We start from the raw sequence: 922,746 nt of genomic DNA, 5'->3' as shown, positions 1-922,746 counted from the left end.
TGCCCCCTATTCCGCAAACGATATGACTCCCAAAGGAAGAATAGGCCGCAAAACATCACGTTCCTTGAAGTCGAAGCCCACCCCAGCGGAAGGGCTCCCGGATATTTTTGCCCTGCCCATCGCTGTTTACCTCCAAAATACCAATGCTGGTGTGTTAGTGTCAGACGAGCGTCACCGCTTTGTCTGGGGGAATAATGTGTTCATGGAATATTTTAATACCGGCCCTTACAAAGGTAACATGATCGACAAGGCTTTCCGCCCCATGATCGATTATTGTGCCGCCCACTTGACAGATCCCGTTGCTTTTGAGCTGAAAATGAAGGAGTTAAAGCGAAGAAAGAAACCTTTCTTTGGCTGGGAACTTACCTTCAAAACAGGGCACATCCGTGAGATCAGTTACATTCCTGTATTCGACGATGGCCGTTTTGCCGGCAGCATCTGGCAAATAGTGGATGTTACCCGCCACCGCCAGTGGCAGGAGGAATTGATCCGGACGGATGAAAAGTACCGTGTGATCCTGGATAATCTCAATGCCGCCCTCTGTGAAACAGACCTGGATGGCGTGATCGTTAAAGTATACGAAAGCTTCTGCCGCCTTTCCGGCTACACAGAAGATGAACTGATAGGCCGCAACATCACGGATATATTTGTGCCGGAAGAAAACCGGGAATATGCCCGTAATCTCCGCCGGTACCGGGTAGAGAAAAAGGTAGCCCTGCTCTACGACATGGAAATTGTACTGAAGGACGGCTCCCGGAAATGGGTGCTGGCCAGTTCCGGCAATATCTATGACCGGGACGGGAATGCAGTAGGCGGAGTAGGCATCCACATGGATATCACTCCCCAGAAGGTGCTGCAAATGGAACTGGAGGCCGCCAAACAGGCTGCTGAGGAAGCCCAGCGTACCCAGAAGGAGTTCCTGGCCAATATGAGCCATGAGATCCGTACGCCCCTTAACGCTATTATCGGGATGGCTCACCTGCTGGATGAAACCACGCTGGACGATGAGCAGAAGGAATATATCAAGATCCTGAAACACTCTTCCGGCATCCTGCATGGCCTGATCACGGATATCCTGGATATTTCCAAGATCGAAGCCGGCAAACAGGAAATAAATGCCCGTGAGTTTGATCTGAAGGAGCTGATCACCAGCATGAAGAACACTTTCCAGCTGAAATTGGGGCAAAGACCGGTAAAAGTGACCGTAGATCTGGACAAAAGGATCGATACCCTCCTGATAGGAGATGATATGATCCTGAACCAGATTTTGATGAATTTACTGGGAAATGCAGAAAAATTCACAAAAGAAGGCGAAATTGCCATCAAAGTTACCCTGGATGATATACAGGGTAATGCGCTGTGGCTCAAGTTTATGATCTGTGATACGGGGATCGGTATTCAGAAGGACAAGCTGGAACTGATCTTTCACAACTATAAACAGGCAGAAAAGGATATCAGGGAACGCTACGGCGGTACGGGTCTTGGCCTGGCCATTGCCAAACAGCTGGTAGAGCTGCAGGGCGGCCAGATCAGTGTGGAGGAAGGCCCTGTTTACCGGACCTGTTTCAGTTTCAACCTGCCCTTCATCGATACGCGCAAGCGTTCTGTGCATGTGGCAGACGGAGACCTGGAAAACAAGTACTCCAAGATCGATTTTGGCAATGCAAGGGTGCTGGTAGTTGAAGATAACGCCATGAACCTGAAGTATATACTTAGCCTGCTGGAAAAATACAGGATCAATTACCAGCTGGCCACCAACGGCCCTGATGCCCTCTATTTCCTTGAATCAAGGCAATATGACCTGGTGCTGATGGACATCCGGATACCAGGAATGGACGGATTTGAACTGGCCAAAAAGATCCGGGAAGATGAAAGCAGGCCTAACGTAGCAACACCTGTAATAGCCACCACAGCAGCAGCCATGCCCAGCACCATTGCGCTGGCAAGAAACATAGGCATTACAGATATACTAACAAAACCTTACACGCCTGACCAGTTACTGCAGGTGCTGAATAAATATCTAAATGAGGATGAAACCGAAATCATTATGGAAGTGCAAAATTTAAGCGGTTACGAATTCCATGCAGGTCTGGATGTTCGATACCTTAACACCCTATACGAAAGTAACATCGGATATGCGATCGATCTGTTCGAGATCTTTGTGATGACGAACAAGGAAGAAGTAGGCAAATTACAGGCCCTGGCTGATAATAAAGACTGGGATGGACTCAAATTCCAGGTGCACAAGATCAAACCTAACTTTTCCATGGTGGGCCTTACCTGGATCACCAGTAAAATGGAGACACTGGAAAATTGTCTCAACAAAGCAGTTTCCCTGGAAACGATCCCTGTGATGTTACAGGAGATCACAGATGAACTGAAAGGGCTGTTCCCGATCATTGAGCAGGAGCTTCAGAAGATGTATGAATTTGTGAAAACGCAGGAAAGATAGGTCAGATCCCGTTCAGTACTTCCTTTACATCATTGTAGTAGTTTCCGCCGAAGAGGTTCAGGTGTACCATTAAAGGATACAACTGGCATAGACCGATCCTTTTCTGCCATCCCGGTGCAAGCGGGCGGATGGCCTGATAGGTATAATAGAAGCGGGTATCGAATCCGCCAAATAACCGCGTCATGGCCAGTTCCATTTCACGATGGCCAAAGTATACGGCCGGATCAAATATGCAGGCTTTTCCATCCGTACCTACCAGAAAATTACCACTCCATAGATCACCATGCAAAAGGGCAGGGGGCTCTTCGGGAAAGAGTTCAGGCAGTCGTTTGCAGATAGCTTCCAGTTGCGTGAGCATGGGTTTATCCATCCGGTGATTATCGTAGGCCATTTTGGCGAGCGGCATCAGGCGGTTGAATGCGTAGAAAACGGGCCAGCTTACGTAAGGTGTGTTGTATTGCTTCAGGGATCCGATATAATTAGAGCCGCTCAGGCCGAAATAACTTTGTGTGGTTTGATGCATGCGGGCAACTGCTGCAGCAAAGTGCTCCCAGAAATCCGGCGCAGCTGTTCCTTTTTCCAGGTATTGTGTAACAAGGAATGCACGATTGCCGGCTACACCATGGGCTACGGGTTTGGGTACCGCTATCACATTTGCCTGGCGGAGTTCTTCCAGGCCATCCTGCTCGCGGAGGAACATGTCCGGAAAACGTTTGGCATCGTTCAGTTTCAGGAACCAGTCTCCCTCGTTAGTTTGTAAACGATATGTTTCATTTATATCCCCTCCGTGTATCCTCTCTGCCTGATTTATCTGTATTTTCACAGATAATTGGTTGGACAAAGCGCTGGCTAATTCCCGTTTAATAATTTCATCTATCATGTTCCTGCGAGTTAAAATGGAAACGAACGACCTGGTTAAAAGACAAATAATATCAATCGCCGTAAGCATTGTAGCTATCCTTGTATTAAACTGGGTTTTTGCAGCAGAAGGGTGGCTGTCAGCGCTTTATTTTCACAGGTGGTACATTTTCATTAGTACACTTCTTAGAAAAATTCTTGGCATAGTGCCCTTTAGTATAGGCGATGTAATATACATCGTCTGGGTAATAGTTGGGATAATTTTTTTGTTAAGAACGCTGTGGAGCCTTATCCGTGGCCAATGGAAGGATTTATTATACCGGTCTCTAAAAGGATTGGGGTCCATACTATGGCTGTATTTTATTTTTCTTTTATTCTGGGGAGGACACTATCGCCGCAATGCCCTCGCAGCAGATCTTGGTTTTGATGTGAAGAAATATACAACGGCTGATCTTTACCTGCTCACAGATACCCTCGTGAAACTCACTAATCGTGATAAAGCAGCACTGGATGCCATTCATCCGGATACCAGCGCGTTGGCTACTTTTAAAACGGCCGCAGAAAGTTACCGGGAGGTATCAAAGATCTGGCCGGTGCTCACTTATGATAACCCTTCCGTTAAACCTTCCTTATACGGCAAATACCTCAACTACATTGGCGTGACGGGTTACCTGAATCCTTTTACGAATGAGGCACAGGTGAATACTACGGTACCGGCTTTCCTGCAGCCTTTTACTACCTGCCATGAAATTGCCCACCAGTTGGGATATGCGCCGGAAGAGGATGCTAATTTCATTGGTTACATTGCAGCCAGCAGGGTGGCAGATAGCCGTTTCCGTTATGCTGCCAATTTTGAGATGCTGTTGTACAGTGTGCGGCAGTTAGGGCGCAGGAATAGTTACCTGGCCAGGCTGATGTGGAACAGAACATCACCCGGTGTACGGGAGGATGTACGGAAAATGATCCTCTTTTATCGTGCGTATGAAGGGCCCATCGATGATTATTCCGCTGTACTATATGACCAGTACCTGAAGGCGAACCAACAGGCCAAAGGCATCAGGAGTTATAGTGAAGTAGTGGGATGGCTGATGGCTTACTACAGGATCTAGTTCATCATCAACACGTTCACACTCCTTTGTAAGATATTAAAAGCGATCTCTGCCATCAGGTTCTCCTTGTCCAGCGTAGGGTTCACTTCCGTGATCTCAAAACAGCAGATCTTGCGGTGCTGCATGAACTTGGAGATCAGATCTTCCGCTTCCCGTTCCCGCAGGCCATTGCTAACAGGGGTGCCGGTACCACGGGAAATAGATGCATCCAGGCTGTCCACATCAAAGGAAATGTAAATGTGCTCACAATCACTTAAGTAGCGGAACACAGAGCGGGCGATATTTTCTGCCCCTTTACGGCGTACCTCGCTGGTGGTGATCACCTTCATGCCATATTTCTTAATGAGGTATTCTTCTTCCTTTTCGTAATCCCGCAGGGAAATGAATACGATATCTTCCGGCAATACCTTAGGTGCTATCTTCCCGATATTCTTCAGCTGGTTCCACATTTTGGCGGTGTGTTCATCCAGCTCATGTACCTTATGTTCCTGGTTATCTTCTGCAATAGAGGCTGCCAGCGGCATGCCATGCATATTACCGGAAGGGGTCGTGTAAGGTGTATGGAGATCTGCATGTGCATCTATCCAGATCACGCCCAGTTTTGCTTTGGGCCTTGCCATCTTCAGTCCTGCAATAGTAGCGCCTGCAGTGCTATGATCTCCGGAAAGGATCACCGGGAACCAGTTTGCTTTGATCGCTTCGCTCACGCTTTTGCTGATCCTTTCATATAAAGTGTAAGTCCCTTTGATACGTTTGGCAAAGGGGGATTCTATCGGTTCAAACAGGAGTTTATTTTCGGTTTCAATTTCTTCAGTAGGGAAGTGCACGAAGAAACTACTCATAAAGTCCAGCGCAGCAATCTTGATAGCATCTACGCCCAGGCTGGCGCCACGGGTACCGGCGCCAATTTCGGATTTCACCTCAATGATCTTAATGTTTTTCATAACCTGATTTGGTGTAAGGCCGGTTCCCTGTTATTGTCCAAGGATACTCCGGCTGATCACGATCCGTTGTACTTCGGATGTGCCTTCATATATCTGTGTGATCTTTGCGTCCCGCATGAGGCGCTCTACATGGTATTCTTTTACATAACCGTAACCGCCATGTATCTGTACTGCTTCGGTAGCTACCCACATGGCAGTTTCTGAAGCAAATACCTTGGCCATGGAACCGCTGAGGGTGTAATCCATTTTACTGTCTTTTTCCCACGCGGCACGCAGGCACAATAAACGGGCGGCTTCAATACGGGTGGCCATATCTGCCAGTTTGAACTGGATAGCCTGGTGCTGGCTGATCTCTTTACCGAATGCTTTACGGGTCTTGGAGTATTTCAGGGCCAGTTCATAAGCGCCGCTGGCAATACCCAGAGCCTGGGAGGCAATACCGATACGGCCGCCGCCTAAGGTTTTCATGGCAAATTTGAACCCAAAGCCATCGTCTCCGATGCGGTTCTCTTTCGGCACTTTTACATCCTGGAACATCACACTGTGTGTATCACTGCCACGGATGCCCAGTTTATTTTCTTTGGCGCCGATACTTACACCGGGAGAATTCTTTTCTATGATAAGGGCATTGATGCCTTTGCTGCCCAGTTCAGGATGGGTTTGTACCATCACCAGGTATACGCTGGCAGAGTTGCCGTTTGTGATCCAGTTCTTGGTACCATTTACGAGGTAATGATCTCCTTTATCTTCTCCTATGGTCCTTTGGGAAGTAGCGTCAGAACCAGCTTCCGGCTCACTTAACAGGAAGGCGCCGATCATTTGCCCGCTGGCTAATGGTACAAGGTATTTTTGTTTTTGTTCTTCAGAGCCATATGTTTCCAACCCCCAGCATACGAGGGAATTGTTCACACTCATCACTACAGATGCGGAGGCATCTATTTTAGAGATCTCTTCCATGGCCAGTACATAGGATACAGTATCCAGACCTGCACCGCCATATTTAGGGTCAACCATCATTCCCAGGAAACCTAATTCTCCCAGTTTTTTAACCTGTTCTGCTGGAAATTTTTGTAACTCATCCCGTTCTATTACGCCTGGCAGCAATTCATTTACTGCAAAATCTCTGGCTGCTTTTTGAATCATCAGGTGCTCTTCCGTGAACTGAAAATGCATACGTAAGTTGTTTTAGTGGTGTTTACAAACCTATTTTAAAATGAGGATGTAAAAAAATTGCGTTGTAGAATTTTATGGAATCAAGCAATTCAGCGGTATTGTTGAATATTTTGCAGGAATGTTGCCTGTTAATTTAGGCTTTTCATAATGGGCTTTTGCTCAAAAGTGGCAAAAGTCGATTAAATTTGTAGGAATATGGCAGTGAATTTAGCAGCCTACCAGCAGGTAATTAGTGAACTGAAACCCTTTAATGCCCGCCTGGTAGCCGTATCAAAAATCAAACCTGTATCAGATATCCTGGCTTTATATGAAGCCGGTCAGCGGATCTTCGGAGAGAATTATGTGCAGGAGCTGGCAGACAAGGAAACCCAATTGCCGAAAGACATTCAATGGCACTTTATCGGCCATCTGCAAAGCAATAAGGTCAAATATATTGCGCCCTTCGTAAGTATGATCCACGGGGTGGACAGTTTCAAATTATTACAGGAGATCAATAAACAGGCGGCCAAAAGTAACCGGGTGATAGACTGCCTGTTACAGGTGTTCATTGCCAAAGAGGAAACGAAATTCGGGCTGGATGAAGCGGAACTGGATGAGCTGCTGGCACAGGCTGCAGGTTTGCAGAACGTGCGGATTGCCGGTTTAATGGGCATGGCGAGTAATACAGAGGACGAAGCGCCGATCAGCAGGGAGTTTAAAGGACTGGCTGACTTGCATGCCCGCCTGAAGGAAAAGTATTATCCGGATAATGATGATTTTAAAGAACTATCCACCGGTATGAGCGGAGATTATAAACTGGCCCTTGCAGAAGGCAGTACGCTGGTACGGATAGGCAGTTTGCTTTTTGGTGCAAGAAACTATGCTTAAATATGAAAAGATTATTGTTCATCACACTCGCAGCGCTTGCTGCGTGTGGTACACAACAGAAAGCCCAATTGGCCACAGGGCCATGGCAGGCACACCTGTTGCGGGAAGACGGCGGAGAGATTGTTTTTAATTTCGAGGTGCTGGATAGTGCAGGAAAGAAGACCCTTTACATCATCAATGCCGGTGATCGCATGCTGGTAGATGATGTACGGCAGGAGGGAGATTCTGTGCTGATCCGTATGCCTTTCTTTGATAATGAATTCCGCACGGTATTACAGGCAGATGGAAGTTTGCAGGGCTTGTGGATCCGCCATCTCGCAGATAAGGATGTGAGCATCGCTTTTAAAGCCAAACCGGGGATCTCAGCAAGGTTTGACGCTACGCATGCTCCTCAATTCAACATCAGCGGCCGCTGGCCCACTTATTTCACTGCTCCGGATGGAACGGACAGTAGTTTTGCTATTGGCGAGTTCTCTCAGAACGGTATTAATGTACAGGGTACTTTTCTTACTACTACTGGTGATTACCGTTACCTGCAAGGTGTTGTAGATGGGGATTCTCTCAAACTTTCCACTTTTGATGGTTCTCATGCTTACCAGTTCATCGCTGTTATAACAAATGACTCTACCATAGGCAACGGGGTATTTTACCAGGGCATTACCAATAAAGAAATATTTACTGCCCGTAAAGACAGCAGTGCGAAACTGCAGGATGCTACTACACTGGCCACTGTAAAAGAAGCTGGTGCTGAACTGGATTTTAGCTTCCCGGACCTGAACGGGGAGAAGGTGTCTATTAAAGATGAGCGTTTTAAAGATAAAGTAGTGATCGTGCAAATCGGCGGCTCCTGGTGCCCTAACTGCATGGATGAAACGGCTTACCTCAGTGAGTGGTATAAGCAAAATAAAGACCGTGGTGTAGAGATCATCATGCTTTGTTATGAACGCACCACTGATTTTGAGAAATCAAAGAAAGCAGCAGGTGGTTTTGCCAAACGTTTTGATATTACTTATCCTGTACTGCTCACCGGTGTTACACCTGCTGATCCTAAAAAGGCAGAGAAGACCCTGCCGCAGCTGACAGGGATCAAAGGTTTCCCTACTACCATCTATATTGATAAAAGTGGTAAGGTGAAAGAAGTGCATACCGGGTTTAACGGACCGGGTACAGGGGAACATTATGAAGAATATAAGAAAGCGTTTAATGCGCTGATAGATGGTATGCTGAAATAGCTTTAACGGCGTATAAAATAAAAAAGGAGAAATGTGGGTAACCGCGTTTCTCCTTTTTCATTTAGTGGATATGATGAAAACATTCATGCAAAAATTTCTTAATTACTGTAACTGATCACTCCCTGCGCTGAATGAACTCCAACTTTTTTTCATCAAAATCAATGATTTTTGACCAGTGCCATGGCGGGTTTGATTATGGGGTTCTCAATATGAAAATGTGGCTGTCAGGGTGTTTTTTGTGGGTTCGTTTCTTTCCCTCATATTTGATTTGGAGAGGCATTAGACTGTAAGTTTTTGAACTGTCACATACCAGTTCAATTAAAGTAAAATGATCAGAAAGAGAAAAAGACCATCCAGGTTTAAGGTTTTGCTGGATGGCCTTTCCAGGATCGTAAGTTTGATTACAAAACTGAAGAACCTTATTGATTCTTTTCACTAAGGTTCGGAGCCTGGAGTTCACACCTCCGGGCTTCTTTTTAAAATTACATCATTTTTGGGAACCATTTCACTTTCTGCGGATTACCCCGTATTTTTCTATTATGAAAAAGACCTCCACGTTATTCCTGTTCCTTTGCATCCTATCATCCGCTTTTGCACAGCAGCAGTTCAAACCAGCAGCTAATGCAGCCGCTGCAGGTTTCAGTGCAGAAAGGCTCGCCCGTATAGACAGTTTTTTCAATGCTGCCATCAAACAGGGGCTGGCGCCCAATGCCGTGACCTTCATAGCCAGGAATGGCCAGATCGTGCACAATAAGGCATATGGTTTCAGCAACCTGGAAAAACATACACCGGCACAGACTACGGACATCTTCCGGATCGCCTCCCAGACCAAATTGATCACTACCATTGCTGTACTGATGTTATATGAAGAAGGCCGCCTGTTCCTGGACGACCCTATTTACAAATACCTGCCTGAATTCAGGGATGTACAGGTATTGGTGAGTTATGATAAAGCAACCGGAAAAGTGGAAACCCGCAGGCCTAAAACCCGGCCTACCATCCGGCATTTACTTTCTCATTCCGCCGGGATCCCTTATGAACATCCGATGGACAGCCTGCTGAATGGCAAAACGATGATAGGGCTTAGCTCACTGGATGCTGTTACTACCACAGAACTGGTGAAGAAGGTGGCGCAACGCCCGCTGGTGCATGATCCCGGCGCACAATTCACCTATGGTTACAATACAGATGTTGCCGGAAGGATCGTAGAAGTGATCTCCGGGAAAAGCCTCAGTGACTTTTTCATGGAGCGCATCTTTAAACCATTGGGCATGCATGATACCTATTTCTACCTGCCGCCATCCAAAGCGAACCGCCTGGTAGAATTATATGCCAAATCAAGACTGGAAGACCCGTTGACACTTCATTCAGACATCTCTAACAGAACATTCCCGATTGCCGGTAAACAAACGCTGCACCTGGGTGGCGCAGGATTAGTAAGCACTGCAACAGATTACGCCAAGGTTTGCCAGCTGATACTGAATGGCGGTTCGTTCAATAATGTGCGATTGCTCTCCCGAAAAACAGTGGATCTGATGGCACGTAACCAGATAGGGGAAAGTAATGTGTGGGACAGGAATGATAAGTTTGGATTAGGATTTCAGATCATCACAGATAGCACAAGATATGGCGATCAGGCGTCACCGGGTTCGCTTACATGGGGCGGTGCTTATTGTTCAGAACATACCATCGATCCTACAGAGAAGCTGATCTTACTGGTGTTTACGAATGTATCTCCTTATGCGTACTACGGGGATTTTGTGCGGAAGTTCAGGGTACTGACCTATCAGGCGTTGCAGTAATTAATAACTGGTAAGCTTCATCCGTATCAATGTCAATGGCGCCGGGGGGAAAGGGAACTATGGCAGTATCTGCCTCATGTTTTTCAATGATGCCCCTTGCGCCCATGTCGCCGGTGAGTGATAACAGTTCCGGGAAAAGCGTTTGATCAAATAAAGCGGGCACTCCTTTTCTATCCTCATAAAAGCTGGCTACAATTTTAGCACCTGTTTCCTGCTGTTCCTTTATCAGCGCCAGGAGATGTGCTGTATCCACATGTGGTTGATCGCAGACCATGAGGATAATATGATCGATGGGTATTTCAAAATCCATCATATACTGTACGCCGCTCCGGATGCTGGATGCCATTCCTTCCTGGAATTGCGGGTTCCATACGGTGGCTATCTTTATTCCTTTTTGTAAGATCTCTGCTTCGGCGCCCAGCACTGCTACTATAGCAGTGGCTTTTACCTGGATGGCGGTTTTAATGGCATTGTTCAGGAGGGAATCTCCTTTGTATTGCAGCAATTGTTTGGGAATGCCTAACCGGCGGGAGGTTCCGGCTGCAAGGATAACGATGCCATATTTACTTAGTTCCTTCATAAGTGATGATCTCGGTTTTCCTGTCGTGCATTTTACCAGTGAAGCTGCGCAGGTAAACAGCGGTCCTTCCTGCAAATACAGCCTTTATTTCGGCAGTAATGGCCAGTGCGATCTCTTCTGCTGTTTCTGCCCCGATGTCCAGCCCTACGGGGCTGTAAATGCGGGATAATTGTTCCTCTGTTACCTTTATTCCTGTCTCTTCAAACTCGGTGAGCATCCTGCTGAGTTTCTTTCTCGGGCCCAGCATGCCGATATAATTAACGGGCAGATCTATCAATGCTTTTAACAGGGCTTTATCGTAGTTGTAATTATGGGTCATCAGCAAAACGGCTGTCTGCTCATCTATGACGAGGTTCTGCAAGGCTTTTTCCGGCGCTGCAATGATCAGTCTGCAATCCGGGAAACGCTGGGTGCTGGCGTAGTTGGGGCGGCCGTCTATTAAAGTGAGGTCCCAACCTAAAACTTCGCCTATCTGTACTAATGGGAATACATCATTACCTGCACCTGCTACTATTAATGCGAGGGGAGGGGCAATGTATTCGAAGAAGGCAGAGATGGACTGATCAGGATATTCAATGAAAAGGGATTCTTTTTTTTCTAATACACTAACTGCTTCATTTCCCCTTAGCAACAAGCGGGTGCCCTGTTGTTCATGCCATTTGTTCTGCAGCGAAAAATAAGTAACCAATACAGCTGCCTCCCTTTTTTGTACAATTTGTTGCAGGAGTACAATAGGATTTATTTCATCTTCGGGTACAATAGGTTCTATCAAAACCCGGATAATTCCGTTACAGCCCAATCCCACACCTATCACGGCATCTTCTTCATCAGAAGTATCGTACGTGGTGAGCAAAGGTTTTCCCTGCATCATCACCATCAGTGCTTTGCGTAATGCATCTCCTTCCAGGCATCCTCCGCTGATGGCGCCGGTGAGTTTACCATCTTCTGTGATCAGCATCCGCGCACCGGGTCCTCTGTAGGAGGAACCTTCCACATGCACTACTGTTGCCAGTGCTGCTTTTTGTTGGTTCGCACGAGCCAGCTCAAAGGCATGTATGATCTGTTTTATCTCTTTCATATAACCACTCTTAACACTGCTTCACTTAATAGCGCTACTGCAAAAATGATGTCCTTTTCTGTGGTGAACCGTCCTAAACTGATGCGGATGGAATTTCTTGCATCTTCCTCCGTTAATCCCATAGCCAGCAGCACATGCGAAGGTTGTTGCACGAGGCCACTGCAGGCACTTCCCCGGCTCAGGGCCAGGTGTTGGGATACCGTGAGCAATAATTGCTCACTATCCACACCTGGAAACAGGATATTACTTACATGTGGCAACCTGTTGCTGTTGCCATTGATGGATGAACCAGGAAGTTGTTCCAGTAGTTCACTTTCCATTTTATCCCTCAGCGTTTCCAATTCTTCTATGAACATTTCCCTGCTGCAGATCTCAGCGGCTTTCCCAAAACCTACAATGCCGGGGGTATTCAATGTACCGCTGCGATTACCTCTTTCGTGTGCACCGCCATGTAATTGCTGCAGGATGTTTTTATTATTGCGTATATATAATGCTCCCACACCCTTAGGGCCATATAACTTATGTGCAGAAAAAGGCATCAGGTCTATATGGGTTTCGCTCACATTTACCGGGATCTTGCCAACAGCCTGTGTTGCATCACACATAAAAGAGATGCCATACTTTTTTGCAATAGCACCTATTTCTTTAACAGGATGTATCACGCCGGTTTCATTGTTGGCATACATCAAAGCAATACAGATGGTCTCTTTGCCAATGGCCTGCTCCAGCTCTTCCAGGGAGATCATGCCCTGCGGATCTGTTTGGAGGTAAGTGACTGAACATCCTTTCTCTTCCAGGTAGGCACAGGTATCCAGCACAGCAGTATGTTCTGTTCTGGCAGTAATGATATGTTTGCCTTTGGAAGCATTCGCTTCCACAAGTCCTTTGAGTGCTAAGTTGATGGCTTCTGTTGCGCCGGATGTAAAAATGATCTGTTTAGGATTGGCCTGTATTAAATGGGCCACCTGCTCCCTGGCTAGTTCTGTAGCCTCTTTAGCCAGCCAGCCAAACCCATGATCCCTGCTGGCCGTGTTTCCGTAATGCTGTGTAAAATACGGCAACATGTCTTCCACCACCCGCGGATCGCAGGGGGTGGTGGCGCAATGATCAAGATATAATGGCTCTGCTATCATGCGAAGAGATCACTTTTAATAAAAGGCTGACTGGTTAGCCGCACGCCTGTGGCAGCATAAACGGCATTCGCCAATGCGGCTCCGGCTGGCGGTAAGGCTGGTTCACCAAGACCGGTAGGTGCAACATTGCTTTTGGAAAAATGTATTTCTATTTCAGGTATTTCGTTTAAGCGGATCATCCGGTAAGTAGAAAAATTGGTTTGATCCGGTTTGCCTTTTGTGAGGGTGATCTCAGCAAACATAGCATGGCCTATGCCATCAATGATACTTCCTTCCACCTGCGTTTCCGCACCACTCTGGTTCACCACTGTTCCGCAATCCACCACGCAATACACTTTTTTGAGTTTCACTTTCCCATCTGCCAGTTTCTCTACTTCCGCCACCTGTGCTACATAACTTTCAAAAGAGAAATGCGCTGCAAAACCAAGAAAGATATTGGCCCCTTTGGATTTTCCCCATCCACCTATTTCTGCTGCTTTTTTTATCACGGCTGCAAAACGGTCCGGTTCATAATTCACTTTGCCAACAGGGCTGCTTTTGGCCAGCTCTAAGAGTTCCAGGCGTAATGTTACAGGGTCTTTCCCCATATCATGCGCAATCTGGTCCATAAAGGATTGCTCAGAAAATGCAATGAAGTTATGGGTAGGGCCTCTCCATGGCGCTGTGGTTACAGGTGATTTATATACATGGGTATCTACCTGCAGATTGGGAACAGCTCCTGCAGGAAAGCTATCGGGACTGGCAGAACCACCCACACCTGCAGAATAATGATGCCAGGCTATCAGCTTGTTATCTTTATCAACGGCAGCTCTGTATTTATAACTGTACATCGGCCGGTAATAACCACCGCCCATATCATGTTCTCTGGACCAGATCACATTTACCGGAAGGTTACCGGCCAGTTTGGATACCATGGCTGCTTCTTCCACAAAATCAGTCATCAGTCTTCTTCCAAAACCACCACCCATACGCGTCATCATCACCGATACTTTATCCTGTGGGATATTCAGTATTTCTGCTACGCGTGATCTTGCACGTTCCGGTGTTTGTATGGGGCCATATAATTCAGCGCTGTCTGCTTTCACATGCGCAAAGAAGTTCATGGGCTCCATAGTATTGTGTGCCAGGAAGGGCGCATCAAAATTCACTTCCACTACTTTGGCTGCACCGGAGAAAGCAGCGGTTATATCACCGTCTTTTCTCCTGGGTTTATCTACCGGGCTTGTGGCCAGGAGGGCATGCAGGTTTTTGATGTAATCAGCAGTGCTTTCCAATGGGCCTTCTTCTTTCCATTGGGCTTTCACTTTTTTAGCACCCTGCATTACTTCCCAGGTGGTACGTCCCAGTACAGCTATTTTATTTTCAAAGCGAAGCACCTGTTTAACACCGGGTGCTTTCTTTGCTTCTGTATCGTCGAAAGAAGTGAGTGTCATGCCAAATGCGGGCGGCCTGATAATGGTAGCATACAACATGCCTTCCCGTTTGGTATCAATACCGTATTTATATTGACCCGTAACGATGGCATGATTGTCTACATTCTTTATGCGCTGCCCGATGAGTTTGAATGTTTCTTTTGGTTTTACTTTTACATCTTTGGGCACTTCCAGTTTGGATGCCTTTTCCACCAGTTCACCGTAGCTGATCTTTTTTCCACTATGCAGTACCATACCATTCTCTGTAGTACATTCTGCTGCAGGAACTGCCCAGGTTGCTGCTGCAGCACTGATGAGCATTTGCCTGGCTGTGGCGCCTACCTGCCGGAAAGAATCCCAGCTTGCACGTACAGATCCGCTTCCTCCGGCTATCTGTCTTTTATATTTAACTGTATCCAGACCGGCCTGTTGTATTTGCACGTTCTTCCAGTCCACATCCAGTTCTTCCGCAATCAGTATAGGGAGGGATGTTTTAACACCCTGGCCGATTTCCGGATTGGGGCTCATGATGGTAACTTTCCCTTTGGCATCGATCTTTATAAAAGCATTCAGGTCAAAGGACTGTTCCTGCTCCGGGGAAGATGCAGAAAGCGAGTTGAATCCAAGGATCAAACCTCCTCCTGTCAATGCAGTGATCCGGAGAAAATTCCTTCTGTTTAATTTATTTTCCAGTTCGGACATACATCAGTTTTTATAAAGCGTTAACCTGTTTGATGGCTTTTTTTATGCGGGTATAAGTGGCGCACCGGCAAATATTCGTCATCGCGTTATTGATATCTTCATCAGTTGGGTTAGGCGTGCTTTTTAAAAGCGCTGCCGCTGCCATGATCTGCCCGCTTTGGCAATAGCCGCATTGCGGCACATCTATTTCTTCCCATGCTTTTTGTACAGGATGATCACCGTTTTCAGACAGGCCTTCAATGGTCACTATCTTTTCCGTCCCCACACTACTTACAGGATATACGCAGGACCTCACGGCTGCATCTCCGATATGTACGGTACAGGCGCCGCATTGCGCAATGCCGCAACCAAACTTAGTTCCGGTAAGGCCGATCACATCACGTAATACCCATAGCAAAGGCATTTGCGGACTCACATCCACCTGGTGCTTTTTTCCGTTGACCGTTAAATTAAATGTTGCCATAATTTTATGAGTTAGTCTTTAACCCTTGTGGAATCAAGGGCAATGTATACAATTTTATACCTGTAGCATCCAGGATGGCATTGCGTATAGCAGGGGCAATAGCCACGATGGGTGTTTCGCCGGCGCCGGCGGATGGAAGATCTTTCCTGTTGATCAGCACAATATCTAATGGCGGAATGTCCGTAAACCTGGGCACGCGGTAACTGGAGAGGGAAGCATTTAAGATCTTTCCGTCCATGAAGTCGATCTCTTCAAACAAAGCGCCACCAAGGCCTTGCAGGATGGCGCCGAGGGTCTGACTTTCCAGGTGCAGGGGATTGACGATCGCACCACAATCGTAAGCAGCTGTGATGCGTATTACTTTGAGTTCTTCTGTTGCTTTATCATGCATTACTTCCACGCAGGTGGCAATGTAGGAATTCTTTACAAATCCGCATGCAATGCCGTAACCATGTCCGGCTTTCTTTTCTTTCTTCCAGCCGAATTTTGTTGCGGCAGATTGTAATACGTTCTTCAGGCGTTCATCTTTTAAATTACTCAGCCTGAATTCCAGCGGATCGCGTTTTAGTTTCCGGGCCAGATCGTCCATCACACTTTCAATGGCAAATATATTGGCCGTAGCAGCGAGCCCGCGGTAGGAGCCTTGTTTTAATGGTGTGTTGGAAGGATGGAATTGGATGTGTGTATTGGCCGCTTCATAAGGTGTATCAATTCCAGCATTACCGGAATTGTAATTATGAAATTCCCAGGAAGTGATGGATCCGTCTTTGTTTGCGCTGGCTGCTACTTCAACGAGTCCTCCCGGCCGTAAGTAAGCCCACTTAAATTCTTCCTCACGCGTCCATACCAGTTTTACCGGTTTGCCTACAGCCTTGGCCAGTTTTGCTGCTTCTACAGCGGCTTCTCCGCTATGTTTTCCGCCATAGGCAGAACCAGTGTCCGGCATGATCACACGGATCTTTTCTTTGGGTATGGAGAAGGCGCTGGCCAGTTCTTCCTGTACACCAAAAGGCCGCTGTGTGCCGGTCCATACAGTGAGTTCTCCATTTTCCCATATGGCTATTGCAGCGCGCGGCTCCAAAGGAACGTGCGCGATGTATTGCACTTCAAAGTTTTGTTTCACCTGGATAGTGGAGGCTGCAAATGCTTTTTCAGCAGCTTCTTTAGCGCTTTTGCCGCTATCGTTTTGCCGGGCGTTATCTTTCAGATAAGCGAAAATATTTGCTTTGGAAGGTTGTGGTGATGGGGTCCATTGTGCATCTATCCTGGCTATTGCATTGGCGGCTGTTTGCGGATCAGGGGCAGTGACGCCTATGAAGTTTTTCTCCTGTACAACTGTTACGCCGGGGGATGCTTTGGCTTTATCAACATTGGCTGTAACCAGTGATGCGCCGTAAGATGGAGCACGAAGGATCTTTCCGTACACCATACCCGGCACTGCCATATCTGATACGTATTTATGTTTGCCCGAAACAAAATTCTTCCCGTTTATCTTGGGCACTGCGGTGCCAGCCACTGTCCATTGTTCTGCGGGTGTAAGTGTTACTTTATCATTCAGGGGGATGGTGATCTTTTTTCCTTTGGTCAGTTCACCATAACTAAGGGTTTGACCGGCCCCCGTTACTTTGCCATCTTTCACTTTCACGGATTGTTTATCCGTTTTCCATTCAGCTGCTGCCATGTCTGCCAGGGCGTCTTTTAAAGATGCTGCTGCTTTTCTCAACTGAGGCCCCATAGTAGGAGTAGTGAGGCTTCCGTATGTTCCGCGGTCATAGGGCGTTAGCATGGTATCTCCCATGATCATTTCAATATCATTCACCGGTACGGAAAGTTCTTCTGCTACTACCTGTGCAAGAGAAGTACGGATGTTTTGTCCTACCTCTACCTTTCCTGTAAATACAGTGATCTTTCCATTTTCCTGGATATGGATCCAGGCGGCGATGCTTTTATCATCTGCTATTTCCCCGGTGGCGAACAGATCGGACCAGGTGAGGATAATGGCTACCCCTCCACCCAGGAGTTTAAAGAAATTCCGGCGGGTAACAGTATGTGCTGTTATGTTTGGATTATCCATGGGTTATAGCATTTATAATGCGCGGGTACACACAGCACCTGCAAATATTACCCTGCATAGCTTCTACGATCTCCTGCCGGCTGGGTTTCGGATTTCTCGCCTTCAACGCAATGGCGGCCATGATCATGCCAGATGAGCAATACGCACACTGAAATGCATCCGCATCCAGGAATGCCTGTTGCATAGGATGCAGCTTCCCGTCCTTTTCCAATCCTTCTATCGTAAGGATGGCTTTGTTCTGTACACTGGCAACCAATGTGATGCATGAAGGCACCGCATGACCATCTATCAGTACTTTACAGGCACCACATGCCCCTTCGCCGCAGCCATATTTGCTGCCAGTCAGGTTCAAATGGACTCGTAAAGCATCTAGTAAGGTGGTATTGTCAGGTACGTCCAGGGTATAATCAGTGGAATTGACATTGATCTTCATAGACGTAAATTGATATCAGATTGACCTGTACCAAATATAACAAAAATGAAATGCCTGTGCAACCTTAATTGACCAGCGGTTGGAATAAAAAAGGCCCGCTGTTTTGGCGGACCTTTTCATTATTTACGATCGAAAAAATTATGCATGAACAGCAGTTGGTATTGAACAGAATTGCTCCAGTAATCCCAGCTGTGCCCGCCTGGCCTGGTATAGTAGTCGTGCGGAATGCCCCGGTACAGTAATTCCTTGTGCAGGTTTTCGTTCACTTTGTAGAAGAAGTCCTCCGTTCCGCAGTCAATGATCAAAGCCAGGGAATTGGGGGTGAGGAGGTGCAGCATATTGATCACGGTATATTTATCCCAGCGTTCCGGTTGTGCTGCCAGTGTTCCCAAACGTTTGGACATGTTCCAGTTATTGGGATACGGGCGGATGTCCACACCACCGCTCATGCTGCCGGCGGCACCAAAAACATCCTGGTGTTTAAAGGCAAGGTACAATGCGCCATGGCCGCCCATGCTGAGGCCGGTGATGCCTCTGCCTTTGGCATCTTTCCGTGTTTTATATTTTGCATCTACAAATTTCACGAGTTCATCGGCCACATAGGTTTCATATTTCCAGGTGGGATCTTCGGGGCTGTCCCAATACCAGCTGCTTACGCCGCCATCGGGGCAAACGATCATCATTTGCAATTGATCTGCTGCCTGTTGTATGTATTTTACATTTTTCACCCAGTTGTTAAAACCGCCGCCATGACCATGGAGGAGGTAAACAACCGGCCAGTCTGTTTTGTCTGCATAATTATCCGGCGTGATCACTACAGCTTTGATCGTTTTTTTCATCGCATTGCTGTAGGTATCTACGGAATCTACTTTTGCTGCCTGTGTGGTGATGCAGGCGAGCAGGAAAAATATAACGAGGAGATTTTTCATTTTAAAACATTAACGGTCACTAATAGTTGGCCGGTGTGGCGCATGGTATGTTCTGCGGCATGGAATAAACAACCGATCACGGTAGAGGGGAGTTGTTTCCTGCCAACACCGCGGAAGGCTGTAAGGGTGTTTGGATCAGTTTGAGAAAGTTGCAGCAGTGCTTTTTTTACCTGTTCATCAAATTGAAAAAGCAGGGTATTGAGATCAGCTACTGGTTTTCCTTCTTCTGTTAACTGTAATAATTGTTCGGGACTGAGGAATTCAGCCCTGGCATAAGTGAATAAACGGTCTATCACACCGCGCATATGTTGCAGGTGAAATCCGGGGGAAGCGATACCTGTGGGTGATTCCCAGAGTTTCTCTTCCGGCAGTTGCTGCATTACAGCATGTACTTCCCGGCTGGCCTGCAATAAGGCATGTGCAACAGGTTGCAGTAATGCCGGTATGTTTTCTACCGGCCCGTTCATCCAATATTCAATGGCCATTATGCTTCTATTGCATCATAAACAATTACTTTTTCCCAGAGGGGACTGCAATTTTTGATGAATTCCAGGTGAATGGGATGTGTTTGGTAAGCTTCCTGCCCTGCGAGGTCGCTGAAGAACATGAGTTCAGAAACGCCCCAGCTGTTATCTACGACGTCGCGTTTTTCAGTGCTGGCTACTATACCTACGCGAAGTTCTTTCACGGTGGGTATTTTGGATAAAGACTTCACGCCGGCAATCAGTTTGGCGCGGTCTTCTTTGGAATCCGGGTTCTTCAGCCAGAAGAATACGTGGTGAACTACCGGGTATTTCGGTGGCTGACCGGACAAAGGCATGGCCACAGCGGCAGTACCGGCGGCGAGGGCAGCGGCAGTGCCCAGGAATTTTCTTCTATTAGACGTGCTCATATTTGGTTTGTTAATGGGAATGAAAATAATATATAAATATTAAGGCCCATAGAAAAGGCCCGGAATTCCGGGCCTTTTCTATATAATGAGTTGAAAACCAATCTTAAAATACATTTTTCCACATCATGCTTTCCACCGGCCGTACGGTACGTCCGTTGTATTTGGCATCCCCTTTCTTGTTATAAAGGGTTTCCACATCTCCTTCTACCGCAAAGTAGATGAGCTGCCCGATGGGCATGCCTGCATAAATGCGCACGGGTTGGGCGCAGGAGATCTCCAGCGTCCAGGTATTGCAAAAGCCTACATCTCCTTTTCCTGCTGTGGCATGGATATCTATCCCCAGGCGGCCTGTGCTGGATTTACCTTCCAGGAAAGGAACATGCGCATGCGTTTCTGTATATTCAAGGGTAACGCCCAGGTACAGCGTATTCGGCTGCAGGGTAAAACCTTCTTCCGGGATCTCAAAATGTGAGATCTCGTTGTGCTTGCGCGCATCCAGCACCCTGTCCTTATACGTAGCCAGGTACTTACCCAGATGTACATCGTAGGAGTTGGTACCCAGGAATTTGCGATCATAAGGGCTGATCACGATAGTGCCCTTTTCAATTTCCTCTAAAATCCTTTTGTCAGACAGAATCATGAATGTGATTTGTTTAGTAGGTTAGGCCAGTTGGGTATTTCCCATTAAATTCGCATTTAATGCGGCGAATTTATGCCATTAATACGAACGATACAAATAGATCAGGATACGAAGCTGGGAGTGTGGAAAATTGGTGAAGAAGAAGCATTCTTCAGAACAGCGGTAACCATTGAGCCCGAAGTGCATCACCCGCACAAACGCCTGCAACACTTTGCCGGGAGGTATCTCTTAGTGGAGCTTTTCCCGGAATTACCCGTAAACGACATCAGGATCATGGATAGCAGGAAGCCCTACATTCCGGGGAATCCTTACCATTTCTCCATTTCCCACTGTGAGGATTTTGCAGCGGCCATTGTGAGCCGGCGGGAACATGTGGGCATTGATATTGAAAAAGTACAACCCAAAGTAGCAAGGGTGGCTCATAAGTTCCTGGCGCCAAGGGAGGCCGCTTTTTTGTCTGCGGAAAATAAACTGGCCCATCAAACCGTTTGCTGGTCTGCCAAAGAAGCGGTGTACAAATGGTATGGTTTGGGGGGATTGGATTTTAAAGCCAACATGCAATTGCAGGTTTTTTCTTTCGGGCAATCAGGTTTTCTTACCTGTGATTTCCTGAAAGGAGACCGGATCGCTACGCTTGACCTGCAGTTTTTAATGGATCAGGACCTTTGCCTGGCCTGGGTGTCCGGTGAAAATAAAAAGTAATCATGCAGAAGTAAAAAAGATTATTTACTTTCTGCGCTGTAAAACTATCAGCTTTGAAAATATTTCTATTGGGTTTCATGGGTGCCGGAAAATCCTATTGGGGCAAACAATTAGCCATACACTGGAACCTGCCGTATTTCGACCTGGATGAAGTGATCGTAGAAAGGGAAGGCATGTCTGTGGCAGATATCTTTAACGAAAAAGGAGAAGATCACTTCCGCAAAGTGGAAGGAAAAGTACTGCGGGAGCTGACGGCGGACAATGATGCATTCCTCATTTCCTGCGGTGGCGGCACACCCTGTTTTTCCGATACCATGGATTTTATGAACGAGGCAGGTACAACAGTTTGGTTAAACCCTTCCCTGGAAGTAATGGTGGAACGTTTGCAAAGGAAACAATACAAACGCCCCCTGATCCAGGACCTCGCAGCGGAAGACCTGCTGTCTTTTACAGAAAAGAAATTAGCAGAGCGCCAGCCATTCTATGAGCAAAGTCAGATCATTATCAGTGAAGATGAAATAACTTTGGAGACTTTTGATAAACTGATCCGCAATGCATAAATCATTTCTCGTTTGGGCAGCACTGTTAGGCGGCCTTGCAGTAATACTGGGCGCTTTTGGTGCGCACAAACTGAAAGAACTCGTTCCTATGGAAACCGTGAGCACTTTCCAGACCGGTGTTACTTACCAATTTTATCATGTGTTTGCCCTCCTGGCAATAGGCATTTTATACGCACATATTCCTTCACCCCAATTGGTTTGGGCAGGCAGGTTCTTCCTGATAGGCATCCTGCTTTTTTCCGGTTCCCTGTATGCGCTGACACTGTTGAAAGCAACTGAAACAGTAGGGCTCAGGGGCATTGGCGCCATTACGCCATTGGGCGGTTTGTTTTTTATTGCCGGATGGGTAGCATTGCTATTGGGCGTGCTCAGGAAATAAGTTAATTTTGATTTCGATTATGGCAGGAAACACACTGAAATCAGAAAAGAAAGAACCTAAAAAGAAGAAAGAGCAACCACCAAATCCTGATGTACTGAAGCCCGATAAGGAAGCCGAAGTAAAAGTGAAGGAACTGGTGAAGGACGAGCGCACCCATAAAGTGCTTGGCGCTGTCTTTCTTTTGCTGGCCCTCTATTGCTTTATCGCATTCACCTCTTATTTATTTACCTGGGAAGAAGATCAGGATAAGGTGTTCCGTTATTCCTCCAAGGTGCTTTTCATGCACGAGATAGAGGTAGATAACTTGCTGGGCCGTTTAGGGGCCTTTACCTCTCACTGGTTCTTTTTCAAGGGGTTTGGTGTAGCCTCTTACCTGTTCTGCTATTTCTTTTTCATTCTTGGTATCAATTTCATTGTAGGCCGCCGCGTTTTCCGCGTATGGCGCAATGTGAAATATATCCTGTTCGGTCTGCTGTTCATCAGCATGACCATGGCTTTTCTATCCGGTAGTGCTGCCTTCCCCTGGGGAGGTGCTTTAGGGGATAGCCTGAACAAATGGACCAGCGGATTCCTGGGTAAAACCGGGGCCGGATTGTTATTGATACTGGCCGGATTATCCTGGGTGATCTGGAAGTTCAATGTGGATTTCAAATGGCCGGAACGCAAACCGAAACCAGTAAAAGAAGCTTTTGCCGGATTTGGTGAACCGGAAGAGGAAGAAGAAGATCTGTTTGAAACAGCTCCGCCGGTAGAAACGAAGAAGAATGCATATAAAGGAGGGGAGGGCCTGGTAACCCTGGTGCCCGTAGAGGAAGAAGACGAAGAGTTTGAACAGGAACTGCAATTGATAGAGAAAGAAGAACCGGTAGCTGCTTATGTACCACCGGTTGTTCCACCACCGCCACCACCTCCTGTTGTTCCGGAGCCGGAAGCGAAGATCTTTATCCAGGAAGAACTGACCATTCCGCCAACACCACCCCGTAAAAAGAATGGCCCTGTTGAAGAAGTGGCCTTCGAAATAAAACCTGTATTTGAAGATCCGGACGATGAAACGATTGAAGAACTGGAACCCGTAAGAGAACCTGTCCTGGCTGATCCGTATGAACCTACTTTAGATCTCCGGGATTATAAATACCCCACGCTGGACCTGCTGGATAACCATGGTTCAGATAAGATCGTGCAGGATGCTTCTGAACTGGAACTGAACAAGAACCAGATCATCGATACCCTTAAGAACTACGATATTTCCATACAAAAGATCAGCGCTACAGTTGGTCCTACTGTTACGCTCTATGAGATCGTACCGGCAGCAGGTGTGCGGATCTCCCGGATCAAAAACCTGGAAGATGACATTGCGCTCAGCCTTTCTGCATTAGGTATCCGGATCATTGCGCCTATTCCGGGCAGGGGTACCATTGGTATTGAGGTGCCGAATGTAAAGAAGACCATCGTTTCCCTGCGGAACATGCTGGCTTCCGATAAGTTCCAGCATAGCCAGATGGACCTTCCCATTGCGATTGGAAAGAAGATCGATAACGAGAACTTTATTGCGGACCTGGCCAAGATGCCCCACCTGCTGATGGCGGGGGCCACTGGTCAGGGTAAATCTGTAGGGATCAACACCTTGCTGGTGTCCCTGTTGTTTAAGAAACATCCTTCCCAGCTGAAGTTTGTGTTGATAGATCCCAAGAAAGTGGAACTATCGCTCTACAAACTGATTGAAAAACACTTCCTGGCCAAACTGCCGGGAGAAGAGGATGCCATCATCACCGACACCAAAAAAGTGGTGCATACCCTCAATGCCCTGTGTATTGAGATGGACCTCCGGTATGATCTGTTAAAAGAAGCAGGTACCCGTAATATCAAAGAATACAACAAGAAATTCACGGAACGCCGTTTGAATCCATTGAAAGGACACCGCTTCCTGCCCTTCATCGTACTGGTGATAGATGAGTTTGCGGATCTGATCATGACGGCCGGTAAAGAAGTGGAAATGCCCATTGCGCGGCTGGCACAGCTGGCGCGGGCAATCGGTATCCACCTGATCATTGCCACGCAGCGTCCTTCTGTTAATATCATTACCGGTACAATTAAAGCTAACTTCCCCGCACGGATTGCCTTTAAAGTGTCGTCTAAGATAGACTCCCGTACCATTTTGGATATCGGTGGTTCCGAACAGCTGATAGGGCAGGGGGATATGCTGATCTCCTTTAACGGAGAGCTGGTGCGCCTGCAGTGTGCTTTTGTGGATACGCCGGAAGTGGAACGTGTGGTTGATTTTATCGGAGAGCAACGGGGGTATCCGGAAGCGTTCATGTTACCGGAGTACATTGATGAAAAAGAACTGGAAGGGAAAGATTTCAGCCTGGCAGACCGTGATCCGCTGTTTGATGATGCAGCCCGTGTGATCGTTCAAAACCAACAAGGTTCTACTTCACTCCTGCAACGACGCATGAAACTGGGTTACAACCGTGCCGGAAGGTTGATGGATCAGCTGGAAGCAGCCGGGATCGTGGGTCCCAATCTGGGGAGTAAGGCAAGGGAAGTGAATGTGAAAACAGAAGCGGACCTGGAAGAAATCCTTAATAGTATGTTATAATTACCTGTATAATTGAGCACCTGTTATACTTTTACCTTAAAAAAAACGAGTTTTGCAATTCTTTAACAGCAGATGTTAAACGTATCGGCATAACATTTGTCTTATACCCTATAACTGTAACACTTAAAACTATGATGAAGAAGAAAACGGTATTGATGGGCGTGGTCATGTGCGGAATGGTATTCAGCAGCATGGCACAAACCAAGGTCCCAGTTGGCTCGCTGGGTCAGAATGATCCAAAGGCCAAAGTGGTGCTTGATAACGTGAGCAAGAAATTCAAATCCCTTAAAACAGTTATCGCCAACTTTATCCTGAAAGTAGAAGGAGCCAACAACAGCGTATCAGATTCCAAGAAAGGTTCTGTATATGTGAAAGGCCCCAAATACAAAGTGATCATGGGAGAGCAGGAGATCATCAGCGACAATAAAACGTCCTGGACGTATGCCAAAGATGTGAACGAAGTGACCATCAACAACGTGGATCAGAGCAACACCAGCATGACGCCTGCCAGGATCTTTACCAATTTTTACGATAAGGATTTCCTGTACCGCTTAACCGGCGAAAGTACAGAGAAAGGTAAAGTGTTGCAGAACATTGAACTGACGCCCACAGATAAATCCAAAACCTTCTTTAAAGTGCTGGTGGATATAGATAAAAAGAACTCTACCCTGGCCCGCATGAAGGTATTTGAGAAAAACGGCAATAAATACACCTACGAGATCAGTAGCTTCCAGCCCAATGGTGCCGTAAGCGATAACCTGTTCACCTTTGATGCCAAAAAGTATCCTGGCGTGGAAGTAGTGGACCTCCGATAGTATTAAATCTTTTTCCGATAGAAAAACGGCTCCCGCTACGGGGGCCGTTTTCATTTACAAATGGCTATCTCCGGCAACTGTCATGTATCTGTATGAACTATCTAAACTTTACTTTTTTTTGCTACATTTGCCAAGTTTTATTATAAAAATCTAGCAATATGGCATACGACGTAATCGTAATTGGTAGTGGCCCCGGTGGATACGTGGCAGCTATCCGGGCATCTCAACTGGGATTTAAAACAGCTGTGGTAGAGAGAGAGAGTTTGGGCGGGATCTGTTTGAACTGGGGTTGTATCCCTACTAAGGCATTGTTGAAGTCCGCACAGGTAGTGGAGTACATCCAGCATTCCAAGGATTACGGTGTAACCGTGGGAGATTCTTCAGTAGATTTTGGTGCTGTGATCAAACGCAGCCGTGGTGCAGCTGATAAAATGAGCAAAGGTGTTCAGTTCCTCATGAAGAAGAACAAGATCGATGTGCTCATGGGCAATGGCAAAGTGAAAGCAAAAGGCCAGGTAGAAGTGACGGATAAAGACGGTAAAGCAACGGTACATGAAGCAAAACATATCCTGTTAGCTACCGGCGCACGTTCCCGCGAACTGCCAAACCTGAAAATAGACGGTAAGACAGTAATCGGATACCGTGAGGCAATGAACCTGCCAAAACAACCTAAGAGCATGATCATCGTAGGTTCCGGCGCTATCGGCGTTGAGTTTGCTTACTTCTATAATGCACTGGGTACTAAAGTGACCATCGTTGAGTTCCTGCCGCGCATCGTGCCGGTAGAGGATGAAGATATCTCCAAAGAACTGGAAAAGATCTACAAGAAGAAAGGTATTGAGATCATGACCAACGCCAGCGTAGAAGCAGTGGAAAAGAAAGGCGAAGGTGTGAAAGCAAAAGTGAAAACTGCAACCGGCGAGATCTTCCTGGAAGCGGACGTAGTACTGAGCGCTATCGGTATCTCAGCCAATATCGAGAACCTGGGCCTGGAGGCTTTAGGCGTAAAAACAGATAAAGGCAAAGTAATAGTAGATGGTTACTACCAAACCAATGTTCCGGGTGTTTACGCATTTGGAGACATGGTACCTGGTCAGGCACTGGCACACGTTGCATCCAAAGAAGCGATCGTTTGTGTGGAAGCAATTGCATACAACGAAAAGAAATACGCACACAAACCTTCTAAGATCGACTACATGAACATCCCGGGTTGTACTTTCTGTGCACCTGAGATTGCATCTGTAGGATACACTGAGAAACAAGCGAAGGAAGCCGGTTATGAAGTGAAAGTGGGTAAATTCCCATTCTCTGCTTCAGGTAAAGCGGTAGGTGCCGGAGCAACAGAAGGTTTCGTAAAAGTGATCTTTGATGCCAAATATGGCGAATGGCTGGGTACACATATGATCGGCGCTAACGTAACAGAAGCGATCGTTCAAACGGTAACGGCACGTAAGCTGGAAACTACTTACCAGGAAGTACTGGATAGTATCCACCCGCACCCAACCATGAGTGAGGCTGTGAAAGACGCTATTGAAGTAGCTTATGGTGAAGCAATTCACCTGTAAATAAAAAAGGGCGCTCTGTTTCAGAGCGCCCTTTTTGTTATAGCTTTTCCCTAAATTGCCACATTGATTCACCAACAACAATCATATGAGGCAACTTTTAGCGAAGTACCTGGTGTTACCGGTATTGTTTCTTACACATCTTTCTGCACATGCTACAGAAGGTATGTGGCTACCCCAGCTGCTGAACAGGCTGAACGAAAAGGAAATGAAAGGTATGGGCATGAAGATCAGCGCAGCTGATATTTACAGCCTGAACAAAGGCAGCCTGAAAGATGCGATCGTAAGCTTCGGCGGCTTTTGTACCGGTGAGATCATCTCTTCACAAGGTCTCCTCCTCACTAACCATCACTGTGGTTATGACGCTATTCAAAAACATTCCACCCTGCAAAATAATTACCTGGATAACGGTTTCTGGGCACGTAATAAACAGGAAGAACTCTCTAATCCTGGTTTAACCGCTACTTTCATTGTAAGGATAGAAGATATCACCCAACAAGTGTTACAGGGCATAACCGGTAAACTAACGGAAAGAGAAAGACAATCAGCCATCGATAAAAACCTGAATACCCTTCGTACTACTATTAAAAAAGAAAGTTACCAGGACCTGGTGATCAAACCTTTCTTCGACGGTAATCAATATTTTCTTTTTGTAACAGAAACATACAAAGATGTGCGCCTGGTAGGTGCGCCGCCTTCTTCCATTGGTAAGTTTGGCGCGGATACAGACAACTGGGTATGGCCCCGCCACACCGGAGACTTTTCCATCTTCAGGATCTATGCCGGTAAAGACAATCTCCCGGCCGAATTTTCAAAAGATAATGTACCACTGAAGCCCAAACACTTCCTGCCTATTTCGCTGGATGGTATTGCTTCCAATGATTTTACGATGGTGTTTGGTTTCCCTGGCCGTACCAATGAATACCTGCCTTCTGAAGCATTGAAGCTCACAGTACAGGGGCAGGATCCTGCGCGTGTACAGATGCGCGATGCAGCGTTGAAAGTGATCGATGGTTTTATGCGGAAGGATGAACAGATCAAAATTCAATATGCTACAAAATATGCCGGTACTGCCAATGCCTGGAAGAAATGGATAGGAGAGATGCAGGGTGTGCGCCAGACGAATGGTATACAGCGTAAGCTGGACCAGGAAACCCGTTTCCAGCAATTGGTGCAGGCTAATCCTGCATTCCGTGCTACCTATGGCGGATTGCTGGATTCGCTCAATAACCTGTATAAAGAAAGTGGGCCTGCTGCTATTGCGCGTGACTATTACACTGAACTATTACGCAGTACGGAATTATTAGGTTTCGCCAATGGTGTGATCTCTTTGTTACAGGAAACCCGGTTGAAAGGGGAAGAGAATTATGCAGAACTCCGGCAGCAATTCCTGGATAAAGTGAAACCACAATACCAGAACTATAACAACGATGTAGACCGGGAGGTGGCAGTAGCATTGCTGGATATCTACTTTAAAGAAGTGCCTTCCAATAAAATAGGTGGAGAAGCTTACCAGATCTGGATGGAAACAAACAAAGACGGAAGAACGACTGCCAATAAAATGTATGCTGCCTCTTCCTTAACGGCTTATAATAAGCTGGAAGCCTTCCTGAACAAACCTTTCAAGAATGTTTCAGAAGAAGTGTGGAAAGATCCTGCTACGCGGTTGCTGATAGGTTTGAGGAATGGATACATCGATTTTATCAACAAACCTTACGATGCACTGCAACCGGATATTAGCCGTTTGCAACGCCAGTATATGCAGGCACAAATGGATGTGCTGAAAGACAAACGGTTTTACCCGGATGCCAATAGCACACTCCGCATCACCTACGGAAAAGTAAATGGCTATAACCCGCGTGATGCTGTAACCTATGATATTTCCACTACGCTTGATGGTGTAATGGAGAAGTACAAACCTGGTGATTATGAATTTGATGTGCCGGAAAAGCTGCGGGACCTTTATGCGAAAAAAGATTTCGGTGACTATGGTGCCAATGGCAAGATGCCTGTTTGTTTTATTGCCTCCAATCATACTACCGGCGGTAATTCCGGGAGCCCGGCGCTGGATGCTTATGGTAATCTCATCGGCCTTAATTTTGACCGTACCTGGGAAGGCACGATGAGTGATATCAATTACGATGCTACTATCTGCAGGAACATCATGGTGGATATCCGGTATGTATTATTTATCGTGGATAAATTTGCAGGGGCTAAACATCTTATTGAAGAGTTGAAACTGGTGCATCCTAAAAAAGGAATGGTGCCGTTGAAAAAAGCTTCTTAAACAACTTTTGCATGAGATACATTATCTGCATCTTATTCCTTGCCTTTTCGCTTTATAGCTCCGCTCAAACGAAAGTGTTGATCGTAGATGGGTTCAGCAATCATGACTGGAAGCAAACCAGTAACCTCACGAAACGGATACTGGAAGAAAGCGGGCTCTTCAAAGTGGATATCTCTACCATGGAGGATAGTACATGGCTACCTGCATTTAAGCAATATGCCGTAGTGATCCAGAACACCAATAATGTTTTTAATACGGCTATCCGCTGGCCACGAAGGGTAGAACTGGCGCTGGAAGATTATGTGCGGAACGGTGGTTCCCTGTACGTTTTACATTCCGGCAATAATGCTTTTCCGCATTGGAAGGAATATGATAAGATGATCGGCCTTGGCTGGCGGCCTAAAACTACGGGCTTTGCGCTGGAGATTGATAGTAACAGGCATATTATCCGTATTCCTCCGGGAGAAGGAGAAGGAACGAGTCATGGCAGCAGGTTTAATGCTATCATACAGATCCTCAACCGCCACCCGATCAATAAAGGTTATCCTTCCAGCTGGAAAACAGCTTCCACAGAAGTATACAATTATCCCCGCGGCCCTGCAGAGAACCTCACGGTTTTATCTTTTGCATATGATAGTTCTGTTACGCATAAAATGTGGCCGGTAGAATGGGTGGTGAAGTATGGTAAAGGCCGTGTTTATAATTCCAGCATGGGGCATCTCTGGAAAGGAGAGACCTATCCGCTGAGTTACCGTTGTATTGGTTATCAAACTACGGTGATCAGGGTTACGGAATGGCTGGCTACCGGTAAGGTGACTTATCCTGTACCGGTGAATTTTCCTACGGCAGAGAAGATGAGTTTGAGGGAGGAGGGAGATTTTCCTAAGGGGAAGTAAAAGAGGAATTATTTCAGTGCCCTGTTGGCAGAGAGAGGTTTTTTTATTTTAGGGGGAGGTTCTTACGGCAGAGAGAGGTTTTTTATTTTTATGAGGAGCTTCTTATAAAAGAGGCCAGCAACACTGCCGGCCTCTTTATGATTATTGAATTTCTTCTGCTTTGCATTCATAAACAATAGAACTACATTTCTCCACATGCCGCCATGCTTTCCAGTAAGAACGTAATCCATTCCACCCCCCTTTGATCATACCACTACCACCATATTTATTTTTCTCACTGAGCAGGCTTACATAAAAAGCATCAAATACCATAGGATGTTTTTGATCAATGCGGATCTTGTGCTGTTGTAACAACACATCCATCGCATGCGGAGAGAAATGGTAAAGGTGGCGGGGCACATCGTATGCCGCCCAATCCTGCCCGTAGATGCGGGCATCTGTAGAAGTATAATTTGGTACGGCTATCAGCAATGCGCCGCCTGGTTTTAAGAGCTTGCGGATCTGTTCAATATAACCATGCAGGTTATGTACATGTTCCAGTACATGCCACATAGTAATACAATCAAACTGACCGGGTGCTAAAGTGAAAAGTTCTTCTACTGAGCGGGATTCTACTTTGTAGAGGTCTTTGGCATTCTGCCTGGCGCCGGCATCCGGTTCCAGCCCTGTTACTTCCCAACCCACCTGTTTCATATAATGAAGAAAAGCCCCGGTGCCACTACCGATATCCAGCAGGCTACCCTGCTTTACACCGGATGCAGATTTCACCCAGTTCTGCTTGGAGCGCATGGTGATCTTGCGTACACTATGATAGAGCCGGTTGATCAACCCTTCGCGTGTTTCTGAATGGGAAATATATTCCGGAGACTGGTAATATTGACCGATGCCGTTCACATCAGGGATACCCTGGGTAAAGCGGCCGGTGCATACGGCACATTCCCAGATGTCAAAACTTTCTTTAGATACGGTATAGTCCTTTGCTGTTATTTTCTTGCTGATCTTTTCTGATCCGCATATCGGACAATGTTGGTAATGGATTAGACTCATGGTAATGGTTAAGCTAAAAGCTGCTGCAAGATAATCAATTTATATCCCTCTGTACTCCCCCCATACTTTACGCAGGGAATCGGCAATTTCTCCAAGGGTACAGAAATTTTCCACTGCTTCCACTACAAGCGGCATCAGGTTTTCTGTAGTAGCTGCACGCGCCTCCAGTGCAGCGAGGAGGGCATGGGCTTTTTCGTTATCCCTTCTGGCGCGCAGGGATGCCAGTTTTTCAGATTGTATCTTTCGGATACTGTCGTCAATGCGGAATACATCTCCGTCTGGTTCTTCCTTTACTACAAATTTATTTACACCTACGATCACTTTTTCTCCGTTCTCAATCTCTTTCTGATACTGATAAGCGCTGCGGGCAATCTCGTCCTGGATAAATCCTTGTTCTATGGCGCTTACGGAACCTCCCATGGCATCGATCTTTTCTATCAGCTGCCATGCTTTTGTTTCTACTTCTTTGGTAAGTGCTTCCACATAATAGGAACCAGCCAGTGGGTCTACCGTGTCTGCGATGCCGCTTTCATATCCAATGATCTGTTGCGTACGCAATGCGATGCGGGCAGCAGCTTCTGTGGGTAAAGAAATGGCTTCATCGTATCCGTTGGTATGGAGGGATTGTGTGCCGCCTAATGTGGCCGCGAGGGTTTGAACGGCTACCCTTACAATATTGTTATGTGGTTGTTGTGCTGTTAAAGTACTGCCACCTGTTTGTGTGTGGAAGCGCAGCATCTGTGCTTTGGGATCTGTGGCTCCCAGCTCTTTGGTGATATGTGCCCACATACTTCTGGCAGCCCTGAATTTGGCTACTTCTTCAAACAGGTGATTGTGTGCATTGAAAAAGAAACTTAAACGTTTCGCAAACACGTTGATGTCCAGCCCTTTTTCCAATGCGGCTTTCAGGTAAGCTTTGCCATTGGATAAGGTGAATGCGAGTTCCTGTACAGCATTGGCGCCTGCTTCCCGGATATGGTAACCACTGATGGAGATGGTGTTCCATTTGGGTACTTCATGGCTGCAATAATCAAAGATGTCTGTGATAAGCCGCATGGATGGTTGCGGCGGATAGATGAATGTGCCGCGTGCTGCATACTCTTTGAGGATATCATTCTGGATGGTGCCGGAGATCTTTTTCAGATCGGCGCCCTGTTTTTTGGCAAGGGCAATGTATAATGCAAGGAGTATATAACCGGTCGCGTTAATGGTCATGGAGGTGGATACTTTTTCCAGGTCTATTCCAGAAAACAGGATCTCCATATCCTCAATGGAATCAATGGCTACCCCTACTTTTCCTACTTCTCCTTCAGACATGGGATGGTCTGAATCATATCCGATCTGGGTGGGAAGGTCAAAAGCCACACTAAGGCCCATCACGCCCTGGCTGAGCAGGTAATGATACCGTTTATTGGATTCTTCTGCAGTGCTGAAACCAGCATATTGCCGCATGGTCCAGAGTTTATCCCGGTACATGGAAGCGTGAATGCCTCTTGTAAAAGGGAAACTGCCGGGCATTTCGTCCATCGGTACGGGATTGGTATAGAGTGGCTGAATAACTATGCCTGAATCTGTACTGATCTTCTTTTCCATATTTACAATGTTACTTTAAAAACGATAAATTGTGATAAAATTTGTTGGCTGGCTATGATCACTTACCTGTTGTTGGCATTTACGGTTGGATTGGCGGTACTGAGTATTTTCCTTTTTTACAGGGCTACCAGGCAGCCATTGAAAGACGCGCTTTTTACGGCAGCCTTATCTGTTTCGCTGGGGCTGTTCATTTATCTTTTTGGTACCTGGGTGTTCCTGAGCATCACCTGCAAATTTGCATTCGGGATCATTTACCTGTTGCTTGCCGGGATCTTCCTTTGGAAAAGGAAAGTAAAACTTCGCGCGGGGGCAGTGTGGTATAAAGCCATTTTAACTATTCTGCTGGGCGCTGCCTGCATTTTATATTTCACTGGCACAACCGGCACACCCCGTACGGTTGAGCTCGATTTTCCGCTTAAAAAGGGACGTTATTTTGTTTTACAGGGAGGGAAGGGATTGCCTACCAATATCTTTCACTTTAGTTTGCGTGGCGCTATCTATGCCATGGACATTGTAAAACTGAATAAGAACGGTACGCGGGGTAATTACATCTTTTCCAAAAGACTGGAGGACTATGCTATTTACGGGGATACGGTGTACAGCCCCTGTTCCGGAAAGGTGATCCGCGCTTATGGCGGGAACCCGGATAATATTCCGCCTAATATGCAAAGAGGGCCGAAGAATACGAATATGGTGCTGATAGAAACGGATTCTTTTTATGTGTTCATGGGCCATCTGAAAAAGGATGGGGTATTTGTACAGGAAGGAGATATGGTGGTAACGGGGCAGCCTTTGGCAAGGGTCGGTAACTCAGGGTTCAGTACGGAACCGCATCTGCACATCCAGGTGCATGCAAAAGAGCAAAGGGCCTGGTATGCATCCACACCGCTTTATATTCACTTTAACGGAAAAGGATACCTGCTCAATGAAGTGATCAGGGAAAAGAACTTATAAAAAAAACCGGGAGTGAAAGCTCCCGGTTTTCTCTTTTATTACTGCATTAATTTTTTAGCTTCCACATTGATGATCTCTGCCGCAATCTCTGCGGGAGATTCCTTTTGCGCCATGAACAACTCCAGCAATTGTTTATTCAGTTCAATAGCATTTGCATCCGGCGGCAGTTTCAATGCCACCTGGTTGATGATGGAGATAGTTTGTTCCTTTACGGTTTTAACGGCTTCCCAGGCTGCTGCCGTTACATAGATCTGCTGTGATACATTATGATCATATTCAGACTTAATGCTCGATACCATACCTATCTGCATATCCAGCACCGTAAAACCAGGCTGATTGATGCGGCTGATCAGACTTTGGGGAGAAATGCGCTCCACAAACAATACGATCCGCTCATATGCCTGTAATTGCAGGGGCAGGATCACAGATTGCTGCTCAGCAGAGGAAGGGGTGGATGATTTTGACTTGCCGTCTGACTTTCCGGGTTTTTTCAGGGTATCCTTCAACGTCCAGATCACCAGCACCACGGCGCCGGCGATGATAAATATAAACAGCAATTCCTGGGTAGTAGGCATAAATGAATAGATTTTAGAAATACAAATATAATAGGAATTTATTATTTGTAACTATTAATTAAAATAGCGTCCCGTTATGTACGAAACGCTATTACACAATGTTTTATTGGGAGATCAGCACTCCGGCAAGCTGATGGGTATATTCACCGCCAGGCCGCCATCGGAGGTCTCTTTGTATTTGGAATTCATATCCAGGGCAGTTTCCCACATGGTTTTTACCACGGCGTCCAGGGATACTTTTGCCAGTTCGGGATTGCTTTGCAGGGCCAGCTGGGAAGCCGTGATGGCTTTGATGGCCCCCATGGTGTTCCGTTCAATACAGGGGATCTGTACCAGCCCGCCAATGGGATCGCAGGTAAGACCAAGATGATGTTCCATGGCTATTTCTGCAGCCATCAGTACCTGCCTTTGGGAGCCGCCCATACATTCTGTGAGGGCGGCGGCGGCCATGGCAGATGATACGCCGATCTCAGCCTGGCAGCCACCCATGGCTGCTGAAATGGTAGAACGCTTTTTAAAGATGCTGCCTACTTCAGAAGCGGTGAGTACGAACTGGATGATCTTTTCCGGATGCAATCCGTCGCAGAAAGCAATGTAGTATTGCAATACAGCGGGTATTACACCTGCGGCGCCATTTGTGGGAGCTGTTACCACCCTGCCAAAAGAGGCATTCTCTTCATTTACGGCCAGCGCAAAACAACTTACCCAGTCCAGCGTGTAGGAGAAATGATTGCCGCCAGCGCGGATGGCTTCTATCCAGGAATTATAATCTGTGTATGTTCTGCCTTGCAGTAATTTCTTATTCAGTGCGGCGGCTCTTCTGCCCACTTTTAATCCGCCGGGTAATTCGCCGGATGTATGCACACCGCGGTAAGTGCATTCCTGCATCACCTGCCATATTTTGAGGATGCCTTCTTTTGTGGCTGCTTCACTGCGCCAGGCCTGTTCATTCTCCATCACGATCTCTGAAATAGAGAAGCCGGTTTTGATACAGAACTGTAAAAGCTGCCGGGCGGTATCAATAGGAAAAGGAAGTTCTACACCACCATAACCTGCGCCTTTTTCTTCTCCTTCTTTCACTACAAAACCACCGCCGATGGAATAAAAAGTAGTGGCCGTCTGATCTCCATTTTCCAGTGTTACCAAAAAGGTAAGTGCATTGGGATGGAAGGGAAGGGATTCGTCGTAGAGGAATTCAATATCATTTAACGGATCAAAATCTATTTCGTACCGGCCTGCCAGTTGCAGTTTGCGGTGGCGGCGGATACCATCTATTTTGGATTCGATCTGATTCACGTCGAAAGTAACGGGATCATCTCCGGAAAGACCTAATTGTACGGCAATGTCTGTGCCATGCCCATGGCCAGTTTTGGCCAGTGAACCATATAACAGGATGGCCAGGTTCTTTACCTGCGGCAGTTTGCCTGCGGTTTGCAGATCATCCACAAAACGCATGGCTGCGCGCCATGGGCCTAAGGTATGTGAGCTGGAAGGTCCTACGCCGATCTTAAAAATATCAAATACGGATATGCACTCGTGTGGCACGGTGTTCAGGTTTAGTGTTCAAAGGTAAGGTAGAAAAAACAAATCCCGCCGGCTAACCGGCGGGACTCAATATGATAGTCGGATGATAATCCGCCTTAATAATAGAAGTTATGCAGGGTGATGACGAAAACGAGTACGGAGTTGGCAGGGATACTTCCGGTAGGGTAGTTCTTATAACCCATGGCGGAAGGAACAAATAACTGGATCTTGCCGCCTTTGGAGATCTTCCGCAGGCCTATTTGCCAGCCTTCTATCAATTCCTGTAAACGGTAGTCGTTCAAAGTAGTTTTATCTCCATCATCAAATACGTTACCGTTCAGTAATTTTCCTTCGTAGGTGATATTCATCCTGTCGTTCAGCTTGATGGTATCTCCTGCAGGGGCATTTTCCAGGATCTTGTAATGCAAAGCAGTGGTATCATCCTTTATAACACCGGTGATATTATTAGCCGCAATGAATTCTGTGATCAGCCTTTCATCAGTAGCAGCCTGTTGTACGGGATCGTAAGGAGGTGTATTGTCTTTCTTATTACACGCCGCAAAAGCAGTGATCGCTAACAGGCTCAGGAGCCAAAAGTAGTGTCTCTTCATATACTTATTTAAAAATTTACAGATTATTTAAAGTCCACCAGGGTGATATCCGATTCAAGAATAGCATTGGGCGGAATATTGGGAGGAACACCAAGATGACCATAGGCAAAGCTGGAAGGAATGTAAAGTATGATCCTGCCTCCTTTGGTGATGAGTGTAAGACCGATCTGCCATCCCAGGATATGGTCCCTTATAGGACGATTGTCGAATGAAGTGGGAAGGTTCTGGGAGGATTCGATTAATTTATCACCCGCGAGTATTTTCGTGGTGTATACGATGGATGGAATGCTATTGGACCGGATGGTATCTACGCCGTTTCCGGGTAAAATGATCTTGTAACAAATACCGCTGGGGTGGAACATAAGACCGGAATCCCGCCCTATACTCCTGAGATAGTCCCTGATATAGGTATTTTCCCTGTCGATCGAATCACCAAGCAGGTCTGTGGAGTTATACTTTTTGGCACACGAACTGAGCAGCAGCACGAGGCAGCAGGTGAGCAGAAGGTGTAAGTGAAAGAAATGTTTCTTAATCATGCCTGTTCTCCAAAATTTGTCAAAAATACAATAGTTAAACGGGCTAAAGCGACAGAAAGTTACAATATAAAAAAATCCCGCCCGGGAAAGACCTGGGCGGGATGGTATCTGTTGATGTGAACAGGATTAGTAATCCATACCCATTCCACCACCGCCATGGCTATGGCCGGCTGCAGCAGATTTAGGTTCTGGTTTGTCAGCGATCACACATTCAGTGGTCAGGAGCATACCAGCGATGGATGCTGCATTTTCCAGTGCAATGCGGGTTACTTTAGTAGGATCAATAACACCTGCAGCCAGTAATTTTTCAAATACTTCTGTACGGGCATTGAAGCCAAAGTCGCCTTTACCTTCTTTTACTTTCTGAACGATGATAGAACCTTCGATACCTGCGTTAGCAGTGATCTGGCGCAGTGGTTCTTCGATAGCGCGGCGAACGATCTGGATACCAGTTTGTTCGTCTTCGTTGGCACCTTTCAGTTTTTCCAGAGATTCGATAGCGCGGATGAAGGCAACACCACCACCAGCAACGATACCTTCTTCAACGGCAGCGCGGGTAGCGTGCAGAGCATCGTCAACACGGTCTTTCTTCTCTTTCATTTCTACTTCTGTAGCAGCACCTACGTACAGTACAGCAACACCACCACTCAGTTTAGCGAGGCGCTCCTGCAGTTTCTCACGGTCGTAATCAGAAGTTGTAGCTTCGATCTGAGATTTGATCTGACCGATACGAGCCTGGATATCAGCTTTTTTGCCTTTACCACCTACTACGGTTGTGTTGTCTTTATCGATAGTTACGGATTCAGCGCGGCCCAGGTAAGTGAGGTCTGCGTTTTCCAGTTTGTAACCTTGTTCTTCGCTGATAACGATACCCGCAGTGAGGGTAGCGATATCCTGCAGCATTTCTTTTCTTCTGTCGCCAAAGCCAGGAGCTTTAACAGCAGCTACTTTCAAAGTACCGCGCAGTTTGTTTACCACCAGGGTAGCCAGTGCTTCACCTTCCAGATCTTCAGAGATGATCACGAGGGGAGCGCCTTGTTGAGCTACTTTTTCCAGGATGTGGAGGATGTCCTTCATGGTGCTGATCTTCTTATCGTAGATCAGGATGTAAGGATTTTGCAGTTCAGCCTGCATCTTCTCACTGTTAGTGATGAAGTAAGGGGAGAGGTAACCACGATCGAATTGCATACCTTCTACTACTTCTACAGTAGTTTCAGTGCCTTTCGCTTCTTCAACGGTGATAACGCCGTCTTTAGTTACTTTGTGCATAGCCTGAGCGATCAGTTTACCGATCTCAGCATCGTTATTAGCGGAGATAGAAGCTACCTGTTCGATCTTTTTATTGTCGTTGCCAACTTTTTCTGATTGTTTCTTCAGGTTCTCAACAACAGCTTTAACAGCTTTGTCGATACCGCGTTTCAGGTCCATTGGGTTAGCGCCTGCAGCTACGTTCTTCAGACCTTCGCCAATGATGGCTTGAGCCAGAACAGTTGCAGTGGTGGTACCGTCACCGGCCTGGTCAGCAGTTTTGGAAGCTACTTCCTTCACCATTTGTGCACCCATGTTCTCGATAGGATCTTCCAGTTCGATTTCTTTTGCTACAGTTACACCATCTTTAGTAACGCTGGGGGCGCCGAATTTCTTTTCGATCACCACGTTACGGCCTTTAGGACCGAGGGTTACCTTCACCGCATCAGCCAGGGTATCAACACCCTTTTTCATTTTGTTGCGGGCGTCTGTATTAAAGAATATTTGCTTTGCCATATTAGTATTTGTTTTCTTGGACGTTGTTTTTGTGGAAAAAAGGTAATGATATCAGGGCTTAGATAATAGCCAGGATATCAGATTCACGCATGATCAGGTATTCTTCTCCTTCAAATGGAATTTCCTGGCCGGAATATTTACCGTACAGTACAGTATCGCCAACTTTCACAGTAACTGGCTCATCTTTTTTACCAGGACCAGCTGCAACTACAGTTCCACGCTGAGGTTTTTCTTTAGCGGTATCCGGGATGATGATGCCACCAGAGGTTTTTTCTTCTGCTGCTGCGGGTTTTACGATCACCCTGTCTGCCAGAGGTTTAATAGTTAATTTTTTAGCCATTGTTATTCTATTTTTAAAGAGATGAGTTGAAAAGTTAGTGGAACCACCCGCACGAAGATTATGCCAACCACGTATTCGGGTCAAATTTTCAGGATGCAAAGATACATATTCCCGGGGGACTGTCAAGATATGACATTTTTTCATTTTTGCCTGTCAGTCAGAAGGTGGATGGCAGTGCCGCAGCCCGTTTCCCGGAATGCGGCTTCCGGCTCCCCGGAACTATATTTTAAAAAGTCCCTGTAAAACAGTAGCTTTGCCGCCATTTTCCTAAGCGTACGTATGATCAGTAGAAGAAACATCCGGGTAAAAGTTATGCAAACATTGTATGCCATGGACACCATGGAGCAGGGAACGGTTAAACCCGGTACTGCAACAAGTTTGCTGAATGAAAAGTTAGATCAGACCAGCCAGATATTCACGTATTTGCTGTTTTCTGTTGCCCGCGTAGCACAATACGCGGAAACGGACGCTCAGAACAGGGCCTCTAAACACCTGCCCAGTGCAAACGACCTGGCGGTGAACACCAAAATAGCAGGGAACGACTTTATTTTCCAGGTAATGGGGGATAAAGGGTTCCAGGTGAACCTGGACAACTGGAAGCTCCGCAGGCTGGAGGACATCGAACTGACCCGCAAGCTGTACAACCAGCTGGCAGAATCAGCGATCTACAAGGCCTACATTGCAGAACCAGGCAGGAATAAGGTGACAGAGAAACAAATTATCGAGTACATCTATAAAGAGATCCTTGAAAAGAATGAACTATTCCGCCAGCACATGGAGGATAGCTTTATTCACTGGGGGGACGATGAAGAAATGATGACCATCCTGGTCGGTAATTTCTTCTCCAAACCACAGCTGTTCAATTTCCTTCAGCTCATCAGCCGGGAGAAACTGGAATATGCCAAGGAATTACTCCTCACGGTACTGGATAAGAAGGAATACACTCTGGAGCTCATCAAACCTAAACTGCAGAACTGGGATCCGGAACGTATCGCTTCTGTGGATATGCTCCTGATGGAAATGGGGGTTTGTGAATTCCTCTACTTCTCCACCATCCCTACCAAAGTAACGATCAACGAATACATAGACCTGGCAAAAGCTTACAGCACACCGCAAAGCGGCCAGTTTGTGAACGGGATCCTGGATAATATCCTGAAAGACCTGGTACAGGCAGACCTGATCCAGAAAACAGACCGTAACCGGAAATAAAAAAATAAAGGATGAAAGCGCTTTTATTTACTTTTTTTGCTGCCATGCTGGCTGTTACAGCCTGCAATAACCAGGGTGCAAAATCTGAGAAGAGTACCACTACCAATGCCCAGGATACTGCTGGCGGCCATTACCCGGCTATTACCTTTGAAAAGGAATTGCACGACTTTGGCAATGTTACAGAGGGAGAAGTGGTGGAATATTCTTTCAAATTCACCAATACAGGGGAAAGAGACCTGCTGATCAATAAAGCGGAAGCAAGTTGCGGCTGCACAGTGCCGGAATGGCCTAAAGAACCTATTAAACCAGGGGAAAGCGGGTACATGAAGGTGAAGTTTGACAGCAAGGGGCGGCCGGAAGGACATACTGAAAAAGAATTGTATATTCAGGCCAACACAAATCCTCCTATGATCAACGGTCCAAGGATCCAATGCATGATCGTAAAGAAATAGTACCTTTAACAGCTTCAAATCAACAAACAACATACGATGTACAACTTATTAAATGTTTTCTTAATGACGCCACCAGCGGGTGGTGGTTCCGGTGGTTTTGGCGGAATGGGCTCCCTGCTCTTCTTTGGTGGTATGATCCTGGTGATGTGGTTGTTCATGATCCGTCCTCAAACCAAAAAAGCCAAACTGCAAAAGCAATTTATCGAAGGCCTGAAAGAAGGTGATAAAATTGTTACTATCGCAGGTATTCACGGTAAAGTGAAAAAGATCAACAACGAGAATAATACTTTACAGATAGAAGTTAGCCCTGGTACTTTCCTGACAGTAGAGCGTTCTGCTGTAAGTATGGAATATACCAGCGCAGTAAACAAAGCTACTGAGGTTAAATAAATTGTCTTTAAGACGTTTAAAGGGAGAGAAGTCCGCTTCTTTCCCTTTTTTTTTATATTTTGGTGGCATGCAAATCATCGGCATTACCGGCGGAATAGGATCAGGAAAAAGTACAGTGGCAAGGATCTTCGGACTACTCGGCATACCCGTTTACTCTGCAGATGATGCTGCAAAGGAGATCATGGTAAAGGATCAGCTCCTGATCGGGCAGATCAAAGATCATTTTGGTGCGGAGGCTTATCTGCCGGATGGCAGCCTCAACCGGAAATTCATTTCTAATATCGTATTCAACGATAAGTCGCAACTGGAGAAACTCAACTCCATTGTACATCCCGCTACGATCCGTGACTCAGAAGCCTGGGCACAACGGCAGAGATCCCCTTACGTGATCAAGGAAGCAGCGCTGCTATTTGAAACGGAATCTTTTCATCATGTAGACAAAGTAATAGGTGTGTATGCGCCAGAATCCTTACGCATCCTGCGTGTGATGAAAAGGGACGGCGTAAGCCGTAACGATGTGCTGGCAAGAATGCACAAGCAGATCGATGACCGCATCAAAATGAAGTTATCTGATCATGTGATCTACAATGATGAGCAACAGATGGTGATCCCCCAGGTACTGGCGCTACACAAGCTATTTCAGCTTACCTAACCATTCTTTCATCCGCTTCATTCCTTCTTCTATACGATCCATGCCGGTGGCATAAGAAATACGTATACAATCCGGTTGTTCAAATGCGCGGCCTGATACTACGGTTACATTGGCTTTATGCAGGAGGTACATGCAAAGATCGTCTGCATTATTGATCTGGCTGTCTTCAAAAGACTTACCGAAGAAACTGCTGACGTTAGGGAACATGTAAAATGCACCGTCTGGTTCATTTACTTTTAACCCGGGTATATTTTTGAGTGCAGAAAAGATGAAAGCCCTGCGTTCTCTGAAGGCAGCTACCATTTCTTTAGCGGTATCCAGTTCTCCGCGTAACGCAGTAATAGCGGCACGTTGGGTGATGGAACTGGTGGCAGAAGTGAACTGGCTTTGTACCATGTCCGCAGCTTTGGCAATTTCCAGTGGTGCGGCCAGGTAGCCAAGGCGCCAGCCGGTCATGGCAAATCCTTTACTGAGACCGTTAATGATGATGGTGCGTTCTTTTAAGGTGCCGAAGCTGGCAATGCTCACATGTTCACCCACATAATTAATATATTCATAGATCTCATCAGAAATGATGTAGATCTCCGGGTGTTTTTCAAACACAGCTGCCAGGCCTTCCAGTTCTTCTCTTGAATAAACAGAACCTGTAGGATTACAGGGGGAGGAGAACATGAACAGTTTTGTTTTTGGTGTGATGGCGGCTTCCAGTTGCTGCGGCGTGATCTTGTAATTTTGCTCTATAGGGCAGGGTACAAATTTCACCACACCCTGGCATAATTTCACCAGCTCTGAATAAGTGACCCAGTAGGGGGTGGGGATGATCACTTCTTCTCCCGGGTTTACCAGGCTGAGTACAGTATTGGCAATGCTTTGTTTAGCACCGGTAGATACAACGATCTGTTCCGGGCTGTATTCAAGGCCATTATCTCTTTTTAATTTATAGGCCACGGCCTGTTTGAGGTCTGCATAACCTGCAACGGGCGTGTAATGTGTATATCCTTCGTCAATGGCTTTTTTGGCAGCGTCCCGTATATGCACCGGCGTGTCAAAATCGGGTTCCCCGATGCTGAGATCTACGATGTCAATTCCCTGGGCTTTCAGCTCACGGCTGAGTTTAGCCATTCTGATGGTTTGCGGTACAGAGATGCGTGATAATCTTTCTGCTAATGGCATATGGAATTATTTTTTTAGGTTGACCGCCGCAAACCTACTGCAAAAAGATGAGCATAAAAAGAAACGTCCCGGGTCTTTATAACCCGGGACGTTTCACAAATATTATTGTATGCTATTATTGACGATATACGTTGATCACTGGTTTCTTATCGCCTGTTTGTCCTGGAATACCCATGTAGGCAATGGTGTAAGCGTTGGAGGCAAGCAGGTTCACATTAGGTAAAGTAGCCAGTTCTGTACCGGCCTGGTCTTTCACCGTAACGGTCACTGTAGCTGCATCTTGCGCCTGGAGGCTCACATCTCCCAGGAAATCTTCAAAATAACGGCCGGAAGAAACCTTATTGGCGTTAATGTAGAAATCTACCGGGGTGGCACTTTCCACGAAATTCATAAAACGCACGTTGGCTTTTTCACGGGAGATCGTAGAAAAGTCTTCCCTCACTCTATATGATTTTACCATCGAATTGCCATACAGGAAGATAGTATTGTATTGCAAAGTGTCGAAGTTTGCTGTAACACTTGTCAGCAGACTATCTGTACCTGTTTTGGTAAAATCGATCTTGATGTTGGCCGGAGCAAACTGATCGCCGGCAGAGGCGCCAAATGTAAAAGGAGCGGAGTTTGCTTTTTTGGAATTGAAAATGAGGTCCATTCCAAAAGCGGGTGATCCGTTTATAAAGTATATCACCGTGCTGGGCGCGTCAGGCGTCACGTTATTCTTCAGACAGGAAGACAGGCCTGTGATCACTGCAACCATTGCCAACAGTGCTACGAATCGGTTTTTCATTGTTACCATGCTCTCAAATTTTTGTTGATTACTATTTATTTTACAGTTGTTGAATGCCATTGTAGTCAATTTTATAACGCTTCAGATCTGGTTTGTATTTCCTTGATCTTTTTAATTCTTCTTCATAGATGATCTCACCGAGTGCTTTCAGGAAAGGTTTTCCTGTTGTTTCGAAGTCATATTTGTCATCTCCTATCACGCCGTCTTTGTTGGCATACAAAGTGGCAGAGAGCAGGAACTCCACGCCATGGTCAAAATCCACAAAATATGCTACATCTGTCAAAAAGCCATAAGCCCAGCCTGGTTTGTTAAAGATCCGCAAACCTGCCGGTAATTGTGCATTTCCGTCTGCGCCGCCCATCAGGTATTTTACATAATTATGATGGAATTCGGCCGTATCGTAGGCCGGATGGCGTGTTTCCGTTGGCAATTGAGACATATACCGGTATAAAAACCGGTAATCGTCTTCTGTTAAACGAAAAGCAGACGCAGATGTTACACTTTCCGGAAAAATTACGCTTTTCAGCATATTATGCAGGTCTGCCAGCAACAGGCGGTTCTTCAGCGAGAAGTCGAAAGGGGCATTAATGAGTGTGGAACCTTTGTAATGTGCATTACCCACGGAATCCTGCCTGGGGGCAAAGGAGAGGGTGCTCACCTGGTCTTTTTGCTGATAGATCACCTTGCCCTCCTTTTCAAACCGGATGGCATTGGTGTGGCGGTTACTGTCCGGAGGAAGGGCAATATCCAGCCGGTGGCGGATCTGGGAGGCAGGGTAACCTTTATCCCAGAGGGCCTGGTTGAATTCTTCCTGACCGATGAACTCATACAGTCGGTTAAAAGAATCATTGTCACTGACCAGGAAGATCTTCTTAATATAATGAGCTACAGAGGGTTGTGCGTTTTCGGCGGAAGTGTCTTCCGTAACAGCCGTAGTGATGCCTGCCAGGCTATCTGTGTACATCGGGGTATATTTATCCACTTTCAGGCGGTTCAGTTTCTCCAGCGCCAGGAAGGCTGCGGGCATTTTTACCGTGGAGGCAGGGTAGAAATATTGGTCCGGGGAAAGATGGTAGTAAAAGTCCGTAAATACAGGCTGGTTACCAGCTTTACGGTCTATCCGGGTGTAAATGACCTGCAGGCGGTACTCCTTTGGGTTGTCCATAACAGGGCCCAGCCGGGCACTGCGGGCTTGCAGCAGGGTATCCAGGTAAGCGGATGTTAAATTGTGCATAGCGGCAGAATTAATTGTCCGGGATGTTTGGCAGTTCGTAAAAAAAACCAATATTGCACCTGCCGTAAAAATGCGTTGCATCATAGAAGGAAATTTTTGGCCAAAATCTCGTTCAAAACCAATCGGATAGTGGATTACTAACTGTTTTGAACCGGGCTTTAATATATCAATTTAAATTCTATCTTTGCAACTCTTAAAAAATTTATATTAATAATCCGAAACAAAATGCAACTAAAAGGACTGGTTAGATTTTTTGCTGTCGCACTGATCCTTATCTCTTTGTATCAATTGTCCTTCACGTTCGTGGTACGGAACTATGAGAAAAAGATAAAGACCGCCGCCGAAGCCTTTGTGGCCGGCCAATATCCTACCGCTGAACAGAAGCATGCCGGTAATAAAGAAGCGCAAGCCCTTTATGCCGACACGCTGAACGACCTGATCAAGGAAAGGACAGAACAGATGCTGGACAGCGCCAGTGGCAAGCAGATTGCGGGATTTCCCTGGTTTACCACCTATACCTCAGCGAAAGAAAAGCAACTGAACCTCGGTTTGGACTTGCAGGGCGGTATGAATGTGGTGTTGGAAGTTAGTGTAGAAGACGTAGTACGCTCCCTCTCCGGTCACTCCAAGGACCCGGCATTCAACAATGCCATCAAAAAAGCCATTGAGCTTAAGAAGAACAGCCAGTCAGATTTCGTGACCCTGTTTGGTGAAGCCTACAAACAGGAAGCACCAAATGGCAAGCTCGCTTCTATTTTCGCCAATGCGCAACAAAAACAGATCACTTTCAACAGTACCAACGATCAGGTGCTGAATGTGATCCGTAATGAATCTAAAGCAGCCATCAAGAACACTTATAAAGTGTTACAAAACCGGATAGACAAGTTCGGGGTAGCTTCTCCATCTATCAACCTGGATGAGAACCGCGGTATCATTTCCGTGGAACTGGCCGGTGTGGATGATGCAGATCGTGTACGCAAGTACCTGCAAGCCAGCGCCAACCTGGAATTCCGTGAAACATATAAAAGTGGTGAAGAATTCTACTTAACAGTATTGCAACCCATGAACGAGGCGATTAAGATCTCTCAGGGTATCGCTGCTAAGAAAGATTCTGCTGCTCCTGTTACCGCAACAGATTCTGCTGCTACTGCCGCTGCGGCACCAGCTAAAGATTCTGCCGCCAGCCTTACCAGCCTGCTGGCTAAGGACTCCGGTCTTTCTAAACTGGGTGGTGACTCCGCCAAGCAAATGGATGCTTTGCGTGCTGAGCAGGTTAAGCAAAATCCGCTGTTCGCTATCTTCATACCTAACGTAAATGATCAGAATCAGATCATGCCAAGCTCTATGCTTGGACGTATCTTTCCAAAGGATACGGCTACTTTCCGCAGGTATATAGAAACGCCGGGTGTGAAAGCCATTCTGCCAAAAGACCTCGTGTTTGTATATGGTCCAACCAAACGTGAAGACCGTACACAACCACTGCCTGTATATGGTATCAAAGTAAATCCGGCCAATCCGCAGGCAAGGATCACCGGTGAAAGGGTGACTGCAGCTAAAGCTGATTTCGGACAGAACCACGAAGTGGAAGTGAGCATGAGCATGGATAACGTTGGTACACGTGACTGGCGTAACCTGACCCGCGCACTGAAACCAAGCAATCCGCAAGATCCGCGCACATTGAACTATGTAGCGATCGTACTGGATAACGTAGTATACTCTGCACCTTCTATCAATTCAGAAATTCCTAACGGTAACTCTTCCATCAGCGGAAGCTTTAGCCTGGAAGAAGCAACTGACCTTGCCAATATCCTGGTTTCCGGTAGAATGCCTGCCCCCGCCAAGATTGTGCAGGAGCAAGTAGTTGGACCTACCCTCGGGCAGGAATCCATCCAGGCAGGCGCTAAATCTTTCATCATCTCTTTCATCGTGATCTTCATCCTGATGCTGGTGTACTTCAACACAGGCGGATGGGTTGCGAATATCGCACTGATCCTCAACCTGCTGTTCACCGTAGGTATCCTTGCTTCACTGGGCGCAACGCTCACGATGCCTGGTATCGCCGGTCTGGTACTGACCATTGGTATGGCTGTGGATACGAACGTAATCATATTTGAAAGGATCAAGGATGAACTGAGTCGTGGTAAAACTTACCAGCAGGCTGTGGAAGACGGTTACAAACGTTCTTACGCGCCGGTACTGGATGGTCACATCACTTCCCTGCTCACCGCCTGTATCCTGTTCTACTTTGGTTTAGGCCCTGTATTGGGTTTTGCGACCACACAGATCATCGGTATCTTATTGTCCCTGTTCTGCGGTATCCTGGTATCCCGTATGATCACTGACTGGTGGACGAACAAGAAAAGACACCTGGAATACTTCACACCTATTTCCCGCAGGATCTTCAAACATGCCAACTACAACTTCGTGGGCATGCGTAAGTACACCTACGTGATCTCTGGTATCGTATTGATCCTGGGTATCGGTTCCTTCTTCCATGGTTTTGACCACGGTGTGGATTTCAGCGGTGGACGCAGCTATACGGTGCGTTTTGAGAAACCGGTGAATGCAGAAGAAGTGCGTAAGAAACTGAGCGATATCTATGGTTCAGAAACTTTCGTAAAAACCATCGGTGGTAAAGATCAGCTGAACATCACCACTCCTTATAAGATAGACGACAACTCTGATGCAGCAGTAGCAGAGGTGAAAGCTAAGCTGTATGAAGGGCTGAAAGGTCAATACGCCGGTAACATCGACGAACAAACGTTCCTCAATAAATACATTGTTGGTTCTCAAACCGTATTGCCTACCATCTCTGATGACTTAAGGGCAGGTGCGGTGAAAGCTACCATCCTTTCCCTGATCGTGATCTTCCTGTACATCCTGTTGCGCTTCTCGAAATGGCAGTACTCTATCGGTACTATCTTCTCGCTGCTGCACGACGTATTGGTAACACTGGCAGTGTTCTCATTCTGCCGCACCTGGGTGCCATTCTCCCTGGAGATTGACCAGCACTTTATTGCGGCGATCCTAACGGTGATCGGGTTCTCGATGAACGATACGGTGATCGTGTTTGACCGGATCCGTGAGAACTTCCGCCTGCTGAAGGGTGCAGATACCAAAACAGTGATCAACCGCGCGATCAATGATACATTGAGCCGTACGATCATGACCTCTGTAACGGTGTTCCTGACCATCCTGATCCTCTTCATCTTTGGTGGTGAAGTAACCCGTGGTTTCGCGTTTGCGATGCTGATCGGTGTGATCACGGGTGCTTACTCTTCTATCTTCGTAGCTGCACCTGTACTGGTGGACTTCGATAAGAAGAATACACTTTCTAACGAGAAAGAAGCTGTAGTAGTACAGAAGGCTCCTCCGTTAGTAAGCGGCAAATAAGCTTTTACTTATCTTACATATCAGAACGGCCGGCTCAGCAATGAGGCGGCCGTTGTTGTTTTGACAAAGGTTCAGTCATTATGATGAAATTATTCTCAATAAAAGCGTTACTTTTGCCTTGGACCTATAATAAGGTTCCCCTTAAAATTTTTGGACTGGGGTGTCCCCGATCGGCATAAAGCCAGGCGAGAGCCTGGCTTTATGCTTTTATGGATATACCTTAAGACCATAGATACGGCCTCTTTTTGAATAGATCTTATCTTTAATTGCATCATATGAGGGATTAGGTCTATCCCTGTCTATCACATAACGGGCGATAGGGTAGGCAACAAGGTCTGCCAGCTGCAGGCCGTTTATATTCTCTCTTTTACTTTTAAAGATGATGGAAAGATTGTATGCTCTTAGCCGTTCTGCAGAAACGTAGCCGGTTCCCCGTGCCATTAACCGCTGAAAATGCTCATGGAGTTGCTTGTCCTCTTTGGCGCCCCGTTTTTCAATAATGATTTCCAGCTCCTTATGGGGATCTCTGATGTCATCCAGCAGAAAAATAGCTCTTTCAATAATGAAGGACAGCGCGATCTCGTATACATCATTTGCCAGGCGGCCAAATCGTTTTATGTATTCATCTTTTCTTATGGCGGATGCTATAATAGTATAATTATTCCCCCCCACGATCCTGTTAATCCCTTCATAGAATTGTGCTTTCTTTTCCAGATCAAATAATACTGCAAACTCCTTGTCACATTTTCTGATATCACGGGAATGAAAGATCACATTTATGCTATTCCAGAACTGATGTTTTACTTCGTTTATACTATTTCTTATAGTATCATAATCTGATTCTGCAATTAATACACTACATAAAAGGAAAACCGGGAAGCTTTCATCCACCTGAGTAAGCCCATGGTTGCCACTCTCATCCATGTATAGACAATACTTCATACAATTATTTAGTTGATATGCAATATTGAGGATACGGATCAAAACAAATTTGTAATTACATGTTAACAGGAAATATTGGGCATAAAAAAACCGGCCTCCTTTAGAGAAGCCGGTTCCTGTTAGTGAATATTATTACACCGCAAAAGAAGTACCGCAGCCGCAGCTGGAACTTGCATTTGGATTGGTAAAAGTAAATCCGCGGGCATTCAGGCCATTCTGGAAATCTATTTCCATTCCCAGGAGATAGATGCCATGTGCTTTCTTCATCACTACCGGAATACCTTCCAGTTCATAGATGTCATCGTCTTCCATTTTGGCATCAAAGCCCAAAACGTAAGAAAGTCCTGAACAGCCACCGCCTTTAACACCAATACGGAGGTATTGTGTAGCGTCGAAGCCATCTTCCTTTCTGATGCGGTTGAGCTCCTGAACGGCGCCGGTGGTCAATTTTATGGGTGAGGGTGCTAATGTTTCCATCGTATCATTCATTTTATAGACTACAAAAATACGGAAAAATGCAGAATGTGCGTTGTCACACTGGTGTCAGGCCTGTAGATATGAAATTTAATAGGCATACTTCGAAATTGTATGTAATTTGTTTCCCAATATGCGCAGACTTCTATGCCTTGCAATAGCTGTAGTGCTGGTGCAGCAGGTTACAGCCCAACAATTTGGCGGCAATCCGCCCTCTCTCAAATGGCAACAGATCAATACGGATACGGTGCGGGTGATCTTTCCGAAAGGAATGGAGACCCAGGGTAAGCGGGTGGCGGATATCGTACAGCAGATCAGCCGTTATCACCGGAACAGCATTGGTCCCTTGCAACACAAGGTGAGCATTCTGCTGCAATCCCAAACCATGCAATCCAACGGATATGTACAGCTGGGACCTTTCCGTTCTGAATTCTTCCTCACGCCACCGCCTTCCAGTAATGATGTGGGTTCTGTGAACTGGGTAGATCAGCTGGCCCTCCATGAGTACCGCCATGTGCTGCAAAACAACAATTTCCGGAAAGGGCTCAGTAAGGTGTTTTATTACCTGGGCGGAGAACTGGGGCAGGCTGCGATCACCAATATTGCGGTGCCTAACTGGTTTTGGGAAGGTGATGCCGTGGTGATGGAAACCGCACTCAGTTTACAGGGCAGGGGCCGGTTACCGGCATTCTTCAATGATTTCAGGGCTTTAACGCTGGCCAATAAAAAGTATTCTTTCATGCAGATCCGCAATGGATCTTACCGCAATTTTATACCGGACCATTATGCTACGGGGTATTTGATGACGAGTTATGGCAGAAAGAACTACGGGCAAACGTTCTGGAAAGATGTAACGGATGATGCGGTGCGGTACCGCGGTGTATTCTATCCTTTCTCGCAAAGCCTGAAACACCGTACCGGCAAAAATGCGGCTGCTTTCTTTAAAGCTTCGCTGGATGAATATGCAGCAGCCTGGAATGCAGCGGAAAAGCCAGCAGCGGATACTTTAACGCCCGCTACGAAAACGGTTACCAATTACAAATACGTTTATGCGCTGGGAGATAGCAGTTATGTTGTTTCCAAAGGCTCTTATAAAAAGATCACAGGCTTTTATGAACTGGATGCAGCAGGGAATGAAACCCTGATCGTAAGGCCAGGTATTGGCTTTGATGATTATTTCAGCTACCGTAATAATAAACTGTTATGGACGGAAAGCCGGTTTGATGCACGCTGGGGCTGGAAAGATAATTCCGTGGTGAAAGTATATGACCGCAGCAACGGGCAGATGCAGACACTGGGATTGGAACGCCGGTGTTTTTCTCCTGATCTTTCTTTTGACGGAAAGAAGATAGCGGTAGTGACGATTACGCCAGAACAGCAATACCAGCTTAAATTGCTGGATGCGCAAACAGGGGCAGTGGTGCATACTTTTCCGAATACGGAGAACTGGTATTATACCTATCCCAAATTCACGGCGGACGATCAGTATATCATCAGTGCAGTACGTGACCAGGAAGGCAGGATGGGCCTCATTCAGCAGGCAGTGGCAGATGGCAGTGTGAAGGTATTGGTGCCGTTTGGTGTACAGACGATAGGAATCCCTTTGATAGAAAAAGAAACTATTTACTTCACCGCAGCTTTCAAAGATGCTGATAATGTATACGCTTTAAACAGTAATGAAGTTAAACAGGTCACAAACCGGCCCAATGGTGTGCAGCATATGGCTGTTGCAGGAGATCATATCGTATTCAGCGAATTCACTGCAGATGGTTATAAGTTATTAAAAACAGATCTCTCCGCCAATAGCTTCGTAAATAAACACAGCGCGTGGTTAGAACCTGATTTTGGCGAAGGAGGGAATATCCTCGATAAAATCCCTGCCGGAGATTATAAAGCCCGTAAATACCCTAAAACACATCGAATTTTCAACTTCCATAGCTGGATACCGGAGATAGATGATCCCGAGTACGGTTTGTTCCTGCAGGGGGAGAATGTGCTGGGTACTTTACAGAGCAGGGTGGGGGTAAGATATAACTACAATGAAGAGAGCCCCAGTGTGAGTGCATCATTGCTGTATGGTGCCTGGTTCCCTTATCTGCGGTTGGGAGCGGATTACCGGATGCAACGGTTTTTAAATGTGAATGATACGATCTCGCTTCAGTGGAATGAGCTGGACTGGTATGGTGGTTTGAGCATCCCGCTGAATTTCACTTCAGGGAAATATTATCGCTACCTCACACTGAACGGTAATTACCACCAGGTGACCCGTGCGCGCAGCGGCAATTCCAAATATGTTTTCCGCGATGATAATGTCCAGTACCTGGATCTGAATGGTAGTTTCACCAATCAACGGATCAAAGCGGTACAGAATATCAATTCCCATTTTGCACAATCCTTACAGTTCCGTTATAATAAATCATTAAATGGTATTCCGGCAGAACAACTGTATGGCCGTTTAGACCTTTACCTGCCGGGCTTCTCAGCAAATCATAGTATTGTGCTGCAAGGTTCATTCCAGCAAAAGGATACCAGCCTTCGTTATGCGTTTACAGATTATTTTGTGTATGCCAGAGGGTATAACAAACCGTTCTATGAACACATGTATAAACTGGGGGCCAACTATCATTTCCCTATTGCTTACCCGGATTGGGGATTTGCCAATATCCTCTTCTTCAACCGCCTGAGAGGAAATATCTTTTACGATCACAGCGTAGCTTACAACTTTAGGACGAAGCTGGATGTTACATATGCATCTACAGGAGCAGAATTGTTCTTCGATACAAAACTGGGGAATGTATTACCGTTTACGTTTGGTGTGAGGTACAGCCATCTGCTGAATACCAACCCGGGCGATCCGCTGCGGAAAGAAAGATTTGAAGTGATCGTTCCTTTGCAGCAATTATTCAGCTATTAAATGCCAAACATGAGACCGCTACAGAATTCACAACCTTTCTACATCAGACTTAGTCATACCCTGTTAAGCCTGGTGTTGATCGTGATCATCCTGCGTACGATGAAAGAGATACTGGCGCCGGTAGCTTTCGGGTTTATATTCGCCATCCTTTTATTGCCGGTGGCACAAGGCCTGGAGCGGATCAAATTCTCACGTGCGCTGGCTGCTACTGTAGCTGTCATAGTATTCATCCTGTTGCTGTTGGGATTGTTGTATTTCATCTCCTGGCAAACTACTTCGTTCTTAACGGATCTGCCTTTACTGGAAAAACGATTAATGGTGCAGGCGAATGAATTAACGCTCTGGATAGATCAGAAATTTCAGATCGACTCTGATCAGCAGATAGCCTGGATCAATGAAACGGCTGCAAAGAGCATCACTACTGTTTCTGCATTTGCGATGAATGCGGTATCGTCTGTTTCTTCCATCCTCATTTTCCTCATCTTCATCCCGATGTATACTTTCTTCCTGCTGTTCTATCGCAAGCTGCTGATGCGTTTCCTGTTGAAGCTGTTCCATCGTGATCATGCGGAGGAAGTACATGAAGTGATAGCACATGGGCGTGTTGTTATAAAAAGTTATGTGGTAGGATTGTTCATTGAAATGGTGGTAGTGGCCGTGCTGAACATCTCTGCGCTGTTATTGCTGGGGGTAAAATATGCTGTGCTGTTGGGTACGCTCGGCGCTATCTTCAACATTATTCCTTACCTGGGAATGATAGTAACAGTTATCATCACACTGGTAGTGACCTTAACTACCGGCACACCTGCATTGGCCCTCTGGGCAGCACTTTCCCTGTTTGGTATTCACCTAGTGGATGCGAATATATTATTGCCGCGGATCGTTGGATCCAAAGTATCTATTAATGCCATGATCACTTTACTGGGTGTATTTGTGGGCAGTATGATATGGGGGATTGCGGGGATGTTCATTTCCATACCAGCAATGGCATTGCTCAAAATTATCTTTGACAGGATACCGAACATGAAGCCCTGGGGGATCTTAATGGGCTCGGGAGAATAACTATTTTTACTTTACGATGATCTTCAGTTCCGGTGCGCGGTAGAGCTTATCTCCTGTGTACCTGATCACAATATTATTGAAGAACAATACTTCGCCTTTCTGAATACTTTCTTTCAACCGGCTGCTCCAGGGAGTGGAGATCTTATCCGATTTAAAAGAATCACCCACGTATTCTGTATAGATACTCACTTCATTGGTGGTGTCGTTCAAAAAAGGTTCCTTCTTTTCATAGGTGAAATCAAAAGAAACAACCGGGAATTTCTGGTTGCTGCCATCCCTTACGATCAGGGCGGAATCCAGCAATTTCAATACTTCCGGACGGGGGAGGGTATCGCTGAGGAAAATACCCCAGGTAGTGCGGAAGCGTAGTGGTTTCTGCGCAGCAGGCTGTGTAGCAGCTGGTTTTTTAACCGCTGGTTTGCTCTGGGCAGTTGCTCCAAGTACGCAACAACAGATAAAGGTGACAGTATGAAGGAATTTCTTTGCCATAGGGTGCTAAAAAGAATCGTCCGGTTATTGAACGCCGGACGATCTTTAAAATTATAGTGATTTCAAACTTTCTTCAATTGCCTGGATCTTGGCGGTGCAATCTGCCAGTTTCTTTCGTTCTGCTTCCACCACTTCCGGTTTGGCATTTGCCACGAATCTTTCATTAGATAACTTTTGTTCCGTTTTCCGAAGAAAATCCTGCTGGTATTCCAGGTCTTTGAGCAGTTGTTCCCGCTGTGCAGCCGGATCTACTTCTCTTTCTGTAACCAGGTAGAACTTATCTTTTCCGATCACAAGCGCAATAGCACCCGGAATGGATTCTTTCGTATAAGCTACCACGTTGGCGTTCACCTGTTTGGCAATAATGCTCTCTATCCGTTTAAAGGCATTCTCGTGATGTGTTTCAATATGCAGTTCGATCTCGTCTTTAGGTTTGAACTGATTCTTGTTACGGGCATCGCGGATACTGCTGATCACTTCTTTTGCCAATGCGCCTTCAACCAGTACGGCGTTGTTTGTAGCTGCAGGGCTGGTGAACTGGCGGATCACCACATCATCTCCTGCTTTGCGTTCGCGGAGCAGGTGGTATAATTCTTCTGTTACAAATGGCATGAACGGATGCAGCAATTGCATGAGGCGCTCAAAGAAACCGATGGTCTTTTCGTACACACCCGCATCAATAGGTTGTTCAAAACCCGGTTTGATCCATTCTAAGTACCAGCTGCAGAAATCGTCCCAGATAAGGCTGTATATAGCTTTGAGGGCTTCGCTCAAACGGAAGTCCTTAAAGAGTTTTTCTACTTCTGCATGTACTTCGTTGAGGCGATTTTCCATCCACTCTACTGCAAACGTGGGAACAGGCGCGCCGGTATTTTCAACAGTCTTCCACATCTTCACGAGTTTCAGGGCGTTCCACATTTTGTTGTTGAAGAAGCGGCCTTGTTCGCAGCTGTTACCGTCAAACAACAGATCGTTACCGGCAGGTGAGGAGATCATGATACCGAAACGTACGGCATCTGCGCCATACTTTTCAATCAGCTCCAGCAGATCAGGTGAGTTGCCTAATTGTTTGCTCATTTTACGGCCCAGCTTGTCACGCACCATACCGGTGAAGTACACATCGCTGAAGGGCTTTACCTGCTTGTATTCCAGGCCGGCCATGATCATACGGGCCACCCAGAAGAAAATGATATCCTGCCCTGTTACCAATACAGAAGTAGGGTAGTAGTAATTGATATCTGCATTATCAGGTTCGCTGATACCGGAAAAAACCTCCATGGGCCAGAGCCAGGAAGAGAACCAGGTATCGAGGCAGTCTTCGTCCTGCTTTAATTTTGTGGCTTGTTTGCCGAACTTTTCTGCATATAATTTCAGTGCGGCATCATGTGTTTCTGCTACTACAAACTGACCGTTATCATCGTACCAGGCGGGGATCTGCTGACCCCACCACAATTGGCGGGAGATACACCAGTCCTTCACATTTTCCATCCAGTATTTGTAAGTAGCCAGGAAACGATCGCCGGGATGGATCTTTACATCGCCACTCACTACTGCATCCAGGGCGGGTTGCGCCATGTCTGCCATCTTCACGAACCATTGTGTAGAGATGCGTGGTTCCACTACTGTATCCGGATTACGCTGACTGTAACCTAAGCGGGTGGCGTATTCTTCTTCCTTCACCATGAGGCCTTGTTCTGTTAAGGCAGCTACTACTTTCTTTCTTGCACGGAAGCGGTCTTCCCCAACAAATACTTCTGCTGCAGCGCTTAAGGTACCATCATCATTGAGGGTATCAACGATCTCCAGGTTGTGTTTCAGACCGAGATTATAGTCATTGATATCATGGGCAGGGGTTACTTTCAGGGCACCTGTTCCAAATTCTTTATCTACATATGTATCATAAATGATGGGCACTTTCCGGTTCACTAAAGGCACTACGGCAAAGTGGCCATTCAGGTGTGCATACCGCTCATCTTCCGGATTTACGCAGATGGCAGTATCCCCCATAATGGTTTCAGGGCGTTGTGTGGCAATGGTGATGAATTCGCCGGTAGGTTTGCCATCTCCATTTACAATCGCATATTTAACATGGTAGAGTTTACCATTCAGTTCTTTGTATTCTACTTCCTCATCGCTGAGGGCAGTTTTGGCTTTCGGGTCCCAGTTGATCATACGGGCGCCGCGGTAGATGAGCCCTTTACCATAAAGGTCTACAAACACACGGATCACCGCTTTATAATAATGATCGTCCATGGTGAAGCTCACCCTGTCCCAATCTACAGAGCAGCCCAGTTTTTTGATCTGGTGGTAGATGATACCGCCATATTTATCTTTCCATTCGTAGGCGTATTTCAGGAACTCTTCCCGGCTCAGCTGGCTTTTCTCGATGCCTTTTTCTTCTTTCAGCATATTCACCACCTTGGATTCGGTGGCAATGGAAGCGTGATCAGATCCCGGCACCCAGCAAGCGTTAAAACCGCTCATACGGGCGTGGCGGACAAGGATATCCTGTACGGTCTCATTTAGCGTATGCCCCATGTGTAACACACCTGTTACATTCGGCGGGGGGATCACGATCGTAAAAGGAGGACGTTCATCAGGTACTGAACGGAAGTATTGTTTGTCCATCCAGTATTTGTACCACTTGTCTTCTGCCGAGGCAGGGATATAATTCTTCGAAAGTTCCATTTTCTTGATTAAGCCTGTTTTTGAGCATGCAAAAATATTGAATATCGGATGGATTCCGAATTATGGGCCATAATTATGCTCCAACCTTGCTTCATCCTTGCTTAATGGTTGCTTCATCCAAGCTTCATCTGCTTGCCTGGAGCAGGTTTGCACAAGGATGAAGCTTGGATGAAGCAAGGATTATACAACCATTAGACAAATATCAGATCATATTTGCACAATAATGTGAAGGAAATCACTCCATACTGCGGATCACGGCAATGGTCCTATCCACCATTTCCGGTGTAATATCCAGGTGGAGCACCATGCGTACCTGTGTTGGAGAAATGGCCATCACGCGAATATCCTGTTGCTGCATGAAATCCCGGAAGGTGATGGGCGTCCAGGGATGTTTCACTTCAAAGATGAGGATATTGGTTTCCACGGGCAGCATGTGACCGGTGAACTCTCTTTCCAGCAAAGCACCTGCAATCTTCTTGGCGTGCTGGTGATCTTCTGCGAGGCGTTCCACATTGTTTTCCAATGCATAAACCCCGGTAGCAGCCATATAACCAGCCTGGCGCATACCGCCACCCAGTTTTTTACGTACGCGGCGGGCTTCTTTTATGAAAGCAGCGGAACCTAATAATATGGAGCCCATGGGGCAGCCCATGCCTTTATTTAAGCAAACGGAGATACTATCGAAAGTGGCGCCGAATTGTGCTGCGGTTTGGCCGGTGGCCAGTAATGCATTGAAAAGGCGGGCGCCATCCAGGTGTAGTTTTAAACCATGTCTGTTACAAACTTCCCGGATCTGTTCGATCTGTTCCCATTCATAACAGCATCCGCCGCCTCTGTTGGAAGTATTTTCCAGGCATACAAGAGAAGTTCGGGCTTTATGAATATCATCCGGGTTGATGGCAGCTTCCACATCTGCGGCGGTGATCATGCCACGGTCCCCTTCCAGGGCCCTGACCTGTGCGCCGGCGTTGAAGGCAATGCCTCCTCCTTCATAGATATAAACGTGCGCCAGGGTGCTGCAAATGACTTCATCGCCGGGGAGGGTGTGTACTTTAATGGCGATCTGGTTACTCATTGTGCCGGAAGGGCAGTAAAGGGCTGCCTCCATGCCAAAAAGTTCTGACATCATGGCTTCCAGTTTGTTCACGGTAGGATCTTCTCCGAAAACGTCATCTCCTGTGTTTGCTTCAATCATGGCATTCAGCATGCCTTTGCCGGGTTTTGTAAAAGTGTCGCTTCTGTAGTCCATTGAAAATTTTGCAATGAGTATTATGGTAAATTAGAGAAAATCTTAATTTGAATGAGATTTATTTTCAATTGTTAAAATTTAATTAAACCCCCTCAAATAGTGACTAAAACGCTATAAAAATACGTTTATATCGTGTACTTTGTTATACTATTGAGACATAGAGGCTTAATTGAAAAACGTTGAACAGTTGACAATGAACACGTAACGCTGAAGTTACCCCGCAAATCGTAACCCATTTATATGCCATATCAAGTTATTTGGAAGAGTGGGGGATTAGCACGATCTTTGCACGCTAATTTCGCAACTGTGTAAGATATCACATTTAAATGTTACAACAAAAAATATCTTTCCGGTGTTATAACGTTAGAATTTATGTGCAAGCGCTCTCAAATTATTCGTAAACCAAATTTTAAAATATGAGGCAACTTAAAATTGCCACCCAGATCACCAATCGTGATTCGCAGGCGGTAGAAAAGTACCTGCAGGAAATCTCGAAGATCCCATTGTTAACTCCAGAAGAGGAGACCACATTGGCCCAACGTATCAAAATGGGGGACCAAAGGGCTCTAGAAAGATTAACTACAGGAAACCTTCGTTTCGTTGTTTCTGTGGCCAAACAATATCAACACCAGGGCTTAAGCCTTTCTGACCTCATCAATGAGGGCAACTTAGGGTTGATCAAGGCAGCACAACGTTTCGATGAAACAAAAGGTTTCAAATTCATCTCTTACGCTGTATGGTGGATTCGTCAATCCATTTTGCAGGCGCTGGCTGAACAAGGTCGTCTTGTTCGTCTGCCGCAGAATAAAATTGGCACTTATAATAAAGCGAATAAAGCCTACATGGCATTTGAACAGGAAAACGAACGTGAGCCTTCTACAGAAGAGCTGGCTGAGATCCTGGAAATGTCTGAATCGGAGATCAACAATATCTTCCAGAGCAATACCCGCCACATGTCCCTCGATGCACCTGTGCACGAAGCGGAAGATGTAGCGATGGGCGATCTGCTGGAAGGTGGCGCTGTAACCGACGATGATGTCATGCAGGATTCTTTGAGAGAAGAGATCCGTCGCGTGCTCAAGTCCCTGAGCCCCCGCGAAGCGGAAATTGTGAACGCTTATTTTGGTCTGGATGGTGAAAACGGCGCAACGATTGAACAAATAGGACAGAAGTACGATTTGACAAAGGAACGTATCCGCCAAATCAAAGAAAGAGCTATTAAAAGGCTTCAAAAGGCCCGCTACAGCGGCGCACTTAAATCCTATCTGGGATAATTGGTTTAAATATTAATCTTCGAATCTGGGATAAAAGCATCCCGCCTATACAAATGGCGGGATGCTTTTTTTGTGCCCATAAAGGGGGATTATACCCATATAGATACCTTTCGTACTACCCGATTCGATTTTCTCCTCCCAACCCGTTATTTTTGCACTCTTATGCGAAATGCACCTATTCTACTTGTACTGACAATTGTGTCGGGTACGGCTTGCCAAAAAGGGAACTCAGTTGATCTCCGGGATAAAGGAGAGCAGCTGGTGGTGGAAGGGATGATTGAGGATGGCAGGTTTCCAACGGTAACGTTGAGCCGCAGTCTTGACTATTTTTCTAAAATTGAACCGGAGCAATTACTGGCTTCCTTTGTACATGGTGCAAAGATCACCGTGTCCAATGGCGCACAAACGCATCAGTTGCGTGAGTACAGCTCAGACACCACCTGCTTTTATACCGTGGATACGGCTGACATGAGTAACGCTTTTGTGGGGGAAAGAGGCGCCAGCTATACACTGCGCATAGAAGTTGGCGATAAGGTGCTCTCTTCCATTACTACCATTCCGGAAGGCAGGTTTTCCCTGGATTCCATAGGATGGAAAAGAGTGGAAGGCCCGGATGTTACCAAAGTACGCCTGTTTGTAAAAGTAACAGACGCGCCTGAAAGAGGTAATTATGTCCGATACTTTACCGCTCGTAACAAAGAGGACTTTATGGCAGGCCTGAATTCAGTATTTGATGACAAAGCAGTGAACGGCACTACTTTTGAAATACCACTGGATGCAGGTGTTGATAAGAATAAAACAACGGAAACGGGTGAACATCAATTCTTTAAAAGAGGGGATACGGTAGCACTCAAGTTCTGTAACGTAGATCATGGTACCTATGATTTCTGGCGTACCCTTGATCTGGCATATAACACTACAGGCAGTCCGTTAAAACCTAACCGCGCGATCGGCAATGTGCAGGGCGCATTAGGTAACTGGGGCGGATACTGTGTTTCTTACAAGACCATTACTATACCAAAATAATCAAAACCAATCAACAGCAACAACAGCATGGAAAACAACACTCCACAAGAACATGTACATGTACTGATCATCGGATCAGGCCCGGCAGGGTATACCGCAGCGATCTATGCTGCCCGTGCTAACCTGAAACCCGTATTGTATCAGGGCATTCAACCCGGCGGTCAATTGACCATCACTACTGAAGTTGAGAACTACCCGGGATATCCGGAAGGCATACAGGGGCCTGAAATGATGGTGGATTTTGAAAAGCAGGCGAGCCGCATGGGTGCTGATATCCGTTATGGATTGGCTACCGCCGTGGATTTTTCCTCCCAGCCTTATAAAGTGGAAATAGACGAAGAAAAAACGATCACGGCAGATGCCATTATTATAGCAACAGGGGCTTCCGCCAAATGGCTGGGCCTTCCTTCAGAACAACGCCTGAACGGCAGCGGCGTTTCCGCCTGCGCTGTTTGCGACGGATTCTTTTTCAGAGGGAAAGAAGCAGCCATCGTGGGTGCAGGAGATACCGCAGCGGAAGAAGCACTGTATCTTTCCAAGATCTGCTCTAATGTACACATGCTGGTTCGCCGTCATGAAATGAGAGCATCTAAAGTAATGCAGGACCGTGTACTGAAAACCTCCAACATTATGGTGTACTGGAATTCCGAAACATTGGAAGTGACCGGTGAAAATAAAGTAGAAGGTGTTCGTATTCAGAACCTTGTAACCAAAGAAGAACAAACCATTCCGGTGAGCGCTTTCTTCGTGGCCATTGGTCACCAGCCTAATTCTGATATCTTCAAATCCAAACTGGATATGGACGAGCAGGGATATATCAAAACCATCCCCGGCACCAGCAGAACCAGTGTGGAAGGCGTTTTTGCCTGTGGAGACGTACAGGATAAAGTATACCGCCAGGCGGTAACTGCTGCCGGTAGCGGTTGTATGGCTGCACTGGATGCGGAAAGATACCTCTCTGCAAAAGGACATTAATTTCATCACGAAGGATCAATGCTTTACATTGATCCTTCGATATTTTATACTATGCTATCTATTGCACTGGAGGGACTTAAATTCTACGCTTATCATGGCCTTTACCCGGAAGAACAGGTAATTGGCAATTATTTCATACTGGATATTGAAGTAAGTATTCCGGAACCACAACACCCATCCTCTCTTATTGAATCTGTTAACTACGAAATCCTGCATTCCATCGCCAAACGCATCATGCAAACGCCGCAACCCTTGCTGGAACAGGTAGTACATGATATCTCGGTTACCATCAAAAGTACTTTCCCCGCAGTGAGCCGTTCCAGAGTAATACTGAAAAAACAAGCACCACCCTTTGGTGGAGACCTCTCTTTTTCCGTGGTAACGCTGGAAAAACAATATTAATCTTTATTTTTAGGTACCCGTAAATTCAATAAAGTCCTATGCTTAAGAAAACCATTTTACTTTTTCTAACCTGCTGGGTTTCTCTTTCCCTGCAAGCGCAATCTGTTGAAGAATTGTTTGCTCAGGCACAAATGCTTGAAAAACAAATGAAAGACGGCGAAGCACTCGCGAAATACAAAGAAGTATTACAGGTGTCTCCCGGTCATGTTGCTTCCTTTAGCCAGGCCAGCCTCATCTGCGGAAGAGAAGGGGGCAGGCAGAAAGACAAAGCGCAGAAGCTGGAGTTTTTCAATAACGCAAAGATCTATGCTTTCGAGGCTTTAAAAGTAGAGCCGGAAAATCCCACTGCCAATTACGCCATGGCCATGACCTGGGCATATATCGGATCGATATCCGGTGCAAAGGAAAAAGTAGCTGCTTTCTCAGAAACGAAAAAGTATGCAGACCTGGCCATTAAGTTCAAACCGGATTATGCAGAAGTATATCATCTCCTGGGAAAATGGAATTATGATCTTTCCAACCTGAGTGGTATTGAAAAGGCAGCTGCAAAAGTATTGTTCGGTGGAGTGCCACCCGGTACCATAGAAGAAGCGATTGCCAGTTATGAAAAATGCAACCAGCTAAAAGCCAGCATCATACAGAACTATCTTGATCTGGCCATTGCTTTCCGGCATAGTAACAAGGAAACACAGGCCATGGAAATCCTGAATAAAGGCCTGCGGCTCCGTCCTATTTTATCGGATGATCAGGGTTATAAGATGGAAATGAAGAAGATGCTGGACGCTATGCAATAGTTTTCCCTTTCCATCTTCCACTCCTTAAGTACCATAACGCCAGCGAGAACATCGTGGTCCAATACACGAATTCAGCTCCCCAGGCCCAATGCAACGGGCTCTGCCAGCGTTCTATTACCACAAAACAATAGATCAGGTATACCGTAACTGCCGCAAACTCAATGAATAAATTGATGCGTGTATTACCCGTGCCGGTAACACCATTAAATACGATCGCCGTGATAGAAGAAAGCAAGGTGACTAGTGTGCATACATGGATAGAGGGAAGTGCTTCCGTGATCATAGCGGTATCTGCTGTGTAGATATGCAGCAACTGATAAGGAAAGATGTTGATCAGCAAACTTACTACCATCGCGCAAAGCAGCGCAAATCCACCGATCTTCTTTACTACGCTCACCACTTCATTTTCCCGCCCCTGCCCGATAAGATTACTGACCATCGTATTACAGGTTGAGGCCAATGCCCAGGTGAAAATACCAAAGAGCCCAAAGATGCTCCGCATCATATTGGAAATAGCCAGTGGTCTTTGCCCCAGGTGTTCTATAAATATAAAGAAGATCAGCCAGCTGCCGATGCTGAAGAGGAATTGTACGATCAGGGGCGCAGAAATGGTAAGGATATTACGGATGGATGTCCAGTCCGGTTTAAGCCAGGTGAACAGGTGGAATTTTATGTGGAACTTAAAGCCGAGTAACAAACAAAATGCCACCACAAACCCCACGAACTCCGCAATAATAGATGCATAAGCAGCGCCATTCAAACCCAATGCCGGCAAGCCCATTTTGCCAAAGATCAGTCCATAATCCAAACCAATGTTCACGGCTTCCTGGAAAAGAGAAGTAATAGCCAGCAGACGTGTATTACCGGTGCCGGTATAAAATGCATTGCATAACCCCATCAGCATCAGGAAAGGCAAACCCCAGATACGGATACGGGTGAACGAAGTGGCAGCATCCCGGATATTGGGGTCGTGCAGGCTGTGCGCAAAAAAGTAAGGCGCCAGTGCATAAGTGATCACGATAGCGATGGCAGAAAAGAGGAGGGCCAGCAGAATGCCATTGGAAAAGTAACGGCCCATACCTGCATAATTCAATTCTCCCGCCCTCCGGGCAAAAAGGACCTGCAAACCACTGTTCAATCCATAAGCGATCATGTACATGACCAGGTAATAGATACCGGCAATGCCGTTCACGGCAAAAGGGAATTCCCCCAGGTGACCCAAAAAGGCGGCATTGGTCATGTGATTGATCTGGGGCAGGATCAGGGCCAGGCAGATAGGGCCAGCAATCTTCAGGATCTGTTTATTGGATACGTCTACTTGCATGCTTTTCCCCGGGTTTCCGTTGGGCGATGCAAAAATACGGCCTTTAAGCCATCCTTAACTCTCATTTATTTTGATTATTATTGTGCCTTACAATACTGAAACGCATGCCTGTGGCTTATACGATACAACCGACTTACGCGATAGACGATGCCACTTTGCTGGAAACGGATCTGACGATCTGCACCCTGCTGGTGCTGATCGGCAGCGGCACCTTCAGTTATGCTGTACTGGCGCCCACCACCCGCAAATTCCTGGCCCTGAAAAGTTATAGCTATCAGCCTAAAACCTTGGCTGTGGCTGATCTGGAAATGATAGAACAGATCTTTGATGCAGATAAATTACTGTTTACCGCTTTCAAAGAAGTACTACTGGGCTTTGATTCTCCGGATAATACCTTAGTGCCGGAACCATTATTTGCGGGTCAGTTGAAAAAGGATTACCTCCATGTGGCACACCTGGAAAGGATCCAGGAAGCGGTACTATCAGACAGTTTGCCGGAACTGGGTATGGTGAATGTATATGCTACGGATAAAGATATCCTGGGTTTTCTGCGGAAGGAGTTTTCTTCAGACCGGGTGGTACATGCCCACTCTGCATTGCTGAAGTCTTACAAACAGGATCGCGATATCATGTTCTCAGACGGGGTGGTGTTCATTGAGGTACAACAGCAGCAATTTGCGCTAACCATCTATGCCGCCGGTAAATTATTGCTGCAACAGCAGCTGCCTTACCGGAGTGGATTGGATATTGTATACTACATCGTTAATTCTCTCCGCCAGCTGGACCTCACGGAACTGCAGGCAAAAATAAAACTGGGTGGCGCGCTCACAAAAGACTCCCAGGTGTACCAGGAACTGAACCGTTTTTTACCACGGCTGGACTGGGTGAATAAGCCGGAAGGGTTCCTCTACATCGGCAAGATGAATGAAGTACCTGCACATCATTTTCACAATCTTTATGCATTGGCCTTATGCGTATAGTAGGAGGAGCAATGGGTGGCAGGAAGATCAGCCCTCCTGCCAATATGCCGCATACCCGTCCAACAACGGACCTTGCGAAGGGCGGCCTGTTCAATATTATCGAAAACAACCTGGATATTTCCGCGCTCAAAACGCTGGACATCTTTGGTGGTACAGGTGCTATCAGTTATGAACTGGCATCCCGCGGCGCAACAGATCAGACGATTGTGGAAAAGGATAATGCCATGGCGGATTTTATCGCCAAAACAGCAGAGATGCTGGATGTGAAATTGAAACTGGTGCGGATGGATGTATTCAAATACCTGCAGCAATGTACCGAGCAGTTCGATTTCATTTTTGCCGGCCCTCCTTATCAGCTCACTAACATTGATGATCTGCCGAAGATCATTTTTGAAAGGCAATTACTGAAACCGGAAGGATGGTTTGTGATAGAACATACACCACGCAATAATTACGAGCAGTTTAGCTATTTCCGCTCAAAAAGAAATTACGGAACCACCATATTTTCCATATTCATTAACCGGGAAGAACTGAGGAAACCCTCGGCCGGCGAATAATATTTACCATATGCAACGTATCTGCTTATTCCCAGGAACCTTTGATCCCGTTACCCTTGGTCATACCGATATTATTGATCGTGCACTGCCTTTATTTGATGAACTGGTGATAGGTATTGGTATCAATTCCAGCAAGGTGCCCATGTTCACTGTGGAGCAGCGGGTGGAATGGATCCGGGAGATCTATAAGCATGAACCTAAGATCAAAGTGGCTTCCTACGAAGGGCTTACCGTGAATTTCTGTAAAGAGATCAATGCCCAGTTCATCTTACGCGGTATCCGTTACGTGAGTGATTTTGAATATGAAAAAGCCATTGCGGATATCAATCGTAAAATGGATCATGAAGTAGAAACCATCTTCCTCACCTGTTCTCCTGAATATTCAACCATCGCTTCCACATTGGTGCGCGATGTGATCAGGTATAAGGGAGACGCCGCACAATTCCTGCCGGATGTTGTAGCGAATGCGATCAAGCTCAAACCTTCTTCTATATGAAATCTATCTGGTTCTCGCTGGACATATCATTGGATCAGCTCAACGAAATGGGCAAGGATACCATGGCCGCTTTGCTGGGGATGGAATTTACGGAGATAGGCCCGGATTGCCTGCGTGCCATGATGCCGGTAGATCATCGTACCAAACAACCTTATGGTTTGTTACATGGTGGTGCTTCTGCTGCGCTGGCTGAAACCGTTGGCAGTGTTGCTTCTGCGCTGATCATAGATCCTGAAAAACAGATCTGTGTCGGGCTGGAGATCAACGCTAATCATATCCGCGGGATCAAAGAAGGGTATGTGCATGCGTTGGTGAAACCCTTACACATTGGGGGTTCTACCCATGTTTGGGACATCCGCATTACAGATGATCATCATAAGCTGGTATGTGTGAGCAGATTGACGGTAGCTATTTTGCCTAAGCGGCCTGCTGTTTAGTTCCGCTTTTGTGCTACGAGATAATGCATCCGCATGATCACTTCATGATCGTGTACCAGGAACCCGGCATTAGTTAGCATCATTTTTACCTGTTCAACTCCCAAACGCAGTTTCTGATAACTGCTTACCTTCTGTATCCACTGCCCGTTCTGCTTTTCCAGCAACATATCAAACACTCTTACAAAACCGGGGAAATATTCCAGGAAGCAGGTATGGATCCTTTCGTCATCTGCTTTAACGGGTACAAATCTTTCTTCATTTTCCAAAGCCTGCGTAAGATCACGGAAAGAAAGCACCAGTTTACCATTGGGCAACAGCATATTGTACCACTCCTTTATTAATGTAGATACAACTTCCGCACTTTCCAGGTGTGTGAGTGTATCACCCATACACGTTATCAGTTCCGTTTCCATGGAATACTGATTGGTGTTGGTGATATTAGCCAGGATGGTCCTTACGGAGCGGCCTTTTGTTTGGGCATTGAGTTCAGACAGCAGGTGCTGGTTGAAATCCACCGCGTATACCGTGTATCCAAGGTTGGCAAGGGAAACGGTTTGCAGTCCATGTCCTGCACCCAGGTCAATGGCTGCATGGTTGGCGAAAGGCGCTATTTGCTTGCTGACGAAGTAGGCTTCCTGTTCTTTTTGCTTTGTTTCGAAATTACCGGTCATCCAGGCATAGAAGGCTGCCAGGTGATTGTCGTAATGGGATTGTACGCTCATAGTTATAGTTTATAGCCTGCTTTCAGTAGCACATCAATGATATTCTGGTAGGAGTATTGCATGTATTTGCCCAGGTTCTCCGGGCGGATCCATTGAATATCCAGGATATCTTCTTCGATCTGACCCACCGTTAATTCTGTTCCCGTAAAATACATCCGGTACCAGTGGCTGTGTTTCAGGATCTTCTTTTGTTTGAGGGGATAATAGTGGAAGGTTTCCGTGATCTTATGCCCCAGTTTAATGGTATGTAAGCCGGTTTCCTCGTGAACTTCCCGCAGAGCACACTCTTCCAGTGTTTCGCCATCATCCCATTTGCCTTTCGGAAGGTCCCACTTTCCTCTTCTGAACATCAATAATACTTCATTCTCCGGATTTGTGATCAAACCACCGGCTGCTTCATATACTGTGAACTGCGCTTTTATCTTTTCAACCACTGTATCCGGGGCAGCATGGCGAAATACTGCCATCGGCAATTCATTCTTATCCAGCAGGGTAATGGACTGCTCAATTTCTTTTTCCGTTGGGGAAAAAAGGGTGGGAGCACCGATGTATTTGGGATCCAGCTTAGTCTGAGTGCCCGCAATGACGATGGGCCTTTCGTTTATATAGATGGTAACGGGTATTTCCATGCTGCAAAATTAGGGTATTATTGTACTTTTGCCGCGTTATGAACAAGATCAGCGAAAAACAGGTAGCAGAGAAACTACTTCAGATTCAGGCCGTTAAGCTAAGCCCGGCAAAGCCTTTCACCTGGGCATCCGGATGGAAATCTCCCATCTACTGCGACAATCGTACGGTATTGTCCTTCCCGTATATCCGTGACTATATCAAGTCGGAATTATCTAATACCGTATTTGAAAGTTTCCCGGATGCAGCGGTGATTGCAGGCGTAGCCACAGCAGGTATCCCACATGGTGCCCTGGTGGCGGATCAGCTGAAACTTCCTTTTATCTATGTGCGTTCCAAACCAAAAGAACATGGAATGGGCAACCAGATCGAAGGTGTATTACAACCCGGCCAACCGGTTGTAGTAATAGAAGACCTGATCTCTACCGGCAAAAGTAGCCTGGAAGCGGTACAGGCTATCCGTGCAGCAGGAGGAGAAGTGATAGGGATGGTTTCTATCTTTAATTATGGTTTTGATATCGCGGTGAAAGCATTTGAAGCAGCCGGCGTTACCTATAAATCACTCAGTAACTACAGTGCTTTAATAGAACTCGCTGTGGAAAAAGGCCTGGTTTCTGCTACAGAGCAGGAAACATTGCAAGCCTGGCGTGCTGCGCCCGATGTATGGGGGAAATAATGGTATATATTGAGGAATTTTTGTATATTGTGAATAGATAAAAAAAATCATGCTATGCGTATTATTAAATTAGTGATCGTGCTTTTGCTCACTGGGGCAGGAGTTTCAATGGCCCAGGTGAAGAAAGGCACGCTGGTGACTGCTAAGATAAAAACACCCACTGTTCAGTGTAACATGTGCAAAGACGCTATTCAGCGTTATTTCCTGAAAGAGGAAGGTGTGAAATCGATGGTAGTGGATGTGAAGAAGAAAGAAGCGACTGTTAAATATTATACAGACCGCACCAACATCGAGAACATTAAAACGGGGATTGCTAACGCAGGATATGATGCGGATGATGTAACGGCTAATCCTGATTCTTACAATGATCTGCCTAAGTGTTGCAAGAAACCGGAAGATGGTGGTGGTCCGTTGAATCCGAAAAAGAAAGGATAGTTTCTTCTTTTATAAAGATCTTTTAGCCTCCCGGTGATTTCCGGGGGGCTTTTTTTTGCTTTGGATGGGAGGGTAGGAAGTAGAAAACAACCAAATCTGGTTATCCAAAAAGAGAAATTTATCCCCTTATTGACATCTCGAAAAGCGAAAAATCAACCTTTTCGAACACTCGAAAAATGCAAGATCACCCCAATTTCATCACCCCAAAAAAAGAGAAATCCATCCCTTAGCCGGTATCTCAAAAGTGAAAAATCCACCTTCCCGAACATTGAGAAATGCAAAAATCAACCGAGTTCATCACCCCAAAAAAGAGAAATCCATCCCTTAACCGGTATCTCAAAAGTGAAAAACCCACCTTCCTGAACGCTCAAAAATGCAAAAATCAACCAGGTCCATCACCCCCAAAATGAGAAATCCATCCCTTAGCCAGTATTTCAAAAGTGAAAAATCCACCTTCCTCAGACGCTCAAAAACGCAAAAAATACCCCAATCCGATCACCCGGAAATGAGAAATTCATCCCTTAACCAGCATCTCAAAAAGTGAAAAAATCACCACCTTCAACCCTCAAAAAAGGAGAAAATCCCTCTTCCTGGAGTCACCCAAAAAACGCCTCTCACTTCTCAAAAATCAGAAAAAGTCAATTTTTTGCTTCGTTTCACATTTGATCGGGAAGGGTAAAAAAATACCTTTTTTACCCACTTTGCAATTTCCGGCTGCCTTAATTGTGACCTCTTTATTGGTCAATGCACCGAGTAAATTTTGAAAAACATGCCCCATATCCACCTCCAGTTTTACTGGAAAATAGAACGTATCCCGGGCAGGAATTTCGATCAGGGTATCCTGGAGGGAGTGACCCACTTTTGTGTCATCGAGGAAAATATCGAACTCCGCATCCTTCAAACGGAGCGAAAAATTGTTTGGGTTATAATAGGCCAATTCCATCTTAACGGTACTTTTTGAGAACCCCAGATTGTCGAAATTAAAGCTGGCTACCCGGAGAAATTCCAGGTCTTTCATCTTGCCACAAGAACTGATCGACCCCCAAAGTAAGAGGACCAGGATGCCCCATTGAAACCTTTTCATGAATGATGGATTAGCGTAAAATTCCCCAAACGTACAAAACTCCCCCTTAATAAGAAGTTAAGATTTAAAACCGGAAGGCTGGGAGCGACCCCTGTACTTCGCATTTCACTTTAAGTAAAAAGTGGTCAAAATCAATCATTTTTAAGACTAATAACTTTAGTAAATTTGTTGACTTTTAAACTTCTGCTTAAAGTAAAACTTTGCTAAAGCTAATAGCATATTTAATATAGTTCTATGAACTGTTATTCAATAAATTATGTTGTTATAACTGTAGCTTAACATTTAATTGTAGGCAGCGCAAAATGATTGATTTTACACCTTGAAACTTTTAATTGTGACTATATGACAGAACAGTCCGGAAACAAAACTTTACTTATTGAATCTCAATACTTTCCGCCAATTTGTTTTTATAAAACTTTAATTGAAGCAGATATATTAAAGATAGAGAGATATGAACACTACCAAAAGGTCAGTTACCGCAATCGTTGTTATGTTGCCGGACCCAATGGAAAGATCCTTTTAAGCGTTCCCCTATCGAAGGGAAAAAATCAACGGACAATTATGAAGGACGTCCGGATCAGTAATGAGGAAAATTGGCAGGGGCTCCATTGGAAGACTTTAACTTCTGCTTATCGCCGGTCCCCCTGGTTTGAATATTTTGAAAATGACCTCGAGGGGTTATATGAGCAAAAATTCGATTTCCTCCTGGATTGGAATATGGCCTGCCTCGAATGGGCCAACAAGGTGCTGGGTATTTCAAAAGCCGTAACCCTGACCGACCAGTTTGAAAAGTCATACGATGCCGGCACCGGCATCCTGGATAAAAGGGATCATTTCGTACCTGGCGAAAGCGGGGATAACCTTCCAACCTATAACCAGGTTTTTGGTGAGCGGACCGGTTTCTTCCCGAACCTTAGCATCCTTGATCTGTTATTCTGTGAAGGAAAGAGGGGATTGGAACTACTGAAGTGATTATGAAGGGGTTGTACTTTTCAAGGGTTAAGAGGCTAGTACCTCAATTGTTTAGTATTTATATTTGATATAAAAGCAATTAAATTGCTGTAAATCAATTATATAGTTAGATATAAAACCTTTCATAAAAAAGATAAATTTTTTTTGGAAATGCATTGGAACAAAATTGTAGATTTGCATCCAATTTTGCTGGTCAAACGACTTACGTAGGTGTATAAACCAGAAGTTTCCAGCTCATTTAAAATGTGGTTTAAGTTTTACTAACTAATCCTTAAAATTCATTCACAGCGTTAAATGAACAACACCTACACGGACCTCGTTCACCAAACCTTTGAATTCCCGCAAGAGGGTTTCGAAGTGAAGGATAACAATCTCGAATTTAACGGGTTGGATATCCGGGCCTTGATTGACAAATACGGAACACCGTTCAAGTTGACCTACCTTCCAAAAATCGGAATGCAGATCAACCGGGCAAAAAAGATGTTCCAGGACGCAATTAAGAAGAATAAGTATGAAGGCAATTATTATTACTGCTATTGTACTAAAAGTTCCCACTTCTCCTTTATAATGGAGGAGACCCTGAAGCATCAGGTGCACATCGAAACTTCCTTTGCTTACGACCTGGACATTGTGACCAAGTTGTATGAACGGAAGAAGATCACGAAAGATGTGTTTGTGATCTGCAACGGATATAAGACAAAGACTTATACCCGTAGTATCGCCAAATTGATCAATAGCGGTTTTACCAACGTACTGCCGGTATTAGACAATAAAGAGGAGCTGGAGGACTACTCCAAATTCGTCAGATCCAAAAACCCGGTTAAACTGGGGATCAGGATCGCAGCGGAAGAGGAACCAACGTTTGACTTTTATACCTCCCGTTTGGGAATCGCCTCCAGGGACATCCTCGAATTTTACGTGGACAAGCTGAAGGGGAATCCGAAGTTTGAGCTGAAAATGCTCCACTTCTTTATGAACAAGGGGATCAAAGACGATATCTTTTACTGGAGCCAGTTCAATAAAGTATTAAACCTTTATTGTCAGCTGAAGAAGATCTGTCCGGAATTGGAGAGTATCAACCTCGGTGGTGGTTTCCCGATCAAACACTCCCTGGGTTTTGATTACGATTACGCTTACATCGTAAACGAGATCGTAGCCAACATCAAGAGTGTTTGTAAAAAGAACAAGGTACCCACACCGGATATTTACACCGAGTTCGGGTCCTTCACAGTGGGAGAGAGTGGTGCCGTTATCTACAGCGTACTGGGCGAAAAGCAACAGAACGACCGGGAGAACTGGTACATGATCGATAGTTCTTTCATTACTACTTTGCCAGACACCTGGGGTATCGGGGAGAAGTTCCTGATGCTGCCCATTAATAAATGGGACCAGGAATACCAGGAGGTGCATCTTGGAGGGCTGACCTGTGACGGTTACGACTTCTACACCTCGGAAGAACACATTAATGCCGTGTTCCTTCCCAAGCTGACAAACGGGGAACCATTGTATATAGGTTTCTTCCACACCGGCGCCTACCAGGATCAGTTAAGTGGGTATGGAGGTATCAAGCACTGCCTGATCCCTTCCCCGAAACATGTGATCGTAGGCACGGACAAAAACGGACAATTAAAAGATTGGTTATATGCCAAGGAGCAAACCTCCCAGAGCATGTTAAAGATTTTGGGTTATTAAAAAAATGGGTTAGTAATCCACTTAAAAACCCCTCGGTTCTCCGAGGGGTTTCTTTTTTGTATAAATTCATATATAAGAATAACCGTTTATACGAATTCCCGCTTTCTCCTAAATTGCAAGTAGTACCTTAATGACCATAATTGAAAATGCTCTCCTTGGGGGAGAGCATTCAAAATTTCATAGGATAGATCGATCCAACATTCATAGCAAGGGACAAATGAAACTCAAGGCATAGAGAAATAAGAAAACTTCACGGTACAGAGTAAAAAGGAAAACTTCAAGGCATAGAGTAAAAGGGAAAATAATTCAGGTACAGAGCAATAGGAATAATAGGCATATGGTCAATAGGTTATGATAGGACAAATGTAGTTGGAGAAAGATCGATTGCAAATACCATTTAGTTGTATCTTTTTACAACTTATTAACGGAAAAAACGTTGCTAACAATTTCCAAACATAATAATCGATTTTAAATTAAATAATATCAATATTTATGAAACGTTATTATGCGATCCTCTTCATTTTATTGCTTATATGTTCTTATCCAGTACTGGCACAGTCTTCCGAGGAGGTTGCGGTAAAAAGTGCCATTCAGCAACTCTTTGACGGCATGAAGAAGGGCGATAGCGCAATGGTAAAGGCTGTGTTTGCAGAAAGGGCTGTTTTGCATACCATCCAGAATAAAAAAGATAGTACAACAACCATTGGGGCGCTAACGTTAGCACAATTTTTGGTGGCGGTTGGTACGCCTCACACGGACGTGTGGGATGAGCGGATTACGTTTGACAAGATATTGATCGACGGATCGTTAGCAAGTGTATGGACTCCTTATCGTTTTTTCCTCAACGACCAGTTTTCCCATTGCGGGGTCAATTCTTTTCAGTTATATAAAACAGGAACGGGCTGGAAGATCATCTACCTGGTAGATACCCGCCGAAAAGATAAGTGCCTGTAAGTTATTTTTCTGCTTTGGGGCCATCCAGGTAATGGATAGCAGTATCGCACTGTTTTTCAATCTCTGAAAAGCAGGCATCCAGTAATTCAATATTCCCTTCCAGGTATTCACTCTTTCCGGAGCGGGAGAGGCCTTTTACCAACAGGAACTGTTTGGTGAGGTTTTGATTGATCAGGGCAGAGAACTGTTGCTGTTCCTCCATAGCCCGTTGCTGCTCCAGCCGGGCAATGTTCCTGTAATAAACACCCCATACCCTCAGGCATAGTATCAGGAAGGCCGTCATGTAAAAAGGGGTGGCCAGGTATTTATCAGTAACGGAATAAGTAGGGGGAAGCAATACCGGGATGTTCTGTATTTTCATAAATGCTACCAGCACAAGGTATAGGAACAAAATAGTACCCAGCGCCAGCGCCGTACGAAGATTGACAACAAAATAACCCAGCAGGCAGGACATCAACCAGGGTATAGCATATAAGGGGGATACATCCAGATCGTTGGCAAAAGAGGAAAGCATGGGAATGATCATCGTATTCAATGCTGCAATAGTTCCTACTACGGGAACAGAAACACCGGACCTCATCAGGATAAGGCAAAGTGCAAAAATAGCATAGAAGGTTCCGTTCACCATCAGGTTAGTATAATCCTGCACATATATTAAAGTGAAGAATACCGGACTTATCAAAAGACAGTAGAAGAAGATAAAGTCGAACAGCATCTTGATGCGTGCCTGTTCAAGTGAATTGGTTGTGCGCTGGATAAGCTTAGCTGTTACCGTTCTTTCGGCACTTCCATATATATTATTGGCTAAAACACGAAGACTCCTGATGGTTGTTAACATGGAAAGAGGCGTAAACAGTTTAGTAGTTCTACCAGCAAGGTACTCTGATCTGCTATCCTGCACATTAAACGTTAGTGGTAATTTGACGGGCACAAAAAAAGAGCCGCTCCAGGGGAGCAGCTCTTTGTAAGTCGAATCTGAGATCAAATCACAACTATTCCTAACCCTATGCAACTATAATTTCTTTTGCGGTTTCCTGTTTTGCCTCTTTTTTAGGCAGGGTCAGTTTCAGGACGCCGTTGTCGTATTTAGCATTGATCTTCTCTGCATCCACATTTTCATCCAGGGTAAATGACCTGGAGAAGGAGCGGAAGCTGAATTCCCTGCGGATCTGTTTTTCATTCTCCACTTTCTGTTCTGTTTTCTTTTCAGAACTGATCGTCAGGGTCTGGCCATCCAGGTTGATCTTAAAATCACCTTTCTCGAAACCAGGCGCTACAACATCCAACACATAAGCATCTTTTGTTTCTCGGATGTTCACGGGTGCGTGTGCACCGAAAAAATCCGAAGTAGCGAAGTCCTTATTAATGAACTTGCCATTGAAAATATCGTCCATAATACCGCTCAGGGTCTTAACCGGTTGTTGATTGAATTTTACGAGTGTCATAGTCTTTATAATTTTTTAAGTGAAACCATTTTAAGTTTATCGGTCACGCAGGGAGTAGATCAAACGGAATACCAATGCCAGAAAGCTGCTATTTTGTTAGGCAAGTGCTGTTTGAATAAGACATAATGTCGTTTTTAGTAATTGTTGCAAGACATAATGTCGTTTTCTTATTATTTATTTATGTTTGTCGATATATTATTAACTTTGCAAAAAAGGAATATTATGTACCCTGCGGAACTCGTGATGCCGATGAAGGCAGAATTAACAGATAATGGTTTTGAAGAATTGCTGACACCTGCAAAGGTGGATGAAACCATATCTAAGGAAGGCACCACCCTGGTGATGATCAACTCTGTATGTGGTTGCTCAGCGGGTACTGCCCGCCCTGGTGTTTTGATGGCTGTGGCTACCAGTGAAAAGAAACCAGATAGGCTGACTACCAGCTTTGCCGGTTTTGATGGTGATGCTGTTAAGCAGATCCGTTCTCACCTGTTGCCTTATCCTCCCTCTTCACCTGCTATAGCATTGTTTAAAGACGGACAACTGGTGCATTTCATAGAACGTCACATGATTGAAGGACGTTCAGCACAATTGATCGCAACCAATTTATTGGCTGCATTTGACGAGTATTGTTAATTCAATTGTGCTTTTTCGATTATCAACCTTTATAAAGGATATTATCTTTTATGAACGGGAATTGATAATTCGTAATTGAAAAGCTAACTTGGTGGTTTGATTTTCCTCTTGATATAATTCGGCTTTGTTCATAGGAAAATTCAGATCACCATTTTTTTACGCCTATGTATCCGAATTTATATTACGCATTTAAGGATCTCTTTGGGATCGAAATACCAGCATTAAAGGTTTTACAGACGTTCGGCTTCTTTGTAGCTATTGCATTTTTAGCTGCTGCGTATGTATTAACTGCTGAATTGCGCCGCAGGGAAAAACTGGGATTATTAGGCCCGGTGGAAGAAACAGTGATCACCGGCCAACAGGCTTCTGTTACAGACCTCTTGGTTAGTGCTATTATTGGTTTTATCCTCGGCTTTAAATTATTGGGCCTTTTCGGCAACACCACTGAATTCCGTGATTACCTGTTATCGGGGCAGGGAAGTATGATAGGTGGGGTGCTCGGGGCAGCAGCAATGGCTTTCTGGAAATACTATTCCAAAAAGAAAACAGCAAAGGATAAACCTACAGAAGAAAAAGTAAAGGTATGGCCGCATCAGCGGGTGCCAGATTTTACGATCATGGCTGCAGTAGCCGGTCTGATAGGCGCCAAGGTTTTCCATAACCTGGAGAACTGGGGTGAATTCGTAAAAGATCCATGGGGTTCCATATTTTCCGCCAGTGGGCTTACCTTTTATGGTGGCCTGATCGTAGCGGCTTATGTGATCATCCGTTATGCCAATAAAAAGCAGATCCACTGGAAACATATGGTAGATAGCGCTGGGCCTGCTTTAATGCTGGCTTATGCAGTTGGCCGGATGGGCTGCCAGTTTTCCGGAGACGGAGATTGGGGTATTAATAATAGTGCTTACGGCACCAACCCAACCGGTAAAGTTGAAAAGATCACTACTGCGCAATACCAGGAAATATTGCATAGGGACTCGGCTTACTTCGTTCGCCAGTTTGGTAGTTTGGAAAATGTTCCGCACCGGAACTTTGAGAAGCCGGCATCATTGAGTTTTTTACCAGATTTCTTTTTCGCCTACAGTTATCCGCATAATGTGGTGAACGATGGCATTCAGCTGCAAGGCTGTAATGGAGAGTACTGCAGTGCATTACCTGTTGGCGTATATCCAACCCCGTTATATGAGATCCTGGTTTGCGGATTGTTCTTTATTATATTAATAGCCATTCGTAATAAAGTAACCACGCCTGGCGTGATCTTCGGGATCTACCTGATCATGAATGGGGCAGAACGGTTCTTTGTTGAAAAAATAAGAGTAAACACGAAGTACGATATATTTGGATTTCATCCTACACAGGCTGAGATCATTGCAAGCCTGCTGGTAATTGGTGGTGCTATCCTTATATGGTATGCCCGTAAAACAAATCCGGCAAAAACAGCGTAGTAAAAGATATGCAGCGTCACCCAAATCTGGTACCATTATCACATGAGCACAAACGCCTGCTTTTTGTTTGCAGGTATCTAAAGATCAATGCCGCACCCTATGAAGGCTTCCCCCTGGAAACACAGGCCAAGCTGGAGTATATGGTAAAAATATTTCAGGAAGTGATGGTGCCGCATATTCAGAAAGAAGATTACCTGTTTGAACTATGCCGCGGTTACCATGCAGATATAGATATTATGCTGGACGAGCTGCTGGAAGAACACCGGACCATTTCAGGTATGTACAGCGCGTTAGTAGATAGTGTGGATGTAGTAAAAGATATGGATGCACTGGCTTGCAGCCTTGAGGAACATATCAGGAAAGAGGAGAGGGTGGTGTTTGAGAAATTACAGGAGTTGCTGCCGGAAGTAATTGGGCAGATCAACTTCGATAACCAGTAGTTTATTCCTAAAACCTATACCTAAATGAAATCATTGTCTCTGATGGCCCTCCTGATGGGCTTTATCTTTATGGCTAAGGCACAAAAGCTGGATACCAGCAGCCTGAAGGCTGATGAACTGGTTGCTGAAGAAGAAGACCTTTCTCCGGCAGCACTAAAACAGTACTCCGATTCTATTAATGCTTCCTTTACTTACAAAACAGGTAAAATTGAATTGGGCGACGGTGCCGTATTAAATGTGCCAAAAGGTTTCCGTTACCTGGACCCGGCCCAAAGTCACCGTTTGCTGGAAGAAGTATGGGGAAACCCTCCTGGTTCTGAAACTTTAGGCATGCTGCTCCCGGATAGTCTTGGTCCGGCTGATCCTACCTGTTATGCATTTGATATCGCTTTTGAAAAAATGGGATATGTAAAGGATGAAGATGCAGATAAGATCGATTATGATGAACTGCTTAAGGATCTGCAGAAAGAAACGAAAGAAAGAAATCCGGATCGCCTAAAACAAGGGTACCCGGCTATTGAATTTGTTGGCTGGGCAGCTAAACCTTATTATGATAAGGCCAATAAAACATTACACTGGGCGCGGGAATTAGAATTCGGCGGTTCTCCTGAACATACACTCAATTACAATGTAAGGATACTGGGAAGGAAAGGAGTATTGTCCCTGAATGCTATTGGTGATATGACCCACCTGGGTGTGATCAAACAAAATATTCCGGCAATCCTGCAAAGCGCCACTTTCAGTGAAGGGCACGCTTATGCTGATTTTGATTCCAATGCCGATGAAATAGCAGCCGTTACGATAGGCGGGCTTGTAGCGGGCAAGGTATTGGCCAAAGTAGGCTTCTTTGCTATCATCCTTAAATTCGGTAAGGTGATCGTATTCGGATTGATCGGTGCCGGTGCAGCTGTATGGAAATTCATTACCGGCCGCAGAAGAAGGAAAGAAGAAGAGGAGGCCGTTCCGGAAGAAGCCCCCATAGCAGAAATTAATGAGCCGGAGCAACCTGCATCCTGATAAGGTATATATTATTATATAATGGCGCGGAGGTGTATCCTCCGCGCCATTTTTCGTTTAACCCCTCTTATTCCCGTTAATCCCTCTTTCCCGGAAATCCTGTAACAAACTAATTTGACAAGCGTCTTTGTTTTATGCAAGCCTGCCCCATTCAATTCATCAGTTTTTACCAATCGTCACCAAATAACGACCATTTGTGTAAAGTTAAGTACTATACTAAGCATAATACCTACCTTTACACTGTTCTTGTTAAAGGAAGGAACTGTATGAATCATAAAATCGTCTAAATCGTTATAACCTAACATCATCCGCCTTATATGAAAGCAATTAGTAAATTATTGACCCTGAGCATGTTACTCATAAGTAGTAGCTACATGGCTCAAGCCCAGTCCTCCAATGGGCATAGTAATGAAAAAGGAAAGATCAATGGGATCGTAACCCGTACAGACAGTAAACCGGTTGAATTTGCAACCGTAACACTCCTCAAAGCCAAAGATTCTACCCTGGTTAAGGGTGCCATTGCAGACGTAACAGGGAAATATGAATTTGAAGGGATCAGGGAGGGGAAGTACCTGATAGCTGCTGTAAACATGGGAATGAAAAAGAGTTTCAGTGCTCAGTTCACCGTGAATGGCAGTCCTGTTAAAGTACCTGCTCTTGTTTTGGGAGAAGATTCCCGCAATCTGAAAGAAGTGAATGTAACCGGCAAGCGCCCGTTCATTGAGCAAAAAGCAGATAAAATGGTAGTGAATGTGGAAAACAGCATCGTAGCTGCTGGTGGCACTGCCATGGAAGTATTACAACAATCACCCGGAGTACAAGTTGACAAAGACGATAATATATCCATGCGTGGCAAGAACGGTGTGATCATTATGATCGACGGTAAACCCACGAACATGTCTCCCCAGGATGTTGCCCAGCTGCTAAAAAATATGCCCAGTTCTAACGTAGACCAGATAGAACTGATTGCCAATCCTTCCGCCAAATACGATGCAGCTGGCAACGCCGGGATCATCAACATCAAACTGAAAAAGAACCAGAATTTTGGGACCAATGGCTCCGTTAATATCGGCGGAGCCCAGGGGAAATTGCCAAAATTGAATGGGGGCCTCAATTTGAACCATCGTAATAAAAATATCAACCTGTATGGTTCCTATAACTATAACTACAACAGGCAATTTGAGAACCTGGATATTTTAAGGGATAACATAGAAAGCAAAGGCCGGATGGTTTTTGACCAGAACACCTATATGGATAAAACTTCCCATTATCATGGTGGCAAAGCCGGGATAGATTATTTCATCAATAAGAACCATACCATTGGTTTTATGGTGAACCTCGGCAAAAGCGACTGGAAAGGGATCAGTGAATCAACTACCTGGATAGGGAATGGGGAGAATATAGACTCCAGCCTGAAAACCCGTGGTATCAATACTTCCAATTGGAACCGCCAGTCTTATAATGTGAACTATAAAGGAAAACTGGATAGCGCCGGCAGAGAGATCAATATTGACCTGGATTATTCCCGCAACAATGAAGACCAGGAGAACAATCTGTATTCTTCCTTCAGGGACGCCAGTGGCAAGATCCATTTCCGCGGAGATACCACCCGCAGTTTGCAGCCTTCCACTATCAATATAAAAACCATCAAGATCGATTATACGCATCCCCTGAAAAAAGATGCGAAGATCGAAGCCGGGATAAAACTCAGCTTTGTGGATTCCGATAATGATTCCCGCTTTGATACGCTGAAGGGATCTAACTGGGAGTATGATATCAATCGTTCTAATCACTTCCTGTACAAAGAAAATGTAAATGCCGCTTACCTGAACTATAGCAAACAATTTAAGAAATTCGGTATCCAGGCTGGTTTACGTGCGGAACAAACACATGTAAAGGGTAATTCTTTAACCCTGAACCAGATCAATGATACCACTTACCTGAACTTTTTCCCAAGTGTGTTCCTGAGCTATAATGCCAATAAGAATCACCAATGGGGATTATCTTATAGCCGCAGGCTGCAACGCCCCAGCTATGATGACCTGAATCCATTTGAGTTCTACCTGGACCGTTATACGAAAGGCGGCGGTAATCCAAATCTTCGCCCGCAGTATTCCAGCAACTTTGACCTCACACATACTTTCAAATCATTCCTGACCACGGCTATCGGTTACAGCCATACTACGGATATGCTTTCCCGGATACTGGAACCAGGTGTGGACCCTAAAACCGGCGACACAACGATCCTGGTGTATAAATACATGAACGTGGCCACGAAGGATAATGTGAACCTGAATATATCAGCGCCGTTCCCTATCACAAAATGGTGGAATTCCTTTACAACAGTATCTGTATTCTACAATGCTTTTGAAACGGTGGTGAATAAAGAGCAGATCAAACGTGCTTCCGGGGGCTTCTTTGGTCAGACGCAGCACACTTTCACGTTGGGTAAAGGGATTTCTTCAGAGTTATCTTTTTTCTACACTTCTCCCCAGATATCCCAGGAAGGGCTATTCAGAATGAATGCGATGTATGCTTTCAACGGTGGTATATCCAAACAGGTACTGAAAAAGAAGGGTACAATTCGTTTCAACGTAAACGATATATTCAATACACAACGTTTTAGTGGTACGTATAACACCACTAACCGGGCTGTGAGTTTGGCGAATCGCTGGGATAGCCGCCAATTCCGCGCCTCCTTCTCCTATAGGTTTGGTAATTCCAATGTAAAAGAGGCCCGTAACCGTAAAACCGGCCTTGAGGATGAACTGAACCGGGTGAAGTAGTACAAATGAGTACCTAATCATGTTTTAGGTATATAAGGATGGAAGGAACGCGGCCTCTTGCAGGTCGCGTTCTGTTTTTTATAAGCTTAATCACTTGATTTTCATACTTGTTAATCGTAAATTGAAATAAAAGTAAACCCTATATGCAACCATAACCCTTAGCCACCGTCTTTAATATGAGTATATCATCTAGCAATTTGGAAAGAACGCCTGTAACAGATCAAATCGTGGTGCGTTGCCGCAAGGGCGACGTTCGGGCTTTCCATGAATTGTATGAGGCTTATTCCAAAGCGATGTACAATATCTGCTTAAGGATGACGGGGCATGCCAGTGATGCGGAAGATGTGTTGCAGGAAGCTTTTATACAGGTCTTTAAAAACCTGGACAAACTGACTTCAGACAGCAGCCTCACCGCCTGGATCAAAAGGATCGTGGTGAATCATTGCCTGAGTTATCTGCGAAAGAAGAAAGTATATTTTGAAGAAGTAGGAGAGTCTGATACGGCAGAAGAAACAGCAGTGGATGAAACACATTATGCGATGACCGTATCCGCTGTAAAAGATGCGATAGGACAATTACCGGATGGTTACCGGACAGTATTGAACCTTTATATTTTTGAAGAGTATTCTCACCGGGAGATAGCAGGTATGCTGGGGATCTCGGAATCTACCGCCAAAACACAGTTTATGCGGGCGAAAGAGAAAGTGAGACAACTCGTAAAACTTAAAACAACGTGAGTATGAAACTGGAGGATTTTATAAAGCAGCACAGAGATTCCTTTGAGGAGGAGGGACCGGGGCCAGGCCTTTGGGCCCGTCTTGAAAAAGAGCTGCCTGTCCGCCAAAAAACATCCGTGGTGCGAATGATGGCAAAACACTGGTGGAAGGCTGCCATCCTTATTGCACTAATTGCCAATGCTGGTTTACTGGTGAAATATGCAAATACCAAACAGGACGTAGCAGTGGTGATCCCTGAAATGGAAGAAATGGAACTTTATTATACATCCAAAATTGAGCAGAAGCTGGATGAGCTGAAAGCCATACCAGCGGATCAGTTAGGGCTGGACAGCACTACCCGCGCTGAACTGGAATTACGTAATGAAACATATCTGCTGCTGGAAAAGGAATTGACAGAAAATCCCGGGAATGAAAGGATCCGCTCTGCCATGGTAAGGTATTACCAAATGAAACTGGACCTATTGGATAAGATCCTTTCTGAACAGGAAAAACATACTAGCTCACCTTCAACTAAAAAAGATGTTCTCTAAATCTACTCTTGTATTGTTTTTGCTCTTACCGTTTGCCGCATTCGCTGCAAAGGGAGATGAAGAGCATAAGATCCGTCTCACTAAAGAAATAAAACTTAACCCCCAAGCGCGGGTAACCATTGCCAATAAATATGGAAAGATCGTTGTTAATACCTGGGATAAAATGGAATGTAAAGCGGAGATAGAGATCACCGGCTTTGGTAATTCAGAAGAGCAGGCCCGTAAAATGGCTGAGATGGTGGAGATCAATATTGGCGCCGCTTCGCCGGATAATGTAAAAATAGAAACGAGGTATAGCCCATCCGGAAAAAAATGGTTCAATCTGGGCAAAAAGGATTCAAAAGATCATGTGCAGGTGAACTATGTATTATATGTGCCACGTAACCTGGAAGGCCTTTCACTGAATAATAGTTTTGGCGATATCCTTGCCCGGGAACTTCCTTTCTATACAGATATTTCCATCAACTACGGCTTCTTTGATATTGGCAAATCTGATAAAGGGCTAAAGGTGAATATGAATTATACAGATAAGGCCCGTATCGGTAAAGCGGATGCGCTGATCGTGAATGCAAACTATTCTTCCCTGCGGGCAGAGGATGTGGAAAACATGAAACTTAATTCAAACTACAGCAGCTATGTATTTAATAAGATCGATAACCTGATCATCGATTGTAATTATGATGATTATAAGATTGATGAGAGCATTACGCTTAAATATTCTTCTAATTACTCGGATATAAAGCTGAACGGTTTGAAGACTGCCGGGGATTTCAGGATCACTTATTCAGATGTACTGATCCGCCATTTATCTAATTCCTTTGACGCTATCAACATCAGTTCAACGAATTCAGATGTTAAGATCGGCCTAAGTTTCAAAACAGCTTTCAGGGTGATCGCTAACCTGCAATACGGTGACTTCCAGGCCAAGGGCTTTGAATGGAAGAACTTCAATAACATCAAAAAGAACAATAGTCTCTCCTTGTCCGCCATAACAGCCAATGGTACAGATGCTTCTCCGGTCATTAAAATTAATGGATCGTACAGCGATGTAAAATTGGCAGGAGAATAATCTAAAACCTAAAAAAATCTAAAGCACATGAAATCCTTTCTCGTCCTATTTTTCCTTTCCCTCAGCCTGGCTGTGAGTGCCCAGTCCCAGGAAACCATTTCCGGTAACGGGAAGATCAAAAAAGAAAAACGAAATGCCAGTGGCTCGTTTGATGAAATACAGGTTTCCGGCCGTTACAAAGTATTGTTCAGGCAGGGGAGTACCACTTCAATTGAAGTGGAGGCAGATGAAAATCTGTTACCCTATATTGAAACAAATGTAGATGGAGCTGAACTGCAGGTGCATTCAAAGAAAGGGTATAACGTAAAGCCTACGGCCACGATCGTTGTTTACATCACATTGCCCAAGCTGTCCTCCCTGCAATCAAGCGGCTCTTCCAGTTTTTCCGGAGAGGGGTCTTTGAAAGGAGATAAGCTGGAAATATCACTGAGTGGCAAAGCGGATGTAGACCTTTCCCTTAATTATTCTGGCCTCGAACTGGCTGTTTCAGGTTCCGGGATGGTGAAATTAGCCGGTAGTGTTACAAAAGTGGAAGTAAATATTTCCGGTAGCGGAGAATTTGTGGCCCCTGACATGAAATCCCAGAACATGGAGATAAATATTTCCGGTAATGGTAATGCCCATGTGAATGTAGAAAAGAAACTGGAGATCGCTATTTCAGGTAATGGGAAAGTGAAATATAAAGGATCTGCTATCACGGAACAGGCTGTTGCCGGAAATGGCAGGGTAGAGCACGAAAACTAATCGGGTTTCGTATATTTGGGATCAAATATATGCCGCTTATGAGATTTGAGATGACGTTGCTGCTCAGCCTGGCAATTGGTTTCCAGGCTGCTGCGCAGGAAAGCCCTGTTAGTATTCAAAGTACTGATAACAATGGTTTCTCCATCCTGAAGAATAATGCCGCCACTGCGGTGAAAGATCAGGGAAACACCGGCACCTGCTGGTGTTTTGCCACTATATCGCTGATTGAAAGCGAATGTTTGCGTACAGGCGCTGAAAAGCCTGATATTTCTGAAATGTATACGGTTAGGAATACTTATTTGTACAAAGCACGTAACTATGTGCTGCGGCAGGGGGATTCCCGTTTTGGACAAGGTGGCCTGGGGCATGATGTTTTGAACGCTGCCGGCAAATATGGACTGATGCCTGAATCTGCCTTTAGCGGATTGAAAGAAGGGGAGAAGCGCTTTAACCACAATGATATGGAGAAAGCGTTAAAGACCTATCTGGACAGCATTCTGAAAACACGCCCTGTTCCCAACAATTGGGAAGTACGTTATGCTGCTATCCTGGACGAATACATGGGGCAAACACCACCTGCTACTTTTGACTACAAAGGCAAAACATATACGCCGGAGAAGTATGCAAAAGAGGTGGTGAAGTTTAACCCTGATGATTATGTTAGTCTTACTTCTTTCACACATCATCCCTTCTATAGTTCTTTTGTGCTGGAGGTGCCTGATAATCATGCTAACGGCAGTTTCTATAATGTAACGCTGGAAGAGCTGATAGGGGCTACCAAAGCAGCTGTGCAGGGCGGATATACTGTAATGTGGGATGCGGATGTAAGTAACAAGGGTTTTGTTTCAAAGTATGGTTATGCTTTTTCACCGGAGCATGATACGGTGCCTGACAAAACACATCCTGATCCGGATCTGGCAGAGGTTAATGTAACACCGGCCTATCGCCAGGGCCTGTTTGAGAACCTGGTTACGCAGGATGATCACCTTATGCATATTACCGGCATTGGTAAAAGCAAGAAAGGGAAACCTTTCTTTATTGTAAAGAATTCCTGGGGCACAACATCTTCTCCTTTTGGAGGATATGTATATGTTTCGGAGCCTTACTTTGCTGTAAATACCATTAATGTGATTGTGCCGAAAGCTTCGCTGGATAAAGCGTTGCTGAAGAAGTTGAAAATTAACTAGAACGATGTTTATGATATTAGAGCGAGGCGTAAGCCTCGCTTTTTTTATGCCTGGGGAGAGGGAGTGATTTTATTTATAACATAACCTGGAGGAAGGGTTAATTCTGATGCAATAACGCCTAATGCCTTTGCTATTTCATCCAGTGTTCCAAGTGAAATATTTGTGTCTGCATGTTCATATCGGGATAGATCCGCATGATCAATTTTCTCACAACGAGCTGCCAGTTCCCTCAGAGAATAGTCTTTCTCTCCTCGGATCCTCCGAAGATTTGCAGCGAATAAAAGTACAATTTTCAGTTTTTCCATAGACATTCATATTTTGTCGTAAGGTAGCATTTTAGTTAAATTGCCCAAGAGATCTTCTGGAAGATTAGCCAGCAGCTTTGTAGTTTTTTTATTAATAGAAATAATAAAAGCTAAATTGGAGAACCCAATAATTTCAAGTCTTTTATATCCTGGGAACCAGTAACTCCCATACAGCAATGTCCATTGCTTCGGCTAACTGCTGCAATGTTTGAAGCGTAATATTAATTGTGCCATTCTCCATGCGGGAAATGTCTGCATTATCAATATTGCAGCGGGAGGACAATTCCCGCTGGCTGAAACCTTTATCTTTTCGAATCCTGCGGAGATTTGTCCCGAATAAGATTAATATATCCGGGGCTGGAGGCATTAGTAGTCTATCTTAAGCATCTAAATTGGCTGAATTATTTCGATTAAGTGCTGGGTAGTAACCCCACCTCTTAATTTATTTTTTAGAGACATCTTGTAACGTAAGCTGGTAAAGGGTTGTGAGTGGGTAATAACACAGCTGTAGCAATGAAATAATTTAAAATATCCTGCACTTTTTATGTGTGCAGGATATCAAAATCTTTAAAGTATTGCAATGGACGGTCCGTTATATCAAGACTGGTCACTTTAGCACCAGAGGGGCCGTATCTGCACCAGTCAATAAATTCCTCTACAGCTTCGGGATTACCTTCTGCCGTTATCCATACATTGCCATCGGGAAGATTTTTAACAGCACCACGTATGCCCATTCTATCTGCTACTGATTTGGCGGTGGCCCTGAAGTAAACTCCCTGCACTTTTCCTATTACTACTATTTCTTTATGAATCATGTGCTGAGTGAATTATGATAGCAAAGCTATTAATAAATAATAAAGTTACCTGTTGTCCCGGCGGCAAACCTTTGCTGTAGCTGATCAAAGCCCTTTGCAAATGCGGTGCTGCCGCCGGGATAAAAAATAAAGAATTGAGATGCCTCTGTGTCTGAACCCTGCACTTCATGCACCTGTATATGTAAAGATGGATGAAAATAAAAATATTCAATAACTGAAGGGAAAACCGCTCTCCTCATGTGTTCCAGTTGAAAGCCTGCTTTCGTAAGAAGAGAAAATACAGCTTGTTCTTCAGTGTATTGCATTTTCCCATCCTGGTAGCATGGTTTAATTGAAACCCATTCCATGTATTTAAATTTACGGAGAAGAAGCATCATGGATGCAGGGCATTAAGCCAGCAGGGCATATTTCTATGCGCATAACTGATCATTATCATCATCTCCGATGAATAATCTCACGTCTAAGTATGCACTATACAAGCTGAAAAGAAGTACTGCTCTACCTGCGCTGTAACCGTGGGGTACAGCAGATGGAGAACAGGCTCTTATTACAGCTCATGCGGGCGCGTTAGGTATGTTTGGTAAATTTGTTGGGTCGTAAGTAGAGGAGGGGCCGGGAGACGAACGCCCGACCCGTTAGAGGGATATTGATACTGACTCTTGAAAGGCGGAAGAAGTATGTTTTATGCTCTTACTGCAAGGCGGCGTTCCACTGCCTGGGTATGTTGAAATAATGACTGATCTGCTGACTGATCTTTTCCAAACTGGAATTCACGTATTACTTCGTATCTGCCTCCCCGGGAAGGTTTCCTTAAAAGGCTGAAGCTGTGACAGTGAAAACTGCGTACGAACATCTTATTGGAAAAATAAGGCGCCAGCTGATTGAACTGTTGGGTGTTAATGGACCTGGCCAATGCAATGTGCGGTTTGTAAGAACTGGTTTTCAGCTCAAACGTGTGCAAGATCTTCTTGTGCAGGTCTTCTACCGGCTTTGGGTTAGCTACGTTCACATATAACGTGTGCCTTGACTCTTCCTGCCTGCAATGGTCGATCCTGGAAGTATACACGGTAAAAGCGGAGAGGTCCGTTGCCAGTGTTTCCAGCATCTGGATAAAATCCGCTTCATACCTGTCCGGGAATTCCGATCGGAATAAAGAGATATGTGCCTGTGTAAAAGCACCGTTGAAGGGCCCTAGTTCCTCCGCGATCAGGTGCTTGAACATACTCACATCCTGCACCGTTTGTGCATCAGGATGTATTACCAACATGTAGTCATATAATACTTCTTGTTCCATGTCATTACGATTGTGCAATCATCAATTTGATCGGATCTTAATCATTAACAGCAATAATGAATAATCCATCCTTTCTTTCACAACACGAATATACTAACATTTTTGGAAATACTAATAATTTTAGCAAAATATACTAAAAAAAATGGGCCTGCATCAAAGGTGTTATTACACTGATGCAGGCCCTGGTATTTTATTAAAAGCTTTGAACAATAGCTGTAAAGTCTGCTGCCACCAGCGATGCGCCGCCAATCAGGCCGCCATCCACATCAGGAGAAGCAAAGAGTTCTTTGGCATTGGAAGGTTTTGCGCTTCCGCCGTACAGGATAGAAATACCCAGGGCTGCCTCACGTCCAAATTGCTCTGCGATCTGTGACCTGATAAAAGCATGCATATCCTGTGCCTGTTGTGCGCTGGCTGTTAAGCCTGTGCCGATAGCCCAGATAGGTTCATAAGCGATCACAACATTTTTCAGTGCTGCTGCATCCAGGTGATAGAGGCTTTCCTGTAATTGCTGTGCCACATAGGTGTTCTGTGTTTCTGCTTTCCTTATTTCCAGGGGCTCTCCGCAGCAGAAGATAGGTTTGATACCATTTGCCAGGGCCAGGTCTATTTTCTTCGCCAGTTGTGCATTGCTTTCGGAGAAATACTCTCTGCGCTCAGAGTGGCCGATGATCACGAAATCCACTCCAATGGACTGTAACATCTCTGCAGATACTTCACCGGTATAAGCGCCGGATTTTTCGCTGTAGCAGTTTTGTGCGGCCAGGTAGATGCCGGGATAGTTCCGGATGAGTTGCTTTACTTTGATCAGGTAGGGGAAAGGTGGTGCTATCACCACTTCCTGGTCTTCTGATAATTTGATACCAGCTGCGATGATGTCATTCACCAGTTGTTCGCCTTGTGCGAGCGTAAGGTTCATTTTCCAGTTAGCTGCTACGATCTTCTTTCTCATATGAATTTATTATTTCGATTCAGGTAATTTGAAGCGCGAAAAATACACAATTACCCTTGAAATAAATGTGTTAATATTTGTTCATCCGCCGGCGTAAGTTCCTGCCCCTTTAACTGCATCCAGGAATCCGCATCACGGAGGGCTTCATTGAGCCGGTAACGCTCCTGGGTATCTGTGCCTCCCCAACTGAAAGAAGGCACGAATTTGGGCGGGAAATTGCCGCCAAATACATTGGAGGATACACCCACTACAGTTCCAGTATTGAACATCGTGTTTATACCACATCTGCTGTAATCTCCCATTAGCACACCGCATTTGTTGCCGGCAGACCAGGCTTCGTTCTTGGCTTCCATCCATACCCTTACTTCCCGGGCGTTGTTCTTCATGTTGGAACAGCAGGTATGTGCGCCAAGGTTACACCATTCACCTATCACGGCATCACCCAGGTAGCCATCATGACTTTTATTGGTATTGTCGAAGAACACGGTGTTCTTTACTTCGCCACCTACTACACAATGGTCACCAATAGATGTGGCGCCATAGATCCTGGTGCCCATCTTAAGCACGGAGTTTTCTCCGATACCAAAAGGGCCGCGGATCAGGCAGCCTTCCATGATCAATGCGTTTTTTCCTATGTAAATGGGACCGTTCACAGCATTCAGCACACTGCATTCTACAGATGCTCCCGGTTCTATGAAAATTTGTTCTGCGTTGAAAACCTGGTTGGTGGGGGAAATGGGGGCTGAAGTACGTCCTTTTGTAAGTAATTCAAAATCATCGCGGATGGCCCTGTCGTTATATTGTGTGATCTGCCATGGCTGATCAATACGCAGTACTTCGCCTTCAAAATCTATCCTGCTCTGGCTGGGCGGCATGAAGAAATCGTCCCCGCTCACAACTTTAACCAGTAATCGTCCATTTTTATATAATTCCTGGCCGGCTACCATTTTACGGATGGTCTTTAAAAGTGCGGCGGAGGGTAGGAGGTGACCGTTCACCAATACATTTACGGCATTTTTAGGGGCTTTGATCAGAGGATATTTTGCCTCCAGGTAATCCATCGTAATATAACTGATGGGGGAGGTTTGCAACCATCTTTCCCATTTCTCCCGGATGGTGAGCAAACCTGTTTTACAGGCCGCTACCGCGCGGGTATGCGTAAAGGGAAACAACTGGTCGCGCTCAGGCGTATCAAACAGGATGTAGTGCGGGTTCATAACCGGCTAAAATAAAGAAATCCCGCCGATATTAACCGGCGGGATCGTTAAAATATTTACAAAGAAGCTTATTTAGCGTCTTTCTTGTAACGTTTGTTGAACTTGTCGATACGACCAGCGGTATCCAACATTACATTCTTTCCTGTGTAGAAAGGATGTGAAGTATTGGAGATCTCAAGTTTGATCAACGGATACTCGTTGCCATCTTCCCATTTCACGGTTTCGCGAGAATTGGTGGTGGAACGGCTCAAAAAGCTTTCGCCATTTGACATATCTTTAAACACTACGAATCTATAATTTTCCGGATGAATTCCCTGTTTCATATCAAATAAGTTAATAAAATCAGAACGCAAAGGTAACTGATATATTTAAAATAGCAAAGAAAATTCTAGCTTTTCATATTTACATACTGTAAAGGTATACCCAGGTTGGCTTCCTTGGCTTTTTGTATAACTTCCTGTAAATCATCTATTTTCTTAGCTGTAACCCGTACAATATCGTCCATGATGGCGGCTTGCACCTTCAAACCGGCATCTTTGATCATTTTTACGATCTTCTTGGCGTCCTCCTGCTTGATCCCATTCCGCACCGGCACATCCTTTTTATACACTTTCCCGCTCTGGTAGGGCTCTTTGCTCAGGTCATAGATGGAAGCATCAAGGCCCTGGCGCATGGTTCTGCTGATCAATACTTCAATTACCTGTTCCAGCTTCATATCACTTTCCACTTCCAGTTTCAGGATCAATTCTTTTTTATCCAGCTCGATACTAACATGAGAACCCTTGAAGTCGTAACGGGTGGTTATTTCCTTCTTTACGGTATTGATAGCGTTATCCAGCGTTTGGTGGTCTACTTTGCTCACGATGTCGAAAGACGGCATAAACGGGTTTTTTAATGGTGAATAAACGAAGGGCAAATATAATAAAAAAAGCTGCTACCCATACAGGTAGCAGCTTTATGTTGATAGAATGGCGGCGAATTGGTTAGCATGGAAGGTTAAAGAGCCGGGCTTTTTAACGGTTATCCTGGGTATTCATATGAAAATTATCTTTACTTTTCTTTATAGTAACGTTCTTGTTTTTAAGATATTGTTCATATTTCTTATTTACTTCATCTGGTTGCTTTTTCCCATTGATATAAAGGTCATCTCCTTTCTTCTCGATTTCGAAGTCTTTTTCACGATCCAGCAGGTTATCCTTTTGCATACCATCGAGCATTTCATTTAAAGCTTTATGACGGGCTTCAGCTTCCCTGGCGCGTTTTTCGGAAGCCACCTGGCGTATTTCACCTGCTACTTTGCGTTGTTCTGAACGGATCCTGTCATTTTCTGCACGTTGTTCTGAACGGATCCTGTCATTCTGTGCAAGCTGTTCTGACTGAATACTTTTATTTCGCGCAACCTGTTCAGCCACTATCCGGTTATTTTGCCCGCGCTGTTCGGACTGTATCCTGGCATTCTCTGCACGTTGTTCAGTCTGTATCCTGTCGTTTTGTGCACGTTGTTCTGCATGAACGCGGGCAACTTCAGCCCGTTGCTCTGCTGTAACCCTTCTCGCATCTGCCTGTGCATGATAAGCTTCACGAAAAGCTTCTTTCTGAGTGACCTGCAGCTCCTCCATTTCCCTGGAATGATCTTCATCCCGGTTATAGGAGCCATCCCGGTTGTAATGGAAGTTCCTGGATGAATCAAAGTTCATCTTCATCTTTTCCATACTCTCCTTCATTTGCTTATCGATCTTCTCCCAGTCTACTTTTTTCAGGCTTTCCTGCATTTGTTTATTGACCTTTTCCCAATCAGCTTTATTAAAGTGGATCTTGATCTCATCTTTCAGTTTATTGAACTGGATCTCACTCATCTTATTATCCAACTTCATTTTCTTCAGACTCTCTTGCACATCCTTGTTCATCTTATCCCAGTTGATCTTTTTCATACTGGCTTCGATCTCTTTTCCCATTTTGCTCCAGTCTGTTTTCTTAACGGCTTCTTCTGCCGCTTTCATGGCTTTTTCGAACTCGGCTTTGTTGATCTTGAAATCCTTATTGTAACTGTTATAATTGAAATTCATCCTCTGCGGCTGCTTTTGCATGTCTGCATACTGTTGCTGCATACGGATGTAATTTTCTTCCATTTTCTTACGATCAGCTTCCGGCATTTCTGCGATGCTGTTATATTCTTTTTCCACGCCATCATCTCCTTTTACAATGATCTTCCTCGAGCGCGGGGTAGTGGTGTCAATATTCGCGAAATAAGCATTGTACGGAGCATAATAGACACTAACAGGCGCTGGTGTTGGAGGCATTGCCGACACATAATAACTCAAGGCTGGCGGTGCCATTGGAGCCATTGGAGCCATCGGTGTTAATGATTGAAAAGCAGGTGATGGAGCCGGAGCGGGTGCTGGTGCTGGTGTTGGTGGAGCATCCGGGGCCGGTACCGGAGACGGTGGTGTTACCGCCGGAGGTGTCGCTGGTGCTGGTACCGCTTTTACAGCAGGTAACGGAGCAGGCGTTGGTGGAGGAACGGGAATGGTATCAGAGGCCATTCCAATAAAGGTTGACTTCTTCTCTTTCTTTTCTGATCTGTTTCCCGGATTTAACCAGGCAATAGATACCAGGCCTACCACAATAATGAGCAGGGCAAGTACACGTTGGCTATAGTTAAGGTTTTTAGTTTTCATTTCCATGATGCGTTTGATGCGGTGAAGTAAATGATGTTTATCATCCGCTGCGGCCATGGCCATGGGGTTTGCTGTTAAACGGTATTCTTCCAGCGCAACCAGCGCTTTTGCATAATGTAGCGGTTGTACGGTTCCGGCAATTACCAGATCGTCACAACAATGCTCCCTTTCCAGGCGGATGTTTTTGGAGATCCACCAAACAAACGGGTTAAAGAAAAGGATGGTTTCTACAATTGACTGGAAGATATTCAACAGGTAATCATTGCGTTTAATGTGCGCCAGTTCATGAAGGAGGATCGTCTCCAATTGTTCCGGGCTAAGATTACTGACCATGGCTGCCGGAAGCAGAATGACCGGTTTAAGGAAACCGATCATGACCGGAACCTGTAAATGCTGAGAAATGAACAGTTGTACCTTACGGGTAACGCCCATGCTAACAGCCAGTTTTAACAGATGTTCATCCCAGGTTACGCCCATTGCGGAGATGCCTTCCTGCCGCATCTGGCGCAGTTGTGCCAGATCCAGGCACAATTTGATGGTCATAAGGGTAACACCTATGATATAAACAGCTACGAGGAAGGGGAAGTACGATTCCATTCCAGGAAGCATTGCCTGCAGCCCGTTGCTTTGCTTCGGGAGTTGCTCCATCGCTGCAGCAATGGTAGCAGTATCCCAGGTCATTGCCATTTCCTGTATCTTCTGAACTTCTTTGATGGCGTTTAACTGGTTGTAAAAGGTAACCAGGAACCATCCTGCAATCCCGGCCAGGGAAAGGAAGGACAAATGATACTTGATAGCGGCGCTGGCCATGGGCCATATCCGTAGTACGATCCGGAGACAGGCATATACGAAAAATGCTTGCCAGAAGGAGTGCAGGAGCGTCCAGCCGAATGCACGGATAATGTCTGTGGTAAAAGGAAGCAACGAGTTCATGGCAAAAGTTTTATTTCTGCTTTTTTTCCATTTCGTTAAGGTATTGACGGATCTGATCCAGTTCTTCCTGTGAAGAACGATGGTGGCCGAGCGCCTGCATCACCAATTGTGTAGCGGAACCATTATACACGGTATCGATCATCTTATTTAATAACTGTTGCTGCGTGCGCTCACGGGAAACATTGGCTTCATATATATGCGTCTTGGCACTTGCATCCCTGGTGAGGATCCCTTTTTCATGCATGATCTGCATGAGCTTGAGGGTAGTGGTATAACCGGCCTCTTTACTTTGTTCCAGGATCTCATGTACTTCTCTGACAGTACTGGCCCCACGCTCCCAAAGGATCCCAAGGATCTCCAATTCACTTTCCGTCGGTTTTATATGCTTGTTCATATCGGTTATTTGTGTTGTACGAATATCTTCGTAATCAAATGTACGATACTTTTCGTAATTACAAAATACCCCCCATAATATTTATATGGATGGCGATGGGGAAGGAGGAGTGGAAGCAGCATCAGCCTTTAGCTGGCTGGTGGTTTTCTTACTACCGTCATGGCTCCAGCCCGGCGGTGCAAATAAATAATGCCAGGCATCACGCCAGGTACGCGCTTTACGAAGGTCTTTACCTATCTCTGCCCATTCATGGGTGGCTATCTTTAAAGGATTATAGGTTTGAATATTACGGGTAAGCCCAAATACCGGCCTTTCCTGTTCCGGCTGGAAGGTACCAAACATCCGGTCCCATATGATCAGTACGCCTGCATGGTTCTTGTCCAGGTACTTCAGGTCTGAGGCATGGTGTACTCTATGATGGGAAGGGGTATTAAAGATGAATTCAATGGGGCGGGGCAGTTTATGGATGGCTTCCGTATGGATCCAGAACTGGTAGATCAGGCTGATGGCCTGCATGGTCATTACCATAGCGGGATGAAAACCCAGGAATGGCATCCAGAGCCAGAAAGCAAAGGTGCCGGTCAGGTTGCCGGTCCAGTTTTGGCGCAGCGCAGTAGAGAGGTTATACTTTTGGGAAGAATGATGTACTACATGCGATGCCCAGAAGAAGCGGATATTATGACTGAGCCGGTGGAACCAATAATAGGAGAGATCATCTGCAAAGAAACATAAAACCCATACCCACCAAAGGCTGGCATCGAGGGTGAAGATCCTGAACTGGTAAATGAGTGTATAGATGAGGTAGATAACACCTTTGGTAAGTAAACCAATGAAAACATTCCCGAGCCCCATGGCAATGCTACTTGCTGCATCTTTGGTTTCATACAGGCCCCGTTTGTCCCAGGCCGAAAAGATCACTTCTGCCGTGAGCAGTAACACAAACCCGGGAATGGCATAATGGATCAGGTCAGGCATGAGGATCAATTACAGATTGTCAATTACGAAAACGAATGAAATGTATATTCTTTCTACCAAAAGTTACCAATTTTTTGCCTAATTGTAACTCCTCATTCGTAATTCGTAACTGACAATCCATAATTAATTAAAACCGTCCTGCCTTGATGGTAAAGTGGGCAGCAGGGCCGCTCAGTTTGTCATCCGTAATACCCTGGGTGCTGGATCCACTCACGAAACGGTAAGAGCCGCCGATAGCTACACGCAGGTAGGAGGTGATGTTCATTTCAAAATTCACTTGTGGTTCCGCAACGAAAAAGCCGCTGTAATCCAGGTTGTCGCTATCCTCATCAAAACCTTTATAACGTTCGTTCTTCATCACGCCGCCACCACCGATGAGGGCGCTTACGGCAGCATGGAAGAGTTTATTGGATTTGAAGGTATACTCTGGTACAAATCCAGTGTACCACATGTTCCAGTATAAGGTAGGATCTGCTGCATTGGTACGGGCTGCTTCAATATTATTCACCAGGGCATATGCACCTGCTCCCAGCATCAGTTTGCTGTTCAGCATCACGCCGGCATAACCGCCCATCAGGATGCCCAGTTGGTCATCAAATGTGGTGAACTTGATGGTAGGTGCACCAAAGCCGCCTACCCTGATCTTGCCTTTTCCTCCACCTGCCAGTGATTCTATCTTACTATCCTGTGCAAAGCTCAATTGCGCTGCCAGCATGGTGATAAGTACTAAAACTATTTTCGTTGTTTTCATACAAATGGAATTTTATATTTAACGAATTACTCTTTCCTTAAACTTTACGGCTGAGGTACCGAACCAGCCGAGTACCCTGGTTTCGCTGGAAGCGTTTGTATTTTTGATATTGCTCTTTACATTCTCCAGGATCTTTGCGAAGAGACCACCATTGTTCAGCTGTGATTCCACATGGGTGAGGAAGGTATGGCTGCTTTTGGTGAGGGAAGCGAGGCGTACGATCACCGTTTCATTCAGCTGAAAAGGTTTATCCCAATCGGTGATGCTTTCACTAATGGGAACGATGAAAATAGCACTGTCTGATACATATTCCTGGTAAGAACCGTCTACTGCAAATGCATCTCCCACACGATTTTCCTTTGTGTTACGGTAACTCCTCACCCAGTAATAATCAGATGCGCCTGCCAGGTCGCGGCCCCAGAAACGTGCATAATATCCTTCTTCATTGCTTGCTGAATTTTCTTCTGTTTTGAATTCGTAGGAGATGGAATCTATCTCCGGCACTCTTTTAATGGTGTCGATGGCTTCAAACACTTCTGTTTTCAGTTCTATCCTCAGTTTGTAAGCATGATTCAATACACCGATGCTTTTATCTAAACCCGGATCGTGACTATACACGCCATTGGCAAAGGTGAATGGATAAGTCTTGTTGTCTGTGAGGTCTGTTAATACCACTACTGCATCACTGATAGCCGGAGCAGCGCCTGTAGCAGTGTAGGGAACAGATTCCGTGATGCGGATGCTCTGTTTACCTGCTTCATTGGTGATCCATGCATCTACTACAGCGAATGTTTTCCCGTTGGGAATATCCAGGTCTATCACGTCTTCACACGAAGTGAAGCCTGCTGCTGCTGTTACCAGGATGGCGAATATGTTGATGATCCTTTTCATATTATTAAATGCTTTGCGAATGGTTAAAACTTGAAGTTGTAGGTAATGCCGGGAATGATAGATCCAATGATAGAAAGGCGTACTGCTTCTTTCTTATTGGGATCATCCTCGTTCTGCCTGAAATACACGGTGTAGGCATTCCTGCGGGCATATACGTTATACAGTGAGAACACCCATTCTCCTTTCCAGCGCTTTAATTGTTTGCCTTTCCAGGTTACAGAAAGATCCAGTCTGTGGAATGGTTTCAGGCGGTAGTTGTTACGTTTTTCTGTTGTGTTGTAAGGAATATCCCAATCCTGGAATTCAAGACGTGCATCTGCAAACGTAGCAGGCGTACCGGATGCAAACACCCAGTTAGCACCCATGCTGATCCTTTTAGTGAACTCATGTGATACTACCACGTTCACATTGTGGGTACGGTCATACCTGTTGATGAACCATTCACTCTGACTGATGCCGGGCGTTTTACGTTCTGAGCGGGAGAGGGTATAACTTACCCAGCCTGTTGTATTTCCTATATCTTTTTTAACATAGAGTTCCAAACCATATGCGCGGCCTGTGGATGCCAGCAGGTCTGCTTCAATAAATTCATTCAGATCGAGGTCTGAGTTATCAATAAAGTCCAGCTGATCTTTCATTGTTTTATAGAATACTTCTGCAGAAAGCTCAAACTTATCTCCGGGAGCATTGTAGAAGTAACCGGCTGTAACCTGGTCTGTTAACTGTGGTTTTACGTTGTTGGTTACCGGCGTCCAGATGTCTACAGGGGTAGGGGATGCCGTGTTACTGAGCTGATGCATGTATTGTGCGCTGCGGCTGTAAGCTGCTTTTACTGCACTCGTGGCATTCAGTTTATATTTTGCGGAGATGCGTGGTTCAAGGAAATAGTAGTCAGCAATGGTTTTGCCGGCGGCAAATTCCTGCGTATGGTCCAGGCGTTTGCGGATGCCTGCGGTGGTGTCTGCATAATAATAGGCAGTACCTTTTCCGCGAAACTGGAAGCCTGATAAACGTACGCCGTATTGCACACCAAACTTGCCTGCTTTCAACTCATGATCCAGGTATACGGCGCCTTCCAGGGCATTCTTATCTTTCAGTACCGTTTCATTGGTCGTTTCTCCATCAGTGGCTGTTCCTTTACCCGGCTTAAATGTATAGAGTACAGATTGTACACCAAAATGCAGGGTATTGTTGGAATTGATATAATAAGTGAATGCTGGTTTTATGCCGTAATTGATAATGTTGGAAGTCCATTTATAACTTTGCTTGGCAACATCCGTTTCCTTGCTTTTGAATTCCAGACTGTAATCATACTTGGTGTAATAAGTGGTGAGGTTCATGAACAGGCGGTTATTGAAGATGTGGTTCCAGCGTACGGAAGTAGTGGTATTACCCCAGTTCATGTTCACCTGGCCGCCAAATCCAAATACATCCCGTCCAAAATAACCACTCACAAAAAGGCTGTTATTCTTATTGAGGTTAAAGTTCACTTTGGCGGTAAGATCATAGAAGTACAGCTTGGTATCCTTCATGTCCCCTTTCATAAAAGGCTTCATCATCACATCCATGTAAGAGCGCCTGCCTGCAATGATGAAAGAAGACTTATCTTTTTGGATGGGACCTTCTACCGCAAGGCGGCTAAAGATATTCCCGATACCGCCTGTAAGGCCCAGTTTCTGGTTATTGCCGTCCTTCATCCTGATATCGAGTACAGAGGCAGTTCTGCCGCCGTATTCGGCCGGAAAACCACCTTTAATGAGATTGATGTTCTTTACCGCATCCGGGTTGAATACAGAGAAGAAACCCAGCATGTGTGTAGAGTTATAAACGGGGGCTTCATCCATCAGGATCAGGTTTTCATCTCCTGCACCACCGCGTACATTGAAGCTGGCGGCGCCTTCACCTACTGTATTTACACCGGGAAGGGTTTGGATGGCGCGCAAAACGTCTACTTCACCCATGAATGTGGGCAGCTTTTTCATCTCGGCGATGTCCAGCTTATTCAAGCTGGTATTGAGTGTATTGATATTCTTTTCCTGTTGCTTGCTGGTGATCACTACCTCATTCAACTGGCGGTCTGCCTGTGCCAGCTTGATGTCCTGGCGTTTATTGCTGGTGAGGTCGATCGTCATCTTAATAGGTTTATAGCCCATGTAAGAGTATTGGATCTCATGTGAACCGGCAGGGAGGGTAAGGGAGTAAAATCCATATTCATTGGTAACCGTACCTACAGAGGTGCCGGGTTTGCCAATGGAGATGCCTATTAATGATTCACCAGAGTGTTCGTCTTTAACATATCCGCTAACCGTATACCGTTGCTGTTGTGCCATTAAGCTAAATGTGGTTAGCATTAATAAACAAATGAGCATTAGCGTGTTTGCTGTTGTTTTCATATTGGTTTCCAGGTTTTTTATCGTTTTATTGGATTTTCGCTGTGTATATGCGCTTTTCCGAGAATATGACGTGCAAAGTAGCATATACCCCTATGGGGAGGAAATTAAATCATGGTAAAGCCTTGAAATCAGGGGCTAACTGATGAAAATCATAGATTATCAGTGGAAAAGGCTGCAATTTAAGAGTAGGAAATCAGTCCAGTACAGTGCAGTGGTATCCCAGATTGCGGACAAATGAGATAACGTGCTGTTCTTCCAGTTGTTGGCTTATTACCCGGAGGACCTTATCGCAGTCCTCAAGGTCCAGTGTACAGTCGGTGGTGCTGAAATGTCCGGCGATTGCAGTAACCACCCTGTTTTTATCCTGCAGGGTGCTGATGTTTGTTTTGAAGATGCCGATCATGTCTTTTAATTTGAATAATTTTAAGCAAAACTCGTATCTACCAGCTTTTAAAGCTTGCATGAAACGGATTATTATTTATACCTAACGGATTTTTATATGCCGATGACCATCAAAAACGACAGGGCTGACGTACTGTATCATAATAATGATACTTATGAAGCAGCCACTTATACGTCGCCTGTTTTGGGAGAGTCTATATATAAGATAGAGTTTGAGTTTGGAAAAGCGGAGTTCAGAGAAATGCACTTTGACGGCATTATGCTGGGGTTTGGGAATATGCACATACATCAACGCTTACATATAGAAAGCAAGGACCACTTGCAAAGGATAGGGATGCATTTTATGCTAAAAGGTGAAGTAACGGCGAATATAAACGGGGTGGCGGGCAATATTAAAACGTCCAGCCATCAGCATAATATTTATTACAACCCGGATACGGAAGAGTCTTTATGGATAGACAGGCAGCCTGAAATGGAGTTGTTCGGATTGAGTTTTATGAGTGATAAGTTTGTACAGATAGCGGCCAATAATGGCCCTGTGCTGGATAAGATGGCAGAACAGGTAGAGAACAGGAAGCCGGTTTTCTATCCAAAGGGATATCATATCACCCCCAGGATGTTACAGGTGATAGATGAAGTGAGGCATTGCCACTTTACGGGCGGATTAAAGAAACTCTTCCTGCAATCCAAGTCTATTGAATTACTTGCCCTGCAAAGTGAGCAAATAGAGATCGCCACCCGCAATAGCCATGAAGTAAATAAGCTATCCCGTACAGATGAAGAAAGGATCTATCATGCCCGTGACCTTCTGCTGGCACATGCGCAAGATCCTTTGTCTCTGATGGACCTGGCGCGTAAAGCGGGGATCAATGAGTTTAAACTGAAAAGTGGTTTCAGGAAAGTGTTTGATACCACGGTATTCGGCTACCTGAGTGACCATCGCCTGGAACAGGCAAAACAGATGATGCGGGAAGGAATTTTTTCCTTTACAGATATTGCAGATGAGTTGGGTTATTCTTCTCTGCAGCATTTCAGCAATGCTTTCCGGAAGAAGTTTGGCGTGAGTCCCAGTGAACTGAAGAAAGGTATGTAGTGAGTTTGCCGCGCTGCAAAGGGCGGTTTTTTTTCTTTTCTTTTGGGATAGGTGTTTATTTTTAGGAGGCGGATCCTTATTGGATCAGTCTTTATTTAGAAAGGGCCTCCTTATTGGATCCGTCTTTGTTTAGGAAGCGCCTCCTAAAAGAAAAAAACACCCTCTCTGCCACCAGGGCGCAAAAAAGAGGGTGGAAGTTTTTTATTGGAAACTGCTCACGTTCGCTTTGGCAAATGTTTCGAAACTAATTGGCTCTTTACCGGTGATATCCTTTACAGCAGTGGTTATTGGCTCCATGTAACCAGCTCTTACTGCCTGGAACAATCCCGCAATATATTGTGCTTCACTTTCAGAAAGACCGTGTGATTTCACCGCCTGTGTCATTTCATCTTCAGTTACCGGAACATACGTCACCTTTCTTCCACTTGCTTTAGTGATGATCTCAGCAGTGGTATGTGTATCCAGGGAAGACGGGCCGGTAAGGGTCAGTTCCTGTCCTTTTAATGAATCGTCCAGCAGGAGTTTAACGGATACTGCCGCGATGTCTGAAGTAGCGATCATGGCCAGTTTGGCATTTTCTGCAGGGATGATGATCTGTGCTACAGCTTTAACGGTGGCGCTGAAAGAACCATCTGAAAAATTTTCCATGAAGAAGTTGGGGCGAACAATATTATAAGTGATCCCTGAATTGATCAGATGTAATTCGACTTTACGTAACGGGCTCTCCGGGAGATTCTCCATGCCGATAGCAGAAAGGAAAACGATCTTTTGCACATTGGCTTTCTTCGCTTCATCGATGAAAGGATTTAGTTTGAGGTGTGCATCCGCATCCAGGGGCAATGCCGAAAGGAAAACCTTATCAACGCCAGCCAGGGCAGGAGCAAAGGTGGTGGCATCTTCCAGCACTAATTTAACAGGGGATACATTGGCTGCAGGAGCCACGAATTTTTCAGGAAAACGGGTAGCGGCTTTTACGTTTACGCCTTCTGCAGTGAGGGTCTTTACTACTTGTGAGCCGGCAAAACCAGTTGCGCCAAGAACTAATACTTGATTTGACATTGTTGGAAGGATTAATTGTTATTAAAATTGTTACAGTTTATGATATAAGTGTTATAAATATTGTTACAGTTTAGTGCATAAAAAAATCAGAAGTACTTTTTAGTGAATTCAGCCAGGGTGATGGACTGCAGCTTCTGAAAGATGCTGTTATCAATTTCTCCGAATAATTCATCCAACGCGCCATTGATACGTGCACCCACAGCACATTTTGGATTAGGTTCATTAGGGGCGAAGCCAAAAACATGGCCATTCTTCACCAGCAGGAAGATATCTGACATCCGGATATCCTTTGTGGCCTTTCCCAGCCTGCTGCCACCATTTTTCCCTTCCTTACTTTCTATCAGGCCGGCTTCCCGGAGCACACTCAGTTCTTTACGCACAAGCGCAGGATTACTGTTCAGCGAACTGGCAATGTACTCTGAAGACAGCCATTCATCTGGCTGACCAGCCATCAGGCTGAGGATGTGTACGGATACTGAGAATTTACTTCGGATCAATCTGTAATATTTAAAATTACAGTACAAAGATAGGAGCCGGGAATGATACCGCCAAAAAAAAGATCCCGGTAACCATCAGCTACCGGGATCTTCTTATATAATGTAATGACTTGTTTAGCGTACCATGGCTGTAGCTTTCTCAGCTGCAACGGGGGCTTGCGTCACTTGTTCCACTTTCGGCTGCTCTTTTTGAGCTTTCTGGTATTTACCATGTATTTCAGCCAAAGTTGGCGCTATTACCAGGGAAACGATGGACATCAGTTTGATCAGGATGTTCATAGAAGGACCAGAAGTATCTTTAAATGGATCACCTACGGTATCACCGGTAACAGAAGCTTTATGTGGTTCTGATTTCTTATAGTAGATCTCACCATTGATCTCTACACCTTTTTCGAAAGATTTCTTGGCATTATCCCAGGCGCCACCGGCGTTGTTCTGGAACATACCCATCAATACACCACTAACAGTAGCACCGGCCAGGAAACCGCCCAGTACTTCAGGTCCAAAGATGAAACCGATCAGGATAGGAGACAGGATAGTGATAGCGCCAGGTAACATCATCTTTTTAATAGATGCTTCTGTAGAGATGGCCACACATTTGTCGTATTCCGGTTTGCCGGTTCCTTCCATGATACCAGGGATGGTCCTGAACTGGCGGCGAACCTCTTCTACCATACTCATGGCTGCTTCACCTACCGCGCGGATAGCGAGGGAAGAGAAGATGAAGGGGATCATAGCACCTACAAAAAGACCAGCCAATACATCGGCTTTATAAATATTGATGATATTGTTTAGTTTGTATCCATTGGCTTCTACCACGCCAACATAAGCTGCAAACAGCGCCAGCGCAGTCAATGCAGCGGAAGCGATAGCGAAACCTTTACCTGTAGCTGCAGTGGTATTACCTACTGCATCCAGGATATCTGTTTTCTCACGTACTTCTTTTGGTAATTCACTCATTTCTGCAATACCGCCTGCGTTATCTGCAATCGGACCGAAAGCGTCAATAGCCAGTTGCATAGCTGTAGTGGCCATCATACCTGCGGCTGCAATAGCCACACCGTAAAGACCGGCGAGCGCAAATGAACCGTAAATACCACCAGCCAGCACAAGAATTGGCAGGAAGGTAGATTCCATTCCCACAGCCAGACCGCCGATGATGTTAGTAGCATGACCTGTGGAAGATTGACGGATGATAGAGTTCACCGGGCGTTTACCCATAGCGGTGTAATATTCTGTGATAATACTCATCAGGGTACCAACTACCAATCCTACAAGGATAGCACCGAATACACCTGTGCGGGTAAATTCAAAACCGCGGAGGACCATCGTCTCTGGAAGGATCCAGTTCACGGCAAAGTAGGATACAATAGCGGTGAGCACAATAGAACCCCAGTTCCCCATATTTAATGCGCGCTGCACGGCGCCTGTGCTTAAACCTGCACTATCACTGATCCTTACAAAGAAAGTAGCGATAATGGAAAGGACAATACCTATGCCGGCAATGAACATTGGCAAGATAACAGGAGCAAAGCCACTAAAATGATCGTTTGCGGAAATTGTTTCAACGCCCAGAACCATGGTTGCCAGTACTGTTGCAACATAAGAACCGAACAGATCCGCACCCATACCGGCTACGTCTCCTACGTTGTCTCCTACGTTATCTGCAATGGTAGCCGGGTTGCGTGGATCATCTTCAGGGATGCCTGCTTCTACTTTACCAACGAGGTCAGCACCTACGTCTGCAGCTTTGGTATAGATACCGCCACCTACACGTGCAAAGAGCGCAATGCTCTCAGCGCCGAGTGAGAAACCGGTCAGTACCTCAATGGTTTTGATCATTTCAGCAGAATTGGCAACATCTGCGCCGAAATATGCTTTTAAAATGATGAACAATCCACCCAGCCCTAAAACAGCCAGACCGGCAACGCCCATTCCCATTACAGAACCTCCTGTGAAGGAAACTTTCAGTGCACGGGAAAGACTGGTACGGGCAGCTTGCGCTGTGCGTACATTCGCTTTGGTGGCTATTTTCATGCCGATGAAACCGGCAGTGGCTGAAAAGATGGCGCCTATAATAAATGCAAGGGCAATCGTCCAATCAGAATTGTGGTGGGAATATCCCATATAACCTAACAACAGGGCGGCAATGATCACAAAATAGGTGAGGATCTTGTACTCCGCTTTCAGAAATGCCATTGCACCGTCTGCAATATGTTTGGCTATCTCCGTCATTTTTTCATTTCCTGCATCCTGGCGTGAAACCCAGGCACTTTGTACGGCTGTAAATAACAGTGCTATCAGTCCGAATAGTGGAATAATGTAAACTATACTCATACTTTATAAGCCTTTTAAAAATTACAAGGTTGACGAAGATAATGTATTAGGTTTTATTTTACTAGTGCTTCAACATATTGTGCTGATTAATAATATAGTTAGGGTGTCAAGGCTTACTTACGCAGTTGGAGGTAGGCTTGTCCAAGATAATTGATAATATCTTCCGCAATGAGGGATTCTTCTGAAATATCGTCTGAGGCGAGGTCCCCGGCAAGGCCATGGAGCCATGCACCTAGCAGGAGCGCGGCTTTAGGGGCATATCCCTGGGATAAAAGGCCGGTTAAAATGCCTGTAAGCACATCTCCGCTGCCGGCAGTGGCCATTCCGGGATTACCGGTAGGATTGAAGTAAATAGACCCATCCGGACAGGCCATGGCACTGAATCTGCCTTTGAGCAGGATATATACCTGCAATTCCACGGCTTTGGCGGAAAGGAGTTGTAACCTTTCAAATTGATCTTCTGTAGGCCCGAATAATCTTTCAAACTCTTTCGGATGCGGGGTAAGGATCGAGTCTTTACGGAGTTTTTGCTGCAGGAAAGGGTATTCACTGATCATATTCAGGGCATCCGCATCGAGCACCATGGGTTTGTGATAGATCTCCAGGAGTTTCTCCAAAGCCTTTGCGGTTGCGGGGGCAGTGCCTAATCCGGGACCAATGCCGATAGTGGCATAATCGGGTGCCTGGTGATGTTTGAAGGGCTCGTGGAAATGAGCGCTGAAGGTTGACTGGTCTTCGGTTTCGCACATAGCTTCCGGAACGGCGGTTTGTATTATATCATAACCGCGTTGGGGAATATGTACGGTGAGTAAACCTGCGCCTGCGCGCAAACACGCCCTGGCGGCCAAAATTGCCGCTCCCATCTTACCATAACTGCCGGCTACCAGGAGTGCATGACCGTACGTGCCTTTATGGGCAAAGGGATCGCGGGGCTGATAGATGGTTTTAATGATCCCCGGGTCCACCACGTGGTACTTTGTTTCAACGTGGTTGATGAAATCAGGGTGTAAACCGATGGGCAGGATCACTGCCTGGCCTACGCGGGCGGCGTTTTCCGGTAATAAGAACGCGAGTTTATAGAACTGAAAGCTAAGTGTATAATTTGCATGGACGCAGGGGGCATGGTGTGTGGCGGTGTCTGCCATGAGTCCTGAAGGCATGTCTATTGATACGATGGTGTGTTTACCGTCGTTTAGTTTATGGAGGAGTAATGCTACCCAGCCTTCAACGGGGTGGGAGAGACCGGTTCCGAAGATGGCATCTACTACTACTCCTGGTGCTTCCATGGTGGGGAAATCTGCGAGGGAGTAGATGGGCTGGATGTCCTGTACGTAGGGTTGGTTGGCTAGGTTATCAGGAGATGCGGTGTCTTTATGATGCACCATATAGGCATGTACGTTATAGCCCTGATCTCTTAATAATCTGGCTATCACTAATCCGTCTCCGCCGTTATTTCCCATGCCGCAGAATACGTAAAAGGGTGGGGGTGCTTCTCCGAAAGTATGTACCATCCATCCGGCGCATTCAGCAGCGGCTCGTTCCATCAGTAGTACGCTGCTGATGGGTTCGTGTGTTATGGTGTAAGCGTCTGCTTCACGGATCTGTTGTGCTGAGAGGACTTTCATATCGGTGATAAATATAAATCTTTAAAAGCAAAAAGCCCTTAACGGGGGGACAGGCCTCTAAAGCAAAGAGTCTAGGGGGGATTTTTTTATTAAGTAAAAGCATGGAATGCAGGCCTCTAAAGCAAAGAGTCTATAGGGGGATTTTTTTATTAAGTAAGTAAAAGCATGGAATGCAAGCCTCTAAAGCAAAGAGTCTATGGGGGGATTTTTTTTAAGGAAATAAAAGTAGGGAATGCAAGCCTCTAAAGCAAAGAGTCTATGGGGGGATTTTTTTTAAGGAAATAAAAGTAGGGGATGCAAGCCTCTAAAGCAAAGAGTCTATGGGGAGATTTTTTTTAAGGAAATAAAAGGAGGGGATGCAGGCCTCTAAAGCAAAAAGTCTATGGAAGTAAAAGCAGGGGATGTAAGCCTCTAAAGCAAAAAGTCTATGGAGATAAAAGCAGGGGATGCAGGCCTCTAAAGCAAAAAGTCTATGGAAATAAAAGCAGGGGATGCAGGCCTCTAAAGCAAAAAGTCTATGGAAGTAAAAGCAGGGGATGTAAGCCTCTAAAGCAAAAAGTCTATGGAGATAAAAGCAGGGGATGCAAGCCTCAAAAGCAAAAAGTCTATGGGGGATTTTTTTCTTAAGGAATTAAAAGCAGGAAGCAATAACTTTTTTCAAAAAAAACTTAAACAAAAAAAGCCCCCCGTCAAACAGAGGGCTCTCTATCAAATAACTTTAGAACGTATACCGCGCAGAAACACCCAGCAGTTGCTCCCCGATGAAATCATGGCCACCATTGAAGTTGAAGAATGGCTTGATGTCGCCGCTCAGGTTCAGCGGAATCTTCTTGAAAGTGTATTCCACACCAAAGATGCCATCCAGCCCTACATTGGCTTCAGTATCGTATTCCTTTCTGCCGTTGTTGTCATAATAACGATCTCTCCAAAAGCCAACGTGTGCACCACCGCCGGCATACATATTCCACTCTGATTTACCGAAAACATTCCAGGTGTATTCATACAAGCCGGTTAATGTTACATTCGTTACATCACGATCGCCACTTCCAAAATAATGGCTTACAATTCCTTCAATTGCATGTGGTCCTTGAATAAAATGCTTTGCGGTGAAACCGATGATCCAGGGATTAACCCTTACACCAATAGCGGTTTTGTAATCTCCAGGACTTCCACCACGTTGGGCGCTTGCCTGGATAGCCATCAAAGAAAGTACTCCGAAGAGTAACAGGATCCTTTTCATATAGTCGTCTTTGTTTAAACTATTTTTTAGTCCTTCCGAATATGTAACGTGCGGAAACGCCAAAGTCCGCAAGCTCAGAAGGGGTATTAAAATGTACGGCTGGTTTCCAGTCCAGGCTGAGGTTGAGAGGGATATTGGAGAAAGAATAATTCAATCCTGCCAATCCATCCACACCTGCATAGAACTTTTTATCGCCATTGATCTCCCTTCCACCGATGTGTGCACCGCCACCGATATACCAGCCTAAGCCCGGTGTGGTCAACGCTGAGAGGTCAAAATGATATTGATACAAAGCTGTTAGTGAAGCTCTCGTATTATACAATCCAAAGATGCCCTCTACGGCAGAACGGTCTGTTAGAAAATATCTTCCGGTTACGCCTAATGGCAACCCCAACCTTACACCTGCTTCTATTTGTCCGGCTGCCTGTTGTGCTTTTACGCCCTGCGCAAAACACAATATGATAAAGGCAGCAATGATGCGATATCTCATGCTCTTAAGTATTTGCAATAACAATGCCAAATGAATACAGTAGGGAAACACAGAGAAAAACGGCTATTCAGCAGATTTATTATAAAGGTTTATTGATGACCCTTAAAAATATAAATCCTGCTACACCGGCCAGCAGGGAAGCCAGTATCACTGACATCACTGAGACTACCTGTATATCAACAGGTTTGAAAGCTAAAGTGGCTATAAATATACTCATCGTAAACCCGACGCCTGCGATCATGCCTACCCCCCATACCTGTTTCCAGCTTGTGTTGGCAGGCAAATTGGCCAGCTTCATTTTTACAGCTATAAAACAGAAGAGGAAAATGCCCAAAGGTTTGCCTAGTACCAGTCCCGCGATGATCCCAAAGCTTACGGAATGGGAAAATGCTGCCAATAGGTCCGCCGGAAATTCTATGGCTGTATTGGCCAGTGCAAAGATGGGCATGATAAGAAAGTTCACGGGATCATGCAGGTTATGTTCCAGGGTGTGTATCTTATTCAACGGAATGCAGAAAGCCAGCAGAACACCTGCAATGGTAGCATGGATACCTGAATTGAAGATACAGTACCAAAGTACCACACCGGGGATCAGGTAAAGGAGCAAACGCTGCACCTTGAAATAATTCATGAGCAGTAACAAAGCAAATATACCTGCGCCAATATAGAGGTACAGCATCTGGAGATGTTCCGTATAAAAAATAGCGATGGCCAAAATGGCGCCCAGGTCATCTATGATGGCCAGTGCGGTTAAGAATATCTTCAGGCTGAGCGGCACACGTTTGCCTAAGAGGGAAAGTATGCCCAGTGAAAAGGCAATGTCTGTAGCCATGGGGATTCCCCAGCCATGTGCATAAGGCGTGCTGCCATTAAAAAGGAAATAGATGAAGGCAGGCGCTGCCATGCCACCTAATGCTGCGAGGATGGGCAGGAGGGATTGTTTGAAAGAAGCCAGTTCTCCGGTAGTGAGTTCCCGTTTTATTTCCAGGCCTACCAGGAAAAAGAACACCACCATAAAGCCATCGTTGATCCAAAGCAGCCATGAATTGGGCAGGTGTAATCCTCTATAATCATAATGATGCCCTCCGGCGGGATCAAAGAGGGTATTGAAGAAACCCGTGTAGGCATCCTGCCAGGGAGAGTTAGCAATGACGAGGGAGATAATAGTACATGCTATCAGTACAATGCCTACAGCGCGACTATCGTGCAGGAATTGAAAAATAGGTGACAGCAACTTATTCTTAAAGCTCCCAGGATTCATGCAGTATGTTTTAAAAACTATTGACCAATCAGCTCATATTTCGATTTCGGCTTACGGTTGATCACCCATTTAAAACCTTCTAACTTCTTTTGTTCTTCCGGCATTTGGGTGAAGGGGTACATGACAGCTTCTGCTTCTTTCAGGAATACGATCCTTTCCAGCTCTCCATTGGTGAAGTAAATATGGGTAGCAGCAGATAGCAGCCGGTTGATACTGATAAAGGCGCTATCATCGTCCTGCACGTAGTAGATATTCTCTGCGTTGCCATTCACATACATGGAATCCAGTTTTTCTTCTCCAAAGAAACCGAGTACGGTGTTTCCTTTTACCTGGTTGTACATGCCGGGACCCACTTCATTGATGATCAATGCATGCTGGTCCAGCAGTAACTTGTCTGCCTTCTGGTTTTTGGTGAAGAGGAAGATGGTATCGCCGGTGAGCTGGTTGCCATTGGCCCAGAGCACCGGGTCCTGGTAAAGGCGGAAAATGGAATCCACGCTGGAATAATATACACTGTCTGCCACACCCTGGAGGGAGTCGGAAAAGATCTTTACATGATTATAAGCAATGATGAACCTTTTCTCGGTGGTATCTTTTTTATTGGCCGAAGCGGTAGAGTCAGTCACGATTAAAGCACTGTCTGCTAAAGTGGAATCCGCTTTAATGACCCCGGAGAACAAGGTATCTGCTGCTACGAACAGGGTATCTGTTTTACCTTCCAGCAGCATCACCGGTTTGCGTGTAGCCAGCACCGTTTTAGTGAATTGATTCACGATACCGTAGTTGGCCAGCAGGGACATTTTCTGTGCTGTATCCCGCCAGATCATATCGCCGGTGGCAACAGAGATGCCGGTAGCTTTATCTGTTTGTATTTCGTTGGCCGTAAAAGTATTGGTACTGTCTTCAATGATAGGGCGTTTGGCGAAGCTGCCGTATCCCACGTCTGTATTATAATAACCATCTGTTACATACATCGTCATCTTTCCATCGTTGATGGTGGTAGGAGCGAGGATGGTGGCTATTTTGGTAGTAGAGTTATATAAGAGGGTATCTGTACTGAGGGTGAATCCGGGATCCACGATCACTACATCTTTCTTAAAGTATACATCTTTTGTGTCTGCGTAATAGAAACCTTCCTGGCTGGTTAACACAGATTTTCCATTCACCAGTTTACCTGATCTGGTATAAGTACCGATCTTGGTATTCATATCATACTGGATCTCCGGGCTGGTGAGCACTATTTTATTATCTGTGAGTTTAGCGTTGCCGATCAGGGTAGCTATACGGGTATTACCCATATAAATGAGGTAATCAGAATAGGTGTGGATGCTATCATCCTGGTTAATATGCACATGGCCCCAGGCTTCGATCTCGTTCTTTGCCTGGTTAAAGACTGCACTGTCGCAATTCAAAATGCTGGTGCTCTGGCGGAAGACCACATGACCACGGAAACGTCTTTCGTTCACGCTGTCTTTGGTGATCAGGGACATGGTATCCGCATTAATGATGTGGATCTTTTTTGTGGTATCCTCCTGAAAAGATGTATAGGTAGTTGAAGAAACGGTGGGTTGATGCAGACGGCTGTTTGCTGCCATTAGCGTGGTCACCCCAATCCCTGCCAGCAGAATAAGGCCGTATCGTAATGCTTTTAACATGTTTGTTATTGTAGATATTGCGCCGTATCAGAAGGGATGGGCACCACTTTGTTTTTTCTGCCAAATACACTCAGGTGCACATATCTCCAAGGATTATACCGAAGGTCTTCCAGCAGTTTATTGAGGCTGCCAACAGATGCCTGGAGGTTGTTGTACACTTTTTTGTCATTGATCAGCATACCGAGGGAACCGTCTTTGCTATTCACTTTGGCTACCATGTCGTTCAGGCGGGTAACGGTGAAGCGCAGTTGATTCATAGCAGTATCCAGCGTACCGTTAGCCAGCGTGCCGGATGCTTTATCAAAATTGGTGAGGATGTTAGAGATCTTGTCATTGTTATCCTTCAGGTTAGCGGATACCGCTTCAAAGTTGCTGAAGGTGCTGCCTATCTTTCCATCTTCTTTCAGCATACCGGTAAGGGAGTGCGAAGCGTCGGAAAGATGGGCCATGGTAGTATTCAGGCCAGCCACTGTGCCACGGATATTATGTTTTGTGGTCGTGTCAAATATTGAGTTGACGGTGAGAAGGAGGGTATCTACTGCGCCGAGGGTGGTTTCCAGTTTCTTTACCAGTGGGCTCAATTGTTCCTTGAGCGCATCTGTGATAGAGCCTTCCACATCTGCATATATGGTATCTTTATTTTTCAGGTATTCATTCGTATTACCGAAATCGATCTCCACTTTACGGGTACCTAACAGGTCTGAGCTGATGCGTGCCACAGAATTTTTAGGGATCTCGATCTTTTTACTGATCTGAAGGGTTACCAGGATCCTTCCTGCACGTTGATCCATCACTTCCAGGCTCTGCACATTACCCACAGTGAGGCCATTGACCATCACCGCATTAGCAGGTTGCAACCCGTTTACCTGTGTATATACAGCGTAAATGATCTTTTTATTCGAAAACAAGCTCCGTCCTTTCAGGAGATTAAAACCGAGTACCAGTAATACAATGCCGGCGGCGGCCAGAATGCCTACTTTCGTTTCATTGGACATTTTAAGCATCGAGATATAGTATGGTTCGTGCAAAAATAGATAAAAACAACGGTGTGGCAGTCGTAGGAAAACATAATTCATGCAAAAGGTGGGCCAATTAAGGCTAGAGGTCAACCCGTTCGCCGTTCTTGTAAGTTACAACAAAAGCGTCTTTAAAGCCCTGTTTCTTGGCTTTGTATACGGCAGCATGGGCTTCTGCTTCTGTGCGGAAGCTTCCCCAGGTATATTTGTGTACTTTTTTCTTTCCTTGTTTGAGGTCTTCTCTTTCGATGGTACCATCCAGTTTCTGGAACATGGTAGATCCCCGGGCATAGAGCTTTTCTGAGATCATCAGTTGTACCTTATAATGGGTAGAGGGATCTGCAGCGGGAGGGGTGGGCTCCGTTTTCACGCTAACGGAGGTGGCTATATTTTGCACAGCAGGCTGTTGCACGGGAACTTGTACAGGTGTTTCTACCGGAGCAGCCTTACGGCCTGTTTCGGATGATTTATATACTCTTTCCAGTTCGTCTTTATATCTTTTTACGGCACGGGCAATGCAATTGGCCATTTCAGACTGGCCGTCTGCTGAATTGAGATAGTTCTCTTCTTCCGGGTTGCTGATAAAGCCTAATTCCACCAGTACGCTGGGCATAGCAGTGGCGTGGAGCACCAGGATACCTTTATCGTTCCGTTGGCGGGCGCCTCTGCTGATACGGCCTACACGGGTGAATTCATCTTCCACCAGTGTGCTGAGGCGCAGGCTTTGATCGAAATACACGTTGCGGAGGGTATTGAGCATGATCAGTGTTTCCGGATCTGAGTTGGCCATCAGTTCCTTTGTTTCTTCAGAATTAGCATCAAACACCACCACAGAGTTATTGCGCAGGGATTCTGTTTTAGCGTTATTCTTACTGGTAGCCCATACATACGTTTCCGTGCCCTTGGCAGGGTTAGGATATTTTTCATAGATGGCCACTTTCCGGGTCACCTTCTTTTTCTTTTTGTTCCTGTAAGTCTGTGTTTTATAACCCACTACCCTGGAAAGGTCTCCGGCGGCGTTACAGTGAATAGAGATGAATAAGTCACCCTGTGCTTCATTGGCAATGGCTGCTTTGCGGTGCACATCATCAAAACGGTCTGTTTTACGGGTGTACACTATTTTTACATCAGGCAGGGCTTCTTCGAGGATCTTGCCCAGCTTCAGGGCAACGTCCAGGGCAATATCTTTTTCGTGTGAATAATTTCCTTTTGCACCGGGATCACTTCCACCATGGCCGGCATCGATCACGATCGTACGGATAGGTTTATCCTGAACAGGAGAATCCGGTGTAGTTTTTGCATGAATGAACAAGGTATAGATAAGGCCTATGCCTAGTCCTGAAAATAAAACTCTTTTCCAGCGCATGTCAACAATTTATTTTAATGGGTTGTATTCAATTTGGCAAAGGTTCCTGTTCTTCGTACACAATAATTTAATACTCATATGAAACACGCTTTTCAGCCCTTCTCCGGCATTATCCCTTTTCAGGCACTTACCGTTCTATTTAATAATTTGTATAAAATCATGTAGGTTTGTGCCCGCTTAACACATGGACCCTCTCTGCAAAAATAATTATAAAAACATTTTAAGGCGGGTATTCCTGCCTTTGATTCTGCTATTAATATTGGCCTCGCCCTTGTTTATAGACGCATATGCCCGCGCATCGGCACTTCCAGCTCATTACTTTAACAAAATTTTCACAGACACGGTTCCTAAACCACATGCTGTGAAATTTCCGTCTAAAGATCAGTGGACGGATACCTCCGGCAAAGCGAAAGATACTACACGTCCCGTGATAAAGCGGGAGAAAGATAGTATTCCGCCCATAAACGCAGTAGACTCCCTCACTTTACGGGATAGTGCTTCCGTGGTTACTGATACTATACCTAACGTTAAATTATCCAAGGATAGTCTTACCGCTCCTGTATTTTATAAGGCGCAGGACTCTATCGTGATGTTTGTGAAGAAGAAAGAATTCCGTCTTTATAATAAAGCGGATGTAAAGTATGGCCCTACACAGCTAACGGGTAATACCATGGATTTTAACCAGCAGACGGGGATCCTTACTTCCCGGATGGGGGTGGATACTGCGGGTGTACCTATCGACAAGGCGGTATTGAATGATGGTACCACCAGTTCTGATATGGACTCCGTACAGTACAATTTCAACTCCGGCAAAGCCATGATCTACCAGACCCGTGCACAATACGGAGAAGGATTTGTGAGCAGTGTAAAGGTGAAGAAGCAGCCGGACAATACGGTTTTCGGATTCAGGAACGGATATACCACCTGTAACCTGGATACGCCGCACTTTGCTTTCAGGGCACGCAAGATCAAGGTGATCCCTGATAAACTGATCGTGTCCGGCCCGGCTAACCTGGAAATTGAAGGTATTCCCACTCCTTTATTTATACCATTTGCCATTTTCCCGCTCAGCAACGGGCAGCGTACCGGTTTGCTGCCACCGCAATATGTGGTGAACCAGCAAAAGGGTATTGGCCTGGAGAACGGAGGATATTATTTTGGATTGGGAGAATACCTGGACCTTACAGTGAGGGGAGATGTATATTCCTACGGAAGCTGGGGACTTACTTTGAGTCCTACTTACCGGAAGCGGTATAAATATAATGGCGGGTTCAACCTGGCTATTGCCAATACGCGCAGTGGCGATCCGGAAATAAAATCGGAATTCACCCGCTCCCGTGACTTCAGGGTAACCTGGAGCCATAGTATGGACGGCAAGGCAAGGCCCGGAACCAATTTCGGGGCCAGTGTGAACTTTGGTACCACTACCTACAACCAGTTTAATGTAACGGATGCGGCCACGCGGCTCAATAATAACATGAGTTCTTCTATCAACTATTCCAAAAGCTGGCAGGGGAAACCTTATAACTTAACATTGGCGCTCAACCACAGCCAGAATAACTTAACCCGGCAGGTGAATGTGAACTTCCCGGATGGATCTTTTAACGTAAATACATTATATCCTTTCCAGGCAAAAGAGATGGCCGGTACGCCCCGCTGGTATGAAAAGATAGGGGTGAGTTACAATGCCCTGCTCCGGAATAACATCAGTTTTATTGATACTACTTTTGGTAAACCTGCCATGTTTGATAATCTGCAGGCAGGTATGCAGCACCAGATCCCGATTACCTTATCTATACCGATGACTAAGAACATTACCTTATCTCCCAGCATCAACTATACGGAGAAATGGTACATTCGCCAGTTGCGGTTGAAGTATAATCCGGAAGGGGAAAAATACGATACCAGCTATACGGACGGCTTTTTCAGAAGCAGTGCTATGTCTACCGGTGCTTCTCTGGCTACCGCCATTTATGGTATGTATAGCTTCAGGAATAAGAATTCTACTGTACAAGCCATCCGCCACGTGATGCGTCCGAACCTCGGGATCAGCTATTCGCCTGACCTGGCCAGTAAGGATTATTACATGGAGCCTTCTCACGTAGACAGTGCAGGTAACCTTGACAGATATCAAAGGTTCTCTTATTACGATGGAGCGCCGTTTGGCCCTTCGGCGTCACAAACCTTTGCAGGTTTAACTTTCGGTTTGGATAATAACCTGGAAATGAAGGTGAGATCTAAGAAAGATACTTCGGGCTTTCGCAAGATCAAGATCCTGGATGGTTTTGGGGTGAGCAGCAGTTATAACCTGGTAGCAGATTCTTTCAAGCTGAGCCCTTTCTCACTGAATGCCCGTACCAACCTGTTTGATAAAGTGAATATTTCCTTTGGTGGTACTTTAGATCCTTACCAGCTGGATAGTGTGGGCATACGTAAAGATAAATATACCTGGCAGGGCGGAAACTTTAGTGTAGGCCGTTTAACACAGGCGAATATAGCCATCAGTACTTCTTTCCAGAGCCAGGATAAAAAGAGCAAGGAGAAAGAGGCGAAAAAGAAAGAGGAAGAAGAAAATGGGGATGTACCGCTGGATGCTGCGCTGGAAGAGAAACGCCGGCAAATGGAAATGATGCGCAGCAACCCGGGAGATTATGTGGATTTTGATATTCCCTGGCGGCTGGACCTTTCTTATAGTTTGAACTACACCCGCGGCCGGACAATAGACCGTTTGCGTGATACCACCATCTTCCAGCAATTCCTTGGTTTTAACGGGGACTTCAGTCTTACGCCGAAGTGGAAGATCATTGTTTCCAGCGGTTTTGATTTCCGGCTGAAACAGATCTCTTATACCAATCTTACCATTTCGCGCGACCTGCACTGCTGGCAGATGAGCATCAACCTGGTGCCGTTCGGAAGTTACCGTCAATTCAGTATTACGATCAATCCAAAGGCCGGTATCCTGCGGGATCTCCGGGTCAACCGAACGCGGCAATTCTTCGATTTGTAGCGGGCAGGGCAGAAAGTATATAAAAGAAGGAAGCAAGTCTCAACGGACTTGCTTCTTTGTTTGTGGACGATGTACAGTTGCAGGTTAAAATTAAAAATTGAAGGCAGCTCCCATGCCATAAAGGCTAAGCTTACTACCAGATATGCCTTTGAAATAAGATAGTCTTGCTTCTACTGCTTTACCACCACCACCTACACGGATACGCATCCCGGCATTGGCAGCAGGGCCTGTAGCGCTTCCTTCCTGGTGAGTAGTAGCCAGGTCTCCATTTTCATCATAATATTCCGCATCTGTAGACGCGCTGTAATGATATCCAAATCCGCCACCTACAAAATATCCGATACGTTTCCTGTTAGCTTTTGTAGAACCTGCACCCAGGTTAAGATTTACCATCAACGGAGCATTGAACATGAAACCAAGGGTGTTGGTTTCATTGCCATAACCATAATCGTCGCGGGAATTATAGCTATAGTTATAGCTGCCGGAAAAACCAAGACTGATGGGGATACCAACAGAAACAGACATGGATTCCGTTTCCACGAAATTAAAACGGGGGGAATAAGTAAAGGCGAAAGAAAGCCTGGCATCCATATTCTCCACTTTATCAACATAGATCCCGACGCCAGCGCCATGCATAAAACTTTGGGAAAAGGCATTAGATACACCAAGGGTGGCAAATGCCAGGAAAAGGAGCTTTTTCATTGTGGTAAGGGATGATTTATTTACCGACAAATATAACTATCTGATCCTAAATTCAAAATAAATACTATTATAATAATATTGATAACCCGGTTATTTATAATCCCTTCTCATTGATTTAGAAGAGATAAGCCGTATATAAGTCGTATATAACCCGTATATAAGCCGTAGATAAGTCGTCCCTTAAAGAGACGGCTTATCTACGGCTTATTTAAGCCTTAAGAACAAGTATGCCTGAAGAAGGACTCACCTGAGGGATGGAAGACAAAAAAATATGAAGTAGATTTGGCCCAATAATCAAAAAGTGGATTCAAATGGCTGCAAAGATTTTAAAGGACGAAATTTATGAACAGGTAGAACTGATCTCCGAGCTGGGAAATGATTTTGCGGATGATGAGGAATATGCTGCTGCGATCGGGAAGTTCAAGGAGGCGCTGGAGCTGGTACCAGAGCCAAAACATGAATGGGAAGCCGGTACCTGGTTATTTTCCAGTATCGGGAATATGTACTTCATGCTGGACGACTATGAGAATGCAGCAAAGTATTTCCATGATGCGGTTCAAAGCCAGGAAGGCAAGCTCAATTCGTTCAATCAAATGAGGCTGGGGCAATCTTCCCTGGAAATGAAACAGGAAGATAAAGCACTGGAACACCTGTTAAAAGCTTACAGGATGGGCGGTAAAGGGCTTTTTGCAGAAGAGGACACTAAATACCTGGCCTTCCTCAGCAAACGGGTGAAGTTATAATTCCTTAAAAAATTCGTATCCATCATATTCAGGCAGTTCCCTGAGCGGCAATATAGCTTGTGGCACCAGGGGACTGTCTATCTGCACATACATCCCTATGCGGTAGGCCAGTTTGGTAAGTACCGCGGCTTCCGTTGAAAAATACCTGCTTTGCAGATCGCTGAATTTACGCCCGTCGTGTGTTCTGATAAGCTTCAGCAGACCGGCTTCCACTTTAGGCTGGTCGTCCCGCAGCAATCCTTCAAATACATCTGCACATCCGTGATACGCTGCAAAAGCGGTTTGTGCTTTAATGACTTCTATCTGTTTTTCAAGGTCCTGCCGTTTGCCGGTTAATACATCCTGGATGGCTTTATTATAGGCATATGCCAGTAAATGTTCATTGGCATAATGGTCCGGGAGGAGGCTGTACCGTTTGATCAGACCACTGTCGTCACTCAATACGGCATATCCGATGAGATTGATGGCCCCGTTGAACCGCCAGTTGTATCTTTTGATCATGTACTCGCCGGACAGGGCCGCTTTGTAGAAGTACTGGCGGGCTTTGTCAAAATCCTGTTCCTGGAACATGGCGTAATAGGCTTTCACCACATTCACCTGCTCAAGGGAGCCTATCCGTGGCATTTCCGGCTGCTGGTCTTTGATCTTTGCCAGGTTGTGTATCTCTGTTTCTACCGTTTCCTGGTAGGTTTCAGCGAGTAATTGTTGATTGCTCTGCATAGGGTGGTAGGTATAGGTGCCCTAAATATACAATAAATTATATATTATAAGTATGTGATTATAAGGTTAATTTTCCAGATAAGGGTTAAAATTGTTATATTTAGTAAGCAGGTTACCCTTATGAAGCACACTACTTTACTCCTTTTACTGCTTGGTTCTCTGTTAAGAGCAGATGCGCAGGATGCAAATTACTGGTCGTCTTATTACGGCCCCGGCGGTTTTTTTGCGCCCGGCGCGGTGATCGCTAATAATAAGGATAGTGGGGTGTTGTTCTATAATCCGGCTTTGCTGGCTTTATCTCACAAGAAAGCAGTGTCTATCAGCGGCAGCATTTACCAGCTGGATGCCATTAAAATAAAGTCGGGGGCAGGAACGGGTAAGGATCTGTTATCCAGGAATACTTCCAGTGTGCCGCAGATGCTAACGGGTACGGTTATGTTGGGGAAGAAAAAGCCGGTATATATCTCTTATGCATTGATCAATGCTGCGATCCTTAATTTTTCTGCTTCCCAGCGGCATGAAGCGCAGATGAATGTGTTACATGATTCTTACAGTCCGGGTTCGGAATATTATATTGGTCAGCTGACTTTGCAGAACCAGATCAAAGAAAGCACGGCATTGCTGAGTGCGGGTTTTCGGTTGAATGCCAGATGGGCGGTGGGTGTTACAGCAGAAGGGGCATCTTACCGGCAGCATTATACGGAGAATGTTGTATCAAGGGCATTGATCAACAATACCAGTGGTGATGCTTTGAGACTGGCCAGTAATGAGTTGCTTTACCAGGTGTCTTATAGTCACATTGGTACACGGTTAAAAGCAGGATTGGCTTATGAGTATAATAAACATCATGTTGGATTAATGGTAACTTCTCCTTTGCTGCATATCGGCGGGCAGGCTACATTGGTGAGTGATATTGCCATCGCCAACATCAGGGATGTTTATTCCGGTGATCCATTTAACGTGCTGGCCAGTACAAGGCAAACGAAATTAAAACCGGTAGTGAAAACGCCACTGAGTTTTGCAGCAGGGTATGCGTATGATCATGCCAAAGGGCAGGTATATATGGCTGCGGAATATTTCTTTCGCATTAAAGAGTACAACATCATCACACCGCGCAATGAATATTTTCTCCGGCCGGATACAGGCAATAATAATGTGATCACGTCTGCACTGCTGAAGTTGAAGGATGTGCGGAGGGCTGTTTTTAATGTGGCGGTGGGGGCCAGTTACAACATAAAGGAAGATATTACAACGTACTGTTCCTTCAGAACAGACTTTGCTTATGCGGATAACAGTTTATATACGAATGGTACAGGATTTACGCCGTATACTGCTGCATGGAATAATTTTCATTGTCAGCTGGGTGCTAATCTTCGGCGAAAGAAATATAATTTGCGTGCGGGATTCCTCCTGGCCTACGGGCAAACGGATAAATATCTGCAGGCGGTAAATTTTGATCAGCCTAATGATGATAACTACTTGTTAGGAGATGCGGTGAATACAAAAGCGAATCATTTTTTAGCCGGTTTCATGCTGGCTTTTATACATAACTTATGATGGAATTAGGTATCAGTACTTTTGGAGAAGTTAAACCTGAGGGTGTATCAGGGCATGCTGCGGAATCTTTTTTGCGGATGCAGGAAGTAATAGCAGAGGGACAGCTGGCGGATGAAGTGGGATTGGATGTATTTGCGCTGGGAGAACATCACCGGCCGGATTTTATTATCTCTGCGCCGGAAGTAGCACTGGGCGCTATTGCAGCTGTTACTAAAAACATTCGTCTTTCCAGTTCTGTTACAGTGCTAAGCTCTGCAGATCCTGTAAGGGTATTTCAAAACTTTGCTACGCTGGACCTTATTTCCGGCGGGCGTGCAGAGATCATGGCGGGCAGGGGATCTTTTACAGAATCCTTTCCCTTGTTCGGTTACAGCCTGAATGATTATGATAACCTGTTTGCAGAAAAACTGGAGATGTTGCTGCGCATCAATGAAAGTGAGATCATTTCCTGGAAGGGAAAATTCAGAGCGCCTTTTATGCAGCGCGGTATCTATCCAAGACCTTATCAACAAGCATTACCTATCTGGCTGGCAGTTGGCGGCACACCTGCTTCTGCGAAGAGAGCAGGAAGATTAAATCTGCCGATGACAGTGGCTATACTGGGTGGCAAACCTGCGGAGTTTGTTCCTTTCGTTAACCTGTATCGCCAGGCTGCTTTGGAGGCAGGGCATGATGTAACGAAGTTGCAGCTGGGGATCAATTCACAATTCTATGTGGCGGAAGATTCCGAACAGGCGGCAGATGAATTCTATCCTTCTTATGAGATACTCATGAACAGGGTGGGACAGGAGAGAGGATGGCATCCGATGACGCAGGAGCAGTTTGAATATTTACGGATGCCTGATGGACCATTGTTTGTAGGGAGTGTAAAAGAGATCACGGAGAAAATAATCTATCAGCACGGGCTGTTTGGACATACCCGTTTCCTGGCACAGATCGTGAAGGGATATATTTCACATGATAAAGTACTGCGTGCTATTGAATTGTATGGCACACAGGTGGCGCCTGCTGTGAGAAAGGCTTTGAGTTAAAGCCCTTCCGCAACAACTTTCACCGCCTGTAAAGCAGCATCCCAGCCCGTTACAGCATCTTCATATTCTTTGCCGGACATATCATATACCAGGTCTTCCCGCGCAAGAAGCGTGGTGGCTTCGCCATTATCCTGTAAGGTATAGGTGATCACAGACAGGACGGAATGCCCGTCTTCCGGATTAAAAAGATTGTGCTGTAATAGTTTGGTGGGTTCTATCTGCAGGATAGATCCATGCGTATACATGTTGCCATCGGTTCCTTTCCAGCCGAATGAACTGCCCACTTTCCAGTCGGATACATATTCGCCGCCTATCGGGCGGGTCACCTCAGGGTTTGTAAATACCTCCCAAACTTTAGCTGGCGTGGCGTTGATTTGAATGCTTCTTTCTATGAACATGCAATAGGATTATTCCAGCAAGTTAACAATTTCTGTGTGTCCTCTGCGCTTTGCCCATTGCAATGGTTGTGCCCAGGGATGTTCTTTGGGCAGATCAGGGTTTGCACCTTTGGACAGCAGGAATTCTACCATTTCTTTTTTGCCATATTTAGCAGCATAACCCAATGGTGTGGAATAGAATTCTTCATCGATGGCATTGATATCTGCGCCATGTTGCAGGTAGATGTCTGCACTTTCCTGATCTCCTCTTTGTGCAAAACGATGCAGCGGCGTGATGTGCAGCCAGTTGGCATGATTAGGGTCCATGCCTTGTTGAAACAGGTATTCCGTCATTTCCCTGGACTTTATGGCACCCTGCGGGCCTTTGCTGGTTACGCCTGCTGCAATGTGTTTGGTTAACTCCGGATGGTAGCGTAACATTAAATGGGCAAGGTCTTCGTGGCCTTCTATTAAAGCATTTTCCATGGCACGGGGATTATTGGCCAGTGCGGGATTAGCAGCAAATACGGCAGCGGCGGTTTGTATATCTCCGTAATACGCCAGCAGATCAACTGACCTGGAAGCACCGTGGGAACAGAGCAGGTTGATCATCGGTTGGTTGTTACTATTGATCATGGCACTGAGGGTATCTGCGGAACTTTCAATGGGTACATTGGGATGTGCGCCATGATCCAGTAAGAGTTTTACCATTTCCATATTTCCGCTGAGGGCTGCGCTGTGTAATGCATGGCCCTGAGGAGCAATACCTTCTTCCGGCAAATTAGGATCGGCGCCTCTTTCCAGGAGTAAACGCATGATCTCAATATTGCCGCCGATGGCTGCATTTTTTATCAGGGAACCGCCGCCGGCATAATAACTTACATATTTAGCGATGCCGTTAACGAGGGTGGGATCTTCATCGAGTAGTTCCTTTACTCTTTCGAGGTTTCCGGTAACTGCGGCCATATAAATATCCAGGTAGGCGCCGCTTTTTATCAGGTGATCGTATATTTCACGCGGAGTGGGGTTTCCTTCTTTGGGAACGTCCCGCCAGCCGCGGAAGCCATAATCGCCATTGCAGAGTTGTAAAGGCCTGGCGCCGTCTGCCCGTTCTGCATTGATATCTGCTCCGCGGGAAAGTACTTCGTCTATCATCTCCGGCTGGCGTGTCATCACAGCCCAGTGGATGGGTTGGTTGGTGTTTTCATCCAGGCCGGATACATATTCAGGGGAGGCATCGAGTAATTCGCGTACTTTTTGGAGATCCCTGCTGCGGATGGCTTCGGCCATGATGGTGCCACCTGCTGTTCCTTTTTTACCGCCTATGGCTGTTTCCAGCAGGTGTTTTATTTCCTCATGGCCACGGTCCCGGGCTATCTGTAATAAAGTGTCGTTGGTACCGGAACTGATGGGGCTGGCGCCCTGTTCCAGGAGGAAGGCTACGGCTTCCGGCTGGTTTTCCCTTACGGCAAAAGACATGGGATTGCGGTAATCAAATTCACTGCGGTAGAGGGTTGGGTCCTTTTCCAGCAGGGTTTTCATGGTGGGGATGTCGCCAGCTTTAGCAGCACAGAACATGTCCCACACATCGGTACCTTTGCCGGTAGACCATAAGAGGGATGTATCTTTACGGAGTTCTTCGGGCTGTGTCATGGGAGTGGATTTTGAAGGGTATTAGTAAATTAGTGAAAATTATTTCTCTGGCTTGTAAGTATTTTTACCCCGGTTCACTGTCTTATAAGGTGAAATATGAAAGACAGCAACGCTAATATCAAGGAGTTGCAACAACAAATTGCACGTTACGGTAATGAACAGGCCTTTTCCGGCTTGTTCAGGCTGTTGTATGACCGTCTCCTCCGATTCTGCATGCAGTATGTTTATTCCCGGGAAGCTGCAGAAGAAATCGTGTCTGATGTTTTTGTGAAGATCTGGAACCGGCGGAAGGAGCTGATGAGTATCTCCAACCTGGAAGTATATCTTTTTGTGGCGGTTAAAAATCACGCACTCAATTACCTGCAGCAATATTCCTCTCTGCGCATTACACCCATCGATACCGGTCTTTCTCAACTCAGCGGCCCGGCAGATCCTGAAAAGGAAATGGAATGGAAGGAGATGCGCCTGAAGCTGGATCATGAAGTGAACAAACTCCCGGACCAATGCCGCAAAGTGTTTAAGCTTATTAAAGAAGAAGGTTTCAAATACAAGGATGTGGCTGTGATCCTCAACATCTCTTCCAGAACGGTGGAAACCCAGCTGTTCCGTGCAGTGCGGCGTTTAAATGAAGCCCTGTCTCCGTATCTCCCCACTAAAAAGAAACCGCCCTTAATTATTTTTTTAGGGCTTGTAAGTAGTTTTTCGTTTAAGGCTGTCCTTATGTTTATATGATAAACGAAGAACAATTCATCTCACTGGCTGCCAGGAAACTGGCAGGGCAAGCCACGGCAGCAGAATTGCAGGAGCTGGAAGACTTATTGCAACAGCATGAGGACCTGAAAGCGCGTTATATCTTATTACAACAATATTTTACAGAGTCATCTTATCAATCTGCCACAGATACAGAACAGGCATTGCAGCGTACGCTGGGAAAGATCAGTTTGCAGCAGGAAGTTAAAAGTAATCGCTGGAAATGGATAGGGGCTGCGGCCGCTGTTGTAACGGGCCTGGTTATTTCCGTTGCTTTCTTTTGGCCGGCCAGTATACCGGAAGTGAAGCTGGCAGTATTGAAAGACACGGCACAATGGCTCAACCGCCAGAATGGAAAAGGCACGCGGGCTGTTATTGAACTGGGAGACGGCAGCAAGATCTGGCTGAATGCAGACAGCCGCATTTCTTACCCGGAAGTATTTGGCAAACACAGCAGGGAAGTATACCTGAACGGAGAGGCTTTCTTTAAAGTGACTGGCAATCCTGACCGTCCATTCATTGTACATCTCAACAATGGCATGGTAAAAGTACTGGGTACTTCCTTTAATGTGCGCGCTTATGATAATGAACCGGTACAAACTTCGGTAACCACAGGCAAAGTAGCTTTCATTCCTAAATACGACAACCAAAATAGTGTTCCTGATACTTTTTACATCACACCGGATGAAAAGGTGACCTACAAACCCACTACACATAACATTGTAAAAGAAACCACGTCAGGTGAAGATGATAAAGCCTGGACGGAAGGGCGGCTTGTTTTCAAGGATGTTTCTTTGGAAGACATCTGCCTGGAACTGGAAAGGAGTTTCGGCAAAAAGATAGCGTTTCAATCGGATAAACCACGTCAGTACCGGCTTACCGGATCATTTCAGAACAACAACTTACAGGAGATCCTGTATTACCTAACTAAATCAAAATCTTTCAGATATACCATTACTGACAGCACCCTGCTGATCAGTGAATAGAACAAAGAAAAAATTCATTAACGTTATGAAAGAAAGATCGCTACAATTGATGGCGCCTTTCCGTTCGTTGTTACTGCCGCTGATAGGTTGTATCACCCTATTCAGCATGCTGGACCTGAAAGCGCAGAACTTATATGCTGCCAACAGGAGATCCGGCTCGGTGGAACAACAGGCAAAGGACCCAAAAAAACCACTGGAAAACCGCATCAGCTTACAGGTGAAGAACCAGAAGCTAACGGAGGTGCTGGAGAAGATCGAGCAGCAAACACCTTATGTGTTTGTATACTCCAATGATGAGATCAGCGTTTCGCAAAAGATCTCTCTCAATGTAAAAGATAAAAAGCTGGAAGAGATACTGGAGATGATCTTTTCTCCATTGGATATCCGCTTTGAGCTGATCAGTAACAAGATCATACTGAAACAGGGAAACGTATTCGCCGCCGTATTTTCACAGCAGGAGAACGTGACCATTAATGGTCGTGTAGTAAGTGATAACGGTGAAGGCATCCCTGGAGTAAACGTTCGCCTGCAAAATGTTCCCAATGTGGGAACTGTTACCAATGAACAGGGTAATTTTACGTTACAGATCCCGGCAAAGGAAGCTAACGGTACGCTGTTATTTACTTCTGTAGGATTTACTACTGCCACTATCGCCATTAACGGGCGAACTTCTATAACGGTAGTAATGAATACGGATTCGAAAGAATTAGGCGAAGTGGTGATCACGGCGTATGGTTCTCAAAGGAAGAAACAGGTAACGGCTGCTATCAGTACGATCTCTTCCAAAGACCTGGAAAGCAGGCCGGTGGCCAATATGTTCCAGGCTTTACAGGGAACGGCTCCTAATCTCATCCTGCAACAGGCAACAGCAGAACCGGGCGCAGCACTCACGCTGAATATTCGTGGGGTGGGAAGTCTCACCGGCAACGGACCCCTGATCATCATCGATGGTGTACAAACCGGCAATGATGGTTTGCAGAACCTGAACCCTAACGATGTGGAAAGTATCTCTGTATTGAAAGATGCGGCTTCCTCTGCTATCTATGGTTCCCAGGCTGCGAATGGTGTGATCTATGTTACTACTAAGAGAGGAAAAAAGGATGATAAACCAGTGGTGCAATACAGTGGTATGTACGGCTGGCAGATCCCTACTGCTTTACCTGAACAGGTAGAAGGATGGGAATACATGACGCTGAAAAATGAAGCGTTGGTGAACTCCGGTAAAACACCACAATACACACCCAGCCAGATCCAATACTGGAAGGACCGTGGTTCAGAGCCTGCCTACCTGAAGGAGATGTTGCGCAAATTTACGCCACAGCAGAATCATAGCCTGAGCCTTACCGGAGGAAGTAAGAACACGAGTTACCTGCTTTCTATCGGATATGTGAACCAGGGGAATATGTTGCAAAACAAATACCTGCCTTCTGATGCCGATCTTTTCTACAAACGTTATAATGTACGCGCCAATGTTTCTGTGGATGTAAGCAAGTATGTGAGGGTGGATATGAACATGGCTTACAGTAAATCATACTTCAACAAACAACAGGCGGATATCGGTTTCCTGATGCGGGATGCCATGCGTACGCCACGGATCTACCCGGTGAAGGATTCCCTGGGGAATTATGTAGTGCCTGCGTTGAACAGTAATAACGTGATTGCTCAACTGGCAAATCAGGGATATAACAGGAATGAGAGGGATAACCTGTTAGGTGGATTGAATGTGACCATTATGCCGGTAGATCATTTCAGGATCAACCTGAATGCTTCCGGTAGTTATACCATTAATAATTTCGTGAACCGCCAGAATAAATATTCTTATGCACCTTATTATACTACTGCAAATCCTCCTCCTTACAACAGGCAGGAAGTATCTGAGTATAAAGACCTCACCACGAATGTATATGCCACAGCTGAGTATGAAAACACCTTTGGTAAACATTATGTGAAAGGGCAGGTAGGCGCAAGAAGCGATGCTATTAATCAGAATTATGGTTTTATGTCCAGAAGATATGGTGGTACCAATCTGGATGACGACTGGACCATTGGTGGCGGTTATATCCCCAAGCCGGATGGTACACTGGATTATGCTACTATCGGTGAATATAACGGGATCACCAATCCGGAGATCTTTGCATTGAACTCGCTCTTCGGCAGGCTGAACTACGCTTACATGGATAAATACCTGGCAGAGTTCACCTGGCGTTATGATGGTTCTTCTAAACTGGCGCCGGGCCATCGCTGGCAGTTCTTCCCGGCATTTTCTCTCGGATGGCGTTTAACAGAAGAAGCATTCATGGAAGAAGTGAGGAACCGTTTCGGGAATGTGAAATTGCGTTATTCCTGGGGGCAGGTGGGTAACTCCAATATCGGTGGATTTAATTACCTCGCCAGGGTGATCCTCAATCCGAATAAATATCCGTTCAACAACACAGCCAATCCCGGTGCGGACTTTTCAGCATACAATGATCTGCTGGAATGGGAAATTTCCACCATGAGCAATTATGGTGTGGATGTGGACCTGTTTAATAATAAACTTTCTGTTTCTTTCGACTACTACGATAAACAAACAACAGGCATCTATTTAACACAGGAAGTGCCGGGTACTGCTGGTATCGGTTCCTCTTTGCAGAATGTAGGTAAGGTGCAGAACAAGGGCTGGGAGTTAGCGGTTTCTTATCGTGCAAAAACAGGCCAGTTCAGTCATACGGTGAGTGCCAATCTTGCTGATAACTTAAATAAGGTGATCACTTACGGCCCGGAATCTATCCGCGGATCTGACTATACTTTTATCATCAGAGAAGGTTTCCCGATCGCTTCTTACTTCGGTTATAAATCAGACGGGCTGTACCAAAACCTGGATGATATCAAAAACGCACCAAAGGTACCTTTTGCTTATAACCAACAGGTGATGCCGGGAGATATCAAATACATTGACCGTAATAAAGATGGCGAGATCAATGCAGATGACCGCTATGTTTTTGGTAATCCTTTCCCGCGTTATACATTCGGATTTACGTATAACGTTTCCTGGAAGAACTTTGATTTCACCATGTTCTGGCAGGGAGTGGGTAAACGTTCACAGTTCCTTCGCGGAGATATTGTGGAAGCGTTCCACAATAATGAAGACCATGCTTTTACACAACACATCGATCGCTGGACGCCTACCAATCCGGATGCATCTTATCCTCGTCTGACTATCGGCACTGCTAATGCCAACAACTTCGCGTATTCTGATTACTGGATGTTTGATACAAAATATGCAAGGTTAAAGAACCTGCAACTGGGTTATACTTTGCCTAAGTCTGTAACAGATATGGTGAAGATGCAAAGCCTGCGTGTGTACTTCACCAGCCAGAATCTGCTGACGTTAACACCCCGCCGTTTCCGTGAACTGGGTGTAGACCCTGAGTTCACACAGTATGATGATAAACTCGGATTTAACAATTATAACGCCATTGCCGGCCGTAACTATCCAAATTCAGCCACGTTTGCATTTGGGTTAGATATCAAATTCTGATGCTATGAAAAGATTACTGCTAATAATATGTTGTACCACTGCATTGTTCAGCTGCCGGAAACTGGAGCAGCCTAACACGCGTGAGTTCACGGAAGAAGCTTACTGGCGTGATGCCCAGGATGCGCTGGATGCGTTGACGAGTTGTTACGAAAACATGTCCAACGACTTTTACTATTTCGGTAATGAGGCGCTGAGCGATAACGGATTTGTTTCCGGTACGGGCTTCAATGGGGTATCCCTGGTGGCGGCAGGTAGTTATGATCCTGCCAATGCCAGAGTGAGAAGTGAATGGTCTTACCGCTATGCCTGTATCCGTAAATGCAACCTGGTGATACTAAGTATCGACAAGGTGCCATCTATGGATGAGACGTTGAAAAAACGCATCATAGCAGAAGCTCGTTTCATCCGTGCGTATTCTTATTTTGAAATGACCACCTGGTTTGGGGATGTACCTTTCTTTACGAACCTCATCTCTATCGATGAATCCAAAACGATTGCCCGTACGCCAAAAGCTACGATCATCGCTTTCATCCTGAAAGAGTTGTCTGAACTGCGTACAGACCTTCCAACCAATGTGCAATATGCTGAAAAGGACAGGGGCCGTATCACCAAAGGTGCTGCCATTGCTTTGAGCGCCAGGGTACGGTTGTATAACGGAGAATGGGAAGAAGTGAAAAAGGAATGTGAATTGTTGATCAATTCCCCAGCCAATGGTACCTACAGCTTAGTAGCTGACTATGCCAACCTGTTTAAAGTAGCGGGTGAATTTAACAGCGAGGTGATCCTCGATCTGCAATATGGTGGTGGCAGAACTTTCGGTACACAGCGGAGTTTCCTTCCGCAAACGGTAGCCCTGCTGAGAAGTACACTGGTGCCCACGCAGGACCTGGTAGATGATTACATCATGTTGAATGGGAAAGGCATCAAAGAAGCCGGTTCCGGTTTCAACGAGAATGATCCTTATGTGAACAGAGATCCCCGCTTTGAACTGACCATCCTGCATCATGGTTCTACGATCACGGATTTCGAAAATAAAGTACAGACCATACTTACCCTGCCCGGTTCCAATCCTTCCACTAACAGCGTGGATGATCAGGGTGCATCGCCTACGGGGTATTATTTCCAGAAACATTATGATGTAACAGCAGCTAACTATAATTCCACCCTGAACCTTCCTTTGATCCGGTTTGCAGATGTATTACTGATGTATGCAGAAGCTGTGAATGAACTCGGTGGACTGGATGCCACTGTATGGAACAATACTATCCGTGCACTCCGCATCCGTGCCAAATTCACTGATGCCAGTGCCACAGAATTTCCCGTGGGTTCTTCCAAAGAGGTGCTGCGGACCATCGTGCAGAGGGAGAGAAGAACAGAGCTTGCCTTTGAAGGTATACGGGCATTTGATATCCGCCGCCTGAAAATTGCAGAGACTGTGTTGAATAAACCGGTGAGAGGTATTAAAGTAACCTCGGGTGCTTTCAATAAAGATCCCAACGGATACATCATTGTAGAAAACAGAAAATTCGAAAATCCCAAACATTACCTGTGGCCGGTGCCTACTTTCGAGCGGGATCAGAATAAAAACCTTGGCCAGAACACAGGATGGTAATAATCAATCAATCTTTAAACACTAGTTATGAAAAGATATCTCATTGCTTTACTACTGCTGGTTACAGCTTGTAAGAGGGACGATTATAAATTGAACATCAATCTCAAACCGGTGGAAAAACTGAGTGCGCCGGTCAATAATAAATTCACCAAACTGCAACCTGCTACCAGTGCTGCGCTTAGCTTTGAATGGGAACAAGCCAGGGCGGAAGATGGTTCCCTTGTATTATACGAAGTAGTATTCGATAAAGAGAGCGGGGATTTTACGAACCCTGTTGCCAAGATTGCTTCTGATGGTGGTGGCATACAAAATAAACTCACCCTATCTCATAAAGACCTGAACAGCATGGCCGGTAAAGCAGGTATTGCTGCATTGGGCACAGGTAAGCTGAAATGGTCTGTCAACGCTTCCAAAGGATACAACATCCAGCTGGCAAAGGAAACACGGATCATTGAAGTGGAAAGGCCGAATGGTTTTGCAGAGATACCGGTGGATGTATTCCTTACAGGGGCTGCCACAGAAGCGGGTGCTACACTCGCAAATGCCATGAAGATGAAATCTGTTACCGCTGGTGTATTTGAGATCTATACTTCTTTAAAAGATGGTAAGTATCAATTCGTAGACAGAAAAACAGGCACGCCAAATACCTTCTACCTGCAAGGTGAATTATTGAAAGAGAACGGCGAAAGCACACAAGCAGGTGGTACGAAAGTCTACCGCCTTCGCCTTGATTTCAATAATGCTGCGGCAACGGTTACGGAGATAACTGGTATGGGGCTTTGGTTTGCGCCGGATAATAAGATCATGTATGACCTTACTTATTCTGGCAACAGCATCTGGGGATTCCAGAATAAAGTGATCACTTTCAAACAGGAATCCTGGGGCCGTGATGAACGTTATAAATTCCGGATCAATGTGAAGAATGCTGCTGGTGTAGCTGGTGAGGAATGGATAGGTAGTTCGAATGCAGATAACAACCGTCCTACGGATGCAACGCCTGCTGCTTTCTGGGAAATAAGAACGATCACGAATAATGACCAATGGAACTACTGCTATAAATTCAAAGCTGCTGTGGATACAAAGAACTGTGATGTGAACGTATATTTCCAGGCGGACAAGAATTATACTCATGAAATAATCGTAAAATAATTTCATTATGCCTGGTTTATTTTTTAAAATATCGTGTAGTGTTTTGTTGGCGGTGTCTTTTACTTCCTGTCTGAAAGAGCCTGTGGATGATGGCCCGGGGCCGGGTGCCAATAAACCGAACTATGTTTTCAAATGGGCGTCTATCGCTGATTCTTCTTATACTTCGCTATTGGCTAACTTCTACAATCAGCCTGGGAAGTATTACAATGAGAATAATTCGGGTAAAGCGGATTTTCATTACTGGCGGAATGCGCAGGTGATGGATGTACTCGTGGATGCTTACCTGCGCAAGAACGATGTGCAGATCAGAACGCGGATGGATGAATTGCTGGATGGTATGAAAGCTAAGAACGGCAATACTTACATCAATCATTTCTATGATGATATGGAATGGATGGCGTTATCCTGTCTGCGTGCATATGAAGCTACCGGGGATGTTAAATTTAAAACTACCGCAGAGCTGCTTTGGACGGATATTAAAGGGGGATGGGATGATATGTGGGGTGGTGGTTTCTATTGGAATAAAGAACGTAAAAATAAGAACACACCTGCTAATGCTCCGGCCTGTATCATTGCTTCGCGCATGTACCAGGTGTCTCAGAATCCTTTGGACCTTGAGTGGGCTAAGAAGAGTTATCAGTGGCAGAAGGCGAATCTTGTGGATCCTGTTTCGGGGCTTGTCTGGGATGGATTGGATGGTACGGGTACCAATAAAGACTGGAAGTTTACTTACAACCAGGGTGTTTTTATTGGTGCGGGGATTGAGTTGTATAAGATCACTGGGGAGGTTGTCTATTTGAATGATGCGATTAAAACTGCTAATAATGCTTTAACGGGTGATTTTACACAGGGGAATATTATGAAGGATGAAGGTGGGGGAGATGGTGGTTTATTCAAAGGTATCCTTGTGCGGAATCTATTGTTACTGATCACTGATGGAAATTTAAGCAGTACGGATAAAACTAAGTTTATCAACTTCCTGAAACTAAATGGAGAGACCTTGTGGTTGCAGGGGACTTCACGTCCATCCATTATTTATGGCCCCAAATGGACGAGTGTTGTTACTACTACGGATCTGTCTACGCAGCTGAGTGGTGCTATGCTGATTGAGGCGGTAGCTAAGCTGAAGGAGTTGGCGTTGATAGATTAGATAGAACATTGTTTGCAAAGAAAGAAACCGGCGGATTTTTGATCTGCCGGTTTTTTATTGTGTTGTTTTATTGGCCTGCGGCAGCAAGGATCAGAGTTTTTCTATTTTTTAAGGGGGGATTCTTTTTTAGAGGGTTTTCTTTTTAATATAAAAAATAGCAGGCATTTTTTTAGTGTAAAAAATAAACCCCTTCTTGCGGTAGCAGGTGTTTCTTTAGTATGAAAAATAAACCCCTTCTCGCAGTAGCAGGTGGTTCTTTAGTATGAAAAATAAACTCTTTCCTCGATAGCAGGTATTTCTTTAGTGTAAAAAACAAACTCTTTCCTCGGTAGCAGGCATTTCTTTAGTGTAAAAAACAAACTCTTTCCTCGGTAGCAGGCATTTCTTTAGTATAAAAAAATAACCCCCTTCCCTCGTAGCAAGAAATAGGCCTTTTAGCCTACTGTAAATTCATCCTCTTTAATTCCCTCACTGCATAATCTGCTGCTCTGGCGGTTAAGGCCATGTAGGTAAGAGAGGGATTCTGGCATGCTGATGATGTCATGCAGGCGCCGTCTGTTACGAAAACGTTTGGTACGGAGTGGATCTGATTCCATTCGTTGAGAATGGAATTCTTTGGATCGCAGCCCATTCTGGCGGTGCCCATTTCGTGGATCGCGCCACCGGGATAAGAGTCTCTGTTGAAGGGTGTTACGTTCTTTAGGCCGGCGGCTTCTAACATGGTGGCTGCATCCTGGTCCATGTCTTTGCGCATGAGCTTTTCGTTTTCTTTGAACTCGCAGTTGAATTCTAATACAGGTTGGCCCCATGCATCTTGTTGACCATGGTTTAGGTATACCTGGTTCTCTTCGTAGGGGAGGCATTCTCCGAAACCCATTAAACCCATCTGCCATGGGCCTGGTTCTGTGAGGTAATCTTTGTAAGCCTGGCCTATGCCTAATTCTGCAATGCCTCTTGCCCAGCCAGTTCTGTTGCTATAGCCACTGTAGCCAAAACCCCGGAGGTAACGTTCTTTGCTTTCTCCGATGTTCCTAAAGCGGGGGATATAGAAACCAGCGGGGCGGCCGCCGTAATAATATTTATCCTGAAATTCTTCTGAGATACCACTGGCGCCTGCATGGAAATGATGATCCATCAGGTATTTGCCGAGCACTTCACTGTCGTTGCCCAATCCTTTGGGAAAACGGTTGGAGGTGGAATTCAGCATGATGAAAGTGCTGCCTAAAGTGGATGCGTTTAGGAAGATGATCTTTGCGTAATATTCGATCTCTTCTTTGGTATGTTTATCTATCACTTTTACACCCGTGGCTTTGCCTGCGTTTTCATCATAGAGAATTGAATTCACGATGGAATCAGGGCGCAGGGTGAGGTTGCCGGTTTTTACGGCAGCGGGTAAAGTGGAAGATTGTGTGCTGAAATATGCGCCGAAAGGACAACCTCTGCTGCAACGATCCCTGTACTGGCATTTGCCTCTGTCGCCTATTGGTTGGGTGAGATTGGCTGTGCGGTACATAGTCATTTTGCGGCCCGGGAATTTTCCTTCGATCCTGCTCTTTACTTCTTTTTCGAAACAGTTCATTTCCATCGGTGGCTGGAATATGCCGTCGGGGAGATGAGGGAGCCCTTCTGCTTGTCCGCTGATACCTGCGAAGGTTTCTACGTAATCATACCAGGGAGCGATATCGCGGTAGCGGATGGGCCAGTCTATGCCGATGCCTTCTTTTGCATTGGCTTCGAAGTCCATTTCACTGAGGCGTAATGATCCGCGGCCCCACATGATGGAACGGCCGCCGACAATGTCAGGGCGCGTCCAGTCGAAACGTTTCTTTTCTGCGTAGGGATTTTCTTCGTCGTTTATCCAATAGCTTTCGTTGAATTCGCTGTATACGCGTTCGCGGATAAGATAGGGGTGTGTGCTTTTTTGTCCGGTTGTTAGGCTGCCGCGGTGGGGGATTTCCCATGGAGCTTTCATGGCGTTGGTGTAATCTTTAATATGCTCTAATGGTTTGCCTCTTTCCAGCATCAGCACTTTCAGTCCTTTTTCACAGAGTTCTTTGGCGGCCCATCCTCCACTAATGCCGGAGCCGATCACGATCGCATCATAGGTATTTGCTTCCTTTGCCTTAAGGTTTAAGTTTGCCATAGGATGTTGTTTCAATAGAAAAATAGGCAAAATTCTTCGTTATGTTACCTTTTTCAGTTCCATATAATGTTTCTTCTGCTTAACATCCAGATGTTCAATGGCATAGCGTAACATGGTGCGGGGCATGGTGGCGGCATACTTATCCAGGAATTGCAGTAAAGCGGCTTTATCTCCTTTTCCGGCCTGGCGGATCCAGCCGCCTGCTGCTTTATGAATGAGGTCTTCTTTATCTTTTACGAGTATTTCTGCGATGGCGAAAGTGTCGTCCCTTTCTCCGTTTTTGAGGAAGTAAGCGGTAGCTACAATGGCGGTGCGGCGTTCCCACATGTTTTTGGAGCGGGCCATTTTGTAGAGGACCTTTCTGGGTTTATCCTGGAGGTATCTTCCTACTACGTAAATGGCGCTAACGTCTACCAGGTCCCAGTTATTGATCCTGTCGTGGCGGCGCATGTAGAGATCGTATAGTTCTTTGCGGCGGCTTTCTGGGATCTTGTTGCGGCGGGTGTCTTTATCCATGATGCTGAGGGCGCCGGCCCTTACTTCGTGGATGGGGTTTTCCAATAGCTTTTCCAGTTCACTCACGGGCATGTCTATATGTTCTTTTGCGAGGGCGAATAGTTTTCCCATGGGAACACCTATGAATACATCTCCTTCATTTGTTTTAAAATAACGCAGGAGTTTTTTCTGTTCAGCGGGGGAGCTGAGTTTCTTTACTGCAGTGATGAATTGTTCTGCGGTGTTCTTCATATAACAAATATACTGCTGAAAATTGACGTATTTATCCCCTGTAATTGTCGCAATTGCCCTATTCCTTTGTTGAAATACCGGGGTATGTTTGTAGTATGAACCAGGAAGTAACAGACTACATCAAAAAATTACAACCCTGGCAGATCAAGGTCTGCGAGGCACTCAGGAAGATGGTAAAAGAAACCATTCCTGAAGCAGAAGAGCGTTTGCAATATGGTAAACCGCATTACCTGAAGAACGGGCATTATGCGGCGGTTATTCATGCTGCGAAGGATAAAATATCTTTCATGTTCTTTAATGCTACCGAACTGGAGGAGATCAAGGGATACTTGAAATCAATGTCCGCTCCGGACAGGAAGACGGCTTCGATCGTTGAAGGACAGGAGGTTAACTATAAACAGTTAGCTACTTTCCTGAAGAAGACTTCTAAATCGTTATAAATGAAAGCGATTGACATGAATGCGTACATCGCAGGATTTCCTAAAGAGATCCAGGATATGCTGGAGGCAATACGGGCCGTCGTTAAAAAGACGGCCCCTGCGGTGGAGGAAACCATCAAGTATGATATGCCTACTTTCATGTTGCATGGGAAGAACCTTATTCACTTTGCAGCGTTTAAGAAGCACATCGGTTTTTTTGGTGCGCCTACTGGCAATGAGGCATTTGCGAAAGACTTTACGCCTTATAAAAGTGGAAAGGGTACGCTGCAGTTTCCTTATGATAAGCCGATGCCTTTAGCGTTGATCACAAAGATTGTGAAGTTCAGGGTGAAGGAATTGGGTTAAATAACCTATATTTCTACTATGGCACTCTTTTTTGAAATATGGCTAAACGGAGAGAAGCTTACTACAGCTGGTGTAAGCGAGGATCAATATATGCTGTGCGCTATTGTCAGTGGAATAAATGATCCGGATTCTGGTTATAATGTAGCACTATCGGTTGATGCATTTCAGTATTCCGGTAAGAAGAATTACCGGCACAGCTGGCCCAACAGGCAACTGGCAATTGGAGACATCCTGGATATTAAGATATCGGAAAACAAAATAGCAGATGAGCCTGCCTCTACCAGGGAGATCCGCCCAACTGAGAAAGATCTGGAATATAAACGCCGCGAGTATGAGCGGCTCAAACAGGAACTAACTGAATCCGGCCAAATTTAATACATAGATGAACACTGCACTGGAAATATCGCTGAATGGTCAGGTAGTATGTACAGTTGGTTTTGATAAAACCACGCAACATGGTGTTTCTACTATCATACAGGCGGATAACAGGCCATATGGTCAGGACCAGGCTTTCATTGATACCGGTGGTGGAATCAGAGATAGTACTGAATTGCTAAAATGGATTGAGAAGCGGCCGTTAACTGCGGGAGATGAAATTTCCTTTAAAATAGTCGTTGCCGATCACCTGGATGCTCCTGGCCACAGCATCTCAATGAATGAATTAATTCCCCAGGAGTATGACAAGGTTCGCCGTTTTCATATACTTGAAAAAGAACTGAAAGATCTGGGTCTGATCTAAGTGAGTTGCATGTATCCTATAAACTATGTACGGTCTGACGGCAATCATGGAATTTTAATATTTATTTGAAAATAAGGAGAAATAGCGTCTCATTTTGCTAAATATTCCCTTTACAAATTTTAGCAGGACATGTAATCCCGGTAAGCTGTATCTTGTTCAAAACACACTATTCTATGACGCTATTGAACAGGCAAACCACGTTCTTCCTGCTTATCGTCTTTTCTACGTTGGCCAGTTATGCCCAGCGACCCACAAAAGGCTTTAACGAAAAAGGCATTTCCAAAGAAGTGCTGGATAATTACCTTGAGCATTCCGTTACCATGGCGGAATTTCTGGCGGTAGACCCCTATACGGTGGATGCTGCTTATCCCAATAAAGAAGATGATATCCGGCTGATCAAAAACATCGGCGCTAAATTCATCGGGCGGGCTATTTACCGCTGGGGGAAGGAATCTATGTTAACCAATAAAGATTACCTGCACCAGGCAGAAATGCTGATAAAGAAAGTACAACAGCAGGACCCTGAAGTTGTTTTCCAGGCATGTTTGTTTGAATGCATCACGCAACAGGTGAACGATATTCCTGTTCCTGATTGGGTGTTCACTACTTTCGGCGATAAGGTGGAAAAACGGAATTTCCGTTATGATGCCATGCTCAATGGCAACGGGAAATTTGTAGATCATTGGCGGAAGGGAAGCAGTGTGCCGGATATTACCACTAAAGAAACGCAGTACTGGTTTATGTTCCTGGCTGGTACTTATATGAATATTGGGTGCGAAGGCCTGCATCTCGGGCAGATTGCATTGATAGGTATGGCAGACCCTAAGCTGGAAGCATGGGCTGCTTTTCTTGTGAAAGTAAGAGAGTATGCTAAGAAACATACCCGTCATAAATGGGTATTGCTGGATGCACATACTCCTTCCGGTGGTATGGTGGTGAATGGAAAAAGCCTGCTGGATTTTAATTCTTTCCCTTTACGGATCAAAGAAGTGGTGGATAAACCACAGGAGGGTATCCTGCAAATGGGTTACCTGGATGCTTTATTTGGAAGAAGTAAAGCTTGTATCACACCCAGTGGCTGGTCTTCTCCTTCCTTACCTTTCCTGGTAGAGCTGGATAATTTTGGTATCAGCAGGAATCCGGGTGTAGCAGATACGGCTTCCCATTATATCTGGGGATATGATGAGATCAGCTGGTTTTACCTGCAACCGGAAAAGTACCGGCAGGATTGGTTGCGGTATGCGTTTCAATGGATCAAAACGCATGACAGCAGCGCGCATTTGCAAATGCCGGTGAGCCGGATCGTATCTTTGGGAAGAGGTAAATCTATGGTGAAGAATCGTGCGAATACACGCTCTGCTGCTGTTCCGGATGGCATGAACCTGGAAGAAACGATAAAAGAGATCTGGTCTAATTCTAAATAACGATATCAATGAAACAACTGCTGGTTATTGCAACGTGTGTATTATTATCAAACGGTTTGAAAGCGCAAACGATGAAATGGTTTAATGAACCGAAGAAATGGACAAAGGTGGATGAGCACAAACTGGCTGTGACGGTAGATCCTGGCACAGATTACTGGCAGGTGACGCACTATGGTTTTAAACGGGATAATGGACCGTTCTATTACCAGGAGCAGGAAGGGGACTTTGAAGCGACGGTGAAGATCACAGGGGCTTATAAAGAGCTGTTCCACCAGGCAGGATTAATGATCCGCATTGATGCGAAGAACTGGATCAAAACGGGGATCGAATATGTAGATGGGGTGCAGAATGTGAGTGCAGTGGTAACGAGGGAAGTGTCTGACTGGTCTGTAGTACCAAGACATGATAGTCCGAAAAGCATGTGGTTGAAGTTGCTGCGTAAAGGAGACTATGTGCAGATCGAATATTCTTTTGATAATAAGGACTTTAAGATGTTGCGGTTGGCTTATTTTCCACCGGGTGTGAAAGCGCAGATCGGGCCTGTGGCTGCGGCGCCGGGGAAGGAAAAGTTTGAGGTGGTATTTGAGGATTTTAAAGTGACGAAGAAATAATATCAGAGGAACCGGGCTTTTAAACCCGGTTCCTCTTTTTAATGGTTATGGTCTTACAATTACTTTTCCTACTGTTCTTCCTGTTTCTACCTGTTCGTGTGCTTTAGCTATTTCGGCCAAAGGGAATACCTGTGATACATGCGATTTAATGATCCCTTTCTGCAAAAGGTCCGCTAGTATGGCCATATCTTTTCCGTTAGAGGATACCATGAAATGATAACCATTAATTCCTTTTGCGGCGGACTTTTCAGTGAGGCCTTCCACGGCTCCGGTGGGTAAGGTGATCAAAGAGCCGCCTGGCCTGATCACTTCAAGAGAACGCTCTATCATGTCTCCGCCAAATGCATCCAGTACAAAATCCAGTCCTCCGGTCACTTCTTCAAAACGCTGGCTTTTATAATCAATGTGTGCATCTGCACCGAGTCCTAATACGAATTCTTTGTTGGCAGCGGAAGAGGTGCCGGTTACATGTGCGCCCAGGTATTTTGCTATCTGTACGGCATAATGGCCAACGCCACCAGCTGCTGCGTGTACTAACATTTTATCGCCAGACTTGATGGCGGCGTGTGTTACTAATGCCTGCCAGGCAGTGAGGGCTGCAAGGGTTGCTGCAGCTGCTTCTTCGTGGGTAATATTATCCGGTTTTAAAGCAAGATGTGCTGCGGGTGCTGCCACATATTCTGCATAGGCTTTACCATGACCGGGGAAATTGACCATTCCGAAAACGGCATCACCTTCTTTAAAAGCAGTGACATTTGCTCCTACAGCTGTAACGATACCTGAAATATCCCAGCCGAGGATGATGGGGTTTTCGTCTTTTAACCTTCCTGTCATGCCTTTGCCGTTCCTTGTTTTTATATCAACAGGATTGATGCTGAGGGCTTTTACCTGTACTATAACTTCTCCTTCCTGAGCTGCAGGTGTGGGAAGTTCTGTAAGCCGGAGTTGTTCTGCGCTTCCGGGGGCGCTTAATACTATCGCTTTCATATAGCAAATTTATACCTGTTATTCTTATTTCAGTGGTAGATGTTTTCCATAATTAGGTATATTTGCAGCATGAAACGGGAAAATCTGCATGAACCATTTTCGGTAGAAGTGATTGAAACGCAGGATTTATGCAGTAAATCCGCACACGTACATAACTTCTTTGAGCTGGTATACATCCTTTCGGGAACGGGTACACAGTGTATCAATAATAACACATCCCGCTATCATGAAGGGCATATGTTCCTGATCACACCGGAAGACTGTCATTCCTTTCAGATTGAAACTACTACTTCCTTTTTCTTTTTACGCTTTTCCAATATCTATATTCAGTCGAACAGTATTCATACAGATAATGTTCAACGGCTGGAATTTATATTACAGAATGCCAACCATCAGCCGGGCTGTATATTGAAGAACCAGGTGGATAAGCGCCTGGTGCATCCTTTGATAGAAGCGGTGATCAGGGAATATGTGAACAAGGACTGTTATAACAGGGAATTGATCCAACACCTGGTGAATACCCTGATCGTAGTGGTGGCGCGTAATATTGCAAGGCTCTTACCGGAGCTGGTAGGCGAACAAACAGATGAAAAGGCATTGGATATCCTTACCTATATTCAAAACAATATCTATTATCCGGAGAAGATCAGAACGGATGTGATCAGTAAAGAATTTGGTGTGTCTGAATCTTATCTCGGGCGGTATTTCAAGCGGCAGACGAATGAAACCATGCAGCAGTACATCACTAACTACCGGATAAAAATGATAGAACACCGCTTGCAGCACAGTGATAAACGCATGGGCGAGATTGTGACGGAGCTTGGGTTTACGGATGAAAGTCACCTGAATAAGTTCTTCAGGAAAAACAAGGGCATCAGTCCTACTGCTTTCAGGAAATCGAGCCGTGTTGTTTTTTAAGGGCTTTATTCTGTGTGGTGATGTCCTGTAATTTATCAGCATCTAATCCTGTTTCTTTCAGGATATCAGTGATGAAAGCCGTTTTGTTTTCTACATACAGATCAATGTTATCCGGATACTTTTCTGCCAGTTGTTTTTTAAGTTCTCCATATTCTCTTGCTTTCTCCGGATGGGAGCGGAGGTAGTTACGTAAGAGCAGGTGATTTTTCAGGCTGATGCTATCTTCCAGGCAAACGTATAAATGGTGTTTGGGCTGCAAAGGGCCTGAGAAGGCTTCTCTTCCAGGGATACCTCTATCTCCTTCATGGGTGTATCCCAATGTTTTTAAAATGGCGGTGATCTCTTCAAACCGGCTTTTATCTTTAATGATGATATCTATATCGATGATGGGTTTTGCGGCAAGACCGGGTACGGCTGTACTGCCAACATGTTCAATGCTGCTGATGAGGTGTTCCAGGTGTTGGTTAAAGATGGCCTGTAGTTCCCGGAAGGCGAGTGGCCATTGTTCTGAGTAGGCTTCGATGGTGATCGTTCTATTTTTCATCCGCGATCCTTTTAAAGCGGATCATGCCAAAGGTCGGAATAAAATCAAACTGCTGGTAAAAGGGGGCGAGGTTTTCTCCGGAGATGAGTGTAACCATCACATCATCGTCCACTAAATCAATCAGTGTTTTCATCATGGCGGTGCCGATGCGTTTGCCTTGCCAGTCCGGATGAACCATTACATCTTTTACATAATAGAAAGTGACTTTGTCTCCTATTAACAATGCGCATCCTACTGCTTCTCCGGTTGCGCTGTCTTCAGCCACTACAGCATGTGCCACGGGGGCCAGCATGGCTGTGAATTTGTTAATGGTATCTTTCTCTGCATTTGCCCATCCAACTGAAATGGCTAAACGTCCGAACTCTTCCGGGGTGGGGATCCTTTCAATGATCCGTATGTCCGGGGGGAGGCTTTCCTTGCTTTTCTCGCGCACGATAACGGTTTGGCCGCCAAAATCTATATAGTAACCATTGAGGTCGCGGACGGTGTATCCTGCCATGCCCCAAGGTTTGTTTTCAAGCGGGGTTACAATTTCTGCTCCTTTTTCCCGGTGGAAGTCGTAGAGGTTTTCCAGCTGCCTTACCCGGATAAAGATGGCATTGCCCCTGGAAGCTGCTGCCAGTGCGGGATCGTGAGAGAATTGGATCTGTGTGCCATGCCAGGACACTGCGCCATGGGTAGGCGGGTCTCCCCACATCCATTTGTCGGGGAAGCCGAATACTTCCTGCCAGTATTTAATGGTGTCTCCTACATTTTGTACGGTAAGTACCGGTTCTGCATGTACAATTGTTGATGCCATTGCTTAGAAAAATGGTTAGGAATACGAAAGAGGCAGCACAAAAAACGTGAGCCAGGAACGGAGGTGTAATGCGGGAAATAGGGCCACTAGCGGGGATTCCAGGATAAACACAAGTGTGATCAGTTGTCGTCAGTATTCTATAACCAAGCCACGCTGCCAGCGGGAATGCCATATTTGGCAGGTATAAATTAGTAAAATTTTATCAAAAGTCCATAAATAAGTAACTTGAAAGTCTGAAAACGCTACCGGATATACGATCTCTTTATGCGCCTGTTCAGCCTGGTTTTTCACATCCTGCTGAAGGTGTTGCGTACCAGGAATTCCTGCCGGATCCCAGGTTGCAGGACTATATCTATTGCTACTGGCAGCTTAAGACCAGGTATCCTTTAACGGAGCCTTTTCATTACAGGGTGGTGGCGGATGGCTGTATGGACATCTATTTCGAGCTGGCGCAACCGGAGCGGAGTTATGTAATGGGGTTCTCTAATTCATTTGTGGAGTATGCGCTGGCGCCGTCTTTCAACTATGTGGGAGTAAGGTTTTTTCCGAGTATGTTTCCGCAGTTGTATAAGATCAATGCGGCTGAATTGAGTAACCAGGCGTTGATGTTGGATGAGGTGGTGCCTGCTTTGGCGGGGTTTTTAAGCGGGGCTTTTGCTGAAGGGGATTTTTCTCCGGCTATGCTGGATGCTCATTTCCTTCGCCATATTTCTCAAACTACTTTTGATGCGGATAACCGGTTGTATGAATCTGTTTCTTTGATCCTGGCGCAGGCTGGCACTGTGAGTGTAGAGAAAGATCTGCCGCAGGGGATCGGTGTTCGCCAATTGCGACGGTTGTTTGAGTTCTATATCGGCGATACGCCGAAGGAGTTTTCCCGGATCGTGCGTTTTCAGAAAACGTTGCAGTCGCCCAAGCATTACCTGGATGCGGGGTATTATGATCAGGCGCATTTTATCAAAGAATTTAAAAGTCTCTATGGCCTTACACCCGGTAAGGTCTTTCCAAAGTAAGTTGTCCGATTTTTACAATGTTTGCGTGTAGGCCGGGGGTAACTTTGCCTTATGAAACGATTACTCTTATTGCTGACATTTTCTTTTCTCACCATTAACCTGTTTGCACAAATGAAACTGAATGCAGGGATCATCACGTCTAAGATCGCAGAAAGTAAAAAGTTCTATACGGAAGTATTAGGGTTTGGCGTGACCTTTGAAAACGATTTTTATCTTTTACTCCATACGCCGAATAAGCAGGCGGAGATTAGTTTCCTGCTGCCGGAACATGCTTCTCAGCAGCCGTTGTTCAAAACAGCCTTTGCGGGGAAAGGGGTATACCTTACGATTGAAGTGGATAACGTGAACGAGATGTATAAAAAACTGAAGGATAAAAAGGTGGATATCAAAATTGATATCAGGGATGAGCCATGGGGGGATCGTCACTTTGCAATACAGGACCCTAATGGGGTGGGGATAGATATCGTGACTTACTCGCGGCCGTAAAATCGGTATCTTTATGGTATGCCGTATTTACAATTAGATGTGAACGATCATTATCCTGTTGCCACCAAACAATTGCTGGCTAAACGGATGGGGGATATTTATGCTGCTATCATGCAAGCGGACGTGAAGAGGGTTACTGTTACGATCAGGGAATTGGGGGAAGGGGCAGTTTGGCGTTGTTCTGCTGAGGAGCCTGTTCCTGGAGCTTTGCTGATGTGTGATGTTCGTCGTGGCAGGACTGCGGAGACGAGGGCTGCTTTGGCAGAGGCGTTGATTGCTTGTTGTGTGGAGGTGTTGGGAGTGGAGCGGTTGAATGTGGAGTTTACACAGCATGCGGGGGATGAGATGTATCATCCTTTGTTGGGGGGATTGAGTGAGGATTGGAGGGAAGGGGAGTGAGCAGGCTGTTTTCATGGGGAAATCAAATTTACCTTAAATTTAGGTAATGAAAACGCAGTCCATACAGCCGGATCCTTCTGTTGCCGCTTATGTCAGCAATATCCTGGTGATCGAGAACTTCGATCCGTATTGTGATGTAGCGTTGCCACTGATTGCCAATGGGTATCCGAGTATTATCACGCTGAATGGGGAGAATCTTTATTTGTACGGGCAATGTGTTCAGCCTGCTGAGTTTTACCTGAGAGGGCGTTTCATGATGATCGCTTATTTCTTCTATCCGCATACTTTAAAAACATTGTTTGGCTTTGATGCGAAAGAACTTACGGATATCCATATCGATCTGTCTCTTACACAACCTGCCAGGGGCATGCGATTGCAGGAACAACTGGCGGAAACACCTTCTTTGCCTGCACGTTTGCAGTTGCTGGACAGTTATGTAAAAAAGCTGGTGGAGCCTATCTATACGAATAGGGCGGTGCTGTTTGCTACAGATACTATCAGAAGAAGTAATGGATTGGTTCCTTTGAAAGATCTCCAGAACGAACTGCATGTTACGGAGCGTACTTTTCAGCGATTGTTTGAGTCCCATGTAGGAATTCCCCCTAAATTATTCAGTAAGATCTGCCAGTTCAATGCTGCCTTTAACCAGATCAATAACCATCAATTCTCCCGGCTAACGGCAGTGGCCTATCAGTATGGCTATGCAGATCAAAGCCATCTGATCCGCGACTTCCAGAAGTTCACCCATACTTCTCCCACTGATTATTTAAAGCAATCTGCTCCTTACCGGTAATTTGTCGGGTTTGTTCAATTCCACGGTTGCAGGCTGCTGTTACTTTGTAGAAAATTAAAACAATGAGTACAATCGTAGTATCAGCGTGGGTAACGCTAGACGGTATCTTCGATGCAAATTCCATGCATGAATGGTTTAATCCTTTTGACAGCCTGGAACGCCAAAAATATATCCAGGGAAGTATTCTTGGCAGCGATGCCTTACTCCTGGGGCGTATTACTTATGAAATGCTTTCTTCTTACTGGCCTAATCTAAAGAACAACGAAATGGGTGTTGCGGCTAAGTTGAACAGCATGCCGAAGTACGTGGTTTCTTCTTCCCTGAAAAAAGCGGATTGGGAGAATTCAACGATCATCAATGGAGACCTGGTGGCTGCCATCACGAAATTGAAAGAGCAGGAGGGTGGGGAGATTCAGATAGAGGGAAGTGCTACTTTGGTAGAAGCTTTGGCGAAAGCAAACCTGGTGGATGAATTCCGTTTCCTGGTGCACCCTGTGATCATGGGTACAGGTAAACGTTTTTTCAGGGAAGAGATGCAGGCGAAAGGGCTCAAACTGGTGAAGTCCGAGCCTGTTGCGTTAGGAGTTATGTTGCTTTGTTATAAGAGGGCCTAGTGTATTTGTGCTTTAATAAATTTAATCTCTTCTCCCGGCTTTGTAACATGATCAGGTTGTATGCCTTTCTGTTCCCATGATTGATCTGTACCAGGTAATGTGGGGGCTGCTGTAGAGATGGATACAAAGTATTCATCGTTCACCGGGTAGAAGGTATTCATATTAGCGGCTCCTGCAGAAGTCTGACCTATTACGATGGCTCTTTTGTGCGCTTGCAATACATAAGCGAAGGCTTCTGCAGCAGATGCTGTTCTGTTGTTCACCATGATATATACGGGCTTTGTATATTTTTCTTCTGTAAGCCAGGGTACTGTTTTATCTGCTTCAATGCCCCCTGTTCTGCTTTTGAATTCCAGTAGGGGCGTATTCTTCGGCAGGAAATAACTTTCAAAAACGGAACCGATACTACTGCCACCACCACCATTAAACTGAAGATCGATGATCAATGCTTTTGTGTTGGCTACAAAGCGCATGGCGGCATATAGTACAGGCAGGCTTTTTTCAGAGATGTTGATCTCGGAGAGTTTGATGTAACCGATGTTGCCATCTAATATTTTTACTTCGCGGAATCCGTAATTATTTTCAACGGCTTTTGGGCCATAATAGAACAGATCTTCGCTGTCTCCTTCTTCTTTTTTACCTGTATTGGCGGCGGTTTCAGGATCATAACTGAAAAAGAGATGCCCGTCATGGCTATATTCCCTCAGCGTTTTAGTGACCATGGAATCTAAAACTTTTGGAGTAGTGGCATTGCGGAAGGCGCCTGCTTTGTTTTGTGCCAGGAGGTGTGCGGCAATCTTTGCACCTTTTTCTTCAAACACATAATGTTCTTTGATCAGCGCAGCTGTTTTTTCAATGATCTGGGCTTTGGCAAGGCCAGCATTTAATATGAAAATAAGGAGAATGGCGGTTGTTTTCATAGCAGTAAAGGTGCGTCAGTTAAAACGTATAAAATTGTACGTAATTAGCCTTTACAACTGCTGATATTCTTTGGGCCGAAAGCCGGTGCAGGTTTTGAATGCCCTGATGAAATGGCTTTGATCGAAGAAACCGCAATGATAGGCCAGTTCTGTAAGGGACATCTGTTCTTCTTTCATGAGGTCTACGGCTTTTTCTACTCTCAGTTTGCGCATGTATTCACCCAGGGTACAGGAAAAATAACGGGGGAAGTATTTGGAGATGGTTACCGGGTGGATGTCGATAAGGGTGGATAACTCCTGCAGGGAGAGGGATTCATTCCACCGGTCGTGGAGCAGGTTCCGTAACTGATCTATCCAGGGTGGCCTGTTTTTGGAGCCTTTATTGCTGAAAAGGTGCAGGAGCATGGCTTCAATGGAGGTTTGACTGGAAGGGCCTGCAATTTTGCTTTCCTGGTATATTTTTAAGAGGGATAGTTTGAGGTCCGGAGAGTGTTGTAAATGGGAGAAATTGAGCTGAAAACGGGAGAGGAAGGCATCTTCAATTTCAAGATTGATGTTCCGGGAGGGATGTTGGGTATGCATATTCCGGTGCAGTTCGCCTTCATTATAGCGTAATATAGCGCCCGGACTGGCAGTGATCTCCTCTTGTTTCCTTTGCTCCCTGTTGCCACCTTTCAGGATCAGGGTGATATGGTGGTTCTCGTGACAATGCCAGCCCTCAAATACCTTTTGATGGTAGATGGTTTCACTGATGGTGAGTCCCCCGGTACTAAAGCTGTGAACATTAGTACCCAGATATCTGGATCTTTCTAGTCGCAACATATCCTAAATATAACGATAAAGCTTTGCATCTCCTATTTTGAGCCTATGTGAAGCCTATGTCAGATTTATTTCTTATCTTCGGGTTATGGCTATAATAGATAATATAATCATGAAGGGTGCCCAGGGCAAATTCGGCAAGGAAGTGGTGTTCCGGCAAAGGAACGGGAAAACGATCATGTGTAAGGTGCCGAAACCTTATCCCCCTAAAACACCTACACAGGTGGCTAATCAGGAGCGTTTTGCCAAAGCTAACGCTTTTGCCAAGGCTGCTATTGCAGATCCTGTAAAGAAAGCTCAGTACCAAAAACGGGCCAATCCTGGTCAGTCTGCCTACAATGTTGCTTTTGTGGATGCTTTTCATGGGGCAGCGATCAGTGAGGTGAGTGTTTCCGATAAAGTGGTGACGGTGAAGATGCGGAATGATCACAGTGTGAAGGAAGTAAAGGTAGATGGGGAGCTGGCCACGTTTAATAAGAAAAAGGAAGTATGGGAATATGTGACGAAGAAGAAGGCGCGTAAGGTGGAGGCGTTTGATGTGATGGGGAATGTAGTGGTGAAGGAGATTGGTTAAAATTACTTAAGTGCAGGATCAATATTTTCCAATTATTTCTTTAACTTTATGATATGTCAAATGTGAAAATTTCAAAAAAGGGTAGAATCGTACTGAGGAATACCCAGATATCTGATGCTATTGCAAAGGCGATCGTAGCCAGTGAGGGGAAATCCGGCGTTTCCGGAAGGAACATCTCTGTTGCCATTGATGCCGGGAGAAAAATTAATATCAGAATTAACTCTTAGGAGTTTACTGAAACGCTATATCCATGAATGTTGCCCTGAGTGCAGTACTGATCTTCATTCTGCTCATCCCCCCACTTGCTTTATACCTTTCTTATTCGTTCGGCAGATTTCCTAAAGCCGGTCCCAAATTCACCTTATTAGAAGGTTTAATGGCTTCCGCTGTTTTCTCCTTATTGATACATTCTATCGCCGTTATATTCATTTCAAAAGAGATCCGCTTTGATATACTCGCTTTAATTTCCGGTGGTGATCTTAAATCCTTTGATACGAAGGTTTCCAATGCTGCCTTTAAATCGTTGTTGACGGGTTTTGCTTTCTATAACCTGGTGCTGTTGGTCTGCTCCATTGTATTAGGTCGTGGATTACGGTGGCTGGTGGTTAAGTTTTCTCTTCATTCAAAGTACGAACTTTTCAGGTTATATAACAGGTGGTATTATTATTTCAACAGGTACAAACCGGAAGGGGATGATTTTGATGTGATCTTTGTGGATGCCCTGGTGAATGTAAAAGAAGGTACGATGATCTATTCTGGTTTCCTGGTGGATTTTGATTGTGAAGGTGAAGTGCTGAACCAGATCTATCTTAAAAACGTCATAAAAAGGGATTTTAAGACACATGTGACAGGGGAAGATGGCAATCCACGAATGATCAATGAACCAGATGAGCAAAAAAAGATTAAAGGACATAGTTTATGTCTCCCCTACGAGAACATCATCAACCTGAACATACATTTTATATCCTATCTGGAAGATGAAAGTGAACTGGAGGAATTGACGTATCATGCAACAGACTACCCAGACCGAGACCAACTAGAGTTATTTTCATGAAAATCTTTACACAGTTTATCGCATTAATTGCTACAGGTCTTCTTGCAGGCTGTTTCTTTTATGGTGCTGTTAATCTAGTCCCTGCCTTTTATGAAGTACCCGTCAACGTACACCTCATCTTTCGTGTACAATTAATGAATCATAATGGGGTTACGGTACAAACTTTAATGGGACTCTCTATTATAACGCCATTGATATATGCCTGGTTGTTCCGGAAAGATAAGAATTTTGCAATCCTTGCAGCCCTGCTGGCATTGACGGCTTTACTGGTAACGCGGTTCGGCAATGTGCCCATCAACCAGATCATGAGGACCTGGACACCTGATACGCCACCTGAAAACTGGCGGGCTATCTTACAGCGATGGGACTTTTTTAACCTGATCCGTACGGTGGCGGGTATTGGTTCTTTTGTTTCCATGCTCATCGCTACTCATCTCAATAATTCTCGCTAACAGCCGCATCTTTGTTATACCTGTTCCTGTAATCCAGCGGAGATAATCCGGTGATCTTTTTGAAGAGATCGCGGAAGGTTTTGATATCTACATACCCAACATCATACATTACTTCATTGATGGTTTTCCGGCCGGATTCCAGTGATTTTTTGGCGATCTCTATTTTCACCCTTTGCTGATATTCTATGGGCGTATTGCCGGTTGCTTTGATAAAACGGCGATCGAAATTACGCCTGCTGATAGAAAGGCTGGTGGCCAGTTCATCCATGGAGATCTTTTCTGAGAGATTGCTTTCCAGGTAGGCCTGTGCTTTCCTGATCTCTTCGTCCGAATGATCTTTCTGGCCGTTGAAAATAGTGAAGGGAGACTGGCTGCTGCGGTCTATATCCACCTGGAATACCTTTGAGCAGAAGATGGCGGTTGGCCTGTCGTAATACTTCTCTACGAGGTATAACATGAGATTGAGGAAAGAATAGGCGCCACCATTGGTGTAAATTCCCTGCTCATCTGTGATCAGTTTATCTGTTTGCAGATCTACGCCAGGGAATAATTCCGAAAATTTGGCGGCTACATTCCAGTGGGTGGAGCAGATCCTGCCTTCCAGTAATCCTGTGGAGGCCAGCAGGAATGCACCGGTGCAAATGCTGGCTACTTCTGCGCCTAGTTTATATTGCTGGCGGATCCAGTCGATGGCTTCTTTGTTCTTTGCCAGTACGCTGGGGATATTGTCGTGGGACATGGCGGGTATGATGATCAGGTCCGTCTGTTTGATATTGCGGATGTGTGTATGCGGCCGGATGGAAAATGCGCCATCGTAGAGATCTACCTGGTCTGTAACACCGGCGAGTTGTACACGGAAAACTTCCTTCTTATAGAAGGCATTGGCTTTAATAAAGAACTTATAAGGTCCTATTACGCTGCTTAGATTATCCTGTGCTTCCGGAATGAGGATGGTTACTGATCTCATACTATGAATTTGAAACAAAGTTAGGGTATAATTCTGGCCAAATGTCCCCGTTGTATTGTCTTATCAACACCCCGTCAGTTACAATGGCAGCCATTAATTTCGTATAAAAATATCATTTTATGGTTGCTACAGATTATAAGAACAGCATGGCTGTCAGCGTTACGCCGGACGTGGTTTTTTCTGCCATTACAACCGGTATTCAGGAATGGTGGTCTGAAGATTATTCAGGCACTGCCGCTAAGGTGAATGATGAATTTACGGTACGTTTTAAAGGGCGTAATCTTATTAAGATGCGCGTTGCTGCGATGGTTCCCAACAGCAAGGTGACCTGGGAATGTGTTGATTTTTATATAGATGTGCCGGATGTGGAAGATAAAAAGGAATGGATAGGGATGAAGGTATTCTGGGAGATCGGTCCTTCCAGCCTGGTGATGACACATGAAGGGTTAACGCAGGAAGTTGAATGTTTTAAATACTGCGAAGGTGGCTGGGCGCATTACCTGGGGAGTTTGAAGCAGTTGCTGGATGGGGGAGTTGGGAATCCTTATAAAGCGGCATAAGTAATCTGCCGGCTGTCCGTAATTTATCTTAAATTTCGGGTGCATGTCAGAAAATAACGCACAATTTTATTCCCGTTTACCGGTAAACCGTATTGCGCTCAGCGATCTTTTAACGGAGGATCATTTATTCTATAATGTTCCGGAGGATTGGCACGTGATCATCACGGATATTAAAAGTTCTACTGCAGCCGTACAAGGTGGTTTGCATGAAACCGTGAACCTGATTGCCACCGGCAGTATTGTGGCGGTGCTGAACATCAGCTATAAAGCAAATATCACGATCCCCTTTTTCTTTGGAGGTGACGGGGCTACTTTCATTGTGCCGCCTGCTGTTGTGGATACCGCCATGCGTGCATTACAGTTGTACAGGAAAAATATGCAGCAGGATTTTAATCTTGAATTGCGTGCAGGTACAGTACCGGTTAAAGAGATCTATGCACAGGGGCATGAATTGAAGGTCACTAAATTCAGCAGTTCAGGTAATTTTTCTATTCCGATTATATTGGGAGATGGATTGAACTATGCGGAGAAAGTGATCAAGGGAGAAGATTACCTGCTGGCTGAACTGGGCGCTCCTGATCATGAGCTGGACCTTACCGGAATGATGTGCAGGTGGGATAAGATCAAACCACCGGAGATCAATTTTGAGGTGGTGACCTTACTGGCTATTGCTGCGGAGGGGGCTAAACAATCCACTGCCTATAAAAAGGTGATCTCTGCTATTGATGAGATCTATGGTACGCCGCAGAAGAGGCAACCTATCTCTGTTTCAAAACTTAAACTGAAAAGTACATATGCTGCTATCAAACTTGAAATGCGTTTGAAGTCCGGCAATATGAAGATGTTTAAACTGATACAGGATTGGTTCACAGCATTACTGGGATTCATTTACTTTAAGACAAAAAACGGAAAGAATTATCTGAACCGTTTGGTGGAGATGTCTGATACATTGGTGGTGGATGGTAAGATCAATACGGTGATCACGGGAACAGAGCAGCAGCGTTTGCTTTTGCAGGAGGCGTTGAATGCATTGGAGGAAGCGGGAGAGATCAAGTATGCGCTTTACGTTAGTAAGGAATCTGTGATGTCCTGTTATGTGCGTGACCTGAAAGATGATCATATTCATTTTGTGGATGGGGCAGAAGGGGGATATACAAAGGCGGCGGGCGTGTTGAAACTGAAGCTGAAGAAAGTGTAAGACGGCATGTTAATTGTTCTTTGATAGGATCAAAACCTTTGTTTTATGATCTATCCACGTAAATTCCTGTTTAGTTGTTTATGCCTCGGCGTTCTTGCCTGTAACAACAATAACTCAAAACAAGCTTCTTCTACTTCTATTCCTGCAACAGAAGATACATTGGCCCAGATGCCTGGCAGCGGAGCTAAAACGTCTGTAAGTACAGATGAGCAGTTGTTCAAGACGGCTTTCGGCAGTTTTAAAACAGCTGTAGAGCAGAATGACGAAGAGCAAGTGAAAAGTAAGGTGAATTTTCCTTTGCCAACATCTAAGGATGATGTGAAAGGGGGAGAATTGAGTGCGAGGGATTTTCATTCGGGCTATAATCATATTTTCAATGCAGATGTGAGGAGGTTATTACCCAAAGCGGGGGATGATAATATAGCGGAGGTGGATACGAATAACCAGGAAGCATATTATCAGCAGCTGCGGCAGATGGCAGATAAAGATAGTAAGCTGTTTGAAGTGTATACGCAGTTCCCTGAGAAAAATACAAATGCGGAAAGTTATTTTGGGTTTGTGTTCGGGAAGGTGAAAGGGGAGTATAAAGCGGTGGGGTATTATTCCAAATGGCCTGTTAAGAATTAAACTAATGATAGTTCCGTGAAAACCTTTGCAGGCCTTCACGGAACATCATTCACCTAGTCCTCTGCAAGTTCAAAAACAGGTTCTCTTTCCAACGCCACTTCTTCTTCTGCAACCTCTTCTGCTTCCTGCGTTTTCTTCACATGTACAAAAGTTAATCCAAAGGCTACAGCAAACAGGACGATACTGATCCAGATCACCTGTTGAATACCGTAGTTTATTATAATAAAACCACCCAGTAATGAACCCAGCGTTACACCTGCATTCCCAAAGGAAACCATCAGGCTGGCTGCGAGTTCGGGGGCTTCAGGCGCTTCGGATGTGGAGCGCGTTTGCCCAATTAAAAATCCCCCGGTATGAATGAATCCCCAGATGGATATGATAATAGCCATCGGTACAAACAATCCGCCAAATGTATAGGCCATCATATGGACTAATACAAGTGAAAGCAGGAACACCCTGGTGGTGAGTAGTACATTTTTACTGAGTGCAATCCCTGTGAGCCAGTTGCCTACGATACCGGTTGTACCGAATAGTAACAGCATCAGGCTGATATGCGCGCCACTCATGTGAGAGATCTTTCCTAAAAACTCCGCGAGGTAACCAAAGGTGGCAAACATACCGGCGATCATGATCAATGTGGCGCCAAGGTTTACCCAGAGCTGTGGTTTGCGTAATATCTTCAATTGATTTTCCGGTGTTACATTTTCCTTTACGGGCATGGAAGGAATGAATGCCATCAGTCCCGCAAGCGCAATCAAATTGATGAGGCCGGAGAGGATGAAGGATGCCTGCCAGTTATACAATTCTGCTACGTACGTAGTGATAGGAACTCCTAATACAGCAGCAACACTCAATCCGCCTAATACAACAGACACGGCTTTGGGCGCATCTTTGGGCTCCACTTGTTTAGATGCTGCTACGGTGGCTACTGCCCAAAAAACAGGATGTAAAAATGCGGGAAGTATCCGCGCAATCATCAACACGGTAAAGTTAGGTGCGAGTGCAGACATGATATTGGACAGCACGAAAATAGCCAGTACAAGACACATCATCAGCTTACGGTTGATCTTTGATGTAAGCATGACGGAGAAGGGGCCTGTTAAAGCAATCGTCAATGCAAATCCACTTAACAGCCATCCAGCCGTATCAATAGAAACGTTAAATTCTTTTGCGATGGTGGGCATGATGCCAATCACACCAAATTCTGTGGTGATGATCCCAAAGGCGCCAAGGGCCAGTATATAGATCGACTTCTTCATAAATTCAAACATTCAAATGTTTCGATATTTCTATCGTTAGTTAATTAATCGGGTCTGTTCTTAGAGGTCTATATTAGCTTTTCAGTGCGCTAAGAAATTTGATGTAATCATCCAGGACGGACTGGTTTAATAGATACTTCAGGTTACGGCCTTCTTTTTCCGGGATGAGAAGGTCTGCGTCCACCAATTGTTTCAGATGATGGGAAATGGAGGGTTGGGCCAGATCCAGGAAATCATGTACTTCGGTGCAGTATAAACAGTCGTCTTTCTTCTTCTTGAACTTCTCGAGAATAGCAATCCTGCTTGAGTCGCTCAAGGCTTTAGAGATCTTTTCAAATTTTTTACTGTCCATACTTCCTCCTTAATACACTGCAAATATAAATAGATATATCGAAATGTATAAATCTTTTTTTGTGGCCGAAGTCTTGTTTGATTTTCAATGCGTTATGCTCTCAATGGAAATTTCGATATATTAGTAGATGCCCATTTATAACGAGAACGCGGATGATTTCATCAAGGATGTAAGGGAGAATAAGATTGCCCGGATACTGAAAGGCAACAGCGAGGGGAAGCCCGGTCAGCCTGAAGTGAACTCATGGAATAATTCCCTCTCTAAAGTGAGGGACCTGATAGAGCTGGCCGGATTGAAGGACTGTTATGTCGCCCTGGAATATACCTTGCCCTATAATCGAACGAGGATAGATTGTTTGTTATTTGGTAAAGGAGAAAATGGGGAAAGTAATGTGGTGCTGCTGGAGTTAAAACAGTGGAGCGCTGCCAGGGCCACAGAAGATGAAGGGAATTTTGTGATGACCTATACAGGTGGTAGGGAGCGGCTTGTTTCTCATCCTTCCCAGCAGGTGAAAGGGTATCATAATAATTTAAAGGAATTTATTACTGCATTTGGAGGAAATACCCCTGCCATACATCTGCATAGTTTTGTATACTGTCACAATTATATAAAGGCAGAGGACAGCGGATTGTTTGATCCAATATATAAAAAACTGTTTGATGAATTCCTTATCTACGCAGATGAGGATACCATGGCGCTTGCGGAGAAACTAAAAACATTGTTATCAGCAGGAGAGGGAAAAGCTGTTCATTACGGCTTTATGGGGGCCGAGGTGGTGGCTTCGAAGAAATTACTGGAAAATGCAAATAACATTATTGCGGACGAAAAACTTCTGGCGCTGTTGAATGAACAGCTGGTAGCGAAAAACACGATCTGGTCTAAAGTCCGAAAGGCTGAAAGAACGAAAACAAAGTCTGTTATCATTGTACACGGCGGGCCTGGAACGGGGAAATCTGCTATTGCCATTAATGTACTGGCAGAAATGGCTGCACGCAGAAAAGCAGGGAGGGTGCGGTATAAAGTTTATTATGCCTGTAAATCTAAATCGTTCATCAATGGTTTGAGATACCTGACAGGGGATAAGGCGAGACCTTTCTTCTCCAATCTTTACCGGTTCATACCATCAAAAACGAAGGAGAATGAATTGGACCTGCTCCTGGTGGATGAAGCACACCGGATAGAAAACAGCAGTAATCATCAGATGACGAAAGAAGCGGACAAAACAGATATGCCGCAGATAGATCAATTGGTGAGGTGTGCAAAAACAGCAGTCTTTTTTATAGATGACAGGCAGAATGTGCGTTCGCAGGAGATCGGGCATTCCGAATTGATCCGGGAGGCGGCGCGGAAGTATAATTGTACGATCAGTGAGATCACGCTGGAGACGCAATTCAGGTGTATGGGGTCCAATGATTATATATTGTGGCTGGAGGCAGCGTTGGGATATACAGACGAAAAAAGGGAATTAAAAAAGAACGAGGTCTTTGATTTTCAGATACTTTCTTCTCCACAGGTCATTTACGATGAATTGCAGAAGAAAGAAAATAAAAACCCCAATTCCGCCAGGCTCACAGCGGGGTTTTGCTGGCCCTGGAGTAAACAGCTGGATGAAAATGGTGCGTTGATAAAGGATGTCAGGATCGGCGATTTTGCTATGCCATGGGAAACATCAGATAAAATAGAAACGCCGCCTGCGGGATATGTGCAGTGGTGGGAGTGGGCTTATCTTCCGGAAGGATTTAAACAGGTGGGTTGCATTTATACGTCACAGGGATTTGAATTTGATTACATCGGCGTGATAATTGGAGATGATCTTTATTATGATACGGCTGCAGGTAAGCTCAAAGCCAACATCAATGCCAACAGGGATTACATGCTTACTATAAAGCCGGAGAATTTTGAGATGTACGTGAAGAATATTTACCGCACCCTTTTAACAAGAGCGATGAAAGGGTGTTTTGTATATTTCGTAAATAAAGAAACAGAATCTTATTTCAGAAGCTTAATGGAATAATATGCACTACGATGCCAATCTACTTGACCAGGTAGCCGTTGCATTACGCAAAGCGGCTTTAAATGAGGATGCGAAAGCATACCTGCTTGCCAATAAGGAATTGAACGCCTTATTTAAAAAAGGAGCTAAGCGATACCTTGGGGGTGATAACCTGCAGGAGCTGCTTCCTGCCGTTAAAGGGTTAAATGCCCGCGGATTTGCCTGTGCAACAGATTTTATGGGAGAAAGTATCAGAAAGGAGGCAGAAGCCAACGAGGCTACAGAGGAATTCCTGCGTTTATGTGCGGGCATTAAAGAACAGGGGCTGAATAGTTCTATTTCGCTAGACCTTTCCCATATTGGTTTGATCGTGGATAAAGAACTGGCCACACATAACCTGTCCAGGATCTGTGAAGCTGCCGGGGAAGTGGTGATCAGTGCGGAAGGGATTGACAGAACGGATAGCATTCATGAGATCTACAAATCCCTCAGTGCAAAGTATCCGCATTTATGCATCACAGTGCAGGCTTATCTGCACAGAACTAAAAACGACCTGCAGGAATTACAAAAACTACCGAATAAGATCCGGCTGGTGAAAGGAGCTTATGATGTGCCGGAACATGATGCGCACAAGAGAGGGCAGCAGTTGAATAAAGTGTACCTGGATTATGTGCATGGGTTGTTATCCTCTAATCATGCCTGTTCTATTGCCACACATGATGGCGCAATCCATGAAGGCGTAAAGGAAATGCTGCTTACTATCCGGCCTGATAAAGAAAAGTATGAATTTGAAAGTTTACTCGGTATTGAAAATGACCGGTTGGCTGCATTAAAGGACGAAGGGCATCGTTGCCGGATCTACGTTGTATATGGGCAGGAATGGTATCTCTACCTGATGAACAGGGTAGCGGAATACCCGCTGAGCATCTTCCAGGTGCTGCTGGATATTATGTCGTAATATATTTTTTTTAACCCCCGCTAGCATAATTCAAATATTCCTATTACTTTTATCCTATCAAATTAGTAGACTAGTAAATAACCAACATTAAATCCTTCACATAACGTAGGCCCGGAGTGATCAAACGGGCTGGCGAACTAAATTTCCATGTCATCATGTATCCAACATTAAAAAAATGTTGCCTGGCGGCTGCATGCTTTACTGTGCTGCAGAATATTGCATTTGCAGAAAGTACTGTTTACGGGAAAGGCAATATTCCTATTACAATTTATCAGCAAAAAAAGATCAACGGTACGGTTTCCGGTACTGATGGAGAAAAGCTGCCGGGTGTGAGTATCCGTATTAAAGGAACCGGAAGGGGCACGCTCAGTGGCCCTGATGGAACATTCAGTATCATTTTGCCGGATGGGCCTGCTACGCTGGTATTTACTTATACAGGTTATGTTTCGCAGGAAGTAGCCGTTAAAGATGGTTCGGCTATTCATGTTACACTGCAAACCAGCACGGGGGAATTGGGAGAAGTAGTGGTAGTAGGGTATGGGCAACAAAAGCGTACCAGTCTTACAGGATCTGTAGCCTCTCTTGATCAGAAAGCATTGGCCAACCGGCCTATTACCAATGCCTCACAGGCTTTGCAGGGTTTGCCGGGTGTTTATGTGAATCAAACGAAAGGCAGGCCTGGAGCAGATGGTGCCAATATCAGGATCCGCGGGGTAGGAACACTTAACAACAATAACCCGCTGGTGCTGGTAGATGGTATTGAATTTCCGCTGAGCGATGTGAACCCTTCCGATATTGAAAGCATCACTGTGCTGAAAGATGCCGCTTCTGCTGCCATCTATGGTAACCGTGCAGCCAATGGTGTTGTATTAGTGAAAACAAAATCAGGTAAGGCGGGTAAATTCCGGCTGGATTATAACGGCTATACGGGTGTGCAGGAAGCAGTGCAATTGCCTTCACTGGTGACGAATGCAGTGGAGTATATGGAAGGAAAGAACCGTGCTTTGGCGAATGAAGGAAAACCGGCAGAGTATGTACAGTCTCTGATCGATGAATATAAAGCAGGTACTGACCCCTATATTTATCCGAATACGGATTGGTTCGGCATCATGTTCCGCAATGCAAAGATCCAGGAACATAACCTGCGTTTCTCTGGTGGCAATGAAAAAACAACTTTCTCTGTTTCTCTTGGTTATCTTGATCAGGAGGGTATTATGATCAATTCCGGGGCCAAAAAATATAGTATCAGTTCCAATGTTATATCGGACATCAACCCCAAATTAAAGATCGGCGCTAACCTGCTGGGTACTTACTGGGATAGCGAGGAAAGTGCTTATACCTCTGATGAGAGTAATGGGGAAGGAGGGCTGATGGGGTTGATCTATCGCGGTTTGCCCATGCAAACGGCCTATGCAAAAGATGGTACTTATGCTGATCAGTGGGTGCGTGTTCCAGGACATAATTTCTTCCGTAATCCATTGGCACTTGCCAAGGAGGGTTTTCATCAGAACGCTACATTCCGTGCATTGGCCAGTCTCTTCCTGGAATATCAATTGCCATTTGGTATCCGGTATAAAACTACGGTGGCTGCAAATCTGCAATATGGCCGTGAGAAGTTTGTGAATCCGCTGATCAATCTCACCAATCCCAAAACGGGTGCTATTGCTCCCATGGGTAACATACCTGCACGGGGTATTACACAAACAAGCAGGGACGGTATTAATCTCACCAACTTTCATACACTCAGCTATGATAAACAACTGGGCAAACATCACTTAGGGGCGCTGGCTGGTTTTAGTGTGGAACGTTTTAATGATGCGGATTTTACGGCTTCCAACCAGGGTTATCTTGGCAATGAGATCACGGAGTTAAATGGTGGCAGTAATACGCCGGCGGTGAATGGTAAATCATCACAATCAAGACTGGTTTCTTATTTCGGCAGGGTGAATTATGATTATAACGGGAAATACCTCGCAGAGGCCAGTTTCAGGTATGATGGATCTTCGCGTTTTGCGGCGGGGAAACGTTGGGGTTTCTTTCCTTCCCTTTCAGCAGGATGGCGGATCAGCGAGGAGGATTTCCTGAAAAATAATAATACCATTTCTAACCTGAAATTACGTGCATCTTGGGGGCGACTGGGTAATCAAAACATTCCGCTGTTCAGTTACGTAGATGCGGTAAGCATTGGCAGGAACTATAGTTTTTCCGGTACTATTGTGAGTGGTGCTGCTGTATCACAAGTGGCTGATCCTTCTGTATCATGGGAAACCACTACTATTACCAATGCAGGATTGGACATTGGCTTATTCAAAAATACACTCACGCTGGAAGTAGATGTATTCAACAAAGTAACGGATGACATCCTCCGCCAGATAAATGTTCCGGCGCAGGTAGGCAGGCTTGCCGGTCCTTATCGTAACATTGGGTCTGTGAGCAATAAAGGTTTTGAGATCACAGCAGCATACCGGAATAAGATAGGGGAGTTGGGCTATAACCTTGGCGCCAACGTTGCTTATCTTAAAAACAAAGTGACGGATCTGGCTGGTGCTGTGTACATTGATGGTAATACCATTATCCGTGAAGGTGCAGCCATTGATGCTTTTTATGGGCTTCAGGCGATTGGTATTTTCCAATCAGACGCTGAGATCCAAAACGCTCCAAAGCAAAACGCCGTTACGAAACCGGGAGACATTAAGTACCTGGATGCGGATAATAACAAGGTGATCGATAATAACGATCGTGTGATCATTGGAAACAGCATTCCTGATTATACCTACAGTTTTACACTGGGATTAAATTACAAAGGCATTGAGCTTTCAGGTTTCTTCCAGGGTGTGAAGAACACGGCTACTTACCTGACAGGGAACCTTGCACAACCTTACAAAAATGGCGCAGGCGTTACACCTGAATGGCTAACGGATTCCTGGACACCAGAAAATCCTAATGCCCGGTTGCCAAGGCTGACCACCTCTAATGGTTATCCTCAGAATTTCCAGACATCCAGTTTCTGGATACAGGATGCTTCTTATCTGCGGCTGAAGAATATTCAACTCAGTTATGATCTGCCGGCAAGGTGGTTAAAGGTGGCTGGTATTCAACAACTGAAGGTTTTTGTGAACGCGCAGAACTGGATCACTTTCACTGATTTCAAACTGGGTGATCCGGAACGTAATCTTACAAAGGGGAATGTTATTGATTACCCGATCTCTAAAACAGCCACTGCTGGCATAAATCTTACACTCTGATCAACATTGCTGTCATGAAAAAACAACTCATTATATTCTCCTTCATCGCTCTACTGGCAAGTGCCTGTGGGGATGCTTTCCTGGATGTGGAACCAACGGACCGCTTTACCAATGATACTTACTGGAAAAACAGGGAACATGCAGAAGCTGCACTGAATGCTACTTATGCAGTTTTGCTGGAAGACGGCATCTACGGTAACAATGTATCGGTAATGTATGAAACGGCTTCTCCCAATGCTTATAACTATAATAACAACAATGGTTTTAATAACCTTGCGCAGGGTGTGCATGATGCTGCTAACACTGCTGTAGTGAACAATACCTGGCGGAATGCTTATCTGGGCATTGGTCGTGCTAATACATTGTTAGCACGCATAGATGGAGTATCTATGGACAGTACATTGAAAAGAAGATTTAAAGCGGAAGCGAAATTCCTGCGGGCGGTTTTCTATTTCCCGCTCTGGAACCTTTACCAGGGTGCACCCCTGATATTGGAGGAACCTGATTATGCAAAACAGGCATCACTTCCCCGCAATGATACAAATAGTATAAAGGCACAGATCATTAAAGACCTGGATGAAGCTGCTGCAGATCTTCCTCTTTCTTTCACCGGAACAGATAAAGGCAGGGCTACCAAAGGAGCGGCACTGGCTTTTAAAGCAAAGGTACTATTATATGCAGGGGAGTGGGAGGCCGCTGCCAATGCAGCTAAAGCGGTGATCGATGCAAAAACTTATACGCTGTATCCGGATTATCGTGCATTATTTTACCTCGAAAATGAAGGCAACCAGGAAGTGATCTTTGATGCACAGTTTAAGTTCCCTGAATTTACACACGGCATGGATATAGCTTTGGATGAATTTAATACGGTGGCGCCGTTGCCGAATGTGGTGGATGATTACTATGCAAAGGATGGTTTGCCTATTAGCCAGTCTCCCTTGTACAATCCGGCCAAACCATACGAAAACCGCGATCCCCGGCTCACTGCCACTTATACAGTGATAGGCAGTAATTACAAAGGAGCGGTGGTTAAAGAAGGGCAATATCCCCGTACGGGTTATGGTCAGAAAAAATACACGATCTATAAAGATGATATCAAACCGGCGATAACGCTGGCAGCCGGACAGTCCGAACTGAATTATATTGTGTTGCGGTATGCGGATGTATTACTGATGTTTGCCGAAGCACAGAATGAAGCTTTTGGTCCCGGGCCATTGATAGATGATGCTTTACACAAGATCCGCTTCCGGGCCGGCATGCCTGATATTACGGCTGGTTTGGGGAAAGATGCCCTGCGTGCAGAGATCCGGCATGAAAGGAGAATAGAGCTGGCGGGAGAAGGATTGTACTACTTTGATATCCGTCGCTGGAGAACGGCAGAAAAGGAAATGAATACCGATATTTACAATTATAAAACGCAGCGGATAGATACGCGCAGGTTTAATGCACAACGCGATTACCGCTGGCCCGTTCCTTCCGTAGCAATACAGGAGAACCCTAAGCTCGAACAGAATCCACAGTATGGTAAATAATAAACTAACATCATGATGATCAAACAACTTGCAGGGCTACTTTTGCTCCTGTCTGCTTCCAGCGCAATGGCTCAGCAGCAAAAGCCACCCAATATCATCTTCATCATTGCAGATGATCTGGGATATGGCAATCTAACGAGTTACAATCCAACCCATAAAGTGCCTACGCCTAATATAGACAGGCTGGCAAAAGAGGGCACAAAATTTACGCGGTTCTATTCCGGCAGTACAGTTTGTGCACCCAGCCGTTGTGCATTAATGACAGGCAAGGATATGGGCCATGCTTATATCCGTGGAAACAGTCGTGAGCCGATACGGTTGCAGGATACCACACTGGCCACCCGTTTGCATAATAACGGATATGCTACCGGTATGTTCGGCAAATGGGGACTGGGAGAAGAGAATACCACTGGCGCTCCGGAGCTGCATGGCTTTGATGCATTCTATGGTTACCTGAACCAAACGCATGCGCATCATTATTACACGAACCGCCTCTTTGAAATACAAAATGGAAAAACGGTACGCGTGGAATTAGACTCCACACAGTATTCTGATGAACTGATCATCCAAAAAGCACTGACGTTCATACAGGACAATAAGAGTAAACCTTTCTTCCTGTATCTCCCGCTTACTATTCCGCATGCTGAATTACATGCACCGCCTGCTTTCATGCAACGTTTTCAAAATGCAGATGGCAGTAGTAAACTGGGGCCGGAAAAACCTTTTGTTTCCGGAGCCGTGGCAAGTTATCATCCCCAACCACAACCGCATGCTGCTTTTGCTGCCATGATCTCCAAACTGGATGATGATGTGGCACGTGTGCTGGCACTTGTGAAATCCTTAGGACTGGATGATAATACGTACATCTTTTTTACCAGTGATAATGGTCCGCATCAGGAAGGTGGGGCAGATCCTGAATTCTTTAACAGCAATGGGCCTTTGCGTGGTATTAAAAGAGATCTGTATGAAGGCGGTATCCGTGTGCCTTTGCTGGTAAGAGCACCAGGAAAGGTTCCTGCTAATGCAACGCGTAATGATATCTGGGCTTTCTGGGATGTATTACCCACTTTGTGTAATCTTACCAATACACCTTCTCCTTCAGGGATTAACGGCATCTCATTTACCAATGCCCTCAATGGGAAAAAGCAAGCGCAGCATGAACACCTGTACTGGCAGTTCAATGAAAAGCAGTATAAAGAAGCAGTAGTGCAGGGGGATTGGAAATTAGTGCGGCTTAAAAAGAAAGGGGAACCTTTCGTGGTGGAATTGTATAATCTTGCTAAGGACATTGGTGAGCAGCATAACATTGCCAGTCAGCAGCCGGAGAAAGTGAAGGAGTTGAATGCGCTGGCAGCGCAGTCGAAAACGACTTCGGAACTGAAGGTGTTTGATTGGGATATTGAATAATATTTTTGAGTAAGGGCGGTAATTAATTACCGCCCTTTTTTTACTTATTCGAGTATTTTTTTTCTATGGGATTACAGTTACATTTAGTAAATAAGGGGGGCATATCCAGCCGTCACAATTAAAAATTAACAATATATTGTTTGAAAGCCACGCCAGCACTGAGTTAACCCCAATAACCTCAACATGATAAAAAACAATCTAAATGTCATAGTTATCACAATTTACTACCATTTGGGCAACCCAAATGACTATGTTTATTACCTGAAAAACCGGCAACTCTATTATTCTACCTATCCTATGCGGGAGGCTGTCATGTGGCTGTTTGGTTGTATTCAGAGGATGGAATTTTATTACCCTACCTTCTTGCGTACTTTACTTGTAGTGTTCTCGTCTGTAGCGGCTTTTTCGGGGTTTAGTATATGCTCAAGTAACTTTATATTCTTATCCTTTTCAGCAATTATCTGCTCTTTATCGGCAATGGTTTGATCCTTTGTTTTTATCAACCGTTCCAATATCTCAACCGCTTTCTCCTTCTCTGCACATACCGGGCAATTTTCCTCTATACCTGTTAAATCCTGTGCGCCTTTTTGTGCATTTACCTGTGCAATACCGCCATTTACAACCTGGGGTATATTCTTCTTATGGGCTTTTTGAGCAATATTTTCCAGCTTGTTTGCACCGGGTAATATCATTTCGCCTTCTCCAAAAATCAGCCAAATAATACTTAATTCCGGGTAAAACTGATGAATTTTCTCTAGTTCTTTCTGAGCTATATTTCCTCTCCCTTCTCTCGTTTTTGAAAAGTAAGCGTTTGAGAAATTTAATTTTTTCTCAAACGCCCCCTCCTTAACTCCAAGATAATCAAGGAATTGCATGAGTCGTTCTATTGGTCTATTAGTATCGGGTATCATCTAAATAGAAAATTCTCTATAGAAATTTCTCTAAAGTTAGAGAGATTTCTCTATATTTGTCATGGATTATTACACTATGACAACGAAAATACAGGATTTACAAACGAAACGTCAAAAAATTGTAGAGCACAAAGATGCTCATCATATGAATTTCCTGGAGAAAGTTGCCACAGTATCCGGCTGCTCCGTGAGCATGGTGAGGTACGTGCTTAATGGAAAGCGTAACGGTGATACTATTCTAGGTGAGCGTATATGGGTAAGTGCTACGTTGATAGCTGATAAAGAAAGCCTCCTCATACAAGAAATTAAAAAATTAGTCAACCTATAAAACTCTATCCCATGAAATTCCTGGATAATACAGCTATTATATGCCTGGAAAAGCGTGAGTTTGTGCCGATAATTGTTCCGGAAAATACCTATAACAGTTTAAGGAGGCGGGGTAACATATTAGTACACGGACAGGGCAAAGGTGATGATATACTCATTGAGTTTGAAACCCTACCGGAAAGATATAAACGGATCGTAATTTCTCAATATGGAGACGTTTATAAATATGCCGCTACTGCTCCTCTTTTAAGGTTGTTAAGAACTGATATTAAAGCGAGGGAGTTTTATGCTACTAAATTACTCCCGGACGGTAGGAATATTCCATTTGAGCACCAGGGTAAGTATACCCGGCAAGCGGAATGGCTAAACTTAATTATTCTCGCCCTATCTGATAAACGGACCATTAAAGAAAATCTCCGTATAAGTATAGAGGAGTTTTGGAATACTGTAATTGCGCTCTATACAACGGACAAGATAAAAAATGATCTTCCGCACTCTAAACGGCGGCTCCTGGAGAAATATTACGCCTATCAAAGACAGGGTTACGCTGGACTTATCGAGATAGGTAGATTTACTCAGCAAAACGCCCGAAAGGTTGATGCTACCATTGAGCGGCTCCTCCTCTCCTTATACTGTAGGCCGCACAAGCCATATATCTCTGAGGTCTGTAACGATTATCAGGCTTTCATGAGCGGAGCGTTGCAAGTGGTTGACCTGGAAACAGGGGAGCAATTTACACCCGCGACTTATCAAGTATCAGGGAAAAACTTTATTGTCAATTATCGTACTGTAAAATACTATATCAATAAGCCATTAAACCGTGCCATTGTTGATAAATACCGCCTGAGTAATCTGGAGTATAACAATACACACCGTCCGCACATGCTCCGGGAGTCTCCCTTCTTTGCTTTGAGTAAAATTACAATGGATGATACTAGTAGTCCATTTAAGATGCACAACGGAGTGCGCCCCGCCACCTATAAAGTTTTTGACGTTGCCAGCGGCGCTCTTATCGCTGTTGTACTTCATAGGAAGGCCCGCCCGGATGTTAAACTGATCCGCCGTTTACTTGCTGAAATGATGGGGGTTATTGTAACTAATCAATGGGCTATGCCTTACGAGGTTGAGGTTGAGCGGGCATTAATGACAGGTTTAAAGGGGGGCGAAGATGAAAAGGGAAATTTTGTAAATGACGTGCTCACAGCCGGAGCGGTTTTTCCCTTCATTCGTTTTTGCGCTCCACGTAACCCACAGGAGAAAAGGGCTGAGGGATTTATTAACCAACTAAAACATCAATTTCATAAGCACCGGGAAGGATTCCAGGCTCGCCCATTTGCACGGCTGGAGGCTAACCGCCGTAATGAAGATAGAAAAGAGGTAACCTTCACTTTTGAGGAAATATGCAGTTTTGAGCAGGAGGATGCGGCTGCCTGGAATAACCAGTTACATCCTGAGCAAGATAAATATCCCGGCCTCACCCGTTGGCAGGTTCTCTCCCAGGTGCAAAACCCTAACCTCATGCTCCCGAATATCGCTCAGGTAATTCCATATCTGGGTAAAAAAACCAATACCAGCGTAAAACGTGCATTTATTGAGGTACAATCCAACATTTACCGGCTCCCTGATATGGCTAAACTGGCGGAGCTCCAGGGGCAGAGGGTAACGGCTTACTGGCTTCCGGATAAAAAGAACGAGATACCATCCGTATACATTTATCAGGGTAACACTTTTGTTTGTGAAGCACCACAGGCGGACCGCTTCCAGGAGGCAAAAGCAGAGCAGACGGATGAGGATAGGAAGATCATGGGCAAGCAAAAGGCATATATCAATGCCTTTGATCAGATTGTAAGGGACCGACTGGACAACCTTAATAAATTAGGAGTTACGCTGGAGATACCCGCACAAAACCAGTTACCAGAGCTACCGGTTGTTATACAAAATTCCCTATCCAACCCAGGGGGGTACATGCTCAACCAGGAGCACTCCACCACAGACAACACAGGTGAGAAAATTCAAAATTCAGAGACGAAGGCAGGGGGGTATGTGCAAAATTATGATGCATGGGATGCACCTCCGTTGGATATTGAGGCCATCAAAAGGCGCGCCATTGCTGGATTGTAGACAAATTCAAGCTAAATAAAAGTTATAAAATACCCTATATACAAAAAATCAATTTAAACGCTTAAAACTTCCGTTATGCCAATTTCTCAAGCTCACAAACAGTTAGTCCACCAGGAGATAATTACCGACTACAAAAGGAAGATAAAAGACGATGCCAGTTATACCCAGGCACGGCATGCAATCAGTTTGGACATTAATCCCTCTGTATACTCCCGGCTTATGCGCAATGATATTGAACGGGTACTCAGTGAGAGCGAATGGAAGCGTATAGGAATGGAGCTAAATATTGACAAAAACGGTTTAAAATGGGTTCCTGCTGTTACCAGCACTTTCGTGCATATCTCCGTACAGCTCGAATATTGCCAGGATACCTCTATCAGCGGCATATTTTGCGACAAAAAGGGAATAGGTAAATCTTTCTCCGCCCGGCACTACGCATTGCAGCGGGCAAATGTTGCCTATATAGATTGCTCACAATGCAAAACCAAAAGCGAGTTAATACGCATGATTGCCCGCAAGTTTGGTTTTACACACACCGGCAAACTAAAAGACGTTTTCCGGAACATGGTGGAAAACATTCTCACCCTGGATAAACCTATGATAATACTGGATGAGGCGGGGGACCTAAAGTATGATGCTTTTCTTGAGTTAAAAAGCCTCTGGAATGCTACAGAGTATTACTGCGCTAACTATATGATGGGAGCCAACGGATTAAAGGCGAAAATTGATAAGCAGATTGTAAACAAGAAAGTTGGATATGAGGAGATTTTTGATAGATATGGAGATACATACCAATCTCTCACCGCTGATATGGATGAGGCGGAGGTTGCCTTGTTTGACCGCATGCAAGCCGTTGCAGTGTTGAAAGCTCAACTCCCAAATTTAAAAAAGGATCAAGCCGCCGCCATTTTGGATGCCTCCCGATGCAATCAACGGAGCCTACGTACTGAAATCATAAAATTTATAAAACCCGCAGCATGAGGCCACTCTCTCACATTGCCGTAATTCGCGCACAACACGCCTATAATGATTTGCAAATCCTCTGGCTTACCGGGCTTGCCCCGGAGGAGCTGGAGAGCTACCGGAGCTATTTAGGCAAACAATGGATACAGGAACAATCCGCCACACAGCGGGCGAAAATCAATAACCTGTTAAATCATCCCTTAGTATGGAAGTGGTGGGCTCATGAGTGGGCGCGGCGGGATGATGTTGTTATCCTCTCAGCTTTGTACTGCATCATTCCAGCCGCAAGGCTGGAGCAGTATAAAGAATTGCATCAGATGGTGTTTACCATTGAGGCGCAACCTTACCGTGATCTTACTGAGAGCTTTAATAGGCTTTGCCATATCATCAATGAAATTTCAATTTAGCCCGGCATATGGAAAATAAAAGAAAAATAATTAAGGCCCTGTTGTTTGTACTTGAGCATGTTGCTGCAACGGAAAATGAGATACAAGATAAAACAGGGCTCCCCCTGGTTCTGCAATGGAGGAGCGTGGCCTCCTCTCCAGAGCAAAGGGAAAAGCTAATCAATCAAATTATCCTTACGGTATGTACAGGATGCGGCATAACTCCCGCACAACTACAGGAGCAGAATAGAAAGACTATTCTTCCTGTTGCCCGTCAACTTATTTGCTATTTCAGCGCCCGAATTATTCCGGATATATCAATTAAAGAGATCGGGATTGCAATAGATAAAAATCACTCTACTGTTATTCACAATATCGATCAGGTTAACAGCCTGATTGATATAGAGGATGAGATAATCATGAGCGTACTGGAGAACATTCTCCCCGCAATCATAAAAATAAAAGAGTCATTAAAAGATGAACAGCAATAGCATAAAAATAAAGATCAACCATGATAGGCTGCAAGAATTATGGCAGCAATATGAGCTCCTAACTGATAGTTATGAGCCGGACAATGCACACGAGCAATTATTATTTGAATGTGTGGTTTTGATGCGTGATAAGATTGAGAAGGTACTCCGAACAACGCAATTGAAATATACGCTCACCTTTTCCAGCCTGGAAGCCCTGGGCTTTTTTCAGGTCTGGAATATGGTAGATACCTCTCACCATGTTTACGCTGATATTATCATACGTAACATTATACAGGTAATACACAGGGCGAGCATTGATCCCAAAAGAGCAAAGTTTTATAATAAATTGACATATGGCAAAAAGAGAAACAAAGAAAGTAATTAAGGGGGTAACGCTGGATGAGTTTGAGTCTGCTCTATCACAGTACGCCAATGCAGATGCGCGGGAGTCGCAGGTAACCGCAAAGATGGAAATTGATATTACAGCTATCCGGGATCAGCATGCAGGAGAGCTCTCCCGGCTCGCTGTAGAGAAGGAGAACGCCTTCCCAATAATCCAAACATATTGCGAGGAAAGGCCGGATTTATTTGCAGATCGTAAAAGCCTGGAGACGCTTTACGGTATTGTAGGTTTTAGGACTGGAACGCCTCAGATTAAGACACGCACTGGGTTTACGTGGAAAAAGGTTTTAAAACTTGTAAAAGAAAAGTTACCAGGATACATAAGAACAAAGGAGGAAATTGATAAAAAAACGCTGTTGGCTCATAGAGAGCGGGAGGACGTACAAAAGGGTATGCTATTGTGTGGGATGAGGATAACTGCTGATGAGTCATTTTACATAGAGCTCAAAACTGAGGTAGTAGCATAAAATTGATGATAATATTAGTATAGGGTTTAAATACAATCCGGGTGTATCTACATCCGGAAAATTTACCAGGATTTACGGCTATGTAGGTTCGACTCCTACTCCTGGTACATGTTTTCATAGGATAGATTTAAGTAGTCCGGATGTTTTTACATCCGGTTTTTTTTCTCTCTAAAATATATCTCAAGTTTTAAACCATATATAAAATTAGTAAGGATGAAGGTATTAGGAGTAGTACAGTTTAAACAAAAGCGGTTTAAACTGTTAGGGATAGCGGCTCCCTGGCTAAAAGCGTTAGGTAATCTCCCGGCGGCTTTTATGGGCATTATTTATGGTAAACCCGGTAACGGCAAAACAGAATATTGCATGCAGCTTGCGGCTTACTTAACCAATTTTGGCAAAGTGGCGTGGTTATCTTACGAACAGGGACACGGATTTGATTTACAGCTTGCCGTTAACAGAAATATTGACGAACGGCACACCGGTAAATTTTTAGTCATCGATCCGGAGGAGGACATACCTCCAGGCGTGAGCTTATTTGAGGACCTAGATAATTTTCTCAGTAAAAGGAATAGCCCCGACTTTGTTTTTATTGATAGTCTGGACTATACCCGCTTTACCTGGGCTGAATATTTAGCATTAAAAAAGAAACATGGTAAAAAGAAAGGGATAATCTTTATTTCACATGCTAAGGGCAAAGGTCCTAAAACCAATATCGGAGAACAGATTGAGCATGATGGTGCTTTCGGGATTTTTGTATCCAAATTTATTGCATACATACATAAAAACAGGTACGGCGGAACAGATGATTATATCATCTATGAGGAACGGGCCCGCCAACTTAATCCGCTCTATTTTGAACAAAAAGCAATGAGCAATGCTCCTAAAGAAAAAGCGCCAGCAGGAAGGAAAAAGAAAAAGGTTGATCCTGAGCAATTGGAGCCCGAAAAAAAAGAGGTTATTGAGTAACCCACTTTTACGCTGTATACAATTTGACTGATTAAAATGTTATTGCTTTGGAAAAAGTAAACAAGGCACAATTAGCCACCATACATAAGTTATTATTTTTGCTTAAAATAGTGGATGCCGATATTAAAGAGAGCTTAGTAATGCAATTTACCAATGAAAGGGAGCGGAGCTCGGCTCACCTTCATTACCAGGAAGCAGAGCTCCTCATTGCCGAACTGAAAAGGCGAACCCGTGAGAATAATAATTTTTGCAAAGGAGATAAGTCCAGGAAACTCATAATACACTACGCGCATTTAATGGGATGGGAAACTGATGGAAAGGCAGATATAAAACGCATCAACGGATGGTGTACACAATTCGGCTATCTGCATAAAGGATTGAACGAGTACAGTGCTGAGGAATTACCCCGTTTGGTGTACCAGTTTGAAATGGTGTATAAGAGCTTTTTAATGGGTATTTAAACCGGATTTACAGGTTGATAACTTTTATTGTTGGGTTTATTTCCTTACTGTATTATTGCGGGTATGATGCAAGCCGTAACCACAAAAGCCAAAAGGGACACAACGGCCCGCTTTTACACAGCAATAAAGGCCGATTATTTTAAACTCAAAAAGGTGCAAAAAAAAGGTGTACAGCTCTATAGTGATGAGTACATAAAGGCGGAACTAGCGGAAAAGTATTACAGGCATCCGTCCACAATCGAAAACATTCTATTTAACCGGGTGTAATAGAGCTATATCCGGTACAATTGCTCGGAGTCCTCCAGGGGCTCCGAGCAATTGTCTTTTACAACAGCAATATCATTAACTTTTCCCTCAACATACACCTTTGCGGCGGAGTAATCCCTCAAGTAACAAATAAATGATTGTTGGTAAAGGTTCCCGGCCCCTCCAGTATCCACCGCACCAAACCCAATGCGCCGCATTTTGCTATAGTTTTCCCCGGTGGTTCCATGCAGTGCTGCATAAGTATCGTTAATAAGCCCCAGGAAGCTCAAAGCGCTCTCCTGGTTCCAGGCTCCCCGGTAGGTATCCGCCATTGTTTCATGGTAAACATAGCAATCAATTTGGAGTTTTACATCCTGTACATTTTCTCCAATGTCCTCCGTTTCCAGGATACGGAAGCCAAAGAAAACAGCAGGAGCCGGAAAAGGATGCTCATCTGAAAGGAAAGATATTTGATTATGCCACAAATCAACCCAGCGGATAGCCGGTACTTTTTCAGCCACGAGCTCAGAGAGCTCTAAATACAAATCGGTCCAGTTCTGCATTACAGTGTGTTAAAACGGTTTGAAATTTCATTTACAACCCAATCCTCCAGTTTTTCATTTAGCGCCCGGCTTTCGCCTATAAACTGCCTTTTAGGGATGTTAATGGTTAACTGATCCTTTTTAGTCAGCGCCATATATTTCCAATGATCTTTGCCGGTTTTATCGTACATAAACCAAAAGAAGCGCCGCGCCTTTGGTGTAATGCGCACAGAGATCACCCCTCCGCTGTTGTGGACTTCTGCATACGGTGCATTTGTTCCGAATACTACACGGCCAGAGCCACGCTCAACAATCCGGATACTGTCTCGGAGGTGGCCTGATTTTACCAGTATGGAGCGTGTACCGTCATTGTCTGCCCTGGAGGGCCACGGAGTGAGCCCCGTATCACGCCATCCCTGCACCTCAAAACTTTCTTTAAAAAAGTTTAACGCGGTGACGGATGCGTATACAGTTAGATCAGAAATGAGCTCCTCTGCTATTCTTAAAAAATCAGGTGTGTTATTATTTTCCGCCATGATATTTATTTCTTGTGCGGTGCGGATCAACCAAACCGCTCCATACGGGCCGGTATCTTTATGATCCGGCCCGTATCTTTTTTAATACCTCCAGCGGCTCCCCGCTGCCGTTATACATATCTCTCATTTTTATTACTCCCACATGTTCCCCATTAATAACTATCACCATTCCGGATTTGGAGGAGCTATAAGAGTTTAATTTTCCTTTAAGGTTCCGGTAAAAAGTTTGAGGCTCCCACCTGGAGAAATGCTCTGAGGTATCAATAACCACATGCTCCGCACCTTGTTTTAATGCGGTATCAATTGCGCTCTTTATACCAGTGTATCCCTTTATTGCCGTGCGGTCTGCCATCTTTCTATTTATTTCATAATTGGGGTTAGCCTGGTTAACCAGGTTAACATGTGGGCGGATCAGCACATCCATATTTAGCTGATCGATTATTTTAACAGCAGCATCATAATTGCCCTGCAAGTCGTTAAGATCAGCAAACGGACTAACCTCAAGTTTTGCGCCTTTTGATGAGGTATAAACTTTGTTAGGTGGTGCGTTTAGCTTTGACCGCTCAAATGCTTTGATGAGGTTTTCATTTCCGATTGATTTAGACAATGCAAAATAGGGATGAGGTTTACCTCCACCGGCAGACTCCTCCGGGAAAATAACCGATCCTTTACCCACGTTACTCCGAAACTCCGGCTTTACCTCTGGTACGTCCTCCGGAATATCTCTCGTTGCTTTCTCCGCCGTCTGCACAACATAACAACGGCACCTCCAGCCGTTAGGCGGGTAGTACCGATCCCAAAAATTGCTATCAATGGGAGCAATGATTCCCTCCAGTGCTTTATGGTCCTCCCGTACTCTACTATCCCCGGTAGTTTTATACTTGAGATTTGGAAATAGTTTTTTATCCTCCTCATATTGTCGCCAGTTGCGGGCATGATTACCGGCTTGCTTTGCTGTTTGGTGCTCTGCCTGGAGATGAGAAAGATTATATTTCTCATTGATCTTTAGAGCAGAGGTTTTAAAATCCTGCCAATCTTTGAGCTCCCCTTCATGGTATAAATTATCGTTTAGCTCCCGCAGTTGGGCAAAGGTTTTAGCACCGGAAAACCTATATAAATTTTGTTGCATTCGGAGGACGGCGGGATCTGGTCCCGCTTTCTTTCCGAATGTTACCCAATCCTTACCATAACCGCCCCCGGCTCCTTTGTTGAGCTCCTCATATGTTTTCCGGATCAAATCTCCGTCTAACTGATCGGGGGAGAGTTTTCCCTCATGCAATTCTTTTGCAACTCTTTCTATTGTTTTCGCCCAATCCTCCAAACTAATAGCCACCGGCTCCCGTATAGGATCAGCATTACATGAATGTGCAGGAGTGGAATATAACGCCGTGAGGTCCTCCCGGAGAATCGTTAAGGCGTTGGGCTCAGGCTTTTTTTTTTCGGCGTTGGGGTTATCTACCACAACTCCGGAGGTTTGCTTTTGTCCAATAATGGGGATGCCGGTTATCTGCTTCACGTAAGATGGCTCTATATCAAATTGCGCGGCTAGTTTCAAAATCATATCCACCAGCTCAATTTGGGAGAGGCTTTCCGTGTTGTCCCATTCAAAATAAAAATTGGTAAGCGGTGCATAAACCGGGCTTAACTTTATTAGGCGCGGCTTTACATGTGTATTGAATATATATTTAAAAAATAGTTTGTCGGACTCATAACGATCTTTTGCAAGCCTGTATTGAATTTCAGACGATCCGACAAATGATTTATCATCCGTTAAACCTGCACCTCCTAAAATACGTTTTGATATTTCATTATTGGCCCGCTCAATTAATTTATCAAATGTATTATAGGCATCAATCCCGCCACTGTTGCCAATTTCAAACTTTTCTTGGCCTCGCCCTACCATGAAATGATTAGCACGGAAGTTGCTGGCGGCTTCAAACAGTTCATTGAGTCGGGTATTATCTTCTCTATCCGTGGTGACAAAAATAGGCGGGATACCAAACTTTTCTATATAGTCCAACCAGCTCCCTAACCCTAGTTTTTTTGCGAGGACAATTACCGCCAGCTTTTCCAACATACCTAAATCATTATCCTTTCCAACCTGGAGATAATAATTTGCAAATGGTCCCTCTTTATAACTCCAACCGGATTGATCTCCAGGCTCAACCAGTACGATCCCCTTAGTTGCAATAAAATGAGATTGCGGTATCTCATCTACCTGCGCAAGCTCGCCATCCTGATTTGTTTCGTATAGTTCAACGAGGGTGGTTCCCTGGTAACGGCTATTTAATACAAGTCTGATAAGATCATCAAACCAGGGGCGCTCAAACATCCAGGAAATATCTTTGTTTTCCTGTCCTTTTTCATCTACAAGTTTAAAAGCGCTACGCTGTACATACAGTATGCGACTATCTATAACACTCGCAAGGTGATTATCTAATAGGAGGTTGTCATAAAGCCGGGAGAGGTCTGCTCTGCTCGGCTCCTCCGGGTCTGTCGCAAGAGATACGGCACTTTTCCAGCTCCGCAAAGTTTCTGCCTGCATGTTTTTTGCAGAGCGTTTCATTGAACGGGAGGGAACATCACTAACACCGCGCCGTGTTGCGGCTTCAATTAAAATTTTAGAGTCATCGGCCCAACGTATAAAAACATTTTCCAGTCTGTCAAAGGTCCTTCTAAATAGGTTCATTCGTCCTCACTTATAATATGGTTAAACGCCGTTTAAAAGCGTTTTAATTAGATATAAAAATCCTTGTTGGAATTATTGCCCCAAATTGCAGAGCTCACGGGCTTTCCAGGAGAGCTCTCCTGGATAGGTAAATCATGGAGAGCAATCCTGCCGGTATTTATTTTTTCGAGCTGATTTATTGCCCAGGTATAATCTTCTTTAATGTCTGCCGGTAATTTTCGCGCTGCATTGCGCCGGAAAATTTTATACAGTATTATTTTACATGTAATATCAACCAGGAGCTCATTTCTCAAGGGGTTATCAGGATTAAATATTTTCTCAGTGTTGTATCTGCCTGATAAGTATGTTTTTATTATTTCAATACTGCGAAGTTCATTTTTAGAAATTGTATCCGGTTCATCGTTGGCACTCTCCAGGATAAAGCGCTCGAAAGAGTCTGCCTTTAAATCAGTATCATTTATATAAATCATATTGCCTCATTAATCCGTTTTACTTTACCTGCTCTGTAGCCACTATCTTCACTACCGGCGGAAATATGTTTTTCTAAAAACTTTATGGCCTGCTCATCAGCATCCGGAGCATCATCATGACCGGAGTAACCGGGCTCAATGCCGTAAAGTTGATTGAGCCCGGTTTGTGTGTCTGTATGGCTCCGCATTTTATCATTGTAATAGATGCGGCCATTTTGATAATATGGCTGTAGGCTTAACACACGATCATACTTTTTTATACGTGGAGTATCAACACGCGAGAGATTGAGAATTACACCGGTCATCTTTTGCACTTCCTTTATGGTCCGTTCTACTTCACCATTCCAAAACTGGCTTTCATACTGCCAGTGTATCATTACAGACGGCGGCAAAAACTTCTGAAACATGCACATGAAAACAATGGCCTCTCTCATCTTTGTTTGTTTGACAAAGGAGGTGATATAATAAAAATCAAACTCTCGCAAACCCCATATGCGGACGGCGTTATAATCAGCGCTCTCCGTACCGGCGTAGGCAACATCCCAATGACCAACTATAATTTTTAAATGATTGAGGCGCGGCAAAGTTGCCCATTGTATTTGCTCAGGCTTAAATATTTTCCCTTTGGGTTTAGCATCGTGGTTGTATTCTGCGCGGGCGGATAATATGCCCATACGCTTTTCCTTATTCCGGTAGTATTCCGAAGTATATTTATTCCAGGCGGGTACATAGGTAACGGGATTGTATGCTTGTACCTCATGTACATACCAATCAGGATGCAGCTCATGTAATTTCCGGAGAAACATAACAGGAGCAAACCAGTTGTTGCAGAAAACCAGGCGCTCAAACTCTCCGTCCATTGCGGGGAGGAGCTCTTGTTCTACCCATTCAACCATTTCATCCTGCCGTTTGGGGTTTTTGATTGTTTCCCGCGTTTCCAGGTCATCCAGGCTAAAATGGTCCGGGCGTTTTTCTTTGACACGGAGGCCCCGGCAGGACTGACCAAATCCGAGCGCTTGTCCTATAAAGCCTCCTTTTGTGATCCAGAGCTCCTCTCCCCATGATCCCGGATTTTTCTGCTCGCCAAAATCCGCAATAATCTGAGGGTTACACTCAAACTCCGCTTTTAAATCCTCCAGGAGTCTAATACCTTTTTTTTCATTCACAGCGATAACAACAAGATATTTTTTACCCTCGTTAAGCCATAACCAGAACGGTATTATAATGTTATTCCAAACGCTTTTGGCTAATCCGCGCCCCCACTTGCAAAAACCAGTAAAATTTGGATCAGATTTAAGAAGCGCCGCCCATTCAATTTGAAAAGCCGCGCACTCCGCAGTTGCATAATGGGAGAAGTATCTCTCAACTAAAAACTTTATATCAATCTTCGCCCGTGCTATTGCAGTTTTTTTCTCCTCCAGGCTTTCAAATGCTGATGAACGAGCAGCACTCCGGATAAACTCCAACTTTCTCAAATACCGCTCCCGTGCCTCTTTATCCTGTCTCCTCATTAACCCAATTTTAAACTCATCGTTTGGATATGTTGCTCCTGAAAATCGAGCGTCTTTAAGTACAGCGCATTATCAAAATGCCCTAATGCCTTAAATACATCGTCCATAATTTCAAGGTATGTATCCAGCGTAATCCTGTTATCTTTATCCAGAGATAAAAGAGCTTTATTCCATTTGGAAATTTCATCAGCAATAACAACGGCTTGTTTATCGAGTTCATACTCCAGCTCTTTATTACCGTCAACAATAGCGGCTTTTCGGTCCTCCTCAAGTTTCAAACGTTGCTCCGTGATATTGCTGATAACCTTTTTAATATTTTCCGATCTTTCCGCAAGGCTGTTTTGTCGGGCGTTCCTTTCAGCTTTCCAACCGTGTTTGTTTACCCATTGACCTACAGTTTTTTCCTGGAGGCGTAATGTGATAGCAATCTCCTTTTGTGTCTTACCCTGCACAACAAACATTTTCCATGCAATGCTGCGCTCTTTATCCTTTCCCATACGGTTCGTTATAATGCAAAAATGCACCACCGGCGAAAGGTTATAAAACCAGGAAAACAAATCGTACCGGGTATTTCAATGATTTATACCGATAATAATATCAAATCATTTTCCTGATTTTTTTGGCTTTCACATCTTCACCAGATTTGCTCTCGAAATACATTTTTTGAATGGTGAGAGGAAGTATATACACGCATATAACGAGTGAAGCAAGGCAAGGCAAAGCGTACATCCGCATAATAGATTTGATCTCAGAATCAACGGAGGCCAGCGCTGCAATTATTCGTATGCAGGTAGATGCTTTTCTCTCCCAGGGAATAAAGGAGGCTGAGGTATATATTAACAGCCGGGGCGGGAGTGTTTTTGAAGGTGTTGAAATTGTAAATACATTATCTGTATTTGATAAAGTAACAATTATTGTGGGAGCCCTGGCCGCCTCAGCAGCTACATACATTACAGCATGTTTTTACACTGTAGCAAAAGCCAATACGCAATTTATGATACACAGGCCCCGGCTTTCTACTTATGGGGATGTGATAATGATAGAATCAGATTTGCGCCTCCTGAAAAATACTACCGCAGATTATAAAACAAAATACGCGACAAAGACAGGGAAATCAGAGGATGAAATTGAGGCGTTATGGAGTAACGGAGATTGCTGGCTAACAGCTCAGGAGGCATTGCATCATGGGTTTATTAATGCTATTGAGGAAACAGAGGAAACCGTAATTACCGCACAAGATTTGGCTATACTGGAGGCTTGCGGAGCTCCTGTTATTCCATCGCCTGAATTTATTGATAAAACAAAAAACAACATGGACAGAAAGGAATTATTATCCGCGCTCGGCTTACCTGCTGATGCGACTGATGAGCAGATCATTGCGGCCACAAAAGATGCGAAGGTAAAAGCCGACCAGTACACACAATCCCAGGAAGATCAGAAAGCGACTTTACAAGTAAAGGCGGAGGCTATGGTTAATCAGGCAATCAAAGACAAAAAAATTGTTGCCTCACAAAAAACTCAGTTTCTTTCACTGGCTGTTGCAGATTTTGACAATACACGCTCCATCCTGGAGGGTATGCAATCAATCCCAAAACTTTCCGCAGTAATAAAAACGGGTGAAGGCAATGAGCCTGACCGGAGCTCCTGGAGTCTGGATGATTATCTCGATAAAGACCCCGCCGCTTATGAGCAATTGAGAGAGGAAAATCCAGAGAAAGCGCAAGCACTGGAGGCCGCGTACTTTAATAGTTAACCTCTCCTCAACAAAATATTTCTACTTATAATTTACTAATACAACGAATGGCACAACTACAAAATGAACTGGCGGAAAAAGAAATGATAAAAAAATTCCGCCATGAGGGGACGTGGCTGGAGGAAGTGCCAGCCAAACAAAGATGGGTAAGTAACGATATTATTAAAATACCTCGTGAGGGGAGCGATCCTGCCGTACTTATCAACAATAAAATTTATCCGATAATTTCTAACCGCCGGGAGGATGATTTTGTTGCAGTAGCGTTAAACAAATACGATACAACAAATACGGAGGTGAGTGATGATGAGTTAGCCTCTTTGCCTTATGAGAAAGTTTCTGAGGTACAGCTACAGCACCGCGCTACACTGGAGGAGAAAACAACAGGTCATGCGTTGTATTGTATTGCGCCGAATGAAAATACCGCAGATACTCCGGTTGTAGAAACCACCGGCGGGGATGATGGTTATGGTAGAAAACGCCTAACCACTGAGGATATTATCAACTTTGGCACAAAGATAAAAAAGAAAACAGGCGGCACTTTGCAAGGTGTTGTACTGGTACTGAGCCCGGAGCATATTGCTGACCTGCTCATTGAGGACCTCAGTTTCCGTAATCAATTTCACAACAAAAAAGACGGTTTAATTGCTACAAACTATTACGGCTTTAAAACGTATGAAACCGGTTACTCTCCAGCATATGACATTGCCGGAAAGAAACTCGCCTATGATAGTGTTACACCTGGGCGCGAGGCAACCGTATGTTTTTACAATAAATCTGTAGCGAAAGCAAAAGGTACAGTAAAGAGGTATGCAAGGGATGCGGAGAACGATCCGGAAAACCGAAAAAATACTATTGGCTTCCGCCTTTGGTTTATTGGGATTCCATACAGACCGGAAGGACAAGGCGCAATTATCAGCGGTAAAGTTTAGCATTATAACCATATCGAAAAACCAAAGGCGGAGTATATCTCCGCCTTATCTCCTGCACATGCGAAAAGTAAAGTATATAGTAATTCATTGCTCCGCTGGCTACGGTGACGCTGAGGCGATAAAAAAATTTTGGCGTGAGCAACTCGGTTGGAAAGTAGTAGGGTATCATTATTTTATCACGTTGTCCGGAAGTGTTCAGCAACTTGCTCCTTTAAGTACAGTTACAAATGGAGTTCACGGTTTTAATTCTACCTCTGTTCATATTTCGTACCAGGGCGGCGTTAATAAACAAGATTATAAAATAGCTGAGGATACCCGTACCCCTGCACAAAAGGCGGCAATAATCTCCACAATCAAAAATGTGCTTTCGGAGCTTGCAAAAACTCAAAGTATTGCAGACGTTCAAATCCTGGGCCATCGTGATTTTTCACCCGATAAAAATGGAAACGGCGTTGTCGATTCCTGGGAGCGGATAAAATCCTGTCCATGCTTTGACGCAATCCCGGAGTACAAGCATTTATTAACTAACAACAAATTTTAAGTTTTGAAAATATTCCTATCGTCCCTCCTGGTGATGGTGATTTTGTTGGCTGGTTGCAGGTCAACCCGTCCGGCTTCATCGGTTGAAACAAAGGATACAATTACCGTGTCTACTCTTATACAGGAGAGAGATACTTCAATAATTGCACCCGCTGCAAAAGTATCCGTAAGAATCCCGGTAAAAGATATTATAACCGGCTTTAAATCTGATTTAAAAAAGGACCGGCAAGCAAGCGCACGGATAGCCGTAAAAGATGATGTACTGCATGTTGATTGTATATGTGATACCCTGGCAATTATTGCCAAAGTAAAAGACAGGTATACAAATGAAGTGAGGAAGATAGACAGAAAGCAAACCATTATTGTCCCTCAAAAATATATTCCGTGGCCTGTTCTTCTTTTGGCCTGGATTGGCGGCGGCGCTCTCCTCCTGGTAATTCTATCACTCGTAATAAACAGACTGAAAAAATAAAGATGAAACGATATAGTAAAGAGGAGCTCTCCTCAATGGCTGGAGAGCATTTTATCAGATTGGGAGTAAGTAAACTTTATGCCACTACAGACGGACAGTTTTTTATCCTGGAGAATAGAGCGCAACTCCATGCAGGGAGCTCCTTAACAGTTTACAAACTGGAGGACCCTGGTAACCAGGCCCCGGCCTCTGAGGATAAAAAGCCGCTCACCTTAAAGGAGCTTTCTATCCGTGTAGCTGATCTCCTGGATATGGAACAACTACAAATTTTGCTGCATGAGGAGGTAGCCGGTACTAACCGCAGCGGTGCCGTAAAAATTATTGAGGATCGCATTGCAAAATTGACTAAATGAGTTTTGAAGGAGTAACAGTTAATAAATTAAATGGCGGATTGGGCCGGAGTAATCCTGCCGATGATAATGTTTTTGCATTGTGTTATGCTGTTGCGGTTGCCAAACTGCCGCCCGGTACTTCACATTTTCATCCGGTAAAACTTTTGCAGGTGAGGGATGCGGAGCAAATTGGTTTTACTGAGAGCTTTGATGCAAACAGTAATGTACTGGTACATCATACTATTACCGAATTTTTCCGGCTTGCACCTGATGCCGTATTATACCTGATTCTTTGCCCGGATCAATTAACGCATACCACTATTGTACAAAATCCTTTGTTTGTTACTGCACTCAGGGAGACTCCTGATGTTAAAGGTTTTGCAATTGCCAACACTTTAACAACCGTGTCTACTATAGCGGAGGAAGTTGAGCCGGTGCAATCCGTTCTCTCCGACATGGCAGCAGCTCACCGGCTTATTGATTTTGTGATACTGGAGGCTAAAGGTCCTGCCGCGCCGTTACCTATCGCAAACTATCCGGATTTGCGGGAGAAAAAGGCTCCTAATGTTTCCGTTAGTATTGCACAGGACCCAGGGGTTGCAGGTTTGAGCGCCTCATATGGGAAATATGCAGACGTGGGGGCAGTGTTGGGCATGTTAGGTGCTCGGCAGGTAAATGAAAACCTGGGCTCCGTTAACATCCTGCAGAAACCCTCCACCCGGAAAGGAGATCGAGATTACCCTCTAACGGATGGCGGCTCTCGTAAGTGGCTCACCGCCGCGCTTTGTGATGGCACAAAGGTAAATAGCCTTTCACCTGCTGATAAACGTGAGCTCACAAACAAGGGTTATATCTATGCCGGAGCATATGAGGGGTATGGTGGTATCTTCTTTAGCTCATCTCCCACATGTACAGAAAAAGCGAGCGATTACGCCTACATAGAAAATAATAGAGTTTGGAATAAGGCCGCCCGCTTGATCCGATCAACGCTCCTGGTAGAGATAAAAGGCGTTGTTAAAAAGGACCCTCGGACCGGCTACATACGTTCCACCACCATAAGCCGCTGGAGTAGTCTGGTTAACGCTGCACTGGAGCGCATGGTTGCGGCTGATGAGATTAGCGGATATGATGTTTTCATTAATCCAAAACAGGTGCTCTCTGAGGCTTCGCCGTTGATTGTAACGGCACGGGTACAAGTGGATGATATTGTACATGAGATCAGTGTTGATTTAGGACTCACAAACAACTTATAATGCCGCAAGCAAAAAGGATAGTAAACAAATTTGGCAGCATGAGCGGTTGGAATAGCATTACCGCAAACATGTTGGGCCGGGACCTGGAGGGGATTACCGCGCTTAAATACTCAGATGAAAAGAAAAAGGAGAACGCATATGGAGGTGGTGAGTTTCCCGTTGGACGCGGCTCCGGCAATTATGAGGCTCAATGCTCCATAACACTCTATAAGGAGGAGATTGATGCACTACAGCAAGCATTGCCGCCCGGTGGTCGTATCCAGGATATTGCACCTTTTGACATTCTTGTTGAGTACGAAACCAGTTCCGGTATGATCTTAAAGGATCGCATACGTAACGCTGAATTTACAAACCGTGGTGTTGACGTTAAAAATGCTGATGGGACCATCAGCACGGAGTACACGCTCATCATATCGCATATTGAATGGAATGTATTGTAAAAGATTGGACCGATGGGAAATGATATAAAACACTTCCGGGATATTACTCCGGAGATATTGCAGGATTGGAAAGCACGACACGGAGACAGATTGCAGCATATCACGGTGGAGACTCCAGACGGCCTCATAGCACAATTTGTTGTCAGGCCACCGAGTCGCTCAGTTGTTGACCTCGTAGGACAGCACGGGCAGAGCAAACGGCTTGTTGAGGCAAATAAGGTACTCACTTCTAATTGCATATTAGGCGGAGATATGGAGCTCATGGAAAACGATGGCGCTGTATATACTGCTATCATTGAGCAGATTGGCAAGATGATGAAAACGCGGGCAGTAAGCGTAAAAAAGCTATAGCCCGTCACAGGTTAAGCCTGGAGGCGGGAACAGATGATCCGCAGTTTATTAAAAAGGGAAACGCTGTTATAAGGTTTTATTATGGTACAGATCCGGAGGCGCTGGAGGATGATGCCTGGGCGCAGTTGGTTGAGGGGTGGCGTTTCTGTAAACAAAGTGAGTTAAATGGTATTGAGGACCGTATTAGAAAAGTTATCTATGAGGTTGTACATGCGTTATATGGATAAAGGCATTTATACTATTTGTTATCTGTTGTTGAATTGTTGAAGTTGTTATTTATAGATGGGACAGACGCAAACAAATTGGGTTTTAAATCTTATTGATAGAGTAACCGCACCATTGCGGAATATTATGGGGAGCTCCCAGGCTACGAGCGGTGCCGTTGCTCAGGTTGCAAACAATATGGATGCTGTCTCCGACTCCGCCCGGTCGTTATCTGCTCCAATGGAAGATGCGGAACAAGCCGCCACAGGTATCGGAGAGGCAATAACGCAAACCAGTACCCGCGCAGGAGCACTCTCCCGTGAAATTGAGGAAATGAGCCGCGCCCTGGAGCAATACCGGCAAAGAATGGCAACCGCCAATGATCCGGAGGAAATCAGGGCTATGCAGTCTGTAATGGAGCGGTATGAGCGGCAGATACAAGATGTTACCAGGGAATTACAAGAGCTTGAGCGGGCTCCTGATCCTGCACGTACTCGGCAGAACTGGAGCGCTATTATGCTCGCCGCCAATCAAACATGGGAGTTGACGCAGAAAGTTATGGAGAGCTTTGATTTTGCCTCCGAAATTAAAAACCTGGAGAGCAATGTTGCCCGTTATACCGGCCTTACTGGAGAGGCGCTGGATAGTATTGTTGCAAAGGCTTCCCGTATCGGTGAGGTATTCGATGAGGATGCAGGTGATATTGTGCGGGCCGCAAATGCAATGACAAAGCAAATGGGCGGCACATTTGAGGAAAATTTAAACCTGATACAATCAGGCTTTGAAAAAGGAGCAAATCTCAATGGAGATATGCTGGACCAGCTAACAGAATACGGACCACAATTAAAAGCCGCCGGGCTCGATGCTGCACAGGGGTTGGCTATCATGGCTAACGCTGCCAAAGACGGCATTTTTTCAGATAAAGCCCTGGACGCAATAAAGGAGGCAAACCTCAGCCTCCGGGAGATGGGACAACCGCAGGTTGATGCACTCGCCGCCATCGGCATCCAGGTAAAAGACCTCGCCGGGAAAACTTCATACGAGGCTATGCAGATGATTGCAAAAGGTATGAAGGGAGCGACAACTCAGGCCCGGCAAATGGTAGTGGCTGACCTTTTCCGGGGAGCCGGAGAGGATGCCGGTTTATCTTTTATTGAGGGTATGGATACAGTTGATTTAGACCTCAATAAAATCCCGTCCGTAAAACAGGCCGGGGAAAGTACAAAAGGCTTTCTCTCTGATCTTAAAACATCTTTCTCCAGTATGTTCGGAGAGATTGCCACGAATGCGCAAGCAATGGGCGGTATAGTGCAAATGGTTGGCGGGCTTATTCCAATAGTACAGGCGCTTTCTCGTGTACAGTTTATTGCAAATGCTGCTACCCGCGTTGCTACTGCTGCGCAATGGTTGTGGAATCTTGCGTTAAGTAATAACCCTATTGGATACGTTGTATTAGCAATTGCGGCGCTCGTAGGTGGTATAGTTTGGGCGTGGAAAAATTTCCAATCATTTCGGGAGGTTGTGTATGGTGTTTGGGCTGCTATTGAGGCCGTTTTCGGTGGGATGGGGGGATTTGTGGGAGAAGTGCTGGAGGGAATATTACACCTCCTTAAAGGTGTGTTTAATCCTGCAAATTGGTTTGATGAAAATTATAACTTTTCTGATGGCCTCGCAAAAATCGGAGAAGCAGCCGCCAAATACGGGGAAACTGTTGGCAGCGCATTTAAGGACGGAGTAAAAAAGGGAGGAGAGTCATTTGCTGAGGATCAGAAAGCCGAGCAGGAACAAGAGGCCGGGCTCTCCGTAAATGATGCAGCAACCGGCGGTGATAAAAGCACTTTGGATGGCACCTATAATTTAGGCGGTAACAAGGGCGGCAAAGGTGGCAAAGGCGGTAAAGGTAGTGGTAAAGATGGCAGCGGTTTAAACATTGACGGCGGCGGAGCTTCCGGCGGGAAATCCATTACAATGAATTTGGAAATAAAAAACTATTTCCAGAATGTAAGCTCTAAACTGGATACCAGGAAAATTGCTGATGAGATTTTCTCGCAAGTAAATGACAGATTGAGGGATTCTTTAATTGCAGGTGGATGAGTGATGTACGTTATAATTTGTCTCAGTTATTTGAGCTTGCTTTCGGTGTTAAAAATCCTGTTTTCATTCCTACTCCCGTTCGCATTGAGGAGGATTCTCCTGCCACTAAATTTAATATTCCTGCTAAAACAACGGCAAGCAATAAGCCAGTAATATTCTCCGGAATAAGTACAAGCCCGGCGGAGTATAATGGCCGGTTGAGCTGGATGGGTACTCCTATTGTGTACCCCTTCACGCTGCAAGGCGGGACGTACAAAGTTTTTGCATCTAATGGTGAGCTCCTGGATTATCAGCTCAATGATTTTGAGCTACCGGCTGCAACCCTGGTGGATTTTAGCCGGGCAAAGATCAACATAAAGACAATGCCCAGGGGAAACAATGGCTCCGTTAAAGAGTTATTTTCCTTTGATGATTGGAGAATCAGGATACGCGGTATCTGTTTAGATGATCCGAGCAGGGCATCAGCGAAAACAGCACAGGAACAAAAATCCGCTCTCCTGGAATGGGAGCAGGTTTGTAATAGTATACCGGTTATAGGTTCACTATTTGTTGAAAAAAAAATATACAGACTGGCTATTGATGGCATTTCCTTTACTCAGCTTGAGCGGAAACCAAATGTTATTCCCTTTGAGATGGAGTGCGTATCTGATGAGCCGCTTGAGATGACGTTATGATATTGGTGATGTGTGCGAAAATAGTTTTTCCGGAAACCGCTATGAGAAAGACTTTAGAGGTAAGGAAAATAATTGATGTTGTTATCTCCTCAAGTTGGCGGGAGTTGACCTCAAGGGCAGAGTTTACCTTGCCGCGTAATATATCATTTTTTGACAGGTATAAGATAAAAGAAGTTTTCCGAATAGGTGACCCGGTAATAATACAATTGGGGTATGATTCGCAATTGTATGAGGAGTTTAGTGGTTACGTTGTTTCCGTGTCTGCTGACATTCCTATAACTATACGTTGTGAGGATGAAATGTGGAGGCTCAAACAAATACCGGTAAACTATTCCTCCTCCGCTGCTATACTTCAAACGATGCTTTCCCAAATATGCCCAGGCTATAGCATTGATGCGTTGGAAGGTGTGAGCCTGGGTGGTGTTCGTTTTGCGAAAACTACAGTTGCAAAAGTGCTGGAAAAGTTACAGCAGGATTTTAACCTGTATAGCTATATGAAAGGAAAACAACTCGTATGCGGTAAATATTATGCTGATGATACAACCGCCCCCGCTGTAAGTTTTCACCTGGAGCGTAATCTCGTTAGCAACGATCTCAACTACCGAAGCAAAGAGGATATTATCCTGAAAGTAAAAGGTACAAGCATGTTAAGCAACGGAGGTAAAATTGAGTTTGAGCTCGGTGATGATGGCGGAGATAATTTAAACCTATCGTACTATAATATCACAATCAGAGCAGAACTGGAGAGGCTTGTAAGGGATGATTACGAAAAGCGTAAACGTGATGGCTTTGATGGAACAATTACCGCTTTCGGTGTTCCCCGTGTTCAGCATGGTATGAAAGCCAATTTACAGAGCTTTATATATCCTGATAGAAATGGGACCTATTACATTGATGCAGTAGAAAAACATTTTGACGAACAAGGCTACCGGCAGCAAATAACACTCGGAGGGAAAGTAACATGAACAAAGGCTCTAACATCCGGCAATTTGGTGATCTTCTTAACAATCTTTCAAAAGGGCATGTTAAAGTGCAAACCTGTTGGGCAAAAGTTAAAAGCATTGATTGGGATAAAAGGACAATGGTAGTAACAGGCGTAACGGATGATTTGGAGTATTATGATACTTCACTCGGTTTGGGGAGTTATTACAGAAAACCGGTTGTTGGCTCTCTTTGTCTTATCGGTTTAATCAACAACCAGGATGCAGCGAGTTTCCTAATAGACGCGGAACAAATTGAGGAGGGTGTTTTTCTATCTGATGATACCTCACTCATTTTCCGGAAAGACGGTTTTGTTATCAAATCAGGCGGCGAAAGTTTCAAAGCGGTACTCAATGACCTGCACGAGCAAATTGGAAAATTAGCGGATGAGGTTAGTAAGATTGTTGTATCAATCGGTACAGGGCCTAACGTTCCGCAGATCACAATGGTAAAAAACGAAATTACTAATACCATTAAAGGCCGTTTAAATAAAATTTTAATTGAGTAGTTATGCCGCTAAATGATGCAAAACTTGAGGTTGATTTAAGAGTTATACTCCAACTTGACAGCAACGGAAAAAGCAACGCGGATGAAGCTATTAAGAAAATGGTAATTGCTATTTCCGCGTATGTTCGTGCGGGGGAGGTCCAGGGCCTCACGGCTGACGGAAAAACTGTAACAGGTAAATTGATATGAGACAACAATTTGATTTATTACTTGATTCGGAGGATGATCTCCAAATTATAAACGGAGATTTTGTTATAGGGGAAAGTTTAACCCAGGAGGTTGCAAACATACTCCGGCTCAATCAGGGAGAGTTAAAGTTTGATCCGTTGCTCGGTCCGAATATGGTTAGCCTTATTAATAGTAATGCAAATGCACAAGAAATTGAAACACGTGTAAAACTACATTTGGCACGGGACAACAAAAATTTTGATGAAATAAAACAGTTGGTAACGTTAAGGAGGAGCAACAATGGATAAGATAAAATATATACTCAATGGGTTTGGTTATGCAGACGCGCCGGACTTTTACTCAACGGTTTTTAAGTTGTTATGTTTGCCACGTCTCGGTTTTTGGGCTTTGCTCTGTTCAATTGGAGGGTTTATCCTGGATGCAACCGGTTTGGATGCACCTGTATTATTTTCCTTTGTGATCTTGTTGATTGCAGAATTTTACACCGGGGTAAAGGTTGCCATCCTTCGCAAAGGAGAAAGATTTAAGAGCAGGAAATTTGGGCGAATGATTCTCAAAATAGGTGTATACATGTTGATCCTTTCATTGCTTAATGTTTTCTCTCTCAAAATACAAATTCCCGATATACTCGGCCTTCCTCTCAATCCTTTCCGCTGGTTATACTATACGGTTTTAATTGCTATAATCTTTCAGTTAGTTATATCATGGCTGGAAAACCTGGGCTCACTCGGATACAAGGAAACCAGGACTATAGCGGGTTTTATATTGAGGAAGTTTAACAGGCATTTTGAGTTTGATGGAACAAAAGACAACGGTAAGGAATGAGCAAAACCTCCTGGATATTGCTCTCCAGGAGTCCGGAAGTATACTGTCAGTTTTTGAGCTTGCGATACAAAATAATATCTCAATAACGGCTACGGTTACTCCAGGTATATCGCTCCTTTGCAATAATCTTTCCGGAGCAAAAGAGATACTCCGGTATTACAAAGAAAATAACTTATTCCCTGCTACTGGAAACGCAGTTGATTTGCCCGTTGATCTTCGCCCGCTGGAGGGTATTGATTATTGGGCCGTGGAGGTAGATTTTAAAGTACAATAGCATAGTATTATGGCGCGGACCATTGATTTTTGGTACAATGAGATTATTTCGGCAAAAGAACGACAACCGGCACTGAGCGGACTAGATAGTACAAGTAAGGTATCAATATTCCGTTTAATTGCGGAGGTCATTGCTGTTGTTATTTGGAGCCTCGATCAGTTACACGATTTACACAGGAAAGAGATTAACAGCATTATTGAAACGAAAAAACCTAGCAGGTTACAATGGTATCAGGATTTAGCTCTCAACTTTCAGTACGGGCAGGATTTGGACCAGCGCACCGGCAAATATGATAATTCCAATTTAACAGTAGAGCAGGTTGCAGCCCGCAAAATCGTACATCAGGCCGCAGTAACAGAGATTTCTGGAATGCTCAGAATAAAGCTCGCAACACGTATAGGAAACGCACTCGGTCCATTATCGCAGGAGCAATTAAATAGTTTCAATTTTGGATATATCTCCAGGCTGAAAGATGCCGGGGTAGTTGTTGCAGGAGAAAGCCTGCCGCCTGATCCTTTGAGGCTGGAGCTGGATATATGGTACAATCCTTTAGTCCTTCGCTCTGATGGAAAGCGTATAGACGGAAATAGTGCTACGCCAATAAAAGATGCAATTGTTGCTTATCTCCGCTCCCTCCCTTTCAATGGTGAATATAGTAATTCAAAATTGACCGATTCATTGCAGCAAGTTGAGGGAGTTGTTTTTCCTGTTATCAAAAATGCAAGTGCTAGATATGGCCTATTGCCATTTGTATCCATTGATGAGAAATATATACCTGACGCCGGATATTTAGAATTGACGGACTCAAATTTACAAATTGCCTACCGTGAGTATGTTTGATATTGATTTCTCTAAACTGATACTTTGGTTACTTCCGCATTTTCTCCGGAGGCGTAGATTGTTTTCCTTTATCAGTGCTCTTTGTTTTCCTGTCGCAAAACTGTTTGATGAGTTTATATTATTCCGTTTTGAAACAATTTATAAACTCGATCACACGGGGCAGGTGTTTTCCCTGGAGAATGTGCTCAATGATCGGTTTGATACGATCTCCAGGAGGATATTTATTACTGATGCCTATACCAAACAACGGAAATATATTTATGCACGGGTGGAGGTGAAACCAAAATTTCTCGGCTTCATTTACTTACATAACCGTGCTGATTATGCTGATACTGGCGTTGATTTTATTGTGTGGATTCCCGACGCTGTTTATATCTCTGAGGAGGATATGTATGAGGTTAGAGCGCTGTTGAATTATTATAAACTCGCTGGTAAGCGTTACAAGATATACAGATCATGAATAAGATGGATTTTACACAGCCTGGAGGTTTTCCACTGGACCAGGATGTTTTGGCATTCCTTCAAAATAATATAACTCTTGCCTCTGCACCTGCTACTTTAGGCGGTGATTATTGTATCCTGTCCGGTTGTGCAGATGATGGCTCCTCCGTGGCAAACGGGGTTGTTGCTATTATGGGAGAAGTGCTTCCGTTCGTTGGCGGAGCAAAACAAGCAAAGGTTATAATTGTTGAAAATGCCCAGGGCTTAACTTTTGAGGACGGTATTACAAAACAGGTTCAATATACACGTTACGCCTGCTTTGGTGATGATGGCGTAACCGCCCATATATGGCCGTACTTTAAGCGTAATAAAGACGGTGGAGTATTATCTCGCCTGGAGAGTCTGGAGGCTTTAAATGAGCGACTGGATGCCCTGGAGCGCGTTGCTGCTCCTTTCTTCCAGAAAGGCGCAATTATGTTATGGAATAAACCCGCTAATCTTATCCCGTCCGGATGGCGTGAGGTAGCTGATTTTCGCGGGAGGCTACCGGTTGGATATAATCCGGCAGATCAGGACTACAACGAGCCGGGTAAAACTGGAGGATCGAAAACCCATAAACTGAGTGAGGCAAACATTGCGGAACATTATCATTTTACCGTTGTCAATGATTCTATAGATACTACCTGGTTCCCCTGGGATTCCGGACGGTATTTAACAAACGTGCGCTCCATGATTACCCAATGGAGCAAGGGGAATGGAAGTGGTAAAGAGAGTTATGTTTTATACGGTGCTAGTAATACATTTCCTTCCGTTCAGCCAAACATAAGCCCCACAAGTATTGCGGGGAGGAGTAACCCTGATCCTGTTAACCACCTCAACCCGTATAGGGTTGTATTATTCATCGAATACATAGGAGTTTAATTTCCGTTTAAATGGCAAGTAAGAATACTTTAAAGCAGTGGTTTAGCACTGGAAAAAAACCAACACAAGGGCAATTTGCGGAGCTTATTGAGAGTTTCTTTCATAAAGCGGAGGATACTGTTACAATTGCAATGGTGCAAAATTTATCTCAGGTTCTTGCTGATAAAGTGAGTAACGCTGATCTAAATTTAATACGTTCCGCAATTGGTAACATCGGGGACCTGCAAACCAATACAAAGGCAAATTTAGTTGCCGCGCTTAATGAGCTTGTTTCTCATGATGAGGGGCTCACTCTTTTATTGAACGATATATTAACCCGGCTTAATGGTATCTCCGAAGATTTAAACGGGGGGCGCTTTATTGAGTCAACCGAAAAAGGGGCTCCGGGTGGTGTTGCCGTGCTGGATGAAAATAATCGCCTCCCTGTCCCTCAAATGCCTTTACTTTTCGATCAGGTTAAAACCAGGGTAGATAACATCGAAACAGACCTCTCCAGCGGTAAATTTATACTTTCAGCTTCAAAAGGCGCGGCCAATGGAGTTGCATCATTAGACCTAACCGGCAAAATTCCAGCTTCACAGCTCCCCCCCACTATTGTTACCACTGTTAACGGTAGATCAGGCTCCGTTGTATTATCAAAATCGGATGTTGGTTTGAGCTCGGTAGATAATACGACCGATCTAAATAAACCCATTAGTACAGCACAGGGGGCAGCACTCAACGCAAAAGCAAATGAGAATGAGGTTGTTCATAAATTTTGGGATGAGACTATTGAGGGTAAAAAAACATTTACCTCTCCGTTAGTTTTAGGTAAGGGAATAACAACCCCTATTAAAAGTTACACCGACTATATAACGCCTGTTCCTGGGCATCTTTCTATTTACGGTTTGGACCCCCTGCCATTACAAAACGGTCCAGGGCTTGCAATACAAAACGGTGATACGGGGAAAACGGTTACACTCGGATTTAAGGGCTTAACTGAATCCCGTTCTTTTAACTTTCAAGACAAACACGGTACACTTGCACTAACAACAGATATACCGAGAAATGAGTTTGGGACGTTTACTCCTGTTCTGCATCAGTACTCATCTGTAGATTGGAAAATCTATAGAATTGATACGGCCAGATATGCGAGAGTAGGGAATATAGTAACCATTTCTTTAGAGGTTTTGGTAGAGAAAATTTCCAATACAAACAGCACTCCACATTTAATTTATTTGACAGGGTTACCGTATAGGTATTACGGGATGGGAGGGTTTATTTCAATGAATGGCGGAGGTGGAGATTATGAAACAGTCCGTTGGATGGATGTTTATGATTTATATTTTAGGTTTTGGGACCCGGACCTCAATTATAATAAAAAGCCGATTGGTACAATTGTTTGGTTAAGGGCAACCGCCACTGTTATAGGTAACGAATATTATTAAACGGAGATAATGAGAAATTTAAGTATTGAAATATTAGGAGACAAAACCATTTATGCAAAATGGGAGGAGAAATTTTACAATGAATCCGGAGAACTTGTCGGGTATGGATTCCCATCCAGGCGAGCGCTAATCCCCTCATCTTTGGTTGATCGCATTTTTGTAGAACAGGAAGGGGGAGAGCTCAAAGCCTATGCAGATATAGCCTGGTTAGATATACCATATCCATCGGGTAACAACGAGCAAAGTTTGCCAGAGTAAAATGCGGGCAATGTAGAAACATCGCCCCAAAATATTCATTATGGTAATTATAAAGTATCCTAAAATCATAAATTGTAATCCAATTATTTTATTCATATAAGATTGCTATAACTAAAGCAAAAAGGCGGTGTAAATACACCGCCTCCGGTTCTTCAGATATGCTTTTATATAGAGGCAAAGACTTATAATAAGCTACTATTAAAGTATGAGGCGGTGTAGAAACACCGCCCTGGTGTTCAGATATGTGTGTACTTTTAAGCGCAAATATTTATGATAATTAATATTTTATTTGAGGCAATGTAGAAACATCTCCTCTTTATTCTCTATCAAATGTTTGGTACGTGTGATACGTTTGCATTCGGTTAATAGGCGCAATACTATATAGGTTGTTGATCCTAAATAATTCATATTGTCAATTATGTATCACTCAACATATGTGAAATAGTTAATAACGAATAGTCCTATTGTATCCATAGAATCAGACCGCACACATTGCAATACAAAACCAAATCGCACATACTGTAATTACTTCCAACCAGATCGCCCACGCTGTTATTATTTCCAATCAGATCGCCCATGCTGTACAGATTTAACTGGTTACTTGTATTGTGTATTATCACTAAATGCAAGTAAATGATATTTATTCCGGATGATATGGTTGTCTGAGTTTTAACCTGATAGCAATTATATAGTATGTTATAAACAATGATGCGCATAGCTATGATAGTAGCAGCATTGCTCTGACTCTTAATACTGCATTTATAACAGCATACAAAACCGTATGCTATTTTATTTATAAAAATAGTTAGTGAGTGCTTCATGCCTCACTCTGCGGATGTACAAGCATCCTCCAATATTATTAAGAACTTTTCTGCTTTAACTTATTTACTGCTTCCCGCGATTTATATATGATATTGTCATATTAGTGAGAGCTTCATGCCTCACTCTGAGGATAGACAAGTATCCCGCCCCAAACCAAACAAAGTTTTCATTAGTCATTACTCACAAATTATCTTTATCCCTACTCGGTCTGATTTGTATTGTATTTTATCTTTTAATTTGAAGTAGCTCCAGTTTCTCAACAAAAACGTGTCCTGTTTTGCTTCTTCTTCTTTTTCTTTCTGTTCAATAAGTATGAGTGTGCCTGCTCCATTTTTTACGCAAAGATCAATTAACATTTTGCTGTACAAATGCAATTTTGTTTCTACATAGTTGACTTCTTTTTTTGCATATGACAGTAGGTTTTGTTTTTGCCGTTTTAATCCGTTTTTTGATCTATTATATTTTATGGATTTCTGCGCTCGAATACGTGATTGCTGTATTGCTATGCGACGGTGCAAATAATCCTCTTTAGTGCCTATTTCATATCGATGACCGTTAATTTTTACCACTATAGGAATTTCAATACTGAGTGATGCTTCTGCCACTGTCCCGCTATTTAGTAAGTTGTAAAACTTATCGAATTTGAAAACCGCGAGTAGAAATATTTTTCCCTGGTCAAACTTTAATGAGCTTGTGCATAGTTGATATTCACCGGATAACCATCTTTCCCACATGACTCGCTTATCATCGTAATCTTTGCCAAAGTAAGTATTAAAAGATAGTCCAAACAAGTTGAAAGAGTAATACTTACCGCTTTCATGTAGTTTAATACGTGTTATATTTCGCGCCGGTATTGGTATTGGAATAGTACGTTTGTAATTCCTTACCGATCTATCGCCATTCTGATATGCCTGTCGCTCAGAGTTATACTGAGTGACTAATATGTTATTTAAAGCACCTAATATGTTCATGGGTAACTCACCTTTGAATTTGTTACTCAAAATCTGGTATGTTGTATTCATTTTTGATGTTGTGAGAATACCGTCACTGTCTTTTTTTATATCCGTTAGTTTAATTTTTACATCATCTGTTAAGTATATCAGTTCCTTTAATTGTTCCTGTAAAAAATGATGGGAGAATATAAAGTTTGCTGCTTTGAAACATATAAATCTCCATGATCTTAATGTTTTCCATGTTTCCGATCGTATCTCGGCATCATCGCTATTTATAAGCAATTGGATTTTTCGCGTAACTATTACCTCTTTTGTTGGCATTGGGTTTTCTTTGTTTTAAAGTTTCTGAGGCATCGATGTATGTATTGATTATCTTTTCTAACGTTGTATTTAATTCCATTGCTATTTTTTCAAAGCTATATTTCAAATAGACTCGCATCCTATATACCTCGGCTTGTGGTCCTGATAAATATTTTTCATGGCTTTCAGTGGGGGTATCTGCTCTTAATGCGGCTTTTTTCTGCGTTTTTGTTAAAAACTGTTTTAGGGTATCCGTACTTTTTTGTATTGCATTATATATGGTTTGATGAGGAGCATTGAATTTTTGAGCAATCTGTTTTTCTGATAATCCGTAATCAAAATATAAACGCATAATTGTTTGTTTGTCGGGCGGGAGATATTTTATTGCATTTATTATTAGCCTTACGTGCTCTGATTGTTTTCTTATTTCATTCATATGATCGTTTTCCGTCTCAATATCTGAACTATACCTAATTGTATTCTCTGCATAGTCCAGATATATCAATCTGCTAGTGAATCTGCTGGATTTAGACGCAAAATGTGCAGAGCAACTCCAACGGATACAGAGACGCACAAAACGGAATAGATGCAAAGTATCCGAAAGCCTTTCGCGTAAATACCATGCTTTTAAAAATGCTTCTTGGATAAATGTGCTTATTAAAAAATCATCATGTAGTATCTGCATACCGTAATAGTATACAGGACCGCGCATGTTATTATAGAAGTAGGTTAAACCCGCCTGATCTCCAGACTTAAAGAGCCTGAAATTGTCAATATTTATTATTGTTCCTCTGAGTATGTCGTATCCCATAACAAAAATAATTGAGTAATCATGGTTTTGAGTGGACCTCTCTCGTTTTGATTCTCAAAGGAACATCCTATATTGCATGTACCAAACCAAAGAGCCTTGTTTCGTACAAGTTTTTGCTTGTACCTTACTGTCCAGCGTAGATTATTTTAATTTTTCTTACATTTACCTAAACATAACCCGCTTATATATATGGAGAAAGTACATTTAGGCAACAACGTCAAAAATTTGAGAGAGACTCTGCACATAAAACAATCGGTTATAGCTGATGCGCTGAATATTAGCCAACAGGCCGTTTCCCTGCTGGAAGCGAAAGAGGAGATTGATAAGGAGACGTTGGAGTTAATAGCATCTGCTTTAAATGTGCCAGTTGAAGCAATTGAAAATTTCAATCTGAGTAAGGCAATCCAGATAATAGCCACCTCCTTCCAGAATACAAACCACGACAACTCAGCCTTTTATCAAAACCAACCGACTTTTCAAGTGGTGGACAAAACATTTGATCTTTATGAAAGGATGTTAAGGGAAAAGGATATTGAGAAGCTAAAATTGGAGGCTGAATGTGAGCGGTTGCGAAATGAGAGGGCGGCGAAAGAAGCCGATATTTTGAGGTTGCAAACGGAGCTGGAGCGCTTGCGGAAGGGAAAGTAAACAGAATGCTATCTTAATATAAACAAAGCCTTTCCCGTGAAAGGCTTTTTCTTTTATAGGCTCATTGTGCGCATGTGTAATTTAAATACTTGATAAATGTAAATTGACATGTTGGAAAGTATAGAGTTTACGGCTGTTTTTGGAGACGAGCATAAAAAGGTAAGGTTATCCGAACCTAACGGTGGTGGTGGTGGTTATCACATCTATATTAACAACTATTATCACGGGACGATTAAAAAGGTCAATTATGAATGGGTTGGACACCTCAACCGCGCAAGCGAGTTAACCAGTGCGGATATTTCTATTTTGGCCGATATAATAGAGAATAGTGTTTAGCGCCCAAAGCCCCATTTAAATTATGACGTTTTGATTTAAATTTTATGACGGTTAGATTTGCCGTTTATATAAAACCCCGTCCATATGAAAAAAATCTACCTCTTCTTTAGCTTACTGCTGTTGAATGAATTGACCGCATATGCACAGCAGCAATTGTATTATGATATCCCCGGCGGTCCGGCTGAGATCCTTGACTTTAAAGATAATCGCCTGCTTTTCTGGCGGGATAGTGCTTATCACATCCATCAGCTTCACACACAAACTATTATCGATATTCCGCTAAGCAGTCCGCCTGCGTTTGCAGAGAAGCAGATCAAAAGCGGATGGCTTACGGATAGCGGAGCTTTCATTACTACACCATCTACCGTAGCAGGAATGGTGGCATTGTATGAATGGCGGAATAATCAACTTACGGAGATAGAAAAACAGGCTACCAGTGTGGAAGTGGGTGGCAATTTTGTACTCTTTACCAGCTGGGGTTATTTTTATCATAAGCGGCCCAATGAAGCGACAATAAGGGTATCTACTAATCCCGGCACTTTTGCGATGTCTCCTGAAGGCTGGTTCCTGTACAGTATCAATGATACCTTGTATAAATATCAGCAGGGTGCTGCCACTCCTTTTGCTACAGGTGAAACAACCGGAGAATGGTTCTGGTATGTGACGATAGATGGACAGGACGTATTGTACATGATGGAAAAAGCGCAGCAGTCTCCCACACTTTATCTTTACAATGGTACTACCACTGATACGGTGGCTATACTGCGTGGAGTACATCAGCAGGTATTTCATAAACGGCAATACTATCTTAATAACGGGCATGTGGCTTTTGTGTCTATAGACAAGCAGGGCACATGGCCTGGTACTGTGGCAGAAACGAATATATATGTAAGAGGGAATGATGGTGTAAGAAGGCTGGCTTTTACCGAGATAGGGCCGAGGAACGTTGCTTATGTGTATCCCTGGATCTGGGGCGTGGATGAAGCCGGCGGTTTATTAGTGCGAAAGGATAGTTACCTGTGGCAGAATGGTTTGCATTATACTCCTTTGGACAGCGCATCGAGGTTTATTGTACCCATTGCATGGAATGGAGGGTTGATACCTGGCCTTGTTTACAAAGATCAGGCATGGTTCACTTTTTATAAGGATTCTGTTTACCGGCTTTTTCCTGATGGGGTGCAACCAGAACCCAAACCGGTATATCCTGCCGTTACATTATCTGCTAACCGGAATGTTATCAATAATAACAATGATACCATCATTTTAACTGCACATGGAAATGTACCGGGTCTTTACACCTTTGCGAGGGACGCAGCATTTACCGATCTGTTAAAACCGGAGGATACCGACTCTGTATTGAAGCTTCATCCTGCTGCATTCACGCGGCGGGATAATGATGTGTATGTAAGGATGCGTATCGGGGATAGTACGGCAACGGATAACATCCGTATTTTGAAAACATTTTTATCTGGTATCCCAGGTAAGGACTTTGATAACAAAAGCCAGATCATTGTTTACCCGAATCCATTTACCACGCAATTCATGGTAGAAGGGTTGGAGAGTGCCAAAAGATATAGGTTCACCTTACATGCACTCAATGGAACAGTGATGTTCACTATGTTTGTCAATTACCAGCATAAGCATAATGTGATACCACATGATTCATTAAGAAAAGGGATCTATTTCCTGGAGATTTTTGATCTCAGTACACAAAAGGTGGCAGGAGGATCCATCTTGCTAAAGATGTAAATTTATTTGGTACGGTTTTTTGGTAATTAATACAAACCTTAAAACCCAGCTTTATGACAAATACTACTGTAGACACTACGCGCAAGCAGAAACTCCTGATTGTAGAAGATGAAGGAGAGATGTGTTTATTGATCAATTTATTGCTTGATGGCGAAGGCCTGGAGATAGAACATGTGCAAACAATTTCCGATGCTGTGGAATATTTTCAACAGGAAGCGCCTACAGTTGTATTGCTGGACAACCGGTTACCGGATGGTTACGGCATTGATCTCATTAATTTCATCAAGAAAGAACATCCGGATACCAGGATCATCATGATCTCCGGTGTGGACGCTTCGGCAAAGGATGTTGCGCTGGAAAACGGGGCGGATCTTTTCCTGGAGAAACCATTTAACAAAAAGATATTGCTGCAGTCCATACACGGACTGGTAGGATAAAAGATCTCCATTATTTGAACCGGGCTCATCTCGTGCAAGCGGGAGGGCCCGGTTTCTTATGTAAATAGCCTATATTTGCAGATTTTGCAGCAAATCATGAAGAAAGTAATAGATTACAGGAAACTGTTGGGGGTTAGTAAAACCACCGAATTAAAGGAATTAAAGTCCATTTACCGGAATTTTATGAAGGAATGGCACCCTGATAAGTTTCATGGGGATGAGGATAAGCTGCAGGAAGCAGAGGAAAAGAGCAAGCAAGTGATTGAGGCTTACCACTTTTTAGTGAGTATTGCCCCTGAAACCATTGAACAGGCCTTGCCGGCTTATACAGAAACCATCACGGCATCTGCCATTATGGATTTCTCTTACGAAAAACAGACCTTACTGCTTAACTTCCAGGACGGCAGTAGTTATGAATACTTTGAAGTACCCAAGGCCCTGTACATGAAACTGGTTAACTCAGATTCTCCGGGAAGGTTCAGCCGCAGGCATATTTACCATTCTTTTGTGTACCGCAAAGTGAGTAAGGCTGTAGAAGTTTAACTCCTTACATATATGAGTATTGGTCAGCAAATATTGTTTCTTCTCGGTGCTCTGGGAGCATTTAACGGTATTATACTGAGTTTTTACCTCTTCCTTAATAAGAAAAGGAGATCATGGGCCTCCTTTTTCCTTGGGCTGCTGGTGCTGGTATTCAGCATCCGGGTGGCCAAATCCGTTTTCCTGTATTTCAATCCTTCCCTGGCCAGGATATACCTGCAGATAGGATTATCTGGCTGTTTTCTCATTGGTCCTTCTCTCTATTATTACTTCAGGTCAGTGATTTTAAAGCCTGCCCGTCTTCCGGAAACCTGGAAATGGGTATGGGGGATCCAGATCGGGATTTTATTGGTGGTAGGGATACTGGTTCCTTATGAAACTTACCCGGCCACCTGGGGGAACGTTTTTGTGAAGATCATTTACCTGCAGTGGTTTGCTTACCTCATTGCCACGGGTCTTTTGCTGCGGCAGGTGTTAAAACCCTTTTATATAGTACTCTACGTGGGTAACTGTATTGTGTTCCTTGCTTACGTGCTGGCATATTTCAACATCATGCAGGGGATTTATATCAGCGGTCCCATTTGTTTCACCCTCATATTGTTCCTGACCATTTTCTTTAGTTCTTCCGAGAGTACCAAACCGGAAAGGAAAAAAATAGCGGACGCAGATCTATGGATCAGCAAACTTGAAAAGGTGATCGGGGAGAAGCAACTCTATAAAGACCCTAACCTCAAACTGAACGACCTCGCACAGCATATTAATATCTCCATGCACCAGTTATCCCAGTTGCTGAATGATAACCTCGGGAAAAGCTTTTCTACCTACATTAATGAATACAGGATCGCGGAAGCCTGTAAACTGATCACTACAAACGGGCATCTTACTTTCGAAGCCATTGGGTATGAAGTGGGGTATAACTCTAAATCTACCTTCTATACTGCCTTCCGGAAGATCAAGGATACTACGCCGGCCTTGTACAAAGAAAGTATTGATAATCAATTGTAAGCAGTACGGTTTTATAAATCCGTACGCCTGATTTCGGGAACTCAAACCTCCTCTATCCCTTCCATTTTTAGGTTTGTGGAAACTATCAATCAATGGCAAGGGTCTTCCTGATTTTTATGCTCTTCTATTTCCCGGCTTTTTCTCAAAGTGGTAAGGTGGTAGACGATAAAACCCGTTCGGGTATCGGCTTCGTTACAGTGAGTTTGCTTTCTTTAAAGGATTCAAGTCTCGTGCAGGGGCTGGTGTCTGATTCTGTGGGTGTTTTTAAATTGCCTTTGGCTGGTTCCTATCTATTGCGCTTATCTGCTTTGGGGTATAAGGATGTTTGGCTGAAAAGTACTTCAGCAGATATGGGGGAGATCTTTATGGCCGCCGATGCCAGTTTGCTGGGTGAGGTATTGGTTGCCGGGAGATCTGCCAGGCAGTTGTTTAATATCTCCGGGAACAGGCTTTTTGCAACAGCCGTCAATACATTTGATGTCCTGAAAAAATTACCCGGCCTGGAAGTAAATGGTGAAGGTGCTATTCTAATGTCCGGCAGGATCACACCGGGTGTTTTCATTGACGGGAAGCCGGTGTTGATGAGTGCGGAAGAATTGCAGCAATACCTGGCCAGTCTTTCCCCGGATATGATCGCATCTATTGAAGTGATCGCCAATCCCTCTTCCCGGTATGACGGGGAATATAAAGGCATCATTGATATTAAACTGAAACGGGACCAGACATTAGGCTGGAAAGGAAATGCCAGCGTTAACCTGCAAAGGAATGCGTATACCTATGCAGAGAATAACCTGCTGCTCACTTACAAAACGCCCAAACTGGTCTATACTGCCCGTATGGGTTATACGGTGGGTACAAAAGTTTACCGGTATGTGGCTTTGCAGCATCAGGCGAATTCGAATATCATGGCTACCCATACACAAACGCTGACCCGTAATAACAATTTCAATTACTCCCTGGGGGTTGATTATAATTTCAGAAAAGGGCAGCGTATAGATCTTACGCTTCGTGCCTTTGAGATGAACCGGGATGTGAACGCTTTCAATTCACTTTTTATTACAGACTCTTCTTCCGCCAAGAATACAGTGTCCCATACCTTAAGTGATAATAATTCAACGCCCGGTCAGCGTAACTATGCAGCCAATCTTAATTATTCAGCACAGCTGGGAGGAGGCCAGCTGGATGTGCTGGGTTCCATTGTAAACATCAGCAACCGGCAAAATGAAGATATTCAAAACCGGGAAGCAGAGACCTTAGTGGATTACTGGAAAACCATCATGAAAAATGATATCCTGATCCGTACAGCACAGGCTGATCTTTCTTTACCTGCATGGAAAGGGAAAATAGGAGCAGGGGCTAAATTCGCTTTTACCACTACTAAAAATGATCTGCGATATGATACCCTGCTTACTAATCATGCTTTTGGATTAGATAGCAGCCGCACAAATAATTTCCAGTATGATGAATATATCTCTGCGGCTTATGTTTCTTATGAAAGGGCATTTAGCAAATGGAACTATGCACTAAGCCTGCGTGCGGAACATACGCATAGCGTGGCAGGTGCCACTACAAGGGATTACCTGACCTGGCTGCCCAGCCTGCTTTTTACCTATTCAAACAAATTGCAGCTTTCTGTCAGCCGCCGGATCACCAGGCCCAGTTTCTCACAGCTCAATCCTTTCCGGTTTTATTTCAGCCCGCTTAATTATTGGGTGGGCAACCCTCAGCTGTTACCTTCAACCACTACTATGCTGAATATTATTTACACACACAAAGCCTTCCAGGTTTCTATGCAAATAGGCCGGGAATCAGATCCCATGACCCGGTATCCGGAATATGACAGTGCTACCAATATATTGCAATACTTAGGTAAGAACCTGCCCTACAACGATTTTGCCGCAATTGAAGTAAGTTTCCCGCTTTCCGTTAGTAAATGGTGGAGGATGCAGCATAATATCAGGGGCGCTTATAAAAAAGAACAAACCCCTTACCATGGGGTTACCTATGCTATCCCAATTACCGATTACGCGATCACAGGGAGCCAGGTGTTCACATTACCCAAAGCCATCACCTTCGACTTATCTTATTATTATCGTTCCTACAGCGGCACCGGTCTTTATATAGCGAAGCCCTTAGGCAATGTTGATCTCAGCTTACAGAGAAGCTGGATGAAAGGAAAGCTGAATACCAAGATCGGTTATTATGATATTTTTGATACCTACCGGAACCGAATGGTATTCCGCGAGAAGCGCATCATCAATAATGAATTTTACCATTGGTTTGGCATCAGGAGAGCGGCGCTTACGTTGAATTATAGCTTTGGAAGGTCTACGCATAAGAGTAAACCGGGGAGTAGAAATGAAGAAGAAGGCCGCGCCGGGATGTAAGCTTATTTCTTCTTCTGAAATAAAGAACCCACAATTTCATAAGGGCCTTTTACTTCTCCCCATCCCCATTCCGGTATTTGCTCATGCTCTGTAGTGGGGTTTTCATCCAGTTGGGAGTTCATAACGGCTACCCTGGTGCCCCATTCTAAATGGGCAACAAAAGTGGAACGGAATTCCGGGTCGTTGGCTAAGCCTATTTCATCTGCACTTTCCACGAGAAGATCTACCCATCTTTTGCGTTGTTCTTCTTTTAATCTACGGCCGATGTGTTTGCCAACCATGTGTCTTAAAGCGTTATCCCCGTACTCGGCGGTATACACTTTAGGGCCCATGAGCACTTCTGCCATAAAATGTGCTACGTGTTTGGAATGTTCAGCAGGCATGTGGCGGAATACGGGTTCCAGGATGGGGTCTTGCAGTACTTTTTTGTAAAAGATGTCTGTAAGCTGTTCAAAAAGCTGTTCAAATTTCTCAACACCACCTGCCCATTCGCAGGGGGAAGGGATTGGATTGTTGTTTTCCATGGTAATAACAGGGTTTCCATAAATATAGGATAAAAGGCCGTCTTCCGCTTTCAGAAGACGGCCTTTTATTTTTATTGACCTTTCAATGTAAAGAGCATACTCTTAAAATTGGATGCCACGGTTAACCCATCTGCCTGCGTAATACTGTACGCAAGGATGTAATCATACTGTGGGTTGATCTTTGAAGGGATCAATGTTATGGGCAGGAATGCCTGTTTGGTTTCTGCGGGAATGGTAAGGTCCAGGCTGCTTACCGTGTAGCAACTGTCCGGCAGTAATTTATAATCAGTACCCCATTGTGTGTTGTACGCAGCTATCAAAGCATTGTCCGGTGCAAACTTCACCTGCACGTTTTTATTCAGTGCGTTTACATACGATACTTTGGCATAGAGATTTAAAAGCGTGGTGCCTTTCACACTATCTGTTAAAGGCCCGGCACCAAATCCCCGTGGCGGCCAGTTGGAGTTGGGTACCAGCACTACAGGCTGAATGCCGGAATAATCAAGTACTACTTCATTTTTCAGACAGCCTGATAGCAGGAACAGTAATATAAAAGCTGATATGATATGTTTCATGCGTTACGTTATTATGAAAAATAAACTGGTTATGGCATCCACCATATTTTGCTGGTGAAGATGTTGACAGGTCCAACGGCATTTACATTGGCTGCATTAACGATGTATTCATTACTATTATATAAGAGGCGGAAGGGGAGGGTATTTCCTACACGGGCAGGATCTATGGAAATAGGTACATCGGGATAACGGCCATTGCGGCGGTAATCCGTCCATGACTCCAGGGGTTCAATGCCATTGAAGGCCATGTATTTCTGGAACATGAGCAGCTTGTATTTATCCGGTGCAGCTGCCCAGCTAACGTTTACATTTCCTGCGGTTACTTCTGCATTGTACCATGTATCGAATATGGCATCAGACAAAGCAGGTGCTGTTGCATTGCCTCCGGCATTGAGCCAGCGGAAAGATTCTTTCACGGCATCTTTATATGCTTCTTCTGCAATGCCAGGCAGCCATCCGCGTTGTATGGCTTCCGCCTGTAAGAATTTACTTTCAATACTGGTCATTACCCAGTCTGCCATGTCTCTTCCTTTGATAATACCACGAGCTTCCGGTTTTACAATATCACTGTTGCGTGAACCACCAACGGAAGAAATATAAGCACCATCCTGATAAGGAAAGGCGCCGCTATTCACATACAATCCTACTTTATTACCTCTCAGATCCTGGCGGCCGGGTTGAGGAAATGGTTCCGGAGCGCCTGATGGTACCGGTATGTCTATTGTGCTATAGAAGAGTTCCTGCCGGGGATCATTATTTTGCTTAAGAAGGTTCATAGCAAACACATTGGCATGTGCCCATTCCCGGGAGCCCATTTGCATCAGGGGATTATAGTCTCCGCCACCGTATTGATTATGGCTGGAAAAAGAACCAAAGTAATAAGAGAGTTTCTTATTAATGATGTATCCCGGATTTACGGATGCATCCTGTCCGCTTTCAAGGAAACCGGAGCCTTCATTTTTAATCTTTGCTATTTCTGCTGTGATATAGGCGGCGCGGTCTGTTCGGTTAGCCTGATGGATTAGTAAACGCAGTTTAATGGTGTTGATGAATTTGATCCATTTTGCCTGTTCTCCATGGAACATGATATCCGCTACGCTGATCTTTATATTATCTCCCAGTTTGGCTCCTTTGATTAATGTGGTGGCTTCATCCAGCTGGCGCATCAGGTCTTCATAAATGGTTAAGCCATCATCATACCGCGGTTGCAGGATGGTGGAAATGAAGGCATCTTTATAAGGCATACTGTTCACTACATCCACTGCACGCTGGAATGCCAGTACGCGTAATACTTTTGCGATGCCGGTATAAAACGTCATCCGTAAATCGCGGGACCTTGTTTCGAGGAAGGCAATCTCGGGAGCTACTTCTCCGGAAAAACTATCTCCATCTATTTGTGTACGGTCATATGTTTGCAGTGCATGGCCGGAAGGGAAATGGTAATAAGCCCAGTAACCCATCCAGTGTTGGAGGAACCTTGTTTCCTGCACAGCTATTGCACGTTCCAGCAGTGGGGCCAGTATCAGGTCCGGCGTAGCATCTGTACTGGTGAGGTCTCTCGGATTGTAATTCACATCCAGCCAGCCTTTTTTACATCCTGTTACCAGCAGGAGGCATAGCAGTAATGGTAATATCTTATTGGAAGAATGCATAGTCATCATTTTAAAATTTAAGGCCAACGGTGAAACCATACAATACTGTTCCGGGCAGTGCGGTTTGATCTGAACTTCCTCCTGTGAGGTTGTTGGATACGGAAGTGAAATTGCGCTGGCCGGGGCCTTTGATCAGGCCGGGATCTCCGTTGATGTTGGAGCGGGGATAGAACGAAAAGAGGTCCCTGCCATATAAACTACAGGTAGCTTCTTTGAGGATACCTCTTTTGAAAGGCAGCACATATTGAAAGGCTACTTCACGCACTTTCCAGAAAGCGGCGCTGGTAAAGCCATGCAGGCTAACCTGTGAGAACCTGGCAAATAATTCCTGGTTAGCATTGCTCACTACCACATCTGTGTTAGGCACATATTTTCCGGTACCATCATCGAAGGAAGAATTAGGGAATACAAAACGTTCTCTTCCATTCAGGGTAGTGAGTGTATGCAAACCAGCCCACAATCCAATGTCTGTACTGAATTTATGATCATACCCGCCCAGGTAATCCATCAGCACACTGGCGGAAAAACTCTTCCAGCTAAAGTTCAATCCTATGGAAGCCGCATATTTTGGCAGGGTCCTTCCATGCAGTTCAAATTCATCGTAGTCCTGAGATTGCGGCAGGCCGGTAACTTTGTCTACGATCACTCTTCCTTCCGGATCACGTTTCCAGTCGCGGAACGCATAGGAGAAAGCTTGTTTTCCTTCCTGTGCATAATAGGTTTGACCGGTTGCATCCATCACGGGGAACAGGCCATTGTACACATCTGTGAGGTACAATACTTTGTTGTCATTGATGGCCAGCCTGGCTTCCAGGGAGAGGGACATTTTATTGGGCAGCTGGAATATAGGATCCATTTTCAGATCAAATTCCCATCCGTTGTTTTGAAAATCCCCGGCATTATCAATGCTGGGATAACCGCTGAGCCATGAGTTATTTACATTCAGGATCACGGAATTATTGCGCTGGTAATAATAGGTGGCATCGAAGTTGATCCTGTCATTCAGGAACGTGAAATTTCCGCCGTACTCCTGCGAGATCACTCTTTCCGGTTTCAGCAGGGGATTGGGATTGGAAGGATAAAAAGAATAACCCAGCAGGTAATCGCCGGTGGAATTATTCACCAGCGGGTAGGGGCTGTTCAGCCCAAAGGTCCGTTCAGACTGATAAGGCGCAATGTTCATGTTGGCGGATTGTGCCACAGATGCACGCAGGCGTGCAGTGGTTAACCATTTCCATTCTTTCATCACAGGGAAGATCTCTGAGAGTACTGCGGATGTGTTGGCGCCGAAATACATATCCTGGCCTCTTGCTACTTTTGCACGTTTGGAATCCCACTCATTGCGGCCTGTGAGTTCAAGGAATAATCTGTCCTTATAACCCACCAATACATTTCCGAACAAGGACCATGACCTTGATAGTACGGCTACTTCAATGGGCGTTACATTAAACTGGGCAAAGGCCAGATTATATACCGGTACCACCAGTTCTGCACCTGCTTTTAAATTCTTGGAATAGTTTTCCCGAATGGTATTGCCCACATTGGTACGAATGAGAAAGTTACCGGGATGATGAATAGTGGAGATGACGAAATCGTTATTGATAGAGGTGGCCACTAACATATCTTCTCCTACGGTAGCACGTTTGTCGTACATTTTGTTATAATCCTGTGCGGCGAAATCTGAAAAATAGATAGGCCCTACGGTTGATTTTTTATATACTCCGGTATAGTTCATACCTGGCTGATCACGGATGTTGAGCCAGGTAAATGGTTTTATTTCAAAGATCAGATTACCGGAAACAGCGTTGGTCGTAGATTTTGAACGGGTATTGTCTATTTGTTCATAAGGACTGATACCATTCCAGTAACGGTCGTGATGTGCCCAATGTGCATTCTTATAATCTTTATAATTCAGTATAGGAATAAAAGTAGGGAGGTTGCGTACAAGATCTGCCACATCCGGTCCGCGGTCATCTGTAGTGCGGGCATAGTTAATGTTCATCCGGATATCTACGAGGCCAAAATTCCTGCTGGTGTTGAGCAGCACAGTCTGTTGCTGTTGTTTGTCTCCCGGGAGGAGACCGGTTTGTGCTGTTTGCCCAAGACCAAGATAAAAGGAGGAACGTGCATCAGAAGAGGAGAAGGATAAATTGTTCCTGACGGTTTTTGCCACATTCATGAACTGGCGTGCCTGTTTGGTATCGTGGTAAGGCACCATTTGCCATTCTCCACTTTCATCCGGGTAACCTATTTGCACCATGTTGTCGTCATATGCAGGGCCCCATCCGTAATTGGACCTTGAATCATACACTCCATTTCCGAAAGCATCCAGTACACCGGAGCCGCTGCCGAAAGCACGTTGTTTCCTTTCCTGTCTATAATCGATCCGCTGAAAGGAGGTGTTGTTGCGAAAGTTGATGGTTGGTTTGCCTGCGGCGCCTCTTTTGGTGGTGATGATGATCACACCATTGATCCCTTCCGGCCCATACATCGCAGTTCCATTCGCACCTTTCAATACGGTCACATTATCAATATCCGCCGGATTGATGTTATTGATAAAACTCATCACTTGTTGTGCGGCCGTCTGATCAGTTCCGAAAGACAATGGTGCGCCATTCAGGATGAACATGGGCTGGTTGTTACTGTTGGCACCAAAGGAACGGATACCTCTTACAAGGATGCGCATTTCCGGTGTCATGTCTGAACTCTGCGTAGTGATGGTCATACCGGATACTTTACCGATCAGCCCTGTGAGCAGGTTTCCGGAGTTGGCTTTATTGATCTCTTCACCACTCACTTTTGCAATGGAGTAACCTAATTCTTTCGTGCGCTTTTCAATATTGTAAGCCGTTATCTGTACTTCATTCAGTTTGATGTTTGACTTGGCGATGCGGATCAACCAGCCACCATCGTCACGATTACTGAGTTCTGCTGCTTTCCCTTTTGCATAAGGCATGCCATCACGGAAGCCGATCTCTGTAGGTGTGAAACCAACGGCGGAGATAATGATGGTGGCATCGTCCGGTACACCTTGTAAGATGAAGCTGCCATCTGCATTGGCAGACGTGGCTTTAGTACTGTTCTTTACGGCAATGGTGGCGCCGGGAACGGGTTTTCCTTCCATATCCAGCACTTGTCCTCTCAGGTCTTTAGCTGCGTTTTCTATGAGCAGGATCTGGGGAGACAGTTGTTCTGGATTTCTGAAAACGGTGATGGTCTTGTTCGTGAAATTGAACTTAAGGGCCTGCGTTCCCAGTGTTTGTTTCAGGAATGCATCCAGCGGCATGGCCTGTGCATTGACGGTTACCGGTTTGGCTTCCTTCAACAGGTCACGGTTATAAAAAACCACATAACCGGTTTGTTCTTCTATCACAGAAAAAACTTTCAGCAGGTTTACCCGCTGACCGGTGAACGTAACCGTTTGCGAACGAACGGAGGCATGTACACTCAGGAATGCTGCGAGGAGCAGTAGGAAAGTCAGTTTCATTGCATTCACAATTATGTTCCAATTGCTGCTGCGATGGGCATTCACAATTGGTTGGCGGGTCATGTGCCAGGGGACCACTTTCTGATACTGGCTTTTGATCAGCCTGATTTTGGTTCCATGCCTGTCCGGATACAGGTTTAATAACGCTTCCGTAGCGGACACGGGCATGCGATTACAAATAGCTGTTTTTTGCATAGCTTTGCATTGGTTGATAAGTGAATAAACAATTGAATCCAAAAATTGATTGTCTCAAAAAGCTTGTCAGCATCCACCGTTCCGGGTCCAAAGCCGGAGCGGTTTTTTACTTAACCCGCTTGTGTTTGTATTTACATGGTTGGTTCTGTTAAGGTGTTACGATCAGTTTTTTTCCTTCTTCCAGTTTAAAATGCACTTCTGCTCTTTCCAGGATACCGAGTACATTGGTTAAGGAAAGGTCTCTTCCTATCTTTCCGCCGAAGCCAATATCCGGCACGCCTTTTTCATACACTACTTCAATATCGTACCAGCGGGAAAGCTGGCGCATCACATCTTCCAGCGAAGCATCGTCAAAGTTGAAAAGCCCGTCTTTCCAGGCTATCACCTGTGCTGCATTCTTTGTTTGCACTATCCTGATGGTATTGTTCTTTGATACAGTTGCCTGCTGGCCGGGAGATAATACAGACTGGCCGGTAACATTGCTGATACGGACGGCTCCTTCCAGCAGGGTAGTTTGCATATTGGGTTCATCCGGGTAAGTGTTCACATTGAAATGGGTACCCAGTACCTCTACTTTATTACCCTGTTGCATGGCTACAATAAAAGGCATGTTTGCATCATGGGTAATTTCGAAATAAGCTTCCCCTGTGATCTCCACGAGGCGTTCTTTCCCCGCAAAGGCAGTAGGGTAGCGGATGGAAGAGGCTGCATTCAGCCATACTTTACTGCCATCCGGCAGGATGATCCTGAACTGCCCGCCACGTGGTGTGGTGAGCATATTATATTGTACTTCATTCCCTGCATCTTCTGCATGATACTGTAATAAGCCACCCTGTTGCAGTACAGCAGTTTTTCCCTGTTGGATACTTTGATGTCCGGCACTGTCCAGGGTTACGATGGTGCCATTTGCGAGGGTAAGTGTAGCTTTTGTACCACCGGGGGCAACGTCTGCTACTGTTTTTATTTCATTTTTAGGCCACCACAAGTAAGTGCCGATGCTAACCAACAATAAAATGGCGGCAGCGTACCGCAGCCATGGGATTTGTTTTTTGGTTATTTTTTTATTAACCTGTTCTATGATCAGAGAACGCAGCTGCGGATCTTCTTCCTGTTCATACCTGCCGGTATGCCAGTCTTCTTCCATCATCTTTTCCAGTTGAGCATTATAAAGCCCGCTGTCCAGCATCTGAAGAAATTCGGCTTTATCCTCCCGGGATAATTGTGCAGTAACATATAATTCCAGCAAAACGCTGAATCGCGATGCGTCCATAATGTTTAGATATTGGCCCTATTAAACTAGACGCATGAAAAAGACGGTAGGGTAGTTCTTACCTTAATTTTTTTGAATAAAGAGGAGAATGAGCATCAGGGCCTCTCCGGAATGGTTCCGCAGGTAATTTCGAAGGAAATGAAGGGCTTTTACGATATGGTCTTTTACGCCGTTGCGGGAGATCTGCAGGAGCACGGCAATTTCTTCATAGCTTTTTCCTTCCATCCTGCTGAGCATAAAAACCTTTTTACGGACAGGGGGCAGTGCATTGATGGCAGTGGCTATGATGGCACTGGCTTCTTTATATAACAGAGGATGATCGGGCAGGATGGAGTCTTCCTCTTTTTCTCCCGGCTCTGCAGAAATAATGGGGCGTACTTTCTTTTTTCGCAAGGCAGAAAGCACCTCGTTGCGGGTAAGCACAAAGATCCAGCCGTTAAAATTCAGGATAGCCGTTAATTGATCGCGGGATTGCCAGACCTTCAGGAAAACGTCCTGTGTTACTTCCTGGGCATCTTCTGCGGAACGGAGGTAGGTGAGGGAGAGGGTATAGACCTTATTCCAATATGCCTCCAGGAGACTGTTAAAAGCCGCCCTGTTCCCTGTAGCAACAAGATGTAATGTTTCTTTTTCAATAAAGCCCCGGTCCTGCATGTTGGTTGATCGGCCGGTAAAATAAGAAGATTTACGCAAATTACCGGTTGAATCTCGGGCACAATGCCTGCCGCCGTTCGTTCTGATTCCTGTTCAGGAAATCCCTGTAGGATAAGATCACTTCAAATCCTCCGCGGTGTTGTGCAGCGGCGGCCAGTTTATCAATGTTGATGTCGTAACTGATACCCATCATGAATTTCCCGTACTGTAACTGGATAACAGGGATGATGGCATCATTCATCCGGTATAATATTCCACCGGTAATGACCCGCTCTCCGTCTCCCCAGAGATCACGGCTAAACATGGCGCCGGCTTGTAATGTGCTGATGCCTACTGGTGCCCATTCTTCGCCGAACTGTTTAAAATAATCTGCATAGAGTACAAAGCGGTCGGTTTCGCTGGTGGGGGTAGATAATCCAAGATTGAAAGCCAGTTTTTTATTCAGTGTAATGGTATGGCCGTCGTAAAAGCCCACTTTTGGTTTTGTAAGATGGAACAGGCCTGCCCCCAGATAATAATCCGTTTCTTCTTTGATCACACCGTTATAACTAATGCCGGTGGAGAAGTCCCAGTAATTAACGCTGGTGTTATTAAAAACCTGGCGGGAAGAAGGAAGGATACTAAAGCTGCCATTACTTCCGGCAACAAACTGATCGTTCAGTACCAGTTTAGTAGGGTCGAAGCGTTGTTGCATGGAACCGCCCATAAAAGCAACGGATAAATATGAATTGCGCACCTTGCTCAGGGGGAAGCTATAATTAACAGCAGGTAATATTTGTGTGGTACTGAATTGAGATGTTCCGGCAACGTCTCTGATCAGTTGCAGGCCGATCGTAAGATTGTCATCCTCTGTAATATTGATGGGCATTTTCACTTCAGAACTTAATCCAAAGGTCCTGTAGGGGATGGTAACGCTCTGCCACTGATTCCTGTAAGATGCCGTGAATCGCAGGTCACCTGTGAAGATCCCTGCTAAAGCGGGATTGCGCAGAAGCGGTTGTTCATAGAATTGAGAGAAACCAACATCCTGTGAAGATGCTGCCATACTAATCATACAACCTATGAATAATAAAAGATGTCGTCTCATAATAATGTAACATTACCTTTAAATGAATAAGGTGTTCCGTTTTCACACATCACATCTACGGTGTAAATGTAAACACCGGTATCGGCCATTTTTCCGTTCACTCTGCCGTCCCATCCAAAGTCCGCACTATTAGGAGGGAAATTGCTTCTTTCAAATACGATCTTCCCCCAGCGGTTAAATACCCTGAAAGATTTAACGGAAGTAATGCCGGTGGCCCTTACTATCAGCTTTGTATTTTCAGGAACATTTCCATTGGGTACAAATGCATTTGGAATAAATACCTGTGAGTTCTGGCAGAATACTTTGATACAGACATCATCGCTTCCGCTACAGCCAAAGATGTTCGTCACCTTTACGTTGTAGCAGATACTATTTTTTGCTGTGACCACAGGAGAGGAGCAGATGGCATCGTTGCAGATTAAGTCCTGTGATGGTGTCCAGGTGAAATTTTTAATAGGTAGGATACCCGGATCATTTGCATTGGTAATAACTGGCAGCAGATTTATGCGGTAACCAGTGGGCAGTATCAGTGTGTCCTGCGCAAACCTTACAACAGGGAATCCTCCAATCTGTATGAGCGTGTCTGATGTTGTACTACAGCCGGTTTGGGGTGAGCTGACAGTTACGCTATATATTCCTGCATCCTGGATCTTCACTTTATTTATGCCGGCATTTGGGTTGTTCACCGGGAACCCTGTTCCTGGGCCTTTCCATAAATAAGTTAAGGCAGCATTTCCGGGAATTGAACTCGTGGCCTGCAATACAAGATCATCTCCTACGCATAAGGGTGTTCTTGTTGAGATCACAGGTTTCGAAGGTGCCTGGTTGATCACCACACTGAAAGTTGCGGGTAAAGAAATACAATTGTTTTGAATAGCGTACACAATATAAGTACCGGCATGTGACATGGCCGCCGAAGGGAAAGTGATAACAGTATTACGTACGGTATCTGCAAAAGCCCCAAAGGCCGGGCCTACCCAAACATAATCAACAGGGCCGGCCTGCTGACCTGTAGGAGAAAGTGCAGAAAGCGTTAAAGCGGTTCCGGTGCATATTGGCGGGTTATAACCTGCCACCGGTTGAGCTGGTGGTGTAGGATCCCTTAATACAAATACATCCGGTATTTTTTGTGATGTACAACCGCCGGTTGTTACTACATATATGCCGGAATAAGTTCCTGCCGTGAGCGGTATGATGATCCTTCCGGCGGCATCTGTGCTGCCGGTAAATGTATAGGTAGTTTGAAATTTATCATAAAACACCACCACAGGAATATTTGGAAGTGCCCCATTATTCAGATCAAGTATGTTTAATGTAATGGAGCCTGTTGGAATCCCGCAGGAAGTGGGGTTTGTATAGGATGAGCTGACGATCTTGGCCGTAGGATGTACAACGGCGAGGATGGCAGACTTAGGGCTTTCGCATCCAAAAGTGTTTGTCTGGCTTACATAATAAGTGAGCTGACCCGGAACATTTGTATTTATTACAGGTGACGCATTTAGTAAAACCATATTTCTATCATACCACTTAATCGTAGTGCCGGGTATGGGATTTACCTGTAGCGCAGCAGGAGGTGTACCCATACATAAGTTTACTGTATTCGTAATGGGAGCGGGCGTAGCTGGTCTTACGTTCAGTACAATATCATAAGGTGCTCCGGGGCAGGGAGGCAGAGATGGATTGACAGGTACTACCCGCACTGTGATAGGGTGACTTACTGCACTTGTATTTGTAAAGGACAATGATATGGGGCCTGATGAAGTTCCGGTAATTACACCGGTTACGTTTGCAGGCAATGATCCTATCACAGACCATGAATAAGTAGTATTGGCAACTGTTGAAGACGGTACGAATACCGCAGTTTCTCCGGAGCAAATGGATTGATTCGGTAAGGGAAAAGTTATTACCGGACTTTCATTGATGATAACACTTGCAGTTGTAACATAACCCGGACAAGGTGATGAAGCTGCAATGGTATAAGTTACGGTATAAGTACCGGGTGTGCTTAAAGATGGCGTGATGGCGCCTGTTGTTGCATTAATAGATAATCCGGCTGTAGAGGTGAATACACCTCCTGTGTTTCCGGAAAGCGTAACGGGTTGTGGTGGTGTTGTTCCACCGCAATAAGGAGAGCCGGGATAATTTATGGTAGCAGTTGGTGCGCCGTTTACAGTTATCGTTGTGCTGGTTACATAGTTAGCACAACCTCCTGTGCCGGGAGCAGTATAACTTATGGTGTACACACCAGGTGTGGCACCGGATGCATTGATCTCTCCGGTTGTGGTATTTATTGTTAGCCCTGCCGGTGTAATTGAATAACTGCCACCTGTTGTGCCGGTTTGGTTTACAGGTATTGGTGGAGCTGCTATGTTACACAGAATAGCAGGCGTATAAGTAATAGAAGCTGTTGGAGCCTGCGTGACAGTAACACTGGTATTTGTGCTAAAGCTGGAACATGGCCCGGCAGCTGCAATATCATAGGTTACCGTATAAGTTCCGGGTGTACTGCTGGATGGTGTAATAACGCCTGTTGCAGCATTAATGGTTAAACCAGCGGTGGAAGAATAAGTACCACCTGCTGTTCCTATGCGTGTTACATTAGTTGCAGCATCTGCCGTACAAATGGGAGGATAAGTGATGGTTGCATTTGGCGTGCCATTTATAGTAACGGTTGTGGTGGCTGCATAATTTGCACAGCCTCCTGCACCAGGCACTGTGTACCTTATGGTATACACACCAGGTGTGGCACCTGTTGGATTGATCTCTCCGGTTGCAGCATCTATTGTGAGCCCTGCTGCTGTTGAATAAGTACCACCAGGTGTTCCTGTTTGGGTTACAGCTACCGGGGGATTTGCTGCATTACATAATATAGCAGGTGTGTAGCTGATGGAAGCCGATGGCGCTTGTGTTACAGTAACGCTGGTGTTTGCAGAGAAACTGGCACATGGCCCGGCAGCTGCAATATCATATGTTACCGTATAAGTTCCGGGTGTACTGCTGGATGGTGTAATAACGCCTGTTGCAGGATTAATAGTTAAGCCAGCGGTGGAAGAATAAGTACCACCTGCTGTTCCCGTACGTGTTACATTGGTTGCTGCATCCGCAGTACAAAGGGGAGGATAAGTTATTGTTGCAGTTGGGGTGCTGTTTATAGTAACAGTTGCTGTAACTACATAATTTGTACACCCCCCTGAACCAGGGATCGTATATCTTATCGTATATACACCAGCGGTAGCGCCTGTTGGATTGATCTCTCCGGTTGCAGCATCTATTGTTAACCCTGCAGGTGTTACTGAATAAGTGCCACCAGGGGTTCCTGTTTGGGTTACAGCTACCGGGGAATTTCCTGCGTTGCATAAAATAGCAGGTGTATAAGCAATGGTTGCTGATGGAGCCTGTGTTACATCTACTGTAATAGATGCCCTGGGGCTTTCTCCACATCCTGTAACCTGACTTACATAGTATGTTGTACTTCCGGGTGTGACTGTTGATGGGGTAGGAGCAGTTGGTGATCCTACTCCAGCTGCAGGCACTGTATACCATAACAAACCTGTTCCGGTTGCTGTTAAAGGAGTGGCCGTTTGGTTCTGACAGTAAATAACAGGAGAGGTAACAGTGGGCATCACCGCTAATGGATTAACTGTTACCACTATCAGCGCTCGCGGGCCTTCACAATTATTGACTGTTTGACTAACGTAATAATTTGTACTACCCGTTGCTGCCGTATTTGGTGTGGGAGCAGTTGGAGAACCTATGCCGCCTGTAGGACCGGAATACCATAATAACCCGGTTCCTGTTGCCGTAAGCGGGTTGGCAGTTTGATTTAAACAAAGTTGTATAGGTGTAGTTACACCCGGTGCAGTGGGGGGAGCATTCACGGTAACAGTCAAAGGAACTCTCGGGCTTTCACAACTGCCGGGAATGGTTTGGCTCACATAATATGTTGTACTACCTGCTGTATTTGTTGATGGGGTTGGCGCAATAGGGTTGCCAATTCCTCCTGTTGATGTTGTATACCATTTTAATCCCTGGCCTGTGGCAGTAAGTTGAGCTGCCTGTGCTCCTCTGCAATAAGCTACAGGCGTTACAACCGGTGGCGGGGATGGGGAACTGACGGTGATCTGTTTTGTTTTGGTATCACTTCCACAACTTGCATTGGAAGCGGTTAGCGTAACATTATAAGTCCCGGCTGCATAGGTGTGGCAAGGAGTTGTTCCAGTATAGGTACTGCCGTCTCCAAAATCCCATGTCAGGATGCTTGCCGAAGAGCAACTGTTGGATCCGCTGGAACCATTTAATGTTTGATTGGTAAAACAAACAGGCGCATCTGTACAAGCAGTGGGGGGAACGCCAAAATCCGCGGTGGGCTTTATCCTTACAATAATTTTATCTAACGTGTAAGTGGTGGTAAAACACCCGTTGGAAACCCTTAGTGTTGCGGTGAAATCTATGCTGGGGCAGGAGGATGTTGTATACTGATGGGTTATCAGATGAACTGCGTTTGTAGCATTTAATGGATGTTGCAAAGTAACAACCGGGCTTCCGTCACCAAAATTAAGCAGGTAGGTAGTACCGGGCGAATTATTGAACCAATTACCGATCTGGAATTCAACGGGCGCTGGTGCACATAAACCTGTTGTAGATGTAGACGTGCTTAAACTGGCTAATGGGTTGTTTCCATTGTAAAACTGATAGGTAACACTTTTTGCACAACCATTGGCCGGCGTGATAGTGATCACAATAGGGAAAAAGCCCTGAGAAGTATATGTATGGGTAGTTTGTGCGCCGGGGGCCCAATCCGTTGCTGTAAAGAGCGCAGTATTATCTCCCCAGTTAATTTGGTAAACATTGCCAGTGCCCGTTACGCTGGAACTATTACTTACAACAAGCTGATAGGTTGAATTACCGACACAATTGCTGAAAGGATCTACAGAACTGAGGTCTGTTAAAGCAGGTGTTGGTGTAGTTAGGACTGTTAAGTTTGTGTTACTTGTAACTGTTCCGGTCTGGGTGGTTACTTGTATCGCTGCACTTGCGGGAGCCTGGTCCGGAACATTGACTGTGATACTGGTAGGATTGTTAACCGTAAAACCAGTTGCATTCAGGCCGCCTATTCTTACGGAAGTAACGTTTGTAAAATCTGTTCCGGTGATGGTGATGGATTGCCCCTGGCAAGCAGTAGTTGGTGTAAAAGAGGCGATTGTTGGGGCTTGTGCGTGTAAAGAGATAAAACTTCCCAATAGTAAAAAAGCCACACTCTGGAGAACAATCAAACCTAATTTAGTGTACCGGACAGGGGATAAATACATATGATAACTGTTGCCATGAGGGATCTAACAGCAGCAATATTAACGATAATAGTTGCAATTACATACCGGGTACAGTATATGGGTTTTAATTGTGTTTTGTAATGCTTTTGAAGGTTAAAAAGTTATGGTTTTATAAAAAAAGGAGCGGAGCCAGAAGGCCCCGCTCACATACCACTAATTGATTGAAACGCTAACTATTTCAGGTCATACAGACCGTTGAATAACAATTTGAATGTACTGTGGCTCTGGCCCCGGAAAGTAATTTCCGGCCCAAATGCATACAGCTTGCCGGTTCCTACCGGTGCTATGAAAGCCGCTACACCATCTTTCAGGTAAGCCTGCCCGAAAGCCCAGCCACTGCGTAAAGGATGATCTGTGGAGAACCAGGCGATAGGTTTGATCCCTTTGCCCCTGGCATCATCACCCAGTTTGAATACAGGGCTGTTGTCGAAGTTTACATTTCCTTCTGCCGGCATGCCCCAGGTATCTGCGAGTGTACTGTCAACCGAAACGTGCAGGATACTGCCTGGCACAAAATATTTGGTGCCGGCTAATGGACGTTCTTTTCCTTCTTTATCTTTTTCCACCAGGTAATTACTTACGGGCAGCCCAAGATGGAAAGCCAGGCTCGTACTGGAACCGATCGTAACAACAGAACCTCCTGCTTCCAGGAATTTCTTCAACTCAGGTATTGATTTTTCTGGTGTGATCTTACCAATGGAAGCGCGGTATTGTTCCGGTGTTTCTTCTTCTTTTGGTTCGCGGGGTGTAAAACCACTGTTGCCCACAGCATTCTCACGACCACCTACTGCCGGAATAGCACGGGTTGGGAAAATGATCACATCATACTTCTTGTTCAGATCCCCTGCGTCGATATCTTTTGGATAGATCACGGTGTAAGGGAAATGGAATTGTTCCATGATATAACGTATCCAGCCTGAAGGCATGGAGCCACCATAGGTATCCCATAAAGCAATGCGCATCTGGTTCACGCTTACTGTAGCAGCAGGGCGTTTTTTAGCGGCGGTAGCTTTTAATCCTGATTCCTGTAATATCTCTTTTGCTTTGGCGCCTGCGGGTACAAAGAATGTTCCCTGTGCAATGCCTGCGCTGCCTTCTGTAGTACGGAATACTTTTATGCCTGCTTTCAGGAGATCATTTACAGCCAGGAAAGAATTGTTCTCATGCGGGCTTAACAAATAACCTGTACCTGCGGCTATTGTTTGTTTTGGAGGAGCTTGTAATTCACCATAAGGTAATCGCTGAAAGGGACCATCAAAGCCATCCATGATGCGATCGAATTCTACGCCCATCTGGAAAGCGAGTGTCCATCCGGCAGCATCATAAGGACGAACGGGAGGGCCACCGGGATATTGAAAGTCATTCGGGTGATCCTGTGGTTCAAACATATCCAGCACATGGGGGCGGAAGGCCTGTGCTGTTTTTACGATGTAAGAGCCGGCGGGATATTGTTTGCCTGCAACGGTGAAAGCTGTAGTTGCTTTATCAATGGCAATCCCTGTTTTAACGAGTGTGTTGATGAACTTAACGGCGGTGGCAAAATCCGATTGATCAGCTGAGATAATGTATCCGCGGGCATCACGGTTGGCCGGATTCTTTAATACGCCATCATAGAAACTCTGGGGAATATTGCTGCCCCTTCTTCTCCAGCCATAAGGATCGGAACCATCATCTTCAGGGCGTTTAACACCTTTTGCATCCTGGTCTCTTCTGAAAGTCTGCGTTATGGAGTCTGAGGTTTTGGGAGAGAGCGTCCAGGAATCTTTGCTGCCACGTTCTATGGCGTTCTTGCCCATCCTGTAGATGTTGAACAATACTTCATCACGCTGGCGTGCCGCATAATTAAGGATAGCATAATTGAGGGACACAGAATAATCAATAGAGCGTTGGAAACGCCAGTCGTCATTCGGTAATACAGGGAAAGGTGTGGCGCCGTTAGGGATGAGCCTTTGCGGTACTACAGGTATTTTTTCCGGTGTAGGGTTGCCGATGATCTCTGTGAGCAATCCTATCTGGTTATGGAATTGAGAGGTGGTGCGTAAACCGCCATTGTACCAGGTAGAAAAGCTGGAACCATTCAGGCGGGTGAAGCCGGGTTTGTTCTCTGCATTCAGGCGGTTGATCATAGCAGCGCCCAATGCATCTATACCGGTTACCAGTAAAGGATCAAAGAAGAAACTGAATGGATCGCGGTAGGGAGGACCTGCCAGTACAGAACCTTCCGGTCCGCGCTGGTGGTGGTTGTACATGATCTGCGGGATCCACTCTATGTATAACTGGCGGCCCATATTGATGCTTTCTTTCAGGTTCATCATATAGAAATCCCGGTTGTTATCATGGCCTGCATATTTTTCATACAGTACCGGTAATAACTCGGTAGATCGCTTCAAAGGATCACTGTTACGCATATACCAGTTGGATACAATCTCCTGTCCATCCGGGTTGGCGTGCGTGAAAAGGATGATCACATTATCCAGGATGCGCTGCGTTTCTGCATCTGTGCGGGAGATCAGCTGATAGGCTGTTTCAATCAGCTGATGGGTGCCTACCACTTCTGTGGCATGCAGGCCGCCATCGATCCATACTACTGCTTTCCCTTCTTCTGCCAGTACACGGGCCTGGTCATCTGTGAGCCCTTCTGCATGGGCCAGCTTTTTAGAAATGGATTTGTATTTGTCCAGTTCCTGTATGTTCTTCGGAGAAGAAACGATGATCATATACTGATGCCGTCCTTCTTCCGTAAGACCAATATCCACGAGTTTCACACGATCTGAGGAGGCGAGTTTCTTAAAGTAGGCTTCTGTTTGTGTATAATTAGCCAGCTGGTAATCGTCTCCGATGTTGAATCCAAAATGTTCTTTCGGTGAGGGTACTTTTTGTGCAAATCCTGTTGCCATGCCTAATAGCAACATGGCGGACAGTAGTAGTGGGAATTTATTTTTCATGCAGCAATTATTTCGTTTGATACAGTTGATTGAACAATAACTTAAATGTGCCGTGTGATTGTGCGCGGAAAGTGATCTCAGGACCAAACACAAACAGTTTCCCTGATCCTACAGGCGCTACAAAGGCAGCGATGCCATCCTTCAGGTATTTTTGCCCCCAAGCCCAGCCGCTGTGTAAAGGTGTTTCCGAAGAGAACCACATCAGCTTTTGCATGTTAGCGCCTTCCGTGAACTTAAACACCGGGCTGCGGTCGAAATACACATCGTTCTTTGCGGACATGCCGTAGTTGGCTGGTGCGGTTGTATCCAGGTCTGCTATCAGCAAACTGCCCGGGATGTAATATTTGGTACCTACCAGTGGTTTTTCTTCTCCCTTCGCATTTTTCTCTGTGAGTGCATTGGTTACCGGCAGCTTCAGGTGATACACCAGATTGGTGCTGGAGCCGATCGTAACGATCTGACCACCTTCTTCCAGGAACTTTTTCAGTTGTGGAATGGAGGTATCTGCACTGATGCGGCCTAACCATGGGCGGTATTCAGCAGGAATGTCGGTTGCTTTTGGTTGTGCACCACCTCTTCCCCTGGCTGCACCGGCTCTTGGTTTGCCGGTGTCCGGAATAGCACCGGCAGTAAAGATGATCATATCATATTTCTTGCGCAGTCCGCCGGTATCTATCGTTTTGGGATAGATCATTTCATATGAGAAATTGAACTGTTCAAACAACCACCTCGTCCAACCGGAAGGCATGGAGCCACCGTAGTTATCGCAGATGGCAATACGCATCGGTGAAAGTGCAGTGAGTGCAGTTGGTTTTTTAGCGGCACTGCTTACTACGATATTACTTTGTTGCAGGATGCTTTGTGCTTTGGCAGATGAAGGGATATAGAAAGATCCCAGTGTAACGTCATCCGCTGCAGTGGTTACACGGTACACTTTGATACCGGCTTTCAGCAGATCATTTACCGCTTTGAATGCGTTATTGATCTTTGGGCTGATGAGATAACCTGCTTTTGATAATGCTATGCTTTGTTGCGGTGGTGTTTCGATCTGGCCATAAGGTAATTGTACGAACGGACCTTCAAAACTATTCAGGATGCGATCGAAATGAACGTCCATCTGGAAAGCGAGTGTCCAGCCGGCTGCATCATATGGCCGGATGGGAGGGCCGCCTGCATAAGCAAAATCATTCGGGTGATCCTGTGGTTCAAACATATCTATTACATGCGGGCGGAAAGCCTGCGCCGTTTTCACTACATAAGAACCAGCGGGATAACTTTTACCTGCAATGCTGAATGCCGCAGTGGCTTTATGGATGGTAATGCCGGAACGGCTCAATGCATTGATGAATTTCACGGCCGTGGGAAAATCAGCCTGATCGGCAGGGATCACATAACCACGGGCATCCCGGTAGGTTGGATTCTTTAATACGGCATCAAAGAACTTCGTGCTGGTGGTATCTTCACGGCCAAAAGAGAATTCACTTTCTCCGCCTTCGCCGGTTGCTGCATCTGTTTTGCTGGTATCGGCGGCTTTGTTGGAGGCTTTGATCATGTCTGCATACTTCGGATAGAAGGTCCAGTTATCTTTACCACCCCGTTCGATACCATTTTTACCCATCTTATAAATGTTGTACAATAAACTGCTGCGGTAGCGGGAAGCATAATCCAGTACAGCATAGTTCAGTGATACGCAATAGTCAATAGACTGGCGGAAATGCCATACCTGTGGGGTAACCGGATTAGGGGTGGAGCCTTTGGGTATCAGTCTTTCCGGTACCAGCGGAATATTTTCAGGTGTGGGACCGCCAATGATCTCTGTTAAAATTCCTACCATGTTATGAAAGTAAGGTGTGGTACGCAAGCCACCATTCCACCAGGTAGAGAACTGAGAACCTTCCCGTTCTGTATAACCAGGTTTCCCTTCCACATTCAACCTGTTATTCATGGCAGCACCTACAGCATCTGTAGTGGTCATGATCAGGGGATCAAATACATAGTTGAAGGGATCACGGTAAGGAGGGCCTGCCAGTACAGAGCCTGCAGGGCCACGCTGATGATGGTTGTACATGATCTGCGGGATCCATTCCACAAATAATTGCCGGCTGATGTTCTGACTCTCTTTCATGTTCATCATGTAGTAGTCCCGGTTATTATCATGGCCCACATATTTGTTATAGACCTTGGGGATATTCAGGGCACGTTTCTTTACATCACTTTCGCGCATGTACCAATTGGATACAATTTCCTGTCCGTCAGGGTTAGCGTGTGTCATGAGGATGATCACATTCTTCAGGATGTCTTTTGTTTCCGCATCATTACGGCTCACCAATTGGTACATGCTTTCAATCAGCTGATGGGTGCCTACTACTTCCGTTGCATGGAGGCCGCCATCTATCCACACTACTGCTTTTCCTTCCGCGGCCAGGCTGCGTGCTGCTTCGTCCGTTAACCCTTCTGCATGCGCCAGTTTTTGAGAGATCTGTTTGTAGTGATCCAGTTGCTTGAGATTCTCCGGGTCTGAAATGATCAGCATATACTGACTTCTTCCTTCTTCGGTTAAGCCAATATCCACCAGTTTGGTACGGTTAGAAGCGGAGAGCTTCTTAAAGTATTCCGCAGTTTGTGTGTAAGTGGCTAGTTTGTAATCATCTCCGATATTAAATCCGAAGTGCTCCTTCGGAGAAGGCACTGTTTGCGCCCAGGCTATTGTTACCATCAGTAACAACAGGATCAACATGCGATAGAATTTATACATCATAAGGGTTTGTTGTATAGAGTTGCCCGTTCACAGTTGCGAACGGGCAACTATTGTTAAAGTGTATGCATATTTAAGCTCTCTTGAATCTGGCACCTGTGCGGCAATCGCCAGGCTCCCCACGGGCTTCATCAGCTATATTGTTGAAAAAGGTCACTATCCTGCGGCCATCTTTCAGATTAAGGATGAATTTGAAAATAAAATAATCATTTATTGCCACATTTGCCAGGTTTACATTAGTAATGGTAGCCAGCTGTGCAGCAGTGAAAGAATAGCTCTTCGGGAAGGTGGTCACCGTTTCATATAATATATCACCTGTTCCTACAATACTGGGCAAAGGGAACTGCGCAATATTGGGATACAGGTTGCCAGGGTAGGAGATCACCAGGGGATAAGCCGGTACGCTGGCTTCCGCTTTATTAAAGCTGGTATATACTTCTATCGAGGTCACTTCTTCTCTGCCAAAGCCTTCCCAGTTCAGTTCAAATGCAAATTGTTCATTCGCGAGATTGGGATCGTTGAGATTGAAGAACACCACCTTTGCATTTTGGAATGTAGGCAGGGCAGATTTGATCGTATCGATCTTTACGGTGGGCACTGCTGTGTACTTGTAGTCCTCCCATTCGTAATGTGATTTCTTACAGGATGATACAATAACGATCAGCGTGGCCAGGTATATTAGTGGTTTCATCATGATATTTTTTTTACGTGATGGATCATTTATCCCAGAACACCGGGGTGGTTTGTTGCGCTAATTGCAGCTGGCTGGCATCGGTACCTAAATTGGTGTTGGCTGTCAGCTCTGCTTCAGAATAGTACAATCGAAGGGGGAAAGTATTCAGCGGTGATAAAGGTGCGCGTAATACGGGAAGCCCTGTACGGCGATAGTCTGAATAGGTTTCCATACCGTTGCCATATTGTGCAATGTACTTTTGCGTCATCACCAGGTTGAGCTTGCCAGCTTCATCTGCTGCATCATACTGTGCCACCAGGCGTGCGGCGAAAGCATCGATGGCCGTTGCTGCCAGGGCGTTACCTCCATTGGCTGCTGCATAAGTGCTCAGGCTGTTCAGGTGTGCCACAATGCCATCCCTGAAATTTATTCTTGCATCATCTCCTGTAGCCAATGTCAATGCTGCTTCTGCGCGGATAAATTTCACCATGGCATTTGTGATCATGGGCATGATACCTGCTCCTGTACCATCTGTAACGGCCAGTACTTTAGCGGTACCGTTTGCACCTGTATTGGTGAGATAGAGATTTGTAAGCGGCAGGTTGTTGATAGGTGCATTGTCATACCGGCCGCCGGCAGGATAGATACCAAAAGAAGAACGGCGGCTTTGATCAGCCGGCGAGGCGGTACCATCACCAGGATTACGGCCATAATAACCATTGCTGTTATTGGAATTATTCAGTCCTGCAGTCGTATTCTGCCGGGAAATATAGTAACGCAAACGGGGATCATCGCTAGTGAACAAGAGGTCTATCAGCGACTGGCTCATGTAGAAGGTTTTACCTCCCTGGTATTCTGCGCGGTGCCATGGATGCCGGTTATTAGGATTTTGATTCGTGCCGAATTTAAAGGTGAAGTCCGTGGCATTGGAACTGATCAGTTTGGAAGGGTCTGTGAGCAATGCTTTGATGGCAGTGGCAGAACGTGCCGGATCTACCAGCCTGATCTCGTTATAGAGTTTTAGCTGCAAAGATTTTCCCATGCTGATCCAGGCTGCTTTATTGCCGGCATAAATGGGGTCCGCTGAAGAGGGTACAAGTGCAGTTCCGGCAACACCATTCAGGTTCACTAAGGCGGAGTCTATCAGCACCAGGCATTTCTCGTAAATGTCTTTCCCTTTTAAGAAGGGAGGGCTTACATTCACCGGGCCTTCTCCTGTTTCTTCAGAAAAAGGAATATCTCCCCACATATCTACCATCAGGGTAACGAGGTAAGCTTTTTCCAATCGTGCAATACCTACATATCCCCATTGATCCTGTACAGCCCCGCTGGTGATGATCGTTTGCAGGTCATTTAACGTTTGGGTGTAAAACCCGCTCCAGGAATCATCAAAGCTGGTGCCTTGCTGCTGGTAACGGCTCAGTCCATTAGAGAAAACGGTATGCTGCATAAAGGTAGCAGTGCCGCTGTTCAATGCATACATATTCCCTACCATTGATATTTCCGTAGAAGGTAACAGTAAAGACAACTGCGCCGTAGTAGGGTTATTGGGATCTGAATTGATATCTACAAATTTACTGCAGCCCCCCGTCATAAACAGGATCCCGGCGATACCAATTGCATGTGTTATATGTTTTAATCTCATCCTTGAATAGTTTATATTATCAGAAAGAGCATTTTAAGTTAAACCCGAAACGCTTTGTAGTAGGCACACCCAGCTGATCATATCCCTGAGAGTTACCGGCGCCCAGCGTACTCACTTCAGGATCGAAGTTGGTGTACTTAGGGAAACCCGGTGCCTTGTACCACAGATTGCGGCCGGAAAGAGAAAGGGAAATAGCACCAAATGGTGTTCTGCTCAGCATTGTTTTGGGCAGGTCATAAGAGAATCCAATTTCACGAAGGCGGAATACAGTGGCATCAAATATAGAGCCTTCATTCACACCACCAGGTCCCATACCACCACTGAAGAAATGATCTTCGTAGGATACGGCCACATTGTTTGGGATCTTCTTGCCATCCTGACCCAGCAGGGCAGTGAGTGTATTGATGTCTCCCAGTACACCCGGCGCCACGATCTGGAATTCACGGTCTTCTGTATCTCTTGTTACACCGCGTGACATCATATTACCTATTGTGGAAGAGAATAAACTACCGCCCTGTTTCCAGTCGAATAAGATATTTAAACCAAAGTTCCTGAAGTGGAAAGTGTTGGTGATACCCATCATGAAATCAGGGTTCGGATTCCCGATGGCCAGTAAAGCACCTGATACCAGTGGTTTGCCGGTATTAGGGTCTATCAGGATATTGCCTTCATCATCTCTTGCGTATCCGGTACCCTGGATCTGTCCATAAGGATGGCCTACAATGTGTACGCTGCTGGTACCACTTGTGCCGCCGTAACTGAAACGTTCATAACCTCCCAGGTCCTGGATGATGTTGCGGTTACGTGTAAAGTTGGCATTGATGTTCCAGTTAAGCCCGTTGTTGGATTGCAGGGCTGCAATGGTAAGGCCTATTTCCACACCTTTATTAGTGGCTTCGCCAAGATTGAGTATTTGAGTAGTGTAACCGGAAGAAGGCGCAGCAGTTACTTCAAAGATCTGGGAAGTACTTTTCTTATTGTAGTAAGTGAAGTCTATCCCAATGCGGCTGTTGAAGAACCTTAACTCTGTGCCCAGTTCCAGCTCCGTAATGAATTCCGGTTTCAGGTTTGGATTGGTGAGTACATCTGTTTTTGTTACTACGTTATAGGAACCGTTGCTACCGGTAAAAGGCAAACCTATATTACCGGGAGAGTTAGGAGCGCCCAGTGAAGGATTGATCTGGTAAAAAGCAGCCGTTTGATAAGGAGATGCTTCGTTACCTACTCTTGTATAACCAGCCCTGATCTTACCAAAACTCAGCACCCGGTCTGTCATCTGGAAAGCATCTGTGAATACAAAAGAACCATTCACACCACCGTAAAAATAACTGCGGTTATTTTTGGGCAGGGTAGAGGAAACGTCGTTCCTTCCTACAAAGTTGAGGGAAAGGAAGTTCTTGTAATCAAAAGTGATATCTGTAAAGAAGGCGAAGTAACGCTGCTTCAGGAGATTTCTGTTGTTGTTGAGCTGGATGGGTGTAATGGAACTGGTGTTGTGAATGTCTACCAGGTCCGCTACGATAATGTTATCACCATAAAAAGCTTTGCGGTCAGTGAGCCGTTGGTTCACGTTGTTACCTACAATGGCCCGCAGGGAAAGGTCTGGTTTCAGCTTGGTGGTAACAGTTGCCAGCAATGTGTTATCCAGTTCCTGACGGTAGATGTTATCTGTGGTGATACTACCATTAGGATAAGAGGCAGATCCTTTACCGCGTACATTCGTACGGCGATCTGTGTAGGAATTGAACCCGATGGTGTTCTGGATATTCAGCCAGGGGGTGGGATCAAAACCCAGGATCAGGTTGCCATAATAACGGTCTACCGCGCTGGTGGATGGACTGTGTTTTACAGACCAGTAAGGATTGTCCACACCGGTATAGTCATATACGTTACTGCCATCGTTTGGATTTTCGAAAGGATAGTTGGTAAGGTCAAAGCTGGTAGGAACATACATCAGCGCAGACATGATAGAACCGGTAGTGCCGCCGATAGGAGGTGTTGTTTGCCGGGTGGTTACATAGTTGATGGAACCGCTGGCATAAAATTTATTTTCCAGTTTAATGTTACCGCCTACATTCACGGAAGTGCGGTTGATCTCATTAGAAGGCACCACACCATTATTCATAGTATGAGAGAAACCTGCATTGAAATTCCCTTTTTCACTACCGGAAGAAATGGTGATGGCATTCTCATACACATTACCTGTTCGGAAAAAGTTTTTCACGTTCTGGTCTGCATAAGACTTATAAGGCACCTGGATGGGCGTTACGCCATCTGCTTCATAGAACTCCGGAAATACGTCTGATCCAAAGGTCCTTGTTAATTGATGTGGTACTGTGGTACGGGTAGGCAGCAAGCTGTTTACACCAGGGTAGGGCTGGCCCCAGGAAGCATATACACCATGCCGGTAATCGTTATTGGTACCCTGTCCATATTTTGTTTGATATTCCGGCAGGCCTGCTACATTTTCAAAAGCATAAGATGTGCTGTAAGTGATCTCTGTTCCTTTACGGCTCATCTTTTTACCGGCTTTTGTGGTAATGATGATAGCGCCGTTGGCTGCGCGGGAACCATATAATGCAGCAGCAGCAGCACCTTTCAGTACTGTCATGCTTTGGATATTATTGGGGTCCAGGTCAAACGCACGGTTGGTAACACCTACACCACCAACGGAAGTGGCACCTACGTTGGCAAAGCTGGAGTTGTCAAAGGGAACACCATCTACCACAAATAAAGGCTGGTTGTTTCCATTGAGGGAAGAGTTACCGCGGATGGTGATATTAGTAGCACCACCGGCAACACCGCCAGCTGATTGAATATTTACACCCGCTACTTTTCCTGTGAGGGCGCGTACGGGGTCTGGTTCTGATTTTTGTGCCAGCTTATCTGATGTAACAGTAGATACGGAATAACCCAGGCTGTTCTTCTGGCGGGCAATACCGGCAGCTGTTACAACGATGTCCTGTAATTGCTTTACGGCTACTTTTAAATGGATGCTCTTAGCATTTGATGCCATGATCTCCAGGGGCTGATAGCCGATAGCAGTAACTATCAGCGTAGCGCCCTGTTTTATTTTCAAAGAGAATGCGCCGTCTGGGCCGGATGTGGCACCATTACCGGTACCTTTCTCCAGGATGGTGGCACCGGGGAAAGGTTCATTTGTTTCACTGAATACTTTTCCTTTGATGAGAGAATCAGCTACAGCGTGTACGCTTGCAAGTGGTTTGATGTCCACATCATTATTCTCTTTGAGGATAATAAAGCGATCGCTTACTTCAAAATCAATTTCAGTGCGGTTGAATAATTTGTTCAGTACTTTACCCAGCTCTTCCTGGCGGGCACTGGCCGTTACTTTTTGGTCTAATGCAATATGACTGGAACTGTACACGAACTTAACATCCGCTTGATTTCCGATCTGGTGCAGGACGTTCTTTAAGCTCATATCATCCACCTGTATGGAGATCCTTTTATTAAGGATTCCCTGTGAATAACCTGCTTTAGCATACGTGATCCCGAAGAGGAAAACTGCTGCCATAAGGTGTCGGGACGCCGTTTGCATGGATTTGGAGAGAAGGGCTTTTGCGCTTACATTTGTAGACATAGTCCAGATTTCTTGTTAGTAGATTTAGTTGAACGACACAAGGAATTCCCTTGCCGCATGTCAGTGCGGCGAATACTTGGGCTATCATTTTGCAGCGGGAGGGATGTCAACCCTCCTGCTTTCCTTTTTTTAATCAGTGCTTACTTTAGTCATAGGCTTGCCTTTTTTCAGTTTGATTTTGGTTGTTGTGTTTTTTAGTTGTGTCTTGTTTGCTGTTGCAGAGAGATTGTTTTTCCCTCCATTAATACCTCCAGGTTGAGTGCCTGCCCGATCATCTTCATAGTGTTCTCTAAAGATTGATCAGTAAGATCGGCTGTGATTAAATTATGATTGATCGTAGTGTCTTTCAGTAGGATCTGTATATCAAACTTGTTTTCGATGCGTTTTATTACCTCCTGCATATTGGCGTCGTTGAAAGCCATGTCATATTCCGTGCCGCGGGTAAGTTCATGCAGCGGGTGCACTGCTTTATGATCTTTGGCAATGGTTTCAGATGATACAGCATATACTGCTTTTTCATTTGGATATACCATGATGCGCCCGGCTTTTGCGGAGGATAATGATATCTTGCCTGTTAGTACAGTTACCTCCGTTTGCTGGCCATTACTCCTGATATTGAAACTGGTTCCTAATACCTGCGTAGTTAATGGACCGCAATGGATATAAAAAGGATGTTCTGCATCTTTTGCTACTTCAAACAGTGCTTCTCCTTCCAGTGTTACAACGCGGCTGCCTTTACCAAAAGTAACCGGGAAGATCAGTTTGCTGCTGTCCTTTAGCCATACTATAGAACCGTCTGACAGGATCAGTTTCCTGATCTTACCCTTGGCGCTGGTAACATCTGTAAGGCGGTGCGGCGCTACCAGGTTTAATAAATTATTCCTGTATAAGGTACCGGCTATAATAAAGAGCGCTACCGTGGCAGCTATCTTTAATCGTTTTAACTTTCTTACCGGCGCAGGTTGTTCTGCTGCCTGGATACGTGTCAATAACCGCTCGTAGCCTCCCTGTCGGGCTTCTTCCCGTTCTTCTTCCGGTAAGGTTTCAAATGCCTGTTCGTCCGCCATTCTTTCCAGCAACTGTTCCACCTGTTTTGCTTCCTGGGCGGAGAGTTGGCCTTTTAAATATTGATCGATCAGTTTTTTAATTGCATTATTGTCCATAGTTGCTGCGTGGTAATGGTGTTTCTAATAAGTAAGTAAACTGAGAAGAGGGGAACACCTACGCGGCGTATAAATTTATTTTATCAGGAGTATAACGGTCAGGCAAAGGTAATGGCCTAATACGGTCCGTAGTTGCCGGAGCGCTTTGGTGAGGTGGTTTTCCACTGTTTTGTGGGAGATGTGCAGGGTGTCTGCAATGTCGCGGATAGAGAGCTGTTCATGGCGGCTCATGCGGAAAACCTGCTGGCATTTTTCGGGCAGCATGGCTACTGCTTTATCCATGGTCTTCTTCAGGTCGTTGGCGTTCACCTGCTCTTCATTGGAGTTATCCGTTATCTTTTCAGCGCTTAAAAAATGCCGGGCATAATTTTGCCGGATATTGGCTGCCTTTATGTAATTTAATAACTGGTATTTTACGGCGGTGAACAGGTAGGAGGAAAGGGAATGGGTTACTTCCAGTTCTTTGTGTTTCTTCCAGAGGGCAAAGAAAACTTCCTGTATGATCTCTTCTGCGGCTTCTTTACTTTTCAGGCGGTTATATACATAACCATATAATTTGGGCCAGTAACTGTCGTAAATATGTTTAAAGGCTTCCATATCGCCTTCTCTCAGGGAAGCAAGAATTATAGATTCATCTAAAGAATGGTATTTGTTTTTAATATCCAATTTTTTAACGATGATTTGACTTACGACTATAAAAGAACAAAAAAAATCCTGAAAATTATAACGAAAACATAAATAAATGTACTTAGTACAAGTAAAAAGAACTTATTATAAAATATGTAATGTATAATACTAATACTAAAAAAGCCTTTAAGCGTTTTGCTTAAAGGCTTTTTTTATAGACAATAAATAGCTTAATGCATGGGCGTTTCACTTAAACTACCGGTTCCTTTGATGGCTTCCAGCAGATCAGGGCGTTCTTTCTTCTCCCGGTTAAGTACCTTATTTGTAATAATGATACTGAGTAACATACAGGCTGCTCCAATCAAAAAGTGGATCCCCGGAAAATGGAACGGGGCGTGTGCAGACGTAAAGTAAGCAAATGTGCCGTTCATGATCAATGGGCCAATAATAGTAGTGAGGCTCATTAAACTGGTGAGGGCGCCTTGCAGTTCTCCCTGCTGATTAGCGGGTACATGAACGGATATTACAGATTGAAGTGAAGGCCCGCATATTCCGCCCAGGCAATAAGGGATCAGGAAAGCGAACATCATCCATCCTTCTGTGGCAAAGGCAAAGAGAGCCAGGCCTAATGTATAAAGCCCCAGCCCCAGGTAGATACTTTTTTCATTTCCGATCTTAGGAATGATCACCCTGGTCAATCCTCCCTGTACGGCGCCAACCAGTACACCTACCACTGCCAGGGAAATACCCACCATTTTTTCGCTCCAGTTAAAACGATAGATGGTGAAGAAGTTCCAGTTACCCTGTACTGCCTGGGCTCCCAGGTAGATAAGGAAAAAGCTGATGGCCAGGCCACCGATCTCAGGATGTTTGGTTAAGAATTTCAGAGAGCCGGATGGATTAGCGCGTTTCCATTCAAAGGGCCTGCGGTTTTCTTTGCTTAATGATTCCGGTAATAAGAAGTATCCGTATAAGCAGTTCAGCAGGCAAAGTGCGGCAGCGGCATAAAAAGGTGCCCTGATGCCCCAGGTGGCCAATAAGCCGCCCAGTGCGGGTCCCAGCACAAATCCTAAACCAAAGGCAGCGCCGATCATACCAAAATTCTTGGCCCTTGCTGTTTCATCCGGGCTTATATCCGCAATGTAAGCAGTAGCAGTAGTAAAGCTGGCGCCTGTAATACCGGCAACGATACGGCCTACAAATAACCAGCCGTAAGTTGGTGCCAGTGCCAGGATGATGTAGTCGATCCCAAAACCTAATAAGGAAAATAATAAGATAGGGCGGCGGCCATACTTATCACTCAGGTTGCCCACCAGTGGGGCAAATAAAAATTGTGCGATGGCAAAAACGGATAGTAAAAGGGCACCGTAAGTACTGGCTTCGTTTACGGGAATACCTTTTAACTGTGCAATCAGGTCTGCCATCACGGGAATGATCAGGCCCCATCCCATTACATCTATCAGTAAGGTGACGAAGATAAAGCCGAGGGCAGCTTTCTTGTTAGTGGTTTGCATGGTTAGGCTGTGGTTTTAAGTGGCACAAACTTACGGCCAAATACTTAACAACAGGGGATGTGAATACGCCAATTTATAGGGCGATTACGTCAATTAGATAAAAAAGCCGGCCTTATACAGGAGCCATTGCTGCAATTATATGGTATTCAGTTAGGTATAACCCGGATATCTATACTTTTCCAGTTCGGAAGAAAGCATTTTTCTTTATCTTTAGTAAAGATTTACAAAGAGAATAAGGATTCATTAATTCAACCAAAACTATTCTGCTTCACCAAGCTTCGTCCCTGAAGCTGGTATTCTTTCTTTTTTTTCATTAACGCCAAAATTGCACATCATGAGAAATTTATTCATGAAGAAACAAAGACGATGGAAAGCATTTTCACTGATCTTGTTTTTTCAACTAATTACCGCCCTTGCCTATTCCCAGGTGCGTATAAGCGGAACCGTTACTGCACCGGACGGAACTTCGCTGCCCGGTATTACGGTACGTGTCCGTAATGCCACTGTTGGCGCCAGTACAGATGCTAATGGCAAATACAACTTTGCCGCGACTGTACAGGCCGGCACTTATGTATTGGAGTTCTCCGGTATCGGCTTCAAGCAGAAGAATAAAACCATTACGATAGGCGGCGCTGATATTACCGCAGATATGCAAATGGAAGAGGATGTGCTGAAGATGGATGAAATTGTGGTAATCGGTTCTACCTTAAGACAATCCCGGAAACAGCTGGGGAATACGGTTAATTCCGTAGATGCCAAACAGCTGAGCAATACAGGATCTGGTAACCTGGGAGCAGCCCTGCAGGGGAAGGTGCCCGGTGCACAGATCCAGCAAACTTCAGGTGATCCTTCCGGTGGTATTTCCGTTCGTATGAGAGGTACAAGTACCATCATGGGATCTGCAGAACCTTTGTATGTTATTGATGGGGTGGTGGTGAGTAATTCAACCATTAATGTAACGAACCTGAACGTATCCGCTACGGGTGTAGCGAACCTTGGTGTTGGAACGGGTACTCCTGATATGGGAACGAACCGTATGGCGGATATTAATCCTAATGACATTGAAAAGATAGATATCATACCAGGGGCCTCCGCTTCCGCCATTTACGGTTCACGAGCCAGTAATGGTGTAGTGCTGATCACTACTAAATCCGGAAAAGCCGGGCAAATGAAAATTGACTTTGGTACCAGCATCATCGCGAACTCTTTACGGAAGAAGGTATACATCTCCACTTATGGTAAACAGTTTGGATCTGCCGCACTCCGTTTGGGGAATATCAGTGACGGGCCGGGAAATGTTACTATCTATAACAGACCTGACGGGCAGGTGAGGAGATTGTCAACTGACCTGGTGGATGTTACCCGTTATGATTACCAGGATGAGATCTTCCGTACAGGCATCGGAACTGATAACTACGTTTCATTGAGCGGAGGAACAGAGAAAACAAAATATTATTTCTCCGGCGGTTATTATAACAATGAGGGTATTATAAAGAATACGAATTTCAGGCGGTTTAACTTTAAAACCAGGATAGAGCAGACGGTTAATAAATACCTGACCTTGATCGGCGGTATATCCTATGTGAATAGCTTTTCCAATGAAAAGCCCAATGGGAATGTGTTCTGGAGCCCCATTAATTCCATCAACATCACTAATAACATCTATAATATAGAGGAGAGGGATGTGAATGGTAATCTTAAGGGGGTAGAGCCTACCCGTGTAAATCCGCTGAGCGTGATCGAGCATATGAGGCTGAACCAGTCCGTTAGCAGAACGATCACAGATCTGCAGGTGAAACTCAGGCCAGTTGAAGGGCTGAGTATAGATTATATCCTCGGTATAGATAATTATAGCCAGGAAGGAAGTAATCAGATAGACAGGTATCCTTACATCGCTGCACAGGAGGGGTTGGGTTATGCATCTAACGCTTTGGTGAGTTCTTTCCAGATCAATAATGATATTAATATTTCTTATGAAAAGAAATTCAGCGACTTCTCTTCTTTAACGGTTGCTGGTTTCAATCATCAGTATCAGAAGCTTACAGGTTTGTTTAATGAAGGGCGGGATATGCTGCCAGGGATCACTACCATCAATGGCGCTGCGGTAAAACTAGATCCCCGTTATACTTATGATCAAAAGCAGATCTTTGGCGGGTTCCTGCAACAAACCTTCGGGTATAAAAGTATCCTTTTCATCACAGGAGCTGCCCGGATAGATGGTAGTACTGTGTTCCCTAAAGATACAAGAACGTACTTCTATCCAAAAGTGAGTGGTTCTTTTAGTCTCAGTGATATGGATTTCTGGAAAGATATAGGCAACTGGTTCAGTTCTGCGAGGCTAAGGGCTTCCTGGGGGCTTGCCGGTAATCTCAGTGGCATTGGGTCCTATTCAAGGTTTAATACTTATCTATCCGGTAGTATTAACGGAGTTGCTACTTATAATATTGATCCAACTTTGGGTAATGAAACTGTGGAACCTGAAAGGTCCAGTGAGTTTGAATTTGGTACTGACCTGTCTTTCCTGAATAATAAACTGGGAGTGATCTTTACAGTGTATAATAAGAAGATAGTGGGTAATTCTTTGCTTGTAGCCAGGGTGCTTGCTCCATCTTCCGGAGGCAGCAACAAAACAGCTAACGTAGGTAATCTTACGAATAAGGGATGGGAGCTTGGTATCAGCGCCAATCCTGTTTCCGGTAATAATTTCAACTGGAATATCAGCGCATCTGTAAGTAAGAACGAGAACCTGGTAACATCCTCCAGCCAGGTATCACCTATTGCACTGGCTAATGCCGCCGGTTCTGTATCAGTTATCATGGCCGGCCAGCCGCTGGGAGTTTTCTATGGTAACTATTTTGAAAGGGATGCCAGTGGTAATCTGGCATTGGATGCTGCCGGCAGACCTATTGCGGCAGTTAATAACCCCACCGCAAAAGTATTGCAACGGAAAGTACTGGGAGATCCTAACCCGGACTGGATACTGAGCTTTAATAACAGTCTTGCCTACAAAAAACTGAGCCTGAGTTTCCTGATCGATGGCGCATTGGGGCATCAGGTATTTAATGCGGACAGGAGAACAAGGCAGGGTGTAGGGATAGGTGATTATTCCGAAAAGGAGATAAAGGGTGAACTACCCAGGGGGTACATTTTCGCTGTATACAATACAGAAGAATGGCGTGTGGAAGATGCTTCTTATGTGAAGTTAAGAGAAGTGGCCCTGTCTTATGAATTACCTTCATTTGCCAGGTTCATCAGATCATCTTCTATTTCACTGGTAGGCAGGAACCTGATCAGCTGGGATGATTATGATGGATATGATCCTGAAACAAATGCAGGTGGTAACAGTTCTGTATTGAGAGGGATTGATTTTGGTAATGTGCCCATTCCAAGAACATTTCAGTTATCCTTCAGGGCTAGTTTTTAATCTCAAACTATTGCAACATGAAAATGCTTCGAATAAAACAGACCATTTTATTACTCATGCTGGGCAGTTGTTTTCCCATCATTTCCTGTAATAAAGAATACATTAATCCAAGTGCTGCTTCCGTTCCAAGTGTAACAACCAGTGTGGAGGGGTTAATGACCCTTTGTGCCGGATTGCAGCGCAGGTTTACGATCGGCAGGCAGAGCCCGTTATATTGTGCACCCATTGGTGGTGGATATAGTGTGTATGCATTATATACCATTAACATTGGTAATACTGCTGAAAAGGAACTGGAAACCGGTAAGGGTGCCGTAACACAAGGGAATGCTGTAGTGACCCAATTGTGGGCACAATGCCTGCTGGGCAAAACAGAAGCGGAAGTTGTTTTAAGTAACTTAACAGTAGCAGCAGATCCTGCGGACAGGGTAGGGTTGAAGGCTTACGCCAGTATCTTTTACGCGCTGAACCTGGGTACACTGGCGCAATTCTTTGAACAGATACCGTTAGTGAAGGGAGAGAATGCGGCGTTCAGTCCGCGTGCGGATGCTTTGCAAAAAGCAATCGAGGCTTTGGAAAGTGTGGATGCAGATCTGGCAACTACTAGTCCCAGCGCAAAGTTCCTTACTAAAGTTCCTCCGGGCATAGACATTAAGAATACGGTGAAAGCGTTGCTGGCAAGGTATTACAATATACAGAGCATGATCACCGGAACTTATAATGCTGCATCCGGCAATAAGGCTTTGGCCTTTGCCGCTGCGGCTAGCCAGGTTATCAAATCTGAATTCCGGTTTTCTGCAGTTAACACCAATCCACTCGGCGAATGGAATGTTACCGTTAATGTTTTTGGCGCTATTGATTCCACGCTGGGTTTAAGGAATGGACTTGCGCCGGTGCCTGCAGCATCCGATCCACGCGTTGGGTTTTATATCAGCAGAACGGGGCCTACCACTTTCCCGCTGAAAGGATTTGCGCAGGTGATCACTACTTCCTATCCGGTTTATTTACCTGGAGAGATGAGCCTCATCATAGCAGAGAACTATGCGCGGCAATCCCTGTTCCCGCAAAGTAAAACTGCCCTGGATGCGGTGCGTACCAAAACGACGGATATATATGGCATTGGGGCTTCTCAGCCTGCTTACAGTGGTGCCATGACCATGCCAGCTTTGCTGACGGATATCTATAAACAAAGAAGACTGGAGATGTTCATCAGTGGCCAGGAATTGGAAGATAGCCGCCGTTTTGCACGGCCGGCACCTAATGTGGCGGGTGAAGAACGGAACAGGAACTTTTATCTTTATCCCTTAATTGAAAGAGATAACAATACGAATACACCGGCTGATCCGGGTATTTAATTTAAAAGGGCCTGCAATTTGCAGGCCCTTTCATTTATCAGAAACTTAGCTTAATTTACTGATTCCACGCATGATCGCTTATAACAAATATTTACCTTTTACCGCTTTGGAAGAAAAGTGGGGGTTCTATGTGAACACGGTAGGGTGCTCCAGGGTAGCCCCTGCACAGTCATATCCCAGTAACAAACATGAGCATCCCAGCAGCCATTATTTTACCTGGAATTCCGGGCGTATTTTAAATGGCTATTATCTTGTATTCATTTCTAAAGGAGAAGGCGTTTTTGAATCTGTAGGAACGAATTCGATCAACGTTAGTGCCGGTACCTGTTTCTTCCTGTTCCCGGGGGTATGGCATCGTTATAAACCAAATGAAAAATCTGGATGGGAAGAGTATTGGGTAGGGTTTAACGGAGAGTATCCACAGCGCCTGATGAGTAAAGATTTTTTCAATAAGGAACTGCCCCTGGTGAATGTTGGTCTGAATGAAGAACTGCTAATGTTGTTCCAGCAATTGCTGGAAGTGGTGAAAGCCTCCCCGGTAGGGTATCACCAGGTGATCACCGGCATTACGTTGCAGATCTTGGGATTGGTAAATGCCATGTCTATTTACGAGCATTATGATAATGATCCTACCGGCAAGCTGATCGCGAAAGCTAAATTCCTTATGCGCGAATCCATTGAGAAACCCATCGATCTGCAGGAACTGGTGAAAGAGTTACCAATGGGCTATTCAAAGTTTAGAAAAGTATTTAAAGAACAGGCAGGCATTTCTCCCAACCAGTATTACCTGAACCTGCGGCTGAAAAAAGCAAAGGAACTACTTACTTCTACTAGCCTCAACGTTGAAGAAGTAGCTTACCATACCGGGTTTGATGATATCTTTTATTTCTCAAAGCTATTCAAGAAAAAGAATGGTCTTTCTCCCAAAGCATTCCGGATAGAACATCTCAATCAGTTATCGTGAACCGGTAATTGCCGGAACCGGCTGAGAGTATATTCCCCTCTAAGATTTTAGCGCCATTCAATTGATCAGGCTTCATACCGGGAGGCAGGATGATCTTTGCAGTCGTATTGCCGGGGATGGTGATATCCAGTTGTATAGTATTGCCGGTGCGCTTCCAGGAAGCAACCATCTTCCCGTACAAAGACTGTGTTTGCAGTGTTACACCATCCAGGTCCTGCATGAATTGCGGGGATATAATGAACTGCTGAAATCCGGGATGTTCTTTATCCGGCCTTATTCCCCCAAGGTATTTGAATAACCAGGAACCGATATGTGCGCCGTATGGATGATGCCCTGTGCCATATCCTTTGTTGTTGAGATTTTCTCCCAATGTACTTTTTTCATCCTTTACCATCTGCAGCCATCCGGGACTTTCTTTCTGGCTCACCATTTTGTAGGCGGTATTCATATGGCCGTAGGTGGAGAGGTAATTCAGCAGTGGCAGCACGCCAATAAAACCTGCACTTACATGATCATTGTTTCCTGCAATGGCATCCATGAGCCGGGCTTCCACCTTTTGTTTATACGCTGCGGGAACCATATCAAGGTATAAAGGGAGGGCCTGTGCAGTCTGGGAGTTTTTTGCGTACCAGCCTGTGCTGCTGTCAAGGAAGGCAGCATTGAACTTGTCTTTAATATTTTCTGCCTGCACAGCATATTGTGCCGCGATGTTTTTTTCGCCGATCAGGTTTGCAAATACGGAAAGCCTTTTGGACATCCAGTAATAGCCTGCTGTGGAGGTTTGTGCAACAGGTGTAAGGCCCGGGCCATTTTTGTGTGTAAGGTCCAGCCAGTCACCTAAAGACCAGTATACAAGATCATTCTTTGCAGTGGTGGATATAAAATCGAGGTATCTTTTCAGCGCAGGGAAAGCATGTGCAATAATGGCGGTATCGCCGGTAAATTCAAACAGCTGATCCGTGATCAGGAAGATGGTTCCGCCCCACCAGGGATCATCAAAGTAAACAGGTGTGCCAGCAGGTGTGAGGTAAGCCCAGCCATTGGTAGGAACAATGGACGCAATATGCCCGGAAGGTTCCTGTGCATCGATATAATCCTGCAGGCTCTTTTTATAGGCATTGATAGCATCGAAATTATAGAGGTATGATTCCATGGTAACCCATGCATCCAGTGTCCATCCCATTTTTTCACGGGTAGGTTCTTCTGCAGGCATGCCATGTATGCTGTTGAGCAGCGTACGCTGTATGGCTTTTTGCAAATGGTTGTAGGATGTGCTGGAACTGGAGAAGTAACCGGTAGTATCCAGGCTGGTGTGCACACTTTTTGCCTGGATATCGTTCAGCGAAGGAGGAGCGGAGAGGCCTTCCAGTTGTACATATCTGAAGCCATGATAGGTAAAGCGAGGTTCAAAATATTCTTTGCCTTCACCGTTGAGGATGAATATTTCCTGTTGGAAACGTCCTTTTGTATGGCTTGCGCTGTATTTTTTGTTTAATGTACTGTCTTTTGTGAGTGCTTCATTATACCAGCAATCTACTTGCTGCCCTTTTACTCCTTTTGTATGCAGTGATACCCAGCCGGTGATGTTCTTTCCGAAGTCAACCAGGTATGTTCCTTTTTTCGGTTCGGTGATGCGTTCTGGTTTTATCACTTCGTTCACCCTCATGGGAGGAATGTATTGTGTGGTGAGTTTACCTGTTGGGGGAGGAACGGTGATGGCAGAAAGCCAATGGGCATCGTTAAAAGGAACATTGTTCCAGTTGTGCTCAGTTGCACGGTGATCAATGGTTTCCCCGCTGCGGATACTGTTATACACGATCTCTCCGGTATGCCATTTCCAGGAGGTATCTGTTGCGATCACCACGGTTTGCCCATCTGTATATTCCAGCCGGAGGTTGACAATTACTTTGGGTGGTGTTTTCCAATTGGCCAGCTGCATCTGGAAGAGGTCTGCAGTAGGTGTGTTATAGAACCCATTGCCAAGTATAACGCCAATGGTATTCTGTCCTTTTTTGATATTGCGCGTTACGTCATGTGTGATATAGTTCACCTGTACCTGATAATCTGTAAAGGCTGGGTCCATCACACGGTTGCTGATCTTGTGGCCATTCATATACAGTTCATAGTAACCCAGTCCGCTAACGTAGGCAGTTGCTTTTTTCAGCTGGCGGTCCTGTATAAATGATTTCCTGAAGTACATGGCAGCAGTATCCGGAGAAGTATAACCTTCATTTTTGCCCCAGGTATCCATAGAAGCACGTTTGGAAGACACCGCTGCATATTTGCCGGAGATCCATTGGCCTTGCCAGTCCTTTTCAGATAATAGCCCCATACTCCACAAAGCATTGCTGCTCCATTTTGCATTTTTCGTTTGGCCGTTCCATACTTTTACTTTCCAGTAGTAATATTTCCCTGCCTGCAATGCAGGACCTGCATAGCGGATGTGCTGGCTTTGTGCAGAGAGTACTTTACCGCTGTTCCATACATCACCGGTGTTCTTATCCAGCAGTTCCCTGCTGGAGGCTACCAATACCTGGTAAGCACTTTGCATCAGCCCTTTCCCTGGTGAACTTAATTGCCAGCCCAGTGAAGGCCGGAGTTGGTCAATACCCAGTGGGTCTGTGAGGTATTCACAGGTAAGGTGCGAAATGGAAAAGGGAGTACCTGCTGAGCTCCATCCTGCAGATGGAGCGGCCAGCAGGCATATGGCTAGAATAAAGCGAATTGGCATCCTGTAAAATAATAGAATTATTTTGTTCTGCTGTATAACAACGGGTTCTGTTTATCATCGTTCAGGAGGTCGCCTGTCTTCAGACGGGCCACCTGTTCATCATTCAATATATTCTGTATGCCATTAAAAGTATTACCATCCGGCATGTAAGCACAGGTCATAGCACGGCGGTAACCGGGTGTCATGTTTGCATGTGCACCATGAATAGTAAGGCCGTTGTGAAAAGAACAGCTGCCTGCTTTCATGGGAGCAGCTACGGCACGGGTGGTTTTAAATTCAGGATATACGGAAAAGATGGCGCCCATATTTTTTCCAATACCGGGATTTTCAAACGTTGTTTTGAGATGAGAGCCGGGAATAAAAAAGAGGCAACCGTTTTCCAGTGTGGCATCATCCAGTGCTACCCATATAGATAATGCACGGCGGTCTGTGAAAGACCAGTAAGGTGTATCAAGGTGCCAGGAGGTAGGATTGGCCCAGGGCTTTTTAACCAACGCCTGATCATGCCAGATCCTTATACCATCTGCACCTGAAAGTTCTGCTGCCATTTTCCCGATCCGGGCATCCAGCATGATGTCTTTTATTTTTTCATTATCCTGCCAGAGATTGATCATCTGGTCAAAAACATTGTCGTAGTAAGATTTATCTGCATCATCACCTTTTCCGTATACTTCTTTCCTGTCTGGCATTTTATTGCCATTGCGTTTAGCGAGTGCTTCCGTCAGGGCTTCTCTCCAGAATGCCAGATCATCCGGGCTCAGGAAATCTTCGATCACCAGGAATCCGTCCTGCTGGTATTGAGAGATTTGGGTTTGAGAAAGTTCATGTTTCATGTTGTATCAGTTTATACTTCAAAGAAAGCAGATAAACGAACAGGTGAACATGGAGGAAATAGGAATTTGTTTGTACTTTATGATAAAACGGTACTGTTTTTTGACCAGTTAAATTGACGTTTAAAACAAAGTAAATTGACGTTTTAAACAAAATGGGTTTGTGGCCGGCGAAGTAGCTTTGTCTTGTAAAAAATCATAAAAATGAATTTGCAAGACAATTACAACGGCGCCTTACAACAACCCACCTATTCCGGGTTTGGTGCAACATCCACTGTTCATGATGTTATAAAAGGAATTGACCTTCAGGGTAAAACAGCTATCGTTACCGGCGGTTATGCAGGTATAGGGCTAGAAACTGTTAAAGCTTTTGTTGCTGCAGGTGCAAAAGTGATCGTGCCGGCGCGGGATGTCCGGAAAGCTACCAACAATTTACAGGGGGTAAATAACGTAACCATTGAAGAAATGGACCTGATGGACCCTGCATCTATCGATCGCTTTGCAGAAAGGTTCCTGGCTGCGCACGACAGGCTCCACATCCTGGTGAACAATGCAGGTATTATGTGGGTTCCCTTGCAACGTGATAAACGGGGTTATGAATCTCAGCTTGCTACTAACCACCTGGGGCACTTTCAGTTAACGGCAAAACTCTGGCCGGCATTACAGAAGGCAAAAGGTGCGCGGGTGGTGAATGTATCTTCCTACGGTCACCAAATGGCGCCGTTCAATTTTGAAGATCCTAATTTTACCAACCGGGCATATGAAACATTGCAAGGGTATGGCCAATCCAAAACAGCTAATAACCTCTTTACAGTAGAACTGGACCATCGTGGTAAAGCTTTTGGCGTACGGGCTTTCTCTGTGCACCCAGGATCAGTAAATGGTACAGACCTGGGGCGTGTTGCTCCGATGGCTCTATTCCAGCAAATGGGTACCCACGATGAAAACGGAAATATAAAGCCAGACGTGGCGGCCAAACTCAAAAACGTTGAGCAGGGTGCTTCCACATCCGTATGGTGTGCTACGAATGCTGCGCTAAATGGTATTGGAGGAGTGTATTGTGAGAATACAGACGTTGCCGAACTGGATGAAGGTAATATCCCGCATAACTACGATGACCCGTTATCGCTGCGTGGTGTACAGCCTTATTCGGTAGATGCTCATAATGCGCAGAAATTATGGACCTTAACGGAAGAAATGACCGGTATTTCCTTCCCGGTTAACTAAATTTGTTGTACGATGGAATTTGAAACGAAATATATCACTCCTGATATTAAGCTCTCTGAGTTTAAAGGAAAGTCCTTTAAAACAGAAGTAACGTTTGAGCATCACATGCTGATCTGGTTCATATCAGGCGAAACAAAGATCATACAGGCGGAAGAAACTTATACTTTCAGAGCAGGTGATATATTTCTCATTCCACGTAACCAGCTGACCACGGTTATCAGCTGCCCTAAGGATGGGTTGCCGCATAAGTCGGTGGCTATGCACCTAACACCGGAAAAGCTAAAAGATTTCTATTCCAGGCATAAGGTGAAGAGCAGCGTACAACCAATTGATAAAGTATATGTTTTTACAAAACATCCGCTCCTTCAAAGCTGCTTCGTATCATTGATCCCTTATTTTGATCTGGGCGAGGATCTGCCTCCTGATATAGCAGATATCAAAATAGAAGAAGCCATCAGCATCATAAGGGCCATTGACAAGAACATAGATGGCCTGCTGGCTAACTTTGATGAGCCGGGAAAAATAAGCCTGAAGGATTTTATGGAACGCCACTATATGTTCAACATGCCCTTAGACAGGTTCAGTTATCTGACCGGCCGCAGCCTGGCTACTTTCAGGAGAGACTTCCAAAAGATCTATCATACCACCCCGCAAAAATGGCTGACGGAAAAGCGGCTGGAACTGGCGCATTATCATATTGCAGAAAAGCAGCGGAAGCCTAATGATGTGTACTTTGAAGTAGGCTTTGAAAATCTGTCTCACTTTTCGCATGCGTTTAAGAACCATTTTGGGTATCCGCCAAATAAATTAATTATTCCGTCCGCAAACTCCTGATGGGGTTTACCAGCGCTGCTCTGATGGCCTGGTAACTGATAGTTACAAAAGCGATCATTACAGTGGCGAGGCCGGTGGTTGCAAATATCCACCAGGACAATGTTGTCCGGTAAGCGAATCCCTCTAACCACTGATGCATACCTAGCCATGCAATCGGCATCGCCACCAGGAATGCTATTAATACCAGCTTTAGGAAGTCTGAGGATAACAATAGCGTGATGCTCGCGGCACTGGCGCCCATTGCTTTCCGTATGCCCACTTCTTTTGTGCGTTGGATGGTACTGTAGGAAGCCAGTCCTAATAAACCAAGGCAGGAGATGAATATGGTAAGGATCGCAAAATTCAGAAACAGGTTCCCGAATTGTTCTTCTGAACGATATTGCTCATTAAAGTCTTCATCCAGGAAAAAGTAACTGAAGGGCTGAGAGGGAATGATCCTGTTCCATTTACTTTCAATGGCGGCAATAGTAGCAGGGAGATCTTTGGTATTTACATGAATGGAAAGCAAGTTACTGCTTTGCGTTTGTATGCGCATACTGAGGGGCTTGATCTCGTCCTGCAAAGAGGTGAAGTTGAAGTCTTTCACTACGCCTATGATCATACCTTCACTTCCCCATTGGGAAAAACGTTTGCCAATAGCTTCCTGGGGAGAAGCATAACCAAATAGCCTTGCTGCCTTTTCGTTCAGCACGATCGCTTGCGTGGAATCAGTACTGATCTTGTTAGAGAAAGTACGGCCTGCTGCCATCCTGAGTTTATACTGCTCCAGGTAGCCAAAGTCTACGAAGTTCAATTCAAGGGTGGCTGGCTGCATTTCTCCTTTTGTATTTTCAACTTTAGTAGCGGCGCCGTAAGTACCTCTGCCTGGTACACTCATGGAAAATGAGGTGGATAATACATTAGGGAGAGAAGCTACCTCTTGCCGGAGCGCCCATTTATTATCGTCACCCCTGGTCTCCACTACCATCATTTGCTCTTTGGTGAAGCCTAGGTCATGGCTGCGCATATGGTTTAACTGCATATACACCACGATGGTGCCGATGATCAGTGTAATAGAAAAAGCGAACTGGGTGACTACGAGTACTTTTCTTAGTTGCAGCCCTCTCGTTCCGGTACTAAAACGGCCCTTTAAGGAAACGATCGGGTTAAAGGAGGACAAGATGAGGGCAGGGTACAGGCCTGCCAGCAGGCCGACGCTCAATGCTATTCCAAATAATGCCAGCACGTAAACCGGATGACTGAAAATACCTGTGCTGATCGTTTTGCCGGCCATCTGGTTGAACAAAGGCAATAACACGGAACATAATGGTAGCGCTATTACAAATGAGATCAAACTGATCAGCAGGGATTCTCCGAGGAATTGTCTGGCAAGCTGGAACCTTTCTGCTCCTACTACTTTTCGTATGCCTACTTCTTTTGCCCGTTCTGCAGAGCGGGCGGTGGTGAGATTAATGAAATTAATGGCTGCGATCAGGAGTATAAACACAGCCACAATAGAAAATATATACACATTATTGATGTTGCCTTTCACAAAGCCACTGCGGTCAGACTTTAAATAAACATCTCTCAGCGGTTCCAGTTTCAGGGTAACTTTTTCCTGGTCTCTCTTTAATTCTTCGCCCAAATGTTTGTCTATGAAGGCCGGTAATTTTGCTTCCAGGGTTTTTGCATGCGTGTGTGGTTCCAGCAGCAGGTAAGAGTACAACACGTAACTTCTCCAGCGGTAGTCCATGCTGTCGTTGAATTGCTTTGCCATGGTGGAAAGCGAAACAAACATATCCGCCTTTATTGATGAGTTTTCGGGGATATCTTTCATGATACCTGTTACCGTGGCGCTGAGATTATCCGTAGTAAAGATGAGGGTTTGGCCAAGCGGATCGGCGTTCCCAAAGTATTTTTTAGCTGTTGTTTCTGAAAGCACAATGCTCAACGGGTCCTTTAACATCGTTTCCCGGTTGCCGGCAATCAGTGGAAGGTCGAATATCTTGAACAAAGTGGAGTCTGCAAATACGGTATTGCTTTCCTGGAACTTTGTGTCTCCTTTCCTGACCAGTACCCCTCCCTTGTATAGCCTGGTAAAAGAAGCTACTTCCGGGAAGTCTGTTTTTATATGAATAGCCACCGGCGCAGCAGTGCTTGCCCAGTGAAGGGTTTCTGACCTGGATTCCAGATCGGAGACAACCCTGTAAATGCGGTCTGCCTTTGTATTGAACGAATCGTAACTGGTTTCAAAGCGAACATATAGAAAGATGAGGAAAAAGACAGCTAAACCTACTGAAAGGCCAAGGATATTGAGGAAAGTGAAGCCTTTGTGTCTCCAAAGGTTCCTGCAGGCAATCTTGAAGTAGTTTTTAAACATAAGCTTATTTGAAGTATACCGGGCTTAGGGGCTGCCAAGAAAATGCCAAATTGATATCCTGTTGTAAATCAGAGGGGTATGTTTTGGGAATTCTTTCAACTTGTCCGGTTTTGATACAGGGGTTGTTCATTTATGGGATTGTATAATTTTATATTATGTTTGTGCCATAACCTATCACCTATGGCTACAGGCATTAATACAAAGTGGGTACAAGAACGATATGAAAAGATGTCAAATCAGGAGTTAATTCAAACCGTAACACAAGATGCGGCAGGGCTCACTCCGGAAGCATTGGAAATCGTAAAGGCGGAATTGAAAAGGCGGAACTTAAGCCATTCTCTGGCCGATGCTTTAGACGTTCAGAATAAAACCTATACCATCCAGGAGATCGATAAATACTGCGATGCTATCAGAGAATTGGATTGCCCGATCTGCAACACATCGACAAGCAAACTAAATGCAACGCTTACTGCGGAAGTTGTTAGTATCATTGTTGTTACCAATTTTACGAAAAAGATCAGGATTGGTTGTCCCGGGTGCCTTGATAATGCAAATACTGCGGCAGCGGCAAAGTCAGCTGTATTAGGATGGTGGGGATTTCCATGGGGAATAATAAGGACCATTCAGGCGATTGTGATCAATCTCAAAAACAGGAAAAGTAATCACATGGATACACCAAATGATTACTTAAGAAGTTTTGCATTATCCAGGATAGGAGAGCTGGAAGCTTATAAAGGTGATAAGGCAAAGCTCCGGCGTGTTATCGAAAATGGCCTGTAATAAGCTCATGCAGGCATCATTTCTTCTTTTTCACCGGGCAGGTGAGAATAAAAAGGAGAAGCAGCTGCAAACCTCACTGTGATCTTTGTACCCTCATCACTGGTAAAATCAATCCGGCCGTTAATGTCTTCACTCAAACCTTTCATCAACTCCACACCCAGTGAATTAAGGGTTTGATCCTTGATGTTCTTATCAATGCCGATACCATTATCCGCAATCTCCAATACTATTTCTCCTGCTTCATGGTACATGATCACCTCTATGGTGCCTTTGCGGTTGCCGGGGAAAGCATATTTGATGGAATTGGTAACTGCTTCATTGAGGATGAGCCCGATTGGAATAGCTACAGATATATCCAGTGACACGGGTTCAACTTCCGTCCGGAAATAGATCTTATCTGTGATCCCAAAGCTGTCTTTAAGATATTGAACGAATTCCGGCAGATATTGATTCATTTCAATGGTCTTCACATCTTCCACCTGGTAAAGTTTTTGGTGTATCAGGGACATTGCGTAAATTCTGTGCTGGCTGCTTTCAATGGCTTTGAGTGCATCATTTTCCAGGAACGCGGCCTGGGATTCCAGCAGGCAGATAACGGTATGCAGGTTGTTCTTAACGCGGTGATGCACTTCTTTCAGCAGCCACTCCTTTTCTTTCAGCAGGCGTTGCAATTGTGTATTCTGTATAGTAACCAGCTGGTTGGCACGTTGCTTTTGACGGTACTGCCTGTATAACAGCCCTGCTAGTGCCAGGAGCAAGAGGGTAGCGGTTATGCTGATATTACGGATGAAATGTGCCTGCCGTACGTTAGCCTGCTGCAGGCGATCCGTCTGTTCCAATGTTTTTATCTCTTCGTCCTTTTGCAGGATGGCCTGTTCTTTCTTCTCTGTTTCGTATTGCACCTGCAATTGATGGAATTGACGACTTTTAACGACATTGGAAATAGAATCGTTGAGCGCTGTGTATTGGCGGTGATGTTCTAATGCTGCCTGGTAATTACCGGCGGCTGAGTCAACCTGGTACTGCAGCCAGCGGATGTCCCGCCGGTTGTTGGCAACGTAAAACTGGTTGCCGGAAAAAGCATTGATCTTCGCAGCTGTGGCGACGTAGGGGGCTGCTGCCGCGTAACGATGCTGCTTCACATAAAAGCGGGCTATTTTATAGTAGGCTTCTGCTCCGGACACACTTAAGGGCCGCGGGAACATTTCCCTGGCCTTGAATTCCTGCGCTTGTTTGTCCAGCGCTACCATCTCCTGGTAATATTGCGCTGCTTGTACCGGCCTGTTGAGTGCGGCATAAATATCTCCTTTGGCTGCAGCAATGGATTCCTGGTGATCTGGATTCTCCGGTGGATTTTTAGCCTCAAAATCCTTGATATAGGCAAGTGCTTTTTCTGCTTGTCCAAGCTGGATATATTGCTCTGCTGTTTTCCTGCCTATGAGGTAGAGGTAATATCCCCTGGCTTTTTTGGTGTCCAGGAGATACGACAATGCTTTTTGATGCTGCCCGTCTTCCGCATAGATAAGACCAATGAGCAAATTGAGATTGGGGTTGGTGTTTGAATTGGATTCCCGCAGGTCCTTTTCTATGATCAGCAGCGCCTTGAGTGCTTCGTCGATATCGCCGGTTGCATAATTGATCCAGCCAAGCATGTAGTAGACATTGGCGGATATGTTTTTAATGCCTGTTTGTTTACGCCATTCAAGGACTTGCATAATTTGGGCTTTGGCTGTATCGAAATTAGAATGGTTCATGTTAACAGCTGCTATGTCCTGCAGTACGTATATAAGGTTCAGCGTATCTTTCAACTGGCGGTACAATGTGAGTGCATTGCCGTGGGCCCACATTTGATCTTTGAAGGTACTATCGGTGTCCGGCATGTACTTGCCCAGTTCAGACCAGATATGCGCTTCTTTTGAGACTTCTTTGGTCTGCTGCAGATCATGGATGATGGTGAGGAATGCTTCTTTCGCTTTTGGCAGTTGATCTGATGCAAAATGATATTTGCCAAGTGCTATGAGGCTTTCGTGTTTCCAGGTGGCGGATCTGATTGCTTCGGCAGCCTTCAGCGCCCGGGTGAAATAACCGAAAGCGGTATCCAGCACAGGCTTTTTCAATCCGGGCTTGTACAGATAGCTTTCTCCTATGAGTATGAGCAAATGGACGTGTTCTTCTTTACTTACCTGCGGGAGGAGACTTATTGCCTTGTCTACTTCGCCATACTTGCTATAGGCTTTGCACAGGAGGGTGGTGGCCTCAATATATCCTTTCTCATATTTCAACTGGCGGGCGAGCGTAAAAGAGCGATTGGCGTAGCTGATAACGCTATCGTAAATGAACTCCTTGCGCCAGTGGAAATCAGCGAGGGCATAAAGGGCATGTACCCTGGCCGTATCCTGCGCCGTTCCGCCCAGACGCTGGAACAGTTCTGCTTTAGGATCGGGGGCAGCGGGTTTGGGTTGCCTTGCGGAAACAGTGATATGCAGGGCCAGGGAGGCCATAATAAGAAAAAGTGCTCGATACATGGCTGTGTTGCTTACAAGAGTAGGGGGTAAAAATAGAAACAATTGTCAAATTTACACGTGATTTAATGTATATATTGTGTGCATGGACCATAAAAAAGCCTTCTTGCTATCCGCATTATTCGCTGTGAATTTCCTGCCGCTTTTTTCACAAAACCGCGAGGTACCGGTCAGGGAAAATGTTCCTTTGGATTCCATCCGCCTCAGCGATCCTTTTATCCTGGCAGATAAGAACACGTCCATGTATTACATGACGGGCACAGGAGGCATGTTATGGAAAAGCAGGGACCTGCAAAAATGGACAGGTCCTTTCAAAGTAGTAAAGCCGGATACCACCTCCTGGATGGGTAGCCATCCAATGATCTGGGCAGCGGAGATCCACTATTATAAAGGCAAATATTATTACTTCGCCACCTTCACAAACAGGGATGTAAAAATTGACACCGTCAGGGGAAATGTTATCGAACGCCGTGCCTGCCACGTATTGGTGAGCGATAAACCGGATGGCCCTTATATGCCTATGGCGGATCCCACGTACCTGCCCGCTAACATGCCAACCCTGGATGGCACACTGTGGGTGGATAAAGATGGCAAACCTTACATGGTGTATTGTTATGAGTGGCTGCAAAACTGGAATGGTACCATCGAAAAGATAGCATTGAAACCCGATCTGAGCGGATCTGTTGGAAAAGCAAAACTCCTTTTCAGGGCTAGTGATTCCCCCTGGAGCAAAGAGCGCAACAAAGACGGTAATATCATTCCCAATAAAGTAACTGACGGCCCCTGGTTGTTCCGTACGCAATCCGGCAGGTTGGGTATGTTATGGACAAGCTGGATTTTCAATGTATATACACAGGGCGTTGCTTATTCTGAAAGCGGCACATTAGATGGGCCCTGGATACAGGAAAAGGAACCTATAACACCTCCCAATTATGGACATGGCATGTTGTTCCGTACCTTTGAAGGGAAGTTGCTCATGTCCCTGCATAGCCATAAGGAAGGGCAAAATGGCCGTAGCATACGTTATCCGCATTTATTTGAAGTGGATGATGCAGGGGATAGGATCACCGTTAATGTGACATTGACTTCAGGCCAACAATAGACCCTATCAATGTTGCTATAAAGAATAACCTCCAGAAGTTCACACTTTCATTAAACACAAAGATACCTATCAGAACAGTGCCCACGGCACCTATACCTGTCCATACTGCATAAGCAGTTCCCAGAGGCAGGGTTTGGACTGCTTTCATCAATAAAAGCATACTCGCTACCAGTGAAAAGAAGAAGGCTCCATACCACAGATACATTTCCAGCCCTGTTGTTGTTTTGGCCTTTCCCAGGCAGGAGGTAAAAGCTACCTCAAATAAACCAGCGATAATTAAAATGATCCAGTTCACGATTTATAAATTTTATACCTGCAAGTTCGTAAGGGGGAGGCTGGGAAAACTTATCAAATGATAAGAAATGGCGTATTATTTAAGTTCAGACCGTATCCTGCTCAGGGATACCGGGGTGATGCCGAGGTAAGATGCTATATGTACCAATTGCACTCTTTGCAATAGATCAGGATCGTTATTGATTAATTCTTTATAGCGTTCCAATGCGGTTTTGCATTGCCTGAAGATAAATCTTTCTTCAACTTTTATCAATTCCTGTTCTGCAAATTTCCTTCCCCAATTGGCTATATGTATATCGGTATTGTAGAGTTGTTTCAGATCTTCCGTTTGTATTTCATAAAGCTCGCATGGTTCCAGCGATTCGATGGTTTCGTATCCTTTTTGGTTTTCTACGTAGCTCTTCATGGAAAGAACAGCGTCTCCTTCCTTCCCAAACCAGAATGTTATTTCTTCTTCTTCCGGATTGGCATAGGCCCGCACGATTCCTTTCTTAAGGAAATATACTTTTGAGGCTATTCTATTTACCTTAAATAGAATATGTGCCTTAGGACAGGTAATTTCATAGATCTTTTCTTTCAGCAGGTTTTTTGACTGATCGGGCAGGGGGTATATGTTGTTGAGTATGTTGTCAATATTCATATGCTCCATTAAAGAACGAATATACGTAGATAGCACCAAAGGGTTTTTAAAAGCGTATATTGAAGAAAAACTTTATAGAATGAAGCTGACCTGCGTTATCTTTTTATTTCTCTGTTCCACGGCTGCTTATGCCCAGCAGGCAGGCACTGTTAGTATAAGCGGAGAAGTAACTATCCCGGAAAAACTTAAGAAAGATAGTGTATGGGTGTGGATGTATATTACGCTGCCATTTACCGGCGAAAATAAGATCTATAAAACCCTGCTCGATCCCCATGGACGTTTTTCGCTGATGATGGACACACAAACGGATCTTACCAGATGTGCTGTAAGCACAGACATAGATAAGTATGATCAGGTGGCTTTTTTTTTAAAGAACGGCCGGGAAAATAAAATTTCATTGAGTTATAGCGATAGTGGAAGTATCAGTAAATTAAAGACCAGCGATAACCCTGGATTCACTGAAGAAGAACTTATTCAGAGCCAGAAGAAATTTACAGAAATGCTCGATTATATATCTGGTAAGCCGAGAGAAGCCTTGTATAATAAACCGTTTAGTGCTTATGTTGATCATTTAAATAACTATTTGCAGGTAAAACGGACCGTTCTAAACAAACCTCCCTTTTTATCTGAAAGGATGAAAGAGATCTTATTCAAGGATTATTCACTGGCGGAATACTATATGAGTGTATTCAATTACCATGCTAGTATGGTTATAAACTATATGAACACGAATGATCGTAAAATGCCGGATAGTTCGGAGATAAAGAAGCCTGTCCGGGAGGATTACTCGTTCCTTAAAGATCTGGACCTGAATAACCCATTATATCTGTATTGTTTTTCTTACCCCACCTTTACGCAGGAGTTGTTAAAGAATAGCGCATTAGATATTCCACGTATTCAGGACATGCCCATCCGTGAATGGACAAAAAATGTAAAGGAGATATTGGGGCATCTGATCGGCCTTGATCAGGGCTTGTTCTATGATATGCTGGCAAGCAATGCATATGCGGTGCAATTTGAGATTGAGCTGAGACCATTGACATTAAAGCAGATTGAAAACATCAAAAACTATTACAAGGGAGGGGATCTGGAGAAGATCCTGCTGCGAAGGAACGAGGAAGTAGTGGAGCAGGCCCGGTTAAAAAAGTCGGTTGTGATCAACACTACGCCAGACGTATCTCCTGAAGCATTAATGAGCGCTATTATTTCCAGGTATAAAGGGAAAACCGTTATTGTTGACTTTTGGGCAACGTGGTGTGCACCTTGCCTTGAAGCCATGAAAGAATCCAGGGACTTAAAAAAGCAACTCACAGGTAAAGATGCTGTGTTTATTTATATAAGCAGCCCCTCATCACCCAGGAAATTATGGGAAAGGGATATTCAGGGCATAGGAGGAGAACAGTACTACCTGACTGCAGAAGAGTGGAGGCATCTGATGAATAGCTTCAATTTTAGCGCCATACCCAGTTACCTGATATTTGATAAGAACGGTGTCCTAAAACAGCAATTTACAGAATACCCCGGGAACGAAGAGATGCAAAAGCGGATCGAAGCTGTATTGTAATTATTTAGTTTTTGCGTTCTTTAGTACAACATAAACGGAGAATACGAACACAATTGCGTAAATAATGGCTAACCACGTATTCTCAAATTTTAAATTTTTAAAGTCGAATTGCTTAAACAGTGTTACACCTAAAATGATTGCTACGATACTAAAAGTAAACGTTAGGGCTTTTTTCTTTTCCATATCTCTCAAAATTCGAGGAGAAAAATTTGTAAATCCCTACACCGGGGTGTAAATTTAGTCCTATAAAAGCTGCACATGAAGCACAACCCCGGTTCTAGCCTGCTGACCACCAACAAACTGGGTGTCATCACAGAAACCGACCAGCACTACCTGGAAGCGGTAAAGGCCTTTGCCCGCCTGAGTTACGAGAGCGTATACGTGATCGACTATAAGGATATGTCTTTCGAATACGTTTCAGAAAATCCACTTTTCCTATGTGGGTATAGTGCTGCCGAGGTATTGCAACTGGGTTATGAATTTTACTTCCGGCAGGTCCCGCCCCAGGACCTGGAATTATTAACGCAGCTCAATGAAGCAGGCTTTGATTTCTACGCGCAACTTCCCGTGGAGGAGCGTACACTTTACAGTATTACCTATGATTTTCACCTGCTTCATAAAAACGGGAAGCAAATCCTCATCAATCATAAACTAACCCCGCTCTTCCTGACGCCAGAGGGAAAGATGTGGAAGTCTATGTGTGTAGTATCCTTATCGCGGCAGCAGGCCGCAGGGAATGTGCGCATTTACAAACAAGGGAGCAACGAGGTGTGGGAGCTATTGAACGGGAAAAAGATTTGGCAAAAGTTGGTAAAACCTTCGCTCACGGAAAGGGAGCTGGAGGTTTTGCGGTTACATGCCCAGGGGTTTTCAATCGATCAGATTGCGGAGAAGTTGTTTGTAGCGCCGGACACGGTGAAATATTACCGTAGAAGGATCTTTGAGCGGCTGGAGGTGAGCAATGTGATGGATGCGTTGTCTTTTGCGGTGGGAAGTAAGTTGATTTGAGGGTGTCAGGTTGCGCAAATAATGCTAATTTAGCTGTATTGCAAAAAACTTCACAACCATGATTTATAATATCTTAAACGGCGACGCTCTTGCTTACAGTTTCCCGGACGCGAAAATTGAAGGAGAGGTAATAGTTGTTAGAGAAGGTCTTATAGATGGAGATCTGTCAGGCGACAATCTGCATGACTTTTGGCAATCAAGAGCAAAGTATGTGGGATTAACAGAAAGGGAATACCATAGTAAAGTTGTAGAAGAGTTTGAAAAAATAAGGAATGCGCCTGATAATTCAGCGTTTAATCTTTGGTTTGAGTATGACTTGTTTTGCCAGGTAAATATGTGGTTTGTTATTTCAGTTATCAATAGTTTGCCAATAAAGAAAAAAGTTTTTGCTGTTTATACTTCTTATTTAGACAAAACCAATAAACAATTTTGGAATGGCTTTGGACCAGCAAATTCAGATGAACTTAAAGTTTGTTATGCAAATAAAGTTCCTTTAAGTGAAGCCGACATCAATTTAGGGAAAGCCTTGTGGGAGGCATACAAAAATGGCAATCTTGAAGAGTTGACAGATCTTTCAAAGAATCAATCTGTAGCTTTTCCGTATTTACAAGAAGTAGTAAAGGCGCATGTTGACCGTTTTCCAAAAGATGGCACAAAAGGAAGACCTGAAAAAGTTATTGAAGACATCGTAAAAAATATTTCTACTGACTTTCAGGAAGTGTTCAAAGAATTTTGGAATAGAGAAAGCATTTATGGTTTTGGAGACACCCAGTTAAAAGATCTTTATGACAAAGTAATGCACTAGCGTAAAAAAAATAGGTGCCTGAGTTTCAGACACCTAATCTTCAAAAAGTGAACCGGATTGGATTCGAACCAATGACCTGCTGCTTAGAAGGCAGCTGCTCTATCCAGCTGAGCTACCGGTCCGGGAATAATCACTAACTTACCCCCGCAAGGATAAATTAATTTTTTATTGGGAGTGCAAATTTATATAATTTTCCATCAATAAATCAAATTTCCGTTGTTTCAAAGCTAATTAAATGGATGTAAAGATTGAACGCACCTGGAAAGAGGCACTTAAAGACGAATTCCAAAAAGCATATTTTGAACAGATCGTCATGTCCCTCAAACATGAAAAGGCCTCCGGAAAGACCATATACCCCCCCGGTAACCTGATCTTTAATGCATTCGATAAAACGCCCTTTGACAACGTAAAGGTAGTGATCCTGGGTCAGGACCCTTATCATGGCCCAGGCCAGGCCCATGGCCTTTGCTTCTCTGTGCAAAAGGGTGTTAAACCACCGCCTTCCCTGGTTAATATCTACAAGGAAATGAACACGGACCTCGGTATTCCCATTGCAGAAACCGGCGATCTCACCCCCTGGGCGGAAAACGGTGTACTGCTGTTAAATGCCATGTTGACAGTTAGAGCAGGGGAGCCAGCTTCTCACAGCAAAATAGGTTGGGAAAATTTTACAGATGCCGTGATAAAAAAGCTCTCAGATCAGAAAGAAGGCCTGGTTTTCATGCTTTGGGGCAAGTTTGCCCAGGATAAACAGATCTTGATAGACGCTACCAAACATTATATTTTAAAAGCAGCCCATCCTTCCCCCTTTAGTGTGGAAAAAGGATTTTACGGTTGCAGGCATTTTTCCAAGGCCAATGAGATACTGATGAAGCAGGGAAAAGAACCGGTTAACTGGCAACTATAAAATGATGAAATTGTTCAGGAACATCGCAGGTCGTGTTTTTGCAGTTTATGCACTGTTACTTTTTGTGATCACCCTGCTGATCGTACTTATACCTATCTGGATCTTCTCCTTTTTACCTGATCCTGCTAAGACACGCAACTTCCTCATCCTGGGCAGGGTGTGGATGAAGGTGTACATGAACCTCATCTTTTGCCCTGTTTATCATAAAGGGAAAAAATATTTTGAAAAGGGAAAGGTATACGTGGTAGTGTGCAACCACAATTCTTTTGTGGATGTACTAGTGGCTACACCGGGCATTCCGGGTACAAATAAGACCCTCGCCAAACATGAAATAGGGAAGGTGCCCATATTTGGTATGATGTACAAAATAGGGGGTATTATGGTGAACCGGAATGATGATGTGAGTCGCAAACAAAGCTTTGAACATATGCGCAATGCACTGAAGATGGGCATGCATATGGCTCTATTCCCGGAAGGCACCCGCAACCGTACGCCATTCCCTTTAAAGCGATTTTATGATGGGGCATTTGTGCTGGCTATTGAAACACAAACGCCCATTATGCCCTCTGTCATTTTCCATACCCGTAAAATACAGGTGCCCGGTAAATTCCTCTTCGCTATACCGCACCGTATTGAATACCATTTCCTGCCGCCTGTGGAAACAGCCGGATTAACGAAGGAAGATCTGCCGGTATTGAAAGAAAAGGTCTTTATGCTGATGTGGGATCATTACATGGCCAATGGAGGCGGAGAAGACCTTATAACACCTGCGTGATCCACCAGGTATTCCCAAACGGATCTCTTACACCCGCTGCACGTCCATAATCTTTGTTCATTGGTTCCTGGCGGGAAACAGCACCTGCTGCCATTGCTTTCTTATAAGTTTCGTCCGTATCCTTTACATATACAAATACAGACCCTGTTTCCGGAGGGTAGGCGGAAGTACTTTCTCCGAACATGACGATACTATCATCGATATTCACTTCTCCATGCATAATACCACCGTTATCATTGTGATGCACTGCGGCGACAGTGGCGTCAAATACGGTTGTCATAAAGGATAGGAATGCTGCGCCATCTTTTACCAGGAAATAAGGGCTTACTGCCATACATTAAGATTTTATGGAACAAAACTAACACAAGGAGCAGGCCATAAATTGGAGAAACACGACATTTTAGCTTTCCCGGTATTCTATCCCTTCAGGGCGCCCGGAGAAATACTGTCGTGGATGATATCCGGAGAATTCACGGAATTCATGAATAAAGTGGGATTGATCGTAATACCCGCATTGATAAGCTATTTCCGTCATGCTCAGCTGTTTGTTACCATATTCGGCCAGGGCACGCTGGAAGCGGATGATGCGGGTGAAGATCTTAGGAGAGAAACCACTGAACTCCTTGAACTTTCGCTCAAACTGCCTGGTAGAGAGGCAGATCTGTGAGGCCAGTGTGGCCACATTCACCTGTCCATGTACATGGATGATGTGTTTTACGGCCACATGCGCAGCCGTTTCTTCCTGTTTGCGTTTGTTCAGCAGTTTCTCCAGAAAAGCACTCATGATCTGCACTCGCCGCTGGTGGCTGGGAGCGGTCATGATCTGTTCTTCTAAAAAAGCTCCCTCAGCCCCCAGCACATCTGTTAATGCCGGCATCTGGTTACTAAAGGAGGAAGAAGCCAAACCAAAAAGCTGCGGTAATGCGGTAGGATAGAGGTAAGCCCCGAAGATCCCAAAACTGCCATGAGTAAGGAACCGACGGTGTTGATTGGTCTGTGCATGCACCATCGCGGGATGATAACTGTTGTCCCCAACCTCTGTGAAATCGCCTTTGTAATGGAAAACCATCTCGGCACAGCCATCTGCCATGGAACGATACACATAAGGTTCCCCTGCGGGTACGTCGTACTCGAACACCCAAAACATGCGTACATGCCGGGCCAGTGGCGGCGGAGGAGGAAAGGCAATATACACTTATATGAAGTTAGCCTACCTTTCAGTAATTATTTCAAAAAGTTTCAAAAGTTGGTGGAATTAGCCCGCTCTTTAAAAGAAGAAAACACCCTTGAAATACAATACAGTAGAGCAATGCAGCCGTTCTTCCTTAAACAGGGGAACATCTCCATAAGCGGTAAAATTTCCATCAAAAATCCAGAAATGTAATTTGTATTTTGCAGGGCAATCGAAAATCACGTTTACACTTAAATAAAACCATGGGAAAGAAAGAAAACCATTCTTCCAGGAGGTCCTTCATCAGGAACTCTGTGGGGGCGTTGGCTGCATTCACTATCGTACCCCGTCACGTATTGGGACGCGGTTACCTGGCACCCAGTGATACGCTTACAAAAGCGGTTATCGGCACAGGCGGCATGGGTCGCGGTCACTTTGAGTACGCAGGCACCAAAGTAGTAGCTATTTGTGATGTGGATAAAAGCCACATCCAGAAAGGGTTAGACGCTTTAGGCGAAAAAGCCAAAGGTGTTAAAACCTTTAGCGACTACCGGGAAGTGATCCAGCTGCCTGAAGTAGACATCGTTCACGTGGCTACCCCGCCGCACTGGCACGGCATTATTGCTGCGGATGCAGCACGCGCAGGTAAAGACATCTGGTGTGAAAAGCCCATGACGGCCACTATCGGCGAAGGCAAACGCCTCGTTGAAGCAGTGCAGCAGCATGGACGGATCTTCCGGCTCAATACCTGGTTCCGTTTCTCTGACAGATTTTATGGTATGGGCACTACAGTAGAGCCTATTAAGAAACTGGTGAACAGCGGCCTGCTCGGATGGCCGTTGAAGGTAACGGTGAGCAAACACACAGGCTTCGACTGGAAGTTCTACTGGGTAGGTAAAACCAACCTGGAACAACAATCCGTTCCAAAAGAACTGGATTACGACATGTGGCTCGGCCCTGCACCCTATAAACCTTATAACCCTCACCGTGTTCATGGCACTTTCAGAGGTTACTGGGATTATGATGGCGGTGGCCTGGGTGATATGGGTCAGCACTATCTTGACCCTGTTCAGTACTTCCTGGGTAAGGATGATACCAGCCCTGTTAAAGTGGAAATTGATGCACCACAGCAGCACTTTGACGCAGTAGGTACCTGGCGTAAGATCACGTATACTTATGCAGATGGCTGCCAGATCGTATTGGATGGTGCGGGCACTGAAACCAAAGCAGCTTATATAGAAGGCCCTAAAGGCAAGCTGTATCCTGGTTTCAAATCAGATATCCCGGACCTGGAAAAGAAATTGGCTGCATTCCCTGACCCTGCTCCGCAGGTAACAGACTTTGTGGGCGCCGTTAAGAACCGTCAGAAATTTGCACTGAACGAAGAGAATGGTCACCGCTCTGCTACTATCGTGAACATGGGTAAGATTGCATTGCAATTAGGCCGTGATCTTCAATTCGATCCGGTAAAACAGGAGTTCATTAACGATGAAGGCGCAAACAAACTGATCTTTCAGCCAATGCGCGGACCGTGGACCATCTAAAATTAATTAAAGCATGAAGAAGATCTTACTATTAATAGCTGTATGTTTTATCCAGCTCGCCGTAATGGCGCAGCCAAAACAGGATAACCGTGCCGCGCATACTAAAATTGCAGACCTGCTGGCACAGCAGCCTGCACAAAATAAAGCTGCCTTTAAAGCCAATATGGACGCGTTGTCTGATATGGGCGAAGATGGTATCACAGGCATGGTCGCTATGCTGGCTCTTCCCGGTAAAGGGGATAACACCGCGCTGGAATATGCACTGGCAGGTTATGCTTTTTATGTAACCCAACCCGGTAAAGAAAAACAACGCGCCGAAGCTGCCAAAGCATTTGGTAAAGCTTTGCAGCAGGAAGATAATAAAGAAGTGAAATCATCCTCTATCGCGTCATTCCTTATCGTGCAATTGCAACATGTGGGCAACGATGGCTCCGTGAGTGTACTGCAACCTTACCTGCTGGATGAGCGCCTGATGGATCCTGCTGCCCGCACACTGGTGAAGATCAATACACCTGCTGCACAGAAAGCTTTGCTTGCTGCATTGCCACAGGTGAATGGCCGTAACAAACAAACGCTGGTGGAAGTGATAGGAGATGGTCAGATAGCGGATGCCACACCGGCATTATTGCCGCTGCTGAACCAGCCTGATAAGATGCTCGCTAAAACAACATTGTATGCGCTGGCACATATTGCTGACCCTTCTGCCGCATCTGCATTAGCAGGCGCTGCTGCCAAAGCCGGTTATAAATATGATGAAACCAACGCCACCGCTTCGTACCTGTTGTATGCACAACAACTGCATGTAAAAGGACAAAGCGCTGCAGGTGCAAAGATTGCACAGACGTTACTGAAAGAAGCAAAAGGAGCAGACCAGGTGCATGTACGCACCGCTGCATTATACCTGCTCAACCAGATAGATGGCAGTAAGAACCTGCCCGTATTGCTCTCTGCAGTAAATGATCCGCAACCGGAATTCCGCGATGCCGCACTGAAATATGCAGGCACTTCGCTGGACCCTGCTGCTACTGCACTCTGGATCAAATCCCTGGCAAAAGCGAACACTGGTGGCAAAGCTGCTGTGATCACCATGCTGGGTAACAATAAAGCAACGGAAGCTGCACCTGTTATCATCAAAGCTCTCACGGATAAAGATGCCTGTGTAAGACTTGCGGCTATCAAAGCTGCAGGCCAGGCTGGCGGAACAAGCGCTATCCCTGCATTGCTGGCGGTGATGAAGAAAGGTGATGCAAAAGAAGTTGCTGCTGTACAAGGTGTATTGAAAACGATCAAGGGTGACGAAGTAGCGCAACAAGCTGCTGCTGCCATCCCTGGCATGCCTGCCGCTGCGCAGGTAGCGTTGATAGAAGTAGTAGCAGGCCGTAAAGCAGACAAGCAGGTTGCGCCGGTACTGGCACTCACCACCTCTTCTAATGAAAGTGTACGTTCCGCAGCCATCAATGGTTTGCAGGATATCGTAACAGCAGAGAACCTGCCTGCCTTATTCAAATTGTTATCTGCTGCAGAGAATGCAAAAGATATCAAAGCTTTACAGGCTGCGGTGATCAATACCGGCGCAGACGCGAAAGCGATCACTGCACAGATGGCACAGGAAGCACCTGCAAAGAAAGAACGGTACTATGCTGTTTTAGCTGGCATTGGTGGTGCTGATGCACTCACAGAAGTAAATGCAGCATTTGATAATGGCACGGCTTCTCAAAAGCAAGCTGCTGTTGCTGCCTTGAATGAATGGAAAGATGGCAGCGTAGCCAACACGCTCATTAAAATTGCACGCACGGATGCAACGTATCGCAATACAGCCCTGGCTGGTTATGTACGTTTGGCAAAAGCGGCAACTACTGCAGATCAGCGTTTGCTGATGCTTTCCAATGCGATGGAACTGGCACAGGATGCACGTTTGAAGAAAACCATCCTGCAACAAACAGAACAATGTAAAACATTCCCTGCGCTGATCTTCGCTGGTCAGTTCCTGGATGATGCTTCCGTACAACAGGATGCAGCAGTGGCTGTGATGAACATTGCACTGGCAGATAAAACTTACAGCGGTGCCATTGTTCGCGGCCTGTTAGATAAAACTTCTAAAACACTGAAAGGCGGCGATGCGGATTATCAACGCGAAGCTATCCGCAAATACCTCTCTGAAATGCCTGCCGGCGAAGGATTCGTATCCATGTTCAACGGTAAGGACCTCAGCGGCTGGAAAGGCCTCGTAGCTAATCCGATTAAACGTGCCAAGATGGATGCTGCTACCCTGAAAACAGAACAGGAGAAAGCAGATGTGAAAATGAAAGAAGGATGGAGCGCGAAAGATGGCCTGCTGGTTTTCGGCGGTCATGGTGATAACCTCTGCACAGAGAAGAAATATGGCGACTTTGAAATGTTTGTGGACTGGAAGATCACCAAAGACGGTGATGCCGGTATCTACCTGCGTGGTACACCACAGGTACAGATCTGGGATACAACCCGCAGAGATGTAGGTGCCCAGGTAGGATCAGGTGGTTTGTATAATAATGCAAAGAACGAAAGCAAACCCCTGAAAGTGGCAGACAATGCCATTGGTGAATGGAATAACTTCCGCATCATCATGAAGGGAGATCGTGTAACGGTTTACCTGAACGGAGAACTGGTAGTGAACAATGTAATGCTGGAAAACTACTGGGACCGCAAGCTGCCCATCTTCGCAGAAGAGCAGCTGGAGTTACAGGCGCATGGCACTTACGTAGCTTACCGTAATCTCTATGTGCGTGAGTTTGAAAAAGTAAAACCTTTCACACTCAGCGATGCAGAACAGAAAGAAGGGTACAAGATCCTCTTCGACGGTACTAACATGCACGAATGGACAGGTAACACCACCAGCTATATCATTGAGAATGGAGATATGGTGATCTATCCACAGAACGGTGGCGGCGGTAATCTTTATACTAAAGATGAATATGCCGACTTCGTTTACCGGATGGAATTCCAGCTCACTCCCGGTGCTAACAACGGCCTCGGTATCCGCGCTCCGCTCACAGGAGATGCTGCTTACCAGGGTATGGAATTACAGATCCTGGATAATGAAGCAGATATCTATAAGAACCTGCACGTTTACCAGTACCATGGTTCTGTGTATGGTGTGATCCCTGCCAAACGCGGTTTCCTCAAACCAACAGGGGAGTGGAACTATGAGCAGGTGACCGTGAAAGGCACCCACATCACTGTGGAACTGAACGGTACCGTAATTACAGACGGCGATATTGCTGAACCACGTGATAAAGGCACCCTGGATCATAAGGACCATCCCGGTCTGAAAAACACTACCGGGCACATTGGTTTCTTAGGTCATGGTTCCGTAGTACGTTTCAGGAACATTCGAATTAAAGACCTTACGAAGAAATAAATGCCCCCCTTTGGGGAGGAGAGGAGTGTACCATATTGGGGTACACTCCTTTTTTTTGTCGTATTTTTTCCACAGATAGCGGGAATGCCCCAATTCACCTTCAGCCGTGGTGTTCTTCCACCAGCAAGCGATCAGGAAAATCTTTATAGCCACCTGTAAACCTTTTAATTTCTGGTACGTTATATGAGTGACGTAACCCAAATCAACACCTCATGAAAACGATTACCATTATCGGTGGAATGACAGGAATCTTACTCGCAGTACTCGCTTATTTTGCAGAGATCCAAAACTGGATCGGCATGGAAGCAATTTTAACCGTAGGCTTTATTGGCTACGTGCTGATCATCACTGCGATTGCTTATTTCCTTTTATCCTGGATGTACAAAGGCAGCAAAAAGCTGGAAATGTTGTGATATTGATGTGTCATAGTGACAGGTACCCCACCTTAATACGGGATGGATACGGGATTGATACGGGATTGCTACGGGATTGATACGCTTAAGCTCCCTTTCAAACACCTTTTTGCATACTATTTTAACCCTCTTCACCAAGGGCGATCCTTCGGTTCACCTTCGCTTCAGGTTCGATTAAGCTTCGCTCAGCCCTAACCGGTAATATACTATCATAAAAAAAGAGGAGCCCTGAAACAAGACCCCTCTTTCCCCATATTATAATTAATTCTCCTAATGTTTCAGCTTATCCTTAAACGCTTTCTTGAACTTTTCCAGCTTAGGTTTGATCACATAAGTGCAGTAAGGCGCTGAGCCATTCTGGTTATAATAGTTCTGATGGTAGTTCTCCGCCACATAAAACTCCTTAAAAGGCGCTATTTCCGTCACAATCGGGTCCTTGAATGCCCCGGACTCCTGTAACTTCTTTTTGTAAAATTCGGCCTCTTTATGCTGTTCTTCGTTTTCGTAGAAGATCACAGAGCGGTATTGCGTACCCACGTCATTTCCCTGGCGGTTCAGAGTGGTAGGGTCATGGCTCCCCCAGAATGCTTCCAGCAGGGTAGCATAACTGATCTTTGCCGGATCGTAAGTGATCCTGGCCGCTTCCGCATGCCCGGTCAGGCCCGTACATACTTCATCGTAAGTAGGATTAGGGTTAGCCCCGCCGGAATAGCCGGATTCCACTTTTAACACCCCGTCCAGTTGCTGGAAGATGGCCTCTGTGCACCAGAAACAACCGTTCCCAAAGATGGCCGTTTCCGTTTTTTGATCTTTATTAATGGTCATATCTCCTGGTTCTTTTTCTGTTTTTCCCTGTTGCTGAGCGCAGGATGCGAGGCTGGAACCCAGCATCGCCACGAACAAAAGGTATCTTTTAATGTGTTTCATATGCTTTATCTGTACATCAAATTACGATATCCATGGCGGTTTGGATCAACAAGTTAAGTAACTTTAACATTCTTTTGAGTAAAGCATGAATGATAAACCGCATTTGTCATTCATGACTCGCTGTTGATCAATCATTTTTTATCAATTGCATGAGATAGGCCAACTTTGCGGAACGAAAAAAAGGATAAGCTGCATGGGCCGGCAGCTGAAATTATTAAAAATTAGAAGGTGAAATATTTTCCAGAATCGGCGCCGGTGCAGTTGGAATTTGACAAGGTTAAGGTTTTGTTGCAGGAACATTGTAAAACGGAGCTGGGCAAGCAAATGGCCGATGAACTGCGCCTGCATACACATATTGACTACGTAAAGACTGCGCTTCAACAGGCGCATGAGTATAAACAATTGGTGCTGATCCAACAGCACTTCCCCAATGATTACGTCCTCAATCTAAAGCAGGAATTACGCCTGCTGGAAATTCAGGGCGCCGTGCTGGCCGGGGAACAATTCATGCAACTCCGCAAACTGGCGGAAGGAATGAACAGCATTGTCCGTTTCTTTGATGCAGACAGAAGGGTGACTTATTGGGGGCTGTACGGGCTCATTAAAGAAATACATTACGAAAAGAAGATCGTTTCGCTGATAGATGAAGTGCTGGATGAAACAGGGCAGGTACGCGACAATGCAACACCTGAACTGGCAAAGATCCGGATGAACCTGTTCCGCAAAAGGACAGACCTCCGGAGAGTGTTCGATAAGATCCTGGGCAAATTGCAGAAACAGGGCTATCTGGCGGATATTGAAGAGAGTTTTCTCAACGGGCGCAGGGTAGTGGCCATCTTTGCTGAACAAAAACGAATGGTGAAAGGGATACTGCACGGGGAATCAGATACCCGCCGCACCGCTTTCCTGGAACCAGAGGAAACTATCCACCTGAACAATGAGGTATTCTCCCTGGAAAGAGATGAACAGCGGGAGGTATATGCCATCCTTAAGAACCTCACTTCAGAACTGGCCAAATTCCATGGCTTATTGCAGCAATATCATGATACCCTTGGTATTTATGATTTTATACGTGCAAAAGCCCGGCTGGCACTGGATGTAAACGGAAACTACCCCACGGTGGAGCCACATGCGCAGTTGCATCTGGTAGAAGCTTATCATCCTTTGCTGCTTTTGTATAACCGCAAACAGGGAAAGCCCACCATCCCCGTGAACATGACGCTGAACAAGGACAATCACATCCTCGTGATCAGCGGGCCTAACGCAGGAGGGAAAACGGTGACGCTAAAAACAGTAGGGCTCATTCAGCTCATGTTGCAGGCCGGATTACTGGTACCGGTACACCCCAGCAGCCAGCTGGGCATCTTCCGGAACCTGATGATCCACATCGGGGATACCCAAAGCCTGGAATTTGAACTGAGCACCTATAGTTCGCACCTGAAGAATATGAAACACTTTATGGAGAACGCCAATGGTAAAACATTGTTCTTCATAGATGAATTGGGCAGCGGCTCCGATCCTAACCTGGGCGGAGCTTTTGCAGAGGTGATCATGGAAGAGCTGGCCCGGAAACATGCCTTTGGCATCGTAACCACCCACTACCTCAACCTGAAGATCATGGCCGGTAAAGTGAAAGGGATCCTGAATGCGGCCATGGGATTTGATGAAGAGAACCTGCTGCCCATGTATAAACTGCTCATTGGCAAACCCGGCAGTTCCTATACGTTCTCCATCGCGCAGCGTATAGGCATGGACCCTGCCCTCATCAGCAGGGCACGCAAATTAGTAGACGACGGACATTTCCGCTTAGATAAATTACTGAATAAAGCAGAACAGGACCTGCAAAAAGTAGAAAGCAAAGAAAAAGAACTACAGAAACTACTCAAAGAAAACGAAAGACTGAAGAAAGAATACGAAATACTGTCTGACAAAGAACGCGTGCAGCAACAATATACCCTGTTGAAGCTGCAAAACCAGATCAGGGAAGAAGAGATCATCTACCTGAAAGATATGGAGCGCAAACTGAAACAGATCGTATTTGAATGGAAGCGCACAGATGATAAGGCGAAAGTGATCAAACAGGCAGAGGCGCTGCTGTTCCGTAAAAAGGAAAAGTCCATCAACGAGAAATTGCAGAAGAAAGTACAGGATAAATTTGAAGAACTGGCAGGAGAGATCAAGGTAGGAGACCGGGTGAAGATCCGCTCGAATAACCAGGTAGGTAAAGTAACAGAACTAAGGAATAAGAGTGCTATCGTACAGATCGGGAACATTCCCATCAATGTGAAAATGAGCGACCTGGTATTGGTACAGGAGCGGCAAAAAGTTGAATAACCTATTAAACAAAGAAACATGCAACTGGCTAAATATAATCAGATACCATTGATGACCCTGCAGGACAATAGTCTTGCCGTAGAAGGCTCACAGTTCATGATCCACCGGGCTAACCTGAAGGATGTTAAGTGGGAGGGCTTTGAAGTACCCCACAGGCATGACGGTTATACCATAGACATCCTGCTGAAAGGCTCCATTACATTATATATCGATTTTGAAAGGCATATTATAGATGCGCCTGCCGTGATCATGATAGACCCTGAGCAGATCCGCCAGTACGATATGAGTTCCGATGCAGAAATGATCGGCCTCTATTTTACCAAGGACTTCCTCATCACGGAAACTTTAGGGGTATTGAGTTGCTGGCAGTGCGTATTTAAGAATAATATACTGCGCCTGGAAGAAGGCCAGTTACAGGAAGTACTGTCCTTTGCCCGCATCCTGCTGGCAGAGTTCAGGAACGATAAGCCAAGGAAAGAAGCCATTATCAGGAATATCCTCAGCGCCTTCATTATTGCCTGCGGGCGTATTGCCAGGCCGGATGATGATGTGGACCTCTACCGCACAGAAACCAGTTTCAGCGGTCTGGGCATCCAGTTTATGGTACTGGTAGATCAGCACTTCCGTGAAAAAGTACAGGTAACGGACTATGCAGAGATGCTCCACGTAACCCCCGGACATTTGAACGATACGGTAAAAACTACCATAGGCCGCAGTGCCAAGCAGATCATAGATGCTAAACGCATTATGGAAGCAAAACGGCTACTGTTCTGGCAACAGCACTCTGTAAAGCAGATTGCCGGTGAATTGAATTTTGACGACGACGCGTATTTTAACCGTTTCTTTAAAAAGCACACCGGGCAGACGCCGGCGCTCTTCCAAAAGACTATCCGTGAAAAGTACAACTAATCCCGCGATATGGAACATATACAATATCAGGTATTATTTTACTTTTGCATTGTCAATTGCAACGCATCATTTTGAACGAATCACGAAAGTCATGTAACCTAACTATAATCGAAAGAGAACTTTTTTTACAACAGCAGTAACAAAAAGTAAACCTCAAACGATTATGGATATACTGCAAGCCCAGGCAGTATTTAGTGTAGTCTTCCTTTTTTTCTACTCCATGTTCTGATTACGAAGGCATCGTTATGCCCGATACAAATCAATGAATTGAACTAATCCCTTGTGCAGGGGAACATGGTTGCACAATCTGTGTTTATGATCTATAAAAACCGTAGTATGAAATCGTTATTTTTTTCTTTTAACAGAAAGATGATAGCAGGCGCTTTAGCGAGTATCGCCTTTGCTATTCTATTATATGGATGCAGTTCGTCTTCCGGCAATGCAGAAACGCCTCCACAGGCGCAGGCATTACCCGTGATCACCCTGCAATCCATGCCAGCCACTACTTTCCGTGAATACACCGCCGCGCTGGAAGGCAAGGTGAATGTAGAGATCCGGGCGCAGGTAGATGGTTACCTGGAAAAGATCTATGTAGATGAAGGCGCTTATGTAAAACAAGGCCAGCCCCTCTTCAAGATCAACGATCGTCCTTACCAGGAGCAATTAAGCAATAACAGTGCAGCCCTGCAAGCCGCTAAGGCCAACCAGGATAAAGCAGCGCTGGAAGTTGAAAAACTTACGCCCCTTGTACAGAACAATGTGATCAGCGATGTACAACTGAAAACAGCACAAGCCAGCTTAGCAGCTGCTAAAGCTTCAGTGGCACAAGCGCAATCCCAGGTAGGTAATGCCAATATTAATGTAGGCTTTACCGTGATCACTGCACCCGTGAGCGGATATGTAGGCCGTATTCCCTTTAAAGCCGGTAGCCTCGTAGGCAGAGGGGAAGCACAAGCTTTAACCGTATTGAGCGATGTTAAAGACCTGTATGCTTACTTCTCCATGAGTGAAATAGACTTCCTGCAATTTAAAGAGGAGATCGCCGGTAATACCATCCAGGAGAAGATCAAAGCGCTCCCGCAGGTAGACCTGGTATTGGCAGACAACAGTATCTACGAATCGAAAGGTAAAATAGAAACAGTAGAAGGACAGTTTGATAAAACCATGGGTTCTATCAGCTTCCGCGCTACATTCCCCAATGCAGGCGGTGTTCTTCGTTCCGGTTCAACTGGTAAGGTACGTATCCCAAGGCAGCATACCGATGCATTGGTAGTGCCCGCAGAAGCTACGTTCGAGTTGCAGGATAAAGTGTTTGTGTTTGCTGTAGGCGATAGCAATAAAGTAACCAGCAAGCTGATCACTATCTCCGGAAAAAGCGGTGGATACCTGTTTGTGTCTGAAGGGGTAAAAGCAGGTGAACGCATTGTGTACACCGGTCTGGACCGCCTTCGTGATGGCGCCGTAATAGCACCGCAACCTATTACGATTGATAGTTTACTGAAAGTGAAACCACTCTGATCAAATCATTAAGAACGGAAACCTGCTTATGTTTTATAGGCGGGAAGAGGATTCGTTTTACTTTTCAAAACCTGATTCATGTTAAGAAAATTCATAGAAAGACCCGTATTAGCAACGGTTGTATCCATCATATTGGTGCTGCTGGGCTGTCTTTCGCTGGTATCATTACCAGTGACGCAGTTCCCGGATATTGCACCGCCTAGTGTTCAGGTGACGGCTTCGTACCCTGGTGCTAACGCAGAGGTGGTGGCGCGTTCTGTTGCTACCCCCATAGAAGAAGCCGTGAACGGTGTGGAGAACATGACCTACATGAGCTCCAACTCCAATAACGACGGCTCCATGACACTGACCGTTTATTTCAAACTCGGTACAGACCCTGATCTGGCAGCCGTGAACGTACAGAACCGTGTAGCAAAAGCTACGGCGCTGTTGCCTGCTGAAGTTGTAGCTGCTGGTATCTCCACGCAGAAACAACAGAACAGTATGATCATGGTGGTCAACCTCACCGGCCAGCAGAAAGAGTATGACGAAACATTTTTGCAGAACTATGCCAAGATCAATATCATCCCGGAAATTCAACGGGTACCCGGTGTTGGTCAGGCTATGGTGTTTGGTGCAAAGGATTACTCCATGCGTATCTGGCTCAAACCTGAACGCCTGGCCGCTTACGGCCTGAGCACACAGGAAGTGTTGGGCGCTATCCGCGAACAGAACGTGGAAGCAGCTCCCGGCAGATTTGGTGGTGAGAGCAAAACAGAAGCATTTGAATATGTAATTAAATATAAAGGGAAACTCAATAAGGGTGAACAATACGAAGACATCATCCTCAAAGCAAATGCGGATGGTTCTGTATTACGTCTGAAAGATGTGGCCCGCGTTGAATTCGGATCCTTCAGTTATGCTGCGGATACGAAAGTGGATAGTAAATCAGGTATTGGTATCGCGGTGTTCCAAACCGCAGGGTCTAATGCCAACGAGATCCAGGAATCTATCCTGAAGCTGATGAAGAAAGCTGAAGGTGCTTTCCCCACCGGGGTTACACAATCTGTTATTTACAGTACCAAAGAATACTTAGATGAATCTATCAGCCAGGTGAAAACCACCCTGATAGAAGCATTCATCCTCGTATTTATTGTTGTGTTCATCTTCCTGCAGGATTTCCGCTCTACGCTGATCCCGGCCATCGCTGTGCCGGTAGCCATTATCGGTACCTTCTTCTTCATGCAGTTGTTTGGTTTCAGTATCAACCTGCTCACCTTGTTCGCACTCGTACTGGCTATTGGTATTGTGGTGGATGATGCTATCGTGGTGGTGGAGGCCGTCCATACTAAAATGGCAGCGATCCATATGTCGCCCAAGGAAGCCACAGTGAGTTCCATGAAGGAGATCTCCGGCGCCATCGTTTCCATTACCATTGTGATGGCCGCGGTGTTCATACCGGTAGGTTTCATGCAAGGCCCCGCGGGTGTGTTCTACAGGCAGTTTGCCTTCACGCTGGCTATCGCCATCCTGATCTCGGCACTGAACGCCTTAACGCTCAGCCCTGCCTTGTGCGCTTTGTTACTGAAGAACAATCATACCGGCCCTGGCGACCATGCGGTAGCACAAGGTTTTGGTAAACGTTTCTTTACTGCTTTCAACACAGGTTTTGACGGCCTTACCAATAAATACGTACACAGCCTCCGTTTCCTCATACGCCACAAATGGATCACTATCTTAGGATTGGTGATCATCGGTGTGGTAACCGTACTGATGGTGCGTAAAACACCTTCCGGTTTTATTCCTACAGAAGACCAGGGCTTTATCGTGTATGCGGTGAACATGCCTCCCGGTTCTTCCCTGGAACGTACAAGACAAGTGATCGCGAAGCTGGAGAAAGAAATGAAGTCACTGGAAGCTACGCACACTTACCTGAGCGTGGCAGGTTTTAACTTCCTCACCAACTCCAGCAGTTCTTCTTCCGCAGTAGGTTTCGTGAAAATGAAACCCCACAAGGACAGAGGTGCTGTGAAAGATCTGAAGGATGTAATGGGCCTGATGCAACAAAAGGTAGCAGGTATCCCTGAAGCAGGTATCTTCCTCTTCAACATGCCAACCGTACCTGGTTTCAGTAACATGGATGGTTTTGAAGTGATCCTGCAGGACCGTACCGGTGGCAGCCTGGATAAATTAGGCGGAACCGCTTATGGTTTCATCGGAGAACTGATGAAACGTCCCGAGATCGCATTCGCCTTCACAACTTTCAACACCGGTAACCCGCAGTTTGAAATAGTGGTAGATGAACGTAAGAGTAAACAATTAGGCGTACCGGTTAGTGAGATCCTGAATACAATGCAGACCTACTACGGTAGTTCTTATACATCAGACTTCAACCGTTTCGGTAAATATTATCGTGTGATCGTGCAGGCAGATGCCATCGATCGTGCAGAACCTACTTCGCTGAATGGTGTTTTTGTGAAGAACAACGCAGGGGAGATGGTGCCTATCAACGGCCTCGTGGAACTGAAACGCGTTTATGGTCCGGAAACAGTGAGCCGTAATAACCTCTTCAATGCCGTTACCATCAATGGTCAGGCAAAACCAGGTTACAGTACCGGTGATGCGATCAAGGCCGTAGAAGAAGTAGCAGCGAATTACTTGCCACGCGGATATTCTTACGAGTGGGTAGGTATGACCAAAGAAGAGATCGCCGCAGGCGGACAGGCAGGTATCATCTTCCTGTTATGTCTTGTGTTCGTATACTTCCTGCTGGCAGCACAATATGAAAGTTACATCCTGCCGTTCTCAGTGATCCTGAGTGTACCACTGGGGATCTTCGGTGTGTTCGCTTTCATCAACATGTTCGGTATCGATAACAATATTTATGTACAGGTAGGTTTGATCATGCTGATCGGTCTCTTAGCCAAGAATGCCATCCTGATCGTAGAGTACGCCGTGCAACGGAGACGAGCGGGAATGGGGCTGCTGGCTGCAGCACTGGAAGCATCCAGGTTGCGTTTGCGCCCGATCCTGATGACCTCTTTCGCCTTTATTGCAGGTCTGATACCGCTGATGCGGGCCACCGGCTCCTCAGCACTGGGTAACAGGTCTATCAGTACCGGTGCGGCAGGAGGAATGCTCACAGGTGTGGTGCTGGGTGTATTCGTGATCCCTGTGTTGTTCGTGATCTTCCAGTTCATTCAGGAAAAGATCACCGGCAAACCGCAACCATTGGTAGTAGAACAGGAAGCTTAGTATTAATACCATTAATAAAAGAAACAATGACACGTTTAAATAAATATCTCATAGCTATACTCGGTGTTGCCGCCCTGGCCGCTTGTAAAGTCGGAAAAGACTTTCAGCGGCCGGAGGTTGCCCTCCCTGCACAATTCAACAGCGTGCCTGCTACAGATAGCAGCGTGGCCAATGCAGCCTGGAGGCAATTCTTCCCTGATCCTGCTTTGCAGCAGCTGATCGGTGAAGCGCTCGCCAATAACTTCGATCTGCAGATCGCGCTCAAGAGGATAGAAGCAGCTGGTGCATATGTGAAACAGGCAAAGGCAGCATTCTTACCTTCTGTTACTGCGAACGCTACTGCAAATACTTCTATTCCTTCCAAGAACAGTCTCAACGGGGCTAACCTGAATAACTTACTGGGAACAAGTCACATTGAAGATTTCAACCTTGGTGTGGGTATTTCCTGGGAGATAGATGTATGGGGTAAGATCCGCCGTCAGAAAGAAGTGGCATTAGCTTCTTACCTGCAAACATTTGAAGCAGCAAAAGCAGTGCAAACAGGCCTGATCGCTAATGTGGCGAACAGCTACTTCAACTTGCTGATGCTGGATGCACAACTCTCCATTGCCCGCAGTAATGTGGCGCTGAGCGATACCATTGTGCAAATGATCCGCATGCAGAAAACTGCCGGCGAAGTAACCGAACTGGCCGTACAACAAGCCGTAGCCCAGAAGCAGGCAGCAGAGTTGCTGATCCCGCAACTGGAACAGGCTGCTACCATCCAGGAGAATGCGATCCGCATCCTCACCGGTCAAATGCCTGGTACTGTTACCCGTAACGGTACACTCGATGCTTACCCTGTGTGGGATAACCTGGAAACAGGTGTTCCTGCCAAAGTGATCGGCAACCGTCCGGATGTAAAAGCAACAGAGTTAGGACTGAAAGCCGCCAATGCCCAGGTGGGTGTTGCGCAGGGAAGTATGTATCCTGCCTTAAGCTTAACAGCTAACGGCGGTTTGAATGCCTACGAAATTGGCAAATGGTTCGCCCTCCCAAATTCATTGTTTGGTACAGTAGCCGGAAACATTGCACAACCCATCTTTCAGCAGCGCCGTTTAAAAACGCAGCTGGAAGTAGCAAAGGTACAACGCGAACAGGCCGTGATCCAGTTCCGCCAGTCCGTGACCACTGCTGTGCAGGAAGTATCCAATGCACTGGTACAGTTAGATAAATTACACACACAACAGGACATAGCCGCATCCAGGCTGCAAACCACACAACAGGCAGTGAACAATGCCCGCCTGCTGTTCCGCAGCGGTCTGGCAAATTATCTGGAAGTGATCACTGCACAGGGCAGTAGCCTGCAGGCAGAATTAACACAGGTAGATATCCGCCGCCAGCGCCTCACGGCAATGGTAGACCTCTACCGTTCATTAGGAGGAGGATATCAATAAGCAGGAGAGGAGAAGCTGATGACAGATGGTAGTTGTTTTTTTTCGGAACAACAGACAGGTTAAACGGAAGCAATGCAAGGAACGCTATCATCTGTCAGCGGTTTTCTTTTCTTCATGAACATCAGGTTGTACCGGCAGGCTTAGGCTTGCCGGTTTTTTTGTTATTATTGTTCTATGAAATGGATCACCCGCGAACATCCCAAAATAGACCGCATAGCCTGCCCCTGGCTGATCAGGCGGTTTATTGATAAAGAAGCGGAGATCATCTACGTTCCTGCGGAACAGGTGCTGTCAAAAGCGGCAGCGCTAAACGCCATTCCTTTCGATGTTCCTGATGTGGAATACAGTCATCATAAAGACCTTTGCACCTTTGATTATTTCATCAGCAAACATCAGCTTAAAGATCCGGCTTTACTGAAAATGGCGCCCATCATCAGGGGAGCGGATACAGACCGCCATGATCTTTCTGCACAGGCCGCAGGATTATGGGCTATATCAGCAGGGCTGGCTTATAATTTTAAGAACGATGAAGAGTTACTGGAAAAAGGAATGCTGATCTATGATGCACTCTATAGCTGGGCCAGTCATCTTTACGGGGAAAAACATATCCAAACCCCTGCGGAACATTTGCTGATGGAGATCTATAACAAGTTCCTAAAGCATAAAGTCCCAGGCTGGGCAAAGGAATTAAAAGAGATCATCCAGGACCAGCTGGATACCAATCTGAGCGTAAGTTTAGGAGATGTTTCAAAAGAACTGGATATCAACCCTGCTTATCTCTCCCGTGAATTCTCTAAATATTTTGATAACCTTTCTTTTGGCGATTATATCCGCAAAAAGCGAATAGATAAAGCCATTGAACTCTTGCAAACCTCATATTCCCTCACGGAAATAGCCTACCTCACGGGCTTCTCAGATCAAAGCCACTTTACCCGCATCTTTAAAAAACACACCGGTAAAAATCCTTCAGACTACCGGAAAGAACTGAAAAAAGGTAAAAAGGATACAAATCGTTAAGAACGTTCTATTCTGCCGCAGCTATACTATATAGTATTGCAGTATGACACCCGCACCCACTTATTCGCTGAAGCAGCTCTGCCTGTATTTTCTGAAACTGGGCACCTGGGGATTTGGCGGCCCCGTAGCCCTGGTAAACTATATGAACCGGGACCTGGTAGAGCGTAAGCAATGGATCACGGAAGCAGATTATAAAGAAGGACTGGCCCTTGCACAACTGGCGCCAGGGCCATTGGCTGCCCAGTTAGGGATCTACTTAGGGTATGTTCATTACGGGGTATTGGGTGCCACGCTCACCGGCCTCGCCTTCGTATTACCCTCTTTTTTTATGGTAGTGGCATTAGGCGCCATCTATGAAGCTTATAACGGCATCCCCTGGATGCAGGCCGTCTTTTACGGTATTGGGGCCAGCGTGATAGGGATCATCGCTTACAGCGCCTTTAAACTGACAAAGAAGAGCATTTCTCAAGACTTATGGATCATCTATATCGCAGCGGCTGTTTATACCGTATGGCAGGAAAGTGAATCTGTGCTGATCTTTTTAGCTTCCGGCATTTTATATTGGCTGGCCAAAAGGAAACCCGGTTTCAGCTTTACCATTTTCCTTGGCCTGGTGCCTTCTTACAAAGAGGGCACGTTATGGCAGATCTTCCTCTATTTCACCAAAGCCGGCGCATTTGTTTTTGGCAGTGGGTTGGCTATTGTTCCTTTTCTCTATGGTGGCGTGGTGAAAGAATATGCCTGGTTAACGGAGCATGAATTCATTGATGCCGTAGCGGTAGCTATGATCACACCAGGTCCGGTAGTGATCACGGTGGGATTTATCGGTTATCTCACTGCCGGATTCCAGGGGGCCTTTGTGGCCGCATTGGCTACTTTTTTCCCCTGTTACCTGTTCACCATATTGCCTGCTCCTTATTTCAAAAAGTATGGCAAACATCCCGGTATTAAAGCTTTTGTAGATGGGGTAACGGCTGCCGCCATTGGTACTATTACCGGCGCCGTGATCGTATTGGGCAAACGTTCCCTGATAGATGGACCCACCATCGGCATTGCTTTACTCACCGCTTTCGTTTGCTGGAAATACAGTAAGGTGCCAGAGCCGCTGCTGATCCTGCTGGCGGCGCTGGTGGGTATACTTTTAAAAGTCTTTATCTTATGAGTTATACCGCATAGCCCGGATGAGCTGCCTGTTACGCTTATCTGCTTTCGCATTGTTATAAGACGAAATAGCCCATGTGGCCACGATGAACCATAACACAAAGAAGGCCGGCATAAAGAACAAAAACAGGAGTACTGCAAATAGTTCCAGTATAAAGGCAACGAGAGCAGAAAGAAGTTTTCCTCTCAGGAGGAAAGAAAGCCAGGGAGCAATAATGGCGATTAATATCATAACATATTCAGTTTTAAACCTTTTATGTTATAAGTATACAAGGAGGAGTTATAAAGATAAGGAATTTATGACATTTCCATATCGTAACGGTCTAATCCCTCCCCATAACCATCTTTAGTTATCTTGATAGTACTGAAACCAAGCTTTTCAAAGAAGGCGTAAGCATGCTGGGTGGTATCAAGGCCAATGGTGCAGGAGGGGCAAACCGACTTTATCACCCCAATACGATGCAGGAACAATGCCTTACCGATTCCTTGTTTGTGTAAGGATTGGTGCACTAGCCCCCAGGTCATCCTGGCATCCTGTTTATCCGGATCAATGAAGTAACCGCCGCAGGCAATCACTGCATTGTCCTGTTCCACTACATAATATTGTTCTGTAACGGAATTGAGGGTTTCCTGCCGTTGTAGCCAGTCTTCAAAATCAGGCAGTTCATACGGTGCAAAAAATGCAGGCATATTACTTTTAAATGCGACGATGCAATCCTGCCGGTCTGCCGCAGTATAAGGTCTGATAAGCATGACGTAAAAGTAAAGCTAAATTTTGGCAGCACACACGATCAGCGTTGCCATATTATGTGGTTCTGTTTTCTCTATGAAATGTATTCCACTGAATTTATTTTGTTTCAGTAATACCTCCACATCCTGCTTTTCATACAAGCGAAATCCATATTGCACAAAGGGTAACGCCTGCATAACAGATGCAGGCCTGATAGCAATAAAGAGTTTCCCACCTGGCTTCAGTACCCTGCGTATCTCTGCCAGTTCTTTCTCCGGATGATGCCAGAAGTAAAGCGTGTTCACCGTGAAAACAGTATCGAACAGCGCATCAAACAGAGGGAGTTCATCAGAAGCCGCCACAATGAATTCTGCCTGTCTTTTTTGAATGAAGCGCATATTCATGGAGCGGGCTTCTGCCACCATGGTCTCCGAAAAATCGCAACCGGTGTATTTCACGGAAGGCGCCGCTGCTAAGACATCCTTCACAAAGAAACCATTCCCCATGCCGATCTCAAGGATGTTCTGGTGGCTTTTGATCTGCAGGGCTGCGATGGTATATTGGTTGATATACAGGCTCCCTTCATTCATTCTGGCACCCACCTGTTTCCCCAGATCGCCCACCGGTTTCCTCAATTGTTCCGCAATAGCTTTCACATCCATCTTTTTTATGCAAAGATCTGAACCATAAAGCGCAAGAAATTGTAAAAAACCGACAGTTATGGGCGTGGCACCATTTTTGGAACCTTACTATAAAAAATAACGATTATGAGCAAGATCCGCATATCACTCGTTGCTGCCCTGATGGGTACAGCAATTACCCTTATCAGCCTGGATGGCATGGCACAGGGCATAGACAGCACCATTAAAAAAGTAGGTGATAAAACAGCTTCTACCGCTAAAAAGGTCGGCAATAAAACAGCTTCTACGGCTGTTAAAGGGGCTTCTGCTATAAAAGATAAGATCTACAAGGGGAAACAAGCCCCGGGTGGAGAGGTGGTCTATATTGATGCTAAAGACCGCAAGTACTTTGTAGACGAGAAAGGAAAGAAGGTATATCTGAAACCATCTCAGATAAAAAATAAAGAATAAAAGAATAGTTATACTACCACTATTATAGCAAAACAGCCCGTAATATTTTATTACGGGCTGTTTTGCTATGGTTGTTTTACAATGATCTCCGTCATTTTTATTTGATGATGATCTCTGCGACCACCGGCAAATGATCTGAAGCATATGTTTCATTCACCACCGTAGAAGTCTTTACACTGAATGCCGGTGAAAAGATGATATGATCGATCACTCTCTTCGGCGCATTCACAGGTATCGTAAAACCGCAATCCGTGCAGGAACTGGTGAACTTAGGACTCAGCAATTTAAAAGCTGCGCTTTCTGGTGTGCAGTTCAGATCTCCTGCAATGATCAAAGGCGAAGCCGTGATATTATTCAATGCTGCCGCTTGTTCTTCCCGGTTAGCCGCCTTCTTTACATCAAAGTGTGTGCTGCCTATTGTTAATTTCTTTCCATTCCGGAGCGTGATCTCAGCGATGGCCACTACACGATCCTCAACGGTAGAGTCACTTGCTTCCGGAAGCCTGATCGTTTTTGTATGCTTTAAAGGGAATTTAGATAAGATCGCTACACCGTATCCGCCGCCATCATAATCAATGGCTTTACCGAAATAAACATGCATGCCTGTTTTACTGGCAAGCACAGCCGCCTGATCAATATTTCCCGATCGTTTTGTGTTCACATCCACTTCCTGCAAAGCCAGTACATCCGGGTGCTGTGATTTGATCACGTTGGCGATCGCATCTATATCGATCTCCCCGGTAGCTTCTTTGGAAGGCGGGTTGCAATGATGGATGTTATAGGTCATCACCCTTAAAGTATCTTCTTTAGGATACTGCAATAAGAAAGCGAGAAGGAAGTAGTACATGTGTTTAATTTAAAAATGAAAAACTACCATCCCGGATTCTGCGGCGCCAGTGCAGGGTTACGCTGTATCTGGGTAAGCGGTACCGGGAATAGATAATGCTTGGGGTCAACAAATTGTCTTCCTGTCATTACAATAATATAACCATTGGCATCAGCCGCCAGGTTGCTTACCTGTGAAGGCACAGTGGCCAGTGATTTCTTCATTCCTTTCACATCAGCTGCCAGGAGACTGCCTTGTTTCCAGCGGATGATATCATACCATCTTTGTCCTTCGCGCGCCAGTTCCACTCTTCTTTCCCTTCTGATCTCCGTTCTGAGATCAAGTCCGGCTGCAGCGAGTTCTGCGATGTCCATTTTTTTCATTCCCACTCTGTCCCGCAGTTTGTTGATGGTCAGATCAACATCTGCCTGGGTGAGGGTATTCTGCTCCAGTTTAGCTTCTGCGTAAGTGAGCAGGATCTCTGCAAGGCGCAGTACATGGATATCGTTCTGATCTTTTGAAACCGCAGCAACGGTGCTCACTTCCACATACTTCGTAAAGTAATAACCAGTGATGGTCACGCAGCCGAGTTTATCAGAAACAAACTTAGGTGCTGTGAAGATGCCTGCGTTGGTATTGGCAGGGTTGCCATCTTTTTTACCGCCCCATGCCGCACCCGGCGCCAGGATGGTTTGCCGCATCCGGGGATCACGGTTCACAAATAAATTGGCATAAGTATCTTCCTTGTAAAGCGGTGATTGCTCAATAGGCAGACCATCCGTACAGAGATAAGCATCCACCAGCGCTTTGGTAGGATTGTAGCGGGAAGCCTGATCCGGCACCTGCGTTTCACGGCTGATGTTGTGCATGCTCACATCTGTGAGGTTGATGCGTGCAGCAATCGTTTCTTTATTGGCACCTGCAGATAATTTACCTGCGTAAGTGAACAGGTTGTAATAATCCACAGCAGGTTTGCCGGTAGAGTAAAGTGCATACACCCCCAGGTCCATCACATCCTTTGCTGCTTTCTCTGCCACGTCCCATCTGCTGTCATATAAAGCCATACGGGCTTTGAAACCTAATGCCACACCTTTGCTGAAACGGCCCAGGTTGGTTTTGGTCTGTGGTTCTTTTTGCATTTGTGCAGCCGCTTCTTCCAGTTCCTTCAGAATGAAATCAATGATCTCTTTTTTGGTATTACGAGGCCCGTACAGTTCATCGATCTTTAAAGGGGTGGTCACCAGTGGCAGATCGCCGAAATAAGATACCAGGTTCATATACATGTAAGCCCTGATGGTCCTGGCTTCACCAGCCATCTGATCTTTTATGGCCTGTGGTACAGTCGTGGCCTTTTCATAGTTGGCCAGGAAAACATTACACTGGCGGATACCGGAATACTGGCTCACCCATTCTGCATTTACGGAAGACAGGTCCGGATCAAAGTTACCGCTGCCGAAGATGCGGTAAGCATCACTGGTGCTGGAGTTGATACTGTTGTCACCCATCTGGTCCATGGCTACCGTGTTGTTGTTCTTCACGTTGGCATACAGGGCTTTCAGTGCAAGGGTAAGTTGTTCTTCTGTGGTCCAGAAATTGGCATCTGAAATAGCGTCTAACGGCGCACGGTCCAGGAAACCCTTTCTGCAGGAGGATGCCGGAATAATAAGCAGTGAAATGGATATATAGAAAAGTATCTTTTTCATGATCATTTAAAATTGATGTTTAAACCAAATACAAATGTTTTAACCTGTGGATAGAATCCGCCCAAACTCACGGGACTCTCAGGATCGTATCCGTAGAAGAAATCAGATTTTGTAAGCAGGTTATCTGCAGAGAAGTAAGCTCTCAGACGGTCTATCCTGTAACGCTCTGTGATCCTTTTAGGAATGGTGTAACCCACCTGCAGGTTCTTCAACCGGAGGTAAGCAGCATTCTCCAGCCAGAAGGTAGAGAGGCGTTGATTGTAGGAGTAACCATACGTTAATCTTGGATAGCTGGCGTCCGGATTGGTGGGTGTCCATCTGTCCAGGTGGATCTTTTGCGGGTTGGAACTTTCATTGATGAAAGCATGCCTTGCAGCACCTGCAATATATCCGTTCGCTTCACCTACGCCCTGGAAAAAGAAGCTCAGGTCAAAACCTTTATATTGGCCATTGGCTTTAAAGCCATAAGTATAACGGGGGATAGCGCTGCCGATCACCTGCCTGTCGTCTGCCGCGTTGATCTTTTTGTCGCCGTTCAGGTCCTTGTACATCATATCTCCCGGTTGCATAGGATAACTTGCATCATAGGGGAAATTAGGCGTGTATTTCTTTGTGACATCATCATACGTATAATCAGAGATCTGTGAAATACGATCCGCTACAAAGCCATAAAATGCATCAATCGGTTGTCCTACTGTTCTGATCTGATCACCTACGGTAGCAGGGGCATCACCTAAGCTCAGTACTTTGTTCCGTACATCAGAAATATTCGCGCTGATGCCATAAGAGAAATCCTTGATCTGGTCCTGCCAGCCTACCTGTAATTCCCATCCTTTATTCTGCACCTTTCCTGCATTTTGCGGAGGGTAGGAGCCACTCAAACCTAAAACGTCCGGTAAGGGAACTTTTAACAGGATGTCGTTTGTATTGTTGATGTAATAATCCGCCGTGATGTTCATCCGGTTATCCAGCAACGTGAGGTCAATACCAATGTCCTGTTTGATCACAGATTCCCAGGTGAGCAGTTCGTTGGGGATGCCCGTTTGGCGGTAACCAACTGTGAGCACATTGCCGATAGGTTCCGTAGCCACAGAGCCGATAGAGGAGAGGTAAGCAAAATCATCACCTACTTTATCATTTCCTTGTGTACCGTAAGAAGCCCTGATCTTACCAAAGTTGATCACACTCTTAAGGGGCTCAAAGAACTTTTCGTTGGAGAACACCCATCCGGCAGAACCAGAGAAGAACCAGTTCCAGCGAAGGTTAGGTGCAAAACGGGAAGACCCGTCGTAGCGGAAGTTACCTTCCAGCAAATACTTATTGTCAAACCCGTAGTTCACCCTGCCGAAAACAGATTGCAGGGCATTTTGATTTGCATCAGAAGTGTTCAGCGGGTTTAAGGTACCGAGGTTAATACTGCCAAGGTCCTGTGTAGGCAGGTTGGTTCTGCTGGTGCTGAAGTTGCGGCCTACACTTTCTTCAGAAGAAGCCGCTGCCAATGCTTTCACATAATGTTTGCCGGCAAAGGTCTTCTCATATTCCGCCATACCAATTACCGTTTGATAGTAAGCCGTATAATCACGGTTATCTATTTTGTTGGGGTTATTGGTTTGGTAGAGCAGCGAGTTATCTACAGGGCTGTAATAGTTAATCGTTTTCGTAAAGATCTCCCGGAAGGAATTTGATTTTACCAGGCCATACTGGCCGCGCAGGCGGAAGTCTTTCGTGATATTCAGCGTAGCCTGGATGTTTCCGGTGATCTCCTGCGAAGTGAAGAAGTTAGTACCACCATCTGTTACCAGTGCAATAGGATTCAATGATCCGCCCAGGTAACCCCAGCCGCCCGTTGAAAAGCGGATAGGCACCAACGGAGAGATCACGTGCGCAGAATAAATAGGACCACCATCGCCATTCACGTCTGCGCTGGACCCTATCTGGTTCCTGTCTATATAACCCAGGTTGGCATCCAGTTGCAGTACATCAAACAACGTAGTGTTGATCCTTAAACGTACATTCTGCCTTTTTGAATCGAAGTTGTCGCCTGTGATCAAACCGCCCTGTTTCAATAAAGAATAGGAGAGGTAGTAGTTGATGTTATTCGCCCCGCCGGAGAGGTTCAGCATATGGCTTTGCTGCGGAGCATTGGGTTTGTACATCTCTTTCACCCAGTTGGTATTCGCATAGAAGTTCTTGTCAGAACCATCCTTAGCGATCTGGATCTGTGCATCCGTATAAGTAGGATTAGCGCCTGCATTTACCTTGGCTTCATTCAGCAGCGTCATATAATCCACAGAGCCTAGGAAGTCCGGCAATGCCGTGGGCGTCTGGAACCCGAAGTAGTTGTTGTAGCTTAAAGTAGGTTTAGCATTGTTCTTTCCCTTTTTAGTAGTAACGAGGATCACGCCATTGGCGCCACGTACACCATAAATAGAAGAAGAGGCCGCATCTTTCAGCACCGTGATCGTTTCAATATCTTCCGGGTTTAAGATGTTGATATTGCCGCTGGGGATACCATCCACCACTAACAGCGGGCTGGCATCATTCAGGGTACCAATACCGCGGATGCGGATGGTACCACCACCACCGCCTGGTATGCCGGTGGAATTCACTACGGTAACACCGGGCATTTGCCCCTGTAAAGCAGAGCCTACAGATGTAGCCGGACGGCCTTTGAAATCTTCACTGCTTACCGTACTCAGCGCACCGGTTAAGTTCGCTTTCTTTTGTGTGCCATAACCTACTACCACTACCGCGTCCAGGTTAGTTGTACCTGGTTTTAAGGTAACGGCGTAGTTCTGCTTGCTGTCCACCGTGATGATCTGAGTATCATATCCCATCATGATCACCTGCAGTTTATCACCCGCTATCGCATCGATCTTAAAAGCACCAGTTTCATCCGTAATAACAGATTTATTGGTGGTTTGATTTAAGATCCTGGCGCCCGGAATACCACTGCCATTTTCGTCTGTGATCTTCCCGGTTATTTCCGCTCTTTGTACCGGCGCCTTTCTTTTCAGCACGATCGTTTTGTTATTGATCGTATAAGTTAAAGGCTGCCCTTCAAAACATTTATCCAATGCTTCTTCAATAGAAACATCTTTTATAAATACAGTCACCGGTTTTGCATCTATCAGCATTTCCGTGTTAAGTAAAAAATTGTACCCTGTTTGTTTCTTTATTTCTTTAAAGATTGATTTCAAAGATGCCTGTGTTTCGAAAAGACTGATCTTCTGCGCATAGGCTACCGCACTTACCTGCATGGACAGGAAGAATATCAGGGCCATGGTTAGTTTAACCACCCTGAACGCCTTAAATGAAAGATGACGAACGCTGTGCATAAAGTTGAGTTTGTTCTGATTATATAGTTAGTTGATGACAGTGATGCGCCTGTCTGTTATTTTAAATTGTACTGTTCCGGTTAATGACAACATATCCAGTACATCAGATACATTTTTGAACCTGGATATAACACCGGCATAGGATAACTTGCTATTCTTGCTGTTATATTCAATATCCACATTGTACCACCTGGAAATTTTGCGCATGATGGAAGTCAGTTCTTCATCATTAAAATTGAAATAACCGTTCTTCCAGGCGAGTGCCTGATCTGTATCCGCCTCTCTTACTTTAAAACCTGCTGTGGGTGTGAAGAGGCCTTGCTGGCCGGGTTTCAGGATCACTTCGTCCGTGCCGCTGCTGAGCCTTACTTTACCTTCCAGCAAGGTGGTGTTGATGTGTGATTCATCTGAATAGGCCATTACATTGAAATGTGTACCTAATACTTCCACCTGCATGTTCTTCACTTTTACGAAGAAGGGTTGTTTGCTTTTGGCTACTTCGAAATAAGCTTCTCCATCCAGCTCCACCACTCTTTCTTTGTCATTCAGTTGTGTGGGGAATTTTAAGGATGTGGCGGAATTCAGCCATACTTTACTGCCGTCTGGCAGGGTGAGGCTGTATTGTCCGCCCCTTGGGATATTAATGGTATTGTAGATGATCTCTTTCGCATCTCCGCCGGTTTCTTCGTAGGTGAGCTGCCCGTTGCTAACCTTACTCACGATGGTGGCGCCCTGCTGTGCTATTTTACCAGTCACCGTATCATTCAGTTCCACCACACTGCCATCACCTAAAATGAGTACCGCTTTATTGCTGCCGGGTTTAATTTCCTCTTTAACAGCAGTAGGGGCCAGAGAGGCCGTCACTTCCTTTTTGTTCCCTTTCTGTACCAGTATTAACCCGGTAACAACTGCTGCCAGTAGAACAGCCGCCGCCGCATACCTTTTCCAGGCAAACAGGGGTTTCACCCTTTCCCTTTCTTCAATGCTGTTTAATAATTTGCCATATATTTTAGCTTGAAGCTGATCGTCTTTATAGTCAATTTCAGAGAACTCGAAGTCATCCTTATACTGACGCAGCAGCTCCAGCTCTTCCGGACTGCACTCATTGTTTAAGTATTTTTGATATAAGACGATATATTCTTCTTTATTCATAAGGCGGGCTTTTATATCTTTATAGAGTCATTTACTTTCGCCAACACACATACTTTTCAGAAAAAATCATTTTCTTAACGAACTGTTCATTTTAATTTAACACGGAGCGTAATTATATTTTGTCAATTTTGAGGCATGAACATGATCGATGCTAATTCAGCGGATGCTGATATATGGCTTGCTGTCAGAAATGAAGATAAAACGGCTTTCAACCTGCTGTTTAGCCGTTACTGGGGACGGTTGTATAATACTGCCTTATCACTACTAAGAGATAATGAGGCCAGCGAAGAAATAGTACACGATGTATTTCTGAATATATGGCTCAAAAGGAATACGCTGGAAATAGAAGACTTCAAAAATTATATCATCTCCGCTACACGTTATCATATCTACAGGGAATTAAAGGCGAAAAAAGCCACACAGGAATTACCCGCTGAATACAATGAGTCTTTCACTTTCAATTATGCGGAAGAAAAATTATCTGAACAAACACTCCGCGAGCAATTAAGTTTTTACCTGGGCGCATTGCCTAAACGCTGTAAAGAGATCTTCCTGTTAAGCCGGCAGGAGAACCTGAGTAATCAGGAGATAGCAGATAGATTGAATATCTCTAAACGAAGTGTAGAGAACCAGATCACACATGCCTTGCAGTACTTACGCGTGAACCTGAAGAATTTTTTCCTGTTGCTTATTTTGCTGCATATGAAATAAGCGTTTTACAATGATACGTTTACAAAAGGCAATGCTCTTTTGCCAATACGGTTGAACAATCCCAATTGTACTACTTTCCCTTCCCTGCAATTATTAAACACAGCTATCTGCAAACCATGCCCAACGGTAGCCTTATTTTTAAAACCACTGATCATGATGCCGGAGAAGGTATAACAGGTATTGTCAAACCCTGTAATGGTAAGCCCCCGGTTTTCAACGATAAGGGAAGCAATGATATTGATGTTTACGCCTGTGGCGGATGTTTCAGAGATGAACCCCGGACTGATATTGATGCCTCTCAGATGGGTTTTAATACTGTCCTTATCCGGCCAATCGCTGTTGGTATGACTGAAAACACTCGCCCGCGTTTCACCTTCTTTTGTTTTTCTCCAGCCGAGAGAAGGGATCATTGTTGTGCCGAGGGAGTACATCATGATCAGCGCGCCGGCTGGTTGTAGTTCCAGGGTGAGGCCGTTTACAGTTAAACCTTTGGCTGGTTTGAAAGGTTGGGCTACTAATCCGATGCTAATGCCATTTACAATAGTGTTACGCTTTACAGGATTGATCCAGGCAACATTGCGCACCTCTTGTGCGCATAAACTTTTTGCGGAAAGGAGCAGTAATAAGCTGATAGGGATAAAACGCATGCTTCAATTTACGTTAAGGTGACTGATATTGCTGAAAAAAATCCCATAAAAGATCATTCGAATTGATAGCTGCAGAAGGCGGCCATGCATGCCCTCCATCTTTCGTGAGATAATACTGAATGCTCACATTATTACTGCAATCCGTCCATTTCGTCAACTTATAGGCAGCGTTATTAGTAATGACCTGTGCCGGTGTAGCGCAGGCATTTTTTAAGGACCAAACCTGGAACACAGAATCAAGCGGTGGGTTGTAATGATTGGAAAACCCCGTTCCTACACCGCCGGTATAAGGCACATTGGTATCCAGGGCAGAATGCATATGAAGTATAGGCACCGCGCGGGAAGCATTGCAGGGCTGCGTTACCACCATGGTAGAACTATTGGGAGCAATGGCAGCGATCTTATCGGAAAGCTCACAAGCAAGCCGGTAGGCCATCATACCGCCATTGGAATGCCCGGTAGCATATACTTTTTTAGGATTGATCTTATAGTCTGTAACGAGTTTATCTATCAGCTGGCTGATGAATTTTACATCGTTGATATTGTGCTCTACCGCATATTCACAACAACCGCCCGCATTCCAGGTCTGTGCTTTTAAAAGGCCATTGCCTTTTACACCATCAGGATACACCACAATGAACTGCGCGGCATTGGCTTTCTGGGTGAGTTTGGAAGAAGTTTCGAACTGACCACCATTTCCGCCTCCGCCATGCATGGCAATCACCAGGGAGAAATCAGCGGATTCGTAGTAATTGGGAGGAAGATTTACCAGATAGGTCCTTGTTAAGCCATCCACCACGATGTTGCCGGTATAACGGAAGGGGCCATTTTCAATACGATCCCGTTTTTTAAGGCATCCTGTAAAACAAAAGCAAAGCAGCAGGGAGAGGAGGATGGATTTCATAGCTATTGAGACTTCTTAAAATTACGAAAGTTTAAAACAAAGGCTGTCTGGACTCCATAATACAATTTTTGTATCTTGGCCGCATGAATGAAGAAGAATACGAACTTTCCCTCCAAACGGCACATCCTGCAGCCAGCGCACTGTTAACGGAAGACTTTTTCTGGGACGCTTCCGAAGAAACGTCCCCTTTCGGTAATGACGATGGCGCGGATGCGTTTTACGGGTTCCGGGAATGGCGGTCAGACAATCAAACAGCCAGCCCGTTCATCTACATAAATGAATTGCTGGATAGTTGGGGATACAACGAGGCGCCCAAACAAGAGGAAGCTGAGGTAGCTGAATATTTGATCAACCGGTTTGCGTTAGGGGTCAATAATGTGATCATTGCAGTAGGTTTTGGCCAGTTTGTACTGGAAGGTACCATTGATAAGGAACTCCTGATCAAAACAAAGCAGGCCATAGAAAAGGAGTGTGAACCGGCTATGTTAAACGCGTTTGTGGAAGATTACCGGAAAACAAGGCTGGCACATTTACACATCCTGCTGAATGCTGTAGATAAGATCGCGGCGTTATAACAAACACCTTACCCTTATGGATGTTTTTTTCAAAAAGATAGAGACATACACAAAGCTGTCCGCCGAAAGCCGTACAGCATGGGAGGCTATCCTTACCGCTAAAACCTACAAGCGGGGAGATAACTTTGTAACCGAAGGCCAGGCACCAAAGAAGGTGGCTTTTGTGGTAAAAGGGCTCTTCTCTCAGAACTATGTTTCTGATAAAGGAGAGGTAGTGATCAAAACCTTCTTCCCGGAACAGCGTTTTGCCGCATCCGTGAGCGCCATGCTCAGCAAAACACCCAGTATGTTTACGATCACCGCCCTGGAGGATACAAGTGTACTGGAATACGATTTCTTCGCGTTTAAAAAGCTGTCGGAGCAGTATATGGACATTGCCACCTTCTATATCAATTACATGGAGCTGCACTGGATCATAGAGAAAGAACCTTTGGAGATCGCACTGCGTCATGACCCCGCTGGTAAGCGATATGCAGCGTTTGCAGATAAATTCCCCAGCCTTATCAAACGCTTGAAGAAACACCATATTGCTTCCTACTTAGGCATTACCCCCACACAGTTAAGCAGGATACTACTGACCAATAAATAATTTTCAATTCCTCAACAAATGTAAATGTTTTGGTTTTTTCTCTATGTTAGCTTTGTATAAAACATAAAGATCATGGCAACAAAAGTATTTATTAATCTGCCGGTTAAAGATCTAACCGCCTCAATGAATTTCTTTACCTCTCTCGGCTTTTCCTTCAACCCCCAGTTCACAGATGAGAAGGCCGGTTGTATGGTGATCAGCGACAGCATCTATGCGATGATGCTACAGGAAGAATACTTTAAAACATTCACGAAGAAGGAGATCAGCGATGCAAAGAAAACAACAGAAGTATTAATTGCACTGGATGCAGCATCGAGGGAAGAGGTACAGCAGCTGGTAGAAAAAGCAAAGAAAGCTGGTGGAGATATTTATGCAGAAGCGCAGGATTATGGCTGGATGTATCAGCATGGTTTTGCAGATCTGGATGGGCATCAGTGGGAGATAGCCTATATGGATATGTCTCAGATGCCAACGGAATAAAAAAAGGCACAGGCTTATACCTGTGCCTTTTTTTTATTTTTCCATTACAACACCTAATGGTATGCCTGTTTGAGGGTAGGCCTCTTTAGATAAGGTTTTAAATCCTTTTTTATAGAACCAAACAGTGTATTTATTACTTTGTAAGGAGTCCGGAATACGGATCAGAAAATGACCAGTGGAATCCGTTGTGGCAGATAGGCTATTGATCTTTATCAGTACGGATTCCAATGGCATATCATTGTGTAATACCACGCCGTCCACTTTATCAATACCCTGTAAAGCTACAGTCAGGTAGATCCTTCCTTCTTCCGTGATCTTATACACAGAGTCCGGAGATAAGGAGGTGTAGGGTTCTGAAAAGTCAATATTAAGTCTTACTTCATCATCCAGGCGCAGGTTCTGGAAATAAGCTTCCCCGTTTTCACTGATGGCTGCTTTTTTTCTTTCCCCGCCAATATCCATGATCACATACCCTTTCTGGCGCAGTACCATATCCTGCCTGCCTTTCTTTCCATGCACAAACACCGTTAAGCTCCGCTTTCCAAAACAATCATCCGGTTTAAATGTACCAACCGGGTTGGTGAAAAATAAGATGAAAGGCAAGGCTACACCACCTACCAGTACAATGGAAATGTTCCAGACCTTATAAGATACATTTGTTTTATCTGCACTCTTTATGAGCAATAATGCAATGCTTAATCCAACCAGGGTATAGATGATAAATAATTGTGTTTTTGTAAGGCAGGGAATGAACAGGGTTATTCCTGCTGCCAGCAGCAGAAAAATAATACCTGTGATCCTGGAGATAGCTATAGTAGATAGTTTGTTCGATTTCATCAGGGCTTTTTTAAATATGCGCGAACGATGTTTATATCTTTATGGGTGATGCCTGCTTTTTCGAGTTTATCCAGGTCTGCCAGGCACATACTTTTGAGTGCTTCTCCTTCTTCATCTTTTAATGGTTTCAATTCCTGGTAAACCTTTAAGGCTTCTTCCGTTTTGCCCTGCATGAGTAATGCATGTGCTATATTAGTTTTGATCCAGATCTTTTTACTATCTATCTGCAAGCCCTGAAGGGCCACTGTTTGTGCTTCTTTGAATTGTTTGGTGAAAAGCAGGTACCAGGCGAGGGAACCGCGGTTGTTGGAGTAGGCATCTCTCAATACTTCCTCCTTATGATGGAATTTGTAAAGCTTGTCATACCAGTATCCCATCTTAATGAACAAGGGGATTTTTGCTGTTTCCACACTTACCGTATCCTCAATTGTTGCATAAAGTTCAATAAGGCCTACAACACTGGTTCCCCATGTGGTCAGGTATATTTGAGGCTGTATGGTTAACCACTTTTCCATTATCAGTGTCGCATCTTCCAACTGCTTTTCAGCAGGCTGCCACTTTTTCATCTTTATATAAAGGGTCCCAAGGATAGTTTGCGTATTGGCCAGGTTAAGCTCATAAACTTCAGGATATTCTACAGCCAGGCGTTTAAAGATGCTGAGGGATGCCAGGCAAGCTTCTTCAGATGCCCGGAAATTCTTTAGTTCCATATAATGGATGCCCAGGTTTTCCTGTATGGTGGCCATGCTCGGTTCATAGGCTTTGGGATCAGCCTTTGTAAGGCGTTCATAGATCGTGAGTGATTCCCGGTAAGTAGTTACCGCTTTCTGATCCTCTTTTTTAGCAGCATGCAGGCCGGCCAGGCTGTTGTATATGCTGGCCATTTCCTGTTCATATACCTGGGGATCCGTTTTATATAAACGGCTATAGATCCCGAATGCTTCAAGTAAAGCAGCTTCAGCTGCCGGGAGTTGTTGCTGTCTTTTGTTAAGATACATATCACCCAGACGGTTTAACGCGCTTGCCAATGATGGGGCATATGCCTGAGGGTTTGCGCCTGCCAGGCGCTTATAAATACCAACCGCTTCCAGGTAAGCTGCCTGGGCGCTGGTGGAATCTTTTTTCTTTTGATAAAAACTGCCAAGGTTGATCAGGGACAAAGCAAGATCGGGTTCATAGGCCCGGGGATTTGTTCTGGCTATCTGTTTACGAATGGCGAGCGCTGCCAGGTAATTTTCTTCAGCACGAGGGAGGTCGTTTTTTATATTATATAACCTTGCCAGATAATGTTGGGTGTTGGCCAGATCTATTTCATAGTTCCGGGGATCCCTTTGGGCCAAAGGTTTTAGAATGCTGAACGCTTCGAGATACATAGCTTCAGCCTTTGAAAAATCATTTTTATTAGCATACAGGGTTCCCAGGTTGCTTTGCGTGACGGCAAGGTCCCGTTCATACAGCTTCGGGTTTATTTGAGCCAAATGTTTATGGTGCCCGAGTGCTTCCAGGTAGGCTGCTTCAGCCTTTGAAAAGTCGTTCTTGTTGACGTAGAGTCCGGCAAGATTGGTTTGCAGGTTAGCGAGGTACGATTCATAGAGCTCCGGAAGAGGTTCTGCTGAACGGTTAAAGATATTCAACCTGAGTGCTTCCTGGTAGCTTGTTTCAGCCCCTGAGAAATCATTTTTTTCCATGTAAACGCTGCCCAGGTTGGTTTGTACATTTGCCACAAGAGGTTCATAGTAGGACGGATTTGCCGGCAGTTTTTCTTTATAGATGCTCAAGAGCCTGGAATAATAGTAAATAGACTGATCATGCTGATTAAGCCACCCAAGAAAACGGGCGTAGTTAAAAAGATTGTCGTCATCTGTAGAGTCCAGCTGCAGGAGTAGCTGATAACAGACCATTGTGCTGTCAAACTCAAACATGGTGGCGTGCAGGTCCGCCTTAAACCGGAGGGCCTCACTTACGTCTCCGGACCTTTGCTGCTGAATGGAATCTCTTTGCGCCAGTTCTTTTTGCAGGTTATTTATCTTTTGCCGTTCTCCCAGGATCTGGTAGGCCAGGTTGGCCAGGTTCACCTTTCCCAGGATCAGTAAAGCTGAATCCAGTTGTCCTCGCTGAAATAACCCAAATGCGTTCCGAAAGAAGGGGGAGGCATCATCCAGGTTCACCGGGGCATATTTGCGGGCCAGTTCTTTGGCCTGTTCGTCAATTTGTTTTCCTTTATCTTTTAATTCAAACAGTTGCTGTTCCAGTTGTTTGATCTGTGCCGCATCTTGTACGCTGCTTTTCCGGAGTTTGGCAAGCTGTGCCGTTTTACCGGCAACTTGTTGTTCTAATTGTTTTTCCGCCTGCGTTTTACCAACATTATAGATCTTCCTCCTGTATTCATTGATACTATCCGGAAGAGCCATACTGATCCTTACCCAATCGCTTTGGCCCGTTATAGCATTCAGCGATGCTTCGTTCACAACCTGGAGGGGTGTTTTCCTTACCAATAGTGAAGCCGCACTTTTATCAGGTTTGCCAACAAAGGATAAGATAAATTGCCCGTTGGCTGCCGTAAGGGTAGGTTGGGCCTCCTTCAGATCATCCTCTACCTGGGCATTTACCACAAATTGTCTTTTACCAGTATTGGTTTCACTATTATGGATGGACACAATGCCCCGGACAATACTTTGTTGTGCAATTAATTGCAGACTGCAGAGGATAAAAGGTAATACTATAAACCACTTCATACGTAATCAGGTTAGGATACGGGGCACTTAATTTATCTTTAGCTAAAAGGATACAGGCTAGTAAGTTAATGATATTTTTTTAATATATATGTAATCATAATAAAAAAAAGCCGCACAAACACATTGGTCTGTACGGCTTTAGGGCTCTCGTGAAATTTATATGGTTATTTGTTCTTTCCTTCCAGTACCTCAGTGATCCGGTTCTCCATATCCTGTAAGTGATACTTTGAAATACCGGTTTGTGATGGTATAGCTTTACGGATATCGTTACGTAAACCTGTCAGATGTGCCCGCGTAATGCTGGAAACATCATTGCCGGTTGGATCCGGGTTTATGTAAAAGATCGTACCGTTGCCATTGTTCCTGCCTACTATTTCATTCACCGCTTTAAATGCTTTGAATGAATTTTCTATGTACACTTTTTGCTGGTTGCGGCGGTAGATATCAATGGGCTTATTGGTATACAGTTCGCCCCATACACCTTGCTTCAGGTCCTCCAGGAACTCAATAGCTGTATATGTTTTGATACCCTTGTTCATTTCTGCTGATTTGATCAGCCCTATCAGCATACCGGACCCTTGCAGTTTCATCAGCGCATTGGATTGTGCGATAACAATGTGTATGATAGGATCAGTGCCCGTTACCGCGGTATATGATTCATTGATGAGCCAGGTAGGTGTAGCAAAAAGGTATTCATTCAGGAACTTCATGGAGGCTTTTTGCTTTTGGTACTCCACTGGTTCGATCATCCTGCCGGGTTGCTCTATGCTCTTGAAAGTACGGTATTCACCACCTACACTTTTCAATACCTGAACAGTATAGAGTTTATACTGTTTGATCACTTCCTCATACATGGTCTTCAGGTTATCATATCCTTCATCGGGTACCTTCGTCCATTCTTTCAGTTGTGGCAGTATGCGCTGCAGGTTCTTGATACCATATTTGCTGGCCGCAATAGCATCATCACCCAGGTCCTCACTTTGGTCACGGGGATCAGAGAAGTTGTTCTCACTGCCAAAATACAGGTGTTTGTTTTTAGCCAGGCTGTCAATGATCAGTTTATTCAGGAAAGGGCCTTCGTCTTTAGCTGTTTTAAATGCAGGGTACCATTTGTATCCAAATTGGATAGCCCAGTTATCATATTCACCTATCCTTGGAAAGATGCCTTTTTGTGTAATGTGGTCTTCCGGTTGTGCTACGTAGTTAAAACGTGCATAGTCCATGATAGAAGGAGTGTGGCCATGTGCTTCCACATATGCCTTGTCCCTTAATTTCTCTACCGGTACAGTAGAGCTGGAACCAAAGTTGTGCATCAGGCCCAATGTGTGCCCTACTTCATGAGAAGATACAAAGCGGATCAGCTGACCCATTAGTTCCTCATCATATTCCATCTTGCGGGCGGCAGGATCAATAGCGCCGGCCTGGATCATGTACCAGTTATGCACCAGTTGCATGATGTTGTGGTACCAGTTGATGTGCGTTTCAATGATCTCTCCGCTGCGTGGATCATGCACGTGAGGACCGCTGGCATTCGCTATGGCAGATGGTTTGTACACGATCACATTGTGGCGTGCATCATCGATACTCCAGGTGGAATCATTTTCAGGAGCAGGCATGGCCTTGATGGCATTTTTAAAACCAGCCTGTTCAAATGCTTTCTGCCAGTCGTTCACACCTGCAATCAGGTAAGGCACCCACTTTTTAGGCGTAGCAGGATCGATGTAATAGATGATGGGCTTTTTAGGTTCCACCAGTTCACCGCGTTTATATTTCTCTATATCTTCTTCTTTAGGTTCAAGCCTCCAGCGGGTGATCATGTATTGCTGCTTTACACCCTGCGGATCTGTATCAAAATCTACATACCCCCTGGCGAAAAAGCCTACACGCGCATCTGCATACCGGGGCTGCATGGGTACTGCCGGCAGCAATACCATGGAACTGTTCAGTTCATAGGTATCCGGTATAGTAGTAGATGCAGCTTGCTGACCACCTTTCATATAGGTACGCAGCATGCGGATCTCAATGTTCATCGGAAAAGCTTTCACAGAATTGATGAAAGATTTATCGGACTGTATAGCGCCAATGCTCAGCGCTGTTTTAAGTTGCGGGCTGAAATGGAATATTTCATTTTCCGTGTTCAGTTGATCCGTTACATCTATCACCGTGCTTTTAGCGTCCTTGTTGTAAGCCTTTACAGGAAATACAGCTACAATAGGTTCCAGGTTGGAGTTGATCACAGACCTGTAGAGGCCATTCTCTGTGGAATCCGTGGAACGTTCATTAAAGCGCATCACTTTCATGAGGATCTTGTCATCCGGTCCTTTTTCGAAGTGGATCACATTTTCGGCGATCTGGTCACCGGCATATCCTGTCATATTCGGCCTTGGCCCTGCTGCGGACCTGCCAATACGGTTCACTACCAGGATCGCACGGTTATACATGGAATCCGGAATTTCAAAGTAATAACGGGCGTTCAGCTGGTGTACTTTGAACATGCCGTTGTATGTCTTGGCTTTTGCAGTGATCACCGTTCCATACGGCTTGATGGCGGAAGGAAGAGAATCTGTTTTTTTAGCAGATGAATCCGTTGGAACGGCTTTTTGCGCATGAGCAGCAACAGCGAAGCCAAGCAGCGCAAATAAAGCGATGTTAAATCTGAGCATGGTACTATTTTAATATTTCTTCAAGTTTCTTTACAAGCTGTTCCCCACGCAGGTCTTTGGCAATGATCTTCCCGCGTGGATCTATCAGGAAGTTCTGCGGGATGGAGCGGATCATGTACAGCTTCGCTACTTCATTATTCCAGTATTGAAGGTCTGATACATGTTTCCAGGTGAGGCCATCGTGATAGATGGCTTTGAGCCAGTCCGCCTTTTTACCCGGTTGATCCAGGGAAACAGAAAGGATGTCAAAGCTTTTATCTTTGAACCGGTTGTAAGCAGCTACTACGATGGGATTCTCTTCCCTGCAGGGGCCGCACCAGCTTGCCCAGAAATCCAGCAGCACATACTTCCCTTTGTAATCAGCCAGCCGCACCGGCAGGCCGGCGGTATCCGGAGAGGAGAAAGCAGGCGCCTGCGCACCGATCCGCACCGTCATATAACGATCAATGAGTTTTTTTGTACTCACACCTGCTTCACTTTCTCTTACAGTTTTGTTCAGCTTCTTAAACAGTTTATCGTATGCCTGGATATCATCGGGGATAGGGCCGATGGCATCTTTCAGGGCTTCCAGGCTAACGAGGTAATCCGGATGTTGTTGTACGAAGACGATCTCCTGTTTTTTCCTTTCTGCTTTAAGCTTGGCCCAGTCGTCGCGGTATTGCCACAGGCCTATCGTGTCATACTTCACTTTTGCAGTCTGCGCATCCAGCCAGGCTTGTTGCCTGTTGGCCATTTTTTGATCTACTCCCTGCAAGACTTGTTTCAGTTCCGTTCTTTGCATAGCAGTGTCTGTTTGTGCCAGTACATTCAAAGAACAAAAACTGCATGCTAATAATAGTAAGCTTCTCATCTGTTTGTTTTTAAATGGCATGAGATCACCCCGCCAGCTGTTATACAGTGGCAATGGGTGTGATCTCATGCTTTATAATGTTAGAAAACCCTGCTTCCGTTTCCTCCTTCCATATAGATAATGGTGGTTACTTTTCCGTCCCCTTCAAAATTAGGCTGGGCCAATGGTTGAATGGTTCCGGTAGAACTTACTTTATGCAGGTACACTTTGTAATGACCGTTTGCATAAGTAGCGATAGCCAGGAAATCAGTTGTAATGGTTATTCCGGCGTTGGGCTGCGGATATTTGATATGCTGAATGCTGGTAACGTTTTCTCCGGCAGGAAGTGTCACCTGCAAGGCTTCCTGGAGGCCGATCGGATCTGTCAGGTACACCTTGTTACCCAGCGCATAATAAATGAAGTCAGCATCATAATTCCCGCCGATCACGCTCGCAGCCATCAGGCCATGCGTAGAAGGTACGGTTGCTTTTAACTGTATGATAGGTGTTGAAAAACCTGCCAGGAAACCATATTGTACATTCAGCCTGTAGAGGATCCCGGAACCGTCTGGTTTACGGAAGAGGGCCATAGCTAAACCGCGCAAACCAGCATAACTATTCATCCAAACCAGATCAGCATTCATGTTCTTCAACTCAGCCCCGCTGGTTGGCATTGCCGGTAAAGTAAAATCAACCTGCAACACAACTGATTTGGAAAGCTCGTCAAAAGCAAGGTTCATAGCACCTACCGCCGTTATGGGTGATAACCTGGCCGTAGTGGCTGGCAGTGTAGAGAACAGGGTACCCTTATTCATGATATAAGCCTGGCCATCGTTGATCAGGCCAAGGGTGGTAAGCGATGCAGGTTGGAACACGCTTTGCAACTTGCGGGTGGCAGGTTTTGTAAAGAACATATCATCAAAGGTGCGCATCACCTTCCCGTTATCGATCCGGTAAATGGCTGCATCCTTATCTGAGAGCACTGTAAACGCAGGGAAGATATCCATAGGAGCGGCTGTCAGCGTCATTTTAAAGGTAGGCGTAAATACCGCATCTACTGCTGTTCCTTCCAGGCTTTTCCCCTCATTGTGAAAAGCAATCCAGTCGTTTATACGCCCGGTGCTATGAATAAAATCAAAGTCTGTTTTTCCATTGTTTTCTTTCAGGAGGTACCAGCCGTTCAGGTTTAATGAAGATACGACCATGTCTGCATTAAGGAGCTTGGTAACACCACTCTTTTTATCTTTTAAATTGAACACCAGTATATAGGGACCGGGGTTCAATGTTACGGCGTAGTCAAGGTCCTTTGTTCTGGCCAGTGTATCTGGTTTTGCATTACCCGATCTTTGTACAAAATTGGAATTAAATGCTGTCCAGTAAAATTCATATTTGCTTTCGTCTTCTACGACAGGATGGATGCGCAAAGTATCCTTATGTGTTAATACAGCATAACTGGTTTTCATTCCACTTACAGTAAAGGATGGTATTGAACCGTCGTTTGCGGTACTTTTATCTTTGGTGCAGGCAAAAGCGAGTATGGAAAACAAGCCGGCTGCCAGGAAATATAATTTCTTCATCTTGGTAATAATTGATTTTGATCAGAAGGTAACCAGGGGGCTCGTAGGCGAATCCGTTTCGCGCAAGGGCGCTTTTCCACTGCCAATGTTAGCCGGATCATTGTTGAATGCGGTTAAGGCAGCCCTCAGCAGGTTCTGGTAGTTTTGTTGGGCCTGTGCAGCCAACACTGCCTGGTACCATACTTCATCAATATTTACTTTCAGCACATCCATCATAAACTGGTGTTTTCTTGTGCTGTATTTTCCGAAAGTAGTAAATGCCGGTGCTACACCATTGTCTACCCTCCAGGAGTAAAAGCGTTCCAGACGGTCTGAGAACACTACCGTTTGTTCCCTTGCGCCTATTTCTCCAAGTCCGAATTCTTTATTGGCCACCAGTTGCAGGCGCAGGCGGTAGCTGTTCGTTTTCAGGCTGGCATCGCGTAATAATATCACTGGTATCATGGCGCTTGCTTCGTTCGCCTTTACTACCATCAATGATGCCATTGATTTGTCTGCCAGGTCTATATAATGAATGCCGGGAACCGCTTTGAAAGGCCTTTCTGTAACAATGGTATCTGTTACCTGGTTAGTGATAGGATCACGAACATAAGTGTAATCATATTCCGGTACCTGTACCAGTTGTACCGGCCGGTCATGATCTGTAATGCCGCCAATAGTACCTACCTGGATATACACCGTATCTTTTGTAACAGTGGCAGGATCATAGATAAAGGTAGTATTCAGCGTAGCGGTATCGTTCAGCTGTACCCTGGCAATATCGGAAAATAGCAGGAATTCTGATTTTGTGCAGCCGGCTGCTGTTATCAGCAGAACAGCTATAAAATATATGAATCTTTTCATCGCTGTGATCAGTTGTTATGGTAATTAATTTCACGATCAGGTTTAGGTACAATATACCTTGCTGTTGTGCCGCTGTAGAACACTGCCGTCCAGCTGGCAGGCAATGTGATTACATTGTATCTTTTATAAGTGAAGAAGGTTTGACCTTCTGCAAAGAATTCCCGTACGTATTCCCTGATCATTTTATTCTTTCGGTCTGCTTCCCAGTTAGTAGCATTAAAACCGCTCAGGAAGGGAATGCCTTTTTCCGCGCAATAAGTAGCGTAGAAGCCTTCAGCTTCTGCTTTAGACGGTGCAGATTCCGTGAGTATGAGATACATTTCGCTGAGGCGGAGCAGGGGCACCTGCAGAATGGGCAAAGTTTGACGTTGCAGGTATTTTGCATTCATTACAAAGCTGGTACTACCCTGTGTTACCTTATAACTCCACATACCCTGCCATCGTATATCACCTATTCTTTCACCTGGAGGGAACAGGTTGTTGAGATAATAATATCCATCCTGGATATTGAAATCAGAACGGGCCAGGGATCCCTTTTCATAGAACAGATCGATCGCTTTTTGCGCAAGATCATACATACTTAATCCGATAATATGCTCAGGAGACATGGTGTAATCCCCCGCAGTGCGGTCTGCTGACTTACCCAGGCGGAAGGTAGGTACACCGTTGCGATCTTTGGCATCGATCACCATCTTCGCATACTTCGCGGCATTTGCGAAGTTCGCACTATTGGATGGCGCCAGCCACATATACACCCTGGCTTTCAGGGCCAGCACGGCATAATAGTTCATGCGCAGCTGGCGGTACATGTAATAATTATCGGCCAATACCGGAGTCTGGTTGTTCGGGTCCGGATTCAATTCTGCCAGGGAATATTGCGTGAACGGATCAACGTCTTTCAATAATCCTTCTGCCTCATCAAGGTCTGCCAGCACGGATAATGCAAATTCCTGGAAAGGAACAGGCATAACAATCTCCTTGGATACTTTTTTTACATAAGGTAATACCGGTATCGTGCCCGGGTTATCCGGCATGGGGCCAAACATGCGGAGCACATCAAAGTGGGCAAAAGCGCGCAACGCCAATGCTTCTCCTTTAACCAGTGCATAGTTATCGCCCGTGAACACGGATTTTTTTTCGTCAATCCTTTCCAGGATACTGTTCACATCTGCTACTACCTTGTATTCGTCTGCATAGGTGCCATCCATCCAGCCTCTTACAGTAGCATCAGAATAATTGGCATTTGCCAGGTTGGTGAGGGCCGTATTGCTGACATTGATCACATCCCAGTTGCGGGCCATGAATTCAATATTCCCCCATGTGAGCCCGCCACCATAGGTGTTGCCGCTTTTCATGTGAATATAAGCACCCGTGAGGGCATCCCGGAATCCTTTCTGGGTTTGGAACAACTCGTCTTTGGTTGTTGTCGCCTGCGGTGTTACTTCCAGCCACTTCTTACAGCCGGTAAAGGCCAGAGTGCTCAGTAATATAGTAGTGATAGTTATTTTCTTCATTTGATTTCAGATTAAAAAGTAGCAAACAAACTAACGCTCACCTGCCGGGAGAATGGATAATCAATACCACGTTCCTGCGGTACGCTGGACATATAGAACAATTCCCCGGTATTGGCCTGCACAGACAGTGCCTGCATATGCAAACGCCTCAGCCATTCTCTGTTCAGCACATCGTAGGAAATGTTGATGTTCTGGCAGATGAATGTTGATTCATTCTGTACAAAACGGGAGGAGGCATAAGTACGTGTCACTTCATTGATCCCGCGGAAGAACGTCCTGTCTCCAGGTTTTTTCCAGCGGTCATTGTATACCCGTTCATCAACATTAAAGAACCTGTCTGCATTCTCTATCTTTTGTATCAGCGTTTCATTATACAGCTGACCGCCAAAGCGGAAACCAAAAGAGGTATTGAAGCCGAAGCCGCCGTAACGGAACAGGGTGCTGAAATTGCCCCGGTATTTTGGCTCAGATACCCCTACGGCTACGCGGTCCCTTGGATTCCAGCTATAAGTAACCCCGCCGTCTTTATTTAAAAACAACTCTCTGCCGGTACTGGGATCTATACCCAGCGATGGCACAGCATAAATGGTATTCTGAGATGTTCCTTCGCGGATGATCCTGTTAGGCAGATTAGCAACTTTATCCGGGTCTGTGGCGAGTTTTTCATTCGCCGCTTTCATAGCCTCAGATAATTTTACGATCTTATCCTGGTTGTGCGCGATGCTACCGGTAACAGACCAAAAGATGCGGCGTGCATCATTACGGATCGCTACCACAGTGGCCGTCAACTCAAAACCGGTCTGTTCCACTTCGCCGATGTTTTCAATATAGTCCGTAAAACCATTGGAATAAGGAAGTTCCAGGGAAGAAAGCAGGTTAGAGGTATGTTCCTTGTAATAGTCTGCCTGGAATAGTATACGCTTTTTAAATAATTCCCCTTCTATACCCAGGTCATATTTATTCGTTTTCTGCCACTGCAGGTCAGGATTGCCTAATGCTTTCTGAACGGCGCCGATCCAGTTCTTATAACGGTCGTTCGTAATGTAGCCATAAGTGGCCAGGGGTTGGTAGGCATTAAAGTTCTGATTACCTGTTACACCAAAAGAGCCGCGTAATTTCAGACGGTCTATGAAGGTGAAATTATCCCTGATAAAAGATTCGTTTTGCAGGTTCCAACCGGCACCGGCAGACCAGAAGGGTGCAAAACGTTTGTCTGTACCAAACTGTGAAGCACCATCAACGCGGTAGTTAAGTTCCGCGGTGTAACGTTGGTCATAAGTGTAAGTAAGCGTACTGGCCAGGCCTACTCTGCGGGTAGTAGCTTCCGTGCCTGACGGAGCGCCGTTCAGTGTATACTGAAGGGCTTCGCCAATGAAGTCGATGGTTTCATCGGGGAAACCTTCCGCACTGAACATATAGTTGGTGGACTTGCTTTCTGCAGCCTCCACGCTTACGCCTATATACAAACTGTGCAGGTCATTGAAGAGATTACTATAAACGGCCTGTGCCCTGGCTGTATAAGAGAACTCTTTTCCACTGCTATAATCATAAGTTCCTCTCCGGATCAGATTGCTATCAGTGTACTGTGAAAATGCAGAATGTGATGCCGGTTTAAAAGCATCGGAAGAAAGTTGTTTGTTCGTGATCCCTAAACTTCCGTATAACCGCAGATGATCAACAGGACTCCAGTCTAACTGGAAGTTATTGGTGATGTTAGTATAGGCATTCTTGTTAAAGGTATTCAGCGTGGCATCATACATGGGGTTAGCATATGGTTTGTTAAGATGCTGCCCCTGATCCCAGTAACTTTGATAGTAGGGTTGGAAAGATTGCGTAATTTTTCCGTCTGCATCATAAGGGCTCCAGTAAGGATTCAGTTTTGCGTAATCACTGAATGATCCCCAGGGAGATTCTTCGCCCTTTGTACTACCTATCATCAGGCTATTGCGGAAGTTGAGTTTCCCCAGGCGGTAGGAGAGGTCAACGTTACCATTAATATTTTCACGGCCGGAGCCTTTCATGATACCGTTTATCTTGTTATACTGGCCTTGCAGGGAATACCTGAATGCATTATCACCACCTTCCAGCTTTATGGAATGGTTCTGATCTACAGTGGAGCGTAAAGGTTTACTCAGCCAGTCTGTATTTACGCCGCTTTGCACGAGGCCCAGTATCTGGTTATAATATTGTTCAAGTCCTACATTTTGAGAAGGTGGTTTTGTAGGGCTGCTGTAATAACCGGAAATGCGTTCCAGTTCCAGCTTGTCCTTTGCGTTCAGCAAATGATAGCTGCTAAGGTCTGGTACACTCAGGTTCATGCCTGCCCTGTAAGTAAATCTTAACTTTCCGCTCACAGGTAGTTTGGTGGTCACAACAATTACGCCGTTTGCACCCCGGGAACCATAAAGGGAGGTAGCGCCACCATCTTTCAGCAAAGTGATAGATTCAATTTCGTTGTTGTTAAGGTCCATCAGCCGTTCCATGGTGGATTCAAACCCGTCCATGATAACAAGCGGTGAGTTGAGCGCAGCAGCAGCAGAAGTTCCCAGCTGGTCTATCTGGTCCAGGTTGGGAAGGTTGCGGGTACCACGTAATTGTATATCCGGTACACGGTTGGGGTTAGAGCCGAAACTGTTATTGGGAACAACGTAGAAGGAGGGATCAATGTTCCCGATCGTAACAAATATATTACGGCCCTGGAATTGTTGCAGATCCTTTGCCGTTATCACTTTTACAGCGCCGGTATAACTTTCTTTGTTTTTATTAAAGATCCCTGTTACAACCACATTGTTGATGGTGGTGATAGCAGGTGCCAGGGCAATAATAAGCGGTTTGCCCGTGTTCCTGATCGTGTAGCTCACACTCCTGAACCCTACATAACTTACCGTCAGTACATCACCGGCTTTCGCATTTACCGTGAATCGTCCAAGGTAATCAGTGGTAGCTATCTGCACGGTTCCCTGCACCTTTACAGTCGCTCCCGGCAGAGGAGCGCCGCTCGCACTGTCTACGATCTGGCCGGAAAGCGGAACAAAAAAAGCTGCCTCCAGAGAAGTACCCGGAGACGCCGTAGTCACCACCTTCGGCGCCACTACGATCGTTTTTGTGTTTGCCTTGATCTCGAACCTGAAGGGCTGGTCTTTAGCTATAAGCTTCAGCACATCTTCTAATGGCAGGCCATTTACTTCCAGTGAAACCGGCTTTGCATCCGCCAGCATTTCCTGGTTGTAAAAAGTAACATAGCCCGTTTGCTGCTTAATAGATTGGAAAATCTTTTTAACTGAAATGTTCCTGCCCGTAAGCGTCACCGTCTGTGCTACCACAGCGGCCTGAACATGAATAAGTGCAGCAGTTAATAATACAATTGTCATTTTCATCGCTAGAACAATTGATGCTGTACTGGCCCGATGGCTCCGTATTTTGCTCCGGACCATTGCCAGCAGCGGTTTGGTTGATTCCCTCTCTGCCGGCTGCTGTTCTAAAGGCACAGCAGTAACATACGGCTTGGGATAAGCTGTAAAATCCATAAATTACATCTGGTTTGGGTTGATAAATAATCGGTAATTCCTCCAGGGAAAATTGTTTATAGGGATCGGCCCAACCGTCCGCCGAGGGTGCTTCGAACCACCTTCGGTTTTTTATTGGCTATCCTCAATGCCTGTCATGGACTCATCTAAAAAGTATATTTTGGTATAGTAAAATATTACGGTATTACAACCAGTTTGCGACTGTCTTCAAACCGGAAATGCACATTTGATTTTTCCAGGATCTGTAAAACATCCTGTAATGTATTCTGCCTGTTGATCTCACCGCCAAAGCGGATGGCAGGTATTCCCTTTGCATAGGTGACTTCTATATCATACCAGCGTTCCAGTTGTCGCATTACTTCTTCGAGGCTGGCATCCTCAAAATTGAAGAGCCCGTTCTTCCAGGCCATTACCTTATCCAGGTCGGCATTATTTACCAGTTCCAGTTGTGCTTTGGCTGGTTTTACCACAGCCTGCTGGCCGGGTTTAAGTATTTGTGATTGCTGGTAGGCGTTTAATCTTACGGCTCCATCCAGCAGTGTAGTTCTGATGGTGGTTTCATCCGGGTAGGAATTGATATTGAAACTGGTACCCAGTACTTCTACTTCTGTGGCATCGCCCGCCTTTACTTTAAAGGGGTGGTCTGCATTTTTAGCTACTTCGAAATAAGCTTCTCCGGTCAGTTCTACCCGGCGTTCTTTACCGGCGAAGGTGGTGGGGTATTTTACGGAGCTGGCCGCATTGAGCCATACCTTGCTGCCATCCGGTAATTGCAGCCTGAATTGGCGTCCTTTTGGGGTGGTGATGGTGTTGTAAACAGTTTCTTTGGAGGAGCCATCATAGGCCAGCTGTCCGTTCTGCAGGAGTACCTGTACGCCGCTCTGGTTGGCTACAACGCCATTGCCCAGGCTATCCAGTACCACCTGGGAGCCATCTGCAAGTGTTAAGATCGCGCCCTCGCGGCCCGGTGCTATTATTACATTCGTATTGGCCAGTTGTGGCGCTTTATTTTGATGAGTTGTATAAAAGTAAGTGCCCGCGCTCAGCAGCAGCAGTGCTGCCGCCGCATAACGGAATGGTCTGCGCCGTAAGAAATGGACCTGGTGTACAGGCGGGGTAGGAGTACGCAATAACTCCTGGATCCTGTTCATTCCACGCTGTTTGTTCAATTCCCGGTTCTTTTCAATTTCATGCCATGCTTTTAGCATTTCATGCACCGCAACAGGGTTTCCCAAACGTTCAAAAAGCGCTTTGTTCTCTTCAGACCGGCCTTTCCACTCTTCCAGCAAGCGCTGTTCTTCACCGGACAGCAATTCCCCGTTCAGCATTTTCTGCAGCAGGGGTGCTACCAGATCCGGTAATTCCGTATTTATAAAGGGAAGATCCTCCTTGGCCATGCCTGTTATTTTCAGTAGAACAACTGAAGGGAGGGAAGCGTGACAGGTTTTTTAAAAAAATATCAGGGAGAACAGAACATCGCTGAGGCCTTTCCGTAGTAAGGTGTTCTTCAGCTCTTTCAGGGCGCGGCCTTTCCGCTGCCGCAGGTTTTCCATACTAATGCCCAGTTGCGCTGCCGCTTCGGCGGAAGAAAGGTCTTCCATGTAAAGCAATTCTAATACTTGGCGGTAGGATTCGGGGAGGAGCGCCACTTCCTGGTAAATGAGGTGCATCAGGTCTGCTTCCACCACCAGTGTTTCAGCTTTTGTGTCTGTCAGCACCTCCTGTTCCGTTTTTTCCCGCACTTTAAGATGTTTCAGGTAGTTCAGGCTGGCATTCCGCACAAGGGTGAAGAGGTAACCTCTTAGCTTACCGGTGGTTTCAAAACGGGTGGGGATCTGCCATAGCTTTACGAGAGAATCTATGGCAATATCTTCTGCCTGTTGCAGGTCCTGTATGATACTGAGGGAAAAATAAACGAGAGAATTATAATAAGTGTCGTGCAGATAGGGGTATATAGCAGCATCACCTTCGGCTATGCGCGTAAGTAGTTCATTCTCCTCATATGATGAAATAGCAGGCAAATTATCTGACTATGATCCCCCTCGTTTATTAAAGTAGATTCCCGACTGTTTGGTGCATTCGGCACGCAAATTACGAAAAATGCGTATAAAATAGAATCTGCCTCCGATTCCTTAATCCTCACCAAACAGCTTATAACCTGCAATTTGTTCAATTTCATCTTTTGTATCAGTTCTTAATTTCAGGACATGGCTTCTGGATTTAAGAAAAGATCTGATGGCTTCCTTTGGGTAGGAATAATATTCAACGATGTTACCAAATCCACGGCCATGTTCCTTTCTTAGTTTGCCTGCAGCCAGATCGTATTCCTTCTCTGTAATTTCTTTTCGGCTTAGAGAATAGATAATATGGATGCCATTGCTCCTGTTGATGATGGGATATTCGCTTATTACCTTCATACAGGTAATACGTTCCGGGAATTTCTTTGATGAATTAACCGTCTCTGCCCTTTCTATGAGATCACTTAAATGTTTTTTTAGTGTCTCCATCTTATATTCCTTCTTGAATTTTTTATTCAAGAGTAGTTTACCTCTCAAAGATTGCTGCCAGTACCCATCAATTTTTGCCGCTTCAATAAACCCTCGATTTTCAAGATAGACCAGGATTTCAGCAGCTTCTTTGCTGTTTACTTCCAGGATCCGTGATAGGGTAGTCTTTGAAATAAATTTATTTCCTGCCTTTTTTAACAGCGTACGTACTTGTTTTTCATTAATCATTATCTTTGAATGAATGAGCGTTACTGACATAATCCTAGGGATCGTTCTAAATATCCTCTCCAGCTATATTTACGAAAAGTTAGCTCAAATTCTAAAAAAGACGGCAATTTGATTTAAAAGAATCCTCTGCTCCTTAAAGTTGCCTATTCTTAATATCTCATTGATATACAGTTGATTATATTTCCAAGGTTGCTGCATATTATTTATATTGGGAAAAACGGAAACAAAATAGGAGATGCTGTTTTTCGTATATTTATGATTATCAAATATTTATACTGTGAGTTCGTTAAAGTTAGCAGAATTCTTTTTCAGTCGGATTAAGGAAACCATTGATTATAAACAGTATATCGGGGAAGTAAGTATAGATTTCGAACATGATGAGACCTATGGGAATGATTACATTAGAGTATCCTACATGGTTCTTGTTAACGAAAGGTTTGAAAGTATAAACTCCAATGAAAAGCTGTCTCTGTTTCAGCAGGCGCCAACATATAGTTTTTCATTATCCACGAACCAGGGTAGATCTCTGAAAAAAGACAAGATGCTGCGAATTCTTGAGTTCCGGCATATCTATGAAAGCCTTGCATCATATGCAATTTTACAATTCGAAACATATTTAGATGCTGCAACTGCTATCAAGGTTCGGGGGATTGACATGTGGCCGGAGGCAAATTATGTGGAAAAATATCTTTCTTCAGTCCTGCCAACAGTGAATAGAAGGGGTGCGTATTTCGATCTTGAACGGAATGTTTCTCAGTGGAGCGGATTGCATCAACTGGCTGCGGCATCCAGGAAAATATATACAAAAGAGAAAGAGCAATTCAGCATAACTGACATTGAAATAAACCGATTATTTAGTATAGAACTTAATTCCATTCATAATTTAGTGCTGGGCTATGCAATTCCTATAAAGGTCAAAGGAACTCAAACGATTGATGAGATCAGGATCCATACATCGAAATTAGTGGCAGCACTTAAAAAGGAAATAAATGCTGAGTACAATTATAATCTTGAAAAGCATAAAAGGTTAATTCCTTATCTATACAATAGCTTTTTGATGGCTGAAAAAATACAAATTATAAACTATCAGCAATCAGCATATTTAAAACACTTTATCATTCAGGAGGGTGATATACTGCAATTGAAAGATAACCGGATCGTCGTTGTTAATACAGTGTCCATTGATTTGGAAAATGAGATCAATGTTGAGTATGCCATACTGAAAACCGATTTGCAGGCAGGGGAAAGAACAAGAGTGATAGGTACAAGAGATATTTTATTTGTTCTTAAGAAATCGTTTTTTCAGGAATTCATAGCTCAAACGCTTGTCAAACATCTTTCAATATTGTATAAATGGATGTTAAAAAGAAAAATGAAATTCAGCTTTATGCCATTCACACCGGATCTGACAAAGGATATGGATGTCTCAGATAAAAAGTAAACAGTGTGTCTTCTAAAATTTATTATCTTCGCTTCATGAGCGTCATTGAGATCTTTTTTGGCCTTCTTATAAACATCCTCTCCAGCTACATCTACGAAAAATTAGCTCAAATTCTAAAAAAGTCACCCTCTTTAATTTAAACAAGGACTCGAACCTGCACTCCCCTTAATACGGTAAAATATACTGATAACCAAGTTATTGTAAGGTGTTCCGACTTGTAGGTCCAGCAAAATAAACTATTTCCCACTTATTCGAAAACAGAAGCTTTATTAATAAATGATTGATAAGCAAGAATTTATGGTGTTGTTTAGTGAAAATGATTCGGGTACCTATGACACTACCTGTTTTGATATTTTTATAAATAATTGATATCGTGTTATTTAAATGTCTTCTTAGTCATTCTGACTAGAAAAGAAGCCTCCAAATCTTTAGATCGAAGGCTTCTGATTTGATTTGAACTAGCTTCTTGAAACTTCCACTGTCCGCCGGAGAATTATCAGAAATCATAATGAGGGGATCGTATGCCATGTATGCCCATAAAACAAAAAACCCACAAGCTTAGCTTGTGAGTTCATCTTGTTTTGTCAGCGGAGGAAGAGGGATTCGAACCCCCGGACCTGTAACAGTCAACAGTTTTCAAGACTGCCGCAATCGACCGCTCTGCCATTCCTCCGCGGCAAAAGTATAAAACGAAATGTATTTAAAAAAAAGTTTTTTGCTTGGAGATTAAAAAAAATATACAATCGCCTGTGGTAAAGGGTTTGAGGGCTTAATGATCCGCACATTGCTATAGGGATCCCATTCCCGCAAAAGAAAAACCCTCACTACAAGTGAGGGTTTCAGTATAAAACCTTAATTCGCTTCTGTATATTTCCTGAAGTTGTCCAGGATAGCCTGCCATCCGGCTTGCTGCATTTCCAGCGTGTTGATCTCTTCCGGATCAAAGGTTTCGGTGATGTTCGTGGCATTGCCCTCACCGCTAAAAGTGATCTTTACCTTCCTGCCATCGGCTATCGTATATGCAATGAGTTTATGTTCTGCTACCTGGTCATAAGCGCCGGCGAAATCAAAACTGAAACTGCCGTCTTTCGCTGCCATGGTAGTGGAGAATTTTCCGCCAACACGCAGATCATTTTCTGCAGCAGGCGCATGCCAGTCGTCTGAAGGACTGCACCAGTTCATAATGTGGGAAGGTTCATTCCAGAATTTCCATACTTTTTCAACGGGTGCCTGAACGGTTGTTTCTACTGTGAGAGGTGCCTTATTTTCCATTGTTAAATGTTTTTTGTTTTGTGATACAAACATACGTTGGCAATGAAAAAACACCGGGGGGAGATTACGACAAAGAAGAGGTTTAATGCGACAATGTATCTTTTCGCATGCAAACACTTAGCGGAGAGTCCACATACTGGCCGTATTTGGCGGTAACGTTATAACCCCTGGCGGCATAAAGCGCCACCGCATCCGGCATGTGACTGCCGGTTTCGAGTATGCAGGCCGTAAAACCTTCTTCCGCCGCCCATGTTTCCAGTGCTTTAAGAACAGCGCTGGCAACACCTCTGCCGCGAAAGGCTGGTTGTACGAACATCCGCTTGATCTCCGCGGCATCCGCATCATAAGCTTTGAATGCACCGCAGCCTATTGGGGCGTCATCTATATAAGCTACTACGGTATGCTTCAGCATATCTATCTTGTTGAATTGCGCAAAGAAGCTGTGCGATTCGCCGTTTACGCCTGCCAGGTATTCATCTAACTGGCGTACAAGTGCGATGAAATCCGGATGTTCGGATGTGGTTCTGACGAGTTTCATATACTGCTGGATCCTCTGATGATCAAAGTAGAAGGAATGACCAATTGCTTTTTAGGCAGGTGTTCATTCTTTTTATCCAATGCCTTCAGCAGCACTGTTGCGGCAGACCGGCCCATCTCAAAAGCGGGTTGTGTGATGGTGGTAAGAGAAGGGTGGAGGATGGTAGCAATTTCAAGATTAGAAAAACACACTATGCGCAGCTGGCCGGGGATCGCTATTTGCAGATCGTTACAGGCCTGGTATACAGTAGTGGTCAGTTTTTCTACGGAAGCCACAATGCCATCCGGCCTTTTCTTTTGTTGCAGCAGTGCTTTTACGATGTCGATATTATAAGCGGGATCATTTGTGCAAAGCACAATATCACTTGCTTCAAACCGGATGTTATGATCTGCTAATGCTTTTTTATATCCTTCCATGCGGTTGTTACTGATGGAAAGGCTTTTGGAGATGGCGAGGTACGCGATCTTTTTACAGCCTTTTTCTATCAGGTGTCTTGTAGCAGCATATCCGCTTTCAAAATCATTCGTAACGATCTTGTCTGTATCTACCTCTTCCAGCACACGGTCAAAGAACACCACCGGTACTTCTTTATCTATCAGGTCTGTGATATGCTGGCAGGAAGTAGTTTCGCTGGAAACAGACATCAGTACACCATCTACTCTGCCGCTGCCAAATTCCCGCAGGATGGCTTTCTCGTTTTCAAAACTTTCATGCGTGAGGCAGATAAGCACATGATAGCCTTTTTCTTTCACAACAGCTTCAATACCATTAATAGCAATGGCAAAAAAGCTATCAGCAATTTCAGGGATCACTACCGCAATGTTCTTGCTTTTCTTGCCGCGCAGACTGCTGGCATAGGGATTAGGGGTATAACTCAGCCGGTTGGCTACTGCCAGTACCCGTTGTTTGGTTTCTTCACTGATCTCATAACTGTCCCGCAATGCTTTGGAAATAGTGGAAACGGACAAGTTCAATTCCTTAGCTAATGCTCTGATGGTAACATTCTTCATTTTCGAAACCGGTTTCGTAAATAAAGCTACGCTATTATGCAAAGAATCTTAGAAAAAACGTCGAAATTAGGGAAACGTTCCACAATTTTCACCACAGTAAACTGATGCTCCTATGAGTACCACACCAAAGTTCACCGAAAAAGAAATTAATCCATTGGGAAGCCTTGATGAATGGGAAGATGCTGTTTTAGAGCGTTACCCTGATCCTGAAACCATTGCAACAGCTAAATCCACAGAAGCTTACCGCAATTACGATGCGCCTGAAAGGGACACCGTACGGGAATTCTATCGCCTCAACCACACTTATCAGACATACGATTTTGTACAGGAAAAAAGAGCAGATTACCTGCGATTCGATAAAAAGGAAATGCCGATATGGGAAGCATTTAACTTCCTCAACCAGCTGGTAGATGACTCTGATCCGGATACAGACCTGGACCAGTTCCAGCACCTGCTGCAAACGGCAGAAGCGATCCGTACGGATGGCCACCCGGACTGGATGGTGCTTGTAGGCCTGATGCACGACATGGGCAAAACGCTCTGCCTCTTTGGAGAACCACAATGGGCAGTAGTAGGAGATACCTTCCCCGTAGGTTGCGCGTATTCAGATAAGATCGTGTACCCTGAATTCTTCAAGAACAATCCCGACTTTTCCAACCCGGAATACCAGACGCCCACCGGCATATATAAGAAAGGTTGCGGTCTCCGCAATGTGCATATGTCCTGGGGGCATGATGAATATGTGTACCAGATGATGAAGGACAGCTTGCCGGAATCCGGCCTTTACATGCTGCGTTATCATTCCTTTTACTCCTGGCACCGGGAAGGTGACTATGAGCAATTGCTGGATGATCACGACCGGGAAATGCTGAAATGGGTGAAATTATTCAACCCTTATGACCTCTACTCCAAGAACCCGGTTCCACCGGATTGGAAGCAACTGCGGCCTTATTATGAGGACCTGGTGGCTAAATACCTCCCACAGACATTGAAATTTTAACCATACTTTACTATACTGCCGGGTCTTGTATCCGGCAGTGTAGCTTTGTCTATACCTGTAAATTAACTGGGGAGAATCAAAAAAAATCGGGATATTATACAATGAATTATACCGGGGGCTTACCTAACACTATGCCGGCGGGGGATGTATCATCCCGGCTGCAATCACTCGATGCTTTAAGGGGCTTTGATATGTTCTGGATCATTAGCGGGGAAGAGATCTTCACCCAGCTTGCTAAAGCCACGCATCATCCTACGCTTAACTTTATAGCCGGCCAGCTGCAACACACGGAGTGGAACGGGTTCACGTTCTATGACCTCATTTTCCCGCTTTTCATTTTTATTGCCGGCGTATCCATGCCTTTTGCCTACGCAAAAGCTGCCGTAGTGGGCAAAAAGAAGATCTATCGCTCACTGATCCGGCGTACCCTCATCCTCATTGTGTTAGGCATGGTGGTGAATGGACTGCTGCATTGGGAAGGATATGAGCATACCCGTTTTGCCAGTGTATTGGGGCGGATCGGCTTGTCCTGCTTCTTTGCAGCGCTGATCTACCTGAACTGTTCTTTGCGCATGCGCATTATATGGGTAGGGATCCTGCTGATCGGCTATTGGGCCGCCATGATGCTGATCCCCGTACCCGGTTTTGGTGCCGGTGTATTAACCCCTGAAGGGAACTTTGCCGGGTATTTCGACCGCCTCTTCCTGCCCGGGCACCTTTACCGCGAGGTATTTGATCCGGAAGGCCTGTTCTCTACCATCCCGGCCGTAGGCAGCGCCCTGCTGGGGGTGCTCACCGGCGATTTCCTGAAATCCTGCGAATGGAGCCGGATGAAGAAAGGGGCTTACCTGGCACTGGCAGGTGTAGTGGCTTTAATAGTAGGGTATGTATGGGGTTTGGTGTTCCCGCTCAATAAACATATCTGGACCAGTTCTTTCGTGCTGTTCACAGCAGGCTGGAGCCTCTTGTTACTTTCCTTTTTCTACCTCATCATAGATGCGGCAGGCTGGAAGAAATGGAGCATGCCTTTTGTATGGATAGGCACCAATGCCATCCTGATCTATATGGCATCTCATGGCATTGTTAATTTTAAATATACTTCTCAATTCCTGTTCGGTGGCCTGATAAAGTTCACACCGGAAATGTTTCATGAAGTGTGGTTGTGGTGTGGTGTGCTGGCTATTCAATTAGCCGCGCTGTATTTTTTATATAGCAAACGATGGTTCCTCAAAGTCTAAAAATTCCACATGAATAAACTGCAGCTTGCTGACTACATCGTATTCTTCATTTACTTTATTGCGATAGCCGGTTATGGCTATTATATCTATCACCGGAAAAAAACTACTTCCAGCAGTGCAAAAGATTTCTTCCTGGCGGAAGGGTCTCTTACCTGGTGGGCTATCGGCGCATCACTGATCGCCTCCAACATTTCTGCGGAACATTTCATTGGTATGTCCGGTTCAGGTTTTGCACTGGGGCTGGCCATCTCTACTTATGAATGGATGGCGGCTGCCACACTGATCATTGTAGCCGTATTCTTCATTCCGCTTTATCTGAAGAACAAGATCTACACCATGCCGCAATTCCTGAGCAAGCGGTACAACGATAAAGTAAGTACTATCATGGCCGTGTTCTGGTTGCTGGTATATGTGTTTGTGAACCTTACTTCCATTATCTATCTCGGTGCTTTGGCCATTACTTCCATTACACCTATCAGTTTTGAATGGTGTATTGCAGGGCTGTGCATCTTTGCACTGGTGGTAACGCTGGGTGGTATGAAAGTGATCGGGTATACAGATGTGGTGCAGGTGCTGGTGCTGATAGTAGGTGGTTTGATCACTACTTACCTGGCATTGTCTTTATTAGCAGATAAGTTCGGTTATGATGGGAATATCTGGAAAGGCCTGGGTGTGCTTCGCAAAGAAGCGCCTACGCATTTTCACATGATCTTTGATAAATCGAATGAGTATTATAAACAACTTCCTGGCTTGTCCGTACTGATAGGAGGGATGTGGATCAATAACCTCGCATATTGGGGCTGTAATCAATACATCACACAACGTGCGCTGGGTGCAGATCTTAAAACAGCGAGAAAAGGATTGTTATTTGCTGCTTTCCTCAAATTATTGGTGCCGGTGATCGCTGTGCTGCCGGGTATTGTGATGTATGTGTTGCATAAGAATGGCATGTTCCAGCAGGAAATGATGAATGCGGCCGGTGAACTGAAACCGGATCAGGCATATCCTACACTGATGAACCTCCTGCCTGCAGGCCTCAAAGGTGTTGCATTTGCAGCACTCACAGCTGCTATTGTGGCTTCACTGGCAGGTAAGGCCAATAGTATCTCCACGATCTTTTCACTGGATATTTATAAGAAGTTCTTCAACAAGAATGCTTCAGAAAAACAATTGGTAGTAGTAGGGAAATGGGCCGTGATCATTGCCATGCTGCTGGCGGCATTAGTAACACCCGCATTGAAATCACTGGACCAGGCTTACCAGTTCATCCAGGAATATGTGGGCTTTATTTCCCCGGGTGTACTGGCCATCTTCCTGATGGGCTTCTTCTGGAAACGTACCACTGCGGCAGCTGCACTCACCGGTACACTGCTCACCATCCCTATTTCCGCGGTGTTGAAATTCCTGCCGGTATGGACGAATGGCGCTTTCCCGGATTATCCTTTCCTGGACAGGATGTCGATCACTTTTGTAATGATCGTGCTGATCATGATCGTGATCAGTTTGTCCAAACCTAAAACTGAACCTACCGGTATGGAGATCGAAATAGATACATCCATGTTCAAAGTGTCTCCCGGATTTGTGGTGGGTTCCGTGATCATTTGTGGCATCCTTACAGCACTGTATACCGTCTTTTGGTAAAATATTATGCATAATTGGTAAAATAAGAGGAGTGGCGAATTAGCCACTCCTTTATCATTTAAAGTTTGTAATTATGCGTTATAAAAGATTCCACAATGATAACTAGCTTGCCATTACACTGTGCAAAAAGAGGGCTTATGCCCATAACATTCCTGCTGATCTGCCTGCTGGCAGCCGGCAACGTTTCAGCGAAGAAAGTACTTGTAAAGTCTATCGCTGAATTACAGACCGCCATTAACAACTCCGCACCCGGAGATGTGATCACACTGGCCAATGGTGTTTACACCACCACGGAGGACATTACCATTAACAGGAACGGAACAAAGGAGCAGCCCATCACTATCACAACGGAGAAGACCGGCGGGGCGGAGATCACCGGTGCCGGAGGTTTCAAAATAGTGAGCCCTTCGTCCTGGATCGTGATCATTGGATTTAAATTCACGCATACAGCGGGTAAAGCCACGATGGAAGGAGGCACTTCTTTCTGCCGCTGGACGCGTAACACCTTTATCAATACCGGCGAAGGGAATTACCTCACCGTTATCGGTAATGATCACACCGTAGATTACAACACCTTCCAGGACAAGAACTCCCTGGGGAAATTCATTGGTGTAAGAGGCACCGGTAAACAGATCGCTGAAAGGCTCTGGATCCATCACAATTACTTCCATAACTTTTCACCACAAAAAGGGAATGGTGCAGAAGCCGTACAATTTGGACTGAGTGGTTACAGTCTTTCTTCCAGCAACAGTATTTTTGAATACAACCTGTTTGAAAACTGTGCGGGAGAAAATGAATTACTCTCTGTTAAATCTTCTGCAGTAACCATTCGTTACAATACGGTAAGGGACTGCAAAGCACAGATGACCTTAAGGCATGGTAATTTCTGCAAAGTATACGGCAACTACTACTTCAATACACCCGGCCTGCGCATCTTTGGAGATGATCACATCATTTACAGCAACTACTTTGAAAACTGCAAACCTGCTATCAACATCGGGAATGGTGGTGCAGAAGTAGCAGACGGCGCTCCACTCACTTCGCACGACAGGCCTGATCGTGTAGTGATTGCGTTTAACACACTCGTGAATAATGAAAACAATATCACCCGTACAGAGCGTAAAGACGGAATAGGTACCACGGCGATCACGCTGGCGTATAACCTTATCCAGGGTGGTGGAGAAGCCGTAAGCATCCAGGGCCCATTATATGTGAACCCTGTATGGAAAGGTAATGTGATCTTTAACACAAAAGGAGCGGGGCAAATGCCTGCAGAAGGTTATACTTCCTTTGATCCTAAACTGGTAAAAGATGCCACTGGCACTTATCACCTGCAAAAAGGCAGCCCGGCCATTGATGCCGTAAAAGAAGGATTCCCTGGTATCACCGCAGATATGGATGGCCAGGAACGTAAAGGTGCATTGGATATTGGTGCAGATGAAGTATCTGTGCAACCGGTTACAGCAAGGCAACTTCATCCCGCGGATGTAGGGGTTAATGCGAAGTAAGAGTAAATAAAGCAAACACCCTTTCAGGGTGGAGCTCCTTTTTTTTAGGGAGCTTAAAACACGCTTTTTCTATAAAAACTTCATCCTTTAAGGGTGAAGTTTTTTCTTTCATTCCCCTTAAAGAAAGAAATTTCCACCCTGAAAGGGTGTTTGTATTTAATCCCCCGCTCTCCATCCATTCAGGAGCTTTTTCTTTTATCCCCTTAAAAAAAGAAACTCCACCCTGAAAGGGTGTTTGCATTTAATCCCCCGCTCTCCATCCATTCAAGAGCTTTTTCTTTTATCCCCTTAAAAAAAGAAATCTTCACCCTGAAAGGGTGTTTGCATTTAATCCTCCGCTCCCCATCCATTCAAGAATTTTTTCTTTTATTCCCTCAAAAAAAGAAACTCACACCCTGAAAGGGTGTTTGCATTTAATCCCAATTTAATCTCCCCCTCTCCATCCATTCAGGAAATAATGCTATTTTGGCTACATGGATACGAGACGAGAATTCTTACGAAAAGCAGCCCTCCTTTCAGGCGCCGGCGGATTAGCCAACATCCTCCCCGAAACCATTCAAAGAGCCCTGGCCATCAATCCCGCCCCCGGCAGCAGTTATCTAGATGCAGAACACATCGTGTTCCTCATGCAGGAAAACCGCTCATTCGATCATTGCTTCGGTACGCTCAAAGGAGTAAGAGGCTTCAATGACCCCAGAGCCATCCAACTGGAAAACGGCCGTCCCGCATTCCTGCAAAGCAACAGCGCAGGCGAAACATACGCCCCTTTCCGCCTGAACATCTTCGACACCAAAGCCACCTGGATGAGCTCCCTGCCACATTCCTGGGCAGACCAGGTAGACGCACGCAACAACGGAAAATTTGATAAATGGCTGGATGTAAAACGTTCCGGCCACGCTGAATACAAACACATGCCCCTCACCATGGGCTATTACAACCGGGAAGATATCCCCTTCTATTACGCCCTCGCAGATGCCTTCACCGTATGCGACCAGCATTTCTGCTCCTCCTTAACAGGCACCACACCCAACCGCCTCTACTTCTGGACCGGCACCATCCGCGAAGAAATGCATCCCAACGTAAAAGCGAACGTATACAACTCCGATGTGGATTATGGAAAAGAAGCTAAATGGAAAACATTCCCGGAAGTACTGGAAGAAAACAATGTTTCCTGGAAGATCTACCAGAACGAGATCAGTGTAGGCGTTGGATTAGAAGGAGAGGAGGATGCCTGGTTAGCGAACTTCACAGATAACTCTATAGAATGGTTTACACAATACCATGTAGAATATTACGAACCGCATATACAATACCTGAAAGAGTTATTAGAAAAACTACCCGCAGAAATCGCAGCACAGGAAAAAGAAAAGGGAAATGCAGATCAGCAAAAAGCCCTCACCCGTAAAAAAACGTACCTGGAGTATGCCAAAAAGGTAGTAGAGAAAGTCACGCAAAAGCCTTTCAGCACCCTGCCGCAAAGAGAGCAGAACCTGCACAAAAAAGCATTCACCACCAACAGGAATGATCCGGATTATCACTCCCTGAGCACACTGAAATATAACGATGGCACTACAGCCCGCGAAGTGCAGTTACCTAAAGGAGATATCCTGCACCAGTTCCGCGAGGATGTAAAAAAAGGAGAATTACCCGCCGTATCCTGGATCGTAGCGCCCGAGAATTTCTCAGATCATCCGGGCGCACCATGGTATGGTGCATGGTACCTTTCTGAAGTGATGGACATCCTCACACAGAACCCGGAGGTATGGAAGAAAACAGTATTCATCCTCACGTATGATGAGAACGATGGTTACTTTGATCACGTACCACCTTTTGTTCCGCCTACACCCGGTAAAGCAAACGCCGGTAAAGTATCTGAAGGGATAGACACAGCAGTGGAATATGTAACGATGGCTGCACAGCAGCAGGGAAGGGGAGCAAGAGAAAGTGCGATCGGTTTAGGATACCGTGTACCCATGGTAGTAGCGTCTCCCTGGAGCCGCGGAGGATTTGTGAACTCACAGGTATTCGATCATACATCCGATGTGCAGTTCCTGGAAACGTTCCTCTCTCACAAACTGAAAAAGAAGATCGCATCAGAAAATATCACTGCCTGGAGGCGCACCGTTTGCGGAGATCTTACTTCCGTTTTCAGAACGTATAATGGAGAGAAGATAGAAACACCTGCTGCATTGAATAAAGAAAACTTCATTGAAAGTGTGCACAAGGCGAAGTTCAAAGATGTGCCTGCTAATTATAAATTGCTTTCACCACAGGAAATAGCAGGCCCGCTGGCAGCTGTTATGCCGGCACAGGAGCCAGGTATCAGACCTTCCTGCGCTATTCCTTACCAGCTGTATGCAGATGCCAAACTAAGCGCAGACCGTAAAAAAGTAGTGCTGCGTTTTAAAGCGGATAACACACTCTTCGGCAAACAGGCAGCCGGTGCGCCGTTCACAGTATACGGAGAGAACATGGCCATCCGCAACTATGCCGTAAAAGCTGGCGATAGTATAACCGATGAGTGGGATGCCACTTCCTATGCACTAAAAGTTCACGGCCCCAATGGTTTTTACCGGGAAATGAAAGGAAGCGAAAATGATCCCCGCCTGGATGTAACCCTGGATCAGGCGATACTGAATTTTAATAACCATGGTAAAGAAGCCTATACAGTAGAGATCAAAGATGTTTCCTACAAAGGCAAACCACAGCAGGTGAAAGTGGAAGCAGGAAAGAAGATGGCAGTGCCACTAAAATTGGATAGCAGTTTTGGCTGGTATGATTTAGCAATAAAAGTACAAGGCGCAGAAAACTTTGCCAGAAGATATGCAGGACATGTGGAAACAGGTAAGCCCAGTTTCAGTGATCCGTTAATGGGCAGAACGCTTTAAAACAAAAGAAAAACACCTTATAGCAAAAGCATATTACTTTAAAACAAAAGAATTCCCTCTTAGAAAAGAACACCTCTTTAAAAACAAAAATCCCGGCAAACATTCGCCGGGATTTTTTTTATATCAATGCATTCATACGGCAAATTTCACTTCTTATACTTCCAGTTCCTATCCTTCCCTTCAGCCATCCACTCCACCGCCGTATCCGCCCGTTTCAGCTTCGTTGCTTCCGTTTTAGCCTCATCTATCCACTCAATATATTCCTTCCGGCAGGAGTAACTAAAATCCTCAAACACCTTCGCAGCGGCTTTGTTCTTTTTCAAAGCAGCAGCCAGCTCTGCAGGTGTTACCAGTTCCTTTTTCTCCTTAGCAGCCTTCGGCACCTTAATGTTATCCCTGTTTAACCCATCCGCCTCCTTCAGGTAGGAGATCAGTATTTTCTCCGAAGGCAGGTCTTTCAGTGAAGTGATCCTACCCAGGCTACCCATGGCATTTTCTGTATCCAGGATACCCTGTTTATCTTCCAGCAGCGAAGCCTTCCAGAAACCAAAAGCGCAATGCTGTTTGAAGGCCGCCATGTTGCACAGATTGGTACCATAAGTTTCAAAAATGGGCATACCCCATTTGATGGTCTCTTCCGCATGGGGGCAGGCTTTGTGCACTATTTCCCGTAAATATTCGAGGATGGGTTGCGCGAAGGGGGCCGACTTTGCGATATAGGCATCTACCTTTTTCATGGCTAAGGCTTTGTGAATGTACAAGTTAAGGAAATTCCCTAACTTGTATCCGTTCGTCATCCAGTTACCCGCCTTATTATTCCCAGCCCCAGAGATCCAGAGCGCAGCGAGGGAAATTCAAATAAGTATTTATACCCTTTTTTTCGGGAAGTTCTACTTGCCTGAACTTATAATGGCTGTATTACCTTGCATTTACTCACATAAAAAACACAATGGTTATGAAAAGATCACAATCAGTGCCCTGGATCATTATTCTTTTATTGCTTGCACTGCTCATTTTCCGGGAATTCAACCGCGGTATCCCGGTGGACAAAGAGAGAGCAAAGGAACATATTATCTCCATGAAAGATGCCGCGTCCTATACACACGCATTTGACAGCGCCAAAGATGAATTGCAGGCGCAACTGAAAGATTCTTCCTACCTGTCTACCCGCTTTAAACTGCCTGTTTGCGAACTGTTCAATAAAGACGCTATTGCTGCAATGCTGAACAAGAAAGGCGCTGATGGCATTCGTGTATACCTGGGTTTGAACAAAGAACGTGAAGTGGTGTTTGTACTCGTACCTGTTACCGCACAAGGTAAAGACGTGCAGGACAAACTGTTTGCACGGACCAGTTTCTGGCTGCCGGGTGTATCCTCCGCTTATGCAGGCACGCCGGAAGATGATGAAGCCATTGAACGCGGCCACCGCTGCCCGCACACCTGTGATCTTGAAAGTCCTCTCAGTACAGACATCCAATAGTCAGATCAATGACCAATACTGTTAATCAGTTACTTAGTTTCACCATCGTTTTCCCAATGATACTGGGGCTGATACGCATGAATCGTATTCGTGCCAGTTATCAGCCCTTTTTACTACTCCTTTTACTCTCGTTAACCGCAGAAGTGGTGAGTGAAGTAAGTATCAGGCTAACAAAAAGCAATACCATTACCAGTAACATTTACACTTTGCTGGAAGCTGGTGTGATCCTCTATCTCTTTTACACCTGGGGCTTTCTGAAGAAACGCCCCAGGTTAATGATATTCCTGATCATTATCTATTGTGTTACATGGGCCTTTGAAAACCTTTGGATGGGCTTGCTGGTAGATGGGTTCTCCTCTTACTTCGTGATGCTCTATTCCCTGGTCACCGTACTCCTATCCATTAACGAGATCAATTCACTGATCGCCGCTTTTGGTGGTAACCTCTTTAAGAACGCCAAATTCCTGATCTGTATAGGTCTGATCATCATGGGGGTATACAGTGTGATCACAGAAGGTTTCCTTTTAATAGATCCGGACAATTCACGGATCTCCAGGAATATCTTTAACCTCTTCGCTTTTATCAATGCTTTCGTTAATATTGTTTACGCAATAGCTGTCTGGTTTATCCCTGTAAGAGATGATTATTACTTTTCCAGGCGTTTTAAAGCATAAGCATGTTTCACCCCATGGAAGATAGGATATATGATTTTACAGCACTCTTGTCCTCACTGCTGGCAGTGATCATCATATTTTTTATCGGCTCCATTATCCGGTATCACCGCCGCTATGTTCGCCTGCAAAGGGAACGTATCACCGCAGAGATCAAGTCACTGGAAAATGAACGTAAACGCATTGCCACCGATCTGCACGACAGCCTCGGGCCTTTACTGTCTACCGTTAAACTGAACATGACAAGTATTGAAGTGAATGACCCCAGGGATAAACAGATCATTGCCAAATCAGGCAAGTACATAGATGAGATCATTACCAGCATGCGCCAGATCTCTTACGACCTGCTTCCCAATACCCTGGAAAGAAGAGGATTGATAGAAGCCATCACAGAATTCACCAACCACATTGGGCATAACGATCTGCTGGAAGTGAACGTATATGCCATGAACAAGATAACCCCTGATCCTGAAAAGGATATACACATCTTCCGCGTGATCCAGGAGATCATACACAACACCCTCAAACATGCCGGCGCTACTAAACTGGACATTGGTTTCAGTGAAGATGAAAAAGAATTACTGATCCTGGTGCATGATAACGGCAAAGGTTTCAACGTAGAAAAGGCCAAACAGAACTCCAGCGGCCTGGGCCTCAAAAGCATGGAGATCCGTATGGATATCATGCATGGCTCCGTGAGCATCCATTCTGTGCCCGGAGAAGGCACACATTATTATCTCAGGATACCTTTGGGATAATTTGTATATTTGGTCACACCTTTTTTAATCCCCAGCATTATTTCCATGAACTACGATATCCGCCTTGTAGTGGCAGATGATCACGAAATATTTTTAGACGGGTTGGCGCTCATGCTTTCCCGGCAGGAAAATATTACCCTTGTGGGGCAGGCCGGAGATGGTCGCGAATTACTGGAAATAGTAGCACGGGAAAAACCGGATGTGGTGATGACGGATATCAAAATGCCCCGCATGGACGGTATCACTGCCACCCGTGAAATGATCCGCCTGCAACCCGATGCCCGCATCATCGCCCTGTCTATGTTTGATGAAGAGAACCAGATCGTAGAGATGCTGGAAGCAGGCGCTAAAGGATATCTGCTGAAGAATGCAGACAAGCAGGAAATACTGGATGCCATTGCCAGTGTGTATGAGGACAGGGTGTATTATTGCAAAAGCACCTCGGCCAAACTGGCCGCTATGATAGCCAAGAGTAAATTCAATCCCTATAAACACAAAGAACAGATCTCCTTTACGGAACGGGAGCAGGAGATCATCCAGCTCATCTGCCAGCAGTTCACCGCCCAGCAGATAGGTGATAAGATCTTTCTCAGTAAACGCACCGTAGAAGGATACCGGACCCGTATCCTGGAGAAGATGAATGTGCGTAATACCGCCGGCGTAGTGATGTATGCCCTTAAGAACAACCTGATCAAAGAAGAAGACCTGCTTTAGACTTTCGATAAAACCAATTTCTAACATCATGAGAAAATCACTGTTTGCACTAAGCCTGCTGGCCACTACTATTGTCCATGCCCAGGATAATGTTACCTACCAGCGCCCTCCGGCTGTTATAGAAGAGTTGCTGCTGGCAAAACCCGTACCTTTTGTGAGTGTGGATAAGAAAGGAGAGTGGATGATCCTCACAGACCGTAATTCCTATCCAACGGTAGAAGAACTGGCACAGCCTGAACTGCGTGTTGCCGGTCTCCGCCTCAATCCCCGGAATTTTGGCCCCAGCCGTGTGGTATACCACGCAGGTTATCAGCTGAAGAACATCAAAACCAAAGAACTGTTCCCCATCACCGGGCTGCCACAGGACCTCCGCGGTTTCCAGTTAAGCTGGAGCCCCGATGGAAAGCTGGCTGCTTTTACGAACAGTGGCAACAACCGCATAGACCTCTATGTGATAGATATCGCCACAAAGGCTGCCCGGAAAGTGAATGAGGCGCCTTTGAACACCGCGCTGGGTCAATCATTTTATACCTGGCTGGATAATAACCGCCTTGTGTATAAAGTAGTACCGGCCGGAACAGGCGCGCTGCCCGTTGCACCGCTCGCGCCCAAAGGCCCGGTAGTGCAGGAAAGCAAAGGCAGGAATGCTGCTTCGCGTACTTACCAGGACCTGATCAAAAGTCCTTATGACGAACAGTTATTTGCTTACATGACCCATGCACAGCTGGTGATCAATGATCTGCAAACAGAAAAACCCATCGGCAAACCCGGCATTTATGCTGCGTATTCCGTATCGCCTGATAAGCAATACCTGCTGGTAAGGGAGATCAATAAACCTTTTTCTTACCTGATCACTGCCAATGGCTTCCCACATACGGTTGCCGTGATGGACCTGCAGGGGAACACGGTGAAATCCCTCGCAAAGAATCCTTCTTCAGAAGGAGCGCCCATCGGTTTTGATGATGTGGAAAACACGCCGCGGAATTTTTCCTGGAAGGCAGATGAACCCCATACCATCTATTTCGTAAAAGCACTGGACGAAGGTTTAGGCCGTAAAAAATCCGAATACCGCGATGCAGTGCTGGCGGCAGATATCACTACAAATGCAGAGCCCAAAGAACTGTTCCGCACCAAACGCCGGTTTGATGGCGTGGTTTGGGGAACGAAGGAACTGGCATTGGTATATGAATCATTATTTGCAGACCGCCGGGAACGCATCAGCATCTATAATTCCGCCACCGGTAAACTGGATTCTCTTTTTGAGAAAAGCAGCAATGATGCTTACAGCGAAATAGGTTCGCCTGTCACCACGCGTAACCAATACGACAGGCCGGTACTCTTTGTGCAAAAGAATGGCGAACTGCTGCTGCGTTCACAGGGCTCTTCTCCCGAAGGAGACCTTCCTTTTGTGCAAAGCTATAACCTGAAAACAGGCAAAGGCAATATCCTCTGGCGTTGCCAGGCACCCTTCTACGAATCCGTGGTGGATGTGCTGGACCCGGAAAAACTCATCATGCTCACTTCCCGGGAAAGTCAGACAGAAGCGCCTAACTATTATATCCGTGATCTGAAGAAACGTTCCCTCATTGGTACGCCCATCACAGATTTCACCAATCCATACAAAGCCATGGAAGGCGTGTCCAAACAAAAGATCTCTTACAAGAGAGCAGATGGCGTGGACCTTACCGGCGATCTTTATTTACCGAAAGGATATGATGCAAAGAAAGATGGTCCTTTGCCCGTAGTGATCTGGGCATATCCCCGCGAGTATAAATCCGCAGCAGATGCGGCGCAGGTGAGAGGTTCCAGATATACGTTCACCCGTGTGGGTTATGGTGGTCCCATCTTCTGGGTTACGCAGGGATATGCTATCCTGGATAATGCAGAAATGCCCATTGTAGGAGAAGGCAACAAAGAACCGAACGACAATTTCATACCACAGCTTTATCTCAATGCACATGCGGCTATACAGGCCCTGGCGAAGATGGGTGTAGGAGACAGTAACAGGGTGGCAGTAGGCGGCCATAGTTATGGTGCCTTCATGACGGCTAACCTGCTTGCCCATACGAAACTTTTCAAGGCAGGTATTGCGCGCAGCGGTGCTTATAACCGTACACTCACACCATTCGGTTTCCAGGCGGAAGAACGTACTTACTGGCAGGCGCCGGAAGTATATTTCAACATGAGCCCTTTCAGTTTTGCAGACAAGATCAAAACACCTTTGTTAATGATCCACGGGGAAATGGATAATAACCCCGGTACATTCCCCATTCAGAGTGAACGGCTGTACAATGCCATAAAAGGCCATGGCGGAACCGTACGTTTTGTACAGCTGCCCTTTGAAAGCCATGGTTATTCCGCTAAGGAAAACCTGCTGCACTTGCTCTGGGAGCAGGACCAATGGTTAAAGACCTACGTGAAAGACGCTAAATAGCTATAAAGAGGATATCTCCCCAAAAAAGAGATATCCTCTTTTTCTGTTATTTTTATCCAGTGCTGCAAATGTTTCCCCCCGATATATCGTCCAACCATACAGAACAACTAAGTAATATGCGGCATGCACTGATCTTTACATTGCTTTTACTGACTTGCGCTCAGCTTTCTTTTGCGCAAAACATGGTATTGAAGGGTGTGTTGAAAGATAAAGCGGATAGTACGACCCTCAAGAAAGCCACCATTCGGCTTACTTCCCCCACAGATAATACATTTAAAAAACAAGTATTTACTGATAATAACGGTGCTTTTGAGATCCCTGATCTCAAACCTCAGCAAGCGTATATCCTCACTATCAGCTTTGTTGGTTACGGAGAATTGGTAAGGGCTATTATGCTCCAGGCCGAAACGCAGGACCTGGGTGTTATTAAGATGCCTAAATCCTCCAGGGAACTGAAGGAAGTAGTGATCAAAGGACAGGTACCGCCAGCCCAGCAAAAAGGGGATACCCTGGCATTCAATGCGGATGCCTATAAGACCAACCCGGATGCAAGTGGTGAGGACCTGGTGAAAAAGATGCCCGGCATTACCGTGGAGAATGGTAATGTGAAGGCACAGGGCGAAGATGTGAGAAAGGTATTGGTAGATGGAAAGGAATTTTTTGGAGAAGATGCCACACTGGCTTTAAGGAACCTCCCCGCAGAAGCTATTCAGCGGATAGAGGTTTTCGACAGGATGAGTGATCAGGCGCAGTTCACCGGCTTTGATGACGGAAACTCTTCTAAAACGATCAATATCGTTACCCGCGCAGAAATGCGGCAGGGGCAGTTCGGAAAGATCTTTGCCGGTTACGGTACAGAAGGCAGGTATTCTGCAGGTGGTAATGTGAACCTCTTCAACCAGGACAGGCGCATATCCATCATTGGTATGACCAATAACGTCAACCAGCAGAACTTCTCTTCCCAGGATCTGCTGGGTGTGCAGAACGCTGGTTCCGGCGGCGGCGGTGGCCGTGGCGGCGGAGGTGGTGGCAGAGGTGGCGGCGGCGGCGGCCGTGGTGGCGGTGGCGGCGGAGGTGGCTTCGGCGGTGGTGGCGGAGGCGGAGGTGGAGGCAGCTCCAACTTCCTCACAGGAAATAACAGGGGTTTGAACAAGACCAACTCTATTGGTGTCAACTTCAATGATAACTTCGGCAAGAAAATAACCTTTAACGGCAGTTACTTTTTCAATAACAGTAACACCAGCAATAACGAGATCACCCGTGAGGAGCAGACGCTGGAACAAGGAGAAAAACAGATAGATACAGATACGGCTTACAGCACCAGCACTAACTATAATCACCGCATCAATATGCGGGTAGAGTATAAGATAGACTCTAACAACTCTATCATCTTCACGCCGGGTATCAGCTTCCAGAAGAATGATTCTTATTCTGAATCATATGGTAATACCATCCAGTTCGGTAAACTGCTGGCGGACAATATGAATAATTCCAGTTCTTTTAACTCCGGTTACAACCTGAACGGAAACCTTATGTACCGCCACGCCTTTGCAAAAAGAGGCCGGACCATTTCCCTGAGCTTAGGTATGAGCACCAATGACCGTTCCGGAGAAACTTACCGGAACAGTGATCTGAACTATTATGACGGATCAGGAAAGGATGATTCCCTGAAGCAAAAGATCAGCCCCTTATCAGACGGCCAGTCTTACAACGCTAACGTTGCGTATACAGAGCCTATCGGTAAAACCGGGCAATTGCAGATCAACTACAATCCTTCTTACAGCAAGAACAGTTCAGACAGAAGGGCTTATCAATACGACTTCCTGGGATCTAAAGACTATAGCATCCTGGATTCTGCCCAGTCTAACATGTTCGAGAACACCGCCGTTACCCAAAACGCAGGTCTTACTTACCGTTTAGGTAACCGGGATAAGATGTTATCAATAGGGGTATCTTACCAGCACACAGAATTAACGAGCGACAGGATCTTCCCTTTCACCACCAAAGAATCACAAAGTTTTACCAACATCCTGCCTAATGCGATGTTGATCTATAAATTGTCTGAGTACGGCCGGATCAGGGTGTTCTATCGTTCTTCCATGAACCAGCCTTCCATTCAGCAATTGCAGGATGGTTATTTCAAGAGTGGTTTGCTGAACTATTCTGTGGGTGATCCTAAACTGCGTCCGCAATTTGGCCACATGGTAGCTGCGCGGTATAACTATACCAACACCGTGAACAACAATAACTTCTTTGCCAATATATTCTTACAAACCAATAACGACTACCTGTCTAATGCCGTATTTACTCCTTCCCGAGGAGACTCCGTGCTGCAGGGAACAGATACGCTGAAACGTGGTGGTCGCTTAACGCAGGCTAAGAATATGGATGGTTTTGTGAGTGTGCGTTCCTTCTTTACCTACGGCGTACCGCTGAAATTCATTAAATCCAACTTTAACCTGAATACAGGGGTCGGTTATCAGCGTACACCTGGTCAGATCAATCAGCTGGCAGGTTTCACGCATAATTATACTTATAGTATAGGAGCGGTGATCTCCAGTAATATCAGTGAGTATATTGATTTCACGTTGTCTTACAACGGTAACTTCAATACGGTCAAGAATACCATCGATCCAAGTACAAATAGTGATTATTCCACCCATACCGCCTCCGGTGCTGTGAACCTGCTCACCAAGAGTGGCTGGGTATTGCAGAACGAAGTGAACTACCAGTTCAACAGGGGCCTGGGAGGTGATCTGGACAAAGGATATATATTGTGGAATGCCGGAATCGGGAAGAAGTTCCTGAAGAACCAGCGGGGAGAGTTAAGGGCATCCGTTTTTGACCTTTTAAAGCAGAACAGGGCAATAAGCCGTACTGTGAACGGGTTGAGTATTGTAGATAGCCAGAACCAGGTGCTTACACAGTATTTTATGCTTACATTTACTTACAGATTAAAGAATTTCGGAAAGCTCAACATGCCAACCGGTGGCGGCAGAGAACGTTTCAACAGGCTGAACGGTGCACCGGACATGATGAACAGACCGTTTTAACTTTTAATTTAACCTAACACCACCGTTACACGGAAGAGCATTGACGGATATTATTGCACAGTTAAAGCAGGGTAGTGAGGCCGCCTTTTCTCAACTGGTGGCTCAGTGGCAGGGCATGGTATATAATACCGCCCTCGGGATCCTGCAAAATACTGCGGACGCGGAAGACGTTGCTCAGGAGGTGTTTATGCAGGTGCATGAATCAATAGGAACATTTAAAGGAGAGGCACAGATCTCCACATGGTTATACCGCATAACTGTTACCAAATGCCTGGATCATCTCCGGAAAAAGAACCGGAAAAAGAGGTGGGGAAAAATGTACAGCCTCTTCGGCCAACAGAACGAACTGATCATAGATCCGCCAGATTTTCATCATCCCGGGGTAGCATTAGCCAATAAAGAGCGGGCGGACCTGCTTTTCAAGGCTATTGCCAGGCTGCCGGACAGCCAGAAGGCCGCTTTTGTGCTCCACAAGCTGGAGGGCCTGAGCAGCAAGGAGATAGCAGGGGTGATGGATGCCAGCATATCAGCCGTAGAAGGCCTTTTGCACCGGGCTAAACAGAATTTGCGGTTACAATTGGAAGATTATTATCATAGCGAAGAATAAGTGCAAGTTTTCAAGCTTTTTATCGTCTAACTTAAATACAGCGATCATGAAGACGAGACGAGACATATCACAGGAAATAGAAAACACCCTCAGTAGCATCGATGGCGTACAACGGGCGGAGCCGGGTGATTTCTTCTTTACCCGCCTGCAGGCCAGGATGCAGAGGTCCGGCGCAGCAGACGCGTGGGAACGGTTCATTGCGATCGTTACCAGGCCCTCCATTGCTATTGCCGGCGTATTGCTGATCCTTGCCGTAAACGGTATCATGTTCATTCAACTGAAACCCAGCACGGAAAGAACAGAACAAGCCATGTTGCAGCAAGACCTTGAGGATGAATATCAACTGGGTATTACTACTACCTTTTACGACTTTGACAAACCCGAATAAAAGATGAAAGAAACATTCGCCCGGAATAAAATACTAAGCCTGCTGCTTGTTTTCCTTTTGTTGACAAACATTGGCATGCTGGTATTCTTTGTATATACCAAACCGGAACCTCCAAAAAAGGGGAACGATAAGGATAATAAAGGCGGCGAAATGTTGCAGCTCCTGGAAAAACAGGTAGGCTTTACACCGGAACAACTGGCTAAATATAAAAGTCTGAAAGAAGTTCACTGGAACACCGTAAAACCTTACTTCGGTGAAATGCGTACAGCAAAGGATAATTTCTTTAAGCTGATCAGCACAGCCGTTCCGGATTCAGTGATCAATGCAGCAGCAGACACCATTGCCGCTAAACAGAAAAAGATAGACGTTACAACATTCCGTTATTTTCAGGAACTGAGAGCCGTTTGCACACCACAGCAGCAACCCGCTTTCGACTCCGTGGTAAGCCAGGTGGTCAAAAAAATGAACGCCATGGGGCGTAACAGGAACCAGCCGCCAAAGGATAGTGTGAAACAATAGTACCGGGCATCATGAGCATTTAAAATAAAATAAAAACAATCTACAAAACCCTCTAATCATGAAACAAAAGATCATGCTGTTGCTGGCCTTTGCGCTGGCAGTGAACATCAGTGTTTTTGCACAACAAGGCGGTCAGGGCGGACAACGCCGCACCGTTGAAGAACGTGTTAAAGCCCAGATCGAAAGACTGACAACTGAATTGTCTTTGAATAAAGATCAGCAAACAAAGCTGGATTCTGTATTCACCAATTCTTACAAGGCAATGGAGAAAATGCGTGCAGAAGCACAAGCTTCTGGTAACCGTCCTGACAGGGAAGCGTTCCAGAAATTTACCAACGAAAGAGACGAGAAAGTAAAAGCTATCCTCACAGAGGACCAGTTCAAGAAGTACAAGGAAGCACAGGAGAAGATGCGCCAGAACGGTGGTAACCGTGGTGGTGGCGGCAACAACTAAGCAGCCTTAAAAAATCGTGGCCGTATTATACTGCAAATAACGTAGAAGAATGCACGCAGTATAGTACGGCTTTTTTGTGCCCTGAAAAACGTATTATTGTGCACGATGATACTGCAATTTCTGAAGGACCACTGGCAAACGATCTCCATCATTATCCTATATGCCATCACTGCATGGGTGGCTGTAAAAGCATTGCTGGAAGCCCGGTCCACCGGTAAAACACTCGCCTATCTCTTAGTCCTTTTCTTTCTGCCCGGCATTGGCGTGCTCATCTACCTGCTGGTAGGTATGAACCGCCGCGTGAACAAGATCTACAGCCGTAAATGGATGAGCAATGTAAGGCTCAGCGAAAAACTCCAGTTATACCTGCAACAGGAAAGCCGGCAAACCCTCATAGAACATTCAGACCTGGTCACCAATAAAACCGGCATTGCACGTTTGCTGTTCCGGGATTCCTTATCACCCCTCACCGCAGATAACGAAGCCATCTTACTCCTGAATGGCGAGGAGAAATTCCCCCTGCTGATAGAAACCCTCAAAGGCGCCAAACATCATATTCACCTGGAGTATTACATCTTTGAAGAAGATGTGATAGGCCGGGAGATTATGGACATCCTGATGGAAAAGGCCAGGGCCGGGGTAGAAGTGCGTTTCATTTATGACGACTTTGGCAGCAGCGACATCAACCGCCGTTTCCTCCGCCAGATGAGAGCAGCCGGTATAGAAGTATATCCTTTCTACCGGGTGCGTTTGCTGGCCAACCGCCTCAATTACCGCAACCACCGTAAAATTGTGGTGGTAGACGGGCATACCGGCTTCATTGGCGGCATCAATGTGGCAGACCGGTACATCAATGAACCCCGCTACCGGGATGCACATCCCCAATGGCCCTACTGGCGGGATACACATTTATGCATCCGCGGATTGGGCGTGCATACCCTGCAATTCCTTTTCATGGGCGACTGGAACTTTTGCGCGGAAGCAGACCTGCCTATCACCCAGGACTTTTTCCCGGACATCAAGGTAACAGGGGAGGACCTGGTGCAGATCGCCGCCAGCGGCCCGGACTCAGAACGTTCTTCCATTATGCTCTCTTACCTCGCCGCCATTAACCAGGCAGAGAAATCCGTATATATTACTACTCCTTATTTCATACCCAATGAATCTATCCTGAATGCCCTGCAAATGGCCGCATTGAGCGGCAGGGATGTTCGTTTGCTGGTGCCCGATGTAAGTGATAGCCGGATCGTGAACAAAGCCTCAGAATCCTTCTTTGAAGCCCTGCTCACCTGCGGGGTACGCATATTCCGGTACCAGAAGGGCTTTGTACATGCCAAAACCATGGTGGTGGACGAGAACCTCTCCGTAGTAGGTACCGCCAATATGGATATCCGCAGCTTCGACTTCAATTTTGAGGTGAACGCTTTTGTGTACAGCCGGGATATGAACTGGAAGCTCACCGAGGCCTTTTTGCAGGATACCCTCCACAGCACAGAGCTCCATTTAGAGGAATGGCACAACCGTGGCCGTTTAGCGCGGCTGGGGGAGGCCGTTGTCCGCCTCTTTTCCCCCTTATTGTAAAATCCTTTTCAAAAAAATAGATCGAAATATTTCGATGTTTCGAAAATGTATGTATATTTGCATCATGGACGCAGCGTTGATAGAGAAGGCGGCAAATGCATTGGCAGATAAACACCGGATGGCTATACTGATGAAGATAGCGCGGAACGAGTCTGTTTGTTGTGGAGAGATCCAGGACCTTACATGCCTTTCCCAACCAACTGTATCCCATCACATCAAGATCCTTGTAGATAGTGGCGTATTGATCAGCACAAAAGAAGGCCGGAATGTACAACTGGCGATCAATAAAGAAATGATGAAACACCTTTCATCTTTCTTCATGCAACTGAGTTGATTTTTTTTGCCCTAATACATTGATATTTTTAAATAAATCAATATAAATAACACACACTAATGAGCACCTTAAAGAACAAGGTAGCTGTTGTTACCGGCGGTAACAGCGGCATAGGGTACGCTACGGCAGAGGAGTTCGTGGCAAAAGGGGCACAAGTTATCATCACTGGTCGTAACCGCACTGCTGTTGACGCGGCTGCTACCAAACTGGGCAACGGTACTTTGGGTATTATCGCTGACCAGGCCAGCCTCTCAGACACGGATGCATTGGTAAGTTCAGTGAAAGAACATTTCGGAAAAGTTGACGTGCTGTTTGTCAACGCCGGGGTAGGTACTTTCAGTCCTGTTGCTGATGTAACCGAAGCTGCTTTTGATAATATCATGAATATCAATTTCAAGGGCGCCTACTTTACCGTACAGAAATTTTTACCATTATTGAATGATGGTGCTTCCATCATCCTGCTGTCCTCTGTGAATGCTTTCACGGCCATGCCGAATACTTCCGTGTACTCCGCCAGCAAAGCCGCTCTCAATGCGTTGGGCCGCACTTTGAGCAGTGAACTGGCTGTAAGGAATATCCGCGTGAATACCGTGAATCCGGGACCGATCAACACACCCATTTTCGACAAACTGGGGCTGGATGAGGAGACCCGTACTGCATTCAATAACACAATCAAACAACGTGTTCCGTTGAACCGCGGTGGTGAGTCATCAGAAGTGGCTAAGCTGGTAGCCTTCCTGGCTTCTTCAGATGCATCGTTTATCACGGGCTCGGAATATAATATTGACGGAGGAGTATCCTCCCAGGTATTGTTGGGTTAGAAAAATTTAGGAAGACTGCATAATTTTCATGATCCGTTGTGGAACCCTAATGCGTTTAAAACAAATTGACAGAGCAATGCCGGGCAGTTTCGCACTGAACCCGGCCTTTTTCTTTACATTCGAATCTCCAAAACCATGCAACATGATCATCAAAGAACCGGAAGCGCTTTATACAGTTCGCTTTAGCGATTGTGATCCCTTTGGCCACCTCAATAACGCCTCTTATATCAATTATTTCATGAATGCCCGGGAAGACCATCTCTCGGCTACTTACAATATGCACCTGAAGGACTATGCTTCCAAAGGGGTGGGCTGGGTTGTAGCCCAGCACCAGATCTCTTATCTCAAACCAGCGTTTGTAGCAGAAAAAGTACACATCTTCTCCCGTGTACTGGAGTTTTCCAATAACCACATCCTCGTGGAAATGTGGATGACGGATGAGGCTAAGAAGAAGGTAAAGGCCTTCCTCTGGTCCAAATTCGTACACATAGACCTTAAAACAGGGAAAAAGGCAGAACATGATCCCGAACTGCTGAAGCTCCTGGAGCAGATCAAGGTCGAACACAACGGCATAGATACCTTCGACCAGCGGGTAGGGGCAGTGCTGCAATCATTTTAGCACTAAAAAGAGAGATGACCCGGGGATGCTCCGGGGTTGGCCCATGGATGACCCATGGATGAGCCATAGTTGACCCGGGGATACCCCGCTAAAAATCATTTTTTATTTGGCCATTTCATCAGAATCTATACCTTTGTCCTGAGTTTAACCAAATGGTTAAACAGAATAGTTAGACATGCAAACCACTAATACCACAGAACAGCAGATAATAGACGCAGCGAAGAAGATCTTCATGCAAAAGGGTCTGGCAGGCGCCCGCATGCAGGATATTGCGGACGAAGCTGGTATTAACAAAGCCATGCTGCACTACTATTACCGCAGCAAGGATAAGCTGTTTGAGATGGTGTTCACAGAAGCACTGGAGCAATTGCTGAAACGGATCAACGCCATCTTTACGGGGGACATGCCTTTTAAAGAAAAGGTAGCCGCAGCAGTGGACCATTACATCACTTCCCTCTCCGCTAGCCCTCACCTGCCAATTTTCATCATCAATGAACTCAACCAGAACCCGGAGCGGATTGTTGAAAGATTTGTACATGCAGCTGAGTTCCCCGATATCAAAAAATTCATGCAGGAAATGCTCACGGAAATGGAGAAAGGTGCTATCCGTAAGATGAGCCCCCTGCAACTGATGATGAACACCCTGAGTTTGTGCGTGTTCCCATTCATAGCCAAACCTATTATCAGCAACGTGTTTGGAATGAATGATGAACAATACAAGGCACTGATGGAAGAAAGAAAGAAATCGGTAACAGAGTTTATTCTAATGTCGTTAAGACCATAAATATTTTTTTGTCCTGCTATTAACCAAATAGTTAAATAAAATAGTTAGTTATGAAATTCATTCCTCCACTGTTGCTGTTACTGCTCTCTTTGCAGGTATCCGCGCAGGAGCAGTTCCTTAGCCTGGACTCGGCGCAGCAGGCAGCAAGGCAAAATTATCCCCTGCTAAAGCAAAAGCAGGTGCTGGATAATATGACGCGGCTGCAGATCCAGAACATCAAAACCAATTACCTGCCGCAGGTGGAATTGAATGGTCAGGCTACTTATCAGTCTGAGGTAACACAGATCCCTATCAAACTGCCGGGCATGAACATCCCCGAGTTATCCAAAGATCAGTACAAGGCTACCATAGATGTGAAGCAATTACTGTACGATGGCGGTGCAACTGCCAGCCAGCGGGAATTACAGGAAACGCAAAAACTCGCAGAGCAGCAGAAAGTGGAAGTAGAGTTATACAAACTGCGCCAGCAGGTATTGCAAACTTACTTTAACGCTTTGCTCTGGGAAGAGAACATTACTGCGCGGGAGAAGATGATGGAGGAAGTGAAACAAAAGATGGAACGGTTGAAGGCTGGTGTGGAAAATGGCACCATCCTCGCCAGCCAGACAGATATCCTGAAAGCAGAACTTTTAAAAACAGAACAGCAGCTGTTTGAAGCACAAACCGGGAAACGCGCCGCTATACAGGTACTGGCCTTACTAACGGGGAAGGATATACCTGCATCCATAAAGCTCCAACTACCCGTTTCCACCACAAACACTACAGAAGAACTACAACGGCCAGAACTGCAACTCTACAAATACCAAACAAATGTATTACAGCAGCAATCAAAACTCACCGGCACAAAAGGCCTGCCGAAAGTAAGCGCCTTTGCGCAGGGAGGATATGGCCGCCCGGGTTTGAACATGCTGGAAAATAAATTCGATTTCTATTACATGACGGGCATCCGTTTTAACTGGACGCTCTGGAACTGGCGCTACAACAGAACAGAACGCGCAGTGTTGCAGCAGCAGGAGCAAAGTATCCAGGCCCAATCAGAAACCTTTACGCTCAATACAAAGATGCAGCTGGTACAGCAATCTTCAGAGATCACCAATTTGCAGCAGGCGGTAGAGAAAGATAAAGAGATCGTGCAGTTGCGTACAAAAGTAAAGGAAGTATCTGCTGCACAGCTGGATAACGGGGTACTCACCGTACACGATTATCTCACAGACCTGCACGCGGAAACGCAGGCCGTGATAGCACATAAAACGCACGAAATTCAATGGGTATACGCCACATTATATTACCAGGTCATTAAAGGATATTAAAATGAAAACAACCTTAACAGTTATATCACTGATCGTTCTCTTTACCGCATGTAAGTCAAAGGAAAATACCGCAGACGCCTACGGCAACTTTGAATCCACGGAGATCATTGTATCTGCAGAAGCGGCTGGCCGCCTGCTCAGCTTTGATGTGGAAGAAGGCGCTGTATTGCAGGCCAATGCCCTGGTAGGTGGTATCGATTCCGTACAGCTGAACTTAAAAAAAGCACAGCTGGGCGCCAATATTAAAGCCGTGCTGAGTAAACGCCCGGAGATCAACCCCCAGCTGGCAGTGATCCGCCAGCAGATTGCCACACAGCAAAAAGAGAAAGAACGAATAGAGAACCTCTTCAAAGCAAATGCTGCCACCTCCAAACAAGTGGATGATATCAATGCAGCGATTGCTTTACTCGAAAAACAATATGCCTCTACTTCTTCTTCACTGAACACACAGATCAGCGGCCTGAACAGTGAATCCCAGCCCCTGGAATTACAGGTGGAGCAGGTGAAGGAACAACTAGCACAATCCCGTGTGATCAATCCTATACAAGGAACAGTACTCACCAAATATGTAGAGAAAGGAGAGGTGGTTACTTTCGGAAAACCGCTCTACAAAATAGCAGACCTGAACACCATGTACCTCCGTGCTTACATCAGCGGAGATCAGCTGGGGCAGGTGAAAACAGGGCAGCAGGTAACCGTGCAGACGGACCTGCCGAACGGGGAATTAAAAAGCCTGCCGGGTACCGTGAGCTGGATCTCCGGCGATGCGGAATTCACCCCTAAAACTATTCAGACACGTGAGGAAAGGGTACAGTTGGTATACGCCCTGAAAGTACGGGTACAAAACGACGGCAGCCTGAAAATAGGCATGCCCGGCGAGATCAGACTCTCTAAATAAATGATCATGTTACCTATCGTTGTAGAAAATATCCATAAAAGTTTTGGGGACGTAAAAGCCCTTCAAAATATTTCCTTTACGGTGGAAGAAGGCGAACTGTTTGGGCTGATAGGTCCGGATGGTGCGGGGAAATCCACCCTGTTCAGGATCCTCGCTACTTTATTATTAGCAGATAAAGGCACCGCTTCCGTGAACGGGTCAGATGTAGTGAAAGACTACAGGACCATCCGTTCACAGGTAGGTTATATGCCCGGAAGATTCTCTCTTTACCAGGACCTCACCATTGAAGAGAACCTCAATTTCTTCGCCACCATTTTCAATACTACGGTGGAAGAGAATTATGATCTCATCAAAGAGATCTACGAACAGATAGAACCTTTTAAGAAACGCCCGGCCGGTAAACTCTCCGGCGGTATGAAACAGAAGCTGGCCTTGTGTTGTGCACTGGTGCATAAACCGAAGGTATTGTTCCTGGATGAACCCACTACCGGTGTAGATCCTGTGTCCCGCAAGGAGTTCTGGGAAATGCTGCAGCGTTTGAAAGAGAAAGGTATCCCCATCCTCGTATCCACCCCTTATATGGATGAAGCCATTTTGTGCGACAGGGTGGCACTGATGCAGAAAGGAGAGATCATGATGATCAATACACCAGCGGCTATTGTAGCGGATTTCGGCAAACCTATCTGGGCTGCGCGTGCAGATAACATGTATCATCTTATCCGCGATATAAGGGCATTTGAAGGTACAGACAGTTGTTATGCTTTTGGTGAATACCTGCACGTAACCTTACACCAGCCTGTGGAGGAATTAAAGGATCACCTTAAAGCGCACAAAGGCCTTATCATCACCCCGGCAAAAGCAGGCATTGAAGATGCCTTCATGCAGCTGATGCAGGAACAAAACGAAGCGGTATGAAGAACTACGCCATCGTCACAAAAGAACTGACCAAACGTTTTGGTGATTTCATTGCCACCAATGCCATCACATTTGAAGTGGAGCAGGGAGAGATCTTTGGCTTCCTCGGAGCAAATGGTGCCGGTAAAACCACCGCCATGCGCATGCTCTGTGGATTGCTCAAACCCAGCAGCGGAGAAGCAAAGGTGGCAGGGTTTGATGTGTATACACAAACGGAGAAAGTGAAGCAAAGCATCGGGTACATGAGCCAGAAGTTTTCCCTGTATGAAGACTTAACCGTGAAAGAGAACATCCGTTTTTATGGTGGTATTTACGGCCTGAGTAACCAGCAGATCAAAGATAAAACACATGCCCTGCTGCAACAGCTGAACATGGAAAAGGAAGCCGGGCATTTAGTGAGTTCCCTTCCCTTAGGCTGGAAGCAGAAACTCTCTTTCTCCATTGCCGTGATCCACGATCCTTCCATTGTATTCCTGGATGAGCCAACAGGTGGGGTAGACCCCATTACCCGCCGCCAGTTCTGGGACCTGATCTATGAAGCGGCGGACAGGGGTGTGACCATCTTTGTGACCACGCATTATATGGATGAAGCAGAATACTGCAACCGGATCTCTATCATGGTAGATGGAAAGATCAAAGCGCTGGATACACCGAAAAAACTGAAAGAACAATTTAATGCGGACTCCATGAACGATGTATTCCTGCAATTAGCCAGAGCTAAATCATAACAACATGCGCCAGTTCCTCGTATTTGTACGAAAAGAGTTCTATCATATCTTCCGCGATAAGCGCACCCTGCTCATCCTCTTTGGCATGCCCGTGATACTGATCGTGCTGTTTGGTTTTGCTATCACCAATGAGATCCATCATGTGAAGATAGGTGTGTTGGATAATGCGCGGGATGTTTACAGCCAGCAGATGATCCACAAGATCACTTCCTCCGGTTACTTTGAGGTGGATCAAAACCTGCGGACAGCAGATGAGATCGAAAGCACTTTCAGAAAAGGAGATATCAAATTAGTGATCGTGATCCCGGATCACTTCGGTGATAAGTTCTATCATGAGAAAAAAGCGCCGGTGCAGTTACTGGCAGATGCTTCTGATCCCAATACCGCCACTACCGTGATCAACTATGCAACCGCCATTATCGGGCAGTACCAGCAGGAGATGACGGGGAAGATAACATTGCCGCTCACTATCAATACAGAAGTGCGGATGGTATACAATCCTTCTTTGAAAGGCGTGTTCCTCTTTGTACCCGGTGTAATGACACTCATCCTGATGCTGGTATCTGCTATGATGACCTCCATCACGATCACGAGAGAAAAAGAACTGGGCACGATGGAAATATTATTAGTATCTCCCTTACGGCCTATCCTCATCATTGCAGGAAAAGTAGTACCGTATATAGCGCTATCCTTTATAATAGCGTGCATTATTTTAGTGATGGGCTTCTTTATCTTTGGCATGCCCATCAAAGGGAATCTGTTGTTATTGCTGGCAGAGTGTGGCCTGTTTGGCCTCACTGCCCTTTCTCTGGGTATATTGATCTCCAGTATCACCAGCTCTCAGCAAACAGCGATGATGATCTCCATGATGGGCCTGTTATTGCCAACCATCCTCTTATCCGGGTTTGTATTCCCGATTGAAAGTATGCCCAGGCCATTACAGATCTTTTCGAACATCATACCGGCAAAATGGTTCATCATTATCCTCAAGGATGTGATGCTGAAAGGTTCGGGGCTGCGCCAGATCTGGCTGCCTACCGTGATCCTTGGAGGCATGACCCTGTTCTTTCTTGTATTAAGTGTTCGGAATTTTAAAACAAGGTTAAGCTGATGCGCACGATATTATTCATACTACAGAAGGAGTTCCTTCAGATCTTCCGCAACCGCGCCATGTTGCCGATCATCTTTATAGTACCGGTGGTGCAACTGCTGGTACTTTCCTTCGCGGCTAATTACGAGATCAGGAATTTATCCGTTGATATCGTAGACCAGGATAACTCTACCTGGAGCCGCCAGCTGCGCGATAAATTATTCGCCTCCGGTTATTTCTCCCTCAACCGGCAAACATATAATCCAAAAGAAGCGTATGCTGATCTGGAAGCAGATAAAGTAGACCTTGTGCTCACCATTCCGCAGCACTTTGAACGGGATCTGGTGCGGGAAGATGAGGTGAAAGTACAAATGCTGGTGAATGCCATCAACGGCAGCAAAGCAGGACTGGCCAATGGTTATGCTACCAGTATCATCAACAGTTTTAACCGGCAGGTGCGGCTGGACTGGCTGGCCATGGACGAAGACAACGCGCCGGAGCACATGGATATTTCCGCCCGTTACTGGTACAACCCGGATATGAATTACAAGTTCTTCATGGTGCCTGGTATACTGGTAGTGCTGGTTACACTGATCGGTGCTTTTTTATCCGGGATGAATATTGTGAAGGAGAAGGAAATGGGAACGATAGAACAGCTGAACGTAACACCTATCCGCAAACATCATTTCATCATTGGCAAACTGCTGCCTTTCTGGATTATTGCTTTATTTGAATTAACCTTTGGTTTAGTAGTAGGCAAACTCGTGTTCAATATTCCTTTTGCAGGGAACTTGGGTTATGTATTCCTTTTTGCGGGGATTTATCTCATCGTAATGCTGGGCATGGGATTGCTGGTATCCACCTTTACGGAAACGCAGCAACAGGCGATGTTCATTACCTGGTTCTTCATGATCATCTTTATACTGATGAGCGGATTGTTCACACCGGTAGAAAGTATGCCGGTATGGGCGCAGAAGATCACGCTCTTTAACCCCATAGCTTATTTTGTAAAAGTGATACGGATGGTGATGTTGAAGGGAAGTGGTTGGGCAGACGTACGCTATTACCTTGGAATCATGCTAGTGTTTGCGGTAGTGATCAACAGCGTGGCTGTATGGAATTACCGTAAAACAGTTTAGTACAGTTGTAGGTAACAGACGCCGGGGCATTACTGCCCTGGCTTTCTTTTTTACATCATCATCTGGTGCGCGAGTTTTCCGATCGTCTTCAAACCATCGTCCACCTGTTTGCTCCAGGGTTTGGCGTGGCTGATGCGCAGGCAGTTATTGTAGCGGTCCTGCAGGGAGAAGATCCTGCCGGGAGCAAAACTCACCTTACGTTTCATGGCCAGTTCATACATCTCAAATGTATTGATGGCCTGGTTTAATTCCAGCCATAACACATAACCACCCTGCGGGCGGGTAACACAAGTATCTTCCGGGAAGTAATCTGCAATGGCCTGCTGATAACGCAGGCATTGTGTATGTAGTTGCTTGCGGAGGTTGCGCAGGTGGTGCTCATACCGGCCGTTTTCCAGGAAGTGTGCAATAGCTGCCTGTGGCAGTGTGGCGCTGGATACAGAGTGATTGAGCTTGAGGCGTAATACTTTTTCCTTGTACTTACCCGGCATCGTCCAGCCAACGCGGTAGCCCGGTGCGAGGGATTTGGAGAAGGAGTTGCAGTGCAGTACGTTGCCGTTGCGGTCGTATTGTTTGCAGCTGCTGGGCCTGATCTTACCGAAATAGAGATCGGCATAGATATCGTCTTCTATCAGCGGGATATCGTATTTGTTCATGAGCTTCACCAGTTCCCGTTTGTTCTTATCCGGCATCACTGCTCCTAAGGGATTGTTGAAGTTGGTCACAAATACACAGGCTTTGATCTTGAACTTAGGGATCGCTTTATCCAGGTATTCGAGGTCTACTCCCCAAACGGGATTGGTGGGTATTTCCAGTACTTTCAGGCCCAGGCTTTCCGCCAGCTGAAAGGTACCGCAGTAAGCGGGGCTTTCAAGGGCAATGACGTCACCCGGCTGAGTGGTGGCAGACAGGCAGAGCGTTAAGGCGTCCATACAGCCCGTTGTGGTCACAATATCATCTTCGGTGATATTGCCGTTCCAATGGAGGCTCATACGGGCTATTTGCCGCCTCAGATTTACATTTCCCTGCAGGTTCTCATAGTTCACACCACCGGCGGGCAGATCACGCATCGCCTGGATGAGGGATTTGCTGAGTTTGGCAGCAGGGAGTAATTCTTCCGGCGGGGCGGCCAGGGAAAAGCGTAGGATATCATCCGGGGAGAGATGGTAGAACACCTCCGTGATCATATCACTTACATTTACTTCCGTTGCTTTTTTAACCGGACGGCAGATCTTGGGCATTTCCGGCAAACGGCGCGGAGAGAACTTTACATAGTAGCCGGATTTGGGCCTGGGTTCTATGAATCCTTTGCTTTCGAGGTGATAATATGCCTGGAACACCGTGCTCATGCTGATGCCTTGTTCTTTGCTCAGGGACCTTACGGAAGGGAGTTTATCACCTATCCTGATCACGTCCTTTTCTATCATCGTCTGAATACGGTCAGCTACCTGGAGATATAAATGTTCCATGATAAGAGATTTGTACTGATATGGCCAAAATTACGGAAATGGAATCTGTTTATTCTGATTAATTGTATAATTTCAACCTTCGGAATAACCAATTCGCACCATGCTACAGATTCCAATTGCCACTGATACACGTTTACGCACACAACATTTAGCACTGGAGGATATTACGGGAGAAGTTGCACAGGATGTGCTGGAAGACAGGGTGAGGGAAGGTAAGTGGACGGCCCTGGAGAATGCAGCGCATCTCGTAGCTTTTCAGCCGGTGTTCAAAGCGCGTTTGCTGAAGATATTGAATGAAGACGAACCTGTTTTTCCACCATATGCAGGAGATACGGATCCGCTGTTCCTGTCTTACTGTAAACTACCCAATGCAGAACTGCTGGCTATTTACCGTAAACAACGGATGGACCTGATCGATTTTGTGGATAACATTGATCCGGGAGATCTGGGGCGCACCGGCAAACACATGAAGTATGGCTTATTCAATATTCCACAATGGCTGGAAATGTTCCTTTTGCATGAAGCGCATCACTTATTCACGATTCTTCAGTTGATCCATACACCCGGTAAATGATCGTTATTCCCATAGCAGATTATCAGCATTTCAGTTTTGCTGAATGCCTGTTGTTCTTAAACCGTTCTCCACGTGAATGTTTGCACCAGGTAAGGGAAGGTAGTTTGTATAAACTACTGGCGCCCGAAGGCAGCCCCGTGTTGATAAAGATTAATGAGGATGTTGAACAGCAATCATTAATAGCAGAAGTATTACAAGGAGGATCAAATGAGACCTACATCCGCGATTTCCTGAACAAATGGATGCATCTCGATGGCAGGATGGACGACTTTTATGCCTTTGCCGCAAAAGACAATCTGTTAGGACCGTTAACTAAATCATTCAAAGGCCTGCGCCTCATTGGTATCCCTGATCTTTTCGAAGCCATCACCTGGACCATCACCGGGCAGCAGATCAACCTCTCTTTTGCATACACACTCAAGCAACGGCTGGTACAGGCTTTTGGTTATGTGCTGGAAGAGGAGGGAATATCTTATTACTTATATCCGCATCCTGCTGTAATTGCCAGCCTGCAACCGGAAGATCTTACCGTGATGCAATTCTCCCGCACAAAAGCAGAAGGTATTATCCGTGTGGCAAAGCTCATGGCTGCAGGAGCGTTAACAGAAGAAATATTAAAGCAGATGCCCTATGAGGAAGCCCGGGAAACACTCGTGGCTATCAAGGGCATTGGCAACTGGAGTGCCAATTATGTGCTGATGAAATTTGCACAGCATCCGCAGGCATTACCATTAGAAGATGCCGCATTGCACAATGTATTGCGTAATCAATTAGCATTACCTGCGAAGCCCGCTTTGCAGGAAGTAAAAGCATTAACAAGTCACTGGAAAAATCATGCTGCATATGCAACCTTCTACTGCTGGCGATCCCTCTACAAAGGATGAGAGCCTGATCTACATGGATTCTCCGGTTGGCCTGCTGGTTATACGCGGAACCGCGGAATATATCAGCGCCGTTTCATTTACCGATGGAGAAAAGAAAGATGTTGCAACAAGTAATGCACCCGCATTATTACATACCTGCGTACAGCAGTTAGAAGAATATTTCCGGAAAGAAAGAGAAGTATTTGACCTGCCTGTAAAGCAGCCGGGCACAGAGTTTCAGCAAACCGTATGGCATTACTTGACTACCATCCCTTATGGCCATACCATCACTTACCTGGCGCTCGCTAAAAGAGTAGGTAATGTAAAAAGTATCAGAGCAGTTGGAACTACTAATGGTAAAAATAATTTGGCCATTGTAGTGCCTTGTCATCGTGTAATAGGCAGCGGTGGTACGTTAACCGGCTATGCTGGCGGATTATGGAGGAAACAGTGGTTGCTGGACCATGAACGCGGCGGCTTATTATTCTGATGACGAAACGCATTCGTCACTGATCATTATTCTTGATCAACCCATCTGATCTGGTCAAAATACCCAAAACTGAATCTGTTTTATTTAGTGGAAAAGTTGGAATTTTGTTGCGTCAATCACAGACCTCCAAACCTAACTGACATGAATGCAACTTTCCGCCAGGACCTCGTACAGATCAATGAACTCTTAGAGCAAACAGCAGGGTATGCCGCGGATTTTATGCAGCAGATCAATGAACTGCCTGTAAGTGTTACCCTTCCTGAATTTCCGGCTTCTTTACTGCCGGAGAAAGGGATCGGTGCTGCAGCTGCATTGGAGTTATTTGATAATAAGTATGGAGATCATCTGACCGGTAATGCAGGGCCGCGTTATTTTGGCTTTGTAACAGGCGGTGTTACACCCGCAGCGCTGGCAGGAGATTGGCTGGCAAGTACCTTTGATATGAACCCCGGAGACAGATCTGCTGTCTCTTACAATATTGAAACAGAAACCATTGCTTTGTTAAAACAGTTGTTCAATATACCGGAAGGTTTCCTGGGTTGTTTTGTGAGCGGCGCAACGATGAGCAATTTTACAGGACTGGCCACCGCACGGCAATGGCTGGGGATACAGCAGGGAGTGGATGTGGGAGAAGAAGGTGTAGCTGCCTTAAAAGAGGTGACCATCCTGAGTGGCACACCACATTCGAGTATTGCCAAAGCGCTTAGCATGCTGGGTCTTGGCCGTAATGCATTAGTGAAACTGCCGGTATTGGCAGAGCGGGAAGCAGTAGATGTAGATGCATTGAAAGCATGGATCGCAGCAAATCCCGGGAAACCTTTCATTTTCGTAGCCAATGCAGGCACCGTGAACACAGTAGACTTCGATGATATTGCCGCTATCGTCGCCTTAAAGAAAGAACATAATTTCTGGTTACATATAGACGCAGCTTTTGGTGGCTTCGCTGCCGTAAGCCCCCGTTACAAACACTTATTGAACGGATGGGAAGGAGCGGACAGTATTACGATAGACGCCCACAAGTGGCTGAACGTTCCGTATGATTCCGCCATGATATTTACACGACATCCATTGTTGCAGTTATCCGTGTTCCAGAATGCAGGCGCCGCCTACCTTGGCGACCCGGAAGCGAATTTTAATTACATTAATTATGCCCCGGAGAACTCACGACGGTTGCGCTCGCTTCCAGCGTGGTTCTCTTTAAAAGCATATGGGGCCGAAGGTTACAGAGATATGGTAGAAACCAATATCCGCCTCGCCCAGCAACTAGGAGAGCGCCTCGCGAAGAGTGAGCGCTTTCACTTGCTGGCACCTGTGCGGTTATGTGTGGTCTGCTTTACACTGAACCATCCACAGCGAATGTTACAGGAACATGTGAACGGCTTTCTGCAGAAGCTTGTCAAGCGGGGCGTGGTGTACGTTACGCCCACCAATTACAAGGGAACTCCCGCCATCCGCGCGGCCCTCGTTAACTGGCGCACCACGGACCAGGATATCGACAAAGTGATCACAGAACTGGAAACTGTAGCTGCTGAAATTTCTCAATTATCTGCCATCGCAGATAATAATTGATTTTAGAGGTTGATATTAGTAAGTGGCAATGGGTATCTACCCGTTGCAGTTTATCATTAACCGTTATTGAACTACCGCAATGAAAAAGTCAAATACAAGCGCCTACCTGGCGTTGATCATAGTTAGTTTTTTCTGGGGAACCACTTATCTGGCATCACGCATCGGGGTGCAGCACATGCATGGCATTATGCTGGCAGGTTTGCGCCAAACAGCTGCAGGTGTTATACTGGTAAGTTTCTTTATGTTAAGAGGATATAAATTACCCGAGCTGCCCATTCTCTCCCGGCTCTTTGTGATAGGTGTGCTGATGTTGTGTGGCAGCAACGGGTTGATGACCTGGGCCATGCAATACATACCCAGTGGTATGGGCGCTATCATAGCCGCCACCGTACCTATCTGGATCACCGTGTTCAGTTATTTCCTGGTGCAGAAAACAAAGATCTCCATACAAATGGTCATAGGCATGGCAATAGGGATGATAGGTATTGGCGGTATCTTTTATGATCATCTGAAAGAACTGATGAACCCGGAATACCGTTTGGGCGTCATCCTCATTGTAGTGGCCTGTGTGTTCTGGGCCCTGGGCTCCGTACTCACCGCCAAATGGGCGCTGGGTGTGAACTACCTGTATGGTGCAGGATTCCAGATGTTGTTCAGCGGGCTGGTGATGTTGCTGATAGCTGTGGTAACAGGGCAGCACCTGTATGCTTCCAGTTTCACCGGTGAATTATGGGGCAGTTTGTTATACCTCATTTTTATAGGATCTTTACTGGGTTATTCCGCTTACGTTTTTGCGCTTAACAATCTGCCGCCCTCGCTTGTTTCCATTTATGCGTACGTGAACCCCATTGTGGCGGTGGTACTGGGTTGGCTCATCCTGAGCGAGAAGCTCAACTGGATGATAGGGGCATCCTGCCTCGTGACGTTGTTAGGTGTATATCTCGTAAACAATGCCTTTAACAAGAACAAAAGTTATGAACGAAGCAAATGACATCCGCATCTTATCCTGGCATCCCGACTACCAAAAGGATTTTGAGCAGCTGAACAGTGCCTGGATCAAAAAAGATTACACATTAGAACCCGTAGACATTGCTGTATTGGGCAACCCGCAGGAACACATCATTGGCCATGGAGGGGATATCATCTTTGTGGCAGTAGATGACCAGATAGCAGGCACCGTAGCTTACAAGCAGCGGGATAAAGACACCGTAGAGATGACGAAGATGGCTGTGGATGAAAGTTTCCAGGGCCGCAAGCTGGGCTGGCTGCTGGGCTGTACCTTATTGTTACGTGCTGCAGAAGCAGGTTTCAGTCGCATGGTACTGTACTCCAATACCAAACAGGCAGCTGCTATCAATATGTACCGCAAGTTGGGATTTGAAGAAGTGGCGTTGGAAAAAGGCGGTTATGAAAGATGTAATATCAAAATGGAAATAGCGTTGGTGCAACCACCATTGGCAGACCTGAGTAAAGAATTGTGGAAGGTGGTGGAAGAAACAACAGAGAAACTATTGCGCTTTACAGAAGAGGAGGCCAGTGCTAAAAAGCTGCCTTCCAAATGGAGTAAAAAGGAGATACTGGGGCACCTCATAGATTCTGCCGTGAATAATTACACGCGTTTCGTAAGAGCGCAGCACGCGGAATATGTGGAACTGCCCGCTTATAACCAGAACTTCTGGGTAGAAGTAAGAGGTTATCAGCGCATGACCTGGCAGGAGATCATCAACATCTGGCGTATACAGAACCTGCACATCATGCGCATCCTGCCGCTGATCCCGGCCAGGGCTTTGAAACATATCTGTGTGATAGGGCCTAATGCCCCCGTATCCTTACAATACATTGCGGAAGATTATCTTCGTCACCTCAACCATCATTTGAACCAAATATTTCCCGTACATGCAAATTACTAAAGCAACCGCCGCGCACCTGCCCCGTTTAGCGGAACTATTCGATACATACCGCCAATATTATGAACAGGCACCGGATCTGCAAGGCGCAAAGGCTTACATCACGGAACGTTTGGAAAAGGGCGAAAGTGAAATATTTGTGGCGTTGTATAAGGATGAAGTGATCGGGTTCACGCAATTATATCCTGTTTTCTCTTCCATTGGTATGAAGAAGGCCTGGATCCTGAACGACCTCTTTGTAGATCCCGCACACCGCAGGATAGGCGCCGCCCGTGGACTGATCGCTGCTTCCAGGGCGCTGGGCGAACTCACCAATGCCCGTTACATCATGCTGCAAACGCATACAGATAATATCACTGCACAGGCTTTATATGAGGATACCGGTTTTAAGCGGGATGATGAATTCTACTACTATTATCTTTCCATTTAAAGTCTGGACGGTATATTTGTGCCATGAATATCCAACAGAATCCCTGGGAGATACTAGAGTCGGTAGTCCCCTATGAGAACAAATGGATCCGCGTTACCGAGCACCAGGTACTCAATCCTTCCGGCGGAAAAGGCATTTACGGGGTAGTACATTTCAAGAACTTAGCCATCGGGATAGTGGCGCTGGACTCAGATCAGCAGCTTTACCTGGTAGGGCAGTACCGTTTTCCACTGGAGGCTTTCAGCTGGGAAATACCCGAAGGCGGCAGTCCGCTGGGTACAGATCCTTTGGCAACCGCCAAAAGGGAGTTACTGGAAGAAACCGGGTTGGTGGCTCAGGACTGGTCCCTGATCATCCAGATGCATTTATCCAATTCCGTTAGTGACGAGTTTGGGATCGTATACCTGGCCCAGGGGCTGGAGCAGTTCGAGGCGCAGCCGGAGGAGACGGAACAGTTGCTGGTACAGAAGCTGCACTTTGAAAAGGCCTATCAAATGGTGAAAAATCATGAGATAACAGACTCCCTTTCTATTGCTGCTATCCAAAAGATTAAGCTCATGATGCTGGAAGGTGAGCTTTGATGCTTTATCTTTGCCGCGATGAACAATCGATTTAAACCATCGCCTCCCAAGCCGAAACAATCTTCACTGATAGTAGGCCGTCAGCCATTGCTGGAAGCCATGAAGGCCGGGAAGCCCATTGAACGTATATTTTTACTGAAAAGCGCAACCGGGGATATCATTCCCCAGATCCGCCAAATGGCCGCAGAACTGAAAGTTCCCATCAACACCGTACCGGTGGAGAAACTGAATGGTTTAACGCAGGCCAACCACCAGGGAGTTGTAGCGGTTACCGCCAAAGTAGCCTACCTGGACCTGCAGGACGTAATTTCCCATGTAATAGAAAGTGGCGAAACCCCGCTTTTCCTGATCCTGGACGGGATCACGGACGTGCGTAATATAGGCGCCATTGCCCGTAGCGCCGTTTGTTGCGGGGCACATGGCATCATTATCCCGGACAGAGGGATCGCAGCGCTGAATGAAGAAGCCCTCAAAGCTTCCGCAGGGGCGCTGGAAAGGATCTCTGTTTGCCGCGTGGATAGTTTGCTCAAAGCCATAGATACCCTCCACCTGAACGGGATCAAGATCCTGGCCAGTGAAATGGAATCCAAAACAGCCTTATTTGATCTGCCATGGCAGGAGCCGATAGCAGTGATCATGGGGTCTGAGGATAAAGGGGTGTATCCTGCCTTGCTCAAGGCATCGGATGAGCAGTTCTTTATTCCCATGCAGAACAACTTTGAGTCGTTCAACGTATCGGTAGCGGCGGGTATTATCCTGTTTGAAGCTATGCGTCAACGGATGGCCGTAAAGGGTTAAATTGCCGATAAAATAGCAACGGATATGATCAAGTTCATTGAATGTCCGCGGGACGCCATGCAAGGGTGGCCGCAGCAGATACCAACAGAAGAAAAGATCAGTTACCTGAACAGCTTGCTGGAAGTGGGGTTTGATACCCTGGACTTCGGCAGCTTCGTGTCTGCCAAAGCCATTCCGCAGATGGCAGATACGGCGGCTGTGCTGAAGGGCATTCACCCTTCGCCCAAAACCAAATTGCTGGCCATCGTAGCCAATGTGCGGGGAGCAGAAGATGCCGTTTCTCATGAAGCCGTCAACTTCCTCGGTTTCCCTTTTTCTATTTCTGAAACCTTCCAGCTCCGCAACACAAATAAAACCATTGCAGAATCCATGGAAGAAGTGCAGACCATGCAGGAGCTTTGCGTAAAGAACAGCAAGCAACTGGTGATCTATATCTCCATGGGTTTCGGTAATCCATATGGTGATCCATATGATACAGATATAGTATTACACTGGGCAAACGCCTTCGCCGAACTGAACATCCCGATCATTTCCCTGGCAGATACAGTAGGCGTAGCCAAACCGGAAAGCATCTCCAAACTATTCTCTCATCTCATCCCGGCATACCCGGAGATTGAATTCGGCGCACATTTTCATTCCACGCCCACCGCCTGGGAAGAAAAAATAGCCGCCGCTTACGATAACGGCTGCCGCCGCTTTGATTCCGCCCTCCGCGGAATAGGAGGATGCCCTATGGCACAGGATGATCTGGTAGGGAATATTGCTACGGAGAATATGGCCGCGTTTTGTATTAAGAGAGGTATTCCTTTACCCTTTAGTATGGAGAAGCTGTTTGAGGTGGGTGCATTAGCAGATCAGGTCTTCCGCCATTGATACGGCTAATAGCCGTATTTTAGCATTGAAATCTGCAATCCGGTTCCGGCATTGATATGAAAATTAAGGCCTCCGGTCTTATATTGATATATAAAAGAACCTTCGGTTCTTCGTTTTGAAAAATAGAATCAACATCCCGGTTCCGGCATTGATGAAAAAAGACCTCCGGTCTTGGCATTGATATATAAAAGAACCTTCGGTTCTTTATTTTGAAAAATAGAATCAACATCCCAGTTCCGGCGTTGATGAAAAAGACTTCCGGTCTTGGCATTGATATATAAAAGAACCTTCGGTTCTTCGTTTTGAAAAATAGAATCAACATCCCGGTTCCGGCATTGATATGAAAATAGACCTCCGGTCTTAGTATTGATATGAAAAGACCTTCGATTCTTCGTTTTGAAAAATAGAATCAACATCCCGGTCCGGCATTGATATGAAAATAGAGACCTCCGGTCTTAGTATTGATATAAAAAGACCTTCGATTCTTCGTTTTGAAAAATAGAATCAACATCCCGGCCCGGCTTTGATATAAAAATAAAGACCTCCGGTCTTGGTATTGATATATAAAATAATCCTCCCCCTCGATTTCTAGCATTTAGGAATTCGATACTTTTACAAAATGAACTTCCGCCTAACATTCCCGGTGGCTCCGCTAGAGCCGCCGATCCAATATACAGACAAACTCCTGCTATCAGGCTCCTGCTTCGCAGAAGAGATCGGCGCACGTTTACAACAAAACAAGTTTAACGTAAACATCAACCCCAACGGTATCCTTTTCAACCCCCTCAGCATTGCACAAAGCATGCAAAGCTATATGGATGAAAAGAAATACACCGAAACCGATGTATTCCAGCACGAAGACCTCTGGCACAGCTGGGACCATCATTCCCGCTTCTCAGGAGATATCAAAGAAACCGTACTCGCAGCCATCAATGATTCACAAACCGCTGCCAGTAAACGTTTAAAAGAAGCAGACTGGCTGGTGATCACCTTAGGCTCTGCGTATGTGTATGTACTGAAGGAAACTAACCAGATAGTAGCCAATTGCCACAAAGTACCTGAACAAGCTTTCTACAAAAGGTTATTAACCGCCAATGAGATCATCGCGGCATTAGACAACATGATGCACCGGTTGTTCTTCCAGAACAGGAAAGTAAACATCCTCTTCACCGTAAGCCCCGTAAGATATGTACGCGATGGGGTAGTAGAGAACAACCTTAGTAAAGCTATTCTATTACAAGCCGTACATCACCTCGTAAATAAATTCAACCGTTTATTCTATTTCCCCGCATATGAACTGGTAATAGATGACCTGCGCGATTATCGTTTCTATAAAGAAGACCTCGTACACCCCAATGACCTGGCCATCAGCTACGTATGGGATCATTTTGCAACGAACTGCATCAGCACAGAAACACAAAAAACACTCCAGCAGGTAACAGAGATATTAAGAGCCAGGCAGCATCGCCCTTTCAACCCACAAACACCGCAACATCAGCAGTTCTTACAGGCATATGTGAAGAAAACGAAAGCTTTGATAGAAGCACATCCGTATATAGAAATGGGAGAGGAACTGGGGTATTTTGAAGGAGGGAAATAATAGCTGGCGTGCTCATTATAAGAGCACACCAGCTACAAGTATATTTAGATGTCTGCTACTTCCGCAAAACCATCTTTTGTTTTCTTTTCTTTAATGAAGATCAACCCTATTACCAGGCAGATCACTGCTATAGAGATAGGATAGATCAATCCAGCCAGGTGGTTGTTGTACTTCGTTACCAGCAAGGTAGAGATAGCAGGTAACAATCCCCCAAACACACCATTCCCGATATGATAAGGCAGGGACATAGAAGTATAACGGATCCGCGCAGGGAATAATTCCACAAGGAAAGCCGCAATTGGCCCATATACCATGGTTACGAACATCACCTGGATGAAGATCAGGAAGGTGAGCCAGAGCTGATTTTTCGCTCCAACAGTTACTTCTTTCTTCACATCTACTTTCCCGCTTGCAGCCGTAGTAGTCACCTCTTTCACGATAGTGCTGTCCGTATACGTATGTATCTTGGCAGATTTCTCATTGAACTTCCCGCCGTCCGCAGGTGTGAGGCTGCTTTCCACGCGGTACATGCTGGTCACTTCTTCTTTTGTAGTAAGATCTACCGTACTATCCATGGCTTTATAAATAGGATAATAGGAGAGTGCAGCAATCAGCATCCCCGTCATCATTACTTTCTTTCTGCCTATTTTATCAGACAGGTGCCCGAAGTAAATGAAGAAAGGTGTGGCGAAGAGGAGCGCAACAGCAATAATGATATTGGATTGTACAAACTCCACATGCATGGTATTCTGCAAAAAGGATAAAGCATAGAACTGACCGGTATACCATACTACCCCTTGCCCCATGGCAGCCCCAAAGAGTGCGAGCAACACCAGTTTCAGGTTCTCTTTATTACCAAAGCTTTCTTTAATAGGGTTCTTAGAAGTTTTACCTTCTGCTTTCAGCTGTACAAACTCGGGAGATTCCTTCAGTTTGATGCGGATGTAATAACTCATCATCACCAGTACAATACTTAACCAGAATGGTATCCGCCATCCCCATTCATTAAAGCTTTCTGCATTCATCAATGTGCGGGTGGCGAGGATCACACCCAGGGATACGAAGAGCCCAAGGGTAGCCGTAGTTTGAATGAAGCTGGTATAATAGCCCCTGCGGCCGGCGGGAGAGTGTTCTGCCACATAAGTAGCCGCACCACCATATTCACCACCAAGGGCCAAACCTTGCGCAAGGCGTAGGATCAAAACCAATATGGGCGCGAGTATGCCAATGGTAGCGTACCCGGGAATTAACCCGATAGCAAAAGTTGAGCCCCCCATGATCAACAGGGTTAGGAGGAAAGTATATTTCCTGCCCACCATATCACCGAGTCTTCCGAATACGATAGCACCAAAAGGACGTACAATGAAACCTACTGCAAAAGTGGCCAGTGTGGCTACATAAGAGAGGGTTGGATTAGTGTCAGGGAAGAATTTTTCAGATAAGATCAGGGAAAGACTACCAAAGATGTAGAAGTCGTACCACTCAATCAGGGTGCCTGCAGACGATGCGAATATCACTTGCCAGATATTCTGCTTTTGATTCGGTAAACTCATAAAGTGAAATTGTTATCCCGAAAAGATAGAGAAATACTTTAATAAATAAAATCACTTTCCTTACAGGTTGTTTTTCGGATTGTTAAAACCTTTACCTTTATTCCCATTCAAGGACGGTTGACCGCATGCTTCGATCTCTCTTAATAATATTTGTTTTCCTGCCTTATTTGCTGGCGGCGCAACAGGCGCCGGGCCACAGGCCGGGTATTGGCCTCACTTTGAGCGGTGGTGGTGCCAAAGGTTTGGCGCACATCGGCATTTTGCAGGCGCTGGACAGTGCCGGGTTAAAGATCAGTTATGTAACCGGTACCAGTATGGGCAGCATTGTGGGCGCGCTGTACGCCATGGGTTATTCCGGGGATACGATTGAGATCATGGCCCGGAAACTGGATTGGGGCACACTTTTCTCCAACCAGCCCGTACTGAACGATATCAGTTTTGAAGAAAGGGCGGAATACAACCGTTATATGCTGGAGATCCCTTTTGAGTACGGCAAGCCCAAACTCAATTCCGGCGTGATCTCCGGGGAGCGCCTGTGGCTGCAGCTGGCAAAGCTGAGCTGGCCGGCGCGGGATATCAAAGACTTTTCCAAACTCAGTATACCATTTAAATGTATTGCTACCGATGTGGCTACCGGGGAGATCGTAACCCTGGATCATGGGGAGCTGGTTACGTGTATGCGTGCCAGTATGGCCATTCCTTCCGTGTTCACGGCTGTAAAGATCGGGGACAAGAAATTGGTGGATGGAGGGGTAGTACGTAATTTCCCTTCTGTTACGGCTAAAGAGATGGGTGCTGATTTTATTATCGGTTCCAACGTGAGCAGTGGCCTGCGGCCGGTAGATGAACTGCAGACGCCATTTGATGTACTATATCAGCTGGGTTTCTACAAGGATGCGGATGATTTTGTGAAGGCCCGTAAACTGGCGGATATTTATATTCATCATGAACTGAAAAATTATTCCGCTGCCAGTTTCAATAGTGTGGATTCCATTATGGAAGAAGGAAAGCGCATGGGAAGAGAGATGTACCCGGTTTTTAAACACATGGTTGATTCTCTTGATGCTATTTATGGAAAAGAGGAATGGGTGGCCAACCGCCTGCCGCATGTGCCGGATGTGGAGGTTTCCGGTATTAAGATAAAAGGACTGGTACATTCCGATGAAAGGTTCTTCCGTGGCCGTTTGGGTTTGGAGGCGGGTGGTTGTTATACACCAGAGATGATTGAAGAGGCGATCCTGAACGTATATGGCACACGTTTCTACAAACAGATCACCTATCACCTTACGCCGCAGGGTTATGGTACCAGTCAGCTGGAAATAGATGTGGAAGAGAACCAGCTCAGTTACGTGAAGTTTGCGCTGCATTACAATACGTTCACTAATGCCAGCGCTATCATCAACCTTACCCAGCGTAATTTCATCGTTCCCAACTCCCGTGCCTACGTCACCGTGGCCATCAGTGAGAATCCGCGGATCAGGGCAGAGTTTTTCAAATACATGGGGCGCAAGCGGAACTGGGGTTTTGGGTTGGGTGCTTATTACGAGAACAACCCTTACAATTTCTACGACAATTTTAAGAAGATCCAGGAATACCGGAACAAATACGCTGCTGTAGATGTGAAACTACAGTATATGCTGAACCGGGTAATGGCGATAGGGGTAGGTTCCCGCTGGGAATACATCCGTATCAAACCAAGGCTGAGCCCTTATATAGAGCTGGATGGGAACACGAAACAGTTCAATTCCTTCTTCTATTATGGTCTGAGTACGGTGGACAGGAAGCAATTCCCCACAAGAGGCGCAGAGATCACCTTCGAAGCGGGCATGATCTATAACCAGAACCCCGATATCCGGATAACGCTGGAAGGAGTGCCGCAGAACGGAGATAGTATTGGCTATAACTTTTCTGATTACCAGCGGGTGCTGCTGAAAATGAATTATTATTTCCCTTTTTCGAAGAAGTCCAGTTTGATCGTGAATGGTTATGCCGGGTTTAATTTCAACTATAACCAGCAGCTGACGAATGACTTCCTGATAGGAGGTCTCACAGATTTCACCCGTAACCAGATCCCCTTTATGGGATTGTATCATGGAGAGGTGAATACGTCCAGCGTGGCGTCCACTTCCCTGGGTTTTCAATACGAGGCCATGCGGAATATCTTTATTACACCGAAGGCATCATTCGGCGCGTATGATTTTAATGGTCTTTCAGAAACGAAATATAATTATGTAACGGGGTATGGCGTAACATTCGGCTACAGCACAAGGCTGGGGCCTATGGAGGCCACCGTTATGTACAGTGATCAGGCGCAGTATTTAAAAGCTTATGTGAATCTGGGTTTCCATTTTTAGTGCATTCTGTCGCCACGCACTTTGAGATTGCCGATCATGCCGGCTTCAAATTCCAGCCATTCCGCCCAGCGTTTTTTCACTTTTTCTTCCGGGAGGTATTCATTGGCGAGGTCTATGAAGAGGCGGTAGTGGCCTGCTTCGGAGATCATGAACTTACGGTAGAATTCGCGGAGGTAAGCATCTTCAAGGCCTTCGCTGAGGAGGCGGAAACGTTCACAGCTGCGGGCTTCAATTAAAGCGAAGATCAGGAGCCTGTCCAGCAGCACATCATCGGGAGAGCCGCCTTTTACCTGGAAGGAGATCAGTTCATTTACATATTCATCTTTGCGTTGTTTGCCGAGTGTGAAGCCGCGTTTTTTCATTTCGGCCAGCACCTGGCGGAAATGGCCCCATTCTTCCGTAACGATGGGAGCAAGTTCTTCCACCAGTTTGTCTTTATCCGGGTAACGTTGAATGAGGGAGATGCAGGAGGTAGCGGCTTTTTGTTCGCAGAAAGCATGATCCGTTAATACTTCTTCCAGGGAGATTGCTGCCAGGTCCACCCACCGCGGGTCCGATGGTAATTTTAAGCCAAGGATCGAAACTTTACTACTCATACAATGTTTGATATTGCGCCAAGATACTTAGTTTTGACATTATGCGAAAAGAAGACTTTCTGGAAACAGCATTGAACAAACGCCGGGAGCAGCATGCTTTCCGGCAGTTGCGGTTACCGGGGGGCAAGATAGATTTCTGTTCAAATGATTACCTCGGTTTGGCAAGGAGTGAACGCGTGCAGGAAGAAGCGCTGACCATCAGCCGGCAACTGGCACAGGTACATGGGAGCGGAGGATCAAGGTTGTTAGCCGGGAATTATGAATTAGTGGAAGAGGCAGAGCGGGTGTTGGCTTCATTCCATGAAACACCTGCCGGGCTGATCTATAATTCAGGATACGATGCTAACCTGGGTTTGTTTTCCGCCGTACCGCAAAAAGGCGATACCATCATATACGATCAACTGATCCATGCCTCCATCCGGGATGGGGTTCGTTTATCAGCCGCGCAATCCTTTTCTTTTATCCACAATAGTGTGGAAGATCTGCAAAAAAAGATCTTAGCAGTAGACGGCCGTGTATTTGTGGCAGTAGAATCCGTGTATTCCATGGATGGGGATATGGCGCTGCTGGCAGAGATCACTGCCCTTTGTGATAAACTCGGGGCATTCCTGATCGTGGATGAGGCGCATGCCACCGGGGTGATAGGACCGAAGGGAGAAGGCTTAATGCAGGCCCTGGGGCTCAGTTGTTTTGCGAGGGTGCATACTTTCGGGAAGGCTGTGGGCTGCCATGGGGCAATCGTGCTGGGATCTGTGGCACTGAGGGATTTCCTGATCAATTTCAGCCGTTCGTTCATTTATACCACTGCACTGCCACCGCATGCGGTAGCTGTAATATTGGCTGCATATGACATTTTTCCTGACATGCATTTGGAGCGGGCGCATCTTTCTTCACTGATCGCGCAGTTCCGGAAAGGCGTTCCTGGTGCGGCCAGCGAGACTCCCATCCAGGTGGTGATGGCCCCCGGCAATGAGCAGGCCCGGCAATTGGCGCACAATTTGCAACAGGAAGGTCTGGATGTTCGGGCCATTTTACATCCCACCGTGCCGAGAGGGCAGGAGCGTTTACGGGTGGTACTGCACAGTTTCAATACCGCTGCGGACGTGGAACGGCTCATAACAGCCATAAATATTTAAAATGAATAGCAAACATATTTGCTAAAAGGTGTATATTAACAAGGAATTCATTACCTAAAGCCTGTTTCTATGGAAGTAAATCCCGTTCTTAAAAAAGTATTGGAAGGACTTGATTTTGTAAACTGGTATCATACCTTATCTGAGAATTACCAGACAGATCCTGCATTTACGGATTTCAGCACCGCCGAGGCGCAGGATATGCTTATCGAGTTCGGGTTCGCAAGGACCACTTATAATCCAAAGACCACTACGTACATCCTGGAGAACAGTGAAGGGAACCGCATTGCCAAGGGGCTGAATGCGGGGCTGGAAGTATCCCTGGAAGGCGGCGTAGTAGATGTGGTAATGATCTTTTCAACCGACCCAACCACCCACACCGGAGCAACTTTTTCCAAGCTCGGTGATGTTAAAAAACCACAGTTTTCGAACTATAAGGAATTATATTCCTTATTAAAGAAGACCTTCGACATGTATTCAAACATCCGGAGTAAAATGATTGAGGTATGCGTGCCGAAAGCGGCGCCGCTGGCCCTCGCTAAGTAAGACTATTTTCCAGTTATGAGATTTATACCCTTAATTGTTACGATCGCGCTCGTGTGGGCGTTGAATCATAGATGGGGCAGTGTGCCCGCATTTGGCATGCTCCTGAGCCCCCAGCATGGTTTTTGGCAACAGGCGGAGCGTTCTTCCATTAAGAAAGAGGTAGGCTTAGCTTTCTCTGAGCTGTCCGGCCCGGTAGAAGTTTGGCTGGATGAGCGCATGGTGCCCCATGTGTTTGCCGAAAAAGAGAACGATGTTTATTTCGTGCAGGGTTACCTGCACGCAAAGGATCGCCTCTGGCAGATGGAGCTGCAGACCTTTGCGGCTGCGGGGCGTTTATGCGAGGTGCTGGGGCCTAATATGCTTAGTTATGACCGTCGTCAGCGCAGGCTGGGCATGGTTTCCTCCGCGGAGAAAACGGTGGCTGCCATTTCCAAAGACCCGGTTTCTAAAGCGCAGGGGGATGCTTATACCGCTGGCGTAAATGCTTATATCGCTTCTTTGCGTGACCGTGATCTTCCTTTGGAATACAAGCTACTCGGTTACAAACCGGAGCCCTGGAATAACCTTAAAACGGCTTTGTTATTGAAGTATATGAGCTATGACCTGGCTTATAACAATACAGACCTGGAGGCAACTAATGCGCGGCGACTTTTTAGTGCTGCTGAGTTTGATCAGATGTATCCTGATTTCTCTGATACCCTTGATCCTATTATTCCTAAGGGGACCGTGTTTCCTGCACCTTCCTTCGTTCCTGTAGCACCATCTGACAGTGTTTTAGCGGCTACGGGTGAGTTTTTTAAATTCAAAGAAGATAAACCTGATCCTGATAATGGCAGTAATAACTGGGCGGTTTCCGGCAGTAAAACTAAATCCGGTGCTGTAATTCTCTGTAATGACCCACATCTTGGGCTGAGCCTTCCTTCTCTGTGGTATGAAATGCAATTGCATACGCCTTCTTTCAATGCGTATGGTGCTTCATTGCCTGGTGCTCCCGGTATCATCATTGGTTTCAATGATCATATGGGCTGGGCGGTGACGAATGGGAGTGAGGATGTGCTGGATTATTACCGCATGGATTTCCGTAATGGGCGTTCTGAGTATCTCTTTAACGGGGCTTACCGGAAAGCTGATATTCGTTTGGAAGAAATTAAGATCAAGGGGCAGGCTTCCTTTATTGATACCGTGGCTTATACGGTTTGGGGGCCAGTGATGTATGATAATACTTTCATGGACTCTACCGGTAAACAGGGTTTTCTGGCTGTGCGGTGGAAGGCGCATGATGAATCTAATGAGCTGCGGACTTTCAATCTCCTGAATCATGCTAAGAACTATGATGATTACCTCGAAGCACTGAAACATTATACCTGCCCGGCACAGAACTTTATCTATGCCGGTAAGGATGGGAATATTGCTATCTGGCATAACGGGCAGTATCCTGCACGCTGGAAGGATCAGGGGAAATTTGTGATGCCGGGGTCTGATAGTACTTATGCCTGGCAGGGGTATGTTCCGCAGGCGGAGAACCCGCATATCCTTAATCCAACGCAGGGCTTTGTAAGCTCTGCTAATCAGCGGCCTACTGATAGTACGTATCCTTACCGTTTGGTGGGGGAGTATGATCTCTTCCGTGGTAAACGTGCGAATGAAAGGTTGCGGGAGATGAGTGCTATTACGCCGGAGGATATGATGAAGTTGCAGAACGATAATATGAATCTGTTGGCTGTGACTGCTATTCCGTTGTTGGCGCGTTTTCTTGATCCTGTTGCGTTGACTGCAGCTGAGAAGGAGCAATATAAGACTATTGCTGCCTGGGATGGGGAAGCGAACCCTGATAGCAAGGCTGCTTCGATCTTTAATATGTGGATAGATGAATTGCAGAAGGATATATGGGGGGATGAGCTTTCTATTGACAGTATAACACTGGAGGTGCCTTTACAGCGGACTACGGTGTACTGGTTACTGAAAGATTCTTCCATGCGGTTCGTAGATAACGTGCATACGCCTGCTATTCGTGAAACGCTCTCAGACATTGTGCTGCAATCATTTAAAGCTGCTGCGGATTCTGCGGCTGTGTTAGATGCTGCTGGTAATCTGGCTATAGGCAAGTGGCGCGGCACAGATATCCGTCACCTCACCCGCAGCCTGCCTGCGTTGAGCCGGATGCATCTGAACACCGGTGGAGGAACACATATCCTCAATGCTACGAAGAAAACACACGGGCCATCCTGGAGGATGATCGTAGAATTAGGCCCTGTAACGAAGGCTTACGGGATCTATCCCGGTGGGCAGAGCGGTAACCCCGGCAGTGCATTCTACGATAACATGGTGGACGATTGGGTGGCTGGTAAATATTATTCGCTGCACATATATGATAGGGCTAAACAACCGGAGGGATTACGGGGGAAGATTTTTTTTGTGTCTGGAAAGTAATGGGGGAGCGGGGTTTGTGGCAGTGAGGAATTTTAGTTGGTGAAATATTTGGGAAAAATAATTTAATACATATCTTTGCACTCCCAATTGAAAATGAAGGGAATGATTCTGTAGCTCAGTTGGTAGAGCAATACACTTTTAATGTATGGGTCCTGGGTTCGAGTCCCAGCGGAATCACTGGAAGTTTTAAAGACCTGCGCTTTGCGTGGGTCTTTTTGTTTTTACAGCAAGAAACTCTACTTTGCAAACTCCAATTTGACCAATTCTGATTAGGTAAGCCTTAGTAATAAAGCACTCTTTATTTTATTTGAAGACCATTAATTATTTGCGTAATGAAATTGTATTCTAGAGACTTTAATGTACTAACAGAAGAAGAACTTCAGGCCTGGGAAATTATTAAGGAAAGAGAAGTTAGAAAGAAGCCCGATGGGACACCCTCTGTCTTGAGTTTTTCCCTTTCTCATGAATATCCTGAAGCAGTAAGACATTATGAAAGTTTATTTCCTAATAATTCCGTTGATGCAATAGGTTTAAGAAAGCGTCTGGAGTTATTAAAAACTCAGCTAGACGAGTTCAAAAATCTTATTGATCTGGGTACAACTACAGAAAGAGATGTTTTAAACTTTATTAAGGATAATGAAGCTTATTTTATTATTGGGTCAATTTTAAAAAGGAACTATAGATTTGGGCACCATAGTCTATATGTTTTTCCTGAATTAATGCTTTATCCCAATTTTAGAGTTGATTACTTATTAGTTGGTAAGAATTCTGGAGGCCATGAATTCGTTTTTGTTGAACTTGAAAATATCTATAACAGTATTACTAAAGCAGATGGATACTTTGGAGGTACAGCTAGGAAAGGGCTTGAACAAATTGAGGATTGGGATTCATGGATTGATTCAGATTTTGATAAACTAGAGTTGCTATTTGAAGCAATCAAGTCAAAAATGATTGAATTGCCAACAGAGTTTAGGCGATTAGATAAAACAAGAATTCATTATTGTGTTGTAACTGGTAGAAGAAATGATTTTAATGAAACAACATATAGACAGAAGCGTAAACTTAGTCAGAACTATAAGACCTTATTGATTCACTATGATAATCTGATAGACTTTTCAAACGATTTTATTAAAGAACCAATATTTTAACTATTAATTGATATATGCTTCCAATATCCTTATTATACCAGTCGTCAAGTCTTAAAGATGTGTATGATGTAATGTTTTAAGGTGCATGCAGTAACACCTGAACTAATTAATAAAACAGTGAAATGTTCATGGTATGGATTTGCAGAATAATATTATTTGAATAATTGAGACGTTATAAATATCGTATTCGGATCCAAGAGAAATATGAGGAGTTTAGCCCCACCCTTTAAGTTTTATAGTCTCTTCAAATACTTAGCTTTTATTTTTAATAATTGAGCCTCAATTTTATCATTCTTTGGATACAATATTTCCTCTGGCATAGGTTGGAAATATTTGTCCCAAAATTTACCATCTGAGTTGTCGACAAGAAATTTGGCAACCATTCTATTCGCTAGATCGTCTTCGTTTGTTTTAGACGGTCTTATTGGGTATTTGCCTACTAAATAGCCCTCTTGATATCTTGGCCTTAATGCTCCAACAGGAACAACATTTTGTAACTTTATTAATACAATACCTAAGTCGGAAAAGTAAGAAATACTTTGATTTGGATAAGGGAGTCCTAATACATAAACATAACCTTTTAAGGAATCTTTAAGAGCAAATGTTGCAGCTACTCTTAAGGATTGTGTTATATCTATAAGTGGGGTCGGCAAAATGTCGTAATGTTGAAATAAAGAATAATAATATTCATTTAAATAATTTTTATGGCCTCCAATAAGCTCAATCATTTGAGAAAGCTGTTCATAGCGGGTATCAATTTGTGATTTCTTTATGGAATGTTTTAATTTCCCATCTTTATGCCTTTCCTGCCTACAAATTGAGGGGTAAATGATTGATTTCGGTATCCTGTCCTTATAAAAAGCAATTTGGTTATTTTTATAATCTTTCGTTTGACCTCTATAGTACATCTCATGATTTTTATTGCTCAATGTTACATTGGCAATCTCTTCAACCAGCTGTCTAAAAGTAGTTACTGGATAACCATCACTAGCCCTTATTTTATTAACTGTTGCATCAAAACTTTCCCATACTGTTTCATTTTCATAGGTATAATTAAATTCTTCCTTCCAAGTAATTTTCCTGATTTTTTTCTGGAATGGCGAAAATAATTTTCCTTCTATAGGTTGCATATTATTTATCCTTTTTTAAACTAAATATAAAAATTACGTCTATTCATTTTTTTGGCAGCAGTTATTTTTATGTATTTGAATGAGATATTGGAGCTATATCAAATTTAAAGAGTATTCTTTGTTAAGTCGTAAGCCACGTTACGCAATCTTGAATTCCATTTGGGTCTGCTATCACAGTTTGCCACTGATTCTGTGTAATTTGATTTACAAATGCAGCCCAAATTTGCTCTGTCTTTCCAGTTAGACCTAGGTGGTTTTCAATAGCTCCACTTTTCCAGAACCAAATATTTTGCCCAACTAATAAGGTATGTAAATTATTAATATTAGGATAAATTTGTTGTTCAGCAGCTAAAATCGAAAATGCATTAGCTGCATTTACATTTGGGTTTGATGTAGGCCAGTTATCATTTCCAAGAGTAATATTATTTGCAACTGCGATTTGTGCCAAATGATTTCTAATAGCTAATAAATCTGGGTTATTTGCTTGAAGAAACCCATCTCCCACAGCATTTTTAAATACATAGTCGAGGTCGACTATCGCTTTTGTTGGTAAATCCATTGCATCTAAAACCATCATTGATTTTCTAGTATTAGTAACACCGCCTTGTTTAACAAGTGCATATTTTAGTAATCCTAAGGTTCTCCCAGAAACGGTTTCAATGAGCTTTGGGAATATTCTTTGTTCCGTTCTGCCTTCAGTTAAGATTACTCTTTCTGAGAAAAGGATATTTGATGCATTACTTAATGAAAACATCAATTCTAATTGACTTGGTGCATTTTGCTCTATTTGGGGAATTGCAGCTTTTAAGGTTTGCCTCTTATAAGTTCCTAAAGGAATATTTTTTCTAATAAGGATAGCATTTGCTACATCTTCTTGATTTAGCATCAATGCTGAGTGTGTCGAAAAAATTATTTGATATCCTTGTGTCGAAAGTATCTTTAAAGCATTCCTAACAACTTCAATAGCCTGGGGATGTAAGTAAAGTTCTGGTTCATCAATTAAAAGTAGGGTTGTTGTTACTGGATTCTGATTATTCCTTTTTATTTCAGACAAATGTTGAACAAGTGCCATTTGAATGGATCGTTGTGCACCATGCCCTAGGGAGGAAACATCTCTGCCTGTGGGAGATTGGTGCTCATAGACTTTAATAGTCCCTTTCGAGAAAACATCCTTTAATTCAGGTGTAGGGACATGTAATCTAATATTTACATTGGGGAAAAATGTATCTATCTTCTGGTTGACAGCTAGGTCAAATGCATCTAGTTCTTGTGCTCTTCCCTGTCCATCTGCTTCAAGTAAATCTTTTAAGCCCTGAAGAGTTTGTTGTACTTGAGCGCCATATTGATTTTCTATTGGTTCAATAATTTCTGCAAGTAATTTACCAATGGTTGTTCCTTGTTTTGATTTACTTACATCCTCTTCTGCATTTTCCATGGCCCCAATATGTATAGGATCAGGAAATAATGCATTTAGTGCATTATCAATTCCTGCAGGATTTGATCTCCATTCTGTGGCTGGATTTGTTGAATTCGGATCCCTAATAAGTAGTTTGATATTTGTTGCGCTTTCGTTGGGTTGATTTTGTATTCTCTTTAAATGAAGCGTTTCATTTACAATAAATGTCGAAATAGCATTTCTATGATTCTGAGGTAGATTTTGAAGTAAATTAGCATCGATGCCATTAATAATTCCTTCAACTATAACTGGATTGGCTATGTCATGAAAGCATTCCTGTCCTAAGCTACTTCTTCTTAATAACCATTTAATCGCAGTAAGAATATTTGTTTTTCCAGCATTATTGTATCCAATTAGAGGAGTGAACTCTGAAAGTTCAAATTCCTGATTAATGATCGACTTGTAATTTGTAATTGTGATTTTAGATAATATATGGGGCATAAACGTGGGATTAGGAAAAATGATAGGTTTTGTCTTGGGTCTAATTGAAGATTTTAATCTGGTGACTAATAAACATAGCTGTATTTTTTATTAATATCATACTACTGTGAATTTATCAATAATTGTTTATTTAGTTCTTCCTTACTTATGATGCCAGCTTCAATAACTATCTTTTTAATAGCAGCGAGTGTACCTGCTGGTATCTCTTTCTTACTTGAAGAAAGAGGGATAGTTATACGTTGTGGATAATTAGGGTGTTGTAGCATAACATGACTTCCCATCGTGGCTATTTTAATAAAGCCAATAGTTTTAAGTATTTGAAGCAAATTTTTATATGTCATTTTCTATCAAAAGATAATTAAGTAAAGGGATTAATTATATCATATCTGTCATTCTTTAATTTAGCTAGCTGTTTTAAAGTACGACTGTTCACTCTACTTTTCTTAGAAATATATACACGATATGTTTTTTGCTTTTTGTGTGTGCGTGTAAGCTTGATTGTTTTGAAATAGCTTTGTATGTCAATCCAATATGCTTTAACCGATGCTGCATCATAGATTACCAATATGACAGGGTCGTATTCGGTGAGCCATAATCTTAAATCTCTTGTTGAGACATCAAAAAAGATACAATCTTTTTTTTTATTTATACGAATGTGGTCTGATGCCTTCATTTGAATTTTAATACTACCACTTTCTATTTCACCAAGACAAGAGTATGTGAATAGAAATAAATCATACCCATAATCAGAATCAAACTTTTCCAGTGAAAAACCGCACAATAGAACATGCCGTTGAATATGATTAATACTCATATCTTCGATAATATGTTCTCTAGTTCTTAGCTTTCTGTATATTTTCAGATTTTGGCTTATTTTGTCAGACAACGAATTGCATTTTATAATTAATTTGGTAAATGTCAATTTAGCTAATGGAGGCTATCTATCTTAATAAAGAGTCACTATTAATTTCCTAAGGTATTCAAATCAACGTCCAGAGCTTCAGCAATTTTTATCAAAGTAGTAAGAGAGGGGTTAGTCTGCCCGGCTTCTAAACGTCCAACAGAACTATGAGAAATATCCGCCTTATAAGCAAACTCCCGGGTGCTTAGCCCCTTAGCCTCCCGCAACTTCTGCAGGCGTTTGCCAAATTCAACCAGAAATTTATCATTTGTATTTCCCATACCGGACCGGAATTTCCGGTATTTAGTAAAATAAACTGTACCCAAGTATGGGTACAGCGCTGAAAATGCTCTATATTGCATGTAAGAATTATAAAGGCTTTAACATCAAAACAAACCATTGTCCCATGCAAAAAAGAACCATACATAATCTCCCAAAAATCCTCTCAGTTCTAAACATCATCCCCGATGTCTTCCTCACCCGCATCTGCGCAGACTGTGGCTGGGACGAAGCAACCCTAAACCACTACCTTAAAAACAGCGATCAAATTCCCATATCTGACCGCCAAACAATCAATCACATCATCCAGGACCAATTTAACCACCTGGCACAACACTGCCCGAGAATCAGCCAGAACTAATTAGTGAAATTATGGACTTACAAATAATACCTTCTGGTCTATTGGATCTCTATAAGCATCATATCACAGCACCTGCACTATCCCATGCATTTAACAAACTGAAGGATGCCGAAATTTCTTCTGACAATTTTAACTTTTATAACTCTCTAGCCTCCGTATATTCCAGCAAGATTGAGGGAGAAACCATAGAGCTGGATTCTTATATTAAATATAAGCGCTTCGGTGTTGAATTTCAACCTAATTATACCTGTAAAATAGACGATTTATACCAAGCGTATCAGTTTGCAATGGAGACGGAACTGGAGCGGGATAGTTTGACTAAAGCGCATGTTTTATTAACCCAACACTTACTTCCAGTTACTGACCAGGGCAAGTTCAGGAGTACAAGTATGTATATCACCACAAAAGATGACTGTATTGAATACAAAGCACTCCCCCCAATTGAAATGAATAAAGCAATGGAAAAGCTTTACGCAGATATTCATTTACTATTGAATAGCGATCTGTCTATTGATGAAGTTTTCTTTTTTGTCAGTATGATCCATCTCGTGTTTGTAAAGATCCACCCCTGGAATGATGGTAATGGCCGTAGTGCGAGGCTGCTGGAAAAGTGGTTCCTGGCTGAAAAGTTAGGGGAGAAGGCTTGGTTTGTGCAATCGGAAAAATATTATTATGAGCATCATCAGGCCTATTATGATAATATTCGGGTGTTGGGCATGGAGTATGATGTACTGGATTATAGTAAGGGGATGGGATTTTTGTTGATGTTGCCTGAGGGGTTGATAGGATAGAGGCGCTTGCCAGAGAATGCTGTGCTGGCTTGTGTGGATGAAACAAGTAATATGCAATTTTTCAGAGGATATTGATTGGATAATCATGCTTTAGTTCCTAAATACTTAGTCACTGTGATAAAGTTTGAAATCTTTCCATGCTGCCTCGTTCGTTACTTCAAAATCTATTTCCAAGTAATCTTCACGTATGTAGTAAATAAAATCTCTATATACTTTACGTAACTCAGCAATATTTGCTTCTAACACTTCAAGATCTTTCGCTTCCTGTTCTTTCATTTTTTCGTATGCTTCCTGATAATTTAATTTTTGCTCTTGGGTTTTAGCAGGGCCCCAGTTTTTAATTGATTGACCAAAAATTAGCATTCCCTCCCCCGTACCATCTCGATAATGCTGGCTGTATGCGAGTGATTTTTCCCAGTGGCAGTGTATCTTATTTACAAAATCTAAGAGTTTTTTATCATATAGGAAGAAGCTTTCACTGGTGACTATACTATGAAAGCCTTCCCAAAAATGGAATGATTTACTATTAAGCTGTTTGGGCGCATCAACAAGAAACAATTCAAAAGAGGGCAAGTGAACATTGGAAAATAATTTAAGAATAGTTGTTAAATCATGCTTTCTTTTGATGTATTTAGGGCTAGTAATCTGATTTGGTCGTTTTGGGTCAGCATTAATGATATCCTCAATTGCATTGGATAATAAGGCTTTTAATCGACCTTTTCCGTTTTTATCTGAGTGATCTTGAACGGTAAAATCTGAGATTCGGTGCCCTTTTATGTCAAATGGTACATCATCAGGGAAATTGCCGAATTGTTTATTAAAGAGCAGCACGATTCTATCCCATCCGAGATGGGCGATGGCAAATCCCAACTCAATAAGTACATTGGGGTTGGGAAGTTGCTTTGCTCCACTGCCGTTGGTAATGGTGGTGATGTCACATACGAAAATGTCCGCTCCGGCAATTTTGTTGAAGATAGCATCAGATATATTTGGACTACCTGTTAGAGACCTGGTTGCCTGATCAATGATAATTTGTAGATTTTGATATTTTCCTTCCAATTCAGCCTTTACTTGATCCAAGACATACTCAATTGCTTTCCAATTGCAGCCTTTATCTGTATCAGACTGCCAGGCATAGAAGATTTGTGTTGTTTTTGTAGTTGACATTAAGTGAATTTTCTGAAATGGTTACCAAAATAGTGATTTTATTGATGGGTTGGCGACCTATTCTTAATTTGGTCATATGGCGAAAATAAGGAGTAGCTCTTTCTGGGAATGATGACCCATATCCTGAAAGTGTCAATTGTTGATAAGCAAATTCAGAAAAGATAATAGGTATTCAAACATTGTTTTCAAAAGGAAATATATTTTCGTATCTCAGAAATCAATATATTACCTTAATTATAGAGTAAACTAATACCCAATATTAACAGAATGACCAAGCAAAAAGCTGTGTTTCTTTTCGGTGCCGGTGCGACTTTTCCTTGGGGATCGCCTTCAACGAAAGAACTTACAGATTTAATATTGGATTCTGGGTTCTACACTAGGGGGAAGGAAAAGAAGCGAATTACAAAATTTATTTACGAAACACTCCTTGATTGTGGTTATACATCGGATCAAGTGAATTTCGAAACGATTATAAATATAATCGAAGAGCTGATTACTTATTATGGTAGTTTCAATTATCTCGATTCAGGAAGAACGGAAAAATTACCTTCCTTGATCAGCTGCTTTACTATTCCTCACTTCGAAGCGGAATTACTGAATTTTTCTACTAGTGATAAGGGAAAAGCTGAACATGGTTATAAATTGGAAATTCCTGAAGGAGATCCATATGAGGATACACATTATTCACTTCAATCTGAAACTCCAGCTCAGTTTTTTTACCAGCATCTACTAATTATTCTTTTAAGCGCTATCAGTGACCGTATTTCGAAATATGCATGGCATACAAGCGGTCATTCCTCAATTAAAACTGATGATGAATGTAGCGTTCTCTTTACGGAATGGATGCAGTCTTTGTACAGTAAAAACGTACTGCGACTCTATACGTTAAACTATGAAAAGATATTCAAAGTGTTATTAAGTCGCATTGGTATAGAAGTTTTCGACGGTTTCAACTGTAGTGAATATATTGATCTAAACGAACGTTTAAGAGCGAATGTACCCAGAATTTTGAGTGACGATATAAGCAATATTCATTATAATCTTCATGGGTCAATAGATTGGAGAGTATTAGATTTGGATAGACGCCAGCTACCAAACGCTGAATTGATCTTAACTGCTTACCCACACCTACCTATGAACGATACGCCAGCAACGTTTTAGGTAGAAAAAGGTAGGACCATTACCATAACAAATATTGTAACTGGGTATCAGAAAGCTCAAAGAAGCATGATCACCCCCTTTAAACAAATGCAATTTGCTTTTGATAAAGACTGCTGTTTCGCAGATATCATTTTTATTATTGGATACTCATTTGGCGATGAACATATTAACGAATGCCTAAAAACGGCACTTCGCCATAATTCAAAATTGAAAATTGTAATAATTGATCCTGGATTTTTGAAAAATGATTTGGACTTCCTTGTATCAACACGTCTCTTTCCTTATAGCCCAATAGAATTTAGCCGCAAGACTGTTTCAAAGGATTATCATAGCTATCTTAATGGAACAGTTACTGCTCATACCCTTAAATTTCTTGATTTCTTGAAGCTTATGAATGAAGAATTTAAAAACCCTTTATTGCGACATAAACGGTTATAAATAAAAGATATTTTGTAAAAAAATAAAAAAAATCTATGGGCGCCCCAAAGCATCAACACTTTAATCCGAAATCCTTTCTGAACAAATTGCAGAGAAAACGGATGAAGGAAAAATTCTTAGATCAAACATAAGCGTTTCGGCTGGAATTTCAACCTGGGCATACACCTAAAGTAGGTAATCTGTATTTGGCTTAATCAATTAAGGCATCGTTAGTTGAAATTGAAAGGTTGTGGCCCACAAATATTTATAACGGTGTAATTATTTTAATGTATCATAATGACATAATCATATATATGGAGGTAAGATACAATTTAGAAATTTATTACTTTTCTCTAAGTCTTCAATGAATGGCTTCGTAATCGCAATTAACCTAAAAAATGGTTCTATTGAGGGACACGTATTTTGCGAAATTGAAGTATTTTAGCCTAAACTAAGCTCTATGTCTTTCACTGGCATGTTTCAAATACCTAATGAATTATTGATTAAAAAACGTATAGAAGATGATATCGCAAAGAGATACATCGCTTCATACACACAGGTTATTGCAATTGCTAATACAATACATGACAAATTCAAAGTTAAGAATAAAAGATTTTTTTCTTTAAAAGCATCTGAAGGGAAAAGCATTATAAGAAAGGCATTAATACAATGTCTTGCAATGGTAGCCCGAGATGATATGAAAAGGTTAGGCACTATTGGTAATACACTTTTTTATATAGGTTATTGGAAATTGATTGGTTTCAAACTTCGGGGGCTGAAATACAATGCCATAGATATAATCGCTCAAAGCGATCTTAGCCCACAAATTAAAGAAGAAATTACTTATTGTCTTGAAAATTACAAACGCCAATTTCAGTATCAATATTCTACTGCTAGGATTATTGTAGATGATCGCTCATTTCAAGCTATTAAAGATTCATATTTATTAACCTTATTCAAATACGAAAGCGAATTACGAAAATACAAAGTGATCAGCTATGTAGACTTTTTTTTATACAGAGAAAAGGAAACAATACCTTTAAATGGTGCCAGTTCAGGTGAACTTACTTTGATTTCGACCCTCTTATTTATAACTAGTATTATTTCATATGATTCAGTAATTCTAATTGATGAACCTGAAAATAGCTTGCATCCAAAATGGCAGATGGAATATGTCAAACACATGAACGAACTATTTTATCTTTATCAGCCTAAGATAATAATCGCGACACACTCACCTCTTATTATTAATGGAGCGGATTTGCTTTCCAAAACTATTCAGATATATAAAGGTGTTAAAGGTGAATTTAAATTGCAGGTGAACGAAACTAATAATGTCGAAGAAATATATCAAGATTATTTTGACGTAACTACACCAGAAAACAGGTATTTATCGGAACTCGTTGTTCAGAAAATGAATGAATTAGCTGACGGAGGTATTACTTTGATAGAATTTGAAAAAACGATAAATGAACTAAATTCCAATTCCTATGACGATAAGCAGAAGGAGGTCTTGGACGGCATAATCGAAATGGGTAGAAAGATAAAAAATGTTTAATATATGGTGTTGTCATCAGAAGAAATTCATTTGATTGAAGCAGCTGTAAAAAGAGGAGGTGATATATGGAATGACGAAACTTTGTTGGATATAAAAAGAAAAATTAAGCTTTATTGTTTAGGATTAACAACTGATCAATGCTGTTATTGCAGAACGGATTTTACCGCTGAATTTATGATGGTTATTGATATAGAACATGTTTTGCCAAAATCAATTTTTGGAGCTTTCATGTTCGAATTATTCAATTTAAGTGTGTCATGCAAAAGGTGTAACATGAATATAAAAAGGGAACGAACAGATTTTCTTTTAGACGTTAACCAAGTTCACCTCCAACCACAAAATGCCGGGCAGTATTTTTTTAGTCACCCTAATCTTGACAACTATTTCGATAATATAGAATATTTCTTTACTGCCAGAAACGATAAGAAAATAATTAAGTATACACCGCTCACAGATAAAGGGCGTTTTACTTATGATTTTTTTAAGTTAAATCAGAAGGAGGTAGAAACACTGAATGAAGCTCAAGGAGTAAAACCAGCGGAAAATGAGCTTTCAGAAAACATTCCTCAAGATTTAGTTAATGATACAAAACAATTATTAAATCAATTAAAATCGCAGCCGTTGTAATTAATTGTATACTATGATATAGTTGTTAAACTATAAATTAAAAACTGCCTGCGGAAGCAGGCAGTTTGTTATCATCCAAAACTAATACCCATATGAAAAAACCTGTCTTAATTAAACAGCGTCTTAAACTGTTTAAATATCTTTTTTTACCTTGCTCCATAATGCTCAAGTAGCCTGGATAAGCCAATTTCTTAATTCTGAAAGCCATTAAATATTTAACGCATTACGGATTATTTTTTGAAATGAACGAATTCCAGACAGCAGCGTTACCTTCGAGCGTATAGTTTCTATTTCCTGTAACATCTCTAAAAGAACTTCTGTATGTAGTAAGAAGGATTTTTCGACTACTGCCATCCTTAAATTTTATAATTACCAGTCTGCCCATGCCTTTCCAGAGTATTGGACTAAATTGCATCCTTGCTGATGATAGAAGTTTTTTGGCTTCTTTTACATCTGCTGATTTAAATGGCAGCTTCTGGATGTCAGCATCACTCAATTTCTGAAAAGTACTGACTTCAACCAGGGGATATATATTAAAAGCTGATAGCTCTTCCCATTTAGACTGATCGGGCATAAACAGATTAATAAGCGTGAAACACATAATGCAAATGGAAATTGTAGTACGATGAAATACAAGCTGCTGTATAAACATTTTAGCGTATTGATCTTTACGAGATTGATACTAAATACCTTTCAACCCGAGTAAACCCATTAATTGTTGAAGGAACACCCCATCTTTATTTTGATCGTAACTTCGTGTGAATGCCGCCAATGTAAACGCCTTTCCAGAGGAAGGAACAACATGGGTTGCAAAGAACCGTATCAACTCTCGCCTGTCTTCATGATGTAGTATTCCCTTCTCATAGAATATGCGTATTAGTCCGGCAAATTGTTTAAGACTAAGCTTTGTCTTTAACTTAAAATCCGCAAAAGGGTTAGCCGCTATGATTGCTTCAGCAGCCATCAGCGCCCTGGTACAATTAAGCTCTGTATTCAGCCAGGATTCCGATTGTTTCGCAAGGGAAGGTTGCATGAAATACAGGTGTGCGCCATTAAGTGGTTTGTTTAACACAACCTTCTTTTTAATCTCAAGACATTTCTTTACCCGCTCTTTCCCTTGGCTGTCACCCAGGTGTGCCATATACTGTTCCCAAATGATTGAAACGTATCCGGGATGATTAAAATTAAACTTCCAGAGCAATTGCCTGATCTGCTCAGCTTGCACTGCATCTTCCGTTTCTTGCTGCAATATATTAGCGGTATCTTGCCCCAATGCCCTGAAGTAGAAGAGTTGGCAATAATGAAAACAACCTATAGGCTCTTCCAGGGGCACAAGGAGCTGTTTAAAAACTTCATAGCAAGCAGATCCTTCCTGAAGCTGGTTTAATTCTTCCTTTAGCTTTTGGGTGGTTTCTTTTATAAAAAACGCCTCCATAATATCAGACATATCAAGGTGGATATCAAAGAGATCGGAGTGCCTGGATATCAATAAATTCATTGTATCCTTCAAAAATTCTAATATTTCCATTATGAGGGCCTGCCAGCTGCCTGATACAACATAGTCATTTATCGTAAAGCCTAATTTGTCCATGAAGATGCCTAACGTGCCCATTAGATCATCTACCTTTTCTTGATAAGACTGGACTATCCATCCAGCTTTATTTCGTGTGGAGTTGTCCACTTTGATCGAAATGATCTTCTTAAAGATGCTTTTTACATCCTTAGAAATTAGGGCTGTCACTTCCGTATAATAATCATCCGGTGGGTAGGGCGAAGCCTCTATCTTGTCCAATAACTCAATATGAATGATCTGTTCAAAATTCTCAAAAAGATTTCTTGACATATGAATTCGTTTTAAAATGAGGATTAATTAGGCTACCATAAACTCTATAACTATATCTTCTTCTATCCCTGTATATTTGGAAAATTCTTTGATAGTGATAAACTGAGAGTCCTTCTTGTCCAGGCTTTCCTTTATCTTTATTAAAAGAAGCCTTGCTGCCCCGTATTTTAAACCGAGTAGATTCATTACGTCACAGATAAAGATTACTCCCCGCTTGGGTTTCATCTCCGGAAGTCTTTGGTTTTAGGACGTAAGGCGTTTGCCTGGAATTGAGGTTTCATTAAACAACGTTTTAGTTTTTCTTGTCGGATATCTTATTACACAAAAATACGAACCCTGGGAATTGAACGGTTTGTCAAATGACAAGAAATTCAAAACCCAGGGTTTTTTTGTCAAATGACAACTACAACCGTCCGTTCTTAATCTTGCTATAATAAGTTTCGGATATACCGAAATAAGAGGCAATATGCGAGGACTGTGCTTTCTGAACGATATAAGGATGGTTTTTCAACAAATGCTGGTATTTTTCTTTTGCTGTGTATGCTTTCAGGGCATCCCGCTGAGTGAGCTGATAGTAGTAAAGCTGGGTAAGGTAGATATAGGTGTCTGTAAACATCGGGTGCTTTTTGCATAACGATCTCAGATCATCGTAATGTAGTTTGATACAGACGGTATCTTCAGTTGCCTGAAGGTACTCTGGGCTCTTTTCACCGAAGTAAAAGCCGTCCTGTTGGATCATAAAGTCACCAGTGTGTAGGAACCAGGTAGTTACTTCTTTTTGTTTTTTTGTTTCGTGGTCACGATAGAGTCTCACAAAACCTTCAATGATAAAGTAGCAATACCGGTTTGTGTCCCCGGGGCTAACAATGAATTTGTTTTTTGGAATTTTTTCAATACTGCCTTTTTTGATGATGTCCCTTTTTAAAGCTTCGGGGTGGGGCTGGATAAGGTCGATCCTGGTAAATAAACCATTGTACTCTGCATTGTACAGATTTTTCATTTGATTGGGTTTTTGATTAAAAAATATTGCTGCTTAGACGGTGGGATAGGGGCTGAATTTTAAAAATAAGGGAAATAATACATTTCAAAAAATGAATTTTTTCACTATAAAAACGCCCCGGACAGGCCGGGGCGCTTTACTCCTTATTCTTCATCTTTCACAACCGCCTGGCTAACTGCCACCATTACACTGCCTGCTACGATCAGGTAACCACTGATCTCTTTTACAATCCCGGGCAATGAAACGTTCACGGTGCCAATTGTACTACCTGCAGCAATGAGTACGATGCCGGCGGTACGAAGTTTACGGAAGAATGGAGGTGTTCTTTTAAATAACCGTTCTTTTATTCCCATGATTTGTTGCTTAAGATCTGGAAACTGCTACAAATGCCGCTGCATTGTAATGTCCATTACCAAGGAGGTGGTACTTCCCGTTTACTTCCTGGTAGAAGCAAATACCAAGTGAAAGAATTAAGGACGCGGTACTTCCCGGGAGCAATTGCACTTCCAGTGATGATACAATTTGACCTTCATTACTGATCGGAAGATATTCTCCTTCTTTTTGTTCCACCAGGCGATTCCCTGTATTAAAGTCAATTGATGCTCCTGTTATACACAGCCTGAAATGACTTGCCCCTTCAGGTTTTGAAATCAGTGAAGCTGTGATCAATGTAGGGAAATCTACTTTCATTAATCCAGAGCTCCGGTCAATGGAAGCCAAAAATTGCCCTTTGAACGCATTGCAGAGGCTTTTGTCTGAATTCAATTCAAAACCATGTAGCAGCCCAATGCCGCCTTCAGAAATGTTGCGGAATCCACGCAGGTTAACGGCATCTGACTTTACCACCTTTATCATTTGACTGTTCAGCCTGCGGCCAAAGTAATAATCGTTTATGTCGCCGATTATGGCCGCAAACGTATTGCGGATCATTGATGCGCCGCTAATAGCGCGGGCAAACTCCCGCATGTTTTCTTTGGTCCGGTCATCCGTGATAGCTTTAGGCTCTCTTTTCTTACGGACTATGAAACCATCTTTCGTTTTACAGCAGGTGATATCACCTATTGTGCCCCTGAATTTCAGGTCACCAACTAATTTTGCCATTGTATTAAGATTTTTAAAATTTTGTGAAGAATGAACTGTTTCAAAGGCCAGTTCTGTTGCCTTGCTATACACAGAAAGCAAGCGACGTCTTTCCTGCATTCCGTGTATTCGGTACCGATATAGCAAACCTAGCCCCGGAATTTTCCATGGAAAAACCTACCTGACGTTTTTGCCGGATTTTGTAAGATTATGTTAGAATCGATAAAAAAATGAAGGATTTGATAGTTTTGGTGGGAATAGGGGAGGATGACAGTAATACAATTTTAACCCAATCTCACCAAGGGGCTTTCTTCGGTTCTCCTTCGGTTCAGGTTCGCTTCACGTTCGTTCAACCATGATAGTTAAAATACCACATGTTCCATTCACTTTCTTATTTCCGGTATACTTTTTCATAAGCGTGGTATATTCTTTTTATTTCCTGCGTCTCATCTTTGCAACGTTAACAATAAGTACTTAAAGTTATTCGAAACAATTTTTTCAAACCTTTAAAACTGTATTTTTTATGAAGCAAAATCGTAACTCTATCATGCGCGGAGCAAGCGGCGCTTTAGGTAAAGAGCTTGTATTCAGGCAACGTGCCGGTAATACAGTAATAAGTCTGCCGCCCGTGCCCAGAGTGGACAATCCAACAACTGATCAGATTGACGTCAGGACTAAGTTCAGAGAGGGAATTCGCTATGCAAAAGCAGCATGTGCGGATCCCGCTACAAAAGTAGCTTATACAGCTAAGGCCAGGGGAGGCAGATCCGCTTTTAATGTAGCAATGGTAGATTTCTTTAAGGCCCCGGAAATCATAGAAGTGGAAATCACTACTTACACTGGATTACCAGGCGAACCAATCGTCATCGTAGCTACAGATGACTTCAAAGTTAAAACTGTTCAGGTATCCATCCTTAATAACGCAGGAAATGAAATTGAATCCGGAATGGCATTGGCTCACCCTGAAAGTGAAGACTTCTGGACTTACACTACCACGGCTGTCAATCCCGATGGGCCAAGTGGCTATGTCAAAGTCCAGGTAAGTGATCTGCCTGGGAATGTGACTACACGGGAATTGAGCTTATAAGCTCGCTAAGCGCCGGAGGTACATGTACTCCGGTGCTTATTTTCTATATTGAAGGGGAGTGATACCTTCATGGCGCTTGAAGAACCTGATGAGAGAGGACGCATTGCAGAATCCTGTTTCGTAAGCAATGTCTTTAACTGATTTGTCAGTTTCTTTCAACAAACTTTTCGCTTTTTCTATCCTTGCTTCAGCGAGCATTTTCGAATGGCTCTTACCATATACTTTTTTAAAACCGGCGTGGAATTTTAAAGGATGGAGATGAGCGTTCCGGGCAACATCCTTGAGATAAACAGTCTCATCTATTTTTTGTATCTGTTGATTTCCTGCTTCCAGAATGGCATTAATATCAGCGGAAGAAAAATTGAAATTGCCATGCTCCCTTTTATCCCTGTCAGCCACATCTTCAGCATATAAAAGTAAAAGGTCACGCATTCTGGTTTCCTGGTAAAGAGCGCCCATTTCTTCTTCCAGCCTGCAATATATAAGTTTGCTTAATGTATCACAAACTCGTGGATTCATCCAGCTTATATTCAGGAGAATACCGCCTGTTCCGTTTTCAGTAACATTGTTATGCGCTTCATACATTCCATAATAAGTACCTGCCAGTTTGTTCAGTAGGGAAGGGGTTAGTTCAATCTGAACGATCATGCAAATATTCGTTTCCAATTGCAGGGAATGCGTACCAGTGGGAAAGTAAAGCAGGTAGTAATAGCCTTCTTCGATAACAATACGTCCGATGCCCGGAAGAGAATAGGTCGCTTCGCCTTGCAGTACATAGATAAGGGCAGCACAGGGTTTCTCTACCGAAAGCCTAAACGCTGGAAGCTCGTGTGCCTGGAATATATGAAGGGTGATGCAAAATTCTTCTCTTCTGATCTCCTGCATCAATAGACTGCAAAAAGCCCCTTCCTGAATAGTGGCGGCAGCGCAAGGCATCATATATAATGCTGCGTGGGGTGGTTTTTGGACGCTAACAACAAACTCGTCCTGCATTTTAGTAGGAAATAGGTAATGCATGAATGAATCGATCAGTTTTATTAGTGGTGGTTAACTGGGGTAAGTCAAATGTAAGGTTTTTTAGATTTTTGGCAATTTTTTGAGTTTATGAAGCCTCTGCCATCCCCACCAATAAAGATCATATCATCCTGAAATTAATCCTGAATTCCACATCCAACTTATCTTTCGCCTTCACTGCACCACCTATTCTCTGTGGCCGGTCCAGGCCAAAGTCCGAGAATTTGATGGTTTGATTTCCTGTAAGATGGATCACCTTACCAGCATCCCTGGAAATCCGGTAATTCACAATGAACGTTTTAGCCACACCTGCAAGCACAATACAAACAGTACCATCTATACGCTCCTGTGTGGCGGTAAAGTCAGGGTATTTATTGAGCAAAAGGAAGCTGATCTTCAGCATAGGAAATTCACTCGCTTTTAAAGTTTTGCGGAGATCGCTCGTCATCATGTTGTTATTACAGTCAAAGCTGAATATCGGTAAAGCAAGGCTGCCTGTAAAGGAAATAGGACTGCCTTTTTCGATGTTGCAAAGCTGCAGTGTATCCGGATTGGAGAATTCTTTCACTTCGCAGGAGAACTTATTTATATTGGTGCTACCAGCTATTTTGAGCGTGCAGCCTTTCAGTACTACCCATTTTTCTTTCGCAACGCGCCGTGGCACAAATGAAGTAGTTGCTATTAGTAATACCAGTAAGAGAATACTTTTCATGATGAGGAGGGTTTAAAAGCCGGCTGCAGGAGCAGCCGGCCTTATGGATCAGAATCCTACTACCGCTTCAATTACGTAACCTTTAAATTGACCGCCTGCGCGGGAATCGGCAACGGGAAAATCTTTATAGTTCTGTATTACATATTCACCTTTCAACAACACGTTCCTGGTAAGGAACCAACCGGCAGCGGCCGCAACGCGATCCACTTTTACATTGCCGTTGTATTTGATGGCACCACCGCCGGTACCTGTGGCGTTATCAGCCAGTGTGGCGGTAAGTACGTTGTAACGTGCGCCTATGAACAGGTTCTCTGCAGGGCCAAAACGGTACACTACATCTGCGGCATACTGGCTGGCATTCCTGGTGGCAGTTTCGCGGGCATTGCGGCCGGATGAAGTTTCATATGTACCAAAGAGTTCAAGACCTCTTGCTTTTACAAAGCCGTTCAACATCACGGAGTTGATCTTTTTCGTGAAGCCTGGATTGAAGCGGCCGGAGAATGCCAGCCCGGTTCCTGCACCAGTTGCGCTGCTGGGATTGGCGGAGTTTAGTTCCATTACATATTGGTAGTTGGAACCACCACGGTCGCCACCATACAATGTGTTGCTGCCACTGCTCTGGTTTCCATAATAGGAAGCGCTTAACCTTACACGCATATCCGCTGTCAATTGTTTGTCTATACCCGCTTTTAACAGGAGGGAGGGTGATTTGTGCAGCTTGCCATCAGGGTTGGATGCAGCGTAGAGAGAATCTACGTTACCTTTGATCATCCCGTTGGTCAAACCGATCATGCCGAACAGGCCATTTTTCCTTACATATACTTCACCACCTATTTCAGTAGCAAATGCATCAAGGATATAGCTTTCCATAAACGGATTGTAGAGCGCCTGGCCGTTATCGCTGCGGCGGAAGTGCGCATCACCGTAGTTCACTTCAAAGTGCCCGATCTTAATAGTGGTCACCTTCATGAGCTCGTCCCAGAACTCGCCTTTAAATGGCAGTTTGTCGAACTGGATGTAACCACCTTTGATCCAGTTTTCATTGTGGTGTTTGGAAGAAAGGTAACTGGTCACGTTCAAACGGATACCATCTGCCAGCTGCACGTCCATGAAAAGGTTGGCCTGCGCGGTCTGGAATCCCGGGGTGATCACTTTTAACCTGTTACCAGGAGTGGAAACACCGTTGGCAAAGGAACCGATGGTATTGTTCAGCGCATCTTTATTGGTATGTTTCAGGTTCTGGAACTGTTGGGTAAAGCCCGCACCGAATTTCACTTTCAGCCCGTCGAATTCTGTTGCGTCTTTTGGATCTTCAAATACGTTGATGCCCGTTTGATCGTAAGGACGAAGATTGGCGATCTTTGGCTGCCATTGCTGAGCAAAAAGTGCAGTGGGCACAAGAAATGATAAGAGGATAAATGTCGTTTTCATATAAGTAAGGTTTATTGTTTAGTGTAAGTAATGTCAAAGGAAATAGTAACGTCGTTTCCGGTCTTAACAGCTCCCATCATAAAGGTGGGGGGAGCTACATCGAACTGCTGCATGCTGATCTTTTTACTGCCTTTAATGGTGATGGATTTGTCTGGATTTATCCTGGAAGTGGCAGCCAGGTCGGCGTCTTTAGTTACACCCGCTATGGTAAGCTTACCCTGGCATTTTATGGTACCGTCCGGCGCTAAAGTAGCAGACGTAAGATTGTAGGCGATGATGGGGCTCTGGCTTGTTTTCAATGCTTTATAGGCATTTTTGTCCATGGCGCTGTGTTCGCTTTTCAGCTCTTTGGCCAATGTTACGAAACTCAGGGAAGACAGGCCAGTGATCTGTCCTGCAGCGTTCATCGTGAATGTAACATTACTTTCTCCTTTTGAAGATTTCATGTCCCAGTCGTGCATAGAAGAAGTCCCGCTTACGGACAGGTTCACATTTTCTTTTGCATGATATTTCACCTGGGCAAAAGACGCTGTAACTAAAGCCAGCATAAGAATCAACAGGGTCATTGTTTTTAATTTTGTGCTTGTAATTAACCGTTTCATGATATTTTGTTTTAGATGTGATCGGATGAATTATTTAAAACAAAAGTACTGTCGCGATGAAGCCTGTGAAATGACGCGGGTTATTGTTATGCATGATTGAGGTTGAGGTGAATCATGAGCACGGTCATGTTTCAGTATGATGCCATATAATAAAAATGCCGCTCTGTTACCAGAACGGCATGTTCAGCACCCGCTGAAGCTTTACTTGGGTATTGCTATATCGAGTACTATACGTCCCTCTATTTCCCCTTTCTTCATATTGTCAAAAACACTGTTAATGTCTTCAAGTTTTGCTGCATGTACGGTGGCTTTTACTTTTCCTTCTATGGCAAATGCGATGGCTTCCTGCATGTCTTTGCGCGTACCTACAATGGAACCTCTCACTGTATAACGGTTCAGTACGGTCTCGAAGATGGGCAGGTCAAAACTGCCGGGAGGCAGACCGTTGAGAGAGATCGTACCTTTTCTTCGTAATGCGGAGAGGCCTTGTTTAAAAGCGATGGGTGATACAGCGGTTACAAGTACACCATGCATTCCGCCTGTTAGTTTTTTCAGGAAAGTACCCGGATCCTCTTTTTTCGCATTCACGGTAATATCTGCACCCAGTTCTTTCGCCAGTTCCAGCTTATCATCTGCTACATCTATAGCCGCAACATGAAGGCCCATGGCTTTGGCATATTGTACAGCCAGGTGTCCCAGGCCGCCAATGCCTGATATGGCTACCCATTCACCAGGTTTCGTATCGGTTTCTTTCAATCCTTTATATACGGTAACGCCGGCGCAGATGATAGGCGCTACTTCGAGGAAGTTTATTTTGGGAGGGAAGCGCGCTACATACCTGGCATCGGCCACAACGTATTCTGCATAACCGCCATCCACGCTGTAGCCGCCGTTCTGCTGCGTTTCACAGAGTGTTTCCCAGCCCGTGATACAATGTTCACAGCATCCACATGCGCTGAATAACCAGGGAACACCTACAATGTCTCCTTCCTTTATATCCTTTACATTACGCCCCAGAGCGGCAACATAACCAATGGCTTCGTGCCCCGGGATCAGTGGTAGCCTGGGTTTTACCGGCCAGTCACCTTCCGCGGCATGCAGGTCAGTGTGGCATACACCGCAGGTGATCACTTTAACCAGGATCTGATTCTCACCCGGTGTTTTCACGGGCATTTCTTCTATTTGCAAAGGTTTGCCGAATTCACGCACAACGGCAGCTTTCATGGTCTTAGGTAACATGGTGAACGATTTTATTTGATACAAAGGAACAAAAACAGCGATCGGGGAACGATGATGATGGTTGCACCAGGAGATGATGTTGGTCAGTTGCAGAGAGGAAGATGTTAGGTTGATACGGGAGTGACCTCAATCATGCGCCTTAATAACCGCTGTCATAAACTGAAGTTGCTGCCCATCATACCTTTAGCAAAATTAAAGTATGAAAAAGATTATTGCCGTTTTTGATGGTTTGCGTTTCTCCGAAAGCACTTTGCAGTATACGATCACATTGGCAGAGCGCGACGGGGCCCATATTACAGGCCTTTTCCTGGACGACTTTACTTATAATAGCTTTGATGTGTATAAGATGATCCGGGAGGGCGCCACGGCAGAAGAAATAGCGGATTTTGAGATGCGCGATAAAATCAAGCGGGATAAGGCAGGAAGCCATTTTGAATCGGCCTGTCAGAAAGCAGGGCTTACCTGCAATGTACATCATGATAAAAACGTAGCCATACAGGATGTTCTGCATGAGAGCATTTATGCGGATCTACTGGTTGTGGGTGTCCATGAAACCTTTATACAGGATAAGGAATCCCTGCCTACAAGATTTATCAGGGATCTGCTGGCAGAAGTGCAATGTCCTGTACTGGTCACACCGGCAGAATACACAGACATTCAAAAAGCGGTGCTCTTATATGACGGAGAACCGTCTTCCGTTTATGCTATCAAAATGGCCGGTTACCTGCTTCCCTGGTTAAAAACAATGCAAGTGGAAGTATTGTCCATAAATGAGGAGGAAACAGGGAATCACCTGGCTGATAACCACTTAATGAGGGAATATATGAAATGGATTTTCCCTGACACTATATATAAAGTAATGCAGGGACAGCCGGAAAATAAAATTGTGCATCACCTGCACCTGCAACCGGCTAATACATTAGTGGTCCTGGGCGCATACCAAAGGGGCATGGTTTCCCGCTGGTTCCGCACAAGCATGGCCGATGTGCTGATGGAAAAGTTGAAATTGCCGCTTTTTATAGCGCATAATAAATAAACACTGACGGTGGTCAGTTACATCATTGAGCACGGTCATTATATAGACATTTTAACCGATTTATTTTGCAGGTAAATATTAGATAGAATGAGAACTGCCAACCTCGTTACTTCCATAACAGAAAATGAAATGTGGAAACAGGAAATAAAGGATCTGGAAAGTGAGAATATTCACTTTAAAATTATTCTCGCAAATTTACTTGCGAATAATATTTATAAGGATCAGATAGAAAGATCAGAATATTTTCAGAACATGTTCCTTAAAATGGATGAACAGCTAAACCTGCTAAGGCATGAGGTAAGGGAGCAATTGCACTTACTTCAGAACCCCGGCCAATCCAGTATTCAACAATTGAAAAACATAAGAGATTATCAACGGAGGCTGGAAGTAAAAATGATCATCCTCCGGGAGAAATTTGGAAAAGTAGCCGGTGATTTTAATAATTTTTTGATAGATAATACAGGCTAATACAGCAGATTTGACAGTTTCTTTTCATTAAGTATAATGATGCAGCCGTCCTTAATTTCAATCAGTTTTTCCTCCCGGAAATCACCAAGCGTACGAATAAGGGATTCCGTTGCGGTGCCGGCAATGGCGGCCAGGTTGTCACGGCTGATATCTATAAGGAATTCCGATCCGGATTTATTGTATTTTCTATACAGGTTGATCAGCGCTTCGGCTACCTTCTTACGAAGGGAATTGTAAGCCAGGCCAAGTAATTGTTGTTCCTTTGCGGCAATATTTCCCGCCATCATACGAATGAACTGAGTAGCAACATCACGGTTATTATGAAGCAGATCTTCAAATTCATCTCTTGGAATAATAGCTATCTCACATTCATCCATGGCTTCAGCCGTTTCTCTGTATACAGTTCCCTCCAATAAAGCGATATAACCCAGGAAATCTCCCTCATTATACAGATCAACTACTAATTCTTTACCATCATCATTTCTTTTAAAAGTCTTTATTTTCCCCTTTAGTATAAAATAAAGCCTTCCGGGATGATTGCCTTCAGTATAAATGAATTGCTTTTTCTTGAACTTGTCCGTATTCCTGCCTTCAGCCAATAATCTTAAAGATTCTTTGCCCGTTGCCTCATACAACAATTTATTCAAACCCTGGGGGGTGGATGGGAATGTTTGCTTTTTAAGAGATGATTTTTTTAACCTTCTCTCAATAGCATGCAGCAGGTCTGTGCCACTGAATGGTTTGGTAATGTAATCATCAGCCCCCATTTCCATTCCTTTTCTGAAATCCGTCCGTTCCGTTTTGGCAGTAAGGAAAATAAAAGGGATATCCTGCAGCTCCTCATTCCGTTGCATCATGTGCAGAACACCGAAACCGTCCAGTACAGGCATCATAATGTCACATACCACCAGGTCCGGTTTATGCTCAATGGCCTGCTCTACCCCAATCTTACCATTTCCTGCTGTATATACTTTATAACCTGCCAGGTTAAGTATCTCCGCAGTATTATCCAGGATATCAGGATTGTCTTCAATTAACAGGATTGACTTCATGATTAAAGTTATCAGTTTGATTATCTAATGTAAATATAATGGTGAATGTTGTGCCTTTTTCTAACTCGCTTTCGCAGGATATCTGTCCGTTCATTAACTCTGCATATTTGCTGACAATGCTCAATCCTAAGCCGGTACCCTGTATATTGCTTACATTGGCACCGCGATAAAACCTTTCAAACAGATGCTGCTGGTCTTCCTGGGACATGCCTATGCCATTATCCTTTACAACCAGTTTAAATTGTTCCTTTTCGGATGCTGTATAAATGGAAATAACGCCATCATCATTGGAGAACTTGATGGCGTTGCCTAAAAGGTTCATCACAATATGCTTCAGTAAAGAAGGATCCAAAAAAACTTCCGGTCTTCCGGCATGCTGATATGCAATATCCTGGCTCGCCTTTATAACACCCTGCATTTCCTGTATCACGTTTCCTACATGCTCCCGTACATCAAAATTACTATTTCGGATCTGTATCTTACCTTCTTCGATCTTTCCGACAGATAAAAAGTCGTTTAATATATCCGTGAGCAGTGTCACCGAGTTTACAATACGCTGGATATGCTTATTCCGCTTGGGTTGGTCATCTTCTCCTTCATATTGTTTCAACAGAAAAACAGATGAAAGGATGGTACTTAGCGGTGTACGGAATTCATGAGAGGCCATAGAAACAAAACGGGACTTCAACTCGCTGAGTTCCCTTTCTTTGTCAAAAGCCACGGTCAGTTCCGCTTTGGAAGCTTCCAGTTCTTCCAGGGCATTTCTGAGCTGTTGGGTACGCTCTTCCACCATTTGTTCCAGTTCATTATTCAGCTTTTCAATCTTCTCTTCCGATTTCTTCCTTTCTGTAATATTATTTACATAAGCGATCACGAAAGCGCCCTCCTCATTCTGATAATAACTTAGGCTTATTTCTACCGGGAATTCTGTACCGTCCTTTTTTACGGCAAACAGATCCAAACCTATACCCATTGGCCGGCTCTGCGGATTGTCGTTATAACGCTCACGATGCCCTACGTGCCTGTGATGAATACGTGGAGGTGTAAGGATCTCTATCTTCTGCATCAGCAATTCCTCCCGTTCATATCCAAACTGTTCTAATGCAAAATCATTGATCAAAACGATCTGCCCTTCCTTATTGGTAACCAGGATGCCGATGCTGGCATAATCGAACAGGGCACCAAACCGCTGGAGTTCTTTATTGATCCGCTGTTGATGCAGCCTGTCTGAAAGAAGGTTGGAGATCCGGATGAAACAATAATCCTTATTGGCATGTTTTAATCTGATCTCCTCATAAAGACCGGAGAATGCTTTGCCCGCATGATTATACCATTGCCTTTCCTCCGGATTGGTATCAACTGGTGTTTGTTTGGTATTTGTTGCTCCCAGGTGCTGCTGGCGCAACAGTTCTTCCAAAATGGCATAATCGTCAGATCCCAGCATATCCATGCCGGTTTCGTTGATATAGAGCAACTTGCCGCTTTCTACCTCTTTCACCGCCACCAGCCCTGGCACCCGCTGCATAATTGCCGAAAAGATGGATAGCTGAAAATTGATGTCCAGGTTGATCAGTGGTAAGTTCATGATTTTTCAGGGATCAGTGGTAGTGAATTTATGATTCTCCTAATAAGAGGAATTTTTTAAATATCTTTTTACGCTTGATACGATAATTGGTTATAGCAAACTGTTTTATATGAGAAAGTGCCTCATCATGAGAATCAGTAAACAGCATATATTTTAATACCTCCGGTTCCACCATATATTCTTCTAACATCTTGTGAAATAAGGGCATTATAGGTTCCCAGAACCTTTTATCCATCAGAACAACAGGGAAGTTAAGGATTTTATGCGTTTGAATCAGGGTAAGGGCTTCAAAAAACTCATCAAGTGTACCTATTCCTCCAGGCATAATGACAAATCCATAGGAGTATTTAAACATAAGCACCTTCCGCACAAAGAAATACCGGCAGCTAAAATAGCTGTCCAGCCAAACATTGGGGTGTTGCTCTTTGGGCAGAAGAATGTTACAACCTACAGATCTTCCCCCGGCTTCTTTGGCACCCCTGTTGGCAGCCTCCATGATGCCTGGTCCGCCGCCGGTCATAACGGCAAACCCCAGTTTTGCGATGCCTGCACCCATTTTCCTGGCAGATTCATAATAGGGAGATCCTGGTTGTGCTCTTGCCGAACCAAATACGGCGATGCAGGGCCCTACAAAGTGGAACACCCTGAAGCCCCGTATAAATTCCAGCAGTATATTTACAACAAAGAAAAATTCCCTGGCTCTTGAGCGGGGCCCTTCAAGGAAATATTTCTCTTCCTGATCCGGAAATCCTTTACTGACTGGTGTTGTTTCCCGCCCGATAGAAGATGTATACATGCCCGTAAAATTTAGGTCAAGTTCCGCCAGTTTTGCCCGCTGATGAATGACGACTGTCACAGATCTGACTGATATCACTCATTGCCGTGCAGGTGTAACAAACGTAGAATTGTACCAGCTTAAAATCTTTCTTATGGAAATTTATATCAGCGAAGACGCAACAATAGCCGGTATACAGCTTGAGTTCAGGGATGTATATCCATTCCTTGCGCTGGAATTTTACCGCCAGCCTCATGAACCGGGCGAAGCGTCCCCTCCCGGAGAAAAATTGCCACCTGAGACCGCTATTGATGATATCAGGATAATGCATCCTTTTGGATGGGTGGATATTGACGGTTCCCGTACTGCTGCCGAAGTGGAATACGATTTCCGGCATATAATAGGGCTGAACGTACAGGTATTACGCCGTTCCGGGGGCCTGTGGCTTGCCACCACACAAACGGACAGCTGGACCCTGCAGCAATTGAATGAATCGGGGAAGCGTGCTGAAAAGGAAATATTCCAGTTCCCGGAAGAAAGGGTAGAAGAAGATTGATAAATGAGTTTATGAAAGAAACAAAAAGTACAACCCCTGTAAAATATAAAGGTCTTCAGGAGGCCGATATTCCACTGCTGCAAAAGCAGTTCGGTAAAAATATTTTCCAGGTGCGGAAACGCGGCGTGTTACCTGTGTTTCTGACCGGCATAATAAAGGAACCCATGTTCCTGCTTTTACTTGTTGCCTGCTTACTCTATTTTCTCCTGGGAAATGTTACGGAAGGGCTGATGATGCTTGGCGCCATGATGCTGATAGTAGCCATTTCCATGTACCAGGAAATGAAAAGCAACCGTGCACTCGCTGCACTCCGCCAATATACAGCGCCAAAGGCAACTGTGATCCGGGATGAAAAGGAAAAACAGATAGCTACTGAGGAGCTTGTACCCGGTGATGTTGTACTGTTGAGTGAAGGGGACCAGATACCTGCAGATGGATCTGTCCTCTCCGCCAATGATCTTACCATAAATGAATCCATTATGACCGGAGAAGCATTGCCGGTTATTAAAGATGCAGATGCAGTGATTTTCCAGGGCACTACTATTGATACCGGAAAATGCATTATAAAAGTAACGGCTATTGGCAATCAAACTGCGTTAGGTAAACTAGGCAAGGCCATCGGCCAGCCGGAGACTTCAGAAACCCTGCTTCAGCAACAGATAAACCGGGCTGTGGGTAAGCTGGCATTATTCGGAGGATTAGGGTTTGTGATCATTTGTGTAATGAATCTGGTAAAAACTCATGATGTGGCAGGCAGTATATTACTGGGGCTTACACTGGCAATGGCAGCTATTCCGGAGGAGATCCCCGTAGCTTTCTCCTCCTTTATGGCACTGGGCGCATATTATATGTCTAAACGCGGAATTATTTCCCGTAAACCGCAGGTAATAGAAAACCTGGGAGCCATGAGTGTCCTTTGCCTTGATAAGACTGGTACTATTACTGAAAACAGCATGAAAGTGATGATGATCTATGATCATCTCAGCGGCCAGTTGACAGATCTGGAAAAACAACCACTGCCCGCCCAATGCCAGATCTTACATTTCGCATCACTGGCCAGTGAGCACCAGCCTTTTGACAGTATGGAAAAAGCTATCCTGCAGGCATACGAAGAACAAACCCCATTACATCCTATCATACCTGAAATGGTGCATGAATATCCTTTAGAAGGGCGCCCTCCGATGATGACACATGTATATGCTGAACCCAATGAATTTATCATAGCCGGGAAAGGAGCGCCGGAAAGGATCATAAAAATATGCGGCTTAGATCCCGTAACCACCCAAAAAATGCTCGCACAGATAAAGAGCATGACTGCCGGTGGATACAGGGTATTGGGCATCGCTGCTGCAGTTTTAAATAAAAACGAGCCTTTTCCGCAAAAGCAGGACCAGTTCAACTGGCAATTTCAGGGTTTCCTGAGTCTTTATGACCCGCCAAAAGCAGATGCAGGTATTGCTATTAAAGAGATCTATGATGCCGGTATTACCATAAAGCTTATCACCGGAGATCACCTGGAAACGGCTATGCATATTGCTGCAAAAACTGGCATACGCAATTACCACAATTCAATTACAGGAGATGAAATAATGCCGCTTAATGATGCTGCGCTTCAAAATATCGTCAACCGGATAGTGGTGTATGCCCGCATGTTTCCTGAAGCGAAATTAAGAGTGATCAATGCGCTTAAGGCAAATGGTGAAATAACCGGAATGACCGGGGATGGGGTAAATGACGGCCCCGCGCTCAAAGCGGCACATATAGGAATTGCCATGGGAAAAAGGGGAACTGAAATAGCCCGGTTGGCTGCGGACCTTGTGATCATCGATGATAACCTTCGGAAAATTACGGAGGCTATTCATCAGGGCCGGAAAATATACAGTAACCTGAAAAAGGCGGTGCGCTATATCATTTCCATCCACATACCGATCATCCTCACCGCCATTCTTCCCATGTTATCCGGTTGGAAATACCCGGTTATTTTCACGCCGATCCATATCATTTTCCTGGAACTGATCATGGGGCCAACCTGTTCCATATTCTTTGAAAGAGAACCGGTGGAAGCCACCAATACAGATGCCCGGGAGCAGCGGAACGCCGGGAGTTTGTTCCGTTTGAATGAACTGCTGATCACTTTACTGCAAGGTTTGATGATCACTGCGGGTACACTGGGGCTTTATTATTATTTCATGCAACAGTCATCTCTTGAAATGACCAGGACAATGGTATTCAATACCCTGCTGTTTAGTAATATATTGCTCACATTCACCAACCGTTCTTTCAGTGAAACCATTGTGCGCACCTTCCGGTATAAAAATAATCTGGCGCCCTATGTTGTTTTTATTTCCCTGGTATTCCTGGCATTGATCAATCTGGTACCCCAGGTGAAGAGGCTCTTTGGACTTGGCAGTTTAAGCATAGCGGAATTTATGCTTTGCCTTGGTGTTGGGTTTGTGAGTATAGCCTGGTTTGAGCTATATAAAGCCCTTCTCCGGAAGAAGAAAATTGTACCTTCCGGAGAAGACATCTGGCTTCCCAAAAATTAAGACGCCACAATCAGATCATTTTTTACTTCCAGCACTCCGGGAGTGGCCCATACCGCTTTTTCCACTTCACGCCATTCAGCCCAGGAACGGACTTTCCCTTTCAAAACGATCCGGCCGCCTTCTATGAGCGTGTCAACACCGGTGGCTTCAATTGCCGCACTGCGTTCCAGGGCTTTTTTGACAACATCCTTAATAATAATAGCAGTTACTTTAGGCTTTACTTTCAGGAGATTCCTGATCCCATGTACACCAACAAGATTTTTAATGGCACTGGATACTGATTCGCGTTGAAATTGCCATTCAACTTCTCCTTCAATTGTGACCCAGCCATCTTCTACTGATACTTTCATGGCGTCTTCGGGAACAAAACTGTTCCATTTAAAGGCCTCCAAAACGGCAGCCGCAATATCAGCATCTGTTCTTTTTTCATCATCCGGCATTTTTACTTCCAGGTCTATTGCCACGGCCCTCACATTCTTTATCCTTTTAGCAGCATTCTCCGCCGCCAGCTTTCTGCTATATGAATTAACGAACCCGCTGAGTGTTACGATGCCGTCTTTTACGGTAACAGCAATTTCTGAGGCATTCAGAACAGGATCCCATTGTAATTCGTCCATAACGTTCTTTTGTATCTGAAGATCTGTTTCCATATTGAATAATTTTAGTAATGTGTAATAAAAAGAGGATATGCAAGTGTCTTTACCAACAGGTCTGCATGGCTTTGCCTGAAGAAGCGGGATAGCATATTTCTCCCGTATGCGCCCATTACAACCATAGCGTGTTTCTTTTTGAGGAGATAAGTTAAAAGTTCATTTTCTCCGTTCCCCTTTAATACAATGAAATCTGCATAATTGTAATGCCTGCTGAGCCACTGCATTACCCGTTTCTTCTCCGCTTCCGGAATGTCTTCAGACTTATTTACCTGTACTGCTGTTGCCTTCACAGCATCCGGATCCGGCAAAAGATATACAAACTGTTTCATGGCAAACAGGGAAGAAGGACTGCCATCATAACAAAAAACAATTTCCTCTATAGCATGGTGTGCCACAGGAGCGATAATAACAGGACACTGTGCTGAGGCCAGTATTTCCTTTACCAGGTCAGATAGCGGCTCCTGCTGTCCATTGTCATAGGAGGCCGCTGCGTCAATAATAAGAAGGTCTGCAAAGCTGCTTTCAGCTATAATAGCAGTGATGTCGGACCGTTTGCTACGACATGCGGTAGCCAGTATTCCCTTTTCCTCGCAGGCCTCCATAAAGGCTTTCATATTCTGCGCTGTTTTTGCTCTTTGCTCCATACTTTCCGGTATATCTCCGGCAACGATCGTTTCCACATAAGGAAAACCAAAGGCGCTTTTCATAACCGGCTTATCTTCAAATTTATTGTCTTCAAAGAAATAACCCGTAAGCCTGGAGCGCCCCATACCAGACAGGTAACAGGCAAAATCCAATGCATTGGGCGCCGGTGTTGCACCAAATACTACTAATATGATCTTTTCCATGATGCTTTTTCAGTAAATCTCCCTCAATCCAGTGTGCTGCGCAATGACCGCTATCAGTTACCAGGCTGATCCCCGGAGCATCTGACCATAATCACTATATCCCTTGTCTATCATCATTTTCCAATACTGAACACGGGGTTAATTTAGATATTGAAAATTGATTATTCCATATTCATTTACATTTAAAAAAGGAGGTTATTATGTCATCTCACACATTAGCAAAGATTGGCAGCCTTTTGCCATCTGAATTTGATGATTTCTTCAAACCCTGGAAAGAATGGACGACTGATCTGTTTGGTAGCCGTTCGTGGGCTTTATTGACTTTACCCGCTGTTAACATCAGTGAGGACAAAGACAGTTATATATTATCCATGGCTTCCCCTGGTATGAAAAAGGAAGATTTTAAGATTGATCTGGAAGGCAACGTTCTTACGATCAGCACGGAGATGGAGGAAAAAAACGAAAAGAAAGAAGAAAAATTCTGCCGGAAGGAATACAACTATAGCAGCTTCTCGCGCAGTTTCAATTTGCCGGATACGGTAAATAAAAGCAAAATTGAAGCAACTTATGAAGAAGGGGTTCTGAAACTAATAATGCAAAAGAAAGAAGATGCTAAAACGAATGGAGAAAGTTTGAAGATTTCCGTTAACTAGTTACCTGCAAAATCCTGCCTGTTTATGGCAGGACTTTGCAACTATTTAAAACACCCTTTTATGGAAAAGATACTCTATATAACAGACGCAGTTAAACTGGATATTCAAAATCTTGATTTTGCCTGTTTCCTCTGCAATCTTACCCATTCAAAACTTACCGGTGTTTTCCTGAAGAATGAGGTGACGGAAGTGAGAACACCGGAAAAACTCCGGGAAACCGCCATCGCTTCTGCTATTCCCGGGGCTTCGGTAGGGGAGGTGAAAGCTAGCTACTGTGTGGACAATATCTCACTTTTTAAAAATGCCTGTGAGATCCGCGGCGTCAATTACGGCGTACACGAGGACGTGGGCATGCCGCTTAACGAAGTAATTGCAGAAAGCCGTTACGCAGACCTCATGATAGTGGATGTAGCAACCTCTTTCATACGCAAAAGAGAGATGGCACCTTCTTCCTTTATAAAGGATCTGTTTGCTGAAGCAGAATGCCCGGTAGTGATAGCACCTTACACCTTTGATGGTATAGATAAGATCATCTTTACTTTTGACGGCAGCGCTTCTTCCGTATATGCCATTAAACAATTCACTTATCTCTTCCCTGAACTGTCAGACAGGAAGGCATGTATCCTTAATGTAACATCCCCCGGTAAAAATGCCACTGCAAATGATCATAAGTTAAATGAATGGCTGCAGGCCCATTATAGTGACACGGATATTGTGGTGCTGGAAGATCAGCATATAAAAATGCGCCTGGTTGAATACCTGCTTGAGCAAAAGAAAACATTCGTGGTAATGGGTGCGTTTGGGCGGAGTATGGTATCCAATTTCCTCTCACCCAGCCACGCTGGCCCTGTAATAGACCTGATGGCTCAACCTGTTTTCATTACACATCGCTAGTTACAATATCATATAATAATAAAAGCCAGCTAAAAAAGCTGGCTTTATTTTGGAGAACAATAATCGATACCAGAACAGTGTTAATGCAGAATGAATATTTCATAAAGCTTCATCAGCCAGTTAATCACGCTTGTTGTCGCAGGTACTAAAGCCAAATAAGCTGTATAAAGGGCAAACACCCAGGAGGCTGGTGAGGAGGAAAACAACGGCTATACCAAACAATACTGCACCAAAGGTACCGGAGATGATACCTGCGACATACAGGAACCCGATCACTAAAGCCGTAATAAGGCGGGCCAGCCTATCTAGAATGCTCATATTGAGTTTCATAATTATAAAGATTTAAAGGTGATTAAGCTGGTCGTTGTTGCCGGATGGCCCTGCTCACCTGGTAAAGTAATTCAGCATCAAGATTGCATTCCGCAGCCGCAGGCCGCAGGCCGTTATGTTCATCAGCCACAAAATGAACCTCCCTTCCATAGATGTTAGCACAAACGCTGACACTAATACCCTGTATTTTAACTTCAACGGGGAAGATCTGCTGCTCCCCGTCCCGCAGCACCGTGATGTTAAATTTCTGCGTTTTCATGTTTCAGGTTTTTAATCTGATACGAAATTAGCCCATCATCAAAGCGACTACAATGATCGCTATCAGACCTTTTCCTGATAGGTATCTGTCCGGTGGCAATTAGCATCATTTTATAGCAGTTCCAGGGGAAATACCTTCATGCTGAACTTCAAAACAGATCACTATGAAGCATTATTTCTTCTTATTGCTGCCAATTGTACTGCTGAGCAGTTGTTATTCAACTAATATTACCGGTTACTGGAGGTCGGACGCACAACCGGCAAAAACGGGAAAGACGATCCTGGTATTAGGTTTAATGCCTGATACGGTTATGCGGGAAAGAATGGAAGAACATGTGGCAGGAGATTTGCAACGTTTAGGATACCATGCTATCAGATCTCTTGGTAACATTGATGCCATGCAATTCACAAAAACAGAGGACAAGGATGCTTTACAACAATTCCGGGAAAAAGGGATAGACGGTGTACTGACTATTGTGCTGCTAAACAAAACAACCGAAGGTTTCTTAATGCCTGGCAGTCTTTATCATCTGTTGACGGACTATTACAACACCATGTACTTTGGCCTTTACGCACCGGACTTTTACCAGGAAGGGATTAAATACGCCTGGGAAACCAGTTTTTATGATGTGGCCAGCGGCTCCAGGCTGTATGCCGTTCAAACCACCACTTTTCATCCCTTATCGATTGAAAAACTTTCTCATGAATATGGCCGGGTGGTGGTTAAATGTATGGTTAAGCACAAGGTGCTGAAGCGGCATTTTTGACAACACTTATCTTTTATCATATAAATAAAATACAATGTCTGGATACTACGATAACCACGCAATAAAGGGCAATCAACTCCTGAAGGAACTGGCCATAGAATTGGGTGACGGAACGGATATATCGCGTGCTGCAAGGGTTTTGCGAAGTACGTTGCATACATTAAGGAACTACCTGAGCACGGAAGAATCTCTCCAGTTCATTTCACAGCTTCCTTTGATGATTAAAGGCGTTTATGTGGATGGGTGGACACTTTGCGAAAAGGAAACAGCAAGTACCTGGGAAGAATTTAAACTGGATGTGTTACACCTGGATGGCCTGCCTGCAGAACACGACTTCGGTAACATGATTACAGCTAACCAGCCAATAGCTGCGGTTTTCAAAGTACTGCTCCGCTATGTTTCCGGAGGAGAAATGAGCGATATACTGCATGAACTGCCGCATAAACTCCGCATGTCCATTATTTCATTAATAGCCAACCGCATCTGAATACTTGTATTGGAATTAAATCATTGCCCGATGAATATCACCTTATTACTCTCTTGCTGTTTATTGTTTATTTCCTGCAACGCATTACCAGACAATAGCCAGATCAGCCCACGCCGGGTGGGAAAAGAAAGGAAAGTAGCTATTGCAGATACCATAGCGGTTCCCGTTCCGGATACTGCAGATCAATACAAACGGCAGATCCAATATCTGCTACATGACAAACCTACCGAAAAATGGCAGGTGCCAACAGGGAGACCCTTGCCCGGAGCAATCCTGCCTTACAAGCGGATCGTTGCTTATTATGGAAATCTCTATTCCTCCCGGATGGGCATCCTGGGAGAACTTCCGCCGGACGAAATGCTGGAAAAACTTGCAGGAGAAGTTAACAAATGGGAAAAGGCGGATACTTTATTCCCTGTTCAGCCTGCCTTACATTATATCGCTGTTACCGCACAAAGCAGCCCCGGTGCAAGCCGTAAATACAGGATGCGCATGCCGGATGCTGAAATTGAAAAAGTACTGCAGATGGCCCAGCGTATAAAGGCCATCGTATTCCTGGATATCCAGGTGGGATTAGGTACTCTGCAGGAAGAAATCCCCGCGTTGGACAAATATCTGCGCCTTCCTTATGTTCATTTGGGCATAGATCCTGAATATTCCATGAAGAACGGGAAAGTACCCTCTACCTCCGTCGGCACCTTTGATGCCGCCGATATCAACTATGCATCTGATTATCTCGCCAGCCTGGTTCAGCAATACCAGTTACCGCCCAAGGTATTGGTTGTTCACCGGTTCACACAGGGTATGGTCACCAATTATAAAACGATAAAAATACAGCCGGAAGTGCAGATCATTATGAATATGGATGGCTTTGGCTCCCCGGCTAAAAAGATCGACAGCTATAAAGGCTGGATCGCCGGCCAGCCTGTAGAGTACACAGGGTTCAAGCTCTTCTATAAAAATGATGTTTCTGAGGGAAAACACCTGATGGAACCGGAAGAAGTATTACGGCTATTCCCACGGCCCATATACATACAATACCAATAACCTTTAAAGCGGATATGCTAAGCCAATGGGCCTGCGGTGCTTTAAAACTCTGCTGTTAAATATTTCAGGCAATGTTTCGTTTGAATGCTTAAACAACAATACCACACAAGCCGCCGCTAAAATAATTGTACAGGGGAAAGCGGCGCCCGCTCCCAACGGGCTAATGGCCAGAAGAAATACTACAGCACCTGCCAGGGCCGTTTTTTGCAGCCAGCCCTTGGAACCGATGAAAATCCCTATAGACAATTGGCCTATCGCAATGGTCAATACGTATGCCGTGATATGCCTGCTGAAAGCTCCGTTAATGATCCGTTCGTATGAAGGAATTGCTGCAATATCAGCATAAGACAGATACCATTCAGGATGCATAAAAGCGGCAATGCCATTAAAGAATGCCGCTCCGGTAAACAGGATACACAATAATGACCTGGCTGTTGCCGGCCGGGTGAAGGTAAGCAATAGCAACACTGCGGCTATTCCATTGGAGATCAAATACTCAGGAGAAAATATATTGCCTCGCATTTTGAAAAGATTTAGGTGAAATAATAACTGAATCTATTAAGAAAGCGGAGCGGATACAATGATGACAATCATTACATCCTTTGAGGGTGGTCATGGTATAACGGGGCACAGCATTATATTTTAGCAGTATAAACTCCAATAAACATGAAAAAGATAATTGCCGCTATTGACGCCACGCACTTCTCCGAAGAAGAGCTCAAAAGTTTCCGGTATATAGCCGGGAAAACCAAAGGAGATCTTAAAGCTATTTTCCTGGAGAATGTTATAGGGCAGGATATATACCTGGCCAATGCTTATCCTGAAGGTGGTGGATTTAGTTATGAAGAGATCTATGATGGCATCCTGGAAGAGAGGGAGAAACAGCGGAAAGAAAATGTAGAGCGCTTCCATAGAAATTGTGACAACAGTGAAATTAAGATCACCCTTCATGAGGCAACGGGCTCACCGGTTGCAGAAGTAATAGAAGAAAGCAGGTTTGCTGATCTTTTATTGATAACTAATAATACGTCCTTTGCTGCCTTGCGTGACACCAATCCTCCAAAATTCGTAAAAGATGTTTTAGCGGAAGCCCAGTGCCCGGTATTAGTACTGCCGGAAATGATCACTCCTGTAAAAGAACTGCTATTTGCTTATAATGGCAGCTTTTCTTCTATGTATGCCATAAAACAGTTCACCCAGCTTTTCCCCGAACTGAGGCATCTTCCTGTAAAAGTGATCTATGTGGCAGAAAAGGGGGTAGAAACGATGCCACAGGAGAAACGGCTGAAAGAATATATGGAACACCATTATGATCATGTAAAATATACTGTATTGGCGGGGACCCCGGCTACTGTATTCCTCACACTGCTGATGCGCAGGCAGGACTGCATAGTTACTTTTGGAGCTTATGGCAGAAGTGGTTTGTCCCGTTTCTTTCGCCACAGTGATGCAGAAAGTATCCTGCGGACTATAAATATCCCTTTATTTATCACTCACCCTTAAAACATGCAAGATGAAAGGCATTGTCATTTTTAAAGGAAAATACGGGGCTACCAGGCAATATGCTGAATGGCTGGGAGATGCATTGGGCCTCGCCGTTCTAAAAGCCGGCCAGGAAACAAAGGAACAACTGGCCGTAGCGGATTACCTCCTCCTGGGAAGCAGCATTTATATCGGGAAACTTCAAATGCGGGAGTGGCTGGAAAAGAACAGGGTATTGATGGCCAATAAAAAAGTATACCTGTTTATTGTAGCAGGTACTCCACCCAACGAAAAAGTAAAACTGGAAGGCTATTATAAGGCCAATGTTCCGCCGGACATGCTCGGCAAAATTAAATACTACTTCTTACCAGGGAAACTGGAGTTCAAAAAACTGAGCTGGATGGACAAATTGTTATTGAAAACAGGTAGCATGCTGGCAAAGCGAAGTGGTGAAACGATTTCGACCACAGATTATAATGAGGTCAAACGTGAAAACATCACTGCATTGATAGATGATGTGGTATTTGATTTTAATCACCAATCCGTTCTGCAATCATAAATATACTTTTTTCGGCTACAACAAAAGCCGTTTGGGCTACAAGCGGAAAGATCCCTGCCACTATCTTTACCGTTTTTACCAGCGCCAGTTTATTACCAGGGATAAGGAGTCTGTTAAGGATGTTGCCGCCAGATTCCTCCATTCTTCGTTGTCAGTTTTTCCAACTTTCCGTTTGCAGTTAGTTCGTCCAAAACCCTTTCACTTTCCTTCCTTTCCATCCCTGTCAATTCAGCAAATTCCTTTGCCGTTAGTGAATGATATTTAGAGAATACATACTCCCAGGTTGTATCAAACTCAGTTTTTACTGCCTCAGGAAGAAGTTTTAACACAGCACCTTCATAAGCGCTATATGGTTTAGAACCATAAACCATTTCCGTCTTACCTGATGCGTCGCTGAAAAACATTGTAGGAAACCCCCGAACCCCCAGCTCCTTACCCAACTTCAAGTCTTCGTTAAAAAGTTCCTTTGCCTTCCCTTCGTAATCCTTTTTAAATTGAATCATATCCAATCCAACACTTCCAGCAGCTAATTCCAGGTATTCCCATTTAGTAATATTCTTCTTTTCCAGGAAAACCATTTCTCTAATTTTTCGAAGAAATAAAATAGCTTTTTCCTTGTCCTGCATTTGTGCTGCTTTAAAAGCGATGGATGGGGGATAGGATGATGGTAAGGGATCTTCTATCCAAACATCGCCAATAATGGGCATATCGTAATGAAGGCTCACTTCATCCCAATGGTGCGCAACGTCAGAGGGTTTGCTAATACCGCCACTATTATAACTCCAATCCGGTAACAAACCGCCCATCCGGTATTCTATTTCAATAACATCACCATATGCTAATTTAAGTTTCCGTAACTGCGGCTCTATTCCCCAACAGGAGGAACAGATCGGGTCAGTATAGTAAACGATCTTAATGGGCTTTTTTTCTGATTTAATATGCAGGCTGTCTGCAGGGAGTGCCGGCATCCCGCAAACACCACTTTCCGGATCACACAATAAAGGATTAGTTGCCATAAAATGTTATTTTTGCACAAATGTCAACGTCTCAGCTGGCATCTGCAATAAGTCAGATTTTTATGACTACTAAAAAAGTAATAGAGGATAATAAAACCTGCCCTGCACAAACGCTTTTAAAGCTGCTGTCTGGCAAATGGAAGCCCGAAATTTTTCGTTTGGCTGTGGATAGTCCTTTGCGGTTTAATAGTTTACTCCGGCAAATTGAAGGATCGAATAAACAAACATTGTCCATGGCCCTGAGAGAGTTAGAAGAAGGGGGCTTGTTGCAAAAAAATATCATAAAGGAGAAACCGCTGCACATTGAATACAATCTCACCGAAAATGGAAAAGCCCTGATCCCTGTGTTTAGACAGTTGGAAAGTTTGCAATAGGGTATTCAAAAAATAGTACATTAGTTTAATGAAAGGATCCCTACTATTTAAATTCGCATCCACATGCCTGCTATTGACTGTTGCATGGTCAGTGAAAGCCCAGCCCGTAAAAGTCGAAATTGTGAAAAAGGACAACGGCTTTGTGCTGATGAGGAACAACAAACCTTATTTTATAAAGGGCGCAGGTGGCACCAGGTATCTGGACCGGCTGGCAAAGTATGGCGGCAACTCCCTGCGTACCTGGAGCTCCAATAATGGCGATCAGGATCTGGCTAAAGCGGAAAGTCTTGGTTTAACGGTAACAATGGGATTGGATGTAGCGCGGGAAAGGCACGGCTTTAACTATGATGATACCGTTGCGGTTCGTAAGCAACTGGAAAAACTTCGCAGGGAAGTGATCAAATACCGCAATCATCCGGCTTTGCTGATGTGGGGTATTGGTAATGAACTTAATCTCGACTACAAAAATCCTAAAGTATGGGATGCTGTAAACGATATTGCTAAAATGATCCATCAGGAAGATCCTTATCACCCTGTTACAACCATGCTTGCGGGAGTAAACCCGGGAGTAGTAAAGAATGTAATTGCGAGATGCCCGGATCTTGACTTGTTAGCTGTACAGGTGTATGGTGGGTTAGCGAAAGTCCCGGAACAGATAGTAAATGTCGGATGGAAAAAAGCGTATATCGTCACTGAATGGGGCCCAACTGGTCATTGGGAAAGTACGATCACCCCCTGGAAAGCAGCCATAGAGGAAACCAGCAGTGAAAAGGCGGAAGTTTACAGGAAACGTTATGAGGCGTCGATCAAAGTAGACCAAAATTGCCTGGGATCCTATGTGTTCCTGTGGGGGCAAAAGCAGGAACGCACACCTACCTGGTATGGGTTGTTTACGGAAGCGGGAGAAGAATCAGAAGTAATAGACGTGATGCAATATCTGTGGACGGGCAAATGGCCGGATGATCGTGCCCCTCATCTGGATTCATTAACGCTGGATGGGAAACGTGCCACTAATTTTATTTACCTGCAACCGGGCAAAACCTACCCGGTGAATATTTACATAAAGGGCCAGGGCCTTACCTCCCGTTGGGAACTATTACCCGAAAGTACGGATCTGAAGAATGGCGGTGACCGTGAATCAAGGCCACAAGCCATGCCAGGCCTGATAACGGCCAACCAAAAAGGGTGTACCCTGAAAGCTCCTGAAAAAGCAGGTGCTTACAGGTTGTTTTTGTATGTGAGTAATGGCAGGAATAAGGTAGCCACGGGTAACATTCCTTTTTTTGTCGGAATTCCCTCTCAAAAATAAATACCGTAAAATGAAAACACTATTCACAGCGCTCATTCTGCTAGGATCAACCCTAACCCTAAAAGCACAAGAGAACGCCCGCTTACTCCGCTTCCCCGCCGTTCACGGTAACCAGGTCACCTTCACCTATGCAGGAGACCTCTATACTGTGCAGGCAACAGGCGGCGTGGCAAGGCGTATTACCAGCCATCCCGGCTACGAAATGTTTGCCCGTTTCAGCCACGATGGTAAAACAATTGCCTTCACCGGCCAATACGACGGCAATACGGAGGTTTTCATCATACCCGCTGCCGGTGGTGAACCGAAAAGGATCACCTGGACAGCCACCCTCGGCCGCGATGATATAGCAGACCGTATGGGCCCTAACAATATCGTAATGGGTTGGACGCCGGACGACAAGCAGGTGATCTATCGAGGCCGCGGTACATCATTTAATGCATTCAAAGGGAAGCTCTACCTGGCGCCACTCAACGGAGACCTCAGCGAGGAATTGCCATTCACCGTTGCTTCCTGGACCTCTTATAATGCCGATGGCTCCAAAATGGCCATGAACCGCGCATTCCGGGAGTTCCGTACCTGGAAGAATTATCGCGGTGGCATGGCGGATGATATCTGGCTGGTAGATCCCGCATCCGGTAAAGCAGAAAACATCACTAACAACCCGGCACAGGACATTTTCCCGATGTATCATGGCGACAAGATCTACTTCGTGAGCGAACGAGACAGAACCGCGAACATCTTTGTATACGATACCAAAACAAAACAAACACAGAAAGTAACCACGTTCAAAGAGTTCGATGTCAAATTTCCATCCTTAGGAGATCAGGCTATCGTGTTTGAGAATGGTGGATATATTTATCTGCTCGATCTAACTAATAACCAAACCAGGAAACTGAACATAACCATCGCGGAAGATCTTGCCTCAGGCCGTTCCAAACAGGTAGACGCGGCTGATTTTGTGTATAGCACAGATCTTTCTCCTGATGGCAAACGAGCTGTTTTCAGCGCACGCGGCGATGTATTTACGCTTCCATCCAAGTCCGGCGTTACACGTAACCTCACCCAATCCAGCAGCGCACATGATCGCAATGTTGGCTGGAGCCCCGATGGGAAATGGATCAGTTATATCTCAGATCGTTCAGGCGAGGATGAATTGTACATCCAGGAACAGGGCGGAACCCAACCGGCCAAACAAGTAACGAAAGGAGGCGGTGCTTATAAGTTCAATCCCGTATGGAGCCCGGACAGTAAATACCTGATGTTCGGCAATCGGGCACAGGACCTTTTTATCGTGGATGTTGTTTCGGAAAACAGAACACTGGTGGCGCATTCTGATGACGGCACACTCGGTTCGTATACCTTCGCGCCGGACAGTAAATGGATCGCATTTACCGTTCCCGGAAAAGCGCGTGAGTTCAGCGTGATCAAACTCTATAATATCGATACAAAGAAAATCATCGCCGTTACAGATACCTGGTATGACAGCGGCGGACCGCAGTTCAGCCCCGATGGAAAACTGTTGTATTTCGTGTCGCAGCGCGACTTCAATCCAACCTACAGCAATACGGAATGGAACCATGCCTACACAGATATGTCGCGCCCCTATTTTGCCCGGCTCAGCGCTGGTGATAAATCGCCATTCGCTGATAAGAATGACGAAGTGGGAATGAAAGCAGACACCAGCAGCAAAAAAACAGGAGCAGTGGTAGTGGATGAAGAAGGCCTGGCAGACCGTATTGAAAGCCTGCCTGTAACACCCGGAAATTACGGAGGCCTTGTACCTGTAGAAGAGGGCGTTTATTATTATGTGGGCGGCCGCGGGGGAGGAGGATTCAAATTCTTCAGCCTCACAGATCAGAAAGAAACAGAGATCGGCAGCTTCGGCGGATACAGTGTTACACCAGATGCAAAGAAGATCCTGTTCCGCACAGGCAATGATTTCTTTATTGAAAGCCTCGGTAAATCAAAGATCACACCCACCAATAAAATTGATCTGAGCGGATTGAAGATAACGGTAGATCTGAGAGCAGAATGGAAACAGATCTATGATGAAAGCTGGCGGCAGATGAGGGATTATTTTTATGATCCAAATATGCACGGTGTAAACTGGAAAGCGATGCACGACAAATATGCACCGCTGCTACCTTATGTTAACCATCGTGATGACCTCACTTACCTGATCGGTGAATTGATCGGAGAACTGAATATTGGACATGCTTATGTTAACAGCGGAGACAGGCCTCCCATCAATCGCATTCAAATGGGCTTGCTGGGCGCAAGGTTCAGTCGTGATAAAAGCGGGTACTATCGTATAGACAGTATTCTGTCCGGCGAAAGCTGGAACAAAACATTGGTATCTCCGTTGCGCGCACCAGGATTGAAGGTGAAAGCAGGCGATTATATCATCTCCATCAATGGCACGTCCATGAAGTCTGTCAAAAATCTTTACGAAGCACTGGCCGGTAAAGCAGGTCAGTTTGTAGAGATCGAAGTGGCTGCTTCTCCATCGGTTACCAACGTAAGGAAGCTCTTGGTGAAACCCATTGCCGACGAATCTTCTCTTTACTATCATGAATGGGTGCAGCAAAATATAGCTAAAGTAAATGCAGCCAGCGGCGGCAGGATCGGTTATGTACACATCCCGGACATGGGACCAGCAGGGCTTAATCAATTCGCGCGTTATTTCTATCCGCAACTGGATAAAGAAGCGCTCATCATTGATGATCGTGGTAATGGTGGTGGCAATGTATCACCGATGATCATCGAGCGGTTATTACGGAAGCCAGGGCTGGGCACCGTCATGCGGAACAACAAAACAGCTTCCATCAAACCCGATGCACATATAGGTCCGAAAGTCTGCCTGATAGATCAGTACTCCGCTTCCGATGGTGATCTGTTCCCCTGGCAGTTTAAATTCTATGGTATCGGTCCTTTGATCGGTCAGCGTACCTGGGGTGGCGTGGTTGGGATCAGCGGTTCGCTGCCATTTATTGATGGTGGTGATATGCGGAAACCAGAGTTCGCACATTTCGCCGCAGATGGATCTTCGTTCATCATAGAAGGAGAGGGCGTTCATCCTGATATTGAAGTGGTGAATGATCCGTATACTGAATATAAAGGCAGTGATGCACAGCTGACCCAGGGTATAAAAGTACTGCTGGAGAAACTGGCGCAAGGTGGAAAAACCGGGGTGCCGAAGATTCCGGCGTTTCCGGATAAATCGAAGTAATTACCATTCTGGCCACCAGTGTCTTTTCCTGATCCGGTGGCCAGATTCCTTTTGGCTACAACCTCGCGACTTTAGATTTGCGCCAACAGCAAAGCCGCATAGATCGCAGGATCTATGCGGCTTTGCTGTTTTTTGGAAATGAAGTTAATCCCTGTTCAATCCATTTTACTTACAGCTTTAGTAAAGGGATACTGTTCTAAGTAATCGCCGCCACCATTTACACGGGGATCTTTTGTTGCTTCCATCCAGTTATTTAACTCGCCACTTAACTTCCCCCTGATCGTTTCATATTTTTTATCCTGCGCAACATTTTTCAGTTGCCAGGGATCATTTTTAAGATCATACAATTCTTCCGCGGGCCTTTTTTGAAATGCTAATTGGAAGAAGGGCGCTATGGCAGGTTCATCCTTATGCTCCATAATGTATGTTTTAGAGGGTGAGTCGTCAATATCACCATACTGCACACTCTCCATTTTAGGATCTCCGGCCGGCCAACGCTCAGGGCGAAGGTTCCTGATATACAGAAAGTCATTAGTCCGGATGCCCCTGGCCGGGTAACCTACATTACCTTCCCGAACACGTGCATGCCTTTCTCTTTCCACGAACATTTTATCACGCCCCAGGCTCTTAACTTTCCCCGTTACCAGTGGCAGCAGGCTTTTTCCTGACATAGCTGTTTGAGGAGGTTGATTAGTGGCCTCCAGGAAGGTCGGGGCCAGATCATTAAACCCAACAAGGTCCGATAGTACCTGTCCCGGTTTAATCTTCCCTGGCCATATGATCGCAAGCGGAACGTGCGTGCCGGCATCATATAAATTGGCTTTAGCCCGGGGGAAAGGCATTCCGTTATCGCCGGTTATCACAATCAGGGTGTTGTCTAATTCGCCCGCTGCTTCCAGCATCTTTATGATATCTCCCATTTCCCTGTCAAACCGCTCTATTTCAACATGATAATCCAAAATATCGCTTCTGACCTCAGGTCTGTCTGGTAAAAAAGCAGGGACTTTAACCGAAGAAAGGCTTTTCCCGGCGCTAACTCCGCTTCCTTTCTCGTAAGGGCGATGAGGGTCTAAACTTCCAAACCAAAAGCAGAAAGGTTTGTCTTTCGGCTTAGCTGCATAAAATTCTTTAAAGCCCCGGTAACCCTTCCCTGCAGGGTTATTCGCATACCCACCCAGCTGATACTCCCCGGGTCCGTAACCTTTCCTGCATAAGCCTACTTCATAGCCCTGTTCAGCCAGCTTTGCCGTATAATTAGGGAACTTATCCGGTATAAACCCCCATAAATGAACGCCTTGTTCAAGATTATGCGGCCACCGCCCGGTTAATAAAGAAGCGCGGGAAGGAGAACAGGAAGGTGTTGTAAAAACATTGGTGAACACTGCGCCGCTTTTCGCCAGTTTATCAAAATTAGGAGTTTTAACTACTGTGTCGCCATAGATACCGGCATAGGGATATCCCCAGTCGTCTGCAATAAACACGAGGATGTTAGGGCCCTGACGGGAAGGAGCAGGCGCTTTAAACATATAAGCGGAGGAAAGGATCCAAATGGCGCCAGGCAAAACACATAATACCCCTGCTTTAAAAAAACGCTGATAAATATTCATTGTACAAGAATTGGTGGAATTAATCTCTAAAAGTCCGGCTACACGATCATGAACGTGTAGCCCCGAAAGTTAAAGATAGAGTTTGATAAATTTATTTCCCCCAAATAAACGAAGGGCGGCTAAAAAGTAAAACCTTTACTTTTCAGCCGCCCCCCTTTAAAACATCATTATTGTTTCACAACCTTCATCGTCTTGCTCTGCCCTCCTTGACTAACATTGATATAGTAAAGCCCCGGTTTCAGATCCTGCCCAACCTGGTAATACGTACCGGCATTTATTCTCCTCGAATAAATAACACTGCCGGCATTATCAACAATGATAAGCGTTGCTGCTGCTTGAGATGAAGAAGTCATTCTTACATTAAATCCACTACTGGAAGGATTAGGAAATACTTCCGTTGAAAAATCCAGACTAACGTTTAATTTATTCCCAACCGCTGCAATCCCGTTTTGCAAACTTTCCAGGGAATCCGCTGTCATCAGCGTCCTCACCTCTATGGCAGCAATTGATCCGCTATAAGGATCATACAATCCTGTTTTAGGATAGAAGGTCACAGTTATCAAACCTGCGCTGTTGGCTGTTGCCCTGATAGTCTTTATCACAGCAGTGTTCAACCTGTTGCCCGCAGCCTGGTACACATTGAAGTCTATAAGGCTGTCCAGCCCATTGGTGGCTTTTATGCTAAAGATCCTTTTGTTTTTCTCCGCATCCTGTGGTTCAACAAAGTGCAGGCGGATAGCATAAACCGTATTGGGAGTGAGGTCCCGCAGGTAATAACGCATCTGGGTAACATTACTTTTGAATACACGCATATACTCATATACCTGCGGTGGAGCCGGATCGGTTACATAAGAGAGATCAACAGGCGCATTCACTTTTTGTACCCACGTATAACCTGCATGCCATAGTTTATCGGTGCCGGTAGGCCCTTCCGGAACATATTGTGCAAAGGTGGTATTGGCATATGGCCCGGCAGGAGTTGTTGTAGTACCTGCGTTTATTCCGTAAATCGCCTTTTTGTTTGTCTTTAAAACTTCTATGCAGAAATCATCCAGCCATACAGTACCCGGGCCTATTTTAGCCGTCCAGTAGGTGAGCCCGGTGGCGCTGTCAGGCACAGTAAGCGTGTCTCTTATCTGCGCCCAGTTGCCCTGGTAGGCAACCACATTATGCACATCCCTGGAAATACCGGAACCTGCAGAAGTAAATCCAATTCCATATCCTGCCCACCAGGGATAACCCTCAATGCCGGCACCTGGTTCTACTTTGATCCATTGCGTAAATACAATCACGCTGCCGCCTCTCACAGGGATGGAACCTTGCATGTTCAAACCGGTTTTCACCGTAGTGAAACCCAATGTTACGGCTTTGTCGCCGGAGTGGCCTTTGCCGCTCACTGTGTACACAGCGCCCACGAACAACGAGTCGGCTTTATAGGTCTCCCAGTTGATCAGGTCACTTTCGAAACCATAGTTGGGTATTCCACCGCATGAGTCAAACGGAACAACGGTTACCGGCAATGTGGCTGAAATACCTGAGGCATCTTGCGTATTGGCAGTGATGGTAACAGAGCCTTGTTTAATGGCAGTGATAATACCAGCGGTGTCAACGGTAGCTACTGTTGCATCGGAGCTGCTCCAGGTAATCGTTTTGATGGAAGTGTTAGCAGGTAAGAAAGCATATCTCACCAGCAACGTATCGCCGGCCCCAATGATGGCAGTGGACGGAGTCAGCGTAAGGCTGGTAGCTAATACATTGGCCACATGCACATTGGCCTGCGCATAAATAGCCGGGTTATCAGCCGATGTGGCTTTTATGATAACGTCGCCTTGTTTAATACCGGTGATGGTGCCGTTGCTGTTTACTTTAGCCAGCAGGGTGTCTGAAGACGTCCATACCACCCCTTTATTGCTGGCTTTCGCCGGAGCAATGGTGGCATTCAGCTGGGTTGTTAATCCAACAAACACATTGGCTGATGAAGTATCCAGCGTTAAAGATGTAACGGGAATATAAATGACATTATAGTTTTTGGTAGCCGTAAAGCCACTTTCGGAAGACGTTGCAGTGATCGTAACCGTTCCCGCGGATCTTCCTGTTACTATGCCGTTAAGGTCTACTGTAGCAACAGCCTGGTTGGAAGAAGTATATACCATGTTCCGGTTGGTAGCATTCACCGGCGTGGTGGTCAGCTTCAGGGTGTCCGTATAGCTTACGTAGAGGTTGCTGCTGTCCGAATGGATACTGATCCCCTGGAGCGGAATGATACGCGCCTCAAGGGCTGCTATGGAAGCACTGTGTGGATCGTTTGCAGCAACTTTGGGATAGAACCATACTTCTATCACGCCTGAACTATTTGCTTTCGCTTCAAGGGTGCGCGTTACAACGGTGTTCAGTTTATTGCCGGCCGCTGCGTAAGGATTAAAGTTGATCAGGCTGTCGCCGCTGATGGTCTTTACACTGAAGATGCGATTCGCCTTTTCTGTATTGCTTGGTTCTATGAAATGCAGGCGTACCGCATAGTTGGCGTTGGGGATCAGGTTGCGCAGATAGTAACGCATCTGCGTAACGTTATTCCTGGAGATGCGCATGTATTTGTATACATCGCGGGGTGCAGGTTCCGTTACCTGGCTCAGGTCCACCGTCGCAGTGATGCTGTTATTACCCGTGTATCCGGCATGCCAGAGCCCGGCTGTGTTGGCCGCACCTTCGGGTACATACTGGCCAATGATGGTATTCTGATAAGGAGTCGCATTAGTGCCTGCATTGATAGCTGTCACAATAGTGTTCACGATCAACTGCACGGTTTTGGAGAAGCCACCGTCTGCTGCGGTAACAATGAGGGTGGTGGTATCCAGTTTCAGACCTCTCACTACACCGTTGGCATCCACGCTCGCAACGGTACCGTCTGCCACAGACCAGGTAAGGGTTTTGTTGGTGGTGTTGGCAGGCACAATAGTGAAACTGAGCTGCTTGGGTGTATTGATGGTGCCATAAACAACACTATCTATCGTAATGCCGGTGGAGATGGTCGGAGGGATCACAACAATGCGTTGTGTATCCGTTTTACCGCCATCCACCGATGTAAGGGTGATGGTGGCAGTACCGTTGTTGATGCCACTCACTTTCCCGAAGGGGTCCACTTTTGCAATAGTGGTATCGGAAGAGCTCCAGGTAATGGCCGGATTAGTGGGATAGGTGGGTGTGAGTTTGAAATTCAGATTGACAGTATATCCTTTCACCAGTGTATCTGATGCAGGATTGATAATGTCCACGGACTGAACGGGGCCCGATACCGGGCTGCCAAAAAAGATGCCATTCCCGTGAGCAGAAATAAACATCCTTCCCTTATTGTCTGCCGTTATATTGGGTGCAACGCCCGGCAGCCTGTCTAAAATGGTCTGCCAGGTACGCCCGGTATCGTCTGAGCGGAAGGCGCCATAGTTAATGCCATTGATAGGAATAGCCTGGCTGGTCACATACAAAGCGAGGTGCGCATTCACCGTTGTGTCGGACATCGCGGCGGCTATCCATTTGGGCTTGAAACTTTCACCGCCTACTTTGCTGAATGTTCTGCCTGTATCTGTTGTATGAAAGAGTCCGCTGAATTGAGGATATGCTTCATTGTGAAAAGCTATCCACACATCGCCGGTTTTCCCGGGTGTTACCTCAACATTGGAAGTGGTGGCATAAGATGAACCGTTCGGGTTACTGCCTGCATTGGCCGTGAGGCCTTCGGCGTCTGTTTTCACGAATGCCTTCCCACCATTGGAGCTTACATAAAACGAACCGCGGTCCCATACATAGAAATAGTCGCCATTCACTTTATCCGCTGCAAGATGATTTTGTCCGGGATACAGGTTCCACTGCGGGCCCGCAGGTAAGATGCCGGCGGAAACGCCGGTGGACTTTTGCCAACTGGTACCCAGGTTTTCTGACCAGTACACGTTACCGGGACTGTTACCATCCATTTGTGTAAGCCATAGTATATTCCTGCGGTTAGCAGACACGGCTACACGCCCGCGTATGCCGGGTGATTGTGGGAAGAGGGTATAAGTATCTCCGCCATTGGTGGAGTAACCTGCACGCGAATAACTCACTTCGTTAGTGGCCGGGCCGTCGCAGCCAACGCGCACAACAAACTCAGGATCGTTGTACTGGAAGGCTACGCCCGTCATGTTAAAGGCGTTGAAGATATTGGTGAACAAAGCAGTATTGGCAACGTTACCCTGGTTCAATGGCTCCGTAAGGGAACGGTGGTGAGCACCTCCAACATCTGCGGTAACGGATAACAGTTGGTTCTTACCACTGGGAGGAGCTACGAGCGGACCTGTTACCATGATCTCTTCCAGACCTACCACGCGTATCTTCCAGTTGGCAGGTGTTGCAAAGATATTATCTGTGGAAAGTATGTCCAGCATATCGTTGATCCATACACGATTGGGATAAAAAGGATCCCAGTGGAAGCCATAGGAATTATGGCCCGGGGCGTTGAACGGCAAACCATCATTTTTTGAATGCGGCGCTTCCGAATTATCACGACTGATCTGTCCCGGTGAGTAGGAGCCAGGCGCACCGCCCTGCCTTGAAATATAATAAGGGTCCTTTTGCCAGGTACCGCGGGTACCTACAATGATATCATCTGAATTGGCGGGATTCACGGCAACTTTAATGAAGAACCTGTCGTTTTTATTCGGATCAGGATCTGGCTCTAAAGTTACAGGAGAGATGTTCTGCCAGCCACCATTCTTATACTTGTATACGCCCTTTTGTTGATTCTCGGTCCCGGCAGATACATACAGCGTTCCATCTGCGTGAATGGTGGCCCGGATAGGATAAGCAGGACTGTTGCTCATCAGCGTGAAAGAAATACCACCGTCTTCTGATGCATATACACCTGCCTGCCGGCCAATATAGATCCGTTTGGTAACAGTCTGGCTGTTTACAGGAACAGTGCCGGAGCTTTTGTCGAAAAGAATAAAAGAGCAATAAGCAGATGTGGCGATGGCGCTTACGGGTGTCCAGCTGGTACCGGCATTTTGCGTTTTCAAAGCGCCATGCGCGTCTGTTACAACCCACACATGATTACTGTTGGCGGGATCTACCTGTATACGATCACCGAATGACTGTGTGCTGTTAGGGTGTACGGCGATGGGAACGTTAAGGTCCGTCCAGTTGTCGCCCCTATCGGTGCTTTTCAGGATGGTGCCTATCGTGCTTGAACCTTTACCAGGCCCGGAACCGGCACCGTTCTCTACGGTGGCATAAAGAATGTTACCAGTGGCATCACTGGGGTCTACGGCAATGCTGCCACAACGCTGGTGAAATTCCCAGCTCCAGTAATTGATCGGTATTTTTTTAAATAACATTAAATGCTCCCACTTTTGCAGGTCCTTATTCCAGCGATAGGGAGTACCTACGTCCGTGGTGATGAAATAAAGATCAGGTACCAAAGGATGCGCCACAAAAGAGGGCAGTGCACCGGATCCGCCTATACGGACCTGGTTCCAGGTATACGTTTGCGCACGTATACCTGGTGGGGTGATGAGGTAAAAAATGGTGAGTAATAGGGTGTAGCAAATCTTTTTCATGTGGAATTATTTAGGATTATGTAAACTATCCCTGATACATGCTGTGTCTTTGATCAATTCCAGCCGTTGTTGATGGCCTTAGCTACGTTAGGATTATAATTTTTTTCTGCATCAGGAATGGGGAATAAGAGATGTTTATCCTGGAAGGGCTGTGTACCCGTTCCTGGTTCTGCGGCTTTTTCTGCGTTGATGGTTTGTTTGATAATACCCCAGCGCAACAGGTCGAAATACCGGGATTGCTCGCCGCATAATTCAAGCTGACGTTCACGCATCAGTATGTTCATGGCATTTGTTTTATCGCCCAGGCTGGTATATAAAAATGCGCCGGAGCGGGAACGAACACTGTCTATCAGCGCCAGCGGTGCATTGCCTGTATTGTTTTGCTGGATCTGTGCTTCAGCCAGCATCAGCATCACATCTGCGAGGCGGATCACCTGCCCGTTGATAGGACTTTTAGGATCTCCGTATTTTTCCACGAGATGATAGTACTCGTATTTCTTCCAGCGATAATCTCCCTGGGGATCGGCAGCATCAAAAGGATAGTTCTTTACTCCACCGGGGCATTGCTGGCAGAAAACCGTTTCGCCACCGGAAGCAGCAGTGCCGTAGAAGGTGGATTTGGCGCGGGGATCGGTATACGGCAGGCCGGTTACAGGATGGGTATAAGTGAATGCTTTAACCGCAGCGTTACTGATGTATACATTCTTCCAGTTATCGTTAAAGCCATACTCCATGGCACGACCGCTATGTGTTTGTTTACCTACCTGTTCTGCTCCGTTGCCAAACATATAATAAGGAGAACCAATGGCCCAGTCTGTCCACTGCTGGTTCATGATCTGGAAAATATTTTCCGGTGTGTTCTGATTAGTGGTGCTGAAAACATTGTCGTAGGAAACATCGAGTTTGTAGGTGTAGGGTGCACCCATCAGTTTTTCGAGTTCCGTTTGTGCAGGTCCCCATTTTTTCTGGTACAGGTACACCTTGCCGAGCAGGGCCGTCACGGCGCCTTTGGTGGCTCTACCTAATTCCGCAGTGGGATATACAGTAGGTAATTCCGCTGTAGCCTGTGCTTCTGTAAGATCTTTTTCTATTTGCTTCCACACATCAGCAGCAGGGCTGCGGCTCAGGTAGTTGTTATTAAGCGTGGTTTGATAATCGATGTACAGCGGCACATCTCCCCATAATACTACCAGGTGAAAGTAAGCGTACGCACGCAGGAACTTTACTTCCGCGAGGTACTGATTTAGTTTAGCACGATCCACAGTAGCGGTGGGATTCCAGGCGGCAGCCCGGTCTATCACCAGGTTGGTCCTGAAGATCATCCGGTACAGGGAGAGCCATAACGAGCTAAGATTGGCGTTGTTGGTACCAAAGCTATAATCGCCCAGTTCCTGTTCTGCACCCAGCAAAAAACTGGCACGTTTGGCATCATGCCCCATCAGATCAAAAATATAGTAGTACTCCCTGGCCCATAGTCCGGGATGGAGCAGTGTGGCGTAACTGGCAACCGTGGCCTGGTTCAGCGCAGTGGTATTGTTAAAATAAGTTTCATACGCATAGGCACTCTGATCTACCAGGTCAAGGCGGCTCTTGCTGCATCCGGGCGCCATGGTCATCAGCACGGCTATCATCAGCAATTGATATATATACTTCTTCATAAAATCGTTTTTAACAATTAAAACCCTAATTGAATACCTGCCAGGAGTGTTCTTGGCTGCGGCACCTGGCCCTGGTCAATACCACGCGCAAAAATGTAGTCGCCCACCACTTCCGGATCGTAGCCGGTATAATTAGTGAGGGTGATCAGGTTTTGCGCAGCCACATAAATGCGGAGTGATTTAACGGTGCCTTTGGTGATATTGCTTAACATCGTGGAGGGAGCGCTGTAACCAATGGTAATGTTCCTCAAACGCAGGTAACTGCCATCTTCCAGCCACCAGTCTGATGGGCGGAGGTTACCACTGCCGGTGGCATTCTGACCTAACCTGGGCAAAGCCGCTACATCACCGGGTTTGCGCCATCTGTTAAGGAGCTCGGTAGATGCATTATGACCAGTGGCCATAGCGCTGGTATTTAATTTTAAGCCATTGAGGAGTTTCAATCCACTGATACCGGATAACACCAGGTTGAGGTCAAAGTTTTTATACGTGATGCCGGCATTGATGCCATAAATATATTTTGGAATAGCATTGCCTAATACTTCCTGGTCCTTTGCGGTAACTACGCCATCGCCGTCAATGTCTTTATAGATAAAATCTCCCGGTAATAATCCATCCTGGTATTTAGCATTGGGCATACCTGTTTTCTTCTGGGCTTCCAGATCAAGGGCCGCTACTTCTGCTGCATCTTTAGCCACATGATCTAAGCGATAGCCATAAAAAGAACCAATAGCATAACCGGCAGCAGTATAGGTGGTAGCCGGTACAGGTGCAAAGGCACCTGCCTGTATAGGTGCGGAAAACTGGTCTCCTAAAGACAATACTTCGTTGTGGTTAATAGATCCGTTTACATTGACAGAAAAGCTGAAGTTATGATTGATCTTATCCTTAAAACCGATGGCGAGTTCGAAGCCTTTATTTTGTGCATCTGCAGCATTGACCGTTTTTCTTGGTTGCGCACCAGTAGGGCTTACACCAATACTGGCGGGTAGCATGGTGGTAACCAGCAGCCCGGTACTTTTGCGGCTATACCAATCGGCTTCTACCGTGAGGCGGTTGTTTAGAAATGCCAGGTCGATGCCTATATCTGTCTGATTGGTTTTCTCCCATTTCAGATCAGGATTGCTTACCGTAGTGATGGAAGTACCGGATACAAATGTTTCCGTGCTGCCAAAGGAATATACCAGCGCGCCTGCAGGTGTGCCCTGGTATGTTCTGGCGGTGTTCAGGAAGTTGGGAATATTGTTGTTACCCGTTTGTCCCCAGCTTACACTCAGCTTTCCATCAGATAATACAGGGAATGCTTTTTTAATAAAAGTTTCTTCTGAAAAGCGCCACGACAAACCTCCTGCGGCGAAATTGCCAAAGCGGTTATTAGCACCAAAGTTGGAAGCGCCATCTCTGCGATAGCTGGCAGACAGTATATACTTATCATCAAAAGTATAGTTGAGCCGGCCGTAATAAGAGATCAGAGAGGGACGGGCGTAGTTGGAATAACCGCTGGTAACAGCCTGGGAAGCAGCTACAGTAATGTTGGTGATATTATCGTTCGGCTGACCCGTACCCCTGATGCCGGAACTGTTGGTTTGCCCGGGATCAATATAGCTTTGCCCGGCGATCAGAGAGAACTGGTGATTACCCAATATTTTGTCGTACGACAAATAATTTTCCAGCATGTAATAAGAGTTCTCCGAAAAAACGAGCGTGGATTGGCGGGCCTGATTCAGAAAATTGGACGACTGGTACTGTTTCTGATAACTGTTGCTCCGGCTGGTGTTCACTTCTGCTGCAAACTGAGAACGGAATTTCAGTCCGTCTATGATACGCACTTCAGCGGACAGCTGCGGGAAAAAAGCCAGTGATTTGCTTGTTTGGCTCCTCATGGCAATATCCTGCAGGGGATTGCTGGCGTTGCTATAGTCGTCTATGTTGGAGAGAATGGAATACCCTCCCTGTATAGACGGGTCCAGTACAGGTTTATATGGTGCGTACTGAATCGCATTAAGGATATTGGCATAATTACCATTGCCCACATACTGCCTGAATATAAGGTTCTGCGTAAACCGGAAGCGCCCCAGGCTTTCTTCCAGGCCCACACGCGCCTGGAACCTTTTGTTGGTAGCATCGGTTAAGATGGCCTGTTGATTGATATAAGTGGCAGATAAGGAGTAGCTCACTTTTTCACCACCGCCGCTGATGTTCAGATCGTTTTCAGATACAAGTGCATTGCGGAAAATAGCATCCTGCCAGTCAGTACTATCCTGTAATACCGCCGGGGTATTAAATTTGGCAGGCAGTACTGCACTCTTGGTGGCCGCCAGATCTTTCAACGCATCCACATACTGGGCTGCATTAAGCAGGTCCAGTTGCTTCCAGGCTTTAGCAATGCCCCATTGTGAAGTAAAGCTTACGCGGGGTGGCCCGGCCTTTCCTTTTTTTGTGGTGATGATCACCACACCATTGGCGGCGGCGGAGCCATAGATAGCGGTGGAAGAAGCATCTTTCAGGATAGTGATGCTTTCTATATCCTGGGGATTGATGGTGTTAAAAAGATTTTTGGTACCCTGTATGCCGTCGATCACATACAGCGGGTTGATGTCCGTAAAACTACCGGTACCGCGGATAATGATCTGTGCATCCGCACCTGCACTGCCACTGCTTTGCAGTACCTGTACACCGGCGGCTTTACCGATAAGCAATTGCGAAGGATTGGTAGCATTTACAGCGCCGGCTTCTTTCACCGTTATCACGTTGAAAGCGCCAACTACATCTTTTTTCCGGGCAGTGCCATAACCTATCACCACGATGTCGTTCAGGGCAGATACCGTTTTGATCAGGCGTACAGAGTACGTTAATGTAGCACCTGGTTTAAGCTGAACGTTGCTGAACTGTTGTGTTTCAAAGCCCATGTAAGAAACGCTGAGTAAATATTTGCCTTCCTGTGGCAACCCCGAGAAACGGAATACGCCGTTGCTGTCTGTAATAACGCCGGCAGTATATTTTGTTTTTTCATTCAGCGCTACAACGGAAGCATTGGGCAGGAGTTCCCCCTCGTCTGTACGTACGGTGCCGGTTACCTGCATGCGAACTTGTGCCTGTGTAAACATGGAAACGCCTGATATCAGCAGGCATAATAGCAGGAGCCATTTTGGTCGATAGAACATCTTCATAACTGAAATTTATTTTTTAATGCAGGGCATAGCAAGCCCCCGGCGCCTTTGCGCCTTTTAAGGAATAGAGCGATATAGTATGGAAAATTATTTCTTCTTAATAATGAATCCGCTGTCGTTTCGGATAAGCTTCAGATTATTGGGAAGTGTTAAGTCCGTCAGGATCTTCTCCAGTGAATCTGTCTTTTCGAACTTGCCATCAAAATAGATCTCCGTCACGTCTGATGGATAATAATAGATGGCTACACCGTAATAGTTGCTCAGCTGATTGAGTACCTGCGCCATTGGTTGATTGTTAAACTTATACCAGTCGGGCTTAGCATGACTGTCTCCGTTGTTTCCTGCTTTTACCAGTACATCCGTACCCATAGTATTGAAATTGGCTACGATGGTTTTCCCGGTTTTGCGGTAATAACGAAGCTCTTTGCCAGGTGTGAGCACTGTCTTTTTATCCGTGATGCCCTGTACCAATACTTTACCGGTATTCAGTCGTACGGTGATCATGTCTTCCCCGGGAATAGCCTTCACATGGAAAAAGGTGCCCAGAACCGTGGTTGATAATTCGCTGCTATAAACAACAAAAGGGTGTAATTGATCGGCTGTTACGGTAAAATCCGCTTCTCCTGTCAGGTATATGGTCCTGTTTTCTCTGAACTGTTTATTATATACGATGCCGGCAGCCGGTTGCAGCTGTGCTACAGAACCATCCGGTAATGCAATGACCATGGTTTTGCTGCCGGTGTTTTCTTTCCTTTCCTGTTGTTCCGCCGGAATGGTGATCACTGTTTCACTGGTAACCGTTGCCGCTTTCTTATCAACCAGTAATAGGGTTCCTCCGATCAGCACGCCGGCAGTTACTGCGGCAATGGACAGCCGTTTAACCCATTTGTTGCGGCTATTGGCTGATACGGTTTGCCGGTGAATATTTTTCAGCCATTGTTGGGAAACAGTTTTCGGAAGACTGTCCTTCTCCTGTAACTGGAAAAATTCTTCTTCCGGCAAATATTTCTCCAGCACTTCCGGATGTTCCTGCAGGTATGTGGCTACCTCACGGGCTTCTTCGGGCGTGCATTGATCGTTAAAGAACCGTGTCAGTAATTCATCGTTTATCATGTTGTATACGGCTGATAGATAAGTAATACGTTTGTGAGAGGCAGACTACTTAGTCGAAACAAAAAAATATTTTCAGAATGGGAAAAGCCAGGCCAGGAGGGGGAGGAGCATGCCGAAATAATGTTTTATCTGCTTGATGGCCTGGAAAATATGTGCTTCTACTGTTCTGGACGATAAGGAAAGCTCATGTGCGATCTGTTGATGACTCATGCCTTTAAAGCGGCTCATTTCAAACACCTTGCGGCGCATGGGGGGCATTTCTTCCAGCGCATGGGCAAGTTTATGCTGTAATTCCTTTTCCGCCAGTTTACCCCAGAGGTCTTCCGATGGCAGCGTATACCGGTCTATAATGTGGATCACCTTTTCTTTATAGATGCTTTCCTTGCGTAAGAAATCGATCAGGGTGGTACGGGAGATCCGAAACAGTTGTAGTTGTACATCGAGGTTGTCTGCAAGACTTTCCCGGTAGTTCCAGAATTTGATGAAAGTAAGTTGTGTCACCTCCTCTGCAATGAAAGAAGACTTTGTTTTCCGAAGAATAAAATGGTAGATCTTTTGGTGCCAGGAATAATATAATTCATTAAATACCAAAAGATTACCTTGTTTCAAAGCAGCTATAGTATTCACAACATGGTATTTTTACTACAGCAATTTAAATAAATAAATGTGGGAATTTCCGGAATTTAAAAGCCCCCGGTTGATTCCGGGGGCTCTTATCTCTAAATAACAGTTCTTTTAATTATAATTCCAGGTAAAGAAAATACCTGCAGGGAAATTAGTATAGTTCTTATAGTTGGCACTTAGCTTAGTGCCGTTACTAAAGTTAAACACACTGATACTATTGATCAGATAGTCCAGACCGTAGGCTTTGATCGTATTCAGGTAAACTTCACCTGTAAGCGGGTGCACGGCTATATTGTTGTACACTATACCCGCGTTTTCCACCATTGTTTTAGCATCCACCATAAACTCCGTGGAGTTCATACTGAAAACATGCCGGTATATTTTGGTGCCGGCGCCACTGAAATAAAGCGTGTCACCTTTTGCGGTAATGCCCGGAGTAGCCCCAAAACCAGCACTCACGCTACCTGTGGTGATGTCGTTGGCTTTTATTACAGAATAATCCCTGTAATTGATCTTGGAAATTTTAGAAGGAGAGCCGGTAGTGGAGATCCAGATATTACCGTCACTGGCCCTTACCACACCACTAACAGCCGCTTTCATATCCAGACCATAGGTGAGTGTATCCTTATTAGGCTCAATCACATATACTTTTGTACCGGCGGCAGCAAATAATTTATTATTTGAAACAGCCATCGTGAGCTTCGCAGCAGATCTGGAGCCCTTGATGAACGTGAGTGCTTTGGTGGTAGTGTTGAATCGGTATAAACCACTGTTATCGCGGATGATCACATTTTCCTCATTGAGCACTGCTACGTGCGTAGGCCAGCTAAGTGTGGCCAGCTCATCATTATAAGCGGCTTCTTTTTTAAGCGTTTCTGCATTGGCTACTACCAGCAGGCCGTCATTCGCAAATGAATTTCCTACGGCGTTCTTTTTACCGTTTTGAGAAATGATGTAGATCTTCTTATTGTGGATGTATAGGTCCTGTGCCACATTTCCAAGGTCTGTACTATTCGCTTTAGAATAGGCGCTATCGGTCACTACGCCCTGGGGGCTGATGAAGGTCAGGCTGCCGTTCTCCGATGTCATGTTCCCTTCATTCAGCACAAATGTGCCGAATTTGTATTTTCCATATACCGTAACGCTTGCCTGGGAAGAGGCTGTTACACCATTCCTGGAAGCCGTTACAGCAATCGTATGTTCACCCAGGTCCTGAGAGGCAAATTTAAAGATAGAGTCTTTAACTGCTGCGTCTTTGTTGTCTACCGACCATGCAAAAGTACTACCGGGAGTGGCCTTCACTTTGAAAATTAAGGTATCTTCCTGTGCTACGGTGTTTTGAGAAAGCACATTCACGATGCCTGCCTCAGGAGCCTGCAGCGGCTCTGTTGCATCTTTTTTAGAACACGATACTGCCACGATGGCGATGAACGCCCCAAATGCCAAATAACTCTTTTTCATCCTTACTATTTTATTGTTTCGATTTTAGTGCCTAACAAGTGCAGGTCTTCCCCACGTGAGATCTCGGTAGATGATTCTCCCAGCCAGCCGTTTTCCTGGTCTACACCATTGTATACTTTTACAAAGTCAATACCTGGCAGCACTACTTTATTGCCGTTTTTGTCAATGGCCCAGTCAATATCAATACCGGAGTTGTCATGCGGATTAGGATAGTTGTCTGTATATCCGTATTTGAATGCATACAGCACATAGTAACTACCTTGCCCGCTTTCTTCTATACCATTGCGGGCGAGGCGGATGCCTTTGTAAATGATCTTTTCATCTTTCACCCATGCAGGATAATAACTCTGTGCATGGAACGTATTTTTTACTTTGTAACCCTGCTGTCCCTGGTTATCCGTCCAGCGGATATAATTACTGATGCTGATGCCCGTAGGGGGAGTAGCATCCGGTGTTTCCGTTGCAGGACGATTGTAAGTCATTTCGTAAGTGCGGAAAGTGCGCACGTCATTTTTAGCAGTAACAGCTGCGGCATACCAGGGCTCACTTTCAGCAGAAAAATTGCCGCTGCCCTTTATTTCATACCACTCATCTTCATCAGGTTTGCCGTTTTTATTTTTGTCGTACGCCACCATCACAACGCCAGGTTCACAGCTTCCACCGAATGGTGCATTTGGACGGGGATTGGCATTGGCGCCGAATGCATTTCCATGGATCCGGAAATCGCGCAGGCCGGGTACATTTACAATAGTATGGTCAAACCCTACCACTACATAACCACCCCAGCCACCTAATGTGATGGTATTAGCATCTCCTCCCACCAGTTCTTTGTTTACTTTACCCATCATCGTTTCGTAGGTATCACCTGCGTTATATTTTGGCAGTTCGTTTACAAACTGACCAGGAGCAGGCAGATAATCGAACACCTTTGCTATAAAAGGAGATAGTATCTTATCTGATTGCTTCACCGTTATAAGCAGTGTATCTATCAGATCGCCGGAAGAAATTTTCAGTTTGTAAGTGCCCCTGTCCACAGTAGTGAATAGTGCCTTTTTAGAATTGGTGGTATCAGCCAGCCTGTAACGTTCAGACGGAGCGGACAATATTTCCCATTTCAGATCAGTCTTATTCGCAAATTTGGAAGAGGCCTCAATTACCAGGATCTTATTGGCGCTTGTTTGCCAGTTTAAGTAACGCCCGGTAGTTATTTGTACAACTTTTTGCACAATGTTACCGGCATTGTAAGCCCTGAGGATCAGGCTGTAGTTTCCAGGATCAGCAGGCGCCTGAAAAGTATACTGCAGGGCATTTGCTACCCTTTGCCCATTCACTACCCATACAAGGGAATCTACGCTGTTTTCAACGGCAGGAACAAGTACGATGTTCTCTTTTACCACCACATAATACTCTGATTCAAGACCAGCTATAACCGGTGCAGGTGCTGCAAGTTCAGCATCTTTTTTTCCGCAGCTGGTTATTAAAAGTGAAATGCAGCTTAGAAAAGCCAGAAGTCTGTATTGATTGTTCATTTTATCGAATTAATTATATTATTAAAAAAGCCGGGCAATACTATTACTGGGTTACCTCAACATTGTCCATGCAGATATAGGCAGGCGTATTCAGCCCGAAACTACCTGTATCGTTACCAACAAAGTTGAACTCAACACGGGTAACATTACCTAAGGCAGACAGGTCGAAATAAGTCCAGCTGGTTAAAGGGCCTGCAACAGGCAGGAAGTTATTATACCTGGCCACATAGATTTCAACGGGGGCACCACCATTGGTGGCTGAAGCACCATTAAAACCATATGCCTGTAATTTGAGATAACCTGTTCCTCCGGCTATATTTGAAAGCGGTGTTGCTGTACCGGAACCAAATGTATTACCGTTCATGATCACCCCGTAGGTATAAGAGGAGAGACATATTTCCATGCCCTCTATGATGCCGCTGCTGCCAGATGTGAAATTCAGTGTGGGGCGGGTAGCAAAAGATGAGTTAGCGGCATCTACGTAACCAAACATAACTGCAAAATTGCTGCTGCCGCCGGAGCCTCCGTTATTAGCACCATGCGTGCCGGAATAAACACTGCACTGATTGAGGTACGAGTACCACCAATCGCCGGATGTTCCGGAAATATTTGATTTGTAGTTCCAGTTGGAAACAACAAATCCTCCGTCCCAAAATTCAACAGGAGTGCCTCCGCCGGCACCTTTAACGGCAAACCTCAAATTGCTGGGTGAATGTACGTAGGGCGCAATTTGGGTGCCGCCCCAGGAAGAATAGGCATTGTCTCCATAGGAAGTATTACCAGCCATATAGCTGCTCCCTATACCTTCAAAATCGATGGTATAGAAGGTTGTCAGTTTTTTCAGGGTACTTTGCTCGTTCTTCAGGGTTTCTTGCTGTGAAATCGGGTCCAACAAATCGTTTTGCTTGGAGCAGGATGTAACTGCAACAAGACAAGTAATCGCTGCTATGAGCGTTTTGTTAAAAAGGGTTACTTTCATAAATCTGTTTTTAGATGGTATATAAATTCGGGTTGCCCGGCTTTTTTTATTTGATAAGATGTTTGTCCAGTATAGCACCCACCTGTAACATGCGCTCTTCATCCATGTTGAAATCCGTCATTTTGCCACCATTGCTGATAAAATCCTGTTGAATAACGTAGATCGCTTTTCTGACCTTCACAAAATTGATCCCCGGCAATTGAACAGGTTCTCCTTTATCATTCACCGCCATATCGATATCGATATTCAGCTTCTGTGAAAACGAAACGGCGCCGGTGAGGTCCTTTGTCATGCGTTTTCCTTTACGGGAGAATGAACTCTTCCATCCATCCAGTAAGACCATCTGTTTCGTATTGATATCCATATAGTAACCGGGAAAGAAACCTCTGGTAGAGAGTTTCCCCATAACGGTAGCACTGCTGAAGGTTTTGTTGGTCAGGATCTCGCCCTGTACAGGCGGGGTTTTGTTATCTGTCCAGTTGTAGTAGGTATATACTCTTCTGGTATCCGTTTCCGTTTTATTGTACGTAAAGGTCATTTCATAATGCAGTGTATCTTCTAATCCAAAATCTGCATTTTTAGTTTCATACCACTCATTATCGTCCGGTTTGCCATTTTTGTTAAAGTCATAGGCTACATAAACAGCCGGCAGATCACGGTTGGAGAAAAAAGCGGTCAGCTCCAGATCGGGTTTGCCGGGAACATTGACAACAGTATGATCAAACTTAAACGTTGCATATCCGCCCCAGGAACCTACAAAAAGAGAAGTACTAACGTCCGTTTTCCTTTTCTCTGTTGCTTTGGCTAAAAAATCATTGTAAGGAAGCGGATACTCATAACCCAGATCCCACAATATCCTGTTTCCTATAATAGCCCAGTTATGCAATTTGCCCGGGGCAGGAGCATATTCCAATACCGTATAAGCATTTTGTACATACTGTGCCGTACTCACCGTAATGTTGCGGGTGGATGTGGTGGTCTGTTTACCAGCGGTAGCACGAAGCGTAAGCGCATAGGTACCGGCGGAAGGGGAGATAAAGCTAAGGTTGCGGGTTTTCCCGATCACTGAATCTCCAATAGACCACTGGTACTCGTAATCAGCACGATCAGGTCCGGTAACTGTGGGCGCAATATCAATTACATCACACATGGGAACGGTGAGCTGATCAGCTATCGATATAGCAATAACCTTTTCTACCTCTATTTTAAAAGACTGCTCATCCGTGCCGCCTTTATTATTCACTTTAAAAGTAACTTCGAAATTCCCGGACTCTTTAGCCTCAAAAGTATAATTGAGCTGACCAGTGGCAACTTCCTTTTTATTCACCAGCCATGTATAACCGTTACCTTTAGTGTTGGTGATGCTGGGTGCCAGCACCATTTTATCACCAATGTTCAGTACGATCGTATCTGAACCCACCCCGGAAATACTGGGGGCCTGATATTGCTCTTTCCTGCAGGAGGAGGTAAGGAAAATAACGGCTGACAGTAGTTGTAGAAAAACGATTCTTTTCATATATTTTTTTATCATTTAGGCAATAAGGCAAAATGGGCAGGTATATCACCGGTACGAACACTCCATTTCTTTTTACCTTCCTTTGTAAAACAGTATAATATTCCGGGGGAAACATAGTTACCGGCATCAGTAACATAGATCTCTTTCGTAACGGGGTTTACCATAATTCCATAAGGGATTTCTATCTCTTTATCCGTTCCATCCGTAATAAATGCACGGGTAACCACAGCATGCGTACGGGTATTAACAATGCCATAGGTAATAACATTGGAATAAGTGACATAACTCCACTCTGTACTGTATACATAGAGGGAGTCTCCGTCCAGGAAATAATTACTCACAGCAATAGGTAAAGTATCGGTTACTTTCTGCTGGGTTTTGTCTATAAAATAGAGCCTGGAAGGAAGCTGTTTGTAATCACCCCTGGATGTTACCCAAAGATCACCACGTTGATCGGCCTTTATGTGGTGAAGGTTATACGCCACATCTATCCGTTTATCCTCTTTAAAAGTAGCCAGGTCAATTACCGAAACAGTTCTCTCATACTTCTCCGTACTGCCCGCGCCCATATAACCTCCTGAGTTAGCTACGTAGATCTTGCCATTGGTTATTTCAAGGCCATCCGGCTGGTAACCCACAATACATTTGTTCACTACTGCAAGCGTGGCGGTATCTACTTTGGCTACATAACCTTTTTGCGCATAATTTGGATTGATTTCAATAGGGCCTGCGTAAGAAGTGATATAGGCAAATCCTTTATCGAACTTTATATAACGGCAATTAGGGATCTCAATCTGCCCGATCCTCCGCGCAGTTCTTGCATCCATCACTTCTACTTTATTGGAAGCATTGATCACTGCATAAAGCCTGTTGCCATAGATAGCGATGTCGTTCCCTACATCTCCCATCTCCTTGGGTACGGTTGGATTAATGGCAGCATAGATGTTCCTTTTAAATTCACCGGTAGCATAGTTGAAAAAGTCCAGCGTGCTTTTATTACTGCCCATATTACCTTCGTTCAGCAGGTAAAAGCCAGCAAAGCCATTTAGCGCAGAAGAGTCCAGGGAAGTATCTTCATTGGTGAAGACTTCTATGTCCTTCCTGCATGATGCAGCCACAAAAACCAGTAATAGCAGTGCTATTCTCATAGTTCAACAGATAAAATGATCTTATAATTTCGTTTCGGCATGGGGTAGTTCATCACCACTTCATAATCCTGGTTGAAAACATTATTCAGCTCTCCGGAAACCCTGAAGCGGTATCTTTTCAATTGAAAGTTCTTTGAGGCGGAGAGATCGCTGGTGTACCAGGGCTGTTCATAATTCTCCGGTATATTGGCTGAATTATGATAACGCTCACCTACATATACATAGCTATAGTTGAGCCGCCAGGATCTGTACTGTATACTTGAGATAAGCGAACCGCTATGCCAGGGGATGTAAGGGATCTGCCCTCCGTAGGTGATCTTTTGCAGTTCAGGATTTTTGCGCTTTGTATAATCCTGTGCTTTCTGGTAAGTGTAAGAAGCCCTTAGATTCAGTAAAACACCAGCTGGTAAAGAGAAGGTCTGATCGGATACAATTTCCATCCCTCTTATCTCCACATCCCCGATATTCATCATCATCCAGCGGTACATACCACTGCCTTTAGGAACAGCTACTATTTTATTGGTAACCTGGTTGAAATAAAAATCTGATTGTAACTGCCACTCACTCAGAACCGAGCCTGAAAAACTTTTATGATATGCAAACCCGAGGTTGTATTGGTGGGTGTATTCCGGCTCCAGGTTGATATTACCAATGTCTGTATAATACAGGTCATTAAAAGTAGGCATCCGGAAAATGTTCTTATAGAAGGCCCTGATGTTAAGATCCGTTTTGGAAAAGGGTTTATAAGAGATGAAAAACGCCGGGGTCACTTCATTTTTGGAAGGCGCTTTAACGGCAGCACGTTCATCTACAAACGTGCCCAAAACACTTGCCTGCATTTTTACCTTTCCGAAGTCTGCCGCTCCGGCTAATGCTACCAGGGAAGTAAACCTTTTCGGAAATACAAAACCATCCAGATTAGAGTTAAGCGTATTATACTGGAAGTCTGTAGACAGATTGATATCAATTTTATCGGACAGGCTATACTTGTTGGCCACAGAAGCATACCATTCCTGCTGCTGAAAATTGTTATCGATATACAACAAAGTAGTATCAGGGTTCAGGTAGCGCATGTAATCGTTGGCATACTTCGCATTTACCTGGAGATCGTAACCTTTGACAACATTTTTCTGAAAAGAACCCTGCAGGAAAAAGTTCCTGTCCCACTGCCTTTGCGCGCGCTTCCAGACGTTATTAACGATGGCACCTGGTATACCTCTTTCTGAATTGTAGAAGTAAGCCTTGGCATTCCAGAACCCCCGATCTATATTTCCATATAACCCGCTTTCAAGCCTCAGTCCATTTATATCTCCATTTTGCCGCATAGCCGTTGTATCCCAGGCAATGTCTTTAGAACCGTGAAATACCCTCTTATAACGGAATGGATAACGACCGGAAGATTTTACATATTCGCTGCTGAAGGAATAATGCACGTTCTCTGTGAGCTTTTGCTCCAGCAGGAGTGAGGGGTTTATTAAATCAAACGAGCCCGTTTTAAAAACACCTTTAAAGTTTGTTGTTTTAGAAGAATCAAACACCGGCTTACGGCTCCGCAGGTAAATAGTGCCGGATGAACCATAATCCCTGGCAGGTTGAAAGATCTCACTTTTCTGACCATTGTAAACAGAGATGGATTCAATGTTATCCATGGAAAATTTCCCAAGGTCTATCTGCCCGTTCTGTGCATTACCCAACTGAATGCCATCGTAAAATACGCCCATATGGTTGGTGCCCATACTACGCATATCTACGGTTTTTAAACCTCCTATACCGCCGTAATCCTTTACCTGTACACCTGCAAAATACCGTATGGCATCTGCTACAGAAAAGCTGTTTAAACTCTTTAAGTTTTCACCGGAGAGCTTTTGTGAGGGGATCACTTCTTTATAACCTGATGTATAAATAGTAACACCCCGCAAAGTATCCACACGTGTATGCTGGGCATGCAGGTCCGTGCCAATAAATGCCAAAAACGTTATCAGCAACGTTTTTAATGCGTTTGACATATACTAATAATTAATTCCCACCGATAAATACCGGATGACATACGAAGACAAATAGACGCTGAAAATTTCAGTGCAAGTTGTATTCAAAGCCCCATCCTCGAAAGCTTTAAAATGTATGTGCGTTTGGCAGGTCTCCTGGCTTGTTCTCACTTTTTTGACGGCCTTCCCATTTTTATTTCACTAAAAACAGTGGCAAGAGAATGTCAAATGTGTTTGCAATAGAACTTACAGTAGCGGGTCTGCTCAGGATTTACACCTGATTCCCTATTAATTTTAACATTGTGAAACCTATGTTAAAAACCAATTGCGGCGTGAAAGTACAACAAATTTATTGATTTGGGGAGGTGAAGGTTAAAGTGCTTTTTTTAAGCCTTCCCATTTAACCACCCAGGAACCATCTTTGGGAAAACCAGGCGTTGGTATATTGTTGTCTCCATCCCAGCCTGCCGCCATCAGGGCAATGGCATACAGCAGCCCACCGTTCGTGGGGAAATAAGGATATGGATTCCCTCCACCTACAAAACCATGTTTATCGTAATTGTTTTTGGGCGAAGGATGTAATAACATATTGATCGCTTCATCAGCTGATCCAAGCCGGGCGGCGGTCATGGCTACCATCGGAAAGTCCCAGCCCCAGCCGGTATCAAATCTCCAGCTTGCCAGTACTTTTTTGAAAGTTGTTTTCATGATGGTTGTATCCACTCCATCACCTGGTAATAAACCATAAATGCCCACTAACGCCGGATGTTCATAATTGAAGAGGGTCCACATCTGGTTAATGTTCTCCCATTGCTCGTAGGTACCATCTTTTAAAGGGATAGGGGAGAGCTGCTGGTAAACTTTGTTCCATAACGGCTTGGCAGGAAGCCCTGCTTTCTCTCTGAATAACTGAGCTGTTCTAAGTGCATATCGCCAATACCCCAGTTCAAAAGCAGGATTCTGATCTTTGTAGTAATCATTGTTCTCTGATACAGCAGAAATGGGAGTGCCTAACACATATTCTTTCCGTAGTGAATCATAGTAAGCATAAGAGGCCAGAAAATCAGCCGATGCTTCCGTTATAGCCAGCCACTTTTCCAGCGTAGCTTTTGTAGGATGCGCGCGATAATCGAGATCTGCAAAGAAGACCGGATGTGGTTGCTGCCATACCAGGTAAGCATGAATGGGGTGCGGCCATTCTCTTCCATCGGGGCCTGTGCATTTTGGATAACGCGCACCATCATATCCTTGGGATGCCGCCCTGTTCTTTGCACCTTGTAAATTATCTTCATACACATGGAGACTGTTATTCAACAGCGGCCACCTGTCCCAGAGTGCGTAGTGAGCATTGTGCCATAAGATCATTTCATAGTGAAAGCGGCCGTACCAGCTGTTATTCACTAATCCTGTTTCCTGCGGCGGATAATTGCCTGAGGCATTTATTTTCATGGTGTATTGGGATAGCACAATACGCCTTTCCAGTTCCTTCCACCTGGGATCTTTGCTTTCAGAAAGATCAATAAAGCCGCCACTATTCCAGAAGCTTTCCCAGTATGTCGTGGAACGGGCCTTTATTTCAGCAAAGGAGGGAGTTTCGTCTGAATTGAAATCAAAAACATATTCAACCTCATTTCCACCAGAAGGAAGCAGCCTGTAACGATGCGGCATTTCTTCTTCTATTTTATTATCCTTACTCCAACGCACTTTAACTTCATATCGCATGCTGTCCATCGTACGTTGGAAAGTGGCTTCGTTAACCAGTACAGTTTGATGTAATTGCGGTTTACTATAATCAGACCCGTTGCTGAAGGCATTGAGATTGGCGTAAGGGAACTCAATGAACACGCCCAGCCTTTTAGCGGCAATCAAAGGGGATGTTATTTTAAATGCTACAATATCCTTATCAGGATCTGCTACCGTTGTTACTTTCACTGGCTGGCCCTGCACCTCAAAAGTACTGACCGCAGTGGCAGTCCAAAGATCAAAATACTGATCGGCATGTTGTATATCATGAAGTGTTACAATAGTGCCATCTTCGTTTTTTAACCATAGGCCTATCCGGCCAAGATTAAAGCGATGCGGATTACCTGCAAGCCATTCTGATAATGCCTTTTGCTTGGGATCGGGTAACTCATAGGGAATCATTCTGCCGTGTGTATCCCTCTCTGTTTTTATAAAAACGCCATTAGGAGGAGGTGTGCTATGCCAGCTCCAATGAGACATCGTTGTAAACTGATCATTGAAAGTTTGCATGCCGGTTATATCAAACCCATAGGCAAAGTTTCCGTTACCCACCTGTGTAGGGCCTGGTTCTTTAGGGTCCGTAATGTGAAAGTTATGCCGCTGAACAACTGTTTTTCTATTGATTGTTCCTGTACTGAGTTGCTGGCTGTAGGCTTTACAACTAAGAGCAACTATGAAAAACATAAACAGTTTTTTATTACACATACTAGAAATATAAGAATAATGCTGCAAAAAAAAGAGCGCTACTGTGTTTACAGTAGCGCTCTTTTTACTATTACAGTAATCTATTACCAGAGCGGATTCTGCCCCAGCGCCGGATTCCTGTCCCGCACGGCCTGCGGAATAGGATACAAATATTTAGCTTCGGTCCATTGACGTGCACCAGGATTCCACATCACTTCACCGGAAGTACCATTAGATAGTTGCAACCGTCCCACTGCAGTGGAGGGGCTTACATCTACAAATGCGATAGTGGGCGTAGTGGAAGGCGGCTTGGTGCCCTGGTAGAAACATACGTCTTTGATACCATCCGCATTCAGATCGTACTCACCCAACGCAGGAACATACATCCCGTTCATAGGAGCGCTCGCGAACAGATCGCCAAGTTTCCAGCGTCTCAGATCGTCAGGACGGAGGCCTTCAAAGATCAGCTCCACACCTCTTTCACGAAGCACTTCCAGCAATACGGGATTTGTAAATTTATTGGCAAAGAACGTGAGCATGTAAGGATCCGCCACTGTAGGTAATGTAGTAAGTGTGGCGCCTGTGATGCCCGCTCTTTTACGCAGTGCACCTATGGTGGCAGTCCAGTCTGCAGCTGTTATGGTGTTCAGTTCCGCGAGTGCTTCTGCTTTGTTGAGCAACACTTCTGCCCAGCGCATCACAATATGAGCATTGTCGTTACGGCTTTCATCATCGAAAGGGAAACGTTCGTCATAGCACCATTTGATCGGCTGATAACCTGTATAGGTCTGGCTAAAATTTGGCGGAGCAATAACGGGGGTGCCGTTTTCTGTTCTGCGGTAATCTCCCAGGCGGATAGTTTGTTTGAGCCGGAGATCACGGTCTTTCACTTCATCCACGAAAGGTGTTGTGGCATATCCTGCCTTGCTGGTGAATGGAGTACCATCCAGGTTGAGGTAGGTGTTCACAAAACGGCGTGTGAGGCTGGGGCGGTTACCATACGTAGGACTGATGAACCGGCGGTTGGCTGAACTGAAAACCTGGAGATTGCTGCTCAGCGCTACGGAAAGGATGGTCTCGTCCGTGTATGGGGATTTCGCAATGAACAACTCTCTGTATCCTCTATCCGCTGCGGCTCCTGCATGTAGGGTAAAGCCTGTGATAGCGTTCGCTTCTTTAACCACCTCCCCATACCAGGTATTGGCTGTAGCGTCGTTCTTATGATATTTGCGGAACGATGCTTCGAACAGGCAGATCCGTGTTTTGTAAGCACGGGCTACATTTTTAGTGATGAGTGTACGGCTCGCATCGTTAGCCAGCGTAATGTTCTCGATGGCATAGTTCAGGTCCGCCAGCACTTTGTCCATCACATCAAATCGGCTGTCACGCGGTGCATTCAGCTGCGTTGTGTCCATAATGTCGATTGGTTTTTCAATCCATGGCACATCACCGAATCTTTTTACTTTATCGAAATAAAACAGGGCACGGAAAAAGCGCGCTACACCAATGAAATGTGTTTTGGTGGGCACCGTGCTCTTTTCCGCGTTTTCAATGAAGTAATTGATGTTGCGCAGGCCCGTCCAGGTCCAGCCGGAGCTGGTGATAGGAGAGAGGGCGTTTGGTGCCAGGTAGTTATCCACCCCGTTCCGGGCTACCAGGTCTGAATTGTCGTCATCCTGGAATACGCCTACATCCGTGCCCGGAAGCAGGTCATAGAATGAGTTGGCATATAATTCCATGCCGCTTTCCGATCCGAATATGGCTTCATTTGTCCCGGTGTCTACCGGTACCTCGTTCAGATCACAGGAGCTGGCTGATAATAACATCACCAACACAAGTATATAGTTGAATGTCTTCATGATTTAAAAATTAAGGGTCAAACCAATTGATACCGATTTCAGCATGGGATAGTTATAACCATCGCCGCTGGTGCCACCGCCCAGATCGCGGTCTGAGCCGTAAATATTGGTCACATCCGTATCGCGTGTCCATTTGTACATAGGGCTCCAGGTCCAGAGGTTTTCTCCGGATACATACACCTTCAGGTCGCGGGCATGTATTTTAGATACGAGGCGTTGCGGGAGTGTATAACCGATCTGTATATTCCTCAGCCTGATATAGGCCGCATTTTGCAGATAACGGTCGTTGGCTACCTGTAATGCACGGCCTGTTCCCTGGGCTATATAACCCACAAGACGGGGCAGGTATGCATCGAAATTACCCAGCTCTTCGCGGAACATATTATTCTCCTGCCAGCGGGGGTATGCATTATAAGGGCGGTTGTACATTCCCCAGAAACGTGCTTCTGAAGAAGGGTACCAATCCTGTTTCATTACTCCCTGGAAGAAAGTAGAAATGAAGATCCCGTTCCAGTCGCCTGAAAGGTTCAGTCCATAAGTATAACGCGGCTCAGAGTTGCCGATAATAGTTTTATCACCTGAGTTGCCCACGCGGTTCAGGCCCTGGTAGATCATTGTTTCGTCTTTATCCAGGTTTCTGAACTTGAGATCACCTACGTAGGTTTTACGGGTATTGGTGCTGGGAATATTGGCCTGTGAAGGTGATCTGGTAATTTCATCAGTTGATCTGAATAACCCTTCTACCTGGTATCCCCAGATCTCACCTATACGCTGTCCTACATAGTAGTCACTCAGTTCCTTATCATTATTGCCGATATATTTGGTAATAATTGCCCGTGAATCGGCTAAAGTGAACCGTACACCATACCTGAAGGGTTTAGATGCCATCACAAACTGGTCGGCCCAGTTAAGAGACAGTTCCCAGCCCGTAGTTTCGAGGTCGGCATAGTTCCCTTTCGGTACATTGGTACCAAATACTTCCGGTACCTTGGGGGCAAACGTGAACATGTCCTTCGTCCAGCGCCTGTAAACATCACCTACAAATGTGAGGCGATTGTTCAGCATGGAGAAGTCGAGGCCCAGGTTGCCGGTAGTGGATGTTTCCCAGGTCAGCCCGTCTGGCACCACGCCCGGTTGGCTGGTGTATTGCGGCCTAACACCGTTGATGATACGGCCGGATTGTTGAATGACAAATTTTTCGCTAAAGGAGTAAGGGTCGATGCTGCCATTACCCAATGAACCTAAGGAGCCACGTAATTTAACATTGGACAATACCTTAGGACTCACTGACCAGAACGGTTCTTCAGACACTCTCCAACCGGCGGATACCGAAGGGAAGAACGCCCATTGTTCATTTCCGGGGAACTTGGAAGAACCATCGTAACGTCCGTTCACTTCCAGCAGGTAACGTTCGCGGAAGTTGTAGTTGATACGGTAGAACCCACCTGCGATGGCCCATTTATTGTAACCACCAGTAGTGACGATGCTCTGGCCGAGCGCCAGGCTGATATCGTCTGCAGCGCCGTAAACAACACCGTTCCTTTGTACCGTCAGATTTTTGTAAAGTGATTGTTCGTAGTTGAAACCGGCCAGGAAAGTAAAGTTATGACCACCACGGAATTGCTGTGTATAATCCGCGTAAACATTGGTGGCGTAGTAGTTGGTAGTTCTTTTCCGCTCCTGCAGATCGTTCGTATTGCCGCCGGTATAACCGATCACACCTCTTGTGCGGCTATAAGGCACCTGTATGCGGTTCTGCTGAGAGGCGATGTCGTTGCTCGAGAAGGTGAAGTCCGCGCGCACGTTTAGCTTATCATCCAGGAAGTGCGCCCAGGCGCCGGTCTTGTTTTTAAGGAAACGCTGTGTATTATCAACATTGTTCCGGCCGATGTAATAATCGCCTACGGTATAGGCTGCTGAAAATGACAGTGTGCCGTCCGGATTGAGTAACGGTGCCAGGGGATGGCCTTCGTCCGCAATATTACGGTATATACCGCTACCCTCACCAACGTTCAGCGGCTGGTGATATTTTTGCACGGAATACTCCGTGTTGTTATCGATCTGCAACCAGGAAGTTACCTGCATGCTGCTTTTCGCCCGCAGGTTATACATGTTGTAATTGTCGCTATTGTAGCGGAATAAACCATCCTGGCCATTGAATCTGCCACTCAGGTAAAAAGTAGCCTTTTCACTTCCGCCGGAAACAGACAGGTTGTGATCCTGTGCACCGAAATTCTTTTTATACAATTCATTGTACCAGTCAGTACTATAATAGTATTGATATTCACCGCCAGGGCTCACCTCTATTCTCGGCAGGGAGGGATCTTCCCATCTTCTTTTGATCTCCGCCAGATACGTGGGAGAAAAGGTGATAGTTTTATTGATGGCCGTAGGCAAACTGCCGTTGTCGTTCCATCTGGCCCAGGCATCACTGAATGCTTTGGCCCAGGGGTAGGAGTCTGTGATATTGTCCGGTGTTTCAGTCGGCGATTTGATAGCATAATTGGCGGAATAGGAAATATTTGTTTTCCCTGCTTTCGCTACTTTGGTAGTGATGAGCACTACGCCGAATGCTGCGCGTGCACCATAGATGGATGCAGACGCAGCATCTTTCAAAACGGAAATGCTTTCAATGTCGTTAGGGTTGAGTACGCGGGGATCACCTTCCACACCGTCTATCAACACCAGTGCACTACCACCTTGTCCGATCGAAGTAGTTCCGCGGATGTTAAACGAAGGTGATTGTGTAGGTTTTCCGTCCAGCATTTTCAGGTTCAGGTTAGGCACTGCGCCTACAAGACCCTGGGCCAGATTGGGTATCGGGCGGTTCTGAAATACATCAGGGCCAACCTGATCTACTGCTCCTGTGAGGTTCACTTTCTTCTGTGTACCATAACCTACTACCACTACAGCGTTGAGCGATTTTGCGTCCGCCACGAGTTGCACATTGAGCGTGCCGTCCTTGCCGGGTTTGATCTCCTGGCTGAGGAAACCGATATAGGAAAACACCAGGATCGTATTTTCATCCGGGATATTCAGCGCGTAATTACCGTTGGCATCAGTGAGCGTACCAGTGGTGGTACCTTTGATCACAATGCTCACGCCGGGTAAACCTTCGCCGGTATCGCTGAGCACCCTGCCTGTAATACGCCGGGCGGTTTGGGATACCACGGCATACGAATGCGGCGCCGGAGAAGCAGCACCTGCTTCACTTCCCAGAAGGAGCAACGCAACGCAAGCCAATGTTTTTTGAGGCACGCACCATGTCAGGTTCAGCCTTTTTTTTACGAAATGCATAGAGTTCGATTTAGATTATAGCAGTGATGATAAGCGACGAAACAGAGTTTAAAAGCACATGGTTTTATGAGAAAGGGGCGCATAGCAGAACAACGTGCTGGTAGACGTTTTCCAGCCGTTATAGTGATGTTACCTCGATTTAGTTAGCAAGGCAAAAATGGAAAAATTTTAACAGAAGTTTATGTGTGAGGGATGCAATTAACATATTCATAATCTAACCGGGGAATTCATAGCAGTATCTGTTATATTGTGTTTTTTCCCTATTTTCATCCGATGGCGAAACACTTAATGTATATCCCTATGCTTTTCCTGGCACAGTTCCTTTATGGACAAAATAATGACTGCGTCAAAAGAACAAATCATTCTCTTGCAACAAGAGTGAAAAACTATCCATTCAATCTGGCCGGCCAGATCCAATTCGTTTCCTTTGACGGCCTGGTGGAAATTACCGATAAGGATGAATTCGCCTTTAGTGATATGGTTCCTTTGACAGAAACTATAGATACCAATGTTTATTCACCTGCAAAAGAGATCAAATCACTAACACGCCTGCAGATTGATAAATTGACGGATGTTTTATATAATTATGGATTCAGAGGGCGGGTACATAGCCAGAAAACACGTTCATGTTATGATCCGCGAAATGCTATATTATTCTATGATAATGCCGGGAAGCCATTGGCATTTATAGAGATATGTTTTGAATGCCTCCAAACAAGAGAGAGTAATGAAAAGATATCATTAGGGCAAATGTGCGATCAAAAACTGGACATGCTCAAAGATCTTTTCAGAAAAGCTGGAATTGAATATGGGGTTAATTGATATTTAACCCTCAGCGTGCCTTCAGCAGTTCCTTAATATCTTTCGCTACAATTGTCAGATCATCATTAAACTGATGACCGCCTTCTTTTATTTCGCGGACGGTTGCCTGCGCCAGCTTTTGAGTGTACAAAGAGAAATGTTCAAGTGGAACCACATCATCGTCTATACTATAATACAGAAAGATGGGAATGTTTCCCGGCAACTTATCAGCAAAGTCATCTTGTAGTATAAGACCTTTCTTCCAGTCTTCATCGCCACTCCAGTATGGCGGAGCGATCAGGAAAACGCCGCTTATCCTTTTTGGGACCTTCATTTCAGACAGGTATTTAAGGATCTGAGAGGCGCCTAACGAGTGCCCCACCAAAATAACATCTCCTTTAATATCATTTATTTCTTTGCCGATCTTTCGGGGCCATTGCCATCCAAATTCCATATCACTTTCATCACGCTCCAGTTGAGGATAGCTTATTTCATAGCTGTTTCCCAACGCAGCCTTTAGTGATGCTACCAGTTTGGCATCTGCTTCGTAGCCATTATCTCCTCCTCCCTGTATAAATAATACCTGCTTTTTCATTTCAGCTAATCTTTTATTTTATAATGCAACTGAACCGTATTGTTGTTTAATTTTTTCACATCTGATAACAACAATTTATACTCAAGGTCTAACTCATCAATTAATGGCAATCCCTTGCCAAACAGCACTGGTTCTATTACCAGGATCAATTCATTTACCAATCCTGCTTTAACAAATGTGTTCACTGTTTGTGTGCCGCCGATGATCACTGCTTCCGTATGCCCCTTAGCGGCGAGCTGTGCAATGATCTTTTCCGGGCTATCGCTGGTGAACAGCACATTGGATTGGGACGGTGTGGCCTTTGTATCATGCGTCAATACCACCAGCGAACCTCCTTCCTTTAACGGCAGGTAGTCGGGCGACAGGAAGTTGTACGTTGTTTTCCCCATGATCACGGCTTGTGTGCGTTGGCTGATGTCCGCAAATCCCTGGCTGAATTCCGGGGATAACCAATCCGGTTCGTTCCTGTTGTTACTGATCTTTCCATTAGCAGAAGCAGCGAGATAGATAATGATCTTCATTTTGTATGTTTTATAATGAAACCAGCATATTGTATACCAAAAATAACTTGTTCTCATAGATCAGGCAGTCCTTTAAAATGACATTTTAAGGGGCGCTTTGTGACAGATAGCCGTGTATTTATTCCCTTCCTCGTAAAAAGTTTTCCCTTTTCGAGCAAAGGCCTCCACACCTATGCGCTATTATTGCGCCGATGGTTATGAGGGATCTATTCAAACGGTGGCAACAGGGCGACGAAAAGGCGTTCAGGGAGATCTTCGATACTTACTGGCATAGCGTTTTCACCATATTAGCACAACTCACGGGCTCTGAAGCGGATGCGGAAGAACTCGCGCAGGATATTTTCTGTTCTTTATGGGAACGGAAAGACCTGCTGTTACTGCAAGGGGAACTCTCTCATTACCTGCACCGTGCCGCCAAGATCAAGGCTATGCAATATCATCGCAACAACAGCCGTCGCAACGCTATATCCGTTATAGAACCAGGCATCGCAATATCCTCTCCGCTGCAATACAAAGAACTGGAAATAGATCTGTCACAGGCTATCGATCTCTTAAAAGAACCTGCGCGGGAGATCTTCCTGCTCAGCCACTCCCGGCAGTTAACCCAAAAAGAGATCGCAGAACGTACAGGCGTGTCCGTATCCATGATCAAGTACCATATGACCCACACACGGCACCTCCTCAAAAAGAAATTAAAACACCATTTGTAAGACGATTGTCAAAAGCGGGAAGACACCCTGACCATCCTTCCATTTTGGGAACTATAGGGTATGGACAAACGCCTATTGGAGAAATATTTTGCGGGCACCTGTTCTGCTGCAGAGCGGCAGGCTGTAGAAAACTGGCTCTCACAATACAACGAACTGCCCGAAACCGGCGAGCCCGGAAACCCGGTGCAGCAGGCAGCCGCATGGGAATCACTCCAGGAGCGGACGATCCTTCGCCGCAAGGTATTTCCCCTGGCGCGCATAGCGGTGGCGGCTTCCTTGTTGCTGGCAATTTCCGTGGGTGCTTTCTTCCTCCTGCGCCCATCGCCTCAGCCTCAGCTGAGCTGGCAAACTGTTCGCAACCCCGGTGGCCGTATCATGAAAGTATCCTTACCGGATGGGTCGTGGGTACAACTGAATGGAGGTGGAGAGATACAATATCCTTCAGTGTTTGAAGGCGGAAGGCGTACAGTACACATGCTGGCTGGTGAAGCGTTCTTCGATATCAACCGGCAGGAACAGCCTTTCATTGTACAGACCGGTGAGGGTAGCGCTGTGCAGGTACTTGGCACGAGGTTCAACATACAGCATCTGCCTTCATCCATGCTGGCCATCACGCTTACTTCAGGTAAGATCCGTTTCGAAGCGTCCGGTCAGCCTGCCCGCGTGCTGACGCCGGGAGAACAGCTGCTGTATACAATGAACGAACGCCGTATCACAGAAGTGAAGCAGGTGGACACAATAGCCGCAGCGGGTTGGCAGCAGGGAGTGTTATTGTTCCGCGATACGGATCTGGCAGATGTGCTGGATGTAGTAGAGCGCTATTATGGTGTCCATTTCGTGCAAGGGAAACTGAGGCCCCAGCGATTATCCGCGCGGTTTTCGGACAAATCATTGGAGGAAGTGTTACGCCTTATCGGCAACGCAACAGACCTTCATTTTGAACGGCAGGGAGATAACATTTATATCCGTCCATAAAATACATGTTTCCATTATCATTTAAAAACAACTAATAGTATGAAAAATTATGGCTTTTCAAGAGCCATCCCTATGCTCTTGATCTTATGCCTGATGCTGCCGGCAACATTCCGCGCAGCAGCGCAACAGCCGGATCCGCAGATCACTGTCAGCCGTCATCAACTAACCGTTAAGCAGATCATTGAAGAAGTACAAAAGCAAACCAGCTATAGCTTTACCTGGAGCAGTCGTTATTCCGATGTTCAGAAAACAGTTTTCCTTACTTCCCTGACTATAGGCCTGGAAGCACTTTTACAGGAAATGAGCAAACAGGCCGGCCTCCGCTTTGTGCGTACCGGCGACCAGATCGTAGTGCGTACCAGCGCTGTCACAAAAGACCGGCCAACGCAGCGGGACGAGGATGATGACATCCGCCAGCTGCAGGAGTTTGAGGTGAGCACCTACCGCAACCGCTTCGCCAGATCCGGCAGCGAATACGTAGCTAAGCTGCCGCTAAAGAAAATGGAAAACCCGCAGGTATATTCCACCATCACCGCTGATCTCCTGAAAGAACAGATGGTCATGGATTTTGGCTATGCCATGAAAAACACACCCGGCCTTTATAAAATGCAGGGTAGCCGTGGTATCAATACAGACGGTGCTTCCGTTTTCATTCTCAGGGGTTTCAGAACAGAAGCATCACTGATGGATGGCATGCCTGCACAGACCAACGGAGAGATCGACCCTGCTCACATCGCCCGCATCGAAGTGCTGAAAGGCCCTTCCGCCACGTTGTTCGGCAGCTCGCTCACTTCCTTCGGCGGCCTCATCAATACGATCACTAAAAAGCCCCTGGACCATTTCGGCGGAGAACTGAGTTACAGCACCGGCAGCTTCCAGCTCAACCGCCTGACTGCAGACGTGTATAGTCCCATCAACCGGGATAGCAGCCTGCTCTTACGCATCAATGCAGCCTATCAGAATCAGCAATCATTCCAGGACGCCGGTTTCCGGAAAACTGTTTTCGTGGCGCCGGCATTAAGTTACCAGGTGAATGATCGCATGCAGGTGGAAATGAACGCAGAATTCTATTCATCAGAAGCCACCAGTTCACCTTCCGTTTTCCTGAACAGAACACGTCCTTTTCTGGTGCATAGCCCTGCTGAATTAGGCTACGACTGGAAGCGGTCCTATACTGCCAACGACCTTACGATGAAAACGCCTACCGTTAACGCACGGGCACGCGTCACTTACCGGTTGTCTGATAACTGGACTTCGCAAACATTGCTGTCGTCCAACACCCGCAGATCTAACGGGTACTATCAGTACCAGTTCATCCGGAAAGCCACGGAAGATTCGCTGGAACGGAACGTAGTGTTAATGAATACGGTCAACTCTGCGATCAATGTACAGCAGAACTTCACCGGCGATTTCCACATCGGCAGGTTCCGCAACCGCCTGGTAGTGGGGCTGGATTACCTGGCCATCAAAGCAGAGAACGACAACTCTCCTTACATCGTGTTCGACTTCGTTAACGCCTTGCGCAACGATGATCCCAACTACGTGAAAATTTCCCGTACTGCCGTAGACGCCAGGCTGGCCGCCAGTACTGCTGCGCCTACACGTACTTACAGCAATACGAACACCTACAGCATATATGCGTCTGACGTGATCAATATCACGGACCGGTTGCTGGCCATGCTAAGCCTGCGTGTGGACAGATTCGAAGGGCTTGGAACAATGAACCGTGCCACCAACAGCAAACTCGCCAACAGCGAGTACAAGCAAACGGCACTGTCCCCCAAGTTCGGCATCGTGTACCAGGTGGTGAAAGACCAGGTATCACTGTTCGGTAACTACATGAACGGATTCGCCAACGTTACACCGGTAACGCAGCCCCTGCCGGACATCTCCGGCACCTTCAAACCCCAGCAGGCCAATCAGTGGGAGGGCGGTGTGAAACTGAGCCTCTTTAACAACATGCTGGACCTTACCGCCAGTTATTACGACATCACGGTGACCAATATGACCCGTACGGAAGAGATCACGCGCGACAATACCAAATATGCCATAACGGTACAGAACGGTACGCAAACCAGCCGCGGATTTGAACTGGAGCTGATCGCCACCCCGGCTCCCGGCCTGAATATCATCGCCGGTTACGGTTACAACGACAGTAAGCTGATCAAAGCTGCCAAAGGTGTAGATAACAGGCGCCCGCCTTCCGCAGGACCGGCCAACCTGTTCAATACCTGGATCAGCTACACGCTGCACGCAGGCAAATTGAAAGGTCTTGGCGCAGGAATCGGAGGCAACTACATCGGTGAGCACATCTTCGCCAACAACGATGCCACGGGCCTCTTCATCCTGCCTTCCTACACGCTGGTGAACGCCACGGTGTTTTATGACGCGCCGCGTTACCGCCTGGGCCTGAAAATAGATAACATCACAGATGAGCTGTATTTCGCCGGTCAGGGTGTACTCACCCCACAGCTGCCACGGAATTTTGCGGCAACAGTAGCGGTGAAGTTCTGATTTTTGTAAGCATAGTACTTTTGTTTATGAGAAAATTTAGATATGTTTGTTAGATTAGCATATTCCCGTTTTGAAAAAAAAATGAAAATCTATGACCAATGCCAATGTTAACAGAGGTGCCTTATTTACAGGAAGCTGTTTCGCTTTAATCACCACCGCGTTTACCTTCTCTATACGGGCAGGTATTTTACCTCAGCTCGGTGCTCAGTTTGACCTTAGCGCAGAACAACTTGGTTTTATCAACCTCATGTTCTTTTTAGGGTTTCCTATTTCAATGATCATCGGAGGTTTGGTATACCATACTTTCGGCCCGAAAAGAATTATGCAGGTAGCGTTCGTTACGCATACCATTGGTATTTTGATGACAATATTTTCAGGCGGGTATGCAAGCCTCCTGATATCCACCCTTTTTATCGGGTTTGGTAACGGCTGTACCGAAGCTGCCTGTAATCCTTTGATCGCAGATGCTTATGCCGGTCGTGATATGAATAAGATGCTGAACAGGTTCCACATGTGGTTCCCTGGCGGTATTGTGATAGGATCACTGATCTCTAAATTCATGACCGATATGGGATATGGATGGCAGGCGCAGATGTGGGTAACGATGGTGCCTACTGTTATCTATGCGGTGTTGTTCTACGGAAAAACTTTTGTGGTAGCAAAAGAGGAGATAGGCGTTTCCCTTTCACAGAATTTCAGGGCTATGCTGAGTCCGCTTTTCCTCTTCTTATTTGCCTGTATGGCCTTAACGGCGATCACAGAGTTCGGTCCCAATCAGTGGGTAAGTGTTATTATGAGTAACAGTGGCGCCAGCCCGATGCTGATCCTTGCATTAACCAGCGGGCTGATGGCAGTGGGCAGGTTCTTTGCCGGTCCTGCAGTGAGGGCATTAGGCCAAACGGGTGTGCTGTTAGCTTCCGCTATTTTAGCAGCTATTGGTATCTATATGTTCAGCACCGTAACAGGCCCGCTTGCATATGTTGCAACGGTGATATTCGCGTTGGGTGTATGTTATTTCTGGCCGGTGATGATCGGTTCAGTAGCACAACGGGTACCGGAGAGCGGTGCTTTGGGTATGTCTATTGTGGGTGGAGTAGGTATGTTTTCCACGGCAATATTTCAACCATTGATCGGTAACTGGATTGATTCGGCCAGAGCAACGAAAGCTGCAACCGGTCTTACTGGTGGAGAACTGGAACTGGCAGCAGGTCAGGCCACACTGGTGAACATGCTCACCTTCCCTTGTATCCTGATCGTTTTATTTATCATTTTATTCATCTGGCAACGAAAGGTTGCTGTTGCTCCCGGAGCAGCTGCACATTAATAAAAAAAAAGCCGTCTCAAAAGAAGAGACGGCTTTTTTGTTTTATCTTCAACTATGTGCGAACACGAAAAAAAATCCTGTCCCCGTTGCAATAATGGCTTTGAATGTAAAGTAGGTTCTATCCTGCTTTGCCAGTGTACAGCCGTTACCCTTACACAGGATGAACGTGATTATATTTCCACTTGTTATGCGGACTGCCTCTGTGCAGCCTGCCTGAAAGAAATGAAAGCTGCTTATCACAAGCAAAGTTTCAGGAGTAAGCTGTATAAGATATCTGCACTGCTTTTCTCTAAGAAGTAACCCGCCGCATTTATTTTCTTTCTTTTTATCTTACCATTCATGTCCACGCTCTCACAAATACTCGAACACAAGATCATTGCCATTATCCGTGGTGTGCAGCCGCAAGATGTGCTGCCACTGGCAGAGGCGATGTACGCAGGCGGCATCCGCTTGCTGGAAGTAACCATGAATTCCATCGAACCGCTGGCCGTTATCAGAGAAGTATCCGCCAAAATGGGCGATAAAATGATCATCGGCGCAGGCACCGTGCTGGATGCTGCTACCGCCCGGGAAGCAGCCGCGGCAGGAGCCCGTTTCCTGCTTTCGCCCATACTGGAACCGGAAGTGATCAAAGCAGCCCGGGAACTTGGTGTGGTGAGTATCCCCGGTGCATACACGGCCACTGAAATTTATGCAGCGTACAAACAGGGCGCAGACATGATCAAAGTATTCCCGGCTACTTCCGCTGCTTACATCAAAGATATTATGGCGCCGCTGCCTAAAATGCACCTGTTGCCTACAGGCGGTATTACGCCGGAGAATATTAAAGACTTCCAGAAAGCCGGAGCTGCGGGTTTTGGTATTGGCAGTGCGTTGGTAAATGCCAGGGCAGCTGTTACACCGGAGTATCTTCAACAATTAACAGAAAAGTCGCGGCAGTTCATCCGCGCTATTCAAGCATAAAGTATGAAAATAAAAAGCTACGAACTCTTCCAGGTGCCGCCGCGCTGGCTGTTCCTGAAGATAGAAACAGACGAAGGTATCATTGGCTGGGGAGAGCCTGTGATCGAAGGAAAAGCCGCTACTGTTAAAGCTGCGGTGGATGAATTGATGGAATACCTGATAGGCAAAGACCCGATGCATATCGAAGACCATTGGAACGTGATGTACCGCGCCGGCTTTTACCGCGGTGGTCCCATCCTCATGAGCGCCATTGCCGGCATCGACCAGGCACTGTGGGACATCAAAGGGAAATATTACAACGCCCCCGTTCACCAGTTACTGGGTGGCAAAGCAAGAGATAAAATGAAAGTCTACTCCTGGATCGGAGGAGACCGTCCTGCAGAAGTGGGAGCTGCCGCCCGTAAAATGAAGGAACAGGGTTTTCTGGCCGTAAAGATGAATGCCACAGAAGAACTGCAATACGTAGACAGTTATGAAAAAATAGACGCTGCCATTGCGCGCATTGCCGCTGTGCGGGAAGCCGTAGGGCCGGGTATGGGCATTGGTATAGACTTTCACGGCCGGGTACACAAACCCATGGCCAAAATACTCGCCAAAGAACTGGAGCCCTTCCGCCCCATGTTCATTGAAGAGCCGGTACTGCCGGAGAATAATGAAGACCTGCGCGAAATAGCACAGCATGTATCCATTCCCATTGCCACCGGTGAACGCATGTTTTCCAAATGGCAATTCAAAACACTACTGAAAGAAGGATACGCAGATATTATTCAACCGGATGTTTCCCATGCCGGCGGCATCACCGAATGCAAAAAGATCATTTCCATGGCGGAGGCATTTGATGTGGCAGCAGCGCCGCATTGTCCATTAGGCCCCATTGCACTGGCCGCCTGCCTGCAGGTGGATGCTACCTGTCATAATGCTTTTATACAGGAACAAAGCCTGGGTATTCACTACAACCAGGGCAGTGATCTGCTGGATTACCTCGCAGATAAAACGGTGTTCCAATACAAGGATGGTTATGTGGACATTCCCTCCAAACCCGGTCTCGGCATAGAGATCAACGAAGCGCATGTACGAAAAATGGCCGAAGAAGGGCACAACTGGCGCAACCCCGTGTGGCGCCATACAGACGGCAGTGTAGCGGAATGGTAAACACAGATCTGCAAAAAAATGAAACCTACTAAAATACGTTACCAGGTACTGTTCCTGATCTTTGTGAACGTGGTGATCAACTACATGGACAGAAGCAACCTGGCCGTAGCCGCTTCTGAAATAGACAAGGAATTTGAACTCACATCCGTGCAGCTGGGACTGATCTTTTCCGCCTTCAGCTGGACGTACCTTGCCTTCCAGATCCCGGGCGGCATACTGGTGAACCGTTTCAGCCCGCGCATCCTGTATGCCTTCAGCCTCATTGCCTGGTCACTTACTACCGTGATGCAGGGATTTGCAAAAGGTTTTATCAGCCTCTTCAGCCTCCGCATGGCCACCGGCATATTTGAAGCACCAGCCTTTCCGATCAACAACCGGGTAGTGAGTAACTGGTTCCCCGACAATGAGCGGGCTTCCGCCATTGCTGTGTACACCTCCGGCCAGTTCCTGGGTCTTGCTTTCCTGATGCCCGTGTTGTCAAAGATCCAGTTGGAAGTAGGGTGGAAGGGGTTGTTTGTGGTGACGGGTGTTATTGGTATTATATGGGGCATTATATGGTACGTGTTCTACAGAGATCCGCTTAAACACAAAGCCGTCAACGAAGCGGAATTACAGCACATAGAGAGCGGAGGTGGCATGCTGGACAAACAGCAGGCCGCAGCCGAAAAGAAAACCGCTTTCCGCTGGACGGACCTCAAAGCCGTGCTTTCTCATCGTAAACTCTGGGGTATTTATATTGGCCAGTTTGCAGTGAATTCCACCCTCTGGTTTTTCCTCACCTGGTTTCCGAAATACCTCGTAGACTATCGCGGTCTTGATTTCATCAAATCAGGCTACTGGGCCTCCGTACCTTACCTCGCAGCATTTATCGGTATTTTGTGTTCCGGCTTTTTATCTGATTACCTGGTGAAGAAAGGTGTGTCTCCTGCAAAAGCGCGCAAGCGGCCTATCATTATAGGGTTATTGTTATCCGCCTTCATACTGGGTGCTAACTATGTAAGCCTGCCGGGGCTCATCATCTTTTTTATGTCACTATCTTTTTTTGGAGTAGGTTTTGCTTCCATCACCTGGATCTTTGTATCTACGTTACCACCCAAACATCTCATCAATCTTACAGGCGGTGTGTTTAATTTCATTGGCCAGCTGGCAGGTATTATCGTGCCCATTGTAATAGGTTTCCTGGCCAGTGGTGGCAGCTTCGCGCCGGCATTGGTATTTGTAGCAGTGCTGGGACTGCTGGGTGCATGCTCATATATTTTCCTGGTAGGAAATGTAGAACGGATAAAAACAGGAGAGGATGAATAGTTATTTTTTAAGCTGCGACTGGGGCACTACTTCCTTTCGTTTACGACTGGTGGAAGCCGGTAGTCTCAAAGTAATAGCAGAAGAAAGATCAGGCACCGGTATTGCCGGCACTTACCAGTTATGGCAGAAAACATCTTTGCCGCGTGAGGATTACTTTGCTGCTATTATCAATGCGCAGATAAATGTACTCTCGGAAAAAACCGGCATTCCACTGCAGGAAGTACCGGTGGTTTTGTCCGGCATGGCTTCTTCCAGCATTGGTATGGTAGAGCTTCCCTATAAAGAATTGCCCTTTAATCTGAGCGGAGCAGATCTGGCTGTACATCGCTACAACCGGTTCATTATTATTTCCGGTGTTTGTAGTAAAGATGATGTGATGCGTGGTGAGGAAACGAAAGTGGTGGGCTGCGGGTTGCCGGATACAACACAGGAACAGTGGTTGCTGATGCCGGGCACACATCCCAAACACGTAGTAGTGAATCGCGGACAGGTAGTTCGTTTTCAAACCTTCATGACAGGGGAGTTTTTTGATCTTCTTTCGACTCACAGCATTCTGGCCGCATCCATAGGCGGCGATAGTGCGCTGGACTGTGATGGCTTTATAGAAGGACTGCATGCCGGGTGGGCAGGAAATCTGCTGCATACTGCGTTTATGGTACGCACTAATCAGTTACTCAAAAAAATATCTCCCGCTCATAACCGTTCTTATTTAAGCGGCCTGCTCATAGGTGCTGAACTGAAAGCAGTACCGCTTAATATACCCGTGTACGTGGTGGCAGGGCCACTGCATACCCCGCTTTACACCCTGGCCTGCCAGCTATTGAACATTCCCGTGGCGGCGGTAATAGATGCAGATGAGGCGCTGATACGCGGTCAATGGGCTGTTATTGCTGATTTGTGAAGATCGTGGAACTTATATCTCTAGCTTAATTCAATAACAGCATTTTAACACTTCTAATGTGAAGTATTTTCTAAATAGCAATTGTTAACCTTTACAATGTTAAAATCTATTTAGAAGATGATTACAAATTTTGAAGTGCTCAGCAATAAAATAAGCGGCACTAGTAAAGTTTTCCTGGATAAGGCACGCAAGCAAGTGAATTCTGCATACACTATGAGAAATTGGCTCATCGGACATTACATAGTGGAGTATGAGCAGCATGGAGAAGACAAAGCTGTATATGGCGATAGGTTATTGGAAAAATTAGCCGATAATCTAAAGGAAAATGGAGCGCAGGGAATGTCCGGTACTAATCTTAGATTATTCCGTCAATTTTATATTCTTTACCCCCAAATTCATCAGACACTGTCTGATGAATTTCAATCAATTGATTTTCAATCTGTTGTTGTGGATCGGACAATGCCTAATCGGATATATGGTTCTTCGAAAGAATTATTATCAAAGTTATCTTTTTCGCATTTTATAGAGTTGTTCAAGGCAGACACAGATGCTAAGCGCATATTCTATGAGGCAGAGGCTATTAGAAATAATTGGTCTGTACGCGAATTGCAGCGTGCTATGAATAGCCTTTTGTATGAAAGAACTGGTTTAAGCATAGATAAGCCACTTATCGTAGAAAAAAAGGATCGCGAGGTCTTGATACCAGAGAATTTTTTTCGGGATCCATATATGTTAGAGTTTCTTGGGCTGAAAGAGAAGACCCAATACACAGAAAGTGATTTGGAATCGTCTATTATTGACCATCTACAATCGTTCCTGTTAGAATTAGGTAAGGGATTTTGTTTCGAGTCCAGGCAAAAACGTATTACGTTTGACAATACGCATTATCGCATAGATCTGGTCTTTTATCATCGGATACTAAAATGCCATGTTCTCGTTGACCTGAAAATGGGAGAGTTTTCGCATGCGGATGCAGGGCAAATGAATGTCTATTTGAATTATTATAAAGAAAATGAAATGACTACCGGAGATAATCCACCGATAGGTATAATACTTTGCGCAGGTAAAAATGAAACTTTGGTGAAGTATGCTACAGCTGGATTAGCACATAAGCTATTTGTTTCAAAATATATGATTAACCTGCCAAGTGAGGACGAATTGGTACAAGTATTAGAAGAAGAAAGTGAGCGAATAAATAATTAAAAACAGGCAGCCACTTCAATTCGTCCGAAAAGGCCATGCTGGATCAACTTTTAATGTCATTGAAGCACTTCGCTGATCTGAATAACTGGCCGGATATTGGTGTATTTGGGAAAATCAGCCCTGATCTCTTCTACATGTGGTGCAAGGCCTTTCTCGTAATCAGAAAGTTTGTCAAAATACAAATAACCAATTGCGAGAAACGGAACAGGCGTATCCGGCATCCCGCTTGCTATTCCTTTATCAATAGCTATATGTTTCAGTCCATCACCCATAAAAGAGGCTACCAACGGCATATGTTTCTTTGTATAGTAGTCCATATCAAATGTTTTCCCTTCTCCATTTGGATAAAGGATTGTTACTTTGATCATTCCTTTTTTTACTTTGAAGGTGTCTGTAGGCTGAGCTTTCAGGGAACTAAAAGAAAGCACGAAAAATAAGAGGGTTAAAATAGATCGGGTTTTCATGTTTATATGTTTTAATAAATATAACGTATTAAACGTTCTATTTCATGTGATCCCGTAAAAACTCCAGGCCCTCCACCGCAATAGCTTCCTGCGAAGGTTCAATCTGCCGCCAGATAGAAGCGGCTTTAGCAATAACCTTTACATCCGGGGTAAAGGACTCTATCACCACATACCCGGTATAACCTGTTATTTGTAAGGCGGAATTGATCTTGCGCCAGTTGATCTGATCCCTGCCGGGTGTACCCCGGTCACTGCCGCAGGCATGGAAATGCCCAAGCCGGTCACCTGCCTGCAGGATAGCCTTTACCGGGTCTTTCTCTTCAATGTTCATGTGATAAGTATCCAGGTGCAGGAGCAGCGCAGTACTGCCAACTGCATCTATCATCTGTAATGCACGATCTGCCGTATTGATGAAATCTGTTTCGTAACGGTTCAGTGGTTCAATGGCCAGTTTAAGCCCAGCCTGACCGGCATACGCAGAGAGCGTGGTAAGGTGTTTTACTACCAACTCCCATTGCTGTGCATAAGCTTCTGAAGTTTCTACTCCGGCCCTTCCTACAGAGGAATATAGTGGCCCTGCCAGCATGCCGCAGCCCAGTGTTGGCATTACATCCATCACACTTTTAAGATAGGAGAGAGCAGTCTCCTGCTCGGGAGGGATACCCCGCAGGTCACGCCCCGACCCCATGGCTGCACATATAGAACCGCATACCAGGCCGTTATCGTCAAGCGCCTGCCGTACCAATGCAGGATCGATATGAGCAGGATCTTCCAGCGCAATTTCTACAGAATCGAATCCCCATGTTTTAAAACGGGGGAACAGTTTTATACTGTCATTCGTAAATGGCGAAGTGAAGAGAAAGGTGTTGATGCCAAAACGCATATGAATTATTTTTTCTGAAGGAACAGGTGTACACCTTTTTTATTGGCCACCACGATATCCGGTTTACCATCCCGGTTCATGTCTTCCACTACTACGTGTAGTCCTACACCAGAATCATTATCTATCTGATGTGGTATCCAGGAAGGTGTGCTACCCGGCTTGAATTCAAACCAGTATAGCACAGCAGGCTCATATTCGCCCGGATCATTACCATTGTGGGCAAAGTACCGTTTGCCCGTAACCAGGTCCGGAAAACCGTCCCCGTTAATATCTGCCAGTGCCACACCATGCGTCTGTGAAAATGTTTTATAGATCTCATGATGCCGCCAGCTTCCATCACTTACCTGCTCATGCCACCAGATGCCATAGTTATGGGCGGATGCACTGATCACATCAGGCAAGCCATCTTTGTTTACATCCAGCACATACATCTGGGAGCAATCAGCGCCCAGGTCTGCTTTATGAAATGACCAGCCACTTTGTCTGGGATCAGCCGGGCTTTCCCACCAGCCTTCCCTGATCAGCACATCCTTTCGCCCATCTCCGTTAATATCTCCGAAACCCAAACCATGGGTGAACATATCCGCACCACGAACATCTGCACTTTCCGCAATCACAAAACGTTGCCATACCGTGTCTCCTTTGGAAGGAGCGCGCAGCCAGATCACCTTTTTCTCCTGTGGGTCGTTGCATAAAAGATCAAGACGGCCGTCTCCATCCACATCTGTCATCATGGGTGATTCATTGCCTACAGATTTGTACACCGGATGCGTTTTCCAGTACCCGGGCCGCCCATGCGGGTTCTCATGCCATACAGCTGCTTTACCGGGGAAATCAACACGCAGGAGGTCTATCCATCCATCCTGGTTCACATCCATGCCGAAATTGAGAAAGGAGTTGCTGTATCCTTTGCTGACAGAAAAAGTATCCCCTTTAGCCAGCGCATGGCGTTTCCAGTTGGGCGCAGCAAACCAGTAAGCGCCGGCGATGATATCTTTGCGGCCATCTTTGTTCACATCACCAACAGCTACACCTTCTGAGATGAAGTCGCGGGTGATCACCTGTTTGGAAAATTGCGCAGTGGCAATGGAACTGATCAACAGTAATGGAAGTACGAATTGCTTTATCATTTTGTGCTGAGTAAAAACTTTAATAGTGCATAAAAATCCTGTTCCGGTATCGTTTTGCCAAACTGGTCCGGCATGAGCGTATAGCGGGATGCTTTCTTTTCTTTGATATCACCGCTGGCCACTGTAAACTCCTGTCCTGAAAGATTGGCGAATACCTGCACAGCTCCTTCTGTACGCCGATACAACCCACTGAGTATTTTCCCGCTCTTCAACGTGATATTATAATTGCGGAAAGCTTCTGAAATGTTCCTGTTAGGGTCCAGTATTTTTTCCGTGAGGGCTTTTGGCCCCCAGTTGCCGATACCATCCAGCTGCGGGCCTACCATACCTCCGGTGCCTTTGATCTGGTGGCACATGCTGCAGTTCTGCATAAAAACATTTCGTCCGTCTTCCGCTTTAACGGTAACATGTGTAAAAGCTTCCAGTCTGTCTGTTATCAGTTGCTGTCTTGCGTTGTCATTGCCGGCTGTTAGTTTATCCATGTCTTTCTGCTGCGCCGGTGTGATGTGGGCGAGCAGGCGTTCTTTTACCGGTAACTCAGAGAGTATATCCGGGTGGATATTACCTGCTTTCACGGCGGCCAGCAAATGATCCGTTCCTTCCTGTGTATTGGCCAGCAGGGTAGCAATGTTTACCTGCCCGTTACGGGTACTGCTGCTTAAACCTTTGGCCAGCATATCATACACGGCAGGAGAAGAACTCTGCGCCAATGACTGTGCCACTTTTTCACGCAACACCGCCGGCTGAACAGGATCGTTGAACACAGCTCCCAGGAAAGGAATGTTCTGTTGCGGAGAAACGTTCATCAAAGCAGCAGCTGCAGCAATACGAACATTGATATCCGCCCAGGGTGCTGATAATAGTTTACGCAGCACAGGTTCCAGTGTGGGTACTTTGAGATCACCCGCCAGTTCCACAGCCAGCACCCGGCGTTCTGCCATTTCTCCGGGGCTTACCGCCGGGAGGGGCAACACAGCCGGCTCCAGCTTGCCAATACCGACGGAGCCGGTAACAGAACTATCCGTTACTTCTATATAGCCTTGCTGCCCCTGCCAGTTATGCAGGTCAAAACGGGTGTTTTTAATGAGGTCTTTCCATACTGCTTTACGGTCCATATGCAGCCGGTATTCTGCTACTATCCGGTTACTACCGCGAAGGCGTATACGAACCGTATTGCGGGAGGTACCTTTTTTCTCCGGGCTGTTATCAATATCATTGTCAAACACGTTCATGCTTAGTGTGGCAGGTAGTTTGAACGGAGATGAATATAACACGGCCATAGGATGATATCCTTTCCACTCACTGAACATGATATGAAAAGCGGGCATCACATCTGTCAGAAAATCATCTTGTACTTTCCAGGGATTAACAGGATCATTGAGGGACCGACTTTTCCAGGTGTCTGTTTCGGCCGAAATATTTCCCAGCAGGTGTTCCGTCATCTGCACGCCCCATTGCCGCATGCGGGGAGGAACAGCAACACCGCTCTGCACCATGCCTTGCCTGATGGTATTGTATATGGAAAACTGTACATCCGGCTCTTTCGCAAATTTTTCCCTGATCAGCGTGATGGCTGCATCCAGATGAGCTGGTGGCACGTAACGGCCAATGTATTCCATACTTTTTACCAGTTGCTCCTGTGGTACAGTATGTGTTTGCAGGTAGTTCAGCACGTAACTGGCTGCTGATGGTGATGGCACATCCAGCATGGTCTTTGTTAGTACAGCCAGTTGAGCGTCCGTCCATTTTGAGTGTGCAACCACCCGCATCACGTTGTCGTTTTGGAGGTTATCGCGGATGCCGGCCAGCAGGGTGTAACGCAGATGTGAGTCTGCTTCACCGGTTCCTTCATACAAGGTTAGTAAAGGAGCAATATTATCAACCGCTGCAAAACGGCCCAGTGTTTCAGTAGCTATCCGCCGTACATGCGGGTTGTTGTCTTTAAGGGCGGCTATGGCAATGCTGCGATGTTGCTCGCTGAGCGTATCCATTTCCCGCAACACACGCAGCGCATGTACGCGTATCATGGCATCGCTATGATGCAGGGCACTATCCAGCATGGAAGGAGGTAATGCATGCAGGCGGAAGAGTATCCACAATCCCTGGATGTAGGCATAACCTTTAGCGGAAGGCATCATCTCTGTTACCGGGCCCACCGCTTTATCTTTCCATACATCCACCAGCCGGTCTGCAATTTTCATACGGATATTCAGCTGAGGATGCCTTAATCCGGCCAGCAGTTCGGGCATGGAGGCTTTGGTCCAGTCGGTAACTTTTGCGGCTTTATTGCCGGTATAAATGATCTTCCAGATGCGCCCGCTTACCCGGTCCCTGCCGGGATGGGTGAGCGATACTTCATAATGGCCGATGATGCGGTTATAAAAATCTGCCACATAGAGCGCGCCATCCGGTCCGGTTTTAATATCCACCGGGCGGAACCAGGGATCATCACTTATGAGGAAATCAGGCTCCCGTTTAGTTGTTGGTGTGGTGCCCTTTAATGTCATGCTGTTGCGATTGATCTGGCAGGTCACCACATCCCCCGAATAAAAACTATGACGGTATTCCTCCGGGAATTGTTCCCCTATGTAATAATCTAAACCGGCGATAGCTGTAGAGCCCAGCTCATAATGCATCATCTCCGGTGCAAAACCAATACCGGGTGATCTTTTACCAAAGTGCGGATATTCCCCTCCTTTGATGAGCTGATAAATGGGTTTGGAATGACAGTCTGCGGAATACAGGTATCCCCATTCATCCCAGGCATTACCAAAAGGATTGACCCGCCCATTGGAAGTACGCTCCACGCGACTGCCATCCGCGCGGAAACGGAACGTATTGCCGGATACCATCGTAATAGAATCTCCATCTGTACCGGCAATGGTAGAAGTGTTGGTGAAACCATGGCAGGCATAGATCCAGCCGTCAAAACCGCGTGTGAAGTTATTGACCATGCCATGCGTATCACGAAAGCCAAAGGGCCCGTATAACACCTGTTGCTGGTCCGCTTTACCATCGTCATTACTGTCCGTATAACGGTAAACATCCGGAATGCTGTAGGCAATGGCGCCGCCGGCTACCGGCATAATACCGATAGGAATATTGAGACTGTCCTCAAAATGCGTAAAGCTATCCGCCCTGCCATCACCATCCTTGTCTTCAAGGATGGTGATGCGGTCTTTCCCCTTGCCGGGATTAGCAGCCATGGGGTATTCTGAAGATTGTGTTACCCACAGGCGGCCACGGTCATCAAATTCCATGTTGATGGGTTTGCTGATATCCGGCTCTGCTGCAAATAAAGTGATCTCGAAACCGGGCGGCAGTTTGAAGCCAGCCCGTTCTTCCTCCGGCGTACGGAATTCCGTAGAGCGTACATGTTCTGAAAATTTTTCTTTCGGCGTTTTTGTCTGAGACCGGATGCATGCGGTTAATGCGCATGCCACTAATAAATACCTATACTTCATACTTTAGATAGTGATCGTTACGGAAGGAGCATAATTGTATTTCGCATTTGCAACATCGATCAATGCGCCCACCCTGAAATAATACGTTTTGCCTGCTGTAAAACCATTGGTGCTAAACTTCAACGTGTAGGTTTTAGGCACATCTTTAGAAGCTGCATCGATGTTCTGTGTTGCCCGCTGCACTGCAAACTGATTACCCACTATACGGTCAATATGCCCGAAGAGGCCGATCTGTTTCACATTATTGGCTACAGTAGGAGTGATGGTAAAAGTGGCCACTATTTCATTGCCTGATTTCGCAATGGTAACATTGCTCACCCTGATGTAGGGTTGCACGGTGAAATCAAGGATATTATCGCCACTTTTGATGGTGTAGGATTTAAGTGTATCCGGTTTTACGAAATTGCTTTCGTTGAAATAAATATCATACTGTCCGGGAAAGACCAGGTTGTTCCGGTATTCTCCTGTTTCTTTAAAGATCATCTGCTGCTCTTCGGGATTCTGGTAACCATATTCCCTGTAAATGATCTTGGATCCGGCTTCTATGTCCTGTTGAATAAGCGCGCCGCCGTTAACATCCTTCAGGGAGCCATGAATGGTGGCGCTGGGTGGGTCAAACTGATCTAATTCGCAGGATGCAAAAAGAACAGCTGATACAATGATCCATTTTTTCATATAGCGGAACGTTTAATAGTTAGGATTTTGAACCAATGAATTATTTTCAATACCAGGTATGGGGCGGTAGTATGCTTTGGGCTCAAAGCTTTTAGCACTGTTCCCTGGTTCCACATTCGCCCTTACGAAAATATATTTCAAAGATCCTGTTGTAAGATCAGCCATAGGGATCAGCCCCCTGCGATGATAGGTGTTATTGAAGAACGTGTGATATTCCCTGCGCCGGTAATATTCCCAGGTGGCATTATATTCCAGTGCAAACTCTGCTTTACGTTCATAGCGCACATTCGTTGTGGTCAGATCAACATTATCCAGGAAGCCTGCGCGTTTGCGAACTTTGTTTAACGCTTCTTTTGCAGTAATAACACCTGCAGCGTCTGGCAGACCGCCTTCGGCAACTGCCTCTGCATAGTTCAATAAAACCTCTGCATACCGCAGTTCAGAGAAAGGTGTTACTACCTGGTCCCAAACCTGGTCATTCACGCCGGTCAGGTATTTCTTCAGCAGAAAACCGGAGCGTGTGCCATTGGCGCGGTTGCTTACCCATCCTGACACATTTCCTTCACTGGCGTCTCCTTTTCCGTAGTAGTCAACACCGTTGAAGGTGTATTTGTCGTTGGTCTGCCAGATGGCATCTCCGTTGTTCTTTACAAGACCTCCCTGTATTAGGATACGTTTTCCGCCCCATTGGCTGCCGGGCAGGATCACGGATGCATACAAACGCGGATCCCTGTCTGCGAAGATGTCATTCACGTTATCATACCTTTTGTAGTTGATGTTTTTGGAAAACGAATAACCAACGGTATAATTCTCATTACCATCTGTGGTAGTTTCCAGTTTTACGTTGTAGGTACCTGCGCGTGTTACAGGATCGATCTTTGCGTAGGATTCAACAAGGTCTAATGTAGGACCGCAACGGCCGCCGAATTCAATAGACAATTGATTAGGTTCATGCCATTTGCCCATATTATGTGCAACGCCGGGATAGATAAAATTCCGGATCAGCATCACTTCGGAAATGCCTTTGCCGTTTGTGAACACCTTGCCATAGTTAACAGCTGCGTCGCTTAGTGTGGCAGGTGATTCACCGTATAAGGAGAACATGCCGCTTTTGATCACTTCAGCTGCTGCACTGATGCATTCCTGATAGAAGAACCGGATGTCTTCTGCGGTGAAACCACCTGCAAGACCTTCTGAAACGGCCTGGCCGGAAAGCCCGGCACCGTTGGCGTTCCAGAACTTACCAACAGAAGCAGCATGTAATGCCACCCGGGTTTTTAAAGCATAAGCCGTCCATTTATTCGCACGTTCCTGTATCGCTGAATTGGGCAGCAGTTTTACGGCACTGTCGCATTCCGCGAGGATGAACTTCCAGGTAGCTACTTCTTTGCTCCGGGGAGTTTTGATGGTCTTGTAATCTCCGTTGAACTGTTGCACTTCCGTAATGATGGGTACACCTCCATATCTTTTTGCCAGTGCGAAGTAGGTGTAGGCCATGAAGAAGTGGTATTCTCCCCGCAGCATGGTCAGGGTAGCAGGGTTGGATGGCCGCATCAGCGGAATGTTGTCCTTTAGCTCATTGTACTTGCGTACATACACATAAAGATCGCCCCAGTTACCATACCGTTCCGGCTGCCCTGCATGATCACCCCATTCACTGTGTACTGCTTCCGGTGTGGCCATCATGTTATTCTTACCGCCATCGCAACGGGTTACATTAAACTTGCTGCAAAAATCATAACGATAGTCTTCTATAGGCAGATCAAAATACAACCCTGCCATATAGGCGTTAATGCCGCCATCACTGGCAAACAGGGCATTTCCCGTCATTCTGTCCTTAGGCTCTACTTCCAGGAAATTTGAGCAGGCGCTAAAGGCAAAGCCGAATATTATTAAGAGAATGATGTTACGTTTCATATCATGGAGAGTTAAAAAGTAAGATTTACGCCAAAGTTGTAGGCCTTTGAAAGAGGATACTGGAATCCGTTACCGTCTGTGATCTCCGGATCAAAACTTTTAAGATAATCGTTGCAGATCACTAAGGGATTGAACAGGTTCACATAACACCTGAACCGGGAAACACCCAGGAATCTTAAAACACTGTTGGGCAATCTGTAACCCACTTCCATATTCTTTAAACGGGCGTAAGTGGCATCCACCCGCTGGATGTCGCTCTCCAGGCGATTAGCGCCATTGTCAGTGTCCAGCCGGCGTGTGGAAGGGAATCTTCCGGGTATCCATGCACTGTTAGGATCGTAGATGTCCGCCTGGTGCCAGCGGTCATAATAGATGGCGGGTGAGTTGGCAGCATCAAGTGCAAGCACCTGGCCTAATACCTCGCTGTAGCGCAAAGAATACATACCGGCGCCCTGCCATAACATGTTAAAGTCAAGGCCTCTCCAGCTGGCATATAACGTAAGCCCGAAACCAAGCTTGGGCTGGCCATTCCAGAAGATGGGCATCATGTCTTTCCCATTGATCACACCATCTCCGTTTACATCAGCATGTATATAATCGCCGGGCAATGTTCTTGCATTGCCATAAGAAGTTGTTTCGATCACACCATTCCGGATAGCATCGTAGTTCTGGTACTGTCCGTCTACCTGGTAACCCCAGCCAATGTCCTGCCACCTGTTGGCGGTACCATTCCTCCACCGGTCCATACTGCTGCGGAAGGGGGCTCTCTCCGCATACAACACCATTGTACGGCCAACATACATATTGCCGGATACGCCGTATTCAAATTCACCCACCTTGTTCTTATGCCCGATACTCATTTCAAAACCATCTGTACGATCACTGTTCAGATTTTCCTGTGGTAAAGTGGCGCCGAAGGTATTAGGCAATGCCTGTGCACGGGTGGCCAGCAAACCGGTCCTGTTCCTGCGGAAGAGATCGAATGTGAAATCCAGCTTGCCATTCCACAGGCTAACGTCGATGCCTATATCTGCAGTTTTTGAAGTAGTCCATGTAAGGTTGGCATTTAAAAGCCCGGCATTTGTATAGCCGCTTACAAATTTATCGCCTAACACATAACCGTTGTAATTCGTATAACCAGGAATAAACTGGAAGGCATTGCCCGCATCCTGGGCGGTAGTGCCATAAGAACCTCTCAGTTTCAGTTCTGTGATCACCGATGTGTTGTTCTTGAGGAAAGGTTCTTCAGAGATCCGCCATCCCCCTGATATAACAGGGAAGAAACCCCATCGTTTTTCAGGTGCATACCGGTAAGATCCATCCTGGCGAAATGCAAACTCCAGCAGGTACTTACTTCTGTAATCATAATTGAAACGTCCGATGAAAGACATGTACTTGAATACACCTGTATTACCTCCCGCCTGCTGATTGGTTACAGGTGCGCGGTCGATATTATCGATGGTGAACAGATCGCCTTCATAAAAACGTTTTCCGCTCAGGTATCGCGTGTTATCCTGGCGTGCTTCTGCAACCAGTACCAGGCCAACGTTATGGTGTTGTGCAATTTGTTTGTTGTATAAAATATGGCCCTGGAAATTCAGGCGTGTTGTAGTGCCTGCTTCTTCCTGGATGCTCGGGTCGAAGTTGTTGTAAGGAGTATAAGAATCTGTGGCGGAGGAATAAATGTAGTTAATAGCCCTTTTCTGCACCCGTGTCCTGATAGTGGTCTTTCCGTCGTATGCGCCCTGTAATCTCAGCTGCAGACCGTCTACACGAGGAACGCTGAAGGTCATTGCCAGGAAGGACTGAAAGAATTTATCCCGCCATTCTCCATAGCCAAAAAGATCGCGCTGAGAGAATTGCACCGGGTTGTCACTGAATGTTCGCGGGCGGTTGTAGTAGAGAGGATTATTATTGGCATAAAGACTCTCAGAAGGGATGAGGCCATGGGCAGCCTTATTCAGATAGAAGAAAGCATCATCCCAGGTACCCGGCTGCTTGCGGTAGTCTGTATACCCATAAAGGTTCAGTTCCACTTTCACATACTTATTAGGTTGAAAGGTGGTGCCGTTCCTGAACGAATATTTATTGTATCCTATATCCCCGCTTCTGAGCAAACCATTATCCGTCATATATCCTATGCTGGTGTAAGTAGAGATCTTATCCGTACCGCCTTCAATAGTAAGGTTATGCTGATGCTGGAAAGCTGCCTGCTGAAATACTTCCTTGTACCAGTTGGTATAGGGGAGTGCCTGTGATTCTTTCAAAGTTTCCCGTGAAGAAAAGTAAGGTGTTCCCGTAGAGTTGAATGCATCTTCATTCCTGATCTCCCAGTACTGGCTTACATCCATCATTTTAGTGTGCTGTGTAGGCCTTGAAACACCCGCCAGCCCGCTGTAAGAAACACGCAGCGGACCTTTGGAGCCTGATTTTGTTTTTACCAGTATAACACCATTACTGGAGTTGATACCGTATATCGCGGCGGATGCATCCTTCAGCACTGTGATGCTCTCAATATCCTCCGGGTTGAGCTTCTGGAATTCAGTGGGCTCATTACGTACCACACCATCAATTACAAACATAGGTGTGCCCATGCCGCGTATGTTGATATTGGTACTGAAGCTTCCGGGGAGACCACTCGTCTGCCGGATCTGCAACCCCGGTACCTTACCCGCCAGCGCCACTGCAAGAGAAGGCGCCCGGGTGGTAATGATATCTTTGTTGGAGATGCTGCTGATAGATCCTGTAAGGCTAAGCTTCCGCAACTTTCCATAACCTACCACCACCACTTCATTGAGTGCTTCGTCCGTAGCTTCCAGTACAATACGAAGGCCTTGCCCCGTACCGATCTCCACCGATTTCATTCCTACATAGGACACTACAATAACAGGTATGTTATCCGGAACACTGAAAGAGAACTTACCCTGCATATCTGTGGTGGTACCTAGTTTGGTGCCTTTTGCCGTGATGGTGGCACCCGGTATAGGCTCGCCTTTCTGGTCCACTACCACGCCCTCTACCTTTTTGTCTTGCGGAGGTGGTTCAGGTTTCTGTTTTATCAGTACCGTTGTATTGTGGATCTCAAATGTCAGTGGCTGATCTGTAAGGCAGAGTTTAAGTGCTTCTGCCAGTGGTTTGCGGGTAACCTGCACTGATACAGGCGTGGCCCGGTTTAATTCTTCTGATACATAAAGGAAATCGTAGCCGGTTTGTTTTTTCAGGATGTTAAAAACTTTGGCGAGGGGAGCATTCCTGATATTCAGGCTTACTTCCTGACCTTCGGCCCTTGGCTGAAAGAAACCGATCAGCAACATGAGTGTAGAGAGTTTCATGGCAAGCTAGGTTTTAAATAATAGAAATCCGATCCGGCCATCGGGCCGGTTAAATTGTAATGTGCGATAAGTATGCAGAGAGATAGCTAGTCTGTTACATCAAAACGGTGACCTTGTTATTATTTATCCTGAAACGGATGCCGCTCAGTGATTCAAGATGTTTCAATAATTCTTCCAGTCCTTTGGAGCGGGAGTAGGTGCCCCCGAATTTCATAGGATTGGGCTTTCCTTCAAAACTTATTTCTACGTTGTACCACCGTGCTATGTTCCTCATGATGGAACGTATATCCTGGTCTTCAAAAAGGAAGTTACCCTGCATCCAGGCCAGTGCCTGATCTGTATCCACTTCCTTTTTCTGAATGCTGCTGCTGCCTGAAAAGATGATGGCCTGCTGGCCGGGTTTCAGGTTTACCATGCTGTTGGGAACCGTTACGTTTACGCCTCCTTCTACCAGCGTAGTGGATACCTTGTCTTCATCTTCATAGGCAGAGATATTGAAACTGGTACCGGTAGCCAGTATTTCTGCATGGCCCGCTTTTACTTTAAAAGGTTGTTCACTGTTTTTAGCTACATCAAAATAAGCTTCCCCGGAGAGCAGTACCACGCGTTCCTTACCATTAAATGTTACCGGCCAGGTAAGGCTTGTGGCGGAATTAAGCCAGACGATGGTGCCGTCTGGCAAGGTGATCCGGTATTGACCACCACGTGGAATGCTAAGGGTATTATTGCCTGTATCAACGTTTTCCTGGCGGAAGGGAGCATCATATACTAATTGGCCATTAGCAAGCTTCGATATTTTCACACCACCTTTATTGAACAGCACACCTGCAGTTGTGTCGTCAAGTGGTATTTCAGATCCGTCTGGCAGTGTTAGCCGTGCAGCATGACTGCCGGGTTTCACTGCCTTCTCCGTATAGAACCGCTCCACTTTTTTAGCGGGGCTGTTCATGCGGAAGAGCCAGGCGGCGGCGAGGAAACACAGCAGTAAAGAGGCTGCTATCGCTATCTTTTTTAAGGTGAATATGCCGGCACTTCTTTTCTTCGGCTGCTTTCTAAAGATCTGATCTTCAATATAAGCGCGCATCAGTTGCTGTACCTGCAAACGTTCTTCCTCACTGCTCCATTGCCAGCCGGAAGATGCCTGCCTTTCAGCAAACCATCTTTCAAGCAATACTTTTTCCTTCGGGCTGCAGGCACCGGATTCATATTGCTTTAAAAGGGCTGTTATATCTTCTTTGCTGATCATCAGATTAACGTGAAACAATAGTAAGTGTCCAAATCAGGAAGTTGGTAGTAGAAGAATGAAAAAATAATTTTGCCTCAGAGGCTTTTAAGTAATATTAACAGCAGTAGGGCAGAGGGGGCGTCTCCTTCTAATTTGAGGCGAATGAGTTTCAGTGAGTTACTGATCTGCTTTTTTACGGTTTTATCGGAGATGTTCAACTTCGCTGCGATCTCCCTGTAAGAGAGCCGCTGTTCGCGGCTTAAGAGGAATACTTCCCGCATTTTCGGTGGAAGGTTTGCCACTTCGGTATTAATAATAGACTGCAATTCACCTGTGATCAGCAGTTCCTCGGGGCTTTCATCATGAGCTTGTAAAAAGTTCAGAAGGGAGCTGAGATAATCCCTTTTCCGGATGTTCATCCGTATATACCGCAGGGCTTTATACCGGGCGATGGAATAGATATAAGCTTTAAAAGATTGCACATTACCCAGGGTAGTACGTTGCTGCCATACGGTAATAAAAGTATCCTGCACAATATCCATGCAGTCTTCCTTATCCTGCAGTACGTGCATTACATAGCCAAAAAGTGGCTCCCAGTAACGATCGTACAGGTCAGAAAAAGCCTTCTCATCTCCTGATGACAGGAATTGAACGAACCCAGTTTCTTCAACCGAACACATGGACTTGATATGATTTTTTTAAACGTGGATGATGGAGATGGAAGTAAATTAGGATAAATTTTTGATTGAAGCAAGAAGATGCTCTTTCACGCCGTGTACCAAAAGCGGACAGTTTTTGTATCAAAAACGAACATACTCATACAATTACTATATTGTAAATCAATTGTTTGAGTATCCGGCATTCTCTTTGCCGGCAATGGCTGTCCGTATATTTCAACTGTATATCATGATTAAAAACTTCTTCAAGGTCGCTTACCGGAATCTTTTGCGCAACAAAGGCTTTTCCCTGATCAATATTACAGGATTGGCCATTGGCATGTCCGCAGCGATACTCATTTTACTGTGGATACAAGACGAAGTGGACTACGATGAGTTTCATGAAAATAAAGACAGGATCTACCAGGTGTGGAACCGGGTACCATATGAAGGTGAGATCTCTACCTGGAATTCCGTGCCTGAACCATTGGCCCCTGCGCTGGAAAAGGACCTGCCTGAAGTAGAACGTACTGTAAGGGTAAAGTCAAGTGATTTTCTGCTTTCAGTGGGGGATAAAAAGGTACAGCGATCGGGTATCAGGGTGGATACCGGTTTTCTGCAAATGTTCAGCTTTCCCATGCTGAAAGGTGATCCTTTCACAGCCCTGAATGATATACATTCACTGGTGCTGACTGAATCCACTGCTAAGATCTTATTCGGGGACGAAGATGCACTGGGCAAAATTGTAAAGGTGCAGAATAAGGATAATTTTACGGTTACCGGCATTGTGAAAGATCCGCCTCCCAATACAAGGTTAGGTTTTGAATACCTGGTGCCCTGGTCGTATTTTAAATATGGTGAAGGGCAGGACCTGGGCTGGAATGACAACAGCATTCCTACTTATGTGATGTTAAAGCCCAATGCAAGTTATGCTTCCGTGGCCCCTAAGTTAAAAGTATTAAGGCAGCAATACCATGAGGACGCAAAAAAGATGAAATGGGAACTGTTTATGTATCCCCTCAGCCGCTGGCATTTGTATTCAAACTTCAGCAATGGTGTGGAAGGCGGAGGCCGCATCACATTCGTAAAACTGTTTGGGATCATTGCAGTGTTTATATTATTGATAGCATGTATCAATTTTATGAACCTGAGTACCGCACGAAGTGAAAAAAGAGCGAAGGAAGTAGGGATACGGAAAGCAGTGGGTGCGCAGAAAAGTTCGCTGATCAGTCAGTTTATCGGGGAATCTGTTTTCCTCGCTTTGCTGTCAGGTATTGTAGCTATTATTATTGTTCAGCTAAGCCTGCCGGCCTACAACCAGCTGACGGATAAGGAACTATTCATCAACTATCGCAGTATCTATACATGGGTTATATTTACCGGGTTCATCCTCATCACAGGTTTGCTGGCTGGTAGTTATCCCGCCTTCTTTCTTTCCTCTTTCCAGCCTGTTAAAGTATTAAAAGGCACATTTAAAAAGGCAAATGCATTGGTAACGCCCAGGAAAGTACTGGTGGTGTTGCAGTTTACATTTGCTACTATTCTTATCATCTGCACGATCATCGTAAAGCAGCAAATAGATTATGCCCGGGAACGGGAAATGGGATATAACAAAGATAATCTCGTTTATCATTTCATGACGGGGGATATACCTAAGAACTACGAACTGATAAAAAATGAATTGCTTTCATCGGGTATAGCGAAATCAATTACCAAAACCAATTCTCCGATCACGGATAGATGGAGTAACGGATGGGGACAGAGCTGGGAAGGAAAGGATCCGAACGATAAAACATCTTTCGATCGTTTTTTATCTGATGAAGGGTTGGGTACTACGGTTGGTTTGCAATTTGTTCAGGGCCGCGACTTCAATCTGAAGAAATTCCCTACGGATTCAACAGGGCTTATCATTAATGAATCTGCGCTGAAGCTAATGAAGTTCAAAGACCCGATCGGCAGAGTAGTAGGGGATCTTGGCATTGACTGGCACATTGTAGGGGTGATCAAAGATTTTATATTGACCAGCCCTTATGAGCCCACAAACCCCTTGTTGATATGCGGAGCAAAGAGCCGCTTCATGAGTTTCCAGGTGATGCAGATAAAACTAAACGGGAATAATGCTACGGCAAAAAACCTGGATGGGGCAGAAGCTATTTTTAGAAAACTCAACCCTGAATATCCTTTTGATATGAAGTTTGTGGATGAAGCATATGCCAGGAACTTTGAGAATGAAAAACTCCAGGGTACGCTGGCTGCTTTATTTGCCGGACTCACTATATTTATTTCATGCCTGGGCTTGTTTGGCCTGGCCACCTATATGGCGGAAAACAGGGTGAAAGAAATTGGCATACGGAAAATATTAGGCGCATCTGTAACCAGCATCACCACTTTGTTATCAAAGGATTTTGTAAAGCTGGTACTTATCTCATTTTTAGTAGCAACACCACTGGCATGGTGGGGCATGAATAAGTGGCTGGAAAGTTATACCTATCGGGTGGATATTGAATGGTGGGTATTTGCATTAGCCGGTTTTTTATCCGTGATGATAGCATTGCTCACAGTAAGTTATCAATCGATAAGAGCAGCAATAGCAAACCCGGTAAAGAGCCTGAAAATGGAATAAATGCTTATTTAAAGAAAAATAATAGAGGTAAGATCACTACACTACTAATGTTTTCTTTCAGACCAAGGATGGCCCGAAGTAACTGGTTCTGCACTGTTTTTTGAGAAATGTGCAATGCCATACTGATCTCTTTGGTAGACTTGTCTTCCAGGAACCTCATCCGGAAGATCTCTCTCCTTTTTAAAGGTAGCGTTTCCATCCACAATAAGATCAGCTGCCTGGTTTCCTTTTCATCAAAGCGCGCATTGGCAGTAAGGGGAGATACCGCCATGTTTTCAAACGGCTCTATAAAATGAGGTGTGGCCTGGCCTTTGGATAACAGAGTGTAAACTTTATACCTTATCATGGTATGGAGATAAGGTAGCAGCTCACGGATCTCTTTTTCCTGCCGTTTCTCCCACAGATCGGTAAATACATCCTGCACCAGGTCTTTGCAAACTTCCCGTTCTCCCAACCTTTTATATGCCATATTAAACAGGGATTGCCAGTGCCTTTCATAAAGCGCTTCAAAAGCAGACTGATCATCTTGCTTTAGCAGATGGAATAATTGTAGATCAGTAGAGGTACTGATGCCAGGCATAAATCGGTTTTTGTGAATGATAGATAAAGGTTGTAAAATAAAATTAGATTATTTTGGGAGATTTTGTTTTTTTCCAGACTATCTATTTAAACACGGCATACATGGCTGCTAAATACAATAAAGAATACCTGGAACGGTTGGCTGCTAAGGTGCTTGATGGAAAAGCAACGGAAGCGGAAAAGGTATTTCTGCAGGCGTATTATGATGCTTTTGATAAAGGAGAAGAATTTACAGCGGAGCTCTCCGGGGAAGACCGTGAAATATTGAAGCATGAGATCAAGTCATCCTTACTGGTAGGGATAGGTGCTCCTAAAGGGAAAGTTATCCCTTTTTACAAGCGTATTGTAGCGCAGACTGCTGCCGCAGCAGCTGTTCTGTTAATTGGCCTGCTCACCTTTTATTGGTACCGGCCGGTTCAGCCAATGGCTATCACGTCTGGCATACATGAAAATGATATAGCACCGGGCAGTGATAAAGCGATACTCACCTTGTCCAACGGCCAGCAGGTGATATTAACCGGTGCAAAGAATGGTCAGCTGGCCATGCAGGGAAATACAGCCATTACAAAATCAGCAGAAGGAGAGGTGATCTATGATGCGAAGGGCGGTTCCTCTGGCGCGTTAACCTATAATACGATATCTACCCCTCGGGGAGGGCAATTCAAGATCTCATTACCGGATGGAAGCAGGGTATGGCTGAATGCAGCCTCCTCTCTTACTTTCCCTGCCAGCTTTCCTGATAATGAAAGAAAGGTGCAGGTTACAGGGGAGGTTTATTTTGAAGTGGCGCATAACAGGGCAAAACCATTCAGGGTAGTTTTTGAACAGCAGGTAGTGGAAGTGCTGGGAACGCATTTTAATATAAACGCTTATCAGGAAGAGCCGGTGCTGAAAACAACGTTGCTGGAAGGAAAAATAAACCTGGTAAATAAGCAACAGTCTGTGATCTTGTTACCGGGTCAGCAGGCCAGTGTTAAACGTTCCGTAGAAGGAATAACGGTGGCTGCGGTGGATATAAAAGAAGCCGCTGCCTGGAAGGACGGATTGTTTGTTTTTAATAAGGCAAGCATTCAGGAAGTGATGAGAACGGCAGCCCGTTGGTACGATGTGGAAGTAGAATATCAGGGAAACCTGGAACACACAAGATTTGGTGGAACCATCTCCCGTTACAAAAATATAAGCGAACTGCTGGACAATGTTGGTATTGTTGGTGGTTTCAGCTATAAAATTGAAGGAAGGAAAGTAATACTCATGAAATAAGCCGGATTCTCACAATCAATCAAATAAATAATCCACGTTAAGATGCAAAAGATTAGTACTGCCATGAGCAGCAGGGTGTCCCGTGCCCGCTCACGATTATTCTCTGTGATCAGGATGTCGTTTTTCCTGCACCTGATAGCATTTATGCAGGTAAGTGCTTCCTCCGTTGCGCAAAAGATCAGCCTGAACAAAACCAATGCTTCGTTATTGGAAACGATCAAAGAGATCCGAACACAGAGTGGTTACAGTGTTTTGTATGACGAAGATCAATTACAATCGGCTAAGAAGGTGACCATTCATGTGAAAGATGTTTCCTTAACAGAAGCATTGAATGAATGTTTTAAAGGTCAGCCCTTCAGTTTTATTATCAGGGATCGTACGGTTCTTATTGTTGCCAAAGCCACCAAAAGCGCAGATGCTCCTGTAGAGATACAGGTGTCTGGCACAATAACGGATAATAAGGGGGAAGCCCTGCCAGGTGTTAATATTTATGAAAAGGGCAGTAATAATGCTGTGTCTTCAGGCAATGATGGTAAATACAGCATTGCCCTATCGGGCAATAATGCAGTGCTTGTTTTCAGGTTCATTGGTTTTGAAAATAAAGAGGTGCGGGTGATGGAAAGTACTGTGCTCAACATCATATTGCAACCTAAGAACACAGGGTTAAATGAGGTGCTGGTGATAGGTTACGGCTCTCAGAAGAAAAGCGATATCACGGGGGCATTGGTTTCTGTGAACAGCAAAACCATTGCAGAAAGCCCGGTTGTAAGTGTTGCACAGGCTTTAAAAGGAAGAGTGGCCGGAATGGATATCGTAAACAGCTCCGGAAGGCCAGGCGCAAGCACTTCCATCCGCATTAGAGGCAACCGCTCTATTACAGCAGGCAACGAGCCGTTGTATGTGCTGGATGGGATACCCATGGCAGGTGATATTAACGGCGTAAATCCGGGAGATGTGGAAAGCGTGCAAGTATTAAAGGATGCTTCTGCCACGGCTATTTACGGCTCAAGAGGTGCAAACGGGGTGATCCTTATCACTACCAAAACAGGGAAGACGGGTAAGGCAATATTATCCTACGACGGTTATTATGGCATTACAGATCGGATCGGCGATATTGAGATGATGAACACAAAAACGTTCAGTGATTTTAAAGCTTCCTTTAACGGGCCTGTATATCCGGGTGAAACGGCGGCATTGCAGAATAACCTGTCAACAAATTATGAAGGCTTTATTTTTAAGAAGGGGAATGCGAAAAGTCATACAGTATCTGTAAGAGGGGGGACGGACAAAACGAAATATTCCATTTCTTCGAATTATTATAATGAAGAGGGAATTGTACAAAAAGGAGATTTTACAAGGTATAATATCCGCGTGAACCTGGACCAGCAGATAAACGATAAAATAAAGATTGGTACCAATTCCTTCTATACCTATGGAGAGCAGAATTATGGGATCATCAGCAGTGCCGCTTATCTGGCCGCAGCGTTACAATTATTCCCCGGTACCAGTCCTTATAAAGCGGATGGCTCCGTTAATCCCCAACCAGACGGATCACGGCATAATCCATTGGCAGAAATTAACAGCCCTGTTTCAGACCTTAGAAAAACATACCGTTTCTTTGGAAGCCTATATGGCGAGTATAAGATCATGGATGGGCTGAGCTATCGCCTGAACCTGGGGCTGGACAATTCCAATACGAATAACGGCTCTTACAACAGCAGCCTGAGTAACAATAATGGCCTTGCTACTGCAGGTACTAACAGTACTTATGATGTGAACTATACCATCGAAAATATCCTGAAGTATACAAAAACATTCGGGAAAAGCAGTATTGATGCTACGGGGCTTTTCAGCTTGCAGAAAGATATTTACCAATCTTCTAACCTTTCAGCCAGCGGTATACCTTATGATTCACAATTGTTCTATAATCTGGGTACAGGTAATGCTACCGGTTATGGCAGCAACTATAGTTCCTGGTCTATCCTTTCTTATATGGGACGGATCAATTATGGTTATGATGATAAGTATTTAGCTACGGTAACCATGCGCGCAGATGGTTCTTCCAGGCTGGCACCGGGCAGTAAATGGGGGTATTTCCCTTCCGTTGCACTGGCATGGCGGGTGAGTGAAGAAGGTTTTATGAAAGGCCAGGAGGTGGTTTCAGATCTTAAGCTCAGGGCTAGTTATGGTGTTACCGGTAATACAGGTATCAGTCCCTATGCAACACAGGGAGGATTGACTAAAACAGTGTATAGCTGGGATGCCGCTACGCCTGCTTATGGCTACAGGCCTGGTGCATTGGCTAATGCAGGCCTTAAATGGGAATCAACGGCATCTACCAACATCGGTCTTGATTTTGCGCTGTGGGGAAACCGTATCTCCGGCGCTGTTGAGTTCTATCACCAGAACACATATAACCTGCTATTGGCCAGGGCCATTCCATCCTACACCGGCTTTTCCAGTTTCCTGCAGAACATTGGCAAAACAAGGAATAAAGGTTTAGAGATAACACTCTCTGCTATTCCGGTAAAAAGAGATAAAGGATTGCAATGGAATGTGGAAACATACTTCGATATCAACAGAGAAGCTATTGTAGCCCTCACCAGTGGTCAGCAGCAGGACATCGGGAATGGATGGTTTGTTGGCCAGCCCATCAATATCTTCTTCGATTATAAAATGACAGGTGTTTGGCAAACACATGAGGCACCCGCTGCAGCAGTGTATGGTGCCGTACCCGGTGATCTGAAGATCCTGGACCCTGCCAATAATGGTAAAACAGATGCCATAGACAGGGTTATTATTGGTACACCCAGACCTAAATGGACGGCAGGGCTCACCAACCGGTTCGCCTATAAAGGAGTAGACCTGTCCATCTTCGTTTATTTCCGCCAGGGGCAAACCATTTACAGTGATGCCAGCAAAAGCCTGAGTTTCTATACTTCTGCATATGGTATGCTGAACCTGCCTTACTGGTCTGCAACCAATCCAACCAATGCAGGTCCAAGGGGAACTACCGGCGGTATCAACTACCTGGGTGCATTGTATTATAACGACGGATCATACATCAGCATTCCCAATATTACACTGGGTTATACGATACCTGATGCATTGGCTAATACACGTATTTTCTCCAGTTTACGGGCATATGTTACGGCACAGAACTGTTTTGCCTGGATGAACCATCCTATACCGGGATTAAAAGGCATTAGCCCTGAGATACCTGCTCAGAATGGTTACTTAACACTTGAGAATGCCATTGCTAACAGGGTGATAAGCTTTGGAATTAGTGCTTCATTTTAAAAACGCGTAACATGAAAAAGAGCTATATATTAATTTTATTTGCTGCGCTGGCAGTATCCTGCCAAAAGGATCTGGATGAAAAGATAGTGAGCGGTATTACAGCAGGCAGTTATTTTGTGGATGCCCCAGGGCTTACAGGAGGAGTAAATGCGGCCTACAGCACATTACGGCAGTTCTATGGGCAGGAGCAGGGTTTTTCAATGACAGAATATGGTGTGGATACCTATACAGAAGGCCGTGACGGAAGTTTTAAATACTTCAATGAATATACTGTTGGGTTTACAGCCGGTGCTACTTATACCACCAACTTATACACCAATTATTTCGCTGGTATCAACGGCTGCAATACCGTGGTAGACAGGGCTGACGGGATCCCCGGGCTGGACTCTGTGTTCAAGCGTACACGTGTTGCAGAAGCAAGGTTTCTCCGCGCACTTTATTACTTTACACTAGTACAAACATTTGGTGATCTACCCTTGTCCCTTCATGAAATAAACAGCATCAATACGGAAACCATCAGAGCAAGTGAGGATAAGATCTATACAGATGCTATCATCCCGGACCTGCTGTATGCCATTACCAATTTACCGGTTACCCAACCGGAGTATGGAAGAGCAACACAAGCTGCTGCAAAAGCATTGCTCGCGCGTGTATACCTGGTGCGTGAGAAATGGCAAGATGCAGCGGATCTGTCTCAAAGTGTGATTGATGATTATAATTTCTCCCTCTCTGATTCCTATGGCGCCATCTTCAGTATGAACAATCAGAAGAACAGTGAAGTAATATGGTCTGTGCAATTCTCTACCAGTGAATTGCTGAACGGAGAAGGTAACTCCGCGCATTTGTACTTTGTTCCCGTGTATGAAAACGCAGCGGGTATGCAACGGGATGTTTTAAACGGCAGACCATATAACCGATTTAAGTTTACGGCATATGGCAATTCGCTTTTTGACAGGCAGGCTGATAAGCGTTATACGGAGGGTTTTCAGCACGTTTATTATTGCAATAACCTGGCTACGGCTCCGGCTGGTATGAAGTTGGGGGATACCGCAATACTTGTTACAACGGAGAATGTTCCGCAAAGCGAAAAGGCTAAACATAATTACAAGATCTGGGATTCAACGTTGATCAATTCCACGGCGGACAGAACAATGTTCCTTTGCCCGGTTAAATTCCTTGATCCGTTAAGATCATCTGCAGGTATTACTGCGGGATCAAGGTCTTTCTTTGTGTTCAGGATTGCTGAGATGTATCTTAATATAGCGGAAGCGCAAGTGATGCTGCAGCGGCCTGCTGATGCAAGGAATACCATCAATATACTGCGTGCAAAAAGATCGGTGACCGGTACTGATCTTACGGTTTCCACACCTGCTGTTCCTGATCTGAATTTTATACTGGATGAAAGGGCAAGGGAACTTTTCGGTGAACAACAGCGGTGGTTTGATCTTAAGCGTACGGGAACGTTGGTGAGCAGGGTGAAATTGTATAACCCGGAAGCAGCCGCTATCAAGGATTTTCATACGTTAAGGCCCTTCCCTCAGCAGGAGATTGACAGGTCTACGAATAGTGTACCACCGAATCCAGGGTATAATTAAAGCATTGTATAGAAAGGGTTGCTCAATTGAGCAACCCTTTTTTTTGAGAAAATACCTATCTTGCTCAAAGTGGAAACCATCATCATAAAAAGATCAACTGATGCTCACAGAGAAGCCAGCCTTGGATGCCTGCTGCTAGTGGCTATACCTGTTGTTGGGTATTTATATGCGATGTTTACAACCAACAATTCCCACGATGCTTTGGCGTATGGCATTATTGCTACTGTTTTCCTTCTTCCTTTCCTGATCGATTTTATTTCGACTAAAATTCCTTTGAAAGCAGCCATGATAATATCAAATGAGGGTATAGCGTTATCCCCGAGTAAAAGTCTCTACGGCAGCTTTGCCTTTTTACAGAAATTTCAGGCCCGGCGTAAAAAGAGTATTTTATGGGAAGATATAACAGGGTTTAGTATAGTGATCTATGAGGGAAATTACACGGTATCTCCTACTGATGGTACGGGATCAACAACTTATACTGTACCCAAACATCAGCTTTGCATTGCAGGTAAAACGAACATTGTTTTCTCAATTCATGGTTTAGACAGAAAACCTGATGAGATCCTGGCCCTTTGCAATCAGTTTTTAACGGCGCATTTCCTTATTCACAAGGCTCAATAACTGCGAAAGATCCCCCTTAATAACAAACACCTTCAACTCCAGGCTTTTCGTTTCACCGCGTTTTAAATGAATGGCAGGATCTGCATGGTGGCAACTGCGTTCAGGATTGCTCCATAAATTACCCGTTTCCCTCGTAAAGGTAGCTGCAATCCACTTTTTATCGTGGGAGAGTGTGGCGATAAACGGTTTGTCTGCCTTTTTTGATTTATGATACCAGGTGATGTTGTCTTCCTTTTTTTCGATGCGCCTGGGCACCACTGGCCATGTGTAGGAAACCAGGTAACGGCAAGGCATTGTGAGGGGGGCGGGCGTTTCTGCAGCGAGCCGCTCAAATCCGTTGGGGTGATGCACGTACGTTCTTTCTAACTGCGTGTCTGAGTAACCATAATCATTTATTAACATAGGAGTTTATTCTAACCTTGTACGGTTTTCCTATTTTCGGTATCGTAATTAACCCAGCCCTGATAACCCAATAAAACAAAAACTATGTACCGGAAGTTACCCTATTTATTTCTATTCATTTCCACCTTATTTTTATTCAGTTGTAAGAAGCAGTCAACCTCAGCACTGAATAGCGAGATCGGCCCGATCACAAACCACACGGTTACATTTGAACAGGCAAAGAAAATAGCCGTGCTGCATTCCATCTCTCCTGCTGTAACCAACGCCAAAAGCGGAACAAGGTATACCTTCAAGGAAGAGGCGGATCAAATGCAAAAGTATAAAGATGCGGAAAAGAAGGTGGGCGCCTGCATGTCTTTTAACTATACGCAAAATGCGCCCAGTTTTTACATCATCAACTTCGAAGGTGGCGGATTTACTATTGTAGCAGGAGACGACAGGGTGCATCCTATCCTGGCCTATTCTGCCACTGATGCCTTCCCGCTGGACAGCACTAAAAGATTCCCTGCAGGGCTGGTAGAATGGCTGGCCGGTACGGATGAATTAGTGAGCAATGTACGTCGTGAGAATAAACCACAACCAAAGAAACTGAAAGCTACCTGGGAGAAGATGAATAACCAGTCTAAGGTTTTGTCGGGAGCGCGGTTGCAATTCCCGCCCTGTTACTACGAAGGAGAAACCTATACGATCATTGAAACCTGGGGACCATACCTGGCAACTACCTGGAGCCAGGGTGTTGGCTTTAACGACAATTTATCCTACATGGGTTGTTCCTCCTATTCAAACGGGAAACCACCCACCGGTTGTGTAGCTACGGCCATGGCACAGGTGATGGCATATCATCAGCGCCCAACCTACTTCAGCTGGGCCTCTATGCCTAATGGCTGGGGTAGCAGCGCAACGGCAGCCTTGATGGCTGATATCGGAAGCAAAGTAAGTATGGATTATGGCTGCGACGGATCAGGTGCTGAAACAGAAGATGCTGCAGGGGCGTTTACCGGTGGTTATGGTTATGCTTCAGCCAGCTGGGGTAATTATGAATCCAGTACTACTTATTACGAGTTGTATAATGGCCGGCCTGTGATCTTATCCGGCGGCAGAAAGGACAAATGGCTGTTCTTTAATGTATATGCTGATGGCCACGCCTGGGTTTGCGATGGTGCCAATTATATTGAGTCTTACATTTGCGATACCTGGGAAGATGATGGAGATCCTTATACGGACGAGTACCAATGGTTGTATAATTACCAATTCATGTCTTTGCACATGAACTGGGGTTGGGGCGGTTCTTATAACGGGTATTATAATTACGACAATTTTAATCCGGGCACTAATACCTTCAACTACAAGAGAGGTATGGTGTACAATATTCATCCATGATCCTGTTGTTCATAATGTTATTCAATATCGATATAGATGTAGCCGTACAGATTAGATATCCGGGATTGAACAGGGAGTTTATAAAAGACCTGAAGGTTTTTTACCTGATAGATAATCAGCTGGTATCTCCACAGGCTAACTTAGGTCATGAAACCGGCTTTGAAGTTTCCATGGATGGGGGAGAAGTTTTGTTAAAAGTTTTCCCGCATATTCCGAAAGATAAAAGCCCGGCCACAACCATCCTGAAGTTTAATGCCAGGCGGCAGGATACACTCACTACCTTTTATCAGTTTTCGAAAGCTGGTGTGCGCTGCAGCAAGGTCTTATATAACAGAGCGCTTAAGTGGGACCTGGACAATGGGAAGTTCCCTGCATTACGGAAGATAACTATTGTGATGAATAATGATTGATTAAAAAAGGCCGCTGATTGTGATCAGCGGTTTTTTTTAGCGTAATCTGTTGGGGTCATACCGAATTGTTTCAGGAAAAGTTTGGCAAAATTAGCCTGTGATTGAAACCCTACTTCATCGGCTATTTCAAAGATCTTATAATTGCCCGAAACTAATAGTTCTGCCGCCTTTTTAAGCCGGGTGGTATTGATCAGTTCATGCGGCGTCATGTTGGAAATACCATTGATCTTCCGATAGAGTGTAGCCCGGCTCATGTTCATATATTTGGCCAGTTTTTCAACATCCAGGTCAATATCCTGTATCTGATCCCTGATAGCCTGATTTAACTGCTCAAGAAAGGTTTGATCGGATTTTGAATGTGCAATGCTGGTAATGTCTGCAGAAGGGGATTGAAAAAAATGCTGTGTTATCCTGGCACGATTGTTAAACAGGTTGGTGATCTGTACCCGCAGATGTTCCGGTGAAAAAGGTTTATCTATATAAGCATCTGCGCCCATATCCAGCCCTTCGATCCTCGATTGCAGCATGTTCTTGGCAGTAAGGAGTATAACAGGGATATGGCTGTAAGAAACCGTATTCTTAATATTACGGCAAAGTTCAAACCCATCCATCTGAGGCATCATAACGTCACTTATCACCAGATCTATTGATTCCGTTAATAATGTTGTTAGTGCAGACTTCCCATTGGAAGCAGTAAATATGGTATAATTTTCTTCCAGCTCTTCTGTCAGGAATTCAAGCACATCCGCATCATCATCTACTAACAGGATCTTATATTTCATGAGACGAGATTAAGTTATCTATAGATATTATCAAAGGTATTTTTAGTATAAATACATTTTTACTGGTGATCTCTTCTGAAATATAAAGCATGCCGCCATGTAATTCTGCCAGGGACCGGGATAATGGCAACCCGATACCTGTTCCTTCCTGATGCTGGTTTTCACTCAGGCGGAAAAAGGGCTCAAAGATCTTTTCCTTTTTGTTAGTAGGTATTATATAACCATCATTCGAAAATTCGATGATAAAGTACTCGGTGTCTGGCTGCAGCAACCTGATCTTAACGGAATGATGTGAATATTTTATGGCATTGCTGAACAGGTTGCTTAAGATCTTATTCAGGGCTTCCTCGTCTACATAAGCATGTAAAAAGGGGAGTGGCAATAAGGAAAATGAAATATGCTTTTGTTCTGCAAGTGGTTTAAAGCTGAAAAAAATATCCTCGAGTAGTTTACTTACATCTACTTTCCTGAATGTGAGGCTAAAGCCTTTTGCTTCTGTTTTCCTGAAGTCAAGCAATTGATTGGTGAGCTTGACCAATCTGTTCGTACTTTTCTCCATTCTTGCAAGGTTTTTAGCGATAGCGGGGATATGCACGGCCTGTTTTATCACTTTTTCCAGTGGGCCTTTAATCAATGTGAGGGGAGATCTTATCTCGTGTGCAATATTGGTAAGGAAATTCATTTTTGCCTGGTAGATCTCTATGTTCCTTTCATGTTCTATTTGCAGTAACCTGATCCGTTTCTTTTCCTGGATACGCTTATAATAGAAGCGGGCTATATAATACGCGATAGCAGCAATGGTGAGCGTGTAGAAAAGATAGGCCCATATACTGGCCCAGAAGGGAGGAGATATCCTGATGGTAATGGCTACCGGTTCGCCCCATTTTCCATTATTACCGGCAGCTTTTACGGCAAAGGTGTAAGTGCCGGGGGAAAGATCGGTAAAATAGGCCTTGTTACTTTTGGTATTTATCCAGTTGTTATCCAGCCCTTTCATGCTATAAGCATATTGCGTCATGGTGGGGGCTGTATAACTCAGCGCAGCAAAATCAATGCTGAAAGAAGCTTCGTTATGGGCAAGTTTGATCTCAGGGGTGATCATCATGGATCTTGGTTGCCTTAATTTATTGGGTGTTTCCTTACTGCTGATCTGGAAGTCTGTAATGTACAGCGGAGGGGTAAATGTATCCTGGATAAAAGATCTGGGATTAAAGCTGATCATTCCCTTCACACTGCCAAAATACATATTCCCTTCCCGGTCTTTATAGCCCGAGTTATAGTTGAACTGGTCATTCAATAGACCATGGGCTTGTGTAAATAATTGAAGGGTTTCTTTTTCCGGATCAAAGCAAACCAGTCCTCTGCTGGTGCTTACCCATAATTTGTGTTGCTCATCCTCCAGGATCTTGAAGATATAGTCACTTGGCCAGCCTGTTTTTGTCGTATAGCGGATGAATTTGTTTTGTTTCCGGTCGAGTCTGCATATGCCACCTCCTTCGGTGGCAACCCATATAATACCTCTGCTGTCTTCAAAAGCACTATTCACCATATCACTGCCAATGCCTGATCTGTTGAGTGGATCATATCTGTACCGGCCTCTTGATGCAGCTGCCTTATTGTAATACAACAGCCCCTGCCCATGCGTAGCTATCCAAACCGTGCCATCACGGCTTTGCATAACACTATGAATGTTGTAGTTTTCCAGCACCTGTTCCACATTGGTGAAATTCTTAGTAACCGTATCATATTGCTTCAGATCAGCCTGGCTGCCTATGAGGATCTCCCCGGATTGTGTTTGAATGATGGAAAGGATGAAATTATAATTTAGGTTGCAGTTTGCTTTTGTATACCGTTTAATCACCTTTCCGGTGCTAATATTCATTACATCTATGCCGTGATGGAACAGCCCTATCCATAACTCATTACCTTTCGCCATCAGGCCATGAACATTAGAATGAGAGATATCCCCCGGGTTTCCGCCGGGCAGGTAATGGGATATATCCCCGGTTGCAGGATTAAGCTTATTAAGGCCATTGTCTTCCGTGCCTATCCAGAGGTTGCCGTATTTGTCCTGGCATATTTCACGCACCGCATTGCCACTCAGTGTACGGGGATTATTATTGGGGAAATATTTGTGGAATGGGGCGTACTGTTTGGGAAAGTAATTAATACCACCAAAAAAAGTCCCTGCCCATAAACCACCTTCTTTGTCCTTACAGAGCGTGTATATGGAATTGTCAGATAGTGAATAGAGGTTGTTGTAATCTTTTTTAAGATTGGTATAGGTGTCTTTGTTCAGGTCATATACATAAATGCCGGATTCTGCCGCTACCCAGTATTCATTGGCATTTATCTGCACGAAGTCCCTTACATAAACAGGCGTTTTGTCTGTGTTGCTAAGTAATGCATCTTTATAGGTGGCTGTTGCTATGTCAAATATTTTTATTCCCTGTGTTGTTGTACCCAGTAATAACTTTCCATTCCTGCAATCGAGGATCGTATTGATGAACTTTATCTCTGTAGGATGAGAGTGGGAGAAAATATTAAAGGCGGTCAGTGTGCCTTTACGGGGATCATAACGTTTCAACTGATCATTTGCAGTATACCAAAGCTGGTCTTCAGAGTCTATGCAAAGAGAGGTAACGATGTCCTGACTATTTTTAAAAACAGGAATGGCACGGTTAAGCTGTTCATTGTACTGATATATTTGTTCACCCATCAGGAACCAGATATTGCCTTTGCTGTCTGATCTGATGGACCAAACTACAGCTGCAATACGGGAGGCAGGCAGTAAATGGAATGCTTCCGTTTCAGGTTGATAAAGGTATATGCCATTATCCGTTCCTATCCACAATCTTTTTTTATTGTCTTCTAATAAACATCGTATAAAATTATTGCCGATGGAGTTAGTGTCCTCAGCGTTGTTCCTGAAAATTTTAAAGGAGGTGCCATCAAACCTGTTCAGCCCGTCTTTTGTACCAAACCACATGAATCCTTTGCTATCCTGGTAGGCACACCATACGGTATTATGCGAAAGCCCATCTTCAACCTGGTAGTGGCGGAAAGTGTATTGTTGTGAGGATACTTTAAAGATGCCGCAGAGCATCATCAACAGTAGAAAAAACAGACGCATTCTCATGAAGGCATATTTCATGCGTAAGTTAAAGGATTAAGCCCATTTTCTAAAATGAGACAAATAAACAAAGTATTGAGACATATTGTTATCTGTAATAACTATTTTCTGGTTTTCTTTAGGTAGGAATTTGTATGTAGAAGTTTTAATTGCTGTCATTTTTTAAATAACAATCCACGCTGTTATGAAAAAACTTTACTTGTCTGCTATACTACATAGCAGATGTAAACAATTGTTTCCACTAATTTCCTTCTTCCTTTTTTCTTCATTTGCTGCTTTTTCACAGGCTACCGTTTCAGGTAAGGTAACGGATAGCAGCGGAGCCGCATTGCCGGGCGCTACTATTTTAGAGAAAGGAACTACAAAAATGGCGCTGACCAATGGAGAGGGGAATTTTACCATTAATACCAGTACAGACAACGCTGTTCTGGTAATTAGCTTTGTTGGTTTTCAGACAGTTGAAAAAACAGCTGCTAAGGGCGTATTTCAGTCAATAGTGCTGCAGCGGCTTCAAAGTAAACTGGAGGAGTTAGTAATAGTTGGTTATGGCGCACAGCGAAAAAAAGATCTTACCGGTGCTGTGTCTGTTGTGAAAGCGGAGGATATTCAAAAGCGGCAGACCACAACGGTTGCTGAAGCATTGCAGGGGCAGGCGAGTGGTATAAAGGTGCGTGCGGCAGGCCAGCCCGGCTCTGAGGCACAGATCCAGATCCGGGGCTTGAAAAATCTTTCAGATGCCAATCCATTGTATGTAATTGATGGGCTGATCACTACAGCCAACCGGGACTTTAACCCGGACGACATCGAATCCCTTCAGATCCTGAAAGATGCATCTGCGGCTGCTATCTATGGATCGAGAGCAGCGAACGGTGTGATCATCATCACCACAAAAAAGGGTAAGAATGGCCCCATGAAAGTGGATGTTTCAGCAAAAGCGGCTACCCAGACAATACCGCGTTATAAGCTGGCTGAAACAACTGAGTTTGCCAAACTGAACTACATGGCATATGATAATGCCGGTGTGCCAAGGCAGAACCTTCAGATACAGAATAATACGGACTGGCAGGATGTAGCTTTCCGCACCGGTAATATGCAGGATTATAACGCCAGTTTTTCCGGCGGTAGCAATAATGGGAGTTACCTGGTGTCTGCCGGGTATTTTGATAATAAAGGAACGGTGATCGGTACTAATTTTAACAGGCTTAGCCTCAGGGTAAATACCGAAGGAAAGAAAGGCATATTTACAATCGGAGAGAACCTGGCCATCAGTTATGCCAAAGCAAAGGAAATGCAGGGAAATCCCATCGTGGATGTGGTACGTTTACTGCCCACCATACCTGTTCTCGATCCTGCCAACCCGGGAGGTTATGGATATGGAAACGAAGCGAGTGCCCGTACATTTGGAACGAATCCATTGGCAATAGCCAATCTTCAAAATACGACAAATGAAAACCTGCGGATAAGGGGTAACCTGTATTCTGAACTGCAGATCCTGCCATCACTGAAATATCGCCTGAACCTGGGGCTTGAAACCAGTAACGATCACTACAAATTTATCAGGAAGGTGGGCAACTGGACGCTTAACCAGCCAATTGATCCCTCCAGGTTGATTGAGAACCGGGCACAGTTTTTTTCTGGCCTGATAGAGAATACCCTGAACTTCAATAAAAAAATTGGCAAACACGCTATAAATGCAATAGCCGGCCAGTCCTACCAGCGCACTAATTATGAATTGATCGGGGGAAGCAAGCTTAACTTATTGTACAATGCAAGCACAGGCCAGTATTACGATATATTGGACCAGGGTAATTCTGCTTTAGCCAATGGTTACAAATTGCGCACAGACCTGATATCCTATTTTGGGCGGGTGGAATATAGCTATGCAGATAAGTACCTGTTGAATGCCGTTGTTCGTAACGACGCCTCGTCAAAATTCGGATCTTCTTACAACACCAAAACATTCCCGTCCGTTTCCGGAGCATGGAGGATCAGCCAGGAAGATTTCTTTTCCTCCTCCTTCATAAACGATCTTAAGATCAGGGCAAGTTATGGTACCCTGGGAAGCAATAATATTAGTGAATATGAATACCAGGCTATCATCAATACATTTTCTACGGTTGTTTTTGGCCCCGGTCAGGCACAGCAGTCCGGCGCCACACAGGTGCAGCTGGCTAACACAGATCTGCGCTGGGAGATCTTAACGCAACAGAACTACGGAGTGGATGCAGCTTTCCTGAATAACAGGCTGTCAGTAACGGCGGAGTACTTTATCACCAATACGAAAGATGTACTGTTAAACTACCCCATACTGCTCACTACCGGAAATGATGGTGGCAATCCCCGGGTAAATGGCGTTACACTGGCCAACCGAGGCTTTGAGTTAAGCGCAAATTACCGGGAAGACCGGGGGGCTTTTAAATATGGCATCGGCTTAAATGTTACCAGGTTGAAAAATGAAGTAGTGAACCTGGGTTACGGAAAAAACAAAACTTTCGTAGGTAATACCGTTACACAACAGGGGCAGCCAATTGGTATGTGGTATGTATTGGAAACAGATGGTTTGTTTCAAACCCAGGCGGAGGTAGATAACTATAAGAACAAAAATGGCATAGTGATCCAGCCTTCTGCCAAACCTGGTGATATACGCTTTAAAGACAATAATGGAGACGGACAGATCACCAACGATGATAAAGCCATTGTAGGCAGCCCGTGGCCTAAACTTGAAATGGGGCTTAATTTTAATGCCGCTTACAAAGGATTTGAATTCACTATGGACTGGTTTGCATCATTTGGTGCCAAAGTATTTAACGGGCCACGCAGCGTAACGGACAGGTTTGACGACAATTCCAATTACAGGGAAGGTATTCAGCCATGGACACCTGAAAACCCCAATACAAGTACCCCCAGGGCTTATTATGGAACTACCCTGAATTCAAGGGGAGATATAGACAGATGGCTGGAGAATGGAAGCTTCGCCCGTATGAAATACATCGGCCTGTCCTATAAACTTCCGGCAACGATCGTTAAAAAGATCGGTTTTTCTGATGCACAGGTTTCCATATCAGGACAAAATTTAATTACCATTACCAAATACACAGGTCTTGACCCGGAATTTAGTAATACCAGCATTTTCGAAAAAGGATTTGATTATGGAGCTTTCCCTAATCTCAAAACATTTTCAGTTGGTATTAATTTTGGATTTTAAAATAATATAGACAATGAAAAATATTATCATAAGATCAATGGTTGTACTTGCTTTGTGTATGGTTGCAACATCATGCGGAAAGGATCTGCTGGACCAGAAAAATCCAAACTCCCTGGGCACAGAAGAATTTTGGAAAACAGAGAGTGATGCACAGAAGGGTGTGAATGCTATTTACCATATGTTTTACCAAAACGGAGGATTTGGCCGCTGGATCTACTTCCGGCTGGATCTTACCAGCGATGAAGGTTTTAGTAACAGCCCATGGATAGAGCTGGCCGACTGGACCCGTTTTAACTATATTAATTATAACTTCTGGGAAGGCAGCGTAAATACGTTCCGTGATATTTACAAGGCCATCTTCCGATGCAACCAAGTGCTGACTAATGTTCCGAACATTGAGTTTGCTGATGCAAAAAGAAAGGAGGAACTATTGGCCGAGGCCAAATTCCTGCGTGCTTTCTATTATTACTATGCAGCCATTTTGTATGAAAATGTACCGATCATAACAACACTGCAATCACCTGCAGATGCGCCTAAAGCCGGAACACTGGCTGAAGTTTGGGTGCAGGTGGAAAAAGACCTTACAGAGGCAGGTGCGGCACTGCCTGAACAATATACCGGCGACCAGATCGGAAGGGCTACAAAAGGGGCTGCAATGGCCCTTTTAGGTAAAGTATACATGCAACAGCATAAATGGCCAGAGGCTAAAACAGCCCTTGACTACCTGGTGACCGGAGCCGGTAAAAACTATTATGACCTGGTTGGTTTCGTGGATAATTTCCGCGCCAATAATGAAAATAACAAGGAGTCTGTATTTGAAATACAGTTCTCAGATGCCAACAAAACCGGTGAAGGGGATGGGCCTTCTTCCAATATGGGATGTAACAGGGCACAGTTTTTTGCCCCGCGCAGCATTGGCTGGTCCGATGGCCAGGCCCGTTATTGGATAGTGGATGAATTTAAGAAGGAAAGGACTATTGATAATAAACTTGATCCACGTTTACAGTACACTTTGTTCTATCCTGCACTTGAGGCCGATTTTGGTAATAAAACGTATGGCCGCAGCTGGGAGTGGGGCGCTAATGAAGCCTGGTTCAAAAAATATTCCCGTGATTATTACCGGAATAACGAGGATTATTTCAATGAGGTCAATGTTCGCAATATCAGGTTTGCTGATGTATTACTGATGTATGCGGAAGTGTTAAATGAATTAGGGCAAACTGCTGCTGCCTATCCATATGTGGACAGGGTAAGGACCCGCTCCAATATGGCAAACCTGGCTGTTGCCTATCCGGCAATTGGTATTGATAAAACACTTTTCAGAGACCGTTTAAAAATGGAGAGAGCACTGGAGCTTTACGGAGAAAGTGTACGTTGGGCCGATCTGAAACGTTGGGGAGATCTTGATACGCAGGCTGCCGTTGATAAAGTAGCGCTACGTGATCCTGACTTCAGGAATTTTAAAGTGGGTAAAAATAGCAGGCTTCCTATACCACTATCAGAAATTCAAAACAACCCTAACCTTACTGATCATCAAAATGCAGGTTATTAATGTGCGGCTTATTGAATCTTATTTTAGCAGGGGTATTGCTCGCTGCCTGCAGTAACAGTGAAGTGAATGAGCCTTCTGATAGTGTAAGATCTGTACCTTCTATAACTGGAGCACGGATAGCCTGGGATCATTCCACTTTACAACAGGTGTCTGACCCTGCCAGTCCCAGCAATTACAACGGGTATGGAAGGATCAAACAACTACAGGATAATTCACTGATCGCCATTTATGAATCGGGCGGTAGTATTATGAGCAGAAAAAGTACGGATGAAGGGAAAACATGGAGTAATACGGTGACAGTAGCAGAAAAACCACCCGGCATCAATATGGCAGTACCTGATCTGCTTGAATTGAAAGACGGTAGTTTGCTGGCTATGTATAACCCAAGGCCGCATGCTATTGATCCTTCCAGGAAGTTTGGTATCCGCATCAGGAAAAGCTACGATAAAGGGATTACCTGGAAAGATGAGCAGCTGTTGTACGAAGCAGGATACCAGTTTGAGAACGGATGCTGGGAGCCTGCAGCTGTACAATTGCCCAATGGGGAAATTCAATTGTTTTTTGCGAACGAAGGGATCTATACCAGTTCATCAGAACAGAACATATCCATGTTACGATCTACCGATAATGGCGCCACATGGAGTGCAAACCCGGAGATCGTAAGTTTCAGGCCCGGTTCCCGGGATGGGATGCCGGTACCTTTGCTGTTAAAGGGCAAGTCAACTGTTGTTTTTGTAATAGAGGATAATGGCTTTACTACCTTTAAACCTTATACGATCCGAAATACTTTTTCGGAAAACTGGGCTTCCACTGTGGGAGCTTCCGGCAGCAACCGTTCATATGCATTGAAGGATAAGCTGAATGATCATATTTATGCCGGAGCGCCCTATATAGCACAGTTGAGCACCGGCGAAACGATCCTTTCTTACCAGGCCAATGCCACCGATGGGCGTACGGAGCGAAATTCTGTAATGATGGTAGCAGTGGGTGATGAAAATGCCGCAGGATTTAACAGGATAACAGAACCATTTGTGATCCCGGTGAATGGATCAGGCCAATGGAACAGTGTATGTGTTTTAAAGGACAATTCCGTCGTTGCAGTGACCAGCACCCGGGCATTTTCTGCATCCAACAGAACAGAGGTCTGGATGATCAGGGGGTATATCATAGATGGTAATACCATTTTTGTTGGCCGGAAAACCAACAGCCAGATCAATGCCAGCATCACGCATGATGACAAAAACCTGCATTTCCTGGCAAAGGTAAAAGACCAGCACGTGATTGATAATAGTGATGGTGTTACTTTTTTCATTGATGCACAGAATAAAAGCTATGAAAAGCCACATACAGGTATCTTTTCAGTATCTGTATCAGCATTAGGTAATGTGGCCGTAAAAGAAGGGAAAGATGGTAATTGGATCACATTTTCCCATCCTGAAGTTGTAAAGGTGGTTTCCAGGCCAGCGCCTGATGGTTATACCCTGGAAGTGTCTGTACCATGGTCCATGTTAGGAGGAAAACCAGGAGCTGGTGCAAGGATGGGTGTAAACCTTCAGCTGAGTGAAACAGAAACGGCAGGTCAGGTGCCCATAAAAGAAGATGCAACGGGCTGTAATGCCAACGAGCCATTTAGCTGGCTATCCGAAAAAATAAATTAAATGAACAGTATGAAAAAAAGAGACAACAAGTTTTTAGTAGTAGTAATGATGGTTTTGGTATCATTCGGTTTCTATCAATGTGCCAACCCAAACCAGAAAGCTGAAAACAAAGAAGCAACAAACGGCATATGGCCAGTTGAAAAGGCAAATGAATGGTATAAGAAGTGGGGCTGGCTTCGTGGATGTGATTTTATACCAAGCACCGCCATCAACCAGCTGGAAATGTGGCAGGCAGCAACGTTTGATACGGCTACCATTAGCAGGGAACTGGGATATGCTGAAAGTATCGGAATGAACATCATGAGAGTATACCTCCATCATGCAGCATGGGAAACAGATAAGGATGGCTTTAAGAAGAGGATGTCCACCTATCTTGATATTGCAGATCGTCATGGAATAGCTACCTTGTTTGTTTTCTTCGATGATTGCTGGAACCCCACTTATCAGACAGGTATGCAGCCTGCACCAAAACCTGGCGTTCATAATTCCGGTTGGGTGCAGGATCCCGGAAATCTCATTAATGAGGACACTACACTTGGAAAAGTACTGGAGGCATATGTAACGGATGTGCTGACCACTTTTAAAGACGATAAACGTATTGTGCTGTGGGACCTGTATAATGAACCAGGGAACTCGGACAGAGGTGACAGTAGTATGGCCTTATTGCAAAATGTGTTTACCTGGGCCCGTGCGGTTAACCCAAGCCAGCCATTATCTGTGGGTGTATGGCGTAAAGACCTGAAAGCATTGAATGAGTTTCAGCTAAACAATTCGGACATCACAACCTATCACAACTATAACGGGCCTCAGGAACATCGGGAGGCGATTGATTCTTTGAGGAAAAGGACCGGAAGGCCTTTGATCTGTACGGAATATATGGCCAGGAGGAATAACAGCCTGTTCAGTAACATTATGCCGATACTGAAAGCAGAAAATATCGGGGCCATCAACTGGGGGCTTGTTGAAGGCAAAACCAATACCATCTATGCCTGGGATACGCCAATGCCGGATGGCAGCCAGCCTGCATTGTGGTTCCATGATATCTTTAGAAAAGATGGAAGCCCCTATAAGCAAGCAGAGGTTGATTCTATAAAGATGTTAACCGGGAAATAATGAAAGGGCCGTATAGATCATATGATCTATACGGCCTTAATATTTTAGGAGACAGGAGGCAGTTTTTGCCTATTTTTAGATACTATGCGTTTCTTCTCCCTATTAATACTGCTTTCCACGTCTCTCTCTGCTAAAGTGCTCCATACTGGTCATGGGCAGCCTTACTCAGATATCACTGCAGCCGCAAAAGCAGCCACTCCCGGCGATACCATTCTTGTACATACAGGTACTTACCGCGGCGATCAGTCATTAGGGTCGTTGCAGGGTTTACCCGGTAAATGGATCTATCTCATCGCAGAAAAAGACGTATTGTTTGAAGGAGGCACCACCGCATGGAGAGGTACAGATATAGCTTACCTGCACATAGAAGGATTTGTATTTGCCGGTCAAACAGGTAATGGACTCAATATAGATGATGGTGCCACCTATGCAACTCCGGCACATCATATCATCTTCAGGAAATGTACTTTCCGTGATATGGCTGCTACAGGCAACAACGATCTCCTGAAACTATCCGGAACAGATGATCTTACCATTCAGCAATGCACCTTCCTGAACGGCTCGAAAGGGGGCAGTGGTATCGATATGGTGGGATGCCATAACAGCCTGATCTTTCAATGCCACTTTGAGAACATGGGTTCCAATGCTGTGCAGATGAAAGGAGGGAGCAGTAATATCCGCGTGGAGGCCTGTGTATTCAAAAATGCCGGCAGCAGAGCTATTAACCTCGGTGGCAGCACAGGAGAACAATTTTTCAGACCTGCCGATGCTACCTGGGAAGCAGCTGAACTGAAAGTGTATAGCAATGTATTTATCGGTTCGGAAGTGCCCATAGCTTTTGTGGGTTGTACACGATCTGAAGTAGTAAATAATACCATCAGCCACCCCGGCAGATGGGTGATCCGTATCCTACAGGAAAACAGGGATACGGCACGTTTTGGCAAATGCAGTAATAACACCTTCCTGAACAATATTATCTGCCTGGATGACCGGGTGAGTATGGAATGCAGCACCGGCCCGAACACAGACCCGGAAAGTTTTATCTTCTCTAATAACCTGTGGTTCCATACCAGCAACAATGGTTGGCGGGGGCCACAGTTACCGCTTCGGGAAAGCGGTGGAATCATCGGTAAGGATCCACGGTTTATCAATGAACGTTTGGCCATTGCCGGTGATAGTCCTGCAGCCGCTGCGGGATCTTCTGTACAATATCCGGAGAAAGATCATGCCGGTAAACTGTTCCTGTTACCGCGGTCCATCGGGGCTTATGAAGTAAAGCGATGATCCTTAGTTTTTCTCAGCAATGTTATTGATGTATTCCACCGATCTTTTTACATCCAATGAATTATTGTCCATATTATGCTCGCATTCCGCCTGAATAAAGCCGGAGAATTGCTGCTTTTTTAATTCTTTCACCACGCCGGTAAAATCAATGGCCCCGGTTCCCAGGTCAACATCATTACCTGATCTGTCCACATCTTTAAGATGTATGCCGATGATATGCCCATCAAGCAGCTGAAGGCATCTTACAGGGTCAAGGCCGCTTCTTACCCAGTGACCAAGGTCTGCACAGGCGCCTATATTTTTATGCCCTTTGATAGCTGCCAGTACAGAATCGGGGTGCCAGTAAGGACTGGGTTTTGCATGTTCATGAATGGCAACTTTGATCTTATATATGCCGGCCAGCTGGTCTATCATATTCCATTCATTTTTGGCCGGCTCAGATACCAGGTACTTCATGCCAAGCTCACGCGCCAGTTTAAAATATTTCTCCCAATTCTCCCTGCCTTTGGTGTCCACATACATGGATGGCATTTGAAGGTTTCTTTTTTTAAGCATGGTTTTGATCAGCGTCAGTTCCTCTTTATTGAGATCTATCATGGTTTTTCCGCCAAAACCGTTGCCGAGTTTCTGAAAAGAAAATCCCTCCACGTTTTTCAATCCACAATCCACTGCCATATCCAATCCTTTTTCAAAGGAATGCTGGTGAAATGAATATAATGCAACACCTGTTTTCCAGGTTGGTTTGCCGGAAGAAAATGCCATGAAGGTCATCGTAACCAGGATAAAGAAGATATATTTCGCCATGGTATAAAAGTTTAGTTATTTCTCCGATAAAGTAAATGCAACATAAGCGTCACTTGATCTTCCTCCCCACTTGGAGCCGCCACAGGCTATAACAATGTATTGCCGGCCATCAACAGCATATACTGCGGGTGTGGCAACGCCGGGAGCAGGAAGTTCATATTCCCAGAGGATCGCTCCTGTTCTCTTGTTGATGGCTCTGAACTTTCCATCGGCAGAAGCACCAATAAATATAAGCCCACCGGCTGTTACAACCGGGCCGCCATAATTTTCACGCCCTGTAGCAGGGATTCCTTTTTTCTTCAGCTCTTCGAATTCCCCAAACGGGATCTTCCATTCGTACTCACCCGTATTCAGATTGATAGCACTGATAGTGCCCCAGGGAGGACTGATAGCGGGATAACCTTCTTTCGTCAGGAACTTATTGTATCCTGTAAAGCCATATGATGGTTTTGCAGGGTCATTGCTTTTCATGGCCGGCCCTGTGTAATTTTTCTGCTGGAGTGTTTTCAGATTCAATACAAAAGAAGCAATAGCATTTCTCTCTGCTGTTTTCAACTGGGGGAATCCAGGCATCATTCTTCTTCCTGTGGAAAGTAATTCATTAAAGCTGGTAAGATTGTATTTTTTTTCTGCACCAATTAATGATGGATAGTCACCTGATCCTAAACGTTCCGGGCCATGGCACCCCATGCAGGAACGCTTGTACAAAAGCGAACCTGCCTGCAGATTAGTCAATATGGTATTCTTTGCAGATTTATCTTTCACGAGGTTCAATACCCAGGCCATTTCATTGGCATTTACATAAAGGATATTGGTAACAGGATCAACTGCGGGGCCGCCCCATTCACCTCCGCCGTCATAACCGGGGAAAACAATAGTGCCGCGTTCAGAAGGTGGTGTATAGATACCCTCGGAGCGGTAGCTGAGGAATTGCTGTTTTAAATGCTGGTGCTCAGAATCACTGACTAAAGTATTCAGATCTTTTTCTGTTAGCGCCTGCCTTACAAATGGTTGGGGTAATACCGGAAATGGCTGAGTGGGATGAAGCTTTTCACCTGCTACAGCATCCTTCACAGGAACCGGTCTTTCTTTAATAGGAAAGAGCGGATTTCCTTTTTCACGTTCAAACACAAACACAAAGCCTGTTTTGGTGGTTTGCACCACTGCATCTATCATTTTTCCATTACGGGGAAGGGTAATCAGAACGGGTGGACTGGATATATCCATATCCCACACATCGTGATGGATAGTCTGAAAATGCCACTTATGTTTACCGGTGGCAGCATCGATGGCCACGAGACAGTTTCCATAGAGTCCTTTTCCTAATCTGTCTCCTCCATAAAAATCATTCGTAGGATTACCAATCCCCGCAAACAGGATACCTCTTTTGCTGTCCAGGCTGAAGCCAGACCAGGCGTTGGTTGATCCCATCCGCTTATAAGCTGTTTTATCCTCCCAGGTCTCATAGCCTGGTTCGCCGGGATAAGGGATGGTGTGAAAGATCCACTTTTGTTTGCCGGTTTTTACATCAAAACCACGTATATGGCCAGGTGTTTCGTCGCCCACTAATCCGCTGGTGATGAAAAGGTCCTTATAGATCATGACAGGGGAGGTGGGGGAAATGGAAACGTTCTTTTCATCCCTGCCGAGTCCTTTCCGGAGATCAACACCACCATCTTTACCAAAGGAGGGGATCAGCCTGCCGGTTACTGCGTTTATAGCAAATACGATAGGTCCCACGGTATAAATAATTCGTTTATCATCCCCTTCTGCCCAATAAGCAACACCTCTGTTCATATTAACGCTTTTCCTGTGCCAGGTTTCATTGATCAGGGAATCGGCCGGATCAAAGTTCCATTTTTCTATACCGGTAGCAGCATCTACAGCAAACAATTTTAACCTTGGAGATACGCCATATAATGTATTATCGATAATAATGGGGTTACATTCCATCGGGCCGTATTTAGTCTTATCTTCTTTTTCGGAATGATAAATCCATGCAACTTTTAACTGCTGAACGTTGGAAGTATCTACCTGAGCAAGACCGGAGTATTTATTATTGTCTCCATTACCACCATATACTGTCCAATCATTATGCTCCTTTATAGAAGTGAAGGCCATAGCCAGGATGATAAGTGATAAGGTGAGTTTCAGTCTGCTCATATGTCAAAAGTAGGATATCCAATGGCTCTTCATTGTAGTATAATTATCCCCTTATGTAATAATCTTAACTTCTGCGATCTGAAACAGTGCTTGTACCTTGATTTTTTAGTATTTTAACATTACATCATAAAACCGGTCCTTTTGAAAGAAGAAAAAAAGCTACGCAGCCAGCAATGGTTTGGCCGTAAAGGTAAAGACGGGTTTATCTACAGGGCCTGGATGAAAAACCAGGGGATCCCCGATGATGAATTTCGGGGGAAACCTGTTATCGGCATTTGCAATACCTGGTCTGAACTTACTCCCTGTAACGCTCATTTCAGGGAACTGGCGGAATCTGTAAAAAGAGGCGTGCTGGAAGCAGGTGGATTGCCTGTTGAATTTCCGGTTATGTCCTTAGGGGAAACACTTATTAAGCCTACTGCTATGCTTTACCGCAACCTGGTAAGCATGGATGTGGAAGAGTCGATAAGGGCCAATCCACTGGATGGTGTAATACTGCTTTGCGGATGTGATAAAACAACACCTGCGCTGGTAATGGGTGCCTGTAGCGTAAACCTGCCTGCCATAGTTGTTTCCGGAGGGCCTATGTTAACCGGTAAATACCGTGGAAGGGATATAGGTACAGCAGATGTATGGCGTTTTTCGGAAGCCAATCGTATCAATAAAATGAGCGATGAAGAGTTTTATGCCGCCGAAGCATGTATGGCACGCAGCCGGGGGCATTGTGCTGTAATGGGCACCGCATCAAGTATGGCCTGTATGGTGGAGTCATTGGGACTGTCATTGCCGGAAAACGCGGCCATACCTGCCGCTGATTCACGCAGGAAAGTACTGGCTCAGCTGTCTGGCAGAAGGATAGTAGAGATGGTAAGAGAAGATCTGAAATTATCAGATATATTAACAACACAGGCATTTGAAAATGCCATAACAGTAAACGCAGCCATTGGAGGCTCTACTAATTTTATCATCCATTTACTGGCTATCGCAGCACGCATTGGGGTGCAATTGAGCATGGATGATTTTAATACATCCATTAAAGAGATTCCTTTAATGGCTAATCTCCAGCCATCCGGCGATCATTTTATGGAAGATTTCTTTTATGCCGGTGGGATACCGGCGCTGATGAAAGAATTAGACGGCGTGCTGCATCGCGGAGCCATTACGGTTACCGGTAAACCCCTATCAGCCAGCTACGAAAATGCGGAATGTTTTAACCGTAATGTGATCAGCACCATCGGAGAACCATTTAATAAAGCGGCCGGAATAGTTATTGTAAAAGGGAACTTATCTGAAAATGGTGCCGTGCTGAAGGTTTCGGCTGCAAGCCCTGCATTAATGCAACATACAGGCAAAGCGGTTGTGTTTGAAAATATTGAAGATTATAAAGCAAGGATCGATGATCCTGCACTGCCGGCAGATAAGGATAGTATCCTGGTATTAAAGAATGTAGGCCCTAAAGGTTACCCGGGAATGCCGGAAGTAGGTAATATGGCCATCCCTAAAAAGCTGCTGGAGCAGGGCATCACAGATATGGTACGTATATCAGACGGAAGAATGAGCGGTACCGGCTTTGGGACTGTTGTGCTGCATGTTTCGCCTGAGGCAGCTGTTGGCGGCACATTGGCCATTGTACAGAATGGTGATGTTATCCGGCTGGATGTGCCTGCTGGTGTATTACATATTGAATTGACCGATGCGGAAATAGCAGAAAGGAAGAAACGTTTGCCGGCATGGAAAAACCTTACGGACAGGGGGTATACTTATTTATATCAAACCCATGTGGAGCAAGCTCATTTGGGCGCTGATCTCGACTTTTTAAAGGGTGCCTCTGGCAGCGAAGTATTAAGGGATTCTCACTAAATCAATAATTTAATGGATAACGATTTTAAGGGATTGGTAGCTATTGTAACGGGAGCAGGTAAAGGCATCGGTTTTGAAGTAGCTAAACAACTGGCCCTTCATGGTGCATCAGTGATCATGAATGATATCGATAAAGACCTCCTGCAGGATGCGTCTGACAGGATAAATGCATTGGGAGGTGGTATAACGCACCCCGTTGCCGGTGATGCAGGCAGTATTGATCTCATACAACAATTGGTGGATGAGGCTGTACAACGGTTTGGAAAGCTAAATATAGCCATAGCCATTGCGGGCATTACCTTATTCGGCGATTTTCTGACGTATGAGCAGAAGGCATTGGAAAGTGTAATGAACGTAAACTTACAGGGCAGTTTCTTCTTAGCGCAAAGAGCAGCGCGCCAAATGATAAAACAGGGGAGTGGCGGAAGTATACTTTTTATGTCGTCTGTAACAGGGCACCAGGCGCATAAAGATCTGGCAGCTTATGGCATGACCAAGGCAGGGTTGGAGATGCTGGCCAAAAATCTCGTGATTGAATTATCGAAGTTTAAGATCACCATTAATACGGTTGCGCCGGGCGCTACTTTAACAGAGAGAACATTGGAGGATACTGATTATAAGGATACCTGGTCACGCATTACACCAATGGGCAGGCCGGGTAATGTGGAAGATGTTGCCAATGCTGTGCTTTTCCTGGTATCGCCTAAAGCCAGTCATATTACCGGGCAGCATTTAATTGTTGATGGCGGCTGGACAGCAGTAAGTGTTTCCCCGTATTAATCCGCGTTTTTAATGCCGGACTTATATTGATAAGGGCTTTGGCCGGTATAGTCCCGGAACACCTTGCAGAAATGCGAACTGGAATTGTATCCGCACATGGAGGCTACTTCAGAAATAGGCTTATCACTTTCTATCAGGACCTTACGTGCATGGTTCATACGCAGCTCAAGAAGATATTGCGAAAAACTCATTTTGGTCCTTTTCTTAAAATAACGGCAGAAGGATTGTTCTGTGAGACAGGCAATACCGGCCACCTGCTTTAATGAAATTTGTTCATGCAGATTACATTTGATGAAAGTGATCACATCCATCAATTTGTCTGAATGCTGGTTTTCAAATTCATTCACTTCTGTATCTGCAATAAAGACTTTCTCTGAAGAAATGGATATCAGATGCATGATCCTTAACAAGGCTTCTATTTTTTCGAAACCCTTTACAGCAGCAAGATGCTCCAGTTTTTCTGCAATGATCCGCCTCGTTTCACCAAATATCTTAATGCCCTTTGATGCCTGCGCAATCATTTCCCTGATCCCTTCAAATTCTTTTACGGAATCAAACATCTGCTGAAAAATGCTGGGATTGAAATACGTAACGATCACCCGGGATTTCAGGGAGGGATCCTCTTTGTAAAAAGCCGGATCACTTAACCAGATATGAGGAACGTTAGAACCAATAAACACCATGTCGCCGGATTCAAAGGGTTCAACTTTGTCTCCTATGATCCTTTTCCCATATCCCTCCAATATTAATACAAGTTCAAGTTCAGGATGTGCATGAAAACAAGGCTGGCCATGAAATGGGGAAGCCAGGTAAGGTTGATCTCTGTACTCTACAAATAAAGCGTCATTGATCAATGGTGTTATCTCAGTGCGTAGTAACCTCATGTTGGTTTAAGGCAGGCAGCCCTTATGAAGTAAGTTATGAAAAATTGGATGGCCTGCAAAAGTTTGTTTCGCACTAAACAGGAAACCTGTGGTTAATCCCACAGTGTACCATCCAATCCCAGAATAGTACCCATCCACAACCCAATGAGGTACACCAGGAAGCTTAGTATATAAGCCAGTACCTTTTTCCAGCCACCCTGGTAACGCAGGTGGTCCAGGAAGTAATAACATGCACCACCTGTAGCACCCGCTAACGGAACAATGATCAGCGGCCTGATCATCCAGTATTTTGGCCAGTTAGGGCTGGGGTTGTTCACTGTTAATAAAAGTGCGGTGATCAGGACTAAAGCAATCCCTCCGCCGATCAACATGCATTTGCTCAATGAAGCGGAATGAATGGGGGATGTTGTTGAATTCATAACTCCAGGTTTTGTGTTTTCAAAGATAAGTAAAAGTACTTTGTATTTCAAAGTGAAGATGTGTTTTATTTTAAATAGTTGATTTTCAATCACTATACTGGAAAATAAAAATAAAATTGCGCAGCTGATTGATTGCGCATATATTTGCAGCTGAACAGCTTCATATTAAAATACTGTACAAATGAGACGAGATGTTTTCCAGGCCATAGCAGACCCCACAAGGCGGGCAATCATAGCACTCATTGCCATCCAGGCCATGACGCCTAATGCTATTTCCGAGCATTTCCACACCACCCGGCAAACTGTTTCCCGGCACTTGCGTGTACTCACGGAATGTGAACTGGTGAAACCGGAAGTGCGGGGCAGGGAGATCTATTACACACTTGAAATGGAAAAAATGAAAGAAATAGACAAATGGTTAGAACAGTTCCGGCAGATCTGGGAAACGCGTTTTAGCCAGCTGGATAATTTATTATTAACTATAAAAAAAGACAATGAAAAGTAATCTGCAATTCGACTTCCTTGTAGACAAGGTGAAGAACACACTTACCATGAGACGTGAATTTCTTGCAAACCGTCAATTAGTATGGGACGCTTACACAAAAACGGAATTACTGGAACAGTGGTTTGCACCAAAGCCCATGACCACTAAAACCAAACATATGGATTTTCGTGAAGGCGGATATTGGCTCTATGCAATGGTTGAGCCTAATGGTACAGAATACTGGGGCCGTATGGATTACACAAAGATCCAACCAGTAGAAATGTATTCGGGTTTGGATGCATTTAGTGATGAAAACGGAAATTTAAATCCTGCATTACCGCGTGCCACCTGGGATGTGATCTTTTCGGAAAAAGGGGAGAACGCTCTGGTTGAATCCGTTGTAACCTATAATTCCTTGTCCGACCTGGAAACCGTTATTAACATGGGAATGGAAGAAGGAATGGCTTCAACGCTGGAAAAACTGGATGAATTATTGGCTAAGCTAACCAAATAATGCATGATGAAAAAGACGGTAGATGAATACATTGCCAGATCGGAAGATTTTGCACAGCCAATTCTGGAACATTGGCGGCAACTCATTTACAGCGCCTGTCCGGATGTAGAAGAAACGATCAAATGGGGCATTCCGCATTTCGATTATATGGGAGATTTTATGTGCGTAATGGCTTCGTACAAAAATCATTGTTCGTTCAGTTTTATAAAGGCTGAATTAATGACTGATCCCCGGCTGAATGAAAATAAGGACCTGAAACCCGTTCAAAGGTATTTGGGCAAGATCACAAAATTGACTGATCTGCCACCTGATAAGGAGTTTCTCGGATTTGTCAAAGAAGCCATGGCTTTGAATGAAAAAGGGATCAAATTTTACCGCAACTATATAGGTGCGCCAAAATCTGATAAACCAAAACCGGCGGTAGAGATGCCTGATTACTTTTCAGCGAAATTAGCAACAAACCCCAAGGCCAAAGAAGTATTTGATAGCAAACCTCCTTCCTTTCGCAAAGAATATATCGCCTGGATCGTAGAAGCTAAAACAGATGTTACCCGGGAAAAAAGAATGGAAGAAGCAATAGGATGGATAGCGGAGGGTAAAAGCCGGTTTTGGAAATACGCAAAGTAAAAAACATTAAACCTGATATATGAGTGCAAACAAAATTACGGTTCAGTCAACCGTATCAGCAGACAAGAACAAAGCGTGGGATTACTACACAAATCCCCGGCACATCACTAAATGGAACTTCGCTGCTGACGACTGGCAATGCCCCAGCGCTACAAACGATATGCGTGTTGGCGGAAAGTACAGTGCCCGTATGGAAGCCAAAGACGGAAGTTTTGGCTTTGACTTTGAAGCGATCTATGATGAAGTTGTTCCGGGAGAAAGGTTCACTTACACCATGGGAGACGGGAGAGCGGCTACGGTTAATTTTAAAGGCCAGGGTGATAAAACAGATGTGGTAGTCACCTTTGATGCGGAAACGCAGAACTCAGAAGAAATGCAGAGAGGCGGCTGGCAGGCGATATTAGACAACTTTAAGAAATATACAGAAGCTAATTAGATGCCCTGGTGTTAATTAGAAAGCTGCCAATGCGGATACGTATTGGCAGCTTTTTTATGGCCAGATCCCCCCGCTACAAAGTCTGTATTTACACCCTCTTCTTACCAATAAGGACAGTAACTTCGATGTAACAAAAAACAGAAACCATGGAAAATAAAGATTTCACTACAAGCTTCCTGGTAGATCAATCACCGGAGGAAGTATTCGATGCCATCACGAATGTTCGTGGATGGTGGTCCCAAAATGTTAAAGGCGGTACGGCTCAGCTCAATGATGAGTTCACTTATAGTTACGGAGATGATCATCGCTGCAAAATGAAATTAATAGAAGTTGTTCCGGGCAAAAAGATGGTTTGGAAGGTGTTGGACAACTATTTTAGTTTTACGAAAGACAAGAGCGAATGGATAGGTGATACGATTAATTTTGAGGTATCAGCAAAGGATGGCAAAACGCAGCTGCACTTTGTGCATAAGGGTTTAGTGCCGGATCAGGAATGTTACGATGCCTGTTATGCAGGATGGAGCCAATATATAAACGGTAGCCTGGGCAACCTGATCACTACGGGTAAAGGGCAGCCTAATCCGAAAGAATCATGATCACATATGGCCGGGGTTAACCATTGCCCCGGTCATTAGGTTTCCTGTGTTTACCTCCCCAGGCACTTAATTGTTTGAAGATAGGCCCGATCTCTATAGCCATTTCCGTGAGTTCATATTCTACCCTCGGCGGCACTTCTGCGTAAACAGTCCGCTTCACCATACCGTCTTTCTCCAGTGCCTGTAGTTGTAGGGTGAGCATACGTTCTGTAATAAGCGGGAATTCCTTCTTCAGTTCATTAAACCTGAGTTTAGTGCCTGCTAACTTATCCAATATCTGTATTTTCCACCTGCCACCTATCTTGTTCACAGCATAGGTGAGATCACATTCAATGATCCAGTTTTCATTATTGCTATTAGTAGAATCTTTCTTTCTCGCTGCCATTACTTACAAAATTGTATGTAAGGCAAAATTACCTGCTACCCGCTACTTTTACAAAAAGAAGAATTTATGGATCTGTATTTAAAAGGAAAAACGGCCGTGGTGACTGGTGCAAGCCAGGGAATTGGCCGGGCAATCGTTAAAGAACTGGTTCTGGAAGGAGTGAGGGTGTTTGCAACAGCCAGGAATGAAGAATTGCTGAATAGCCTTAAAGATGAAAACAATGGCGTCGTTACATTTGTGCAGGACTTCACTGCACCTGATGGACCACAGAAGATAGCAGCAGCGGCACTGGCCAGCTTAGGACATGTAGACATCCTCGTGAACAACGCCGGCCGCAGTGCTCCGATGGATGTGGTTGGATCAGAAGAAGGGTGGGAGGATGCCATGACGCTGGACTTCGATCGTCCCCGGCAACTGACGCAAGCGTTATTGCCACATTTTATAACACGTAAGCAAGGTTCCATCCTGAACCTCGCCAGCACTTATGAGTTACGTACGATCAATGGCTCATCAGTTGCCAAGGCGGCCATTGTGATGTGGTCAAAGCAACTGGCCGGGCAGCTGGGGCAGTATGGCATTACAGTCAACTGCCTGCAGCCAGGACTTATTGATACGAATAATATCCGCCGTTTCTTCCCCGGTGAGGAACGGAAGAAATTTGCAGCACAGGAAATACCGCTGGGCGATTTTGGTGAGCCGCAGGATATGGCCAATATGGCCGTTTTCCTGGTCTCACCTCGTGCGCGATATATTACCGGTACTGTTGCGGTTGTTGATGGAGGAATGCGGCATTATGCCTTCTGAACCAGGTGTTGCTCCAGTTCTGCCGGTGTACCACATCCTACTTGTTCCATCACCTGTTGCAGTTGCCTTTTCAAAATAGCGATCGTATGGTCGCCACCATTTTTCCCAAGGGCTGAAACGCCATACATAAAGGTCCTGCCCATAAAGGTGAATTGTGCACCGGAGGCAATAGTACGGGCAATATCTGGTCCTGTTCTGATGCCGCTGTCCATCATGATGGTGATCTTGTCCTTATATTTCGCAACGATCCTTTGTAAGGAATGGATGGCGGATTCACCTGCATCCAGTTGCCGGCCACCGTGGTTGGATACAATGATGCCATCCAGGCCCAGCCGGATTGCGGCTTCTGTATCCTGTTCACCAGCAATACCCTTTACTACGAGTTTACCTTTCCACATATCCCGGATCGGTTTGATCTTTTCTTCATCCAGTTTGCCACTGAAAGTGCTGTCCATAAAAGCACCCAGTTTTTGCATGTTGAGGCCTTTAGGCATGTAGGGTTTCAGGATCTCGAAAGATGGCTGCCCCTGCAGTAATGTATTAACTGCCCATTGTGGTCTGCCCATAATTTGCAGGATGTTGCGGAGCGTCATACGTGGCGGCATGGCGAGGCCATTCCTGATATCGCGTGGGCGGTAACCGAAAGTAGGTACATCACTTAGTATCACCAGCACCGGGCACTGAGCGGCTTCTGCGCGTTGAATGATCTTATCGCGCAGGGAGTTCTCTGCAGGATGGTATAGCTGGAACCAGGCACGGCCTTCCGTGATCTCACTGATGCGTTCAATGGAGCTGGTGCTCACCGTGCTGAGTGTAAAAGGAATATTATGTTCAAATGCAGCTTTGGCCAATATTTCAGGTGAACCTGGCCATATCAGCCCCTGTAATCCTACCGGGGAGATCCCGAATGGTGCGTCGTATACATGGCCAAAGAGTTCGGTTTGCATATTCACCGGTTTTTTCTTTGCCAGGTAGGTGGGCTCCAGTTGAATGTCACGGATGTCTGCCGTGTTCCTGTACAGGTTAACGTCTTCATTACAACCTCCGTCCATGTACTCAAAGGCGAACTTCGGAATGCGGCTTTTGCTTTTTTTGATCAGGTCGTCTATTCCGGGATAGCGTGGATCGTATAGGTGTTTTTTCATGTTTGCAAGGTAATACGGCATGTTTAACCGTGGTTCATATGAATTAGCATTAGGTTGTACTATCTTAACATTTCACTCGGCAGTCCGCAGAAAAGGAGTGCCTGCATTACTTTTTCTAAACTCCTTCCGGTAATCCCTGGGAGTTATTCCCTGGTGAATTTTAAACTGCCTGTTAAAGTAAGAAACATTATCAAAACCACAGGCATAACAGATATCTGTTACATTGTTTTCTTTCCCCAGTAATAACTTGGTGGCGTGGCTGATCCTTATTTCATTTACAAACTGTGAGAATGTTTTGCGGGTGCTCCTTTTGAAGTAACGGCAGAACGCGGCTTCACTCATGCAGGCCAGGGCGGCGGCGGATTTTATGTCTATGTTTTGCTGGTAATTTTCAAATACGTAGTTAAAAATGGAGGCCAGTTTTTTGGAATCACTTTCCTTATAGCGGACTTTTCTGCTGTCGTCTGTTAATAATAAGGCGTCTTCCTTGCTTCGCTGGAGTTCTTCCAGGATCTGGAGCAGCAGGATGAGGTTCTTCATTTGCTGGTTGGGCTGGAGCTGGAAGAAGAGGGTGCTGAGCGTAGACAAGGCATTGTCGAACTTTAGCCCGCAGGTGGATAGCTGTAAAAGTTCTTTTACCTTTCTCAATTCCACGGTGTCAAAGAAATCTTTGCCCATGAAATCTGCCGTGAATTGTAATACAATGGCATGCGCTACTTCACCGGCGTCGCTGGAAAAACAATGCACCAAACCCGGACCGAACATAAAGACCTCTCCTTCGTTATAATTCATCACCTTGTTGCCTACATACACATGGCCGGCACTTTTTACGATCAGGATCACCTCATACCCGGTATGAAAATGAAAAGTATTGGTGAAGCGTGGCTGACAGTATTCCTTGATGGCAAAACTGGCATCCTCAGGCGTAGATATATGTCGGTAAGAAACTTTCATCTGTTCATTTTTAATTTTTATGGGTCAGATGGAGCCTGCCGGCTTCATATTACTGTTTTTTGGTACAATACTTAGTTTCCGCAGCGGAAAATCAAGATTACGGTAAATATAGTATCGAAAATTGGCAAATGAAGTACTTTTATTTCTATGGAAGTATGAATAAGTTTGTTATATAAGTTTTCACGTCTACAAAACCTGCCAAATACGTTATGGAACTTGCGATACACAATTGGATGCGCGCAGAAACGATAGAAACCACGATACGGAGGGTTGCTTCACTAGGGTATACTAAACTCGAAATTGCCGGAAGTCCTGAACATTACGACACAAAAGAAGTAAGAAAACTACTGAAGGAGCATGGCCTCACCTGCTGGGGTTCTGTAACCCTCATGCTGGAAGAGCGCAATCTGCTGGCCAGGAACGAAGCCCAACGTGCCAGTTCTATACAGTATGTAAAGGATGTGGTTAAAATGGTGAAGGAGCTGGATGGTCATATGGTGTCCGTAGTGCCTGGCACAGTGGGAAAGTTAGTGCCGGATGGAAGGCCGGAAGAGGAATGGCAATGGGCCGTTGATTCCATGAAGGAAATATATGCCTATAGTGAAGCGGCAGGTATATTACTGGGTATAGAACCTATTAACCGGTTTGAAACCTATTTCATCAACCGTGCAGAGCAGGCACTGGCGCTTGCCGCAGCAGTTGGCCCCAACTGTGGCGTATGCCTGGATACCTTTCACATGAATATCGAAGAAACGGATATGTTTGAAGCCATCAGAAGTGCGAAAGGAAAACTGGTGGGTTTTCATGTGGCGGATAATAACAGGATGGCGCCGGGAATGGGCCATCTTAACTGGAAGAAGATCATAGATACACTGGGGGAAGTAAATTATAACAGCGTGCTTTCTGTAGAATTCTGTGCGCCGCTGGACCGTACACCCGCCAATCCCTACCCGGGTTCTATTGATGAAAAACCGGAGAACCTGACGCCTGAGCAGGAGAAATTCCTGGTAGATCATGGCAGTTCTTCGGTAACCGAAGCATTTTATACCATGCTCACCCAACAATCATATAATACTTTATCAAAACTGATATAACGAGTGAAAATAACTAACGTAGAGGCGTTTTGGTTACGCTGCCCCATTCCAAAGGAAAAACAACACACTTCGGATTATGGATTGCTGACTGACTTTGATATGACGCTGGTAGTGATTACAACGGATGAAGGGTTGCAGGGATTTGGAGAAGCGAAAGCTGCGGTGGGATCTTCAGGGGTATGTTCTGCCATTGTGAATTGTATCGAGCATGAATTAAAGCCCCTGTTGCTGGGCAAGTCTGTCGGGAACATTACCCGTATATGGGAAGAAATGTACAACGGCACACGGGACCACTACGCACTGGCAAGAGGAAGGAAGTTTCCTATCCTTGGCAGGCGGGGCCTTACAGTATCTGCGATGAGCGGTATTGATACGGCGTTGTGGGACCTGAAGGGAAAGATGCTGAATGTTCCGGTGCTTGATCTGCTGGGCGGTGCCTGCAGGGATAAAATGCCGGCGTATGCGAGCGGTGGCTGGGCAGATGTGAACAATATCGGAGCACAACTGAAAAGTTATGTAGATAAAGGGTTCCGTGGTGTGAAAATGCGTGTGGGGGTGATGGATGATACCGTGCAAAAAAGCGTTGACAGGGTGAAAGCGGCGAGAGCTGCACTGGGGCCGGATATCAAACTGATGGTAGATGCCCACGGCACTTTTAGTGTTCCCGAGGCGAAGCAATTTTGCAGAGGGGTGGAAGATTGTAATGTTTATTGGTTCGAAGAGCCTATCAGTCCGGATAACAAAAAAGGAACGGCAGAGGTGAGGGCATCCACGCACATACCCATCGCCGCAGGTGAAAGTGAGTATACCAGTTTTGATGTACATGAGCTTTTAGAAATAAGGGCCATAGACGTGATACAGCCGGATGCGGCCATCATTGGCGGTATTTCAGAAGCCATGCGCGTAGGGCATCTGGCAAGTGTGCACCAGGTAGAGCTGGCGCCGCATTGCTGGGGATCTGCCTTTTCTTTCATGGCGGGGTTAACGGTAGCGTTCGCTTCACCTTCGGCAACGATCATTGAGTTTTCCCTGGGAGGAAACCCGATGATGTACGACCTGGTGAAGGAACAGATAACAGTTACCAATGGAGAGATCGCCGCACCTTCGGCGCCCGGATTAGGGGTAACACCCAACTGGGATTTTGTAAAACAGTTTAAGCAGCTTGTTTAATATAATAACTTATGGCAAAAGCACTTAAAATTAACCACGTTACGCTGATCGTAGACAACCTGGAAAAAGCAGGTGATTTCTATCGGCAGGAACTGGGTCTGGAACCGCTTCCGGCTTTCCGGTTCGACTATCCCGTTATGTTTTTCAAATTTAACGATGAGCAGCAGTTACATATTTCTGAATGGGAAGACCGTACTTCCTTTCGTGGACATATCTGTGTACAGGTAGACGATTTCAACAGCCTCTTTTTTCGCATGAAAGAACTGAATGCTATTGACATAAATCCCTGGGGAAAGGTAAGAAAGCTGCCTGATGGCGCTATGCAGATGTTCCTGCGTGATCCTGCCGGCAACCTGGTGGAGGTATCCTCTGTACCCGGAGCAGCCATTGATCCAAAGATCTTCGAAGATGAACTGTATGAAGAAGGTTTGTATGTTTCAAACAGGAACGATTTCAGAGGAGACCGATCTGATGATGCTACCTTATATCATAACAAACCATGAGGAAAAATGTATTGTTACTTGAATCCGTTACAGACGAAGCACTCGCTGTATTGCAGGAAAGTGTGAACGTATTTACAACATACGATGCAGCCAGCCTGCAGGAAGTACATGGGATCATAACAAGGGGGAAAAAGTGGATCGATAAAGCCCTGATAGAAGCATGCCCGCTTTTGGAGGTAGTGGCCCGGTGTGGCGTTGGACTGGATAATGTAGATGTGGCCGAAGCAACCGCCAGGAAGATAAGGGTGATCAATGCACCGGGCAGTAATGCTGCTACCATTGCAGAACACACCCTTGCCCTGATGCTGATGTTAAAACGTGACCTGTACACATCAGTGGAACGCGTTAAACAGAACAACTGGGACTGGCGCAATCAATATGCAGGAGATGAACTGAACGGCAAGACCCTGGGCATCCTGGGCATGGGGAACATAGGGAAACGGGTAGCGAGGTTAGGAGAGGCATTTGGGATGAATGTAGTGTACTGGAGCAGATCAGCACAACAAATGTCCATGGAAGAAGTATTAAGGCAGTCAGATATAGTGAGCCTGCATCTCCCTTTGGATAAAAGCACAGATAAGATAATAGGAGAAAAGGAACTGGCGCTAATGAAGCCACATGCCTTACTCATCAATACGGCAAGAGGCGCATTGATCGATCATATTGCGTTACTGGACGCATTGAACGCGCAGGACATTGCAGGATTTGCTGCAGATGTGCTGCCGGATGAACCGCCAGTGCAGAGCCTGCCACTTGTACAACATCCACGTGTGATCATTACCCCGCATTCTGCCAGCCTTACGGCATCCACGTACCGGCAAATGTGCCTGTTTACAGTAAACAATGTAGCGGCAGTATTAACAGGCGGGGAGCCGGATCTAAACAGCATCTATAACCGTAATTCGTTTGCATGATGAATACTTTTTGCATTGGTTTATTATTCAGTTTGTTTTTTGCCCAGGCACCTCAGAAGCCACTGGTTGTTTTTGTGTGCGGAGATCATGAATACAGTGGTGAAGAAACCCTGCCCATTGTTGCGGCAGAACTGGAAAAGAATTATGGCATGAGAACGATTGTTCTCAAATCCTCGCCAGACCATAACAGTGAAGAGAATATTCCGGGGCTGGAAGCATTGAAGGATGCAGATCTGGTTGTTTTCTTCTTACGCTGGCGAAGGCTTCCTCCTGAACAGCTGGCGCATATTGAAGCGTACCTGAAAACGGGAAAACCTGTGATGGGTTTCCGTACCACTACACATGCATTCAATTTTCCCAAGGGGCATCCGAGTGAAAAGTGGAATGCCTTCGGAGAGTTCGCACTGAATGCACCTCCGGGCTGGGGCGGGAAAGCGAAACATACACACTATGGACATAATAGCAGTACAGATGTGAGCATCGTTCCCAAAGAGGCGGGCAATCCTATCCTCACAGGTGTAGCAAAGGATTTTCATGTACGTTCCTGGTTGTACCATGTTGTGCCGGACTATCCCGTGAAAGGTTCCACCTGGTTGCTTACCGGCAAAGCAGTGAATCCGGAAAGAGCGGCTGTTGAAAACCCTGTGGCCTGGACGGGCACGAATTCTTTCGGTGGAAAGGTTTTTATGACCACACTCGGCCATCCGGAAGATTTCAGGATAGAAGCTTTTCAGCGGCTCGTGATCAATGCCATTCACTATGAGCTGGGCCTGAAGATACCTAAGAAATGGAAAGGTAAAATGGATATCCAGGTGCCTTACCGTGTTGCTAAATAACATTCATTCATTGAGATCATGAGACTAATAAAGATCAGCGTTCTGTCGCTCATCGTAATTGTGCCTGCGATGATGATAATAAACGCCTTTAAATTTAAAGGTGCACCGCTTCCTATTTCCAAAGGATCACGTATTGCCCTCATCGGTAATAACCTGGGGTCGAGGATGATCAATTATGATAATTTTGAAACAGAGTTATATCTCCGTTTCCCTGCGTATGATCTGTTCATCCGCAATATGTGTGATGGGGGAGAAACGCCCGGCTTCCGGCCGCATGCCAGCAGGAATTCTCCATGGGCTTTTCCCGGTGCGGAGAAATTCCAGGTGGAAAGGGCAAACCTTGTGAAAAGAAAAGATGCCGGCGGTACGTTAGAAATGGAAGATCCCGGTGAAGGCTTTTTTGAAACGCCTGATCAATGGCTTACCAGGCTCAAAACGGATGTGGTTATTTCCTTTTTTGGTTTTAATGAATCATTTGCCGGTAAAGCAGGGCTTGCCAACTATAAAGCGGAACTGGATGCTTTTATCAAATGGACACTGAAGCAAAAATACAATGGTACTTCGGCACCACAACTTGTAATTGTTTCACCCATTGCTTTTGAAGACCTCTCCGATAAATATGATTTCCCGGATGGGCGCAAGGAAAATGAAAATCTTGAATTGTACACCAAAGCAATGAAGGAGATCGCTGCCTTGAATAAAGTGCTTTTTGTAGATGTATTTACGCCTTCGTTACAATGGTATAAAGAAACCGCAGCACCATTGACCATCGATGGTTCCCAGCTGAATGAAGAAGGCTATAAAAAACTCGGTGTATTGCTGGCAGACCAGATCTTTGGAGAAGCTGCCAATCATCCGGAGAATAACAGAAAGCTGGTGCATGATGCCGTGGTGGAAAAGAACTGGATGTGGCTGAATGATTTTAAGATCCCTAACGGTGTGCATGTATATGGCCGCAGGTACAAACCTTACGGGCCGGATAATTTTCCCGCTGAAATAAAGAAGGTGCGCGAGATGACGGCTATCAGGGACACGGCTATCTGGCTCGCCGCATCAAAAGGAGAGAAGATGGATGTGGAAGCTGCTGATAAACATACCAGCGTTTTACCGGAGGTTAAAACCAACTATACTCCCAGCCCGAAAAATGGCAACTTGCAGTATCTCAATGGAGAGGAAGCACTGAAGAGTCTGAAAGTGCCACCGGGATACAAAGTGGAGTTGTTTGCTTCAGAGGCGGAATTCAGTTACCTGGCCAAACCTGTGCAGTTGTCGTTCGACAACAAAGGGCGCCTGTGGGTGGCCACCATGCCTACTTATCCGCAATACAAAGCGGGAGACGCAAAACCGAATGATAAGATCATTATCCTGGAAGATACCAACAACGATGGCAAGGCCGATAAACAAACGGTTTTTGCAGACAGGCTTCATTTGCCGCTTGGCTTTGAGATGTCTCCGGAAGGTGTATATGTATCACAGGGAACGGATCTTATCCTGTTAACAGATACGGATGGTGATGATAAAGCCGATAAGAAAGAAATTATATTCAGCGGTTTTGATGATCATGATTCCCATCATAGTCATCACGCCTACACAACAGACCCTTCCGGGGCTATTTATTCAGGAGAAGGCGTATTCCTTCGTACCAATGTAGAAACTTCTTACGGGCCTGTTTATGCCACTAACGGCGGTTTTTACAGATTCGATCCCAAACGGAGGAAACTGGAACGCACCGCACAATTGGCTATTCCCAATCCCTGGGGCATCACATTCGATGACTGGGGGCAGCCATTCTTTGCTGAAACTTCCAGTCCGGATCTGCGCTGGATGCTTCCCGGAACAGTATTGCCGAGGTACGGGCAGGCTACGCACAAATCCAAACAACTGATAGAAGAGAAACAATTGGTGCGGCCTACATCAGGCATTGAAATCGTATCCAGCCGCCATTTCCCGGATGAAGTACAGGGAGATCTCCTGATCAATAATACCATTGGTTTCCTGGGAACGAAAGAACATACTTTGGAAGATGATGGAACCGGTTATAAAAGCCGTTTCCGGATGGACCTGCTGGTGAGTAATGATCCTAACTTCCGTCCGGTAGACCTGGAGTTTGCTCCCGATGGTTCTTTATACGTGATCGACTGGCATAATATCCTCATCGGGCACATGCAGCACAATGCAAGGGATCCTTTGCGTGATCATTCGCATGGCAGGATCTATCGTATTACCTATCCTTCCAGGCCATTGGTAAAACCGGCAAAAATAGCGGATGCAAGTATAGAAGAACTACTGGATAATCTGAAGCTGCCGGAGTACAGAACGCGTTACAGGACCCGCAGGGAACTGAGAGGGCGCGATGTGTCAGCAGTATTGAGTAAGCTTACCACCTGGGTAGCAGGATTGGATACAAGCGATCCACGATATGAACATCATTTGGTTGAAGGGCTTTGGGTGAGCTGGGGAATGGATAAAGTAGATCAAAAGCTGTTAAAGCAGGTGCTGAAAGCAAAGGATTATCATGCAAGAGCTGCAGCCGTACAGGTAGTGCGTTATACAGGACACCAGGTGCCTGACCAGGCGCAATTGTTGATGGAAGCAGCGAGGGATAAAAACAGCCGCGTAAGGCTGATGGCTATCGTAGCCGCTTCCTGGATCGGTAAAGAAAAAGGGCTACCTGTTTTAGCAGAGGCGAATAAATTACCGATGGATAGTTGGATGACGCCTGCGTATAAAACTGCGGTAGCGCATTTAAACGGGCAGAATGTAGCAGAGGAGAAGGAGAAAAATACGAAAACAGAATTGAAAGGTGCAACACTGGCATTGTTTAACCAGGGGAAGATCATCTTTAACAAAGAAGGATATTGTAAAACCTGTCATCAGCCGGATGGTAAAGGACTCACGGCTTCCGGTTTTCCACCGCTGACGGGTACTAACTGGGTAAAGGGAAGTGATGAAAGGTTGATCAAGCTGGTGCTTAAAGGGGTAATGGGGCCTATCGTGGTAAATGGTAAAACCTATCCCGGACAGGTGCCCATGACACCTTTTGGCGGATTACTGAAAGACAATGAAGTGGCAGCAGTATTAACTTATGTCCGTAATTCATTCGGCAATAATGGGCCAGCTATTTCTGCGGAGAAAGTGAAAAAGGTAAGAAAGGCTATTGAAAGTAAAAAAGATTTTTATTCCACGGAGCAGTTATTGAAAGAGCATCCGATGGAAAGGACGAGATAATATTGGAAGAGGGTTTAATACCCACGTTCATGATATCTTCCAATGTTTGATTATAAGAGCTGGCCGATTTCAGCTGGCTCTTTTTTTTAGATAATATTAATTTTAGAATAACAGCATGTACTATAGAAGAAAAGCCCGTATGAAAATTCCTTATTAATTACATTCCAGTTAAATCCATGTTATGAAACCAGTGAACCAGTTCTAATTGAGATCCACATCATATTAACTATTAGTTGATCCATCTGCCGGTACGGGCCCGTACCGCGCTATTTCCAATTCTTATTGCTTTGGGGCAAACTCCTATTGCAGTAACGGCATACTATTTTCTAACCCCGGCGGCGCTTGCTGCTGACAAACCAGTTATATGCGAACAGAAAAACTCTGCAGGATATTGCATTGCGCAATCTATATCGTCCTGCTTGTACTTCCCGGTTACATCCGGGCACAATCAAAAACAATTAAAGGTACAGTTACTGATGAGTCGGGAGCTCCTGCTATCGGCGTGTCCGTAGCCGTTAAACAGGGTAAAACAGGCGCAGCCACAGATGCTGAAGGAAAGTTTACATTAAGCGTGCAACAGGGAACTGTGCTCGTGCTTTCCGGCGTAAATTATGAAACAACAGAAATAACGGTGGATGCCCGTACAGAATATGCGATCACCGTTAAAACCAAATCTTCCAACCTCGGTGATGTAGTGATCGTAGGATACGGTACGCGGAAAAAATCGGACCTCACCGGTGCTGTGGGAACAGTACGAAGTGAAGCACTTATGGAGCGGCCAAGCTCTTCTTTGAACCAGGAATTATCCGGCCGGGTAACGGGTGTGAACGTGTCCTCCAACTCAGGCCGGCCGGGTGGCCGTGCGAATATCCGTATCCGTGGTTACAGTTCCATCAACATCCAGAACGATCCCCTGTACGTCATCGATGGCGTCATCCTTAATGTAGCCGGTTTGCAAAACGGCAGTTCACCGATAGATTATTTGAACCCTAACGACATTGCATCCATCGAAGTATTGAAAGACGCTTCGTCTACCGCTATATACGGCGCACGCGGCGCTAATGGCGTGATATTGGTGACCACCAAACGCGGTACATCAGGCGGTGGGAGAGTAACATACGATACGGATTTCAGCCTGGGAACATTACCGAGGAAACTGGAAGTGCTGAATGCGAAAGAGTTCCTGCAGGTGGAAGAGCTAACTTACCAGAACGCACAAAAGTATGATCCGGTGGGTTGGACGAATGGGAAATATACAGATCCCAAAACGAAACGTAACAATCCTCTGCTCTTCGACAGCCAGGGTAATCCGCTGTATGATACCGACTGGCAGGATGAAGCGATGCAGAAGGCTTTTACACAGAACCATCAGTTATCATTCACTAACGGCAACGATAAAGGCAGTTATGGTGCATTCCTCAACTACCGGAATGAAAACGGACTCATTAAAGGATCATGGCAGAAAAGATATGCTGCACGTTTTGTATTTGACACACAGATCAAAGACTGGCTGAAAGTAGGCGGCACACTGGGATATACAGACCAGAATGAAAAACAGGTAGATGAATTAGGCGGAGGTGGCATAGTAACCATGCGCCAGGTACTGGAAGCACTGCCCATCATCCCGATAAAGTTTCCGGACGGGTCCTGGGGTGGTAATGATGATTACCCGGGTATGGAAGGCGGTGGTAACCCGCTGCAGGTGATAGAGGAACGGCTTTCTTATCTCCGCACGCAAACCATGCTGGGTAACTTTTATGCAAATATTCAGCTGGCGGATGGTTTGGAGTTCAGGACCACGATAGGTACAAATGTGATCAATCAACGGGTGGATTATTACGGAGGAAGGGACCTGAACTATATTTCCCGCGGACAAAGAGGCGTAGCACGGATCAACAACAATCGTTATAACTCCTGGCAGTTTGAAAACTACCTCACCTATAACAAACAATTTTCCCGCATCCATTCACTGAATGCATTGCTGGGTCTTTCCTGGCAGCATGTGGACCAGTTCAATAACGGCGCTTCTACGCAGGGGTTCACGGACGATTACTTCAAATTCTATAATCTTGGTGCCGGTGCCAGTCCGCAGACACCCACTTCGTCTGGCACTGCTTATGGTCTCAACTCTTATTTCTCGCGGATTAACTATGGATTGATGGATAAGTACCTCCTTACTTTTACGGGACGTATGGATGGTTCTTCCAAATTCGGCAGCAACAACCGGTTCGCTTTTTTCCCCTCGGCTGCTATTGCCTGGCGGGTTTCGCAGGAGAACTTCATGAAAGCGATGCCGGCTGTTTCAAACCTTAAACTGAGAGCAAGTTATGGTGCAACAGGAAACTCTGAAATACAGGCTTACCAGGCGCTGGCAGGCATGAGCAACTATGATGTGGTATTTGATGGGGTGAGAAGTCCGGGTACTGGTATCAGCCGCATGTCCAACGATGAACTGAGGTGGGAGAAAACCCTTCAGCTGGATGCAGGTATGGAACTGGGGCTTTTCAGAAACCGCATTTCACTGGAGTTTGATGTGTACAGAAAGAAAACGGTAGATATGTTGTTAGCAGCGCCTTTGCCTACCACCAGCGGTTATACGAGCATTACCCGCAACATCGGGAGCATGGAGAACAGAGGGGTTGAGTTATCCGTGAATACGACCAACATAGAGAAGGAACATTTTTCCTGGAACACACAGTTTAATATTTCTATCAACAAAAACCGGGTGCTGGAGCTCACCGGCGGCAGCGATATTTATTCCGGGGCCACAGTGATCCGTGTGGGCGAACCCGTTGGTGCTTTCTTCGGCCGTGTAAATCTTGGCACATGGAGTACACAGGAAAAAGATCAGGCAGCCATATATAAACAGCGTCCGGGCGATGTGAAGTACCTGGATTGGAACAACGATAAACAGCTCAATGATAATGACCGTACGGTTATCGGCAAAGGTATCCCGGATGGTTTCGGTACGCTTCTGAATACCTTCAGGTATAAGAACTGGTCGCTTACGCTGGATCTCCAGTATATGTATGGCAATGATGTAATGGACCGCAGCATCCACTCGCTGGAAGACCGGCAGGGGATCGCGAACAGTTACAAAACGGTGCTGAATGCCTGGACGGAAACAAACCAGAACACGCCTATTGCGCAAGTGCGCCCTGTGCCAGCAGGTTATCAGACCAATAATGATAGTCATAAGGTGACGGATGCTTCCTTTATCCGTGGCCGCAATTTCTTACTGGCTTATACATTTCCGGCAGCAACAGTTGCAAGGATGAAACTGAACCGGTTGAGAGTATACGCATCTGTGCAAAATGTATTTGTGGCAACTAAGTACAAAGGGTATGATCCGGAAGTATCCAACTCAGGTTCTCCGTTTGACCAGGGATTTGCCTTGTACGATTATCCGAAACCCCGTGTATTTATGTTAGGCTTAAACGTAAGTCTGTAACCATTAAACAGGAAACAACATGAAATCTTACATATCAAAATATTGCCTGCTGATTACCGTATTGCTAAGCGGCTGCAGCAAATTCCTCGATGAAAGTGATCCAAGTAACTTTACGATAGATCAGTATTACCGCACAGCAGAGCATGCTGCGAGCGGTGTGAACAGCATTTATGCTTCTATGCGGGAACCTACCGGCAGCGGCTTTGGTGGCGGTGCCTGGATGATGACGGAGTTTGCCACGGGCCTTGCAGAAACAGACTTAGGGCAGGCAGTGAACAGTTATTTTGTAAAAGACCTGATCAACACGCCGGATAACGCATACGGCCGCACGTACTGGGTGAGTTATTACAGAGGTATTGCCAATGCCAACCTCGCCATCGAAAAAATACCAGCCATCAATATGAATGAAGCAGACAAGAAAAAACTGCTGGGACAGGCACGGTTCCTTCGTGCCTGGTACTATTTCGGGTTGGTGCGAATGTTCGGACACATTCCCCTCATCCTGAAACCAGTTGACCTGAATTCTCCGGAACTGAAGCCTATGCAGGCCCCGGTAGAAGAGGTGTATGCAGCTATTGATGCAGACCTGAAAGAGGCGGAGGCGGCGGGATTGCCATGGAGGGATGCATCTGGCAGGGTAAGTCTTGGTGCGGTGAAATCACTGATGGCCCAGGTGTATATTACGATGGCTGGTTATCCGCTGCAGAAAGGAGCACCTTATTATGAACTGGCTGCAAAGAAAGCGGAAGAAGTAATTGATTCCAAACAGTTCTCCCTGTTCCCTCTTTACGCTGATCTGCACAATCCATCGAAGAAGAATATAGGAGAGAATATCTTTATGATGCAATTCCGCACACAGATCATTCCTTCGTCCTGGCAGGTAGCTATTCTTCCTTACAACAAAAATATCTCCGCCTACTCTGATGAAACAGGCGGCATTTATGCCAATATTAATTTCATCCGGTCTTTTGAACCGGGAGACCTTCGGGTGAAAGAAAAACAATTCTTCTACACGAATTATACATCAGAATCAGATCGTAACAAAACGGTGGAACTGGGTGGATATTACATCTATAAACATTTTGATGAAGCAGCACAACTTACTACGGCTAACAGTGATCTCAACTGGCCTGTGATCCGGTATGCAGATGTACTGCTCACTTATGCGGAAGCAGCTAATGAAACCGGTGGTCCGGGTGCAAAAGCCTATAGTGCTGTGAAAGAGATCAGGGGGCGTGCAGAACTGCCGGAACTATCCGGTCTTACTAAAGAGCAGTTCCGGGAAGCGGTATGGCGTGAGCGCTGGTTTGAACTGTGTTATGAAAATACTACCTGGTTTGATATGGTGAGGCTGCGCAAAGCATTTAATGTGAGTACCCGGCAGTTTGATGAATACGTGGGACATAAGTTCTCTTATGGGCCGGTGGTATCTGCAAAAGAACTACTCTTTCCTATTCCTACGCAGGAAATACTGGATAATTCCAACCTGGATCAGAATGATGGGTATTAAATTATGTGGCCGGTTTCCTGCAAAGGGAGCCGGCCTTTATTTATTCCTGAACAAAATTTCCGCAACACCCTTCGCAATAATGTTAGGATTCGCATGATCAGAATTGGTGAGAATGATAAACGCTGTTCTGTCATCTGGGAACCGATAGTATGCACTCTTGAAACCAGGCAATGATCCTCCATGATACACCATTAGCCTGTTTTTGTACTTGCTTACCCGCCAGCCATAACCATAGGATTCTGACGCATCTGCATCCACTACATCCGTCCACATTTTCTGCCAGTTTTGTTTTGATAACAGCTTGCCCTGCTGCATGAGCATTTCCCATTTCAGCATATCCGGAATGGTGGAGATGAAAGCGCCGCTGGGCCGAAGGGCAATGTAATCTATTGCCTTAGAAAGCGTTTTGCCATCGGTCAGTACATAACCACTGGCTTTGTTGGGTATCAGCGCAGTAGTGGACGTAGTTTGTGTATTGGTCAGTCCATATTTCGAAAAGATCTCTTCTTTCATAAACTGAGGGAAAGATCTTCCGCTTACCTGGCGTATGATATCTGCCAGCATAAAATAACCCAGGTTGCAATATTGCCACTTCGTGCCTGTTGCAAAGACCAATGGATCTTTATACGCCGCGCTTATAAGAACAGAGTCCGGTTGTATCAGCAAGGCGTCAAAGGCGGGGGATTCTCTTTCTAATCCGGATGTGTGGTTCAGTAAATGACGGATCGTTATTTTGTTCCAGGTGGCCGGAGCGTCTTTGAAGAATTTTGTGACAGTATCTTTTAAACTGATCTTTCCGGCTTGTATGAGTGTCATGATGCCGGCAGCTATCATTTGTTTGCTCAGCGAACCTAGTTTGTAAACGGTATTATCAGAAGCAGGTATTCTGTCTTCCACATTCGCCATACCATATCCCTTCACCTTGGTTATTTTTCCATTTTCAATGATGCCGATGTTGATAGCAGTAATTTTCTGATCGGTGAGTTGTGAAAAAATGTATTGATCGATCTCATCATGTTTTTGGGCATTTACATGGAGGGAGATGAAAAGAAGGAGGAAGCAAATAGTTGTTTTCATGTATAGTTAGTTTAGGGATATTCTTAAGGTAATGAAAAATCCTTTAATTAGTGGCATATGCTTTGATGGTTTAATCAAAATAGTTAACCAGTATGACCCGGCAGATCTTCAACAAAACAATAACAGTAGATGGCGTAGATATTTTTTATCGGGAAGCCGGAGACAGGGCGAATCCATCACTGTTACTCCTGCATGGATTCCCCACTTCATCCGTCATGTTCAAAAACCTGATGGTTGCACTGTCGGACAAATTTCACCTCATTGCCCCGGACTATCCGGGTTTTGGATTCAGTGCTTTTCCGGACAGGAATAGTTTTGAGTATACTTTTGAAAATATAGCAGTGCATATCAACCGGTTTACCGAAGAGATAGGATTAAGTTCGTTCACCATTTATCTGCACGACTTTGGCGCTCCTATCGGCCAGCGGTTATGTGTGAACCATCCGGAAAAGATAGAACGGATCATTGTTCAGAATGGGAATGCATATGAAGAAGGGATACACCCACAATGGGATGAACTCATGGAGTTTTGGGAAAACCCCACGGAAGAGAAAAAGAAAAAGGTGTATGCCTACTTAAGTGAAGAGGGTACGAAGGACCAATACACCAGTGGGTTGCCCAAAGAGATGTTTGATCGTATCAGTCCTGAATTGTGGATGCTGGATTGGGACCGGATGAAAAGGCCCGGGAACCTTGATATGCAATACGAACTGAGTTGGGATTATAAACACAATATTGAAATGTTCCCTGTATTCCAGCAGTATTTTCGCACACACCAGCCCCCGGCACTGGTAATATGGGGTAAGTATGATCCTTATTTTGGCGTAGCTGAAGCCCCTTGTTACAAAAGGGATATACCGCATGCGCAGGTGCATATTATTGAAGGTTCGCACATGGTGCTTGAAAGCAACTTTGACGAGGTATTGAAGCTTATTGATGATTTCATGGGATAAAATTTTCTCCTTTGCATTATCGATTTAGCAGTATGTTTGCAGTGAGATTAGAAATTGCCGGCTTACGTTAATTTGCCCAAATTTTAATACCTGCATGGATGGGTAGCGTCAATTTACAGTTCCACAGTGATGAGGATCTTTTGCTTCTTCTGCAAAGGGGGGGACATCATGCTTTCCGGGAAATCTACAAAAGGTATTGGGACAAACTTCTTTACATAGCAGGAAAAAAACTGGATGATCTTTCTGAAGCAGAAAGTATTGTACAGGATGTGTTTGTAGACTTATGGCAGCGCCGCGAAATACTGGAAATAAAACAGCAGTTAGCGGGCTATCTTGTAGTAGCTGTAAGATACCGTATGCTGAATTTCCTGGCCAGGCAGCAGCGGGCCAAAACCTATATACAGGAAACTGCCCGTAACCAGGAACCGGGAGAAAATTCTACGGAAGAACTGCTTGGATTTGAGGAGCTTAGGGGATGGCTGGAGAAAATGGTATCCCGCCTTCCGGAGAAATGCCAACTCGCTTACCGGCTCCGTGGAGAAGGGTATAGCCAGCGGGAGATAGCAGGGTATATGAAAGTATCGGAAAAAACAGTGGAAACCCATATCAGCCGTGCGTTGAAGATATTACGCACAGGGCTTGGACAACTCATTTCCCGGATGTGGATGTTCTTCTTCTAAAAAATATTTTTCTCCCCATTCAGGGAAAACCTTTCTTCAATTGACCTTGTATCAGAAACCCTTTTGCTGATGCAAGATAATTCCACTAACGAACGCTATCTCGAACTGGCCCAAAAGCAGTTACAGGGCACGATCACTCCTGAGGAGTCCGCAGAACTGGCTGCGTGGCTGGCGCATGACGATGGCCAACAGCTGGAAGTACCGCCCGCCATGGCAGAAAGCCGTGATCTTCATGAGAAGAGATTGCTGGGCGCTATTGAGCACAGCATAGGGTGGAAAAGATCCGCCCGCATCAGGGCTTTCAGATTAACTACTTCAGCTGCTGCTGTACTGCTCCTCATTGCGTTGGGCTGGTGGCTTACCAAACAACCTTCACCTGCTGTTCCTTCTACTGTAGTGAATAATAACAACGGTTCTCCCGGTGGCAACCGTGCGGTATTGACATTAGGCAATGGTCAGCGTATTGTGCTGGATAGTGCAGGGAATGGCACGCTCTTTAAACAGGGTGGTGTACAATGTATTAAACTGGATAGCGGCAGCCTCGCTTATAATATGAGCAGCGGTACTGAAGAGGTGCAGATACATACACTATCCACCCCGGTAGGCGGGCAATTCAGGATCGCGCTTGCTGATGGTACCAGCGTTTGGCTCAATGCGGCATCTTCTTTGAGGTTTCCTTCTTCCTTCACCGGTAAAGAACGATCTGTAGAAATTACCGGCGAGGCTTATTTTGAAGTGGCGGCGGATAAAGGCAAACCATTCAAAGTAGCATTTAACGGCAGTGTAGTAGAAGTACTGGGTACTCACTTCAACGTAATGGCTTATGCTGATGAAGCGAAAAGCAAAGTAACACTCCTAGAAGGCAGCGTGGCCATCAGTAATTCATCAGGCCGGCAACTCCTTAAGCCCGGCATGCAGGCCTTTATTGGCAGCACCATCACTACGGGTAAAGCAAATACAGAAGAAGCAGTGGCCTGGAAGAACGGCCTTTTCATTTTTGATAACGAAGATATTCACGGCATCATGCGCAAACTTGCGCGATGGTATAATGTAAAACCAATCTATACAACCGACATGCCGGGCCTTACTTTCTCCGGTACGGTATCGCGGTACGGTAATGTATCCGGTGTGCTGAACATGCTGGAAATGACGGAAAGCGTTCGATTTAACCTGAAAGGAGGCACCATCGAGGTGTCCAGATAATATAGCCATATTATTTAACCATAACAGCCAAAATATATGCTATGAACCGGTTCCACACATCCAAATTCCTCATTTATGGGAAGCTGACCTTCGCGTTATGTATGATCGTATTCATGCAGGTGCGTGCATCGGCATTTGCACAATTGATCACCCTAAAGGTCACGAACACTTCTATTGAAGAAGTGTTGAAAGAATTAAAAAGACAAAGCGGTTATAAACTGCTGTACAACGATGCTCAGCTGGCCACTGCAAAACCCGTGAGCATTTCTGTAGAAAAAGCAACGATAGAGGAAGTGCTGAACCTCTGCTTTGCGAATCAGCCACTGGATTATGCCATCCGTGAAAACACGATCGTGGTGAAACCCAGAAGCACACCTGTTCAGCAGGTTTTTTCGGTGAAGGGAAAAGTGGTGGGAGAGAACCAGGAACCACTGCCGGGTGTGAACGTGGCAGTGAAAGGTACCTCCAAAGGTACGGCCACCAGGGAAGACGGCAGTTACGTGTTGTCTGTGCCTGAGGGGACGGAAACACTGGTGTTCTCTTTCATCGGATACATCAGCCAGGAAATACCTATTCAGAAAAGAACAACGGTTGATGTGAAGCTTGTAGTAGAAAATAAAGCCCTCACCACATTGGTAGTAGTGGGATATGGTGTGCAGAAAAAAGCAACGCTCACGGGTTCTGTAGCGTCGGTTACCAGTAAAGAGATCAATACTACTAAGAACGAAAGTGTGGTGAACATGCTCACCGGTAAAGTACCTGGTTTGCGTATTGTGCAGAACAGCAGTGAACCGGGTTCTTTTGATAACAACTTCGACATCCGCGGGTTTGGCGCACCGTTGATGATCATAGATGGTATCCCGCGGGATAACATTGCCCGTCTCGATCCCAATGACATTGAAACGGTTTCTGTACTGAAAGATGCATCGGCAGCTGTATATGGTGTACGGGCAGCTAACGGTGTTGTGCTGGTCACCACCAAACGTGGCAAGATCGGCCGTCAGCTCACTTACAACGGTAGTTACACATGGCAAACGCCTTCTGGTCTTCCCCGCTCACTGGACGCTATCGGCTATATGACACTGGTGAACGAAAAGCAGATGCATAATGTAAACGGCGGCCGCATTGCATACACAGATGCTGATTTTGAAGCATACCGTAACGGCAGCAAAACGAGCACGGACTGGTATACGCCCACCATCAAGAATGTGGTGCCGCAAATGCAGCATAACCTCAATGCTTCCGGCGGAAGTGAAGATATCAGTTACTACGTGAGCCTTGGCTACACAGAGCAACAAGGTTTCCTCAGAAGCGGTGATCTGAACTATAAACGCTACAACGTACGCGCCAACATTTCGGGCAGAGTAACGAAAGATATCACGATGGACCTTAACGTGAGCGGTATCCTGGACCAGAAGAACCAGCCCTACCAGGATTCCTGGTGGATCATTCGTTCCTTCTGGCGGCAGAATCCGCTGGAGCCGGTATATGCCAACAATAACCCGGAATACCTGGCACATACACCCGTGGATGGTACAAACCCCGTGGCCATGTCCGACAGGAATATTTCAGGGTATAAGGTATTTATGAACCGCTGGTTCCAGTCCTCTGTATCTGCTACTTACCAGGCGCCTTTTTTGTCCGGGCTAAAGTTCAAAGCAGTATATAGCTACGACTATAACAGCTTCATCAATAAACTGTATCAACGGCAGTACAATCAATATACTTATGATGGTGCTTCGGATACTTACACGGCCAGGCCGCAGCAGTCGCCTTCCAGTTTACGGCGGGAATATTTTGAGCGGCCTAATACGCTGTTCCAGTTGTCTGCCAGCTACGACCACAAGTTCAATACCGTGCATGATGTGAGTGCATTACTGCTGTATGAAAACAATGTGCGCTCTGGTGATAACTTCTATGCCATGCGGGAACTTTCCCTGGCAGTAGATCAGCTGATGGCGGGTAATAGTTCCAATCAGCAGGGTAATATGTCATCCTCCCTGACCGATCTTTACCGCAATGCTAACCGGGCGCTGGTGGGCAGGTTGAATTATGCCTACAAATCCAAATACCTGGTGGAAGCGAGCTTTCGCAGAGATGGTTCATCTAAATTCCCTGAAAACAAACGGTATGGTTTCTTCCCCGGTGTATCAGTAGGATGGCGGTTATCTGAAGAAGGATTCTGGAAGAACTCTTCCACCTTAAAGATGATCAGCAACCTGAAACTCCGTGCTTCTTACGGCGAACTGGGTGATGATGGCGCCATTGCTTACCAGTTCATCACAGGATATACTTATCCGGCTTCCGGCGATAATAACCAGCTTCCTCCGGGCAGCATCTTCGATGCGGAATTCATCAATGGCCTGCAAAGTAAAGGTATCCCCAATCCTTTCATTACCTGGTTTGTAGCCAAAACCACCAACCTTGGTATTGACTTAGATGCGTGGCAGGGCATGCTGGGTGTTACGGTAGATGTATTCCGCCGTGATGGTACCGGTTTGCTGACGACCCGTTCGCAAAGCCTGCCAGGTGTAGTAGGCGCTAACCTTCCGGAAGAGAACCTCAACAGCAGCCGCTCACAAGGTGTGGAAGTAGAGATCAATCACGGTAATAAAATTGGCGACTTCGAGTATTACGCCAAAGCGATCTATTCTTACACGCGTACCCGCAACCGTTATGTAGAGCGTTCTGCTGCGGGTAATTCCTACGATAACTGGCGGCAGAATTCCAACAACCGCTTCAATAATGCCCGCTGGGGCCTTGGTGCCGGTGGCCGCTTTGGCTCCTGGCAGGATATCCTGGCCAGCAAAACTTATGTGGGAAGAGGTACACTGCCTGGTGATTACGCTTATGAAGACTGGAACGGAGATGGCATGATCAGCGATCTGGATGTGCATCCCATTGCTTACAACGGCATCCCGATGGTGAACTATGGGCTTATGCTCGGCGGTTCCTGGAAGGGCATAGACTTCAACCTCCTTATACAAGGTGCGAGCCTGGTAAACATCGGGTATAACGAACAACTGCGCGAATCCCTCTGGGGTGGTGGCAGCGGCCTGGCCTTGTTCCTGGACAGGTGGCATCCCGCAGACCCAACTGCGGATCCTTATGATCCCAATATACAATGGGTGCCGGGGAAATATGGCTATACGGGCACGGTGCCGGATGAGAACTCGGGCTTCAACGTACAGAATGCCGCGTATGTGCGCCTGAAGAGTGCAGAGATAGGATACTCATTGCCGGATAAGCTGACAGAAAGGATAGGGTTACACGGCGTAAGGGCTTTTGTGAACGGCTACAACCTGATCACCATCACGGACATCAAGTATGTAGACCCTGAACACCCTGCTACTTTGTACAGCTACCTGTATCCGCTTAACAGGACTTTTTCCGTAGGCCTGAACGTTAAATTTTAATGTTATGAAACTGAAGATATTCTTACTTTCCATCGTATGTTTCGTCGGTTGCACCGATCTGGATATTCCACCGATGAACGTGATCCAGGACAAAGATGTATTTACCACAGAAGGTGGCATCAGGATCTACATGGCGCGCTGCTATAGTGAATTGCCATTGGAAGATTTCCGCTATTCACCCACAAGAGGCACTAATCATTTCTGGATCATCAATCCTCAACCGGCCAACACCGGCGAGGCTTTGAGCCGTGACCTGAATGGTTCTACAACAGAAGGTTTCAACTTCTGGGAACGCGCTTACCCGCTATTAAGGGAAGCAAATTATTTCCTGCAAACACTACCCACTTATGCCGGCAACTTTCAGCAGGCAGATGTGAACCATTGGATGGGAGAAGCCCGTTTCATTCGTGCAGTGACCTATATGGCACTCGTGAAAAGATACGGTGGTGTACCCATTGTGAACACGGTATTGAACTATCCTGAACAAAGCATAGAAGAACTTAGGGTGCCACGCGCCTCCGAGGCTGCAGTCTATGATTCCATTGCAGCTGATCTTGATTTCGCATATAACAATATGAAGCCCACGAGTGAGTCCGGCCGTGCGAATAAATATGTGGCTGCTGCTTTTAAATCCCGTGCAATGTTGTACGCAGGTTCCATTGCAAAGTACAACCAGATCCAATTGTTTGATGGTAATCAAAATCGCTTATGCGGTATCCCGGCTACCAGGGCAAATGAGTATTTCAAAGCCGCCTATGATGCAGCTGTGCTACTGGAAGGGCAATACAGCCTGTACAGGAAAAACTGGACGGCAGGAGATAAAGCGGCCCAGATGCAGAATTACATCAACCTGTTCTTTGATGCCACCAGTGGGGAGAACATCCTCATCAAAGGATATAAATATCCTGAAACGGTTCACGGTTATGATGCTTACAATGTGCCGCGCCAGCTGATGGGAGGAAATGGTTATTCTTCGGAAGTGAATCCTACACTGAATTTAGTAGAGTTATTTGATGGCATACCTAAAAATGCAGATGGCACCATTCAAACGCTGGACGCTACAGGTAAATACATCCTCTACACCAATACACTCGATCTCTTTGCAAATGCAGAGCCGCGTCTCCGGGCTTCCGTGATCGTTCCGGGAGATGTATTTAAGAATGAAAGCATAGAGATCTATCGGGGTATCTATACCGGCGCGGTAGCCGGGGGGATAGATCGCTTGTTGCCGGAGGGGTCTACTGCACCTTATCCTGCTGCCAATATCGTTTCTTCCGCCAATGCACAGCAAACACCTTTTACGCTGCCGGATGGATCAAAGAAAAACCCTGCAGGCCGGAGTGGTGTGTTCACAGCTGATGGCACCGCCGCTGTATCCGGTTTCTCGGTGCGGAAATACCTGGACCCTGCAAGACCTACCGCAGAAGTACTGGAAAACCGTTCAGACCAGACATGGATCGAAATGCGTTATGCAGAAGTATTGCTGAACCGTGCAGAAGCTGCTTATGAATTGTATGCAGGCGGACAGGCTGGTAATTACCTGCAGGATGCTTTTAATATCATCAACCAGATCCGTGACAGGGCAGGTGCGGTATTATTAGGCTCCATTGCCGAGTTGAACAACATCAACATCGTGCGTAATGAAAGAAGGAAAGAACTGGCATTTGAAAACAAGGTTTGGTGGGATCTGAAAAGATGGCGCATCCTGGACAAGGAACAAAACGGTACCGTGTATCGTACGCTGATGCCGTTCTATGCAGCAGGCGCCGGCAAATATTTCTTCGATGCGCGGTTTGATGAACGGAACTCCCGGTATACGTTTGATACCAGGTGGTATTACCAGGAGATACCCGGCTCGGAGATCTCTAAAAGCCAGAACCTTATCCAGAACCCAGGTTATTAAAAAGTAACGTCATGAAAAACATAAGTTTATTTATATTAATATTGATGGCCAGCGCCTGCACGAAGAAGTTCGATGATTATCCGGAACCGAAGGAAACACTCGCCGGTAATGTGAAAACTGCCGCCGCTAAGGTGAACCTGCAATCCGAAGCAGGAGACAGAGGTATTCGCCTTGTGCTGGAAGAACTGAGCTGGAGCAAGACGCCCACACCTTATTATTTCTTCGCCATGCAGGATGGATCTTTCCGCAATACGAAGATCTTCAAAGGTAACTACCGCATTTCCGTGGAAGGTCCTTTTGTACCGCTGCTGCAATACGATGGCTCTGGTCAGATCACAGTAGATAATCGTAAAACGATGGATATTGCCGGCACCACTAATGTTGATTTTGAAGTGGAACCTTTCCTGAATGTGGAATGGATAGGAGAACCGGCATACAATAGCGCTAACCAGGCTATTTCCGTGCAGGTGCGTTTTACGCGTGGCACTGCCAATCCTTTGTTCCAGCAGAACGTAACGGATGTATTCCTCTTTGTAAGTCCTAATACTTACGTGGGTAATAACAACTACGATAATAAATATTCTGTGCAGGTGAATTACAGCGGTACAACCGGCAATGATCAGCTGGGGCAAACTGTTACCCTCACCACGAAAGATAAACTCCCTGCTTCCCGTGCTTACTATCTGCGGGTGGGAGCGCGTGTAGATTATGGTCTGAAATATTACAACTACACAACCGTCAAAACATTGAATATACCATGATGAAAAGAGCATTCATAATTGTTTGCAGCCTGAGCATTTCTGCCGCTGCTATAGCGCAGCAGAAAACGGCCTTTCAGACCAGTAGTGCGTGGACCCCGGAAATTGATGTCCGTTCCGATATTGCGATCGTTTATGGAGCCAACGATCGCCGTGGCATCACCTTTGAGCAACGTGTGCGATCATGGCAGGAGAGGGGGTATCAGACCCATTTCATGACCGGCATTGCCTGGGGGCAGTACGAAGATTATTTCACCGGTAAATGGGATGGCAAAAATCACTTTGGCATCGGGCAGGTAGAGCAGGATGGCGATACCATCTGGCATGGCCGGAATGTGCCTTACGTGGTGCCGGAAAGCACCTTCATCGCTTATATGAAGGAGGCCATCATCAAAAAAGTGATCGATGCTGGTATCAGCCACATTCACCTGGAAGAACCGGAGTTCTGGGCGCGTGCAGGTTATAGTGAAGTATTCAAAAAGGAATGGCAGCGTTATTATGGATTCCCCTGGCAGCCGCAACATACTTCACCGGAGAATACGTACCTGTCCAGCAAACTGAAATACCACCTGTATTTCAATGCCATCAAAGAAGTGTCCGAATACGCTAAAGCATATGGTAAACAGAAGGGCATGGATGTGAAGGTGTATATCCCCACACATTCGCTGGTGAATTATTCTTCCTGGCGGATCGTAAGCCCGGAGGCGAGTTTAGCTTCGCTGCCCAGCATAGATGGTTACGTTGCACAGGTATGGACAGGCACCTCGCGCGAGCCTACTTTTTACAACGGCTTACGGAAAGAACGGGTGTTTGAAAATGCATTCCTCGAATATGGTTCGATGATCTCTATGACGGCGCCTACCGGCCGCAAGATCTTCCTGCTCACGGACCCGATAGAAGATTGGCCGCGCGATTGGGGAGATTACAAACGTAATTACGAAGCTACTTTTACGGCTAAGCTGTTATATCCCACGGTAGCAGATTACGAAGTGATGCCCTGGCCGGAGCGGATCTATACCCGCCCATACAAATTGCCGAACAGTGATTCCAGCATCCTGATCCCGAAGTATTATTCCACCCAGATGCAGATCATGGTCAATGCGCTGAACAGTATGCCGGTAACGGAGAACAAGGTGTCCGGCATAAACGGGATAGGTGTGCTCATGGGTAATTCCATGATGTTCCAGCGTTTCCCTACGCATCAGGGATTTGAAGATCCGCAGTTCTCTAACTTCTACGGGCAAACGTTGCCGCTGGTGAAGCTGGGTATTCCGGTACAAACAGTACACATGGAAAACCTGCCGTTTGCGGGAACGCTGAAAGATATCAAGGTATTGGTGATGAGTTACTCCAACATGAAACCGATGTCGCCTGAGGTGCATGAACACCTGGCGGCATGGGTAAAGAAAGGCGGTGTGCTGATCTATTGCGGCCAGGATGATGATCCTTATCAATCCGTACAGGAATGGTGGAATACGAAGGGCAATAGCTTTAAAGCGCCTTCTGAACACCTTTTTAAACTGCTGGGTATTAACCCGGCAAGCCCGCAATCAAACGTAGGAAAAGGGGTGGTATATATCGTACGCCAGCATCCTAAAGAATTTGTGATGAATGCAGGAGGGGAAGCGGCTTATGTGGCGCTGGTGAAAAAGGCTTATGAAGAAAGTGCCAAAGCAGGCAAACTTCTGTTCAAGAATAGCCTCTATGTATCCAGGGGGATGTACGATGTTGTGGCGGTGATGGATGAAAGCACTGGTCAGGAGCCTTATGTGGTAAAGGGGCCGGTGATCGATCTTTTTGATCCTACACTACCTGTGCTGGCTAGTAAATCTGTTACTCCAGGAACGCAGGCTTTGTTGCTGAACGTAGGGAGAGTGAAGGAGCAGGGGAAACCGCAGGTGCTTGCTGCTGCATGCCGTGTTTATAATGAAGAGCGGAAGGCAGGTTCTTATAGTTTCGTGGCAAAAAGCCCTGTGAGAACGGTGAATGCGATGCGTATTTTGCTGCCTTTTACGCCGAAGGAAATGATGCTGACGGGGCCGGGTGGGGAGAAGATAAAGCCTGCGTCTACTTCATGGGATGAATCTTCTAAGACCTGTTTTGTGCAGTTTGATAATAACCCGGATGGGGTGAGGGTGGATATTAGTTGGTAAAAAGAACCATTTTCCTGACGTCGGGAAAATGGTCTGAAATAAGCAATAATAAAAACAACGAGGCCGGATTGCATCCATTGCAATCCGGCCTCACTATTTTAAAAAACACTTAATTCGCGATCACCTCCGCCAGTTTTTTATCCAGTGCATCACCACGCAGATTCTTAGCGATGATCTTACCCTTAGGATCCAGCAGGTAGTTCTGCGGAATACCGCGGATGCCATAGAGGCGGGCCGCTTCATTCTCCCAGTATTTCAGATCGCTTACCTGCGTCCAGGTTAGGTTATCATCTGCGATCGCTTTGATCCAGGCTTCTTTACCTGTCGGCTGATCAAGGGATACACCGAGTATCGTGAAGTTCTTATCCTTATATTTTTCGTACGCTTTCACCACATGCGGATTTTCTGCACGGCAGGGACCACACCAGGATGCCCAGAAATCGATCAATACATATTTCCCACGGAAATCAACCAGCTTTACAGGTTTACCTTCTGTGTTGTTCTGCGTAAATTCCGGTGCTGTTGCACCGATGGCTGTATTCTTCCAGCCTGTGAGGATCTTCTCGAAATTTTTTCCGGCGGTGCTGCTTTGTACTGGTGCAGCTAACCCTTTGTAGATGTTTTCTATTGCAGCCACATCATCAGGCATAGATCCTGCGTATGATTGCAGCGCATCCAGGGCGATGATGGTTTTTGGATTGCTTTTGATAAATGCCAGCAGGGCTGCTTTTTCTTCTACAGAGATCGCTTTGTATTTATCAGTCCGCTCTTTCAGGAATGCTTCGCTCTTGCGGGTAGCTTCATCAGCGGCCATGTATTCTTTGTTGAGCTCTGCATATTTGGCTTTGGTGGCTTTTGTTGCTTCCCCCAGTTTATTAAATTCAGCATTCAGCGGGCCGCCGCTTATGGTTGCCGTACTGAAGCCTTCTGAGCCGTTGACATTTATAACACCTTTCTCCAGGTATAAACTCAGGTTTTCCATCTTCATTGCTTTACGCAATACAAGTGTAGCCCTGGATGGGGAAGCCACTTTCCCTTTAAAGGAAAACTGACCACCCTGTAAGTCCGTGGAATCGGAAATATTATCCGCACCATTACGGTAATAGACAAATACTTTCGCTGGCGTACCCGGGTCTGCGATCTTACCTTTTATTTCAAAAGGGATCTCCTGGGCTATGAGTGACAATGGGAGCAGAAGGACTGCAGCTGTGATGATCTTTTTCATTTTTTAGTATTTAAAATGGTCGTGAATCTAATGGTATTTTCCATTGTGGATTATACTGCAATATGGTGTTGGAAATATTGAGGATGAAGAAATCAGAATCAATATTTGCTTCGAAACTCTCCGTACCTAATGTGTGTACGATCTTGGACTTATACCATGGTTTTCCTGTATCCAGTACAAATCGTTTCAGGTCCAGGAGCCGTTTGATGCCACCGATGGGCAATTCCCTGCGGCGCTCGTCCAGTACGGCACTGATCACCTCATCCTGTGTGCCGATCCCTACCTGTGGGGTGCCGGTCTTGTAACGGTATTGGCGCAACAGGTTAAGGTCTGCCACAGCTTCGGGGAGTTTGTTGGTGCGCGCATAAGCTTCTGCACGCATTAACAGTAGTTCAGGGTAAGTGAACCCGCAGGTGAGCTGTGTTTTGCTTCCACGATAGTACTGTACGCGGTTGCCATCATCGTACGTAGTGCCGTTGTAAGTGGTTTTGTAACCCGGTGCGGTTAGGAAGAAAAATTGGTACCGCAGATCGTTCACTTTATCAAACAGGTTGATGAATTCAGGGGAGGGGTAACTGCTGGATGAACGGCCTGCTCCCCGGTCCGTTGAGCGGAACAAGAGGATCTCCCGGCTATTGGCAGCCTCCAGGAAATTGTCTGTTGCTTTAATAGTACTGGCTATCGGATTAGCGGGATTGGTCCAGGTGAAATCATTATAGTTATACAGCACTTTAGCTGCGCCACCACTTGCCGTAGCGCTGGTCCATGCCAGGTTTGCATAGTAGGCAACGCTGTCATATTTCTGCGTGAACAGATGGTAATAGGCCAGCATGGTTTGCACCGCCGCTTTTGTTGGGCGTGAAGGCCAGTTGGTGGTGAGTGGCGCATCCACCAATGCAGCATGCAGGTCCTGCGCTACCAGTGTGAATACTTCTTCCTGTGTGGAAAGGTCTACCATCGGTGCTCCCACATCTGCACTCACTACATAAGGGATGGTGCGGGTGTTGTTATTTCCTCCCGGTTTATACACCGGCCCATAGAGCAGTGTATGATGGAAGTATCCCCATGCACGGCCTGCCAGTGCCTGTGAGATCACCTTGCGGGCGTACAGGTCATCATCCGTACTAAGACCGGAAATGCTGTTGATACCATTGATCACATTATTGAAATAGGCAGCGGCGCGATAAGTGCCCCAATCCCAGAAATAATCCGACACATTAGGATTGTTGTAAGGCTTGCGGAAAATGTATGCATAATACCGGTCTATGTTTGGGTGGTTATTGGCTTTGTAGGCCACTTTCCCTATTCCTTCAGAAAGTTCCTGGTTATCAGTCAGGTATCCCGGCATGCTGCCAAGATTATTGTCCAGGAAAGTAAATTGTACGATATAGTTGTGATCAAGAAGGTGATCAAAATCTGCCACCTCACCCGGGATCAGCTTGCCTTTCGGCTTTACATCCAGGAACTTGTTGCAGGCTCCGAGGATCATGATGCCCGCTATAACGCTTATATATATACGAAGTGATCTCATGCTGTTAATTTTTAGAGGGTGATCATAATTCCTACATAGAATTCCGGCCGCAGGGGCAGGGAGGTGAAACCCTGCTCTGTAAAGGCACCGGTGCCACCCGTCGTGTTCAATTCTGCTATTTCAGGATCGCGCTTGTCGCTGTTAGCTGTGAGCATCAGCAGGTTGCGGGACTGGAAATAAATTTTGCTGTCTTTCACACCGGCTCTTTTCAACAGGCGGTTGTTCAGTGTATAAGCTACGGTCACATCGCGCAGTTTCAGGAAGCTGGCGCTTTCCACGAATACATCGCTGTAAGGGAGGTAGAACATATCCATATTCCAGGCCGTGAGTTTAGGATAGATGGTGTTGGCTTCATCCCCTGGTTTGCGCCAGCGTTTAGCCACGTTTTTGTTGATGTAGTTGGAACCGGTGAAGGCATCTTTCCGGAGCACATTCCCTAACCGTGCAATCACCATAAAAGATACGTCCAGCCGTTTGTAGGTGAAGGTATTGGTAATGCTGGTTACATAGGGTGGGCGAAGTGTGCCGGCGTAAACCAGATCATCCACAGCGGCGCTGCCTCCTACCATTTTCTTATCACTTTTGTCGTAGTACTGGGCGATGCCGTTATTGTCCAGCCCGGCAAAACGATAAGCATACAGCGCGTTCAGCGGGTCGCCTGCGCGGCGGATAGCGCCGTTTGTAAGGCTGCTGGGGTAAATATATTTCACGTTGTATTCCTTCACTTTGTTTTTGTTGTAAGCAAAAATGAAGAACACATTCCAGTTAAAGTTCGTGCGCTTCACAGGGTCAGCTTCGAGGGATACTTCAAATCCCTGGTTGATGATCCTGCCCACATTTTTAACCAGGGAAGTAAAACCACGGGTGGGATCAACGCCATCTGGCGCCAGCAGGTCTTCACTGTTCTTCAGGTAATAATCCATTGTGAGGCGTAAGCGGTTGCGGAAGAGGCTTGCATCTGTTCCGATATTGATCACTTTGGTCTTTTCCCAACGCAGGGTATTATTGGGTGGGGAGGAAATTACATAATTGATATCCCCGGTAAGGCTGGAGAAAGAGCCCGGCGCAATAATGAGGAAGGGTCCGGTGTTCAGGGAAATGTTTCCGTTGATGCCATAAGAACCGCGGATGTTCAGCTTATTGATCCAGGGCACACTAAAGAACTTTTCATTGGCCAGTTTGTAGGTAGCGCCGGCACTCCACATGGGTTTGTGACGGAAGCGAGGATCGGTACCGAAGAAGTTCGTCTGATCCAGCCGGATACTACCACTCACGATAAAACGGTTATCGTATTCGTAACTGCCATTAGCATACCAGCTTACAAAACGGTTATCATTGAAGGTATATGCACCGATACTGGCAACAGGACGATTGGTGCCCAGCATATCGCTGTTATATAATCCTGCATTATAATCCGCGAGGTTGAAGGTGGAAAAAACGCCTGCCTGGTCATTGTATCCGAAGCGGGTAGGGTAGGCGTTGTTATCCGTTTTGATCTGGCTGATCTCAGTCCCTGCAATAGCGGATACATAATGTTTGAGGCCCAGGGTACGATTAAAACCTAACTGGCCGCGCAACATGTATGATTGTGTAACGCCGCGTGCTTCATTCACCATAGCACCTTCCGGGAGGTAATGTTTGGAAGGGTTGGCAATAGATGTACCATCATCATAGTACAGCCGCATGCGGTAAGCGTTTTTATCATATACCGTTCTGTTGCTGGTATTGCCTCTGGACCAGTTGCCGCCGACCTCTGCCGTCAACCCTTCCAGGATGGTTGCCTGGATGTTGCCGCCGAAACGCACCAGCAGGTTTTGTGCGTTAGTGGTTTCCAGGGCAAGGTCCTCCAGTGGGTTGTAGTACAATGGCTTAAGGCCGGGGATACCAGCGTACCGGGTATCTTTCAGTTTGTTTTTTGTAAATACATCCTGCGGTTGTCCGGTAGCAGGATCAATGATCAGGCTATATGGCTGGATGAGTGAGGTGGAACTGTAACCAAGCATATCCCCCCAGGCCCGCACCGGTTGGCGCGTAGTGGAATAGTTGACATTCGTGAAAAGATTTATTCCCAGGTTTTTCAATGGCCGCCAGTCGTTTTTGATATCCAGGATAACACGGTTGTCGCTGTTGCCTACTGTATTGTTCTCGTTGGAAATATAACGGACTGCAGCGTTCAATGAACTTTTTTCATTACCGCCGGACAGGGAGATGTTATGCTGCTGGGTGAATTGATGACGGAAATAATGTTTTTCCAGCTGGCCGATGCCGTCCTGCTGTTTGAGTTGTGTGATGCGGTCATCCCTTTCCTTCGCCGTGATCCATCCCTGCGACTGCGCTACCTGCAGATAAGCTACTTCAGTTAAAGACTGGTAGCTATTGTAAGAGGTGAGGTAGGAATTAGGGTCCTGGTTGTACAGGTCAATTTCCGCGTCAACGTAATCTGCAGCAGAAGCCCGGTTCAGGTAACTTAACTGTGGTTTGAGGGTGATGCCGGTAGAACCTCTGTACTGCACGCGTAAAGCGCCGGCACGTCCTTTCTTGGTGGTTACCACTATCACGCCGTTGCTGGAACGGGCTCCATAAATGGAGGCGGCCACGGCATCCTTCAGTACGGTGATGCTTTCTATATTATCCACGTTGATCGTTTCCAATCCACCTTGTACCGGATATCCGTCCACTACCAGCAGGGGTTGTGTTTCTGCCTGCATGGTAGATACGCCGCGAATTTCAACATTACCTTCCTTGGTGATCACTACACCTGCAGCCTGCCCTTCCAGCGCAGCTTTCAGGTCTGGTTTAAGTTTGGCTTCCAGCCTTGCGGGAGAAATGAAAGAGAAGGAGCCGGTGGCCCTTTCAGCGGAAATGGTCTGGTAACCGGTGTTGATCACCTGCACACCTTCCAGTTTACTGGAAACGGCACGCAAACGCAGGTTGAACACGGGGCGATTGCCTACGTGTATTTCCTGGCTGTCATAACCGATAAATGAAAAGACAAGTATGGCCTTTTCGTCCACACCGGGCAGGATAAATTCACCTCTTTCGTTGGTTTGTGTACCTCTTACGGTTCCCTTCACCGCAATGGAAACACCTGCCAGCGGTTTCCCGTTTTCATCTGTTACACTGCCGGAAACTGTGATGGCTGGTGCTTCCATAACAGGTATCCTGGGTACGGCCGGAACGCGGCGTACAAGGAAAATTGTTTTGTCTTCTATAGAGAAATCCAGGTCCTGGTTGAGCAGGGCCTGTTTCATCAATTCCTCCACGGCTACACCTTTCACGCGTAGCGTGACCGGCGTTGTTTTTTTCAGCAGCTCGTAATTATAGAATACAATGTAGCCCGACTGTTTTTGAATTGCTTTGAAAACAGTTGTCAATGGAGCGTTGTCGCCCGAAAAACTCACTCTCTGGGAGCGGGCGGTGGCACTTACATGTAAGAAGCCCAACAATAACAGATAGGTTGATAATCTCATAGCCCTCCACAAAAGTTTGCGATGGTACAATGCATTTAAAAAAAGCATAGATTTGACTTTGGTGATAAAAATTGGTTCGCATCAATAGTTGTCGCCCTTCAACCGGTAATGTTCCCGCATTGCCGGTTTTTTTATGGGCCTGGTTGGTAGTGAATGTTTAATAAGTCGTCAATAAGCGTTTGTTTTAAGCGTTTAAAAGATCCTTTATTGTAAAACAGTTATTTTCCTTCCGTCTATCCTGAACTTCACCTGGTTCTTTTCCAGGATCCGCAGTACACTGCTAAGGGGCAGGCTTCGCTGGATGCCTCCGCCAAAGCGGAGATGAGACACATTGGCTTCGTATGCCACTTCAATATCATACCAGCGCTCCAATGTTGTCATCACCGTACTGATGTCCGCATTGTTGAAACTGAAGTAACCATTCTTCCAGGCCACCGCATGTTCCACATCCGTTTCACTCACCTGGATGCCGTTACCTGTCTGTAATGCCTGCTCACCCGGTTTAAGCCGCCGCTCGTTCACTTCCACAGCCCCTTCCAGTAATGTAACATTAGCGGAACGTTCACCGGGATATGCCATGATATTAAAATGTGTACCCAGTACTTTTACTTTCAAACCGTTCTCTGCCTTAACGATAAAAGGTTTAGACGCATCTTTGGCCACTTCAAAATAGGCTTCCCCGCTTAGCTCCACCATTCTTTCGTTCCCGTCAAATCCCGTAGGGAAACGCAGCGAACTGGCCGCATTCAGCCACACTTCCGTACCATCAGGCAGTGTAACCCTGTACTGTCCGCCCCGGGGAGTGGAGAGCTTGTTCCAGGCCACCGTGGCCATCTGATCCGGTTTGGTGTACGCCAGCCGGCCATTGGGCAACTTGGTCACCTGTGTGCCACCCTGTTTTGCCAGTACGCCTTCCTTTGCTTCATTAAGCCCTATCACAGATCCATCGGCGAGGGTCAGTGAAGCCCGGTTGCTGCCCGGCATCACATCGTTCTTGTACCGCTCTGCCTGTGTGGCGGGTACCGGCGCTTTTCTACCGGTGAATTGCCATGCTGCCAGCGCGATAGTACCGAAAATCACAGCTGCTGCTGCCCATTTCCACCATAGGCGCCTTACCGGTGTTGCTGTTCCTACTGCATCTACTTCCAGGATCCGTTCCTGGATGGGTTGCCATTGCGCAGCATCGTATGGTACCCTCTCCGGTGCGTCCATCATGAGTTCGGTGAGAACTGCAAGAAAAAGCGCCTCATTTTGTTCATTCTGCAACAGGGTGTACAGTTCCTCTTCTTCCGCGGCTGTCTGGCGGCCATAGAGTCGCTGACCAAGTAAATACCTTAGTTTGTCGTCCTGCATAAAATCGTAAGTATCATTAATGGAATAGTACCCGTGTATCAGTAAGAATCCACCGAAAGAAAAAAGGACCTATCTACTGAAAAAAAAATCTGAAATAAATAAGATCACGATGGGCGTGAGTTGCCCATTCCGTTCCAGGTGCGCGCGGATATCCCGCAGGGCCAGCACCAGTGTGTTCTTTACGGAGTTAGGAGATAACCGGAGGGCTTGTGCGATTTCAGGGATATTCATTCCCTCGTGGCGGCTCATGGAAAAAATGCGCCTGCGCTGCGGTGGGAGTTGTGCTACCGCCTCACTGATAAGCCGTTGTGTTTCGCGAAGGGAAAGCTGTTCCGTCACCGGATCGCCGATATCAATTACGGGCGCAGCACTTTCCCGCAGTTTCATTTCCCGGGATTCTTTACGGAGGTAAGTGTAACATTCATTGGCAGCTACTTTATACAACCATGCCTGGCCATGTGTGATCTCCGGAAGTTTGTCGCGGCTCAGCCATACGCGCAGAAAAGAAGCCTGGATAACCTCTTTGGCGGCTGTTTCCTGTTTTACCAGTCTTATAATAAATGGATACATAGCAGAAACGGCGTGCTGGAAAAGGGCACTGAACGCAGCCTCATCTCCTTCGCTAATCCGCTTGAATAGGTGATCAATATTATGGTTCAGTAGCTCATCCATGTCCTGGTCGTCGTTCCTCCGGTTGGTTGTGGTTGCTTAAAAGTAGTAAAATATTTTCGGAGAAAAGGTATGGATATACTTCCCGGATCTTTAACGTACCTGATGCGTCTTAGCCCATTGCAACCACAGGCTGTCCAACTCCCTTACCTTTTCAGGATACCGGGCGGAAAGGTCATTTGTTTCTGTTCTGTCTTCCGCGAGGTTAAACAGATGTGCGGCACTGTCCCTGCGTGTGGCCACCAGCTTCCAGTTATCTTGCCGCGCATACCGTGCTCCGAAATGTTCGTTGAAGAGTACGGTGTGGCCGGAAGATGTTTTATTATGGAAGGAAGGTACCATACTGATGCCAGTTGAAGGAGGCAGGGCTTTACCGTTTTTTACAGCAGGGTATTTAGCACCGCTCAGTTCAATAAATGTGTTCATAAAGTCCATCACATGGCCTACGTGTGCGCTAAAGCCCCCTTTGCTAACAGTGATACCTTTAGGCCAGAATGCGATCATCGGTGTATGCACACCGCCTTCATAAGATTCTTCTTTCCAGAATTGATAAGGTGTATTGGCTACATTGGCCCAGCGCCGGCCAATAGATGCAAAGCTGGTTTGCGGGCCGGGCATCACCTGTTTCTGTGTGGGATAGATGATGGGGCGGCCATCGCGGGTTTTATCCGGCCGGTCAAATCCTGGTCCGTAAGCAGCACAGTTCTCTGCACTGGCGCCGTTATCTGATAAAAAGAGGATTAGTGTGTTTTCCAGTTGGCCATTCTTCTTCAGGGCGGTAATGATGCGGCCGATGCCCTGGTCCATCCTGTCTACCATCGCTGCATGTACGGCCATTGCTTTGGCATCCCATTCTTTGGTGGGGTTGTTTTGCCAGGATACTTCCTCTTTGATGGATGGGGGCAGCTTTGTCTTTTTAGGATCAATCAACCCCAGCTTTATCATCCGCTGATATCTCGCCTGGCGGATGGCATCCCATCCTGCTTTATAGGTGTTCCCGTACTTGGCGATGTCTTCCGGTAAAGCCTGCAAAGGCCAGTGAGGGGCATTTTCCGCTACATACAAAAAGAAGGGCTGTGATGAGGTGGCGTATTCGTTAATGTAAGCCACTGCGGTATCGTTAATGGCATCTGTATGATAATAGTTGGCGGGTACATTTTTAATCGGTTCTGTGCCACTTACGAGGCTGAATGGATCGAAAAAATCCACCACACCCCATATGGTGCCAAAAAACTTTTCGAAGCCTCTGTTAGTCGGATATTGGTCAATAGGGGAGAAAGGGCCGAAATCCTGCTGGTGATTCAGCCAGGCCATCTGCTGTTGTGGTGTTTTCTGCCTGATCGTATTGGATACGTGCCATTTGCCGGACATAGCGGTGTGGTATCCGTCTGCCTTTAATACTTCTGCCAGGGTAACGGTGTTGTCAGACAGGCGGCCCAGGTATCCTGGTTCGTTATCTGCATCCGTCATCCTGCCTATACCGGCCTGGTGGTTATATAAACCTGTGAGCAGCGAGGCCCGGGTAGGGCAGCAGCGGGAGGTATTGTAGAACTGGGTGTAGCGGAGACCGTTATTAGCGAGATAATCGAGGTTGGGCGTTTTGATCTCTCCGCCGTAACAGGCAAGATCTGAGAAACCCAGGTCGTCTGCCATGATAATGATGATATTAGGGCGTTTGGGGATGCTTTCTGTGGCAGCTCCCTTCAGTACCAATGTGGATGCAATGAAGAACAGGATTTGCTTGAACATGCATTAAAAAAACAAAATCCGGGGCAAAGTTCCTCGTCAATTTGTATCAGAATATAGAAGAATCCTCTCATTTTGAGTTTGCCTTGTGGTATGGAGGAAGCAGGGAGGAATGGTGAGGGGATACTGGGAGGATACTGAGGGGGTACTGGGAGGGTACTGGGGTGAAGGGTGGAGATGATGTGGACTTGGTGTGGAGATGATGTGGACATGAGGTGGAGATGCTTTTTAGTGTCCGGTACCGGGGATGGTTACCCCAAAACTTCGAGAAGAAGAGAAAGAACGGAAAGGATTTGTTTTAAACGCTTTATCATATGACGAATGTAAGGAAAATTTTCTTCAGGTAAACTGCGGATGGAAATTGATGCACAATGTTAACGTCAAGCGCCTATTGGTTAACATGCAATCGATAGCGCAGCCCCTTTAGTAGTATTATTTTGTCATACACTAACTATTTGTTCGTATTCCTAACATTAGATTTGATCGTGTTTTTTGAAATACTTAATTTCAAAATTAATGATGGAACGATGAGACGTGATAAGCAGGCTCCACTTATTAACTATTGAACCGGCGGTTAACCTATGTATGATAAGGAATCTAACAGTCTACCTAACGTATGTCTTTGCAGCACTTTGAACGGATCAAGAGCATTGATCACTTAATTCGCATCAGGGGAACAGGGCCCCCACAGCAGTTAGCCCGGAGATTAAATATTTCAGGCGCCTCACTGTACCGCATACTGGCTTTCATGAAAGATGCCGGTGCACCTATCCGGTATAGCAAGGAACGGCAAACCTACTATTACAATGAAGAGGGATCTTTTTTAGTAAAGTTTGTGCCTTCCTGATAGCCTCTCATGTCGTGAGAGCGTGGTATATTAATATGCAGCTTGAATAGGCAGAGAATTCATATGCGCAATAATTGGATAGGGAATCGATAAGTAACAGGCCATTACCATTCCTGGTAGCTGGGATTCTATTTTTTAAAAAGAAAAGTTAACACTAGGGTAATCCCCAATAAACGAATTTATTTTATTTATTGGGTCAATTCAGCTATAATAATCACAATACATGGTTTTTAAAGGCCTCCCTCCATTCCTGGGGGGAGGGGTATTAATAAATATAGAGACTTCATCTAAAAAGAGAGAATTGTTTATCCAATCTAAAAGCCGCTTGATTCTTCCTGGGGCATGATATTGTTAGATGCTACTGTCAAAATATGCAGGATCAGGGTACCTTGAAAAAAGATACCCTGATCTTAATTTTATCAGGCAGGCTCTGTTGTTCCATACCAGTTGATCTTCCTGCTCGCATACATCACCAATGCCAGCACAATGAACAAACCGATACTACCTACCAGTAAGGCCGTATCTTCCAGTTGTATCAGCACAAAGATGAAACCATACAGACCGATCAATATGCCACAGAAGATCCCGGCAGACTTCCAGCTTTTGAAATGTCCCCAGGCATATAAAGTGATCAGCGTAATAGTAGCCAGTGCTGCTATCAGGTAAGCAACATTGAACAGTACAAATTCACTGAAGGATAACAGGAGCGTATAGAATATCACCAGTGCCAGGCCTATCAGTACATATTGCACCGGGTGCATGGGTTTGCGCTGCGTAAGCTCCACAATAAAGAACAGTGCGAATGTTAATCCGATAAATAAGATGGCATATTTAACACTGCGTTCTGTTTTGGCATAATGATCAGCAGGTTCCAGCATGCTTACACCAAAGGCTACACTATTCAGGTCAAATTTAAAATCAGTTAATAAGGTATTGAATGGAAGGTTCACTTTATTAAAGACCCATTTGGCCGTAAAACCGCCCGGCGATACTGATCTTTCTGTAGGCAGGTTATTACCATCAAAAGAAGGACTGCCCCAGCCGGATTGCAGAGAGAAGTTGCTGTTGCCGCTCAGGGGTACAAAATGCAATTGTTCACTTCCTTTTATTTTAAGGTCCATGCTGAAGGTGAGACTTTTAGACAGGTCTTCTGCCTGTAATGGTATTGGAGCAAAGAGGCCGGTTTGGCTGATGTCCTGGTTGGGCAAACCGGGTGATAACTCATGTTCAACACCATTCAGCCGGATCACAGGTCTTTCTTCTATGCCTTTAAAATCAGAGATGCCATAACAGACCTTTGCTTCACTCCACTGTATCGCATTCATGTCAATACCTTTGGGCGCCTGTATGATGAAGTTACCTTTGTCCTGCAGACTGGCCCTGTATAACAGTACATTGTAAATGGAGCGCTTGCGGATCTCGTGGTTGATCTTCCCGTCTACCTGCAGGTTATCCGGCAGTATCCAGAAATATTCATTGCTTTCCTGCATGTAACCTTTTGCGTCTTCTACATACTTTTTATAAGGAACATAGATATAAGGTCCCGCCAGTGTTTGTGCAGTAGCCCATTTGCTGCTTACTTCCTTCGCCACTTGCTGCTGTCGTGCTTCTCTTTCATGCACCAGGTTGGATATGAACACGGTAGGGATGAGCATGAACAGGATCAGCGCTCCGGTAATGACTCCCTTGATCAGCTTCTTGTTGGCACTGCTGACGGAGATCTTAAGACTGGGTATGTTGTCCGATTGTTGTATAGGTTCCATGTTTGAATAGATTGTTTTACTCGTTTGGAAAGTACTTTGAATTGAAAAGTAAGTGGAAAAATTAATAGGAAGCAAATTTTTGTTATTTGTGTATTTTTAATGCCATATGGCAATATCTGAAGAACTTAAATGGATGATAGGCCTGGTACAGGGAAGATACCAGCAATACAACCTTTCTTTTGAGCAGGCAGAGAAGATCTGCCGGTTTGAACAGGAGAGGGATGCTCCTTCGGACAAACACTTCTTCTCTCAATGGGAACAATGGGATTTTGAACTGGTCACCTTCAGAGAGGTACTGCAGGGTGAACAACTGGCGCTTTACTTAAGTGATCATGAGGCGGAAATAAAGGCATATGAACAATATCTTATTAACGAGGATAATAGTGAACGGCAATTAAAACAGTTGCAGTATGTGAACAGGATCATTGATCTTCATCAGAATGAATTTGTTCCCGGCCTGCTGAAGCAGGAACAGGTGAGAATGGCTATTTCATATATGCGTATGGAAGGGAACAAGCTTACTTACCTTAAAGAAGAATACAAAAAACATTATACCAGCGTAAAGAAGGAGATCCAGATCAGTTATTTCCGGCAAAACAGAACGTTCAGGCCCAATGAGCTAAAGCAGGCGCTTTTACACCACAGCTTAAATTATATCTGGCCTAATTATGCATCGTTTTACCGTGGCGCAGATAAAGCTACCCAGGCGGTAGGGGATTTTTTATGTGAGCGTGCCATGCGGTATTTTAAAAGTGAGCAGGCATTCCTGGCACAGGTTGCTAAAGGAAACCAGGCCCGCATGAATACGCTGTATAAAGAGTTCTTTGGTGAGATGAGTGGCTGGCATGTGCATATTGAACCATCACCGGAAGAGGAATTGAAATCATTTTGCATGGGCCTGATCCTGTTGGATGCCGGCGCAGAAGTGCGTATGAACGGCCTTTAGCAAGGTGTCTTACGTACTCTTATAGATCTGTAACCCCATTACCTTTATAGAATAGTAGCTATTGCTGGTGTTTTTTTATCTAATTGAAAAGGTTTCTTTTTTCTTTTTGATAATTGAATTAGATTAGTTTTCAGCTACAACATTACTCGTAAATTCCAAAGTCCTACAGCAGAGCTAAAAGTTAAAACAGACCTAACATTCATTAACCTTTCAACCAAACTATTTATTAAGCCCTGATTGTAACAGTTGTTAAAATTCCACATACAGCAAACATGCAATCGATGCATGCCGAAGGCACTGTACAACAGGCAATCCACTATCGAAATTAAACTGGTATTTTCAGTTTTAACCATTATTAACCAATAATCTGTTTCTCAAACTGCGGCACGAAACTGAGCGGGAAAAGTATGCCCGGATCGATATGCTATTGCCCATTCCACGTTATCGGCCCTTTAATTGATCAAACCATTTCTTCATTCCTAACATGTTGCCGTATGAGTAAAAAGCTACGCTACAGCCTGGCATGCCTTTGTATGCTCTTTTCTTACTGTTTGCTTTCTTCAGATGTTTATGCTCAAAACAAGTCTTCCGTTATCGGAACGGTAAAGGATTCCGTGGGTACGCCACTTCCCGGTGTAACTGTGATGGTATCCGGCACTAAGTCCCAGGGAACAGCTACTGACGTGAATGGTAAATTTGTACTGGAGGTAAATCCCGGTGCGATATTGATCTTTAAGTTCATTGGCTACAGAGGGGATACAATAGCCGTAACGGACCCAAAGAAAGAGCTCAATGTTATGCTGAGATCATTGGAAACTGTTCTTACAGACGTTGTGATAACAGCCTTTGGTAAGAAACAGCTCAAAGAATCAGTAGTAGGTTCTGTATCTACCATTACACCCGGCAATCTCCGAACGGCTGCCAGCAATCTTACGAATGCGCTGGCAGGGCAGGTGGCAGGCGTTATCGGCTTTCAGTCGAGCGGCCAGCCGGGTCTGGATAATTCCAACTTCTTTATCAGGGGTGTTACTTCATTTGGTTACCGGCAGAATCCACTGATCCTGATAGACAACGTAGAGCTTACCGCCAATGACCTTGCCCGCCTGCAGGTAAATGATATCGCCAGCTTCTCTATCTTAAAGGATGCAAGCGCCACTGCGTTGTATGGTGCAAGAGGTGCCAACGGTGTGATCCTCGTTACCACCAAAGAAGGTAAAGCAGGGAAAACAGCACTAAATATAACGCTGGAAAATGCGATCTCTCAACCTACCAAAACTATCAAACTGGCGAACCCCATTACGTACATGAAGTTGTACAATGAAGCCAGCACTACACGAGATCCGCTAAGCCCTATCGTTTTTGACGCGGATAAAATATACAATACGGAATTAACGATGAAAAAAGCGCCGGGCAGTAACGGTTACGTATATCCGGCGGTGGACTGGTTGGATATGCTGTTCAAGAAGACCACTACCACCCAGCGGGCCAATGTAAATATCAGTGGTGGCGGAGACATTGCGCGTTTCCTGGTATCTGCTTCTCTCAACAATGATAATGGTATGCTTAAGAGAGATGCGTCGAATAACTTTAATAATAACGTGAACTATAAGAACTACCAGTTACGTTCCAACGTGAATGTAAAACTCACCAAAACAACAGAACTGGTATTAAGGTTATGGGGCAATTTCAATGACTACAGCGGCCCCATGACAAACGATGCTTCTTTTTCTTCTGATCTGTACAGTGCAGCAGTACATACCAGCCCGGTACTCTTTCCTGCTTATTATGCGCCTGATTCTGCCAACCGCCTGGTACAACATGTGCTATTCGGTAATTCCAGCCTGGCTGGAAGCAATACGGCGCAAACAAATGGTGTAGGATATTCCAATCCCTATGCGCAAATGCTGAGAGGATATAAAAGATTCTCGGAATCCCGGATGTCCGCTACACTGGAGTTACACCAGGACCTCGATTTTATCGTTCCCGGATTAAAGGCGCATGGTTTCTTTAATACCAACCGGTATGCCTACTTTGATAATACCATGGCCTATAACCCTTTCTACTATACGATCCAGCCACAGGATTATAACAGGGCAAAGAACATTTATACACTCACCTGGTTGAATTCATTGCCCGGCGGAATATTCCAGGGAAGCCCTGGTTCAGGTAGTAACGCTCCCCCAACAGAATACCTCGTTTATAGCCCCGGCAGAAAAGATGCCAATACTTTCCTGCAATTTCAGGCACAACTGGAGTATTCCAAACAACTGGGGGATCATAATATTTCCAGTTCCCTTATCGGCGTAAGGCAGCAAAGGCTGGTGGCCAATGGAACAAATCCTAATACGCAGGAACCGGATCTGCAGTATTCATTGCCTTACAGGAACCTGAACCTTGCAGGAAGGGTAAGCTACAATTACCTCTCCCGTTATTTCGTGGAGTTCAACTTTGGATATAATGGATCTGAACGTTTCTCTGAAAATCACCGTTATGGTTTCTTCCCCACTATCGGTGCTTCCTGGATGGTATCCCGGGAGAAGTTCTGGGGAGAGGGCCTGACGGATATTGTGAGCTCTCTTAAATTGAGGGCCAGTTATGGTTTGAGTGGTAATGATGATATTGGCAGCCAGCGGTTCTTTTATCTGTCGAATGTAAATCTCACCGCAGGAAATGGCAGCATTTTTGGTTTGAATGATGCCTACAGCCGGCCTGGTGTAAGGATCAACAACTATGAGAACAGGAATGTAACCTGGGAAACAGCTAAGATCCTGAACACGGGTATTGAGCTAACGTTGCTGAAGAATTTTGATTTCATTGCGGAATACTGGAAGCAGGACCGCAGCAATATCCTGATGGGCAGAAATATCCCGTCCAGCATGGGCCTGGAAGCAAATATCCTCACCAATGTGGGCACCGTAAAGGTGCAGGGTGTGGACCTTACGGCTAACTATAATAAGGATTTTTCCAGGAGCCTCAGGGTGCAGTTCATGTCCAACTTTACTTTCTCAAAAGGGAATTATGGTGTATATGAAGAACCAAAATATGATGACCCCTGGCGGTATGTTTCCGGTACGATGCTGAAGCAGGAGTTTGGCTATATAGCAGAACGGCTTTTTGTGGACGATAAGGAGGCATCTGCTTCTCCCACGCAGCAGTTTGGCGGCTCCGGGAATCCGGTGAGGGGTGGTGATATTAAATACCGTGATCTGAACGGAGATGGCCGCATCACAGTGGCAGACCAGGCACCCATAGGATTACCTACTACACCGCAGATCATGTATGGTTTTGGATTTTCTGTGAATTATAAAGGCCTTGAATTAAATGCGCGTTTCCAGGGCCAGTCCAGGGTTTCCTTTTTCATAGACCCACGCTCTGTAAGCCCTTTTGTTATACCACCTAACCCCCAGATACAAAGTCAGAGCCAGGTATTGCAGGCTTTTGCAGACGACCACTGGTCTGAAGAGAACCAAAACCTCTATGCACTTTACCCCCGGATGGGTGTTAGCTCGCAGTCTATTGAGAATAATCTCCAGAGAAGTACCTGGTGGATGCGTGATGGCAGTTTCTTAAGATTGAAAACTGCTGAGATAGGATATGCATTACCTGACAAGTTTTTAAAAAGGCTGGGGCTGAAATATTGCCGTGTGTATGTGAACGGTCTTAACCTTTTCAACATTACCAAATTTGACCTGTGGGACCCTGAACTGGGTGGCAATGGGTTCAATTATCCCATTCAGAAGGCATATAATTTAGGTATTAACGTCAACTTATAAACAAAGCATATGAAGCGTTATAAAATAAATACAACGGCCCGTGTGTGGTGCATGTTTATACTGTGTTTGCTGGGGATCACAAATGAAGGCTGCAAAGAATACCTGAACGTTACTCCGGAAAATGTGGGTACCATAGACTATGCTTTCCGGAACAGGAACGAAGCAGAAAATTACCTGTTCACCTGTTACAATACATTGCAGAATATGAGCAATGTACTAACCGATCCTGGTTTCACCACATCTGCGGAGATCGTTTATCCCAACGACTTGTCCGAAAAGCCTATTGCAGACGAAGGTTTCCAGCTGATCCGCGGAACGGTACAGAATATTTCCAATCCGGTACTCAATTACTGGGACGGAGGTGGTAATGGTCAGAATATTTTCCAGGCCATCCGCCGCTGTAATATCATGCTGGAGAACATAGATAAACCTATTGATCTTAGTGTAGAAGAAAAAGCAAGATGGATAGCAGAAACAAAATTCCTAAAAGCATATTATCACTTTTCCCTGGCAAGATTATACGGTCCTATTCCTATCTATAAGGTGAACCAGGACATTACAGCGCCCATAGAAGAGATCAGGGTGAAACGGCAACCTGTGGATTCTGTGTTTAATTATGCGGTGCAGCTGATGGATGAAGCTATTCCTGATCTGCCGGTGCAGATAGGGAACATACAGCAGGAACTTGGCAGGATCACCAAAGTGATCGCACTATCTGTAAAAGCGGAGATATTAGCTACACAGGCAAGCCCTTTATACAATGGCAATCCGGATTTTTCAAAATTTAAGAATAAAGACGGGGAAGTGCTGTTCTCCACTACTGCAGACCCTGCAAAATGGCAACGAGCTGCTGCAGCCTGCAAAGCAGCTATTGATGAAGCGGCCAGCCTGAATATGAAGTTATACACCTTCATTCAACCTGCTAACCTTCCGGTACTCACGGATTCACTCCGCAAAGTGCTCACTATTCAAAATGCAGTGACAGAGAGATGGGATTTCAATGCAGAAGTGATCTGGGCGCTCAATGGTTCTTTTGGTTATCAGAATTTCTGTATTCCCCGCCTTACCACTGCAGCCGTGCAAAATTCAACTGCGGCGGCCGGCAGCTTTACGGTTCCATTGGCTACAACAGATCTTTTCTATACAGATAACGGGGTGCCCATCAATGAAGATAAAACATGGGACTATGCCCGCCGTTTTGAATTGCAGGCAGGAGACAATGCAAATAAGTACTTTATAAAGAGTGGTTATACCACCATCAAAAATAATTTCAAACGGGAAGTGCGCTATTATGCCAACATTGGTTTTGACGGTGGTATTTGGTTTGGTAATGGTATAACAGATCAGAACAACCCGCTCTATATTGAAGCAAAAGGCCCTGACTCTAAAGCAGGTCCTAAGGACCGTGTTAGGATCAATGTACTGGCCATCTGGCCTAAGAAGCTGGTGAACTATCTCACCGTTTTCAATGAAGGAGTACAACAGACCTCTTTCCGTTTACCACGTATACGCCTGGCTGATCTTTACCTGTTGTATGCGGAATGCCTGAATGAAGCCAGTGGCCCCAGCGCGGAAGTGTATAACTATATGGACCTTGTGCGTCAGCGCGCAGGGCTTAAAGGTGTGCTGGACTCCTGGGCGCAATACAGTACATCACCTGCAAAACCTACTACCAAAGACGGCCTGCGGGAGATCATTCACCGGGAACGCCGCGTAGAATTATGCTTTGAAGCAAAAGCAGGATGGGACCTGAGGAGATGGAAGGAAATGCTGACCGTACTGGCGCCGCCAATACAGGGCTGGAGTATTTTCCAAAAGACGAATAGCAATTTTTATACGCTGCAAACTTTATTCATACCGGCAATGACGGTAAGAGATTATTTCTGGCCATTGTCAGACGCCGCATTGTCCAATAATCCCAATCTTGTTCAAACACTGTATTGGTAATCATTTCATCGTATCAAAAAGAAGTTATGCATAATAAATATATCATTTGGAAATTCGCCTTGCTGCTGATGACGGTAGTTGCCTGTACTAAAGTAAAGGATTACAACGAACCCATTTCAGGCGATAAAATAAAACCAGGGGTTATCTCCAATATCAAAGTGGCCAATTTTAACGGGGGCTCTTATATCACCTACAGTTTGCCGAACGGAGGCAACGTCCTGTACGTGAAAGCAGATTACGTGATCAATGAAAAAACAGGAAAGAAACGGCAGACTAAATCCAGTTACTATAGTGATAGTATAACGGTGGAGGGCTTTGCGGAGAAGAAAGAGTACACGGTAACACTTACTACGGTGACCCGTTCCAATGTGGAGTCTGATCCTGTAACGGTAAAGGTTTTCCCGGATACGCCTGTTTACCGCCTGGTAGCCAGGACCATCCGGATGCAGGCGGATTTTGGAGGCCTGAATGTGCAAACCAGCAATCCCAATAAAAAACCAACAGGCGTGATCGTATTATATAAACCTGCCAGCTCAGACAAGTATGCGATCTACGAACAAAAGTTCAGTGATTTTGAAGAAGTTGGTTTTTCTTCCAGGGGCTTTGATACTTTACCAAAACAATTTGCCGTATACATTACAGACCAGTGGGGGAATAATTCGGATACTGTTTTTCAGACGATCAACCCCTTGTTTGAAATGGAACTGGATAAAAGCAAGTTCTTTGCTAACGCTTTACCCAGTGATGGCAAGATCGGTTTTGGATGGGTGTTGACTAATTTATGGAATAAGAGCACCGGCGGAAATGGCTGGCACACGGTGCAGGAGAATGCTCCTTTACCCATTGTATGTACGTTTGGTTTGGGGGTATCTGCCAAGATAAGCCGGTTTACCTTATACGGCCGGTCCGGTTATGAATATGGGCACGGAAACCCCAAGGTATTTTCGCTATGGGGCTCTGATAAACCTGCTCCGGCGGACCAGGTGCTTCCTATATTCGCAGAAGAAGGCACCGTACTGGGGGATTGGGTGAACATGGGTAATTATGTATGGCCCGGCCCGCCTTCAGGAGCGCCTCCCACTGCACCAACAGCAACGGACAGAGCTTTCTATAACCGCGGCCTGGAATTGAACGTTCCTTTTACAGCGCCCAAGGCAAGGTTCTTAAGATTGGCTGTTAGTGAATCATGGTCCGGCGCCACCTTTGCGCACGCGATGGAAATAACCCTGTTTGGAAATACTAATTAAAACTGAACGTTTATGAAAAGAAGTATCAAACTGCTGCTTTTTATCTCCTGTATATATTTCGGTTGCAATAAAGGCGAAGTGGAATACAGGGACCTCTTAGGCGGCGAAGAAATAATTTACCCGGGCCTCACCAGCAATTTTAAAGTATATCAGGGAAACCTCCGCGTAAAATTACAATGGAATCCCAGTCCGGACCCAAGTATTACAAAGTATATGATCTACTGGAATAATAATGAGGACTCCCTCTCGCTACCAGCCTCCAGCAGTAAACCGCAGGATACGATCAGTACAATGATAACGGGTATCAGCGAGTATGTACAGAACTTTGTGTTATACACGTACGATAATGCAGGGAACAGGTCTATCGGGCAATCCCTTTCCGGCGTAAGGATCTATGGGCCGTTATATGTTTCTTCCCTCGTCAACCGGCAGTTGGATGCCGGCAGGCCGCCTGTGGCCTTGAACGGTTATACTTACAAAATATACTTTTCCCCTGCGGATACAGTGTTAAATACAGGTACGACCATATCCTACCTGGACAGTTTGCAGAATCCTGTAAGCATCCAGTTAAGAGCAAAAACAGACTCGACGGTACTGGACCTGGCCAAAGCGGGTACCAAAGTGGCCATACGTTCTTATTATGTGCCGGTGCGCAACGCGGTGGATACTTTCAGGGTAACATATAGTGATACCTTACTGCTTAAATAAAGGGTGCCCGCAAGGGCATCCTTCTTTATCTTATTTAGTTAATTAACGAAATATCGTTGGATCCTTTTCGCTAAATAAAAGCTAAGACGCTATAAATGAATGTGTTGGTTCTATGGCCCGTTGATTGCAATGCTGTCATAAAAATTAAACACTATGAAAATTGTAGTAATCGGCGGCAGCGGGCTCATAGGATCCAAGCTCGTTTACAATCTGATGCAACTGGATCACCAGGTGCTGGCAGCGTCACCGGCATCAGGCGTTAACACCATTACAGGCGAGGGTTTAACCGAGGCGCTGGAAGGGGCAGATATTGTAGTGGATGTAGCCAATTCCCCGTCTTTTGAAGATAAGGCCGTACTGGAATTTTTTGAAACTTCCGGGCGCAACCTGCTGGCTGCTGAAAAAGCAGCGGATATTAAACACCACATCGCACTGTCTGTAGTAGGTACGGACCTGCTTTCAGAAAGTGGTTATTTCAGGGGTAAACAAGCCCAGGAAAAGCTGATCCGGGAATCCGGGGTGCCTTACACCATTGTTCACTCCACGCAGTTCTTCGAGTTCCTGGGTGGCATAGCCAATTCCGGAACGCAGGGGCAAACCGTTCATGTTTCTCCCGCCTTTATCCAACCCATTACTTCAGATGATGTAGCTGCAGCGTTAACGGATGTAACCATGGAGGTGCCGCATAACGACGTGGTGGAAATTGCCGGCCCGGAGCGTTTCAAACTCTCTGATATCGTTCAGCAATACCTTACTAAAACGAATGATCCCCGCACGGTGGTAGCAGACCCGCAGGCGCGTTACTTCGGCGCATTACTCACGGATAAAATGCTTGTTCCGGGCGAAAGCGCCTACCTGGGCACTACTAACTTTGATGCCTGGATGGCCAGCCAGCATAAACCAGTTTAATTTTAATCTCTTTATCTTTGCCATCGTAACGAAGATGACGGGTGTCAGCTCGTGGAGGAGGCTGTAAGGGACGTGCACTTTCCACCCGTTCGTGCACTTAAAAGCCCACGCCGGCGTAGTGTTCCTACGTAATACCGGTCAGTTACACCACGATGAAGATGGAAAAAAACTTAATTCAATTTAATACGATGAACTGGTTTATTCAATTCTTTTCAAGTTCTATTGGTAAGAAAGTGACCATGGCCTTAACGGGGCTGTTCCTGATCAGTTTCCTGGTGGTGCATTGCGCCATTAATGCCCTGATCTTTTATAACGATGGGGGTAAGACCTTTAATATCGGGGCTCATTTTATGGGAACGAATCCCATTATCCGGACCATCGAAATCGTGCTGGTAGTGGGGTTCCTGGTGCATATCTTCCAGGGTTTATGGCTGTGGAAGAAAAACCGGGATGCCCGGCCTGTGAAGTATAAGGTGACGAAAGGGTCTGCAAACAGTACATGGTACAGCAGGAGCATGACCCTGTTCGGTACACTGATCCTGTTATTCCTGGTGATACATACTTCCAATTTCTGGATACCTAATCGTACCAACCAGTTCTTACATGGAGAAGAATTACCGCTGTATGAAATGATGCTGGAGAAATTTCAGAATCCCATAGAAGTGATCATTTATATATTGGGTTGTTTTGCACTTTTCTGGCACCTGCTGCATGGTTTTAAAAGTGCTTTTCAGTCGCTGGGATTGAATCATAAAAGGTACAATGGCCTCATTGTTTTTTCGGGAAATGCTTTTGCTGTAATAGTGCCATTTATACTGGCTATGATGCCGGTATCCATTTATTTTGGCTGGATTAAGTAGGATTATATTGCCAATTGTTCTTTCAATTCATTCTCCATCGTTTTGAACTTAATGGCCTTGTATACAGAAATGGCAGACAAGGTGATCTTTAAGCCATTTTCATTCACAATGCGTAGTTGCGCCTCCAACTGATCACTGAGGCCTTTAATGAGCTGGAAACCTAATGAGGTAACATTCTCTATATCAAAATCCTCACTTAAGCCAGTACCATTGTCCGCCATGATCAGTTCATACTGATCTTTCCCGGTAGCTTTCAGGCTGATACTGATCTCTCCGTACCGGTTGTTTTTAAAGGCATGTTTCATGGAATTGGTAACGGCTTCATTGATAATGAGGCCTAAGGGAACTGCTTCTGTAACATGAAAGGCCGTATGGTCAATATCCATATTGATGCGGGAGTTATGCTGCAGGTTGAAAGAATCCTTCAGATAAGAGACCAGTTCAGGGATGTAATATACCATGTCTATGGTTTTGGCATCATCCGTTTGATAGAGCTTCTGATGTATGAGGGACATGGAGAAGATGCGGGACTGGGAGTTCTTGATGGCTTCCAGTGCATCATCATGTAAATGGGAAGATTGAAATTCCAGCAGGTTCATGATAATATGCAGGTTGTTCTTGATGCGGTGGTGCATTTCTTTTAACAGCCAGCTTTTATCCTTCAGTAATTGCTGCAGCAATCCATTTTTATTCGTGATCACCTTGTTGGATCTGAGCTTTGTCCAGAATAACCACACGAGGAGCGCAATGATCACGGCGAGTAATATAATAATAAGTACGGTGACCCTCCGTTTAGCATTAGCCCGTTCAATTTCCGCGAGTTGCAGGATGGAACTCTTGGTTAATATTTCTATGTCTTTTTTTTGCAGTTTAAGTTCTATCTCGTTATTCTCGCTGAGCAGGGAGGCCGCTTCCAGTTTGGTCTGTTGTATTTTGGCGTCCTGTTCCAGTAGCTGGGCATGCTGGTTGAGGAACCGGATATTTTCTTCCTTCAATCTCAGGTCTGCTTCTTTTTTCTGTGTCTGGTATTGTACCTCCAGTTCCTGCGTATGTTTTTCTTTGCTTACCACATAAACGGAGTCTAATATACCTTTGCTTTTAAGGATATAGAAGTAAGCGTTTTCATAATTGCCCAGTGCAGCTTCAGATTGGGACATATAGGTGAAGTTATTGGCTACTGCCAGTTCATCTTCACCTAAGATCCCTTTCTCTGCTATTTTAAGCGCGTTTAATGCTTTCTCATGATGATTGAACTTATGATATAATGCACCCAGGTAGGAGTAGATGAAGGCAGGTTGGCTTTTATCTAATTCGCTGTATCTTATTGCTTCCAGGAAGTTTTTTTCGGCCGGTTCAAACGCATTCATCTCATTGTAGGTATGCGCCAGGATCAAATGATAATAGCATTTATCACTATTGATCCTGGCCGGATATCGTTGATGGAATTTTTGTAACCAGGGGAGCACCTCATCATTACGTTTTTCTTTTCTTAAAGCATTACAGTAACTATTCGCTACGGCATAAATATTTATGGTAGCGCTATACCTTTCCGGTTGTGCCAGGATATTTCCAAAATAGAGCAGCGCTTTATCATATTTCCCCTGCATGGTATACATGCTGCCAAGTTTGATGTTAACGAGGGAAAGTTCATGGTCCGTGCTGTTCCTGTTTAATGCTTTTTCTGCGGCAATACCGTAACCCATTGCCTTGTACAGATCAGCTTCATGCGTGAAAATGCTGCATAACCAGCTGAAAATATGCACTTTTGAGGGATAGCTGACTCCATCGCTGTATTCCAGCATCAACAGATATTGCTTTTCAGCATAGGAGAGCAACTGGTGTGCATGATATGTTTTTGCAATGTCGTGCAGCCATAGCAGTGCTGTACTTTGCAGTACCTTAGTTTTTGCTGCCAGTTTTACGGCAGCCTGGGCAAAATGGGCTGCTGAATCAAGATGCTGATGTTCATAAGCTAAGGGGGCCTGCATCTCGTAATAAAACTTGCTCAGGCAGAGGTTCATTTTAAGACGATTGCTATCATTCAACACAGGCAACATCCATTTGGCAGAATCCATGGCATTTCCCTCCATCCATATCATGGATTTTACCAATAGCGATTCGTTGATAAGCGCGGCATTATTTATTTGTGTGCTTAAAATATTGGCCTCCTGCGCATAAAGCATAGCACTGTCCAGCTCTATTTTCAGGTTAAATGTCTTATACAGGTAACCCAGGCTAATGTTTAGCAGCAGCTCAGTTTTCTTTTGAGCAGGCATATTGGTTTTTAATTGTGCTCGCAGGCCCGGGATCTCGTTTTCATTCACAAACTTTTCTCCCGGAATGTATTGGCTATAGCCTGTTGAAAAAAAAGAGCACAACAAAGAGAGAAGCAGCACTTGTTTTCTCATTATAATTGGAGTTACAATGATCTGTTTAGCCTAAAAATACTAAAATTAGTGATGAGATGTATTTACCGCCGGAACAATAAAAGAGATGCTTTGCTGCGTGATCGTTTTATGTGTTGGATCTACCAGTTCAACGAGGATGGTGTGAGGGCCGGCCTTCATACCCACAATGATAACAGGTTCATTGCTGGCGTCCGCCCAGCGCCATGGCCCGCCATCCACTGTTACATGAATGTGGCCGATACGGGGTGAAACATCCAGTGCTGCCGGCCCAAACGCTGGCAGGATGCGGAGGTTCTCTGCCTTGTATTGCACGATCACCCTGCCAAGTGCCAGCTGATCAGCCAGTGGCTGATACACCGTTAAGGTGGCAGGAGGCTCTGATGACAGCGGTACTACAGGTGCGGGGCCACGTACGGCGCGTGCTGTTTTGCCGGTTGTGTGTTCGGTATTTACGGGTGTTGCTGATCCATGATCATGCATATGCCCTCCTGTAGTGGCAGGTATAACAAAAGACACAGTTTTACGATCAACCACCTTGTGTGTTGGATCTGCCAGTTCTATGAGGATGTTGTGCGGCCCGGGTGTTAACCCGTTAACGATAAGGGGCTCATTGCTGCCATCCGCCCAATGCCAGGGCAGATCATCCACCGTTACATGAATATGACCTAACCGCGGAGAAACATCCAGCGCGCCGGCACCATATACCGGTACGATGCGCATGTTCTCTGCATAATATTGGATCACTACACGGCCTGCTGTTAATGACTCCGGCAATGGAGGGTCCACTACCAGTTTAGGGGCCGGCTCTGCCGCTAATGCTACAACAGGTGCTGCAGGGCGGGTTGCTGATTGTGCCATGCCTGCTAAAGGACTGGCTAAGAGGAATAAATATTTGATGATACGTAACATAGAATAATTATTTTGACATGTTATCCACTTCAATAATGGCATCGGCAAAAGCTGCCGGTGCTTCCTGTGGTAAATTGTGGCCTGCACCTTTTATGATAAGATGTTTACGTTTGCCGGAAAACTTGTTTGCATAAGCCGTGCCATCTGTGGCAGGGGCCACACCATCTGCATCGCCATCCAATGTAATAGTGGGTACGGTGATCACCGGGCCTGCTGCCAGTTGCTTTTCGATCTGATCATATTGCGGCTCTCCCGGGGCCAGGCTTAAGCGCCAGCGGTAGTTATGGATCACAATGGCTACATAATCCGGATTGTCAAAGGAAGGGGCACTGCGGTTGAAAGTGGCATCGTCAAAATTCCATTTTGGAGAAACGTTCTTCCAGATCAGCTTGTTGAAATCGTTCCGGTTGGCTTCATATCCCGCCAATCCACGTTCCGTCGCGAAATAATACTGGTACCACCAGCCCCATTCTGCCTTAGGAGGTAAAGGTTTCTTATTTCTTTCCAGGTTATTGATCAGGTAGCCATTTACAGAAACGAGTGCTTTACAGCGTTCCGGCCAAAGTGCCGCAATGATGTCCGCCGTGCGTGCACCCCAGTCGTAACCACCGATGATGGCTTTTTCGATCTTCAGTGCATCCATCAATGCGATGATATCTAATGCTACGGCTGCCTGTTGTCCATTCCGCATGGTAGCAGCTGAAAGGAAACGTGTGGTGCCATGCCCGCGCAAATGTGGTACGATGACCCGATAGCCCGCCTTTGCCAGGAGAGGAGCCACATCAACGAAACTATGGATATCGTAAGGCCAGCCATGCAGCAGGATAACGGGTGTGCCGTTTGCAGGGCCTGCTTCTGCATACCCTACATTCAAAACACCTGCGTTGATCTGTTTGATGGAGCCAAAGGATGTTGTTTGTGCATTTGCATGGCCCAATAGCAGGAGTGCTGTGCCTGCCATGGCTATTGAACGAAGGAAACGGAGACGGTTATATGTTGACATTTTGGATTGTTAGGGGTAATGTTTAACGTAATGATTTGAACGCTGCACGGATCTCTTCTGCAAAAAGTTGTGGTTCTTCCCATGCGGCAAAGTGACCGCCTTTTTTCACTTCATTGAAGTAGATGAGTTTGTGGTAAGCACGTTCCGTCCAGCTTTTGGGTGCACGGTAGATCTCACCGGGGAAAACGGTTACGGCAGCAGGAATGGTGATGTTCACTGCGTTGAAGTTGTTGGCGTTGTTCTCCCAATATAACTGTGCGGAAGAAACAGCGGTATTCGTTACCCAGTAGAGTGTTATATCATCCAGTATCTCATCTTTGGTGAGGGACTTTTCTGCATCGCCGCCGCTGTACGTCCATTCGTTCATTTTGTCATAAAAGAAAGAAGCCAGTCCAACAGGAGAATCTGTTAAGGAGTAACCCAGCGTTTGCGGGCGGGTCACCATCATACCGGCATAACCGCCACCTTTTGTATATAAATGATTAAGTGCTTTGTAGGCCTCTTTTTCTTTGGCAGACAGGCCGGCAGGCACAGGATCGCCGTTCTTCAGCGCATTAGCTATGTCTGCGGGTACCGTAGCGGGCATATTAATATGGATGCCTAACAATCCTGCAGGTTTTTGTGCAGCCATCTTATCTGCTACTACAGAACCCCAATCGCCACCCTGGGACACATAGTTTTTATATCCCAGTCTTTTCATCAGCACATCCCAGGCACGCGCAATGTGATCTGCATCCCAGCCGGTACCGGTTGGTTTGCCGGAGAAGCCATAACCAGGCATGGAAGGCAGTACAAGGTCAAAAGCATCTTCCGCTTTTCCGCCATAAGCAGTAGGGTCTGTCAGCGGACCAACGATCTTCAGCAGTTCAAAAATAGAACCGGGCCAGCCATGGGTAATGATCAGGGGTAAGGCATTCGGATGTTTGGAGCGGATATGTACAAACTGGATGTCCAGGCCGTCTATGGTAGTGATGAACTGTGGCAGCGCATTTAATTTTGCTTCTGCTTTGCGCCAGTCGTAATCTGTTCCCCAGTATTGTACCAGCTTTTTGATCTTGTCCAATTGTACACCCTGTGACTGATCTGTTACAGTTTCTTTGTCCGGCCAGCGGGTGGCTGTTACGCGCTGACGCAGTTCTGCGAGTGTAGCTTCAGGAACGTTTACATGGAAGGGGCGGATCGTTTCAGCGGATTGGGCAATTGCGCTGAAAGCGGATGTAGCCATGATCAATCCGGTAAGGAGTATGCTTGTTTTCGTTTGCATTGTTGTAACTTTTAGGATTTGTTGTTATTCTTTCCCAAAAGTATCACCAGTATGCAGCGGGTTCCAACCACTATCGGGCTAAGTGGACAAAGTAGAACCTGAGTTAGTCATTACAGGGGTTTACCTGATGAGCAATACGTGCCCGGAATACTGAACATCTCTTCCCAGTATATCCTTTCCTTTAACGATCCACATATAAGTACCGGCGGGTTGCAGTGCATTATTCAATTGTCCATCCCACCATACTTCGGGGTTGGTGGTGTTGAATACCGGTGTTCCCCAACGGTTAAACACTGTAAAGTAATCCAGTTTTGAAAGGCCATATGCGCGTATCCGGAATCGATCATTCACACCGTCGTTATTAGGGCTGAAAGCATTGGGCGCCACTACTTTCACTTCATCCACCACTTTCACCATCACTTCGGCAAAGGGGCTCAGGCAGCTGCCGGATTGTAAACGAATGTAAAAGGGCGTGTTCTGTACAATGCCTTCCAGCCTGAAGCTGCCGGTGTTGTTGCTGAACAGGGGTTGCATACCTGGTTGGGCATGGAGATAATAGGTGCCTTGTTGTGGTACAGCCACTGTGATCGTAGCCGGCATGCCTTTTATGATAGCAGGGCTTTGTGCGGATGGTGTTGGTAGCGTTGTTTCCGTGTTAGCTACGAAATAAGGAAGCGTTTGCACTTTGCAGCCATATTTATCAGTAGCGGCCAAATAATATTCACCAGAGGGAATGCCCGTAAGTGAAGGGTTTTGGCCTTTCGTGGTATTGCCTGTATACCATGCATAACTGAGTGGCAATTCACCTGTAACGGAAATGCCGGTAATGGCGCCGGTAGAGCGGCTGCATTCATCCGGTGTTATTTTTATACTGCGGCTGTCAATAACAGGCGGATCTTTTTTGGCAATGCCTGCCGATACAATAAACTGTTCGCATCCGCCGGCATCTGTTGCATACAGTTTGTAATTTCCGGGCGCTAATCCTGTTGGCTTTTCAGCAGTACTAACCAGCTGGTCGTTTTCATTCATCCAACGATAAGTAACAGGTGTACCTCCGGTGATCACCAGTTCGGCAATGGCGCCATTGTTTTCATTGCAATTGGCAGGGCTGGTGACCATAACCATGTTACGCATACCAGTTGCCTGCATGCGTGTTATTTCAATGAGGGGAGTGGTGGCATTGCAGCCATCAGCATTCTCCAGCAGCAGGCGGTATTTGCCAGGCGATACGTTTTGCAGATCGCGTGTGGCGCTGATGAGCTGGCCGCTTTCATTCAACCATTGGAAAGAAGTGGCACCAGTAATTTCAATACCTGTGATGGAACCGTTTTCTGTCACGCAGCCTGCCGGTGTTACGATCATATTAGCGGTGGAAAGGGTGATACTCCCTTTATCGGCTACGGTGAAAGTGTCCGTTTCTGCTTCCGCACAGCCGCTGGCATCGCTATACTTCAATACATATTTTCCGGGAGTAACTTGTAGCAGGTTAGATGAAGTGCCCACTACTGTGTTGGCTGCGTTCACCCACTTGTAGTTGATAATACCGGTGCCGCTGATGGTTACGCCGGTAATACTGCCATTGGGCTTTCCACAGGTGGCCGTGGTAATAATTGCCCGGCTGATATCTATAACGGGGCCGGAGGTGTTCTTTATTTCAAATGGCCCGGCTGTGGCTATACAATCATCTTCCTTTATACCGAGGGTAAAGGTGTATTTACCGGGTCGTGCAGACCTTAATTCTGCACCATTGCCCACTATTTCTCCTAATTCATTGCGCCAGGTATAGACAGGACTGGCGTTAGTGCCAGTGCCATTCAGATACAGGTTGTAAATATATCCATTGCTCTGGTTACAGCTGGTGTTGGAGATCTGCACATACCGGGCATCTATGGAAGGGGTATGATCCTCCAGCCTGAACCAATAACCATTCAGGCAGGTTTCATTATCACATCCGCTGCTGGAAATATAAAAAGTATAATCTCCGGGAGGCAGGTTCTTAAGGCTGGTGTCTCTGCTGATCAGGTTGCCGTCTTTATCTTTCCAGCCGATAATAACACCACGCTTCACTTTCATTTTGATGGCCCCGTTGGATTTTCCACAGGTGGGCTGTGTTACTTTATAGCCTTCATCGTAGTCAAGTTCAGCAATGGAATATTGAGAAGTGGCCCCGCCGGCGTCCGTAGCGGTTACCAGGATACCTTTAGCTGGTGTGAAAGGGTAGAACCATTTCCCATTGGCATCTGCAGTAACAGTGCCAATATATTTTCTGCCCTGGCAGCTGGCACCGCCATCAATGTGGCCACAGTAATCCGGCTCAAAGATCTCTATCTTACTGTTAGGGGTAGCAATGCCCCGGGTGCCACCGGCTTCGCAGCCGTTCACATCTACGAAAGGTTTTGGCCTGCCTGCCGGGCCTTCGTACCAATTCAGGTTGATGCCCCTGCCGTTGCAGAACATTTCGTTATTGCTGATGGTGGCGGCATAACATTCGTTTACACTGACGCCTGCAAAGGAGTATCCGGCGATGATATTTTCAGAAATAATGCCTCCCGGGCAGTTGTATGACTGTATGCCTACTTCTTTTGGATCTGTTTGCAATCTTATTGTACCGGTGGCATCTGTTCCCATTTTGTTGCGCTTAACAGTATAGGGATATTTGAGGGTATTCAGGTATACGGTACCGTTGCCGAGATGATTATCTGTAAAAGTTATTTCCGTGGCAGGGCCGGCCAGCCAAAGGTGACAGCCATTGATGGCGCGGTCTCCGGTATAGTTGATGCCCATTTTATTACCCGTAATGATCATTTTACCCCCTGTAGTAATAAACATAACACCTCCGGCGCCCAGGTGATTACCTTCTCCGGCACCGGTTCCTCCCAGTATGATCCCGTTTATATTCTGCAGGTCAATGCTGGCCGCATTGCCTGTAATACCGTCTTCTTTTACACCTACCATATTGCTCTGTATGATAACATCCTCCAGGGATCCTTTTTCCCTGTAAATGCCTCTTAAAAAGCCGCGTACCATGTTTCCTTTACCCGGCGCGCCTATTCTGATGTGGCGGGCATTCTCCATCGTTATACCATACCCGTTATTGTTATTGAGATCATCCTTATAAGTGAGCGCCATGCCATAGATCTCCACATCATTTACATCCCGCAGGCGGAGGGCGAAATACCTGCTGTCATTGGGATCTACCACATTACTGCGTAATAAGATCACCCTGGCATCGCTCAGGCCCAGTTTGGTACCCGACTGGGTGGAGCCGTCTATGACCAGGTTGCCGCCGGTGATCTCCGGAAGGTGGCTGTTCACGGAAATGGTGCGTTCCGCCCAGGTAGTATGAGGGAGGTTGAAGTAGATATAGTCTTTTTCCGTGGTGCCGTTTGCATTGGATTTCAGGATGGCTTCACGCAGAGTACCCGGTCCACTGTCTCCCGTAGAAGTAACGGTGAATGTTTCCGCTTTGGTTATCAAAGCGGTACAGAGTAGGAGGATGAGAATGCTGCTGAAGGACCTTATCATAAAGTACAGGATGGCTGCGAAATTACGGATTTATATGTTCAATGTCATGTGCTGGTCAAAAGGAACAGGAGGTATTTTGAACCATGAAAAGAAAGGTGTTGATTTAGTTATTAGAAAACCTAAGTCGAGTTTGTATGATATAATGTAGCCCAAATCAATTCATCATTTAAAACCCAAGTATGAAAAAGCAACACCAGCATCTGATGCTCTCAGGAATGTTATGTCTATCCGGCATTCTGGGAGCCTGCAAGCGGGAGATCACGCCTGCAGAGAAAAAACTATCTCCTTCTACGTTAATGACTGCACCAAGCAGTAACGCCTACAATGTAAATGTGATCTATTTCGTTCCCTCAGACGGGGATACCATTCTGAATTACCGGGCCAGGTTAAATGGCATTTTACGCCACGGCCAGGCTTTCTATAACAAATGGATGAGCTACCACGGTTTTGGTGACCGCACCTTTGGGCTTACCAGCGATAGTACCGGCCGTGTAAAAGTGATAGTTGTAAGGGGCAACCTTACAAAGGATCAATACCCCTACGAAGGCGGTGGTAATAAAGTGATCACGGAAATGAATACCTGGTTTGCTGCCCATCCTGCAGAGAAAAGCAGTGAGCACACCCTGGTGATCATGCCGGCCAGTACTTATGCACCGGATGGCGATCCCGGTGGTGTACCTTTTTATGGTCTCGGCCGCTGGTGTTTTGCACTGGACTATGCAGAAATGGATACCAGTTACCTGGGGCAGAACAATACCTTAGGCAACAGGGCCACCAAATGGATAGGAGGGTTGATGCATGAACTGGGCCACGGTATTAACCTGCCGCATAATAAGGAGAAGGTATCTGAAGGCGCAGATCCTGCCATGGGCACAGCGTTGATGGGCAGTGGTAATTATACCTATGGCAAAACGGCTACGTTCCTCACAAAAGCCAGTGCCGCCATCCTCAACAACTGCCAGGTATTCCGGGCAACTACCGCCACAGATATCTATGGCGGCGGCAGCGCTACCATTAATACACTCAAGGCCAATTACAGCAGCGGCAACATACATCTGAAAGTGCAGTATTCTGCTACCAAAACGGTGAACAACGTCATCATCTACCACGACCGGGAAGACGGTGCGGATTATGATGCAGTAGCCTGGGTGGCCGTTCCGGCGGGAGATAGCATACAGATCAGCATGCCCATCAGTGAACTGCAGAATAAAACGAACAACTATAAACTGAGGGTCCGCTTCCTCTTCACCAATGGCTCCAGCGCAGAGAAATCCTACGCCTATTCCTACAGCGGCGGATTACCGGTATTGGATATAGATACGAAAGATGAACTGAGCAAAACAGGCTGGACGATCAACTATGTGAACAGCCAGGAAAATGACGGGCCAGCTGCTAATCTGCTGGACAATGATCCTTATACCGTATGGCATACACAATGGAAGAGTACACAACCTGCACATCCGCATACCGTGATCGTAGATATGCAATCCGCCAAAAGTGTGGCGGGCCTGGCATTCCTGCAAAGAGAAAACCTGAACGGATCTTTAAAGGATATCACCATACACACAAGTGCTGATAACATTACGTACACCTCACAAGGGGCGCATACTTTACAGAATGTAAATACCAAACAGTATAAAACATTTGCATCCCCGGTGAATTGCCGGTATATCAAAATAGTAACGGCTTCTAATTATTCCGGCTCGCATTATGCGGTGCTGGCGGAGTTGGGGGCTTTCTAACATTTTAAAAGGCTGCCTCATAAGTGGCAGCCTTTTAAAATCTACTCCCGGCTTTTATATTCTCCTTCCACATAACCGCCGGGAGCATAACGGAATTTATCGTGTAAATGCCAGGAATAAACACCCTGTAACGAAATTCCCAGTGTATAAACAAAATCTGCTGCCAATTCCTGCCACTTTCCAAAATCAGGCAGGTTTTCACATAACAAGATGAATTCTTTTTTATAATCATCATGAAGATCCAGTGCCTTCCTGTAAGCATCCTCCCAGGACAGATCGTATTCATGGCGCATTACTTTTACAATGTTGATCACATCTCCCTGGCGCATTATTTCTTTGGGCAGTGAGATGAAATCGTTGTGGCAACCGATCATGCGTGATACCAGTGCGTACATACGCACTAAAACAGGATGATCAAGTACTGTGTCTGGCAGCAAACGAAAATCTTTTTGCATGCAAACATATCTGCAGAAAGGTAATCCGCCGCTGGTATCTTCCCGGATGATAGTGTAAATAGGTAACGGGGGTGGTATATCTGCGGCATTAAAATGTTTTTCCTGCTGGTAACCTACCAGCACGGAATCTATAGTTACAATGTATTTATCGTATAAACGTTGGGGCATTTCACACCTGATAGCATCCTGCCTCAGTAAATAGAACTGGCGGTATATCCCCAGGTCTTTGGGTTCCTGCTCATCTTCGCCACGCAGCAAAGACATGATCCGCTCCCTGATAGCCTGCATTTCATTACCTGTGCAACGATCGAAATAATCATCCATCATAGCACCATGGCAGGCATATCTTGTTATTGGAAGTAATTCATCGATTGATCTTAAATAAGGGAATGCACGGGCAGGTATATCACTTAATACATGCCGCTTATGCATTTCACGCGCTTTTTCAGAATGGAAGGTATAATCAGTGTCGATCCAATTATAATACACTTCTCTCAAAGGTTCCATCAGCGGATTTGCCAGGTCGGGGAACGGGTATTCAGGGCGGGGGAGGCTGGGGATCAACGTCAGGAAATCCTCTCCAGATGTATTTCGGGTTATCATAGCAATTCTTTTGGGCTAAAAGCCAAATATAAGAATGGCGACTGCTATCGAAACTCAGGTTGAATAAACTATCGCATCCTTGTTATACTTGTTCCGGTAATCAAGCGGAGAGAGGCCGGTTATCTTTTTGAACAGCAACCTGAAAGCTTTCGTATCATTATAACCGATCTCATACATCACTTCGTTCACATTCTTTCGCGTTGTTTCGAAGCTCTTTTTGGCGGCTTCTATTTTAATACGCTGCATATATTCTGCCGGCGTGTTCATCGTTGCTTTTTTAAACCGCCTGTCGAAGTTGCGCCTGTCTATGCTGAACTCGGCCGCCAGGTCCTTCATGTTGATCTTTTCGCTGAGGTTATTTTCCATATAGGTTTGCACCGCTTTGATGGCTTCGTCTTCATGGTTCTTTTGCCCGGTGAAAATAGAGAAGGGAGACTGGCTGTTCCTGTCCAGGTCTATCTCAAAGAACTTCGCGCAAAAGATAGCCGTTTGCCGGTCGTAATATTTCTCTACTAAGTGGAGGAGCAGGTTGAGGGAAGAGAGTGCGCCTCCTGTTGTGTAAACGCCCTGTTCATCTGTAATGATCTTTTCTGTTTTCAGATCCAGATCAGGGAACATTTGTTTAAATACATCTGCTGCCTGCCAGTGGGTGGAACATTGTTTACCATTCAAGATGCCCGCAGCCGCGAGCAGGAAAGCGCCGGTGCAAAGACTGGCTACTTCAGCACCAAGTTTGTACTGTTCGGTCACCCATTCTATCAGCACATTATTATGCCCTAATGTTTTATTGATGTGTTCATCCAGGGCAGGTATTAAGATCAGGTGCGCTCTTGGTCTATCACTTAAAAGCACATCCGGGTGAATAGTGAATAAACCTTTGTGCAGGACGGTTTTCCTGGAATTACTCACCAGCTGGATGTTGAAAACGTTCTTCCCATAATATTCATTCGCTTTGGTGAATACCTCAAACGTGAGGATCACACTACTCAGGTTTGAATGATTTTCAGGAATTAAAATGGATAGATTTTTCATGTCCGCAGTTTTAACAAAGCTAAGGGGAACTGATGTCTAAAACAACCCTGCAAAATGTCAATATCACACCCCGTGAACCCCAAATATAGACAATACCTTTGTGTTATAAAGCGAATGTTATGAGAACAGTATTCGACAAAGCAATCAGGGATGCATTGATCCAAAGGGCTCAGATGCTCAATGGAAACAATACCGCCGCGTGGGGGAAAATGAATGTTCACCAGATGGTGAAGCACTGTACATTATGGGAAGAAATGACATTGGGCAAAACACATTACAAGCGGGAATTCCTTGGTTTGCTATTAGGCAAGCTGGTGAAGAAAAGCTTCTTTAAGAATGATAAGCCCATGGACAAGAACGTTCCCGCAGGCCCTTTAGCTATTAAAGGACCCGTGCAGAGTGATTTTGCAGCGGATAAAAAGAAATGGATCAACCTGATCGAAGAATACGGGCGGTTAACAGACCATAGCATTATTCATCCCTTCTTTGGTAAACTCACAAAAGAAGAAATAGGGTTATTTGCTTTTAAACATTCAGACCATCACCTCCGTCAATTCAATTGTTAAACATATGAAACTATTCAAAGATTCAATATTCTGGGTAGAAATTGCCGTCGCCGATTTTGACAGGGCAAAGAAATTCTACAGCACTATTTACGATTATGATATGCCGGATATCATGGCTGGTCCTAATCAGATGGGTTTTCTGCCGCATGACCGGGATGCTGGCGGCATTGGTGCTGCCATTGTAAAAGGAGCAGACTATACGCCTGCAAACATTGGGATCAAGATTGTTTTGAATGGCGGTAATGACCTGGGGGATGTATTAGACCGTGTGGAGAAAGCAGGCGGGAAAGTGATCATGCCTAAAAAACAGGTATCTCCTTCTTTTGGTTGTTTAGGAGCTTTTGAGGATACAGAAGGAAATGTTATTCAACTTCATTCCATGAAATAAAAAAAGGGCCGTCCCTTTTCAGAGACGGCCCCACCCGGAATTCCAATGTATTATTGCTTAATGAATTTTAGCTGCACTTTAGTGCCTCCGCCTTCCAGCTGCAGGATATAAAGCCCGCTCCGCAATTTGGATACGTCCAGTTTGTACAATGGTCCCTTCACGTTAGGTTCAATATGTACGATCCTGCCATTCAGGTCCAGCACGGTTACCCTATAGTTCACTTTGGGTGATGCTTCAAAGTTAAGCGTCACATAAGTGCTCGTTGGATTGGGATAGAGGCTGAAGGCTTTCTTCTCCACAAATGCTTTTTGGTAGGCCAGTTGCTCACCACCCAACAACAGGCTACCGCCTGATGTATCCGGCTGTACCATCCAGATCCAGCGGTTGTTACTGCTGTCTGTACCTGCAAGGCTGAAACAGCTGTCTACCGTAACATAATTGTGCCCTGCACCTGCCTGCATAGTCAGTTTCTTTTCCCCATTCAGCACGCCAAATAATGCGGTGGAGGCGGCCGGTGGATTTGTTCCGCTTGAATCGTTCGCACCATGCCATACCCAGTGGCGCCTGCCTGTACTGTAATCCGCAAGGGGAGTATAGCTGGAGAACCAATGTGTGGCCACGCTGATGGTGGTGGAGAAAATGTTGCGGTACGGACTGTTGTGGGACTGGTCATTGATAAGATAACCCCACATCCGGCCTACACCTCCGCTTACACCAACAATATGGAAACGACTGTGATCTGTGGTATCTATCGCTTCAATATTAGCAAAGAAATAATTGATATCGCTGGCGTAGTTAGGCAGCCAGTACCCACTGTTGTAAGGGATAGAGAGTATTTCCCATGCAATGGTATCGCCCGGCGCCCTTACCGTACGACCGTTCCAGTTAGGCCCAAGGTCATTCAGCAGTTTCTGCGGAGATTCACTCTGGTAGTTGGTGCTATCTGTTACGCTATCACCAATAAAGCTGATGAGGATATGTCTTTCATCACCTTCACATCTTTTAGCACGGAAGTAGCCATGAGAGCGGCCGTTATACTGCCATACCACCTGTGTTCCCGGCACATAACCAGCAGGGCCGCCACCGGGATCGGGGCAAACAATAGGAGGAACAACTGTATCGGCTTTAGCCACCATCCATAACCAGCGGTTAGTTAAGGTATCCGTTCCCGTAAGTGCCAGGCAGCTGTCCCAGGTATAAGCATTGTGGCCGGCAAGCGTATCTTCCAGTAATGTAAAGTGTTTGGAAGTGCCGCCTAATGCATTATATAAGCTCTGACCATATTGATATCTCGTATCTCCAAGCTGATCATGCCTGGCATGCCATACCCAGTTGCGCTTACCGTAGCTGGCAGGTACGATGGAACCGAAATTATGGTCCTGCAGGGTGGTGGATTCGCTGATAGTAGTGGAAAAGATCTTATGGTAAGGACTGGTCTCATTCCAGACATTGCCTAAGTATTCCCACATACGGCCAACACCAAGGCTTACTCCCCCGATATGGAACTTTGTGCGGTCCGCAGTATCAATAGGGGCGATATGTGTAAAGAAATAATTGATATCATATACTGTTGTGGTCACATACGTATTATTCTGTACGGTGAATACTTCCCATACAATGGTATCACCCGGCGCACGCACCGTGCGGCCGTCCCAGTTAAGTCCGGGAATGGAATCTCTCAGCATTTTTTGCGGCGAATGTTCTTCATAATTCCCGCAGTTCGTTTGTCCGAGTCCGGTAAAGAAAACAAGGACATGGCGTTCACCATTGCCTGCGGCTCTGAAATAACCATGGTCACGGCCATTAAAGTTCCAGCATACCTGGGTGCCGGGCACATAACCTGTTGGCTGCGCAAATGCGGTCACGCATAGCAGCATGAATAGGGGCAGGAGTAATACTCTTTTCATTTTGGGTTGTTTAGGGTTTTGAAGTATGGGTTCCGGGTTAAGAGAACAAAAGAAAGTTATCTGCATGGGGTATGCAATAGCACAGAAATGGGAGCCTACTGCTGAGGTACTTCAGTGTATTTTTAATAACATGAATGAGAATGGCCATGCAGCATTATCTGTGTTGCATTATACTTCGCTGTAAACCACCTGTCAAATAATTGTTTTTAAGCTTTCTTCTGTAAGAAATTGTACTTACATTGGACTGTTGTTAAGTGTTGATATGACAATTATTATATTTCCCGGTTTACTTTAAAACAGAGTTATGAAAAAACTATTAATTATTGTTATCCTTTTCGTTGCTGCTATTGTTCCAATGGACAATATCCGCGCAGGTGAAAGAACTGCTGCATTTGCTCCTTTTTCTGTTACTGCCGTGAATAATTCTTCGGTTTACAGCGTAGTAGAACTGTATGAGTATATTACTCCATTTACACCTGTAATGGTGATGCGGGAGACAATATTGCCTGGTGTGGCACCAGTTAACTTTGGGCCATTTAATACCGGTACTTACGATGTGAAAATAATTGTTTACGCCACGGGATCGCATAATATAGGGTTTAACCAATTTACCAGTACGGTTACGGGTTCCAGTTCAGGAACAGTAACAACATTTCCGGGTGTAAGCGTTACGGGCAACTCCTACACGTACGTTAACTAACCAGGCCTGATAACATAAAAGCCCCACCATTTCACCACTTAAAATCACTTATCGCCGGGTGATAGGATATTGTCTGATTTAACGGTGGGGCTTTATTTTTCGACTAAAAATTTAGACATTTTTTTATGAAAGTAACCACTGTTTTATGTATGCTGTTACTGGGAATGATAGCCTGTAACCAACCGCAGCCGCCTGACAATGTTTATCCGGGTAACCTGTTTACTTATTCGGAAGGCGCGGAAACCCGCTGGAGCAGTCCTGAAAACGCAGGTGCTGAAAAGGGGAAAGGCGCATCCGCAAATCATGGGGCAAAAGGTCATCCGTATGACAGCATCAACGGCGGAGGATCCCTGGTGTTGCTGAATGTGCAGGGGCAGGGAATTGTAAACAGGATCTGGATCACGATCAATGACCGCTCTCCCGAAATGCTTCGTTCCCTGAAACTTGAAATGTATTGGGATAATGAAACAAAACCTGCTGTTACAGTGCCTTTGGGTGATTTCTTTAGTGTAGGGCTCGGACGGATGGCAAAGTTTGAAAATGCGCTGTTTGCCAGTCCTGAAGGCCGTTCTTTTCTCTGCCACATTCCCATGCCTTTCCGTAAAGGAGCAAAGATCGTAGTGACGAATGAATCGGGTAATAAACTAACTCATTTTTTCTTCGATGTTAATTTTCAGTATTTGAAAAATTGGGACGAACAGTTTATGTATTTTCATGCATACTGGCATCGGGATACTGCTACAACTGCAGGGAAGGATTTTGAATTGCTGCCGCAGGTGCAGGGGAAAGGGCGGTTCCTGGGGGTGAATGTTGGCGTGAATGCCAATCCGGCCTATAACATGACCTGGTGGGGTGAGGGAGAGGTGAAGATGTTCATCGATGGAGACAAAGATCTGCCAACGCTGGCGGGCACAGGCACCGAAGATTATATTGGTACAGCATGGTCGCAGGGGTGGTTTGCGAACCAATATTCCGGTTGCCTGGTAGATGACTGGCCTAACAAGCAGTGGTCGTTTTACCGGTTCCATATTCCTGATCCTGTATTCTTTGCGCAGGATTGCCGTATAACTTTGCAGCAGATCGGGGGAGACTTCAAAAGAAATGTGTTGCCTGTTCAGCAGGAAGGTAAAGCGAAAGTTATACCGGTAACAATTGGCAGCAGCCACGCAAAAATGAACTTGTTATTCAGCAAGGATAGTGTGGTATCGCTGGCAGATCCTTCTTTACAGGATGCCTGGACTAACTTCTATCGTTCTGATGACCTGTCTGCAACGGCTTATTTTTATCTTACTACGCCTGCGAATAACCTCCCGGGGTTACAACCGGCTGGCATTCGTACAACACAGTTGAGAAGTAAACCATAACAGGTCTTTATAACAATAAAAAGGGGCATATCGGATTTCGATATGCCCCTTTTCTTTTTGGTTTTACTGCTACGGATTCAGGACGGCGGGATCGATGATCACTATCAGTTTATCCATCGCAGGATTGGTGGTTATGTTACCTCCGGAAAGCCTGAGGCAGATCGCTTTTTGCGTGCCTGGATTAGCCACCAGGTAATCCAGGTTGATACTGATTGTAAACGATGCCAGTTCTGCGCCATTGGCCATATCCACGGAGGCAGGAATGATGTATTGATCAGCTGGCAGCAATACGGTGTTCAGCAAAGTACCGTCTGTGATCAGGCTGTTGATCGTATCATTATCAGCATGGATGTTGACGCTGAATGCACCTGAATTATTAACAGCACCACGGAAAACACTGAGTGGAACATTAAATTTCTTAGTGCCGGCATCTACTACATAGCGGTAAGGCTTGCCTGGTTCGGCTACTGTGTTGATGATAAACCTGCCCTCCCTGGCTGCAGGGAAATAGACCTTTTGATCAGGATAGCTGGCTTCAACAATTTCCTTGTATTTGCAGGATGATGCAAATATCAGGAGCCCGCATACCAGCGCCAGTTTATTTATGTGATGGATATATCTGTTTCTCATTATTAACTTTTTAATGTTGGATTACCATAACGGGTTCTGGGCAATTTTCGGTGAAATGAACAAGTCTCCCTGTGGAATAGGATAGAGGTACATTTTCGGTTCAAATACCCTTTGTTCCACGATGGTTGGCACGTAGGTGAAAGAGCCGTTCGGATTCCGGGTAATGTCCACTCCTCTGAGCGGCGTTCCGAAATATTGTGGTCCTTGTAACCAGCGGCGTACATCCCAGGTACGGTGATCTTCGAATGCAAATTCCACTCTGCGTTCATTGCGGATCCTTTCCCGCATTGCAGGTTGGGATAAACCGGCGGGTATATTGGGCATTCCAATTGTAGTACGGCCGCGCACATAACCGATATAGTTCCTGATATCAGGATTGCCGGGTTCACATTCATTCAGGGCTTCCGCATAATTCAGGAATATTTCAGCTGTACGAATGAGTAGCCAGCTATGTACACTGGTCCTGTTCTGCAACAGGTCTGTGTATTCGCTGAGATATTTTTTCAGGTAATATCCTGTTTTGCTGGCCTGGGGAATACCTTTTCCATCACGGCCACCGGCCCATAATTCTACACTACGGCTATTAAACCAGGCGTTATTGGTAGTAATGCTTAAGCCCAGACGTGGATCACGGTTGGCATAAGGATTGGCAGCATGTACAGGATTATTCCAGTCAAACGGTGTACCGTCATTCATTTCGTAGGCATCCACAAGATTCTGGGAAGGTGTGTTGCCACTTTGGCCAAGATCATATCCAATAGGGAAGTTTGCTTTCTCAAAATCATTGCTCGGTCCGTTCCTGCGCGTGAGGATGATCTCAGGGGAATTAAAGGTATTAAAGAGCGGAGCATATTCCCAATGTACCCAATAGCCGGCTCCTGCAATGTCCAGCACTGCTTTGGCAGCGTTGGCAGCATCTTTCCAGCGCTGCGTGCGATTGCCCGCAGGCAGGGAGATCAGTTCCGGCTTATCGTAACCACCAGCCCATGTGGGATCGTTGAAGAGATCACTGGCAGCATAAAGCAACACACGGCTTTTCAAACCAAGCGCTGCGCCTTTGGTGGCTCTGCCAAGATCTGCATCCGCAGATTTTGCAGGTAATCCAACTGCTGTTGAATCACATTCTTTAACGATGAAATTGATGCATTCTTCGAGCGTATTTCTTTGCACATTGGAAAAGTCTTCCTCTACGCCCATTGCGCTGGTGAAGATAGGAACACCACCATAACGTTTCACCAGTTCAAAATAGAAGTAAGCTCTGAGGAAGCGGGCTTCCAGTTTCCAACGGGTGATCTCCACGATCCTTTGCTGATATATGATCTGGTCTGAAGGAAGGCTGCTCAGCCGGTAAGTGTCCAGGTTCAGGCTGTCTATAGAAACAAGGAACTGGTTTGCTTTCCGGATAGCTTTATAGTATTTACCCCAGGCATTGTCTGGATTGTCGTAGGCATTCCAGGAGCCATTATTGAATTTCTGTACGTTGGCATTTTCATTGGTGAATTCTGCTTCATCGTTGGCAGATGCCATCATGGCCCTGTCTACCTGAAGGAACCCTTCCGGCAGATCTGTATAAAGGGATGCCTGCCGGTAGCCTGCATACTGATAAGATTCAGTCACCTGTTTTTCGGTGGTGCCTGTTATCACTTCACGGTCCAGCTTCTCACAGGCACTCAGCAGAAAGAGTGCCATTACACCGAATATTAAAGTATTATGTTTCATCCGTAATGTTTTAAATCATTTGTTGCATAATGGAATTGCGATGCTGTTCTTTTAAAACTCAACCCTGAAACCAGCAGAAAATGTGCGCAGGGCCGGATAGCCGGTGCCCATTGCTTCCGGATCAAGATCTCCTTCTATATCATCTACCGAGAACAGGTTATTGCCGCTGATATATACCCTTGCAAGGTTCAGCCTTGCTTTGGAGAGTGTTTGTTTCGGCAGGGAATAACCCAGTTCCAGGCTGCGTAGTTTAAGATAACTGCCATCGCGTAACCAGAATGAAGAATAGCGGTAATTATTCAGGTTGTTATCGGAAGATAACCGGGGATAAGTAGCGGTTGCTGCTGTGGCAGGCGTCCACCTGTCTTTTGCCATTTCAGGAGCAGACCCGTTGTTCTGGAAAGCATAGAACTGTGCACCCAGTGATGCAGTACTGCCGCTAACGCCCTGGAAGAATGCATCCAGGTCAAAGCCCTTGTACTTTACACCTGCATGCAGGGAATAGGTAAGGGTAGGGAGGTACGTTTTGCCGATGGCAGTTACATCATTCTGATCAATTTTATTATCGCCATTCTGATCTTTGTATTTGATATCACCGGGCTGCACTGTTGTGAAGGTATGGCGCGGGCTGGCATTGATATCTGCCACATCCTGGAAGAAGCCGATGGCTTCCAGTCCAAAAGGCTGGCCTACCGCAGTTCCGGTACGGTAGAGGTAAGTATCTACCTGCACGGCTTCAGCGTTGTACGTGATATTGTTTTTAGCATACGAGGCGCTTCCCTGTGCAAACCATTGTACGTTGGCTTCCGGTGCATTGTGATAACCGATAACCGCTTCAAAGCCTTTATTATCCACTTTACCCACATTCAGCAAAGGGAGGTCTACCCCCACATATTGCGGAACAGTGAAAAAAGGTTGTGAAAGGATGTCACGGCGTTTGTTATTGAACACATCAAGGCTGAGCGTGATACGGTCAATGAAACTGGCTTCCAGGCCAACGTTCATCTTTGTTTCCTTCTCCCAGGTCACATTTGGATTGGCAGGTGTGCCTTCAGCAAGACCTGCTGTACCGGTATTGCCGGTACCGAAGTAAGGCGATGCGGTAAAAGGAAATAACTGGTCGAACATAAAGCGTTGTCCGCCTATGAGGTCATTCCCTGTAAGGCCATAAGACCCACGTACTTTCAGGTAGGTGATCACCTTGCTCTCCTTCATGAAATTCTCATTGGAAGCTATCCAGCCGGCAGACACAGCAGGGAAGTACCCGAACCGTTTTCCTTTGACGAAATTCTCAGATCCCATGTAAGACATATTCACTTCCGCTACATACCTTTCATCGTAAGCATACGTAACACGTGCGCCGCCATTGATATGTTTGTAAGGCATGCCATCGCCGGAAACAGAATAACTGTCCTGGTTGTACATGAGCATCGCTGAAATATTATGAACGCCAAAAGTGCGGTCATAGTTCAGGAATCCTTGCAGTGCATAGTTGCGCCATTGGTCAGAACGGCTTTCGTCACCAGCCAGGGATGTTTTTTGTCCAAAGCGGGTGATCAATGTATCTCCGTTACTGTTGCGGGTAATGGAGAACCTTTCATATTGTTTGCTCTTGTTGGAGTAACTGTTGAAATAAGAATTCATTGCCAGAACACCTGAGAGGCTCAGGCCCTTTGTAATGAAATCGAGCTGTTGGGTAAGACGCAGAGATCCCTGTAAGGTTCTGCCGTTAGCGGTATAGGAACCTGTTTGCAGGATGTTTCCCAGCGGGTTCGCAAACAGTGCATTACCACCAAAGCTGCCGTCCGGTAAACGTACGGGGAAAGCATTGGAAGGAATGGCGGAGGCCAGTTGGAACACAGAAGCGGTTGAATTACCAACCGGGTTGGCATTATCTTCCACTGAGCCGCCCAACCTGATGGCAGCAGTAAGCCTTTTTGTTACATTGATATCAACGTTCGTACGGAAGTTGTAACGCTGATATTTAGAATTGCTGCTTTCTTCTTCCTCATCACCTGCTTTAATTAGCAAACCCTGGCTGGTAAGCGCATTCAATGCTACAAAATAACGCACTGTTTCGTTACCACCATTGAAGGTAAGGTTGTAATTGGCCATGGGAGCAGACTTGCGAATTATCTGATCGTACCAGTTCACATCCGGGTGGAAGTAAGGGTCGTTGCCGTTCTTGTAAGCATCCAGATCGGCGGTGCTGTATATAGGTATTTTACCATCGTTCTGCAATGCTTCATTATATAAGCTGGCGTGATCATAAGACCGCAGGTTTTTTGGAAGAGCAACCGGCTTGTTGATGCCGAATTGTACACCGAACCCAACCTTCAGCATACCTTGTTCACCTTTTTTGGTAGTCACCAGCATTACGCCATTGGCGCCTCTGCTACCATAAAGTGCAGTAGCGGCCGCATCTTTCAGGATGGTGATAGTGGCTACTTCGTCCGGCACGAGTTGTGCGAAGGAACTTTCAAATCCATCTACCAGTATCAGGATCTTAGTGCCTGCACCGCCAAAGGTGTTAACGCCCCTGATCAGTAACCCGGGTGTATTACCGCCGTTTTCACTGCTGCCTGGCTGTACGGTGAGGCCTGGTAAACGACCATAAAGTGTATTGCCAAGATTGGTGTTAAATGTTTTCTTCAGGTCACTGCCCACTACGGAAGAAACAGCACCTGTCACCATCCATGCCGGCTGCCGGCCATAAGCGATTTCTGCGGAATCTGTGCGGACTGTTTGTGCGGAAGCATTCAAACCTGCGCAGCAGGTGAATGCCAGTGCCACGAACCGTTGCCGTGCCGGCCTTGTAAAGAGATGATATATACTTGATTTCATGGAATTCTTTTTACGATAGAGGAATACAATTACCAGCCTGGATTTTGAACAATGTGGCCTTTGTTCACTTCAGAAAGTATGAAAGGGTGCAGGTACATCTTACGCAGGAAAGTGCGTTGCTCATAAATGTAGGGTACATAATTATACTCTGAACTTCCTGGTATGGCTTTCAGTTGCAGCCCCCAGAAATCTCCCTGCATTACACCATTTTGTTCTGCAACCATCCAGCGGCGGATATCCCAGAACCGGTGATCTTCAAAAGCCAGTTCAATATCCCTTTCGTGATGAACACGTTCCCGGAATGCTTCCTGTGAAAGGTTGGCCGGAAGTTCTGGCATACCGGAGCGTCTGCGGATGACATTAACAGCTTCATATGCATCTGCATTTGGGCCATCGTTAAACTCATTCAGCGCCTCTGCGTAGTTGAGATAAGCTTCTGCCAACCGGAACAGTTGCCAGTTAGGTACCTGTGCTGCGCCATTGGTCAGTTCGTAAGGGATCGTTTTATGCATCCAGAAACCCGTTTGGGTAGTACGGCAATCCAGTTGAGGATCTTCGATGTTCCATTGAGAGTTTTGGTAAGCAATGGTTTGTTTGAAACGGGGGTCCAGTTCATTGATCTTCAGGAAGAGGTCATTACCACCGGCCAAGGGCCATGTTTGCGGCGTACCGTCTACCTTCTCATACTTTTTGACAAAGTTAAAGGTGGCCATTAAACCTGCCCATCCCTGGCGTCCGCCTAACAGAACATTCGGCTTTATCGTTGCCCAGGGTATTTCCCATGCATTGCGCGGGCCGTAAACTTTCGCGGCGAGGATGACCTCTGCATTGTCGTTCGTTGTCCATTGGTATCTGTAATTCGCGGTTGTACCTTTATCCGTGATCAGGTGTATGCCTGCACCAGGTGCCCAGTCCAACACTGCTTTGGCGGCATCTGCTGCCAGTTTCCAACGGTTCTTATCATTGTTGCCTAAACAAAGGAACTTATCATTTTCACCCAGGCTCATATATGGCTGGGCTGTATTAGACAGCGGGCTGGCTGCATACAGTAAAGCCCTGGATTTGAGTGCGAGCGCTGCCCCTTTTGTAGCGCGTCCGCGCATGGTGCTGGGGTAGGTGGGCGGTAATTTTTCTGCCGCATCAGTAGCATCGCTTACAATGAAATTAAAGGATTCTTGCAGTGTGTTCCTGCCAAGATCAAAATTGTCTGTTAGCTGGAAGCGTTTATCCACAATGGGAACACCGCCATAACGTTTCACCATTTCAATGTAGTTCAGCGCGCGGATGAATTTAGCTTCACCAATTACCTGGTTGCGGTAAGCGTCTGTAACATTCGGTACATCACCAGCTCTTTCAATCAGGATATTACACATACGGATAGCTGTCCAGCGAAGGAAGAACCGGTAATCTTCAAGATTCACGATATCGCTTGCCGTAATGTTGGAGGAATTCCAGCGTTGGGAGATCAGCCAGCCTGCGGCAAATTCTCCTTCATCTGTAGCGCCTGCGGCCATATCATAAGTGGCGGCATTGGTAAGTGATCTGTCTTCCGTAGGAAAACCATGATGAATACCGTGCCGGTAAATACTGGCTATATACATTTCCAGTTCAGTCTGGGAAGAGAATATGGTATTTTCTGTAACGTCCACACCAGGGGCTTTATCCAGGAATTTCTTCTCACAGGAGGAGAAGGAAAGGACACTAAACAGGCCCAGTAAATAAAGTGCATGTAGCTTTTTCATACCTGCATATTTTATAATGTTAATTCGGTTCATCATCAGAATTTAAGATTAAGACCGAAGTTGATTGTTTTCACAATTGGGTAAGGCTCGCTACCATTGATACTGGCCGGCGCTTCCGGATCGATACCAGGAGGCATGTTGTGCCAGGTGAGCAGGTTGTTCCCGTTCAGGTAGAAACGGGCGGCGCTGATGCCGATCCTTCTCAGTGCATTGGCGGAGAGCGTATAACCTATCTCCATGTTCTTGAGGCGTACATAGCTGGCATCCCTGATCCAGAAATTGGATTCTTTGTAGTTATGCTGCTGTGCATCCGTACCAATGGCCAGGTGAGGGTAGCTGATGGGAAGGCCCGCATCATACCTTTCCTGGGACCAGCTTTCGAGCAGACCATTGTAAGCGCCGATATCCAGCGGGAAGGCTATCTTGGCGCGCGATGGAAGGTCTGTACTTACCTTGGTAGCACCCTGGAAGAGGATCGAAAGATCGAATCCTTTATAGCTTCCGCCTAAAGACAGGCCGTATAATTGTTCCGGGAAATTGGAGTAGCCGATAGGTACATAATCTTCCTCGTTAACAATACCATCTCCGTTCACATCCTTATACCGGATATCACCAGGCTGGATCTTGTTATTATTCCATAGAGATGCCGGTCTTTTAGCATCGTTCACTTCTTCCCAGCTATTGTACAATCCTTCTGCGATCAGGCCAAAGTATTGTCCTGCGCGATGTCCGGTACGTTGCTGGTAAGGATATGGCTGTGGAATTTCATCCATTTCAAGGATCTTATTTGTTGCGAATGTGAAAGTACCTCTCACAAAATATTGCACATTTCCAACGTGGTCATTGAAGGAGAAATCTCCATCCACACCCCTGTTCTGCATTTTGCCGAAGTTGTATGGAGGGAAAGTAGCACCGGTGATAACAGAAACGTTCTGCCTGGATGCGAGAATGTTGCTGCGCATTTCAGAGAAATAATCTGCTGTTACAGAGAACTTGCCTTTGAAGAGCCTGATCTCCATCCCCAGATTCTTCTTTGCAGCTCTTTCCCAGGTAAGCTGTTCGTTACCCAGAGCGCCTTCTACTGGTGTTGTGTATTGCGCAAAGTTGGAACCTACTTCACCAAAGTAATAACCGGAGGAATAAGTGTAGGAGGTGGGGCGGTAGAGGAAGCGTGCATTGTTCAGCCTGTCGTTCCCTACTTCACCATAAGAAGCCCTGAACTTCAGGAAGGTAACGATGTCGTTCTGCGGGAAGAAGGATTCCATAGAAGGTATCCAGCCCACAGAGTAGGCGGGGAAGAAGCCGAAACGCCTGCCTTCTGCAAAGTTTTCTGTACCGTTATAACCGGCATTGTATTCAGCCAGGTAACGATCTTTGTAGGCATAGGTTATACGCCCAACCACACCCTGGTAACCATTCGGAACCAGGAAGGCCAGGTTGGGATCGAATAGTTTTGTTTGGTTATAGAGTATGAGACCGGTAACAGCATGGTGGCCGAAAGTGCGGTTATAGTCGATGCCTGCTTCTGTATAAGTACGTCTGTTCTTAGCAATCGCTTCGGAGTAACCGAATGGCTCTTCCAGGCTGTTAGGTCTGAATTGCAGCGATTGGTCCGGCAACCTGGTAACAGTGTAGGTCACTACGTTCTTGCCATAAGTATCCCGCTTGCTGTTAAAATTCTGGTAAGATATTTTACCGTGAACGGAGAGCCCCGGTGTAATGATGTCCAGGTCATAATCCGCTCTCACTGTACCATTCAGGTAACTGCGGTATTCTTTCGAATATCCTGCACCCAGCAGAACAGCTACAGGACTTACCGGCTGGTCTTTTCCCTGGGTAACAATTTTACCATCCAGGATGCCTGGTGACTGCCATGGTGGTGCATCTCCTATACTTTGGATGATCCTGTTCGTACTGGCGTTAGTGCCTCTCCGGTTTTCATTCTGCAGGGAGAGGTCCAATGCGATCTTCAGTTTTTTAGTAACGTCGAAGTTGAAGTTGGAACGGAAATTATAACGTTTGAATTTGATCTGTGCATCCCATCCTGCATCCAGGCCTGCATTGTTGAACAGTGCTTCCTGGTTGAACAGGCCTCCGGAGATGAAGTATTTGGTTTTCTCTGTTCCGCCGCTGATGGTAAGGTTCTGCTGCGTTTGCAAAGATGTTTTCTTCAGCAGCAGATCATAATAGTTCGTATTAGGGTACATCACGGGATCTTCGCCAGAATCGTATTTGGCAATATCCGCATCACTGAATTTAGGATTGTATGTGGCACCTGTGATATAGGTATCATATTTCTGTGCCTGGTTATATGCACGGGTATATTGGCTGCTGTTCATAGGTTCGCGGAGATCTACGAAGCTATTGAGCGCAACATTGGTAGTGAAGTTCAACTGTGGTTTGCCTTCTTTACCACGGCGGGTAGTGATCAACAAAACGCCGTTTGCACCACGTACGCCGTAAATGGCTGTGGAAGACGCATCTTTCAGAATGGATACACTTTCAATTTCATTCGGGTCTATATTGTTGTAATTGGATACTTCAATACCATCCACCATGATCAAAGGTTCCTGAGATCCTGTGAAAGTGCCCACGCCCCTGATGCGGAGTGTTGAGCCATCCTGACCAGGTTCACCGCTGGATTGCCGGGCAAGCAGGCCAGACATACGGCCTGCCAGGGAGTTACTGATATTGGCAACCGGTGATTGTAACAGGTCCTTGGTAGTAACAGAAGAAATAGCTCCTGTAACTGAAGCTTTCTTTTGTGTACCATAACCCACTACTATTACTTCACCAAGGCTCTCAGAAGATTCCGGCATGGTAACGTCTAATACGTTACCATTGCCCACATTGCGTTCCTGGGCTACATATCCCATGAAGGTGAAAACCAGTACTACATCACGATTTGGCACTTTTAGGCTATACCTGCCGGACTCGTTGGTAACGGCGGCAATTGATTGGTTTTTGACCCGCACCGTAACACCAGGAAGTAAACCTCCCTTTTCATCTTTGACGGTGCCGGTGATGATGACTTCCGACTGGAACACAATTCCCGGAAGTACAGGAGCTGGAGAGCTATATCCTCCAACCGCTCCGATGGGGGAAAGGCATGGGATAATGCACAGCAGTGATAGAATTTTTTTCATAACAGTGAATATTTATACTTCTTCTTACATAAACAGATTAAAACATGCTTATTTCTTTATGAGAATATAAGTGGGACTTTCCCCGACGGTGAGGCTGATACCATTGTCGCCCTGTTGCTCAAAGGCTACGTTGGCAGCTTCTCCTGTGGCGGTAGCCATAGCTTTTGCGCTTTGCGCTTTACCTGGCAGATCTGTGAGCGTTACTTTGGTTTCTTTTGGTTTATATCCATCTTTTTCATGTGATTTTACACCGGTAGGAGACCATGCCACCCAGATCTTGTTATTTGCATCGCTGCCATTTACAAACTCATACACATAAGCCTGGCCGTATTCTTGTTTTACTACACGGTTGAAGCGATAGCTGCCCAGTGTTTCGTATAACTGTTTCACTGCATAGAAGGACATTTTCGGTTCAAACTTGCGTGTGAGGCCTGAAGCAGCATGGAAGGATGCTTCATTATCATCATTATAAAAATAGAGGTAAGCACGGTTGATATCCATATTGGCAAACGCCAGGAAGGAACGTACGAGGTATTGTGCCTGTTGCAGATCAGTATGGCCCTGCCAGTCCAGCTTCAGCATCCAGTCTTTACGGGTGCTCATCATATCAGGTGTGCAGGCGTCATAACCAAATTCAGTTACCCATACTTCTTTGCCGGGAGCGGTAGTGTTGCGCCAGTCAATAGTTTCCTGCACAACTTTCAGATAGTCAGCAGTAGTATCTTCCGGCCAGGTACGGTTCCAGTTATTAGGGTTGGTGGCGGATTTAGGCATAGTAGAGTAGGTGTGCACATTCAACACATCATACAGCGGCAGAATATCTGTATTGCCATAGAAAGAAAGCAGGCTCTGGGAATAATCATCCGCTTCCCGTGCATACACGGTAGGTGTAACGATCTTTGCTTTAGGATCGCCTTCACGCATACCTTTTGCCATCTGAACAAAAAGGCTTTGGAACACGGGGAGGTCTACACGTCGGCCGGGTTCATTATCGATCTCAAAGGAGGTGGCCAGTTTTTCAGCACCGGAAGGGCCATAAAATGAAGTCATGGCTTTGGTGTAGTTAAAACTCCATTGTTCCTGTCCTTTCCATTTTTCGACGAAGTGATCGTGCCCTGCACCGAAGTTGCCAAACTGTACACAGATGTCCGTTTCAAAACCACCTGTTTTCCAGGGGCCGTATACATCTCTTTTCCAGTTGATGTTATTAATAGTGTTAGGGATCGTGATGGGATCGCCGGGTTTCTTTACATCCCAGTCTATATTATGGTAGTTCCGTACAAGACGGCATACCTGGCCGTACAATTCCGGCTTAAAGCTAAAATGACCGTTAATACCCATAAAGTCTTTCATCAGCGGTTTATTGCTGGCGGAATCTTCTGTTTTCTTGTTACCGTCTTTCGCGGTTTTACAGGAGAAAAAGGAGATGGCAGCAATGGAAAAAAGCCCCAGTACAATTTGTTTCATGTTTGATTCTTTTTAAGAAAGATTAAAGTATAGCCTCCAGGTTGCCTGCATGGGCAACCTGCTACAATTGTGCACGTTACTAGTTGTTGCGCTGCTTAAGCCATATAGCCGTTAAAGGACAGCATTTTAATGCTGAAATTATCTGACGTGTTGAATCCGCTGCCTGAGGTGATTTTAATTTCAGAAGCGTGGAAATATATATTTATACTAATTCTGTTCTGGTTAATTCTGGTATACGTGAAATGCTGATCTATGATGACAAGATAGAAAATTATTTTAATGATTGTACATTTGACAATTAATTTTTTTGAAACCTGATAAGCTGAACCGCATGATTTTGTATCAGGGATATTACGCCATGGCCGGTAAAGGATCCGTTTTTATCTAAAATGATTGAATTACTGCATTACTTATGGTTGTTAGTACTTTTTCAGTGCCGTGATATCATGGTTTTGTTCCCGCTTTAAGAGTAGTACTGCCTTTTAGGACAGAAAATGTTTAACAATGTAATAATTAATTTTAATAATTGTATATTAAACAGTTTAATTTTTTTGTACGGTATAATCTGCTTTTATACGGATAGAAAAGAACTATCGAATAACGGCTGTAGAAGGTTTGGCCGGTTGTTGGGCTGGCGGTTTATTTTTATTGCAGGTATATTAATATTGAATAATAATAAGGAGTGGATTTCACCTGATAAGTTTATCCTTAACCATTGATAATATTTTTAGCATGCATTTCATTGAATTAATTAATTTTAGATAATTGTTTAAATGACAATTAATTCCACGAAGCGATCCGTTCGCTTTATTGCGGGCGCGCATTGAAATTAACAGAATATGAAAATACTGATCCGGGCCTGGCTATGCCTTTGGCCATTTTTTGCAGTGGTGGCACAGGCTCAGCCGACTCCATGGACCTATACGAAGGGAGCGCTGCGTTTTGAATGGGACCTGTTAAAGGATGATGCAACACTTATCACTACATCCGGTGGTGGGGTTACCTGGCGGGGTGGTCTGCTGCCTTCCTTCTGGATAAAGGAAAACAATGGACAACTTCGATACCTGAAAGCCCGCGTGCAGGGCGCGCTTCCTGCTTTCAAAGGCAACAAATCAGAAATACCACTGGTACTGGAAAAGGAGGGCACGGGTACATTAGTGCTGGAACGCACCGCATGGGGTATCCGCATCAGCCGGTTCACCATTCAATGGTTGAGCAAGGCGCCGGCTATCGTGGAAATGTATATAGGCGCATCGCCGGTAGCAGCAGATGGGGTGAATGTGAAACCGGTATGGGACAGGCCTTTTCTTCCCAACTGGCAGGCGCTTGGTTACTGTGTGCCTGGGGCGAAAGGAGGAACGGTACAGAGTTATTTCCGCATGTGGGATTTTGGGCAACCTGATATTGCCCTGGGGAATTTTGGACCTTCTATGAGCACTCCTTATGGTGCAGCTTTCCCGCGTCCGGTTTTATTTACGGCAATGGGGAATGGTAATGGCTGGATCTGTATCGGTGCCGGCAGTGTGCCGGATGGTGCCATGACACTTAAGATACGCGGTACCCGCGGTTGTTACGAGTACCTCTTCCGGGAAGATCTGTGGGGCGCACCTCCGCAAAACACACGCACCTGGGATGATCTGTTGCGTATTACAATAGATACATCAGCCATCGCTTCTTTTCAGCAATATTATGCATCGTTCCCTGTTGATGAAAATAAAAAGGTAGCACCTGTTTCTTCTGTATGGAATACCTGGGGCATGTGGCGTTTAAGGAAATATCCGATCAGGCCTATTGCAGACTTCATGGAAAAAATGAGCAATGAAATGATGGTGCTGGATGATCCCTGGGAAGTTTCACAAGGCGCAGGGAAACCGAACCTTGAAAAGTTCCCGGACTTTTTTGCAGACGTGGATCATGTGCGGCGGAATGGTACATCCATTGGTATCTGGGAAACGGTGGGCTGGATCAAAGATACGGTAGCAGCAGGCCTTGGCGTAAATGATCTCATCAGGGACGCAGCAGGGAAACCCTGCCTCGCGAACTGGAATTTTGATCCTTCCGGAGAAGCTTATTTTTGTTTGGATGTAAGCTCTCCGCGCACCCGTGCTTTCCTGGAGGAAAGAACACGCAGCGTGATGCGCAGGTTGAAACCGCGGTTAATAAAACTGGATTTTGGATATGGCATGCCCAACCCCAATATGGGCGCACCAAAGGATCCGCGTTTCCGCGGAGAACGGTCTTCTTATGAAATGGTACGGCTCATATCAGCAGCCGCTAAAAGTATAGATCCTAATGTGATCATCCTGTATTATGGTATCAGTCCCTTATGGGCGCCGCTGGTGGATATGATATCCCTCGATGATCAGGGTGACCTCTGGTATGATACAAAGCAGGGGCATGCGGAATGGAGCATCTGGGCCTCGTTGTTGTCACAACAGTGTGTAGCTATCAGTGGTTCTTCTTCTTATGAATGGCGGACGGATGATGAAGTGTTGATGAATACTATTATCCTCGGGTCTCCTGGTGCGGTGTTGCCTACTGAACTGGAAAATGGTGCGCCTATTCCGGAACGTTTCCTGAACCGGCGGCTCGCAGTGAATAAATGGTATCGCCGTTCTATTTTATGGAAACCGGTGTGGCTGAATAGCACTGCAGGTAATATGGAAGCTCCGCCCAGGCTCCGCTGCTGGGGAAGATCAGAAAAGGATGTATTAACAGCGCTGACCTTAAGAGCAGATGTGGTGAATACACCCATAGAAAATATCAACTGGACTGGCAACTGGGGGCTCATCTCGCAGGATGAGCAATCTGTTACAACTACAACCCGGTTGGCCGTGATCCCTTTCAGCGAAGGAAAGATTGAATTACCCTGTGCCCGCAAACCTGCGCAGGTAAAACGTTTGAACATGCAGGGGACTGTACCTGCTGATAACTGGTCATGGGCAGCAGGCCGCCTTACGATCACAGTAACATTCGCACAACTGGACAATACAGCAGGATTCCTCGTTGAAATATGAAACGTATGCCGAAATATATTTTACTCATCACTTGTATGTGCCTGCATCATTTTTTTGCAGAGGCACAGCAGGTACCTTACCATGACCTGACGCATAACAGCCGCGTTTTCGGGCATCCTAAAGCATACCGTTTGTATCTGCCGGATACTTATGCGGCAGGCAGTGAGCGTTACCCGGTTGTCTATTTTCTGCATGGATGGGGTGGCCGTCATTTTTCAGACGATAATGCAAAACTGGATTATACAGCATTGCAGCAACTTGTGAATAAATATCGTGTGATCATGGTGATGTGGGATGGTAATATAGATGAAAGTGAACCACGTCCTTATAACGTAGGTAATCATGAAGATGTAAAGTTCCGGGTGCAGATGAAAGATTATTTCCCTGAACTCACAGCGCATATTGATTCTTCCTGCAGAACATTAACAGGCCGGGAACACCGCGGCATTATAGGTTTCAGCATGGGAGGGATCATGGCTTATTACCTGGGAGGCAGGTATCCTGATAAGATAGGCAGCATCGTGAGCATGACGGGCAGCCCGGAGTTTTTCTTTGGTTACCCGGAGAACCATACACTTTACCCGGTGCGTTACACTTTCAGTAATTTAAAAGATGTACGGGTGCGCATGCATACAAGTCCGACAGACATTTTATATGGATTGAATGAAGAAGTGCGTGCCGGTGCTGCATGGGAAGGAGTATCGTTAAATTATCAATCCCTGGATGGCGGACATATGGTAGACCTCCCTGGTGAAACGCGTGTGTTTGAAAGTGCGCTTCGTTTTGTAGCAGATGGATTCAAACATACATTACCTGCACCTTTAAGGTGGTCTCATTATGATCTCTATGCTGATTTTGATGTATGGGGCTATAAGGTAGAAAGTAACCTGCAACAACCTGGCTATCTTCATTTCAAACATGCAGATAAAACAGGCTGGGGGCTTTATACCCACCGCTGGTTACCATTAGGGCCTGCAATAGCAGGTGTGGAAGCAAAGGTGATCACTGCGCCGGTATACGAGCCCGGGCAACAATACCAGTTGCTGCAATATGATCTGCGAACAAAGAAGCTGCATCATGAACAACTACTGGCAGATAACAATGGCCGCCTGCATGTAAAACAAAGTGCAGCAACAGAAACTGGTATCTACCTGAAAGGAGATCCTGCTGCATGGATTGGCCTGGATCACAATCTGCGGTTTTTGAAGAACGGGCAGAATAGTATACTGCTGCGTTTGTTAAACCGTGGTGGAGAGGAAGTGCAGCAACTACGTGTTCGTATCCGCACGAATGATACCGCAGTGACAGTGCTGGATTCAGTAGTACAGGTGAAAGCTGATAAACGTTTACTGCAATTGCCACCTGTCCGCATCATCAGTCGCAAGCAACCGTCGCTGCATGGAGAGCCATTTGAAGTGAAGCTGCTGTTGCAGATCAATGAAATGCCTGAAGATGAAATGATATTGCCGGTATGGTTTGATGTACCAGTATTAACGGATGTTCGCGTAGAGGAAGCAGGAGACGGTTTCCTGTTATACAAAGACTCCTCCCGGCTACGCCTCTACACCGAAGACAAATGGGTGGCGGCAGCGGAAGAAAAGCTGGCCGATGAGGTGCTGCCCGCACGCTGGCCGGATGGCTTCACCCTGAGTTCCGTGATCAAAATAAAACCGGGCTGCCCAAAGGATCACGTGATCACTTTCCTGGCGAGCTACGAAACAAAAACTTTTAATCCCATAGAAAGGATAGTGCGTTGGGGCACTGTTCGTATTCCTGTGGACAGCTATAAAAAAAGATAACATGAAATCTCTTTCTCTTATTATCACATTCCTATATTGTAGTCTTGCGGTTACAGCGCAGAAACCGCTGCCATCTTTTGTAAAGAAACAGCAGGGAAAAGGATACAGTTTTCTTGTAGACGGCAAACCTTTCCTGGTGTTAGGTGCACAGCTGTGGAATAGCAGCAGCTGGCCATATATTATGGAAAAAACATGGCCGCAGCTGCGTGAGCTGCAATGCAACACATTGGAAGCGCCGGTGTACTGGCAGAATGTGGAACCTGAACCGGGTAAATATAATTTCCGCGAACTGGACTCGCTGATTGCGGGCGCGCGGAGAGAAAACATAAGGCTTATTTTACTGTGGTTCGGTTCTTACAAGAACGGCAGTTCACAGTACGCGCCGGAATGGATGCTTTCCCGCCCGGACCTTTACCCGCGCATGAAAGATGCCGGGGGAGGAGAACTGCAGCTGCTGTCTCCCGTAGCACAAGCCAACCTGGATGCTGATAAAAAAGCTTTCTCTGCTATGATGCGGCATCTTAAAAAGACAGATGTAAAAGAACAGACCGTCATCCTGGTGCAGGTGGAAAACGAAGCAGGATCGCTAGGCACAGATCGTGATTATTCTGATGTGGCTAACGCGGTATTCAACAGTGCGGTGCCTGCTAAGCTGGTACAGCAACTGGGAAAGAAGAGCGGCACCTGGAAAGAAGTTTTTGGTGTGGATGCACCGGAGTCTTTCAATGCTTATCACATTGCCCGTTACATCAATGAAGTGGCAGAGGGTGGAAAGCAGGAATATGCATTACCGATGTATACTAATGCCTGGCTGCGTGAACACCGTTTCCAACGCCCCGGCGATTACCCCAGTGGAGGGCCTACTTCCAATATGCTGCATATCTGGAAAGCCACTGCGCCTAATATGGTATTGCTGGCTCCGGACATCTACCAGAATAACCTGGCTGCCATTGATGATCTCTGTACCAAATACAGCGGCCCGGATAATCCGCTCTTTATACCGGAAACAGGCAAAGGTCCTGATTTTGCCCGTTATCATTTTCACATGCTGGGCAATTACGACGCACTGGGTGTAGCCGTATACGGTATTGACCCTTTCAGCGCCGATCCGCATGACGAAAGGCGAAAAGAAAAACTGGATGATAAATTTGCAGGTATTGCCGCTAATTACCGTTTATTACGGGGTGCACTGAACGAAGTAATGGCCCTGCAAGGCACCGGTCGCCTGAAAGCGGTGATAGAAGAACATAACCGCCCAGATCAACTGGTGAACTTTGATGGGTATGATATCCTTTTCACATATGGTTTCCCTACCTGGAAAAAAGATCGCTCCCCTTCAGGCCGGGCATTGGTAGCACAACTGGCGGAGAACGAATTTTTGCTAATAGGCTTTGATGCCAAGTTCCAGTTCAGGCCCACTTATGGTTCCGGTGCGCAAAGCGCAGAGATCGTTGCAGTGGAAGAAGGATATTACAGTGAGGGCAAATGGGTGCGTAAAAGGTTCTGGAACGGGGACGAAGTATATCATTCCACGCTGTTACAGGAAGGCGTTATCCTGAAAATAAAATTACGCCCGGCAGGTAAAAGTTTTTCAGGACAAATGAAAGCAAATTTTGAACAATGATCTATCTGCTACTTTTATTATTAGGAGGGCAACAAAGCAAAATAACCATCACGGTAACGCTGGATGCCTCCGCCAAAAATGCCAAAGTGAGCATAGCGCCCTTGCGTTATGATAAACGTTTTGCATGCAGTTTTACGCTGGACGATGGTTTAGTTTCCGCAGCACGGGTTGCGCTCCCTTACTTTAACGGCGGGCAGGTAGCCGCTCCGTTTAAAGACAAGTGGGATTTTGACGAAGGGGGTGATGGCGCATATCATCCCGGGCTTTATTATACAGACGGTTGCGGCAATGCACTGTCCTTCAAAGCTGCCGTAGCCATCAATGCCCGCTCTGTCAGTGAAGATAATCTCTCCTGGAATGATCTGAAACTCATCACCCAGGCAGGCTGGGATGTACTTAACCACAGCTATACACACGCTACAGGCAAAGAAGTAAAGGCTGCATGGGAAGTATCAGAAAATACCCGTACCGTACAGCAACGCCTGCAAACGAACATGCAGCAATTTGTGATACCAGGCGGAAAAGATGATCACCTGAGCGCGCCACTTTATGCAAATGCAGCTTTTGAACAAGGCCTGCAGGTAGTGCATAGCGGTCAGTACCCGGATTACTGGATAGAGCCGGCTACCCGTACTGACTGGAACAGGTTACGCGTGGGCAGGCTGTTCTTAAACAGTAAAATGGGGCAGCAGGTACTGATGGATTCCGTGTTCAGGGGAATAAAAGAACATCTTTCCACCGGAAAATACTTTTGGTTGAATACATTTACACACAGCGTAGGGAATGATGATCTCTGGAATATTAGTTATCGCTTTGCTGATTTTACAGCGTTCTTTAACCGGCTTGCAGCCAGTTATGGAAAAGAGGGAGAGGATAATATATGGTTTGCTCCGCCAGAGGCCGTACATGCCTATGAAGCGATACGGCGTGTTGTAAAACCAGTGGTCACCCGTTCCGGTAACAAGCTGGTGATCACCTTTGATAAAGTGACGCTGGAAAAATATAACGCGCTTACATTCCTGGTGCAAAGCTCCATTACCAGCGTTAATGGCACTAACTGCGCTATTGAAAGTTATGGAGGAAAGCTGATCAATATAACATGGTAAAACAAACACAGATCATGAGTAAACAAATGATTGCACTGCTATTGGCATGTATAATGCTTCCGGTGTTAACACACGCACAAACAGGAAAGGTGTCTGATAACCTTACCCTGCCCAGTAAAATATTAAAAGGAGACAGGAAGTATTCCATTTACCTGCCGCCTGATTACGAAACATCCCAACGCAGCTACCCTGTACTCTACCTGCTGCATGGCGCAGGAGATGATCAAACCGGCTGGATACAGTTTGGCGAGGTGCTGAGCATCACGGATAAAGCTATCCGGGAAGGGAAGGCTACGCCCATGATCATTGTAATGCCGGATGCCAACACCGGCCGCAGGGGGTATGCAAATGACATCAAAGGAGAATGGCGTTATGAGGATTTCTTTTTCCAGGAACTGATCCCTTTCGTGGAAAAGACCTACCGCGCCAGATCAGAGAAACGTTACCGCGCAGTGGCTGGTCTTTCTATGGGAGGCGAAGGCACTTTTACCTATGCCCTGCATCACCCGGAACTATTTGCCGCTGCCTGTCCGCTTAGCGCAGCTACCGGCCCTATGGTATTGGAGGATGTTACAAAGTGGATGCAGCGCCGTGGCCAGGATTCCATCGCTACCGCTGCACAGATCAAAACATATTATGAACGGCAGAGCGTGTTGTACTTAGTAAACAACATGCCGGATGATAAAAAGAAAGCAGTGCGCTGGTATATTGATTGCGGTGATGATGATTTCCTGTTTGAAGGAAACTCACTGGTGCATATCGCTATGCGCAAGCAGGAGATCCCGCATGAATTCCGTATCCGCGATGGTGGCCACAGCTGGGGTTACTGGCGTACAGCATTGCCGGAAGTGTTAGAATTTGTATCCGCTTCCTTCCATCAATTTTAGATCATATCATGCGTTCTATTCAATTAATTATTTGCCTTTTATTTTCTTTAAACGCATTTGCACAAATGCAGGTAACAGACCTGCGTTGTGAATACATGCAGGCGCCCTTAGGTATTGATGCGGAAGTGCCACGTTTTACATGGAAGCTCACAGACACTAAAAATACAAGGGGCCAAAAACAAACCGCTTACCACGTATTGGTAGCCAGCAGCAAAGCCCTGCTGGATAAAGACAAAGGAGATATCTGGGATAGTGGTGAAACGCCGTCCGATCAATCTGCCCTTGTAGTATTTAAAGGCCGGAAATTGACCTCCAATCAGGATTGTTACTGGAAAGTGCGTGCACAGGATAAAGATGGGCACAGCACGCCCTGGAGCCCGGCAGCACGCTTTTCCATGGGGCTGCTCCAACCGGCAGACTGGAAAGGCTCCTGGATCAAACATCCGGATGCGGCCAAAGAAAGCCATATCTGGTATCGTAAGAACTTCCGTTTGGATAAAGTGAATACAGCCTTTGTACATGTGGCATCCATGGGATATCATGAACTGTACATCAACGGCAAAAAAGCAGACGACCGTGTGCTGGCGCCTGCGTTAACACGGATAGACAGGAGAGTGATGTATGTAACATACGATGTAACAGCCCTGTTGAAAGAAGGGAATAATACGATTGCCATATGGTACGGCCCGGGATGGTCCCGCAACGAGTTCTTTGGCAGAACTATCTTTCCTTCCTTAAGGGTACAGATGAATGCAGGCACTTTCTCACTCGCTACGGATGCCAGCTGGAAATGCCTGGTAAGTTCCAGTAAGAACACCGGTGGAAATACATACGAAGATCATGGCGCTGAATGCATAGACGCCCGGTTATACATCCCCGGCTGGAATGAAACAGGCTTTGATGACAGTAAATGGTTACCAGCTAAGGAAACAGATCATAAAGTGATCTTATCCGCGCACAATATGGAGCCTGCCCGCATCATTGAAACAGTTCCTGCCAAAACAGTAACGGATACCATTAAAGGCATCTATAAAGTGGATATGGGTAAGAACTATACAGGATGGCTGGAAGTAAAGCTGAAAGGCATGGCTGCCGGAGATACGGTAAAGATCATGGTAGCAGATGATCCTGAAACGATCCAGGACTGGGCCCAGGGAAATATCTATATATGCAAAGGCAAAGATGGGGAAACATTCCGCAACCGTTTTAACTATACAGCCGGGCGTTATATCAATATCCGCGGACTGAAAAGCAAACCTTCACCAGCTGATGTGAAAGGATATGTTGTAGCCACAGATATAGTACGCACAGGGCACTTCTCCTCTTCCAGCGATCTGTTCAATAAAATATATGAAACAGACCTCTGGACTTACCGGCTTTGTACCACAGAAGGTTTTACGGCGGATTGCCCGCATCGGGAAAGGCTGGGGTATGGAGAAGAAGTTTTCGCCACTTCATGGGGCATAGGTTTGCCCAATTACGAGGTAGGCGCATTCTACACCAAACACGTGCGGGACTGGTCTGATGTACAGGAACAGGACGGGTGGATCCACCATACCGCACCACAATGGAATGAACATTACGGCGGCCCTATGTGGAGCAGCGCAGGGCTGAATGTGGCCTGGGAATTCTACCGTACCTATGGAGACAAGCGGATACTGGAAGCCAACTATAATACCAGCAAAAGATGGCTGGAATTCCTTCATACCAAAAGCCAGTTCGGCCTCCTGGAAGCGTTTTTCGGTGGCGGGAAATTCCTGGGAGACTGGGCTGCACCCGGTGGTAGAAAAGAATTTGGTGGCACACCGGAGGCTACTTTCTTCAATAACTGCGTATATGCCATGAACCTGGGCGATATGATTGAAATAGCAGGCATACTGGGGCATCCTGAAGACGCGGTGGTATACCAAAAAAGATTAAGGTTCCTGAAAACGAGGATCAATGCACAGTTCTTTGATCCTGCATTGAACATCTACATGAACGGAGACCAGGTGCAAACGGCCTTCCCCCTGATGACTGGTATTGTACCTGAAAAACTATACGCAACTGTGCTCGCCAACTTTAAGGAAAAGATCACTGCGCCAAACGCCTATTTTGATATGGGCAGTTCCGGCCTGCCGGTATTGCTGAAATTCCTGATAGAGGATAAAACGTACCATGAAGCGTTCTCGCATATCCTCTCTAAAACTACCGAGCCCAGCTATGGTTATTTCCTGGAAAAGGGAGAAACGGCATGGCCGGAATATTGGAGTGTAAATGTGACCAGTAAGATACATACCTGTTTCACCGGCATTTCCTCCTGGTTCATCAAAAGCCTGGCGGGTATCCGTGCGGACCCTGCACATCCCGGATTCCAGTACTTCCTCATAAAACCCTCTCCGGTAAAGAATATCTCTTTTGCCGAAGCGGAAACCTCATCGCTCTACGGAGTGATCAGGAGCAGCTGGAAAAAGGAGGGGAGCCGGTTTACCCTGAATGTGACGGTACCTGTGAATTCACAGGCCACTGTTTATATGCCGGGAGAGCAGGTGAGTGGTATAGAAGGAATAAAAGTAATAGGAAAGGAGGATGGCAGTACTGTATTACAGGTGCCCTCCGGCAAGTATACCTTTGTTTCAGAGAACTGATCTCCTGTACAAGAAAAGTTGTTGAGACCCGCGCGAAAGCGCGGGTTTTTGTTTTAATACCGGATATTTTTGTATTTTTCCCGCCAGGTAGACATACCAACCACGTTATATTATCATTAATTCACGTTCCATGTAGAGCAGTACCACAACTGTTTCTTGCCGTCAATATTATATTTGCTACCAAAATCAATGTGATGCCTGTTCAGAAAGTTAGTCACGAGATGGATCTGCTAGATAAAGTGTCGCAGGGAGATGAAAAGGCTTTTGGTGAGATCTTTCACCTATACCGGAACAAAGTATACACCATCGCTTACAGGCTAACGGTTGCTGCACCAGTGGCCGAAGAAATACTGCTGGACGTGTTCCTGCAGGTATGGCTGAAAAGGGAAGAACTGAAAGAAGTAAGGCATTTCAAGGCCTGGCTGTTCACTATTACCCGTAACAGAACATTCAGCATGCTCAAGCAATTAGCTGTACAAAAAATGGCGGTCCCCATTCCTGAGGACGGGGACGATCTGCTGCTGCATGCTGCCGAACATCCCGGAGAACAGCTGCAGGAAAAGGAAACGAGGCAGATCCTCCGGCAGGCCGTAGCCAAACTGTCCCCCCAGCAAAAAAAGGTATACACACTCATAAAAGAACAGGGTTTGAAAAGGGAAGAAGCCGCCAGTGCGCTCAATATAGCCCCTGAAACCGTAAAACGCCACCTCACAGAAGCCATGCACTTTATCCGCATTTATTGCCTTGCCAGGCTTGGGATGTTCACCGCGCTTTTTCTCTTAAAAGAGCTGCTGTAAAAAATATTTTTTCTTTCACTGCCCCATTTCACTTTTCTCATCGTCTCTATTAGTAAACCGGTTGATCACTATGACTGATTTCGAAACACTATTCCGGGCATACATGAACCAGTCCTGTTCTGAACAGGATAAGGAAAAGCTGTTTGCCATGATGGCGGATCAGGAAAATGATGCCAGGTTGTATGAGATAATAGACAGGGTGATGGCGGAACCGGGGGAAGAAATAGTTATAGAGGAGGAACGGGCGGATGAAATACTGTCTGTATTGCAGCAGGCCATTCCCAAAAAACACAAGCGCGGAAGGATGGTTTCCATCACCCGCTGGGCCGCTGCCGCTGCAGTGGTAACCGGCCTCGGTACACTGTATTGGATCTACCCCTCTTCCAAACCATCAAAAAACAACCAGCAGGCGGCCACCGCACAGGATATACAAGCCGCCAGCCAGGGTGCCATCCTCACATTGGGCGACGGCAAACAGGTAACGCTGGATAGTTTGCAGAAAGGTGTGATCGCTAACCAGGGAGGTACGAATGTATCATTAGCACATGGTACCATTGCCTATGATGATCACCGTGCCGCAGCAGTAAGTTATAATACACTCAGCACACCCAAAGGCAGATTGTTCCACCTCGTATTGCCGGATGGCAGCGATGTATGGCTGAATGCGGCCAGTGCGGTGACATATCCTACCAGCTTCTCAGGAAAGGAGCGGGTGGTTACACTGAAAGGAGAAGCCTATTTCGATATCAAACCGGATGCAGCGAAACCCTTTTCGGTAAGGCTGGCAGATAATACGGAAGTAAAGGTATTAGGCACTGCTTTTAATATTAACGCATATGAAAATGAACACGTCACTGCCACTACTTTGATCAACGGCAGTGTACAGATAAACGCCGGTAATAACAGTTCTATACTGAAACCGGGATACCAGGCCAACGTAGCGCATGCCACACCGGGTATAAAGGTAAGCCGCGCAGATACCAGCCAGGTACTGGCCTGGAAGAACGGGATCTTCAATTTTGAAGATGCAGATATTCAGGCAGTGATGAAACAACTGGAACGCTGGTATGATATAGAAGTACAATACGAAAACGGAATACCCGCTATTATTTTCGGGGGAAAAATGGACAGAAACCTAAGCCTGTCTAATATTATCAGGATGCTGGAGATCTCTGATGTGCATTGCAGGCTTGAAGGGAAAAAACTTATCATCAGACAATAACAGATTTATCGCTTATCTATCAGTACCTGTTGACCGATCAACAGCGGGCACTGCTATGCGTTCAACTTTATAATTAAACTCAATCATGTTCACATCTACTCTCAAAATGGGCAAGTCCCGGGTACTGGCTGCACGTTCACTTTTACAACGGCTGAAAGTGACGAAGATCACAGTACTGCTGGTGTTTGTTTGCATGCAGGCCAGCGCCCTTGCGCAAACGGTAACCATGAGCGGCAGGCAGCTTCCGCTGAAAGAGGTCTTTAGCCAGCTGGAGAAACAGACCGGTTATGTAGTGTTCTATAATGCAGCTTTGCTCAGCAAGACCAAACCGGTATCTGTGTCCGTAAAAGATATGGCTATCGAAACCTTTCTGAAAACGATCATGGCAGACCAGCCGATAGACTATGAGATCAACAGCAAAACAATTACGATCAAAGCAAAAGCGCTTCCCGCTGCTCAAAATACAATTGTTGAAACGCCCGATCAGAAGGAACCTCCGCTGAAAGGCAAGGTGGTGGATGAAGAAGGCAATGTATTGCCCGGTGCTACGGTATCTGTTTCCGGTACTTCACGCGGAGTGCAGACGAATGAAAGGGGGGAGTTCACGATAGAAGCAACCGGCAAGGATGTACTTTTTGTATCGTATATCGGTTATGACAGGCAGGTGATCAGGGTGGATGCGGTTAAATTTCCGCTTACGGTAAAACTGGCCGTGTCTAAGAAAAGTATGAACGAAGTGGTAGTGATCGGTTATGGCAGTGTGAAGAAAAGCGATCTCACCGGTTCTGTATCTACCGTGAAAATGGCTGATATAGAAAATGTACCGGTTACCAGGGTAGACCAGATGTTGCAGGGCCGGATCGCGGGTGCGGAGATCGTATCTACGGATGGAGAACCAGGATCTGCCACTACAGTACGTATCCGCGGAACACGTTCTATTTCCGCCAGCAACGAGCCGCTGTACATTGTAGATGGATTGATGGATGGCATCAAAAGTCTCAACGAGATCAACCCTTCAGACATTGCTACCATCAACGTACTGAAAGATGCATCTTCCACGGCCATCTACGGTTCCCGTGGCAGTAACGGCGTTATCATCATCACTACAAAATCCGGTACAGACAAACAAGGGAAAACGGCCTTCACGTTCCGCAGTGATGTAGGTCTTTCCGAATTACCCCGCGAGCTGGACATTATGAATGCCACGGAGTTTGCACAGATGCAGAATGACCGTTACTATTTCTCTGCCGCTGCCAACCAGACTAAACCGCTGGAAGAATATCCTTATCCCAATCCCCTGGCACTGGGAGAAGGTACCAACTGGACAAAGGAGATATCCCGCAATGCACCTTACCAGAACTACACTTTGTCTGCCACCGGTGGCGATAAAACCACACAATACTATTTCTCTGCCAACTATAACAATAACCAGGGTATCATCAAGAACAGCGGCCTGCAACGTTACCAGGTACGTCTGAACCTGGACAGGACCATCAGTAAATTTGTAAAGGCAGGTGTCCGCTTCAACTATTCTAATGTAGACCGGGCACTGAATAATGCAGACATCGGCACCAACACTTTATGGTACCGCTCCACGCTTTTCCTGTCGCCTACCATTGCTGCTTATAAACCGGATGGTTCTTTCAACGACTGGAATACCCAGTGGTATAGTGGTACGCTGTTTGATTCGCCGCTGGCAAACGTGCTGCTGCGGCAGAACGACCGGGTAGAAAAGAGCCTTAGCTCCATGTTGTACCTGGAGATCAAACCAATAAAGAACGTAACACTGCGCTCCACGATCTCTTATTCAGATTATAGCCTGAATGATGATCAGTTCACTCCATCTACCATGCCCACCCGTATAAAAGCTAATACCGGTGCTTACGCATACAAACGCAGTTATTCAGATAACAATATCCTGAACGAGAATACTATCACATATCGGAATACCTGGAACAAACGCCACAATTTCGATGGGATGTATGGATTCACTATTCAGAAAAAGAATTTCGTAAACTTCCAGGCGAGCGGCAGCGGTTACTTTGTGGATGATGTAGGAGCAAACGATCTGGCTGCCCTGCCTTCTAAAGAAACCATCTCCCTGGGTTCTTCCCTTGAAAACCTGGCTCGTGTATCACAGCTGGGCCGCCTGAACTACAATTATGATAACAAATATTACCTGACCGTTACCATGCGTGCAGATGGTGCATCTAATTTCTCGGCAGACAACAAATGGGCTTATTTCCCTTCTGCTGCATTCCGCTGGAATGTGATGAATGAATCCTTCATGAAAAAATTCCGCAAGCTGGATGAGTTTGCGATCCGCCTGAGCGGAGGTACTTCCGGTAATGATGCCATCTCCCGTTACCAATCATTATCCCGCCTGGCTTCCACAACCGGAGGAGCTATTTTTGGCGGTACACAGCCGGTGGCGTATTTCCCGTCACGTATTTCGAATGAAGGCCTCACCTGGGAAAAGACCACCACATATAATGCCGGAGTAGACCTGTCGTTCTTCAACAAACGTCTCAGCATTGTGCTGGAAGCATACCAGAGCAATACTTCGGACCTGTTGCTGACCGTTCAGCTGCCAACCCATGTAGGGTTTGGTTCCCGCCTCGCAAACATTGGCAAAACATCTAACAAAGGGATTGAGCTGACCGTTGATCATGAGAATATCCGCAGCCGCAATTTCTCCTGGTCTTCCACCTTCACCATTGCACATAACAAACAGATGGTAGAAGACATAGGCGGGCTGGACAGGGTTGCTACCTACAATAATAACCAGGGTGCACAGTACATGATGTACGGATACGAAAAGGGACGTCCGCTGAATGCTTTGTGGGGCATGCAGTATGCCGGTGTGTGGAAAAGCACCGAAGAGATCGCGAAAGATAAAACAGAAAAGAAATGGGCTTCCTCTGCAGCGAGTTATTATTCACCAGGCCGCCAGCGGTACATTGATCAGAACCACGATGGTTTGCTGGATAACAATGACCTCGTGTACCTGGGCAACGCAGACCCTAAAATATACGGTGGTTTGCAGAACTCTTTCCGTTATAAGAAACTCTATGCTTCCTTCTACTTTAACTATTCTGTAGGCGGAGATATTTATAACCCGGTTGAATTGTTCATGGGTACCGGTACTTACCTCAGTAACCAGTTCAAATACATGGTGAATGCATGGCATCCGATCCGTAACCCTAACTCTGATTATCCAAGAGCAGATTCAAAAGATGATATTCCGAATGACAGGTTTGTGCATGACGCTACTTTCCTGCGCCTGAAGAACATTTCACTGGGGTACTCTTTCGATCTTTCCCGTCTTACCGGTAAGAAGTTGCAGATGCTGAACCTTACGCTCAGCGGTAATAACCTGTATCTCTGGAAGTACTACAACGGGTATGATCCGGAAGTATCCACACAAAGCGATGGTTCTACCATCCGCCGCATGGATAATGGCGCTTACCCTGCCAGCAGAACATACACTTTTGGTGCCGAATTAAAATTCTAAGAAAAAATATTTGTATGAAAGGAATGATCCACAAAATATTGCTTGTTGCGCTTGTATCTTTGTCCATGAGCAGTTGCAGCAAATTCCTGGAAGAGAAGCCGGCAGGCATTGTGAGCCCGGATGGATTCTATAAATCTGAGAATCAGTGTATCGCTGCTTTGAATGGCTGCTATATTAACCTGACGGATGTTTTTAACTCTGATCTGATCATTGCACTGGAAGCTGCATCAGACCTGGCTTTCCTCAACTCTTCCCAGCTGGATGCCAAGTTTGAGATCTCTCCGGCTAACCCGGGTATGGGAGATAATGTATGGACTGCCTGTTATTCCGGCATCATGTATTGCAATGCGGCTGTTAATGGTATTCAGCATGCTACGATACCAGAAGAGCGGAAACCTGCATTGATCGCTGAAGCAGTTACATTACGTGCGTTATACTATTACGTACTCACCAGCACCTTTAAAGATGTACCTTTTTACAGGGATGATATCAACAGCCTGAACGTACTTGAAAAAGTGGGGAAAATGGGCAGGATGGATGCAAGCGCTACCCGTGATTCCTTAATAAAAGAATTGCAGGTGTATGTGCCGCATCTTCCGCAGATGCGTACCTCCGCAGTGCCACAGAACAGGATATCTGCCCCGATGGCCTATATGCTGATAGGCAAACTGGCTTTATGGAACAAGGAATACGCCACCTGTGCCAGTGCCATGCAGGAGATCAGGAAGGTCTATGGCCAGCTCACACAATACCCGCTGACAGATACCTATTTCCGGAACAAGAACACGCCGGAATCTATCTTTGAAGTACAATACATCTGGTCTGCCGCCGGTATTAAGAAAACCTCCCAGGTAGCGTGTTTCTTTACACCTACCAAAACTGCCGGCTCTAATATATATGACGGCGTTACGATCCCTGAACTGGGTGCAGAAGCGAATCCCTACAATCCGCTTACACCCACGGAATATTTCATGGACCTGTATGACCTTACTGATCCGCGCCGCGAGATCATCCTGGCTTACACTTACAATGGCGCTTACTTCAAAAGGCCCATGCTGAATAACGGTACGGGTAAAGCCTGGATGGGACCAAAGTTCTGGTGCCCCGGTATGAATAATATTGCTGACGGCAATAACCAAAAGGTGTTCCGCTATGCAGATGCACTCCTCATGTTAGCGGAAGCGGCGAATGAAACAGATGATCCAACCCTGGCGCTGCAATGCATCAATGAAGTGAAATCAAGAGCTAATGCAACCTTTGTGCTGCCTGCTTATCCCGGTAAGGCTGAATTCATGGTGGAGCTGAAGAAAGAGCGTGGCCGTGAACTGATGGGAGAATATGGCAGGAAGTGGGACCTCGTGCGCTGGGGAGAATTCTTTCAGCGGGTGAGTGAAACTTCCGCACTTGAATATGATATCATTAAAAATAACCTGCGCCCTTACCATGAATATTATCCTATCCCGGATAAAGAAGTGGTACGTTCCGGTGGCATCTTAACCAACCCTGAGTATAAATAGCACACACTATGAAATATATTCTTTTCATCGTGATGGCCATTACATCCATCACAACGGTAAAAGCACAATCTACCCTGAAGGTGCTGAGCTATAACATCCTGGAAGGGATGGTAACAGATACTTCCAAAGGCAAACAGCTTTTTGTTGAATGGGTAAAAGACAAGAACCCGGATGTACTGGCATTGCAGGAGTGCAACGGATTCACGCAGAAAACACTGGAAGACCTGGCAGCTTCTTATGGCCATAATTATGCTGTGATCGTAAAAGAAAGCGGATACCCGGTAGGCGTTACCTCCCGCTTCCCGATCGTGGATATAAAGAAAGTGAATGAGAACATGACGCACGGTTTTATTACCGCCAGCATCAATGGCTACAATTTCTGCATCCTGCACCTGAACCCGCATAAACACCTTAAAAGAAGGAGTGAGATCGCGCAGGTGCTGGAAACATTGCGGTTGCAGCACAGAGAAAAGAACTGGCTGATGATGGGGGACTTTAACTCTTTGTCGCCCCTGGACAGTCACCGTGTGGCACAAACCAACTTTGTGCAGCGCCAGCGGGAAGTATCGCTGAAGAATCCTAACATCAGCAACCTGGCCAATGGCGAGGTGGATTACCAGGTGCAGCAAAGCGTATTACAGGCAGGTTTTGTGGATGCCGGTTTAACGTACGACAGGACAGTGCAGAAAGGAACCGGCAAAAGCGGTATCCTTTCTAATACCCGCATAGATTATATCTACCTCAGTAAAGACCTCGCAAAGAAATTGCAGTACTGCAAATTTATTTACGATGATTTTACGGCGAAGTATTCTGATCACAAGCCCCTTATCATGGAACTCAAAAAATAATTGTATGCAACATTTTATAAGATCAACATTTTCTGTTGCATTATTCCTCTTAATGCTTATCACGGCATGCAGAAAAGAAGAAGAACGCAGATTCTCCACTGAGCTCGCAGTGGATTCAAGGATCGTTAGGCTGAATGCCACGCCGGATACTACCCGCATCATTGTATATGCGGATGGCGACTGGAAGATGGAAACGGCGGAAGAAGCAGACTGGATCACCGTACAAACTGCTGCAGGCAGTGGTAAGGGCGATGCAATGGTAGCTGTAACGGATAACACGGATAAGCTGCCGCGTATGATGAAACTGATCGTGCGCTCCAAAGGCAAAACAGATACTATTCAGCTGCAACAGCGGGGACTGGTGCCTGCTATTGTGATCAATGATACCATCGCACAAAGTATTGCCAACGGCGGTACGCTGAAAACACCTATTACCACCAATATTCCGTTGGACAAAATGGAAATAAGTTATCAGTATGATGCTACCGGCGAGGTGAACTGGATCTCCCAGTTGCAGATCACGGATGGATATTTATACTTTAAGGCAGATACTAACAAAACAATTGCAGAACGTACCGCCTTTATTAAACTCAGTTACCTGGATGCGCTGGGTACCACGGTGAAGGATTCTATCCGCGTGAAACAATACCTGGGTGTTAGTTACAAAGATGCTGTGGCAAAAGATTTCGCTTATGTAAAACAATTGCTGGCAGCAGGTGTGATAGATGAGAACATATATGTGGAAGGAACGGTGATCAGTGATAAAGGGCATCCTAATATTGGCAAGAACGAGAACAGCACCGCCAATAAACATAACCTGGATAAAACCGTGAACGCTATTTCTGTATACGTGCAAAGCCCGGATGGCAAAAGCGGCATCTACTTTAAAACACAAACTGCCGGAGAGAACATCTTCAATTTTAATGACAAGGTGAAGATCTGGCTGAAAGGCACTACACTTGCCCGGTTTACTAACCCCGGCAGAACAGTGATATCCGGTGTAAAGGTGGTGAACATTATGCAAAAAGATGGTCAGAGTACCGCGCTGCTACCCCGTGAAAAATACATAGGAGATCTTACAGATGAAGACCTGTACACGTATGTTAAGCTGAAGGATGTGGAGATCTCTGTTCCTTCCGGCTCATTTACGAATATCAACGAGGGGTATACAGCAAGGATGGATTGTTATCCCACCAGTATCCGGGATATTCAAGGGAACAGCATGTTTATGCTCACCAACCTGGATGTGCCTTACCGCAGGGATGGTAACGCAGTGCCGCAGGGGAGTGGTAACATCACCGGTATTATTGTATATGAAACTTATGACCGTTATGGTGGTAGTATTGGTAAATACGCTATTCGCCACCTGAAGCGTGCAGACATAGATCTGAAGCAGGACAGGGCTAATGGCTTCTCTAATGTGCTGGTAGAATGGAGCCGCTTCAAAACGGAATATGCTGCAACACCTACTGCCGCTGCTAACCCGCTGACGCCGGATATTGGTACAGGCACTATTACAAAGAGCGGGAATGCACCGATGGACTTTACCGCGAATGGTCTGTATACCACTACAGATTATAACGGCCTTATCCAGGAACCAACTACCGTAAAAGGCGCTATTTCCAACGGTGGCTGGGGAAGTAAGAACTGGTGGAACACAGCGGCTAACAGAGGGGAATATTTTGAGATAGCCGTGTCTACTGCCGGTATCAGCAAGCCTATTTCTTTGCAGGTAGATGGCAATGTGGATATTGGTGGCCCGCGGAACTTTATCGTAGAGTGGTCTGATAAGAACGATGCTACGGCCGTGTGGAACCAGGTGGGTACCTTCACGTTTGAAGATGTGGCTAACTTCTCCAACACCCTGTTAACGCAGGTAGCGGGTTATAAGGCGCTCAACTTCCAGTTCCCGCAGGCTGCAAGCGGATTGGCGAACCTTTATATTCGTTTACGGGTAGCCAATAAAACAGTGGGTACTACTACCAGTGTTACCGGCGGAACATTAACAGCTGCAACCGCTTGCAGACTGGTGCATCTTTCCATAAAGTATAATAAATAGGACTTCCATATTTTTATATATAAAGCCGCACTCATTATGAGTGCGGCTTTATTATTTATTATCCAGATTGGAATATTCACCTATCTCTTCTACTTCATTCACGATCACCGCTTCTTTAAGCCTGGTCCTTACCGCATCGGTAAAAGCCCGGAATGCTTCCAGCTTACGGAATTGCTGATGGGCTTTTTCATCGGCAAAACTGGCAACGTGAATGAACACTTCATCGCTCATTACATACACCCTGTAAGAGACACCCGGTAACTGCAGCTTATGAAGTGCATGAAAAACAGCCAGTATGGAAAGGATGTTATTTTCTTTTTCTTCCGGATGCACTAAGTAATGGGTGAATACCTGCTTCATTCCTGTTTTGATACAAAAGTACCCAGGAATGATTCACTTGCCGGGGGGTAAGGGCGACAATTTAAGGGTGAGATTGCGCCAATGCCTGCGGAAAGTTACCTGATCTGACCACGGATCACGCCATCAGGATGAAGGTCAGTATGCGCATTGGTGTATAATGTTTCTGTTCTTACGGCGTTTGCGGTGGCTTCATCCAGCTGCATCATTTTGGAGATGCCAAAATCTGCTGCATTGGCACATAAGCCTACCAATACAGCGCCATTTGTACCGGCAGCGCCTCTGTGGATATGCGCTGCGCTGAGGTTTTCTCCACCTGGCAGGCCTGTTACGGTTACTTTGGAATATAACTTACGGCTTACTGTAAGGCGTATCAGGGCAAGGCCCGTAGCCGGTGTAACAACGGGCGGAAATTCATTCAGCCCGTTCATCACCACATCTGCTGCCATAATAATGTCGCTGTTCACGGTGCCTCTTACCAAACCACCGGGTACCTGGGTGGAGTGCACGTTAAAGTAAATATCATTACTACTGTTCTTCAGGCTATCTGCCAGGGATTGGCGCAGGGTGATCTCTCCTGAGGCTGAGGTGCCGGTAAATGCAGGAAAGTCCTGAATAATGGGGCCATTGGTTACAGGATCGCCCACATGAAAGTGTGCCATGGTAAGCTGATCGCCGGAAGCCAGGTTCTCTACCCGGAAAGAATACCTCAGTACATTGTTTCCGTAAAGCTGCATCGTTAATAACCCTGTCTCCGTTCGCCCGGCAGGTGTGGGGTTTTCCAGCCTGGTATTAAGGGGTATGCTGAACATGATATCCGGACTGGGATCACTTTTGCCACAGGACGCAAGGGCCAGCATTACTATGGCCAGGATACGGTAGTTTCTCATAAAAAGAATTTAGTTTCGTGTAGTTATTACAAAAATGACTCCAAAAAGTTGTGTAACGGAAGGCGGGAATGGAGATGATACGCCACGGAATAACTGGTAATGGCCATTCTCCCGTAGATAACCTTCCCCAAAAAACCGCTATAGGAACTGGCACAATTTTACAGGTATGTATAATTGTAAATCAGTGGTTATGTCGAAGATCATTTTAACAACAGTAAGGATATTCCGAGAGAAAGATGCGTTAGATACCATCCTGGTTATCTTATTCGGTGCGCTCATGGCAGTAGGGATCATTAATGCGCTGCGCTTTTTTGGAGATCTTTTAAGGATAATAAAAAAAGCCGTATAGCACTAAGCTATACGGCTTTTTTATGCTTTATGAGCAGTTTAATTATCTCCTTTCTCTTCCGCAAGGAAACTCACTACATCCCTGATCTCTTTCTTCGAAAGCACTGCTTTCATATCCGGCATACTGGATGGAGAAAATGTTTTCTTAGCGATCTGATCACTGGTGATCGTTCTGTCTGGTTCCAGCCCTACTTTTACTTTTAAACCGGCTTTACTTTCTTCCTGCAATACGCCGGTGAGTTTTTGTCCGTCTTTCAATTCCAGCGTTACCATGCCAAAGCCAGGGGAGAGGCGGGCGCTGGGAGAGATCAATGCTTCCAGGATCTGCTCACGGGAAATGCGTTTGCCTATACCATTCAGGCGGGGACCGGCATTACCTCCCCTGTCATCATAGGAATGGCATTTCATACACTGTGCGTTCTGGTTACGGAAGAAGATCTGCTTACCCTTGTCCGGGTTGCCTCCCAGTAAACTGCTGGCGTAAGAAGCCATTAGTTCATCCGGGGATAATTTGCTGCTGATCTCTTTATAACGGGCGCTGAGTTGTGTATTACGTGTGCTGTCAATAGCTTCACCAAGTTCAAGATAGATGTCCGGACTTAGTTTGCCGGCTGCCATCTTTTGAAGCATCTCATCAAACACTTTATTAGTATTCTCCAGTGGTAATTTACCAAGCGTTAACACAGCAGCTTGTTGTTCTGCCATTGTTTTATTAGCGATCACATCTGTGAGCAGTGTTACCATCACCGTTTTAGGGATGTTCATTTTTTCCAGCAGGTCAAGCCCCGCTACGCGTACAGTTTTTTCTTTATCAGCAAGGGCATGTTTAATGCCTTCTTCTACCAGTGGGTCTTGTATGGCAACAAGGGCTTTCAATGCTTCCACACGCATCTCAGCTTCCTTATCTGTTTTAAGTACAACCAGCAATTGTGGCGCAGCTTGTTTTATTTTCAGTTTGCTGATAGCTTTTGCTGCACTGATCCTTACCGGTAATTCTTTATTCTTTAATAAGCCGGTGAAGGCCTCTGTGGATTTAAGCAACAGGGGCGCAGGGTCTCTTTCCACCGGACCTCTGAGGCGTCCGTCTACTCTATCCAATACAGAAGGTTTAGGCCATACACTTAATGCATCTTCAGCTTCTGCTCTCATTTTAGCAGCGCTGCCTTCTTTCAGTGAATAGCTGATGAGGTTTTGCATAGTAACATCTGTACCTACCCGCAGGTTGGCACTGATGATACGCCTTAACAGGGCTTCATTGGTGAAGTGTGTAGTGTTCAGCAGGTTGGCGAGGGCAGGTAATGCATCTTTAATAGAAAGATCATCATTAATGCCGCGTGCTGCTTCTGTTACAATGAATTCATCCGTATCGTTCAGGAAACCGGCAATACCGGGATGGCTCATTCTTCTGAGTGTTACCACGGCTGCAATCCTTAATGCGCGGGAAGGGCTGGTGGATAACGCGATCACCGGTTCTGCTTTTCCAATGCGTGCCAGTGCCAGGCAGCCGGCATGCCGCAGGTAAGCATCTGCATCATTGTTATCTTCCAGGAAGGAGATGATAGGTTGAACAGCTGCTTCGTATTTTATCCTTCCCAGCGCTTCTGCTGCAAAGAAACGAACACGGCTGCTGGTATCTTTTAACATAGGTACCAGGTTGGCGCCTGCTTCATTATACTTGATGTCTCCCAGCCATTTGGCTGCCTGTGCCCTGATCTCAGGATCATTGTCTTTCAGCACGGGTAATAATGCCGCGGCATATTTCTTATCCTGGCGGCCCAGCTGGCTGATCCCCCAGATAGCATGTACACGGGCCAGCTGATTAGTCGTTTGCTTCAGTGCCTGCTGAAATATTTCTGCTCCTTTGTCTTTGCGTTTTACCAGTTCAAACTGCGCTTTTAATCTTACGCGCATATCCGGGTTGTTGAGTAATTCACCCAGTGCTGCTTCTTTACGCTCAGAGAGGTCTGCCGCCAGTAAAGATTGTACTTCTTTGCGGATGGCAGAGCTGGCTGCATCTTTATGATCCAGCTTCCAGATGCGCCCGTAATTATGGGTATCCCATCCATCTATCCAGTCTGCTACGTAGAGTGAACCATCGGGGCCAAAATCAAGCCCTGTAGCCAATACGCCGCCTAATATCTTTTTATGCTCACCCAGTTCAAAGGTGGCGCCTTTAGGATTTAATTTGAAACCGTGAATACCAGAGTTGGTAGGGCTGCCCACAAATTCTGCAATGAAGAAAGTGTTCTTGTATTCAGGACTCAGCGCTGTTCCCGGGTTATATACCATACCGGCAGGGCCGCTTACAAAATTCGCGATGCAGGGAGTGATATAGGCTGCCTGGCCTTCAAAGCGGGGCAGGTACATTTTCTCTTCCATCCATACTTTGTAATTGTTATTATCCTTATCCCTGTATTTACCATATTGCCAGTTACTGCGCCAGCCGGCATCAGAACCGTTCACGATATATACCAGGCGTTCTTTCTCTCCGGGATGATCCCCGTCATTGTCCTCACTGATCAGGTTGCCATATTCATCAAATACAAATTCATGTGTATTGCGGATGCCGTAAGCAAATATTTCAAAGTCGCTGCCGTCCGGGTTAGAGCGGGCTATTACCCCGCTATTGGGATGTTCCCATTTTTGCCCGTCGGGTCCTTTGCCATTGAAGCCAATGTCTCCTATCTGCCAGTAGATCCTTCCATCCGGCCCCATTTCAACGCCGGACATACCGTGACCACTGAATCCCACATGGACACCGTATCCATGAGAGATAGATGTTTTTTCATCTGCTATGCCATCTTTATTCTTATCCTTCATTCTCCAGAGGTCTGGCGCTACGGCTACATAGAGATCATCTCCGTCGCTTAATATACCACCCACCACATCGGTTACTTCATCATGGAAATCATCCACTACCAGTTGCGACCTGTCCGCCACACCATCTCCGTTCAGATCATCCAGGCGGTATATGTTCTCTTTTTCCAGGGTGAGGTCTCTCCAGTCGTGGGAGCTGTCTCCGTTAAGGTCCTTCAGCCAAAGGTTCTTTTTACTGTTCTCCGGTGAAAGTTCTTTACGCAGGAATGCCCGCCTGTCTTCCACTGTCTGGAGGCTGATAGAAGGGATTTCCCAATCTCTGTGACCGCGTATATCAAATTCAGAATTCTTTTGCCGGTTAGTAGTGGTATAGTATATACTACCGTGATCATCAATATCAATCGCAACAGGGGAGATCACCAGGGAATCGATACCCCATAGTTTCAGCGTAAGGCCTTCTGCCAGTTCCGGTTTTACGATAGAGTCTATGGAAGCAGCTATCTGTGCCACCTGTGTGGAATCCATCAGTTTGATCCGCTTGTCAACAGGTTCTTGTTGCTGGCAACTTTGTAGCACTGTTACTACAAGAAGGGAAGATATGAGTGTGGAATTCAGTGTGTTCATTTTAGAAAAATAGGATAAAAAAAACCGAAATACAAAGAAATGGGAGATTTTGTGTGTTAATATTACACTTAATGATCTTCCCCTTAAACATTTTCCCCTTTCTGAAAAGAAAAAAAGATCCTTCACACAGGCTTAACACACAAAATCGAAATCGTAAGATTCTCCATCCTATTCCGGGTTTAATCCATCCTCCCGGCGGGAATTGATATTACATTTATACCATCAGCCAAAGCCACGTGTTTAAAGCTTTCCACGGTATAAATAAACAGTAACCAGCTAACGTATACACACATAAAAGATCCACACATTACTTAATAGTTAAACTCATGAAAAATGATACTTTCCACGCATGTTAATGCTGCACGACGTATTGCAAAACTGACATTCATGTTATTAATGACCATCGTTGTAAACGCATTTGCCTATGATATGAATATCAGGGGAAAAACGTGTTTAAAGCTTTCCACGGTATAAATAAACAGTAACCAGCTAACGTATACACACATAAAAGATCCACACATTACTTAATAGTTAAACTCATGAAAAATGATACTTTCCACGCATGTTAATGCTGCACGACGTATTGCAAAACTGACATTCATGTTATTAATGACCATCGTTGTAAACGCATTTGCCTATGATATAAACATCAGGGGAAAAGTAACCGATGGGAGCGGGCAGACCTTACCGGGTGTAACCGTGCTGGTAAAAGGTACTTCCATTGGTGGTGTAACAGCGGCCGATGGTACTTACCAGTTAAAGGTACCGGAGGGTGCAACGGCCCTCGTTTTTAAGTTCATCGGCATGCAGGAGCAGGAGGTGGAAATTAATAAACGAACGGTGATAGATATTGTCATGTCGTCCTCCGTGAAAAGCCTGGACGAAACAGTGGTGGTAGGATATGGTACGCAAAAGAAAGTGAACCTTACCGGCGCTGTATCTACGGTTACTTCCAAAGCATTGGAATCAAGGCCTGTATCCAATGTGGCGCAGGCCTTGCAGGGGATTGCTCCCGGGCTTAATATTACGCAAAGCGGTGCGCTCGGCGGCAGTATGGAAAACAGGCCCAATATTAATATCCGGGGGGTGGGAACTATCGGGGTAGGTTCCAGCGGATCACCACTCATTTTGATAGATGGCATGGAAGGGGATATTAATGGGGTCAGTCCACAGGATATTGATAACATCTCTGTACTGAAGGATGCTGCCGCTTCTTCCATCTATGGTACAAGGGCGCCCTTCGGCGTGATCCTGATCACCACTAAGAGGGGGAAAGCCGGGAAGACCACTGTGAACATCAGTTCTAATTTCCGCGCAAGCAGTCCGGTGTTATTGCCGCATACAATGGATTCTTACACCTTTGCCACTTACTTTAATGATGCCAATGTTAACTCTGGTAATGGTGTTTATTTCCAGGCGGCCAGGATGCAGCGGATCAAAGATTTTATGGATGGCAAGATCAAGACCACTATCATCCCAAGGCCCGGCCAGCCTAACCTGTGGGCAGATGGTTATTATGAAGGAAATGATAATGTGGATTGGTATAAAGCTATTTACAAAGATCATTCCCCCTCACAGGAATATTCCCTGAGCGCGAGCGGTGGAAAAGAGAAACTGACCTATTTCCTGTCCGCAAATTATCTGGATCAGGTAGGGTTGATGCGATTTGGTACGGATAAATTCAAACGTTACAATGTTACGGGAAAGATAAATGCGGAGCTGAATGATTGGGCTTCTCTTACTTACATCACGCGTTTCAGCAGGGAAGAATTTACAAGGCCCAGTGTTATGACTAATGGCCTTAACCAACAGATTGCCCCGCAAGGCTGGCCCATGTTACCCTTGTATGATAACAATGGTTTCCTGTATGATTCTCCTTCTCCGGCACTGGCACTCAGAGATGGTGGTATAGGTGCAAAACAATATGACGTGCTCTCCCAGCAGCTGAAGCTCACCCTTGAGCCGCTCAAAGGATGGAAAGTGATGGCTGACCTTAATTACAGTATCAGTAGCCAGTTTTACCACTGGGACATCCAACGCACCTATAATCATGATGTGGCTGGTAACCCCTATGTTGTTCAGACTGCTACCAATGTGCATGAAGAAGCTTCCCGCAACAATTACCTGAATACGAATGTGTACACGGAGTATGCAAGATCGTTAGGTGGACATAATTTAAAAATACTGGCGGGTACGCAGACGGAGTTGACCAAAACCCGGTTTATAATGGCAGAACGTAATGGATTGATCTCACCTGATCTGCCTGTGCTGGATGTTACTTCCGGTAATGATTACGCTGGCAAGGCGGTGCCGCCTAATGTGGGAGGCAATTATCAGAAATGGATGACCACCGGTTTTTTCGGCCGGCTCAATTATGATTACAAAGGCCGCTATTTACTGGAGGCAAATCTCCGCTATGATGGCACATCCCGTTTCAGGCGGAATATGAGATGGATGTATTCCCCATCAGTATCTGCCGGGTGGAACATTGACAAAGAAGCATTCTGGGAACCCCTGCATAAGTATGTGAATGCTTTAAAACTAAGAGGATCATATGGTGAGTTGGGGAACCAAAACACCTCCCTCTGGTATCCCACTTATATAACTATGCCTATCGGGAATTCCAATGGTGCCTGGTTGGTGAACGGTGCAAAACCCAATACTGCCAGTGCGCCTCTCCCTATTACTTCAGACCTCCACTGGGAAAAGATAAGGACCTGGAACATTGGTGTGGATGCCGCTTTTCTCCGGAACAGGCTCACGGCTACTTTTGAATATTATACCCGCTATACCAATAACATGATCGGCCCTGCACCTGAATTGCCGGATATTTTTGGTACAACTGTTCCACAAATGAATAATACTGATCTTAAAACTACAGGATGGGAAATGGATCTGAGTTGGAGAGATCAGTTAAAGAACGGATTGGGGTATAGTGTTCGCATCCTCTTATCAGACGCAAGAACAACGATCACTGAATATCCTAATGCTACCAAGGGCCTCGGCACTTATATAGCAGGGCATGATATGGGCGAGATCTGGGGATATAATACCATTGGCATTGCCAAAACACAAGCAGAAATGGATGCGCATTTAGCCAAATTGACTAACGGTGGGCAGAATGCATTGGGCAGCAACTGGAAAGCAGGTGACCTGATGTTCAGAGACCTGAATGGAGATGGTAAGATCACGAGTGGCTCCAACACGGCCAACAACCCTGGTGATCTTATGCTGATCGGCAACAATACACCTCGTTACATGTTCGGAACAGATATTGGCGCGGACTGGAAAGGTTTGGATTTCAGGGCATTTTTCCAGGGCGTATTAAAGAGAGATTATTTTCAGAACGGTTATTACTTCTGGGGTGCTTCTGCCAGCATATGGGGCTCTGCGGGTTTAACGGAACATGCGGACTATTTCCGGGATGATCCCAATCATGCGCTTGGCCTGAACCTGGATTCCTATTATCCACGTCCCTTATTCAGCGCCAAGAACCAGGTAGTGCAAACCAGGTATCTGCAGGATGCTTCCTATGTACGATTAAAGAACCTTCAGTTAGGATACACCCTGCCTATATCACTTACAAGGAGAGCAGGTATTCAGAAATTCAGGGTATACGTATCCGGCGAAAATATATTCACTATCACAAAGATGGCTACCATGTTTGATCCTGAAACGGTTGACGGTGGTTACGGTGGTAGTGTATATCCTTTGTTTAAGGTCTACGCTGTTGGCTTAAATATAACCTTGTAAAATTTAAAAGATGAAAGCAAAATATATATTATTCATATTGGCCGCAGGTATATTGGGTGCCTGTAATAAGAACCTGGAAATAGCACCCCCATCTAACGTTACACCAGAAAATTACCTGGTAGAAGAATCGCAACTGGCAGCCTATGCCATCAAGCTATATGAAGCGTTTCCTACATTCGGTTACTTTGATGGAGATGTAAATACAGATATTGCTGCACGAAGAGCATATGACGTCAAGTATACGCCCGGCCAGTGGAAAGTAGCACAGTCCGGCGGAGCCTGGACCTTTACCAACATCTTCCAATGTAACTATTTCCTTGAAACCGTTAACCCGCGGTTTGCGGAAGGAAAGATCACCGGTAACACCGCCAATATTAAACACTATATCGGCGAAATGTATTTCCTCAGAGCCTGGACTTACTTTGACAGGTTGCAGGGACTGGGAGATTTTCCTATCATAAAAACAACGCTACCGGATAATAAGACGATCCTGACAGAAGCCAGCAAACGTGCCCCACAGACAGAAGTGGCCCGTTTCATCCTTTCTGATCTTGATTCTGCCATTTTGCTGATGGGTAATGCAGCCCCAAGTGGTGGCAAGAACCGCTTGTCCAAAGCCTGTGCCCAGTTATTGAAATCAAGGGTAGCATTGTATGAAGGTACTTTCCTTAAATATTTCAAGGGTACGGCATTTGTACCTAATGGCCCTGAATGGCCAGGGAAAACAAAAGAGTATAATGCTTCTTATAAGTTTCAGTCAGGTAGTATAGAAGGTGAGATAGACTTCTTTTTAACGCAGGCGATGGAAGCTTCAAAAGCAGTGGCGGATGGGATCACGCTGGTTAATAATACAATGGCGGCAGCCACGCAGGTATCCAACCAGGATTTTGCGGTGGCCAGTGAGGCCAATCCTTATTGCAGGATGTTCAGTGCTACAGACCTGTCTTCATTCAGCGAAGTGCTGCTGTGGAGAGATTATGACCTGGGGCTTGGTGTTGCCAACGGTATCCCTAACAATGTACAGGCTGCACATAACTGGGGATTCACAAGAGGGTATGTAGATCGTTTTTTAATGGCCAATGGTTTGCCGATCTATGCACCCGGTTCCGGTTATGCAGGAGATGATTCCATTCAACTGGTGAGAGAAAAGAGAGATGGCCGTTTATGGTTATTCCTGGCGCAGCCGGGGCAGATAAATATCTTACAGCCATCTGCTTTGGGAACACATGCTACGCCGGTGGTAGGGTATCCTGATATCCTGAACCTGATCGGCAATCACGACCAGGTTACCGGATATATGAGCCGTAAAGGGAATGTATATGATGGCGCGCAATTGGGTAACGGAAGAGGAGATGTAGGCAGCATCGTATTTAAGGGAACGGAAGCATTTTTTAATTACATGGAAGCCTCTTATGAAAAAACAGGATCATTGGATGGAATTGCACAGGCGTATTGGCAGGCCATCAGGAAGCGTGCAGGCGTAGATATTGATTTTCAGAAAACAATTGCGGCAACAGACCTTACAAGGGAAGCCCTGAACGACTGGGCTGTTTATTCCGCAGGTGTGATGGTGGATAAAGTATTATACAATATCCGCCGTGAAAGAAGTTGTGAATTAATAGGCGAAGGAACAAGGAATATGGACCTGAAAAGATGGAGAGCAATGGACCAGATGATTGCTACCCCTTACTTTGTAGAAGGATTCAAACTATGGGGGCCGATGAAGAACTGGTATAAAGCATCTGCACTTACGTATAACATCGGTGATAAGAGTACTGTGTCTGATCCTGCTATCAGCCCTTATCTGCGCATCTATCAGAAAACGCCTTCCGTATTGGCGTATACAGGTTACAGATGGACGATGGCACATTATTGGAGTTCTGTTGCTATGCAACACTTCCTGATCACATCAGAGAATAATGATGTGAGCACTTCCCCGATCTATCAGAATCCGGGATGGCCGATCGAAGCGAATAGGGGAGCAATAGGTTTTTAAAAGACCAGCTTCTCTGCAAAATAAAAAAGGCGCCTCCAGATATGGAAGGCGCCTTTTGAAAATAGAAGTATGCTATTGAGCTGTTTTCTTTTTCTTCTTTTCCTTATGATCTACAATAGCACCGGTAGCAGCACCTGCTCCGGCCCCGATCAAAGTTCCGATGACTGCGCCTTTCACACGGTCTTTATTAACGATGGCTCCTGTAATGGCTCCTGCACCAGCACCTACTACTGCACCTTTGGCCGTATGGCTCCACTTTTTCTTCTTTTTAGTATCAGTAACAGGTTCAGGTGCTACAGCTAGATCTTCTTTCTGTACATGTTTCATTGAATCTATTGCCTTTTGCTTAGCAGTATTGATTGCATTCACAGAGTCGATTGTTGCCTTCCTGGCTGCTTCTACAGCCCTGGCTGTTTCTACCTTATTATTACAGGAAAACAGCGCCATTGTTGTTGCTAGTATGATAATTAGGTTTTTCATATGCTATAGGGTGCAGAAACTATGCCATATATGCTAAACGTTGGCATGCAGGTTGTTACGATTATGGCTATGGACCAGATCATCATTAAAGGAGCAAGAGAAAACAACCTGAGGAATGTTTCACTCAACATTCCCAAAAAGAAGATCACCGTTTTTACCGGCGTTTCAGGCTCCGGTAAATCTTCTTTGGTATTTGATACCATTGCAGCAGAATCGCAGCGGCAGTTGAATGAAACGTTTTCCGCTTTTGTGCGGCATCGTTTGCCGCATTATGGCCAGCCGGATGCAGATGCACTGGAAAATCTTTCTGCTGCTATTATCATTGATCAGAAACGCATCGGTGGTAATGCACGTTCCACTGTAGGTACGGTCACGGATATATTTACAGTGATAAGACTGTTGTTCTCCCGGATCGGTAAACCATTTGTGGGTTATTCCAATGTGTTCTCTTTTAATCATCCGCAGGGCATGTGCCCGCGCTGCGAAGGTTTAGGCACCGTAGCTACCGTAGACCTCGAACTGTTCTTTGATAAATCGAAATCGCTGAACAGCGGGGCCATCCTTTTCCCCGGCTTCGCTAAAGGAGGTTACCGCTGGACGCGTTACGCCTATTCCGGTTTGTTTGATAACGATAAAAAGCTGGAGGACTATACGAAAGAGGAATGGCATAATTTGTTGTATGCAGAAGATATACCACTGAAGCATCCGGACCCGCGCTTTCCTCCCACAGCTAAGTATGAAGGCATTGTACCCAGGTTTCACCGGAACTACCTGAATAAAGAAAGCAAAGAAGCAAAAGGAGAAGCTTTTGAAAAGATCGTTACGCGCGGTGCCTGTCCTGCTTGTAAAGGTACCAGGTTCAACCCGCAGATCCTCAGCTGTAAAATAGGTAAATACAACATTGCGGACTTTGCAGCTATGCAGATCTCTGACCTGCGTGGTGTGATAACAGGTATCAAACAGCCGCAGGCCGCCACCATGATCAGTGCTATTAGTGAGCGGCTGCAACACATGGATGATATAGGGCTGGGGTATTTATTCCTGAACAGGGAAACGTCCAGCCTTTCCGGTGGTGAATCTCAACGGGTGAAAATGATCAAACACCTGGGCAGCAGTTTAACGGATATGACCTATATCTTTGATGAACCCAGTATTGGTTTGCATCCCAAAGATGTACATCAGCTGAATGAATTGCTGCAGGTGCTCAGAGATAAAGGGAATACTGTGCTGGTGGTAGAACATGATCCGGATGTGATCGTAGTAGCAGACCACATTGTGGATATGGGGCCTAAAGCGGGCAGTAACGGAGGAACGGTGGTGTATGAAGGCAGCCTGAAAGGCCTGGCGAAAAGCGGCACCCTAACCGGTCAATTCCTTTCCCGGCACAATACATTGAAAGCTGAACCGAGAACGCCCAATGGTTACCTGCAAATAAAGAATGCCACGCTGCATAACCTGCAGCATGTGAATATAAAGATCCCGAAAGGAGTGATGACGGTTGTAACCGGTGTGGCGGGATCGGGCAAAAGCAGCCTTATTAACGGCGTTTTGCCGAAAGTATATCCTGCAACCCTCTGCATTGATCAATCTGCTATAACAGGCTCTAAACGATCTAATCCGGCTACTTATACCGGTATCTTTGACAGCATCCGAAATCTGTTTGCCAAAAAGAACAAAGTGAGCAATTCCTTATTCAGCTATAATGCAGAAGGAGGATGCCCTGAATGCAAAGGAATTGGCATGGTGACCATAGACCTTGCTTTTATGGATCCCATCACCAGCATCTGCGAATCCTGCAACGGTAAACGGTACAAGGATAAAGTGCTGAAATACCAGCTAAGGGGAAAGAATATCTGGGAAGTATTGAAACTAACAGTAGCAGATGCGAAGGATTTTTTCCAGGAACCGGATATTCAGCCGGTATTGCAAAAACTTTATGAAGTAGGCCTGGATTATATCACACTCGGGCAGCCACTCAGTTCTTTATCCGGCGGAGAAAGGCAGCGGATCAAATTAGCCGCTGAACTGGAAAATACCGGGCAGATCTATGTACTCGATGAACCCACCACCGGTTTGCACATGAGTGATGTGGACAGACTGATGGGTATCCTCAACAAACTGGTGGACAATGGCAGCACATTGATCGTTATAGAACATAACCTGGATGTGGTGAGCCAGGCAGATTGGGTGATAGATATGGGCCCGGGTGCGGGAAAGGAGGGAGGCCGGGTGATCTTTGAAGGTACGCCGGCACAGCTGGTTAAAAATAAAGATTCTGCTACAGGGGTTTTCCTGAAAAAACATATCAGGGAATTTACATTTTAATAATATTGACGGGCTGACATTCCATTATACCTTTATCACTTTAGTTTCTTGATTATGTCAGCGACCGGAACAGCAAACAGCATCTTGATTGCTCAACTGAACAATAGCGATGATGCCGCATTTGAGGCTGTGTATCATCAATATCATCAGGCTATTTTTGCTAATATCTTAAGGTTGGTAAAACAGCAGCACAAAGCAGAAGACATTCTGCAGGATGTTTTTGTTACCCTCTGGGAAAGTCGTTTTAAACTCACCGAAAAGCAGTCTGTAAGCGGATGGCTATTCACCACCAGCTATTTTAAAGCCCTTGAATACCTGCGTAAATCTGTTAAGGAAAATATCACCCTGTTATCTGAGGAGCAATACGAATTCCCGGATGATGATACAGACCTGGAAGAAACCTATCAGCAGAAATTATCCATTATCACCAGCGTAATGGAATTGTTACCTCCCCGCAAAAGAACAGCCTTTCAGTTATGCCGGGTAGAAGGCAAAAGTTATGAGGAAGCGGCCGCCATGCTGGAGATCTCCGTTGAATCCGTACGGGATTATGTAAAAACCTCTTCTATCTTCATCCGGAAACATATCCTTGAGCATAATACCGGCATATCCTTTATGGGCCTGTATCTCGTTAGCCTTTACCTCCAGGCCTGATGGTGTTAACGATTTGGTAACACAGACCGGCATCCCCATTTTTATCCTTTCTGACATTTTACAGTAGAATTATGGAGCAACTACAATCACTTATAGAAAAGTATTGGGCTGGCACTGCCACATCAGAAGAAAAGCAGCGGCTGCTCTTCCTGTTAGCAACAGATGAAGCAGGGCTGAAAGAATGGCTGGAGCGGAACTATGAAAATGATCTGGAAGAAGCCGTAACCCCACTTTCCGGAGAGCGGTCCCTGGAGTTATGGCAAAGGATCAGTTTGAAGAAAACACCTGTGCGGCGTATGGGATGGGTGAGGCAGGCAGCTGCTGTAGTATTGCTGGCCGGCGCTGGTTTGCTGGCCATTACCTTATTTAGGAATAACAGGCATGATAACAGGCCGTTTGCTGAGAAAGCTGCTCTGCAATTAAAACAGGTAACTAACACGGATAACGTGGCAAAGGTGATCATGTTGCCGGATAGCTCCGTAGTATCCCTTGAGGCGAATAGTATAATAGCCTATTATGAACCATTCAATGATACACAGCGGAACATCAGCTTAACAGGTAAGGCGCTCTTTAAGGTAGTAGCCGATCCCGATAAACCTTTTTCTGTATATGCAAATGGTATAGCCACTATTGCCCTGGGAACAGAATTTACAGTAAGTGCAACACCGCAGAAGGTAGATGTAAGGTTGTATAAGGGGAAAGTAGTAGTGCGCTCTGGTGATAAGGATTTTGTTATGAAAGAAGTTTACCTGGCGCCCGGGGAAGGAGTCAATATTGATATAACAGAAAAGAAGAGCACCATCATAGATATTGCGTCCGGTAAAGAGATCGGGGCCGGAAAGAAGAAGGAAAATGAGCGCACACAAGGCCTTGTATTCAGGCAAACTCCGCTGCAACAAGTATTTGACAGACTAAGTATAAGATACAAAGTGAAGATCGAAAGCAATGCAACGGACATGAAAGGACTTATGTTCACCGGAACATTTGCTGAAACAGACAGTTTGCAGAATATCCTTTCCGTAATAGCCAGTTTGAATAATCTCTCCATACAACAGCAGGAAGAAAAGATCATTATTAAAAAATAATACGCCGGTTACACCAACCGCAAACATGCAGCAAAATGCTGCGTGAGGAAAACTATTGCCCAAACCAATATAATACTTATATGATCCGTAAAATTTTACATCTCACTATCATTGCCCTGTTGCTTTTGCAGGTAACTGTACTGGCGCAAACAGCAACAGTAAGAGGCGTGGTACAGAATGAGGACGGCCTCCCGCTCATTGGCGTATCTGTAACCCTGCAACCGGAGAACAGCACTGAAAAGCCCGTTATCACAGTTACAGGTGAAAAGGGAATGTATGAGATGAGCCATCTTACAGCAGGCCGCAAATACAATTTTGCTTTTACCTCTGTTGGTTATGAACCACAAATGATCCAGGGTTTTCTGATCAAAGCAGGAGAAGATAATACACTATTGGTAAGGATGAAGGTAGCCTCCTCTTCATTGAATGAAGTAATGGTAATAGGATATGGTACGTTGCAGAAAAAATATGTAACAGGCGCCGTATCCAGGGTGTCGTCCAAAGACCTGGGAACTTATTCTTCCAGCAGTTTTGCCATGCAACTGGCAGGGAAAGCATCCGGCGTAATGATCAATGATGCTTCCGCTATGCCGGGTACAGATCCGCAGATTGTGATCAGGGGAGTGGGCACACTCACCGCAGGAAGAGACCCGCTGGTGGTAGTAGATGGTTTCCCTTTATCGGAAGGTACTTCTTTTAACTCCATCAATCCCGGCGATATTGAAACCATTGATATATTAAAGGACCCGGCTTCTGCAGCTATTTATGGTTCAAGGGCGGCAAACGGGGTGATCCTTATCACTACAAAGAAAGGCCGGAATGAGATCATGAAAGTTTCTTTAGATGTATATACCGGTATGCAGGAAAGGGCGGATAATGTGGAATATGCAGATGCTTATGAAGCAGCGCAATATTTTACGGAAGCCAGGGACTGGGGATATGTATCCAAGAACCCGGCCAACAGAAGTGAAACGGACGACAGGGCTACCCGCATATCCAAAGGTGCTTCCCTGAGGGAACTACGATTGAATTACCTGCAGCCCTACCTGGATAAAACGCCCGGCCTTACCAATACCAACTGGCTCAACGAAACCTTCAGGAAGGGGAAGATGGACAGTTACGGTATCTCGATATCTGGCGGCACACAGAAAACAAACTACTATTTCTCGGGTAACTATTTTAAACAGGAAGGACTGGTAATAGCGAATGGATTGAAAAGATACAGCGGCTCCCTGAAAGTGGAATCCAAAGTATCTCCTAAACTTGATTTTGGCATCACCCTGAATCCATCCTACTCTATTCAGAACTATTTTGCCAATAACGGCAATAACAATACAGACCCGATAGGCGCTACAAACATCATGTATCCCTTTTTTAGTCCGTATAACGCAGATGGTTCACTGACCATCAGCAAACAGATCATTGCCAATACACCGGAAGATGGCGCATTGGGAGAAAATACAGTAGCCTTGGCAAAGATGATCTCCAACGTAAGGAACAACTTCCGCACATTCGGTAATACCTTCCTTACGTACAGCATACTGGAGGGATTGAAAGTAAAAATGATGATGGGTGCGGATTACAGGAGTAACTATTATTCTTCTTTTAATCCTTCTGATGTGGGCGCTTACAGAACAGCAGCCCCTAAACCGGCGGCTGCAACTGAAGCGAATGGTTCTTCCATCAACTACCTGATGGAAAACACCATCAATTATTCCCGCCGGTTCAAAAAACATGACCTGAATGTTTTGGCAGGATATACTTTCCAGAAACAATCCGGTACAAGCACGGATATTACAGGTTCCGGCATTCCTGATAATAACATTACCAATATTGGCGGCGCCAGTGCCTTTGCAGTAACTACATCAAAATATACCTGGGTGCAGATCTCTTATCTCTCCCGCCTGCAATATTCTTTTGCTGACAGATACCTCGTATCTGCCACCATCCGCAGAGACGGTTCTTCCCGCTTCGGAAAGAATAATAAATGGGGATCATTCCCTTCTGTAACAGCCGGCTGGATAGCCAGCCAGGAAACGTTCTTCCCTTCTTCAAACGTATTTACTTTTGCCAAGCTGAGAGCCACCTGGGGCAAAGCCGGTAATAATCAGATAGGCTCGTATGATTCCAAAGCGCTGGTGAGCGGAGGAGCTGCTTACAACTATGTATACGGCAACACACTTTTCTCCGGATTTGCAGCTTCTACTACAGCTAACAGCAATCTTTCCTGGGAAACAAAAACTTCTACCAACCTTGGTCTGGACCTGGGGCTTTTTAACAGGTTCAACCTCACACTGGATTATTACAATACCCTTACCACAGATCTGCTGCTGGATGTACCGGTGCCTGAACAATCCGGCTTTAGTTCTTCCACACAGAACATCGGCAAAGTAAAGAACAGCGGGATTGAGATGACCATCTCCGGTGATGTGCCCTTAGGCAAAGTGAACTGGAACTTCTCCGGTAACATAGCCGCCAATAAAAATGAAGTGATGGCGCTTGCGCCAGGTCAGACGCAGATCATCAGTGGTATTGAAAGCAATTTCTATACAAAGGTGGGCGGCCCGGTGGCTGAGCTGTATGGTTATAATGTAACCGGCATCTTTAAATCGCAGGATGAGATCAATAAGAATCCCCATTTGTCTGGTACAGTGGTAGGAGACTACATTGTAGAAGATATCAAAAAAGACGGGATCATAGACGCGAATGATATGATCGCCTTCGGTACCTATTTCCCCAAACTTACTTACGGATTTACGAATAACTTTTCCTGGCAAAACCTTACCCTCAGCTTTTCGCTTACAGGTGTTGCAGGAAGAAAGATCTACGACAGGCAATTGTCCACGCTGGATGAAGCAGGAGAGGGGTTTGCAGTACCCAGTAAATACTATTTCGAGAACCGTTATCACCCGGTAAATAACCCCAATGGTTTCCTTGGGCAACCGAATATGGGGAACTTTTCCACAGCCCGGAAATCTGCCCGCACATCCAGTATTTTCTACCAGGATGCAGACTATCTGCGGTTGCGCAATGTACAGCTATCATACAATCTCCCTAAGGCCTTGATCTCCCGGATCAGGATGTCTGCAGCATCTGTATATGTAACGGCTAATAATCTCTTCACCATTACAAAGTATCGTGGTTATAATCCCGATGCCACAACGGATGCTGTACTCACCAGTGGACAGGCCATTTCTAATTATCCGGTAGCCCGTTCCTATGTGTTGGGTCTTAACGTAACATTTTAAATCAAGAACAGATGAAAAATATATTTATAGCGCTCGGCCTTTTAATGATACTGGCTTCCTGCAGTAAAGAGCTGGATCAGGATCCCGTTACTTCCAAAGATGTAAGCGTATTCCTCAGGGATGAAACAGAAGTGGAAGAATATGTGAATGCTGCATATGCCAACCTGCAGTACAGTGGCTTGTATGGTCTGTACATGCCAGCTCTCAGTGAAATACCGTCTGATAATACTTTTGATGAAGTGCCTTTGAATGATGGAGGGATGTATGGGGAATTAGACCTGTTCAATACAATAGCATCCAATGATATCATTGCTACCAACTGGAAGGATAGTTACAAGGGTATTCAAAAAGCGAACATTGTGCTGAACAGGATCGGGAATATTCCTTACCGTGTAGATTCCGTAAAAAGAGCACGTGCGGGAGAGATGAGGTTCATCCGCGCATTGCTTTACTTTAACCTGGTAAGATTATATGGAGATGTGCCTTTGGTGATAAAAGAAACAACGGATGTGAATGCTTATTTCGGACAAGGACGCACGCCACTGGCAACAGTATATGACCAGATCAAAAAAGACCTGACAGAAGCGGTTGATTCATTACCTGCTAATACAACACAACCGGGTAAAGTGATCAAAACGGCCGCACAGGCCTTGCTGGGTAAAGTGTATCTCACATTAAAGGATTACCCCAATGCAAAAAAATACCTGGCGGCAGTGGTGGAATCAAAGAAACATGGCCTGCTTACTAATACGAACGATATCTTTTTACCGGCTAATGAGAATAGCAAAGAGATCATCTTTTCCGTACAGTTCTCCTCTGGCATTAATGGTAATTCTGAAGGCAGCAGTATGTATCAGCAGTTTAGTCCATCAGCTACCGTAAGTGGTGCAAAAGGGCATAACCTGCCTGTAAGACAGCTGTACAATATGTACACCGCAACAGACACCCGCAAAACAGCTTATGTAGGATTAGCATCTACAGGCATTCCATTCTGCAACAAATTGAAGAAACCTGCCACTGTTATTGCGGATGGAGGCAGCGACTTTGTGATATTACGTTATGCAGATGTATTGCTGATGCTGGCAGAAGTGGAGAATGAATCGAACAATCTCAAACCCGCCGGAGATTACCTGAACGAAGTAAGGAATAGGGCCGGCCTGCTGAACACTACTGCGGCGGACATCACAGAGATGCGTGCGGCCATAGACCTGGAAAGGAAACTGGAATTAATAGGAGAAGGGCATCGCTGGTTTGATCTGTTACGCACCGGCACTGCCATCACGGTAATGAACGCCTGGTTTTCAAACAGCGGCGTACCCATTACTATCGACCAGCATCATCTTTTATTCCCTATCCCTATCGGGCAAATAAATACTGATCCTTCTATTAAACAGAATCCGGGCTATCATTAAACAGACATTTATATGAAGAAACTGATCTTATGCTTTTTTATTCTGACAGGAATAAATGGTTATGCACAACAAGCCAGCGGTCGCATCCTTGAGCGCCTCAAGCACCCATCCACTGATTATGTGTTAACGGCAGCACACCGGGGAGACTGGCGCAATGCACCCGAGAATTCCATCAATGCCATAGACCGGAGTATTAAAATGGGAATCGATATTGTGGAAATAGATGTGCGTAAAACCAAAGATGGTCAGATGGTACTGATCCATGATAAAACGCTCGACAGGACCACCACGGGAAAAGGAAAGGTGGCAGACTGGACGCTGGATTCCTTAAAAACACTTTCTCTCCGGCAGGGCCATGGCGGCGCAGTATCTGAAAAAATAGCTACGCTGGAAGAAGCCATGTTATTTGTAAAGGGTAAACCCGTATTGCTGAACCTGGATAAAGCATGGGAATGTTTGCCGGAAACATATGCAGTGCTGAAAAGAACAGGCACCCTGCAACAGGGCATCTTTAAAGGAAATGAAACCCTTGAGGAACTGAGAAAGAAACATGGCGCCATCATGGACAGCATTATCTATATGCCCATGGTATGGCCAATGGATTATAATATTTACGGTAAAACAGCTGCACACCCGGATGAATATGTAAAAGGGTTTATGAAAGGATTTACACCCGTTGCATTTGAAGTGATCTATGATAAGGAAAACTCTCCGGTGCTGCTGCAGGCATTACCCGTTATTCAGAAGAGTGGTATTACCGTTTGGATAAATACATTATGGGATGAATTGTGTGCCGGCCATACAGACGAACTGGCCATAAAGGACCCTGAAGCCAACTGGGGCTGGGTGATCAAACACGGCGCTAATGTGATCCAGACGGACCGGCCACTGGAATTACTGGACTATCTCAGAAAGAAGCAACTACATGATTAACAGAATAAGGCGTACCGTACCCAGGTACGCCTTATTCAGCTTTTAAACTCTTCAAAGGATTAGCGAACGCCGCTTTCAGCGACTGGTGCGCAATAGTGCCAGCCGCAATCAGGAAAGAAACGGCAATCGCTATAAGGAAGATACCACCGCTGATACTCACCTGGTAAGCAAAGTTCTCCAGCCAGCTATGCATTACAAAGTATGCCACCGGTGCAGCCACGAGGAAAGCAATAATGATCAGCACAAAGAATTCTTTCGCAAACAATGCCAGGATATGCACCAGTGATGCACCCATCACTTTACGGATCCCTACTTCTTTTTTCCGCTGAACAGCAGTGAAAGCTACCAGGCCATACAAACCCAGGCATCCGATCAGGATAGCGAGGAAAGAGAACAGGCGGAAGGCGGTATATACTTTTTGTTCCTGGTTGTACATCGCTGCAATATGATCGTCGAGGAATTCATATTGAAAGATCTTTTCCGGGAAAATGGCAGACCATTCTGTTTCTATGCGGGTTATTGTTTTGCGCATATCAGCAGACTGCAATTTTACACTGGCCACAAAAAATCCCTGTGGCCTGTACCCCAGGATGCAGGGTCTTCTGTCCTTATGTTTGGATTCGCTCTGGAAATCCTGTACAACACCCTGTATGACGCAATGGCGTCCCGAGCCGGTAAAATGAAGGCCTATGGCTTCTTCCGGGCGGGAGAAGCCCAGTTTATGGATCAGGGTTTCGTTCACTAATACATAACGTATAGTATCTTCCTGGTTACTTTTCCGCAGTTTCTCACCAGCCAGTAATTTGATGCCGAACATATCCATGAAGTTTTCATCGATATTTTTTATCTCCGTTACATCATCCTTTGTAATGCCTCTTTCCGGACAGGAGAAGGGTGCCCAGTTACTATTATAGGAAGGCGCCCCGGAAGAAAAACTGATATCTTTCACACCCGGATTCGCGCTTAACTGTTCACGCAGCACTGCCTGTTTGGTATTCTCAGGGATGCTGAATGAGATCACGGCTTCTTTATTAAACCCAAGGTCCTGGTTCTTGAAATAATCCATTTGTGCGGCTACCACCAGGGTGCCTACGATGAGGATCTGGGAAATAGTGAATTGAACAAACACCAGGCTCTTACGGAGTGTTAGTCCTCTGCCTGAAATACCGATAACACCACTTTTTAGTGCATCAACCGGCCGGAAGGCGGATTGAACAAAAGCAGGATATACACCTGCGGATAAAATGATCACCGCAGTTAATGCCAGCAGTAATCCTATCACTTCCGGCTGGAATAATTGCTCCGTACCGATCTTTACGCCCAGCCACAACGCAGCGTTGGGCAGGAATAAGAATGCGGCGATGCATCCCATGATCACCGCCAGGAATACAAGGAAACTGGTTTCTCCCAGGAACTGCCGGATCAGCTGGATCCGGTTAGCGCCCAGCGCTTTCCGCACGCCTACCTCTTTAGCCCGTTTAATGGCTTGTGCGGTAGCCAGGTTCACGAAATTGATGCAGGCTGTGATGATGATGAACAAAGCTACTGCAGCCAATGCCCAATAGGTATTGCGGGAGGTGGTGGGAGTGATGCTGTTCAGGTAACGCTGATCAAAATGGATCTCTTTCAGTGGTTGCATGATCAGCTTAGTGCCTTTGGCAATATCAGCGCCCCAGTGTTTGGCTATAAAGGCCGGCAGCCTGCTGTTCAATTTTGCTATATCATAATGCTCCGGCAGCACGATATAGGTAATGCCGCCCATGATCTGGAAGAAGTTCTCCATGGCGCCGTTCTCTGCCAGATCTTTCTTTACGGTTTCGAATGAAATAAGGAATACAAAAGGGAAGTGTGTATTGCCCGGCAGGTCTTTGATGAGGCCTGTAACCTTAAGTTGGGGGCTATCATCTACCTGTATCACCTGGCCTATGGGATCTTTGCTTCCAAAATACTTTTTGGCGATGCTCTCCGTCAACACTACACAGTTAGGTTCATTAAGTGCTGTTTGGGGATTGCCGGCTAACCATTGAAGATCGAAGATGCGGGGGAAGGATGCATCTGCATAAGAATAGCCTTTTTCCGCGTAATGATCTTCATTCACTTTTACAATGCCCTCATGCTGGTACCACGTTTGGCTTACCTGTTCCAGTTCCGGGAAATCCGTGCGCAGGGCAGGGGCTATTGACATGGATACGCTGGAGTTGAAATCCAGTGCGTTCATGGTTACCCTGTAAGTACGGTCTGCTTTCTGGTGATAGCTGTCGTAGCTTAACTCATTTTTCGTGATCAGGAATATGACCAGGCAGGAGGCTATACTCAGTGTGAGTCCCATAACGTTCAGGGATACATACCCTAAGTTCCGCCAGATATTCCTGCATGCAATGGTAAGGTAGTTTTTGAGCATGCGGAAAATGCACAAAGGGAATGCCAGTGGGAAATTGATTGATTATCAATGGTTAGAGTGGCCTGTAATGTCCGGTTTTGGCAGGGACGGTGTTCGTTTTTGAACAGGATAAATATTAGAAGGTTATCATGCTGTGGTTGTCTGTGATCAGTACCTTGATGCTTTTAGTACCGGCTTCCTGGAAGTAGGGTTGCCAACGGGGCATCTTTGAATAGATCACATACAATTCTCTTTCTTCGTTCGCACTCAGGTCGTTCTTATCCTTGGGGAATTCAACGTCAGATACGATACCGGAAGGGCTGATGGTGAGAACGGCATTGATCTTTTTGTTAAAGATGAAATTGGAGCTGGAGAAATTAGCGTGGAGGTAGTCTTTCATCTTCTTTTGCCCGAACATATAAACAGGCTCGATCTGCATTTTCTGGTATTTGCTGATCAGCTGGATCACATGTTTGCCCGGAGCAGCATCTGTTTCCAGTTCAACATTAAAGGTACTGTCCGAAGTATACACGAAATTGCCGGGTATGGGTTCGTCTTTATCGTAAGCAATGAAGGTTTCCACATTTCCTTTCTTCGGGAACCTTACAAATACCGTGTCTGAGTTTTCGTAGAAGAAGATGGGGCTAACGATCTTATCATTTTCATATTCGCAGGACAGGCGGATATAGCCGTTTTCGTCAAAGAAGACCCAGCTGCCCTGTTTCTTTTTGTCTTTATCGAGATAGTTGAACTTCTCACCGTTCCATTTGATGGCGTTCTGCGCCAGGGCAGAGCCTGCGCAGCCTAATATGAGTATGGAAAAATACAGGATGTATGCCCCTAATTTTTTCATGTGCTATCAAGGATTTTCCGCAAAATTACCGGAAAATCGGGGGGAGGTAAGGTTACCAAATTGTTATGAATTTCTTCGGGGTGGTATTTTTGGACTAATTTCCCGGTATTATCCACGTATAACCCGGGTGAAGGGGGGATCTCTTCTTTCCGGTACAACCCATCCAGGTGATCCACGATCATTTCCGGTTCAATTCCAGCCTTCAGCATCTTCATCGCTATGCCCGTCATGGTACGGTATTGATGATGTTCACGTTCATCTTCCGGCAGGGCCCGGTATACAACGGAAGCTATTTTTGAAGCTTTTTTCAACCAGCCGGCATACATCATCGTTAGCCGGAAGGCCGGATCTTTTTTCACTCTTTTGCCCTTCAGGGAGCTCTTCATCCTGGCATAGTATTCCCCGTTCATCTTGTAAAAGGTGATATTGCCCTTAGTGCCGGTGATCTTTTTTATGCCTATTTGCCTGGCCATACCCAAAATTAAACCTTATTTGCCTGTGAAAAGTTGGGAAATCCCAATAAAAGGGGAGTAATCCCGTAGCAAAAGCATACCAATCCCGTAGTAATCCCGTATCCATCCCGTATTAAAAGCGCACTTTCCCTCATTTCAACCAGCATAATCATCATTTGATCAATTATCAACATTTCGGATGTTTCCCTTCCCAATAGCTTTGCGGAAAACCTCAAAATAAAATGAAAAAATTAGCATTTCTTTTTGTTACCCTCATGACCGTAGTCACCGCTTGCAAGGACAAGGACAACACTACCCCGGATAACAGTAAAAAGTACCTGAAAAAAGTAATTTCCGTAGAAGCGGGTGTTACCACCATTTACAATTTAACCTACGATGCGCAGCACCGCATCCTTACATCGGACAGGGAAGATGGTGTGGAAACAAGGCACTTTGCCTACAACGACAAAGGCCTTCTTTCAACAGTAACCCTGAAGCAAGACAAAGATCATGATATCTATGCATTCACCTACAATGCCGCTGGTGAACCACAAACAGGTTCTCATGAAATCTATATGGAAGGAGCGCTGGCTGCCACAGAAAATTATCAGTACACCCTTGCTAACGGGAAGGTAACGCAGATAAGGTCTGTAACGGTTACGCCTGAAGGAGAGGACGTAACCATTTACAAGCTGTCGTACACCGGTGCGAATTTCACAAAGATGATTTCAGAAGGAGCTGCCGGTGAAGTGATCGTTACATTAACGTATGGGAATAAGAAATCGCCTTACGCCGGTTTCCTGATGAAGTACGCCCTTGTTCCCAGCCTCGCATTTGAATTATACTCGCCCAACGAAATGCTGACGATGAACTTTGATTATGTGGGAGGCGGGCCAAACTTTGCCAGCACTGTTACCTACACTTACGGTGCAGACGGATTTCCAACAAAGTCAATCACGAAGTTTGATGATAACACACCTGATGGTGATGTAACTGCAACATTTGAATATTAACCCCAGGCATCTTTATAGAGTTCATCGTAACTGTTAAGCTCCACCACATCTAACCCCACATTTTTCAGGAACAACGCCTTGCCCGCACTGCGGGCTTCAGGCGTTTCTGTACTTACATACCATCCCGCCTTTTTCCTGTCAGGGAATTTCTTGAAATACTTCGCCCGTTCTATCAGCAGCCAACGGATAAATACCTCGTTCTCTTCCATGGCCAGGCCAAAGATGCAGAGAGACCTGTTTAAAAGGATCTCCAGCCATGTTTGTTCCCCTTCCCAGTGTTTGTGTGCTGCATACAGGCCTTTAGCCATGAGGCTGCGGGCTCTCTCCACACAACCCATATAATGGGAAAGCCCCAGCCGGATACTGCGGGGATACCGCACAAAGCCATTGATATACCAGATGCCAAACCCTGATGCAGGGTTTTCCAGTTGCTGATCTCCGTAATAGGTGCTCCAGGGATAGAAATCAGAAAAGCCTTTGGTGTCCGTGTAGTACTGTTCAAGTTGCAGGGACTTAGGTAGTATCAGGTCGAAATTAGTGGTGAGTACCGGGGCATTCAGTTCCCTGGCTTTTGCCATGAAGTGCTGGTGATGGGGCTGGAAGGACCAGTCCGCCAGCAACCGGGCAGCCTCCTTTTGAATAGCATAATTGGCCGTGGAACCCTGGATGTCCAGCAGGTCATAGAACTCCGTCATGCTAAGGCCTAAGGGCACCTGCTCAAACTTTTCTGGGGAGAACTTATGCCATAGCTGCAATAACAGATGGTCCCAGGAAATGGCCTTTGGATTGCCGGGGTAACGATTGATCCCATTGCCCACGATAAAGGCAATGTTCTCCCGGTTAGCTGATATGATCTCCCTGAGTGGCATATAAATGCTAATATAATGGAACAGATTGCCAATATCAGCATTCTCCGCCACCCGGAATAGTTTTTTATTGCAGGCGTAATTAAATGTTCTTTTAGCAAGGCAACTTTACGCGTAAGGAAGCGTCCTTAGATCATCAGACTATAAACACCGGAAGCCGGTGTGCATCATATTGAATACAAGTATTTTTCTTTGTAAACAATGTATCCCCGCAGGTAATCTTACCTGCGGGTTTTTAATGCCTGCATTTGGAATTCTAAATGTTTTCCCTACTTTTACAATATCCCCCCCTGCTATTTATTTATTCGATGTTTGCGGCCACTTGTCGCAATGCAAACCTGTATTTATGAAAGGAATTTCCTTGGGAGAGATGCACTCTTTTAGCATCCGGCAGGATGTTATACCTTATTACTACACACAATTCCACGCCCATGCGGAGGTGGAGATCATTCATATTGAGGAAGGCAAAGGGCTGCAGTTCATTGGCAAACACGTAGCTGGTTTTCAGCCGGGCGATGTAGTGATGATCGGAGCAAACGTACCCCATTACTGGAAACGCAGTGAGGAAGAAGTGACCATGGCCACCTTGCTGCATTTCAGGGAGGATTTCTGGGGAGAGACCTTCCTGCGCCTCGGTGAAAATACACATATCCGTTCCCTGCTCAATAAAGCAAAACAGGGGATACTGATAAAAGGCGAAACGGGCCGGCAGGCGGCAGATATGCTTTCCCGCATGCTGGGGGCAGGGGCCACAGAGAAATTGATCCTGTTGCTCAACCTTTTACATGTGATCTCCCGTTCCCCGGACCTTCAATTCCTCTCCGTAAGCATCATCCCTCCGGATAAGGATGAGATGGACAGGATCAATAACGTGTACAAATATTCGCAGCTGCACTTTACCAGGAAGATAGATCTGGAAGAAATTGCGGCGGTAGCCTGCATCAGTCCTAATTCTTTTTGCCGGTTCTTTAAGTCCAAAACGAAGAAGACATTCTCCCGGTTCCTGATGGAGCTGAGGGTAGGTCATGCGTGTAAACTCCTGATGGAGAGCAGGCTGAATAATAAGCGAATTTGTTATGAAAGCGGGTTCAATAATTTCTCCAACTTCCACAAATGTTTTAAACAGGTGACCGGTAAGAGCCCGTTGGAATACCAGAAATCATTTCAGTTGGATTAAACCTATTTAAAAGATTATTTTCTCTGACAATAATATTAGATTTAGGATGGGAAATAACCGGGGAACAGTCTTTTAAAAGGTCAACTCTCCAATGGAACAGCATTACAGCAACCTGGTTCAAAAATATCTGGCTAAATCGCTGACAGCGTCCGAGCAGGAAGAGCTGGCGGCCATGAGCCGATTGCCCAAACATCGTGCTGAGCTGGAAGAGATGATCATTGCAGAGCCAGCAGGGCAGCAAGGTGATTCGGCACTTAAACAATTAAGAGAAGAGGAACAGGACCTGGTCCTCGAAAGGCAACTGGAAGATCCGTTGCTCAATGGGCAAACTGCGCACCAGGAAGTTCCTGCGCGCAATGGGTATATAGCTTACGAAGAAGATGTTCCCGCCCGCAATGGACATACAACCCACGAAGATGTTGCACTCAATGGGCACACAGCCTACGAAGACACTGCACTCAATGGACACACAGCCTACGAAGACGCCGCACTCAATGGACACACAGCCCATGAAGACGCTGCACTCAATGGGTACACGGCTCACGAAGACGCAGCACTCAATGGACATACAGCCCACGAAGATGTTGCATTCAATGTGCCCACGGCCCACGAAGATGCTGCACTCAATGGACATACAACTCATGAAGACGCTGCACTAAACGCGCGCGCAACCTCCGAAGGCGAAGTTCCATCACGCAACTGGTACACCACCTACGAAGAAGAATTCCCTGCACGCAATGGACGCATTCCCTACGAAGAAGCACCCTCCGAAACACCTCCCGAAGCAACCCCGCCGCGCAGAAAATCAATCCCCCCGCCACCTCAACGGCAAAGACTTGACCTCGAAAGCCGCATAGCAGTCTGGAAAGAAAAACCAAGCCCGGAAACCGCAGCCCGGCAAAAGTTAATACTACGTATTGCCACCGCTATCCTCTTTATAGGAACCCTCTCCGTGGGGTACTACATCCTGTTACAACGCAAAGTGCAGCAGCAAAAGATCGAAAAGGAAAACCGGCGGCATATCACTGCGGGCAGCAGTAAAGCCACACTAATACTCTCAGATGGCAGCGCCATAACACTGGACAATACTAAAGACGGTCCTCTTACCGTTCAGGGCGGGGTAGAAGTACTGCAGTCGGACAATGGCCTGCTGGCCTATAATGTACCTGCATCCGGCGCCAAAGCCGTCTTCAACACCATTGCCACCCCCCGCGGTGGAGAATACCAGCTGACCCTGCCAGACGGTTCCCACATCACCCTCAATTCCGCATCTTCCATCACATTCCCCACCGTATTCAATGGCGCGACCAGGGAAGTAACACTTTCAGGAGAAGCATTCTTTGAAGTAGCCGAAGATTCCGCCAGGCCATTCAGGGTAAAAGCAGGGGAAACGATCGTGGAAGTGATCGGTACCAGTTTCAACATCATGTCTTACGCCGGCGAGCCTATACAAAACACCACCATGGTATCCGGAACCGTGAAACTCAACGCCCTGGGCGTGGCCAATATACTCCGGCCGGGCGAACAGGCCATCCTCAACTACCATCCCGGCAGGATCCAGGTAAAAGGCGCCGATGTGGAAGAAGCCGTAGCCTGGAAGAACGGAAAGTTCCAGTTCGTAAAGCGGGATATCAGTACCATCATGCGGCAGGTAGAACGCTGGTATGATGTAGATGTAGAACTGAAAGGCGATTTCTCTGATGTCGTATTTTCCGCTGTTGTACCCCGGAAAGAACCGCTGTCACAATTACTGGAAGCATTGGAAGCTACCGGTGATGTACACTTTGAAACAGAGGGTAAAAAGATCACCGTATTTCCCGGAGATTAAAACCAAACGCGCCCCCATAAGAGGCGCGTTCGCTATTATAACACTTTGATCTCCGTTCGCCTGTTCTGCTGATGTTCCGCCTCAGAACAATCCGTACAGGTATTCACCGGTTTCGTTTCTCCATATCCTTTTGCCACCATCCTGTCTTTACTTACGCCATTCCTGATCAGGTAACTCACCACACTTTGTGCCCGGGCCTGAGAGAGTTTGAGGTTATGTATTTCACTACCCCGTGCATCCGTATGAGAAGATAACTCTATCCGGAGCGAAGGATTATCCTGCATGAACACGATCAGCTTCTGAAGGTCTGTACTGGCATCGGGGCGGAGGTCTGATCTGTTGAGGTCATAGTAGATATTATCCAGTTTGATCTGTTTGCCTTCCAGTGCTTCTTCCACACCGAGTTCCAGCTGTACATATAATGCCTGGCTTCTGTTCAGTCCTTTGGTAGTGATCTTTTCAATGTTGGAGAGGTAATTCTTCTTTTTACCTACTACGTTGAAATCAGCACCGGCATCCAGCTGAAAGCGGAATTCACCTGAACCTGTTTTGGAAGATGACTGGCGGATACTGCTTTTTGTTTCGTTGGTGAGTGTAACGCTCACATCGCCTTCTGCATCTCCGGAAGTTTTATTGATGGCTTTGCCTACCAGGGTGAAGCGGGGATCATTATGCGTTAACGTGAGTGTGATATTACCTTCAGTCCTGTATTGTTTCCTGCTGATATTATCCGAAGTAGTGGCGATGTCATGCAGGCTGGCCTGGATGGCATATGCAGCGGGGATTGTATTGGGGAAGAGGGCTAAACCGTTCTTATCCGTACTCACCTCCGTTGCCTTACCGGTTGTATCCGTCATCACTACAAGGGCATTGGGTAAAGGCTGCCCGGTGAGTTCATCTTTTACATATACAGCGATGTCTTTAAAGACCGCCGGGGTTGAAACAGCACTGACCTTATTTTTCTTCTTCTTCGGGAGGATGCGGTAACTCACGCCCGCAAAAACACCATAGGAAGAAACAGAAGTAATGTCCTTCACATAATTCACATTATTAGGCAGGGCAATGATCTCTGAATATGAATAGGGTTCCTCACTATTGATGTGATAAATATAGTAAGCGCCGGCATTTACGCCCCATTTCGGTGTGAAATAATAGTTAACCTTAACCTGTGCTTTTGCCGCGCCAAGGAACTTTTTACTATACCCCGCATGGTTGAACATGGACATATTCAGGGAACCGCCCGGGTCTGTGAACACCGCGTCTGCTTTGATGGCAGAGCCATCTGCATAAGAGATACCACCCCGCAGGTTCAGCTCTGCTACCAGTTTGTGACGTTTGTCCTGTACCCTGAAAGAAGGCCCTATGCCCACAAAGTACCGTTGCATCCTGGAAGAGGAACGTGTAAAGTCCTTCACCACCCAGGGCGCCGCGCTGGCACTTAAACCCGTAGAATCATAACGGGCGGCTTTATTGGCATAAACGTCCACGTCTATACCAATACCCCAGAAGCTCCAGTACTTATCCGCGCTGAAACCCCCATTAAAGCCCGCCAGCGGCATTTTAACCGTAGGAGGGAGGTTGTATTTATGACCCAGATCAAGCCCGCCTCTTACCGAGAATTGTTGTGCGGAAGCTGTGGTGGCGAGAAAGATAAAATATAGCAGTGGAAGTAATAACCGTTTCATAATGCATGTTTTGATCACGTAGAAAGATCAACAACTCCCTTATTTTGTTACCTCTATGTAAAAATTGCTATGTTTGCATAAATTAAAATCAATATGTAATTTGCCGCCCCATGCAAAACAAATTATCCAACAGGGATCTGTTACAATACCTAAAATCACTCGACTTTACAGCTGGTTTCGTAGATAAGCTAAAAGTATATTACCGCCCCCTGGTATGTCCTTTCGTAGATCTGATCCAGTTACTTAAACCCGGAGAAAAGATCGGGGACATCGGTTGCGGTTCAGGCCAGTTCTGCCTGTTACTGGCTGAGTTTGCCAAACCGTCTTATATATTCGGCATTGAGATCAGCGACCGGCTGGTAGAGAATGCCCGTCAGTTATTTGACCGGTATGCGCATGTGCCGTACAATTTTGAGAAGTTCGACGGGGTACATTTCCCCGATGCCATAGGCGATCTGGATGTGGTGTTCCTCAATGATGTATTACACCACGTACCAAAGAACAGCCAGCACCAGTTCATTAAAAGCCTGATGGCCAAAATGAAACCGGGCGCCCGGCTGATCATTAAAGATATTAACGGCGCAAGCCCGCTGGTGTATTTCAACAAAATGCACGACCTGGTATTTGCCGGCGAAATAGGTAACGAGCTGCCACACACGCTGGTAGATCAATGGCTCCGGGACGAGGGCGCAAAAGTTTTAGCATTTAAAAAACAAAGATTATATGTTTACCCCCATTACACAATTGTTGCAGAGAAACACTAAGAGCAAGGGGCTGTTCCTCATTTTATGTTTTTCATTATTATCCCTGTATCCCATCTATAAAAACTTTTATAATGGCAGGGCGGTAACTACATATGAGCGTCATATTGCACTGATAGAAGGAAGGTCCGAGTACTACAATCCCTGGCAGTACCGTATGTTAAGCCCAATGATCATTGAAGGTTTAATGTGGACGTACAACCACACCGTTGATAAGATCTATCCCATTGAGGAAAAGCTGCACTTACAGATCAATGAAACATCAGAACCAACGCCTGAAACAAAGGAGTTCATTCAATTGGTGAATACCAAAGGGGCTTTGAAATACATGATCGTTTTCATCTTCTTCCGGTTTGTGCTCAACCTCCTCGTATTTGCACTAGCCTTTTGTTTATGGAAATACTTCGTGCAGAGTAACTGGCTTATCTTTTTCGGACTGTGTTTTGTGACACTAGCCATGGGGAATGCAGTGGCAGCAAGTGATCTTACATTTAATACCTACCTGGATAATATATTCTATTTACTGACGGCCTACCTGATCGTCCATAAAAAGAATCCGGCCTGGTTATTTGTGATCGTTCCGCTGGCGGCCTTTAACCGGGAAACCTCCCTGCTGATACCTTTCCTGTACTTTATTTCACAGATGGATTTCTCCGGCTTTGAACTTAAAAAGGCTTTTTCTACGATCCGTTTCCCGCCGTTAAAGATCTGGATGATCACCGGCGCGTTGTATATCATCTTCTTCTCCATCTTTATTGCGGTGAGGATACATTACGGTTATCGCCCGCCACAAATATGGAAAGTACCTGCCGGTATACAGATGATCAAGCTGAACCTGTTCAGTGCGGTGGCCATGAAATCTTATTTTGAAATGCTGGGTGTGTTCACCGTTATTCCGTTGATCATTTTGTACAAGTTCCGTTCTTTCCCTTTGTTACTGAAAGTATGGTTCCTGGGTATTGTACCGGCCTGGTTTGCCGTGCATCTGTATTCAGTGGTAACGTATCAGACGCGTTTGTTCCTGGTGCCTGTGATCATGGTGATGATGCCGATGCTCTTATGGCTGATAGAAAATGAAATAAAGAAGAAAACAACCACTGCATAAAAAAGAAGCCGCCTCAAACGAGGCGGCTTTTCTACTTTTATAAAGGGGCTATGAAAAATTATTTTGAATTCATCTGATTGATGAGGCCTATTAATCCTGCCTCAGATACTTCCTGCGGTGCAAAATCGATCCCCACATAATTATCTGATCCGTTAGGAGCGGGGATGGTCACATCTTTCATATCCGCATAGAACTTGCCGTTTTTGGAAGAAATAGCCAGGAAGGTACCTTCCATCCCAACTGTGAAGGATTGCTGATAGCTTAATAATCCTTCCTTACCAGCCGGTGCATGCACGATCACGTTATACAGTTTGATGAGCGTATTCACATTCTTTTGTTTGAAGAACAGCATTGTCGGTTCTTTACCACTATAGTTATCACTGGTAGCTGGATTATAGTTAACGGTAAAGTAGCCAAGTACGGTGATCCTGGTGCCGGAAGGGCTGCTCAGTGCATCACAGTTCCTCCACTGTCCCAAAGCATCCAGCAGGAAAGTAGATTGTGTACCGGCAGGGTTGGACGTAGCGGTGGTACCCATATCTATCCAGTTAACACCTTTGGGTATTTTCATACTGGTAGTTACTGCAGTGGCTGCGTTCACATGGTTATAACCGGTGGAAGAATAAGTAACAGTGGTATCGCCATCCCAGATAGGTATTTTATTACCAACACCATTCGCTTCTCTCACACCCAGTGGTACTACTACCTGTGCAGAGTCCTTTTTGATCCCCAGTTCCGCACCATTCTTATCCGCTTTCACGATCAGTTCTCCGAAAGAGCGGAGAAAGCCACCTTTGGCATCCATGGTAGGTTTATCGCCCAGGATCATGTCGCTGGCCTTCAGGATGTCTTTCACATGTACCTTGATATTACCGCTTACTACATTGTTATTGGCATCCAGGAATACATTGGCAGGGAAAGTGATCTTAGTGCCTTTGGTGGTAGTGATGGTTCCGCCAACAGCGGCATCGAGGGTGAACGATTCTGCTTTGGGTGCATACGCTTCAAAGAAGGCTGTCATAGTGCCCAGGTCGTTAAAATCATTCGTTACCTGTTTGTCCTTCCGGCAGGACGATGTGCCTACTGCAGCAAGAATGGCGATGGAAAGGATGATCTTTTTCATATAGTATTGTTTTTGTTTTCAGGAGTAAATAAACAAGGGGTAACAATTGTTACCCCTCCCTGAAAAAAAATAGTATATTGATATGTATAAATTAACGCAAATGCCTATATACCCTGCCCATACGTGGAGCCCTATACAGAAAATTTGTTTCCGGTTCTTTTGTGCCTTTTTCATCTTATATACCTTTCCCTTTCCGGGAGACCAGTTTGTTCCATATCTCTCATATGGCTATGATGAATTATGGAAGATGCTCGTTTTATGGACAAACGATCATATCCTGCACCGGCCCCCTATCACCGTTTTCCCCAATGGCAGCGGGGACACTACCTACAGTTATGTATCAATGCTGAGTAATGTAACCGTGGCCTTGCTGATAACCATCATCTGGTCCCTGCTGGACAGGCGGCGGAAGAGTTATCACATGGCTTATCATTGGTTAAGGGTGCTGGTCCGTTATTACGTAGCCTCTATGATGTTGCTGTATGGTATTATCAAGATCTTCCACCTGCAAATGCCTGCTCCCTACCTGTCTCAGCTGGTGCAGCCTTTTGGAGATAAATCTCCCATGGGCCTGGCCTGGTCTTATGTAGGGTATTCAAAGGCCTTTAGCGCATTTACAGGCTGGTCTGAAGTAATAGCCGGCGCATTACTGCTGTTCCGGAGAACAACGCTGTTGGGTGCTATATTATGTGCTTTTGTATCTGTGAATATTGTCGCCATCAACTTCTGCTTTGATGTGCCCGTGAAATTGTTCTCTTCCATGTTGCTGCTGATGTCCTTATTCCTGATGGCGCCGGATGTGCAACGTTTACTGAATGTATTCCTCCTGAACAAACCCGTAGAGCCGAGGGTATACTATTCTTACCTGCCCAAGCGCTGGATGAGGATCACGGCTATTGTTATAAAATACCTGTTTATTGCATTTATATTGATCAGCCAGGTAGAAAATGGTATCCGGCAGCAGACAACTTACGGCGATGATCGCCCTAAACCACCTTTATACGGCATTTACAATTCGGAACTGCTGGTACGCAACGGGGATACTATTCCGCCACTAACAACGGACACTACCCGTTGGAGGCAGCTGATCATCCAGTTTGAAAAGAATGCGCAGGTGAAACTGATGAACGATTCTATTCAACAGCTTGCTTTCCGTGTAGATACCACACTGAAAACGGCCACCGTATTTAATTATAAGGATACCCTGCATAAGGCAGTACTGCAGTACAAAGTGGATTCCGTTTATCTCACGTTATCCAATGATTCCATCTATTACCGGTTTAAAAAATATGACCATCGTAATTTCCGCCTCATAAGCAGGGGATTCAGGTGGATAAATGAATATCCATACAACCGCTAAACAAAACAATTTCCCGATCTTTGCACCGTAATGGAAAAACCAGAGATCACCACATTTGAGAACGCCATCATGACCCGCATGCTTTGGCATTGCGATGAGATCCAGTTAGGCCACTCCGTCACAAAATATGACAAGCTCACTTCGCACAAAGGCAGCAGCGAAACGGATGTTGTGCGCTTTCATTTTGGCATGAAGGGGAATTACAGCTTTAGCTATAAACAGCTGAACCAAACCTACGATCTGATCGGTGGTCATCACAATATCATGTACTCCAAAGGTTTTGATATTGAGATCTGGAACAGAACGCTGGAAGTGGAAGTATTTGGCATCCAGTTCCCGCGGCACCTTTTCGTGAAATTCACCCAAAATGCCAACGACCGCCTGAAACGTTTTGCAGAAGATATCCTGCAGGAAAAGAGCGTGATGCTCTCGGAACATTGGGGCGCTATCGATACACCTATACAGCAGGTGATCCAGCAGATCATTTATTGCAAATACGGCGGGGACCTGAAAAGGCTCTTCCTGCTCTCCAAAAGCATTGAACTGCTGGTGTTATGCGCAGAGGCATACAATGTGGCCATGGAAAAGAAGGAGCTTTTTATAAAGAGTAAAACAGATAAAGAAAAGATCATAGCCGTGAGGGATCTGATCATTGAACGGGTAACAGACCCACCCAATCTGTCTGAGATTGCTAAAACCGTTGGGCTGAATGAATACAAACTGAAACGGGGCTTTAAAGAAACCTTTAACAATACCGTATTTGGCTATCTCACGGAACAACGATTGCAGCTGGCACACCAATACCTGCGGGATACAGCGAAAACGGCCGCAGAGATCTCTTATGAACTGGGTTATGCTACCCCGCAGCATTTCAGTAACGCCTTTAAAACGAAATTCGGTTTTACACCTAATTCCGTTAGAAATAATCCGTAATCTGCAATCCCCTTTTTTCAGGACAGGCTACTTTTGTATCAAAACCACAATATTATGCTGAATGTAACCAACACCATTATCATCGATGCACCAGCTGCTAAAGTATGGGATGCCCTGGTAAACCCTGCAAAAACAAAACAATACATGTTTGGCTGCGAAACCGTATCGGACTGGAAGAAGGGCAGCAAACTGGAATGGACCGGTACTTTTGACGGCATTGACCTGGTAGCCGTAACCGGTACCATCATAGATATTCAACCGGAAAAATACCTGGTTTACACGGCCATTGACCCTAATAATCCCGCTCTCAAAGACACGCCGGAACGCTGCATCTCTGTCACTTATCACCTTACGGAAAATGGTGGAGCAACCACCTTCACCGTTACCCAGGGAGATTATGCCAAAGTGGAAGACGGAGAACGCAGGTTTAAGGAAGCGTATAACGACGGCGTAGGTTGGGATCCTATCCTTGTAGAGATCAAGAAACTCGTGGAAAGTAACTAAATTGGTGGCATGAAAGATGAATACATTGCCCTGCCGCTGGTAAATAATACGGAAGCGCACCGCTTTGAAATGGAGGTGGATGGTCACAAGGCTATTATTGTATACCGTCAGACGCCTGAGAACATCACGCTGCTCCATACAGAAGTACCTCCTGCACTGGAAGGTAAAGGTGCCGCTACCGCTATTATTGAAAAAACACTGGCTTACATAGAAACCAATCACCTCTCCCTGATCCCACTTTGCCCGTTGGTGGTGGCCTATATCAAAAGGCATCCGGAATGGGAACGTATCGTAAAAAAACCGTGAACACTATGCAGTATAAACTAGCGTTACCTGTTCGCGGTGTGATAGGCACTGCCAAATACCAGTGCACCATTAAATGGCGGAACGGAAAATTCATTGCAGATGAACCACCTTCCTCAGGCGGAGAGGATCAGGGACCTGATCCGTATACCTTGTTGTTATCTTCCCTGGTCACCTGCACACTGGTTACCCTAAGGATGTACATAGACCGGAAAGGGTGGGTGATCCCCGAGATAAAGGTGAATGCCAATCTCTTCCAGGAAAAGAAAGAGGAGATGATGCACACCATCATAGACCGGGATATCTCTTTCCCGGATAGCGTAACAGATGCAGAACAGAAAAAGAAACTGTTAGAAATTGCCAAGAACTGCCCCATCTCCAGGTTGCTGGAAGGGCAGATCAGGGTAAGGTCTTTTATGTTGAAGTGATTTATGATGAAACACCCTCCGCTGCGCGGCAAGGTTTATGATAAACACCCTTCCTAAAAAGAAAAAATCCGCCCTCTGCTGCGCGGCAAGGTTTATGATGAACACCCTTCCCGAAAAGAAAAAAGATCCGCCCTCTGCTGCGCGGCAAGGTCATCTGTATTAATCCGGATCAACCCGGAATCCTTTACCGCCAAAACTCGAAATATTATAACTCAATCTAACAGTAAACACCCTGGTTGCCTGGTTTGTACGCCTGTCTACAATTGAACTGCCCGAGATAAACCGCTCCAGGTTGTTCCCCTGGTTCAACAGGTCATTTGCATGAATAGAAAAGCTTAATGACTGATCTTTCAGGAATCTTTTGCTTAGGCTGGCATTAACGATAAAAGGATTGGTGTTGGCAAGTGCATAACCTGTATTGATGGTCTTTGAGGTTTTCAGATCTATATAATAAGTCTTTTTTATCCGCCCCATAGCTGAAAAGGACAATGCAAGCCGCTGAACGTTTTTAAAGTTATCACTAATCCCATCGCCCTTGTTCATGCTGAAACTGTAGTTTACCCTGGCATTGAATGTAAGCTTTTTTAATCTTAAAGAACTGTTCAGGTCCGCCAGGTAATTATGTGTGTGGTAAAAAACAGCGCCGTTAACTTGCCCCAGTACATCAACGATCGGGTTCTCGTTTAACACATTATTGTTGGAGCTGAATCTATAAGATACCCTTGCACTGGTTGGTATTTTTTTTGAAGTGATCACTGCATTCAATTGCTGGGATATATTGATGCCCTTGCTAAACCGCTTGTTGTTATTAATAAAAACTGCCCTGTTCGATGTTTCGAGGCTACCCGAATAAGAAATGGAATATTTATTCTTTTTGAGGGGTATATTTAAAGCATAGTTGCCGCCCAGCCTGTAATTCCCATTGGTATTTTCGAAGCGGGTCTCCTGCTTTAAACTATTTAAAGTATCAGGTATCAACACCACATTGGTAACAATTTCGTTCTGAACAGTGCTGAAATTTAGCCCGGTTTGCAGCGAGATACCATTTTTGGCATTTACATAATTGTAGTTGGAGTTAACATTGTGGCTAAAAGAAGGCCTCAGGTTAGGATTACCGATCACAATATTCTGCAGATTCTCCGTGTTTCGAAGGGGTTGGAGTTCGTTGATGGTTGGATTCCTGTTATTGCCATTGTAACTAAGTGTGATGGTTTTGCTTTTGGAAATAGTTTTGCTCAGGTTAATACGGGGAGAATAATTCAGGGTATTATTCCTGACCTTTTGCCCCAGGTGGACGTAATCGCTGCTCAACAAAGCAGGACTGACATTAGCCCCAAAATTGTAGCGCACCTTATTACTGGAATATGTATAACCTAAGCCGATGTTCTGGTTAACAGATACCGAAGTATAATCTGTACTTAGCGAATCTACAAATGCAGGTACTTTGCTCAGCTGGTCGATCACAAACGTTTGTACCCTACTCATGTTTCTGCCTAGCGACAGGTTATAACTTAAGGTTAAACTTTGCCTGGCCAGTGTATCCTTTGGCTTTTTTAAACCAAGACTATAATTGAACCCGAAATTGAAGTTTTGGGTATTATTATCTGTAAGGAGGTTCCTGTTCAGCAAAGAATCTTTCACTAAAAGCTCCGTTACTTTATCATAATACCGCGTGTTGGTGCTGATGTACTGATCAGCATGATTAGAAGAACTGGAAATGCCGAAATTGCCGGACAGGCTGCTCTTTTTATTTTTTAAGATCCTGGAGAAGTTCAGGCTGGCATTAACCGCAGGAGATTTATTGATCGATTGATTAACATTCTCAAGGTCTTGTTTGATCACTCCCCATTGGTTGTTTACCGAAGAACTGATGTTTTCACCATTATTATAAGATACCATTACATTACCATCCAAAAAGGTCTTTTTACTCTTATAGTTAAAATCACCATTGAAGTGATGGTTGTTGTTCAAGGTTTCGCCATCACTAATGTTTTTCTGGTAGAAAGTGCCCAATGGATTTAAGGTTTCAATTGCCTGTTCGCTGGTAAAGGCATTCCTGTTGCGCCCCAGGTTATAGTTAATACGATAGTTCATATTTTTATTTATCTCGTCCGCATGAGATATCCCGCCTGTCATAGACTGTGCTGTTCCTGCCCCATTATTTGAAGTATTGTAATTTAGCTCGCCACTGCTTTGCTTAGTATCTTTCCATAGGTTAATGCTCCCGCCAATTCCAAACTGGTTATTAGTTCCGCCACTTATACCTGCATTACCAAAGTTGCCATTGTTCATGCCCGGTTTGGTTACGATGTTCAATAATTTAATGGGTTCCGCCATCTTAATACCGGTAAAGTTGGCCTGATCACCAAAATCATCAATAACCTGGATCTTTGCTACAATACCCGCCGGCAGTCTGGCAATAAAATCCTTTACATTATTAGTAAAGAAATCTTTGCCGTTTATCCGCAGTTTGGTCATGCCCTTACCCATGGTCGTAACGTTGTATTCATCGTCCACTTCAAGGCCCGGGAGCTGTTTCAACAGGTCTGCCATATTATCGCCTTCCAGCACCTGGTATGCGGCAGCATTATACTCGATCGTATCCTGCATGATCCTCATGGGGTTGGGTTTGCCCTTTATTACCACCTCTTTGAGCAGGTGAACATCCGGTTTCAGTTGAATGTGCCTGATCTTCAACACTTTTTTCTCGCTAAAGGAATAATTGTCCTTAAAGTCCTGGTACCCGGTAGTGCTGATCTTTAGTGAAAATGATTCGCCTTTTACTTTTGTGAAACTGAAATATCCTTCCTCATCGGTAGTGGTATGGAGTGTGTCTTTATCTCCGGTCAGCATTACGTTAGCATCTTTAATGGGAATTTTTCCGGTGTCAGCCACATAGCCATTAACGCGGTTATTGTTTTGTGCATACACGCCTGAGCTGCACAAAACAAACAATGTAGTGAAAAGGAGGGATAAGCTTTTTTTCAAGGTGACTACTTGTTTCGATATTGGTTTAATTCATGATGAAAGAAACAAGCCTATTCCATAAAATTTCTGATTTTATACCAGATCCGGGGCATCAGATATTAATATTAACAAACATTTAATAAATTACCAGCTTGCAGGGGAACTGCTTTTTGATATAGGTGACCGGCTCTTCCGTGTTCTCCTCATCCATGCGTTCAAAAAGGATGCGTGCCGCTTCACAGCCCATTTCAAAAGAACTTTCTTCAATAGCGGCCAGCGGCCGGTGATCCAGGTGCTGCAGCAGTGGCAGGTTACCGAATCCCGTAAATTCAATGATATCCACTTTATCCGGGTAATGACTCTTTAAAAAGTCGATCGCCTGGATGGTGATGTAATTCTTGAAAGTAAAAATAGCCGTAGGCGGAGCCGCCTGTTCCATCAGTAACCGCATGGCCTGGAAAGTGGATTCCGGCGTAAGGTCCACCTCCTGCACCAGGCTGGTATCAAAAGGAAGATTGTTCCTGGTAAGCGCCTGCTTGTAGCCCGTAAAACGTGCCTGGCTGGTACGCATGGACTCCGGCCCCATGATATGCGCAATGCGGGTATGCCCCCGGTCTATCAGGAATTGGGTAGCCTCCAGTGCACCCTCCTCGTTGTTGGACGACACATAGTCGAACACCACACCCTTTGGCTCACGGCCTATGCAAACCACCGGGATGCCCATGGACAGGAATTTCTGAAAGGGCTGCATATCCACGGTGTTCTTGGTCACAGAAACGATCACGCCATCCACACGGTTGCGGATCATCACATCTACTATCTTTTCTTCCTTCTGGGCATCCTCATGAGATTGCGAAAGGATCACATTGTAATCCTTCTTTTCCGCTTCCTCTTCCACACCGTTAATGGCCAATACATAATATTGGTCCAGCAGGTCCGGAATGATCAGCCCTATTGTAAAAGTTTTGTTGAGTTTAAAGTGCCTCGCCGCTTCGTTTGGAATGTAGTTAAGTTCCTTTGCCAGCTTCTTCACCCGTTCACTGGTATAAATACTGATGGTGGCATCATTATTTAAGGCCTTTGAAACCGTGGATACAGACATGTTTAATTTTTTGGCTATATCCTTTATGGTTACTCCTCTTTTCATGGAAAAAGCGTTTATCACTCCATAATACTAAAATAATCCCGAAATAAAGAAAACGTTGTAATAAACCATTTCAATCGTTGTAATAGGTTTTGCGCGGTCTGGCTGGGAACTAGAATCGATTGCAATTGGTATATTGGTTGTAGAATTTCGCGTTAATAAGAGGACCTAACAACAATAATTCCACCGTACAGAAAAATACCAATTTCTAAATCAAACTAAACTGATCCAACATGACGATTAGCATCAGGAACAGGCTGATAATAGCTTGTTGCGCATTCGCAATGATGTTTATGCTCCCCTGCGTTACTACCTTTGCCCAAACAGTTTCCAGAGCAGTTAATGGTAATATTAAAGACAAAACCGGCAGACCTGTTCCCGGTGTTACCGTTGTTATACAGGGAACCACAACAGGTACCACTTCTGATAATGAAGGGCGCTTTAAAATAAATGCACCAGAAAATGCGGTGCTGGTCTTCTCCTTTATCGGCTTCCAGACACAGAAATTAACCACGGGCTCCGCTACTTCCTACAATGTTATACTGCAGGATAACACTACCGAATTGGATCAGCTGGTAGTGGTAGGGTATGGCACCCGGAAGAAAAGTGATGTAACCGGCGCAGTGGCACAGGTAAAAGCCACACAGCTGGAAAACGAGAATCCGGCCAGCGTGCAGGACCTGCTCAGGGCCAATGTACCCGGCCTCAACGTAACCTCTTCCAATACTGCCAAAGGCGGGGGAGACCTCACCATCAGGGGTAAATCTTCCATTAATGCAGGCACAACGCCGCTGATCGTACTGGACGGAGTGATCTATCCCGGCCAGTTAAGCGATATCAACCCCAATGATATCCAGACCATCGATGTATTGAAAGATGCAAGTGCGGCAGCGGTATACGGCGCCAAATCTGCGAAAGGCGTATTGCTGATCAATACAAAAAGAGGGAACCGTTCAAAACCTACCATCACTTTCAACAGTAATATAGGGGTCACTACTTTATCCATGGATGAGCCGCTGTATGATGGTCCCGGTTTTGTGAAATGGAGAACAGATGTGATGTACAGTGTGAATGCCAATGCGAAACCTTATCAGTTCAATGACCCGCGTACATTACCTTCCAATATTACGGTGGACCAATGGAAGGCATATGATAACTCACAGGGCGATCCCGTAGATATATGGCTGAACCGTTTGAAAATACTACCGGTAGAAGTAAGGAATTATAAAGCCGGCAAAACCACCAACTGGTACAACCAGATGTTCCATCACGCTTTCCGGCAGGATCATACCGTGAGTATTTCCGGCAAAAAAGAAGATATCTCTTATTACATCTCTGCCGGTTATGTGAACAATGAAGGTGTGATAGTAGGCGATAAGTTCAAAACCTTCCGTACCCGCATCAACCTGGAAGCAAAGGCCGCAAAGTTCATGAGCGTGGGCATCAATATGCAGTTTGCAGACCGGGACGAAAGCCAGGTGCCTGTTGCCTGGGGGCAGATGGTGAACGCTTCTCCCTACGGTGAAAAATACAAGGACGACGGCAAAACGCTGCGCGATAGTCCGAATGATGATGTGGGAAATAATACCAATCCTTTCCTGGATAATACCTACACCAACCGGATGGATAAAACCAATACACTCTTTGGTTCTCTCTACCTGAAAGGAGACCTGCCCTGGGGTTTTTCTTACCAGAGCAACTTCTCACCCAACTTTGATTTCAACCGCTACTTCAATGGGATCTCTGCAAAAGACTTCCGGTATGCTGCGCGTAAAGGCATCGCCACGAGAAGGCAGATGACCATCTACAACTGGCAGATCGATAATTTATTGAGATGGAACAAAACTTTTGGTGATCATGAATTTGATGCTACATTCCTTTTTAATGCAGAAAAATTCCAGTCCTGGCGCAACCAGATGGACAATGAAGGATTTGATCCCAATGATAATTTAAGCTGGCATAACATTGGTTCCGGTATTAAACCGGTGATACAAAGTTTCGATTCTGTGAGTACAGGTGATGCATTGATGGCGCGCCTGAACTATGGTTTCCGTGGCAAATACCTGTTAACAGCTTCTATCCGCCGGGATGGTTACTCCGCTTTCGGCCAGCGCAACCCAAGGGCTGATTTCCCTGCAGTTGCATTGAGCTGGGTGTTCTCTAAAGAAAAATTTGTGGATCTCGCCTGGCTGGATTATGGCAAACTGCGTCTTTCCTGGGGTGTGAATGGTAACCGGGATATCGGCCGATACCTGGCCCTTTCTGACCTTACTTCCGGTAAGTACCAGTACATACAGCAGAACGGCCAGATGGTACTCGTTTCCCAGTTGTATGTAGGCCGTTTGCAGAACCCCAACCTGAAATGGGAGAAGAGTACTTCCTACAACGTAGGCCTTGATTTCAGCATCTTCAGGGACGTTTTGAGCGGTTCTATCGATGTATATAAAAAGTCTACCACAGACCTGCTCATCCTTCGCGGCTTGCCCATTCATAGCGGCTTCCTGCAGGTAATGGATAACCTGGGAGAAGTGGAGAACAAAGGATTTGAGCTCAGCCTGAATAGTGCCAATATCCGCCGCAATGGTTTCAAATGGAGCACTAACCTGAACTTTACATTGAACAGGAATAAGATCAAACACCTGTATGGTGAAGTGGATATCAAAGATGCTTCCGGCAAAGTGATCGGCCGGGAAGAAAGGGATGACGTTGCCAACAGATGGTTCATAGGGCATGACCTGGATGCTATCTGGGACCTGAAAGTGTTGGGTGTATGGCAGGTGGCCGAAGCGGCAGAAGCTGCCAAATTTGGTGTTAAACCCGGCGACTTTAAACTGGAAGATGTAAACAAGGATGGCAAGTTCTCTGATGCAGACCGCCAGTTCCTGGGTTACAGGTCTCCGCGTTTTCAATGGACCTTAAGGAATGATTTTTCCTACAGGAACTTTGATTTCTCTTTCATGTTCTACTCCAACTGGGGCAGCATGGGACCTTACAGTCTCGCCAAGAACAACTCTGGTTTTATAGATCGTCAGAACTCCTATCAATTACCTTACTGGACGCCTGAGAATCCTACAAATGATTATGCACGTCTCTTTTCCAGTAATGGCAGCGCCACATTTGATGTATACCGCAAAACTTCCTTTGTGCGCCTGAGCACTATTTCACTGGGTTATACATTGCCAGTAAAGGCCGCCAACAGGATAGGCCTGGATGGGGTGAAGATCTACGGGAACGTGAACAATATAGGTGTATATCAGCCAGACTGGACGTTCTGGGATGCCGAATACATTTACGGCGATAACAATCCTCCGGTACGTAATTATTCTTTTGGCATCAACATTACTCTTTAAAAAATCCGTTATGCGTTCAACAATATTATTGGTAGCACTCGCCGCACTCACTGTTAGTTGTGGTAAAGACTGGTTAAAGCCGAAACAACTCTCCACATATGACCCGGACGAAACGTATGTGGATGCTGCCGCCATGCGCGCAGCACTGGTATCATGCGCCCGCAATGCGCGGATAGAATATTATGGAGATAATCCGCCCATCCTCACGGAGATGCTGTTCTCTGAAGTAACCGTGGAAGGTGTAACAGATAAATCCGGCCCACCGCAGGACCTCAACCTGCTGATCACACCGGACGGCGCTAATCTGAATAATGCAGACCGTGCGCGGATCTATTTCTATTACAGTGAAGGTTACCTGGGTATCAAATATGCCAACACGGTGATAGGCCGCATAGATAATGCCACCTATGCCAATCGTGAAGAAAGGAATGCGATCCTGGGCTCAGCCTATTTCCATCGCGCCATGCGCTATTACCGCCTCACACAGCAGTTTGGGGATGTACCGGCTATCATGAAGGAAACACTGGAACCCAAACTGGATTATGGTTCTACGAAGAGAGAAGTGATCCTGGAATATATCAAGAAAGACCTGGACTCTGCCAAAGGGTGGTTGTCTGATAACGTAGCAAGGGGAGAGGTAACGAAAGGAGCGGTATTACATCTGCTTACGAAAGTAAACCTGGCACTGGGTAAATTTGATGACGCTATTGAATCTGCCAATGCATTGATCAATGGCGGGGCTTACAGCCTGATGAAAGTACCTTTCGGCACTACCAAAAAGAATGTGATCTGGGATCTGCACCGCCCGGAGAATAAATCGCTGGGTGAAAACAAAGAAGGCATCTTTATGGTGATAGACCGTTTTGGTGATGGTGGTTTTGATGGCGGCATGCGCATCATGCGCCAGGCAGTACCATTATGGGGAACGAACATCAACACACCCAGTGGTAAAAAAGGTACGAACGACAATACCAGCGTACCAGTTGTGCTGAGTAACTTATACGGCAGGGGCATTGGCAGATGCAGGCCTACACCTTACAGCAATTATGATATCTGGACAGATCCTAAAGACCTCCGGCATGCACCCGGTAACTGGATGAATATGGAAGACCTGGTGTATAATGATCCGGGATTGAATACAACCAATGATCCGTATTACCTGAAACCTTTACAATTAAGGAATGCCAATGGTGGCCTGTTATGTACAGATACGATCCGCTGCTGGTTCGGATGGCCGCACTATAAGATCTTTATCCCTGATACAGAGAATTCTCCCATGCAGGGTGGCCATACAGACTGGTATATTTTCCGGCTGGCAGAAACTTATCTGTTGAGAGCCGAAGCCTATTACTGGAAAGACGACCTGGGGAGTGCAGCCAATGATATCAATGCGGTAAGAACCCGCGCAGGCTGCACAGGTATTAGTGCTGCAGACGTGAACATTGGTATCATACTGGATGAAAGGGCCAGGGAATTATATTTTGAAGAACCGCGTAAAACAGAATTAACACGTATTGCTTTCCTGTTCGCCAAAACCGGGAAACCAGCCTACAACGGTAAAACTTACAACATGGCCAATTTCTCTGAAAGCAATTTCTTTTATGACCGTATAATAGAGAAGAATGTTTTTTACAGAACAGGTATTGTAACCAATCACGGAGATAAATATACGATGAGCGCCTTTCATGTATTGTGGCCCATTCCATCTAATCCCATTGCTGCTAACGCCTATGGGGTGATCAATCAGAACAAGGGATATGTGGGGTACGAAAAAAATGTTCCTCCGTTGGATAAGATCACGGACTAAACAAAAAAGGCTCCCGGTTGATGGGAGCCTTTTTTTATTTTACAATTACAGGTTTTGTTTTAGTGGTATTGTTAAGATATAAGGGGATCATTTCATTCCTTTCCGGGTGCCATATTTTCAATTTCAGGCAGGCCCAGATCTCCATAGGATGGAGGGAAGTGGTCTTAGCCTCTTGCAGCTCAGGGATATTCTCCATGGCCTCCGGTAACCGGTAAAAAGGCACGCGTGAATTCAGGTGATGAATATGATGATAACCGATGTTTCCGGTCACCCATTTCCAGAAAGGGCTCATGAGCATATAACTGGAAGAAGCCATCGCTGCATTATCATGGCACCAGCCTTCTTTATCAGTGAAAGTAACACTGGGGAAATTATGCTGTGCATAAAAGAGATAAGAGCCAATGGCCATGGCGATGAAGAAGGGGAGGAACTGCACTAAGAACCAGCCTGCCCAGCCGAGGTTGAGAAAGAGGAATACACCAACACCTATATGCAAAACGAGGGCTAATATAGAGTCCCAGTGTTTTAGCGGGTTGCTGAGGAAAGAACGGATACACATGCCGTACACGAACATGGTGAGGTAGCCGAACAGGATCGTGAGGGGATGCCTTATCGCGAGGTAAGACCGTTGCTCTGCCGGGGTGGATTCATCGAATTTCTGTTTCGTCATAATAGGATAAGATCCTATGCTGGCACTGAATAGTTTTGAATTATGGTTATGATGATGATCATGTGAACGTTTCCAGATGCTGGTAGGCGCCAGCACAAAAATACCAAAGAGTGTAAAGAGGATATTAGCAGGTACAGACTTGTTTAATATAGCATGGTGTTGATGGTCGTGATAGATCACGAACATCCTTACGATGACCAGTCCGCACAGGATGCTGCAGGCAATGCGCAGAACAGGCAGTGCATCGTTAAAGTAAATAGCGGTGAGAAGACCCACCAGGATGATCGCAGTTGTAATTGTGTAATACCAGCTTTTCCATGTCACATCCTGGGCAAACGGCTTTGTTGCCAGGATCAGTTGTTTTCCAGTTCGCATTTTAGACAGTTGTAGACTATATAACTATTTAGTGATCGCTAAATTGGTGACCGGGCGTTTGTGTTTCCATCTCCGGTGGCTCCATAACCAGCTTTCCGGCTGGCGGATAATATCTTGTTCCAAAGCGCGTGTATGCGCCATCGTTATTTCTCCATCTGTTGTTTTCCCTGGTTCTTCAAACAGCGTTTGCGCAGATATCTCGTAATATCCCCGTTTTACCCGCTCCACTCTTGTATATACTACAGGGTAATTCATCTTGCGGGCTATCTTTTCCGTTCCCTGGAACACCGGGGTATTCTGGTTGAGGAAAGTGAGCCAGAATGCGTTATCAGGCGCCGGCGTTTGGTCTGCAATGAAAGCGGTGGCATCTAACTCCGCTCTGTGCTGTACCATCTCCCGGAAGGTGTCTTTCATGGCAATAAGACCGGTACCAAAACGGGTACGCATCCTGTAAATAAGGCCGTTGAAATACTTGTTGGACAGCGGATGATAAACTACATAAAGATGGTGGCGGCATTGCAGGCTGAAGGTATTGCCTGCCCATTCCCAGTTGCCAAGATGCCCCATAACGATAATGATGCTCTTGTTTTCATCCGCGTAGCGGTTAAACAACTGTAACGCCTCTGGCGTGAGTTTGCATCTTTTAATGGCGGATTGCCCGGAAATCGTCAGTGTTTTGAAAGTTTCCAGCAATGTGTCACAGAAAGAACGGTAAAACCGTCGCATTATTGTCTTGATCTCCTTTTCGGATTTTTCAGGAAAAGCATTGCGCAGATTCTCTCCCACCACCTTTTTCCGGTAGCCGAAAACATGATAAACCATCACGAACATAAAATCTGATACCCCGTAGAACAAGGGAAAAGGTATCCAGGAGAGCAAATAAATAAACGGTAAAAGGATGTAATACGTTGGCACTGTGGCAAAATACGTAATTTGTATTAGAATTTAATAGTATTTAATTCTTAAAAAGGGTTTAAGTAATTTTGCAGCGAAATGGACAAAAGTGTAAACAAATACATCAGCGATACCGGTTTTTGCAGCAGGAGAGAAGCGGATAAGTACATTGAGCAAGGCCGTGTAACGATCAATGACAACATTGCTTCCAAAGGAAACCGTGTGGAGGCAGGAGATGTAGTGGAAATAGACGGTGAGCCCCTGAAGAAAAAGAAAACGGCTACCCATACTTATATTGCGCTGAACAAGCCCAAGGGTATCACCTGCACAACAGATACCAAGGATAAGTCCAATATCATCGATTACATCAATTTCCCTTCCCGCATCTTTCCCATTGGCCGGCTGGATAAATTATCCGAAGGACTCATCTTCCTCACCAACGACGGGGATATTGTGAACAAGATCTTAAGGGCGGGCAATCAGCATGAGAAAGAATACTTTGTTACCGTAGATAAGCCTGTGAACCTGGAGTTTATAAAGGCTATGCGCAACGGCGTAAAGATTTTGGGCGGATATACACAAAAGTGCTTTGTACAGCAGGAAGGTACACATCGCTTCCGGATCATCCTTACCCAGGGCCTCAACCGCCAGATCAGGCGGATGTGCGAAGCGCTTGGGTATAATGTGGAAGCACTTCGCCGTATCCGTATCATGAATATTGGTTTGAAAGACCTGCCGGTAGGAAAGTGGCGTTATTTTACGAAGGAAGAGATCAGTACGATCACTGCGATGGTGGCAAACAGCAGCAAAACAGGTAATAATGATGGGATGGACGAGTAGAAGGCGTCCGGGGTTTAGAGGGGGTTTAGAGGAGTTAAGTCTGCAGGTTTGGGATAAGGCCGCTTTACGGAGCCGCCTGTTTTATGCTCTTCTTACTTTGTGATCTTCTTTATCGGCGTTAAAGCCACTTTACGGAACTCCACTTCAGAACCCTCAGCCTGTAAAGCCACATTACCTTTCGTAGCAGTACAACCAGATCCTTCATTCACCACATCTCCATTCACCCATATTTTCACCACATTCCCTACACACTCTATTTTCATAGTATTCCATTCACCCAATGGTTTCTCGGAACTATCTGTGAGGTTCTTGATCCTTCTCTCTTTACCATCTACTGCACCCCATTTTTCTTTAGGCCCGCGGCGCGTTTCCATATCCGGTACGGCAATATCTTCACCAATGCACCAGAAATCCCCCGCATTGTCATGCATTAACTGGCATTCTATGGATTTAGGGAACATGGCATACAGCACCCGCGGTGTGGAAGCATGCACCAGCACACCACAGTTACCCGGTTTGGCAGGAAAACGGTATTCTACCTCCAGCCGGTAGTTTTGATATACTGCATCTGTTATAATATGGCCCTGTGGTTTAGCAAGACTAACTAAGTAGCCATTCCGTACAATGAAAGGTGTTTTAACACTTGAATCCTTATCCATAGCAGGCACATCTATATGCCAGCCGGTGAGGTCCTTGCCGTTGAACAGGTTTTTGGTTTGTGCAAAAGCAAACACGGTGCTAAAAAGGAGTACGACGGAAACAAAGAGTTTTTTCATCATGAACAACGTGGTTTTAATACCATTAAAGATATAAAGATGAAAATTGTTTTATAAATTATTATTTTCCCGGCCGATGAATCCTCCGGGTGTAATAGTATTCCATAGTCCGTCCTCATTGGGCCATTATATTGGCTCTCCTTCGATCTGTATATTACCTGGCGGGGATTATGTAGCGTCCCACGATCTTTTTGGGCCTGCTTCCGCGGAATATGAAACACCGGTGGCAAAAGTCTACCGCTCTTCAGATCAGGGTGCCAGCTGGACGCAAACGGCAGAACTCAAAGGCCAATTCTGGTCCAACCTCTTTGTGCACCGCGGCGCGCTCTATATCATGGGAACGGATAAACACTATGGCAACCTGGTGATCCGTAAATCCACTGATCATGGCAGCTCCTGGACGGACAGGCACCTGATCCGCGAAGGAAGGTTCCATACAGCGCCGGTACCGGTAACACTTCATAAAGGAAGGTTATGGCGCGGCGTGGAAGTAGCTACCGGTCCCGCTGAACAATGGGCCGCCATGATGGGCGCCTGCGTATTCAGCGCAGATGAACATGCAGACCTGCTCAAAGCTTCCAGCTGGACGCACTCCAATCACCTGCTGGACGATACCGGTTGGCTGGAAGGAAATGCCGTGATTTCCAAAGAAGGAGAAGTATGGAATATGCTCCGCGTACACCGGCCGGAAGATAAAGAGAACGAACAGGCCGCTATTGTGAAGATCAGTGAAGATGGCAGCACCGCTGCTTTCGACAGGTTCATTCCCTTCCCCGGTGGCAGTAAGAAATTCAGCATCCGCTATGATGCTGTTTCTCAATTGTACTGGACCATTGCCAACTATGTACCACCGGCATACAGGCAGATCATTCAGCTGGACAGGGTACGGAATACACAGGCGTTGTGTTGTTCTCCTGACCTGTTGCACTGGGAAGTGAGGTCCATCGTATTGCAGCATACAGACCATGAAAAGCATGGCTTTGGTTATGTGGACTGGCAGTTCGACGGAGAAGACCTGGTGTTTTTATCCCGCACTGCTTTTGATGCAAAGAGTTATCATGAAGCGAATTACCTGACATTTCATCGCATACCGCAATTTAGAACTATAGATAAATTATACACTACATGAAAAAACTGTTCACTTTATTATTGATCTCTTCCTTCGCGCAGGCACAGGATTGGAAAGTAGTACCGGGAAAGATCACTACTCCCTGGAGTGAGAAAGTTACACCTGATTCAGTGCTGTCGGAATATCCCAGGCCACAGTTTGTAAGGGATAGCTGGAAGAACCTCAACGGCTTATGGAATTATGTGATCACGCCCAGAAGCGCATCACTGCCGGCCGCTTACCAGGGAAAGATCCTGGTACCTTTTGCTATTGAGTCCGCAATGTCCGGCGTAGGAAAAACAGTTGGAAAGGATAGCCTGCTCTGGTATCATAATTCCTTCACTTTACCTGCTTTCAAAAAAGGGAACAGAACACTGCTGCATTTTGGTGCGGTAGACTGGCAGATGACCCTGTTCATCAACGGGCAGGAAGTAGGCAGCCATCGTGGTGGTTTCGATCCCTTCTCCTTTGATATCACGGGCTTCCTGAAAAAAGGTAAAGGACCACAGGAGATGGTCGTACGCGTATGGGACCCTACAGATCAGGGCCCGCAGCCAAGAGGTAAACAGGTGCGCAAACCGGAAGGTATCTGGTATACACCTGTAACCGGTATCTGGCAAACAGTTTGGCTGGAATCTGTGGCTACCACTTATCTCGCTAAAGTAATACAAACACCGGATGTGGATCAGCAAACGCTCACCGTAGTGACCACGGTGGTGAATCCTGTTCCCGGCGATAAAGTCCGGATCTCTGCATGGGATGGAACAAACATGATCTCTGAGCAGGAAGTAGACCCCGGTGCTACCGCGGTACTGAAAATACCGAGTGCAAAATTATGGTCTCCGGAAGAGCCTTTCCTCTATGACCTGCGTTATGCTATTATAAGAAAAGAGAAACCGGTGGATGAAGTGCAAAGCTATTTCGCGATGCGTAAAATTTCCATTGGCAAAGACGATAAAGGCATTCTGCGCATGTTGCTCAACAACAAGTTCGTGTTCCAATACGGTCCGCTGGACCAGGGATGGTGGCCTGATGGTTTGTATACTGCACCCACAGATGAAGCGCTGAAATTTGATGTGGAGAAAACAAAGGAGATGGGCTTCAACATGATCCGCAAACACATCAAAGTAGAACCTGCCCGCTGGTATTATCATTGTGATAAACTGGGTATGCTCGTTTGGCAGGATATGCCCAGCGGAGACCTCGGTAATCGTTGGGAACAAAGGCCTGGCATTGTTGGCCGTGCTACAGATCAGAAACGCAGCAATGAATCTGAAAGAGCTTACCGCGAAGAATGGAATGTGATCATGGATGCTTTGCATAACGTTCCTTCCATCGTAGTTTGGGTGCCTTTCAACGAAGCATGGGGGCAATTCAAAACCCAGGAGATCACGGAATGGACGATGAAGAAAGATCCTTCCCGCCTCGTGAACAGTGCCAGTGGTGGTAACTTTCACCTCACCGGTCATATCATAGACCTGCACAATTACCCTGAACCTGCTATGCCGCAACCAGATCTCTATGGCTTCAAACAAGCCATTGTGCTGGGTGAGTTCGGAGGATTGGGATTACCCGTAGAAGGTCATGTATGGCAGCAGAAAGATAACTGGGGTTACCAAAGCTTCAAAACACCGGAAGAATTATTCAAAAGATACAGCACCTTCATGGACCGCCTGGAAGAGTTGATCCGCATAGGGCTTTCCGCCGCCGTATACACACAGACCACAGACGTAGAAGTAGAGATCAACGGCCTGATGACCTATGACCGCAAAGTGATCAAGAATCCTGTGGCGTCTTTTTATGATGTGCATAAGAAATTGTATAATCCTGCTTTGGTGGTGATTAAACCGTAGGATGTTTTTCTTACTAAGAAAGAGCCCCCCCGGCAACGAGGGGGGCTTTTCTTTTTTATAGCAGGAGCCCTTTTTATTTTTAAGAGAATCTTTTGCCTGATGGCATTTCTATGAGAAAGGCTTTAAAAAAGCCTTTCTCTTTTTAATAAGATCTTTGCCTGATGGCTTTTCTATGTAAAAGACTTTTAAAAAGCTTCGCTCATTTTAATAAAACCTCTTGCCTGATGGCTTTTCTGTGTTAGCGGCTTTTAAAAACCTCCTCTCTCATTTTAATAAAACCTCTTGCCTGATGGCTTTTCTGTGTTAGCGGCTTTTAAAAACCTCCTATCTCGTTTTAATAAAACCCTTTGCTCAATGGCTTTTCTATATAAAAAGAAAAACCACCCTCTAGGCCATAGGGCTCTTCTTCTTCCCAATAAATCTAATCACAGACCCCTTCCCAATATGATACTTTCCTTCATCTAAAAGAATCTCTTCTTCTGCCAACACCAACACTTCATAATTCCCAAAATCAACCATTATTTCTTCTTTGGAATACAGCATATCCATCTCCTTCGGCCCATAGGCAGCCAGATGGCTTTTACTGAAAGCCTCAAAAATAATGATACCGCCAGGTTTGAGATAGTTATCTAATTGCTTGTGGAAGTCAGCCTTCTTGTCGCCTGAAAAATGCGCATAGATAAGCCCGATAGCATCGAATGTTTCGTTTTCAAAATGAAGATGTTCCAGATCTCCGACAATATACGAGAGTGTAACATGTTTATCCCGCGCAAGTTGTAACGCCTTTGCCTGCCCTTCAACACTCAGATCAAATGAAGTCACCTTCCATCCAAGCTGCGCTGCAAATACACCATTCCGCCCTTCTCCATCAGCAGGCATCAATATAGCCCCAGGCGAAAATTTTGCCAGCCATTCTTTAAAAAACAGATTAGGTTCTTTGCCGTAAGCAAATTCCTGTTCCTTGTATCTTTCGTCCCATTTTTGTTGCATGGTTCAAAGGTAAAGACCATAACCTCCGGGAAATAGGACAAAGGCCCAGTTTTACAGGACTTTACTGAAATGATGCCGGAAAGCCTCCGGTGAATGCCCCGTATGCTTTTTGAAGAGCCTGATAAAGTAAGAAACGTCGATGTACCCCAGGTGCCATGCTATTTGATTCACCTGGTCAGCTGTTGCAAGAAGATATCGCTTCGCCTCCAGGATAATATGTTCATTAATAAGTGTGGAACAGGTTTTACCCAGCGTTGCCTTTGTGATAGCATTTAATTGATAGGGGGAAAGATGCAGCATATCTGCATATTGAGATACTTGCTTGTGATGAGTGATCTGCGTTTCTAAAAGTTCTAAAAATTCCTCCAGGCGCTCCTGAGCATAAGTGTTATTGGTAGCACTCTGGCTATGCTGCCGCATCAATTCGATAAAGAAAATATCCAGGTTGGCCTGGATAACTTTTTGGTACGCTTCCTGTTTATCCGTGTACTCCCGGAGTATAGCCGTCAGTATAGAAAATAATTGCTGGGTACCGGTATGGTAAAGGCTGGCTTTACGCAACAGCGGAGAATAATAGAAATCATTTTTAAACGACATCAGGTATCCCGTACTGCCTGCTTTCATGGTGAGCTGATGCACCTGCCCGGGACGCAGGAAGAAAACCATATTATCGGCCACTTCATACGATATGAAATCTATTGCATGCTCACCTTTTCCTTTTTTCAAAGCCAGCATGTAATAGAAGTCGTGCCGGTGCAAGGCCTGTACCATGTCCAGCTCTTTAATATCCCGTATGCTGAAGCTTGTGATATCCCTTATAGGAATGTTTTTCATTTATATAAATGTTCTTGTACCAGAAAGACTTTCCCTGAATCCTTTGGGCGTACAGCCTTTTTTCTTTTTAAAGATGCGGTTGAAGTTAGAGATATTATGGAAGCCGCATTTGTAAGAGATCTCTGAAACAGAGTAGCGGGTATTTACCAGCATCCGGCAGGCATGCCCCAGTCTTATTTCATTCAGGCTATCTATGAAACTAACGCCTGTGCATTTCTTGATGAAGCGACTGAAGGATACTTCCGTCATGTTGGTAAGTTTGGCGATATCTCCCAGGTTCACTTCCTTGTCGTAGTTATTATTCATGTATTCAAAAGCCTTTTCTATGCGCCTGCTGTTGTAGTTCACCAGTCCTTTCTGGAAAGAGCTGTCAGATAAGGTACGCATGTTCCGGGAGAGGGAAAGATCATGCAGGATAGACATTAGCTCCAGTACAGAATCAAACCCGTTCTTCTGGTTCAGTGTAAGTAAACGGGGGCTTAGCTGTTTGATGGTTTCGGGGGAAAAGAGGATGCCGTTGGCGGCGCCTTCAAACATGCTCCGCATAAAACGAAGCTGGTTCTTGCGCAGCAGCTTTTCATCTATCAGGTCTTTATGGAACTGGATGGTCACCTCTGTGATCTCCTTGCTTTTGCATTCATGCGTGAACCAGCCATGGTTCAGGTTCGGTCCCACCAATACCAGTTCAAGATCAGTGATCGTATCAATGTGATCTCCTACAATGCGCTGCGCGCCGGGAGCATTTATTATGAGGTTCAGTTCCAGTTCCTCATGGTAATGAAGCGGGAAGTCGAACTTGCTTTTGGTGCGGGAAAAGATCATGAAGCAGTCGTGCTGCGTAAGGGGGGTGATCTCCCGGAAGATATCATTTTTCATAACGCTCATTCAATTATTCGAAATTAATGGATAAAAAAGTACTAAGTGTGTTTTTGTGGCTAATTTTTTATAAATACCTGTAAATAGAGGGTTTTGGAGGGTGTGTAATTTTCGCTGTCTGAATTTGACAATTAAGAGATAAGAAAGTACTATAAGTGCATCTTATTTAAATTTAGATTTGGTTCATTATTCTTCGTTAAATAATTCTCGTTATGAAATTTCTACTCCACGGTTCTATTTTCAGCATTTTCCTGTTGCTGCTGGGAACCTCCCTATTCGCCCAGCAGAGAGTTGTTTCAGGTACAGTGAAGGATGAAGCCAACGGTGCGCTTCCAGGTGCTACCATTCGTGTTAAGAATGCCACTGCTGCTACTGTAACAGATGCTAAGGGGAATTATTCCCTGGCCGTACCGGACGGTGCTATACTGGTGTTTACTTTTACTGGTTATGAAACACAGGAGATCGCCGTACAGCAACGCAGCTCCATCAACATTACTTTAAAGAATGCCGCTACCAATCTTACAGATGTGGTAGTGATCGGTTATGGTGTGGTGCGGAAGCGGGACCTGACAGGAACAGTTGCTTCCATCAAAGGAGATCAGCTGAGTAAATCTGCTGTTAACTCATTGGAACAGGGCTTGCAAGGCCGTCTGGCAGGTGTAGCTGTTACACAGAACGATGCAGCGCCCGGGGGCGGTATTAGTATACAGATACGCGGTACCAGTTCCTTATTGGGTGGTACAGAACCATTGTATGTGATAGATGGTGTGCCTGTTGCCAATGCAAGGGCTTCTTTAAAAGAGGCCGGCCCAAGGGAAGAGAATCACATCATGCGTTCCAATACCAATGCGCTGTCTACTATTTCTCCCGGGGATATTGAATCCATTGAAGTGTTGAAAGATGCTTCTGCCACTGCTATCTATGGTTCCCGTGGTGCTAATGGAGTGGTGTTGATCACCACTAAAAAAGGCAAGTCAGGAAAAGGTAAGATCACGTTCAACACCTCACAGGGTTTTGCTACAGTTACCAAAAAAATAGACATGCTCAATGCCTATGAATATGCACAGTATCTCAATGAGGCATACACGAATGCAGGGTTTGCACCAGGCGATCTGCCTTATAGCGGTACTAATGGAAAGCTTACGCCGGACCAGGTGCGGGAGAATTTCGGAGAAGGCGTGAACTGGCAGGATGTTATTTATCGCAATGCTTATTTGCAGGATTATGAACTGGGTGTTTCCGGTGGTTCGGAGAAGAACACATATGCGGTGATGGGTAATTACCTGGCGCAGGAAGGGGCTATCAAAGGTTCCCTGTTCAAACGCGGCGGCCTTCGGCTGAACCTGGATAACCAGGTGAATGATCGGGTGAAAACATCTACCAATCTTTCCGTATCCCGTTCCACCAATGCACTGGTGCGTACGGCTGCTACTACTTCCGGCCAGGAAGGTGGTATTGTAAGGTCTGCCCTGAATTATTCCCCTATTCCATATTACAGGAGGAATACCAATGGGGATATTGAGAAGATAGATTATCTCACCAACCGGGAAGTATCGCAGGATATGTTTGACCGCTTCGGCGCCAGTCCGCTGCGTTATACAGATGAAGTGAAAAGCCTGCAAACCATTACTTCCGGTTTTGGCGGCTTCAACGCGTATGTGGATATTGTAAAAGGACTGATGTTCCAAACCCGCCTCGGCGCCAACTATTTTGAACAGTTAAATGAAACCTACTTTCCGCGTACGGTGAATGAAGGCCGCGCTACCAATGGTAAAGCCATTGTGAGCAACAGCAGCTATTACAGCCTGCTCACGGAAAACCTGCTCACGTACAGGCAGGAGATCGGCAAACACCGCTTCGACTTCCTGGGTGGTTTCTCTTATGAGAAAAGCACCAGCCGTTACCGTACTTCTGAAACACGTGATTTTGCAGATGATAAGCTGGGATATAATGATCTGTTCTCTGGTCTTTCCACAGCACCTACCTTAACGGGCAGATCGCAATGGCAACTGGCTTCTTTTATTGCCCGCGCTAATTACAGTTATGCAGATAAATACCTGTTCACCTATACTTTCCGGTCAGACGGTTCATCCCGCCTGGCGAAGAAGTGGCAGGGCTTCTCTTCTGTAGCGCTTGCATGGCGCTTAAGTGAAGAGCCTTTCATAAAAGAAACGAATATATTCTCAGACCTGAAACTCCGCGCCAGTTATGGTGAATCCGGTAACCAGGCAGTGTCTCCCTATAGTGTGCGTGCAAAATTATCCGGTGTTATCGCCAACATGAACAATGCGGTGATCGCTGCTGTGGATGAAACCACACTGCCTAACAAAGACCTGAAATGGGAAACTACTTCTCAATATAATTTTGGCCTGGATGCCGCTTTCCACGACCGGTTCAATTTCTCTGTGAACCTTTATCAACGTAAAACAAGAGATCTGCTGCAACAGATCACACAGCCACCTTCCACCGGTTATAACACGGTAACGGTGAACTCCGGTAATGTAACGAACAAAGGAATAGAGCTGGAACTGGGTAGCAATATCTTTACCGGCGACTTCAAATGGAATGTGGCGGGTAACATCTCTTTCAACCGCAATGAGATCACAGACCTCGGCGAGTTGCAGGAACAATTTGCAGACAGGTTAGGAGCAGGCTACGGACTCGATGCACGGCCTTTCATTCAAAAAGTGGGTTTACCTATTGGTACAGTATGGGGATTTGTGGAAGATGGTATTTTTCAGAACCAGGCAGAAGTGGATGCTTTCAAAGCCGTGCAGCTGGATGCAAAGGTGGGGCAGACAAGGTATAAGGACCTTAATGACGACAAACAGCTGAATGACCTGGACCGCGAGCAGATAGGAGATGTGAATCCTGATTTCAACTGGGGGTTCACTACTAACTTCAGCTATAAGAATTTTGACCTGAGTGTATTGATCTCCGGGGTGCAGGGCAATGATGTGCTTCATACCAATCGCATGAACTTCCATACCCTTAACGGCAGTGTGAACATTCCCCAGGAAGTGTATGATAGCAGGTGGAGAGGTGAGGGTACCAGCAATACGATCATACAGCCTAACCAGGCAAACATTACTGCCAGCCGGTTCTCCCGCCAGTTCCTGGAAGACGGCTCTTATGTGCGCATCAAGAATATCCAGTTGGGTTACACCTTCCCTAAGATCAGGGGGATCTCTAACCTGCGGATGTATTTTAATGCCATCAACCTGTTCACGTTCACTAATTATTCAGGATATGATCCGGAAGTAAGCGCCTTCGAGAATGCTAATATGCGTGGTGTGGATCTGGGTAGTTACCCGCAATCCCGCACATTAACCGTAGGCCTTAATGTTACCTTCTAAAAATTGCCATATGAAAAAGTTATTTACCATCACCATAACAGCATTAACGCTTTTAGCGGCTGTATCCTGCAAAAAGGCACTTGAAATAGAGGTGTTCGATTTTAAAGATCCTGAGAGTTTTTATAAAACAGATAAAGACCTGCTGCAAGGCATCAATGGCGTATACAAGAACCTGATGACCTGGGATATGTGGATCTCTCCGGCCTGGCATTCCGTGCTGGGCGAAGATGATGACCTGCTGCTGGAAAACTGGCTGGCAGGCGGTTACACCGGAAACCAACGTGGAGAGTGGTACATACAACGCCCCTGGAAAGGTTACTATTATGCCATTCAACGCACTAACCTTGTATTGAAATATGCTGCACAGGTAACAGGTGATGCAGCTATGATAGACAGGATAAAAGCAGAAGCTTTATTCCTGCGCGGTTTCTGTTATTTCGAGATCGTAAGAAGATATGGCGCAGCGCCTATCCGTACAGAAGCATATGATCCTTTGCAGTCAAAGAACATTGCACGCAGCCCGGCAGTGGATGTATACAAACAGGCGGAAGCAGATCTGAAAGCTGCGGCTGCTGTATTGCCTGAAAATTATACCAGTGGAAAGTATGTCACGGCAGATCGTGGCCGCCCTACAAAAGCAGCTGCACTGGGTTTGCTGGCTAAGGTGTATATGCACATGGCCGGTGATGAACTGAAGCAAACAAATTATTATGCAGAAGCCATTACTGCTGCGAAAGCAGTGAGAGATATGGCCAAAGCTTCCGGTTATCCAAAACTGGAAATGAATTACATGAAGAATTTCAATGAGGCGGAACAGGACCTTAGTGATGAGATCCTCTTTGCTATCCCAGCTACGCATTCTCCCAACCAGGGTTCTGAACTGCCTGGTTATTTTTCACCGCAGGGCAGATACAGCGGTGGCGGTAGTGGCGGTTATGTGAGCATGCGGATAGATTTGTATAATAAGTTTGAAGCAAACGATACACGGGTAGCTTTTGGTACTGCAATCTGGGATAGCTGGAAAAACAATGCCAACGAAGATTATTATTATGTAAGCCGGCTACCGGCAGGTGCTGTGTTTAAAACAGGCGGTACCTGGGGTGGTGAATACGGCGGTGGCGCCGGTTATGGACAGGATACCTACACCTTCGGAGGGAAAGATATCTTCGCTTCGCCGCGTTTATATTCTAAGAAATATACAGACCCGAATGCACAGGCGAAAGATGAAAATGGCAATAACCCAATTATCATCCGGTATGCAGATGTATTGTTATTATTAGCAGAAGCAGAAAATGAAGTGAACGGTCCTACCGGGTTAGCATACGATGCAGCAGATGAAGTGCGGGTGCGTGCCAACGTGCTGCCATGGACACGTAACTTATCCAAAGAAACTTTCCGCCAGCAGATCCGGGATGAAAGAAGGAAAGAACTCTACGGTGAATTTCAACGCCGTTGGGACCTGATCCGCTGGGGCATCTGGATACAAACCATGAATGCTGCAGGCCGTGAAAGGCTGGAATTCCAGAAACTGTACCCTATTGCACAGGAAGAGATTGCCGGGAATAAAGAGATCACTGTGAATAACCCGGGATATTAGTAAATAACCAGTATTAGCATGAAAGAGTTTACGGAGCGTTTAAATCGTTTGGAGAGGGCATATGAAGCATTAGTAAACCGTAGGAATGAGCCCCTGCCTGATGGGAATGGCGTATTTGTGCGGTATAAACATCCGGTGTTAACAGCGGCGCATACAAAACTTACATGGCGTTACGATCTTAACCCGGATACGAACCCTTTCCTGATGGAAAGGTTCGGGATCAATGGTGTATTTAATTCCGGCGCCATCAAATGGAAGGGTAAATACCTGCTGATGGCCAGGGTGGAAGGTGTAGACCGGAAATCTTTTTTTGCTATTGCAGAGAGCGATAACGGCATTGATAATTTCAGGTTCCGGGACTATCCCTGCATTATTCCTGAAACGGATGAGCCGGATGGCAATATTTATGACATCAGGCTAACCGCGCATGAGGACGGGTATATCTATGGTTTGTTCTGTACAGAAAGAAAAGACCCTGCTGCACCTGCGGCTGACCAGTCTGCCGCCATTGCTGCCTGCGGTATTGTGCGTACAAAGGATATGTTGCACTGGGAACGCCTGCCTGATCTGAAAACACCTTCTCCCCAACAAAGGAATGTAGTATTGCATGCTGAATTTGTGGAAGGGAAATATGCTTTTTATACCCGCCCGCAGGATGGCTTTATTGATGCCGGTACAGGTGGCGGTATTGGTTTTGGTGTGTGCGATAACATAACACATCCCGTGATCACAGAAGAGAAGATCCTGGACCCTAAAGTATATCATACCGTATATGAAGTGAAGAACGGCCTGGGACCAGCGCCCATCAAAACACAACATGGATGGCTGCACCTGGCACACGGGGTACGCAATACGGCCGCCGGATTACGTTATGTGCTCTATGTTTTCATGACGGACCTGCATGATCTGGCCCGGGTAACCCATAAACCTGCAGGTTATTTCCTGGCCCCGGAAGGTGAGGAGCGGGTAGGGGATGTATCCAATGTGGTGTTTTCCAATGGCTGGATAGCGGACGACGATGGCCAGGTTTTCATTTATTATGCTTCTTCAGATACCCGCATGCATGTTGCCACGTCTACACTAGATCAGTTGGTAGATTATGTTTTAAAAACCCCGGCAGACGGGTTGCGGTCTGCCATCACCGTCAATACCATATGCAGGATCATTGACGGGAACAAAGCTTTTGCCCTGGTAAAGGGAAATGGTGTAAAATGATCCCCCCGTTGCCGTGCCAGTCAGTTTGTGCTGGTACGGCATTTTACCTTATATTTACCCCCAAAACCACCATTTCTATTTATGAAAAGAAGAGTTCTATTGCTTGCGCTTGCTACCACAAGCGTTTTTTCTTTATGGGAGCAGCCTGTGCTGGCACAGAAAAAGCCGGCTACAGCCGTAAAAAAAGCAGGGGAAACTATCCCTAACGATCCCGATGTAAAGATTGGTAAACTGGCCAACGGCCTTACCTATTATATCCGTAAGAATACGGAGCCCAAAAACAGGGCCGTGCTCTACATGGCGCTGAAAGCAGGTTCCCTGATGGAAACCGATGCACAGCAGGGGCTGGCTCACTTTACGGAGCATATGGCCTTTAATGGTACCAAAGACTTTCCTAAAAATGAACTGATCAACTACCTGCAAAAGGCTGGTGTGAAGTTTGGTGCGGACCTGAATGCCTTTACTGCTTTTGATCAGACGGTATACCAGTTGCCTATCCCAACAGATAGCGCCGCTTTGTTCAAAAATGGCTTTAAGATCCTGGCCAACTGGGCAGGATACGTAACCATGGAAGATAGCGAGATCGATAATGAAAGAGGGGTGATTGTGGAAGAAGACCGCCAGCGCGGTAAGAATGCACAATCCCGCATTCAGAAAGAACTGCTGCCGGTGCTGTTAAAAGGTTCCCGTTACGCAGAACGTATCCCTATCGGTAAGCTGGATATCATCCAGAACTTCAAACACAACGAGATCAAACAATTCTATAAAGACTGGTACCGTCCAAACCTGCAGGCGGTGATTGCCGTTGGTGATTTTGATGTGGCAGCTGTGGAAGCGATGATCAAAGAAAACTTCAGCCCGCTGAAGAACCCTGCTAATCCTAAACCTGCTGTTAAATACGACATGCCGGATAATAAGGAGCCGCTGGTGAAGATCGTAACAGACCAGGAATTCCCTTACAATGTGGCCTTTGTAATGATGCGCCATCGCGGTTCAGTTGGTAAAACAACGGCCGATGTGAAAGCCGGTCTCGTTTCAGGTATGGTGAATTCCATGATGGGCAGCCGTATCAGTGAACTGAAACAGAAAGGTACTGCACCTTTCGTAGAAGGTCAGTTTTCCTATGGCGCTTACCAGGGTGGCCTGATCCCCGGGCTGGAAGCTGCTACGGTTGTAGCTGTTGCCAAATCCGGCGATGAGCTGACCAAAGCACTGGGTGCCATGATGACGGAATCAGAACGCATGAGCCAGTTCGGCTTCACTGCTTCTGAACTGGAAATAGTAAGGAAGAACCTGGATGCAGGCAACGAAAAATCTTTCAGAGAGAAAGATAAAGTAGCCTCCAATGCATATGTACAGGCTTACCTGAGCAACTTCCTCACCGGTAACCCTATTCCGGATGCTACTTACCGTTATGAAATGGTGAAGAAGTTCCTGGCAGAGATCACACTGGATGATGTGAATAAAAAGGCGAAGGAAATGATCAAACGGGAGAACATGATGATCATTGTACAGGCGCCTGAAAAAGAGAAAGCTAAATTACCAACAGAAGCACAATTGCTGGCTACCGTTCGGGATGCTGGTAAAGGTGTTACTGCTTACGTGGAAACCAAAGTGGATAAACCACTGCTGGATAAAAAACCGGTAGCTGGTAAAGTAGTAAGTGAAGAGAAGATTGATGGTTTGGATGTTACTAAACTCACACTTTCCAATGGTGTAAAAGTATACCTGAAACCTACCACTTTCAAGAACGACCAGATCATCTTCTCTTCTTTCGGAGCAGGTGGTACTTCCCTGGCAGATGACAAGGAATACATGAACATGAACTACGCCGGCAACATCGCATCTGATGGTATCGGTGATTTTGACAATACACAGTTAAGGAGATTAATGGCTGGTTCTACTGCCAATGCATCTGCTTACATCAGCGATCTGTACCAGGGCTTCAGCGGCAGTGCTTCTCCCAAAGACCTGGAAACTGCACTGCAACTGGTGTATGCCCGGGCTACCAATCCCCGTAAAGATCCTGTGCTGTTCAAACAGAACCTGGATGACTATAAAGTAATGCTGAAGAACGCAGATGACAGTCCTGAAAGTGTATACGGTGACACCATCACGGCGGTACTCTCTTCTAACAGCATCCGCGAAAAGAAACCAACGGTTGCAGAACTGGATGCGATCTCCCTGGATAAATCCTTCGATTTCTATAAAGCCCGTTTTGCAGATGCCAGCGGACAAACATTCGTGTTTGTAGGAAACTTTGAAGTGGATAAGATCAAACCTTTGCTGGAAACTTACCTGGGCGGATTGCCTGCGGCTAACCATCCAGAGCAATACATTGACCGTGGTGTCAAACCATTGGGCGGTAAAGTGGAAAGAACAGTGAAGAGAGGTATTGAAGATAAAGCACAGGTGAAATTGTATTTCCATCATGATTACCAGTTTTCACCTGAAAACAATCTGCAGTTAAGTGCATTGAGCGATATCCTGGAATTTAAGGTACTGGAGCGCTTGCGTGAAAAGGAGAGTGGTGTATACAGTCCGAATGTGGGTGTTTCTTATGAGAAATTACCTAGTCCGTATTACAACCTGACCATCTCCTTTAGCTGTGCTACTGCCAATGTGGAGAAGCTGATCGCTGCTTCATTGGATGAAATTGAGAAGATCAAGAAAGAAGGCGCTACTGCGGTAGACGTGGAGAAATTCAAAGCGGAAAGCAGAAGGGCGATGGAAGTGAGCTTGAGAGAGAACAATTTCTGGCTGTCCTATCTTACTTCTAAATTCCGTAATAACGAAGATCCTTTAACTGTACTGAAGCAAAATGAACGCCTGGAACAGGTAACACCTGAAAGCGTGAAAGCTGCTGCACAGAAGTACCTGGGTGGCGCTGATTACTTCAGGGCTGTACTGGTGCCGGAGAAATAGTTTTTTTCAAATGGGAAACGGGGCTGTCTCTGATGAGGCGGCCCCGTTTTTTATTTTATAGCGGTAATGCAGTTGCTGTTTTGTACGGGCCTTCTTTTTTATTTTGGTAATGTAGTTGTATGCCTCTTTTTATTCTGGTAAAACTGTCACGCGCAATGCCTTTAACCCTGTCAATCCCTGCAGGTCCTCCAGTTCCAGTGTTTCCACTTCACTATCCAATACTTTTTCTCCCTGCAGGTAATGGATATAGGGCAGGTAATCTTCCACATCCTTATCGTTAAAATAGATCAGGGCTATCTTATCCGGTTGTGTTAACCTTTCTTCCGTATGCCTGATATGCACTTTGTCAATGCGCTTTTTGATCATCTCATAGCGGATGTTATAAGCGCCTTCCACATCAAACTTCCTTTCGTCCGTTCTGAAACTGATATCAATGGTATTGTTATGCAGGAAGATCAGTTGTGTGGTATGCAGCGCTTTAGGCATATCCGGTAACATGGATTTCGTTAACCGCGCAATATTGGCCATAGAGGTCAGCTGCCATAACCGGATGCCTTTCAGGTGAAAGTGGGAGAAGGGCCTGTCCGGCGCTATGGACTGGCCTATGTAGATATCATATTCAATCCCGTCTGTCCTGAATTTTTCAAAGTAACAGGGATAGGCCGCCTGCAATTGTTCCTGTTCGGATTCCAGGTACTTGTTGATGCTGTTATTCAGCAATGTCATGGATTGATCCAGCGCCTGTTTATTGGAATCTGTTACTTCTGCTATTGTTTTCAGATAACTGTCGATGATCGTTTTGGCTTTTGGTTCTTCGGTGGCCAGGTACTGAAGGTATTCCACAGATTCCACCTGCAGGAAGTAGGTAACATTGCCTTCTTCTGTGGTGGTCAGTTGTTCCTGTCCTACTGTTTGCAGCCATGTTTTGGAGGAGAAGATCATGCCATCCAGTAAAGTAGAGCGGTGATAGGACTGTGCTTCAGCAAACAGATCGCCCAGTTTTTTTAGCTGGTGTTCAAGGTCTGCCTGGATAGCCTGGTTCCTTTCTACCGTAGAATTGCGGATGTCAATAGCACCATAGAGCGGATATACGGTGGTGAAACGGATAGGCGCTGTTTCTGTAATGGAAGGGTCTTTCTTTTTCCGGTACAGGTAGTCCCAGGCTATTTCGTTAAACTTCCATTGTACGGAAGGTTGAATGGAGGTGAATTTTTCTTTGATGATGTTGTCTATTTCAAGATTGAAAGCATCGATATAGATCTGCATCAGCTGTCCCAGTGGCGTGATGGCTGGTTCCAGTTTTGCAAATGTTTTTTCGTCAAAAGACTCCGGCGCCCAGGTATGCATGGCCAGCACGCCAACTAACACCCCGTTGTGAAATACAGGCATCAGGGCCAGGGAGCGAACACCTTTATTAACGAAGGTTTGCAGGAAACTAAATTCCCGGAGGCTTTCTTTTGCTACATCCCGGGAGAAGAAAGAATTGGGATTGGCAGCATAGGAGGATGCCTGGTATTGAAAGGTTTCAGGCGTTAATCGCTGATCTCCCCATGTTTCATACAGGATGCCTGTACCGCCCCGTCCAAAACCATAGACCATTTTTCCGTTCACGCGCAGAAAAGGGAAAATGTCAAATTCTATCTTACTGTTGCACACTAATGTTTTGAGCGATTGGATCACGCTCTTATAAATTTCTTCGTCATTTCCCGCTTTGCGGTTCAGCCTGATCTTAGTGATATTAGTGACCGCTTTTTCTGCTGTTACATCCTGGATAGTGGAAACAGAAATGCCCCTGAATTTAAAGAGTTCCAGCGGCAGGATGCTTTCCAGGTACTCAGTGCCTGTATTCTGTGTTAAGTGCGCATGTAGCTTGCCGAAATTGAGTTCAGGTAAAGGGCCTTTGGCCGTGGCTTCAATGAATTCCGTATTGATATGAACAGTGTAATACTGGAGCAGTCCTGACTCATCATTCTGATAAGCGTGGTATTGTTCGTTCTTTAAAGGGGAGTGATAATTATAGAACCTTTTCAGTATGAAAGAATAGATCATGTCTATCCGGTCTTTCCTGTAATCTTCCAGGGACCTGTTTATCAGATCTGTTTTGCGGCTTTGCAGCACGGTGTAGAAAGATTCCGTGCCATACACGATAGTGGGGTGGACCGGTACCCAGAGGGCCCATAAGGTTTCCTCTTCTGTGGAGAACATGGGAGCCATACTGGCGTACAAATACTCCAGCAGTTCGGTATGTTCATAGAGCTGGGGTATGGTGAGTTCATCCGGAAGGTTAGCCGCCTCGAATTTTTCCAATATCTTTTTAAAGAAATCAACCTTCACTGTTTTTTCTTCCGCTATCCTTTTTTGCAGGAATGTCATGAACGGCTTAAATGATAAAGCCGTATCGATCTGTAGTCCGTCAGGCAGGTTGCCTGAAAAATCAATGAGTAGTTGCTGCATATCGGTTAGGTAATTACCCGAAATTACTGATTTCGTGGCAATTGATCTATCCATGCTTTTATCAGGGTTACCCCTTCCTTGTGAATAAGTGTTCTGGCTAATTCAGGCATGGCTGTTCCCGGTTCCGTACTGTTCATCCGGTACGCAAGGATGGATTGCTCCGAATGGCCGGGAAGGATATCATAATCCAGCCCACCAGCCCCGCCACCTGCCGATACAGGGCCTTTCAGGAATCCCAGATGTATAGGGTCACTTTGTTCGTATTCCAGGAATAAGCCGGTATTATAAGCATCTCCGCCTTTTGTATGGCAATGCGCACAATTCACATCCAGGTATGCCCGTGCCCGTTGGGTGACCGTATAATGTAAGCTATCCTTCCAATCCGGCAGTATTTCCAGGGAGGAAGGTTTGCCTTTCAGGGAGCCGTTATTGGCCCATTCTGTCAGCTGGCGCAGATTGCGGGCCTTGGGGCCGATAGGCAGCAATTCCCCGTTATTGGAATGGCACCTTTTACAGTCATTGGTATTAGGCACCTGGTATACCGTGGAAACCCTTTGCTGCTGATCATCCAGCAAAGTGATGGGCACCTTCTTTCCCATGATCCATTTCACCGCTTCTGTTTGCTTCGTATCCCAGAGATAGTTCATCACCTTCCATTTATGATCAAAGGGATCTTTAAAAAGCAGCCGTGTTTCTATCAGTGTTTTAACATGTGCCGTATCATTATACGAGAAGTTCTTAATAATGAAAGTGGAATCCGGAAAATCCAGCATGCCGGAATCTTTGTACTGCATGGCTTTTCCGGCAGGCAGTACAATGAAGCGGTCCTTTAAGGCATAATCCGTGAACAGCGGTGTGTGCAGATCGTAATGCTGCACACCTGCTGTTGCGGTGAGGGTTTTTAAGTCCCCTGTAAAGAAACCGTATTCAGATAATTTCTCTTTAAACTGATAAGCCTCTAAGGGCTTCTGAGGTTGCTGGCAACCCCATAATAATAAGATACCAAAGATCAAACGCTTCATTTCTATTTTTCTATTTACAACTGAATGCCGTCATGTCCGTACCCGGACGCCAGTTTTTTGTACCCATGTTCAATGCATCTGCATTCACAAAAAGATTGCTGCCTGTTTGTTTGATGCAGATGGAATCCGGGTTTACTTTTTGTTCGTTCGTGATCACATTTGTAGAGATGCCATCGTACAGGATCAAAGGGATACGTGCACCTTTGCGGGAGGTGTCCTGCTGATTTAATTGCTGCTCAATAGCCACGAGGATCTTGCCGGTATGATGTGCAAACACCGGTTCCGGGAAAGCGGGGCCCATTTCCAGCGTGTTATCATGGATGTAGATGTTCTTCGAAACAGGGAAGTAGCTGGCTTTGATCTTTTCGCCTGCTTTACTGTCTACAAAGAAACCGGATACGAGGATGATGGCGCTGGAATTATTATTGATGATACGGTTATTGTACAATTCAATATCTGAAGTGGCCTGGATGATCACGCCACTGCCGGGAGCAGCATTGCCCACACCCCAGGTGGTGCCGAAGCTGCCGGATTTGGCAAAGTTCTTTTCGTTGTTGTCGTGTATGTAATTATTGTAAGCTTTTACATGCCCGCCCCGCTGAGAGAGGTCCGGCAGATCAAAGATCAGGAAGCCGGAAGTATTGCCATAGAATTCATTGTCGAATACTTCCGCATTTGTGGTGTTCTCTATTTCACAGCCGGCCACGTTTTTGAAAGCCTTACATTTCTTTACGACTGCTTTGTTAGTTTGCCCTACATAGATGCCCGCATCAGATGCGCCTTCTGCATAACAATTTTCAATCACCACATCGTTGCACAACACAGGATAGATCCCGTAACCTCCGTTGCTGGAATCCATTTTTGCCCATACTGCATGGAGGTCTGTGATACGTACGTTTTCACTTTTGGTTATTTTCAGCAGGTCTCCTTTGGATTCCCTTAATGTGATGCCAGAGATAGCGAAATCTTTCACCTCTGCCACGCGGATGCCTTCACCACCTTGCGTCTGGCCGGAGAAATCAAGGATGGTTTTGTCCGGCCCGGCCCCTTTGATGCTGATATGTTTCAGCTGTACGAGGCTCAGGTTGTCGAATTTATACAGTCCTTCTTTCAGTTCAATACTGCTGCTGTCCGTGAGTGAAAGGAAGGCTTCCAGGATCTTCGCCTCTTCGCCGGGGCCAAAGGTGAGCACGGTTTTATAATCTCCGGGAGGTTTGGGAGCAGAACAGGCGGCCACCAGGATAACAATGAGAATGGATAGATAACTTTTCATGAGCTATATGTTTTTAGAATACGTTATAAGCAAATGTGACATAATACACGCCTCCAATGGCAGGGCTGCCGAACCCTGTATAGTAATATGTATTGGTGAGGTTGGTAGCGCCTATTTTGATCCTTGAGTGCGCTTTGATCAGTTTATAACTGAATTGTGCGTCCAGCACCACATTGGCAGGAATAGTACCGCTGCCGAAACCGATTGAATAGAAGTAAGCCGGCTTATAACGCAGGCTGGTATTAAAAGAGAGCTTCTGTTGTTTGCCGAATCCGCTGTTGCCGAATTCCACATTGAATTTCCAGTTCGGGGTGTTGAAATTATTGATCTGACTATTATTCCTGTTCTTTAAGAAGTCTGAAGAGAAGTTCGCCTTTGCACCAAAGTTACGGGAAAGATCAACGCTTACACTGGCAGCATAACCATAAGTATTGACTGTTTCTGCGCCGTTGTAGGCAATGTTATAGGCAATGTACTTGCTCCTGTCCTTAAAGGCCGTTACATCGGCTGTACCAGGGGTGTTGGCTACATTCACATACCCGATGAAATTCTTCCAGGTGGAATAATAACCCAGTACATCTATGAGTACCCTGTTGGCGATCAGGGCAGCATAACCCAGTTCAAATGCATCCACCGACTGCGGTTTTATATCACTCAGCTGGAATTTTTGCAGTTTGGAAGGGTCATTGGTCTGCTGGTATTCATTTACACTGGTTAAGGTGTAAGCAGGGTATTTATCAAATGCATATTCCCCGTAAAGTAGCCTGGCAGAGCCGCCGGAGGCAAAGCTGTTGTAATCCACCAGGGTACTTTGCAGGGATTGGATATTGGATGGGAAACTATAAGCATTCTGATAAGAGAACCGGAGGAAGTTTTCCTTTGCTACTTCCACCACGCCGGAAAGGCGGGAGGTGATCCGTGGTTTGTCGAACAGTGTATTTTTATCGTAGCGGAAGGCGGCGCCTAATTTCAGTTTATTCAGCTTTTTGGCGAGATGTGCATAGGCGCTGTATTCTGCTACATCTATCGGCCCGTCTGTATCCGGGAAGAGCGTGCCTTTGGAATCCAGGCGGAACAGGCGGTAGTTGATCCCGGCAATCACATCCACTACTTTAATAAAATGGGACAGGTTGTACTGGAACTCTGCATTATACAATTTGCTCCTGTCCTGGAAGAGTGTGCCGCCTTGTGAGGTGGGGATGCGGGAGATACTGTCTTTTAAACGGTTAAATTGGTTGCTGCCTGCAGCTGGCCTGCCCTGGTCAGCAAAATTCCTGGCGGTAAGGTGTGCATCATTCAAAGTACTTCCTGTGGCGAGGGCTTGCAGTAATGCACCGGTATATTGAGGATACCAGCCGTCCATCGTGGAAGGATCGAAGCTGGGTTTCCAGGCTTCATTCAGTAACTGGGCCGTAGGACTGGCAATGATAGTATTGCCGGAGTTTTCCTGGGTGGTGTAAGCCCTGAGGAACCAATGTTCTGCTTTCAGTTCCGCCCGGTATTGCCCCAACCGGAAATTGGTCAGGGCATAACGGGTATCATTACTGTATACGGAATTGCCTTTCCCGTATGTGCCGGAAATGATGGCTTCCAGTTTGGGCCTTATTTTATAGCGTACTTCTGCATTGAGCTTTAAGAGTTTGGCTTCATCGCTGAGGTAACCATATTCTGCGTAGCCGGTGCGGGATACATAGTTAGAAGGTTTTGCCAGCAGCGGGTCTATGATGGGGGCCAGGGAAGGATCTCCGTCCCGGGCGGCCTGCAGAAAGGGATTGATATCTACGGAGGTTTTGCTGCCGTAGGAGTTCACCCCGTTGTAATTGGGATCCGTATACCTGGAGCCGGGACCATTGGTGTTGGCCGTATCATTCGCCATCCATTCTTTGGCCATGGTGTATTGCAGGTTGAACTTAAAGGCCAGTTTCTCATTCACTTTTTTTGCCCAGCGGAGGGTCCAGTCGTAATATGGTTGCGGGCCCATGGGATCATTGCCTTTACCTTTTTTAATATGGTTCACACCCTGGGTGATCTGTACACTGAGCCCCTGGTATTTGAAAGGATCTTTGCCGGTCATTACCAGTGTACCGTTCAGCCCGCGGGAGCCATAAAGTGCAGAAGAGGCGCCGGATAATACTTCCAGGTTGTCTACATCCAGTTCTGTTAAACCAATGGAAGCGCCCAGGGGGAAGTTGAGACCGGGTGCCGAGTTGTCCATTCCATCTACGATCTGGGTGAAATTGGTATTGCCGCTGGTATTGAAACCGCGGGTGGTGATGGTCGTAAAGGTGAGGCTGGACGTGGTGATATCTACACCCTTTAGTCCCTGGAGCATGTTGTAATAATTCGTCTGGGCAGAATTGATGATGTCCTTATTGTCGATCCTTTCAATAGTTACCGGCGATTCTATTTTTCGCTGCACATTCCTGCTGGCGGATACCACCACCTCCGTTCCAAGGATGGTGGTGGGCGTCAATTCAATTTGCAAGGGTTTGGCATCGGATATTTCAATTTCTTTTGTCTTAAATCCCAGGGAAGAAAAGACCAGGGTAAGGGGGAAACCTGTTTTTGTTGTAAAACGGAAGTGACCCTGGTCGTTCGAATAATCCCCGTTAGGGGTGTTTTTTGCCATCACGGAAACTGCCGGGATAACTTCTTTGGTAACGCTGTTCCGGATAGTTCCGGAGATCACCTGTTGTGCTTGCAACGATGTGAACGACAACATAAAGAGTAACATCAGTTTATACATGGGCAGGGAAATTGTGGTAAGGCGATATTAGGCAAATAGGGGGTATTGCCCTGCGTTCAGCGGGCCTTTGGGGTGAAGGAGGGAGTCTGCGGGGTGAAAATCAGCCAGCCGGGGTGAACCGGTGCACGAAATCAGAGAGATAAGAAGTGGATACCGGGATGGTTACATCCTCTAATCCGTCGATCAGCAGATAATGTCCTTTTGCATTCTTCTTAAAAAGGATCACGCGGGATAAGTTCACCATATAAGAACGGTGGGAACGGGTAAAGCCTAAACCGGAAAGCTGGGGTTCCAGTTTTTTGAGAGAGTTCCGTACGAGTTCTTTTTTAACAACCGTTCCGTTGAGGTAGAAAATATGGACGTAGTTATCTTCTGCTTTTAATAATAATAAATTGGAAGGTTGCAGGGTGAGGGTGAGTTTGTCATATTCATCCCGGATGTGGAGAACTGTTTCTTTATTTTCTTCCGTGCGGCTTTTTAACTCATTCACTTTTTCCCGGGCATAGAACCATCCTGTTGCCATAGAGTAGGGAAGAGCTAATACGCCGAAAGCATATTTCAGTGTGTCCATATATTCCAGCCAGGAATATTGGAGGTAGTCGTGTATGGAAACATTTACAACATTTACGATGATAGCGATGAGCATGGCCTCTCCGAGGAACCAGGCCATGAATTGTATATTGGTGAGTGGTTTGCTGCCTTTTAAGCGGATCAGTCCGAATTGGGAGATGGTTAAACCTGCAATGCCGCAGAGGGAGAAAATACCAAAAACACTCGTAACGGTTTGCGGGCCGCCTTCATACCATTGGTTCATGTTGAAGGGGGAGAAGATGTACATGAAAAGGAAGCTGAATCCTCCACAGAACAGGATCAGGGAGATGCGGTTCTTAACTGGCGCGAGTAAATTGCAGGGTAATTTAAGCCAGGTCAATAACAATGATCCCGTTAATTCTTTTACGGGTAGCGTAAGCGTATGTTTCATAACATAATTGGTTGACGGGATTAAGTTAGCCTTTTTTTTCAAATTGCATATCGCAGATCGGAGATTGTATTAAGTGGAAATAACACTTTGTTCGAATTAACAAAAATGATTTGGTAGCATTTTATTGAGGAATTACATTCGTTGGAATTAAAATTTTTGTGGTATGGACGGATTGTTATCCCAGGAAATTTTTGCAAGGTTTGATGCGATGGATGCTAAGTTCGAGGCCAGGTTCGCAGCGATGGATGCTAAGTTTGAGGCAATGGATGCTAAGTTTGATGTGGTGTTTGAAGCGCTGAAAATGATCGTGAATCGTTTGGGTCGAATCGAAGACCGTTTGGATCGGGTTGAAAGCCGTTTGGATCGAATTGAAGAACGTTTAGATCAGGTTGAAAGCCGTTTGGATCGAATTGAAGAACGTTTGGATCGGGTTGAAAGTCGTTTGGATCGAGTTGAAGAACGTTTAGATCGAATCGAAAACCGGTTAGATGTGTTGGAAAACCACGTAGAGGTCATTAAACTGGATATCGAACGGATCGCGGATTGGGTTCCTTTCAGAACTCCTCCTTTGAAGAAATTAAATTAGCACATGCACATAAAAACCTTGCCGGAACCTTCTGCAAGGTTTTTATGGAAAAACAGCACAAATGCATCTGGACGTAAAACTGTTCCCTTGAAATACATCCTTATTGCATCCCTGTTCTTCACACACTCCCTCCCCGCACAAACAGTGCAGGACCTCCCTTTACCATCCGGTTACTCCCGGCTCCCGCAAACAGCAGGAACCTTCGGTGCCTGGTTAAGAAAAGTTACCCTTAAAAAGGACAATACCGTCTATCTCTACAACGGTGATAAAAAAACAAACCAGTCCGCACAATTTGCCGTACTGGACATCTCTGTAGGAAAGAAAGACCTGCAGCAATGTGCCGATGCCGTGATGCGTTTATATGCAGAATACCGCTATGCCAACCGGGAACTCAACCACATAACTTTCAAAGCAACAGACGGCAGCGTAATGGATTACGCCGGCTGGGCAAAAGGAGATCGTTTTGCATTGCGCAATGGAAGATTAAAGAGGAGCCGGACAGCAACACCAGCAGAAAACAGGGCTGTTTTTACACAATACCTGGAATTCGTGTTCTCGTATGCCGGTACTTTATCCCTCAGCCGGGAATTACAGCCAGTAACCGACATACAACCCGGAGACGTATATATTCAGGGAGGTTCCCCCGGTCATGCCGTAATTGTGATGGATGTAGCCGTCAATAAAGCCGGAAAGAAGATCTTCCTGCTGGCCCAGAGTTATATGCCCGCCCAGGACATCCATATCCTCAGAAACCCTGTTTCAGGAAGCAGCCCCTGGTATGAAGCCGCCGGCAGCGGAGACCTCCTCACCCCGGAATGGACTTTCAGCAGAGGAGATCTGAAACGGTTCAAGTGATATAGCAACGGCTAAGTAGCGTAACTAACCTGGTATCAAGCCAATAAAAAAGGGCTGGTCAAACGACCAGCCCTGTAAAACGATATTAAGCAAGCTTAATCAATACGTCTAACATTTACAGCATTCATGCCTTTTCTTCCTTCCTGCAATTCGAACTCTACGCGGTCATCTTGCTGAATCTCGTGAACGAGACCATTTACGTGTACAAAAGTTTCTTTAGAAGATTCATCATGTTTGATGAAGCCAAAACCTTTTGTCTCATTGAAGAACTTTACAGTTCCGGTGAATTTTTGTTCCATTTGTGTATTGTATTATAAAAATATGGTTGCGAAGATAATACTATTATTTTATTACACCTAATTAACCACTCGTTAATAATAAAGGTATACTGATGATTATTTGTTTATGAATATGCAAATATAGAATATGTGCCATTTTACGCCATTTTGGTCGATATTTTTTGTTGTACCTTCGTCAAAATTATACAGAAAAAAGCATGGTAAACATCGGCGCATACAACAAATTGAAGGTGAAAAAGGAAACGGATTTCGGGGTATTTATGGACGGTGGCGATGACCTGGAGATCCTTCTTCCCAAAAGATATGTGCCGAAAGGAACCCGGGTAGATGATGAGATAGAAGTATTCCTTTACCATGACTCTGAAAACCGCCTGATTGCCACAACAGACAGGCCATACGGCGTAGCAGGAGATATCGTAAACCTCAAAGCAGTAGATATCACGCTCCAGGGCGCCTTCCTGGACTGGGGCCTCATGAAAGACCTCTTCGTTCCCCTTTCACAGCAGATCAGCAAAATGCGCGCAGGCCAGGAGTACCTGGTGAAGATCTACATAGATGAAATGACAGGCCGCGTTGCCGCCACAGAAAAAATAGACCAGTACCTCAGCAATGAAACACTCACCGTAAAAGAGAAGGACGTAGTAGACCTGATCATTTACCGTCGCTCCGACATCGGTTTTGTGACCATCATCAATAAACTGCATACCGGCGTCCTGCATTTTGCGGACCAGTTCAAACCGTATGATATCGGAGATAAACTGAAGGGGTTTGTAAAAGCCATTAAATCTGAAAACAGGATAGATGTGGTACCCGGTCAGGCTGGTTTTAAAAAGGTGGAAGACGAATCCAGCAAGATCCTCCGCCTGTTGCATGAAAACAACGGTTATCTTCCTTACCATGATAAATCAGATCCTGAAGAGATCGTTGCCTTCTTTGGCATGAGCAAAAAAACCTTCAAGATGACCACGGGTACTTTATACAAACAACAAAAGATCGCCTTTACAAAAACGGGCATCCAGCTGATAGCAGAAGCATAATTTTTTAGGTAGATTTGCGGCATATGAAGGATTACAAAAAGCATTATATTATTACGGCGCCTCCTGAAGATGTATACCTGGCGCTTACACTTCCAGCCACTATCCAGTTATGGACGGGCGAAGAAGCCGAAATGAGCACAGAACCCGGTTCTGAATTCTCCTTATGGGAAGGCAGCATCTACGGTAAGAACCTGGAATTTGAAAAAGGACGGAAGATCGTACAGCAATGGTATTTTGAGCAGGAAGAACCTTCTATCGTTACCATCATCTTACATCCTCATAAGAAAGGAACTTCCGCAGAGTTGAAACACACCAACATTCCTGATGAAGATTATGACAATATCGTGGAAGGCTGGAATGAAGCATACTTTGGCGGCCTGATAGATTTTTACGAAGGAGAATGAAAACGGCTACCATTACGGAATTAAAAAAGGAGTTAGGCAGCCTCCCACCAGCAGAACTGGTGGAGCTGTGCCTGCGCCTCGCCAAATTCAAGAAGGACAGCAAGGAACTGTTAACCTACCTGCTGTTTGAAGCACATAGCCTGGATGGTTATATCACTTCCGTTAAGGAGTATATCAGTCTTGAATTTGACGGTCTTACTACTTCCCATTTATACCACGCAAAAAAGACCCTGCGTAAAATATTGCGCTTCACCACCAAACACATCCGGTTCACCGGATCCAAACAGGCGGAGATAGAATTACTGCTTTTCTTTTGTGAAAAGATGCGCCGCTCCGGCCTGCAGATCGATTATAGTGTACAATTGAGCAACCTCTACACGCAACAACTCCGCAAGATAGAAAAGGCCATTGAGGCCCAGCATGAAGACCTCCAGTTTGATTACCGCAAACAACTGGATGCTTTATCTTTTATGTAATTCAGAAAATACTACTGACATAAGGCTGTCATACCCCCATCGTTCCTTTGAATGCTTTTCAATGCATTTAAAAAATGATAACCGGCATTGGTCACCAAAGCGGCTGGCACTTTGAAAATCAACGTATATGGGGATTTTTAGGGTTTTGCCGTACTGAAGTCAATGCCTAAATTTGAATTTATGAGTAATACCATGCGGCCTGAAATTTTGTATATAGATGACAGAGGCGCAGAAGCGCACATCACGATGATGGAGCTCCAATGGAAGAATGCTCATGTATTCAGCACCCAAAGCCGGCAGAAAAAGCCCGTCCGTTATGTGGAACAGGTGAACAAACCTACTGTAGGCATGTATTTCTCCCTGGAAGGTGTTAGCGGGGCTTATCCTTCAGACGGAGAATCGATGCGGCTTACTTCCAATCAGCATGTGATGGGTTATCAACCACACTTTGATGGTTATTACCTCATTGAAGCGCCTTTCAATCACAACTTAGGAATAGAATTGGAACAGCCATTCTTTGAACGGCTGCTCTCCAATGAACTGGATTGTCTGCAACGGTTTGCCGATAAAATGCACAAAGGGCAAGCCGTAGGCCTGTCCCCTTATCCGTTACCTATTTCCTCCCGGCAGAAAGCCATCCTGTTAGACCTGTTCAACTGTAATTACAGCGGCCATATGCAGGAACTCTATTTTGAGGCCAGGATCATGGAACTCTTCCTGCTGCAGGCAGAACAGGCGGAAAGTTATATGGGCAGGAAACCCCTCCTTATTAAACCGGCAGATGTAGATAAACTGCATAACGCCCGGCAGTTCGTTAAACTGAATATGTTTGAGTCTATCAGCCTGCAACAGGTGGCCAGGGCCGCAGGGCTGAATGATTTTAAACTGAAAAAGGGCTTTAAGGAACTCTTCGGCACTACCGTGTTCGGGTACCTGAATGAACTGAAAATGAACCATGCCAAACGCCTCCTGCTGGATGGAGGTATCACGATTGGAGACCTGGCCTTTGACCTTGGGTACAGCGAAGCGCAGAATTTTACAAAAGCCTTTAAAAGACATTTCGGATATCCTCCCGGGGAATTAAAAAGTTAATTAACTTTAATTCTATGCTTACCCGGAGAAACTTCCTCAAAAACACGATAAAAGGCATCGTTCTGATCGGTGCCGGTAATACCCTGCAATCTTTTGCTGCTGACAGTTTTATCCTGCCTGACAGGAAAAAGGTGAAACTTCGTTTTGCCCTGGCGTCAGACGGGCATTTTGGTGAGGCCAAGACCACCTATTTTGACAACCATAAAAGGATGGTGCAGTGGCTCAATAAAGAACAAAGCCGCCGCGGAATAGATTTCTCTGTGATCAATGGAGACCTGTTCCATAATGATCCTAAACTCCTGCCAGAAGTGAAATCTACCTGGGACCAGTTGTCTATGCCCTATTATGTATCACATGGCAATCATGACATGGTAGAGGAGGAAACCTGGCAGCAGGCCTTTGGCATGGCCTGGCATCATGCTTTTGAAGTAGAAGATACCGCTTTCCTGATATTGAATACAGCAGATATCACAGGCAAATACATCTGCCCGGACCTTAGCTGGACCAAAGAACAACTCCAGAAATACCAGCATAAAAAACAACTTTTCGTATTCATGCACATCACCCCTGTAAAGTGGACGGAGCATGGTATTGATTGCCCGGAACTGGTAGAGATGTTCTCTGCACAACAAAACCTGAAAGGGGTGTTCCATGGCCACGATCATATAGAAGATGGCATGAAGGAAAAGAATGGCAAACATTATTTCTGGGATGCACATATAGCCGGTAGCTGGGGCACGCCTTACTATGGCTACAGGATCGTGGAAATACTGGAAAGTGGCGAAGTGTTGAGTTACCAGGTGAATCCTAACGTAAAACAGCCCGTTAACAACACCAAAATATGAAAGCAACCGCAGCCAGTAAAACGGCGCAATACATGGCCTTATTCCGTGCACTGGAATACGTCCGTCCCGCTTACCAACGTTTGTTTACAGACCCTTATGCTTTTTCCTTCCTGAGCGGTGGTCTTAAAATGGCTACCCGTTTATCAGGCATTCCTTTTGTCCGTAATACCATTCGTGGTATTATTCAACGAAAGATCCCCGGCGCTTATTCCTCCGGCCTTGCCCGTACCCGTTATATAGATGATCTGCTGGAAAGTACCGTCCGGCAGGGCGTGCAGCAGGTGATCATCCTGGGTGCAGGATTTGATACACGCGGGGTACGTTTGCCTTTCCTGCAGCAACTGAAAGTAATAGAAGTAGATCATCCCAATACCGCCAGGGAAAAGATGGCTGTCATTGCCCGGTGCTTAGGCAAACTGCCGGAAAACATCACCTATTACCAGCTGGATTTTAACGTGCAAACGCTGGATGCTTTCTCTTTTGATTTCAGTATACCCACCACTATTATCTGGGAAGGAGTCACCAATTACCTGGATGCAACAGCTATCGATGCCACCTTTGCTTTTGCATCCCGCTTTGCGCCCGGTTCCTTTGTGATCTTCACCTATGTACATAAAGGGGTTTTAAATACCCCGGAACAATTCTTCGGCGCAGAAAAACTGCTGAAAGACCTGGAGCAGATAGAAGAACGCTGGACCTTTGGTTTTGAACCGGAGCAATTACCCGCCTATCTTGCAAAATACCACCTGCAATTAAAAGAAGACCTTGGTGCGGCAGATTACCGCCGGCAGTACATGCCGGAAAGAGCAGAAAAAGGATATGAGTTCTACAGGGTGGCCATGGCAGCCAACAGTATTTTACCGTTTCATACCTGAATCTTGACAAAACATAGGTTTCGTGGAATTTCTTGCTAACTTTTGCCTCATTGTTTCCACGAATATGAAAATTATGTTCAGATCATTTGTCCTCCTGGTATGCCTGTGTTTATCCATAGGTAGTGTACATGCACAATTGCAATGGAAAGAAATAGAGCCGGGTATCTGGAAAGCTACAGCCGGTGTGCCGGAGAAGATCACCTTGCTGAGTGTGGCTAATGCCACACCCGCCAAAAGTTCCCTGCAGCAATTACCAACTGCAAAATTCCCCCTCGAAAAAAATGAGATCACAAGCAGGATCGTGGATGGAAAAGTGTACCTGAAGTTCCCACTGGTAAAAGAAGAGGAATTATTCGGCCTTGGCCTGAACTTTAAAACCGTGAGCCAGCGCGGCCGAGTGAGTCAACTGCACATGGACCATTACGGCGGAAAGGATGATGGCCGCAGTCATGCGCCGGTACCTTTTTACGTGTCTTCCCGCGGATATGGCGTACTGATCGATGCTGCCCGTTATATTACCGTATATGCAGGTACCGCTGTGCGGGTGGATACAAAGAACCCTCCGGAACTGATGGACCGTAACACCAATAAGAACTGGGATTCCTCTCCTTATTCAGATGCCGTAGAGATCCTGGTGCCAGCTTCCGGTGTAGATATTTATATTTTCGGTGGCCCCACGACCATGAATGCCGTACAGCGATATAATCTTTTCAATGGTGGAGGATACCTGCCTCCCAAATGGGGCCTGGGTTTTACGCAACGGGTACCTACTTTATATTCTCAAAGTGATATCCTCCGGGAAGCGTCAGAATTTGAAGCACATAATTTCCCGCTGGATTTTATTGGTGTGGAACCGGGATGGCATTCCATGTCTTACCCCTGCACCTTTGAATGGGACCCTACACGTTTCCCTGATCCAAAAGGTTTTATCAGCAGCCTGCTGCAGAAAGGGATCAGGGCCAACCTCTGGCTGAACCCTTATGTATCACCGAAGAGTTCGCTCTATCCAAAGGTGAAAGCCTTGTCTGGTTCTCATACCGTGTGGAATGGTATCGTAACAGATTTTACCATTCCTGAAGCAAGGAATATCTTCAAAGAGCATTTTATCAAAAACCATATATCCCTTGGCGTTAGCGGTTATAAAATGGATGAGAACGATGGGTATGATAAATGGTTATGGCCTGATGTGGCTACTTTCCCTTCCGGTACTTCTGCAGAACAGATGCGCCAGATCTATGGCCTGCAAATGCAGAAGATGACGGATGAATGGTATCGTGAGCAAAACCAGCGTACCTATGGACTGGTGCGGGCTTCCAATGCAGGTGCCAGCAACCTGCCCTATGTGATCTACAATGATTATTATTCCCATCCTGATTTCATTACGGCATTGGTGAACAGCAGCTTCATAGGGGTGTTGTGGACGCCGGAAGTACGTGCTTCCAAGTCTGCGGAAGAGTGGGTGAGAAGGATGCAGTCAGTTTGTTTTTCTCCGATGGCTATGTTGAATGCATGGGCGGATGGTACCAAACCATGGTCATTCCCTGAAGTGGAAAAAGCAGTGCAGGAAGTAGCCACTTTGCGGATGCGCCTGCTGCCTTACATTTATTCCACCTTTGCACAATATCATTTTGAAGGTAAACCACCTTTCCGTTCCATGAACCTGGTGGATGGTTTTGCTTATACACCACAGGAAACCGGCGGTAAGCTGGATGCTACATTGAATCCTTATGAGGCCAAAACACGGTCTGATCTGAAAGACCAGTACATGATGGGTGATAACATATTGGTAGCGCCCGTATTTGCCGGAGAGAAGAGCCGCAAGGTATACCTGCCTGCAGGCAAATGGTATGATTTCTATACCGGTAAACTTGCGGGGGAGAATGAAGTGATCACCATACAGGCAGAGCTGGAGAAAATCCCTTTATTCGTACGGGATGGAGGACTGATCCCTATGATCCCTGCCCGCAGGCAGGCGCCGAAAGCAGGAGATGTGTTGCCGCTGGAAGTGAGGGTATATGGCACAACGCCGGGTACATTTACTTTGTATGATGATGATGGTACCACTTTCAATTTTGAGAAAGGAGCGTACGCAAAAGTTACACTCACCAGCACTAATAAAACTATGAGCGCTCCTGCAAGTGGTAAACCATTCGGTTATGATAAGAAGGTGACCTGGACATTTATGACGAAGTAATAGTATCTTGGTGATCTATGAAATTAATGATATCCCTGCTGGGCATCCTGCTATTGGCCGGATGTCAGCCTAAAGAGAAGAGACTGGATACCGATTTTGAAGGAAAGATCATCTATAAGATGTTCGATTTGGAAACACACGGTCTGGATAGTGCAAAAGCGGCACTTTTCAGAAAGAATGCCAAAATGGATTCGATGATCAGTTATTTTGATGAAGGTAGTTTTTTCTCTCTTATGGAAGGAAATCCAACTGAATATCAATATTTCAATCCTCATACAAATCAGCTTTATTTCAAAGCAAGAAATAATGATTCCTTACAGGTCACAAACGCAGAAAAAGAACTGCCTGGGCAGGCTCCGCTGCTGGATGTTTCACATGAGCTGAATACAGATACGATCTTAGGGTATGCATGTAATAAGCTGACTTTGAAACTTAAGGATGAAACGAGAATATATCTGTATTCACCCCAATTTGCTACGAACCCGGAATGGTACCAGCATACTAAGGCATTTAATCATGATGTTGTGTACAAGCAGATGAAGGCCTATTTTTTGTCCATGCGGTGTGAATACCTGACTTTTTCTTTCACATTACGTGCAACAGGCATATTCCCGGGTAAAGTACCTGCCGGCACCTTTCCCAAAGTAGAAAATCTGCCGCAGATCCGGTTTTAACTACCATCCCCAGCTATCACAAAAAATCGGATATTTTCATAGGAAATAGCTATGTTTAAAATATGAAAATCATCCTAACTGCAGCCTTATTGCTCGGCTGTACCAGCCTATACGCTCAGAAAGCCCCCGCCAAAGACTCTGCTGACGGGAAGTTCTATTCAAAAGGAGCTACTGACCGTACCCTCAATATTGACGCTGGCGTCACCACTTCTCACCAGGTAACCATCAAGGGCCAGGTAGTGCCTTACAAAGTAACTGCCGGTACATTACCTGTATGGGATGACGATGGAAAGCCCATTGCCGGCATCTTCTATACTTATTTCGAAAGATCAAATGTAGCAGACCGTGCTGCCCGCCCGCTGGTATTTTCCTTTAATGGTGGTCCCGGCACTGCTTCCGTATGGATGCAGATCGGTTACACCGGCCCGCGTATCCTGAAAATAGACGATGAAGGATATCCCATACAACCTTATGGCCTGAAGGACAATGCGCATTCTATCCTGGACGTGGCAGATATCGTGTACATAGACCCCGTGAATACCGGCTTTTCAAGGATGGCCAATAAAGATGTGCAAGGCAGTAAGTTCTTTGGTGTGAACCAGGATGTGAAATACCTCGCAGAATGGATCAATACTTTCATTACCCGTTATAAACGCTGGGCTTCTCCCAAATACCTGGTAGGCGAAAGTTATGGCACTACCCGTGTATCCGGCCTCGCACTGGAATTGCAAAATGCCCAGTGGATCTATGTGAACGGCGTGGTACTGGTATCTCCTACAGACTTAGGCATTGAAAGGGATGGCCCTATGAGTGCTGCGCTCCGTCTTCCTTATTATGCAGCTACCGCATGGTATCATAAAGCCCTGCCGGCAGATCTGCAACAGAAAGACCTGCCTGCCATGTTAGCGGAAGTGGAAGCATTTACCATTAAAGATTATATCCCTGCACTGGCAGAAGGTGGTTTTATCAGCGATGCCCGCAGGAAAGAGATAGCAGCTAAAGTAGCCCGTTACGCCGGTATTTCAGAGAAAGCTGTGTTGCAAAATAACCTGGATATCCCCACCGGTTTCTTCTGGAAGGAATTACTGCGGGATCGTGGTTATACCGTAGGCCGGCTGGATTCCCGCTACCTGGGCATTGACCGTAAAGATGCAGGGCAGAATGTGGATTTCAATGCGGAATTAACTTCCTGGCTGCATTCCTTCACGCCCGCTATTAATATCTACCTGAGAGAGGAGTTGAATTATAAAACAGACCTGAAGTATTATATGTTCGGGCCAGTGTTTCCATGGGATAATACCGGCAACAGAACAGGAGAGAACCTGCGGCAGGCCATGGCGCAGAATCCTTACCTGCATGTGCTGATCCAGAGTGGTTATTACGATGGCGCCTGCGATTATTTCAATGCGAAATACAGCATGTGGCAGATGGACCCGAGTGGTAAGCTGAAAGATCGTTTATCCTGGGAAGGCTACCGCAGCGGACATATGATGTACCTGCGTAAAGATGATCTGGCCACCAGTAATGAACATTTGAGGGAGTTTATTCAGAAGTCTACTCCCAAAGCGGGGCAGGCTGCAAAATATTAGTTGGAAGAACGGCGCTTAATATAGGCGCCGTTTTTTTTTATGTAGCCAGCTGATGTTTTTTAATTGGGCAACCGTTGCGTCGCACGCTTGTACATTGGGATCGCAACTGAGCCGTCGGGGGAGATGGCCTTTACCAGGCTGCAACATGAAAAAACCGGGCTTACATTAGCGCCGTTTTTTTTATGTTAAATAGAATTTGCAGATCGGCCATGGTTGCTTCATCCATGCTTCATCCTAGCTTCGTGTTGCACGCCAGAGCGGGTTTAAGCTACTTTGAAGCTAGGATGAAGCATGGATTAGAACAAACTTAACTGTCCCGTTTCCGGCGGATGCTCCTCTCCAAAATTAGATAATGTGATACCCAGCAACCGGATCTTCTTATCTTCCGGTTCCGTTTTCAGTAATAACTGCTTCGCAATAGCTGCAATGGTAGGCAGATCATTGATCCCTTGCGGCAGCGAATGGTTCCGCGTGATCTGTTTAAAATCGCTGTATTTGATCTTCAGCGTAACCGTTCTGCCTTTCAGTTGATATTTCTCTAACCTGGCAGCTACCGTTATGGCTATCTTATCCAATTCAGCATTCATTTCTTCAATCTCTGTAAGGTCGTAAGCAAAAGTATCTTCTGCTCCTACAGATTTAGTTTCCCGGTGTGGCTCCACGGCTCTGTCATCAATCCCTCTTACGATCTTATAGTAGAAGCGGCCGGATTTCCCGAAGTGTTGTACCAGTTCATTCTCTGTCAGCCGCTTGAGGTCCTTGCCGGTGAACAGGTTCATGCCCTTCATTTTATCCGCCGTTACTTTTCCTACGCCAAAGAATTTCTCTACCGGTAAATTCTCCATGAAGGATTCCACTTGTGAAGGTGCAATGAAAGTAAGGCCATCCGGTTTTTGCATATCCGAAGCGATCTTGGCTACGAACTTATTGACGGATACACCGGCAGAAGCCGTGAGTTGTAATTCATCCCTGATGGCCTGTTTGATCTGTTGTGCAATGGCGATAGCAGAGCCGATGTTTTGTTTGTCTTCTGTAACATCCAGGTAGGCTTCATCGAGGGAGAGCGGTTCAATGAGATCAGTATACCGGGAAAAGATCTCGCGGACATGTTGGGATACTTCTCTGTACGCTGCAAAACGTGGTCTGACGAAGATGAGGTCCGCACATAACTGCATGGCCCTTTTGGAAGGCATGGCAGAACGCACGCCAAACTTCCTGGCTTCATAACTGCAAGTGGCCACCACGCCACCTCTTCCTTCCGGAGAACCGCCTACAGCAATAGGTTTGCCGCGATATTCCGGATTGTCGCGCTGCTCTACAGAAGCATAGAATGCATCCATATCAATGTGAATGATTTTGCGCAGCACGGACATGGTTGCAATATACATATCGTATCTTTGATAAAACGGGAACAATGATAAAGAAAAGCAAGGACGAGATAGTGGAAGAAACCTGTTCAGTGGATTATGCTTTCCAGCGCATTGGCGGAAAATACAAAGGGCGCCTTATCTGGGCATTGAAAGATAAGGTGATGAGATACGGTGAACTGAAGAGATACGTGAAAGGAGTGACGCCTAAAATGCTTACACAGGCCCTGCGGGAATTAGAGGAGGATGGACTGGTCCAAAGGATGGTTTATCCGGAAGTACTTCCCCGGGTTGAATATCTTCTCACCGGGGAAGGTAAAGAGCTGGTACCTTTCATTGAGCTGCTGAGTGACTGGGCAGAAAAACAAATGCAAAAACGCGGAATTCCTGCTATGTCCGCCACTGCGGCGCCCATGAAAAAGGCGATGTAGCTACCGGGACTGGTAACGTGGCATCACCAGTAATTTAACGACGGTGTGGGCTACTGCGGATAATACCAGTACCACCACAATAATGAGCCAGCGTTTTACTGGTGTGTCAAAAACATCAATAACGTCTGATTCTCCTTTTCCTGCAAAAAGCACCGCCATGGTAAAGGCCAATGCTCCGCAGATCCAGAGCGTGAGGTGAGACCAAAAGTATTTGGTCTTGTTGTAACCATTCTTACCGAATGAAGTGAATAGCAATAATACATGGGCAATAAAAAATGCAGCAGCCCCAATAGCTAACAATGTGAATGGAGTCATAGTGTACAGTGTTTTTGGATATGATACATATAAATATATTAAATTTCCTGACGCTACAAAACCTTTATGTCTATCCTGCGGTAATAAATATCCGCTCCTTCACTCTGAATAGCTATTTTTCCTGATCTTATACTGGCATCTTCCGCTTCATTTACCACTACGCCATTTACAATATGTGTACACTTTCCTTTGCGTGATATCACCTCTACACGGTTCCATTCTCCGGTAGGTTTTTCAGCATCCTTTTTCTTTACGATGTGGGTGTTTGGGGTAGCAGGGGAGCGAACGCCATCTATCACAGCGGTTACACTGTCTATCAGCCAGAAATCACCGCAATCTTTTTCCTGGATCTGGCATTCAACGGCACGTGGCCAAACTTTGTCTTCGCCCACGGTATGGTATAACAAACCATTATCCCTTACCACCTTTTCCCTGGGTGGCCATTTGTTGGCGCCCCATTTGAATTCCACTACCAGGTGGAAATCACTATAGGTTTTGTCTGTGGCGATATAACCGAACTCTTTACCGGTTATATACAGCATACCATCCTGTACGGAAAATACCTTGTCCACGTCGTTATCCTTTCCTTTTGATTTGATGAAAGAATACCAACCATTTAGATCTTTTCCGTTAAATAAAGGTTTAAAATCCTGTGCGTTAGCGCCCATGAAAAACAGGATCAAAATTGATAACAAGGTGCTCTTTTTGTACATAAAGTGGAATTTTAACAATCAGTTGTATAAAATAGGGAATATTTGGGAATGCATGAAACATTTATGGCCTGCGTTTTGTTCTATAAGGTTAAAAGTATAAATCCAATCACATGAAGTACATCAAAACTATACCGGTACTGCTGCTACTTTTAATCCTGGGGGGCGGCTCATTTGCCCAGACCAGTGCAAAACCTAAAGAATCCGAAAAAGCAAAGAAGATAAAAGAACTGATCAGCAACCGGAACTATGTGTTCCAGGCGCAAACTGTTTTTCCTATGTCAGGGCGTACCAGGCAGATAACAGGAGAGGGGTATGATGTGACTGTTTCCAAAGACACGGTGAATTCTTATCTCCCTTATTTCGGGCGTGCTTATTCTGCACCTATTGATCCATCAAAGAGTGGCCTTCAGTTCATTTCCAAAAATTTTGAATATACCGAGGCACCAGGTAAGAAAGGCGGATGGGATATTACCATCAAACCAAAGGATATCCAGGATGTGCAGCAATTGTTCTTATCTGTTTCAACAGACGGATATGCATCTTTGCAGGTGACCAGCACCAACAGGCAGGCCATTTCTTTCAATGGCACGATCGTGGAAAAGCGGGTGAGGAAGAAAAAATAGTTAAATACTTAATGAATAGCTAATGCCGGGTTTCGATCCGGCATTTTTTTATGTTAATTGAAATACTCTTCAGTGACCCTTCTGGGGCTCGAACCAAAGAGCTACTGATTAAGAGTCAGTAGCTCTAATAACTCGCTGGCTATATAGCAGACTGCCAGCCTATCATTGGGCTGGCAGCATGTGGCATAGATTTAGATTTTGGTTGTGCCTTCAGACGGCAACCGTTTGTATAATTTACGCAAAAAATCTCATATGTTAATGCCTTTTCTGTGTTTTTCCAAACATTAGCAAAGCAGATCCTTCCCGCTGACTTTCATAATCCAGCTTTATCCAATGTTCATTCTTCGCTACATTTAATACCCTCGCTTCATCCAGTACCCCATCCCAAAAACGGCCACCTTTATCCGGAAACTGACTTTGATTCCCGATCCCTACCGGATGATCATCAGATTTCCATTCTACGTCAAATTTCTCCACTTTGTCCAGCACACCATTTACATAGAGTTTTACGTAAGGAAAATCGTGCACGCCGGTAATATGGAACCATTTTCCGGTCACCATATCCGTTTTGCCTACCACGCAGAGATCTCCTTTTGGTTGTTGCTCTACACAGATCTCTATCAGTTCTGCCGCTGGTTTATGCCAGTACCTTGGGCCAAACTTTTGTAAACGCCAGGAGTTATCTCCTTTCGCAAACATCGTTTCATAACCAGGCCCCACCCGTTTCGCCTCATCGCCCACATTGGCATAACTGCGGGCTTTTGCCCAGATGGAAAAGGTGATCTGCCTGGTAAGGTCAAAGAGTTTGCGTTTTTCGGTATCTACTTTGATCCATTGTTTATCCGGATAATTGAAGAATTGGGCTTTGCCAATGATGCCATCTGTTAAAGCCCCCGGCCGCATATTTACACCGGTAGCATCTGCTGCATTATCAGTCGCGTCCTTATAACCTTCCGGTAAAGTATTGCCTGGTTCACTCAAATGCCATACACCAACAAAACCATCTCTGCCGGAGAAGATCTCCTTTGTATGATCTTCATCGTTGGCACGTGTATTGCCCCAATGCATATAGATGGTTTGTGTGGCATTGTTTCCCTTTATAAGCGGCACCTTTACCCACACCAGTGCTTTTTTGTGTACAGGGTCCCACCATTCAATGCTATGCGGGAGAAAGTCCCTGCCATTGGAAAAACGGATATCCGCACCATTGGCTTTTGCCTGGCTGAAATCGAAATTCTTTACAGTGAGGGTAATAGCAAGCGGGAAGTCTTTTACATCACCGGTTACGTTGGCGCCGTTGGGAGAAGTGTTTAACCTGATCTCTTTATAATATTGCCAGGAATCTAAATCCTGCGCAGTAAAATAGACTAATACGGATAATAACAGGTGTTTCATTAATTGGAAGATACAATTTTATTTAGGGCGTGTTGTAAATAAATAATACATTCGTAATCAATAACATAACCTCCAAATATCCTCAAATGAAAAACAGATTCTCTCTGATCGCATTACTGCTGATATGCAGTTTTGCAAGCCATGCACAATTAAAACGTTTCAGTATTGGCCCTTATGTTGAAGCAGGTTTCCCTGTGGGCAATTTCAGTGAAACCCATAACACAGGATACGGTGTGGGACTTGGTGCAGATATCAAACTGATAAAAGGTTTTGGTGTAACGGGTTCCATCGGGTACATGCGTTTTGGCGGACAAAGGGACGCACTAAACAACAAATATTCTGCTGTTTCTGCAGTACCGGTGAGGCTTGGGATCAAGTACCAGCTGGTGTCCATCCTTTATGTGAAACTGGAAAGTGGGGCCTCTACTTATACAGGAGATGACTCAGGCGCGGCTTTTATCCTTGCGCCGTCTATAGGTATCCGTTTATTGGGATTGGATGTGATGGCCAAGTATGAAACCTGGATCAAAGATGGTAACATCGGCTTCTTTGGATTGAAGGCCGGGTATAATTTCTAATAAATTAAAAAAGCCTTCTAAAAGGCTTTTTTAATTTTATACGTTACAGGCGCGGTGATATTATCGCCGGCTTCACTTATACATCGCAGGAACCGTCGTCACAGGCAGCACCTTTGTCGCCGGTCTGTATCAGTTCTGCAGGGTTTGCTTCTTCCCATACCTTTTGCAGCGTCTGTGTGAATGCCGTTACTGGTTGTGCGCCAGATACAGCATATTTGCGGTCAAATACAAAGAAAGGAACGCCACGGATACCCAGTGATTGCGCTTCTGCTTCATCTTTCCTTACTTCATTCGTATACGCATCACTGTTCAGCACCGCTGTTGCATCCAGTCCAAGTTCTGCGGCTATGGCCAGCAGGGCCTCTTTGTTGCTGATATGTTTGCCTTCCATGAAATAAGCCGCAAACAAACGTTCTTCCATTTCATCCTGTTTGCCATGCAGTGCAGCAAACTGGATCAGGCGGTGGGCATCAAATGTATTGGTAGGAATTACTTTGTCGAAGTTAAAAGCAAGACCAGCATTTGTACCGGATGCTGCCACCCGTTCTGTATTCTCTATTGCCTGCTCACGGGACATGCCGTATTTGCGGGCCAGCAATTCATATTGGTCTTCTTTATTATCCTTCGGAGCATTCGGGTCCAGTTCAAAATTATGCCAGGTCACTTGTACATCATTCTTGTGAGGGAATTGTTCCAGTGCCGCTTCCAGGTGTCTTTTTCCAATGTAGCAGAACGGGCATGCCACATCAGACCAGATATCGATCTTCATACACATCAATTTTAAGGGTACAAATTTACGCTTTTTATCCCTTATAGCGGTTAAAGGAGAAGATGTCCGCATCCGGGTGCTGTTTGCCCCTGATCTGATCACAAACGATCTCTGCAGCTATCTGGCTGAAAGTGATGCCGTTACCGCCAAAACCCAGTGCAAAGAAGGTATTCGGCATTTTAGCATAAGGGCCTATATAAGGAAGCCCATCCTGTGTGGTACCGAAAGTACCCGTCCAGGTAAATTCAGGCGCAAAAGGGATATGAGGAAAGTGTTTGGAAAAATCCTGTTGTAACTGCTTTGCTTTTGAGGGCAACAGTTTATCTCTTTTAATGGGGTTATAGAATTTTTCATCCCTGCCGCCCACAATAACGCGATGTTCCGGTGTGGTACGCATATAGAGGTAAGGATCTTTCGTTTCCCAGATCAGGCAATCCTCGTACCATAACGGCCCTTTTTCGTGATGTTCACTGGCTACAGCATAGGTAGCGTGCAGATCTACTATTTTGGCAGGAAGGTATTGCAGTGTTTCATACCCGGTGGCTATTACAAGATGATCCGCCTGTACCGTATAACCTTGTGCGGTAGTAAGCTTAACACCCTTTTTAAGAAAACTGATATCCTGTACCAATGTTCTGTCATACACCTGTGCCCCTTTTTTCAGATTGTACTGATGCAGGGCATGTGTTAAACGATAAGCATCTGTTTGTGCGGCGGTGCGGGAATAAATGGCCCCCGGCGAATCCAGTCCTACCAGGTCTTTGAGTTTGGCCGGGTCCCAGAACATTACATCCAGCCCCATTTCTTTCCTTGCTTTGTATTCTGCTTCCAGTTTAGGGAGGTCTTTTTTGAAAGAGGCCAGGTATAAACTGTGTTTCCGTTCAAAAGGAGCATCATCTACTCTTTTGCAGATCTTCTCCAGTTTATCAATAGATCTGGCGCATAGTTCATAAGCTCTTTGTGCGTGTGCTGCGCCAACTTTCTCTTTTAATTCCGTGAGGGGTACATCTATTTCATATTGCAGGAGGGAAGTGCTGGCGCCGGTACTGCCTAATCCCACAGTACGGGCATCTAATACCACACATGCGATCCCTGCTCTTACCAGTGCATGTGCCATTAAAGCCCCCGAAATTCCTCCCCCAATTACTGCCACAGGCGTACGAAGATCACCTTCCAGTTTGGGGTAATTAAAAGGCAGGCCATGCCGGACAAGAGAGTATGGATATCCTGAATGTAAATCCATCTGTTAAATGTTTACTTTGTGTTTGTTCAATAACGGACAACTATTGTGCTGTAATGAACAGTGTTGTTTTTGTAAAATGCTGATTTTCAGCATACAGGATTACTGGTATGGTAATAGTCAGTAACAAATCAAATCTAACATCTCATGTTCCGCAATCATCTGAAAATAGCACTCCGCCATCTCTGGAAGCACCGTTCCTATACCGCTATTAACCTGGCAGGACTGGTAATAGGCCTTGCTGCCTGTTGGATCATCCTCCTGCATGTGGGAGATGAACTCAGTTATGACCGCTTCCATGAGAAGGGAGATCGCATATACAGGGTTGTGAACGCGGCCAGCTGGGACGGCGGAAGCCTGGACCTGGCTACTTCCTCTGTACCACAGGGACCGGCGCTGAAAAACAACTTCCCTGAAGTGATAGCGCAGACAAGGATCGTGCCGGAGGGTGGGGGTAGTTTGTTAAGTGCGGGGGATAAAAAAGTGCAGCCGGGTGAAGCGCTTTTGGCGGATAGCAATATTTTCCAGGTCTTTACCTTTCCTTTCATAGCCGGTGATCCGGCCAAAGCATTAACCGCGCCGAATTCCATTGTACTAACCAAAAGCCTTGCAGCGAAATTATTCACTGATCCGGCAGCGGCATTGGGTAAAAGTGTTACCTGGAACGGTGATAAAGATGTAGACCTTGTAACGGGTGTAATGGAAGATGTACCGCATAATTCGCATATTCAATTTACGGCGCTGCGCACGTTACCAAAGGACTTTACTTCCAAATGGGACAACTTCAGTATCTATACCTACCTCTTATTACAACCGGGTACAGATGCCCAAAAGATCAGCAGCAAAAGCCAGGCTTTCTATGATCAATACATGAAAGCGGATATGGGCGATGGTGTAAACTTCCGGATGAGCCTTCAGCCATTGCAGGATATACATTTGAATTCCCACCTGAATTATGACACAGGAGCGAACGGGAACAAACGGAGTGTATATATCTTTTCCATGGTGGCTATACTCATCCTGCTGATCGCCTGTATCAACTACATGAATATTTCTACTGCCCGTTCTTCGGTAAGAGTGAAGGAAATAGGTGTGCGTAAAACATTGGGATCTGTGCAGAGCCAGGTAGCAGGCATGTTCCTGATAGAATCTGTCATCCTTACTTTAATGGCAGCCGTCCTCGCAGCCATTGTTACCTCTGCGGCATTACCTGTATTCAATAACATAGCCGGGAAATCTTTATCACTCTGGCAATACGGTGTTGGGTACACCTTACTGTCACTGACGTTGTTTTCCCTGGCAGCCGGTTTGCTGGCAGGCTCTTACCCGGCTTTCTTTATGTCCGGATTTAAAACTATCAATGCCCTGAAAGGCAAGCTGAACAATAAAGTAGGGAATGCTGCTTTCCGGAAGGTATTGGTATCCTTCCAGTTTGTAGTGGCCATTATTTTAATAGCCGTATCTATTGTAACGTGGCTTCAGATGGAGTATGTCAATAAGAAAGACCTGGGTTTTGCAAAGGATCAGATCCTCACCTTTCATCTGAACGACATGGCACTGCGGGAACGCATACCTGCTATCAAAGCAGAATTAAAGAAGAGCCCGTATATAGAAAACATATCAGCTGCCAGTAATCCCATCGGCAATAACAATATTGGCTCCAATGGCTTTAAAGCGGAAAAGGACGGGAAGTTTGAAAAAGGATCACTGATCACGCAGACCTTTTATGCGGATGCGGATTTTATGCCAGCCATGGGTATTCAACTGGTAGCAGGCAGGAATTTTGACGTGAATACCCCCGGTGAAAAATATACCACCATCCTCGTGAATGAAACGATGGTGAAGGAAATGGGATTAAAAGACCCTATCGGTAAACGGGTGCAGTATGAAGCAGATACTATCCGCGAACGGAGGATAATAGGGGTAGTAAAAGACTTCCATATTTATTCCCTGCAACATAAGATAGCCCCTATGGCTATTATGCTGCCCATATTTTCGTCCTGGGAGGATAACCTTTATGTACGGTTGAATAAAGATCATATCCCGGAAGCAATGAAACACCTTGAAAAAGTGTACGCTGAATTTGAGAAAACCTACCCGCTGGAAATGCATTTCCTGGATGAGAACTTCTCCCATCAATATTTCGCTGAACAAACACAGAGCAAAGTGTTCCTCATCTTTACCTGCCTGGCTATTTTCATTGCCTGTTTAGGGCTGTTTGGCCTGGCTGCTTTTACAGCAGAGCAGCGCACAAAGGAGATCGGGATCCGCAAAGTGCTGGGCGCTTCCGTGGCCAGTATCACCGGCATGTTGTCCAAAGATTTTTTAAAGCTGGTATTGATTGCCGCTATATTGGCTATTCCGGTGGCCTGGTGGAGCATGCAGGTTTGGCTGAAGGACTTTGCCTATCGTATCTCATTGAGCTGGTGGATGTTTGCTGCGGCCGGATTGCTGGCGATAGTGATCACATTGGCTACGGTGGGGTATCAGGCCATGAGAGCGGCACTGGCTAACCCGGCAAAAAGTCTGCGGGCGGATTGATCCGCTCATCCTTTGTTGCTTTTTAAAGCGAAATATTATTGCTAGATTACCCCGATTAACTAAACAATTCTATGCCTGCATTTCAGCGACAATACACCCTGTTAGCTGTCCTCATGGGATGGCTATGCCTGCCAACGGCAGTATCAGCGCAGCAAAGCGCTTCTAAATTCAATGCTTACAAGGCTTTTGAGCCCGTATTTTACGAAGCCAACGGAGATGAAGTTCGTACCGCGAGTGGCAGACCCGGCAGTAAATACTGGCAGAATGCTGCAGATTACAAGATCGATGTAGTTTTTGATGATGTGAAGGACAACATTGCCGGTACGGTGGTGATCACTTACAAGAACAACAGTCCTGAGAACCTGCCTTTCCTCTGGCTGCAGCTGGATCAGAACATTTATAACGAAGCTTCCCGTGGTGTAGCAGTTACACCGGTAGGCGGCGGCCGCTGGGCAAACCGTAATTTCAATGGTGGTTATACTATTGATGGTATATCTATCCTGGCTTTGGGTAAAGAGCAAAAAGCTACACATGAAGTGGTGGATACCCGTATGCGGGTAGAATTGCCGCAAGCGCTGAAAGCTAATGGCGGTGTGGTTCAACTGAAAGTAAAGTTCTCTTTTAATATTCCTGAATACGGTACGGACCGGATGGGGATACTTAAAACAGGGAACGGTAAAATATATGAGATTGCACAGTGGTATCCCCGCATGTGTGTGTTTGATAATGTAATAGGATGGAATACCCTGCCATACCTTGGCCAGGGAGAGTTCTACCTGGAATATGGAAATATTGAGTACAGCATCAATGCACCCGCTAATCATATTGTGGTAGGGTCCGGCGCTTTGCTAAACCCCGCAGAAGTATTGACGCCCACACAACTGCAACGCTACAAAAAGGCAGAGCAAAGTGATAAAACGGTGATGCTGCGTGATGTGAATGAAGTTACAGATGCATCTACCCGCCCTGCTAAAGAAAGACTTACCTGGAAATTCAAATGCACCAATACCCGTGACGTGGCCTGGGCTTCTTCTAAAGCATTTATCTGGGATGCTGCGCGTATCAATCTGCCCGGCGGTAAGAAGTCGCTGGCTATGAGCGTATATCCTGCGGAAAGCTCCGGAGATTCTGCATGGCGCCGTTCTACGGAATTTGTGAAAGGTTGTATTGAGCATTATTCTGATAAATGGTATCCTTATACTTATCCCGTAGCAGTGAATGTAGCGGGTATCGTAGGCGGGATGGAATATCCCGGTATCGTTTTCTGTTCTTCCCGTTCTTCGAAAGGCGGCCTGTGGGGCGTAACGAGTCATGAATTTGGTCATAACTGGTTCCCGATGATCGTGGGCAGCAACGAAAGACGTTTTGCCTGGATGGACGAAGGTTTCAATACTTTCATCAACGGCCTGGCAGAAAAAGCATTTAATGGCGGTGAATTTGGCGATAAGGGCAAACCCAACCGTCATGCGATGAGCCGTATGATGTATTTTGACTCCACCAGCAGCATCTATCACCGCCCGGATATTATAAAACCCGGCAGCCTGGGGATCCTCGCTTATTACAAACCTGCTGTGGGGTTAGACCTGCTGCGGGAAGTAGTACTGGGTGAAGAACGTTTTGATAAAGCATTCCGTTATTACATTGATAACTGGGCTTTCAAACATCCCACACAATGGGATTTCTTCCGTGCTATTGAAAACAGTAGCGGGGAAAGCCTGGATTGGTTCTGGCGCGGCTGGATCATGAACAACTGGAAAGTGGATATGGCGGCAAAAGAAGTAACTTATCAGAATGATACAACATCCATCATTACTATTGAGTGCCTGGAGCAATTGCCGATGCCGGTAACTGTAGAAGTGAAAGAGGAGAACGGTACCAGCAAACGCGTGAATTTACCGGTTGAGATCTGGCAGAACGGGCCTGTATGGCGTTTCCGTTATGTGGGTGGTAGGGTAGAAAGTGTGCTGGTGGATCCGGATAAAACATTGCCGGATGTGAATACGATCAATAATTTCTGGAAGAAACAGTAATGCTTCTGCATAAAAAGAAGGCTGCCTCATATCCGTATGAGGCAGCCTTTTACTTTTTTATTAATCAGGATAATCATTATCCCAGCTTAATCGCCTCAAAGAATTGCTTCACATAAGTATCCCCGATAGGGATAGTATGCGCTCCGATAAAGATGCGCTGCCTTTCCACACTATCTATTTTATCAATAGCGGTAATAAATGATTTATGCACGCGGATGAACTTTTGCGGCGGCAGGATCTCCTCAATCCCCCGCAGGTTCTGCAGGGTAAGGATCTTTTGCGTGGTGGTCTGTATGGCCACGTAATTGCGTAATGCTTCGATGAACAATATCTCGCTGAGGTTCACCCGCACAATGCGTTTATCTGTACGGATGAAGATGAATTCATTTTGCACGAGGGAGATCTCTTTTACAGCCGGATCCTTCTGTTTATTGACCACTTTTTGTACCGCCTTCACGAAACGCTCAAAGGATACGGGTTTCAGGAGATAGTCCGTAGCTTCATATTGAAAACCATCCAGCGCATATTCATCATAGGCAGAAATGATCACCACATCTGCCTGGTTCTGTAATAACTGCATGAACTCTATGCCGGTAAGTTCCGGCATCTGGATGTCCAGGAACACAAGGCTTATGGATGGTTCCTGTTTCAGATATGCCAATGCTTCCAGCGGATTGGAGAAGCTGCTTTTCAGTTCCAGTTCCGGCATCTTTTGGATAAACCCGGAGATCACCTGTACGGCGAGGGGCTCATCATCTACCACAATACATTGTATAGCCATATGCAATGATTTACCAGCGAATACTCAATTTACAATAATAATCCACATCGTTATCCCGTACATCCAGCTGGTATTGACCGGGATATACAAGGTTCAGGCGTTTGCGTACGTTGTGGAGACCTATGCCACCTGTTTTATCTTTCCTTGCACCTGATTTGAAATTGAAAACCGAGAACAGCAATTCCTGCTCTTCGCAGGTGATGTTGATCGTAACTGGCTTTGCGGGCTGATTGGCAATGCCATGTTTAAAAGCATTCTCTACAAATGGCACCAATAACAGCGGAGCTATCTCATGCGCATGCGGGTCTCCGGTTACTGTGATACGGATACATTCATCACAACCGGTACGTAAGCGTTGCAGGGCAATATAATCTTCCAGGTAACGGATCTCATCCACCAGTTTGCTGCGATAGCTGGTAACGGGTGGTTGCGCTACCATGTATTCCAGTATATCCGAGAGGGTATGGGTGGCATTCACTACCTGTGGGGAACGCACCAGTGCCAGCGAATAGATACTGTTCAGGCTGTTCATCAGGAAGTGGGTATTGAGCTGCATTTTCAGGAAGGCAAATTCTGCCTGCTGCTTTTGCTGGTCCAGGTTCTTCCGGCGTTTATCTTCTTCCAGCCAGGAGAAGAAGAGTACATAGGCAATAGCTGCCAGTACTACCAGGGTATTGCTCCAGAGGCCGCCGATGAAGTATTGCTCAAAAGATCTGTATACATCGACATTATACCTTTTACCCATCAGTAACACCTCATCCGGAAAGAAAGTATATGCGATGAAGTATTTGAAAAGAATGGTGATGATGATCAGCGGGATCAGCTTAGCCAGTAATAACCACCAGTTCCTGTTGCGGAGGAATTGTGGTATAGGCCAGGTAATGGTGGCGTAGAATAAGAAAAAACTAATGAAGCCGAACACGCCATTATTGATATGGATGTATTGCAGTGTTTTAAGCGTAAGAGGGCCGGGATTGCCTAATAGTGGCATGCCATACATGAGTGTCATCCAGACCAGGAAAAGCACAAAGGGACGATATGTGAGGCGTATGGGCATCAGGCTATTTCGGGATACAGTGGTGTTTTAAAGCCCTTGTGTTTTTTTAGTGATAAGGAAAGCTCATCCCGCTGAATGTTTAAAACTACAGTGATAGGAGCAGGAGCTGATTGTTGTTGTAATAACTGTTCTGTGGCTGATTGTAATAACAAAGGTTCTATGCTGAAACCTGCTGTGGCCCCGTTGATCTGCAGCGTGATCATTTGTTGCGGAAAGAGGCGGTTGTGCAGTTGCAGGTACACATCATAAAAATGCAGTTCCTTTTGCAGACTGGCCTTCTCCCGTTGCACGGATTTATCATACAGCATATATCGCAGCAGTTCTGATAATTGCAGGATGCATTCAACGCCTTCTTTATCTCTTTTCTCTTCCACTTTCAGTACATCTTCCAGTGCTTTTAATTTACGCAACAATAGCTGAGAGGATAAATGCATCCGCTCATACTGGCGGGATACATCTGCAACTTCCTTTTCTAACAAGCGGCTGTCCTTATCACTCGTGCGCCAGTTGATGAAAACATAATAGGCGTATGCTGCAAAGGCAACCAGCAGGCTGGTTTGCAGGGCCATGCGTTCGTAAGCGAAGAAAGAGAAGTAGGTTTTCTTAAACCCTATCAGTGCAATACCTCTTTGCAATACCTGGTCCGGGAAGATCAGTCCTATAGCATATTTGATCAGGCAGAAAACGAGGATCGTTCCTATAACGGTAGTGATGACTTTCTTTTTACCGTGTAAAGGCAGGACCACAAATGCCAGCAGATAGAACAATTGGAAATTGATTAAACCATAACCGATGTATCTTACCAGGATCCATTTTATAGCAATGGGAGAACTTAAATTGACCCTGAGCTGAGGGAAAATATAGAGTGTTACCAGTGCCATCCAGATGGCCAGGTGTACAAGATAACGGTATGGTTTGCTGTTGAGCATTAGCCCCGTAAGTTACAGCATCCATGCGGAGTTTGGGCGATTCCAGGGGTGTTTTTTTTCATACTTGCGGGATGCCGGAACGTACATCCAGGATGCCTGTACGTCCTATTTTTTGATGTGGAATAAAGGCGCTTCTTATTTTGGTATTCGTTTCAATCATCAAAAACCAACAATGAAAAAATCAGCGATCAAATTAGTAGTTGTAGCAGCTCTGATGAGCCCTATGACCCTGATGGCTCAGAAAGCAGCACTCCCAAAGCAGATCACGGTAAAGGGTAGTGTGAAGTTTGCTACACCACAAGACCAGTACAGAAAGGTCTGGCTGTCCCGCGATAATGGTGGCGGAAAACCAGAAGTGGTTGATTCCGTCGTTCTTGGGGCTGATCTTACTTACTCTTTTAAGATCAAACAAGACCATCCAGGTATCTATAAACTGAACATCATGCAATGGGATCATATCAGCTTCTGGAGCGATGCGGATGTTACCGTTGCTTCCCGTGGATATGATACGGCAAAGATGAAAATGAAGATCCCGCATTTCTATCATGTAAAAGGTTCTTCCGATAATAATTTCATCAACCAGATGGAATTGAACAATACCAATGGTTATCTCCGCATGGTGGATGAAATCAATGAAGAATATTTTGCAAAGAAATACCAGGAAGAAAAAGGTGATTCCGGCTGGATCAGTTATCTGAAAACCCGCAAGCGTTATAATCCTATGCGGGATGATAACAAGGCGCGCGAGGAGATACTGATGGAGATCTACAAAGATCGTCCGGTATTGATCTATGCATTGCGTAATATGGCTGGTACGGAAGATGGAGAAAAATATGCAGCTGCATTAGCTAAACTGGATAACCTCATTGCAAAATACCCCTGGTTAACGGAAGCAAAGGAAATGAAGAGCACCATCCTGAAGAACAAAGCACAAGCACAGAAACTCAAAGCTGGCCAGCCTGTTCCTACGATCTCTTATCCTGATGACCTGGGTAAATTGCAAGGCCTGGAACAATACAAAGGCAAATATGTATTGATCGATTTCTGGGCAAGCTGGTGTGGGCCTTGCCGTCAGGCTATTCCAAAAGTGAAGGAGTTGTATGCGCAGTACAAGGATAAAGGATTGGAAGTAGTGAGTATCTCTATCGATACAGATAAAGGTGCATGGAGGAAAGCGATGGCAGACGAAAAGATGTCCTGGATGCAGTTATTAAGTGATGACAAAGAGAAGACGATGGCAGAGTTCCAGTTTTCCGGTATTCCTACGATGTATATGATCGATCCGCAGGGTAAGATCATTACCAGGTTCACTGGCTATAGTCCTGAGGCGCAAAAGGAGGCTGAGGCTATTTTGGCGAAGGGTACGGTAGCAAAACCTGCAGGGGAGAGGAAGTCGATTCCTATGACTTCGTTCTAAGAGATTTGATTTGTGAAGGGGCTGTTTCAAGAAATTGGAATGGCCCTTTTTCTTTTTATTGCCGGGACCTTGCCGCGCAGCAAAGGGCGGTGTTTTTTTATTTTACGTAAAACAAAAACTCACCTTTTTATGCACTGGGTATTCCAGTAAAAAAAAACTCCACCACAAAAAGAAAGAAAAACTCCGCCCTTTGCTGCGCGGCAAACTCCTCAAAAACTCCTTTTGGGTATTCCAGTAAAAAAAACTCTACCACAAAAAGAAGAAAAACTCCGCCCTTTGCTGCGCGGCAAACTCCCCAAAAACTCCTTTTGGGTATTCCAGTAAAAAAAAAACTCCACCACAAAAAGAAAGAAAAACTCCGCCCTTTGCTGCGCGGCAAACTCCCCAAAAACTCCTTTTGGGTATTCCAGTAAAAAAAAAACTCCACCACAAAAAGAAAGAAAAACTCCGCCCTTTGCTGCGCGGCAAACTCCTCAAAAACTCCTTTCTATAGCAAAAATAAAAAAGCCCCCTTTTTGCAATGGGGGCTTTCAATTATATCCAGGAAACAATCTCTTCCAGGTACCTTTTATCCGTTTCATCAAACTCATTCAGCGCAACACTATCTACATCCAGCACACCCGTTACTACGCCATTTTGGAGCAAGGGGATCACTATTTCAGAACGGGATAAACTGCTGCATGCAATATGTCCCGGAAAGGCTTCTACGTCTGGTACAATCAATGTTTGCGCCTCTGCCCAACTGGCACCACAAACACCTCTTCCTTTACGGATACGCGTACACGCTACCGGACCCTGGAATGGCCCTAATACGAGTTCATCCTGTTTTACAAGATAAAACCCTACCCATAACCAGCCGAATTGTTCTTTCAGTGCACCAGCTATGTTAGCAAGGTTGGCAATGAGGTCCGGTTCACCGGTGATCAGCGCTTTGATCTGTGGGAGAAGGGATTCGTATTGACTTTCCTTTGTGCCTTTAATAATGCTGAGATCTTCTGCCATAAAAGGGATTAGAGGAATCCTAATTCAAGTTTCGCTTCTTCGCTCATCATATCCTTTGTCCATGGCGGATCAAAAGTGAGGCGTACATCTGCTCCGGTTACACCGGGAATAGCGAGGATCTTATCATTCACTTCCTGGATGATACTCCCTGCTACAGGACATCCAGGGGCAGTAAGGGTCATGATCACAACTACATTTCCTTCGCCTGATACATCAACTTTATATACGAGTCCCAGGTCGTAGATATTCACTGGAATTTCCGGATCATGCACAGTGTGCAGTGCTTCTTCCACCTGGTCTCTGAGTGTTACTTCCATGATATGATCAGTTTTGCATTGATTTAGCCTGGTATCCTATTGCATACAGTTTGATCTGTTTCAGCATGGATAACAAACCATTGGAACGGGTAGGGGAGAGATGGCTGTTGAGGCCGATGGCTTCTATAAAATAGATCTCGGCTTCAGCTATATCTTTCGGCGTTTGATGACTGAGCACCTGTATCACCAGTCCTACAAGGCCTTTGGTGATCACGGCATCACTATCTGCGGAGAACACCAGTTTGCCTTCCTGTAATTCCGCGTGCAGCCATACTTTACTCTGGCAGCCACGGATCAGGTTATCGTCAGTTTTATACTTCGGGTCAATGAGCGGCAGGTCTTTTCCCAGCTGGATGATGTATTCGTATTTCTCCATCCAGTCTCCAAACACTTCGAAGTCTTCTATGATCCTGTCCTGTTGCTCTTTGATAGTCATATTCCGGGTTTTAAATTATCCCAGCAAAGTTACGGCTTTACGTACACCATCCACGAGGCGGTCTATTTCTTCCGTTGTATTGTACACGGCGAGAGAGGCTCTAACGGTGCCGGGAATATTAAATCTTTCCATTAACGGCTGTGTGCAGTGGTGGCCTGTGCGTACGGCAATTCCCTGCTGATCCAGCAATACACCTACATCAGAAGGATGATGGTCGCCGATCAGGAAGGAAATAGCGGCTGCGCGATTTTTGGCTTCTCCAATGAAACGCAGTTGCGGTATGGTACTGAGTTGTGCAATGGCATATTTGGTGAGCTGGTGCTCATATGCCTGTATCTTATGAATACCCAGCTGGGTTACGTATGCCATGGCAGCGCCTAATCCAATTGCTTCGCAAATAGCAGGTGTGCCGGCTTCAAACTTCAGCGGGGCCTCGTTATAAGTGGTTTTGGCGAATGTGACATGTTTGATCATGTCTCCGCCACCCTGGTAAGGAGGCAGTTTTTCCAGCCAGCTTTCTTTTCCGTAAAGGATACCGATGCCGGTAGGGCCGTATACTTTATGGCCGGATAAAGCGAGGAAATCCACATCCAGATCGCGCACCCTGATCTGTATATGCGGTGCAGCCTGCGCGGCATCCAATAATACAGGGATACCCTGTGCATGTGCAAGACGGATGATATCTTTTACCGGGTTGATGGTACCAAGGGAGTTGGAGATCCAGGTAACGGCTACGATCTTCACACGGGGATTGAGCATTGACTCAAACACATCCATTTCCAGCTCACCTTTATCTGTGATCGGGATCACTTTGAGGTGTGCTTTTTTCTCTTCGCAGGCCAGCTGCCAGGGAACGATATTGGAGTGATGTTCCATGGTGGAGATGATCACTTCATCCCCTTCGTTCAGGAACTCTTTGCGGAAACCGGATGCTACCAGGTTGATGGCATCTGTGGTTCCTTTGGTGAAGATAACTTCTGTATGATTTGCGCCGATGAAGCTGGCCACCTGATGGCGGGCAGCTTCATAAGCGGAAGTAGCTTTCTGGCTGAGGGTATGTACACCGCGGTGTACGTTACTATTGTAGCCGGTATAATATTCCTGCATGGAACGGATCACCTGCACGGGTTTCTGGGTAGTAGCTCCATTATCCAGATATACAAGCGGGTTGCCATTCACGGTTTGCTGAAGGATCGGGAATTCATTCCTGATCAACTCCACATCCGGCCAGATAATATTTTGCGTTGCGGTGGTTTCCATTTGATGGCGGTTTAGTTGTTCACCGCAGCAGCCAGGTAACGGGAAGCTAAAAGCTCCACCTGTTTGCGTACGGCAGGAATTTTAACCTGGGCCGTGATATCAAAGGCGAAGGCTTTTACCAGCATAATGCGGGCAGTTTCGTCGCCAATACCGCGTGCCTTCAGGTAGAAAAGCGCTTCTTCGCTCACCTGCCCGATGGTAGTACCGTGGCTGCATTTCACGTCGTCCGCAAATATTTCCAGTTGCGGTTTGGTGTAAATGTTAGCATCAGGACTGATCACCAGGTTATTGTTCTGCTGAAAAGCGTTTGTTTTCTGTGCGTCTTCGTGTACATAGATCTTACCATTGAACACGCCGGTGGCTTTATCCATCATCACGCCGCGGTACAGCTCATTGCTTTCGCAATGTGGCATGCGGTGATCAACAGAGGTATGATTATCTACCAGTTGATTGCCGGTGGCGATGTAGAATCCGTAGAGGTGCGTTTCCGTACGCTCTGCATCCAGGGAAATGTTCAGGTTATTACGGATAAGGTCCGCTTCACACAAAGTGAAAGTATAATTGTTGTAGAGGCTTTTGCCATGTTGCTGCACCAGTGTTTGATTAATGGCGCGGGTTTGCTGGCAGCCTGTTTGCAACTGGTAGTGATCCAGTTGTGCGCGTTCAGATGTTACGGCTTCTATCACACTGTTTACAAACACGGTACCCGCCAGGTTTAAACCTGCTGCGGATTCTATGATCTTCAACTGAGCACCTGGCTGTACTACCCACAGATGACGGGGTTGTACGAACAGGTTGCCTGTATTGTGATAGAGATGGATAACATGAATAGGTTGTTCAACCAGCGCTTTGGCTTTTGCTTCAATAAAAAGACCATCATTGAACAACGCGGTGTTGAGTTGTGCAAAGTGATGTTCTTCCAGTTTCTGGCTTTTATTGAAGTATTGGATGAAGGCAGGTTCATTGGCCGCTTCGCTCATTTTGCAAACGGTCACTTGCGTGGCAGATGGCAGTTCTGAGAATTGCGGTTGCAATACGCCATTCAGGAGTACAACGCGGTAAGTATCCGGTAACAGGAGGCCGGTGGCTTCCAGTTGTTCTGCGGAAAGGGCAGGAGCAACCGGTAACTGAAGGCTGATGCCGTTTTTCAGATAAGGCGTTACATTGGTGTACTTCCAATCCTCCGTTTTCACTGTAGGGAATCCGCCCAGGGCCTGGAAACGTGCGAAAGCAGTCTTCCTGGCATCCAGCCATTGTGCGTTGCTGCTCAGTTCAGAGAACTGTTCCGGCAGCTGGTCAATTAATGATATGTTAGATGCGATGGTCGTCATGTTGTTATTACCTATTGTACCGGTTCTTCTAAACGGATGTCTTCTTTCAGCCAGTCGTAGCCTTTTTCTTCTAATTCCAGGGCCAGTTCTTTGGTACCTGATTTCACGATACGACCGTTATACAGCACGTGTACAAAATCCGGAACAATGTACTCCAGCAAACGCTGATAGTGGGTGATGATGATGAAGGCGGTGTCTTTGTTGCGCAGTTTGTTCACACCTGCGGATACGATGCGGAGGGCATCGATATCGAGACCGGAATCAGTTTCATCCATGATGGCCAGTTTGGGTTCCAGCATAGCCATTTGAAAGATATCGTTACGTTTCTTTTCACCACCGGAGAAACCTTCGTTGAGGGAACGGTTCATCAGGTTGGCGTCAAATTCCATCAGCTTTTGTTTGGACTTGAGCATGTCCAGGAACGCTTTGGCTTGCATAGGCGGTTGGCCATGGTAAGCGCGAATTTCGTTCACAGCTGTTTTGAGGAAGTTGATGTTGGAAACACCGGGTATTTCTACCGGGTACTGGAAGGCAAGGAAGAGACCTTCACGTGCGCGGATCTCAGGATTCATATCCAACAGGTCTTTACCGTCGAATTCCACAGAACCTTCTGTTACTTCATAAGCTTCGCGACCGGCGAGTACTGAAGCGAGGGAGCTTTTACCGGAACCGTTTGGTCCCATGATAGCGTGTACTTCTCCCGCTTTCACATTCAGATTAATGCCTTTCAATATAGCATTTCCTTCTACTGCCGCATGCAGATTGTTAATATTAAGCATTTCTTTTTCTTTTATGTTATCCAACACTACCTTCCAGGGTAATGGATAATAATTTTTGTGCTTCCACGGCAAATTCCATGGGGAGCTGGTTAAGAACTTCTTTTGCGTATCCGTTTACGATCATATTCACTGCCTGCTCGCTGTCAATTCCGCGTTGATTCAGGTAGAATACCTGGTCTTCGCCGATCTTGGAGGTAGTGGCTTCGTGTTCCACCATCGCCGTATTGTTCTTTGACTCGATGTAGGGGAAAGTATGTGCACCACAGCGATCACCGATCAGCAGGGAGTCACATTGTGTAAAGTTACGGGCACTGGTTGCATTGGGACCTACTTTCACCAAGCCACGGTAAGTATTATGACCACGGCCGGCAGAGATCCCTTTAGAGATGATCCGGCTTTTGGTATGTTTACCGATGTGTACCATTTTGGTGCCTGTGTCTGCTACCTGCTTGTTGGCAGTTACAGCAACAGAGTAGAATTCGCCAATGGAGTAGTCTCCCTGTAAAATTACACCGGGATACTTCCATGTGATCGCAGAACCGGTTTCCACCTGGGTCCAGGAGATCTTGGAATGATGACCTTTACAGATACCGCGTTTGGTAACGAAGTTGTAGATACCGCCTTTACCGTCTTTATCACCGGGATACCAGTTCTGAACGGTAGAGTACTTGATCTCTGCGTTATCCAAAGCAATGAGTTCTACCACCGCTGCGTGAAGTTGATTCTCGTCACGCATAGGTGCTGTACAACCTTCCAGGTAACTTACATAACTGCCTTCGTCTGCCACAATGAGCGTACGCTCAAACTGACCGGTGTTTTTGGCATTGATACGGAAGTAAGTGGAAAGTTCCATCGGGCAGCGAACGCCTTTTGGAATATATACAAAGGAGCCGTCTGAAAAAACTGCGCAGTTCAGGGCGGCGTAAATATTGTCTGATTGGGGCACAACTGTTCCGAGGTATTTCTTTACCAGCTCAGGATGTTCCTTTACGGCATCGCTGAAGGAGCAGAAGATAATGCCCAGTTCGTTCAGTTGTTTTTTGAAGGTGGTGGCTACGGATACACTGTCGAATACTGCATCTACGGCAACACCGGAGAGGAGTTTCTGTTCTTCCAGCGGGATGCCGAGCTTTTCAAAAGTGCGGAGTAATTCCGGGTCTACTTCATCCAGGCTTTCGTATTTCACCTGATTCTTCGGTGCGGCATAGTAAGAAACACTCTGAAAATCGATGTCAGGGAGTTCAAAGTTCTGCCAGGTGGGCATAGACAGTTTCTGGTACAGCTGATACCCTTTCAGCCGCCAGTCCAGCAGCCATTGTGGCTCCTGTTTTTTGGCAGAAATGAAACGTACGATCTCTTCGCTCAGTCCCGGAGGTGCAATATCCATTTCGATCTGCGTCTCAAAACCGAACTCGTAATCGCGGCCCGTCAGTTCCTGCAATATGTCTTGTTCTGCGTTCATATATTTTGCTTCTCTATCAGTTTATTCTTCAAAATCGTTCAGAATTCCCTTTTTTCTGTGATCCAGCTACAAAGATAGTACCTCCGAAGCGGTATATAATCATATATGAAGGGAATTTCAGCCATGGTAGTCAAATACATGCATTGAAATCTCCGCAAAGTTACGATATTTGCGAATAAAGCAAGTAAAAACTTGGAAAACTACAAGGCATATCATACCTCTTCAACGGACCGTATGTTGTTGCTGCTCAAGACTAAAGGGCCGCTATCAACAAATGGTATTGCTCAGGAGCTGGGAATCACCGGCGAGGGAGCCCGTCAGCAGCTACAGCGGCTGGCGGAGGAGGGTTGGGTAGCTTTTGAGTCCATTTCCAAGGGGGTAGGCCGCCCATCTCTGTTATGGAGCCTTTCGGACCGTGGCAACCGCCGTTTTCCGGATACGCATGCAGAATTGACGGTACAGCTGATCAATACCATCCGGGATGTTTTGGGAGACGAAGCATTGGGTAATGTAATTTCCGCCCGGGAGCATAAAGCGCTTTTACGTTATTATGACATTATTAAGCTGGAGGAAGGCCTGGAGGCCAAGATCCGGAAATTTACGGCTTTGCGTTCTTCGGATGGGTACCTGGCAGAGTACAGGGCTGAAGGGGGAGGATTCCTGATGATAGAGAATCACTGTCCTATTTGTGCAGCGGCAAATGCCTGCCATGATATTTGCAAAGTAGAATTACAGACCTTTCAGCAGATCTTTAAAGAATGGGCAACAGTGGAAAGATTGGATCATGTGATAGAAGGAGCGAAACATTGTGCGTATAGAATAATGCCTGTTTGATTTTTTAGTTTTTTTATTACATTTGCACACCCGTAGCGGAAACGTTGTGGGTTTTCGTTGACTCCCTAGCTCAGTTGGTTAGAGCTACTGACTCTTAATCAGTAGGTCCTGGGTTCGAGCCCCAGGGGGGTCACTTTTAAAGCCTTCAGAATTCTGAAGGCTTTTTTACTTTCGGAGCCAACCTATAAAACTTGCTTTGAAACGCAGGTGCCTACAAATGCTATTAGCTTTCGCCTAATATTTCAATACGCATTGGGTTAACTACTATTACTAGTCCTTCAATTGCCAATGCGGCAATGGTAGGGATAATCTCTTCTGCAAACACATCAATGAAGTTTTCGAAAACGTATGAAGTTTTTACATGCCTTGCACAAAAAATGGTATCCCTAATTTCTAATCTATTAGATGAATTTAATTTGTTTTGGTTAATAAGATTGAAAAAGTCACTTCTTAAAGCACCATATATTTTTTTACTGCTGCAAAAACCTCTGTTTCGGACACTTCCGCCTTCAAACTCGATACCAACAGCATCTTCTATAACTTCATATGCCCCAAATTGAACAATCGTTAAATATTTTGATATAGCTGTAATAATTTGATGATTGTTGTATGGAATATTTCGCATTCTGGAGTATATAGAATCGACCATTTGTGACACTGGAAATTCTGTAAACTCATTATCTTTTTCTTTGGTATATCCCTCGCCGTCTATATATAATAGATCACCATCAGATGATGATACCGTCCATTTTACATTTTTTCTGTCCCGCTCTGAGAAATTATTACTTATAAAATGCTTTTCAATTTGATCAAATAAGTTCAATTCAAACATTTTTATATCAGACTGGTCTTGAGGTAGAGTGATATATATATATCAATCGGCTTCCCATCGGAGTATTTTTCATCTGGTTCCATGAGCCAGGAGTTCGCATAGTCGGATTTCCATGATTCATGGACTTCGGGCAAAGTACTCGTAATGAAAAAAGGCTTCATTTCTTCCAATATATCATCATGAGTAACACTAACGATCTTTGGCCCAAAAAGATCGGCCATCATTCTTTCTCTTTCAGGATAACTATCAATTAAAAAGTATTGATCAAGTAGCACTTCTAAGTGACTCTTTACTTTTGGATATATCTTTTCATGCTCTATTAATGCTAGCCCATTTTCTTGTGGAAAATAAATATGTAAAAAATAAGAAAACATTTCGAGAAGCCTGTCGTTCACATGGCATTGTAAGAACAATCCTTGCTGTGCCTGAAGCCTCCATAAATTATTAACGTCAATTTCTATTAGCTCGGTTAGGTACATGCCTTTTTCATTATAATGGCGCCCATTCATTTCCTTCCATGATTCCTGGAATCTCTTTTTATTGATACAAATAATGGTACCCGTATCTCCTTTTACACCTCCGTCTGTTGCAAAAAAGCCTGCAATTTCCGGTGAATGTGAGAAGTCTAATAATGGTGTCTTAAGTCCGTAATGTTGTGCGACAGCCAGAATAGAATTAATATTATTATGCAATGAAATTAGCTCAGGTGTTCGATGTACCCAATTTATAAACTCTTGTAATTTCAAAACCACTGCATTTTTATCAAGACCTGGCCGAAGTATAGACGGTTGAATAGCATATGCATTACGCTGTCCACGAAAAAAATCATATTCACCTTTTGACTTTAGTTCTTTTGCAAGCTTAATAGCCGATAAGGCATTTTTTGAATAATGTTCTGGATAATTATACTTCATAGTAATTGATTATTTGGGCAATGGGGGTAGGGTTATAAACCATTAATGTGTGTGTTAAGGTAGTTAAAATCTTAAACTCCCGAATAGCCCGATTCGAGATTTATACCACATGTAAGGGGTATTTACGTCAATTATGAAAGCAGTTTGTGACTATTATCGCCTTATGAGAACTATTCCGTAAATTAAACAATAACTTAAATAACATGGCAAACTTAGACCAACAAATGCTGAAAGCAGTTGTAGAAGAAGACCTGGCCACCGTAACGCTATTGGTTTCGCAAGGGGCAAATATTAACTATATTGACCAATGGGGAAACTGTGCCATGTTTACTGCAGCCTGGGAAGGGAATATTAAAGCCCTTGACCTGTATTATAGTTTAGGTGCTGTATTAGAGTTGGAAGATAATAATCCACTTTGCAATGCCGCCTTTAACGGTAAGTTTGAATCTGTAAAATGGCTGATAGAAAAAGGAGCCAACCCCAATTTTAGCTTTAAAGCAACAGGTGAGAATGCTTTACATTATACAATTTGCAAGACCAGTGAAATAGAAGAAAGAACAGCGATCGTAAAGTTATTGATCGATGCAGGTATAGATGTGAACAAAAAGACCATTAAAGGTGCAGTCACGCTTTGCTTCATGAGAGATGCTTTTTTAAAAGCTGAAACACCACTTCACCGCGCGGCGGCTTATGGAAACGAGCGCATGATCAAATTACTGTTAGATGCCGGAGCCAACCCGGCAGAAAAGGACGCCAATGGTGATTCTCCCATTTCCTGGGGTAGCTGGTATGTGAGAGATTTCGATGTGCTTCGGTTGCTACTTTATGGAGATGTACCGGGCATCGGGTGATTTCTCACCTGGCCTTTTCCATTTGCTTAATGGCCTTCCATCCCTCCGGCGTAATCCCCATGATCTCAGTAGCAACACCCAGCGTTTCGTAAGTATCGAAGAAAGCCATCCGTGCAATAGGATGATCCACTTCGCTGATAACCGCATAACCTTGTTCACGCAGATCACTGGTGATACGATCGAAATCGCTAACCGGCAAGCGGAATGCAAGATGCTGTGTTCCTCCTAAGGGATACTTCGCAAGATAGTCATGGAACATGCTTTGGCCAGAAAGCGGCTGAATGAGTTCGATGAATGTACCTCCGTTATAGGTTTGCGTAGTCAGCCATTCGGCGGCCACTACCTTGCCATGATAGCTCATATCCAGATCCTGTGCCCGGACATGCTCCGGCTCAGGGAAGCCAGCTATGCCCAAGGCGCCTGAAAGGAATTTTACAGCAGCATGAATGTCCGGGACTACCCAACCGATTTGGGCGAGTTCGAGTCCGGCGATGGTGTTGTTGATATTACTCATATGGACAAAGTTAAAACGGATGGGGTTCTCTTATAAGGGGTGTTTATGTCAATTATAAAGGCAGTTTGTGCAACTGAGCCACCCAGACAAGTAAATTGAGCTATGGGAGAAAGCCGCCGTGGGTACCAAAGGCTGATCTTTGTGTCGTTAATCAATAAAATGAAATCAATGACAACAATAACAAAGATACCTTTAGGCAAAAATGGACCACTCGTGTCCAGGCTCGGATTAGGTTGTATGCGTATGTCGCCTGTTTGGGGAGGACCTAAGAATGATGAACGTGAAAGTATTGCTACCATTCAGATGGCATTGGACAGCGGCATTAACTTTCTGAATACAGGAGATTTTTACGGTAGCGGGCATAATGAACTGCTTGTAGGTAAGGCCATCAAGGGCAGGAGGGACGACGCATTTATCAGTGTTAAGTTTGGCGGGATCGTTTACGATGGTCAGTTTCTTGGATTGGACCTACGCCCCATAGCTATCAAAAACTTTATCGATTATTCTTTGGTACGTTTGGGGGTAGATACCATCGATCTTTATCAGCCCTGCAGGCTTGATAACAGTGTTCCGGTGGAAGACGTGATCGGAACTGTCGCTGATCTGATCAAAGCAGGAAAAGTGCGTTATCTCGGCGTATCTGAAATAACCGCAGATCAATTGCGTAAAGCGAATAAGATTCACCCTGTTACAGCATTGGAAATAGGCTATTCGTTAGCAGATCGCCAGATAGAAAGTGACCTGCTTCCTACGGCTAAAGAGCTGGGGATAGGTGTTGTGGCATTTGCCAATACGGCTGAAGGTCTGCTCACCGGTGAAATGAAAGCGCCTCTTCCGGCCAATTCATACCATCTTCACTTCTCACGTTTCCAGGGAAAGAATTTGATAAAGAACCTGGAAAAAGTGGAAGTATTAAAGCAAATGGCAAAAGAGAAAGGATACACCCCTGCACAGCTGGCGATAGCCTGGGTGAACATACAGGGCGATCATATTATGCCATTGGTAAGCATGAGCCGGAGATCACGGTTGCCGGAAAACCTGCAGGCCATGGAAATTGCCTTCACGCCTGAGGAGTTAAATACACTTAATACACATTTTTCGCCAGGTGCTATATTGGGAGGTACTTACCTGCAGCGGTAGCGGAATTGCTCATAACTCCACCAGTTTAGTAACTTCACAACATGACGAATCCAACAGAGATACTTCCGGGGGTCATCTTTTTCTCTTATTACTCGGCTATGAGGAAAGAGAAGGTTGCCTTCATGGAGGATAATACGTTGATATTTCAGGTTTTAGGCCGGTTCACCCTGGAAACTGCCAGCCAGAAGATCTCAATGGATGGTGGTGAAACGTTGCTGGTACGAAAAAATCAATTAGGACAAATTACCAAAACTCCTTTGGACGGGGAGGGGTATCAAACCATTGTCATTCGGCTGAAAGAAGACCTGCTCAGAAAAATAGCGCTTGAAGAGCAAATAGAAATAGGACATAAATACACAGGTCCTTCCAGCCTCCTGATCCCCGGGAACGATTTTTTACATGCTTTTTTTCAATCCTTGCTTCCGTATGTCCGTCATCCGGAAAAAAAGATAACCACTGAGGTGGGCATGCTTAAAGTAAAAGAGGCGGTGTACCTCCTCCTGGATATCATGCCCGGACTCAGAGAACTCCTGTTCGATTTTTCTGACCCTTATAAGATGGATTTGGAAAAATTCATGGTCAGCAATTTTCATTACAACATTCCTGTTGAACAATTTGCACGGCTTGCAGGAAGAAGTCTTGCCGGGTTCAAGCGTGATTTCCAAAAAATATTCGAAATGGCTCCGCGGCAGTGGTTACTGGAAAGGAGGTTGGCAGAAGCCCGTTATCTGATAGAAAAAAAGAACAAAAAGCCATCCGCAATCTATCTTGACCTGGGATTTGAAAGCCTTTCTCATTTCTCGCATTCTTTTAAGAAGAAATTTGGTAAGGCACCCACCGAATGGGTAGTTTAGGCCGGCGTTATAAAAGGCTTCAGGTCAACAACCTGAAGCCTTTAAATAATTAACTTATTTCTTATCCTGGTACACTCTTACATAATCTATCAGCAACTTAGCTGGAAATATTGAAGGATCAATCCCTTTAGCACCTTCCCATTTACCACCCACAGAAATATTCATAATGATATGAAACGGCGCATCGAAGGGCCATTCCGCTGGTGTTTTATGTTCGTTGGGGAAATGATACCTGTGTATGCCGTCAATGAAATAATCAATGCCTTCCGGTGTCCATTCCATGGCATAAATATGAAAAGCATCCCATGCTTTCGGCAGATAAGTTCTGACGCCTCTTTGCGTTCCCTTTGTATGATTATAGGCACCTGTATGAACAGTCTGATAGATGCTGTCAGTATGCCATTCGATATGCTCCATGATATCAATTTCGCCCATGTTAGGCCAGCCACCGTATTTCCGTGTGGAAGCCAGCATCCATACAGCAGGTAAAACACCAAGCCCTTTGGCTATTTTCGCGCGGACTTCTATTCTTCCGTATGTCCAATCGTATTTGTTTTTGGTAAGCAGCCTGGCGGAGGTATAGGATGTATCGGTGCCTTGAATATGCCTGTTGGCTGTTATTTGCAGTACACCATTGCCCACTTTGGCTGTAGTAGTATCATCTGCGGTATAATTCTGTAATTCATTATTTCCCCAACCACTCTTGCCGACATCGTATCCCCATTTTTTAGCATCGGGGAGACCTTTATAATTGAATTCATCACTCCATGCAAGTTTCCAGGAGGTGTTGATTGTTTTTTTCTGCGCGTTGGTGTATTGGGAAATGAATAGGAGAAGGATGATCAACCCTGTACGTGAACATGTCATTTGTATGAATTTAGAAAGAAGGCATGATGAATAGCATCATGCCTTCTTTGAAAGAAAGATAAGTAGTTTTACTTGAGATTTGAATTAATGTCTTCCTGTGCCTGGGGAATAGGAAGGTATTCACTTTGGCCAGTTACAAATCCAGGGAGTACTGTAGCTGCCTGACCCGTTCTGAGCAGATCATTAAATCTTTCTCCCCACCACTCGCAGATAAGTTCGGCACGGCGTTCATCCATCAGCTGTTGTATGGTGGCGTTTGTAAGAGGACCAAGGTTTACGCGGACGCGCACTTCATTCAATGGACCATCTCCGTTCTGCCCTTTGCGGATCTTTGCTTCTGCATTCATCAGCAATACTTCTGCATACCTGAAGATGCGTACATTGTTATTGGAGCCATAATCCTGCCTGCCTGGCGTCATCTGGGATTTAGGGAAATAAGACTTGCCGTTAAAGTATTTTTTCCGCCCGGCATTTCCGGAAATCTGATCGCCATCGGGAGTAACACTAACTGTATTGGGGGCTCCGTTTACACCGCAATATTGTATCGCTGTTTTTAACCGGAGTGCATCGTTACGGGCAGTCAGAAAATCTACTGCTTTTTGCGTTGGCACCATCCAGCCGGGGCCGGTGATGGGTGTTCCAAAAGTATTTTCGGGCCCCTGGAACAGGTAGAAATTGCCCCAGCTTTCATTAGCGCCGCCAGAGGTAACTACGTCACCTGATTCTGTTCCAAAATCAGAAAACTGAAATTCTAATATCGATTCATCGCAAAGTTTGCCGGGCTTTTTGAACAACTGGTAATAGTCGCCGAACAATGAAAACTTATGGCTGTTGATGATCTGATTGGTGGTTTCCAGTACAACATCCCAATTAGGACTTGCATTATTATTGCCAGCGAGGTCCATGGCCACCTTGGCTTTCAGCATTAAGGCGGTATACTTTGTTACTGCCCCCTGCCTGGGTGCTGCTACCTGGTTGGGCCTGGCATCTTCAAGGTTGGCGATGCAGAAGTCCATTTCCTCTATCACATGTTTCCTGATATCCTCCACCTTACTTTTAGTGGCATTGCCCAGGTTGGTAGGATCATTACTTTCCTGTCCGAGTATAGGAATATCTCCATAATACCTGGAGATCCAATAATGCCCCAATGCTCTGAAGAACCTTACCTCTGCGCGGTATTGTGCAAGCAGTTTGGTGTTAGCGGCATCACCTGCGGGTATGTTTTTGGCAAATTCATCTAATTCGGCCAGTGCAGAATTGGCATCTAATACTACGCCATAAAGACTGATCCACATATCATTGATCCCCCAATAGCTCTTCACGGTAACATTATTCTGAAAATTATGGATCGCAATTTGTCCGGCATCATCATTGCCCGGTTCTATCTCATCACTGCGCACGGATCTGATAGCTACGCTGATCCATTTAGCAAACGTACCGCTGCTGGCAGTTCTATAAACGCCAGACACTGGCCTGTACATTAATGTAAGGTCTGCATAGTTAATTTTAGCGGCCTGTCCTCTATTTTCCAACGGACGATCTAAAAACTTGGAACAACCTGCTGAGAGGATAATCATTATCGTCAGGCTTATGGCTAATTTATATAGTTTCATAATGTGCTTTTTTAATAGGATGATACAATTAGAAAGTAGCTCTAACACCAAAGCTATATGTAGCAGAAATGGGATATACATTCACGTCGTATCCCAGACCACTTACTTCCGGCGTAAATCCATTGTACCGGGAAAAGATAAATGGCCTGTCTGCTGTAGCGAACACCCGCATTTTGATCGGCGCCTTGTTTTGGTTTAAGTTGAAATTGTATCCCAGTTGTATATTTTGTATGCGCAGGTAAGCACCGCTTTCTGTAAAGAATGAATTACTCACTTTAAACCATGAATCACGCAGTGCGTTAGCGGATGGATAGGCATTGGTAGAACCAGGGCCTGTCCAGAGATTGCTGGCAAATTCTTCATCGATATTCAGCGATGTGGATGCTTTGTAAAGTTTTCCGCGGTTCAGATTGAGTATCTTGTTTCCAGAAACACCCTGGAAGAATATGCTAAAGTCAATGTTCGCGTATTCAAGGCCCAGGTTAAAACCATAACTGAGCGTTGGTATATAACTACCAATATTCACACGGTCTGCATTGGTGAGTTCGCCATCCCCGTCCTGATCTTTATATTTGGGAAATCCGGGTTGTATCTTGGCTATGGCGGTACTGTTGTAATTTGAAGAAATCGGGTCTTTGCTTATTTCATCGTCGGTTTGATATACCCCTATAAATTCATATCCATAAAAATAGTTGATAGGCTGGCCTACTACAATGCGGTTAGGAAATTCAGCCATCCATTCCGGGAATCCGCTTGTTGAAGCAGGAAGTGATCCCAGATTGGTGACCCTGTTTTTCAGTGTGGAAAAATTTCCACCGATGTGATAGGACAGTTTTCCAATTTTATCGCTCCAGTTCAGTTGAACATCAAAACCGCTGTTCGCCATATCGGCCCAGTTACCATAAATGATGTCATAGGTGGACGAAAGAGGTTTGTTAAATGCTGATCCGGTTGTTGTACGGTGGTAATAATCCACTGAACCGCTTAATCTCCTGTTCAACGCTTCAAAATCAATACCCCCGTCCCATTCCGTTACTATTTCCCAGAGTAAATTGGTGAAATTCCTTTTTACGTTATACCCCGGCAGGTATTGCCCATCTGCAGTGGCAGTGCTTCCAAATATCGCCGAATTAGGATTCCCGCTGTTCACAATAGCATATGCTGCATTGGCATTTACACCATCGTTCCCGAGTTTGCCCCAGCTGCCGCGTAGTTTAAGAAAATCAAAGAGCCTTTGTCCCTTCATGAAATTTTCATTGGTTAAAACCCATCCGAGACCCACTGAAGGAAAATAGCCCCATTTGGTTTGGTACTTGGAGCTGCCATCTGCCCGGAACGTTGCCGTGAGCAGGTATTTATTATCAAAATCGTAAGTACCACGGGTAAAGTAAGAAAGGGTTGCATTACGTACGCCATCTTCATTGTATCCTCCCGCATTCCGGGTACCCTGATTTACATACCATGATTCTTCTATATTAGGAACGTTGTCTGCAGATACCCATGTTTGCCGCCATCTTTCTTCCCGGGTGGATTGACCCAGTAAGATAGACCAGTGGTGGGCGCCTTTGCTGTCTTTGTAAGTCAGCAGATTGTCCAGGATATAATTTGTGTTGCGTTCCTGGGTAGACCTTAAATTGGAGAAGGTGACCTGGGTGCCTGGTCCTAAATTACGTTCCGGGCTATAATTGATCCTGTGGCTGGAAGAATATAACTGGCTTAATTGCGAGCGGAAGGTGAACTTATTGTTCCAGAAAGCTGCTTCGGCATAAATGCTGGGCAATACCTGGAACCTCTTTTCCCTGTCGAAATTATAATAAGCTGTGGCAACCGGGTTGGCATCTTCTCTGCCGATGAAGGATGCATTGGCAAACTTTACCGGAGCTGCATTGGTGTTTTGTTCATCATACACAGGGAATAATGGCGTAGAGGAATAAGCCTGTGAGAAAGCAACGTTTGGAGCGTTGAACTGCGTGGAGTTGGTAAGGGTGGATGTGAAACCAACCTTCAGCCATGAAAAGGCATTTGCCTCCACCTGTAACCTGATATTATATCTTTTAAAATTGTTCTCCGCCTCCATAATACCATTCTGATAGGCATAATTGATCCCGAAAGAATAGATCACTTTATCACTGCCACCCTGCAGATCTATACCATGGTTGGTGATCAATGCCTGATCGCGAAGCAATTCATCATACCAGTCCGTATTGGTAGTAGGGGCAATCCCGCTGCCGCCAAATCTCTGGGCGGAAAGCATGGCAGTTGAACTATCCTGGGGCGTTTTCCTTTGTAAAGAAAAAGAAGTGTATTGTGCCCCGTTAGCCATTTTAAGTACATTGGTAGGTACCTGCACACCCACATATCCATTATAGGTGACGCGGGTCTTCATATTCAGCTTCCCTTTTTTAGTGGTGATCAGCACCACGCCATTGGCTGCCCGCACACCATAAATAGCGGCCCCGGAAGCATCTTTCAACACAGATATCTCTGCGATATCGTTAGGATTCAGGAAATTGATATTTTCTACAAACATCCCGTCTACTACATACAGCGGATTTGTATTGTTAAATGAGCCGATCCCGCGTACGCGTACATCAGGAGCACTGCCAGGAGCTCCGCTGGTTATTATCTGCACACCCGGTACACTACCCTGAATGGCATCCATGGGGGTAGCTGTTGTTCGTTTTAACATTTCTGCGGTGTTTACAGTACTAATAGGAGCAGTCAGATCACCCTTTCTTTGAGTGCCATAACCCACCACTACTACTTCGTCCATTTGTGTTTCGGACAGGAGCAGCCTTACTTCCACATCATCCGAAATGGCGATGATCTGTTCTTTAAAGCTTAAAGCAGTTATCCGGAGGGAATCTGCAGTAGATGGCACAGAAAGGCTAAATGTGCCTTCTCCGGAAGTAACGGTGCCGACCGTGGGATTATTCTTTATCCTGATGGCGGCCCCGGGTATTGGGCTGCCTTTATCATCTAAAACCCTGCCTTTCAACGTTCTGTTTTGTGCCTGGGTGGTTAAATGAATGACGGATAATAGGAACACGGTTATTAAAGTGAGGTAAAGTTTTCTCTTCATAACGTAATTTTTTAGCGTGGATAATGTTGTTAGAAACAGGGGATAAGTAAAAATAGGATTGTATCGTTAGATTACCGGGCAATCCACCACATCATAACCTCACACATTATTTCGTAATTCATTAATTATCACTAAATTCATACTACATCAAAACCTCACGTACACCACACACTACCTCATAAGGAAAGCTTAACTGCATATGAAAAAGGCCCTTGCGTATATAACTATTTTATTAACGTTTAGTTCAATTCCCGTTTCCGCACAGAATACTTTGGGGCTCCCCCTGATCATAAATTATAATAAGGCCCTGTACAAAGGCGGGTTACGCACCTGGGATATTAAGCAGGACAGCAGGGGGATCATGTATTTTGCCAATGATGAAGGCCTTGTAACGTTTAACGGCGGTTTCTGGAAGTTGTACCCCTTACCGAATAAGACCATTTTACGCTCTATCTATATTGATAAACACGACAGGGTGTATGTGGGAGGGCAGGATGAGATCGGTTATTTTGAGCCGGGCGCCAATAACGTTTTGCAGTATACTTCTGTGAAAAATATGATCCCAGCCCAATACCGGAATTTTTCAGATATCTGGAATACGGTTGCTTTGGGGGAATCCATCTTTTTCCGGGCTTCTGACCGCATTTTTAAGCTGGCTAACAACCGTATCGAGGTTTTCCTGCCATCCAAAGGGGAATGGCTGTTCCTGGGAGAAGCAGGGGGAAGGCTTTTGGCCATGGATCAACAAACAGGTTTGCTGGAATATAAACGGAACAAATGGATGCCGCTAATAAACGGCAGTATGCTAAAAGGTTTGGTGCCGGCGGACATCTTTGAGAATGGAGAGCACACATACATCATTGCCACCATCGATAACAAGTTCTTCTCCTTACAAAATGATTCCATCAGCCGCATCCAGAATATCCCCTGGGAAGATCTGTATACCCCTTCTTTTGCCAGGATCAGTGATTCCGAATACGTTAAATCCACTTCCAAGCTGGGGTGTGTGATACAAAACTTCCACCATCAGTTCATACAGCGCATATCTGTTAAGGAAGGATTGAAGAATAATAACGCTACAGCCGTTTTTGTTGATAAGGAAAAGAATATATGGGTGGGGGTGGACAATTCCATTAGCCTGATCAACTATAATTCTCCCATAAAATTCCTAACTCCGGATACGGTCAATAATGTAATAGGCTATTCTTCCATTATTTTTAAGAACGACCTCTATGTATCTTCCTCCAATGGCCTTTTTATGGCCCCCTTATCTGATCTTAAAGGAGACCTGAGCCTGATAAAAAGCAGATTTTCATTAGTGAAGAACAGCGATTATGGTGAGGGCTGGCAACTGGAAGAAATAAACCAGGAGATCTTCCTGGCGCATAATAAGGGTGTTTTTATTATAAAGAACAAACAAGCAGTACCAGTTTCCGCCGGAGCAGGCAGCTGGACTTTTTTGCCCACTTCATCTGTATATCCCGTAACGGATATCGTGGTGGGTACTTATTGGGGGCTTGATCTGTTGCAATACGATGGCAATGGATTTCATAGCAAGGGCGCTTTAAAGGGGAAATCAGATTCCTACCGGTTTTTAGTACAGGATGAAGCCGGGGGCATCTGGGCATCGCATCCCTATCGGGGTATTTACCAGATCCAGGTATCTCCGGACAGTATGAAATACAATACCCGTCTTTTTACAAGCACGGATGGCTTGCCTTCCAATTTTAACAATTACGTATTTAAGATCAGGAACCGGATCGTGTTTTCAACAGAATCGGGGGTATATGAATTTGATCCGGCTACAGCTAAATTAGTTCCATCAAAGTTTTTGTCCGTTTTCAATGGCCTGCCGGTACGATATATGAAAGAGGATGATAAAGGCAATATATGGTTCTGCAGCGGGAAGAAACTGGGTATTGCGCATTTCTCCCCCAATGATCAGCATCAGCCTTATACCATTTCTTATTTCCCGGAATTGGAGGGTTATACATTGTCTAATTTTGATAATATCTATCCCTACAATCAGCAGAACATTTTTATAGGCTCCGAAAATGGCGCCATACACATTGATTACGAGAAATATGCTGCGCAAAAGTTGCAGCCAACCGTTCTGTTGAATGAAATTAAAGCCATAGGAGAAAAAGATAGCCTGGTATTCGGAGGATTCTTTCTCCCCAATAAAAAGGAGGTTACACTTTCCTCCATATTCAGTTCTTTTCACTTTGAATTCAGTTCTCCCATATATGGACGCCCTAATAATATTGAATACAGTTACCGGCTGGAAGGGTATGAAAAGGAATGGTCTGCCTGGACTTCTAAAAAGGAGAAGGATTATACGAACCTGCCGGCTGGTAAATACACCTTTAACCTCAAAGCACGTGATAATTTAAACCATGAATCAGCCCCGGTCCTATACACTTTTATCATCATGCCGCCATGGTACAATTCGATCTGGGCGAAGGCTATTTATTTGCTTATCCTGTGTTTGCTTTTTTACCTGTTAAACAGGTGGCATCGCAGAAAGCTGTTGCAGCAACAAAAGAAATTTGAAGAGAAGCAAAAGCAGTTAGAATATATACATCAGTTGGAATTAGAGAAAAATGAAAAGGAGATCATAAAGCTGCAGAATGAAAATCTGGCAAGTGAAGTGGCTTTGAAGAATAAAGAACTGGCGAGTTCAAGCATGCAGCTGGAAGAAAATGCCAATACATTTCATAAGTTAAGGGAAGAAGTGATCAAACTGGATAATAACCCGGATAATAAAAGTGATATCAAGAGTATCATTTCTTTATTAAAAGAAGTGGAAGATAATAATGCCAACTGGGATAAGTTTGCCGTGCATTTTGACGAAGCCAACGATAATTTGCTGAAAAAGCTAAAGAAAAATTACCCCAAATTATCTCAAAGTGAATTGAAGATCTGTGCTTACTTATACCTTAACTTCTCCTCCAAGCAAATATCCCAGCTCAGTAATGTCACGGTACGGGGGGTGGAGATCCACCGTTACAGGATCAGGAAAAAACTTGGCCTGCAAACAGGTGAATCGCTCAATAGCTTCCTGGGGAACCTTTAAAACTTGATCAGCAGTTTTTCAGCCAAAAGCTTATCGTCTTTATAGTATTCGAAATACCATTCTCCGTTTTTCTTCAGTACTATTCCATGAGAGGATCCGTTGTCGGCAATAAAATATTCAGGTACGGAAGTTTTAAACAGGGTTAAAACTTTCTTTGGTGTGGTATCTATTAATTGGTATCCGTTAGGTGTTGGCTGGGCGTATAATGTTCCTGCTGCGTCTTTTGTTTCTGCCGGGGCAGGAGCGGGGGCTGGAGCCATTACCGGAGCAGTTGCCGGGATTGTAACTGCCTGTTGGGCTGGCGTGTTTACCGTTCCATTATAAGCATACGGCACATCGTTCAGGGAGGTGTAGGCGTCCCTTAAGGCCATTGTATAGGAAATTTCGAATTCTTTTTCCCTGCTTTTGCCCTCTTTGCTTTTGAAGATAATATTGCCCTGGCAGTCCTTTAATATAAGCGTCAGGTTGGTTACGAACAGGCCTTTTTTCTGCACAATTTCAGCATTCAATGCATTACACCTGTTGCCGGCCAATTCTTTCGGTACATCTGAGTTATCAAAGTAAGCGGTAAACCCTTTTTCTTCCATGAGGGATTTGGTAAGCGAGTTGAGTCCATACTGGTTGGATTCCCTGAGAAAGCTATATTTTTCAGGGATCAATACGTATTTATAGTTATTGATCGTTTGCTGCTGGGCATACCCTGAAAGAGAAACGAGCAAAATAAGTAGCAGGATATATTTTTTCATATGGAGCGAATATAGCAATATCAGATCAGGTGGGAAAGAAAAAAATTGCCCGTTCCTTCTGCCATCCTTCTGTCATCCTCCTACCAAACACCCTCAAACTCTTGCTGGCACTGAGCACCACTGAAGGATTAGCGATAGATCCTTGATAGTATAGGGTTACAGGGGAAAAAATCTGAAAAAAGTGTCAGTAGATGTCAGGAGGTCTGATAGTATTTTAACGATAAGAACGGGGTGTGCCCCCGTTCTTATACTGCTATTTGATATTAACGGCCACGCCTAACCGGATGGTATTACTTAGCGGGCTACGGTTTATCTTATCTCCTGTAGGAACAAGATAGGCGAAGTTGATGGTAGCAATACCAAGGCTCAACCCGGTTCCAACACTGAGATTTTGCCAGTTTCCGGCTGCGTAAGTCCTGGTGCTGTATCCAAGCCGCAGGCTTAGCAAACCTTTATACTGGTACTCTATCCCCGTCCCTAATTGGAGGGCCTGGTTGTTAAAAGATTGCAGCCAGCTCTCCATAACGCCTGTTTCGTAGTAATTTTTAATTTCATGCTGGTCTGTGGGTACGGCAGGTACCAGCAGTTTGTTGATATCCGCCGCAATAGTGATGCGATTGTCTTTATCCCATACTTCTGTATAAGCGGCTCCTACGCCGAGATTGGCCGGAATAAAATCAGACTGATCATCCGTATAGGAGATTTTGGTGCCAAGATTGGATAAAGCCAGGCCTGCTGACCAGCCTTTACCTTCATCGTTTTTATTGGTATAAAAAAGTGAGAGATCCGCCGCAACGGCGCTGCCTGCTTTATAGTCTGTTCCGTTTACAGCACCGGTTGCCAGTTTTGAACGTATATAACGGGCAGTAAGGCCAATGCCCAGATGCTGAGATAATTTCACTGAATAACCAAGGTCGAATGCAAACTCGCGGGGCTGGCTGGTGTTGAGCTTATTACCATTGTAGTCTACTATGGGAACATTGCCCAGGCTGAAGTAACGAAGGGAAGCGGCGATGGCTTTGTTGTCTGTTGGTTTGTAGAAACCTGCCAGTGTAGTGAAATACATATCATCTGCCACTTCTTTCATCCAGGGGGAATAATTAAGTGCCACACCAGCTTTATTGGTGTTAAACGATGTTTTGGCCTGATTATAAAAAACACTGTTCACATCAGGAGACAGGCCCATTGCTGCTTCTCCCATACTGCCACTCCGGGCATCAGGAGAAATGCGAAGAAAGGGAACGGCTGTGGTGGTGATATTCACCTGGTTACTGCCATCCTGTGCATGTAATGTTATTACTGTTGCAATAAAATATAGTGTGATAATGATCTTTTTCATGTCTGTGTTGATTTAACGGATGACCACTTTTGTTTTAATGGTTGTTTCCCTGCCTATGATCCTTATGAAATAAAGACCGGCAGCCACATTACCTACTTCAAAATTCCAGGTATTAAAACCTTTGCTGGCGGATAGGGCTGCACCCTGCAGGCGATTACCATAACTATCGAATAATTGAAAGCTGATCTTCTCCTCTTTAAGCGCGTAATAGTTTACCCGCAGTTTGCCCGGAGCGCTCATATGAGCATTCACGATGTCCTGATCTTTGCCATTAGGAGGGAATATGCTCAGCTTTCCGGCTATATGTGCAATGTTATAGTTGGGTGACGTTGCACCAGATACCGTGATAGGATAGGTGCCGGCCAGTGATGTAGCAGTAGTGGCTGCAGCAATTGCAGGTGGTGTAGCAAGGTCGCTGGCATCATCTCCGTTCACGAAACCGGAATAGGTTATTGTAAATGCAGGGTTGGGCTGGCCTTCGTTTTTGATGGTGTCCAGTGAGGAAACAACCAGATTGGCTTTTTGCACAGTGAGTGTTTGTGTTACCGGTTGTGCTGCCGCGTTAAAGGGATCACCGGTTTGGCTTGCTGTAATGTCTGCAGTACCTGCTCCTGCAATATGAATGATGCCATTATTTACCGTTGCCACCTGTGTATTGCTGCTGGTATAACTTACCGTAAGGCCGGAACTGGCTGTGGCGCCGATGGCAAAATCAGCATTCCCATAACGTTTTATTGGTAGTGTATTGAAAGTAATTGTCTGTGCCGGGAGTGGTAAAACAGTTAAGGTTCCATTGGTATAGGCAATCGTATAATTTACAGCGGCCGCTCCATTCGCTGTAATGGGATAATTACCGGCAGCAGAAGCTACCGTAGCAGTAGTGGTAACCACAGGCAGTGCTGTTAATACTGAGCTGTTTTCATTATTTACAAAACCACTATAAGTTACTGAGAGCCCAGGATTAGGCTGCCCCAATAGTCTTTCTTTATTTTCTGCCATAATTGTAAGCACAGCGGGGTTAACTATCAGTGTGCTACTCACAGGAGTAGCCGCGAAGAAGGCATTGTTGCCATTCTGCGATACAGCAATATTGGTATTGCCTGTTCCCGTGATATGAATAATGCCATTATTATCTATTGTTGCCACAGCGGGATTGCTGCTGCTATAGGTCAATGGTAAGTTGGAACTTACAGTAGCACCGGCAGGAAAATTTGCATTCCCATATACTTTTGCAGGTAAGGAATTGAAGGTAATCGTCTGCGACTGTTTGGAGGCATTTACGGTGAGCGTTCCGTTCACATAAGTGAAATCATAATTAGTGGAAACCGCGCCAGCTGGTGTAATAGTGTAAGTTCCGGCAATATTGGATTGTGTAATGGCGGTGGTGGCAGTAGCTGCAGTTGTTAAGGCATTTACATCCTCTCCATTCACAAAACCGTTATAATTGATCGTAAATGCTGGTATAGGATCGTTTTGTATGATGGTAACATCTTGTGCTGTTATTGTAAGCGCTGCTTTATTAACGGTAAGTGTATGCATTACAGGTATTGCTGCCTGACGATCGTCGTCCCCAGGTTGCTCAGCTGTGATATTAGTGGTGCCGGCGCCTGTAATATGTATTTCACCATTTACGATGGTGGCTACTGAAGTATTGCTGCTGGTATAACTAACCGGCAGACCGGAACTGGCAGATGCTCCGGGAATAAAGTTCCCCTCACCATACGTTTTAGCTGGTAATGCATTAAATGTGATCGTTTGTGGTTGTAATACCGGCATACCGAGTGTAAGTACACTACCATCCAGCACAATCACATTCACTGTGCCACCTCTTGTGTTGACGGTGCTTACGGTACCCCCGCCATTTTGGGGCCATGTGCCGGCTGTCGAAACTTTATATCCTACTTCACTTCCGTTGGCGAGACTGTATTGAGCAATTCTTTTAATCCCTCCGGCCAGGTTGTTGGGGATGATGGTTCCCCAGGTTTTATTTACTTCATTCACCTGGGATGAATAGAATGGCGCATATCCGTTGGCTATAGTGTTTGCAACGCCATCGCCCTCTATCACAGTGCCGGCCATGGGGCGGCCTGTGCCTGAAATATTATCATACAGCATCAGCACATTTTTCGCTGAAACATCTGTTGCAGGTGTACTGCGAATGGCTGTTCCACCCGTGAAAGGAGTAACACCAGTGTATTGATCAACATGCGTTTCTGTTTCGTCAAAAGCCATAATGGTAATGGGGCTTGGTGCATATAACCGATGCATTGCCGTAGTTCCCCCTGCACCATCGTTTAAATAAATTCTCATGTATACGGTATCGCCAATATCGAACAGGCTGGAGGTACTGCCCTCAGCCATGCACCAAATGGAGCTTGATCCGGAGGCGTCTGTGGTGAACTCTGCATAACGGGTGTTAACGGTAAATGCAGGCGAAGTAGTTACCCTTAAAAAGTTCCCTGTAGCCGCATTGACAAGCGTGTACATACCTCCTCCTGAGGAGGTGGATGTGCTGACGGTATCTGTTGCAGCCACCAGGCGGCTATAATACCGGTAGGTTGAATTGACCTTAAGGCCATTGATCGTTACGCGGCAGATATACGGTACTTTTTCCGGATTGGAGGCTGGTCCTCCGGAGTTCTGCATATATCGCGGCATATGTACTTCCGTAATGCTTTGGCCGAAAGTGATGCCCGTCCATAAGAGGGCAATAAGAAGGGTATAAGTGAATTTCATTGTTGAGATGTCTTTAAAATGATCACTAAAGTTTAGTTGCAGATGCAGCGCCTGAAACGGGTTTCTGAAAGGAATAAAAAGAGAAACCTTCAATTGCATCATAGAATAAATTACTGCTGAGATCTGCTATAAGTGTTCGTGCAGCATTGCTTGTATACACCTTTAGCCGGGGCTTTTTTGGAACGGGTCCCGCCCATCCCGGGAAGAAGGGGGAGAGATGCCCTTTTTTAAGTAAAAAGCTGTCTGCCGGGGCATAATCAAGATTTGATTGGCCACTTTCGCTGTTCTCTACCACTACTTTCACTTCATCAGGCATACTATTCTGCACGTATAAAACAGCTATTTTCATTTTACCGGTTGGTGGTGTTGTTTCATTGACAGGAGGGCCCAGCCATACCAGGTCTGCTCCTGCACCAGGTTGAATGAAATTGAATTTATTAATAGCCGTGGTGCTATATTGAAGGAGTGTATCCAGCATTACACGGTTGGTGTGTAAATCTGTTATGCGGACCCGCTGTGCCGGGTCTGTATAGTTTATTTCAGCAACAACTTTACTGCCGGGAGAAACCATTGAATTGATCAACGTTGCGTTGTTGGTTTCGATCTTTAAGAGCAATGAATCAACTGTAATTGTGTTTACCGTGAGGCTGGTAAACCGCGGCTTTTCAACAGGCTGGCCTTTCTTTGAACAGGATGTGCACAGCAATGTAATGGCGCCTATTAAGAGAGATGTCCTTATCATAAATTATAGTTTATACGTGAAGACGATACTAAAATTTGTTCCTTTCTTTACCTTATAATTTACAAGGTCCATGGCCTCATTAAAGGCATCTCCTTTAGGATCATTATTGGGCTTTTGAGGAGGGAATATGTATCTGCCTGCTGCCTGCTCATAATTGATATTATTACTATAGATAATAAAATACTGGTTAAGCAGGTCCGCCACATTAAATTTGATCTCTGCTTTCTGTTTCATTAACCTGGTGCTCAGTTGCAGGTCCACCACGTCTCTTGGATTTTCATATTGCACCAGTATAGGGTCTATACCACCGTTCACTATTCTCCTGCCATACCGGTTGTACGATATATTGAGACCCCAGCTCTTGCTTTGGTAGTTCAGGCTACTGTTAATGATGTATGGCGACAAGCCTTGTATTGGACGGTTACCATTAGCGAAAAAGCTGGTGTCACGACTGGTGAAAGGGCTTTTTGTGATGATGTATTTTATACCACCTTTCAGGAAAGTAGCGTTGGCGGAAAAATACAAGTTCTGCAACCATGAGGAACCCCGCGATATAAAAGACATAGATTTCCTGATATCGAACTCAAAACCTCTGGCCGTGGCACTGTGCAGGTTCCTGTATACCATTGCATTGGAAACACTTCCTATGAAATAGAACATCTCTACCGGTTGATCAAAGTCTTTGTAAAAAACAGAGGCAGATAAAATTTCCGTACTGCTGGGGTAATATTCAAAACGCAGATCATAGTTTTTAATCCGCGAAGTCTTGAGGTTGTTTTCGCCGATCACTTCCACCATCTGAGCAAAGTCGAAATAGATATAAGGCGATCTTTCCACAAAATCCGGGCGTGCCATTGTTTTACTATATGCAGCCCTGATATTGAATTTATCGGTAAGGCTATAAATAAGGTTCGCAGAAGGAAGCCAGTCATTTTCCTTGTAAACAGTATCCCTGAATTCTGACATTCCCTGGGTGTTATAGAAAACAGTGGATAGGATCATTTCATTGTCCTCACGGCGGACGCCACCTGTTAAACGGAGTTTTTTTAGTAATCTCAGATCAAGCATGCCATACCATGCACGTAACTTTTGCTTTCCTGTATACCTGTCTCCCGTAGTGCCTGATCTTGCATAAGCAGTAAGAAATGAGAGGTTCCCATTTCTAAAGGCATCCTGCGTAACCACCTGGTAGTAAGGCAAACCACCTGTTGTCCGGACATAATCACCATGAGCTACAATAGCTATGCCTGTACCATCAAAATCAGCATCCCGGTCAGACCACAAATACCCTGTTTTAAATAATTGTTTTGCTCCGCCTATGATAAAAGGAAGTGATAAATTGCCCGCTGCATTTTTTCTGATTTCTTTCAGCTGGGAGCCATATAATCCATTTTGTGTGATAGAGGGGTTATTAAATGAATAGCCATACCTATTATCATCGTCAATAAACACCTCATCTATGTAGCTGGCGCTCCTGCCGGTTAAGCCGGTCAGAAAGCGGGAATCAGGCTGTTCCCGTACCTGCCGGATATAATCGCCATACCAATCCAGTTTAATACCGATCTTGCTGATGGAGTGTTCTCCTTCCAGTCTTGTATGTAATAAGCTGTTTGTAAGCGTTACATCACTTGTTCTTTTTGCATACTGTTGCTGACCAATGTATGCACCAAACATTTCATCAAACTGGTTGCTGTACTTATAATTGTAGATGTTCTTCCATGACAGCCGGTGTCTTTTACTTTTGAATCCTGCATTGAGCAAGGCGCCTATGGCGGTGTTATATTTGAAGCGCTTTGACTCAAAATCAGTTTGCTGCAGTACCCTGGAATCTCCTTCCTCATAAGCCATTTCATTGCGGTAGGTGACTGCGGCTATGGCGCCTATGCTGTTCTCATGCTTCAACGATTTATTTATCCCACCTGCTAATTGATAGTTTTGCATAGGTGAATAGGGATATTTATATTTTTGCCAGTGATTGGGTATTGCTGCGCCTACCTTTTGGCGATAGGCTACGTCCCCGCCATAGATTGCCTGGGCAAGATATTTGGGCGGATCAAATACCCTTCCATCTCCAAACCATTTCCTTTCTGGATCTACAATGCCCAGTGCTGCATTCTTATCACGCCTGTAACCCAGAAAATCCCTTCCTGCACTGGCAGTATTAAATCCTGTTCCAATGGCTATGCTCAGGAAATTTTCCTGGGGCACATCCCGGGTATTGATCTGGGCCAGGCCTCCTGTAAATTCACCCGGCAGATCGGGGGTGGCCGATTTATTCACCACGATATTATCCAACAGGGCGCTGGGTACAATATCGAAACTGAAGTTCCGCCTGTTAGGTTCGGTGCTTGGTAGCGAAGCGCCGTTGATCAATACGTTATTATAACGGTCGCTGACACCACGGATGGTGACGAACTTTTCATTCTGTATTGTAATGCCACTTACCCGCTTTAATACCTGGGCCACATTATTATCTGGAGTTACCCTGATCTGTTCTGCACTGATACCATCCGATACCGCAGCATTATTTTTCTGACGGCTGTAAAGAGATGCTATGCTTTCTTTTTTTGCAGAAGACGTTATCACTACTGTAGCTAACTGTCCTTTTTCTCTTTTCAGTGTTACATTCAGTTCAAACACTGCATCATCTTTTACTTCAACATCTGTGATCCGTTTCCTTCCATAACTCAGAGAGGATATTTCAGCATTGTATTTGCCAGTAGGCAAGGAGAGGTTGAATGATCCATCAATAGCGCTGATAGTACCTTTGTTGCCAATGCGGATCGTAGCATCCGGAACAGGTTGCCCGTTTTCCTGGTCAATAATTTTTCCGGTCACGCGGCCTGGTTTCTTTTGAGGTGCAGATGCAGGACTATTTTCCGGTTTCGGGCCTGGCTTTATGGAGATATTGCCGTCACGGATCGCAAATTGCAGCCCGTATTGTTTTTGCAGTAACGTTAAGGCTTCGCCGAGGCCTTCTGCTTTAAAAGATGGTATGGTTACAGCGGATAACTGTTCCTGAGCATACGTAAAGCTGTAACTGCTTTGTTTGTCCAGTAATTCAATGATCTTTAAAGCGGTAGTTTGGTTTTGATTTATGCTTACTTTTTCCTTTAATGCAGATAATTGTGCCAGTACAGGCAGGTGGCCAAAAAGGATCACTGCCATCAGCAGGCAAAAAATCCCCTTTCGCTTTTGTTTTTTTTGAGTAAAATTGTGGATCATACGGAAGCTTGTGTTTTTTAATGCAAGTTTTAAACAAGGAGGTGTTCGTTGCACCTCTTTTGTTTTTTAATGAATGATGATAAGACTGTCTTTCATAGTATAGGTGAGGTCATGCGCAAAGAGGATGTTGGATAAAGCATTTTGCCAGCTTGTTTTGCTAAAGGAGGCAGTAACAGTTTTGCCTGCCAGTTGTTCCGGAGAATAGCGGAGTTGCAGTTGGAAATCTGCGCTTAACCTATCCAGGGCATCCTTAAGTGGAATACCATTAAAGGAAAGCCCGCCGCTTGTCCAGGCGGTTACATCTGTTGTAAAACTGGTGGTGGTGGATTGCTTTGTTAGTTTGTTATAGCGCAACAACTGGCCAGGATGAAGGATGTTTTTGGGGAACTGGCCATCTGCCAGCGTTACAGCCACTTTTCCTTCGGTAAGGGATATCTGTATCTGGTTTTCCTGTTTATGGGCTTCTATATTAAAGGCTGTTCCGAGTGCCTGGGTTTCCAGGCCTTCCGTAATTACGATAAAGGGGTGAAGGTTGTCCTTATGCACTTTAAAGTAACCTTCTCCTGTTAAGGTTACCCGCCTGTCTCTTTTGTTGTAAGCGGCGCTATATTGTATGGAGGAATTAGCATTAAGGACAACTTCCGTGCTGTCTGGCAAAAGAAGCCTGCGGATAGCATGTTCCTTACTTTTAAATACGGTATTGTTTTCAGATATGGGCTCCTTTATCAATAACCAACCGGCAACAGTAATACCCGTGATCACGGCTGCGGCAGCGATAACCTGTTTCCATCGATCAGGAGAATAGGCTGGCTGTGTTTCTAATAAGATATTACCCCATAACCTTTCCCGGACGAGGTCCTTTTCCTCTTTTGTCCGGTTCGTTACCTGTTTGCGGGCATCCAGCGGCCAGATCCACTGCCAGAAAATTGATTGTTCTTCCTTGTTCCCCTTTTGTTGTATGAAACGACTGAAAAGCCGGTCCAATAATTTCTTGTGTTGTGCCATACATATCGTAATTGCACAACCGGCTAAAATGGGGGAGTGGTTCTATGTTAACTTAATATGAACTCTCCATCATGGTTAAAAATGCAGGGAGTAGCAGTACGCCGGATGGATAATGTTCTCCTGCTTTGCGTAAGCGGCTCATGGCTGTTTTCAGGTGGGATTTTACGGTTTCTGTGGAAATATCCAGTTGTTCCGCAATACCGGCTACAGATTCCCCGTGATAGTGTTTAAGTGAAAACACGGTTTGCATTTGTACTGGCATCCGGGAAACAACCTGCTCAACAATTTCCTGTAGTTTGCCGTACTCCGTTTCAAATTCTATGGGGTCGGGTGCAGTGCTGGCCTGCTCCAAAAAATGGGCAAACGCTTCATAATGTTTTTCCCGAAAGCCCTTTTTTCGGAAATGTTGGAAGATCTTAAGATACATGCAGGATACCAGGTAGGTCTTAAGCGATGAGGTGAGTACAATGGGTGCTTTCTTGCGCCATAATTCAATAAATAACTCCTGCACCATATCCTCCGCATCACCATCGTCCCCGGTTTTTTGAGCTGCCAGGCGGTGCAAAAGTTCCCAGTATTGTTCAAACAATTGCCTGAATGCGCTGCTGTCACCCAACCGGATGTTTTCCAATAATTCAATATCCGTGAGCTGGGTAAGGGACATAAAGCGCGTATCAAAGTTTATGGCGTAAAGCTAATGTTTGAATGTTATGAAAACATTAAGGATTATTTTAGTTATTTTGGTATAGTCTTTTAAAATTTATCACTATGGCAAAGACCGATTTTAAAACAATAGATGAATATCATCATACTCATCCGGCAGAATTGCAGGAAAGGATGCAATCTATCCGGGACCTTATTCATAAAGAAGTACCCGGGGTAGAAGAAGTGATCAGCTACCAGATCCCCTGTTTTAAATACAAAGGGTATCTGATCTATTATTCTGCGTATGCCAAACATATTTCCCTCTCTTATCCATATAGTGAGGCATTGCTTAAAAAGTTTGATAAAGAATTGAAGAAATTGAAAGTGAGTAAATCTGCCATTCAGTTTCCTAATAGTGAACCGCTGCCGCTGGACCTTATAAAGGGAATTGTTGCATTCAGGAAGAAGGAAAATGAGGAGACCAGTAAGGCTAAAAAATAAAACTGACATAGTGTAAAAACAAAGGAGGGGTACTTCACATGGAGTATCCCTCCTTTGTTTACCGGGCCAGTGAGGGCGAAAAACCAAAGACCTTTTTGAAAGCAAAAGAGAAGTGGGAATAATCTTTAAATCCCACTTCTATATAAGCGTCATTGGGTCTTAATCCTCTTTCTTTGATAAGGTAATACGCATCATCCAGCCTTTTTTTCATCAGCCACTTGTTGGGCGTTGTTTTAAAGATCTCTTTAAAATCCCGCTTGAATGTGGAAAGGCTTCTGCCAGTTAAATAGGCAAACTGCTCCAGTTCGCCATTAAAAGAATAGTGCTCATTCATGTATGCTTCCAGATCGATCTTGCCTGGTTCGCTAAAATCAAACAGGACATCCTTTAGACCCGGGTTTGCTTCCAGGAAAATTAAAACCGCTTCTTTTATTTTCACCCTCAGTAATTGTTCACTGATCCCACCTCCGTTCTCTAAGTAAGGTATTAATGAATCGATATAATTATTGAATGCTTTATTAGGCTTCAGCAGAAATACGTTATCGAACTTTTTATTGGTAATGTTGCTGTCCTTTATTTCATGCAGGGTATCCTGATCTATGCAAATGGAAATAGACCGGTATTCCCCGCCAGCAGGAGGGATCTTAACGAATTTACTCAACCGGTTTCTTGCTGCAAACCGAAAATCTCCTGCTTTAAACGGATGCAATTTTCCATCAAAGAAAACATCGGAGGTACCGGATATGATATAATCAAAGACGTGCTGTTTGATGAATAGTTCACCCTCCATAGTCTTCTTTGAAGTGCGGGAATATACTATCTTAGGAATATTCGGATCTAATATCTGGGCCATATGCAAAGTTATATATCAAATACGGCTTTCGGCTCTAAAAATGCTTCTAAACCATATTTCCCAAACTCTCTTCCAATGCCGGATTGTTTAAAGCCACCAAATGGGGCTCTCGGTTCATCCACAAAACCATTGATGGCAATCCTGCCAGCTTGTAGCTGTTCCGCGATCTTTTTGGCTCTTGCGGTATCTGTGCCGGCAATGTAGGCATGCAGGCCATAGATGGAATCGTTGGCTATCCGGATGGCATCTGCATCGTCCTTATAAGTGATCACGGAGAGTACAGGCCCAAATATTTCTTCCTGTGCAATGGTCATGTGATTATCTACTTTAACAAAGACGGTGGGTTTAACAAAGTTACCTTTCTCCAAACCGTCAGGATGCCCTAAGCCGCCAGTCAGTAATACAGCGCCTTCTTCTATGCCCTTTTTAATGTAATCCTGTACACGTTCGTATTGCCTTTTTGAAACTAATGGTCCAATTGCTGATTCCTGGTTTGTAGCAGGCCCTACTTTCATGGCCTCAACACCTTTTTTCAAAGCAGCTGTTATTTCAGCTTCCCTGCTTTCCGGGATCAATATCCGGCTTCCTGCAATACAAGCCTGTCCGCTATTTTGGAGCCCTACCTGTAATACAAACGGAATAGCTTTTTCCAGATCGGCATCTTCTACAATGATGGAGGGTGATTTGCCACCTAACTCCAGTGTTACACGTTTCATCGTGTCCGCTGCGTTTTTGAGGAGTAATTTACCTACAGCTGTTGAACCGGTAAAAGAGATCTTATGGATACCAGGATTGCGGGTCAGTTCATTTCCTACTACTTCTCCATTTCCATTTAATACATTGATCAGGCCGGGAGGAAGGTTGGCTTCCTTAAATATCTCCGCCATCGCGTTATTCTGTTGTGCACTTAACTCACTTGGTTTCATTACTACGGTGCAGCCTGCGGCAATTGCGGTGGAAGCTTTTACACACATGAACCATAAGCTGATGTTCCATGGGCTGATTAAAGCAGCTACGCCAACAGGGTCTAAGATCACTTCTGCGCCTTCTTTTAAATGGTAGCGGAACGTTTCTGGTTTTAGCTGTTCTTTAGCCACCAACCAGGATCTTATGGCATCTTGCAAAGCAAATTTGGTGAACCATTGTGGTGCGCCATATTCGTTATTGATAATATCTACCAGTTGATCAAACTTTGCCACCATTACATCATGGATCCGTTGCAGGTATTCCTGCCGTGTTTGCAGGCTGGATTGGGAATAGGTTTTAAAAGCAGCATTCGCTGCAGCAATGGCATTTTTAGTATCTACTTCATCCGCCAGTGTTACCCTGGTAATGGTCTCGCCGGTGGCCGGATTTTCCAGTTCTAATTGTTGTGTGCCATGAGGGGTAACAAATACCCCGTTAATGAAAGCCTTATTTACTATTTGCATAAACCTGATTTTATTGTTTACACAAAGCTCGATCTAATGCTTTTTACAGGCATTGTTTTAAGGGTCAGTTTTCATTGTTAAAAAGGCCATTTATTTTCTGCCCACTACCGGAAACTGTGAAATATGCAATTTGGTACAGCCATAAGGGATCAGGGTGATCTCTTCCTCTTCCTTGCCCGGCGCCAGGTTGTTCATGAAAGCATAAGGCATAGGGCCTGTCATCTCATTATACAACTGCCATGAGGGAACCCGTTTGGCTTTTGTTTTGATCAGGATAGGTACATTGGCCTGCGTCCATGGGTAATCTGCTTTTTTACCGGTAGTTTCAACGGTGTAACGTTCCTGCATCTTATCATTCTTCATGTCAAATAAGCCGTAGTTCCAGGGCGTGGTGGGATGTACTTCATAATAGTGATCTCCATAAGTACGGGGATCTTTTTCATTGGTAATTTTTCTTACATCTTCTCCGATCTTTAAAGCATAGGTGATAGGGCCACGTTCAACGGATATAGAACTTTCATACCAGCTGTTTGAAAAGATGTGCATCGGTAATGTGAGTTCAACAATATCTCCTGAACGCCATTCCCGGCTGATCTTTACAATCTGGTTGCCGGTGGGTTCCTGTGTGGTTTTCCCATTTATCTTAATGATGGCCTTTTTGCACCAGGCAGGTATGCGGAGATGAAGCGGGAAGGAAACAGACGTGCCTTTCGTAGTATAAGTGAATTTGACAGTTTCTTCAAAAGGGTAATTGGTTTCTTCTTTAAAAGACCCTGTTTGAGTTTTTACTTCACAGGGAGAATATACCAATGCTGCCAGTCCATTGTCAGGTGTGGCATACCAGAGATTTTGTGCAAACTTAGGCCAGCCCTGGTGCATATTGGAGGTGCAGCATGGATAACCTGTAAGCAGGCCATAACAAACATCTGTTTCTGTATGGTTCTGATCAAAGTTGCGGATGTACCTGCTGATCATTACCTGGTTGGCCTGCTGGAAGTACTGGCGGGCCATGTAATCTTCTGTGGTTTGAGAGGGGAGGGCATTAAAGGCAATCTTCTCCAGGTGATCTGCATAACTCACATCGCCGGTGATCTCTATCGCATTCTCCAGCGAAAACATCATCTCTACTGCAGAGCATAGTTCAGAACCCTGTGTTGGATTATTGCCATGCAGGGCTTCATCTCCTCCAAATAATCCATGTGCCATACCATTGTATTTCCGCAGGTCTGCAAATCCTTTTTTAGTGGCTTGCAGATATTCCTCTTCAGGGTGATGCTGATAATAGATCAGGGGTGCTTTCATGCCCTGGGCCAGGTTTACGCAATGGATACTTCCTGGTGTTGAAAGCAGATTCGTATTTAAAAAGGCATTGGTATAATTAAATGTTTGTTTATGGATGAGATCGCCTAAATCAAGAAGAAATTTATCTCCGGTGATGTTATACAACCAATATACTACCATGAGATTATCGCCGCCGCGGTACTTGGCCCAGAATGTCCAGTGGTCCAGCGGTTTTTGGGGAAGTTCTTTCAGCTGGTATTTAAAATAGCTGGTCATTAAATGGATCACTCTTTTGTCGCCGGTAGCGGAATAATATTGCTGAAGGACTTTCAGCATTACCATTTTGGGCCACCAGTCCCGGCTGTTATCCCGTTGTATGCCTGGCTCGTGACCATAATCCTGAGAGGGGCCAAAGTAACCATCTGGTTGCTGACTTTTAATGGCCCATTCCACCCAGGGTTTTGTTTTGGCGATCAGTTCTTTATCATGCAAGAGATAAGCCAGCGGCAACAATCCGTCTATCCAATAGGGACCTCTTTCCCATTGGTCTCCGTCACCACCCAGCCAGCCGTTACGCTGGTTCATTACAATGGGATAGAGTTCATCCAGCTTGCCGGTGGCGCCATTTTTCTGGCGGATCAGCATTTCTTTTAGCCATCCCTGTGGCTGAATGGCACCTAAGGGTAATTGGATGTATGGATTTTGACGGAGCGGTGCTTTGCTCAACATATGATCCTGCCCGGTAGTGGGGAGGCTGAGCATCAGTAAAAGTAGGGCTGTCAGAGAATAACGCATACAACAATATCGGAAAAAATGCTGATTCCTAGAAATGAGGCAGCCTGAGTAACATTAAGCGAAAACCGATCATCTTCGCCTTTCGCCTTTCTATTACAAGAATGATATCATCTGTTTTATCCCTGTAGTAAAAATTATTCGATGAATTGTTTCCCACTTTATTGGTCTGTTCTCGTTCAAAATTAAAGCCCATTTGACGGATACTTTTCTTAAAGCCCTTATAATCCTCATAATCAGAGAAGTTATAATGCACTGAACCGGTCCCCTGATTTTTGGGATATCCTTTTAAAAAGCTAATCTTTTCATTTACCCGGAAGTTGTAAAAAACTACCCAAGCGTCTTCGGTTACTTCTATCAGTTCGAAATTTTTCTCAGCACAGTATTGTTTCAGGGAGAGGCTATCAGAAGTGTATATTTTAAATATATCCTCCAGGGGTAATTGCTGTCCAAATGAAAAGTGGGTGGTAAGGGCTAGCAGTATTGTAAATATTGCTCTTTTAACTAATTGCATGGTGTTGAATTCAGGTGCAAGATAATATAACCCCAAACTTTTCCTAAGAAAATTTGAAAAAGAAAGAAAAGAAGGTATATTTGTTAAGTAGAACAGAATAGAATAACACAGTAGACCACGGGTACATTAGTAATAATCAACCACGTATATATGTAAGATTACGACTTGAACGACTTATCCACCAATAGCACCACAAAGGAATAGCTCTTGGCTACGCCTGCTATTTGTCAAAAAACAACCTTTATTCACCACCTTATGAATTGCGTTATGACTGCAAAAAATGCTCCCATAATTCTACTATTGCTGCTATTGTGCAAAGCAATATTATTTTCTGCTACACCCGTTATGGCTCAGGGTGGCAGCAGGCTCTCCGGAAAAGTTACAGATACAAAAGGCGAACCGCTTCCAGGGGTATCTGTAAAATTATCAGGTACTAAAACAGGTACTGTTACTGATGTACAAGGTGCGTTCACGCTGAATGTTCCCGGCAACAATGGTACGCTTGAACTTAGTTACGTTGGTTTTGAAACCCAGTCTGTTCCTTTTAATGTACAAACACAGGCAACGCTTAACATTCAATTAAAACAAGCCTCTTCTGTAGTTGATGAGGTAGTAGTGGTAGGCGCACGGATGAGAAGAAGTGACCTCACCGGGGCTGTAGCCAATGTAGATTCCAAAACGTTGCTGGAACGCCCTGCAACCAATGTGAATCAGGCTTTGCAGGGCCGTGTGGCAGGGGTTTTTATCAGCAATGCCACCAAACCTGGTGACGATGCGCAGATCAAGATCCGTGGTATGAATACTATCAACGCAGGCTCTTCACCGATATATGTGGTGGATGGTTTGGTGATGGAAAATAACCAGGGTGGATTCAATTCCATTAACCTGAATGACGTGGCATCTGTTCAGGTGCTGAAAGATGCATCTGCTACTGCGCTCTATGGTTCCAGGGGAGCAAATGGGGTAGTGGTGATCACTACAAAAAAAGGTGCAAGAAGAGGAGGAGATGGTGTTGTTACCTATGATGGCTGGGTAGGTTTTAACCAGTTTTCGCAAATGCCTCCTACGATGAATGCCTCGCAACTCTTTCAGCTGCGCACGGATGCTTACGCCAACGGTTATATGAAAGATAACCCCACGGCTAACCGCCAGGACTATATTGATAATACCCTGATGAAAACGAATATTGCTTTTTCCGCACAGGAGTTTGCTACCTACAATAGCGGGCAAAGCTATAACTGGCTGGATCAGGCAACCCGTACGGGCTTTCAGCAAAACCATTCTTTAGGTTTTTCCGGCGGTTCAGACCGTGGTGTGTTTTACATCAGTTTTGGTTATGCAGGAACGAAAGGGCTGATCGAGAAAACAACGCAGGATAAATATACCGGTCGTTTTAATGCGGAATATGATGTGAAGAAATGGCTGAAAGTAGGAACGAATACAGGTTTTACCCGTACCAATGATGGTTTTCCTTCTGATGATGTATATAATAAATCACTGGGCGCCAATCCGCTGCTTAATTATGATCCATACAGGGATCCGGCTACAAGGTATACTTATGATTACCTCACTTTGTATTACCGCTCACATGGTGATCAGAATAATAACGACTTCAATCCATTTAACTCCCTGAACATTGACCGTAAGCGGAGCCGCAACCGTATTGCATCTACCAACTACATCAATATCAATCCTGTGAAAGGGCTGGACATCCGTTCTACCTATTCACTTGATTATGCAGAACAAAGCTGGTTTGAATTCACACCTAAAAATATCCAGGAAGCCATCCGTCACTATAATGGTGATGCACGTGCGAAACATGAAAGATGGAATGATACTTACTGGCAATGGGATAACACCATTACCTATAACACTACTGTCGCAGATGATCACAGGATAACAGCCCTTGTGGGAACCAGTTCCAGCAAGCGGAGTTCTGATTATACGAAAGCGCAGGGAGACCGGTTTGCCAGTGATGACTTATCCTACTATGACCTGGGAGGTGCGGCAGCAGTAGAAAAGGCGGTACTCGGTTCTGATTTCTATAACTATTCCCTGCTGTCATTTTTTGCCCGTGTTAACTATAGTTTTAAAGACAAGTATTTCTTTACGGCTACCACCCGTTATGATGGTTCCTCCCGGTTTGCTTCAGGGAATCGCTGGGGTGTATTTCCCTCTCTGTCTGCCGGCTGGAGTATTACCAATGAAGATTTCATGAAAGACAACGGCATCTTCAGCCTGTTGAAACTTCGTGCAGGATATGGTGTGGTAGGTAACCAGGATATTGGCAATTATTCTTTCCAAACGCTGTATGGCTCCAGGATAGACAATGGGAATGCGCTGATCTTAAACGATGGCAGGAGAGGTAATCCGGCTATCTCCTGGGAAAAACAAAAGCAAAGCAATGTAGGTATTGACATGGGCTTTTTGGATTCCAGGCTGACGGTAACAGCAGATGCATTCTATATCAATAACGATAATCTGCTGGTGAACAGAACGCTGGCGGGCACTACCGGTTATAATGCAGAATGGCAGAATATAGGCCGTTTGAATAACCAGGGTATTGAGATCTCTGTGAATGCAGATATCATCAGGAAAAACGATTTCAACTGGTCTGTTGCCGGTAACATTTCATTCGACAAGAACATAGTTAAAAAGCTCTATGGTACTGCCGATGCGATCTACAATCTGAGTGAAAATGTGATCCAGCGGGAAGGCAATATTTTCCTCGGTAAATCCCTGAATACAATCTATACTTACCGCACCGGCGGAATAGCACAGGAATGGAACCGTTCTGAGTGGGAAGGTGTTAACTACAATGGTAAAACTGTTTCCCTGGGTGATCTGTTTGCAAAGGATATCTCTGGTCCTAAAGGTGTACCGGATGGTTTGGTGAATCAACTGGATATGGATGTAGTGGCTAAAAAAGATCCTAAATTTTATGGTGGTTTTGCTACCGATCTGTCTTATAAAGGTTTCGCTTTAAATACGGTGTTTACCTATTCATATGGTGCTAAGAAGATCAGCGGATATTATGAAGGATTGATCAACAGCATCGGTGAAAGCATGGCTTCTGCAGATCTGCTGAACAGATGGACACCTCAAAACACGAATACGAACATACCACGTGTGATTGCCAATACCAGCTATAACAGGTATAACCCTTCAGATATGGATTATACTATCCAGGATGCTTCTTACCTCCGGTTATCTGCTTTAACATTGTCTTACACCCTCCCGGAAAAACTACTGAGCAACTGGCATATGGATAAACTGCGCTTTTACTTCACGGGTTCCAACCTCTTCTGTATCACCAAATACAAAGGGTTTGATCCTGAAACGGGCGACTTTGGATATCCGCCTTCCAAAATGTTTGTATTTGGATTGAATCTCGGTTTTTAAACTTTTCAAGGGTAAAATTATGAAACGCTATATAAATTGGACTTTAGTAATAGCAGCGGTTGTGCTGCTGGCTTCCTGTAAAAAGTTCCTCGATGAAAAAAGCCTCACTAAACTGGATGAGGGTAAAGTATATTCAGACCTTGAACTGGTAGAAACAAGCCTCAAGGGCGTTTATGCCAACTGGAAGAACATCAGGACAGATGAGCAGGGATTGGTACCGATGATGGGAACTGACGAAACACAACAGGGTGCTTTTCAAATGAAGAGCGATGCCCTGAAAGGAGGATTGGATCGCTATGACGCTAATCTGAATGCTAACCTGAACTATATTGCTAACCAATGGAACATCCGCTGGCCGCTGGTCACTGAATCTGCCAAGATCGTCAGGGGCCTGGAAGAAGGTGTTTCGATTGGAACCAAACAAGGTTCATTATATGGTGAAGCCTGTTTTGTACGTGGTTTTATTGATTTTCAGCTGGCCATGTACTGGGGCGAAATACCTATCGTGGATATGAAACGGCAGGAAGAACTGGGAGGCCGTCGCCAACCACTGAAAGATGTGTGGGCATTCATTATTGATGATCTTACCAAAGCAGCTACCTATTCCCCTAAAACAAATCAACCGGGACGCGCTACTTCCGGTGCAGGATGGGCTATGCTGGGCAAAGCTTATATGTCCGCACCTGAATCTACAGGGTTTCGTGATTTTGCTAAAGCTGCAGAATGCTTTCAGAAAATGATGGGAGACTATTCCCTGGTGCCTTACAAGGATATCTGGGATTTTAATAAAGCCAATACAGCGGAATCAATTTTAGAATTCCAGTTTGGCCCTGTATATCCTAATAATAACAAGATACAATTCCAGATAGGTTCCAGGGCTGTACAGTCCTTTTTTGGGGATGGATGTTATTACTCAGGATATGATAAACTGGTGCCTACGTTATATGCTTATGAAACAGTAGCTAATGGCGGCGTTTGGGAAGATGGCGACCTGAGAAGGGAAGAAAGTATCCGGTACGACTTTACCTATTACGGAGAAACACCTACATTAGAGCGGATCTCCTGGGAAGACCTGGGCCCCAATCATGATGAGCTGAAACCGCATATCAAAAAGTATGAAGACTTCCGCGTAGATAAACATCACGAAATGAGGATCAGTAATATGTGGAACTCCGGAAAGAACATCCCCATACTCCGGCTGGCGGACATCAAGCTCTGTTATGCTGAATGCCTGAATGAAGCAGGAAAAACCGGCGATGCGATAGTGGTGGTGAATGAAGTAAGGGCACGTGCCTGGGGAGGTACCTTACCGGATGATAAAAGCTGGAAGGCCATGTCCAAAGAAGAATTCAGGGTAAAGATCATGGACGAGCGCATCAGGGAGCTTTTTGCGGAAGACTGGCGGCGTATAGACCTGATCAGAACGGGGAAATTCATTGAATTGGTGACAGCCCGTAATAAATGGACAAAGGAATCTGCGAAAATTCAGCCTTTCAATATTATCTTTCCGATCCCGGATGTAGAAATGAAGTTGAATGAAGACATTGGACCGGAAGATCAGAACCCGGGTTATAACTAGGAATGAAGAACGTTTTTGACAAAATACAGGCACTGGATGAAGTACCATCCTATTCCAAACACGAACGGTTCGTGGAAGGGATCATCAATGCCATTGATGCTAAAGTAATAGTGATAGGTGATCCGCTGCCTTCTGTGAATGCCATGATCTCTGGTTTGGGATATGCGCGGGAAACTGTAATGAAAGGTTACAGGGAGTTGCAGCGCAGGGGGATCATTGAATCCAAGAACCGGTTAGGTTACTTTGTATCCAATGATAATACCCGGCATGCGCTAAAGGTAGCAGTGCTGATGTATACGATAGATACTTTCCAGGACCAGTTTTACCGCAGTTTCAGGAATGGATTGGATGAAAATGTGCATGCGGATGTATTTTTTCATCACGGCAATATTGAGGTGTTTGAAGCCATCTTTTCCATGGTAAAAGCAAAGTATGGCATGTATGTGATATCACCCATCCATCATCCGCGTACAAAGGAATTGCTGAATGGCATTCCCCGCAACAAGCTGGTGATGTTTGACCGGTATGAGCCACTGGACGGAAAGTTCAATTATGTGGTGCAGGAATTTGAAAAGTCCTCATATGCCATATTTGAGCAGGTGGCGGATGTGATCAAGAAATATGATGAGATGATCTTCTTTCACAATCCAGATTCCCTGTTCCCGCCTGAGATCGTACGTTCCTTTAAGAAGTTCATCAAGAACTATGGCATCAAAGGGAAAGTGCTCAGAGAGTATATACCAGGTTCAGTAGAAAAGGGTGTTGTGTATTATGTGAATGAGAATGCTGAGTTGTGGAACCTGTTAAAGGATTGTGATACTAAAAAGATAAAACCGGGGAAAGATATCGGCATCCTTTCCCATAACGATGAACCGGTAAAGGAAATAGTGGGGAATGGGATCACTACTTACTCCGTGAGTTTTGCAGAGATGGGGAAACGGGTGGCCAGGGCAGTGATGAAACATGAACAGGTGAGTGAAGTGATTCCTACAGAACTGATCAGAAGGAATTCTCTTTAATAGTGGAAATGGGGGCTTGATGGCCCCCATTTTTTATTTATATGTAATGCTCATAGTAGCCGATGACTTAATACCGTTGTTCTTTGATGGCACAACCTTTGCTTCTGGTGGTTGTTATCGTATGGATATGATGATTTGATTATCTAAAACAATTGGTATATGAGTATACGTCTTGTATCATCAGCATTGCTGGTGGTGAGCATATTAGGAACGGGCTGTGTGAGCAATAAGAAATTCGCTCAGTTACAGTCCAGCTATAATGATCTGCAGAACCAGAACAAGGAACTGGATGGCAGATATCAAACCGCCCAGCGGGACCTTACAGGCGCCAACACAAGGGTTAAAAGCCTGGAGGAGCAAATTGCTTCTCAGCGTACAGGGCTTGCTGCTTTACAGGCAGCATTGGATAAATGTCTTAATTCCACCAGCCAGGGTAATGTGAACATCTCTAAATTGGTGGATGAGATCAATGCTTCCAACAAATACATACAGCACCTGGTGAACACCAAGAACAAAAGCGATTCGCTTAATCTTGTGCTGACTAATAACCTGACCCGTTCTTTGAGCAGGCAAGAGTTAAGTGATGTTGATGTGCAGGTGTTAAAAGGTGTTGTTTACATCTCGCTTTCTGATAAGATGCTTTATAAATCAGGTAGCTATGAGATCTCACCTGCGGCTGGAGAAACACTCAGTAAAATTGCAAAGATCATTACAGACTACAAAGATTATGATGTGCTGATTGAAGGTAATACGGATAATGTGCCTATTTCGCAGACAAACATCCGGAACAACTGGGATTTGAGTGCATTGAGGGCATCGTCTGTGGTTCAATCTTTACAGAACAATTACAGTGTAGATCCTAAAAGGCTAACGGCGGGTGGCAGAGGGGAATACAACCCGGTTGCTTCCAACGATACTCCTGATGGAAAGAACAAGAACAGACGGACCCAGATCATTATCACACCGAAGCTGGATCAGTTTATGGAGTTGATAGAAAAGGCGCCGGAAGGTGGTGATGCAAAGGCACCAGCACCAGCAGGTACTAATTAGGCTTGCCGGGTGAATAAGAATTCAAATAAAAAATAAAACAAAAATCCGCCCTTTGCTGCGCGGCAGAGGCGATTGGATGATTCTTTAGCCGCATGGACCGTAAGGTTTATGCGGCTTTTTTGTATAAAAAATGACCGGCCAGTAAGAGGCCGGTCATTTTTATGAAAAACATATTTATTTAGATAACACTCAGGTCCATCATGTCTGCGAGGTCTTCGCCGAGTGCGTTCCTGTATTCTTCTTCTGTTTGCTGAAGATCAACCAGTGCGATATCTCCATCGATCTCTACATTGGCAAATATGAATTTAATAGTACGTACCTGTACCCATGCATAACCAAAACCCAGCGTGAAAATAAAGATCAGCATATTGACGATCAGCAAACCTGCAAATGCGCCGCCGGTAGCTTTAGACTGAAAGTTATAAGACTTGTTGCCATGCAGCAGACGGAGTTTGTCAATGCTGTAACGGAAAGCATCAGCCTGCCACCAGAAAAAATAGATACCCAGGGTGAAAAGAGTAAGGAAATATCCTTTGATGTTCATTTTGAAGAATTCCCAGCCATCTCCTTCATAAGTGAATTCCCCACTTCCAAAGCGAAGGTTGCCCAGGATATAATTGCGGATGTTCATGGCTGCCCATGAACCATAAATGCCTATTGTAACGATGGTGAGCAGTATTTCTTTGATGAACAGTTTCACAAATTCATTCCTGTCTCCCCGATAACCAAAGCGGATACTTCTCCAGGAAGTCCTTGACCAATGGTAACGGTTCGCACCATGAATAGCGATAGGGATGAGGAGGATCAGGGATAGGATATAGAATACCATACCCACGACCGGTATCTTTAAGTATCTGAAGATAACGTTCACCGCAATGAGTGCAAGGAAGATGCCCACTGCTTTGATAAATCCTTTGAAGATCTCAGCGCCGGTTCCATTCCAGGAAAAAGGGGAGCCTTCCATTTCAGTGTTTGAGTAAAAGAATTGCAGCTCCTTTGCTCTGGCCCAGGGATAATAAAACCCAAGGGTAACGATCGTGAGCAGCATATTAACGATGAGAATTCCAAAGTAGGTTTCTCCGCTGCCATGAAAGGTGAGTGAAGGGGTGTTCAGCGAATCCGCCGGACGATTGTTCGGTTGTTGCATAGGTGTAGGTTTTACAGGATAATGGTTTATTAAATAAGATCAAATATATTACATATTTTAATTTCTATGAAATTTCATCATATGATTGATTTTGTAAGTGGTTGATTATTAATGACCAATTATTTTAAGGGTGAAGGCTAATTGGGTGTCTGTCCTATTGGTTATGTCTGTGGAGGTTGGTATAACTGTATGATCTGGAATGATCCCCCGGCCTTTTTGATAGGGGAAATTATTTAAATTGACTACCCGTTTTATAAAGGGGATGTCTGCTCTGATCTTTGTATTGGGCAATATGAGATCCATACCTGCGCCTGAAATAGGGCCTTCCATATCTCCGCCGCTTTCTTCGCCGATAAAGATGGCATCCTTTCGGTTTACCCTGATCAGGGTGGCCAATATGGATGCTGCCGATCCGGTGGCGCCATTGATCAACACATAAAGCTTATTACGATAAGGTACGGAAACGGGTTGCATGGGGCGTGACCAAACCTCAGTAGCAACCATGGGGTTGCTGCGGTAAGTATTAGCAACTGTTTTAATGAACACAGAATCCGGCAGCCTGTTTAGCTGGGTGGAATCCCTCATGTATTTTGTAAAGGCCGGGAAACGGTAGTTGTTACATTCGTGATAATGATATGGCTGGTAGGGGGAAGTGCATATATACTTCAATATGTCGATTCCAATACCAAGGTTGCCGCCTTCGTTTCCCCGTAGATCAATGATCAGGTTTTGAATATTGTTGTCCAGGATGTATTTGAAATCGTTCCTGTATTCTGTGGAATAGCTCAGGTTGTATCTTCGCCAGGGATCATCATGAAAATCTGATAACCTTAGGTACGCAGTTTTAGTATTGATCGCTTTGAATTCAACGGGTATCTCATGCCGCTTCTTTTCGTCATTGATAGCTGAATATCTCCGCCAGTAGTGATTGTAGATCTCCTTACTGGTTAGTGCGGGTGTACTTACCTGTTGTGTTCCTGTACTTCCCGGTTTCCGGATGGTAAGGTTGAAAGTATCTGGTCTTCCTATAAATATAGCATAGTGTACCATGAAGCGATTATAGGTTTGCTGTAAAGAAAACTGTTCGAGGTTCCTGTATCTGAAAGTTTCTACAAAGCCATTGGTATGTATGGTGGGTAAGAGAGCATCCAGCAGTTGCCTGCTGCTTTTGCCGTTAAGCATAAGGATCTCCGTACCGTGTGGAATCTCGGCTTCCGCACTCAGGTTGTTATCAATGAATAGCCGGTCATTGATGATACTGATGAAAAAGGGAAAGAGTTTGGCTTTTGAAGCAGACGCAGTAGCGGTGTATATTGTCTGGCCTATTTCATTCTTCCAGTAATCTGAAGAAGGTAACAGGAAGGTATGTTCATCCCGGATGCTGCACATGATGGGGCTGAGGAGCTTGAAAAAATCTATCTCTCGCATGGGATGATCTATTTTTTCATACTGTGCCTCCATGAGGCTGTCCATCTCCGGTTTGCTGGTATACCTGTAAAGGCCTATATGTGCGGTTTCCAAAGCGCTTCTTAGTATCCTGAAATCTTCCTGTAAAGTGGCCTGGGGGAATAGCTTCTCCTGGGCTTTTACCATGTTGAGGCTTAGAAAAAGGGCAATAAAAGTCAGGGAGTTATATTTCATGGTAGAATTGTTTTGCTCAAAGCCTGCATTGAGCAAAACAAATATAACTTCCCGGGTTAACTAATCCAATATCCATCTGCGGGCTTTTTATCAAGCTATCAGCGCTTTTTGTTGGTTACCAGCAATACCACACCTACTAATGCTACTATGCCACCAGCATAGGTAGGCCAGCCTATCCATTTGTTCTCTGTTTTATTTACTTCTAAGGGACCTACGTCCAGCACTTTCTTTTCTGTTTGAACAAAAAAGCCGCGGACAATGACCATGGCAATACCAACAACGATTAGGATGATAGCTAATGTTTTCATATCAGTTTAGTTTGATGAACAATAGCAAGAGATGTGCCATGCGGTTTTGCGGCTGCCAGCGGTAGTGTTAAGGGCCAAATAACAACAGTTTGGGGAAAAAGGGATGGTAACTGTAGAAAGGCTTTAACATTTCTTTACACCTAAACGAAAAATCGTCCATCATTTCCAGCTTTCTATCCAACTACTGTAAGAACTTTGTAGCTTACTTTTATGTCATAAAAAAACAAGCTATGACACACTGGAAGATCGATGAATCACACAGCGAAATAGGATTCAAAGTAAAACACCTGATGATCACTAACGTTAGCGGCTACTTTACCCAGTTTTCCGGGAGCATTCAAACAGCCAGCGAGGATTTTCATGATGCAACTATTACCTTTGAAGCCGCAACGGACAGTATTAATACACAGAACAAACAAAGGGACGAACACCTCAGGAATGGCGACTTTTTTGATGCAGACAACTTCCCTAAGATCAACTTTGTATCGAAGAAGGTAAAGAAGATAACAGACGAACATTATAAACTATTGGGGGACCTCACTATTAAAGGCCATACACATCCCATTGAACTGGAAGTAACGCGTAATGGTAATACGGTTGATCCTTATGGCCAGGAGAAAGCAGGTTTTGCTTTGAAGGGAAGGCTGCACCGTACAGATTACGGTTTACGCTGGAATGCTTCTACAGAGGCGGGTGGTATTGTGTTAAGTGATGAAGTGAAACTGAATATGGAAATACAGTTAGTGAAGTCATAACATTATTATGGAAATAGGAATAGATAGTTTCGCCGCAAGGTTCAGTGAGAAAGCTGGCAATGCCCTTAATGACCAGGATGCCATGAATCAATTGCTGGAAAGGATTGAACATGCAGACCGTTCCAACCTTGATATCTTCGGGATCGGAGAGCACCACAGGAAAGGGTTTCTGGATTCGGCTCCTTCGATGATCCTTGCAGCTGCGGCATCCCGCACAGAACGCATCAGGCTGACGAGTGCAGTTACTGTACTCAGTGCCATTGATCCGGTGAGGGCGTTTCAAAACTTTGCCACTTTGGACCTGATCTCCAATGGCCGGGCTGAAATGGTAGTGGGAAGAGGGTCTTTTACAGATGCCTTCCCGTTATTCGGTTTAAGCTTGCAGGATTATGATGCGCTTTTTACGGAGAAGCTGGATCTTTTACTGAAGATCAGGGATAGCGAGTTCGTTACCTGGTCTGGTAAATTCAGGCCCGCGCTGCGCAACCAGCCGGTTTATCCAAGGCCTGCGCAGGAAAAGTTGCCTATCTGGTTGGGTGTGGGTGGTACGCCACAATCGTTTGTGCGTGCAGGTACGTTGGGATTGCCTTTGATGGTAGCCATCATTGGTGGGGAAACGCATCGTTTCCGTCCGTTGATAGATCTTTATAGAGAGGCAGGGAAAAAGGCGGGGTTTGCGCCTGAGGAGTTGAAGGTGGGTTTGCATTCTTTAGGTTATGTAGCCAATACTTCAGAAGAGGCGATGGAAGATTTTTATCCGGGTTATGCAGCCAGTATGACGGAAGTTGGAAAGGAGAGAGGATGGCCACCGATGACGAAAGAGCGGTTTTATAGCCAGATGGGGCCGACGGGGGCTCTGCTTGTTGGGAGTGTGGAGGAAGTGGCGGAGAAGGTGTTAAGGCATGCTGAGTCTTTGGGTGGGATTTCGAGGCTTACTTTTCAGATGGATAGTGCGGAGTTGTCTCATGAGAAATTGATGGAGTCTATTGGGTTGATTGGTTCGCGGTTGAAACCTTTGGTGAATAAGTAAGGGTGCTAAATATATTATGGCCGGAGCCACTCCCACGGGAGTGGCTTTTGTTTTTTTATTTTGTTTGAGGGGTGTTTTTTTATTTAGGAGCATTGGTTTATTCGGGGAGGGGTGTTTTTTTTATTTAAGTCATTGGGTTATTCGGGGAGTGGTGCTTTTTTATTTTGTTTAGGGGTATGTTTTTTATTTGAGATCATTGGTTTATTCAAGGAATGGTGTTTTATTTAAGTTCATTAGTTTACTCAAACGGTGTAGTTGAATAAGTAAAGTATTTATGAAACCTACAAATATAACAACTAGAAAGCCACTCCCGTGGGAGTGGCTTTAGCCATTAAGTTATTTAGGCCGTTTTTTATTTAAGATCATTAATTCAACGGAACTCCAAACCACGTCACCTTCGTGAACATAGACCTTCTGCCGGCTTTTCCTTTCGAGAAATATTTCTTTAGCCATTCCTGTTGTTCATCTATACGGGCAGTGAGATCTGTTATTTGTTTGCGGTAGGAAGTGATGAGCGCGGCTGTGTTGGGATCGGGGTTTTGGATCTGATCCAGTTTGCCGGTGGCTGTTTTTAATTGTTTGACAGATTCATCCAGCATGGTTTGGATCTCGGGATCTGTTTTCTCTGGTTTGAATTGTTTGTTGCGGAAATTGATAAATGTATTAAAGGCCTCGATGCTATTGTTATAATTGATCAGGGAGGAATTATAGAGATGCACTTTGTTGTTTTGCGTTTCTATTTCTACCTCCCTGCGCATGTTCTGCAACCTGTCAATGATCATGGAATTCCTTACGCCGTTCTTTTCCAGTCTGATGGAAGCAGCAGCATAGTATTCTATTTTATTGAGCTTTTCGAAGGCTGCAATGGAGTCTTTGTAGGAAAAGAATGGTTTGGTGGTGTTTTGCTGCACTTTTCCTTCATAGAACTCCTGGTTGGTAATGGGGTAATGCAGGAATTGCCAGAGGTAGTCGAAGGGCATGTGGGATTTGATCAGTTCTGCTGGTGCTACCTGGAAATAGTTGTTGTTGATCTTTTTGACGAATTTACCGTTGGTTACATAACCTGAACCCCAGGTAGGATCGAAAAGGAACCAGGTGGTATCTATGAGGGCGGCACACCAGGCGTGGGGGATGTAATCCGTGAAGCCATTCTGTTTGGTGTAGCCTTCTACCACAAATGATTTGATGCCGGTTTTGGCGCAGATATCGTTAAAAAGGGCTGCATAGTTTTCGCAGATGCCCTTCCTTGTTTTCAGGGGTTTGGTGATCTTATCTTCCTTTTTCTCATGGAAGTTTAAGGCGTACATGTTCTCTATATCATACTGGATATTGCTGGCTACCCAGATATAAGCGGCACGGACCTTTTCGTTGTTCTTACTGAAATTGCTGTTGATATATGTGGCGATGCCTTCTGTTGTAGTGGTGGAAGCCTGTGGCATTTCTAATGCCTTTTTATCGATCCCTGCGTATGGGTTGGTAACTGTTTTTTTGGCCTGGGCCATAGATGAAAGGGCCAGGCTTGTAAAGATGACGAAAAGGTATAGTGCGCGCATGGTATGCAATTTACAGATTTTCCTTAAATACTTAAGAAGGCCTTCTTATACTCCGCGGGCTTCTTGAGCATGAACTCTTTAAACTGTTTATTGAAATTGGAGAGGGTATTAAAACCACATTCATAGCAAATATGAGCAATGGGGTCATCTGTTTCGGTGAGTAGTTTGCAGGCATGTTTGATGCGTATTTCTGAAACGAATTTAGAGAAGGGCTTGTTATTCTTGGTGGTGAAGTACCTGGAAAAGGAAGTGGGCGTCATGAAAAGTAATTCAGACAGTTCTTCCAGTAATATTTTACGGCGGAAATTCTTTAATACATAATCATATACGATGTTCATCCGGTCTGTTTCTCCGGGTGTGTTTTCCGGGGTATAAGCTTTGGATGAGATGTAGTCGTATTCTTTGGTGCCGGCCATTGTGGCCAGGATGCTGAGGAGTTGTATTACACTTTGGAGACCCTGTTGAGTGGTTAGTTCCTTCATCATGGAAATGATCTGTTCCCTTGTGCGGCCAGAGAATTCGATGCCTCTTGCGGCGCGGTCAAATAATTTTTTGAGCAGCATCATTTCTTCTTTGTCCATCATATGGTCTCCCAGGAAATGTTCGGAAAAGTAGATCACAATGCCGGCTGTTTTTAAGGTGGTCTTTTTGCCGAAATAAGCTTCATCACTGCGCCATAAATGAGGAAGGTGAGGACCTGTGAAAACCAGTTCACCGGGTTTAAATGCTTTAATACTATCCCCGATGAAACGGGTGCCGGTGCCTTCGAGTACCACAAAAAGCTGGTATTCAGAATGTGCGTGCCAGATAGGATCAAAGTGTTTTTCCTGCAGGTGGCGGATCACAAATATCTGTGATAGTGGTATTTCTGATTTATGGAAAATGGACTTCAAAATAGTGTGGATTGTCTGCTTTAGATGTAAAATAGGTAAATACTGTGATATAATACAGTCATTTTTGGATATAATCTGAGAAGGAATTGGGCGAATTCCTGTCTATCTTGTAGTAACAAATTCAACTTACTGCCATGTTATGGAAGGTCAACTTTTCCGCTTGTGTGTGCCTTATTGTGGCACCATTATTATTTATTAGTGCAGGAAAGCAGCACTCCGCAGATGCACCACGCCGCCTGGAGATATTATTCCTGGGTCATAAAAGCAAACATCACGACAGTGAAAAACTGGCGGATATCTTCACGAAGGAATATTTTAAGGACGGTATTAATATATCTTATACCACAGATCCGGATGATCTCAATGCCACTAACCTGAAAGGATACGATGGCTTGATCTTATATGCCAATCACGATTCTATCACTAAACCCCAGGAAGCTGCGTTGTTGGATTTTGTGCGCAGTGGCAAGGGATTTATTCCTTTGCATAGTGCTTCTTACTGTTTCCGTAATTCAGCGGAAGTAGTGGAGATGATAGGCGGGCAGTTTAAAAGTCATAAGTATGATTCCTTTCCTGCGGTGATCCTGAAACCGGAACATCCGGTGATGAAGGGGATCACGGCATTTGTTACGAAGGATGAAACATATGTGCACGACAAGATCAGTAAGAACATTGAAGTACTTTCTGAAAGAGTGGAAGGCACACACCATGAACCTTATACCTGGGTAAGACCATATGGTAAAGGCCGTGTTTTTTATACGGCTTATGGGCATGATGATAATACATTTAATAATCCCGGTTTCCTGGCATTGGTGAAGAATGGTATCCTGTGGGCTGTTGGGGATGAGGCGAGAGGAAATCTTTCGGCCTATAAAATTGCACAACCTACTTATGTAGATGGCCCTGTACCCAATTATGAGAAACGTGATCCTGCTCCTAAAGTACAGTTGCCACTGACACCGGAAGAGTCTATGTCCCTCATACAAGTACCGGTTGGTTTTGGTTTGCAGCTGTTTGCAGCTGAGCCGGATATCATCAATCCTATTTACATGAACTGGGATGAAAGAGGCCGTTTGTGGGTGATTGAAACAGTGGATTATCCCAATGAAGTGAAGAAGGATGATATAGGAGATGACCGTATTAAGATATGTGAAGATACAGATGGAGATGGGAAGGCTGATAAGTTCACCATCTTTGCAGATAAGCTGAATATCCCTACCAGTTTCACTTTCGTGAATGGTGGTATTATTGTAAGCCAGGCGCCTTCTTTCTTATTTTTAAAAGATACAAATGGAGATGATAAGGCGGATGTAAAAGAGGAAATGGTAACCGGATGGGGAAAGAGTGATACGCATGCACAGGCTTCCAACCTCCGCTATGGTGTTGATAATAAGATCTGGGGTGTTGTAGGATACTCCGGTTATAATGGAAAGAGTGGAAAAGATTCTTTGCGTTTCAGTCAGGGCGTTTATCGTTTTGAGCCGGATGGTAAAGGGCTGGAATACATTTCTTCTACGAGTAACAACACCTGGGGGCTGGGCTTCTCAGAAGAATTCGACGTGTTCATTTCCACTGCAAATAATACCCACAGCGGTTTCATGGGTATCCCGGACCGCTATTTCGGAAAAGCAAAACTCAGATCTGCTGGTGTAGAGAAAATAGATGCGCACTATGCGATGCACGTAGCTACAAAGAATTTGCGGCAGGTGGATGTGCATGGAGGATTTACTGCGGCTGCGGGGCATAGCCTTTATACTGCGAGGACCTTCCCTAAAGAATATTGGAATCGCATCGCATTTGTAACAGAGCCTACAGGGCGTTTAATTCACCGTCATGCGTTGAAGCAGGTGGGTGCTGGTTTTAAGGAAGACGGAGACGATTGGAATATGTTGGTGAGTGCGGATGAATGGGCGGGGCCTATTCAAGCGGAAGTTGGTCCTGATGGTGCTTTGTGGGTGACCGACTGGTATGATTTCATTATTCAGCATAACCCTACGCCTTCTCCTGAGAGAGGTGGATACCAGGCAGAGAACGGTAAAGGCAATGCTTATATCAATCCATTAAGGGATCATGAGCGGGGGCGTATTTACCGGATCTACAATAAGAGTAATGACAAGAAGAATACTACAAAACTCAGCAAGAATGATCCGGGAGGATTGCTCAATGCGCTTTCCAGTGATAATATGTTCTGGCGCCTTACGGCACAGCGGTTGCTGGTAGAAAGTAAAAGTAATATTGTGTTACCTGCATTGTATCAGATAACACAAGAGAAAGGATTGGATGGTGCTGGTATTAATGCACCGGCCATCCATGCTTTGTGGACATTGAAAGGTTTGCAGGCTTTGGATGGTACGAACAAAGAAGCATTGGCTGTTGCGGTGGGTGCTTTGAGTCATCCTGCTGCTGGTGTGCGGAAGGCAGCGATACAGGTTTTGCCTGCTACGCCTGCTACTTTCCTGGCGATGCAAAAAGCAAAAGTGTTTGAAGATAAAGACCTCAGAGTGCGGCTGGCGGCAGTATTGGCCACTACAGAAATGAAATCTTCCCCGGCAATCGGCAATGTGCTGGTGAATATGGCGGAGAAAGAAGAGAACACTTCAGATACCTGGTTAAAGCAAGCCCTCACCATTTCCGGTAAGCTCAACCAGGAAACATTCAGGGCAGCATTTCGTAAAAGAGGCTTGAATGAAAACCCGGCCTTGATACAGGCATCTATTGCACAGCGGCTTGCTTTCGGCGAAAGATTAAGCAGTGTGTCTTTGAGAAGAATGCGGTTACAGCAGCATGGTGATGCACCAGCTCCTGATATTGCTGATAAAGAGCTCCTGCTTTCCGGTAATATAGAAACAAGGGAAGGGAATGCTTTAAAAGGAGTAATAGTGGCACATGGCGACAAAACCAATGGTTATGGTTTGTATGTGCTCAACAATAAAATGCATTTCGTGGTGAATCAGAATGGCAAAGCACATGAAGCAGTGAGTACAGGAGAATTGCCAGCTAACCTTTCCTTTAAGGCTGGTTTGCAAAAGAACGGCACCATGCGGTTGATCATTAATGATAAAGATGCAGGTACAGCGAAGGCGACGGGATTGTTCAAAAAAGAATTGACGTTACCTATGCGGATAGGATTAGATTTTACCAAAGGAGATGAGAGGGTAGCAGCGTATACGGAGGATTCAGCTTTCTATCTGAATGGTAACCTGGTGAATGCCAAACTGGAAATGCTGGCGGGTATACCTTCCGCAGTGGCTGCAACAGACAAAGATGTTAAAATAGATCGTACCATTATAGTGAAAGTGATCAAGGATGTAATGAAATATGATCAGCAGCTGATCACTGTGAAAGCAGGCATCACTATCCAGTTCGTATTCCAGAATACGGATTTCATGCAGCATAATTTCCTGCTGCTGAAACCAAATACAAAAGAAAAAGTAGGGGCAGCAGCAGATAAACTGGCACAAGATCCTAATGGCGTAAAGATGCAGTATGTACCTAAGATGCCGGAGATCTTATTGTCCACACCACTGGTGAATCCAAGTGGTAAGTTCACTGCTACTTTTAAAATACCTGCTACTCCCGGAGATTATCCATACATCTGTACTTTCCCGGGTCACTGGCGCATTATGAATGGGATCTTAAGGGTTGTAAAATAATAAATTCGGCATATGGCTTTACCGGTTAGATTTGGTGTTAGTACCTGGTTGTGGACTTCGCCCTTTTCCACTGCATCCATTCCGGAATTGTTTCCGAAGATCGCAGACATGGGATATGATGTAGTAGAGATTGCAGTGGAAGATCCAACTTTGATAGATGTGAATGCTGTGCGCGAGGGACTTCTGAAATATAAGCTGAAAGCTAATATCTGTGGCGCTTTCGGACCTTCGCGTGATCTTACGCATGAGGATCCTGCGGTGCATCAGAACTGTTTTTCTTATATCACTGCCTGTCTGGATATTTGCGCTGCTTTAGGTGTTTCGTTTTTTGGCGGTCCTATGTATTCCGCGGTCGGTAAAGCAAGAATGGTTGCGCCTGACCAACGGAAAAGAGAATGGAACCTGGCAGTGCAGAATTTGCGTATTGTGTGCAATATGGCAGCGCAGCGGGGGATTAGAATAGCATTGGAACCCTTGAACAGATTTGAATCAGACCTGGTGAATACAACAGAGGATGTACTGCGACTGATAAAGGATATCCAACATCCTGCAGCAGGCATTATGCTGGACGGTTTCCATATGAATATAGAAGAAAGGGATGTAGAGCAGGCGATCATTGCTGCCGGTGATAAACTCATTCATCTGCAGGTATCTGAGAATTTCAGAGGTACGCCGGGTACAGGGCAAACGCGTTGGGATGCATACAGGAGAGGCCTGGAAGCCATCAACTATAAAGGAACGGTGACCATAGAAAGCTTCACAACAGCCAACCAGGAATTAGCTGGCGCTGTTTGTTTCTGGCATCCGATGGCGGAGAGCCAGGATGGTTTTGCAACAGAAGGCCTGCGTTTTTTGAAAGACTGGGCTAAATAAACATTAAAACTATTTTCTTATGATCAATATTGCCATTGTGGGCCTGGGTTTTGGTGCGGAGTTCATTCCGATCTATCAACGTCATCCTGATGTGAATATGTACGCTATTTGCCAGCGTAATGAAACTAAACTGAATGACGTCGGAGACGCCTGGGGAGTGGAAAAAAGATATACAGATTATGATGAACTGCTGAAAGATCCTGCTGTTCATGCAGTACATATCAATACACCCATTCCGGATCATGCGGCACAATCTATCAAAGCCCTGAAGGCAGGGAAACATGTGGCCTGTACAGTGCCCATGGCTACTACGGTAGAAGAATGCCGCCAGATCGTTGAGCTGGTGAAGGAAACAGGGCTTACTTACATGATGATGGAAACGGTGGTGTATGCGCGTGAGTTCCTTTTCATGAAAGAATTATATGATAATGGAGAGCTGGGAAGGATACAATTCCTGAAAGCGAGTCATCAGCAGGATATGAATGGATGGCCTAACTACTGGCCGGGACTTCCTCCTATGTATTATGCTACGCATTGTGTAGGGCCTGTATTAGCTTTAACACGTGCGGAAGCGGAATATGTTTCCTGTTTTGGATCCGGTGAGATCAGTAAAGAGTTGCATCATCATTATAATTCTCCTTTTGCGATAGAGAGTACGCATATCAAGTTCAGGAATTCTGATCTCAGTGCGCATATTTACCGTTCTCTTTTTGATACAGCGCGGCAGTATAGAGAGAGCTTTGAAGTATATGGTTCCCGTAAATCTGTAGAATGGCCTTTGATCGAAGGAAAACCATTGGTAATGCATACGGCAGGGAAACCTGAGCCGGAGATCCCGGAAGAAGTGCATTCGCCTGATTACGCTAAATTGTTACCGGAAGCTATACAACGGTTTACGACGAAAGGGGTGTATGATACGGATGATCATCAGCATCTTTCGTTTACGCAGGGGGCCGGGCATGGGGGATCACATCCTCATCTCGTGCATGAGTTTATTAGCTCTTTAGTGCAGAAGCGTTCTCCTTATCCTAATGCGGTGCAGTCTGCTAATATTACCTGTGTGGGAATATTGGCGCATGAGTCTGCGATGCAGGGTGGGAAGCGGATTGATCTGCCGGAATTTACTTTCGAGAAATCTTAGATAAAAAAAAGCCTTCAGATCTGAAGGCTTTTTTGTTGGGGGAATATTTTTTTATACTTTCCTTCAATCACCTGGGAGATAATGGTATTGACAATGATAATTGAGTCCATCAGGTAATCGTATTTGAAGGACCTGATCTGATGGCGATCATCATAGTGATCCAATTGGCTCTCATTACAGGTGATCATGATCACGCAATCAGGTATAGTAGTATGGATAAATTCACTGAATAGCCGAACGCTTTCAAAATCGCCATACTTGGTATGGCAATGTATCACAATAAAATCAACCTTGTTTTCCTGTATATTGGATCTTGCCATCGCAATATCCTCAACGGGGATGATCTCAAATCCTATCTTATGCAGGATATAACTAAACTTCTCCGTTATATCAAAAAAGAAACTTTCTGCCAGTAACAGCATTCCTTTTAAACGGCGGGCGGGTATGTTTTTTCTTAAAAGATGAATGATCTTTACGAGTTCGGTTGCTTGCAGGGTATCATCAAAGATGAACTCATATAGTTGCGGAGCGATATTTAAAATGTACATCTCCCTGTAGATCAGTATAGGGCCTTCAAATTGTTTAGAACGTGCAAACGCCGCTATTTCTTCAATGCAGGCTTTCTCTCCTATGTTGTATTCCAGCAGGATAAAATCAGGTGGACTGGCGTTAATATTGCTCAGTGCATCTTTTACGGAATTCACCACAAGGGTGGTGAAAGTGGGATGATGGCGCAAATGTGTGGTATACGTACTTTCAGATCCTGCTGTGCTGAATATCAGTCCCTTCATGCTGTTCTACTAGTTTTTGTTAATTGATTCGTGCAGTTGACCGCGCATTTTCCTGATCTCGCTATTTATGCCGCAATCCAGTTCCAGCTGATAACGTGTGATCAGTTCCAGGAGGGTGTCTATTTCTTTTAGATCTGGATGGAGTGTATCCAGGAGTAAAAGTGTTTCCAGCAGATGGGTTTTGATACGATGGGCGAGTACGCCTTTCTGTGTGTTATTGTAATAATAACGGGAGTTGGCGTATTGGCTGATCACTTCTTCCTGTAAAACATTGATCTTTTTTTCACGCTCTGCGGGGATTATCTTACCGGCATCTTTTCTCAATGCCCTTAGTTGGTCTTTTACCTTTTGCACGTGCATGGAATATGCCTGCTGTAATTCGGTGAGCTGTTTAATGTCCTCCGTATTGAAAAACACCTGCCATTTAAGGCTTTCCTGCTTTTTTTCCTTTATGATCTTCCTGTTTGCCCATTCCTGTCTGATTGCGATGAAGATCAACGTTGCACTGTTGATAATAGCCAGCGTGATTCCAGTATCCATAGCGTGGGATTTACTTATGAATTTACTGAAATGAAAGGAGGAGTCGTTTTTTAATAGGGGATTATTATGTTATTCGATTGTTAAGCTGATATTTTAAAGCCGTATAGATTCCTATACGGCTTTAAAAATTTACTTCGCCAAAATCCCATCATACAACAACCCATCTCCCGGCGGCAGATCCAGCTTCAATAATTTACTGATCAGCGGTGCAATATCCACCAGCCCCATTTGAGGGATCACGGTACCTTTTTTGATGTTCTTACCAAAAGCCACAAACCCGGTCTGGATCTCTTTAAAATCAGGATAGAAACCATGGGTGCCACCTTTGGATGCACGGATGAAATCTCCTGTGGCAGCGGCACTAAATGCAAAACCCTGTTGTGCAGCAATACCAAAAGCCGCGGTGGGATCAGCGCCTATGGCATCCAGGTCTTCGCGGGATTTGATGAGGAATGTTTTTTTCTCCTGTGGTGTGAGGCTGTTTAATATTTGCAGTACTTTCTCTTTTGTCTGTTTATCGTTCTTGTCTTTCAGCTGCAGGAAAGCACCGCCACCGGAAGGATGGAAATAAGCTTTCCAGCTTTCTGGCTTTTTAGGATCGTATAATCCTGCTTTGGCCAATAGTACATTGGGGGCAATGGCGGAATGGATGTCTACAAAACCATGATCACCTGTTACGATGAAGGTGGTGTTTTCCAGTATGCCTGCTTTTTCCACGGCTTCGCGGATGGCTTTTAGAGCCCTGTCTACACCAGCTACTGCTGCTCTTACCTTAGGGCCATCGCGACCTTCTTCATGTTCAAAATGATCTACGGTTACGAGATGTACGGCGAGGAAGGATGGTTTGTATTTGCGGATGAGGTAACTGCTCATGCGGGCGAGGTTATCATCTATACCCAGGTAGTCTCCGTTAAAGTCCAGTTCTTCCAGTTTGCCTGTTGCGTTTTGTTCCAGTTCTTCGTAGAGGCCGGGAGGGTTGGCATTTTCTTTTAATGCCTGCCCCATGGTACGTTCTTCTCCTTTTACTTTTGGTAAGTACCAGAATTCGGGAATGTTATAAGTAGCAGGAGAGCCAACGGAAACAGGCCAGAAAACGGAGGCTGTTTTTAAACCTTTTTCTTTTGCGAGACTGAAAATGGTAGGTACTTTAATGTTACTGTATTGCCAGATCCAGTTGCCGGTTACGCCCAGTGGTTCTGAGGGAGTGTTGTAATATACACCATGCTTCAGGGGTTTTACACCGGTGATCATAGTAGTGTGGGAAGGGTAGGTGACTGTCGGAAAAACACCATCTACGCCATCTGCATAAGCACCTTCTTCCATGGCTTGCCTCAGGTGTACCATGTTCCAGGAAGGGTCTTTATAAAATTCAGGTCTTAAGCCGTCTATACTGATAAGGATCACATGAGATTCCTGGGCTTTGGCTGCGGTTATATACAGCATGAAAGCGCAGATCGCGAGGAGCGTTTTTTTCATATTAAGGGTATGTTTTTTAGCAGGCATAATGCCCGGGCGCGAATTTCTATATTTTAGACGGAGGAAGGGATGAACTTTTGGTTAAGTTTTGCCTGTTTGGAGTTCTGTTATGCAAATATTCCCTGCTATATCATACACCTGGATGATAACGGGACCGGGTGTTGTCAGTTTGTATTCCCAGTGGGTGTTTTTTTGTTTGGCGAAGTCGGTTTTGGAGGGAGTGATCACCTTTACTCTTTCTATGCGGTGTTTGGCTTTCACTTTTACGGTGATGATCTCCTCTTTTACAGTTACTTGTACTTCCGGTTTATTGTAAGCATCCTGGAAAGCCGCGTTGAAGGCGGTTTGGGTGGGTTTCTTTATTGATTGATAGTAGGCCTTCCTTACAGGGTCTTTGACAGCGGCTTTGGCGAAGTCGTTGGCTCTTGAAAAGCGTTCCTGGTTCGCTATCTGTTTGTCTGTTTTGGGAGGATATGGTCTTGGGAGCTTACAATACACGGTTACCCCGTTTCGCTGACGTGCAACCAGTTCGTCCCCAAGCTTGCCGCTTGCGCCACGCATGATACTATTACGTTTAACTATTGCCATATTATAAAGGTAAGCAAAAGATACCATATAACAAATCGAATCTTAAGCCTATGTCAAGCGTATGTCAACCATCCGAGAGCATATGGAGAACCAAGGGATATAATAACAAAATATATCCCTTCTAAAACTGCTGCAGCATTGCAGTGTGAGATATTAGTTTTGAAACTCCTTTATCAAAATTCATTATGTTTGAAAACCCGACTGTAAAGATCTGCGCGTTGCGCGGGTCTTTCTTTCACTGCGTTAACCCTTCATTAATTTCCTTAAAAAGTCTTTTATTTTATTAAAAAAAGGCTATCTTTCGGGTACGTGCCCGTAATATGGTGTTCCCGCAATCAGTTAAGTACGCGTGTGTGTAAGTACTTAGGAAACAGATATGATTAACATTATTGACTGGTTATGAATACGAAGTATACGGCGGACAGAAAGCATGATTCATATATCAGTGATCTGTTCAGAACATACGAGTACCCCTTATATATACTGGCTTTCCGCATGTCCAAAGACGCTGCTGCTGCAAAGGATATTATCCAGGAAGTATTTCTTGCGTTGTGGAATATGAGGGACAGGATCCCGGAAATAGATAATATGGAAGCATATCTTTTCCGGATGACACGTTTTTCAGTGATCAGGCATCTGCGGAAAGCTTCTGCTGACAATAACCTGAAAGAGAAGATCTGGAGCGGGATGCAGCAGCGGGATGAAGATGGGGTTTCGAAGATAGAAGCCAGGGAGTTCCAATCTATACTGGCTACTGTGATCGCCAAACTGCCTGCCAAAAGAAGACGCGTATACCTCCTGCGGAATATGGAAGGTAAAACTTACAAAGACATCGCCGAACAAATGAACATATCGCAGCATACAGTGAAAAACCACTTGTCTGCCGCTCTTCTGGAAATCCGCAGTTTCCTCGCTGCCAGGTTCTTCTGGTGATATACTATCCGTTTATCAACACAAATCAACGATGAAAAAAACAACCTTGCTCTTATCGGGCCTTCTGTTGGCCGTTTATACATTATGCCCTGCACAGTCAATTTTGAGGTACGTTCCCGGAAATGCACCGGAAAGCAGTACAGGTGCTGTGATCGTAGATGCAACGCCATTAGCGCATACTTCACTCATTTTACCGCTGAACAATGAAGGGAAACTGATAGGGAAGGATGATGCGCTGTTACAGATCAACCAGATCTTCCGTAATCTTTCAAAAACATTGGAAAGTGTGCGGGCAAAAAACAAAGACATCATCAAATTGAATATCAGCATTACTTCAACAGCACTGGTGCCCCTGGTGAAGGAACAGATCGCGAAGCAGTTTGCGAAAGGGAAAGCGCCTGCGGTGAGTTTTATCACTGGCAGGTTACAACATCCCGGTGTATTGCTGGCAATGGACGCTGTGGCTGTTTCTGCAGAGACCAGTGGTAAAGTGGTTCGTTTTCCGCAGGCTGCTGTGTTGCCAAAAGGTGGCGTGGTGTTCATTTCAGGAATGGCAGCAGATGGCCGCCTGCCGGAAGCTACAGCCAATACCATGCAGCAGTTGCTGGCTACCCTGCAATTCCTTGGGCTGAACAAAGAACATATTGTTCAGGTAAGGGCTTTTGTGCATCCGGTGGACAGTACAGGGTTGGTGGAAAAGGAAGTAAAGGCGTTTTTTTCAGGAAGTCCTATGCCACCTGTTGTGTACACTGGCTGGGAGAGTAAAAACCCACTCGTGGAAATTGAACTGATCGCAGCATCGCCCGCCGGGAATAAGGTGTCCATAGAATACATCAACCCTGCAGGCGTGAAACCTTCTCCGGTGTATTCCAAAGTTGTTCGTATCAATCATGGCAAAAAGATCTATCTGTCCGGATTATACGGGCAGGGCAATGATATGCAAACGCAGTTGCAGACCGTTTTTGAAGGGCTGAAAAGTATGATGAAGCAGTGTGGCAGTGATCTGGAACATCTTGCCAAAGCCCTTTATTATGTATCCAGCCCGGAAATCAGCAATTCGCTGACGGATATACGGAAAAATTATTACAACCCGAAACGCCCACCTGCAGCTACTAAGGGGCTGCTTAGTGAAACTGGCCCCGGTGGCAGCCAGATCCTGGTAGATATGATAGGCGTGCAACCGTAATCGTTATATCAGCCTATTACATTCATAACAACCAAAACGTACATGGAACAAGTCGATTATTTCGTACTGGCAGGATATTTTTTACTCCTCCTCATGATGGGGATATGGGGATATACAAAGATCAAGTCTTCCGCCGATTTTTATACTGCCGGAGGTAAGCTGCCATGGTGGCTTTCCGGGATTTCTCATCATGTGTCCGGTTATAGCGGCGCTGTGTTTGTGGCTTATGCTGCTGTTGCCTATAATTATGGGTTAACGCTGTATATCTGGTGGGCACTGAGTATCGCCATTGCGATGGTGGGTACTACTTTCCTGATCGCTCCACGCTGGGCAAGGCTGCGAACTAAAACAAATGTTCAATCACCTACAGAATACCTGGCGGTGCGTTATAATTTGCCTACGCAACAGGTGATGGCATGGAGTGGTGTGATCATCAAACTGTTTGATGTGGGTGCAAAATGGGCATCTATCGGTATCCTGCTGAATGCTTTTACGGGAATTCCCATTAGTACAGGTATTGCGGTAACGGGGATGATCAGCATCTTTTACATCACGCTGGGTGGTTTGTGGGCCGATGTGGTGAACGATCTTGCTTCTTTTATTATCCAGTTTGTTGCCGGTATTTTTATGCTGGTGATAGTACTGACACAGATAGGTGATGGCTTTTCGGGGATCTTTTCTATGTGGGACCGGCTGCCAGCCTCACATAGCGCAGCATTTTCCGGACCTTATACACCACTGTTTGCCATCTCCTTCATGGTGATCTGCTTTTTTAGTTTCAGCGGTGGTACCTGGCATTTCGCTACGCGTTTTATTTCATCGCCTTCAGGTTCTGATGCGCGCAAGGCGGCTGGCCTTTCTACACTATTATTTCTCATATGGCCGCTGGTGCTGTTCTTTCCTATGTTCGCCGCGCCTCTTTTCCTGAAGGACCTGGCTGATCCCAGCCAGTCTTATGCATTGATGGCTTTGAAATTCCTGCCACACGGTCTTCTTGGTTTGCTGCTGGCTTCCATGTTCGGCAACACATTGGCCATGACAGCGGCAGATGCTAATACTATTTCCGCTGTGATCACGAGAGACATATTGCCGGTGTTGTACAAGAAGGCCGGTAGTTTTCAGCCGAAGAAAATGCTGCTTATCGCAAGAGTGACCACTTTCCTGTTTGTATTGTGCACGCTGATCATTGCTTTTGAATCCGGTTCTTTTGGTGGTGTGCTGGGGCTGATCATCACCTGGTTTTCTTCACTGATCGGTCCTACAGCGGTTCCTATGATCCTGGGATTGCTGCCGGCATTCAGGCGTAGCGGGAGTATGGCGGCTTTGTTATCTATTTGCGGCGGGCTGCTTACGTTTGTTGCCACCAAATTGCTGCTGCGGGATAACATGGCGGTTGGATTGGCTGCACCTATTTCCGTATCGCTGGTTATTTATATTTCGGCAGGTTTCTTTAATCGCGGACATGTTAAACGGGAGGCCACGGAGTTGTTGGATTCTATTAAAGAGGACGACTGATCATCTGATGATAAAAAATATGTATTTACGGAATAGGAAATACATACCACCTCAAGCTACTTAATAGTACACACGTACTTAATCATTCATTGCATCAACAGACCCGGGGTACCATGAGAGAACGCATCATTTACCTTATTCAGCAGTATTATAATAACAGGTCTACCAGGGAGGAACTGGAAGAACTGATGAACATTATTCAAACAGGGGAGCAGGACGGGGAGATTGATAAGCTCATGCAGGGGTTTTATGAAGAGATAAAACATGATGTTTCTGCAGAAAAGAAGCAAACCAAAAGAATGCTGCAGCCAGCCATCTCTGCAGAGAAAAACGATTACAACAAACCTTCCGTTGTGATCATGCGCTTATGGCCGGTAGCAGCATGCCTGTGTCTTGCCATTGCCAGTGCAACATTTTTTCTGTTGTCAGATCATACGAAACAGGGAAGCGAAATGGCGGTGGTGAAAAAGTTTACGGACAAAGCGGAGCACAAATACCTGTTGCTAAGCGACAGTACACAGGTATGGCTGAACGCATCCAGCACGATCGATTATCCTGAAACATTCGGGAAAGACAAACGGGAAGTATATCTCAAAGGCGAGGCATTCTTTGAAGTAAAGAACGCAGCAGAGAGCCCTTTTATCATTCACACTGGTACGGTTACAACAATAGTACTTGGAACTTCCTTCAACGTAAAAGCATACGAAGGGCAGGAGCATGTAACGGTATCCGTGAAAAGCGGGAAGGTGCAGGTGTTGAAGCAAAACAAACTGATCTCCACCTTAACGAAAGGGCAGGAAACAAAGGTGAGTAAAATGAATGGCCCGGATGAGAATGAGGAGGTGAATAATGACCTGGTGGGTGCATGGCAGCAAGGTTATCTGTCGTATGAGGAAGTCCGTTTTGCAGATATCATCAGTGATATGGAACGGGTGTATAATGTAGATATCACCATCAGGAATGAACAACTAAAGGGCGTACTGGTGATCACTGCCTTCAGCAGAGACATTGGTGTGAAGAGGGCGCTGGAGATATTATGCAAACTTACTGCTGCGAAATTGGAAGAAAAGGGAGGCCAATACTTCATTGACTAAGAAATAAATAAACACATTATATCTTATCTCAACCGGTAGCTATGGAGGCGGCCGGAATGGGATATCTATTGCCTGTCATTAAAACATTCAACTATGCCATGGATCTTACAAAAGCGACGTGTTATTAAACGCCGGTTCACCTATCTGAAAGTATGTTGCATGGTATGCATCCTGGGATTCAGCGGCCATACTTTGATGGCGCAGGATCTGCACAAGATCATCGTATCGCTGGACCTGGAGAATGCTGGCCTGAAAGAAACGGTAAAGCAGATAGAAAGCCGCACCAGCATCCGGTTCACTTACAAAAGTGAGGACGTACCGGCTTTCAGGCCTGTTACCTTTCACTGTACTTCACAAAAGCTGGACGATGTACTCAACGAGCTGTTTAAAAACAGCGGGCTCAGTTATGAATCCGCCGGCAGCAATGTGGTGATCATTCTTAAAAAAAACATCGCCGAAAATGCTGCAGCTACTGCAGTACCGGCTTTACTGAAAGGCCGCATTACAGATGAAAAAGGAGCACCCGTTCCTGGTGTGAGCGTATCGGTGAAAGGTAATAAAACGGGAACGGTCACTAACCAGGAAGGTTATTATTCACTCACTGCGCCAGAGAGTGAAGGTATCCTGGTGGCTTCGTTTATGGGATTTGAAAAGAAGGAGATCCCTTTTTCCGGTGCAGGTACTTATAACATCACACTGCCATCAGAAGCCCGGGGATTGAATGAAGTGATGGTGATCGGTTATGGCTCCACCACCAGAAAAGACCTGACAGGATCTGTAGGCCGTGTGGATATAGGGGACCTTCGCAAAGCGCCGGTATTTACTTTCACGGAAGCATTGGCAGGCCGTGTAGCAGGTGTGCAGGTTTCTTCCAATGATGGGCAGCCGGGGCAAGGGCAAAACATCATCATCAGAGGTTCCGGCTCCTTAACGCAAAGCACTGCGCCATTGTATGTAGTGGATGGATTTACGATGGAAGATTTTCAGAGTAACTCTCTCAACCCGGATGATATTGCGTCTATCACTGTATTGAAAGATGCATCCAGCACGGCTATTTATGGTGCGAGAGGTTCCAATGGGGTAGTGGTGATACAAACGAAGAAAGGGCTTTCCGGCAAACCGGTGATCACCTTTAATACTTCTCTCGGTATCCAGGAACTGCGGAAACAGATCCCGATGATGAGCCCTTATGAATTTGTGAAAACGCAAACGGAAATGACGGATGTCAGCATGGCGGATCGTGTTTATTTCACAGATGGCAAAACACTGGAATCCTATCGTGATGTGGAAGGTATCAACTGGCAGGACAAGATATTCCAACAGGGCAAAATGCAGACCTACAATCTTTCCATGAGAGGAGGTAACGACCAGACTAAATATTCTATCTCCGGTGTACTCAATAACCAGGATGCACTTGTTATCAATTCAGGTTACAAACGTTACCTGGGGCGTGTGTCGCTGGATCAGCAGGTCAGTAAACATATCAAAGCGGGTATCAACATCAACTACAGTAACGCTAATTCCTATGGCCTGGTAGCGGCTAACAATACAGGTACTGCCAGTGTTTCGAACTACATCTTTGCGAATGTTTTCGGTTACCGTCCTGTAGCGGCGAATATGCAAGCGCTGGAGGACGATCTTTTTGATGAGGATGTACCGGTAGGGACCAATACGGTACGTATCAATCCTGTTATTACGGCGCAAAATACACATCGCGTGGCCAACATCGGGGAGCTGATCTCCAATGCTTATATTACTTATAACATCGCAGACTACTTAACATTAAACGTAAGGGCTGGTCACCGGAAACGGCAGACACGGGGGGAATCCTTCTTCAATTCGCTGACCCCGCAGGGTGCTGAAAGTCCTGTGAACACCAGGAAGGTGAACGGCAGTTTCAGTTTTGCGGAAAACAATACCTGGAATAATGAAAACACACTCACCTTTGAAAAAACTTTTGCCAAAGCACATAAGCTAACGGTGCTCGGTGGTTTTTCGCTGGAAGGCGCCAGGACCACTACTTATGGCTCGAGTGCACAGCTGCTCCCCAACGAACAGCTGGGTATGTCTGGACTGGATGAAGGCACGCCACTGGCCCTCACGGCGAATGGTGGTAATTATACTTTGCAATCTTTTTTCGGCAGGGTGGATTATAATTACAGATCGAAGTACCTGCTTACGGTTACTATGCGTGCAGATGGATCGTCCAAATTCAGTAAGGACAACCGCTGGGGATATTTCCCGTCTGCAGCGCTGGCATGGAACATGAGCGAAGAAAACTTCCTCAAACAATCGCGGATTATTTCGAATTCTAAACTGCGCCTCAGTTATGGTATTGCGGGTAATAACAGGATCGGGAATTTCGATACTTACAACCGCATCAGTTTCGATAATCGCGCGAATGGTGTTTCTTTCAACAACGGTGTACCGGGTACTGCCGCATGGCTTTCAGAACTGGGTAACGGTAGCCTGAAATGGGAAACTACAGAACTGGCGAACATCGGCTATGACCTTGGCCTTTTCCAAAACAGGATAGAACTTACTGCGGAAGTATACCGCAAAACTACGAGAGACCTGTTGCTGGACGCACAAATACCTTTCACCACAGGATATGCTACTACTACCAAAAACATCGGCAGCATCCGTAATGAAGGGCTGGAAATATCGCTGAACACGGTGAACATAAATACGGGTTCATTCAGATGGGAAAGCAGTTTCAATATCAGCTTCAACCGCAGCAGCGTATTGGAGTTGACGGAATCCAGTACACTGTTTTCCGGTGTGTCTGGTGGTTTTACGCCTGCGCTTAATTTATGGCTGGCGAAAGTGGGAGGTCCGATCTCTGCTTTTAACGGGTTTGTTTTTGATGGTGTGTATCAGTATGCAGACTTTGATAATCCGGCACCGGGTGTATATATGCTGAAACCGGGTGTGCCTGCGAATGGTAATACCCGCGCATCTATCAGGCCGGGAGATATCAAGTACCGCGATCTCAATGGAGATGGTATGGTGAATGATTTTGATCAGACGGTGATAGGCCGGCCCGAACCTGTGCATATCGGTGGTTTCTCCAATAATTTTTCCTACAAGGGGCTCAGCCTGAATGTATTTTTCCAGTGGTCATCCGGCAATGATATTTTTAACGGCAACCGTCTTGTATTTGAAGGTAATTCCCAGTATAGTTATCATACGAACCAGTTCGCTACGTGGGCAGACCGCTGGTCTCCGGAAAATCCTACGAACAAGAACTTCAGGGTAGGAGGGCAAGGTCCTACGGGCAGAGGTTCTTCGAGAGTGGTGGAAGACGGATCGTATCTGCGTTTAAAAACACTTTCACTCGCTTACCAGATCCCGGCAAAGTTGCTGAGCAGAGCGTACGTCAGGAATCTTTCCATCAGTGCATCTGCACAAAACCTGATCACCTGGACGAAATATTCAGGTATGGACCCGGAGGTGTCCGTTAAAAATTCCGCCCTCACCCGGGGATTCGATTATTCTGCATATCCGCAGGCGCAAACCATGGTAATAGGCATCAACGCATCATTCTAAGCTACTCTTAAATTATATTTATAATGAAAAAGAAGATCTGTTTTCTCCTCATTATTGCCTGCTCCGTTTTTAGCGCCTGTAAGGATTTTCTGGATCAGACGCCATCGGATTTTATTTCTCCTGTCAATTATTATCAAACTGCAGAACACCTGGAACTGGCACTCAATGGTGTTTACAGCCCCTTGTACTCAAGACCGGTATACGGCAGTGTTTATCCCGCGAGGATGAACCTGGTGGCTGATGAAGCTTTTTATGCACGCCAGGAGATAGGACCTCGTACTTATACCAACGGTACGAACGACCCGGAACTGGATGGTTTCTGGAAAGCGATGTACACTGGTATTGATCGTGCCAATACGCTTATCGCAAACATCAGCAAACCGGAGATGGACGAGACCAGGCGTAATCAGATACTGGGCGAAACGCTTTTCCTGCGTGGGTATTATTATTTCCTGCTGGTACAGCATTTCGGTGGAGTGCCATTGCAGCTGACGCCTACGCTCTCACCTGCACAAAGCCAAATGGCGAAGGCTACTATCGCTGATGTATACACGCAGGTACTGAAAGACATGGAACAGGCAGAACCGCTTGTGCTTCCGATCAGAACACTGGGTTTTGGTGGCCGCGTGAATCAATCAGCAGTACGTGGCATCCTTGCCCGTGTAAATCTCTATATGGCGGGTGCTCCGTTGAACCAGACTGCCCGTTATGCGGAGGCCAGCAAATGGGCGGAGAAAGTAATGACAGATGCGGCATCTGCACATCGCCTGAATCCTGATTACAAAAATGTTTTCATCCGTTATGCCAACGATACGTATGATGTGGGTGAAAGCATCTGGGAAGCAGAATTCTACGGCAGCTCCGCAGATAACAACAATGCATTCGGCAACATCGGGAGCCTCATTGGCATGGCTTCTGCCAACGCTTCGGTGATAGGGATCGCTTATGGCATGCACCAGACAACGGCCAAACTTTTTCGTACCTACGAAGCTGGTGATGTGCGCCGTGAATGGAATGTATCCAACTTTACGTACAACGCCACTACAGGAGCGAAGGTATTTGTAGCAAATGCTGCGTTGGTGAATCCAACAAATACACAGCTCTATACCCGTTTTGCGGCTAAATACAGAAGGGAATATGAAGTAGTAACGCCGAGAGTGAATTATGTAACGCCACAGAATTTTCCGATCCTGCGATTTGCAGATGTATTGCTGATGTACGCTGAAGCGGAAGCACAGGTGAAAGGTTTGCCCACAGCTGCAGCCATTGAAGCGGTTAATCAGATAAGAAGACGCGCCTGGTCGTCCGGCATCAATACCATCACTATCACCAACGGTGGCAGTGGTTACACGAGTGCACCTACGGTAACATTTTCCGGTGGAGGTGGCAGTGGGGCTGTAGCAACAGCTACTGTAAGCGGCGGCCGTGTTACGGCTATCACACTTTCTCCGGATGCTTCCACTGGCGCGGCTTTTACACGAGGAAGTTATACTTCTGCTCCGATAGTGACGATCAGCGGAGGTGGCGGAACGGGCGCTGTGGCAACAACTTCAGTATTCAGCATTTCACAAGCAGAACTTATGGCACAGCAAACAGTTTCCAAAGAAACATTCCTCAAATTTATCCAGGAAGAAAGGATGCGTGAGTTGTGCTTTGAGTCGCTGCGCAAGCCTGACCTGGTGCGCTGGGGCATTTTTCTTACGGAAATGAAACAAACGCTGAACATGATGTTGTCTGACAACGCAGCGTCTCCGCTTACGCAACCCTGGTACACGATGACTTACGAAAACGTGGCGGAAAGGAATGTGCTGTTTCCCATTCCATCTCATGAGATAACACTGAATCAGTCGCTGGTACAGAATCCCGGATGGTAATCACTCAAATACTACGATCATGAAATGCATATATTATATATTATTCCCTGGGTTGCTTTTTTCCTGTAATAAAGACAATGAATTGTCTGCTCCCAATTTTGAGGTAAGCACCACCGCTGCTACTTATAAAAAAGATGAGGCGGTACTGTTCAGTTTCAAAGGTGATCCGCAAATGATCTCTGTATACACCGGTGAGTTTGGAAAAGATTATGATTTCCGGAAAGGAAGAACGTTGGATGTGAGCGGGATCAACCTTGTATTCAACAGTGCCGTAGCTAATGAAGGTGCGGGCACTCCGCAAACGGGCATGTTTTCGCTGCTTGTATCCAGCAATTTCAACGGCGATTATTCTTCTTTTGCCACTGTGCAGGCGGCTACCTGGACGGATGTAACCAACCGCCTCACCAAACAGGAAGCTGCCACTACTGCAACCAGTACCCTGGCCACTCCGGCAGAGGGGATCGACCTCAGTGATCTGAGGGTAGCGGGCAAACCACTGTACATTGCTTACCGGTACAACATTCGCCCGCAGAGCATAAACGGTATCTGGCGCATGTGGACTTTCCAGGGTTTCAGCTTTACGGGTAACACTACTTCCGGCAAACAGATCCTGGGTAACATGACATCCACGGCGTTCAGGGTAGTGCAAAAGAATCCGGAGATCACTTCGCGCACAACTACCAGCGCCACTGTGCTTACATTACGGCATGCGGACCTTTCGCTCAATCCGGACGCAGCGGAAGTGGCCACGGAGAACTGGATCATCAGCCAGGCTTTCAGCAATGTGAATAAGATCGACTTTGGGCCAGACCTTTCTACTCCGATCCAGGGAGGAACGAGTGCTGTGGAGAAAAAGGATTTCTCCTATAAGTTCACGAAAGCGGGTCAGTACAGTGTATACTTCGTTGCTGCAAACGTAAGCCTTGATGAGAAAAAGGAAACGGTGCGGAAGATAGACCTGACGATCACGGAATAAAAAACGGTTTTTTCTGTTAATTTCGCATATGCATAAAACAGAATTTGGATTCGGTATCGTTGGCGCCGGCGCTATTTCCGGCATACATGCCAAAGCGATCGCCGCGATCGGAGGAGCGAAACTAACCGGGATCTATAGTATCAACAGGCACAAATCCGTTACGTTTGCTGAAGAGCATCCCTGCAAAGTGTTTGATACACTGGAAGAGATGGTGAATGATCCGGCAATTGACATTGTATGTATCTGCACACCATCGGGTTTACACATGGAACCTGCATTGAAGGCCATTGAGGCCGGGAAACATTGTCTGATAGAAAAGCCACTGGAAATAACACTGGAACGTTGCGATGCGATCATCGAAGCGGCAGAAAAAGCCGGTGTGGTAGTTGCCGTGGTATTTCCTTCCCGTTTTCATGAAGCGAGCAGGCTTATCAGGGAAGCGATGGATGCAGGCAGATGTGGGCCCATAGTGTTTGGCGATGTGGATGTAAAATGGAGCAGGAGTGAAGCATATTATCAATCTGCGCAATGGCGCGGTACCTGGCAGTTTGATGGTGGCGGGGCATTGATGAACCAGGGTATTCATTCAGTGGATCTGTTGCAATGGTATATGGGACCGGTGGAAGCTGTGCAGGCCATGACGGCTAACAGGCGGCACAAGGAGATTGAAGTGGAGGACACGGTTACTGCGATCATACGATTTGCCAGTGGAGCACTGGGTACTATAGAATGTTCTACTGCTGCTTATCCGGGAGCGTTAAAACGGTTGGAGATCACAGGTACTGCTGGTACTATCATCATGGAAGAAAGCAGTTTGCTCAAGTGGGAACTGGCGGATGAAACGGCGGAAGACCAACGGATCAGGAACGCTATCAATGGTGAACATGCTTCTACCGGTGGTGCGGCAGATCCTATGGCGATCAGTTATGCAGGACATCAGTATCAGATGGAGGATCTGATCCGGGCTATCAGCACGGGTAGCAAACCATTGGTGGATGCGTTGGAAGGACGTAAGTCGGTAGAAATAGTGAGGGCTATTTATAAAAGTGCGGAAACAGGGGAGCTGGTGAAGTTGCCTTTATAGATTTGTGTTTAATTGAGACCATCAAACACCTGGAGCCTGTATCCTTCGTTACGGATGGTTTCAATTTCTACGCGGGGATCTGCTTTGAGGTGTTTGCGGATCCTGTGGATGAAAACATAGAGCGGGCGTTCTATTTTGGCATTTGACTTATTCCATACTTCCTGTATGATGTTTTCCCTGCTGACAGTGTTTTTTATGTTTTTTGCGAGTACGGATAAGATCCTCATTTCCTTCATCGACAGGTTTACTTTTGTATCCCCAATGGTCAATACAAGCTTTTCCATATCCAGTACATAGTTTCCGAAGGTATATACTTTTTTGCCGGTGGCCCTTCCTGCCAGTTTCAGGAATACCTTCATTCTCAGGATAAGTTCTGCAAGATTAACTGGTTTTAGTATATAATCATCAGCGCCCATCTTTAGGCCCTTTATGATGTCGCTCACACCGCTTAAATAAATGATCGGTAACAGCGTATTGCTCTTCCTTATTTCTGTGGCCAGCTCATAACCATTTAATCCCGGCATCAGAATGTCAAATAAGCAAATGTCGAACTCCATCTCGTTGAACAGTTTCCATGCAGCGTCGCCATTATAGGCGATATGCACTTCGTAGCCTTCTTCTTCCAGCACTTTTTTTATTACATAAACCGTGGGAAGATCATTCTCTGCAAAAAGTACCCTGGGGGCCATATGTATTTCTTTTCACCAAAGAAACAACCTTCCGATCATGTAAGCCCGTTTGTTACAAGTCTTTAACAATTAATTGAACGAATTCCTGAATGCCAGCGGAGATAGGCTGGTTTTGTTCTTGAACAGCTTATTAAACGATTGAGGATATTCAAAACCCAGGCTGTAAGCTATTTCACTGACAGACAAAGATGTTGTTGTAAGGATCTCCTTTGCTTTTTCAATTAACTGATGATGAATATGCTGCTGGGTGTTCATGCCGGTAACGGACCGTAACATATCACTCAGGTAGTCCGGCGAAACGTGCAACTGCTCTGAGAGATATTGTACGGTGGGCAGGCCGCGCTGCCTTACCTGATCACCATTAAAGTAGCTGGAGAGTAACTCCTCCAGTTGTACCAGCAGATCGTTGTTGGCGTTCTTGCGGGTGATGAACTGCCTGTTGTAGAACCTGTCGCAGTAATTGAGCAATAAGCTGATCTGTGCGATGATCACGTTCTGGCTGTAGGTATCAATGGGGGAGTGGTATTCCTGCTGTATGTTCCTGATGATAGCGGTTACCGTGTCCTCTTCCTTTGGAGAAAGATGCAGTGCTTCATGTACGGCATAAGAGAAAAAACCATACTCCCGGATTGTTTTAGCTAAAGGATAACTTTTCAGAAAATCAGGATGTATGAGGAGCCACCAGCCTTCCAGTTTAAGATTTTCATCAATGTCTGCTGATACTACCTGGCCCGGAGAAAAAAAGGTCATCACACCATCGTCGAAATCATAGTAGCGCTGGCCATATTTCATCTTCCCCTTAAAGTTCTTCTTGATAGAGACACAGTAAAAGCTATAGACCACACTTCTCAGGTCTTCGATTGCATAACATTTTATCGCGTCCAGATCTACTACACTTAGCAGCGGATGTTCGGGACCAGGTACTTCCAGAATGCGGTGCACTTCCGCAATTGATGTCATCTTGTATGGCTCTTTCTTCATGTCTTTCAAATTTAATCAATTGTGGCCATATCGATGACGAAGCGGTAACGTACGTCTCCTTTCAGCATCCGTTCAAAGGCAACCTGGACGTTCTTAATATCAATGATCTCCACATCGGAAACGATGTTGTTCTCCGCGCAATAATCCAGCATTTCCTGGAGCTGGGCTAATCCTCCCACACCGGAACCGGCTATTACTTTGTTTCCTGCTATGATGCCAAATGGCGGGATCACATAAGGTTCTGCGGGTGCGCCTACGCAAATGTGCACGCCGTTTGTTTTTAACAAGGAGAGATAGCCGTTGATATCATGTGGTGCGGAAACTGTGTCCAGGATGAAATCGAAGGAGGATTTCACTTTATTTAGCTGTTCGGGATCTTTGGTGACTACGAAATGATGGGCACCGAGGGATTGGGCATCTTCTCTTTTGGATTCAGATGTGCTCAGGATGGTGACTTCTGCGCCAAAAGCTACGCCGAACTTTACAGCCATGTGGCCTAAACCGCCGAGGCCTACTACTGCCAGTTTATGTCCTTTGCCTACTTTCCAGTTGCGTAGGGGGGAATAAGTGGTTATGCCGGCACATAATAATGGAGCTACGCCAGCCAGGGGGAGTTTTTCGGAAACGTTTAGTACGAATTCTTCCCGTACCACAATGTTGTTTGAGTAACCGCCGTAGGTGGGGAGGCCATCTTTTCCGAGGTTGTTGTATGTCTGTACGGGGCTTACCGAGCAGAATTGTTCCTGGTGGTTCTGGCAGTTCTCGCATTCCATGCAGGCGTCTACCATTACTGTGACACCTACGAGGTCTCCGGTTTTGAATTTTTTGACGTGAGCGCCTGTCTGGCTGATCCTGCCTACGATCTCGTGACCGGGGACCATGGGGAAGATCCCGGGGAACCAGTCGTTTTTGATGGCATGGAGGTCGGAGTGGCAGACGCCACAGAAGAGGATGTCTATTAGTACATCGTGTGCTCCTGGCTCGCGGCGTTCGAAGTTCCAGGGAGCGAGGTTTGTTTCGGCCGTTTGGGCGGCGTATCCTTTTGATTGTATCATATGGCAAAGGTGCTGCGGATTGGGGATATTAAAGTAGCCATATCCCTTGTAGTTGTGTCCAAAATGGGGGGAAGGGGTTTGCCGCGCAGCAAAGGGCGGAGGTTTTTTTTCTTTTTTGAGAGATTTGTTTTCTGAAGACAGCTGCGCTGCTGCGCAGCTGAGGGGGCGTTTTTTGGGTTCTTATATATGGATTCTTGTCATGCTTTCGTCATGTTGCCCTCTTTTTTCCCTTTATGATCAAAGAAATTCCCGATTGCGTAAACGGTTCCTTTTTCGTCGGCGGAACTTTGCCGCTCAAATAGTTCTTAAGATGAATAAAAGGATACTACTCTCTCTTATCACATTACTGTTCTCTATTACCACATTATTTGCACAAACTGGTACCATTAAGGGTAAAGTCACTACGAGTGATGGTCAGCCTGGTGCTTATATCACGGTGCGGGTAGATCGTTCCAATAAAGGCGCTATCAGTAATGAGAAAGGGGAATACCTCATTAAAAATGTAAAGCCAGGTAGCTGGACTTTAAAGATATCTGCTGTTGCTGCTGCTTCCCAGGACCAAACGGTAACTGTTGCAGCCGGGCAAACAGTGACAGCTGACTTTGTGCTGAACGCGAATGCTGCCCAATTGCAGGAAGTAGTTGTGTCTGACAAGGCTTCTGGCAGGGAAACGAAGAGTGTGGCAAAATTGCCATTGAAGAACCTGGAGAATCCACAGGTATATAATTCTGTTTCTTCGGAACTCATGAAGCAACAGGGGATCACCAGTTATGATGATGCGTTGCGGAATGTTCCGGGCATTGTAAGAACATGGGAATCTACAGGCAGAGCTGGTGATGGCGGATCTTATTTTGCGTTGAGGGGTTTTGATGCACAACCTAACCTGATCAATGGTTTACCCGGTTTAACCAGTGGTAACCTGGACCCTGCGAGCGTAGAAGAGATCCAGGTATTGAAAGGCCCTTCCGGCACATTGTTCGGCGGCAGCTTTTACGGTTATGGCGGTGTTATCAATACCATCACCAAAAAGCCTTACTATGATTTTGGTGGTGAAGTGGCCTATAATATCGGGAGTTTTGATCTGCACAGATTAACCGTAGATGTGAATACCCCTTTGAGTAAAACAAAGAAGATCGCGATGCGTGTGAATGCTGCTTTACATACAGAAGGCAGTTTCCAGGATGCGGGCAATAAGAAATCTTTTTACATAGCACCTTCCTTTGTTTATGAAGTGAACGACAGGCTCACATTTAACCTGATGGCGGAAGTGCTGCAGGAGAAGAGAGCTGCGCCACCGGTATTTTTCCATTCAGACAGGGCAAGCGAGCTTACTTTTAAAACGGTTGATGAACTGAACCTCAATAATAAACTGTCTTTCACCAGCAATGATATCACCATCAAAAATCCCCGCACAAATGTGCAAGGGCAAATGCTGTATAAATTATCTAAGCAGTGGAGTTCCCAAACAGTGGTTTCTTACGGAGCAGTAAAGTCCGACGGGATCTATACTTATATATGGGATGATGGCGTGAGTGACAATTGGTTTGGCCAGGACTTCCATAGAGAAGATAATACCACCACGACGATAGATATTCAACAGAATTTCAATGGCGATTTCAAGATCGGTAACATGCGGAACCGCTTATTGGTGGGGCTGGATTATATGCACCGTAAAGTTGTTGACAAAGGTTCAGGATGGTTAACCGGAAGATTGGTTTCACCACAGGGTGATATCGCCGCCTTTGAGCCGTATCCTGATCCTGTGCCTTTAAATCGTTATTCTATTGATACGCTGTTAGCTTCTTCGGGATCAGTACCTACCGAAAATAAAAACGGTATCTATAGCGCTTATTTTTCCAACGTACTCAACGTGACACCGGGTTTAATGGTGATGGTGAGCTTAAGGGCTGATTATTTCGATACGAAAGGTGCAAAGGAAGATGTAACGGCCAATTTCTCGCAATTCGCACTGTCTCCTAAATTTGGCGTGGTGTATCAACCTATCCTGGATAAGGTATCCATCTTCGCAAACTATATGAATGCGTTCGTCAACGTGTCCCCGGCCATCTTGTATGATCAGGATGGTGAGCCGACAGGTGAGTTCAGGACATTTAAGCCGGAACATGCCAATCAATGGGAAGGTGGTGTGAAAGCGAATTTGTTAGACGGTAAATTACAGTCTACTGTTTCTGTATATAACATTAAAGTGAGCGACAGGGTGATCCCTGAAGTTGGTAATATGAATAATTCCCGCCAGGGTGGCGCTGTACGCAGCAAAGGATTTGAGTTTGATATCAATGCCACTCTCTGCCCCGGGCTTAACCTGATCGCTGGTTATAGCTACAACCAGATCAAAGTAATAGAAGGTACTCCTGGTGATTTTTATTCTGAAGTGGGCAGAAGCCCCGGTGGCGAAGGACCTCATAACCTCGCTAATATCTGGGCAACGTATAAATTCATGCATGGTGCGTTGAAGAACTTTGGTCTTGGCCTTGGTGGAAACTATGGGAGCACTTACAGGGTGATCGATAACAGTGCTACTGGTAATTTTGATCTGCCATCTTATGCATTACTGAACGGATCGGTGTTCTATAATGCAAAGAAATTCAGACTGTCTGTGAATGTAAATAACATTACCAACGAAACTTATTATACGGGGTATTGGTCTATCAACCCGCAGAAGCCAACGAATTTTGTGGCGAGTGCGGCTTATAAGTTCTAAAGAAAAAAGGCAGACCATTACGGTCTGCCTTTTTTTATGGCATTACTTCGGCCAGTTTTTTATCCAATGCGGCTTCGTCACTGCCGTATCTTCCAATGATATTACCGGAGGGGTCTATCAATACTTTAGTAGGTAATGCGGTAACGCCGTATTTACTATTACTGATCTCCAGTTTGTGGTTCCTGAGATTGATATCTCCCGCCATTACCTTTTTCATGTCGAGGCCCCGCAGCACATGTTTCCATACACCGATGCCATCTTTCTCCACTGCTTTGTGCCAGGCATCCGGATTCCGGTCATCGTCAGAAATACCAATGATCTCTAAACCTTTGCTTTTGTATTGAGCATATAAGGAAAGGAGGTGGGGATTACCGGCCCGGCAGGGAACACACCAGCTGGCCCAGAAATCCAGCAATACGTATTTGCCTTTATGATCAGCGAGTTTAAGAGGTGTACCGTTGATATCCATGGCGCTGAAGTCTGTTGCTTTTGATCCCGGCAGACCCAGCTTTAATATGTCTATAGCATATTTGATAGACTGTCCGAACCCGCTTTGCTGTACAGCGGGAGAGAAGGCCTGGAAGAGTTTTTCTTTATCGGCTGTTTTGCTGCGCAGTAAAAAAATAGCGGCATAGGAATCCGGATGTGCCTGAACGTATGCCAGATCTATTTGTTTCAGTTCTTTTAATTCAGTTTGTGTTGTAGCACCTGTTAATGTTACGTTCTTAAAATTACCGTATTGCAGGGTGGCAACTGTATTACCGGGATCGAGGAAGAAGGAAACACTGTTGGGGTCTTCTGTTGATGCAGGGGATCTTCCTTCTGCGATGAAGGCCATGAGCGGATGTGGCATGGTTCCTTTAAATTCAAACTTCCCATTCAGGATGGGTACGGAGTCCACTATTTTGTGTTCGTACATATCAGTGGCAATGAGGTACATCCGGCCGGTGTCTTTTCCTTTAACAGTACCAGAGAGTGAGAATGGTTGATGTTGTAGCAGCTCTGCGAGTTTTTTATGCAGCGCATCTCCTCTTAAATTTTTAGCAAGGATGCTGCCATCCGGGCCTACCAGGAAATTAACGGGTACCGCTTTTACATCGTATAGTTTGGCCACGGCATTGTTCCAGTATTTGAGATCACTTACGTGCGTCCAGGTGAGTCCATCATCATGGATGGCTTTTAGCCAGGCGTCTTTTTTACCTGCCTGGTCCAGTGATACGCCGAGGACGGTAAAGCCTTTGTCTTTATACTGGTTGAATGCTTTTACTACATTGGGGTTTTCACGGCGGCAGGGTGCACACCAGCTGGCCCAGAAATCCACCAACACATATTTCCCCCTGAAATCCTTCAGTGATACGGGTTTTCCGAGTGTGTCGTTCTGAGTAAAGTCCGGCGCTGTTTTGCCAATGCCGGTGAGCCTTTCCGTGCGGATGGAGAACCTCATGGCTTCGGCTATCTTGTTTTTAAGGGCGCCGGGTTGCAGTTTGTTCAGGATGGTTTCCTGTTCATCAATAGTGAGTTTACCGTATAGGGGTTCATATATATTGTACATGATGAAAACCGATATGGGGCTATTGGGATGTGCATCTATCCATTGCAGGCTAAGGGCTTTTTTTAGTGAGTCCGGGGTTTGATCCTTTATCAGGTGATGGAATTCATTGAGTTCCCTGGCAAATAAACTCCCGCCTATTTCAATACCGTTGAAGGTAGAATCATTGCCGGTGAGGGTGATCTGTCCTTTGTCTGCATACACGAACATGCCCTTGCCCGGGCCGCTTTTTCTGCCAATGAAAATGACCCTTCCATTGCCTCCGCCTTCTTTGAGAGGTAGTGAAATGGTAAAGCCATCTTTCGTGCTTTGCACAGAATCAAACCCCTCTGGCCCGAAGGCCATATGTTCTGTGTCGTACCATTGGCTGTAGATCCAGGTGCCGGGTTTCATCTGTTTGAGATGCCCTTTGATGACGGATTGTGCAAAGCTGGTTGCAGAAAGCAACAGCAACGATGATAAAAATATCTTTCTCATGATGATCAGTAGTTCTGTGTCAGATTGGTATTATAAGCGGTGGCACTTTGCGGGAAAGGGAAGATCCATAATGGAGATTCCGGTTTCAGCTCGTAGGTTTTTCCACTTATCGTTCTTTTGAGTGTTTGCTTATATGTTCCTTCTGCGTTCCATCTTTTGATGTCCATGAAATTCTTGTAGGTGTAGAGGTGTTCTGTTCTGGCCGTTCTCATGATATATGTCATGGCCTGTGCTTCTGTTGCAGCGGCTACCGGGATATAAGGAGCAACCCTTCTTTCCCTGATGTAGTTTATAACGGTCATAGCGTCCGGTACTTTTTGTGTGCGGGCCAGGCTTTCTGCTTTTACGAGATACATGTCGCTGGTGGTGAGCCCGCCTGTATTGATCCCAAAAGAGATGGTGGTGGTGTACCATATTTTGCTTCCGGGTAATGCTGAAATGGGATTGGCAATATAGATAGCAGCGGAGTCTCTGATAATGCTTCCCGGTTCATATGCATCCGCCATTACTTCCATTGTGGGGGATTGCAATACAGGGCCAGCCTGTGCATAAGAAGCATAGAATAAATTCTCTGCGGCTGCATAGGTAGCGCCGGTTACTACACCACCCTGGCTTTTCAGGAATTTCCGGTAGTCTGCCAGCGAGCTGCTGATAGCCAGGCTGGCTTCTGCTGCTTCCAATGCGCCTGGATAATTGCGCATGGATAAAAGTACGTTTGCTTTCACGGCATAGGCGAATCCTTTTCCTATGCGCATATTGTTGACCGGTTTATCGGGGAGGGCATTTAATTGAAATGCGGCGTCTATGTCTGCGAGCAGGTTGGTATATACTTCTGCTACTGTGTTCTTTTTATTGGGGGTGGTGATATCATTGTCCATCACATAAGGGATGCCGCCATCAGTAGCCGCTGTGGCCGGATCGTAGGCTTTGGCGTAAATGTTCACGAGGATGTAATGCAGATAAGCACGCAGGATATAGGCTTCTGCTTTCAACTGATCTGCTTTCATCCTGTCCCCACTGGCCTTATCTGCATTGGTGAGTACAATGTTGGCCACATTATTGATGATGGCATATAACTGCTCGTATTTTGCATCCGTAGCGGCCAGTGTAACCCTGTCTATCGATGCATCATAAGTGAGCAATGCAAATTGCAGCCCTTTAGATGTAGCACTGAGGAGATTGGGAATATTGGTAACGTAAGGATATACGTCTGTCAGGGCGTTTGCATCTTCAAATCTGAAAACGTCTGTAACAAAATTATAATTCAGCAGGATATCCAGGTCAGACACCCGGTTGAGTATGTTCTTTCCTTTGGGTGTAATGTCTGTAAATTTATTGCAGGCCGGGAGCAGGAGTATTAAACTTCCTAATACCAAACTATATATTATCTTTTGCATGTTCGTTCTTTTTAGAAATTAACACTGATGCCGAATACGTAAGACGGAAGGATAGGCACACCGCCTGTTTCCGGATCTATGTTCACATCATTCTTTAACCATAAAGCCTTAGGATTATTTAGCTGGAACCTTACTCTTACACCGGTAGCGCTGATCTTTCCTGCCAGGTATTCCGGCAGGTTGTAACTGAGTACGGCATTCCTTATTTTGATAAAATCACCTGCACGTACAAATGCATCTGAATAGCGAAGATGATTTCCGGGAACAGGTGCTACGGGAATGTATTGTCCCCATCCGGGAATGTCTGTATCCTTGTTTGCGGGCGACCAGCTATTCAACACATCAGCCGGTAATGGGTTGGTGGTGGGTTGGTTCTGGATCTCCGGAACCCTTGCGCGGATGAACTGTCCCCCGTAATATACCAAAAGCACATTCAGGCTGACCCCTTTGTAATAGATCTCATTGGTGAGTGCCATGTTTGTGCGCGGATCCTGTCCACCGGAATAGATCACAGCGCTCAGATCACTGTTCACCAAAGCAGTAGTGGTTAATGTTCCATCTGCTTTTAACCATTGTGGCTGGCCGGCGTCGGTAAGTCCTTTATATTGGTAGGAGAATAAACCTCTTACGGGATAACCTACTTTATAACCGCCACTGGCTAATGCGATGGGTGTTACGGCCACTTCATCCACATAGGTGATCTCGTTCTTGTTCTTAGTGAACACCAGCAAGGTAGACCAGCCTAAACCATCTTTTCTGCCAGGTTTTATCCAGCTGTATTCCAGGCTTAATTCCAGGCCTTTATTCATTAAGCCACCATTGTTGATCACCTGGTTGCTGAATCCTTCGGAGGGGTCTAATCTCCTGTTGGCAAAGAGGTCTGTACCTTTTTTGCGATAGAGATCAAATGATCCTTTTAACCTGTCATTCAGTAAAGTAAAGTCCAGCCCGAAGTTAGTGGTGGCTGTTCTTTCCCATCTTAATTTATCATTGGCCGGATTTTCAACAACGGCCACAGGCAGTCCGGTAATGGGATTTACCAGGCTGGAATTAGCGGTGAGGAAACTGGTGGTGCCAAGGTTAATGTTTCCTGTTACACCATAGGTAGCTCTTAGTTTCAGGTAATTCACCCATTTTACATCCGCCATAAATGATTCATTGGATACATTCCATCCAAGGCCGGCAGACCATAACGGGCGGCCTCTGAACTTAGGATCTAGTCCAAATACATCTGCATAATCTTTCCGGTAGGAACCGAATACGTTATACTTCCTGTCGTATGTATACGTTGCATTCGCATACCCTGAAGCGAAGCGGTGTGTAACATCAGGGATCACTGCCAGTGCATTGGCGATATTGGTGTTATACTCGTTGATAGGATTATATCCGGGTTTGAAAAATGTGGTGGCAGACACACCTGAGAATGCGGAAAGGTTCACATTCGTCATGGCGGAGGATTGCAGCTGATCATCATATCCCAGCAATAAACCTCTTGTGCCGCGTAAACGTGTTTCCCTGAATTCTGTACCTGCTATCAGGTTGATCATGTGTTTACCAAACTGTTTGTTGTAATCAGCCTGTGCGCGGGCAGTCCAGTAAGTACCTTTTGAATTGGAAGTGGCCAGTTTGCCACCGTTGGCCGGAAGGAGAGAGGTATATGTATAATTAGGTGCGGTGCCGGCACGGGAGGTATAAAGGTTCTTCAGGTTCCTTACAATGAAACTTTCTGCCTCGGAATAGTTGGATGTATTTTCATTGTTATCCTCATACTGGAACTGCGGTTTGAAGGTTAAACCCGGCAGTATTTTGAAGTTCATATTCACATAATACCTTGTGTTCTGCTGAATGGTAGTGAGGTAATCACGGCCCAGTTCATCCAGATGGTTCACCATCATGCTTTGCAGCTGGGGTGTTCCGTTAATGAGGGTATTGTAGATATTGTAGTCTTTATTGGCATACTGTACGCGCTTGCCGTTTTCATCCAGCAGTTGCTGATAAGGAGAAACATTAAAAGGGCTGGTAGCGAAATTGCTGTTGCTGGCTCGTGATTTCCCGGCGATAGTGTTCACACCGAAATCAATGTCGAGCCATTTTCTTACGTCATAGGTACCTTTATAGAACAGGTTGAACTGTTTGTTATAAGCATTGATAATTCCCCCGTTATCTCTTTTGTAATTGAGTACGAGGCTGGATTGTAATCTGCCGCCACTGGTCCTTACCACTACATTGTATTGTTGCAGTACGCGGTTCTTCATGGCATTATCCTTATACTGCTGCACGAAGTCGTTCTTCCTGAAAGCAGCCAGCTGATCATCCAGGTCCTTTTGTGTGATGGTGCCTTTCGCTAATTGGTAATAGGCGTATTGAACAGGAGAGATGGGATTGCCTTTTGTGATGTTTGTTTCTGTGGTGGGAATAGGATTGGCAATGGCGCCACCGGTGTAATAGAAGTTCCAGTATTCTTTTTCCAGATCTACCTGCTGGGCTGCTGTTACATAATTATATTCAGAAAAATCCGGTTTTTGTGATACCATGATATCACTGGCAAACTCAACGGTGGTGCGTTTTTCCCTGGCTCTTTTTGTGGTGATCACAATAACGCCGTTAGAAGCTCTGGCGCCATAAATGGCAGCAGCGGCCGCATCTTTCAGCACGGTAATACTTTCTATATCATAAGGGTTGATGTTTGCTACGGAGCCTTCTATGGGAAGGCCATCCACCACCACCAATGCACTGGTGGAAGACTGAAGGGTGCTAACGCCCCTGATGGTAGTGGTTCCCCTGTAATTTACCAGTCCGGGTACTCTTCCTTCCAGGTTGTCGATGATATTTGTTGTATATCTCTTTTCCAGTTCTTTACCTGCCACAGCTACTGTGGCGCCGGTGGAATTGTATTTTGAAATAGTCTGGTAACCGGTATTTACCGTTGTTACTTCCACGCCGCTGAGGGTACTTATTTTCTGTTCCAGTTGTAAGATGAGTGTGCCGTTGGCTGCTATCAGCAGTTTTCCGGGTTGTTCCGCCATAACGGGTGTTCCGTTTGTGTATTTAAAAACGAGGGAATGAAACCCGATTGCGGACACCGCCAGGGTAGCATCTTCCGGAATGCCGGAGAAAGAAAAACGACCTTCTGCATCTGCGGTGGTAGCTAAACGGGAACCGGGAACAGAGATGGTGGCGCCCTGAATGGGAGTGCCTTTGTTATCTAATACCTGACCACGTATATCTAACATGGGTGCGGGTTGTTCTGTTGTTTTTTGAACACCGGGTTTTTGGGAAAGAACGATCGTTTTCCCTTCGATAAAAGCGTTGAATGGCTGATCTTTCAGAATAACAGGCAATGCATCCGTGAGAAGCATATTGTTTACGGTAAGTGAAACGGGCCTGGATAAAGCAAGGAGATTGCTGTTGAGAAATACAACATAACCGGTTTGTTTTTCAACAGCATCAAAAACCTTTCTCAGGGAGAGATTTTTACCGGAAATGGTAACCGTCTGCGAGGATGATTTAGCGGAAACATGCATGCAGACAACGAAGAGAAGAAAGCTTACAATTCTCATAATTCGCAACATTTGTGTTGTGAACCGGAAAGCGGGCCTGTTAGCCAGGCAGGGAACAGCATTCCGTTCACAAAGTGCAGATTTTGGCATACTTTAGCAGCAATTTTGGTTGTTAAGAAATAAACGTTGTTCAAGACGCATTTTGGATCAACCTAAATATTCGCCGCTACAGGTCTCAAGCTGTAGCGGTTTTGTTTTTTGGTTGACCATTTATTTATGGATATACTATTAATCGCCGTCCTTCTTCTATTCTGAAATTCACGCCGGATGCCCTGAGTGTCCTGATCAGGCCGGTCAGGCTGATATCCTTGCTCAGCTTGCCTAAGAAATGAATGTCCGGGATACCTTTTTCGTAGACCACTTCTATATCATACCACCTGGCTAATTGCCTCATTACTTCTTCCAGGCTGGCATTTTCGAAATTGAACAGGCCGTTCTTCCAGGCTATTGCTTTTTCCGTATCGGCATTTTCTATCAGCTTAATACTCGTATTGATCAGGGCCTGCTGGCCGGGTTTTAATACCAGGTTTTCCACTTTTACGCTTCCTTCCAGCAAGGTGGTATTGATAAAGGGCTCGTCTTCGTAGGAATTCACGTTAAAGCGTGTTCCTAAAACTTCCACTTTCCTGCCGCCTCTTACTTTTACTATAAAGGGGAGGGTTTTATCTTTTGCCACTTCGAAGTATGCTTCTCCTCTTAGTTCCACTGTACGTTTTTCTCCTTTAAATGCGGTAGGGTATCTGATGGCGCTGGCCGCATTCAGCCATACCTGTGTGCCATCAGAGAGGGTGAGATGAGTTTGCCGGCCTTTGGGAGTGGTCATTACATTATAGGCCATTTCCTTCGCCGTTTCATTTGTAAGGTCATAGGCCAGCTGCCCGTTCCGGACCACTATTTTGGTGCCGTTCTGGGTGGCCACCAGACCATTGCCCAGACTATCCAGCACAACCTCGCTACCATCGTCCAGTGTGAGGATGGCACCTTCTTTTCCGGGTTGGATATCTGTTTGTGCGGTTGCGCCTTTTTGTGCTTCAGGACTCCCGGGAAGGAGAAGATAAGTACCTGTGGCTATAACAAGGAGAATAGACGCGGCGGCGGCCCATTTCCATATAGATCGTTTTGCTTTTAAGGTGCCGGCGCGTTGGAGGGTTTTTACGAATTGCAACTCAGCATCTGTGTCTGTTGACAGATCATCAAAGGTAACTGCATCCAGGGTTTGGCCGATACCATCTTTTACAACCTGCTCATTTTCGGGAGCACGGGCAAGTTGCAAAAAGCGTTGCAACTCTTCTTTCGAAAGCGTTTCATCATTGATGAATTTTTGTAATAGCTGGTTGAATTGGTCCATCTTTTTCCGGTTTGCCCACTATATAGACACATCTTTATTCAAATAGGACCCTGGTGAAAGTAAAAAATTTATAAATAAAGGAGCACCCAGAGGAAAATAGTGATGGAATCAGCCTGTTCATCCAGGTGACCCCTTAAGGATTGAATGGCCGCCACCATGTAATTTTTAACTGTTCTGGGAGACAAGCCTGTAGCCTTTGCGATCTCCGCATGACTTAAACCCTGGAAGCGGCTCATGCGAAATACCTTTTGCTGCTGGGGGGTGAGTTGATCAATCCCCTTTTCTATGATCTGGCCGGCTTCTTTGAATTCCAGCAGGGCAGCGGGATCCGCAAAGGAATCAGCGAAATATTCCTGGAGGTATTCGTCAAAATTGCCGGTGAATATCTTTGTTCTGAGTGTATTAAAGATCAGGTTGCGGGCCATGCTGAACAGGTAGGTCCTGAATTCCTTTACATCGGCCAGCAATGCCCTTTTAATCCAAAGCTGGGCAAATACTTCCTGGGCTGCATCTTCTGCTAAAGCGGGTACTTTGGTAAAGATCAGGGCGGTGGAGTATACCCTTGGCCAATATTGCAGGAAAACCATTTTATAGGCTGATTCATCTCCCTTCACTATCCGGGAAAGGAGTTCCTTTTCATTATATATTTGATTTTCTGTCAATCTCCCGCTTCATTGAATTGACCATAAAATAACGGAAAAATACAATAACAGGGGATAATAAGTAAGGGGAGGGGTTTATTAGCAGTACAATACATTCCATCGGTGCCCGTCCAGGTCTGCAAAAACGGTGTTGTACATATTTCCCGGTATATCCTGTGGTTCTAAGAGCACCGTGCCGCCGAGGGATCTTACTTTCGCTGCCCATTCATTCACTTCCTGTTTGCTTTCTGCTGAAAGAGAGAAACATATTTCAGCAGATTTCTTTGTATCCGTCAGTTCGCTGTAACTGGCTTCTTTTTTAAACTTTTCTTCCCCGATGAAATTAATGATGAATGCGTTTTCAGCAATAATGAAGCTGCATAATTCATTGTTTCCCCCATTGAATTTAAAACCCAGTTCCAGGAAGAATTTCTTCGTGCGTTCCACGTCTTTAACAGGAAGATTTCCCCAGATCGTTTTTGTTTTCATATCGTAACTTATTTATTTTCAATAGTAAAGGGGACAAACACTATGCCAGCCTGATCATACATTTCGCATCTTTACCGCCGTTGATGTACCATTCCACACAATAGCCATTAGGGTCTAACCCGGGTTGGTTCAGCAGTTTGTCAAATGCCTTTTTAAAGCTGAGGGGGTCCTTTGCATAATCTTTGAGGATCAAACTCAGGTACTTGCCTTTCTTCAGGATGAGGGTGTCACATTTATACTGCTCTGCTTCTCCCTGGAAAGTTTCCTCGGTAGCAGCCCTGTAAACAATACCTCCGCCATTTTCGGGGCGGGAAATCCCCAGATAGGCCCTTTCGGTTGAGAATGGCACCATGCTGTGCAGTTTTTCGTGTGCTGGTATTACACCTTCGGGGAAAGCAGCCGCTGTTACATAAAAGACTTTCATGTCCTTGTCTAATATCGTAGTTTCCATATTGTAAATGTAATGGGCTGGCGGCAAATGGCTGCTGGTGGAAAACGACAACTTTGAGGGGTTATTGCGACAAGTTTTTCTTCCGCTGAAGAGCTTCTTTCTCTGCCGGTGTTTTAGCTAAGGCGATAGCTTTTGCAAAGTGCGTTTGGGCTTTTTCGTTGTTGATGCCTGTGTATAATTCACCCAGCAGGGCAAAGCAGAGATGATTATCTGTTAGTTCCAGTTGTTCTGCGGCTTTAATGGCTGCGGGTTTGCCGTTCACTTTAGAAAGCGCATACGTTCTGTTGAGGGCGGCCATGGGGGAGTAGGCTATTTGCAATAAGCGGTTATAGTTTTGCAGGATGTTTTCCCATTTTTCTTTCGTGTCTTCCTTTTGCGTGTGCCAGTAAGCGATGCCAGCTTCCAGGTGATATTGGGTGACCTTTCCGCTGGCGGAGTTACGCAGGAAATAACCTCCTTTGCTGATCAGGTCTGTATTCCAGCGGCTGGTATCCTGTTCTCCATATAATACCATTGCGCCATCTTCATCTATGCGCGCATCGAAGCGGGAGGTGTGAAAACACATTAATGAAAGCAGTGCATTTACGGGAGGTGTGTTAGTGCTGTTGTTCTCTACCAGCATAATGCATAACCGCATCGCTTCCAGGCAGAGTTCTTTACGTAACCTGGTATACCCTTCGTTGAACAGCAGGTAGATGGTTTTGAGCACTGTTTCCAACCGTTGTTCTATTGCTGCAGGATCGGGGAATGCTATTTTAATTCCCTCTTCCCGCAGTTTTTCTTTGGCACGGAACAGGCGTTTATTGATGGTTTCTTTACTGGTGAGGAAGGCATCTGCTATTTCTTCTATCCCAAAACCACAAAGCAAACGCAGGGATAAACCGATCTGCGATTCACTGGAAATAGTTGGATGGCAGATGGTGAACATCATCTGTAACTGGCTGTCGTTGATGTTTTGCGGGGAGAGGTCTATATCTGTTTCTTCGGTTGTTTCAGCGGAGCTGTGCTGCAGCTCCGCTGAAATCTTATCTTCAAAGAAAGTGCTTCGCTGGAGGTAGTTCTTCGCTTTATTCTTTGCTACATTATATAACCAGGCAGTGGGGTTTTCCGGCAGGCCTTTGAGGCCCCAGGATTGTGTAGCAGTAAGGAAAGTATCGCTGGTAATATCTTCGGCAATTGCTACCTGGTCAAACCCAAAACGTTTGCAGAGCACGGATACTATTTTCCGGTATTCGGTCCTGAACAAATGTGGTATGAGTTCGTCCTTTTCCATATTACTGCATCACTACTTTTCTTACTTCCACGCTGTTGTTTGCTCCCGCTAATATGGGGCATTCGCCGGCTATCTTTGTGGCTTCGTCAAAGTCCTTCGCATGGATCATAATGAAGCCGGCGATGGATTCTTTGATATCAACATAAGGCCCGTCTGTTACCACGTTGTTCTTTATCACTTTTCCTTCTGTTGAGAGGCCGGTACCACCTTTGAACTTATTTTGCGCAGCAATGCCACCTACCCAGTCCTGGTACTGTTTCATGTACACCTGCATCTGTTCAGGAGAGGGCTGGGCCTCTTTAGTGAGCAGGTCTAAACGCATGAGGATGATATATTCTTCCATTTTACTAATTTAAGGAATCCGCTGATAGCTTAAGAGAATGACTCCGCTTTTGAAGGTTTTTGTATCTACCAGTTCCAGGTGCAGCGGGGTTTTCATTCCTTTGAACATGGGAGTGCCATCACCGAGGGCTATGGGATCTATCATGATCTGGTAGGTGTCTATCAAACCGGCTAACTGGGTGATGATACTGCCGCTGCCGAGGATGGTCATATCAGGGCCGTTTCCTTTTTTCAGTGTAGCCATTTCGTTTATGTCCTTTATGATCGTTGTATTGTTCCAGTCTGCCTTTTTGAGGGTTTTGGAGAAAACGATCTTTTCTGCTTCATTCATGCCTTTGGCCATTTCGGGCATGTTCTTAATGGCATCGGGCGTAGGCCAGTAGCTGGACATCATCTCATAGGTGACGCGGCCAAAAACAAGTGTGCTATTAGCCTTCATGGCTTCCACGCCATATTCATTTTCAGGGCCACCATGGCTGTGCCAGCCGATATCTTCCTGCGGGCCTTTGTAATAGCCGTTCAGTGTTGTGAAATTGAATACATTGAGCTGTCTCATGATAAAAAGCTTTGGTTATATTCTTATATCAAATGAGATTCCAGAAATAGGACAAATTTTTATCGTACTTTGGTCATATGATAATAATTTTATTACCATGGGCCTTGCCGTGGATCATTTTCCTTATTATTTATGCCAAATGGATGACCAATAAACGGCCATGGAAAAAGAGATTCACATGAACAACGGTACCTGCCCCTGTTGTGGGTATAAAACGATGAACTCAGCGCCGGTTGGCAGTTATGATATTTGCCCGGTATGTTTCTGGGAGGATGATCTGACGCAGTTTCAAAATCCTAATCATACAGGAGGAGCGAATTTTGTTTCGCTTAAACAGGCGCAGCAGAACTTTATTTTGTTTGGGGCTTGTGAAATGGCGATGGTTTCCAGTGTGAGAAAGCCTTTGCCGGATGAGCCGAAGGATCCGGAGTGGAGGCCTTTCTAATTACAGTACAAAGTATGATGCCCCCAAATAGCCGGACGCTATTTGGGGGCATTTTTATGTTATTTGGTTTTTGTGGTTTCGTTTTATGTTATTTGATTGTGGCGGGTACTTCGTTTTTTGATTGTTTTATATCTTTACTTTCTGCTCCTTCTACTTTTACGAAATTTTGAGCGGTTCCCTTTGCTTTTACTCCGGTTATATTGGCTTTGTTCACATTCTCTAACCTGATAATCGCTTCTGCACCTTCTGTTGAAGGGATGTTCCAATCAGTGAGTGTAATATCTTTCCCGTCTTCACAAACAAAAGCAGGGCGGAGGTCATTACTGTTCAGGTTGAACTGGATGTTCTTCAGCTTCAATCCTTTTACGTGTCTTGCCCAGATGCCGTATGCGGGTACCAGTGGTCCGAAGGTTTTCACTTCAGGATATTTATCAATGGCTTCGGGCACTACCTGGCGGGCGTTTTCTGCGGTTCCGCCACCAGCGAGGTCTATTTTAATATTCTCTAAAGTAAGGCCGGTAATATAATGACCAGGTACGCCGGTAATAAGGATACCGGAAGGGGGCATCAATTGTGCATTGGCTGATGCCTTTGCTATTACATCTCTCACCGTTACATTTTCCATGGTGCCGGTTTGCTGCTGGGTGTCTTTTCCTTTACGAAAAACACTCAGTCTTGATCCTAAGCGGAATAACATAGGTGTTTTCACATTCACCATGGTGATGTTGGAGATATCTACATTCCGGAGGTGTGCGCCATCTACGGTGAGTAGTTTGATGCCGCCGTTGTTAGTATCGTAGATATAACAATCGGAGATCTTGATGTTCTCAAAAGGCGCCATGGATTCAGTGCCCATTTTAATGGCACCGTGGCCGCTTTTTAAACGCATGCGGGTAACCACGATGTTGTTGCAGCCCATTTTGCTGGAAGTGGTTTTGAAACAGAGTGCATCGTCTCCGCTTTGGATGTCGCAATCACTGATGCGTACATCCTGGCAACCGTCAATGTCTATGCCGTCATTATGTGGTACGCCGTGGCTAAGGATCTTTACTTTTTCGATATTCACTTTTTTGCACTGGAAGTAGTGGGAAGTCCAGGCAGCGGAGTATTTCAAGGTGATGTCCTTTACGTTCACACCTTCGCATCTTACAATGCGTACGAGGAATGGGCGGCGGCCCCAGCGTAATGATTCTGAACGGGTGTCTGTTTGGATCTGTTGTTCTCTTAGTTTAGTGCCTTGTCCGTCTATGGTGCCATTTCCTTCAATGCCGATGTTCTTTGCATCTACGGCTACTAATAAGGCCCATCCTACATCGATGCCGAGGCCATCGGTGAAGGGGTCCATATTCTTATAATCGTTTACATCTGTGCTGCCCAGTAAAACAGCATCCTGTTCAAAATGGAGTGTTACTTTATCTTTCAGTACGATGGTGCCGGAAAGGAAGATGCCTTTGGGGAAGATCACTTTGCCACCGCCGCTGCTGTGGCATTCGTCAATGGCTTTTTGAATGGCTGCTGTGTTTAATTTCTGGCCATCGCCTATGGCGCCGTGGGAGGTGATGTTTACGTCTTTGGCGTAGGTGTTGGTGAATGCCAATAGTAATAGGCAGTGTATAATAGCTCTCATAACTGTGGAAATTTACTTATTCTGCAAACGATTGCAGTGTTGGGATGAAATTAACCGTTGCAGGGTAGAAATCAAAGATTTGGGGAAAATAATATCGGGGGTGGGGAATATGCTATTGGTTAATGAACATATGAAAAGTAAAAAAAAATATCCGCATTGACAAAAAAGTTTTTTTTAATGCTTTCCAATACTGTACTACATTTTCGTACAAATTTGATAAATATAGAAAAGGGAGGGTGATCACCCTCAGGCCCTGGAATATGTTTTTTATTCCACTTTGCTTGTACAGCTTATATATAAAATCCCATCTGGTAAGGTTCCTTTTCATTAATGGCATTTAATTTCAGGAAGGGTCCTTCTATTAAGATAGGAAATAGCAGAATAAGGGGGAACGCTTTATTCAGATCGTAAGCTTTTAACCGGGTTAACGGATGCAGCTTTTACGGTTTGCAGTATGATCAGTATGCCGGTTACGGCCAGTAGCAATGCTATCGTAATAACGAAAGGCAGCGCGGTGATATCTATCCGATATACATAATCATTCAGCCAGTTCTTCATAATGATATAAGCTACCGGGCAGGCGATCAATCCTGCTACCAGGATCACTACGGCAAATTCTTTTACAAAGAGGGCTACTATGCCATTGATGGAAGAACCTAATACTTTGCGGATACCAATTTCTTTCCTGCGTTTCTGAATACTTAAAGAGATCATGCCTGTTACCCCTAATAACACAATGATGAAAGAAAGTATCGTGGCAGTGTAGGCCGCTTGTTTCAGTTGCACTTCTGTTTGGTACATATTCGCCAGGATGTCGTCTGTGAATTTGTATTCAAAAGGGGCGCCGGGCATCAGTTCCGCCCATTTGCGCTGGAGGGTTTTGATGGCATCGTCTCCTTTCAGCTTAAAGGAAAAGTAACGGAAGATATTCGCGCTCCTTACATTGATGAATATAATAGGCTGTACGGCCTGTTGCATGGAGGAGAAGTGGAAATCTTTTGTAACACCGGCGATGGTAGACAGCGTGTTGAACCCTACCAGCTTTACCTGTTGCCCGATAGCCTCTTCTGGTACTTTCCAGCCCAGGGAAGCTGCCATCTTTTCATTGATCACCACTTTGCTGCTATCTGTATACATGCCGGGCTCATTAAAATATTTACCGGCTGCCATGGGAATGCCATAGGTATCCGCATAATACTCATCGGTGCTGAGCATATAGGAAGCTACGGCTGTGGTAGAATCTGCATTGGCACGATACACATTCAGGTTGCCGGAGTTACCGCCATCTGGTATTTCGAAAGAAAGTGATACGGCTTTTACTTCCGGCATGGCTGCAAATTGTGTACGCAGGCCCTGCATCTGGTTCACACCTTTGGGTGTCCAATCCCTTGGTACCTGGGCGGACACTACATATTCCTTGTCGTAGCCAATATTCTTGCTGAAGAAAAGTTGTATTTGTTTCGTGATGATGAAAGCGCCTATGAGTACAATAGCAGCTGTGAAGAATTGAAAAGCCACTAATGATTTGCGTAAGATCACATTTTCTTTTACTGACTTCAGCGTGCCTTTTAATGAGTCCACTGATTTCAGGGAGGATAATACAAAGGCCGGATAGAGACCTGCTGCCAGTCCTGTTAAACAGATCAGCAACAGCGGGAAAGTAATGAAGTACAAGGGGAATTCATCCAGTGAAGGGATGGTCCTGTTGAGGATCTGGCTGAAAGTAGGTTTCAATGCGAGGTAGAGCACAAATGCCAGTATCGCAGAAATAAAAACAAGGATGGTGGATTCTATGAGGAACTGCCAGATGAGCTGTTTCTTTAAACTACCCAGTACTTTGCGCACGCCTATTTCTTTCATGCGGGTAGAAGAACGGCTCACGGAAATATTGATGAAGTTAATGATGGCCATCAGCAGGATAAACAGTGCAACACCGGAAAGTGTATACAACATGCGGCTTACTAAGCGATTATCCTTTTGCAGGTAATAATCTTTCAGGGCTACCACATAAGGATTTATGTTATCAGCTATCTGCGCAGGTGTATTTTGTTTGATCAGTGTGGCAATGGGTGTTTTCAGCTGCGCTGCAGTTACACCATCCTGCAATTCCAGCATGCCTACTATATATGGATTGTTCCAGCTTTCCATATCGCGGCCAAAGAAAGGGAATGCTTTGGGCGAAAGATAGATGCCGTTTTCATTTTGATCTGTAAGACTGGTAACGGAATTTTTGCCGTTGATCTTTATCACGGCAGTCACCTGGAAATCATGTTTATCACCGGAGAAGTTTTCCAGGCTCATTGTTTTGCCGAGTACATCCGTTGAGCCGAAATACTTTTTAGCCATGGTTTCTGTGAGCACCATGGCGTAAGGATCATTCAACGCCGTGGTGGCATCTCCGTACAATACTTTAAAACCATACATGGTGAGGAAAGTACTGTCTCCCATCTGCACACCCTGGCGGAATTTCTTTTCACCTACGGCGGCGTTGGTGGTAACGCCATCCCAGCGATAGTAGTTTTTTACGAGGGTGGGGTATTGTTCCTTGAGGGCTTTAGCGAGCGGGCCGATAGTAGCCAGTTCAAATCCCATATTGGGATCTTTCCATTTGCTCTGGAGGATGTATTGATGAGAGGCATTCTTCAAATTGGCATTTACCTGCAATTCGCTCCACACATACGCCATGATCAGCATGGCAAAGGCAATGCCCGTTGCCAGCCCGGTGATATTCAACAGGGAATAGAAACGATTCTTGAGGATATTCCGCTGGGCGATCTTTATGTAGTTTTGCAGCATAAGATAGCAGGGGTTCAAACAGGATGCCACCTTTAGAGTGTATTGATAATGAAGTATTTATAGTTCTGTGGATTTGTAAACTGTCCGCTTTTAATACAGGTGGTGTTCGCTTACAGGAAAAGGTCCGGGTATAATTTCCCGCCGGGTGTAACGGCGTATTTTTCGAGATCGGTTATTCCTTCGTCCTTCAATACATCTTCATCAATAAAATTATTGCCGGTGCAACTGGCGGAAGACCTGCTCAGGATATAAAATGCAGCATCTGCGATGATATCCGGTTTGCGGCTCATGCTGATCAGTGCGTCTCCTCCCAGGAGGTTCTTTACTGCGGCGGTGGCAATGGTAGTGGCCGGCCAGAGTGAATTAGCGGCGATACCGTATTGTTTTAATTCTTCCGCCCAGCCTAATATAAGCATGCTCATATTGTATTTGCTGATCGTATAGGCCACATGGGGGCCTAACCATTTCGGGGCTAAATTGATGGGAGGGGATAAGGTAAGTATATGCGGGTTAGTGCCTTTTTTCAACCAGGGGATGCAGTGTTGTGTAACAAGGAAAGTGCCCCGTACATTGATGTCGTGCATCAGATCGAAACGTTTGGCGGGTGTTTGTTCTGTATTTGTTAATTGTATGGCGGATGCATTGTTGATGAGGATATCTATGCCGCCGAATTTCTCCGCTGCCTGCTGAACAGCCTGCTGGATATTGGCTTCATCACGGATGTCCACCTGAATGGGGAGGGCTTTGCCGCCTGCTTTTTCTACGGCTTCCGCTACGGAAAAAATGGTGCCGCCCAGGCGGGGATCTTCTTCTACGCTTTTTGCAGCGATAATAATATTAGCGCCTGCGGCAGCGAGTTTGAGGGCTATCGCTTCTCCGATGCCTCTGCTGGCGCCGGTAATGAAAACAGTACGGTTCTGGTAGGTCATAGTGCGATCATTTATGACTAAAGGTAGGGTATTATCCTTTATACATGACTTGCCTAATAGCTTTATAATCCAGCGTTTCCAATGCCTTTTGAATACGTTCGTTCCAGTCTAATATCGTGCCTGCAGCCCAGATGGTGATGAGCCTGATCTTATCCGGCAGAAGGAATTCCTTTTTGATCTTTACGAGTGCTGCTTTAGAGTTGGGATACTCGCCGGTGTATAGCCCGAACTTGCTATGGCCTCGCAGGGCCTGTTTTTTCAGATCTTCGGCAGAATAAGTAGCACGCAGGGCCCTGAATTCATCCAGATCTTTCTGCAGATTAACTGCGCCGGTTGCTATCATCTCATTTGCTTTTTTGATGGATACAGCCATTTCTTTATTCATCTTTTCAGCGAGCGCAATAAACTCTTCTGCTTCCTTCGGTTTTGTTTTTTTCAGTTCAAGATAATATCCATTTTTTAAAGGATCGCTGGGTGTGAAGGTTTGGAGTTTATTTTGGTCCTTATGGTCTTGTATCAGCCTTTGTAATCTTCGTTCAATGAAATCAAGGTATTCTGCTGTGGTTACCGGTTCCCATGGCACCTCTCCATTGTAAGTGATCAGCAGGAAGTGATTGCCCATGCTTTCATAATACAGCGGCTGGCCGCCTATCGTTTTAGTACTTACAGGTTCTTTAAAGGCATCCAGTTTTTCGTCTTTCACAGGGCTGTCTTCCAGGGAGGTATAATGCGGGCCGGTTTTGTTGATGTTGAAAGAGATACCTGCATCGTCTGCGGCTATCCTGTCTGCCTGCGGAATGATGCCACATTTATCATCCCAGCCTTTTTGGCTGTATGCTTTCACGTTGATCTGAGCGTAACCGCCACCCATGGTCATCGATGTGCGAAATCTTGCAGGTGTTATACTATTGAAATGCGGATTGTCCCGTGCTGTTTTTTCAATGGCAAGAACGGCATTGCGGAATGCGGGTGTGCTGTTATTCCTTGTTTCGAGTGTCGCCACCCAGGGTGGACAGGCGGTTTGTGCAAAGGCGGTGTTAGCAAACAACAGACAAAAGATCACTTGTTTCATTTTGCTTCTTTGGGTTTAAATGTGCTGGCTATTTCAGTGTGTACTGGTTGAAGGGTCTGGAGGTATTTATAAATAGCTTTCAGCTCATTATCCGTCATGCCTTTGAAAGCGCTCCAGGGCATGGGGGTACCTTCCACGATCTTGCCTAAACGAAACCGCGCGATGAAGTTTTCCTGGCTCCAGTTAAAGATGCGGCTGGTGGAATCCGGGGTGATATTCGGCGGCGTAAAGGAGCCCAGGCGTTCTTCTATGGGTGTGCCTCCTGCAAAGGGTTCGCCGATTGAGTTGCCTGCAAGGTCTCTTGCAGTGTGGCAGCCATTGCAGTTAGCAATGTTATGGGCCAGGTACTTTCCATAAGAAGCGGAAGTATCCTTTACAACGGATTTGGGAATTTCTCCATGCGGCCCGTTAGGCTTGATCATGTAGGCTTGCACAAGATTACCCATGAAATTAAGATCGTGTTGGGGGACCTCTTTTTTAACGGATGGTGCAGAGCGGAGGTAAGAAATAATAGCAGTGAGGTCTTCATCACTGGCATCGTGGAAAGACATGAACTCATATACTGCACGTCCGTCTGCGTGTACACCATACCGTAAGATACGGGCAATGGCTGCATCTGAATATTTACCGATGCCGGTTTCTTCATCCGGGGTGATGTTCTTTGAATAGATATCTCCCAGTGGTAAGCTGAATTTGTACCCACCGGTTAAAGAGGGTTCCTGGCCGAGGCTGAGCAGGGAATCATTATTGGCGGTACTGTGGCAGTCCATACAGTGTGCAGGACCAAATACGAGATGTTTCCCGTAAGCTATCACAGCGCTGTCTTTCGAGGCTTTGATCTCAGGGAAGGGAGCTTCATATTTCAATTTTTGCCGGAAAGGGACAAGCAGCAGGATAATGGCGATAGGCGTTAGTACAACCAATGCCGTCCATTTGAGGATTTTTTTAATCATGATCCTTGGGGTGTTTTTTATTTTCGAATGCTAAGGTATAGTGAGGGTAGGGGGATTTAAATGGAGAGGTGTGTGAGTTGGGGGAATTGAGTGATGAATTGGAAATTTTATTATTATTGCATTATACCCAAATCGACATAAATGAAGCGAAACCCAAAATGGCATAGGGATGAGATCATTCTTACCCTCCATTTTTATTTTTCGAAAGATAGAGGTTCAATTGATGCAAGGAATCCAAAGGTCATTGAATTAAGCAGAATGCTTAACAGGCTTCCAATAGTTACAGATCGGCCAGATAAAGAGAAGTTCAGAAATCCTAATGGGGTTAGTATGAAACTCTCCAACTTTTTGGCGGTTGATCCAAATCATTCAGGGAAAGGAATGACTAGGGGGTCAAAAATGGATAAGCAAGTGTTTTTTGAATTTAACGATAAGAAAGAATTACTAAAAACAATTGCTGCTGAAATTACTAGAATAAATAATGATGATAGCATAAGGATTGAAATACTGTCTATTGAGGAAGATGAACAAACATGGAATGATACGGTCGCCGAAGGAAGTATTCTATATAAACTGCACAAATCAAGAGAACGTTCTGCTAAAATTGTTCAACAAAAGAAAAAACGGGCGTTAGTGTTATTTGGGAAATTAGTTTGTGAAATTTGTGAGTTTGATTTTTATGAACGCTATGGTGAATTAGGAATAGGTTTTATAGAATGCCATCACCGTACTCCATTATCTAGTTTGCAGGCCTCTTCGAAAACATCTCTAAAAGACCTAGCTTTAGTTTGCGCTAATTGCCATAGGATGTTGCATAAAAAGATTGATGTGTTGTCCATTGAAGATTTGAAAGCCTTGATCAATCGCTAGATCATCAGCAGTCTTCAATAACTGCTATTTGCGGAGTCACCTTCAGATTTTCCAGTTGTTCCTGCTGTTCTTCATTTTCATAGTGGAATAATAAACCTGTTCTAAAGATCTGCTCCGCTATATTATCAACGGACTCAATGCTTTTGATCCTTAAGGAAGGGCCATCTTTTAATTGCAGGATATCATTAGGTTTAATGCTCCCACTGAGTAATTCACCAACTATTACTAAACCATGATTGATTAATTTAAAGCTGTGATCTATTTTAAATGTTGCCATGCCTCAAGATATAAAAAAAACGGGCCAGATAACCTGACCCGGTTCCAACTAATCGTCCCCATTAATTAGTCGCTCCGCCATTTACTAATAAGTGTTGTCCTGAAACGAAGGAAGATAGGTCGCTGGCAAAGAATTCTGCCAGGTTGGCTACGTCTTCTACTTCTGCCAGTCTTCCCATTGGGCAGCTGTCCAGGAGTTGTTTCCTTAACTCAGGATATGCTTTTGGATCTACAAAGATACCGGAGTGGTCTACGGCAAAAGGAATGATGGAGTTCACCGTTACGCCTCTGTGACCGATCTCTTTGGAAAGGATGTCCACTAAATATCTTGGTGTGGTTTTGCTGCCGCCATATACTGCCATACCCGGAACAGGGAAGGAAGTAGTGCTGGATGCGATGTAAATGATCCTTCCGTTATCAGATATATGTTTTGCTGCCTGCTGCATGGTGAAGTAGGTTCCTTTTGTGTTGATGGAAAACACCTTGTCGAATTGTTCTTCGGTGAATTCCGTTACCGGTACTTCTACCATTTCAATACCTGCATTGGCTACTACGATGTCTATCTTTCCGAAAGCGGCGATGGCTTCTTTAAATAATCTGTCGAGATCAGCCACTTTACTTACATCTGCCTGTACAGATATTACCCTTACGCCCATGGCGGTGATATTGCTGACTACTTCATCGGCAGAAGATTTGTCTTTTGAATAGTTGATGACGATGTCTGCGCCAAGAGCTGCATAACGTTCGGCAATAGCTTTCCCTAAGCCCCGTGCTGATCCTGTGATCAGGGCTACTTTGTTGTTTAACCTGTTCATTTTGTTTAAGATTTTGTTGTGTTAGAAGTGTTTAGTGATTTTGTTGTAGAATTAATTAAGCCATACCGCCATTTACGCCAATGTTCTGTGCGCTGATCCATTTGGCATCGTCGCCGGCGAGGAAGAGAACGAGACCTGCAATGTCTTCCGGTTCACCGATGCGGTTGAAAGCGGAGAGAGATGCGAGGCGGTCTATGACTTCTTTAGGTTTACCGGTTGTGAAGAGTTCTGTGTTGGTGGGGCCGGGAGAGATGGAGTTTACATTGATGCCCCTGCTGCCTACTTCTTTGGCAAATACCCTGGTGAGTTGTTCCACGGCTGCTTTGGTGGCTACATAAGTGCCATAGGTTGGCAGCATGATGCGGAGAACGGAAGTAGAGAAGTTGATGATACTGCCTTTGTCTGCCAGGCGGGTAGCGGCTTCACGCATGGTGTTGAAGGTACCTCTTACATTGATGTCGAACTGGCGGGTGAAATCTTCGTCGGTAGTGTCTTTGATCAGTTTGGTAAGCATGATGCCGGCGTTGTTCACCAGTACATCTACTTTCCCATACTGTGCGATGGTGGTGTCGAAGAGTGTTTTTACCTGGTCTGATTTGCTTACATCTGCCTGTACAGCGATGGCATCTCCGCCTTGTTGTTTGATGTCATTTACTACCTGTTCTGCAGCGTCTTTACCGCCTGCATAATTTACTACTACACTGGCGCCGGCTTTAGCCAGTTGGTGTGCGATGGTAGCGCCGATGCCTCTTGATGACCCGGTAACGATGATTACTTTTCCTTTTAGCGTACTCATATGATTTGTTTTAGTTTGTTACTTTGATAGAACAAAGATCATCTGTTTATAGGCCTAAAGAGGACGGGTATTCCACAAAAAGATACAAATTCCTAAGAAACGTGTTGTTTCCTGAAAAGAACAGGGGAGAGGTCGGTATGTTTTTTAAAGTAGTTAGAGAAATGGGTGGATTCAGTAAAGCCTAACTGCCAGGCTATCTCTTTAATAGATATAGCCGAGTTCTGCAGGAGGGACTTGGCTTCTGCAATGGTTTTCTCTGAGATCCAGGTGCCGATAGGTTTACCGGTTTTGCTTTTGATCACATTGCTGAGGTAATTGGGGTGAAGGTTCAGCTCGTCTGCGTAGTCCTGGATACGGTAGGGTTTGTCTGCCTTGCCGCTCATGAGATCCCGGTAGTGTTTTTCCAGTGTCCTTTTAAAGGTTTTGACGATATGGGAGCTTCTGTTCCCTTCATATATAGGGTTATAATCTTCCCAGAAGTATTCCTTGATCTTCAGCAGCAATACCACAAAGAGGTTGCCGATGAGGCGGTTCCGGTAGAGGGAGTCCCCAAAGTACTCTTTCTCTATCTGGAGGTACAGCTGTTCGAACTGGGCGAACACCTCGGGCTGCAATACCCTGGGCGGTACGGTTTCTGCCAGGAGGAAGGGGAACTCTTCAAAGATCTTTGGATGTACATTCTCTTTCAGGAAGGATTCGCTGAGGGTAACGAGGCATACTTCCCGCATTTCCCGCCAGTCGAAGGATTTAAAATGGCCGGGGTTGGTGAAGTAGATGGTACCGGGTACGGTGTTGAATACCTGGTCGTCCGTGGTGTATTGCCCGGATGCATCTTTTACAAAAACGAAGGAGAAAAAGTTGGTCCTGAATACCGGGGACTTATAAGGAATGACATCATGGATGTCTTTCAGATTGTGGATCGTGAAATCTGATTGCGGATCTATCTTATCCAGTGGTAAGTTCAGATACACATATTGATCGTACAACTTATTAAAAACCAGTTTTTCTGCTGTTGTTTTCATAACAGGGCAAATATCAGAAAAATATGGACATAGCGCATGATGGGGCAGGATGCTAAATAATGAGGTTCAACTTATATTAGCGAGGAAGTTGAAATTAGCAATTACTTTGTTTAAATTTATTGTTAAATCCTAAGCTAGATTGTCAATAAGATCCGTTCATAACGAATCAGTATTACTGAAGCAGGTGGCGCAGGGAGAACCGGATGCGTTTGCAGAACTGTTCTATGCCTATCACCAGCAGCTGGCGGAATATATCTATCTGCTCACGGATTCTATGGAGATGACGGAGGATATTGTGCAGGATGTTTTTATCAAGATCTGGATGAAAAGGGAAACCCTGCCTTCCCTGAACAGCTTTACCCACTATTTATTTATCCTCAGCAGGAACCATGCTTTCAATTGCTTGCGGCAGCGGGTGAATGAACAGGCCCGTCAGCAGCAATGGGCCAGGCAGGTGGAGCAGGAAGCCATCCCTTCCGGTTACCGGGAAGATGATTACCGGGCTATCCTGGATGCGGCAGTGGCCAAGCTGCCTCCCCAGCAGCAGAAAGTATACTTCCTCAGCCGGCATAAAAGGCTGAAACATGAAGAGATAGCTATCCAACTCGGCATCTCTACGGAAACGGCTAAGAAACACATGAAACTGGCTTTGCGTTCTATTACGCAGTATGTGCGCAACCACCCGGATGCGGTGTTGTTTCTTCTTTTAATGGTAAAATGAAAAGCTACCCCCTTTTTGGATGCGGTGTTGTTTCTTCTTTTAATGGTAAAATAAAAAGCTACCCCCTTTTTGGATGCAGTGTTGTTTCTTTTTTATATTAAAATAAAAAAATTCCCACCCAACTACCCCTTTTTTATTACCGCTGTGTCTTTAGTCTATAGAATCCTATTATATGGCTAATGAAAGGCTCACCTATTTGTTTTACCGTTATTTCCAGAAAACGGCCACCCGGCAGGAGCTGGATGAGTTGAGCCTGCTGATGGACCAGCCTGAAAATGAAGCTGCTGTAAAGTTACTCATGGAAGAAGCATACCTCCTTTTTGAGCCAAAAGGGAACGTATTCAGCGATACACAAAGCGAACAGATCCTCTCGAACGTACAATCCCATACCCGTAAACATATCAACTGGTGGCGCGGGCTGGCTGCCGCCGCTGCCGTTTTGGTGGTGATTTTTGCCGGGTTTTACAGCTGGCGGAGCATGTCCTGGAAAGAGGAGGCGGCGGTGATGACAGCGCAAAATGATGTGCCACCGGGTACCAACAAAGCAGTGCTGCACCTTGCAGATGGAACCGTTGTCACTTTGGACAGTGCGGGCAACCAGGTGATCCAGCAGGGAGGCACCACTATCAATCAGCAAAATGGTCAACTTCACTATACAGCTACTGACGCAAATGCTGCTGTCAGTTTTAACACCCTCAGCACACCGCGTGGCGGCCAGTATTCTGTTACCTTACCAGATGGCAGCAAGGTATGGCTGAATGCGGCATCTTCCCTGAAATTCCCTACTGCATTCACCGGTACGGAAAGGAAGGTGGAATTAACAGGAGAAGCTTATTTCGAGATCGCTAAAAATGCGAAACGCCCTTTTAAAGTAAGCCTGGAAGATAAAACCACCATTGAAGTACTGGGTACCCATTTTAACGTGAACGCCTATAAGGATGAAAGCGCTATTGCCACTACTTTGCTGGAAGGTGCTGTGCGATTAACAAATGGGAAGGAACGTATCACTATTAAACCCGGAGAGCGGGCACAGATGCAAGAGGGTGGCACTAAGTTTGTGATCGACAAACCCGATGTGGAAAGGGTGGTGGCCTGGAAGAACGGATTTTTCCAGTTCAACGGAGAGAATATCACCATTATTATGAAGCAGTTATCCCGCTGGTATGATATAGAACCCGTATACACCGGCAACATGAAAATGAAAGACTATTCCGGATATATTTCCCGCAATTCCAATATCTCTGAAGTATTGAAGATGCTGGAGTTGACCAATGAAATTGATTTTAAGGTAGAAGGAAGAAGAGTAACAGTAAACGCTTTAAAGTAAGTAATGCAATTGATGATAGATACCAGATTATTAACCAAAAACTGATCCACACATGAAAAGGCAATTCCACCAGCGAAAAAACTAACAACCAGCATTTCTGCAAAAGAAAACAGGAGCGGTTACGACGCTCCTGCAGATTCTTTGGGCAGCCGAAAAAAACGTCAGTCAACGATTTCTTAACACACCCAAACATTGCAAAGGTATGGATTCCTATACACAAAGTAAAAGGAGGGCCACTTCTATCCGGCATCTCCTTAAAATATTCCTTGTCATGAAGTTGCTTATAGTACTAATTACAGCAACCTGTTTACAAGTTAGTGCAAAGGTTTCTGCACAAACGGTAACGCTATCGGGGAAGAACATCTCCCTCCAGAAAGTATTTGAAGAAATAAGGAAACAATGCGATTACCAGTTCCTCTATAATACGCACCTGTTGCAGCAGACCCGTAAAGTGGACCTAAACGTAAAGGAAATGCCTTTCCGGGATGTATTGAACATTGCCCTGAAGGATCAGCCGGTGACCTATGTGATCTCCGGTAAAACCATCATTATCAGGCAGGCACCGCCGGAAGAGGTGGTTGCACCTGTAGTGGAGGTGATCAAAGTGCAGGGAAAGGTAACCGAAAAAGGACAACCATTGGTAGGTGTTACCGTAAAAGCAAAGGGCACCAATGTGGGTACGGTTACAGATGTGAACGGGGCTTATACCATCAGCGTAGAAAAGGCAGCGGTACTCGTATTTAGTTATATAGGGCATACTACACTGGAAGAGCCGGTGAATGGCCGTACGGACATTTCCGTTGAGCTGCAGGCTTCCAACAGTAATATAGAGGAAGTGGTGGTAGTGAGTTATGGTACACAACGAGCGCGCAATATTACGGGCGCCATTTCAAAGGTATCTTCCAAAGAAGTGCAGGATATCCCTGCGGCGGAGTTCGGGCAGAAACTGCAGGGGCGTGTTGCCGGTGTGCAGATCAGCCAGGTATCAGGTCGCCCGGGACAGGGCATGACCTTTAAGATCAGGGGAGCTGCTTCTTTGAGTTCTGGTAACCAGCCTTTGATAGTGGTAGATGGTCAACCCATCACCAATGAAAATATCAACCTGCTCAACCCGGATGATATAGAAAGTTTTTCCGTATTGAAAGATGCATCTGCTACTGCCTTATATGGTTCAAGGGCTGCAAACGGTGTAGTGATCATCACTACCAAACAGGCGAAATTAGGGCGTACTACCACAACGCTGAACACTTATTACGGATGGCAGTCTGTTGCTAAAAGAGGTAAGCCGGATATGATGAATGCCCGTGAATTTGCCACTTTTATGAACGGATTTTATGAAGACAAAATTAAGTATGAAAACTGGAAGGACCCGGCTACCGGCCTGGCAGAAATTCCGCTGGATTATAGAACACCTTCCCAGTATGGAGAAGGAACAGACTGGTATGATGCCTTGCTGAGAACGGCACCTATCTCTAATTATTCCCTGAGTATCTCAACGGGAACGGAGAAGGTATTGTCCAGCACCACGCTCACCTATTTCAACCAGGAAGGGGTGATGTATAATACTGGTATGGAACGGTTCTCCTTACGTTCCAATAACGAATACCGTCCCAATGATAAACTGAAACTGGGTTTAAATCTTAATCCCGTTTACCAGGTGGATAAGAATACCCGCAGCAGTTCCATTGATAATAACCGTAACGCGATTTCAGGTGGGCTTATCAGTTCTCCTTTGATCCCCAAGATCAACCCGGATGGAACTTATCCTACCAAAACAAGTTCCTATGGTATGTATGCGCTGCCTAACTTCTATCAGCAGCTCATGATCATGAACATTAACCAGAAGTCACTGCGTTTGCTGGCTAATGTGTATGCAGACCTGGAACTATTGCCGAACCTGCATTTCAAGACCACATTTAATACTGATCTCGGCAATTACGATTACAATGCCTTCTTTCCTTCCGCCACAGGATCTTTTGGCAGTCCGCCACCCCGGATACCTTCTGCAGCAGCCAACTCTGCAAATATTGTTTCCTGGTTGAATGAGAACCTGCTCACCTACAATTTCAAATTGAAGGAACATAGTTTTGATCTGCTGGCCGGATACAGCGCGCAGAAATATGAACAGAACTTCAGGAATATCAATGGTTCCAATTTCCCCGGTGATAAGATCCCCTGGATCGTTGGTGCCAGTACTACTACAGGCAGTACCAATAATACAGCCTGGACCCTCGCTTCCTGGTTTGGCCGGGTGAACTATCAGTTCAGGGATAAATATTACGTGACCGCCAATATCCGCGGGGATGGTTCTTCCCGTTTTGGTGAATTCACCAAGTGGGGGTATTTCCCCTCTGCTTCTGTTGGCTGGATAGTGAGTGAAGAACCTTTCTTCCCTAAATCAGAAGCACTGTCTCTCTTGAAAATAAGAGGAAGTTACGGATTGACAGGTAACCATAATGTGGGTGATTATACGCAGGTTTCGCTGCTCAGCGCTACTAACTATGTGTTTGATGGCGCATTGTCTCCAGGGCAATCAATTACCCAGTTGGGTAACAAGTATCTTGGCTGGGAAACTTCCCGGCAACTGGACATTGGCCTTGAGATGAGTTTACTGAAAGACCGTATTTCCTTCACGTACGATTACTATAAAAAGGAAACAAGAGACATGCTGCATAACCTGGTCATTCCCTGGGCTTCCGGTTATGGGGCTATAAAATATAATATCGGTACTATCCAGATGTGGGGCCATGAATTCCAGATCAATACACGCAATCTGACCGGAGAACTGGAATGGAATACCAATTTCAATATTTCCTTCAATGATAATAAAGTGATGGCCCTTCAGAATAATACGCCTATAGGTGGTATCAATACCTACAGCGATTATAACCGCACTGCAGTAGGCAGAAGGATCGGTGAATTCTGGGGATATGTATTTGATGGTATTTACATGACGCAGGCTGAATACAATGCGCAACCTAAACATGTTACTTCTGCGGTGGGGTCTACCCGTATGAAAGATGTGAACGGAGATAAAAAGATAGATGCGAATGATAAGGATTATATCGGCAATCCTAACCCACGTATGATTTTTGGTATGGCCAATGACCTCCGGTATAAAAAGTTTGATTTCTCTATTGTAATAGCAGGGCAAACGGGTAGTGATATCATGAATACCAATATGCAGAACCTGGTTAACATAGACGGGATCTTCAATGTAACCAAGGACATGGCCAACCGCTGGCGCTCTGAGCAGGATCCGGGCAATGGCAAAGTGCCGAGAACATTGGCCAATACTACAGAACTCTACCGCCTGGCTAATTCCAACTGGGTGTTCTCCGGTGATTATCTCACTATTAAGAACATTTCATTGGGTTACACGGCAGATATGAAGCGGTTGAAATATTTGCAGTCTATCCGTTTCTATGCCAGTTTGCAACAGGCGTTTGTGTTTACGAAATATCCAGGCCAGAATCCGGAAGTGAATGATACCCGGGATTTCGGTACACTGGCGGGTCAGGACAATGGTTCTTTCCCCATTCCGAGAACACTCATGTTTGGCGCAAACATCAATTTCTGAGGCATTCACCATCAATTTTAAAGTATGAAATCTGTTATAAATATTATACTTACCGTCTTGCTGTTCTCTTCCTGCAAGGATCGTTTCCTTACTGAATTCCCGGAAGGGCAGTTAAATGAAGGAAATTTTTATAAAAGCACCCAGGATTTTCAACAGGCCGTAACGGGTGTTTATGCACCGCTCAGAGGCGCGATCGATGCCACCAGGGGCACTTATGTGGCTGGTTCCGGTATCAATAACATCGCCTTCTTTATGGATGAGATGCGTTCTGATAATACGCACTACGATTATAATGCAAAGGACCGCGGAGGAATAGGGTATGAGCAGCTGGCGGATTTTATGGATGATGCGCCCAACGGTGTGGTATTAAGCAGATACAGAGCTGCCTATACTGGTATCTCCCGTGCAAATGTGATCCTGGACAGGATAGAGACGATAGATTTTACAATGGCAGAAGCAGACAAGAACCAGATCGTAGGAGAAGCAAAGGCATTACGTGCACATTATTACTTTGATCTCGTTCGTCACTATGGTGCTGTACCGTTGCCGCTGCATGAAGTGAAGGGAGCGGAGCAGGCATTTCTTGCACGTACAGGTGTAGATTCTGTCTATACGCAGATCATCAGTGATTTCACAGATGCGCTGGCCTTACTGGGGCCACCGGCTAAGTTCCCGCAATCCGGCCGTGTTACCAAAGGTATGGTGGCTACTGAATTAGCCCTGGTGCATATGACGCGTGAGAAGTATGACCTGGCAGTTCCATTGCTGCAAAGCGTTACCACTATGGGGTATGATCTGTTGCCTACTTATGCGGAAGTATTTGATCCCAATAAGAAGAACAGTGTTGAGTCTATTTTTGAGATCCAGTATAAAGATGGTACGGACGGGCAACAGGGCAACCTGATCTACCGTTTTATTCCTGTTACGCCTAATACGCTGAACATCCTGGGTATCACTTACAACAATACAGACGGGGGCTGGAACATCCCTACAGATGATATGGTGGCTGCTTATGAAGCAGGAGATCAAAGGCTGGATGCCAGTATTGCTGTGATAGAAGGCGCCCTGAACTCCAATACTGATTTTATACCGGAAAAAATTGTTAGTATTGTTGGGTATGCGGGCCCTCCTGCAGGAAAGATCGCCAAAAGGTTCATTAAAAAGTACCTGCATCCGCCATACACACTTGTTAACAACACGAAAGACAACTGGCCCGTTTTCAGATACTCAGATGTGTTGCTGATGCTGGCAGAAAGTCTGAATGAAAGCAACAGATCAGGAGAAGCGTTACCGCACCTGAACAGGGTACGCAGAAGAGCCGGTTTACTGAACGATATCACTACTACAGACCAGGTGCAGTTACGGGCTATCATCGCGAAAGAGAGAAGAGTGGAACTGGCATTTGAAAACCATCGCTGGTTAGACCTGGTGCGTACCAAACAGGCTGTAGCCGTAATGAATGCACATGGCATTGTGATGAAAGCTACCTACGGTTACCTGTTACCCGGTTCTTACACGGTGAACAACGACAAACTGATATTTGCCATCCCTTTCTCAGAAAGGCAGATCAATACCAAACTGACACAAAACCAGGGTTATTAAAATCTTCCATTTATGAAATACACATTGGATAAAGCGCAAATTGAAAGCTATCAGAAAAATGGGTTTATTGTAATAGAAGACTTCCTCTCGAAGGATGAACTGGCACACTGGCGCAATGTGGTGATGGAAGCAGTTGAACAAAGGGCCGGCAGAAAAATGCCGGGCAAGGATACTAAAGTGGGAGAGGATGATGGGATCAATGAAGATGCTGATTACTTCGGTAAAGTGTTTGACCAGTTGCTCAATCTCTGGCAAACGCATGAAGGAGTAAAAGATATCATGCTGGATGAACGTATCGGCCAGATGGCTGCTCAGCTTTCCGGTGCTGAAGGCATCAGGATCTGGCACGATCAGGCGCTGTTTAAACGGCCCTGGGCCAATGCCACTGCCTGGCATCTTGATACACCGTTCTGGTCTTTCTCCGATCGTAAAGCGCTATCCATCTGGGTAGCGCTGGACGATGCCACTTATGAGAATGGCTGCCTGTATTTCATACCGGGATCTTTTCAGCAAACGAGTTTTGAGAATAGCGGTATCGGAAAAAATATGGATGGCATCTTTACCGTGTATCCTCAATTAGCCAAAACTGCATCAGTTGCTGCGCCCATGAAAGCCGGCAGCTGTTCTTTCCATAATGGGTTAACGATCCATGGGGCGGGTGCCAATATGACCAATGGTTTCCGCCGTGCAATGACCTGTGCCTATATGCCGGAAGGCAATATTTTTAACGGGCAAAAGAACATCCTCCCGGATGATTACCTGCAAACACTTAAAATTGGAGATCCGCTAAATAACAACGAACAGAATCCGCTGATCTACCCGAAAACCTTATGATAGTTAAATTCTTTTGTCCAAGATGGGGTAGTGAACAGATCCCCTGGCCTGTTTTCCTGGAAAATGTAAAAGCCGCAGGGTATGCAGGCGTGGAATGGTTCCCTTATGGTGAACCTACTGATCCTGCTACCGTTGTGAACCTGCTAAAGCAATATGACCTGGAGTTTTCCATTGTGATGGCGGTAATACCTATGCCGGATAATTTTAAGGAATACCTGACTGCTTTTAAAGAACAGTTAACGGCACTCAGCCAGTTGCAGCCACTGTTCATCAGTGCGCAAACAGGCCGGGAATATTACACGGAAGAGCAGATCATACAATGCCTGGAAGTATGTGATCAGATAAGCGTGCCGGTGTACCAGGAAACACATCGTAACAAATGGACCTTTGCCGCACATGCAGTAGGGCCACTGTTGCGGAAATTCCCTTCACTGCCTTTAACGCTGGATGTTTCTCACTGGTTCTGCGTATCTGAAAGTTACCTGGAAGATCAGCAGGATACGGTGGCGGAAGCGATCCGCCATGCCCGTCATGTTCATGCAAGGGTAGGGCATACAGAAGGACCGCAGGTATGGGATCCTGCATTGCCGGAATATGAAGCGGCTTTGGCTGCGCACCTCGCCATCTGGGATGAATGGATCAAACAAAGGAAAAAGAACGGGGATCAGTACTGCACGATCACACCGGAATTCGGACCACCACCTTATATGGTGATGGGAGACAGAAAGGGATCGCCACAGCAGGAGCAATGGCGGATCAACCTATGGATGAAAATATTCCTGGACAATAGATATAATCAAGATTAATGAAAAGAAGAGACTTTCTGTTAAAGAGTACATTCCTCACAGCCGGATATTCTATTGTTGGTACATTGCCGGGAATAGCTCGCGCAGCACTTGCTGCGGGGGATACAGACCTTTATAAACTGTTTAAAGACCCGCTGCCTGTTTACCGTCCTTTTGTACGCTGGTGGTGGAATGGCGATAAAGTAGAGAAAGACGAACTGATCAGGGAATTACGGTTGATGCATGCTGCCGGTATTGGTGGCGTGGAGATCAATCCCATCAAATTCCCTTCCCGCACAGATGATATGGGCAAACCTTCTTTACAATGGCTGAGCAATGAATGGAATGACCTGTTGCTGGCTACCTTTAAAGAAGCGGAATCCTTAGGTATGACCTGCGACCTTATTGTGGGTTCCGGCTGGCCATTTGGCGCTGAATACCTGCAGGGAGAAGAACGTTCTGATGTAGTGGTGATAGCGGTTAAGAAACTGGAAGGACCGCTGTATTATGAAACGTCCATGTTCGATCTGTTTAAAGAAGCAGATCCTGCCATTACTTCTCCCTTCCCGGGCAGAACAATGGAAATGATGGAATTAAAACTGGTACCGGACCCTATCAGTGATCTGAGTGAAGAGAAAGACCTCAAGGCACTGGTGAAAGACGATATCATTAAACTGGATATACCCAAAGGTAAATATGCTTTATACGGACTTGTTAAAGTAAAAGGCTTTATGGAAGTGATCAACGGTGCGCCGGGGGCTAATGGCCCTGTGTTGAATCACTATAACAAAACAGCCGTGAACAAGTACCTCAATCATATGACGGACACCATACAGAATAGGATAGGTCCTCTGTCGCGCCACGTACGTGCATTGTTCACAGACAGTATGGAGCTGGAAGGCGCCAACTGGAGCAGTGACATGATGGATGAGTTTAAGAAGCGGCGCGGGTATGACCTTTATCCTTATCTGCCTTTTGTATTGCTGAAGATCGCCTCCATGGGCAACACCTACAATTACCAGTATGGTGTTTCCATGAGTACGGAATTTGCTGATATGGTACAAAGGATGCGGTATGATTTTGAACTGACCAAAGCAGAAATGCTGGAAGACAGTTTTATTAAAACGTATGTGGCATGGTGCAAAAAGAACAACATGAAATCTCGTGCGCAGGCATACGGCAGGGGTTACTTCCTGCTGGAAGGCAGTTTTGATTTTGACCTGCCTGAATGTGAAACCTGGCTGAAGTATGGCATCGGTTATAAGATGCCGGAGGATACACCGTTGCTGGGCAGGGCTTATACGATGATCAATAAGTATGTGTCTTCTGCCGCGCATCTGAAAGGCAAACGGTACATCAGTGCAGAGGAACTAACGAATACGGATATGGTATTCAACGATTCCCTGGAGATGCTGAAAGTAGCGGGTGACCAGAGTACGATATCCGGTGTAACACATCCCATTTTCCATGGTTTCAATTACACACCGCCGGATGCACCGTTCCCTGGCTGGATCAGGTATGGCGGGTTTTATAATGAAAAGAATAACTGGTGGCCTTACTTCCGCCATTTTACAGATTATAAAGCGCGGATCTCTGCTTTGCTGCAACAGGGAGATATGTTTGCAGACATTGCTGTTTTGCCGCCTACTGCGGATATGTGGGGCATGTACAGCGCACAGAATGAACCATTCCCTTTCATCATCCATCCGCCTTACCAGCCGCTGATCTGGGAAGCCATCCACAAGAACGGGAATGCCTGTGATCATGTATCTGAATCCGTGATCCGCGATGCTACCTTTAAGAATGGGTTCATGCACTACGGCCCGCGGAAGTATCATACTTTATTCCTGATAGAAGTATTAAGTATGGAACCTGCTACGTTGCAAAAACTGCTCGATTTTGTATTGGCAGGTGGAAGGATCTTCTGTATAGAAAAATATCCGGAGCGATCTACGGGCTGGAAGGATCATGCGGAACATGATCAGCAGGTGAAAGACCTGGTAACGAAACTGCAATCACATCCTAATAATTTCATCCTGCTGAAGAAACCGGAAAAGGATTTCATTGGCTGGTATAAGGAGGTGCAGGAAAAGTACCAGATCAAACCTTATGTAAAGATCGCCAAACCGGAACCTTTTGTTACACAGGTGCGTTACCAGGCTGGAGATACAGAGATACTGCTGTTCACTAATTCCCATATGGATGAAGGGTATATGGTAGACATCACTGTTGCCAAAGAACTGATCGGTAAAAGGGAAGGCTGGGTATGGAACCCTGATAACGGGGAAAGGCACACGCTGAATGGAGAGAACGGTCATTACATATTAGACCTCGGCCCTTCAGATTCCAAACTGCTGGTGTTTGATAAAACAAAGAAAGGAAAAGCCGAAGCGCCATTGCTTTCCGGCAACGGTGTGAAACTCAGCGGCAGTTGGAAAGCTACACTCAAACATATCGATGGTTCCGTGAAGGAAGTAACGTTCGATGAATTGAAAGACCTGGCAGAAATAGCGGAATTGCAGAACTTTACGGGTACGATCACCTATCGCAATAACCTGCCGGTAACGGATAAAAACAATGCGATCTGGTTGAATCTTGGAAAGGTGCATGGTATTTCTGAACTAACGGTGAATGGCAAATCATTGGGTGTGCAATGGTATGGCAGGCGTTTGTATAACATAACGCAGGATGTGAAAACAGGTGATAATGCGATTGAGATAAAGATCACCACCAATATGGGTAACTATATGAAAACGCTCACTGATAATAAAGTGGCGCAATACTGGACAAATGAACTCCGCAAGAACCAGCCTATTCAGCCATTAGGTATGATCGGCCCCGTGAGTGTACTGTCTGCTAAAAAACAATAACCATGAAGAGATCATTTATACTGCTATTGCTGACCTTGTTTTCTATACAGGTTTCAGCAAAAGATTACCCGGCTTCTTTGTTCGGCATCTATTCTGATGGTGTAACATTAAATACACGTGCCATTCAATACGGCATCGACTATATTAATAAAAATGGCGGCGGCAGGCTCGTGTTCCATGTTGGCAGATACCTGACGGGCTCTATCTATTTGAAATCAAATGTTACCCTACAACTGCAGGAGGGCGCGGTGCTGCTGGGTTCGCTTAATCCCTGGGATTACGACCGGCATGGGTTCACCGCGCTTATTTTTTCGCATGACCAGCAGGATGTTGGTATTACAGGGAAAGGGATTATAGACGGGCAGGGCCGGCAGGTGGCGCGTAATGTGGTAGAGAATATCCATAAGGGGATCTTGAAAGACGGGTTCCGTTATGATCGCCCGGAAGCGGAAGCACGGCCTATGGTCATCAACTTCCGCAATACCAGTAATATCCTGATCAGGGGTGTAACGATAAAGAATTCTGCCAGCTGGGTACAAACGTATGATCAGTGTAAGAACCTGCACCTCGATAGTATTTTTGTAGACAGTAAAGCATATTGGAATAATGACGGGATCGATATTGTGGATTGTGAAAATGTGAAGATCACCAATTCTTATATTGATTCAGATGATGATGGTGTGTGTTTGAAATCGCATGATGGCACCAAGGCCTGCAGGAATGTACTGATCCAGAATTGCATCATCCGCTCCAGCGCGAACGGGATCAAATTCGGCACTGCTTCTCATGGTGGTTTCAGTAACATCCGGATAAAGAACATCAAGGTATTTGATACCTATCGTTCTGCTGTGGCTTTACAGGCCGTAGATGGTGGTTTCCTGGAAGATGTGGAAGTAGACAGCCTGGAAGCATTTAATACCGGTAATGCTATCTTCATGCGGATAGGAGAGCGGGTGGCCGGAAAGAAAGGAAGGCTGGAAAACATCAGGATCTCTAATGTATATGCAGAAATCCCTGCTACCAAACCGGATGTGGGTTATGAATATGAGGGGCCGATAGAAGATATGCCGCGGAATATTTCGCCATCGTCTATTGTAGGCATGCCGGATGCACTGATCAATAACGTGAGCTTTAAAAACGTGACCATCAACTATCCCGGCGGCGCCAATCCTTTCTTTGCAAAGGTAGCGCTGGATACGCTGGACAGGATCAATAACAAAGGTACTGCTTACCCTGAATATTCCATGTTCGGGGAATTGCCGGCCTGGGGGCTTTTTATCAGGCACGCTAAGAACATTGATATCTCCGGCCTTACGCTAACCGTAGCGAAGAAGGATTTCAGAATGGCTGTAGTGTTTGATAATGTACAAAATGCAAAGTTTACCAACCTCACAGTGAAGGAGCCGGAGAAGAAAGCAACGGGTTATGCAAAACGGTCAACCGGTATTGTGATCAATAACCAGGCTTTAAAATAATAAATATCCGGGCGGGCCTAAAAAGTGGGATGGAGGTTTGGCCTTCATCTCCCGGGGGGGAACACTTTTTAGGCAGCCCGGTTGCTTTTCAGTTAGGAACCAAAAAAATATTTGGTTCCTATTTTTTTATATTTTACTTTCATCTCCTGAAGCGAAAGCTGCTTTTTTTATGTCTTTCTGCTTAATCGTTTAAGCGTTATGAAAACTGAACTACTACTATCATGAAAGCACGTAATAACCGGCGTAATTTCTTAAAGAACTTTACATTAGGGGCAATTGGCGCAACTGCGCTGCCTGCGGTGGTTTTAGCGAAAGGAACGTCAAAAGAAAAGGCTCCCGGCGCCCGTAATTTTAACGACACCTATAAAGGAAAAGATATCAGCCGCATTGCATTTCCCATTGGAGGGATCGGTGCGGGTATGTTCTGCCTGGAAGGCACGGGTGCTATCTCTCATATGAGCATCCGCCACAACCCTGAAATGTTCTTTGAGCCGGCCATGTTTGCGGCTATCAGTATAAAAGGAAAGGGGGCAAAAGTGCTGGAGCAGATCATCCCGGACTGGAAGAAATTCGGTCAGCGGGATGCTGGTCTTGGTGGAACCGGTGGCGCTACCTGGGGCCTTCCGCGTTTTGCCACAGCGGAGTTTAAAGCCCGTTTCCCTTTTGCAGAGATCACTTTGAAAGATGCTACGATGCCGGTAGCAGTACGTATTAAAGGATGGAGTCCTTTTGTGCCTACAGATGAAGATAATTCCAGCTTGCCCGTTGGCGCATTAGAATATCATTTTACGAATACTGGTACTACCACGGAAGAGATCGTGTTCTCTTACAATGCCCGCAACTTTATGCGGCAGGGAGATGCTGGTAATGCAGTTAAACCTATTCAGAACGGATTCATCTTATCACAGGAAGCCATCACCAATGCCCCGGAAAAGCAAGGTCGCTTTGCGATCTATACTACTGATAACAATACGGTGGTAGACCATTGCTGGTTCCGGGGCGGTTGGTTCGATCCGCTGAGCATGGTATGGAATGCGGTGAAAGATGGTACGGTTAAAAGCAATGCACCGGTAGAAAAAGATGCACCGGGCGGCTCTTTATTCGTGCCTTTCCGGTTGAAACCGGGAGAGAAGAAAGTAGTTCGTTTGATGATGGCCTGGTATGTGCCGGATTCCAAATTACATATAGGAGATGATGCAACCACGGGATTCCACAAACCATGGTATAGCAGTAAGTTTAAAAGCATAGAAGAAGTAGCGGATTACTGGAAGGATAACTATGAAACACTGCAAAAGAAAACAACATTATTCTCAGACGCATTTTATAAAAGTACTTTACCGCCGGAAGTAGTGGAAGCGGTTGCCGCCAATCTGACCATACTGAAATCTGCTACCGTTATGCGGCAGTATGATGGCCGCTTCTGGTGCTGGGAAGGTTCCGGAGATAACTGGGGCAGCTGCCATGGTTCCTGCACGCATGTGTGGAATTATGCACAGGCCGTTCCCCATTTATTTCCGGCGCTGGAAAGAAGCCTGCGCAATACAGAGTTCAAAGAGAACCAGAATGCAGACGGGCATCAGGGTTTCCGTGCGAATATCCCCATCTCTCCCTTAGTGCATAATTTCCACGCAGCAGCAGACGGACAGTTAGGCGGCATCATGAAAGTGCACCGGGAATGGCGCATCAGCGGCGATAATGAATGGCTGAAACAGATCTATCCTGCAGTGAAAACAAGTATGGATTATTGCATCCGCACCTGGGACCCCCGCAAGAAAGGCATCGTGGAAGAGCCGCATCACAATACCTATGATATTGAATTCTGGGGCCCTACGGGCATGTGTACGAGTTTCTATCTCGGCGCATTACATGCCATTTCGCTGATGGGAAAATCTCTTGGTAATGATGTAACGGAATATACTTCGCTGTATGAAAAAGGCAAACAATACCTGGAAACGGAATTGTACAACGGCGAATACTTTATACAAAAGATACAATGGACAGGATTGAATGCACCAGACCCCGTGAAAGCGCAATCCTTCCAAACGCAATATTCCGCAGAGGCGCAACAACTCCTGCAAAAAGAAGGCCCTAAGTACCAATACGGTACAGGCTGCCTTTCTGATGGCATCCTGGGTTCCTGGATCGCACGGGTGTGCGGGATGGAAGAGCCGGTGGATGTGGCCAAAACAAAAAGTCATTTACTGGCTGTACATAAATACAACCTGAAGAAAGATCTCAGCGCACATGTGAATCCGCAACGGCCCACTTTTGCTTTAGGGAACGAAGGGGGATTGTTATTATGCTCCTGGCCCAAAGGCGGCATGTTGTCTTTACCATTTGTGTACAGCAATGAAGTATGGACAGGCATTGAATACCAGGTGGCTTCTCACCTGATGTTCATGGGAGAAGTAGAAAAAGGGCTGGATATTGTGAAGGCCTGCCGCAACCGTTACGATGGTGCGGTACGTAATCCTTTCAATGAATATGAATGCGGGCACTGGTATGCCAGGGCCATGAGCAGTTATGGCATGTTGCAGGGATTAACCGGCGTTCGTTTTGATGCGGTAGACGGTACCCTTTTTATTGATTCCAAAGTAGGGGATTTTACCAGTTTCATTTCCACAGACAAAGGTTTCGGTACTGTGAGCCTGCAAAAAGGAAAACCATCATTAACTATAGCATATGGCACAATACCCGTGAAACAGGTAATAGTTTCCGGTAAGAGCGTTCAACTGACCTAACAGCCAACGATGTAACAGCACGTCCATCCACGTTTTATTTGGTATTCAAAATGATATTTGCTTAAACGTTTAAGTAAGTACTTATTACTCCTATAACCAAAACTAACACGTTTATGAAATGCTTATCCGCATTCGTCTTCTTCCTCACGTCCATTACCGTCAGCTATGCGCAGAAAGTGATCACGGGCAAGGTCACTTCTGCCGAAGATGGTAAACCATTATCTGAAGTAACCATCGTAGTGCAGGGCACACCTGTGGGCACCACTACTTACCCTGATGGTACTTATGCCATAAAAGTATCCGGCAATGAAGCCATGCTGGTATATACCTATGTAGGGTATGAACCGCAGGCTATCACGGTAGGTAATAACAGCATCCTGAACATACAATTAAAGCAGCAATCCAGCACACTGGGTGATGTGGTGGTGGTAGGTTTCGGAAAGCAAAAGAAAATGACGGTAACAGGTGCTATCTCCAGTGTGCCGGTGAATAACATCCAGCGGATCTCTACGCCTTCTTTGTCCAATGCGCTGGCGGGCAGTATGCCGGGGATCATCACACGGCAAAGTTCCGGAGAGCCGGGTTATGACGGGGCGGCGGTATTTATCCGTGGTTTTGGAACCTGGGCCAACAGGGCGCCGTTGATACTGGTAGATGGAGTGGAACGGGATATCAACAATATCAACACGCAGGAAATTGAAAGTTTTTCTATTCTGAAAGATGCATCTGCTACCGCGGTATATGGGGTGAGGGGAGCAAATGGTGTGATCCTGATCGTTACGAAGAGAGGAGTTACCGGCAAACCGAAAGTGATCTTCCGTACGGAGAATGCCAGTCTGCAGGCTTTGCGGCTGCCTGATTATATCAACGGGCCTGAATATGCAGGGCTGATCAATGAAGCGCTGGCCAACAATGGCCTGCCCGCCCGGTATACAGCAGCAGAACTGCAGAAGTTCAAAGATGGTTCTGACCCTTATCTCTATCCGAATGTAGATTGGACGGATGCCGTGCTGAAGAAGAACACTTTCCAGAGTATCAATAACCTGAGTGTTTCCGGCGGTAATGAAATTGTGAAGTATTATACGAATGTGGGTTATACAGTGCTGAATGGCATCTACAAACAGGACCCTAAGAATGCCTATAAAACCAATGCACAGATGCAACGGTATAACTTTCGTTCCAATGTGGATATCAATGTTTCTAAAACTATCAGCATAGAACTGGGTATTGGCGGCGTGATACAGAAAGGCAATTATCCGGGCACGGGTGCTCCCGGGATCTTTGATGCACTGAAGATCACTTCGCCGATCAATTATCCGAAATTGAATCCTGATGGTTCTGTTGCCGGGGCTTCCACTTCCTACCTGCAGAACAACCCCTGGGGGCTGGTTACACAATCAGGCTATACGCGGCAGGACAGGAACACACTGCAGGGAACTTTTGGTGGCAAATGGGATCTTTCCAGGCTCGTAACACCAGGGCTTTCTGTACGGGGATTATTTGCTTATGACCACTATTATTCCGCTTCCACAGACCGTATCAAGCCTTATGCCATCAAACAGTACCTGGGTAAGGATGCGAATGGGAATGACCAGTATTCTTCGCCGCCTATCCGGGAAGAGCAGCCCATGACCTATGTGCTGCATAACGGTGCTAACCGCGCATATTATACAGAGGTGGGCGTCAATTACAACCGCACTTTCGGGGATCATACACTAACGGGCATGCTGTTAGGCAACCGCAGGGAATACATTGATCTCACGGCAGGAACTACTTTAAATAACCTGCCCTACAGGCGGCAGGGGCTGGCAGGGCGGATCACTTATAACTTTAAGAACCGTTACCTCGCAGAAGTGAATGCAGGATATAACGGTTCAGAGAATTTCCCCGAAGGGAAACAATACGGCTTCTTTCCTTCCGTTTCTGCGGGCTGGATCATCAGCAATGAAAAGTTCTGGCATGTAAACGCTATTTCCAGCCTCAAAATAAGAGGATCTTACGGGCAGGTAGGTAATGACCAGATAGGCGCACGACGCTTCTTATTCCTCACTACGATCAATCGCCAGGGGCAGTCCTATTTCTTTGGGGATAACCAGCGTTTCTACCAGGGTTTTGAAGAAGCGCAGATAGGCAATGATGATGTAACCTGGGAAGTAGCTACAAAGGCAAACATCGGGATGGACCTGGAATTGCTGAAAGGCACCATCAGTTTACAGGTGGATGCGTTTAAAGAAGACCGGGAAGGTATCCTCATCCAGCGGGGTGTTATACCACGCGTAACAGGTTATTATCCCTGGACGCTGCCTTATGCCAACCTGGGGAAAGCAAAGAACTCCGGCATTGATGCATTGCTGGAAGTAAGGCATACTACCCGCAAAGGTTTCTATTACAACTTCAGGGGTACTTTCACTTATGCTAAAAGTATCTGCACACAGAACGATGATCCCATCCCGAAATACGCTTATCAATCCTTCGTTGACCAGCCGATAGATCAGCCGATGGGATTGATAGCACTGGGCTTCTTTAAAGACCAGGCGGATATAGAGAAAAGTCCGAAGCAGAATTTCATGGACCAGGTAAGGCCGGGGGATATCAAATACCAGGATTATAACAATGACGGTGTAGTAGATGATTACGACCGTGTGCCGATCGGTTATCCCAGAACACCACAGATGGTGTATGGAGCAGGTGCGAGTTTTGGCTACAAGGGTTTTGAACTGAGCTTTTTCTTTACCGGCGTGGCACGTACCAGTTTATTTGTAGACGGGCCTTCCATGTATGCCTTCCAGATGGGATCAGGTACTTACAATATTATGCGTGAGTATTACGATAACCGCTGGACACCGCAGCATACTGATGCCAGATATCCCCGTGTTTCACCACTACAGAATCCTAATAACAACAGGACCTCCACCTTGTTCCTGCAGGATGCATCCTACATCCGGCTGAAGAGTGCGGAGATCGCTTACAATTTTGCCATAAAACGCGGGCTGGAAGGTATCCGCCTGTTCATCAACGGTTATAACCTGGCCACCTGGGATAAGATAAAAGTGATAGATCCGGAATCGAATTACGGCACAGGGGGATATCCTTTACAGCGCAGCATCAATTTCGGGGCACAGCTTTCGTTTTAATTCAACCTTCAAACTTACCAGATGAACAAGTTCCTTGTTTTAATCACCATATTGCTCTTAACAGCATCATGCACCAAAGACTATCTTAAAAAAGCACCGGATGAAGACCTGGATATTAAAAAGGTATTTTCCGAAAGGAAATATGCGGAATCCTTCCTCACTTCGGCGTATAACAACGTGCCCGTTATGCTGGGTGCGGCAGACTGGGATCAGCGTAATCCCTTTACCGGCGCCAGTGACGAAATGGAGATCACTTTCCTGGGCGCCTATTCTCACTTACTGAACTCCGGCGCCTGGAGTGCCAATGATTACTTCCCGGATGTATGGGGTTTTATGTATGAGGGCATCCGCAAAACCAATCTCTTCCTGGATAATGTGGCAGATGTGCCCATGGATGAAACAGAGCGGAACCGGTGGATAGGGGAAGCCACTTTCCTGCGCGCTTTCTTCCACTTTATGCTGGCACGCATTTATGGCGCTATTCCCATCGGGGATCATGCTTATACGCTTAATGAAGATTATTCCAAGATCAGGAGACAGCCCATTGATAAAGTAATTGAATTTATCACGAAGGAATGTGATAAGGCAGTGCCATTACTGGAATGGAAAGTAGGGGCGGATAAAATGGGGCGTGTTACCAAAGCTGCTGCACTGGCATTGAAGGCACAGGCGTTGTTGTACATGGCGAGTCCGCTTTGGAATGGTAATCCTGATTACACGGGGATAAAGGATAACGAAGGTTTGCAGCTTTTTCCTGCTTTTGATAAAGAAAGATGGCGTAAGGCGGCAGTGGCCGCCAAGGAATGTATCGATGGGGTAGAAGCTAACGGGTATAAATTGTACCGCGCAGCGAATAACGATCCGGTGAGGAATTACCAGGAGGTATTCATTGAGCGCAATAATTCCGAAGTGCTGTTTGCCCGTAATGCCGGTGAACATTCTCACTTTGAACGTTGCAGTAATCCGATCAGTTATGGGGGATTCTCTATTTTCTGTCCTACGCAGGAACTGGTGGATGATTATGAAATGGCGAATGGTTTACGGCCGGTGAATGGTTATAACGCAGATGGTTCGCCCATTATCAATGCAGGGTCCGGTTATGTGGAAGCGGGATATGCTGCGGCGAAACATCCGCTGGATTACTATCCTGCCGGCGTGAGTAATATGTATGTGGGCCGGGAACCGCGGTTTTATGCGAGCATCAATTTCAATGGCGCTATCTGGAAAGGAAGGGGCATACAGTTCTGGTTTGAAGGGCTGGATGGCAGGAAACGTGCAGGTTCTGATTATTGCATTTCCGGTTACCTGATGAAGAAAATGGTGAACCCTACTTCTGATATTTTCCAGAACAGGTTCTCCCTGAATACGTTTATTTATTACAGGTTAGGAGAATCTTATCTGAATTATGCAGAGGCGCTGAATGAAATGGATGGCGCTGTACCAGATGTATATAAATACGTGAACCTGATCCGGGAACGCTCCGGGCTGCCTGTATTGCCCGCAGGATTAAGTCAGGATGAAATGAGGGAAAAGATCAGGCATGAACGGAGGATAGAACTGGCATTTGAAACGCATCGTTACTTTGATACGCGCAGATGGAAGATAGCCGCGGTGATTGACAGTAAAGAAATTCATGGAATGAACATTGGCGCGGGCACTAATCTGGGCGATAACAATTTTTATAAACGTACGGTGATAGAGAAGCGGGTGTTCATTGCACCGAAGCATTATCTATGGCCCTTGCAGCAAGAGGAAATTAATAAGAACCGTAACCTGGTACAAAACGTTGGATGGTGAGCAGATCTTTTTTAACAGTCAGTTTATTATTTTCTTTTGCACTGAGCCAGGCCCAATGGATAAGGAGGGATAGTACCGTATTCGGTATCCGCAATGGTATTGTGGTGGGCTTCTGGCCGGGGGCTATTGAAGGCTTGAAGGAAAGCTCAAACGGAGGGCCGAGGGGTTTACTGCGCATCGGTTATAACTATGGCGGTGTGACGTATCACATCAATTACATCGCTGTGGAACCGGTGGTGAACGGGAAGATGGAATTTAGTGAGATATCACCTTCTGTTGTGGATGGGAAATGGGGGAAGTTTATGTGGCTAAAGGATAGTGTTATTTCTTCTGAGGTTTTAAGTGTGTATGTGCACATGGAAAAGTTTGCAAACGGTTCGCATCCTTATCTGAAGCTAAGTATTCACAAGAGCAGACCAGAGGAATTGTGCATTGAGGTATTCCATCATCCGGACAGTGCACCCATGGAACGTTGCGGCATCACTGCCACGATGGGCAATTATTCCCGGTTGCGGAAATTGTATTTGAAAGATACAGTGATCAATTCCCGGGAGTTGTATGCGGGGTATGATGGAATAGACTTCATAGAGAAAGCGCCTTATGATATTAAAGAAGGGGATAGTTGTTTGGTATTGGCCACGCCGGATGAATCATTTGCAGAATTAGCCGCATGGCCGCAGGAACCTGCTTACTTAGCCAGATGGAACTGGCGGTATCGCCCTTTTTATATGCTCACGCAATATTGGCGGAAGGATAAAACAGTACCTTCCTTACAGGTGCGGGTGAATGGCCGGGCGAAGTACTGGAGCGGTGGAAACAGGGATCCGCAACAGTATATTGCTATACCGGGCGGACCCTCGTTTGAGAACTTTGAATTACGGGAGAAATATGTTCCCGGGCAGAAGGTTTATTTTGGTTTAAGACTGCTTCGGTAATGCATGTCGCCATGCGTAATACAATACCACTGCAAAACAGATCGTGGGTACTACATAAGCCAGTTGTACATTGTAATTATAAGCAATGGCGCCCAACCCTAATGGAATCAAGGCCCCGCCAACAATAGACATCACAAGGAAAGCAGAACCTGATTTTGTTTCATTCCCCAGGTCCCTGATAGCGAGGGAAAAGATAGTAGGGAACATGATGGACATAAAGAACTCCACCATCAGTAAGAAATACACGCCCATCCTACCGCCCTGCAATACACAATAAGCCAGCAACAATACACAGGCCGCGCTGTAGAAGATCAGCAGCATCCGCGGTGCTATTTTTTGCATCAGGAAAGTGCCCACATACCTGCCTATCATAAAACATAACAGCAGCATCCCGAGGAAAGTAGTGGCTTCCATTTCCGGCATGCCTGCGCTGAAGCCGGCATAACGAATAAAGAAACTGGAAATACATACCTGCGCACCTACATAAGCAAACTGCGCGATCACACCCCAGCGGAAATGTACATGCCGGAATACGCGCAGGTTGATGCTCAGTTTATCGTCATGTTCTTCCTGCACTTTAGGGAAGTGTACCAGCCTGAAGGTGAGTGCTACCAACAGGAGTACCCCTGCAATAGCGAGATAGGGAACTTGTACAGACCTTGCTTCTGAAAGTAAATAATTGTTGAGTACCTCAGGGCTCATGGCATTGAGTTGTGCTGTAGAAAACTCTTTACCGGAGAGGATCACTTTACTCAGGAAGAATGCTGCTACGAAAGCACCTAATCCATTAAAGGCCTGTGCAAAGTTGAGGCGTTGTACAGCCGTCTCTTTTGATCCCATGATGGTGATGTAAGGATTGGCGGCCGTTTCGAGGAAGGTCATGCCCGCTGCTACTAAGAAGAGCGCAAACAGGAATAAACCGAAGGAACGTAACTCCGCAGCAGGGAAGAATAAGACAGCACCCGCTGCTGCAATGAGCAGGCCGGTGATGATCCCTGTTTTGTAACTCCATTTGCGCATCACCCATGCAGCGGGCAGTGCGAAAAAGAAATAGCTTACCCAATAAGCGGAGTCTATGAAAGCGGATTGAAAATCGTTTAGCTGGCAGGCTTTCCGGAGATGCGGGATGAGCACTGGTATCAGGTTACCCGTTAGTGCCCATAGAAAGAACAGGCTGATAACGAGTATGAAGGTCAGTTTAACAGTGTTGCTGCGCGTGGAGGGCTGCAACGTTTCAACGGTGGAATTCATATAGGGCGGAATTTAATGTAGTGTCTGAACATCATTGATCAACGTACCGATGTGGTCTATGCTGATCTCTACACGGTCGTTATCCTGTAAGGTGAAGCTGTTATCGGGAACAAGACAGGTGCCCGTCATCAGGTAACAACCATCGGGGAAGGCACATCCTCTGAAGAGGAAGTCCACCAGTTCCTGGTGGCCGCGTTTCATCTGGCTGATGGGAACGCTATCTGAGTATTTCATTTCTTCTTTGCGGTAGATGGCCATTTTGATGAGCGTATCCGGAGGGATAGGTGTATCCGTTACGATCAGGCAGGGCCCAAGGCCAGCGCATTTTTCATAAACTTTTGCCTGTGGGAGGTAGAGCGGATTTTCTCCTTCAATACTGCGGGAACTCATGTCGTTGCCAATGGTATATCCTTCAATGGTACCATGGCTGCTCACAAAGAGGGTGAGTTCCGGTTCCGGTACATCCCAGGTAGAATCTTCGCGGATGAACACTACCTGGTTATGGCCGGATACCCGGTGCGGGGTGGCTTTAAAAAAGAGCTCAGGTCTTTCTGCTGCATATACTTTATCGTAAAAATCAGCGCCGCCTTCTGATTCTTCCATGCGTGCCGTACGACTGCGGAAATACGTTACGCCGGCTGCCCATACTTCCTGCGTGGCAATGGGGGCTTGCAGTTCATTGCCAATGATGCTTTCCGCGGTGATCGTATCAATGGATGTCTGATCAGAAAGATCTTTGAGGATACATGCAAACAGGTTTTTCCTGTTCACGAAATTATTCCAGCTGGTGTTGATGGCATAATATTGTTCATTGTAATGCACCAATATGGTGGCAGCGGTTTTATAGAGACGGATGATCTGCATTGGTCATTATTTTTTACTGAGGAATTGTTGTACTTCTTCCAGCGGCAGGTTCCACAATCGGGTAGCGAGGGCTTGTAATGCGGCGCGGTCAGCAGCTTCGAAGTGCATCGTTACCTGGCGGTAGTTGAGCGCTTCGCCGGGTTGCAGTGCACGGGCATCTGAAGAGGATTCTACTTCATAGAAAGGTCCCATTTGAGAACCATCTGCCAACGGGCCATCGTTATAGCAATTCACGGCATCTCCTTTAAACGGTTCTTTCTGCAATTCCCATTTGGAATTCACATAACGGCCTTGTGGCACTACTTCATAGAAGAGTACGGTGATGGTGTTGTTTTGCAGATCTACACTACCTGCGCCTGATTTAGCTACAAGCGGGGAGAGGCCCAGTTTGCCGCGGGCTTTACCATCTGCGCGGAAGAGCAGCAGGCTGTCTTTCACCAGCAGGTTTTGCGGAGGGATCTTGCCGAAGTAATCGTCTGTGATATGTGTGCGGGCATCTGTGATGCCTTTGAATGGCGCTACTACCACGGTCTGATCAGAAGGGATGAACATGCCCAGCAGCCAGATGCTCAGCAGGCCGTTCTTTTCCTGCCAGGCGCTGTCGCCTTTATTGGTGAGTACATTTTCTGTTTCGTAGGCAATGCTTTTGATACCTGCAGGCAGTGCTGTTTGTAGTTTTGCAGTGATGGCATTGTTGTCCAGCAGGCGGATAGTTCTGCTGATATCCAGTTTAAAAGTAGTGCCGGAATAGTTTTGAATGGTACCGTCATATTGGTACGTGATCTCTGTGGGGGATTGGGATTTCACGTTGTAATGGGCAGTGTCTATCAGGCCGGGTGTTTGCCAGTTGTCGAACTCAAAGGATTTGCCACCGGGGAAGAACAGGGAATATTGTCCGCCTTCAGGGCCTAACCAGAAACGTTCTTCACCTCCGAAGGCGTTGATGTGCGGTGCGAGTTTACCGGAGGATACGAGGTTGTAATTGATCCATCCAAAGCTTTTGCCCTGGCTGCCGCTGGCGGTGCTGGTCATTACACGGGCCTGGTAATCGCCGGTTACTACGAGGCGGCTGCTATCGCTGCTGCTTTGCAGTACTACTACGTTCTGTAAATGTTTTTGCAGGAATGTTACATCCTCCCCGAAGTTGCCGGGTTTCTTTGCTGTTTCTGTTGTACTGCTTTGGTTGCAGCTGATCATGCCGATCAGCAAACCGGCTGCGATAATGTTCAATTTCATAACGGGTGTTTTGAAAACTTATAAAGAAACCCCTCTTTTCCAGGGAATGAAATCATCCTGTTCCAGCACTTGTGCCCGTGCGGTGTATAAACCGCTGGCGGTATCGATCACTAAATTTAAGATCCGCTCTGCTGCTTCGTTGATAGATTCTTTTCCATTGATGATCGTGCCGGTATCTATATCTATGATATCCTCCATTTTGTTGGCCAGCTTAGTGTTGGTGGATAGTTTGAGCACCGGTGTAATAGGATTGCCGGTGGGTGTACCCAAACCAGTAGTGAAGAGCACGATGTTGGCACCAGCCCCTACTTCCGCTGTGGTGGATTCCACATCGCTGCCGGGTGTGCAAAGCAATGCAAGACCGGGCCGTTGTACCCTTCCCGGGTAATCTATCACATCCGTCACAGGAGAGGAGCCTCCTTTTTTTGCCGCACCGGCGGATTTGATCGCGTCTGTAATGAGGCCGTCGCGGATGTTGCCGGCAGAAGGATTGGAATCAAATCCCGAGCCTACAGCTTCTGCTCTGCTGGCATAATCACGCATCAATTGTGTGTAACGGGTGGCGAGGTCTGTGTTGATGCAACGGTCACTCAGTTCCTGTTCAACACCGCAGAGCTCAGGGAATTCAGATAAGATCACGGAGCCGCCGAGTGCTACGAGGATGTCTGAAACCCTTCCTACGGCAGGGTTGGCAGAGATGCCGGAGAATCCGTCTGAGCCGCCGCATTCCATGCCGATGATGAGTTTGTTCAACGGCGCAGGCTGGCGTTGTTGTTTGTTGGCTTTGCTGAGGCCTTCAAAAGTGAGCTGCAGCGCCTGTTCCATTAGCACTTTTTCGGATCCTATCTTTTGCTGTTCCAGGCAGATCACCGTTCTGTCGAAACCCGGTACTCTTTTTTCGATCTCTTCTTTCAGCATATCTATCTGTGCGTTCTGGCAGCCCAGGCTGAGTACCGTAGCGCCAGCCACATTAGGATGAGTGATGTATCCGGCTAACAGGCCGCAAAGCGTGCGGGCATCATCTTTGGTGCCGCCGCAGCCTAAAGTATGGGAGAGTAGTTTTATGCCGTCTATGTTTTCAAAAGCCCTGCGCCGGGGTGGGGCGATGAGTATATCTGCTTCTTCTTTACCTTCTTTTACTTCCTGCAATAATTGTTGCAGCATTTCTTCGTAAGGATTGTATTTGCGGTAGCCGAGTTCTTTTACCAATACTTTGTGCAGCATCTGCACATTGCGGTTTTCGCAGAATACGAGTGGGATGATCACCCAGTAATTGCCGGTGCCCACACGTCCGTCTGTGCGGTGATAACCCATAAAGTGACGGTCTTTCCAGCGGGAAATATCCGGTGTATCCCAGCTGGTTTTCCTTTCTTCTTTCACGGCAAAATTCCCGGAGGCATGGCGGATGTTCTTTGTGGTGAGCAGTTCGCCTTTAGCGAGGTCTTCATTGGCTAAGCCAACCAGCACACCGTACATGACAACGGGACTGTCCTTCGCAATGAACGCAGCGGTTAACTTATGTTTGGCGGCTACGTCGCGCAGGGCGGTGACGCCTTGCACGGTAGTGCCTGCGGGAATGTCCTGCAGGGCTACCCACACATTATCTGTTGGATGGATCTTTAATATTTGTTGTGGCATGTTGTGATCTATTTTAAAGCTCTGTCCAGGTGCACATAACCGCCGTCCACATGGATGAGCTGGCCGGTGGTGTGGCTGGACTTCTCCGATAACAGGAAGGCTGCCATATTGGCGATCTCTTCCGGCGTGGTCATTCTTTTTTCCAGTGGTATGCCTGCTACGATGCCGGCGAGTTTGGTTTCTTTATCTTCAAAAGTATTGATCCAGCTTTCGTATAAGGGCGTCCATGATTCTGCTACCACTATCGCATTTACGCGGATGCTGTAGGGGAGTAATTCTACCGCCCATTCGCGGGTGAGTGCGTTTCTGCCTCCGTTGGCGGCTGCATAACCGGAGGTGTTGCCCTGGCCGGTTTCTGCGGTTTTGGAGGTGATGTTCACAATAGCGCCTTTGCTTTTTTTCAGGTAAGGCAGCGCATGATGTGCGATGAGATAATAGTGCACTACGTTGCGGTGCAATGATTGCATAAATGCTTCGTAAGAACCGGATTCGAGGCCAACGCCATCGTTTACGCCGGCATTGTTCACAAGGCCGTCTATTCTTCCGTATTGATTTACGATAGCTTCTACTGCGGTTTTGCAGGCTTCGGGACCTGTTAGCTCAGCAGTTATCTGTCCGCCTTTGCCGATATGGGCCAGGTGTTGGAGATTGTCTTCTTCGTTCCTTCCGATGATCACGGGGAAGGCGCCTTCTGCTGCGAGTACGGCTGAAATAGCTGCTCCAATTCCTTTGGCGCCACCTGTTACTATGATGATCTTATCTTTTAATCCCAGGTCCATAAATAATTTACGTTTTAGAAAAGTTTCCGTTGAATAAGCGCCATATGCCGAGTGGGTTTTCGTCCTGCAGCTCAGGTGGTAAAAGGTATGCGGGGAAGTCCTGGTAGCAGACGGGCCTGCAGAAGCGGTAGATGGCAGATGAGCCAACTGATGTGCCTGCTGCGGGAGTGGTGGCAGGCCATGGGCCGCCGTGTACCATGGCATGGTTAACGGCTACGCCTGTAGGAAAACCGTTGATGACGATCCTGCCGGCTTTTTCCCGGAGGATGTCTACCAGTTCTGCGTACTCATGAAGGTCTTCTTCCGTACCGTGGATAGTGGCGGTGAGCTGGCCTTCCAGGGCATTGGCGAGCTGGAATAATTCTTCTTTACTGTTGGCACTGATGTGCAAAGAAGAGGGCCCGAACACTTCATGGCAGAGGGCCGGGTCTTCCAGTGCCTGTGTGGCGCTGATCTGTAAAAGGGCAGGAGATGCCTGGTGTGCGGTGGCAGGCGCTTTTCCAAGTAATTGGGCGCCTGCCTGCCGCAGGCTGTTGATGCCGCTGTTGTAAGCCTCCAGGATTCCGGGAGTTAACATGCGTCCGGTGGGCATTGCTGCGATTCCTTTTTGCAGGGTGGGGAGGAACAGATCTGTTCCAGATCTGTTTGATGAGGGGGAAGCGTTTGTTTCATTTGATGAAACGGATGCCTGTTTGTTTTCCATTCCTTCATAAGAAGAAGATGGTCCGTTGAATGGAACTGATTTATCAGTTCCATTCAACGTCAAAAACACTCCCGGGTTCGTACAGAACTGACCCACGCCCATGGTAAGGGATTGCAGAAACTGTGCAGCTAATGCTTCTCCTTTTTCTTTCAGCACACGGGGCAGAAAGAAAACCGGGTTTACGCTGCCCATTTCCGCATAAACAGGAATGGGCACAACTCTGCGGGTGGCTGTATCATAGAGGGCCTTGCCGCCCCTGAATGAGCCTGTAAAAGCGATGGCAGACAACTGCGGATGAAGGGCGAGCTGCTGGCCGGTATCAATAGTAGCACCATGAATTAAAGAGAATACACCTTCCGGCAAACCGGTGTTCTTAGCAGCGGTGAGGATCGCATTTGCCACAAGATCTGAAGTCTGCGGATGTGCAGGATGTGCTTTGAATACAACAGTACTGCCTGCAGCAAGTGCAGCAGCCGTATCACCACCGGCTACAGAGAAGGCCAATGGGAAATTACTGGCACCAAAGATACCGATCACGCCAAGCGGGATCTGCATTTGCCGTATATCCGGTGTGCCTTTGTCAATGCGTGCATTTACCCAGGAACCTTCAGTGATCAGGTCCGCGAACAGCCGTAGCTGCCCTGTGGTGCGATCTCTTTCTCCCTGCAAACGGGGGAGTGGTAAGTTGCTTTCTGCAGAGGCTGTGTTGATCAATTCATCTCCCAATGTATTGATCTCTTCTGCAATGGCGCGTAAAAAGGCTGCGCGTTGCCGGGGAGATATTTTTTTATAAGTTGTAAAAGCTTGTGCGGCTTGTTTTACCGCCAGATCGATAGTTTCCATGTCAGTTTACTTCTAATTCGTCTTTTGCCTGTAATTTAGGAAACGGTGCATGCGGCTCGCGCTGATACCAGAACACTACGCTGCTGATATCTGATTGCTGTGGAAGATAACGCCCGCCACTGCGCCAGCCAAGGTCCTGGATAGTTATTTTCAATTCTTTCTCAAAACGCACAGGGTCCATGATATGCCAGCGGTACAGGCCAAAACGTTGCTGCGATTTGTATAGGCCATCCGGGCGGATCACCTGGTGTAACCCTGCGTAGGGCGTGGAGAATTCCTGGTATTTTCCTTTGTTGTCAAAGTTGTAGGAACCGCAGAAATAATCTTCTGTACCGGTACCGCAGATAGTAGGGAATTTGTTATCTCCGTCCATAAAGAACTTTATTTCACCTTCACCCCACCAGCCATTATTGTTCACACCCCATGCTACATAAGTACCCACGTACTGGCCTTTCCCTTTGATGCCATCTATCATGGTGAACTCTGCGCCTTTCACAGGATTGTTGCGGCGGAACTGTGCATGAAAATAAGCCGCATCTTCCGGTACCTGTGTGAGGGTGTAATCTACCTGGTAGTAGAGCGTCATACGTTCTGTATTGATGTTCTCCATCGTGATCTTACACTTCTTGCGAAAGGGCATGGACCAATAGCAGTTAAATGCACTGCCGGGATTTACGGTAACAGCGAGGGAATTCATTTGTGCATATTCACCCCATCCCATACCGAAGAAATCACCTACAGGTACTTCAACGGAAGGAGTGGTTTCATCATCCCAGTAAAAACGGAGGATGGAATAGCGCCAGTTGCCGGTGGGTGTCATCCAGATATGCTGGATAGCGCCGGAGCCGGTGATCTCTGCGAGGGTAACAGTTTTCCCCGCTTCAATATGAATGTATGGATTTACTTTCCAACCCTGCCCCAGGTCTCTTGCTGCATTCTTTGCATTGCCTTGATCCAGTGTGGCCATGCCGCCTTTACCAGGTTCGCCGGTGATATTCTCCGGACTGATAGACCGGGTTTTGGCATCGGAGAGGCGGGAGAGATTGCCGAGGTTCATGTCCAGCCCGTTAAAGGTTTGCTGCGAGAAGGCCGTCCAGCTAAGGGAGACAGCCAGTGAGAGGAGGAACAGTTTTTTCATACGTTTTGTGTGTTAATGCTTTAACGATTAAGCAATAGTTGTTTATTTTTTTCCTGAGGATTTTCTGATCACGAGTTCGGTATCAATGCAGATCAGTTCTGCGGGTTTATCTGCATCTTTAATTTGTTCGAGTAATACGCGCACGGCTTCTTTACCCATTTCGAGGATGGGTTGCCTTACATAGGTAACGGGGGAGTAGAAGAGGTCAAACGCTTCACTTTCATCAAAGCTCACCACGGCCAGATCTTCCGGCACGCGGATCCCCAGTTCATTGATATATTTTAAACCTTCGATGGCCAGGCTGTTTGTGGCAAAGAAAAGGGCATCGGCGGGTTTGCGGGCGTTGAGCAGCTGATCGATGGCCAGTTTGATATCTTCTTTTAAGTGGGAATACCGGGCCAGTTTCATCAGGCTCTTCTTCTGATCTGTTAATGCTTCCATATACCCGCGTTTGCGTTCGCTGATATGATGCAACGCTGTTTTATAGGCGATCATACCTATCTGCTGGCGGCCCATTTTGATGAGATGGGAAACAGCATTATAAGCGGATTCGTAATTGTTGATACTGATGTGGCTGGCCGGGATATCCGGAAAATACCGGTCTATCAGCACGAAGGGCACGTTCTGGTTCTGCAGGGTTTTGATCTGCTGTTCGGAACCTTCTGTGGGAATGAGTATGAGCCCGTCTACCTGACGGTTCAGCAGTACATTGATCAGGTCCCGGGATTTATCCACGTTCTCATCAGAGCTGCCGAAGATCACGGTATAGTTATTCCGTTTGGCTTCGTCTTCAATGGTGCGGGCAATATTGGCGAAGAAGGGGTTGGAGATGTCCGCCACGATCAGGCCAATGGTGTCCGACCGGCCGCTTTTGAGGCTGCGGGCAATGTGGTTGGGCTGATAGTTGAGCTTGCGGGCTATCTTGCGGATCTTTTTGGCCATTTCCTGGCCTACTCTCGCTTTCTCCTCTTTGTTGGTGAGCACATAAGATACCAGTGCAGTGGATACACCGGCTTCCTGGGCAATATCTTTTAAGGAGACCTTCTTCTTCATGGAATAAAAATATGCTTAAACGTTTAAGTAAACAAATTTCGGGCGAAAAAATAATTAATTATCTTGCATGCAGACCTAATTATTTGCACGATGGAAAACAGGGGCCTGCTTTTTATTCCTGACATAAGTGGCTTTTCCAAATTCGTTAATGAAGCTGAGATCGAACACAGTAGCTATATCATTAAGGACCTGCTGGAAATACTCATCAATGCCAACGAACTGGGTCTGGTGGTCTCCGAGATCGAAGGAGATGCCATCCTCTTTTACAAGTTTGGGGAACCGGCTGATCTGGCTGCAGTATACAGGCAGGTGGAGAAGATGTTCTGTGCCTTTCACCGTTACCTGATCAATTACGATCACCGCAAGATCTGCCAGTGCCAGGCGTGTATCTCAGCCGTAGGGCTTTCTTTAAAAGTGATCACACATTATGGCGAATTCACGGAGTATAATGTAAAGAACTTTTCGAAACTGATAGGCAGGGATGTGATCGTAGCGCACCAGTTGCTGAAGAACGATATTGAACAGCATGAATACTGGCTGGTTACTTCCAATATGCTGGGGGATCAGCAGCCTGGTGATTACAGGGAGTGGATGGAATGGAATACCAGCGCCCGGCAAACAGAGGCAGGAGAGATCACTTTTCATTATACACAGCTCGGGCAGCTTAAAAATGAGATCCCGCATGATCCCATACCGCGGACGGAGCTAAAGGATAAAGTGAAAGTGTTCACTATGTCGAAAGAATTTAAAGAAGAAATTAAAAAGGTGTTTTACACCATCGTCCATTATGAGTTCAGGGAGCACTGGCTGGAAGGAGTAGTGAATGTGAAAGAAGTGAGCCACCTTATTCCCGGCGTGGGGAGTTTACTGCGGGGAGAGCTGACGAACGGAGAGGAACTGAAGTACTACGCCAGTGGCTTTTCCTATCACCCGGAATCAAGGATCATATTTAGTGAATCGGATGAAGACAACCAGCAGATCACTAATTACATCATGGATAAAAAGGGGCCGGATACTACTTTGCTCACGGTAGAGTATTATCAGAAGATGAACGTTATACAGGAATTCCGCTTCCGTTTTGGGAAGAAAAAAGACCTGGAACAACGGTATGCCCGGTCGCTGCAGAAGCTGGAAGAATTTATGAAAGAGATCTCTATGCCGGGAGCGTTTTAGCTGACCTCTCAGCAAAGTAAACTATGCCCTTTCAACAAAGCGGGCAGTTCTTCTTCTGCGGATCTTTACTGCATGAAAGATCAAAAAATACTGGTAACCGGAGGAACGGGATTTGTGGGCATACATTGTATTTTGCAGCTCCTGCAAAAAGGATATCAGGTAAGGACCACCCTTCGCTCCCTCAGCCGGGAAAACGAGGTATTGGACATGCTCCGGTACGGCGGCATGGAAACTACGGACGGGCTATCATTCATTGAAGCCGATCTCACCAAAGATGCCAACTGGGATAAAGCAATGGAAGACTGCGAATACGTTTTACATGTTGCCTCACCTATCGGTTTAACCATTCCCAAACACGAAAATGAAATGATCATTCCTGCAGTGGAAGGAACCTTACGCGTGCTGAAAGCGGCAAGGAATGCCCGTGTGAAACGCGTGGTGATGACATCCAATTTTGGTGCAGTTGGTTATAGCCATAAGGATACCACCCGGCTTATCACAGAAGAAAGCTGGACGGCCCCCAATGAAAAAGGGCTTTCTGCCTATAACAAATCAAAAGTATTGGCGGAAAGGGCTGCCTGGGATTTTATGCACAAAGAAGGCGGTAAGCTGGAATTATCTGTCATCAACCCGATGGGGATCTTTGGCCCTTCGCTGGGACCGGATCTGTCCAGTGGTTTTGAGTTATTAAAAAAGGTACTGGATGGCTCCCTGAAAAGAATTCCGGATATTACACTGGGCATTGTGGATGTACGTGATGTGGCGGACCTGCATATTCGTGCCATGGTCAACCCTGCCGCAAAGGGACAACGGTTCCTGGCTTTGGCGGGAGGTATCATGTCCCTGCCGGAGATAGCTCAGTTATTAAAAGACCGGTTGGGCAATGAAACGATCTCTACTAAGAAGATGCCTGATTGGGTGGTGAGAGTGGCGGCATTGTTTAGCCCTGTGGCAAAAAATATTGTTCCGCAATTGGGCCGCTACAGGAGTGCCAGTAATGAAAAAGCAAAAACGCTTTTAGGCTGGCAGCCCAGAAGTAACGAAGAAGCGATACTGGCTACGGCAGAGAGCCTCATAAAATTTAAACATGCATGAAAAGAGCTTTTAGAATAATTAAACGGACACTGATCATTGTGCTCTCGCTTATCCTCGTACTGGCAGTGGCCGTCTTTTTCTATATGCGCCAGCCACAGTTTGGTGCAAACCCTTCAGGTGAAAGGCTCGCGCGGTTGGAAAGATCACCGCATTATAAAAAAGGGCGGTTCCACAACCTGGTAGAAAAACCAACAATAACACCAGGATACAGCATCAGTGGAGAGATCTATAATACGCTCTTTAAAGAATACCCAAGGCGTGAACCGAAGGATTCCCTTCCTTCTGTAAAAACAGACCTCTTAAAACTACCCATAGACAGTAATGTAGCTGTGTGGTTTGGCCATTCATCCGTATTCATCCAGGCAGATGGGAAAAGGATGCTGGTGGACCCTTCTTTCAGCGGTAAAGGATCACCGCTGCCAGGTTCCGTAAAAGCTTATAAGGGCAGTAATGTTTATACCGCAGCTGATATGCCTCCCATAGATTACCTGTTCATCTCTCACGACCATTACGATCACCTGGACTATGAAACGGTGGTAGCATTAAAGGATAAAGTAAAACATGTGGTTTGCGGTTTGGGTGTAGGAGCGCATTTTGAACATTGGGGTTATGCACCGGAGCAGATCATGGAAAGAGACTGGTATGAAAAGATTGAGGTGGACAGTAGTTTTACGATCTACACCGAATCAAGCCACCATGAATCCGGCAGAGGTTTTGTGCGTGGTAAAACATTATGGATGTCTTATCTCATACAAACACCCGGTTTGAAAATATATTACAGCGGTGATGGCGGGTATGATGGAAGATTTGCTGAGATAGGTAAGAAATTCGGCCCTATCGACTGGGCTATCATGGAGAACGGGCAGTATGATAAAGCTTGGCAATCTGTTCATCTGTTGCCGGAAGAAGTAAGGCAGGCTACACTGGAACTGAAAGCAAAACATTTGCTTACAGTACATCATTCAAAATACACTTTAGGCAAACATGCCTGGGATGAACCATTGATAAAAGCTACGGAGCTTTCTGTATCTCAGCCTTACCGTCTGGCAACGCCCATGATAGGGGAAGTGGTGTATCTCAATAACCCTTCTCAGGTTTTTAAAGAATGGTGGAAAGGCGTTAAATAATTGAATATGTTGACGAAAGAAAATAAGATAACGTCCTGTTACATAGGACCGCAGATTTCGCCGGAGCAATTCATCGCCGAACATTTCTTTTTGTACCTGGCGAAGGGGACTATACATGGATATGATGGAAGTAAAAGCTATAAATTAAAACCGGGTGAATGCTGTATGGTCCGGAAGAACCACCTGGCCAGGTACAATAAGCAAAAAGAGGATGAGGAGTTTGAAAAAGTGGTGGTGATATTTGATGAGGTTTTCCTGCACCAGTTCCAGGAGAAACATAAGGTTCGGGTAACAAGATCTACTTCCAAAGAAGCCTTTTTTGCTATTCCTAAAAATGAACTTATTCCGAATTTTATCAGTTCGCTTTTTCCATATTATAGTGCAGAAGGAAAAATAGATCAGACATTCATGGATGTGAAACGGGAGGAACTGCTGCTGATACTTTTGCGTACCAGTCCTGAACTGGGTAATGTCCTCTTCGATTTTGGCAGCCCGGAGAAGATAGACCTGGAAGCATTTATGAACAAGAACTTCAAGTTTAATGTAGCGGTTCAGCGTTTTGCTTATCTTACCGGAAGAAGCCTGACCAGTTTTAAACAGGATTTCAAAAAGACCTTTCATGATACACCCGGCAGTTGGCTTATACAGAAGCGGCTGCAGGAAGCGTACTTTTTAATGGATAAAAAGGGCCAGCGGGCCTCCGATGTGTATCTTGAAGTAGGGTTTGAAGACCTGTCTCATTTTTCATTTGCGTTTAAAAAGAAGTTTGGTATAACACCCACGGAACTCTCCGGCCGGAAGAAATAGATTTGTTGCAGGATAGAACAGGATGCCCAACCAGCCAGAGGGTTGTACTTTTTACATAAAGTAAGGTTGCTTATGTTAAAAAGAATATTTACGTCACTATCCTGGATCGTCCTATTCAGCTTTTACGCCACGGCACAGCAGAAAGAATATGAAGTAGCTGTTTATTATTTCCCGAACTATCATCCTGATAGCATCAATTCCCTGTGGCATGGCAAAGGCTGGACAGAATGGGAAGTGGTGAAAGCCGCCAAACCGCGTTTTTCAGGGCATGAACAACCCAAGGTGCCCACCTGGGGGTATTTCAATGAAGCTGATCCTAAGTGGGCTGCAAAGGAAATAGATCTGGCGGCAGACAATGGTATCGACTGTTTTATTTATGACTGGTATTGGTATAGCAACACTGGCCGGTATCTGCATGAGGGGTTGGAGGAAGGTTTCCTGAAAGCCCCTAACCGCAACCGCCTGAAGTTTGCACTAATGTGGGCTAACCACGACTGGCTGAACATTCAACCAGCTACGTTTGATAATGCCCGTGTGAAGCTCACGGAAGGAGAAGTATCCAAAGAATTATGGGATACGATTTCCACTTACATTGTTGAAAAGTATTTTAAACAGCCCAACTACTGGAAGATCGATGGCAAGCCTTATTTTTCCATTTATGAGATCATTACATTCATCAATGGGCTCGGAGGCATGGAGGAAGCGAAGAAAGCCATTCAGCTGCTGGAGGAGAAAACAAAGAAAGCAGGTTTCCCTGGTGTGCATCTGAACGTGATGAGCTGGATGGTGAATGATCACTCGGTAAGATCGATCACAGGCCCGGCAAAACCTGCCAATCCGCATGTTATGCTCAGTGGGTTGCATACGGAAAGTGTGTCTACCTATTGCTACATTCATCACTTCGGTAACTTCAGCAAAGATGAATTCCCTACGGTGCCGGTCGGGAAAGTTTTCGAAGGAATAAAATCCTATTGGAAAGAATTCTCTGCAGAATATCCGGAGGTGCTATATACACCTAATGTTTCCATGGGATGGGATGCGAGTCCGCGTTGCATGCAAAGTGATGTATTTGAACGGCGGGATTATCCGTGGACGCCTGTATTTGTAGGTAATACACCTGCTTCGTTTAAAATGCAGCTGCAGGAAGCAAAGAAGTTTTTAGATGATTACAACCCGAAGCATAAGATACTGGTCATAAATTCCTGGAATGAGTGGACGGAGGGAAGCTATTTGCTGCCGGAAAAGAAATATGGGGCAGCTTATTTAAATGCGATCAGGGATGTATTCAGGCCTGTTAAAAAATAAAGCATAACAAGCCCGGCGTTCACGCCGAGCTTGTTGCTTTCAATAATGCCCTTCATAAAAAATAAAGCCCGACGTGAACGCCGGGCCTTGTTGCTTTCCTTACTTTTTTACCTATAATCGGGATTCTGTACCAGGTTGGGGTTTTTATCTATTTCATCCTGCGGAATAGGGAAAAGCGTTCTCAGCTTTCCATCATTCTTCGGACGGTGATTGAACCATGATTTCCGGGCAAATACACCAAAACGGATCATATCCATCCTCCGATGCCCTTCCGCTGCAAATTCCCATCCCAGCTCATCGTAGAAGCGGCCAAACTGTATATCTGCCCCGCCTTCCAGGCCGGAGATAGTACCATTTATTTCCTGGTATCCGTATTGATATACACTACCCAGTAATAACTGCGCACCGGTTACGGTAGCTTTTGCCGGATTAGTCGTAGCAAATGCTCTTTGCCTTACTTCTGTTACCAGTAAAGCTGCATCGCCGGATAAACCTTTCCTTAAGAGGCATTCCGCTTTCATCATTTTAATATCTGAATAACGGAAGATGATATAATCCGTACTCAGGCCTCCACGGGCACCTGTTTTGATCTCGTATTTACCAATGCGGTAACCATCAAAATAATCTGTTCCGTTCATGCTGGGTACCTCTTTCCTGTAAGTAAGGATGAGTGCACCGGTGGAAACACTGTACTGTGGGCCCATGATCCAGGTATCCTTCTTACGGGTATCATCTGCATCATAAGTATCAATAAACTGTGGCACTGCGCAATTACCTCCCCATGGTTGTGCTGCCATGTTCAGCACGTTACGATGCGCCGTGGCCAGCGTTTTCATATGGATAGAATTCTGCGAAGCAAAAATCTCATCATACGGCACTGCAAAAATGGTTTCCTTGGAGTTGTGATTCTCCGTCACGAAATTCGTTTTGTATGATTCCTCCAGGGAGTATTTCGCGCTGTTGAAGATATCATCACAGGTGGCTATACATTCATCCCATTTGGTAACACCGATGTACACCTGCGCATTGAGGTATAACCTGGCCAGAATGGCTTTAGCCGTCCACCGGTTAAAGCGGCCGTAGGTTACTTTGGATACTTCCATACTTAACAGGGGCATACATTCATTCAATTCCTTCACGATGAAATCAAACACCTGCTGCCGGGTACTTTGGCTGGGGGCAGAGCCATCGCGGAAGTCTGTAACGATGGGCACATTGCCATGGGTATCTATCAGCACGGAATAGTAGAACGCCCTGGCTGTACGGAGTTCCGCTATCAACTCTTCTTTACCGGAGGTAACAGGGATCTTCCCTTCCTCTATCTGGAAAATGATCCGGTTGGCATTGTTAATGCCCGAAAAGGCATGCTGCCAAACGTTCTCCGGCTGCCATTGATTGGAGGGCCAGTCGTGTTTATGCATGATCTGGTAAGTGCCTGCATCATACCAGCCATTAGGGCGGTTAGGTGTAACGAGTACATCGGCGGGTTCTTCCTGCAGATCAAAATTCCCCTGCCAGCCGGCATACATGCCCCGCAGTACCGTGTACGCGGGTGCAATGATAGATGGGATATCTCCTGTGCCCGGCTGGTATTCTGATTCGGGTACGAGGTCGTATACTTCTTCGTCCAGATTGGTGCAACCTGCCGGCACGATGAAGAGCAACAGGATCAATATTTTCTTGTACATAGTCTTTTCGTTTAGAAGGTTAGAAAGTGATGTTCGTGCCGATGGTGAAGGTGCGGGTAGTGGGATATTTATCGCGACTATCATTCCCCGCATCCAGGCCAAGGCGGCTGATCTCCGGATCTATACCTTTATACCCGGTAAGCACCAGCAGGTTGAGGCCGGATACATATACCCTTGCCTGTTTGAAATACTTGCTGCTCGAAACATCTACATTATATCCCAGCGTGATATTGTCGAACTTCCAGTGATTGCCATTTTCTATGTAATGAGAAACATAGGCAAGCGGATTGGCGAGTTCTCTTTTTCCATATACTTTATCAAATGCTGTTTTCAGCATGTTGTATTGTTTGATGGTAGGGTTTTCATAATACATCCGCTGGAAGTTGAGGATCTGGTAACCGAATGCGCCGCGCATGTTCAGGTTCAGGCTGAATTGTTTGTAACGGAAGGCCAGGTTCCAGCCGGCGGTGTGGCGGGCGATACCATTACCCAATACTTTACGATCGTCTGGCACGGCATCGTCGATTGGTTTGGGTTTGCCGTCTTTGCCTTCAATGATCCAGTTACCGTCTGCATCAATATCAACAGATTTATAACCGTAGAAATTTCCGATGGGCTCACCTACTTTCACGCGATGGGTGGTTACCTGGATGGGCTCTCCGGTATGGCCTGCAAAGAAGAAATCATTGGATGTTTTATACAGGTCGTTGGAGATGCTCATGAGCGTGTTCTTGTTGTTCATGTAAGTGATATTGCTGCTCAGGCTAATATCTCTCGAACGGATGATCTCGTAGTTCAGCAATACCTCCACACCACGGTTGCGCATGCGGCCTGCGTTGGCGAGGGTAGAGCCAAAGAGGTTGGGCGGTACGGGTACCGGGAAGTCGTACAGCATATCTTTTGTATCCCGCTGGTAAACATCCAGGGAACCAGATAAACGGCTGTTGAACAGGGAGAAGTCTATCCCTACATTGATCTCTTCTTTCTTTTCCCAGCGAAGGTCCGGATTGGAATTCCGGTTGGGTTCTACGGGTTGGATCCAGGTGCCGTTGTAGAGAAAGCGACTATCTGTATTATAATTCAATACGATGATGGACATATAAGGATCATTAGGCGCGGTGCCGGTGATACCATATCCTGCACGGATCTTCAGATCGTTCACTACATTGCTGCCTTTCAGGAATGCTTCCTGACTGATACGCCATCCGGCAGAAAATGCAGAGAACGTACCCCATTTATAGTTCACGCCGAATTTAGAAGAACCTTCATGCCGTATGGTAGCCATCAGCAGGTACTTATCTTCCCATGCATAATTCAACCGGCCGAAGAAGCCAATGAGCTTGTAATTATTCTTGTAACTGGAAACGCCGCGCATGCCGGTGGTGGCAAAAGGATTAGATACGGCATCGCCGGATTGCAGGCGGTTGTAAGTATATAATTCAGTGGGGAAGTCAGAGTTCCACGCGCTGAAGCCTTCCCTTGTAACGTCCTGGTAGCCGTAACCACCGAGGATGGTGAATTTACTGCGGCCAAAGTTTTTGGAATAATCGGCGGTCAGTTCCAGCAGGTTATCCTGGAAGTGGCCTGCGCCACGGGAGCCGTAACCTTTGCGGTTGTTGACAATGGAAGCACGGTTATCGAATGTTTCATAATAACCGGTGAGTTCACTGGTTTTGGCGCCGGAGAGGAGTAGTTTGATATTGAAATCTTTGATGGGGGAGTAGATGATATTCCCATTGAAACGCAGCTCTGTAGCCCTGCTTTCACCATCTACTTCTTCAATGGGGCGAACAGGATTATCATAGTTAAAGCCGTTGGGATCTTCATCCCATTTTCCATCATAGGTATACACACTGTCTGTAGGATTCCTGATCAATGCCTGCCGGTAGATGTAAGCATAATTGGGCGCTGCAAAGAATTTGCGGTTGCGGCCGATCACGTTTACATTGAACTTCAGTTTATTATCCAGCATGGAGTGATTCACGTCTATGCGACCAATGAGCTGTTTGTTCTCAGAGCGGTTAAAGAGCCCTTCCCATTGGCGTACGTTCACAGATGCCACGTAATTGGTTTGTGCCGTGCCGCCCTGGAGGGTGAGGTTATGTGTATGGCTTACCGGGGTGCGGGTGATCTCATCCAGCCAGTTGGTGGAAGTACCATAATCCCATTTCTCGTTGGCGGTAGGTACGAAAAATCCTTCTGCTAAAAGACGGCGGTAATCTGCAGCATCCAGGAATTCCATTTTCCGCGCAATGGTTTGTATGCTTACATAACCATCATAAGATAAGGTAGCCGGCCGGTTGCCTTTTTTGCGGGTGGTGATGAGCACTACACCATTGGTACCACGCGTGCCATAGATAGCAGCGGCGGAACCATCTTTCAATACATCAATGGATTCGATGTCTTCCGGTGATACGGTGTTCAATGAGCCGGGAATACCATCTATCAATACCAGGGGAGAGGTAGAGGCCATCAGGGTACTGTTACCACGCAGCGAGATCTGTGTATTGGCATTAGGATCGCCGCTGGGCGTAGTTACTGCCAGGCCTGCCACTTTACCCTGGATCAGCTGGCCGGCATCCTTTGCAAATCCTTTTACAAAGTTATCCGCCTTTACGCTGGCTACGGCGCTGGTCACATCTCCTTTACGCTGTGTGCCATACCCGATCACTACTACTTCATCCAGGTCCGATGCCTGTGTAGTGAGTGCAACATTTATAGTGGTTTGTGTACCTACCGCTATTTCCTGTGTGGCGTAACCGGTAATGGAAATAACGAGGATACTTTCACTGCCGGGTACTTCTATTTTATAATAGCCGGTTTCGTTGGTGGTAACACCGGCAGAAGTTCCTTTGATACGTACGGTAGCGCCGGGTACAGGATCGCCGGTGGTTTTGTCTGTAATCGTTCCTGATACGGTGATGGGAGCAAGGTGTATGGCTGCCTGCGATACATGGCAGGTAAGGCAGAGCCATAGTATGCACATTACTTTTACAACGGTAGCTGTGTTTATCATAAGCTGCTGTTTTTAGTTTTTGGTTTTGAATGGTTAATTGAATGTTGAGATCCGGGCTGTCATAACGTTTATCCTATGGAATTATTAATTGTCTATTTGACATGTATCAGATTTGGCAAAGGCATCCGCATGTTGATGTTTTTCATCAACAACTTTTCGTGGAAAGCTGAGTGCTATTATTTAGATTAAAATTAGGTTACGGATAGTGCCGCATAGTTGCCGTTTTTGATGAATATTCATTGGATTTTAGCAGCTTCTTCCATGGGAGAGATATGGCTGATTGATGGGGAGACTATGGGAAGGAGTAGGGGGATCCGTGGAGATGGTGTGGACTTGGTGTGGAGATGAGGTGGAGATGGGGTGGACTTGCTTTTTTTATGTTTTATCTGCCTGCAATGATCTCCGCAGCATAATACTTGCGGTTCTCCATGTTATAGTATTTGCCGTTTACAAGCTCTAATGCGCGCACTTGCAGCATGTAGAGCGTTACGTCCTTCCCCGGGGCAGGAAAGGGGAATGTAGCGCCTGTAAATGGCTTTTTTACATCTATTAATAATATCTCCTCCTTCAGGGTGGCATGTTTTTGTTTATCGAAGTTGACGGAAACAGCCATTGCTTTGATCTCTATATGCGTAGTGTTGCGGGATTTGCTAATGGTCTGTGCAGGTATCTGCAGGAGGAGGGTGCCGCCACGTTTTTTTTGCAGGGTGGGTTTTTGTCTTAGCAGTTTTTCCAGGGGTGTATGTGTATTAAAGTTGAATGCTTCCAGCAGGGCGCTGAAGTTAGCTAACTTAATGATGGGCGCCAGGGTTTGGTTGAGCCGGTTGGTAACGGTGTTGTCAGCAGGAATATCCAGTTTAGGCAGGAGGGCATTGCGCAGCAGCTTACCGAGCTTGCTGGCCATGCCAAAATCCAGCGCCGCCTTTTTAGTGGCTTCGCTGCGGTTTACTTTTATGGGCATCTTGCGCTCATAGTATATGTCCCCTATTTTGTAACCTATTTTATCGCCCAGTCTTCCTATGTAGAAATTAGGGCCAGCTTGTCTTGCCATCGTTTCCGATTTTAGCTGAACAATTTACGGAAAGGGGCTGGGAGAGAGATGAATATTGTTATTCGTTATGTTAGATTAATTTATTATTTATAAGTGATGTCATCAAAAGGATTGGTAGAACTGAGTTGGTTCCCAAGGGCAATAAGATCAGGAGTATTTGTGACTTTTAGTTTTGATCTGATGTTTTTCAGATGGGATTGAATAGTATATCTGCTCAAATTGAGCTTTTCAGCTATTTCTTTATTGTTGAATCCCTGGGCAGTTAAAATAAGAATCTCCTTTTCCCTGATGGTGAGTTTACTCAAAACATCCTCTGGCTTATTTGTATACTTGAAACCTTTGGGGCATTGATCATCCGGGAGGGTTTGAAGGTCCTGTTCGAGGCTGGAACCATCAGATAACAATACACCCAGCGTGAACGCTTCATAGGCAACCAGTGTCAGTTTGGCCTCAGCCCCCGTAAAAGATACCACTTGTATCATGGGCGTGAAGGTATCATGCAGGATAAAAGCTGCGAAGTAGGCATAAGCGTTTTCTTCCTTTGTTATAACAATACTTACTGTAAACACGGAAAGCGATGAATATTCTGATGTGACGCTGGCTTTTATGGTATAACCATAGTTGACATCTCCCGGGCGATTCCACAGATTCTTTTGGGGATCTTCGGGATCAAAGGTCTTGTTTTCTTTTGCTTCTTCCGACCTGCTCTTATATTGTAATTTGGCAGTTTCCAGCCATTCTTTATTGCTCCTGGCATTATTCCGTTGGCGAACTCTTTCATCCATGTTTCCTATCAGTCCTTCAAACCGGTCTGCAATTTTACTGAAGCCTTCATCATTTGGATGAAATTCATCGTACCATTGTCCGGGTTCAAGTGTGTTACGAAGGTCCAGATAAGAGATAAATTGTTCTTTGCTACCCAATTTCGCTGATATAAGCATAAGCCTGTCATTCCAGGCGTCCAGCATTCTGCGGATGATCAATTCCTGTTCCTTGCGTTCAGTGATGCCCCTTTCCAGAAAACATTTACCTAACCAGGCCATATCATTGCCAGGCATCGGAACAAAATAATCATATCCGTGAAGGATGAGCTCTACTGATGTAAGACGGGTCACGGTGAGTATTATCCTTATGATCTTTTCCTCCAGTATGTCCATTTCAGCATAAAATGAAGGATGTATATTGAAAGTTTGTCTGGCTTTTGTTTTGGGTTCATCATCCGATGGCTTAATAAATTCCGGGAACCGGTCTGTAAAAAGATCCTGCATGCCAATACTGATCAGTATGAATGCAGGATTTCCAGCGTCTATATGATTCCAGATTATTTTCCGTTGATTTGTATTTTCTATTTCTATTAAAGTATCAGAGAAAATTGCGAAAGAGCTAGCGAGATAGTCTACAATGTCCCGGAGTTTAAGCGGGTATGAAAACCATGAATCTCCCAATGCCAGAATTCTTGTCCTGTCAGACTTCACGGACTGCTTAAATGCCCGCCAGCGAGAGGATTCGTGTACTGGCTGTTGAATGGTTTGTATTCCCACATTGTCACCAGCGTGAAGGAGTTTTATTCCAGCCTCGCCCACTATTGTTAAATTAATTTCAGGTTTCAGTTTGTAATAAAGCGGTTGCAGATATTGATCTGTTAACACGTTGTAATAAACACCCCTTACAAAATCTACTGTTTCATAGTTATTTAGCATCACTTTCAGGTTAGAATGATGAATGCTGTTATATTCAGGATTCTTTATATTAAGCTGGATGCATTGCTGTGTCATGAAACGATTAATGGACAAGTCCGGACTAGTCGAGGTTATCGCAATATGCGGTTCTGATTGCCTTTCGCGACCTAGTCGAGGAGGCCCAGGTAAGCCCTGCAAGGGAATTCCATTAGCCGCAAAATCTTCAGGAGAAGAAATAAACTGGAGATATTCTATTTCCTCCTTAAGATTGTATTCTGAAGTAGCAAATGAGTTTGAAAGAAAAAGAGATTTCATGCCGGACTCTCCTGAACTGATTGATTCCCCTGGTTGCAGCATGAAAGTGCCACTTTCTGTAAAATTCACCATCACGTCAAAACGAACCCCATAGTAAAGTGGGGCAACATACAGGGGGATCTGTGATCTGTTGGTGATCCTTATCTTCAGCATGACCAACGTATCTTCCAGATCGATTTTGTTCTCTATAATGGCTATGGGTATTTCCTCCTCGTTTAGAACATGGAAGAGCTCTACTTGTAATGGAGCAGATGGGATATTCTTTAACTGCCGTAACATCTGCCATTGTGATATTTGTCGAATAGTATTTACTATTCCCGATACTTCCTGCTGATTTAACCCGGGTACTGGTTTCAATAAGGGCCGGTAAGTATCAAAAGGAAGGGTAAGATAACTCAACCCATTGCGGTTATGCAACACATAATGCGCACTGTCCTCATAATTACTAAATTGAATAGAATCTTTGGACTCTTTTTTTACTGTTTCAATGATCTGCTGCAATATCTTCAGGTCCCCATCATGATTTTTAATATGAATGATCAGCGGGTTAGGCATAAGGCCGGTAACTTCTGCATAACGAGGTGAGCGGTGTTTCTCCTCCGGCACCCTAAAGCCCAGCCGTGTGTATTCCAGGTTGATGGATATGATTTCTCCCTTCTGTAGGTCTTTTTTGTTTTTTTCTTCATCCACGAAAGAACAGTAGAAACTGGTATTAGCGGTTACGCCATGCAGGACGCCTATCGGGATGAGGTAACCGCCCTGCTCTTCCCTTATTATTGGGAATTGTAAACCTGAAGATATATTCAGGCGCAGGAAATTGTTACTGGCCAGGTTACCATCGGTCTCATTTACATAAAGCTGCACTACCTGGCGGTATAATGGTTTGGTGTAGGAAGAGGCCTTATATGCGAGGTCTACGTATGAGATCCTGAAATTTGCTTCCAGCAATTCCTGTATAAGTTGCCGGGTAAACACTCCTTCAACCCTTACCCCATTAAGGGCCTGGGCTTCTATTGCTGTACTTTTGTAATTACTAGCTGATAAATTTGTATACGGAATCCTGTTCCATGCATCGTTGTATACTTCATCCGGAAAAATAAACCCACTTGCTTCTCTTTGCGGGAAGGGCCTGCCACCTGTATCTGTCAGATGGCGTGTCTTTACGTTGTTGAAGTTCTTTTTTTCTGTAAACTTGGGATAGTTTTCAAAGGAAGAGGAAAAGTCATAAATACTAAGGATATGCACATTGGTGCTTTGATATAATTCATAATAGAGGAACATCAATTCCAGACTATTCAGAAGAAAGTCAGAAAATACGGATGAATTTCCATCATAGGTAATAAAACATTCATGAAGGTCGCTGACTGAAATGAATTGTTTTGCAGCATATTCCTTCGTGCCCAGCCCGGCTAGGTATACCAACACCGTGTCCTGTGGTCGTGCCCTTGATAGGAAAGACCGGAAGGCCGATACGATGGCTTTTTTCGTAGCTTGTTCTTCCTTGAGTGTTAGCAAGTTCAGCCGCCCCGGCATCTTGCGTAGACATGATTCCATATTCTCCACATCATTCACACAACCTTCCAGTGGTTTGCGCTTATAATTATTAATGCCCACCAGTAAAGCATAGACCTCTGGTTTTTCTGATGCAGTATGAACGGTAACCAATTTATCTGTGATCAATTCTGCCTGAGCAGCAGGTGATAAATTCACCACGAAACCTTCTCCTGCATTTTCCGTTTGCTGAAGGTGCAGGAACAATGACCGGTATTCATTGATCTTAACGGGATTGCTTAGATCAGGTACTTTTTGCAGTTTGTTGATAGTGGATAAGAGGTCTAAAGGATCCAGCGTGCTGGAGGTCTTCTCCGCCTGGCCATCTTTCAGGGTGCCAATGGCGTCTCCAGTGGTACTGGCCAACAGCTTCCGGCTTTTATTGATATTGAGCAGCACGGCTATTTTTTGCTGTGCCTGGAGTTTTTCCTGTTTATTGGCCGTCTGGTTGGCCAGCGCCAATAAATGGTCTACTTCTTTCATCAGTACTGCTGTTTCCTCCAGCAGTACTTTGTAGTTCAGGGTTTCTGCTACTGCCAATGCTTCCGTAGGTACTTTGGCCCTCCTGAAGCGGAGGTAATCTTGTACAAATTCTGCCAGCCTTTTTTCCCGGTCAGGGCCCCAGATGGATTCTTTCTCCCGGAGATATGTCAGCAGGGCTTCTCTTATTTTGGGATACATCTCGTAAAGACCATTCCCCATTTCTCTCACGAGGGGAGAATGTAGTACTTCGTCCGCTACCCATAAAGGAATGTCTGCCTGGTGACCGGTTTCATCTTTTTTGAAATTGACCCAGACCTGGTGTACAAGGTCTGCTGTGAGTGCAATGGGGTAGGTGAGGTGGCAGGCCATCCACCAATGTGCATCTGAAGGATAACGTTCCAGGAAACTTTCTGTCCTGGCTTTATCCATCCTGTCTTCCTCTTTGTTAAAGGAATGGAGGATACTGTACTTATCTGAGAAAAGATTGGTTTGTGGTAAAGCGGCAGTGGGCACTTTGAGTGGCGGCAGTCCGGCTACCATGCGGCTGATGGCAAGAGTATCCGGGTAGATCATATTCATGAAAAAAGAGATCACCTGTGCGGTGGTATGATCTGTATGACGAACAGGATTGATCCATAACAGGCGGTTGGTGAAACAACGGAGTGTTTCATTCAATTCAAAGAAAACCTTCACCCGTTCATCATCTTTTTTCTGATGTGCAGCGCCACCGTCGCTGAATATAATAATGAGGGTTTGCCTGTTCCATTTTCTCTTGCGGGCTTCCTTTGCTAAGGTAACGGAAGCAGTGTGCGCTGCATTGGTGAAGAGCAGAAAATCTTTATTGGCCTTTTGCGCAGGGAAATCATGAAAGAAGTACCGGTGCACGGATTCCGTTTGTTTATTATCCTTTACAATATCCAGCAGGGAATCTTCCCATGCGGCAAAGGGATTCATGGACCCTTGGTGATCTGTTAGCCAAACGATCTGCTGCCGCCCGCTTTTAACGGTTTCGTACAGTAATTCGTGAAATACGCCATCATTTACTTTCTGCCTGATCAGCCCCTGCACGTCCAATGTATCTGTTGCTGTGATATGGGGGGGCGCAGGCAACCGCGTCCATAACTGGGCTGCTTTTCGCATCCCGAATGGCAAGGCTTTTTCAACGGAAAACAGAAAGGGTATATTGCTATAGGAAGTACTGTCATGTTTTTCCTGTTGATAACCCGAGAAACCTGTTGCGCTGTCTTTTACTTTTAACCGGATCTCCGGCCATTCTGTAATGACCGGGGGCGTAGTAGTTGCGACAGAAGGTGGTGGAGGGGGGGCAGGGGGTACTTTAGGCACCACTTCCTGTATTGGCTGCGCACCCTGTTGAGGAGTTGGTGGTGTAGCCGGCTGTACCGGGTCGTTTTGAACAACTGTTCTGATGGCGCGCAGCGGCTCCAGAGTATTTTGCCTGAACCGGAGCAAGGCATCGTCAAAGAGCTTCCGGAAGGCGGTCCTATATTGAGGATTTGGCAGCCAGAGAGATTCGCAAAGGAACAGCAGGTCTTCTTCCGTTTGTACTTCTGTTAAGAGGAAGCATTTCAGGAAATGGCTGTATTGCATATAGTCCAACTCCAGTGATAACTCGTGGCGTGCACGCTGGAAAAGGTCCAGGAAGAAAGGTTCACTTTTAACGGATGTAACTGATTGTCTCATATTTTATCCGGGGCAAACTGTTTGTAATCATTGAGTGTTTTCAGCAGTACCTCTTTGTATTCCAGTTTGTTTTCATCTTTCAGCGCGGCTTCTATCACACTTTCTTCATCTCCGTTGTTATCTGTTGCCCAGTAATAATGGAGGATCTTTGCCCAGTCCAGCAATTCACTGGTATCTGGTGTTTTATCTGCGTTCCCGTCCCGCATGTTTTGTACAAGGCTGGAAAAACGGCTCACCAGTGCTTCGATGGAGCCATCGGGCAAGGGATTGTGCAGCACATAGTTAGTGGGTTGCGTTGCCATGTATTGCTCGATATTGGATTGCTGATGAGACTTAACAATGTCTATCCACAATTGCTTCTGTTCTTTCTGATCCAGACCAATGTAATGGAAGATGCAGCGGCGAAGGAATGCGTTCGGCAATTCTCTTTCATCATTACTGGTAATGAATACCAGGGGTGGTACTTTGGCCCGTATAGTCACCCGTTCCGCACCCGGCTCATCCAGTTCCGGGATATCAAAGCGGTTCTGATCCAGTTCCAGCAGCAGGTCGTTAGGGAAGTCTATATTGGCTTTATCTATTTCATCTATCAACAGGATAGCCTGCTGCTCTGTCCGAAAGGCCTTGCCGATTTCCCCGTAAGCCAGGTACTCTGTTTTAGGTTTTTTTATGCCTGCCTGTATGTCCCGCAGCTGAGCCAGGTGATCGTAGGAGTAGAGGCCATCCTTTGATTTTGAAGTGGATTTCACGAACCACTCAAAAAAGTAGTTGCGATAATCCTTTCCATACATTTCATAAGCAACTGCCTGCGCCAGCCTGGTTTTTCCGCATCCGGGTTCTCCGCGAAGGAGGAGAGGGCGTTGCAGGAGGCGGGCATATTCCACGGCCTTAATGATATCCTTATTGGCATGATAGGGCTGGATAATACCTATCTCATTGCCCTGGATATCAAGATCAGTTGCTGCTTTTTTCAATGCTGTACCAGTGTAGCTGCTAATTGTATTAATCATATTTAAGGACCTTTTCGTCTATTATATTGGGTTTTACGCGAAGGGATTTACAGATGTCCATCATTACTTCTTTCCTGTAGTAGTTGTCTTTGTGCGGGAGTTTTTTCAGGAAGATCGCCTGCGAAACATACCAGTATTGCCATTCAGCCTTGGAAATACAGGTAACAGGGGAGATCTTGAAACTGGCCGCCTCATCATATGGAACAAAAGAGGGCAGTTCTTTAACGTCCTTGTGATAGTTGACAATAATGAACAGCAGGGCATTTTCAAAAAGATGGGTACCTATATGATTGGCTTTGAATTCTGCCACCAGGTCGTTCCAGAATGTTTGTTGTATTTCCTTATACAATTCCTGGTGAGCGTCTGTAATATCTTCCATCACTATCACTACATCATCTTGTTTAAGTTTCCCCAGGAGGGCATGAATGCATTTAAGGGGATATTGGGCTTTGTCTCCAAACTTAGGCGTGTCTGTGACGCGCATCATTTCTTCCCAGAAAGCGTCTGTTGTAAGTATCGGTGCCGGTTTCAGGAGGGAGATGCGAATAGATTTAACATTTTGCTGAATGCCTTTTGAAGCCCTGATCTTTTGTATGATAAGGGCCTGCGCGCAATTCTCCGTACCCTCTATATGAGAGAAGAATAGTTTTTTGTGCGAGCAGGTATTGAATATATTGGAAATGTTGCCTTGTTCAATATCAAAAGGCATTCTTATTAATTCTTTTGACAGCAGTTCCGGATCTGCAGTATCTGTATGTTGAAAGAGGAAATTATGCAGGCTCTCACTGTAAAATGTTAAGGCATTCTGGATCTTGCCCAGTTGATCTGCTGCCGGTATTTTCTTTACCAGTTCCGGGAAAGTGGGTCCAAAGAATTTTGCAGTGGCATTGGCCTCCAGTTCAATAGCCTGCTGGTACCAGCCCATTGCTTTAAAAGGGGCGTCCTGCAAAGCGGCAATGGGTATGCGTGCATGTGCCTTTATGTTGTTTATCTTTTGAAGCGAGCTAATGATATATTTTTCCTGTAAGTAATCTGGTCCTTCCACGAGGTGGATCACTGCATGGGCTGCCTCTAATTCCTGTTCAAACAGCTCCTGCCTGTAAGGCTTGCCCTCAAAGAGGTCCCATACGCCCTGGATCAGGATATGTTTCTGGCCGGGTGTTGAAAAACAATTCTTGAAAGCGGTATAATATTTCTCAGATTTTTTTGTGTAGAGGCAAAGGATCTTATGCTGGTAATCACTATTCAGATCATTGCTTAGTTCAATTTTGTATTGCGGAACAAGTGTCCATTCATTTGTTCTTTCCAGTAATTTATGCTCTTCCGCACTTCTTGCTGCTGCCGCTTTTTGTAATGCAGCAGCTACATCTTCCCGGATGTACAGTTTCCATGGGTAATCGTTTTCTTTGCTCTGGCCTTTGAGTTTTAAAGTACGGCATCCGTTATCACCGGTGAGGTCGTCGCTGAATGAACCAAACAGATCTTTCAGCAGCACTGAAAGATCGTTTTTATGTGCAATGAAATATTCGTTAGTGAGTTTAAATGCATTAGGGATACTACAGGGCGATTGGCTAAGGTAATCATAGAATTTTGTCGCTATCAGGAGCGCATCCGTATCCTTCACCTCACTGGTTGTACCTACTACAAATGGAACGCCGGCTTCAAGGAACTGTGTGGCAATATTAGCAGCATTGCAGCTGTTCAGGAATACAAAGCGAAAAACCTTATGCGCTTTGATCATTACCTTCAGTGCATCTACCCCCAGTACCTTATGCTGACCATTCTCTTCTACGATGATGCCATCTTTAAAAGAATGTCCAGCGTAATGCAGCATGGTCATCCAGTCCTGGTCATAGGGATTCCTTAATGCTTTGTCCAGCGCATCAAAGTTGGTAGCGCCGTTTTCCCGCACTTCCACCTTGCCGGATACAGGTGATCTATCCCTGATGGCAATTAATTCATTTTTTACATTCGGCAGTTCAATACTGGAATGAACGAATAATAATATTTCCTTTCTTTCAGGCATAACGCTAATCTGGGGCCAAAAAATGCAAACGGAATAAGGGGTATCGGTTAATATTAGAATATATTAATATAACAAGAGGGCACTTTAAATCAAATATAATGCTTTTCGATTAACGTAAATAAAAATGAACTGTGCGAAAGGCCTTGATAAAGCCTTCTGCACAGTTCATGACAGGGGGAAGATTAAGATTATTTACTGTTGGCGTCGTAATTAACCATCCACTTAAATCCATACTTATCTGTGAGCATTCCGAAAAGTGCTCCCCATGGCGCCTGGTCTATTGGCATGATCACCGTTCCGCCTGCGGATAAGCCCTTAAAGATCTCTCTGGCACTTTCCTCGCTATCCGGTGATACCGCAATAGAGATGTTATGATCTTTTCCGGCAGCTTCCGGCCCGGGCGTATCGCTGCCCATAAGAGAAGTGCCATCCCCGATCGGTAACATTACATGCATCACATGTTTTTCCTGTCCGGGAGAATAGTGCTCAGAGGGCATATCGCCGAATCTTGAAATTCCACCTAAGAATTCACCACCAAATACAGACTTGTAGAAGTTGAAAGCTTCTTCGCAGTTGCCATCGAATGCTAAGTAAGGATTAACTCTTGCCATGATAATTAGTTTTAGAACTTAAATGTAAATCAATTCAACATCTAAAAACATGGCTGAATCTGCCAACTTTTAGGGATAATGCGACAAACCTAAAATACCGGTGCCTTTTGTATTTCCAGTCCCGGTACGGCTGCTTTCATCACCGGCCAGTCGTTTTCCCAGGTGATCTTATCCAGCAGCATTACCCTGCCCTTTTTATCATTCTCTTTTCTGAATCCATGATATAACAGCCACGTGTCCCCGGCTTTATCTGTGATGATATCGCCGTTGTGCCCCGGCCCTGCAAATCCTTCTTCTCCTTTATTGCCTTCCAGCAGTAATGTACCACCGTTGTTTAACAAAGGTTTGCCGGATTGATCCAGGTAAGGGCCTTTGATGGACTTAGCTCTGCCTACTTTTAAATGATAACGGCTTTTAGCGCCTTCGCAGCAGGTGCCTACAGAACCGATGAAATAGTAGTATCCCTTGCGCTTGTAAATGTAAGTGGCTTCGTAAGCATTACCGGCAATGCGGAAAGTGTCTCCTTTAATGGCAGTACCATCATCAGACAAAGGCACACCGTAGATGCCATGGAAACTTCCCCAGAAAAGATAAGGTTTGCCTTTGTCGTCAAAGAAGAAAGCATCGATGGAATTGGCCACGCCTATTTCTTTACTCAGGAATAGTTTGCCTTTATCAGTAAAGGGTCCTTCCGGTTTATCGCTGATGGCCAGTCCTATACCTGGATCGGGATCGCCCCAGGTGGAAAAGGAATAATAGAGATAATACTTCCCTTTATATTCCGCCGCATCCGGCGCCCATATGCCACCTGCTGTTTTCCAGGTTGGTTTTTGAGCGAGTGCAGGTGCAACGAATTGCCAGTTCACCAGGTCTTTTGAACGGATAATAGGAATGATATAAGGGCCGCCTAAGCTATCCCGCTTCCAGTTCACCTGTGTGGAATAGGCATAGTAATAACCATCTTTTCCCTGTATGAGGTTCGGATCAGGGAAATCATGATCGAATACCGGGTTTTTAAATTGTGCAAATGTGCTAAAGGATGCTAAAATGAGCAGTAGCGTGGATAGCGATTTCATGAATGTCCTGATTGTTAGAGCGCCAATTTAATCGAAAAAACGGAGGGTTAATAATTCTGCCGTATATTAAAGTACCATTAAGCTAACATATGCATAAACCCAAAGCCGAGATCTATATCCTGTTTAGTTTTATCCTGCTAAAACTGATCCTAGTTTTTGTTTTCAGAAATCCTGTATACGAGCTGCACCGGGATGAATTCCTGCACCTGGATCAGGGTGGCCATCTGGCGCCGGGTTACTTATCCGTACCGCCTGTTACTTCCCTCTTTGCCTGGCTGATCAGGTTGCTGGGGAATGGTGAAATATGGGTTAGGCTGATCCCTGCTTTCATAGGATGCGGTACTTTGATCTTCTCCTGGCTGATCGTAGGGGAACTGAAAGGTAACCTCTATGCCAAATTCCTGGTGGCCCTGGCTGTCATGTGTTCCGCGATTCAGCGGCTGGATATGTTATTTCAGCCCAATGCTTTTGATATCTTCTCCTGGACGGCTTTATTTTATTTCCTGATCTGTTACTTCAACTACGAAAAGCCAAAGTACCTGTATTTAGCGGCGGTTTGTGTTGCTGTAGGTTTCCTGAATAAATACAGTATCCTTTTCCTCATCATGGGATTGGTGCCAGCTTTGCTCATTACACCGCAACGAAAGATCTTTGCGAATAAACATCTCTACCTGGCGGTGTTGCTGGCACTGGTGATCATTTCTCCGAATATCATCTGGCAGTTTCAAAACCATTTCCCGGTAGTACATCACATGAACGAACTGGCAGAGCGGCAACTGGTGAATGTGAGCCGTTTAGATTTCATGAAAAGCCAGTTGTTGTTTGTTATTTGTGACGTACTGATCATATTGGGGGCTATTGTTGCATTCATCTTTTACAGGCCTTTCCGTCCATACCGCTGGATAGGATTAACCTATGTTTTTACGATCGGGCTCTTTCTTTATTTTAAAGCAAAGAGTTATTACTCCGTAGGATTATATCCTGTACTGCTGGCAGTGGGCAGTGCATATATAGCAGCCGTTTTTACGAAAAGATGGATGAGGATAGCTCTGCCGGTATTCATCGTGCTGCTTTATCTGCCGGCCATTCCCCTTACGTTCCCGTTGTATTCCCCACAAAAGATGGTGTCTAAAAAAGAGCGTTTTGCACCGTTTGGCATCTTAAGATGGGAGGATGGCAAGAACCATGATCTGCCGCAGGATTTTGCGGATATGCAGGGTTGGAAAGAACTGGCAGGCATTGTGGATTCCATGTATACGGCTATCCCTGATAAAGCCAATACCATTATCCTTACGGATAACTATGGCCAGGCGGGCGCTATCAATTACTATACAAAAGTAAAAGGGCTGCAGGCAGTTTCTTTTAATGCGGATTATATCAACTGGTTCAAACTGGATGCCCCTATCCATCACGTAATACTGATAAAAGATACCGGGGACAGGGATCCTGAGAGAAAAAGAGAAAAGATCTTTTTCGACAGGGTGGAAGTGGTAGGAATGATCCGGAATAACCTGGCCCGGGAATATGAAACGAAAGTGTTCTTACTGGATGGGCCTAAGATCGATGTGAACAGGTTATTAAAGGAAGAGATCGTTTGGCGAAAACAAGATATGGCAGAATAAAAAAAGGCCTCAGTTTGTGCTGAGGCCTTTTTGTTTGCTTATATCTTCACCAGTTTGTACCGGTGTTTATTATCGATAATGATAAAGTAGATGCCATTGCGCCACTGACTTACATCCAGTCTGTTGGTACTAGCTCTTTGCACGGACAATACTTTTACACCCTGTGCATTAAACACATCCAGCATAAATTCCTTACCAGCAACACCAGGGATGGTTACGATCCTGCTGGCGGGGTTGGGAGCAATGAATAAACCGGTTTCTTCCGCCACATCGTTACCATACACGATGGCACGTGCCAAACCCTGTGGTGCGTTACTATTGGCACATAAAGTATCCGGAATGCCTTTGGCCACCACTCTGTCGAAGAGGATCTTATGCCCTGCAGGATTGAAATGCACATCGTCACCACTGTTATAGATGGCTTTGATGTTATTGTTGCTGCTATCCAGGCCGGTGAAGAAGTCGATGGCCCTGCTGCCGAAATACTTGATGGTAGTATCCCTGAACTGACGCAGTCTTACGCCTGCAGCCACACCCAGGTTACCTCTCGGCTGGGTGGTAGTTACCCACAACGGAATATTATGCTGTGCGGCAAATGCTTTCAGTACGAGATAATTATCCCTTGATTGCGTCAGGGGGAAGTTGCGTGCTTCATCATTAGTAGGCATATTGATGATGATCACATCTGCATTCAATGCAACCGCCCTGCTGATATTACTGTTGGGATCCACGGTGAAGGTGAGGCCGGAAACCGTATAAGAAGGCGTGCCGTCTGGCTGTATGGTATGGGTATTGGTACTGCCATTGGCCAGGTTGATCACCGTATCCTGTGCGTTGTGATTGGCTTTGAGCCAGCGTTGATATCTGAATGCCCAGGCACTGTCCCTGCTGGCCAGGCCATTGCCCCATGCAGTGGAAGAGCCAAGAAGTACTACCCTTATTGGCGCGTTGCAGTTTTGCGGTACGCCGGGTGATGTGCCGGATACTGTGTTGCTGAGGAAATTCCTGTTTTCACTGGCTTGCATATTCAAACGATAATAATACAGCTGGTTGGCTGCAGGGTTATTATCGGTGAAGGAGTAACTCCTTGGGCTGGTAGCAGTGCCGGCAGCGTCCACATTCCCGACGTTCACCCAGTTCTGGGCATTGGTGCTGCGTTCAATATTAAAACGAACCGTGTTGCTTTCCAGCAGTGTGCTCCAGTCCAGCTTTAACTTGCCGGCTACCAGGCTGATGGTAAAGGAGTTCAATCTGAAAGGCGTATGATAGATCGTATCCGGCATCGCTTTTACGCCGGGTGTGTAGTAATGTACATTGGCCGCATCTTCCATGTTGAGCCGGTAATACCTGGCGGATGTATGTACGGTGTTATCTGTGAATACATAATCCCTTGGAACGGCGGAGTTACCTGCGGCATTTTGATTGCCGATGTTACTCCAGTTGATGGAGTCTGTACTTCGTTCTATGATGAAGCGGAGGGTGTTTGTTTCTGTATTGGTGCGCCAGTTAAGTCTGAGTTTATCTTCAAAACGGCTCACGGTAAAGCTGGTTAGTTGGAACGGCGTAACCGGCGCTGGCTGGCACAATGCCTGTGGAATGTTTTTATCTGCCACACGGGTGAAAAGTATGCGTTGCCCCGCGGAGTTCAGGTGCAGCCCGTCCCCGTTGGCGTAGGCGGCTTCTATTTGTCCTGTTGCGGTGGCTACGGTGGTCCAGAAGTCGATGGCTTTATCGCCAAAATACAATTGGATGCTGTCTTTCATCTGTTTCAGCCGGAGTGCTGCGGCATTGCCCAGGTTGCTGCGCGGCTGTGTGGTGGTAACCCATAACGGGATGTTATTCTGTGCGGCCAGTTGCTTTAGTTTAAGCAGGTTGGCTATCTGTACAGACAAAGGGAAGTTACGTGCTTCGTCTTCTGAAGGGATGTTCACGATAATAGCATGCGGGGCCAGCGAAATGGCTTTGGTGATATTATTGTTAGGATCTACTGTGAAGGTGACGCCACTAACTGTATAGGGAGCCGTGCCGGTAGCTTGTATGTTATGGGTGGTATGTCCGCCGATGGCGAGGATGTACACCGTGTCTGCGGTATTATGAGTGGCCTTGAGGTGTTTGCGGTAATGGAAGGTCCAGGCGCTGTCCCGCACAGGTACTCCGTTCCCCCAGGCGGTAGAAGATCCGAGCACGACAATACGAAGTGGAGTGTTGCAGTTTTGCGCCAGACAAAACTCACCTGCGCACAACAGGCATAAGAAAAGTAAAAGTCTTTTCATTTCAATTGGGATTAATTGATCAGTTTAATAGAACTTATTTCAGGAGGTGCGGTATCGGTATTAGGAAATACGTGGAAAACGTGTATAAAGCTATGAATTTTAGATGAAAATCAGGTTATTCCTTTATTTTTTCGTTTCTCATTAACAATTACTATTTTGCAGTAAATACCTGAAACTATATGTACCTCCAATATTCCAGTACACCTCCTCCAGTGGTTGTTTTGCACGCAAAATAACCAGCGATCTCCTTCTCATTAACGGATCATTCACCGAGTCATAAGACCCTGGTTGTTTTCGCCTGCACCAATTTGTCTGAAAAATTGATGTATCACTTATTTTATTAGCGAAAATAATGACCAGGTATATATTCATGGTTTTTGCCGGGGCTTGCAGCTTTGGCATCCTTTCTACATTTGTAAAATTAGCTTACCGGGAAGGCTATTCTGCCGCTGAGATCTCCCTTTCACAGGCGTTTATGGGTTTAATAGTGCTTGGTTTGCTGCAATTCCTTTTTAGCCGGGAAAAGGGCTTTAAAGGAGGCTTGCCGGTTTTGTTTACAGGCGTAACCATCGGGCTGACTACTTTTTTCTATTATGTTTCCGTGGTGTACATACCAGCGTCCCTGTCTATTGTGCTCCTGATGCAATGTACCTGGATGGGCATATTGCTGGATTGGGTGCTCTTTAAAAAGCAGCCTGGCTGGGTGCAGGGGTTTGTAACCCTGCTGATCCTGGCAGGGACCATCATGGCCAGCGGAATCATCACCAACCCTGCGTTGGAGATTTCTCTGAAAGGCGTATTGTATGCTTTAGCATCTGCTTTCTGTTATGCGGGGTTCATTGTAGCCAACAGCAGAACAGGGCAGCAGATGGCCACGCTGAAGAAGAGCACGATCATTATGCTGGGTTCCACACTGAGCATCTTTATCGTGAATGCCCATCAACTGGTGGTGAGTAATCATTTCGATGCGGGCATATTGAAATGGGCTTTGTTCCTTTCTTTATTCGGTACCATCATTCCGCCTGTTCTTTTTGCAAAGGGGATACCCAAAGTAGGAGCAGGGATCAGTGCCATTGTAATGACGGCGGAGTTACCGGTAGCGGTGATCTGTTCTCATATCGTATTGCAGGAGCCGGTGGGCTGGGTGCAGTGGGTAGGGGTGTTTGTTATGCTACTGGCAATTGGGTTGTTGCAGTTTTTAAGGAGAAATTTTGAAAAGGGAAAATCAGAGTAGTAGAAAAAAGAGTAAATACGCGTCTTTAATCTATGCAGATCGAATTTGCCCTATTGATGAATTTTTGAAGAAGATGTATAGCAGAAAACCCACGTATAACGTGGGTTTTCTTTTTTTTGAGACTATCAGAGATGCGGACAATTAAATTATAAAAGCGGGCATTACTTCCCTTCTAAGGCTCGAAAAATTACTGTGGGTAAATCAAGACCTGCTGGCTTTATCTGAGATTGCCCCAAGAAACTATTACTATGCCAAATGGACCTATTGTTAATAATAGTGGCCTGAGTTTAACCCATGCTGTTTGCGGTGCTAATGATGTAATTGTTGTACTTTTTTTTAATATAAATTATTGATAATTAGTTAGTTGATTCGAAATTAAATAAACTGTTTGGTTTATTTAATTTATAAAATGTTATAGCTCCCTTCATCATTTATCTGCCTGCGGAAGATGTAGAAGTGTCTGGCACTGAATTTAATGTGAACATTTATGATAGGGGGATTATGCTGCTGGCAATTGGGTTATTGCAGGTGTGGAAGGGAAAGTGGATGAAGAAGTAGTTGTTGCTTATGGAAATACAACTTAGAGAAATAATACTGGATTAGTTCCAAGGTTATTAGTAACGAATGGTAAAGGTCAGCCAAGAGGTGGCATTTGTAATATGGTGTTTAGCTAACCGACTCTTTATTATGAACGACTCACTTATTCCTCAACGATTGAGGCAAGGTAATAAAAGTGCTTTCAAAGATGCGTTACAGATCCCGATGTGAATTTTGGTTCAATTGCGCACTCATCACAAAATGACTCCATGAATAGGAGGAAACCCACGTATGACGTGGGTTTTCTATTTTAAGAATTTACCGGATGTGCAGATTCTGATGTACAGAGTACCGTATTCATGGCGCAAAATGCTTCAATTCCTGGGGGTGCTTTTTGTTAATTAGATGCAAATATATTCCTTAGTAATTCTATTATACCTATGATTAATAGCTACTTAGCCTATTAACGAGCAGTTGTTTTTGTTAATTTATTGATTTTTGCTCTAAATAGTTAACAAATTGATGTTTTTTACTTAACGCATTGGTAACATTTGATACCTAGTATAATTTTCAATTGCAGGCGTCTTTGGTTAAAGCGTAAATCATGAATAGGAATAAAATTTATAGAAAAGAAGCGAGGGCACGAAGGATTTTTTTAAATATGGAAGGACTGAAAACGATCTTTACCTGCTTAACTGTAATCAGCTCTATACTACTTGAATTTATTAGTGAGCAGCCTAATCCGGGGCTCTATTATTTTATTGTTACTTTGGTTAGCATGATACAAAAGATAATCATCTCTAATCAAAAGAGAGCTGATTGGAAGCGAAGACGCTTAAACAGAATACGTATAAAGCTGGTTGTACAATTTAAAACACTCCCGCTATCAGTAGAGCGGGCATGTGCCGATAAACTTAGCAAGCCCAAGAATATTGATGGTACTACTTCCCCTGCTAAGGATCTTGAGATTAAAAAAGATAATGATGAATCTGCAGCCGGCCATCATGAATAAGAAAAAGTGTTCTTTACCCCTTTGCCTAAAATTATTCAGCCGCCGAAGTGAGTGACACAACGGCGGCTGAATGATATATAAAAGCTGACTAACTAATCTTTTTTCTGTGCTGCCTGTTCGGCTTCCTTCTTCTCACGCTTTGCTTTCTTGCGGAAGAAACCTCTTAATAAGAAATTGCTCTGCAGCGCCTCCATGTTCTCATCCAGTTTCTCAGTACCGCTTTGCAGGTTGGAGATGGTTTGCTTCAGGGCCTGTGCGGTCTTTTCATCATTCAGCAATACACCTGCCGGGCTGTTTTCGCTGCGGAGGTTTTCTTTCACGCCAGTAGTAGCATCACGGAGGTTGAGTACTACGCTATCCACACCCTGTGCGATGGTTTCCATTTGTGAAATAGTAGCGCGGAGCTTGTGGAACACTACCGTATCTGATACAAGGTCATTGGCCAATGTTCCTTTGGAATGCAGTTTGGCGCTGTATTCTGCGAGGCCTTCTGTGAGTATCTGCGTGTTGGCCGCAGTTTTACGAAGCGTGGCCATGGTGCCCTGCAGATCATTATAGATAGCTTCATCATTGATCAGTTTACCAATGGAACCTTCTCCCTTCATGATCTTGCCGGTGATGGCCTTGAGGTTGCCTGTTATCTCTACCAGGCTTTTGTTATTCACCTGCAGGGTATTCATGATCTCTTCTGTGCTCACAGCTACTTCCACGGTAACGATATCTCCATCCTCGATAGCAGGAACCGTAGCGGTGCCGCCTGTGAGGGCTATGATCTTATTACCTACCAATCCATCTGAACTGAGTTTGGCTTTTACATCTTTATGAATGAACTGGCGGGAAGCTGTTTCTATGTTCATCAATACCTCTATCTCACTATGATTGAGGAAGGTGATGCTTTTGATGGTGCCTACCTTCACACCGGAATACCAGACGTTATCACCTTTTGCCAGACCACCGATGTCATGAAAGATGGCTTTCACCTTAATCGACGAAACGAAGGATTTACGTTGCCCACCCAGGGTGAGTATGCCTACGGCAAAGATGATCACCCCGAGGAGGATAAATATGCCAACGATCACGGTTCTTTTAGTGCTCTTATCTTTCATAGCTTATTGAATAAAATTATAGTCATAAAATTCTTTGATCAGGTCGTCGCCGGTGGCGAAGACGGTGTCAAAATTTCCCTGCCTGATGAATTGTCCTTCTTTCATCACGGCGATGTTATCACCGGTTACTTTGGCGCAGGTGAGGTCGTGTGTAATTATAATAGAGCTGGTATTGAACCGGCGTTGCACTTCGTTGATAAGATTATTGATCTCTGTACAGGTGATGGGATCCAGTCCGGCAGTGGGTTCATCATACAACATGATGTCCGGGCGGAGGATAAGGGTGCGGGCGATGCCGATACGTTTCCTTTGTCCGCCGGAAAGTTCTGAAGGCATCTGGTCTATGGTATTGGAAAGCCCTACGGCATCGAGTACCACATCCACCAGTTTGGCCCGTTGTGCAGATCTTACTTTCGGCTGGTTCCTGATGATGGGGAAGGCAAGGTTTTCTCCTACCGTCATACTATCATAGAGCGCACCGTTCTGGAAACAGAAACCTACTTTCATGCGCAATTCCCGCAGGGATTGATTATCCAGGTGTTCCACTTCCAGGCCCAGTACATTTACGGTACCTGCATCGGGTTTCAGTAATCCTGCAATGATCTTGATCAATACGGATTTACCGGTACCGGAGCGACCGAGTACTACCACATTTTCCCCCTTGTGCACATCCAGATCCACACCCCGCAATACGTGATTGCTGCCAAAGGACTTGTAGAGGCCTCTGATGGAGATCACGGTGTTATCAAAATCTATTTCAGGCGTGAATGGTTTCATAATTATTTAACGGATCGAATTAACAATTTGAACAATGACAATTTCTTCGATAAAGATCAGGAACATGGACACTACCACTGAAACATTGGCAGCTTTTCCCACACCCTGTGTTCCCTGGGAGGCATTGTAACCTAAATAGGCACTTACTATGCCAATGGTGAATCCAAAAACGGTGGATTTAAAAAGGGAAGCACCGAGGTCCAGGAACGATATGTTCACGAAGGCCTTCTGTATGAAAGCGATCAGGCTGGTTTGCTCATTAAGGTGTACATCCAGGTAAGAGCCTGCGAGGCCTACGACTGCAGTGTAACACATCAGCAGCGGGATGCAGACGGTGGTGGCCAGCACGCGGGTTACCACGAGGTACTTAAACGGGTTGATGGCAGATACCTCCATGGCATCTACCTGTTCGGTCACTTTCATGGAAGCGAGTTCCGCACCAATACTGGAGCCTACTTTACCGGCACAGATCAGGGCGGTTACCAGTGGCGCCAGTGCCCTTACCACGGCAATGGAGATAAGGGAGGGCAGCCAGGAGGTAGCACCAAACTCCGCCAGCGAGGGGCGGGACTGCTTGGTAAATACCAGGCCGGTGATAAAACCGGTAAGGCTGATCAATGCCAGGGACTTGTACCCGATCATATAACACTGATGGATAAACTCTTTTACTTCCCACGGGCGGCGTAATGCCTCCCGGAAGAACCTGGCGATGAACCGGAATATCTCGTACACATTGATGAAAAAGTCATCTGCACCTTTAGAGATGAAGGGCTTCTCCGGTTGTTCATTAGGTTCCATTAGCTGCATTTAGTCATTATTACAATCTCGGGTATTTGATTGATAAAGGTAAGCAGCAAATGGTGTACCGGTATTAAAAAAGGGGGATAATTGTGGATGTTTTCCCCAATTTGGGCGTAATTTTTGATTATTTAGTCATTTCAGCCTGCCATTCCTTCATTTCATACATCTACGGATTGCCAGCTGAGCTGACCCAAGGTAGCTTTGCGGAAACATTTACCCCATGAAGCTATTCCCCATGATCGCATGTATGATCACAATTGTTGTTAACGCCAATGCCCAGGGCGGTTTTCTGAAAAAAATGGCAAATAAAGCTGAACAGGCTGCTACCAATAAAGCCGGTAATGCGGTGGAAAAAACAGTGAATGATGCTTCTGATAAAGTACTGAACGGTGCCAAAAAAGAAGAAAAACCAGCTGCTTCGGCTTCTCCTTCTCCGACTGTTTCCCCGGCTTCGGCCCCCAAAATGGAAACGTATTCCAAATTTGATTTTGTGGCAGGAGAGCAGTTGCTGCTCTCTGAAGATTTTTCCCAGGATGTGCTGGGGGAATTTGCCATGCACTGGAATACAAATAATAAAGGGGAAGTAGTGGCCATGAAAGACGGCACGAAATGGCTTAAACTTTTCCAGCAGGGCACTTATCTCACACCTAATAAAAAGATGCTGCCGGAAGATCATACCATTGAATTTGACATGATCCTGGAAATGCATAATACAGGTTACCTGTACCCGGAAATTTACTTTACGCTTTTTAACAGCGGGGAAGAATCTCCTGTGGGCAACAGTGTATTCAGAAAACTGCATGACAACAGTGCCCTGGCAGTGCAGCTGGCATTGGGTGAGGGGAACAACACCCGAACGGTGCTCAGAACACATGCAAAAGGTGCGGAAACCTTCAGAACGAATGCACAGCAGGCTAAAATAATAGAAGAGAATTATGGCAAAGCTTTTCATGTGGCCATCAGCATACAGAAAACACGTTTCCGCATGTGGATCAATGAACAGAAGATCTATGACATGCCACGCATTGTGGAAAGCACCTTTAATCAATTGGCCATTTCCGTGGGTGGTTCCAATTATAAAGAAGACCAGTTAGGTTTTTACCTCTCCAACCTGAAGCTGGCAGGTGGTAGTCCGGATGTACGTTCCAAGCTGCTTACGGAAGGAAAGTTCAGCACAACGGGCATCACGTTCGATGTGAATTCTGATGTGATCCGGCCTTCTTCCTTTGGGGTGATCAAAGAGATCGGTACGGCGCTGCAGTCTGACCCTTCATTTAATGTAAAGATCACGGGGCATACGGATAGTGATGGTTCCAAAACGGTGAACGATGTTTTGTCCCTGAAACGTGCCACGGCGGTTAAGACGATGTTAACGGAAACCTACAATATCCCCGCAGAACGTATCCGTGCAGATGGTAAAGGCGCCGGAGCGCCGGTAGCGGAAAATACAACACCAGAAGGGAAAGCGAAGAACAGGCGGGTGGAGTTTGAGAAGACGGGAAAGTAAATTGTTTATTGATCATGAAGCCCTTTTTAAGGGCTTCATTTTTTTATGTGCTAACATCCGTCAAACACTCTACACCGTATTTAAAAAATCATTCAACGTCTGCTCCGTAGGTAAATGTAACTTCTTCCTCAACCTATACCGCCTGATCTCCACACCCCTCACTGAAATAGCCATTAACTGCGCAATCTCTTTGGAAGACAACTGCAATTGTAAATAAGCGCAAACTTTCAGGTCAGTACTGGATAACAGCGGGTATTTTATTTTCAATTTATTCAGGAAGTTATTATTGATCTCATCAAAATGAGAAGCAAACTGATCCCAGTTATCATTGTTCTTTTCCGCATCGTTCAGCAGCAGCAACGCACTCTTGATATCGTTATTATTCCCCGTCTTTTTATAAAGCGTTTGCAGGATGTCTTTCACTTTGCCCAATGCATCTCCTCTCTCCACCAGATGCAGGGAAGCATCCGCGAGCGCTTTGTTCTTAAAGTTGATCTCATTGGCCAATTTCTCATTCTGCAGGGTAATGATCTCTTTTTCGTTCTTATCCAGTTCCAGCTGATGAATATATTTCAGGCGTTTCTGTTCTTCATCAAATTTCATCTGCTGCAGGTGCAGGTTGCGCTTGCCCCATTTATCCAGCACATAGAGCAGCAGCAGGAACAGGAGAGCATACACCATATAGGCCCAGATAGTTTTATACCATGCAGGCTTCACAATGAAAGCGTAAGAGATCGTATCTGACTCATGACCAAGGTTGTCGTGCGCCTTGATGTTAAAGGTATATTCCCCATCCGGCAGGTTAGTGTAATCCTTTTCCGTCCTGGAAGACCATGCAGACCATTTAGGATCATAACCTTCCAGCTGATAACTGTATTCTATATTATTTTGAAGACCATAGGAGGGGGTGCTATATTCAAAATGGAAAGAGTTGTAACTCTTGGGAAGTTGCAAAACCTCCTGTGTGGCTTCCGGCTGGTAATGCCCGCCGAAGATGATACTGTCTGACCTGCCAAACGCTTTTACCTGCCCGAGTAATACTTTAATAACCGTTTTATTGGCCGTATACTTTTCATAGTTAAGATGGATCATCCCCTTTTCAGAACCAATGAACACATTCTCTTTGTTGAAAGGATAGATGTTCTCAAATCCCAGCAGGATCTGACCGTTCAATTCAGGGAACCAGGTAATAGCAAAAGGTTTCTCTTCCCGGGCACTGAAATAATTTACCACACCTATTTTCTTGCCACTGCAAAACCAGATATTACCTGCAGCATCTTCGGTGAGGTAACGTATCTCCATATCCCCAAATACCGGCGTGAGGAAAGAAGATTTTACAAACCGCTCTGTTTGCACATCAAACTCATACACACCAGACATCGTACCAAAAACAACCCTGTTCTTGATCTTGAACACATAGTTCCCTAAAGCGGAGGGAAGGCCGGCACTGTCAGTGTACAACTTAGAGGAAATCTTTTTATTGTCCGGTGATAGTTGCAGTTTGTATACACCTCTGTAAGGATGAGAACCCCATATCGTATTATTGTTATCAATGGCCAGGAACCGCAGGGACTCCTGCAAACCTTCCAGCTTTTCTGCAAACAGGAATTTGTTCTGAGAAAAGTCCAGCAGGTTGAGACCGTTATAAGTACCCACCAGTATATGGCTGGCCGGAAATACGAAAGAAGTGGGAACAAAGATCCAGGCGCCGGCTCCACGTGCCAGTGGAATACTGGTATTGTCCTGGATCACAAAACTGCCGCTATGTTGCCCCATGAGGATCTGCCGGTTCACTTCATCCAGGCGCCATACTTCTCCTGCACTGTTCTTCACCCGGTTGAAATCTCCCATGGAAAAACTGAGGTCTCCGGTGGTTTGTGAGAGCGGTACATAATAAGCACCATCTGAAGTAGCTACATACAGCTGGTTATTGTAGATCCGGGTGGAGTAACCGGAGAGTTCATTTATTTTGCTGGGGCTGATATATTTTATCGCTGCATTGTAAGCGATGAAACTGATGCCGTTCTTTAGCCCGGCCCAGAGATTATTGTCTTTGTCCAGGAACACGCAAAGCACATTATTATTCTGCAAACCCTCCGTGCGGGAAAGCTTCTGTACGATCCTGCCATTAAAATCCATTACGAGGCAGCCATCAGAAGTAGTGCCTGCCACGAACTCCTTTGCATTTATTTTAGCAGATACATAGGTGCAGCTTTCCGGGAGTACATGCGCTTTAGTTTGAGTGACAGTGTTATCATGCAGGATATACAAGCCCCTGCACTGAGTGGTGATGAGGATGCTGTCATTACCAACAGGTATCAGTCCGGATATAATAATATTGTCAAATTGTTTGTTATGCAGAACGGGGGACCATTCATTGTTTGAAAAGAGCAGCAGGCCATTACTTTTATCCTGTGCAAAAAGCCGGTCTCCCACCTTTTTCAGGAAGATCCACTCGCTGGTGGTGCTGTATACCTTGATGCTGTTATTCCTCAGTTCAAGTATACGGTCCGATGCCAGGAAAAATACAGACTCTTTAAATACCTCTATCCGCCATATATCTGCAAACTTATTCTGCTGCTTGGGGATCAGGTTTTTTAAGGAAGTGTACTCGAGATTGCCGTTAGGGCCGGAAACAAAAAAGCCGATCTCATCCTGCGCACCCACATAGATCCTGTCATCCCCATCAATGGCTAAGGCTCTTACAATAGTCCTGTTGGGAAGGGGATATACTTTCCAGTGACTGCCATCATACGTGAGCATGCCTTCGTTATTGGCGAAGTACATAATGCCCCGGCTATCCTGTTTGATATCCCAGGTTTGAGTACCAGCCTGGAAATCTGTTTTACTGTAATTGATGATCTTGGGCAGACCGATCGTGTTCTGCCCGAATGAAGCAATTACCCATAGGTGGAATAAAATGATCAGTGGGGTTCTCATTGACTAAAGATATCATTAACTAAAGATATTATTTCGGGTGATGTAGTAATGATGTATTTTATATTTATTGACAATCAACGTGTTGATGAAATTTGATGTAGTGGAGATGTACCCCAAAACAAGCCCTGCCTGAATGGATAATGTAATTTTAGAGCGTTCTAAGATTCCACCGGTCAACCAAAAGTACCCATTCACGTCAAACCAAAATTCACGTATGAAAAAAATTCTTCGCAGCATTTTTCTTCTATCCATGCTATTGCTTACCTATGAGTCATGGGCCCAAAACAAGCCCGTTACCGGGAAGGTAACAGACGACCTGGGGCTGCCCATCCCTGGTGTATCTATCTATGCCCGTATTACAAAAGGAGGGACTATCACGAATACAAAAGGGGAATTCAGTATCTCTGTTTCTCCTGATGAGAAGTTCCTGACAGTAACTGCCCTCACCTTTGCAGACCAGGAAGTGCCGATTACAGGTGCACCGCTGCAGATCAAACTGCAATCTGAGTCTAAAAGCCTCAGTGAGGTAGTGGTAGTAGGATATGGTACCCAGAAGGTAACCAAAGTGTCCGGCGCTATTTCTACTATTAAGGGTGCAGATATTGAGAAGCTGAGACCTACCAGGGTAGAAGAAGCTTTACAGGGAAGAGCAGCCGGTGTGAGTGTTATTCAAAACGGTTCGCCCGGTTCAAAACCAACAGTGCTGATCAGGGGGATACCTTCCTTCGTGGGAACAGACCCTATTGTGATCGTAGATGGTGTTCCGCAAACGCTGGACGATCTGAACGCGATCCCTTCTACAGACATTGAATCCATCAACGTATTAAAAGATGCAGCCACTACCGCTATATATGGTGTGAAAGGAGGTAATGGTGTAATTGTAGTGACCACTAAAGGTGGCCGCAAGAATCAAAGGCCGGAGATCACCCTTAATGCAAATTATGGGATACAGGAAGTACAGAATACCATTGGTGTTTTAAATGCTTCAGAATATGGTGCTATTATCAATGAAGGCAGTGTGGCTGCCGGCGGGAATATCATCTTCCCTGACCTTTCCAAACTGGGCGTGGGCACCAACTGGCAGAAAGAGATTTTCCACCAGGCGCCTATCCAGTCCTATAATGTAGGTGCAAGAGGTGGCAGCGACAAGATCTCTTATTTTGTTTCAGGCGGATACCTGGGGCAGGATGGAATAGTAGGAGGAGGTAGCAAGTCTAACTTCAACCGCACCAATGCAACAGGTAATTTTACCATAGACCTTACTCCCCGGTTAAAGTTCATTGTGAATACGAGTTATGTGAATATCAGGGCGCAAGGGGTACAGGAAAACTCCTTCAACGCTATCATTGGCAGCGCGCTCAACTATGACCCTACCGTAACTGTATTAAATACGGTCCCTAATACCGTGGGCAGATATGGTTACAGTAATCTCTTGCTGTCCGAGATCTTCAACCCGCTCACCAAACTGGATAATACCTATAATGAATCCAATGGTGCTAAGTTATATGGTAAAGGAGAATTGCAGTATGAGATCATGAAAGGCCTGCGGGTGACCAGCCGTTTCGGGTACACTACCTGGAATGTGACCGGAAAGAACTTCACACCATTGATCTTCCATGGTCCTATGAATGTGGAGAATACGATGAATGCAGATGGCTCTACAGTAGCTACCAAAAATGGACTGGGGCAGATCGCTTCCAGTGCGCATAACAGTGTGAATGAATACAAGAACAGTGCATACAGCTGGACGTCTGAATCATTTGCCAATTATGATTTCAAGATCCGCGAGGCACATACTTTTGATGTGGTGGCCGGTATCTCCTTCTCTAAATTAGGGGGTAATGCGGTGAATGCTTCCCGCCAGGATGTTCCTTTTAACTCCTGGGAGTTTGCGGATGTAACCGCTGCTACCGGAACTAATTCTACCGCCGTTGTTTATTTCAGGGACACAGTCATCAATGGTGTGGCCATGCAGGTACGTGATCCCAAAGGAGATGTAGCGGCCAACCTGAATGCACAGGGTGGTGGTAATTCTCAGTACTTCAGAAGGAACGCTTCTTATTTTGGAAGGATCAATTATGATTACAAAGAGAAATACCTGGCTTCTTTCACTGCAAGAAGGGATGGCTCTTACGCCTTTGGCCCTAATAACAAGTTTGCTAATTTCTTCTCTGGTTCATTAGGCTGGGTGGCTTCCAGTGAGCCTTTCTTCAAATCAAACTTTATCAGTTACCTGAAAATAAGAGGTAGTTATGGTACCGTAGGTAATGAGAATGTGAGTCCGCAGTTTCCAAGTATTGAAACAGGCGGCCCGCAATACTCTAACGCCAATAACAACGGTTATACTTTCGGTGGTACATTTGTAGCAGGCTCTACATTGGCCACTTCCAAGAATGAATCTTTAGGATGGGAAAAGCAAACACAATTCAATATCGGATTTGATATTAGCTTCTTCCAGGACAAACTTTCCCTCACTGCTGATTACTTCGACAAACAGATCTCGGGTTTATTATTCCTTCCGTCCCCGTCTGATTATGGCGGTACCGCAGCTATACCCAATGCTAACATCGGTTCCACTAAAAGCAGTGGTATAGATGCAACGCTGGGGTATAATGACAGGATCGCCAAAGACGTTACCATCAATACATCCCTCACGTTCACCACTTCCGAAAACATGGTGACCGGCACCAACACAGATAACAGCGCCATTATTACCGGCGGTGGTTATTTCAATGGTCAGTCTAATAACGTAACGAGGTTCCAGAAAGGATTTACACCCGGTTACTTTTATGGATTTAAAACAGCAGGCCTTTTCCAAACTGCTAAAGATGTAGCAGACTGGCCCAGGCAGACAGGCGCTCAGCCAGGGGATATCCGTTTTGTGGATGTGAATAAGGATAGCATTATCTCTGACCTGGATAGAACACAGATCGGCAATCCCTTCCCTGATTTTACCTTAGGATGGAACCTTGGTCTTACGTACAAGAATTTCGACTTTAACGTGTTCACCTATATCTCCATTGGTAATGATGTGTACAGCGCTTATGAGCGGAATGCGAACTATACGAATAAATTCAACGGCATCTTAGATCGCTGGACAGGGCCTAATACCACCAACGATGCAAAGAACCCGCGTTATTCCTTTACAGATGCCAACAACAACATCCGCGTTTCTGAAAGATATGTGGAAGACGGTTCCTTTGCTAAGATCAAGAACATCCAGCTAGGCTACACTTTACCCAATTATCTCCTCAGGAATGCAGGTTTCCGTAGTGTACGCGTATATGTACAGGCAAAGAACCTCTACACCTTTACAAATTACTCCGGTTACGATCCTGAAATACCAGGTGGCATACTTGATACAGGTATTGACCGTGGTAACTATCCGCAAGCAAGGACCTGGGCATTTGGTATTGATATTAAACTGTAAAAAGGCAAACAATGAAAAAACACATAAACATATATACTGTGATCTTGCTGATCATCACCCTCGCTTCGTGTAAAAAATGGGTGGATTATGATCCGCATGAAGATTATAAAATAACAGACCTGGATTACCTGCGCTCTGAAAGCGATTACAGGACCATGGTAGTAAGTACGTATTCTCCCATTCAATGGCTGAACCAGACGGTTCCTATTGGAGACATTGCTTCCGATAATGCGGTAGCTGGCGGAGAAAATGCATCAGACGTACTGGCATTACAACAGATCGATGATTATACCCTGAACCCTAACAACTCTACCCTGCGGGAGATCTGGAGGTCTGCATATGAAGGGATCAACAGGACCAATTATCTGCATCAGAATAAAGAAAAGAACCCCGCCGGCGCAGTTGTAACATTTGCAGGTAAAGATGCATTATACGGCGAAGTATATTTCCTCCGGGCATATTACTATTTCACCCTCGTGAAGTTCTTCGGCGATGTTCCGTTGTTCGTAGACAGAAGGTTGAACTTAGATGATTCCCGGACCTTGCAAAGAAGCCCCAAAGCAGAGGTCTACAAACAAATAGAGATAGACCTGAATGCAGCGATCGCTGTATTACCGCCTACCAGCGCACAACCCGGCCGCATCAATAAATACGCGGCACAGGCTTTACTGGGTAAGGTGTTGATCTACCAGGACAAATTTGATGCTGCGGCAGTGATGCTGGAAAATGTAGTGACCGGGCCTTTTGCACTGGTAGCTAACTTCGGCGATATCTTCCTTCAATCCGGCGAGAACGGATCTGAAGCAGTATTTGAGATCCAGTATTCCAATACCTCTCCTTATTTCAACTGGGGCGGCGCCACAAGAGGCCAGGGTAACTATGCTGTACAGCAGTGTGGTATCAGAGGGTTGAATGGTGGCAGTCCTTATTCAGCAGGATGGAGCACTAACCTGCCCACGCAGGAACTGGCCAATGCATATGCTGCCGGTGATAAGAGGAAGAGTGTAACAGTGCTGGATATTGAAGCGTATAAAACGGCGAATCCTGCTATGAACATTACTTACCAGGTAGCTCCTTATAAGAACACTGGTCTGTATAACCATAAATACCTGCCACGGAAAGGAGAAACATCCGGACAGCTGGAATTGAACTACCTGAATAATTACAGGACCATCCGGTATGCAGAAGTATTACTGCTGGCAGCAGAAGCCAATAACAGGGCTACTGCGCCCAATGATACCAAAGCCCAGGATTACCTGAACCGTGTACGCAGGCGTGCATTTGGTGATCTGTTACATGATGTAGCTGCAACCGGTGCTGCCTTAAAACAGGCTATCTGGGATGAACGCAGACTTGAGCTGGCTATGGAAGGTGATCGTTTCTTTGACCTCGTAAGAACAGGCAGAGCAGCTACGATCATTACCAACTTCACAGCGAATAAGAACGAACTATTCCCAATACCACAGTATGAAGTGGAAACTTCCGGACTGGAGCAAAACGAGGGTTATAAATAAAAGCAATCATTATGAAAGGAATTCAATATTTAATATTACTGCTGGCCGTTACGGTGAGCTGTACAAAAATAAAGGACGGGGATATCTCCTTCGTGGAAACGGCGGCGCCGCCATCTGACGGAGATATAACCTTTGCCATCACGAATGATAACTCAGGCAAGGTAACTATCACACCCGGCGGCTCTGGCGCCGTATCGTATGATGTTTACTTTGGCGATGCCACTACAGCACCTGCCAGTGTAATGCCTGGTAAGAATATCACGCATGTTTATGCAGAAGGAAATTATACGGTTAAAGTAGCGGCTAAGAACATCGGCGGTAAAGCCACTGAAACCACCAAACAATTGAGCCTGGTGTTCAGGGCGCCGGAAAATGTAGTGATCACTACTACCACCAATGCACATGATATCACCGTTTCTGCTGCTGCGTCTTATGCACCCGGTGGGTTTAAAGTGTCCTTCGGGGATGTAGCCAATGAAGTACCTGTAACACTGGCTGCAGGCGCTAATGCCACACATACGTATACAAACGCAGGTGTTTATACGGTGAAAGTGCAGGCGCTCAGTGGTGGTGCGGCTACAACCATTGCCACGAAACAGATCACCATCTATGATCCGCTCACATTGCCCATGACCTTTGAACTGGCCACGGTGAGTTATGCATGGGGAGATTTTGGCGGAAGCGGCACGGCGGTAATTCCGAATCCTTTCCGTACAGGTATTAATACCAGTGCTACTGTTGGCCGGATCGTAAAGAATGCAGGAGAAACCTGGGCAGGCAATTTTATAATAATGAGCGCTCCCATTGATTTCACTACGAATAAGAAATTCAAAGTGAAGGTATATTCCACAAGGGTAGGACTGAAAGTAACGTTACAATTGGAAAGGAGTGGGGACAATACTTTCAAGGAAGCTAAAGAGATAGCGACAACTGTTGCCAATGCATGGGAAGAACTCACCTTTGATTTTAACGGTGTTATCCTGGATAACAGCAAGAAACTGCAGAATATCCTGTTCTTTTTAGACAATGGTACGAAAGGTGATGGCAGCGCAAATTATACCATCCTGTTCGACGACATTATTTTAACTAACTAATCCCGCAAGTATGAACACGTTTATAAAGATCCTGATGGTCCTGCTGGTTTTTAGCAGCTGCAAGAAGGCAGACAGGAAATTCGGTCCACTGGTCACTCCTTCCAAACCTGAGCTAACGGTGACCGTTATAGGAAAGGATGCCACACATCCCACAGGCGATGGATCGGGTACAGTGAAAGTGGTAGCCACTTCAACGAATGCTATTAATTACAAGGTTGATTTCGGAGATGGTCTGCCTGCCTTATTGACCACCAACAATGAATGGACTTACAAGTTCTCACATACCGGCACAAAGAAGCTGACCATTACGGTGATCGCTTCCGGTAAAGCCGGGATCTCCAGCAGCAATTCCACTGAAATAGAGATCTTCCGGGCTTTTGTACCCAACCCTGCTTTAGTGACGATGCTTACCAATAACGGTACGAAGAAATGGAGAGTGGATAAAGATGCAGGAGGTCACCTGGGTGTATCTGATGCGGCTGTGAACATTCCTGCCTGGTGGTCTGCCGGCCCCAATGAGAAAGCCGGATTGGGTATTTATGATGATGAATATACTTTCTCTGTTACCGGAAATACCTTTTCCCACAAAACAAACAATGATATGTTTGGACAGAAACAGTATTTCAAAGATTTCGATCCAACCCTTACCGGTGAAGGAGACTTTACTTTAACAGGCACGAAAGCTGCTGACTATACAGAATCATTCGGATACGACGGCAGCCCCACCACAGAGATCATCACGTTTGCCAATAAAGGACACATGGGCATGTATTTTGGCGTACACAGATACCAGGTACTGGAAAGGTCTGCCACTAAAATGACCTTACGTTGTTTACAGGCCCCCGGCGCCTGGTATGTAAAAATCATCGCAATACCTTAGACTATGAAGAATATAACAGGAATTATGCTGGCATTATTAATTAGTATGACCAGTTGCGGAAAAAATGATAACAAAACTGCGGTGCCGGTAACACCATCCAATCTTGTCGTTACGGCCAATGTGAGCATTGACGGCAGCGGAGTGGTAGCCTTCAGCGCAACGGCGGACAATGCCGTTACGTATGATTATGATTTCGGAAACGGGAATTATATGACGGCGCCTACGGGTAAGATCAATTATACTTATTCCACACCAGGAAATAACACCTATACAGTGACGGTAACGGCCAAGAGCAAAGACGCACTTGTTATTACCAAATCCGTTCAGGTAGTGATCAGTGTGGCCAATAATCCTGTTTGGGCAGATGAATTCAATACGAATGGCGCGCCGGATCAGGCAAAATGGGGTTATGATCTGGGCACCGGCGATAATGGCTGGGGAAACCAGGAGAAGCAATATTATACCAACAGAACACAGAATGTGGAAGTCAGCAACGGCACGCTGAAGATCACTGCTATGAAAGAAGCACACCAGGGCAGCGCTTATACTTCTACAAGAATGCTGACCAAAGGAAAGTTCTCTTTTAAATATGGCAGGGTGGAAGCAAGGGCTAAACTACCTATTGGTGGTGGCACCTGGCCTGCTATCTGGATGCTGGGCGATAATGTGAGCACCATTGGATGGCCTGCCTGTGGTGAGATAGATATCATGGAGCATAACGGCAATAACCTGAATAAGATCTATGGCACGATGCATTATCCCGGCCGTTCCGGAGGTAATGCAGATGGCGGTACTACAATGATCACCAATGCGGCTACGGAGTTCCATAAATATGCGGTGGACTGGACGCCGGCGTTCATTAAAGTGTATGTAGACGATCAGTTGTTCTTCACTTATGTCAATACAGCAGCGTCACCCTTCAATAATAATTTCTTTGTGATCCTGAACTTTGCCATGGGTGGAGCTTTTGGAGGTGCTATTGATCCTGCCTACACCTCTTCCACATTTGAAGTGGATTATGTACGGGTGTATAAAAATTAAGTTGCTAGGTCCATATACATATGTTGTAAATTGCCGGTCCCCTGTGGGCCGGCTTTTTATCTTCCTTCCAGCCAGCTCTTGAAATCTACCACCCGCTCCCTGCTGATCACTACATCCGCATCTACGGATGGCTGCAATTGCAGGATCAGCCTGCTATTGTAATAAGACATGATCTTCTTAATAGCATCAATATGGATAATGAATTGCCGGTTGATGCGGAAGAAGGTATTCCTGTCCAGCATTTTTTCTATCTGGTCCAGGGAATAGTCCAGTGGCATTTTTTCTCCGGTAAAAGTGGTAGCGTAGGTAACGCCTTTTACAAACTGCAGGTAGGCAATATCTTTTGCCTTAACATAGATCAGCTGGTTATTGAGCCGGCCAATGAACCGGGCACTGTCCCGCTTCAGGAATTCATCCGCGATCTTTGCAATGTCAATATTGTGCTGTGCGGGTTTAAGTTGTTCGTATTTGTTGAGGGCGTTTTTAAGTTCCTGCAATTCTATGGGTTTCATCAGGTAGTCTATGCTGTTCACCTTAAAAGCCTGCAACGCAAAGTTGTCGTAGGCAGTGGTAAAGATGATAGGCGTTTTTACATTGGCCTGTTTGAATAGCTCAAAACAGTTACCGTCCGACAGCTGAATATCCATCAGCATCAGGTCTACCTCATTGCGTTGGTCCATCCATTTGATCCCTTCAGATAAAGAAGGGATCACCGCCACTACTTCTATCTGCTGATCGCATTTCTGTAACAGGCGGATGAGCCTTTCCGAGTTATGTACCTCATCTTCAAATATGACTACTTTCATCATGGCGTTATTACCGGGATCTTTACGATGAACACTTCATCTGATTTATGAATTTCAATGACCCTGCCACTGGCCAGCTCGTACCGTTTACGGATATTTTCCAGGCCAATGCCCGATGATATTTCCGGCACATTTTTCTTTCTTACCTGGTTGGAAATGAGCAGGTAGCCATTGTCGCTTTTTACATGGATCAGCAGGGGATCATTCGCAGAAAAGCGGTTATGTTTAATGGCATTCTCAATCAGCATTTGTAGGGTGGCAGGAGGGATGGTGCCATTCGCTTTGATATGCTCATCAATCTCTGCCGTGAAGCGGATACTGTTCTGATGGCGGATGCTGATCAGGAACAGATAGGAATCCAGGAAATCCAGTTCTGTTTGTATGGATACCAGGTTCTCGAATTTCTTATCCAGGATATACCGGTAGATCTTGGCCAGCTGGGTAATATAATCCGCAGAGAGGTCTGCACTTTTATATACCAGATTGGTGAGCACGCTCAGGGAATTAAAGAAGAAATGCGGATCTATCTGGTTCCGCAATGCATCGTATTGCGCCTGGATGTTTTCCCGCTTTAACCGTTCTGCCTGCACCTGGTATTCTTTCAAACCTTTATAGTAATAGATGATACCATTGAAAGTGAGGATCAGTACATAAAAAATATACAGGCCGAAGTTCATATTATAACTCACTGCCGAAAAGCTTTCCCAGGCTTCGTACCGGTTAAATACCACGATGTCCATCACGGCATAGAGGAAGCCAAAGAGGAAGGCAGGGATGAGCCCGTATAACAACAGGGCAGTACAGAGCACCAGCAAACGGTTGGAGATATAACCTTTCAGCACACCTTTCTCTACATACCTGCTTAACCAGATGGCGCCTTCCCAGGATATCAGTCCCAGTGCCACATACAGCAGACTGAACAGTTGTGATCTGAAGAAGGAATTATTAACATCCGTAATAAAGGTGAGGTCGAAGGATTTAAAAATGATACTGAACAGGTAAAGGATCACGATCCTTACAAGGTACCGGAAGGTTTTGCTGTAGAAGATCCTTTCATTCTTTTTAAACACGTCCTGTTCCATCAATAGTAGTTGTTTTCTTTAAACCAGGTTAATGCTTTTCTCAGGGCATCCTTTACTGGTGTATACCGTACCATTAGTTCGTTTTCAGATTTCTTGCCGGTATAGTAGTTGTTCAGGCATAAGAGGTAAGCGGAGGTGTAATTCAGTTTGCTGCTCCTGCCGGTTAACCTTTCTTTGATGGTGCCTAATATGCCACCCAGTTTTAAAATGAATGCAGGGATCCTGATCATGATCTTCGTTTCCCTGGATACACTGTTCAGGGAGGAGAAAAATTCCTGGTAGCTCAGGTTATGGCCGGCCAGCAGGTAACAATTTCCCACTTTCCCGTTATCGATAGCATTCACTATGCCCTGGCAAACATCGTGAATATAAACAAAATTCTTACCTCCCGGCGGATAAAACAGGATCTTTTTGCCCAGGCCATATAACACCAGCTTTCCCGAACTGGGCTTGATATCATTGGGCCCTATCATGAAAGTAGGGTTCACGATCACTGCCGGCAGCCGGTTATATTCCACCTGTTCCAGTACATATTGCTGTGCCAGGTACTTCGTGTTGATGTAAGCGGAATTGGCATTGAAAAGAGTAAAGCCGCTCAGTTCATTGCCCGGTTTATCTTTGCTGCCCGGGCCCATGGTATTGGCCGTACTTACGTAGATGAACTTCTCCACTTTATGGCGGAGACTGGCTTCCACCATAATTTTTGTACCGGTGAAATTCACCTTCTCATATTCTTCAAAAGAAATGCCCCATTGATCTGTAATAGAAGCCGCATGGATGATAATATTACAACCTGTTACCGCCTGATCCACATCAGCCTGGCTGGCAATATCTCCAAAGAAGATCTCGCAGGGGATATCCGCAATACCTTTGATGTCTGCATTATAACGGATCATGATCCTTACTTCATAACCCAGGCGGTATAACTCTCTTGTAAGATTAGACCCCAGGAAACCGTTGGCGCCTGTAACCAGTACTTTGTTCATATCAGTTCTTTTTTAACAGCCCGCGAGATCATTTTCAGCTTTAGTTCCATGGGCAGGATGCTCATCAGGAAATGATTTAGCTTATTCATAAACCCGGGGATGATGGTGGGATATTTTGTGATGGTGCCAATGATGGCAATACTCGCTATTTCTGCCGTTGATAACAATCCCATTTTCCCTTTAAGCCCTTGTGAGATGATCCTTTGGGCTGTATTGGAATTGGTCATAATAGGGCCGGGATATACTACGCTAACGGAAACGCCTGTTCCGGAAAGTTCTTCCCGCAGTCCTAATGAGAAGGAGGATATAAAGGCTTTTGAGGCAGGGTAAACCGTTTTGTAGGCAATGGGTGAAAAGGCTGCCATGCTGGAAATATTCATGATATAACTCCGTTCCTGCTGTAACAGGTGAGGGATCAGCATGTGTGTGATGAGCACGGTGCTGCGTACATTCAACTGAATGATCTGATCTATTCTTTCAAGAGATGTTTCAGTGATCAGGGAAGTGCCGCCCACACCTGCGTTATTGATCAGGAAGTCTATTTCAAAACGTTCCAGGATGTACGTGATCTGCTTTTTCAGTTCCGCACTGTCCGTAAGATCAAACTCAAAGATGTGTACAACTACGTCGTAGGTCTGTGCGAGGTTTTCGGCAAGGGAAGGAGTGCAACCGCCGGGCAGGGCTATCAGGATGATATTCCTGCCCATTTTGGCGCATTGTACGGCAAACTCTTTTCCAAGGCCTGAACTGGCTCCCGTGATCAGGGTGTATTTTCCGTTGCTCATTTGTTTTTCTCCGCTAATGTTTTAAATCTGGTCATAGTTTCTATGAGGTTGCCCTGCACGATAGGATCAGAGATCCAGCGGGGAACCTTTTTACTGCGATCGGTAGAGATCATGTAAGTGACGCGCATGTTCCCGTTCCCCAGTTCCTGCAAGAGCCATTTTCCTTTAGCACCTGATATACGGGTGATGTTCTTATATACAGGGAACCTGCTGTGGGAGGTACTTTCAAAACTGATCTCCGTGTTTTGTTCTTCTCTGCGCAGGTGATATAAGAGGCAGCAATCCTGGTCTTCAAACGGCCATGGAATACTGTATTTGATATAAGTGATCCAGGTGTTTTCTGCACCCGCGGGTAATACATTGTATTCTTTGGCATTCACATTCCAGTCTGTACCCATGGCCGGACTGGTCATCAACCTGGAGATACCGGCCACATCTGCCCGCACGATGAAGGTGGCTTTTATTTCACGCACCTTTTCGTCTGCTGCATTAGGTATCCATCGTTCATACAGAGCGATCCCTTTATCTGTTCTTACGAGTTTAAATTCCTCTTCGCTTGTTGTATTGGAAGCTAAACTCAGCATACATAATAACATTAAACCTTTCACGTAATAAGTATTTATGTAAAATTGCCGGCTGGCGCGCTAATCGCAGCACATTTTCCGTTGAGTTGTAGGATTAGGTAATTGAACCGTGGAATTTGAGGGATTCTTGCAAAAGATCATTTCAAAAGAAAAGCCCCCGTTTCCGGAGGCTTTTAAAGTAGCTAAGCAGTGGCATTCCATAAAAACTTTCGACTATCCTTGCTGACAAACGTAATAGGTACAAATTCATCCGTAGGGGAGCCAATGAAATATACCGTCCATTCCGGATCGTGGCGCGACAACATTTCGCTGATACAATCCGCCCGGTGGGCCTGTGGATTGAGGCAGTCTTTCCAGTAGAACAGTTCAACACGATAACGCAACTGCTGGTGCTGGTTGTTGATAATCACCTGCACTTCAATGTCCTGCCTGCCCGGCAGTGGAGGGATGGGGATCATTATGTGACTCATGGTCTTATCAGTTTAGAATTTCTCCACAAGAAGGCTGCCATACTTGAAATGTTGCAGCGGCGGGCACTTAGAGATCATATAAAAAGAAAAGTGTTCATTTCCGGACACCTGGTGTGCCAAAATGGACGTTGTGTTATATGAAAATTCCGTATTTTTAATCATCAGCATATTTCATGCTTTCAGGTGCAAATAATTTTGTTTGTATTCCCGGCACCTCATTTTTCCGTTTTGCTTTAAAGTTTATCAGTTGAGAAACATTCACTTGGAATGGTCTTTTTGGGCTTTTTTCGGAAAAAGTTTGAAGAGGATGTTCACTTATAAGTGAAATTGCATAACTTTGAAAATAGAATGGATTGAAAAACAAATTAGTTCGTTTGAGTAACCTTTCAGGAGAGGCGGCTTCTATTTACAGTATTTATTACAGTGATAAAGATGAAGTGCTTTTTGAAAAATTTGTCCGGGAAAATATACAGCACAACCCGGAAGAAACCATGAACATTGTCAGAAGGCTGCGGTCTATAGGCAGAAAAACAGGAGCACAGGATATTTATTTAAAATCGGATGAAGGCCTGGAATGGAATGATGATGTATGCGCTTTATTTGATGTTCCTGAAAAGAACCTGCGGTTATATTGCATCCTGATCAGTGAAAAGATACTGATCATTGGAAGCGGCGGTTACAAGTCAAAGGATATCAGAAAATGGCAGGAAGATCAGCAGCTAAGTTCTGCAGTACATGAAATGATGCATTTCTCCCGTATCGTAAAGGTAAAGTTAGAGCACGGCTCTTTATATTTTTCAGACGATGATTTAAGACTGGAAGGGAATATGACCCTTATTCACTAAAAACAAACATTATGGCAAAGAAAAATGATTATACCAGCCCCTTGCTGGAGAGCCTGTTGAAGAACATCACACCAGAAGAACAAGCCCGCACAGATGCGCGCATGCAAATGTCTGCCAGGATCTACGCTGCACTGAAAGAAAAAGGATGGACGCAAACCCAGCTTGCCAGTGCACTGAACAAGCAGGTGTCTGTGATCTCCAGGTGGCTGAGTGGTACCCACAATTTTACCATAGATACCCTCACTGATATCGAAGGTGTTCTCAAGGTCCGCTTGCTGGATCTTGAGAATTCCATCAAGGTGAAGAAACACTAGTCTATTTACAATACTCACAGTACAACCCCCACAACGCCTCTGCATCCAGCAGCTGGAAACTGGCCCCGCCGTTGCCGGTGGAATTAAAGAACTTGCAAAAACGTTGCTGATTGATGGTAATGGCATTCAATACCACCGTTCTTAACTCCGGCACCTTAAATATTTCCGGTGTGAAGAGATGAAGATTGATGTAATAGAAAAGCATGTCTTCATTCACATCTATATTCCTTACACGGTCCTGCAACAGGTCAATGGCATCGTTCCTGCGGGAGTAATAAGCCAGGTATTTGGCGAGCGTTAATGTTTCTTCATCTCTCAGTTGCAGATCTTCATAATTATCCAGGATATAACCGATGGATTCATCTTTAGCCGCATAGTTAAACCGGCGGTAGGTCTGCTCACTATAAACGATGTGATAATTGATCAGCATTCTTTGCACCAGGGAAGAGGGGATCTTTAATTTAGCCAGTTCATTGATCTCCTGCAGGAAATCGGCAGAGGCAATGTAACCGGAGTCGTTCTTCCACACATTAAATGTAAGTGAGCAGATGTTGTAGTGGATCTTTTTATCTGTTGGATCCAGTTTTAACAGTGCTTCCAATCGTTCTATGATGTCTTCTTCTTTAGAAGGATTCAGCTGGTAACGATATGTTTCCTGGTTATTGAGGAGGAAGAGGTGATCTTTTGTTTTGGGGATCTCCAGTTTATCCAGGTAATTACCCGGCAGGCGGTTATCTGCTATGCGGTCAAACACCTCGCGCTGTACGGCGGAGGCTGCTTTCAGATCTTTCTCTTCTATGGCTTTTTTGAACTTTGTGAGCAGCGCTTCATTGACAGTACTTTCCAGGTCATTGTTCTTGTTGATATAAATGGTAATAACGGCCTTCCTGTGTTCTTTTAGGATGGGCTCCAGCTGGGCCTGTAGACCTTTATCCAGCAAACGTTTTTTGATCTCCGGCTGGGAGAGGGGCGTTAAGTTTTCAAAAGCAGTGCCTTTGATATCACGGAAGAATTCCACCCAGTTTTCAGCCGCGTTGATAGTTCCGGGGATCTGGGATACCTGGTATTGCTGTAATGCTTTTACGATAGAGGCGGCACGTTGTTCCTGCAATTGATAATTGAGTTCCGTACTGCCTTCTACAGAAGAATAGGCCCTGATATCCATTTGGGTAATATGGTTTCCGGCCAGCTGCAGGGAATCATAGAGCGGTTTTAGATCTGCGGCATTGTAGACACTTTTGTTCTTGGGGAAAGGGATGGTGAATTGCAGCTTGCGGGAATAGAAGGAAGCCTTTTTGTCTGTAGCCTGCCTGTTCATTAAAGTATCTGCAAACAGCCCCATCGGTAATAGTTCCCATAAGCTCCGCTCAATATTCACAAAGTTCATGTAATGACAGATCACCCCATTTTTAATGACAACGAGATTGCCTTCCAGCTCTTCCTTTTGCAAATGGGCAGGCACCTTTCCCAGTTCAATGGCTATCTGGCCTCCGGGCATTTGTTTCATCTTGTTCTTTAACTGCGAGAGGTAAAGCGGTGTCAGGAATTCTCCTTTCGGCGTGGTGCGCGCAGGCCGGGGTTTATCGCAGTTATATTGACTTTTACGCACGAGGTCTGCAGTCATAGCATCTCCCGGTGCCGTGAAGATCTTGTTGAACCAGTCTATATTATTGGTGAGGAAAACAATAGTGCCATCCGGACTTAACCGGATACCAAACTGCACCTCCTTGGGTTTGCTTTTGAATAATTGCTCGCATGCTGCACAGGCGGGTGTATTACGGCCGTCTTTAAAGCTCTGGGCAAGTGTAAGAGCAGGGAGGGTTAAGATCAGGAACAGGTATAACAGGCGATTCATTACGCAGGGATTTATAAGCATAAAAGAACGAAAAAACTTTCAAAGGAGAAAGGGCGCTGTATTATATATAATTTTCTCCCTATCTTTCGGCCCGAATTAAATACACCATGATACTAGATACTTTAGATAATGCCCACCGCTACTATGGTTTGGGCGAGAAGTTCATCAAAGCCTTTGAATACCTGGCACAAACGGACTTTACCACGTTGGAAAAAGGAAAATACGAAATTGACGGGAAGAACATCTTCGCGATTGTCAATGAGTACGAAACGATAGACCCATCCGGAGAAAAAATGGAATCTCACAGGAAATATATTGATGTGCAGTACATTGTAAGCGGCGCAGAATTGATAGGGCACGACTTTATGCAGGAGAAACAGCCTTCCAAAGCGTATAGCGAAGAGGATGATTACATGCTGTTTGCCGAGAAACCTTCTTTCTTTTCTTTGCTGGCACAAGATCATTTTGCCATTTTCTTTCCGACAGACCTGCATATGCCTAATCTGCGTGTAGATACACCCGGGCCGGTGAAGAAGGTAGTGATCAAGATCAGTGTGAACTAAACTCCTGCGCCCTTATGAAGTTCCCTTTATTATTCCTTATTGTGTTGTTTGCATGTAATACGCCGACTGCTCCTGCCGCAAAAGAGAAGCAAGACGACATTCACCTGGATAATTTCACTTTCCTGGACTATAACCAGGAAGGAGACGAAAGCCTTTTTATCGTTTGCAGGAAGGGAGATACACTGGCCATGATCTACAATACAGAAGAGGGCATCACTTATCAAATGGGAGACAGGATAGGCCTGGTATGGAAAGATTCCGCCTACAGTCCTGCCGGTGATCCGCAATCTTCTTACACCGCACACTTTGTACAACAGCATACGCTTGTAAAGGAAGGCGCCCTGAGCCGCTTCCTGAAAAGCCATCCCGTTACTTTTACATTTGTTTTTCCGGACCAGGTAACGGAGTACGCACATGATATTATCTTTAAGAGGGCCTGTTATTACATGGCTAATACTGCCAGCCAGCCGCTGAGAAGCATTGTAGATAAGCAGACAGACAGCCTTTCCATCAATGTAGAAGAGATGAATAAAGGTTTCCTGCTCCGCTTCAAACATACTACGGATTCCTTACCACAGCTGTACATCAATTTTGAGGAGCTCTACCAGTTGTATGAGTATGATGGGGTGTCCATCAGGCCAGCTAGTTGATTACCGAAATACTTTGAAAATAAATTGTATATTCAAAGTATCAAGTAACCCACTAATTTATCTTCTATGAAAAAAGCTATTAAATTAACCCTGACCGCAACCGTGGTCATTGCTTTATCTTCATTTGTATCACCCAATAAATTTGCTGGCACAAGCAACATCGGTGATGGGAGTTTTAAAATTGTAAAGTGCTTAAACACTTCCGGCATAACTAAAATAAATGCCAAAGTCCCTTTTTATCAACGGTTCTATAGAAAAGCTGCCCGCGAAGGGGTAAATACCCCAATAGTTATTGGAAATAGTACGGTTGGTGTTAGAGCTTTCGGGTTGAGTTATTCGGAGCCATTTCAGATTATTTTGCCGAGTAATGTTCCGATCCCTGTCTTGATGATGGTGATCAAATATCGTTGGCAAAAGGATAACGATGATCCGTCTAATACAGGAATGAGTCTGACAATTTCGCCGATGTACGAAGCAACTGATGACTCAGGAAACCCATTGCCCATCAATATCGCCAATCAAATATTTATAGATATGCAAGATTCTGATAAGTATTTAGTCGGATCAACTCCGCCATTGGCAGAAGGCATGAATCCTGTTAAACCATTTACACTGCATTTTTATGGGATATTTCCTATTACTGGAGGAGGTACCATGCAGAAATATTTTCAAATTAGTGGAACATGGGAAGATTTTTCCGGAGAATTTTATGAAGAATTATATTGGTAAGCAGATCGAAATGCTGTTGAATAACTAAGTTAATTACCCGGTGCTGCATCAGCGCCGGGTAAACTTTGTATATTTGTAGTACATATAGTACAAGATGCAAGATACAATACAAAGTGATCTAAGTAAAAATCTGGGGCGCGTTAAGTCCAATACAATGGCTGATTCGGTAGAAGTGAAGCTGCGCCAGTACCTTAAGAAAATGTCCTTCAAACCCGGGGACGCCCTCCCCAAAGAAACAGACCTCGCAGAAGCCCTGGGCGTAAGCCGGAACGTAGTGAGAGAGGCTTTAAGCCGGTTGCGCATGCTGGGCATGATAGAAACCCGCAAACGTAAAGGAATGGTATTGGCCAGTCCGGATATTTTACAGGCCTTTGAACGTGTGCTGGACCCCCTCATTATAGATGATACCACCTTAAGAGATGTATTTGAATTGCGGCTGGTGCTCGAAATGGGATTGGCCGATCTCTTATACAAGCGCATGACCGACGCTGACATTGATGAATTGGAAGATATCGCCAACAGCGAGATCAATAAAGACAAATCCTTCCTCGTAAAGAATGAAATTGCCTTTCACGGCAAACTATATGAAATGACGGGCAACAGCACCCTGAAGCGGTTCCAGATCATGCTGCTTCCTGTTTTTGCCTATGTAATTACCCTCGTTGATAAACCCACCAGTGGTAAAATTGACCACAGAGGATTAGTAGAGATCCTCCGAAACGGCACAAAAGAAGACTTCAAAAAAGGGATGTACGACCATCTCAAACCTCACTTCGACCGGATGAAATAATCCAGCCTCAGTACCATGGCGTCTTTCCAAGATTTTCTTTAAAAAATTAGGAAAGCTTGGGATTTTATTTTTAGATTTGTCAATATGTAGTACATATAGAACATATCACCTTCAATTAATCAAATCTCCACAGTTATGACTTTGAGCAAGATACTTTTGCTTACAGGCCTTCTTGTGCCCTTTATTTCTAAAAATAAGGCACCCTTACCTGTTCTGGATTTATCAGGAGATTCCACCCGCCAGGTAGTGGTGGCGCAGGGTACAAAAGATATTTATAACGGGCAGCCAACTACCGTATTAATGCCCGATGGAAAAACCATGTATTGTGTATGGACGTATGGCCACGGCGGCAAATGTGGTCCCGCAAAAAAGAGTACAGACGGTGGCCTTACCTGGAATAATCAATGGGTACCTGCTAATTGGAGCATGGCTGCGAACTGTCCTGCAATTTATCTCTTACCCGGCCCGGATGGCCAGCAACGTGTTGTTGCATTTGCCGGCAGCGGACCTCAGCATCAAATGCAGCAGGCAGTTATGGAAGGTGATACCTGGGGGCCTATGAAAAGCAACGGACTGGACCTCACCGGCATGCCCTTCTGTACCATCATACCAATAGACGGCGGTAAAAGGTTATTGGGCATGACCAATATGAGAAGGCCCGGTGAAAAAGTAGAAAAGAAATCATGCATCGTAGTACAAAGCATCTCTGAAGATGGTGGCCTAACCTGGTCGCCCCTACGTACCGTTTTAGATACCATGGGTTTAAAACCCTGTGAGCCGGAAGTCATCAGATCTCCTTCCGGAAAACAACTGCTGTGCATGATCCGGGAAAATGATAAACATATCTCACTGTATATGCTGAGTGATGATGAGGGTAAAACCTGGTCTGCCATAAAACCTTTACCAGAGGGCTTATGGGGAGATCGCCATAAAGCAAAGTATAGTGCAGATGGCAGGATGGTAGTGGTTTTCAGAGATACGGGCAAAGAAAGCACCACCAAAAATAACTACATGGCATGGGTGGGCACGTATGATGATATCATCAATGGCAGGCCCGGTCAGTACCGCATAAAATTACTGCACAGCTATAAAACATGGGATTGCGGTTATAGCGGTATTGAGTTACTGCCGGACCAGACATTTGTAGCAACCACTTACATCAAATACAGGCCGGATGAAAATAAGAATTCCATCATAAGCACACGTTTCAGATTAGCAGAAACCGACCGACTGATAGCACAACAATAGACAATTACGTTATGAAAAAACTAATACCATGAAGAAATTAATTACTACGTTATGTATGCTCTGCGGGCTGCTGCTTTCTGCAGGCGCACAGGTAATAACAGGCACCATCACCTCTTCCGATAATGGAGAGCGTCTTCCCGGTGCAGGGATCCTTGAAAAAGGAAAGACCAATGCAACACGATCTGATTCTGCAGGTCATTACAAGATCAGCGTTACGGATCCAAATGGCACACTGATCATTTCTTATGTAGGTTATAAAACAAAGGAAATAAAGATCAGCGGGCAATCTAAAATAGATGTTGTACTGGACCCTACCGCTTCCTCCATGCAGGAAGTAGTGGTAGTAGGTTATGGAACGCAACAACGGAAAGATATCACAGGATCTATCTCTACCATTTCCGCCAGTAAGATAAAGAACCAACCAGCAGTGAGTGTAGATCAGTTATTGCAGGGAAGGGCCGCAGGGGTAGATGTATCCCAGGCCTCCGGGGCCCCGGGTGGAAGATTGAATATCCGGATCAGGGGCGCCAGCTCACTCAACGCGGGTAACGAACCACTCTTTGTGATCGATGATGTGCCCGTTTATAATAACAGTAAAGATCCTTCCGGCACTTCTTATGGAACGTTCACTGCTACCAATGCGCTCGCTTCTCTCAACCCTAATGATATTGAATCCATGCAGGTGTTGAAGGATGCTTCCGCTACAGCGATATATGGCTCCCGGGGATCTAATGGTGTAATTATTATTACCACTAAAAGAGGATCAGGCAATAGGATGTCTGTAGATTACAATGGTTATTATGGTATACAAACAGTAGCCAATAAATTAGACCTGATGAACGGGGAGCAGCATGCTGCATACCTCAACGATTGGGCGTTATCGCGCAACCTGCCTAAGCCTTTTGCAAAACCTGATTCTATCGGGAAAGGAACAGACTGGCAGGATGAACTCTTCAGGCCTGCCGTGATCCAGAATCACCAGGTGTCTTTATCCAGCGGAAAAGGAAACCTGAAATACTTTGTATCCGGCAACTATTTCAATCAGGATGGTATTGTGATCAATTCAAACATGAAACGATATTCCTTCCGGGTAAATGCAGATGCGAACCTGACGGATAAGGTAAAGTTCACCCAATCCTTATCCTACAGCAGAACCATCAACAGTTCTGTACCCACCACTGGTGCAGGAAGTGGCAATGTAAGATCAGTAGGAGAAAAGATCTATGAAACATCTCCCACCATTCCTGTGTTTGATGAAAACGGTGAGTATGTGGATTATTGGTACAATGCAGGAAAGGCGGAAAGTCCGGTAGCTTCTTTGCTGAGCGTAAAGAATAAACTGCAGGGAGATAATTTTTTAGGAAATGTGGCACTGGAGTATAAGCCATTCGCTAACCTCACGTTTAAATCACTGGTAGGTATTAACCTCACCAACAGGAGTAACCAGGAGTATTATCCTAAAGCAACTACCTATATAGGAGGACTTTTAGGAGGATTGGGTATGATCGGTGAAAGAAAGATCACGAATATACTCAATGAGAATACCGTGCGGTATACGAAGATCTTTAAAGAGAAACATAACCTGGAATTATTAGGTGGTTTTTCCTGGCAAAAGGAACAGGATTTTAGTGCTACCATGGAACCTTCCAAATTTGCGGACGACAGGCTGGGCCTGAATTCCATTGGAAGCGCTACCGGTGCCACTATTATTGGTTCTTCCTTAACAGAGTGGAGCATGGCATCTTTTATAGCCAGGGCCAATTATCAGTATGATAATAAGTATTTGCTGACTGCCTCTTTCAGGGCCGATGGTTCTTCCAAGTTTGGTGCAGATAATAAATGGGGGTATTTCCCGTCAGTAGCCGTTGGTTATCGTTTATCTGAGGAACCTTTTATGAAGGACCTGAAGTTCCTCTCTGATCTGAAATTAAGGGGAAGTTACGGTCTTACCGGTAACCAGGAGATCGGTAGTTACCAGTCCCTCGCTACTTTAACAACTTCCAATGCTTATATCTTCGATAATAAACTATTCCCTGCGGCCAGGCATACCAGGCTGGTAAATGGTGAATTGAAATGGGAGAAAACAGGGCAGTGGGATATTGGATTGGATGCTGCCTTCTTTAATAACCGCCTGAGATTAACGGCTGATTATTATAAGAAAGCCACGCGCGACCTATTGTTCACCATCGATCTGCAGGCATATTCCGGCTACAGCAGTGCATTGTATAATACAGGTGGATTAGAGAACAAAGGAGTTGAGTTAAACCTGGGTGCTGATATCTTTACCGGCAATTTCACCTGGACGGCAGACTTTAATTTTGCCCATAATAAAACGAAGGTCACCTCTTTAGGCCGTGCTACATCCACTACTTTATTTGTAGGATATCCTCCCGGAAATTATTTAGGATATGTATATGAAGGCGTATTCCATAACCAGGCCGAAATTGATGCCCAAACCGTACAAACCACCGTTAAACCAGGCGATGCAAGATATAAGGATGTAACAGGAGATGGATTCCTGAATGCAGATGACAGGGTGGTAATGGGTAATTCCCTGCCTGAATTCACATATGGTTTCAGCAATGTTTTCGGCTATAAGAATTTCAGTCTCACTATATTCCTGCAGGGAGCTGCTGGTGCAAACAGGATAGAAGATACCGGCCTCAATGATCCTTCCGGATCAGGTAATAAATCCGTTAATCTTTTAAACAGGTGGACGCCCGGTAATCCAAATAGTAATATACCAAGGGCTGGTTACAGTAATGTGCTTACTTCTACTTACCAGCTCATGAATGCTTCCTATCTGAAAATACGCAACGCTCAGCTGAGTTATGCTTTCCGTGGAGGTACCAGCATTTATGTGTCCGGGCAAAATCTGTTCACCAAAACAGATTACATAGGCTATGATCCTGATGGCGGGGGAGGATACCCAACAGCAACCACACTCATGTTCGGCATTAACCTTAAACTTTAAAAAATGCAAGCAACCACTAAAAATATATGCACATCACTCCTCATTTTGGCGGGTGTTTCCTTTTCTTCCTGTAGTAAATTCCTGGAAGAAGAACCAAAGAGTTTCCTGGCACCGGAGAATTATTATAAAACAGCAGAAGATGCATTCATTGCACTAACAGGTGCTTATGATGCTTTGGGCAGTGGCGGTGAAACATTTATAGCAAGAAGACTGCAGTACCTTACCTGGTTTGCATCAGATGAGGCTTTGCCACCTACACTTACAGCGGAAATGCCATTAGATGAATTCAGCTATGTGGCAGATAACGATGATGTTTCCCGGGTATGGAATTCCATGTATGCGGCTATCAATACCGCCAATATTGTGATAGACAGGGTGGCCAATATATCCATGGACGAAACATTGAAAACACAGTACATAGCAGAAGCCCGTTTCCTCAGGGCCTTGAGTTATTTTTATGGCGTGAGGTTGTGGGGAGATCTTCCCCTCGTGGCAAAAGAAGTAACAGCCGTGAGCCAGGTGGATATTGCGCGATCACCCATCAGTGAGGTGTATGACCTGATAGTATCAGACCTGGAATTTGCAGGAGAACATCTGGCGCCTGCTAATCAGAATGGACGGGCCAGGAAAGGAGCAGCTAAAGCGTTGCTGGCAAAAGTGTATTTAACAAGGGCTTCCTCTGTGGCGGCTAAACCAGATGACTATCAGAAATGTGCAGATATGTGTAACGAGACGCTGGCAATACCAGAACATACGCTGTTACCTGATTATGAAAAAGCGATAGGAGGAGAAGATGAGTTCAATAAAGAATCACTCTTTGAGTGGCAGGGAGATCGTGTATTGAACACCTCCAGTGAATTGAATGCGGTAGGCGCATTCTGTTTACCAAGAGGAATGTATGTAATACCAACGCAAACGGCTTCTGATGGAGGTTCTATAGGTAGTGAGGTGGCTTACTTTAACAGATATCCGGATAATGATTACCGTAAAGAATGTACCTTTTATACCGTAGGGCCAGATAAGAACGGGAATCCGATCACCTGGCAGCAACTGGCGGTACCATATCCCAGTCCTGCAAAAAAATACGTTAATAAAAACGCTACCACCAGGGATGCAGCTGCTTTTTCAGGAAATTTCGTACTATTAAGATTATCAGATGTGTACCTGATGAGAGCAGAAGCTTTAAATGAGATCTCCGCCGCACCAACCGCAGATGCGTATACCATGATCAATGCGATAAGAGGAAGGGCGAGGAAAAGGAATGGAGGAACGCCATCCGCAACACCTGCTGACCTTGCCGGTTTAACAAAAGAAGCCTTCCGTGATTCCGTTCTAAACGAACGCGTAGTGGAACTGGGATTTGAAGGCCATCGCTGGTTTGACCTGGTAAGAACAAAACGACTGGTAGCAACCATAAAGGCAGTACATCCTGCATACCCGGTTGCTGAAAAGCATTTGCTTTTCCCCATTCCGGCGAATGAAATAAAACTGAATCCAAAGATCGAACAGAATCCATTATGGAAATAAAAGCGATAACGATCCTGCTGCTGATGTTGTTTCAAAAAGACGCTGTGCAAAGAACAACGGTATGGACAGCAAATGACAATAACATCTTTGCCCATTTCGTCTACGGTCTAACGGTAACGAATAAAGGCACCATACTGGCTTTTGCAGAAGCGCGGATAACAGAAAGTGCGGATGATGGTGCGCATCATATTGCATTAAGGAGAAGCACAGATAATGGCAAGAGTTTCTCTCCATCCATCAACGTGGTGAAAAGCGTGGATGGCCAATCCTGGACCAATCCTACCATTGTGCAGGATAATAAAACAGGATCGTTATTTCTTTTTTACGCTTTAAACCATCACAACACCAGCACGCAGGTCTTTTACATCACCAGCAAGGATGATGGACTATCCTGGTCAGATGCAACAGATATCACCGCCATCTTTGATGGTAACAAACAGGGCTGGACGTTCCATCTACCCGGCCCGGGGCATGGTATTCAGCTAAAGAATAAACGCCTGCTTGTTTCCGTATGGCATAGGAAATCTATTTCCTTTGCTGCAAAAGAAAGGGCTTACGGCGTTAATTGCATCTACAGCGATGATCATGGTAAAACATGGAAAGTGGGAGGAGATGCACCAGTGGGGGAATTTAATGAATCACAGATCGTAGAGCAGAAGAATGGAAATGTCTTATTGATAGGACGCACGATGACAACTTCCCAGGGAAAGGTGATCAGTAAAGACAAAGGGATCAGCTGGTCAGCTAACATGGAGTATGACAAAGGACTGCAAGGTAGCATTTGTGACATCGGATTAACCAGGGTTGGAAATATGATCCTGGTTTCACAACCGGCAGATCTTAAAAAGAGAAGAGACCTCACCATCAGGGCAAGTAAAGATGAGGGCAAAACCTGGAGCTTGAATAAGCTGTTACACGAAGGCAGCGCCACCTACTCAGACCTGGCCGTACTAAAGGATAAAAGTATCATTTGCCTGTATGGTCACGGCGGAAATAAACATATGCCGGACACGGTATCACTGGCCCGTTTTAGTATAGAATGGCTATCAGACAACAAGAAATAGTATGAACGTAAAGAAATACATCTGGTGGTTATGCCTTTGTCTTATTCCTGCAACCATGCAGGCGCAGTGGTTTTCATGGGATAAGGCTAAAGACCTGCCGGTAAAAGAAGGCCTGAGTAATACCATCACAGGTATCAGCAATGGTGCATTGATCGTTGCCGGCGGCAGTAATTTTAACCAACCCATTCAGGAAGGAGGGCAGAAGATCATTCACGACAGGATCTATGTGGCTACGGATGGTAACAACATGAACTGGAAGGAAGCAGGCAGATTACCTTTCCCTCTGGCAAATGCTGCTGTAGTGAATTTAAACAATGGCTTACTGGCTATCGGTGGCACAGATGGTAAAGAGACTAAAAACCATGTATTATTACTTACCTGGAACGCAGTAACAGGCCAGGTAGACATAGACACTACCTTTCCAAAACTCCCAATCCCGCTTTCTTCCATATCTGCCGCCAGAGCAGGTAATTATATTTACATCGCAGGAGGGCAGGACGCCACCGGTAAACCACAGCAAACTTTTTGGAGCATTGAAATAGGACAGCAGCAATGGAAACCTTTACCTGCATGGCCCGGCACTGCAAGGTTTGGTGCTGTCATGGTAACACAAGGTAATGGAGAGTATGATAACCTGTATCTTTTTGGAGGTAAAGGAACAGCAGGATATTTACAGGATGCGTATGCTTATGATATCCGTAAGAACAAATGGAAATCACTCACTCCCATACCAAGGCCAGCATGGTACAGCCCTGCCATAACTTTAGGACAAACGCATGTGATCATATTCAGTGGATCAGATGGTCATGATGCAGATAAAGCCATTGCGCAGAAAGATGATTACCACATGATCAAAGAAGTGCTGGCTTATCATACCATCACCAATACCTGGATAAAACTGAATGATGTACCTACCGGTGTAGCAGGTGCAACAGCCGTACGCTGGAATAATAAACTGATGCTGGTAGGAGGAGAACTGAGGCCGGGTGTACGCACCAGCCAGATACAGATCGCTACGCTGCAAACTGCCAGGCAAAAAAGCAAATTCGGTTGGATAGATTATGGCACACTGGTACTCTACCTGGCGCTACTATCTTTTATGAGTTACTATTTTGCGAAGAAGAAAAAGGGCGCGGATGATTACCTGCTGGGCAGTAAAAATATCCCGTATTGGGCAGCAGGCATTAGTATCATGGCTACACAGGTAAGTGCTATCGGATTTATGAGCATACCTGCAAAAGCATATGCCATTAACTGGGCTTACTTTGCAGGAGTATTCACCTGGTTCATCGCAGTACCCATTGTTACACGTTATTATATTCCATTCATCAGGAAACTGAATGTAGCCAGTGCCTATCATTATCTGGAAGAGCGTTTTAATTCCGGCTCCCGTCTTTTTGCAGCGGCTGTATTTATACTCTACCAACTGGCACGGATGGGACTTGTATTATATCTTCCATCATTAGCACTGGCTGCCGTTACACCATTGGATACCATCACCTGCATCCTTATCATGGGTGTATTGAGTACTGTGTATACTGTCGTAGGAGGAATCGAAGCAATTATATGGATTGAAGTAGCGCAGGCTATCTTATTGTTTGGTGGAGCCTTGATTTGTGCGATACTGGCCATTATTGGTTTAAAAGGTGGTTTGGGTGATTTTTTCACACAGGGAATAGCGGATCAGAAATTCAGTTTGGGGCAGGCAGACTGGAGTTTTACTTCCTCCTCACTGATCGTGATCCTCATCGGCAACATATTTATCCGCCTGGGTAACCTCACCAGCGATCAGGCAGTGGTACAACGATATATGACTACCGGCAGTCTTAAGCAGGCGCAGAGAAGTGTATGGGCTGATGTGGCCGTATCCATACCATGGGCCATTGTTATCTATGGATTAGGCACTGCACTGTATATCTTTTATAAACAGCATCCTGAGCAACTGAATCCTTCCGTTTCTACAGATGGCATATTGCCCATGTTCATTGCACAACATGCGCCTGTTGGCCTCAGCGGACTGATCATTGCAGGTATTTTTGCAGCCTCGATGTCCACACTGGAAGGGCATATTCATAGTGTAGCGACTATTTTCACCACTGATTTTTACACACGTTATAAAAAGGATATCACACAAAGGGAAACGGCCAAAGTAGCGCGCATAGCAACGGTTGTGTTAGGTGCATTTGCAACCGGTCTTTCAATAATACTCGTATTTGTGGATGTGAATTCCATACTGGATGTATTCCAGGAGATCACCGGCTTGTTCATTGGTGCTTCCGCCGGTTTATTCATGCTGGGTATTTTTACCAAAAGGGCAAATGCCACAGGTGCACTGGTAGGTGCTGTGAGCAGTGGTTTCATCCTGTACTTCGTTAAAACATTTACACCGCTTAGCTTCTGGCTGTACAGCGCCATTGGTTTCTTAAGCTGTTATATTATTGGTTACCTGGTCAGCTGTTTATTGCCGGGCAAAAGAGGCTTACAAGGCCTCACGTATTATACCATCAACGATAATTTAAAAGAGAAATAAATATGGAACATGTTATTGCGCTGGATGCCGGGATGAATAAATACCAGCCGTTGAAAAAGATCATTTGTTATGACGACTTTGATAAAGGACTTAACGGATGGATGGACCTGCACCCTAATTATGTGGGCAAGGATTTCAATACGCTACGGTACAGTCATGTTGATAAAACGCAGTGGGGTCCGTTAATGTTAAGCAGTGCCAGCTTCAGATTAGCAGGTACACATGGTTCCATGGATGGTACATATTCTTTGAAATTATCCACGCGGCCAACCGCAAACCCTTATACAGAAGCACCGGCACCAGGCAGTTTATCTCATGGTATTAAACGTTTAACCACCCATCTTCCGAAAGGCTTGCGCCAATATGAAATGTGGTATGCTTATACGCCGGAACAGGACCGGCAGGGATTAAGCGAACAGGCCATGCGCGCATTCGGGATCTTCTTTGATATCCAGGATGATGAATACCGTTATTTTATTGGCGCCCGTTATCTGAATGCCGTGAATGGAGAAATGGTTCGCCGCTGGCAGATCTTTAAAGCGAAGGAAGTAACAGATGTGGAATGGGCATACGGCGTGGAGAATGATTGGTGTAAAATGGGCATTGATGCCATGTGGTATGGCAAACGTTATGCAGATGGATCTACAGATGGATTTGAATTTATCCCGGATGGATACCAGGACCTCTGCTACAACGAGAGCGATGATAAGATCAACTGGAGTTACCTGCGCTTGCTGATTGATACAGAGAAGCGGGAATATGTAGAACTGCAATCCGGTAGTAAGATCTTTGATCTGAGAGGAACGAAACCTACCTTAACTGCACCCTACGCAAGAATAAAAGGTTTATTCAATCCAAGTATGTGGGTGGAAAATGATACAGAGAGAAGAGTGTTCTTTTTTGCAGACTCCGTTGTTATTTCAGGCGAATAATTAAAAATTGATATGAGACATTTTCATGCATCTGCCGTAGAGCGCAGAAAATATTTTAAAGGAACAGTGAGTTCTCACCCGATGGAAGCAGGATGGGCAGGAGAAGCTATTTTCTTTTTGATCATAGAGGAAGTAAAAGGTATTTTAAATGCAGGTGTGGAAATCTCAGCAGACGGGATCAACTGGATAAAAGAAGGCGCTGTTTTTCCATTGATAGATAAACCCGGGCATTATTTCTGCAAAGTTTCTCATTTCGGCAACTGGTTGAGGGTAAGTGGAGAAGTGGAAGGAGAGGATGCTGAAATTAAAGTTTCTATTCATTTACATTTGAAAGCATAATAGGATGGGTACATTTTTGCTATGGGCACTAATTCATTGGCAGTCCCTGTCAGCAGATCAGTGGCGCGGTTATCAAAAAGATCATCTGCCAGCAGAATGGATAGTAGAGGATGGTGCCCTTACACTCACAAAGAAAGGCGGTGGCTATATCGTCACCAAAGAAGAGTATGAAGATTTTGACCTGCGCATGGAATGGAAAATAGCAGAAGGTGGTAACAGCGGCGTTCTTTTTCACGTTTCCGAAGATCCGCAGTATAAGAACGTTTATGAAACCGGCCCCGAAGTACAGGTGTTGGACGATGAACGGCACCCGGATGCAAAGAAAGGAGCGGAGGGCACCCACAAAGCCGGCGCTAATTATGACCTGATGCCGCCATTAGTGAATGCAGTGAAACCTGCCGGCGAATGGAATGATTTCAGATTAAAAGTAAAGAATGGTCATGTACAACACTGGCTGAATGGAAAGAAAGTGCATGATTATCAGTTAGAAAGCAAGGAATGGCAAACGTTAGTAGATAAAAGTAAGTTTGCAGTGATGCCCCAATACGGAAAGTTCAAATCAGGGCATATATCCTTACAGGACCATGGTAACAGGGTTTGGTTCAGGAATATCAGAATTCGCAGATTGTAATAAAATTCGTATATTCGTATAGAAGGTCTTTCTGTTAAAAGCAGAAGGACCTTCTTTTTTGATACTATTTTACCATTCCTTCTCCTAGGGTTCAGGAAGGGTTCACCAAGGGTTCAGGTAGGGTATAACTAAGAGTTACGTAGGTGTTAATATACTACCAGCATCTCCCGTTTCTGCAAATCAACAGTCAATTGTTTCCCTATCCAGTTAATCGAAACAATCCCGTCATAGATCAACCCTTCCACAAAAGAAGCTTTAAAGCCTTCCACTTTCACACCCGGCGCCCCTTTAGCGGCCAGACTGCCTACTTTTGTATGGTAGATGGAACTACTAAAACTCGTATCTATCTCGCTGCGATGGGAGATCTTCTTCACTTTGGCTGTATCACCGGTATTGATGCCCAGCAAAGGGATGTTTTTGGCATTAAGCCGGAATACATTCTTACCGGAACCACTATCCAGCAGGAATTGAAGCGTAAGTTTATTTTCCAGCGTGAAATAAGCAAAGATATCCAGCGATTTATCCCGGTGTTTTTCCAGTTGCAGCGGGATGATAGCTTTCGCTGCTTTCTTCCGGACCGCCAGGCTTTTATCCGTTTCAATGATAAGTTTGTTCTGGGTGTAATCTATGGTGAAAGGAGTATTTTGGAAACTCATGAGGGAGATCAACCCGTCTATAGGTCCAAAGTTGGCATCAATCACGGCAACCGTAGGGTTTTTATCCGTAAAGCCACCCAATGTTAGTGTCTGTGCAGTGTACAGATCTGCATCGATCCTTTCTCCTGTAGCACGGAATCCTGTGAAACCGCCATCCTGTTTAGGAAAATTGCTGAGTTTTTCAGCAAACTTCTTCGTCACTACATGCAGCCCGCCGCCCGTATCAAAGATAAAATTGCCTTCCACGCCATTGATAGTGGCTTTCACAAGAATGTGACCTTCCGGCATAATTTCTATAGGAATAACTATTTGTGCATAGCTGAAATGGCATGCCAGCATAGTTATGATCAGTAAAAAGCGTTTCATCCGATAAAATTACTATTTTAAGCCCGGGAAAAACACAACAGAAATGGATATTAGTGAACTGGCAGAGAAGGCCTTTACCTATGCAGAATACCGGGAATTGTTAAATGAGTTTGTAGAGGACCAGGAAAATAAAACGGAAGCGCAATTGAAAATGCTGCCCTATATCGTTACCAATATTAACCTGATGGAAACCTGGGACCAGGCCGCAGCACTAACCGAAGAAATGAAAGCGGCAGTAGAGAGTTGGGCCCCTGCTACCTGGCTGGTTTTAACAGAAGGCTGGTGCGGAGATGCAGCGAACATCATTCCCTTATTCCAAAAGATCGCAGATTTCAGCAAGGGCAAAATAAAACTCCGCCTCCTGTTGCGGGATGAAAATACAGCTCTGATGGACCAATACCTCACAGATGGCGGCAGAGCCATTCCCAAAGTGATCATTTACGACGAAGCTTTCAGGGAATTAGCCAATTGGGGACCCTGTCCTGCAGTATTACATGCGCAAAAGAAACCCTGGAAGGAAGAAGCCGGTAAAGATTTCCAGATCCTGATCAGGAAAGTGAATGAATGGTACGAAGCAGATCAGTGCATCACTACACAGGCAGAAATACTCGCGCTGCAACATAAACGGCAATAGATCAGCCCGATATTTCACTACTTGTTATTCTTTTAACATTCCTCTGCATCTAATCCTGTAAATAAAACGTAGCTTACAGGTATACAGATTTGTAAATTCCGTATAAATACAATAACAACATGAATGATAAGAATAAAAAACATGCCATTGTCCGCTTTGCACCAAAGGGGAGTGACAGTTTTTTCGAAATGGTGAAAGCGAAAGTGGATGATTATTTCACGTCAAATAAATTATCGCGCTACGCAACTAAAGGTATGTGGGTTAAAACAGTGGTGATGATCCTGCTGTATGTAACACCTTATGTACTGATGGTTACCGGAGTAGGTGCATCCAGTAACTGGATCTTCCTTGGATTCTGGGCCCTGATGGGTCTGGGGGTTGTAGGCATAGGTACCTCTGTAATGCATGATGCTAACCACGGTACCTATTCTTCTAAAAAGAACGTTAACTCCATGATGGCATATATATTGGAAATGATCGGCGGGTACAGCGTTACCTGGAAGATCCAGCACAATATATTGCACCATACTTACACAAATGTAACCGGTCTGGATGAAGATATTGATACTACTGCGCTGCTGCGTTTCTCACCCAATCACAAGCTGCGCTGGTTCCACCGTTTTCAGTTCCTCTATGCCTGGTGCCTCTATGCAGTGATGACCTTATTCTGGATGACAGTAAAGGAATATCGCCAGCTGATCCGTTATGATCAGTTCTCCCTGCTGAAGAAAGCAAAAACTACTTTACCGAAAGCCATCACCCATCTTACTTTATATAAGATGTTCTACTATGGTTATATCATTGCATTGCCTTTGCTGTTCTCCGGAGTTTCCTGGTGGATGGTGCTGGTAGGTTTTGGTGTGATGCACGTAATAGCAGGGGTGGCACTCGCTTGTATATTCCAGCTGGCACACGTGATGGAAACATCTTCCTACGCGGAGCCTGTAATGGATGAAAAAAGCGGTGAGAAGAAAATGGAAGAGAACTGGGCTGTGCATCAGTTATTGAACACGGCAAATTATGCGCCCCGTAATAAATGGCTTTCCTGGTTCATCGGTGGTTTGAACTACCAGATTGAACATCATCTGTTCCCGGGTGTTTGCCATGTACACTACGCTAAATTATCGCCTATTATTCATAGTTCTGCGCAAGCTTTTGGTTTGCCATATAATGTACAACCCACTTTTATGCATGCCCTTTGGGAACATGCCAGGATGTTGCACATGTTAGGGCGAAAGCCTAAGGCATAAAAAAAAGCGCTCCGGAAAAGGGGCGCTTTTTTTGTTTTATGCAGGGCATAAAAAAAGGCGGTAAGAATACCGCCCTCATAAATTTTTAACCATATCCTATGAAAAACCTTAACAAAGATAGGCAGAGAACTTTCTCCCGACCGGTTCATTTTGCCAACGTGCAGTTTTATCTGGTGAACGCTGGGTTTTTACTGTTGTTAACCTAAACTTAACAGGTATTAAAATCTTCGTATTTACAGAAGTGGCTGATCCTCAATATTTTTGGTCTGAATTGTCATAAAATGTAACTTGCCCCTCTATGACAACAAAATTTGAAGCCTCCGTTTCCTTTGCGCAAAGCATGGATGTGCTTGATCCTCTGGCAGTTCTAAAATCGCGTTTCTATTTTCCGCAACACAATGGAAAGGATAGTATCTATTTCTGTGGTAATTCCCTTGGCCTGCAACCAAAAACCGTCACTGCGGCTATACAGCAGGAGTTATCCGATTGGCAGGAAATGGCGGTAGAAGGTTACTTCCGCGCTAAGAACCCCTGGTTATATTACCAGTACAATTTTGGGAAAGGACTGTCTGCCATGATGGGCTGCAGTGAGGATGAGGTGACCGTTATGAACACGCTCACCGTAAACCTGCACCTGATCCTCCAAAGCTTTTACCGCCCCGGGAAGGAGCGTTTTAAGATCATTATGGAAGCAGGCGCATTCCCCTCTGATCAATATGCGATAGAGACTGCGGTAAGATTGCAGGGATTTGATCCTGCTACCGCTATTGTGGAAGTACATCCTCTGGCCGGTGAGAAATTGCTACGTACAGAAGTGATCCTGCAAACCATAGAAGAACATAAGGATTCACTGGCCTTAGTACTGATGGGTGGCATCAATTATTATACAGGGCAGTTCTATGATATGCCGGCTATCACAGCCGCAGCACATGCAGCTGGTGCTTATGCCGGTTGGGACCTTGCACACGTGGCAGGAAACATTCCTTTACAATTACATGCATGGGACGTGGATTTTGCTGTATGGTGTTCCTATAAATACCTGAATGGCGGCCCTGGTGCCGTAGGTGGTTTATATGTGCATGAACGTTTTGGAAATGATCCTGCTTTTCCCCGTTTAGGTGGATGGTGGGGTAATGATGAAAAGACGCGCTTTAAAATGGAGAAAGGTTTTATACCAGGGAAAGGAGCAGCCGGCTGGCAGATCAGTACTGCGCAGGTATTTAACATGGTAGCCTTAAAAGCATCGCTGGAAATATTTGACGAAGCTGGTATTGATAAATTGAGAAGCAAAAGCCTGCAACTCACTGCTTACCTGGAACACCTGATCCGCCAATCACCTTTGCCCTGTGAGATCATTACACCGGAAGATCCGGCACAAAGAGGCGCACAGCTTTCTTTGTTCTTCCCTGAAAACGGAAAAGCTATTCATACACAAATGATGGAAGCAGGTATTATCTGTGATTATCGGGAACCCGGTGTGATCCGTTTAGCGCCAGCGCCTTTGTATTGTTCTTATATGGATGTGTTCCGGTTTTATGAAGTGCTTACTTCTTAAAGATAAATATGCTCCTTAAAAATAAAAGGTTCTGCAGGCAAGCCTGCAGAACCTTCATTTATTTCTGAGCCGGCGTATAATTGATCATCCACTTCACCAGAAACTTATCCCTGCACATCCCAAAATAAGCCCCCCAGAAGGTTTTATTCATCGGCATTTCCACCTCTCCATCTTTAGAAAGTTCCTTAAAAAGCTTTTCCGCCTCCTTTTCACTTTCTGCCTGTACGCAGATATGGAAGTTAGTGCCCGGCGTTACCCTGTCCTGCATAGCCTCCAGGTTATCAGACGCCATGATAGTTTGTACATCCCCAATAGCCAGTGAAATATGAATAAAACGCTGCTGCTCTTCCGGAGACATCTTTTCTCCACCTGCCACCTCTGCATAACGGGAATAAATGGTGAACTCTCCACCAAATACAGATTTATAAAAATTCATAGCTTCCCCCGCTGTTCCATTAAAATGCAGGTAAGGATTAAAGTCTAACATTGTTTCTTATTTTCTGTAAAAGTAGAAGGACTTATTTACATATATGACCGGTAAATACGACATTCTTCTAAAGGTGATTGCGACAGTTACTTTCCCTACATTTGGGGCATGATCACAATCTCCATACTGGCCCTCCGGAACGCAGTTCTGGCTTCCATTACCGATTCCCGGTATGTATTCCTCATGGTGAACCAGTTCCTTAAAGAAGCCGGAAAAGAACCCCTGTTCAAAGTGCAGCTGATAGGACTCACAAAAGAGGTGGAAGCAGATAAGGGATTTAATATCCATGCGGATGCTGTATTAGCGGATAAGCCACAATCAGACCTCATTATTATCCCTGCCATGTTCGGGAACATGCTCACATCCAGTTATCTGAACAAGCAATATGCACACTGGATCAACCAGCAGTATAAAAAGGGAACAGAAGTGGCCAGCATGTGCTCCGGGGCTTTCCTGCTCGCTTATTCAGGATTGCTGAATGGCAAACAGTGTACCACACACTGGATCTATGCCAATGAATTCAGAAGTTATTATCCCGGTGTGAAACTGGTGGACGAAGAAATGCTGGTGGTACAGGATGGATTGTATTCCAGCGGAGGCGGCACCTCGTATTGGAAACTCTTATTGTACCTGGTGGAAAAATATACAGACCGCACCACCGCCATTCATGTCGCCAAATATTTCACCATTGATTTCACGCGCGATAAACAGAGTCACTTTAATATGTTCAGCGGTTTGAAAGATCATGAAGATGAAGTGATCAAAAATGCACAGGAATATATTGAACAGCATTACCAGGGAAGGATAACCGTAGATGAAATAGCAGACCTGTATAACGTTACACGCAGAACTTTTGAAAGACGATTTAAAAAAGCCACTTATCACACCGTAGCAGAATATATACAACGCGTAAAGATAGAAGTCGCCAAAAAACAACTGGAAGTGGGCCGTAAATCCATCATGGAAGTGATGATAGATGTGGGTTATTCAGATACCCAGGCATTCCGCGATGTTTTCAAAAAGATCACCGGCATGACGCCCATAGCCTATAGCCGCAGATATAACAGAGATGCGCCCTTGTAATTTCCCTTTTTTGTTTAAATTGAAAGATGAAAACAAATACATGGCTGGCTTTAGGTGATTCCTATACAATTGGTGAAGGTGTTCCTTTACATGAAAGTTATCCTTACCAGGCCTTGCAGCTTTTACGCAACCAGGGGCTGTTATTCCATGCACCGGAGATCATTGCCCAAACCGGCTGGACGAGTAATGAACTGATCGCACATCTTCACCAGGTACGTTTACGACCGGAGTATGATTATGTAAGTATACTGATCGGTGTAAATAATCAATACCGCGGCATGGAAGTAAAGGACTTTGAAACCACGCTGGAATGGCTGGCAGAAAAAGCATTACACCTCACCAATAATCACGCTGAAAAGGTAGTGGTGATCAGCATCCCGGATTGGGGCGTAACACCTTTTGCGCAAGACCGTGATACCAGTGTGATTCATGATGCTATTGACCAGTTCAATGCTATTAATCAGAAGATCAGTAAAGAAAAAGGTTTCCATTATATTGATATTACAACGGAATACAGAAGCACCGGAATGCTGCAGGAAAGTGTAGTGGATGATAAATTACATCCCTCTGGAAAAGTTTACAAAGAATGGGCTGAAAAGGTGGCCGGGGTTTTCTATATTGTATGATGAAACACGTTATGCTAGCTGGCTGCCTTCTTGTCTTGAGCAGCAGTTTTGCCTATGGGCAAAACAGATCGAAATGGGTGTATACCGGTAAAAAAGGCCAGTTGGTTTATAAAACCACAGCCGCCGGGGATCGTATCATGGACTTCTCCCATGCCGGTTATAAAGGTGGTGGCATTGCCCTGCCGGATGTTCCTGTAAAGAAAAGAGTAAAACCTTCCGGCGGACCAGATGATACTCAATTGATCCAATCTGCTATTGATGAAGTATCTGCTTTGCCTCTGGAGCAAGGTTTCCGTGGCACCGTATTATTGGAAGCCGGTACTTTCACCTGCGCCGGTTCTCTCAACATAAACGCAACAGGTGTTGTACTGAGGGGTAGCGGAAAAAACAGCACTACTATTAAAATGACAGGCCCTAAACATGCAGCCATTTTAATCGGTACTGCAGGCAAACAACCTGTAGAAAAGAACAGTGTACCTGTTACAGAAAAGTACCTTCCTGCAGGCGCCAATACTTTCACCCTAACAGATGCCTCCACTTTTTCTACAGGAGATAAAATAATAGTGAAGAAACCCATCACGGAAGCATGGATCCATCAAATGGAAATGGATAATTTAAAACGAGATGGTAAGCCACAAACCTGGATAGGTAAGAATTCTTTCTTAGTGATGGAACGGAAGATCAGGGCTATCTCCGGAAATAAGGTGACGATAGATATACCGCTGGCTGATGGTGGAAATGGCATGCTTATTAGTAAAGCAGCTCCCTCCACACGCATCACAGATGTGGGTGTTGAACAATTGCACATACAATGCCCGCCACTGGAAATTGATTACGGCCATGCGCCTTATTCCGGCATTAAGATCAATGCAGATGATTGCTGGGTAAAAGATGTGTACTGCGAAGAAACCATGAACACCACCACGCTTGCAGGAAACCGCATCACCATGCAGCAGGTAGTAGTAACACATACTTACACCAACCTCGGCGCTTCCAAACCAACGGATTTCAGCCTGGAAGGTAGTCAGAACCTGATAGACCGTTGTGCAGTCACCGGCGGCAATACTTACTTCGTATGGACAGCCGGTCAGCGACCTGGCCCCAATGTTATACTGAACAGTACTTTCCGTGGCCATGGCAGTCGCATTCAACCACACATGCGCTGGTCAACAGGTTTGCTGGTGGACAACTGTACAGTGGCAGATGGTGGCATTGATTTCATGAACCGCGGTGTAGCCGGTTCCGGCCATGGCTGGACGATGGGCTGGGGTGTTGCCTGGAATTGTATAGCTAAAACATATGTTATTCAAAATCCTCCCTGGGCTGCCAACTGGGCCATCGGATGTATTGGTACACGATATCAGACAGCGAGATTGTTTGATAGCAGCCCGATATTGCCCGATGGTAATTTTGATTCGCATGATAAACCCGTAATGCCGCAAAGTCTTTATCTCGCACAGTTATCCGAGCGGTTGGGCAAACAGGCCATGCAAAATATAGGGTATGAAGAGAATGGAGGATTCACTAATAAACAGGTAGCACCATTACCAGCTTTAAAAACAGATATAGATCCCTTTCATGGCTTAAATAAAGCATTACACCGCCCTGTCAATACAAGTGGCGGAACACGTGGTGAAAACACCCTTGATGGAGATACGACTACTTACTGGACAACCGACGAAGGCAAAACAACCGGTACACTGGAAATAGATATGGAAAACCCTGCATTGATCAACTTTATTTCCATCAGTGAGGCGCTGGGAACCAGGATAACGGGTTATAAGGTAGAAGGACAGGTAAATAGCGACTGGAAACTACTGGTTGCCGGTACTACTATCCGTAAACAAGAGTTTATGCTGTTTCAGAAAGAAACAGTATGGAAGGTGCGGATAACTATTACCAGTGCTATGGATCGTCCTGCTATCAGTGAAGTGGGCTTATACTACAAGAATGTGAGATAAATACTTGTGCAAAAAGCCGGCCATTAGTTTGGCCGGCTTTGATAAAAGAAGTTAGATTTGCACTAGTGATAGCTGTTTCCAGGCTAACACCAATGATCACTATTTCTCCAGGAAATTCTTCAAACTCGTACCAAGGATCTCTGTCCAACCCTGCGCAAAACTTTCCCTTCTGAAATTTTTGTCTTCCTGCGGGAACGTATCCAGCCCTGCATGCGTCAGTTGTAACCGGGTTTTATCTCCCTCCGGGAACAACTCCCACGTAACAAAAGAATTGCCCGGGTATTTGGGGTACCGCCAGCTATAGGTCAGCTTTTTACCAGGGATCACTTCCGTTACTTTACAGAGGTGATGGTATTGTTCGCCACCTTCTTCTCCACCATAAAACTCAAACTCATAGCCCACTTCAGCCTTAAACTCAGGCAGGTCAAAATACCATGATCTCATCTTGGCAGGATCTGTTATCGCTTGCCATACCTTATCGGCAGGAGCACTGTAAGTCCTTTCGATTACAAATGGTGATACCGTCATATGAATTGATTTTTAAATTGATTAGTAACCTTATGGTTACAAATATAAGGAACCTTTTGGTTACACAAAATATTTATTAAAAATAAAGGGCCGTTCCTATAGAAAGAAACGGCCCTTTTGCATACAAGAATAATGTTGTTAAGAAGCTGTAATTACATTCGCCAGGATCTGTACTACGCCTGGTTCATTCACTGTTACTTTCAATGAAAGCAGTTTGTTAAACGTAAGCGGGTAGGGGAAACCAATGGTCACTGTTTCCAGGGAAGCACCGCTGCGGAATACAGAAATACCGTAACTGTTAGCAGATGTAAGGCCCTGGTTGAACAATGCAGCAATAGAGATGTTCACCACATTTTGTCCGTCAATATCCAGGATCACAAAAGTGATATCTGAATTACCTCCTTGTTTGGTTACTTCGGCGGACAGGAAGAGGCCGGGCCCTTTTACTTTTACCAGTTCTTTGGTGGAATTTACTGCAACGTTGGTTACTAAGCCCTGGTTACGCACGGGGTTTACCACTGCTCCAATTAGTGAGGATGCCATAAAATTTACTTTTGGGGGTGAGGTATAATAATTAACGTCTCTAAGTTCGTTTTTTTATTGATGGCAGCAATAGGTATATATACGGTACTGGGAAAAATTCGTTATGTTTGTAAGGATGTCAGGCATTATTTCACATATCTCCGAGGTATCCATCAGGCGTTCCGCACCTGTGGTAGAACCCGCGAGCGCCTGTGCCAGCAAGCAATTCCGCACGTTTTGTAATAAACTGTATTACTTCTCAAACTTTAAAGACTTCAATACCCTGACCCTGGCCTGCTAGACAGGAACAGGGGCACCCTTCTACCTTTATTTTCATATTAATTTGAATTGCTATGATCAGGGATCCGGAAAAGATTTCGATCAAAGGCATGACCCTGTTTATTCTTGTACTTACTAATGCAATTGTTCTGAGAACTGCACTGGTAACAGGGAATGAATGGTGGTATGCAGCATTAGTGCTGACTATACCCTTGCTGTTGATCGCCATTTGGAATATTAGAAAACCATAAAATAACGACTATGCAAAAAGTAAAACATCAGCTGGTGTTCAGAGAAGATGATTATGAAATGTTAACAGCCTGTCTGAACGATGCACAGCGTGAAAGCGCATTTGGACCACAGGAAGTGGCCACACTGAAAGCAGATTTCAAAAGAGGAAAACTGGTGAGCAGGGAAGATTTCCCGGAAGATGTGGTGGCCCTTAATTCAAGGGTGAAAGTAAAAGATACCGGCAATGATAAAGTAATGGAACTGGTGGTGGTAATGCCGGAAGAGGCGGATATTAAACAACGGAAGATCTCTGTGATGGGCCCTGTGGGCGTAGCGCTGATCGGATTCCGGGAAGGGCAGGAGGTCATGTGGCAGGTACCTGCCGGGAAAAAGGTGTTTACGATCCTCAAAGTAGAGAATCAGTAAAAAGTACCACAAAACCCCTGAACTGTCATAGGCCATTCCCCCAGGCTGCAGTACCTTTGTTGCATCATGAAACAAACCATCCCGGTATATGATATTTGCAGCCTCAGTATGGGGAAAGATCAGCAGGACCTGCTGATCGAAAGATTAAACCATTACCTGCTGAACAACTACAATAAGGCCATGCATCAGCATGGCCACTCTTTCTTCCATCTCGTATTATTCACGAAAGGAAGTGGTACTCATACCCTGGATTTTACAAAGTTCAATGTACAACCCTGGCAGATCTATTTCATGATCCCCGGGCAGGTACACAACTGGAACTTTTCACAGGATACCGATGGTTACGTGATCCATTTTTCGGAAACCTTCTTCCGTTCTTTTTTAGTGCAGCATGATTACCTGGAACGGTTCCCTTTCTTTAGCGGTAACAGCAAAGACCAGGTATTAATGATCCCGTTAACCGAAAGAGATGAAGTGAAAGCGCTGTTCGAAAAGCTGCTCACAGAAGTAGAAATTGATATGATCCGCGTAGTAATGCTGCAATTGTTCCTGCTCATTGAAAGAACCAGTGTAAAGGAAAAGAAGAAAGCCGTGCCGCAGCAAAAGCTGCTGGTATTGCGCAACTTCCAGCAACTGATCAACAAACACTACCGTACCATTAAATTACCAAAGGAATACGCAGAACTGTTATATATCACTCCGAATCACCTCAACGCCCTCTGCCAGGACCTCCTGGGCAAAACGGCCGGTGAACTGATCCGGGAAAGGATCCTGCTGGAAGCAAAACGTATGCTCACCAATGCAGACCTTACCATCACGCAGATCGCGTACGAACTCAACTTCCAGGACAATTCTTACTTTAACCGTTTCTTCAGAAAAAATGTAGGCATTACCCCGGATGATTTTAGAAAAAGCTTAAATAATTAGTATATGTGTGCAGAAAAAACAGACCACAAACCCAACCTTATACTCAGCGTATTAAGTAATAAATGCCCGCGTTGCAGACGTGGAGATCTCTACCAGCATAAGAATCCCTACCGCCTGGGCAGCTTCATGAAAATGAATGAAAATTGCCCCGTATGCGGCCAGCCTACCGAACCGGAAACAGGTTTCTATTTCGGTACCGGTTACGTGAGTTATGCCCTTTCTATAGCCTTGAGTGTGGCCACATTTGTAGCCTGGTTCGTATTGATCGGTTTTTCCCTCTATGATAGCCGCCTCTTCTGGTGGCTGGGCATCAACGGTGTGATCCTCGTTGCCTTGCAGCCCATACTGATGCGGGTTTCCCGGAGCATCTGGCTGGCCTTCTTTGTTTATTATGACAGAAACTGGCGGCTTCAGTATAAGTAGCTTATTCCTTCTCCACCACCATAAAAATAGCATTACACTTATCCGCCACTTCATGCAGGATCACATCCATTTCATTGGCGAGTGTTTCCACATGCACCAATAACGGCGCATTATCCGGGTGTGCAAGATCTTCTTTATTCAGCAGGTTCACCAGGCCCAGCATAGAAGCCACCGGCCGCCGCATGCCATGAGAACTCATGTGTGCTACCTTCTTGAGTTCTTCCACAAACTTTTTCTTTTCATGAATATCCTGCATGGCACCGATCACCCGGTAAGGCAGACCTTCATCATTATAGATCACATATCCTCTGTCATTCACATACCTGTACTCACCCTCTGCATTTTTGAAACGATATTCAACGGCCCATTGTGTAAGGCGTGTTCTGATCACCTCTTCCAGGGTGAACACCGCCTGCGCATAATCATCCGGATGCACCATTTTCTTCCACCAGGAAATATCTTCGTTGGTAGCATCGTGCCCGAAGAGCCTTTGCAGATTGGAATTCCATATTATTTTATTGGTAGCCAGGTCCCAATCCCAGATCACATCATTCGTAGCAAGCGATACGATCTCATATCTTTCCACCGCTTTGCCCAGTTTGATCTCCTGCTGTTTCCTTTCTGTGATGTTCCGCGCAAAACACGCCACACCAATGATGTCTCCTTCAAATACGATGGGGTTGAAAGTGATCTCCGAATAGGAAATGCCGAAACCTGCTAATTCCCGTATATCTTCCTTCACCAGCTTTTGTCCGAGGAGGCTTTTCTCATAATATTTCCGCCAGCGCTGATATTCCAGCTCTCCTTCCACCATAGATAACTTATCTCCAAGTTTGATATCTGTACCCGTAAATTTCTGGATCGTATCATGAAATTCATTGTTAAAAACAATGAATTCTTTATCCGCATTCACTGCCCAGATCAGTTCTTCTGAACTATTGATGATCGTATTCAGTAATTTTTCCTGCTGATGTAATGCTTCATCTGCCAGGTATTTATCTGTAACGTCCATGGCACTCGCTACTTCTGCAGGTTCTCCTCCATAGGAAGTCTCAAACGATTGTACCTGTACATACATCAGGCTGCCATCCTTTTTTACATGCCGCAAATCATCTTCCTGGGGGTTAAGGTCGGACATCCGCAACAGCATGAACTCCTGGCGGCTATATCCATAAATATTTACCGCAGCATCATTAACGAGCAGGAAGCGAAGATCTTTTTTGCTGTAGATCCACATGGCATGCGGTGATTCTTTGAAGATACGGATGTAAGCATTTTCAGAATGATGAAGGGAAGTCAGGTATTTTCTCAACAGCCAGTACAGCAGTGTGCCGCATATCAGCATAAACGTGGTGCCTTTGAGATGCTGACCCACCCAGATCCTGGAAGAAGCGGGGCCGAAGAGCCAGAGCAGGAGATTATCTGTAGTAAAGATCCAGATAATGCCAAATACAATAAAGATCATCACCGTCCTAAGCGGAGAGAAAAGGTTGATCATACGAGAGAAGTGTTTCAGTTGTAGGTTCGGTACTGAGGCTCAAAGTAGTAAAATTTGCCGTTTCAGGATGTAGTACTACCTATATATTTAAAAATGATGTATCTTATTACCTCCTCTTAAAACCCTTACGTTATGACACACTCTCGTAGAAAATTCCTTCAGTATTCAGCCGTAATGGGTGCTTCTGCATTTACCGCACCCCTGGCAGGACTTTCTATGCCATGGCAGAACCGCAAACTGGGCATTGCCCTGGTAGGCCTTGGCGGATACGCCACCAACCAGCTGGCGCCCGCTTTACTGCAAACGCAAAACATTGAACTGCGGGGTATTGTAACCGGTACGCCCTCCAAGATCCCTACCTGGGTGGAGAAGTACAAGATCCAGAATAAGAACATCTACAATTACGAGAACTTCGATAAGATCGCCGATAACAAGGATATTGATGCGGTGTACATTGTACTGCCCAACTCCATGCACGCAGAATTTACGATCCGTGCCGCCAAAGCAGGGAAACACGTTTTCTGTGAAAAGCCTATGGCTGTTAGTGTGAAAGAAGGGCAGTCTATGATCGATGCCTGTAAAAAAGCCAATCGCCAGCTGGCCATCGGTTACCGGCTGCATTATGATCCATTCCACCTGGAAATGATGCGGCTCACCAGGGAAAAGGTATTCGGAAAGGTGAAATTTGTGGAAGCCAGCGATGGTTTCAGGGCAGGTGATCCTAATCAATGGCGTCTCAAACATGCATTATCCGGCGGCGGGCCTTTGATGGATGTAGGTATTTATGCTATCCAGGGCGCGCGGTACACAGTAGGCGAAGAGCCTTTGTATGTAACGGCGCAGGGTTTTCCTAAAACAGAACCCGAGAAATTTAAAGATATAGAAGAGTCCCTGGCCTGGCAGTTGTATTTCCCCGGCGGCGCAATTGCCAATTCCTTTTCAAGTTACGTGACCGGTGTGAACCGTTTATATGCAGCAGCAGAAGGTGGCTGGTATGAAGTGAACAATGCATATGGATATGGCGGTCAGCAGGGCCGTACCAGCAAAGGGCCGATGGATATCAAACACATCAACCAGCAGGCTGCGCATATGGATGGTGTGGCCAAAGCCATTTTAGAGAACCGGCCGAATAATGTGCCGGGAGAAGAAGGGCTGCGGGATATGAAAATAATAGAGGGCATTTATGAAGCCATCTCTACCGGTAAAAAAGTAAAACTAGAGTTGCTCAAATAGATAATAGAGCGGTGATTCTTCCAGCACTTTCCTGGCGCCGTCCTCCCATTTGATCAGGCGGATAAATCCATCTGTTATTTCAATGCCGGTGATATCCCCGTCGCTGAAACAACAGCAGCCTGTATTGAAGTAGGTGGGCTGCGCCATTGTTTTTACAAACACTTTGCCTTCGTATTCTTTCCGGCGTTTTGCAAGAGAGTCCTGTAAAGAACTGATCAGTGCTTCGTCCTTTTCCAGCATGGCTTTTTCCAGTTGCTTCGTGAGGCGGTCAATATGATCAAGGGAAACAAATACCGGCTTGTGCGTATGCCCGGAAATGAGGAAGGTGTTCTTTGCCTGCAGCGTCCATTCATACATCACCACATTGTGCAGGTCCACCAGGTCAAAAGAATCAGATACCGTATCCATGCGGATGTCCAGCAAACGCTGGATGGGCGTCCAGATCGCTGCTACAAACCATTTGGAAAAAGCGTTGCCGTCACTACGCTGATCTCCCTGGTGGCCATGCGTAAGAAAGATATCGAAGGTTTTATCATTATAAGGCATCTGAAGGATCATGCCTTCATAGACCTTTAGTTTATCGCCGAAGATGGGTTTCAGGAATTGATTGCGGGGAATGAGGTAATTCCATTCCAGGTCGTGATTGCCGAAGATGCGGTAATAACGGTCTTTCACCAGGAATTTGGCCTCTTCCAGCAACGTTAAGCGGTTCTTTTCGATCACTTTTGCCGGAGTGCTCTCCCATAATTCCTCACAATCCCCCAGGTTGATGAGTGTATATCCCTCGTTGTAGTAGTGTGTGAGGGCTTTCATGTAGTTTTCTTCCGCTATCATAAAGTCATCCGCGGCATCCTTTGCCCCTTTATGCTGATCTGAAAAGATAATATAGCGGGCACTCTCCGGATGGCAGGAGAGCAGGGGGCCTTTTTCAGCTTTGCCTTTCAGTATATCCTGCTGCAATTGCGAGAGGTTACTGAAAACAGCTTTGCTTTCAGGTCTTGACGATAATTTATTGGCCAGCCAGATGATCGGTTTCCGGAATATTATTTGCAATAGCTTCTTCAACCCGATAAAGATAGGGATTTCTTATATTTGAGAACAATGGGAACACAGAACAAATGGCTGACAGGTATTTTGATCATCATGATCTGCGGTTGCGCGCCACAACCTTACAAGGCTACCAATAAAGTGTATCGCAAGCAGGCAAAGCAACTGTCTGGCGTGATCCGGCAGGAACCTGGAAATGTTCCGGGAGCTGCAGCGCCGGCTACAGACTGGTGGGCAGGTACCACCAACTTTAACCTGCGCAAGCCCAATATGGTGATCATCCATCACACCGCACAGAACTCCTGTGAACAAACATTGCGCACCTTTACGCTGGAACGTACACAGGTGAGCGCCCATTATGTGATCTGCAGGAACGGTACCATTCACCATATGCTGAATGATTACCTGCGTGCCTGGCATGGCGGCGTATCCAAATGGGGAAGCGTTACAGACATCAATTCTTCCTCCATCGGTATTGAGTTGGATAACAACGGTTTCGAGCCCTTCGACTCCATGCAGATCCGCAGCCTGATGGTGCTGCTGGATACCCTGAAGCACCGTTATAACATCCCCGCAGATAATTTCATTGGCCACGGAGATATTGCCGTTAAACGAAAGAACGACCCCAGCGTACTTTTCCCATGGGAGCAGCTGGCACAAAAAGGTTTTGGGATCTGGTATGGGGATACCACCAATATACAGGTGCCCGAGCCGTTTAGCGCGCCTTTGGCATTGCGGTTAGTGGGATACGATGTAAAAGATACTACAGAAGCTATCCAGGCCTTTAAACGGCATTTTATCCCTTCAGATTCTGCCAGCGCCAAAGGGGAACTGGATGAAAAGGGGCGGAAGATACTATACAGCATTATTAGCAAGTAAACTTATATTGCAGCAGCAATTTTGATAAATATGTCGATGATCAACATAGCAGAACGCCACAAATTTATCCTTAGCAAACTGTATGAGAAAGGTTATGTGAACGTAGTGGAGTTATGCAAGGAACTCGATGTTTCAGGAGTAACGATCAGGAAGGACCTGAAACTGCTGGAAGATAAATCCCTGCTTTACCGTTCTCATGGCGGCGCTACCGTACAGAATCCCTATACGAACGACAAACCCGTGAATGAAAAGGAGAAGATCCGCCGGGAAGAAAAGAATAATATCGGCAGGGCAGCAGCCTCTCTCATTGTTCCGGGAGATGCCATCATCATTGCTTCCGGTACCACCGTACTGGCGCTGGCCAAACATATACAACCCCGCGGCCCGCTTATGATCATTACTTCCGCATTACATGTAGCACTGGAACTGAACCGTTTTCATGATATCGAGATCCTGCAGCTGGGCGGCGTGATCCGCAATAATTCCTCTTCCGTAGCAGGCTCTTACGCAGAAAAGATCCTCAGTGATTTCTCCTGCAGTAAATTATTCCTGGGTGTGGATGGGATCGATGTAGAGTTTGGCCTCACCACTACAAACATCGGCGAAGCACATCTCAATCAGCAAATGATGGCCGCTGCACAAAAGACCATCGTTTTAGCAGATTCCTCCAAGTTCGGAAAACGTGGCTTTGGCAGGATCTGCCGTTTGGAAGAAGTGGACCAGATCATCACAGATAAAGGCATTTCAGAACACATGGTGAAATTGCTGGAAGATATGGGCATTGAAGTGGTGATCGTATAAATGTATTTTCTTTTTATAATTATTCCCTTACACCTATGTTGAGAACTGCTTTATTGTTCGTATGCATCTCCTGTGTTTTATTTACATCCTGCGAAGCAGATACCGCTACGGTATCTAACGAAGAAGCATTAGACGCTGGCAGAAAGCTGGAAGCCATGGCTAACAACGGCGATGCAGAAGGTATTGCCGCATTGTTTGATATGCCTTCCTTTTTTGCATCGATAACAAAAATGAGCCGTGCATCCAGAGTACCCAGGATCATGAACGAATTTAAGGCGGCCTATAACATGACGCATTATACGAGCCTACTCACCGCAGACGGGGATATCAGGCTCTTGCGCGGGCATGGGGAAAATGGTGGACAGCGCCTTATTTTCAGGTGGATCAGCGGAAAGGGAGAACTCAATTACCATGCAATCTTTTTGAAAAAAATAAAGAACGTGGTGAAAGTAGTAGACGCGATGAATTACGCAGCAGGAGATCTGTTGAGCGGCGTGTTGGCAGAAGAACTAGATCTTGTGATAGCAGGTAGCGGTACCGCTAAAGTGGAAGCACAGGCTGCAGCGGATATAGACATACTCAATCAAAAGGAGAATAACGGTGATTATGAAGGGGTAAAAGAAGCATACCGGCGACTGCCTGTTGAAGTACAACAGAACAAGAGATTACTGCTGTCATACATTGATGCCTGCCAAAAGACCCGTGACAGTAATTATGTAGCTTCCGTAGAGAAACTCGCTCAGTTATTTCCCATCACACCGGGTACCTGCCTTTTAATGATTGGAGCAAGTATTCAGGCGAAGGATTATCAAAAAGCCCTTTTGGCAACCGATAAACTGGATGAATTGATTGGAGGTGATCCTTTTCTGAATCATGTAAGGGGCAATGTATATCAGCTGATGGGCAAACCTGCTGAAAGTATCCCTTTTTATGAAATGGCATATGCCAATGCCCCTGATCAGATGATGAACCTGAGAATGATGCTCATTGCTTATTTAAAAGTGAATGATCAGGGAAAAGCCAGGAAGATAGCCACTGCCTGTAAGGCTAATAAAGATTTTAATAAAGAAGATCTGCTGTTGCTGCAGAAAGTATACCCGGAATTATTAAACTGATACCATGTTAAGAACTATTGCCTTATTAATTATCCTGTTTGCATCCTGTAAAGCAGTTCCCGAGAAAGTAACAAAAGAAGAAGCCCTGGCAGCTGCAAACCGGCTGGAAGAGATGGTGCTGAGCAGGAACCCGGAGGGGCTTGCCGCCTTCTTTGAAAAAGATGCCTTTGTTAAGCTCGTTATAAGCAAGAGCCGTGCAGCAAAGGAGGAAAACATGAAAACATTCAATATTACACCGGCTCTTACGAATCTGGCAAAAACAACGATACAGGCTGCTGAGAACGGTAGCTTTCGTTTTCTGCGGCAATATGAAAAGGATGGGCAGCAACACGTGCTTTTCAGATTAACCAGTGAGGGAGGCTTTAATTACATGGATTTCTACCTGGTAAAAGTAAAGAATACGGTAAAAGCGGAAGACCTGTATAGTTATTCAACAGGAGGAACTATCAGTACCACCTTAGCAGATGCATTCGATGCGATGAGTCCGAAAGGAGCTTCCTCCAGTGATTCAAAAAGAATGGCAGATTCCGTTCTCGCCATGCAGGCGAAGAGAAAAAGGGGTGATTTTGAAGGCGTGAAAGAACAGTTTGAACGCCTGCCTGCTGAATTGCAAAAGGATAAAGGAGTAATGCTGTTCTATATCGATGCCTGCAAAAATATCAGTGATGCGGAATACAAGATGTCCCTGGAGAAATTTTCGGAATCCTTTCCTGATGCGCCCAATTCATACCTGATGCTGATAGATGCTTATATTATGGCGGAAGAATATGATAAAGTATTGGCTGCTGTTAATAAGATAGATTCGCTTGTTGGCAGAGATCATTACCTTGACTATTTCAGGGGCAATGTATACAGGATGATGGGAAAACCGGCAGAAAGCAAAGCCAGTTATGAAAAGGCATATGCCAAAGGAGCAGACCTGGCAGACAATGTGCAATCATTGCTCATTGCTTACATGGAGGATAATGAAACGGAGAAAGCGGAAAAGGTGATCGCGGAGTACAAAACCAGTAAGTGGTTTAACCAACCAACACTGGACATCGTGTATGCAAGTTATCCGCAATTAAAGAAGTAGTTTATGTTAAGAACGATCGTATGGTCTGCATTTTTTGCCTGTGTATTTTCATCCTGTAAGGTTAATACTTCCTATGTTATATCCAAAGAAGAGGCGCAGGCCACTGCAAAGGAAATGGAAGTTGTTATCCAGCAGGGCAGTGCAGAAGGTTTGGCCGCATTTTTTGATATGCCTTCCCTGTTTAATGTACTGGCTAAAAAGATACGGGATCCGAAGGTGATGGAAAGGACCCGGGCTGAATACAGTATTATGCCCACTATGAAGGTGGCCATGAAAAGCAGCGAGGGAGGCAGTGGCAAACTGGTGCGTAATTATGAGAAGAACGGTCACCGCCACCTGGTTTTCAGGTTCCTGAATACAGGAGGTATTACCTATATGGACTTTCATCTGATCAAGGTGGGAAATGTAGTGAAAATAGAAGACATGCTGGGTTTCGAAACAGGAGAAGAACTGACCACCGCGTTGGCAGATGGATTGAACACGATAGGGGTAGAGGATGAAAACGTAAAGCAATCCAGGTTGATAAAAGAAATGGAAGGCAGACGGGATAACCTGGGTATAAAGGAATTGTTTGAGCAGTTACCTGTTGCACAGCAACAGCATAAATGGATGTTGATGCCGTATGTGAATGCCTGCTGGAATATCGGCCGCCCGGAAGATTATAAAGTAGCAGTGGAGAAATGGGTGAAGGTGAATCCTTATGGTTATTTACGCATGATAGGTGCCTGCATAGCATTGAAAGATTATGAGCAGGCATTGCTGGCTGTTGATAAAGTAAATGAACGCATTGGAGGAGAAGGTGATCCCTACCTGGATTATTACAAAGGAGCCATTCATTGGCAGATGGGTAACCACGCGGCCGCTAAACCTTTTTATGAAAAAGTGGCTGCCTATGACCCGGACCTGCTTGATAACCTGTCCGCATTGATAGCTATTTATGTGCAAGATCAGGAAATAGATAAAGCCAAAAAACTGATAGCCGGATACAGGGCCAGCAAGGTCTTCTCGCAGGAAGGATGGAGTTTACTGCAAAAAAGCTTCCCGGTGTTATTCCATTAATCCATCCGCATTCTTCTTACGCACCTGCAACACCACATGCCGGATATTCTTCCTGTCCGCCGTATAAGTGATATGCACACTTTCATCTTCTGCCTGGATCACAGCAGGATAACTGAATTCACCTTTATCCCCGTTTTCCAGGGAGAAGATATTCTTCCAGTTAACGCCATCTTCAGAAGCAGCTACATACAACCTGCTTCTGCCTTCCCACCATTCCTGCCCTTTGAATAAAGGATTATACACCAGTACCCTGATGCCGTTTTTCAAAGTGAGCGCATCTGTGCCCGCATTGGGATTAGGTAGTGACATCAGGCGTAAAGGCCCCCAGGTAGCGCCGTTATCTTTAGACCAGCATTCCACCAAATAGTTATGACGGCTTCTGCTGATCAGTTGCAGGGAATCATGCGGATAGGTAAGGATACTGGGTTGTATCACGCTGAATGTATCATTGTTGATGGGAATACGGCTCCAATGCTGACCATTTTTGTCAGACTTCTCCAGGTGGATGTGCCACTCTTTTTCGTCCCGGCTTTCTGTGCTGGAAGGATAGAGGATATCGCCGTTCTTTAATTGGATGGGTTTGTTCTTGATAGGTCCCAGCATACCTTCCGGCAGCTTCTCAGGAGAAGACCATGTTTTTCCGTTATTCGTGGAAGTGATCATCATGCCCCACCATTCCCGCGGGTTCTTACCTACTTTATAAAAGAGGAACAATTTGCCTGCTTTGCTTTTAAACAGTACAGGATTCCAGCAGGGATACCGGAGTGTATCGTTGATGATACCGTTAGCGATCTCTTTGGGCGCTCCCCATTTTCCTTCTTCATTGATGGCTGTCCAGATGCCCACATCGTTACTGCCTTCGTGTTTGCCTGCAAACCAGGCCGCCATCAGCCTGTTGTTGCTGATGGTGGTAATGGTAGATGCATGGCAGGATTGGAAGGGAGGATCTGCTACGATCATCACTCTTTTATCCAGCAGGGCGCCAATAGATTGTGCGCTGGTATCTGAAAGAATGAATAATAAAAAGAGGGCAATCAGGCCGCGTATCATCAAATTTTTCATTATTGAGCCCCCAATATAGAATATTTCAAGGGTACAATTTCCTGGGAATAATATCTGTTCTGTAAGCAAACAGCGCATCCAGCTTACGGCGTACGAAAAGGGCATTGGCGAGGTCTCCCAGCCAACCAAGGGGAATGCGGTAGTGGATAATGTCCGTCATCTCCACGCCGCCGGGAACGGGCTTAAAATGGTGCTGGTGATGCCAAAGGCTGTAGGGGCCATAGCGTTGTTCATCTACAAAAAAACTGTTTTCCTGCACATGGGTGATCTCCGTCATCCAGTACACTTTAATGCCCAGCATGGGCTTCAGGGAATATTCGATGATCTGCCCGGGATAGATCCGATCGCCATGGGCTTCACTTTTAACGGTGAAGCCCATGTTTTTCGGCGTAATATGTTGCAAATTATTTGGATCACTGAAGAATTTCCAGGCCTGCTCCAGGGGAACAGGTAGTATTTGTACTGACTTAATGCGGTAAGTGCGAGACATACCGTAAATCTAGCAAAATCCCGGCAAACGGGAAGATTCTAACAAACGACCACGCCGTTCCATCCGAAAGAAATCCTAACAAACAGCCGCCCTGTTCCATCCAAAAAGAAGAGCCAACACCCAGCCGCCAGGAGTTTGTCCAATCACAGGGCGATACCCCGTGGTTTTATCCGTTAACCGTATAGATGCCATCAGCTGACCTTTGGGTAATTCCCTGGCCGTATACACGAATTGCAGATCGTCCTGTTTAAGTTGCAAAATTTCTTTCACAGGAATGATCATACCGGAATGTTTGCCGTTTACGTCTTCAAATTTCCATTCTTTGATAACATTCCCTTTGGCATCTTTAACAGCAATCTTACGGCCGTTGCCTATTGTCCCGCAATGGCTGTAATGGAATACCAGCTGGTCGTTGATATTAGCTTTATCCAGTTGTAATTTCGCCAGGCTGAACGGCTGTGTCATGTACTGTTCATGAATCAGCTTATTATTCAGGTATACCTTGAAATAATCTCCACCCGCTTTAGCCTGGATAGAGAAAACGCTAAGGCAGACAATAGCCAGGGCCGCTGCCTTTCTGAAGATGGATGTGAGTGTTTTCATAATGTTTGCATTTTATACCACAAAACAAGGCAAACCCGGTGGGAATAAGGAAAAGCTTTGATGATGTGCGCGTTTTCCTTGACATGCAGCATATTTTATTTTGATAATTCGATTAGTCTACATAATTTGTAGATTAATCCCAAAACAATTACATCATGTCAAACACACCATTACGATTTGAGACGTTGCAGGTACATGCCGGTTACCAACCGGAAGCCACTACCAAAGCGGCAGCAGTGCCCATTTACCAGACTACATCTTATACGTTCGATGATGCGAATCATGCAGCAGACCTTTTTCAGCTGAAGCAGTTCGGGAATATCTACACCCGTATCATGAACCCCACCACCGATGTGTTTGAAAAGCGGGTAGCAGCATTGGAAGGCGGCGTAGCCGGTCTCGCTACTGCATCCGGACAAGCAGCACAATTCATTGCCTTACACAACATCCTCCTGCCAGGGGATAATTTTGTGACCTCTTCATATTTATACGGTGGCACGTACAACCAGTTTAAAGTAAGTTTTAAAAGGATAGGGGTGGAAGCCCGTTTTGCAGACCTGGATAACGTGGCCAGTTTTGAAGAAAAGATCGATGCCCGTACCAAAGCCATCTACGTAGAAACTATTGGTAATCCCGGTTTTGCTATTCCTGATTTTGAAAAGATAGCAGCGCTGGCTAAGAAACATGATCTGCCTTTGGTAGTGGATAATACTTTCGGTGCAGCAGGTTACTTATTCCGCCCGCTTGAACATGGCGCTAATATTGTTGTACAGGCCGCTACCAAATGGATTGGCGGGCATGGCAACAGCATTGGCGGTGTCATTGTAGACGGCGGTAATTACAATTGGGGCAATGGTAAGTTCGCACAGTTCACAGAACCGGATGAAGCTTACCATGGCATGCAGTTCTGGGATGTATTCGGCGCTGCCAGTCCATTCGGGAACATAGCCTATATCATCCGTGCAAGGGTAACCGGTTTGCGTACCTGGGGTCCTTCCCTGGCGCCACAGAATTCTTTCCTGTTCCTGCAGGGGCTGGAAACATTGTCCCTGCGGGTAGAACGTACCGTTCAAAATGCACTGGCGCTGGCACAATGGCTGGAGCAACATCCCAAAGTAGCATCTGTAAATTATCCTGGCCTGCCAGGAAATAAATATCATGAGTTAGGTAAGAAATACCTGAAGAATGGTTTTGGTGGCGTACTCTCCTTCAAGATCAAAGGAGGAAAAGAAGATGCAGATGCTTTGGTACAGAATTTGCAACTGATCTATCACCTGGCAAATGTAGGCGATTCAAAAACGCTGATCATTCATCCTGCTACCACCACACATCAGCAATTGAGTGAGGCAGAGCAAAAAGCCGCAGGTGTGGAAGCAGGCGTGTTGCGTATTTCACTGGGCATTGAGCATATCGATGATATCAAAGGTGATCTCCAGCAGGCATTTGATAAAATATAAATTCACTAGGTTGTAGGATAAAAAAGAGGTGTTGCATGGTTAGCAACACCTCTTTCATTTTGTGAATATCCGGGAGCGGAACAATCAACAAGGAATAAGGAACAATCTACATTGACTTTTGGCCATAGTTAACCCAGTTTTGTAAGAAAACAAATGGCCATGCAAGTACTAAATAAAGCATTAACAAGATTTGCGGTTGTTACCTTATTGCCCATGTGTTTTATAGCCTGTAAAAGGGAGCATGAGGGAATGGAAGGTAAACCCGGTACGATCGTGATCGAGAATGTACTACAGGGAAAACCACTGGTGGAATCCGGGATGTTTAAAGGAAGTGGTGCAGCAGCGCCTGTTATCCTGCCGGGAGAAGCAGTTTCTTTTTCCTTTTCGGCTGCAAAGGGGCAACGTGTAACCTTCTCCGCTATGTACGGATGGAGTAATGACCTGTTCTTTGCACCGGGAAATCCGGGTATTGCTTTGTATAATGAGGCCGGTGATCCTGTTAATGGCGATGTGTCTTCCGTGATCAGGCTCTGGGATAACGGAACAAGGATAAACCAGGCTCCGGGGATGTCAGTGATGCATCCGGGAGCAGTTGAATCAAAGAACATCAGGGAAGTGAACGGGGTGGATGACCAGGGGAATACCTATCTGCCTGCTTCGGCTTTATTGAAGGCTACATTACATTATGATGGTAATTCCTACTTTACATTAACATTGAAAAATACTTCAGGCGGTACTGCGAATGAAACACCGGTAAGTCCCGGGGTTTGGGCCGTTTCTTATATAGCAGGCACAGATCTCCTGGATCCTCAGCCACTTTATCAAAGCGGCAGTACAAGTTATGCCGGCCTCACCAAACTGGCGGAAACAGGAGATAATGCAGAGATCTACACTGTTGTACAGGGGAAGACCGGCATTTTTACACCCTTGTCTCCCGTGCTGGTGGTGATATACAGGGGAGAGAACCCTTTGTTTAAAGTAGGGGAGAGTGACCGTATGAAAGGGTTGAAGAAACTGGCACAAACCGGTAATCCTGATGAACTGGCGGCTTCCCTTCAAACCCAGCCGGGCATAAAGAAAGTGTACATATTAGCTGATCCGGAGAATACAGTGCTGTTGCCATCTGTTAATGGCGCGCCGGGAGGTAAGGTATCTCAGGCCATCAGTCTGGCAAAAGATGACCGGATTGCTATTGCCACCATGTATGGATTTTCCAATGACTGGTTTTTTTCCACAGCGGATAATGGAATTGCATGGAACCAGAAAGGAGACGTTTCCGAACAGATCCGTTTATATGATAATGGAACGGCTATGGATCAGTTTCCCGGAGCGGGTAATGGGCAGCAGGGTGGAATGATGATCACAGAGAAGAAACTGATTATAGAGGTACCAAACCCTAACACCTTTACCACACTGCCTCCTGTTAAGCAAATCATAAAAGTTACCCTGAACTAATGATTATGCCATGCGTTTATAAACTATTGAAACGTCTTGTTGTTAGATAGATACTATAACCGCAAAAATATGAAATGGGAATTTGAAGACAGATCAACAGGGGCGCGGTTCGTTGTGTGTGTGAATGAACATTGCCTGAAAGCGGAGGGGCAACTGAATGGCCAGAAGGAAAACATAAACACCTTTGTGGTTAATAAAGCGAAGGAACAGCAGGTAACAATTGATGGGATCACGTATTCCATGCCCCCTTGTTCTGTATTACCATTAGTAGCAAACCAGCATTTTACATTTGAAAGGCCGCAGGACCTGGTATCCTGGCACTTTAACCGTGAATTCTATTGCATCGTAGATCATGATGCGGAAGTAAGTTGTGTAGGTTTTTTGTTCTATGGCATCACACATCCTTTTTTTGTGATGCTTACATCTGCAGAAATGGAAAGTTTGTCTGCTATAGAACGCCTTTTTATGGAGGATATAACACTCCGGGACAATATGCAGGGCGAAATGTTGCGCACGGTACTAAAACGTCTTATCATTAAGGTTACCCGCATCGCTAAACAGCAAACGCCAATATACCAGCGGCTGGCAGAAGATAAGCTGAACCTGGTCAGACAGTTTAACCTGTTGCTGGAAATAAACTTCCGGAAAGAACATGAAGTAAGTTTCTATGCGATGGCTTTGAACAAGTCTCCCAAGAACCTTGCAAGCATTTTTTCGCAATGCAATTATCCTTCTCCCTCTCAGTTGATCAAGAACAGGATCATGCTGGAAGCTAAACGTTATGCCCGCTATACTGTGAAGTCCGCTAAAGAAGTAGGATGCCTTTTAGGTTTTGATGATGCCGCACATTTCAGCCATTATTTCAAAAGCAATGAGGGTATGGCATTTTCCGCATTCAAACAGTTAGTGTAGAGGCACCTCATTTTTTCATCCACACTACTTTCTGTTCCGGTACATTCTCCTGCCCGATAATATCTTTATACAAAGCCGGATTCCGGGCTTTCTTATACCGGTAACCTCCTGCCTGTGTTAGTTTTTCCGGAGTAATAGTAGCGATCACATAATCATTATCCAGTTTGCGGCATTCCGCAATGATATCGCCAAACGGGTCCAGGACCATGGAGCAGCCATTCTTCAACTGGTCATCATCCATGCCGATGGGATTGGAGAAAACAGCATAGATGCCATTATCATAAGCCCTCGCGGGCAACCATTTCATGAGCCATGCACGGCCTTTTAAACCATCAAATTCCTGCCGCAGGGAGGTGGGGTCATTGTACCTGTTCTTCCATAATGCAGGATCAACAAAACCGGCGCCCGGCCTGGTAGAAGGTGTGCACATGGTTACATGCGGCATGAAGATGATATCTGCACCCAGCAGGGTCGTAGCTCTTACATTTTCGATGATGTTGTTATCATAACAGATCAGTATGCCACATTTCCATCCCAGCAGATCAAACACCACATATTCTTCTCCGGGAGTAAGATGAGGATTGATGAAAGGATGCAGTTTGCGGTATTTGGCAACTAATCCATTCCTGTCCACACATACATACGCTTTGAATAAATGATTGTTTTCATCCTTTTCAAACAACCCGGCAAGGATCACAATATTCAATTCTTCTGCAATTTCCGTCAGCTTTTTTACGCTGGGCCCATCTGGTATCAGCTCCGCCGTATCCAGCATCTGGGAAACATCCAGGTGGCGGGCAAAAGTATAACCCGTGACAGAGCATTCATGAAAAGCGATCACATCGGCGCCATCGGCTGCTGCCTTTTGCGCCAGTTCCCGGATCACGGAGAGATTATATTTCTTATCACCGCTACGGTTCTCAAACTGGGCAGTGGCTATCTTTAGCGTTTTCATCCAACGAAGCTACGTATTGTTAACGAATTGTCATAAAATACCCTGCGGGCTTGCATATTAAGCATTTGCCAGTCATCCATAATTGTTGAAAAAAGCATCTTTCTTCCCTTATCTTGATAAAACTTAATTTTTGTATTGTATGATAAAGCACTCTACCATCACATACGCGATGTTACTCATCGCTATGTTATCCCATGCACAGGATGCAGCCACCGTTGTGATCAGTCCTGCCCAGCCCTTATCCGCCAAAAACACAGACCTGCGCAAACAGGTATTTGAATGGAGCAAGGCACAGCTCAGCAGTGATGATTACAAACACATCAAAGCACATCCTTCTGCAGACATCTTTCCGGGTAAAGTAAAAGAAGGCGCCGCAGCTGTAACAAGAACAGTGCGTTTCACGCACGATCAGATCAGCGAAGCGCTGGTACCCGTAGTATCCCGCCTCAACTATTCACAACCCTGGCGGGACAATCTTTACAGCACCGGCCTGTACGCAGCGCCGGGCGCTTACATAGAAGTAACCATCCCCAAAGAATTACTGGATAAAGGGATCGGTATCCAGATAGGCGCGCATTCAGACAACCTCAATCAATGGGTAGCCGGGAAAGAGGACTGGCGCCGCATGCCGCTGATCGTAAGAACGCAGCAGCTGAAAGCCACCACTACAAAGATCGCCTCTCCCTTTGGTGGTTTGATCTATGTAACCACTGCTCCCAAAGCAGCCTCCTG

Annotated in this window: 754 protein-coding genes, 4 tRNA genes and 1 riboswitch (2 of these 759 running past the window's edge); of the genes, 408 read left to right on the top strand and 350 right to left on the bottom strand. The window is 45.4% G+C overall.

The genetic code is table 11. The features are described from left to right. Positions 1 to 2,452 carry the 3' portion of a PAS domain S-box protein gene (locus tag GFS24_RS11145; protein WP_153659640.1) on the top strand. The gene continues 14 nt to the left of window position 1, outside the view, so the window shows 2,452 of its 2,466 coding nt (coding positions 15-2,466); its start codon lies beyond the left edge, outside the window; it ends in the stop codon at positions 2,450 to 2,452. A gap of 1 nt (position 2,453) precedes the next feature. On the opposite strand, the gene GFS24_RS11140 is transcribed toward GFS24_RS11145, so the two are convergent. Beyond that, positions 2,454 to 3,332, bottom strand: a complete 879-nt coding sequence (locus tag GFS24_RS11140; protein WP_173003045.1) for a fructosamine kinase family protein — start codon at positions 3,330 to 3,332, stop codon at positions 2,454 to 2,456. On the opposite strand from GFS24_RS11140, the gene GFS24_RS11135 reads away from it, so the two are divergent. Beyond that, positions 3,331 to 4,419 carry a DUF3810 domain-containing protein gene (locus GFS24_RS11135; RefSeq protein ID WP_153659638.1) on the top strand — a complete coding sequence of 363 codons (1,089 nt, stop codon included), beginning with the start codon at positions 3,331 to 3,333 and terminating at the stop codon, positions 4,417 to 4,419. The two genes, GFS24_RS11140 and GFS24_RS11135, sit on opposite strands and share 2 nt — an antisense overlap. Here GFS24_RS11135 and GFS24_RS11130 read toward each other — a convergent pair. Further along, complete coding sequence (locus GFS24_RS11130) at positions 4,416 to 5,363, bottom strand: arginase (protein ID WP_153659637.1); 948 nt, start codon at positions 5,361 to 5,363, stop codon at positions 4,416 to 4,418. The two genes, GFS24_RS11135 and GFS24_RS11130, sit on opposite strands and share 4 nt — an antisense overlap. A gap of 30 nt (positions 5,364 to 5,393) precedes the next feature. Further along, entirely contained in the window at positions 5,394 to 6,536 is a 1,143-nt protein-coding gene (locus tag GFS24_RS11125; protein ID WP_153659636.1) for an acyl-CoA dehydrogenase, read from the bottom strand. Positions 6,537 to 6,731: 195 nt separating this feature from the next. Here GFS24_RS11125 and GFS24_RS11120 point away from each other — a divergent pair, with 195 nt between their 5' ends. The 3 genes from GFS24_RS11120 (at position 6,732) to GFS24_RS11110 (ending at position 10,437) form a co-directional block, all read left to right on the top strand. Further along, positions 6,732 to 7,403 (top strand): YggS family pyridoxal phosphate-dependent enzyme, encoded by a 672-nt coding sequence (locus GFS24_RS11120; RefSeq protein ID WP_153659635.1) that lies wholly within the window; start codon positions 6,732 to 6,734, stop codon positions 7,401 to 7,403. A 2-nt stretch (positions 7,404 to 7,405) separates the two neighbouring features. Continuing rightward, entirely contained in the window at positions 7,406 to 8,635 is a 1,230-nt protein-coding gene (locus GFS24_RS11115; RefSeq protein ID WP_153659634.1) for a TlpA disulfide reductase family protein, read from the top strand. A 539-nt stretch (positions 8,636 to 9,174) separates the two neighbouring features. Beyond that, on the top strand, positions 9,175 to 10,437 hold the full coding sequence (locus tag GFS24_RS11110) for a serine hydrolase (RefSeq protein WP_153659633.1): 1,263 nt from the start codon (positions 9,175 to 9,177) through the stop codon (positions 10,435 to 10,437). On the opposite strand, the gene GFS24_RS11105 is transcribed toward GFS24_RS11110, so the two are convergent. The 11 genes from GFS24_RS11105 to dcd all read right to left on the bottom strand — a co-directional run bounded on the left by GFS24_RS11105 (position 10,406) and on the right by dcd (position 20,773). Further along, positions 10,406 to 11,017, bottom strand: a complete 612-nt coding sequence (locus GFS24_RS11105) for an NTP transferase domain-containing protein (protein WP_153659632.1) — start codon at positions 11,015 to 11,017, stop codon at positions 10,406 to 10,408. The two genes, GFS24_RS11110 and GFS24_RS11105, sit on opposite strands and share 32 nt — an antisense overlap. Continuing rightward, positions 11,001 to 12,095, bottom strand: a complete 1,095-nt coding sequence (locus tag GFS24_RS11100) for an XdhC family protein (RefSeq protein ID WP_153659631.1) — start codon at positions 12,093 to 12,095, stop codon at positions 11,001 to 11,003. Before GFS24_RS11100 ends, GFS24_RS11105 begins: the two co-directional genes overlap by 17 nt. Then, entirely contained in the window at positions 12,092 to 13,228 is a 1,137-nt protein-coding gene (locus GFS24_RS11095) for a cysteine desulfurase family protein (protein WP_153659630.1), read from the bottom strand. Before GFS24_RS11095 ends, GFS24_RS11100 begins: the two co-directional genes overlap by 4 nt. Continuing rightward, a complete protein-coding gene (locus tag GFS24_RS11090) occupies positions 13,225 to 15,342 on the bottom strand; it encodes a xanthine dehydrogenase family protein molybdopterin-binding subunit (RefSeq protein WP_153659629.1) in 2,118 nt (705 codons plus the stop codon). The genes GFS24_RS11095 and GFS24_RS11090 overlap by 4 nt, the downstream gene beginning before the upstream one ends. A gap of 10 nt (positions 15,343 to 15,352) precedes the next feature. Next, positions 15,353 to 15,805: a (2Fe-2S)-binding protein gene (locus GFS24_RS11085; RefSeq protein ID WP_153659628.1), complete on the bottom strand. Its 453-nt coding sequence runs from the start codon at positions 15,803 to 15,805 to the stop codon at positions 15,353 to 15,355. A gap of 4 nt (positions 15,806 to 15,809) precedes the next feature. Beyond that, positions 15,810 to 17,879, bottom strand: a complete 2,070-nt coding sequence (locus GFS24_RS11080) for a molybdopterin cofactor-binding domain-containing protein (RefSeq protein ID WP_153659627.1) — start codon at positions 17,877 to 17,879, stop codon at positions 15,810 to 15,812. Then, the gene (locus GFS24_RS11075) at positions 17,872 to 18,312 is read right to left on the bottom strand and encodes a (2Fe-2S)-binding protein (RefSeq protein WP_153659626.1); all 441 of its coding nucleotides are present in this window, start codon (positions 18,310 to 18,312) and stop codon (positions 17,872 to 17,874) included. The genes GFS24_RS11080 and GFS24_RS11075 overlap by 8 nt, the downstream gene beginning before the upstream one ends. A 119-nt stretch (positions 18,313 to 18,431) precedes the next feature. Then, positions 18,432 to 19,241, bottom strand: coding sequence for an alpha/beta hydrolase family protein (locus GFS24_RS11070; protein WP_153659625.1), 810 nt, complete (start codon positions 19,239 to 19,241; stop codon positions 18,432 to 18,434). After that, positions 19,238 to 19,726: a DinB family protein gene (locus GFS24_RS11065; RefSeq protein WP_153659624.1), complete on the bottom strand. Its 489-nt coding sequence runs from the start codon at positions 19,724 to 19,726 to the stop codon at positions 19,238 to 19,240. The genes GFS24_RS11070 and GFS24_RS11065 overlap by 4 nt, the downstream gene beginning before the upstream one ends. Then, positions 19,726 to 20,133: a Dabb family protein gene (locus GFS24_RS11060; protein WP_153659623.1), complete on the bottom strand. Its 408-nt coding sequence runs from the start codon at positions 20,131 to 20,133 to the stop codon at positions 19,726 to 19,728. Before GFS24_RS11060 ends, GFS24_RS11065 begins: the two co-directional genes overlap by 1 nt. 103 nt (positions 20,134 to 20,236) lie before the next feature. After that, on the bottom strand, positions 20,237 to 20,773 hold the full coding sequence (dcd, locus tag GFS24_RS11055) for a dCTP deaminase (protein WP_153659622.1): 537 nt from the start codon (positions 20,771 to 20,773) through the stop codon (positions 20,237 to 20,239). A gap of 72 nt (positions 20,774 to 20,845) precedes the next feature. Here dcd and GFS24_RS11050 point away from each other — a divergent pair, with 72 nt between their 5' ends. The 8 genes from GFS24_RS11050 to GFS24_RS11015 all read left to right on the top strand — a co-directional run bounded on the left by GFS24_RS11050 (position 20,846) and on the right by GFS24_RS11015 (position 30,573). After that, a complete protein-coding gene (locus GFS24_RS11050) occupies positions 20,846 to 21,475 on the top strand; it encodes a 4'-phosphopantetheinyl transferase superfamily protein (protein WP_153659621.1) in 630 nt (209 codons plus the stop codon). A gap of 53 nt (positions 21,476 to 21,528) precedes the next feature. Continuing rightward, positions 21,529 to 22,035 (top strand): shikimate kinase, encoded by a 507-nt coding sequence (locus GFS24_RS11045; protein WP_153659620.1) that lies wholly within the window; start codon positions 21,529 to 21,531, stop codon positions 22,033 to 22,035. Beyond that, positions 22,028 to 22,414, top strand: a complete 387-nt coding sequence (locus tag GFS24_RS11040) for a DUF423 domain-containing protein (protein WP_153659619.1) — start codon at positions 22,028 to 22,030, stop codon at positions 22,412 to 22,414. The genes GFS24_RS11045 and GFS24_RS11040 overlap by 8 nt, the downstream gene beginning before the upstream one ends. A gap of 19 nt (positions 22,415 to 22,433) precedes the next feature. Further along, the gene (locus GFS24_RS11035; RefSeq protein WP_153659618.1) at positions 22,434 to 25,013 is read left to right on the top strand and encodes a DNA translocase FtsK; all 2,580 of its coding nucleotides are present in this window, start codon (positions 22,434 to 22,436) and stop codon (positions 25,011 to 25,013) included. Between the two features lie 131 nt (positions 25,014 to 25,144). Continuing rightward, positions 25,145 to 25,828 carry an outer membrane lipoprotein carrier protein LolA gene (locus GFS24_RS11030; protein ID WP_153659617.1) on the top strand — a complete coding sequence of 228 codons (684 nt, stop codon included), beginning with the start codon at positions 25,145 to 25,147 and terminating at the stop codon, positions 25,826 to 25,828. A 158-nt stretch (positions 25,829 to 25,986) separates the two neighbouring features. Continuing rightward, a complete protein-coding gene (gene lpdA, locus GFS24_RS11025; RefSeq protein WP_153659616.1) occupies positions 25,987 to 27,393 on the top strand; it encodes a dihydrolipoyl dehydrogenase in 1,407 nt (468 codons plus the stop codon). Positions 27,394 to 27,478: 85 nt separating this feature from the next. Beyond that, positions 27,479 to 29,677, top strand: a complete 2,199-nt coding sequence (locus GFS24_RS11020; protein WP_153659615.1) for a S46 family peptidase — start codon at positions 27,479 to 27,481, stop codon at positions 29,675 to 29,677. A gap of 11 nt (positions 29,678 to 29,688) precedes the next feature. Continuing rightward, positions 29,689 to 30,573 carry a ThuA domain-containing protein gene (locus tag GFS24_RS11015; RefSeq protein WP_153659614.1) on the top strand — a complete coding sequence of 295 codons (885 nt, stop codon included), beginning with the start codon at positions 29,689 to 29,691 and terminating at the stop codon, positions 30,571 to 30,573. Positions 30,574 to 30,714: 141 nt separating this feature from the next. Here the strand turns inward: GFS24_RS11015 and GFS24_RS11010 are convergent, their stop codons facing one another. Together GFS24_RS11010 and GFS24_RS11005 are read right to left on the bottom strand one after the other, a co-directional pair. Beyond that, positions 30,715 to 31,620 carry a bifunctional 2-polyprenyl-6-hydroxyphenol methylase/3-demethylubiquinol 3-O-methyltransferase UbiG gene (locus tag GFS24_RS11010; protein ID WP_153659613.1) on the bottom strand — a complete coding sequence of 302 codons (906 nt, stop codon included), beginning with the start codon at positions 31,618 to 31,620 and terminating at the stop codon, positions 30,715 to 30,717. Between the two features lie 39 nt (positions 31,621 to 31,659). Then, positions 31,660 to 33,213 carry a methylmalonyl-CoA mutase gene (locus GFS24_RS11005; protein WP_153659612.1) on the bottom strand — a complete coding sequence of 518 codons (1,554 nt, stop codon included), beginning with the start codon at positions 33,211 to 33,213 and terminating at the stop codon, positions 31,660 to 31,662. Between the two features lie 54 nt (positions 33,214 to 33,267). On the opposite strand from GFS24_RS11005, the gene GFS24_RS11000 reads away from it, so the two are divergent. Continuing rightward, positions 33,268 to 34,167, top strand: a complete 900-nt coding sequence (locus GFS24_RS11000; RefSeq protein WP_153659611.1) for a M23 family metallopeptidase — start codon at positions 33,268 to 33,270, stop codon at positions 34,165 to 34,167. A 38-nt stretch (positions 34,168 to 34,205) separates the two neighbouring features. Here GFS24_RS11000 and GFS24_RS10995 read toward each other — a convergent pair whose 3' ends face one another. From GFS24_RS10995 to groES, 6 genes are all read right to left on the bottom strand, one after another. Further along, positions 34,206 to 34,742, bottom strand: a complete 537-nt coding sequence (locus GFS24_RS10995) for a hypothetical protein (protein ID WP_153659610.1) — start codon at positions 34,740 to 34,742, stop codon at positions 34,206 to 34,208. Between the two features lie 114 nt (positions 34,743 to 34,856). Beyond that, positions 34,857 to 36,287 carry an L-serine ammonia-lyase gene (locus tag GFS24_RS10990; protein ID WP_371730382.1) on the bottom strand — a complete coding sequence of 477 codons (1,431 nt, stop codon included), beginning with the start codon at positions 36,285 to 36,287 and terminating at the stop codon, positions 34,857 to 34,859. Positions 36,288 to 36,382: 95 nt separating this feature from the next. Continuing rightward, positions 36,383 to 36,877 (bottom strand): FKBP-type peptidyl-prolyl cis-trans isomerase, encoded by a 495-nt coding sequence (locus tag GFS24_RS10985; protein ID WP_153659608.1) that lies wholly within the window; start codon positions 36,875 to 36,877, stop codon positions 36,383 to 36,385. A 23-nt stretch (positions 36,878 to 36,900) separates the two neighbouring features. Continuing rightward, a complete protein-coding gene (locus tag GFS24_RS10980) occupies positions 36,901 to 37,413 on the bottom strand; it encodes an FKBP-type peptidyl-prolyl cis-trans isomerase (protein WP_153659607.1) in 513 nt (170 codons plus the stop codon). Positions 37,414 to 37,539: 126 nt separating this feature from the next. Continuing rightward, on the bottom strand, positions 37,540 to 39,177 hold the full coding sequence (gene groL / locus GFS24_RS10975; RefSeq protein ID WP_153659606.1) for a chaperonin GroEL: 1,638 nt from the start codon (positions 39,175 to 39,177) through the stop codon (positions 37,540 to 37,542). 58 nt (positions 39,178 to 39,235) lie between these two features. Then, the gene (gene groES / locus GFS24_RS10970; protein ID WP_153659605.1) at positions 39,236 to 39,517 is read right to left on the bottom strand and encodes a co-chaperone GroES; all 282 of its coding nucleotides are present in this window, start codon (positions 39,515 to 39,517) and stop codon (positions 39,236 to 39,238) included. Between the two features lie 279 nt (positions 39,518 to 39,796). Here groES and nusB point away from each other — a divergent pair, with 279 nt between their 5' ends. From nusB to coaE, 4 genes are all read left to right on the top strand, one after another. After that, positions 39,797 to 40,726: a transcription antitermination factor NusB gene (gene nusB / locus GFS24_RS10965; RefSeq protein WP_153659604.1), complete on the top strand. Its 930-nt coding sequence runs from the start codon at positions 39,797 to 39,799 to the stop codon at positions 40,724 to 40,726. Positions 40,727 to 40,737: 11 nt separating this feature from the next. Beyond that, the gene (locus tag GFS24_RS10960; RefSeq protein ID WP_153659603.1) at positions 40,738 to 41,178 is read left to right on the top strand and encodes a DUF1573 domain-containing protein; all 441 of its coding nucleotides are present in this window, start codon (positions 40,738 to 40,740) and stop codon (positions 41,176 to 41,178) included. 36 nt (positions 41,179 to 41,214) lie between these two features. Then, on the top strand, positions 41,215 to 41,568 hold the full coding sequence (gene yajC / locus GFS24_RS10955; RefSeq protein WP_153659602.1) for a preprotein translocase subunit YajC: 354 nt from the start codon (positions 41,215 to 41,217) through the stop codon (positions 41,566 to 41,568). A 67-nt stretch (positions 41,569 to 41,635) separates the two neighbouring features. Further along, on the top strand, positions 41,636 to 42,220 hold the full coding sequence (gene coaE, locus GFS24_RS10950) for a dephospho-CoA kinase (protein WP_153659601.1): 585 nt from the start codon (positions 41,636 to 41,638) through the stop codon (positions 42,218 to 42,220). Here the strand turns inward: coaE and GFS24_RS10945 are convergent. From GFS24_RS10945 to GFS24_RS10935, 3 genes are all read right to left on the bottom strand, one after another. Next, positions 42,203 to 43,393: a pyridoxal phosphate-dependent aminotransferase gene (locus tag GFS24_RS10945; RefSeq protein ID WP_153659600.1), complete on the bottom strand. Its 1,191-nt coding sequence runs from the start codon at positions 43,391 to 43,393 to the stop codon at positions 42,203 to 42,205. The genes coaE and GFS24_RS10945 overlap by 18 nt on opposite strands. A gap of 115 nt (positions 43,394 to 43,508) precedes the next feature. Beyond that, a complete protein-coding gene (locus GFS24_RS10940) occupies positions 43,509 to 44,189 on the bottom strand; it encodes a DUF4397 domain-containing protein (RefSeq protein WP_153659599.1) in 681 nt (226 codons plus the stop codon). Between the two features lie 31 nt (positions 44,190 to 44,220). Then, on the bottom strand, positions 44,221 to 45,414 hold the full coding sequence (locus tag GFS24_RS10935; protein ID WP_153659598.1) for a serine hydrolase: 1,194 nt from the start codon (positions 45,412 to 45,414) through the stop codon (positions 44,221 to 44,223). Between the two features lie 225 nt (positions 45,415 to 45,639). Between GFS24_RS10935 and secDF the strand changes: the two genes are divergently transcribed. After that, complete coding sequence (gene secDF, locus GFS24_RS10930; RefSeq protein WP_153659597.1) at positions 45,640 to 48,807, top strand: protein translocase subunit SecDF; 3,168 nt, start codon at positions 45,640 to 45,642, stop codon at positions 48,805 to 48,807. Positions 48,808 to 49,014: 207 nt separating this feature from the next. Here the strand turns inward: secDF and GFS24_RS10925 are convergent, their stop codons facing one another. Further along, positions 49,015 to 49,749, bottom strand: a complete 735-nt coding sequence (locus GFS24_RS10925) for a DUF3800 domain-containing protein (RefSeq protein ID WP_153659596.1) — start codon at positions 49,747 to 49,749, stop codon at positions 49,015 to 49,017. A 132-nt stretch (positions 49,750 to 49,881) separates the two neighbouring features. After that, positions 49,882 to 50,226, bottom strand: coding sequence for an iron-sulfur cluster assembly accessory protein (locus GFS24_RS10920; RefSeq protein WP_153659595.1), 345 nt, complete (start codon positions 50,224 to 50,226; stop codon positions 49,882 to 49,884). Positions 50,227 to 50,356: 130 nt separating this feature from the next. On the opposite strand from GFS24_RS10920, the gene GFS24_RS10915 reads away from it, so the two are divergent. Together GFS24_RS10915 and GFS24_RS10910 are read left to right on the top strand one after the other, a co-directional pair. After that, a complete protein-coding gene (locus GFS24_RS10915) occupies positions 50,357 to 53,137 on the top strand; it encodes a hypothetical protein (protein ID WP_153659594.1) in 2,781 nt (926 codons plus the stop codon). Positions 53,138 to 53,146: 9 nt separating this feature from the next. Continuing rightward, on the top strand, positions 53,147 to 54,199 hold the full coding sequence (locus GFS24_RS10910; RefSeq protein WP_173003044.1) for an AI-2E family transporter: 1,053 nt from the start codon (positions 53,147 to 53,149) through the stop codon (positions 54,197 to 54,199). A gap of 6 nt (positions 54,200 to 54,205) precedes the next feature. Here the strand turns inward: GFS24_RS10910 and GFS24_RS10905 are convergent, their stop codons facing one another. From GFS24_RS10905 to GFS24_RS10895, 3 genes are all read right to left on the bottom strand, one after another. Further along, on the bottom strand, positions 54,206 to 54,688 hold the full coding sequence (locus tag GFS24_RS10905; RefSeq protein ID WP_153659592.1) for a hypothetical protein: 483 nt from the start codon (positions 54,686 to 54,688) through the stop codon (positions 54,206 to 54,208). 51 nt (positions 54,689 to 54,739) lie between these two features. Then, a complete protein-coding gene (locus GFS24_RS10900) occupies positions 54,740 to 57,376 on the bottom strand; it encodes a valine--tRNA ligase (protein WP_153659591.1) in 2,637 nt (878 codons plus the stop codon). Between the two features lie 235 nt (positions 57,377 to 57,611). Next, entirely contained in the window at positions 57,612 to 58,625 is a 1,014-nt protein-coding gene (locus GFS24_RS10895) for a low specificity L-threonine aldolase (RefSeq protein ID WP_153659590.1), read from the bottom strand. A 416-nt stretch (positions 58,626 to 59,041) separates the two neighbouring features. Between GFS24_RS10895 and GFS24_RS10890 the strand changes: the two genes are divergently transcribed. From GFS24_RS10890 to GFS24_RS10870, 5 genes are all read left to right on the top strand, one after another. Beyond that, a complete protein-coding gene (locus GFS24_RS10890; RefSeq protein ID WP_074239472.1) occupies positions 59,042 to 59,899 on the top strand; it encodes an RNA polymerase sigma factor RpoD/SigA in 858 nt (285 codons plus the stop codon). Between the two features lie 162 nt (positions 59,900 to 60,061). Continuing rightward, positions 60,062 to 60,925, top strand: coding sequence for a DUF4249 domain-containing protein (locus GFS24_RS10885; protein ID WP_153659589.1), 864 nt, complete (start codon positions 60,062 to 60,064; stop codon positions 60,923 to 60,925). Positions 60,926 to 60,952: 27 nt separating this feature from the next. Continuing rightward, positions 60,953 to 61,900, top strand: coding sequence for a thioredoxin-disulfide reductase (trxB, locus tag GFS24_RS10880; RefSeq protein WP_153659588.1), 948 nt, complete (start codon positions 60,953 to 60,955; stop codon positions 61,898 to 61,900). A 51-nt stretch (positions 61,901 to 61,951) separates the two neighbouring features. Then, positions 61,952 to 62,302, top strand: a complete 351-nt coding sequence (locus tag GFS24_RS10875; RefSeq protein ID WP_173003043.1) for a dihydroneopterin aldolase — start codon at positions 61,952 to 61,954, stop codon at positions 62,300 to 62,302. Between the two features lie 38 nt (positions 62,303 to 62,340). After that, positions 62,341 to 63,096: a hypothetical protein gene (locus tag GFS24_RS10870; RefSeq protein WP_153659586.1), complete on the top strand. Its 756-nt coding sequence runs from the start codon at positions 62,341 to 62,343 to the stop codon at positions 63,094 to 63,096. Here GFS24_RS10870 and GFS24_RS10865 read toward each other — a convergent pair. Next, positions 63,086 to 64,420, bottom strand: coding sequence for an MATE family efflux transporter (locus GFS24_RS10865; RefSeq protein ID WP_153659585.1), 1,335 nt, complete (start codon positions 64,418 to 64,420; stop codon positions 63,086 to 63,088). The two genes, GFS24_RS10870 and GFS24_RS10865, sit on opposite strands and share 11 nt — an antisense overlap. Positions 64,421 to 64,524: 104 nt before the next feature. Between GFS24_RS10865 and GFS24_RS10860 the strand changes: the two genes are divergently transcribed. From GFS24_RS10860 to GFS24_RS10845, 4 genes are read left to right on the top strand one after another with little or no spacing between them, the layout of a single operon-like run. Next, positions 64,525 to 65,400, top strand: coding sequence for a DUF3822 family protein (locus GFS24_RS10860; RefSeq protein WP_153659584.1), 876 nt, complete (start codon positions 64,525 to 64,527; stop codon positions 65,398 to 65,400). Next, a complete protein-coding gene (locus GFS24_RS10855; protein ID WP_153659583.1) occupies positions 65,391 to 65,957 on the top strand; it encodes an RsmD family RNA methyltransferase in 567 nt (188 codons plus the stop codon). The genes GFS24_RS10860 and GFS24_RS10855 overlap by 10 nt, the downstream gene beginning before the upstream one ends. A gap of 10 nt (positions 65,958 to 65,967) precedes the next feature. After that, positions 65,968 to 66,453 (top strand): pantetheine-phosphate adenylyltransferase, encoded by a 486-nt coding sequence (gene coaD, locus GFS24_RS10850; protein WP_153659582.1) that lies wholly within the window; start codon positions 65,968 to 65,970, stop codon positions 66,451 to 66,453. After that, positions 66,450 to 66,890, top strand: a complete 441-nt coding sequence (locus GFS24_RS10845; protein ID WP_153659581.1) for a hotdog fold thioesterase — start codon at positions 66,450 to 66,452, stop codon at positions 66,888 to 66,890. The genes coaD and GFS24_RS10845 overlap by 4 nt, the downstream gene beginning before the upstream one ends. On the opposite strand, the gene GFS24_RS10840 is transcribed toward GFS24_RS10845, so the two are convergent. Both GFS24_RS10840 and GFS24_RS10835 read right to left on the bottom strand, forming a co-directional pair. Continuing rightward, the gene (locus GFS24_RS10840; RefSeq protein ID WP_153659580.1) at positions 66,887 to 67,612 is read right to left on the bottom strand and encodes a bifunctional 2-polyprenyl-6-hydroxyphenol methylase/3-demethylubiquinol 3-O-methyltransferase UbiG; all 726 of its coding nucleotides are present in this window, start codon (positions 67,610 to 67,612) and stop codon (positions 66,887 to 66,889) included. The two genes, GFS24_RS10845 and GFS24_RS10840, sit on opposite strands and share 4 nt — an antisense overlap. Before the next feature lie 2 nt (positions 67,613 to 67,614). Further along, a complete protein-coding gene (locus GFS24_RS10835) occupies positions 67,615 to 68,241 on the bottom strand; it encodes an NUDIX hydrolase (protein WP_153659579.1) in 627 nt (208 codons plus the stop codon). Positions 68,242 to 68,279: 38 nt separating this feature from the next. On the opposite strand from GFS24_RS10835, the gene pyrE reads away from it, so the two are divergent. Next, complete coding sequence (gene pyrE / locus GFS24_RS10830; protein ID WP_153659578.1) at positions 68,280 to 68,915, top strand: orotate phosphoribosyltransferase; 636 nt, start codon at positions 68,280 to 68,282, stop codon at positions 68,913 to 68,915. A gap of 54 nt (positions 68,916 to 68,969) precedes the next feature. Next, positions 68,970 to 69,350 carry a heavy-metal-associated domain-containing protein gene (locus tag GFS24_RS10825; protein ID WP_153659577.1) on the top strand — a complete coding sequence of 127 codons (381 nt, stop codon included), beginning with the start codon at positions 68,970 to 68,972 and terminating at the stop codon, positions 69,348 to 69,350. Positions 69,351 to 69,978: 628 nt separating this feature from the next. On the opposite strand, the gene GFS24_RS10820 is transcribed toward GFS24_RS10825, so the two are convergent. Beyond that, the gene (locus GFS24_RS10820; RefSeq protein ID WP_153659576.1) at positions 69,979 to 70,434 is read right to left on the bottom strand and encodes an LEA type 2 family protein; all 456 of its coding nucleotides are present in this window, start codon (positions 70,432 to 70,434) and stop codon (positions 69,979 to 69,981) included. Positions 70,435 to 70,776: 342 nt separating this feature from the next. Between GFS24_RS10820 and GFS24_RS10815 the strand changes: the two genes are divergently transcribed. From GFS24_RS10815 to GFS24_RS10805, 3 genes are all read left to right on the top strand, one after another. Then, positions 70,777 to 71,406, top strand: coding sequence for a WbqC family protein (locus GFS24_RS10815; protein WP_153659575.1), 630 nt, complete (start codon positions 70,777 to 70,779; stop codon positions 71,404 to 71,406). A gap of 294 nt (positions 71,407 to 71,700) precedes the next feature. After that, complete coding sequence (locus GFS24_RS10810) at positions 71,701 to 73,098, top strand: arginine decarboxylase (protein WP_153659574.1); 1,398 nt, start codon at positions 71,701 to 71,703, stop codon at positions 73,096 to 73,098. 492 nt (positions 73,099 to 73,590) lie between these two features. Further along, positions 73,591 to 74,052: a nuclear transport factor 2 family protein gene (locus GFS24_RS10805; protein WP_153659573.1), complete on the top strand. Its 462-nt coding sequence runs from the start codon at positions 73,591 to 73,593 to the stop codon at positions 74,050 to 74,052. Position 74,053: 1 nt separating this feature from the next. Here the strand turns inward: GFS24_RS10805 and GFS24_RS10800 are convergent, their stop codons facing one another. Both GFS24_RS10800 and GFS24_RS10795 read right to left on the bottom strand, forming a co-directional pair. Beyond that, complete coding sequence (locus GFS24_RS10800) at positions 74,054 to 74,890, bottom strand: hypothetical protein (protein WP_153659572.1); 837 nt, start codon at positions 74,888 to 74,890, stop codon at positions 74,054 to 74,056. Positions 74,891 to 75,056: 166 nt separating this feature from the next. Then, the gene (locus GFS24_RS10795) at positions 75,057 to 75,497 is read right to left on the bottom strand and encodes an Hsp20/alpha crystallin family protein (RefSeq protein WP_153659571.1); all 441 of its coding nucleotides are present in this window, start codon (positions 75,495 to 75,497) and stop codon (positions 75,057 to 75,059) included. Between the two features lie 222 nt (positions 75,498 to 75,719). On the opposite strand from GFS24_RS10795, the gene GFS24_RS10790 reads away from it, so the two are divergent. The 10 genes from GFS24_RS10790 to GFS24_RS10745 all read left to right on the top strand — a co-directional run bounded on the left by GFS24_RS10790 (position 75,720) and on the right by GFS24_RS10745 (position 86,088). Further along, positions 75,720 to 76,133, top strand: a complete 414-nt coding sequence (locus GFS24_RS10790) for a BrxA/BrxB family bacilliredoxin (protein ID WP_153659570.1) — start codon at positions 75,720 to 75,722, stop codon at positions 76,131 to 76,133. Positions 76,134 to 76,297: 164 nt separating this feature from the next. Beyond that, on the top strand, positions 76,298 to 77,578 hold the full coding sequence (locus GFS24_RS10785) for a prolipoprotein diacylglyceryl transferase (RefSeq protein ID WP_153659569.1): 1,281 nt from the start codon (positions 76,298 to 76,300) through the stop codon (positions 77,576 to 77,578). An 8-nt stretch (positions 77,579 to 77,586) separates the two neighbouring features. Next, the gene (locus tag GFS24_RS10780) at positions 77,587 to 78,018 is read left to right on the top strand and encodes a hemerythrin domain-containing protein (RefSeq protein ID WP_153659568.1); all 432 of its coding nucleotides are present in this window, start codon (positions 77,587 to 77,589) and stop codon (positions 78,016 to 78,018) included. 24 nt (positions 78,019 to 78,042) lie between these two features. Continuing rightward, positions 78,043 to 79,035 (top strand): DUF2167 domain-containing protein, encoded by a 993-nt coding sequence (locus GFS24_RS10775; RefSeq protein ID WP_153659567.1) that lies wholly within the window; start codon positions 78,043 to 78,045, stop codon positions 79,033 to 79,035. Between the two features lie 374 nt (positions 79,036 to 79,409). Then, positions 79,410 to 81,821: a TonB-dependent receptor gene (locus GFS24_RS10770; RefSeq protein ID WP_173003042.1), complete on the top strand. Its 2,412-nt coding sequence runs from the start codon at positions 79,410 to 79,412 to the stop codon at positions 81,819 to 81,821. Positions 81,822 to 81,997: 176 nt separating this feature from the next. Beyond that, complete coding sequence (locus GFS24_RS10765; RefSeq protein ID WP_153659565.1) at positions 81,998 to 82,558, top strand: RNA polymerase sigma factor; 561 nt, start codon at positions 81,998 to 82,000, stop codon at positions 82,556 to 82,558. Positions 82,559 to 82,560: 2 nt separating this feature from the next. Then, a complete protein-coding gene (locus GFS24_RS10760; protein ID WP_153659564.1) occupies positions 82,561 to 83,088 on the top strand; it encodes a hypothetical protein in 528 nt (175 codons plus the stop codon). 13 nt (positions 83,089 to 83,101) lie between these two features. Then, a complete protein-coding gene (locus tag GFS24_RS10755; protein WP_173003041.1) occupies positions 83,102 to 84,157 on the top strand; it encodes a hypothetical protein in 1,056 nt (351 codons plus the stop codon). Positions 84,158 to 84,184: 27 nt separating this feature from the next. Beyond that, positions 84,185 to 84,901: a head GIN domain-containing protein gene (locus GFS24_RS10750; protein WP_153659562.1), complete on the top strand. Its 717-nt coding sequence runs from the start codon at positions 84,185 to 84,187 to the stop codon at positions 84,899 to 84,901. A 38-nt stretch (positions 84,902 to 84,939) separates the two neighbouring features. Next, positions 84,940 to 86,088 carry a C1 family peptidase gene (locus GFS24_RS10745; protein ID WP_153659561.1) on the top strand — a complete coding sequence of 383 codons (1,149 nt, stop codon included), beginning with the start codon at positions 84,940 to 84,942 and terminating at the stop codon, positions 86,086 to 86,088. A gap of 44 nt (positions 86,089 to 86,132) precedes the next feature. Here the strand turns inward: GFS24_RS10745 and GFS24_RS10740 are convergent, their stop codons facing one another. From GFS24_RS10740 to GFS24_RS10665, 16 genes are all read right to left on the bottom strand, one after another. Then, the gene (locus GFS24_RS10740) at positions 86,133 to 86,393 is read right to left on the bottom strand and encodes a helix-turn-helix domain-containing protein (RefSeq protein WP_173003040.1); all 261 of its coding nucleotides are present in this window, start codon (positions 86,391 to 86,393) and stop codon (positions 86,133 to 86,135) included. Between the two features lie 142 nt (positions 86,394 to 86,535). After that, positions 86,536 to 86,760 carry a helix-turn-helix domain-containing protein gene (locus GFS24_RS10735; protein WP_153659559.1) on the bottom strand — a complete coding sequence of 75 codons (225 nt, stop codon included), beginning with the start codon at positions 86,758 to 86,760 and terminating at the stop codon, positions 86,536 to 86,538. Positions 86,761 to 86,935: 175 nt separating this feature from the next. Then, positions 86,936 to 87,208 carry an acylphosphatase gene (locus tag GFS24_RS10730; RefSeq protein ID WP_153659558.1) on the bottom strand — a complete coding sequence of 91 codons (273 nt, stop codon included), beginning with the start codon at positions 87,206 to 87,208 and terminating at the stop codon, positions 86,936 to 86,938. A gap of 29 nt (positions 87,209 to 87,237) precedes the next feature. Beyond that, positions 87,238 to 87,555: a hypothetical protein gene (locus GFS24_RS10725; RefSeq protein WP_153659557.1), complete on the bottom strand. Its 318-nt coding sequence runs from the start codon at positions 87,553 to 87,555 to the stop codon at positions 87,238 to 87,240. A 335-nt stretch (positions 87,556 to 87,890) separates the two neighbouring features. Next, positions 87,891 to 88,502 (bottom strand): 2'-5' RNA ligase family protein, encoded by a 612-nt coding sequence (locus tag GFS24_RS10720; protein ID WP_153659556.1) that lies wholly within the window; start codon positions 88,500 to 88,502, stop codon positions 87,891 to 87,893. 193 nt (positions 88,503 to 88,695) lie between these two features. Then, positions 88,696 to 89,454 carry a triose-phosphate isomerase gene (tpiA, locus tag GFS24_RS10715; protein ID WP_153659555.1) on the bottom strand — a complete coding sequence of 253 codons (759 nt, stop codon included), beginning with the start codon at positions 89,452 to 89,454 and terminating at the stop codon, positions 88,696 to 88,698. A 50-nt stretch (positions 89,455 to 89,504) separates the two neighbouring features. Beyond that, positions 89,505 to 90,671 (bottom strand): putative sugar nucleotidyl transferase, encoded by a 1,167-nt coding sequence (locus GFS24_RS10710; protein WP_153659554.1) that lies wholly within the window; start codon positions 90,669 to 90,671, stop codon positions 89,505 to 89,507. A gap of 68 nt (positions 90,672 to 90,739) precedes the next feature. Next, entirely contained in the window at positions 90,740 to 90,994 is a 255-nt protein-coding gene (locus tag GFS24_RS10705; protein WP_153659553.1) for a type B 50S ribosomal protein L31, read from the bottom strand. Positions 90,995 to 91,059: 65 nt separating this feature from the next. Further along, on the bottom strand, positions 91,060 to 91,551 hold the full coding sequence (locus tag GFS24_RS10700) for a YajQ family cyclic di-GMP-binding protein (protein WP_153659552.1): 492 nt from the start codon (positions 91,549 to 91,551) through the stop codon (positions 91,060 to 91,062). A 133-nt stretch (positions 91,552 to 91,684) separates the two neighbouring features. Further along, positions 91,685 to 94,282, bottom strand: a complete 2,598-nt coding sequence (locus GFS24_RS10695) for a M56 family metallopeptidase (protein ID WP_153659551.1) — start codon at positions 94,280 to 94,282, stop codon at positions 91,685 to 91,687. Between the two features lie 10 nt (positions 94,283 to 94,292). Next, positions 94,293 to 94,676, bottom strand: a complete 384-nt coding sequence (locus tag GFS24_RS10690) for a BlaI/MecI/CopY family transcriptional regulator (protein ID WP_153659550.1) — start codon at positions 94,674 to 94,676, stop codon at positions 94,293 to 94,295. Positions 94,677 to 94,757: 81 nt separating this feature from the next. After that, positions 94,758 to 95,651: a sterol desaturase family protein gene (locus GFS24_RS10685; protein WP_153659549.1), complete on the bottom strand. Its 894-nt coding sequence runs from the start codon at positions 95,649 to 95,651 to the stop codon at positions 94,758 to 94,760. A 127-nt stretch (positions 95,652 to 95,778) separates the two neighbouring features. After that, a complete protein-coding gene (locus GFS24_RS10680) occupies positions 95,779 to 96,402 on the bottom strand; it encodes a hypothetical protein (protein ID WP_153659548.1) in 624 nt (207 codons plus the stop codon). 18 nt (positions 96,403 to 96,420) lie between these two features. Then, complete coding sequence (locus GFS24_RS10675; RefSeq protein WP_153659547.1) at positions 96,421 to 97,293, bottom strand: DUF4249 domain-containing protein; 873 nt, start codon at positions 97,291 to 97,293, stop codon at positions 96,421 to 96,423. A 23-nt stretch (positions 97,294 to 97,316) separates the two neighbouring features. Next, positions 97,317 to 99,686, bottom strand: coding sequence for a TonB-dependent receptor (locus tag GFS24_RS10670; protein ID WP_153659546.1), 2,370 nt, complete (start codon positions 99,684 to 99,686; stop codon positions 97,317 to 97,319). Positions 99,687 to 99,879: 193 nt separating this feature from the next. Beyond that, positions 99,880 to 100,089 (bottom strand): hypothetical protein, encoded by a 210-nt coding sequence (locus tag GFS24_RS10665; RefSeq protein ID WP_153659545.1) that lies wholly within the window; start codon positions 100,087 to 100,089, stop codon positions 99,880 to 99,882. A 96-nt stretch (positions 100,090 to 100,185) separates the two neighbouring features. Here GFS24_RS10665 and GFS24_RS10660 point away from each other — a divergent pair, with 96 nt between their 5' ends. Then, the gene (locus GFS24_RS10660; protein WP_153659544.1) at positions 100,186 to 101,181 is read left to right on the top strand and encodes an AraC family transcriptional regulator; all 996 of its coding nucleotides are present in this window, start codon (positions 100,186 to 100,188) and stop codon (positions 101,179 to 101,181) included. Between the two features lie 201 nt (positions 101,182 to 101,382). Here GFS24_RS10660 and GFS24_RS10655 read toward each other — a convergent pair whose 3' ends face one another. From GFS24_RS10655 to GFS24_RS10610, 10 genes are all read right to left on the bottom strand, one after another. Further along, entirely contained in the window at positions 101,383 to 102,240 is an 858-nt protein-coding gene (locus tag GFS24_RS10655) for an NAD(P)H-binding protein (protein WP_153659543.1), read from the bottom strand. A gap of 86 nt (positions 102,241 to 102,326) precedes the next feature. Then, the gene (locus GFS24_RS10650; protein ID WP_153659542.1) at positions 102,327 to 102,737 is read right to left on the bottom strand and encodes an Rrf2 family transcriptional regulator; all 411 of its coding nucleotides are present in this window, start codon (positions 102,735 to 102,737) and stop codon (positions 102,327 to 102,329) included. A gap of 114 nt (positions 102,738 to 102,851) precedes the next feature. Next, positions 102,852 to 105,074, bottom strand: coding sequence for a sodium-translocating pyrophosphatase (locus GFS24_RS10645; RefSeq protein WP_153659541.1), 2,223 nt, complete (start codon positions 105,072 to 105,074; stop codon positions 102,852 to 102,854). 113 nt (positions 105,075 to 105,187) lie between these two features. Further along, positions 105,188 to 106,699 carry an NAD(P)H-hydrate dehydratase gene (locus GFS24_RS10640; protein WP_153659540.1) on the bottom strand — a complete coding sequence of 504 codons (1,512 nt, stop codon included), beginning with the start codon at positions 106,697 to 106,699 and terminating at the stop codon, positions 105,188 to 105,190. A 718-nt stretch (positions 106,700 to 107,417) separates the two neighbouring features. Further along, complete coding sequence (locus GFS24_RS10635) at positions 107,418 to 107,939, bottom strand: hypothetical protein (RefSeq protein WP_153659539.1); 522 nt, start codon at positions 107,937 to 107,939, stop codon at positions 107,418 to 107,420. Between the two features lie 19 nt (positions 107,940 to 107,958). After that, on the bottom strand, positions 107,959 to 108,429 hold the full coding sequence (locus GFS24_RS10630) for a hypothetical protein (RefSeq protein WP_153659538.1): 471 nt from the start codon (positions 108,427 to 108,429) through the stop codon (positions 107,959 to 107,961). A gap of 79 nt (positions 108,430 to 108,508) precedes the next feature. Beyond that, positions 108,509 to 109,690, bottom strand: coding sequence for a Na+/H+ antiporter NhaA (nhaA, locus tag GFS24_RS10625; RefSeq protein WP_153659537.1), 1,182 nt, complete (start codon positions 109,688 to 109,690; stop codon positions 108,509 to 108,511). Positions 109,691 to 109,707: 17 nt separating this feature from the next. Beyond that, positions 109,708 to 111,345, bottom strand: a complete 1,638-nt coding sequence (locus GFS24_RS10620) for an OstA-like protein (RefSeq protein ID WP_153659536.1) — start codon at positions 111,343 to 111,345, stop codon at positions 109,708 to 109,710. Positions 111,346 to 111,350: 5 nt separating this feature from the next. Beyond that, positions 111,351 to 112,349, bottom strand: a complete 999-nt coding sequence (locus GFS24_RS10615; RefSeq protein WP_173003039.1) for an MlaD family protein — start codon at positions 112,347 to 112,349, stop codon at positions 111,351 to 111,353. 94 nt (positions 112,350 to 112,443) lie between these two features. Then, positions 112,444 to 113,727, bottom strand: a complete 1,284-nt coding sequence (locus tag GFS24_RS10610) for an N-acetylmuramoyl-L-alanine amidase (RefSeq protein WP_153659534.1) — start codon at positions 113,725 to 113,727, stop codon at positions 112,444 to 112,446. Positions 113,728 to 114,088: 361 nt separating this feature from the next. Between GFS24_RS10610 and GFS24_RS10605 the strand changes: the two genes are divergently transcribed. Then, a complete protein-coding gene (locus tag GFS24_RS10605) occupies positions 114,089 to 116,734 on the top strand; it encodes a putative LPS assembly protein LptD (RefSeq protein WP_153659533.1) in 2,646 nt (881 codons plus the stop codon). Between the two features lie 90 nt (positions 116,735 to 116,824). On the opposite strand, the gene GFS24_RS10600 is transcribed toward GFS24_RS10605, so the two are convergent. Then, positions 116,825 to 117,436 (bottom strand): hypothetical protein, encoded by a 612-nt coding sequence (locus GFS24_RS10600; protein ID WP_153659532.1) that lies wholly within the window; start codon positions 117,434 to 117,436, stop codon positions 116,825 to 116,827. Between the two features lie 311 nt (positions 117,437 to 117,747). On the opposite strand from GFS24_RS10600, the gene GFS24_RS10595 reads away from it, so the two are divergent. Next, the gene (locus GFS24_RS10595) at positions 117,748 to 118,179 is read left to right on the top strand and encodes a tol-pal system YbgF family protein (RefSeq protein WP_153659531.1); all 432 of its coding nucleotides are present in this window, start codon (positions 117,748 to 117,750) and stop codon (positions 118,177 to 118,179) included. On the opposite strand, the gene GFS24_RS10590 is transcribed toward GFS24_RS10595, so the two are convergent. Continuing rightward, positions 118,174 to 118,899, bottom strand: coding sequence for an Imm49 family immunity protein (locus tag GFS24_RS10590; RefSeq protein ID WP_153659530.1), 726 nt, complete (start codon positions 118,897 to 118,899; stop codon positions 118,174 to 118,176). The genes GFS24_RS10595 and GFS24_RS10590 overlap by 6 nt on opposite strands. A gap of 120 nt (positions 118,900 to 119,019) precedes the next feature. On the opposite strand from GFS24_RS10590, the gene GFS24_RS10585 reads away from it, so the two are divergent. Together GFS24_RS10585 and GFS24_RS10580 are read left to right on the top strand one after the other, a co-directional pair. Further along, on the top strand, positions 119,020 to 120,456 hold the full coding sequence (locus tag GFS24_RS10585; protein ID WP_153659529.1) for a hypothetical protein: 1,437 nt from the start codon (positions 119,020 to 119,022) through the stop codon (positions 120,454 to 120,456). After that, the gene (locus tag GFS24_RS10580) at positions 120,453 to 121,487 is read left to right on the top strand and encodes an Atu2307/SP_0267 family LLM class monooxygenase (protein WP_253906430.1); all 1,035 of its coding nucleotides are present in this window, start codon (positions 120,453 to 120,455) and stop codon (positions 121,485 to 121,487) included. The genes GFS24_RS10585 and GFS24_RS10580 overlap by 4 nt, the downstream gene beginning before the upstream one ends. On the opposite strand, the gene GFS24_RS10575 is transcribed toward GFS24_RS10580, so the two are convergent. Both GFS24_RS10575 and GFS24_RS10570 read right to left on the bottom strand, forming a co-directional pair. Next, positions 121,484 to 121,885 (bottom strand): SRPBCC domain-containing protein, encoded by a 402-nt coding sequence (locus tag GFS24_RS10575; protein ID WP_153659528.1) that lies wholly within the window; start codon positions 121,883 to 121,885, stop codon positions 121,484 to 121,486. The two genes, GFS24_RS10580 and GFS24_RS10575, sit on opposite strands and share 4 nt — an antisense overlap. A 9-nt stretch (positions 121,886 to 121,894) precedes the next feature. After that, positions 121,895 to 123,517 carry an ankyrin repeat domain-containing protein gene (locus tag GFS24_RS10570; protein ID WP_153659527.1) on the bottom strand — a complete coding sequence of 541 codons (1,623 nt, stop codon included), beginning with the start codon at positions 123,515 to 123,517 and terminating at the stop codon, positions 121,895 to 121,897. Positions 123,518 to 123,613: 96 nt separating this feature from the next. On the opposite strand from GFS24_RS10570, the gene GFS24_RS10565 reads away from it, so the two are divergent. From GFS24_RS10565 to GFS24_RS10540, 6 genes are read left to right on the top strand one after another with little or no spacing between them, the layout of a single operon-like run. Beyond that, positions 123,614 to 124,249 (top strand): RNA polymerase sigma-70 factor, encoded by a 636-nt coding sequence (locus GFS24_RS10565; protein ID WP_153659526.1) that lies wholly within the window; start codon positions 123,614 to 123,616, stop codon positions 124,247 to 124,249. Then, complete coding sequence (locus tag GFS24_RS10560; RefSeq protein ID WP_153659525.1) at positions 124,246 to 125,253, top strand: FecR family protein; 1,008 nt, start codon at positions 124,246 to 124,248, stop codon at positions 125,251 to 125,253. The genes GFS24_RS10565 and GFS24_RS10560 overlap by 4 nt, the downstream gene beginning before the upstream one ends. Positions 125,254 to 125,278: 25 nt before the next feature. Next, the gene (locus GFS24_RS10555) at positions 125,279 to 128,773 is read left to right on the top strand and encodes a TonB-dependent receptor (RefSeq protein WP_153659524.1); all 3,495 of its coding nucleotides are present in this window, start codon (positions 125,279 to 125,281) and stop codon (positions 128,771 to 128,773) included. 4 nt (positions 128,774 to 128,777) lie between these two features. Beyond that, complete coding sequence (locus tag GFS24_RS10550) at positions 128,778 to 130,385, top strand: RagB/SusD family nutrient uptake outer membrane protein (protein WP_153659523.1); 1,608 nt, start codon at positions 128,778 to 128,780, stop codon at positions 130,383 to 130,385. A gap of 27 nt (positions 130,386 to 130,412) precedes the next feature. Next, the gene (locus GFS24_RS10545) at positions 130,413 to 131,534 is read left to right on the top strand and encodes a SusE domain-containing protein (RefSeq protein ID WP_153659522.1); all 1,122 of its coding nucleotides are present in this window, start codon (positions 130,413 to 130,415) and stop codon (positions 131,532 to 131,534) included. A 7-nt stretch (positions 131,535 to 131,541) separates the two neighbouring features. Next, positions 131,542 to 132,684 (top strand): glycoside hydrolase family 76 protein, encoded by a 1,143-nt coding sequence (locus GFS24_RS10540; protein WP_153659521.1) that lies wholly within the window; start codon positions 131,542 to 131,544, stop codon positions 132,682 to 132,684. 439 nt (positions 132,685 to 133,123) lie between these two features. On the opposite strand, the gene GFS24_RS10535 is transcribed toward GFS24_RS10540, so the two are convergent. Next, complete coding sequence (locus tag GFS24_RS10535) at positions 133,124 to 134,827, bottom strand: GMC oxidoreductase (protein WP_153659520.1); 1,704 nt, start codon at positions 134,825 to 134,827, stop codon at positions 133,124 to 133,126. Positions 134,828 to 134,866: 39 nt separating this feature from the next. Beyond that, positions 134,867 to 135,574 (bottom strand): DNA alkylation repair protein, encoded by a 708-nt coding sequence (locus GFS24_RS10530; protein WP_153659519.1) that lies wholly within the window; start codon positions 135,572 to 135,574, stop codon positions 134,867 to 134,869. Positions 135,575 to 135,669: 95 nt separating this feature from the next. Between GFS24_RS10530 and GFS24_RS10525 the strand changes: the two genes are divergently transcribed. The 6 genes from GFS24_RS10525 (at position 135,670) to GFS24_RS10500 (ending at position 139,133) form a co-directional block, all read left to right on the top strand. Next, complete coding sequence (locus tag GFS24_RS10525) at positions 135,670 to 136,014, top strand: DUF1801 domain-containing protein (RefSeq protein WP_153659518.1); 345 nt, start codon at positions 135,670 to 135,672, stop codon at positions 136,012 to 136,014. After that, on the top strand, positions 136,015 to 136,359 hold the full coding sequence (locus GFS24_RS10520) for an iron chaperone (RefSeq protein ID WP_153659517.1): 345 nt from the start codon (positions 136,015 to 136,017) through the stop codon (positions 136,357 to 136,359). It abuts the gene before it with no gap. Between the two features lie 18 nt (positions 136,360 to 136,377). Next, entirely contained in the window at positions 136,378 to 136,734 is a 357-nt protein-coding gene (locus GFS24_RS10515) for a hypothetical protein (RefSeq protein ID WP_153659516.1), read from the top strand. A 7-nt stretch (positions 136,735 to 136,741) separates the two neighbouring features. Further along, positions 136,742 to 137,098, top strand: coding sequence for a hypothetical protein (locus GFS24_RS10510; protein ID WP_153659515.1), 357 nt, complete (start codon positions 136,742 to 136,744; stop codon positions 137,096 to 137,098). A gap of 173 nt (positions 137,099 to 137,271) precedes the next feature. Next, on the top strand, positions 137,272 to 138,522 hold the full coding sequence (locus GFS24_RS10505) for a hypothetical protein (protein WP_253906429.1): 1,251 nt from the start codon (positions 137,272 to 137,274) through the stop codon (positions 138,520 to 138,522). Positions 138,523 to 138,530: 8 nt separating this feature from the next. Further along, positions 138,531 to 139,133, top strand: coding sequence for a DUF1349 domain-containing protein (locus tag GFS24_RS10500; RefSeq protein WP_253906428.1), 603 nt, complete (start codon positions 138,531 to 138,533; stop codon positions 139,131 to 139,133). Positions 139,134 to 139,178: 45 nt separating this feature from the next. Here the strand turns inward: GFS24_RS10500 and GFS24_RS10495 are convergent, their stop codons facing one another. Next, on the bottom strand, positions 139,179 to 140,120 hold the full coding sequence (locus tag GFS24_RS10495) for an NADP-dependent oxidoreductase (protein WP_153659514.1): 942 nt from the start codon (positions 140,118 to 140,120) through the stop codon (positions 139,179 to 139,181). Positions 140,121 to 140,189: 69 nt separating this feature from the next. Between GFS24_RS10495 and GFS24_RS10490 the strand changes: the two genes are divergently transcribed. Beyond that, positions 140,190 to 141,038: an AraC family transcriptional regulator gene (locus GFS24_RS10490; RefSeq protein ID WP_153659513.1), complete on the top strand. Its 849-nt coding sequence runs from the start codon at positions 140,190 to 140,192 to the stop codon at positions 141,036 to 141,038. Here the strand turns inward: GFS24_RS10490 and GFS24_RS10485 are convergent. Then, positions 141,010 to 141,582, bottom strand: coding sequence for a GrpB family protein (locus GFS24_RS10485; RefSeq protein WP_153659512.1), 573 nt, complete (start codon positions 141,580 to 141,582; stop codon positions 141,010 to 141,012). The genes GFS24_RS10490 and GFS24_RS10485 overlap by 29 nt on opposite strands. Continuing rightward, the gene (locus GFS24_RS10480) at positions 141,572 to 142,381 is read right to left on the bottom strand and encodes a GNAT family N-acetyltransferase (RefSeq protein ID WP_153659511.1); all 810 of its coding nucleotides are present in this window, start codon (positions 142,379 to 142,381) and stop codon (positions 141,572 to 141,574) included. The genes GFS24_RS10485 and GFS24_RS10480 overlap by 11 nt, the downstream gene beginning before the upstream one ends. A 233-nt stretch (positions 142,382 to 142,614) precedes the next feature. Between GFS24_RS10480 and GFS24_RS10475 the strand changes: the two genes are divergently transcribed. The 5 genes from GFS24_RS10475 to GFS24_RS10455 all read left to right on the top strand — a co-directional run bounded on the left by GFS24_RS10475 (position 142,615) and on the right by GFS24_RS10455 (position 145,686). Further along, entirely contained in the window at positions 142,615 to 143,394 is a 780-nt protein-coding gene (locus GFS24_RS10475; RefSeq protein WP_153659510.1) for a helix-turn-helix domain-containing protein, read from the top strand. A 51-nt stretch (positions 143,395 to 143,445) separates the two neighbouring features. Further along, positions 143,446 to 143,880 carry a VOC family protein gene (locus tag GFS24_RS10470; protein WP_216647388.1) on the top strand — a complete coding sequence of 145 codons (435 nt, stop codon included), beginning with the start codon at positions 143,446 to 143,448 and terminating at the stop codon, positions 143,878 to 143,880. Between the two features lie 18 nt (positions 143,881 to 143,898). Next, positions 143,899 to 144,279: a tautomerase gene (locus tag GFS24_RS10465; RefSeq protein WP_153659509.1), complete on the top strand. Its 381-nt coding sequence runs from the start codon at positions 143,899 to 143,901 to the stop codon at positions 144,277 to 144,279. Between the two features lie 46 nt (positions 144,280 to 144,325). Then, on the top strand, positions 144,326 to 145,072 hold the full coding sequence (locus GFS24_RS10460) for an AraC family transcriptional regulator (protein WP_153659508.1): 747 nt from the start codon (positions 144,326 to 144,328) through the stop codon (positions 145,070 to 145,072). A gap of 62 nt (positions 145,073 to 145,134) precedes the next feature. Then, a complete protein-coding gene (locus tag GFS24_RS10455; RefSeq protein ID WP_153659507.1) occupies positions 145,135 to 145,686 on the top strand; it encodes a dihydrofolate reductase family protein in 552 nt (183 codons plus the stop codon). Here GFS24_RS10455 and GFS24_RS10450 read toward each other — a convergent pair. Both GFS24_RS10450 and GFS24_RS10445 read right to left on the bottom strand, forming a co-directional pair. Next, complete coding sequence (locus GFS24_RS10450) at positions 145,683 to 146,606, bottom strand: S41 family peptidase (RefSeq protein WP_153659506.1); 924 nt, start codon at positions 146,604 to 146,606, stop codon at positions 145,683 to 145,685. The genes GFS24_RS10455 and GFS24_RS10450 overlap by 4 nt on opposite strands. 51 nt (positions 146,607 to 146,657) lie before the next feature. Next, complete coding sequence (locus GFS24_RS10445; RefSeq protein WP_153659505.1) at positions 146,658 to 147,428, bottom strand: AraC family transcriptional regulator; 771 nt, start codon at positions 147,426 to 147,428, stop codon at positions 146,658 to 146,660. Positions 147,429 to 147,513: 85 nt separating this feature from the next. Here GFS24_RS10445 and GFS24_RS10440 point away from each other — a divergent pair, with 85 nt between their 5' ends. The 3 genes from GFS24_RS10440 to GFS24_RS10425 all read left to right on the top strand — a co-directional run bounded on the left by GFS24_RS10440 (position 147,514) and on the right by GFS24_RS10425 (position 149,505). After that, a complete protein-coding gene (locus GFS24_RS10440) occupies positions 147,514 to 147,999 on the top strand; it encodes a hypothetical protein (RefSeq protein ID WP_153659504.1) in 486 nt (161 codons plus the stop codon). 250 nt (positions 148,000 to 148,249) lie between these two features. Next, on the top strand, positions 148,250 to 149,053 hold the full coding sequence (locus tag GFS24_RS10430) for a hypothetical protein (protein WP_153659502.1): 804 nt from the start codon (positions 148,250 to 148,252) through the stop codon (positions 149,051 to 149,053). Next, entirely contained in the window at positions 149,050 to 149,505 is a 456-nt protein-coding gene (locus GFS24_RS10425; RefSeq protein ID WP_153659501.1) for a DUF1772 domain-containing protein, read from the top strand. Before GFS24_RS10430 ends, GFS24_RS10425 begins: the two co-directional genes overlap by 4 nt. Here the strand turns inward: GFS24_RS10425 and GFS24_RS10420 are convergent. Continuing rightward, positions 149,489 to 150,472, bottom strand: coding sequence for a GlxA family transcriptional regulator (locus tag GFS24_RS10420; protein ID WP_153659500.1), 984 nt, complete (start codon positions 150,470 to 150,472; stop codon positions 149,489 to 149,491). The genes GFS24_RS10425 and GFS24_RS10420 overlap by 17 nt on opposite strands. 119 nt (positions 150,473 to 150,591) lie before the next feature. Here GFS24_RS10420 and GFS24_RS10415 point away from each other — a divergent pair, with 119 nt between their 5' ends. The 3 genes from GFS24_RS10415 to GFS24_RS10405 are packed head-to-tail and all read left to right on the top strand — an operon-like array spanning position 150,592 to position 152,857. Beyond that, complete coding sequence (locus tag GFS24_RS10415) at positions 150,592 to 151,032, top strand: SRPBCC domain-containing protein (RefSeq protein ID WP_153659499.1); 441 nt, start codon at positions 150,592 to 150,594, stop codon at positions 151,030 to 151,032. 43 nt (positions 151,033 to 151,075) lie between these two features. After that, entirely contained in the window at positions 151,076 to 152,230 is a 1,155-nt protein-coding gene (locus GFS24_RS10410; RefSeq protein WP_153659498.1) for a DUF3095 domain-containing protein, read from the top strand. A 45-nt stretch (positions 152,231 to 152,275) separates the two neighbouring features. Continuing rightward, positions 152,276 to 152,857 (top strand): hypothetical protein, encoded by a 582-nt coding sequence (locus GFS24_RS10405; protein ID WP_153659497.1) that lies wholly within the window; start codon positions 152,276 to 152,278, stop codon positions 152,855 to 152,857. 53 nt (positions 152,858 to 152,910) lie between these two features. Here GFS24_RS10405 and GFS24_RS10400 read toward each other — a convergent pair whose 3' ends face one another. Next, positions 152,911 to 154,116, bottom strand: a complete 1,206-nt coding sequence (locus GFS24_RS10400; RefSeq protein ID WP_153659496.1) for an MFS transporter — start codon at positions 154,114 to 154,116, stop codon at positions 152,911 to 152,913. Positions 154,117 to 154,189: 73 nt separating this feature from the next. Beyond that, positions 154,190 to 154,468 (bottom strand): helix-turn-helix domain-containing protein, encoded by a 279-nt coding sequence (locus GFS24_RS10395; protein WP_153659495.1) that lies wholly within the window; start codon positions 154,466 to 154,468, stop codon positions 154,190 to 154,192. Between the two features lie 127 nt (positions 154,469 to 154,595). Here GFS24_RS10395 and GFS24_RS10390 point away from each other — a divergent pair, with 127 nt between their 5' ends. The 5 genes from GFS24_RS10390 to GFS24_RS10370 all read left to right on the top strand — a co-directional run bounded on the left by GFS24_RS10390 (position 154,596) and on the right by GFS24_RS10370 (position 163,603). After that, positions 154,596 to 156,482 carry a DUF2075 domain-containing protein gene (locus GFS24_RS10390; RefSeq protein WP_153659494.1) on the top strand — a complete coding sequence of 629 codons (1,887 nt, stop codon included), beginning with the start codon at positions 154,596 to 154,598 and terminating at the stop codon, positions 156,480 to 156,482. A gap of 1 nt (position 156,483) precedes the next feature. Beyond that, a complete protein-coding gene (locus tag GFS24_RS10385) occupies positions 156,484 to 157,419 on the top strand; it encodes a proline dehydrogenase family protein (RefSeq protein WP_153659493.1) in 936 nt (311 codons plus the stop codon). A 155-nt stretch (positions 157,420 to 157,574) separates the two neighbouring features. After that, entirely contained in the window at positions 157,575 to 160,664 is a 3,090-nt protein-coding gene (locus tag GFS24_RS10380; protein ID WP_153659492.1) for a TonB-dependent receptor, read from the top strand. A 14-nt stretch (positions 160,665 to 160,678) separates the two neighbouring features. Then, entirely contained in the window at positions 160,679 to 162,196 is a 1,518-nt protein-coding gene (locus tag GFS24_RS10375) for a RagB/SusD family nutrient uptake outer membrane protein (RefSeq protein ID WP_153659491.1), read from the top strand. A gap of 12 nt (positions 162,197 to 162,208) precedes the next feature. After that, the gene (locus GFS24_RS10370) at positions 162,209 to 163,603 is read left to right on the top strand and encodes an arylsulfatase (protein ID WP_253906427.1); all 1,395 of its coding nucleotides are present in this window, start codon (positions 162,209 to 162,211) and stop codon (positions 163,601 to 163,603) included. A gap of 350 nt (positions 163,604 to 163,953) precedes the next feature. Here GFS24_RS10370 and GFS24_RS10365 read toward each other — a convergent pair whose 3' ends face one another. Beyond that, positions 163,954 to 164,478, bottom strand: coding sequence for a hypothetical protein (locus GFS24_RS10365; protein WP_153659490.1), 525 nt, complete (start codon positions 164,476 to 164,478; stop codon positions 163,954 to 163,956). Between the two features lie 375 nt (positions 164,479 to 164,853). On the opposite strand from GFS24_RS10365, the gene GFS24_RS10360 reads away from it, so the two are divergent. The 8 genes from GFS24_RS10360 to GFS24_RS10330 all read left to right on the top strand — a co-directional run bounded on the left by GFS24_RS10360 (position 164,854) and on the right by GFS24_RS10330 (position 171,080). Further along, entirely contained in the window at positions 164,854 to 166,962 is a 2,109-nt protein-coding gene (locus GFS24_RS10360) for a hypothetical protein (protein ID WP_153659489.1), read from the top strand. Positions 166,963 to 167,037: 75 nt separating this feature from the next. Then, a complete protein-coding gene (locus GFS24_RS10355; RefSeq protein WP_153659488.1) occupies positions 167,038 to 167,943 on the top strand; it encodes an ATP-binding protein in 906 nt (301 codons plus the stop codon). After that, positions 167,940 to 168,332: a hypothetical protein gene (locus GFS24_RS10350; RefSeq protein ID WP_153659487.1), complete on the top strand. Its 393-nt coding sequence runs from the start codon at positions 167,940 to 167,942 to the stop codon at positions 168,330 to 168,332. The genes GFS24_RS10355 and GFS24_RS10350 overlap by 4 nt, the downstream gene beginning before the upstream one ends. An 8-nt stretch (positions 168,333 to 168,340) precedes the next feature. Then, positions 168,341 to 168,802 carry a helix-turn-helix domain-containing protein gene (locus GFS24_RS10345; RefSeq protein ID WP_153659486.1) on the top strand — a complete coding sequence of 154 codons (462 nt, stop codon included), beginning with the start codon at positions 168,341 to 168,343 and terminating at the stop codon, positions 168,800 to 168,802. After that, positions 168,789 to 169,169: a hypothetical protein gene (locus GFS24_RS28995; RefSeq protein ID WP_173003038.1), complete on the top strand. Its 381-nt coding sequence runs from the start codon at positions 168,789 to 168,791 to the stop codon at positions 169,167 to 169,169. Before GFS24_RS10345 ends, GFS24_RS28995 begins: the two co-directional genes overlap by 14 nt. Beyond that, positions 169,138 to 169,653, top strand: coding sequence for a host-nuclease inhibitor Gam family protein (locus GFS24_RS10340; protein ID WP_153659485.1), 516 nt, complete (start codon positions 169,138 to 169,140; stop codon positions 169,651 to 169,653). Before GFS24_RS28995 ends, GFS24_RS10340 begins: the two co-directional genes overlap by 32 nt. A 213-nt stretch (positions 169,654 to 169,866) precedes the next feature. Next, on the top strand, positions 169,867 to 170,619 hold the full coding sequence (locus GFS24_RS10335) for a hypothetical protein (RefSeq protein WP_153659484.1): 753 nt from the start codon (positions 169,867 to 169,869) through the stop codon (positions 170,617 to 170,619). A 47-nt stretch (positions 170,620 to 170,666) separates the two neighbouring features. Beyond that, positions 170,667 to 171,080 carry a hypothetical protein gene (locus tag GFS24_RS10330; RefSeq protein WP_153659483.1) on the top strand — a complete coding sequence of 138 codons (414 nt, stop codon included), beginning with the start codon at positions 170,667 to 170,669 and terminating at the stop codon, positions 171,078 to 171,080. Positions 171,081 to 171,352: 272 nt separating this feature from the next. On the opposite strand, the gene GFS24_RS10325 is transcribed toward GFS24_RS10330, so the two are convergent. Genes GFS24_RS10325 through GFS24_RS10300 form a run of 6 tightly spaced genes read right to left on the bottom strand, consistent with a single transcriptional unit; the run spans position 171,353 to position 177,571 of the window. Continuing rightward, positions 171,353 to 171,889, bottom strand: a complete 537-nt coding sequence (locus GFS24_RS10325; RefSeq protein WP_216647387.1) for a hypothetical protein — start codon at positions 171,887 to 171,889, stop codon at positions 171,353 to 171,355. Beyond that, entirely contained in the window at positions 171,889 to 172,434 is a 546-nt protein-coding gene (locus GFS24_RS10320) for a phage virion morphogenesis protein (RefSeq protein ID WP_153659482.1), read from the bottom strand. Before GFS24_RS10320 ends, GFS24_RS10325 begins: the two co-directional genes overlap by 1 nt. Before the next feature lie 28 nt (positions 172,435 to 172,462). Next, positions 172,463 to 175,093, bottom strand: a complete 2,631-nt coding sequence (locus GFS24_RS10315; RefSeq protein ID WP_153659481.1) for a DUF935 family protein — start codon at positions 175,091 to 175,093, stop codon at positions 172,463 to 172,465. Between the two features lie 47 nt (positions 175,094 to 175,140). Further along, positions 175,141 to 175,563: a phage protein Gp36 family protein gene (locus GFS24_RS10310; RefSeq protein WP_153659480.1), complete on the bottom strand. Its 423-nt coding sequence runs from the start codon at positions 175,561 to 175,563 to the stop codon at positions 175,141 to 175,143. Then, positions 175,560 to 177,074, bottom strand: a complete 1,515-nt coding sequence (locus tag GFS24_RS10305) for a hypothetical protein (RefSeq protein WP_153659479.1) — start codon at positions 177,072 to 177,074, stop codon at positions 175,560 to 175,562. Before GFS24_RS10305 ends, GFS24_RS10310 begins: the two co-directional genes overlap by 4 nt. Beyond that, complete coding sequence (locus GFS24_RS10300; RefSeq protein ID WP_153659478.1) at positions 177,074 to 177,571, bottom strand: hypothetical protein; 498 nt, start codon at positions 177,569 to 177,571, stop codon at positions 177,074 to 177,076. The genes GFS24_RS10305 and GFS24_RS10300 overlap by 1 nt, the downstream gene beginning before the upstream one ends. 170 nt (positions 177,572 to 177,741) lie before the next feature. Here GFS24_RS10300 and GFS24_RS10295 point away from each other — a divergent pair, with 170 nt between their 5' ends. The 20 genes from GFS24_RS10295 (at position 177,742) to GFS24_RS10200 (ending at position 192,779) form a co-directional block, all read left to right on the top strand. Beyond that, on the top strand, positions 177,742 to 178,827 hold the full coding sequence (locus GFS24_RS10295) for an ATP-dependent Clp protease proteolytic subunit (protein ID WP_153659477.1): 1,086 nt from the start codon (positions 177,742 to 177,744) through the stop codon (positions 178,825 to 178,827). Between the two features lie 47 nt (positions 178,828 to 178,874). After that, complete coding sequence (locus GFS24_RS10290; RefSeq protein WP_153659476.1) at positions 178,875 to 179,756, top strand: hypothetical protein; 882 nt, start codon at positions 178,875 to 178,877, stop codon at positions 179,754 to 179,756. Between the two features lie 58 nt (positions 179,757 to 179,814). Then, positions 179,815 to 180,297, top strand: a complete 483-nt coding sequence (locus GFS24_RS10285) for an N-acetylmuramoyl-L-alanine amidase (protein ID WP_153659475.1) — start codon at positions 179,815 to 179,817, stop codon at positions 180,295 to 180,297. 3 nt (positions 180,298 to 180,300) lie between these two features. Beyond that, a complete protein-coding gene (locus GFS24_RS10280) occupies positions 180,301 to 180,768 on the top strand; it encodes a hypothetical protein (protein ID WP_153659474.1) in 468 nt (155 codons plus the stop codon). Positions 180,769 to 180,770: 2 nt separating this feature from the next. Then, the gene (locus GFS24_RS10275; protein ID WP_153659473.1) at positions 180,771 to 181,121 is read left to right on the top strand and encodes a hypothetical protein; all 351 of its coding nucleotides are present in this window, start codon (positions 180,771 to 180,773) and stop codon (positions 181,119 to 181,121) included. Beyond that, positions 181,118 to 182,353, top strand: coding sequence for a DUF2586 family protein (locus GFS24_RS10270; protein WP_153659472.1), 1,236 nt, complete (start codon positions 181,118 to 181,120; stop codon positions 182,351 to 182,353). The genes GFS24_RS10275 and GFS24_RS10270 overlap by 4 nt, the downstream gene beginning before the upstream one ends. 38 nt (positions 182,354 to 182,391) lie before the next feature. Next, the gene (locus GFS24_RS10265; protein WP_216647386.1) at positions 182,392 to 182,793 is read left to right on the top strand and encodes a hypothetical protein; all 402 of its coding nucleotides are present in this window, start codon (positions 182,392 to 182,394) and stop codon (positions 182,791 to 182,793) included. Positions 182,794 to 183,588: 795 nt separating this feature from the next. After that, positions 183,589 to 185,442, top strand: coding sequence for a phage tail tape measure protein (locus GFS24_RS10260; RefSeq protein ID WP_173003037.1), 1,854 nt, complete (start codon positions 183,589 to 183,591; stop codon positions 185,440 to 185,442). Further along, positions 185,439 to 186,116, top strand: coding sequence for a DUF6046 domain-containing protein (locus GFS24_RS10255; RefSeq protein WP_153659469.1), 678 nt, complete (start codon positions 185,439 to 185,441; stop codon positions 186,114 to 186,116). The genes GFS24_RS10260 and GFS24_RS10255 overlap by 4 nt, the downstream gene beginning before the upstream one ends. A 41-nt stretch (positions 186,117 to 186,157) precedes the next feature. Continuing rightward, positions 186,158 to 187,081: a hypothetical protein gene (locus GFS24_RS10250; RefSeq protein ID WP_153659468.1), complete on the top strand. Its 924-nt coding sequence runs from the start codon at positions 186,158 to 186,160 to the stop codon at positions 187,079 to 187,081. Further along, positions 187,078 to 187,605, top strand: coding sequence for a hypothetical protein (locus GFS24_RS10245; protein WP_153659467.1), 528 nt, complete (start codon positions 187,078 to 187,080; stop codon positions 187,603 to 187,605). Before GFS24_RS10250 ends, GFS24_RS10245 begins: the two co-directional genes overlap by 4 nt. A gap of 2 nt (positions 187,606 to 187,607) precedes the next feature. After that, complete coding sequence (locus tag GFS24_RS10240; RefSeq protein WP_153659466.1) at positions 187,608 to 187,793, top strand: hypothetical protein; 186 nt, start codon at positions 187,608 to 187,610, stop codon at positions 187,791 to 187,793. Continuing rightward, a complete protein-coding gene (locus GFS24_RS10235; protein WP_153659465.1) occupies positions 187,790 to 188,080 on the top strand; it encodes a hypothetical protein in 291 nt (96 codons plus the stop codon). The genes GFS24_RS10240 and GFS24_RS10235 overlap by 4 nt, the downstream gene beginning before the upstream one ends. Continuing rightward, entirely contained in the window at positions 188,073 to 188,618 is a 546-nt protein-coding gene (locus GFS24_RS29425; protein WP_153659464.1) for a phage holin family protein, read from the top strand. The genes GFS24_RS10235 and GFS24_RS29425 overlap by 8 nt, the downstream gene beginning before the upstream one ends. After that, entirely contained in the window at positions 188,590 to 188,892 is a 303-nt protein-coding gene (locus GFS24_RS10225) for a hypothetical protein (RefSeq protein ID WP_153659463.1), read from the top strand. Before GFS24_RS29425 ends, GFS24_RS10225 begins: the two co-directional genes overlap by 29 nt. Positions 188,893 to 188,901: 9 nt before the next feature. After that, the gene (locus GFS24_RS10220) at positions 188,902 to 189,732 is read left to right on the top strand and encodes a nucleotidyltransferase (RefSeq protein WP_153659462.1); all 831 of its coding nucleotides are present in this window, start codon (positions 188,902 to 188,904) and stop codon (positions 189,730 to 189,732) included. After that, a complete protein-coding gene (locus GFS24_RS10215) occupies positions 189,719 to 190,192 on the top strand; it encodes a hypothetical protein (protein ID WP_153659461.1) in 474 nt (157 codons plus the stop codon). Before GFS24_RS10220 ends, GFS24_RS10215 begins: the two co-directional genes overlap by 14 nt. Continuing rightward, the gene (locus GFS24_RS10210; protein WP_153659460.1) at positions 190,189 to 191,094 is read left to right on the top strand and encodes a hypothetical protein; all 906 of its coding nucleotides are present in this window, start codon (positions 190,189 to 190,191) and stop codon (positions 191,092 to 191,094) included. The genes GFS24_RS10215 and GFS24_RS10210 overlap by 4 nt, the downstream gene beginning before the upstream one ends. 11 nt (positions 191,095 to 191,105) lie before the next feature. Next, entirely contained in the window at positions 191,106 to 192,521 is a 1,416-nt protein-coding gene (locus tag GFS24_RS10205) for a hypothetical protein (protein ID WP_153659459.1), read from the top strand. 9 nt (positions 192,522 to 192,530) lie between these two features. Continuing rightward, positions 192,531 to 192,779, top strand: a complete 249-nt coding sequence (locus GFS24_RS10200; RefSeq protein ID WP_153659458.1) for a hypothetical protein — start codon at positions 192,531 to 192,533, stop codon at positions 192,777 to 192,779. A 998-nt stretch (positions 192,780 to 193,777) separates the two neighbouring features. Here GFS24_RS10200 and GFS24_RS10195 read toward each other — a convergent pair. Then, complete coding sequence (locus GFS24_RS10195) at positions 193,778 to 194,875, bottom strand: hypothetical protein (RefSeq protein ID WP_153659457.1); 1,098 nt, start codon at positions 194,873 to 194,875, stop codon at positions 193,778 to 193,780. Then, positions 194,823 to 195,665 carry an RNA polymerase sigma factor gene (locus GFS24_RS10190; RefSeq protein ID WP_153659456.1) on the bottom strand — a complete coding sequence of 281 codons (843 nt, stop codon included), beginning with the start codon at positions 195,663 to 195,665 and terminating at the stop codon, positions 194,823 to 194,825. Before GFS24_RS10190 ends, GFS24_RS10195 begins: the two co-directional genes overlap by 53 nt. A gap of 189 nt (positions 195,666 to 195,854) precedes the next feature. On the opposite strand from GFS24_RS10190, the gene GFS24_RS10185 reads away from it, so the two are divergent. From GFS24_RS10185 to GFS24_RS10155, 7 genes are all read left to right on the top strand, one after another. Beyond that, positions 195,855 to 196,313 carry a helix-turn-helix transcriptional regulator gene (locus GFS24_RS10185; RefSeq protein WP_153659455.1) on the top strand — a complete coding sequence of 153 codons (459 nt, stop codon included), beginning with the start codon at positions 195,855 to 195,857 and terminating at the stop codon, positions 196,311 to 196,313. 108 nt (positions 196,314 to 196,421) lie between these two features. After that, complete coding sequence (locus GFS24_RS10180; protein ID WP_153659454.1) at positions 196,422 to 196,649, top strand: hypothetical protein; 228 nt, start codon at positions 196,422 to 196,424, stop codon at positions 196,647 to 196,649. 84 nt (positions 196,650 to 196,733) lie between these two features. Further along, on the top strand, positions 196,734 to 198,398 hold the full coding sequence (locus tag GFS24_RS10175; protein WP_153659453.1) for a T9SS type A sorting domain-containing protein: 1,665 nt from the start codon (positions 196,734 to 196,736) through the stop codon (positions 198,396 to 198,398). Positions 198,399 to 198,451: 53 nt separating this feature from the next. Then, positions 198,452 to 198,835: a response regulator gene (locus tag GFS24_RS10170; RefSeq protein ID WP_153659452.1), complete on the top strand. Its 384-nt coding sequence runs from the start codon at positions 198,452 to 198,454 to the stop codon at positions 198,833 to 198,835. A 96-nt stretch (positions 198,836 to 198,931) separates the two neighbouring features. After that, on the top strand, positions 198,932 to 199,378 hold the full coding sequence (locus GFS24_RS10165) for a J domain-containing protein (RefSeq protein WP_153659451.1): 447 nt from the start codon (positions 198,932 to 198,934) through the stop codon (positions 199,376 to 199,378). 12 nt (positions 199,379 to 199,390) lie between these two features. After that, positions 199,391 to 200,380: an AraC family transcriptional regulator gene (locus GFS24_RS10160; RefSeq protein ID WP_153659450.1), complete on the top strand. Its 990-nt coding sequence runs from the start codon at positions 199,391 to 199,393 to the stop codon at positions 200,378 to 200,380. Positions 200,381 to 200,472: 92 nt separating this feature from the next. Further along, a complete protein-coding gene (locus GFS24_RS10155) occupies positions 200,473 to 202,767 on the top strand; it encodes an outer membrane beta-barrel protein (RefSeq protein ID WP_153659449.1) in 2,295 nt (764 codons plus the stop codon). Between the two features lie 2 nt (positions 202,768 to 202,769). On the opposite strand, the gene GFS24_RS10150 is transcribed toward GFS24_RS10155, so the two are convergent. The 16 genes from GFS24_RS10150 to GFS24_RS10075 form a co-directional block, all read right to left on the bottom strand. Further along, positions 202,770 to 203,291 (bottom strand): group II truncated hemoglobin, encoded by a 522-nt coding sequence (locus tag GFS24_RS10150; RefSeq protein WP_153659448.1) that lies wholly within the window; start codon positions 203,289 to 203,291, stop codon positions 202,770 to 202,772. Positions 203,292 to 203,362: 71 nt separating this feature from the next. After that, positions 203,363 to 203,866 carry a DUF1735 domain-containing protein gene (locus GFS24_RS10145; RefSeq protein ID WP_153659447.1) on the bottom strand — a complete coding sequence of 168 codons (504 nt, stop codon included), beginning with the start codon at positions 203,864 to 203,866 and terminating at the stop codon, positions 203,363 to 203,365. A 29-nt stretch (positions 203,867 to 203,895) separates the two neighbouring features. Continuing rightward, complete coding sequence (locus GFS24_RS10140) at positions 203,896 to 205,527, bottom strand: SusD/RagB family nutrient-binding outer membrane lipoprotein (protein WP_173003036.1); 1,632 nt, start codon at positions 205,525 to 205,527, stop codon at positions 203,896 to 203,898. 1 nt (position 205,528) lies between these two features. Then, positions 205,529 to 209,200 carry a SusC/RagA family TonB-linked outer membrane protein gene (locus GFS24_RS10135; RefSeq protein WP_153659445.1) on the bottom strand — a complete coding sequence of 1,224 codons (3,672 nt, stop codon included), beginning with the start codon at positions 209,198 to 209,200 and terminating at the stop codon, positions 205,529 to 205,531. Positions 209,201 to 209,348: 148 nt separating this feature from the next. Then, entirely contained in the window at positions 209,349 to 210,470 is a 1,122-nt protein-coding gene (locus tag GFS24_RS10130; RefSeq protein ID WP_153659444.1) for a FecR family protein, read from the bottom strand. Positions 210,471 to 210,533: 63 nt separating this feature from the next. Continuing rightward, on the bottom strand, positions 210,534 to 211,163 hold the full coding sequence (locus tag GFS24_RS10125) for an RNA polymerase sigma factor (protein ID WP_153659443.1): 630 nt from the start codon (positions 211,161 to 211,163) through the stop codon (positions 210,534 to 210,536). Position 211,164: 1 nt separating this feature from the next. After that, entirely contained in the window at positions 211,165 to 212,211 is a 1,047-nt protein-coding gene (locus tag GFS24_RS10120; RefSeq protein ID WP_153659442.1) for a PorP/SprF family type IX secretion system membrane protein, read from the bottom strand. Beyond that, positions 212,208 to 217,520, bottom strand: a complete 5,313-nt coding sequence (locus GFS24_RS10115; RefSeq protein WP_153659441.1) for a PKD domain-containing protein — start codon at positions 217,518 to 217,520, stop codon at positions 212,208 to 212,210. The genes GFS24_RS10120 and GFS24_RS10115 overlap by 4 nt, the downstream gene beginning before the upstream one ends. A gap of 194 nt (positions 217,521 to 217,714) precedes the next feature. Continuing rightward, the gene (locus GFS24_RS10110) at positions 217,715 to 220,486 is read right to left on the bottom strand and encodes a M14 metallopeptidase family protein (protein ID WP_153659440.1); all 2,772 of its coding nucleotides are present in this window, start codon (positions 220,484 to 220,486) and stop codon (positions 217,715 to 217,717) included. Between the two features lie 7 nt (positions 220,487 to 220,493). Then, positions 220,494 to 223,244, bottom strand: a complete 2,751-nt coding sequence (locus GFS24_RS10105; RefSeq protein ID WP_153659439.1) for a M14 metallopeptidase family protein — start codon at positions 223,242 to 223,244, stop codon at positions 220,494 to 220,496. A gap of 70 nt (positions 223,245 to 223,314) precedes the next feature. After that, entirely contained in the window at positions 223,315 to 223,935 is a 621-nt protein-coding gene (locus tag GFS24_RS10100) for a hypothetical protein (RefSeq protein WP_253906426.1), read from the bottom strand. A gap of 22 nt (positions 223,936 to 223,957) precedes the next feature. Beyond that, positions 223,958 to 225,559, bottom strand: coding sequence for a SusD/RagB family nutrient-binding outer membrane lipoprotein (locus GFS24_RS10095; RefSeq protein WP_153659438.1), 1,602 nt, complete (start codon positions 225,557 to 225,559; stop codon positions 223,958 to 223,960). A gap of 19 nt (positions 225,560 to 225,578) precedes the next feature. Continuing rightward, positions 225,579 to 229,160, bottom strand: coding sequence for a SusC/RagA family TonB-linked outer membrane protein (locus GFS24_RS10090; RefSeq protein WP_153659437.1), 3,582 nt, complete (start codon positions 229,158 to 229,160; stop codon positions 225,579 to 225,581). Between the two features lie 194 nt (positions 229,161 to 229,354). Next, entirely contained in the window at positions 229,355 to 230,323 is a 969-nt protein-coding gene (locus tag GFS24_RS10085) for a FecR family protein (protein ID WP_153659436.1), read from the bottom strand. A gap of 75 nt (positions 230,324 to 230,398) precedes the next feature. Beyond that, a complete protein-coding gene (locus tag GFS24_RS10080; RefSeq protein ID WP_153659435.1) occupies positions 230,399 to 230,989 on the bottom strand; it encodes an RNA polymerase sigma-70 factor in 591 nt (196 codons plus the stop codon). A gap of 191 nt (positions 230,990 to 231,180) precedes the next feature. Then, positions 231,181 to 232,464, bottom strand: coding sequence for a TCR/Tet family MFS transporter (locus GFS24_RS10075; RefSeq protein ID WP_153659434.1), 1,284 nt, complete (start codon positions 232,462 to 232,464; stop codon positions 231,181 to 231,183). Positions 232,465 to 232,798: 334 nt separating this feature from the next. Here GFS24_RS10075 and GFS24_RS10070 point away from each other — a divergent pair, with 334 nt between their 5' ends. From GFS24_RS10070 to GFS24_RS10060, 3 genes are all read left to right on the top strand, one after another. Then, a complete protein-coding gene (locus tag GFS24_RS10070; protein ID WP_216647384.1) occupies positions 232,799 to 235,888 on the top strand; it encodes a SusC/RagA family TonB-linked outer membrane protein in 3,090 nt (1,029 codons plus the stop codon). 17 nt (positions 235,889 to 235,905) lie between these two features. Then, on the top strand, positions 235,906 to 237,240 hold the full coding sequence (locus GFS24_RS10065) for a hypothetical protein (RefSeq protein WP_216647383.1): 1,335 nt from the start codon (positions 235,906 to 235,908) through the stop codon (positions 237,238 to 237,240). A 70-nt stretch (positions 237,241 to 237,310) separates the two neighbouring features. Continuing rightward, a complete protein-coding gene (locus GFS24_RS10060; RefSeq protein WP_153659433.1) occupies positions 237,311 to 238,204 on the top strand; it encodes an AraC family transcriptional regulator in 894 nt (297 codons plus the stop codon). Here the strand turns inward: GFS24_RS10060 and GFS24_RS10055 are convergent. Both GFS24_RS10055 and GFS24_RS10050 read right to left on the bottom strand, forming a co-directional pair. Next, on the bottom strand, positions 238,188 to 240,935 hold the full coding sequence (locus GFS24_RS10055) for an alpha-L-rhamnosidase (protein ID WP_153659432.1): 2,748 nt from the start codon (positions 240,933 to 240,935) through the stop codon (positions 238,188 to 238,190). The genes GFS24_RS10060 and GFS24_RS10055 overlap by 17 nt on opposite strands. 17 nt (positions 240,936 to 240,952) lie before the next feature. Further along, positions 240,953 to 241,768 (bottom strand): phytanoyl-CoA dioxygenase family protein, encoded by an 816-nt coding sequence (locus GFS24_RS10050; protein ID WP_153659431.1) that lies wholly within the window; start codon positions 241,766 to 241,768, stop codon positions 240,953 to 240,955. Between the two features lie 201 nt (positions 241,769 to 241,969). Here GFS24_RS10050 and GFS24_RS10045 point away from each other — a divergent pair, with 201 nt between their 5' ends. Further along, positions 241,970 to 242,992, top strand: coding sequence for an SDR family NAD(P)-dependent oxidoreductase (locus tag GFS24_RS10045; protein ID WP_153659430.1), 1,023 nt, complete (start codon positions 241,970 to 241,972; stop codon positions 242,990 to 242,992). Positions 242,993 to 243,004: 12 nt separating this feature from the next. Further along, positions 243,005 to 243,826 (top strand): AraC family transcriptional regulator, encoded by an 822-nt coding sequence (locus GFS24_RS10040; RefSeq protein WP_153659429.1) that lies wholly within the window; start codon positions 243,005 to 243,007, stop codon positions 243,824 to 243,826. On the opposite strand, the gene GFS24_RS10035 is transcribed toward GFS24_RS10040, so the two are convergent. After that, the gene (locus GFS24_RS10035) at positions 243,804 to 246,185 is read right to left on the bottom strand and encodes an ABC transporter permease (protein ID WP_153659428.1); all 2,382 of its coding nucleotides are present in this window, start codon (positions 246,183 to 246,185) and stop codon (positions 243,804 to 243,806) included. The two genes, GFS24_RS10040 and GFS24_RS10035, sit on opposite strands and share 23 nt — an antisense overlap. 180 nt (positions 246,186 to 246,365) lie before the next feature. Here GFS24_RS10035 and GFS24_RS10030 point away from each other — a divergent pair, with 180 nt between their 5' ends. Next, positions 246,366 to 246,965 (top strand): hypothetical protein, encoded by a 600-nt coding sequence (locus tag GFS24_RS10030; RefSeq protein ID WP_153659427.1) that lies wholly within the window; start codon positions 246,366 to 246,368, stop codon positions 246,963 to 246,965. Positions 246,966 to 246,970: 5 nt separating this feature from the next. Here the strand turns inward: GFS24_RS10030 and GFS24_RS10025 are convergent, their stop codons facing one another. Then, the gene (locus GFS24_RS10025) at positions 246,971 to 249,490 is read right to left on the bottom strand and encodes a histidine kinase dimerization/phosphoacceptor domain -containing protein (protein WP_153659426.1); all 2,520 of its coding nucleotides are present in this window, start codon (positions 249,488 to 249,490) and stop codon (positions 246,971 to 246,973) included. An 82-nt stretch (positions 249,491 to 249,572) separates the two neighbouring features. Between GFS24_RS10025 and GFS24_RS10020 the strand changes: the two genes are divergently transcribed. Next, positions 249,573 to 250,589: a glycoside hydrolase family 43 protein gene (locus GFS24_RS10020; RefSeq protein ID WP_153659425.1), complete on the top strand. Its 1,017-nt coding sequence runs from the start codon at positions 249,573 to 249,575 to the stop codon at positions 250,587 to 250,589. Here GFS24_RS10020 and GFS24_RS10015 read toward each other — a convergent pair. Both GFS24_RS10015 and GFS24_RS10010 read right to left on the bottom strand, forming a co-directional pair. After that, positions 250,558 to 250,884 (bottom strand): multidrug efflux SMR transporter, encoded by a 327-nt coding sequence (locus GFS24_RS10015; protein WP_371730301.1) that lies wholly within the window; start codon positions 250,882 to 250,884, stop codon positions 250,558 to 250,560. The genes GFS24_RS10020 and GFS24_RS10015 overlap by 32 nt on opposite strands. Positions 250,885 to 250,959: 75 nt before the next feature. Next, positions 250,960 to 251,523, bottom strand: a complete 564-nt coding sequence (locus tag GFS24_RS10010; protein WP_153659424.1) for a Crp/Fnr family transcriptional regulator — start codon at positions 251,521 to 251,523, stop codon at positions 250,960 to 250,962. 79 nt (positions 251,524 to 251,602) lie between these two features. On the opposite strand from GFS24_RS10010, the gene GFS24_RS10005 reads away from it, so the two are divergent. From GFS24_RS10005 to GFS24_RS09995, 3 genes are all read left to right on the top strand, one after another. Beyond that, entirely contained in the window at positions 251,603 to 253,087 is a 1,485-nt protein-coding gene (locus GFS24_RS10005; protein ID WP_173003034.1) for a TlpA disulfide reductase family protein, read from the top strand. Between the two features lie 258 nt (positions 253,088 to 253,345). Further along, positions 253,346 to 254,095: a response regulator transcription factor gene (locus tag GFS24_RS10000; RefSeq protein WP_153659422.1), complete on the top strand. Its 750-nt coding sequence runs from the start codon at positions 253,346 to 253,348 to the stop codon at positions 254,093 to 254,095. 58 nt (positions 254,096 to 254,153) lie between these two features. Beyond that, positions 254,154 to 254,900: a DUF1835 domain-containing protein gene (locus tag GFS24_RS09995; protein WP_153659421.1), complete on the top strand. Its 747-nt coding sequence runs from the start codon at positions 254,154 to 254,156 to the stop codon at positions 254,898 to 254,900. 48 nt (positions 254,901 to 254,948) lie between these two features. Here the strand turns inward: GFS24_RS09995 and GFS24_RS09990 are convergent. Then, positions 254,949 to 255,022: transfer RNA gene (locus tag GFS24_RS09990), tRNA-Arg, on the bottom strand. Between the two features lie 113 nt (positions 255,023 to 255,135). Here GFS24_RS09990 and ung point away from each other — a divergent pair. Both ung and GFS24_RS09980 read left to right on the top strand, forming a co-directional pair. Continuing rightward, positions 255,136 to 255,807 carry a uracil-DNA glycosylase gene (ung, locus tag GFS24_RS09985; protein WP_153659420.1) on the top strand — a complete coding sequence of 224 codons (672 nt, stop codon included), beginning with the start codon at positions 255,136 to 255,138 and terminating at the stop codon, positions 255,805 to 255,807. A 1-nt stretch (position 255,808) separates the two neighbouring features. Beyond that, positions 255,809 to 256,582: a 1-acyl-sn-glycerol-3-phosphate acyltransferase gene (locus tag GFS24_RS09980; protein WP_153659419.1), complete on the top strand. Its 774-nt coding sequence runs from the start codon at positions 255,809 to 255,811 to the stop codon at positions 256,580 to 256,582. Here GFS24_RS09980 and GFS24_RS09975 read toward each other — a convergent pair. Together GFS24_RS09975 and GFS24_RS29420 are read right to left on the bottom strand one after the other, a co-directional pair. Continuing rightward, on the bottom strand, positions 256,566 to 256,916 hold the full coding sequence (locus GFS24_RS09975; protein ID WP_153659418.1) for a VOC family protein: 351 nt from the start codon (positions 256,914 to 256,916) through the stop codon (positions 256,566 to 256,568). The genes GFS24_RS09980 and GFS24_RS09975 overlap by 17 nt on opposite strands. 66 nt (positions 256,917 to 256,982) lie before the next feature. Beyond that, complete coding sequence (locus tag GFS24_RS29420) at positions 256,983 to 257,777, bottom strand: helix-turn-helix transcriptional regulator (RefSeq protein ID WP_216647382.1); 795 nt, start codon at positions 257,775 to 257,777, stop codon at positions 256,983 to 256,985. A gap of 239 nt (positions 257,778 to 258,016) precedes the next feature. Between GFS24_RS29420 and GFS24_RS09965 the strand changes: the two genes are divergently transcribed. The 3 genes from GFS24_RS09965 (at position 258,017) to GFS24_RS09955 (ending at position 263,107) form a co-directional block, all read left to right on the top strand. Further along, positions 258,017 to 259,297, top strand: a complete 1,281-nt coding sequence (locus GFS24_RS09965; protein WP_153659417.1) for a Gfo/Idh/MocA family oxidoreductase — start codon at positions 258,017 to 258,019, stop codon at positions 259,295 to 259,297. Positions 259,298 to 259,310: 13 nt separating this feature from the next. After that, entirely contained in the window at positions 259,311 to 262,694 is a 3,384-nt protein-coding gene (locus GFS24_RS09960) for a family 16 glycoside hydrolase (protein WP_153659416.1), read from the top strand. Positions 262,695 to 262,906: 212 nt separating this feature from the next. Continuing rightward, positions 262,907 to 263,107, top strand: coding sequence for a hypothetical protein (locus GFS24_RS09955; protein ID WP_153659415.1), 201 nt, complete (start codon positions 262,907 to 262,909; stop codon positions 263,105 to 263,107). A gap of 270 nt (positions 263,108 to 263,377) precedes the next feature. Here the strand turns inward: GFS24_RS09955 and msrA are convergent, their stop codons facing one another. Then, a complete protein-coding gene (gene msrA / locus GFS24_RS09950; protein WP_153659414.1) occupies positions 263,378 to 264,034 on the bottom strand; it encodes a peptide-methionine (S)-S-oxide reductase MsrA in 657 nt (218 codons plus the stop codon). A gap of 228 nt (positions 264,035 to 264,262) precedes the next feature. On the opposite strand from msrA, the gene GFS24_RS09945 reads away from it, so the two are divergent. From GFS24_RS09945 to GFS24_RS09915, 7 genes are all read left to right on the top strand, one after another. Beyond that, positions 264,263 to 266,368: an endonuclease MutS2 gene (locus GFS24_RS09945; RefSeq protein ID WP_371730295.1), complete on the top strand. Its 2,106-nt coding sequence runs from the start codon at positions 264,263 to 264,265 to the stop codon at positions 266,366 to 266,368. Between the two features lie 18 nt (positions 266,369 to 266,386). Then, entirely contained in the window at positions 266,387 to 267,277 is an 891-nt protein-coding gene (locus tag GFS24_RS09940) for a helix-turn-helix domain-containing protein (RefSeq protein WP_153659413.1), read from the top strand. Positions 267,278 to 267,613: 336 nt separating this feature from the next. Then, complete coding sequence (locus GFS24_RS09935; RefSeq protein WP_153659412.1) at positions 267,614 to 268,795, top strand: efflux RND transporter periplasmic adaptor subunit; 1,182 nt, start codon at positions 267,614 to 267,616, stop codon at positions 268,793 to 268,795. A gap of 78 nt (positions 268,796 to 268,873) precedes the next feature. Beyond that, positions 268,874 to 272,029 (top strand): efflux RND transporter permease subunit, encoded by a 3,156-nt coding sequence (locus GFS24_RS09930; RefSeq protein WP_153659411.1) that lies wholly within the window; start codon positions 268,874 to 268,876, stop codon positions 272,027 to 272,029. A gap of 26 nt (positions 272,030 to 272,055) precedes the next feature. Continuing rightward, on the top strand, positions 272,056 to 273,465 hold the full coding sequence (locus tag GFS24_RS09925) for an efflux transporter outer membrane subunit (RefSeq protein ID WP_153659410.1): 1,410 nt from the start codon (positions 272,056 to 272,058) through the stop codon (positions 273,463 to 273,465). A 174-nt stretch (positions 273,466 to 273,639) separates the two neighbouring features. Next, complete coding sequence (locus tag GFS24_RS09920) at positions 273,640 to 274,482, top strand: chromate resistance protein ChrB domain-containing protein (protein WP_153659409.1); 843 nt, start codon at positions 273,640 to 273,642, stop codon at positions 274,480 to 274,482. A 43-nt stretch (positions 274,483 to 274,525) separates the two neighbouring features. After that, on the top strand, positions 274,526 to 275,644 hold the full coding sequence (locus GFS24_RS09915) for a chromate transporter (protein WP_153659408.1): 1,119 nt from the start codon (positions 274,526 to 274,528) through the stop codon (positions 275,642 to 275,644). On the opposite strand, the gene GFS24_RS09910 is transcribed toward GFS24_RS09915, so the two are convergent. The 3 genes from GFS24_RS09910 to GFS24_RS09900 form a co-directional block, all read right to left on the bottom strand. After that, a complete protein-coding gene (locus GFS24_RS09910; RefSeq protein ID WP_153659407.1) occupies positions 275,639 to 275,875 on the bottom strand; it encodes a hypothetical protein in 237 nt (78 codons plus the stop codon). The genes GFS24_RS09915 and GFS24_RS09910 overlap by 6 nt on opposite strands. Before the next feature lie 65 nt (positions 275,876 to 275,940). Then, positions 275,941 to 276,396 (bottom strand): GNAT family N-acetyltransferase, encoded by a 456-nt coding sequence (locus GFS24_RS09905; protein WP_153659406.1) that lies wholly within the window; start codon positions 276,394 to 276,396, stop codon positions 275,941 to 275,943. Between the two features lie 15 nt (positions 276,397 to 276,411). Beyond that, positions 276,412 to 277,029 (bottom strand): class I SAM-dependent methyltransferase, encoded by a 618-nt coding sequence (locus GFS24_RS09900; RefSeq protein WP_173003033.1) that lies wholly within the window; start codon positions 277,027 to 277,029, stop codon positions 276,412 to 276,414. Positions 277,030 to 277,140: 111 nt separating this feature from the next. On the opposite strand from GFS24_RS09900, the gene GFS24_RS09895 reads away from it, so the two are divergent. Further along, entirely contained in the window at positions 277,141 to 277,464 is a 324-nt protein-coding gene (locus GFS24_RS09895) for a hypothetical protein (protein WP_153659404.1), read from the top strand. Positions 277,465 to 277,561: 97 nt separating this feature from the next. Here the strand turns inward: GFS24_RS09895 and GFS24_RS09890 are convergent, their stop codons facing one another. From GFS24_RS09890 to GFS24_RS09875, 4 genes are read right to left on the bottom strand one after another with little or no spacing between them, the layout of a single operon-like run. Beyond that, a complete protein-coding gene (locus GFS24_RS09890) occupies positions 277,562 to 278,311 on the bottom strand; it encodes an endonuclease/exonuclease/phosphatase family protein (protein WP_153659403.1) in 750 nt (249 codons plus the stop codon). Between the two features lie 23 nt (positions 278,312 to 278,334). Next, on the bottom strand, positions 278,335 to 279,993 hold the full coding sequence (locus GFS24_RS09885; protein WP_216647381.1) for a RagB/SusD family nutrient uptake outer membrane protein: 1,659 nt from the start codon (positions 279,991 to 279,993) through the stop codon (positions 278,335 to 278,337). A 2-nt stretch (positions 279,994 to 279,995) separates the two neighbouring features. Beyond that, a complete protein-coding gene (locus tag GFS24_RS09880) occupies positions 279,996 to 283,331 on the bottom strand; it encodes a TonB-dependent receptor (RefSeq protein WP_153659401.1) in 3,336 nt (1,111 codons plus the stop codon). 27 nt (positions 283,332 to 283,358) lie between these two features. Further along, positions 283,359 to 284,483 carry a FecR family protein gene (locus GFS24_RS09875; RefSeq protein WP_153659400.1) on the bottom strand — a complete coding sequence of 375 codons (1,125 nt, stop codon included), beginning with the start codon at positions 284,481 to 284,483 and terminating at the stop codon, positions 283,359 to 283,361. A gap of 135 nt (positions 284,484 to 284,618) precedes the next feature. Between GFS24_RS09875 and GFS24_RS09870 the strand changes: the two genes are divergently transcribed. Beyond that, the gene (locus tag GFS24_RS09870; protein WP_153659399.1) at positions 284,619 to 285,194 is read left to right on the top strand and encodes an RNA polymerase sigma-70 factor; all 576 of its coding nucleotides are present in this window, start codon (positions 284,619 to 284,621) and stop codon (positions 285,192 to 285,194) included. 5 nt (positions 285,195 to 285,199) lie between these two features. Here the strand turns inward: GFS24_RS09870 and GFS24_RS09865 are convergent, their stop codons facing one another. Further along, complete coding sequence (locus GFS24_RS09865) at positions 285,200 to 285,841, bottom strand: hypothetical protein (protein ID WP_153659398.1); 642 nt, start codon at positions 285,839 to 285,841, stop codon at positions 285,200 to 285,202. A 13-nt stretch (positions 285,842 to 285,854) separates the two neighbouring features. Then, the gene (locus GFS24_RS09860) at positions 285,855 to 286,745 is read right to left on the bottom strand and encodes a PHB depolymerase family esterase (RefSeq protein WP_153659397.1); all 891 of its coding nucleotides are present in this window, start codon (positions 286,743 to 286,745) and stop codon (positions 285,855 to 285,857) included. 83 nt (positions 286,746 to 286,828) lie between these two features. Between GFS24_RS09860 and GFS24_RS09855 the strand changes: the two genes are divergently transcribed. The 3 genes from GFS24_RS09855 (at position 286,829) to GFS24_RS09845 (ending at position 288,389) form a co-directional block, all read left to right on the top strand. After that, positions 286,829 to 287,320 (top strand): hypothetical protein, encoded by a 492-nt coding sequence (locus tag GFS24_RS09855; protein WP_153659396.1) that lies wholly within the window; start codon positions 286,829 to 286,831, stop codon positions 287,318 to 287,320. A gap of 16 nt (positions 287,321 to 287,336) precedes the next feature. Beyond that, positions 287,337 to 287,909: a Crp/Fnr family transcriptional regulator gene (locus tag GFS24_RS09850; protein ID WP_153659395.1), complete on the top strand. Its 573-nt coding sequence runs from the start codon at positions 287,337 to 287,339 to the stop codon at positions 287,907 to 287,909. A 72-nt stretch (positions 287,910 to 287,981) separates the two neighbouring features. Beyond that, positions 287,982 to 288,389 carry a VOC family protein gene (locus tag GFS24_RS09845; protein WP_153659394.1) on the top strand — a complete coding sequence of 136 codons (408 nt, stop codon included), beginning with the start codon at positions 287,982 to 287,984 and terminating at the stop codon, positions 288,387 to 288,389. 33 nt (positions 288,390 to 288,422) lie between these two features. Here the strand turns inward: GFS24_RS09845 and GFS24_RS09840 are convergent, their stop codons facing one another. From GFS24_RS09840 to GFS24_RS09790, 11 genes are all read right to left on the bottom strand, one after another. After that, positions 288,423 to 289,226 (bottom strand): hypothetical protein, encoded by an 804-nt coding sequence (locus tag GFS24_RS09840; protein WP_153659393.1) that lies wholly within the window; start codon positions 289,224 to 289,226, stop codon positions 288,423 to 288,425. Continuing rightward, positions 289,226 to 291,961, bottom strand: coding sequence for a tetratricopeptide repeat protein (locus GFS24_RS09835; protein ID WP_153659392.1), 2,736 nt, complete (start codon positions 291,959 to 291,961; stop codon positions 289,226 to 289,228). The genes GFS24_RS09840 and GFS24_RS09835 overlap by 1 nt, the downstream gene beginning before the upstream one ends. Before the next feature lie 164 nt (positions 291,962 to 292,125). Continuing rightward, positions 292,126 to 294,624 (bottom strand): zinc-dependent metalloprotease, encoded by a 2,499-nt coding sequence (locus tag GFS24_RS09830; protein ID WP_153659391.1) that lies wholly within the window; start codon positions 294,622 to 294,624, stop codon positions 292,126 to 292,128. A 4-nt stretch (positions 294,625 to 294,628) separates the two neighbouring features. Further along, positions 294,629 to 295,474, bottom strand: coding sequence for a peroxiredoxin (locus tag GFS24_RS09825; RefSeq protein ID WP_153659390.1), 846 nt, complete (start codon positions 295,472 to 295,474; stop codon positions 294,629 to 294,631). Positions 295,475 to 295,554: 80 nt separating this feature from the next. Further along, a complete protein-coding gene (locus tag GFS24_RS09820) occupies positions 295,555 to 297,030 on the bottom strand; it encodes a PKD-like family lipoprotein (RefSeq protein ID WP_153659389.1) in 1,476 nt (491 codons plus the stop codon). 21 nt (positions 297,031 to 297,051) lie between these two features. Beyond that, positions 297,052 to 297,873: a DUF4843 domain-containing protein gene (locus tag GFS24_RS09815; RefSeq protein ID WP_153659388.1), complete on the bottom strand. Its 822-nt coding sequence runs from the start codon at positions 297,871 to 297,873 to the stop codon at positions 297,052 to 297,054. A gap of 8 nt (positions 297,874 to 297,881) precedes the next feature. Beyond that, complete coding sequence (locus GFS24_RS09810) at positions 297,882 to 299,387, bottom strand: RagB/SusD family nutrient uptake outer membrane protein (protein WP_153659387.1); 1,506 nt, start codon at positions 299,385 to 299,387, stop codon at positions 297,882 to 297,884. A gap of 11 nt (positions 299,388 to 299,398) precedes the next feature. Further along, positions 299,399 to 302,764 carry a SusC/RagA family TonB-linked outer membrane protein gene (locus GFS24_RS09805; RefSeq protein WP_253906425.1) on the bottom strand — a complete coding sequence of 1,122 codons (3,366 nt, stop codon included), beginning with the start codon at positions 302,762 to 302,764 and terminating at the stop codon, positions 299,399 to 299,401. A gap of 326 nt (positions 302,765 to 303,090) precedes the next feature. Continuing rightward, positions 303,091 to 304,311 carry a FecR family protein gene (locus GFS24_RS09800; RefSeq protein WP_153659385.1) on the bottom strand — a complete coding sequence of 407 codons (1,221 nt, stop codon included), beginning with the start codon at positions 304,309 to 304,311 and terminating at the stop codon, positions 303,091 to 303,093. 51 nt (positions 304,312 to 304,362) lie between these two features. Further along, positions 304,363 to 304,935, bottom strand: coding sequence for an RNA polymerase sigma factor (locus GFS24_RS09795; protein WP_153659384.1), 573 nt, complete (start codon positions 304,933 to 304,935; stop codon positions 304,363 to 304,365). Between the two features lie 111 nt (positions 304,936 to 305,046). Continuing rightward, positions 305,047 to 305,679, bottom strand: coding sequence for a hypothetical protein (locus tag GFS24_RS09790; RefSeq protein WP_153659383.1), 633 nt, complete (start codon positions 305,677 to 305,679; stop codon positions 305,047 to 305,049). Positions 305,680 to 305,926: 247 nt separating this feature from the next. On the opposite strand from GFS24_RS09790, the gene GFS24_RS09785 reads away from it, so the two are divergent. Then, on the top strand, positions 305,927 to 307,090 hold the full coding sequence (locus GFS24_RS09785; protein WP_153659382.1) for a hypothetical protein: 1,164 nt from the start codon (positions 305,927 to 305,929) through the stop codon (positions 307,088 to 307,090). Between the two features lie 588 nt (positions 307,091 to 307,678). On the opposite strand, the gene GFS24_RS09780 is transcribed toward GFS24_RS09785, so the two are convergent. The 4 genes from GFS24_RS09780 to GFS24_RS09765 all read right to left on the bottom strand — a co-directional run bounded on the left by GFS24_RS09780 (position 307,679) and on the right by GFS24_RS09765 (position 309,910). Next, positions 307,679 to 307,763: transfer RNA gene (locus GFS24_RS09780), tRNA-Ser, on the bottom strand. Between the two features lie 179 nt (positions 307,764 to 307,942). Beyond that, entirely contained in the window at positions 307,943 to 308,362 is a 420-nt protein-coding gene (locus GFS24_RS09775) for an SRPBCC family protein (RefSeq protein WP_153659381.1), read from the bottom strand. An 82-nt stretch (positions 308,363 to 308,444) separates the two neighbouring features. Beyond that, complete coding sequence (locus GFS24_RS09770) at positions 308,445 to 308,900, bottom strand: GNAT family N-acetyltransferase (protein WP_153659380.1); 456 nt, start codon at positions 308,898 to 308,900, stop codon at positions 308,445 to 308,447. Next, positions 308,897 to 309,910: a LacI family DNA-binding transcriptional regulator gene (locus GFS24_RS09765; protein WP_153659379.1), complete on the bottom strand. Its 1,014-nt coding sequence runs from the start codon at positions 309,908 to 309,910 to the stop codon at positions 308,897 to 308,899. Before GFS24_RS09765 ends, GFS24_RS09770 begins: the two co-directional genes overlap by 4 nt. 112 nt (positions 309,911 to 310,022) lie before the next feature. Here GFS24_RS09765 and GFS24_RS09760 point away from each other — a divergent pair, with 112 nt between their 5' ends. The 4 genes from GFS24_RS09760 (at position 310,023) to GFS24_RS09745 (ending at position 315,297) form a co-directional block, all read left to right on the top strand. Then, on the top strand, positions 310,023 to 310,910 hold the full coding sequence (locus GFS24_RS09760; RefSeq protein ID WP_153659378.1) for an inositol oxygenase family protein: 888 nt from the start codon (positions 310,023 to 310,025) through the stop codon (positions 310,908 to 310,910). A gap of 101 nt (positions 310,911 to 311,011) precedes the next feature. Further along, on the top strand, positions 311,012 to 312,148 hold the full coding sequence (locus tag GFS24_RS09755) for an acyltransferase family protein (RefSeq protein WP_216647380.1): 1,137 nt from the start codon (positions 311,012 to 311,014) through the stop codon (positions 312,146 to 312,148). A gap of 9 nt (positions 312,149 to 312,157) precedes the next feature. Then, positions 312,158 to 313,789 carry a sodium/sugar symporter gene (locus tag GFS24_RS09750; RefSeq protein WP_153659377.1) on the top strand — a complete coding sequence of 544 codons (1,632 nt, stop codon included), beginning with the start codon at positions 312,158 to 312,160 and terminating at the stop codon, positions 313,787 to 313,789. A gap of 137 nt (positions 313,790 to 313,926) precedes the next feature. Further along, positions 313,927 to 315,297 (top strand): polysaccharide lyase 6 family protein, encoded by a 1,371-nt coding sequence (locus GFS24_RS09745; protein ID WP_153659376.1) that lies wholly within the window; start codon positions 313,927 to 313,929, stop codon positions 315,295 to 315,297. On the opposite strand, the gene GFS24_RS09740 is transcribed toward GFS24_RS09745, so the two are convergent. After that, complete coding sequence (locus tag GFS24_RS09740; protein WP_153659375.1) at positions 315,284 to 315,538, bottom strand: hypothetical protein; 255 nt, start codon at positions 315,536 to 315,538, stop codon at positions 315,284 to 315,286. The genes GFS24_RS09745 and GFS24_RS09740 overlap by 14 nt on opposite strands. A 232-nt stretch (positions 315,539 to 315,770) precedes the next feature. On the opposite strand from GFS24_RS09740, the gene GFS24_RS09735 reads away from it, so the two are divergent. Further along, a complete protein-coding gene (locus GFS24_RS09735; protein WP_153659374.1) occupies positions 315,771 to 318,185 on the top strand; it encodes a phosphocholine-specific phospholipase C in 2,415 nt (804 codons plus the stop codon). A 146-nt stretch (positions 318,186 to 318,331) separates the two neighbouring features. Here GFS24_RS09735 and GFS24_RS09730 read toward each other — a convergent pair whose 3' ends face one another. Continuing rightward, positions 318,332 to 318,922 (bottom strand): DUF1801 domain-containing protein, encoded by a 591-nt coding sequence (locus tag GFS24_RS09730; protein WP_153659373.1) that lies wholly within the window; start codon positions 318,920 to 318,922, stop codon positions 318,332 to 318,334. A gap of 218 nt (positions 318,923 to 319,140) precedes the next feature. Here GFS24_RS09730 and GFS24_RS09725 point away from each other — a divergent pair, with 218 nt between their 5' ends. The 21 genes from GFS24_RS09725 to GFS24_RS09625 all read left to right on the top strand — a co-directional run bounded on the left by GFS24_RS09725 (position 319,141) and on the right by GFS24_RS09625 (position 339,482). Beyond that, positions 319,141 to 319,665: a hypothetical protein gene (locus GFS24_RS09725; protein ID WP_153659372.1), complete on the top strand. Its 525-nt coding sequence runs from the start codon at positions 319,141 to 319,143 to the stop codon at positions 319,663 to 319,665. 8 nt (positions 319,666 to 319,673) lie between these two features. Next, positions 319,674 to 320,339 carry a hypothetical protein gene (locus tag GFS24_RS09720; protein WP_153659371.1) on the top strand — a complete coding sequence of 222 codons (666 nt, stop codon included), beginning with the start codon at positions 319,674 to 319,676 and terminating at the stop codon, positions 320,337 to 320,339. 14 nt (positions 320,340 to 320,353) lie between these two features. Further along, complete coding sequence (locus GFS24_RS09715) at positions 320,354 to 321,094, top strand: sensor histidine kinase (protein ID WP_173003032.1); 741 nt, start codon at positions 320,354 to 320,356, stop codon at positions 321,092 to 321,094. A gap of 45 nt (positions 321,095 to 321,139) precedes the next feature. Next, entirely contained in the window at positions 321,140 to 321,808 is a 669-nt protein-coding gene (locus GFS24_RS09710; protein ID WP_153659369.1) for a response regulator transcription factor, read from the top strand. Between the two features lie 28 nt (positions 321,809 to 321,836). After that, entirely contained in the window at positions 321,837 to 324,242 is a 2,406-nt protein-coding gene (locus GFS24_RS09705; RefSeq protein ID WP_153659368.1) for a S9 family peptidase, read from the top strand. A 116-nt stretch (positions 324,243 to 324,358) separates the two neighbouring features. Next, entirely contained in the window at positions 324,359 to 327,295 is a 2,937-nt protein-coding gene (locus GFS24_RS09700) for an outer membrane beta-barrel protein (RefSeq protein ID WP_173003031.1), read from the top strand. Positions 327,296 to 327,335: 40 nt separating this feature from the next. After that, on the top strand, positions 327,336 to 327,902 hold the full coding sequence (locus GFS24_RS09695; RefSeq protein ID WP_153659366.1) for an RNA polymerase sigma factor: 567 nt from the start codon (positions 327,336 to 327,338) through the stop codon (positions 327,900 to 327,902). 46 nt (positions 327,903 to 327,948) lie between these two features. Next, positions 327,949 to 328,290 carry a hypothetical protein gene (locus tag GFS24_RS09690; protein WP_153659365.1) on the top strand — a complete coding sequence of 114 codons (342 nt, stop codon included), beginning with the start codon at positions 327,949 to 327,951 and terminating at the stop codon, positions 328,288 to 328,290. 3 nt (positions 328,291 to 328,293) lie between these two features. Continuing rightward, positions 328,294 to 328,809, top strand: coding sequence for a Spy/CpxP family protein refolding chaperone (locus GFS24_RS09685; RefSeq protein ID WP_153659364.1), 516 nt, complete (start codon positions 328,294 to 328,296; stop codon positions 328,807 to 328,809). Positions 328,810 to 328,867: 58 nt separating this feature from the next. Further along, positions 328,868 to 329,263 (top strand): hypothetical protein, encoded by a 396-nt coding sequence (locus tag GFS24_RS09680; protein WP_153659363.1) that lies wholly within the window; start codon positions 328,868 to 328,870, stop codon positions 329,261 to 329,263. A 105-nt stretch (positions 329,264 to 329,368) separates the two neighbouring features. Beyond that, positions 329,369 to 330,844 (top strand): cardiolipin synthase, encoded by a 1,476-nt coding sequence (cls, locus tag GFS24_RS09675; protein WP_153659362.1) that lies wholly within the window; start codon positions 329,369 to 329,371, stop codon positions 330,842 to 330,844. 64 nt (positions 330,845 to 330,908) lie between these two features. Further along, entirely contained in the window at positions 330,909 to 331,178 is a 270-nt protein-coding gene (locus GFS24_RS09670) for a helix-turn-helix transcriptional regulator (RefSeq protein WP_153659361.1), read from the top strand. A gap of 59 nt (positions 331,179 to 331,237) precedes the next feature. After that, complete coding sequence (locus GFS24_RS09665) at positions 331,238 to 331,999, top strand: glucose 1-dehydrogenase (RefSeq protein ID WP_153659360.1); 762 nt, start codon at positions 331,238 to 331,240, stop codon at positions 331,997 to 331,999. A gap of 142 nt (positions 332,000 to 332,141) precedes the next feature. Then, the gene (locus tag GFS24_RS09660) at positions 332,142 to 332,618 is read left to right on the top strand and encodes a thioesterase family protein (protein ID WP_173003030.1); all 477 of its coding nucleotides are present in this window, start codon (positions 332,142 to 332,144) and stop codon (positions 332,616 to 332,618) included. A 175-nt stretch (positions 332,619 to 332,793) separates the two neighbouring features. After that, entirely contained in the window at positions 332,794 to 333,402 is a 609-nt protein-coding gene (locus GFS24_RS09655; RefSeq protein ID WP_153659358.1) for a TetR family transcriptional regulator, read from the top strand. A gap of 50 nt (positions 333,403 to 333,452) precedes the next feature. Continuing rightward, the gene (locus GFS24_RS09650) at positions 333,453 to 334,712 is read left to right on the top strand and encodes a TolC family protein (protein WP_153659357.1); all 1,260 of its coding nucleotides are present in this window, start codon (positions 333,453 to 333,455) and stop codon (positions 334,710 to 334,712) included. A 1-nt stretch (position 334,713) separates the two neighbouring features. Then, the gene (locus GFS24_RS09645; protein WP_153659356.1) at positions 334,714 to 335,610 is read left to right on the top strand and encodes an HlyD family secretion protein; all 897 of its coding nucleotides are present in this window, start codon (positions 334,714 to 334,716) and stop codon (positions 335,608 to 335,610) included. 6 nt (positions 335,611 to 335,616) lie between these two features. Further along, on the top strand, positions 335,617 to 336,525 hold the full coding sequence (locus tag GFS24_RS09640; RefSeq protein ID WP_153659355.1) for an ABC transporter ATP-binding protein: 909 nt from the start codon (positions 335,617 to 335,619) through the stop codon (positions 336,523 to 336,525). Continuing rightward, positions 336,522 to 337,253: an ABC transporter ATP-binding protein gene (locus GFS24_RS09635; RefSeq protein ID WP_153659354.1), complete on the top strand. Its 732-nt coding sequence runs from the start codon at positions 336,522 to 336,524 to the stop codon at positions 337,251 to 337,253. The genes GFS24_RS09640 and GFS24_RS09635 overlap by 4 nt, the downstream gene beginning before the upstream one ends. A 4-nt stretch (positions 337,254 to 337,257) precedes the next feature. After that, the gene (locus GFS24_RS09630) at positions 337,258 to 338,364 is read left to right on the top strand and encodes an ABC transporter permease (RefSeq protein ID WP_153659353.1); all 1,107 of its coding nucleotides are present in this window, start codon (positions 337,258 to 337,260) and stop codon (positions 338,362 to 338,364) included. Beyond that, positions 338,364 to 339,482 (top strand): ABC transporter permease, encoded by a 1,119-nt coding sequence (locus tag GFS24_RS09625; RefSeq protein ID WP_153659352.1) that lies wholly within the window; start codon positions 338,364 to 338,366, stop codon positions 339,480 to 339,482. The genes GFS24_RS09630 and GFS24_RS09625 overlap by 1 nt, the downstream gene beginning before the upstream one ends. Positions 339,483 to 339,532: 50 nt before the next feature. Here GFS24_RS09625 and GFS24_RS09620 read toward each other — a convergent pair whose 3' ends face one another. Next, positions 339,533 to 340,951, bottom strand: a complete 1,419-nt coding sequence (locus tag GFS24_RS09620; RefSeq protein ID WP_153659351.1) for a PLP-dependent aminotransferase family protein — start codon at positions 340,949 to 340,951, stop codon at positions 339,533 to 339,535. A gap of 100 nt (positions 340,952 to 341,051) precedes the next feature. Here GFS24_RS09620 and GFS24_RS09615 point away from each other — a divergent pair, with 100 nt between their 5' ends. From GFS24_RS09615 to GFS24_RS09565, 11 genes are all read left to right on the top strand, one after another. After that, entirely contained in the window at positions 341,052 to 341,525 is a 474-nt protein-coding gene (locus GFS24_RS09615; RefSeq protein ID WP_153659350.1) for a DinB family protein, read from the top strand. Further along, positions 341,522 to 342,409 (top strand): DNA-3-methyladenine glycosylase, encoded by an 888-nt coding sequence (locus GFS24_RS09610; RefSeq protein WP_153659349.1) that lies wholly within the window; start codon positions 341,522 to 341,524, stop codon positions 342,407 to 342,409. Before GFS24_RS09615 ends, GFS24_RS09610 begins: the two co-directional genes overlap by 4 nt. Beyond that, complete coding sequence (locus GFS24_RS09605) at positions 342,369 to 342,878, top strand: methylated-DNA--[protein]-cysteine S-methyltransferase (protein WP_153659348.1); 510 nt, start codon at positions 342,369 to 342,371, stop codon at positions 342,876 to 342,878. The genes GFS24_RS09610 and GFS24_RS09605 overlap by 41 nt, the downstream gene beginning before the upstream one ends. 141 nt (positions 342,879 to 343,019) lie before the next feature. Beyond that, a complete protein-coding gene (locus GFS24_RS09600) occupies positions 343,020 to 344,447 on the top strand; it encodes a pyridoxal-dependent decarboxylase (RefSeq protein ID WP_153659347.1) in 1,428 nt (475 codons plus the stop codon). A gap of 79 nt (positions 344,448 to 344,526) precedes the next feature. Then, positions 344,527 to 345,438, top strand: a complete 912-nt coding sequence (locus GFS24_RS09595) for an EamA family transporter (RefSeq protein WP_153659346.1) — start codon at positions 344,527 to 344,529, stop codon at positions 345,436 to 345,438. After that, positions 345,422 to 346,357 carry a GNAT family N-acetyltransferase gene (locus GFS24_RS09590; RefSeq protein ID WP_153659345.1) on the top strand — a complete coding sequence of 312 codons (936 nt, stop codon included), beginning with the start codon at positions 345,422 to 345,424 and terminating at the stop codon, positions 346,355 to 346,357. Before GFS24_RS09595 ends, GFS24_RS09590 begins: the two co-directional genes overlap by 17 nt. Then, positions 346,344 to 346,784 (top strand): GNAT family N-acetyltransferase, encoded by a 441-nt coding sequence (locus tag GFS24_RS09585; protein WP_153659344.1) that lies wholly within the window; start codon positions 346,344 to 346,346, stop codon positions 346,782 to 346,784. Before GFS24_RS09590 ends, GFS24_RS09585 begins: the two co-directional genes overlap by 14 nt. A gap of 23 nt (positions 346,785 to 346,807) precedes the next feature. Continuing rightward, positions 346,808 to 347,365 (top strand): NUDIX hydrolase, encoded by a 558-nt coding sequence (locus tag GFS24_RS09580; protein WP_153659343.1) that lies wholly within the window; start codon positions 346,808 to 346,810, stop codon positions 347,363 to 347,365. A gap of 18 nt (positions 347,366 to 347,383) precedes the next feature. Next, positions 347,384 to 348,163: a 23S rRNA (guanosine(2251)-2'-O)-methyltransferase RlmB gene (gene rlmB / locus GFS24_RS09575; protein ID WP_153659342.1), complete on the top strand. Its 780-nt coding sequence runs from the start codon at positions 347,384 to 347,386 to the stop codon at positions 348,161 to 348,163. A gap of 24 nt (positions 348,164 to 348,187) precedes the next feature. Beyond that, positions 348,188 to 349,036 (top strand): hydroxymethylglutaryl-CoA lyase, encoded by an 849-nt coding sequence (locus GFS24_RS09570; RefSeq protein WP_153659341.1) that lies wholly within the window; start codon positions 348,188 to 348,190, stop codon positions 349,034 to 349,036. 619 nt (positions 349,037 to 349,655) lie between these two features. Beyond that, a complete protein-coding gene (locus GFS24_RS09565; RefSeq protein ID WP_153659340.1) occupies positions 349,656 to 350,636 on the top strand; it encodes a GSCFA domain-containing protein in 981 nt (326 codons plus the stop codon). 44 nt (positions 350,637 to 350,680) lie between these two features. On the opposite strand, the gene GFS24_RS09560 is transcribed toward GFS24_RS09565, so the two are convergent. Further along, positions 350,681 to 352,189 (bottom strand): MFS transporter, encoded by a 1,509-nt coding sequence (locus tag GFS24_RS09560; protein ID WP_153659339.1) that lies wholly within the window; start codon positions 352,187 to 352,189, stop codon positions 350,681 to 350,683. 125 nt (positions 352,190 to 352,314) lie between these two features. Here GFS24_RS09560 and GFS24_RS09555 point away from each other — a divergent pair, with 125 nt between their 5' ends. Next, positions 352,315 to 354,543: a patatin-like phospholipase family protein gene (locus GFS24_RS09555; RefSeq protein WP_153659338.1), complete on the top strand. Its 2,229-nt coding sequence runs from the start codon at positions 352,315 to 352,317 to the stop codon at positions 354,541 to 354,543. Here GFS24_RS09555 and GFS24_RS09550 read toward each other — a convergent pair. Continuing rightward, a complete protein-coding gene (locus GFS24_RS09550; RefSeq protein ID WP_153659337.1) occupies positions 354,540 to 355,139 on the bottom strand; it encodes a tRNA-(ms[2]io[6]A)-hydroxylase in 600 nt (199 codons plus the stop codon). The genes GFS24_RS09555 and GFS24_RS09550 overlap by 4 nt on opposite strands. A 41-nt stretch (positions 355,140 to 355,180) precedes the next feature. On the opposite strand from GFS24_RS09550, the gene GFS24_RS09545 reads away from it, so the two are divergent. The 5 genes from GFS24_RS09545 to GFS24_RS09525 all read left to right on the top strand — a co-directional run bounded on the left by GFS24_RS09545 (position 355,181) and on the right by GFS24_RS09525 (position 360,396). Next, positions 355,181 to 356,275, top strand: a complete 1,095-nt coding sequence (locus GFS24_RS09545) for a pyridoxal phosphate-dependent aminotransferase family protein (RefSeq protein ID WP_153659336.1) — start codon at positions 355,181 to 355,183, stop codon at positions 356,273 to 356,275. A 69-nt stretch (positions 356,276 to 356,344) separates the two neighbouring features. Beyond that, positions 356,345 to 356,818 (top strand): hypothetical protein, encoded by a 474-nt coding sequence (locus tag GFS24_RS09540; protein ID WP_153659335.1) that lies wholly within the window; start codon positions 356,345 to 356,347, stop codon positions 356,816 to 356,818. A 15-nt stretch (positions 356,819 to 356,833) separates the two neighbouring features. Further along, a complete protein-coding gene (locus tag GFS24_RS09535; protein ID WP_153659334.1) occupies positions 356,834 to 359,248 on the top strand; it encodes a penicillin acylase family protein in 2,415 nt (804 codons plus the stop codon). Between the two features lie 104 nt (positions 359,249 to 359,352). After that, positions 359,353 to 359,425: transfer RNA gene (locus tag GFS24_RS09530), tRNA-Lys, on the top strand. A 155-nt stretch (positions 359,426 to 359,580) separates the two neighbouring features. After that, positions 359,581 to 360,396, top strand: coding sequence for a Shedu anti-phage system protein SduA domain-containing protein (locus GFS24_RS09525; RefSeq protein ID WP_153659333.1), 816 nt, complete (start codon positions 359,581 to 359,583; stop codon positions 360,394 to 360,396). Positions 360,397 to 360,629: 233 nt separating this feature from the next. Here the strand turns inward: GFS24_RS09525 and GFS24_RS09520 are convergent, their stop codons facing one another. The 5 genes from GFS24_RS09520 to GFS24_RS09500 form a co-directional block, all read right to left on the bottom strand. Continuing rightward, positions 360,630 to 361,526: an FRG domain-containing protein gene (locus GFS24_RS09520; RefSeq protein WP_153659332.1), complete on the bottom strand. Its 897-nt coding sequence runs from the start codon at positions 361,524 to 361,526 to the stop codon at positions 360,630 to 360,632. 121 nt (positions 361,527 to 361,647) lie between these two features. Further along, entirely contained in the window at positions 361,648 to 363,423 is a 1,776-nt protein-coding gene (locus tag GFS24_RS09515; protein WP_153659331.1) for an ATP-dependent endonuclease, read from the bottom strand. 101 nt (positions 363,424 to 363,524) lie between these two features. Further along, the gene (locus tag GFS24_RS09510) at positions 363,525 to 363,764 is read right to left on the bottom strand and encodes a type II toxin-antitoxin system HicA family toxin (RefSeq protein WP_153659330.1); all 240 of its coding nucleotides are present in this window, start codon (positions 363,762 to 363,764) and stop codon (positions 363,525 to 363,527) included. Between the two features lie 17 nt (positions 363,765 to 363,781). Beyond that, positions 363,782 to 364,309, bottom strand: a complete 528-nt coding sequence (locus GFS24_RS09505) for a DUF4365 domain-containing protein (RefSeq protein ID WP_153659329.1) — start codon at positions 364,307 to 364,309, stop codon at positions 363,782 to 363,784. A 77-nt stretch (positions 364,310 to 364,386) separates the two neighbouring features. Next, entirely contained in the window at positions 364,387 to 364,605 is a 219-nt protein-coding gene (locus GFS24_RS09500) for a helix-turn-helix domain-containing protein (RefSeq protein ID WP_173003029.1), read from the bottom strand. A gap of 47 nt (positions 364,606 to 364,652) precedes the next feature. On the opposite strand from GFS24_RS09500, the gene GFS24_RS28990 reads away from it, so the two are divergent. Both GFS24_RS28990 and GFS24_RS09495 read left to right on the top strand, forming a co-directional pair. Then, positions 364,653 to 364,964, top strand: coding sequence for a hypothetical protein (locus GFS24_RS28990; RefSeq protein WP_173003028.1), 312 nt, complete (start codon positions 364,653 to 364,655; stop codon positions 364,962 to 364,964). Positions 364,965 to 364,975: 11 nt separating this feature from the next. Next, positions 364,976 to 365,755 carry a Fic family protein gene (locus GFS24_RS09495; protein ID WP_153659327.1) on the top strand — a complete coding sequence of 260 codons (780 nt, stop codon included), beginning with the start codon at positions 364,976 to 364,978 and terminating at the stop codon, positions 365,753 to 365,755. Positions 365,756 to 365,860: 105 nt separating this feature from the next. On the opposite strand, the gene GFS24_RS09490 is transcribed toward GFS24_RS09495, so the two are convergent. Beyond that, a complete protein-coding gene (locus GFS24_RS09490; protein ID WP_153659326.1) occupies positions 365,861 to 366,922 on the bottom strand; it encodes a hypothetical protein in 1,062 nt (353 codons plus the stop codon). Positions 366,923 to 367,189: 267 nt separating this feature from the next. Here GFS24_RS09490 and GFS24_RS09485 point away from each other — a divergent pair, with 267 nt between their 5' ends. From GFS24_RS09485 to GFS24_RS09470, 4 genes are all read left to right on the top strand, one after another. Then, the gene (locus tag GFS24_RS09485; RefSeq protein WP_153659325.1) at positions 367,190 to 368,083 is read left to right on the top strand and encodes a hypothetical protein; all 894 of its coding nucleotides are present in this window, start codon (positions 367,190 to 367,192) and stop codon (positions 368,081 to 368,083) included. Between the two features lie 66 nt (positions 368,084 to 368,149). Then, entirely contained in the window at positions 368,150 to 368,521 is a 372-nt protein-coding gene (locus GFS24_RS09480) for a hypothetical protein (RefSeq protein ID WP_153659324.1), read from the top strand. A 439-nt stretch (positions 368,522 to 368,960) separates the two neighbouring features. Beyond that, on the top strand, positions 368,961 to 370,058 hold the full coding sequence (locus GFS24_RS09475) for an AAA family ATPase (RefSeq protein ID WP_153659323.1): 1,098 nt from the start codon (positions 368,961 to 368,963) through the stop codon (positions 370,056 to 370,058). Positions 370,059 to 370,061: 3 nt separating this feature from the next. Then, a complete protein-coding gene (locus tag GFS24_RS09470; protein WP_153659322.1) occupies positions 370,062 to 370,685 on the top strand; it encodes an HNH endonuclease in 624 nt (207 codons plus the stop codon). A 223-nt stretch (positions 370,686 to 370,908) separates the two neighbouring features. Here the strand turns inward: GFS24_RS09470 and GFS24_RS09465 are convergent, their stop codons facing one another. The 5 genes from GFS24_RS09465 to GFS24_RS09445 form a co-directional block, all read right to left on the bottom strand. After that, positions 370,909 to 371,259, bottom strand: coding sequence for a hypothetical protein (locus GFS24_RS09465; protein WP_153659321.1), 351 nt, complete (start codon positions 371,257 to 371,259; stop codon positions 370,909 to 370,911). A 108-nt stretch (positions 371,260 to 371,367) separates the two neighbouring features. Next, on the bottom strand, positions 371,368 to 372,528 hold the full coding sequence (locus GFS24_RS09460) for a hypothetical protein (protein ID WP_153659320.1): 1,161 nt from the start codon (positions 372,526 to 372,528) through the stop codon (positions 371,368 to 371,370). A gap of 403 nt (positions 372,529 to 372,931) precedes the next feature. Next, complete coding sequence (locus GFS24_RS09455; RefSeq protein ID WP_153659319.1) at positions 372,932 to 373,528, bottom strand: Crp/Fnr family transcriptional regulator; 597 nt, start codon at positions 373,526 to 373,528, stop codon at positions 372,932 to 372,934. A gap of 143 nt (positions 373,529 to 373,671) precedes the next feature. Then, complete coding sequence (locus GFS24_RS09450; RefSeq protein WP_153659318.1) at positions 373,672 to 373,881, bottom strand: hypothetical protein; 210 nt, start codon at positions 373,879 to 373,881, stop codon at positions 373,672 to 373,674. A gap of 10 nt (positions 373,882 to 373,891) precedes the next feature. Next, positions 373,892 to 374,629: a hypothetical protein gene (locus GFS24_RS09445; RefSeq protein WP_153659317.1), complete on the bottom strand. Its 738-nt coding sequence runs from the start codon at positions 374,627 to 374,629 to the stop codon at positions 373,892 to 373,894. Positions 374,630 to 375,131: 502 nt separating this feature from the next. On the opposite strand from GFS24_RS09445, the gene GFS24_RS09440 reads away from it, so the two are divergent. Next, on the top strand, positions 375,132 to 375,695 hold the full coding sequence (locus GFS24_RS09440; protein WP_153659316.1) for a hypothetical protein: 564 nt from the start codon (positions 375,132 to 375,134) through the stop codon (positions 375,693 to 375,695). A gap of 36 nt (positions 375,696 to 375,731) precedes the next feature. Here GFS24_RS09440 and GFS24_RS09435 read toward each other — a convergent pair whose 3' ends face one another. The 5 genes from GFS24_RS09435 to adhP form a co-directional block, all read right to left on the bottom strand. Continuing rightward, positions 375,732 to 376,688, bottom strand: a complete 957-nt coding sequence (locus tag GFS24_RS09435) for an AraC family transcriptional regulator (RefSeq protein WP_173003027.1) — start codon at positions 376,686 to 376,688, stop codon at positions 375,732 to 375,734. 142 nt (positions 376,689 to 376,830) lie between these two features. Then, the gene (locus GFS24_RS09430; protein ID WP_153659314.1) at positions 376,831 to 377,421 is read right to left on the bottom strand and encodes a YceI family protein; all 591 of its coding nucleotides are present in this window, start codon (positions 377,419 to 377,421) and stop codon (positions 376,831 to 376,833) included. A gap of 48 nt (positions 377,422 to 377,469) precedes the next feature. Next, the gene (locus GFS24_RS09425; RefSeq protein ID WP_153659313.1) at positions 377,470 to 378,852 is read right to left on the bottom strand and encodes a hypothetical protein; all 1,383 of its coding nucleotides are present in this window, start codon (positions 378,850 to 378,852) and stop codon (positions 377,470 to 377,472) included. 11 nt (positions 378,853 to 378,863) lie between these two features. Next, positions 378,864 to 379,418 carry a YceI family protein gene (locus tag GFS24_RS09420; RefSeq protein ID WP_173003026.1) on the bottom strand — a complete coding sequence of 185 codons (555 nt, stop codon included), beginning with the start codon at positions 379,416 to 379,418 and terminating at the stop codon, positions 378,864 to 378,866. Between the two features lie 237 nt (positions 379,419 to 379,655). Beyond that, the gene (adhP, locus tag GFS24_RS09415) at positions 379,656 to 380,693 is read right to left on the bottom strand and encodes an alcohol dehydrogenase AdhP (RefSeq protein ID WP_153659311.1); all 1,038 of its coding nucleotides are present in this window, start codon (positions 380,691 to 380,693) and stop codon (positions 379,656 to 379,658) included. A gap of 199 nt (positions 380,694 to 380,892) precedes the next feature. Here adhP and GFS24_RS09410 point away from each other — a divergent pair, with 199 nt between their 5' ends. Together GFS24_RS09410 and GFS24_RS09405 are read left to right on the top strand one after the other, a co-directional pair. Further along, entirely contained in the window at positions 380,893 to 381,729 is an 837-nt protein-coding gene (locus GFS24_RS09410) for a universal stress protein (RefSeq protein ID WP_153659310.1), read from the top strand. Positions 381,730 to 381,816: 87 nt separating this feature from the next. After that, positions 381,817 to 382,197 carry a hypothetical protein gene (locus GFS24_RS09405; RefSeq protein WP_153659309.1) on the top strand — a complete coding sequence of 127 codons (381 nt, stop codon included), beginning with the start codon at positions 381,817 to 381,819 and terminating at the stop codon, positions 382,195 to 382,197. Here GFS24_RS09405 and GFS24_RS09400 read toward each other — a convergent pair. The 3 genes from GFS24_RS09400 to GFS24_RS09390 are packed head-to-tail and all read right to left on the bottom strand — an operon-like array spanning position 382,194 to position 385,630. Continuing rightward, on the bottom strand, positions 382,194 to 383,249 hold the full coding sequence (locus GFS24_RS09400; RefSeq protein WP_153659308.1) for a response regulator: 1,056 nt from the start codon (positions 383,247 to 383,249) through the stop codon (positions 382,194 to 382,196). The two genes, GFS24_RS09405 and GFS24_RS09400, sit on opposite strands and share 4 nt — an antisense overlap. Continuing rightward, positions 383,227 to 384,834 carry a PAS domain-containing sensor histidine kinase gene (locus tag GFS24_RS09395; RefSeq protein ID WP_253906424.1) on the bottom strand — a complete coding sequence of 536 codons (1,608 nt, stop codon included), beginning with the start codon at positions 384,832 to 384,834 and terminating at the stop codon, positions 383,227 to 383,229. Before GFS24_RS09395 ends, GFS24_RS09400 begins: the two co-directional genes overlap by 23 nt. A 28-nt stretch (positions 384,835 to 384,862) precedes the next feature. Continuing rightward, positions 384,863 to 385,630, bottom strand: coding sequence for a TIGR00730 family Rossman fold protein (locus GFS24_RS09390; RefSeq protein ID WP_153659307.1), 768 nt, complete (start codon positions 385,628 to 385,630; stop codon positions 384,863 to 384,865). A gap of 133 nt (positions 385,631 to 385,763) precedes the next feature. Between GFS24_RS09390 and GFS24_RS09385 the strand changes: the two genes are divergently transcribed. Further along, entirely contained in the window at positions 385,764 to 386,165 is a 402-nt protein-coding gene (locus GFS24_RS09385) for a hypothetical protein (RefSeq protein WP_153659306.1), read from the top strand. A gap of 11 nt (positions 386,166 to 386,176) precedes the next feature. Beyond that, entirely contained in the window at positions 386,177 to 388,711 is a 2,535-nt protein-coding gene (locus GFS24_RS09380) for a cation-translocating P-type ATPase (protein ID WP_153659305.1), read from the top strand. On the opposite strand, the gene GFS24_RS09375 is transcribed toward GFS24_RS09380, so the two are convergent. Beyond that, positions 388,708 to 389,361 (bottom strand): BON domain-containing protein, encoded by a 654-nt coding sequence (locus tag GFS24_RS09375; RefSeq protein WP_153659304.1) that lies wholly within the window; start codon positions 389,359 to 389,361, stop codon positions 388,708 to 388,710. The two genes, GFS24_RS09380 and GFS24_RS09375, sit on opposite strands and share 4 nt — an antisense overlap. Before the next feature lie 11 nt (positions 389,362 to 389,372). Beyond that, positions 389,373 to 390,212 carry a universal stress protein gene (locus tag GFS24_RS09370; RefSeq protein WP_153659303.1) on the bottom strand — a complete coding sequence of 280 codons (840 nt, stop codon included), beginning with the start codon at positions 390,210 to 390,212 and terminating at the stop codon, positions 389,373 to 389,375. Positions 390,213 to 390,412: 200 nt separating this feature from the next. On the opposite strand from GFS24_RS09370, the gene GFS24_RS09365 reads away from it, so the two are divergent. Both GFS24_RS09365 and GFS24_RS09360 read left to right on the top strand, forming a co-directional pair. After that, positions 390,413 to 390,865: an Hsp20/alpha crystallin family protein gene (locus tag GFS24_RS09365; RefSeq protein WP_153659302.1), complete on the top strand. Its 453-nt coding sequence runs from the start codon at positions 390,413 to 390,415 to the stop codon at positions 390,863 to 390,865. Between the two features lie 60 nt (positions 390,866 to 390,925). Continuing rightward, a complete protein-coding gene (locus GFS24_RS09360) occupies positions 390,926 to 391,759 on the top strand; it encodes a hypothetical protein (protein WP_153659301.1) in 834 nt (277 codons plus the stop codon). Positions 391,760 to 391,879: 120 nt separating this feature from the next. On the opposite strand, the gene GFS24_RS09355 is transcribed toward GFS24_RS09360, so the two are convergent. Then, positions 391,880 to 392,077, bottom strand: a complete 198-nt coding sequence (locus GFS24_RS09355; protein WP_253906423.1) for a DUF2892 domain-containing protein — start codon at positions 392,075 to 392,077, stop codon at positions 391,880 to 391,882. 34 nt (positions 392,078 to 392,111) lie between these two features. Next, positions 392,112 to 392,348, bottom strand: a complete 237-nt coding sequence (locus tag GFS24_RS09350; RefSeq protein ID WP_153659299.1) for a hypothetical protein — start codon at positions 392,346 to 392,348, stop codon at positions 392,112 to 392,114. A gap of 163 nt (positions 392,349 to 392,511) precedes the next feature. On the opposite strand from GFS24_RS09350, the gene GFS24_RS09345 reads away from it, so the two are divergent. Genes GFS24_RS09345 through GFS24_RS09335 form a run of 3 tightly spaced genes read left to right on the top strand, consistent with a single transcriptional unit; the run spans position 392,512 to position 394,648 of the window. Then, positions 392,512 to 393,114 carry a hypothetical protein gene (locus tag GFS24_RS09345; protein WP_153659298.1) on the top strand — a complete coding sequence of 201 codons (603 nt, stop codon included), beginning with the start codon at positions 392,512 to 392,514 and terminating at the stop codon, positions 393,112 to 393,114. A 34-nt stretch (positions 393,115 to 393,148) separates the two neighbouring features. Continuing rightward, entirely contained in the window at positions 393,149 to 393,601 is a 453-nt protein-coding gene (locus tag GFS24_RS09340; protein ID WP_153659297.1) for a DUF2267 domain-containing protein, read from the top strand. Between the two features lie 30 nt (positions 393,602 to 393,631). Further along, on the top strand, positions 393,632 to 394,648 hold the full coding sequence (locus tag GFS24_RS09335; protein WP_153659296.1) for a hypothetical protein: 1,017 nt from the start codon (positions 393,632 to 393,634) through the stop codon (positions 394,646 to 394,648). 3 nt (positions 394,649 to 394,651) lie between these two features. Here the strand turns inward: GFS24_RS09335 and GFS24_RS09330 are convergent, their stop codons facing one another. Next, entirely contained in the window at positions 394,652 to 395,170 is a 519-nt protein-coding gene (locus tag GFS24_RS09330) for a hypothetical protein (RefSeq protein WP_153659295.1), read from the bottom strand. 144 nt (positions 395,171 to 395,314) lie between these two features. On the opposite strand from GFS24_RS09330, the gene GFS24_RS09325 reads away from it, so the two are divergent. Next, a complete protein-coding gene (locus GFS24_RS09325) occupies positions 395,315 to 396,151 on the top strand; it encodes a universal stress protein (RefSeq protein ID WP_153659294.1) in 837 nt (278 codons plus the stop codon). A gap of 10 nt (positions 396,152 to 396,161) precedes the next feature. After that, a complete protein-coding gene (locus tag GFS24_RS09320) occupies positions 396,162 to 396,689 on the top strand; it encodes a flavodoxin domain-containing protein (RefSeq protein ID WP_153659293.1) in 528 nt (175 codons plus the stop codon). A gap of 113 nt (positions 396,690 to 396,802) precedes the next feature. On the opposite strand, the gene GFS24_RS09315 is transcribed toward GFS24_RS09320, so the two are convergent. Next, positions 396,803 to 397,705, bottom strand: coding sequence for a ClpXP adapter SpxH family protein (locus GFS24_RS09315; protein WP_153659292.1), 903 nt, complete (start codon positions 397,703 to 397,705; stop codon positions 396,803 to 396,805). 20 nt (positions 397,706 to 397,725) lie between these two features. On the opposite strand from GFS24_RS09315, the gene GFS24_RS09310 reads away from it, so the two are divergent. From GFS24_RS09310 to GFS24_RS09300, 3 genes are all read left to right on the top strand, one after another. Next, entirely contained in the window at positions 397,726 to 398,079 is a 354-nt protein-coding gene (locus tag GFS24_RS09310; RefSeq protein ID WP_253906422.1) for a helix-turn-helix domain-containing protein, read from the top strand. Between the two features lie 121 nt (positions 398,080 to 398,200). Then, positions 398,201 to 399,388, top strand: a complete 1,188-nt coding sequence (locus GFS24_RS09305; RefSeq protein WP_216647379.1) for a glycoside hydrolase family 2 TIM barrel-domain containing protein — start codon at positions 398,201 to 398,203, stop codon at positions 399,386 to 399,388. 10 nt (positions 399,389 to 399,398) lie between these two features. Further along, positions 399,399 to 402,617 carry a S41 family peptidase gene (locus tag GFS24_RS09300; protein WP_153659290.1) on the top strand — a complete coding sequence of 1,073 codons (3,219 nt, stop codon included), beginning with the start codon at positions 399,399 to 399,401 and terminating at the stop codon, positions 402,615 to 402,617. 155 nt (positions 402,618 to 402,772) lie between these two features. Here GFS24_RS09300 and GFS24_RS09295 read toward each other — a convergent pair whose 3' ends face one another. The 15 genes from GFS24_RS09295 to GFS24_RS09225 form a co-directional block, all read right to left on the bottom strand. After that, positions 402,773 to 404,224 (bottom strand): sulfatase, encoded by a 1,452-nt coding sequence (locus GFS24_RS09295; RefSeq protein WP_153659289.1) that lies wholly within the window; start codon positions 404,222 to 404,224, stop codon positions 402,773 to 402,775. Between the two features lie 167 nt (positions 404,225 to 404,391). Beyond that, entirely contained in the window at positions 404,392 to 409,812 is a 5,421-nt protein-coding gene (locus GFS24_RS09290) for an Ig-like domain-containing protein (RefSeq protein WP_153659288.1), read from the bottom strand. 53 nt (positions 409,813 to 409,865) lie between these two features. Beyond that, positions 409,866 to 411,470 carry a RagB/SusD family nutrient uptake outer membrane protein gene (locus GFS24_RS09285; protein WP_153659287.1) on the bottom strand — a complete coding sequence of 535 codons (1,605 nt, stop codon included), beginning with the start codon at positions 411,468 to 411,470 and terminating at the stop codon, positions 409,866 to 409,868. Positions 411,471 to 411,487: 17 nt separating this feature from the next. After that, on the bottom strand, positions 411,488 to 414,640 hold the full coding sequence (locus GFS24_RS09280; protein WP_153659286.1) for a TonB-dependent receptor: 3,153 nt from the start codon (positions 414,638 to 414,640) through the stop codon (positions 411,488 to 411,490). 87 nt (positions 414,641 to 414,727) lie between these two features. Then, positions 414,728 to 415,753 carry a FecR family protein gene (locus GFS24_RS09275; RefSeq protein ID WP_153659285.1) on the bottom strand — a complete coding sequence of 342 codons (1,026 nt, stop codon included), beginning with the start codon at positions 415,751 to 415,753 and terminating at the stop codon, positions 414,728 to 414,730. A gap of 72 nt (positions 415,754 to 415,825) precedes the next feature. Continuing rightward, positions 415,826 to 416,380 carry a sigma-70 family RNA polymerase sigma factor gene (locus GFS24_RS09270; protein WP_153659284.1) on the bottom strand — a complete coding sequence of 185 codons (555 nt, stop codon included), beginning with the start codon at positions 416,378 to 416,380 and terminating at the stop codon, positions 415,826 to 415,828. A gap of 108 nt (positions 416,381 to 416,488) precedes the next feature. Then, the gene (locus GFS24_RS09265) at positions 416,489 to 417,838 is read right to left on the bottom strand and encodes a DUF5074 domain-containing protein (RefSeq protein ID WP_153659283.1); all 1,350 of its coding nucleotides are present in this window, start codon (positions 417,836 to 417,838) and stop codon (positions 416,489 to 416,491) included. A 5-nt stretch (positions 417,839 to 417,843) separates the two neighbouring features. Continuing rightward, positions 417,844 to 419,367, bottom strand: a complete 1,524-nt coding sequence (locus tag GFS24_RS09260) for a hypothetical protein (RefSeq protein ID WP_153659282.1) — start codon at positions 419,365 to 419,367, stop codon at positions 417,844 to 417,846. A 43-nt stretch (positions 419,368 to 419,410) separates the two neighbouring features. Next, the gene (locus tag GFS24_RS09255; protein WP_173003025.1) at positions 419,411 to 420,346 is read right to left on the bottom strand and encodes a DUF4465 domain-containing protein; all 936 of its coding nucleotides are present in this window, start codon (positions 420,344 to 420,346) and stop codon (positions 419,411 to 419,413) included. A gap of 46 nt (positions 420,347 to 420,392) precedes the next feature. Then, positions 420,393 to 421,862, bottom strand: coding sequence for a PKD-like domain-containing protein (locus tag GFS24_RS09250; RefSeq protein WP_173003024.1), 1,470 nt, complete (start codon positions 421,860 to 421,862; stop codon positions 420,393 to 420,395). An 11-nt stretch (positions 421,863 to 421,873) separates the two neighbouring features. Then, positions 421,874 to 423,010 carry a YncE family protein gene (locus GFS24_RS09245; RefSeq protein ID WP_153659279.1) on the bottom strand — a complete coding sequence of 379 codons (1,137 nt, stop codon included), beginning with the start codon at positions 423,008 to 423,010 and terminating at the stop codon, positions 421,874 to 421,876. Next, positions 423,007 to 425,016: a TonB-dependent siderophore receptor gene (locus tag GFS24_RS09240; RefSeq protein WP_153659278.1), complete on the bottom strand. Its 2,010-nt coding sequence runs from the start codon at positions 425,014 to 425,016 to the stop codon at positions 423,007 to 423,009. The genes GFS24_RS09245 and GFS24_RS09240 overlap by 4 nt, the downstream gene beginning before the upstream one ends. A 107-nt stretch (positions 425,017 to 425,123) precedes the next feature. After that, a riboswitch (cobalamin riboswitch) is annotated at positions 425,124 to 425,336 on the bottom strand. A 31-nt stretch (positions 425,337 to 425,367) separates the two neighbouring features. Then, entirely contained in the window at positions 425,368 to 427,422 is a 2,055-nt protein-coding gene (locus GFS24_RS09235) for a hypothetical protein (RefSeq protein ID WP_153659277.1), read from the bottom strand. Between the two features lie 104 nt (positions 427,423 to 427,526). Continuing rightward, positions 427,527 to 429,281, bottom strand: a complete 1,755-nt coding sequence (locus tag GFS24_RS09230; protein ID WP_153659276.1) for a RagB/SusD family nutrient uptake outer membrane protein — start codon at positions 429,279 to 429,281, stop codon at positions 427,527 to 427,529. Positions 429,282 to 429,284: 3 nt separating this feature from the next. After that, positions 429,285 to 432,578, bottom strand: coding sequence for a TonB-dependent receptor (locus GFS24_RS09225; RefSeq protein ID WP_153659275.1), 3,294 nt, complete (start codon positions 432,576 to 432,578; stop codon positions 429,285 to 429,287). Positions 432,579 to 432,878: 300 nt separating this feature from the next. On the opposite strand from GFS24_RS09225, the gene GFS24_RS09220 reads away from it, so the two are divergent. Beyond that, complete coding sequence (locus tag GFS24_RS09220; protein WP_153659274.1) at positions 432,879 to 433,400, top strand: hypothetical protein; 522 nt, start codon at positions 432,879 to 432,881, stop codon at positions 433,398 to 433,400. Between the two features lie 10 nt (positions 433,401 to 433,410). Here GFS24_RS09220 and GFS24_RS09215 read toward each other — a convergent pair whose 3' ends face one another. Together GFS24_RS09215 and GFS24_RS09210 are read right to left on the bottom strand one after the other, a co-directional pair. Next, positions 433,411 to 433,974: an alpha/beta hydrolase gene (locus GFS24_RS09215; protein WP_153659273.1), complete on the bottom strand. Its 564-nt coding sequence runs from the start codon at positions 433,972 to 433,974 to the stop codon at positions 433,411 to 433,413. A 5-nt stretch (positions 433,975 to 433,979) separates the two neighbouring features. After that, positions 433,980 to 434,495, bottom strand: coding sequence for a dihydrofolate reductase family protein (locus GFS24_RS09210; RefSeq protein WP_173003023.1), 516 nt, complete (start codon positions 434,493 to 434,495; stop codon positions 433,980 to 433,982). A 197-nt stretch (positions 434,496 to 434,692) separates the two neighbouring features. Here GFS24_RS09210 and GFS24_RS09205 point away from each other — a divergent pair, with 197 nt between their 5' ends. The 10 genes from GFS24_RS09205 to GFS24_RS09160 all read left to right on the top strand — a co-directional run bounded on the left by GFS24_RS09205 (position 434,693) and on the right by GFS24_RS09160 (position 445,542). After that, on the top strand, positions 434,693 to 435,205 hold the full coding sequence (locus GFS24_RS09205; RefSeq protein ID WP_173003022.1) for an RNA polymerase sigma factor: 513 nt from the start codon (positions 434,693 to 434,695) through the stop codon (positions 435,203 to 435,205). A 60-nt stretch (positions 435,206 to 435,265) separates the two neighbouring features. Further along, positions 435,266 to 436,180: a FecR family protein gene (locus tag GFS24_RS09200; protein WP_153659270.1), complete on the top strand. Its 915-nt coding sequence runs from the start codon at positions 435,266 to 435,268 to the stop codon at positions 436,178 to 436,180. A 39-nt stretch (positions 436,181 to 436,219) separates the two neighbouring features. Then, positions 436,220 to 438,694 carry a TonB-dependent siderophore receptor gene (locus GFS24_RS09195; RefSeq protein ID WP_253906421.1) on the top strand — a complete coding sequence of 825 codons (2,475 nt, stop codon included), beginning with the start codon at positions 436,220 to 436,222 and terminating at the stop codon, positions 438,692 to 438,694. Positions 438,695 to 438,785: 91 nt separating this feature from the next. Next, positions 438,786 to 440,018 (top strand): sugar MFS transporter, encoded by a 1,233-nt coding sequence (locus GFS24_RS09190; protein WP_153659269.1) that lies wholly within the window; start codon positions 438,786 to 438,788, stop codon positions 440,016 to 440,018. A gap of 54 nt (positions 440,019 to 440,072) precedes the next feature. Then, on the top strand, positions 440,073 to 440,318 hold the full coding sequence (locus GFS24_RS09185; protein WP_153659268.1) for a cysteine-rich CWC family protein: 246 nt from the start codon (positions 440,073 to 440,075) through the stop codon (positions 440,316 to 440,318). A 39-nt stretch (positions 440,319 to 440,357) separates the two neighbouring features. Beyond that, the gene (locus GFS24_RS09180) at positions 440,358 to 440,981 is read left to right on the top strand and encodes a bifunctional 4-hydroxy-2-oxoglutarate aldolase/2-dehydro-3-deoxy-phosphogluconate aldolase (protein ID WP_153659267.1); all 624 of its coding nucleotides are present in this window, start codon (positions 440,358 to 440,360) and stop codon (positions 440,979 to 440,981) included. A 3-nt stretch (positions 440,982 to 440,984) separates the two neighbouring features. Next, on the top strand, positions 440,985 to 442,133 hold the full coding sequence (gene dgoD / locus GFS24_RS09175) for a galactonate dehydratase (protein WP_153659266.1): 1,149 nt from the start codon (positions 440,985 to 440,987) through the stop codon (positions 442,131 to 442,133). Between the two features lie 18 nt (positions 442,134 to 442,151). Further along, complete coding sequence (locus GFS24_RS09170) at positions 442,152 to 443,438, top strand: MFS transporter (protein WP_153659265.1); 1,287 nt, start codon at positions 442,152 to 442,154, stop codon at positions 443,436 to 443,438. Next, positions 443,431 to 444,339, top strand: a complete 909-nt coding sequence (locus tag GFS24_RS09165; protein WP_153659264.1) for a 2-dehydro-3-deoxygalactonokinase — start codon at positions 443,431 to 443,433, stop codon at positions 444,337 to 444,339. Before GFS24_RS09170 ends, GFS24_RS09165 begins: the two co-directional genes overlap by 8 nt. A 117-nt stretch (positions 444,340 to 444,456) precedes the next feature. After that, complete coding sequence (locus GFS24_RS09160; protein WP_153659263.1) at positions 444,457 to 445,542, top strand: YhcG family protein; 1,086 nt, start codon at positions 444,457 to 444,459, stop codon at positions 445,540 to 445,542. Between the two features lie 56 nt (positions 445,543 to 445,598). Here the strand turns inward: GFS24_RS09160 and GFS24_RS09155 are convergent, their stop codons facing one another. The 9 genes from GFS24_RS09155 to GFS24_RS09115 form a co-directional block, all read right to left on the bottom strand. Then, on the bottom strand, positions 445,599 to 446,006 hold the full coding sequence (locus GFS24_RS09155; RefSeq protein ID WP_153659262.1) for an EthD family reductase: 408 nt from the start codon (positions 446,004 to 446,006) through the stop codon (positions 445,599 to 445,601). A gap of 37 nt (positions 446,007 to 446,043) precedes the next feature. After that, positions 446,044 to 446,889: a sugar phosphate isomerase/epimerase gene (locus GFS24_RS09150; RefSeq protein ID WP_153659261.1), complete on the bottom strand. Its 846-nt coding sequence runs from the start codon at positions 446,887 to 446,889 to the stop codon at positions 446,044 to 446,046. A gap of 5 nt (positions 446,890 to 446,894) precedes the next feature. Next, entirely contained in the window at positions 446,895 to 448,019 is a 1,125-nt protein-coding gene (locus GFS24_RS09145; protein ID WP_153659260.1) for a VCBS repeat-containing protein, read from the bottom strand. Further along, complete coding sequence (locus tag GFS24_RS09140; protein ID WP_153659259.1) at positions 448,016 to 451,483, bottom strand: PVC-type heme-binding CxxCH protein; 3,468 nt, start codon at positions 451,481 to 451,483, stop codon at positions 448,016 to 448,018. Before GFS24_RS09140 ends, GFS24_RS09145 begins: the two co-directional genes overlap by 4 nt. Positions 451,484 to 451,486: 3 nt before the next feature. Next, positions 451,487 to 452,158: a DUF3823 domain-containing protein gene (locus GFS24_RS09135; protein WP_153659258.1), complete on the bottom strand. Its 672-nt coding sequence runs from the start codon at positions 452,156 to 452,158 to the stop codon at positions 451,487 to 451,489. Positions 452,159 to 452,170: 12 nt separating this feature from the next. Next, positions 452,171 to 454,075 carry a RagB/SusD family nutrient uptake outer membrane protein gene (locus tag GFS24_RS09130; RefSeq protein ID WP_153659257.1) on the bottom strand — a complete coding sequence of 635 codons (1,905 nt, stop codon included), beginning with the start codon at positions 454,073 to 454,075 and terminating at the stop codon, positions 452,171 to 452,173. 11 nt (positions 454,076 to 454,086) lie between these two features. Further along, the gene (locus tag GFS24_RS09125) at positions 454,087 to 457,407 is read right to left on the bottom strand and encodes a TonB-dependent receptor (protein WP_153659256.1); all 3,321 of its coding nucleotides are present in this window, start codon (positions 457,405 to 457,407) and stop codon (positions 454,087 to 454,089) included. A 94-nt stretch (positions 457,408 to 457,501) separates the two neighbouring features. Further along, positions 457,502 to 458,653: a FecR family protein gene (locus GFS24_RS09120; protein ID WP_153659255.1), complete on the bottom strand. Its 1,152-nt coding sequence runs from the start codon at positions 458,651 to 458,653 to the stop codon at positions 457,502 to 457,504. Positions 458,654 to 458,727: 74 nt separating this feature from the next. Further along, on the bottom strand, positions 458,728 to 459,312 hold the full coding sequence (locus GFS24_RS09115) for an RNA polymerase sigma factor (RefSeq protein WP_153659254.1): 585 nt from the start codon (positions 459,310 to 459,312) through the stop codon (positions 458,728 to 458,730). Between the two features lie 226 nt (positions 459,313 to 459,538). Between GFS24_RS09115 and GFS24_RS09110 the strand changes: the two genes are divergently transcribed. After that, positions 459,539 to 461,911, top strand: coding sequence for an ABC transporter permease (locus GFS24_RS09110; protein WP_153659253.1), 2,373 nt, complete (start codon positions 459,539 to 459,541; stop codon positions 461,909 to 461,911). Positions 461,912 to 461,915: 4 nt separating this feature from the next. On the opposite strand, the gene GFS24_RS09105 is transcribed toward GFS24_RS09110, so the two are convergent. Further along, positions 461,916 to 462,491, bottom strand: a complete 576-nt coding sequence (locus tag GFS24_RS09105; protein ID WP_153659252.1) for an RNA polymerase sigma factor — start codon at positions 462,489 to 462,491, stop codon at positions 461,916 to 461,918. 101 nt (positions 462,492 to 462,592) lie between these two features. Here GFS24_RS09105 and GFS24_RS09100 point away from each other — a divergent pair, with 101 nt between their 5' ends. From GFS24_RS09100 to GFS24_RS09085, 4 genes are all read left to right on the top strand, one after another. Further along, the gene (locus GFS24_RS09100; RefSeq protein ID WP_153659251.1) at positions 462,593 to 463,750 is read left to right on the top strand and encodes a FecR family protein; all 1,158 of its coding nucleotides are present in this window, start codon (positions 462,593 to 462,595) and stop codon (positions 463,748 to 463,750) included. 42 nt (positions 463,751 to 463,792) lie between these two features. Continuing rightward, on the top strand, positions 463,793 to 467,050 hold the full coding sequence (locus tag GFS24_RS09095) for a TonB-dependent receptor (RefSeq protein WP_153659250.1): 3,258 nt from the start codon (positions 463,793 to 463,795) through the stop codon (positions 467,048 to 467,050). An 11-nt stretch (positions 467,051 to 467,061) separates the two neighbouring features. Next, the gene (locus tag GFS24_RS09090) at positions 467,062 to 468,645 is read left to right on the top strand and encodes a RagB/SusD family nutrient uptake outer membrane protein (protein ID WP_153659249.1); all 1,584 of its coding nucleotides are present in this window, start codon (positions 467,062 to 467,064) and stop codon (positions 468,643 to 468,645) included. A 69-nt stretch (positions 468,646 to 468,714) separates the two neighbouring features. Next, positions 468,715 to 469,266 carry a hypothetical protein gene (locus tag GFS24_RS09085; RefSeq protein WP_153659248.1) on the top strand — a complete coding sequence of 184 codons (552 nt, stop codon included), beginning with the start codon at positions 468,715 to 468,717 and terminating at the stop codon, positions 469,264 to 469,266. On the opposite strand, the gene GFS24_RS09080 is transcribed toward GFS24_RS09085, so the two are convergent. Next, entirely contained in the window at positions 469,231 to 469,668 is a 438-nt protein-coding gene (locus GFS24_RS09080; RefSeq protein ID WP_153659247.1) for a hypothetical protein, read from the bottom strand. The genes GFS24_RS09085 and GFS24_RS09080 overlap by 36 nt on opposite strands. 84 nt (positions 469,669 to 469,752) lie before the next feature. On the opposite strand from GFS24_RS09080, the gene GFS24_RS09075 reads away from it, so the two are divergent. After that, positions 469,753 to 471,048: a C10 family peptidase gene (locus GFS24_RS09075; RefSeq protein ID WP_153659246.1), complete on the top strand. Its 1,296-nt coding sequence runs from the start codon at positions 469,753 to 469,755 to the stop codon at positions 471,046 to 471,048. Beyond that, on the top strand, positions 471,045 to 471,458 hold the full coding sequence (locus GFS24_RS09070) for a hypothetical protein (RefSeq protein WP_153659245.1): 414 nt from the start codon (positions 471,045 to 471,047) through the stop codon (positions 471,456 to 471,458). Before GFS24_RS09075 ends, GFS24_RS09070 begins: the two co-directional genes overlap by 4 nt. A gap of 23 nt (positions 471,459 to 471,481) precedes the next feature. Here the strand turns inward: GFS24_RS09070 and GFS24_RS09065 are convergent, their stop codons facing one another. Then, positions 471,482 to 472,240 carry a response regulator gene (locus tag GFS24_RS09065; RefSeq protein WP_153659244.1) on the bottom strand — a complete coding sequence of 253 codons (759 nt, stop codon included), beginning with the start codon at positions 472,238 to 472,240 and terminating at the stop codon, positions 471,482 to 471,484. Further along, positions 472,230 to 475,379, bottom strand: coding sequence for a sensor histidine kinase (locus tag GFS24_RS09060; protein ID WP_173003021.1), 3,150 nt, complete (start codon positions 475,377 to 475,379; stop codon positions 472,230 to 472,232). Before GFS24_RS09060 ends, GFS24_RS09065 begins: the two co-directional genes overlap by 11 nt. A 178-nt stretch (positions 475,380 to 475,557) precedes the next feature. On the opposite strand from GFS24_RS09060, the gene GFS24_RS09055 reads away from it, so the two are divergent. The 5 genes from GFS24_RS09055 (at position 475,558) to GFS24_RS09035 (ending at position 484,185) form a co-directional block, all read left to right on the top strand. Further along, positions 475,558 to 478,578, top strand: a complete 3,021-nt coding sequence (locus tag GFS24_RS09055; protein ID WP_153659242.1) for a TonB-dependent receptor — start codon at positions 475,558 to 475,560, stop codon at positions 478,576 to 478,578. A 13-nt stretch (positions 478,579 to 478,591) separates the two neighbouring features. Continuing rightward, on the top strand, positions 478,592 to 480,130 hold the full coding sequence (locus tag GFS24_RS09050; RefSeq protein WP_153659241.1) for a RagB/SusD family nutrient uptake outer membrane protein: 1,539 nt from the start codon (positions 478,592 to 478,594) through the stop codon (positions 480,128 to 480,130). 11 nt (positions 480,131 to 480,141) lie between these two features. After that, entirely contained in the window at positions 480,142 to 481,788 is a 1,647-nt protein-coding gene (locus tag GFS24_RS09045) for an exo-alpha-sialidase (protein WP_173003020.1), read from the top strand. 9 nt (positions 481,789 to 481,797) lie between these two features. Then, positions 481,798 to 482,901, top strand: a complete 1,104-nt coding sequence (locus tag GFS24_RS09040; protein ID WP_253906420.1) for a cellulase family glycosylhydrolase — start codon at positions 481,798 to 481,800, stop codon at positions 482,899 to 482,901. A gap of 84 nt (positions 482,902 to 482,985) precedes the next feature. Next, positions 482,986 to 484,185, top strand: a complete 1,200-nt coding sequence (locus GFS24_RS09035) for a right-handed parallel beta-helix repeat-containing protein (RefSeq protein ID WP_153659239.1) — start codon at positions 482,986 to 482,988, stop codon at positions 484,183 to 484,185. 3 nt (positions 484,186 to 484,188) lie between these two features. On the opposite strand, the gene GFS24_RS09030 is transcribed toward GFS24_RS09035, so the two are convergent. Both GFS24_RS09030 and GFS24_RS09025 read right to left on the bottom strand, forming a co-directional pair. Beyond that, entirely contained in the window at positions 484,189 to 484,989 is an 801-nt protein-coding gene (locus tag GFS24_RS09030; protein ID WP_153659238.1) for a sugar phosphate isomerase/epimerase, read from the bottom strand. A gap of 15 nt (positions 484,990 to 485,004) precedes the next feature. Next, complete coding sequence (locus GFS24_RS09025) at positions 485,005 to 487,152, bottom strand: pyrroloquinoline quinone-dependent dehydrogenase (RefSeq protein ID WP_153659237.1); 2,148 nt, start codon at positions 487,150 to 487,152, stop codon at positions 485,005 to 485,007. A 141-nt stretch (positions 487,153 to 487,293) separates the two neighbouring features. Between GFS24_RS09025 and GFS24_RS09020 the strand changes: the two genes are divergently transcribed. Continuing rightward, positions 487,294 to 489,012: an IlvD/Edd family dehydratase gene (locus GFS24_RS09020; RefSeq protein ID WP_153659236.1), complete on the top strand. Its 1,719-nt coding sequence runs from the start codon at positions 487,294 to 487,296 to the stop codon at positions 489,010 to 489,012. A gap of 12 nt (positions 489,013 to 489,024) precedes the next feature. Continuing rightward, a complete protein-coding gene (locus tag GFS24_RS09015; protein WP_153659235.1) occupies positions 489,025 to 489,792 on the top strand; it encodes an SDR family NAD(P)-dependent oxidoreductase in 768 nt (255 codons plus the stop codon). Here the strand turns inward: GFS24_RS09015 and GFS24_RS09010 are convergent. Next, complete coding sequence (locus GFS24_RS09010) at positions 489,789 to 490,676, bottom strand: AraC family transcriptional regulator (protein ID WP_153659234.1); 888 nt, start codon at positions 490,674 to 490,676, stop codon at positions 489,789 to 489,791. The two genes, GFS24_RS09015 and GFS24_RS09010, sit on opposite strands and share 4 nt — an antisense overlap. A 92-nt stretch (positions 490,677 to 490,768) precedes the next feature. Beyond that, a complete protein-coding gene (locus GFS24_RS09005) occupies positions 490,769 to 491,095 on the bottom strand; it encodes a potassium transporter KefB (RefSeq protein ID WP_153659233.1) in 327 nt (108 codons plus the stop codon). A 181-nt stretch (positions 491,096 to 491,276) separates the two neighbouring features. Here GFS24_RS09005 and GFS24_RS09000 point away from each other — a divergent pair, with 181 nt between their 5' ends. The 5 genes from GFS24_RS09000 to GFS24_RS08980 all read left to right on the top strand — a co-directional run bounded on the left by GFS24_RS09000 (position 491,277) and on the right by GFS24_RS08980 (position 493,752). After that, complete coding sequence (locus GFS24_RS09000) at positions 491,277 to 491,600, top strand: helix-turn-helix transcriptional regulator (RefSeq protein ID WP_153659232.1); 324 nt, start codon at positions 491,277 to 491,279, stop codon at positions 491,598 to 491,600. After that, the gene (locus tag GFS24_RS08995; RefSeq protein ID WP_153659231.1) at positions 491,590 to 492,093 is read left to right on the top strand and encodes an SRPBCC domain-containing protein; all 504 of its coding nucleotides are present in this window, start codon (positions 491,590 to 491,592) and stop codon (positions 492,091 to 492,093) included. The genes GFS24_RS09000 and GFS24_RS08995 overlap by 11 nt, the downstream gene beginning before the upstream one ends. Positions 492,094 to 492,096: 3 nt before the next feature. Further along, entirely contained in the window at positions 492,097 to 492,720 is a 624-nt protein-coding gene (locus tag GFS24_RS08990; RefSeq protein WP_216647378.1) for a YdeI family protein, read from the top strand. 19 nt (positions 492,721 to 492,739) lie between these two features. After that, positions 492,740 to 493,156, top strand: a complete 417-nt coding sequence (locus GFS24_RS08985) for an SRPBCC family protein (RefSeq protein WP_153659230.1) — start codon at positions 492,740 to 492,742, stop codon at positions 493,154 to 493,156. Between the two features lie 146 nt (positions 493,157 to 493,302). Further along, positions 493,303 to 493,752 (top strand): SRPBCC domain-containing protein, encoded by a 450-nt coding sequence (locus GFS24_RS08980; RefSeq protein ID WP_153659229.1) that lies wholly within the window; start codon positions 493,303 to 493,305, stop codon positions 493,750 to 493,752. A 16-nt stretch (positions 493,753 to 493,768) separates the two neighbouring features. On the opposite strand, the gene GFS24_RS08975 is transcribed toward GFS24_RS08980, so the two are convergent. Further along, on the bottom strand, positions 493,769 to 494,137 hold the full coding sequence (locus GFS24_RS08975; protein ID WP_153659228.1) for a helix-turn-helix domain-containing protein: 369 nt from the start codon (positions 494,135 to 494,137) through the stop codon (positions 493,769 to 493,771). Between the two features lie 66 nt (positions 494,138 to 494,203). Between GFS24_RS08975 and GFS24_RS08970 the strand changes: the two genes are divergently transcribed. Continuing rightward, positions 494,204 to 494,941 carry an SDR family NAD(P)-dependent oxidoreductase gene (locus GFS24_RS08970; RefSeq protein ID WP_153659227.1) on the top strand — a complete coding sequence of 246 codons (738 nt, stop codon included), beginning with the start codon at positions 494,204 to 494,206 and terminating at the stop codon, positions 494,939 to 494,941. Here GFS24_RS08970 and GFS24_RS08965 read toward each other — a convergent pair. Both GFS24_RS08965 and GFS24_RS08960 read right to left on the bottom strand, forming a co-directional pair. Then, on the bottom strand, positions 494,929 to 496,086 hold the full coding sequence (locus tag GFS24_RS08965; RefSeq protein WP_153659226.1) for an alpha-hydroxy acid oxidase: 1,158 nt from the start codon (positions 496,084 to 496,086) through the stop codon (positions 494,929 to 494,931). The genes GFS24_RS08970 and GFS24_RS08965 overlap by 13 nt on opposite strands. Positions 496,087 to 496,158: 72 nt before the next feature. Then, the gene (locus GFS24_RS08960; RefSeq protein ID WP_153659225.1) at positions 496,159 to 497,040 is read right to left on the bottom strand and encodes an AraC family transcriptional regulator; all 882 of its coding nucleotides are present in this window, start codon (positions 497,038 to 497,040) and stop codon (positions 496,159 to 496,161) included. Between the two features lie 209 nt (positions 497,041 to 497,249). Between GFS24_RS08960 and GFS24_RS08955 the strand changes: the two genes are divergently transcribed. The 8 genes from GFS24_RS08955 (at position 497,250) to GFS24_RS08920 (ending at position 509,746) form a co-directional block, all read left to right on the top strand. Next, entirely contained in the window at positions 497,250 to 498,134 is an 885-nt protein-coding gene (locus GFS24_RS08955) for a sugar phosphate isomerase/epimerase (RefSeq protein ID WP_153659224.1), read from the top strand. Positions 498,135 to 498,137: 3 nt separating this feature from the next. Continuing rightward, the gene (locus GFS24_RS08950; protein ID WP_216647377.1) at positions 498,138 to 499,304 is read left to right on the top strand and encodes a mandelate racemase/muconate lactonizing enzyme family protein; all 1,167 of its coding nucleotides are present in this window, start codon (positions 498,138 to 498,140) and stop codon (positions 499,302 to 499,304) included. An 11-nt stretch (positions 499,305 to 499,315) separates the two neighbouring features. Then, complete coding sequence (locus GFS24_RS08945; protein WP_153659223.1) at positions 499,316 to 499,807, top strand: VOC family protein; 492 nt, start codon at positions 499,316 to 499,318, stop codon at positions 499,805 to 499,807. Beyond that, positions 499,804 to 500,721: a 2-hydroxyacid dehydrogenase gene (locus GFS24_RS08940; protein WP_153659222.1), complete on the top strand. Its 918-nt coding sequence runs from the start codon at positions 499,804 to 499,806 to the stop codon at positions 500,719 to 500,721. The genes GFS24_RS08945 and GFS24_RS08940 overlap by 4 nt, the downstream gene beginning before the upstream one ends. Continuing rightward, positions 500,718 to 501,557, top strand: a complete 840-nt coding sequence (locus GFS24_RS08935; RefSeq protein WP_153659221.1) for a ThuA domain-containing protein — start codon at positions 500,718 to 500,720, stop codon at positions 501,555 to 501,557. The genes GFS24_RS08940 and GFS24_RS08935 overlap by 4 nt, the downstream gene beginning before the upstream one ends. An 18-nt stretch (positions 501,558 to 501,575) precedes the next feature. Continuing rightward, positions 501,576 to 504,785, top strand: coding sequence for a PVC-type heme-binding CxxCH protein (locus GFS24_RS08930; protein ID WP_153659220.1), 3,210 nt, complete (start codon positions 501,576 to 501,578; stop codon positions 504,783 to 504,785). Positions 504,786 to 505,149: 364 nt separating this feature from the next. Continuing rightward, positions 505,150 to 508,236, top strand: a complete 3,087-nt coding sequence (locus GFS24_RS08925) for a TonB-dependent receptor (protein WP_153659219.1) — start codon at positions 505,150 to 505,152, stop codon at positions 508,234 to 508,236. Between the two features lie 19 nt (positions 508,237 to 508,255). Next, complete coding sequence (locus tag GFS24_RS08920; RefSeq protein ID WP_153659218.1) at positions 508,256 to 509,746, top strand: RagB/SusD family nutrient uptake outer membrane protein; 1,491 nt, start codon at positions 508,256 to 508,258, stop codon at positions 509,744 to 509,746. A gap of 36 nt (positions 509,747 to 509,782) precedes the next feature. On the opposite strand, the gene GFS24_RS08915 is transcribed toward GFS24_RS08920, so the two are convergent. Further along, entirely contained in the window at positions 509,783 to 510,823 is a 1,041-nt protein-coding gene (locus tag GFS24_RS08915) for a serine hydrolase (RefSeq protein WP_153659217.1), read from the bottom strand. A gap of 92 nt (positions 510,824 to 510,915) precedes the next feature. Between GFS24_RS08915 and GFS24_RS08910 the strand changes: the two genes are divergently transcribed. The 7 genes from GFS24_RS08910 to GFS24_RS08880 all read left to right on the top strand — a co-directional run bounded on the left by GFS24_RS08910 (position 510,916) and on the right by GFS24_RS08880 (position 521,889). Continuing rightward, positions 510,916 to 511,776, top strand: a complete 861-nt coding sequence (locus GFS24_RS08910) for an alpha/beta fold hydrolase (protein ID WP_153659216.1) — start codon at positions 510,916 to 510,918, stop codon at positions 511,774 to 511,776. A gap of 98 nt (positions 511,777 to 511,874) precedes the next feature. Continuing rightward, a complete protein-coding gene (locus GFS24_RS08905) occupies positions 511,875 to 512,456 on the top strand; it encodes an RNA polymerase sigma-70 factor (protein WP_153659215.1) in 582 nt (193 codons plus the stop codon). A gap of 69 nt (positions 512,457 to 512,525) precedes the next feature. Continuing rightward, positions 512,526 to 513,659, top strand: coding sequence for a FecR family protein (locus GFS24_RS08900; protein ID WP_153659214.1), 1,134 nt, complete (start codon positions 512,526 to 512,528; stop codon positions 513,657 to 513,659). A 41-nt stretch (positions 513,660 to 513,700) separates the two neighbouring features. After that, a complete protein-coding gene (locus GFS24_RS08895; protein WP_153659213.1) occupies positions 513,701 to 517,075 on the top strand; it encodes a TonB-dependent receptor in 3,375 nt (1,124 codons plus the stop codon). Positions 517,076 to 517,079: 4 nt separating this feature from the next. Next, entirely contained in the window at positions 517,080 to 518,978 is a 1,899-nt protein-coding gene (locus GFS24_RS08890; RefSeq protein WP_153659212.1) for a RagB/SusD family nutrient uptake outer membrane protein, read from the top strand. Between the two features lie 11 nt (positions 518,979 to 518,989). Next, positions 518,990 to 519,739 (top strand): DUF3823 domain-containing protein, encoded by a 750-nt coding sequence (locus tag GFS24_RS08885; protein ID WP_153659211.1) that lies wholly within the window; start codon positions 518,990 to 518,992, stop codon positions 519,737 to 519,739. Further along, positions 519,736 to 521,889 (top strand): hypothetical protein, encoded by a 2,154-nt coding sequence (locus GFS24_RS08880; RefSeq protein ID WP_253906419.1) that lies wholly within the window; start codon positions 519,736 to 519,738, stop codon positions 521,887 to 521,889. Before GFS24_RS08885 ends, GFS24_RS08880 begins: the two co-directional genes overlap by 4 nt. 109 nt (positions 521,890 to 521,998) lie before the next feature. Here the strand turns inward: GFS24_RS08880 and GFS24_RS08875 are convergent, their stop codons facing one another. The 6 genes from GFS24_RS08875 to GFS24_RS08850 form a co-directional block, all read right to left on the bottom strand. Beyond that, positions 521,999 to 523,114 carry a TlpA disulfide reductase family protein gene (locus GFS24_RS08875; protein WP_153659210.1) on the bottom strand — a complete coding sequence of 372 codons (1,116 nt, stop codon included), beginning with the start codon at positions 523,112 to 523,114 and terminating at the stop codon, positions 521,999 to 522,001. Between the two features lie 10 nt (positions 523,115 to 523,124). Next, on the bottom strand, positions 523,125 to 524,645 hold the full coding sequence (locus GFS24_RS08870) for a RagB/SusD family nutrient uptake outer membrane protein (protein WP_153659209.1): 1,521 nt from the start codon (positions 524,643 to 524,645) through the stop codon (positions 523,125 to 523,127). Positions 524,646 to 524,656: 11 nt separating this feature from the next. Further along, on the bottom strand, positions 524,657 to 528,115 hold the full coding sequence (locus GFS24_RS08865; RefSeq protein ID WP_173003019.1) for a SusC/RagA family TonB-linked outer membrane protein: 3,459 nt from the start codon (positions 528,113 to 528,115) through the stop codon (positions 524,657 to 524,659). 204 nt (positions 528,116 to 528,319) lie between these two features. Continuing rightward, positions 528,320 to 529,468 carry a FecR family protein gene (locus GFS24_RS08860; RefSeq protein WP_153659207.1) on the bottom strand — a complete coding sequence of 383 codons (1,149 nt, stop codon included), beginning with the start codon at positions 529,466 to 529,468 and terminating at the stop codon, positions 528,320 to 528,322. Between the two features lie 69 nt (positions 529,469 to 529,537). Next, complete coding sequence (locus GFS24_RS08855; RefSeq protein ID WP_153659206.1) at positions 529,538 to 530,140, bottom strand: RNA polymerase sigma factor; 603 nt, start codon at positions 530,138 to 530,140, stop codon at positions 529,538 to 529,540. A 90-nt stretch (positions 530,141 to 530,230) separates the two neighbouring features. Then, positions 530,231 to 531,886 carry an arylsulfatase gene (locus tag GFS24_RS08850; protein WP_153659205.1) on the bottom strand — a complete coding sequence of 552 codons (1,656 nt, stop codon included), beginning with the start codon at positions 531,884 to 531,886 and terminating at the stop codon, positions 530,231 to 530,233. A 613-nt stretch (positions 531,887 to 532,499) separates the two neighbouring features. On the opposite strand from GFS24_RS08850, the gene GFS24_RS08845 reads away from it, so the two are divergent. Continuing rightward, entirely contained in the window at positions 532,500 to 532,730 is a 231-nt protein-coding gene (locus GFS24_RS08845; protein WP_153659204.1) for a hypothetical protein, read from the top strand. A 419-nt stretch (positions 532,731 to 533,149) separates the two neighbouring features. Here the strand turns inward: GFS24_RS08845 and creD are convergent, their stop codons facing one another. Further along, complete coding sequence (creD, locus tag GFS24_RS08840; RefSeq protein WP_153659203.1) at positions 533,150 to 534,493, bottom strand: cell envelope integrity protein CreD; 1,344 nt, start codon at positions 534,491 to 534,493, stop codon at positions 533,150 to 533,152. Positions 534,494 to 534,599: 106 nt separating this feature from the next. Here creD and GFS24_RS08835 point away from each other — a divergent pair, with 106 nt between their 5' ends. The 7 genes from GFS24_RS08835 to GFS24_RS08805 all read left to right on the top strand — a co-directional run bounded on the left by GFS24_RS08835 (position 534,600) and on the right by GFS24_RS08805 (position 544,883). Further along, positions 534,600 to 535,439 carry a hypothetical protein gene (locus tag GFS24_RS08835; protein WP_153659202.1) on the top strand — a complete coding sequence of 280 codons (840 nt, stop codon included), beginning with the start codon at positions 534,600 to 534,602 and terminating at the stop codon, positions 535,437 to 535,439. Positions 535,440 to 535,933: 494 nt separating this feature from the next. Beyond that, a complete protein-coding gene (locus tag GFS24_RS08830; RefSeq protein WP_253906418.1) occupies positions 535,934 to 539,212 on the top strand; it encodes a TonB-dependent receptor in 3,279 nt (1,092 codons plus the stop codon). 9 nt (positions 539,213 to 539,221) lie between these two features. Then, positions 539,222 to 541,159, top strand: coding sequence for a RagB/SusD family nutrient uptake outer membrane protein (locus tag GFS24_RS08825; RefSeq protein WP_253906417.1), 1,938 nt, complete (start codon positions 539,222 to 539,224; stop codon positions 541,157 to 541,159). Between the two features lie 26 nt (positions 541,160 to 541,185). Beyond that, positions 541,186 to 542,406, top strand: coding sequence for a DUF5000 domain-containing lipoprotein (locus GFS24_RS08820; RefSeq protein WP_153659201.1), 1,221 nt, complete (start codon positions 541,186 to 541,188; stop codon positions 542,404 to 542,406). A 12-nt stretch (positions 542,407 to 542,418) separates the two neighbouring features. Further along, a complete protein-coding gene (locus tag GFS24_RS08815) occupies positions 542,419 to 543,114 on the top strand; it encodes a DUF4998 domain-containing protein (RefSeq protein WP_153659200.1) in 696 nt (231 codons plus the stop codon). 153 nt (positions 543,115 to 543,267) lie between these two features. Continuing rightward, the gene (locus tag GFS24_RS08810) at positions 543,268 to 544,023 is read left to right on the top strand and encodes an SDR family oxidoreductase (protein ID WP_153659199.1); all 756 of its coding nucleotides are present in this window, start codon (positions 543,268 to 543,270) and stop codon (positions 544,021 to 544,023) included. A gap of 158 nt (positions 544,024 to 544,181) precedes the next feature. Further along, a complete protein-coding gene (locus GFS24_RS08805) occupies positions 544,182 to 544,883 on the top strand; it encodes a succinate dehydrogenase cytochrome b subunit (RefSeq protein WP_253906416.1) in 702 nt (233 codons plus the stop codon). A 2-nt stretch (positions 544,884 to 544,885) separates the two neighbouring features. On the opposite strand, the gene GFS24_RS08800 is transcribed toward GFS24_RS08805, so the two are convergent. The 5 genes from GFS24_RS08800 to GFS24_RS08775 all read right to left on the bottom strand — a co-directional run bounded on the left by GFS24_RS08800 (position 544,886) and on the right by GFS24_RS08775 (position 553,992). After that, the gene (locus GFS24_RS08800; RefSeq protein ID WP_153659198.1) at positions 544,886 to 547,291 is read right to left on the bottom strand and encodes a sensor histidine kinase; all 2,406 of its coding nucleotides are present in this window, start codon (positions 547,289 to 547,291) and stop codon (positions 544,886 to 544,888) included. 45 nt (positions 547,292 to 547,336) lie between these two features. Then, complete coding sequence (locus GFS24_RS29085; protein WP_216647376.1) at positions 547,337 to 548,200, bottom strand: DUF6130 family protein; 864 nt, start codon at positions 548,198 to 548,200, stop codon at positions 547,337 to 547,339. 7 nt (positions 548,201 to 548,207) lie between these two features. Beyond that, on the bottom strand, positions 548,208 to 549,203 hold the full coding sequence (locus tag GFS24_RS08785; RefSeq protein ID WP_153659197.1) for an alpha/beta fold hydrolase: 996 nt from the start codon (positions 549,201 to 549,203) through the stop codon (positions 548,208 to 548,210). Positions 549,204 to 549,225: 22 nt separating this feature from the next. Next, positions 549,226 to 550,467, bottom strand: coding sequence for an epoxide hydrolase family protein (locus GFS24_RS08780; protein ID WP_153659196.1), 1,242 nt, complete (start codon positions 550,465 to 550,467; stop codon positions 549,226 to 549,228). 120 nt (positions 550,468 to 550,587) lie between these two features. After that, on the bottom strand, positions 550,588 to 553,992 hold the full coding sequence (locus tag GFS24_RS08775; RefSeq protein WP_153659195.1) for a gliding motility-associated C-terminal domain-containing protein: 3,405 nt from the start codon (positions 553,990 to 553,992) through the stop codon (positions 550,588 to 550,590). A 179-nt stretch (positions 553,993 to 554,171) separates the two neighbouring features. On the opposite strand from GFS24_RS08775, the gene GFS24_RS08770 reads away from it, so the two are divergent. Further along, positions 554,172 to 555,734: a discoidin domain-containing protein gene (locus tag GFS24_RS08770; RefSeq protein WP_153659194.1), complete on the top strand. Its 1,563-nt coding sequence runs from the start codon at positions 554,172 to 554,174 to the stop codon at positions 555,732 to 555,734. A 41-nt stretch (positions 555,735 to 555,775) separates the two neighbouring features. Here the strand turns inward: GFS24_RS08770 and GFS24_RS08765 are convergent, their stop codons facing one another. Further along, positions 555,776 to 556,792: a terpene synthase gene (locus GFS24_RS08765; protein ID WP_153659193.1), complete on the bottom strand. Its 1,017-nt coding sequence runs from the start codon at positions 556,790 to 556,792 to the stop codon at positions 555,776 to 555,778. Between the two features lie 54 nt (positions 556,793 to 556,846). Further along, positions 556,847 to 557,824 (bottom strand): GlxA family transcriptional regulator, encoded by a 978-nt coding sequence (locus GFS24_RS08760; RefSeq protein ID WP_153659192.1) that lies wholly within the window; start codon positions 557,822 to 557,824, stop codon positions 556,847 to 556,849. Between the two features lie 119 nt (positions 557,825 to 557,943). On the opposite strand from GFS24_RS08760, the gene GFS24_RS08755 reads away from it, so the two are divergent. Both GFS24_RS08755 and GFS24_RS08750 read left to right on the top strand, forming a co-directional pair. Next, positions 557,944 to 558,390, top strand: a complete 447-nt coding sequence (locus GFS24_RS08755; RefSeq protein ID WP_153659191.1) for a DinB family protein — start codon at positions 557,944 to 557,946, stop codon at positions 558,388 to 558,390. 4 nt (positions 558,391 to 558,394) lie between these two features. Next, positions 558,395 to 558,778, top strand: coding sequence for a VOC family protein (locus GFS24_RS08750; RefSeq protein ID WP_153659190.1), 384 nt, complete (start codon positions 558,395 to 558,397; stop codon positions 558,776 to 558,778). A 50-nt stretch (positions 558,779 to 558,828) separates the two neighbouring features. Here the strand turns inward: GFS24_RS08750 and GFS24_RS08745 are convergent, their stop codons facing one another. Then, positions 558,829 to 560,685 (bottom strand): T9SS type A sorting domain-containing protein, encoded by a 1,857-nt coding sequence (locus GFS24_RS08745; protein WP_173003018.1) that lies wholly within the window; start codon positions 560,683 to 560,685, stop codon positions 558,829 to 558,831. Positions 560,686 to 560,989: 304 nt separating this feature from the next. Here GFS24_RS08745 and GFS24_RS08740 point away from each other — a divergent pair, with 304 nt between their 5' ends. Continuing rightward, positions 560,990 to 561,385 carry a hypothetical protein gene (locus tag GFS24_RS08740; protein ID WP_153659188.1) on the top strand — a complete coding sequence of 132 codons (396 nt, stop codon included), beginning with the start codon at positions 560,990 to 560,992 and terminating at the stop codon, positions 561,383 to 561,385. Positions 561,386 to 561,510: 125 nt separating this feature from the next. Further along, positions 561,511 to 562,749, top strand: a complete 1,239-nt coding sequence (locus tag GFS24_RS08735) for a glycoside hydrolase family 172 protein (RefSeq protein ID WP_216647375.1) — start codon at positions 561,511 to 561,513, stop codon at positions 562,747 to 562,749. 69 nt (positions 562,750 to 562,818) lie between these two features. On the opposite strand, the gene GFS24_RS08730 is transcribed toward GFS24_RS08735, so the two are convergent. The 6 genes from GFS24_RS08730 to GFS24_RS08705 are packed head-to-tail and all read right to left on the bottom strand — an operon-like array spanning position 562,819 to position 574,297. Next, on the bottom strand, positions 562,819 to 563,379 hold the full coding sequence (locus tag GFS24_RS08730) for a DUF1735 domain-containing protein (protein ID WP_153659187.1): 561 nt from the start codon (positions 563,377 to 563,379) through the stop codon (positions 562,819 to 562,821). A gap of 21 nt (positions 563,380 to 563,400) precedes the next feature. Next, the gene (locus GFS24_RS08725) at positions 563,401 to 565,098 is read right to left on the bottom strand and encodes a RagB/SusD family nutrient uptake outer membrane protein (protein WP_153659186.1); all 1,698 of its coding nucleotides are present in this window, start codon (positions 565,096 to 565,098) and stop codon (positions 563,401 to 563,403) included. Positions 565,099 to 565,149: 51 nt separating this feature from the next. Continuing rightward, positions 565,150 to 567,942, bottom strand: coding sequence for a TonB-dependent receptor (locus GFS24_RS08720; RefSeq protein ID WP_153659185.1), 2,793 nt, complete (start codon positions 567,940 to 567,942; stop codon positions 565,150 to 565,152). 29 nt (positions 567,943 to 567,971) lie between these two features. Continuing rightward, entirely contained in the window at positions 567,972 to 569,684 is a 1,713-nt protein-coding gene (locus tag GFS24_RS08715) for a RagB/SusD family nutrient uptake outer membrane protein (protein ID WP_153659184.1), read from the bottom strand. A gap of 35 nt (positions 569,685 to 569,719) precedes the next feature. Then, a complete protein-coding gene (locus GFS24_RS08710; protein WP_153659183.1) occupies positions 569,720 to 572,830 on the bottom strand; it encodes a TonB-dependent receptor in 3,111 nt (1,036 codons plus the stop codon). Positions 572,831 to 572,878: 48 nt separating this feature from the next. Beyond that, positions 572,879 to 574,297, bottom strand: a complete 1,419-nt coding sequence (locus tag GFS24_RS08705) for a hypothetical protein (RefSeq protein ID WP_153659182.1) — start codon at positions 574,295 to 574,297, stop codon at positions 572,879 to 572,881. Between the two features lie 839 nt (positions 574,298 to 575,136). On the opposite strand from GFS24_RS08705, the gene GFS24_RS08700 reads away from it, so the two are divergent. The 12 genes from GFS24_RS08700 to GFS24_RS08645 all read left to right on the top strand — a co-directional run bounded on the left by GFS24_RS08700 (position 575,137) and on the right by GFS24_RS08645 (position 595,314). Beyond that, a complete protein-coding gene (locus GFS24_RS08700; protein WP_153659181.1) occupies positions 575,137 to 577,314 on the top strand; it encodes a hypothetical protein in 2,178 nt (725 codons plus the stop codon). A 5-nt stretch (positions 577,315 to 577,319) separates the two neighbouring features. Beyond that, positions 577,320 to 579,113 carry an esterase family protein gene (locus GFS24_RS08695; protein WP_173003017.1) on the top strand — a complete coding sequence of 598 codons (1,794 nt, stop codon included), beginning with the start codon at positions 577,320 to 577,322 and terminating at the stop codon, positions 579,111 to 579,113. A 1-nt stretch (position 579,114) separates the two neighbouring features. Beyond that, positions 579,115 to 580,737 carry a DUF5597 domain-containing protein gene (locus GFS24_RS08690; protein WP_153659179.1) on the top strand — a complete coding sequence of 541 codons (1,623 nt, stop codon included), beginning with the start codon at positions 579,115 to 579,117 and terminating at the stop codon, positions 580,735 to 580,737. Continuing rightward, positions 580,734 to 581,843, top strand: coding sequence for a polysaccharide deacetylase family protein (locus tag GFS24_RS08685; RefSeq protein WP_153659178.1), 1,110 nt, complete (start codon positions 580,734 to 580,736; stop codon positions 581,841 to 581,843). The genes GFS24_RS08690 and GFS24_RS08685 overlap by 4 nt, the downstream gene beginning before the upstream one ends. A 14-nt stretch (positions 581,844 to 581,857) precedes the next feature. Then, positions 581,858 to 582,730: an esterase family protein gene (locus tag GFS24_RS08680; RefSeq protein ID WP_153659177.1), complete on the top strand. Its 873-nt coding sequence runs from the start codon at positions 581,858 to 581,860 to the stop codon at positions 582,728 to 582,730. A gap of 8 nt (positions 582,731 to 582,738) precedes the next feature. Next, positions 582,739 to 585,357, top strand: a complete 2,619-nt coding sequence (locus GFS24_RS08675; RefSeq protein ID WP_153659176.1) for a family 78 glycoside hydrolase catalytic domain — start codon at positions 582,739 to 582,741, stop codon at positions 585,355 to 585,357. A 194-nt stretch (positions 585,358 to 585,551) separates the two neighbouring features. Further along, the gene (locus GFS24_RS08670; protein ID WP_153659175.1) at positions 585,552 to 586,154 is read left to right on the top strand and encodes an RNA polymerase sigma factor; all 603 of its coding nucleotides are present in this window, start codon (positions 585,552 to 585,554) and stop codon (positions 586,152 to 586,154) included. A gap of 70 nt (positions 586,155 to 586,224) precedes the next feature. Then, positions 586,225 to 587,376, top strand: coding sequence for a FecR family protein (locus GFS24_RS08665; RefSeq protein WP_153659174.1), 1,152 nt, complete (start codon positions 586,225 to 586,227; stop codon positions 587,374 to 587,376). 85 nt (positions 587,377 to 587,461) lie between these two features. Then, complete coding sequence (locus tag GFS24_RS08660; protein ID WP_153659173.1) at positions 587,462 to 590,890, top strand: TonB-dependent receptor; 3,429 nt, start codon at positions 587,462 to 587,464, stop codon at positions 590,888 to 590,890. A 14-nt stretch (positions 590,891 to 590,904) separates the two neighbouring features. Further along, entirely contained in the window at positions 590,905 to 592,407 is a 1,503-nt protein-coding gene (locus tag GFS24_RS08655) for a RagB/SusD family nutrient uptake outer membrane protein (protein WP_153659172.1), read from the top strand. Between the two features lie 8 nt (positions 592,408 to 592,415). Next, positions 592,416 to 593,255 carry an endonuclease/exonuclease/phosphatase family protein gene (locus GFS24_RS08650; protein WP_153659171.1) on the top strand — a complete coding sequence of 280 codons (840 nt, stop codon included), beginning with the start codon at positions 592,416 to 592,418 and terminating at the stop codon, positions 593,253 to 593,255. Positions 593,256 to 593,259: 4 nt separating this feature from the next. Then, complete coding sequence (locus GFS24_RS08645) at positions 593,260 to 595,314, top strand: DUF5689 domain-containing protein (protein ID WP_153659170.1); 2,055 nt, start codon at positions 593,260 to 593,262, stop codon at positions 595,312 to 595,314. A gap of 51 nt (positions 595,315 to 595,365) precedes the next feature. Here the strand turns inward: GFS24_RS08645 and GFS24_RS08640 are convergent, their stop codons facing one another. Together GFS24_RS08640 and GFS24_RS08635 are read right to left on the bottom strand one after the other, a co-directional pair. Continuing rightward, complete coding sequence (locus GFS24_RS08640) at positions 595,366 to 595,674, bottom strand: hypothetical protein (RefSeq protein ID WP_153659169.1); 309 nt, start codon at positions 595,672 to 595,674, stop codon at positions 595,366 to 595,368. 95 nt (positions 595,675 to 595,769) lie between these two features. Then, on the bottom strand, positions 595,770 to 596,561 hold the full coding sequence (locus GFS24_RS08635; RefSeq protein WP_153659168.1) for a CHRD domain-containing protein: 792 nt from the start codon (positions 596,559 to 596,561) through the stop codon (positions 595,770 to 595,772). Between the two features lie 190 nt (positions 596,562 to 596,751). On the opposite strand from GFS24_RS08635, the gene GFS24_RS08630 reads away from it, so the two are divergent. Further along, positions 596,752 to 596,910: a hypothetical protein gene (locus GFS24_RS08630; RefSeq protein ID WP_153659167.1), complete on the top strand. Its 159-nt coding sequence runs from the start codon at positions 596,752 to 596,754 to the stop codon at positions 596,908 to 596,910. A gap of 38 nt (positions 596,911 to 596,948) precedes the next feature. On the opposite strand, the gene GFS24_RS08625 is transcribed toward GFS24_RS08630, so the two are convergent. Next, the gene (locus tag GFS24_RS08625; RefSeq protein WP_153659166.1) at positions 596,949 to 600,350 is read right to left on the bottom strand and encodes a HEAT repeat domain-containing protein; all 3,402 of its coding nucleotides are present in this window, start codon (positions 600,348 to 600,350) and stop codon (positions 596,949 to 596,951) included. A gap of 546 nt (positions 600,351 to 600,896) precedes the next feature. On the opposite strand from GFS24_RS08625, the gene GFS24_RS08620 reads away from it, so the two are divergent. Further along, entirely contained in the window at positions 600,897 to 604,103 is a 3,207-nt protein-coding gene (locus GFS24_RS08620; RefSeq protein ID WP_153659165.1) for a TonB-dependent receptor, read from the top strand. 10 nt (positions 604,104 to 604,113) lie between these two features. Further along, complete coding sequence (locus tag GFS24_RS08615; RefSeq protein WP_153659164.1) at positions 604,114 to 606,099, top strand: RagB/SusD family nutrient uptake outer membrane protein; 1,986 nt, start codon at positions 604,114 to 604,116, stop codon at positions 606,097 to 606,099. 72 nt (positions 606,100 to 606,171) lie between these two features. Here the strand turns inward: GFS24_RS08615 and GFS24_RS08610 are convergent, their stop codons facing one another. Continuing rightward, positions 606,172 to 606,579: a glycine zipper domain-containing protein gene (locus GFS24_RS08610; protein ID WP_153659163.1), complete on the bottom strand. Its 408-nt coding sequence runs from the start codon at positions 606,577 to 606,579 to the stop codon at positions 606,172 to 606,174. Positions 606,580 to 606,609: 30 nt separating this feature from the next. Here GFS24_RS08610 and GFS24_RS08605 point away from each other — a divergent pair, with 30 nt between their 5' ends. From GFS24_RS08605 to GFS24_RS08580, 6 genes are all read left to right on the top strand, one after another. Then, positions 606,610 to 608,904: an excinuclease ABC subunit UvrA gene (locus GFS24_RS08605; RefSeq protein ID WP_253906415.1), complete on the top strand. Its 2,295-nt coding sequence runs from the start codon at positions 606,610 to 606,612 to the stop codon at positions 608,902 to 608,904. A 54-nt stretch (positions 608,905 to 608,958) separates the two neighbouring features. Then, positions 608,959 to 609,558, top strand: coding sequence for an RNA polymerase sigma factor (locus GFS24_RS08600; protein WP_153659162.1), 600 nt, complete (start codon positions 608,959 to 608,961; stop codon positions 609,556 to 609,558). Between the two features lie 71 nt (positions 609,559 to 609,629). Further along, positions 609,630 to 610,643, top strand: coding sequence for a FecR family protein (locus GFS24_RS08595; protein WP_153659161.1), 1,014 nt, complete (start codon positions 609,630 to 609,632; stop codon positions 610,641 to 610,643). 80 nt (positions 610,644 to 610,723) lie between these two features. Beyond that, on the top strand, positions 610,724 to 613,891 hold the full coding sequence (locus tag GFS24_RS08590; RefSeq protein ID WP_173003016.1) for a TonB-dependent receptor: 3,168 nt from the start codon (positions 610,724 to 610,726) through the stop codon (positions 613,889 to 613,891). An 11-nt stretch (positions 613,892 to 613,902) separates the two neighbouring features. Next, positions 613,903 to 615,303, top strand: a complete 1,401-nt coding sequence (locus GFS24_RS08585; protein WP_153659159.1) for a RagB/SusD family nutrient uptake outer membrane protein — start codon at positions 613,903 to 613,905, stop codon at positions 615,301 to 615,303. A 12-nt stretch (positions 615,304 to 615,315) separates the two neighbouring features. Next, a complete protein-coding gene (locus GFS24_RS08580; protein ID WP_153659158.1) occupies positions 615,316 to 616,236 on the top strand; it encodes a glycerophosphodiester phosphodiesterase family protein in 921 nt (306 codons plus the stop codon). 31 nt (positions 616,237 to 616,267) lie between these two features. Here the strand turns inward: GFS24_RS08580 and GFS24_RS08575 are convergent, their stop codons facing one another. The 3 genes from GFS24_RS08575 to GFS24_RS08565 all read right to left on the bottom strand — a co-directional run bounded on the left by GFS24_RS08575 (position 616,268) and on the right by GFS24_RS08565 (position 619,942). Continuing rightward, positions 616,268 to 618,637 carry an ABC transporter permease gene (locus tag GFS24_RS08575; protein ID WP_153659157.1) on the bottom strand — a complete coding sequence of 790 codons (2,370 nt, stop codon included), beginning with the start codon at positions 618,635 to 618,637 and terminating at the stop codon, positions 616,268 to 616,270. 115 nt (positions 618,638 to 618,752) lie between these two features. Next, on the bottom strand, positions 618,753 to 619,469 hold the full coding sequence (locus GFS24_RS08570; protein ID WP_153659156.1) for a hypothetical protein: 717 nt from the start codon (positions 619,467 to 619,469) through the stop codon (positions 618,753 to 618,755). Next, positions 619,466 to 619,942 carry a hypothetical protein gene (locus tag GFS24_RS08565; RefSeq protein ID WP_153659155.1) on the bottom strand — a complete coding sequence of 159 codons (477 nt, stop codon included), beginning with the start codon at positions 619,940 to 619,942 and terminating at the stop codon, positions 619,466 to 619,468. Before GFS24_RS08565 ends, GFS24_RS08570 begins: the two co-directional genes overlap by 4 nt. A 221-nt stretch (positions 619,943 to 620,163) precedes the next feature. On the opposite strand from GFS24_RS08565, the gene GFS24_RS08560 reads away from it, so the two are divergent. After that, positions 620,164 to 620,934, top strand: coding sequence for a hypothetical protein (locus tag GFS24_RS08560; RefSeq protein WP_153659154.1), 771 nt, complete (start codon positions 620,164 to 620,166; stop codon positions 620,932 to 620,934). Here the strand turns inward: GFS24_RS08560 and GFS24_RS08555 are convergent. Next, the gene (locus tag GFS24_RS08555) at positions 620,931 to 621,854 is read right to left on the bottom strand and encodes an SIR2 family protein (protein ID WP_216647374.1); all 924 of its coding nucleotides are present in this window, start codon (positions 621,852 to 621,854) and stop codon (positions 620,931 to 620,933) included. The two genes, GFS24_RS08560 and GFS24_RS08555, sit on opposite strands and share 4 nt — an antisense overlap. A gap of 292 nt (positions 621,855 to 622,146) precedes the next feature. On the opposite strand from GFS24_RS08555, the gene GFS24_RS08550 reads away from it, so the two are divergent. Together GFS24_RS08550 and GFS24_RS08545 are read left to right on the top strand one after the other, a co-directional pair. Continuing rightward, positions 622,147 to 622,977, top strand: a complete 831-nt coding sequence (locus GFS24_RS08550; RefSeq protein ID WP_153659153.1) for an AraC family transcriptional regulator — start codon at positions 622,147 to 622,149, stop codon at positions 622,975 to 622,977. A 91-nt stretch (positions 622,978 to 623,068) separates the two neighbouring features. Beyond that, positions 623,069 to 624,805, top strand: a complete 1,737-nt coding sequence (locus GFS24_RS08545) for a FecR family protein (RefSeq protein ID WP_153659152.1) — start codon at positions 623,069 to 623,071, stop codon at positions 624,803 to 624,805. A 35-nt stretch (positions 624,806 to 624,840) separates the two neighbouring features. Here the strand turns inward: GFS24_RS08545 and GFS24_RS08540 are convergent, their stop codons facing one another. After that, positions 624,841 to 626,490 carry an OmpA family protein gene (locus GFS24_RS08540; RefSeq protein WP_153659151.1) on the bottom strand — a complete coding sequence of 550 codons (1,650 nt, stop codon included), beginning with the start codon at positions 626,488 to 626,490 and terminating at the stop codon, positions 624,841 to 624,843. Positions 626,491 to 626,600: 110 nt separating this feature from the next. Here GFS24_RS08540 and GFS24_RS08535 point away from each other — a divergent pair, with 110 nt between their 5' ends. Further along, positions 626,601 to 627,254: a bifunctional 2-polyprenyl-6-hydroxyphenol methylase/3-demethylubiquinol 3-O-methyltransferase UbiG gene (locus tag GFS24_RS08535; protein ID WP_153659150.1), complete on the top strand. Its 654-nt coding sequence runs from the start codon at positions 626,601 to 626,603 to the stop codon at positions 627,252 to 627,254. Then, positions 627,214 to 628,356, top strand: a complete 1,143-nt coding sequence (locus tag GFS24_RS08530; protein ID WP_153659149.1) for a hypothetical protein — start codon at positions 627,214 to 627,216, stop codon at positions 628,354 to 628,356. Before GFS24_RS08535 ends, GFS24_RS08530 begins: the two co-directional genes overlap by 41 nt. 58 nt (positions 628,357 to 628,414) lie before the next feature. On the opposite strand, the gene GFS24_RS08525 is transcribed toward GFS24_RS08530, so the two are convergent. Continuing rightward, complete coding sequence (locus GFS24_RS08525) at positions 628,415 to 629,479, bottom strand: hypothetical protein (protein WP_153659148.1); 1,065 nt, start codon at positions 629,477 to 629,479, stop codon at positions 628,415 to 628,417. Positions 629,480 to 629,726: 247 nt separating this feature from the next. Between GFS24_RS08525 and GFS24_RS08520 the strand changes: the two genes are divergently transcribed. The 5 genes from GFS24_RS08520 to GFS24_RS08500 are packed head-to-tail and all read left to right on the top strand — an operon-like array spanning position 629,727 to position 633,007. Continuing rightward, positions 629,727 to 630,839 carry a hypothetical protein gene (locus GFS24_RS08520; protein WP_153659147.1) on the top strand — a complete coding sequence of 371 codons (1,113 nt, stop codon included), beginning with the start codon at positions 629,727 to 629,729 and terminating at the stop codon, positions 630,837 to 630,839. Positions 630,840 to 630,869: 30 nt separating this feature from the next. Further along, positions 630,870 to 631,772, top strand: coding sequence for an AraC family transcriptional regulator (locus GFS24_RS08515; RefSeq protein WP_153659146.1), 903 nt, complete (start codon positions 630,870 to 630,872; stop codon positions 631,770 to 631,772). 54 nt (positions 631,773 to 631,826) lie between these two features. Further along, positions 631,827 to 632,276 carry an SRPBCC domain-containing protein gene (locus tag GFS24_RS08510; RefSeq protein WP_153659145.1) on the top strand — a complete coding sequence of 150 codons (450 nt, stop codon included), beginning with the start codon at positions 631,827 to 631,829 and terminating at the stop codon, positions 632,274 to 632,276. 9 nt (positions 632,277 to 632,285) lie between these two features. After that, positions 632,286 to 632,582 (top strand): GNAT family N-acetyltransferase, encoded by a 297-nt coding sequence (locus tag GFS24_RS08505; RefSeq protein ID WP_153659144.1) that lies wholly within the window; start codon positions 632,286 to 632,288, stop codon positions 632,580 to 632,582. Positions 632,583 to 632,587: 5 nt separating this feature from the next. Next, complete coding sequence (locus GFS24_RS08500) at positions 632,588 to 633,007, top strand: OsmC family protein (protein ID WP_153659143.1); 420 nt, start codon at positions 632,588 to 632,590, stop codon at positions 633,005 to 633,007. Positions 633,008 to 633,166: 159 nt separating this feature from the next. Here the strand turns inward: GFS24_RS08500 and GFS24_RS08495 are convergent, their stop codons facing one another. Continuing rightward, complete coding sequence (locus GFS24_RS08495) at positions 633,167 to 635,995, bottom strand: outer membrane beta-barrel protein (protein WP_153659142.1); 2,829 nt, start codon at positions 635,993 to 635,995, stop codon at positions 633,167 to 633,169. Positions 635,996 to 636,110: 115 nt separating this feature from the next. Continuing rightward, positions 636,111 to 637,121 carry a LacI family DNA-binding transcriptional regulator gene (locus GFS24_RS08490; RefSeq protein ID WP_153659141.1) on the bottom strand — a complete coding sequence of 337 codons (1,011 nt, stop codon included), beginning with the start codon at positions 637,119 to 637,121 and terminating at the stop codon, positions 636,111 to 636,113. 230 nt (positions 637,122 to 637,351) lie between these two features. Between GFS24_RS08490 and GFS24_RS08485 the strand changes: the two genes are divergently transcribed. Next, complete coding sequence (locus GFS24_RS08485; RefSeq protein WP_153659140.1) at positions 637,352 to 640,468, top strand: TonB-dependent receptor; 3,117 nt, start codon at positions 637,352 to 637,354, stop codon at positions 640,466 to 640,468. Positions 640,469 to 640,478: 10 nt separating this feature from the next. Next, on the top strand, positions 640,479 to 642,275 hold the full coding sequence (locus GFS24_RS08480) for a RagB/SusD family nutrient uptake outer membrane protein (RefSeq protein WP_153659139.1): 1,797 nt from the start codon (positions 640,479 to 640,481) through the stop codon (positions 642,273 to 642,275). A gap of 34 nt (positions 642,276 to 642,309) precedes the next feature. On the opposite strand, the gene GFS24_RS08475 is transcribed toward GFS24_RS08480, so the two are convergent. Beyond that, positions 642,310 to 643,320, bottom strand: coding sequence for a fatty acid desaturase (locus tag GFS24_RS08475; RefSeq protein ID WP_153659138.1), 1,011 nt, complete (start codon positions 643,318 to 643,320; stop codon positions 642,310 to 642,312). 24 nt (positions 643,321 to 643,344) lie between these two features. Beyond that, the gene (locus tag GFS24_RS08470) at positions 643,345 to 644,235 is read right to left on the bottom strand and encodes a lysophospholipid acyltransferase family protein (protein WP_371730166.1); all 891 of its coding nucleotides are present in this window, start codon (positions 644,233 to 644,235) and stop codon (positions 643,345 to 643,347) included. Between the two features lie 78 nt (positions 644,236 to 644,313). Here GFS24_RS08470 and rluF point away from each other — a divergent pair, with 78 nt between their 5' ends. Then, on the top strand, positions 644,314 to 645,054 hold the full coding sequence (gene rluF, locus GFS24_RS08465; protein ID WP_153659136.1) for a 23S rRNA pseudouridine(2604) synthase RluF: 741 nt from the start codon (positions 644,314 to 644,316) through the stop codon (positions 645,052 to 645,054). A gap of 92 nt (positions 645,055 to 645,146) precedes the next feature. Here rluF and GFS24_RS08460 read toward each other — a convergent pair whose 3' ends face one another. Next, positions 645,147 to 645,833 carry a DUF1080 domain-containing protein gene (locus tag GFS24_RS08460; protein WP_253906414.1) on the bottom strand — a complete coding sequence of 229 codons (687 nt, stop codon included), beginning with the start codon at positions 645,831 to 645,833 and terminating at the stop codon, positions 645,147 to 645,149. Between the two features lie 73 nt (positions 645,834 to 645,906). On the opposite strand from GFS24_RS08460, the gene GFS24_RS08455 reads away from it, so the two are divergent. Together GFS24_RS08455 and GFS24_RS08450 are read left to right on the top strand one after the other, a co-directional pair. Continuing rightward, positions 645,907 to 646,959 carry a sialidase family protein gene (locus GFS24_RS08455; RefSeq protein ID WP_153659135.1) on the top strand — a complete coding sequence of 351 codons (1,053 nt, stop codon included), beginning with the start codon at positions 645,907 to 645,909 and terminating at the stop codon, positions 646,957 to 646,959. Beyond that, positions 646,956 to 648,791 carry a glycoside hydrolase family 2 protein gene (locus GFS24_RS08450; RefSeq protein WP_153659134.1) on the top strand — a complete coding sequence of 612 codons (1,836 nt, stop codon included), beginning with the start codon at positions 646,956 to 646,958 and terminating at the stop codon, positions 648,789 to 648,791. Before GFS24_RS08455 ends, GFS24_RS08450 begins: the two co-directional genes overlap by 4 nt. A gap of 387 nt (positions 648,792 to 649,178) precedes the next feature. Here GFS24_RS08450 and GFS24_RS08445 read toward each other — a convergent pair whose 3' ends face one another. From GFS24_RS08445 to GFS24_RS08435, 3 genes are read right to left on the bottom strand one after another with little or no spacing between them, the layout of a single operon-like run. Next, positions 649,179 to 649,781 (bottom strand): bifunctional 2-polyprenyl-6-hydroxyphenol methylase/3-demethylubiquinol 3-O-methyltransferase UbiG, encoded by a 603-nt coding sequence (locus tag GFS24_RS08445; protein WP_153659133.1) that lies wholly within the window; start codon positions 649,779 to 649,781, stop codon positions 649,179 to 649,181. Positions 649,782 to 649,832: 51 nt separating this feature from the next. After that, positions 649,833 to 650,615, bottom strand: coding sequence for an AraC family transcriptional regulator (locus GFS24_RS08440; protein WP_153659132.1), 783 nt, complete (start codon positions 650,613 to 650,615; stop codon positions 649,833 to 649,835). After that, the gene (locus tag GFS24_RS08435; RefSeq protein WP_153659131.1) at positions 650,616 to 651,491 is read right to left on the bottom strand and encodes an AraC family transcriptional regulator; all 876 of its coding nucleotides are present in this window, start codon (positions 651,489 to 651,491) and stop codon (positions 650,616 to 650,618) included. Between the two features lie 212 nt (positions 651,492 to 651,703). On the opposite strand from GFS24_RS08435, the gene GFS24_RS08430 reads away from it, so the two are divergent. From GFS24_RS08430 to GFS24_RS08415, 4 genes are all read left to right on the top strand, one after another. Beyond that, positions 651,704 to 654,847: a TonB-dependent receptor gene (locus tag GFS24_RS08430; RefSeq protein WP_153659130.1), complete on the top strand. Its 3,144-nt coding sequence runs from the start codon at positions 651,704 to 651,706 to the stop codon at positions 654,845 to 654,847. A gap of 10 nt (positions 654,848 to 654,857) precedes the next feature. After that, complete coding sequence (locus GFS24_RS08425; RefSeq protein WP_173003015.1) at positions 654,858 to 656,444, top strand: RagB/SusD family nutrient uptake outer membrane protein; 1,587 nt, start codon at positions 654,858 to 654,860, stop codon at positions 656,442 to 656,444. Between the two features lie 18 nt (positions 656,445 to 656,462). Next, positions 656,463 to 657,659, top strand: coding sequence for a glycosidase (locus GFS24_RS08420; protein ID WP_153659128.1), 1,197 nt, complete (start codon positions 656,463 to 656,465; stop codon positions 657,657 to 657,659). An 81-nt stretch (positions 657,660 to 657,740) separates the two neighbouring features. Beyond that, positions 657,741 to 660,584 (top strand): pitrilysin family protein, encoded by a 2,844-nt coding sequence (locus tag GFS24_RS08415; protein WP_153659127.1) that lies wholly within the window; start codon positions 657,741 to 657,743, stop codon positions 660,582 to 660,584. 129 nt (positions 660,585 to 660,713) lie between these two features. On the opposite strand, the gene GFS24_RS08410 is transcribed toward GFS24_RS08415, so the two are convergent. From GFS24_RS08410 to GFS24_RS08390, 5 genes are all read right to left on the bottom strand, one after another. Further along, positions 660,714 to 663,038, bottom strand: a complete 2,325-nt coding sequence (locus GFS24_RS08410) for a GAF domain-containing protein (protein ID WP_153659126.1) — start codon at positions 663,036 to 663,038, stop codon at positions 660,714 to 660,716. 23 nt (positions 663,039 to 663,061) lie between these two features. Further along, positions 663,062 to 664,060 (bottom strand): SO2930 family diheme c-type cytochrome, encoded by a 999-nt coding sequence (locus tag GFS24_RS08405; protein WP_153659125.1) that lies wholly within the window; start codon positions 664,058 to 664,060, stop codon positions 663,062 to 663,064. A gap of 10 nt (positions 664,061 to 664,070) precedes the next feature. Continuing rightward, on the bottom strand, positions 664,071 to 665,333 hold the full coding sequence (locus GFS24_RS08400) for a parallel beta-helix domain-containing protein (RefSeq protein WP_153659124.1): 1,263 nt from the start codon (positions 665,331 to 665,333) through the stop codon (positions 664,071 to 664,073). 13 nt (positions 665,334 to 665,346) lie between these two features. Then, positions 665,347 to 668,079 (bottom strand): TonB-dependent receptor, encoded by a 2,733-nt coding sequence (locus tag GFS24_RS08395; RefSeq protein WP_153659123.1) that lies wholly within the window; start codon positions 668,077 to 668,079, stop codon positions 665,347 to 665,349. A 100-nt stretch (positions 668,080 to 668,179) separates the two neighbouring features. Further along, a complete protein-coding gene (locus tag GFS24_RS08390; RefSeq protein ID WP_153659122.1) occupies positions 668,180 to 669,061 on the bottom strand; it encodes a LytTR family DNA-binding domain-containing protein in 882 nt (293 codons plus the stop codon). Between the two features lie 163 nt (positions 669,062 to 669,224). Between GFS24_RS08390 and GFS24_RS08385 the strand changes: the two genes are divergently transcribed. Both GFS24_RS08385 and GFS24_RS08380 read left to right on the top strand, forming a co-directional pair. Then, entirely contained in the window at positions 669,225 to 669,647 is a 423-nt protein-coding gene (locus tag GFS24_RS08385; protein WP_216647373.1) for an Rnase Y domain-containing protein, read from the top strand. A gap of 87 nt (positions 669,648 to 669,734) precedes the next feature. Further along, positions 669,735 to 670,502, top strand: coding sequence for a DUF4846 domain-containing protein (locus GFS24_RS08380; protein ID WP_216647372.1), 768 nt, complete (start codon positions 669,735 to 669,737; stop codon positions 670,500 to 670,502). A gap of 95 nt (positions 670,503 to 670,597) precedes the next feature. On the opposite strand, the gene GFS24_RS08375 is transcribed toward GFS24_RS08380, so the two are convergent. Next, positions 670,598 to 670,801 (bottom strand): cold-shock protein, encoded by a 204-nt coding sequence (locus GFS24_RS08375; protein ID WP_074237919.1) that lies wholly within the window; start codon positions 670,799 to 670,801, stop codon positions 670,598 to 670,600. A gap of 197 nt (positions 670,802 to 670,998) precedes the next feature. On the opposite strand from GFS24_RS08375, the gene GFS24_RS08370 reads away from it, so the two are divergent. From GFS24_RS08370 to GFS24_RS08330, 9 genes are all read left to right on the top strand, one after another. Further along, positions 670,999 to 671,838, top strand: a complete 840-nt coding sequence (locus tag GFS24_RS08370) for a S1 RNA-binding domain-containing protein (protein WP_153659120.1) — start codon at positions 670,999 to 671,001, stop codon at positions 671,836 to 671,838. Positions 671,839 to 671,861: 23 nt separating this feature from the next. Continuing rightward, entirely contained in the window at positions 671,862 to 672,242 is a 381-nt protein-coding gene (locus tag GFS24_RS08365; protein ID WP_153659119.1) for an SRPBCC domain-containing protein, read from the top strand. Beyond that, positions 672,239 to 672,718 (top strand): hypothetical protein, encoded by a 480-nt coding sequence (locus tag GFS24_RS08360; protein WP_153659118.1) that lies wholly within the window; start codon positions 672,239 to 672,241, stop codon positions 672,716 to 672,718. Before GFS24_RS08365 ends, GFS24_RS08360 begins: the two co-directional genes overlap by 4 nt. A gap of 180 nt (positions 672,719 to 672,898) precedes the next feature. Next, a complete protein-coding gene (locus GFS24_RS08355) occupies positions 672,899 to 673,810 on the top strand; it encodes an AraC family transcriptional regulator (RefSeq protein ID WP_173003014.1) in 912 nt (303 codons plus the stop codon). Positions 673,811 to 673,824: 14 nt separating this feature from the next. After that, complete coding sequence (locus GFS24_RS08350; protein ID WP_153659116.1) at positions 673,825 to 674,655, top strand: metallophosphoesterase; 831 nt, start codon at positions 673,825 to 673,827, stop codon at positions 674,653 to 674,655. Further along, a complete protein-coding gene (locus tag GFS24_RS08345) occupies positions 674,652 to 675,530 on the top strand; it encodes an SAM-dependent methyltransferase (RefSeq protein ID WP_153659115.1) in 879 nt (292 codons plus the stop codon). The genes GFS24_RS08350 and GFS24_RS08345 overlap by 4 nt, the downstream gene beginning before the upstream one ends. Positions 675,531 to 675,603: 73 nt before the next feature. Then, complete coding sequence (locus GFS24_RS08340) at positions 675,604 to 677,724, top strand: TIM-barrel domain-containing protein (protein WP_173003013.1); 2,121 nt, start codon at positions 675,604 to 675,606, stop codon at positions 677,722 to 677,724. Between the two features lie 17 nt (positions 677,725 to 677,741). Continuing rightward, entirely contained in the window at positions 677,742 to 678,398 is a 657-nt protein-coding gene (locus GFS24_RS08335; protein WP_153659113.1) for a hypothetical protein, read from the top strand. A 62-nt stretch (positions 678,399 to 678,460) separates the two neighbouring features. Continuing rightward, on the top strand, positions 678,461 to 679,987 hold the full coding sequence (locus tag GFS24_RS08330; protein WP_153659112.1) for a S10 family peptidase: 1,527 nt from the start codon (positions 678,461 to 678,463) through the stop codon (positions 679,985 to 679,987). Between the two features lie 296 nt (positions 679,988 to 680,283). Here the strand turns inward: GFS24_RS08330 and dinB are convergent, their stop codons facing one another. Beyond that, the gene (dinB, locus tag GFS24_RS08325) at positions 680,284 to 681,375 is read right to left on the bottom strand and encodes a DNA polymerase IV (protein ID WP_153659111.1); all 1,092 of its coding nucleotides are present in this window, start codon (positions 681,373 to 681,375) and stop codon (positions 680,284 to 680,286) included. Positions 681,376 to 681,401: 26 nt separating this feature from the next. Here dinB and GFS24_RS08320 point away from each other — a divergent pair, with 26 nt between their 5' ends. Beyond that, positions 681,402 to 681,785: a helix-turn-helix domain-containing protein gene (locus GFS24_RS08320; protein WP_153659110.1), complete on the top strand. Its 384-nt coding sequence runs from the start codon at positions 681,402 to 681,404 to the stop codon at positions 681,783 to 681,785. On the opposite strand, the gene GFS24_RS08315 is transcribed toward GFS24_RS08320, so the two are convergent. Beyond that, positions 681,786 to 682,100, bottom strand: coding sequence for a hypothetical protein (locus tag GFS24_RS08315; protein ID WP_153659109.1), 315 nt, complete (start codon positions 682,098 to 682,100; stop codon positions 681,786 to 681,788). It lies immediately after the preceding gene. A 53-nt stretch (positions 682,101 to 682,153) separates the two neighbouring features. Then, a complete protein-coding gene (locus GFS24_RS08310) occupies positions 682,154 to 682,813 on the bottom strand; it encodes a DUF1080 domain-containing protein (protein WP_153659108.1) in 660 nt (219 codons plus the stop codon). A gap of 110 nt (positions 682,814 to 682,923) precedes the next feature. On the opposite strand from GFS24_RS08310, the gene GFS24_RS08305 reads away from it, so the two are divergent. After that, on the top strand, positions 682,924 to 683,436 hold the full coding sequence (locus GFS24_RS08305; protein WP_153659107.1) for a DUF4251 domain-containing protein: 513 nt from the start codon (positions 682,924 to 682,926) through the stop codon (positions 683,434 to 683,436). 255 nt (positions 683,437 to 683,691) lie between these two features. Here GFS24_RS08305 and GFS24_RS08300 read toward each other — a convergent pair whose 3' ends face one another. Next, positions 683,692 to 684,831, bottom strand: a complete 1,140-nt coding sequence (locus GFS24_RS08300) for a DUF2341 domain-containing protein (RefSeq protein WP_153659106.1) — start codon at positions 684,829 to 684,831, stop codon at positions 683,692 to 683,694. 86 nt (positions 684,832 to 684,917) lie between these two features. Here GFS24_RS08300 and GFS24_RS08295 point away from each other — a divergent pair, with 86 nt between their 5' ends. Beyond that, entirely contained in the window at positions 684,918 to 685,409 is a 492-nt protein-coding gene (locus GFS24_RS08295) for an outer membrane beta-barrel protein (protein WP_153659105.1), read from the top strand. A 76-nt stretch (positions 685,410 to 685,485) separates the two neighbouring features. Here the strand turns inward: GFS24_RS08295 and GFS24_RS08290 are convergent, their stop codons facing one another. Continuing rightward, positions 685,486 to 686,178 (bottom strand): DsbA family oxidoreductase, encoded by a 693-nt coding sequence (locus GFS24_RS08290; protein WP_153659104.1) that lies wholly within the window; start codon positions 686,176 to 686,178, stop codon positions 685,486 to 685,488. 34 nt (positions 686,179 to 686,212) lie between these two features. Then, the gene (locus GFS24_RS08285) at positions 686,213 to 687,421 is read right to left on the bottom strand and encodes an FAD-binding oxidoreductase (RefSeq protein WP_153659103.1); all 1,209 of its coding nucleotides are present in this window, start codon (positions 687,419 to 687,421) and stop codon (positions 686,213 to 686,215) included. 144 nt (positions 687,422 to 687,565) lie between these two features. Here GFS24_RS08285 and GFS24_RS08280 point away from each other — a divergent pair, with 144 nt between their 5' ends. Both GFS24_RS08280 and GFS24_RS08275 read left to right on the top strand, forming a co-directional pair. Beyond that, positions 687,566 to 689,959 (top strand): ABC transporter permease, encoded by a 2,394-nt coding sequence (locus GFS24_RS08280; RefSeq protein WP_153659102.1) that lies wholly within the window; start codon positions 687,566 to 687,568, stop codon positions 689,957 to 689,959. Between the two features lie 71 nt (positions 689,960 to 690,030). Further along, positions 690,031 to 691,989 (top strand): M1 family metallopeptidase, encoded by a 1,959-nt coding sequence (locus tag GFS24_RS08275; RefSeq protein ID WP_253906413.1) that lies wholly within the window; start codon positions 690,031 to 690,033, stop codon positions 691,987 to 691,989. 76 nt (positions 691,990 to 692,065) lie between these two features. On the opposite strand, the gene GFS24_RS08270 is transcribed toward GFS24_RS08275, so the two are convergent. Genes GFS24_RS08270 through GFS24_RS08260 form a run of 3 tightly spaced genes read right to left on the bottom strand, consistent with a single transcriptional unit; the run spans position 692,066 to position 694,756 of the window. Beyond that, a complete protein-coding gene (locus GFS24_RS08270) occupies positions 692,066 to 692,770 on the bottom strand; it encodes a LytTR family DNA-binding domain-containing protein (protein WP_153659101.1) in 705 nt (234 codons plus the stop codon). A 10-nt stretch (positions 692,771 to 692,780) separates the two neighbouring features. After that, positions 692,781 to 693,827, bottom strand: coding sequence for a sensor histidine kinase (locus tag GFS24_RS08265; protein WP_153659100.1), 1,047 nt, complete (start codon positions 693,825 to 693,827; stop codon positions 692,781 to 692,783). After that, positions 693,827 to 694,756: a histidine kinase gene (locus GFS24_RS08260; protein WP_153659099.1), complete on the bottom strand. Its 930-nt coding sequence runs from the start codon at positions 694,754 to 694,756 to the stop codon at positions 693,827 to 693,829. Before GFS24_RS08260 ends, GFS24_RS08265 begins: the two co-directional genes overlap by 1 nt. A 172-nt stretch (positions 694,757 to 694,928) precedes the next feature. On the opposite strand from GFS24_RS08260, the gene GFS24_RS08255 reads away from it, so the two are divergent. After that, positions 694,929 to 696,173, top strand: a complete 1,245-nt coding sequence (locus GFS24_RS08255; RefSeq protein ID WP_173003012.1) for a TlpA disulfide reductase family protein — start codon at positions 694,929 to 694,931, stop codon at positions 696,171 to 696,173. A gap of 534 nt (positions 696,174 to 696,707) precedes the next feature. Here GFS24_RS08255 and GFS24_RS08250 read toward each other — a convergent pair. The 7 genes from GFS24_RS08250 to sufB are packed head-to-tail and all read right to left on the bottom strand — an operon-like array spanning position 696,708 to position 702,760. Continuing rightward, entirely contained in the window at positions 696,708 to 697,175 is a 468-nt protein-coding gene (locus tag GFS24_RS08250) for a GAF domain-containing protein (RefSeq protein ID WP_153659097.1), read from the bottom strand. An 8-nt stretch (positions 697,176 to 697,183) separates the two neighbouring features. After that, positions 697,184 to 697,492: a DUF59 domain-containing protein gene (locus GFS24_RS08245; RefSeq protein WP_153659096.1), complete on the bottom strand. Its 309-nt coding sequence runs from the start codon at positions 697,490 to 697,492 to the stop codon at positions 697,184 to 697,186. A 7-nt stretch (positions 697,493 to 697,499) separates the two neighbouring features. Next, positions 697,500 to 697,928, bottom strand: coding sequence for a SufE family protein (locus GFS24_RS08240; protein WP_153659095.1), 429 nt, complete (start codon positions 697,926 to 697,928; stop codon positions 697,500 to 697,502). Positions 697,929 to 697,943: 15 nt separating this feature from the next. After that, a complete protein-coding gene (locus GFS24_RS08235) occupies positions 697,944 to 699,188 on the bottom strand; it encodes an aminotransferase class V-fold PLP-dependent enzyme (RefSeq protein WP_153659094.1) in 1,245 nt (414 codons plus the stop codon). A gap of 11 nt (positions 699,189 to 699,199) precedes the next feature. Beyond that, on the bottom strand, positions 699,200 to 700,519 hold the full coding sequence (gene sufD, locus GFS24_RS08230; protein WP_153659093.1) for a Fe-S cluster assembly protein SufD: 1,320 nt from the start codon (positions 700,517 to 700,519) through the stop codon (positions 699,200 to 699,202). A gap of 11 nt (positions 700,520 to 700,530) precedes the next feature. Continuing rightward, positions 700,531 to 701,298, bottom strand: coding sequence for a Fe-S cluster assembly ATPase SufC (sufC, locus tag GFS24_RS08225; RefSeq protein ID WP_153659092.1), 768 nt, complete (start codon positions 701,296 to 701,298; stop codon positions 700,531 to 700,533). Between the two features lie 16 nt (positions 701,299 to 701,314). Next, on the bottom strand, positions 701,315 to 702,760 hold the full coding sequence (gene sufB, locus GFS24_RS08220; protein ID WP_153659091.1) for a Fe-S cluster assembly protein SufB: 1,446 nt from the start codon (positions 702,758 to 702,760) through the stop codon (positions 701,315 to 701,317). Positions 702,761 to 702,952: 192 nt separating this feature from the next. Here sufB and GFS24_RS08215 point away from each other — a divergent pair, with 192 nt between their 5' ends. Together GFS24_RS08215 and GFS24_RS08210 are read left to right on the top strand one after the other, a co-directional pair. Next, positions 702,953 to 703,594: a metalloregulator ArsR/SmtB family transcription factor gene (locus tag GFS24_RS08215; protein WP_173003011.1), complete on the top strand. Its 642-nt coding sequence runs from the start codon at positions 702,953 to 702,955 to the stop codon at positions 703,592 to 703,594. 59 nt (positions 703,595 to 703,653) lie between these two features. Continuing rightward, positions 703,654 to 703,727, top strand: a tRNA-Lys gene (locus tag GFS24_RS08210). A gap of 90 nt (positions 703,728 to 703,817) precedes the next feature. On the opposite strand, the gene GFS24_RS08205 is transcribed toward GFS24_RS08210, so the two are convergent. Both GFS24_RS08205 and GFS24_RS08200 read right to left on the bottom strand, forming a co-directional pair. After that, positions 703,818 to 704,417, bottom strand: a complete 600-nt coding sequence (locus GFS24_RS08205) for a hypothetical protein (RefSeq protein ID WP_153659090.1) — start codon at positions 704,415 to 704,417, stop codon at positions 703,818 to 703,820. A gap of 11 nt (positions 704,418 to 704,428) precedes the next feature. Continuing rightward, positions 704,429 to 705,340 (bottom strand): FRG domain-containing protein, encoded by a 912-nt coding sequence (locus GFS24_RS08200; protein WP_153659089.1) that lies wholly within the window; start codon positions 705,338 to 705,340, stop codon positions 704,429 to 704,431. A gap of 203 nt (positions 705,341 to 705,543) precedes the next feature. Between GFS24_RS08200 and GFS24_RS08195 the strand changes: the two genes are divergently transcribed. Next, positions 705,544 to 706,191 (top strand): ankyrin repeat domain-containing protein, encoded by a 648-nt coding sequence (locus GFS24_RS08195; RefSeq protein ID WP_153659088.1) that lies wholly within the window; start codon positions 705,544 to 705,546, stop codon positions 706,189 to 706,191. A 4-nt stretch (positions 706,192 to 706,195) separates the two neighbouring features. On the opposite strand, the gene GFS24_RS08190 is transcribed toward GFS24_RS08195, so the two are convergent. Further along, positions 706,196 to 706,705, bottom strand: a complete 510-nt coding sequence (locus tag GFS24_RS08190; RefSeq protein WP_153659087.1) for a VOC family protein — start codon at positions 706,703 to 706,705, stop codon at positions 706,196 to 706,198. A 168-nt stretch (positions 706,706 to 706,873) separates the two neighbouring features. On the opposite strand from GFS24_RS08190, the gene GFS24_RS08185 reads away from it, so the two are divergent. Both GFS24_RS08185 and GFS24_RS08180 read left to right on the top strand, forming a co-directional pair. Then, positions 706,874 to 707,845, top strand: a complete 972-nt coding sequence (locus GFS24_RS08185) for an aldo/keto reductase (RefSeq protein ID WP_153659086.1) — start codon at positions 706,874 to 706,876, stop codon at positions 707,843 to 707,845. Between the two features lie 41 nt (positions 707,846 to 707,886). Beyond that, positions 707,887 to 708,699 carry an AraC family transcriptional regulator gene (locus GFS24_RS08180; RefSeq protein ID WP_153659085.1) on the top strand — a complete coding sequence of 271 codons (813 nt, stop codon included), beginning with the start codon at positions 707,887 to 707,889 and terminating at the stop codon, positions 708,697 to 708,699. A gap of 54 nt (positions 708,700 to 708,753) precedes the next feature. Here GFS24_RS08180 and GFS24_RS08175 read toward each other — a convergent pair whose 3' ends face one another. From GFS24_RS08175 to GFS24_RS08165, 3 genes are all read right to left on the bottom strand, one after another. Further along, a complete protein-coding gene (locus GFS24_RS08175; protein ID WP_153659084.1) occupies positions 708,754 to 709,566 on the bottom strand; it encodes a family 16 glycosylhydrolase in 813 nt (270 codons plus the stop codon). A gap of 68 nt (positions 709,567 to 709,634) precedes the next feature. Next, positions 709,635 to 711,179, bottom strand: a complete 1,545-nt coding sequence (locus GFS24_RS08170) for a RagB/SusD family nutrient uptake outer membrane protein (RefSeq protein WP_173003010.1) — start codon at positions 711,177 to 711,179, stop codon at positions 709,635 to 709,637. Positions 711,180 to 711,207: 28 nt separating this feature from the next. Beyond that, on the bottom strand, positions 711,208 to 714,261 hold the full coding sequence (locus GFS24_RS08165) for a TonB-dependent receptor (RefSeq protein ID WP_153659082.1): 3,054 nt from the start codon (positions 714,259 to 714,261) through the stop codon (positions 711,208 to 711,210). Between the two features lie 199 nt (positions 714,262 to 714,460). Here GFS24_RS08165 and GFS24_RS08160 point away from each other — a divergent pair, with 199 nt between their 5' ends. Then, the gene (locus GFS24_RS08160) at positions 714,461 to 717,337 is read left to right on the top strand and encodes a triple tyrosine motif-containing protein (protein WP_153659081.1); all 2,877 of its coding nucleotides are present in this window, start codon (positions 714,461 to 714,463) and stop codon (positions 717,335 to 717,337) included. Here the strand turns inward: GFS24_RS08160 and GFS24_RS08155 are convergent. The 7 genes from GFS24_RS08155 to GFS24_RS08125 all read right to left on the bottom strand — a co-directional run bounded on the left by GFS24_RS08155 (position 717,334) and on the right by GFS24_RS08125 (position 727,794). Beyond that, positions 717,334 to 718,083: a hypothetical protein gene (locus GFS24_RS08155; RefSeq protein WP_153659080.1), complete on the bottom strand. Its 750-nt coding sequence runs from the start codon at positions 718,081 to 718,083 to the stop codon at positions 717,334 to 717,336. The two genes, GFS24_RS08160 and GFS24_RS08155, sit on opposite strands and share 4 nt — an antisense overlap. Positions 718,084 to 718,336: 253 nt before the next feature. Continuing rightward, positions 718,337 to 719,422 (bottom strand): type IX secretion system outer membrane channel protein PorV, encoded by a 1,086-nt coding sequence (gene porV / locus GFS24_RS08150; protein WP_153659079.1) that lies wholly within the window; start codon positions 719,420 to 719,422, stop codon positions 718,337 to 718,339. A 12-nt stretch (positions 719,423 to 719,434) separates the two neighbouring features. After that, the gene (locus GFS24_RS08145; RefSeq protein WP_173003009.1) at positions 719,435 to 722,158 is read right to left on the bottom strand and encodes an MBG domain-containing protein; all 2,724 of its coding nucleotides are present in this window, start codon (positions 722,156 to 722,158) and stop codon (positions 719,435 to 719,437) included. A gap of 25 nt (positions 722,159 to 722,183) precedes the next feature. Next, entirely contained in the window at positions 722,184 to 722,900 is a 717-nt protein-coding gene (locus GFS24_RS08140; RefSeq protein ID WP_153659077.1) for a hypothetical protein, read from the bottom strand. A 3-nt stretch (positions 722,901 to 722,903) separates the two neighbouring features. Beyond that, the gene (locus GFS24_RS08135; RefSeq protein WP_173003008.1) at positions 722,904 to 726,068 is read right to left on the bottom strand and encodes a TonB-dependent receptor domain-containing protein; all 3,165 of its coding nucleotides are present in this window, start codon (positions 726,066 to 726,068) and stop codon (positions 722,904 to 722,906) included. 123 nt (positions 726,069 to 726,191) lie between these two features. Beyond that, positions 726,192 to 727,130 carry a FecR family protein gene (locus GFS24_RS08130; protein ID WP_153659075.1) on the bottom strand — a complete coding sequence of 313 codons (939 nt, stop codon included), beginning with the start codon at positions 727,128 to 727,130 and terminating at the stop codon, positions 726,192 to 726,194. A gap of 52 nt (positions 727,131 to 727,182) precedes the next feature. Continuing rightward, positions 727,183 to 727,794 (bottom strand): RNA polymerase sigma factor, encoded by a 612-nt coding sequence (locus tag GFS24_RS08125; RefSeq protein WP_153659074.1) that lies wholly within the window; start codon positions 727,792 to 727,794, stop codon positions 727,183 to 727,185. 104 nt (positions 727,795 to 727,898) lie between these two features. On the opposite strand from GFS24_RS08125, the gene GFS24_RS08120 reads away from it, so the two are divergent. Continuing rightward, positions 727,899 to 728,276, top strand: coding sequence for an iron chaperone (locus GFS24_RS08120; RefSeq protein WP_153659073.1), 378 nt, complete (start codon positions 727,899 to 727,901; stop codon positions 728,274 to 728,276). Positions 728,277 to 728,334: 58 nt separating this feature from the next. Here GFS24_RS08120 and GFS24_RS08115 read toward each other — a convergent pair whose 3' ends face one another. The 4 genes from GFS24_RS08115 to GFS24_RS08100 all read right to left on the bottom strand — a co-directional run bounded on the left by GFS24_RS08115 (position 728,335) and on the right by GFS24_RS08100 (position 733,146). Beyond that, positions 728,335 to 729,129, bottom strand: a complete 795-nt coding sequence (locus GFS24_RS08115; protein WP_153659072.1) for an AraC family transcriptional regulator — start codon at positions 729,127 to 729,129, stop codon at positions 728,335 to 728,337. A gap of 8 nt (positions 729,130 to 729,137) precedes the next feature. After that, complete coding sequence (locus tag GFS24_RS08110) at positions 729,138 to 730,559, bottom strand: aldehyde dehydrogenase family protein (RefSeq protein ID WP_153659071.1); 1,422 nt, start codon at positions 730,557 to 730,559, stop codon at positions 729,138 to 729,140. 90 nt (positions 730,560 to 730,649) lie between these two features. Next, a complete protein-coding gene (locus GFS24_RS08105; protein ID WP_153659070.1) occupies positions 730,650 to 732,635 on the bottom strand; it encodes a beta-L-arabinofuranosidase domain-containing protein in 1,986 nt (661 codons plus the stop codon). A 28-nt stretch (positions 732,636 to 732,663) separates the two neighbouring features. Continuing rightward, entirely contained in the window at positions 732,664 to 733,146 is a 483-nt protein-coding gene (locus GFS24_RS08100; protein WP_153659069.1) for a hypothetical protein, read from the bottom strand. Between the two features lie 267 nt (positions 733,147 to 733,413). Here GFS24_RS08100 and GFS24_RS08095 point away from each other — a divergent pair, with 267 nt between their 5' ends. From GFS24_RS08095 to GFS24_RS08080, 4 genes are all read left to right on the top strand, one after another. Further along, positions 733,414 to 736,548, top strand: coding sequence for a TonB-dependent receptor (locus tag GFS24_RS08095; RefSeq protein WP_153659068.1), 3,135 nt, complete (start codon positions 733,414 to 733,416; stop codon positions 736,546 to 736,548). Between the two features lie 19 nt (positions 736,549 to 736,567). Next, a complete protein-coding gene (locus GFS24_RS08090) occupies positions 736,568 to 738,127 on the top strand; it encodes a RagB/SusD family nutrient uptake outer membrane protein (RefSeq protein WP_153659067.1) in 1,560 nt (519 codons plus the stop codon). A 2-nt stretch (positions 738,128 to 738,129) separates the two neighbouring features. Continuing rightward, the gene (locus tag GFS24_RS08085) at positions 738,130 to 739,146 is read left to right on the top strand and encodes a GntR family transcriptional regulator (protein ID WP_153659066.1); all 1,017 of its coding nucleotides are present in this window, start codon (positions 738,130 to 738,132) and stop codon (positions 739,144 to 739,146) included. 159 nt (positions 739,147 to 739,305) lie between these two features. Next, a complete protein-coding gene (locus GFS24_RS08080; RefSeq protein ID WP_153659065.1) occupies positions 739,306 to 740,196 on the top strand; it encodes an OmpA family protein in 891 nt (296 codons plus the stop codon). Positions 740,197 to 740,374: 178 nt separating this feature from the next. Here the strand turns inward: GFS24_RS08080 and GFS24_RS08075 are convergent, their stop codons facing one another. The 3 genes from GFS24_RS08075 to GFS24_RS08065 all read right to left on the bottom strand — a co-directional run bounded on the left by GFS24_RS08075 (position 740,375) and on the right by GFS24_RS08065 (position 743,292). Beyond that, entirely contained in the window at positions 740,375 to 741,343 is a 969-nt protein-coding gene (locus GFS24_RS08075; protein WP_153659064.1) for a YjgN family protein, read from the bottom strand. A 108-nt stretch (positions 741,344 to 741,451) separates the two neighbouring features. Further along, positions 741,452 to 742,984: a S41 family peptidase gene (locus GFS24_RS08070; RefSeq protein ID WP_153659063.1), complete on the bottom strand. Its 1,533-nt coding sequence runs from the start codon at positions 742,982 to 742,984 to the stop codon at positions 741,452 to 741,454. A gap of 98 nt (positions 742,985 to 743,082) precedes the next feature. After that, complete coding sequence (locus GFS24_RS08065) at positions 743,083 to 743,292, bottom strand: hypothetical protein (RefSeq protein ID WP_153659062.1); 210 nt, start codon at positions 743,290 to 743,292, stop codon at positions 743,083 to 743,085. A gap of 230 nt (positions 743,293 to 743,522) precedes the next feature. Between GFS24_RS08065 and GFS24_RS08060 the strand changes: the two genes are divergently transcribed. Both GFS24_RS08060 and GFS24_RS08055 read left to right on the top strand, forming a co-directional pair. Further along, the gene (locus tag GFS24_RS08060; RefSeq protein ID WP_153659061.1) at positions 743,523 to 744,047 is read left to right on the top strand and encodes a YceI family protein; all 525 of its coding nucleotides are present in this window, start codon (positions 743,523 to 743,525) and stop codon (positions 744,045 to 744,047) included. Positions 744,048 to 744,054: 7 nt separating this feature from the next. After that, complete coding sequence (locus tag GFS24_RS08055) at positions 744,055 to 745,077, top strand: LLM class flavin-dependent oxidoreductase (protein ID WP_153659060.1); 1,023 nt, start codon at positions 744,055 to 744,057, stop codon at positions 745,075 to 745,077. A gap of 365 nt (positions 745,078 to 745,442) precedes the next feature. On the opposite strand, the gene GFS24_RS08050 is transcribed toward GFS24_RS08055, so the two are convergent. Together GFS24_RS08050 and GFS24_RS08045 are read right to left on the bottom strand one after the other, a co-directional pair. Then, on the bottom strand, positions 745,443 to 746,630 hold the full coding sequence (locus GFS24_RS08050) for a transglutaminase domain-containing protein (RefSeq protein WP_153659059.1): 1,188 nt from the start codon (positions 746,628 to 746,630) through the stop codon (positions 745,443 to 745,445). Positions 746,631 to 746,653: 23 nt separating this feature from the next. Then, the gene (locus tag GFS24_RS08045; protein WP_153659058.1) at positions 746,654 to 747,523 is read right to left on the bottom strand and encodes an AraC family transcriptional regulator; all 870 of its coding nucleotides are present in this window, start codon (positions 747,521 to 747,523) and stop codon (positions 746,654 to 746,656) included. A gap of 134 nt (positions 747,524 to 747,657) precedes the next feature. Between GFS24_RS08045 and GFS24_RS08040 the strand changes: the two genes are divergently transcribed. The 3 genes from GFS24_RS08040 to GFS24_RS08030 are packed head-to-tail and all read left to right on the top strand — an operon-like array spanning position 747,658 to position 753,190. Beyond that, entirely contained in the window at positions 747,658 to 751,176 is a 3,519-nt protein-coding gene (locus GFS24_RS08040; RefSeq protein ID WP_153659057.1) for a PVC-type heme-binding CxxCH protein, read from the top strand. 12 nt (positions 751,177 to 751,188) lie between these two features. Then, on the top strand, positions 751,189 to 752,049 hold the full coding sequence (locus GFS24_RS08035; RefSeq protein ID WP_153659056.1) for a sugar phosphate isomerase/epimerase: 861 nt from the start codon (positions 751,189 to 751,191) through the stop codon (positions 752,047 to 752,049). 19 nt (positions 752,050 to 752,068) lie between these two features. Then, a complete protein-coding gene (locus tag GFS24_RS08030; RefSeq protein WP_153659055.1) occupies positions 752,069 to 753,190 on the top strand; it encodes a Gfo/Idh/MocA family protein in 1,122 nt (373 codons plus the stop codon). Positions 753,191 to 753,204: 14 nt separating this feature from the next. Here the strand turns inward: GFS24_RS08030 and GFS24_RS08025 are convergent, their stop codons facing one another. The 4 genes from GFS24_RS08025 to GFS24_RS08010 form a co-directional block, all read right to left on the bottom strand. After that, on the bottom strand, positions 753,205 to 753,981 hold the full coding sequence (locus GFS24_RS08025) for a hypothetical protein (RefSeq protein WP_153659054.1): 777 nt from the start codon (positions 753,979 to 753,981) through the stop codon (positions 753,205 to 753,207). Positions 753,982 to 753,990: 9 nt separating this feature from the next. Continuing rightward, positions 753,991 to 754,521 carry a hypothetical protein gene (locus tag GFS24_RS08020; protein ID WP_153659053.1) on the bottom strand — a complete coding sequence of 177 codons (531 nt, stop codon included), beginning with the start codon at positions 754,519 to 754,521 and terminating at the stop codon, positions 753,991 to 753,993. Positions 754,522 to 754,650: 129 nt separating this feature from the next. Further along, positions 754,651 to 755,997 (bottom strand): alkaline phosphatase family protein, encoded by a 1,347-nt coding sequence (locus tag GFS24_RS08015; RefSeq protein WP_153659052.1) that lies wholly within the window; start codon positions 755,995 to 755,997, stop codon positions 754,651 to 754,653. Positions 755,998 to 756,078: 81 nt separating this feature from the next. Beyond that, positions 756,079 to 756,585, bottom strand: a complete 507-nt coding sequence (locus tag GFS24_RS08010; protein ID WP_153659051.1) for a hypothetical protein — start codon at positions 756,583 to 756,585, stop codon at positions 756,079 to 756,081. A gap of 399 nt (positions 756,586 to 756,984) precedes the next feature. Between GFS24_RS08010 and GFS24_RS08005 the strand changes: the two genes are divergently transcribed. The 8 genes from GFS24_RS08005 to GFS24_RS07970 all read left to right on the top strand — a co-directional run bounded on the left by GFS24_RS08005 (position 756,985) and on the right by GFS24_RS07970 (position 768,796). Beyond that, positions 756,985 to 757,518, top strand: a complete 534-nt coding sequence (locus GFS24_RS08005) for an RNA polymerase sigma-70 factor (protein ID WP_153659050.1) — start codon at positions 756,985 to 756,987, stop codon at positions 757,516 to 757,518. 31 nt (positions 757,519 to 757,549) lie between these two features. After that, a complete protein-coding gene (locus GFS24_RS08000; RefSeq protein ID WP_153659049.1) occupies positions 757,550 to 758,704 on the top strand; it encodes a RidA family protein in 1,155 nt (384 codons plus the stop codon). Positions 758,705 to 758,746: 42 nt separating this feature from the next. Next, a complete protein-coding gene (locus GFS24_RS07995) occupies positions 758,747 to 760,219 on the top strand; it encodes a Na+:solute symporter (protein WP_153659048.1) in 1,473 nt (490 codons plus the stop codon). Positions 760,220 to 760,332: 113 nt separating this feature from the next. Further along, positions 760,333 to 761,313 (top strand): FecR family protein, encoded by a 981-nt coding sequence (locus GFS24_RS07990; protein WP_153659047.1) that lies wholly within the window; start codon positions 760,333 to 760,335, stop codon positions 761,311 to 761,313. A gap of 93 nt (positions 761,314 to 761,406) precedes the next feature. Then, the gene (locus tag GFS24_RS07985) at positions 761,407 to 764,862 is read left to right on the top strand and encodes a TonB-dependent receptor (RefSeq protein WP_153659046.1); all 3,456 of its coding nucleotides are present in this window, start codon (positions 761,407 to 761,409) and stop codon (positions 764,860 to 764,862) included. Positions 764,863 to 764,885: 23 nt separating this feature from the next. Beyond that, positions 764,886 to 766,736: a RagB/SusD family nutrient uptake outer membrane protein gene (locus GFS24_RS07980; protein WP_153659045.1), complete on the top strand. Its 1,851-nt coding sequence runs from the start codon at positions 764,886 to 764,888 to the stop codon at positions 766,734 to 766,736. A 19-nt stretch (positions 766,737 to 766,755) separates the two neighbouring features. Continuing rightward, positions 766,756 to 767,712 carry a DUF5017 domain-containing protein gene (locus GFS24_RS07975; protein WP_153659044.1) on the top strand — a complete coding sequence of 319 codons (957 nt, stop codon included), beginning with the start codon at positions 766,756 to 766,758 and terminating at the stop codon, positions 767,710 to 767,712. A gap of 28 nt (positions 767,713 to 767,740) precedes the next feature. Then, positions 767,741 to 768,796: a Gfo/Idh/MocA family protein gene (locus GFS24_RS07970; protein ID WP_153659043.1), complete on the top strand. Its 1,056-nt coding sequence runs from the start codon at positions 767,741 to 767,743 to the stop codon at positions 768,794 to 768,796. Between the two features lie 8 nt (positions 768,797 to 768,804). On the opposite strand, the gene GFS24_RS07965 is transcribed toward GFS24_RS07970, so the two are convergent. The 3 genes from GFS24_RS07965 to GFS24_RS07955 form a co-directional block, all read right to left on the bottom strand. Further along, positions 768,805 to 769,485: a response regulator transcription factor gene (locus GFS24_RS07965; RefSeq protein ID WP_153659042.1), complete on the bottom strand. Its 681-nt coding sequence runs from the start codon at positions 769,483 to 769,485 to the stop codon at positions 768,805 to 768,807. Between the two features lie 69 nt (positions 769,486 to 769,554). Further along, the gene (locus GFS24_RS07960) at positions 769,555 to 770,466 is read right to left on the bottom strand and encodes an AraC family transcriptional regulator (protein ID WP_153659041.1); all 912 of its coding nucleotides are present in this window, start codon (positions 770,464 to 770,466) and stop codon (positions 769,555 to 769,557) included. Between the two features lie 11 nt (positions 770,467 to 770,477). Next, on the bottom strand, positions 770,478 to 771,521 hold the full coding sequence (locus GFS24_RS07955; RefSeq protein WP_153659040.1) for an NAD(P)-dependent alcohol dehydrogenase: 1,044 nt from the start codon (positions 771,519 to 771,521) through the stop codon (positions 770,478 to 770,480). A 310-nt stretch (positions 771,522 to 771,831) separates the two neighbouring features. Between GFS24_RS07955 and GFS24_RS07950 the strand changes: the two genes are divergently transcribed. After that, positions 771,832 to 774,243, top strand: a complete 2,412-nt coding sequence (locus tag GFS24_RS07950; RefSeq protein WP_153659039.1) for a TonB-dependent receptor — start codon at positions 771,832 to 771,834, stop codon at positions 774,241 to 774,243. A 34-nt stretch (positions 774,244 to 774,277) separates the two neighbouring features. Here the strand turns inward: GFS24_RS07950 and GFS24_RS29080 are convergent, their stop codons facing one another. The 10 genes from GFS24_RS29080 to GFS24_RS07900 all read right to left on the bottom strand — a co-directional run bounded on the left by GFS24_RS29080 (position 774,278) and on the right by GFS24_RS07900 (position 786,326). After that, the gene (locus GFS24_RS29080; protein ID WP_153659038.1) at positions 774,278 to 776,269 is read right to left on the bottom strand and encodes a redoxin domain-containing protein; all 1,992 of its coding nucleotides are present in this window, start codon (positions 776,267 to 776,269) and stop codon (positions 774,278 to 774,280) included. A 5-nt stretch (positions 776,270 to 776,274) separates the two neighbouring features. Further along, positions 776,275 to 777,666, bottom strand: a complete 1,392-nt coding sequence (locus GFS24_RS07940) for a RagB/SusD family nutrient uptake outer membrane protein (RefSeq protein WP_153659037.1) — start codon at positions 777,664 to 777,666, stop codon at positions 776,275 to 776,277. An 11-nt stretch (positions 777,667 to 777,677) separates the two neighbouring features. Then, positions 777,678 to 781,226 (bottom strand): SusC/RagA family TonB-linked outer membrane protein, encoded by a 3,549-nt coding sequence (locus GFS24_RS07935; RefSeq protein ID WP_173003007.1) that lies wholly within the window; start codon positions 781,224 to 781,226, stop codon positions 777,678 to 777,680. A gap of 214 nt (positions 781,227 to 781,440) precedes the next feature. After that, complete coding sequence (locus tag GFS24_RS07930) at positions 781,441 to 782,574, bottom strand: FecR family protein (protein WP_153659035.1); 1,134 nt, start codon at positions 782,572 to 782,574, stop codon at positions 781,441 to 781,443. Positions 782,575 to 782,642: 68 nt separating this feature from the next. Beyond that, on the bottom strand, positions 782,643 to 783,236 hold the full coding sequence (locus GFS24_RS07925) for an RNA polymerase sigma factor (RefSeq protein ID WP_153659034.1): 594 nt from the start codon (positions 783,234 to 783,236) through the stop codon (positions 782,643 to 782,645). A 78-nt stretch (positions 783,237 to 783,314) separates the two neighbouring features. Next, a complete protein-coding gene (locus GFS24_RS07920) occupies positions 783,315 to 783,704 on the bottom strand; it encodes a VOC family protein (protein WP_153659033.1) in 390 nt (129 codons plus the stop codon). Between the two features lie 40 nt (positions 783,705 to 783,744). Continuing rightward, positions 783,745 to 784,155: a transcriptional regulator gene (locus tag GFS24_RS07915; RefSeq protein WP_153659032.1), complete on the bottom strand. Its 411-nt coding sequence runs from the start codon at positions 784,153 to 784,155 to the stop codon at positions 783,745 to 783,747. Between the two features lie 61 nt (positions 784,156 to 784,216). Then, positions 784,217 to 785,428 (bottom strand): RNA polymerase sigma factor, encoded by a 1,212-nt coding sequence (locus tag GFS24_RS07910; RefSeq protein ID WP_153659031.1) that lies wholly within the window; start codon positions 785,426 to 785,428, stop codon positions 784,217 to 784,219. A 1-nt stretch (position 785,429) separates the two neighbouring features. Then, positions 785,430 to 785,771, bottom strand: coding sequence for a YciI family protein (locus GFS24_RS07905; RefSeq protein ID WP_153659030.1), 342 nt, complete (start codon positions 785,769 to 785,771; stop codon positions 785,430 to 785,432). A gap of 9 nt (positions 785,772 to 785,780) precedes the next feature. Then, positions 785,781 to 786,326, bottom strand: coding sequence for a dihydrofolate reductase family protein (locus GFS24_RS07900; protein WP_153659029.1), 546 nt, complete (start codon positions 786,324 to 786,326; stop codon positions 785,781 to 785,783). Between the two features lie 160 nt (positions 786,327 to 786,486). On the opposite strand from GFS24_RS07900, the gene GFS24_RS07895 reads away from it, so the two are divergent. After that, complete coding sequence (locus GFS24_RS07895; RefSeq protein ID WP_216647371.1) at positions 786,487 to 786,771, top strand: CPCC family cysteine-rich protein; 285 nt, start codon at positions 786,487 to 786,489, stop codon at positions 786,769 to 786,771. An 88-nt stretch (positions 786,772 to 786,859) separates the two neighbouring features. On the opposite strand, the gene GFS24_RS07890 is transcribed toward GFS24_RS07895, so the two are convergent. The 5 genes from GFS24_RS07890 to GFS24_RS07870 form a co-directional block, all read right to left on the bottom strand. Then, the gene (locus GFS24_RS07890; protein WP_153659028.1) at positions 786,860 to 788,398 is read right to left on the bottom strand and encodes a glycoside hydrolase family 28 protein; all 1,539 of its coding nucleotides are present in this window, start codon (positions 788,396 to 788,398) and stop codon (positions 786,860 to 786,862) included. Between the two features lie 396 nt (positions 788,399 to 788,794). After that, positions 788,795 to 791,194 (bottom strand): ABC transporter permease, encoded by a 2,400-nt coding sequence (locus tag GFS24_RS07885; protein ID WP_153659027.1) that lies wholly within the window; start codon positions 791,192 to 791,194, stop codon positions 788,795 to 788,797. A 110-nt stretch (positions 791,195 to 791,304) separates the two neighbouring features. Further along, positions 791,305 to 792,123, bottom strand: a complete 819-nt coding sequence (locus GFS24_RS07880) for an NAD(P)-dependent oxidoreductase (RefSeq protein ID WP_153659026.1) — start codon at positions 792,121 to 792,123, stop codon at positions 791,305 to 791,307. A gap of 31 nt (positions 792,124 to 792,154) precedes the next feature. Then, the gene (locus GFS24_RS07875) at positions 792,155 to 793,195 is read right to left on the bottom strand and encodes a hypothetical protein (RefSeq protein ID WP_153659025.1); all 1,041 of its coding nucleotides are present in this window, start codon (positions 793,193 to 793,195) and stop codon (positions 792,155 to 792,157) included. Continuing rightward, positions 793,192 to 794,148: a cytochrome C gene (locus GFS24_RS07870; protein ID WP_153659024.1), complete on the bottom strand. Its 957-nt coding sequence runs from the start codon at positions 794,146 to 794,148 to the stop codon at positions 793,192 to 793,194. Before GFS24_RS07870 ends, GFS24_RS07875 begins: the two co-directional genes overlap by 4 nt. Before the next feature lie 141 nt (positions 794,149 to 794,289). Between GFS24_RS07870 and GFS24_RS07865 the strand changes: the two genes are divergently transcribed. Beyond that, a complete protein-coding gene (locus GFS24_RS07865; protein ID WP_153659023.1) occupies positions 794,290 to 795,018 on the top strand; it encodes an HNH endonuclease in 729 nt (242 codons plus the stop codon). A 4-nt stretch (positions 795,019 to 795,022) separates the two neighbouring features. Here GFS24_RS07865 and GFS24_RS07860 read toward each other — a convergent pair whose 3' ends face one another. The 4 genes from GFS24_RS07860 to GFS24_RS07845 all read right to left on the bottom strand — a co-directional run bounded on the left by GFS24_RS07860 (position 795,023) and on the right by GFS24_RS07845 (position 797,927). Then, a complete protein-coding gene (locus GFS24_RS07860; protein ID WP_153659022.1) occupies positions 795,023 to 795,295 on the bottom strand; it encodes a hypothetical protein in 273 nt (90 codons plus the stop codon). 61 nt (positions 795,296 to 795,356) lie between these two features. Further along, positions 795,357 to 796,109 (bottom strand): SDR family oxidoreductase, encoded by a 753-nt coding sequence (locus GFS24_RS07855; RefSeq protein WP_153659021.1) that lies wholly within the window; start codon positions 796,107 to 796,109, stop codon positions 795,357 to 795,359. A 55-nt stretch (positions 796,110 to 796,164) separates the two neighbouring features. Further along, positions 796,165 to 796,905 (bottom strand): SDR family oxidoreductase, encoded by a 741-nt coding sequence (locus GFS24_RS07850; protein WP_153659020.1) that lies wholly within the window; start codon positions 796,903 to 796,905, stop codon positions 796,165 to 796,167. Positions 796,906 to 796,997: 92 nt separating this feature from the next. Continuing rightward, the gene (locus tag GFS24_RS07845; protein ID WP_153659019.1) at positions 796,998 to 797,927 is read right to left on the bottom strand and encodes an AraC family transcriptional regulator; all 930 of its coding nucleotides are present in this window, start codon (positions 797,925 to 797,927) and stop codon (positions 796,998 to 797,000) included. A 139-nt stretch (positions 797,928 to 798,066) separates the two neighbouring features. Between GFS24_RS07845 and GFS24_RS07840 the strand changes: the two genes are divergently transcribed. From GFS24_RS07840 to GFS24_RS07785, 12 genes are all read left to right on the top strand, one after another. Beyond that, complete coding sequence (locus GFS24_RS07840; protein ID WP_153659018.1) at positions 798,067 to 798,648, top strand: RNA polymerase sigma-70 factor; 582 nt, start codon at positions 798,067 to 798,069, stop codon at positions 798,646 to 798,648. 172 nt (positions 798,649 to 798,820) lie between these two features. Next, entirely contained in the window at positions 798,821 to 799,975 is a 1,155-nt protein-coding gene (locus GFS24_RS07835; RefSeq protein ID WP_153659017.1) for a FecR family protein, read from the top strand. A gap of 271 nt (positions 799,976 to 800,246) precedes the next feature. After that, a complete protein-coding gene (locus tag GFS24_RS07830) occupies positions 800,247 to 803,555 on the top strand; it encodes a TonB-dependent receptor (RefSeq protein ID WP_173003006.1) in 3,309 nt (1,102 codons plus the stop codon). Between the two features lie 24 nt (positions 803,556 to 803,579). Next, positions 803,580 to 805,157, top strand: coding sequence for a RagB/SusD family nutrient uptake outer membrane protein (locus tag GFS24_RS07825; RefSeq protein WP_153659015.1), 1,578 nt, complete (start codon positions 803,580 to 803,582; stop codon positions 805,155 to 805,157). A gap of 12 nt (positions 805,158 to 805,169) precedes the next feature. Beyond that, the gene (locus GFS24_RS07820) at positions 805,170 to 805,991 is read left to right on the top strand and encodes a phytanoyl-CoA dioxygenase family protein (RefSeq protein WP_153659014.1); all 822 of its coding nucleotides are present in this window, start codon (positions 805,170 to 805,172) and stop codon (positions 805,989 to 805,991) included. After that, positions 805,988 to 806,797 (top strand): sugar phosphate isomerase/epimerase, encoded by an 810-nt coding sequence (locus GFS24_RS07815; protein WP_153659013.1) that lies wholly within the window; start codon positions 805,988 to 805,990, stop codon positions 806,795 to 806,797. The genes GFS24_RS07820 and GFS24_RS07815 overlap by 4 nt, the downstream gene beginning before the upstream one ends. Continuing rightward, on the top strand, positions 806,797 to 809,646 hold the full coding sequence (locus tag GFS24_RS07810; protein ID WP_153659012.1) for a glycosyl hydrolase: 2,850 nt from the start codon (positions 806,797 to 806,799) through the stop codon (positions 809,644 to 809,646). Before GFS24_RS07815 ends, GFS24_RS07810 begins: the two co-directional genes overlap by 1 nt. 2 nt (positions 809,647 to 809,648) lie before the next feature. Further along, complete coding sequence (locus tag GFS24_RS07805; protein WP_153659011.1) at positions 809,649 to 811,121, top strand: glycoside hydrolase family 28 protein; 1,473 nt, start codon at positions 809,649 to 809,651, stop codon at positions 811,119 to 811,121. Between the two features lie 221 nt (positions 811,122 to 811,342). After that, positions 811,343 to 813,862 carry a GH116 family glycosyl hydrolase gene (locus GFS24_RS07800; RefSeq protein ID WP_153659010.1) on the top strand — a complete coding sequence of 840 codons (2,520 nt, stop codon included), beginning with the start codon at positions 811,343 to 811,345 and terminating at the stop codon, positions 813,860 to 813,862. A 113-nt stretch (positions 813,863 to 813,975) separates the two neighbouring features. After that, positions 813,976 to 816,996, top strand: coding sequence for a TonB-dependent receptor (locus tag GFS24_RS07795; protein WP_153659009.1), 3,021 nt, complete (start codon positions 813,976 to 813,978; stop codon positions 816,994 to 816,996). 21 nt (positions 816,997 to 817,017) lie between these two features. After that, a complete protein-coding gene (locus GFS24_RS07790; RefSeq protein WP_153659008.1) occupies positions 817,018 to 818,793 on the top strand; it encodes a RagB/SusD family nutrient uptake outer membrane protein in 1,776 nt (591 codons plus the stop codon). Next, a complete protein-coding gene (locus GFS24_RS07785) occupies positions 818,790 to 819,728 on the top strand; it encodes a hypothetical protein (RefSeq protein WP_153659007.1) in 939 nt (312 codons plus the stop codon). The genes GFS24_RS07790 and GFS24_RS07785 overlap by 4 nt, the downstream gene beginning before the upstream one ends. Here the strand turns inward: GFS24_RS07785 and fucP are convergent. From fucP to GFS24_RS07745, 8 genes are read right to left on the bottom strand one after another with little or no spacing between them, the layout of a single operon-like run. Beyond that, on the bottom strand, positions 819,711 to 820,979 hold the full coding sequence (gene fucP, locus GFS24_RS07780; protein ID WP_153659006.1) for an L-fucose:H+ symporter permease: 1,269 nt from the start codon (positions 820,977 to 820,979) through the stop codon (positions 819,711 to 819,713). The genes GFS24_RS07785 and fucP overlap by 18 nt on opposite strands. 12 nt (positions 820,980 to 820,991) lie before the next feature. Beyond that, a complete protein-coding gene (locus tag GFS24_RS07775; protein ID WP_153659005.1) occupies positions 820,992 to 821,843 on the bottom strand; it encodes a fumarylacetoacetate hydrolase family protein in 852 nt (283 codons plus the stop codon). Positions 821,844 to 821,849: 6 nt separating this feature from the next. After that, the gene (locus tag GFS24_RS07770; protein ID WP_153659004.1) at positions 821,850 to 823,079 is read right to left on the bottom strand and encodes a DUF6786 family protein; all 1,230 of its coding nucleotides are present in this window, start codon (positions 823,077 to 823,079) and stop codon (positions 821,850 to 821,852) included. Positions 823,080 to 823,097: 18 nt separating this feature from the next. Next, the gene (locus GFS24_RS07765) at positions 823,098 to 824,717 is read right to left on the bottom strand and encodes a UxaA family hydrolase (RefSeq protein WP_153659003.1); all 1,620 of its coding nucleotides are present in this window, start codon (positions 824,715 to 824,717) and stop codon (positions 823,098 to 823,100) included. Positions 824,718 to 824,725: 8 nt separating this feature from the next. After that, positions 824,726 to 825,496 carry an SDR family oxidoreductase gene (locus GFS24_RS07760; RefSeq protein WP_153659002.1) on the bottom strand — a complete coding sequence of 257 codons (771 nt, stop codon included), beginning with the start codon at positions 825,494 to 825,496 and terminating at the stop codon, positions 824,726 to 824,728. A 7-nt stretch (positions 825,497 to 825,503) separates the two neighbouring features. Beyond that, positions 825,504 to 827,042, bottom strand: a complete 1,539-nt coding sequence (locus GFS24_RS07755) for an aldehyde dehydrogenase (NADP(+)) (RefSeq protein ID WP_153659001.1) — start codon at positions 827,040 to 827,042, stop codon at positions 825,504 to 825,506. A 1-nt stretch (position 827,043) separates the two neighbouring features. After that, a complete protein-coding gene (locus GFS24_RS07750) occupies positions 827,044 to 828,180 on the bottom strand; it encodes a glycoside hydrolase family 172 protein (RefSeq protein WP_153659000.1) in 1,137 nt (378 codons plus the stop codon). Between the two features lie 42 nt (positions 828,181 to 828,222). Beyond that, positions 828,223 to 829,233 carry a LacI family DNA-binding transcriptional regulator gene (locus GFS24_RS07745; protein ID WP_153658999.1) on the bottom strand — a complete coding sequence of 337 codons (1,011 nt, stop codon included), beginning with the start codon at positions 829,231 to 829,233 and terminating at the stop codon, positions 828,223 to 828,225. Between the two features lie 90 nt (positions 829,234 to 829,323). Between GFS24_RS07745 and GFS24_RS07740 the strand changes: the two genes are divergently transcribed. From GFS24_RS07740 to GFS24_RS07720, 5 genes are all read left to right on the top strand, one after another. Beyond that, positions 829,324 to 830,406: a DUF2652 domain-containing protein gene (locus tag GFS24_RS07740; RefSeq protein WP_153658998.1), complete on the top strand. Its 1,083-nt coding sequence runs from the start codon at positions 829,324 to 829,326 to the stop codon at positions 830,404 to 830,406. Positions 830,407 to 830,478: 72 nt separating this feature from the next. Beyond that, on the top strand, positions 830,479 to 831,501 hold the full coding sequence (locus tag GFS24_RS07735) for an aldehyde reductase (protein ID WP_153658997.1): 1,023 nt from the start codon (positions 830,479 to 830,481) through the stop codon (positions 831,499 to 831,501). After that, positions 831,498 to 832,628 (top strand): MBL fold metallo-hydrolase, encoded by a 1,131-nt coding sequence (locus GFS24_RS07730; RefSeq protein WP_153658996.1) that lies wholly within the window; start codon positions 831,498 to 831,500, stop codon positions 832,626 to 832,628. The genes GFS24_RS07735 and GFS24_RS07730 overlap by 4 nt, the downstream gene beginning before the upstream one ends. 6 nt (positions 832,629 to 832,634) lie before the next feature. Continuing rightward, on the top strand, positions 832,635 to 833,435 hold the full coding sequence (locus GFS24_RS07725) for an AraC family transcriptional regulator (protein ID WP_153658995.1): 801 nt from the start codon (positions 832,635 to 832,637) through the stop codon (positions 833,433 to 833,435). A 72-nt stretch (positions 833,436 to 833,507) separates the two neighbouring features. Continuing rightward, positions 833,508 to 834,740, top strand: a complete 1,233-nt coding sequence (locus GFS24_RS07720; protein ID WP_153658994.1) for a glycoside hydrolase family 99-like domain-containing protein — start codon at positions 833,508 to 833,510, stop codon at positions 834,738 to 834,740. A gap of 107 nt (positions 834,741 to 834,847) precedes the next feature. Here GFS24_RS07720 and GFS24_RS07715 read toward each other — a convergent pair whose 3' ends face one another. From GFS24_RS07715 to GFS24_RS07680, 8 genes are all read right to left on the bottom strand, one after another. Next, positions 834,848 to 836,428 (bottom strand): RagB/SusD family nutrient uptake outer membrane protein, encoded by a 1,581-nt coding sequence (locus GFS24_RS07715; protein WP_153658993.1) that lies wholly within the window; start codon positions 836,426 to 836,428, stop codon positions 834,848 to 834,850. 19 nt (positions 836,429 to 836,447) lie between these two features. After that, a complete protein-coding gene (locus tag GFS24_RS07710) occupies positions 836,448 to 839,444 on the bottom strand; it encodes a SusC/RagA family TonB-linked outer membrane protein (protein WP_153658992.1) in 2,997 nt (998 codons plus the stop codon). 382 nt (positions 839,445 to 839,826) lie between these two features. Beyond that, positions 839,827 to 840,495 (bottom strand): hypothetical protein, encoded by a 669-nt coding sequence (locus tag GFS24_RS07705; protein WP_153658991.1) that lies wholly within the window; start codon positions 840,493 to 840,495, stop codon positions 839,827 to 839,829. Between the two features lie 83 nt (positions 840,496 to 840,578). Beyond that, a complete protein-coding gene (locus tag GFS24_RS07700; protein ID WP_153658990.1) occupies positions 840,579 to 846,224 on the bottom strand; it encodes a LuxR C-terminal-related transcriptional regulator in 5,646 nt (1,881 codons plus the stop codon). Then, the gene (locus tag GFS24_RS07695) at positions 846,221 to 847,234 is read right to left on the bottom strand and encodes a MoxR family ATPase (RefSeq protein WP_153658989.1); all 1,014 of its coding nucleotides are present in this window, start codon (positions 847,232 to 847,234) and stop codon (positions 846,221 to 846,223) included. Before GFS24_RS07695 ends, GFS24_RS07700 begins: the two co-directional genes overlap by 4 nt. Beyond that, positions 847,227 to 849,260, bottom strand: a complete 2,034-nt coding sequence (locus tag GFS24_RS07690; protein WP_153658988.1) for a CHAT domain-containing protein — start codon at positions 849,258 to 849,260, stop codon at positions 847,227 to 847,229. Before GFS24_RS07690 ends, GFS24_RS07695 begins: the two co-directional genes overlap by 8 nt. A 188-nt stretch (positions 849,261 to 849,448) precedes the next feature. Further along, positions 849,449 to 849,871 carry a VOC family protein gene (locus GFS24_RS07685; RefSeq protein ID WP_153658987.1) on the bottom strand — a complete coding sequence of 141 codons (423 nt, stop codon included), beginning with the start codon at positions 849,869 to 849,871 and terminating at the stop codon, positions 849,449 to 849,451. A gap of 89 nt (positions 849,872 to 849,960) precedes the next feature. Further along, entirely contained in the window at positions 849,961 to 850,947 is a 987-nt protein-coding gene (locus tag GFS24_RS07680; protein ID WP_153658986.1) for a family 43 glycosylhydrolase, read from the bottom strand. Positions 850,948 to 851,036: 89 nt separating this feature from the next. On the opposite strand from GFS24_RS07680, the gene GFS24_RS07675 reads away from it, so the two are divergent. Continuing rightward, complete coding sequence (locus tag GFS24_RS07675; protein WP_153658985.1) at positions 851,037 to 852,569, top strand: glycosyltransferase family 39 protein; 1,533 nt, start codon at positions 851,037 to 851,039, stop codon at positions 852,567 to 852,569. A gap of 38 nt (positions 852,570 to 852,607) precedes the next feature. Here GFS24_RS07675 and GFS24_RS07670 read toward each other — a convergent pair whose 3' ends face one another. Then, positions 852,608 to 854,842 (bottom strand): GDSL-type esterase/lipase family protein, encoded by a 2,235-nt coding sequence (locus tag GFS24_RS07670; RefSeq protein WP_153658984.1) that lies wholly within the window; start codon positions 854,840 to 854,842, stop codon positions 852,608 to 852,610. Between the two features lie 352 nt (positions 854,843 to 855,194). Between GFS24_RS07670 and GFS24_RS07665 the strand changes: the two genes are divergently transcribed. Further along, the gene (locus GFS24_RS07665; RefSeq protein ID WP_153658983.1) at positions 855,195 to 856,076 is read left to right on the top strand and encodes a DMT family transporter; all 882 of its coding nucleotides are present in this window, start codon (positions 855,195 to 855,197) and stop codon (positions 856,074 to 856,076) included. 1,141 nt (positions 856,077 to 857,217) lie between these two features. Then, complete coding sequence (locus tag GFS24_RS07660; RefSeq protein ID WP_153658982.1) at positions 857,218 to 857,625, top strand: hypothetical protein; 408 nt, start codon at positions 857,218 to 857,220, stop codon at positions 857,623 to 857,625. 92 nt (positions 857,626 to 857,717) lie between these two features. On the opposite strand, the gene GFS24_RS07655 is transcribed toward GFS24_RS07660, so the two are convergent. From GFS24_RS07655 to GFS24_RS07645, 3 genes are read right to left on the bottom strand one after another with little or no spacing between them, the layout of a single operon-like run. Further along, positions 857,718 to 858,731 (bottom strand): MlaD family protein, encoded by a 1,014-nt coding sequence (locus tag GFS24_RS07655; RefSeq protein WP_153658981.1) that lies wholly within the window; start codon positions 858,729 to 858,731, stop codon positions 857,718 to 857,720. A gap of 3 nt (positions 858,732 to 858,734) precedes the next feature. After that, positions 858,735 to 859,508 (bottom strand): ABC transporter ATP-binding protein, encoded by a 774-nt coding sequence (locus tag GFS24_RS07650; protein ID WP_153658980.1) that lies wholly within the window; start codon positions 859,506 to 859,508, stop codon positions 858,735 to 858,737. 6 nt (positions 859,509 to 859,514) lie between these two features. Next, positions 859,515 to 860,306, bottom strand: coding sequence for an ABC transporter permease (locus GFS24_RS07645; protein ID WP_153658979.1), 792 nt, complete (start codon positions 860,304 to 860,306; stop codon positions 859,515 to 859,517). A gap of 223 nt (positions 860,307 to 860,529) precedes the next feature. Between GFS24_RS07645 and GFS24_RS07640 the strand changes: the two genes are divergently transcribed. Further along, positions 860,530 to 861,816, top strand: a complete 1,287-nt coding sequence (locus GFS24_RS07640) for an OmpA family protein (protein ID WP_153658978.1) — start codon at positions 860,530 to 860,532, stop codon at positions 861,814 to 861,816. A gap of 69 nt (positions 861,817 to 861,885) precedes the next feature. Here GFS24_RS07640 and GFS24_RS07635 read toward each other — a convergent pair whose 3' ends face one another. Continuing rightward, entirely contained in the window at positions 861,886 to 864,756 is a 2,871-nt protein-coding gene (locus GFS24_RS07635) for a triple tyrosine motif-containing protein (RefSeq protein ID WP_153658977.1), read from the bottom strand. 214 nt (positions 864,757 to 864,970) lie between these two features. Here GFS24_RS07635 and GFS24_RS07630 point away from each other — a divergent pair, with 214 nt between their 5' ends. From GFS24_RS07630 to GFS24_RS07610, 5 genes are read left to right on the top strand one after another with little or no spacing between them, the layout of a single operon-like run. Continuing rightward, positions 864,971 to 868,186 (top strand): TonB-dependent receptor, encoded by a 3,216-nt coding sequence (locus GFS24_RS07630; protein WP_153658976.1) that lies wholly within the window; start codon positions 864,971 to 864,973, stop codon positions 868,184 to 868,186. Positions 868,187 to 868,197: 11 nt separating this feature from the next. Further along, positions 868,198 to 869,700 (top strand): RagB/SusD family nutrient uptake outer membrane protein, encoded by a 1,503-nt coding sequence (locus tag GFS24_RS07625; RefSeq protein WP_153658975.1) that lies wholly within the window; start codon positions 868,198 to 868,200, stop codon positions 869,698 to 869,700. Positions 869,701 to 869,711: 11 nt separating this feature from the next. Further along, a complete protein-coding gene (locus GFS24_RS07620) occupies positions 869,712 to 870,794 on the top strand; it encodes a hypothetical protein (protein ID WP_153658974.1) in 1,083 nt (360 codons plus the stop codon). Between the two features lie 10 nt (positions 870,795 to 870,804). After that, positions 870,805 to 871,674 (top strand): PKD domain-containing protein, encoded by an 870-nt coding sequence (locus GFS24_RS07615; RefSeq protein WP_153658973.1) that lies wholly within the window; start codon positions 870,805 to 870,807, stop codon positions 871,672 to 871,674. Positions 871,675 to 871,677: 3 nt separating this feature from the next. Further along, positions 871,678 to 872,715: a family 16 glycosylhydrolase gene (locus tag GFS24_RS07610; RefSeq protein ID WP_153658972.1), complete on the top strand. Its 1,038-nt coding sequence runs from the start codon at positions 871,678 to 871,680 to the stop codon at positions 872,713 to 872,715. 56 nt (positions 872,716 to 872,771) lie between these two features. Here GFS24_RS07610 and GFS24_RS07605 read toward each other — a convergent pair whose 3' ends face one another. From GFS24_RS07605 to GFS24_RS07580, 6 genes are all read right to left on the bottom strand, one after another. Beyond that, a complete protein-coding gene (locus GFS24_RS07605) occupies positions 872,772 to 873,521 on the bottom strand; it encodes a LytTR family DNA-binding domain-containing protein (protein WP_153658971.1) in 750 nt (249 codons plus the stop codon). Then, on the bottom strand, positions 873,521 to 874,603 hold the full coding sequence (locus GFS24_RS07600) for a sensor histidine kinase (protein WP_153658970.1): 1,083 nt from the start codon (positions 874,601 to 874,603) through the stop codon (positions 873,521 to 873,523). Before GFS24_RS07600 ends, GFS24_RS07605 begins: the two co-directional genes overlap by 1 nt. Beyond that, positions 874,603 to 875,589, bottom strand: a complete 987-nt coding sequence (locus tag GFS24_RS07595) for an NAD-dependent epimerase/dehydratase family protein (RefSeq protein WP_153658969.1) — start codon at positions 875,587 to 875,589, stop codon at positions 874,603 to 874,605. The genes GFS24_RS07600 and GFS24_RS07595 overlap by 1 nt, the downstream gene beginning before the upstream one ends. Next, positions 875,586 to 876,374, bottom strand: coding sequence for an SDR family oxidoreductase (locus GFS24_RS07590; RefSeq protein WP_153658968.1), 789 nt, complete (start codon positions 876,372 to 876,374; stop codon positions 875,586 to 875,588). The genes GFS24_RS07595 and GFS24_RS07590 overlap by 4 nt, the downstream gene beginning before the upstream one ends. Beyond that, entirely contained in the window at positions 876,371 to 876,958 is a 588-nt protein-coding gene (locus GFS24_RS07585; RefSeq protein WP_173003005.1) for an START domain-containing protein, read from the bottom strand. Before GFS24_RS07585 ends, GFS24_RS07590 begins: the two co-directional genes overlap by 4 nt. 182 nt (positions 876,959 to 877,140) lie before the next feature. Next, positions 877,141 to 877,428 carry a hypothetical protein gene (locus tag GFS24_RS07580; protein ID WP_153658966.1) on the bottom strand — a complete coding sequence of 96 codons (288 nt, stop codon included), beginning with the start codon at positions 877,426 to 877,428 and terminating at the stop codon, positions 877,141 to 877,143. A gap of 353 nt (positions 877,429 to 877,781) precedes the next feature. Between GFS24_RS07580 and GFS24_RS07575 the strand changes: the two genes are divergently transcribed. Both GFS24_RS07575 and GFS24_RS07570 read left to right on the top strand, forming a co-directional pair. Further along, a complete protein-coding gene (locus GFS24_RS07575; RefSeq protein ID WP_153658965.1) occupies positions 877,782 to 878,273 on the top strand; it encodes a hypothetical protein in 492 nt (163 codons plus the stop codon). Between the two features lie 11 nt (positions 878,274 to 878,284). Then, positions 878,285 to 878,587 carry a helix-turn-helix transcriptional regulator gene (locus GFS24_RS07570; protein WP_153658964.1) on the top strand — a complete coding sequence of 101 codons (303 nt, stop codon included), beginning with the start codon at positions 878,285 to 878,287 and terminating at the stop codon, positions 878,585 to 878,587. Between the two features lies 1 nt (position 878,588). Here the strand turns inward: GFS24_RS07570 and GFS24_RS07565 are convergent, their stop codons facing one another. Next, positions 878,589 to 880,442: a hypothetical protein gene (locus GFS24_RS07565; protein WP_153658963.1), complete on the bottom strand. Its 1,854-nt coding sequence runs from the start codon at positions 880,440 to 880,442 to the stop codon at positions 878,589 to 878,591. 107 nt (positions 880,443 to 880,549) lie between these two features. Here GFS24_RS07565 and GFS24_RS07560 point away from each other — a divergent pair, with 107 nt between their 5' ends. From GFS24_RS07560 to GFS24_RS07505, 12 genes are all read left to right on the top strand, one after another. Further along, positions 880,550 to 881,005 (top strand): YhcH/YjgK/YiaL family protein, encoded by a 456-nt coding sequence (locus tag GFS24_RS07560; protein WP_153658962.1) that lies wholly within the window; start codon positions 880,550 to 880,552, stop codon positions 881,003 to 881,005. Between the two features lie 14 nt (positions 881,006 to 881,019). Continuing rightward, a complete protein-coding gene (locus GFS24_RS07555) occupies positions 881,020 to 881,655 on the top strand; it encodes a hypothetical protein (protein WP_153658961.1) in 636 nt (211 codons plus the stop codon). Between the two features lie 66 nt (positions 881,656 to 881,721). Beyond that, on the top strand, positions 881,722 to 882,384 hold the full coding sequence (locus tag GFS24_RS07550) for a hypothetical protein (RefSeq protein ID WP_153658960.1): 663 nt from the start codon (positions 881,722 to 881,724) through the stop codon (positions 882,382 to 882,384). Positions 882,385 to 882,538: 154 nt separating this feature from the next. After that, entirely contained in the window at positions 882,539 to 883,174 is a 636-nt protein-coding gene (locus GFS24_RS07545; protein WP_256379069.1) for a FadR/GntR family transcriptional regulator, read from the top strand. A 135-nt stretch (positions 883,175 to 883,309) separates the two neighbouring features. Further along, positions 883,310 to 884,422 carry a sialidase family protein gene (locus GFS24_RS07540; RefSeq protein ID WP_153658958.1) on the top strand — a complete coding sequence of 371 codons (1,113 nt, stop codon included), beginning with the start codon at positions 883,310 to 883,312 and terminating at the stop codon, positions 884,420 to 884,422. A 28-nt stretch (positions 884,423 to 884,450) separates the two neighbouring features. After that, positions 884,451 to 887,396 (top strand): TonB-dependent receptor, encoded by a 2,946-nt coding sequence (locus tag GFS24_RS07535; RefSeq protein ID WP_153658957.1) that lies wholly within the window; start codon positions 884,451 to 884,453, stop codon positions 887,394 to 887,396. A 3-nt stretch (positions 887,397 to 887,399) separates the two neighbouring features. Continuing rightward, positions 887,400 to 888,923 (top strand): RagB/SusD family nutrient uptake outer membrane protein, encoded by a 1,524-nt coding sequence (locus GFS24_RS07530; protein ID WP_153658956.1) that lies wholly within the window; start codon positions 887,400 to 887,402, stop codon positions 888,921 to 888,923. Further along, positions 888,914 to 889,987 (top strand): exo-alpha-sialidase, encoded by a 1,074-nt coding sequence (locus tag GFS24_RS07525; protein WP_153658955.1) that lies wholly within the window; start codon positions 888,914 to 888,916, stop codon positions 889,985 to 889,987. Before GFS24_RS07530 ends, GFS24_RS07525 begins: the two co-directional genes overlap by 10 nt. A gap of 1 nt (position 889,988) precedes the next feature. After that, a complete protein-coding gene (locus GFS24_RS07520) occupies positions 889,989 to 892,517 on the top strand; it encodes a sodium/solute symporter (RefSeq protein ID WP_153658954.1) in 2,529 nt (842 codons plus the stop codon). A gap of 2 nt (positions 892,518 to 892,519) precedes the next feature. Next, a complete protein-coding gene (locus GFS24_RS07515; RefSeq protein ID WP_253906410.1) occupies positions 892,520 to 893,449 on the top strand; it encodes a DUF6772 family protein in 930 nt (309 codons plus the stop codon). Positions 893,450 to 893,461: 12 nt separating this feature from the next. Then, on the top strand, positions 893,462 to 893,788 hold the full coding sequence (locus GFS24_RS07510; RefSeq protein WP_153658953.1) for a hypothetical protein: 327 nt from the start codon (positions 893,462 to 893,464) through the stop codon (positions 893,786 to 893,788). A 4-nt stretch (positions 893,789 to 893,792) separates the two neighbouring features. Further along, on the top strand, positions 893,793 to 894,419 hold the full coding sequence (locus GFS24_RS07505) for a DUF1080 domain-containing protein (RefSeq protein ID WP_153658952.1): 627 nt from the start codon (positions 893,793 to 893,795) through the stop codon (positions 894,417 to 894,419). Between the two features lie 146 nt (positions 894,420 to 894,565). Here the strand turns inward: GFS24_RS07505 and GFS24_RS07500 are convergent, their stop codons facing one another. Beyond that, a complete protein-coding gene (locus GFS24_RS07500) occupies positions 894,566 to 895,441 on the bottom strand; it encodes a retropepsin-like aspartic protease (RefSeq protein ID WP_153658951.1) in 876 nt (291 codons plus the stop codon). A gap of 43 nt (positions 895,442 to 895,484) precedes the next feature. On the opposite strand from GFS24_RS07500, the gene GFS24_RS07495 reads away from it, so the two are divergent. The 3 genes from GFS24_RS07495 (at position 895,485) to kynU (ending at position 898,880) form a co-directional block, all read left to right on the top strand. Continuing rightward, entirely contained in the window at positions 895,485 to 896,075 is a 591-nt protein-coding gene (locus GFS24_RS07495; protein WP_153658950.1) for a thioredoxin family protein, read from the top strand. A gap of 119 nt (positions 896,076 to 896,194) precedes the next feature. Further along, positions 896,195 to 897,325, top strand: coding sequence for an acyl-CoA desaturase (locus GFS24_RS07490; protein WP_153658949.1), 1,131 nt, complete (start codon positions 896,195 to 896,197; stop codon positions 897,323 to 897,325). 298 nt (positions 897,326 to 897,623) lie between these two features. Further along, complete coding sequence (gene kynU / locus GFS24_RS07485) at positions 897,624 to 898,880, top strand: kynureninase (protein ID WP_153658948.1); 1,257 nt, start codon at positions 897,624 to 897,626, stop codon at positions 898,878 to 898,880. Positions 898,881 to 898,938: 58 nt separating this feature from the next. On the opposite strand, the gene GFS24_RS07480 is transcribed toward kynU, so the two are convergent. Further along, entirely contained in the window at positions 898,939 to 899,367 is a 429-nt protein-coding gene (locus GFS24_RS07480; protein ID WP_153658947.1) for a VOC family protein, read from the bottom strand. Positions 899,368 to 899,475: 108 nt separating this feature from the next. On the opposite strand from GFS24_RS07480, the gene GFS24_RS07475 reads away from it, so the two are divergent. From GFS24_RS07475 to GFS24_RS07465, 3 genes are read left to right on the top strand one after another with little or no spacing between them, the layout of a single operon-like run. Then, positions 899,476 to 900,450: a GlxA family transcriptional regulator gene (locus tag GFS24_RS07475; RefSeq protein ID WP_153658946.1), complete on the top strand. Its 975-nt coding sequence runs from the start codon at positions 899,476 to 899,478 to the stop codon at positions 900,448 to 900,450. A 26-nt stretch (positions 900,451 to 900,476) separates the two neighbouring features. After that, entirely contained in the window at positions 900,477 to 901,076 is a 600-nt protein-coding gene (locus GFS24_RS07470; RefSeq protein ID WP_153658945.1) for an SGNH/GDSL hydrolase family protein, read from the top strand. After that, a complete protein-coding gene (locus GFS24_RS07465; RefSeq protein WP_153658944.1) occupies positions 901,073 to 903,037 on the top strand; it encodes a discoidin domain-containing protein in 1,965 nt (654 codons plus the stop codon). The genes GFS24_RS07470 and GFS24_RS07465 overlap by 4 nt, the downstream gene beginning before the upstream one ends. 99 nt (positions 903,038 to 903,136) lie before the next feature. Here GFS24_RS07465 and GFS24_RS07460 read toward each other — a convergent pair whose 3' ends face one another. Together GFS24_RS07460 and GFS24_RS07455 are read right to left on the bottom strand one after the other, a co-directional pair. Beyond that, a complete protein-coding gene (locus GFS24_RS07460) occupies positions 903,137 to 903,565 on the bottom strand; it encodes an SRPBCC domain-containing protein (RefSeq protein WP_153658943.1) in 429 nt (142 codons plus the stop codon). Positions 903,566 to 903,703: 138 nt separating this feature from the next. Continuing rightward, entirely contained in the window at positions 903,704 to 904,108 is a 405-nt protein-coding gene (locus tag GFS24_RS07455; RefSeq protein WP_153658942.1) for a hypothetical protein, read from the bottom strand. 519 nt (positions 904,109 to 904,627) lie between these two features. On the opposite strand from GFS24_RS07455, the gene GFS24_RS07450 reads away from it, so the two are divergent. From GFS24_RS07450 to GFS24_RS07440, 3 genes are all read left to right on the top strand, one after another. Beyond that, a complete protein-coding gene (locus tag GFS24_RS07450) occupies positions 904,628 to 905,023 on the top strand; it encodes a GreA/GreB family elongation factor (RefSeq protein WP_153658941.1) in 396 nt (131 codons plus the stop codon). Between the two features lie 66 nt (positions 905,024 to 905,089). Continuing rightward, positions 905,090 to 905,950: an AraC family transcriptional regulator gene (locus GFS24_RS07445; RefSeq protein ID WP_173003004.1), complete on the top strand. Its 861-nt coding sequence runs from the start codon at positions 905,090 to 905,092 to the stop codon at positions 905,948 to 905,950. A 3-nt stretch (positions 905,951 to 905,953) separates the two neighbouring features. After that, entirely contained in the window at positions 905,954 to 906,373 is a 420-nt protein-coding gene (locus GFS24_RS07440; protein WP_153658940.1) for a DUF983 domain-containing protein, read from the top strand. Between the two features lies 1 nt (position 906,374). Here GFS24_RS07440 and GFS24_RS07435 read toward each other — a convergent pair whose 3' ends face one another. Continuing rightward, positions 906,375 to 907,871 (bottom strand): PAS domain S-box protein, encoded by a 1,497-nt coding sequence (locus tag GFS24_RS07435; RefSeq protein WP_153658939.1) that lies wholly within the window; start codon positions 907,869 to 907,871, stop codon positions 906,375 to 906,377. A 132-nt stretch (positions 907,872 to 908,003) separates the two neighbouring features. Here GFS24_RS07435 and GFS24_RS07430 point away from each other — a divergent pair, with 132 nt between their 5' ends. Continuing rightward, the gene (locus GFS24_RS07430; protein ID WP_153658938.1) at positions 908,004 to 909,104 is read left to right on the top strand and encodes a Gfo/Idh/MocA family protein; all 1,101 of its coding nucleotides are present in this window, start codon (positions 908,004 to 908,006) and stop codon (positions 909,102 to 909,104) included. On the opposite strand, the gene GFS24_RS07425 is transcribed toward GFS24_RS07430, so the two are convergent. Beyond that, positions 909,087 to 910,169, bottom strand: a complete 1,083-nt coding sequence (locus GFS24_RS07425) for a metallophosphoesterase (RefSeq protein WP_153658937.1) — start codon at positions 910,167 to 910,169, stop codon at positions 909,087 to 909,089. The genes GFS24_RS07430 and GFS24_RS07425 overlap by 18 nt on opposite strands. A 36-nt stretch (positions 910,170 to 910,205) precedes the next feature. On the opposite strand from GFS24_RS07425, the gene GFS24_RS07420 reads away from it, so the two are divergent. The 5 genes from GFS24_RS07420 to GFS24_RS07400 are packed head-to-tail and all read left to right on the top strand — an operon-like array spanning position 910,206 to position 915,080. Further along, positions 910,206 to 911,030 carry an N-acetylmuramoyl-L-alanine amidase gene (locus tag GFS24_RS07420; RefSeq protein ID WP_153658936.1) on the top strand — a complete coding sequence of 275 codons (825 nt, stop codon included), beginning with the start codon at positions 910,206 to 910,208 and terminating at the stop codon, positions 911,028 to 911,030. Positions 911,031 to 911,060: 30 nt separating this feature from the next. Next, a complete protein-coding gene (locus GFS24_RS07415; RefSeq protein WP_371730067.1) occupies positions 911,061 to 911,831 on the top strand; it encodes a DeoR/GlpR family DNA-binding transcription regulator in 771 nt (256 codons plus the stop codon). A 35-nt stretch (positions 911,832 to 911,866) separates the two neighbouring features. Continuing rightward, on the top strand, positions 911,867 to 912,946 hold the full coding sequence (locus tag GFS24_RS07410; protein ID WP_153658935.1) for a lipopolysaccharide assembly protein LapB: 1,080 nt from the start codon (positions 911,867 to 911,869) through the stop codon (positions 912,944 to 912,946). Between the two features lie 4 nt (positions 912,947 to 912,950). Next, the gene (locus tag GFS24_RS07405) at positions 912,951 to 914,021 is read left to right on the top strand and encodes a lipopolysaccharide assembly protein LapB (protein WP_153658934.1); all 1,071 of its coding nucleotides are present in this window, start codon (positions 912,951 to 912,953) and stop codon (positions 914,019 to 914,021) included. Positions 914,022 to 914,024: 3 nt separating this feature from the next. Then, the gene (locus GFS24_RS07400; protein WP_153658933.1) at positions 914,025 to 915,080 is read left to right on the top strand and encodes a lipopolysaccharide assembly protein LapB; all 1,056 of its coding nucleotides are present in this window, start codon (positions 914,025 to 914,027) and stop codon (positions 915,078 to 915,080) included. On the opposite strand, the gene GFS24_RS07395 is transcribed toward GFS24_RS07400, so the two are convergent. The 3 genes from GFS24_RS07395 to GFS24_RS07385 form a co-directional block, all read right to left on the bottom strand. After that, positions 915,069 to 916,142 carry an exo-alpha-sialidase gene (locus GFS24_RS07395; RefSeq protein ID WP_216647369.1) on the bottom strand — a complete coding sequence of 358 codons (1,074 nt, stop codon included), beginning with the start codon at positions 916,140 to 916,142 and terminating at the stop codon, positions 915,069 to 915,071. The two genes, GFS24_RS07400 and GFS24_RS07395, sit on opposite strands and share 12 nt — an antisense overlap. Positions 916,143 to 916,167: 25 nt before the next feature. Further along, positions 916,168 to 916,632 carry an SRPBCC family protein gene (locus GFS24_RS07390; protein ID WP_153658932.1) on the bottom strand — a complete coding sequence of 155 codons (465 nt, stop codon included), beginning with the start codon at positions 916,630 to 916,632 and terminating at the stop codon, positions 916,168 to 916,170. Positions 916,633 to 916,707: 75 nt separating this feature from the next. Beyond that, positions 916,708 to 917,235: a hypothetical protein gene (locus tag GFS24_RS07385; protein WP_153658931.1), complete on the bottom strand. Its 528-nt coding sequence runs from the start codon at positions 917,233 to 917,235 to the stop codon at positions 916,708 to 916,710. A 155-nt stretch (positions 917,236 to 917,390) separates the two neighbouring features. Here GFS24_RS07385 and GFS24_RS07380 point away from each other — a divergent pair, with 155 nt between their 5' ends. The 3 genes from GFS24_RS07380 (at position 917,391) to GFS24_RS07370 (ending at position 921,059) form a co-directional block, all read left to right on the top strand. Beyond that, a complete protein-coding gene (locus GFS24_RS07380) occupies positions 917,391 to 918,692 on the top strand; it encodes an O-acetylhomoserine aminocarboxypropyltransferase/cysteine synthase family protein (protein ID WP_153658930.1) in 1,302 nt (433 codons plus the stop codon). Between the two features lie 159 nt (positions 918,693 to 918,851). Continuing rightward, the gene (locus GFS24_RS07375) at positions 918,852 to 920,147 is read left to right on the top strand and encodes a spondin domain-containing protein (protein WP_216647368.1); all 1,296 of its coding nucleotides are present in this window, start codon (positions 918,852 to 918,854) and stop codon (positions 920,145 to 920,147) included. Between the two features lie 69 nt (positions 920,148 to 920,216). Next, entirely contained in the window at positions 920,217 to 921,059 is an 843-nt protein-coding gene (locus tag GFS24_RS07370; protein ID WP_153658929.1) for an AraC family transcriptional regulator, read from the top strand. A 7-nt stretch (positions 921,060 to 921,066) separates the two neighbouring features. Here the strand turns inward: GFS24_RS07370 and GFS24_RS07365 are convergent, their stop codons facing one another. After that, positions 921,067 to 922,014 carry a nitrilase family protein gene (locus GFS24_RS07365; RefSeq protein ID WP_153658928.1) on the bottom strand — a complete coding sequence of 316 codons (948 nt, stop codon included), beginning with the start codon at positions 922,012 to 922,014 and terminating at the stop codon, positions 921,067 to 921,069. Positions 922,015 to 922,153: 139 nt separating this feature from the next. On the opposite strand from GFS24_RS07365, the gene GFS24_RS07360 reads away from it, so the two are divergent. Beyond that, positions 922,154 to 922,746 carry the start of a M60 family metallopeptidase gene (locus GFS24_RS07360; protein ID WP_153658927.1) on the top strand. 922 nt of this gene lie beyond the right edge of the window, so only the first 593 of its 1,515 coding nucleotides appear in the window; its start codon is at positions 922,154 to 922,156; the stop codon falls past the right edge of the window.

The organism is Chitinophaga sp. SYP-B3965 (assembly GCF_009647655.1).
GTDB lineage: Bacteria > Bacteroidota > Bacteroidia > Chitinophagales > Chitinophagaceae > Chitinophaga.
The sequence above is the reverse complement of the archived record's forward strand: the minus strand, read 5'-3'. Positions and strand labels throughout refer to the sequence as shown.

What these genes read in the sequence shown, in the direction of transcription:
- GFS24_RS08720 (WP_153659185.1), bottom strand. Translation starts at nt 567,942, where the DNA reads ATGAAATCAAGTATATATCATCTCTTTACAAGGCCGGCACGGCAACGG.
- GFS24_RS09170 (WP_153659265.1), top strand. Translation starts at nt 442,152, where the DNA reads ATGAAACCTACTAAAATACGTTACCAGGTACTGTTCCTGATCTTTGTG.
- GFS24_RS10690 (WP_153659550.1), bottom strand. Translation starts at nt 94,676, where the DNA reads ATGAACAAGCATATAAAACCGACGGAAAGTGAATTGGAGATCCTTGGG.
- GFS24_RS10520 (WP_153659517.1), top strand. Translation starts at nt 136,015, where the DNA reads ATGAAAGCGATTGACATGAATGCGTACATCGCAGGATTTCCTAAAGAG.
- GFS24_RS10145 (WP_153659447.1), bottom strand. Translation starts at nt 203,866, where the DNA reads ATGAAACATATCATATCAGCTTTTATATTACTGTTCCTGCTATCAGGC.
- GFS24_RS09565 (WP_153659340.1), top strand. Translation starts at nt 349,656, where the DNA reads ATGAACTTCCGCCTAACATTCCCGGTGGCTCCGCTAGAGCCGCCGATC.
- GFS24_RS10410 (WP_153659498.1), top strand. Translation starts at nt 151,076, where the DNA reads ATGTCAGAAAATAACGCACAATTTTATTCCCGTTTACCGGTAAACCGT.
- GFS24_RS08600 (WP_153659162.1), top strand. Translation starts at nt 608,959, where the DNA reads ATGTCAGCGACCGGAACAGCAAACAGCATCTTGATTGCTCAACTGAAC.
- GFS24_RS10240 (WP_153659466.1), top strand. Translation starts at nt 187,608, where the DNA reads ATGCCGCTAAATGATGCAAAACTTGAGGTTGATTTAAGAGTTATACTC.
- GFS24_RS08420 (WP_153659128.1), top strand. Translation starts at nt 656,463, where the DNA reads ATGAAAGAGTTTACGGAGCGTTTAAATCGTTTGGAGAGGGCATATGAA.
- GFS24_RS10860 (WP_153659584.1), top strand. Translation starts at nt 64,525, where the DNA reads ATGCCTGTGGCTTATACGATACAACCGACTTACGCGATAGACGATGCC.
- GFS24_RS07970 (WP_153659043.1), top strand. Translation starts at nt 767,741, where the DNA reads ATGCATAAAACAGAATTTGGATTCGGTATCGTTGGCGCCGGCGCTATT.
- GFS24_RS07415 (WP_371730067.1), top strand. Translation starts at nt 911,061, where the DNA reads ATGTCGATGATCAACATAGCAGAACGCCACAAATTTATCCTTAGCAAA.
- GFS24_RS08975 (WP_153659228.1), bottom strand. Translation starts at nt 494,137, where the DNA reads ATGGCAGCGAGAAAGAAAGATTCTACTAATAGCAATAATGAAAACTGG.
- GFS24_RS09885 (WP_216647381.1), bottom strand. Translation starts at nt 279,993, where the DNA reads ATGAAAAAGATACTTTTCTATATATCCATTTCACTGCTTATTATTCCG.
- GFS24_RS09925 (WP_153659410.1), top strand. Translation starts at nt 272,056, where the DNA reads ATGACACGTTTAAATAAATATCTCATAGCTATACTCGGTGTTGCCGCC.
- GFS24_RS08545 (WP_153659152.1), top strand. Translation starts at nt 623,069, where the DNA reads ATGGAACAGCATTACAGCAACCTGGTTCAAAAATATCTGGCTAAATCG.
- GFS24_RS09745 (WP_153659376.1), top strand. Translation starts at nt 313,927, where the DNA reads ATGCCCATAACATTCCTGCTGATCTGCCTGCTGGCAGCCGGCAACGTT.
- GFS24_RS08890 (WP_153659212.1), top strand. Translation starts at nt 517,080, where the DNA reads ATGAAACTGAAGATATTCTTACTTTCCATCGTATGTTTCGTCGGTTGC.
- GFS24_RS08170 (WP_173003010.1), bottom strand. Translation starts at nt 711,179, where the DNA reads ATGAAACTATATAAATTAGCCATAAGCCTGACGATAATGATTATCCTC.
- GFS24_RS07860 (WP_153659022.1), bottom strand. Translation starts at nt 795,295, where the DNA reads ATGGCAACATTTAAAATAGATCACAGCTTTAAATTAATCAATCATGGT.
- GFS24_RS09655 (WP_153659358.1), top strand. Translation starts at nt 332,794, where the DNA reads ATGCAAACCACTAATACCACAGAACAGCAGATAATAGACGCAGCGAAG.
- GFS24_RS08055 (WP_153659060.1), top strand. Translation starts at nt 744,055, where the DNA reads ATGGAAATAGGAATAGATAGTTTCGCCGCAAGGTTCAGTGAGAAAGCT.
- GFS24_RS10845 (WP_153659581.1), top strand. Translation starts at nt 66,450, where the DNA reads ATGAAATCTATCTGGTTCTCGCTGGACATATCATTGGATCAGCTCAAC.
- GFS24_RS08695 (WP_173003017.1), top strand. Translation starts at nt 577,320, where the DNA reads ATGCCGAAATATATTTTACTCATCACTTGTATGTGCCTGCATCATTTT.
- GFS24_RS10310 (WP_153659480.1), bottom strand. Translation starts at nt 175,563, where the DNA reads ATGATTTATATAAATGATACTGATTTAAAGGCAGACTCTTTCGAGCGC.
- GFS24_RS09290 (WP_153659288.1), bottom strand. Translation starts at nt 409,812, where the DNA reads ATGAAAAAGATTTGCTACACCCTATTACTCACCATTTTTTACCTCATC.
- GFS24_RS09615 (WP_153659350.1), top strand. Translation starts at nt 341,052, where the DNA reads ATGCTACAGATTCCAATTGCCACTGATACACGTTTACGCACACAACAT.
- GFS24_RS10085 (WP_153659436.1), bottom strand. Translation starts at nt 230,323, where the DNA reads ATGGACAATAATGCAATTAAAAAACTGATCGATCAATATTTAAAAGGC.
- GFS24_RS11040 (WP_153659619.1), top strand. Translation starts at nt 22,028, where the DNA reads ATGCATAAATCATTTCTCGTTTGGGCAGCACTGTTAGGCGGCCTTGCA.
- sufB (WP_153659091.1), bottom strand. Translation starts at nt 702,760, where the DNA reads ATGAACGCAGAACAAGACATATTGCAGGAACTGACGGGCCGCGATTAC.
- sufC (WP_153659092.1), bottom strand. Translation starts at nt 701,298, where the DNA reads ATGCTTAATATTAACAATCTGCATGCGGCAGTAGAAGGAAATGCTATA.
- GFS24_RS07665 (WP_153658983.1), top strand. Translation starts at nt 855,195, where the DNA reads ATGACCAGGTATATATTCATGGTTTTTGCCGGGGCTTGCAGCTTTGGC.
- GFS24_RS08785 (WP_153659197.1), bottom strand. Translation starts at nt 549,203, where the DNA reads ATGTCAACATATAACCGTCTCCGTTTCCTTCGTTCAATAGCCATGGCA.
- GFS24_RS07800 (WP_153659010.1), top strand. Translation starts at nt 811,343, where the DNA reads ATGAAAGCACGTAATAACCGGCGTAATTTCTTAAAGAACTTTACATTA.
- GFS24_RS08375 (WP_074237919.1), bottom strand. Translation starts at nt 670,801, where the DNA reads ATGGAACAAAAATTCACCGGAACTGTAAAGTTCTTCAATGAGACAAAA.
- GFS24_RS09915 (WP_153659408.1), top strand. Translation starts at nt 274,526, where the DNA reads ATGACACCCGCACCCACTTATTCGCTGAAGCAGCTCTGCCTGTATTTT.
- GFS24_RS09690 (WP_153659365.1), top strand. Translation starts at nt 327,949, where the DNA reads ATGAAGACGAGACGAGACATATCACAGGAAATAGAAAACACCCTCAGT.
- GFS24_RS09920 (WP_153659409.1), top strand. Translation starts at nt 273,640, where the DNA reads ATGAAATGGATCACCCGCGAACATCCCAAAATAGACCGCATAGCCTGC.
- GFS24_RS10525 (WP_153659518.1), top strand. Translation starts at nt 135,670, where the DNA reads ATGAACCAGGAAGTAACAGACTACATCAAAAAATTACAACCCTGGCAG.
- GFS24_RS08650 (WP_153659171.1), top strand. Translation starts at nt 592,416, where the DNA reads ATGAAATATATTCTTTTCATCGTGATGGCCATTACATCCATCACAACG.
- GFS24_RS10685 (WP_153659549.1), bottom strand. Translation starts at nt 95,651, where the DNA reads ATGCCTGACCTGATCCATTATGCCATTCCCGGGTTTGTGTTACTGCTC.
- GFS24_RS08715 (WP_153659184.1), bottom strand. Translation starts at nt 569,684, where the DNA reads ATGAAAAAGCTACATGCACTTTATTTACTGGGCCTGTTTAGTGTCCTT.
- GFS24_RS08140 (WP_153659077.1), bottom strand. Translation starts at nt 722,900, where the DNA reads ATGATAAGGACATCTCTCTTAATAGGCGCCATTACATTGCTGTGCACA.
- GFS24_RS08255 (WP_173003012.1), top strand. Translation starts at nt 694,929, where the DNA reads ATGAAAAAATCAGCGATCAAATTAGTAGTTGTAGCAGCTCTGATGAGC.
- GFS24_RS10160 (WP_153659450.1), top strand. Translation starts at nt 199,391, where the DNA reads ATGAGTATTGGTCAGCAAATATTGTTTCTTCTCGGTGCTCTGGGAGCA.
- GFS24_RS07710 (WP_153658992.1), bottom strand. Translation starts at nt 839,444, where the DNA reads ATGATAAACACAGCTACCGTTGTAAAAGTAATGTGCATACTATGGCTC.
- GFS24_RS11105 (WP_153659632.1), bottom strand. Translation starts at nt 11,017, where the DNA reads ATGAAGGAACTAAGTAAATATGGCATCGTTATCCTTGCAGCCGGAACC.
- GFS24_RS10235 (WP_153659465.1), top strand. Translation starts at nt 187,790, where the DNA reads ATGAGACAACAATTTGATTTATTACTTGATTCGGAGGATGATCTCCAA.
- GFS24_RS09540 (WP_153659335.1), top strand. Translation starts at nt 356,345, where the DNA reads ATGGAAGTAAATCCCGTTCTTAAAAAAGTATTGGAAGGACTTGATTTT.
- GFS24_RS10130 (WP_153659444.1), bottom strand. Translation starts at nt 210,470, where the DNA reads ATGGACGCATCGCGATTCAGCGTTTTGCTGGAATTATATGTTACTGCA.
- GFS24_RS09000 (WP_153659232.1), top strand. Translation starts at nt 491,277, where the DNA reads ATGAGACGAGATGTTTTCCAGGCCATAGCAGACCCCACAAGGCGGGCA.
- GFS24_RS10200 (WP_153659458.1), top strand. Translation starts at nt 192,531, where the DNA reads ATGAGAAATTTAAGTATTGAAATATTAGGAGACAAAACCATTTATGCA.
- GFS24_RS08770 (WP_153659194.1), top strand. Translation starts at nt 554,172, where the DNA reads ATGAAAAAGCAACACCAGCATCTGATGCTCTCAGGAATGTTATGTCTA.
- tpiA (WP_153659555.1), bottom strand. Translation starts at nt 89,454, where the DNA reads ATGAGAAAGAAGATCGTAGCAGCTAACTGGAAAATGAACCTTACGCTC.
- GFS24_RS09850 (WP_153659395.1), top strand. Translation starts at nt 287,337, where the DNA reads ATGGATGTTTTTTTCAAAAAGATAGAGACATACACAAAGCTGTCCGCC.
- GFS24_RS07520 (WP_153658954.1), top strand. Translation starts at nt 889,989, where the DNA reads ATGAACGTAAAGAAATACATCTGGTGGTTATGCCTTTGTCTTATTCCT.
- GFS24_RS08945 (WP_153659223.1), top strand. Translation starts at nt 499,316, where the DNA reads ATGGCAAAAGCACTTAAAATTAACCACGTTACGCTGATCGTAGACAAC.
- GFS24_RS08595 (WP_153659161.1), top strand. Translation starts at nt 609,630, where the DNA reads ATGGAGCAACTACAATCACTTATAGAAAAGTATTGGGCTGGCACTGCC.
- GFS24_RS10270 (WP_153659472.1), top strand. Translation starts at nt 181,118, where the DNA reads ATGAGTTTTGAAGGAGTAACAGTTAATAAATTAAATGGCGGATTGGGC.
- GFS24_RS08575 (WP_153659157.1), bottom strand. Translation starts at nt 618,637, where the DNA reads ATGCTCAAAAACTACCTTACCATTGCATGCAGGAATATCTGGCGGAAC.
- GFS24_RS07905 (WP_153659030.1), bottom strand. Translation starts at nt 785,771, where the DNA reads ATGGAAGAATATATCATCCTCATGCGTTTAGACCTGCTCACTAAAGAG.
- GFS24_RS09030 (WP_153659238.1), bottom strand. Translation starts at nt 484,989, where the DNA reads ATGGCGAAATATATCTTCTTTATCCTGGTTACGATGACCTTCATGGCA.
- GFS24_RS07380 (WP_153658930.1), top strand. Translation starts at nt 917,391, where the DNA reads ATGTCAAACACACCATTACGATTTGAGACGTTGCAGGTACATGCCGGT.
- GFS24_RS08955 (WP_153659224.1), top strand. Translation starts at nt 497,250, where the DNA reads ATGGAACTTGCGATACACAATTGGATGCGCGCAGAAACGATAGAAACC.
- GFS24_RS07895 (WP_216647371.1), top strand. Translation starts at nt 786,487, where the DNA reads ATGGAAAAAGAGATTCACATGAACAACGGTACCTGCCCCTGTTGTGGG.
- GFS24_RS09865 (WP_153659398.1), bottom strand. Translation starts at nt 285,841, where the DNA reads ATGCGTTTTATCCCTATCAGCTTATTACTGCTCCTTTCCGCAAAAAGT.
- GFS24_RS10720 (WP_153659556.1), bottom strand. Translation starts at nt 88,502, where the DNA reads ATGGAACAAGAAGTATTATATGACTACATGTTGGTAATACATCCTGAT.
- GFS24_RS10545 (WP_153659522.1), top strand. Translation starts at nt 130,413, where the DNA reads ATGAAAAGATATCTCATTGCTTTACTACTGCTGGTTACAGCTTGTAAG.
- GFS24_RS08620 (WP_153659165.1), top strand. Translation starts at nt 600,897, where the DNA reads ATGATACTTTCCACGCATGTTAATGCTGCACGACGTATTGCAAAACTG.
- GFS24_RS10500 (WP_253906428.1), top strand. Translation starts at nt 138,531, where the DNA reads ATGAAACAACTGCTGGTTATTGCAACGTGTGTATTATTATCAAACGGT.
- GFS24_RS29425 (WP_153659464.1), top strand. Translation starts at nt 188,073, where the DNA reads ATGGATAAGATAAAATATATACTCAATGGGTTTGGTTATGCAGACGCG.
- GFS24_RS08405 (WP_153659125.1), bottom strand. Translation starts at nt 664,060, where the DNA reads ATGAAGCGTTTGATCTTTGGTATCTTATTATTATGGGGTTGCCAGCAA.
- GFS24_RS10510 (WP_153659515.1), top strand. Translation starts at nt 136,742, where the DNA reads ATGAACACTGCACTGGAAATATCGCTGAATGGTCAGGTAGTATGTACA.
- GFS24_RS08315 (WP_153659109.1), bottom strand. Translation starts at nt 682,100, where the DNA reads ATGACTCCATTCACATTGTTAGCTATTGGGGCTGCTGCATTTTTTATT.
- GFS24_RS10090 (WP_153659437.1), bottom strand. Translation starts at nt 229,160, where the DNA reads ATGTCTACAAATGTAAGCGCAAAAGCCCTTCTCTCCAAATCCATGCAA.
- GFS24_RS08250 (WP_153659097.1), bottom strand. Translation starts at nt 697,175, where the DNA reads ATGGCAGAAGATCTCAGCATTATTAAAGGCACAAAGGAAAGTCAATAC.
- GFS24_RS09155 (WP_153659262.1), bottom strand. Translation starts at nt 446,006, where the DNA reads ATGAAAACCCGATCTATTTTAACCCTCTTATTTTTCGTGCTTTCTTTT.
- GFS24_RS08735 (WP_216647375.1), top strand. Translation starts at nt 561,511, where the DNA reads ATGAAAGTAACCACTGTTTTATGTATGCTGTTACTGGGAATGATAGCC.
- GFS24_RS09705 (WP_153659368.1), top strand. Translation starts at nt 321,837, where the DNA reads ATGAGAAAATCACTGTTTGCACTAAGCCTGCTGGCCACTACTATTGTC.
- GFS24_RS10165 (WP_153659451.1), top strand. Translation starts at nt 198,932, where the DNA reads ATGAAGAAAGTAATAGATTACAGGAAACTGTTGGGGGTTAGTAAAACC.
- GFS24_RS10675 (WP_153659547.1), bottom strand. Translation starts at nt 97,293, where the DNA reads ATGAAAAGGATCATCAACATATTCGCCATCCTGGTAACAGCAGCAGCA.
- GFS24_RS10565 (WP_153659526.1), top strand. Translation starts at nt 123,614, where the DNA reads ATGAAAGACAGCAACGCTAATATCAAGGAGTTGCAACAACAAATTGCA.
- GFS24_RS10375 (WP_153659491.1), top strand. Translation starts at nt 160,679, where the DNA reads ATGAAAAAACAACTCATTATATTCTCCTTCATCGCTCTACTGGCAAGT.
- GFS24_RS09870 (WP_153659399.1), top strand. Translation starts at nt 284,619, where the DNA reads ATGAACATGATCGATGCTAATTCAGCGGATGCTGATATATGGCTTGCT.
- GFS24_RS08680 (WP_153659177.1), top strand. Translation starts at nt 581,858, where the DNA reads ATGAGTAAACAAATGATTGCACTGCTATTGGCATGTATAATGCTTCCG.
- GFS24_RS09160 (WP_153659263.1), top strand. Translation starts at nt 444,457, where the DNA reads ATGATTACAAATTTTGAAGTGCTCAGCAATAAAATAAGCGGCACTAGT.
- GFS24_RS07695 (WP_153658989.1), bottom strand. Translation starts at nt 847,234, where the DNA reads ATGATTAATACAATTAGCAGCTACACTGGTACAGCATTGAAAAAAGCA.
- GFS24_RS08455 (WP_153659135.1), top strand. Translation starts at nt 645,907, where the DNA reads ATGAATCCTCCGGGTGTAATAGTATTCCATAGTCCGTCCTCATTGGGC.
- GFS24_RS07775 (WP_153659005.1), bottom strand. Translation starts at nt 821,843, where the DNA reads ATGCAGATCATCCGTCTCTATAAAACCGCTGCCACCATATTGGTGCAT.
- GFS24_RS08580 (WP_153659158.1), top strand. Translation starts at nt 615,316, where the DNA reads ATGAAGAAACTGATCTTATGCTTTTTTATTCTGACAGGAATAAATGGT.
- GFS24_RS10155 (WP_153659449.1), top strand. Translation starts at nt 200,473, where the DNA reads ATGGCAAGGGTCTTCCTGATTTTTATGCTCTTCTATTTCCCGGCTTTT.
- GFS24_RS10345 (WP_153659486.1), top strand. Translation starts at nt 168,341, where the DNA reads ATGGAAAATAAAAGAAAAATAATTAAGGCCCTGTTGTTTGTACTTGAG.
- GFS24_RS09395 (WP_253906424.1), bottom strand. Translation starts at nt 384,834, where the DNA reads ATGAACTTACCACTGATCAACCTGGACATCAATTTTCAGCTATCCATC.
- GFS24_RS08385 (WP_216647373.1), top strand. Translation starts at nt 669,225, where the DNA reads ATGGACGGATTGTTATCCCAGGAAATTTTTGCAAGGTTTGATGCGATG.
- GFS24_RS09590 (WP_153659345.1), top strand. Translation starts at nt 345,422, where the DNA reads ATGAACGAAGCAAATGACATCCGCATCTTATCCTGGCATCCCGACTAC.
- GFS24_RS09300 (WP_153659290.1), top strand. Translation starts at nt 399,399, where the DNA reads ATGAAAACACTATTCACAGCGCTCATTCTGCTAGGATCAACCCTAACC.
- GFS24_RS08915 (WP_153659217.1), bottom strand. Translation starts at nt 510,823, where the DNA reads ATGAAAACAACTATTTGCTTCCTCCTTCTTTTCATCTCCCTCCATGTA.
- kynU (WP_153658948.1), top strand. Translation starts at nt 897,624, where the DNA reads ATGACAACAAAATTTGAAGCCTCCGTTTCCTTTGCGCAAAGCATGGAT.
- GFS24_RS08920 (WP_153659218.1), top strand. Translation starts at nt 508,256, where the DNA reads ATGAAATCTTACATATCAAAATATTGCCTGCTGATTACCGTATTGCTA.
- GFS24_RS09215 (WP_153659273.1), bottom strand. Translation starts at nt 433,974, where the DNA reads ATGAAAAAGCAGGTATTATTTATACAGGGAGGAGGAGATAATGGCTAC.
- GFS24_RS08060 (WP_153659061.1), top strand. Translation starts at nt 743,523, where the DNA reads ATGACACACTGGAAGATCGATGAATCACACAGCGAAATAGGATTCAAA.
- GFS24_RS10340 (WP_153659485.1), top strand. Translation starts at nt 169,138, where the DNA reads ATGGCAAAAAGAGAAACAAAGAAAGTAATTAAGGGGGTAACGCTGGAT.
- GFS24_RS07825 (WP_153659015.1), top strand. Translation starts at nt 803,580, where the DNA reads ATGAAATCTGTTATAAATATTATACTTACCGTCTTGCTGTTCTCTTCC.
- GFS24_RS11000 (WP_153659611.1), top strand. Translation starts at nt 33,268, where the DNA reads ATGATCACTTACCTGTTGTTGGCATTTACGGTTGGATTGGCGGTACTG.
- GFS24_RS09580 (WP_153659343.1), top strand. Translation starts at nt 346,808, where the DNA reads ATGAATATCCAACAGAATCCCTGGGAGATACTAGAGTCGGTAGTCCCC.
- GFS24_RS08550 (WP_153659153.1), top strand. Translation starts at nt 622,147, where the DNA reads ATGAAAGGAATTTCCTTGGGAGAGATGCACTCTTTTAGCATCCGGCAG.
- GFS24_RS09490 (WP_153659326.1), bottom strand. Translation starts at nt 366,922, where the DNA reads ATGTCAACTACAAAAACAACACAAATCTTCTATGCCTGGCAGTCTGAT.
- GFS24_RS09700 (WP_173003031.1), top strand. Translation starts at nt 324,359, where the DNA reads ATGCGGCATGCACTGATCTTTACATTGCTTTTACTGACTTGCGCTCAG.
- GFS24_RS09535 (WP_153659334.1), top strand. Translation starts at nt 356,834, where the DNA reads ATGAGATTTATACCCTTAATTGTTACGATCGCGCTCGTGTGGGCGTTG.
- GFS24_RS07855 (WP_153659021.1), bottom strand. Translation starts at nt 796,109, where the DNA reads ATGAACAGGTTAAACAACAAAGTAGCCCTGATCACAGGATCAGCACGG.
- GFS24_RS09350 (WP_153659299.1), bottom strand. Translation starts at nt 392,348, where the DNA reads ATGAAAACGCAGAAATTTAACATCACGGTGCTGCGGGACGGGGAGCAG.
- GFS24_RS07985 (WP_153659046.1), top strand. Translation starts at nt 761,407, where the DNA reads ATGCCATGGATCTTACAAAAGCGACGTGTTATTAAACGCCGGTTCACC.
- GFS24_RS10790 (WP_153659570.1), top strand. Translation starts at nt 75,720, where the DNA reads ATGTACCCTGCGGAACTCGTGATGCCGATGAAGGCAGAATTAACAGAT.
- GFS24_RS08750 (WP_153659190.1), top strand. Translation starts at nt 558,395, where the DNA reads ATGAAACTATTCAAAGATTCAATATTCTGGGTAGAAATTGCCGTCGCC.
- GFS24_RS10065 (WP_216647383.1), top strand. Translation starts at nt 235,906, where the DNA reads ATGAAAATGCTTCGAATAAAACAGACCATTTTATTACTCATGCTGGGC.
- GFS24_RS08930 (WP_153659220.1), top strand. Translation starts at nt 501,576, where the DNA reads ATGAGACTAATAAAGATCAGCGTTCTGTCGCTCATCGTAATTGTGCCT.
- GFS24_RS07595 (WP_153658969.1), bottom strand. Translation starts at nt 875,589, where the DNA reads ATGAACAAAGTACTGGTTACAGGCGCCAACGGTTTCCTGGGGTCTAAT.
- GFS24_RS09390 (WP_153659307.1), bottom strand. Translation starts at nt 385,630, where the DNA reads ATGTATACATCTTCTATCGGGCGGGAAACAACACCAGTCAGTAAAGGA.
- GFS24_RS10910 (WP_173003044.1), top strand. Translation starts at nt 53,147, where the DNA reads ATGAGACCGCTACAGAATTCACAACCTTTCTACATCAGACTTAGTCAT.
- GFS24_RS08540 (WP_153659151.1), bottom strand. Translation starts at nt 626,490, where the DNA reads ATGAAACGGTTATTACTTCCACTGCTATATTTTATCTTTCTCGCCACC.
- GFS24_RS09895 (WP_153659404.1), top strand. Translation starts at nt 277,141, where the DNA reads ATGAGCAAGATCCGCATATCACTCGTTGCTGCCCTGATGGGTACAGCA.
- GFS24_RS10485 (WP_153659512.1), bottom strand. Translation starts at nt 141,582, where the DNA reads ATGAAAAATAGAACGATCACCATCGAAGCCTACTCAGAACAATGGCCA.
- GFS24_RS09875 (WP_153659400.1), bottom strand. Translation starts at nt 284,483, where the DNA reads ATGAATAAAGAAGAATATATCGTCTTATATCAAAAATACTTAAACAAT.
- GFS24_RS10470 (WP_216647388.1), top strand. Translation starts at nt 143,446, where the DNA reads ATGAAACGATTACTCTTATTGCTGACATTTTCTTTTCTCACCATTAAC.
- GFS24_RS09995 (WP_153659421.1), top strand. Translation starts at nt 254,154, where the DNA reads ATGATTTATAATATCTTAAACGGCGACGCTCTTGCTTACAGTTTCCCG.
- dinB (WP_153659111.1), bottom strand. Translation starts at nt 681,375, where the DNA reads ATGTATATTGCAACCATGTCCGTGCTGCGCAAAATCATTCACATTGAT.
- GFS24_RS09410 (WP_153659310.1), top strand. Translation starts at nt 380,893, where the DNA reads ATGAAAAAGATTATTGCCGTTTTTGATGGTTTGCGTTTCTCCGAAAGC.
- GFS24_RS08760 (WP_153659192.1), bottom strand. Translation starts at nt 557,824, where the DNA reads ATGAAAAATCTATCCATTTTAATTCCTGAAAATCATTCAAACCTGAGT.
- GFS24_RS07400 (WP_153658933.1), top strand. Translation starts at nt 914,025, where the DNA reads ATGTTAAGAACGATCGTATGGTCTGCATTTTTTGCCTGTGTATTTTCA.
- GFS24_RS09555 (WP_153659338.1), top strand. Translation starts at nt 352,315, where the DNA reads ATGCTTCGATCTCTCTTAATAATATTTGTTTTCCTGCCTTATTTGCTG.
- GFS24_RS10740 (WP_173003040.1), bottom strand. Translation starts at nt 86,393, where the DNA reads ATGGAAAAACTGAAAATTGTACTTTTATTCGCTGCAAATCTTCGGAGG.
- GFS24_RS10935 (WP_153659598.1), bottom strand. Translation starts at nt 45,414, where the DNA reads ATGCACAATTTAACATCCGCTTACCTGGATACCCTGCTGCAAGCCCGC.
- GFS24_RS08165 (WP_153659082.1), bottom strand. Translation starts at nt 714,261, where the DNA reads ATGAAGAGAAAACTTTACCTCACTTTAATAACCGTGTTCCTATTATCC.
- GFS24_RS10365 (WP_153659490.1), bottom strand. Translation starts at nt 164,478, where the DNA reads ATGCAATTCCTTGATTATCTTGGAGTTAAGGAGGGGGCGTTTGAGAAA.
- GFS24_RS08980 (WP_153659229.1), top strand. Translation starts at nt 493,303, where the DNA reads ATGGAAAATAAAGATTTCACTACAAGCTTCCTGGTAGATCAATCACCG.
- GFS24_RS10575 (WP_153659528.1), bottom strand. Translation starts at nt 121,885, where the DNA reads ATGTTCATAGAAAGAAGCATTCAAATCAACGCCACGCCAGCTAAAGTT.
- GFS24_RS09680 (WP_153659363.1), top strand. Translation starts at nt 328,868, where the DNA reads ATGAAACAAAAGATCATGCTGTTGCTGGCCTTTGCGCTGGCAGTGAAC.
- GFS24_RS09975 (WP_153659418.1), bottom strand. Translation starts at nt 256,916, where the DNA reads ATGGCAGTAAGCCCTTATTTCCTGGTAAAAGATGGCGCAGCATTCCTA.
- GFS24_RS10540 (WP_153659521.1), top strand. Translation starts at nt 131,542, where the DNA reads ATGCCTGGTTTATTTTTTAAAATATCGTGTAGTGTTTTGTTGGCGGTG.
- GFS24_RS08645 (WP_153659170.1), top strand. Translation starts at nt 593,260, where the DNA reads ATGCAACATTTTATAAGATCAACATTTTCTGTTGCATTATTCCTCTTA.
- GFS24_RS10120 (WP_153659442.1), bottom strand. Translation starts at nt 212,211, where the DNA reads ATGAGACGACATCTTTTATTATTCATAGGTTGTATGATTAGTATGGCA.
- GFS24_RS10705 (WP_153659553.1), bottom strand. Translation starts at nt 90,994, where the DNA reads ATGAAACAGGGAATTCATCCGGAAAATTATAGATTCGTAGTGTTTAAA.
- GFS24_RS09195 (WP_253906421.1), top strand. Translation starts at nt 436,220, where the DNA reads ATGAAAAATTATGGCTTTTCAAGAGCCATCCCTATGCTCTTGATCTTA.
- GFS24_RS10005 (WP_173003034.1), top strand. Translation starts at nt 251,603, where the DNA reads ATGAAGCTGACCTGCGTTATCTTTTTATTTCTCTGTTCCACGGCTGCT.
- GFS24_RS09095 (WP_153659250.1), top strand. Translation starts at nt 463,793, where the DNA reads ATGCAAAAGATTAGTACTGCCATGAGCAGCAGGGTGTCCCGTGCCCGC.
- GFS24_RS07405 (WP_153658934.1), top strand. Translation starts at nt 912,951, where the DNA reads ATGTTAAGAACTATTGCCTTATTAATTATCCTGTTTGCATCCTGTAAA.
- GFS24_RS08245 (WP_153659096.1), bottom strand. Translation starts at nt 697,492, where the DNA reads ATGGAAGTAACACTCAGAGACCAGGTGGAAGAAGCACTGCACACTGTG.
- GFS24_RS09820 (WP_153659389.1), bottom strand. Translation starts at nt 297,030, where the DNA reads ATGAAGAAATTATATTTCCTGGCAGCCGGCTTGTTTTCCATACTCGCT.
- GFS24_RS10360 (WP_153659489.1), top strand. Translation starts at nt 164,854, where the DNA reads ATGAAATTCCTGGATAATACAGCTATTATATGCCTGGAAAAGCGTGAG.
- GFS24_RS09315 (WP_153659292.1), bottom strand. Translation starts at nt 397,705, where the DNA reads ATGGCAACTAATCCTTTATTGTGTGATCCGGAAAGTGGTGTTTGCGGG.
- GFS24_RS07940 (WP_153659037.1), bottom strand. Translation starts at nt 777,666, where the DNA reads ATGCAAAAGATAATATATAGTTTGGTATTAGGAAGTTTAATACTCCTG.
- GFS24_RS10440 (WP_153659504.1), top strand. Translation starts at nt 147,514, where the DNA reads ATGGCTATAATAGATAATATAATCATGAAGGGTGCCCAGGGCAAATTC.
- GFS24_RS08480 (WP_153659139.1), top strand. Translation starts at nt 640,479, where the DNA reads ATGCGTTCAACAATATTATTGGTAGCACTCGCCGCACTCACTGTTAGT.
- GFS24_RS08870 (WP_153659209.1), bottom strand. Translation starts at nt 524,645, where the DNA reads ATGAGATCACTTCGTATATATATAAGCGTTATAGCGGGCATCATGATC.
- GFS24_RS07580 (WP_153658966.1), bottom strand. Translation starts at nt 877,428, where the DNA reads ATGAGTCACATAATGATCCCCATCCCTCCACTGCCGGGCAGGCAGGAC.
- GFS24_RS07550 (WP_153658960.1), top strand. Translation starts at nt 881,722, where the DNA reads ATGAAAAAAGCTATTAAATTAACCCTGACCGCAACCGTGGTCATTGCT.
- GFS24_RS07440 (WP_153658940.1), top strand. Translation starts at nt 905,954, where the DNA reads ATGTGTGCAGAAAAAACAGACCACAAACCCAACCTTATACTCAGCGTA.
- GFS24_RS07770 (WP_153659004.1), bottom strand. Translation starts at nt 823,079, where the DNA reads ATGAAATTGAACATTATCGCAGCCGGTTTGCTGATCGGCATGATCAGC.
- GFS24_RS08475 (WP_153659138.1), bottom strand. Translation starts at nt 643,320, where the DNA reads ATGCGAACTGGAAAACAACTGATCCTGGCAACAAAGCCGTTTGCCCAG.
- GFS24_RS08050 (WP_153659059.1), bottom strand. Translation starts at nt 746,630, where the DNA reads ATGCGCGCACTATACCTTTTCGTCATCTTTACAAGCCTGGCCCTTTCA.
- GFS24_RS07390 (WP_153658932.1), bottom strand. Translation starts at nt 916,632, where the DNA reads ATGTCTCGCACTTACCGCATTAAGTCAGTACAAATACTACCTGTTCCC.
- GFS24_RS10170 (WP_153659452.1), top strand. Translation starts at nt 198,452, where the DNA reads ATGACAAATACTACTGTAGACACTACGCGCAAGCAGAAACTCCTGATT.
- GFS24_RS08520 (WP_153659147.1), top strand. Translation starts at nt 629,727, where the DNA reads ATGCTCGTTTTATGGACAAACGATCATATCCTGCACCGGCCCCCTATC.
- GFS24_RS09430 (WP_153659314.1), bottom strand. Translation starts at nt 377,421, where the DNA reads ATGAAAAGTATTCTCTTACTGGTATTACTAATAGCAACTACTTCATTT.
- GFS24_RS08010 (WP_153659051.1), bottom strand. Translation starts at nt 756,585, where the DNA reads ATGGCAATAGTTAAACGTAATAGTATCATGCGTGGCGCAAGCGGCAAG.
- GFS24_RS07875 (WP_153659025.1), bottom strand. Translation starts at nt 793,195, where the DNA reads ATGAAACAAGTGATCTTTTGTCTGTTGTTTGCTAACACCGCCTTTGCA.
- GFS24_RS07585 (WP_173003005.1), bottom strand. Translation starts at nt 876,958, where the DNA reads ATGCTGAGTTTAGCTTCCAATACAACAAGCGAAGAGGAATTTAAACTC.
- GFS24_RS07820 (WP_153659014.1), top strand. Translation starts at nt 805,170, where the DNA reads ATGAAATACACATTGGATAAAGCGCAAATTGAAAGCTATCAGAAAAAT.
- GFS24_RS08895 (WP_153659213.1), top strand. Translation starts at nt 513,701, where the DNA reads ATGAACCGGTTCCACACATCCAAATTCCTCATTTATGGGAAGCTGACC.
- GFS24_RS07700 (WP_153658990.1), bottom strand. Translation starts at nt 846,224, where the DNA reads ATGAGACAATCAGTTACATCCGTTAAAAGTGAACCTTTCTTCCTGGAC.
- GFS24_RS07410 (WP_153658935.1), top strand. Translation starts at nt 911,867, where the DNA reads ATGTTGAGAACTGCTTTATTGTTCGTATGCATCTCCTGTGTTTTATTT.
- GFS24_RS09125 (WP_153659256.1), bottom strand. Translation starts at nt 457,407, where the DNA reads ATGAAACTCTCTACACTCATGTTGCTGATCGGTTTCTTTCAGCCAAGG.
- GFS24_RS07660 (WP_153658982.1), top strand. Translation starts at nt 857,218, where the DNA reads ATGAATAGGAATAAAATTTATAGAAAAGAAGCGAGGGCACGAAGGATT.
- GFS24_RS10275 (WP_153659473.1), top strand. Translation starts at nt 180,771, where the DNA reads ATGAAACGATATAGTAAAGAGGAGCTCTCCTCAATGGCTGGAGAGCAT.
- GFS24_RS11010 (WP_153659613.1), bottom strand. Translation starts at nt 31,620, where the DNA reads ATGAGTCTAATCCATTACCAACATTGTCCGATATGCGGATCAGAAAAG.
- GFS24_RS09455 (WP_153659319.1), bottom strand. Translation starts at nt 373,528, where the DNA reads ATGAAAAATCTGTACAATGCAGAGTACAATGGTTTATTTACCAGGATC.
- GFS24_RS10400 (WP_153659496.1), bottom strand. Translation starts at nt 154,116, where the DNA reads ATGAAGAAGTCGATCTATATACTGGCCCTTGGCGCCTTTGGGATCATC.
- GFS24_RS10635 (WP_153659539.1), bottom strand. Translation starts at nt 107,939, where the DNA reads ATGAAAAGGATCCTGTTACTCTTCGGAGTACTTTCTTTGATGGCTATC.
- GFS24_RS07850 (WP_153659020.1), bottom strand. Translation starts at nt 796,905, where the DNA reads ATGAGTACGCTAAAAGGAAAAGTAATCATCGTTACCGGGTCATCAAGA.
- GFS24_RS09420 (WP_173003026.1), bottom strand. Translation starts at nt 379,418, where the DNA reads ATGACCCTGTTGATTCTTATGCTGGCTTTAGTTACAGCGTCTTTTGCC.
- GFS24_RS10105 (WP_153659439.1), bottom strand. Translation starts at nt 223,244, where the DNA reads ATGATGTATAAATTCTATCGCATGTTGATCCTGTTGTTACTGATGGTA.
- GFS24_RS09385 (WP_153659306.1), top strand. Translation starts at nt 385,764, where the DNA reads ATGGAAATTTATATCAGCGAAGACGCAACAATAGCCGGTATACAGCTT.
- GFS24_RS08615 (WP_153659164.1), top strand. Translation starts at nt 604,114, where the DNA reads ATGAAAGCAAAATATATATTATTCATATTGGCCGCAGGTATATTGGGT.
- GFS24_RS09810 (WP_153659387.1), bottom strand. Translation starts at nt 299,387, where the DNA reads ATGAAGAAAATAACTATCACTACTATATTACTGAGCACTCTGGCCTTT.
- GFS24_RS09210 (WP_173003023.1), bottom strand. Translation starts at nt 434,495, where the DNA reads ATGAAGATCATTATCTATCTCGCTGCTTCTGCTAATGGAAAGATCAGT.
- GFS24_RS09710 (WP_153659369.1), top strand. Translation starts at nt 321,140, where the DNA reads ATGAACTACGATATCCGCCTTGTAGTGGCAGATGATCACGAAATATTT.
- GFS24_RS07670 (WP_153658984.1), bottom strand. Translation starts at nt 854,842, where the DNA reads ATGAAAAGACTTTTACTTTTCTTATGCCTGTTGTGCGCAGGTGAGTTT.
- GFS24_RS08075 (WP_153659064.1), bottom strand. Translation starts at nt 741,343, where the DNA reads ATGCAACAACCGAACAATCGTCCGGCGGATTCGCTGAACACCCCTTCA.
- GFS24_RS09090 (WP_153659249.1), top strand. Translation starts at nt 467,062, where the DNA reads ATGAAAAAGAGCTATATATTAATTTTATTTGCTGCGCTGGCAGTATCC.
- GFS24_RS08285 (WP_153659103.1), bottom strand. Translation starts at nt 687,421, where the DNA reads ATGGATTTACATTCAGGATATCCATACTCTCTTGTCCGGCATGGCCTG.
- GFS24_RS08825 (WP_253906417.1), top strand. Translation starts at nt 539,222, where the DNA reads ATGAAGCGTTATAAAATAAATACAACGGCCCGTGTGTGGTGCATGTTT.
- GFS24_RS08120 (WP_153659073.1), top strand. Translation starts at nt 727,899, where the DNA reads ATGGCAAAGACCGATTTTAAAACAATAGATGAATATCATCATACTCAT.
- GFS24_RS10530 (WP_153659519.1), bottom strand. Translation starts at nt 135,574, where the DNA reads ATGAAGAACACCGCAGAACAATTCATCACTGCAGTAAAGAAACTCAGC.
- GFS24_RS10430 (WP_153659502.1), top strand. Translation starts at nt 148,250, where the DNA reads ATGAATGTTGCCCTGAGTGCAGTACTGATCTTCATTCTGCTCATCCCC.
- GFS24_RS09570 (WP_153659341.1), top strand. Translation starts at nt 348,188, where the DNA reads ATGATCAAGTTCATTGAATGTCCGCGGGACGCCATGCAAGGGTGGCCG.
- GFS24_RS10225 (WP_153659463.1), top strand. Translation starts at nt 188,590, where the DNA reads ATGGAACAAAAGACAACGGTAAGGAATGAGCAAAACCTCCTGGATATT.
- GFS24_RS08270 (WP_153659101.1), bottom strand. Translation starts at nt 692,770, where the DNA reads ATGGCTATACAATGTATTGTGGTAGATGATGAGCCCCTCGCCGTACAG.
- GFS24_RS08355 (WP_173003014.1), top strand. Translation starts at nt 672,899, where the DNA reads ATGAGTAATACCATGCGGCCTGAAATTTTGTATATAGATGACAGAGGC.
- GFS24_RS10100 (WP_253906426.1), bottom strand. Translation starts at nt 223,935, where the DNA reads ATGATGAAACCACTAATATACCTGGCCACGCTGATCGTTATTGTATCA.
- GFS24_RS10980 (WP_153659607.1), bottom strand. Translation starts at nt 37,413, where the DNA reads ATGATTAAGAAACATTTCTTTCACTTACACCTTCTGCTCACCTGCTGC.
- GFS24_RS08390 (WP_153659122.1), bottom strand. Translation starts at nt 669,061, where the DNA reads ATGAAACATACGCTTACGCTACCCGTAAAAGAATTAACGGGATCATTG.
- GFS24_RS10465 (WP_153659509.1), top strand. Translation starts at nt 143,899, where the DNA reads ATGCCGTATTTACAATTAGATGTGAACGATCATTATCCTGTTGCCACC.
- GFS24_RS07975 (WP_153659044.1), top strand. Translation starts at nt 766,756, where the DNA reads ATGAAATGCATATATTATATATTATTCCCTGGGTTGCTTTTTTCCTGT.
- GFS24_RS08360 (WP_153659118.1), top strand. Translation starts at nt 672,239, where the DNA reads ATGAAAACGGCTACCATTACGGAATTAAAAAAGGAGTTAGGCAGCCTC.
- GFS24_RS09670 (WP_153659361.1), top strand. Translation starts at nt 330,909, where the DNA reads ATGGACGCAGCGTTGATAGAGAAGGCGGCAAATGCATTGGCAGATAAA.
- GFS24_RS10800 (WP_153659572.1), bottom strand. Translation starts at nt 74,890, where the DNA reads ATGTTAACAACCATCAGGAGTCTTCGTGTTTTAGCCAATAATATATAT.
- GFS24_RS08805 (WP_253906416.1), top strand. Translation starts at nt 544,182, where the DNA reads ATGGAAAAAAACTTAATTCAATTTAATACGATGAACTGGTTTATTCAA.
- GFS24_RS09260 (WP_153659282.1), bottom strand. Translation starts at nt 419,367, where the DNA reads ATGAACAATCAATACAGACTTCTGGCTTTTCTAAGCTGCATTTCACTT.
- GFS24_RS08000 (WP_153659049.1), top strand. Translation starts at nt 757,550, where the DNA reads ATGAAAAAAACAACCTTGCTCTTATCGGGCCTTCTGTTGGCCGTTTAT.
- GFS24_RS09595 (WP_153659346.1), top strand. Translation starts at nt 344,527, where the DNA reads ATGAAAAAGTCAAATACAAGCGCCTACCTGGCGTTGATCATAGTTAGT.
- GFS24_RS08025 (WP_153659054.1), bottom strand. Translation starts at nt 753,981, where the DNA reads ATGAAGGGACTGATATTCAGCACAGCAGGATCTGAAAGTACGTATACC.
- GFS24_RS08690 (WP_153659179.1), top strand. Translation starts at nt 579,115, where the DNA reads ATGAAATCTCTTTCTCTTATTATCACATTCCTATATTGTAGTCTTGCG.
- GFS24_RS09470 (WP_153659322.1), top strand. Translation starts at nt 370,062, where the DNA reads ATGGTGTTGTCATCAGAAGAAATTCATTTGATTGAAGCAGCTGTAAAA.
- GFS24_RS09115 (WP_153659254.1), bottom strand. Translation starts at nt 459,312, where the DNA reads ATGTGTTCGGTTGAAGAAACTGGGTTCGTTCAATTCCTGTCATCAGGA.
- GFS24_RS09775 (WP_153659381.1), bottom strand. Translation starts at nt 308,362, where the DNA reads ATGGAAAATAAGGCACCTCTCACAGTAGAAACAACCGTTCAGGCACCC.
- GFS24_RS10460 (WP_153659508.1), top strand. Translation starts at nt 144,326, where the DNA reads ATGAAAACGCAGTCCATACAGCCGGATCCTTCTGTTGCCGCTTATGTC.
- GFS24_RS08675 (WP_153659176.1), top strand. Translation starts at nt 582,739, where the DNA reads ATGCGTTCTATTCAATTAATTATTTGCCTTTTATTTTCTTTAAACGCA.
- GFS24_RS07735 (WP_153658997.1), top strand. Translation starts at nt 830,479, where the DNA reads ATGAAAGATCAAAAAATACTGGTAACCGGAGGAACGGGATTTGTGGGC.
- GFS24_RS10730 (WP_153659558.1), bottom strand. Translation starts at nt 87,208, where the DNA reads ATGATTCATAAAGAAATAGTAGTAATAGGAAAAGTGCAGGGAGTTTAC.
- GFS24_RS07370 (WP_153658929.1), top strand. Translation starts at nt 920,217, where the DNA reads ATGAAATGGGAATTTGAAGACAGATCAACAGGGGCGCGGTTCGTTGTG.
- GFS24_RS08005 (WP_153659050.1), top strand. Translation starts at nt 756,985, where the DNA reads ATGAATACGAAGTATACGGCGGACAGAAAGCATGATTCATATATCAGT.
- GFS24_RS07760 (WP_153659002.1), bottom strand. Translation starts at nt 825,496, where the DNA reads ATGGACCTGGGATTAAAAGATAAGATCATCATAGTAACAGGTGGCGCC.
- GFS24_RS10710 (WP_153659554.1), bottom strand. Translation starts at nt 90,671, where the DNA reads ATGAACCCGCACTACATCCTGTTTGATACGCCTGAGCGCGACCAGTTG.
- GFS24_RS08020 (WP_153659053.1), bottom strand. Translation starts at nt 754,521, where the DNA reads ATGGATACTGGAATCACGCTGGCTATTATCAACAGTGCAACGTTGATC.
- GFS24_RS09360 (WP_153659301.1), top strand. Translation starts at nt 390,926, where the DNA reads ATGGAAAAGATACTCTATATAACAGACGCAGTTAAACTGGATATTCAA.
- GFS24_RS09760 (WP_153659378.1), top strand. Translation starts at nt 310,023, where the DNA reads ATGAGTACCACACCAAAGTTCACCGAAAAAGAAATTAATCCATTGGGA.
- GFS24_RS09625 (WP_153659352.1), top strand. Translation starts at nt 338,364, where the DNA reads ATGCGCACGATATTATTCATACTACAGAAGGAGTTCCTTCAGATCTTC.
- GFS24_RS07545 (WP_256379069.1), top strand. Translation starts at nt 882,539, where the DNA reads ATGGCTGATTCGGTAGAAGTGAAGCTGCGCCAGTACCTTAAGAAAATG.
- GFS24_RS09790 (WP_153659383.1), bottom strand. Translation starts at nt 305,679, where the DNA reads ATGTCAGTAACGCTCATTCATTCAAAGATAATGATTAATGAAAAACAA.
- GFS24_RS08800 (WP_153659198.1), bottom strand. Translation starts at nt 547,291, where the DNA reads ATGAGAAAACAAGTGCTGCTTCTCTCTTTGTTGTGCTCTTTTTTTTCA.
- dcd (WP_153659622.1), bottom strand. Translation starts at nt 20,773, where the DNA reads ATGATTCTGTCTGACAAAAGGATTTTAGAGGAAATTGAAAAGGGCACT.
- GFS24_RS10045 (WP_153659430.1), top strand. Translation starts at nt 241,970, where the DNA reads ATGAATTTGCAAGACAATTACAACGGCGCCTTACAACAACCCACCTAT.
- groL (WP_153659606.1), bottom strand. Translation starts at nt 39,177, where the DNA reads ATGGCAAAGCAAATATTCTTTAATACAGACGCCCGCAACAAAATGAAA.
- GFS24_RS09735 (WP_153659374.1), top strand. Translation starts at nt 315,771, where the DNA reads ATGGATACGAGACGAGAATTCTTACGAAAAGCAGCCCTCCTTTCAGGC.
- GFS24_RS10490 (WP_153659513.1), top strand. Translation starts at nt 140,190, where the DNA reads ATGAAACGGGAAAATCTGCATGAACCATTTTCGGTAGAAGTGATTGAA.
- GFS24_RS08820 (WP_153659201.1), top strand. Translation starts at nt 541,186, where the DNA reads ATGCATAATAAATATATCATTTGGAAATTCGCCTTGCTGCTGATGACG.
- GFS24_RS09750 (WP_153659377.1), top strand. Translation starts at nt 312,158, where the DNA reads ATGAATAAACTGCAGCTTGCTGACTACATCGTATTCTTCATTTACTTT.
- GFS24_RS09825 (WP_153659390.1), bottom strand. Translation starts at nt 295,474, where the DNA reads ATGAGAAGCTTACTATTATTAGCATGCAGTTTTTGTTCTTTGAATGTA.
- GFS24_RS09715 (WP_173003032.1), top strand. Translation starts at nt 320,354, where the DNA reads ATGGAAGATAGGATATATGATTTTACAGCACTCTTGTCCTCACTGCTG.
- GFS24_RS08350 (WP_153659116.1), top strand. Translation starts at nt 673,825, where the DNA reads ATGCTTACCCGGAGAAACTTCCTCAAAAACACGATAAAAGGCATCGTT.
- GFS24_RS09100 (WP_153659251.1), top strand. Translation starts at nt 462,593, where the DNA reads ATGGCTGCTAAATACAATAAAGAATACCTGGAACGGTTGGCTGCTAAG.
- GFS24_RS11020 (WP_153659615.1), top strand. Translation starts at nt 27,479, where the DNA reads ATGAGGCAACTTTTAGCGAAGTACCTGGTGTTACCGGTATTGTTTCTT.
- GFS24_RS29085 (WP_216647376.1), bottom strand. Translation starts at nt 548,200, where the DNA reads ATGTTACGTATCATCAAATATTTATTCCTCTTAGCCAGTCCTTTAGCA.
- creD (WP_153659203.1), bottom strand. Translation starts at nt 534,493, where the DNA reads ATGGAACCTATACAACAATCGGACAACATACCCAGTCTTAAGATCTCC.
- GFS24_RS07885 (WP_153659027.1), bottom strand. Translation starts at nt 791,194, where the DNA reads ATGCTGCAAAACTACATAAAGATCGCCCAGCGGAATATCCTCAAGAAT.
- GFS24_RS09190 (WP_153659269.1), top strand. Translation starts at nt 438,786, where the DNA reads ATGACCAATGCCAATGTTAACAGAGGTGCCTTATTTACAGGAAGCTGT.
- GFS24_RS08190 (WP_153659087.1), bottom strand. Translation starts at nt 706,705, where the DNA reads ATGAGTAATATCAACAACACCATCGCCGGACTCGAACTCGCCCAAATC.
- GFS24_RS07420 (WP_153658936.1), top strand. Translation starts at nt 910,206, where the DNA reads ATGGGAACACAGAACAAATGGCTGACAGGTATTTTGATCATCATGATC.
- GFS24_RS10765 (WP_153659565.1), top strand. Translation starts at nt 81,998, where the DNA reads ATGAGTATATCATCTAGCAATTTGGAAAGAACGCCTGTAACAGATCAA.
- GFS24_RS09545 (WP_153659336.1), top strand. Translation starts at nt 355,181, where the DNA reads ATGCGAAAAGAAGACTTTCTGGAAACAGCATTGAACAAACGCCGGGAG.
- GFS24_RS08960 (WP_153659225.1), bottom strand. Translation starts at nt 497,040, where the DNA reads ATGAAAGTTTCTTACCGACATATATCTACGCCTGAGGATGCCAGTTTT.
- GFS24_RS07745 (WP_153658999.1), bottom strand. Translation starts at nt 829,233, where the DNA reads ATGAAGAAGAAGGTCTCCTTAAAAGATATTGCCCAGGAAGCCGGTGTA.
- GFS24_RS07675 (WP_153658985.1), top strand. Translation starts at nt 851,037, where the DNA reads ATGCATAAACCCAAAGCCGAGATCTATATCCTGTTTAGTTTTATCCTG.
- GFS24_RS11095 (WP_153659630.1), bottom strand. Translation starts at nt 13,228, where the DNA reads ATGATAGCAGAGCCATTATATCTTGATCATTGCGCCACCACCCCCTGC.
- GFS24_RS10550 (WP_153659523.1), top strand. Translation starts at nt 128,778, where the DNA reads ATGAAAAGATTACTGCTAATAATATGTTGTACCACTGCATTGTTCAGC.
- GFS24_RS09120 (WP_153659255.1), bottom strand. Translation starts at nt 458,653, where the DNA reads ATGATCAGCAAAGAAGATATAACAGCCCTTTTAAAGCAATATGAATCC.
- GFS24_RS08630 (WP_153659167.1), top strand. Translation starts at nt 596,752, where the DNA reads ATGTCGAAGATCATTTTAACAACAGTAAGGATATTCCGAGAGAAAGAT.
- GFS24_RS09280 (WP_153659286.1), bottom strand. Translation starts at nt 414,640, where the DNA reads ATGAAGATGTTCTATCGACCAAAATGGCTCCTGCTATTATGCCTGCTG.
- GFS24_RS10700 (WP_153659552.1), bottom strand. Translation starts at nt 91,551, where the DNA reads ATGCCGTCTTTCGACATCGTGAGCAAAGTAGACCACCAAACGCTGGAT.
- GFS24_RS09040 (WP_253906420.1), top strand. Translation starts at nt 481,798, where the DNA reads ATGAAAAAAAGAGACAACAAGTTTTTAGTAGTAGTAATGATGGTTTTG.
- GFS24_RS10180 (WP_153659454.1), top strand. Translation starts at nt 196,422, where the DNA reads ATGTTGGAAAGTATAGAGTTTACGGCTGTTTTTGGAGACGAGCATAAA.
- GFS24_RS08970 (WP_153659227.1), top strand. Translation starts at nt 494,204, where the DNA reads ATGGATCTGTATTTAAAAGGAAAAACGGCCGTGGTGACTGGTGCAAGC.
- GFS24_RS09515 (WP_153659331.1), bottom strand. Translation starts at nt 363,423, where the DNA reads ATGCCCCATATATTATCTAAAATCACAATTACAAATTACAAGTCGATC.
- GFS24_RS08200 (WP_153659089.1), bottom strand. Translation starts at nt 705,340, where the DNA reads ATGAAGTATAATTATCCAGAACATTATTCAAAAAATGCCTTATCGGCT.
- GFS24_RS08040 (WP_153659057.1), top strand. Translation starts at nt 747,658, where the DNA reads ATGTTATGGAAGGTCAACTTTTCCGCTTGTGTGTGCCTTATTGTGGCA.
- GFS24_RS09200 (WP_153659270.1), top strand. Translation starts at nt 435,266, where the DNA reads ATGGACAAACGCCTATTGGAGAAATATTTTGCGGGCACCTGTTCTGCT.
- GFS24_RS08485 (WP_153659140.1), top strand. Translation starts at nt 637,352, where the DNA reads ATGACGATTAGCATCAGGAACAGGCTGATAATAGCTTGTTGCGCATTC.
- GFS24_RS07705 (WP_153658991.1), bottom strand. Translation starts at nt 840,495, where the DNA reads ATGGCAAGACAAGCTGGCCCTAATTTCTACATAGGAAGACTGGGCGAT.
- GFS24_RS08175 (WP_153659084.1), bottom strand. Translation starts at nt 709,566, where the DNA reads ATGACATGTTCACGTACAGGGTTGATCATCCTTCTCCTATTCATTTCC.
- GFS24_RS08725 (WP_153659186.1), bottom strand. Translation starts at nt 565,098, where the DNA reads ATGAAACATAATACTTTAATATTCGGTGTAATGGCACTCTTTCTGCTG.
- GFS24_RS09605 (WP_153659348.1), top strand. Translation starts at nt 342,369, where the DNA reads ATGCAACCTTCTACTGCTGGCGATCCCTCTACAAAGGATGAGAGCCTG.
- GFS24_RS09370 (WP_153659303.1), bottom strand. Translation starts at nt 390,212, where the DNA reads ATGGAAAAGATCATATTAGTAGTATTTGGTGCAACACCGGCGCCCAAT.
- fucP (WP_153659006.1), bottom strand. Translation starts at nt 820,979, where the DNA reads ATGAATTCCACCGTTGAAACGTTGCAGCCCTCCACGCGCAGCAACACT.
- GFS24_RS07475 (WP_153658946.1), top strand. Translation starts at nt 899,476, where the DNA reads ATGATCACAATCTCCATACTGGCCCTCCGGAACGCAGTTCTGGCTTCC.
- GFS24_RS07680 (WP_153658986.1), bottom strand. Translation starts at nt 850,947, where the DNA reads ATGAAATCGCTATCCACGCTACTGCTCATTTTAGCATCCTTTAGCACA.
- GFS24_RS07845 (WP_153659019.1), bottom strand. Translation starts at nt 797,927, where the DNA reads ATGAAAACAACAGCAGAAAAACTGGTTTTTAATAAGTTGTACGATCAA.
- GFS24_RS08810 (WP_153659199.1), top strand. Translation starts at nt 543,268, where the DNA reads ATGAAAATTGTAGTAATCGGCGGCAGCGGGCTCATAGGATCCAAGCTC.
- GFS24_RS07470 (WP_153658945.1), top strand. Translation starts at nt 900,477, where the DNA reads ATGAAAACAAATACATGGCTGGCTTTAGGTGATTCCTATACAATTGGT.
- GFS24_RS08570 (WP_153659156.1), bottom strand. Translation starts at nt 619,469, where the DNA reads ATGAAAAAATTAGGGGCATACATCCTGTATTTTTCCATACTCATATTA.
- GFS24_RS09150 (WP_153659261.1), bottom strand. Translation starts at nt 446,889, where the DNA reads ATGCGTTTTGGCATCAACACCTTTCTCTTCACTTCGCCATTTACGAAT.
- GFS24_RS10985 (WP_153659608.1), bottom strand. Translation starts at nt 36,877, where the DNA reads ATGAAGAGACACTACTTTTGGCTCCTGAGCCTGTTAGCGATCACTGCT.
- GFS24_RS08280 (WP_153659102.1), top strand. Translation starts at nt 687,566, where the DNA reads ATGTTCCGCAATCATCTGAAAATAGCACTCCGCCATCTCTGGAAGCAC.
- GFS24_RS09110 (WP_153659253.1), top strand. Translation starts at nt 459,539, where the DNA reads ATGATTAAAAACTTCTTCAAGGTCGCTTACCGGAATCTTTTGCGCAAC.
- GFS24_RS09325 (WP_153659294.1), top strand. Translation starts at nt 395,315, where the DNA reads ATGAAAAAGATAATTGCCGCTATTGACGCCACGCACTTCTCCGAAGAA.
- GFS24_RS08450 (WP_153659134.1), top strand. Translation starts at nt 646,956, where the DNA reads ATGAAAAAACTGTTCACTTTATTATTGATCTCTTCCTTCGCGCAGGCA.
- GFS24_RS08705 (WP_153659182.1), bottom strand. Translation starts at nt 574,297, where the DNA reads ATGAAACAAATTGTACTGGGGCTTTTTTCCATTGCTGCCATCTCCTTT.
- GFS24_RS08855 (WP_153659206.1), bottom strand. Translation starts at nt 530,140, where the DNA reads ATGGATGAGCTACTGAACCATAATATTGATCACCTATTCAAGCGGATT.
- GFS24_RS10305 (WP_153659479.1), bottom strand. Translation starts at nt 177,074, where the DNA reads ATGAGGAGACAGGATAAAGAGGCACGGGAGCGGTATTTGAGAAAGTTG.
- GFS24_RS10745 (WP_153659561.1), top strand. Translation starts at nt 84,940, where the DNA reads ATGAGATTTGAGATGACGTTGCTGCTCAGCCTGGCAATTGGTTTCCAG.
- GFS24_RS08195 (WP_153659088.1), top strand. Translation starts at nt 705,544, where the DNA reads ATGGCAAACTTAGACCAACAAATGCTGAAAGCAGTTGTAGAAGAAGAC.
- GFS24_RS08585 (WP_153659159.1), top strand. Translation starts at nt 613,903, where the DNA reads ATGAAAAATATATTTATAGCGCTCGGCCTTTTAATGATACTGGCTTCC.
- GFS24_RS08115 (WP_153659072.1), bottom strand. Translation starts at nt 729,129, where the DNA reads ATGGCCCAGATATTAGATCCGAATATTCCTAAGATAGTATATTCCCGC.
- GFS24_RS08100 (WP_153659069.1), bottom strand. Translation starts at nt 733,146, where the DNA reads ATGCAATTAGTTAAAAGAGCAATATTTACAATACTGCTAGCCCTTACC.
- GFS24_RS09165 (WP_153659264.1), top strand. Translation starts at nt 443,431, where the DNA reads ATGAATAGTTATTTTTTAAGCTGCGACTGGGGCACTACTTCCTTTCGT.
- coaD (WP_153659582.1), top strand. Translation starts at nt 65,968, where the DNA reads ATGCAACGTATCTGCTTATTCCCAGGAACCTTTGATCCCGTTACCCTT.
- GFS24_RS09285 (WP_153659287.1), bottom strand. Translation starts at nt 411,470, where the DNA reads ATGAAGAAGTATATATATCAATTGCTGATGATAGCCGTGCTGATGACC.
- GFS24_RS10380 (WP_153659492.1), top strand. Translation starts at nt 157,575, where the DNA reads ATGTATCCAACATTAAAAAAATGTTGCCTGGCGGCTGCATGCTTTACT.
- GFS24_RS09560 (WP_153659339.1), bottom strand. Translation starts at nt 352,189, where the DNA reads ATGAGTTTACCGAATCAAAAGCAGAATATCTGGCAAGTGATATTCGCA.
- GFS24_RS10630 (WP_153659538.1), bottom strand. Translation starts at nt 108,429, where the DNA reads ATGAGATATCGCATCATTGCTGCCTTTATCATATTGTGTTTTGCGCAG.
- GFS24_RS08670 (WP_153659175.1), top strand. Translation starts at nt 585,552, where the DNA reads ATGCCTGTTCAGAAAGTTAGTCACGAGATGGATCTGCTAGATAAAGTG.
- GFS24_RS11090 (WP_153659629.1), bottom strand. Translation starts at nt 15,342, where the DNA reads ATGTCCGAACTGGAAAATAAATTAAACAGAAGGAATTTTCTCCGGATC.
- GFS24_RS10135 (WP_153659445.1), bottom strand. Translation starts at nt 209,200, where the DNA reads ATGCAAAAAACAGCTATTTGTAATCGCATGCCCGTGTCCGCTACGGAA.
- GFS24_RS07720 (WP_153658994.1), top strand. Translation starts at nt 833,508, where the DNA reads ATGTTAAAAAGAATATTTACGTCACTATCCTGGATCGTCCTATTCAGC.
- GFS24_RS08985 (WP_153659230.1), top strand. Translation starts at nt 492,740, where the DNA reads ATGAGTGCAAACAAAATTACGGTTCAGTCAACCGTATCAGCAGACAAG.
- GFS24_RS09600 (WP_153659347.1), top strand. Translation starts at nt 343,020, where the DNA reads ATGAATGCAACTTTCCGCCAGGACCTCGTACAGATCAATGAACTCTTA.
- GFS24_RS10040 (WP_153659429.1), top strand. Translation starts at nt 243,005, where the DNA reads ATGGAATTTGAAACGAAATATATCACTCCTGATATTAAGCTCTCTGAG.
- GFS24_RS09460 (WP_153659320.1), bottom strand. Translation starts at nt 372,528, where the DNA reads ATGTCAAGAAATCTTTTTGAGAATTTTGAACAGATCATTCATATTGAG.
- GFS24_RS10780 (WP_153659568.1), top strand. Translation starts at nt 77,587, where the DNA reads ATGCAGCGTCACCCAAATCTGGTACCATTATCACATGAGCACAAACGC.
- GFS24_RS08625 (WP_153659166.1), bottom strand. Translation starts at nt 600,350, where the DNA reads ATGAACACACTGAATTCCACACTCATATCTTCCCTTCTTGTAGTAACA.
- GFS24_RS09345 (WP_153659298.1), top strand. Translation starts at nt 392,512, where the DNA reads ATGAAGCATTATTTCTTCTTATTGCTGCCAATTGTACTGCTGAGCAGT.
- GFS24_RS09910 (WP_153659407.1), bottom strand. Translation starts at nt 275,875, where the DNA reads ATGATATTAATCGCCATTATTGCTCCCTGGCTTTCTTTCCTCCTGAGA.
- GFS24_RS09145 (WP_153659260.1), bottom strand. Translation starts at nt 448,019, where the DNA reads ATGATAAAGCAATTCGTACTTCCATTACTGTTGATCAGTTCCATTGCC.
- GFS24_RS08660 (WP_153659173.1), top strand. Translation starts at nt 587,462, where the DNA reads ATGTTCACATCTACTCTCAAAATGGGCAAGTCCCGGGTACTGGCTGCA.
- GFS24_RS08090 (WP_153659067.1), top strand. Translation starts at nt 736,568, where the DNA reads ATGAAACGCTATATAAATTGGACTTTAGTAATAGCAGCGGTTGTGCTG.
- GFS24_RS08730 (WP_153659187.1), bottom strand. Translation starts at nt 563,379, where the DNA reads ATGAGAAACAGATATATCCATCACATAAATAAACTGGCGCTGGTATGC.
- GFS24_RS28990 (WP_173003028.1), top strand. Translation starts at nt 364,653, where the DNA reads ATGGGTACAGCGCTGAAAATGCTCTATATTGCATGTAAGAATTATAAA.
- GFS24_RS09075 (WP_153659246.1), top strand. Translation starts at nt 469,753, where the DNA reads ATGTACCGGAAGTTACCCTATTTATTTCTATTCATTTCCACCTTATTT.
- GFS24_RS08860 (WP_153659207.1), bottom strand. Translation starts at nt 529,468, where the DNA reads ATGCAGGACGACAAACTAAGGTATTTACTTGGTCAGCGACTCTATGGC.
- GFS24_RS07620 (WP_153658974.1), top strand. Translation starts at nt 869,712, where the DNA reads ATGAAAGGAATTCAATATTTAATATTACTGCTGGCCGTTACGGTGAGC.
- GFS24_RS07750 (WP_153659000.1), bottom strand. Translation starts at nt 828,180, where the DNA reads ATGAAAAAACTGTTCCTCCTCTCACTGGCTGTCTCCCTTAGCTGGACG.
- GFS24_RS11115 (WP_153659634.1), top strand. Translation starts at nt 7,406, where the DNA reads ATGAAAAGATTATTGTTCATCACACTCGCAGCGCTTGCTGCGTGTGGT.
- GFS24_RS09015 (WP_153659235.1), top strand. Translation starts at nt 489,025, where the DNA reads ATGGATAACGATTTTAAGGGATTGGTAGCTATTGTAACGGGAGCAGGT.
- GFS24_RS08490 (WP_153659141.1), bottom strand. Translation starts at nt 637,121, where the DNA reads ATGAAAAGAGGAGTAACCATAAAGGATATAGCCAAAAAATTAAACATG.
- GFS24_RS09380 (WP_153659305.1), top strand. Translation starts at nt 386,177, where the DNA reads ATGAAAGAAACAAAAAGTACAACCCCTGTAAAATATAAAGGTCTTCAG.
- GFS24_RS10095 (WP_153659438.1), bottom strand. Translation starts at nt 225,559, where the DNA reads ATGAGATTAAAACATATAACACATGCAATTGGTATCGCCGGGATCCTG.
- GFS24_RS10210 (WP_153659460.1), top strand. Translation starts at nt 190,189, where the DNA reads ATGAATAAGATGGATTTTACACAGCCTGGAGGTTTTCCACTGGACCAG.
- GFS24_RS10000 (WP_153659422.1), top strand. Translation starts at nt 253,346, where the DNA reads ATGAAGCACAACCCCGGTTCTAGCCTGCTGACCACCAACAAACTGGGT.
- GFS24_RS08765 (WP_153659193.1), bottom strand. Translation starts at nt 556,792, where the DNA reads ATGATAACCCGAAATACATCTGGAGAGGATTTCCTGACGTTGATCCCC.
- GFS24_RS10495 (WP_153659514.1), bottom strand. Translation starts at nt 140,120, where the DNA reads ATGAAAGCGATAGTATTAAGCGCCCCCGGAAGCGCAGAACAACTCCGG.
- GFS24_RS07955 (WP_153659040.1), bottom strand. Translation starts at nt 771,521, where the DNA reads ATGATACAATCAAAAGGATACGCCGCCCAAACGGCCGAAACAAACCTC.
- GFS24_RS11075 (WP_153659626.1), bottom strand. Translation starts at nt 18,312, where the DNA reads ATGAAGATCAATGTCAATTCCACTGATTATACCCTGGACGTACCTGAC.
- GFS24_RS10020 (WP_153659425.1), top strand. Translation starts at nt 249,573, where the DNA reads ATGGACCATAAAAAAGCCTTCTTGCTATCCGCATTATTCGCTGTGAAT.
- GFS24_RS10055 (WP_153659432.1), bottom strand. Translation starts at nt 240,935, where the DNA reads ATGCCAATTCGCTTTATTCTAGCCATATGCCTGCTGGCCGCTCCATCT.
- GFS24_RS10355 (WP_153659488.1), top strand. Translation starts at nt 167,038, where the DNA reads ATGCCAATTTCTCAAGCTCACAAACAGTTAGTCCACCAGGAGATAATT.
- GFS24_RS10515 (WP_153659516.1), top strand. Translation starts at nt 136,378, where the DNA reads ATGGCACTCTTTTTTGAAATATGGCTAAACGGAGAGAAGCTTACTACA.
- GFS24_RS09845 (WP_153659394.1), top strand. Translation starts at nt 287,982, where the DNA reads ATGGCAACAAAAGTATTTATTAATCTGCCGGTTAAAGATCTAACCGCC.
- GFS24_RS08640 (WP_153659169.1), bottom strand. Translation starts at nt 595,674, where the DNA reads ATGAAGCAGGTATTCACCCATTACTTAGTGCATCCGGAAGAAAAAGAA.
- GFS24_RS09940 (WP_153659413.1), top strand. Translation starts at nt 266,387, where the DNA reads ATGCAACTGGCTAAATATAATCAGATACCATTGATGACCCTGCAGGAC.
- GFS24_RS10150 (WP_153659448.1), bottom strand. Translation starts at nt 203,291, where the DNA reads ATGGAAAACAACAATCCAATCCCTTCCCCCTGCGAATGGGCAGGTGGT.
- GFS24_RS09550 (WP_153659337.1), bottom strand. Translation starts at nt 355,139, where the DNA reads ATGAGTAGTAAAGTTTCGATCCTTGGCTTAAAATTACCATCGGACCCG.
- GFS24_RS08185 (WP_153659086.1), top strand. Translation starts at nt 706,874, where the DNA reads ATGACAACAATAACAAAGATACCTTTAGGCAAAAATGGACCACTCGTG.
- GFS24_RS08850 (WP_153659205.1), bottom strand. Translation starts at nt 531,886, where the DNA reads ATGTTCAAGCAAATCCTGTTCTTCATTGCATCCACATTGGTACTGAAG.
- GFS24_RS07725 (WP_153658995.1), top strand. Translation starts at nt 832,635, where the DNA reads ATGTTGACGAAAGAAAATAAGATAACGTCCTGTTACATAGGACCGCAG.
- GFS24_RS10025 (WP_153659426.1), bottom strand. Translation starts at nt 249,490, where the DNA reads ATGTATCGAGCACTTTTTCTTATTATGGCCTCCCTGGCCCTGCATATC.
- GFS24_RS07450 (WP_153658941.1), top strand. Translation starts at nt 904,628, where the DNA reads ATGCAAAAAGTAAAACATCAGCTGGTGTTCAGAGAAGATGATTATGAA.
- GFS24_RS07805 (WP_153659011.1), top strand. Translation starts at nt 809,649, where the DNA reads ATGAAGAGATCATTTATACTGCTATTGCTGACCTTGTTTTCTATACAG.
- GFS24_RS07560 (WP_153658962.1), top strand. Translation starts at nt 880,550, where the DNA reads ATGATACTAGATACTTTAGATAATGCCCACCGCTACTATGGTTTGGGC.
- GFS24_RS09880 (WP_153659401.1), bottom strand. Translation starts at nt 283,331, where the DNA reads ATGCACAGCGTTCGTCATCTTTCATTTAAGGCGTTCAGGGTGGTTAAA.
- GFS24_RS08745 (WP_173003018.1), bottom strand. Translation starts at nt 560,685, where the DNA reads ATGAAAAGAGTATTACTCCTGCCCCTATTCATGCTGCTATGCGTGACC.
- GFS24_RS10750 (WP_153659562.1), top strand. Translation starts at nt 84,185, where the DNA reads ATGAAATCCTTTCTCGTCCTATTTTTCCTTTCCCTCAGCCTGGCTGTG.
- GFS24_RS09730 (WP_153659373.1), bottom strand. Translation starts at nt 318,922, where the DNA reads ATGAAAAAGGTAGATGCCTATATCGCAAAGTCGGCCCCCTTCGCGCAA.
- GFS24_RS08780 (WP_153659196.1), bottom strand. Translation starts at nt 550,467, where the DNA reads ATGCAAACGAAAACAAGCATACTCCTTACCGGATTGATCATGGCTACA.
- GFS24_RS10960 (WP_153659603.1), top strand. Translation starts at nt 40,738, where the DNA reads ATGAAAGCGCTTTTATTTACTTTTTTTGCTGCCATGCTGGCTGTTACA.
- GFS24_RS08500 (WP_153659143.1), top strand. Translation starts at nt 632,588, where the DNA reads ATGCAGTATAAACTAGCGTTACCTGTTCGCGGTGTGATAGGCACTGCC.
- GFS24_RS09815 (WP_153659388.1), bottom strand. Translation starts at nt 297,873, where the DNA reads ATGAAAAGATTCATATATTTTATAGCTGTTCTGCTGATAACAGCAGCC.
- GFS24_RS07880 (WP_153659026.1), bottom strand. Translation starts at nt 792,123, where the DNA reads ATGACCTACCAGAACCGTACTGTTTTCATTACCGGCGCCAGCAGAGGC.
- GFS24_RS07655 (WP_153658981.1), bottom strand. Translation starts at nt 858,731, where the DNA reads ATGAAAGATAAGAGCACTAAAAGAACCGTGATCGTTGGCATATTTATC.
- GFS24_RS08835 (WP_153659202.1), top strand. Translation starts at nt 534,600, where the DNA reads ATGGCAATATCTGAAGAACTTAAATGGATGATAGGCCTGGTACAGGGA.
- GFS24_RS10735 (WP_153659559.1), bottom strand. Translation starts at nt 86,760, where the DNA reads ATGCCTCCAGCCCCGGATATATTAATCTTATTCGGGACAAATCTCCGC.
- GFS24_RS10295 (WP_153659477.1), top strand. Translation starts at nt 177,742, where the DNA reads ATGGTGAGAGGAAGTATATACACGCATATAACGAGTGAAGCAAGGCAA.
- GFS24_RS08995 (WP_153659231.1), top strand. Translation starts at nt 491,590, where the DNA reads ATGAAAAGTAATCTGCAATTCGACTTCCTTGTAGACAAGGTGAAGAAC.
- GFS24_RS08155 (WP_153659080.1), bottom strand. Translation starts at nt 718,083, where the DNA reads ATGAAAAAATATATCCTGCTACTTATTTTGCTCGTTTCTCTTTCAGGG.
- GFS24_RS10945 (WP_153659600.1), bottom strand. Translation starts at nt 43,393, where the DNA reads ATGCCATTAGCAGAAAGATTATCACGCATCTCTGTACCGCAAACCATC.
- GFS24_RS10445 (WP_153659505.1), bottom strand. Translation starts at nt 147,428, where the DNA reads ATGTTGCGACTAGAAAGATCCAGATATCTGGGTACTAATGTTCACAGC.
- GFS24_RS10505 (WP_253906429.1), top strand. Translation starts at nt 137,272, where the DNA reads ATGACGCTATTGAACAGGCAAACCACGTTCTTCCTGCTTATCGTCTTT.
- GFS24_RS09355 (WP_253906423.1), bottom strand. Translation starts at nt 392,077, where the DNA reads ATGAGCATTCTAGATAGGCTGGCCCGCCTTATTACGGCTTTAGTGATC.
- GFS24_RS10455 (WP_153659507.1), top strand. Translation starts at nt 145,135, where the DNA reads ATGAGTACAATCGTAGTATCAGCGTGGGTAACGCTAGACGGTATCTTC.
- GFS24_RS10030 (WP_153659427.1), top strand. Translation starts at nt 246,366, where the DNA reads ATGGCTACAGGCATTAATACAAAGTGGGTACAAGAACGATATGAAAAG.
- porV (WP_153659079.1), bottom strand. Translation starts at nt 719,422, where the DNA reads ATGAAAAAGATCATTATCACACTATATTTTATTGCAACAGTAATAACA.
- GFS24_RS08505 (WP_153659144.1), top strand. Translation starts at nt 632,286, where the DNA reads ATGAAAGATGAATACATTGCCCTGCCGCTGGTAAATAATACGGAAGCG.
- GFS24_RS08880 (WP_253906419.1), top strand. Translation starts at nt 519,736, where the DNA reads ATGATGAAAAGAGCATTCATAATTGTTTGCAGCCTGAGCATTTCTGCC.
- GFS24_RS08560 (WP_153659154.1), top strand. Translation starts at nt 620,164, where the DNA reads ATGAAAAAATTAGCATTTCTTTTTGTTACCCTCATGACCGTAGTCACC.
- GFS24_RS07790 (WP_153659008.1), top strand. Translation starts at nt 817,018, where the DNA reads ATGAACAAGTTCCTTGTTTTAATCACCATATTGCTCTTAACAGCATCA.
- GFS24_RS09025 (WP_153659237.1), bottom strand. Translation starts at nt 487,152, where the DNA reads ATGAGCAGACTGAAACTCACCTTATCACTTATCATCCTGGCTATGGCC.
- GFS24_RS11135 (WP_153659638.1), top strand. Translation starts at nt 3,331, where the DNA reads ATGTTCCTGCGAGTTAAAATGGAAACGAACGACCTGGTTAAAAGACAA.
- GFS24_RS08015 (WP_153659052.1), bottom strand. Translation starts at nt 755,997, where the DNA reads ATGAAAAAAACGCTCCTCGCGATCTGCGCTTTCATGCTGTATATAACC.
- GFS24_RS10325 (WP_216647387.1), bottom strand. Translation starts at nt 171,889, where the DNA reads ATGCAGAACTGGACCGATTTGTATTTAGAGCTCTCTGAGCTCGTGGCT.
- GFS24_RS07645 (WP_153658979.1), bottom strand. Translation starts at nt 860,306, where the DNA reads ATGGAACCTAATGAACAACCGGAGAAGCCCTTCATCTCTAAAGGTGCA.
- GFS24_RS08320 (WP_153659110.1), top strand. Translation starts at nt 681,402, where the DNA reads ATGATAAAGAAAAGCAAGGACGAGATAGTGGAAGAAACCTGTTCAGTG.
- GFS24_RS08260 (WP_153659099.1), bottom strand. Translation starts at nt 694,756, where the DNA reads ATGCTCAACAGCAAACCATACCGTTATCTTGTACACCTGGCCATCTGG.
- GFS24_RS08145 (WP_173003009.1), bottom strand. Translation starts at nt 722,158, where the DNA reads ATGAAATTCACTTATACCCTTCTTATTGCCCTCTTATGGACGGGCATC.
- GFS24_RS07685 (WP_153658987.1), bottom strand. Translation starts at nt 849,871, where the DNA reads ATGGCAAGAGTTAATCCTTACTTAGCATTCGATGGCAACTGCGAAGAA.
- GFS24_RS10300 (WP_153659478.1), bottom strand. Translation starts at nt 177,571, where the DNA reads ATGGGAAAGGATAAAGAGCGCAGCATTGCATGGAAAATGTTTGTTGTG.
- GFS24_RS09245 (WP_153659279.1), bottom strand. Translation starts at nt 423,010, where the DNA reads ATGAGAATAGCACTGCTATTACTGGTTTTTGTGGCTGCATCATGCAGG.
- GFS24_RS10870 (WP_153659586.1), top strand. Translation starts at nt 62,341, where the DNA reads ATGCTTAAGAAAACCATTTTACTTTTTCTAACCTGCTGGGTTTCTCTT.
- GFS24_RS09635 (WP_153659354.1), top strand. Translation starts at nt 336,522, where the DNA reads ATGAAGAACTACGCCATCGTCACAAAAGAACTGACCAAACGTTTTGGT.
- GFS24_RS09465 (WP_153659321.1), bottom strand. Translation starts at nt 371,259, where the DNA reads ATGCCCGATCAGTCTAAATGGGAAGAGCTATCAGCTTTTAATATATAT.
- GFS24_RS10660 (WP_153659544.1), top strand. Translation starts at nt 100,186, where the DNA reads ATGCCGATGACCATCAAAAACGACAGGGCTGACGTACTGTATCATAAT.
- GFS24_RS07810 (WP_153659012.1), top strand. Translation starts at nt 806,797, where the DNA reads ATGAAAAGAAGAGACTTTCTGTTAAAGAGTACATTCCTCACAGCCGGA.
- GFS24_RS09770 (WP_153659380.1), bottom strand. Translation starts at nt 308,900, where the DNA reads ATGAAACTCGTCAGAACCACATCCGAACATCCGGATTTCATCGCACTT.
- GFS24_RS09070 (WP_153659245.1), top strand. Translation starts at nt 471,045, where the DNA reads ATGATCCTGTTGTTCATAATGTTATTCAATATCGATATAGATGTAGCC.
- GFS24_RS09930 (WP_153659411.1), top strand. Translation starts at nt 268,874, where the DNA reads ATGTTAAGAAAATTCATAGAAAGACCCGTATTAGCAACGGTTGTATCC.
- dgoD (WP_153659266.1), top strand. Translation starts at nt 440,985, where the DNA reads ATGAAAATAAAAAGCTACGAACTCTTCCAGGTGCCGCCGCGCTGGCTG.
- GFS24_RS11120 (WP_153659635.1), top strand. Translation starts at nt 6,732, where the DNA reads ATGGCAGTGAATTTAGCAGCCTACCAGCAGGTAATTAGTGAACTGAAA.
- GFS24_RS10770 (WP_173003042.1), top strand. Translation starts at nt 79,410, where the DNA reads ATGGCTCAAGCCCAGTCCTCCAATGGGCATAGTAATGAAAAAGGAAAG.
- GFS24_RS08305 (WP_153659107.1), top strand. Translation starts at nt 682,924, where the DNA reads ATGAAGTACATCAAAACTATACCGGTACTGCTGCTACTTTTAATCCTG.
- GFS24_RS07535 (WP_153658957.1), top strand. Translation starts at nt 884,451, where the DNA reads ATGAAGAAATTAATTACTACGTTATGTATGCTCTGCGGGCTGCTGCTT.
- GFS24_RS10190 (WP_153659456.1), bottom strand. Translation starts at nt 195,665, where the DNA reads ATGGGATACGACATACTCAGAGGAACAATAATAAATATTGACAATTTC.
- GFS24_RS10480 (WP_153659511.1), bottom strand. Translation starts at nt 142,381, where the DNA reads ATGGCATCAACAATTGTACATGCAGAACCGGTACTTACCGTACAAAAT.
- GFS24_RS09520 (WP_153659332.1), bottom strand. Translation starts at nt 361,526, where the DNA reads ATGCAACCTATAGAAGGAAAATTATTTTCGCCATTCCAGAAAAAAATC.
- GFS24_RS10825 (WP_153659577.1), top strand. Translation starts at nt 68,970, where the DNA reads ATGCGTATTATTAAATTAGTGATCGTGCTTTTGCTCACTGGGGCAGGA.
- trxB (WP_153659588.1), top strand. Translation starts at nt 60,953, where the DNA reads ATGGAAAACAACACTCCACAAGAACATGTACATGTACTGATCATCGGA.
- GFS24_RS07765 (WP_153659003.1), bottom strand. Translation starts at nt 824,717, where the DNA reads ATGCCACAACAAATATTAAAGATCCATCCAACAGATAATGTGTGGGTA.
- GFS24_RS10855 (WP_153659583.1), top strand. Translation starts at nt 65,391, where the DNA reads ATGCGTATAGTAGGAGGAGCAATGGGTGGCAGGAAGATCAGCCCTCCT.
- GFS24_RS07455 (WP_153658942.1), bottom strand. Translation starts at nt 904,108, where the DNA reads ATGGCATCCTCACTAATTGGAGCAGTGGTAAACCCCGTGCGTAACCAG.
- GFS24_RS08700 (WP_153659181.1), top strand. Translation starts at nt 575,137, where the DNA reads ATGAAAATACTGATCCGGGCCTGGCTATGCCTTTGGCCATTTTTTGCA.
- GFS24_RS10585 (WP_153659529.1), top strand. Translation starts at nt 119,020, where the DNA reads ATGAAGCACACTACTTTACTCCTTTTACTGCTTGGTTCTCTGTTAAGA.
- GFS24_RS10940 (WP_153659599.1), bottom strand. Translation starts at nt 44,189, where the DNA reads ATGGTAACAATGAAAAACCGATTCGTAGCACTGTTGGCAATGGTTGCA.
- GFS24_RS08410 (WP_153659126.1), bottom strand. Translation starts at nt 663,038, where the DNA reads ATGCAGCAACTACTCATTGATTTTTCAGGCAACCTGCCTGACGGACTA.
- GFS24_RS10255 (WP_153659469.1), top strand. Translation starts at nt 185,439, where the DNA reads ATGAGTGATGTACGTTATAATTTGTCTCAGTTATTTGAGCTTGCTTTC.
- GFS24_RS09295 (WP_153659289.1), bottom strand. Translation starts at nt 404,224, where the DNA reads ATGAATATTTATCAGCGTTTTTTTAAAGCAGGGGTATTATGTGTTTTG.
- GFS24_RS11130 (WP_153659637.1), bottom strand. Translation starts at nt 5,363, where the DNA reads ATGAAAAACATTAAGATCATTGAGGTGAAATCCGAAATTGGCGCCGGT.
- GFS24_RS09240 (WP_153659278.1), bottom strand. Translation starts at nt 425,016, where the DNA reads ATGTCAAACGCATTAAAAACGTTGCTGATAACGTTTTTGGCATTTATT.
- GFS24_RS09400 (WP_153659308.1), bottom strand. Translation starts at nt 383,249, where the DNA reads ATGAAGTCAATCCTGTTAATTGAAGACAATCCTGATATCCTGGATAAT.
- GFS24_RS08180 (WP_153659085.1), top strand. Translation starts at nt 707,887, where the DNA reads ATGACGAATCCAACAGAGATACTTCCGGGGGTCATCTTTTTCTCTTAT.
- GFS24_RS10665 (WP_153659545.1), bottom strand. Translation starts at nt 100,089, where the DNA reads ATGATCGGCATCTTCAAAACAAACATCAGCACCCTGCAGGATAAAAAC.
- GFS24_RS09005 (WP_153659233.1), bottom strand. Translation starts at nt 491,095, where the DNA reads ATGAATTCAACAACATCCCCCATTCATTCCGCTTCATTGAGCAAATGC.
- GFS24_RS09440 (WP_153659316.1), top strand. Translation starts at nt 375,132, where the DNA reads ATGAAGCAAAATCGTAACTCTATCATGCGCGGAGCAAGCGGCGCTTTA.
- GFS24_RS09050 (WP_153659241.1), top strand. Translation starts at nt 478,592, where the DNA reads ATGAAAAATATTATCATAAGATCAATGGTTGTACTTGCTTTGTGTATG.
- GFS24_RS10350 (WP_153659487.1), top strand. Translation starts at nt 167,940, where the DNA reads ATGAGGCCACTCTCTCACATTGCCGTAATTCGCGCACAACACGCCTAT.
- GFS24_RS10580 (WP_253906430.1), top strand. Translation starts at nt 120,453, where the DNA reads ATGATGGAATTAGGTATCAGTACTTTTGGAGAAGTTAAACCTGAGGGT.
- GFS24_RS07480 (WP_153658947.1), bottom strand. Translation starts at nt 899,367, where the DNA reads ATGTTAGACTTTAATCCTTACCTGCATTTTAATGGAACAGCGGGGGAA.
- GFS24_RS08875 (WP_153659210.1), bottom strand. Translation starts at nt 523,114, where the DNA reads ATGAAAAAGATCATCACAGCTGCAGTCCTTCTGCTCCCATTGTCACTC.
- GFS24_RS08900 (WP_153659214.1), top strand. Translation starts at nt 512,526, where the DNA reads ATGCAAGATAATTCCACTAACGAACGCTATCTCGAACTGGCCCAAAAG.
- GFS24_RS08635 (WP_153659168.1), bottom strand. Translation starts at nt 596,561, where the DNA reads ATGAGAAACTACCGTATCCTGGCCATAGTAATGCTGGCCCTTGCGTCC.
- GFS24_RS07690 (WP_153658988.1), bottom strand. Translation starts at nt 849,260, where the DNA reads ATGCCTGAAAGAAAGGAAATATTATTATTCGTTCATTCCAGTATTGAA.
- GFS24_RS10760 (WP_153659564.1), top strand. Translation starts at nt 82,561, where the DNA reads ATGAAACTGGAGGATTTTATAAAGCAGCACAGAGATTCCTTTGAGGAG.
- rluF (WP_153659136.1), top strand. Translation starts at nt 644,314, where the DNA reads ATGGACAAAAGTGTAAACAAATACATCAGCGATACCGGTTTTTGCAGC.
- GFS24_RS08440 (WP_153659132.1), bottom strand. Translation starts at nt 650,615, where the DNA reads ATGAAAAACATTCCTATAAGGGATATCACAAGCTTCAGCATACGGGAT.
- GFS24_RS07865 (WP_153659023.1), top strand. Translation starts at nt 794,290, where the DNA reads ATGAAGCGAAACCCAAAATGGCATAGGGATGAGATCATTCTTACCCTC.
- GFS24_RS08095 (WP_153659068.1), top strand. Translation starts at nt 733,414, where the DNA reads ATGACTGCAAAAAATGCTCCCATAATTCTACTATTGCTGCTATTGTGC.
- GFS24_RS11035 (WP_153659618.1), top strand. Translation starts at nt 22,434, where the DNA reads ATGGCAGGAAACACACTGAAATCAGAAAAGAAAGAACCTAAAAAGAAG.
- GFS24_RS09435 (WP_173003027.1), bottom strand. Translation starts at nt 376,688, where the DNA reads ATGCAGGACGAGTTTGTTGTTAGCGTCCAAAAACCACCCCACGCAGCA.
- GFS24_RS09080 (WP_153659247.1), bottom strand. Translation starts at nt 469,668, where the DNA reads ATGTTAATAAATGATTATGGTTACTCAGACACGCAGTTAGAAAGAACG.
- GFS24_RS07990 (WP_153659047.1), top strand. Translation starts at nt 760,333, where the DNA reads ATGAGAGAACGCATCATTTACCTTATTCAGCAGTATTATAATAACAGG.
- GFS24_RS07430 (WP_153658938.1), top strand. Translation starts at nt 908,004, where the DNA reads ATGACACACTCTCGTAGAAAATTCCTTCAGTATTCAGCCGTAATGGGT.
- GFS24_RS10220 (WP_153659462.1), top strand. Translation starts at nt 188,902, where the DNA reads ATGGCGCGGACCATTGATTTTTGGTACAATGAGATTATTTCGGCAAAA.
- GFS24_RS11015 (WP_153659614.1), top strand. Translation starts at nt 29,689, where the DNA reads ATGAGATACATTATCTGCATCTTATTCCTTGCCTTTTCGCTTTATAGC.
- GFS24_RS07950 (WP_153659039.1), top strand. Translation starts at nt 771,832, where the DNA reads ATGAATAAAAGGATACTACTCTCTCTTATCACATTACTGTTCTCTATT.
- cls (WP_153659362.1), top strand. Translation starts at nt 329,369, where the DNA reads ATGATACTGCAATTTCTGAAGGACCACTGGCAAACGATCTCCATCATT.
- GFS24_RS08865 (WP_173003019.1), bottom strand. Translation starts at nt 528,115, where the DNA reads ATGAGATTATCAACCTATCTGTTATTGTTGGGCTTCTTACATGTAAGT.
- GFS24_RS09330 (WP_153659295.1), bottom strand. Translation starts at nt 395,170, where the DNA reads ATGCGAGGCAATATATTTTCTCCTGAGTATTTGATCTCCAATGGAATA.
- GFS24_RS09065 (WP_153659244.1), bottom strand. Translation starts at nt 472,240, where the DNA reads ATGAAATATAAGATCCTGTTAGTAGATGATGATGCGGATGTGCTTGAA.
- GFS24_RS10010 (WP_153659424.1), bottom strand. Translation starts at nt 251,523, where the DNA reads ATGAATATTGACAACATACTCAACAACATATACCCCCTGCCCGATCAG.
- GFS24_RS09725 (WP_153659372.1), top strand. Translation starts at nt 319,141, where the DNA reads ATGAAAAGATCACAATCAGTGCCCTGGATCATTATTCTTTTATTGCTT.
- GFS24_RS11085 (WP_153659628.1), bottom strand. Translation starts at nt 15,805, where the DNA reads ATGGCAACATTTAATTTAACGGTCAACGGAAAAAAGCACCAGGTGGAT.
- GFS24_RS08340 (WP_173003013.1), top strand. Translation starts at nt 675,604, where the DNA reads ATGTTCAGATCATTTGTCCTCCTGGTATGCCTGTGTTTATCCATAGGT.
- GFS24_RS08345 (WP_153659115.1), top strand. Translation starts at nt 674,652, where the DNA reads ATGAAAGCAACCGCAGCCAGTAAAACGGCGCAATACATGGCCTTATTC.
- GFS24_RS07870 (WP_153659024.1), bottom strand. Translation starts at nt 794,148, where the DNA reads ATGATTAAAAAAATCCTCAAATGGACGGCATTGGTTGTACTAACGCCT.
- GFS24_RS10620 (WP_153659536.1), bottom strand. Translation starts at nt 111,345, where the DNA reads ATGTTAAAAGCATTACGATACGGCCTTATTCTGCTGGCAGGGATTGGG.
- GFS24_RS09265 (WP_153659283.1), bottom strand. Translation starts at nt 417,838, where the DNA reads ATGAAAAAGAGTTATTTGGCATTTGGGGCGTTCATCGCCATCGTGGCA.
- GFS24_RS11065 (WP_153659624.1), bottom strand. Translation starts at nt 19,726, where the DNA reads ATGGCCATTGAATATTGGATGAACGGGCCGGTAGAAAACATACCGGCA.
- GFS24_RS10640 (WP_153659540.1), bottom strand. Translation starts at nt 106,699, where the DNA reads ATGAAAGTCCTCTCAGCACAACAGATCCGTGAAGCAGACGCTTACACC.
- GFS24_RS08085 (WP_153659066.1), top strand. Translation starts at nt 738,130, where the DNA reads ATGAAGAACGTTTTTGACAAAATACAGGCACTGGATGAAGTACCATCC.
- GFS24_RS08905 (WP_153659215.1), top strand. Translation starts at nt 511,875, where the DNA reads ATGGGTAGCGTCAATTTACAGTTCCACAGTGATGAGGATCTTTTGCTT.
- GFS24_RS09480 (WP_153659324.1), top strand. Translation starts at nt 368,150, where the DNA reads ATGATCACCCCCTTTAAACAAATGCAATTTGCTTTTGATAAAGACTGC.
- GFS24_RS08665 (WP_153659174.1), top strand. Translation starts at nt 586,225, where the DNA reads ATGACTGATTTCGAAACACTATTCCGGGCATACATGAACCAGTCCTGT.
- GFS24_RS09405 (WP_153659309.1), top strand. Translation starts at nt 381,817, where the DNA reads ATGAGAACTGCCAACCTCGTTACTTCCATAACAGAAAATGAAATGTGG.
- GFS24_RS08030 (WP_153659055.1), top strand. Translation starts at nt 752,069, where the DNA reads ATGATCAATATTGCCATTGTGGGCCTGGGTTTTGGTGCGGAGTTCATT.
- GFS24_RS08290 (WP_153659104.1), bottom strand. Translation starts at nt 686,178, where the DNA reads ATGAAGATCGATATCTGGTCTGATGTGGCATGCCCGTTCTGCTACATT.
- GFS24_RS08330 (WP_153659112.1), top strand. Translation starts at nt 678,461, where the DNA reads ATGAAAATCATCCTAACTGCAGCCTTATTGCTCGGCTGTACCAGCCTA.
- GFS24_RS09495 (WP_153659327.1), top strand. Translation starts at nt 364,976, where the DNA reads ATGGACTTACAAATAATACCTTCTGGTCTATTGGATCTCTATAAGCAT.
- GFS24_RS10370 (WP_253906427.1), top strand. Translation starts at nt 162,209, where the DNA reads ATGATGATCAAACAACTTGCAGGGCTACTTTTGCTCCTGTCTGCTTCC.
- GFS24_RS09180 (WP_153659267.1), top strand. Translation starts at nt 440,358, where the DNA reads ATGTCCACGCTCTCACAAATACTCGAACACAAGATCATTGCCATTATC.
- GFS24_RS09805 (WP_253906425.1), bottom strand. Translation starts at nt 302,764, where the DNA reads ATGAAAATGACAATTGTATTATTAACTGCTGCACTTATTCATGTTCAG.
- GFS24_RS09960 (WP_153659416.1), top strand. Translation starts at nt 259,311, where the DNA reads ATGAAGAAGATCTTACTATTAATAGCTGTATGTTTTATCCAGCTCGCC.
- GFS24_RS07965 (WP_153659042.1), bottom strand. Translation starts at nt 769,485, where the DNA reads ATGGCCCCCAGGGTACTTTTTGCAGAGAATGATCTTCCCACGGTTTAT.
- GFS24_RS09275 (WP_153659285.1), bottom strand. Translation starts at nt 415,753, where the DNA reads ATGATAAACGATGAATTACTGACACGGTTCTTTAACGATCAATGCACG.
- GFS24_RS10385 (WP_153659493.1), top strand. Translation starts at nt 156,484, where the DNA reads ATGCACTACGATGCCAATCTACTTGACCAGGTAGCCGTTGCATTACGC.
- GFS24_RS09830 (WP_153659391.1), bottom strand. Translation starts at nt 294,624, where the DNA reads ATGCTCAGATTTAACATCGCTTTATTTGCGCTGCTTGGCTTCGCTGTT.
- GFS24_RS09645 (WP_153659356.1), top strand. Translation starts at nt 334,714, where the DNA reads ATGAAAACAACCTTAACAGTTATATCACTGATCGTTCTCTTTACCGCA.
- GFS24_RS08125 (WP_153659074.1), bottom strand. Translation starts at nt 727,794, where the DNA reads ATGTCCCTTACCCAGCTCACGGATATTGAATTATTGGAAAACATCCGG.
- GFS24_RS07900 (WP_153659029.1), bottom strand. Translation starts at nt 786,326, where the DNA reads ATGAGACAGCTCAATGTATTCAATTTCACAACACTGAACGGCTATTAC.
- GFS24_RS07640 (WP_153658978.1), top strand. Translation starts at nt 860,530, where the DNA reads ATGAAGCTATTCCCCATGATCGCATGTATGATCACAATTGTTGTTAAC.
- GFS24_RS08590 (WP_173003016.1), top strand. Translation starts at nt 610,724, where the DNA reads ATGATCCGTAAAATTTTACATCTCACTATCATTGCCCTGTTGCTTTTG.
- GFS24_RS08415 (WP_153659127.1), top strand. Translation starts at nt 657,741, where the DNA reads ATGAAAAGAAGAGTTCTATTGCTTGCGCTTGCTACCACAAGCGTTTTT.
- GFS24_RS07540 (WP_153658958.1), top strand. Translation starts at nt 883,310, where the DNA reads ATGACTTTGAGCAAGATACTTTTGCTTACAGGCCTTCTTGTGCCCTTT.
- GFS24_RS10070 (WP_216647384.1), top strand. Translation starts at nt 232,799, where the DNA reads ATGAGAAATTTATTCATGAAGAAACAAAGACGATGGAAAGCATTTTCA.
- GFS24_RS09445 (WP_153659317.1), bottom strand. Translation starts at nt 374,629, where the DNA reads ATGGCAAAATTAGTTGGTGACCTGAAATTCAGGGGCACAATAGGTGAT.
- GFS24_RS09840 (WP_153659393.1), bottom strand. Translation starts at nt 289,226, where the DNA reads ATGAAATCGAACAAACTATCTACTATAGCTATCTCCAGGATCACAGGT.
- GFS24_RS09365 (WP_153659302.1), top strand. Translation starts at nt 390,413, where the DNA reads ATGTCATCTCACACATTAGCAAAGATTGGCAGCCTTTTGCCATCTGAA.
- GFS24_RS10895 (WP_153659590.1), bottom strand. Translation starts at nt 58,625, where the DNA reads ATGGACTACAGAAGCGACACTTTTACAAAACCCGGCAAAGGCATGCTG.
- GFS24_RS09225 (WP_153659275.1), bottom strand. Translation starts at nt 432,578, where the DNA reads ATGCATTTCGTAAAAAAAAGGCTGAACCTGACATGGTGCGTGCCTCAA.
- GFS24_RS08565 (WP_153659155.1), bottom strand. Translation starts at nt 619,942, where the DNA reads ATGGCCAGGCAAATAGGCATAAAAAAGATCACCGGCACTAAGGGCAAT.
- GFS24_RS07460 (WP_153658943.1), bottom strand. Translation starts at nt 903,565, where the DNA reads ATGACGGTATCACCATTTGTAATCGAAAGGACTTACAGTGCTCCTGCC.
- GFS24_RS08940 (WP_153659222.1), top strand. Translation starts at nt 499,804, where the DNA reads ATGAGGAAAAATGTATTGTTACTTGAATCCGTTACAGACGAAGCACTC.
- GFS24_RS08300 (WP_153659106.1), bottom strand. Translation starts at nt 684,831, where the DNA reads ATGAAACACCTGTTATTATCCGTATTAGTCTATTTTACTGCGCAGGAT.
- GFS24_RS09035 (WP_153659239.1), top strand. Translation starts at nt 482,986, where the DNA reads ATGCGTTTCTTCTCCCTATTAATACTGCTTTCCACGTCTCTCTCTGCT.
- GFS24_RS07565 (WP_153658963.1), bottom strand. Translation starts at nt 880,442, where the DNA reads ATGAATCGCCTGTTATACCTGTTCCTGATCTTAACCCTCCCTGCTCTT.
- GFS24_RS08430 (WP_153659130.1), top strand. Translation starts at nt 651,704, where the DNA reads ATGAAATTTCTACTCCACGGTTCTATTTTCAGCATTTTCCTGTTGCTG.
- GFS24_RS09250 (WP_173003024.1), bottom strand. Translation starts at nt 421,862, where the DNA reads ATGAAAAGAATCGTTTTTCTACAACTACTGTCAGCCGTTATTTTCCTT.
- GFS24_RS09855 (WP_153659396.1), top strand. Translation starts at nt 286,829, where the DNA reads ATGAATGAAGAAGAATACGAACTTTCCCTCCAAACGGCACATCCTGCA.
- GFS24_RS09835 (WP_153659392.1), bottom strand. Translation starts at nt 291,961, where the DNA reads ATGAAGTGGTTTATAGTATTACCTTTTATCCTCTGCAGTCTGCAATTA.
- GFS24_RS10795 (WP_153659571.1), bottom strand. Translation starts at nt 75,497, where the DNA reads ATGACACTCGTAAAATTCAATCAACAACCGGTTAAGACCCTGAGCGGT.
- GFS24_RS10115 (WP_153659441.1), bottom strand. Translation starts at nt 217,520, where the DNA reads ATGTATTTATCCCCTGTCCGGTACACTAAATTAGGTTTGATTGTTCTC.
- GFS24_RS07375 (WP_216647368.1), top strand. Translation starts at nt 918,852, where the DNA reads ATGCAAGTACTAAATAAAGCATTAACAAGATTTGCGGTTGTTACCTTA.
- GFS24_RS10670 (WP_153659546.1), bottom strand. Translation starts at nt 99,686, where the DNA reads ATGAAAACAACAGCAAACACGCTAATGCTCATTTGTTTATTAATGCTA.
- GFS24_RS09310 (WP_253906422.1), top strand. Translation starts at nt 397,726, where the DNA reads ATGTCAACGTCTCAGCTGGCATCTGCAATAAGTCAGATTTTTATGACT.
- GFS24_RS10395 (WP_153659495.1), bottom strand. Translation starts at nt 154,468, where the DNA reads ATGGACAGTAAAAAATTTGAAAAGATCTCTAAAGCCTTGAGCGACTCA.
- GFS24_RS09510 (WP_153659330.1), bottom strand. Translation starts at nt 363,764, where the DNA reads ATGACATATAAAAATTTGCTTCAAATACTTAAAACTATTGGCTTTATT.
- GFS24_RS09320 (WP_153659293.1), top strand. Translation starts at nt 396,162, where the DNA reads ATGAAAGGCATTGTCATTTTTAAAGGAAAATACGGGGCTACCAGGCAA.
- rlmB (WP_153659342.1), top strand. Translation starts at nt 347,384, where the DNA reads ATGAACAATCGATTTAAACCATCGCCTCCCAAGCCGAAACAATCTTCA.
- GFS24_RS10250 (WP_153659468.1), top strand. Translation starts at nt 186,158, where the DNA reads ATGAGAAAGACTTTAGAGGTAAGGAAAATAATTGATGTTGTTATCTCC.
- GFS24_RS08105 (WP_153659070.1), bottom strand. Translation starts at nt 732,635, where the DNA reads ATGCGTTATTCTCTGACAGCCCTACTTTTACTGATGCTCAGCCTCCCC.
- GFS24_RS09205 (WP_173003022.1), top strand. Translation starts at nt 434,693, where the DNA reads ATGAGGGATCTATTCAAACGGTGGCAACAGGGCGACGAAAAGGCGTTC.
- GFS24_RS08065 (WP_153659062.1), bottom strand. Translation starts at nt 743,292, where the DNA reads ATGAAAACATTAGCTATCATCCTAATCGTTGTTGGTATTGCCATGGTC.
- GFS24_RS07385 (WP_153658931.1), bottom strand. Translation starts at nt 917,235, where the DNA reads ATGAAAACACTCACATCCATCTTCAGAAAGGCAGCGGCCCTGGCTATT.
- GFS24_RS09755 (WP_216647380.1), top strand. Translation starts at nt 311,012, where the DNA reads ATGAATTATACCGGGGGCTTACCTAACACTATGCCGGCGGGGGATGTA.
- GFS24_RS10560 (WP_153659525.1), top strand. Translation starts at nt 124,246, where the DNA reads ATGATAAACGAAGAACAATTCATCTCACTGGCTGCCAGGAAACTGGCA.
- GFS24_RS10075 (WP_153659434.1), bottom strand. Translation starts at nt 232,464, where the DNA reads ATGCAAACCACTAACAAGAAAGCTGCCCTCGGCTTTATCTTCGTCACC.
- GFS24_RS07995 (WP_153659048.1), top strand. Translation starts at nt 758,747, where the DNA reads ATGGAACAAGTCGATTATTTCGTACTGGCAGGATATTTTTTACTCCTC.
- GFS24_RS11110 (WP_153659633.1), top strand. Translation starts at nt 9,175, where the DNA reads ATGAAAAAGACCTCCACGTTATTCCTGTTCCTTTGCATCCTATCATCC.
- GFS24_RS08445 (WP_153659133.1), bottom strand. Translation starts at nt 649,781, where the DNA reads ATGCAACAAAAATGGGACGAAAGATACAAGGAACAGGAATTTGCTTAC.
- GFS24_RS09425 (WP_153659313.1), bottom strand. Translation starts at nt 378,852, where the DNA reads ATGAAAACGACATTTATCCTCTTATCATTTCTTGTGCCCACTGCACTT.
- yajC (WP_153659602.1), top strand. Translation starts at nt 41,215, where the DNA reads ATGTACAACTTATTAAATGTTTTCTTAATGACGCCACCAGCGGGTGGT.
- GFS24_RS11100 (WP_153659631.1), bottom strand. Translation starts at nt 12,095, where the DNA reads ATGAAAGAGATAAAACAGATCATACATGCCTTTGAGCTGGCTCGTGCG.
- GFS24_RS08135 (WP_173003008.1), bottom strand. Translation starts at nt 726,068, where the DNA reads ATGGCAGTGATCCTTTTTGGCCACCTGCCTGTACTGGCACAATTATCT.
- GFS24_RS08365 (WP_153659119.1), top strand. Translation starts at nt 671,862, where the DNA reads ATGAAGGATTACAAAAAGCATTATATTATTACGGCGCCTCCTGAAGAT.
- GFS24_RS07915 (WP_153659032.1), bottom strand. Translation starts at nt 784,155, where the DNA reads ATGGAAACTACGATATTAGACAAGGACATGAAAGTCTTTTATGTAACA.
- GFS24_RS10265 (WP_216647386.1), top strand. Translation starts at nt 182,392, where the DNA reads ATGAGCGGTTGGAATAGCATTACCGCAAACATGTTGGGCCGGGACCTG.
- GFS24_RS10335 (WP_153659484.1), top strand. Translation starts at nt 169,867, where the DNA reads ATGAAGGTATTAGGAGTAGTACAGTTTAAACAAAAGCGGTTTAAACTG.
- GFS24_RS28995 (WP_173003038.1), top strand. Translation starts at nt 168,789, where the DNA reads ATGAACAGCAATAGCATAAAAATAAAGATCAACCATGATAGGCTGCAA.
- GFS24_RS09055 (WP_153659242.1), top strand. Translation starts at nt 475,558, where the DNA reads ATGAAAAAACTTTACTTGTCTGCTATACTACATAGCAGATGTAAACAA.
- GFS24_RS10570 (WP_153659527.1), bottom strand. Translation starts at nt 123,517, where the DNA reads ATGACACAGCCCGAAGAACTCCGTAAAGATACATCCCTCTTATGGTCT.
- GFS24_RS11060 (WP_153659623.1), bottom strand. Translation starts at nt 20,133, where the DNA reads ATGAGCACGTCTAATAGAAGAAAATTCCTGGGCACTGCCGCTGCCCTC.
- GFS24_RS10595 (WP_153659531.1), top strand. Translation starts at nt 117,748, where the DNA reads ATGGCTGCAAAGATTTTAAAGGACGAAATTTATGAACAGGTAGAACTG.
- GFS24_RS09630 (WP_153659353.1), top strand. Translation starts at nt 337,258, where the DNA reads ATGCGCCAGTTCCTCGTATTTGTACGAAAAGAGTTCTATCATATCTTC.
- pyrE (WP_153659578.1), top strand. Translation starts at nt 68,280, where the DNA reads ATGAACAAGATCAGCGAAAAACAGGTAGCAGAGAAACTACTTCAGATT.
- GFS24_RS09890 (WP_153659403.1), bottom strand. Translation starts at nt 278,311, where the DNA reads ATGTACTACTTCCTTCTCGCTTTCTTATTGCAGTATCCTAAAGAAGAT.
- GFS24_RS08110 (WP_153659071.1), bottom strand. Translation starts at nt 730,559, where the DNA reads ATGCAAATAGTAAATAAGGCTTTCATTAACGGGGTATTTGTTACCCCT.
- GFS24_RS07835 (WP_153659017.1), top strand. Translation starts at nt 798,821, where the DNA reads ATGGCTAATGAAAGGCTCACCTATTTGTTTTACCGTTATTTCCAGAAA.
- GFS24_RS08395 (WP_153659123.1), bottom strand. Translation starts at nt 668,079, where the DNA reads ATGTATAAACTGATGTTACTCTTTATGTTGTCGTTCACATCGTTGCAA.
- GFS24_RS11005 (WP_153659612.1), bottom strand. Translation starts at nt 33,213, where the DNA reads ATGGAAAAGAAGATCAGTACAGATTCAGGCATAGTTATTCAGCCACTC.
- msrA (WP_153659414.1), bottom strand. Translation starts at nt 264,034, where the DNA reads ATGAAACACATTAAAAGATACCTTTTGTTCGTGGCGATGCTGGGTTCC.
- GFS24_RS10775 (WP_153659567.1), top strand. Translation starts at nt 78,043, where the DNA reads ATGAAATCATTGTCTCTGATGGCCCTCCTGATGGGCTTTATCTTTATG.
- GFS24_RS08935 (WP_153659221.1), top strand. Translation starts at nt 500,718, where the DNA reads ATGATGAATACTTTTTGCATTGGTTTATTATTCAGTTTGTTTTTTGCC.
- GFS24_RS10865 (WP_153659585.1), bottom strand. Translation starts at nt 64,420, where the DNA reads ATGCAAGTAGACGTATCCAATAAACAGATCCTGAAGATTGCTGGCCCT.
- GFS24_RS08710 (WP_153659183.1), bottom strand. Translation starts at nt 572,830, where the DNA reads ATGAAAAAAATTCTATCACTGCTGTGCATTATCCCATGCCTTTCCCCC.
- GFS24_RS07935 (WP_173003007.1), bottom strand. Translation starts at nt 781,226, where the DNA reads ATGAGAATTGTAAGCTTTCTTCTCTTCGTTGTCTGCATGCATGTTTCC.
- GFS24_RS09060 (WP_173003021.1), bottom strand. Translation starts at nt 475,379, where the DNA reads ATGAGAATGCGTCTGTTTTTTCTACTGTTGATGATGCTCTGCGGCATC.
- GFS24_RS10290 (WP_153659476.1), top strand. Translation starts at nt 178,875, where the DNA reads ATGGCACAACTACAAAATGAACTGGCGGAAAAAGAAATGATAAAAAAA.
- GFS24_RS09720 (WP_153659371.1), top strand. Translation starts at nt 319,674, where the DNA reads ATGACCAATACTGTTAATCAGTTACTTAGTTTCACCATCGTTTTCCCA.
- GFS24_RS09640 (WP_153659355.1), top strand. Translation starts at nt 335,617, where the DNA reads ATGTTACCTATCGTTGTAGAAAATATCCATAAAAGTTTTGGGGACGTA.
- GFS24_RS07635 (WP_153658977.1), bottom strand. Translation starts at nt 864,756, where the DNA reads ATGAGAACCCCACTGATCATTTTATTCCACCTATGGGTAATTGCTTCA.
- GFS24_RS09905 (WP_153659406.1), bottom strand. Translation starts at nt 276,396, where the DNA reads ATGCTTATCAGACCTTATACTGCGGCAGACCGGCAGGATTGCATCGTC.
- GFS24_RS09610 (WP_153659349.1), top strand. Translation starts at nt 341,522, where the DNA reads ATGATCGTTATTCCCATAGCAGATTATCAGCATTTCAGTTTTGCTGAA.
- GFS24_RS07930 (WP_153659035.1), bottom strand. Translation starts at nt 782,574, where the DNA reads ATGGACCAATTCAACCAGCTATTACAAAAATTCATCAATGATGAAACG.
- GFS24_RS09255 (WP_173003025.1), bottom strand. Translation starts at nt 420,346, where the DNA reads ATGAAAGTAACCCTTTTTAACAAAACGCTCATAGCAGCGATTACTTGT.
- GFS24_RS10810 (WP_153659574.1), top strand. Translation starts at nt 71,701, where the DNA reads ATGAACAACACCTACACGGACCTCGTTCACCAAACCTTTGAATTCCCG.
- GFS24_RS11080 (WP_153659627.1), bottom strand. Translation starts at nt 17,879, where the DNA reads ATGGATAATCCAAACATAACAGCACATACTGTTACCCGCCGGAATTTC.
- GFS24_RS07910 (WP_153659031.1), bottom strand. Translation starts at nt 785,428, where the DNA reads ATGGAAAAGGACGAACTCATACCACATTTGTTCAGGACCGAATACCGG.
- GFS24_RS11070 (WP_153659625.1), bottom strand. Translation starts at nt 19,241, where the DNA reads ATGAAAAATCTCCTCGTTATATTTTTCCTGCTCGCCTGCATCACCACA.
- GFS24_RS09860 (WP_153659397.1), bottom strand. Translation starts at nt 286,745, where the DNA reads ATGAAATCCATCCTCCTCTCCCTGCTGCTTTGCTTTTGTTTTACAGGA.
- GFS24_RS10920 (WP_153659595.1), bottom strand. Translation starts at nt 50,226, where the DNA reads ATGGAAACATTAGCACCCTCACCCATAAAATTGACCACCGGCGCCGTT.
- GFS24_RS07445 (WP_173003004.1), top strand. Translation starts at nt 905,090, where the DNA reads ATGAAACAAACCATCCCGGTATATGATATTTGCAGCCTCAGTATGGGG.
- GFS24_RS10610 (WP_153659534.1), bottom strand. Translation starts at nt 113,727, where the DNA reads ATGCGCTGGAAAAGAGTTTTATTTTCAGGACTAGGCATAGGCCTTATC.
- GFS24_RS07515 (WP_253906410.1), top strand. Translation starts at nt 892,520, where the DNA reads ATGGAACATGTTATTGCGCTGGATGCCGGGATGAATAAATACCAGCCG.
- GFS24_RS08035 (WP_153659056.1), top strand. Translation starts at nt 751,189, where the DNA reads ATGGCTTTACCGGTTAGATTTGGTGTTAGTACCTGGTTGTGGACTTCG.
- GFS24_RS07395 (WP_216647369.1), bottom strand. Translation starts at nt 916,142, where the DNA reads ATGAAAAATTTGATGATACGCGGCCTGATTGCCCTCTTTTTATTATTC.
- GFS24_RS08425 (WP_173003015.1), top strand. Translation starts at nt 654,858, where the DNA reads ATGAAAAAGTTATTTACCATCACCATAACAGCATTAACGCTTTTAGCG.
- GFS24_RS10535 (WP_153659520.1), bottom strand. Translation starts at nt 134,827, where the DNA reads ATGGCAAACTTAAACCTTAAGGCAAAGGAAGCAAATACCTATGATGCG.
- GFS24_RS08605 (WP_253906415.1), top strand. Translation starts at nt 606,610, where the DNA reads ATGCTAAACGTTGGCATGCAGGTTGTTACGATTATGGCTATGGACCAG.
- GFS24_RS09010 (WP_153659234.1), bottom strand. Translation starts at nt 490,676, where the DNA reads ATGAGGTTACTACGCACTGAGATAACACCATTGATCAATGACGCTTTA.
- GFS24_RS09235 (WP_153659277.1), bottom strand. Translation starts at nt 427,422, where the DNA reads ATGTTTTTCATAGTTGCTCTTAGTTGTAAAGCCTACAGCCAGCAACTC.
- GFS24_RS08240 (WP_153659095.1), bottom strand. Translation starts at nt 697,928, where the DNA reads ATGACTATCAAAGAGCAACAGGACAGGATCATAGAAGACTTCGAAGTG.
- GFS24_RS08160 (WP_153659081.1), top strand. Translation starts at nt 714,461, where the DNA reads ATGAAAAAGGCCCTTGCGTATATAACTATTTTATTAACGTTTAGTTCA.
- GFS24_RS07600 (WP_153658970.1), bottom strand. Translation starts at nt 874,603, where the DNA reads ATGGAACAGGACGTGTTTAAAAAGAATGAAAGGATCTTCTACAGCAAA.
- GFS24_RS08235 (WP_153659094.1), bottom strand. Translation starts at nt 699,188, where the DNA reads ATGGAAACCACCGCAACGCAAAATATTATCTGGCCGGATGTGGAGTTG.
- GFS24_RS09525 (WP_153659333.1), top strand. Translation starts at nt 359,581, where the DNA reads ATGAAATTGTATTCTAGAGACTTTAATGTACTAACAGAAGAAGAACTT.
- GFS24_RS10995 (WP_153659610.1), bottom strand. Translation starts at nt 34,742, where the DNA reads ATGCCTACTACCCAGGAATTGCTGTTTATATTTATCATCGCCGGCGCC.
- GFS24_RS07510 (WP_153658953.1), top strand. Translation starts at nt 893,462, where the DNA reads ATGAGACATTTTCATGCATCTGCCGTAGAGCGCAGAAAATATTTTAAA.
- adhP (WP_153659311.1), bottom strand. Translation starts at nt 380,693, where the DNA reads ATGTTACCTAAGACCATGAAAGCTGCCGTTGTGCGTGAATTCGGCAAA.
- ung (WP_153659420.1), top strand. Translation starts at nt 255,136, where the DNA reads ATGGATGTAAAGATTGAACGCACCTGGAAAGAGGCACTTAAAGACGAA.
- GFS24_RS11125 (WP_153659636.1), bottom strand. Translation starts at nt 6,536, where the DNA reads ATGCATTTTCAGTTCACGGAAGAGCACCTGATGATTCAAAAAGCAGCC.
- GFS24_RS10885 (WP_153659589.1), top strand. Translation starts at nt 60,062, where the DNA reads ATGCGAAATGCACCTATTCTACTTGTACTGACAATTGTGTCGGGTACG.
- GFS24_RS08275 (WP_253906413.1), top strand. Translation starts at nt 690,031, where the DNA reads ATGCCTGCATTTCAGCGACAATACACCCTGTTAGCTGTCCTCATGGGA.
- GFS24_RS09620 (WP_153659351.1), bottom strand. Translation starts at nt 340,951, where the DNA reads ATGGAACATTTATATCTCCAGGTAGCTGACCGTATTCAGACGATGATA.
- GFS24_RS08130 (WP_153659075.1), bottom strand. Translation starts at nt 727,130, where the DNA reads ATGGCACAACACAAGAAATTATTGGACCGGCTTTTCAGTCGTTTCATA.
- GFS24_RS08885 (WP_153659211.1), top strand. Translation starts at nt 518,990, where the DNA reads ATGAAAAACATAAGTTTATTTATATTAATATTGATGGCCAGCGCCTGC.
- GFS24_RS08310 (WP_153659108.1), bottom strand. Translation starts at nt 682,813, where the DNA reads ATGTACAAAAAGAGCACCTTGTTATCAATTTTGATCCTGTTTTTCATG.
- GFS24_RS07740 (WP_153658998.1), top strand. Translation starts at nt 829,324, where the DNA reads ATGGAAAACAGGGGCCTGCTTTTTATTCCTGACATAAGTGGCTTTTCC.
- GFS24_RS07495 (WP_153658950.1), top strand. Translation starts at nt 895,485, where the DNA reads ATGGATATTAGTGAACTGGCAGAGAAGGCCTTTACCTATGCAGAATAC.
- GFS24_RS10820 (WP_153659576.1), bottom strand. Translation starts at nt 70,434, where the DNA reads ATGAAAAGGTTTCAATGGGGCATCCTGGTCCTCTTACTTTGGGGGTCG.
- GFS24_RS08830 (WP_253906418.1), top strand. Translation starts at nt 535,934, where the DNA reads ATGAGTAAAAAGCTACGCTACAGCCTGGCATGCCTTTGTATGCTCTTT.
- GFS24_RS09135 (WP_153659258.1), bottom strand. Translation starts at nt 452,158, where the DNA reads ATGAAAAAATGGATCATTGTATCAGCTGTTCTTTTTGCATCCTGCGAA.
- GFS24_RS07555 (WP_153658961.1), top strand. Translation starts at nt 881,020, where the DNA reads ATGAAGTTCCCTTTATTATTCCTTATTGTGTTGTTTGCATGTAATACG.
- GFS24_RS07605 (WP_153658971.1), bottom strand. Translation starts at nt 873,521, where the DNA reads ATGAAAGTAGTCATATTTGAAGATGAGGTACATAACTCGGAAAGGCTC.
- GFS24_RS09450 (WP_153659318.1), bottom strand. Translation starts at nt 373,881, where the DNA reads ATGGGAATAAAAGAACGGTTATTTAAAAGAACACCTCCATTCTTCCGT.
- GFS24_RS09660 (WP_173003030.1), top strand. Translation starts at nt 332,142, where the DNA reads ATGATCATCAAAGAACCGGAAGCGCTTTATACAGTTCGCTTTAGCGAT.
- GFS24_RS09740 (WP_153659375.1), bottom strand. Translation starts at nt 315,538, where the DNA reads ATGCAAACACCCTTTCAGGGTGGAGTTTCTTTTTTTAAGGGGATAAAA.
- GFS24_RS11140 (WP_173003045.1), bottom strand. Translation starts at nt 3,332, where the DNA reads ATGATAGATGAAATTATTAAACGGGAATTAGCCAGCGCTTTGTCCAAC.
- GFS24_RS10390 (WP_153659494.1), top strand. Translation starts at nt 154,596, where the DNA reads ATGCCCATTTATAACGAGAACGCGGATGATTTCATCAAGGATGTAAGG.
- GFS24_RS10140 (WP_173003036.1), bottom strand. Translation starts at nt 205,527, where the DNA reads ATGATGACTATGCATTCTTCCAATAAGATATTACCATTACTGCTATGC.
- GFS24_RS09105 (WP_153659252.1), bottom strand. Translation starts at nt 462,491, where the DNA reads ATGCCTGGCATCAGTACCTCTACTGATCTACAATTATTCCATCTGCTA.
- GFS24_RS08435 (WP_153659131.1), bottom strand. Translation starts at nt 651,491, where the DNA reads ATGAAAAATGATATCTTCCGGGAGATCACCCCCCTTACGCAGCACGAC.
- GFS24_RS10405 (WP_153659497.1), top strand. Translation starts at nt 152,276, where the DNA reads ATGATCTATCCACGTAAATTCCTGTTTAGTTGTTTATGCCTCGGCGTT.
- GFS24_RS10655 (WP_153659543.1), bottom strand. Translation starts at nt 102,240, where the DNA reads ATGTCAAATCAAGTATTAGTTCTTGGCGCAACTGGTTTTGCCGGCTCA.
- GFS24_RS11050 (WP_153659621.1), top strand. Translation starts at nt 20,846, where the DNA reads ATGCCATTAATACGAACGATACAAATAGATCAGGATACGAAGCTGGGA.
- GFS24_RS07980 (WP_153659045.1), top strand. Translation starts at nt 764,886, where the DNA reads ATGAAAAAGAAGATCTGTTTTCTCCTCATTATTGCCTGCTCCGTTTTT.
- GFS24_RS08965 (WP_153659226.1), bottom strand. Translation starts at nt 496,086, where the DNA reads ATGAAAAAACACCTATACGATCCACGCTATCCCGGAATAGACGACCTG.
- GFS24_RS07365 (WP_153658928.1), bottom strand. Translation starts at nt 922,014, where the DNA reads ATGAAAACGCTAAAGATAGCCACTGCCCAGTTTGAGAACCGTAGCGGT.
- GFS24_RS10245 (WP_153659467.1), top strand. Translation starts at nt 187,078, where the DNA reads ATGAACAAAGGCTCTAACATCCGGCAATTTGGTGATCTTCTTAACAAT.
- GFS24_RS10835 (WP_153659579.1), bottom strand. Translation starts at nt 68,241, where the DNA reads ATGGAAATACCCGTTACCATCTATATAAACGAAAGGCCCATCGTCATT.
- GFS24_RS07715 (WP_153658993.1), bottom strand. Translation starts at nt 836,428, where the DNA reads ATGTACAAGAAAATATTGATCCTGTTGCTCTTCATCGTGCCGGCAGGT.
- GFS24_RS10615 (WP_173003039.1), bottom strand. Translation starts at nt 112,349, where the DNA reads ATGCTTAAAATGTCCAATGAAACGAAAGTAGGCATTCTGGCCGCCGCC.
- GFS24_RS10915 (WP_153659594.1), top strand. Translation starts at nt 50,357, where the DNA reads ATGCGCAGACTTCTATGCCTTGCAATAGCTGTAGTGCTGGTGCAGCAG.
- GFS24_RS10680 (WP_153659548.1), bottom strand. Translation starts at nt 96,402, where the DNA reads ATGAAAACAACGAAAATAGTTTTAGTACTTATCACCATGCTGGCAGCG.
- GFS24_RS08925 (WP_153659219.1), top strand. Translation starts at nt 505,150, where the DNA reads ATGCGAACAGAAAAACTCTGCAGGATATTGCATTGCGCAATCTATATC.
- GFS24_RS08815 (WP_153659200.1), top strand. Translation starts at nt 542,419, where the DNA reads ATGAAAAGAAGTATCAAACTGCTGCTTTTTATCTCCTGTATATATTTC.
- GFS24_RS07650 (WP_153658980.1), bottom strand. Translation starts at nt 859,508, where the DNA reads ATGAAACCATTCACGCCTGAAATAGATTTTGATAACACCGTGATCTCC.
- GFS24_RS07960 (WP_153659041.1), bottom strand. Translation starts at nt 770,466, where the DNA reads ATGAAGAAAGAGCCATACAAGATGACATCAATTGCGGAAGTGCACCGC.
- GFS24_RS10875 (WP_173003043.1), top strand. Translation starts at nt 61,952, where the DNA reads ATGCTATCTATTGCACTGGAGGGACTTAAATTCTACGCTTATCATGGC.
- GFS24_RS09980 (WP_153659419.1), top strand. Translation starts at nt 255,809, where the DNA reads ATGATGAAATTGTTCAGGAACATCGCAGGTCGTGTTTTTGCAGTTTAT.
- GFS24_RS07890 (WP_153659028.1), bottom strand. Translation starts at nt 788,398, where the DNA reads ATGAGAGCTATTATACACTGCCTATTACTATTGGCATTCACCAACACC.
- GFS24_RS08515 (WP_153659146.1), top strand. Translation starts at nt 630,870, where the DNA reads ATGGAAAAACCAGAGATCACCACATTTGAGAACGCCATCATGACCCGC.
- GFS24_RS08080 (WP_153659065.1), top strand. Translation starts at nt 739,306, where the DNA reads ATGAGTATACGTCTTGTATCATCAGCATTGCTGGTGGTGAGCATATTA.
- GFS24_RS10035 (WP_153659428.1), bottom strand. Translation starts at nt 246,185, where the DNA reads ATGTTTAAAAACTACTTCAAGATTGCCTGCAGGAACCTTTGGAGACAC.
- GFS24_RS10110 (WP_153659440.1), bottom strand. Translation starts at nt 220,486, where the DNA reads ATGAAAAATAAATTCCCACTACTACTGTCCGCCATGTTGCTATTAGGC.
- GFS24_RS11030 (WP_153659617.1), top strand. Translation starts at nt 25,145, where the DNA reads ATGATGAAGAAGAAAACGGTATTGATGGGCGTGGTCATGTGCGGAATG.
- GFS24_RS07435 (WP_153658939.1), bottom strand. Translation starts at nt 907,871, where the DNA reads ATGATCAACCTTTTCTCTCCGCTTAGGACGGTGATGATCTTTATTGTA.
- GFS24_RS08740 (WP_153659188.1), top strand. Translation starts at nt 560,990, where the DNA reads ATGAAAAAACTATTAATTATTGTTATCCTTTTCGTTGCTGCTATTGTT.
- GFS24_RS29080 (WP_153659038.1), bottom strand. Translation starts at nt 776,269, where the DNA reads ATGAGAAAGATATTTTTATCATCGTTGCTGTTGCTTTCTGCAACCAGC.
- GFS24_RS09935 (WP_153659412.1), top strand. Translation starts at nt 267,614, where the DNA reads ATGAAATCGTTATTTTTTTCTTTTAACAGAAAGATGATAGCAGGCGCT.
- GFS24_RS08655 (WP_153659172.1), top strand. Translation starts at nt 590,905, where the DNA reads ATGAAAGGAATGATCCACAAAATATTGCTTGTTGCGCTTGTATCTTTG.
- GFS24_RS08910 (WP_153659216.1), top strand. Translation starts at nt 510,916, where the DNA reads ATGACCCGGCAGATCTTCAACAAAACAATAACAGTAGATGGCGTAGAT.
- GFS24_RS10695 (WP_153659551.1), bottom strand. Translation starts at nt 94,282, where the DNA reads ATGAACTCGTTGCTTCCTTTTACCACAGACATTATCCGTGCATTCGGC.
- GFS24_RS09650 (WP_153659357.1), top strand. Translation starts at nt 333,453, where the DNA reads ATGAAATTCATTCCTCCACTGTTGCTGTTACTGCTCTCTTTGCAGGTA.
- GFS24_RS07795 (WP_153659009.1), top strand. Translation starts at nt 813,976, where the DNA reads ATGAAATGCTTATCCGCATTCGTCTTCTTCCTCACGTCCATTACCGTC.
- sufD (WP_153659093.1), bottom strand. Translation starts at nt 700,519, where the DNA reads ATGACGACCATCGCATCTAACATATCATTAATTGACCAGCTGCCGGAA.
- GFS24_RS10175 (WP_153659453.1), top strand. Translation starts at nt 196,734, where the DNA reads ATGAAAAAAATCTACCTCTTCTTTAGCTTACTGCTGTTGAATGAATTG.
- GFS24_RS10555 (WP_153659524.1), top strand. Translation starts at nt 125,279, where the DNA reads ATGAAAGAAAGATCGCTACAATTGATGGCGCCTTTCCGTTCGTTGTTA.
- GFS24_RS07755 (WP_153659001.1), bottom strand. Translation starts at nt 827,042, where the DNA reads ATGGAAACTATCGATCTGGCGGTAAAACAAGCCGCACAAGCTTTTACA.
- GFS24_RS08335 (WP_153659113.1), top strand. Translation starts at nt 677,742, where the DNA reads ATGAAATTAATGATATCCCTGCTGGGCATCCTGCTATTGGCCGGATGT.
- GFS24_RS07630 (WP_153658976.1), top strand. Translation starts at nt 864,971, where the DNA reads ATGAAAAAAATTCTTCGCAGCATTTTTCTTCTATCCATGCTATTGCTT.
- GFS24_RS10260 (WP_173003037.1), top strand. Translation starts at nt 183,589, where the DNA reads ATGGAAGATGCGGAACAAGCCGCCACAGGTATCGGAGAGGCAATAACG.
- GFS24_RS08845 (WP_153659204.1), top strand. Translation starts at nt 532,500, where the DNA reads ATGTCTTTGCAGCACTTTGAACGGATCAAGAGCATTGATCACTTAATT.
- GFS24_RS07830 (WP_173003006.1), top strand. Translation starts at nt 800,247, where the DNA reads ATGAAGTTGCTTATAGTACTAATTACAGCAACCTGTTTACAAGTTAGT.
- GFS24_RS09955 (WP_153659415.1), top strand. Translation starts at nt 262,907, where the DNA reads ATGAAAACGATTACCATTATCGGTGGAATGACAGGAATCTTACTCGCA.
- GFS24_RS10315 (WP_153659481.1), bottom strand. Translation starts at nt 175,093, where the DNA reads ATGAACCTATTTAGAAGGACCTTTGACAGACTGGAAAATGTTTTTATA.
- GFS24_RS10420 (WP_153659500.1), bottom strand. Translation starts at nt 150,472, where the DNA reads ATGAGATCAGTAACCATCCTCATTCCGGAAGCACAGGATAATCTAAGC.
- GFS24_RS08510 (WP_153659145.1), top strand. Translation starts at nt 631,827, where the DNA reads ATGCTGAATGTAACCAACACCATTATCATCGATGCACCAGCTGCTAAA.
- groES (WP_153659605.1), bottom strand. Translation starts at nt 39,517, where the DNA reads ATGGCTAAAAAATTAACTATTAAACCTCTGGCAGACAGGGTGATCGTA.
- GFS24_RS08990 (WP_216647378.1), top strand. Translation starts at nt 492,097, where the DNA reads ATGATGAAAAAGACGGTAGATGAATACATTGCCAGATCGGAAGATTTT.
- GFS24_RS10805 (WP_153659573.1), top strand. Translation starts at nt 73,591, where the DNA reads ATGAAACGTTATTATGCGATCCTCTTCATTTTATTGCTTATATGTTCT.
- GFS24_RS07590 (WP_153658968.1), bottom strand. Translation starts at nt 876,374, where the DNA reads ATGAGCAACGGAAAATACACCCTGATCACGGGAGCCAGTTCAGGCCTT.
- GFS24_RS10600 (WP_153659532.1), bottom strand. Translation starts at nt 117,436, where the DNA reads ATGAAAAAGCTCCTTTTCCTGGCATTTGCCACCCTTGGTGTATCTAAT.
- GFS24_RS09185 (WP_153659268.1), top strand. Translation starts at nt 440,073, where the DNA reads ATGTGCGAACACGAAAAAAAATCCTGTCCCCGTTGCAATAATGGCTTT.
- GFS24_RS10415 (WP_153659499.1), top strand. Translation starts at nt 150,592, where the DNA reads ATGGTTGCTACAGATTATAAGAACAGCATGGCTGTCAGCGTTACGCCG.
- GFS24_RS10785 (WP_153659569.1), top strand. Translation starts at nt 76,298, where the DNA reads ATGTATCCGAATTTATATTACGCATTTAAGGATCTCTTTGGGATCGAA.
- GFS24_RS10925 (WP_153659596.1), bottom strand. Translation starts at nt 49,749, where the DNA reads ATGAAGTATTGTCTATACATGGATGAGAGTGGCAACCATGGGCTTACT.
- nhaA (WP_153659537.1), bottom strand. Translation starts at nt 109,690, where the DNA reads ATGAATCCTGGGAGCTTTAAGAATAAGTTGCTGTCACCTATTTTTCAA.
- GFS24_RS10905 (WP_153659592.1), bottom strand. Translation starts at nt 54,688, where the DNA reads ATGGCAAAGAAATTCCTTCATACTGTCACCTTTATCTGTTGTTGCGTA.
- GFS24_RS07615 (WP_153658973.1), top strand. Translation starts at nt 870,805, where the DNA reads ATGAACACGTTTATAAAGATCCTGATGGTCCTGCTGGTTTTTAGCAGC.
- GFS24_RS10285 (WP_153659475.1), top strand. Translation starts at nt 179,815, where the DNA reads ATGCGAAAAGTAAAGTATATAGTAATTCATTGCTCCGCTGGCTACGGT.
- GFS24_RS09375 (WP_153659304.1), bottom strand. Translation starts at nt 389,361, where the DNA reads ATGGAAACAGATCTTCAGATACAAAAGAACGTTATGGACGAATTACAA.
- GFS24_RS09220 (WP_153659274.1), top strand. Translation starts at nt 432,879, where the DNA reads ATGCTTTTCCTGGCACAGTTCCTTTATGGACAAAATAATGACTGCGTC.
- GFS24_RS09585 (WP_153659344.1), top strand. Translation starts at nt 346,344, where the DNA reads ATGCAAATTACTAAAGCAACCGCCGCGCACCTGCCCCGTTTAGCGGAA.
- GFS24_RS08070 (WP_153659063.1), bottom strand. Translation starts at nt 742,984, where the DNA reads ATGAAATATAACTCCCTGACTTTTATTGCCCTTTTTCTAAGCCTCAAC.
- coaE (WP_153659601.1), top strand. Translation starts at nt 41,636, where the DNA reads ATGCAAATCATCGGCATTACCGGCGGAATAGGATCAGGAAAAAGTACA.
- GFS24_RS10645 (WP_153659541.1), bottom strand. Translation starts at nt 105,074, where the DNA reads ATGAGTATAGTTTACATTATTCCACTATTCGGACTGATAGCACTGTTA.
- GFS24_RS07610 (WP_153658972.1), top strand. Translation starts at nt 871,678, where the DNA reads ATGAAGAATATAACAGGAATTATGCTGGCATTATTAATTAGTATGACC.
- GFS24_RS09800 (WP_153659385.1), bottom strand. Translation starts at nt 304,311, where the DNA reads ATGGCCAAGGAGGATCTTCCCTTTATAAATACGGAATTACCGGATCTG.
- GFS24_RS10450 (WP_153659506.1), bottom strand. Translation starts at nt 146,606, where the DNA reads ATGAAAACAACCGCCATTCTCCTTATTTTCATATTAAATGCTGGCCTT.
- GFS24_RS08400 (WP_153659124.1), bottom strand. Translation starts at nt 665,333, where the DNA reads ATGAAAAGTTATCTATCCATTCTCATTGTTATCCTGGTGGCCGCCTGT.
- GFS24_RS07530 (WP_153658956.1), top strand. Translation starts at nt 887,400, where the DNA reads ATGCAAGCAACCACTAAAAATATATGCACATCACTCCTCATTTTGGCG.
- GFS24_RS10840 (WP_153659580.1), bottom strand. Translation starts at nt 67,612, where the DNA reads ATGAGCGTACAATCCCATTACGACAATCACCTGGCAGCCTTCTATGCC.
- GFS24_RS10425 (WP_153659501.1), top strand. Translation starts at nt 149,050, where the DNA reads ATGAAAATCTTTACACAGTTTATCGCATTAATTGCTACAGGTCTTCTT.
- GFS24_RS10900 (WP_153659591.1), bottom strand. Translation starts at nt 57,376, where the DNA reads ATGGAACTTTCGAAGAATTATATCCCTGCCTCGGCAGAAGACAAGTGG.
- GFS24_RS08535 (WP_153659150.1), top strand. Translation starts at nt 626,601, where the DNA reads ATGCAAAACAAATTATCCAACAGGGATCTGTTACAATACCTAAAATCA.
- GFS24_RS08530 (WP_153659149.1), top strand. Translation starts at nt 627,214, where the DNA reads ATGTTTACCCCCATTACACAATTGTTGCAGAGAAACACTAAGAGCAAG.
- GFS24_RS08460 (WP_253906414.1), bottom strand. Translation starts at nt 645,833, where the DNA reads ATGATGAAAAAACTCTTTGTTTCCGTCGTACTCCTTTTTAGCACCGTG.
- GFS24_RS07490 (WP_153658949.1), top strand. Translation starts at nt 896,195, where the DNA reads ATGAATGATAAGAATAAAAAACATGCCATTGTCCGCTTTGCACCAAAG.
- GFS24_RS09765 (WP_153659379.1), bottom strand. Translation starts at nt 309,910, where the DNA reads ATGAAGAATGTTACCATCAGAGCATTAGCTAAGGAATTGAACTTGTCC.
- lpdA (WP_153659616.1), top strand. Translation starts at nt 25,987, where the DNA reads ATGGCATACGACGTAATCGTAATTGGTAGTGGCCCCGGTGGATACGTG.
- GFS24_RS10060 (WP_153659433.1), top strand. Translation starts at nt 237,311, where the DNA reads ATGATCGCTTATAACAAATATTTACCTTTTACCGCTTTGGAAGAAAAG.
- GFS24_RS10590 (WP_153659530.1), bottom strand. Translation starts at nt 118,899, where the DNA reads ATGCAGAGCAATCAACAATTACTCGCTGAAACCTACCAGGAAACGGTA.
- GFS24_RS08370 (WP_153659120.1), top strand. Translation starts at nt 670,999, where the DNA reads ATGGTAAACATCGGCGCATACAACAAATTGAAGGTGAAAAAGGAAACG.
- GFS24_RS09130 (WP_153659257.1), bottom strand. Translation starts at nt 454,075, where the DNA reads ATGAAACGTAACATCATTCTCTTAATAATATTCGGCTTTGCCTTTAGC.
- secDF (WP_153659597.1), top strand. Translation starts at nt 45,640, where the DNA reads ATGCAACTAAAAGGACTGGTTAGATTTTTTGCTGTCGCACTGATCCTT.
- GFS24_RS09340 (WP_153659297.1), top strand. Translation starts at nt 393,149, where the DNA reads ATGTCTGGATACTACGATAACCACGCAATAAAGGGCAATCAACTCCTG.
- nusB (WP_153659604.1), top strand. Translation starts at nt 39,797, where the DNA reads ATGATCAGTAGAAGAAACATCCGGGTAAAAGTTATGCAAACATTGTAT.
- GFS24_RS09140 (WP_153659259.1), bottom strand. Translation starts at nt 451,483, where the DNA reads ATGAAGTATAGGTATTTATTAGTGGCATGCGCATTAACCGCATGCATC.
- GFS24_RS08775 (WP_153659195.1), bottom strand. Translation starts at nt 553,992, where the DNA reads ATGATAAGGTCCTTCAGCAGCATTCTCATCCTCCTACTCTGTACCGCT.
- GFS24_RS07525 (WP_153658955.1), top strand. Translation starts at nt 888,914, where the DNA reads ATGGAAATAAAAGCGATAACGATCCTGCTGCTGATGTTGTTTCAAAAA.
- GFS24_RS09485 (WP_153659325.1), top strand. Translation starts at nt 367,190, where the DNA reads ATGACCAAGCAAAAAGCTGTGTTTCTTTTCGGTGCCGGTGCGACTTTT.
- GFS24_RS07730 (WP_153658996.1), top strand. Translation starts at nt 831,498, where the DNA reads ATGAAAAGAGCTTTTAGAATAATTAAACGGACACTGATCATTGTGCTC.
- GFS24_RS07500 (WP_153658951.1), bottom strand. Translation starts at nt 895,441, where the DNA reads ATGAAACGCTTTTTACTGATCATAACTATGCTGGCATGCCATTTCAGC.
- GFS24_RS08265 (WP_153659100.1), bottom strand. Translation starts at nt 693,827, where the DNA reads ATGCCCATACGCCTCACATATCGTCCCTTTGTGCTTTTCCTGGTCTGG.
- GFS24_RS07920 (WP_153659033.1), bottom strand. Translation starts at nt 783,704, where the DNA reads ATGAAAACAAAAACGATCTGGGGAAATCTTCCTGTTAAAGACGTGGAA.
- GFS24_RS09685 (WP_153659364.1), top strand. Translation starts at nt 328,294, where the DNA reads ATGAAAGAAACATTCGCCCGGAATAAAATACTAAGCCTGCTGCTTGTT.
- GFS24_RS08295 (WP_153659105.1), top strand. Translation starts at nt 684,918, where the DNA reads ATGAAAAACAGATTCTCTCTGATCGCATTACTGCTGATATGCAGTTTT.
- GFS24_RS09475 (WP_153659323.1), top strand. Translation starts at nt 368,961, where the DNA reads ATGTCTTTCACTGGCATGTTTCAAATACCTAATGAATTATTGATTAAA.
- GFS24_RS10725 (WP_153659557.1), bottom strand. Translation starts at nt 87,555, where the DNA reads ATGGAATGGGTTTCAATTAAACCATGCTACCAGGATGGGAAAATGCAA.
- GFS24_RS10815 (WP_153659575.1), top strand. Translation starts at nt 70,777, where the DNA reads ATGACAGAACAGTCCGGAAACAAAACTTTACTTATTGAATCTCAATAC.
- GFS24_RS10050 (WP_153659431.1), bottom strand. Translation starts at nt 241,768, where the DNA reads ATGAAACATGAACTTTCTCAAACCCAAATCTCTCAATACCAGCAGGAC.
- GFS24_RS07815 (WP_153659013.1), top strand. Translation starts at nt 805,988, where the DNA reads ATGATAGTTAAATTCTTTTGTCCAAGATGGGGTAGTGAACAGATCCCC.
- GFS24_RS10195 (WP_153659457.1), bottom strand. Translation starts at nt 194,875, where the DNA reads ATGCCAACAAAAGAGGTAATAGTTACGCGAAAAATCCAATTGCTTATA.
- GFS24_RS10205 (WP_153659459.1), top strand. Translation starts at nt 191,106, where the DNA reads ATGGCAAGTAAGAATACTTTAAAGCAGTGGTTTAGCACTGGAAAAAAA.
- GFS24_RS07505 (WP_153658952.1), top strand. Translation starts at nt 893,793, where the DNA reads ATGGGTACATTTTTGCTATGGGCACTAATTCATTGGCAGTCCCTGTCA.
- GFS24_RS08525 (WP_153659148.1), bottom strand. Translation starts at nt 629,479, where the DNA reads ATGAAAAAGATCATCCTTTCCATCGCCATTCTTGCTGCAGTAGGCACA.
- GFS24_RS09335 (WP_153659296.1), top strand. Translation starts at nt 393,632, where the DNA reads ATGAATATCACCTTATTACTCTCTTGCTGTTTATTGTTTATTTCCTGC.
- GFS24_RS08685 (WP_153659178.1), top strand. Translation starts at nt 580,734, where the DNA reads ATGATCTATCTGCTACTTTTATTATTAGGAGGGCAACAAAGCAAAATA.
- GFS24_RS07570 (WP_153658964.1), top strand. Translation starts at nt 878,285, where the DNA reads ATGGCAAAGAAAAATGATTATACCAGCCCCTTGCTGGAGAGCCTGTTG.
- GFS24_RS10890 (WP_074239472.1), top strand. Translation starts at nt 59,042, where the DNA reads ATGAGGCAACTTAAAATTGCCACCCAGATCACCAATCGTGATTCGCAG.
- GFS24_RS09500 (WP_173003029.1), bottom strand. Translation starts at nt 364,605, where the DNA reads ATGGGAAATACAAATGATAAATTTCTGGTTGAATTTGGCAAACGCCTG.
- GFS24_RS08755 (WP_153659191.1), top strand. Translation starts at nt 557,944, where the DNA reads ATGAGAACAGTATTCGACAAAGCAATCAGGGATGCATTGATCCAAAGG.
- GFS24_RS09230 (WP_153659276.1), bottom strand. Translation starts at nt 429,281, where the DNA reads ATGAAGACATTCAACTATATACTTGTGTTGGTGATGTTATTATCAGCC.
- GFS24_RS07465 (WP_153658944.1), top strand. Translation starts at nt 901,073, where the DNA reads ATGATGAAACACGTTATGCTAGCTGGCTGCCTTCTTGTCTTGAGCAGC.
- GFS24_RS09965 (WP_153659417.1), top strand. Translation starts at nt 258,017, where the DNA reads ATGGGAAAGAAAGAAAACCATTCTTCCAGGAGGTCCTTCATCAGGAAC.
- GFS24_RS07625 (WP_153658975.1), top strand. Translation starts at nt 868,198, where the DNA reads ATGAAAAAACACATAAACATATATACTGTGATCTTGCTGATCATCACC.
- GFS24_RS09665 (WP_153659360.1), top strand. Translation starts at nt 331,238, where the DNA reads ATGAGCACCTTAAAGAACAAGGTAGCTGTTGTTACCGGCGGTAACAGC.
- GFS24_RS10185 (WP_153659455.1), top strand. Translation starts at nt 195,855, where the DNA reads ATGGAGAAAGTACATTTAGGCAACAACGTCAAAAATTTGAGAGAGACT.
- GFS24_RS08610 (WP_153659163.1), bottom strand. Translation starts at nt 606,579, where the DNA reads ATGAAAAACCTAATTATCATACTAGCAACAACAATGGCGCTGTTTTCC.